This window comes from Cutibacterium granulosum (genome assembly GCF_900186975.1).
Taxonomy (GTDB): Bacteria; Actinomycetota; Actinomycetes; order Propionibacteriales; family Propionibacteriaceae; genus Cutibacterium; species Cutibacterium granulosum.
The window spans coordinates 230,360-1,153,105 of record NZ_LT906441.1 but is presented as its reverse complement, the minus strand read 5'-3'; the positions used below and the strand labels follow the sequence as shown (position 1 = coordinate 1,153,105).

The window sequence follows — 922,746 nt, the reverse complement described above, 5'->3', positions numbered from 1 at the left end:
AGGACGACTACCGGACAGATCGCCGAGCGACCACCTGAGCGCACCTCATCCGGCTGCCAGGTGATGAGGACGTCACCTGCGCGCACCTCATCCCCCTCGGCGGCATGCATGACGAATCCTGCACCATTGAGCTGAACGGTGTCGATGCCCAGATGGACGAGCACCGTCACGTCGTCGGAGGCAATGACGAACGCATGCGGATGCAGCTTCGCAATCCGCCCAGGGATCGGTGCGACGACATCCTGGCCGCCCGCGCCGATCGGTTCCAGTGCCAGCCCGGGGCCAACGACACCTTGGGCGAACACGGGATCCGGGACATCCGACAGTAGGTGAACGACGCCGGGCATCGGCGAGGTGATCTCAGTCACGCAGATCCTCGATGTCCTCAGCCAAGGTGTCGGCCTCCGGGCCAACCACAACCTGGACGCTCGTTGCCTGAATGACGACTCCGAAGGCACCAGCAGCCTTGAGGCCCTCCTCGTCAACCAGTTCCTCGTCCTCGACCTCGACGCGGAGCCGAGTGATGCACGCCTCCAGGTCGTTGATGTTGTCATCTCCCCCGAGGGCCCGCAGGATCTGTTCCGCCTTGCTCATGACTACTCCTTGCCAAGACATCGTGAACCGCCCTCATTGGCGGCTCGGACGCTGAAGTGATCGCGTCCCACTGAACCCAAGTGGTACAGCAGTACGTACTAAATACGACCAACCAATTTCTGTCAAGACCGTGGCATCCGAGTGCGCCCGATGCCTATTGCCCGCCCCACAGATCGTCGATGTCACTGGCCAACAGATCTGCATCGGGACCGACGATGATCTGTACGCTGTCCCCCTGGACGGTGACGCCGTGCACCCCCAGATCACGCAGGGCAGCTCGATCAACCTGATCGGGCTCGCGCAACTGGCAGCGCAGACGGGTCACGCACGGCTCAATGGAGATGACATTGTCCATGCCACCGATGGCAGCAAGGACCTGCTCGGGTCTTGTCATCGCGCTCCTCCTTGTCGACGAGGTGGGTAGAAGGTTCGTCCCGGACTGGAGATCGGGACCCACAGCTTGTAACGGTCGCCGCGATACCACGACCGGGAGTACGACACTGCTCGGTCATTGGCGTAGGTGCGCCTGGCGATCGCCAGCAATGGGGCACCTGTCGGGACGTGCAACAGACTCGCGATCGTCTCGTCGGCAGTGGCGGACTCGATGGTGTCCTCACCCCAAGTCGGCACCATGCCAGCATCGGCCAGGGCCTGGTACATGCTCTCGGGGACCCCGTGTGAAATGAGTGTGGGGGCCGAGTCCACTGCCACCCAGGTTTTCTCCACCGCCATCGGCACGCCGTCGGCCAGCCGAACCCGGTGGACGAAGTGAACTCGATCGTGGATGGAGATGCCGAGCCATGCGGCGACGTCCGGGGTCGCCAGCAACTGCTCGGCGCGAATGAGACGCGACCCGGGGATCATCCCCCGCTGACGCATCTCCTCGGTGAACGAGGTCATCCGAGCCTGGACGTCCATCTTGGGCTGGGCGACGTAGGTGCCGCTGCCCTGCCGACGCGCCAGTACTGCGTCGGCAACCAATGAGTCGATGGCACGTCGCACCGTCATGCGCGACACCCCGAACTGATCGGCAAGGTCGCGCTCACTGGGAATGGCATCCCCCACGCTGAGTTGGGTGTCGATGAGGTCGGCAAGATGATCGCGAACAGCGACATACTTCATGGCGAGAATTATGACTCATCGACTGCGCCCACGATGCATGACCTCGTTCCAAGGGATCCTAGTGATCTCGCCGGACCCGTCGACAGTCGGTCAAGTGGCTTCACGCGGGTCTGCCACCAAGGCCAGGAGCGCATGCCCGCAACGGATCGGCCGACTGTGAGCGATTTGCGACAGCCACCTTGACACGGACTACGCAAGTGGTTTGTACTTCTACCAAAGTGGTCCATACCAGTATGGTCACGCCGATACCTGATTCCGACTGGAGCCCCAATGACGGGGGCAGTCGCGCAATCCTTACTCATCGTGGAGGACACATGACGGCACGAGCCGCATCCAGCACCGGGGGAAAACACCGGAGAACCATCCCCGGCTTCTCCCAGCTCCAACGCATCGGTCGTTCGCTGATGTTGCCCATCGCGTCCCTGCCCGTCGCGGCCCTGCTGCTGCGATTCGGTGCTGCCGACGTCCTGGGCGCGGACGGCCTGTCCAGGCACGTCCACTGGATGCAGCCGGTCGCTGACGTCCTCGCCGCCGCTGGTGGGGCCATCTTCGACAACCTGCCACTCATCTTCGCCCTGGGGGTGGCCGTCGGCTACGCCAAGAAGGCAGACGGGTCAACGGCCCTTGCCGCCCTCATCGGCTACCTCGTGTTCACTGGAGCAGGCACGTCCAAGACCACACAGGGTGGTGTGCTGGGCGCCCTGGCGCCGTACTTCGCCAAGGACACCGGGGTCATCAATTACGGTGTGCTCGGTGGCATCGTCATCGGCATCATCGCCGCCAAGAAGTACGAGCGTCACCGCCGCAAGAAATTGCCCACCTACCTGGCATTCTTCGGCGGACGCCGGTTCGTGCCGATCGTCACCGCCGCGGCGTCAATCGTGGCAGGCGTCGTCATGGCACTCGTGTACCCGGCCTTCGACTGGCTGTTCAACAAGCAGGTCGGTGGCTTCATCATGAGCCACGGCTCCAACCCGGGCACCGGATTCGTCTTCGGCGCCATCAATCGTCTGCTCATCCCGTTCGGACTGCACCACCTGCTCAACTCACTGCCGTGGTTCCAGCTGGGCAATTGTGTCAACGCAGCCGGCGAGACCCTGCACGGTGACATCACCTGCTTCTTCAACGGCACTGTCGAGACGAACTCCTGGACCGGATCCTTCATGACCGGATTCTTCCCGATCATGATGTTCGCCCTACCCGGTGCTGCCCTGGCGATCTACCACACCGCCAAACCTGAGAAGAAGAAGGTCACTGGTGGCGTGATGTTCTCGGTGGCCCTCACCGCATTCCTCACCGGGATCACCGAGCCTCTTGAGTACGCCTTCGCCTACGTCGCCTTCCCGCTGTACCTGGTGCATGCCATTCTCACCGGCACCTCCTTGGCACTGGTGAACGCACTGGGCATCAAGGATGGCTTCGGATTCTCCGCAGGTCTCACCGACTACATCATCAACTTCGGGCGGGCCGCGCAGCTCTCCGGCGGCCCCGGCAAGGTTCTCCTCCTGCTGGTCATAGGCCTGGCCTATGGGGTGATCTACTACTTCGTCTTCCGATTCGCCATCACCCGGTGGCAGCTGCACACCCCGGGCCGCGAGGAGGACGGTGAGAGTGCCGCAGCAGCCAGCGTCTTCGACGAGGCACAGGTCGCCGCCGAGGCCTCCACCGGCAAGAAGGCCGCCAAGGACGAAGGCAGGGTGTGACACTCACGTTCGGCGCTGTCCATCGGGCCGAACGTCATTCCCCCTTTCCCGGCTGCTGTCTGACGTCTCAGTGCTGAAGCGGTGGTAGGCGTCTGCCCTCTGGTGTTGAATGCCGTCTGGCCACTCGTACGGCACGACGTCACTGCACGTCAGCCGAGTCTGCTTCCTCGTCCTCGGGATCCTTGTCCGAGGACGGGAACAGACGCCTGATGAGCTGATCGAGCCCTGCACCGATGATGATCGCCCCCACGATCCCAATCGTTGCCGCGAGCAGATGGTTGTCGCCGATGGCACTTGACACCCCTGCTCCAATGGCAGTCGCGTAGGAGGCCCACAGGATGGAGGCGAGGACGTCGATGGGGACGAACACCCGGTAGGAGTAATGCGTCGCCCCTGCCATGGCATTGACGATGACCCGTCCACCGGGAATGTATCTGGCCACGAGGATCACCAGGGGTCCGCGGACCCGCAGCTGCCGGGTTGCCCATGTCACCATCTTGCGGCGACGCTCACCGCCGGTGAGCAGTTTCGTCCTGCCGAGCCAGCGACCTATCCAGTAGGCAAGATTGTCACCACAGAATGCGCCGAAGGCTGCCACCGGAATGAGGATCCACCACGGGGGCTGACCTATCGCCGCCAGGGCCACGACGACGGATTCGCTGGGAACGACGGGAAAGATGCCGTCGATGACACTGAGAGCCCACATGACGACGGTGACGATCGGATGAGACGCGTTGGCGGCCACGTACTCGTTGATCGCATCAACCCAGTGGGTGAAGTTCATCGCCCCATGGTCTCACAACACATGCCTTGGTCCAATCGGCATGCCCGGACGGCACCCACGCCAGTTTCCCGCAACGGGCCATCCCATGGTCTTGTCAGGATGTCGCCACGTCCCTCTGACGGTTCACCACAGCCACGGCACGGACGTCATCGCGGGACGACGTCCTCGTAGACCTTGGTGAGTTCGGCTGCCACCGCTGCCGGGGAGAAGCGATCCACGGCACGTTGCCGAATGTGTGCTGGATCCCAGCTGCCCAGGGAATCGAGAAATTCGCCCAGCCCGGCGCGCAGGTCGTCCTTGGAACCACTCCGGGTGACCATGCCGACGTCGGGGGTGAGAAAATCCGACGGGCCACCACACGGGGTGGCAAGGATCGGCAGTCCGGCAGCCATGGCCTCCACGTAGACGACCCCGAAGGTCTCCCACTGCGACGCCAGGGCGAAACCGTCGGCTCGGGCGAAGCGCTCGGCGATCTGGGAGCGGGAGAGCAGCCCCTCCATCATGATCGTGCCGGGGTGCTCCGCATTGATCCGGGCTGCAAGACGCTCCAGCTCCGGCCGCTGCGGCCCGTCACCGATGACGCTCAGCGTGAGTCCCGGGCGTGTGGCGGCAAGCTCCCCCACCACCTCGATGAGAGGTTTCATCCCCTTGCGTTCAACGAGTTGCCCAGCTGCCACCAGATGGGCATCAGCTCGTGAACCTGATCCCTTCCCAGAGTCTGACAGGGGCGAAATCGCCTCATCCGCGTCCTGCTGGGGCGGCGCGAAGAGGTCGACGTCGATGACATTGGGGACCACGCGGCACGTGGCTCCGTACCGGGTGTCCATGATGTCCTTGAGTGGGCGCGACACGGCAAGGACGGCATCGGCTCGCCGGACGGCACGGCGTACGTCCTCCTCGGTGCGCCTGTCGGCACCGTCGAGGGACAGTCCGGAGAAGTGTTCGGTGTACACCAGGGGCACGTCGTCGACACCAGCTCGGGCCACTGCAGCGGCATGCCTGCTGAAGTGGGCATGGATGACGTCTGGGCTTCCCCAGAGCTTGACGACACGACGATGGAGCAGGCCCGTGGCACGTCGGTAGGCCTGATGGTCCAGCTCGGGACTGACTGCCCCGAGCGGCAGGTCGAGCCCCAGCGTCTCGATCCCGTCGATGGTGCGATGTGACCACCCGAACCGCCGTACTCGACGAGCCGAGCGGCCATCCACGTAGCCCACCAGGACGTCGTGGCCAGCAGTGGCCAGTGCCTTGGCCTGGTCCAGCTCGAAGACCCCCCGCAGGGGACTCGACGCACACGGAACGCCGCGGGAGAGCACCAGTACCCGCATGACTCGCCTCCTCGGATCGGGAACCTTCCTAGCACAACGCGAGGACCGTCTGTAACACAGCCGAAACATGCCGGTGATGCCAGAGCAACCGTGACCGGCTACGGTGTGAAGCATCACCACACGTTGATGGAGGACAGATGTTCCAGAATGCCGACGAGCTCCTAGCCTATGTGAAGAACGAGGGAGTCGAAATGATCGACTGCCGCTTCTGTGACCTCATCGGTGTCATGCAGCACTTCACGGTGCCTGCCCGCGAGTTCGACAAGGACACCTACGAGAAGGGCCTGGCCTTCGACGGCTCGTCCATCCGCGGGTTCAAGCAGATCCATGAGTCGGACATGGACCTGCTGCCCGACCCGAGCACCGCCTGGATCGACCCGTTCCGCGAGCACAAGACGCTCATCCTCAACTTCAACGTGCACGATCCCATCACCCGCGAGCCCTACAACCGCGACCCGCGCAACATCGCCGAGCGTGCCCAGAACTACCTTGCCTCCACCGGCATCGCCGACACCGCCTTCTTCGCCTCCGAGGCCGAGTTCTACGTCTTCGACGACATCCGGTTCGACACCCGCGCCAATGAGTCCTACTACTCCATCGACTCCGAGGCCGGGGCCTGGAACACCGGCCGCGTCGAGGAGGGCGGCAACCGCGGTTACAAGGTGAAGTACAAGGGTGGCTACTTCCCCGTCGCCCCCACCGACCACTTCGGGGACCTGCGCGACGAGATGGTCAGCCTCATGGAGCGTGTCGGTCTCAAGGTGGAGCGTGCCCACAGCGAGGTCGGCACCGGCGGCCAGGCCGAGATCAACTGGCGGTTCAACACGCTGGTCAAGGCAGCCGACGAGGTGATGCAGTTCAAGTACATCGTCAAGAACGTCGCCTGGAACAACGGCAAGACGGCCACCTTCATGCCCAAGCCGATCTTCGGGGACAACGGATCGGGCATGCACGTGCACTCCTCGCTGTGGAAGGACGGCGAGCCTCTGTTCTTCGACGAGAACGGTTACGCCCAGCTCTCCGACCTCGCCCGCTACTACATCGGCGGCATCCTCAAGCACGCCCCGTCGCTGGTGGCCCTCACCAACCCGTCGGCCAACTCGTACCACCGTCTGGTGCCCGGTTTCGAGGCTCCGGTGAATCTCGTCTACTCCCAGCGCAACCGTTCGGCGTGCATGCGCATCCCGATCACCGGACCCAACCCCAAGGCCAAGCGCGTCGAGTTCCGCTGCCCGGATCCCTCGGCCAACCCGTACATGGCCTTCGCAGCGATCCTCATGGCCGGTATCGACGGCATCCAGAACAAGATCGAGCCGCACGAGCCGATCGACAAGGACATCTACGAGCTGCCTGCCGAGGAGCACGAGGAACTGGAGCAGGTGCCGACCACCCTGGAGGGCGCACTGCAGGCCCTGGAGGCCGATCACGAGTACCTCGAGGCCGGTGACGTCTTCTCCTCCGACCTCATCGACACGTGGGTACGCATCAAGCGTGAGGACCTTGCCGAGTTGCAGCAGCGTCCGCACCCCTACGAGTTCGACCTCTACTACGACATCTGATCCACGATCACCATGCGCACCGTTGACGACGTCCGTACCCTCATGGACCACTGGTTTCCTCCCCAGCTCGCCGAGAGTTGGGATGCACCGGGACTGGTCTGTGGCGATCCCGCCGACGAGGTCCACCGGGTGGCCACCGCCCTGGAAGCCACCGATGAGGTCGTCGCGGCTGCCATCGACTCGGGAGCGCAGATGCTGCTCGTCCATCATCCCCTGCTGATGCGGGGAGTGACGACGGTGTCGGCCGACACCCCGAAGGGGCGGCTGGTACATCGACTCATTCGTGCCGGTGTGGCGCTCATGGCGGCCCACACCAATGCCGATGCCGCCGTCGGCGGGGTGAACGACGTCCTGGCACGGCTGCTCGAGGTGCGGGTGGACGGTCCGCTGCACCCAGCCGACCACCCCGTCGACGACGAGTGGGCCGGGCCAGTGCACATGCAGGGCATCGGACGGGTGGGAACCCTGCCCGAACCAATGACCCTGGCGCAGTTCACCGAGCACGTCGCCGAGCGACTGCCACGCACCGTGTGGGGTGTGCGGGCCGCCGGCCACCCGGAACAGGTGGTGCGCACGGTCGCAATGTGTTCCGGCGCCGGAGACTCCCTGCTGGCGGCAGCACGCCGCAGTGGCGCCGACGTCTACCTCACCGGAGATCTGCGTCATCATCCCGCCGATGAGCACCTGCGCCACGGTGGGCCAGCCCTGGTGGACGTCGCCCACTGGGCCAGTGAGTCGCCGTGGTGTGCCGACCTGGCCCGTCGCCTGGAGCAGGAGGGGTACGAGACGACGGTGCTGTCCATCCGCACCGATCCGTGGACCGTCGGGGTGCGGCCGCCAGAGCAGGGCTGAGGATACCTGACCCCAGGTCACATGTCGCTGGCCTCAGCGTGCCGGGCGTGAAAGAATGTCATCAATGTGAGGACCACTGAGGAACGAGCATTCGTTGACGACACCGAGGCCATCGTGCGACTGGGATCCATGCTCCTGGAGTCGGGGACCGGGTCGTACCGCGTCAAGCGAGCCATGCACCGCGCCGCCGTCGCACTGGGCATGGACCGGCATGACGCCTCGGTGAGTCTCACCGAGATCATCGCCACCGCCCACCGGGGCGACAACTTCCGTACCGTCATGCGCGAGGTGTACCGGGTACGGGTGGACGCAGCTCGCATCTCGGCCTTGGAGCACCTCTCCCGCAATCTGCCCGAGCCCTGCACGGCGGAGCGACTCGAGGCCGAGCTCGACCGCATCTCACGTACCGTCAAGTCATCGTGGAAACCGTGGCAGAACACCGTGGCAGGTGGCGTTGCCTGCGCTGGATTCGCCATCCTCAACCGGTTCACCCCCATCGACGCCCTCGTCGTCCTCCTCGCAGCGAGCACCGGGCAGTACGTACGGCGTCGTCTGGGGAGCCGCTGGCTCAACCAGTTCGGCGTGGCTGCGCTGGCCGCTGCCCTGGCCGGGTTGGTGTACCTCACGGTCGCATCGATTCTCGAGGCCACCGGGCAACCGGTGCTCAAGAGTGTCAACGGTCCGGGGTACGTGGCATCCCTGCTGTTCCTCGTGCCCGGCTTCCCCATGATCACGTCAATCCTCGACATGGCGCGCCTGGACTTCACCGCGGGTCTCAGCCGAGCCGCGTACTCCATGGGACTGGTGATCTCTGCCACCCTGTCCGCCTGGATCATGAGCCTGGCCTCCGGGATGACGCCACTGCCCGCCGAGTTCACCCTGCCGGGGGCCTGGCAGTGGATCGCATTTGCCGTTGCCACCTTCCTGGGCGTCGCCGGTTTCGCCATCCTCTTCAACTCGACCCCACGCATGGTGCTCATGGCAGCTGCGCTGGGCACGATCGGCAACCTCGTCCGTCTGGCCCTGGGGCAGATGGGGATGCCCAACCAGCTGGCTGCCGGGCTGGGCGGGCTCACCATCGGCCTCGTCACCGCGCCGCTGGCCCCGCGCCAGAAGGTGCCCAGGATCACGCTCACGGTGCCAGCGTGCGTCATCATGGTGCCGGGAGCGGCAATGTACCGCATGATGTACTGGCTCAGCAGTGACACCCTCCAGGCACTCGGCTACGGCGCCGAAGCCATCCTCACCGTCGTGTGCATTGCCTCGGGGCTCGCCGTGGCCCGTATGCTCACCGATCCGCACTGGGCGTTCTCCAAGCCTATCCCCAGCCCACACGCGTTCCGCTCCCAGCCGGACTGACCGGTCCTCCTCCGTGGGGGAAGCCACCCTACCCGGGGTCAACGCCCCCTGAACAACTAGCGTCAACGCCCCCCTTGACGGCTTGACGACCGCACGTCCACATTTCCAAGGACCGTGCGCCCACGCCCCTGGACAACCGGGCGTCACACACTCCAGAACAGTTCGTCGACGACCTTGTTGGCTCGCCGTGAGCGGCGCAGGTGCTCCTCGACGACCATCTCGGAGGCTCCCCGCCCCATGCCCAGCAGTCGAGCAATGGCATCGAGTTCCCGGGAATCGGTGGGAAGCGTGTCGGCGGCACGCCCCCGCACACACATGATTGCGTTGCGCAGCGCGCTGGCCCCCAGCCAGGCCACCCGCAGGTCCTCGTACTGATCCGGCATCATGAGATCCGCTGCCCGAGCCGCAGACAGGGCCTCCAGGGTCGACGTCGTGCGCAGCTGCGGCAGCCGGGCCCCGAATCGCATCTGCATGAGCTGCACCGTCCACTCCACATCGGCCAACCCGCCGGGACCCATCTTGAGGTTCATCCGGCGATCCGAGCCGCGCCGAACCCGTTCGTCCTCCATGCGGGCCTTGAGCCGGCGAATCTCGGTGCACTGCGACGAGCTCAATCCCACAGCAGGCCAACGGAGTCGATCCATCGACGCCAGCAATGCCCCGGTGAGTTCACGATCCCCGGCCCCGTGTCGTGCCCGCACCAGAGCCTGGGACTCCCAGGTGCTCGACCAGCGTGAGTAGTACGTGAGGCAGCTGCTCAGTGAACGCACCAGCGGACCGGATCGTCCTTCCGGGCGCAGATCGGCATCAAGGTCGAGCCCGGGCCCCGGCCCCGGAGCCCCCAGCAGCTTGCGCAGCGTCGTGACGATCTCCATCGCCTTCTGGGTGGCTCGGGTTCCGGTGTCGTCGACGACGAACATGAGGTCGGCATCGGAGGACAGGGCCATCTCACGTCCGCCCCAGCGTCCCAGGGCGATGACGCCGATTCGCGGAGCATCGTCGAGGCTGGCACGCACCGCCTGCAGGCTGGCCTCGATGGTGGCATCGGTGAGATCCGAGAGCCCCCGGGCAACGGTCTCCACCGGCGCCACCCCCAGGACGACGTCGACGACGAGCCGGAAGAACTCGCGCCGACGCACCCCACGGATCGCCCGGATCGAGTCGGCCACCTCACGATGCCGCCTGCCCACCCGTGTCATCTCGGCACACAGTTCGTCACGACCCCGTGGACGCAGGTCGACGTCAACCAGCACCTGGACGGTCTCCGGGGAGCGCACCAGCAGGTCGACGCCGAGCCGGGACCCCGAGAGGATGGCTGCCAGCCGTTGCGCGGTGTCCCCCTCGTCACGCAGTGCCCTGAGGTACCACGGTGAGGACCCCAGCTCCTCCGACACCTTGCGGAAGGCGAGCAGTCCTGCATCCGGGTTCGGCCCCGAGGCGAGCCAGCCGAGCATCGCCGGCATGAGCTGGGCCTGGATCTTCACCGCACGTGTCGTGCCCTGGGTGAGCGCAGCGATGTGTCGCAGTGCCGCGGACTCGTCGGCGAAGCCCAACGCCTTGAGCCGCGTCTTCGCCGCATCGGTGGTCATGCGCAGTTCCTCGGAGGGGATGCGCGAGACGGCCTCGACCAGCGGGGAGTAGAACACCCGGTTGTGGGTGGACAGCACGGCCTGGGCGGTGGAGTGCCAAGCCTGGCGCACATCGTCACCGGTGCGCAGCCCGACCCCGCGGGCAAGACGCCGCAGGGCGGCCTCGTCGGTGGGAAGCAGGTGGGTGCGTCGTAGATGGAACAGCTGGACGCGGTGTTCCAGGAGACGTTCGAATCGGTATGCCGACAGCAGTCGCTGGGCATCGGCTCGACCGATGTAGCCTCCTGCCGACAGGCTGCGCAGGGCGTCGAAGGTGGACCGTACCCGCAAAGATGAGTCCTGCCGGCCGTGCACCAGCTGAAGCAGCTGAACGGTGAACTCGACATCCCGCAGTCCACCGGCCCCCAACTTGATCTCATGATCACGGTTCTTGCGGGCGATGTGGTCGACGACCCTGGTCCGCATGGCACGAGACTCCCCGACGAACCCGTCCCGCTCGGCCACCTGCCACACCAAGGGCGCCACGAGCGCGCAGAACTGCTCCCCCAGTTCGATGTCGCCGGCCATCGGACGAGCCTTGAGCAGCGCCTGGAACTCCCAGTTCCTCGCCCAGGTGCGGTAGTACTCCGCCATTGACGCCAAGGTGCGCACCAGAGGTCCGGCGTCACCCTCGGGGCGCAGGGCGGCATCCACCTGCCAGATGGATCCGGCTCCGCTGTGCGCCGAGCAGATGCGTGCCACCGTCGCAGCGAGCCGTTGCCCGACGGCAATGGTCCGGGCATTGTCGACGTCCTCGTCGGCAGGGGCGACGACGTGGATGACGTCGACGTCGGAGATGTAGTTGAGCTCCCGTGCCCCACACTTGCCCATCGCAATGACGGCCAACCGTGCAGCCTGATGACCGGGCGTCATGGCTCGTGCCAGGGCCAGGGCCGATTCGATGACACCGTCGGCGAGGTCGGCGAGTTCGACGCTGACCGACTCCAACACCTCGGTGGGGTCGTCGTGGCTCAGGTCGCGAGCTGCGATGCGCAACAGATGACGTCGATTGGCCAGCCGCAACTCATCGGCACCGCGAACAGGATCGGCCTGCGAGACGAGAAAACCGTCCTGCTCGATGGCCGACACACAGCTCAGCAGGTCGGTGCGAATCTGCTCGGCAGACCACTGCTCGGGCTCCGCCGCCAGGACGTCAAGGACATCGGGATGAGCCGTGAGGTACTTGCCAAGCTCCGCCGATCCCCCCAGGACACGTACCAGACGGCGGGCCTGATGCGGATCGGCCACCATGCCACGAACAGTTCCCGGAGCGGCATCGGCCAGATCGGCCAGGCTGGAGAGCGCCTGTTCGACGTCACAGGCGTGACCGAGCTCATCCTCCCAGGGCTGCCACTGCTCCTCGTCGAGCCCGAGCGCAGCAGCCATGAGCCCGTGGAACCTGCGTGCCCGACGAGCGTCATTGGCTCCGTGTCGGACGAGTTCAGCCTCAAGCGTGGAGATTCGATCCGCCATGTCCAGCCTCCGATCGGCGCAAGCCTACCTGCGTGATGAGACTAACCTGTGTCAGCGTCGCTGAAATGTCACATTGGCGATACCTTGTCGTTGCCTCCGAGTCAGCGACTGGGAAACTCATCGCGCTAGCTTCTTGGAGGTGACAGTCATGGCAGACCGCACCGAGCGGGAGATGAGGAAGCTGTCCACCACCTGGGTGGAGGCCATGAGGCTTCTGCTGCCTGAATCCGCCAATCCGGTCGACTCCGACCCACGGTGGAACTGTCGCCATCTGACTCTCGTCATGGTCCTGCTCACCGACACCCTGCAGACCCTTGACGTGTCAGCCACCCAACGTCCGATGGAGTTGTGGGAGCTGTGCCGCGAACGTTCCCTGGCAGCACACACGCTCATCGAGGTGGCCCGTCAGATCGAGGAGGACTCCCCCGAGGACCTTCTGCCCCAGGCCAGTTCACTGCTCTCGACGGTTGAGGAGCGTCTCACCGGAACACGCCCTACCCCGACCCGCGTCGAGACCCTCGTGGGGCCGGCCCGACTCACCGATCATCTGCGTCTGACCATGATCGACGGGGTCTGCATGGCCATGGCGTCGGGAATCGTCCTGCCCCGTGCCGTCAAGGTCGACGCATGCCGCGCCCTGGCGACGATCCTGGGGCAGACCCACGGGGGACGCACGATCGAACTTCGAGTGCCCCCGGCCACCGCGGTGCAGCTGGAGTCCACGACTGCTGGTCCCGACCATCATCGTGGTACCCCACCCAACGTCGCCGAGTCCGACATGGAAACCTTCCTCGCCCTGGCGACCGGTTTCCTCAGCTGGTCACAGGCACGTGAGAACGGCCGTATCTCCACCTCCGGATCGCACGTCGAGGAACTTGCCGAGATGCTTCCCGTCGTCGATGCCGCTCACAGATGCGGCAGGTAACGGTCCAGCTCGAACTGGGTCACCTGCCCCAGGTACTCCTCGTACTCGGCCTTCTTGTTGCGCAGGAAGTAGTCGAAGACGTGCTCACCCAGGGTTTCCGCCACGAGTTCTGAGTCCTCCATGAGTGCAATCGCCTGACCAAGATGCTTCGGCAGGGGGTCGATGCCCAGGGCGCGACGCTCCCTGGCACTGAGACTCCACACGTCGTCGGACGCCTCCTCGGGAAGTTCCCACTCGTGCTCGATGCCGGAGAGCCCGGCCGCCAGGATCAACGCGAGGGCGAGATACGGGTTCGTCGCAGCATCGACGGAGCGCACCTCCACCCGCGCCGAGGACGCCTTGTTCGGTTTGTAGGCCGGCACCCGCACCAGGGCGGACCGGTTGTTGCGTCCCCAGCAGATGTACGCCGGTGCCTCACCACCGCCCATGATGCGACGGTATGAGTTGACCCATTGGTTCGTCACAGCGGTGATCTCGGGGGCGTGGTGCAGCAGCCCGGCGATGAAGTGCTTGGCCACCGGCGACAGACGGGCCTCGTCACTGGGGTCGAAGAAGGCGTTCTCGTCCCCCTCGAACAGGGAGACATGGGTGTGCATGCCCGAGCCAGGGCACTGGGAGAAGGGTTTGGGCATGAACGTCGCCTTGATGCCCTTGAGCGACGCCACCTCACGGATGACGACACGGAAGGTCATGATGTTGTCGGCCATCGTCAGCGCGTCGGCATAGCGCAGGTCGATCTCGTGCTGGCCGGGGGCCCCCTCGTGGTGACTGAACTCCACCGAGATGCCCATCTGCTCCAACATGGTGATCGAATCACGCCGGAAATCCGTGCCCGCCCCCAGGGTCGTGTGATCGAAGTAACCACCGTTGTCCAACGGCTCGGGGGAATCGCCGGGGTGGTGTGGCCCCTTCAACAGGTAGAACTCGATCTCCGGGTGCGCGTAGAAGGTGAAGCCCATGTCGGCAGCCTTGTCCATGGCGCGTTTGAGCACGTAGCGCGGATCTGCCCAGCTCGGGGTGCCGTCCGGGTTGGCGATGTCACAGAACATCCGTGCCGTACCGGTACCCTGTCGCCACGGCAGCATCTGGAAGGTCGACGGATCTGGGTGCGCCACCATGTCGGACTCGTACACCCGGGCGTATCCCTCGATGGAGGAGCCGTCGAAGCCCACTCCCTCGGCAAATGCGCTCTCGATCTCGGCCGGAGCGATGGCCACGGACTTCAGGGAGCCGAGCACGTCGGCGAACCACAGCCTCACGAAATGGACGTTGCGTTCCTCGATCGAACGCAACACGAACTCAGTCTGCCTGGACATGTCCCCATTGTGACTGCCCCGTGTTTCAGTTGTGTTGCTTGTCCCGGTTCTGCCGACGAGGCGGGGTCAGCACCCAACAGTGGGGCCACACTTCTCGCCCCACCCGTGGTCACACCACATGCGGAGGAGTCACCGATGCGACACATCGTCCATCGAGCACCGCTCAGCATCATCTGCAGACTGCCAGGGGCCAGAGCTGGGCATGAATCACCCTGCCAGCGCCATTTCCTCCTTTCGCGGTAGGCTCACGTCGACTCCTGCTGCTGACCACGCACACCACCACGTTGGATCGCCCATGATTTTCAAGATCGCCGTCAACTCCGTGATTCGGGGTGCATCGTCATGGTTGGCACTCATCGTCGCGTCGATCGCACTCAGCGTCGTGGTGGCGTTGAGCCTGGGCATGATCGTCGCTGGGGCCTCGGCCAGTGGAGAGGCGCAACAGGCATTCGTCTCCATGGGGGCCACTGCACTCGGGTTCACGGTGCTCACCGCGCTGGCATCCTTCCGTCTGGTGGTGGGCACCTGCGTGCGTCTGCAACGACAGGACGTCGCCCTGTGGCAGATCGCCGGAATCCTGCCGGGTACCGCGCACCTCGTCGTGGCGACCGAGATCGTCCTCGTCACTGCGGTGTCCGCCGCGCTGGGGGCAGCGCTGTCACTGGCGATGTGGCCGCCCTATCTTCACTTCGTGGACGGCAGTGGGCTACCCGAGACAGACGTGTTGCACCGACCACTGCCAGTCATCTCCCTTGTCATCGCGGTGGGAGCGACGACCCTCACCAGTCTGGTGTGTGGGCTTCGATCGGCCCGAGGAATCGTGAAGGCAGATCTCGTCACAGGCGTGCGCCCTGCCGCTGCCCCACCGCCACGATCCACGGCTGCCAGGGTCATCACCGCGATCGTTGCCGTTCTGCTCATCGCAGGCACGGTGACGCTGTACCTCGTCATTGCACATGCCCACCCCGTCACCGACCCCGACGACTTGGCTGGCATCCTCAGTTCGTACGCTGGGATGGGACTGCTGGTCTGCCTGATCTTCACGATCCTCTCCGGGCCCATCATCCGCGGTCTCGTCCGGCTGGTCAGAGCCTTGCCGTTCGCCGGGACTGCCGGGTTCCTGGCCAGCCGTGAAGCCAGCGCTCGTCCACGGCTCACCCAGGCACTCGTCGTACCCATCACCCTGGCCGCAGCTGCCGTGGGCATCATGGCTGCCTGGATCAACGAACTCACCAACGTCATGGCCGCCCAGGCCGGATCGGAGGAGAAGGTCAACGCCCCGCCTCGACAGATGGCCCTGCTGCTCGGTGGGCCCGTCATCGTCGCCTGTGTGTGCGCCTCGGCCATCGTGTTCGCCACCGCATCCCATCGCCGTGCGGACAATGCACTGCTGCTGGTCTCGGGGGTCACACCGGGAGTCATTCGTGCCAAGGCCCTCGTCGAGGCGGGGATCCACGCCGTCATCTGCCTCGTCTGCGCCTACGGGATCGTCGTCGTCAACGACGTGTCCATGGCCAAGGCGCTGTCGACAGGCCCTGTTCCTTCAGTACCGATCCTCGCGCCGGGGTGGCAGGCTGCCGGAGTCGTCGCCGTGGGGATCGCACTCACCCTCCTCCTACTGCTTGCCGTGACGGCCGACGGTATGCACAGGAATCCCGTCACCACCATCACCGGAGGTCACCAATGACGTCATGGATACACGCCACCGGAGTACACAAGGGATTCGGCAGGGGAGCACGCCGGGTCGAGGTGCTCAGGGGTGTCGACCTCGACGTCGAGCCCGGCGAGTTCGTCACCGTTGTCGGTTCGTCAGGAGCTGGAAAGTCAACCCTGCTGTACTGCCTGTGCGGGCTCATCCCAGCCGACGACGGTCAGATCAGTCTGGTCGGCAACGACATTCGTACCGCTAGCAGGTCTCAGTTGGCACGCATCCGACGCGACCACGTCGGGTTCATCTTCCAGGACCTCAACCTCATCAGTTCACTAACCGTGCGGGACAACGTCGTCCTTCCGGCACGGATGGCTGGTCGGAGGCCACGGCGCCGCGACGTCAACCAGGTGCTTGACGCTGTCGGACTGGCTTCCCAGGCCAGCAAGTACCCGGCCCATCTGTCGGGAGGACAGCGCCAGCGGGTCGCCATCGCGCGATCCCTGCTGCACCAACCCGAACTGCTGCTCGCCGACGAGCCCACCGGCTCACTCGACGTCTCGTCCCGCGACACGGTGTTGGAGCTGCTACGAGCCACGGTGAGCGAGACCACCTCCCTGGTCATGGTGACCCACGACCTCGACATCGCGGCAACCGCTGACCGTGTCGTCGTCCTGGCGGACGGGCACAACGACCGCATCCTCACCCGTCCGAGCTCGACCGAGGTGTTCCAGGCCCTCCATACCGGCCCACGGCACTGCCATGCTGATTACACTGGTGCTTCGTGACTTCCATGCATGCTTACCCTGTTTCCCCGCGTCTGTCCGTCCCGAGTTCCATCCAACGCCCGCCCTATGTGGGCAAGGGCGACGTGCCGGAGAACTACACCGGGTCCCATGTGCAGAGCCCCGAGGTCATCGAGGCCATGCACGAGGCCGGACGCATCGCCTGCGGTGCCATGCACGAGGCCGGCAAGGCGGTGGCCCCCGGAATCACCACTGACAAGCTCGACAGGATCGCCCACGAGTACATGTGCGATCACGGGGCGTACCCGTCCACCTTGGACTACCGCAACTATCCCAAGTCCATCTGCACCAGCGTCAACGACGTCATCTGCCACGGCATCCCGGATGCTCGTCCGCTGGAGGACGGCGACATCGTCAAGATCGACGTGACCGCCTACAAGAACGGTGTGCACGGCGACAACTGCTACACCTTTCTGTGTGGCGACGTCAGCCAGGAGGCCCGTGACCTCGTCACCCACACCCAGGAGGCCATGAACCGCGCCATCAAGGCGGTGCGTCCTGGCAGGTCCATCAGCATCATCGGACGCATCATCGAAAACTACGCCAAGAGGTTCGGCCACGGGGTGGTCCGCGACTACACCGGCCACGGGGTGCACACGGCCTTCCACTCCGGGCTGGTCGTCTTCCACTACGACGAGCCACGCTACGACGTCACCCTCGAGGAGGGCATGACGCTCACCATCGAGCCGATGCTCACGCTGGGCAACCAGGCCAACCACCAGTGGGACGATGGCTGGACGGTGCAGACCAATGACGGGTCGTGGTGCGCCCAGTTCGAGCAGTCGATGGTCATCAACACCGACGGCGCCGAGATCCTCACCCGGTTGGACTGAGTGCCCCACACCAGTGAGGGTTGTGTTGCACTCCCCCAGAGTGCAACACAACACCATCCTTGCAAAGATGCCACTCACCGCTTCAACACCACAATCCTCAATTTGGCGCACAACTCCCACCCCGGTCCTGAACAAATGACCAGGTCAGTAATCTCGTGATTCACAGCATCTCCGCAACAGGACGGAGACACCCAAGCCACGGGAGCTGGAATCGATCATGAGTGAAGCCACCCTCACCTCCCGAGAGAGCACACCACCGTCGGGAATGCCGCCCACATCACTGAGCGCGAAGGAGCGTGCCCGACACGATCGATGGACACCGCCCAAAGTCATCGCATGGATCCTCATCTCGGCCATCGCCGGCCTCGGATGGTGGATGCTCGCCATCCATCGCGGTGAGACCGTCAACGGGATCTGGTTCGTCCTCGCGGCCGTTGGATCGTACTTCATCGGCTACCGGTTCTACGCCAAGTACATCCAGGACAAGCTCGTCCATCCCGACGACGAGCGGGCCACCCCAGCCGAGTACGACTACAATGGCCGGGACTTCGTCCCCACTGACCGTCGCATTCTCTACGGTCACCACTTCGCCGCCATTGCGGGAGCTGGCCCGTTGGTCGGTCCGGTGCTGTCGGCCCAGATGGGATACCTGCCCAGCACGATCTGGATCATCGTCGGCGTCATCCTCGCCGGTGCCGTTCAGGACTACCTCGTCCTCGTCATCTCCATGAGACGTGGCGGACGCTCACTGGGCCAGATGGCCAAGGACGAGCTGGGACGCGTCGGCGGAATCGCCGCCCTCGTGGCCACCCTGACCATCATGCTCATCATCGTCGCGATCCTTGCGATGGTCGTCGTCAACTCCTTGGCAGCGTCGTCCTGGGGCGTGTGGAGTGTTGGCCTGACCATTCCCATCGCGCTGCTGATGGGCTTGTACCTGCGGTATCTGCGCCCCGGAAAGGTGCTTGAGGTATCCGTGATGGGCATCATCCTGCTGGTGCTGGCCATCGCCTCGGGAGCGTGGATCGAGAACACCTCGATCGCCACCGCTCTGCACCTGGGCCGGCCATTTTTGGCATGGGCAATCATCATCTACGGATTCGTGGCCTCGATCCTGCCGGTGTGGATGCTGCTGGCCCCTCGCGACTATCTCTCGACCTTCATGAAGGTCGGTGTCATCACGATGCTGGCGATCTCGATCGTCATCGTCCGTCCAGTCATCAGCGTGCCTGCGATGAGCGTCTATGCCCACACCGGTACTGGCCCCGTCTTCTCGGGAAAGCTGTTCCCCTTCCTCTTCGTGACGATCGCCTGTGGAGCGTTGTCCGGATTCCACGCCACCATCGCGTCGGGCACCACTCCGAAGCTCATCGAGAAGGAGTCCCAGGCCCGCCTCATCGGGTACGGCGGCATGCTCATGGAGTCCTTCGTCGCAATCATGGCTCTGGTGGCAGCCCTCTGCGTGGATCGCGGCATCTACTTTGCGATGAACTCGCCGGCCGGTGCCACCGGCAACACCGTTCAGTCGGCCGTCAACTACGTCAATTCACTGGGCCTGACGGGGGTCCACACCGACGCCGATGCCCTGACGACGACAGCCAACCTCGTTGGCGAGACGTCGATCATCAGCCGTACTGGCGGCGCACCCACCCTGGCCGTCGGCCTCGCGACGATCATGCACCAGCTCTTCGGTGGCCAGGCCATGATGAGCTTCTGGTACCACTTCGCGATCATGTTCGAGGCCCTGTTCATCCTCACCTCGGTCGACGCCGGTACCCGCGTCGCCCGGTTCATGCTCTCCGACGCCCTGGGAAACTTCTGGCCGCGCCTGCGGAATCACTCATGGAAGGTCGGTTCCTGGTTGACCACCGCCATCATGGTTGCCGGTTGGGGATCGATTCTGCTCATGGGTGTCAATGACCCGCTGGGCGGCATCAACACCCTCTTCCCGCTGTTCGGCATCGCGAACCAGTTGTTGGCGGCCGTCGCCCTGTCGATCTGCCTGGTGGTCTTCGCCCGAGCCGGTCACAAATGGCGGTTGCTCATCATCTTCGTGCCGATGCTCTTCACCGCCGTCATCACGGTGTACGGATCCTGGCTGAAGATCTTCTCCCCCGACCCGAAGATCGGTTACTGGGCCAACCACATGACGTACAAGCGGGCCATCGCCGCTGGCAAGACCTCGCTGGGCCAGGCCAAGGACATCGACGAGATGCACACCGTCGTCGGCAACACCGCCATTCAGGGGACGATGTCGATCATCTTCGTCGTCTGTGCCCTCATCGTCATGATCGCGGCCTGCATCCGCACCGTTCAGGCGCTGCGAGGCCACAACATCATCAACACCGAGGATCCGGCCAAGCCGTCGCACCTCTTCGCCCCCAGTGGCTTCATCGCCAGCAAGGCCGAGAAAGATCTTCAGGACGAGTGGGACGAGTTCTACGAGACCCATCCCGAGCTTGACCTGGAGCACGTTCACAAGGAACACGCGTGAGCGCCGCACCACGGCATCTGCCCACCGATCCACTGTGGCGACGATGGTGGTCGTCACTGCGGTGGTGGGTGCGCGGGGTCACGGAAGCTGACGCCTACGACAACTACCTCGAGTGGTGTCGACGCACGGGTCATGAGCCGATGCCGGAGAAGGCGTTCTGGCGCGACCAGTGCGACCGTCAGGACCGCAACCCCCAGGCACGATGCTGCTGATCCTTACCACCGGGCCTTCCCGTCACTGACGGGATGGCCCGGTCAGTTCTGACACGATGCGGTCAAGGTTGTCCTCGGTCAACTGAATGCACTTGCCGTCCGGCCAGACCACGATGAGTGGGGCGTGGTTGCACGGATACATGCACCCCGTCACCGTGACGAGAACCTCTGTGTCCAAGGCGTGTGACTGGGCCAGCTTCGCCTGCAGGCGTGCATGCAGGTCTGCGGCGCCGACTGCGCTGCAGCGAGGTCCTCGACAGGTGAGCAGATGGTGTCGGAAGGAGGGGAATTCCCGCCAGGCAGGGTTGTGCAACGGCGCTTCGGCCCCGGTCACGGTTCGCCACTCGCCGGCAAACTCCTGGTCGGGACGTACAACCCCGACATGCACGACGACGGTGGGTCCGTTCTCATGGACACGGACCCACTGGCCGGCGACGCGACGAAGCCAGGACAGCGGCACCGGTCCGTCATCGCAACTCCATCCGACGAGCTCGACCCGGTCGTCGTCAGCGGCGTCGAGGACATCTACGAGCGCCGGTCCAGGACCCTGCAGACATGCGTTCCGGTCGGCATCCACGTGACGGGCCACTGCTTCTGCGCTGACCGCGTCAGAGGAATCCTCCCAGCGCAGCGAGACCGCGATGCGCGTCGTCATGGCTGCAATCCCCGCCAGGTGAATCCACGTCTGAAATCTGACCAAACCTCGCCGTCGACTCCGAAATGTTCACGGACGAGGTCAGGAGTCAGTACCTCGGAGGCCGACCCTGCTGCGACCATCCGGCCCGAGTCCAGCACGACGAGGTCATCCGCGTAGGCGGCGGCCAGGTCAAGATCATGGATGACGGTCACCGTTGTCAGACCAAGACCACGCACTCTCTCCAACAGGTCAATCTGGTGACGCAGGTCGAGATGATTCGTGGGTTCGTCCAGGAGCAGGATCTCAGGATCCTGGGCGAGAGCTCGGGCCAACTGAACACGCTGCCTCTCCCCTCCCGAGAGGGACGACCATGCCCGGTCAGCAAGATCAGCAACTCCGGTTGACGCCATCGCGTTCTCGACGGCATCTCCGTCACGCCCTCTTCGGCGACTGAGATTGCCGATCCCCCAGCCTCCCAGATGGGGAATGCGTCCGAGCTGGACGACGTCACGCACCGTCAGTTCCACGTGAGCCGAAGGACTCTGCTCGAGAAGGGCCATCACCCGGGAGCGCTCCTTGGCCCCGATCCCGGAGAGATCACGCTCCCCCAACCACACCCGCCCCGCGCTGGGCTTCCGCAACCCGGCCAGCAGGTGCAACAGGGTCGTCTTCCCGGATCCGTTCAGCCCGATGACCATCGTCATGACCTTTGGCCGAATCTCCACGTCGACCCCGGACAAGATCGTCGTCCCGTCGACCGTCCAACCAAGATCCTCAGCTCGCAACGTTGCTGCTGTCCCGGCACTCATGATCGAGACGCCTGTCGACGCAGCAGGACGACCAGCACCGGGGCTCCGACGGCCGCAGTGATGGCCCCGACGGGAATCTCGGTGTCAGGGCGCAAGCACCTCGCTGCGGTGTCGGACCACACCATGAGCAGGGCCCCGACGAGGGCCGACACCGGTAGCAGCCGGGCGTGTCGCGGCCCGGTCCAGAACCTCACGATGTGTGGGACCGTCAGCCCGACGAATCCGATGGGGCCGACGAAGGCCACGCTGAGAGCGGTCAGCAGGGCGGTGCCAACCATGATCATCCAGCGCACGGTGTTGACCGGTACTCCCAGGGACATCGCGCTGACGTCACCGAAAGCGAAGGCGTCAAGGGTGTGGCACAATGCCATCCCGGCGATGAGGGCCGGAACGGTGGCGACGGCCAGGGTGATCGTCGATCCCCATCTCACACCGGTGAACGACCCGAGGGTCCACGACAGGGCTGATCGAGCTGCGTTCGACTCACCACACACCATGATCATCATGGACACCGCCGCGCCGCACAACTGTCCGACGGCCACCCCGGCCAGGATGGTCCGGCTGGCGGGTAACTCCCCGGACTTGCCAGTGGCCATGGCCAGCACCATGACCAGGGCCCCGACCGCCCCGCCGAAGGAGGCCAGTGTCATGAGGACGGACTGCCCCAGAGTGCTGGAGATTCCGATGATGAGGATGAAGACCGCACCTACCGAGGCTCCACTGGAGATGCCGAGCAGATAGGGGTCGGCCAGGTCATTACCGGTCAGGGTCTGCAGTACCGCGCCGCACATCGCCAGCAAAGCGCCGACGGCCATCGATCCGATGACGCGCGGGGCGCGCAACTGCCAGACAATCCGATCGTCAAGGACGGTGACATCAGAGCCATTGATGAGTCGAAATCGTCGAGCAACCACCCGAATCACATCGTGAACCGGCACATGGACTGCCCCAACTCCCAGTACGACCAAGGCACTGGCAACGAGGGCAGTACCAAGAAAGGCAGCCAACAACCAGTTACGTGAGCGGATCATTTCCCAGCGATCTCTGCCAAACCATCGTTAAGAGTCTTGGCACCGTCGATCAGCTCGGCACCCGGGGTACTTTGGGAGAATGGCACCGTTACGAACTTGTTCTCCTTGACAGCTCTCATCTGCTTGAGAACCGGATCGCCCTTGAGATAAGCGATCTTGTCCTTCGCGGTGGACCATTTGGCATCGGCAACGACGATGACGTCCGGATCGGAGGCCACAATCTTTTCCCAGGAACCATCGGCCCATCCGCCATCGACGTCCGCAAAGACATTCTTGGCTCCCACGGCATCCATGAGCAGCTGTGGACCACCGTTACCGGCACCGATGAACGGGGTCTTGTCCCCAGAATCGAACCACACGATCGAGGTTCCGGTACCGTGCTTGTGTGTAGTCACGTCCCGCAGGTACTCATGCTGCTTGGTGATCGCAGTGTCGGCGCCGTCCCGAGCCCCGATGAGGGATCCGACCTCGCGCATTTCCTTCCAGACATTGCCCCACGTCGTCTCGGCCGACTTAGTGCCTTTGGGACATCCGAAGGGACTGATGTATGTGGCGATTCCCTGCTTCGCGAGCTCATCCCGGGTTCCGACAGCCTTGTCGGTAAAGGCACTGGAGAAAGAGGAAAGAGCAAGGTCGGGTTTGGCAGCCAAGAAGGTCTCTTTGGACGGATACTCCTTGGCCAGCACCTTGACCGAATCATAGGACTTTCGCCACTTGGCAGGAATCTCGCCGTCTAGGTAGGCCGTCCCAACCAGATTTGATGCGCCATTGATGGCCAGGACGTCCTCCGTGGCGCCTTGGTTGAGAGTTACAGCCCTGGTGGCAGGTTTGTCGAGAATGATCTTTTGACCACAGTTGGTGACTTCCACACGATCTGCGGACGGTTGGGACACCGACGCAGAGGATGGCTCGCTGGAAACGGGATCTTCGGGAGCACCTGCGCAGCCAGCGAGCAGAGTGGCGGGCACGACCAACCCCATGACGAAGCGATGTGACAAGGATGAGCACATGGGCATGAGAAGCCAGCTTTCTGTGACCGGCGTTCGCGGCCGGGGAACCGACAGGACGTTGTCAGGTGGTCTTCGGGCTCAACCTCATCTCCGTTTTCCGACACCTTCCCGGTACCAGTGGCACCAGTGGCTCGAGTCGGGTGGATCAGTCATACCGCTGCGCGTCAGCTCCGGTCTCTCACCGGATTCCTGCGCCGGAGAATCTCCAGCAACCTGACTGCCATATACTAATCCGTGTACGCCCCAGAAAAGAAATTCTTCTTCCTGTTTCGCAACTCAGCCAATCCTTCGACACCCTCATGGCAGACGTCCTTATAGACGTGACACCTACGTCTCGTCTTTTTCTGTACCGTTCAGCACCCATCATCGCTAAAAGCTTTGCTGCACCACAGAACCCATCAACCCACCACAAGTCCTTGACTGAAAAAGGGACGAGCCACCCTTGTAAGCCGGGTTCTGTGACCCCATGGGGGCCGGTGATCATCCATCTGTGAACGTCGTTGCCGACGCCCTCCAGCCTTGCAGCTGCGCGGCCTACCCGGGCGCTCGGGCGGGCAGCCCTCGAACACGTCCGCGACCTCACGGTCTTCTTGGCCTTGCTCCGGGTGGGGTTTGCCGTGCCGACACCGTCACCGATGCCGCGGTGAGCTCTTGCCTCACCGTTTCACCCTCACCGATTTCTCGGCAGTTTGTTTTCTGTGGCACTGTCCCGCGGGTCTCCCCGGGTGGGCGTTACCCACCACCCTGCCCTGTGGAGCCCGGACTTTCCTCGACAGATCATCGTCTGCCGCGATCACCCCGGGTGGCTCGTCCAAACATCCATTCTAGCCCGTGAGCATCGCTTCATGACAGCCGATGGGGCACACCACACCTGGCGGAACCGGCACTCTCCACCTCGAGCACCTTCGCCGGAACGTGACCGGCCCACCTCGGACCACGGCCCGGTCAGAATCCCATTCACCACTCAGAGCCCCACTCCTCAAAGGAAATGTCGTCTCACAGGGGACGCACCATGATGCGGTCGCACTCCTCACAGCGCAGCACCTCGTCTGCCGGGGCCTGGTCGTAGCGGCGTTGGTCGCCAGGATTGGCGACGATTCCGCAGGCACTGCACACGCCATGCTCCAACCTGCCGGCCCCCATCCCGGTGCGTTCCAGCAGAGTCTGGTACAGCTTGAGCAGATCGGCCGGGAGCGCCCCGGCCTGGGCGGTGCGCTGCGCGACGAGACGCTTGAGCTCGGCGTCGATCTCGGAGAGGTCATGGTCCCGGGAAGCCAGCACCTCGCGAATGTGGCCGTCAAGGGCCTTGCGGGCCTCGTCGGCCTGCTCCTGAGCCGCTTCAGCCTCCTCGACCCGCTGCATGATGTCGAGCTCGGCATCCTCCAGATCACCGATACGCCGCTTGAGGTGCTCGATCTCGTCGGTGAGACCGCGCAGTGCCTTGTGATCGATCTGGCCGGCATCCACCGTGGCCTGGTTGCGCTCCAGACGGGCCCTCGCCGGGGCAAGGTCTGCCTCGATGCGCTTCTGGTCGGCCTTGAGGTCGAAGACGACCGTCTGCTTGGCGACAAGATCCTCGGCGAGGCTCTGACGCGAGCCAGCAAGTTTCCTGAGCTCGGCGAGTTGGGGAAGAACCTTGCGATCATGACGCCTACGGGCGATGAGCCGGTCGGTCTCGGCCAGGTCGAGAAGTTTCCACTGGTCCTGCGGTGCTGCCTTCACGCTACCTCCTGCAACTGTGAACCCGGGGAGCTTGACCACCAGACTCTGCTGAACTTGTGAGAGCCAGCCTATCCGGCTGGACCCGGCTCATTACAATGACACCCATCGCACATTCGACGGAGAGGCGAGAGTTTCCATGACTGATGTGACTGATCGTTCCGGCAGGCCCGCCGGTTCCCAGATCCAGGCCGCTGATGAGCAGAAGGTCCCCAAACGCCAGACCCCGTTCTCCCAGGCGTTTCGTGACTTCATCCCCACTGGCTGGCAGCCCTACGACTCCACCATGCCACAGCCCCTGGACTCGGTGCCCTCGGCGCGCACGCACCGTGACGTCCTGGCCGCAAGGTTCCCCGGCGAGGTGCTCGTCATCCCCGCTGGCGTGCTCATGCGTCGCAACAACGACTGCGACTTCCCGTTTCGTCCACACACGACGTTCGTCTACTACTCCGGGCTGGGCACCGATCGGGAGCCCAACGCGGTGCTCGTCATCGACACCACCGGGTCCACCACCCGCGACGTGCTGTACTTCAAACCGCGCGCCCCGCGCACCGATCGGGAGTTCTACGCCGATCCCACCTACGGCGAGATGTGGGTCGGAAAGCGCGAGTCGTTGGAGGAGATGTCGACGATGACCGGCCTGCAGTGCCGTGACATCGCCGAGCTGGATGCCGCCCTCAGCAGTTCGGCCCCGGGCGGTTCCGCGCCGCTGCGCGTCATCCGGGAGGCCGATCCGTCGATCACCGACAAGGTCGACGTCGCCCGTCAGACCACCTCTGGACGTGGCGACGCAGCTGCCGACGAGGCATTCGACGAGTTCACCTCAGACGCCCGATTCTGCAAGGACGACTGGGAGATCGAGCAGCTGCGCGACGCCTGCCGTAGGTCGAAGGTGGGATTCGAGGACATGATCCGTCAGATGCCCGAGGCCGTGCGGCGCGGCCGCGGCGAGCGATGGATGGAAGGCATTTTCGGACTGCACGCCCGTCACCTGGGCAACAACGTCGGGTACGGCTCGATCTGTGCCGCCGGCGACCACGCCAACACCCTGCACTGGGTGCGCAACGACGGCGACCTGCGCCCCGGAGAACTCATCCTCATCGACGCCGGCATCGAGATCGACTCCCTCTACACCGCAGACATCACCCGTACCCTGCCCATCAGCGGCACGTTCTCACCGGCCCAGCGCCGGGTCTACCAAGCCGTCCTGGATGCCCAGGACGCCGCCGCCAAGGTGGCTCGGGTGGGCCATGACCACGCCGAGATCCACCAGGCGGCGATCCGGGTCATCTGTGAGTACCTGGCCGACTGGGGGATCCTTCCGGTGAGTGTGGACGACGCCGTCTCCCCCGAGGGCGGTCAGTTCCGTCGCTGGATGGTGCACGGCACGAGCCATCATCTCGGTCTGGACGTCCACGACTGCTCCCAGGCCCGCCGTGAGGACTACTCTGGCCCCCTGCGCAAGGGGATGTGCATGTCCGACGAACCCGGCATCTACTTCAAGCAGACCGACCTGCTCGTTCCCGAGGAGTTCCGAGGCATCGGGGTGCGCATCGAGGACGACCTGTGCATCACCGACGGTGAACCCGAGTGGCTGTCGAAGGACTGCCCGCGCGAGATCGACGAGGTTGAGGCCTGGATCGCTGACCTCTGGGGCTGAGACGTCAGGCGTTGAACACCTGGTCGCGCACCTCGCGCAGCTCCAGCGCGAGGTCGCGGGCCTGTTGGGCCACCTTGTGCTCGGCGAGCACCTCATAGTGGGTGGCCACCACCTGCTGCACCGAGTTGTAGTCGCGCTCCCCACGACTCATGGCATACGTGATGGCCGCGGTGATCATGCCGATGACCACTCCGATGAGCAGGCCGGACAGCAACATGACGACCAGACTGTTGAGCGAGTAGAAGAACGACATCATGAGTCCGACGAGCAGGCCCATACCCACCCCGGAGATGGCACCCTGACCGAGCACCGTGCCCCAGGTCTTGCGACCAATGACCCGCTCGACGCTGCGCAGGTCGGTGCCGACGATGCACAGATTCTCCACCGGGAACTCCTTGTCGGAGAGATGATCGACCACCTTCTGCGCCGTCTCGTAGTCGTTGACGACGACAACGGGCTTCGGATATTCCAGCTGGAACAGGGACGACACGTGGGCAGGCTGCATGAAATGGTCACCTCACAGGTTCGGGTACGACCATCCTACGGGGCCAGATGCCCTGCCGACGACCAAGTGAGCTCCCGGCGTGTACCGACGGCATCGGTCAGCTGCCGGAGAACTTGCCCGGGCGGTGCTCAGGTGTGTAGACAATGCATATGAGCACCGAAAACCCGCTTGTCCCAGCGATCCATGAGGCGCTGTCTCGTGTACAGGATCCGGAGATCAGGCGACCCATCACCGACCTCGGCATGGTTGACGAGGTATCCGTCGACGACAACGGCCGCGCCTACATTCGCATTCTCCTGACGGTTCCGGGATGTCCACTCAAGGACACCCTGCGTGAGGACGTCACCGAAGCAGCCACCTCCGTCGACGGAGTGCGTGGTGCCTACGTCGAGCTCGGGTCCATGACCGACGAGCAGCGCGCCGCCGTGCGTGAGCAGCTTCGTGGTGGCGCCCCCGAACCCACCATCCCGTTCGCCGAGCCGGGCAACACCACCAAGGTCATTGCCGTGGCCTCCGGCAAGGGCGGCGTCGGCAAGTCGTCGATGACCGTCAACCTGGCCCTGGCCCTGGCTGGGATGGGCCGATCGGTCGGTCTGCTGGACGCTGACATCTACGGCCACTCGATTCCCGACATGCTCGGTGCAGGTGACGCCCACCCCACCCCGCTGGACGACCTGCTCCTGCCGGTGCCCGCCATGGGCATCAAGACGATCAGCATCGGCATGATGAAGCCCAACAAGGACGATGTCATCGCCTGGCGTGGCCCGATCCTCGACCGCGCCCTCACCCAGCTGCTGGCCGACGTGCACTGGGGAGATCTCGACTACCTGCTGCTCGACCTGCCACCCGGCACCGGCGACATCGCCATGAGCCTGGGCCAGAAGGTTCCCACCGCCGAGGTGCTCGTCGTCACCACCCCGCAACAGGCCGCCTCCGAGGTGGCAGAGCGTGCCGGGACGATGGCTGCCCTCATGAACCAGAAGATCATCGGCGTGGTGGAGAACATGTCGTGGCTGGCGTTCACCGCCCCCGACACCGGTAAGGAGTACCGGATCGACCTGTTCGGCTCCGGCGGTGGTCAGGAGGCTGCCAATGCCCTGTCGAAGCGGTTGGGTACCGAGGTGCCGCTGCTGGCCCAGGTCCCCATGGACATCGAGCTGCGCAAGGGCGGCGACGAGGGTGATCCGATCGTCACCGCACACCCGGAGTCCCCGGCTGCCCAGGCCATCGTCGAGCTGGCCAAGAACCTGGACTCCTGTCCCCGTGGCCTGTCGGGGATGCACCTCGGCGTCTCACCGACGAACAACGCCTGAGAAGCCCGACGTACCCACCTGACGACGAGGGGTGCCGGCATGTCCGGTGCCCCTCATCAATATTCACACCGCGTATCGCATCCTCGTTGAGTCAGACCCGTTGCCGACAGTCGGAGCGCTGTCAGTCGACCTCACCGGTACCCACGTTTTCACTCCCCGCCGGCGTCATCCTTCCTGAGCGACTCAGGCTGCTCCGGCAACGAGCACATCCGTCATCGTGACGCCCGGCAGCGCCTGTCACGGGAGTTTCCGCCACGTGTCCGCTGGAAAGCTCAAGTGGCTTCGACGTCGAAGGGCACCACCATGCCGTCCACCACCTCGACGCTCTCCTCCTGGCTCTGCGACTCGGACACCGCTGACGTCGCTGCCGGATCATCCACCGTGGACAGGTCCAAGGCCGTCTGCACGTCGTGCAGATCTGAGCGCAGATCGTCGATGTCGTCCTGCATGCCATTGATGACGTACTTGCGGACGAAGTTCTTGGGATTGAGGTCGCGATAGTCCAGGTCGGCGAATTCCGGGCCCAGCTCGTCACGCAACTGGTCACGCGTGCTGTTGGCGATGTTCTTCAGGTAGTGCGTGACGCGAGCGGCCTTGCGGGCGAATTCCGGCAATTTCTCCGGGCCGAAGATGAGCACGCCCAGAATGATGAGAACCCCGATCTCGGAGGGCGATGCGGTGGACATGGCTCCTACTCTAGCGGTGCACCGGACGGGACGCGATCACAGATCGATCCGGTCGAGCAGCTCGCAGAATCGTTCGACCGGCTCGCCCGTGGCAGGGACCATGGGCAGTCGCGTCGGTCCGACGTCAAAACCCTGATGGGCCAGACCAGCCTTGACCATCGTCAGCCCCGGCAGGTCGAACACACCGGTGAGCAGCGGCAGGATCTCCCGATAGATCGCCAAGGCTTCGTCCAGACGTCCAGCCAGGCGAGCCTGGAAGATCTGCTGCATCCGCCGTCCGGTGAAATGGGTGGAGGTGCCCACCAGTCCCACCCCGCCCAGACTCAGCAGTGCCGGGGTGATGGCGTCGTCGCCGGAGTAGTAGGCCAGCGTGGTGTCTGCCATGACCTTCGCCGATTCGACGAGCTGGCCCTTGGCATCCTTGACGGCGACGATCTGCGGGTGATCGGCCAGCCGGACGAGTGTCTGCGTCGCAATCGCAGTACCGGTACGCCCAGGAATGTCATAGACCATGATCGGCAGGTCGGTGGCCTGCGCGACGGCCATGAAGTGCTGATAGATGCCCTCCTGGGTGGGCTTGGAGTAGTACGGAGTGACGACGAGCAGCCCATCGGCACCTGCCTGCTGAGCCTGCTTGGCCATCCGCACGCTGTGAGCAGTGATGTTCGACCCCACCCCGGCGATGATCTGGGCGCGGTCTCCCACTGCCTGTCTGGTCGTTCGGACGATGTCTGCCTTCTCCTCGTCCGTGGTGGTCGGCGACTCCCCGGTCGTCCCATTGACGACGAGACCATCATTGGCCTGCTCATCCACTAGTCGCTGGGCAAGTTCCCCGGCACGGTCCAGATCCACCGCGAAGTCGTCGGTCATCGGAGTCACCATGGCCGTCAACAGACGACCGAAAACAGGATCAGACATGGCATAGACCTTCCGTTGGCACGTGAAACCCATGCTAACCGCCCGCACCCGCCACCTGAACCGACTTCGACGGTGTGCCTTCGAGGATACCGGTAGGCTTGAGGGCGTGAATCCTCAAGAGTCTCGTCCGTCCCAGCTGGATATTGCCTCCTGGGAGTATTCCGAAGATTTCGTCGCCCCCTCGGAGGCGTTTCGCAACGCGCACGCAGCTGCCCTCGAGGACGGTCTGCCTACGGTCACCTCAGGAACGGCTGCGATGCTCACCTTCCTGACCCGGCTGGTGTCAGCGCAGACGGCTGTCGAGATTGGTACGGATGCCGGGGTGACGGCACTGTCCCTGCTCAGCGGTATGGCGCAGCGCGGGGTCCTCACCAGCGTCGACCCCGAGACCTTCCACCAGGAGACGGCCCGCGAGGTGCTCAAGGAGGCCCAGATCGCCACCAACCGATTCCGCACCATCGCGTCCAACCCGTTGGACGTGCTTCCCAAGCTGCGCGACGGGGCCTACGATCTCGTGCTCATCAACGGGGACCGACTCGAGTACGTCGAGTACCTCTCCCAGGCGTTGCGGCTGCTGCGCTCCGGTGGTCTGCTCATCATGAACGATGCCCTGGCGAGCTACCATCTCGCCGATCCAGACAATCAGGACGACGACACCCTCATCATTCGGGAAGCCCTGGAATCGGTGCAGCAGACCGAAGGGCTGACCACCTCACTGGTACCGGTGGGAGTTGGCCTGCTGCTGGCCGTCAAGGACTGATCGAGCTCGAGGGCCGCACCTAGGCAGCGTTGATGTGCCCTCTCGAAGTGGTCCGGGCGGTTTGACGCCGGTCCGGGGCATCACCTGACGTGTCATTCCACACGCCCTGGCAGGAACCCGGGGCCCTGCCAGGCTGAGCCCGTCGACCAGCCACACAGCACCGACTGGACGCGTCCGGCATGGGAGTATCAGTACGGAACGGTGATTCCCTTGCCCACCACGGTGACCCCCGTCGGTGAGACCGTGAATCCACGAGCCCGGTCGTGCTCATGGTCCACACCCACCTGGGCCCCGTCGGGAACGATGACGTTCTTGTCGAGGATGGCCCGGTGCACGGTGGCGTTGGAGCCGATGCACACGTTGTTCATGAGGATGGACTCATCGACCCGGGCCCACCGTTCGATGCGTACTCGCGGCCCCAGCACGGTGCGGTAGATGTCGGTGCCCGAGATGATGCACCCGGAGGAGACCAAGGTGTCGTCGCAGGAACCACGCATGACGAATTTCGCTCCCGGTGCCTGTTCCTGGATGCTCCAGATCGGCCAGTCGGGGTTGTAGAGGTTGAACTCCGGTTCCACCGACACGAGGTCCATGTGCGCGTCGTGGTAGGCATCGATGGTTCCCACGTCACGCCAGTAGTCCCGATCCTTCTCGGTGGTTCCGGGCACCTGGTTGTCACAGAAGTCGTAGACCTGCGCGTCCCCGGCCTCGACGAATCTCGGGATGATGTCGCCACCCATGTCATGACGCGACTCAGCGGACTGGGAGTCTGCGAAGAGTGCCTCGACCAGGGCGTCCCGACTGAAGATGTAGTTGCCCATCGACGCGTACGACTCCTCCGGTGAGTCGGGCAGGCCCGGCGGATCAGCAGGTTTTTCCAAGAAACTGTTGATCTTGTTGTCCTGCGCGGCGTCGATGATGCCAAAGGCCGAGGCATCCTTGCGCGGGACGCGGATTCCAGCGACGGTGCAGTTCAATCCGGACTCGACGTGCGCCTCCAGCATCTGGGAGACGTCCATGCGGTAGATGTTGTCGGCCCCGAAGACGACGACGTAGTCGGGATCCTGGTCATTGATGAGGTTGAGGGACTGGAAGATGGCATCGGCACTGCCTTGGAACCATCGTGGACCGAGCCGCTGTTGGGCTGGTACCGGGGTGACGTAGTTGCCGAGCATGGTGCTCATACGCCATGCCTGGGAGATGTGACGGTCCAAGGAGTGCGATTTGTACTGGGTGAGGACGGCAATCCTCGTCAGCCCTGAATTGGCCAGATTCGACAGGACGAAATCGATGAGCCGGTACGTGCCTCCGAATGGGACAGCCGGTTTGGCACGGTCCGTCGTGAGCGGCATGAGACGTTTCCCCTCACCACCGGCAAGGACTATGGACAGGACTTTGGTGTGCGACGTTGCCATGATGTGAACCTATTCCCTGCGACGGTTGGGACACGCCAAATCCTACTCGGACCACAAGCTTTCCTCCCCCGGTCTCCGTAGATCGAGCAACCAACACTGAGAACTGCCTGAGTGTGGGACGATCGGGGCATGAAGGTGTCCATCCTGACCCGCGAGTACCCACCATCAATCTACGGCGGAGCCGGCGTCCACGTCGCCCAGCTCGTCCCTCACCTGCGCAATCTTGTCGACGTCGACGTGCAATGCATGGGAGAGCCCCGGGACGGCGCCACCGCCCACCGGGAGGATTTCCCTGCTGGTGCCAACCCAGCGCTACGCGTGTTCGGCGCAGATCTGTCCATGGTGGCTGCCATCGACGAGGACGTCGATCTCGTGCACTCCCACACCTGGTACGCCAACCTGGCCGGTATGCTCACCGGAATCTACCGCGACGTGCCGCACGTCGTGAGCGCCCACTCCCTCGAACCATTCCGCCCGTGGAAGGCCGAGCAGCTGGGTGGTGGATACCGGCTGTCGTCGTGGGCCGAACGCAGCGCCTACGAGGCTGCCGACGCAATCATCGCCGTGTCGGACGGCATGCGCAAGGATGTCCTGAGCGCCTATCCCCAGCTGGATCCGAACACGGTTCACGTCGTGCGCAACGGGGTGGACACCGAGGAGTTCCATCCGGTGGACGAGACCGATGTGTGCACCCGGATCGGGATGGACCCTCATGCCCCCTCGGTGGTCTTCGTCGGACGGATCACGAGGCAGAAGGGGCTGGTCCACCTGGTGCGTGCTGCCCTGGAGCTCGACCCGGACACCCAGGTGGTACTGCTCGCCGGAGCCGCCGACACCCCACAGATCGCCGCCGAGTTCGATGCGGCATTCACCGACCTCAAGGCGGCCCGCAAGGCGCCAGTGCTGCGAGTGGAGCAGATGCTGCCACGTGCCGACGTACGTCAGGTGCTCTCCGCCGCCACGGTCTTCGCCTGCCCGTCGGTCTACGAGCCCTTGGGAATCGTCAATCTTGAGGCCATGGCCTGTGCCACACCGGTGGTCGCCTCGGCCGTCGGCGGTATCCCCGAGGTCGTCGTCGACGGGCAGACCGGTTGGCTCGTCGACGGGGTACCCACCGATTCCTCCACCCCAGACGAGGTGGCCCGATTCCGATCGTCCTTCGCCGAGAGGATCAACATGCTCACTCGAGACGCGCAGCTGGCCGCGCAGTTCGGTCGGGCGGGTCGCCAGCGCTGCATCGACGAGTTCTCCTGGGCGAGGATTGCCGACCAGACGCTGCAGGTGTACCGCCAGGCCGCGATACACCACCTGGCACCTGAACTGTGAGGACCACCCGACCCTCTGGTCAGGAGAAACCGCCTGTCGTCAACGACGCATCGAGGAGCACGCTGCTCACCAGTGGCATCATGCAGGGATTCACATGCCTGGAGCAGGGACCGCACCGGCGTCCACACCCATGAATGCCAATGAGCCTGACCAGAGGCTCAGGAATCCCAGAGATGCAGCAGGACCCGAGGTCACCCCCCGGGCCCTGCATCGCAGCGAAGCAAAATGTCAGCCGACGACTTCCTGCAAGCACTTGTGGAGCTCCGCAGCTTCCTCCGCGTTCAGCTCGACAACCAGACGGCCACCGCCGTCCACCGGGACACGCATGATGATGCCGCGCCCCTCCTTCGCAACCTCCATGGGACCGTCACCGGTACGTGGCTTCATAGCTGCCATGTCATACTTCCTTGCTCGTTCGCAGTGGGTGAGTCCCTTCCATTATTCCGCATCCGTCCGAGAATCGGGATCACCGGTCTGGTTCATGGCGGGATCGGCGCTCATCTGACTGGCAAGTCGGTCCAGTAGGGCATCCACCTGTGCCGGTGAGTATCCCCGTCGTACGGTGGCAAATTTCGCATTGCGAATGTCAGCTGGCGAGAGTTCTCCCTCGGGGAGGTCTGGCACCGGGCGATCGTCCACGGTGGCAGGCACGTCACCAAATTTCCCGGATCCGGCCATGACGGCCAACCCCATGATGACGACGACGATGACGCACAGGAACCAGATCACTTGCTCTCCCCAATCATCCTGGTGAACAGGCCTCGCTCGATCTCACTCGTCGTCACGGCCTTCCGCCCTCCCCTGCCAGTTTGATCACGTCGTCCTGGTCCAGCCAGGTGACCAGTGCCGCCAGTGTCTCGTCGAGAGACGCCAGTCGACAGCATTCGTCATCTTTGTGAGCATACATCGGGTCACCAGGGCCGAAGTTGAGGGCTGGAATCCCGAGCTCGCTGAACCGGGCGACGTCGGTCCACCCGTACTTGGGGCCCGGTTGGCTCCCCACTGCCGCGACGAAGGACGTGGCCAGTGGCTGGTCCAGCCCCGGACGTGCCGGCGAGGAGAGATCGAGCACCGTCATCGGCCAGTCGGCGAACAACTCCTCCATGGCAGTCCTGGCCTGGGCTGCCGTCTTGTCGGGGGCGAACCGGTAGTTGATCTGGATCTTCGCGCTGGGTGCAATGACGTTTCCGGCCACGCCGGCCTGCAGCATCGTCGCGTTGAGTCCCTCCCGGAATCGCAGCCCCTCGACCAGCACGTGTGGGTCGTGCTGCTGCCAGTCGGAGAGGATCTGCAGGATGGGCAGCAGCCGGTGGATGGCGTTGCGTCCCTTCCAGGAACGCGCCGAGTGTGCCGCCTGTCCCGCGACGTCCAGGGTGAACCGCATCGTTCCCTGACAACCTCCCTCGACCACACCATCGGTGGGTTCCATGAGGATCGCGAGATCGGCATGCAGCAGGTCTGGTCGCGCGGCAGCGATTTTGCCCAGCCCATTGTGTTCGGCAGCGATCTCCTCGGCCTCGTAGAAGACGAAGGTGAGGTCTCGGTTGGGTTCGTGCAGGTGGCTGGCAAGGTACAGGGCCACTGCCACACCACCCTTCATGTCGCAGGTGCCCCGTCCCACCAGGTATTCCTCACCATCGACGGTGTGCACGTGGGACGGGAGGTTGTCGACGATCGGTACGGTGTCCAGGTGCCCGGCGATGAGGACGCGCTCGGGTCGCCCCATGTCGGTGCGGGCCACCACGGAGTTGCCGATCCGGTCGACCTGCAGGCCGGTAATCTCGCGCAGTACCGCCTCCACCGCGTCGGCCAACGGACCTTCCTGCTGTGAGACCGATGGGAAATCGACCAGGTCGCGGAACAGTTCATGCAGATTCGTCGTGTCGAGGTGCGCCGGGTTCGCAGATGGCAGGCTCATGACACTTGATATTAGTGGACAGGTGGGTGAGCACCGACTGGCCGCTAAACTCGTGAGCATGACGCAGACGACTTCTCAACCACGCACTGCCTGGGGATGGGGCCTGGCCACCGTCCACGTCGATGGTGAGGTTCTCGACACATGGTTCCCCAATCCCAAGCTCGGCGACCCCGATGACACCCCCTTCCATGACCGATTCCATCTCGCGGTCGATGCTGGGTTGGACCCCATCCGTCGGGTGCACAGTGAGATCGTGCGCACCGTCATCAATCTTGACGAGCCGCCTGCCGACGTCTCGGACGCCTACCTTCGTCTGCACCTGCTCTCGCGACGACTCTGCCAGCCTCGCACCATCAACCTGGACGGCATCTTCTCCGTGCTGCCGAACAATGCATGGACCAACTTCGGACCGTGCCGGGTGGACGACCTGGACCACGCCCGCATCGAATCCCGCTCCACCCGTACTGCCCTGGTGGTCCACTTGGTGGACAAGTTCCCTCGAATGGTCGACTACATCGTCCCCTCCGAGGTGCGCATCGGCGATGCCGACCGCATCCGGCTGGGTGCCCATCTGGCACCGGGAACGACCGTCATGCACGAGGGATTCGTCAACTTCAATGCCGGTACCCTGGGCGCCTCGATGGTGGAAGGCCGTGTCTCGCAGGGAGTGGTCGTGGGAAACGGCTCGGACATCGGTGGTGGTGCCTCGATCATGGGCACCCTGTCCGGCGGCGGCAAGGAACAGGTGACGATCGGGGAAGGATGCCTGCTGGGCGCCGAGGCCGGTCTGGGCATCTCGCTGGGCGACAATTGCGTCGTCGAGGCCGGCCTGTACCTCACTGCCGGCACCAAGGTGACCCTGCCCGACGATCGAATCGTCAAGGCCCGTGAGCTCTCCGGTGCCTCCGACCTGCTGTTCATCCGGGACTCCACCAGCGGAACCGTCAAGGCATTGAGCCGTTCGGGTGCCTCGATCGAGCTCAATGCCGAGTTGCACTCGAACTGAGCAACCATGGCACGGCACGCTCGTAGACGCCGCAGGGACGGCGCACGGACCGCAGTGGCTCTCCTCGTCAGCGTGACGCTCGTCGCAGCGCTCGCGATCGTTGGGGTGAAGATGTGGCACAAGGTCAAGCCCGCTGCCCGAACCGACGCCGAGGGATGTCACGTCGTGGTGGACTCCGAGACCTACTGGCTGGACCTGGAACAGTCGGAGAACGCCGCGATCATCGTCGCCGAGTCCATCCGACGCGGCCTGTCACCTCGTGCCGCGTCTATCGCCCTGGCCACGGCGATGCAGGAGTCCGGACTGCGCAATCTGGACTACGGCGACCGTGACTCCCTGGGCCTGTTCCAGCAGCGCCCATCCCAGGGATGGGGAACGGCGAAGCAGGTGCGTGACCCGTGGTATGCGTCTGGCAAGTTCTACGATGAGCTGGTGCACGTGTCCGACTGGCGCACTGGCGACATCAATGACGTCGCCCAGGAGGTACAGCGTTCTGGGGTGCCCGACGGCTACCGCAAGCACGTCGCCAAGGCCCGGGCATGGGCCAGCGTGCTCACCGGCCAGTCTGCCCAGATGGTGTCCTGCATCAATCGTTCGTCGCTGGCGGCTCCTGCCGCACAGCTGGCTGCCCACACCCGCAAGGGGCTGGGCACGGTGGCGACGATTCGCGCCACCGGCGACACGGTGACCATCGGTGCCACCTCTGCCACCACGCTGCGCGCTGCGATCAACATCACCATGGCCTCGACGAACCGGTCGCGACTCCTCGAGGCACATGCCGAGAATCAGGTGTGGAAGCACGATCCGCAACACTTCGCTCAGTGGACGGCGGTTCCGGCTCAACCCGCCGGTAGTCCGGGAGGGGCCGGAAGCGTTCACGGCGGATCCGTCATCGCAGCGTCCTGAGCTGCCGGGTCCCGCGACGGTAGGCCATGGGATGACGTCATGCCCGTCATCCCATGCGTGCTGCCAGCTTGGCGTACGGGGCTTGCGTGAGACTGGTCACGCGGCTCCGCGACCCGCACGCAGCCGTTGTGCCGCAGCTGCGATCCGCTCATCACTGGCGGTGAGTCCCACCCGCACGTGCTGGCTCGTGCCTGCCACGTAGAAGTCGCCGGGGGCAACGAGAACACCCAGGCGGGCGAACCTGTCCACGGTGGCCCGGCAGTCCTCACCACACGTGGCCCACAGGTACAGCGAGCCCTGGGAGTCGTCGATCCGGCACCCGGCGTCCTGCAAGGCAGACATCATGATTCCGCGACGCCGCCGGTAACGATCTGCCTGGACCTTGACGTGTCCGTCATCATCCAGGGCGGCAACCATGGCAGCACTCACCGGAGTGGAGACCATGAGCCCGGAATGCTTCCGTACTGTGAGGAGCTCGCTGATGAGCGTCTCATCACCGGCCAGGAACCCGGCACGGTAGCCGGCCATGTTGGATCGTTTCGACAACGAGTACGCCGCGAGCAGGCCGCTGTGATCACCGCCGCAGATCTCGTCGTCAAGGATCGAGTACGCCTTTCCGTCCCAGACGAACTCCCCGTAGCACTCATCGGAGACCAGCACGGCATCAGTGCGGCGAGCGTAACGGACCCAGCTTCGCAGCTCGTCTGCCGACATCACCCGCCCACTGGGATTCGCCGGGGAATTGATCCAGATGAGGTCGACAGAGCCATCGGGATCAGGGGAATCGGCGAGCTGATCGGGATGATCCGCAGCAACGATCCGAGCCCTGGCGAGCTGGGCGCCCACTCGGTAGGTCGGGTAGGCCGTGATCGGCACGATGACCGTGCTGTCCGAAGACAACCCCAGCTGGGTGGGCAGCCAGGCAACGAGCTCCTTGGTGCCGATGACTGGCAGCACGTTCTCATGGTGCAGTCCACGCACCGACCACCGGCGCTCCAGATAGCCCACGATGGCGTCCCGCAGTTGTGCAGTACCCCACACCGTGGGATAGCCGTGGGCATCCGAGGCCTCGGCAAGGGCATGCTGGACGAACTGCGGAGTGGGATCGACAGGGGTGCCCACTGAAAGGTCGACCAACCCGTCCGGATGTGATTCAGCCATCCTGCGTGCCTGCGCAATGGTGTCCCACGGGAAGCTGGGCAGGGTGGCCGAGACGAGACGACGTGTCATGGGTGCGTCGGCTCACTCACCCTGGGGAGGCAGGGCGGTGACGAGCGGATGATCCGTACCGGTCGGTCCGAGCCGTGCGGCACCGCCCGGGGAACCCAGCGAGTCGAAGAACTCGGAGTTGATGGTGAGGAACTTGCCCTGGTCGTCGGGCAGGTCGTCCTCGTAGTAGATGGCCTCGACGGGGCAGACGGGCTCACAGGCTCCACAGTCGACACACTCGTCGGGGTGGATGTACAGCGTGCGCTCGCCTTCATAGATGCAGTCGACCGGGCACTCCTCGACGCAGGCGCGGTCCTTGACGTCCACGCAGGGCAGGCCAATGACGTATGTCATCTCGCTCTCCTCACTTTTCTCCGATGATTACTGTTGCCAGCAGGGATCACGGTTTGACGATCTGCACCCACTCTAGACCCATGTGACACGTTGCCTGGTTCTCACCGAGTGGCGTGCCCGGACGCAATTCGCACGTCACTCGTCTGCTCAGCTCTTCTTCCCGTCCTTGGCAGGCTGACAGACGATCTGGTTCGTGGGTTGGTAGGTCCACGCGAAGGGCTCTTCCTTAGCGACCGAGCCGCCCTTCCAGAACTGGCGGGAATAGGTCACGTGGAAGCCCTCGGATCCACCTTGGGCATGGCAGTCCTTGCCACTCTGGGTGATCGTGGACGGCGGCTTCTTGTCGGTGACCTTCGGATCGGTGGCAGTGATGCGATCCCAGCTGGGGGTGGACCACAGGCGCACGGTGATCGAACCTTGCGACGATGGGGTGGATGGCGTCACGGACGCCTGCACCAGGACGCCGTACTTGGTGTCATTGCGGAACTTCACGTCCAGGGAACCTGAGTACAAGGTGGCCTCTCGGCCCATGGGGTATCGGCTGAAATACAGAGTGTGCGGATGGTGCTCGACATCGGTCATCCCTGCGAAGAATGCGGCGTTGAACACCGTCGTCGCAGATTGCGACACTCCCCCGGCAACTTCCTTGACGAGGGAGGGACCTTCAATGACCCACCCATCAACATATCCAGTACTGGAATTTCGTGCTCCGAGTTCCTTGTCAAGGCTGAACGTCTTGCCGGGTGCAACGTAGGACTCGTTGATGTGCTTGGCAGCGAGACCCAGATTGGTGTTGCGGTAGTCCGCATGCGGGAACGTCGTCGTGAATTCCCCGATGACGGTCTTGACCCCGGCCGCATTAGCCTGGTCGGTGGAGAATGCCGGATCCAGCTTCTTGACGGGAACCGAGACGTCACGTTGTGATCCGGTCCGGGTGAGTGCGGAACCAACGATGGCGGTGAAGTCCTTCTCGACGATCCCCTCCCCCACCGACGAGGGGACGACCGTGGGCTTGCCACCGGCAAGGGTGAATGAGGCATCGTGCGGCTGAGTGAAGCCAAGACCCAGGTGAGGAATCACGTTGTTGTAGAGCTTCGACGTGTCGGTATTGGCGGTGATTTTCCTGTCCTTGGTCGTGATCGTCGTCACCTTGGCGATCTGTTCGGGGGTCACCGCGAAATCACCGCGTGAGGTCTTCACCCGCACCGGGCCGGACAACATGGGTTTGAGCTGCTTGGTGACGACCTCGTCAACGGCTTTGTCCGTGACATCTGGAACAGGACGTTTGACCGTTGCCGGCACGGTGGTCTTCATCTCATGCCATGCTGCCTCCACTGACTTCGCAGTGGCGGGAACGTCGAGATCGCGGCCCTGCACGGCCTTCCTGGTGACGATCCTGGCACCATCGAGGTGAACGGTGGCGTCCTTGGCATTGATGGCAAATGCGCCTGCGTTCTTGTCGATCGTCTTCTCCACGGCAGTGGTGTCGACCTTGGTCTGCAGCGGCACTGGACCGCCCCCGAGCAGGGTGTTCCAGATGGTGGCAGGATTCCACGAGTTCTTGGCACCGGCACGATCCATCGTCGCGTCCCAGTCAACGACAAGCCCCGCCTTGGCGGGGTCGATGGTGACCTTGGTGCCGCGGTCGGCAACAGTGATCGGAGCAGTCATCCTCGGACCGAGCTCGTCCCTGAGTGTCGCCTCGGCGGTGGTGTGGTCCATTCGCCCGATGGGGACCCCCTCGACGGTGGTCTTGGCCGGCATGGTGCCGTTCGCCATGGCATGACCGGTTAGGTACGTGCCGCCGAGGAGAACGATGAGCGCTGCCGCAATGGAGACCCCGATGATCGCCCTGCGATGCTTCGCGGATGTCTGTGCCACGCTTGTCCGTCCTGTCGAGAATCAGCTGGTACCGTCCTGCACACAAGACGCAGAACCTCGAGTCATCTTAGACGCCGAGTGCCCCCGCACCCAGTCGAGGGGTGGCGGGGGCACTCGGCAACAAGGCCTCAGCGCGGTGAACCTTGCTCAGGTTGACACCACATCAATGCGCCTCGACAGGCAGTGCAGCATTGATCGCCTCGACGCTGGCCTTGGCGTCACCGAAGAGCATCCTGGTCTGGTCCATGAAGAACAGTGGGTTCTCCACACCGGCATAACCGGGCTTCATGGAGCGCTTGAAGACGACGACCTCCTTACCCTCCCACACGTGCAGCACCGGCATGCCGGAGATCGGGGTGCCGGGTTCGGTGGCGGCAGGGTTGACGGTGTCGTTGGCCCCGATGACCAAGACGATGTCGGCGTCGGAGAAGTCCTCGTTGATCTCGTCCATCTCCATGACGATGTCGTAGGGGACGTGAGCCTCGGCGAGCAGCACGTTCATGTGGCCCGGCAGACGTCCGGCCACCGGGTGGATGGCGAACTGGACGTCGACACCCTGCGCAGTGAGCTTGGCGGCGAGATCGGCCACCGGGTACTGCGCCTGGGCGACGGCCATGCCATAGCCGGGAGCGATGATGACCTTGCTGGCATCGGCCAGCTGGGAGGCGAGTTCGTCGGCCTTGATCTCGGTGATCTCACCGGCGGGACCGTCGTCCTGCTTGGCGATGGCATCGCCGAATCCACCGAGGATCACCGAGGTGAACGAGCGGTTCATGGCCTTGCACATGACGTAGGACAGGATGGCACCGGAGAAACCGACCAGGGCGCCGGTGACGATGAGCACCGGGATCTGCAGGCTGAACCCGGAGAACGCTGCGGCCCAACCCGAGTAACTGTTGAGCATCGAGATGACAACCGGCATGTCGGCACCGCCGATGGCTGCCACCAGATGGAAGCCCAGGACCAGTGACATGAGGGTGAGCAGGATGAGCGGCAGCCAGGCGATTCCACCGGTGACGTTGGAGAACCAGATGCCGCACACGATGATGCCCACGACCAGGCCGAGGTTGATCCAGTTGCGGCCGGGGATGGCGAGTGGTTTCGAGGCAATCTTGCCAGAGAGTTTGCCCCACGCCACCAGGGATCCGGTGAAGGTGAGCGCACCGATGAACACACCGATCCAGATCTCGGAGAGCTGGAAGGTGGTGGCAGCGTCGCCGTCCTCCAGGAAGGCTCCGAAACCGATGAGCACGGCTGCCAGACCGACGAAGGAGTGCAGCTGGGCGATGAGCTCGGGCATCCCGGTCATCTCGACCTTGACGGCCTTCATGACGCCGATGGCCCCACCGATGATCATCGGGATGAAGAGCAGCAGCATCGAACTGGGATGGTAGTCGGGCATTCGGACCAGCCACACGATGGTGGCGATGATGGCGATGAGCATGCCAACCATGCCGAAGGCATTGCCTCGCTTGGAGGTCTCGAACTTCGACAGTCCGGCCAGGGCGAGGATGAACAGAACGCCAGCGACGATGTACGAGGCGTTGATGAAGTTGAACAGGGTCTCAGACATGTCATCAGGCCTTTCGGAACATCTTGAGCATGCGCTGGGTGACGGTGAAGCCACCGAAAATGTTGATGCTGGCGATGAGCACCGTGATCGCCGCAATGATCTTGATGGCCCACGATCCGCTGCCGAGCTGGGTGACGGCACCGACGATGATGATGCCGCTGATGGCGTTCGTCACGCTCATGAGTGGGGTGTGCAGGGCGTGGGTGACGTTCCACACGACGTAGTAGCCCACGACGACGGCAATGGCGAAGGTGCCGAAGAGCTCGACGAAGCTGGCCGGGGCGAAGGTGAGCAGCGCGATGAGGACGACGGCCAGCGCCGTGACGATGCCGAAGCTGTAGGTCCACGGGCGCGGCTCCTTCTTCACCTCCTCGACGGGTTCGGGAGCCTTGGCGGCCGGCTTGGGGGCTGCTGCCACCTGCACCGGAGGCGGTGGGTAGAGCAGCTCACCGTCCTTGCACACCGTCATGGTGCGCACGACCTCGTCGTCCATGTCGAGGACGATCTGGCCGTCCTTGTCTGGGGTGACGAGCTTGAGCAGATTGACGAGGTTGGTGCCGTACAGCTGGGAGGACTGACCGGCGAGCCGGGAGGGCAGGTCGATGTAGCCGATGATCGTCACGCCGTTGTCGGTGACGTACTTCTCACCGGGGCGGGTGAGCTCGCAGTTGCCACCGCCCAGGGCAGCCAGGTCGACGATGACCGACCCGGGCTTCATGGCCGCAACCATGTCGGCGGTGATGAGCCTGGGGGACGGTTTGCCGGGGATGGCGGCTGTGGTGATGATGACGTCGTCCTTGCCGGCCTGCTCCAGGTACAGTTCGGCAGCACGTGCGTTGTAGTCGTCGGAGGTCTCCTTGGCGTAGCCGTCGGAGCTCACGCCCTGATCGCCGCCGGCATCGGACTGACGCACGTGCAGGAAGGTGGCACCCATCGACTGCACCTGCTCGGCGGTCTCGGGGCGCACGTCGGTGGCGTAGACCTCGGCACCCATGGAGTTGGCGGCGCCCAAGGCGGCCAGACCGGCCACGCCGGTTCCGATGACGAAGACCTTGGCCGGGGGCACCTTGCCGGCCGCCGTCACCTGACCGCCGAAGGTGCGTCCGTAGGCATGGGCTGCCTCGACGACGGCACGGTAGCCGGAGATGTTGGCCATTGAGCTCAGGGCGTCCATCGACTGGGCACGCGAGATGCGCGGCACCATGTCCATGCTCATGCCGGTGATGCCAGCAGACTGCAACTTCTGGGTGAGCTCGAGATCCTGCCGCGGGTGCAGGAAGGTGACGAGAATCGCGCCACGCTGCATGAGCCCGATCTGTTCGTCGGAGGGTTCGTTGACTGCCAGGACGATGCTCGACCCCCACACCGTGGTGGAGTCGGTCAGCGTCGCCCCGGCCTTCTCGTAGGCGTCATCGGGCAGAGACGCGTTGTCTCCGGCGTGATGTTCGACTGCGATGTCGTACCCGAGTTTGCGGATCGCCGCCACCGTGGTCGGCGTCGCAGCGACCCTGTTCTCACCCGGGACGACTTCCCGTGGTATTCCGATTCTCATGTCCCTGACTCTTTTTCCTTACGATCATTTTTCATCGCCTGGGACCGTGCTGTGCACATTTTTCCCGTCGACGGGTGCGAAGCCGTCATTGGCGTTGGCACCCACAGGTTACTACGACAGCATGTCGTTGTGGGTGTTGCTCGAATGGCGTGGTGAACACACGAATCCAACTATGAGCAACCAGGCCCTGCCCCGGCTCGGTGGGCACCAGCCACGCCGGGCCCAGATGCCGGTGCGTGGGCCAGCGATACCGGTGGCGTGTCCGCGTTCCTGACGGGGACGCCTGCTCGGATGTGAACAACATCACCTGCTGGCAGACGCCTCCGCCATACTCAGCACCCGGTCAGGAGAGCAGCTGCTGCGCAACGGTGACGACGTGTTCGGCCGTCATGCCGAACTTCTCCATGCACACGTCCCCGGAGGCAGAGGCTCCGAAGCGCTCGATGGACACCGAGGCACCCTCGCAGCCGACGTACTTGGCCCATCCCATGGCGATTCCGGCCTCGACACTGACCCGAGCCTTCACATCGCTGGGCAGCACCTGTTCGCGATAGTCGGTGTCCTGGGCGTCGAACCACTCCTGACACGGCATGGACACCACACGGGTGGGGACCCCCGCCTTCTCGAGGCTCAGCTGTGCCTCGAGGGCAACTCCAACCTCCGAACCAGTGGCGATGAGGATGAGCTGCGGGTCGGACGATGCCTCGGACAGGACGTAGCCGCCCCTGGCCGTCCCCTCGGCGCTGGCGCACTGGGTACGATCCGCGGTGGGCACGTCCTGACGGGTGAGGACGAGGGCCGAGGGACGATCGGTGTGCTCCAGCACGGTTCGCCAGGCCACGGCCGTCTCGTTGGCGTCTGCCGGACGGATGACGTCCAAGCCAGGGATGGCGCGGTACGCAGCCAGGTGCTCGATCGGCTGGTGGGTCGGCCCGTCCTCACCGACGCCGATCGAGTCGTGGGTCCACACGAAGATCGACGGGATCTTCATGAGGGCGGCCAGACGCACCGCAGGGCGCATGTAATCGGAGAAGACGAAGAAGGTGCCGCCATAGCAACGGGTGAGGCCCGACAGGGTGATGCCGTTGATGATCCCGCCCATGGCATGTTCCCGAATGCCGAAGTGCAGGGTACGCCCGTAGGGTCCACCGGGGGCCGTCTCGCTCACCCGGCTCTCGGGCAGGAAGGACGGGGCACCGGCCATTGACGTGTTGTTGGACCCTGCCAGGTCGGCGGATCCACCCCACAGCTCGGGCATCTGATCGGCCAGGGCGTTGAGGACGGTTCCCGAAGCCTTGCGGGTACTCATCCTGCCCGGCTCGAAGGTCGGCAGGCTGAGATCCTCCGGCAGCTCGCGCCGGGAGATCCGGTCATAGCAGGCAGCCTTGTCCGAGTGGGCGTCACGCCAGGAGGCGAAGGCGTCATCCCAGCTGCTGCGCTCGGCACGGGACTGCTCGGCCCGACAGGAGCGCACTCGCTCCACCAGGTCGGTGTCGATGGCGAACGGCTCGTCGTCGAAACCGAGGGTCTGCTTGAGGGCGGTGATCTCTGCGGTGCCGATCTTGGCACCGTGTACCGAGGCGCTGCCCTGCAGGTGGGGCATCGGCCAGCCGATGACGGTGCTCACCCGAATGAGCGAAGGTTTGTCGGTGACGGCCTTGGCGGCCTCGATGGCCCGGTACAGCCCCTCGACGTCCTCGACGTAGTCGGTGCCGCCACGGGTGAAGTCGACGTGCTGGACGTCCCACCCATAGGCACGGTAGCGGGCCTCGACGTCCTCGGTGAAGGCAATGCCGGTCTGGCCCTCGATGGTGATCCGGTTGTCGTCGTACAGGACGATGAGGTTGCCCAACTCCTGGGTGCCGGCCAGCGAGGACGCCTCGGCCGAGACACCCTCCTGCAGGCAGCCGTCGCCGGCGATGGCGTAGACGAAGTGGTCGAACGGGCTGGTGCCGGGTTCGGCGTCCGGGTCGAGCAGTCCGCGCTCACGGCGAGCTGCCATGGCCATGCCGACGGCATTGGAAGTGCCCGATCCCAGCGGACCGGTGGTGGTCTCGACGAAATCGGTGTGCCCGTACTCGGGATGGCCAGGGGTCTTGGACCCCCAGGTGCGCAGTGCCTTGAGATCGTCGAGTTCCAGTCCGCAACCGGTCAGGTACAACTGGTTGTACAGGGTGAGCGAGGAGTGGCCGGCTGACAGGACGAACCGGTCGCGTCCCTGCCAGGATGGGTCCTGGGGGTCGATCCTCATGACCTTGTGGAACAGCAGGTAGGCCAGCGGGGCCAGGGAGACGGCGGTTCCAGGATGGCCGTTGCCCGCCTTCTCGACAGCGTCGACGGCCAGCACCCGCGCCGTGTCTACGGCACGCTGGTCGTCCTCGGTCCAAGTGAATTGAGTGGTCACGTGTCTTCCTCTCAGCAGTGCGATCGATGCGGACGTGAAAAGCGGATCAGCCAGCTCAATTCCACTCCGGCATCGCAACGGCCTCTCCACATGAATCGTACAAAGTCCGGGTCGGTACATGCATACTGACGTCGGTACGCAGGCGGCGCCTTGCATCGTGCGCACCGCCTGGACGATGATCTGCGATAATTCATCCAGCGCGTCAACGCAGGACATAGAGCAAGGAGAGGACGCCATGACCGCCTACCATGCCGATTCATCGGAGCTTGAGGACAAGGAGATCCTCAGCTGGGAGCTCTTCGGACAGGCCCAGGAGGAGCTCGCCCAGCAGATTGCCGACTCCGACTTCTCACCGGAGGTGCTGGTGGCGGTGGCCCGTGGCGGGATGCTTCCCGGTGGTGCCCTCACGTACTCCCTTGGCGTGAAACTCACCGATGCCATCAACGTCGAGTTCTACACAGACGTCAACGAGACCTTGGCCGACCCCATTCTGTTGGCGCCGCTGCTGGACACCGATTCCATCCGCGGGCGGCGCATCCTCGTCGTGGACGACGTGGCCGACTCCGGACGCACCTTGGCCCTGGTGCTCAAACTGCTGCGTGGTTTCGGCGCCGAAGTACGTTCGGCGGTGCTCTACACCAAGCCCCGCACCGTCGTTCAACCTGATTTCTCGTGGCGCACCACAGACAAGTGGATCGTCTTCCCGTGGAGCGCCAAGCCCCCGGTCATGGCACGTGACTGACGCCGTACGAGCCACCCGCAGCGCGGACCGAACTACCCCTGCACGACTGGCCGGACGTGGGACGGGCTTGCGCACCCCCAGCTCTCCCCCGGGGACGGATCAGGCCCCTCCATGCATCGAGAACCCCGCATGCAGAGGACTCGGGCCCAGCGGACCCCGTGCGCAGAAGACTCCGCACGCAGGGGCGACGTACCTGCCGTTCTCCCCGCCACCATGCCGTTCCCTGCGCCGGCCCCACACGGGCAGACGTCGCCCACGCCCGATCAGTGGCACAATCATCTGCGGGGCCTGCAGCCATCGACAACGAGGCCCCACTCGTCAGCAATGGAGCAGAAAGAGCCATGAGCCAGTCAGCCCCGCCGCACCAGGATGCGGCGTCGACCTCGCGAGGAATCGAGACCGCTGGGATCGAGATCATCGGCGAGGACCAGCGCACCGCCAGACCGCGTGATCTCTTCCTACCTTGGTTCGCAGCCAACATCTCGGTGTTCGGCATGAGCTACGGGGCATTCATCCTGGGGTTCGGGGTGTCGTTTCGCCAGGCGGTCGTTGCCGCAGTCGTCGGCGTCATCGTCTCGTTCCTGCTGTGTGGCATCGTCGCCATCGCCGGCAAACGTGGCTCCGCACCGACGATGGTGGCCTCCCGAGCGGCCTTCGGGGTGCAGGGCAACAAGGTGCCCGGAATCGTCTCGTGGGTCACGTCGATCGGCTGGGAGACGTCGCTGGCCATCACGGCAGTACTGGCCACGGCGACGATCTTCCAACGACTGGGCTGGAGTTCGGGCACGACGGTGAAGGTCATCGCCGCCATCGTCGTCGCCGTACTCATCGTGCTGGGGGCAGTGGCCGGCTACCACATCATCATGCGGATGCAGACCGTGCTCACCTGGGTCACCGGCATCGTCACCGTCATCTACGTCACCATGACGATTCCACACATCGACTGGGGCGTGGTGACACACCTGCCGGACGGACCGTGGCAGGCCGGGATCGGTGCCATGACGATGGTCATGACCGGCATGGGGCTGGGTTGGATCAACATCGCAGCGGACTGGTCGCGGTACCAGAGCCGGGACGCCTCCGGCAGCTCCATCGTGCTGTGGAACACGGTGGGCGGGTCACTGGGACCGGTCGTTCTCATCACCATGGGCTTGCTGCTGGCCGGCTCGTCACAGGATCTGTCCGAGGCCATCGCCCTGGACCCGGTCGGCGCCCTGGCGACGATCCTGCCCACCTGGTTCCTCGCACCCTTCCTCCTGGTCGCCGTACTCTCCCTGCTCTCGGGGGCCATCAACGGCATCTACTCCTCCGGCCTCACCCTGCTCAGCCTGGGGATTCGTATTCCCCGCCCAGCGGCATCGCTCATTGACGGCACCATCCTCACCATTGGCACGATCTACGTCGTCTTCCTCTCCCCGAACTTCATCTCACCGTTCCAGTCGTTCCTCGTCACCCTGGGTGTGCCGCTGGCCGCCTGGGCCGGAATCATGATCGCCGACATCACCTTGCGCCAGAAGCCCTACGACGACACCGACCTGTTCCGTTCCGCGGGACGCTACCGTGCCGTCGACCCGGTCTCGATGGTGTCCTTCCTGGTGTGCGTGGCCATCGGCTGGGGTCTGGTCATCAACCAGTACGAGGGAGTGAGCTGGAACGACTGGCAGGGCTACCTGCTCGAGCCTCTCGGTCTGGGCGGCAGGCAGGGGCCGTGGGCCTACGCCAACATCGGGGTCATCGCAGCCCTGGTACTGGGATTCCTCCTCACGGTGATCGGACGACGTGGCATCGTGCGTCGCCAGGAGGCCATGGCACCCAGCACTGCGGTGGGTGCGAGCGTGGCCACGGACCGGTGAGGGGCACCGACCATGAACGAGGAAACGATGATGGGTGAACAGGACGGGCCCGGCGAGCCGTGGCTGGTCGTCATCGATCCGCAACGGATCTTCGCCGACCCGTCGTCACAGTGGTGTGCACCCCGATTCGCAGAGATCGTTCCGGTGATCGACCGGCTCGTCACAGGTTTCGGCGATCGGGTGATCGTCACCCGATGGGTCGCCGGGCAGCCACACGAGGGGTCGTGGCGGGACTACTTCACGCGCTGGCCCTTCGCCGATCTTGCCGCGAATGATCCACTGCTGGATCTGGTGGACGCTGCCCGGCCGTGGGCGCGTCGCCCCACTGTGGACTGCTCCACCTTCGGCAAGTGGGGCGCCTCCATGCAGGAGCTCACCGGAGAGCATCCGCACCTGGTGCTCACCGGGGTGGCCACCGATTGCTGCGTCATCTCGACGGCCCTCGCCGCTGCCGACGCCGGGGCGCGGGTGAGCGTCGTCTCCGACGCCGTTGCAGGTTCCGCAGATGCCGAGCACGAGGCTGCCCTGCACGTCATGGAGCTGTTCTCACCGCAGATCGAGGTGGTCGAGGCGCAGGACGTGCTGGCCCGGTAGTCACCATCCTCGTCGACCCGTCACCTGCTGCATGAAAATGTGTGACCCGCGAGCGGACCAGCTTGCGTCCACACCCCAAAGGATTGATAATGGTTCTCAATCATTGCTATGGAGAGGACACCATGCGACACCCAATCCTGACCGCTGCGCTCGCCGGCACCGTCGCGCTGACGATGGTCGGCTGCTCCACCAACAAGGACGACCAGTCCGCCTCGGGCGACAAGTCCGACAAGCCCGTCATCGTGGCCTCGACGAATGTCTGGGGATCAGTTGCCCGAGCCGTGGGCGGCGACCAGGCCGAGGTGAAGTCCGTCATCACCAAACCCACCCAGGATCCGCACGACTACGAGGCGACGGCGCAGGACAAGCTCGCCTTCTCCAAGGCGTCCATCGCCATCGTCAACGGCGGTGGGTACGACGACTGGGCCACCACCTTGGCCAAGTCCTCGGACTCCAAGCCGACACTCATCGACGCCGTCACTGCGTCCGGGCTCAAAACGGCCGATGACGCCGACCACGAGGAGCACGGTGACCACGACGCGGATCACGAGGGCCACCACCATCATCACCACCACGGCGAGTTCAACGAACACGTCTTCTACAGCATCGACACCGCACTCAAGGTGTCCAAGGTGATCGAGACCCAGCTGTCCAAGGCAGATCCCGACCATGCCAGCGACTACAAGGCCAATGCCGACGAATTCGCCGGCCAGCTCAAGGACCTCGACAAGAAGGCCGACTCCTTCGCCGATTCCCACAAGGACGTCCATGCCCTGGCCACCGAGCCGGTCGCCGGGTACCTGCTTCAGGACATGGGCATCGAGGACTCCACCCCCGAGGAGTTCGTGGCCCAGTCCGAGACCGACGCCGGCCCGTCCACCAAGACCGTCGCCGACACCAAGGCCCTGCTCAGCGACAAGAAGGTCCAGCTGCTCGTCGTCAATGGGCAGACCACCGACGCCATCACCGACCAGCTGCGTTCCACCGCCAAGACCGCACACATTCCGGAGGTCGGAGTCACCGAGACCCTCCCCGAGGGTGTCGACACCTATGCCGACTTCATCGGCTCGACGATCGACAAGATCTCCACAACCGTCAAGTGAGAGGCTCCTCGTACCGACCAGGACGCCGTACGTACCGGCACGCCTGATCGGCGGGTGAGCCCCTGTTCTCCCGTCCGGGGTTGTCATGGACAGCCCCGGACGAGTTATTGTCACTGCTACCGGCCTGCCGAGATCGTTTCTCAGGAAGTTCACATGCCATCTGCCACACCAGCCCAGTTGGACAATGCCAAGGTTGCCTTCGGTGAACGCATCCTGTGGGAACACGTCAACCTCACCGTGCATCCCGGCGAGTTCATTGCCGTCCTGGGCCCCAATGGTGTCGGCAAGACGACGATGCTGCGCGTCCTGCTCGGGCAGACCGCTCTGTCCGAGGGCACTGCACGGGTCAACGGCAAACCCGTCCGGCCCGGATCACGTGACATTGGTTACATCCCGCAGCAACGCACCCTTGACGCCCTGGCCCCTGTTCGCGGCAGGGATCTGGTCGGCATGGGGATCGATGGTCACCGGTGGGGGCCGGGGTGGCCGTCGCGGACGAGGCGGAGACGCATCGCCGAGGTCATCGAGCGAGTTGGGGCGTCTGCCTACGCAGACTCACCGATCAGTGTGCTCTCCGGAGGTGAGCAGCAACGGCTGCGCATCGCCCAGGCCCTCGTGAGCGAACCAGTGCTCATGCTCTGTGACGAGCCGCTGCTGAGTCTGGACATCCATCATCAGCAGGCCGTCACACGCCTCATCGACCAGGCCCGCCGCGACAATCCACTGGGCGTCCTCTTCGTCACCCACGAGATCAACCCGATCCTGCCGTTCGTCGACCGCGTCGTCTACGTTGCCAATGGCGGTATGCGCATCGGGACCCCCGACGAGGTGCTGCGTACCGAGGTGCTCACCGACCTCTTCGGCTCTCCGGTGGAGGTGTTCCAGCACGGCGATCGAATCATCGTGCTGGCCGACGAGGAGCAGGGCCGCCACGTCCACGGCGAGAATCGGGAGCGCTGAGCATGGATTTCTCGACAATCATCAATTTCAATGACTTCGCCACCCTCGTCCCGCTGGTGACCGGTTCGATCATTGCCGGACTCATCCTGGGGGTCGTCTCGGGGCTCATCGGTCCGATGATCCATGCAAGAGACCTCGCCTTCGCCGTGCACGGCACCTCCGAGCTGTCCTTTGCCGGGGCCTCGGTGGCGCTGTATTTCGGGACGTCAGTGACCGGTGGCGCCGTGGCCGGTTCGCTGGTGGCCGCCGTCATCCTGGGAATGCTGGGGGTGCGAGCCAAGGAACGCAATGCCTCGATCGGCGTCATGTTGCCGTTCGGTTTGGGTATCGGGATGCTCTTCCTGAGCCTGTACGACGGACGATCGTCCAACAAGTTCGGCCTGCTCGCCGGGCAGATCGTAGCGATGGAGTCGACCCAGATCACCACCCTGGCGGCAGTTGCCGCACTCGTCACGGCTGTCCTGGCGTTCATCTGGCGTCCGTTGTTCTTCGCCTCGGTGGATCCCGAGGTGGCTCGGGCACGCGGGGTGCCGATGCGCACCCTGTCCATTCTCTTCATGGTGCTGCTCGGCCTGACGACGGCCATGGCCGTCCAGCTCGTCGGTGCCCTGCTCGTGCTCTCCCTGCTCATCACGCCGACTGCGGCCGCCAGCAAGATCACGGTGCGGCCGACCATGCTCGTCGTGTGGTCCATTCTCTTCGCCGTCGTCTCGGCGGTGGGAGGCATTCTGCTCTCCCTGGGGCCCGGTCTGCCGATCAGCCCCTACGTCACGACGGTGAGTTTTCTCATCTACCTCGTCTGTCTGATCATCGGGTCCATTCGCAGCCGACGTGGCTGGGGGCGACGAGCTGCTACCTGAGCGTTGCGGCACGTGTTCCGCAGCTCATCGTCCAACGGATCTCTTTCGCTTCCCATCGCGAGCGATGAGAACACCGATGGGGGCCCACGCCGCGATCGTCACGAGGATGCCCACGTACGGTCGTGGGGTCTCCTGGCTCTTGGCCACCAGGAACCAGCCAGCGACGATCAGGACCAGAGCCATCCATGCGAGGGCTCCCCGGATCGCTGCGGAGAACAGTCCCCGCTTCATCAGTTCCTCAACGAGCCAGTACACCAGGATCACCTGGGCCATGGCGAGGTAGGGCGCCGCCCACGCGCCATGACATGCCCTAGCGTCGAGGAAGAGGACGACGTCGACAACGTTCAGTATCAGAGCCAGTACAAGCATGACGATCTCCTGGCAACGAGTCACTGCAGTCAGTTCCATCCTTGCACACTGGGTACTGCCGTTCGTCGCACTCTGCAGATGTAGATGTTCGGGGAAATCAGGGGCCGGGACGAATCAGTGCCCGGGCAGCCCGTGCCATCCCATCGTGCCGCGCGCCATGTCCTGCAGTGCCGCACCCCGTGCACAGTTTTCCTCCTCGTCACCGTGCCGATGCCGCGATGTCATCGTCGTTCGATTGACTGCAGCCATCCCCTAGTCCGAAGGACGAAAATGAGAAAACACTCCCACATCGTTGTGTTCACTCTTGTCGCGCTGATGACCAGCACAGGAGTTGCACACGCTGCTCCACAGTCCACCGGTGACGCCGAGGCGGCCACGGCCATCAGCCTCTACACCAGTGCACTCGGCGACATCACGACCATGCCCAATGGTGTGCACATCACGAACAGCGGCCACGGCTCATCGTTCCATGCCGCACCCAGCGCCGAGCTCGTGGACCACCAGAGTGTCTTCTACGGCCTCACCGACCGTGGCCCCAATGTTGACGGTGACCTCGCCGGCAAGGAGGTCAAGGTCGAGCCCGTGGTGGACTTTCAGCCCAACATCACCAAGTTCGTCCTCAGGAACGGCGTGATGGAGCCGCGGGAAACCATTGGGCTCAAGCGCAACGGCAAACCGATCAACGGTCAACTCAACGGCCAGGCCGACACCGGGGAGACGATCGTCGACATCACCGGCAGGAAACTTGCCCCCAGCGACAACGGCCTGGACCCCGAGGGATTGGTGGCCGCCAAGGACGGCAGCTTCTTCGTCTCCGACGAGTACGGCCCGTTCATCGTGCATTTCGACGCCGACGGCAACGAGATCGATCGTCTGAATCCCTACGAAGGCACTCTGCCCGCTGAGCTGCGGTTCCGCACGGCCAACAAGGGCATGGAGGGGCTCACCCTCAGCCCGGATGGCAAGACCATGTACGGAGTCATGCAGTCCGCCCTGACGACGCCGGACATCAAGGGCAAATCCAAGAATGTGCCGTTCGTGCGCATCGTCGCCATCGACACCGCATCCATGAAGGTGACCGGGCAGTACCTCTACATGTTGCACTCCTCACAGGCACACACCACCGTCTCGGAGATCTCGGCCCTGGGCAACCACACCCTCCTCGTCGACGAGCGAGATGGCAAGGCAGGCTCCGACACCTTCAAGCGTCTGTACCGCATCGACCTGGCCCAGGCCACCAACCTGCTTGACCTCGCCAATGCCTACGACCCCGACAAGGGTGGCGTCCTCATCGACGGAAAATCCCTGGAGGGCTACGTGTCGCACACCGACGGAGCGAAGGCCAACGAGCAGGTCGCCGCCGAGACGTTGCGTGCGGCTGGCATCTCACCGGCGCAGGGCAGGCTGTACCTTGACGTCACCAAGCTGGTCTGGGGAGCCGATCCCAGTGGCAACACCTTCAGCCACGACAAGGTGGAGGGGGTCGCCGTCACCAAGGGTGGTCAGCATCTCACCCTGGCCAATGACTCCGATTTCGGGCTGGAGGGTTCCAGCCACACCGGGACGCAGTTCGAGCTCAAGCAGAAGGAGTACCAGGGCAGGCCCGAGACCGGCGAAGCCCTGGACATCGACATGACCGCCGTCCCGCAGCAGTACCGAGGTGACGGTTACATCGCACCAGAGGTCAACACCACAGACGCTGGCACCGAGGTGGAGGTCACCCTCGGCGGTCTGCAACCCGACACCGGCCACGAGCTACTCGCCGGGAGGAAGAAGCTGGTCTCGGTGGATGCCGATGCTCGTGGAGATGCCACTACGACGGTCGATCGTGCTGAGCTCACCGCTGCAGGGAATACTCTCACCCTTGCCCTGGACAACCAGGTCGTGGGTTCCTGGTCGGTGCAGCCTGCAGCCACGCCGTCACCATCCATGAGCCCCTCCGCTCCTGCAGCGTCTCCCACTGCCACGGCGTCTGGCTCCTCGCCCATCACCTCTCCGACCTCGAGCACTCGTGCCACACCTGCGGCCACTCCGACTGGTGTTCCGTCGGCAATCGTGACCCCCGAGCTGTCATCGCACAAGGAAGCCACACCCGCTGGGTCCACCACCGGACACGCCCACGGCACCGACGACGATTCGAGCACCTCATCTGGCAGCCAGATCGTCACGTCGAGCCCCTCACGTGGCCTGGCCCTACCGGCCACCGGCAACTGAGACTGACGCCCACCCATACCGACTCAGGGGGCAGTCATTGCCAGGCCAGCCGCGTTGATTCCCGGCCATGGGATGAGCTGCTGACCACACTTGCCACCACACCATCCATCACCACCTCCGAGCGGGGCACGTGCTGCAGCACGTGCCCCGCTCCTCGTCGTCAGGGAAAGTTCATTCACCTCTCACAGGTTCCATCCGCGCTGTCCGCGGCTTCAGTACTCAACTCCCGTCGTCTTGCCATACGATCTCATTGCAAAAATATTCTCTCTCGTGCATAATTATTTTTACCAACGTCGAGACATCAGGATCTGTCATGAACGTCACAAAGCTCGCACTGGCCATTCCCGCCGCCGTTGTCTCCCTGTCCCTAGCCCTCACCGGATGCACCCATGCCTCCGAGGAGAGCGCATCTGATGGCGGTTCGGACACCTCGGACAATGCCAAGATCATCGATGCAATGGACAAGGACGAAGACATCGCCAAAATGGTCCCGGCCAAGATCGCCAACCGTGGCACCCTGTCCAGCGGCATGGCCGCCAACTACGCCCCGGCTGAGTTCATCGATTCAGATGGCTCGACGATCATCGGCTTCGACATCGACTACCTCAAGGCCATGAGCAAACTCATGGGTCTCGAACTCACCACGGCCAACACGGCGTTCCCCAGCCTGCTGCCGGCACTGGGCACCAAGTACGACCTCTCCGCATCGACCTTCACCATCACCGATGAACGTCTCACACAGGTGAACATGGTGTCGTACTTCAAGGCTGGATTCTCGATGGCCGTCCAGAAGGGCAATCCTCAGAACGTCTCCCCCGACGACCTGTGCGGCCACAAGGTTGCCGTGCAGACCGGTACTGCCCAGGAGACCGACGCCCAGCAGAAGAACAAGAAATGCGCAGCCGACGGAAAGAAACCGATCGATCTGCTCTCCTACCCCAGCCAGGCAGACGCAACCACCAATGTCGCCGGAGGCAAGGCCGACGTCCTGTTCGCCGACTCGGTGATCACTTCCTACGCCATTTCGAAGAATGATGCCCTGGAGGCCCTGGGCGGGGTGACCGACGCCTCCCAGTTCGGTGTGGCCACGGCCAAGAATGACGACGGCCTGTCCAAGGCCGTGCAGGCTGCCACCCAGAAGCTCATCGACGACGGCACCATGAAGAAACTACTCGCCAACTGGGGCAATGAGTCCGGCATGATCGACAAGGCAGAGCTCAACCCCAGGAGTGGCTCGCAGAGCTGACAACCCGCGAGGCACTGCTCCTGGATCAGTCTGACCATGCATCCGCACGATGAGCTCGATCCAGCGCACAGCTTCCCCCACATCCACCCGCTCCCCTCCAGAGGAACTCATGGACACCCAACATCACGCCGACATCCCCAATCGGATCAAGGCCAAGGACGTTCCACATCCGGGCACGTGGATCGCCGCGGTCATCGTCGCCGTCCTCGTGGCAATGCTCATCCATGGCCTGGTCACCAACCCCAACTACCAGTGGGACATCGTCTGGCTGTACCTGCGCGACGTCAAGGTCGTCCAGGGCATCGGCTACACCCTGCTGCTCACCGTCGCCGCGATGATCCTGGGCACGATCGTCGCCCTCATCATGGCAATCATGCGCCAGGCTCGAAATCCGGTGTTGCGCGCTGTGGCGTGGGCATACATCTTCGTGTTCCGTGGCGTGCCGGTCTACACCCAGCTGGTGTTCTGGGGACTGTTCGCAGTGCTCTACCCCATGCTCTCGGTGGGTGTGCCCTTCGGACCGGAATTCGTGAAGTTCCGCACCGAGGACGTCCTCACCGCCCTAGCCGCTGCAATCATTGGTCTGGGACTCAACGAGGGCGCCTACCTTGCCGAGATCATCCGCGCCGGACTGGAATCGGTGGACGCCGGTCAGACCGAGGCTGCCAAGGCTCTGGGCATGAAACCGAGCCTCATCATGCGCCGCATCATCATCCCCCAGTCGATGCGTGTCATCGTGCCGCCACTGGGCAATGAGACGATCGGCATGCTCAAGACGACCTCGCTGGTGCTGGCAGTGCCATTCACCCTAGATCTGCAGTACGCCACCAACGCCATCGCCAACCGCATCTACGCCACGATCCCCCTGCTCATCGTCGCTGCCATCTGGTACCTCGTCATGACGAGCGTTCTCATGGTCATCCAGCACTACGTCGAGGCGTACTACGGACGGGGATTCTCCCGTCGCAAGACCACCGGATCGACGCGCCACAATCGTCAGTCCGCGGTCAATGCATCTGGAACCACCCCTGCCGAGCCACTCCCCGAGGTAGAACTGTGAGCACCACTCCCACCCCACGTCACGAAAAGACATCCGACACCCCGACCGGGGCCGGACCACTCGTCGAGCACACGGCGGCGCCGCACAGCAGCGCTTCCGAGACGCCCATGACCCATGTCGCGGGTCTGCACAAGGAATTCGGCTCCCTGCACATTCTCAAGGGGATAGACCTGGACGTCGGCAAGGGTCAGGTGTGCGTCCTGCTCGGCCCGTCCGGATCGGGAAAGTCGACGCTGCTGCGGTGCATCAACCAGTTGGAGACCTTCGAGGCCGGCAGCATCCGCATCGACGGTGAGCTGGTGGGATACCAGGAGACCCCCACCAGAGGTGGGCGCCTGCGCCGGCTCCCGGAGAAGACGATTGCTGCTCAGCGAGCCAGGACCGGCATGGTCTTCCAGCGATTCAACCTCTTTCCGCACATGACGGCCCTGGAGAACGTCATGGAGGCCCCGATCCACGTTGCCGGGGCCGGCAAGGACGAGGCCCGGACCGCTGCCCTGCACCTGCTGGAGCGGGTGGGCATGGCAGGACGCGCCGACCACTACCCCGCCGAACTGTCCGGCGGACAGCAGCAGCGGGTGGCCATCGCTCGCGCCATGGCGATGAAGCCCGATCTCATGCTCTTCGACGAGCCCACCAGTGCGCTGGACCCGGAACTCGTCGGCGAGGTGTTGGCCGTGCTCAAGGACCTGGCAGCCGAGGGAATGACGATGGTCATCGTCACCCACGAGATCGGCTTCGCCCGTGAGGTGGCAGACATCGTTGCCTTCATGGACGACGGAGTCATCGTTGAGTCCGGCGACCCCCAGAGCGTCATTGACGATCCGCAGTCACCTCGTCTGAGGGATTTCCTCGACTCCGTGTTGTAGAACTGGTGTCATGGGCAACGACATGATTCGGCTCGGCCAGTTCCTCAAATTCGCCAACCTCGTCGAGACCGGCGGGCAGGCACGTGAGCTCATCACGACAGGAGTGGTGAGTGTCAATGGTGAGGTGGAGAGGCGACGCGGACGCCAGCTGCACCCCGGCGACACCGTCACCATCGAGACCGACGCGGGTCCAGTGACCGAGGAGGTGAACCTGGACCCGATCGACGTCCCGTGGTGATGCTCAGCCCTGGCTCCCCATGGTGCCCTGGGCCCACGGCAGGTCGGGGACGACCTGGGCGAAAGTCTGCAGGATCTCCTCGGCGCCCTTGAGCGCGCTGGTGGCCTCGATGCTCATGTCGGCCTCGATCCTCTGGGCGACCTCGCGCAGCTTCGGCTCGTGCCGCAACGACTCCAGGATCTCGTCCTCCACCATGGCCCACAGCCATTCACGTTGCTGCTCCAAGCGGCGGGCCTGCAGGGACCCGTCCGACTCCAGGTACTCCCGGTGGTCGAGAACCGCCTGCCACAGGTCGTCCAGCCCGTCGCCGGTGTAGGAGGAGCAGGTGAGCACCGGGACACGACGGTTCTGGTCGGCCTGGACGAGTTTCATGGCGATGGACAGTTCACGTGCCGAGACGCGGGCGTTACCGGCATTGTCGCCGTCGGCCTTGTTGACCGCGACGACGTCCGCCAGTTCGAGGATGCCCTTCTTGATGCCCTGCAGCTGGTCACCGGTACCAGCCACGGCAAGCATGAGGAAGGTGTCGACCATCTCGGATACGGCGACCTCCGACTGCCCGACACCGACCGTCTCGACGAGTACGACGTCGTACCCGGCGGCCTCCATGACGATCATGGCCTCTCGGGTGGCCCGGGCCACACCGCCCAGGTGACCGCCAGAGGGTGAGGGGCGGATGAAGGCGTCATCCAGGGTGGCGAGCTCTCCCATACGGGTTCGGTCACCGAGGATCGAGCCGCCGGTTCGGGTGGACGACGGGTCCACGGCCAGCACGGCTACCTGATGGCCGTGCTCCTTGATGAGCTTGGTTCCCATCTTGTTGATGAAGGTGGATTTTCCGGCTCCCGGTACGCCAGAGATACCGACACGAATTGCCTTGCCAGTGTGCGGGGCGAGCTGACGCAACATCTCATGGGCCTTCTCCCGGTGGGAAGGCTTGCTCGATTCCACCAAGGTCAGCGCTCGGGCGATGACCTGGCGGTTTCCGGCCAGCACCTGGTCAACGAGTTCGGGTACGTCGATAGCCATGTCGCTCCTTCTTGGGCTCGCTCTACAAGCGCGTTACTCCAACTTATCGCGTCTGGAGCACGTGTGAGGGGGTTGGGGATGAAGTCAGTCGTCACCCATCTGACTGGGTGGGGACCGAGTGCAGTGCCGGTGTCCAGTCGTGAGGCAGGCTGTTCTGGATCCAGGCCTCCAGTCGTGGGACGGGTTGCACTGGACAGGTGCCCAGTCCTGGACCGGACTGCTCTGTCAGGGGTGCGCCTGGGATGCACGCCGGCCCCGAACCAGCGAGGGTCCGGGGCCGACGTGAACCTTGAGGATCAGCTCGTGACGATCAGTCCTCGTCAATGCGCTCGAGCAGCTGGGTCATGAGGTCGACCGCTGCATCGGGGATGACGGTTCCCGGCGGGTAGATCGCCGCGGCACCGTCGGCACGCAGTTCGTCGAAGTCCTGGGTCGGGATGACGCCACCGACGACGATCATGATGTCCGAACGTCCCAGCTTGTCCAGCTCCTTGCGCAGGGCCGGCACCAAGGTGAGGTGTCCGGCGGCAAGGGAGGAGACGCCAACCACGTGGACGTCGGCCTCGACGGCCTGACGGGCGGCCTCCTCCGGGGTCTGGAACAGCGGGCCGACGTCGACGTCCATGCCGAGGTCGGCGTAGGCGGTTGCAACGACCTTCTGGCCACGGTCGTGACCGTCCTGACCCATCTTGGCGATGAAGATACGCGGACGACGTCCAGCCTTCTGCTCGAATTCCTCAACGAGCTCGTGGACCTTGGCAGAGGATTTCGTGTGCCCCGCCTCCTTCGAGTACACACCGGAAATGGTGCGAATCTGGGCGGTGTAGCGACCGAAGCTGCGCTCCATGGCGTCGCTCATCTCGCCAACGGATGCCTGTGCACGACCGGCGTCGATGCACAGCTTGAGCAGGTTGCGATCCGGATCGGTGGGATCGGGGTTCGCAGCCGCCCATGCCAAGCGCTCCAGAGCCTGCTGGCAGGCCTCCTCGTCACGCTCGGCGCGCAGTTTGACGAGCTTGGCCTTCTGCTCGGCGAGCACCTGGGAGTTGTCGACCTTGAGCACCTCGAGGGGCTCCTCCTGGTCGAGCTGGTACTTGTTGACGCCGATGAGGGGCTGACGACCCGAGTCGATGCGTGCTTGGGTACGGGCAGCAGCCTCCTCGATGCGCATCTTCGGGATGCCCTTCTCGATGGCCTTGGCCATACCGCCGGCCTTCTCGACCTCCTGGATGTGGCCCCATGCCTTGCGAGCCAGCTCCAGGGTGAGCTTCTCGACGTAGGCCGAGCCGGTCCACGGGTCGATGACACGGCAGGTGCCCGACTCCTGCTGGATGAACAGCTGGGTGTTACGGGCGATACGGGCGGAGAAGTCCGTCGGCAGGGCGATGGCCTCGTCGAGGGAGTTCGTGTGCAGGGACTGGGTGTGTCCCTGGGTGGCCCCCATGGCCTCCACACAGGTGCGGATGACGTTGTTGTAGACGTCCTGGGCGGTCAGCGACCAGCCGGAGGTCTGCGAGTGGGTACGCAGGCTCATCGACTTCGGATTCTTCGGCCCGAACTGGTGCACGAGCTTGGCCCACAGCATGCGGGCCGCGCGCATCTTGGCGACCTCCATGAAGAAGTTGGTGCCAATGGCCCAGAAGAACGACAGGCGCGGGGCGAACTGGTCGACCTGCAGACCCACCGACTCACCGGCACGGATGTAGTCGACACCGTCGGCCAGGGTGTAGGCCATCTCGATGTCGGCGGTGGCGCCAGCCTCCTGCATGTGGTAACCGGAGATCGAGATGGAGTTCCACTTCGGCATGTTCGCACTGGTGTAGGCGAAGATGTCGGAGATGATCCGCATCGACGGCAGCGGCGGGTAGATGTACGTGTTACGAACCATGAACTCCTTGAGGATGTCGTTCTGGATCGTACCGGCGAGCTGCTCGGGCTTGGCGCCCTGCTCCTCGGCGGCCACCACGTACAGGGCGAGAATCGGCAGCACGGCGCCGTTCATCGTCATGGACACCGACATGCGGTCCAGCGGGATACCCGCGAAGAGCTCGCGCATGTCGAGGATGGAGTCCACGGCCACACCGGCCATGCCGACGTCACCGGGAACACGAGGGTTGTCGGAGTCGTAACCGCGGTGGGTCGGCAGGTCGAAGGCGACCGACAGACCCTTCTGGCCAGCAGCCAGGTTGCGGCGGTAGAAGGCGTTGGACTCCTTGGCGGTGGAGAATCCGGCGTACTGACGAATCGTCCACGGACGGAAGGCGTACATCGTCGCGTAGGGACCGTGGGTGAACGGCGGGATACCGGCGTAGGTGCCCAGCCAGTCCATGTCGGAGTAGACGTCCTGGGAGTAGAGGTGTCCGACCTCGATCTGCTCAGGAGTGATCCACGGATCCTGCTCACCAGCAGCGGCGGCGAGCTTGGCGAACTGCTCCTGGGCGTCGGCGGGAACGGCCGCATCACCCAGGTTGATGGAATCGAAACGGGGCAAGGTTGTCACTTGGCAACTCCCATTGTGTCGAGAACGGAGGAGAGGGTGTCGACGACGTTCATCCCGAGGAAGACGCGTCCATCGACGAGCTCTTCGGCTGCTGCGGCGTCGTCACCGAATTCCTTGAAGGCACCGGAGAGGTAGACGGCCTTGGCACCGGCGTCCTTGAGAGCCTTGACGACCTCAAGTCCCTGCTCGGCGTAGGTCTTGGCGTTGGAGCACAGGTCGGCGATCTGGGCACCGGACTCCTTGAAGGCCTTGACGACCTCCTCGGTGGTGCCTCCCTCGCACTCGGGGGTCTCCAGGCCAGCGATGTGCCACACCGGGGCGGAGAATCCTTCACGGGGGCCGAAGTCGCGACGAGTCCCCAAGCAGGCCAGGAAGACCTTCGGACGCTCGGCGCAGGTGGCGGAGCGATCGACGAGGGCCTCGAAGACCTCGGCATCGCGATGCCACTGCAGCCCGTTGTGGGGTGCACCCTGCGGGAACGGCTTGGTCTCGACGGTCTTGGCGTCCAGCAGCGGGAACTCGCTGACGGCCGTAATCGGCTGCTTACGAGTGGCCAACCGCTTGGCACGCTCGGTGTTGAGCTTGTCGAGCTCGGTGCGGACATGGTCACCGGTGAGGGCTGCCGCCATGCCACCAGCGGCCTCGACGCTCTGGAACTCAGCCCAGGCAGCATCTGCCAGGGACTTGGTGAGCGACTCGACGTAGAAGGAGCCACCAGCCGGATCGTTGACGCGGCCGATGTTCGACTCCTCGGAGAGGATGATGCCGGTGTTGCGGGCAATACGACGCGAGAAGTCACTCTTCGGCAGGCCGATGGCGTCGTCGAAGGGCAGCGTCGTGATGGCCTCGGCACCGCCGACGGCGGCACCGAAGGTGGAGATGGTGCCACGCAGGATGTTGACGTAGGGATCGTCGCGGGTGAGCTCACGCCAGCTGGTGACGGCCTCCTGACGTGCACCACGCTTGCCTGCGGGAACCTCGAAGACCTCACCGACGCGGTTCCACAGGGTACGCAGGGCACGCAGTCGCGAGATGGTGAGGAACTGGTCATGGGTGGCAGACACCCGGAAGTTGATGCTGTCGAAGGCCTGCTCGGCAGTCAGCCCCTGCTCGATGAGGGCACGCACGTACTCGACACCGGTGGCAATGGCCCAGGCGAGCTCGGCGACGTCACCGGCACCGGCGTTGTGGTACACGGTCGCGTCGACGACGATCGGTCGAGCATTCTTGTACCCGTCAACCTTCTTGACCCATTCGGAGAGTCCGGACAGGTCGGGCTCGCCACCATTGATGGCAGCTGAACCGATCGGGTCGATGCCCAGGTTGAACGAGATCTCATCCTTCTTGGCGTCGGACTTCTCGATGGCAGCCAGCAGGGCATCGGCGGCAACGGCCTGGTCATCGCGGCTGGAAACCTCGATCTTGGCCAGGTTGAGCAACACACCCTCGAGCACGGAATCGATGTCGGAGGCGGCAATGGCGTCGTCACCGACTCGCAGCCAGATGGAGGTGACACCACGCTCGAGATCGGTGAGGATCGCCTTGCGGGTGAAGGCGACATCGGGGTCCTCGTGCAGGGCACGCACGTCCCAGGAGTCGATGACGCCGGTACGAATGGTGGTACCACGGGTGAACGGGGGAACGCCGGGAGCTCCGAGGTCCTCGGGAGCATCCTGGCGGGTGTACATGGGTTCGATCTTGACGCCGTCGACCGTGGTCGGCTGCAGACGTGCCATGCCCTTCTCGAGGTTGAGCTGCTTGCCCTCGGGACGCCCACGGTTGAGGACCTTGAGCACCTCCTTGTGCCACTGCTCCTGGGTCGGGGCCGGGAAGTCACCGGCGAGGGTGAGCGTCTCGGGCATGTCGACCTTGGCCGGCGTCGAGACGTTGTCGGGATCAGTCATACTCTTCAGACTCCTGCTCCGCTTTGGATAGACATACGTCGTCGTCCTCCCCTCGGGGACCACGTCATTGTCGTCGCACCGGGTGCGGCAACATGCTGGCAGGTCTTCGGACTCATGGGCGTCTCGTCGTTGACGAGTCCTACGTCACCGCTTCCCGGGGCCGAAGCCCAGTGCTTGATTGCCGTCGTCCCGGACGGGATGGCGTCAATGGTGATCTCGTTCCCATTCACCGCTGCGGGGCAGTTCCGGAGTTTCACCGGATTCCCTTTCACTGCTGGTCCAACCCATGACCTCACGCGATCACGACCTTCCCAGCACCAGCTCCTACCAGCTTATAAGATGAACGTCGACCGGGCAGCAGGGGGCTACCTCCTACGCACGATCGTGCAGCGAGGAATTGGCACAATCGACCCAGTTTTCACTCGTTCGTCGTATCCTTCGCTCACAGATCTGCATCCCTGCAGCGAAATCCGACTCCGGGGCCACTGTGCCACGACACGAGCCAGCGTCTCCTGGGCGCTGGCCAGCCGTCACCCCTCCCGGAAGATTCATCGGAGGCAGAGGATACGGCCTTGTCACGGCGTCACCTTGGTGAGACCGCACATCGGGGATGGTCCGAGCGAGCCTCAACCGTCTTGCCGATCCACGTCTCCAGAAGCCGATACGTCTGTTCCCGGTCTCGTTCGTGCAGCAGCTCATGTCGAGCATCAGGCTCCAGATGGACGTCCACCTGGAGCACCCCGTTCGCCGTAAGCTCACCGGCCACGCGACGCACTCCCCTGCCGTTGCCGCCGACCGGATCGCTGTCACCGCTCATGAGCAGTACCGGCAGCCGCGGTGGAATGGCTCGTAGGATCGTACTGGAGTTGCTCGTCTCACTGAGCCGAACCAGCTCCCGGTACAGCCCCACCGAGGCAGTGAATCCGCACAGTGGATCATTGCAGTAGGCGTCCACCTCACTGGCCTGTCGGCTGAGCCAGTCGAACCGGGTACGAACGGGACGAAACCGAAGATTCATGGAGCCAAAGATCAGGGTCTCCATCACTCGACTGGCAGAATCCTCACCAGCCATGACAATCTGGCTGGTCGCCGCACCACGAGCCACCTTCGCCAATGGGCCTGCTGAAGCTCCGGTCCCCAGTAGCACGAGCGCAGTCATTTCCCGGCCCCGACGAGCTGCGACGATCCGCGCCAGGAACGACCCCATCGAATGACCCACGAGGATCCAGGGCAGCTTCGGGTGCTGGGAGCGCACATCATCGGTCACTCGACACAGGTCGTCAACGATCTGATGGTAGCCCCGGTCGGGGGCCTGCCCGAGGGTGCCGTCCGCCAGTGCCCGCGGTCCGTGGCCACGGTGATCGTTGGCCACCACGAGCCAGCCAGACTGCGCCAGGCAACGTGCGAACTCGTCGTAGCGAGCAGCGTACTCGGCGAACCCGTGCACCAGTTGGATGAATCCACGCGGTTGACAACCAGGCCGCCAGATGAGCACGTCAATCTGCGCACCGTCGTCGGCAGTGAGGGTGATGGTGTCCATGGATCCTCCCGAGGTTGTGATCGAGCATCGCAGTGCCCAGAGTATTCGGTCAATGCATCACGGCCGTGACCGGTACGGCTCACTGTGGGTGATTCTCGACGTACACATCCATGGTGTCGTTGCGCATGGCATCCGAGAGCTCCTGCAGCCCTTCCTTGTCGACGACGTCATAGGCCTGACCGTCCTTCGACCTGCCAAACCCGGAAATGGGGGCTTGCACCTGCACGACCTTGTCACCGGAGGTGAATCGCAGACTCATGGCAAGTTTGCGAATCTCCGAATTGGTGAGCTTGTCGTCGACGGTCATGGTACGTCCGGCCAAGGTGGCGACGTCATCGAACTTCGAGGGATTGGCGAGCGTACCCGCAGAGAGGGTTTTGTCGATGATGGCCGTGAGGACATCCCGCTGACGGCGCGCACGATCAAGATCGCCGTTCTTGAGATCCCGGCGTTCGCGGACGTACTTGAGGGCCGCATTGCCTTTGAGCGTGATGTCTCCTGCTGGAAAGTGCATGCCCTCAATGGTGGAATCCTGATCGTTGTACACCTGTACACCGCCAAGAGCGGTCGTGAGTTCCTTGAAACCAGTGAAGTCGATGACGGCAGCATGATCCATGCGTACATTCGTCAAACTTTCAAGGGTCTGAATGGTCAGCGGCACGCCACCCCACGAATATGCAGCGTTGATCTTGGCCTGGGAAGGTTTGCCGATGACCTTGTTGGGCGGGATCGTCACCCACATGTCACGCAGGAAGCTGATGAGGTACAGATGCTCTCGATCCGCTGGCAGGTATGCCACCATCAGGGAGTCGGACCGACCTCGATCCCAACCCCGGGAGTCCGATCCCAGGAGTACGAAGGTTCGAGCGCCATCCGTAGCCGTGCTGGGGCGGGGGCTCGCGGTGGGCATCGTGAGAGGCTCCCGATTGATCTCGTCCAGACCATTGGTGAGGTGCTTGAGGAAATAGCCCAGAACACCGACGACAAGCAGGATGATGGCCAGCACAGCACACAGGAAGATCACTGGGGCACGACGACGATGCCCCGATGATGCCGCTCCAACGCCCTCGGTGATCGATTCCTCGTCCTGCCTGTGTGCATCCATACCGCGCCGCGGGGGAACACCCTCATCGGCACCAAAGAGGTCAAGCTCATCATCGTCATCCACGCTGGATCCCCTTGTCCTGTCTCCACCTTCCGCGCACCATCGGAGCCGATACGGGAAATCCCGCCCCAAGTTCTCCGTCCAAGGAGACTGATTTTGGATGGGGGTGCTGAGCAAGATGCCAAGCCAAATGTTAGCATGACCGGAGTTCAGGTTTCTTGGTACCAGCACGTACGCCGTATCCGAAAGGCATCATCATTCCCAGTAGCAAGCCAACGGGTGTGAGACATCCATCTTGGCCGAGCCACATACGCAATGTGCTTGTCCTTGGCGATGCCTTGGCCATTGCCTCGGCGCTCATGGCAACGTTGTACATCCGCATACCCGATCCCGACACCCCTCTGGCCGGGGCTCGGTGCCTCACCTATCCGACGCTCGCCCTGGGCCTTGGGAGTGTGTGGCTCGTCGTCCTTTCCACCAATGGCAGCCATCGAATCCGACTGGTGGGCTCTGGCCTTCAGCAGTACCAACTGGCCATGCGTGGAACCCTGTGGGTCTTCGGCGTTCTGGCAGTTCTCAGCTACCTGTTCAAGTTGTCGGTGTCCCGATCCCTGTTCCTCATTGCGTTGCCCTTGGGACTGATCCTCATGTGCCTCGAGCGGAAGGTGATCCGGAAAGTCATCCAACGGTCCCGCAAGCAAGGACGATTCCTGATCCCGACACTTGTGATCGGGGCTGGCCCAGAGGTCGAGCGAACCGTCCAGACTCTTCGCCGGAACATCGCCGTCGGTTACGCACCTGCTGCCGTTTGCCTCAACGGGGAGGAACCACAGAAATGCAGTGACCTTCCTGCAGACCTGCCAGTACTCGGCTACCCACAGCTCCTCAAGGAGGTTCGCGAGTTTCCACTCTCTGCCGTGGTGGCCGCCGGCGGTATGTCGAGCGTGCAGACAAAGCAATTGTCCTGGGATCTTGAGGACTGTCGTACCCAGCTCCTCTTCATACCCGAACTCATCGATGTCGCCGGACCGCGGATGAGCACATACGAGGCAGCGGGGCTCAACCTCGTTCACGTCGATCTGGCCAGATACTCCGGAATAAAGTATCTCATCAAAAGAGTATTCGACATTTTGGCGTCAACTGTGGCCTTGATTGTCTTCTCACCAACCATGGCGGTCACGGCACTCGCCATCCGACTGGAGGACGGCGGACCAGTCATCTTCAAACAGGAACGCATCGGCGAGAATGGGAAACCCTTCACGATTCACAAATTCCGAAGCATGGCAGTGGATGCCGAAGCGCGTATGGCGGAACTCATCGACGCCAACGGTGGGTCTGCACTCCTGTTCAAGATGGAGGATGACCCAAGAATCACCAAGGTCGGCAGATTCATCAGAAAGTATTCCATCGACGAACTGCCCCAGTTCTGGACCGTCCTTCGAGGCTCGATGAGCATCGTCGGGCCACGTCCTCAAGTGCAACGCGAGGTGGACGAGTATGAGGGGCCAACTCATCGACGCCTGCTCGTCAAACCTGGGATCACGGGGCTGTGGCAAATTGGAGGGCGCTCAGACCTACCACTCGAGGAAGCCATCCGACTCGACCTCAGGTACGTCGAGAACTGGTCCCTTCTGGGAGACATCTCGATCATCCTCAAGACGGTCAAGGTCGTGCTGTTCCCCAACGGAGCATATTGATGTTGCACGACGGAGAACCGAACGGACGACACCCCTTGAACCGCCCCAGCCACTCAGCACCTCGGCGGCCAGCACATCTCCTTCCCCCAGAATCATCCAGCACCTACGACCATCGTCCCTACGTCAGCCCTCGTCGAGCGATCCTGGACGGCGAATCATGTTCAGACAGTCGCTGTGCCTCACCAGAACCTGCCCCTCGCCACGCAACCTGGGCCTTCTGGTTGGAGCCACGATTCATCGTCATCGCATTCTCCGGCGTACTTGCGTTGTGCACACTCCTCTACCCCGCAAGCAGGTTCGACAACTGGTCAACGAGCAAATATTTCCACACACCGGAGTTCACACTCACTGTGGCAGCCATCGTGGCTCTCTGCCTCGGCATGACGCTGGCAACCCACGTGACCCCTGCCTCTCGAGCAGGCAGAGTGGAGTCCGACGCCGAACCGCACGTGATAGAAGGGTGGTACCACGCCCTGGGTCTCATCGTCGTCCTGGGATACGTGTCCTGGGCCGTCATCGCCACTGCACGCGGAGCGACCTTGGAACTGTTCCTGGCCGTGATCCATCGGGACATGGGGGCCATCTCATTCCTCAAGCAACGTTTGGCTCCGGTCTCGGGAGTGACAACCCTCACACAGGTCTCCTGCATCGTGTCAGCCTTGGGGGCATATCGATACACCACGACCAGAAAGATTGGCAAACTCTGGTGCTTCGTCCTTCTGACGGGCATGTTCCGTGCATTGTTCTATGCGGAACGTCTTGCACTCATGGAGGTCGTCATCCCAGCGGTGCTTGTCCTCATCGTGACGAGTCATTTCATGAGGAATCACCGACTTCTCATGAATCTCATCCCCGTGATCGGACTCGCATTCCTCGTCATCGTCTTCTCCGCCTCGGAGTACTTCCGGAGCTGGATCTTCTACTCACAGTCCGGTGACACGTCATTCGTCCCATGGGTACTTGACAGACTGCTGGCCTACTACACGACGTCGTTCAACAACAACGCCCTCTTCTACTCCCAGGTGACCGGATCTCCACACCCCATATACTTCACCATCCCATTCGTCTTTGACTTTCCAGGATTCTCATCCATCTTCGGGGCACCATCATTTGGTGGTTTGCTACCGGAGGATTGGTGGTTCTCCACGCTGTCCTGGTATGCGACCCCCGAGTTCAACAACAGTGGGTCCTATCTGACGCCAATCGCCGATCTCGGTCTCATCGGCGGTCTGACATTCTGGCTCATACTTGGTATCTCCCTTGGCTACGTGTACCGGAGGGCACGAGAGGGTTCTGATGTGGCACTCATTGCGTACTCAACCCTCTTCCTCGGCCTTCTCGAACTGCCGCGGTTCACGTACTGGACCTTGGGAAGATTCTTTCCCGCAGCCGTGGCATTGATATTCTTCATGGGCCATTCGATGACCCATGACCATTCACCAGTTCACAAGACATCGCACCAGAGACATGAATTGAGGGGATTCTCACGATGATCGACAGCTGCCATGCAATTCCCCCACATCCAGACCGACATCCTCGCATTCTGCACGTCACGGAATGTTTCCTGGGCGGTACTCGGAGCGCCATTCTGTCCTATGCAGGTGACATCCCGGAGATGGATCATGGACTCCTCGGAACACTGGGTCGTTCACGTGGTGACCTCAACGCACCTGACGAGAAGTTCCTGGAGGTTCATGCTCTGCCCGACGGACACCTCGCCCGTATCAGAGCCATCCGCTCCCTGGTCGTCGCATGGCAACCCGACATCATCCACGCCCACTCCAGTTTCGCTGGAGTCTACGTGCGTCTCGCCATCCGCAACAGCCCTCGACACCGAGTGGTGTACACACCGCATGCCTACGGCTTCGAAAGACTTGACATCGGGCCGGTGAAGCGCGCAGCCATACACGCCGCTGAAGCCCTTCTGACACGCAACACGGAGGTCATTGCCGCGTGCAGCACACGGGAGCAGAAACTCGCCCACGACATGCATGCCAGACGGACCGTCTTCGTGCCCAATGTCGCGGCTGCACAATTCCACACCCATGACGCGGTGCAGTCATTGCCAGAACACCGTGTTGTCACCGTCATGGGCCGTATCGTCCCCCAACGGGACCCCGAGTTCATCTGTCGCGTGGCAGACGAGCTCGCACGAAGCGACCGCGAAACGACGATCCAGTGGATCGGGGACGGCGATCCTGATGGCGTGGCCGCCCTACGTCGGCACGGAATCAAGGTCACGGGATGGCTCGACGCCGCAGACATCATGGTCAGACTCGAGAAGTCCAGCGCCTACCTCCATCCTGGGCGCTGGGAGGGATTCCCCGTCGCCATCCTCGAGGCCCACGCCATGGGACTTCCCATCATCGCTCGGGATGCCGCGTACCTGTATGACGCCCCCTCCGGCGTCCGCGGATCGAACCCGTCCGAGATCGCCAAGGCCCTCGTGTCACTCGTGGCGGACGAATCAGCACGTCGGAGCAACTACGCGTTGTGGTCCGCCCATCTGAACCACAACACATCTGAGGCACAGCGGGCGGCTCTGCTCGAGGTCTACACTCCACAGAGCACCCCATCCTCCCCGGACAACCACAGGAGGGCATCATGAGAGTCAGCCTCTCGGGACGTTTCATCGAGCGAAATGTCGGCGGCAACACCACCTACGCTCGCAATCTCGAATCCGGTCTCATCGAGCGGGGGGTTGAGATCGAGCACATCCCGTACGCCTCATCAGCCCCGTTGACTGCTCTCCGGGAATCGCTCTACGGCGTGAATCCACCCCAGCAGGTGCAGGTCATCCACTACATCGCCGACACCGGGCCACTCCTTCCTCTCCGACGCCCCAGCGTCGTGACAGTGCATGGTCTGGCATCCCGATGGACGACCGTGTCCCGCAGCCGCCGTGCCCAGGCCGTGTGGACCGCGCGGGTGAGGGCGGCAATCCACCTGTGCGACCACGTCATCACCGTCTCCCACTCCAGTGCGAACGACATCCGTGACGTGTTCGGCGTCGATCCGGACGACATCACCGTCATTCCGCACGGATTCGACCCGAAGATCACGGCAGGTCCGTCGGAGCCACCGGAGCGGCTGTCCCACCTCGAGCACGAGCCTTTCGTGCTGTATCTGGGAAATGTCGAGCCTCGCAAGAATCTCGTCGCCCTCGCCGAGGCATTCGACTCACCGGACCTCACCGGAATGAAACTCGTCGTCGCCGGGCGCAAAGCGTGGGACTTCGAGGAATCCATTCGCGCCTTCGAGGCTCGTGACAACATCGAGTACCTGGGATTCGTGAGCGACGAGGAACGCATGTGGCTCTACCAACACTGCGCGATCTTCGTGTTCCCGAGCCATTACGAAGGTTTCGGTCTGCCCGTGCTGGAGGCGCTCGGTGCTGGTACGCCTGTGGCCTGCACCAGGAATGGGTCCCTGGCCGAGGTCGCCGGCCCGTCTGCCGTGATCGAGGACACCTCGCGGGAGGCCATCGCCGATGGTCTGGCGCGAGCTCTGGCCGACACGGCATGGCTGCAGAAGGTTCGCCATGATGGCCCGGAATGGGCACGTCAATTCAGCTGGGATCGATCGATCGACGCCCACATCAACGTCTACCGAAGGCTGTGCGCATGACACGTGTCGCCCTGCTCCACGCATACAGTCCCAGGAACTCAGGCGACGGCCTCCTCGTGCAGGAAGCCCTCACCTTCATCCACGAGTCCCTGGGCTCAGAGGTCGACATCGATCTTTTCGCCTCCCGCGCCGAGGACTTCGCCGAGCTGCGTCTGCCTCGCACGACCTGCATCTCGACGAAACCCACACGTCACGGCCTGAGCCGGGATTATCTTCGTCGTATTTCCCACCTGGACTCATACGATCTCGTCGTGGGGGTGGGCGGAGCATATCTGCGCTTCGGCCAGCCCATCGAAGCACTCAAGAGCTGGCTGGTCCACGTACCGCAGCTGTACCTCGCGTCCAGGACCACGACTCCAACCGTCTACCTGCCCCAGAGCTGTGGCCCGTTCGGTCCGCTCTCCAGACACGTCGTTCCCCGAATGATGTCGCGCATGGACCATGCGTGGTTGCGAGACGATCGGTCGATCGCCCAGTGCCGTATGGATCACGCTCACCGTGCCCCCGACTGCGCCTTGCTGAGCCTCAACCGCATCCAGCTGCCTTTCGACGACATGGCATTGCCCATTGTTGGCAGCCGAACCCTACGCGGACATGCGAACCAGTCCGTCGCAGAGCTGGCCAGGCTCGTAGGCCCCGTCGACGGACTGGTGCAAAGTGCTGTGGGGGCCAACAATGACGCACCCACGACGAGCAGGATCGCCACCGGGGAACTCTTTGACCAAGCGGGGTTGCAGGCTCTGGACCGCGCCCGCGTCGTCGTCTCCGTTCGTCTGCATGGTGCCATCATGGCCCTGGCCGCCGGACACTACGTTGTCCACCTGTCCTACGAGCGCAAGGGATTCGGGGCGTTCGAGGATCTCGGTCTGACCGAGTACGTGCACAACGTCTACTCGTTCAGCCCCGCCACGGTGGCCAACCAGGTACGCGCCCTACAACAGAGCCCAGCGGCTCGCTCCCGCTACGACGAGTGCGTCGCACGTGCCCAGGAGCGGCTTCACGCCTCACGCCGGGCCATCGTGACAGCCATGCACACCGCGACGGTGGGGGCCCGCCCGTGACAGCAACCGCCGAGCGCATTCTCATCGACACCCTGGGCCTGGGCAGCAGCCGACAGAGCTGCCGGGCGCGAAACCTCCTGTCTGCTTCCTTCGAGAATCTCCGCGGACACGTCATGGCAGGACGACGATCCTCATGAGCGCACCCACGTCCACCACACCAGAGACCGGGTCGGCAGGGCATTCCTCCACCCGTACCAAGGTGATGTCCCTGGTCAGCAAGTTGGCGAGCATTGCCTCGGCCGGGATGGCCGCAGTCATCCCGATCGGCATTCTCAGCGGTGCCGGTTATCTCTACGACAGCGTCTCCGTGGGTCAGCTCGCCGTTCGTCTCGCCATGACCGCCTATGTGGCACAGGTGACGGGAGCAGCACTCGTCGAGGCACCGCTGTTCGGCAAGTCCGGCCATCGTCCCCAGCTGCCGACCCTCCTCTATCTCGTTGGCTTCGTGGGCTGCGCCGTCTGGGCACTCGGGGCCGGGCACCTTGCGGTGGCCACCGTCGGGCTTTTCCTCATGCTCCCATCACTGGAGTGCGCCCGCGCCGCCGCCGTACTCCAGGGAGGCTGGCAGCGTGAGCTCGTGGTGGGAACCGTCCTGTTCGTCTCGGTCGTCCTCGTGCTCGTCTGCAAAAGTACTGTGGCACTCCATGTGGGGGTCGCCATTGCCGTGGCCATCGCCATCGCCATCCGCATGCCAGGACGCTGGACAGGATTCCAGCCAGTTCGAGGAGCACAGTGGTGGGTCGTGGCGGAGACGGCAATCATAGGGCTGGTCCAACCCGTCGCGCTCAAACTCGCCTACCACGGGCTCGGCCCGAGTGCCGCCACGGGTCTGAAATTCGTGATGACCATCGCCAACGTCATCTCGCCAATCCTGTACTACCTCAGGCTCAGACTCCTCGACCGGCACTCCAGGGCCGACATCATGCTGTCAACCGTCCTCATCGTCGCATCCAGCGGAGCCATCCTCATCATGCAGATCTGCGGCATCCTGCGTCTCGCGCTGGGCCCCGGCTGGGACACGGTGACGATGCTCATGCTCGTCGTTGCCATGATCTGGAAGTTCGTCACGGTCGTGTCGACCATCCCCTTCACCACCTTGCGACGCTTGGGGCGTGGCGCGACGGTCCTGGTGCTGAGGAGCCTCACCACCGCTGCATACATTGGTGGCGTCCTCGCAGCGCTCGCTGCCAGACCGACGACGACCGGGGTGCTGTGCGCATTCGTCCTGGCTGAAGCAGCATCGTGCGTACTGTTCGAGATCGCTTGTGTGCGTGCCAAACGAGAGGAGGGCAGATGACCGGCCTAGTCTCCCCAGTCGACACGCGTCGCAAGAATGTCGACGTCAGCCAGGATGCGCTTGGCACAGATCATCTTGACGCTGTCGTCATGCCCATAGGGATCATCGATCCAGTCAGCATCAACGATGCGCGGAGCGTCACTGGTGACCGCCTCGACAACGTGTGTCAATGGCAGTCGTCCGCTCCGAGGAAGCGTACCGAGACCACGCGCCACCTGCCCGATCGCCACGACACGGCCCATGTGCTCGGGGAACTCCTGCCTCATCCATGCGCGGTGCTCAGGGCCGAACACCACGACAGCCGCAGTGTTCGCAATCATCCTCCCCGTCACCTGGCGGGCTTCGTGATCCCCGAGGGCCAAACCGAGTTCTGCTCCAGCTCGCGCCATTCCCGGATCCATGGGCCATCCCTGCATGGCACGAATCCCGGCCGAGGCCACACACGTGTCGGCACGATCCCCCACACGTGCTCGCAACGCCGCTGCAGCGAATGCCGACCGGCAGATGTTCCCCGTACAGACGAACAGGAGCGTCGACCCAGACACCTGGTTCCGGACGGCTCCAGTTCGGAGCCAGCGTGGCGGATTGCTCATCCTCATCTCCCTTGGGCCAGTACGACGATCCCTGGTATGAACAGTACGGTTCCGGGCCAAACCGCACGTTGGCTCACGACGAGCTCATCCTCACCCTAGACCTGCCTCATCGGCTACCGCATCGCGACTTCCCCATACTCAACCCCGATCACACACCTGGACGGACAGGACGGCATGAAATTCACCAACTTCGTCAAGCTGACCCGGCGACGCCTCGTGACGATTCTCTTGTGCACCCTTCTGGGGGTTGCCGCTGGTGTCGGTCTTCTTCTCACCACTCCCGCCACGTACACCGCCAGTGCCACGGCGTATGTCCGTGTCTCCGTTGCATCGTCGACCAACGGCTCGACGGACAACTACTACAGTGCCTCCCAGCTGGCGAGTCAGAAGGCGAAGGCATTCGTCACCGTGTTCACGTCACAGACGGTGGCGCAGCAGGTCATTCATGACCTCGGACTGTCCATGACGCCCGATGCCCTTGCATCGAACATCACTGCCAGCAATGAGGCCAACTCCTTGACCATCAAGGTCACCGCCACCGCGGACTCCGCCGATACGGCCAGGAACATAGCCAATTCAGTCATCTCGGAATCCGCCAAGCAGGTGAAGAACCTCGAGGGAGAGAAATCCCCAGTCCAGGTGGTCATGATGACTCCCGCTGACCTTTCGCAGGTGAAGAAGGCACCATCACCAGCGAAGTACGTCATCGCCGGTCTCCTGGCCGGAATCCTGCTGGGATACGTCGTGGCCGGCATCCGACAATTGACCGATCGGCGTGTGCACACGGTGCACGATGTCACCGACCGTGTCGACAAACCCATTCTTGCCACCATTCCGGCCTCGTCGACGGTCGCAGCGATTTCAGCTGATTCCACCGATGACTTCAAAGCAGCCGAGGCCATCAGAAAGCTACGCACGAATCTTCGCTACGCGATGATCGACAACAGATCCAAGGTCATTCTCGTCACATCATCAGTGCAAGGAGAGGGAAAGTCCTCGGTGGCCGGAAACTTGGCCAAGGTGATGGCCCTTGCCGGTGAGGACGTCATCCTTGTCGATGCCGATCTACGCCGCCCGGGAGTACAGCGGAGTTTCGATCTCGAGGACGGCCTGGGGCTCCCCGAGGTCCTCATCGGAGCAGCACCCCTGGAGCAGGCACTGCGAACCACGTCAACTGCCGGGTTGAGTATCCTGCCCTGCACCGACACCCCACCGAATCCCTCGGAACTGCTCGGCTCCCAGCACATGTCCGAGTTGGTGTCCTTCCTGGCCCAGGACCATGTCGTCATCATTGACGCCCCACCAGTGCTGCCCGTGACCGACTCAGTGATCCTCTCCCGGCTGGCAGACAACGTCATCGTCGTGGCACACGTGGGACGTACCACCGTGGACCAGGTTGAGAACACGGTCTCCGCCATCGAGGATGCCGGAGGTCTGGTGTCCGGCATCGTCCTGAACCGTGCCGATTCCTCGAAACTGTCGAATCTGCGATACGGAGGTTCGGCATATGGCTACGGATACTCCAAGTACGACAGCAACTACCGGGCATCCACCGACAAGACGCCGCGGACCGACTCCACCACGAGTCCTGAGGACAGCGGGGAGACGCACGACATGACGGACGAGTCCCAACAGCAGAGGAAGGTGCCACACGTCTAGGATGAGATGACGTCCGAGTGTGGCGGCCCTGCCGTCACACACAACCTCTTGGGAGCCTCCGTGAAAATCGCCGTTGTAGGCCTGGGATACGTCGGAATGGCCAATGCCGTGCTGCTGGCCCAACACAACCACGTCATTGCACTCGACATCGATGCAGACCGCGTACGACTGGTCAACGAGGGGCGCTCGACGATCGTCGACCCACAGATCTCGCAGTACCTGGCCGATCGTCCGCTGGACCTCACTGCGACGACCGATCCGCAGCAGGCCTATGCCGATGCCGAATACGTCGTCGTCGCCACCCCGACCAACTACGATCCCGACCAGAACTACTTCGACACCTCCAGCGTGGACTCGGTCGTCGAACTCGTCTCACAGATCTGCCCCGAGACGATGCTCGTCATCAAGTCGACGATCCCGGTGGGCTACACGACAACCCTGCGCAAGCAGTACCCGCACATGCAGATCGTCTTCTCACCGGAGTTCCTGCGGGAGGGCAAGGCATTGCAGGACAACCTTCATCCCTCACGGATCATCGTCGGCTCCACGGAGCCACGCGCTGCCAGGTTCGCCGATCTGCTGTTGGAGGGCGCTCTCGCCGATGACGTGCCCGTGCTACTCACCGGCTCCACCGAGGCCGAGGCCATCAAACTGTTCGCCAACACCTACCTGGCAATGCGGGTGTCGTTCTTCAACGAACTCGACACCTACGCCTCCCAACGCGGACTGTCCACCCGCCAGGTGATCGACGGGGTGTGCCTCGACCCTCGGATCGGGGGCCACTACAACAACCCGTCCTTCGGCTACGGAGGCTACTGCCTGCCCAAGGACACCCGTCAGCTGCTCGCCAATTACCAGGACGTTCCGCAAACCCTCATCCAGGCCATCGTCGACTCCAACACGGTGCGCAAGGACTTCATCGCTGCCGACATCGTCGCCCGAAATCCGGCACGGGTCGGTGTCTACCGTCTCGTCATGAAATCCGGATCGGACAACTTCCGTTCGTCATCGATCCAAGGGGTCATGAAGCGTGTCAAGGCCAAGGGCATCCCGGTGGAGGTCTATGAGCCCACCTTCGAGGGCGACGAGTTCTTCCGCTCTCCCGTCACCCGTGACCTCGAGTCCTTCAAGGCCGAGTGTGACGTCATCATCGCCAATCGGATGTCCCCGGAACTCGCCGACGTGGCAGGCAAGGTCTACACCCGCGATCTGTTCGGGCAGGACTGAGACCTCCAGACTGCTCGGGCAGGACTGGGGCTTCCAGAGCTGGGACTCCAGGGCCGGGGCTGTCAACCGCACTCCTCAGTTGAGATCCTCGTCGATGTCGAAACTCGCAGTGGCGAGGTCAGCCCTCCTCGACCCAGTGACGAGCTTGTGGATGAGCCACACGGCGACGAAGGCGAAAATCCCGACGTAGGCAACGAGGATGCCTCGCCAATCGGCCCCCTGGACCGCGTTCCAGCCTTGACCCACCGTGATCGTGAGACACAGTGCGAAGGCAAGGATCGGACCAACCGGGTACCACCGGGCAAGGAATGGTAGGTCGTCCAAGCTGTTGCCCTGTTTGAGGTAGGCGCGGCGAAACTGAAAATGACTCACGGCAATGCCCAACCACACGATGAATCCACAGAGACTCGAGACACTCACCAACCAGGTGTAGGCAGTGCCATCGCCCACCAGGCTGGACAGGAAGCACGAGGCTGCGACCACGGTGGTGAGTGCCATGGCCGGCACCGGAACCCCGCGCTTGCTGGTACGCGAGAAGATCGCGGACGCCTTGCCATCCTTGGCGAGGGCATAGAGCATGCGGGTGGACGCGTAGAGCCCGGAATTTCCTGCCGAGAGGATCGCTGTGAGGATGACGGCATTCATGAGGGAGGCAGCAATGCCAATTCCCGCCTGCTTGAGCACGATGGTGAACGGGCTCATGGCAACCTGGGTGAGTTCACCGGCCAGCAGGTTCTCATTGGTGTAGGGCAGAAGGAATCCCATGACGATGACCGTGCCGATGTAGAAGATCATGATTCGCCAGAAAATCTGTCGGGTGGCCTTCGGCACGGCGCTACGGGGGTCCTTGGACTCCCCCGCGGCAACACCGATGAGCTCGGTTCCCTGGAAGGAGAATCCCGCAACGAGGAAGACGGTCATCACTCCCCCGAATCCGTTGACGAATGGGGCATCCCCCGTCGTCCAGTTGGAGGTCCCTGGCGACGAGCCGCCCATGATACCGGCGATCATGAGGACCCCCACGATGAGGAAGACGATGACCGCGATCACCTTGACGATGGCGAACCAGAACTCACCCTCACCGTACGCCCGCGCCGAGAGCAGGTTGAGCACGACGAGGATGGTGAGGAAGATGACGGACCACACCCATCCGGGACTGTCCGGAAGCCAGTACTGCATGACGATACCGGCAGCCGACAGTTCAGCAGCTACGGTGATGGCCCAGTTGAACCAGTAGTTCCATCCCAGGGCGAATCCGAAGGAGGGTGAGACGAACCGCGTCGCGTAGGTCTCGAAGGCACCGGGGACCGGCATGAGGGCACTCATCTCGCCCAGGGACTGCATGAGCAGGAAGACCATGAGGCCGATGACGACGAAGGCCACCAACGCCCCACCCGGACCAGCCTGGGAGATCGTCGCACCTGAGGCGAGGAAGAGCCCGGTCCCGATTGCGCCGCCAATGGCGATCATGTTCATGTGACGCGAGTCGAGACCACGCTGGAGTTCGTCATGGGATTCAGACGCAACTTCGTTGGGAGGCTGGTGGTCACTGGATGAGTTGTCTACCGAGGGCACGGCCACTTCCTTCATCGATCACGCCGAGATCCTCCGATGCACGACTGACTGTTCACGTCCAGTGGACGCGGTAGGCAGACAGGATACTTGGTGAAAAAGGGATTTGGGCGTCTCGAGGACAATTTGTGAGGCACCTGAAGCGACATGCCGAAGCCGATCTGGGTAGGAGCCACCTCCTGGGCATGGACTGGGCGGCAGTGACTCCACGCGAATCCACGCTGGTCAGAGCTCGGTGACCATATGATGATCACCCCGGCCCTAGCGCCCTGAGAACAGAAAACAGAGCTGGCCTCACTTGCCCTGTACCGCGTCCAGAGCAGCGGAGTAGTCCGGCTCGGAAGCGATGTCATCAACCAGCTGGGTGTGAACCACCGTGCCATCCTCGTCCAGGACGACGATCGAGCGGGCAAGCAGGCCGGCGAGGGGGCCGTCACTCATCGTGACCCCGAAATCGTCTCCGAAGGTGGACCGAAATCCCGAGGCGACGGTGACATTCTCGATGCCTTCGGCTCCACAGAACCGGCTCTGGGCGAACGGAAGGTCGTTGGAGACGCACAGCACGCTCACTGCGTCGAGGCCGGCAGCCTTCTCGTTGAAGGTGCGCACGCTCTGAGCGCACACGCCAGTGTCGATGCTGGGGAAGATGTTGAGGACGATGCGGCCAGGCAACGATTCGCGAGTGACCGGGGCCAGGTCGGTTCCGACGAGGTCAAAAATTGGTGCGGGCTGACCAACGGTGGGCAGCTCGCCAACGGTCGTGACAGGGGCACCTTTGAAAGCAGTAGTCGCCATGTACACATTTTTGCGCACAGAGCCAAGTGGTACAAGACATTCGCTCACAGACCGGCTGGCAGCGAAACTCGCACCATGCGTACCAGACAGGGCCACGCGTGCGGCGGCGCAAACGCCAGCAGCAGCAGTCGGGCGCGGATTCCCAAGCAGGACCACGCGTACGGCGGGCGAGGACGATCCAGACACATCGAGGGCGACTCGTCGTGTTGATACGTCACCCCGCCCACCAGGGTTCAGCCACACAGCCGGATGCGAGCCACCAGACAGCCCTGGTCAGAGGATCCCGGTGAACCTCAGTTACGGTTGACGACGGTGATGTCGACCATGAGTTCGGCAGCAATGTTCTCCAGGGCCTGCTGGAGATCGTCCTGGGTCGTGGCGCCGGTGATACGGCACAGCACCTCGGCCTCGAACAGCACCCCATCACCCATCGGAGCGTCACGCAAACTGGTCTGCATGTCGTCGATCGTCACGCCAAGGTCGGCGAACGTACTCGTGACCTGACGCACGATGCCCGGCCGATCATGACCGGTGAGACGCACCTTGAGGACGAGCTGGTCCGGCTCGGAGGCCTCGTCGGTGGAGGTGATGGTGATCCTCACCCCTTGGGAGGCGAGCTCGTCAAGGGCGGTACTGAGGTCTGAAACATGGTCTGCGGGGACGTCGACCAGGACGATTCCGGCGAAGGCACCAGCCAGACGGGCCATTCGACTGCCGAGCCAGTTGCCGCCGTGCTCGGCAACCGTCGTCGACATCGCAGCGACGAATCCGGGATGGTCCACACCGACCGCTGTGAGAAGGAGCTGTGTCATGTGCCGAGAATATCTCTCCTCGCAGCAGAATCGGCGCGGATCGGCGATGATCTCAACCCTCGGAATGCACCCCGGATTCGGGGGCGCACATGGCATGCCAGTAGGCGCGAGTGGTGGCTGTGGGACCGTCGAACTCGGTGAACCCGGCATCGATGATCTCCACCGGACGCGTGTGTTCCTGCCACTGCTCGACGGTTGGTGCGACGACGCGCACCCGAAATCGGTCGGCACGCCAACATCGCAGGATCTCTGCTTCGCCACCCTCCTGCAGCTGACCATGTACCTGATCGCACCTCTGCTGCGGCGCGGGAACGACGTGACCGTGCAGCCCCTGTGCTCGCTGCTCATCATCGTCGCCCCAGGTCTTCTGGGACGATTCCTGTGTCTGGGACTCCTGAAGGATGCGATACGCACGTTGGGCCGCGTGGCCGCACTGCGCGCAGGCCTTGCCAGTCGTCATCTCGATCATCGGATTGATCTCGATGGTGACGATCGCGTCGGAGCTGGCCGAGACACCATCGTCTGGCAGGTGGGTGCCACTGATCTGCAACTTGTTGACTGCCCTGGGCTGGCCACCCACCGGCGCCGGGACGATGGCACGAACGGCAGCGGCGTCATGGTCGTCATCTGGAGCCGGCTGGGTGACGGTGATTCCGGCCACCTCCTGGACGTCCGTCCAGCGTTTGCCGTCGGCACGGCGTACGATCTTGCGGATTCGGGTGTTCTCCCAGTGCTGGACCGCCTGCCACCATGGCCCGTCGGGCTGGCAACGCGGATCGTCCAACAGGCTGACGACTGCTCGGGCAGCTGCTTCGCAGGCGTCGACGCGACGTGCCGGGCGGTGCTTGTCACGCAGCACCACCACATCCATCGCCCACGGGTCGGGTTCGTGTTCGGGTTTCGTCGCAGCGCTCACAGACCTCCACTCTATGCCGGGCTGCAGCTGGCATGGCCGCGGGCGCGAGGGCGGGGTGGCCGCCGCTGTTGCCCGTCTGCCACACTGGAATCAATGCGCAACATCATCTGGGACATGGGCGGCACACTCATCGACACCTACCCGCAGGTCGCCAGGACGCTGGCATCCTGCGTGAATGACCACGTGGATGCATCGCGCTCCCCCGGCGGGTCTGTGCCGGATCACGTCACGACCGAGGCCGTGACCGAGTTGACGATGGTCTCCATCGACCACGCCATCCAGACCCTTGCCACCCGCCACCAGATGGACGTCGGCGTTCTGAAGCAGGCCTATGCCGACCTCAAGGAGCGGTGGCGGACGCAACCGGCCCCGGTGATGCCCGGTGCCCGAGCGATCATGGCACAGGTGCATGACTCGGGTGGCCTCAATCTGGTGGCGACGCATCGGGACCGCACCAGCGCGCAGAGCCTTTTCACCGCTGTGGACATGAGGGCCGACGACCTGGTCTGCGCCCCGGACGGGGTGGACCGCAAGCCCTCACCCGCCATGAACCTGCTTCTACTGGGTCGGCACGGACTGCGTCCTGATGAGGTGCTGTGCGTCGGGGACCGTCAGATCGACGTCGACGCCGCCCATGCTGCCGACTGCCCGGCCGCCCTGCTGGATCCCACCGGGGCGCTGAGCACCGATGCCGAGTATCACATCGAGAGCCTCGCCCAGCTGAGCGGGCTCATCGGCTGAGGAGCAGAGGGCCTGGCAGGCCCACTCGTGGGAAATGCACTTTCGCTGACGCCTTGGCCCAACCAACCTCACCTGATCAACCGGCCTCCCCGAAAACGACGATGGGGCCAGCCCAAAGGAGCTGGCCTCATCACGTGGGAGGACATGTCATCGTCAGTCGGCGAGCTTCACCTCGGACTCGGCAATGATCTTGTCCACGTCCAAGTCTGGGTTCTCGTCCTGGTTGGCGATGAGCTCGTGGGCCTCCTCGGTGCTGGATACCGTCGGCATGGCACCGGGCATGGGCTTCTTCGCTGACTCCTCCATGATGACCACGGCAATGAATCCGGCCACCGAGGTGCCCATGATCCAGTAGGCCGGAGCCAAGGCGCTACCCGTCGCCGAGACCAGCGCCTCCATGATGAACGGAGCGGTGCCGGCGAACAGGGCCACGGCCAGGTTGTACGACAGTCCCATGCCGCCGTAGCGCGACGAGGTGGGGAACAACGCCGGCAACGAGGATGCCAGGTTCGACACGTAGAGCGAGACCGGGATGGCCAGCAGCAGCACACCGAGCATGGTCGTCGCGGCACTTCCCTTGCCGAGCAACAGGAATGCGGGCAATGCCAGGACGACGGCCGATCCCGATCCGAAGAACAGCACGCGACGGCGTCCGACACGGTCGGACAGCCGGCCCGACAACGGGATGGACAGGGAGAGCAGGACGAGCACCGGCAGGGTGAGCAGGTTGCCGTGCGCAGCATCGTAATGCAGCGTGGTCGTCAGATAGGTCGGCATGTAGGAGGTCACGGCGTAACCGAGGGTGTTGGCTGCCGAGACGAGCACGAAGGCGATGATGAGCTCGCGCCAGTAGGCCTTGACCAAACCGCCCACGCCCTTGTTGAGTTTCTCCTGGCCCTCCTGTGCAGCGGACTCCTGGGCCTGGCGGTATGCCGGAGTGTCCTCGATACGCATTCGGAAGTAGATGGCCACGCCGCCCAGGGGCAGGGCCACCAGGAATGGAATACGCCAGGCGAATCCCTCCATCGAGGCATCCGAGATGGTCAGCTGCAGGATCGAGACGAACGCAGCGCCGACGGCGAAGCCCATGTAGGAGCCGAGATCGAGCAGGGAGGCGTAGAAACCACGTTTCCGGTCCGGTGCGTATTCCGTGATGAACGTCGTCGCGCCGGCATACTCCCCACCGGTGGAGAACCCCTGAACCAGTTTGAGGAAGATGAGCAGGGCGGGAGCCCAATACCCGATCTTGGAGTATCCGGGCAGCACACCGATGAGGAAGGTCGCCGTGGCCATCATGATGAGGGTGAACGCCAACACACGCTGCCGCCCCAGCCGGTCACCAAGCTGGCCCAGGATGATGCCGCCCAGGGGACGAGCGATGAACGTCACCGCGAACACACCCAGCGAGAACAGGTTCTGCACGGTCTGAGTTGCTTCCGGCAGGAAGATGTGACCGATGAGCACGGCAAGATAGCCGTAGACGCCAACGTCGTACCACTCCATGAGGTTGCCGACCACCGTACCGGCGACTGCTTCACGCAGCACCTTTTGATCGACGACGTTGACGTCCTCCACCCGCAATTTGCGGCGATGGTGCCGATGTGGATGCGGGAATCCGTGATGTTTGTGCTTGTTCTGGGGCGTGGAAGGATCGGTGTTGTTGACCGCCATAATGCCTTTCGTCCGGAGTGACGGCACGCGCCCAGCACGGAAAACCACACGTCAGCCTGATGTGGCCGGGCAGTTCATCAAACGTGTTGAGCCTCGGTCGACGAGCCGGAAAACCGCGTCAACCCACAGATCTCACAGTGGAGCAGGTGCTCCACACGTACCGTCGCCTGCAACGCCGTTGCGTCGCCGGCCTGAGTTGGGGCTGCCGTCGAAGTGTCGATCAACGGTCACGATCCATTCCCTGCATGGATCGTCGCCCAGTGGACGTGAAGTCGATGAGCGAGCCACAACCATACAGCATTATGTCACACGTCGATGGAGTGTCGGAAAGCCCGGGGCCACTCATCTGTCGTTGGCCTGTCGTCGGTCATGACCGATGTGTCTGCAATCCACGAGCACACCAGCACTCCCACCCGCTCAGGCTCTGGCTTCCGCCTGGATCTGGATAGACCCTCGATCTGGATAGGCATGGTGGCAGCGACCAGATCGGGGCATGTCCTGGGCGACACGGGCCGTGGGCCGCCACGACGCTGGAACCGTGGGCAGAACTTCGCCGGCCCGGCCAGCGGCAAGCCCACAGGAGTAATCACCGACACATGCGAGGTGAGAGGTGGGTGTCAGGCTCAGCCCCTCCCCGTCAAGCTCAGTCTCCTCTGCCTTGTACTGTGCCGTTGGGGCATCCGTCGCGCTGGACGTCTTTCAGCACCATTGTCCCCATGCCCACTCGAACCGAAGGAGGAAATCATGCGCCTGTGGTCGCTGCATCCCCAGTACCTTGACACTGCCGGTCTCACGGCGTGCTGGCGGGAGGCGCTGCTGGCACAGGCCGCTCTGACCGGACGCACCCGTGGCTACACCCGCCACCCGCAGCTCAACCGGTTCCGCGAGAGCACCGATCCGCTGGGGCCGTCGCTGCCTTTCTGGACGGCATCCACGTCGAGGCGACCAGCCGCGGCTTCTCCTATGGCGCCACCCGCATCGACGACGTCGCGCGTCTCACCGATCACATCGACGTCACTCGTGGCCAGCTCGACTACGAGCTGGAGCATCTGCGCCGCAAGCTGGCCAGACGCAGCCCCGAACGTCTCGAGCAGTTACCGACGTCAGAACCGACACCCCACCCGTTGTTCCGCGTCATTGATGGCCCCATCGCCGACTGGGAGGTGCGATAGGCACTGCTGTTCCCAGGGTGGGCCATGCCGATTCCAGTGGGCCGGGTAGCATCGAAGAATGTTCTGCACACGCGCACGCAAATCATCGGACAAGGCCGGACATGCCCGTCACACCGCCCACCTGCTCATTGGCCTGTGCGCCAGCGCAGGAACGATGCACTTCGTCCGACCTGAACCCTTCGACTCGATCATCCCGCCCGAGATCCCCGGTGAACCGCGAGCCTGGACGTACGGCTCTGGTGTGGCCGAGCTTGTCACAGCCGGCTTGCTGGCATGTCCGGCCACCCGCAGATTGGGTGGGCGAGCCGCGGCTGCCCTGTTCGTCGCCGTCTTCCCCGGAAATCTCGAGATGACACGTCAGTGGCGCGATCGTGAGCCCAAGTGGCAGGTTCTCTCGCTGGGACGTCTGCCACTGCAGGCCGTGCTCGTGCACCAGGCTAGGGACGTGGCACAGAACTGCTGAGGCACTGGTCAGATCGCCGAGCTGACCGGCATCGCCCGCCCGACAGCGGGCCGCGCCCTGCACTCCCTGGCACAAGCCGGACTCGTCCGCTGGGAAGGCACCTCCGACCGAGACCCCCGAGCCTCATGGCACCTACTGTAACCAACTGAAACACCAATGTTGCAGTACATGTTTCAGTAGACGTTCCAGTAACCCCCTGCACACATTGCAGCCCACCTGCAACTCACACCCAGAACCAGCAACACCCCTAGCCAACTGGAACTACAACAGAAACACGACGACACCGACACCCTCCCAGCAACCCAACTGAAAAGCACTGAAACAATGTTACAGTAAAAGGGTGAGTCTCCTTGACGTCGACGCCGCACTTGCCCTACCGCCAGATCAGGCCGTGGCAGCACTGATCTCGCTCCCCGAGGACCAATGGTTTGACCGCAAGTCCGGTCGAATCGCTGCGAAGAACCTTGCTCGTCCACTTGTGGCCTTTGCCAATGCCGAAGGTGGCACATTGGCCATCGGCTTGCGCGACGGTGAGGTCGACGGAGTCTCTGCCAAGGCTGAAAACGCAATCCGCCAAGCACCCATCGACTTCACAGTTCCCCCGGTACATGCACACACCTCAAGCATTGAGGTCGGAGGAACGTCAATTTTGATCATCCGCGTGGAGCCGGGCGACACCATCCACACCACTCAATCCGGTGACTGCTACCTTCGCATTGGGGACGAATCACGCAAACTCTCTCTTGCCGAGCAGCAAGAACTCGCCTACGACCATGGCAGCAAGACCTTCGAGGCGACTGCGACCGACCTTGAGGTCAAGGAGCTGTCTGAACACCACATGGAGGCCTACCGACAAACAATCGGATCTTCCAGCACTCAAGAGATGCTGTATGCCCGCGACCTCATCAACCGCCGAGGCCAGGTGACCGTCGCCGCGGAACTCCTCTTCGATGAACGCCCACAGCGTGATTTCCCCAATGCACACGTGAGAATTCTCAAGTACGACGACGATGATCGCGGAGTTGGCTCCCACATGAACCTCGTCGACGAAGTCCGTGTCGAGGGCCCTATTCCAGATCAGATCACGGTTGCCGGCAGACACGTGGAAAAGATGCTCCCCCACCGGCAGCAACTGTCCGAGTCCGGACGGTTCGAGCGAGTTCCGATCCTCCCACACGATGCATGGTTGGAAGGTCTGGTCAACGCAGTCGTCCATCGCTCATACAGCATGATGGGCGACCATACTCGCGTCGAAATCTTCCCCCATCGGATTGAGATCACCTCCCCAGGGCGTTTCCCCGGAGTGGTTGATACGAACAATCCGTTGGCAATCTCCCGCTATGCGCGCAATCCACGCATAGCACGCGTGTGCGCCGACATGGGCATCACGAGAGAACTTGGTGAGGGAATCAAGCGTATCTTCCACGAAATGCAGCGCCGGGGCCTTGCGAAGCCCATTTATAGACAGAGTGCCTCCTCTGTCACATTGACCCTCAAAGCCACCGATGCGATCGATCCCAAGACCCTTGCCGGCCTCACCCAAAGCGCCCGCAATGTTCTCGACACCCTCCGCCTGCAGAACAAGCCACTGGGCACTGGTCAGATCGCCGAGCTGACCGGCATCGCCCGCCCAACAGCAGGCCGCGCCCTGCACTCCCTGGCACAAGCCGGACTCGTCCGCTGGGAAGGCACCTCCGACCGAGACCCCCGAGCCTCATGGCACCTACTGTAACCAACTGAAACACCAATGTTGCAGTACATGTTTCAGTAGACGTTCCAGTAACCCCCTGCACACATTGCAGCCCACCTGCAACTCACACCCAGAACCAGCAACACCCCTAGCCAACTGGGACTACAACAGAAACACGACGACACCGACACCCTCCCAGCAACCCAACTGAAAAGCACTGAAACAATGTTACAGTAGATGTTCGCCTCAACTCCTTCGAGTCGTCACGACCGAGATTTCCACACAGCGACGCCCGCCGAGTCATTACGGTGAGGGTCCATGCCTCAGCATGGAGCTCGCCCCGCAGAGCGGCGCTGGGTACCGTCCTGCGGGGCGAGTTGTTCGGTGAACCGAAGGTGTCAGTGAGCCATCAGGTCGAGCAGTCGCTGGGCCGCGGCAGCCGACGAGGCGGGATTCTGACCTGTGACGAGCTTCTTGTCGGTGACGACGTAGCTGTCGCCGTCAGGGCCCTTGCTGTACTGGGCGCCGGCTTCCTTGAGGGAGTCCTCAACGAGGAACGGAACGACGTCGGTCAGGCCGGCGGCCTCCTCCTCGCTGTTGGAGAACCCGGCCACCGATCGTCCAACGACGAACGATGTTCCGTCCTCCTTGGTGAGGGTGTGCAGCACACCGGGGGCGTGGCACACCAAGCCCAGCGGTCGTCCGGCGGCGTCGCTGTCCAGGATGATCTGCTGCGACGTGGAGTCGTTCGCCAGGTCCCACAGCGGACCGTGCCCACCGGGGTAGAAGACGGCGTCGAACTCGGTGACGTCGACCTGGGAGAGCGGGACGGTGGCTGCCATGGCGGCCTTGGCCTGCTCGTCGTCATTGAAACGACGGGTGGCGTCGGTCTGCATCTGCGGCTGCGAGCTGGTCGGGTCGATCGGCGGCTGGCCACCCTTCGGTGAGGCAAGGGTGACGTCGTGACCGGCGTCGCGGAACACGTAATAGGGAGAGGCGAACTCCTCGAGCCAGAAACCGGTCTTCTTGCCGGTGTCGCCCAGCTGGTCGTGGGAGGTGAGGATCATGAGGATTCGAGACATGGTGTGTACTCCTTTCGGTGTTTCGTGCGGTGGTACTCACGAGCGGCACAGCAGTGGTGACGCCCACTACGGCAGCTTGGACTACCTGGGGAGCGCTGTGGAACGATCAGTCGTCGACGACGGTGACGTCGACACGAATGTTGCCCCGGGTGGCATTGGAGTAGGGGCACACCTGGTGGGCCTTGTCGGCGAGCTGTTGGGCCTCGTCATGCGGCAGGTTCGGGATGACGACCTCGAGAGTGACGGCGAGACCGAAACCCTCCCCAGCACGACCGATCGAGACTCGCGCACCCACCGAGGAGTCGCCGAGGTCCTTCCTCGCCTTGCGGGCGACCAGCTGCAGGGCGGAGTGGAAGCATGCGGCATAGCCAGCGGCAAACAGCTGCTCGGGGTTCGTTCCCTTGCCATCACCGCCCATTTCGACGGGAACGGCCAGATCCTCGACCACGCGCCCGTCGGAGCTCTGGACGTGGCCATCGCGGCCGGCACCGGTGGCAATGGCTTCGGTGGTGTAGATGGGCTCGATCTCAATCATGGTGTCTCCTTGCATGTTGTGGGATGTGTGTTGCCGCTCGTGTCGGGCAACAACACAAGAAACGTAGCTCGCCATTAGGTTGTGCTCAATCTTTTCGTGCAGAGCGTGAGGCACACAGGAGCACCCATCCTGTCTCTGAACAAGCTGGGCACTCAGGACGTGCTCCATTGCCCTGCTGCCCATGGCTCCGAGCGAGTCGGGCACCGCCACGAGGCAACCAATCTCCTGCCTCATCCGCACGGGAGCCCCTCAGCGATTCAGCCGACATATGTCGATGTCATCACCACATCCTTGAAACGTGTCGAAATCTCCGCGATCCATCGACATGTTTCTGAAACATGGTTACGCTGTCACCATGTTGCCGATCCCGGATCAGCCCTATCAGGACCTCCCTCGGCTACCCCCGCCAGGGAGAGTCGAGACACCCACCGTCCTGAAGGCGACCATCACCGCCAGCCGTGCGCTGGCCCGCTTGGACGGAGCATACAAGCGCCTGCCCGATCCCACGATGCTCATCAACCTGATCCCCCTGATGGAGGCCCAGGCCTCCAGCGAGATCGAGAACATCGTGACCACAAACGACGAGTTGTTCAAAGCCGCGAATGGCACACTACCCAACCTGACCCCACAGGTGAAGGAAGCTCTCCGCTACCGTGAGGCCCTCCACGTCGGCTACGAATCACTCGATTCTCGCCCCGTCACCACCCAAACGGCCATCAACGTGTGCTCACACATCCAAGCCAGTCCTGCAAACATTCGCGATCAGCCCGGCACCTACATCGGCAACCCAACGACCGGTCGACGCATCTACACTCCGCCGGAGGGAAGGGACGTCATCCTCGATCATCTCTCAGCATGGGAGCGCTTCATCAACGGCGACCACGGACTCGACCCTCTCGTCGTCATGGCACTTGCCCACTACCAGTTCGAGGCCATCCACCCCTTCTTCGACGGCAACGGTCGCACGGGGCGCATCCTCAACATGCTGATCCTGATTCAGACCGAATTGCTGCGGCTTCCGATCCTCTATCTCTCGGGGCACATCGTACGTCACAAGGACACCTACTACGAACGTCTCAACGCCGTCACACGGAACAACGAGTGGGAACCGTGGATTCTCTTCATGCTCTCCGGAGTGGAGTCGACTGCCCAATGGACACTCGACCTTGTCGAGAAGACCGATCAGATGCGCGTCGAGATGGAACAACAGATCCGCGATCACAACTCCAAGCTGCCCGCCGCCTCACTCGCGCGCATGATGTTCAGCCAGCCCTACCTGCGAATCGACAACATCGTGGAAGCTGGTCTGGCCAAGCGGCAGACGGCAGCCCATTGGCTGACGGATCTCGCCGATTCCGGTCTCATCAGCAAGGAACGCGTGGGGCGAAACGTCGTATTCATCAACAATCGTCTGCTGCAGACGCTGTTCCACACACCACTTCCCGAGTGAGACATCCGATCTGGATCCAGTCACCCGACCGCAGCTACCCACCTGACGTCGACCCCGTCGTGTCATCGTCGAAAGATATGACTGGCCGTAGTGACCCATCAGTCCTCCCGACGCGATCACCAGCGAAGTGCCTTGCCCAGCATCCCGCGCAGTGCGTCCGTCTCGATCTTCCACGTCGTAATGCGACTGGAGATCGATCCAGAACTGCACACCCATGCCGAAGAAACACCCCCAGCCACAGCGCGATGTCTGCGTGATGCACCGAGCCCCGTGCACGATCTTGTTGATACGACGCGGTGAGACACCGACCGGAACGGCACGCTTGTCTGTGTGATGCCGGCTCCAGAAACTCCGCCATGAAGACTCCCCCAGGAGCGATCAGCGCAATCTTGTCCTCCATGTCGCACCACCTGGCGATGGTCAACGAGGGAAGATCACGAGACAAGTGTGCAACGTAATACGTCAGACGCCAGATCAGACCCACCTGAGCTTCCACATCTTTTGGATTGGTGGAGCAGGGAAAATCGCGTCCCACCAGATGTGGAAGCGCACCTCCGTGAGCTTCGGATCAGCGGACATATCTGGATAGTGACCACTCAGGCTGTTCCGGTAGTCCGGATCCCAAACCGGTTGAAACACACGAACCGTGCGTGAGCCTCATCGGGTTGAACGTAGGAGTAGGCAGCAACTCTCGTATCGAGACGGACTTGATGGGAACCAAGACACAGATGTCGGGATGCTGGTCCAGCTTGACCTGACTACACTTCCCGCAGGAAGGGACCACGCCACGGCATCCATCGCCGACTGCAACCACCGTCGCCAACTAATCCGCATGTGTACTGGCCGGCTATCCCCAGTACTACGAGTTCTGCACACGGACCGTCATTGATGACGCGATGGCTGCCAACACCGACATGGACGTTCCCGTCAAGGTCCAGCGCGGTGGCTGCAACGATGTGATTCGGGTCATCCTCAAACGTTGCCGCCAGCACAGTGGCTGCTGCGATGGCAGCATCGTCGTTTGCCCAACCCCGTCGACGAGGTCATGCTCAGCCATTTCGCCCTTGAGGGTTGGGCACAATCTCATGTCAACCATCGCCAAGACGCGTCACACCAAAACGGGAGCTACACGTTGACCCTCAACTCGACCGGGTTACATCAGCGTCAGCGGTGTGTGCTCCATTTCAGATTAACCCGGTTTATCGCTGGGGCGGCGCCGGGCACACCGACGAAATGATGGACGCAGGAGCAGCCCATTCACTCAGCCGGGTCAGGAAGGCGTGATCGTCGACCAAGGATCGCGTCTCCATTCCACCGGGGATCAGGACGATGTTGCGACCGGCGGAGCCATCCATATCCTCAGTGGTCATGACCGCCGCTCCCTGATTGCTGCGAATCAGACCAAGGTCGACCACGCTGAAGGTCACCTCTTACCGGTCAGACAATCGACCCACAGTTCAACCGGGTCAAAGACATCGAGAAGTTTTCGTCTTCCCAAGCAGTCAATTCGCACATTTCACGCATTATTGATCATCGAAAGAGTACTCACGCATGCACTCTGATTTTCCCACTGCCCCAGGCATTCCCCACCAATTACAACATCAATATTTCATTGTCTAACCCTTGCATCATCGCGTTCATTCCGACGATGAATGACAGCCCAGTCCTGTGCAATTTCATGAGTCTTTGCTCTTCAGGATTCACTGATGGACTGAACTCTTCCAAGCCGCCATGAGAAGCGGAAGAGCTGCAGAAAAGACCAATATAAATAGCCTATGATTATTTGTAAACTGCGTCTACAAGAGAAGTCCTTATGCGTGTATTGATCATTGGTAGCACTAAAAAAGCGACAATGCGAGACACGACGAGTCCTAACCATGGGCGGTGCGGTATTCTTTCATCCTCATCTTTTCATATTTGAAAGTCGATATCCCCACAACCCCGGCCCACCACACCCTCACCCAGATCCGGGATCGCCCATACCGCCTGGTGAGCCCCAGGACTGTTAAGGTGCTCGTCTCCGCGCGTGGCGAGCAGTTCAGACCGCTTTGCCCACACACAACGCCAACCAGTCAACACCGCCTGTAAAGGCTCTCGTACAAATCCCTTTTATCGATGCCCCGGTCACGTACACAGATTGCTTACATACACGTCATATCCTTCAGATACTGCTGACAACGGTATCCCAGAGCGGATCCCAGCCATGCCACACACAACTACAGCACTGTCGAATCCGACAATCCAGATGCCCATTGCCAGATCGTCGATATGCGCGGCGGCGCCGATGGTTGATGTCCTTCAGCCTGGTACCCGTTACCGAAAGAGAGTCGTGCACCCACCATGTCAGACCAGAGCTACACGTTGAACCTGAACTCCACGGTATCTCGTTGCACAGTTACTTTCTCGTTAACACCATCCCCACCGGGATGGGCGTGGACGTCAACGTGAAGATCTTGGACAGCTTCGCCACGCACGTCGCCCCCGCGTTGGGTTGGCTGCCGAACCGCGAAGGCCCAGTTACCGGCTATCTCATCGACTAATTCCCGCAGGTCGCAAGCTCTTCGCTCCAATGTCAGTTCAGTGCGTGTTGAATAGTTCAGTGAATGATGTATAGTTCAGCACATGCTGACCACTGCTTCACGCCTCGACGTCATGAACCGGCTCGGCCGGGCCATGGCGGATCCGACGCGTTCCAGAATCCTGATGACCCTACTCGACGGCCCGAGCTACCCGGCCGTGCTCTCGGACAGCTTGAATCTGACCCGCTCGAACGTCTCGAACCACCTGACCTGCCTGCGCGACTGCGGCATCGTCGTCGCCGAGCCAGAGGGCCGCAAGACCCGCTACGAAATCGCCGATCCGCACCTCGCGGCAGCGCTCGACGCGCTGGTGAACGCGAAGTTGGCTGTCGACGAAAACGCCCCCTGCATCGACCCTGAGTGTTCGGTGCCCGGCTGCGGCGAGAGGGGAGCGGACGCATGAGCTCGGCGTGTGGGTGCGAACACGAACCCGCCACGGAGATCGAAGAGCTCGATCGGCCATGGTGGAAGGACCCCGAGTTGCTACTGCCGATCTTCTCCGGCGTAGCCCTCTGCATAGGCCTGGCGTTGGACTGGTCCGGACTGGAGACACCCGCGACAGTACTGTTCTGGGTCGGCCTGCTGTTGGGCGCATACACGTTCGCGCCTGGAGCGATCCGGAACCTTGTCACGAAGCGCAAGCTCGGCATTGGCCTGCTGATGACGATCAGCGCGGTTGGCGCGGTGATCCTCGGCTTCGTCGGAGAGGCCGCGGCGCTAGCGTTCCTATACTCGATCGTCGAGGCACTGGAAGACAAGGCGATGGACCGGGCCCAGGGCGGACTGCGGGCACTGTTGAAGTTGGTACCGCAGACCGCGACGGTGCTACGCGACGGCACGGCGGTCGAGGTCGCAGCGAAGGACCTCGTGGCTGGTGAGCTGATGCTCGTGCGCCCCGGGGAGCGGATCGCCACGGACGGCATCATTCGGTCTGGGCGCTCCAGCCTTGACACCTCAGCGATCACCGGAGAATCCATTCCGGAGGAGGTCGCGCCCGGCGACGAGGTCCCCGCGGGAGCGATCAACTCCGCCGGTGCGCTGGAGGTCGAAACGACCGCAGCTGGAACGGACAACTCACTGACCACACTCGTGGACCTGGTCGAGCAGGCGCAGGCGGAAAAGGGCGACCGCGCCCGGATCGCCGACCGGATTGCCCAACCCCTAGTGCCCGGAGTGATGATCCTGGCAGTGCTGGTCGGCGTGATCGGCTCGCTGCTGGGCGACCCCGAGACGTGGATCACGCGTGCGGTGGTGGTTCTGGTCGCAGCGTCGCCGTGCGCGCTAGCAATCTCCGTGCCGCTGACGGTCGTGGCCGCGATCGGCGCGGCCAGCCAGTTTGGCGTGGTCATCAAGTCCGGCGCGGCGTTCGAGCGGCTCGGCGGCATCCGTCACCTGGCGGTGGACAAGACCGGAACCCTCACTGGCAACCAGCCCGAGGTTACCGGCGTGGTCCCGGCAGACGGATTCGATCGGGCGCAGGTGCTTGCCTTCGCGGCAGCAGTTGAGCAGCAGTCGACGCACCCTCTCGCCGCGGCGATCGCGGCAGCGGGGCCCGAAGCACCCGCCGCCCTAGACATCAGCGAGGAAGCCGGACACGGCATCGGCGGCACCGTCGAAGGCCGACGGGTGCTGGTGGGCAGCCCCCGGTGGATCGATGCCGGGCCACTGAAGGCAGACGTTGAGCGCATGGAGTCCGAGGGCCAGACCTGCGTCTTGGTCACCGTCGATGGCGCCCTAGCCGGGGCGATCGGGGTCCGCGACGAGCTGCGGCCCGAGGTACCCGAAGCCGTGCAGACCCTGCACGCCAACGGCGTGGAAGTGAGCATGCTCACCGGCGACAACACTCGCACCGCCCGGGCGCTGGCTGCAATCGCCGGAATCGACGACGTGCGCGCCGAGCTGCGCCCAGAGGACAAGGCAAGCATCGTCGCCGAACTCTCCTCCAAGACGCCGACGGCGATGATCGGCGACGGCATCAACGACGCTCCGGCATTGGCGGGCGCGACGGTGGGCATCGCGATGGGAGCGACCGGTTCTGACGCCGCGATCGAGTCCGCTGACGTCGCCTTCACCGGCCACGACCTCCGGCTGATCCCGCAGGCGCTGCAGCACGCCCGCCGAGGCAGCAGGATCATCAACCAGAACATCGTGCTGTCTCTGGCCATCATCATCGTGTTGATGCCGCTGGCGATCAGCGGCGTGCTGGGCCTGGCCGCCGTCGTGTTGGTTCACGAGGTCGCCGAAGTCATCGTGATTTTGAACGGCCTGCGGGCTGCGCAAGCGAAGCGCTGAGTCGAGTTACGTTGGCGCCATTTCAAAACTCGTGCTGCCGTGCTTCATCGACACGGCCCGCGACTACCCGGGCAGTGTGTTTGGCAAAGGGCCCGACACCCATCAGGGTTGCCGAGCCGTCGCCGGTCCAGTTGCCGTAGCCGACGAGATACAGATTCTTCACCGCGGGTTCGCGGCCACGCATGAGGTGGCGGAATGGGCCGAGGGCCGGACGGAAACCAGTGCACCAGATCAGATGGTCGTGGTCGAGCTCGCTCAAACTATCGAAGATGGGGGTAGCGCTGAGCGGGCCGGAATCGCGGAGCTCACGGAGATGAGGAAGCGCGACAATGTCCCCGAGGTTCGGGCCGGAATCGCCACCGAGAATCCGGCGGCGGCTGCGGAGAAAGAGATCGCGGCCATCGACATCATCAGGCATCCAGCGCGGCCGCTCAAGCGTGAACCATGTGACCTCCGACGTCACGAGGAGGTCCGCGGCGATCTGGGCCCCCGAGTTCGCCCCGCCGACCACCGCGACCTTCGCGCCGCGGAATGGTTCGGGGCCGGGGTAGGTCGACGAGTGCCACTGGCGGCCGCGGAAGGTGCCGGGATAGTGGGGCACGAAGGGCGCGGACCACGTGCCGGTGGCCGCGACAACGTGGTCCGCTGTGAATTGGCCGACGGTCGAATCTAGGAAGAACATCCCTCCGTCGTGGGACACGCTGCGCACGTGCACTGGGCGCCTAACCGGGAGGTCGTACCGTCGTTCGTAGTGTTCGAGGTAGTCGATGACATGGCTTGCCGGCGGGTACCCCGGGTACTGCGGCATAGGCCAGCCGGGCAGGTTGGAAAACGCCGCGGCGGAGAAAAGCGTCAGTGAAGGCCACGCGTGCAACCACGCTCCGCCGGGGCCTCCTGGTTATCCAAAACGAGAAAATCTACCTTGAGACGCCGAAGGTAGTATGCCGTAGCTAGGCCGGACTGGCCACCACCGACGACGATCGCCATGTGATGCTCAGCCAATCGATCATCCCTCCATAGTCTCCCGGAAGCGCCGCTCAGTGTCGCTTCTCCCCTCATCGGGCAAATGCCCACCCAGTTATGTCTCGGCGACCTCCCCATCGGGAGTGGTCGGTTTCACGCGCATGCCACCATCTCGCAGTTGTTCAGCGATGCACGTTTTCAGTTCCACGAGCTTACCCTTACCCTTATCCAGCGGGCCGGCAAGCTGGATCGACTGTGAGTCCCTCGCTCGCACTCATGCCCGCGATTGAAAGGTCAGCAGTGTCAGCAGCAATCGCACGATTTCAATGAACGATCTCGTTGATCCTGCGAGGGAGAACGCCGATAGAGACAGCGAGCTTGTGCTGGGTAATGTCCATCTCCCAGAGACAATCTTCCATGAGGATCTCCCCCGGATGTACAGGGGGGAGCTTGGCAGTGGTAGTCAACAATCTCCACCTCGCTCTCGATTCCACAATCGTTCAGCGTCCTTGTCGGCGAACGGCTGGACCGCGCTTCAACCTACCCCCAATAACGCGAAGCGTCATTAACCCTCGTTACACGTTAAACCTGAACTCCACCACGTCCCCATCGGCCATGACGTAGTCCTTGCCTTCCAGGCGCAACTTTCCGGCTGCTTGGGCCTCCTTCTCTCCGCCGTACTCGACGAGGTCGTCGAACGAGACCACCTGGGCCTTGATGAACCCCTTCTGAAAGTCGGTGTGGATGACGCCGGCGGCCTCGGGAGCAGTGTCGCCCTTGTGGATCGTCCAGGCGCGCGACTCCTTCTCCCCCGCGGTGAGGAAGGTCTGCAGTCCCAGGGTGTCGAATCCGACGCGGGCCAGCTTGTCCAGGCCCGGCTCCTCGATACCGGCGTCGGCAAGGAACTCCTCGGCGTCCTCGGGCTCCATCTCGGCGAGTTCGGCCTCGAACCCGGCATCGAGGAAGATGGCCTCCGCAGGTGCCACGAGCTCCGACATCCTCGTCTGGAACGCCTCGTCGGCCAGCTGGTCCTGATCGCAGTTGAAGACGTAGATGAACGGTTTGGTCGTGAGCAGGAACAGGTCGTGCAGGGGTTCGGGGTCCAGGCCGACCGAATAGATCGTGCGGCCCTCCTCGAGCACCTTTTGGGCCTCCTGCCAGGCCGCGAGCTTGGGGCGGGACTCCTTCTTGATCGCCGCCTCCTTGGCAAGCTTGGGCAGCTGCTTCTCCATCGTCTGCAGGTCGGCGAGCACCAGCTCGGTGGTGATGGTCTCGATGTCATCGGCAGCGTCAACGTGGCCGTTGACGTGAGTGACGTCGTCGTCGGCAAAGCACCTGGTCACCTGGCAGATGGCGTCGGCCTCCCGGATGTTGGAGAGGAACTCGTTGCCCATCCCCTCGCCCTGGCTGGCACCCTTGACGATGCCGGCAATGTCGACGAACGAGACGGTCGCCTGCACCGTCTTGGCCGAGTCGAACATCTTTGACAGCACGTCGAGCCGCTGGTCCGGCACCCCCACGACACCGACGTTGGGCTCGATCGTCGCGAACGGATAATTGGCCGCCAACACGTCATTGCGAGTCAGCGCGTTGAACAGGGTTGACTTGCCGGCGTTGGGAAGACCGACGATTCCAATGGTGAGTGACACGTCTACCTATCTTAGTCTCTCGAGTTCTCCGGCCGTGGTTTCCCGGGCCGCGGTTTCAGTTCATGGATTCGTTCCAGTATGCCTTCAGCGCCCGCGACAGGTACGCAAGATCGGCGGTACCGGCCAGTTCCCGGCTGGAGTGCATGGACAGCAGCGGCACACCGACATCCACCGTGACGATCCCCAGTCGAGTGGCGGTGAGTGGACCGATCGTCGTGCCACAGGGCACCGCATTGCTGGAGACGAAATCCTGGGTGGGTACCTCTGCCGCCCGGCAGACTCGCCTCCACAGTGCCCCACCGACCGCATCACTGGCATACCGCTGATTCGCGTTGATCTTGAGCAGCGGGCCGGCGTTGAGCAGCGGATGGTTGTTCGGATCGAACTTCTCCACGTAATTGGGATGGACGCCGTGGCCGGCATCGGCGGAGATGCACGAGGATCGTGCCAGCATCGCCCGATACTGCGCCCCGGTGTGACCCAGCCCCTCGGCAATGCGCACCAACACGTCCTCCAGGAACGGTCCGCAGGCCCCCGAGCGAGTCGAAGAGCCCACCTCCTCGTGGTCGAAACACGCCATGACGGCAACGTCGCCACGCGGCGCGACATGCGTGAATGCCGCAATCGAGGAGTGCACCGACGACAGGTTGTCCATGCGCTGGCTGGCGAGGAACTCTCCTCGTGCCCCGATGACGGCTGGTGACTGGGTGAGATGGGCGAAGACGTCGAAGAACGCGAGATCGTCGTGGCTGATCGACGCAGCCTCGCACAGCAGCTCCTCGGCGTCCAGATCGGGATTGGCCACCGAGAGGATCGGCAACAGGTGTTTCTGCCGATCGAGCTTGAGATCATCGTTGACGCTGCGATCAAGGTGTGGGGCGAGCTGGCTGATGCGCAGGATCGGACCGGTGCGCACCAGATGGACGGTGCCGTCGTTCGCCACCAGCCGACCGGCGAGGCCGAGATCACGATCCAGCCAGGAGTTGAGCAGACCGCCACCGTAGACCTCCATGCCCACCTGCTGCCAACCGGCGTTGGTCGTGGTCGAGTGGGGCTTGAGTTTGAAACTCGGCGAGTCGGTGTGCGACCCGACGATGCGGAATCCTGCCTTGTCACCGACGTTCTGCGGGGTGATCCACGCCATGACGGCCCCGTCGCGCACGACGAACCGCCGGCCTGCCACCTCGGGCCAGGGCTCGGTCTCGTCCATACGCGTGAACCCGGCATCCTGAAGCCTGCGCGCCAGCTCGGCGGCGGCATGGTAGGAGGTGGGGGACGCCTCAACGAACCGGATCGTGTCGGCGATGTGATCGGCGAATTCCTGTGGAGCTTCGGTGCTGGCCATGCCTTCATTTAACCAGCACAGTTGGCCAGCGTCATCGAACACGGCTCTGACAAGGCCAGAGAGTGTGAGGAAAAAATGTCACACCCTTACACGACAATGGAGCCATGAACACGACGACGATTGTGGCCATCATCCTGGCCCTGGTGTGTGGACTGGCCGTGGGGTGGCTGCTGGCCAGCCGCGTGGCTGCCGGTGACGCGCACCGTCAACGTATGGAGCACCAGGCCGAGTTGGAACGTGCCAATGAGGCGTTGAGTCAACAATTTCGCGCACTCTCCACCGAGGCTGCCGCCACCCAGCAGCGCACCGCCGAACACACCGCCTCCCAGACCCTCGCCTCGGCGCAGCGCATGATGGATCCCGTCTCCCAGGCACTGCGCCAACTGGACCAGCGTCTGCTCGCCGTGGAGAAGGAACGCACCGAGTCGTCGGCCTCGCTCAAGGAGCAGATCGCCGGGATGCGTAACCTCAACGAGTCGCTGCGCAAGGAGACGGCGTCGCTGTCCACTGCGCTGCGCCGGCCCCAGGTACGGGGTGCGTGGGGTGAGATGCAGCTGCAGCGGATCGCGGAACTGGCCGGGATGCTCGACCACTGCGACTTCCGCACCCAGTCGACGACCACCGCCAACGGCACGGCGCAACGCCCGGACATGACGGTGTACCTGGCCGGGAATCGGTGCGTCCACATCGACGCGAAGACGCCACTGGAGGCTTTCCTCGACGCTGCCGCCACCGACGATCCGCAGTTGCAGCGGGAGCAGCTGGGCCGGTTCGTCTCCCACGTGCGCACCCACATCGCGCAGCTCTCGAGCAAGAAGTACTGGGCGACCGACGTGACCTCCCCACAGTTCGTCGTCCTCTTCCTGCCCTCCGACGCCCTGCTGCAGGCAGCGCTGAGCAACGACCCGAGCCTGCACGAGTACGCCGCCAGCAAGGACATCGTCCTGGCGAGCCCCTCGATCCTCATCCCCATGCTGCGCGTCATTGCCCTGGCATGGCGCCAGGAGTCGATCGTGGAGTCGGCCACCGAGATTGCCGAGCTGGGACGCCAGCTGCACGCCCGACTGGGCACTGTGGCCGATCATCTGACGAAGATGGGCAAGTCGCTCACGGGCAGCGTGGAGGCATACAACTCGCTGGTGGGTTCCCTGGAGTCGCGGGTGATGGTCAGTGCACGCAAGTTCGAGGACGTCCAGGCGACTCGGGAGACGCTGCCAGCCACCCAGCCAGTGACGTCAACCACCCGGCCACTGACCGCCCCGGAATTCACCGACCCTGCGTTCACCGATCGCAGCAAGCAGTCCTGAGGACATGTGAGTGCGCTCATGCTGGAGTCTCTGGTGGCAGGTGGCGAGGCTGAACTGTCCCGGGCGAGGCTGGGCTGCCCGGGGCCGTGCCGGAACGTCTGAGCCCCGGGATTTGTCGACTGGACGCTCACGTCGTTCTGGTTCACTCAGTCTGGGCAGACTTCACCCGTCGCTGCCGCAGTTGGGGAGGCAGGGCGAACGACAGGGACTCCTCGATGAGGGTCTCCTCCACCGCCGGTGGCCAGCCCTGGGACTCCAAGAGTTCCAGGACGCCCTGCACCAACTCCTCGGGTACCGAGGCTCCAGAGGTGACGCCGACGGTGGCAACGTCCTGCAACCACGCGGAATCGATCTCGGAGGCATTGTCGACGCGATACGCCGCCCCGGCCCCGGACTCCACGGCGACCTCGACGAGACGGCCGGTGTTGGAGGAGTTCTGTGACCCGACGACGATGACCAGGTCACACTTGGGTGCCATCTGCTTGACGGCGTGCTGCCGATTCTGGGTGGCGTAGCAGATGTCGTCGGAGGGTGGGTCGATGAGATGGGGGTGCACCTTGCGGATCCGCTGCACCGTCTCACTCGTCTCGTCGACGCTGAGGGTGGTCTGGGAGAGCCAGGCGATCGGCTCGTCGGGGTCCATGCTCAGGGCGTCGACGTCCTCAGGGGTCTGGACCAGGGTGATGTGGTCGGGTGCCTCACCCGTGGTGCCCTCCACCTCCTCGTGGCCGGCATGGCCGATGAGCAGAATCCTCGTACCATCCTGGGCGAACCGTCGTGCCTCGTGATGCACCTTGGTGACCAGCGGGCAGGTGGCGTCGATGGTGCGCAGGCCGCGTCGTTTGGCCTCCTGCTGCACCTGCGGGGAGACGCCGTGTGCCGAGAAGATCACCAATGAGCCGTCCGGAACCTGGTCGAGGTCGTCGACGAAGACGGCGCCACGCTCCTCCAGGTTCTCCACGACGTGCTTGTTGTGGACGATCTGTTTACGCACGTACACCGGTTCGCCATACGCCTGCAGGGCACGTTCGACGGTGACGACCGCCCGGTCCACACCAGCGCAGTATCCACGCGGTGCCGCGAGCAGAAGCGTCTTCTCAGAGTGAGCCATGACCCCAAGTTTACGAGGCCACACCAGACCACCAGGCACCCCAACGATGGTTCACGCGCAGCTGAGCCGGGCACATCACGTCATACGGCTTCACGTCACGACATTTCTCACTGCCTGCCCTCACCAACAGACTCCCCGCTCCGTCCAAGGGTGGTCGGCCGCTGATTCCAGGGCACCCGTACGCTCCTTGGCACCCGTGGGATGGGGTGGGGCGTGGCCCCGGCGGCCACTGGCATCCCCGTTTTGACATCTATGCGTGCGGAGGACGGCGCACGAGCTCGGATGGGTCCGCCGGACTGGTGGCCTGACATCCATGGAACGGGACCGGCGAGGATCACTGGCGCACTGCCCTGACCCGCATCACCTGACACCACTGTCCTGATCCACATCATCTCGGCACCATCTCCCTCGGCGCCATCTCCCCGGCTCACAGCACCCGGGTCTCATCGAGACGAACCCACCACCTGCACTGACCCCACGTCCTGTGGTCTACTGGCAGACATGGATACCTCCGCCGCCACGTCCAGTCCAGACGCGGCAGTCTCCCTGTCGTGGGTCGTCAACTCGGTGCGCGACTGGGTGGAACGATGCTCGAGCATCTGGGTCGAGGCGCAAATCATCGAACTCAAACGCCGCTCGGGCTATCAACAGTTCCTCACCCTGCACGACGTCACCGAGGAAGTCTCGGCCACCGCCACCTGCCCACGCCACGTGCTCGACGCAGCGGGCCCGGTGGAGGCCGGTATGACGGTGTTCGCACTCATCCACCCCACGGTGTGGCGCAAGAGTGGTCGGCTGTCGTTCGTCATCGCCGAGATTCGCCCCACTGGCCAGGGCCAGCTGCTCGCCCAGCTGGAGAAGCGACGCCGTCAGTTGGAGGCCGAAGGACTGTTTCGTCCCGAGCTGCGCAAGCCCCTGCCGCTGCTGCCGCAGGGCGTGGGGCTCATCACCGGGGCGGACTCCGACGCGCAGAAGGACGTCGTCCGCAATGCCCGGCTGCGCTGGCCTGCCGTGCGATTCGTCATACGCAACACCTTGGTGCAGGGTCCGCACGCCGTCGGGCAGATCGTCACGGCCCTGGCCGATCTGGATGCCGATCCCAGCGTCGACGTCATTGTCCTGGCCCGGGGCGGCGGGTCGTTGGAGGATCTGCTGGCCTTCTCCGATGAGTCCCTGGTGCGCGCGGTGCATGCCGCCACCACCCCGGTGGTCTCGGCGATCGGCCATGAGGCCGACACCCCGATCGTGGACCTCGTCGCCGATCTGCGCGCTTCCACCCCCACCGACGCCGGGAAACGCATCGTTCCCGATGCTGCCCAGGAACGCGACGGGGTGAGCCAGGCCTTGGCCCGGATCCGTCAGCTCATCGACTCCCGACTGAGGGCCGAGGAGACCGCCCTGAGCAATCTCATGAGCCGTCCAGTGATGCGCAACCCCGCTGCCAGTCTTGCGCTGGAGGCCGAACGGATCGAGATCATGCACCGTCTACTGCGCGTACAGGTCGACCGTCACCTCACCGGGCGCAGCCAGGAACTCGATCATCTCATCGCCCAGGTGCGATCCCTCTCTCCCAAGGCAACCCTCGACCGGGGCTACGCGGTCCTCACGAGCCCTTCCGGGGAGGTTCGGACCAGTGTGTCCGACGTCCACCCGGCCGACGCCATGGTCGTGCGTCTTGCCGATGGCGAACTCGATGTCACCGTCAACGCCCTACGACCAACCCCGTCGTCAACGTCACCCACCACCGCACCCGACAAGGAGCAGTCATGACCGACGCACCCCTCCCCGAGAACCGCGACAGCGCAACAGATCGAAATGCCGCCACGGATCAGACCACCATGGTGACCCAGAACGCCACCGAGCAGCTGGGCAACGATGAGCTTCCCAGCAGCCCAACCGACTCCGACGAGGGTCTCAGCTACGAGCAGGCCCGCGACGAGCTCATCTCCATCGTTCGCAGCCTGGAGAATGGCGGTGCCGACCTGTCCCGGACGATGCAGCTGTGGGAACGCGGCGAACACCTGGCCACCATCTGCCGAGCCCATCTGGATGGTGCCAGACGCCGATTCGCACAGACCCAGGTCAGCGAGGAAGCCGGAGCAGAGGAGGCCCGAACCACCTCCGACGACCAGGCCGATCCCCGCACCTGACGGACGGCCCCGTCACCTCGTCACACCATGTCCTCCATCATCGAGGTGACCAGGGCGGCGATCTGGGAGCGCTCGGAGCGCACCAACGTCACATGCCCGAACAGGTCGTTTCCTCGCAGCCGCTCAACGACCGCCGCAACCCCGTCGTAGCGCCCCACTCGCAGGTTGTCGCGCTGGGCGACGTCGTGGGTGAGCACCACGCGGGAGTTCTGGCCGATGCGGGAGAGCACGGTGAGCAGCACATTGCGTTCCAGGGACTGGGCCTCGTCGACGATGACGAAGGCATCGTGCAGGGAGCGGCCGCGAATGTGGGTGAGGGGTAGCACCTCGAGCAGTCCACGCTGGACGACCTCGTCGATGACGTAGTTGTTCGTCAGTGACGACAGGGTGTCCAGGACGGCCTGCCCCCAGGGTGCCATCTTCTCCCCCTCGGAACCGGGCAGGTACCCGAGATCCTGACCACCGACCGCGTAGATCGGTCGGAACACGATGACCTTCTTGTACCGCTCCTGCTCCAGGGCGAGTTCCAGACCCGCCGCCAACGCCAGCGCGGATTTTCCGGTACCGGCTCGTCCACCCAAGGACACGATGCCAACGCTCTCGTCGAGCAGCAGGTCCAGGGCGATGCGCTGTTCCGCGGAGCGGCCGTGGATACCGAATGCCTGGGCATCCGGTCGTACGAGTTTGACGCTGCCGTCGGCCGTACGTCTGCCTAGGGCGCTGCTCGTCGGGCCCTCCAGGACCAATCCGGTGTTGACCGGCAGGTCGTGGGCCTCGTCCAGATCGACGGTGGTGCGTTCGTAGAGCCAGGAGATGGCCTCGTCGGACACGTTGAGAGTGGCCATCCCGGTCCACGTGCCCTCGGTGGCGAGCTCGTGACGGTACTCCTCGGCGGCCAGACCGATGGCCGAGGCCTTGACACGCAGTGGCAGGTCCTTGCTCACCAGCACGACGTCGTGCCCGTCATCGCGATAGTTCGCGGCCACCGAGAGGATGCGGGTGTCGTTGTCGCCCAACCGGAATCCGTCCGGCAGCCCGTAGGGTTCGGAGTGATTGAGCTCGACCCACAGCTGTCCGCCATCGTCGTTGAGTGGGATCGTGTGGTCGAGCCCGCCGTTGCGGATGCGCAGGTCGTCGAGCAGTCGCAGGGCGGCCCGGGCCAGGTGTCCGAGTTCGGGGTGGTGCCGCTTGCCCTCCAGCTCGGTGATGACGACGATCGGCAGGACGACGAGGTGCTCGGCGAACCGCAACATCGCCTTGGGATCGGACAGCAGTACCGAGGTGTCGACGACGTAGGTTCGCCGTCCCGGCATCGGAGAGGGGATCTCGGTGCGGGCGCACGGCTGAGAGTTGCTGGACAAGGTGGGCCTCCTGCATGTTCATCGGCGCCGCCTGCGGGAAAGAACCACGAGGTGCCGCAAGCGGTCCTGCATCCAACCTATGAGGGCGACACCAGTAGCGGCATGGGCTTGGCGAACTTCAGACAGATTTCACCTTGTGGCCATCTGGACGACATCTGACGCCGACACATCAGCTGCCCAACCCCAGACCTCGACCCCTTGCCTCGACTTCCTTTTCCCAGGCCCGTACCCGGCACGTCCTGCCCGGCACGATTCCCAGACGTCGAGACCACACCCGGGGCGCCCAGCATTGGCCCGCCCAGCTCAGAGCACCGCCAGGCCGATGGCGATTCCGTGACAGATGGCCCCCACGGCGGTACCAGCATGGAACACCTCGTGGAAACCAAACCGTGGCGAAGGGTTGGGCCTCCTACGCGCGTAACACACGGCACCAATGGTGTAGAAGACGCCACCAACGAGGATGAGGATGACGACTGCCGGGCCACCAGTACGCCAGAACTGCGGCAGCCACCACAGAGCCGTCCACCCCATGACGACGTAGAGAGCAGTCGAGACCCACCGTGGCACCGAGCTCCACCAGAACCTCAATCCCACCCCGATGAGTGCGCAGGTCCAGATGATCGCCAGCAGCACCACTCGGGACGATCCATGGCTCATCGACACCGCCAGAGGCGTGTAGGTACCAGCAATGAACACCGCGATGTTGGCATGGTCGATCCGTTGCAACACGGACTTGGTTCGCATGCTCCACCGGCCACGGTGGTAGGCAGCGGAATTACCAAAGAGCATGAGTCCGATGAGAGTCCACACGGCCAGGGCGAGTCGATCACCCCAGTGGTCGGCCGCGATCATGAGCCCGAGCCCGCCAAGCACCATGACAGGCACCATGACGGTGTGGATCCAGCCGCGCCACAGTGGCTTCCCGCTGGTGGACGCCGGGCACTTCGCAGTTTGCCGGGTCTGCGCAGCGGCCTCGGACATTGCTGCATCGTCCTTCGGGGGTGTCTGGCGGCCAGTGACCATGTGGGATCAGTCCTCTCGTGGTGTCGCCTCCCAACCTACCGCTCGGTAACTTGTGTGTGACACCCGTTCTACGAAGCGGGAGCGATCCTGGGAGAACGGGAGCATCCGGGGACGACGACCAGGCCTTGGCAGAGTCGCTAGGCTTTGTGCCATGGGCAAAGTCGAGCACTACGCGACGCGGTTGTCGGAAATCATCGACCGCATGCATCCCTCCGGGCTTCTGTACAGCACCTATGAGGGACGTCTGCTCGCCCAGCTCGATCGTTCTCGTCTGCCGCAGCATGTTGCGGTGCTCGCCGACGGCAATCGGCGGTGGGCCCGACTCAACGCCCCCGGGCAACCGCTGGTGGCCGGCTACGAGGCTGGGGCCGACAAGCTCACCCAGTTCTGCTCCTGGTGCGACGAGGTGGGCATCCCCATCGTCACCTTGTGGGTGCTGTCCACCGACAACCTACAGCGAGCCCAGACCGGAGAGTTGGAGGAACTGCTCAAGGTCATCGAGGAACTGGTCGTCACCTTGTCCCGCCACCCTCACTGGCGAGTACAGACGGTGGGTGATCTCGGACTGCTCCCCGACGAGATGCGCTCCACCCTGTGCACGGCGACCGAGCGCACTGCTGACCACACCGGCATGCACATCAACGTGGCCATTGCCTATGGTGGACGACACGAGTTGCGCGACGCCGTGCGCTCCCTGCTGGCCGAGGAGGCCGACAAGGGCACGAGCCTGCGCGACCTGTCGCAGACCGTCGACATGGACCAGATCTCCGAGCACCTCTACACCCGTGGCCAGCCCGACCCCGATCTCATCATTCGCACCTCCGGGGAGCAGCGACTCTCCGGGTTCCTCATGTGGCAGTCGGCACACTCGGAGTTCTACTTCTGCGAGGCCCTGTGGCCAGATTTCCGCAAGGTCGACTTCCTGCGTGCACTGCGCTCCTTCACGCAACGGGAGCGACGCTACGGACGCTGACCTCCAGCGTTTTCGTCGATCCGTGGGTCGGAGTCACCACTGGCCAGGTGGAAGATGACGCCAAGCGCGATAGTATTGAGCAATGTCTGAGTCTGAAAGCACTGTGTGGCTGACCCAAGAGGCATATGACAAGCTCCGCGAGGAGCTCGACTACCTCAAGGGCGAGGGCCGCACCACGATTGCCAACAAGATCGCCGAGGCACGTGCCGAGGGCGACCTGTCCGAGAATGGCGGATACCACGCCGCACGTGAGGAGCAGGGCCAGGCCGAGGCGCGCATCCGCCAGCTGGAGCAGATGCTCCGGGAGGCCAAGGTGGGCGAGGCCCCGTCCACCCCCGACGAGGTCGTCCCCGGTTCCAAGGTGACGGTGGCCTACTCCGGCGACGAGGACGACACCGAGACCTTCCTGCTGGGCTCACGCGAGGTCATGGGTATCGACGACTCGGTTGACGTCTCCGTCTACTCCCCGCAGGCACCTCTTGGCGGTGCCGTGGTGGGCCATCACACGGGCGAGACCGTCAGCTACAAGGCTCCCAATGGCAAGACGATCGAGGTGAAGATCCTCTCGGTGGAGGGATTCTCCGCCTGAGATTCCGCCCCTGCGATGCCCCGAATGGAACGGGGACATCGGCACAGCAGGGGTTGGAAAAATCTGTTGCAGCGGCCGTGGGGTTTCGTACTCCACGGCCGTCGGCGTCTCAGACGTGGCGTACGGCGATGTGCCCCACGAGTACGGAGAGATCCAGCCGCGCCGAGCCATTGCCGACCACGTACTCATCGGTGTCGCCGGGCTCGGGCCAGGACACGATGCCGTTGTGGCTGGTGGCGCGTACCGCAACATTGGCTTCCGCAGTGAGTCGAACGGTGAGATTGCCCGACTCGACGCGGATCTGGGAATGCCCGGTGTCGAAACTTCCCCGAACGGTCGTGGATCCAGCCTGGACCAGGCCACTACGGATGTGGCGCACGTCAGCCAGTTGGGCTGCACAGGCCGTGGTACGCAGGATTCCCAACTCCTCGATTCCCTCGCTGTGCAGCGCGCCACCGGACACCTCGACGTCGACTGCCAGCTGGGGGTTGACACGAATGACGATTTCCCGGCCCAGTCCCAAGTCCTTGAGGTCCTCGGTGGTACGCGGCATCTTGAGACGAAGCAGCCCCGACAGATCGGGGGCGAGATGCCCTTCGCAGATGATCTGGATCGTCGTTCCCCGTCGACGCCGGGTGTGCTCTCCCTCAACCGTGACACTGGCAACCGAGGGGTCGGCGATGAGTCGGACACGTCGTCCGGTGGCCTGGATGCTCACCTGATCGGCAACTGGCGAGCTGGTGGACGTCTGTCGCGGTGCGTTTTCCCGGCTGGGCCGGGCAGTGCCCTCGGAAGCGTCCGGTCCGCCGGCCGCGGACACCTTGTGCCACATGTTCGTCAATCCCTGACGAGCCTCCGACGGCACCTTGGCCCACCCGTCTCCCAGAACCTGGCGAGCCGCTGACCACGCAGACCGAGCGTCGAATGCACCGGCACCGGGAGCATCGGAACCGTCTTCACTCTCCGAATCAGAACTGCTGGGGTTCGGGTGCCCGGCCGAGCCTTCTTCGTGGACCGCCCTGTCGTGAGTGTTCCCGTCAGGGCCGTGCATGTGGTGATCCTGTCCAGCAGTGGCCCAGGAATCACGTTCATCGTGACACGTCGTGGTACTGGAGCCGGGCGAGTCCTTGTCGCCAGATTCTCCGGGGGCCTGCCTGACGTGTGCCTCGTCCCTGGTCACCTTGGCGCTGTGGCGGCGAGATGGGTCGGATTCACGAGACTGCACGTCGGGGGCTTCATCCCGCACGCTTGGCTTCTCAGCGCATGACTCTCCGGCACCCTGCTCGTCGGCAGCGGATCCCCCGACACGGGTCTCACCAGCACGAAGACCGCCGGTGTAGGAGGCTCCCACGCCCTCGCCTGCCGACGCCGACCCGGTCTGGGCATGCCGAGCTGGACGTGACATCGAATCCGCGGAGTCTGCGTCTGCCGTGCTGAATCGGCACCCACATCGGCCACCCTCGTCCGAAGGCTCCGAGTCGTCGGGTCGCGATTGCCGTCCGCCCACCTGGGACGGCCGTACATCAGTACCGTTCGCCTCCGCCTCCTCGAGGAGCCGTTCTGCCTGGATTGCCGTGATGCGTCCAGCGGCCAGGTCGGCAAGGATCGCGGGAATGTCAGAGCTCATGACTCCAAATGTATGGCCCCGGGCAACTCTGCGCGGCATTCGGGGCGACAATGCCTCGACACCTGGGCCGTTCACCACCGGGAGAGGCACCCATGAGACTCATGAGGTCGTGACGCCGTCAGCCCGGGCTTGAATCCCTCACGTGTCGAGTGCCGGTCGGTGGTTGTATGGATCATGCAGCGGTAGCGTTGTGCGTGACGCAATCCGCCGTCGCCCCACCCTCAGCCCGTACTCGGGCTCCACTTCCCGCGGAGGATCATGACTCCCAAACCACTCACGGAACTCATCAGCCCGGACTGGGCGGCTGCCTTGGAGCCAGTGGAGCCTCAGATTCACCGGATGGGGGATTTCCTGCGTCACGAGATGGCCGAGGGCCGCAGCTACCTTCCTGCCGGAGACGCCGTACTGCGTGCGTTCACCCTGCCCATGTCGCAGGTGCGGGTTCTCATCGTCGGTCAGGACCCCTACCCGACGGTAGGCCATCCGGTGGGGCTGAGTTTCTCGGTGGACCGTCATGTGCGTCCACTTCCGCGCTCGTTGCAGAACATCTACACCGAGTTGCACGACGACCTGGGAATTGCACCGTGTGAGCACGGGGATCTGTCGGGATGGTTCAACCAGGGGGTCCTCCTGCTCAATAGGTGCCTCACCGTGCAGCCCGGTCATCCGGCGTCGCATCGCGGCAAGGGGTGGGAGGACGTCACGGCCTGCGCCATCGACGCCCTCGCCCATCGCGGTGGTCCTCTGGTGGCGATCCTGTGGGGACGTGACGCGCAGTCCCTGGAGCCGATGCTCGGCGGCATCCCGATCGTGAAGTCCTCACATCCCTCCCCCATGTCGGCACGCTACGGATTTCTCGGTTCGCGACCGTTCAGTCGCACGAACGAGCTGCTGGAACGCCAGGGAGCGGACCCCATCGACTGGGATCTGTCGCATTTCTGACCGGACTCACCACCCCACCCCTTGGAGGGATCATGCCAGACATTTCCCGCACTGACCAGAGCAATGCTCTCCCGACCCGCCCCCTGCCCGGCCGTGACACTCCCGTCTTGGACATGCCGTTCTTCCATCGAGTGTTCGGGGACCGATTGGATCGTCATTTCGAGCAGGGCGAGACGATCTACCTTGCGATGGGGTGCTTCTGGGGAGCTGAAAAACTGTTCTGGCAGGCTGACGGTGTGCTGCAGACTGCGGTGGGATTCATGGGAGGATCCACTCCCCACCCCACCTATCGCGAGGTGTGCACCGGGCAGACGGGACATGCCGAGACCGTCCGGGTGAGTTACGACCCCAGTATCATCACCACCGACGAGATCCTCCGACTGTTCTACGAGAACCATGACCCCACGCAGGGAATGCGTCAGGGCAACGATGTGGGGACCCAGTACCGTTCCGCGATCTGGTGCACCACCGCACAGCAATACCTTCGTGCCATCGCGCTACGAGGGCAGTTCCAGGGGCAACTTCTCCATGCGGGTTACGGCGCGATCACGACGACGATCGACATGCAGCTCGACCATGAGTTCCATCTGGCTGAGGCAGAGCACCAGCAGTACCTCGACGCCAATCCCAACGGGTACTGCCCGGTTCACGCCACTGGAGTCTGTCTGAGCGGGGACTGATGCACTGCTCTTGCGCATCGCGAGTCCAGGACCATCCCGCCCGTCCGCGCCCATCCCATCGCGTTCGTGAGGCAGACCGGATCCGGCGAGCCCCTGGAACGCCTCCGGCTGGAGCAGTCCTTGCAGGAAGCAACAGTCCTTGACGGAGACAATGCGCGGCATGACAGGTACAGGCTCTGGCAGGTGTATCAGGCATGGCGCAAGCCCAGAGACAGTTCGACCCGGCACCAATGCCCGCCTCGCGAGCATGACGCCGGGTCAGATCTGTTGAGTTGCGTGTCAACCTATGACGTTGATGAGAACGACGCACTCGGGGGTCTTGGAGCGGAAGAGCTCCTTGGTCTTGTCGACGAGACCAGCCCATCCGGCTTCGAGGGCGTACTTCTCGTGGATGGCTTTCCGGACCTCGTCGAAGAGGGGACCTTCGGAGAGGACACGTACCCGCCCCTCCAGCACAGGTTCCGTCTCCACGGGTCGTCCCCGTTTGTCGCACTCCCGCACGCTCACCACACCGTCCGTGACGAAGCGGTCGCGCACACCCGTGTCGTCGGGCAGCCAGAACCCAATACTGGTGTCGCTGACGCTCACCAGCCGTTCAACGCTGCTCTGTGCCTGGCCATAGGAGTCATAGGAGGTGACAAGAATCCACTCAGCGGTACGCAGGCTCACGGTCATTCCCCATGCTCAGGGCCGGGCTCACCAGCAGTGCCAGCATGCCCATCCGTAGCCACGTCATCAGGAGAAACGTGTCCGTCAGCCTGCGTCGAGGATGCGGCAGCACGATCGGCCAGGGAATGCTCCCCAGCAGAACCACCACGACTGATGGCATTCTCTCGGATGGCAGCTTCGCGTTGATCAGCGGCCTCGCGCAGGGTGTCTCGACGAACATTGCGAGCAGTACGCCCGGGAAGGCCGATGGCCAAGCCGAACAGCAGACCGACGCCCAGACCGAGACCGGCAGCAATCCAGATGCGCGGCATGGGGTTGGAGAGGTTGTCAATGGTCTTGGCAGCGTTTGCGGCACCCATGATCTTGTTCATGTCCCAGGACAGCTTGAGCATGAAGTAGATACCAAAACCGGCAAGGGCGGCCCCGAGGATGCCCAATGTCATACGTAGAGCTTTCACAGCTCGATCCTACGGTGTCGACGCCCAATGTTGAACAGAACCAGCAGTAATCTGGGGATCATGGCAACGATTCGACCAGCCACTTCCACAGACATGGGTTTTCTTGCCCACCTGCTCCGCCTGATCGCCGGGGAGCCGGGAAAACCGAGAACGCTGGACGAGTGCCGTGCCGATCCACGCATCGCCTGCTACGTGGATGGTTGGTCACCAGATCAGCTGGGGGTGATCTGCATGAACGCCCACACTCGAATCGGAGCGGCATGGTTACGACAGTTCACACCGTCTGACCGGTCGCGTGGCTTCGTCTCCCCCACCATCCCGGAACTGTCCCTGGCCCTCGTTCCCGAGTACCAGGGCAGGGGGCGTGGGGCGTACCTTCGAGACGCCTTCCTGGCCCATGCACAACGACATGGTGTGAACTCCATCAGTGCAGCAGCACGGAGGAACGCTCCGGGGCTGCAGAGATTCCTCGCCGAAGGTGGTTTCTCACCAGTGTCCGAGGGGGAAACAGAGATCACCTATCTGCACGTCTGCCAATGAACGTCAGGCACGGCGGCCGATCTGACACGATTCCCATTCAACCGCCAGCCGTTCACACCGTGGCGGACAGGGCGCGGTGAAAAGCAATGGAGCACTGCCGACTCCACTCACCTGGCTATGCACGACGGATCGACAGATCCGGATCCCAGGATCACCCATGACTGGTGTCCCCAAAAAACGGGGGGCAACCCTCGGTCTCGCCACAAGGTACACATCACTGTCCCAGTGGCAGTGAGAATCCCCACCGAGCCATTCGTCCAAAAACATCCAGATATACGTTTGTGGTTCTCAGCCATACAAGCTGAGAACCACAAACAATATATAAAGTCCGGCAGTGTCCTACTCTCCCACCAGATCCCTCTGGCAGTACCATCAGCGTGGTAAGGCTTAACGACCGGGTTCGGAATGGGACCGGGTGTTTCCCTTACGCTATAACCACCGAAACATCCACAGGGCACACAACCCTGAACATGCCACACACCCAACCAAGTCAGGTGTCTTCCACACCACCGTCTCGGGTGGTGGAAGGGAGCCACATAGTGGATACGAACACACAGAAAAACTGTTTTGATCAGCAAGAAGTTGTTGTGTAACAAGCCCTCGACTTATTAGTACTGGTCAGCTCCACACCTTGCAGTGCTTCCACATCCAGCCTATCAACCCGGTCGTCTACCGGAAGTCTTACCAGATTCATCTGCGGGAACCCTCATCTCGAAGCGTGCTTCCCGCTTAGATGCTTTCAGCGGTTATCACAACCCGACGTAGCCAACCAGCCATGCACTTGGCAGTACAACTGGCACACCAGAGGTCAGTCCGTCCCGGTCCTCTCGTACTAAGGACAGCTCTTCTCAAGATTCCTACGCGCGCAGCGGATAGGGACCGAACTGTCTCACGACGTTCTGAACCCAGCTCGCGTGCCGCTTTAATGGGCGAACAGCCCAACCCTTGGGACCGACTCCAGCCCCAGGATGCGACGAGCCGACATCGAGGTGCCAAACCATGCCGTCGCTGTGAGCGCTCGGGCAAGATCAGCCTGTTATCCCCGGGGTACCTTTTATCCGTTGAGTGACGGCACTTCCACAAGCCACCGTCAGATCACTAGTCCCGACTTTCGTCCCTGCTCGACATGTCTGTCTCACAGTCAAGCTCCCTTGTGCACTTACACTCGACACCTGATTACCAACCAGGATGAGGGAACCTTTGGGCGCCTCCGTTACCTTTTAGGAGGCGACCGCCCCAGTCAAACTACCCATCAGGCACTGTCCGTGAACCAGATCATGGCCCAACGTTAGATAACCAGAACGACCAGAGTGGTATTTCACCAACGACTCCACCACCACTAGCGTGACAGCTTCACAGTCTCCCACCTATCCTACACAAGTCGAACCGATCACCAATACCAAACTATAGTGAAGGTCCCGGGGTCTTTCCGTCCTGCTGCGCGTAACGAGCATCTTTACTCGTAATGCAATTTCACCGAGTTCATGGTGGAGACAGTAGGGAAGTCGTTACTCCATTCGTGCAGGTCGGAACTTACCCGACAAGGAATTTCGCTACCTTAGGATGGTTATAGTTACCACCGCCGTTTACTGGGGCTTAAGTTCACCGCGTCGCCAAAGCTAACAGTTCCCCTTAACCTTCCAGCACCGGGCAGGAGTCAGTCCGTATACATCGTCTTACGACTTCGCACGGACCTGTGTTTTTGGTAAACAGTCGCTTCCCCCAATTCTCTGCGCCCCTCACCGCAACCACCAGCACGTGGCGGCAACAGCTCAGGTCCCCCTTCTTCCAAAGTTACGGGGGCATTTTGCCGAGTTCCTTCACCATGATTCTCTCGATCGCCTCGGTATACTCTACCAATCCACCAGTGTCGGTTTAGGGTACGGGCGGCTCACACCTCGCTCACGAAGCTTTTCTCGACAGCACAGGATCACTCGCTCACCACACAAACATGGCTCGCCATCATGCCTCAACTCAATGTCTGGCGGATTTACCTACCAGACAGTCCACACATTTAGCCCCGGACAACCATCGCCGGGGACGAGCTACCTCACTGTGTCCCTCCGCAGCTTGTCTACTACATGATCGGTTCACACACTCACGCCACAAGATCACCCCGAAGGGATCACCAGGACACTCGCACGCTTAGCATCACACACCTCGACACGGACGGTGCTACACCGGTACCAGAATATCAACTGGTCGTCCATCGACTACGCCTGTCGGCCTCGCCTTAGGTCCCGACTCACCCAGGGCAGATTAACTTGACCCTGGAACCCTTGGATATTCGGCGGACGGGTTTCCCACCCGTCATTCGCTACTCATGCCTGCATTCTCACTCGCATCCACTCCACAACCCATCACCAGGCTGCTTCACCACGAACACGACGCTCCCCTACCCAACTCAAAAAAAGTTGCCACAGCTTCGGCGGATAACTTGAGCCCCGCTACATTGTCGGCGCGGAATCACTTGACCAGTGAGCTATTACGCACTCTTTCAAGGATGGCTGCTTCCAAGCCAACCTCCTGGTTGTCTACGCAACTCCACATCCTTTTCCACTTAGCTATCACTTAGGGGCCTTAGCTGATGATCTGGGCTGTTTCCCTCTCGACGACGAAGCTTATCCCCCGCCGTCTCACTGCTGCGCTCCACGTGCCGGCATTCGGAGTTTGGCTGGTTTCGGTAAGCTGATAGGCCCCCTAGACCATCCAGTGCTCTACCTCCGACACGAACCACACAACGCTGCACCTAAATGCATTTCGGGGAGAACCAGCTATCACGGTGTTTGATTGGCCTTTCACCCCTATCCACAGCTCATCCCCTCCATTTTCAACTGAAGTGGGTTCGGACCTCCACGACGTCTTACCGACGCTTCATCCTGGCCATGGATAGATCACACCGCTTCGGGTCTAGAGCATGCGACTGACGCCCTTATCGGACTCGCTTTCGCTACGACTACCCCACACAGGTTAACCTCGCCACACACCACTAACTCGCAGGCTCATTTTTCAATAGGCACGCCGTCACCCCGCAAGGCTCCGACGGCTTGTATGCGACCGGTTTCAGGTACTATTTCACTCCCCTCCCGGGGTACTTTTCACCATTCCCTCACGGTACTGATACACTATCGGTCACCAAGAAGTATTTAGGCTTAACGGGTGGTCCCGCCAGATTCACGCGACATTCCACGAGTACCGCGCTACTTGGGGCAACCTGAAACCACACATGACACTCACGTCTACGGGACTCTCACCCACTACGGTCCGCCTTCCCAGACGATTCAACTTCACACCACATGCAAGCCGATCCCACGGCAGCAGGATCACACAGGCCCCCACAACCCCGCACATGCAACACCTGCCGGCTTGAACACACACACGGTTTGGCCACATCCGCTTTCGCTCGCCACTACTCACGGAATCACAATTGTTTTCTCTTCCTACGGGTACTGAGATGTTTCACTTCCCCGCGTTACCTCCCACACCCCTATACATTCAGGGCAGGGTCACCGGACATGACTCCGGACATTCAAGGTTTCCCCATTCGGACATCCCCGGATCACAGCTCGTTTACCAACTCCCCAGGGCTTATCGCAGGTTACAACGTCCTTCATCGGCTCTTGGTGCCAAGGCATCCACCGATCGCACTTAGTAGCTTGTCACACAACAAACAACAAAATCACAAAACAAAAATGCTCGCATCCACTATGCAGTTCTCAACCACCACACGAGACACCCACCACACACACCAACGCATGCAGCCACGGCGTTCGCACATCCAGGAAACCACACCAGCCGGCGTGATACCCCAGAACCCCAACAACGTGCCCCACCACAAACGGTGACCACAGCCAACATTCCACAACAAGAACACACAACAGTGCGCCACTTGCTCCTTAGAAAGGAGGTGATCCAGCCGCACCTTCCGGTACGGCTACCTTGTTACGACTTAGTCCTAATCACCAGTCCCACCTTCGACAGCTCCCCCACAAAAAGTGTTAGGCCACCGGCTTCGAGTGTTACCGACTTTCATGACTTGACGGGCGGTGTGTACAAGCCCCGGGAACGTATTCACCGCAGCGTTGCTGATCTGCGATTACTAGCGACTCCGACTTCATGAGGTCGAGTTGCAGACCCCAATCCGAACTGAGACCGGCTTTTTGAGATTCGCTCCACCTTACGATGTCGCAACTCACTGTACCGGCCATTGTAGCATGCGTGAAGCCCTGGACATAAGGGGCATGATGACTTGACGTCATCCCCACCTTCCTCCGAGTTGACCCCGGCGGTCTCCACTGAGTCCCCAACCGAATTGCTGGCAACAGTGGACGAGGGTTGCGCTCGTTGCGGGACTTAACCCAACATCTCACGACACGAGCTGACGACAGCCATGCACCACCTGTGAACCGACCCCAAAAGAGGCACAACCATCTCTGGAAGCTCCCGATCCATGTCAAACCCAGGTAAGGTTCTTCGCGTTGCATCGAATTAATCCGCATGCTCCGCCGCTTGTGCGGGGCCCCGTCAATTCCTTTGAGTTTTAGCCTTGCGGCCGTACTCCCCAGGCGGGGTACTTAATGCGTTAGCTACGGCACAGAATCCGTGGAATGGACCCCACACCTAGTACCCACCGTTTACAGCGTGGACTACCAGGGTATCTAAGCCTGTTCGCTCCCCACGCTTTCGCTCCTCAGCGTCAGGAAAGGTCCAGAGAACCGCCTTCGCCACTGGTGTTCCTCCTGATATCTGCGCATTCCACCGCTCCACCAGGAATTCCATTCTCCCCTACCTTCCTCAAGTCAACCCGTATCGAAAGCACGCTCAACGTTAAGCATCAAGTTTCCACTTCCGACGCGATCAACCGCCTACGAGCCCTTTACGCCCAATAAATCCGGACAACGCTCGCACCCTACGTATCACCGCGGCTGCTGGCACGTAGTTAGCCGGTGCTTCTTCTGCAGGTACCGTCACAAAAAGCTTCGTCCCTGCTGAAAGCGGTTTACAACCCGAAGGCCGTCATCCCGCACGCGGCGTTGCTGCATCAGGCTTGCGCCCATTGTGCAATATTCCCCACTGCTGCCTCCCGTAGGAGTCTGGGCCGTATCTCAGTCCCAATGTGGCCGGTCACCCTCTCAGGCCGGCTACCCGTCGCCGCCTTGGTAGGCCACTACCCCACCAACAAGCTGATAGGCCGCGAGTCCATCCACAACCGCCGGAGCTTTCCAACCCCCACCATGCAGCAGGAGCACATATCCAGTATTAGCACCAGTTTCCTAGCGTTATCCCAAAGTTGTGGGCAGGTTACTCACGTGTTACTCACCCGTTCGCCACTCGTGTACCCCCGAAAGGGCCTTACCGTACGACTTGCATGTGTTAAGCACGCCGCCAGCGTTCGTCCTGAGCCAGGATCAAACTCTCCAATGAAAAAATATCACCAACCCCACACCCAAAAGGCACAGGGCAACGGTGTCAACATGAAGAATCCAAAACACTAACCCAAACAAACAACCAACGAAAAAACGTCAATCCGTCCATTTGAATCAATCAAAGGAATCATAATTAAAACGACACACAAAAGTGCATCTATTGACTATGAAAGACACGCTGTTGAGTTCTCAAGCATCACACGCGACCCGCGGAACCATCTCCCGACAACCCCTTGGGGCACCCGATCAAGCTTACCAGACCGAAACCCGAATGTCAAACCCGGATCCCAGCCCCAGACAATCCCACGACCATCCAGACCGGCAAACCGCCTCACGGCGACTCGACCAAGCTTACCAGATCAGATCACCGAAATCAACCCGGCTCACATCACCAGCCACCACACCAAGCAACCCAGAAACCAATCCAGACCACCCATGCAGCCAGCCACCCTCAGGCAGCCCGTAAGACTTTACCCATCAACAATCCCCAAGTCAAACCCGGACCCAAGCGGCTACACACTGCAGACACACCACATCCATGGCCAACCCAAAGAAGAAAGGCAAAACCACACCCCCACAAAACCACCCAGAAACCCCGGACAACCCCGCAAGGACTCGAAAAACAATACACACCTCTCGAGGAAAAACAAAATCGTCTTGATGCGCGCAGATGTTGAGCGTCGAACATGCGGCTCAGCCTTGGTGGCATGGTGTGCCCCACCACCTGTGGGGTTGCTGGCACCATGACACGAGTCATCGCGGTCGCCGTCGGTACACCCCACCATGTGTGGGGCAGCTGCCGACGCGTCAACCCTGAGATGGTCGAGAGTGGTGGGCCCCACCTTCTGTGAAGCTCTCTGATTCCCGTGTCGATGTCGACGCCCTGCACCGGGTGGGCCCCACCTCCTGTGGAACTCTCCCCATCGGGTACGTGACTGGATCGGCAGCGCTCACATGCTCACCACCTGTCCTGCCTGCCAGCTGGTGTGACCCACGCTGTCCCCAGGCGGAAGCCAGAAACCCCTTGCACGTGAATTCACACCGATGGTGTGCCGGCACCGTCCTGCCTGCCACACTCCCGCCTCACCGGTTCGTACACTTTCCCTGTGCCGTACCGTTCTCACCGCCGTTGTGCTGCCAGCATCGTCACCGTTGCCCTGTGCACAGCCATCGCAACCGGGTGCAGCTCCCAATCCGCCGCGCCCGACCCAGAACGTATCGAGATGACGCCAGTGAGCACCATTGACCCAGGAGCCTCACCCCTGCGCCCCGGCAACGCCACGCGCATCGTGGCCGATCTGATCCAAGCGTCGGGGGCAGCCCCGGTGACGAAGATCGACATCACCAAGACTCAGGTGAGTCTCACGGTCAATGGCCCGGATGGTCTGCTCACCTGGACGTGGTCACGGGGAATCGTCTCCACAAGCGACACCCAGAGCACCCAGGTGTCATCGACGCCATTCGACCCCACACAGTTCGCCCTGGACAAGGTCCCGAGCATCCTGGCGACCGCTGCCCGACTCGCCGGATCCGAGTCCAACCAGAGCTTGCAGATCGTCGAGTACAACGCAGGTACCGTCCTCATGACTGTCACCACCAGACCCGAGACGCGTCCGGTGTTCTTCCGAGCAGACGGTTCGGTCATCAATGTGCTCGACTTCACGACTACCCAGGGCATGGCCGAAGGGCTCAAGGATGCCGTCGGTGCCTCCCCTCTGGTGAGATCGATCACCTTTGATCCAGCTCATGGAATCGTCGTTGACGCGCCTGAGCAGAACTCCACCGCATCGCAGAACGGCAAGGATCTCGTCATCCGCCGAACCCGGTCGGCAAAACTCCCCGTCTGGTCGGTACCGCGCCAGGACGACTCCCCCGCAGACCTGTTCAGTCCCACGGACGTCGACCCAGCCGTCCTGGCTGCCTTGGTGGACGCGAACTCCAAGGACCCGAAGAACTCCGACGTTCCCAAGCTCAGCATTGACATGAGTCACGGAACGTCACTGCCCACCATCACCGTGGACGTCGGCGACGCCCACACCGTGCACGACCTGCAGGGACGTGACATCACCAATGAGGTCACGTGACCCTCACCCCGCCGCCACCACCTTGAGTGCAGTGGTTGAATGGAGAGGTGATCGTCACCGCCGTGGGAATGCCAGGTAGCGGGGTGATCCATACCTTTTCGGTCGGTCACGGCGTCAATCCACACGAGGTTCTGTGGTCTCAGGGATACGTCATCCGCGACTACCTGTCTGCCGAGCTCGTCGACGACGACATCTGCGTGACCGTGCACATCTCCAAGCGGCACCGGCACACGAGGATGCCGTTCGTCCGCCGTGGGGTGCCGGACCTCACCACTGACCGACACGCGGGTGAGGCCGTCCACCCCTACCAGCGAGTCTCGGCATGCGCCGTGGTTCGCTCCGCCCGGGGCATGTTGGGCACCGAGTGCTCCGAGGAGACGTCCGTGCCCGGTCTGTGGACCCTGCCTGGAGGCGGGATCGAGCCCGGGGAGTCCCCAGCCCAGGCCGTCCTGCGAGAAGTCATGGAGGAGTCCGCACAACACGTGCGTCTCAACCGGATACTGGAGTTGCAGTCCGACCACTGGATTGGCCGCGCCCCATCGGGCAAGTTGGAGGATTTCCACGCCCTGCGGATCATCTACAGCGCCACTGCGCCAGATCCCACTGACCCCATCGTCCTGGACGTCGGTGGGACGACCCGGCTCGCGCGATGGGTTCCGCTGCCGCAATGGCGGCGACTCTCCTGGGGATCGGCAACACGCAGTTGCCTGGAACGGCACCTGGGTGACGTTCCCAGCCAGTGATCCGAGTCCGTACCACCGTAGACATGACGGTGGCCCCGCAATGGGGGGCCATCAATCGTCGATCTCACGTTGCGCGTCACATGCCGACGCCGTCACCCGTCATTCCCGGAAGTAGCTGAGGATTCGCAGGATCTCCGTGTAGAGCCAGACCATCGTCACCGCGATACCGAATGCCGCCCGCCACGACTCGGAGGTTGGCGCATGGTTGTCGATACCGACGCGTACCGAGTCGAAGTCCATGATGAGACTGGATGCTGCCAGCACAACTCCCACGATCGAGGCGATGATGGCTATGCCACTGACCGCGCCACCGGAGTCACGGATGCCAAGGTTGATCCCGCACAGCGCGAGAATGAGGTTGAGCAGCATGGCACCGGCAAATCCGAACGTTGCGATCGTGACGCCCCTGCGGAACCGACTGGTGACGCGGAACCCGGTGAACTTGTACACGGCCAAGGTGACTCCGGCCGCGGCAAAGGTACCCAACGCCGCCTGAACGACGATTCCGGGATACATGGCCTCGAAAACTGCCGAGAAGGCACCGATGAACACACCCTCGACGAGGGCATAGGCCATGACCCCACCCACGGGCACGCGTCTACGAGCACTCACGATGAGCACCGTGACGAAACTCACCAAGCTGGTGACAACCGTGATCGTCCCAGCAGTCGCAAGATTCGTCCCGACGAAGGAGAAGGTGAGGGCTGCCGCCGCTGCGAGGACGAGCAGGACGACACCCGTCTTGGCGATGACATCGTCCAAGGTCATGGTCGCCTGACGTGGCTGATCCAAGTTTCCTGGCTGCCCCAGGGCAGCAGCACCGGCCATTCCCTGGCCCTGCAGGTACGGCTGTTGTGACGTGCCCCACCCACCGGCCTGTGAGCCATGATTGGCGGACTGCTGGGGGTGGCGAGGCTGGAAAACATCTGCTCGCCCGAAAACGGGATTGCCCATTGGCCTTCCTTTGCAGAAACTTCGGTTGACTCAATCGTAGACAACGCCACGGAAGATCCCAACCAGTCTCGCTGTGCCCTCGGCGGGATTCGAACCCGCACTGGAGCGGGTTTAAGCCGCCTGCCTCTGCCGTTGGGCTACGAGGGCCTCGCAGGAGGGTGCCACCAGGCAACGATATCTGAAGCTCGTGGGAATCGTCACCGACGCAACAGATCCAGGGCGATCCCGTCAAGGATGTCGGCCTCGCTGACGACGAGTTGGGAGCAACTGAGCCGGCCGACAAGCTCGTCGATGATGAGGGCACCTGCACAGATGACCTCGGCACGGCGACGTTTGAGCGGCCCCATGGTCTCAGCCTCGTCAACGGTTGCGCAGAGCAGTCGTTCGGCGAGCGCGTGCACGTCCGCTGCGTCCAGTACGGATCGGTGCACCGCAGCTCTGTCGTACTCCCGCAGCCCCTGATTGATCGCCGAGAGACTCGTCACCGTCCCGGCAACTCCGATCACGGTGCGGACCTCGGCCACGTCCACCGCACAGTTGTCCAGCAGACCGGCGACGAGGGCCCGTGCCTGATCCTTCTGTTCTGCAGTGGGTGGGTCGTCATGCAGGAAACGCTCCCGCAGTCGCACCGACCCCACGTCGAGGCTCACCGAGGAGATGATCGACCCGTCGAGCCTGCCCAGCACGAGCTCGGTCGAGCCACCACCACAGTCGACGACAAGGATGGGATCAGCAGGGCACGACACCCCGGAAACAGCCCCGGAGAAGGACAGACGTGCCTCCTGCAGACCAGGGATCACTTCTGGTACGACACCGAGACGCTGCCGTACCCCAGCCTCGAACTCATCACGGTTGGAGACGTCTCGGGCGGCGGAAGTGGCGACGAAACGGATCGTGTCACAACCGGATGCCTCGATGAAGTGACGGTACTTCTCACAGGCATCGAACGTACGGTGCAAGGCATCGGGATGAAACGCCCCAGTGGCGTCAACTCCCTGGCCCAGCCGGACCAGTTCGAGCTTGCGGGCATGCTCGACGAGACCTCCCTGCTCATCGAGTGAGGCAATGAGCAGGCGGATGGAATTGGTGCCGCAGTCGATGACCGCGACTGGTGGGGTTGAGGTGCTCATGAGGCCTCCGACTCGTGGTGCTCAGATGGATGTGCAGGTGAGGTGGCGTGGTCTTGGGACGACCCGGATTCGTATGACACAGGCGACTCTGAACGGCGACGGGGCTCTGGGTTGTCGGGGAGCTCGGAATCATCGGGGTTCTCCGGGGCGGCTGGACGCTCTGGGTCCACGTGCTCCGGATGACACGGATTGGTCCAGAACCCTCCCAGTTCGGCGACGACCTCGTCGCCCAGAGGGTTGACGCCGGGGCCGCTGGCCAGGGCCTGGGCCGTCAGGGCGTGCAGGCACTTGACCCGGGTGGGCATGCCGCCAGCCGAGATCCCCTCGATCTGTGCAACCGGCCCAGTGCCCTGCTCCGCGGCGATCTGTGCCCGATCCGCCAGATACCGCTCATGAGCCGCTTGGTAGACCTCGGCAAGTTCGGGGTCTTCGGCCAGCCGCTCGGTCATCTGCGCCATGAGTCCAGAGGCCTCCAACCTGCCGATGAGAGAAGCTGCACGTGGACAGGTGAGGTAGTAGGTCGTCGGGAAGGGACTGCCATTGGGCAGTCTCGGCTCGGTGGCGATCACCCCGGGGCGTCCGCACGGACAGCGCCAGGCGACACCGGCCACGGCACGCGGCTCGCGTCCCAACTGGTCGCGCACGGCGGCGACGTCTGCGGATGTGAAGGGTTGGAGATCCATGGGTGTTCATGTCCTTCGGTTCGGCATGGTGCTGGTGGGAGATAGCTGGCCCAGGGCTGTGGCAGGATGGCAGCCGACACGCGGTCACCGGGGGCCGGATGACGCATGTGGTGTGGGCCGTGCCGTTGAGCTGGCTGCCGCCGAACCACGATTTCCCGGCAGCGGGGTGGACGAGGCTCTGGGGACCGCCCCCTCGTCCTTCTTCGCCTTGGGCGGATGGTCGACGGTGGTGACGGACTGCGACAAGGACTTCCACCACACCGTCGGAGTGGGTTTGGGGCGGTTGGCGGACAGACCGGCAACCTGGTCCGAGGTGCCAATGACCTCACCGTCGTCCCCGATGACTCGATAACCCACCTCACCGGGTTTCACCCACCCCAACCGGGACCGGGCCTGGGTACGCACGAAATCCTGATCCTTCCACCGCTGGGTCTCATCGTTGAGGGCTGCGATGGAGGACTTGGTGTCCGCCTCCTGCTGCTGCAACTCCTGCAGGCGACTTCGCTGGTCGAAGTACACATTGAGGCTGGGAGCAACCATGAGGACGATGAGGAAGATCACCGCACCAAAGATCATCGCACGGGCAGCAAGGGACAGGCCGGTGTCTGGCACGGACTGTTCCTCCAGGCCGTCCTGCTCCTGCCGTGGCTCCTTGGTACGTACGGTGCGTCCCCCCGCGTCCTGACGACGTCTGGTACCAGAACGCCGGTCCGCTCCCGAGCCGGGGGCGGACGTACCGCGACGTCGTTGGCCACCACGGCCTGGGGTGGCGGGTCTACGTGAGTTCGTCATCATTCCCATCTTCGTGCACCAACCAGCAGAATTCGAGCAGGCTCACCTGGGACGAGCTGTGTGCTGCCAGGCATGGCCAGACGGGACGCGCGACACATGGCATGTGGCAGCGCTTCCCAAGACTTCGGCCCGGCTCCTCGCGGGGCCGGGCCGAAGGTCAGTTGCTCACAAGCCTTGCGACAACGCTCAGCCCTGGAAGCGGGGGAAGGCGGAACGACCGGCGTAGACGGCCTGATCGTCGAGCTCCTCCTCGATGCGCAGCAGCTGGTTGTACTTGGCGACGCGCTCGCCACGGGCCGGGGCACCAGACTTGATCTGGCCGGTGCCCAGGGCGACGGCCAGATCGGCGATGGTGGTGTCCTCGGTCTCACCGGAACGGTGCGACATCATGCAACGGTAACCGTTGCGGTGGGCCAGCTCGACGGCGTCGATGGTCTCCGAGAGCGAACCGATCTGGTTGACCTTGACCAGCAGAGCGTTGGCGGCGTTGGTCTCGATGCCCTTGGCCAGGCGCTGCGGGTTGGTGACGAACAGGTCGTCGCCGACGATCTGCACCTTGTCGCCGACCTTCTCGTTGAAGGCGGTCCAGGACTCCCAGTCCTCCTGGTCGAAGGGGTCCTCAATGGAGACCAGCGGGTACTTGGCAACGAGCTGCTCGTAGTACTCGACCATCTCGGCGCTCGACTTGGCCGAGCCCTCGAAGTTGTACTTGCCGTCGGCGTAGAACTCGGAGGCGGCGACGTCCAGGGCCAGGGCGACGTCCTTGCCGGGCTCGTAGCCAGCAGCCTTGATGGCCTCGCAGATGAGGTCGAGGGCGGCGGCATTGCTGGGCAGGTTCGGGGCGAAGCCGCCCTCGTCACCCAGACCGGTGGCCAGGCCCTTGTCCTTGAGGACCTTCTTGAGTGCGTGGTAGACGGCAGCGCCCATGCGGTAGGCCTCACGGAAGGAGTCCGCACCGATCGGGGCGATCATGAACTCCTGGATGTCGACGTCGGAGTCGGCGTGGGCTCCACCGTTGAGAATGTTCATCATGGGAACGGGCAGGACGTGGGCGTTCGGTCCACCCAGGTACTGGTAGAGGGGCAGCTCGGCCGAGTCGGCGGCGGCACGGGCGACGGCCAGGGACACGCCGAGGATGGCGTTGGCGCCGAGCTTGCCCTTGTTGTCGGTTCCGTCGAGCTCGATCATCACCGAATCGATGATGCGCTGCTCGGAGGCGTCGTATCCGATGACCTCTTCGGCCAGAGTCTCCTTGACGTTCTCAACAGCCTTGAGAACACCCTTGCCGCTGTAGCGATCCTTGTCGCCGTCGCGAAGCTCAACGGCCTCGAAGTCGCCGGTGGAGGCACCGGACGGAACGGCGGCACGGGCCTCGGTCGCGTCGTCGAGAATGATCTCGACCTCGACGGTGGGGTTGCCGCGCGAGTCGAGGATCTCACGTGCATCGATGAATTCGATGGTTGCCATGGACCAACCTTTCAGAGAGGATCTTTCGTCCAATCCCAGACTATCGGAGCAGTTCAAGGCGCGCAGCACCACCGTCGACGAACATGACGCCGGGCAGGCATCGGATCGCCCGTCCCGCACCGACAACCACGTCTGGTCAGCGCCACGTGCCAATGGCATCCTGCTCACTCGGCGGCAGCGATGCGCCCCTCCAGACGACGAAGGGCCTCACGAGTGGCCTGGTCGGCGTCGACACCACTGGCCTGGGCCCGGGCGACGAGGGTGAGGATCTGCTCGCCGACCTCGGTGCCGATCGGTTCGTCGGGAAGGTCCACCGGAACCTGGTGACTGCGCGCCCGTGAAACGACTTTCGTGGCACGGGCAATGCTGGAGAGCGATTGTGCAATACCGTCGAGACTGGAGGTGCGGCCCTTCTCCGCAGCCTTGCGCTGCTCCCAGGTGGCGTCCATGTCGTCGGGGACCTGCTCCTCGGCAAAGACGTGCGGATGCCGTCGCACCAGTTTCGTGACGATTCCGCCGATCACCTCGGCGATGTCGAAGCGGCCCTGCTCGGCACCGATCTGGCTGTGGAAGACCACCTGCAACAGCAGATCACCCAGTTCTTCGACGACGTCGTCGTCGCTGCCGGCTTCCAGGGCATCCACGAGTTCGCCGGTCTCCTCGATGAGATGGGTGACCAGGCTGCGATGGGTCTGGGAGGCGTCCCACGGACAGTCACGGCGAGTACGGGCCATGACCGCCACAAGCTCATCGAAACTGGCCTGGGGCCGGCCGGTCACTGCTGCGATCCGGACCAGGGCTCGGACAGGGAGGAGACCCCACCGGCGACGACGTTCTGGGGGTCCCACTGGCCCAACCGGGGGTTGAGGTTGACGTCGACGTCGTGGATCTCCTTGAGCGTCTTGTCCTGGCCGTCATTCGTGGCGATGTGGACGAGTTTGCTCACCGAGTCGGAGAGAACACGACACTTGGAATCCTTGATGAGTACGTCCATCCGGTTCATCTCACCGATCTTGGTGAGCTCGTCGTGGGAGACCGATCGGTTGGTGCGCCTGAGGACCTCGTCGGCGACAGCCCCCTGGGCCAAGGCGGTCGCCACCACCTGGTTGGCCGGCATGTTGGGGTTCTGGACGTACTTCGCACAGTCCTTGGTGGTCTGATCGATCGTCTTCATCGACACGACGCTCTCACCTGCCCGGACTCCGTCGGAGGGACGATTGCTGCAGCCGGTGAGGGCCAGCGCGGCAACGGCAACACCGGCGACGGCTCGCAGTGGGACGGAACGAGACGAGATCATTGGCTCTCCCCTGAGTGGACGCCGCAACAGCGGCACTACGTGCGATCACCGTCGATACTACGTCCCCTGGGCGCTTCGCGGCCAACCTTGGGAAATCTGGCGGGAGCGCACTGAACAGCCGGGACCACCGCCGCAACAGCCTGGCTGCGAGCGCTGCGGGATGATTCGCAGGCGGCCGCCCAGTCCGCTCCTTGTGCGATGGTCACCATCCCGAGCTCGGCGTGGGCAACGCCCCGCACCGAGCTGCGAAGGATCGCGCAGCAACGTGGACGTCGGGGTGAGGACACCGGGGCGAGTGGGCGTCAGCCTTGCTGTGGAGCGATGACCGAGGTGATGACCCCCGATGCCCAGTCGAGCAGTTCATGCCCCTGGAGCATGCGTCCTCCGATCCGCTCCGTTTTGGGTTTGGGCACCAGGATGATTCCGGCCGTCTGCTTGACGACGGATCCGGGGTACAGCCGCTTCAACCGCATGACGCGCGACTCGGGGAGCTGCACCGGGGAGAATCGGATGTTGTTTCCGGCCGGTACGACGTCCCGAACACCGGCAGCTCGACACAGCAGTCGAAACCGTGCCACCCCCAGCAGGTTCTGCACCGGTTCGGGGAGGGGCCCGTAGCGGTCCTGCAGTTCCTCGGCGATCGCGTCGATCTCGGCATCGTCACGTACCTGGGCAAGTCGTTTGTACATCTCCAGACGCAGCCGCTCTGTTTCCACGTAGTCGGACGGCAGACTGGCATCCACCGGCAACTCGATGCGCATCTCGGGTTCCTCGTCGGCATCCTTCTCACCACGGAACTCCGAGACCGCATCGCCCACCAGGCGAATGTAGAGGTCGAACCCGACATCGGCGATGTGCCCGGACTGCTCACCACCCAACAGGTTGCCGGCACCACGAATCTCCAGGTCCTTCATAGCGATCGCCATACCGGCCCCCAGATCGGTGTGCGCCGCCATCGTCGCCAGCCGATCGTGGGCCGTCTGGGAGATGGGTTTGTCTGCCGGGTACAGGAAGTACGCGTACCCGCGCTCCCGGGAGCGACCCACCCTGCCACGCAGCTGGTGCAGCTGGGAGAGCCCCATGAGGTCGGCACGGTCGATGAGCAGGGTGTTGGCGGTGGAGATGTCGATGCCGGACTCGACGATCGTCGTGCACACCAGGACGTCGGCGCGACGCTCCCAGAAGTCCACCATGATCTGCTCGAGCTGTTTCTCGGGCATCTGGCCGTGGGCGGTGAGCACCCGGGCCTCGGGGACGAGTTCGCGGATCTTCTTGGCCGTCTTCTCGATGGACTGCACCCGGTTGTGGATGAAGAACACCTGCCCCTCGCGGGCGAGCTCACGCCGGATGGCGGCGACGACCTGGCCCTCGTCGTAGGAGCCGGCAAAGGTGAGCACCGGATGGCGTTCCTCCGGCGGGGTGGTGATGGTACTCATCTCACGAATACCCGTCACCGCCATCTCCAAGGTGCGAGGGATCGGGGTGGCACTCATCGCCAGCACGTCGACATTGACTCGTAGCTGCTTGAGGGCCTCCTTGTGCTCGACGCCGAAGCGCTGCTCCTCGTCGATGATGACCAGTCCCAGGTCGTTGAACTTCACCTGACTGCTCAACAGCCGGTGGGTGCCGACGACGACGTCCACCGTGCCGCGTTCGATGCCCTCCCGCACTGCTTTTGCCTCGGCATCGGTCTGGAACCGCGACAACGCCGCGACATTGACCGGGAAGCCGGCGTAGCGTTCGGTGAAGGTCTGCAGATGCTGCTGGACGAGCAGGGTGGTGGGCACGAGCACGGCGACCTGCTTGCCATCCTGGACGGCCTTGAAGGCAGCTCGCACCGCAATCTCGGTCTTGCCGTAACCGACGTCGCCACACACCAGACGATCCATCGGCACCACCTGTTTCATGTCTGCCTTGACGTCGGCGATGGTGGTGAGCTGGTCCGGCGTCTCGACGTAGGCGAAGGCATCCTCCAACTCCCGTTGCCAGGTGGTGTCGGGGCCGAAGGCATGGCCCTTGGTGGCCTGGCGGGCGGCGTAGAGCTTGATGAGTTCGGCGGCGATCTTGCGCACCGCCTTCTTGGCACGGCTCTTGCGTTTCTTCCAGTCCGCGCCGCCCATCTTGTCCAGACTCGGGGCATCGCCACCGACGTAGCGGGAGATCTGGTCCAAGGAGTCCATGGGCACGAAGAGTCGGTCACCGGGCTGGCCACGCCGGGCAGGGGCGTACTCGATGACGAGGTACTCGCGGGTGGCTCCGGCCACCGTACGCTGGATCATCTCGACGTAGCGGCCAACCCCGTGCCGTTCGTGCACGACGAGGTCGCCAGCCTTGAGTTCCATGGGCTGGATCTGATTGCGACGCCGTCGGGGCATCCGTCGGGCGGACGGATTGTCCTGGTCCGGGTTCTCGACGAGATCGCCGGTTGAGTGGACGACCAGGTGCAACCGTTGGCTGGCGAAACCACGGCGCTGGTGCATTCGTACGATCTGGACGGTGGGTTCGGTCGTGGTGGCATCGACGTCGTCGACGATGGACGCCCGGATCCCGTGCTCGGTGAGCAGCTCGTGCATACGACGTGCCGTGCCCTCACCCTCAGCGGTGAGTACGACCATCCAGTCATCGGTCAGTCGGGCGGACAGGTGCTGCACGGCAGCCTCGACGTCACCTCGCCAGGGTTCGACCTCGACGAGTTGGGGATTGACGGTCTGCGGTGCACTGGTCCAGTCGTCCTGTGGCTCGGTGAGGTCCTGTGGCTCGGTGAGGTCCTGTGGCTCGGTGAGTTCGTCGGTGGCGGCGGTGCCATCGACAGTGGTCGTGCCCAAGGAGAACGAGGACATGGACCACCACGACATGCCGCGTTCCAGCGCCCTGCGCCGCACCTCGGCCAGACTGCGGTAGCCCCCGGAGGCCAGGTCGATCGGGGCGTTCCCGCCACCAGCTGCCGCCGCCCAACCGGCGTTGAGGAACTCCTCGGAGGTGCGCACCAGATCGGCCGCTCGCGATCGCACCAGCTCCGGATCGGACAGGATGACGGTGGCCGTGTCCGGGAACACGTCGACGAGCAGCTCGGTGTCGTCGACGAGCGCGGGGATGAGGGCCTCCATACCCTCCACGGCCTGCCCCTGACCGATCTTCTCCAGCATGTCGGAGAGCTCGGGGTGATCGGGAAGCAGCTGCCGGGCCCGGGCGCGCACCGCGTCGTCGAGGATGAGTTCCCGGCATGGCGAGCACAGCACGACCTCGTGGGTCTCGTCGGTGGACCGTTGGTCGGCGACCTCGAAGGAGCGGATCTCCTCGATCTCGTCACCGAAGAAATCGATGCGCACCGGGTGGTCCAGGACGGGCGGGAAGACGTCGACGATCCCGCCACGCACCGCGAACTCGCCGCGGCGTTCCACCATGTCGACCCGGGAGTAGGCAGCTGCGACCAGCCGGGCGGCAAGGTCGCTGAGGTCGTGGCTGTCGCCCACTCGCAGTTCCACCGGCGTGATGTCGCCCAACCCGGCAACTTGAGGTTGCAGCAGGGCACGCACCGGAGCCACCACCACGGAGGGTGCTGGGGCAGCTGCATTGCCCACGAGGCGACGGAGCACGGCCATGCGCCGCCCCACGGTGTCGGTACGTGGGCTCAGACGTTCGTGCGGCAGGGTCTCCCAGGACGGGTAGTAGGCCACCTCGTCGGGGCCGAGCCACGACTCCAGGGTGGCGGTGGTCTCCTCGGCCTCCCGGAAGGTGCTCGTCACCAGCAGGATGGGGAGTCGTTCGGTGCCGGCGAACTGTCTGGTGAGGGTGGCCGCCACTGCTGGACGAGCGGGCGGGGTCACCGTGAGATCAAGAGTGGGGACACGCCCAGCCAGGGCGTCGGTGCTGGCACGTGCCAGCACGGGTTCCTGGGACAGCAGGGAGATCAAACCATCAGAACTCACCGGGTCAGTGTATGTGCCAGGGCAGCCTTGTGGGGACCAGTGGCGGGGAGGATGGGCAAGCCGATCGATCGCGTCCATCCTCTGCAGCCCCAGCGACAGCTCCCGTGCCCGGTCGGGGGCTTCGCGGCGCCATCAGTGCAAGACACAGCTGCCGAATCAGCGAAGAACCTTGTCGGAAAGGGGTTTTGACCAGCTGGACCCGAGAAGATGGTTCAGGTGTTGTAGCGGTTCTGGGCCGCCGCGAGGCCATCGGTCATGATCATCTCGACGGCGTCTGCTGCCAGGGTCACCTGAAGATCCAGATCATTCTGATCGCGGGCAGGGAAATTGCTCAGAACGTAGTCGGCGGGATTCATGCGTCCGGGCGGTCGTCCCACACCGAATCGAACCCGGTTGAAGTCGCCGGTACGTAGATGGGCACGGATGGATTTCAACCCGTTGTGGCCATTGTCACCACCACCAGTCTTGAGCCGCATCCGACCGAGATCCAGATCGAGTTCGTCGTGGACGACGATGAGGTGGTCGGGACTGATGTGTGAGAAGTCCGCGACCTTGCGGACGGCGATCCCCGACTCGTTCATGTAGGTGCGTGAGCGCATGAGCACCACTGGCTCGGTCTGCGCGCCAGGTGCTCCCAGCCCAACCGGGCCGATGCGGGTGCGCACCACGTCGGCACGCTGCGCCCGCGCGGACGTCCATCTCTCGTTCGCGCGGCGGCGCAACTCGTCGACAACCAAATACCCGACATTGTGTCGGGTCCTGGTGTACACCGGGCCGGGATTGCCCAGCCCGGCAATGAGCCAACTCACTCAGCAGCTTCCTCGGACTCGTCCTCGGCGTCCGCCTCATCCTCGTCACCGAGATCCTCAGCATCGGGGAACTGCACGGAGGCGACAACCGCTTCGGGGTCGTCTACGAGCTCGACGCCCTCGGGCAGGGTGATGTCCTTGAAGAGGATCGAGCTGCCGGCCTCGAGACCCTCGACCGAGATGGTGAGAGCGTCCGGGATGGACATGGCGTCGGCCTCGACATCGATCTCGCTGAACTCGGTGTTGACGATGGTGCCGGGGGCAGACTCACCCTCGACGCGCAGCGCCACCTGCACACTGACCTTCTGGCCGCTGGTGATCGACAACAGGTCGACGTGCTTGAGGAAGCCCGTCATGACGTCGCGCTGAACTTCCTTCGGCAGGGCGAGGACAGGGCTCTGACCCTCGACCTCGATGGACAGCAGCTGGTTCTCCTGACGCAGGGCGAGCATGGACTCGTGGCCCTCAAGGACGATGTGCTTGGGGTCGTGGCCCTGGCCGTAGACAACGGCGGGAACCTGCCCGGCAGCACGAAGCCGACGTGCCGGCCCCTTGCCGAACTCGGTGCGCTCGGTGGCCTTCAGTGTGATGATGTTCGCCATGTTCATTCTCCTCACTCGGAACTGACACAGCTCGACGAGCGGAACGGGTCTCCGGGCGGAGACAGCCAGTCGATCACGGGTTCCCGAGCCGATGCCCCACGCCACCATCGATCACTGCGGGTGCGCAGCCGACCATGACCCAGAACCCCTCGCCAAGCCCGGCAATGATAACTGCGGTTGCCGGCAAAACACAAGACCTGGGAAAACACTGCCGCTGAGGCAACTCCTCAGCGGCAGTGGGTGGTTTCTGCAGGACCATCGTGGACTCAGCGGAACAGGCTGGTGACCGAACCGTCCTCGAAGACTTCCTGAATGGCCTTGGCAACGAGCGGAGCAATCGACAGCACGGTGAGGTTGCGGATCTCCACGTCCTTGCGAATCGGCAGGGTGTTGGTGACGATGAGGTCCTCGATGCACGAATTGTTGAGGCGCTCGGCAGCCGGACCGGAGAGCACCGGATGGGTCGCCGCGGCGATGACACGGGAAGCACCATGATCCTTGAGGGCCTGGGCGGCCTGGCACATGGTGCCGGCGGTGTCGATCATGTCGTCGACGAGCAGGCAGGTCTTGCCCTTGACGTCACCGACCACCTCGTGAGTGGTGACCTCATTGGCCTTGTTCGGGTCGCGACGCTTGTGGATGATGGCCAGCTGACAGCCCAACTTGTCTGTCCACATGTCGGCCAGACGCACTCGTCCGGCATCCGGGGAGACGACGGCCATCTCCTCACCTTGGTACTTCTCACGCACATAGTCCGAGAGCACCGGCAGGGCCCACAGGTGGTCGACCGGGCCGTCGAAGAATCCCTGGATCTGGGCGGCGTGCAGGTCGACGCTCATGATGCGATCGGCACCAGCCGCCCGGTACAGGTCGGCGACCAGGCGAGCCGAGATGGGCTCTCGTCCCAGGTGCTTCTTGTCCTGACGGGCGTAGGGGTAGAACGGCGACACCACGGTGATCCGCTTGGCAGAGGCCCGCTTGAGAGCGTCGACCATGATGAGCTGCTCCATGAGCGCCTCGTTGACCGGGGCGGCATGGGACTGGATGACGAATGCGTCGCAGCCGCGCACGGATTCCTGGAACTGCACGTAGATCTCGGAATTGGCATAGGTCACCTGCCGCGACGGCACCAGCTCGACACCCAGCTCCTGCGCTACTTCGTCTGCCAGCTCGGGGTATGCGCGTCCCGAGCACACCATGAGATGCTTGTTGTTGGGTCGTGTGGCACCACTCACAGGTCCGCCTCCGAGGTCGGGTTGTCTGAACTTGCATCGGACGTGTCGTCCGGGTCCTGGGCCGACGCCGATTCGGCGTCAATGACGGATCCCGCCGGAATGAAGGATCCTGACTCGATCTTAACCGGGGCGACGACCGTCGTGCTCGACGAGAGGAAAACTCCGTCCCCCACGGTACTGGTCTGCTTGGCAACGCCGTCGTTGTTGGCAAAGACGGTCCCCGCCGAGACGGTGACCTCGTCACCGAGCTGGACATCCCCGGCGTAACTGAGCCGTTTGATGGCAGTGCCACGCCCCGTCTGGGCATTCTTGGTCTCGGTGAAGGCACCGACGGTGGCCTGTGGCCCCAGCATGGTTCCCGGCCGCAGGTTGGCCCACGGCCCGACCCGTGCACCGTCGGCGATGTCGGTGAGGGTCACCTCGGAACGGGTGATGACGACGTCATGGCCGATCTCGGAATCGGTGATGGTGCAGTCCGGGCCGACGATCGAGTTCGAACGAATCGTCGTGGCACCGTTGAGGAAGGTTCCCGGCTCGATCTGCACATCCTGCTCGATGTCGACGTCCGGCTGGATCCACGTGGTGTCGGGGTCGACGATCGTCACCCCGGCTCGCATCCACGTCTCGACGATGCGACGGTTGACCTCGCGGTTCATGCGCGCCAGCTGGACGCGATCGTTGACACCCTCGGTCTGCCAGAGGTCGTCGGTGCGCCAGGCTCCCACTCCACGGTGCCCGGGAGCGCTGACGGTGCCGGTAGCAGCCATGGTCACCACGTCGGTGAGGTAGTACTCGCCCTGGGCATTGTCGTTGGATAGCTGGGCGACCCCCTGGCTCAGGGCCGCGGAGTCGAAGACGTAGATTCCCGAGTTGATCTCGGTGATGGCGAGCTGATCCTCGCTGGCGTCCTTGTGTTCGACGATCCCGGTGACCTTCTCCCCGTCGCGCAGGATGCGTCCATAGCCGGTGGGATCGGGCAGGTCGGCCGTGAGCACCGTGACGAGGTTGCCCTGCTCGCGATGGGCCGCGACGAGATCGCGCAGGGTGTCACCGGTGAGCATGGGCACGTCGCCGTAGGTGACGACGACCTCGCCATCCAACTCGCCGAGGCCGTCAAGGCCACAGGCGACGGCGTGACCGGTGCCCTTCTGCTCGGCCTGCACGGCAGTGCGCACGTCGGGGGCGTCCTCGTGCAGGTGGGCCTCGACCTGGTCGCGTTTGTGGCCGACGACGACCACGAGATTCTCCGGGTCCAGACCGCGCGCTGCGGCAACCGCCCATGACAGCATGGGACGTCCCGCGACACGATGCAGCAATTTCGACGTCGCAGACTTCATGCGCGTGCCGCCACCGGCAGCCAGCACGATGACAGCTGCCACACCATCTGATCGTTCACTCGTCGAGTTCAACGTCGCTCCCCTGTTGCACACGACGATCCTCGTGACAGACCGTCTTGAGCTCCCCGGGCAGGAGTCGAACCTGCATCGCTCATCCTGATTCAAAGTCAGGCGGGCCCTGCCGATAGACCAACCGGGGATCACTCATCCGAGCGCCTCAAGGTTACGGCACAGTGACATTTTTTGCTAAGTGGGGGACATTTTTTGCTAAGTGAGGGACATTTCCTGCTAGATGGAGGGACATTTCCTGCGCCGTGGGGACGTCTCTGCACGCCGCGAGCCCGGAAAGTTGCGAACCCGGAAATCAGCGCTTCATGGCGCATGGACACCGCTGCGGCGACAACCCTGCCGTACTCATGCCATACTCATGGCTGCCGTACCCATGATCTTCGTGTGTCGGCTGATCTTCGTGTGTCGGTCTGGGCAACGGCTCCTGCCGGCACGGGATCGACCCCGGAGTAGATTCATCCCCATGTCTGACACATCCCGACAGCCAGCCCACCGGGTGCGCATGACGAGCGCGGAACGCCGCGAGCAGCTCATTGAGGTTGCCACCCAGGTGTTCGCCTCCGAGGGAGCGGATCGGGCCTCAGTCGAGTCGATCGCATCCCGGGCAGGGGTCTCCAAACCGGTGATCTACGAGCACTTCGGCTCCAAGGACGGGTTGTACGCCGTCGTCGTCGATCGACACGTGCGTCTGCTGCAGGACGGACTGCGCTGTGTGCTCAGCAAGTCTCGTCGTGGACCTCGCCGCATCATGGAGGCTGCCGTCATGGTGCTGTTGGACTACATCGATGAGTATCCCGACGGGTTTCGCATCATCTCCCGGGACTCCCCCGTCGGTTCGTCACGGGGATCATATGCGTCGATCCTCTCCGACGTCGCCTCTTGGGTGGAGGGGCTCATCGTCGATCGGTTCATCGACCATGGGCTGGACCCCACCTATGCCAGCATCTACGCCCAGGCCCTCACCGGGATGGTGGGCATGACCGGACTGTGGTGGGTGGAGGATCGCAATCCGTCCAAGGAACTGGTCGCCGCCCACCTCGTCGACCTGGCTCTCAACGGGATGGCGCGTCTGAGCCCCGAGCCACATCTCATCCGCAGTCTTGATCGAGTTCTTCCTGACGCGTCAGCACGGTCTTGAGCAGGTGAGCGAGTTCATCGATTTGGTCGGGGGCCATCGTCTCCAGCAGACGTCCCTCGGAGGCCAGCAACTCCTCCAGCGCCCAGTCGACGCGTCGCCTGCCTTCCTCACACAGCTCGACGATCACTCCCCGACCGTCCTTGGGGTTGGGAAGACGACGTACCCAGCCGCGCTCCGCCAACCGGGTGACTCGGTTCGTCATGGTGCCAGAGGTCACCTCGAGCTCGGCGAGCAGGGCTCCGGGACTGAGCTGGTAGGGCGTACCGGAGCGGCGCAGCGCTGCCAGCACGTCGAACTCCCAGATCTCCAGCCCAGCGACGGCACAGGCCCGCGAGCGCGCCCGATCCAACCGCCGGGACAGGCGTGTCACCCGCGACCAGACCTCCATGGAGTGCACCGGCAGGTCGGGACGCTCACGACTCCAGGCTGCGATGATCCTGTCGACGGCATCGGCGCTGCTGCCACTGACCACCGGCTGCCCATCCGGGTCACCCGTCGTTGCCTCGTTCACTGGGCACTCCCCGCAGTATCCCGGGCACTTCCCACAGCATTGGGGAGCAGCTGGGCCCCAGCAACCGGCCCGGTGGCAATGCGGGTGGTGCGCACCTGGGGCAGCTGGACGAGCTGTGCGGCGATCCGGTGAGCTGCTGACTCGTCGGGGGTCAGGAAGACGCAGGTGGGGCCCGAACCAGACACCAGGGCTGCATGGGCCCCGGCACGCTGCCCTTGGGCAAGGACGTCGGCAAGGTCGGGGCGCAGACTCACCGCAGCAGGTTGCAGGTCGTTGCCCATCACGTCCGCGATGTCCTCGGCATCCGACGTGGCCAGGGCAGCGATGAGTGGGGTGGGTACGCACACCTCGTGGACGTCTCCGAGGTCGTCGAACCTGCCGAAGACCGATGGGGTGGACAGTCCCTCGTGAGCCGTGGCGACGACCCAGGTGTGGGTGGCGGGGGTGGGGACTGGGACGAGATGCTCGCCACGCCCGGTTCCCAGGGCCACTCCACCCATGAGGCAGAAGGGGACGTCGGACCCCAGCTGGGTGGCAAGGTCGTGCAGTTCCTCGGCAGAGGCGTCCAACCCCCAGACCACCGAGCAGGCGAGCAGCGCGCCAGCTGCGTCGGCAGAACCGCCTGCCATACCGCCGGCGACCGGGATCGCCTTGTCGATGTGCAGATCCACCCCGAGATGGGGATGGCGCCGGGCGCAGCGCAACAGATCGGCCGCCCGCACCGCAAGGTTCGTCCAGTCGTCGGGGACCTCATCGGCATCCTCACCACTGGTCGTGACAGTGATGGCGTCATCGGTACGTGCCGTGGCGGTGACGACGTCATGCAGCCCAATGGCCTCGAACACCGTGGCGAGCGGGTGGTAGCCGTCCTCGCCACGCCGACCGACCCCCAGGAAAAGGTTGATCTTGGCCGAGACACGCACGGCAACGGGCACGGTCGAGACTTCTGCACTCATGACATCAACCTATCCACATCTGCACCGCTGCACTCCTCGGGCACCACCGACGAACCATGCATCCTGCCCAGGCCTCAGCCCCAGACACCGGCCCGAGCCAGGACCTCGGCGATCGCCGCGAAGTCGGTGACGGTGAGGGACTCACCGCGAGCCGTGGGATCGACCCCGGCGGCGTCGATGAGCTCGGCGGCTCGGGCAGAACCACCGCACAGACCCCCCAGGGCGCCACGCAGCATCTTTCGTCGCGACGCGAAGGCTGCATCGATGACGGTGAACACCTGGGCGCGGGAAGCCGACGTGGGTGGCGGGTCACGCCGGATGATGCGTACCAGGCCGGACTCCACATTGGGCACCGGCCAGAACACCTTCGCAGGAACGGTACCAACCCGTTCGGCCTGGGCGAACCAGGCCAGTTTGGCGCTCGGCACCCCGTAGACCTTCGATCCGGGACCTGCCACGAGACGATCTGCCACCTCGAGCTGCACCATGACCAGACCAGTGGTCCACGAATCGGACAGTTCGAGCATGTGCAACAGCACCGGTACCGACACGTTGTAGGGCAGGTTGGCCACCAGTGCGGTCGGCGCACTCGCCCCCGACCCGTTGCCGGGCAGGCCGGCAGCAGGCAGTTCGACGACGTCCAGGGCGTCGGAGACGACGAGGTCTAGGCGGTCAGCAGCCTCGGGCATGCGCTCGCCGACGGTTCTCGGCAACTGCTCGGCGAGCAGCTCGTCGATCTCGATCGCCACCACGGATGCCCCCGTCTCCAACAGGCCGAGGGTGAGGGATCCCAGCCCGGGGCCGACCTCGATGACCCGATCGTGCGCATCGACTCCGGCCAGGGTGACGATGCGGCGCACGGTGTTGGCGTCGTGGACGAAGTTCTGACCCCTGGTCTTGGTGGGACGCAGCCCGATCTGGTCGGCGATGGAACGCAACGAGGTGGGGTCGAGCAGCCCGCTCATCGTGTCTCCTCACCGCTCGCCAGCAACTGCAGGGGCGTCACCCCGTGCACGTCCTCCCACGGCCCCCCGTAGGCGGCAAAGGCATTGCGGCGCAACTGCTCACAGCAGGATGCCTCGTCCCAGTCGAGTTGCTCACTCAGGAATCTGATGGTGTGGGCAATGAGGTACGGACCGTTGCGCCTGCCACGGTGCGGGTGCGGGGTGAGGAACGGGGCGTCGGTCTCCACGAGGATCTTGTCGACGGGGGTGGCGTGCAGAGCCTGGCGAGTCCGTTCGGCGTTCTTGAAGGTGAGCACCCCGGGAAACGACAGCCATGCCCCATGACGCACACACTCCCGGGCCAGCTCGGCATCGCCTGAGAAGCAGTGCATGATGACGCGCTCTGGCCAGCCCTCCTGGTCCAAGATGTGCAGGACGTCGTCGTGGCCCTCCCGATCATGGATGGCCAGGGTGCAGTGATGCTCGTGGGCCATGCGCACGTGGGCGGCGAACACCTCGCGCTGCACCTGCCAGCCGGGCTCCTCAGTGCCCCAGTGGTCGATGCCGGTCTCTCCGATGGCACGCACATGTGGCCCTGCCTCGACGAGCTCGTCGATCCTCGCCAGGGCCTCGTCGAGCTCGCTGCGGGATCGGGCCGCAAGATCGGCAGCGTCATTGGGGTGGATGGCCACCGCTGCGACGACCCCGTCGTGGCTGCGGGCGAACTGCTCGGCGAACCGTGACCCGGCGACATCGCAGCCGATCTGGACCAGCCGGGTGATCCCCACCTCGGCTGCCAGGTGCAGCGAGGTCTCGGGAGCCAGACCGGTGAACTCCTCGACGGTGTCCAGGTGGGTGTGGGAGTCGATGCACGGGCTGGCCAGCGGCTCGGGCAGGAGGGGCGGCAGGGACCTTTCCGCCAGGACGTCAGTGAGGCTCATTGCATCTCCCGTACTGCTCGTTCGGTCGTGGGGCACTCATTCATTCTGCACTGGGTTGGTCTGGAGCCTCCGCGTGCCCATCGCCCGACTGGCTGGCACCGGCCCCGGCGCGACGGGCGGCAAGGAAGGCGTCGTAGAGCTCACGGCGCCGCAGCCCTGTCCGAGCGGCGATCCCGGCGACGGCCCGCGAGGTCTTCTCACCGTCTGCCACCACCTCGTCAACCATCCCGACGGCGTCGGCGAGGCTGACGGTCTGCGCAGTTGCCCCGGCCAGCACGAGGGTGATCTCACCGCGCACCCCCTGCTCGACCCAGTCACGCAGCTGCGCCAGGGTGCCACGGTGGACCTCCTCGTAGGTCTTGGTGAGCTCCCGGCAGATCGCGGCATGCCGCTGTGCCCCCAGGATCTCGACAGCGTCGTGCAGCAGGTCGGCCACCCGGTGCGGGGCCTCGTACAGGACGGTGGTGCGCGGTTCGTCCACCAGCTCCTGCAGACGACGTCGCCGCTCCCCTCGCTTGCGCGGCAGGAAACCCTCGAAGCAGAACCGGTCGGTGGGCATCCCACTGATCGCCAGAGCCGTGGTGACCGCCGTGGGACCGGGTACCGAGGTCACCCGGACACCGTGCTCGATGGCGGCCGAGACGAGCCGGAATCCCGGGTCGGAGACCGAGGGCATCCCGGCATCGGTGACGACCACGACGTCCTGGCCGGCCAGCAGGACCTCCACCAGCTCCTGGGTACGTGCGGCCTCGTTGCCCTCGAAGTAGGACACGATCCGCGCCGAGGTGCTGATCTGCAGCCGGTGCAGCAGGTCCGTCAGCCGTCTGGTGTCCTCGGCTGCGATGACCTGGGCGCCCTGCAAGGTCTGCACCAGGCGAGGCGATGCGCTCGCCGTGTCGCCGATCGGGGTACCGGCCAGAATGACCATTCCGGTGGATGTCTGAGAACTCACAGGGCCAAGTGTGACATGAAAGCACGTGTCCGACCCCTTAGCATGGGCACGTGACCCGAAGCAGCAACACCGCCACCACACTCGACAAACTTGACGACGGCCGCATGGATGACGACCTCGTGAGTTGGCTCGTGACCATCAGTATCGGCGGTGTCGCGCTGATCATGCGGCTGTGGAACCTCTCGTACCCCTCCAAACTGCTCTTCGACGAGACCTACTACCCCAAGGACGCCTGGACGATGCTGCACCAGGGCTACGAGGGGACGTGGGGCGACGCCAAGACGATCAATCCGCAGATCGCTGCTGGCACGAGCAATGGGTGGACCCCCGACGCGGAGTTCGTCGTCCACCCCCCGCTGGGCAAGGAGTTGATCTCCATCGGCGAACATCTCTTCGGGATGACGTCGTTCGGGTGGCGGTTCTCCTCGGCACTGTTCGGCACCCTCATGATCGTCCTCACGATTCGACTGGCCCGTCGTCTCTCCCGATCGACGATGGTGGGCGCCATCGCCGGCATCCTGCTCACCCTGGACGGCCTGCAGTTCGTCATGAGTCGAGTGGGGCTGCTCGACATCTTCCAGGCCACCTTCCTCGTCGCCGGGGTCGCAGCGGTGGCAGCCGATCGGGACTGGTTCCGTCATCATCTGGCCGACGAGATCCGGCAGCGCGGTCAGCTGAGCCTGGCCGGACAGTTCGGACCGCGGCTGTGGTGGCGACCGTGGCGTCTGGTGGCCGGGATCATGTTGGGAGCGGCCTGCGCCGTCAAGTGGAACTCCATGTTCGTCCTGGCGACGATGGGCATCGTCTCTGTGGCATGGGACGTCTCGGCGCGACGTCTGGCCGGTGCCGGACGCGCCGCATGGTGGTCCATCCTCAAGGACGGTGTTCCGGCCTTCCTGTACCTGGTGCTCGTCGGTGCCGTGACATACCTCTCATCGTGGGGACGCTGGCTCAGCAGCTATTCGACGATGATGTTCGGCAAGGGGTGGGGTGGCCCCCATGCAGATCCCGGGCTGGCCAAGGTGGTCGGAACCCCGCTCGCCGCGCTGTGGGACTACCACGTGCAGATGTACAACTTCCACACCGGCGACTACATGATGCACCAGACACACGCCTATTCGGCCCATCCGGCCGGGTGGCTCATCATGCAACGTCCGATCGGCATCGACGCCGTCAACGACATCAAGCCCGGCCAGGAGGGCTGCGATGCGGTGGGCGACACCTGTCTGCGGGTCATCTCGGGCATGGGCACGCCGGTGCTGTGGTGGATGGCTGCCATCGCCCTGGCTGCCGGGATCGTGTGGTGGATCGCTGGACGGGACTGGCGGTTCACCCTGCCGATCGTGGCCATGGCGTCCACCTGGCTGCCCTGGTTCAAGTACACCGACCGGCCACTGTTCTTCTTCTACGCGATCTGCATCATCCCGTTCACGGTGACGATTCTGGCCATCTGGCTGGGCCGGATCATGGGATCGGCCCAACGACCCGAACGGCGGCGAATCGGTGCCATCATCGTGGGGGCGGCAGTGGTCGCGGTGGCGGTGAACTTCGTGTTCATCTATCCCGTCCTCACCGACGGTCTGCTCACCCGGAAGGCCTGGCTGGCCAGGATGTGGTTCAACTCATGGATCTGAGGGCCATGAGCCTGCGACACACGCACCTCGCGGTCACACCATGTGGGATGGGCCGCCCCCGACGTGAGATGGGGTGCCTGCGCCAGTTTCGGTAAACTCCTGTCCCCGGAAGGGAGAACCCATGATCTGGACACTCCACAACGGAGGCAAGCTCGAACCCGGGGAAATCGTCGCACCAGACGAGCGACTCACGTGGGGGCGCACCATTGGGCTCGGCGCCCAGCACGTCGTGGCGATGTTCGGGGCCACCTTCGTCTTTCCGATCCTCATGGGGCTCAACCCCCAGCTGGCCGTGATGATGTCGGGCATCGCGACCTTGGTCTTCATCTTCGTCACCAAGCACGAGGTGCCCAGCTATCTGGGCTCCTCCGCCTCGTTCCCGGGGGTGGCCGCAGCGATCTACGCTTCCGGTGGCAAACCCAATGACGTCTCCGGGGCGCTCTTCGTCGTTGGCCTGACGCTGTTCCTGTGCGGCATCATCATCCATGCCGCCGGCGCCAAGGTGGTGCACAGGCTGCTTCCCCCGGTGGTGACGGGTGCCGTCGTCATGCTCATCGGGTTCAACCTGGCACCGGTCGTCGCCAAGACGTACTGGCCGGTGGATCAGTGGACCGCGCTGATCGTCATGGTCCTCGTCGTGGCGCTGTCGGTGGCACCGCGGGGATTCCTCTCCCGCATCGCGATCTTCGTGGCGCTCATCATCGGATACGTGCTCTCGTGGCTGGAGGACCTGGTTCTCGGGCCGATGCACAAGACCGTCGACGGCGTGAGCACCACCGTCAACCGGGTCGACTGGTCGGGGGTGCGGGCCGCCGACTGGGTGGGGTTGCCGCAGATGACCGACCTCGACTCGTGGACGTACTCGGTCGACTCGAACGGCGCAGGCCATTTCGGCGCCGGCAACGTCGTCGGGTTCCACCTACCGGCATTCCACCTGTCCTTCATCCTGCTGGCCCTGCCGGTGGTCATCGCCCTCATCGCCGAGAACACCGGCCACGTCAAGGCCGTGGCCGAGATGACGGACCGCAACCTCGACCACCAGATGGGACGAGCCATCGCGGCAGACGGTGCCACCTCGATGGTGGCCACCCTGGCTGGCGCCGGACCGACGACGACCTATGCCGAGAACATCGGCGTCATGGCGGCCACCAAGGTGTACTCCACCGCCGCGTACGCCGTCGCCGCACTCGTGGCCATCCTCTTCGGGTTCTCCCCGAAATTCGGCGCCATCATCTCAGCCACCCCCGGTGGCGTCCTGGGTGGAATCACCGTCGTGCTCTACGGCATGATTGGACTGCTCGGTGCCAAGATCTGGAGGGAGAACCGGGTCGATTTCGGCAATCCGGTGAACATCGTTCCCGTTGCTGCCGGAATCATCATTGGCATTGGTGACGTGTCCCTGAAGTTCACCGAGTCCTTCACCCTGGGCGGTATTGCCTTGGGCACGATCGTCACCGTCGGCGTCTATCACCTCGCGAAGTGGCTGGCTCCCAGGGAACTTGCCGATGCCGCAGGGGGCACCAGCATCGTTCTCGACACGCCCGGCATGTACAAGGACGACGACCGGCGTGCCAACAAACGATCCGATCGGGACCAGTGATTCTGGCCCACGGAGCACAATGATTCCGGTACCGGTATCGGGTGCCCGAGCCACGACGCCCTGATTCACAGGGCCTGACCCACAGGGGGAGCGTGATGAACAAGATCAACGGGAAAGTGCGTCAGAGTACCATCGCACGGATCCGCACCAGCAGCAGCGGAAATGGTCTGGCCAACCGGGCATCCGACGTCGTCACCAGACCCGGGCCGGTGGGCATCCAGTGGTTCGCCGACGGACACGAGACCACCGTGCCCGAACGTGCCGGGATCCGGCAGACCCTGGACTGGTTGGACGGTCATGACGAGCGTCTCGGAGTCGCCGTCGTCCACCAGCCCAACAGGACCCAGATCGATCACGTCATCACCGAGATGAGGCTGACCCCGCTGTTGGCCGAGGACCTCAAGGAAGGCCACCAGCGACCCAAGCTGGAGCGCCACGGCGACGCCCTGTTCATGGTGCTGCACCCGCCGTTCTACATCGACTCCAGTGAGGACGTGGCCTTCGTGGAGGCCGAGGTCGTCAAGCAGAACAATTTCGTGCTCATCATCACCCAGCGCATTCCCGACGAGCTGGCGACCCTGTCATGGAGCCCCCGCATCCCCTCGAATGCCCACATGCTCTCCAAGGGATCCGAATCGGTGCTGTACACCGTCCTGGATGGGGTGGTCGACCAGACCAACCCGGTCATTGACGGCCTGCAGAAGGACATCGAGCAGATTGAGTACCAGGTGTTCACCGGTGACCCGGCCGCCCCGGAGCGCATCTACCGACTCTCCCGCGAGACGATGGACCTGCAACGTGCCATCAACCCGCTCATTCCCATCGTCGGCTCGCTGCGGGCCGGATTCAACAAGCATCAGGTCTCCGAGAGTCTACAAGGGTATCTGGGCGACGTCGCCGACCACTTGGCGCGCATCGTCAACCAGATCACCGACATCCGGGAGCTGCTCAATCAGGTGCTCGCCGTCAACTCGACGTTGGTGGACCAGGAGCGCAACGAGAACCTCAAGAAGGTCTCGTCCTGGGCTGCCATCCTCGTCGTGCCCACCCTCATCAGTGGCATCTATGGCATGAACTTCGACAACATGCCGTCCCTGCACCTGAAGTACGGGTATCCCCTGTCGCTGGCGATGATGGCCGCGGCGGCATTCATCCTGTGGTTGATCTTCCGCAAGAAGGACTGGCTGTGAGGGAGACCGAGGCGACCCATGGGTTGATGCAGCTGAATCGCGGCGACGCGTCACCAGCAGGTCGCTGAACTCGCGCTGTCGTTGGGCAGCGGGTGAAGTGCCCTGCACCTTGACGCCAGCGCTTCCCGATGGCACGGTGCTGCATCTTGCTGACACAGAGTTGACACAGGGACGACAGGAGGGGCGACCGCACGGGCCGCCCCTCCATCATCGTTGTGGAGCATACGGGAGTCGAACCCGTGACCTTCTCGATGCGACCGAGACGCGCTACCAACTGCGCTAATGCCCCAAGACAAGGTGTCACGTTACTACAGGTGCGCCGGCAGATCAATTGCCAGCCCCGCCGGATGCGGATGTGCTCCCGCAATCCCCACGCTCCCGCGAACCGTGGTTCCTGACTCTCCTCCGCCGGCGACCCACACCGGCCCACGAATTGGGCAATCCCCGCAAGCCCTGACTCTCACCGGATGATCTCTCCGGCACGGACCCCCAGCGCACGAGCGCGAACTGCGCAGCCAGCACCTCACGCCGTCCGGCGAACAGCCACCTCTCGAGTCTCCTCCTCGTCACCGCGGGTAGCGACCGGGCTGGTCATCTCGCCGGGAACCGGGCCCAGCGAGGACAGATCGATCGTGCGTACCGTACGGGCCGACAGCGGCTGGGAGATGTATGTGGGGGCAGTGACTGGCACGGCCTCCCACAGGGAACCTGCGGAATCCTCGATCGGACTGTTCAGGTCGATGGAGAATCCGGGGGGTTCGGAGGCCTCCTGGACCTCGTCACGAAAGGAATCTGGGATCTCCATGGCGGTGGTTCTTTCATCCCACCCCTCATTGATCAATGCCAGCCGCGCATCGAATCGTCGTGCCATCCGTACCACCGAAACTCGCGACAGAACGAGGAATCCGGCAATGAGCACCGTCCCAGCGATGGTGAACCACCAGGAAATGGTGTTCGTGGCACCGAGAATGGCAAGGAGGGTCGTCAGACCGAGCAGAATGAACAAGGTGTTTCTGCGTCGTCGGGCAGCCTTTGCCCACGCGCGCCGCAATTCCTGTTTGGCCGTGGCCCGGGTGAACGGGGTGGAGACCTCGAGATCGGAATCCTGCGTGTCCGGCGTGTCCGAGCTGATGGTGTATCCACTCTCGGAGACGACGGTCATCGTCTCGGGGAACTGAGTGGTGGCGGAGTCCTCATCGGCATGGTCACGGTGGCGGCTGACGAACGCAGGCACCAAATACCCGAGCCATGCCACCACGAGAGCGCCAATGATGATTGCTACCACGAGGAACACGTTAGAGGCACCGAGCTGCCACCCGAATCACCAGACACGGTGTGTCGTCAAAATGACAGCGGTGTGATTACAACTCCACTGCTCAGATCTTTTCCGAGTTCGTCCGCGAAAAGAGTTCCGGCACAGCGGTGGAAAATTGTTGCCGAGACCCTACCCATCAGGGAAATCCGTCACGGCCGCGATGCCGTTGATCCACAGCTCATCCCCAAAGCAGGGAAATTCCTCTGCAGATCGTGAAGAACGCCCTGCGGATGGTCGCTGGGGAACATGCGAAACACCCGATGATCCCGCCAACTCCCGTCAATGTGGAGGTACTGGTGACGCAGCCCTTCCTCCGTCATTCCGATCTTTTCGACGACGCACAGACTCTTGACATTTTCCGGACGCACGCAGATCTCGATGCGATGCATTCCCAGCGCGCTGAAGCAGTGGTCACAGGCCATGGCGACGGCAGTCGGGACGGCACCTCGACCTGCATGGTCTGCGCTGATCCAGTACCCGACCGAGCACGACAGAGCTGCACCGTAGGAGATGTCGAAGACCGTCACCTGACCAGTGATCGGGAGTTCGTACGGATTCCTGACCGGATGATCGGGCCACCCATCGTCCCAGACCAGTGCCCAGGGCAGGATCTCACCGTGGCGTGCCCGCCGTTGATTGCGTCGCACCATCTGTGCGAAGGTCGGCGCCTTCTCTGGGCTGCCCGGTGGACGCGTCGCCTCCCATCTGGCCAGCCAGTCCTGGTTGCGTTGCCGCAGGACGATCCAGTCGTCCTCGTCACTGCACCGTAGTGGGCGCAGCACAACGGCTCCGCTGCGCAGGGTCACGGGCCAGCCCCCACCAGGGTGGCCACCATGCAGCCATCGGGCACCCCCGTGCCCGTGCCACCGGCTGCGATGCTGCAAGCCCTGCCAGATGGTGGTCACCGTGGGGAATCGCCTTCTCACCGGGTCACCACGCAGCTGGTTCCCAACGTTCGACGCAGACCGTACCGCTCACCGTCACGATGCGCCCAGCCGGCAGGCCCACGCGATTCCTCATCGACTCAGGGATGTTGCGCTTGCTCATCGCCTCGGGGCTCATGCGTCCAGACGCCAGTACGACACGGCACTTCCTGCCGCAATGGCCTGCTCCCCGGGTGGCAGCACGGCAATCGCATCTGCCACAGCCAGCAGCGGCAGACTGGCGACGTCCCCGGTGTCCAGAACCGTGAGCTGCGGGCCACCCTCGGCGTCGATGCACTTGACGGCCCGGAAGGTGGTGAGAGCAGGGTCTGGCTGCACATCATGCCTCCACCGGCCCGTCAACCGATCGGAGTTGACGTCCATCCCGGCCAGCTTGCGCATGAGAGGCAGACCGAAGCACAGCAATGACGTCAGTGCCGGTGCGGGTCCGGGCGGAAGCATGAGCACCGGCGTCATGCCGGCACCGGCCAGGGCGAACCCGTGCATTCCAGAAGGTGCCATCGCCACCTGACTGAACTCGGTGGGGCCGAACGTGTGCAGCACGGCGGCAATCGGATCGTATCCGCCAGCCGTCATACGATCACTGGTGGCAATGACGAGATCCGCACGGATGAACTGGTCGCTGATGGTCTGCGTGAGACGTTCCCGGTCGTCTCCCAGGCACTCGACTCGCCACGCGTCGAATCCACGGGCATGCACGGCAGCCGTGATGGTGCGAGCGGTGACGTCCAGATCGGGGATTGCCTCGTGGCTGTGGCCGTTGCCGGTGCCGATGACGACGATCCGGGGACGTGGTCGGGCCAGCACCCGGTCAATTCCGGCCCGGGAGAGCAGCGCCGCCAGACCGATGTGGAGGATCTCACCGTTCTCCATGAGCGACTCACCGCTGAGGTAGTCGCTGCCGGCAAGGGTGCAGCCGTCCCAGCGGCGTACGGGCTGGGACAGGACGACCTCACCGTTCTCCATGTGATTCTCGCTGACGACGGCGTCCGCACCACGGGGAAGCTCCTGACCTCCCTGGATCGACACCACGGTGCCACCAATGATGGGAATGGGAGGGCGCCTGTCCAGCTGCAGTCGGAGCTTGTCGGGGCGTCCGGCAGATTTCGTGGACGAGGCCGTGAGGGCATATCCATCGAAACTGGCCACGGTGCGCCGTGGCACGTCGATCGGGGACGGGACGTTCTCGCACACGGCAAGCCCGAGCGCATCGGTGATGCCCATCCCGAACGGTTCGAGTGGTGGGACCAGCGACAACAGATAATCACGATACGTCTGGACCGAGCGTCGTCCCTGGTCGTCGCCAGCGGGGGGCTGCGGAAGCGCCTCGACGGTTTCCACCGGCTCCTCGGTTGGTTCAACAGTTTTCCTACGGAACAACGCCATGCCTAGATGGTAAAGGTGCAAATACCGAAAACGACACAACGACTCGGGCCACTGCCTATGGTGAGTCCATGACCGACAACCCCAGCGGCAGTGACGCCGAGCCGAACACACCGAACGACCCGAGCAGGAATCCCGTGCACCGGGTTGACGGGGGCGATGAACCGCGGCACCCCTCCGAGCTGCCGTCCCGGACGTCTGAGGTGAAGCGGCAGTGGCGGGATCGCAGTCGCAGGTCGCGCACCAGTGCGCAACGGCTGGCCAGTCGTCCCCAGGTGGACGCTCGACGCACCGAGGCCGCGCTCGAGGAACTCGCCGGGGTGAAAGCCGTGTGCACCTATCTGTCTCGCTCTCCTGAACCCGACACCCTTGAGCTGGCTCGCGGACTCGTCGCGGCCGGCACTCGCGTCCTGGCGCCCGTGCTCACCGACGGCCGTGGACACGGACTGGGACACCCAGCATGGGCCTGGTTCACACCCGAGGACGTGCGGCCCGGACTCTGGTCGATCCCCGAACCGTGTGGCCCGTTATTACCGGCCGACTCCATCAAGCAGTGTGACGTCATCCTGTGTTCGGCATTGTGGGTGGACCGACGTGGCTATCGGGTGGGTGTCGGTGGCGGATGGTATGACCGAGTTCTGGAGGATCGCCGTACCGGAGCGCCGGTGTGGGCCGTGGTGGACGACTGCGAGATCGTCGACGAGGTCCCCAGGCAGCCGTGGGACCTGCCGGTGGATGCAGCGTTCACACAGACTGGTCTGCACCCTCTGGGGTGATCTGTTGGGCGGATTTCCTTGACTGCTCGCAGCGCCTTATCATGTGCCAGTGTTCGACTGTCCCAGTCGCACGGATTGAGGAGATTCATGCCCACGTACCAGTACCGTTGCACCAATTGCGGCCAGGATTTGGAGGTCGTGCAGCGCTTCAGCGATGATCCCCTCACGGTGTGCGAAAAATGCAATGGCACCCTGCGCAAGGTGTTCAGCGCAGTGGGTGTCGTGTTCAAGGGGTCAGGTTTCTACTCCACCGACAATCACACCTCGGGCAGCAGCAACGTCAGCACTCCGACGCACGGGGACAAGGCATCTTCTGCTGGTTCGGACTCCAGCGCTTCCGCGTCGCCGGAGTCCTCCGCCACTACGGCGTCGTCCACAGCTGACGCCGTGGCCAGCTGACCATCGACGTCTTCCTGTGGACAACTGCCGGTTCGTCCCGGTGCCCACGACAACAGGGGTATGACTTCCTCACATCATCGCTCCGGGCGTCGTGCGTCCGCATCGTTCCCGGCATCATCTCGAGAAGAGCCCTCCCCCGCCCACCCGAGCCGGCGACCCCGGTCGGGGCGGCCTGCATCCTCTGCACTCTCCACGACAGCCACACGTCGCGCCAACCACTCAGAGCGCGGCGGCACCATGGGGCGAGGCTGGCGGCGTTCGATTCATGTCTTCGTCTGCCGACACCGCCGTATCCTGGCCGCCCTTCTGACCGGTTTGGCGGTGCTGACGTTCTCCTCGGCACAACGTCCTCCGCGAGGTACTGTGTGCGTCGTCAACGCCAAGGAACCCATCAGCGGGGGTTCCCGAGTACAGGCAAAGCAGGTGGGAACCATCTGCGTGCCCGAGTCCATGGTTCCGGAAGGGAAATTCGGCCGGGTCGATGAGGTGATCGGGCAGTCCGTCAGCATCGACGTGCCGACCGGGGCCATCCTCACCTCGTCCCACCTGCTCACCAGATCCCACGCGAAACCGGGAACGGCACTGGTGGGAGTGCAGCTGTCGGATTCCTCGTTGCTGTCAATGTTGCGGGTGGGGCAACGCGTCTCAGTGGTGGCAAGTGGCGATGACGGCCCCGGCATCATCGCCAAGGATGCCGTGATCCGTGGTCTACCGCACGAGGGTGGCGGCGGACTCATGTCGAATGACCAGTCCGAACTGGTCGTCGTCTCCACCGATGAGCAGTCCGCTGCACGAGTGGCGACACAGAACTCACAAGGACAGATCGGAATTGTCGTACGGTGAAAACACGTTGAGGGGCAGGCCGGCGGAACGACCTGCCCACTCACGATCTGTCAAAGGACACACATGGAAAGGACGACACCTGTGAAGGGTTTCAAGAATTTCTTGATGCGAGGCAATCTCATCGACATGGCAGTTGCCTTCATCATGGGCACTGCCTTCGCCACGGTGGTGAAATCATTCACGACCATCATCCTGGATCTGCTCGGGAAGCTGGGCGGCACCCCCAACTTCTCAGGATGGGTTCCCGGCGGGATTCACGTCGGCGCATTCATCACGGACGCCATCGCCTTCCTGATCATCGCTGCCGTGTTGTACTTCGGCATCGTCAAGCCGGTCGAGATCGCCAGTGAGCACCGCAAGTCCGGCAAGTTGTCCGAGGAGGAGGCCCCGGCCCCCAGCAGCGAGGACCTGCTCACCGAGATCCGTGACCTGTTGGCGGCGCAGAACTGCACAGAGTGATGTCGTGATGTCTGCGCGCTCGGGAAGGTATCTTCCTGGCGTGCCGTCCCCGTCTTGGAATGTCTGCCGATGCTTCCCCGGGAAGGCACCTTGTGACCACGGGGCTTTGCGGACCGTGACGACGCGTCGTGCCGTCACGGTCGACGTGAGGCCCTTTTCGTCACAGTGCATGCTGTCGGGTGTTGGTGCGGGGATCGGCGAGCCTCGCATCAACCCTTCCCTGCGACACGTTCAATCAGAGCTGATCAGTGCAGGACGTTGTGCGGCGGCAATTCTGCCATGAGACGAGCCTCCTGGGGGCCAATGCGCAGTGGCCCCCGATGGATGGTTGACGTCAACCCGTCAAGACCAGTGTGCTTCCTCACCTGAGCCAGCAACGCCCCGTAGCGGGCAAATTCCAGACCTTCCATGAGTTCCTCGGGCAGTCGGGTCGGCCAGGGTTGCCGGGCCTGCTGGGCTTGTTGTCGTCGCTCGACGAGTCGACCGACGTCCCAACCGTTGTCGGCCAGCCAGGCGACGACGTCGCACGCCTGCCAGGTGGGGGCGTCGGGAGCAGTGAGCTGCTGGCCGGTCAGGGCGTACCCCAGAGCCACCCAGCAGCGTCGCGCGGCCTCCTCACTCACTGAGATGCTCGAGACACAGTGTCGATGTCTGCGGGATGCACCTCGCCGGAGAGCTCGGCACCATCCGGCACGGTGGCCGGCTCGTCAGTGCTGAGGACGGCGTCACCGGTGACGGTGACGTGCGCACCAAAGGTCCAGTCGCCAGCAACCTTGAGGCTCGTGGCGTCCTTGAGCGACGGGGGCTCGCCCAGCCGTCGGTCGAAATCACCCACCCGCTTGTAGAACTGCTTGTCGAGGTCGACCTCGCAGACGTTGTCGGTCGTCTTGCACAGGTGGAATCGCTCATCGAGGTCGTAGACGTCCGAGCGCAGCAGGAGCAGCTCGTTGGTGGTCTTCACCGGCAGGAACCTGGCGCGATCGACGACGATGCAGGTGGCTCCCTCGAAGACCTCGATCGCAGCTCCCATGGCCGACTCCACCTGAATCACCGGAGTGGTCGAGGAGTCCTTGGGATCAACGGTCTTCTCGTTGCGGATGAGGGCCAGGCCCATGACGCCATGACGTTCGGTCATGACCTCACGCAGGGCTCGCAGGTCGAACCACAGATTGTTGGTGTGGAAGAACGGATGGCGTGACTCGTCGGTGAAGTATGTCATCTCGTCATCGGCGGTCTGGGCAGTGTCGCGCAGCACGAGGTGACCGTCGGACTTGCGTACCGCCAGGTGCCCACCCTTGCGATCGTTGACGGTACGCCGACACAACTCGGCGGCGTAGGGCGCACCAGTTGCGGCGAACCATCCGGCGATACGGGCGTCCGGGGTGGCACCGAGATTGTCGCCATTGGAGACCGAGGCATACCGGTAACCCTTGTCGAGCAGCTGGTCCAGGATGCCCGAACCGAGCAGAGCGGTGTAGAGGTCACCGTGGCCCGGCGGACACCACTCGAGTCTGGGATCGGTCGGGAACTCCACCGGGGTGAGGTCATCGGCACGCAACTTGGGTTCCTGATTCTGCAGGAAGTCCAGCGGCAGGCCGTCCACCTGGACATCGGGGTACTGCTCCAGTGCCTCCAAGGTGTCATCCCGCGTGTTGAAGGAGTCCATGAACAACAGGGGAAGACGCGCACCATGCTGTTCCCGAGCCGCCCGGACCTGGCCGACGATGATGTCGAGGAAAGATTTTCCGTTCCGCACCGGAAGCAGGGACTTCGCCCGGTCCAGTCCCATCGAGGTGCCCAACCCTCCGTTGAGTTTGATGATCACCGTGTGATCAAGGGCATCGGCAGCCACCTCGTCGTCGACCGTGACGTCGTCGAGTCTGTCCGGATCGGTGAGAGGACTGATGGAGTCCTCGGGAATGATCCCGGTACGGCCCTCCTTGATCTGGGTGTAGTAGGAACTGAAGACGTCAATGGCGATGGGGTCGACCCCGGCATCGCGCATCTTGGCTTGGGCAGCATCAAGCCCGCTCTCGCTCATCACTGGGCTCCTTTCGCAGGTTCTCGGAATCAATCCTATGAGGTGAGCAGTCGTCGTGGACCCCACGAGCCAGAACTCATGCCTGACCTGCAGGTCGGCTCTGGTAGCATGGGTAGTCGGCCACCGATTTCGTGTGGTAGCCACTCGTCTGCAGTGGCTGTGAGGCCCCGTAGCTCAGGGGATAGAGCAGTGGTTTCCTAAACCATGTGTCGCAGGTTCGAATCCTGTCGGGGCCGCCAAACAAAGACGATGACGCCGACCTGACCTGAGTCAGACCGGCGTCACCACGCGATACGGCAGTCAGGCTTTCTGGGCCTCGGACTGCTTCTTCAGCTCCTCGGGGTCAAGGGCCTTCACCTGATCGATGAGCTCGTCGAGCTGCTTGCCCTGCAACAGCCCTGCCTGACGGAACACGAGGTAGCCGCCGCGGAAGGCCATGAGGGTCGGGATGGACGTGATCTCCAGTCCTGCCGACAGCTCCTGCTGGTCCTCGGTGTCCACCTTGGCGAACACGACGTCGTCATGACGCTCGCTGGCCTCCTCGTAGATCGGTGCGAACCGCATACACGGGCCACACCATCCGGCCCAGAAGTCGACGAGGACCACGTCGTTGGAATCAATGGTCGACGAGAACGTGTCCTTGGTGATAGCGGTGGTTGCCATATTTTCCTCCGGATGTCTGCTTGCCGGTCACGGGCGTACACCGGGTCAACGCGTCGTGTCACACCCGTATTCCGCCAGGCACCCACGTTGCAGTGGTACTGCGCGGCCGCATCACGACGACGGTCTCGGCTCAGTCCGATGAAAGTCAATCAGCCTGATCGCCGTCCAGCTCGTCGATGACGGCCGCGCTGAGGTCTGCGAACAGGTGCCCGGCCTTCACCGAACGGCAGGCAATGACCGACACGAGCCGTGACAGACCGGGGAGCGCCTCCTGAGGCGCCTGGACGCCCCACCCGGGGGCGTCCTCGTCGAGCAACGGGTTGCAGCCGTCCGCCCACTGCTCGTTGAGTTTGTTCCACGTGTCGATCCATGCCGCAGAGATCTCCTGGGCCGACGGTACCCCGAAGAAATGCCCGACCGGAGCGTGATGACGCAGGGCAACGAGGGAGGACTCCTGGTACATGCGAGCCAGTCGCACCCGGGCATCGAGTCCACGACGCTGTGCCCGGGTGCCCTGCAGCACCCAGGCACACGGGTGCGGGCAGGTGATGCCCACGTCCGGGCGTTCGCCGACGCCGATCGTTGCATGATTCATCGCGCACACCCCCAACGCCTCACCGAGCCGGGAATGGAACTTGTCCAGGTACGCGGTGTATCCGGTGACGTCGCCGGAGGCAGCATTGAGACTGCGATGGGCAGTGGCATTCATGGCCGAGGTGTGAGCGCAGTCGTGGCCATCGCCGCCCCACTTCTCCCCCACCACCGACGGCAGGGTGATCGGGTCGCCGCCGTCACCCAGAACGGGTTCCCACGCCAGTTGCTCCAGGTACTCGCCAATGATGTGTGCCGTGACGACGACGTGCTGGGGTTCCTCACGGACCATTCGGACGTCGAGCACCTCGAGCATCACCTCATACAGCGGCACCAGACTTCCCAGGGCACCGCGATGCTCGGCGCGCGGCTCGTGGGGAAATCCGGCGTCAATGAGTGATTGCCGGAACCGTGGTGGGACGTGTTCGGCCATGACCTCGAAATCCTCGGCATCGAGGGTGAGGACGCGCCGCACGATCTTGGCAAGGCTGCCGGCCCGATGTTCGGCGGCGTCCCCCAGACCGGTGGCCTGGCGAGTGCGCATCAGGGAGTCGGCGGCGTCGACCCAACCGTGATCGCACAGCATCGCAATCTCGCGAGGCGTCAGCGGGTCGACCGGGGGCACTTCATGACCGCTCATCACTGGTCGTCCGCCCCGGTGACGAACAATCCCTCGGCGTCCGCCTCGGGGAACCTCACCTCACCCGTGGTGGTTCGCACCGCGATGGCCTCGTCATCACGGGAGGCAGCCATGACGTCACCGGGAAGCATCCCCACCCGCTCCGCCATGGCAAGGTTGGGCTCAGTGGCCTGGAAGAACTCACTCATGCGTACCAGACGGAATCGGACGAGGCCGGTTCGCCCCTCGAGAAAACTGGTGAGGGGCTCGGAATCGTCCCGGAAGTGCTGGGCCGAGTCACTGGGCATCTGACCGTGCGCGTATGGGATGGCGTTGCCAAAGGGCGAGACCCGGGGATGCCCCAGAATGATGTCGAGGCGCTGCTCGACCTGCGGGGAGATGACGTGCTCCCACCGACAGGCCTCGTCATGGACGTCGACGCGATCCAGCCCGATGACCTCCGTGAGCAGACACTCGACGAGCCGGTGCCGGCGCATCACGGCCTGGGCCCGATCGTGGCCTGTCTGCGTGAGCCCCAGGGAACGATCCTCGTGCAGCACGACGAGACCGTCCCGCTCCATCCTGCTCACGGTCTGGGACACGGTCGGTCCCGACTGGTGCAACCGGTCGACGATGCGGGCCCGACGCAGGTCGATGCCCTCCTCGAGCAGTTCGTAGAGCGTACGCAGGTACATCTCGGTCGTGTCAATGAGTTCGCTCATCTCATCCTCCGATCTGATCCCCACGTACTGCCGGGTGAATCACTGCACTGACAGGTGAATCATTGCACGTCCACGATCCATCCGCGTCACCGTCGAGCTCGATCCCGGCTCGCGCCCCACCCGTACCAGCTGTGCATCCCACCGGTTTCCCGCAGCGGAGGGGCACCATGCCAGCCAGATTCCCAGCACACGACATACTCGGAGAACCGATCGACCGGTACTCCGACGTCCCGAGCAGACGTCCCTCAGCCGCATCGGACGACGGTGGACCGATCAACCTCCTCGCCGTGACGAATGACCCGTTCCACATGACCCGCGTCGTCAACCAGACACAGGTCGGCGAGACGTCCCTCCTCGATGACGCCCACCTCGTCCAGCCCATACCAGCGTGCTGGAGTGGTGGCAGCCATCGTCGCTGCGTCGGCCAGGGCGACGCCCACGCTGCCCACGAGGAACTCCACGGCCCCGCCCATCGTCAGCGTGGATCCGGCGATCGCCCCCAGCGAACCGTCGGCATGACGAATCCGGGCCCGCCCCTGATCCACCTGCACCGGGAGCGTCCCGAGCATGTACCGACCATCCGGCTGACCGGTGGCGCTCATGGCATCGGTGACGAGGGCCACGCGCTCCACCCCGGCGGTACGAATCGCCATGCGGAGCACATCGGCAGCGACATGCACCCCGTCACAGATGAGCTCGATGAGCGTTCGGGAATCGGTGAGCAACCAGGGCACGGGGCCGGGATCGCGGTGGTGGATGGGGGCCATCGCGTTGAACAGATGGGTGACGACATCAGCCCCGGCGTCCACCGCCTCCCGGGTGATGCCAGCGTCGGCATCGGAGTGTCCGAATGCCGCATGCACCCCGTGGGCCGTCAAGGTCTGCACGGCCCGGATCCCGTACTCACGCTCGGGGGCGAGGGTGACCGCCCTGAGATCGCCCTCGCCAGCCTGCAGCAGCCGGGTGACGGCCGCATCACTGGGGTCCCGAAGCAGCTCGGGGTTGTGGGCACCCCTGCGGTTCTCGGCCAGGAACGGCCCCTCGGCGTGAATCCCGGCAAGCTCCCCCGCAGCGACGAGGGGCCGCAGCCGATGGATCTGATCGACGAGGTCGTCCATGCGTTCGGTGACGGTGCTGGCGAACTGGGTGGTGGTGCCATTGGCACGATGGTGCTCGATGGCTGCCCGGACCTTCTGCGGGTCCTCGTCGGTGAAATCCGCTCCTGCTGCACCGTGGCAGTGCGTGTCGACGTATCCGGGGACGATGGCGAGGTCGACCTGCTCGGCCTGTGGACTGATCCGATCCTCCACCGCGGTGATCCGACCGGCGTCGATGTGAATGGTCGCGGGGGCAAAGGTTCCGTCCGGCCGGAGTACACGTTGTGAGGCAAGCACCATGCCGTCACCTCCATTGGTCTGTCTCATCGTCATGATTGCACACTGCCGACAACTCGCCATGATGCTGGACACCTTGGCCACCCACCCGGAACAGCTGAGAGACTGGGATCATGAATGCTGCTCCCGATGACTTCGTCCAGAACCTGAGGATCCCCGACAACCTGCTGCCCGCCGACGGGCGGTTCGGGTGTGGTCCGAGCCGGATCCGACCCGAGGCGATGGCTGGTCTGGCTGCCCCCACGTCGATCTTGGGCACATCACACCGCCAGGCTCCCGTCAAGCAGGTCGTGGCCGAGCTGAGAGCCGGGCTGACCGAGTTGTACCACGCACCGGATGGCTACCAGGTGGCACTGGGCGATGGGGGTGCCACCCTGTTCTGGGACGCCGCGGCATGCTGCCTGGTGCGCAACCGGGCTGCATGTGGCGTCTTCGGTGCGTTCAGCAACAAATTTGCTGTCGAACTGCAACAGTCCCCCTTCCTGGCCGACCCGGCGATCTTCTCCGCAGAACCGGGATCTGTCTGCCTGCCCTCTGCCGTGGCCGATGTGGACGCCTACTGCTGGCCACACAACGAGACCTCCACAGGTGCGCGGGTACCCGTGGAACGTCCGGAGGGTATCGACGAGGACGATCTCGTTCTCGTCGACGGCACCTCGGCGGCCGGGGCGATTCCGGTGGATGTGTCACAGACCGATGTCTACTACTTCTCCGCACAGAAGAACCTGGCCGCCGACGGTGGCATGTGGCTCGCGTTCCTCTCCCCGGCTGCCATCGAGCGCATCGGCGAGTTGTCCGCCTCGGCCAGATGGGTGCCGGGAATCCTCAATCTGCAGAAGGCCCTGGACAACTCCGTCAAGGACCAGACCTTCAACACCCCCTCGTTGTCGGCACTGCAGATGGCTCGGGACCAGGTGTCCTGGGTGCTCGACAAGGGCGGCATGAACTGGGTGGCTGCCCGTACCTCCCGGTCGAGCCAGCTACTGTACTCGTGGGCCAGTGACCGCCCGTGGGCACGTCCCTTCGTCGAGGATCCGCAGTACCGCAGCCCAGTGACGGTCACCATCGACTTCGATGAGGCGATCGACGCCACCATACTGTGCAAGGTGGCCCGCGCCAACGGGATCGTCGACATCGATGGTTATCACAAGCTCGGCAAAAACCAGATCCGCGTGGGAACCTTTGCCTCCGTCGATCCCGATGACGTCGAGGCGCTCATTGCATGCCTGGACTGGATCGTCGAGCGAATCGCCGACGAGAGTGAGCTGAACGACGCGCACTGAGCCACGGCTCGAGCACCACGGCGTGTGATCTGCGGGGGTTGGACGAGGAGGATACCCGAGCCTAGGCGTCCTCCCGACGGCCCCACAGCCCCACGAACACTCCTGCCACGACGGCCAGCACAACGGCACCGATGATGGCTGCCACCGTTCCGACCGGCCGTTTCGAGGTGCTCCTGCTGGAGTCGGGCTCCGTGGCTGCAGTTGGTTTCTGTGATGCCGTGTGGTCTGAGCTGGCTGTGGGGACCGCCGCGATCTTCTCCACCTTGCTGGGGATCTGTGCCGTGGTGACCTTCGTGGCAGAGGTCGTGAGTTCCAGGTTCGCCTGGCGCAGGTCGGTCGTCATGGCCTCACCACCACCATCGGTGAAGTTGGCCGCCCCGATCGTGTGCCATGAGTAGGCGTCCACGACGTGGATCGCGTTGTCGGTGCGCATGGCGATTCGGCTGCCATCTGCGAGGAAGGTGGCATCCGTGACGCCAGCCGGAGCGTCGGCCACCTTGATCAGGGCATTGACGCCGGTGCGACTGGGGTTGGATCTGGTGCGGTAGATCGCGGGCTTGTCACCACGCGTGATGAAGTACATGTTCCCGCGTGGGCTCACCGCCATGGCGGCGGCATCATGCGGGCCATCGGGATAGGAGAAGTCCCAGGCCATCCAGCTACCGCTGCCGCCGTTCAGACTCATCGGGGACAGCACCTGAATGTGGTCCCGACGACGTGCGGAGTCGCCGATGTCGCCGACGTAGAGGTGCTCGTCGTACCAGGACAGAGCTTGGACGTCGGTGGTCGGAGCCTGCCAGTTCAACTTCGTGCCAAGCTTGCCGTCATCGCCCACCGACACCACTGTGGTACGTCCCGAGGTGGTGCCATCCGTGACCCAGTACCGTCCTTCGGACAGGTCTGCAGCAATGCCCACCGGCTCGCCGAGGTCGGGCACGTCGAGGGTGAGGCTGGCCGGTGCAGCCACCGCTGGAGCAGCTGTCAGGGCCCACCCCATGCAGCAACACAGGGCAGCAGTCCACGACCGTCGCTCACCTGTCATGGCAGCCATCCTGCCACGTGGACGCAGCACCTTGCACATTGCCACGCGTGCAGATCCACACCCACCGTCGTCTCCGGCACCTCATCGACCCCCAAAAGTGACATGAGCCCAACATGTGAAATTCACCAAGTGTTTCTGTGCCGGAGTTAGGGTGGAGCTCATGGGTGAGTTTCGACTGCACGCCCTGGCGATCAATGAGGTTCGCGACGTGTTCGGTGCTGACGATGTCCTTGCCGCGAAGCTGCGGGGCTGGGCCTTGGAAGCATTCCCCACACCTGCGCAACCGGATCGGCACGTTGGGCGCAATCATCTGTTCCGTCGTGCCCGGAGGCGACCGCACATCGTCATGCACCGAGCCGGCAGCCCCACTGAACGCACGGCTGACGATCTGTTGGAAGGGCGATTCGTCGCGCCCAACGAACTGGTCAAGAGTTGGCGGGTGCTGGATCTGTGGCTGGAGAAGTTGTCGTGGGGAACGCTGACGACCAGTTGCACCCGCCGGGAGTACGACGCCCTTGAGTTCGAACTGGCACGCGCAGGAGTCCCGAGCTACCTGGGCCTCAACCGCCTCTTCGGCGGTGATCCGCAGATTCCTCTGCGTCCAGCGCCTGGTATGCGAGTGGGATATTCTCGCGCCAGCCATGTGGAGGCCACCTGTGCGGCGCTGGACCGGGCCGTACCGTACCTCTCGGACGACAATGTCCGGAATGTTCGGGCGCTGATGGACTTCCTCGAGAAGTTCCCCAGCTGGTACGACGAAGCACGCGCTGCTGGACGTCCTCGACCAGACCTCATCATCCTGCGCCACGAGGACCCGGCGACCCTGGCCACCGTCCCGCCGGTCAGCACGCCTGGCAGCGGCATCCTCCCGACGCGCTCAGCCTCGTGATCGGACCCGTCACCTCTGTGCCTCGCCGGTCTGTGCCTGCGCCGGAAGCTGCCTCTCAGGCAGTGCTCGGCTGGCGAGAACCCGTCTGCCGAGCAGGCACCGTCGCTACCATGGTGGCGTGGGTAACAGCCAGAAGCACGTCGTCAGCACCGCAGATGCGCACACATCGTCGCGGGGCCCCCTCCTGGTGCAGGCGACGGTCCCTCCCCTCGACGAGGACGGCGTGATGGTCTCGATCATCGGGACCGTCCTGTTCGCCGTGGCGAGTCTCGTGTGCTGGATTCGGCTCGACGCCCTCACCGAAGCAGGTTATCGGGACTGGCTGTGGATCTGCGTGTCCGCAACCGTTCTGGGACTGTGCGGGATGGTGTACGCGATCCGGCGGCGTGGCCGCACGAGTGCCACCCGCGACCACTGAGACCTGCCCTGGCCCGAGCCCGTGCCACTCGCGTCCGTGCCTCCCCGAGACCGGGGGCGCACGTCGCGGATGCCGCCCAACACCCCAGCTGGATCAGGGGTGAGCAGGATCAGGGTGTGGGCCGGGCATCACTCGGAGAAGATCGACTGATCGGTGTCGATCGTGTCGTAGACCGGTTCGGGGATCTCGATTCCCGTATGTTTCTCGACGACATCGGAATGGCCACCACAGCCGTGCTCGACGTGGACGACCGTCCCGTCGAAGGGCGCGTACTCATTGGTGCAGACCCCGAAGATCCGTCCCAGACTGTCGGACAGTCGCACGAAGTAGCCGCACGTCTGGCAGGGATGCGGGGCATGCTTGGTGGACTTGTCGGAGGGGCCGCCCGTGCCCCTCATCCACCGTTCGGCCACCCGATCCCGTCCGGCCTGGGAGAGCAGGCGTTCCCTTCCCAGTCCCAGCTCGGCGACAACGGCGCGAGTCGCCGCCCATTCGGCCGGGTCCTCGTCGGCGGCCAGTTCACCCCCGGTGTAGCCGGGCTCCAGGCGGGGATCGTTGTCCGGGGTCGGCAGCAGTGTCCCGGGAGCGATGTCGCCTGGTTGCAGACGGTCTCGCCACGGCACCCAAGCTGGGGGGACGAGGGAGTCGTCACCGGGGATGAGGCACACCTCACTGACGGAGACGTTGCGGGCTCGGGAGGCGCGCACCATGGAGACCGCCCAGCGCCATCCCCGATATCCCGGATGGGTGCACTCGAACAGGTGGGTGAGCATCCGTTCCCCGTCGACGACGGCTCCCAGATAGTCACCGACACCGAAATCCCTGGCCTCGAACTCGGCTGCCTCTCGGGCCTCGTCGACTGCCCTGGCAATGGTGGGATCAGCCTTGGGCCTGGCCGCCGCGCGTGCGCGACGACGCGGCCTGGCCGGCTCCTTCTCAGCCTCAGCGGCCGATTCGTGGTTGGCGGCGACTGGTTCGGAAGGTGTCTGGCTCATCACAGCTCCAGTTCATCGGCGACGACCCGCAGCAACTTGGCCACCCGCTCGGCGTTGCGTGGATCTGGGTGACGTCCGTGTCGGTAGCCATTGCCCATCCGGTCGAGCATCTTGATGAGATCTTCGCAGATGACCGCCATCTCCTGCGGACGCTTGCGCGCAGCCTTCGAGACGGACGGCGGGGTGTCGAGAACCTGGATGGAGAGTGCCTGCTCCCCACGTCGTCCCTCGACGATGCCGAAATCGACTCGCTGACCGGGCCGCAGCGCTGACACACCGTCCGGCAGCGCCTGCGCGTTGACATAGACGTCTCCACCGCCATCCTTGGTCAGGAAACCGAACCCCTTGGCAGCGTCGTAGAAACGCACCTTACCGGTTGGCATCTCTGGCTCACTCCTGTCGTCACGAAATACGTCATCGCCCGAAACACTCGATTGTCCGGGCAGTATGTCAAGAGTACCGGCAGCAGCAAACCAACTCCACCGCGCAGTGGATCGCATCAGCCCCGCTGGTCGGCGACGCCCCACCCATCGAGCTGGTTCTTCTGCACGTGACGGTAGTAATCGGCGTTGGCGAGCTTGGACGCCGCCGCCTCGTCGACGATGACGACTGCCTGCTGGTGGAACTGCAGCACGGACGCCGGGCACATGGCACTGACCGGCCCCTCGACGGCTGCAGCGATGGCGCCGGCCTTGGCCTCACCGTTGGCGAGCAGGACGAGATGACGGGCCTCCATGATCGTCCCCAGCCCCTGGGTGAGGCAATGGGTGGGCACGGCCTCGTCGGCATGGAAGAACCGCTGGTTGTCCTCACGGGTACGCGGGGCGAGTGTCATGACACGGGTGCGAGAGCTGAACGGGGAACTCGGTTCGTTGAAACCGATGTGGCCGTTGCCACCAATGCCGAGGATCTGGATGTCCACCCCGCCGGCGGCCTTGATCGCCTTCTCGTAGTTCTGACATGCTGCGACGAGGTCGCGCGCCGAGCCCTCCGGCACGTGGACGTTGGCAGGGTCGAGCCCCAGCTGCTCGGTGACGGTGTGCTTGATGGTGGCGGTGTAGGAGCGCTCGTCATCGGGGCTCAGACCGATGTACTCGTCCAGGGCGAAGGCGGAGAGGTTGCTGAAATCGGCCATGTCGGCCTTGGCGAGCCGAGCCAAGGCCTGGTAGGTGGACAGCGGGGAGGAACCAGTGGCCACCCCCAGAACCGGATGCGTGCTCCGGGCGAGCACGGCGATGATGTGACGAGCGGCGATCTCGCCCATCTCGGTGGTGTCCTTGCAGATGATGACCTCCATGGCCTCTCCTCCGTGTCGTGTTCGGGTGCCCATTGCCCATGCGTCCGAGCGTCATTGCTCAATGCCGTGCGTCCGGTGATCCTTCACCTGGCGCGCCGGGCACGTGGACTCGTCATTGGAAAGCCAGTATAGGGGGGGACGCTGCGGCCGTCGAGGCAGAACACGATCAGCCAGCCCCGTAGGTGCCAACCAGTCCGGTGAGTGATCGTCACCCACCGATGACCAGCCCCGGACGATGACCGGCTCGGATGGTGACTCACCCCGGATGACTCGGGATTCTTCGGGACACACCTAGGATGGTGAGCATGGTTGCACGATCTGGCCCCGCTGAGCACCCGAGACATGCGTGCGCACCGACTGCTGCACCATCCGACTCGAACGGCCCCGACTCAACCGACCACGGAACCACCCCGACCACCTGTCCATCACCGCACCGCAACCATCCCATCGGCTCTGTCATCAACGTTCTCGGAGCTGCCCCGGCCCCCTACGGGCTGGCCATGCCCGACGCCGCTCCTCTGGAAGACGTCGCGCCGACGGCGATGCCGGTCCTCGACCCGCCCACCCCTCCAACGACCTACACCCCCGCCCAGGGTCCGGCCCTGGAACACGTGGTGCCCAGCAGCGAGCCACGTCGTGATCCCACCGTGGCGTTCCCCACGATGCAGACGCTTCACGACCACATGACCGGCCAGGTGGATCCACACCAGCCGCTGCGCGTCATGACCTCCCAGCTCTCCACCGCGTCGGGGGAAGCCGGCCAGAGCCCCACGGATGCTCTCCACCTGTCGGCCGCCGTCGAACAGCCCCTGCCGGAGGATGCTGCACCCGAGGGCCTGTGGCAGCGGATCCCTGCCTCCTGGCGAGGTACCGGGACCCCGCACAGCGCCCACCGTGACATCACCGATCTGGTCCTCGTACTGGGGTGGGGAATGATGGTCGGATTCCTCCTGCACCTGGTGCCGCGAACGGCTCCGCTGGGTGCCCTCGTCGTGGCTTGCTTCGCCATGACGAACCCCGTCATGGGCCCCGTGCTGCGCAAACTCGTCGGGGTACTGGGAGTCATCATGGTGACGCTCGTCGTGCTCGGCTCACCCACCAGGTCGACGTTCGAGCAGATCTGCTGGGTGTGTCAGATCGGCGCCCTCGTCATGGCCCCGTTGAGCCTCGTCCTTGCCGACCGAGAACTCACCCCGGAGATCCCGTGAGCTCAGCCATCACCGTTGCCGGCAAACTGCGGAGCCTGTCTGTCCAGGAGCTCACCCAGCTGCTCACCCTGCGTCCCGATCTCGCCAACCCGGCGCCACGATCCCTGCCCGACCTCGCCGAGCGCGCCACGACGGCGGCATCGACACGGGCAGCTGTCGAGTCCCTCGATGCCTGGCAGTTGCGGGTACTCACCGCTGCCGTCGCCCTGGGCGACGTACCGCGCCGCAACATCGTCATGGCATGCACGCCAGACACGGCTTGCCCACCCACCCAGGCAGACGTCGACACGACCCTTGACGACCTCGGGAACATCCTCCTGCTGCTCGAGGATCACGACACCGTGCACGTGGTGGGGGCTGCGGCTGGTCTGCTGGGGCCGTTCCCTGCTGGGCTGGCACCGCGCAGCACCACGGTCATTGACGACGTCCCCGGACGGCTGGCGGCCGCTGGACCCGCCGTCATCCCGGTCATCGAACGGCTCGCCTGGAGCCCCACCGGCCGACTGCCCCACGCCAACCGGCCACTCTCCCCGCAGGATGCCACCACTCCGGTCGAGTTGGCCCTGGCACATCACCTGTTGCGCCCCGTGGACGACCACACCGTCATCCTGCCCAGGGAGGTTGCCCTGCACGCGCGTCGTGGACGGCTCTTCCCCGACGTCGTGGCCCCTCAGCCGCCCGCCTGGCCCGAGGCCCAGGACCCCGATCGCGTCAACACCGCCGCCATCGGGACGGCCTTGGAGGCCGTGAGTGCCATGTCCGCCCTGCTCGAGGCCGTCGACCACATGCATCCAGCCCGATTGCGAAACGGCGGCATGGCTCGTCGTGACGGGTTCAAGGCCTTGTCACGGGTGTGCCGACGCGAGGACGGCTGGTTCCACCTGTGGCTCGCCGTGAGCGCCGACCTGCTGGGGGCCGACGCTCGGGGCTGGCTTCCCAGCCAAGCCTCCGACCACTGGAGTGAGTCCGCCCTGTGGCAACGATGGCTCGCCCTGCACGACGCATGGCTCACCATGACAGGCGCCCCGGGGCAACTCTCCAACTCACTCGATGCCCCGTCGCCGGCCACCGCCCAGACGTGGCGGCGCGAGATCGCCACCCAGATCGCCAGTGCACCGGTGGGTACGCCGATCGACACCGAGAAGGTGAGCGAGAGGTTGGCCTGGTTCCACCCCACCTGGCCGGTCGCCGAGGCCCATGAGGTCATTGACGCGGTGCTGCACGAGGCATCGCTGTTGGGAGTCATCGCCCTGGGGTGCCGCAGCCGGTTGGCCGACGACCGGAGCGATCCGGGGATGCCTGAGCCAGGTACCGATCTCATCCTGCAGTCCGACCTCACCGTCGTCGCCCCGGGACCGCTCACCCCGGCGATGTCTCGTGATCTCGCTCTGCTGGCCGATCGAGAGTCGACGGGGGTTGCCGGTGTCCGACGATTCTCCCGCAGTTCGCTGCGCCGCGGTCTGGACGCCGGCTGGACACGTGAGCAGGTTCGTGGTTGGTGGGCGGAGCATTCCATGACCGAGGTGCCGCAGGGCCTGCTCATCCTGCTCGACGACGTGGTGCGCGACCACGGCAGGGTGTCGGTGTCCGCTGCATCGTGCCTCATCGAGGTGGACGACCCGGCGTCCGCTGAGATACTGCTGCGCAGCGACCAGGCCAGCGAGCTCGGTCTGCGTCGAGTGGCCCCCACCCTGCTCATCGCCCAGGCAGAGCCCGAGGTGACCTTGGCCGCGTTGCGTGCGCAGGGACTCGCCCCGGTGGCTCGCGATCAACACGGCACGGTGCTCAATTCCCCGACCCCGGCACGATTCCGCACACCCGCCCGGGAACCGACCTCCGAACCGGTCGACCCACAGACGGTGGCCGAGGCCCTGGTTGCCAGCACGGAACCGTCGGCCAACAGCACGGACGAGATCGCCAGTCTGCTGCGCGAGGCCCAGAGCCATGGCGCCTGGATACGGCTGGACCACGTCGACGACTCCGGCCAGGCTCGTCAGAGCGTCGTACGGGTGCTGGCAGTGGCCAGCGGTGCTGCCCGATGTGTGCACCGTGGTGGCGGCGGGATGCAAATCATCCCCCTGCCACGAATGGTGCGGGCTCGCCTCGAGAACGCCTGACCGCGCGATCCCGCGGCGACGCACGTCCCCGCACCAGATGTGCCCATGCTGGCTCAGCGGCGATGGTCTGGCCATTGTGCTGTGCAGACATCCCACATCTCCTAGGCTTGGGGCGTGGGGTCACGAGCCATTACTGCTACGGCAGCTGGGATCACCCTCCTCGGGGTGGTCGCAGCCATCGTCGCCCTGCGTCAACACTCCGCTGCTCCATCGCCGAGCTCCGTGCCGGCCTCCTCCGCGGTGAGTACACCGGCATGGACGTCAAGTCCTCCACCCGGTCCTCGTTCGGTGCCCCCGGCGGTGGCGGATCTGAGCCTGGCCCACAACGATGCCCAGTCCTTCACCCTCACCTGGCAGGCTCCACGCAGCGATGAGAGTTTGGAGTACGACGTCACGGTGGACGGACGTCAGATGGCACGTATCGCGCAGACCACGGCGACGATTCCGTGGCCCACCTCGACAGATCATGTGCTGGTGCAGGTGGCTGCGGTCACTCCGACTCAGGTTCACAGCCCGTGGCGGGCACTGTTCGTCGTCCCGCCTCCGGTGGACCATCGAGATTCCGGGGCAGCCGGTGAACCAGAGACGTCTTCCCAGCAGCGGGAGGGCTCCGAGGAACAGCAGGACGAGCGGAAGAGGACCAGCCCCCGGCGTCATCGCGCCCCACACCCCCGCCATTCACACACCGCGCGACGGCGAGGTACCACACCGAGAACCTCCTCGTCACAACGTCGTCAGTCGCCCTCCCCCACGACCACGCCGAGCGCCTCAGGGCACAACACCCCGGAGCCGGACACGTCGGAATCGCCCAGCACGTCTGCGACTCCCAGCCCCAGTGACACGGCACGTTCCACGTCGTCGCCCGACGCCAACCCGACATCAACCGCCCACCCAACACCAACTGTCACGGGTAGTGCACCACCCGATGACGCATCACGTCCATCTGCGGGACGGAGCGCTCCAGCGCGGCACCAGACTCCCCGGCAATCGCCGGGAAACCCCACCAGACCAGGCCAGTGACCCCTGGCCCCAGCCACGATCCTCGTTGCCATTGCCGCCTCTGGGCTGGGCTGTCAGCTCCCCGGCGAATCGCCGTCTCCGTTCCGCACCCCGTGCCCACCGGGCCATGACTGAGTCATAATTGACAGGATGTCTCACGTTCCTGGTCCCCTCATCGTCCAGTCCGACCGAACCCTGCTGCTGGAGGTCGATCATCCCCTGGCCGACGAGTGCCGTCATGCCATTGCCCCGTTCGCCGAGCTGGAGCGGGCACCCGAGCACATCCACACCTACCGACTCACCCCGCTGGGACTGTGGAATGCGATGGCTACCGGCCACGATGCCGAGCAGGTCGTCGACGTCCTCATGCGCTACTCGCGCTACCCCGTGGCAAGTTCCCTGCTCATCGACGTCACCGACACCATGAGCCGGTACGGCCGGCTGCGCATCGAGAAACATCCGGCCCACGGCCTCGTGCTGCTGAGCACCGACAAGGCGGTCCTCACCGAGGTGCTTCGCTCCAAGCAGGTGCGCGGTCTGGTGGGTGAGCAGATCGACGAGGCCACGGCGATCGTGCATCCCTCCCAACGGGGTACCCTCAAGCAGGCCCTGCTCAAGATGGGGTGGCCGGCGGAGGATCTTGCTGGGTACGTGGACGGGGAACACCACGACATTGCCCTGGACGAGGACGGCTGGCAGCTGCGGGAGTACCAGAAGCTCGCTGCGGACTCATTCTTCAGTGGCGGATCCGGCGTCGTCGTGCTGCCCTGTGGAGCTGGCAAGACGGTCGTGGGAGCTGCTGCGATGGCACGGGCTCGCTGCACGACGCTCATCCTGGTGACCAACACCGTCTCGGCCCGACAGTGGAAGGACGAGTTGGTGCGGCGCACCACCCTCACCCCCGACGAGATCGGCGAGTACTCCGGGTCCCGCAAGGAAGTACGCCCGGTCACCATCGCGACGTATCAGGTCATCACGACCAAGCGGCACGGCGTGCATCCCCACCTGGAACTCTTCGAGGCCCGCGACTGGGGACTCGTCATCTACGACGAGGTGCACCTGCTGCCCGCGCCGGTGTTTCGCATGACGGCAGATCTGCAGGCGAGACGACGGCTGGGACTGACGGCGACCCTGGTGCGGGAGGACGGTCACGAGGACGACGTCTTCAGCCTCATCGGCCCCAAACGTTATGACGCGCCGTGGAAGGAACTGGAGAACCAGGGTTACATCGCCCCGGCGGACTGCGTGGAGGTACGCGTCACACTCGACGATGGCGAGCGGATGGCCTGTGCCCTGGCCGAGCCGGACGTGCGCTACCGGATGGCGGCCACCCAGCCAAGCAAGAACGGCGTCGTCCAGCAGCTGGTTCGGGAGCATCGCGGTCAACCGACGCTCATCATCGGTCAGTACGTGGATCAGCTGGAGGAACTGGCCGAGCAGTTGGGCTGTCCGCTCATCACTGGCCACACGTCCTCGGTGCAGCGTCAGCGGATCTACCAGGAGTTCCGCGACGGTGAGATCGATCTGCTCGTCGTCTCCAAGGTGGCGAATTTCTCCATCGACCTGCCCAGTGCTGAGGTGGCCATCCAGGTGTCGGGGGCATTCGGGTCGCGTCAGGAGGAGGCCCAGCGACTGGGGCGGCTGCTGCGCCCCAAGGAAGGCCGCACGGCGCGGTTCTACGCCATCGTCTCCCGGGACACCGTGGATGCCGAGTTCGCCTCGCATCGGCAACGTTTCCTGGCCGAGCAGGGGTATTCGTACCGTATCATCGACTCCGCGGAGTTGAGCGGTGAGGTAGGAATGGGGTGACGCCGTGATCCGTTTGCCACACCATGAGCAGAACGGGCATGCAGCGCAGCCCGGGGAGCAGAACGGGCATGCATCGCCGCGCGTGGTCATGCGACACAGGGTGATACGGCACAGGGCGATTCTGCGCGGCCACCGGCGTGCGCCACTCGCCCCGGACAGCCATGACGTACAGCCGCATCATCTCACCGGGCGCACCGTGCTTCACCACACCCTGCGTCGGGCACCGACTCGCGGCGCCGTCTGCCTGGTGTGTCTGTCACTGCTGGCTGGCTGCGGGGCCCAGCACGGTCCGAGTCGATCGGACGGCGCCCTGCCCTCGCCCACGGCACGACCAGCTCTGAGCGCGGCGGCCCGGCCCACCACCGCTGCGAGCTCACCAGCCCTCGCCAGTCCGACACCGAGCGTTGCCACGTCAGCCTCCCCGCGGTGCTCGAGCCCCCGTGGCAAGGATCCGGCCGCTCCGGGACGTACCGAGAGGTTCAGCTATGAATCCAGCCTGAGCAGCTACATGAGGAATCGCCGCGGCAGCGCTGCGGTGGCCATGCGGTATCCGGGTTGTGCCACGATCTATGCCTTCGACACCGGCAGTCATGATCCCTACATCACGGCAAGTGTCGTCAAACTCTCGGTGATGGCCACCGTCATGGTCCAGGCCCACCGGGAGGGGCGTGGCCTCACCGCCACCGAGAAGTCGCTCATCGAGCCGATGATCACCGAGTCCGACAATGACGCCACCACCGAGCTGTGGACGAGAGTCGGTGAGGCCCCTGCGGTGCAGAAGGTGCTGCGTTCCATGGGGGCCGACCAGACCACGCCCTCGACCCAGGGCTGGGGGCTCACGACGACCACGGCTCGCGACCAGGTGGTCATCATGAGTCACTTCGCCATGAAGAACCCGATCATCCCCGAACCCATGCGGCGTTACGCCATCAACCTGCTGGGCCACGTGGACGACGAACAGACCTGGGGAATGACGGCTGCCATCCCGCACACCGTCGATCGACGGGTGAAGAACGGTTGGTTGCCCCATGACAATGCGTGGCACGTCAACTCGGTGGCCGCGATGGACGGCCCCGACGGCATGATCCTGGCTGGGCTGAGCCGTGCCGCGGCGTCAACCATGGAATACCAGATCTCCACGCTGGAATCACTTGCGGGGATCATGGCCGTCCACGAGCACCCCCAGTGGACTACGAAGTATCCGCAGGATTTCAGTTCGACAGGTGCGCGGGGCTCCCAGACATCTTCCCGGACCGCCACGCCACGATGAGAAGACCGGTCACCACCATGAGGAACACCGTGGTGGGCAACGCCGCCTCGGCCCCGAAACTCCCGCCGGTCCACAGTGTCGATGCAGCTTCAGGGTGCGTCTGACGCAGGATCGTCTGACCGAAGTCCATTCCGGAGACGTCGAATCCCAGCACTGGCCCCTGCAGCCAGTTCCACACCCCGTGGAATCCCACTGCTGGCCACAGGCTGCCTCGCCACAGCACGAGGACGCCGAGCATGAGGCCGAACAGGGCGATGTTGACCACGGCCACGACCGACACCCCGGGGTTGGCACCGTGCAGCACGGCGAAGAGAACGGCCTGGATCGAAACTCCGGCGATGATGCCCCACCGCGCCGCAACGGTCTGCATGAGATGGCCGCGCAGCACGACCTCCTCGGCACTTCCCTGGATGACGAAGAGCACGGCCAGACCGAGAACCTGCCAGATCTGGGCGGGGTGCGGGTGGGCCCAGCGTAGTCTGCCCTGCCCAGCCGCCGTCATGACGAGGAGATCTCCGCCCAGGACGACCAGCGCGATCACCAGGCCGATCCACACCTCGGCGCGTCGGGCCCCCAGCCCCAGGGCACGTATCGGGCGTCCGTCGACGAATCGCATCCACGCCCACAGCGCGAGCCACACCCCCCAGAACGAGAGGAGCACCACCACCGAGCTCGTCCGCGGTGCCGGTTTGGTGCCGAGGAGGGCGGTGGCTGGCACCGAGACGATCAGTTGTCCGACGGCCAGGATCACCAACGACGCCACGACGACGATCATGGGCGGCAGTCGCGAGGCGTGCGCCAGAAAGGCATCGCAGTAGCTGGTGTCACGTGCCTCACCGGAGCCTGACGTCTGGTTCTGGGAGGGTTGGTTGCTGGGCGAGGTGCTCACCCGGGCATGGTACCGGGTGAGCCCGCGGGGCAGGGCTGGCGCGATGGCTGCGGCTCGGCTCAGGAGTACCGCTGCTCCATCTCCGCCTCGATCTGTTCCAGGGACCTGCCCCGGGTCTCCGGCATGATCCTCACCAGCACCACGGCGATGACGAGGTTGAGCAGCCCGTAACTGAGGTAGGTGACGCTGCCGCCGAGCCCAGCCATCATTGCAGGGAAGGTGAAGGTGATGACGGCGTTGACGATCCACATGAAGAAGATCGCCGTTCCGTTCATGACGCCACGCACATGGGAGGGGAACATCTCACCGAGCATGGTCCACACGACGGTGCCGTTGGTCGACTGGACGACGAGCATGAACACCGCCATGAGTACGAGCACCAGGTATGGCGCCCAGGATGGTGGCGTCGTTCCGTCGGCGATGTGCGAGGCGATGGCATGGTGAAAGGTCGCGGCGATGGCCAGCAGGATGACCCCCACAGCCGTCACGTCGAAGATGAGCAGGCTGCGACGGCTGAATCGGGAGACGAGCCACAGCCCGGCTGCTGCCCCGATGACCGACATGACGCCGTTGCCCACTTGAGCGGTGATGGAGGCCGAGGTCGTCATCCCGGCGTACTCCAGCACCTTGGGGGCGTAGTACATGACGGTGTTGACGCCGGTGGTCTGGTTGACGATGGCCAGGAAGATGCCGACGAACAGCAGTTTGCGCAGCCACGGCGTGCGCCACACATGTGCCAGGGCATTCCCCTGGTGGGCATTCTGCTTCTCGTGATGCTGGGCGGCGAGCATCTCCTCGATCTCGTCCTGGATGGGGCCGTCCTTGGCCTCGTCCCGAACGCGCTTCAGCACTCCGATGGCGTCGGTGAGGCGTCCCTTGGACAGGTACCAGCGGGCCGACTCGGGCATGAGGCGGATGCCGATCCACAGGGCGATGGCTGGGATGGAGCACAGGAGGAGCATCCATCGCCACGCCGCACCGTTGCCCGAGGAGATGACGAGGTTGTCGAGGAAGGCATGGTAGGCCGTCTCGTCGAGTGGGCCGCCCTTGGAGGTCTGCAGTCCGAGAATCTCGTCCCAGGAATGTGGGCCCGAGGTGATACCGAGCGGATCGGCGTTGCCATTGCGTCGCACCGTGATCTGCGGCCCTCCGTGGGCGACGTTGATGACGGCGTTCATGGTGAAGGCCAGCAGCTGGCCGGTGACGATCATGAACTGGTCGATGGCCACGACCGTTCCGCGGATACGCTTGGGAGAGCTCTCGGCGAGATATATCGGCACGGTGGCCGAGGCGGCACCGACGGCGAACCCCAGGACGAAGCGGAAGAGGTAGACCATGCCCACGGTGGGGGCGAACGTCGTCCCCAGGGCCCCGAGCAGGAAGATGATGGCAAGGGTGGTGATGTTGTGACGCCTCCCCCACCGGTCGGACATCGCTCCCCCGACCATGGCGCCGATGGCCGCTCCGATGAGCAGGATTCCACCGATCGCCCCCTCCTGGACGGCGGTGAGCCCCAGCCCGCCGGCGGAACCGGGCATGTACATGTAGGGCAGGGCACCAGAGATGACACCGGTGTCGTAGCCGAAGAGCAGGGAGCCCAGGGTGGCGACGGCGGCAATGGCACCGATTCCGCGGTGCGGTCCCGAGGGCGGGGTGTCGCGGACCAGTCGTGTGGTCTCATCCGCACCGTGCGGCAGTGTGCTCATCGTCGTCCTTCTGTCGTGATCGTTCCCGCCCAGTACTGGGGCTGGCGCGCCAACGGTGTGCGCGGGGCTCACCGGCAGCACCACACGCCGGGCAGTGACGCTGGGGGATCATCAATTATCACTCACCATCACCCATCGGGAAGCCACATTGCGTGTCCTGGACGCGATCGGCTGGCATTGGGCGCCCTCAACCGGAAAAACTTCCCGCCCAGGCCGATGGGGAGGCGCAGCAGATCTTGTAGGGCACGAGGTAGATCTGTAGGACACGGGACAGATCCATTGAGAAACGGACATGGGACGGTCCAACCGGGCCGTCCCATGTCCGTACCAGCGCTGTGTCTGTACCAGCACTGCCTCAGATCAGCATTGCCGATGGCATGTCACATCATGCCACCCATGCCGCCCATGTCACCCATGCCGGGGTCACCGGCGGGGGCCGGAGCAGGCTCGGGCTTGTCGGCGATGACGGCCTCGGTGGTGAGGAACAGGGCCGCGATGGAGGAGGCGTTCTGCAGGGCGGAACGCGTCACCTTGGCCGGGTCGATGATACCGGCCTTGACCATGTCGACGTACTCACCGGTGGCAGCGTTGAGGCCCTCACCAGCCGGCAGGTTGGCGACCTTCTCGGCGATGACGCCACCCTCGAGACCGGCGTTCGTGGCGATCTGCTTGAGCGGGGCGGAGCAGGCGGACAGGACGATCTGGGCGCCGGTGGCCTCGTCACCCTCCAGGCCCTCGATCGTGGCGGCCTTGGAGGCCTGCATGAGCGCGACTCCACCACCGGGGATGATGCCCTCCTCGACGGCAGCCTTGGCGTTGCGCACGGCGTCCTCGATGCGGTGCTTGCGTTCCTTGAGCTCCACCTCGGTGGCGGCGCCGACCTTGATGACGGCGACGCCGCCGGCCAGCTTGGCCAGACGCTCCTGGAGCTTCTCGCGGTCGTAGTCGGAGTCGGAGTTCTCGATCTCCTTGCGGATCTGGGTGACGCGGCCGGCGATCTGCTCGGCGTCGCCAGCACCGTCGACGATGGTGCACTCGTCCTTGGTGACGCGCACCGAACGGGCCTTGCCGAGCAGGTCGAGGGTGACGGCGTCGAGCGACAGGCCGACCTCCTCGGAGATGACCTGGCCACCGGTGAGGATGGCGATGTCGGCGAGCATGGCCTTGCGACGGTCACCGAAGCCTGGGGCCTTGACGGCGACGGACTTGAAGGTGCCACGGATCTTGTTGACGATGAGACCGGCCAGGGCCTCACCCTCGACGTCCTCGGCGATGACCAGCAGCGGCTTGCTGGACTTCATGACCTGCTCCAGGACGGGAAGGATGTCCTTGAGCGAGCTGATCTTGGAGTTGACGATGAGGATGTAGGGATCCTCGAGGACGGCCTCCATCGACTCGGTGTCGGTGACGAAGTAGGGCGAGATGTAGCCCTTGTCGAAGCGCATGCCCTCGGTGAGCTCGAGGTCGATGCCGAAGGTGTTCGACTCCTCGACGGTGATGACGCCTTCCTTGCCGACCTTGTCCATGGCCTCGGCGATGGTCTCACCGACGCTGGGATCACCGGCCGAGATGGTGGCGGTGGCAGCGATGTGCTCCTTGGTCTCGATGTCGATGGCCATCTCGGAGAGCCGGGCGCTGATGACCTCGACAGCGGCCTCGATGCCCTTCTTGAGACCCATCGGGTTGGCACCGGCGGTGACGTTGCGCAGCCCCTCGCGCACCATGGCCTGGGCCAGGACAGTGGCGGTGGTGGTGCCGTCGCCAGCGACGTCGTCGGTCTTCTTGGCAACTTCCTTGACGAGCTCGGCGCCGATCTTCTCGTAGGGGTCCTCGAGCTCGATTTCCTTGGCGATCGACACGCCGTCGTTGGTGATCGTCGGTGCGCCCCAAGACTTCTCCAGGACGACGTTGCGGCCCTTGGGGCCGAGGGTGACCTTGACCGCGTCGGCAAGGGTGTTCATGCCCTGCTCGAGTGCGCGGCGGGCCTCGATGTTGAATTCAATGAGTTTCGCCATGTTTGGGGGAGTCCTCCGCTCCGGTGGGCTGTGTGCCCTGGACGTCAGATGTACTGCGAGGTGTCGGCCTCGCGTTGTTGCCCCGTGATGCCCGCGACGGACGATCAGGTGATCTCATCACCGGGTCCCCGGCCGGATCGACGCTCGCAACATCGCTCCAGTCGGTAGCACTCGTCATGTCCGAGTGCCAAGATCATTTTTAGCACTCACCCCCCATGAGTGCAAAGGGATTGTGCCCACGAGTTCACCGGGATGGTGCCCATGAGCGCAACAGCCCCATGGGCACAACGGGATCCCCCGCAACAGGATTGTCCAGGCGCAGAGGATGTCCAGGCGCAGCGGGATTGCCCGGGCACAACGGGATCGTCCGGGATCGTCTGAGCGTAGCGAGATCTCCGGCAGATTCCGGCCCCGGCCGGGCCAGACATGCCCCAACCGGGCCGGACATCTCGACGCTCCTCGCACGTACGTCCCCGCTTCCTGGACCATGTGGTTCCTCGACCATGTGGTGTGGCAGGCGCACGTCGGCCATCGGCCTCGGGCTGACCGACCCGCATCCTCCTCACGTGGCGCGACGGGCGTGCTGCGCACCTCGCCGGATGGTCGTGGCAGGATTGAGGTATCCGTGTCCACGTGGGAGGACTGGCGATGGAGCGTCTGACAGGCAGCATTCGACAGTACGCATGGGGAAGCACCACCGGCGTCCCCACCATCCTGGGCACCGAACCCGACGGCAATCCCCAGGCCGAGTACTGGCTCGGCGCCCACCCCCTGGCACCATCGCAGCTGAGCAGTGGTGAACCGTTGACGCAGCACCTCCACGTGCATCCCGACGAGCTCGGATCAGCTGGGCAGCGATTCGAGGGACGACTGCCCTACATGATGAAGATCGTCTCCGCGGCACGCCCCATGAGTCTGCAGGCCCACCCCAATGACGAACAGGCCTGGGAGGGGTTCGCTGCCGACAACGAGCGTGGTGTGGCCCTGGACTCCCCCGATCGCACCTTTCTGGATCCGTGGGGCAAACCAGAGATCTTCGTCGCCATGGACGAGGTGGACGTGCTGCACGGCTTCCGCGACCCGATCCAGACGCGCAACCTCTTCGACGCACTCGACGTGCCTGCCTCGTTGGACCAGGTCATCGGCCCGCTCACCGAACGCCGCAGTTCCGCCGGCCTGGCCGAGGTGTTCCTCGACTGTCTGAGCGGTGGACCGGAACGCGAGGCATGGGTGAGCGAGGTGACGTCAGCCGCCGTCAACCATGTGGACGACGAGGGAGAGCTGGGTGTGTTCGCCCGCACCGCCGTTGCCCTGGACGAGCACCACCCCTCCGATCCGTCCATCTTGGCCGCACTGCTGCTCAATCACCGTCATCTGCACCGCGGGGATGCTCTGCTGGTGAATCCCGGCACCCTGCACTGCTACCTCACTGGCACCGGGGTGGAGCTTGCCGCCAACTCGAGCAACGTCGTGCGCGGTGGGCTCACTCACAAGCACATCGACATCGACCGGCTCATCTCGATCGTCAATTTCGTCACGCAACCCATCGACCTGGTCGACCTCGTGGGTGTGGGAGCCGGCATGGGACGTTATGACACGCAGTACCCGCAGTTCCAGTTGTACCGCTTCGACCTTGACGTCGATCAACCAGCAATGGCACCGCGCCCCGATCAACCACGGATCCTCCTGGTGACAGGGGGTTACGTCGTGTGCACCAGCCCGAGTGGCACCGACGAGTTGGTGCACGGTATGGCCGCCTGGATCCCCGCGGGTGAGCAGGTACAGCTCAATGGGAACTGTGAGGGGTTCATCGCTTCACCAGGTATGTGACCAGTCTCATGTTTTCACGCGGCGGTCGAGTTTTGCCTTCTTTTCTTCAGTATGTTATATGAAAAACTCCTTGCAAATCCACGCATCACCGCGAGGTTGTCAGCCAGTCACACGACACCCGCATCGCAGTCCGCTCCCGGCAGATTCCTGACGCATCCGACGGCCTCAGCTGCGCCCGTGGGAGGTTTGTTGCCGTCTGACAAGGAGATTCATCGGCGCTCTCGATTTGTGTCAGACAGGTATTAGCTTTCGTTCTCATCTGATACCGGATGGGCCATACTCGTATGCCAATACAGCTTTGACACCCTACTCTGAAAGTATGTACAGTCACTCGGGTCTAACAACCTGACCCCGGTGTGTGCTTCATGATCAGCGTATTGGCCTCTGAACTCTCGGTAAACATCCGTGAAACTCACCATCAGAGGCATGCTGCATGGCAACAGCGAAGGTCAAGTTCCTACCTGCTCACAGAAAGGGCGCCATGCGCAAGGTACTGATCAACGCTGGTCTGGGGGTGTTGTCCGCGCTCGTCGGTGGTGCCGGTTTCCTGACACCGGCCCAGGCGAACGCTGCCCCCGGGGACGCCGACCAGCCCGTGAATCCGGGACTCTCCGAGGGATACCCCAAACCAATCAACTTTGTAAAGCATTCCAACTTTAAGGAGATGGTGGGGTACAGAACCCACTACAGCGTCCCCACCCCGCACACCGGGGATCCCAGGCATGCAATCGAAGATCTGATCCAGACTGTGGAGATTGCCCCAGGTAAATATGCATACACATACTGCATCGAACCTGGGATCAAGTACTACACGGTTGAGGAAAACCCCGCCACCACCTTGACTGTGGGGAACTGGAGCGGACTCAAGGCCGAGAATCAGCGAACCCCGCTGCCGATCACGAATGACAAGGATCGTCAGCAGGAAGCCCAATGGGTGACTGAGAACGGTTACCCAACGAAGGACCTCGATCAACTCAGAGCTGACTCGGGGGTCAGCAACCTGACCAGGCCTGAAGCCATTTCTGCCACTCACGCCGCGCTACTCCACTACGTGGACAACCGCGACCTCCAGAGTGCTGCCGCCTATGACCCGGTTACCAACAGTGAATCTGATCTGCCCGAAGATGTCACCAAGGATCTGAAGGATTTCTACAGCTACCTCACTGGCCCCAAGAACACCGGCGTCCCACTGGACACCTCGGACAAGAAGGCAGCGGAAGTCACCGTCACCGGCCCCTCAGGGACTGGGGTCGCTGGCCAGCCCGTCGGTCCGATCCGCTTCGGTGGCACCGAGAAGACGCTGCCTCTCACCGTGAGCGATCCCGCCAGTGATTGGGAGATCGTTGACGCCGACGGCAACGCCATCGACAAGGCCAAGGCCCCAGTCGGCAAGGACCTCTACCTCAAGGTGCCCGCCGATGCCCCGGCTGGCTCGGCCACCATCAGCACCTCGGTGAAGAAGTCCAATCTGTCCGGCAAGGTTCTTTTTGAGAAGTCTGGCAGAGATCATGGCCAGACGACGGTCATCATTGATTCGGACGACAGTGAGTCCAGCGCCTCGGTGTCCGTGAGTTGGGACGCCGCCCAGAAGCCGACACCCACACCCACGCCATCGGATACTCCGACCCCAACCTCATCGGACACCCCAACACCAACCCCGAGTGACACTCCCACCCCGGAGCCCACTCCATGCCTGCCAGGAGACACCTCCGAGGACTGCATCACACCAGCCCCCACACCCTCCGACAGCCCCACACCAACCCCATCGGACACCCCAACACCCACGCCAAGCGACACGCCCAGCGTGACCCCGACACCCTGCGTGCCAGGTGAAGGCGGAACCGACGAAAACGGCAAGCCGTGTGGAACCCCAACCCCGACACCGTCGGACACCCCGTCGGACACACCGACGCCGACCCCGAGTGACACTCCCACCCCGGAGCCCACTCCATGCCTGCCAGGAGACACCTCCGAGGACTGCATCACACCAGCCCCCACACCCTCCGACAGCCCCACACCAACCCCATCGGACACCCCAACACCCACGCCAAGCGACACGCCCAGCGTGACCCCGACACCCTGCGTGCCAGGCCAAGGCGGAACCGACGAAAACGGCAACCCCTGCAACACCCCAACACCGACACCATCGGACACCCCGACGCCGGCCCCGAGTGACACCCCCTCGGCCTGTGTGCCAGGCCAGGGTGGAACTGATGAGAACGGCAACCCGTGCGAGACCCCGTCGGCTACCCCGACCCCGACACCCTGCGTGCCAGGTGAAGGCGGAACCGACGAGAACGGCAAGCCGTGTGGGACCCCGGCACCCAGCGTGACCCCGGCTCCGAGCAGCACTCCCACGGCCTGCGTGCCAGGCCAGGGTGGAACCGACGAGAACGGGAAACCCTGCGTCATCGTTCCCACGACCTGCGTGCCGGATCAGGGCGCCACTGCCGGCAAGCATGGTGCCGTGGCCAAGGACAAGGCTGGCAAGGCTGATGTCTGCGTAGAGCCCGGACTGCCCGCCACCGGTGTGTGACAACTGAATCAGGAATCATCAGAAGCCATGTGGCTTCCTAGGTGATCCACAAAAGGTGCCCCGCGACCCAACAGTCGCGGGGCACCTTTCTGTCACCTGCCGGGAAGGTTCAGGACGAGGAGAGGCCACCGCCAGATTTGCCGAGGCAGAGATCACCGGTGTTGAACCAACGAATCATGCACTACGGACATTCGTGCCCGCAGTGACAGGAGAATCTCGTCGGTGATGCAACCAGCCACATCCCAGACGTAGGCAACCGTGGCTCGCTGCACTGTCAGCGGTCAACGAATCGACACGATCTGCTCAGGTGAACGCTCGAGTGTCACACCGGCTGCGCGATGTCACAACCCGAGATCCTGCCGGGAGGGAGGTAACGGGGCTCCTGCAGGACGCGGGATTCGACCGCGGGACGAGGACACCGGGGCATTCTCCCCACCGGGTGCAGCAATGCTTTCGACAGTGCTGGTGACGGCACCATCACCTGCAGCGCCCCGATCCGGAGCTGGATCCCATCCCCCCTCGACGACCCTCTTCTGCACCGCAATGGCAGACAGCAGAATGATGGCGCCGATCAGGGTGAGGATGACCGCTCCCGGCACGACACCGGCCCGGGAGCCATAACCGATGAGGATGCCGAACCATCCGAAGTCGGCGTCCCCGAAAGTCGTGTTCACCGATCCGAAGGATCCCAGCACCTTGAGCAGGAAGGCCGGCAGGAACGTCACGAGCAGGCCATTGACAAAAGCACCGGCGATGGCGCCGCGGCGTCCTCCGGTCGCATTGCCGTAGACGCCCGCTGCGCCACCGGTGAAGAAGTGAGGCACCAGACCGGGAAGGATCAACGCCAGCCCGAAGGCCGGTCCAAGTAAGGTCGCGAGGAGCGTCAGACCGATCAGGCCGCCGATGAATGAGGACATGAATCCGATGAGCACCGCGTTCTGGGCATAGGGAAAGACGATGGGGCAGTCGAGGGCTGGGACCGCCCCCGGCACAACTTTTTTGGCAATGCCCTGGAATGCCGGGATGAGCTCACCGAGGATCGTCCGCACGCCGAACAGGATGACAGCGACGGCGATACCGAATTCGAGGCCCTCGGTCACCGACGACATGATGTAGTTGCCGATCCCGGTGGCCCCGTCGGGGAAGGCTGTGAAAGCTACCGTCCTGCCACGTCGCGCAAGGAAGACGATGGCCATGATGACGTACATGAGGACCATGGACAGGGCTGTCGCCACCATTGAGTCGCGCAGGAATCGCAGACCCTCGGGAACCTTGATCTCCTCCGTCGAACGGCTCCGCCCATGCGGGTCCACGAGACGCCCGGTCGCAGCGGAGGCGATGTACCCCGAGGTGCCGAAGTGCCCGATGGCGATGTTCTCACCACCGGTGACCTTGCGGGTGAAGGGGTGTGCCAGGGCGGGAAGGCTCACCATGAGTATGCCCAGCAACAAGGATCCCAGTCCGATGACGATCGGGGTGGGCATCGAGGCAGAGGCCATGACGATCGTGATGAGGGTCGCCATGAACAGCATGTGGTGCCCGGTGAGGAACACGTATCGCAACGGCGTGACGCGAGCCAGCACCAGCGAGACGAGGAATCCGGCAAGCATGATCCAAGCGACCTGCGACCCGTACTGCTGCTGGGCAATGCCGGCGATCGCCTCGTTCGTCGGAACGACTCCGTGAGCGCCGAGAGCCCCCTCGATCATCGTGCCCAGTGGGTTCAGGGAGTTGACCACCAGCCCGGCACCAGCCCCGATGAGCAGGAAACCGAGGACAGCCTTGATGGCTCCTCCCACAACCTGCCCGGCCCCCTTGCGCATGGCTGCAAGGCCAATGGCGGTGATGATGCCGATGAGGAAGGCGGGAACACTGAGGATCTCGTTGACGAGGAATTGGACGATGGCCAGGACGATGCTCATGGGTGGCTTTCGGTGTGACGCTGGGCTGTGTGGACGGTTGGTGATCAGACGTCGAAGATGCGACGCAGCGCAGCGTCCACCTCGGAGATCGACGTGAAGTCGTCGACGACCTCCACCGGGATGGGGAGCTCCCCAAGGGTCTGGGCGATGGCACCGGAGGTGAGGATCGCGTCGGCCTCACTGCACCGTCCCTTGGCCGAGATCGTGTCCGTGGCCTCGACGCCGAGGTACGGCGTCCACCCCCAGACGTCCAGAACCTGCTCTGTGGTGTTCTTGAGGAACAGGCTCGTGCCCACCCCATTCCCGCAGACCGTGAGCAGGAGATTCCGAGAGGTCGTGGTGGCAGGCGATGCGGCCTGCCGTCCACCGTCCAAGTCGTTCCTCCCCGACAGGATCGACACGACATCTTGGGCGGTGTGCGCCGTCTCCAAAGCCGTACGTCTGCTGGGATCGGCCAGGACGGTCGCCAGCGCGGCAAGGACGTCCTGATGGTCCGAAGCGTCACTGGCGGCCAGTCCGGCCACCATGGTGACGGGATCATTGGTCTGGTGACCGAAGGCCACCGGTTCGTCAAGATGGACCCAGGACATCCCGGTGTGCCGTACTGACTCATCGGGCCGGGCGTGGGCCAGTGCGAATCCGGGAGCGACGACAATGTAGGGACCGTTCTGCCTGACGTTGTCGATCATGGCCTCGGTGTACTCCGGGGTGGCCGTACCGGTGGCAACGAGCAATTCGCCAGCAGCACGAATGGCTGCCGGCCAGTCGGAGGCCGACGCCTCCACCCGAATTGCCCCCAGGGGCAGAATGTCGGTGAGGTCGATCACAGCAGAGTCCTCCGTCGTCGCAGGAATGGGACGATTAAGTGTACTTCCGCGCCGTTGTCAGGCGCCGGTGGGGAGTACCCCCATCGTCGATCAGGCCGTCACCTGTTCCCACTCATCGCGTCGATCCAGCATCGTGCGAACGGCTTCCTGCGCAGCATGGATGGAGTGATTGGCTCCCCACCCGCACTGCACCTCGTTGGCGGCCGGGGTGGCGTCGAGCTCCAGGATGTCGCGGAAGGTCGTCTCCACCAGATCGCAGACGGCAGGGACGTCTGGCTCGCCAACCATGATGAGGTAGAAACCGGTCTGGCAGCCCATCGGTCCGAAGTCGATGACGGATTCGCTGTGGTTGCGCACACACTCGGCGAAGGAGTGCTCGATCGAGTGGACCGCCGGCATCTCCAGGTGGTCATGGTTGGGCTGGCAGAATCTCACGTCGTACTTGGTGAGGGTGTCGCCGACAGGTAGGTGCTTGACGTCTGCCACCCGCACGAAGGGTGCTGCCACCGTGGTGTGATCCAGATTGAAACTCTCGACATTCATCTTCTGTGCCATGAATCCATCATCTCGCACCCAAGATTCCCAGCGGCAAGACAGTCCGGGGTGGGCGGCAGCCCAATTCAACAGGCGAGAGTGCAGGTAACCGTCCCACTTGAGTCGGGGGGTGAAAGAGCAGGTAGCCATCCCACTCGAATCGATGGGCGACAAGCGTGGGCCAGCCCCACGCGAGGGGGCACACACCGGCCACCGACACGATCGTCCTTGCCGACACGGCCGAGGTGGTCAGTGGAGCCTCTGACAGGAATCGAACCCGCGACCATCGCTTTACAAGAGCGGCGCTCTACCTACTGAGCTACAGAGGCACGGCCCAACAGGGCATACGGCACATTGTGGCACGTTTGGGCGGTCAACGCATAGTTGACGTCAGCTGGGACCGGGCACCAACCATCATGGGCCCGTACCACACCAGACGCTGCCCGTCGACGAATCGCACGTCGCAGCCGGGCAGGTCGGCGGCATCGGAGCGGCCGAAGGAGTAGGGCTCGTCGGGCAGGATGACGCGGTCGGCGCCAAGCTCCAGGATCGTCTCGAGCTCCACGTGCGGATAGCGCGTGCCATCGTCGGGAAGTGGTGCCAGATCGACTCCGCAGTGCGCCAGCACATCGGCAGCATAGGTGTTCGGTCCGATGCACATCCACGGGTCACGCCAGATCGGCACGACGGCAGTGAGTCTGGGGCCCTCGAACGGGGGCTGCCATTCCTGACGTGCAGCGGTGAGCCAACTCGGCTCCTCGGCGCACCCCAAGACGCCAAACAGCCGTGCCATGCTGGTGAGGGCGTCTGAAACAGTGGGAATGTGCGTCACCCACACCGGCACACCGTCGGCGCGCAGCTTCTCGACGTCGAAGGCCCGATTCTCCTCGTCATTGGCGATGACGAGGTCGGGACGCAGCTCGGCGATCGCGGCACGATCCGGGTTCTTCGTGCCCCGCACCCGGCACACCGCATGACCGACCACGTCGTCCATGTCGGGTGGGCGCACACAGTAGTCGGTGCAACCCACCAGAAGCTGTGGGCAGGTGGCGACGATGGCCTCGGTGAGTGAGGGGACGAGGCTCACCACTCGACGGATCTCACCGAGCTGCACCGGGGTGCCCCGATCGTCCCGGCACTGCCCGGGCGTGGCGCCAGCATCGTCGGATCGTTGCGTGCCGTGCGGCTTGTCCCCATGTCGATCTGCGTGTCGACTGGCCCCGCACCGATCTGCACCGTGCCGGTCGGTTTCACATCGATTGGCCGCGTCCTGGCCGGCCCCAGCCGGGGCGTTCTCGGCAGAGCCGCCTTCGTGCTGCCTCTCGTCGCGCCGTCCACTGTTCATCGTGCGTCCTCCCTCACCGTCTTGCGCACTGCCACGTTCTCATGCCGCATCCTCGGCCACGTCTTCATGCCACCACGGCCAACGCCAGGGCCAGCAGGGTCCAGGTGACGGTCTGGGTGAGTTCGTTGATCGAGCCGTAGCAGTCGCCGGTGAGCCCGCCGAACCGCTTGACGAGGTGTCTGATCCACAGCCATGCCATGCCCAGCGCCACCAGCGTGGCCACCGCCACGGTCACGGCCCACTGCCAGCCACCGACCGCCCAGCCCAGGGCGGCCCACACCAGCTCCAGCGCAGCGAAGTTGACGGCCACGGTGCGCGGGGTGCTCACCCCAGCCACCAGGGAACCGAACCCGCCGGGTCGGGCGCACGGGATGGACGGCATCGTCGCCACGATGATCGCGGCACGGGCCACTGACGGCCCCAGCATCACGAGCAGCCCGACTCGCCACCACGATCCTGCACCCAGTGCCCCGGCAGTACCGGTGAGCGAGCTGAGCGCGCCGAGGTCGACGAGCAGGGTGAGCACCAGGGCGATGACACCCATCGGCCCGATGTCGGACTGTTTCATGATCTCCAGGGCCCGGGCTGGGTCACGTCGCGAGCCGAGTCCGTCGGCGGTGTCGGCGACACCGTCCAGATGGAAACCTCCGGTGGCACCGGTGAGCCACACCAGCGCCAGGATCGCGGCGAGCCACGATCCGGCTCCCATCGCCAGTACTCCCCCGGCGATGAGTCCACCGACCACGCCCAGACACAGTCCCAGCCAGGGGAAGGCGCGGATGGCACGGATGGCCACTCGACGGTCCACGTCGGCGATCATGGGGGCAGGCAGGATGGTGAACAGTAAGGTGGCGGCGGCCAGACCCCCCAGTGGGCCGCGGGCTGAGGTGGTCCGGGGGGCACCGTCCTGGGAATCTGTTGGCGTTTCCATCATGCCCACCTGCGCGGGATGCCCGCCACGCACATCCACACCTCGTCGCAGGCACCGGCGACGGCGGCATTGAGACGTCCGAGCTCGTCACGAAAGAGGCGTCCGGCAGCGGTGTCGGGTACCACGCCCATCCCCACCTCGTTGGAGACGAGGATCACTCGTCGGTGGGTGCGTCGGATGGCGTCGACGAGCTCGTCGACGCGGGTCCTCAGCCCATCGCGCCAGCCCGGCTCGTCGTTCCAGGCGCCGACCTCGTCGAGGATGCGGGTGATCCACACCCCCAGGCAGTCCACGAGCACCGGGCTCGGATCGTCGTCGAGCAGCACGGCGGCGACGTCGAGAGTCTCCACGGTGCGCCACGACTCGGGGCGGCGTTGCTGGTGCAGTCGGATGCGTTCGGTCCACTCCGGGTCGTCGGGGTTGCGTGCGCTGGTGGCCACATAGGTGACGACCTCGCACTGGGCCAGCTGCGACTCGGCGAAGGTCGACTTGCCCGAGCGTGCCCCACCGAGCACGATGGCGCGGCTGGGACGGGAATCCACTGGTGTCGGGGTGTGCACACTCATCGGACGGCGTCCTTGCTGGCCCCAGCTTCCGCCGAGCCGGGAAAATCGGTCTGGCCGGTCACCTTGACATCGGTCACACCGACCTCGTCGAAGGTGGTCATCTCTGCCATGATGTGCGCTGCGGCCTGCACGATGGGGAAGGCAAGGATGGCCCCGGAGCCCTCCCCCAGCCGCATGCCGAGATCCAGCAGGGCGGGCAGACCAAGCTTCTCGGTGGCGGCGACGATACCCGGCTCGGCCCCGGCATGCCCGGCGACGAGATAGTCCAGGGTGGCGGGGGCGATGGCAGTGGCGGTGAGGGCTGCCGAACAGGCCAGGACGCCGTCGATGACGATGGGGACGTGCCTGCTGGCACCGGCGAGCATGAGGCCGGCCATGGCGGCGAGCTCGAACCCGCCGACCAGGGCCATGGCCGTCACGGGATCCGCTGCGTCGGGTTCGTTGACGGCGAGAGCCTTGTCGACGACGGCGATCTTGTGGGCGCGACGCCGCTCATCGGCCCCGGCCCCGTGGCCGGTGACCTCCTTGGCAGGTTTTCCGGTGAACAGGGCGATGAGAGCGGCTGCCGGGGTGGTGTTGCCGATGCCCATCTCACCGGCGATGAGGGTGTCGGCTCCCCCGTCGATGGCGTTCAGACCGGTCTGGATGCCCACCTCGAAGGCCGTGACGGCATCGTCGAGGCTCATGGCCGGGCCGACGGAGATGTCGTCGGTACCGTGCTGGATCTTGCGATCCACGACTCCGGTTCCTACGGGAAGGTCCTTGAGTATGCCGACGTCGGTGACGATGACCTTGCCACCCATCTGACGGGTGAGCACCCCCACACCGGCTCCCCCGGCAGCCATGTTGATGGCCTGCTGGTAGGTGATCTCCTGGGGGTCGGGCGAGACGCCCTGGGCACACACCCCGTGATCGCCGGCGAACAGGCCGACGACGGGATGGCTGGGGATCGGCCCGGGAACCTGCCCGTAAATCGCGCACAACTGCTCGGAGAGGGCTTCCAGCAGTCCGAGGGATCCCTCCGGCTTGGTGAGTATCTGCTGACGCTCGTGGGCCTCCTGCCGGATCCTCGGATCCACCGGGGTGATGGCCCTGGCGGTACGAGCGAGCAGGCTCTGGGGCGGCAAGGAGGCTGGCAACCTGACAGACATGGAGTTCTCTCCCGGGGTCAAGAACGTACCCCGTTCCCGCAGCTGTGTCCGCGCAGCTGGAACCGTCAGGTGACGTCCGGCAACCATCCCCGGACTGGGGATGAGCGGGCGGTTGTGGTCTGACTTCGCTGTCCCCAGCGTCACAGTGGCGGGACCGTCCCGGACTCACACCGGTGTTCCACCGCGCCGCGGGATCTATCCTTGCACATGAGGTCTCTGAACGCATGGGAGCCTTGGCCGCGTGAAAGCCTGGGGCACATGACGGCCCAGGCCGACGTCTGGCCTCGGCAGTGCTGCTCGGTGCCAATCGAGCCGGGCCAAATTGTGCTGGGCCAGTCGAGCCAAGGCCAGTCGTGAATGGATGGAAGGTGTGCGACATGGACGTCCTGGTTCTGGGGGGCACCGGTCTGGCCGGGAAACTGTCCGCCCGGCTCGTCGAGCAGCAGGTGGACGTCGTCACCTCCATCGCCGGACGCACCACGGCACCGTCCCGACTCCCCGGCAAGGTGCGGGTCGGCGGTTTCGGCGGGGTGGACGGGCTGCGCACCTTCCTGCGCACCGAGAACGTCGGATCGGTGGTTGATGCCACCCACGCCTTCGCCACGACGATGCACTGGCACGCCTTCCAGGCCTGCCAGGCCGAGAACGTCCCCCTGCTGCGGTTGGGACGGCCCAGTTGGCATGACCTGCCCGAGGCGGCGTCGTGGACCTGGGTGGCCGATCACGACGAGGCGGCCCGCGTCGTCACCGGAATCCCGGGACGGGTGGTGCTCACCGTGGGACGCCAGCCCACCGCCCACTACCTGAGCCTGGGTGAGCGCGATCTGCTGCTGCGCTGTGTCGACTCCCCTGCCGAGGAGCTACCGGACGGCTGGGTGGTGCGCCGGGAGCGCGGGCCGTTCACCGTCGATCACGAACGTGCCGCACTGGCCGGGGCGTCGGTGCTGGTCTCCAAGGACTCCGGCGGGGTGAAGCCCGATGCCAAACTCGTCGTCGCAGCCGAGTCGGGGATCCGGGTCGTCATGATCTCGCGAGGTGCCCAACCCGCCTGGGACGACGAGGTGAGCGGGGTTGGGGACGCCGAGGCCTGGATACGCGCACGTCTGGCGGGCGGACGACGACCATGAGCAGCTGCGTGCCGCCTGCCTGGTGTGTGACGTTGGTACAGCCGCACACAGCCGTTGCCCGCGTCCGTACCACCTCGTCGGAGCGCATCAGACCCACGTCACGACCTCAACCACACTGTCTCACCCGTACCACCTCGTCCGGGCACATGGCGTGGAGCGCTGTATCAGCCTCCCCGGGCAACCTCTGACCCCACCCGCGAACCCGAGTGCCTCCGTCGGTGAGAGGAACTGGGCGCTGGAGTCAGCTGGGCAGGATGAGGCGCGTGGGAGCAGAGCCCGGCAGTCGGCGTCCCCGAATCAGTGATCGTAGGGGGCCAGTGGGCTGATGGGCGTCAGCGGTCAGAAGGGAAGCCGGTAGACGGATGGACGTCAGTGGTCGGAGGGCTCGTGGACGCTGGTGTGCTCGAGGTCGAGCCCGGCGACGTCACCCACGACGGTGATGGCCGGCGGCTTGATCCCGGCCTGCTCCATGTCGTCGGCCACCTCTCCCAGGGTCGAGGTGAGCACCTGCTGGGTGGGCAGGGAGGCGTCACCGATGACGGCCACCGGGGTGTGCGGGGCAAGCCCACCGGCCTGCAGCTTCTCGGAGATGCCGCCGATGTTGGCCACCCCCATGAGGATGACGAGCGTGGTGCCCGTCTTGGCGATCTGCGCCCAGTCGAGTTCGGAACGGGTGTCGCCGGGAGCGACGTGGCCCGAGACGACGGTGAATCCCTGCACCATGTGACGGTGGGTGAGCGGCACCCCGGCCAGCTCCGGGCCGGCCACGCACGAGGTGACGCCGGGAATGATCCGCACCGGGACGCCAGCTGCCGCGCAGGCCTGCCACTCCTCACCGCCGCGTCCGAAGACGAAGGAGTCGCCACCCTTGAGCCGCACGACCTTCCTGCCCTGCTGAGCATGCTCGACGAGCAGCAGGTTGATCTCCTCCTGGGGCACGTATTTTCCGCGCGGCACCTTGCCCACCGGGATCTTCTCGGCATCCGGGTTCTCGTCCATGATGTCCTGAGGTGCGAGACGGTCGTAGAGGATGACGTCGGCCTGTTGCACGGCTTGCAACCCGGCGACGGTGACGAGCCCGGGGTCGCCGGGACCGCCTCCCACCAGGGTGACGGTGCCGGGAATGAGATCTGCGCTGTGTTTCATGGTTCTTCTCCTCAGGATGTGTGCTGGTCGGGGGCGGCGGGCAGGTCGAAATCGCTCGGACTGGCCTGAATGGAGCCAAGAGCCTCGGCAAAACGGGTGTGGATGCGACAGTCGCGTACTGCCAGTCGAATCCAGGTGGGCCCCAGACCGGGGAACGTCTCCCCCCGTCGCACGGCAATTCCCTGGCTCTCCAGGGCTGGCCGGATCGACTGCGGTGAGATCGACGAGGTGTCCAGCAGCACGAAGGGGGCTCCCGAGTCGATCGGCGGCAGGCCGATGTCGGTGAGACGCCGCACCAGGTCGTCGCGCTGCCCGGGCACGGTGCGGGCCAGATCCAAGCGGTGGGCTCGTCCCAGGTCTCCGGTGACGGCAACCATCGCCGCTGCCGCCGGGGTGGACACCGACCACGGCGGCTGCTGGGCGGCCAGGCGTTCGATGAGCGCCGGATCACCGACGACATATCCAGCACGGACACCGGCCAGCCCATAGGTCTTGGTGAGTGAGCGCAGCACGAGGACGCCATCCATGTGCGGGCCGATCATGGACTCCGCCTCGTCGGTGGCGTCCATGAAGGCCTCGTCGACGACGACGATACGCCCGGGGCGACGCAGCCGTGCAATGACCTCACGCGGGTGCAGTCGCCCGGTGGGGTTGGTCGGGTTGCCGACGACGACGAGGTCGGCATCGTCGGGGACGTCCTCGGCAGCCAGCTGGAAGCCGTTGGTCCGGTCCAGGATGAGCCGGGCCACCTGGAACCCCGCTTGGATGAGGGCAGACTCCGGTTCGGTGAACTGGGGGTGGACGACGAGCGGGTGCTCGGGGCGCAGGTCATGGGCGATGAGGGTGAATCCCTCCGCCCCACCGCTGGTGGGCAGCACCATCTGCCGGGGCACCTGGTGCATGGCGGCCAGGGCATTGCGGGCGGCACTGGGGTCTGGGTAGTGGGCCCAGTTCCCGGTGCTGACGATGGCGTTGATGAGCCAGGCCGGGGTCTGCTGCACACGCACGTTGACAGCCAGGTCGATGAGTCCCTGGCGCACGTCCCGGTCGCCGTGGTGGCGCAGGTCGGGCTCAACGGCGGGCGGAGGTGGCGGTGCAGATTCCTGCACCGCCGGGCTGGCGGCTGTTGGTGCTGCGGGAGCCGACTCGTCCCGACTCGCCGAGGCGGTCTTGCCCGGCTGCACCAACTCGGGGGCTGCCGCCCCTGTTGGCCGGTCCGTGCTCGCGGCGTCGACGTCGCCAGCGGGGAGAGCCTGCCTGCAATGATCCGCATGCCCACCCGCTCGAGTCGTGGCATCGGGGCGGGCAGCTCCTGTGTCAGCGGGCGAATGGTCCACGGCGATGGACTCCCCCGCACCCTGGGGACGCTGCGCGTACTGCCAGACAGCCTTCACGAATCGGGCCGCAACCTGCGGGGTCCCCGCCCAGTGCAGGTGCAGGTAGGAGGCGTGGACACTGCCGCACGCCACACCGTCCGACACGACGCCGTCTCGTCCCGGGAAGGTCCACGCCGCGGGCAGTGGAGCATGCTCGGCCGTGGACGACGACTGGCCCGCCACGGAACGTGGGTCGGGACGCAACCCGCTGGAATGCGGCGAGGAGCCCTGGGGAGCGCCATCACTGGTCCGTGTCGAATCGGTGTCTCGATGCGGCTCGGCATCCACGACGACCTGCGTGCGGTGGAACTCGTGGCCGACCACCTGGTCACCAGCCCGCGCCACCAGGGTGTCGGTCGGGGCGGTGGCCGTGCGGTAGCCCATCGTGAGACGCTGGTTCATGGCCCCATCCAGGGGCAGCACGGACGCCATGTCGTGTCCGTCGAGGTGCCGGCACAGGTACAGCAGCCCAGCACATTCGGCGATGATCGGCATCCCCTCGGCGGCACGACGGCGAATGTCGTCATGCAGGCTCGCATTGGCCGACAGCTCGGTGGCGTGCACCTCGGGGAACCCTCCCCCCAGGTACAGCCCACAGCAGTCCTGTGGCAGGGCAGGTGCAGTGAGCGGATCGACGTCAACAACCTCGAACCCACTGGCCTCGAGCAGTTCTGCGGTCTCGGGGTATCGGAAGGTGAAGGCGCGTCCACCAGCCATGGCCACCACGGGCCGGCCGGCCCCTCCGGTGGGTCGAGCCTGCCCTGGTTGGTGGGAGGCCGGCTGCCGGGAGGCACTCAAGGCCGGCGTCTGATCGGGTGACACCCCGGGAATCTCGATGCCGGTACCTGCCAACGCCACTGCCGGGTCCCAGGGTTGGGCGTCCAGCTGCGGGGCGGCCTCGGCAATGTGCAGCAGGGCCGTCAGGTCGACGTGGTCGCCGATGAACTGCGCCAACTGTTCCACCTGACGGGCCGACTCCTCACGCTCGGCGGCCGGCACCAGCCCCAAGTGGCGTGAGGGCACGAAGATGTCGGGATTACGAGGAATCTCACCGAGCACGGGCAGTCCCGCCAGATCCAGACCACGTCGGATCTCGGCGGCGTGACGCGGCGAGGCAACCCGATTGAGGATCACCCCGGCTATGCGCACCTGGGGATCGAAATGTGCCAGTCCGGCCGCCACGGCGGCATGGGTGAGGGACGCATGCGCCGTGTCGATGACGAGCACCACCGGAGACGTGGTGAGGGCCGCAATGTGGGCGCTGGATCCGACGCCGTCTCCCAGACGACCGTCGAACAGCCCCATGACGCCCTCGATGAGGGCGACATCGGCCGGCTCGGGGGTGCAGAACCCATGGGCGAGCAGCGGAGCAATGCGGTGCTCCCCACACATCACCGCGTCGAGGTTTCGCCCCGGACGCCCAGCCGCCAGGGTGTGATAGCCCGGGTCAATATAGTCGGGGCCCACCTTGAAGGGGGCCACCGTGTGACCGGCGGCGCGCAGGGCCGCCAGGAGTCCGGTCGTCACCGTCGTCTTGCCCCCTCCGGACGCCGGAGCAGCCAACAGCACTCGTGGAATCCTCATCACCACTCAATTCCTGCCTGGCCACGCTGGCCGAGATCGAAGGGATGCTTGATCTTCGTCATCTCGGTGACGATGTCGGCCATCTCCACGAGCGCGCGGGGAGCCCGCCTCCCGGTGATGACGACCTGCTGGGCTCCGGGACGGTGCGTGAGCACCTCGACGACCTCGGAGACGTCGATCCAGCCCCAGTCGAGCGGATAGGTGAACTCGTCAAGGAGGTAGAAGTCGAACGCCTCGTCGTTGAGCAGCTCCTTGACGTGCCGCCACCCCTCCTGGGCGGCCCGAGCGGGGTCCTCGGCGGCATCGAAGGCGCGGGTCCACGACCATCCGGTGCCCATCGTCTCCCAGGTGACGCGTCCGCCGACACCAGTGCTCTCGTGCAGACTTCCCAGGGCCTGCAGGGCATCCTGCTCGCCGACGTGCCAACGACCGGACTTGACGAATTGGAACACCCCGACGTCCCAGCCGTGGTTCCACGCGCGCAGCGCGGTTCCCATGGCGGCAGTGGTCTTGCCCTTGCCCTCACCAGTGTTGACCATGACGACCGGTCTCAGACGCCGTTGTCTGGTGGTGCGGCCATCCTGGACGGCATTCGGGTCCTGAGTGATGGGGCTCTGGCCTGCTGGCATGGAAACCTCCTCGCGGGTCCTCGCCCGCATCATGGCAGCGTCGATCTGACTCAGCACCGACCCGGACGACCTGGCTTGCGCATCGAGGCGCCTCGGTGGTCGAGGCACGCCCGACGGGGCTCACAGTGGCGGGACCGCTCCGGACTCACACCGGATTCCTCCTGGCCGGTACCGCGATTCTGACACACCGAAGGTGTTTTCACTCACCCGGCATACCCTTGAGCCGTGACCATTGACCCTGACACCGCAAAACTGGGCCGCACCCCCGGCCTTGACGAGGAACACTTTGCCCATGACGGGCTCATCACGAAGCATCCGGTGCGCGCGGTGGCGCTGGCCGCCCTGCGCCCCATGCCCGGGCAGACGCTGTGGGATCTGGGCACCGGCGCCGGATCGGTCGCCGTGGAGTGGAACCCCCACCCGACGGGCCGAAACCCACCTACCGTGGTGCCATGATGAGTTCTCGCGTCATCCTCGTCAGTGACGATCGCTCCAGCCTCCGCTCCCCCGGCACCCTTCTTTGGCCCGGCTCCGCCTGCATGCGCGGCATCCACACCAGTGACTGGGCCGCTCACATCTTCGAGTACGCCATGTCCTTCGAGGGCAACATGACACAGGTACGCGAACTCGCCGCCCAGACCGGCGCCGGCGTCCTGCATCCCCATGGCGCCCTGGCTGTCGAGCCGCCCGGTCTCATTGTCTGTGACGTCGACTCGACAGTCACGCGCACCGAGGCCATCGACCTACTCGCCGAGTGCGCAGGGAAGGCTGAGGAGGTCAGTGAGGTGACGGCCCGGGCGATGGCCGGAACGCTCGACTTTGCCGAGTCCCTTCACGAGCGCGTCAAGTGCCTGGAGGGTCTGCACGTCGGGGCCCTCGAGGAGGCTCGCAAGGCGACCGTCGTCGCCCCGGGTGCGACGGAACTGGTGGCCGCGGCGCACGAGGTCGGTGCAGCCGTCGGGTTGGTGTCAGGAGGGTTCACGGCCCTGGTCGATCCGCTTGCTGCGGAGATCGGCGCCGATTTCTCAGCCTCCAACGAGCTCGAGATCGTCGACGACCACCTCACTGGCCGGGTTGTCGGGAACATCGTCGATCGGGCAGCCAAGGCCACCTGACTGCGTCGTTGGGCTGAGGAGCGTGAGGTAGATCTTGAGCGAACGATCGCGGTGGGAGACGGCGCCAACGACCTCGACATGTTTGCCGCCGCCGGGCTGGCCATCGCCTTCTGCGCCAAACCTGTCGTCGTCGAGGCTGCACGAAACACCATCCGTTGTGAGCGGATCGACGCGCTTCGCGCAGTGTGGGAACGATGACCACGATCATGGGGGCATGACCAACCTCCCCGGAACCCTTCACACCGCTCATGACGGCGCATGGCAGGTCGCAGAGCACGGCTGCCAGGTGCTGGCGTGGCAGGCCGACGGCAAGCCCGTCATCTGGTTCGACCCCGAGCACGCCGACGAGTCCGACGCGGTCATCCGGGGAGGTGTCCCGCTGTGTGCCCCATGGTTTGGTCACGGACCGAACAACGACCAGGATCCCCAGCACGGCTTGGCCCGACCGCCGCATCCCTGGCCTGCCGACGATCCACTACGGCTACACCCCCACACAGACTCCAGCGCACAACCTGCAAATCGCTGTGCGATCCAGATCCTTGGCTAAGCACAGAGCTCAGACCATCCGCTTGAATTTTCACAGCTTCAGATCTGCACACATAAGAACCTTCTGAGCGCCTCGCCCCCTCAACTGTGACAGGGTCGCCGGGGCGGCGAAATGTCTCCGGCGTCACCAGTACTCGCCGTTCAGTGACTCCTTGAGCGCCATCCTGAACGTTCTGCACGATTCGACGATGACCATTGTCGACGTAGCCCACCTTGCGGCTGACGGCCGCCGATGCTGCGTTGCCCTCGACATAGCCAGACTCGCACTCGAGCACACCCAATTCATCGAACGCAAAGCCCACCACCATCTGTCGCATCAGTGTACCGATCCCCTGGCCCTGGTGGTACCGCCCCAACCATGAACCGGTGAGAACGTGACGAGCCTGAGGAAAGTGTCGACCGTGTACGTCTTGCATTCCCACCAGCTCCCCCTTGTGACGGACTGTCAGGGCAAAACGCCACTCTTCGGGAGCGAACGTCGAACGCTGCGACCACCACCACGACAATGAGGTAGCAGGGAACGCATAGGGATCCCCTGGCTGGTAGGGCTGCTGATGCCAATCCCGCAGGAAGGGCATCAGCAAGTCGGGCACTTGGATTCCCCCTCGCACAAGTTCCACCAGCTCGGGAAGGTCCTCGTCACGAAGGACCGCGAGACGGAGGGTCCTGCATGAGATCCGCAGGCCGAAGGGAGGAAACATCTCTTCGAGTGTCGACATATCCCTAGCCCACCACACCGGCCCCGCATCGGGGAACGCAAATCAGGCGAAAGGATCAAAACCCGAGACTCGCGTCAAGCCCCACCCTGCCTCCCGGCCGATTGGTGTTTGAATCACCGGAAGCGCCCGGGCACCAATCCTTCCAACGAAACTAGCGGGTCCGTGAGAACCTTCCCCTACTGGCTTTTCAAGCGGCGGCTGACGCCGCCGAGCTCGACGAACTGCGCAGGGCCCCGCACGGCATCCGCTTCGCTCCTGCCTTGCACCCCGTCGCACCCCACCCGGCACGCAAGGAACGAAGAACGTGCTCCAGACCCGCCGTCCGAGACCCGCTCAACACTCCCCCGCCAAAGTCACCCCACGCGACCGTCGAGCCACCCCGATTAATCGAACACTCGCCAGGCGTCCGTACCCAATCCATCGGTCGACGTCGGTCACCAACGGGTACATCGTCGCATCATCAGGCGACCGCGCACGCCTGGATCCCAGTGCGGCCCAGCTTCCCAAGCTGGACACGCGGGTTCGATTCCCGTCGCCCGCTCTCTTCATGCCCTTTTCCGGGTCCTCTATGATCGCTACTCGTCGGTCGAGGGTTTCCTCAACGTTGCGACGGCCGCCAGGAGGAAGAGAATTCCGGCCACGAATCCGGCCCACACGGCCACCGACGGGCGGTCTGATGGATGCGAGATGAACCGTTCGCCAGACCATGGGCTACCGGTCGGTGAGCCAATCGGGATGATCACGACGTACATCAGCCAGGATCTGTGAGTACTCCCCGCCGTACTCATCCAGACTGATTGACAGAGCGACCGGCATCGGCACGAATCCGAGGGCGTGGCCGGAGTCGTCGGCGAACGCAGACTCCGCCATGGTCACCGGCGACGTCTTTCGGTACATGACGACGTTGTCGGGGAACGTCCTCATGACGTAGTAGGTCTCGCCGTCCTTGGTGAACGACCCGCCTCCGTCACCTTCGAAGGCGCTCCACAGCAGGGCCAGGAACCCTATGACCCCGCTCACCACCACCGCCGCGATGATCGCGATGGCCCGCCCGATGCGCCACCCCTTCGTGCGTCCGGGCATGCGTGCACACTCGGCGATGACCTCGACGGCCAGAGCGACCAGACACAGATCGACGATGGCGATCGTGGTGTTGTTGACAGCCGGGATGAACCGGTTGAAGGACCTCGCGACCGCGACGGCGATGAGCAGGACCGCTGAGATCACGGCCACGGATCGGAGGTACTTCATGAGTGGAATCCTATGTTGCGGCCTCGCTCCCCGGACTGACCCGCCTTGCCGCCATGCGCGAGTGACTGTGCGACGCCGTCGAGGGCGACCTTGACCGTTCCGACCAGCACTCCACCCATGACAACCGGCGCCAGCATTGCTCCGACAACCGCGAGGGGCTGACGGCTCCCGGGACGACGAATCTCCTTGCGGGCAGCCCGATTTGCCATACCGATGACGGTCAGGATGCCCAGGGCCTGGGCCGTCGCCGCGATGTCAGCTCCATCCTCCTTCCCGACCCAGCGCGGGTAGAGGGCTGCCGCCGTGGTAATTCCGGTAGTCGTCAGGGCTGCTGCCACACCGCTCATGTAGTGGTTGGGTTTGCCGCCGAGCGACCACGACGTCGCCACCCGGTCAGCCTTGACGAAACCGAGTGCCATGCCGCTGGCGACGCCGGCCCCGATCCACGGCGCTGCAACCAGGCCGCGACGCAGCGTCTCGGGAACGTATTCGTTGAGGTCGGGCAGGGAGTCGTCGGGGCGGATGAGCCCCAGGCGCACGGCGACGGCGCCCAGATTGAGATCCCATCCGATGCCCACAGCGCGAGGCACTAGCAGGTGCGGGTTCTCAGGTTCGAAACCGCGCAGCGCAATGCGGGAGCCGCTCCCCCACGGCGCACCGACGGGGATGCCGAACAGGCGACGCACGCCATCATCGTCTCGAGTCCAGAGGTTCATGATCTCTCCTTGCCAGAAGTGTTGTGGTTATCGTTGGTGGCACGGTCGACGGCGGCTGCGATGCGCGACCACTCATCGATGAGCTCTGTCAGGTAGCCTCGACCGGTGGCAGTCAGGCGATAGATCTTGCGCGGAGGCCCTGACGGCGACTCCTGCCACTCGGTCGAAACCAGATCACCGCGACGCAGTCGGTTGAGCAACGGGTACAGCGTCCCCTGAGACACGCCCAGATCCGTCTCCTTCTCGAGCCTGTCCACGAGTTCCCCTCCGTAGGACGGTTTGCTCGCCAGCAACCCGAGGACGACGAGTTCGAGCGCACCCTTGCGCAGTTGTCGTTCCGCCACGGTTTTCCTCCTCAACCAAGTAGCTTGACTAACAATGTACCTTGCATTGCATAGTAGTTCAATGAGGCATCCCCTGCTCTTACCAGAGGCTCGTCGACCGCTCGTTCCAAACGCCGCCTGATCTCAGCGCCCGGCGCCTAGCCCCTCCCGCAACGTCGAGATGAGGTGCTCAATAAACCGTTCGGCGTCGACGTCACACAGCAGGTCGACGTTGGGCTCCTTGCCCCACCGCCCCATCTCGTCACCGACGGTCTGGCCACGGGTGAGCGTCCCGGTCAGCTCGACGTCGACGGCCAGTGGCCGCGTCGTCGCAAATCTCCCGGTCACCGCATTGGCGACGACGAGCGGGTCGTGCAAGTACGCACACCATCCCAACCCGTCAGCCTCGTGGAACTCGAAGTAGAACCTCAGCGCGTCGGCCAAGACTTTCACAACCGGATGTTCCCCTAGCTCCTTCACAGCCCGACGATCCCTCTCGTCCAGCCTGATGACCTCAGTGGCCTGCAACGCCCCAAGCACGACCCGTTTGGACGCCTTCCCCCATGCCTCGAACACCTCATGGCCGGCCTCCGGGTCCACCGCGATGTTCCACTCGCTCGTCGGGCCGGTGTTGCCACGGTGGTTGATCGCTCCACCCATGACGTGCAGCCCCCGCAACAACTGCGGCAAGTCCGGTTCTTCCCGCAGCGCCAGCGCGAGGTTCGTCAGCGGCCCGGTGACGATGCCGACCAGCTCGCCGGGGTATTTCCGGGCAAGATCCACCCACAGTTGCGCACCGCTGCGCCCATCGGGGTGACGTCCGCAGTCCCCCAGCTGGGCATGCCCCAAACCGTGGGGTCCATGGGTCTCCTCGGCGGTCATCACCGGCTCGACGAGGGGCGCGTCCGCCCCACGCGCCACCGGGGCATCCATCCCGAGCAGCTCGGTCAGCCCCAGGGCATTGCGCAGCACGTCGTCCTGACCGACATTGCCAGCTGTCGTCACCACCCCGACGGTCTCGACATCGTCGCGGCACGCCAGGTAGGCCAGCGCGAACGCGTCGTCAATCCCAGGGTCGCAATCGAGCAGAACCGGCAAGAAACGTGTGGGCATGGCGTCAGAATAGAGGCCCTCCACCGCACCACTGATCGTTGAGTCGTCCCACCTCACCTTCTGCTGAGGCTGTTCGGGCTGGTCAGAGCGCCTTTGCTCCAGGACTCGCACATCCGCGTGTCCTGCCCCCCTCATTGTCCAACGGGTATGTGCCACACATTTCACTGTCCCCTGGTGCCGCCCTGCCCGAATCTTGGAAGGAATCATGCTCGACTGGGTGGACCTCATCATTCGTATCGGAGTCGGCGTCGGCCCCGGAACCCTCATCGAGATAGGAGCCGACGGATTCGGTGCAACTGATCCCCATACCCTCCATACGGACACGTCTCGTAGCATCCCCAGTCCGGCCTGGAGCCCCTCGGTTTGGTCGTGAGCCTTCCTGGAGGACACTTGGCCTTGTCAGAGCAGGTCGTCAGCCACGTGCGTGACGACGCTGGCGAGCGAGTGTGAGGAAGTCATGACCATCGAGGAGAAGGAACCGTCCCGCGCTGAGAGGATCTTTGCGGGCACCGTCGCGTTTACGATCTGCATGGCCGTGGTGTTCGCGATCGTGGCGATCTTCATCGGTTGGCGCTGGTCGCTGAGGATGTTCGTCGGAGTCCTGCTCATCGGAATCCCCGGCGAGATCCTGCTGGAACTGGTTGGCGAGAACCGAATGTTCCCCCGCGGCGGAGGCAAACCGGGCCAGACACGAGCTGCACGTTTGCTCATCCTGACGCTCATCCTCGCCGCGTGGGCTCTCATCGTCCTCGCCCTCACCGCCCTCATCCAACCGTGGTACGGCGCCGTCGGGGAAATGGCGTGGGTCATGGTGATCGGGATCCTCGCGATCCTCATCCAGGGGATCCGGGACACCCGGAAGAAGAAGTCCTAGCCCCTCGCCATGATCACAGCGCCGAGACTCCTCCCTGGCGGCCTTTTGTACCTCTCACGCCAGATGTTCAGGACGTCGGAGACCGTCGGCTGCTTGTCCGCGGGAACGCCGGACTGGAACTCGTCGTCGTGGATCTCCATGTCGAAGTGAGCCGACACAGCACGTACTCTCCTCTAGAGAGGCCTAGACCCCTTGGAATTGTCGAACATGTCGTCAAGGTGGGTGGGCAGGATAGTCTGGCCACACTGGCCACACTGGCCACATAGGCTGGATCCATCGAGATTGTGGGGCAATGGCTGCCTTGCAGATACCAATCCGATCGGCGCGACCGGTCACTGGCCCACACCCGCAGCACGAATCTCACCAGGAAAGGAAGCGTTGACCATGAAGATCAACGACAACGGCCCCAAACCGAACGCCTTCGACATCGAGACCGCAACGAAGGAGAACACGAACTACCGCACCACCGCCTGGACCGGTAAGTACCTGCAGGTGACGCTCATGTCCATCCCGGTGGGAGAGTCCATCGGCCTGGAGGCCCACCCCGACACCGATCAGTTCCTGCGCCTGGACTCCGGCAAGGGGCGCTGCGTCATGGGACCGGCTGAGGATCAGCTCGACTTCCAGCAGGACGTCAGCGACGGCTGGTCCGTCCAGGTCCCGGTCGGCACCTGGCACGACGTCATCAACACCGGTGACGAGCCGATGCAGGTCTACGCCATCTACGCCCCGGTCCACCACACCCCGGGCATCGTCCAGGAGACCGCCGCCAAGGCTGAGGAGGACGAAAAGTCCGGAGCCGACGTCCCACCGGAGTGGAGCGTCCAACCCGACAAGACCGCCGACGATCTGCACGCCTGAGAAGCACCATCCGTCCAGGGCAGGCGGCGATCACCGCCTGCCCACCCGACTGTGTAGACGGCGGGCCTGTCCGCTGACGACTACTACTGAAAGACCTGAGGGCCGTGAAGAACTAGTGGCCGGGGACGAGTAGCTGCTGCGGCATTTCTCCGTAGCGGGCTGGGGTTGCGATACCTGCTGCGAGAAGCGCGTTCGTGGCAAGGATTGGCTCGACGCGGTTGGCAAGCCAGTCCTGTTGAAGGCCAGTCTTGGTAGCGACTTGGTCAAGCGCTACGAAGATCTTGTAGATCGAGTGATCGCTGAACTGGCGATGGTCTCGCTTGGCTCGCCGGGCAATGTTAGAAAGGACCCCTGGGCGGTCGAGAACAGAGTGGTTCCACAGCTTCGCGCAGTGAGCGTTGCGGTTGCGCAGGTAGACAAATGATCGGACTTGACTTGGCAGCGTCGTTGGAGAGACGTTCATCGAAATCGCCACGTCTTGCAGCACTCCGGACTTGCTTGAAGCCTCGATGAGCCTGGACAGACTTCCAAACGAGAAGGCCTCCACAGCTACCCAGATGGGCATGCGTGCGTACGCTTCCGTGCTGTAAGCATTACCCGTCTTGATCTCGTCACGGTAGTGAGACACAAAGGTCTCCTTGCTCCGGTCCAGATTCGACAACGCATGTTCTTCTACACGTTCGCCATCACGACCAGGCGATTGCGTGAATCCCTCACCCCGAGCGAATGCTCCAATCGACCCGACTTTCTGTGCGTAGTAGTAGGCGAACCGGGTTCTCAGGAGAACCTCGATCGGGTGGAGGACTTCGTCGCAAACCGCAACTAGGTCTTGCTCCGCTTCGTAGAGACGCTGAATTACTTCGAAGGATGAACCATCGAGGAAACGATCGTCGCCCGCCGTAGGGTCCACTTGCCAGTACCGGAAATATCCCGAGAGCCGGTAGTAGTTCACGCGAGATAGGAAATCAGCTGCTGTTGCGGTATCAGTTACGGTCAAACCGCGTTCTTGAAGCAGTTCAACTTGTTCGTCGTAACTGAACCAGCGCTTAACCATGAGCTTTCTAGACACTGAAAGGCCCCGGTCATTTGTGCATTGTCCCTCGCGAGACTAGAGGCCTGACCGGGGATCTATCACATCTCATAGTACGTCAACGTAGCCGTCTCGTCAACGCCACGACGAGACTCACGCATGGTCCCCGCATAAACAGGGCCCGTGCCTCACACACTTTTCCGCGTGAAAGCGTCAGGCAACAGCGACGACCAAGGGTATGGATGGTGAGGGGGTGTCAATGCAGGCTTGCTATGAGGTGACCAAGAATTACGCGGCCGCCTATGCGTCGACGTCGACAAAGGACAAAGGGCATCGTGGATCAGGTGGTCGAGGTGACCGGCTGGAACCGCGACCACACCCGCCAGCAACTGTGAGCCAGGATGGGCCAGCCCAAGAGCCGCGCGAGCGCCACCGTCAGGGTCATGGACACACGCCGTACCAAGGGCTGCAAGTACTCCTCCGACGCCCACACAATCCTGCCCACCGTGTGGGCGACCAGTGGCGGGTTGTGCGGCAAGTACTTGGCGGTATCGATGAACGACTTGCTCGACGCGATGGAGGCCGAAGGCTGCCCAACGCGATCACCATCGGCACAGCCGGTGCCCAGGTCGAATCCGAACCCGGGTTCTTCGAGGTCGACATGGTTACTCACTGCGGGTTCACGGTGAAAGGCGAGTTCTGTCAGACGGTGAACGTCACCGGCATCCGCCGCGCCAGTTAACCCCAGATTTCACGGGAAAACTACATGAGGCGAGGGCCCCCATCTCGCGGGGACGTGACAGTGAGGCACCGCAAATCGATCCCAGCCTTAGCCCTGATACCGGGCGATCCTCTCCTCCAACCCGGCTTCAACACCGGGCCACTCAGCGCGGATTACCGAGAAGTAATCAATATCGGCGATGGTTCCGTCAGCCGCCGGACGGAAAGATCGCAGCGTGCCTTCAAGCTGTGCCCCAAGCCGGGCAATCGCCGAACGAGAGCGGGTATTGCGATGATCACAGCGCAGGGCGACCCGGTGCATACCAAAGTCCTCAAAGGCACGCCGGAACAACATCAGCTTCGCAGACGGGTTCACCACCGTGCCCCACACGTTACGACCATAAATGGTGTACCCGATCTGGCAACGAATCCCCGGAACAATGTCATACAGACCGGTCCGGCCAACGAACCGTCCGTCAAGTTCGACGGCATACATCTCGAAATTGTCCGCCTCGATCAGTGACCGGAGATGGTCGCGCATCTGATCGTCAGACGTTGGAAACGGGGTGGAATTGCCCTGCCAACTCTCCTCGTCGACGATGGCGCGCAGCTTAGGCGCGTCGGTCAGTTTGAGAGGACGCAAAGCGACCGGACCCACAGCAAGAGCAGTCATGTCGGCAATCCTAACTCGACACATCTGAGGAGCACCCGATCTCATCATGCGAGTCAATCAGGAAGCTGCGCATGGCTAGCCTGCGTACATGTTCCCCGGGAAGCATCTCCAGGGACAAAGGATGTTGGACTTCCCACCCACACCGCCTGATATGTGAACAGGCTAGGCTCCTTTCAGATTATTTTTCACGGCACAAGGACGTCATTTCCTGGTGCGTTGTTCGTCTCTACCACAACGGTTCATCGCCACGGTTCCCGTGTTCGCCTTTTCGTATTTTACCCACCACATAGAATGAATTGGTCGAGATCGTGGGGCAACGACAGCCTCACCGAGGCCGATCCAGCCATCGAGACTGCTGCCAAGGACGAGAAGTCCGGGGTCGACGTCCCGCCGCAATGGAGCGTCCAGCCTGCCAAGAGAGCAAACGATCTGCATACTTGAGTAACCCAGCGTCGACCCAGACCAGGAGCCCCCCCGATGACACCCCAGACTCGCCCATGACGATGAAGAAGAACTCCCTCGTCCTGGCGATCTGCATCATCGTCTTGGAACTCATCGGCGGGATGCAGACCTACCTCACCCAGCTCATCCTGCCGATCATGGCGGCCGACCTCGACGCCCAGGACATGTACGGCGTCATCACCGGGGTCGGATCCCTCTCCACCATGGTCGGCCTGCCCATCGGTGCCACCTTTCTCAGACGCTGCCGACTTCCGAGAATCCTCCTGACGGCCACAGCGGCCCTCATCGTCGGGGCCATCATCAGTGCCACCGCCCCCACCATTTGGGTCTTTCTCATCGGCCGCGCGATCCGCGGATTCGCTGGGGCCTGCCTGGCCATGACGTCCATCGGTGCCGTCGCCGTCGGACTGACCGGGCGAGCTCGTCAACTCACCCTGGCTTTCAACTCGGCCAGCTGGATCATCGCATCCATTGTCGGCCCGAGCTACGCCGCATGGGTCACCCACCTGCTCTCCTGGCGCTGGGCGATGCTGTGTTACCTGCCCTTCCTGCTCGCGGCGCGGATCGTCATCGCCGAGAACCTCGACGCCGACCAGCACAGCGACGACTCCCCCATGCCCCTCAAGGCCACCGGGCTCATCGCCATCGGCATCACCCTCATAATCGTCCCGGTGCCCTCACCGTGGAAATACGTCCTCATGATCGCAGGATTCCTCATCCTGGGCTGGGTGGCCATCATCTCCATGCCGCCGCACACTTTCACCACGGGTGGCATCCGCCTGCACGCCCTGGCAGGTCTGTTCTTCCTCACCGGCGCCTACTACTCCGCCAACGAGCTGGTCACGCTGAGCTACCACGACCTCTTCGGCGGTGACGCCAAGGACCTCGGCTACATCATTCTCGGCGGCGGACTCGGATGGGCCATCACCGGCGTACTCGCCGGCCTCAAACCCACCAAGAATCCACGTCATTACCTCATCCGGATCGGGGTGGGCGTCGGGCTCATCATCACCGCGTCGACCCTCATCACCATCGCTCTGGCCACCCGGATGGCCGGTCTGCCACCCTTCCAGGCCATGATGGTGCTGTGGATCAGCGCCGGGATCGGCATGGGGGTCGTCTACCTCGACGTCCTCAGCACCCTCTTCGAGGACCCCATCGTCCCCGACGGCATCCCCATCGAGGCCATCGCGGGATCATCCGTCATCGTCGAGAATCTTGCCAGCGCCATGTTCGTCCCGCTACTCACGTCTCTGGTCGCGGTGGCCTTTCCCCAACACGGTACCTCAACGCCGATCACCCCACCACGCTGGCCTTACGCCCTGTCCTGGGGTCTGGTTGCCGTGCTCGCCGTCATCGCACTGAGCTATCTCATCCGCTCCGGGCACAGCGAAAAGGCAGCGTGGCTGGCCAAGCCTGCCGAGGCAGACCAGTCAGATCGCGCGGCCCAGGCTCAGCCCTCAGTCAGGTGAGAACTCCGAACAAACCTGCTCAGCTCCCACTCCGACGAGCTTTCCCAGGAGGACGAGGAGAGCACCAGAACCGCCCTCGCCAAGGACGGGCAGGACGTTCGGGGCCATCTTGACGCAGATACCGGGGGGCCAGCACCGCGCACCCGAGAACCAGGGGTGGCCAACTGCACCAGAAGCATGGCACCATGCGCGCTCGGCAAGGGTCTGGCCGATGCGACGCGCTGTACCCCCGCCAGCAGCAAAGTGTGGAGTTGCTTGAAGATGTCGCCTCCTGGCCAGGGCCATCAGTGAGCTGGAGACCCCACTGTTTGACATGCACCCCGATGGACGGTGATGAGTCACAACGCGGGATGGGGGAACAGCAGGAGGATTCCCCGTCTGGGAATGCGATCATTTCCGCGTGACCGCGCCAGGGAACAGCCCGTGCTCCATGCCGGCGATGATGAATTCAACCTTGAGATCAAGATTGCCGCGCTCCCCCAGATCCTGCATCCCGAAGATGTCGGGGAGGCCCTCGGTCATGACCCCGATTCTCTCGACGCCGGTGCGTCCGTCCTCGTCAGCCACCAGATAGGGCTGCATCGAGATGAAGGTCTCGAAGGTGGTGTCCCCGACGAAATCGAAGGCGAAAGCGGCCCCCTCGACTCCTCCGGGAATACCAAGTTCTGCCAATCCCTGCGCAATCGCCGCGCAGCGAGGCATGACTGCCCCAAAAGTCTCTGGCTGAGTCATGAGCACCAGCGGGGCCTCTGGATATCGCTCACACAACGCCCACTGACGGTCGACAATCTGACGAAGGGCGTCCTGCCAACTCGCGACGTTGGGATCGGGTTCAATGTCCACCATGATCTCCGCGATTGCAGCCACTTGCAGTTCCTGACGAGAACTGAACTCTCGGTACAAGGCGGTGGCCTTCACCCCGAGACGATCAGCGACCGCCCTCAAGGTGAAGGTCTCAATGCCCTCGGCCAGGGCTGCATCAATCGCCTGACGTCGCGTAAACGCAGGCCTGCGCCCTGGCCGTTTGCTGATCATTCACGGCCCACGAGCGACCACCCCTCGGCCCGCTCCCGGGCATGCCACAGATCGGCGTAAGCACCGCCGCTGGCAATGAGGTCGTCATGGGTTCCCACTTGGCAGACTCTACCGGTGTGATCGATGACGACGATGCGATCCGCCGAACGGATGGTGTCGAGCTTGTGAGCGATGACGAGGATCGTCGAGAACTCACGCAGCTGGGCCAGGGCGGCCTCGATGTGGGCCTCGTTCTCCGGGTCGAGAGCAGAGGTGGCCTCGTCGAAGAGCAGGATCGGGGCGCGTTTCAGCAAGGCTCGTGCCACCGACACCCGTTGCCGTTCACCACCCGAGAGACGACGGCCACCTTCACCAACGCCGGCGTCCCATCCACCGGGCAGACGAGCTGCGATCTCATCGACCCCGGCCAGAGACCCCGCCTTCCGGACCTGCTCGTCCGTGGCATCCGGGTCACCGATGCGGATGTTCTCCGCCAAAGTGGAGTCGTAGAGATAAACGTCCTGGAAAACCATGGCGAGCTGACTCATGAGCTGCTCGGTGGTTTGGTCGCGCACGTCCAGTCCGCCGACACGCACCGTCCCGGAGTCGACGTCCCAGAACCTCGCCATGAGCCGGAACAGAGTCGTCTTGCCAGCCCCCGAGGGGCCGACAATGGCCGTCAAACCCCCCGCTGGAGCAGTGAACGTGACGTCATGGACGACCGGGTGCTCCTTGTCATAACCGAAGGAGACGTCTTCGAAGGACACCTCACCGGGAGCTGTCATGTCGCCCGGGGCCTCGGGCTCGGGAAGCACCTCAGCCGAGAGGATCTCGTCGACCTCACTGACCGGCTTGCGCGCGGTCTCGACGGACAGAGCAGCCGAGACGACGTCCTCCAACACCTTGGCGTAGCGCAGCGAGACGCCGACGAAAGCAACCGTCGCGACCGGGGCGAGGGTGCCGTTGCTGCCCATGCGCGCGGCCAGCACGATGAGGACGACCGCGACCGCCTGGGCACCCAGACCCGAGAGGAAGTTCGCCGTCACGCCCAGCCCCAGACACTTACGAGCGGCGCGTTCATTGGCCCGGCGTGCATTCCGAAGCGGCTCGTAGCCCTCGGCTCGGCCGGCGGCCCTCAGCACTGGTTGGGTCTCACAGAACTCGACGATGCGGGCAGCCAGTTCCTGCTCGGTCGGCTGGACCACCGACTCACCGCGAAGCCACAAGGCTCGCGAGGCGATCATGATCAGACACATCGCAGGCATCGAGATGAGCAGGGACAACCCCAACTGCCACGACCAGAACCACGAGAGCACCATCATGACGACGGTGGTCGCGGCACCGCGCACGAGTGGGGCGGTGAAATGTGCCAACCCCTCGCCCAGGTGCATGAGTCCCTGAGTGAGAAGGCGGGACAGGCGGCCGGGGAAACTCGAGCGGAACCATCCCAGTGGCAGGCTCGCCACCTGGTCGCCGATGCGCACGCTGAGTTTTCCCATGACATCCATCGCGGCGAGATAGCCGATCGTCGACTGGAAGTACGTCACGACGGCCCCGGCAACGGCCAGGGCGACGAGCACCCACACCCAGCCCTGCCAGGTCAGTCCCATCGAGGGTCCACCCTCGACGAATGCCGTGATCGTCGGAACGATGGCGAACAGGCCAACTCCCTCGAGGACTCCCTGGACACCTGCCAGCCACAGGGAGCGACGGAACTTGGCAGCTCCTTCCTCGGTGAGAAGGGGCCTGAAGGTGTTCAGGAGCAGGATGTCGCCCGCCCAGGAAAGGCGGGAGTTCATGGTCGTGGTCATTGAGTGACTCCTTCCATCGCTCGCCCTGCCGACAGACGCGCCCAGTAGGGCTGGTCGGCCAATTCCTCGGACGAACCGCAAGCTGCGATGCCACCGCCCTCCATGACGCAGATGACGTCAGCTCCGGCCACCGACTCGGCGTGGTGACCGATGGCGAGCACAGTTCGGCCCCGGGCCAGTGCAGCCAGGGCCTGCTGGATCTCCGCCTCGCAGTCGGGATCGGTGGCGGCCGTCGCCTCGTCGAGCACGAGGATCGGGGCGTCGGCGAGCACAGCGCGGGCGATCGACAGCCGCTGCTTCTGACCACCCGAGAAATCGGTGTCCTCACCCAGGACGGTGTCGAAACCCTTCGGCAGTGCGTCGATGTCGTCAAGAATGTGGGCGGCCCGAGCAGCCTCGCACACCTGGTCGTCGGTGGCGTCGGGACGGGCCAGGGTGATGACGTCACGGATGGACCGACGCTGCATGTACGGATCCTGGAGGACGAAGGACACCAACCGGTAGAGGTCGTCCTGGGCGAGGTCCTTGAGGTCGACCCCACCAATGCGCACCACCCCGGAATCAGGGTCGCGGAAGCGGGCGAGCATCGTCGCCAGGGTCGACTTGCCGGACCCCGACGGCCCGACGAGAGCCGTCACCGTCCCCGGACGCAGCGTCAGGTTGACGTGGCTGAGCGCCGGGATGACGCCGTCAGGGGTGAGGTAGGAGGCGCTGACGTCGTCAAAGGTGACCGTCATGTCATCAGGAATCCGCGCGCTGACCTGTGGATGGCTGATCTGCTCGATGGACAGCACGTCCTGCAGACGCAGAGCCGCGTTGCCGGCCTGTTGGTAACCCCATGCCATGTTGCCCAGTACCTCGATGGTGCGCGGCAGGACCAGGGCGATGAGTGAACAGGTGAGGACGTCGGTGACGCCCACCCAGCCGGCCTTGGCCATGAGCAGACCGAATCCCAGGTTGATCGCCATGAGGGCGGCCACCGAGATCACCGACAGAGACAGGGCCGACGCCTTGATGAGCGGGCCACACCAGTTCCAGTAGAACTGGGCGAACTCCTCGCACGCACGGGTGAAGCGACGATGGGCCTTACCGGTCTGTCCGAAGTTCTTGACGACGTGGATCCCCTCCGTCAGCTCGATCGACGAGGATGAGATGTCGGCCAGTTTGTCGTCCATCTCGGCGGTCTTGGTGGCCATGTCTCGCATCGTCACCCACTGCAGCAGGGCGTAGATCGGGAAGGTGGCGATGGAGAGAAGTCCCAGCCGCCAGTCCACCACGAAGGCGTAGACGAGCAGGACGAGCGGAACTCCCACGGCTGCGGTTTGCTCAACGGGCGCATGGGCGACGAGCATGTGGATCTGGACGGTGTCGTCCTGGATGGCCTTGCGCACTCGACCGGTTGACGACGAGCTGAACCAGGCCAGCGGCGCCTTCGAGATGTGGTCGATGATGCGATCCTGCAAGATGTTGCGCACCTTGATGTCGGCGATGTGAGTGATGAGGAGGGCCACCACGTAGAGCATGGCCTGGATGCAGAAAGCCATCCACAGCACATTGGCGGTATGGGTGAGCGCCTCACGGTCGACGTGATCACCCAGCAGGATCGCGCCGAGTCTCGTCAGGGCGACGTACGGGGCCAGTGCGACGATGCATGACACCACGACAAGGATCCGCGCAACGATGACGTACCCACGAATGGGCCTCATGATCATCGACAGGGCCTTGCCGCCGGCACGGTGCTTGGCCTGATAGTCCTGAGTTCCTCCCGGCGCGACAGCGTCGGGGCACACCTGCAGGGACGTGGAGATCTCGGTCACTTCGTCAGTCCTGCCCGCTGGAAGTGCTTGCGACCCACCTTGATGCCCAACCAGCCACCGGCCAGCCCCAGCAGGAAGACGATGACGGCCCATCCCGCCACCAGGCCAGGTGTGAAGAGTTCCCGCATCTTGTTGGAGTAGTCGGCACCCATCTGCTCGGTGATCATGGCGTAGTACTCGTCGGTATTCACGAGCATCGGGATGAGCGGCACGATCATCCACAGCACGAACACGGCATACCCGAGCATCGCGCAGCTCGTCGTGAGACGGGTGCTGCGGCCGGCATTGGTGATGATGATGTCGGAGAGGAATCCGAGCACTATTCCAGCCGGGATCATCCAGATGGTGTGCCCCGGGCTCATACCGAGCCCGACGAGCAGACCAGTGATCGTCATGGTGCCAATTTTCGGCACCCGTGCAACTGACAACATGAGGACGATGCCGCCCAGCAGGATGCCCAGGATCCAACCGACGAACATGAAGGCCGGACCGGCGAGACCGATCATGCCGCAGGCGTAGAAGACGACGAAGAAGATCACCGCGAAGATGGCGATACTCACCAGGTCACGCGTTGTCAGACGGGGTTTCATGATTGTCCTTTCAGAGTGGTGATGTTGATGAGGTAATCCCCACATCGGGCCATGAGCTCCGGGTCGTGGGTGATGACGATGACGACCTTCCCAGCGGTCGCGAGATCACCGACGAGGTCAGCGATCGAGGTGAGGTGACGAAAATCGGCACCCGATGTGGGCTCGTCGAAGATGACGACCTCCTTGTCCTGAGCGATGGTGGCCGCCACGACGAGGCGCTGGGCCTGCCCACCGGACAGTGACAAGGGGTGACGGTCACGTTGGCCGACCAGGTCGAGACGTTCCAGGAGCGCCGGGACGTTGGCGGCATCGCGTTGGCGCGGGTCCAGACCGAGGGTGACTTCCCGCTCCACCGACTCGCTGAACAGCTGACGGCGGACGTCCTGCATGACCATCCCGCACGATTTCTGCCTCCTGCCGGTGCTCCACGGCTCTCCCATGCCGATACGGGCGCTGGGCGGGGACTTTTCGAGCCCGCAGATCAGTCGGGCCAAGGTCGATTTGCCCGCGCCATTGGGGCCGGTGAGGATCGTCACCGCTCCGGCCGGCAGGAAGAGGGAGTCGACGTCGAGAATCGTCGGGCCATGCCCGTAGGAGAAGGACAGGTGCTCGACCATCAGCCCAGTCGGGAGTTTTGGGCCATCGGTGTTGGAGGAGGCTGCGGCGGTCGGCGGCTCGGGTATGTCCACCGGGACGACATCGACGGCGCGGAGGCCACGTTCGGTCCGTTCCATGTCCGTCAGGCTGAAAAGATCATCGCCGGTCATGGTTTCGGCGACCCTGCCGTCAGAAATGCGATGAACGACGTCGACCATCCCACGGAAGAGGTGCAGCCGATGCTCGGCAATGACCAGCGTCTTCCCGGAGGCCTTCAGCTGGGCGACGAGGTGGCGAAAATCGTCGATTCCCTCGGCAGAGAGATTCGAGGTCGGCTCGTCGAAGAGGAGCAGATCGACGTCAGTGACCAGGGCACAGGCACACGCGACGCGCTGCAACTCCCCTCCCGAGAGGGTGTCGAGCCGCCTGTCGAGCAGGTGTGCGATGCCGGTCTGGCCGACTGCCCGAGTCATAGCGTCGCGGATCTCAGACGGGTCGACCCCGTAATTCTCCAGCCCGAAAGCCAGCTCGGTTCGCACGCTGGAGGTGAAGAACTGGGTGCGAGGATTCTGGAAGATCATCGCCGAGGTGCGCCCGACGTCGTGGAGTTCGACCCCGGCCAGATCAGTGCCGTCCACCTCCGCCTTGCCACGCATGGTGCCCTCGAAAAACTTCGGGACAAGGCCATTCATCGTCCGCAGCAGGGTGGACTTCCCCGATCCTGATCCCCCAATGAGCAGGGTCAGGGTCCCGGGCCGGATCGTCATGGTGATGTCCCGGAGCTGGTCCACGGCCTCTCGGTCGGGCGTGGGGCCGTCATCGAACGGGGACCCGTCGAGGTCAGGGACCGGGTAGGCGTAGGAGACGTCGGTCAGGCTGACGCTCATGCGATCACCTCGGTCACGCGCCAGGCAATCAACGCGACCAAAACCGTCAGCACGACGACGTCACCGAGACGGAAACGACTCGGGTCCAGGGTGGACCGGGATTTTTGTGCACCCAGCCCCTTGATGATGGCTGCGGCGGAGAGCTCGTCGGCGATCCGGGCAGCCGAGGCCAAGAAGGGGATGACGACGTATTCCCCCGTACGCAGCGGGTGGCGCATGGTTGAGCGGGCGCCGGGTCTCAGGCCTCGCAGGGTCATGGCCTGGACGATCGCCCGCAGCTCGCGCACTGCCATCGGGAAGAACCTCACCACGACCATCACCGGGACCTGCACGACCCGCGGCGCACGCATCTGGGTGAGGACTGAACCAACCCGGGTGACGTCGAGAACCTTGATCGCAGCCACTGCCGAGCCGAAGACTCCTGCGAAGCGGAACATCCAGAAGGCGATGAAGACCAGAAATGCGGAAACAGCCGAGTGCCATAGGGCTGGAAGGGCGAAACAGCAGAAGACCCACACCAGGACAAAGGCCAGCCACCCGATCCACGTCGTGGGGCGGGTCGTGAGCACGAGTGACACCGCGACGACACCGAGGCAGGCCAGCACCAGAGGCGTCGACCCCGCTCCCATGAGAAGGACGTTGAGAACGATGACATAGAGGAACAGGGTGCGTGGGTCCACAGCACCGTGGAACCCCCGAGTGCGGGGCCGATGGGTGGTGGTCAGCGCGCTTCCGGCCATGGCGCGGGCCATCGGGAGCGGGGGGATGTCACCTTGTCGGGCCACGGTCACCTCGTCACAATTCATAAGGCAACCCTAACTCATTAGTTATCCTCGTTAACAAATAGGGGTCATTCACGCCCTGGCAAGGAGAGACACTCACAGGCCAGACAGGCGGTCCTACTGGTGACGCTGGAGGGCACACCACGTTCGGAGGAATCGCGGCCTCGCGCAGGCGCGATCACCACGGGCATTGCCCGTCACCACCTCAACGCGAACACCACAGGACTCGCCCTGCCCCCACGGCTACCCTTGAAGTGAGTTGATCGAGAGGAGACCCTCGTGGGAATCGGAAGCAACATCGGCAAGGCCCTGCTGGCTCAGGCACCCGGCGCGGCCGTCTCGATGCTGCGCAGCATCCTGGGATTCGCCATCGACGGTGCCTCATCGCTGCCGGGAGCGCGTCAGGCCGCTGGTAAGACCCTCACCAAGCACGACGGTGACGTCGAACAGGCCATCAACTCCCTCGTCAACCAGCACATCGCCATGGCCGGTGCACAGGGATTCGTCTCCAACCTCGGTGGCGTCGTCACCTTGGCCGTGACCATCCCCGCCAACATCTCGGGCGTCGCGATCGTCCAGGCCCGCATGGTGGCTGCCATCGCCCACCTACGCGGCTACGACCTTGACGACCAGCGCGTCCGGACCGCCATCCTCGCCACCCTCATGGGTCAGCGTGAGGTCGACAGCCTCATTCACGAGGAGAAGCTTCCGACGACCCCGATGGGCATCGCCACCGCCCCGGTGGGGGGACGCCGATCTGGAGAAGGTCGTCGCCCGTAACCTCGTCAACGTCCTCATGGGCCAAGTTGCGGGCAAGAAACTGCCGGTCTTCGTCTCCAAGCGCGTGCCCGTGTTAGGTGGTGGAGTCGGAGCCACCACCGACGGGTTCACCACCTGGAGCGTCGCTCGTTACGCCCGCAAGCAGTTCCCGACCCGCCGCCCGCACGGCTGAGGCCAGGATCTGTGTTCGGTCCGGGACGCGTCAGAAGGTTTGCCGACGGCGTGCCCCGGGCCGACGTGTGCGGCTGCGACGAAGCAGCCCGACAGCCCGCGCAGCCGTCGTGCAGACTTCCCAGGGCCTGCAGGGCATCCTGCTCGCCGACGTGCCAACGACCGGACTTGACGAATTGGAACACCCCGACGTCCCAGCCGTGGTTCCACGCGCGCAGCGCGGTTCCCATGGCGGCAGTGGTCTTGCCCTTGCCCTCACCAGTGTTGACCATGACGACCGGTCTCAGACGCCGTTGTCTGGTGGTGCGGCCATCCTGGACGGCATTCGGGTCCTGAGTGATGGGGCTCTGGCCTGCTGGCATGGAAACCTCCTCGCGGGTCCTCGCCCGCATCATGGCAGCGTCGATCTGACTCAGCACCGACCCGGACGACCTGGCTTGCGCATCGAGGCGCCTCGGTGGTCGAGGCACGCCCGACGGGGCTCACAGTGGCGGGACCGCTCCGGACTCACACCGGATTCCTCCTGGCCGGTACCGCGATTCTGACACACCGAAGGTGTTTTCACTCACCCGGCATACCCTTGAGCCGTGACCATTGACCCTGACACCGCAAAACTGGGCCGCACCCCCGGCCTTGACGAGGAACACTTTGCCCATGACGGGCTCATCACGAAGCATCCGGTGCGCGCGGTGGCGCTGGCCGCCCTGCGCCCCATGCCCGGGCAGACGCTGTGGGATCTGGGCACCGGCGCCGGATCGGTCGCCGTGGAGTGGTGCCGTACCGATCCCACCTGTACCGCGGTCGGGGTGGAGCGGCGGGCCGACCGAGCCGCCAACGCACGTACCAATGCCGAGAATCTCACCGCACCGGGACAGTTCACGGTGATCGATCACGACCTCACCGAGGGGCTGCCCGACGGGCTGCCCACCCCGGATGCCGTGTTCATCGGTGGCGGGGCGACAGCTGAGCTCGTGGACGCCTGCCTGGCACGGTTGCCGCAGGATGGAAGGATCGTCGTCCACGGGGTGACGATGGAGGCCGAGACCCTGGTTGTCGACCTGTCGGGGCGGCTGGGCGGTGAGCTCATGCGGTTCTCGGTGGAGAACGCCGACCACATCGGGCGGCTGCGCGGGTGGAAACCCGCCCGCACCGTCGTCGCATGGAGCTGGGTCAAGGACTGAGGTTCAGACCGCCACCTCGCGTGGCAGTGCTCACGCTGCCCGCGCGGATGCCCACACCAGCTCCCCACGTGGGCGCTCACATCAGCTTCTGGAGCTTCTGGGTGGTCATGCCAGCTCCCCCACGCGGCACCGCTCCCCCCGACAGCTTCCCCACGTGGTAGCGCTCGCACCAGTCCTCACACGACACCGCCCACCTGACAACTCCAGGGAACCCCAGCCGCCCGTGTCGAAAGCAGCCCGTGCCGAACCATCGCTCGCGACGGCCATTCACCGTGGCAGCTCGGCAGTTCGACGGGGGCAGCACCCGGAGTCTGCCGAGCTGTGCCACCGGCCTGGCTGTGATGCCGGGCCTGCCTTGGTGCCGTACCGGGCGTGCGTCGGTCCCGAGCCGGGGCCAGCTTTGATATCGGGCCGGGTCTGCCAAGCTGGCCGGGTCAGGTCTGCTTCCGATACCGGGTCGGGCCAGCTTTGGTGCCGGGCCAGCTTGGCTCACCGCGCCTCGAGGGCGGCAACCACCTCATCCATGGTGCGTGGCAGGCTACTCACTCCCATGCGCTGGGCGAGATCCAGCGCCCACGGCAGGTGCAGGTGTGCCCGTTCCACGATGTCGGAGTCGGCGAGCATCTCGTCGATCGGCCCCTGGACGACACTGTGATCCACCACGACGAGGGCCTCGTCGGCCCAGGCCAGGGCCAGATCGACGTCATGGGTTGCCATGGCCACCGTCGTGCCGGTCTGGTGCAACCGTCCCAACGCCGCCATCATCCGCGACACACCGTCGGGGTCCAGCCCGGCGGTCGGTTCGTCGAGCATGAGCAGTTTGGGTCGCATGGCCATGGCTCCGGCCACCGCGACACGTTTGCGTTCCCCGTAGGACAGCTGGTGGGTGGCGCGTTCGGCCAGGTGATCGGCGCCCAGCAGGGTGAGGGCCCCGGTGACTCGTTCGCGCACCTCGTCCTCGTCGAGTCCCATGTTCATCGGGCCGAACGAGACGTCCTGGAAGACGTCTGCACTGAAGAGCTGGTCGTCGGGATCCTGCAGGACGTGCTGGACGACGCGACGATGCTCCCGCAGCGCCTTCTTGTTGTGCTCCAGACGTTTGCCCTCACGCAGCACCTCACCGGACACCGGTTCGAGGGAGCCGGACAGGCAGCGCAGCAGGGTCGTCTTGCCCGAGCCGTTGGCGCCAAGGATTGCGACGCGCACCCCCTGATGCAGCCGCAGGTCGACGTCCCGCAGCACCATGGGACGCCCGGGATGGGTGGCACACATGGCCCGGGTCTGCATCAGGACGGTAGGGGCACCCTCGGCATCCTGGGTGACATCAGCGCTGGGGGCCGCGCCAGCGTCGTCCCCGCCAGCATCGTCGGAGTCATGAACCTCACTGGCCCCAGCACCGTGCGCCGCTGAGCTCGTCCCGGAATTGCCCGGTGGTGTGTGACCTGTCGCGGTGCGGGGTCCTGTCTCGGTGCGGAGGGCATGGGAGGCGTCCACGCCCATCTGACCACTGCGAGCCTTGTCCGACCCGATACTTCTGGATTCCCCGGTGTCGCTGGATTCTCCGGTGCCTCTGGATTCGTTGTCGGTCATCGCCACAACCTTCCTGTCGTCGCCCATGTGATCGCCCAGATCGCCACCAAGCTCACCACAGTGGACACCATGAGTTTCGTGCTGGCCCGACGTGGCATGGTCAAGGTCACCAGGGACGACTCGAATCCACGATTCGTCAAGCCGTCATTGAGCCGCTCAGCACGATTCCACGACCGCACGGCCACCGATCCCAGAAGCGCAGCAGTGTTCTCCCAGCGTCGCTTCCGGCTGGGGGCGTCGTCGCTGAGACGGTTGCGCTGGGCCTCCTGGGCCGTGAAGAACGTTCCGAGCAGCACGAAGATGAGCCGGTAGGTGAGCGAGGAGATCTCCAGCAGCGGATCGGGAATGTGGAATGTGCGCAACCAGGTGAGCAGGTCGACCATCGGTGTTGTCACGCCGAGCACCATCACCGCCAGGGTGCCGCCCAGGCCGTGTTCCACCAGGGAAGCGGCCTGCGCCGCAGATGCCGGGCCGATGCTCACCCCACCGGCACGCCACCACTCCGGCCCGCCGGTCGAGGTACCCACGCTGATGAGCACCGAGATACCACCGATGACGAGGAAGACGATCGGGGCCGCCATGGCCTGCCACAGCACTCGGGGCTGGATGTGCGCGAATCTGACGATGACGACCACCGAGACGACTGCCACCATGAGGGCACCCGGCCACACGCCGATGGGTGCGCCATGGACGAGCACCTCCGGGGTGCACAAGGAGGTGAGAAGGAGGCCGGTGCTCAGCGCCACCTTCTCCCCCACACGGCGATGCCGCCAGGGAGAATCCCAGGCGGCATCGTCAAGAGAGGTGATCTGCATCAGGCAACCGGGTTGGCGGGAGCGGCATTCGTCTTTCCCGCCTCGACGGCCGTGGCATCGCTCAGGTCAGAGGCAGCCATGGCCTCCTCGGCACCGCGCTTGCGGCCAGACATCCGGCCCAGGGCGTAGCCGACGATTCCAGCACCGAGGGCGGCCTGCATGGCGAACAGACCTGATTCGACCTCGCCGGAGGAAGGCTCGAAGATCGGCTCGATCCATGGCTTGGCACCGGCCTCCTCGGCTGCATCGGCTGCGGCGTCGTCGGTTCCACCGAAACCTTCACCGTCATGGGTGGTCTTGCGGCCACCGAAGACCATGCAGATGACGAAGATCGCGATGAGCAGGATGATGAGGACCGGGGTGACCCACTTGGACCTCTTGGTCAGCGACGTATCAGACTTGTGAACGGACTTCTCAGGCATGGGACACCTCCGCAGCGTCAGCAGACTCGGCCGGCTCGTCGGCAAGCACACCAAGCTTGCGCAGCTGGGGTGCGGCAACGTTGGCCAGGAAACGGAACAGCAGGATGCCGAGGAATCCCTCGGCGATGGCCAACGGCACCTGGGTGGTTGCGAAGATACCGAGGAACTTGGCAGCAGCACCCCCGACACCGGACTGCTGGTCGGGGAAGGCAATGCCCAGCTGGACGCTGGTGACGCAGTAGGTGGAGAAGTCGGCTGTGGCCATGGCCAGGAAGATCGCCAAGGCATCTGGCCCGTGGCAAACCTTGGTGAGCTTGTAGAACGCGTATCCGACCCACGGGCCGACGATCGCCATCGAGAAGGTGTTGGCCCCCAACGTCGAGATTCCGCCGTGTGCAAGTAGCAGAGCCTGGAAGATGAGGACGATCATGCCGAGGAAGGCCATGACCGGGGGACGGAAGAGGACGGCACCGGCTCCGGTACCGGTGGGGTGGGAGGACGAACCGGACACACTGGGCAGTTTGATGGCCGACAGCACGAAGGTGAAGGCACCGGCGGTGGCCAGCAGCAGCCGGTTCTCGGGGTGGTGCTTCACCTCCTTGACGACCTCAACGGCACCCCAGACGACGAATGGTGCGCTGACGGCGTACCACACACCGCATTGCGCCGGTGAGAGGATTCCTTCTGCAATGTGCATGAGGGACTTTCTCCTTTCTCGGAATCTTGCGTTCCGTGCTGGAAAGGCTCGTCCACAACGGCGTTCCTGACTCCCACTTGGGCAAAGAGTTGCACGAAGTGTTCACAGTGGCGCGACCGTGCCGGAATTCCCCGGCTTCCGCCCAGATGCGACGAGACTGTTCTGTTGTCGAGCTTCATTGTTTCACATCGGTCTGCACACATGTAATCGGGGACATGCACATTTGACAGACCAGGCCTTGCACGGCACCACCCCTGCCGCCACGTCCTCTCACTCACGATCCGTGGCGCCGCGTTCATTGCCTGTACCAGTGACCTGCAGAACTCTCTGCTGGCCAACGAGACGCTAGGCTCGAGGTGTCATCCAGCTGCGAGGAGTGGTCATGTCATACGTCAACAACGGATCCGACATCTACAAGGAGTCATTCCGTATCATCCGCGAGGAAGCGGATCTTGCGCGATTCCCCGCCGATGTCGAGCGAGTCGTCGTGCGAATGATCCACGCCGCAGCAGACCCGGCAATTGCCGGTGACATCGCCTTCACCCCCGGTGTGGTCGAGGCCACGCGTCGTGCGCTGGCGTCTGGCGCGAACATCCTGTGCGACTCCTCCATGACGGCGACCGGCATCATCCGTTCCCGACTGCCCGAAGGGGTGCAGGTCGTCTGTCACATCAAGGAGCCGCGCCTGACCGAGCTCGCCAAGCGCAACGACACGACCAAGACGTGCGCCGCCGTCGATCTGTGGGCCGCCGAGGATCATCTGGACGGGGCGGTCGTGGCCATCGGCAATGCCCCCACTGCGCTGTTCCACCTTCTGGAGGTGTGTGAACAGACCGGGGCGCGCCCGGCTGCCGTCGTCGGCATCCCGGTGGGATTCGTGGGTGCCGCAGAGTCCAAGCAGGCGCTGGTCGACTCCAACCTGGGGCTGGAGTACATCACCCTGCTGGGACGTCGTGGCGGCTCAGCCATCGCCGTCGCGGCAGTCAACGCCATCGCCTCCACCGCCGAGCTCACCAACGATCACCGCTGAGAAGCACGTCACCGGCTCATTCAAATCACGCTGGGGCACTCACACCAGGAATCCCCCCCATGACAGATTCTCGCCACCATTGGAAGAGATGGTTTTGGGGGGCATTGCGGTGAGATTGAGACTCCATCAGCCCTGATGGGACACGGGTTTGACCACTTCGGATGACCGTCGCGCATCGGTTTCGCCAGATGGACGAAACCCTCGTCCGTACTCGGACGAGGGTCGTCTGGCAGAGCCCAGCCGCATCTCACCATCCCAGCCGGACCCCGCAGCTCACCCGCACCGGACGCCTGCCCCGCGCCCGCCTCTCGTCGTGGCCAACAGCAACCACGCGTCACGGGCGCCGCGCCTCCGAGGGCCGGACAGCTGGTCTCCTCCAGCCAGGTGACCCGGGCAGTGCACTTGGCTTCTCAGCCCTCGTGCCCGGGCACGGAGGCCGGAATCCTCAGCTGGGGTTTGATCGACGACTTGGGCTCCAACCCCCACTTCTCCAGGCTGACCCGCAGGTGCTCGGCGGCATCGATGTTGAGCGGGCCGGAGGTCCACATGGCGATGGGGAGGTTGAGGTAGCGCTTCTTCTTCACCGCGTCCAGGTTCTTGGTCGCCGGATTCGATTCCAGAATCTTGATCTTCTCGCTGTAGGGCTGGGCGTCGTAGTCGACGAAGGCGATGGCGTCGGGGTTCATCGTCGCCACCTTCTCCCAGCCGATACGCACCCAGGTGTCATTGACGTCGTGAGCGCCGTTCTGCGCATCCGCCGCGTTGATGATGGCCTGTGGCCCACCCTTGCTACCACTGGTGAAGACGGTGTCCTTGGCCGAGTCGAAGAGCAGCACCGTCGGGGTCTTCCTGGCCTTCGGAGCCTTCTGGAGGGCGTCGAGCCGATCGTCCATGTCCTGCACGGCCTTCTTGCCGGTCTGCTCGTTGCCGGTGAGGGTGGCAAGGTTGGTGATGTCGGTCCGCACTGCGTTCCAAGGGTCCATGACACCGCGGGCGCTCTGCCCGTCCTTCTGTCGGCATGACTCGGTGAGAAGGTAACTGTTGATGCCCTTGTCGTGCAGGTTGTCGGGGGTGAGGTTGTTCGCCTCGGAGAATCCGTAGTCCCACCCGGCGACGACGACGTCGGGCCTGTTGGCGATGACCGACTCAAGGGTCATGTAACCCTTGACGCCCTCGTGCAGACTGTTGATGGTGTCGGCCCCGTACTTGGCAGTGAGGATCTCCTTGTCCCGATCTGCCGAACTTATCGCGGCGATCTGCTTTTGCGCCCCGGCGCTCAGCGCCATGGCGATGATGCTGCCGTCATTGACGTAGAGTCGCTCGGCCTTCTTGGGGTAGGTGACCTTCTTGCCACAGTTGGTCACGGTGACTTCGTTGAAGTCCTTGGCGGACTCGCCGCTCTTGGAGGCTGATCCACCGCCACAGGCGGTGAGTCCCACAGCCAGGCAGGAGGCCAGGACGACAGGTAGGAGTTTGGTGGACATTTCAGTTTTCCTCTCGGTTGGGATTGGGCAGCGGTGCGGTGCACACGAGTTCCTGGCTGCCGTCGGGAGTGGTGACATGGTGTGCGACGACGTGGAATGCCGTCGCGACGTTCGATGGGCTGAGCGCCTCACGAGCCGGACCTGCGGAGAGCACTCCGCCGTCGGCCAGGACGACCACGTGGTCGAAATGCGAAGCAGCCATGCCGAGGTCGTGGATGGTGGCGACCACCGTCCGACCGCTGGCGCGCAGCGTGTCCAGCAGCATGAGTTGGTGAAGCACGTCGAGGTGATTGGTCGGCTCGTCCAACATGATGAGGTCGGCGCCCTGGGCCAGGCCACGGGCGATGACGGCGCGGCGCCGCTCACCGCCCGACAGGTGGTCACAACGACGATCGATGAGGTGGTCCAGTCCCACCAAGGCCAGGGAGTCCCGGATGATCCGCCGCTCGGAACGCTGCCCCACCTGCCACGGCTTGCGGTGCGGGGTACGTCCCAGCGCGACCATCTCACCCAGCAGGAGGTCAGGCGATGGCGACTCCTCCTGCCCGACGAAGGCCATGAGCCGGGCACGTTGCATGGGGGTGTAGTCGGTGACGGAGGTGCCGTTGAGCAGGACGTCGCCGGAATTGAACTGGCGCACCCCGGCGATGGATCGCAGCAGAGTCGACTTGCCGACTCCGTTGACGCCGACGATGGCGGTGAGCTTCCCCGGCTCGGCGATGAAACTGACGTCGTCGACGACGATGCGATCGTTGATGCGGCACTGGACATTGCGAACTTCGAGACGTGTCATGACTCACTCGAGAATCGGTACTGGCTGCGCCCCATGAGGTACAGAAAGATGGGAGCGCCGATGAACCCGGTGACGACGCCGAGCGGCACCTCCTGTGGTGCCGCGATGACGCGGGCGCCGACGTCCACCCACAGCAGGAAGAGGCTGCCGATGGCGGCGGCGACGGGCACCATCGACCGGTGACTGGCTCCCACGAGCAGCCGGGACATGTGCGGAATGACGAGCCCGACGAATCCGATGCCGCCGGAGACCGCCACGAGCACCCCGACGAGTACCGAGTTGCCGACGAACAACGCCTTGCGCACCCTGGTATCGGGGATGCCGAGGGATCGAGCGACGTCGGTGCCAGCAGCCAGGGCGTCGAGCCAACCCGAGAACGCGATCATGAGCACGGCGGACAGAGCGGTGACGATGGCAGCCATCCACAAGCTGTCCCAGGTGGCACCGGCCACCGATCCCAGCATCCAGTACAACACCGACTGCGCCGCACGCGGATCCGAGCTGCGAAAGACGAGGAAACTCGCCAGTGCCGAGAATGCCGCAGAGAGCACGACGCCCGAGAGCACCAGCCGCAGCGGCGTCATGCCGCCCTGGGCCATGGAGATGAGGTACACCAGACCGGCGGCGCCCAATGCCCCCACCAAGGCCCCGAGGGTGAGTCGGTGAGGACCCCAGGAAGCGAACATCCCCAGGGCGATGACCGCGGTGGCCCCCACACTCGCACCGGCCGAGACACCCAGCAGGTAGGGGTCGGCCAGCGGGTTGCGCACCAGGGTCTGCATACCGCTTCCGGCCAGGGCGAGTCCAGCTCCGACGATGATCGCCAGCAGTGCCCTGGGGGCACGCAGGTCCCAGACGATGAGATCGATCGTCGAGTCAGGGCCCGGCTCGCCGGTGATCCTGGCACCAACCGTGTCAAGAACGCCACGCATCGGCAATGGTTCCGAACCGATGGTCAGCGAGAAGACGGCGCTGACGACGATGAGCACGACGAGGATGATCACCAGGGGCGCCACTGGCAACCGGCGGTCCCGCTCGACCGACCGTCTCGAGGAAGGCATAGCTGTTCCTTCTGGGTGCGAGGACCTTGATGCGAGGCCCGAACGACACAAGTCATGCATGGGGTCTTCGGACTTCGGATCACCCTCGGTCGGCCCTTCCCAGGATCACTCCCAGTGGTCTTGCCGACGTCGTCACCGTCACCGCTGCGCAACAGTCCCGGATTCCCACCGGGTTCACCGCGACCTCATCGGGGCCGCACCATGCACGTGACGCACGTTAGCACCTGTGACACGCAAATCGCGACGCGCCGGCCACCAGCCCCCTGCCGTAGCCGCCCGCCAACCCCTTGTCGCAGGCGCGTCGGGCACGTGGGACGCCCCGGCTCGTGAGTCTGAAGGGTGCGCTGGGGGGCGGTACCTCGCACCCCCGTGGCAATTCGGTTCGACAAGACACCCCGTGCCACACCACGTGGCAGACACCACGATCCCCAACACATCTGCCACGGAGACGAACGGGCCACAACCTCGCCACAGACTGGATCTCCACACCGCGCAGAGCTCCCCAACTGCGAAAAGTTGTGCTCCCGGCGCCGCTTCATACCTGGAGTACAACTTTGTGGCTGAAAAATTCTTCCTACCAGCACAAGCGTGAGGGTAAGTACAATTTTTCTCGACTGGTTCAGTAGCCAGAACCACAGGGAGCAGCCTCGAAGACTGCACTCAGACACCCAGTCCGAGGGTGCAAGTACAATCTTTCGGTCAAAAAGTTGTGCTCTACCGTCCCGAAAGGGGAAGTGCACTCAGCTTTCCGGTGTATCGGAACACGCTCTGCCTGACCAGGAGCTTGACGAGATGGATCACAAGGACTGAAAAAGTCAGGATGCCTCGTCACCTTTCCACAGATAGTGAAATCCGCGACCTGCCATCGCCTCTGACGAAGGCTGCAGTACTCCATCAGCCATGAGGTCCTTGAGGACCTGTCCGACGTTGGAAGCCCTCACCCCCAGGATGGCGCCCAATTCTGTCGTACTAATACGCCCTCGATGCCGGGCATATTGACGAGCCGTCACTGCTCTACTGGGCACTGAACGCTTCAAACCGCGATTCGCATATTCCATGTCCAGCTGCTTGTTTGCTCTCTTGGAAAGGGTAAACGCGGGGAGGGCTTCGTCGGGAACGCCGCGGATGGGCTTCAGCAAGGGTTCGCCATCACACTCCGTCTGCCGTAGGAGCTCAAGGGTTTCGTGAACTTCCTCGACGGGGACTTGCAGGTAGGGAGCAAGAATGTCCTCGTCGATCCAGAGATGATCTGTGAGGAAACGCATAACCATCAAAGTGCGGAGGTTTTGCATGAGCTCGGGAACATCCATACCAGTCAGCCACGATGTCCATGCCACGTCAGGACCGACACCGGAAAACGTCGTCACCACATAGGGACCGTCAATTTCCCGAATGGTCGGCATGCGAAGCCCCCGGCGAAGCAAATCACCAACCATACGGTCAACTCCGATACCTTCACGTTCTGCAATTCGAAGTGATGCCAAGAGCTCAGTGAGAGCAACGTTCCTGGACGTCGATGGGTGGGTGATGATGTTCTCAGCCGTCACACCTCCGAAGAATCCTCCGGGGCTGGTAACTCGCAAGACGGCTCCTTCGTGCTCGATGAGCGTTGCATCGGACAGCCCCCATTCACGATGAGCCAACCCATTGACGATGGCCTCACGAATGGCACGTTCCGGCAGCTGGCGGACCTGCCCCTCGACAAGTCCTGAAGACACATGCGACAAAGGGTTGTACGCCCGCGCGACGGCGAACGTCCGTTGGAGCTGCTCAAGCAGTGATACCCCACCAATACGTACTCGGTCACCGCTGTCCTGACCGGGCATGTCGCGACGTATGTAGTCGAGGCATGGCTCGGGACGCCCCACAAAGACCAGAGCAGCAGCATTGGTGAGCTTGCCATCACCATCAATGGCGTTCAACCGGGACAGCAACTCACGACTCGTACAGTTGGCCAATTCCACCGCCGCCTCGTCGGTGCTGGCTTGAAGGAAGGCGCGTGCTGCGTCAAGGGCAGCAGGTCGCACTTCCTCCAGGCTCACGTTTGAGAACTGCGCCGACCAGTCGTAGCGGATGGAGTACTGATGGCGGTGGTGCCATGACGTTGCGTCGATCTCCTCGCAATGATCACCAATCCGCCAGCGGATCTTTCCCTTGACCTTGATCGGTTCCAGCGCGGTGGGTGATCTGACGATCAACAACCTGGCATCGTGAACGTGGACTTCTCGGACGTCAACGGTCAACGCGCGAGAAGTGTGCTCATAGATCTTCCTCCGCAACCATTCGGTATCCAAGGATGTACCGATGAGCAATGGTCCATCATCCTTGTCATTGACTCCGACGATCAGAGCACCACCCCCAGGGGTGTTGGCCATGCACGCGGCTTCACCGGCAAGCTGCTCAGCGGCTCGTTCATCCTCACGTCGACCCAGTAGCAGCTCACCGTGCTTGCCTCGTCGGCTGGAGTCCTCCTTGAAGTCAAGATACTTGCATTCCGGGACCCGGTGCCCTGCGTCCAAGTGCTCCAGCGCAGTGTCGATCTCAACTGCAATCGGGTCTGGCCCGAAAGTTGTTCCCATGTGAGCAGTCTACTTCCAGCTACAAGTTTGTGCCCAGAAACTTTTAATCAGGCATCCAGTCCAGACATTGAGTACAACTTTATGACTGAAAAGTTATGAGCAAGCTCTGCGGCGAGGAGTGCGCACACATTTTCGCTGGATCTGAAGTCCCCCACGATTGGCGCGACAACTGGCTGCCATGTTGGGACAACATGCCAGCAGACGGCTGGTTCAGTGTGGTATTTCGGTTCGGCAGGGCACCTCGTGCCACGTCAGGTGGCAAACCCCACGATCCCCAACACATCTGCCACAGGATCGCTGGGCCAAGACTCGCTCGGCAGACCGGATCACACCTCACCCGGGCCCGCGCGTACTCTCACTCACACTGCGAAACTTGCAGTGTGAGTGAAAAAGTGTGAGCTGCGGTCTTGCGCCCACTCCCTCCACCCCTAGAGCTGAAGTGGACGACAACGAGACCGGACACAGCCGGGGAGTAACCCTAGGAGAAATGAGGACACCACGGGAGAACCGGATGCATGGGGCAGGAGGCAGCGAGGGAAGGGCTGGGCGCAGAGCTCGGGACCAAGGAAAACAGGGGCGGCACCCTACGCCTCGGGAAACCCACGGGGAAGCGGGGCGCCACAGGCAAAGCAGGTGTGCCACGAACGAATGGGCACAGGCCGAGCAGGGGGGCAGTTCAGCTCCAGAGGGCGTCGCCCTCCCAGGTACCCGACGAGATCACTGGGACGACCTGGCCCGAGAGCACCGAGCCCGGATGTGGATCGGTCGGCAGCCCGGCTGGCAGGGCCAGGGTGAGGGGGAATCCAACCTTGCCCATACATCGCCACCACTGTTCCCCGGTGAGTTCGTTGGTGCGCTTCTCGCACTGATCAACGACCATCGTCATTTCTGCGACCGCACTCACCTCGGCGCGGCTCGCCCGACCCGCCTCCAACTCCATGAGCCACGGGCTGATGAGGTGTCCGGCGGAGAACTGGATGTCGCTGCGAGGACCGAAACCGCCCTCCTCGGAGGCTCCATAGGCCTCCTCGGAGTCGTGGACCCGGATGAATCCGTTGGCGACGGCCCCGACGCGCAGGTGCTGGACGAATGCCGAGGTGTCGTCGCCGGGCTCGGCACACAGTGGGTACTCGACGGGATCGTCGGCATTGGCCAGGAACCGTGCGACCCGCTTGCCGTGTACCCCGCCGGAGGCACCGCTCACCGCTAATTGCGACAGCGGCGAACCGCCCTCCACGAGCTCCACCAGGGCCACCGTAGGACGGTAGCGCCGCACCTCGGCAGCGTGGGTCGTTGGGGCGACGAGGGAGGCCATCGTGTCCATCTCACCATCCCGGCTGAGCATGGCGAGACGTGCCCCCGACGGATCGGTGTAGGCGGCCAACAGATCGAAACCACCGACGTCCTCCACACCGACAGCGCCAGCCTGCGCAGCGGAGTTGACGAGGAAATCGAGACCGGGGGCGTCGAAGCCCAGAGCATGCAGGTCGTGGGAGATCACCTGACGATGATAGGCGCGATTGGCCACGGCTGCCATCGCCGCGATCTCATCGCCGGGGCTGCCATTCATCGGAGCCGGCCTCGGCAGGCCCCGTGTCGATCAGGCCCGTGTCGGTCAGCCTCGAGTGGTCAGGCAGTGTTGATCGGTGGATCGCGACGATCAATGCATCACAGTCGGCTTGGTATCGGGCCTTGTCATGCCCCACCCTGGCCTGCCCCATCACTGGGCCATCCCCGGTCAGGCGGTGGCCAGCTCGGAACAGGACGACAGACAATCAACCCGAGAACGACACGACCGATCCAGTCGGTTTCACACCCAACCAGCCAGCTGCGAAGCCGCAACACCCCACCGAGGACTCCAACACAGGTGTCAAGGTGCTAGCCACCCCGGACCGAGACGACCGGACCGAGACGAAAGGCAGCGGCCACCCCGAAACGACAGACAATCAACCCGGAAAACAACACAGCCGATCCAACCAGCCAACTGCAGGGCACGCAACACCTCATCACGAATCTTGGCAGAACAACGCGGGGTGCAGTCACCAACCCCGCTACCAGCTTCACACCCGATCAGCCCCGCAACCAGACACTCCCGTAGGGCCCTGCAGCCAACAGCTGCGGGCCCGCAACCTTCAGATCTCCAGCTCAGGAGTCGAAGTGGTGGTCAGCCCTGCAGGGCTCTCAACACCTCGTCACGAATCTTGGCAGAACGACGCGGGGTGCGGTCACCGACCACGCTCACCGTCATACCGCCGGCCTGCTGGGTGGCCGGGGTGAAGGCACTGCCCTTGCGACCGTCGTCACCACGCACGCAGAAGATACCGCGCTTCTCGGCCTCGGCGGCCACCGTGGCGTTGACCTGGGGGTCATTGGTGAGGGCCTGGACGAACCAGACGCCGTCGAGATCATCGGTCTGGAAGGCGCGTCGTTCCAGGTTCACCAGCCCCTTGCGAGCCATCCGGGTGAGCTGGATGCCCGAGTTCGGGGCAACGACGTGGACGTCGGCACCGGCGTCCAGCAGACGGGCGACGCGACGTTCGGCCACGTGCCCGGCCCCGACGACCAGCACAGTGCGTCCCTGCAGCCGCAGCCCGGACATGTAGACCGGGGCCCCCTCGCCGAGCCCGACCTCGTCGAGGGGCTCGCGGTACCGGTCCACCACGACCTCGGCCACCTCGTCACAGTCGCCGATGACCGGGGCGATACGGATCTCGACGCCGGGGTGGCTGGCCTGCCATGCCTGAACCTGCTCGGTCATCCACACGTGCAGCAGTCCGGGGAACAGGAAGTTGCCCTGCACCACGATCTGCTGGGCCCCCCGGGCGTGCAGGGCCGTCAGTGCCTCGGGAACCGAGGGGCGGGTCACCTGGATGAACGCCGGCTCGACGCAGGCCAGGTCGTTCTCCTCCCAGAACATCCGCGTGAGGGTGTAGTGCGAGGCATTGGCATCGGCCACCAAGGCACCACGACCCACCAGGACGACGGCGGTGTCGCGGGCACGCCATTGCTCGCGCCCCTCCCCCGCGGCAAGGGTTTCGGCCAGACGCCGGTCAAGGGCCTTGCGCATCCGCACGTCGGGCAGCAGTGGCGCGGAATAGGCCACCCGAGCGCCCCCACGGCCCTCGTCGATGGCCTCGGGAATGTCCTCACGGACATGGCCGCCGGTGTTGAACATCAGCGGTACGACGACGGCGGAGACGGGCTGTTCCCCCTCGGTCGGCTCCTCGGAGACGCCCGGCGCCTGGGCGACGGCGGCCTGCACCGCCTCGGGAATCTTCGGCTCGGCGAGCTCGACGAACCCCAGTTCCACCGGGACGTCGGGAAGCTTGTTCGCGACCCGTTCGGCCAGGGCGCGGCACTCGGCCACACCCGATTCGTCGCGGGTGCCGTGGGCGGCAATGACCAGCGGGGTTCCGCTGGCGATCTTGGTGTCAGTCATGATCACACATCCTTGTCCGTGTCATTTCCAGTGGTGTGCGCAGGGCGATCGACTTCCGACGCCGCCTGTGCTGCGACGTCCACACGCGTGCTCCGTGCCGGCGGCGTGGCGCTGTAGGTCGTCTCGTCGGCCTTGGGCAGGTCGCGGTGGGAGTAGTTCTTGTGCTTGTCGGATCTGATGGCCCCGTCCATCCAGTGGTAGTCGCGCGGGGTGACGAAGAGTTTGCGGTTATCCCCGGAGGTGACGTACTTCGACGTCGACGACCCGACGACCACCATGCTCGTCATACCGACCCATTCGGGCTGGAACTCCGCCAGGGTCGACATGATGATCTGTTGCTGGCGTCGTTCGGCATGGGAAACGACCGCCACCGGGGTGGAAGGTGGACGGTGTTCCGCCATGATCGCCAGGGCGTCGGGCAACTGATGGGTACGGGTACGCGAGCGGGGGTTGTAGAAGGTGGTGACGAGGTCTCCCTCGGCAGCCGCCCTCACCCGCTTGAGAATGAGATCCCAGTCGGTGTGCAGGTCGGACAGGCTGATCGTCGCGTGATCATGGCCCAGCGGGGCTCCCAGGATTCCGGAGATGGCGAGTTCCGCGGTGACCCCGGGCACGATCTCCACGTCGATGCCGTCGGTGCCCATCTCCAGGGTCGGGGAGGCCATGGCGTAGATGGCCGGGTCGCCGCCACACACGAAGGCGACGTTGCGTCCTTCTCGGGCCGCCTCGATGGCGGCGGCGGTGCGTTCCTCCTCGGTGCCCATCTTCGTCGCGAGGATCGTCGCCCCGGGACGCACCACGTCGCGAATCTGCTTGACGTAGGGGGCGTACCCGGCGACGAAGGTGGCGTCCTGGATGCGTTGGAGGGCACGCGGGGTGAGCAGGTCTCGGGATCCGGGCCCCAGGCCCACCACCGAGAGGTGGCCGCGGGCCGGAACGCGTCCGATGGCAATCGTCGCCTCGGGGGTCTTGTGCTTGGTGACGACGAGATCGGCTCCCTGGGCCAGCACCGAGGCCTCCGAGACGCTCGGGGTGCCCACCTCACGGGCCACGACGTCGGAGGGGGTCGGCACCTGTTGGGCGGCCAGTTCCTCGGCGGAGTGGGTGAGGTACTCCAACCCGCGTTCGTGGGCGAGTTTGATCATGCCGAGTTCGCCGGCCTTCACCTCGTGGCTGGTGAGGATCGTCACCGATCCGGGGGCCAGCCCGGCCTCGGCGAGGGTGTCGTCGAGCAGGGACCGCAGATGGTCGACGTCGGTGCCCTTGTTGCACCCCATGCCCACCACCAGGGAGCGCGGGTGCAGGACGACGGTGGGCAGGTCGGTGCCACCGACGGCTGTGGACGCGGCGTCGGCGGTGCGATCGGAGACGATGATCCGGGCAGCCGGGTCGCTGGCCTCCTCACTGACGTTCTTGGGCAGCGGCGGCAACGGCCACGGGTGTTCGCGCACCACCTGCACCGGACGTCCGGCGATGATCGAACCCGTGACACCGGCGACGTCACCCTCGTAGGCCCAGCCGAGCTGATCGAGGGCCGGAACGCCGAGCGAGTCGGTGGCGGTGGAGACGACGGCGGTGCCACCCAGGGCGGCCGAGATGGTGCGGGAGAGCTCGTTGGCCCCACCGACGTGACCGCCCACCAGCGGAATGGCGAACCGCCCGGCCTCGTCGACGACGACGACCCCCGGGTCGGTCTTCTTGGACTCCAGCAGCGGGGCGATGAGACGTGTCGTGGCGCCCAAGGCCAGGTGGGAGACGATGAGGTCGCACTCCCCCCAGGCGGCTGCCAGCCCGGTGCGCGAGGGGCCGACGTACTTCTTGGTCTCCCGCTTGAGGGCGTGGTCGATGGCCTCGGCATGGGCTGCTGCGGCGTCGGAGTTGATGACCTGCCCGATGATGGGGTCACGGTCCGAGCCGTCCGGGTTGGTGTCGGTGCCCGGCTGCGGATCATCGGGGGCGTTGACGTTGACGTCCCCGGCGAGTTCGGGGTTGACGCCCACGGCTTGCGGGGAGTCCGGGTGGTGGTCGAGGACCAGGACGACGTTGGGGCTGGCAACATCTTCGTCGGCCACCACGGCCCTGGCGGCATCCTCGTCGAGGACGCGCACCCGCTGGTTCTCCTCGCCGATCCTCTCGGCCAGCACGAACGTCTTGCCGCGCCCGGCCAGCCCGTCGACCAGCTCGGCGAGGCCACGCCCCGGAGCGGTGAGCACCCCCACCTTGGGGTGGATCCTGGCGAGCCGGATCGCGGTCTCGACGCTCTTGGAGTGCGAGGAGACGAACTGGGCGTCGTCCCAGGGCAGGGCGACGGCGGCGAAGGCGGCCTGCAGCGATGTCGGGGCCGTCACCACCTCGACGTTCAGGCCTGCCTGGCGGATGCGACGCACCACGCCGAAGAAGAGGGGGTCTCCCGAGGCGATGACGACCACCCGGGCGTCGTCCGGCAGAGACTGGATGCGCTCGACGGCAGGACCGATGAGGCCGAGTTTCTGGCGTTTGTCGTCGGGGACGTCAAGGGCGTCGAGGTGACGCTGCCCACCGACGACGAGGTCGGCGTGGGCGACGTCGTCACGCATGGCGTCGGTGATGGTGCCGAGGTATCCGTGGACGCGAATCATGAGTTGTCCTTCGGGTCGGGGGTGGTGCTCTGGTCATAGACGCCCCGGGTGCCGTGGGTCGTGAGGTCGGCGTGGGCGTCGGCGTCGGCTGCGCGGTACTCGTGGCGGAAGCCGGGGTGGTAGAGGTGGCTGCGGGTCTCGATCGGGCCGTCGGCCAGGGCAGGTCCGACGAGGACGACGGCATGCTTCCACAGCTTGTGGTTGCGCATCGTCTCCGACAGGTGGGCCAGGTCGCAGCGGAACATCATCTCCTCGGGCCAGGTGACCGCGTACCCAATGATGCAAGGGGTCTCGGGGGCGTATCCGCCCTCCAGCAGAGCCTGCTGCAGGGCCTTGTTGCGAGCCGCCGACAGGTAGACGGCCATGGTGGCCCCGTGGGCGGCGAAGGAGGCGACGGTCTCACCGTCGGGCATGGGGGTGCGTCCACCCTCCAGCCGGGTGAGGATGAGCGACTGGGAGACCTCCGGCACGGTGATCTCGACGTCCATCCGGGCCGCGGCAGCCGAGAAGGCGGAGATGCCGGGGATCGTCTCGAAGCCGATGCCGATGCGGCGGCACAGGTCACGCTGCTCGGCAGTGGCTCCGTAGATGGAGGGATCCCCGGTGTGCACCCGGGCCACCAACAGACCTTCGTCACGAGCTCGGGTGTAGAGGGGTTCGAGGTCCTCCAGCGGGATGGCGGCGGAGTCGATGAGTTCGGCGTCGGGTTTGTGCCGGGCGACCATGTCGGGATGCACCAGGCTGGAGGCCCAGATGATGATGTCGGCGGTCTCGATGACGCGGGCACCGCGCACGCTCACCAAGTCCGGAGCACCTGGTCCGGCACCGACGAAGACGACCCTGCCCTGCCCCTCGGCGAAGCTGGTGGCCGGGATCGGGGCAGGGTCGATGAGCGAGTGGTCCAGATCCTCCAGGGCCTGCTCCGAGGCGTGCTGGGTGGGACGGGCCGCCTGCGGGGTCGTCGAGCGCGAGCTGGCCTCGGTCGTCGACGGGACGCCGGTCGAGGCCGCAGCGTCGTCTGGTGACGTGAGGTCATCTGGGGGCTCGGGGGTGGATGGCGTGGGTGTGGGGCTCACAGTTTTCCTCCGGTGACGGGGCGTTCGGGCACGGACAGGACGGTCGAGAAGTAGGGGGCCGATTCGTCGGCCTCCACCTGGGCCAGACCGAGCAGGTGCTGGGTCGGCAGGGAGACGTCGGTGCCGATGATGGCGTCACGGCCCCGCTCGCGGATCTGCTCGAGCACCTCGGGCATCTTGCGCCCACCCTTGTAGACGGTGACGGAGTCGACGACGTCGAGCACCTCACCGAGTTTCTCCGGGCCGACGGTGGCCGGCACCAGGGCGAGGATCTCGCGCCCCTCGACCAGTGGGGTGCCGGCGGCGGCGGCGATGGCCTGCATGGCGGTGATTCCGGGCACGAGGGCGATGACGACATCGGGCAGTCGTTCCTCGACGTTGGCACGCAGATAGGTGAACGTCGAGTAGACGGCTGGGTCTCCGACGGTGGCCAGGGCCACACTGTGTGCCCCGTCGTTGAAGGCGTCCACGGCGAAATCGGCCGAGGCCCGCCACGACTCGATCCGTTTGGTGCCCAGACCACGGCGTTGGGCCATGGAGAACGGCACCGGCTGGATGCGTCCCGTCATGTGCGGGCAGGCCGCGCGAATGATCTCCTCGGCTCGCCCCATACCTCCGGCGGACGCCTCGGTGGACGGCACGAGGACGACGTCCGCCTCCTGCAGAATGCGTTGGGCCCGCAATGTGACCAGTTCTGGGTCTCCGGGTCCGACCCCGACACCGTACAGGGTGCGGGGTGGGTTCGATGGGGCAGAGTTCACAATGGCCTCCTCAGGTTTCCTCGCCCGATGATGTGCGCTGCGATCGACGGAGTATCTGGCTGCACCGTTCAGTGTGTCGATCTACGGGGCAGATCGACAATGTGCCGGTTCACAGTGGCGGGACCGCGCCGGACTCACACCGACTTCCTCCCACTTCGACCGCTCGTACCGAGCATAGCGGGTGGGACCACCCGGATTCAGCGTCCCAGCGTGAGCAGGGTGTCCACGTCGACGTGCTCGACGAGGGCATCGGCCAAGGTGTCGATCATGGTCTCCCGACGGGCCTGGTAGCCCAGTTCGTCGGTGTGCGGGCGCCAGGACGAACCGGCCACCTGGGCGGCCTGGCCCAACCAGGTGCGCCGGAAATCGTCGTGTTCGAAGGCACCGTGCCACATCGTCCCCCACACCGATCCGACGTGGACCCCATCGAGGAACGGCTCTGAACCGGCATCGGCAGTGGTGGTGCCGTGGTGGATCTCGTACCCACCGACCTCGATGCCCTGCCACGTGCCGTGCGAGAGGGTCAACGTCTTCTCGGCGGCGAAGTCGACGTCCACCGGCAGCAGGCCGAGTCCCGGCACCTGCGCTCCCCCGGCAACCTCCTGCCCCTGTGGGTCGTCGATGGTGCGCGCAAGCATCTGGTAGCCTCCGCAGATGCCGACGACGGTGCGACCCTGCGCGGCGCGTTCGGCCACCACCTCGGCAATACCGGTGCTGCGCAACCAGGCCAGGTCGTCGATCGTCGAGCGTGATCCGGGCAGGACGACGATGTCGGCGGCGGCGCAGGTCGCTGGATTGGTCGTCACCTGCACGTCCACACCGGCCTCACCGGCCAGGGCGTCGACGTCGGTGGCATTGGAGATTCGCGGGAAGCGCACGACGGCCACCCGCAGGGCTGTCGGATCGACGGCGTCGCCCTCGTGACGCCAGCGTCCGACCTCCAAGGCGTCCTCACCGTCCAACCACACCCCGGGCACCCACGGCAGCACCCCGAGGCTGGGGAGCCCGGTGCGCCGGGTGATCTCGGTCAGCCCGGGGGCGAGGACCGAGTCGTCACCACGGAACTTGTTGATGAGGTAACCGGCCAGCAGGGCACGGTCGGCGTCGTCGAGCAGCCCCCAAGTGCCGTAGATCGAGGCGAGCACCCCGCCACGGTCGATGTCTCCCACGAGCACCACCGGAAGGTTCTTCTGCCGGGCCAGACCCATGTTCGTGTAGTCCCCGGAGCGCAGGTTGATCTCGGCGGGCGACCCGGCACCTTCACAGATGACGAGATCGTGTGCCGCAGCGAGCTCGTCGTAGGCCGCCCAGGCCGCCTCGGCAAGGGCCTGCCGCCCGGTGGTGTACTGGCCGGCCTCCAGCACTCCGCCGGGTTGGCCCCGCAGCACGATGAACGAGCGCCGGTCGGTGCCGGGTTTGAGCAGTACCGGGTTCATCGCCGAGCTGGGCTGCACCCGGGCAGCGGCGGCCTGCAGGTACTGTGCCCGACCGATCTCCGAGCCGTCGGCGCACACCATGGAGTTGTTGCTCATGTTCTGCGCCTTGAACGGCACGACGTCGATTCCCTGACGTACTGCCGCGCGGCACAGGGCGGTGACGACGAGTGACTTGCCGGCGTCCGAGGAGGTTCCGGCGACGAGGATTCCGGTCATGGCTGTCTCCTGCCTGCTCGATGGGTCGATTGCGGAACGCCCCTGTGGAGTGCCCGTGCAGTGATCCTGCGGTATGAGCGTGCAGTTCGGTGTGCTGGTCGTGACGCGACGGACCGTGGGACGACACCACCGTGGAACAGCACATGGGCCAGGCTCGCCAATCCGCCCACGGCGGTGAGGGTGGCTGCCCCGGTCACCAGGTTCACCAGACGGGCGGCGTCATGCACCGCCTCGGCGTCGGGCAGCGGCCCGGATCCCAGCAGTGGTCGGAACTCGACCCGGTTGCCGTAGTAGACGTTTCGCCCGCCCAGCTGCACGGCCAGGGCGGCGGCCCAGGCCGCCTCGCACCAGCCGCCGTTGGGGCTGGGGTGGTGGTCGTGCTCGGCGCACACCGTCGCCCAGGTGTGGCTGCGGTTGCCACCCACCTCGGGGGCGCAGAGGGCGGCCAGCGCCCCGGTGAGGCGAGCCGGTAGCCAGTTGAGCGCATCGTCGAGCTTGGCTGCGACCTTGCCGAAGTTCTCGTAGCGGTCGTTGTGGTGGCCGATCATGGCGTCCAGGGTGTTGGAGCCGCGGTGCACGAGCATGGCTGGCAGTCCGCCCACCGCGCACCAGAGGATCGAGGCGACGGCGGCGTCGGACGTGTTCTCGGCCATGGACTCCACCGTGCCGCGGGCGATCTGGGGGCCATCGAGGGCCTCGGGGTCCCGGCCACACAGATGGGGCAGACGGTGCCGCGCCGCGTCGAGATCGCCGGAGGCCAGCACGTCGGCCATGACTCGTCCCTCATGGGAGAGGGACTGTGCCCCCACGACGGCCCAGGTGGTCACGGCGGTGGTGAGCGCTCGCCACCCCGGGTGACGTCGGGTCGCGACGTCGACGGCCAGGCCGGCGACGGCCAACGGGGTGAGAGCACCAACGGTGAAGACGGCCCCGCGGGGCACCGAGTCGGCGTACCACCGGCGTTCGGCACGGGAGACGGCATTTCCGTAGGCAGCCACCGGGTGATGACGCTCGGGATCGCCGACGATGCGGTCGGCGACGACCCCCGCAGCGATTCCGGCGGCCCGGCCCAACAGCCCCAGGGCGGTGCGACGATGCGGTTTCAACGACATGTGGCCAGCCTACTTGGTGCACGTAGCCGAGTTCCGGTCACATTCGGTCCCCTGCCCGCGCGGGGCTACGCTCGGTGCGTGACACACATCGTCCTCGTCCGCCACGGCCAGTCGACCTGGAACCTGGAGCATCGGCTGCAGGGCCAGACCATGCACGTGCCCCTCACCGATCTGGGACGTGCCCAGGCCGAGCAGGCGGCCCGCAGGGTGGTCGAACTCGTCGCACCGGGTACTGCCGTGATCTCGTCGGACCAGCTGCGTGCCGTGCAGACCGCCGAACCCATCGCGCGAGCCCTCGGGGTGGCCGTGGCAACCGACGCACGACTGCGCGAGCAGGCGCTGGGGCGCATGGAGGGCAAGTTGCCCGAGGAGCTCACCCCCGAGCCTGCCCCACCCGGGATCGACGTCGCCGACGTGCGCTGGGGCGGCGGGGAGTCTCTGGCCGACGTCGCGGCACGAACACGCAGTTTCCTCACCATTGATTCCCCTGCCGACGACGAGATCGTCCTCGTCACCCACGGCGACACGATGCGCGTCATCCTCGGCGTCCTAGACGGGCGCAGCCACCGTCATCTCGACTGGGACCTCATCATCGGCAACGGTGCCGTCATGGAGCGCGAGGTGGATCTTGCCGCACTGCGTGACGGTGAGTACGACGCCGAATGACACAGCCAAGCATATATATGCTGTAGCCATGATGAATTCCGACCGACCAACCGGTGACTACTCAGCGTTGTCCTCGGGATTGGTGGTGTTGCTCCTCGTCCTCATCATCATCATGGCGGCCACCGGGACAAGCTTCGCGACGGCACCGGGCGGATCGGTGCTCCACACCACCATTTTCGCAGTCGTGGCAGCGGTTGCCTGCATCCTTGGCCTCATCGCTTCAGTCCGCGGTCCCGGATCGCGCGCCTCGCGGATGGTTCACGGCATTGGCTGCGTGGTTCTCGCTGGTGGAGTCGTCTCGTTCCTGGCCTTCACCGATCCGACGACGATCAATGTCTTTGGTCTGTGTGCCGTGATCGTGGGATTCATCGCCATGCTGGTGGGAACGGCCATGATTCACTCCACCCGTCGTTGAGCCTCTTGACGGTCGCAGCCTGAACGTGATGGCTGCGACCGCCCGGATATCCCGTGGCCGGGGTGCGCCCCGGTCACTCGTTCGGCAGTTCCCGACAGGTACTCAACGAAGCAGGTACCCACAAGGCAGTGGTGACGATGGGCTGTGACCTTGGGCTCTCAGCGTTGGTGTCTTGGGATCCAAACGTTGATGGTCTCAAAGCCCCAGCGTTGGTGACCTTGGGCTCTCAGCTTCGGTGACCAGGACTCCCCGCGTCGGTGGTCTCGAACCCCAGCGTCGGCGGTCAGCGTCTGACACGCCCACATGCCAAGGGGATGAGACGCAGTGCCGAGGCAGGCCGTGGAGAGTCAGGCCGTGTCTAGGCCATGAGACAGCTCCAACCTGCCGCGCAGCACGTCCGGCCAACCCCCTCGCACACTCCGTCACACGCAATCGTGCCCGGGGCCGTTGGTCCCGGGCACGAATTGACGAGGGTTCGGCTCACGTCTGCTCAGCGCTCCCCCTTCTCGTCATCGTCGTCGGCGTCGTGGTGATCATGGCTGTCGGCCTTGCCGGCCTCGGCCTTCTCCTCCTTCTCGTCGTCATCGTCATCATCCTTGCCGAGCATGACGTCGATGTCATCCTCATCCTTGACGTCCTTGCCGGCACCGGGCACCTGGTCAGGGGTGTAGATCGTGGAGTCACCCGGGTAGGGGGTGCGGAAGAAGTGGGCGTTGTACCAGGTGAACCGGTTCATGAGCACCGGATCGACGGAGTCCTCCTCCTTCTCGGTGATGAACGGCTGGTGGGTGCGCCAGTCCTCCCACTTCTTGGCGACGGACTTCATGTTGGCGGGCACCGTCGTGGCAACCCCGTCGCCCTTGGCCTTGTCGAGTCCACAGGCCGGGATGCGCTTGACGTTCTCGGTGAGCGGGATCTGGTTGGGCACGGCCGTGAACGGCGTGTAGTCGGGATCCTTGACGAAGGCGTCGTACATCGGGGTGGCGGCGGCCAGCTTCTGGTTCAACGGTTCGGCACCGAGGATCTGCTGGATGGTGCGCACCACGTTGATCTGTGAGTAGTAGGTGCTGTTCACCGTGCCGTGGATCGCCCACGGGCTGATCACCTGGGTGGCCGAGCGATGCCCGTCGATGTGGTCGGCGCCGTTCTGGGAGTCGTCCTCGACGACGAAGATCACCGAGTCCTTCCAGTACTTGGAGTGGGAGATGGTGTCGACGATCTGGCCGGTGGCCAGGTCGGAGTCGGCCACCTGGGCGCGGGCGTCGGGGGTGCCGCCGGTGTGGTCGCTCGACAGCCACAGCATGTTGAGGTTGGCCGGGCCGTTCTTCTCGAGGTCCTGCTTCCACAACTGGGTGCGGTAGATGTCGGGAATGTCGGTGTCGAACTGTGGGTAGATGTGATTGGTCACCTTGTCCAGCGACGGGATCGGCGAGTTCTGCTTGACCTTGAGCTCCGGGCTGGTGAGCTGGGCCGCATCCCCGCCACCCAGCACCGACTTGGTGGCGCAGTAGTACTTCTGCCAGGTCGCATCCTTGGGCTTCTCGATGCCAGTGGTGAACTCACCGTAGTTCTTCACGGTGTTGCCGGCCGACTGCACCGACGTCCACAGGAACCCGGAACGCTGGTGGCCCAACACGTCGTCCTCGGTGTCGTAGGAGCGCTGGTAGGCACCGGAGTTCGTCTCGGTGTACTCCGGGTCGTCGCCCTGCATGAGCCAGTTGTGTCCCTCGGCGGAGTTGGTGCCGATGTCGTAGACGTTGTCGTAGAGCCCGAACTGCTTGTTGATGAGGTGCTGGTTGGGGCTCACGGCGCCACCGAACTGGGCGAGCTTGGGATCGCCGTCGCCGCGGGAGTCGTCACCGTACATCTGGTCGTAGGTGCGATTCTCCTTGACGATGAGGAAGACGTGCTTGATCGTCGACAGGTCACCGACCCGGGCAGGCACCGGCACGGGCTTGGCCTTGGAGTTCTTGGAGTCCTTGGACTTCGCGGTGTTGTCGTTGGTCCAGGCGTTCTGGTGGAAGACGGTGTTGGTCCACTTCTTGCCGATCTCGCTGTCGGCCGGCATGCGGAACCAGGTGAGGGAGCCCGTCGTGGAGTGGGTGGCGTGACCGGTGGCGTTCTTGGTGCCGAACCCCTTCTTGATGGTCTTCTCCGGGCCCCGGGCGTCGATGCCACGCACATTGGTGACGACGACCTCGTCGCCGGCCATCCCCACCTCACCGGGGAAGTAGTCGGTGGGCAGCAGACCGATGTACTTCACCGGTTCCTGCGGCTCCTTCTCGTCCCAGGTGAAGGTGGCCAACGCATTGGCGCGCCCCAGACTGACGAGGATGTGGCCGTCCTTGGTGGTGGTGACGCCGGTCGGCTCGTAGCCCACCTTGGCGCCCGAGTAGGGCTGGGTGGCGATCGTCTGGACGACCTTGTCGGTGCGGGTGTCGACCACCGAGACGGTGTCGGAGCCGGTGTTGGCCACCAGCAGGGCGTGGCCGACCGAGTGCATGGCGGTGGGGTGCAGTCCCACCCGGATGCTGCCGACCTTGGCATCGGGCTTGGTGACGTCGATGGTCGACAGGGTGCCGTTGGTGGAGGTACCCAGGTACGGGTCGGCCGGCACGTCGGTGCCGTAGGAGTTCATCGTGTTGTCGGTGCCCTTGGCCTGGCGTCCACCCTCGTTGCTCACGTAGAGCTTGTTGCCGACCAGCTGCACTGCGCGCGGGGCGATACCGACCTGCCAGGTGTGGGTCACCCTCTTGGTACCGAGGTCGATCTCGGCAACGCTGTTCTGCCCGTTGACCGGGACGTAGAGGGTCTTGCCGTCGGCGGAGAAGGCCGGTTTGCCGGGCAGCGGTTTCTTCTCGCCCTGGTTCGCGAGGGTGATGAAGTCGGTACCGGTGACCTTGCCATTCTTGTCCACGGTGACCAGACGTACGCCGGTGTTCTGCCCGAGGGCCACCGTCCGACCGTCGGGTGAGAACGTGGGATCGCCCTGACCGACGCTGGCATCCTTCACCTTGACGTCGCCGCCCTTGCCCACGGTGGAGACGAGCTTGTGGGTGCCCAGGGAGAACACCTGGAGGATCTGGTCGCCATCGGCAGAGGTCGCTGCCAGGACCTTGCCGTCCGGGCTGATCGCCGACCCCATGAACTTGCCGTGCTCGGTGACCAGACGCTCACCGATCGGCTTGATCACCTGGTTGTCGGAGACCTGCAGGCCGTCCTCGTACTCGCTGCCCACGTGGCGCTTGCCCCAGAAGGTGCCATTGGCGGCACCGATGGCCGCCGTCGTCCCCAACGCGAGGACGAGTGCAGCCGAGACACCGATGGTGATGTTACGGCGCCGATGGAACGGCTTGGTGGGGTTCTGCTGGGTCTTGTCGGTCGTTTCGTCAGTGTCGGGCTTGGACACGCGCTCTGCCTCTCCGCTGCGACGGCCCCGAGGATGCTCCTGTGCAGCTGATGGTCCACGAACCTCGGGCTGGTCACGAATCTAGGAGACGCGGGAGAAGCAGTGGCACATACTCGGTGACGTGCAAATGAACAGTACGTGTCACTGCAGTTCGACAAGTGGGAACGTCGTTCTGGACGTCGGCAGCCCTGCAGATGCCACGTGGTCCTCGGACACCGTCACCTCACAGCCAGCCACGCTCCCGCGCCGTCACCGCCGCCCCGGTGCGGTTGGCGGCCCCCGTCTTGTGGATCGCCGAGGAGACGTGGTTGCGCACCGTGCCCACCGACAGGAAGAGCTCGGAGGCGATGGCCGTCATCGATGCCCCGCCCTCGACCAGCCGCAGCACCTGTTGCTCCCGCTCACTGAGCAGGTTGTGGCCTTGCATGAGGGACTCTGCGGCAAGATCGGGGTCGATGACGCGTTGCCCGGCGTGCACCGTGCGCACCATCTTGGCGAGCTGCTCGGCCGGGGTGTCCTTGACGACGAATCCGCTCACGCCAGCATCCATGGCGCGTCGTAGGTAGCCGGGTCGTCCGAAGGTGGTGACGATGAGCACCCGACAGGTCGGGGCGGTGCTCGCCAGGTGTTCGGCGACGGTGATGCCGTCCATCCCGGGCATCTCGATGTCGAGCAGGCAGACATCGGGGTTGGTGCGTTGCACCATGTCGACGACCTCGTCACCCCGACCACAACTGCCGACGACCTGCAGGTCGTCCTCCATGTCGAGAAGTGCCGCCAGCGCTCCACGCACCAACGTCTGGTCATCGGCCACGGCAATCCTGATCACGTCGACAAGCTTGCCATGTTCTCCGCAGCAGACCCGAGAACCTCGGGGGCACCGGCACCGAGACTCATCCCAGCAGGGGCTACCGTGCCGAGCGCTCAGCCGATCACGCCGACGCAGGTTCCGTGGCCACCCGGGCCAGGGCCCACGGTGAGCTCTCCCCCAGCGGCATCGACGCGACGACGCATCCCCGTCAGACCATTGCCCCAGACGGCATCACCGAGGCCCGATCCGTCGTCGCATATGCACAGCTTCTCGTCGCCAATCCACATCCGGCACTGCGCGGCCCCGGAATGTCGCACGACGTTGGTCACCGCCTCCCGCAGCACCCACCCCCGTACCGAGTCGAAGGTGTCATCCTGGGAGGTGTCCTGGGCAGCCGCACTGCGGTGGTCCTCCACCTTCGGCTCGATCCCGGCTGCCTGCAGCGCGCTACGCGCCACCACCAGCTGGGTGTCCAGGGACACCTCGTGCAGTTGACTCACCAGCTCGCGCACCTGGTGCAGGGCAGTGCGCGCCAGGTGCTGCACCTCCTGGGCCTCGGTCACGGCCTTGTCGGGTGAGGTGGGTATCAGTCGTTGCACCAGCTCCGCCTTCATCGCCGTCACGGTGAGGGTCTGGCCGAGCAGATCGTGCATGTCCGAGGCGATTCGTTCCCGTTCGGTGAGTCGGACGACCATCTCCTTGTCGGCGCGCAACTGGTCCTGCACATGCCTGCGATATCGACTGAGCAGTCCGGTGACGGTGACGATGGCCGCAGAGACCGCGACGCTGAACAGCCAACCGCTCGGCAAGGTGCCCGTCCACCAGATGCCCAGTCCGGCAACCACTCCCGTGGCCCAGTTGAGCGCCGTGACGACGTACGGCAGTGTGTACGCCGCGTAGGCGATGATGAATGGGAAGAGCGCGACGGCGGCTCCCACTCGAACCAGTCCCAGCGCCACCACGAGGACCCACAACAGCCCGAATCCTCCGATCGCCCCACGCCGCACGAACCGCCGTGACGCCCACAACTCCGCACCGTCCGGATTGACGTGGAACATCCACAGATACGTCACGGAGAACGCGGCGACGCACGACAGCCCCAGCGCCAGCTGCCACGTCGGTACCGCTGGCGGCTCGAGCAGACCAGCGACCGCCAGGATCTCGAAGACCATCCAGACTGCCGCGTAGAGCACCGACTGTCGGCGCTCCCGAGCCATCGGCAGGGGAACCTGCTGCGTCGAGACCAGCTTCATGCTTTCCTCTCATGGGTGTGCACCGTGGACCATCTCAGCATGATGGACGGCAGGGCACGCGGCCAAGCGGGGCCCTGCGCCACGACACACCGGGAGCAGGTGCTCCGAGACCGGCGACCTCCACAGCAGCTTGGTCGCCGGTCAGGGCAAGGGGTCACGCTCAGCGGTCCTGATGACGCCTGCTGGCCAGGAAGGCCAGGGCCATGAAGACGACGGCCCATCCCAGCACACCGCCGATTCCCCACCAAACGGAGTCGTGGACGATCTTGTCACCATCGGCGATCCATCCTCCCTCCACCGGCCAGCGTGCCAGCAGATTGGGGCCGTACAGCGGGGTCCAGTGGGCGAATTTCAGCAGGCCACCACTCAACGGCGAGAAGGCATCGCCGACGAACGCTGCGGCAACGACGATGAACGACGCCACATTGGACGCGGAGTCGCTGCGCATCGCCATGCCGACGGCCAGACCGAGCATGCTGAACGGCAGGGTGCAGATCCAGCACAGCAGGGGTGAGGTGAGCCATCCCCAGCCGTCGATCCGAGCCCCGGTGAGGGCCCCCGCGATGAAGACCAGGGCGATCGGGGCTATGGCCACCAGCTGGATCGCAATCGTCTTGGCGGCGATGTACCGCCCCGGGGTCATCGGTGTCATGGCGAGTTGCCGGTTCCAGCCGCGGCCCTGTTCGTGGGCCGACTCGGCGGCAAGTGCGGTGACGGCCAGCAGCGCGCCGTAACATCCCATCGACGCCATGATGAGTGCACCCACGTTCCCGTGTGCGACCTCCTCGGACGAGTAGTCCTGCAGCGGTCCGAAGAGAAGGTACATGCCCAGGGGCATGATGATGGCAAAGATCACCGTGCCGGGGTCGCGCAGCATACGGCGCAGGTCGAGACGAATGTAGGTCTTCATGATTGCTCCTCATCGCTGGTGAGTTGCACGAACACGTCCTCCAGGCTGTTCGTGCTGATGCGCAGGTCGTGTGCCGTCGTGTCGTCGAGCAGGAAACGGGCGAGCTCGTCGGAATTGCTGGTGCGTACCTCCAGACGGCTGCCCTCCTGGTTCACCTCACTGGTGCCGGGGAAGGACCGCACTCGCTCAGCAAGGTCTGTCGCCTCATCGGTCGTGAACTCGACACGCGACCCGGCCACCGAGCCTCGGATCTCGTCGACGGGGCCATCGGCGACGATGCGTCCGTGGGCCATGAGCACGACTCGCTCGGCGAAGACGTCGGCCTCGCGCAGGTAGTGGGTGGCGAAGACGATGGTGCGGCCCTGCTCGGCCTGTTCGCGCATCTTCTGCCAGAAGTACCGTCGCGCCTCGACGTCCAGACCGGTCGTCGGCTCGTCGAGGATGATGAGCTCTGGCTGGCTGACCAGAGCCATGGCGAAGCGCAGCCGCTGCTGCTGGCCACCGGAACACTTCTTGACCTTGGTTCCCGCGATGTCGGCTAGATTCCATTCCTCGATCATCTGCGCCACGTGATCGCTCGCGCCGTGTGCGGCGGCAATGACCTCGAGGGTCTCGCGCACCGTGAAGTCGGGCAGGAGACCACCGCCCTGGAAGACGACACCGACACGGCCACTGCGTGCCGCGTCCTGCGGAGCGTGGCCGAGGACCGACACCGTGCCGTGGGTCGGTGCGATCATCCCCAGGATCATGTCGATGGTGGTGCTCTTGCCGGCCCCGTTGGGGCCCAGCACTGCGACGATGCTGCCGGTTGGAATGGTCAGGCAGACGTGATCGACGGCTCGGAGCGGTGAATGGCCCGGACGTCGAAAGGATTTGACGAGGTCATTGACCTCGATCGCGTTGTCCGTGTGTCCAGGACGTGGCGTGGCTGACTTCATGATGTCAATGGTCGTCGGATCCGCGCCGTGACACCATGGTCACACGTCAGGACTTGGGCATGACAATTGTCATGGGAAGGGATCGACCATGAACACCGCACAGCTGGACATCGTCGGAGCCGACATCACCACCCTGGCGGTGGACGCCGTCGTCAATGCCGCGAATCGCGCCCTGACAGGCGGTGGCGGGGTGGACGGCGCGATTCACCGTGCTGCCGGGCCGAGCCTGGCCGCACAGTGCCGGGAACTGCGCACGACCCAGCTACCAGATGGGTTGCCCACTGGCGACGCCGTCGCCACCGACGCCGGAGACCTGCCGTGCCGCTGGGTGATACACACCGTCGGGCCGATCTGGAGTGGAACGGTGCATGATGAGCAGCTGCTGGCCTCGTGCTACACGAGGAGCCTCACCCTGGCCGAGAACCTGGGAGCCCACAGCGTGGCCTTCCCGACGATCTCGGCAGGGGCGTACGGCTGCCCGATGGACGTCGCCACCCGGATCGCGGTTCGGGCGTGCGGCACGTTCGCCGCCGACGTCGTGGCGCGGGTGCTGCTCGTGGCGTTCAATGACGACGCCGCACGAGGCTATCGTGCGGCGCTCGACGAGGTGGAGTGACTCTCAGTCCGGGTTCTTCGCCCGGCGAGGAGCTCGGGACATGACACTATCCTGGGAGTCCCCGACTCCGGAGGCTTCTGCCGCGCGGGCGCTGCCGCCAGCCTGCACCGCGTCGGATCGCCCGGACCCGGGGTCGTCAGCCGTGTGCCCGGTTCCAGCCTTCCGACTGGCTCCGCCCTTGGCGTTCTTGGCGGAGCGTCTCATGATGATGACCACGACGACGGCAACCAAGCCAAGGGCCACCCAGTTGGCGATCTTGGCATAGCCGTTGAGCACGTCCACTGCCGGGTCGCCGATGGCGTAGCCAGCCAGGATGAATCCACCGTTCCACACCGTGGCGGCCACGAAGTCGAGGATGACGAATCTCAGGATCGACATTCCCGACGCCCCGGCAAGGACGAAGATCACGGGCATGAGTGGTAGGGGAATGGGAAGGTAGGCCACGAGGATGCCGAGCCACCCGAGTTTGATGGCCCACCGTTCCATGCGCTCGTAGTTCTTCGCCGATCGTTCCGAGGCACCGGCCCAGACCTCGATCATGCCGCGTCCCCACAGCTTGCCGGCCCACCAGTACACCCAGTCGAGCTTGATGGACATGAGCGAGCCGAGCAGCATCCACCAGTACCAGTGCCTGGCCGTGTCCACCGACACGAGGGCACCGGTCGCAGCAGCTCCGGTGCGCGACCCCGTGACGCCGAGCAGCATCTGTGGGCTCAGGCCGAGCAGCCAGCCACGCAGCGGGAGCATGGCCAAGGAGAACAGCCCCAGGAACCCGATCCAGCCCATGCACCAGTAGTCGGACTTGCCCGGCTTGTGCTTCCACGGCATTCCGGGATCGTCCCACCAGGGGCTGTCGTCATCGCCCGGATCGTCATCGGCCCTGCCATGCAGATCATCTGCAGAGGTCGCATCGGTGCACGTCAGATCGTCATGCGGATCATCGGTGCACGTGTCGTCCCTGTCCTCGCGGATGTCACCGGGCGAGGAGGATGACGGCTCCGGGGCATTCTCCATGAGGTTCAGGGTACCCAACACATGCCCCGTCGCAGTAAATCGGAGTCGTCAGCACATCGACACCGCACGAGGAAAACCGCAGCTGCGGGCTCAGTCGGAAAGTTCGGCCAGGTGGTCGCGCAGCACCAGGGCATGGTTGTGTTCCCGATCAGCGGCTCCGTACAGCAGGACGACGACGTCCTCGTCCTTGACTCGGTCGACGAAGGCGGACGGTTCGTCGGAGTCGTCGAGTTCGGCACGGTACCGGGCGGCGAAGGTGTCGAAGTCCAGCTCCCCGTGATGGAACGCCTGGCGCAGCTCGGTGCTCGGGGTGAGTTCCTTGGCCGTCTCGTCAAGTGCGGCATCCGCCTTGCGCACCCCACGCGGCCAGAGGCGATCGACGAGCACTCGGTACCCCGGCTCCGGGGCAGGCCCGGAAAGGTCGTCACGAATGTTGCGAGCAACGAACGTCGTCATGGTCGACATTGTACGTCGGACCGGCCACGCCACCCCAACCCCTTGCCCCAAGCGGCACCAGACGCCAGAGTGGGTGAACCTCCGAAAAAGGCCCCACACCACCGCGCAGCTCCACTGCCTCGCGGCGACATCTCCCCCGTCTCCCCATGACCTGTCCTGGAGCGACCGGCCGACATCGAATCTCACCAGTATCTCCCCGGTCTCGCCACGATCTGTCTGCCCACGACCGCACCGATTCGGCAGGCCCCGGAGCACGCTGTCCGACGCGAGCCAGGTGGTCGTTGCCGGACACAACGGCGCATAGTCGCCCACGACATGCCGAGATGAGGCAGACTGGTGACGTGGCAGTGAGCGTCTTCGACATCTTCAAGATTGGGATCGGGCCGTCGAGCTCGCACACGGTGGGACCAATGAGGGCCGCCAACGTGTTCGTGACCGACCTGGCGACCGATCCCCGGTTCGACCAGGTGAGCAGGGTACGTGCCGAGTTGTTCGGCTCGTTGGGAGCCACCGGACACGGGCACGGGTCGGAGTCTGCCGTCCTGCTGGGGCTGGAGGGCGAGGAACCCGCCACCGTCGACACCGACCGCACCCCGATCCGCGACGCCGAGATCCGCTCCACCAAGCGGATCGTCCTCAACGCCGCCCACGAGGTGAACCACGAGATCGACTTCTTCGACGAGTCGGACCTCGTCCTGTACCGCACCAAGTCGTTGCCCTTCCACCCCAACGGCATGACCTTCACCGCCTGGATCGGTGACGAGGTGCTGTGCGAACGCACCTTCTACTCGATCGGTGGCGGGTTCGTCGTCGAGCACGGTGAGGACAATCACCCCGCGATCGTCGCGGACTCCCGTGCGGTGCCCCACCCGTTCCGCACCGGCGCCGAGCTGTTGCAGCAGTGCTCGGACAATCGCATGACGATCCCCGAGATCACCATGGCCAATGAGCAGGCACTCAACCCGCAGATGGACGTCGCCCAGGAGCTGCTGCACATCCACGACGTCATGCACTCCTGCATCGAGGCCGGCTGCTCGCACTCCGGTGTGCTGCCTGGCGGGCTGCACGTGCGCCGACGTGCCAAGCGCGCCTACAGCGACCTCGTCGCCCGTGAGAAGCGCATCGGAACCCGTCAGGACCCGTTCGACTCGATGGACTGGCTGACGGTGTGGGCCCTGGCCGTCAACGAGGAGAACGCCGCCGGGGGGCGTCTGGTCACCGCGCCCACCAACGGAGCCGCCGGGATCGTACCGTCGGCACTGGAATTCGTCCTCAAGTTCCTCGAACCGCACAGCGACACCGACTCGGGCACCCCAGGGGTCGATCAGGGCGATGACGACGCCATCATCGACTTCCTGCTCGTCGCCGGGGCGATCGGGGCCATCTACCAGCAGTCCGCGTCGATCTCCGGCGCCGAGGTCGGCTGCCAGGGAGAGGTGGGCGTGGCCTGCTCGATGGCTGCCGCCGGCTTGGCACAGGTGATGGGCGGCAACCCGGCACAGGTGTGCAATGCCGCCGAGATCGGCCTCGAGCACCACCTGGGTCTCACCTGCGATCCGGTGGGAGGCCTGGTGCAGATTCCGTGCATCGAGCGCAATGCCGTCGGAGCCATCAAGGCAGTGACAGCGGCCCGGTTGGCCATGACCGGCGACGGACAGCAGATCGTCAGCCTCGACCAGGTGATGAGGACGATGGTGGAGACCGGCCGGGACATGAAGGACAAGTACAAGGAGACCGCCCGCGGAGGTCTGGCCGTCAACATCGTCGAGTGCTGAGCCCCTGGCAACGAGATCAGCCGCGTTGCCCGGTGTCACCGACTACACTGGGATCAGCTGCACGGTTTTGCAGTGCAGCGCCAGACGGTCGTGCAGGAATGGCCCTGCCCCGTCTGAACTTCCACTCGGATCGTCGGGCACGTACCTGCCCGTGGAAAGGATTAACGGTTATGGCAACCGTGCAGTACAAGGAGGCGACTCGGGTTTACCCGGGCACCGATCGCGCAGCCGTCAGCAAGCTCAACCTGGAGATCGGCGATGGTGAGTTCATGGTCCTCGTCGGACCGTCTGGCTGTGGTAAGTCCACCTCCCTGCGAATGCTGGCCGGCCTCGAAGAGGTCAACGCCGGTTCCATCTGGATCGGAGACCGCGACGTCACCGATCTGCCCCCGAAGGACCGTGACATCGCCATGGTCTTCCAGAACTACGCCCTGTACCCCCACATGACCGTGGCCGACAACATGGGCTTCGCCCTCAAGATGCAGAACGTGCCGAAGGCCGAACGCCAGCAGCGCGTCCTGGAGGCCGCCAAGCTGCTGGGGCTGGAGGACTTCCTCAATCGCAAGCCCAAGGCCCTCTCCGGTGGCCAGCGGCAGCGTGTGGCGATGGGTCGTGCCATCGTGCGCAACCCGCAGGTGTTCCTCATGGACGAGCCGCTGTCGAACCTCGATGCCAAACTGCGCGTGCAGACCCGTACCCAGATCGCCGCCCTGCAGCAGCGGCTGGGCGTCACCACCGTCTACGTCACCCACGACCAGGTCGAGGCCATGACCATGGGTGATCGGGTGGCCGTCATGAGTGACGGCGTCCTGCAGCAGGTCGACTCCCCACTGGCCCTCTACGACACCCCCAAGAACCTCTTCGTCGCCGGATTCATCGGATCGCCGGCCATGAACCTCATTGACGGCACCGTCGTCGACGGTGGTGTCCAGGTGGGCGACTACGTGGTACCGGTGGCCCGTGAGGTGCTCGACAAGGCTCCCAACGAGACCACCCTCACCCTGGGAATTCGTCCCGAGTCCTTCAGCCTGGGCGAGGAGGGCATCGGTTTGGACGTCGCCGTCGTCGAGGAGCTTGGCGCCGACGCCTACCTCTACGGAACCCTCATGGGTGCCGACCATGCCGACGTCGAGGATGCCTCCCGCCAGATCGTGGCCCGCATCTCCTCGCGCCGTCCTCCACAGCACGGTGAGCAGGTGCGTCTGGTCATCGACCCGAGCAATGTCCACGTCTTCAGCCAGGAGACCACCGAGCGAATCTCCTGACCTTCGCCCCTTGTGACACGGGCCCCACCCCTCATTGGTGTGGGGCCCGTTGCCGTCGGTCGGCGGGATCAGTGCACGGTACGCCGCCAACAGTCCGGTCCTCACCCGACGACTCGGGTGACGCGCCCGCACGCCTCGGCATCCGGTGCTCGACGGCGCAGGGCCTCGCCCTCAGTCCTCCCGCGTTCCGGGGCTGCTCACGGTCTTGCCGAGGTCCGTCGCGTCGAAGGCCTGGGGAAGGACGTCGGCCATCGTCATGACGCCCTTCGGGGTCCAGACGAGCAGATCGGGCCCGCCATGCTCCCACAGCAGCTGGCGGCATCGACCACACGGCATGATCGGCGCGCCGTCGGCGTCGACGCAGACGAAGGCGAGGAGTCTGCCTCCCCCGCCGGCGACCAGATCGCTGACGAGACCGCACTCCGCACACAGGGCGACGCCGTAGGCGGCGTTCTCCACATTGCAGCCACGCACCACACGCCCGTCGGCAGCCAGACCGGCCGCCCCCACCCGGTAGTGCGAGTAGGGGCAGTATGACAGCTGCGTCATGTGGTGGGCGAGGGCAACGAGGTCGTCCCAGTTGATCCTCGGATCACGTGGCGATGCAGTTTCGCTGTGCGGCTCAGGATCGGTGCTCGCCCCAGGGGCTCTCCCAGATGGGGAGCCGCCCTCCTGCCGCGTCCCGGAGCCGTTGCGCAGCCCCAAACTATCGCCTGCCGAGCCGTCACCACGCATCTACGGATCATTCCTTGACGAACGGGGTGCCGTCGGCAGCCGGGGCACGGACCTTGCCGACGAGCCCGGCCACGGCGACGATGGTGGCGATGTAGGGCAGCAGCAGGAGCACCTGGCTGGGCATCGGGGTGCCCAACGGCCCGAGTTCGGTGGACAGCTGGGTGACGAAGCTGAAGAACAACGCCATGAGCGCCGCCTGGCCCGGCTTCCAGCGTCCCATGATGAGCGCCGCCAGGGCGATGAAGCCGTTGCCGACCGTGATGTTCTTGGAGAACGCCCCCACCGTGCCGATGGTGAAGTACGCCCCGCCCAGCCCGGCGAAGACGCCGCCGACCAGGACCGCCGACCAGCGCACCGCCGTCACCGAGATGCCCACCGTGTCGGCCGCCTCCGGATGCTCCCCCACCGAACGGATCCGCAGCCCCCACCGGGTACGCCACAGCAGGAACCACACCAGTGCGATGCACAGGAACCCGATGTACACCAGAACCGTCTGGTTGAAGAGGATCGGTCCGAGGAACGGGATCCTCGACAGTCCCGGGATGGCGATCGGTTCCATGATCGGTGTCGCATTGTACTTCTCGGCGTCGGTGACGAGCAGCTGGTTGAAGAGGAACCCGGTCAGGCCGCTGGCGAAGAGGTTGACGACGACCCCCATGACCACCTCGTCGACCAGATACTTGATGGTGAACAGGGCCAGCAGGGCCCCCATGAGCACACCGGCCAGCACGGCGGCGACGAGGGCCGCTGCGATGGACTGGGTCATCGAGCCGACGAGGGCCGCCGTGAATGCCGCCGTGAGCATCTGCCCCTCGATGGCGACGTTGACGACGCCCGAACGCTCACACATGACACCGCACAGGGCGCCGAGGATCAACGGAGTGGCCAGCGAGATCGTTCCCTCGAGCTGACTGGAGACCTGGAAGGGCAGGCTGGCCCCGGCAGCAGCCCAGGTGAGCAGCCCGACGACGACCGTGACACCGGCGACGACTCCGGCGATGGTACCGATCCATCCGTGTGAGCGCTTGAAGGCGAAGGCCACGGCGGCGAGGGCGCACAGGATGCCGCTGACGAGCACGGTCGGCAGACCTGGCAGCTTGACCGTTCCGAGGTCCTTGCCACTCAGGGAATCCAGGAACGAGAACTGCGCGATTCCCGAGGTGCGAGGTACGAGAGCCAGCATGAGCACGGCCATGATGGCGATGAGGATCGACGTGGAGATGCGGTGGCTGCGGGCCTCCCGCGACTCGATCCTCGCCAGATGCACCTCCTGTGCCGAGCCTGGGGCAGGGGCAGCCTGCCCGGGGGACGAGAGCGTCGTGTCACCAGTCGTCATGCCACCGCTCCTGAGTTGGACGTGGTCTGGACGGGTGTGTCCTGCGTGTGCCTGCGTTGGCGGCCGGTTCTGAGGAACGGCAGGATCGTCCGGACGAGCATCGGCGCCGCGACGAACATGACGATCACCGCCTGGATGACGCTCACGAGATCCAGGGAGGTCTGCGCCAGGGCCTGCATGCGTAGACCGCCCTGGTTCATCGCACCCCAGAACAGACCGGCCAGGATGATACCGAACGGGTTGGAGCGCCCCAGCAGGGCCACGGTGATGGCGTCGAAACCGATGGTGCCCACCAACCCGATGGACAGCTGGGTGGGGGTGGCACCCGAGATCGGCCCCAGCGCCACCTCGACCCCGGCTAGGCCGGCCAGGCCACCCGAGATGAGCATCGTGCGGACGACGACCCGGTTGGTACGCATGCCAGCAGTGGCAGCGGCATGCGGGTTCTTCCCCACCGCCTTGATGTGGAAGCCCAACGCGGTGCGCTCCAGCAACCACCAGGTGATGACGGCAGTGAGCAGCGCCAGGAGGAAGCCCAGGTGCAGCTGGGTGCCCTCCACCCGTGGGAAGGTGGCATTCCAGTCAACGATCGGGGCGATCGGGTCGCTGCGTCCGGGCATCTGGAACGCCGTCGTGGTGAGCAGCCAGGCGAGGATGCCGCTGGCGATGTAGTTGAGCATGATGGTGACGATGACCTCGTTGGCTCCAGCACGGGCCTTGAGAGCCCCAGCGATCCCACCCCAGAGGGCACCTGCCACGAATCCGGCAAGGATGGCGAGCAACAGGTGTGGCACCAGCGCCAACCCGTGGAAGTTGAACCCCACCCAGGCAGACATCGTCGCCCCGGCGATGGCCTGGCCCTGACCACCGATGTTGAACAGGCCGGCCTTGAAGCCCAGTCCGATGGCAAGGCCGGCGCAGATGAGCGGTGCGGCTTGGGCGGTCGTCGCCGTGATGGCCTGCCACGAGCCGAACGCCCCCTCGAACAGGGCGGAGTAGGCGGCGGAGATCTTGTCCCAGGAGTCTCGCAACGCGTCGGGGCGGGAGAACAGGTAGCTCCATTCCCGGTTGATCTCGGAGTCGGAGAACACCATGATGATCGCCGAGACGACGAAGGCCAGCACGAATGCAGCCACCGTCACCCAGAAGTCGTTCCACGGGAATCGGCGTCGTGGCGCTGGTTCGACGCCAGCCTGCCCAGCTGTTGACCGGGACTCGGCGGAGTGTGTCCCGCTCTGGGCCACCGGACTCTGTGTCTGGGGCTCGGCCCCCATCGGCACGCGAGCGGCCTCGGTGTTCGTGGAGCCGGCTGGGCTGTCGGCTCTCAGATCGTCGGCGCGGCGCGGCGACGACTCTGGTGGGATGGGTCGATCGCTCATCGGTTCGACTCCTCTGGTGTCGCGGTGTCGGGTTCCTGCGGGGCGACGGATTCGAGGACAGTCCGGTCGGTGGCAGGATCAGGGATCGAGGCGCCGGTGGACTCGGTGGCCTCCTCATGGCTGAATCCAGCCATCATGAGGCCCAAAACCTCCCGTGGCGTGCCGGCCGGCACGATGCCGACGATCCTGCCGCGGTACATGACGGCGATCCGATCGGCCAGGGCCTCGATCTCGTCGAGCTCGGTGGAGACGATGAGCACGGCCGTGTCCTTGTCACGTTCGGTGACGATGCGTTTGTGCAGGAACTCGATGGCGCCGACGTCCACGCCACGGGTGGGTTGGGAGGCCACCAGCACGCTCAGCGGACGGGACAGTTCGCGTGCCAGGACGACCTTCTGCTGGTTGCCACCCGACAGGGACGACACCGGCAGGTTGATCGACGGGGTGCGGATGTCGAACTCCGCGACCCGCTCCCGGGCGTTCTCCCGTATCCTGCCCAGCTGCAGGCTGCCGCCTTTGGTGTACTGCTCGACATGGTTGAGCACGAGGTTCTCCGCCACCGAGAACGTGCCGACGAAGCCGTCGCGTTGCCGGTCCTCCGGCACGAACCCCAGGCCCGCCTTGATGGTACGGGCCGGATCGGCGTGCGTGGTCGGTCTGCCGTCGATGCGAATGGTTCCGCCGGTGGGCAGCATCGTACCGAGCAGGGCGGACGCCAACTCGGTCTGTCCATTGCCCTGCACTCCCGCTACGCAGAGAATCTCGCCGCCTCGCACCTCGAAGGAGACGTCGTCGACGACGACGGCACCGGTGTCGTCGGCCACGGTGAGACCGTCCACCTGCAGGCGCGGGGTGGTGGTGTGCGCCTCCGGCTTGTCGACGACCAACTGCACGGCACGTCCCACCATCATCTCGGCCAGTTCCCCCTCGGTGTCGTCGGGGTGGGCCTGCCCGACGATCCTGCCGCGTCGGATGACGGTGATGTCGTCGGCGATCTCACGCACCTCGCGAAGCTTGTGGGTGATGAAGACGATGGCACGTCCCTCGTCGCGCAGCATGCGCATGACGGCCATGAGCTCGTCGATCTCCTGGGGTGTGAGCACGGCGGTGGGCTCGTCGAAGATGAGGTACTTCGCGTCATTGGTGAGGGCCTTGAGGATCTCGACGCGCTGCTGGATGCCCACCGGCAGGTTCTCGACGACCGAGTCGGGATTGACGTCGAGGTGATAGCGGTCCGAGAGCTCGGTGACCTTGCGACGGGCTCGTCGCATCGACAGCACCCCGGCCGTGGTCTCCTCACGCCCCAGGACGATGTTCTCGGCAACGGTGAAGACGTCGACGAGCATGAAGTGCTGGTGCACCATGCCGATGCCAGCCGCCATGGCCTGCCTGGGATTGGCGAAGTGCTGCTGCGTCCCGTCGATGAACACCTGCCCCTCGTCGGAGTCGAGCAGGCCGTAGAGGATGTTCATGAGGGTCGACTTGCCCGCCCCGTTCTCACCGAGCAGACAGTGGATTCGCCCCGGAACCATGTCCAGGTCGATGTGGTCATTGGCCGTGAGGGTGCCGAATCGTTTGGTGACCCCGCGCAGCGACAGGCCGGACTCCAGCGGGGGCCGGGAAGCATCGTGCAGTGGGGACGCAGGGTCCTCATCGGTGGCAGTGGACACGCGTTCATCCTTCCATGTCCGCGCAGCTGTGGTTCCCCCCGGGGGAAGGGTGTCCCGGGGCCCGGTGCCCCGGGCCTCGGGATGGCTGGGGATCGATCACTTCAGGGGCTGGGCCGCCGAGACGATCTTGATCTTTCCGGAGGCGATGTCCTTCTCCACGGTCTTCAGCTCCTTCTTGACGTCGGCAGGAACCTTGGAGTCGAAACTGTGGAAGTCGGACAGACCAGTGCCCTTGTCCGCCAGGGAACCGATGTAGGGATCCCCGTTGAACTTGCCGTCCTTGACTGCCTTGACGGCGTCGAACACCGCCACGTCCATGCCCTTGTACACCGAGGTGATGATGTTGTCGCAGTAGGCTGCCTGGGTCTTGCAGCCATCGGCGTCCACCCAGATGACGTTGGACTTGCCACCGGAGGCCTTGACGGCCTGCAGAGCACCGTTGCCCGCATTGCCGGCAACCGGCAGGATGATGTCGGCGCCCTGGTTGAGCAGGGTCTGTGCCGTGGACTTGCCACCAGCCACGTTCTGGAACGGATCGGGCTGCGGCACGAACTGGCCGTCCTGGGACTTGGCATTCCAGCCGAGGACCTTGACGTCCTTGCCCTTCTGCTGGTTGTAGTAGTCGACGCCCTGGGCGAAGCCGTCCATGAAGATCGTCACGGTCGGGATCTTCATGCCACCGAAGGTGCCGACCTTGCCGGTCTTGGTGAGGGCGGCTGCCAGGTAGCCCGCCTCGAAGGAGGACTGGGCAGTGTTGAAGATGAGTGGCTTGAGGTTGCCGGGAGCACCCTGGGGCTGGTCGTCGACGATGGCGAACTTGACGTTCGGGTTCTCCTTGGCAGCAGCGACGGTGGTCTTGTCGAGCAGGAATCCGACCGAGACGATGAGATCACACTTGGTGTCGACGAGGGACTTGATGTTGACGGCGTAGTCCTTGTCGCTCTTGGACTCCACCTTGGCGATCTTCACACCGAGTTCCTTCTCGGCACGCTCCAAGCCCGCCAAGGAGGTCTGGTTGAAGGACTTGTCGGTGAAACCGGCGGTGTCGGAGACCATGCAGGCCTTGACGTCGGACTTGGCCGCCGAACCGGTGTCGGATGAGGAACTGGCCGCCGAGGTGTCCTTGGTGGGCTCCTCGTCAGGGGCCTTGGCACAGCCAGTCATGGCCATCGCAGCGCTGACGACGACCGCCGGGATGGCGAGAAACTTCTTCTTCACGGACTGTCTCCTGACTGAGAATGGAGCGATGGAACCGAACCCGAAAAATCACATCGAGCCATCAAATGTTAACCCTTCGATGATTCTTCGGCACCTCTCGGCACCTCATGGCGGCTGAGTCGCCAACAGCGCATCGGCCCGCCGTACACATCTGGCTGGTCCAGACGTGATCGCTGCATCAGGAGAGGGTTGCCCTGCCGACCTGCCCGGACGATACGCCGTCGTCATCAGCGACCCCACCGGCTGGCCCACCGTCCTCGGGCTGTGCTGGCCCGGTGGTCGGTCCACTCGCCTCGTCAGCACGTGGAGCGCCGTCCCCACTGTGCGGCGTCTCGGGGGCATGCGGACCTTGCGGACGCGCTGTGACGGTGGGCACCGCTCCTTCCATGGCCGCTCCGTCCAGCCGCTTCAGCCGCAGCCAGGAGGCGCGACGTCCGTCCAGCTCGATGACGGTGAGCTCGACATTGGGGTCCTCGTCCTCGTCGTCGGACTGGTGAACCGGCGACAGGTGACAGCGCACCTGCTGTCCCACGGCTGGCATCTGCCCGGTCCGTGCCATGAGGAATCCGGCCACCGTGTCGTAGGGCCCCTCGGGCATCACGAGCCCCACTCGGTCGGTGAACTCCTCCAGGGTCATGAGGCCGTCGATGTCCCGGAGTCGGGTGTGCATGGCGTCGGAGGGTTCGATCTCGTCGTACTCGTCGGTGATGTCGCCGACGATCTCCTCGACGATGTCCTCCAGGGTGACGATTCCCGCCGTACCGCCGTACTCGTCGAGGACGATGGCCAGGTGTGAGTTCGCCCGGCGCATCTCCGACATGGCCTTGAGCACCTTGACCGAGTCGGGTATCGACAGCACGGGCCGCACGATCTGACGCACCTTGGCGTGACGCTCGGCCGGATCCATGTCGAGGAGGTCACGGATGTGGATGAACCCGAGGATGTGATCGACGTTGCCATCGGTGACCGGGTAGCGGGAATGGGCCCCGTCCCCGACCACCTGGGCTGCCTGGGAGGCGGTGAGGTCACCGGCGAGGAAGTCCACCTCGGTGCGCGGCACCATGACCTCCCGCAGCGAGGTCTGGCCGGCATCGAAGACGTCGTCCAGGATGTGCCGTTCCTCATCGCCGAGCGTCGACGAGGACGACACCATCGATCGCAGCTCCTCGTCGGTGATGTCCTCACGAGCTGCGTGGGGGTCGCCTCCCAGGATCCTGACGAGCACGTCGGTGGACACACCGAGGAACCAGATCACTGGTCGGAACGCCGTCGCGATACCGCTGACCATGGGGGCCAGGGCGAGGGAGAACGCCTCAGCCCGTTGCATCGCCAGCCGCTTCGAGGTCAATTCGCCGATGACGATGGAGAAGTACGAAATCACCACCGTGATGACGATGAGGGCCAGGGTGTTGGCGAATCCCGCCGACATTCCCCATCCCACGAACACGGGGGCCAGATGCTGGGAGAGCACCGAGGCACCGAACGCTGCCGAGAGGAAACCGGAAAGGGTCACGCCGATCTGGACGGCCGAGAGGAACAGATTGGGGTTCTCGGTGAGTCGTGCGATCACTCGACCGCGTTTGCCGCGAGTTGCCTCGAGTTGTTTGACCTGGGAGTCCCGCAGGCTCACCAGGGAGATCTCGGCGGCAGCGAAGACACCGCCGATGATGATGAAGACGAAGACCAGAATGATGTTGGTCGCTATGTCAGACATGTCTCGTCACCACCTGCACTGCAGGCTTGGGACTGTCGCCCTCCGAGTCGTCATGGTGCATGTGCCCAACAATAGCGGGATCACGCAACACAGCTCACGCAGCGGGCCGCCGTCACGGCGCGACTGGATGACCCAGCAGGTCTGGGCCCCGCAAGGCTGGGAGGTCGGACGCTGTGAGAACGAATACCACCTGGCCCCATCGAGGACCTCGTGCAAGGAGTCACGTCACCGACAGGACGATGTGTTGCCGCACCGACGCCGCCGTGTCCGCGCCTACGCAGTGACGGACATGGCGGCGGTGCGGAGCCTCGACTCCAGCTTGAGCCACCAGGCTCACAGGGCTTCGATCAACGCATTGAATGTCGCGGAGGGGCGCATGGCCTCGGTGGCCAGCTCGTCGTCGACGTCGTAGTAGCCGCCGAGGTCCACCGGCTCGCCCTGGACCCCGTTGAGCTCGTCGAGGATCTGCGACTCGCGGGCGGCGAGCTCGGTGGCGACGTCACCGAATCGGGCGGCGAGCTCGGTGTCCTCGTCCTGACGTGCGATCTCCTCGGCCCAGTAGCGGGCCAGCCAGTAGTGCGAACCACGGTTGTCGATCTGACCCAGTTTGCGTGCCGGGGAACGGTCGTTCTCCAGGAAGGAGCCGATGGCACGATCCAGGGTGGATGCCAGCACCAGTGCCGTGGCGCTGTCGCCGCTCTGGCCGATGTGTTCCAGGCAGGCGCCCAAGGCGCAGAACTCTCCCAGGGAGTCCCATCGCAGGTAGTTCTCGGCCAGGAACTGAGTGACGTGTTTGGGGGCCGAGCCGCCCGCGCCGGTCTCGAAGAGTCCGCCGCCGGCCAGCAGCGGGACGATGGACAACATCTTGGCGCTGGTACCCACCTCGAGGATCGGGAAGAGGTCGGTGAGGTAGTCACGCAGGACGTTTCCGGTGACCGCGATGGTGTCCTCACCCTTGCGAATCCGCTCCAGGGTGAACGTCATGGCGTCGACCGGGGCCAGGATGCGGAGGTCCAGTCCTTCGGTGTCGTGCTCGGGGAGGTACCTGCGCACCTTCGCAATGACCTCACGGTCGTGGGCCCGGGCCTCGTCCAGCCAGAACACCGCCGGGGTGTGCGACAGACGAGCACGTTCGACGGCCAACCGCACCCAGTCGCGCACCGGAACGTCCTTGACGCGGCTCATCCGCCAGATGTCGCCGGTCTGCACCTGCTGGCTGACGAGCACCTCGTCACCCGCACGCACCTCGACGGTGCCGTCGCTGGGGACGACGAACGTCGTCGGGTGGGAGCCGTACTCCTCGGCCTTCTGGGCCATGAGCCCGACATTGGGCACGTCGCCCATGGTGGCCTGGTCGAAGGCACCGTGGGCGCGACAGTCGTCCAGGATGGCCGCATACATCGTGGCGTAACTGCGATCCGGGATGACGGCCAAGGTCTCCTGGAGCTCGCCCTCGGGATTCCACATGCGCCCGCCGTCGCGCACGACGGTGGGCATCGAGGCGTCGATGATGACCTTGTTGCCGGCGTGCAGGTTCGTGATGCCCGCATCGGAGTCCACCATCGCCAGCGCGGGGCGTGCCGCGAGCTCCTCGGCGATGGCCATCTGCACCTCCTGGGCCGTGTCGGGGGGCAGCTCCTCCAGCCGCTCCAGAAGGTCTGCCAGGCCCAGGTCGGGGTTGGCTCCCACCTGGGCGAGGTCGTCACCGTAGCGCTCGAAGACGTCGGCGAAGAACGTCTTCACGGCATGGCCGAAGAGCACCGGGTCGGAGACCTTCATCATGGTGGCCTTGAGGTGCAGGGACCACAGCAGTCCCTCCTGCTTGGCCTGGTCCAGGGTGTGGGCGTAGAAGTCGTCGAGTTCGGCCACCGACATGTACGTGGCGTCGACGATCTCCCCGTCGGAGGTCTCCAGGCCGGACGTGAGCACGGTACGCGTCCCGTCGTCCGCGACATGGACGATGTCGAGGCGCTGCCCGCGGGAGACGAAGGATTCCTCGTGGTCGTAGAAGTCGCCGTGCTCCATGTGGGCGACGCGCCCTGCCGACTGTGGCGTCCACTCGGCCATGGTTCGCGGATGGGCCTTGGCGTAGGCCTTGACGGCAGCAGGTGCACGTCGGTCCGAGTTGCCCTGCCGCAGAACCGGGTTGACGGCCGAGCCAAGCACCTTGGCGTAACGAGCGGCGATCTCGCGCTCCTCGTCGGTCTGGGGGGAGTCGGGACAGGAGGGGATGTCGTAGCCGTGCTGCTGCAGCTCGTCGATGGCCGCCTTGAGCTGGGGCACCGAGGCGGAGATGTTGGGAAGTTTGATGATGCTGGCGTCTGGTGAGCTGGTGAGTTCGGAGAGCTCGGCAAGGTTGTCGGGCACCCGGGCGTCGTCGTCCAGACGCTCGGGGAACTGGGCCAGGATCCGTCCGGTCAGGGAAATGTCGGATGTGACGACGTCAATGCCGCTGCCGTCGAGGAATCCCCGCACGATGGGCAGCAGTGAGTACGACGCGAGGGCAGGGGCCTCGTCGATCTTGGTCCAGACGATGGTTGGCACGATCTCCTCCTTGAAATGTCGGAACCGACGTCATCCAGACTACCCAAGGATCGCAACTATCTCGACATCAAGATAAAATCTTCCCCGGTGGATGGTACGCCGCATCGAGCGACCCCACGCCCGCCAGACGCCAGGTGATACTTCCCCACCACAAGTCCGGGGCCAGTATCGTCACTGACATGGCTACAGCGCATCCCACGGACGAATCTGCCCACTGTCACACCGACGAGCTTGACACGAGAACCGACACCGACGAGCTGGTCGTCACCTGGACCTGCCAAGACCGACCCGGAATCGTGCATGCGGTGACGGGGGCCTGCGTTCAGGCGGGCGGCAACCTCACCGAGCTGCAGCAGTTCGCGAGTGCCGACACCGGCAATTTCTTCATGCGTCTGCAGGTGGAGGGCGTGGAATCCGCCACCGTGATCGAGCAGGCACTGCGCGAGGTGGCCACCCGATTCGACGCCCAGCTCCGGGTGGACCGGCTGGGACGCCCCATGCGCACCCTCATCCTGGCCACGAAAGCGCCGCACTGCCTGTCCCATCTGCTCTTCAATCGCGACACCGGTCGTCTCCCGATCGACGTCGTCAGGGTCATGGCGAATCACCCCGACCTCGAGCCGATCGCGCAGTTCCACCAGATCCCGTTCGCCTGGCAGCAGGTGACCAGGCAGACCAGGGACGCCTTCGAGACTGCCGTGCTCGACGTCGTCGACGAGTACGACGTCGAGCTCGTCGTCCTGGCGCGCTACATGCAGATCCTCTCGCCGCGGATGTGTGAGGCCCTGTCGGGACGGTGCATCAACATCCATCACTCGTTCCTGCCTGGTTTCAAGGGGGCCAACCCCTATCTGCAGGCCCACGAGCGCGGGGTGAAGCTCATTGGTGCCACGGCACATTTCGTCACGGGTGACCTCGATGAGGGGCCGATCATCGAGCAGCGAGTGGAGCGCGTCGACCACGCGCAGACCGTGCGTCAACTCACGGCCGTGGGTCAGGACACCGAGTCGACGACCCTCGCCGAGGCCGTGCGACTGTTCTGCGAGCACCGTACCTTCTTGGACGGTCGCCGTACCGTGGTGTTCCGCTGACCCTCGAGCGCCGAGCCTCGTGTCGATCGTCCGGCGGAACCGCGCCAGGCCGCAAATCCGCTCATCTCACGTCACGTTTGGTTGACACACCGGTGCAAATACCCTCCCGGCGAGCACCGAGCGAGCCGCTGCGGGTACAGTCGTGGGTACAAGTGTCATCGACGACTCCAAGGAGAACCTCATGAGCACCGCCCCTGTCAAGATTGCCGTCACCGGCGCCGCCGGGCAGATCTGCTACAGCCTGCTGTTCCGCATCGCCTCCGGCTCGCTGCTCGGCGACACCCCCATCGAGCTTCGTCTGCTCGAGATCACCCCTGCCCTCAAGGCCCTCGAGGGCGTCGTCATGGAGCTTGACGACTGCGCCTTCGGCAACCTCGTCAACATCGAGATCGGCGACGATCCCAAGAAGATCTTCGACGGCGCCAACGCCGCCTTCCTCGTCGGTGCCATGCCGCGCAAGGCCGGTATGGAGCGTTCCGACCTGCTGTCCAAGAACGGCGCCATCTTCACCGCCCAGGGCAAGGCCCTCAATGAGGTCGCCGCTGACGACGTCAAGGTGCTGGTGACCGGCAACCCGGCCAACACCAACGCCCTCATCGCCGCCACCAACGCCACCGACATCCCCAACGACCACTTCGCCGCCCTGACGCGTCTGGACCACAACCGCGCCAAGACCCAGCTGGCCCGCAAGGTGAATGCCTCGGTCAACGACATCAAGCACATGACCATTTGGGGCAACCACTCCTCCACCCAGTACCCCGACCTGTTCCACACCGAGGTCTGTGGCAAGAAGGCCAGCGAGCTGGTCGAGCAGTCCTGGATCGAGAACGACTTCATCCCGACCGTTGCCAAGCGCGGCGCTGCCATCATCGACGCCCGTGGCGCCTCCTCGGCCGCCTCGGCAGCCAACGCCACCGTCGAGTGCATGCACGACTGGATGCTCGGCACCCCGGAGGGCGACTGGGTCTCCATGTGTGTCGAGTCCGACGGCTCCTACGGTGTGCCCGAGGGCCTCATCTCCTCCTTCCCGGTGACCATCACCGACGGCAAGCCCTCCATCGTCCAGGGCCTGGAGATCGACGACTTCTCCCGCGCCAAGATCGACGCCTCCGCCAAGGAGCTCTCCGACGAGCGCGACGCCGTGCGTGAGCTCGGACTCATCTGAGGAAACCACACCTCGTTGAATTCAGTGGGGAGCGCCTTCCGGGCGCTCCCCACTGCCATGTCCAGAACCTTCACCACCTGGAGCTCCGGGGCTCGCACGTCACATGCCTACTTGGCACATGTCTGCCAGAACGAGGATCTCCTCACAGCGACATCACGCAGCACACCGCCGTGCTGTGACCAGAACCTGCAACACGACATTTCACCGTGAGAAAATCGCTCATTTTTTCATCAGGCGGCATTCTCCTTCGGTGAACTCATGACATGGCCCAGTGGTGCACAAATGGTCTTTCGCTGCACATTTGTTCATGACTTTACGGCAGAAAACTGCACCAACGGCCCAAAACCGCGCAAATCCTAGCTTTGCTGACAATAAATTCGTACTGTTGTGTTCAACAGCATCCACAGGAAGCGGCGCAGTGGCCGTCACCTGACCATCTCAGCAGCACTTGGAGAACTACCATGTCCACCATTGTCGAACCAAAAAACCATACTACTTCTGAATCGCCTTCGACAACTGGTGTTTTCGATGATGTCGACGCAGCAGTTGCCGCTGCACGCAAGGCTTTCGAAACCTACTCGTCGTGCTCCCTCACCCAGCGCAGCACCTTCATCGACGCCATCCGCAAGGCGGCATCCGCAGATGAGGCTCTGAACTTCATGGCCACGTCGGCCGTCGAGGAGACCCAGATGGGCAATGCCCGTCACAAGGTTCTCAAGAACTACTACGCCGCCACCCGCAGCCCCGGCATCGAGGACCTCACCATTCAGGCCCTGCAAGGCGATTCCGGACTCACCACCCTGGAGTACGCCCCCTACGGCGTCATCGGAGCCATCGCGCCGACGACCAACCCCACCGAGACGATCATCTGCAACACCATCGGCATGCTTGCCGCCGGCAACACCGTCGTCTTCAGCCCTCACCCACGCGCCAGGAAGATCAGCATCTGGCTGGTTGACGTTCTCAACCGCGCGATGGTGGAGGCGGGTGCCCCGGAGAACCTCATCACGATCATCTCGACCCCGTCGGTGGAGAACACCAAGAAGCTCATCAGCCACCGTGACATCTCCATGCTCGTCGCCACTGGCGGACCACAGATCGTCAACATGGTGCTCACCAGCGGCAAGAAGGCCATCGGCGCCGGATCGGGCAATCCGCCCGTCCTCGTCGACGAGACTGCAGACCTGGCCAAGGCTGCCCACGACATCGTCACCGGCGCGAGCTTCGACAACAACCTGCCGTGCACCGCGGAGAAGGAAATCATCATCGTCTCCGAGGCCCTGCCGACCTTCATGGCGGAGTTCCAGAAGGCGGGTGCCCAGGTGATCAGCGAGGAGAAGCAGATCGACAAGCTGCGCACCATGATCCTCAATGAGGAGCTGACCCGTCCCAAGACCGAGTGGGTGGGCAAGGATGCCTACGACATCCTCACCGCCGCAGGAATCGAAGCTGAGCCCGACGTCAAGCTCGTCACCATGATCACCGATCCGCAGGATCCGCTGGTGCAGGTGGAGATGCTCATGCCGGTCGTGCCGGTCGTGCCGGTGACCGACTACGAGACCGGAATCGACATGGCCGTCGATCTGGAACACGGCAACCGACACACTGCCGTCATGCACTCCCGCGACGTGCGCCGACTGGACGAGATGGCCCGCCGCATCCAGACGACGATCTTCGTGAAGAACGGCCCGTCCTTCGCAGGTATCGGAATCGACGGTGAGGGATTCGCCACCTTCACCATCGCCGGCCCGACCGGTGAGGGGCTGACCTCGGCTCGAAGCTTCGCACGCCGTCGCCGCTGCGTCCTCGAGTCCTGATCCCCACCGCGGGCTCCACCCCCGCCACGGGCTCCACCTGGGGCAGTATCTGCTTGCGTGCGACCCATGGTCGCCGCTTCGGGGGAACCGAACCGATCACCACTGTGGGCTGGTGTCATCTCGTATGGCACCAGCCCATCCATGTCGACAGGTCCGCACGCCTTGGCACCTGGCGCATTGTGCGCGGAGGCCTGCACCGGGACTGCAGAAGCGTGTCGGGAGCTCTCATGACAGCGCCAGCCCCAGCCAGGCGTGGAGCGCCGACCGTGCCCAGCAGGCGGTGAGCAGTAGTTGGGTGGTACGATCAGTTGGATGGTACGAGGAGGGTGACGAGCATCATCACGGCCCCCAGACCGAGCAGAATCGTCACGTCCATCCATCGGCGTCGTACCACGAGCAACCCCGCACAGTGCGCTGGCAACACCAGCCGCAGCAGTCCAGCGCCCATGACGCTCGCCGCGAAGATCATCGAGCCACCGAGCCAATGGCCGGTGGCCGTGGTGATGATGGAGGCCACGACCCCAGCGAGCACGCATGTCAGCGCCCACGGCGAGTCATACTCCCGTGCGTGGGCCGAGGCGGATCGCTTCGGGGTGCTCACACCGCCCTCGGCCCCATCGCACGCGTCGTGCTGGTCGTCCAGGTTCATGCTCCGGCGCGTTTGGCTGGCGGTACGGGGCACATCGGCGTCAGCCTCTCCCGTGCCCAGTCCACTCGGCGCAGCCCGGTCCCCTGGGGCCTCGTCCGGCCCTTTCATCGGGCAAGCTGCTCGGCCCGGTCGACGACGTTGGACAGCAGCATGGCGCGTGTCATGGGGCCAACACCGCCGGGATTGGGCGAGACCCACGCAGCCTTCTCCCAGACGTCCTTGGCGAAATCACCCAGGATCTTGCCCTGCGCCGACCGAGAGACGCCGACATCGACGAGCACCGCACCATCCTTGATCATGTCGGCATCGATGAGTCCGGGCCGGCCAGCGGCACCGACGACGATGTCCGCCTGCCTGGTGTGCGCTGCAAGGTCTCGGGTACCGGTGTGGCACAGGGTGACAGTGCAGTTCTCGATGCGCCGGGTGAGCAGCAGTCCCAGCGGACGTCCCACCGTGGTGCCTCGTCCGACGACGCACACCTCCTTGCCGGGAAGCTCGATGCCGTGGCGGGTGAGCAGTTCGACGATGCCTCGCGGGGTGCAGGGCAGCGGGCCAGGCTCGTTGAGCACGAGACGCCCCAGCGAGTTGGGGGCCAGGCCGTCGGCGTCCTTGTCGAGGTCGATGAGCCCCAGAGCCCAGTTGGTGTCGATGTGTTCGGGCAGTGGCAGCTGGACGATGTATCCGGTGCAGGCGGGGTTCTCGTTGAGTCCGCGGATCTCGGCCTCGAGCCGGTCCGCGGTGACGTCTGCGGGCAGATCGACGCGAATCGACTCGATACCCACCTGGGCGCAGTCGCGGTGCTTGCCACCGACGTACTGGTGTGAGGCGGGGTCGTCACCCACGAGCACGGTGCCGAGACCGGGCACGACCCCCTTGGCCCGCAGCGCGGTGACCCGTTCGGCCAGTTCTGCCTTGATCGCGGCCGCAGTGGCCCTCCCGTCGAGCTTCTGAGCAGTCATCGGTGTCCTCCTGAGTGCCGTGGCAGGAACAGGTCCATCCTTCCACGTCCGGACTGCGCCGAGCCACCTGGCCACGTTCTGGTCACAGAACCTTCCATGCCATCTGGGCTGTGCGTCTGCACTCCGACACACCAGAGACTTCGTACCAGGGGGACTTCGCTCCAGGATCACCAGAGCCCGAATGACGTCCGGACCGACCGGCAGAACATCGTCGTCGGTGACCACTCGATTCGACGTCCACTCACCGTGTCAAAATGGGTTCGTGCGTTTTCTCAACGATCAACCCACCTACGACCTGACCTACAGCGACGTCTTCATGGCCCCCAACAGGTCGTCGGTCGGATCGAGGATGAATGTCGACCTTTCCTCCACCGATGGCCTGGCCACCCCATTGCCGATCGTCGTAGCCAACATGACGGCCATCTCGGGCCGCCGTATGGCCGAGACGGTGGCGCGGCGAGGCGGGATCGCTGTGCTGCCCCAGGACATACCGGTGCCCTTCGTGTGCCGATCCATCCGCCGGGTCAAGGACGCCGACACCCGGTTCGACACCCCCATCACCGTTGATCCGCAGATGACGGTGGGGCAGGCCATGAACCTGCTGCAGAAGCGTTCCCACGGTGTGGTGCTCGTCGTGGACGACGACCGGCGTCCGCTGGGGCTGGTGAGCCCCGACGAGGCGGATGGGATCGATCGCTTCGCCCAGGTGGGTGAGGTGATGACCAGCGACATGACGACGGTGGGCCCCGACGCCACCTCCGACGACGTCTTCACCTCCTTGGCCGATCACCACCAGAAGGTGGCCGTCTCGGTGGACCCGGATGGACGACTCATCGGCATCATGACCTCCAAGGGGGCGCTGCGCACCGCGATCTACCCGCCAGCCGTCGATCCGTCCGGCCAGCTCATGATCGGCACCGCGGTGGGCATCAACGGTGACGTCGCCGGACGTGCCACGGCGCTGCTGGAGGCCGGATCCGACCTGCTCGTCATGGACACCGCGCACGGTCACCAGGATCGTATGATCGAGGCCTTGGGCATTGCGCGCAAGGTACGTGACGAGTTCGAGGCCCGTACCGGCCGCCGCATCCTCATCGTGGCGGGCAACATCGTCACCCGACGCGGCACCCTGGACCTGCTGGAGGCCGGTGCCGACATCATCAAGGTGGGCGTGGGGCCGGGAGCCATGTGCACCACCCGCATGCAGACCGGGGTGGGACGTCCACAGTTCAGCGCGGTGCTGGAGTGCGCCGACGCCGCTGCCGAGGCAGGCGGGTCCATCTGGGCCGACGGTGGGGTGCGTCACCCCCGTGACGTGGCTCTCGCCCTGGCGGCTGGCGCCGGCTCGGTGATGATCGGATCCTGGTTCGCCGGAACCCACGAGTCCACCGGCGAGATGAAGGTCGATCCACAGGGGCGGCAGTACAAGGAGTCGTTCGGCATGGCCTCGGCCCGTGCCGTGCGGCACCGCACCCGGTCACGTTCGGCCTTCGACCGGGCTCGGGCAGCACTGTTCGAGGAGGGTATCTCATCGTCCAAGATGTACCTGGATCCGCAGCACCCGGGGGTGGAGGATCTGCTGGACTTCATCACCTCGGGAGTGCGCTCCGCCTGCACCTACGCCGGCGCACGAAACCTCGTCGAGTTCCACGAGAAGGCCGTGGTGGGCGTCCAGTCGCCGTCGGGCTACGAGGAAGGCCGCCCCGTGGCATCGTCTTGGGCGTGACTCGGGAAACTCATCCTTCACCTACACACCATGATCGAATGGTCATCTGTAATGAGACTCGAACACCAAGGGTGACCTCCGGATGCATGACGTGACAAGACTCCCCAGAAATACCATTGACGTAAAAGTATATGCGCTGAATCCACGTCTTCTGAGCACAAATGCAGCCACAGCTGGAACAGCTATCATCAGCACATTGTCCAGCACGGCTTCATTGGTCATCAGACCAAGAACGCAGCCCAAGCATATCCCTATGACAAGATTTTGAACAATCTCATCTCGAGAAACCATGTATGCTTCTGGGATGAAAATCCCAAAAAAGGGAATCAAGATCAATATACATGCATACGACGGGATGAGATATCGCTGTGCTTGGCGCGTTGGAGCGTTGCCACAATCATCGCCAAGCATGGCGTCACAGCGACGTAACGCCATTTGATGCATCACAGGAGCCCATGTGATCGTGAAAACCAAGAGCTCTACGACCCACAGATAGGGGGAGACGGTGCTTCCCCTGACGTTGGTAAGGAACCTAGTCGACGCAGAAAACATGAAGAATGCTCCAATTGACCAGACTCCTGCGATAGAGAAAAGTATTAACATCGCCGCAGCAATTATGGAAAACATCACCATTCGTGACTCCAACTGTGGTAAATTGCCACGGATCGCTGGATGAATCAGCGTGACTATCATGGTGCCTACAGTGACCACGATCCTGATGTAAAAATCCTTGACGAGATACTTCTTCATGATACCCCGATCATGCCTCCCACTTTAGCTTTGACGGGGTCTGTTATGACGTTTAGCGCTCCATCCTCTGCTATTCCACGCCAAAGAAGTTTGGCATTGTTCCCGCTGGGTTCGAACAGACCATGCAGCGTACGAACGCCAAAGCTTGAGTTCTTGATAGTGACAACGTTGTGCTGAGATGAGAACTTGGAACTCACCGTTACCGACAATAAGGTGTCCCATGTACCCGAAAAGGCCGCTCCAGCAGGTGAGACCTGTTTCCCACTAATAACATCATCCACGACCGATCCGCTTGCAGAAGCTCCGAATGTGATCGCATATTTAGCAGCCTTTGCTGGAGCCGAGGTCGCCGTGAACTGTCGATTCTTAAATACTCTTTGTGTTTTGGCTATACTGCCTCCCGCCACATCAGCAGTACCGCTAATTGCTCCCGTGACTGCCCCAGAAGTGATGGCCCCTAAGTATCCTCGGGTTGTTTTCTCCCCGGGTTCAACAGTGTAATCAATGGCTGATGCTATTGCCCCTGAAGATGCATTGACACTGGCCATAGTGCGAAGTCCTGCAACAGCACCTTTTGATGCGTTGATGGCAACAGTATTAGCCCAATTCCCAAATCCACCAGTGAAAGCTCCGCTAGCTGCGGCCAATGCGACATCGCACCAGTTCACTTTGCCAGTAGACAGCTTCTCTATGGCAATCGTCGATCCGGCACCGATCGCAGCATTGCTCACGGCTCCTACAAGGAGTGCCATACCAGCTCCAGTACCGACACCGCTGAATGTGAGCGCGATGCCGCCCGCTATCAGAGCCCCTGCAATGACGTAGTCCTTGTTGCGGTTCCACCAGCCCTGCGTATCGATGCTGTGGGCAAGGTCATTGAGTTGAGCATCGGTGACCGGATGCAATCCGGTGGGATCAATGAGGTTGAGGGGATCATTGGCGGCATAGTTGTACGGATTGCTGGCCCAGAGCGCACCTGAGGGGGGAATGGCAGGATCGGGCGTGAGAAAAGCGGAGGTGGCAGGATCATACAGACGCACGCCCCACCACGGATGGCCAGCAACACTCAATGCCGCGCCCACGAAACCAATGGTGTCGTCCAGACCAGCAACACTGTCAAACACCGGCTGATACGGATCTGCAGATTCGATGGGTGTGGTGGCCCGCCACAAATCGGCACCCCCACCGGACATGACCCCCAAGGTGCGGTCCCCTGGCACCGGGAGAACCGGACGGCCCCCGATGGAAGTGGGATCGCCAGTGACCAGATCCCAATCAACATGCACACACCGACCATCAGCAGTGACGTCAGAAAGATTGCCCAAGGCATTGACGTGGGTGATGACATCATGACTGACATCGGTGTATCCAGCCAACCAGCCACGCCCATCCCAGCTGTAGTCACGTCTACCGCCATCACTGCTGGTGGCGCTGACACGCCGTCCGCACTGGTCGTAGCTATAACAAGTCTCCGTCACGGCGTCGTCACAAGTACGGTTGACGGTGCGCGCGAGACGACCGGCAGAATCCCACGTGTGACATGTCTCAGCATGAGAGCCATCCTCAGCTTCGACGCTATGCGAACACAAACGTCCCACCGCGTCATGAACCCACCTGTGATGACTACGAGGACCAACGGCATCCACGAGGGATCCACTGTGGTCGTAGCCGTAGTGGTAGGCACCCGCAGGAGTATCGAGACCCGTGACACGTCCGTGATCGTCCCGCCGAATCCTGGTGGTGGCACCGTCGACGCTGTGAGTGGAAGCGGCGTGGTCCCAGTGATCATGGTGGTCAGGGGTACGAACGTCAACCAACCGCCCAGCCACGTCCCAATCCAAGTCGACGACACCCAGACGCGAATGGGTGATGGTGCCGGGCAAGCCATCAGGGCGGTATCGATAGGACACGACTGAATGAGTGTCGTCGGCACGGATGAGACGTCTGTCGGAATCCCATACCCACTCGTGATGATCCACCACATCGTCATCGTTGGTGGTGATGTGGGTCAGGGGCAGTCCACGCGAGTCGAAAGTGATGGTGTGGCGCTGTGGGACGTCGGGGTTGGTGTGGTCGGCAATGTGGAGGGTATGAGCATTGATGTCCCAGCTGGTGCGGGTGGACATCTCACCGTTGATGGTGACGACCTCCACACCGTCGATCGTCTCGTAGCCAGTGGTGGTACCATCAGGGGCCGTGTGACTGGTCAAATGTCCAGCATCATCCCACGTGTACTTGGTGGTGGTTCCATTGGGGTGGGTGATCTCGGCAAGCTGATCCAGATCAGTGTAGCGATAGGTGGTCAAGGCACCGGTGGCGTCGGTGCAGATGACCAAACGCCCACGCTTGTCCCAAGCGTAACGATGTACACCACCGGTCGGATCGACCGCGGAGATCAAGTGGCCGGCCGCGTCCCAAGTGAAGTGACGGGTTGCGGCGACAGGGTCCCAGATACGGATGGGCCGACCACACGCGTCATAACAGGCACTGTAGGTGACGACATCACCTATGGTGGTGCGGATGAGGCGTCCAGCCGCATCCCAACTGTGGCAGGTGGTCTCACCGGTCGGGTCGATGCGGGTGGTCAGCCGGCCATCTGCGTCATAGTGGTAATGGGTGGTTGCTCCAGCGGGATTCGTCATGGTGGCGAGCCGACCGGTAGCATCGTAATCATAGCGGTGGACAAGCCCGCCGGGGCTGGTCACGGTAGTCAGCCGACCTGCGGCGTCATGATCGAACCGGGTGATTGCGCCAGTGGAGTCGGTGAGGGCTGTGGGCAGGCCACACTCGTCGTAGTCGATGCGTTCTGTAGCACCGAACACATCCGTGGTGGAGGTGAGCCGACCATAGTCGTCCCATGTACGAGCGGCCACCACCCGTCCGGTGGCATTGGTGACCTGATCTTGGTGCCCCTTGGTGGTCAACGACTGGCGTACCCCGGTCGGATCAACCACTGAGGTGATGTCACCATTGACGCCATAGTCGGCACGCCACCGGCCCCCGGCTGGGTCGGTGAGTTGACACAGCCTGGACATGGCGTCACGCAGGAATTGCCACTGTACTCCGCCGGGCAGCCCGATTGCCGACAGATCACCCAGCCCGTCATAGGCATACGTCGTCGTGGCACCTGCTGGATCGGTGATCGAAGCCACTTGGCCATCAGGACACCACGTATAGCTCGTCTGACCACCGTCAGGTGCGGTCACCGTCTCCAGATTCCCGGCTGGATCATAGCTGTAGACCCAGTGCGCACCATCAGGATCGACCCGACTCACCAGATGTCCAGCATCGTCATACGACAACACGGTACGGTACCCCAACGGGGTGATCGTCTCCCGAATCCGTCCAGCCTGGTCATGAAGGATTCGCCACGTGTCACCAACCCCGTTGGTCACACCCGACAGTTGGCCGAACTCGTCATAGTCGAATCCAACCTTGGCACCCGTCGCGTCCACCAATTCACGCAGTAGGCCTTGACTCCATGACATGGCGGTGGCGTTATCCTTGGCGTCCACTGCACGCACTGGGTCACGGTCCAGTCCCTCGTATTCCAAGCGCAGTCGTGTCATGCCGTCGGTTGAGACGGTGGCAAGCCGGTCACAGTCGTCCCAGCCGTATTCGATGACTCCGCCGGTGGCCAACTGGGTACGAGTACGTCGACCCCGGCCATCATAGCTGTGCCGGGTCACCGCACCAGCCCGGTCGGTGAGGTGGATCATGTTGCCGAATGCGTCGTAAAGCATCGAGGTGCGCTGCCCATCGCAGTCGATGATACCGACCGTGCGGCCTCGCGCGTCAGAGATCCACGTGTTAGAGTGGTGCCCGTCACCGTCATCGGCAACCGTCACCCCGCCGGGAAGATACACCATGCGGGTCTGATGGCCACCGGCAACCAGTTGGGTCCGGATGCGGCCCAGCGAATCGAACGTGTTGGCACACTGCACCACACCAGTACCGTCCAATACCTCGGTGAGCAACCATCCGTCCCACTGGTAACGCCACACACCGTCAGGACGCCTTACCACGGCCAGGCGCCCTTGGGAGTCATAGTCGTAAAACACCTGCCGACCATCGCCAGCCATCACCGAGGTCAGACGCCCTTGTTCATAGGTGAAGTTCAACGCACGACCCCACCCAGAGCGCAACGTGGTGATCACACCGTCCACGCGCTCGACCCACACCAAGTCGACTGGTCCATGACCAGCGGCCAGCCAATTGCCATCGGCATCAAAGATCCACCGGCCACCCTCGTTGTCAGACACCTGCCACACCAGACCAGATAGTCCAGCTGCATCGAAGCCAGTCACATCGGCGCCTTCACACTGTGACACCCACATGTTGGCACGTTCGGCACGCCACACCGGCGACTCACCACTGCCAGAAGCGGTATCGGCAGAGGCTGAAGTGCTATTGGTGATGCTGCTGGTAGCAGTGTGCGGGAAGATGATGTGGCGGCCATCCCCACGAACCCACCTAACCTGGCCAGACTCGATGAGCAGCCGTTGATCGACCGTGGAAGCCCACCCCGGCCCCAACACTCCACCAGGCAGGGGCACCTCGCTCTCGGTCAAGGCTGCTGCCAAGGTTGAGTTGTACAACCGGGAGAACACCAATCCATGACTGACCCCACCAAAATCCAAGTCTGTCTCGGGAGCCACGAAATTACCCGTTGCCGAGTTCACCGGATCCTCAATGTAACCCGTCGTGGGATCAATACCACCCAGCGTAGGCGAGTCCACCCTCAGATCTTCTCTGTCCCGATTCACTCCGGCAGACTGCAACGCAGCATCCAGCGCCGCATCGGCCAATGAGATTACCCCGGAACCACCAGCAGCACGAAACGCCTTCGCCACCGCTTCCAGCCACGTCACATCATCATTGTTGTACCCCACCCAGCAACGGTAATGACTGAACAACGTACCAACATCCAAGTCACCATACTGGCATTTCGCACGAAAGGTCTCGTAATCAGTCTCCAACACCCCAGCAGGCGTCACCTGCTGGTTGGCAGCATGAATTTCCCTCGCCGCTCCCGACAAGCTCTCTGGAATCGCGCTGGACACCCCACCAGAGGGCCCTCTCAGCCCCGTATCGGTCTGCCGCACAGATACCTTCCCGACAGACACGAAACGCTTCTCAGGGGGCGTTGCCCTGGGTAGGATTGATGGATCGAACTCCTCGTCACCGAGGATCTTGTCTCCAAGCTTTTCCCACCAACTGTCATGACGAGACGCATAGTCGCGCACTGCCTTGCGGCGTTCGTCCTCCTTACGCGCTTCCTCAGCAAGGTAATCCACCTCATCGGCAGCTTCGCGAAAGGCAGCGGCGAACTCAGCCGCATCTTCAGAAGCCACTTGCATGTTCCTCTTGAACACTTGCGAGAAGAAACCTTGGAACTCACCCAGTGCCATGCTCGCAGCATGACCACGCTCACCATCGAACGTCATCACCTTGGATGCAGCCTCACGCAAAGCAGCCGCGAACTCGATTGCCACGCCCGAATCAAAATTCACAGAATCCTGATAGTCACCCAATCCATTCAGGTCAACCATGGAAACCTTCCCAACAATAGATGACGAATGCTGCAAGCATCACACGATCACCACTTCTCCGTAGATGCGACGATGACGCAATGGTGACGCCAGCCCATCACAAGTGAACACAATCTGAAATCTAGGCAAACATTGACATCGAAACCTATCAACTTCTAGGCTTCTGAAAATATCAAATAAGTTCACCAAATATTCTTTAGGAATTCATTGGTCATTCACCAATGTCTGAGTGGAGTCTGGTGGGGTGGCTAGCCACCCCACCAGATCGAATGAACTACCTCACTGCCCTCCACCAGCAGTGAAGATATCGGTGGCGATCTTGTCCAGGTTCGATCGCAACTCCTCCAGCTGCGCCTTGGCCTTCTCCAGGGCAGAACGGGTCTCAGGCCACACCTGACTGCGGAACTGCTCGGCCAATGGGCCATCCCACACATCGGGGGTCGACAGAACCTGACCTTGCTGGTCCAAGGCCGTAATCTGCTCGGTCAGACCATTGTTGATGATCGACTGAATCTGACGAATCGAATCCTTGGCTTCATCGGTAGACAGAACACGCGACATAGAACACTCTCCTGAGATGGGATCTTGTAGGGTCCAACTTGCATGAGCAACGCTATCGCCTTCCACGAAACGTAGTTGGTATTCAACGCGGTTGGTACTCAGCGCATCTCACGCTCTAGACTGAATCACAACTTCACCACTCAGACAAGACGTACCGCGTTCTGGATGGTCTGAATACGACACGCGGAAGAAGAAACTGTGGAAACTGTGCGACAAACCAATCGTTGGTGCCGAGCTACAGCTGCGGTCATCGCCTGCGGCTGTGCTGCTCTGTCATTGACGAAGCCCGGGCCAGCACTGGGCAGCTCCGCCGCCGACTCGGAATCGACTGGTGTCAAGATAACGATCGATCAGCGTGGGGCTGTCACCGGCATGAGCTCCTCTTCGGGAGCTGATCTACCCCCCACGGCCAATGCATCTCACATGCCTTTTCGAGTAATGGTGACTTATTCCCACGACGGCAAGGTGTCCTCGGATCCGTCACTCGTTGCCGGAGCCGACGGAGAGGTCGGCATGGACGTCACGATTTACAACACCACTGGTCGTCTGGAAACAGTGAACGCTGATGTCAACGGACGCTCAATCTCCCGCGAAGCCTTGGTCTCCACACCCATGACCATGGCCGGTAGCGTCACTTTGGACGACATGGATCCCTCCAAGGTCGTCACTGCGGCGAGCCGCAACCAGCACACCGATCCCGCTGGCAATGGCGTCGTCGGCGTGGACAAGGACGGCAGGACCGTGGTGCAGTGGGCTGGGCTCACTGGCGTCGAGCCGCTAGGCTCCGTGGCCCGTTTCTCCTTGGTAGTCAATGCCCACGATTTCCACGTACCAGCGATGAACTTGGCCGTGACACCTGGGTTCGGCGTCCAAGACGCCAACACGGAGGATGAGAACGCCCTCGTCGTGTCCACCATCAAAACCCTGACTGAGACCACCCAGGTACTCGATGAATCCGGAAAAGCCATCCAGCTGGCCACCCAACGTCTCAACGAAGCTGGATCTAACATCGGCAACAAGACGATCAGCGACCTGAAGTCATCCGATATGCGCATCGCGGCCAATGCCGAGGCCACGGCCAAAACCATCTCCCAGCTCGCTGGACAAACCAGCATTGCCTACCAGAAAACAGGATCTCTCATCTCTGGTCAGCTCGCCCAGAGCACTGCAACGATGAAGGGGCTTCTCGGAGACCCGAAGTCGAGCGCGCCTCAGGTATCGGTGGATTCCCACACCTGCAAAGTCCACGCCAGCAAGAAGACTTATTCCTCGGCGGAAGCAGAGAAACGCGAGGTTACGCAAGTTAGACAGGAGTCTGACAACCTCGCCAATCAGCCAGTCCTTAGCGTCATACGTGGATTGTCCGCTCGGCTGGACGCGTTATCCACAGCCAGTGACAGATGCCAGAAAATGGTTGTTACCGATCTGATCACCATGCTCGGCCCCGAGGATCCCGACGCCAAGTCGTGCACGACCAATCCTGATGGACTGTCCTGCGCCCTGTATGCTCAGAAGAGGCAATTGAATGGGGCAATCAAGGATCTCACCGGCCAGAACGCACAATTTGCTGAACAGCTGCGCAAAGGTTCCCAGAACAAGATGTTGGGTAAGGTGCAGCAGCTACAGACGAATTTCGAGGATCTGCAGCTTTCCGTTGCCGATCTGTCAAAGGACTCCCCGCAGGCCTATGGCCAAAGCCTGAAAAGGGTAGACTTGGCATTGGATACGGTGACTGCTGGTATCTCCGCAACTCGCAATGAGCTAGACAGGATCCACGCAAAATCGCAGGATCTGCTCACCTCCGCGGATAGCCAGGACAAGCAGATCAGGGCCGTCAAGCGTGAGCTCTGTCTGGCTTCCGGCTTGACCCGACCGGCGCATGAGGAGCCTCCGAGTCCCGGCACGAACGACTCAACCATGACTCCCACCCAGCCTCCCCTCAAGGATTCTCTGGACCCCACCCCGGGTTCCATTGATAGAAGGGAGGGGATCCGACTGCTCGACATGGTTTCGACAACGAAGTGCCCCTTAGTGGACCCCGGACCCGATGCATCGTTCGCGGGTCGGCATCACCTCAGGCGCATGGAGAACAGCTTGGAGAGCACCAACTCCCAGATGCGCTCGGGTCTGGCCGAACTCGTTGAGCAGACGGAGCTGCACCACCCCGAAACAAGCCAAGCTGGTTCCCGGGTGGCTCGTAACCTGGATGGTCTTGATACTGCGCTGAAGAACCTGCGTGATGAACTCCACAAGGCCCAGGAACAGAGGAACGCCGGTGTCGTCACTCTCGCTAGACATGTCAGAATCATCAATGACCAGATGGAGATCCTTGATCGGCAGATGAAGGATCTGGACAGGTACTCCTCGGCAGTGGGTGGTGAGCTCTCCGAGCTTGGCACCGACTTGGATACCTTTGTCGTCAGCACGCGGGAAAGCGCTGACAAGCAATTGACGGACAATTTGGGGGCCTCGCTCAAGAACGTCAACTCGGTGCGTCGCAACGGTAAGCATGCCTCAAGACAGATGTTCGAGGCGTTCCGCAACGATCTCACCGAACAATCTGAACACGTGGCTGCCGTTGGTGAGCGTACAGTGGCGATGGCCAATGGGCGGATGACCACCGCCAATGATCACCTGTCCGCCCAGACAAACAAGGCCATGCAAGCACGTTCTGCAGAAACAATGAAGACTGCCGATGGAGCTGTCGCCGACACCAAGCAAGTGTCCGGGCTACTCGCTGGTGACATCGCCCACGTGCTGGACGACATTGGCCAGCACACCGACAGCGGGGATGGATTGCTCGGGGCCATCAGCACCTCTGCTGGCTACCTCAAGGTGGCCGATGGCAAAATGGCCGACGCCAACTCCCAGACCCATGTCGCCCAGTCCACCCAACGCACGGTTTACGGGGATGCCCAAGTGGATGATGCAGTTAGGAGGGCTAGCCTTGCACGTCTCGAGCAGCCGTTGACGATCGAGTCCAGTGGCGGTGCGATACCAGCCAAGTGGATGAGCGCACGGATTGAAGGATCTTCCCATGAGTGACGTCAAGGATGAGCAGAAACCCTCGTCACCAAGGCGAGTGGCGGTTGTCTTCGCAGTGATCGCAGTAATCGTCATCTGTGCGCTCGTTGCCGGATTACTCGTGTGGAAGGGCCATGATTCCCCCGATGAGCGACCTCCTAAACCCTACGAGGGTGCCAGAATCGAGCTGAGCCTGGGGAGCGTGCCAGGACATGTGCGCATCGGGCTCGTCGTGTCGCACACCGAGAATCCTCGTCAGGGCGGGGAGTGGATCGGCAACGCCCATGGGGCTCAAGTTGCCATGTGGCGTCTGGCTCAGGGCGGACACGGAATCGAAATCCAAGTCGTTTCCGACAAGGGAAGCAGCCAAGGGGCCAAGGACGCCGTCGAGTCGCTCAAGCGTGCTGGAGTTACAGGAATCGTTGCGGCCACAAGTGGATCCCACACAGACGCACTGGCCAAGGAAGCCAGCCGTGCCGGTATTCCTATCATTTTCCCCTACGCGACGGCTCCGGACAATGCGCCTGAGGGCACCTGGTTCGGGATACCCACCATGTCCCAACAGAAGGATCTCATCAACGCCCAGGCCGCTGAACTTGGATGCAGACGGTTCGCAGTCCACGGTTCCGGATTGCAAGACGCTGACACGACTGAAATTGCCGTTGACGGCAGAGGGCAAGTGACCAAGCAATTCGTCGAAAACCTCGCCAAGAACCCCAAGACCTGTGTATACATCGAGGACCTCGGAACCGCCAAAACCGCTACGAACACCCCCACCATGGTTACCACTCTCCGTGCCGGAGGAGTGACGGCACCAATCTTCCTCGGGCCGAATGCGACCTCGGCAGTAAGCACCATGGCGCTGGTACGTGACGGTGCTGCCCCCACCCAGATCTACAGTGTGGGCATGCCCTCCCACGGCGTGCAGGCCGTGAGTGCTGACGGCAATGAGCAGGCTCGTGCCTTCTCCGAAGCTCTCACCCATCTGTCAACCTCCGAGGAGAAGTCAGCGGTTGATCCATCCAAATCGTTCGAGACGTATTCCGGTGAAGCCGACGGACGTTCCCACGACGCTGTTGTGGCCCTCGTGGCAGCAAGCGTGAAGGCTGATTCCAACAAGGCTGGCGAAGTTCGCACTGCCCTATCCAACCTTGACATGTCCAAATTGCCATTGGTGAATCGGTCGGATGCACCTGACCGAGAGGCGAGCTCGAATGGACCTGCTGCCCAGATGGTTCAACTCACCACCGTACAAGGTGCTGCGACTTGGGTGTCAGCCATGAAGTGAGGTGTACCTCAAGAATCTTGTGCTGGCAGACGAGGTGACAACGCTGCCTTGCGTGGCTCGTTTGTTGAACACCTAGCCGCATCCTAGATGATGAGAGGGGAGGGAGTAGCCAATGCGGATTGTGATCTCGCAGCAGGGTCACGAACGAGTCTTCTTCGTGACCAACGTGGAGCCCACGACAATCCTCCGTGAGGTGCTGGAAAGCGCTCAAGTCGATTTGCGACATTTCAAACGGGTTTGGGTGGACGGACGAGAGGTCGACCAGGAACTCAGCATCCGTGAGGTGGGGCTATGCGAGGGCGCAGTAGTGGCCAACACCCCGCAGCCCTATCCCGGAGAGTCCCTCAATGACGAATCGATGTCTGCTCACCACATCAATCGGCAGGTGAACGGGCGCTGGCAACTGGTTATCGTCGGAGGCAGTACCTGCGCTCGCGTGTATGACCTACCTGCCAGTGGACCGGCACGCGTAGGCCGCTCTGCCGAGGCCGAGATCTCGCTGGACTCGGCATCGGTGTCGTGGTCACACGCGGTGGTGAATGTCACAAACGATGGCGTACACGTCATTGATCATGACTCCTCCAACGGCACCTATCTCAACGGCAGAAAGATCGGGAGTGACCACACCCAACCTACTCAGATACGTTTGGGAGACATTCTGTCGATCGGTGGCGTGTGCCTCATGCTCGTTGACTCCCGGATGCGGGTGGCAAACCGTTCACACGCAAATTCCGGAAAGATGCCGACTGCTGGTGCCGGTGGCCTCATCGCGTTCAACCGACCGCCACGTACCGCACTGCCTCCCCATGCCGAGCAGATAAGTGTGCCGGCGCGCAAGGACTCTCCCAGTCCCGCAAAATTTTCCTGGGTCGCGATTGTTGCACCGTTGCTCATGGCTGTGCTGCTGGTCCTCGTTCTCGGATCAATGCGTTATGCGCTCATAGCTCTGCTCTCGCCGGTGATGGCTGTAGGGTCATGGATCGAACAGAAACGTCGCAACAAGAGTTCCGACAAGGACAACGAGCAGACGTATCTGGCAGACCTGGAGAAGACGCGTGGTGAGATCGAGCAGGCTGCCTGCGCCGAACGCTCCCGTACACGTGCACAGGTCCCCTATCCGCATGAACTCGTGGACGCAGCCACCGGCTCGACGTCAGTCCTGTGGCAGGTTCGGCGGTCACACCGTGACTTCTACACTGCTGCCGTGGGAACAGCCAATATCCCGTTCACGCCGACACCGCGTTCACACAGCGGGCCCATGCAGCCACGTACCAAGGCGATCTTCGACCATGCCGTGCTGCGTGCCACCCCGCTCATCGCGGATTTGCAGGACGGCCCGATCGGAATCTGGGGCTCCAGGGATGAGTGCCTGTGCATCGCTCGCTCCTTGGTGTGCCAGCTAACCACTCTGAGTGGCCCGGCAGATTTCCGATTGGCGGTGGCCACGGATGAGGCTCGGGCTGAGGACTGGCGATTCACTGCTTGGCTACCACACACCCAGACGGGCAGTACGAATCCACACGAGAGATTCATCGCCCTCGACACGACACAGGCCAGTTCCATGCTGCGCGGGTTACGGGATTTGCTCAACACTCCCGAGCCAGCGTCGATGCTCATCGTCGTTGACGATCTGGCACTGACCCAGGGCAGGGACTGCCCGCTGCGTGACATTCTTGAGTATCGTCCGGAGCGTCGTGAGCAGGCTGCACGGCGATTCGTCAGTGCCATCATCATCGCACCGACGGTGGATCAGCTACCTTCGGTGTGTCACACCGTCGTCCACGCCAAGACCGACAACGAGGTCACGGTCACCATCCCATCTCAGTCGGAGTGCACAACTCACGTGACTGCTGCAGGTGTGGACGCGGACACAGCGCGTGACTGGGCACGTCGGCTCGCTCGGTATGATGATCCGAGCGTGACGACCAGTGGAGGTGGCCTGCCCGGGCTGGTACACCTGTTCGATGTTCTGGGGTTCAACCGTACGACGATGGATGCATCCACGATCGTCGATTCGTGGCACAGATCCACGGATCCCGATGTTCCCCTCGGCGTGTGCGACGACGGTACGTTTGTCTTCGACCTCGTCAAGGACGGACCACACGGTCTCGTCGGCGGCACCACTGGTTCGGGCAAGTCGGAGCTGCTGCGATCCTTGGTCGCGGGGTTGGCTGCCCGGGTCGACCCACAGCACCTCACCTTCATCCTCATCGATTTCAAGGGCGGAGCGGCATTCGCCTCCCTCAACCAACTGCCCCACACGATCGGGACCCTGTCGAACCTGGAACCTTCCTTGGCATTTCGAGCCCTGCAGGCACTCAATGCAGAACTCAAAAGACGTCAGCAGTGTTTCGCCGACGCAGGTGAAGGCATTGACAATCTTGACGCCTACCTCGCCACGAATCCAGCTGAACCCATGCCACGTCTGCTCCTGGTCATCGACGAGTTCGCCCAGCTCGCCAAGGAGTATCCTGACGTGCTTTCGGGGTTGGTCTCCCTGGCAGCAGTGGGTCGTACCCTCGGCGTACACATGATCCTGGCCACTCAGCGTCCTGACGGTGTCGTCAATGACGACATCCTGGCCAACACGAATATGCGTACCGCATTGCGTGTACAGAGCCGAGAGCAGTCGACCAACGTCATCGGGGTCCCTCTGGCAGCGAGCATTGGCAGAGAGCAAAAGGGACGCGCCTACATCAAGCTGGGCGAGGAGGACATCACCCCCATCCAGACGGCACTGGTGACCGGCGTCAGTGGTGCCAGCACAGCCCAAGACCTCCACGTCGACCCGATGATTCTGGGAAACGCCCCCAAGGAACACACCATTCAGGCCAGCACCACCCAGATCAACGACATGGACCTGCTCATCCAATGCATCATCGAGGCCAATGAGCTACTTGGGTTCGCACCAGCCCGCCGAGTGTGGCCCGAGCCGCTGTCGGGCCACGTGGAGCTCGTCCTCAAACACTACGATTCAGTCACGCACCGGAAACAGCAGGTGGTGTCGACATCTGTCTCGTCGACCCTTGACGTGGCACTCTTTGACGATCCGGAGCATCAGCGCCAGTACATTTCGGGCTGGAAATTCGCCACTGAGAATCTCGTCCTGGCGGGGATGCCTGGATCTGGCACATCAGGCACCTTGATTGCACTGGCACTGAGGATTGCCGATACCTATCCTCCCGGCAAGGCCGATATCGTCATCCTTGACGTGGCGACCGCATCCTTGGACGCTCTGCAAAAACTCACCCATGTTCGTGGCTATGCTGGCCCGGGCCATGCCAATCGCCAGCTCCAGGCACGAGTGCTGCGATACGTCGCGACCGAGCTGGACCAACGGTCCGCGCATCCACACGACGAGTTCCCGCTGCTGTTCATCCTCGTTGACGGGTTCGCCACCTTGCGTGAGGAATATGCCGATGTGGAGGACATGAAGCTCATTGAGGGGTTCCATCAAGTGTGGGCCAAGGGCCCGGCGATGGGCATCCACTGCGTCGTCACGACTACTCGGCTCAAGGCGCTGCCTCCTGCCATCAGTGACCTCACCGGTCAGAAGTGGCTGTACCAGCTGGCCGACACATCTGAATATCACCCGATTGTCGACAAGGACAACCACCCGGCCAATCTACCCGGACGATTCGTCTCCACCACGAGGGCACATCACGGTCATGTCGGCCTTCCTGATGACGTTGATGCCACCATGGTCGCGATCAACGAATTCTGGGGAGTTGATTCCCTCAACCCCTTGGTCCAAGAATTTCCTGAGCACGTGGGGCCCGAACAGCTGGTCAACTGCGTCGCACGGGGTAGTGAGACATGGCAGATCCCGATAGGCATCAACGAAACCGACCTCACCCCATACACATTGGAGGCATTCACGGGAGAACACGTGCTCATCAGCGGTCCTGCCCGCAGTGGAAAGTCCACGATGCTTGCAGCGATCCACCAGATGCTCATCCAGCAGTATCCGGGCATCGACATCCTCGTGAGTGCCCCGCGTCGTTCACCGCTGGGCCAGTTGTTGCCAGAGGTCATGCCTCCCGATCAATTACTCAACCGCGTGGCAGAGAAAGGTGGTTCCCCAGAGCCGTGCATCATCATGATCGACGATGCACACATGATCGCCGACGAAAGTCAGGTGTTGACCCAAGCCTTGAACAGTCCAGAATCGCCATTCCTGTTCATCGTGAGTGGTCGCAACAACGATCTGCGGTCCTTGTACAGCCATTGGACGGGAAAGATTCGCAAGTCCCGACTCGGAGTCCTACTTGTTCCAGATACCGACTACGACGGTGATCTGCTAGGTGTCCGTTTACCACGTCACCCACGGGTGACGATGAGTGAGGCACGAGGATATGGCTGCCAGAACGGTACGGCTACCCTCATCCAAGGTGTCACTGCAAGTGTGAGGAGCCTACGGTGAGCAGCGCTCTTCCATTCGATTTCGGATCGGGGTACCAAGCCATCCGCAGGATTGGGCAAGGGGCATCTGGTCGTGTCTATGAGGGGATCGATCGGGTCCACGACGAACGAATCGCCATCAAGATTTTACGCTCACAGCTCGATGACGATCCACAACTGGTGCAGCGATTCATCCATGAACGACTCACCCTCACCGAGCTCGATTGTCCACGCATCATCGCGGTGCGAGACCTCATCGTCGACCAAGGCATGCTCGGAATCATCATGGAGCTTGCAACCGGGCCCACCCTTGGCACCAAGCTGACGACCGATGGGCCATTGACCCCAGCAACTGCTCTGGCAGTAGTGGTCCAAGTGGCCCAAGCCTTGGTCTATGCCCATGAGCGTGACGTAGTGCATCGCGACATCAAGCCCGACAACATCATCCTCACCACTGACTCGAATGCGGAGGATCCTGGGGTGAAGGTGGCGGACTTCGGTATTGCGAAGATCCTCGGTGGTTCCTCAACGACCACACACATGGTTGGTACAGCTCACTACATGGCGCCCGAGTTCATCTCGAACAACACGCTAAGTCCCAGCGTTGACGTGTATGCCTTGGGCGTGAGCCTGTATCAGACGTTAACGGGGCAACTGCCGTTCGGTACGGAGCAGGACAATCCCTACGCCGTGGCCCAGCGTCATCTACAATCCATACCTGCGATGATCCCGGGTCTTGACAAACGGGTGTGGGATCTCATTTCCGGAATGCTCACCAAGAATCCGGCGCATCGACTCAGCGCAGCCGAAGTGGCCGATCAGGCATTCGGCCTCATCCCCGATGTCAAGAACGAACCGGCGCTCACCGTTCCGGAAGGAGCGTTGGCACCACATGCGATGACGATGCTACGTCAACCAACGTCGTTGAAAGCCTCTCCTGACGATGAACAGAGGCTCACTGTCAAGGACAACAATCCCCCAGATCCCATCGAGTTGGAGCAACTACGCACCCTCGACAGCCCGGCATCGGCCACCATTCTCAAGGCTGGCCCGGAACCAGACGTGGAGGTGTTGGGCGATTCTGTAGGTAAGGATACGGAGACCAAGAATTCTTGGTGGTCCAACCGTACCCATCGGATCATCATCTACGCAGCAGCAATCCTCGTTGCAGCGACCGTGGCCACCGTGTGTGTCATGCTCGCCGGGCGGCATCGGGGAGCACGACAGGAGTCATCGAAAAAAACTGTTGACGGACTCAGCGCATCTCTACCGATACAGACTTATCCGTCCGGTCTCAGCGTCGGCCGCTCGGTGGAGATCACCGGAGGCACGCTGAAGTACACCCTCACCTACGGCACCATCAAGCAACCACTCGGTGGAGATGTGCTCGAGGTGATCAAGTCAGGTGACAATTGTACGAACGTCACTTGGGATGATGCCGCCACGGTCGCTCCACACAGCCCAGCGCTCACATTGATCGACGCCAAGTGCGGATGGACGATCTCCCTCAAGACCTTGGCGCAACAGGATCCAGTGACCGTCACGGCAACGCTGTCCGCCAAGGATGTGACGATCAGCAACCAAGCAGACCTGCAGGCCTGGCTCCAGAGTCAAGCAAAGGCTACCGATGAAGTGCTCAACGATGACGCCACGAACTCAACGGCGTACAGCCTGCAGCGTCTTCAGGAGATGCGTGTCAAGGTACCCTCCCGCGTCAAGGAAGGCTCTGCCATCCCTGTGACGATTCTGGGCACTTGGCCGGATGGGGAGAACGAGCTCACCCCGATCTACACCACGCCGTCCAGTCCCAACCCGACAAGCATCCTCACCGACATCACAGGTGGCAAAGAGGAAGATCTCCGTCTCACTGACCGGTGCTCAGGAGCCGTGGCCATCACACCTGATGGCCATGACGTAAGCGCTCTACACCCAGCCACGTGCAGCCTTGGTGCGGAGATCGGCAACTACCAAGCGCAGGAGAGCCAGATCACCATCGTTGCCAAAGGGTCGTGAGTCTCTTGCCTGACATACTTCACGCATACGGTCAACTTGTGGTGGAGCAAGTCCCCTTTGTCGCCCCGTTCACATGTCGTGAGCAAAGGTCAGCTTTGTCCTGCGCGGCCATGGCTATTGTTGGGCACCAAAGATCAAGATCACCCGGCCACGCTCTTGGCCATGACAACCCCGTGCATTCCTTGGCCAAGGACATCCCATGACCTCTCCCACGATTCGTACCCTGACCGTCTCGGCATGCGCCTGTCTCGTGGCACTCACCGCGTGCAGCTCGTCCGAAACACCGCAGCAGACGTCCGCCCCGACAGCGGGCCCCTCCGTCAGTACGTCCGCCAGCAACCTCACACCGCTGACCTCGGTGTCACAGGTGAAGCTCCCCCTGCAGAAGTATCAGCCCACCCAGGCCGAACTCACGACCATCTCCACGGCGACCGACATCCTGCGCGCCCAGTGTGCCGCCCGATTCAAGGCCAGCTACGCCCCCAATCCCGAGGAGCAGGACGAGAACACCACCACTGCCCTCGACATTGCGGGGCGGTACAAACCGTTCGACGAGAAACTCATCCGGGCCAAGGCAAGCCCCACCCCACAGGCCGCGAATGCCCCACGTCCAACGACCAGTACCCAGCCAACGACCACCGATGGCACACCGGACAACTGGGACCCCTCTCCCCGGGACTACGCCGTGCTCACCGGCCAGAATCTCGACGGCACCGCCCTGGACCACAACTCCATCAAGGACGACCAGGGCAAGCCACTGCCCAAGGGTGGGTGCACCGCGGAGAGTCTGGCCAGACTCTCCGTCACTGGCAGCACAGCACCTCACCAGCAACTCGGCGACCTCGTCGCCAAGGGGATGGACGACTCCCTCGACCGGGTGGAGCACGACTCCCGGCTCGCCCCGCTCAAGCAGAACTGGGTGCAGTGCATGAAGGACGCCGGTCATCCGGTATCGAGCTGGAGCGAACCGCCGAAGGCCTCCTCCGAACTCACCAAGGACGGCTCCGACCTCAGCGTGGACCATCAACTCGCCGCCATGACGTGCGCCCGCAAGGACAACATCCCCGCCCTTCAGTACTCTCTGGACACCGAGTACCAGAAGTCCTGGATCGGCAGGAACAAGAACGAACTCGAGAGCCTGCACTCGGATTTCCAGCAGGAAATGACCAAGGCCACGAAAGTGGTGAAGCGATGAGTGTTGAGCCGCGGTGTTTTTCTCCGGATGTGCAGGGATCGTCGGGGCAGCTGGGGGATGGCCAGGACCGTCCCCGGGAACCGTCGTGGGGTGTGGGTCGTGACCCGGCCCAGCCGCGGATCTTTTCCCAGGCACGGATTCTGGTTCCCATGGGACTCGTCGGGGCAGCAGGATTGACATGGGGAGGGCCACCCCAGCTCATCCATGATGCCGTTCATGGCACTGCTGATATTTATGAATACATTGTCCTCATCTTGGGTTCCTTGTCGGGTTATTGGTTGCTGGCTCATGGTTTGTGGCGGCGTTTTGGTGTTGATCGTGACAAGGTCTGGACGCGTTTCGGTCATCTGTTCTACCGTGAGATCCATTTCGATCAGGTCAGCCGAATCGGCACCGGTATGGAGCGCTACAAGGTCTGGGCAGGCACAACCAAGATCAACCTCGACTACAACCGTTTCGACTACACCTTGGTCTACCTACGTCTGCTCGAAGAACTCCACCATCGCCGTATCCGTCTGCCCGGAGCAGACATCACCGATCCTGACTGGGAACAGGCAGCCCAACTGTGGCGCAACATCCTGGCCGGGGAAGCCTACGGACACCACCAGCGCTTCTACGCCACCCACCCGGAACAGCTTGCCCGCCTCAACGCCCTCACCCAACCACCTGATCACTACGACACCTGACCCGCAGCCACCGTGTGAAGAAAGATGACCATGACCGTCGAACCCCTCACCTTCGACCCCCCACAACAATGGGGCCAACAAACCCGGCAACACCCAGCCACCACAACGCCCGACGATCCGAGGGCACAGGACCCGGGCGACCCGCAACACCTACGCCCCTCACGACCATGGATCATCGTGAGCCTGATCACCGCCACCATCACCACGCTGTGCCTGTGGGGCATCATCGTCTCACATCCCGAGGACAAACCCTTGGCCATCATCTGCCAGCTGGCCATCACCATCCCCAGCTACCTCATGGTCCTGCATGGCCTGTTCTACCGAATCCACATCGACGAACACACCATCACCACCCGCCTGGGACCCTTCACCCACCACGTCGACGCCCACCACATCCGTGCCCTGACCCTCAAACCCGACAGCTACGTCATCACCGATGATGACGGCCACCGAGTCCGCATCAACCACTACGCCTACAACGTGGACCGAGCACTGCTCAACCTCCTCATCGCCCTGGACACCCGCCCCATCGACCTACCCGAAGGACCCGCCAACCACCCCGAATGGCCAGACTGGGCACAGAACTGGCGCAACATCTGGGCCACCACCATCCACGACAACCACACCACCTACTTCACCACCCACCCCAACGCCCTCACCAACCTCAACGCCCTCGTCCAACCACCCGACAGCATGTCCAACGCGTCCTGCCCAGCCAGCGGTGAATGATGGCAGACTTGACCCGTGCCACGCTTCCTCTCCGCCAAGCCAGACTCGCGACTGCTCCCCCTGCCGTGGGACACACCGCTGGCGGAGTGGCCTGCCGAGTACCTCGTGGCCCTGCCGCGCGGTATCTCCCGCCACGTCGTGCGATTCATCAAGGTCGGCGACTCGGTGTATGCCGCTAAGGAGGTCATCGAGCACCTGGCCATCCATGAGTACCGACTGCTGCACGACCTCATGCGTCTGAACACGCCGTCGGTGGAGCCCATCGGCGTGGTGACCGGTCGGCGTGATGCCGATGGCCACCCCATGGATCAGATCCTCATCACCCGTCACCTGCAGTTCTCGCTACCCTACCGATCGCTCTTCCAGTCCGGGGTACGACCGGAAACCGTCATGCGACTGTTGGACGCCCTGGTCGTCCTGCTGGTACGGCTGCACCTGGTGGGATTCCTGTGGGGTGACGTCTCGCTGTCAAACGTGTTGTTCCGCCGGGACGCCGAGGCCTTCGCCGCCTACCTCGTCGACGCCGAGACCGGGGAGTTGCACGATCAGCTCACCACCGGCCAGCGGGAGCACGATCTGCAGATCGCCCGCACGAACCTGTACGGCGAGTTCCTGGACCTGGAGGCCGGCGACCTGCTCGACCCCAACTTGGACCCGCGGCAACTCGTCGACACCATCGAGACTCGTTACCACGAGCTGTGGGCAGAGCTCACCGAGCCCCAGGAGTTCCCCGGCGGCGACGTCTCGCAGGTGGAGTCGCGGGTGCGCCGTCTCAATGCGTTGGGATTCGACGTCGCCGAGCTCGACATTCAGACCAGTTCGGACGTCATCCGCATCCAACCCAAGGTGGTCGATGCCGGCCACCACCAGCGCCGCCTGCTGCGTCTCACCGGCCTGGACACCGAGGAGAACCAGGCCAGACGGCTGCTCAACGACCTCGACACCTTCGCGGCCCGGCGGGGACTGCAGTCGGTGGACGAGAGCGTCGTCGCACACAAATGGCTCACCGAGGTGTTCTCGCCAGTCGTCGCCCAGATTCCCCCCGAGCTGTCCCGCAAACGTGACATGGCCCAGTTCTTCCACGAGGTGCTCGACTACCGCTGGTACAAGTCACAGCGGGAACAGCGTGAAGTGCCACACGTCGAGGCTGCCCAGGGCTACGTCCACGACATCCTCACGCACCTGCCCGATGAGGCAATGAGCACCGATTCGGTGCTGCCGGTCGATGCCGCCGGAAGCCACCAGCTCGTCAATCCCTACGACCCCTCGATGGGCTACGTGGAGGACGTGGATGAGGAGCCACCGTACGATCCGTGGGAGGACGGGGCCGACGAGGTCGATCTGGACTCGGCACAGGTGCTGGACATTGCGGCTCTCCGGGCGAGGCAGGCGAAAGGGTGATTCTCCACGCCCCCGTACGCAAAGGCATGGGACCGAGTCACGAGTTCGGCACATCGACGCACCCTGACCTTGCCGAACCCGTGCCCATGCCGAGCCCATGCCGGTGCGTCTGACCCCGCGACGAGGCCCACGAGTACAACCCCGGGAGCACGAACCCCAGAACCACGAACAGTGCGCCGCCCCGGCACGTGACACAGTTCAGCAGGTGTGTGCGACCGTCATCGGATCCGCCGTGAATCCGGCTGCCGGGCGCACCGGAAACGGGAACGTCCGTGGGAGCCTCAGTCCTCACCGGCAGCAGGAGGCTGCGTGGTGAGGAATCCCTGCCAGTTCACCGAGATCGATCCAGCGGACGGGCCGGTCGGACGGGTCGGAATCTGGGCTCCGTCCACGCTCAGCTCGTCGGTCTCGTGATCGGGTCCGTCCGCACCTCGAGACGACCGGGAGGTCATCGCGGCCTCCACCGCCTGACTGATTGCGTTGCTCGACGTCCTGTGCTTCCTGATCTCGGCCATGCACCCATGGTACGAAAATGCCAAGGGGGTGCGGCGAAGCACCACTGGGCACCTCGTCGGCAACCATCGGCGATGCCCCGACCCCTTTGATCCCGACGTGCGGGGGATCACCATCCGTCCACAGCAGACGGAACGTCGTACTGCCGGTAGGCTTGAGGCGTGACATTCCAGTTGTACAACACAGCGACCCACCGCATCGAACCCTTCGTGCCCCTCATCGAGGGCAAGGTGTCGATCTACCACTGTGGTATGACGGTGCAGTCTGCGCCACACCTGGGTCACATCCGCAAGGAGGTCGTCTTCGACGTCCTGCGCCGCTGGCTGGAGCACAGTGGTTACGAGGTGACAATCGTCGCCAACGTCACCGACATCGACGACAAGATCCTCGCCAAGTCCGCCGAACGCGGTGTGCCGTGGTGGGCCCATGCCTACGAGTTCGAGAACGAGCTGCACAGGGCCTACTCGCTGCTGGGATGCCGTCCACCCAGCTACGAGCCGCGCGCCACCGGCCACATCCCCGAGATGATCGACCTCATCGGTGAGCTGTTGGACACCGGGCACGCCTACGTCGCCCCCGACGGTTCCGGTGACGTCTACTTCGACGTGCGATCCTGGCCACGCTACGGAGAGCTGTCGGGGATGAAGGTCGACGAGATGGCTCCTGCCGCCGATTCCGACCCCCGCGGCAAGCGTGACCCCCGCGACTTCGCCCTGTGGAAGGGGCACAAGCCCTCCGAACCCGAGACTGCCTCGTGGAACGCCCCGTGGGGTGCTGGACGCCCCGGCTGGCACCTGGAGTGCTCGGCCATGTCCGGCAAGTATCTGGGCGAGGCCTTCGACATCCACGGTGGCGGCATAGACCTGCGCTTCCCGCACCACGAGAACGAGCTGGCCCAGTCGGCTGCTGCTGGCCGCGCATTCGCCCACTACTGGATGCACAACGCGTGGGTGACGATGTCGGGTGAGAAGATGAGCAAGTCCTTGGGCAACACCGCTCGGGTGTCCGAGGTGACGGCGAACCACGATCCGCGCGCCGTGCGCTACTTCCTGCTGGCGCCGCACTACCGCTCCACCATCGAGTTCTCCCCCTCCGACGAGCACACCCAGGGATCCCTGGACGAGGCCGACAAGGCCATCGCCCGTATCGACGGCTTCCTGGAGCGCGCCGGGCAGGTCTGCGACCGAGCTGGGATCGACCCCACGAATCTGCCCACGGATGCGCAGGTGCCCGAACTCGACGAGCGATTCACCCGTGCCATGGACGACGACCTCGGCACCCCTGCCGCCGTCGCCACGCTCTTCACGACGATCAACGAGGGCAACAAGGCGATCGACGCCTCCGACGCCCCAGCAGTCGCAGCCCATCTGGGCCAGCTGCGCGTCATGCTCGGCGTCCTCGGCCTCGACCCGGACGATCCGGTGTGGGCGTCGAGCAGGTCCACGCAGTCCGACAAGCTCGAGCCGGTCGTCGACGGACTCGTCCAGGCCATGCTCACCCAACGCTCCGAGGCCCGGGCCCGCAAGGACTGGGCCACCGCCGACTCCATCCGCGACGTGCTCACCCACCTCGGTCTGGTGATCGAGGACACCCCTGACGGCGCCCGGTGGTCGCTGGACTGAGGTGGCCCCGGGCCCGACGTCTCCTGAAGCGGCCCGGCACCGAACTGATCCGCCTCCGAGCCGAGTCACCACTTGGTGATTTCGGCTCGAGGCAAGGCAGTCATGGGATTGATAGCGTCCCAGCTGATCGAAAGGACAACCATGGCAGGCAACTCCCAACGCCGAGGAGCCACCCGCAAGGCAAGGAACAAGGCTGCCGGTTCCGGCGGACGGATCCGCAAGGGTCTGGCCGGACGCGGCCCCACCCCCAAGGCGGAGGATCGCGTCTACCACAAGGCGTACAAGGCCAAGCAGACCGCCAGACCCAGGCAGCAGGCTAGCCGATCTTCCGAGAAGGGAGCCGGACCGGACTGGGTCATCGGACGCAACTCGGTGCTGGAGGCCCTCAATGCCGGATTGCCGGTGCGGGCCGCCTACGTCGTCGACGGGGCCGAGCACGACTCCCGGCTCCGTGAGATCCTCACCTTCGCCGCCGACCACGGCATCCCACTCATGCAGGCCACCCGCAGCGAACTGGACCGCCAGACCGGCGGCTCCAACCATCAGGGCGTGGCGCTGCGCCTGCAGGACTACGAGTATGCCAGCGCCGACGATCTCATCGCAGCCGGTGCCGAGGCCACGCACGGCGGGCTCGTCGTCGCCCTGGACAAGGTGACCGATCCACGGAACCTGGGGGCGATCGTGCGCTCCGCGGCGGCCTTCGGGGCGCAGGGGGTGCTCATCCCCTCGCGTCGATCCGCGTCCATGACGGCAGCTGCCTGGAAGACCTCGGCAGGGGCCGCGGCACGCATCCCGGTGGCGATGGCCACCAACCTCAACCAGGCCCTGGCGAAATTCGCCCGAGCGAGCTGGATGGTCGTCGGGCTGGCCGGCGAGGGGGACGTCGACATCGCGGACGTGCCCGGTCTGGACGGGCCGACGGTGCTCGTCGTGGGATCGGAGGGCCATGGCCTGGCTCGTCTCACCCGCGAATCGTGCGACGTCCTTGCGAGCATCCCCATCACGAGTGAGGTCGAGTCGCTCAACGCGTTGGTGGCTGTCTCCGTTGCCCTCTATGCGGCTGCCCGGATCCGCACCGCCGCATGACGCGGGCAGGGAGTGATCCCCTTGCCGCCCCAGACCCTTGCTGTGGTCCGGCTGGTCTGCCACGTCATCGCGCGAGAGGCCAATGCCCTGCAGCCCCACCGTGGCACGGTTGTTCCCACGAACCGCCACAGGGGGCTGTGTCCGGAAGGTGTTGAGCGACCCCCTGGATCACCACCACCCCCTGGATCACCACCACATCGGGAACACTGCCACCTCACACCCCGCCGTGACTGGCGCACCCCGTCACCACCGGTGCCAACTCGAGAGGCATCCTGCCGACATGACCACCGCTTCCCCTACACCGTTCCACCAGAGGTCAAAGTGGTGCTCAAAGTGCGCGCACTCCCCTTTCAGGCCTGCCAAAGACGGATAGATTTGTCATCACCACCGTCTGAAGGGAGACAACGTGTCAGAGTCAACCGCCGCGCACATCGACCCGGAAACCGCGCAGAAGGTCTCGTCGGCCTATCGCAGCATGCTCGACATCATCGGTGAGGTGGAGCCGCGCGTCGCCCAAGCCACCCGCCAGGAGCTGGACGACCAACGTCATTCACTCAAACTCATCGCCTCGGAGAACTATGCCTCCCTGCCCGTGCTGGCGACGATGGGCACCTGGTTCTCCGACAAGTACGCCGAGGGAACCATCGGGCACCGTTTCTACGCCGGCTGCCAGAACGTCGACACCGTTGAGTCGGTGGCCGCCGAGCATGCCCGGGAGCTTTTCGGCGCCGATCATGCCTACGTCCAGCCGCACTCCGGTATCGACGCCAACCTCACCGCCTACTGGACGATCCTGTCCCACCACGTGGAGACCCCCGGGCTCGAGGAGTTCGGTGCCCGTACCGTCAACGACCTCACCCAGGACGACTGGGACACCCTGCGTCGCAGGTTCAACGACCAGCGCGCCATCGGTATGAGCCTGGACGCCGGCGGCCACCTCACCCACGGGTTCCGTCCCAACATCTCCGGCAAGATGTTCGACCAGCGCTCCTACGGCACCGACCCCGAGACCGGATATCTGGACTACGGCAAGGTTGCCGAGCTGGCCCGCGAGTTCAAGCCGTTGGTCATCGTCGCCGGTTACTCGGCCTACCCGCGTCGGGTGAACTTCGCGAAGATGCGTGAGATCGCCGACGAGGTCGGAGCCGTCCTCATGGTCGACATGGCCCACTTCGCCGGGTTGGTGGCCGGCAAGGTGTTCACCGGCGACGAGGATCCGGTGGCACACGCCGACATCGTCACGACGACGACCCACAAGTCACTGCGCGGGCCGCGTGGCGGCATGGTGCTCACCACCAACGAGTACGCCGGAGACGTCGACCGCGGCTGCCCCATGGTGCTCGGCGGACCATTGGGGCACATCATGGCGGCCAAGGCCGTTGCCCTGGCCGAGGCCCGCACCCAGGCATTCCGCGACTACGCCCAGCGCATCGCCGACAACTCCAAGGCACTGGCCGAAGGTCTCATGAAGCGTGGCGTCAAGCTCGTCACCGACGGCACCGACAACCACATCAACCTGCTTGACGTCTTCTCCAGCTTCGGGCTCACCGGACGCCAGGCCGAGTCGGCGCTGCTGGACTCCGGGGTCGTCACCAACCGCAACTCGATCCCGGCCGATCCCAACGGTGCGTGGTACACCTCCGGCGTGCGCATCGGCACCCCGGCACTCACCTCACGTGGCTTCGGACCCGACGAGTTCGACCGGGTGGCTGAGCTCATCGTCACTGCATTGTCGGCCACCACACCGGCAACGACGGCCTCGGGCAAACGTGGCAAGGCCAAGTACACCATCGCCGACGGAGTCGCCCAACAGGTGCACGACGCCGCCGACGAGCTGCTCGGCAACTTCCCGCTCTACCCCGGTCTGGAGCTGTGAGGCACCCATCCCGGAAAGCTGGCTCCGCACCGTCCGCGGAGCCAGCGTCAACTCCCGCTCACCAGTCGCCGCCCTCCACAGACGGTACGTGACCCGGACGGCGCCCCGAGCTGGGCAGACCCGCGGCTGCCGCCCTCTGCGGGTGACACGTGGGCTGCACGTGCCGCCCAGGCTGGGGAGAGCACGAGCCCGGTGTCGCAGGACGCACGGCCCGGGCACGGCTGGCAGGCCACGCCCCCCATGACTTCAGCGCGGACGAAGCCACACTGTGGTGGCCTCGGGAAGCTTGCCACTCACCAGATCCGCAGAGGTGAGGAGCACCTCCCCCGACGGCATGTCAATGGGTGTTGAGGTGAGGTTGGCCACGCAGACCCAGCCGTCATGCCGTCGCAGCGCCACAGTGCCCTGCGGGCTGTCCAGCCACTCCATGTCCTCACCGTCCTGCAGCCGTGCGCGCAGGCGCAGGGCTCGTCGGTAGACGTTGAGCGGAGAACGCGAATCGGCGTCCTGCCTGCTCACGGCAAGGTCGCGGAACCGGGTGGGCTGCGGGAGGTGTGGCTCACCCGACCCGAACCCCAGCGATGGGCCATTCGGTGTCCACGGCAACGGTACCCGGCAGCCGTCCCGCCCCTTGTCCACACCCGGTGAGCGGAAGAACGTCGGATCCTGACGGTACTCGTCGGCGATGTCGACCACCTGGGGCAGCCCGAGTTCCTCCCCCTGGTACAGATAGGTTGAGCCGGGCAGGGCGAGAATGAGCAGGGTCGCAGCCAAGGCGCGTCGCAGGCCGAGATCGGCATCGCAGGCAACGGTGCGTCCGTCACCCAGCACGTACTCCCGGCCGTCCCGCAGCTCCTCGGGCAGTCCGTAGCGAGTGGCGTGGCGCACGACGTCGTGGTTGGAGAGCACCCACGTCGTCGACGATCCGGACCTGGCCGCCAGGGCGAGGTTGTCGTCAATGATGCGCCGCAGCTCCTCGGCCCGGAACGGGGCCTGGAGCAGGTCGAAGTTGAAGGCCTGCCCCAATTCCTCACGAGTTGCGTAGGACGGACGGCGATTGGCCGGCACCCATGCCTCGGCCACGGCCACCCGGGGCGGGTCGTACTCGTTGAAGATCTGCCGCCAGTGACGGTAGATGTCGTGCACCTCGTCGCGGTCCTCCAGGCGACCATTGCCCACGGTCCTGTCGGCGGCGTCAAGCTCCGCCTGGCTGGGCAGCGGTTCGCTGAGATCCTTCTTGAGCAGGTGGGCGACGTCCACCCGGAACCCGTCCACCCCGCGGTCGGCCCAGAACCGCAACGTCTGGTCGAACTCGGCGACGACCTCGGGATGGTCCCAGTTGAGGTCGGGTTGGGCGACGTCGAACATGTGCAGGTACCACTGGCCGTCGTCAACCTGTTGCCATGCAGAGCCGCCAAAGGCGCTTGTCCAGTCGGTGGGTGGCTCGTCCCCGTCGCGGAAGTGGTAGAGCTCACGGGCAGGCGATCCGGGACCATCGGCCAGGGCCTTGCGGAACAGCTCGTGGCCCGATCCGGTGTGGTTGGGGACGATGTCGACGATGAGTCGGATTCCGTGGGAGTGCAGGGCGTCGACGAGCCGGTCGAAGCCCGCCAGGGTCCCCAGTCGCGGGTCGACATTGCGATAGTCGTCGACGTCGTAGCCGCCGTCGGCCAGGGCCGAGGGGTAGAAGGGGCTCAGCCAGACGGCATCCACGCCCAACCTCACCAGGTGATCGACGTGATCGACGATTCCGGCCAGGTCACCGATCCCGTCACCATTGGCGTCGGCGAACGACCGCGGATAGATCTGGTAGACGACAGCCTGTCGGTACCAGTCCGAAGTATTGGTTTCGTTGGTCATGATACGTCCTTCTGCTGCAGAACCCATCAGCCCTCCATCATCACGTCCGAGGAAGATCCGCACCCTGGATCAGGGCGGTGGCCACCGCAGCGACCCCCTGGCCTGCTCCGGTGAATCCCAGGTGATCGGTGGTGGTGGCGGACACCGACACCGGCGCACCGACGGCAGCTCCAAGCACCTCCTGGGCCTGCGCGCGGCGTTGCGCGATGTGGGGACGCTGCCCGATCACCTGGACGGCAACGTTCACCGGCCGCCAGCCGTGCTCCGTGAGCAACGCCACGGTGGCCCGCAGGAAGTCCACCCCAGCACGTCCGGCCCATTGCGGATCCGACGTGCCGAAGACCGTGCCCAGATCAGCCAGCCCAGCCGCCGAGAGCAGAGCGTCACACATGGCGTGGGCAGCGACGTCACCGTCGGAGTGCCCGGCCAACCCCGCCGGTTCGTCGGGGAACTCCAGACCCGCGACGTGCATCGGTACCCCCGGTGTGAGCTGGTGGACGTCAGTACCGATCCCGGTGCGCAGCTGCACGGCAGCGCAGGATTCGGGGTGATGCTCCTCATGCGGTTCCGGAGCAGTCATCGCATCGGCCATGTCCGTCTGTCCTCCTCGTTGCGTTGCCATGTTGCGCAGGTGGTCTCATTGCCTGCGCTCGGCTAGTGGATGCCCGGCAGCCTCACCTGGCTGCTCGGCATGTTCACTTTCCGGGAATGGCTCGTCGGACGTGTCGGATGAACATGCCACCCTTCTCACGCACCTTGGTTGCCATGAGCCTGACCCGTTTGCCGCTGTGATTTCCTGCTCCGGCAGCAGCTCGACTGAACACCTCGGCGATGTCGATGTCGATGGGTTCGGTGATCTTCATCGCAGCCCGTGATCCCTCCACCAAGGTGATCTGGTGGTCATAGAGTTCGCAACAGCTGAGATCGTCGGTGACCTTGACGCCGTCGTCGGCCATACGTCGGTGGCACTGCGTGATGGTGGCCCGGTCGAATCCCTGCGGAGTCTGGATGGCACGCAGGGTGTCACGGTCGACAACCGTGCTGGTGTCCCCGTCGACCTGCCGGATGGTGTCCACCACGGGCATGGCGGGAGCAACTGCAGTGGCTCCGTCGTCCAGGGCCTTGATGACGTCTGCGACGACATAGGCAGGCACCAGCGGACGCACCGCGTCATGGATGAGCACCTTGGAGGCCTTGGACAGCACCGGGTGGGAGTCGACGAACTCCAGGCCCCGCCGTACCGACTCCTGCCGGGAGTTGCCCCCGGTGACGAAGTGCACCGGGATGGGTGCCGCCGCCAGGGCGAATCTCACGTGATTCTCCATGCCCTCCTTGACGACGACGACGGCGCGGGAGCAACCGCCGGCCGCCAGGGACTCCACGGCGACGGCAACGACGGCCTTACCGGCAAGCTCGGTGACCTGTTTGGGGATGGGCCCACCAAATCTGCTACCGATTCCGGCAGCCATGACGATGGCGACAATGGGTTCGTCCATGGGCCATGAGCTTAGCGAGTTCCCGCGGTCGGCGCGGGAACCGGCGTCGACAACCGAGGGGCGAGTGTGATCCGGCCAGCACCATGTCACCGTCAGGGCAGGGGGCCACCGTCCGGGCAGGGGCGTGCCACGCCAGCATGCACCTTCGGGCAGAACAATCCCCCACCTGACGCACGGTTTCACCATGGCCCATAATTCGATGTCAGCACCGTGTTGGCAGCAATACCGCTGCTGCACGAACAGCACAGCTACCATGGTGTCCACCACGACATGGATATCTCATCCAGCAAACCGCCGAGGAGGCATTGATGCTCAAGAAGAAGATTCTCGTGTGCTGTGGTACCGGGATCGCCACATCCGTCCAGGTCGCCAACAAGTTGCAGCGCATGCTCAAGGAGCGCGACATCGAGGCAATGATGAAGGAGTGCAAGACGGGCGAGCTGTTAGAGCACGCCGAGTCCTTCGAGCCGGACGCCATCGTCTCGACGACGGTCGTCAAGGCTCCTTCAGAGAGCGTCAAGGTGTATCGCGGAGTTGCCTTTCTCACCGGCGTCGGTGATGACGACCTGGCCGACGAGATCGCTGCCGACCTCAAGGCCTGACTTTTCTGCATGACACCCCGACTCATCGTCCTTGACGTCGACACCGACTCATCGGAGGAGTTGTTCCGTCTCGTCAACCACCGCCTCACCCGGGACGCCTTGATTGGCGAGACATTCCTCACCGCCGTGTCCCGGCGCGAGGAGACATATCCCACGGGGTTGGACTTCGGCCACGCGTGCGTCGCCATCCCACACATTGATCCCGACCATGTGAGGTGTCCCGGGATCCTGCTGTGCCGCAATGCCTCCCAGACCATCTTCCACGCCATGGACGATCCGGAGCGCGAGTTGCAGGTCGCGCTGTCCATCTGGCCGTTGGTGACCGACCCGAACAACCAGATCGGGATGCTCACGGCCGTGATCGAGCTCATGCAGAGCCACGACGGCTACCAGGCTCTGCTGCATGGCAGTGGTGCGGAACTGCGGGATCGGCTCGAGCCGGTCCTGGCAGCGGTCGAACAGTAGGGCAAGGCAGGCGCCCCTGCCAGCGATCACCGACAGGGACGGTGGGCAGGTGAGCGATCCACTTGGTTGGACGATCCACTGGGCCTCGGCGGGAATTCGCGGACATGGGAAAGGGGCCTCAGCGGGTTGTCCGCCGGGCCCCTTGTGCCTTCACCACTCAGATGCTCAGGATGCAAGTACCTCCTCGAGCATCTGCTCGGCGCGCTCTTCATCGACCTTCTCGGCCAGGGCGAGCTCGGAGACGAGGATCTGGCGTGCCTTGGCCAGCATCCGCTTCTCACCGGCAGACAGACCGCGATCACGCTCGCGGCGCCACAGGTCACGGACCACCTCGGCAACCTTGAGCACATTGCCGCTGTGCAGCTTCTCCAGGTTGGCCTTGTACCGACGGGACCAGTTGGCTGGCTCCTCGGTGTGGGGCTGACGCAGAACCTCGAAAACCTTCTTCAACCCCTTCTCGTCAACGACGTCACGCACGCCCACGAGATCGAGGTTCGCGGCTGGCACCCGCACGACGAGATCGTTCTGACCGATGATCCGAAGAACGAGGTAGAGCTTCTCCTCACCCTTGATGGTGCGCGTCTCGAGATCCTCGATCACCGCAGCCCCGTGATTGGGATAGACAACCGTTTCACCGACATTGAAAGTCATGTATGCAACCCCTTCCACAGGTGATTCTACCACTGAACACAGAAAGGGGCATTCTCATGATCACACTCACTGTCACCCTATACCTGGGGCCGGGCAGCACGTCAAGGGCAGCGCCGCCACCCATCACTCCGGCAGTTCGGGCCACCACAGACCGCCGGAGACCCCGTCCACGCTGGCCCCGACGCCGACGGTCGACGCTCCATCGGGGGGGGGGGGGAGGGCAGCACCACACGTCAAGTACTCTCCCAGACGTTGGTCAAACCCATACCTGGCACATACGATCCGATGTGGTCGGCGACAGCTGCCACCAGAACACGAATCCGAGAGGCTGGCACATCAGAAATGGAGTCCTCATCCTCCCTGCGGACGACAGCGATCTCAGCAGGCGCGGTGATCATCGTCCTGTTCTGCGTCTTTGCCCTGGGCTCCCCCGTTGAACCGGTGGACTCCAACGTCTACCACGAGGGAGCACAGGCCCTCATCAACGGCACACCGCTGTACCACTTTGCCCCTGGCCACCTCCTGTTCACCTATCCACCATTTGCTGCCCTGATCCTCTCGTGGATGGCACCCATGACCGAGCACGGAGCATGGCTCGTCATGACGGCACTGTCCTGTGCAACCGTCACCCTGAGTTGTCAACGCGCATCGCGCCTTGGCCTCCTGCCCACGGCACCGATCGGGAAGGCACGTCGAGTCGCGTTCCACCTGCCGTGCTGGGCCATCGCCCTGGTGATCCTCAACCCGTTCTGGGAGACGATCGCCAAGGGCCAGATCAACATCATCCTCATGGCCGTCTGCCTGCTGGGGCTGACCACTGACCGCCGATTCTGGGGAGGGTTCGCCATTGGTCTGTGCGGCGGGTGCAAGCTCACCCCGTTGGCACTCGGGCTACCTGCCCTGCGTCGCCACGACTGGGCGCACCTGGCAGGCATGGCAACCGGATTCCTTGCATCGATCGCCATCGGGTGGCTGCTGTTACCGGGCACCTCGCAGGAGTACTGGACCGATCTCATGTGGGACACCGGGCGCGTCGGCGGACTCGACTACCCGGCCAACGCATCCGTGAACGGGGTGCTCTGGCGTCACTGCCCCACGACCGTGCGCAGTGCCCTGTGGGTACTGCTGGGCCTCGCTGTCATCGTCGCCGGCTGGCTGCTGCTGCCCAGGCACCTCGACGAGGCCCGCCGCTCCGACGACCTGGTGACCACGGTTGCCGTGTCGGCGACCGTGATGCTGCTCATCTCCCCGGTCTCGTGGAACCACCACTGGGTGTGGCTGCCGTTCATCGCGGTGTGGGCAGCTCGGGTGCTACCACGACGCCTGAGCATCGTCATGACGTGCCTGGCAGCCCCCGTGGCGCTGGCCGGACCGTTGTACCTGGCTCGCATCATCGCACTCCCACTCGGGTACGATCCACTGTCCCCCGCTGTGGCGTGGACCGGTGACATCCTGCCCGTCCTGGCTCTCGTCGTGCTCGTCGGGGCACTGGTGACCAGGCGTTCCTCGGCTCAGTCGTCGTACTTGTAGCCCAGACCGCGCACCGTGATGATGTGCCGGGGGTGGGAGGGATTGTCCTCGATCTTGGCGCGCAGTCGCTTGACGTGGACGTCAAGGGTCTTGGTGTCACCCACGTAGTCGACGCCCCAGATGCGATCGATGAGCTGGGCGCGGGTCATGACTCGTCCCACATTGCGCAGCAGCACCTCGAGCAGCTCGAACTCCTTGAGGGCCAACTTCACCGGTTTGCCGGAGACGCTCACCTCGTGACGCTCGACGTCCATGCGCACCCCGGACCCCTGGAGGATGTCGGGAGACTCCTCGGACTCCGAGCCGCGACGCAGCACGGCGCGGATACGGGCCACGAGTTCACGATGGCTGAACGGCTTGGTGACGTAGTCGTCGGCACCGAGCTCCAGCCCGACGACCTTGTCGATCTCGGAGTCACGCGCGGTGACCATGATGATGCCCACCGAACTGCGCTGCCGCAGCTGACGGCACACCTCGGTACCCGGTATGCCGGGCATCATGAGGTCCAGCAGCACGATGTCGGCACCGTTGTGGTCGAACTCGGACAGGCCGGCTCGCCCGTCCTCGGCCTCGACAACCTCGAACCCCTCCTGACGGAGCATGAAGGCGGTGGCCTCACGGTAGGACTCCTCGTCCTCGATGATGAGTACTCGGGTCATGACTGATCCTTCTTGCTGGTGATTGATGAGTCGTGAGCTCCGGCGAGGTCAACAGGGTCCCCGTCGTCGAACTCGAGGCTGGGCAGCGGGATGGAGAGGGTGAAGGTGGATCCCTGGCCGACCTTGCTCCACACGTCCACCGAACCGCCGTGCGCCTGGGCAATGTGTTTGACCAACGACAACCCCAGGCCGGTGCCGCCGTTGTCCCTGCTACGGGCGTAGTCGACGCGGTAGAACCGCTCGAAGATGCGTCTCTGGTCCTCGTCGGTGATGCCGATGCCGTTGTCGGCAACCGCGATGTCGGCACGATCGCCGTCCACGTCGTGCACCAGTCGCGAACTCACCGCCACCCTCGCCCGAGGGTTGGAGTAGACGATGGCATTGTGGATGAGGTTGGAGACGGCGTCGATGAGCTGGGCAGGATCGCCCTGGATCTCCAGATCGGGCTCGGCCTTGACGACGAGGTTGACCTCGCGGCTGTCCGCCAGTTCCCGATTGCGTTCCACGGCATCGGCAAGGACGTGGCAGACGTCAACCTGCTGTGGAGTCATCGTCGGCTGATCGGACTGCAGCCGGGAGAGGTTGATGATCTGCGAGACCATCTCGGAGACTCGGACAGTCTCCTTGTTGAGCCGCCCGGCGAAGTGTCGCACCGCCTCAGGATCATCGGCGGCACCCTCCACGGCCTCCGAGAGGATTGCGATGGCGCCAATGGGGGTCTTGAGTTCGTGACTGATGTTGGCGACGAAGTCCCGTCGGGTCTGTTCCACGCGCAACAACGGGGCACGATCGTCGACGACGAGGACGATGTTGCCGTGTGCGTCCAGCGGGCCGACGCGCACCGTGAGGTGTTGGGCAGTGCGTCCGGTGGCCGTGCCGGGGACGTCGATGTCACGGCACAGCTCCGTTGAGCGCTGCCTGCTCTCCCGCACGATTTCCAAGACGGTCTCCTCGATGATGCGCGAACCTCGAACGATGTTCATCGACCGGGCCGAGACGGTGGAGTGCAGCACCTCGTCATGTGGGCCGATGACGGCTGCCGCCCCGCCCACCTGGGCCAGGGCTCGTTTGAGTTCTGGGGTGACGACCATGACCTCGATGTCTGTCGCCAAGGTGTCGATCGGGTGACGTGATCGTTCCACCGCATGCAGGATGAGCCACGTGAGGAGCCCGCCCAGCACGAGCCCGACAACCCCTGACAACGCAACGTCCACGGTCCGATCATATGGGAGTCTGCCGTCACCACACGACTCCACCGGGTGTGGGACCGGGCAACGCGAGCAACGTCTCCTCCCGTTAACTGAACATTCATTCATTCCTCAACTGCAGTATGCGAAATGGTTCTCGGACGAACTACGCTTTACGAGGATGGATGTCTCACGAAGGAAAGGGCCTTCACCATGCGCGACAGTTACCGTGACGAACTCAATGCGACGACTGAGCTGATCGTGACCGTTGCCGGTCTGGTCCGCACTGCCGTCCAGGACGCCACCACTGCCCTCGTCACCGCCGACCTCACCGTCGCCGAGCGGGTCATCAGTGGCGACGCCCGCATCGACGAGCTCACCAAGGAGATCGAGCAGCGCTCCTTCCAGCTCCTGGCTCGTCAGGCCCCCGTGGCTGGTGAACTGCGTACCGTCGTCGCCGTGCTGCGCATGAGCTACTCCCTGGACCGCATGGGCGATCTCGCCGCACACATCGCCAAGATCGCCCGGCTGCGTTACCCCGAGGTGGCTGCCCCCGAGCCGGTCGCCGACCAGATCAAGCAGATGGCCGAGACCGCCGACTCCATGATCGCCACGGCCATCACCACCTTGGAGAACCGCGACGCCGAGGCTGCCGCCGGTCTGGCCACCGCCGACTCCAAGATGGACGAACTGCGCAGCGACCAGTTCCACCTGCTGCTGAGCGACGACTGGGAGTACGGCGTGGAGAAGGCCGTTGACACCGCCCTGCTCGGCCGGTACTACGAACGCATTGCCGATCACGCTGTCGCCATGGGGGCTCGCACGATCTACATCGTCACCGGCGAGGCCCCGGAAGGCGAGAACTGGCCATCCTCCTTCTGAGGTCCTGGCCCCCTGCCCTCCGATGACACTGTCCCGGCAGTTCATGGGTTGTGGCGTCCCGTTCCTGGCAGATTCATGGCTACGCCCCGCGCGATTCCGCCTGACCAGTGACGGCGAGCCCCAGGGGCTCCGTCGCTCTTCCTGAGTACTGTGACCCCTGACTGTCGATCATCTGGGAAAGGTGCACACACATGCCCATCATCAGCCGCGACGGTGACGTCCACACCGCCCACGATTCGTCCTGCGGACCGACCAGCGACGCCACCCGTTCACAGCGGCAGGTCAAGTCGCGGCACGGTTCCCGAGCAACGATCGGCCTGACGATCTTGGCTGGTCTGGCCACCTGCCTGACGGCATGCGCCTCACCAGATGCTGCTGATGTCACCCATTCCGGAGACAAGCACACCGCGAGTACCTCATCGACAGCCCCCGGGGGAGCGACCCCATCGGCCACCACCTTGACGACCCCCACCGCAACTCCCACACCTTCTGCATCCCCCACCCCCGCCCCAGCAACGAAGTACGCCGGGTACCCCGGAGCCGGGAAGGCCGTGACGAAACCCACGTGTGCCGCACCGCCCGCCGCCGGCACACCACTCAAGGCATCCGGTGCCGTGGTCCCCAACCTTCCGGCACTCATCCCGGGGACCAATCACGGCAAGGCGGCCGAGGGGCACGTCTATGCGGCGAAGACCGTGCACGACTGGATGCTCAAGCCCCAGACCCAGCCCAAGAACAAGAGGATCGCCTTCCTCACCTTTGACGATGGCCCCAGCCAGCGCACCCCGCAGGTGCTCAGGGGCCTCAAGAGCTCCGGAGGCAGGGCAACGTTCTTCACGATCTCCTCCCACATGGGTGAGGTGGACAAGAGCCTGCTCAACCAGATGCTGGAGCAGGGCAATGCCCTGGCGATCCACTCCTACAGCCACGACTACGACTACCTGTACCCGGGCCGGGAAGCCTCGAAGAGCCACATCGGCTGCGACATCGACTACGCGATGGCCCAGATGCGATCGTTCGTGGGTTCCGGATTCACGACCGGCGCGGTGCGCAACCCCGGGGGCCACATGTCCTGGCGGGGCTGGTCGACGGCCGATCCGGCGATGTCCGAGCGCCACATGTCATGGATCGACTGGAACGCACTGTCCAAGGATGCCGAGGGCAAGCCGCTGACCGGTACGGACGAGGTAGTGCAGAACCTCAAGGAGACCGCCGCCGAGTACGGCACCCCCAACGTGCTTCTCATCCTCAATCACGATGCCGAGGACAAGAAGGTCACTGCAAGGTCCGTTCCCGCAATGGTGAAATACCTCAAGAGCAAGGGATACGAGCTGGGCGTCATTGCCTGATCAAACAGGTACACATGAGGGGCCGTGCTGATCAGCACGGCCCCTCTGCCTGTCACGGGCCCTCGAGGGACCTGTCGTCAGGAACGACTCACTTGTTGCCCTGGTTCGCCACGGCCTTGGCGCCAGCAGCAGCAGCCTCCGGGTCGAGGTAACGCCCGCCCTTGATGACCGGCTTGAAGTCGTCGTCGAGCTCATAGAGCAGCGGGATGCCGGTGGGGATGTTGACACCGGCGATGTCGTCGTCGCTGATACCGTCCAAGTGCTTGACGAGGGCACGCAGCGAGTTGCCGTGGGCAGCGACGAGGACGGTCCTACCGGCCTTGAGGTCGTCGGTGATGGCGGACTCGAAGTACGGGATCATACGGGCGACGACGTCCTTGAGGCACTCGGTCAGCGGACGCTGGGAGGAGGGGATGTCGGCGTAGCGCGGGTCGTTGAACTGGCTCCACTCGCCATCCTTGTCGATGACGGGCGGCGGCTGGTCGAAGGAACGACGCCAAGCCATGAACTGATCGTCGCCGTACTTCTCCTTGGTCTCGGCCTTGTTGAGGCCCTGCAGGGCACCGTAGTGGCGCTCGTTGAGACGCCAGGAACGACGCACCGGGATCCAGTGGCGATCGCAGCCGTCCAGAGCGAGGTAGGCAGTGTGGATGGCGCGACGCAGCAGCGAGGTGTGGACGACGTCGGGCAGCAGGTTCTCCTGCTTGAGCAGCTCGGCAGCGTGACGTGCCTCGCCCGCGCCCTTCTCGTTGAGGTCGACGTCCACCCAGCCGGTGAAGAGGTTCTTTGAGTTCCATTCGCTCTCGCCGTGGCGGAGCAGGATGAGCTTGGATGTCATGACTCCAGCCTACCGCCGCGCACACGTGTTCCCAGCACATCCCCACCCCTTCCTCCGGCACTCATCTCCCATGACCGATGTCTCCACCGTGTGTGATTCCCCGGTCCGACCCGATCGCCGATTCGGACCGTTGCCCTCGGACCGGCGCTGGTTGGTGGCTTCCCGCCCCAGCAGTCCCCGCAGGCTGGGCAACAATCCGGCGATGTTGCGTTCCTCGAGTCCTTACTGGCCACGTCGTCAAGCCCTCTCCCTCAGCTCCACCTCTCCCACCAGCTCCACGATTCTGGCCGGAGGCCCTGGGGCTGGCCGGTCATGGGGCAGATCGGTCACGGAGGGTTGGTCGGTCACGGGGCTGACCTGTTACACGAGTCGGTCGGTTACGTATGTGCAATTTCTTCGGGGGTGGATGCACCTTTTCCAGTGGCTGAGATATCGTCGAGTGTTGAAAAAAGTTGTCGGGAACGTCCCGACTTCCAGCAGGAGGTACTCATGCCCAGTCGCACCGCCACCATCGCCGCCGAGTCTGGCCTGCACGCTCGCCCCGCCGCCATGTTCGTCCAGGCTGCCACCAAATCTGGCCTGGCCGTCACCATTGGCCGCCCCGGTGAGGAACCCGTGGATGCCCGTTCCATCCTCTCGGTGATGGGTCTGGGTGCCAAGAAGGGTGAGACCGTGGAACTCACGGCCGAGGGCGAGGGCGCTGACGACGTTCTTGCCAACCTGTGCACCGCCCTCGAGACTCCGAGCGCCTGATCATCATGAAGACTTTCTCTGGTCTGGGAGTCTCTGCCGGAATCGGCCAGGCTCCAGCACTACTCGTTGAACCAGCACCTGGCCTACCGGCACGTGATCCCAAGGGCGACACCGACGACGACGTGGCGAGGGTGACCGCTGCACTCAGCAAGGTTGCCGACCGCCTCGACGCACGTGCCCTGGAAGCTGATCCATCCGCCATCGGGGTGCTCATGGCCACTGCCATGATGGCCCGTGACCCCGGTCTGACGAGTTCCGTGCGCACCCACCTCGAGGAGGGCGACGGCCCGGCCCATGCCCTGTGGGGCGCCATTGACGACTTCTGCGCCCAACTCACTGCTGCTGGCGGATACCTGGCCGAGCGGGTCACCGACCTGCACAATGTGCGCGACCGGGCCCTGGCCGTCCTGCAGGGGCTGCCCGAACCGGGCGTTCCCGCCTTCGACTCCCCCGTCATCCTGGTGGCGGAGGATCTGGCCCCGGCCGACACCGCGACCCTCGATCCCGAGCTGGTACGCGGCCTGGTCACTGCTGCAGGTGGCCCGACCAGCCACACCGCAATTCTCGCCGCCCAGATCGGCATCCCCGCCGTGGTGCGCTGCCCAGGGATCCGTGAGGTCGAGTCGGGCACCGAGTTGGCCCTCGACGGAGTCTCGGGCACTGTGCTCGTCGAGCCCGACGAGCAGTCCGTCACCCAGCTCAGCGATCGCGCCGAGCAGCGTCGTGCCGTGCTCGACGCTGCTCCAGAAGGACCGGCACATCTTGGTGACGACACCCGGGTGTTGGTGCTCGCCAACATCGGCAGCTCGTCCGACGCCCCCACCGCGAAGTCCAAGGGGGCGGAAGGAGTCGGCCTGTTCCGTACCGAGTTCCTCTTCCTGGATCGCCACGACGCGCCCAGTCAGGACGAACAGGTCGAGGCCTACTCGAGTGTTCTCAACACTTTCGACGAGGATGCCAAGGTCGTCTTCCGTACCCTGGACGCCGGTGCCGACAAGCCGCTGGCCTTCGCCGATCTGGGTCCGGAGGACAATCCAGCGTTGGGTCGACGTGGTCTGCGGCTGTCCCAGGTACGTACCGACCTCATCGACACCCAGTTGGCAGCCCTGGCGGAGGCCGCTGAGCGGACTGGACGCGACCCCTACGTCATGGCACCGATGGTCGCCACCCCTGCCGAGTCCACCTGGTTCGCCGAACGGGCTCGCGCCGCTGGGATCAAGACTGTCGGCATCATGGTCGAGGTCCCCTCGACCGCACTGCGGTCCGCGCAGGTTCTCGAGCCAGTGGATTTCGCCTCCATCGGCACCAACGACCTCACCCAGTACTGCATGGCAGCCGACCGTCTGCAGGGCGAGCTCGCCGAACTGCTCACGCCGTGGCAGCCGGCGGTGATCCAGCTCATCGGTGCCACCTGTGAGGGCGCCGGGGATCGACTCATCGGCGTGTGCGGGGAGGCGGCCGGAGATCCCCTGCTGGCCTTGGTGCTCGTTGGTCTGGGGGTACGTTCCCTCTCGATGGCGGCTGGCAAGATCACCGCTGTCAAGGCCGCCTTGGCACTGCACTCTGCAGGGCAGTGCCGCCGAATCGCCGAGGCTGCGCTGGCAGCTCCCAGTCCGCAGCAGGCACGTCAGGCAGCCCTGGACCTTGCCGACCCGTCCGTGGCGGTACTCATCGGCTGATCCATGCGATGACCTCTCACTCACGTGGGTGTCGGCCCTCCTGCGGGGCTGGCACCCACTGCTGTGGTCGCAGTGCCGTGCCCGGTGTGTCGCAGCATTGTGTCCGGCAGTCCGTCCTTCGATGCCCCCCAGCATGGTGGCCCGGATCCGGTTCCCCGTATGGTCTGGTGGACTTGCTACCCACGGTCCGCACAGGCAACCCCAATCAGATCATCATTGTTGCGGAAAACCGTTGACCAACGGCATGAACACACCCGTGGGGTGGGGCAGCTGGCCCCACCCCACGGGTGTGTTTCTATGAACTGTGTGGTCAGCTCTCGAGGGCCACGAGGCCCTGTCCACCCTGAACAGCGTCACCAACGGCGACCAGGATCTTCGTCACCTTGCCATCGGCAGGGGCGTTGATCTCAGTCTCCATCTTCATGGCCTCCAGGGTGAGGAGGACGTCGCCAGCCTTGACGGCGTCTCCCTCAGCACAGAGGATCTTTGCCACGGTACCGGCAAGCGGGGCGGGAACCTCGCCAGCTCCAGCCTTTCCGCCGCCACCGGCCGAGGCCTTGAGGGCCGGGCCGGAGCCGCCACCGAACATGATGGGGGCCAGCGGGGCATTCGGGGTCTTGTCGACATCGACGTCCACGTCGTACGCGACGTCGTTGACGGTCACCTTGAGTTTCATGTCATCTTCTCCGGGTCAACGAATCGAATGGTTCTGCAGAGCCCTGCGACCCTGACGGGTCCAGTTCTCTGACGGGGCGAAGCGGACGGCCTGAACCTTGCCGTCGTTGCCCAGGTATGCCGAAACAGCAGCGCTGATGGCCACCAGGACGTCCTCGGGGATGCCGGGGCTGGAGGCACGCAGGCGACCAACCTCTGCTTCGAGGCAATCCAGTCGCTTGGTGAGCGACTCGATCACGCGGTCCTTGTCGTTGTCAGTCATCTCTTCCTCACTCACTCAGCAGGGCATGACGCCGTGCTTCTTGGCCGGACGGGGCTGACGCTTGGTGGCGTAAGTCTCCAGGGCGACGGCGAGCTTGCGACGGGTGTCTGCCGGATCGATGACGTCGTCAACCTGCCCACGGGCAGCAGCCACGTAAGGCGTGTTGAAGGCGTTCTGGTATTCGTCGATCTTCTCGGCGCGGGTGGCAGCCGGGTCCTCGGAGGCCTTGATCTCGCGACGGAAGATGACGTTGGCAGCGCCAGCGGCACCCATGACGGCGATCTCGGCGGTGGGCCAGGCGTAAACGGCGTCGGCACCCAGGTCACGGTTGCACATGGCCAGGTAGGAGCCGCCGTATGCCTTGCGCAGCACGATCGTGATCTTCGGCACGGTGGCCTCGGAGTAGGCGTACAGCATCTTCGCGCCGTGGCGGATGATGCCGCCGTACTCCTGCTGGACGCCCGGCAGGAAGCCGGGGACGTCCACCAGCTGCACCAGCGGGATGTTGAAGGAGTCACAGAAGGTGATGAACTCGGCAGCCTTGTCGGAGGCGTCGATGTCCAGCGACCCGGCCATGACCTTCGGCTGGTTGGCGACGATGCCGACGGTACGACCGTTGACGCGGGCGAAGGCGGTGACGATGTTGGTCGCCCAACCGGCCTTGACCTCCAGGTAGTCTCCCCAGTCGACGATCTTGGCGATGACGTCGCGAATGTCGTAGGCCTTGTTGGTGTCCAGCGGGACGACGTCACGCAGGGACTCATCGGGGCTCACGTCATTGTTCGGGTTGACGATCTGGGCGTCCTCGGTGTTGTTCTGCGGCAGGAAGCTCAGCAGCTTCTGCGCGATGAGCATCGCGGCATCGTCGTCCTCGGCAACGAAGTGGATGTTGCCGGAGGTGGACATGTGCGCGTCGGCACCACCGAGCTCGTCGGCGGTGACCTCCTCACCGGTGACCGACTTGATGACGCCGGGGCCCGTGATGAACATCTGGGCCTTCTTCGTCATGATGATGAAGTCGGTCAGTGCCGGGGAGTACGAGGCACCACCGGCACACGGGCCGGCGATGACCGCGACCTGCGGCACGACGCCCGACAGCTTGACGTTCGCGTAGAACATCTTGCCGTAGCCGGACAGCGAGTCGATGCCCTCCTGGATTCGGGCGCCACCCGAGTCGTAGAAGAACACGAACGGGGTGCCGGTGAGCAGGGACTGCTCCATCGTCTCGACGACCTTGGTCGACTGGGTCTCACCAGCCGAACCACCCATGACGGTGAAGTCCTGGGAGGCCACGTGCACCGGGCGGCCACCGATGGTCGCGCGACCGGTGACCACACCGTCGGCGGGCACCTCGGCGGTGTCCATGCCGAACAGGGTGGTGCGGTGCTTGCGGAAGGCGCCGACCTCGTCGAAGGAGTAGGCGTCTACCAGGTTGTCGATACGCTCGCGAGCAGTCTGCTTGCCCTTGGAACGCTGTTTGTCGAGCCGAGCCTCGCCACCGCCAAGTTCGATGCGGTGCCGCTCGTCGGCCAGCTGCTCAACACGACCTTCCATCGTGCTGGCGAGCTTGATTGTCTTCTTCTCAGCCATGATGGACGACTTCCTCACGCGGATTCGACGGTCACGTCGTGGCTACGGCCACCAACCGTCACGGTGTAGTTGATCGGACCGGCAATGGCGGTCGACTCTGCACCTTCTGCCTCAGCCTTGAGCTGAGCCTCCGTCATCGCGACGCTCTTGGGGCCCTGCGAGCGCTCCTTGAGGAACTTCGGGGCAACCCCCGGGAACAGGGCGTTGATGAGAACGTCCTCGTCGGTGCCGTTGAAGCCCTCGAGTTTCTCGGCCTCGGCAACCTGGGTGTCCCACTCGGGGTCGAGCAGGTCGGCCGGACGGCAGTCGATCGACTCCTTGCCGGTCTGCTTCTTGGCCATCTCGACGATGTCGGGGTTGAGGTCGCCAATCGGCTTGCCGTAGTACCCGAGCATGAGGTCGGCGAACTCAGCAGTGAGGTTCTTGTACTCGCCATTGCCCATGAGGACGTTGAAGACGGCCTGGGTCCCGACGATCTGGGACGACGGGGTGACCAGCGGCGGGTAACCGGCATCCTTGCGGACGCGCGGCACCTCCTTCATGACCTCGTCCATGCGGTCGCCAGCACCCTGGGCCTCGAGCTGGGACTCCATGTTGGAGAGCATTCCGCCCGGGATCTGGGACTGGAAGATGTTGGTGTTGACCAGCGTCTTGGACTCGAACTTCTTGTACTTCGGACGAATCTTCTTGAAGTGGTCGCGGATCTTGATGAGGCGATCCATGTCGAGGCCAGTGGTGTACTCGGTGCCCTCGAGCATCTCGACCAGCGACTCGGTGGGGTTGTGTCCCGGGCCCAGCGACATCGAGGAGATGGCGGTGTCGACGACGTCAACGCCAGCCTCGATGGCCTTCTGCAGGGTCACCATGGTGACGCCCGTGGTGGAGTGGCAGTGCAGGTTGATCTGCACGTCGGGGTGGTTCTCCTTGATGCCCTTGATGATGTCGAAGGCCGGCTGCGGCTTGAGCAGGGCAGCCATGTCCTTGAAGGCGATGGAGTCGGCGCCCATGTCGATGAGGCGGTCGGCCTGCTTGACGAAGCTCTCCGGGGTGTGGATCGGGGAGGTCGTGTAGCAGATCGTGCCCTGGGCGTGCTTGCCGACGCGCTTGACGGCGGCCATCGCGTGCTCGAGGTTGCGGGGGTCGTTGAGGGCGTCGAAGACGCGGAAGACGTCCATACCATTCTCGGCGGACTTCTCGACGAACTTGTCGACGACCTCGTCGTTGTAGTGACGGTAACCCAGCAGGTTCTGCCCACGCAGCAGCATCTGCAGACGGGAGTTGGGCATCAGCTTGCGGAAGGTGCGAAGCCTCTCCCACGGGTCTTCATTGAGGAAACGGATGCAGGAATCGAAGGTAGCTCCACCCCAGCACTCGACGGACCAGTAGCCAGCAGCGTCGATGTCGGCGCAAGCGTCGACCATGTCTTCCAGTGACATTCGGGTGGCAAGCAGGCTCTGATGCGCGTCGCGGAGCGCGAGCTCGGTAACGCCAATCTTTCGCGGACTCATGGGTCAATCCTTGCACCTTCCACAAGGCTTCGCTGACTCGGGGTCAAAGTTCCACAACTTAACAATGTTCAGTCGAGAGGCCGTTCAGACGAGGGGCCGTGAAACTGCTCCACTGGCCCATCTCGGACACCTGGAACATGTTTGGGAAATCCTTCTGGGGGCTTTGGGCAGTGCACTGGATGACTGGTCGCCACGGTGCGGCAGGCATACCTCACCACTGCCACACCACCAGGACCAGACCGCCTGCGAGCGAACCAGTCATGACCATGCTGAGCACCTCGACCATCTCAGGGCACTCTCGACCATCTCAGAGAACTCACGCCCGGCTCAGGGGCGACGCGTCGTCCCACCCAGAACCGATCTGCGGGAACCGACTCACGACTCACTTTCCCGTTGCCACCTCGGCAGCCAGTCGACGAATGTCAGTCACCAGGGCGGCATCCCAGTCCTCGAGCCGTGCATCTGCCAGCTTGCGCAATCCTGCAACGACACTGGTGAGTTCGGCTGCCATCTCCTGGCTGGCACCGATCTGCTCCTCCACCTTCGGGGCCAGATCGGCAACTCCCTGCGACAACTCACGTTCACTGGCCATGTGCTGCCAGCTGGTGAGCAGTGCAGTGGGCATGGCCATGAGTTCTGCCAGCTCCCCGGTGCGAGAGGCTGCACTGGCCGCCAAGGAGCGCAGCTCGTCCAGTCGGCGTGTGGCCTGCGACATGGCCTCCTCCACCGCGATCGAGAGGTCATCGATGGCAGGTAGCGCACGTTCCCACCCGGGCATCTCTGCCCAGATCTCGGAGATGAAACTGCGCATCGACTCCACCTGGACGTGGGCAATCGCCAGGCGGAAACTGGTGAGATCGGCACTGGTGGCCAGGGCGTGAAGATCGGCAACGACCTCATCGATGAGCGGTGCAATCTCGGCATCCATACTCGTCCACAGGGTGAGGACGGACACCAGGGGTCGCAGGGCCGGTTCGGTGGACTGGCTTGAATCGGTGATGGCATCGGCAGTCCGCTTGGACTCGCCCATGGCCTCACCCAGGATGTGAGCGGTTCGACCGGCCTTGACCGACAGATCGCTGAGATCCTCGAAGGTCGCCAACCAGGTGTCCACGACGTCACCAGCACGATTGGCCTGCGTGGACAGCCGCCCCAGAGCCGATTCGTCCGACATGCCACGCGAGGGACGGCGCTGCAGACGACGACACGCGACCTCCTGCACCAGGACCTTGCGCATGAACGACCCATAGTCCGGGAACCCAGCCTGCTCCAGGGCCGTCTGAACGGCGTCGAGCCCGCGGCGGGCGCGCTCCGGAGCACCGCATCCCTGCTCTCCAGCCACCCACTCGGCGTCCCGGGCAGCTTGGTACACGGCCTCTGCGGCATTCTGCAGTTCGCGGACTTGCGGAGCGATGCGCACCGACAGGTAGCCCTCGTCCAGCGGCACGATGGTGGCGAGCACGGTGTAGGTGGCACCGTCGGCAGCAAGGTTGTGGACGTAGGCGCAGAAGGGTTCGCCACCTTGGATGGTGTTCCACATGGCCAGGAACGCCGCTTTGGGCATCATGGGGTGTCGAATGATGTTGTGCGGCGCACCGATGAGATCGTCCCATGGATACCTCGAAATGTCGACAAAGACAGAGTTCGCCTTTTCTATGACGCCCTTGGCGTCGGTGGTGGAGAAAAAGATCTCATCGGTTTCGACGATGCGCTGCTCCCCGGTTGGTTCTGGTCCTGACATGGCCTTCCTGATCTGTGTCGTAGGGATGCTGTGGTGTGACGCCACAGGGTCTGCTCCGAACCTGCCCGCACATCCATGACGCACCATTCGTCACGAGATGAATCGTGACACCTTGGCACCCCGGGGTCAACTCAGAAAGTACCAGATGATAGAATAAATATTTCTCTTAATTCTCGGAGGTGCTGGCGGCGGAGCTGCCACATGCAAGAGCACCAGCCGATTCCCACGACGTCGACCAGGACGCGACAACCAGCTGTGGAATCAGGCCTTCATGGCATTGTCCGGGGAAACCCGGACTCCCACAGGTCTCGACGACATGGACACCCGTGGCCCGGATCCGGATCGACATCCCGAGCACGGCCCGTCACAGCGCGGCGAGAGATGCCTGACACCTTCCACACCATCACAGTGCTGGTAGGTGTCTCCTTCCCAAGTATGCCGCGTACTCACAGGAGATCCTCAATGACGACGATTTCTTTTGAAAATCCGTCCAGTGACAATAAGCTGAAGATGAAACCCATCCGCCATCCCCAGCCCCTACCATCCCTCACAGCAAGGAACGATCATGACGCTTCGTAGGTGAGTCATGGATCTGATCGGCATCATTCTCGCCCTCCACCATGTCCGCGAAATGCTTGATCGTCTGGCCGTGGGGAACGTCTCGCCTCCGCTGGCCACCTCCCACTGAAGTCAAGGACTGAGAACCGCTCCGAGCCATGTCACACAGTGACGACGCACAACAGGCCCTTCCCCGCCGTGCAGGAAATGGTGAATTTAGAGGGTAGAAAAACTCAAATGGACGATCCGGACGTTTCATCAGACCTGACACCATTCAAACCTTGGAGATGACAATGCATGTCAAGACCGTTGCCACATATGTTGTCTGTGGCATCCTCTCTGCAGCAGCAGGAGTCGGTGGCACCGTGGTGTGCCTGCACCATGATGACGAACTCGGGGTGGGTGACGTCGGCATGGCAACCTATTTCGCCGAGGCCATCTCGACCCCTGACACCATCGACAACTACCGAGTACAAGATCTCATCGCACCCAACACCGGCTGGGACAGTCACTCCAAGAAAGCCGAAGCGTGGGGCCACGCCATTTACAAGGCCTTCAACACCGACTCAGCCGGGTTGAATGAGGGAATCCTCATCTCCGATGGGCCCCTTCCGACAGGATCGGCGGACATCTACTCACGAGCAACGGCAAAGCCAATCATGACGGTCATCATGACACCCGTCGATGGCAAGGGATGGCTCGTCAACTGGAACGCCACGGTGCGCGCCAACACGACCCCACCGCCACCGCTACCATCACATCGCTGACGCAGGAGCCACATGCATGACCCCGGTCGATTCCGCAAGGAACCGACCGGGGTCATGCAGTCACATTCAGGCATTCATGGCATTGCCCTGGGAACCCAGACGCTCACAGGCCTCGACGACGCGAGCAGCCATACCGGTCTCGGCCTTCCGACCCCACGAGCGCGGGTCGTACATCTTCTTGTTGCCGACCTCACCGTCGATCTTCAACATGCCGCTGTAGTTGGTCATGACGTGATCGACGACCGGGCGGGAGAAGGCGTACTGGGTGTCGGTGTCGACGTTCATCTTGACGACGCCGTAAGACACCGCGTCGGCGATCTCCTGGGCCGTGGAGCCCGAACCACCGTGGAAGACGAGGTCGAATGGCTTGTCCTTGCCGTACTTCTTGCCGCACTCGTCCTGGATCTCCTTGAGGATCTCCGGACGCAGCTTGACGTGTCCAGGCTTGTAGGCGCCGTGGACGTTGCCAAAGGTGAGGGCCGTGATGTAGCGACCCTTCTCGCCCAGACCGAGCACCTCGAGGGTGCGCATGCCGTCTGCGACGGTGGTGTACAGCTTCTCGTTGATCTCGCCGGTCACGCCGTCCTCCTCGCCACCGACGGCACCGACCTCGATCTCGAGGATGATCTTGGCCTTGGCGGTACGACTGAGCAGCTCCTCGGCGATCTGCAGGTTCTCCTCTACCTCAATGGCCGAGCCGTCCCACATGTGGGAGTTGAACAGCGGGTCCTGGCCCTTGTCGACGCGCTGCTGCGAGATGGCGATGAGCGGGTTGACGTATGTGTCCAGCTTCTCCTTCTGGCAGTGGTCGGTGTGCAGGGCGATGTTCACCGGATAGTTCTTGGCCACGACGCGGGCGTACTCCGCCAGGGCAACGGCACCGGTGACCATGTCCTTGACCTTCTGGCCCGAGGCGTACTCGGCACCACCAGTGGAGATCTGGATGATGCCGTCCGAGCCAGCCTCGGAGAACCCTTGCAGGGCCGCATTGAGAGTCTGCGATGAGGTCACGTTGATGGCCGGATACGCAAAGCCCTTCTGCCCTGCGCGATCGAACATTTCAGCATATACCTCAGGAGATGCGATGGGCATGGATATGCACCTTTCTGCGTTGGTAGCTCGCAGCACCTGACTCTATCGTTCATCACTGCGCAGCAGAACCCTATGTGACAACTTGCACGAATGATCATATCAAGTCACATATACCCACATTCCTGGTTGCGCGTCGGGTAGGTTCGTCAGCGAGTCAGAACCCGACGCTCAGCAGGTGCCGCAGAGTCAGGCCGGCCCGACCTGATCAGCGCACTCCAGACGTTGCCGACCGCCAGAACACTGCATGGCAGCCATGTCAATGGTCTGCGGCGCGGCACCGAGCCACGACGTGGGTACCTGCCACCGCTGCAACTGTTCTCCCCGCCCCTGCTCGACGACGAGGATGGGTTCGTGATGGGACGGTTCCACGGCAAACCGTGTGAGATCCTGCCAGTTCACCTGGTCGAACCGGGCATCCTCCGGTGCCCCGGCCACCTGCACTGCCGAAGTGGTGTCATCGAAATCGCCGTGGTTGCGCAGACTGGTTCGCACGGCGACACCGGCATCGTCGACACGCAATGCAGTCCCCTCGCCAATCCCCAGCAGATCCTTGCGTGCCGAGCGCAGTCGCACGGCCTGCACCGCCCACAACACCGCAAGCAGTACCGCCCACAGGGTGATGATCCACACGACGGTGGTCGTGTCGAAGTCGACCTTGGCGATGGCCAGGACGACGATGACGACGGCAACGGCCAGAAGGGTCTGCACGACGATGCGCAACCGCAACGACTGGAAGCGCGCGACTCGTCCGGCTGTGGGCACCGGGTTGAAGGCCACGAGCAGAGCAGATGATGACGACGCCATGTGTTCAAGCCTATCCGGTCAGGGATGGACGGGATGTTGCATGCCCCAGGCCCACATGGCGATGGCGGCGGCAGCACCGGCGTTCATGGACCTGGTGGACCCGTACTGGGTGATGGCGACGAGCTGGCTGCACCCGGCAACCACCTCGTCAGTGAGCCCAGCACCCTCCGAACCAAAGACCAGGCAGCAGTCCCGCGGCAGGGTGGCCGACTCCAGCGCCACCGATCCGGGCAGGTTGTCGACACCGACCGGGGTGATGTCGTGATCCTCCAGCCAGGTGAGGAAGTCGGGAACGTCGGGATGGTGGTGAATGTGCAGGTAGCGATCGGTGACCATCGCACCGCGTCGATTCCACCGTCGTCGGCCCAGGATGTGCACCCCGGCCACGTTGAACGCATTGGCGGTGCGCACCACCGAACCGATGTTGAAGTCGTGCTCCCAGTTCTGGATGGCGATGTGCAGTGGCCGACGGCGGGTGTCAAGCTCGGCGACGATCGCCTCGACACTCCAGTACCGATACCGATCAACGACATTGCGTCGGTCGCCGTGTTCCAGCAGGTCCGGGTCGAGTCGGGCATCCTCCGGCCACGGTCGCGCAGCAGGGCCGACCCCCACCGCGGTGGGACCCGTCGCTGCACTTGCAGTGGTCAGGCCGCTTCGTCCCGGGATGCACACGGACGGATCGTCGGGCAACTCGCCGTGGTCATGGGCACACACGGATGTAACGGTACTCTGGAAGCCATGCCGAGTCTCCTCATCACGCTGATTCCACTGCTCATGCCAGCTTGGTTGGATCCGCAACACATCATCGAAGCCGCCGGAGCGGCCGCACTGTGGATCGTTGCCCTCATCGTCTTCGCCGAGTGTGGCCTCGCGGTGTTCTTCATGCCAGGTGACTCCCTGCTCTTCGCGTTGGGCATGTTCGCAGCCGTTGGCGTCAACTCCGAGGTGCCACTGGTGCACTACGGATCTCCTGCGTCGACCCTCGTCATCGTCAACATCGTCCTCATCATTGCGGCCATCGCCGGCAACACCGTTGGTTACTGGATCGGCCACGAGGTGGGGCCACGGCTCTTCCGACCTCGGGAGGGATTCGCTGGCAAGGTGTTCGCCCCCGAGCACGTCGACAAGACCAACGAGTTCTTCGAGAAGCACGGTGCCCCGGCACTGATCCTGGCTCGATTCGTGCCAATCGTGCGCACCTTCGTGACGATGGTCGGTGGCGTCGCACAGATGAACTTCCGCAAGTTCATCTCGTACACGGCGATCGGTGGAGTGCTGTGGGTCCTCATCGCGGTGCAGGCTGGGTACTTCCTGGGCCAGGTGGACGTCATCCGCAACAATTTCGAGGCGGCACTGCTGCTCATCATCGTCGTCTCACTCATTCCCATGGGGGTCGAGTGGCTCAAGGCGCGTCGCAAGGGTGCGGAGGAGACCACCGCAGGAGACGCGCAGACCGAATCCAAGGCGGCTGCTCGAGCGGAGTGAGCAGAACCTGACTCACCTGCAGCCATGACGAAAGGACGATGACGGCGGTGTGGCCAGCCTAGTGGCTGACTGCCCAGCAAGGCCCAGTGGCGTCGCCGTACCGGGTCCGGCTGCTCACCGTCACGTTCGCCGGGTGTGGATGGCGTCCCCCTGCCGGGACGTCTGGCACCAGCCCCCGCGAGTGGAGCCCGGTCATGGCACCACGGAGGCGAGTCGGCGTAGCTTGGCACCAGCCCCCACGGGGGGCATCCGCACGTTCCTCCGTGCCAATCGGCCCTGCTCACTCATGGGGCCTGCTCATTCACGGGCGAGGAGAGCCCGACGGCGGGGGCCACGAAGGGGGATTCGTCATGGTGCGTTGCGCAGGACCGTCCGGACGACGCGGAACCAACCCGTACCGTATCGCCAGATTCCGGGGATCCGCTCCCTCGGCCAACAACTGCTCATAGTCGTGCACCGTCCGAATCCACCGATTCATCGGGGCGGACCATGCCAGGATCATGCAGACGATGACCATGAGTCTCGCGACTGGAATGGTGAGTTCGAGATCAAAGGTGAGGAAATACAGCCAGTAGACGGCCAAGGCTGTGAAGAGGATGCGATCGATGGCATGTCCCCTGCCCATCGTCACAGTCAACGCGAATGCCGCGACCGGGACGAGGAGGACCTTCACCCAGTCGCCCGAGGCGATGGCCAGGGCATATGAGTTGAGGAACACGGCCAGGGCATTGTTCGACACTGACGAACCAAGGACGAGGGCACCGAGCAACAACATCCACCCAGCCACGCCACCTCCGACGATGATGCGCATTGCCGTGAGCGCCCCCGGCTGACGCAGGGGTGAGCGCTGCTGCACCGCATATGCTCGATGCGGGTCTTTCCATGGATACATCCCCTCCATCCTATGCGGGATACCGTGGGAGCATCGACTCGTGCGCCCCCTGCCGGGCCACCCCGTGCACTTCCGAGAACCACCAGAAGGATCCGTCATGTCTGCCGCACCATCCCTGTCTGCCGATTCCACCTGCCCATGTGGGTCTGGTGCACCACTGTCGCGGTGCTGCGGACCGGTTCTGGACGATCCACGCCGGGCCACCACTGCCGAGGCCCTCATGAGGTCGCGCTACACCGCGCACGTCCTGCACCGCTGGCAACACCTGTGGGCAACCTGGCATCCGCGTACTCGTCCCGACATCGTTGACGACCTGCCCATGGCTTGGACCGGGTTGACGATTGTCGACGTTGAGCAGGGACAGCCCGACGATGAGCAGGGAGTCGTGGAGTACGTCGCCCAGCACACTGCCGGGACCTTGCACGAGAAGGCCCGCTTCGAGTACCGAGCGCATCGGTGGCTCTACACCGATGGGGATCTGCTCGACTGACTTCCGTCGCGCGGCCCCGAGCACATGGAGGCTCCTGACCTGCCCACCGGCGCCCCGCACGCATGGATCCCGTCCGCCCCGCCAGGACATGATCGTGACATCTGAATGACAGCTGGCGTTCATGGTGATGTGACGTCATCGTCTTTCGATCATGGTCTCATGGCATCCGGGGTGGACGGGGCCCCATCGAGAGCCTTGCCAGCCCGAGCCACGATCAGTTGGGAACACGAGGAGACAGATTCATGTCGTCGATCAGTCGTCGTCTATTCGTCCAGGCCGGGGCCATGGTGACCCTGGCAGGGGTTGCCGTGCAGAGAGGATGGCCGGCCAATGCTGCCCCCTACACCAAGGACGGGACGGTTGACGGGCACCTCGGAGCACGTGGTTGCATCGCCCTGCTCCCCGACACCCAGTTCTACTCACGATACGGCGTCGAGTCAGCCGACCTGTTCGCCAAGCAGTACCCTGGCCTGCCCAACCCCTACGACTGTCAGACGCAGTGGATCGTCGATCACACCGCGGACTACCACATCGCCATGACCCACCACCTGGGTGACGTCTGCGACCAGTCCGGCGAGGGGCACGAGGACCAGTACGTCGTGGCCGATCGTGCCATGAAGATCCTGGACGACGCCAAGGTGTCCTACTCGGTGATCCCGGGCAACCACGACGTTGCCGACGACTTCCACTACTACCGCACGTGGTTCCCCAAGGATCGTCAGGCCCACTCCCCGAGCTTCCGCGAGATGGGGCCGAGCGGGATGTCGAACTGGCACGAGTTCACCGTCGCCGGCGTACCGATGATGGCCGTCAACGTGCCGTGGGGCTCCGACGGTGCAGACCTCGACTGGGCCGAGTCGGTGCTGAACGCCCACCCGACGGTGCCGACGATCATCACCACCCACCAGATCATCGACATCTCCCCCGACGGCACCGCGCTGTCCACCAGCTTCGGGCAGCGGCTGTGGGACCGGCTCATCAACCATCACAACCAGGTGTTCCTCACCGTCAATGGGCACCACCACGGGGCGACCAACCGCATTGTCACCAATGCTGCCGGTCAGCCGGTGTTCCAGCAGCTGCTCGACTACCAGATGGCCTACCAGGGCGGCAACGGGCTCATGGCGCTCATGGAGTTCGACTTCACCCACAACCAGCTGTGCCAGACCGCCTTCTCACCGTGGGTGCCACTCAAGGGTGAGCGTGCCAACTCGCTGGATCGCGCCCTGCTCACCGGGTCGGGAGACACCTGGGTGACGAGCTTCGACTTCGCCTCCCGGTTCGCCTCGTTCGACGCCGACTTCCACCCCACCGGTGAGGTTCCGGCAGCCACCACCGCCCTTCGCGCCCAGCTGCGCAAGGAGTTCACCCCGATCGCCGCACTGCCCCTCGTCAAGCCGGCGAACAACGCGGACTACCCCAAGCTTCCCGGAACCGTGGCCCACTGGCGTCCCACCGAGCAGGACGGCACACTCGTCGAACGGGACATCAGTGGCAATGGCAACGACATGACCCTGAAGAGGGCCGGGATCCTCACCAATGCGGCGGCCCTCGTCACCGACCACATGACGTACTCCAGTGCCGAGCACGCCGTTCACTTCACGCCCAGGGCCAAGCACGTGTTCGCCTACTTCGCCACGGCCAAGGACGCCCCCGTCAACAAGGAGCGCTTCGAGCAGGGCTACACCTTCGAGACGTTCATCAAGATCGACAAGGACTACGGTTCGAGCAACTACTGGGGCGCCTTCGTCTGCCGGGGCGGCAGACGAGGTGACCTGCCGAACTTCACGGTGGCTGGGGCGGACACCGACGATCTGGAGGAGCCACCGCTGTCCGGGGCCATCTCGAGCCTCAAGGAAGTGCAATGGGCCTTCACCGACACCGCCAAGGTGGGCAATGGGTACTCGGTGTGGTCCGGTGACGTCGACCTCGACAAGTGGTACCACCTCGTCGTCGTCGACGACCCCAGGGAGGGGTCGGTCGTCATGTACATCGACGGCGTGCCCATGCTGCGCAACCAGTACGGCACCGCCGGCCGCGCCCACGGCATCAACGGTTTCGACGATCGCCCGTGGATCATCGGCGGCAGCATCTACGACAACATCATGGACACCGGCTTCTTCGGAACCATCGGCGAGACGCGGCTGGTCGACCATCCGACCACGCCAGCTCAGTGGCTCACTGCTCGGGCCAGCAGTGAGCCGAGCCCCTCGGGCGCCCCGACCTCCGAGCCCAGCCCCACGGCGAGCCCGTCCGGGTCTGCAGGGCCGAGCACCGGCCCCAGCTCGACGAGTCCCAGTACCACGAAACCCAGCGCCACGGGGACCCCCGCCACACCCGGTGGCACCGGCTCGTCGGCCACGCCGGGTGGCAACCCCACCGTTGCAGACCCCGGGGCTGCCGGCCAGGCCCCCTCGGGTGGTGGACACGGTACGTCCCAGGCCCCGGGGGAAGGCGGCTGGCACCGGCTGCGCCTTCCCCGGACCGGCCGCTGAGCCTCCGAGGCTGACACTGGACTCGACTACGCTGGAGTCCCCCGGTCCACTGGAGCCTCCGGGGGTGCGCCTTGGCTGCGCTGTGCCCCTCTGTCATGGGCCACAGACTGAGCCAGGGCTGGCACGAGACGAACGGCGGGCCTCAGAGGATCCGCAGGCCGTCGCCGTCCTCGGTGCCGTCGAAGGTGACCGTGCTGCCCTCGGTGATCTGCCCGGCAAGGACGCGACGTGCCAGCTGGTCCTCGATCGTCGTCTGGATCTGACGACGTAGTGGACGAGCCCCGTAGACCGGGTCGAACCCGGCTCTGGCAAGCCATTCCTTGCCGGCATCGGTCACCTCGACACGAATCCGACGATCCGCCATCCGCGCATTGAGCTTGGCGATGTTGGTGTCGACGATGCGCGTGAGATCGGCCATCGACAACGGATCGAACATGATGATGTCGTCCAGCCGGTTGAGGAACTCAGGACGGAAGGTGGCACGCACCGTCGTCATCACCGACTCGTGCTTCTGCTCGACCGACAGACTCGCGTCGGAGAGGAACTGCGATCCCAGATTGCTGGTGAGCACGAGGATCGTGTTGCGGAAGTCGACCGTACGCCCCTGACCGTCGGTGAGACGCCCGTCGTCGAGCACCTGCAGCAGGATGTTGAAGACGTCGGGATGGGCCTTCTCCACCTCGTCGAGCAGGATGACCGAGTAGGGCCGACGCCGCACGGACTCGGTGAGCTGGCCACCCTCCTCGTAACCGACGTATCCCGGGGGCGCACCGACCAGCCGTGAGACCGAGTGCTTCTCCATGTACTCGCTCATGTCGATGCGCACCATGGCGGTCTCGTCGTCGAAGAGGAACTCGGCCAGGGACTTGGCGAGTTCGGTCTTGCCGACGCCGGTCGGCCCCAGGAAGAGGAACGACCCGGTGGGCCGGTTGGGGTCGGAGATGCCTGCCCGGGAGCGCCGTACCGCGTCGGCGACGCTCTGAACCGCACGATCCTGGCCGATGAGGCGCTCATGGATGCGCTCCTCCATGTGCAGCAGCTTCTCCTGCTCACCCTGCATCATGCGTCCCACCGGGATGCCGGTCCACGCCGAGACGACCTCGGCGACGTCGGTGCCCGAGACCTCCTCGGAGACCATCCGGGTGATCTCCTGCTCGTCCTGGGCAGCCTGGGCGAGTTCCTGCTCCAGGGCTGGGATCTGACCGTAGAGGATCTCGGAGGCCTTGCCGAAGTCTCCCTCCCGCTGGTGTTTCTCGGCAGTGGTGCGCAGCGAGTCGATTTGCGTCTTGAGCTCACCGACCTTGTTGAGACCAGCCTTCTCGGCCTGCCAGCGCGCCTCCAGACCGCGCAGGGCCTCCTGCTTGTCGGCCATGTCGGTGCGCAACCGGTCCAGACGTTGCCTGCTGGCCGGGTCGTCCTCCTTCTCGACGGCGAAGATCTCCATCTTCATGCGGTCCACGTCCCGACGCAGCGTGTCGATCTCCTCCGGGGAGGAGTCGATCTCCATGCGCAGCCGCGAGGCAGCCTCGTCAATGAGGTCGATGGCCTTGTCGGGGAGCTGTCGGCTGGTGATGTACCGATTCGACAGGCTGGCGGCGGCGACGAGGGCGCCGTCGGTGATGCGCACCTTGTGGTGGGCCTCGTAGCGCTCCCGCAGGCCGCGCAGGATGGCGATGGTGTCCTCCACCGTGGGCTCACCGACGTAGACCTGCTGGAAGCGCCGCTCCAGGGCTGGGTCCTTCTCGATGCGCTCGCGGTACTCGTCCAGCGTGGTGGCGCCGATCATGCGCAGCTCACCGCGTGCCAGCATGGGTTTGAGCATGTTCCCGGCGTCCATGGCGCCCTCGCCGGAGGCTCCGGCACCCACGACGGTGTGCAGCTCGTCGATGAAGGTGATGACCTTGCCCTCGGCCTCCTTGATCTCGTTGAGGACGGCCTTGAGGCGCTCCTCGAACTCACCGCGGTACTTGGCCCCGGCAACCATCGAGGACAGGTCCAGGGAGACGACCTGCCGCCCCTTGAGGGAGTCCGGCACGTCACCGGCGACGACGCGCTGGGCGAGTCCCTCGACGACTGCGGTCTTGCCGACGCCGGGCTCACCGATGAGCACCGGGTTGTTCTTGGTACGCCTGGCCAGCACCTGGACGACGCGACGGATCTCGGCGTCCCGGCCGATGACCGGGTCGAGTTTGCCGGACCGGGCCCGCTCGGTGAGATCGACGGAGTACTTGGCCAGCGCCGACTCCCCACCCTCGGACTCCTCGGAGGTGACGCGACGGTCACCGCGAGCCTCGTTGAACGCGGCAGTGAGGGTGTCGGGCTTGAGTCCCAGCCCAGTCAGGCCCGCCTGGACGTCGGAGGGCACCGCCGTCAACGAGATGAGCAGGTGCTCGGTGGCGACGAAGGAGTCGCCCAGGGCCTCGGCCCGGTTCTGGGCGTCGGCGACGACCCGGGCGAAAGCACCCGAGAGCTGCGGCTGGGCCACGGAGGCTCCAGAACTGGACGGAAGTTTGGCCATGGCGTCGGTGGCGAGACCATCCACGGTCTTGGGATCGATGCCCAGTGACGTCACCAACGGCCCGACGGTGTTGTCGGGAATGGTGAACAGGGCGTGCAGCAGGTGCGAGGGCTCCACGGACGGGTTCCCGTGGGCCAACGCGTGCCGGGAGGCGGCGGTGACCGCGTCCCGGCTCATCGTGGTGAGATTTGTGTCCATCTTTCCTCGCTTGGATCATGCTCATCGTGACGAACGACCAGAACCGTCATCAAAGTTGAGCGTCTTCGACTCAACTCTACTCCGATAGTCAAGAGCGCCGGCGGAATCATCGCGTGGAACCACTCGAGAGAGCCTTCCATTACGAACTGACAAGGGAAACATCACCCTTGCAGGAACCCACCCCGCTGCGACAGGCGATCCGGGCCCACATCGCACACCCCAGACCATCTCACGATGCGTACACATATCTCCGAATACTGATATGTCGGGAAAACTACGCGCATGGCAAAGGACAGTTCATCGCACCGTTCCGACACTCTGGTCATCGGTCTCATGATCTTTGGCCTGTGCTTCGGAGCCGGAAACCTGATCTTCCCTGTCCAACTCGGACGTCTGGCTGGAGGCGCAACCAGCTGGGCCGGGCTGGGCTTCCTGCTGACGGCCGTGGGCCTACCGATACTCGGCGTCGTCGCCACTGCGACATCTGAATCGAGGAGCCTGTACGAGATGACCTCGCACACCTGGCGGGGTTGGGCGACCTTCTTCACCTGCCTGCTCTACCTGACGATCGGTCCGGCATTCGCCATCCCCAGGACGGCAACGGTGTCCTTCGAGATCGGGGTGCGCCCCTTCCTCGCAGAAGGGCCCATGACGATCCCGCTGCTCGTCTTCACCCTCATCTTCTTCACCTTGGCCTTCCTGGTGGCCCTGCGCCCCGGACGTCTGCTGGATTGGGTGGGGCGCTTCCTCACCCCCCTGTTCCTCGTCCTGCTCGCCGTGCTCGTCGTCGCCACGATCGTCAAACCGATGCCCTCGGACGCCTCACGTGCTGCGCAGCCCCCCTACACCCAGATGCCTTTCCTGCAGGGCGTCCTGGACGGCTACAACACGATGGATGCCTTGGCGACCCTCGCCTTCGCCATCATCATCGTCGACGCCATCCACCAGGTGGGGCGTACCAGCCGACGCCAAGTGGCCTCCCAGGCCGCCACCTCGGGCATCGTCGCCCTGGTGGCCCTGTCGATCGTCTACATCTGCCTCATGTTCCTGGGCCGAACCTCACTGCCAACGGTTCCCGAGGCCGACAACGGTGGCACGGTGCTCGCCGAGACCGCACTGCACTACTACGGTCACCCCGGAGAGATACTCATCGGCGCCATCGTGCTCGTCGCCTGCCTCAAGACGGCCATCGGCCTCATCGCCGCCTGCGCCGAGATGTTCGCGACGATGTTCCCGCGCGCCATGTCGGTACGCGCATGGGTGGTGGTCTTCTCGATCGTCTCGACCCTCATCGCCAATGCCGGACTCGACGCCATCATCACCTGGGCTGTTCCGGTGCTCATGTTCGTCTATCCACTGGCCATCAGCACGATCATCCTCGGCCTGCTCACCCCGTGGCTGGGGCATGATCGCACCACGCACCGCTTCGTAACGGTGTTCGTGGCCGTCTCGGCGTTCTTCGACCTCGTCCGTGCCCTACCGGTGAATCTGCCTGGTGCCTCGGTCATCACGTCACTCGGCACGGCTGCCCTGCCAGGTTACGAGGCCGGGTTCGGATGGACCGTTCCATTCCTGGTGGGTCTGGCAGCAGGCATCATCGCCTCCAGGGCCAGGCGCAATCGTGACCCCTTGGAAGGTGGCGCAGGCAGAGCGGGGAACAGACGGCAGGATCCAGGGGCCTCACCCGCTCAGGACATCCCCGAGGCCGATCTGGAGAGTGTGCGGTGATGACGGTGGTCCGGGGATGAGACCGTTCCCACCCCGGACCACGCGCCTGCCAGCCCGGATCGGCCCCCCCACACACAACGCCGCAGCAGCGCGGTGAGGAGGGCAGGCTGAGCCGCTCAGCAGGCGTCCAGCATCTCCTGGAGCTTGTTGGCGGTGTCCTGCCAATCGGTGACGGACACGCAGCGAATCCCCATGGCCTTGACCGGGTAGTCATTGCCGTGCTCGTCGAGCCGGTCACCGTAGAAGACGACGTCCTCCTTGGCCAGGCCGGTCACCTCGAGCAACCGGGTGAGGCCGAACGACTTGTCACGTCCCACCCGGGTGATGTCCACTGACGTCGAGCCGCCAGCGCGCACCTCCAGGTCTGGTACTGCGGCGGCCACGTCGGCTGCCAGCCGCAGTTTCCTCTCCCCGGTGGGGTCCCACGTCTTCTTGGCCTCGACCGGGGCCTGCTGTCCCAGGGCGGAGAAGGTGATCTGGGAGGTGCGATCCTCGATACGTGGCCCCCAGGTGTGGTCCTCCCACAGTCCGAGGTCCTTGGCACAGTTCTCCAGGGCAGCGATGGCTCGGGACTTCTCGTCGTCGGTGAGCTCCTCGACGTAGCGGCACACCCACTGGGTGTCGTCGTCCAGCCGGTAGTACTGAGTGCCGCAGGCTGGCATGAGATGCAGCCCTCTCATGGGTGCGTCGACGTCCTCCAGCGCATCGATCACCTGGGTGCGGAACTGGCCGAACTGCCCTCCGGAGATGACGAGCACATCGGTGCGGCCCAGGAGGGCACCGAGGATTCGTGCCATGGGTTCGGGGATACGGGTCTTGGAAGGGGCCAGGGTGTCGTCGAGATCGAAGGCGACAACGGCGGGCAACGAATTGTTCACGCCCCCGACGGTATCAACCGTGCCGAATCCGACAATTCTCGTTCCACACCTGCCGTCCGGTTCCCCGTCCCCCCTGAATGCACGTCTCCAGGGCAGGTGCCCCGCATGCGCGTGAGCCCCATCTACGTGCGAACAGATGCCGCCGCGTCTCGCAGAACGATGGGAAATTCGGGTGTACCCCACCTACGTGCGAGCAGGTGGGGCATCCGTCAGAGGTTGGGGGATGGGGTCTCAGGCAATCGACGCCTGGTAGATGGAGTCGATGGAGTTCTCCAGTGTCGAGTTGAACTCCTCGTCGGACTGCTTGGCGTCCAGCCCCTCGGCGAGAGCACGCGAGAAGCTTGCGATGAGCCGGTGGTTGTGGGTGAGCAGCTCATTGGCCTGCTCACGGGAGTACCCACCGGACAGGGCGACGACACGCACGACCCGCGGATCGTCGATGAAGTCGGCGTACAGGTCGGGCTGGCTGGGAATCGTCAGCTTGAGCATGATCCGGGCGTCGTCGTCAAGGGCATCGATGTGCTCACGGATGTGCCGGTGCAGCAGCTCCTCGGCCTCCTGCTTGCGTGCGGCGTGGATGTCCACCTCGGGCTCGAGGATCGGCACCAGACCAGCAGCGCACACCTGATCGCCCAGCTCGAACTGCTGATCCACGATCCTGCCGATACCCACCTCGTCGTAGTCGACGATGACCGAGCGTTCCTTGGTGCCGAAGATGTGCTTGTCCTCCACGGCGCGGTGCAGCAGCTCGTCCAGACCGGGGATGGGCTTCATCACCTTGACGTGGTTGTCCTCATCGGCCAGGCCCTTGTCGATCTTGAGGAAGGGGACGATCCCCTTGCGCTGCCACAGGAAGTCGGCCGTCGGCATGCCCTCGACCTCACGATCCATCGTCATCTCGAAGAGGATCGCAGCAAGAATGTGCTCACTGGTGAATGCCGGGCTGGTGATGATCCGGGTACGCATCTCGTGCACGAGATCGAACATGCGGTCCTTGTCGTCGCCATAGGCCGACTCCTCGATGCCATAGGCACGCAGGGCCTTGGGAGTCGAGCCACCCGACTGATCCAGTGCTGCGACGAAACCCGGTGCGGTGTGCATGCGCTCCAACTGCTGGGTGTCCATGACGTGTCCTCCAACTCCTCATTGACTCCGGTGACACTGCAAGTCTAGGCCGTGGGCTGCCGGAAACCACGGGAATGGCACCAGACCGAAACGGCGTAGGGCGAACACGGTGGGCACTGACGTCATCACCGTCTGAGATGACGCCACCGGCGCTCCAGGTACACCAGGGCATCACTGTCCCGATCGCCCAGATCGATCCGGTCGATCTGCACCGCCCAGACGGCTGAGGGGCCGGCATCCATGACGTCTCGTACCCAGCCGTGCAGATGCGGGCCGCTCACGTCGAGCTCGGGGGCTCCTTCCGACGACATCTGCCACCGGACCCCGGCATAGTGATCGGCTCCCGGGCAGGCGAAGACGTTGGCCAACTCCTCGGCATCGGCATTGAGCATGTGGACGATGACACGCCCACCGCGGGTGAGTTGCCGGGAGGTGGATGTCGTCCGTCCGGCGGAGAACACGATGATGGCCGGCTCCACCGCCACCGAGATGAGGGAGGATGCCGTGAGCCCCTCCGGACCATTCGCCCCGTTGACGGTGATGATGGCCGCCCCGGCAGGATGGTGTCGAAAGGCCGTGGCCAACTGTGCCTTGAGCTGTTGGGCGTGGCCGAGGGATGGCTGTGCGTCGATCGGGAGTTCACCGCCGACAGGGGGCCCACCACTGGCACGCACATCGTGGGACATCGTCACACTCCAAGACTGACACCGACCCGCCCGGAGATTCCACCTGGACAGGCTCGTCGCTCCATGATCTCGCATCCCGTGAAGTGCGTGGGCCATCGGAGTGAAAATCTTCTCTGGTGAGTCATCCGAGGCATCCCTCACCATGGGGAGGCAATCTTCATCACTGGACTCGGCCATGCACACCCGCTGGCTGCTGGCAGGGCCACCGGTGGCACCGGTCCTTGACCATCGTCCTCAAGGACTGTTGCGAATCATCCCACGGCATGACGCCACCTTCATGACCTGCCCGTAGGCTGACGAGGTGACTTTCCGGGAGATCAACGAGTGGTTCAACAGACGACCCATGGTCATGGACGGGATCTTCGCGGTACTTCTCGCCCTCATCGTCTTTCCCAGCACCCCGATCAGCGACTGCCAGCCTGGCAGCCTGGCCTTCCTGGGCTGCATCCTCTGGGGTCTCGTCCAGGTCGTCGTGCTGGTGTGGCGGCGGACTCGACCCACCATCATGGTGGCCGGCACGGCGGTGTGCAGTGTGCTCACCGTCATCTTCTGCGACTCCTTCCAGCCCTCGGCGATCCTGGTTCCCATCGCGATCTTCGCGAGCGTCACCTATGGCAGGACGCGTCGCGGGGCTCGGGCGTGGCTGGCAGTGGCCATGGTGGGGGCCATCCTCGCCGGATGGCGATGGGGCTGGTGCATCACCCGGCCGTACGGCACCGTCAAGGAGGCCGCCAAGTCGTGGGGCACGTTCTCCATCTCATGCGCCCTGGTGGTGTTGCTGGCATGGTTCGCCGGCAGTTTCGCACGAGCACGGCGTCTCAATCTGCTGGCGCTGCGTCAGCGTGCCGAGGACCTGGAACGTGAACGTGACCAACGCATCAAACTGGCCACCCAGGAGGAACGCGCCCGGATAGCTCGCGAGATGCACGACATCGTCGCCCACTCCCTGTCCGTCATCGTCGTGCAGGCAGACGGAGGCGCATACCTTGTCCATCACGAGGAGGTCGGTGATCTGCAAGCCAGACTCGACTCGGCTGCCAGCGCGCTCGACACCATTGCGGAGACGGCCCGGGAAGCGCTCACCCAGACCCGCAGGCTCGTGGGAGTGCTGCGCGACGACTCCGGCGAACCGCTCGTCCTCTCACCAGCGGAAACCCTCGACAGCATCCCCGAACTCATCGAACGCACCCAGTCCGTCCTGGACGTCGCCCTGAGCATCGAGGGCGCCCCGGACAGCCACCCGCCACTGGAGCGGGGTGCCGAGTTCGCCATCTACCGCGTGGTCCAGGAATCCCTCACGAACATCATCAAGCACGCCGGCCCCCAGGCCCATGCCCTGGTGACGATCATCCATCGACCGAGTGGGGTGCGCGTCGAGATCGTCGATGACGGCGCAGGTGCCCCCGAGGGGGTCTCGTCCAGCGGTGGGGTCGACGGCGGCGGCCACGGCCTGGTGGGAATGCGCGAGCGGATCGGCGCCTGGGGAGGCACGGTGGAGGCCGGCAACCGGGCAGCCGGCGGGTTCCGCGTCTTCGCCTCGGTGCTCGTCACGGCGGCTGAGGGCGAGGACCCGTCAACTGAGGTGGGGGAACACCGTCATTCCTGACGGGGTCTGCCGTACGCACCTGCGATAATGGCCACAGTCTCACCGGGAGGGTATCCATGGAACGTCAGCACGACGAGTCCATCCGTCTGTTGCTTGCCGATGATCAGGAAATGGTACGCACGGGGTTCCGCATGGTTCTGGACGCCCAACCCGACATGAGCGTCGTCGCGGAGGCGTCCAACGGCTCCGAAGCCGTCCAGCTGGCCACCGACTTGTCCCCCGACGTCGTCCTCATGGACATCCGCATGCCCCTCATGGACGGCTTGGCGGCCACCGAACGAATCGTCTCGCACACCAATTCCCGTGTTCTGGTGCTCACCACCTTCGACATCGACGAGTACGTGCATCGCGCACTACGCGCCGGGGCATCCGGCTTCCTCCTCAAGGACGCCGGGCCTGCCGATCTGCTCGCCGGGGTACGCACCGTGCACCAGGGCAACGGGGTCGTCGCACCGAGCGCAACGCGCCGTCTCATCGAGAAGTTCCGGGACGATGGTTTCGGCTCCTCGAGCGATCCGTCCATCGTTGCGGCGCTCTCGGAACGGGAGGTCGAGGTGCTCACCTGTGTGGGACGCGGCCTCACCAACGCCGAGATCGCCGAGGAACTCTACCTGGCCGAGACCACCGTCAAGACGCACATCAGCCACATCCTCACGAAACTGGATCTACGGGACCGAGTCCACATGGTCATCACGGCGTACAACGCCGGCCTGGTGCAGCCCAGCCAGGACCTCGACTGAGCATGGGCGGTGTCACACCAGCCCGCGGGAGCGCAGTGCGGGGATGACCCGGTGCACGAGCAGCGGGGCCTGACGTGGATCGTTCGCAGCGGTGGCCAGAGGTGTCCACTCGTACTCGGCGATCTCGTGGTCCGGCTCCGGATGAGGCCAGGACGGGTCCCAGTCACGCAGGAACACCGTGCAGCTGATGCCCTCGGCGTCGCCGTTGGCCGCATCGGCCTGGAAGGTTCCGAGCGGTTGCAGGAGGCTCGGGTCGAGCTGGAACCGTAGCTCCTCGGCCACCTCACGCACCGCCGCGGCACGGGCCGTCTCACCGGGTTCGATCTTTCCACCGGGCAGGATGAAATGGTCCGTACCCGTCTTGCGCACATTGAGACAGCACCCGTTGCGCATCAGGCACACTGCGGAAAGATCGAGAATCACGGTGCGAACGTTACCTCGACACCTCGTCGGCGCCGAATAGGATGCTCGTCATGAGCAACACCGCCCCACCTCCGGATCCTGAAGTCGCGAAGGCCAGCACGGCCGAGTCGTGTTCGAGCAAGGACGTGCGCCTTCCCCGGCAGGCTGCCACCGATCTGCCCGAGTCCGAGGACGGGGCACCTGCCGCGCAGGCACCTGGGGAGTCGGACGGGTCGGGGTTGAATCGCGGCCTGCGCAACCGTCACATCCAGCTCATCGCCTTGGGCGGGGCCATCGGCACCGGACTGTTCTACGGGGCCGCCGATTCGATCGGGGCCGCAGGTCCGGCGATCCTCGTGTGCTACCTCATTGGCGGAGCAGTCATCTACCTCATCATGCGTGCCCTGGGCGAGATGAGTGTGCACCGCCCCACCTCGGGGGCCTTCTCCGAGTACGCCCACGACTACTGGGGAGAGCTGCCCGGATTCGTCTCGGGCTGGAACTACTGGTTCAACTACATCGCGGTGTCGATGGCGGAACTGTCGGTGGTGGGCATCTACGTCAACTACTGGTTCCCCTCGGTGCCCAGCTGGCTCTCGGCCGCCGTGCTGCTCGTCGTCGTCACCGTCATCAACCTGCTTCACGTGCGCGCCTACGGGGAGTTCGAGTTCTGGTTCGCCATCGTCAAGGTGGTCGCGATCATTGCCATGGTGCTGCTCGGAGCGTGGGTCATCGTCATCGGTGCACCGTCTGCCGCACCCACCGGGGTGGCCAACCTGTGGAACGATGGCGGGTTCTTCCCCACCGGAATTTCCGGGGTGGCACTGGGATTCGTCGTCGTCATGTTCAGTTTCGGCGGGGTGGAACTCATCGGCATCACCGCTGGGGAGGCCACCGATCCACGCCGATCCATTCCCAAGGCCATCAATCAGGTGGTGTACCGCATCTTGCTGTTCTACATCGCTGCCCTGTTCGTCATCGTCTCGATCGTTCCGTGGCGCTCCATCGATGGACGGTCCAGCCCATTCGTGCAGATCTTCGACTCCGTCGGCATCCCGGCCGCTGGAACGATACTCAACATCGTCGTGCTCACCGCGGCGGTTTCGGCCTACAACTCCGGCCTGTACTCCAACGGACGTATGCTGCACTCCCTGGCCCACCAGGGCAATGCCCCAGCCGTGCTGGGACGCACCAGCCGTTCGGGGTCGCCGTGGGTGGCGGTGCTCGTCTCCAGTGCCATGACCGCACTCGCCGTCGTGCTGGTGGCCGTGCTGCCAGATCAGGCGTTCGGCTACATCATGTCGATCGCGCTGGCCGCCGGGATCATCAACTGGACGATGATCGTCATCACGCAGATGAGGTTCCGTCGCCGCATCGATCCCCGGACCCGTGCTGGGTTGACGTTCACCATGCCAGGTGCCCCGGTGACGAACTGGATCGTCCTGGCCATGCTCGCCGTGACGGTCGTCATCATGCTCACCTCCCCGACCTATCGCATCGCGATCCTCGTGGGAGTCATCTGGCTGGCGATACTCATCGCTGCTGGCAGGCTGACACACCGTGACGTGGATTCCCACGACGCTGTTGGGGGACAATCATGACCGTGACACTCGATTTCCTCGCAACCCATCAGATCCTCACGATCCTGGTGGTGCTCGCCCTGGGGGCCCTGTTCGGGCAGATCAAGTTCGGACCGCTGCGGTTCGGCGCCGCTGGTGCCCTCTTCATGGGGCTGGCCGTCGGGGCGCTGGATCCACGTCTGGGGCAGGGGCTCGGCATGGTCAAGAGCCTGGGTGTGGTGCTGTTCTGCTACACGGTGGGGTTGGCTGCGGGATCGACCTTCCTGTCGGACCTCAAACGCCAGTGGACGCTCATGGTCGCCGGCATCGTCGGGCTCGTCGCCATGGCGGCAGCGGCGCTGGGGATCGGTTCGCTGTGTGGTCTGTCGAACGCTCACGTCGCCGGGTTGTACGCCGGCGCCCTCACCTCGCCGGCGATCGACGCCGCGACGTCGGCGACCCACGGTGCTGGGAACACCCTCGTCGGCTATGCCCTGTCGTACCCCACCGGTGTCGTCGTCGCCATGATCATGGTGACCTTCATCGCCCGCCGGAAGTGGCCCGCCACCAAGGACAACACGTCGATGGCCGATGCCGGTATCACCGCCGTGTCCACCGTCGTGGATCGTCCGACGTCGATGCGTGCAACCCCGGGCTACCAGGACAGCCAGATTCAGATGTCGTACCTGCTGCGCGAGGGCCAGATGTCCCTCGTCTCCCCCGACCAGGATCTGCATCCTGGTGACGAGGTGCTCGTCGTGGGCAACCCCGACGACGTCTCCCGGGCCGTGGCGCACCTGGGCCATGTCTCCACACGCCGTCTCACCGACCACCGGCAGGAGATCGACTTTCGCCGATTCCTCGTCTCGAATCCAGCGCTGGTCGGCAGGCGACTTGGTGACATCGACGTCCTGGGACGTACGAACGGCAGGGTGACCCGGGTGCGTCGCGGAGATCTCGACATGTTGGCCAGTGATGACACCATCCTCAAGGCCGGGGACCGCGTGCTGTGCGTCGTCCCGTCGTGGCGAATCAACGACGCCGCCGACCTCTTCGGTGACTCCGAGGCGAACGTCTCCCAGGTCGATGCCCTGTCGCTGGGACTCGGCGCCGCCCTCGGACTGGCTCTGGGGGCCTTGTTCGTCGCCCTGCCCGGGGGACTCGTCTTCGAACTCGGTGCTGCCGCCGGCCCGCTCGTCATGGGCATGATCCTGGGGGCCCTGCACCGCACGGGCCCTATCCGTTGGGAACTTCCGCACGCCACCAACGCGGTGCTGCGTCAGCTGGGGCTCATGCTCTTCCTGGCCTGCGTCGGGCTTGCCTCCGGGCCGGCCTTCCTCTCCCAGGCGGCGACGTGGAACGGCTTGGCCGTCATCCTCACCTCGGCAGTCTCGCTGGCCATCGGTGGGGCCATCCTCATCGCCGCAGCACATCTGCTCAAGCTGTCCGCCCCACGGGCCACGGGTGCCTTCGCAGGGTTCGTCGGGCAGCCAGCGATCCTCGGGTACGCCAACAACCTCGTCAACGACGAACGCATCGAGTCGGCCTACGGCGCCCTGTTCGCACTGGGCACCGTCGTGAAGATCATGGTGGTGCAGGTGATCGCGCTCATCTGAGACGAGGGGACACCCCCTGCGCCGTCGACCCAAGCACCTACGCGCGTCAGATGATCAAGGCAGATGCCGAAGGGATCAGCGGTGGCGTCCCGGTAGGGCCAGCTGGGCGTGGATGACCTTGCGCCCCAGGTGCACTCGCCCGGTGGATTCGGCGGTGAAGACGCGGGGGTCGACCTGGTCCTCGTAGGCCATGGCCTGCATGCGACGCACCGTCGCCGAGAGCTGTTCCACCTGGTCGTCGAGCTGGGCGATGCGTCGTTGCAGCTCAAGGATGCGTTGGATGCCGTTGAGGTTGACCCCCTCCTCCTGGGAGAGGTGTTGGATCATCCGCAGGGCTGCGACATCGGCGGGTGAGTAGCGTCTGCCCCGTCCCCTGGCGCGGGAGGGAACCACCAGCCCGATCCGGTCGTAGGTGCGCAGGGTCTGCGGGTGCATACCAGCCAGTTCCGCCGCCACCGAGATGGGGAAGATCGCGGCATCCCGGTCGATGGTTGCCAGTCCGGTTGCGCCAACCTTGGGGCGCCGACGCATGATCAGTTCACCTCCCAGGGTCGTGGATTGGGTTGACGAGCCTCGTCACGGAATCGCGTGAGGAGGTCGCGGGCCGAATCGTCCAGATTCTGGGGCACGACGACCTGGACCGTCGCCAGCAGGTCGCCCCTCGTCCCGTTGGAACGCGGCACGCCACGGCCCCGGATCCGGAAGGTACGTCCATCGGGAGTGCCGGCGGGGATCTTGAGACGCACCGTCCCACCGTCGACCCGGGGAACGCTCACCTCGGCGCCCAGAGCGGCCTCGGGGAAGGTCACCGGGACGTTGACCGTCACCGACGACCCGTCGCGTCCGAAGATGGGGTGGGCACGCACGTGCACCAGCACGTAGAGGTCTCCGGCCGGGCCGCCGTTCTCACCGGGCGACCCCTTTCCTCGGATACGGATCTTCTTGCCGTCCTCCACACCAGCCGGGATGCGCACCTGCATGGTACGGGTGGAGCGAGCTCGCCCCGATCCGTGACAGATGGGGCAGGGATCCTCGACGATCAGGCCGCGACCATTGCACTGCGGACACGGCTCGGTGCTGGCGAAGACGTCCCCCGTCGTGTTGGCCCTGATACCCGAGCCCTGGCAGGAGGGGCAGGTCGTGGGCAGGCTGCCGGCCCGGGCACCCGTGCCACGGCATGCCGAGCACGCCTCCTGGGAAACCATCTGCAGGCTCACCGTGGTGCCGTCGATGGCATCGATGAAATCGATCGTCGTCTCGCCGGTGACGTCGGCCCCGCGACGGGACCGACGGGCCGTGGAGCGTGCCGATCCGGCACTGCCGAACAAATTGCTGAAGACGTCCCCCAACCCGTCGCCGTTGCTGGCGGTACGCAGGAAGTCCTCGACGTTGACCGAGCTGGTGCGTCCTCCCCCGCCGGGGAATCGGAATCCACCGCCCGCCCCGAAGAGACTGCGGGCCTGGTCGTACTCCTTGCGCTTGCGGGGGTCCGACAGGACGTCATTGGCCTCCGAGGCCTCCTTGAATCGGGCCTCGGCAGCCTTGTCACCCGGATGGGAGTCCGGATGGTTGTCACGGGCGATCTTGCGAAACGCCTTCTTGATCTGCTCGGGCTTGGCGTCCTTGGAGACGCCCAACACCTTGTAGTAGTCCTTGTCGGCGAAGTCCTTGGTGCTCACCGTGCGCCTCCTCTCATGTCACGTATTCCTTCATCCAGTGTGCAACGACGGCATCGTCACGGTTCGACGCCGCCCCTGAACGCGCGACGGCCATCCCGTCACCACGACTCAGTCTTGTCGGCTTGGTTCAGTCTGTCGGCTTGGTCTTGTCGTCATTCGACGACTCGTCGGGAGCCGTGTCGGTGGCGGCGACGTCATTGGCATGCTCCGAGTCGTCCTGGGCGGCATGGGGATCAGGCTCGGAGACGGCCACACGCGCTGGGCGCAGCACTCGATCCTCGATGCGGTAGCCGGGTTGCATGACCTGCGAGACGCAGGTGACGCGGGCTCCCTCCAGAGGCATCTGCATGAGGGCCTCGTGCAGCATCGGGTCGAACTCGTCGCCAATCTCACCGAAACTCTCCAGGCCGTGGGCGCGACTCACCTTCTCAAGCTCGTCGGCCACCAGCTTGAAACCGCCCTCGAGTTCGCCATGCTGCCGGGCCATCGCCACGGAGTCCAGCACGGGCATGAGATCGGCGAGCACCTTCTCGATCCCGGAGCGCTTGGACAGGTCACGGTCCCGGTCGACGCGCCGCTTGTAGTTGACGTACTCGGCCTGCAGACGCTGCAGGTCCTCGGTGCGCTCGGTGAGCATCGTCTCGAGCTGCTGCTCCTTGCTGGGGGCCTCTTCCACGTCGACTCCCTCGACGATCTGCTCGAATGCGTCGTCGACGTCATCACCGTGGGAGTCGTCCTGCTCGGTTCCGTCCGGCTGTGCGCCGGCGGCGGTCTCGTCGGCGGCCTCCTCGCGCTGAGCGTCCAGCTTCTCCTTGTCGCGGGGATCCTCGGGGTCCGGGGTGAGGTTGTCGTTCTGGCTCATGTCATCCTTTGCGTGGGTGTGGGTGATGTGAGAGGGCCGCCCGTGTCCGTCTGGGGTCACGAGCGGCCCATCGCTGTCAGGTCAACAGACCTGCATCACGTCACTTGTCGGAGTCGTTCTCGTCGTCGACGATCTCGGCATCGACGACGGTGTCCCCATCGTCACCGGCATTGTCGGTGGGAGCCTGCTCGGAGGTCTGGGCCTCCTGCTGGGCAGCGGCGTAGATGGCCTGTCCCATGGCCGAGGCCTTCTGGTTGAGGTCCTCCATGGCAGCCTTGATCTCGTCGTCGTTGTCGGTGCCCTTGAGGGCCTCCTTCAACTTGGCGATGGACTCGGTCACCGGAGCCTTGGTGTCCTCGGGGATCTTGTCGCCATTCTCCTCGAGCAGCTTCTCGGTGCGGAAGGCCAGGGCGTCGGCCTCGTTGCGCATCTCGACGGCCTCGCGACGCTTCTTGTCGGCATCGGCGTTGGCCTCGGCCTCCTTGACCATGCGGTCGATCTCGTCCTTGCCGAGAGCCGATCCACCAGTCACCGTCATAGACTGTTCCTTGCCGGTGGCCATGTCCTTGGCGTGGACGTGGACGATGCCGTTGGCGTCGATGTCGAAGGAGACCTCGATCTGCGGGATGCCGCGCGGGGCAGGCATGAGGCCCGTGAGCTCGAAGTTGCCCAGCGACTTGTTGTCGTGGACGAACTCGCGCTCACCCTGGTACACCTGAATCATCACCGACGGCTGGTTGTCCTCGGCGGTGGTGAACACCTCGGACCGCTTGGTCGGGATGGTGGTGTTGCGCTCGATGATCTTCGTCATGACACCACCCTTGGTCTCGATGCCGAGGCTCAGCGGGGTGACGTCGAGCAGCAGCACGTCCTTGACCTCGCCCTTGAGCACACCGGCCTGCAGGGAGGCACCCAGGGCCACGACCTCGTCGGGGTTGACACCCTTGTGCGGCTCCTTGCCGGCAAGCTCGGTGACCAGATCGGAGACGACCGGCATACGGGTGGAGCCACCCACGAGGATGACCTCGTCGATCTGGGAGACGTTGAGGCCGGCGTCCTTCATGACGGCATTGAAGGGGGTGCGGCACCGCTCGAGCAGGTCGGAGGTCATGCGCTGGAACTCGGCGCGGGTGAGCTTCTCGTCCAGGTGCAGCGGGCCGGCGGAACCAGCAGTGATGTAGGGCAGGTTGATCTGGGTCTCAGAGGTCTGCGAGAGCTCGATCTTGGCACGCTCGGCAGCCTCCTGCAGACGCTGCTTGGCCATCTTGTCGGCACCCAGGTCGATGCCATTGGCGTCCTTGAAGCGCTTGACGAGCCAGTCGACGATGCGCTGGTCCCAGTCGTCACCACCGAGGTTGTTGTCACCATTGGTGGCCTTCACCTCGAAGACACCTTCGGAGATGTCGAGCAGGGAGACGTCGAAGGTACCGCCGCCGAGGTCGAAGACTAGGACGGTCTGATCCTTCTCGGTCTTGTCGAGGCCGTAGGCCAGGGCTGCAGCAGTCGGCTCGTTGACGATGCGGTCGACCGTCAACCCGGCAACCTCACCGGCCTCCTTGGTGGCCTGACGCTGGGCATCGGAGAAGTAGGCCGGCACGGTGATGACGGCATTGGTGACCGGCTCACCCAGGTAGGCCTCGGCGTCACGCTTGAGCTTCTGCAGCACGTAGGCACTGATCTGCTGGGGACGGTAGTCCTTCTCGTCGATGGAGACCTTCCAGTCCGTGCCCATGTGGCGCTTGACGGAACGGATGGTGCGGTCCACGTTGGTGACCGCCTGACGCTTGGCCACCTCACCGACGAGCACCTCACCGGCGTTGGTGAAGGCAACGACGGACGGCGTGGTGCGAGCGCCCTCCGCATTGGCGATCACCGTCGGCTCGCCACCTTCGAGCACAGCCACACACGAGTTGGTGGTTCCCAGGTCAATTCCGACTGCACGAGCCATCTCTGCCATTCCTCCCGGACGTCACGTCCTGTTCGTTGTTCATTCCTCGAACCCAGCGCTTGGCATGGATTCATCGAGCTTTCCGCCACCCAAGGTCCCCTTGAGTGGCAACGACTCAAGGCTAGCCATTGAGTCGATCTCTATCAAGGCGACAAGGAGAGTTTTTCGTGATTCTTGAGCAGGGTGGACTCAAGTGTCGTCAGGGGCCTTGCACCATCAGCACGACGAACGCCGGAGCCCCGAGGGACTCCGGCGTCAGCTCAACACAGGACGTTGGCCGCGCGATGACCGCCGTGCGCAGCACGCCGTGATGGTTCAGTGAAAGTATGGGATGAGCAGGTACAGACCGTACAGGACGATGAGCCCGGCAACGCCGATGGCCGACCACCCCAGGACGATGAGCCCGGTAGCGCCATCCTTGCCAGCCTCGCTGCGTGCATGGGCACGGTCCAGCATGAGCGCACCGCCGGAAACGATGGAGACGATGAGTACGGTGGCTGCAATGGTGACGATGGCCACCAGCCCGAGGGATGCCCAGTCGATGTTCATGCTGCGGCCTTTCCAGTGGCGGCGGGGGCCTTGCGACGCACGCCCACCTGGGTGGAGTCATTGACGTTCCGGTGGTCAACCTTGTGCTGGTTGGCCTGTCGGACGATGAGGGTGGCCATGATGGCCAGCAGGACGAGGTCGACGATGACGCCCCACGTACCCTGACCGGCGATCGCCGAGGTCAGGGCGCCGACGAGCGCAGCAGCCGGCAGGGTGACCAGCCAGGCGACGACCATTTTCCCGGCGGTGGCCCACCGAACCTCGGTGTGACGCCCCAGACCGGAACCAAGGATCGATCCCGAGCAGACATGGGTGGTCGACAGCGCGAAACCCAGGTGGGAGGACGCCAGGATGGCGGCAGTGGAAGCCGTCTCGGCGGCAAAACCTTGCGGGGACTCGATGTCGCACAGCCCCTTGCCCATGGTGCGCATGATGCGCCAGCCGCCGGAGTAGGTGCCCAGACCGATGGCACAACCGGCCGCCAGGATGACCCACCACATCGGGCCGGTGCCAGAGCTCTGGTATCCCGCCGCGATGAGGACGAGGGTGATGATGCCCATCGTCTTCTGCCCGTCGGAGGTGCCGTGGGCCAGCGCGACCATGGAGGCCGAGACCCGCTGACCGTTGAGGAACATCCGCGAGGAGTGGTGTGCGGTGTGGTCGGTGAGGCGGTAGGCCAGCCACGTGGCCAGCAGGGATGCGATACCTGCCACGAACGGGGCGACGAGCGCTGGAAGGATGATCTTGCTCATGATCTTGCCGGCGTGGATGCCACTCATTCCGGCCTCCACCAGCACCGCCCCGATGAGACCACCGAACAGCGCGTGGGACGAGCTGGACGGCAGTCCGAACAGCCAGGTCCCGAGATTCCAGATGATGGCTCCGATGAGACCGGCGAAGACCATCGGTACGGTGACGAGCTGATCGTTGACGATGCCACCGGAGATCGTCTTGGCGACCTCCGTGGACAGGGACGCCCCGAGGACGTTGAGAACGGCCGCGATGACGACGGCCACCTTGGGTTTGAGCGCGCCGGTGGCCACCGAGGTGGCCATGGCGTTGGCTGAGTCGTGGAAGCCATTGGTGAAGTCGAACGCCAGTGCCGTGACGACGACGATGATGACGATGAGCAGTGTTGAACTCATGTATGTGTTCCTCAGAAGCGCGTTCACCCGGTCGGGAGGGACGTCGGTCGGTGTGATGCTTCCGGTTTCGACGTGATCGGTGCAGTCCCCGACTCGAAACGCGAAGGCCACGCAAGACGATAGACCTCAGCGCGATGCGCTCCTAATCGATCTGACGGTCATGTCAGGGTGACATGAAAAGTTCATTTTCAGTTCACCTGTGGCCGCCATATCGTGGAGGGCGACACGCCCGACTTCTTGGTGGACGCCCCATCCCGAAGGATCATTTCACATGACTGCACGACCCTCTGCTGCCGCCTTGGCACGCATCATCGACCACACCCTGCTCAAGCCTGAGTCCACGGCTGACGACGTCGCAGCCCTGGCCCGTCGCGCCGTGCAGCTGGGCACCTGGTCCATCTGCGTCTCGCCCACGATGCTGCCGATCGAGGATGTGAGCATGGGACCGGTGAAGGTGTGCACGGTCGTCGGGTTCCCCTCGGGCAAGCACAGTGCCAACATCAAGGCTGCCGAAGCTGCCGAGGCCGTGCGCAACGGGGCCGACGAAGTGGACATGGTCATCAACCTCGGGTTGCTCATTGCCGGTGACGCCGACGCCGTGCAGGCCGAGATCGCCGCCGTGCGCCGAGCCGCCCCGAGCCCCACCGTGCTCAAAGTCATCATCGAGTCCGCTGCGCTCGACGACGACCAGATCGTGCTCGCCTGCCGGACCGCCGAGGCCGCTGGGGCCGATTTCGTCAAGACCTCCACCGGGTTCCATCCGGCTGGCGGGGCGAGCGTCCATGCAGTCGAGCTCATGGCAGGCACCGTCGGCGGGCGTCTGGGGGTCAAGGCATCCGGCGGTATTCGCGACTACGAGACGGCCTGCGCCATGATCGAGGCAGGGGCCACCCGCCTGGGCGTCTCGTCAACCGACGCAATCCTCGCCGGAGCACCGCGCGAGCAATGACATTCCGGAAACCGTCGGGCAGGTGAGCGTCCGATCCCTCACGCTGATTCGGCTGCAGACCAGCTGTTGGCCACGTCAGGCAGGACTCGGCTTTCCTCGCGTCGAGGGTGGCGACCAGGCCTGGATCAGTCCCAGTACTCAATGTGCAGGGTGACACCGTCGCCGATCTGAATGGTGTCCGCAGCGCTGATGCCCACCGTCCTGCCCGGGTCGACGTAGATCTCCTCGCCATCGGGGTGCTCCACCACAGTGCCATTGGTGGAGTCCATGTCGATGACGTCGAATCCCCATCGGCTCGGGGCGATCATGGCGTGGCTGCGACTGATGTCATGGGCGGGCGAGTGCACCTTCATGAGCGCAATGTCAGCATCATCGTTCTCGGTGCTGGGAGCGCGCCCCACCAGGACCGGGCCATCGAGATCGGCTTGCTCACCGGTGGATGAGATGAGGACGGGGCGTCCACGCGGGGCAGGCTCATCGTCCCACGACTCCTCGTTCGTATTGCCGAACAGCTCGGCAACGTCCTCGTCCGTCGGTACGGTGGATCCTTGCTCGTCGGAGGAACCACCTGTCTCTTCCGGCTCCGGCGATGGCGAGGAGTCCATGGACCGTGCCGGCATCGGTGCGTCGAGGTCGCTCTCATCAGCAGAGGGAAGGGGCGTCAGGTGGGTTCCGGTCGACGTCGATGCACCGAGCGAGCATCCCGCCGGGGGCTCGTCATCAAGGATCTGGTCGGCATGGTCAAAGAAGGAATCTTCACCGCTCGACGGCTGGTGATCGGCAGACCTGGGCTGATCGCCAGCAATCCTGAGCACCTGGTTGGCGCCGGTGGCGTCGATCGTCACCATCGAGGCCATCGCGACGCCGAGCATGAGCGGCATTTCCAGGCCCTCAGCACCCTCCTCGTCCATCTCCACACGGATGACGCTCGGGTCGAGGACGGTTTCGTTCCAGGTGAGGAGCCCCTCACCGCTGTTGACGACGTCACCCTGGGAGTCACGCACGACGACGCTCCCCCTGGCCAGGGACCACATGTTCCTGCCACGCCAGAAGAACATCGCCATGCTTGGCATCTGGGAGAGTCCGATGGTGGTCAGGGTGGACACCAGATCCTCGACGTCGGCTGCCTGGACCACCTGGTCCCAGATCGACGCCACCAGTTCCGCGTGGCGCGGGGCAGCCGGCTGCATGATGACCAAGCTGCTGGCACCGGCAAGAACCACCCAGGAACCGGGGGTGTAGCTGGCACGCCATGCACCAAAAGACTGGGTCATGAATCCTCCAAAGTGACGAGACTAGCGACAACCTGTGGCCGTCCGATCAATCCCACCCTATTGCAGAGCAGGCCGATGATCCGAGCATGGTGAGCAGCTGGGCAGAAAACTCACCCACTGCAACGACCTGCCGGTGCACGGGGTCAGGCAGTCCTCCGATCCCGCCAGGAAATACGCCAACCCGGCTTCGATGAAGAATCCCTACGTGTCGTCGAGTCGTGTGAACCCCGCCACGGTTCTGACACAGAACGTCATTCGCGACGCGCAGTTCTGGGCTCACCAGGCCTTTCACCCCGGGACACACCACAACAAAATCATCATGGCCCCGGGGAGGGCACGGCCGCTTTCTCACGCAGTCTGCCCTTCCCATCACACATCGCCTGGCCCCATCACACATCACCATGACTCGGGGGAGGCGCACCGTCACCGATACACCTCCCCCGATCTCAGCACTGCGCCATTCTCAGCCGTGAAGTGTTGCCGAGCGGCTCAACACCTTTCGAACGAACTCGTCGAGCACATTCGCAGGCATCGCAGCCGACCGCTGATGAGCAGACCCTCTGTCAGCCGACGGGCAGATCGCTCACTTGGCGCCGTCACGCTGCTCGATGACGGCCTGGGCGGCCGCAAAGCGGGCGATCGGCACGCGGAATGGCGAGCAGGAGACGTAGTCCAGCCCAACCTGGTTGAAGAAGTGCACCGAGTCGGGGTCGCCACCGTGTTCACCGCACACACCGAGCCCCAGACTCGACTTGGCGGCTCGTCCCTTCTCGACGGCCCCGGAAACCAGCTGACCCACACCGTCCACGTCGATCGAGGCGAACGGGTTCTGCTTGAGCACCTTGGTGCGCAGGTACTCGGTGAGGAAGCCGTTCTCGGCATCGTCGCGGCTGATGCCCAAGGTGGTCTGGGTGAGGTCGTTGGTGCCGAAGCTGAAGAAGTCGGCCACCTCGGCGATCCGGTCGGCGGTGAGGGCAGCACGCGGCAGCTCGATCATGGTGCCGATCTCGACGTCGATCCGACGTCCGGCGCGATCGAACTCCTCGGCCAGGCAGTCCTCGACGATCTTGCGCTGAGTGGCAAGCTCCACCGGGGTGAAGACCAGCGGAATCATGATGTGCAGGTCCACCGTCTCGCCCTCACGTTCCAGGACGGCCAGGGCGGCGCGGATGATGGCACGGGCCTGCATGTCGGGAATCTCCGGGTAGAGCATGGCCAGGCGCACACCACGGGTGCCGAGCATCGGGTTCTGCTCGTGCAGTTTCTTCACCTGGGCCAGCAGGCGACGTTCCTTGTCGGTGTGCACCGGATCGGCCGAGGTGAGTTCCATCTCCTGCACCTTGAGGGACTGCTCGACGAGGCTCGGCAGGAACTCGTGCAGCGGTGGGTCGAGCAGCCGCACGGTGACCGGCAGCCCCTTCATCGCCGTGAAGACGCCCTCGAAGTCCTCCTGCTGCATCGGCAGGATCTTGTCGACGGCCGTCTTGCGTTCCTCGGGAGTCTCGGCGGTGATCATCTCGTGCATGGCGGGTAGTCGGTCCGCGCCGAAGAACATGTGCTCGGTGCGGCACAGACCGATTCCCTCGGCGCCAAGTTCACGTGCCTTGGCGGCGTCGGTGGCGTTGTCGGCATTGGCCCACACACCCAGGCGTCGGGTCTCGTCGGCCCAGGAGAGCACCTCCTGGAAGTCCGCGTTGATCTGCGGGGGGATGAGCGGCAGGGCAGCAGCGAACACCTCGCCGGTGGAGCCGTCCAAGGTGATGGGGTCGCCCTCCTCGATGACGGTGTCGCCAACCGTGAGGGTCCTGGCCTCGTAGTCGATCTTGATGCCGCGTGCCCCGGCGACGCACGGTTTGCCCATGCCACGGGCGACGACGGCTGCGTGCGAGGTCATGCCGCCGTGGGCGGTGAGTACGCCCTGGGACTGCAGCACGCCGTGGATGTCGTCGGGAGTCGTCTCGAAACGGATGAGGACGACGCGATCACCGGCTGCGCCCCGCTCGGCAGCGATGTCGGCGTCGAAGACGGCCTCACCGACGGCAGCACCCGGGGAGGCCGGCAGACCTTCGGCAACCGGCTGTTCGCTGTGGTCGGGGTCGATGGCCTCGTGCAGCAGCTGGTCGAGCTGGCCGGGCTCGATGCGCATGAGGGCTTCCTCCTTGGAGATGACCCCCTCGTCTACGAGGTCGCGGGCCACCTTGAGGGCGGCAGCGGCGGTGCGCTTGCCGTTGCGGGTCTGCAGCAGGTAGAGCTTGCCGTTCTCGACGGTGAACTCCATGTCCTGCATGTCGCGGTAGTGCGCCTCCATCTTCTTCATGGTGGCGGTGAGCTGTTCGTAGGCGTCCGGAAGGATCTCCTGCATCTGCGCCAGCGGCTTGGGGGTACGGATGCCGGCGACGACGTCCTCACCCTGGGCGTTCTGCAGGAACTCACCGTAGAGCTCGTTGGCTCCGGTGGCGGGATTGCGGGTGAAGCACACGCCGGTGGCGGAGTCGTCACCACGGTTGCCGAAGACCATCTGCATGACGTTGACGGCGGTGCCGAGATCGTCGGAGATCTTGTTGGCCTTGCGGTAGACGAAGGCGCGCGGGTTGAGCCAGGAACGGAAGACGGCGTCGACGGCGCGCATGAGCTGCTCACGCGGATCGGTGGTCCAATTGCCGCCGAGTTGTTCGTTGGAGAGCTTCTTGAAGGTGTCGACCAGGCCCTTGAGATCATCGGCGGACAGGTCGGTGTCAGACTCCACACCCTTGCTCTCCTTGAGGGCGGTGAGGGCGTCCTCGTAGACGTGGGCGTCGATTCCCTCGACGACCTCGCCGTACATCTGGATGAATCGGCGGTAGCAGTCCCAGGCGAACCGTTCGTTGCCCGACTCACGGGCAATCGCAGGGACCGTCTCGTCGGAGATGCCGAGGTTGAGGATGGTGTCCATCATGCCCGGCATGGAGATGATGGCGCCGGAACGCACCGAGACCAGCAGCGGCTTGCCGGGATCACCCAGTTTACGACCGGTACGCTCCTCCAGACGCTGCAGGCCGGCCCAGGCCTGCTCGTCAAGACCGTCGGGCCACTCACCCTTGCGATTCATGGTCTCCACGCAAGCCTGGGTGGTGATGGTGAAACCGTCTGGTACGGGAACCCCCACCCGCATCATCTCGGCAACGCCAGCTCCCTTGCCACCCAGCAGGGGCTTCATCTCGGCACTGCCCTCGGACAGGTCGTACACGTAACGGTCAGTCATGACGGATCTCCTTCGACCTTTGCCAGTCTGCTCATCGATTGACGGCGCTCGGTCCCGTGCGTTTGCGCATCGGCACCGCGAGTGCGACCCACCATTGGGCCGCTGTGAGTCATTGTGGCACGGGTACGCCGTATTTTCACGGGTTCCATATTCACGGGTCCTGTGTGTCGGAACACGGGAGACGGTCCTGCCACATGGATCAGCCAGCATGCTGTGGGAGCACCGCGACAGATGACCTTGCCCGTCATCTTGTTCATGGAACGCGGTCAGGATCAGGCTGGCTTCACCCACACAAGGAGCAGGTTCATTGATTGTTCACTATTACCAAGAGTTGTCACCACGGTAGTGGGACATGGACAGCTGGGTGAGCATCTTCTTGACAGAGAGCCCTACGCCCACAGCGGAAGTGCGGTAGGGAATGAGCACCAGCTACTTGGCCTTTCTGGATCACCAACACAGTATGGTGTCATCATCTTCCAGCCGAAAGATGACCTGCATGCACAACCTTATGACGTAGTAGGTCCGTAAATGGGATACCCCAAGTTCAGGTTCGTCAATGCCGCCTCACTTCCAGCACACCACCACATTGTGCCACCTCCCCCAAGGTGGCTCGCCACCGGGGGCATCCTTGTTGCTTCCATCGCTCAGTATCCTCTCCCCATGCCATCCGGCGGACCTGTCCGATGCACCTGTGACGCAGGAACCCGAACGACACACGAGGGCTGAACCAGCGTCGGTAGGCTCTGGACATCCCAGTACAAGATGAGGGAATGACAGATATTTTACCTAGTCAGATTGACATTTCACTCAGCTGAAAATCACCAGATCATGTGCTGATCCATATTTCTTCATGAGCAATACCATATCGGATTGACACCACATGAAAACCGATGCAGGATTATCCGCGAGTTCCCGAGATGGAACTTGTGCGAAGATCTGACCCATACTTGACGGTGTCTCTTCGCATCCTGGTTACACGAGGAGATAAACCCACATGGCCACTACCACCCGGCGCTTCACCAGCGCCCTGACCGCCCCAGCCGTCATGGGGGGGCGGAGCCCAGTTCTTCGGCCCAGCCGCCAATGCCGTGTCGTCCACCGAGCAGGACAGCAACATCACCTGCGCAGACGCCCGCAAGGCCGTGGACAAGGCCGATGCTGCGCTCAAGATTGCCCAGCGGGCTCTGGCATCGGCACAGGCCAACCGCCAGAACGACCGCGGTGCGGTCGACGCCGCCAAGAAGAATGTCGTCGAGAAGCAGGCTGCTCTCGACGAGGCGAAAGCCACCCTTGCCGCAGCTGAGAAGCGCGCTGCCGAGCTGGAGTCGTCGATCGCCGATCACGAGAAGACCATCACGAAGGCCAACGAGACCATCGATCGTCTCACGGTCGATGTGCAGAAGATCGACGAGGAGATCACCTCGTCCACCACCAAACGTGCCGAGCTCCAGAAGGAGTTGGACACCACCATCACCGACGGTGAGCAGCTGCAGAAGAAGATCGACGACCTCAACACCGAGATCATCAAGCAGCAGAAGCAGCGCGACGAGTACGTCACCGCCATCCAGAGTGCCCAGCACGAAATCAAGGATGCCAAGACCACCATCGAGAAGCTGCGCGTCCAACGCGACAAGATCTCCGAGAAGATCACCACCACCCAGACCTCCCTGGACGAGCTGCACAGCAAGGTCGTTGAGCAGACCGGAAACGTTGACGGCATCGCCAAGTCGATCACCCACACCGAGAGGGAGATCAAGGCGCTCACGGCTGTCAAGGTGACCAACGAAGCCATCATCGCCAAGAACGTCAAGAACATCGCTGACGCCAACAAGGTCATTGCCGTGAAGACGGCCGAGACCACCGTGATCACCAAGAAGATCGAGGAGCTCAAGAACTCCCTGCCGGGCAAGCAGACCGAGCTCGACGAGGCCACGAAGAAGCTTGATGAGCTCAAGAAGAGCGAGGCCGAAATCTCGTCCCGCCTGGACGAGCTGACCCAGCAGCGCGACAAGATCGATGCCAGCATCGCTGAGCAGAACGACCGGATCAACGCCGCCGAGAAAAAGATCGAGGAGCTCAAGACCCAGATCACCACGATCGATGAGAAAATCGCCGAACTGACCAAGGACCGTGACGCCGCCCAAGACGAGCTGACCAGGAATCAGCAGCGCGTCAGCGAGCTCAAGAAGGCCATCAGCGATCTCGATGAGCAGATCACGGCCAAGAAGACGGAGCGTCAGCACATTCTCGACAGCATCGCCGAGCAGCGCACCACGATCGCCGAGGCCACCAAGCGCATTGCGGAGCTCAAGAAGGAGATCACCAAGATCTCCACACAGATCGAGGACGAGGAGCGTCAGCTCAACGACGCCAAGGCCGAGCTCGTCTCCGTCACCACGCAGATCGACAAGGCAAAGGCAAAGGTCGCTGAGGCCGAGAAGCAGCTCAAGGAGGCCCAGGACGCCCTCAAGGCTGCCGAGGACAAACTTGCCGCCGATGAGGAGGCTGTCGCCGAGGCAGAGCGAATTGTCAAGGAGAAGCAGGACTCCCTCGCCCGTGCCAGGGCAGCCGGGCTGTGCGACGCAGACGATGAGGGCAACTCTGTGTCCCTGACCGTCAGCAATGCTCGCCAAGGCACACTCGCCCATGGCAAGCGCATTGCGCTGCCCGGTACCGGCGTCTGAGCACTGATCTGACTCCTCCATCACCACGGTCTCGGCCATCTGCGGATGGTCGAGACCATTTTTCACGCCCGGAAGGTTGACCCTTCCGAGCCCACGGACGCCTCATGTCCGAAACAGCCCACAACGCCCAATGACCCATAGGCCCGCAGGTGGGCCAGCTCCGCCTTCCCGATGAAACTCTCAACCTGTACTTGACGCCGTATTGTCCACCACTCGTTGCAGATCTTCACACGACACGCCGACGATTTGCCTCATCAGACGTAGATCTGGCACAGATTTCCCACCTGATCCACGGCTTGCGGTCCTGCATGAATGACAGGTGAACTTTTCATCCCTGCCGTCACGCGCCGATGAGCCCCGCTCGGAAGGTCCCCGAGATGGAAACCACAGCAATGAGGCGAATCATGAGACCGATCATGCGAGTGATCCTCTTATCACGCGCACACCGGCATACACGTCAGCTAGGACGACCTCCAAGACAGCAGCAGTCGAATGCATCAAATGACACACACACAATGCGTGACAACCTCTCTCAGCAGACTCCAGAGGACCAAAAGTAGCCAAACCCATGAATCCAGAATATACAGATCTCATATATTCATGCAGAGTCTTTCCTGTTTCCATATGGCTTCAAACCGAAAAAATCCGTCCCATCACTGGGTTTATCCCCACAGAGAAAGACTCAAAACGAGCAAGATTTATGGTTCGACATACACTCGACACACAAAGATCTCCGTCATTTGTTCGCTCGCACAGCCGCAGGAATCCAACCACACGGGACAGTCGAACAATGCGAGCAAACCCCCCAAAAAAAGACCGCAGAACCCCTAGCCAAAGTGGATTTCGAATGTCCTTTGCGAACTTCACGAACACCCGGCATGACTGCTTTGTTTTCCAGTTGACAGGCCACGGGGGCAAGTTCACAATCAATTGCAGCCTCTAGGTGGGACTCGAGCGAGAATCGGCACAAAAGCGATACAAAAGCGATGGCGATTCTTCGCAAGCCAGCTAGCACAAGGAGACAAGGTCCATGACCAATGTGAACCGGCGCTTCGCCAGCGCTTTGACCGCCCTCGCCGTCATGGGGAGTGGCGCCCAGATTCTCGCCGCCCCAGCTCAGGCAGGGGACAACATCGACCAGAAGAACGACGCCAAGATCAGCTGCACCGAGGCTCAGGCAGCTGTCGACAAGGCCCAGGCCGATCTCAAGGCTGCTCAGGACAACCTCGCCGAGCTCCGGGCAAACCACAAGGCTGACAAGGACAAGGTCAAGGCCGCCAAGAAGGTCGTCGACGAGAAGCAGTCTGCCCTCTCCGACGCCAAGAATGCTCTTGACGATGCCACCACTGACAAGCACGTCGCCGAGCTCAAGGACGCCCTGGCTGACCTCGATGCCCAGATCGCCGCCGACAAGGACGCACGTGACAAGATCCTCGACGACATCGCCGCCCAGGAGTCTCGCGCCGCTGAGGCCAACGAGCGGGTTGCCAAGCTGCAGGCCCACATCGCTGACATCGCAGCTGACATCAAGGCCCAGAACAGCTGCGCGACGAGGTCCAGAGGCAGCTTGAGGCCGCTGATGAGCCCAGCTCAAAGGTCGCGAAGGCCGAGACTGAGCTCCATGACGCTTCCGCCGCCCTCAAGGCTGCCGAGAACAAGGTAACCACTGACGAGGAGGCAATCCTCGAGGCGGAGGCCATCGTCAAGGGCCGTGAGGCTGCCCTCAACGCAGCCCAGGGCAAGACCGGCAACTGCACCGCCGACGAGCAGAAGCCCTCCGAGGACAAGAAGGATGACCTGGCCAAGAAGGTCGTCATCAGCACCGACAAGGGTAGCGCCGTGACCGCGACGACTGTCAGCAACGACACCCCCACCCACGTCGCTGCCCCGGCCCTGCCGAGCACTGGTGTCTGATCCCGGCGGACAACTGAACACATCTGACAACTGAAAAATGTGTGGGCCTGGCCATCTGATGGCCGGGCCCACCACCGTTTCTGCAGCTCTCTCCCACTCACTGCAGATGAGTCATCGGGGTCGACACAGTTCGTCCTGGTGTGCCCCCGCTGTCCACCTGTGCTGGGCATGATCTGACGTGGTTTCTCGGAGGGCAGTCACTGCACATCTCTGCATCTGGATCAGTATTCAGATGTCGACACTGCCTCAATACTGATGAGACATCTCTCCCCCCAGGCTGAGCTTCACAACTCCGTGATCTGATGATCACTCACATGATAAAATCTTCGCGCTGCTCAACGATGAGCGGTAGATGCTCCCCCGTCAGGGACACCTCGACGACGAATGGCGTTGTGGAGGAGGCGCCGTGATTCACCCATCACAGCATCCACCGTAGATTCCCACAAGGCTGCCTACGATGCGCCCTCATGAGAGCACATCCCGACCAGTTGCTCCCATCCCATGGAGAGCCCAATCAGAAATACATGTCGTTCATCTGTTCGGTGACAAAGGAGACACCAACAATGTTGACCACCACACGATCCATGAAAATAGCTGCCGCCGTCGTGTCGCTCATCACCGCCGCAGCCATGTCGATTCCAACCGCTTCAGCGGCATCAGCAGCCGATCACACAGCTCTTTCCCCGCAGGACGAGACCGTCCTCACCGACCAGCAAATGCCGGGAAGCCCGCTGGGCATACCTTCTGGAGCCACTGGCCCGGCACAGCCCAATTACTGGCGGGCCGTCGAATATTCTGCGCACCACATGGCTCCATCCCCAGCTGGTGCCAACAACTTCCGTTGTCGACCAAGAGCAGGCCAGAATCCAGTAGTTCTCATCCCGGGAACCGCAACGAATGCCTACTCCTCGTGGTCAATGATGTCGGAGGAGCTGACCCGACGCGGATACTGCACCTACACCTTCAATCTAAACGGAGTGCCGCACAGCAGCTTCATCTCCCTCACCGGAGACATGAGAAAGTCGGCCAAGGGACTTGGAGCTTTCATCACCATGGTGTTGACCCGCACCCACACCGACAAGGTTGATTTGGTCGGATGGTCCCAAGGAGCTGGGCCTCTCCCCAACCAATATCTCAAGTTCGAAAATGGAGCGAGCAGGGTGGACCACTTCATCGGCCTGGTCCCCTCCAACCACGGCACGACCGCATACGGTCTCAACCTTTTCCTCAATTCGACGACAAGCAAACTCGGAGCTCACTTCGACGACAGCATGGCACTGCTCAACGGAATGTCAGCTCCGCAACAATTGCAAGGATCGGATTTCAACAAGACCCTCTACGACACGCCTGTCACTCAGCCCGGTGTGAAGTACACCATCATCACCAGCACCCATGACCATGTCGTCGTGCCCTACACGAACGCCTACCTCCACGAGCCGGGGGTGAAGAACGTGTTGCTGCAGAACATCTGTCCGACCGACAAGACTGGCCACGGCAACATCACCTACGACCCCAACGTCATCCAAATGGTTGACAACGAACTCGATTCGGCTCATGCGCACGCTGTCCAGTGCACACCCATGAAATTCATCGGATGACTGCACCAAAACGATCTGAACCACTCACGAGGAGATGATCCCCATGAAATCACCGAAAATCTTCACCACGGCGGTGGCAGCGGTCATCGCCACCACCGGGTTCGGTGCCACCCCACTGGTACAACCTGCTCAGGCAGCACCGACACATCAGTCCTCCGTCCCTGCCTCTGCACACCGGGGCTCCTCATCCACCGGCCCCAAAAACTGCGTACCCTTTGTCGGACGTCCTGGTAGCTCAGGGCAGCTCCCCCTGGGAGTCATCCCACCGAGCTGGGGAACCGAGGGATGGCAACAGATGGCCTCCACCAACCGCACCGACCTTCCCGCAAAAGTCGTCATGCGAGACAATCACGAGAGCTTCAACCAGCGCATGGACTTTGCCCTGCGCGACGGCAAGGTGTACGGACGTCTCCAATCCGAGAAGCAGTGGCGTCACATTGCCACCCCGTCCTGCCTTGACGGGCAGATCACGGCAATCTCCGCCAATGACGCCATGCTCGCCGCGGTGGACGCCAACGGCTGGGTCTACACCCTCAACAACCTGCTCTCCTCGCCCAAGGACTGGGGCTGGTTCCGCGCGTGGGGCACCCCATTCTGGTTCGGTCACGGCCTGCAGTTGGAGAATCAGACCAACGGTGAATGGGCGCTCTCCCTCATCGACAACCAGACTGACCGCACTTACCGCGGAGTGGATGGGCATGATCACCCGATCTCGTTGGCCATGTGCACCGAGATCATGATGGCCTCCCCCGACGGCACCCACCTGTACCAGCACGATCCGTGGCTGGCCAACGACTACTCCTTCGAAGCGTCCACCCCGTACAACTCGCAGTTCCGGATTCACACCATGTCGGCCTCCGGCTCGGTGGCGTTCATCACCAACAGCCACGGCGACATGTTCACTCGGCTGTGGGACTACGACATTGCCGGAACCGATCCCGCGCAGTTCCGCTACACATGGAAGGATCAGGGCAATCTGCCTGACGCCGGGACGTGGGCACAGGGCAAGATCAATCCGAACTATGCCGCGATCAAGCTTCCACCGGCACCATGGCAGCATCAGCCCAAGGTTCCCGGTGAGATCACGGATCGTCTCACCATCCTTTCCACCGCTCCGGGATCACAGAACCGCGAGCTGCGTGTTGAGGGTCGTAGGGGCGGACACACCGGCTACTGGACCAAGATGCTCAATGACAAGAGCTGGAAGTTCATCGTCACGGACCAGACCCTCAAGGGCAAACCACTCGACAACCCGCAGCAGGACACCTCTGCGGTCGATCTGGCACCAGCCTCCGGTGTGAACTACTCGGGACACCTGCCTGGTGGCGTGCGACTCGATGTTCGCGATTTCGCCTACCAGACCACGTCTCGCACAGTCGACCTCACCATTCAGGGCAAGAAGTACCCCGTCACGTTGCACAGTATTGACGGCCGTCTCGATTCGACCATCTCGATGCTCGCACATCGTGAGCGTGGCCTCAGCTCGACTCCGCGATACTACGATGCCGCCATCGAGGTGCCTCAGAAATACCTGAGTGATCCCACCTTCGCCTCTTTTGCACGCACCTATCTGCACGGCGAAAGGGTGCATGAGCTGTACCTAGCAGCAACGGATTCCCAGCTGAAGATCATCAACAATTCCCACCCCGGAATATCGTTGCGAACTGGCAGAGACGTCAGCACCATGAAGCGGGTCCCGAACTCATGATTCCCAACCTGTCACATAGGCAGTCACCGCACTGCCGGCACTGACAGGCACTGGGGATCGCAGGCGTCGGATCGTCCCACAGCGGACGATCTGACGTTTCACGGAATCGTCCGGTACGATCCCGCCGGCTTGCGTAGCCGAGTGCCAGCCGTCTTCGCCCGCTGATCGACAATATCGATGACCTTGGTGGCAGACTCCTCGAGGGCCAGGCCAGTCGTGTCGATGATCGGACAGCCCAGTCGACGCTGGATCTTGCCCACCTCGTCCAGCTCGTCATAGATGGCGGCGAGATCTGCGTATCCGTCCTCATTGCCGTACCCACCAAGCCCGCGCACACGTCGACCTCGAATCTCCAACAACTTCTGGGCATCGATCGTCAGGCCAACGATGCGCCACCGATCCACGGCGGCCAGCTCGGCAGGCGGAGCGATACCGGGTACCAACGGTACGTTGACGGTCTTGTAGCCGAGATAGCCCAGATAGATCGACAGCGGCGTCTTGCCCGAGCGGCTCACCCCCACCAGGCAGATGTCTGCCTCGGTGAGACGGTCGGGAATGGCACCGTCGTCGTTGCGCACCGCGAACTCCATCGCCGAGATACGGGTGAAGTAGTCGGCCTCCACCCCCACCGGACGACGCGGAACGGCATCGGCGTCCAGACCGGAGGCTTCCTCCATCGCCGCGAGCATCGGACCCATGAGGTTGACCTCACGTATCCCCATCTCCTCGCAGGCGTCGGCGACCATCCGGCGCATGTCCGGCAGCACCAGGGTGTGGACCACGCACACCCACTGACCTGCCTCGTGGGCCGCCATGACGGCCTCCAGAGCGGCCATCATCTCCGCAACGGTGCCGATCATCGGGTGACGCACTATGTGCCAGTGGACTCCTTCGAACTGGCTGCGGGCGGCCCGTGCCAGACGGACGGCGGTCTCACCCGTCGAATCGGCGATGACGTGAATTTCCAAGGGCGACTCTGCCATGACGGCATTGTACCGAGCGAGAGATCTGCAGCGGGGCTCAAGGCAAACCCTGGTCGAGGACACCAAAGATACTGATGACACAATCGTGTGCACAAAAATGTCACTTGCCACGAACCCATCGCACTCACGTGACGGCACCATCGGTCTCATGACAAAAATGTCATCACCGCGAACGAGCGACGCTCCCCTGCCCTGAATCACGCCTGGTCTCGACCACACCTACTCCACCCGGACCCGGCCACGCCAGCTCCACCCGAGCCCCCGCCATGTCTGCTCCGCCCGGACTTCCACCTGCCCAGTCCACGCCCGACGTGACAAAAATTGTCATCCCCCGAAGAGTCCCGGCACTCGTGTGACCCGAAGGAAGATGCCCTGACAAAAATGTCAGTACCTCGAGCATCCTGACGTTCCCATGACCCTCATGGGCTCGACGTGACAAAAATGTCACGCGAGACGGCCAGGGTGGGGAGGGGCCGCCCGGAATAGGGGGAGGTTCGCACGGAATCAGGAGTGCTTGTGAGGGGTGGAGGGGAGAAGGCTCGCACGAGGTCAGGAAGGTTCGCCCCGAGATTGAGAAAGTCCGCACCGGGCCGGGAAGGCCCACACAGAATCGAGAAGTTTCGTACGGGGCAGGGAAGGTTCTGACACAGGACGGGGAATGCCTCGACAGAACGGGAACATCAGGGCAAAGGGTCCTGGCCCATTCCTCTACCGTCGTCTTGAGGATCGAGGCGGGGCGAGAGCATTCCTGCCAGAAGGCTGCAAAAACGGGGGGGAGCTTTCCTGCCAGAACTTTCATTGGACTGCATTGACGGCACGAGAATCGACATCACGAACACGAGGCGACACCTGCACCTCGTTCTGGGAGACTGCCATCATGGATGCTGCCGAGCTCGACCCCGTTGACGCCCTCATCGTCGCTGAATCACCACAGATTGATCCACCACAGCAGGATTCAGCGCATGCCACGCCCGACGCCGGCTCGACGCGAACACAATCGCCACTGGGCAGCGCCGTCTGGGTGCTGAACCGACCGCGGCTGGTCCCATTCGCCGGGCACCGAGTCACGGCGTGGGCCGACGACTGCCGTGACCTCGCTGGAATCCCCAGCACGATCCGGCTCAACCCTCTGACGGCTTCGCCCCAGAACCTTGATTCCCCGACCACCACATCGACACCTACTGCGTCCCCACCAGCCGAATCCCTGACCGACACACCACCGTCCGAGAAGTCCAGGGAACGCCGTCCCGGTCCTTCGCCCAGGCAGCACCGAGCCGCCGACCATCCAAGCACCGATCGCCAGTTGGTCTGGCTCGATCTTCCCCAGTCGATCGACGCCCTGGACGAGCTGCTCGGCTGTCTGTGGCACGTGCTGGGTCCCGACGCCCACATCATCGCCGGCGGACGGATCAAACACATGACCCGGTCGATGAACGACGTTGCCGCGCGGTGGTTCGACGAGGTCCATGCAAGCCTCGGGGTGCGCAAGGCCCGCGTACTGCACATCTCACGGCCGCGGGAACGCCCGGCGATCACCGGCACGTGGCCACGCAGCAACACCGTGGATGGGTTGACGATTCACGCCCACGGTGGCGTGTTCCACACCACCGGCTTGGACGCCGGAACCGCGCTGCTGCTCTCCCACCTGGACGACATTGCTGCAGACGTGCGCACCGACGTCGTCGACCTGGGATGTGGCAACGGCATCATCGCTGCCCAGCTGGCACGTCGACTGCCCACGGCACGGGTGCACGCCACAGATGTGTCGTGGCAGGCCGTCGACTCCACCCGGCGCACCGCCGCGGCGAATGGTCTGGACGTCATCACCCACTGGTGTGACGGACTGGCCGATCTGCCCGACGCCAGCATGGACGTCGTCGTCACCAATCCGCCCTTCCATCGGGGTACTGCCCAGGATCACGCTCCCACCTTCGCGATGCTCACCGACGCCGCACGGGTACTGCGCCCGGGCGGGGCGCTGTGGTGCGTGTACAACAACCACCTGCCGTGGGCCGCACATCTGCGACGCTTCGTCGGTCAGACGCGCCAGGTCACGCGCAATCGTCACTACACGGTCACGCGAACCGTGCGGAAGTGAGCGCCCCCACGCCGTGTCGTCGCGGCCCCACCTCCACGGTCTGGGTTCCGGCCGTCACGGCCACATCACGATGCCCACGAGACCAATCCTGCGGTGACTGGTTTCCCAACTCTGTCCGTACGGCGGTACCACTCAGGCGCGAGGAGAGCCAGATCGGGGAGCCGTCACGTGAGGAAATTCAGATGGCAAGCGGGCCCAGGCCGGATGGGGGCGGAACGGGGTACCGATGTCGTCCCGCCGCGTCTACCGTTGGTGTCATGAGTTCTCGCGTCATCCTCGTCAGCGACGACCGCTCCAGTCTGCGCTCCCCCGGCACCGCACTGTGGCCGCAGGCCGCCCACATGCGCGGCACCCACACCGACGGCTGGACGGCACAGATCTTCGACTACACCACCACCGTCGAGGCAGACATGCGTGAGGTGCGCGAGTTGGCTTCGGCCAGTGGCGCGGACGTCATCCATCCACACGGGGCGCTCGCCACCCAACCACCCGGACTGTTGGTGAGCGACGTCGACTCCACCCTCACCCGCACCGAGGCGATCGACCTGTTGGCGCAATGTGCTGGGCGGGCGGACGAGGTGGCCGACGTCACCGCTCGAGCGATGGCCGGTGAGATGGACTTCGCCGAGTCGTTGCGGGCCCGGGTCGAATGCTTGGCAGGGTTGCCGGTCGGTGCCGTGGAGGAGGCTCGCCGCGCCGTCGTCGTCACCCCCGGCGCCAAGGAGCTGATTGCGGCTGCCCACGAGGCCGGTGCCACCGTGGGCCTGGTGTCAGGTGGATTCACGTCGATGGTGGAACCGTTGGCAGCCGAGCTCGGAGCAGATCATGCCGTGGCCAACGAGTTGGAGGTGGCCGATGGGCACCTCACGGGGCGGCTCACTGGCGAGATCGTCGACCGGGCCGCCAAGGCGTCCTGGCTGCGCAGGTGGGCCGCGCAGGCCATCGTCGAGGCCGAGCGAGTGATCGCCATCGGTGATGGTGCCAACGACCTCGACATGTTCGACGCGGCCGGACTGGCCATTGCATTCTGCGCCAAGCCGGTGGCCGTGGAGGCCGCCCGCAACACCGTGAGTTTTGAGCGTCTTGACGCGGTGTCGGCAGTGTGGTGCCGGTGATCCCCGTTTCGCCCCATCGGTGCCGACACGCTGCCATCGGCCGAGGGGTCGTGGCCCGTCCGAGCACCTGGTCATGGCTGCAGATCGAACCGGTCGCGAGAATTCACCCTGCTCGACGTGAGAAACATGCACACATTCCCATGCTGGACGGGCACCATGCCGATTCCGACCGCTGAAGAACAGGGGTTCCGCACGCCATCCGAGGCTGTGGATATAAAGTGATACCAAGGTTTCGGGCCCATCTGGAATGGGCCCCGGAACAGTGTGTTTCTCGGCGACTCGCGGAGCGTTCCGCGTGCCGTCATCGACGACCAGCCGCACGACGGCAGGAGGACAGATGTCAGAGCGGATTGCCAATGCAGCCCTGCGTCAGAAAGTGATGAGCGCAGACGACGCTGCCGGCCTCATCAAGGATGGCGACCAGATCGGATTCGGTGGATTCACCGGGTCGGGCTACCCCAAGGTGTTCCCGGGCGCACTCGCCAAGCGCATCGAGGCTGCCCATCAGCGCGGCGAAAAGTTCACTGTCAACACCCTCACCGGAGCCTCGACGGCTCCCGAGCTGGATGGTGCCCTGGCCGGTGTGGACGGCATCGGTTGGCGCATGCCCTACCAGTCCGACCCGACGATGCGTTCCAAGATCAACGACGGCACCAGCTACTACACCGACATCCACCTGTCGGAGTCCGGCATGATGGTGCGTCAGGGATTCTTCGGCAAGGTTGACTTCGCCGTCATCGAGGCCACCCGTATCACCGAGGACGGCAAGATCGTCCCCACCTCGTCGGTGGGCAACAACTCCGCCTACTGCGAGGTCGCCGACAAGATCATCATCGAGGTCAACTCGTGGCAGTCCGAGGATCTCGAGGGCATGCACGACGTCTACCAGGGATTCGCGCTGCCCCCCAACCGCAAGCCCATCCCGATCACCCACCCCGGTGACCGCATCGGCACCCCGTTCCTGGAGATCGACGCCAGCAAGGTCGTTGCGATCGTCGAGACCGACGGCCCCGACCGCAACTCGCCGTTCAAGCCGATCGACGACAACTCCCGCAAGATTGCCGGCTTCCTGCTCGACTTCTACGGCAACGAGGTGAAGCAGGGACGCATGCCCAAGAATCTGCTGCCGCTGCAGTCGGGTGTGGGCAACATCCCCAACGCCGTGCTCGACGGCCTGCTGCACTCCGACCTGGAGCACCTCACCTCCTACACCGAGGTGATCCAGGACGGCATGATCGACCTCATCGACGCCGGCAAGCTCGACGTGGCCTCCGCGACGGCCTTCTCGCTGTCGCCGGACTACGCCCACAAGATGAACGAGAACGCGGCCTTCTACCGCGACCACATCATCCTGCGTCCCCAGGAGATCTCGAACCACCCCGAGGTGATCCGTCGTCTGGGCGTCATTGGCGCCAACGGCATGATCGAGGCCGACATCTACGGCAACGTCAACTCGACCCACGTCATGGGCTCGCGCATGATGAACGGCATCGGCGGCTCCGGCGACTTCACCCGCAATGCCTACATCTCGGCCTTCGTCTCCCCGTCGACGGCCAAGAACGGCGCCATTTCGGCGATCGTGCCGATGGTCTCCCACGTGGACCACACCGAGCACGACGCCATGGTCATCATCACCGAGCAGGGTATCGCCGATCTGCGTGGCCTGGCCCCGCGTCAGCGTGCCCCGAAGATCATCGAGAACTGCGCCCACCCGGACTTCCGTCCGATGCTGCAGGACTACTACGAGCGTGCGCTGCGTGACTGCAAGTTCAAGCACACCCCGCACCTGCTCGGCGAGGCCTACAACTGGCACACCCGGTTCCTCGAGACCGGCACCATGCAGCAGGGCTGAACCCGCCAGGGTTGATTCCCAGCCACATTGAACAAGTGCTCCCGGACCGATGGTCCGGGAGCACTTGGGCGTTGAGACTCCCTACGCGGCGAACTCGGTGGTAAGTGCCGATTCCCATTGCCCCGGTTGGGGTCTGTCCACAACGGCAGGCCTCACCGAAAACAGACCTTGCCCCACCTCAGCCACGAGGCACAGGGGTGGGGCGGGTGTCTCGTCAGCAACCCGTACGGGGCAGAGACAGAAGCTGGCCCCAATCGGGGAAGGACAAAGCCGAGGAGCCGTCATCCGGCTGGGTGGGCGCAGTCGAGGGTACCGGTCTCGAGGACGACACGCCCAGCACCCTGCGCGACGAGCCGATGCTGTGAGAACAGCCGATGGGCACCCTCAGAACATGGGCACCCCCAGAACATGGGCACCCACAGAACAGTGGCCTCGTTCCTCGTCCTTCGCCCCTCCCCGTCCCACGCCGTAAGCTGGGTTGAGTCCCGTCGCGTCGACACCAGGAGAGCCGTGTTCCCATCATCCCAGCCCCGGCGCGCCATCGACGAGGCACCCGAAGACGTCGGGACCACGTCCTCGACGAGTAGGCGCACCGAGACGACGCGTCCCCCCGGGATCGCAACCCCTTCCAGCGCCGAGGAAGGCGCCTCCCCGCCTCGCAGTGAGCTGGCGCCCCCCGAACTGGCCCCATCTGGCTACCAAGCCGAGGTGAACCAAGATGGTCCACCGGCGGAGCCCCCACAGGGGCCAGACGCACAGCGAGCAGTGTGGGGCCCCGACGATCCCCGGAACATCCGCACCCTGCCTCCCCTGCCCAGGCCCGCCGAGGCCACACCGGGGGCGCGTCCGGGCGCCGTCGTTGCCGCCACCGTGTGTTTCGCGTTGGCGGCGGTGTCGGCTGCGGTGGCCCTGGCCTGGGCGTGGTGGGGCTCGATCAACATGACCACTTTCCGCACCGCGACCCGCCTCATGAGATGGACCGATCCTCGACCGGGTTCGCTGGCCTCGGTGCTGTGGGCCACGGCGATGGTGCTCATCGGGGTGGTCATGACGGCGATGCCGGCCCTGCTGGCTGTCAACGGCTGGTTGGGGCACCGGTGGGTGCGCTGGGGTGCCATCGGCGGGCTGGCCGCAGCCTCGCTGGCCGTCACACTCAACACCGTGGCCTGGGCGAGCGCACCGTTCGCCGTCGCAGGGCTGGTGCTCGCGTGGCTGCCGGTGAGCAGGCGTTGGCTCGACCTCTCCACAGCACGGCAGCGCTCCACGCCCCGCTGACGTGTCGTCACCGTCCCAGTAGCGCACACCCCAGGGCGAGCAGCCGCTCCTCGCTGTACTGTGGCCCACCGATCATGACGCCGATCGGCAGTTCCATGCCGTCGATGATGCTGGTGTGCAGCGGCAGGCTCATGGCTGGCCGGCCCGTGATGTTCCACAGACTGGTCCACGGCGTGAATCGGCACTGGGCCGCGAAGTCGGCTGCCGGGTCGTCGTCATCGTGCAGCTGACCGTGTGGCAGCGGCGGCTGGGCCAGAGTGGGGCTGACGATGAGGTCATAGTCTGCCCAGTGCTGACCGACCGTGCGCGAAATCATCTGAATACCAGCAAGGCCTTCGGCAAGTTCCACGCCGGTGCGGCGTCGGCCCTCCCTGCGCAGCCACCGCGTCATCGGCATGGCGTTCCTCTCACACCCCTCGGGCAACGGAATGCTTGCTGCGCCGACCTCCCACACGCACTGGAAGGAGGACCATTCCTGGGCACCGAACGGCGCCGTCGTGGGTTCGACGACGTGGCCCATGCCCTCCAGGGCCGTGGCCGCCTGGGTGACGGCGTCCAGGCAGGCCGGGTGCACGTCGGCCTCGGCAATCACTGGCTCGGTCAACACGCCGATGCGTAGCCGCGGCACCTCGTGGTCGCATGCTGTCAGGAAGCTGGTTCGTGCTGGCGGCGCACTGAACGGGTCGCCGGGCATGGGCGTGCTGATGACGTCCAGGGCTGCTGCGGTGTCGCGCACGGTACGGGTGATCACTCCCCCACTCACCAGGCCGGGGCCATCCACCCCGAATGGGCCGGCCGAGACCCGTCCCCGGCTGGGTTTGAGGCCGACGACCCCGCAGCACGAGGCAGGAATGCGAATCGAGCCGCCCCCGTCGGAGCCCTGGGCGATCGGGACCTGGCCGTCACCGACGGCGGCGGCCGCCCCGCCGGAGGATCCGCCGGACATGCGTGCGAGGTCCCACGGGGTGGCTGTGGGCGCGCGTCCAGCAGGTTCGGTGTAGCAGGGCAGGCCGAACTCCGGGGCGGTGGTGGTGCCGATCGGCACGGTCCCGGCAGCCTTGAGCAGGGCGACGATGCCATCGTCGGTCTCGCTGGGGTGTCCGCCGATGGCGCGGCTGCCAAGGTGGCGCGGCGCTCCGGCCAGGGCGTTGAGATCCTTGATCGGGCAGGGCACCCCGAACAGCGGCCCGGGCTCCACCTCGCCCGCGTCGAGCTTGCGTTGCAGTTCGTGTGCGGTGTGGCGGGCCCCCTCGTCGTCGATCCAACTCCAGGCGTGGCATTCGTCGGCGTGGGCCCGGTCCAGGGCGTCCTCGACGACCTCGATCACGCTCGTCTGGCCGGTGCGGATGGCCGATGCGGTTTCCAGGGCACTCATCTGGGTCATGGCTTGGTTGTACCACGAGCCGGGGCTGTCCCATGACGGCGGGGAGCAGGAACGAGAGGATCACCGCTACCGTGACTCACCTCCTGCGGCCGTGCCGGGGCGCAGAACCGCCGACACCCCGAGGTATCACCTCTGGACTCGACGGTTCTGAACCTCGACAGCGGTGTCTGTCGTCGCACGGGTTTTCAGGTCTCGTGCGGTGGTCTGGTCTCAGTCGACCAGACGCGCCCCCTGTGCCAGGGAATTCAACTTGGCCCAGGCCAGGGACGGGTGGATCCGACCGCCGAGACCACAGTCGGTGGAGGCGATGACCCGATCGGCGCCGACGATCTGCACGAACCGGCCGATCCGCTGGGCAACGAGCTCGGGGTGTTCGACGACATTGGTCGAATGCCCCACGACTCCGGGTATCAGCACACGGTCCTTGGGCAGGTCCACCTCGTCCCACACCGTCCACTCGTGCTCGTGACGGGCATTGGCCGCCTCGAACGACAGGTATTTCGCATTGACGGTGAGCACATTGTCGACGATCTCCCGCAGCGGGATGTCCGTGATGTGGGGACCGTGCCACGAACCCCAACACAGGTGAAGGCGCACCTGTGCCGGGTCGATGCCCTCGAGCGCGGCGTTGATCGCGTCACAGCGCACCTGGATGTACCGCCGATAGTCCTCGACACTCGGGGCAGGGTTGATCTGGTCCCAGGACTCCGCCAGGGAGGGATCGTCGATCTGGACGGTCAGCCCGGCCTGGGTGATCGCCAGGTACTCCTCGCGAAGCACCTGGGCACAGGCCTGCACGACCTCCTCGTCATTGGCGTAGTAGGCATTGTGCAGACGGGCTGCCGAGCCGGGCGAGACCGCGGCGATGAATCCGTCCCGACGATCGATTCCGTTGGCGTCCAGGGCAGTGACCAGGCCGTCGATGTCCTGACGTACCGCCTCAGCGCCTGTGTAGGTGAGCGGCCCGGTGATGACGGGGAGGACTGGTGCGATGGAGCCTCCGTCATCAGCGTTCCTCTTCCAGGAATGTGGCAGAACTGCAGATGATGGATCCGCATAGACGTCGGAGAAGTCCTGCCAGTCACGACGATCCTCGAAATCGACGAGTGTGATCTTGGATCCCGGTGCTGGCGGCGCCAACTCAGACGGCTCATCGGTGAGTTCGATGCCGCCGAAGCGGCTGAACGAGTAGCTCCACCAAGAACCGAAATCCAGCGATTCCGTCATGGCGTGGCCGTATTCACCGTCATTGACCCAGTCAATTCCGATCTCGTGCTGACGGGAGACGACGTCATTCACCGATTTCTGGAGGACCTGGGCGAACATCTGCTCCCCCATGTCCTTTCTCCTCGAGTTTGCATCGAGCAGTTCAGCAGTGCGCGGCAGTGAGCCGACATGGGTGGTGCGAATCGCCATTTTGCCCTCCTTCAATGGGTGTACGAATTGGGTGAAACTGATTCTATGGACAACAGAATTTTGCGAGAATCTTTTTCTCACCATGTGACATTTCCGGGCAGGCATGTGCCGCCAGCAGCATGGGAGTCGATGACGCTGAGGAATCCTGCACCAAGAGCCACCTGGTTCCGGGAACATCTGTCCAGCCATTCGCGTTCAGATGGGTGAAGGCATCAAGACGGAAAGGATTCCAGATGACTGAGAACATCATGATCATTGGAGGCCACGGCAAGGTTGCCCTCCGTGCAGAGCCGCTGCTGGCCGACGCCGGCCACCACGTCACGGCAATGATTCGCAACCCGCAGCAGCAGGAGGACGTCCAGGCTGCCGGGGCCACTCCCCTCGTCCTGGACATCGAGCACGCCACCCGCGAGCAGCTCGTGGATGCCTTCACCGGGATGGACGCCATCGTCTGGTCCGCCGGTGCTGGTGGCGGCACCACCCCCGAGCGCACCTACGCCGTCGACCGGGACGCGGCGATCCTGTCGATGCAGGCGGCTGCCGAGGCTGGGGTGAAGCGCTACGTCATGGTGTCCTACGACCGCGCCAAGCTGGACCACGGTGTGCCGGAGGACGACTCGTTCTTCGCATATGCCGAGGCCAAGGCCCATGCCGATGAGCACCTTCGCACGTCGGACCTGGACTGGACCATTCTGGGGCCGGGCACGCTCACCCTGGACGACCCCAGCGGCAGGATCACCCTGCGCAAGGAGGACGAAGAGGTGACCGGTGACCGCAGGACCGCGCGAGGAAACGTGGCCCGTGCCATCGTGGCTGCCCTGGAGCTGGATTCGACCATCGGTCGCAAGCTCGACTTCGCCGATGGTGAGACGCCGATCCGCGAGGCCTTCAGCGCCTGAGTCCGCTGGTGGCAGTCCTCACGCTGCCCCCAGCCTGTGACGTGGCCCTCGACCAGCTCCATCGCTGCCCGGGGGCCACAATCATGCGCTCGGGATCCGAGGTGACCCACGAGTCACGATGCGCTATGATGTGACGAGTCTCCTCGCGGGGACATGCGGGCGTAGCTCAATGGTAGAGCGCCAGCTTCCCAAGCTGGATACGCGGGTTCGATTCCCGTCGCCCGCTCCATCTTTCACCTGATTCGTGCATTCACGGGATTCGCCTCGCAACACGAGCACGCAGTGATTCGCGACCCCGCTCATCGCGCAACCAAGCCATTGTTTCGGCGGTGCGGGGCGACTGCGAGTCACCCGCAACCACCCCCCACTTCACCATCCGGCAGATGTGCCCCACCGATCAGAGAACTCTGCGCTGGCACGATCATCGTGCCGGTGAATCACGCGCCCGTTGCCGGCAGACGCGGGGTTCCGGTGCTTTCCGACACCTCGGTTTCGCGGGGATTCTCAGCACCCTGCGGCACCGTGCCGTCATCCGACGAGGCGCTCTCGGTGGCAGCAGAGGGTGAGGACGGCTGCTGGCCAGGGGTGGCGTCGGTGGAAGCCTGGTTCGAGGCCGACGGGGAGGCCGCATCCTGGCCGGGCGTCACATCGGCCGACGTGGTTCCTGCACTGGGAGTCGACGGGAGCGCCGACGGCGTGTCTTCACCCGGGGTGACGTCTGCCGAGGGTGTCACGGACGGCTCACCCGGGGTCGGGGTCTGATCGGGCGTGGGTGTCTGGTCCGGGGTCGGGGACTCGCTCGCAGCCGAGGGGGAGGCGGAGGGCGATTCGTCCGCACCGGGCTTCGCGTCGGCATCGCGCCGGGCGTCCTCCAAGGCCTTCTCGGCGTCTGCGACGTCCTTCTTGGCAGCAGCGACGGCGGCCTGGGCAGCGTCGACCTTGGCCTGCAGATCGGCAAGCTGCGGCACTGCCTGGGCAAGGTACTGATCCAGGAGGCCCTGGTAGGCGTCGACGTCGTAGCCGTACTGCAGGGTCGTTGCGTGGATGAGGAGCTGATCGGCGCTGGGAGCCTTGTCACCGGCGGTGTTGAGGCCAAGACCGGTGAGCGTCAACGTGGGATCGCTGAGGTTGCGGTAGTTGACCGTCTTCTCGGAGCTCTTGTCACCGGCGTCCCACAGCTTCTTCTGCTGGGTGTACCAGCCGTCGAGCGGATCGGACTGCCCGGAGCTCGCGTTCTCCTTCCAGCCGAGGCCGAGGTAGTCGTCGATCTCCTGGGTCGGATTGTCCTGACGGGCGTTGGCGTTGACCTGCGCGGAAGCCATGAGCGCGCTGTTGATCTTGAGGGGGTCCAGGCCGTCGGCGGCACGCAGCGTGTTGGCAGTGCGGATGAGCTTCACGGCCGACTTGACGTTGTCGATCGAGGTGGCGTCGTTCCTGGCGCCGATCTCGGTCGCCGAGTACGTATTCTCGATGCCGTCGACCTCACCGTTGAGCACCCGCACGGCCTGCTTGGCGTCGACGACCGCGTCCGCGTCCTGCTTGGCATCGATGGCGAGCCAGGTGAAGAAGCCCCGGGCCGATGCATCGCTCTGCGCAGCGGCCTTGTCACGAGCGGCCTGTGCCGCGGTGAGATTCTTCGTGGCCTCGTCGAGCTTGGCATTCGCGGCATCAAGCTGCGCCTGGGCCTCGGCCACCGCGTCCGATGCCGGGCTGGCGGACTGGCTGGTCGACTCACTGGGGGACGCGGTCGCCGCAGGAGCGGGCGAGGAGACGGCCCAGCTCGACACGGAGATGAACTGGGGCACGGCGAACGCCACGGCAGCCAGTGAGACGGCTGCAAGACGTGCTGGCAAAGACGTGTGGTCATGGGACATGGGCAGCACCTTTCGACGACGAGACCGGTGACATTGACGGCTCGACAACCACCATCCGTAGCCACAGGCCTTTTGCAGGGTAGCCCCCACGAGTGAACCGCCGGTGACCTCAAGGAGTCATCTCACCCAACTCAGCACACGAACATCCTGCGATGGACCACTCATGATGCACCGCTAAGATGTTGCCGAACTGACCCATGGAAGGGGACCACGTGACTGACGACGACTGGCCCGAACCAGATGACAGCAACAGATGGCAACCGACGTGGCGTCCAGAGGACTACTCGTCACCACAGTCCCCCTACACCAACAACCCGTTCGTCCTTGACTCGCGTCGGGGCGAAGAACACACAAATGGTCAGTCTGCCAGGAGCCGCGACCCATATCCCAGCCAGTCATCCCAGGACCAACCGTGGAACACCCCATCCGGAAACGGATGGGAAAGTCCGAACGGTTCCCAGTGGTCACCGGCGAGCACCATCCCCATGTCAACGTCGGAATGGAGGCTCAGGCTCCCCAAGCTGGAGGACAACCATCAGCAAGGGCAACCGTGGTACCGCAAGCCGGGCCTACGGATCCTCGCATACGCGTTGCTCCTCATTTTGTCCCTCATCGGAGGAATGTTCATCGGTGGTGGTCTCCAGAAAAACACCGATACCGAACTTGGCATGCAGAAGCCTCCCGAACCGACCCCCATCGTCTCCAATCTGCACCTGAAACCCTCCGAACTTCCCCCCACCAAGGGAGAGAGCGGAGACACTCTGGGATACCCCGGCATTGAGTTCACTCTTGGCGATGGAAGGATCAAGAACGGGAACGAAACATGCCTGCCCGTGAAGATCTCGAACACGTCGATCTGGACTTTTGCACCACGCAGTGAAGAGTTCACCATCCACCCCGAAGGTGACACCTCAGAGACGTTCAAGGGGGTCACCCTCTCGATGGGTGGTTCTCAGATACAAGGTGGTCTCGCACCGCAGACGTCGGCCCAGGTGTCACTGTGCCTGATTGACTACAACCTGCCCCTCAACGACCATCTCGACCCGGGGAAATACGTCGTCGCCTACTCACACACCGAAGACCCCACCGGGACCGATGTCAAGAAAGCCGAACCACTCACGTGGGCCATTGAGGTGCGCTAAGACCGCATCGACCACGCCGTGAGTTTCCTCCGTCTCGGGGGGCATCCCCGGCTCCGACCCCGACGGTTCGGAGTCGGAGATGATGTCATGGTCGGGGAGGACAACCGGCTCAGCCTCCCGTGGCCGGCAGTCCGGGACGTCCAGCATCCGCAGAACTTGCGGCCCCACCTGACACCACGCTGGACTCGGCTCCACGTGAACCGAGGGCGTTGGATCCGGCAGTACCTCCCCGAAGCCCCGGGGAGGTCGTCGCATGGCTGTTGGGTGTGCTGGCGTCGGACCACGGGCTGGAGGTGCCGGACTGCTGCGGCGTGGCGACCTGCCAGGAGTCGGCCGGGACACTCGCCCCGGTGAGGCAACGTTTGAGTTCGGGCACAGTGTAGAAGACCGATCCGTCACCGATGGCACGACAGGTTCCGCCGAACGGCACTTCGCGTTCGTTGAGGAGCATCCGTACCACCTGCTGCCCCTGATCGTTGGCGAAGACGTCCCACTGGACGTTGGCGGCCATTCGCCCCTGCGAGGCACCGCGCCAGTCGGTCGCCTTCCAGAAATCAAGGTCACCGGCGGTGATCTGCGTCTGACTGCCCGGGGCCTTGATGAGGGCTTCGAAGGGGATCAGCGTCTCGGCGTGGGCGAACCGCAGGGTTGCCGAACCATCGGGGTGCTCAGCGCTCTGACGGTCGATGCTTGCGAAGAAGTCGTCGAGCAACGGACGGGAGTTGCGGTAGGAGATGTCGCTGCCGGTGAATCCGGGGCCTTTCTGGACGTAGTCCTCGGCGTCCAGGAGCATGGCGAACCAGTTGGCCTCCTCGGGCGTGAAGTACTGCGAGAAGTCCATGCCCAGGGCCGGGGCCACGATGTAGAGGTTGTAGAGCTGAACGGCAGCGTCGACCTCATTGTCGATCTTCTTCCCGGAGGGGATTTCAAAGGTCCATTCCCCAGCGGCAAGACGATCGACGAAATCTTCGGAGTAGATCCTGGTGAGAACACTACGAGCGTACTTCTTGGATTTCGGTTGGTTCCAGACGGAGTCGACGTAGTTCTTCACCCGGTCGCCGCTGAGGTATTTCTTGTATGTCTTGTAGTCGGCATTGTTCTTGTCCTTGTGGAAGTACAAGGTGGCGGTGTCGGATCGTATCGTCTCCGAGACGTTGCCAGCTGCCTGGGGAGCTGCCTTGAGCAGCCCGGAGCGGAAGTGCCAACCGGACTCGGCGGCCCGCGGTTCGCCGGAGGACACCAGATCGACCGTCGTCCCCGATCCACCGTCGAAGAGCTCGGGCATGCGGTGGGCCAGTCGCTCGCCCATCTGCTCGTGTTCGCGTGCCCCGAGCGGGGTGAGGTTGCCGTAGCCACGCTTGAAATCGTCGTCGGTGAGCTGCGCCCGGCCCGCCATCTGTGCCCAGGTGGCCTCGTCCCCCAAGGTTTCGTTGGCCTCGTGCATCGCCTCGGTCTGCTGGTGGAGGTTCTTGCCAGCAGGCTTGCCGGCCCCCAGCTCGTGGGCCTTCTGCCACACCTTCATGGTGAGCGCGTCGTACTTGAAACCGGACAGGCCACGCGATCCGTGCCGAGCGACGATCTGGGTGTTGACGGCATGGAAACCCTCCGGCGGAACCGTGTAGTGGCTCCCCTCAGCCGCATAGGGAGTCTTCGTCGACATGGAATTGTCCACGTCGACGGCCTGGGCTGGCACGGCGGAAAGTCCCAGTACCGCTCCCAGTGAGCCAATGAGCAATTTCCGAACCGGTGGGACGCGCATCACTACCCCTTCGCATGGTCGAGCGGATTTACCCTAGTGGCCAGGAGCGAACAACAGGTGACAAGCGATGAACATCCATTTGAACGGCTGGAGGGATGTCCTCTTCACCCGTAGAATTGGCAGCCGGAGGCATCCATGAAAACACTCAGTTTCACTGATTTCTGCAACCAGGACGCCGCGGTGCTCGACGACGTCGTGACCAATCATGCGGAGACCGTCATCACACGTGCCGGCCACGAGCCAGTGGTCATCGTCTCCCTGTCCGGCTACCAATCCCTACGTGAGACTGCCGAACTGCTACGGTCCCCTGCCAATGCCCGTCATCTCCTGGATGCCACCGAGCGACTCGAATCGGGGCACGGCATTGCCCACGACCTCATCGAGGGTTGATGTTCATCTCCCCGCCCCTCACCGGCCACCGTCCACGAGCCGGGTCACCGGTGCCCGATCCGGATCGGGAGCGAAACTGAGGGTTCGAGTGCCAACGCCCAGCGCGTCAAGGAGCACGAGCCTGCCCACGGCGGGAGTTCCGATACCGGTGAGCACCTTGACGGCCTCGGTGGCCATCATCGACCCGGTCTGACCGACGACTGGCCCGAATGTGCCGCCGACAACGGCTGATGGCACCGAGTCGGCAGCCGGAACCTCGGGGAAGAGGTCACGCAGCATCGGCCCGCGCCCCGGCCAGAACACCGAGAGCTGCCCCTGGTACTGCAGGATCGTGCCCCAGACCAACGGCGTACCGGTGATCTCGGCAGCGTCGGAGGCCAAGTATCGCGTGGCGAAATTGTCGGTGCAGTCGAGCACCAGATCATGGTCACCATACAACTCGAGCGCATTGTCAGCCGTCAGACGAGCCACCATGGCCTCTGCCGACAGCTGCGGGTCCAGCCGCTGCACAGCCTCCCTGGCCGACAACGCCTTGGGGCGCCCCACATCGGCCTGACGATGAATCACCTGCCGCTGCAAATTCGACTCGTCCACGACGTCGTCGTCGATGATGGTGAGGTGGCCGATCCCGGCGGCAGCCAGATACAGCAGCACCGGTGAGCCGAGCCCACCGGCTCCGACGACGAGCACCCGACTCCCCCGCAGCTTGCGCTGTGCCTCCTCCCCGAACCCGGGCAGCACGATGTGTCGGGCATACCGTGCCTGGTCCCGCTCGCTGAGGACGGTTTCGCCCCGATCCGAGGCTGTGCTGCCCTCACCAGTGATGTTCGGGCTTGGCGTTCCAGTCGGCCGCTCCTCGCCCGAAAACCTGTCCTCGCCCACAAGCTGCTCCCCTCGCACGATCCAGCAACCACTCGATGATGCCGACACAGCCTCATGCCCCGAACCCCTCACGTCCCGAACCCGCCGATGATCGTTGGTGCGGATCATTGTCGTGCGGGAATCGGCTTCTCAGGATTGCGCAATCTCTGGCCATCTTCCGGCCATCCCGGCGTACCAACGCGTCACCAAGCATCCACGTAGTCGCCAAGTGAACACGTCGCCAGGTCCAGTGTGCCCGCGACCAAGGCCTCGACACCAGTGAGAACCTTGCCAGCCTCGGCAGATCACCTGGCCGAGTTGAGGAGGAGGTCCTGGCAGCGCAGAATCTCCCGGGTCAGGTTCGCAGGATTGATGCCGTTGCGATGGGTGATGAGTTCATCCTGCTGTGCCGGGGAGAGCGTCCCCGATTCCAGCAGCCGGTCAAGAGGCGCGGTGGGGGTGTCGTAGCGACGTCGACGTCGTCCATCGGCGGTATCGCTCCATCCGATGGGCTTGCGGGTGGGAGTGAAATAGTTGAGCTTCAGCCGCACGGCCTTCCAGAGCTGGGCGAGGGTGTGTCGTTGCCAGGCGGTGTCGCATCGTTGGGCGAATCCGCAGCGGCGCAGGGCATGGCCGTTCCAGGAATCCGCAGTTGGCCGATCGTTCCTCGCACCGGCTCGGGAGTGAGTGAGAAGAATGTCCTGGCTCCTCGCCCACGCGGTGACCTCCCCGTTGGGAAAGCCGGGAGCAGCGCTGCAGTCCAGGCCACAGATGGTGAATGGGATGGCCTCAACGGCTCGTTGCAGCCCAGCAACCATCTGAGCGTGCGTGTCGTCTTCCATGACCTCCAGATGGACCCAACCGGTGTGAACGTCGGTGAGGATCACCGTGTGGGCAAAACGTCCGGCCACGGAGGAACCACAGTGGGCGACGGTGTCGATCTCGAAGAATCCCGGGTACCCCTCGGCCTTGTCAGCAGCAGTACGAGTGGTGATCGAGTTGCGCAGCAGGTTCCCGTGGCAGATGGCCGGGCCGCCCTCGAGCCGCACACAGGATCGCTCGACCTTGAGGTAGCGGTCGATCGTGGCCGGACTCATGTGCTCGAGTTCGGCGCGGACCGCTTGGCTGTATCCCAGGCGTCCCTCGATGAGTTCGCCATGCCGAGTCAAGGCGTCCAACCACTGGCCCATCGCGGCAGCCATGTACTTGCCCGACGGGCACCCCATGAGCTTCCACACCCTGGCCAGCACGGTGGCAGCCTGCGCTGAATACTTCGGCTCCCGGGTGGAGCGATGATCTATGCGTTTGGAGTCCTCGGGGCCGGTCAGGCAACGCCGGGCCGTGGACCGCGCCAACCCCGTGAGGTTGCAGAACTCGTCCAGTATCGCCGTCTTCTCGGCCTTGGCCGCCCCTCGATAGGCCTGGCGGAGTCGTCTGGTCACCTCGACACGTTCGCCCATTCGGCATCACACCTTCGTTCCCATGACACCACCAGATCAGCTCAAAATGCGCGAGGCGCAGGACATTCTCGCGCTCAAAGTACGTGAGGTACGCACTCAATAGTGATAATCACTATCGAACAGTACTATGTGGCTGTCACCAGCCAAAACAAGGGAGGCACCGTGAAGCGGTTAGCATCGCTCCTGGCCATCCTGCTGACGTTCATGACGGTCAACCCGTCACTGGCGAACGCGTCAGCACCGGATCGGGAGCTCCTGCACAATGGCCACGCCGACGTCGCCCACGTGGAGTGGGACCAGGCGAGCGGCAGACCAACCATCAAGATCCTGTGGAACGAGAGCGAGCTCAAGGAGGCCAAGGACGTCTACATCCGCCTCGGGCCAGACGCCGACGCGACCGGCCGGGAGACATCTCGCCTCAAGGTTCCCGACGATCACCGATTTGGTTTCCTCGGCAAACCCGGCGACATCGTGTGGACTGCTCCGCAGAGGGAGAGCGACAAGTGGGCCCCGGTGGCAGCTGCATTCGGTGCCGGTCACAGCTTCCCCGACGAGCTCATGGACCGCATCAAGCCCGAGACGCTGCACCTGGACCTGGTCGACGTCGACGGTCCCGGCGAGTTCAACGCCTTCACCGTCAATCCCCTCGGTGTCTCACACCTGTTCTCCTCGACCGGCACCGATCACCGTCGGCAGGTCGTGCACCCCGGAAGCCACACCCACACCAGCTGGGCCTTCTCCCAACCCGGCCGCTACAACCTGACGTGGCAGGCAGCCGTGGAGACCCGCGACGGAAAGACCATCGAGTCCGACCCCACCGTCGTCTCGTGGCTGGTCGGCACCGACGAGCAGGTGGGCCTCGACAAGGGCTCCACGCAGCCCGCCCACGAGATCACCACCCCGGCCGAACAGTTCCCCATCGCCAAGGGTCAGGACACCGGATCCGACGATCCACTGGCATTCGACCCCACCGCGACCATGGCAGGGTGCCTGCACCATGCCAGCGGTCCCGTCACCTTGAAGGCCGAATGGCAGGCCGACTGGAAGTCCGACAACCCGCAGAAGCCCGCTCGTCCGAAGATGAGCGTCACCTCGGGTGACTCCGGCAAGCAGATCGACGGAGAGGTCGGCGTCATCAACGTGCCCGACTCCCTCAAGGCAGCAGCCCCGCAGGCCGGAGCCGACGAGTTCAACGGCATCTTCGCCGCTGGAATCCAGTTCCACCGCATCCCCGCATCGGCGCAGAACGGCCAGCCGAGCCAGGTGCTCGACACCACCGGCACCGATTTCGCGAACCTCCGCGAGGCCGACATCACCTGGGACCCGATCGAGGGACCGCAGGACGGCAAGGTGTCCGTCGTCGACACCACCAATGGGCAGACCCGGACCGTCCTGTCGTCCAGTGAGTCGAGTCTGCGTACCGTGATGCGCGTCAACAAGGCCGAGAAGACCCCCATGGAGATGTGGTTCTCCAAGCCGGGGTTCTACCGAATCAGCGGCTACTACACCATCCACGGCAAGCCCGACGCCAATGGCAGGAAACAGCATCGCTACGTCCCATTCACGATGCAGTACGCCGTCGGTGACGCCGCGGTGGCCAACGCCTGCCAGGGCAAGGGAGATGTGCTGAACGGCTCGTCAAACCCCGACCAGGGCAAGCCGGCCGACCCGAAGTCGAGTCCCGAGCCCAGCAAGCCAGCTGACCCGGCCCCCACACCTGATCCGACCCCGAAGTCTGATCCGGTTCCCGACAACTCCCGCACCAACAGCAGCAACGTCGTCCTTGACCGCGGACATCTGGATGCCTTCCGAGTCGGTTCCTCCGCCGACGGCGGCATCGACCTCAAGCTCAAGGAGGGCGTCACCGGTGAGGGTGTGCTCCGCGAACCGGAGAACGTACTGCTCAAGGTACGGGACTCCGCACTGACCGACATCCCCTCCGGGCTGCCCGGCGCCCCCAAGGGCTACGTGTTGCCGTTGACCCAGAAGTCCGGGCTGCTGTGGCCGGGCTGGGAGACCTTCGACGTCAAGCGCAACGGTTTCAGCGAGGTCAAGATCAACGTTCGTGACGTCAAGGGTCCTGGAACGGTCAACCTGTTCTCCCAGGGCACTCTCGGTGACGTGCGTTCCTTGCTCGACGGTGACTCCACCACCCTGCCAGGTACCATCACCGTCAAACAGCCAACCCACGAACACGCCAACTGGGTGTTCAACAAGCCGGGCGTGTACACCATGACCGTCCAGGCCAGCGCCGAGAAGGATGGCAAGGCCTTCCAGAGCAAGCCGCACACCTACACCTGGGTCGTCGGCGACAAGACCGAGCTGCCCGCCCCGTGGGGCACGGCAGCTGCGCCCGAGACTGCCAAACCGAGCCCATCACCAACAGATGGCACCAGGCCCAGCCCTGCACCCACCACGCGACCAAGCCAGGACTCAGCCCCCGAGCCGAGCACTGAGCCCACTGCCAAGCGGGACTCTGACAAGAAGCCCGGAACCGACGGCAAGTCGAACGGCGGCGCCAAGCCCGGTGCCGACAAGAAGCCTGCCGACAAGAAGAACCCCTGCTCCAAGAAATTGGTGCTCGACCACGGGCATTCCGACGTCTTCCAGGTCGGTTCGGCCGACAGGAACGGCCTCAGCCTCAAGGTCAAGGAGGACGTCACCGGTGAGGGTGTGCTTCACACCCCCGAGGATGTACTGCTGGCCGTCAAGGACTCCGCACTCATGAGCATCCCCAAGGGCTACCCCGGTACCCCCAAGGGATACGTCCTGCCCATCACGCAGAACCCCGACCTGCTGTGGCCGGGTTGGGAGACCTTCGACGTCAAGCGCAATGGCTTCAGCGAGGTGAAGATCAACGTCCGTGACGTCAAGGGCCCGGGCAAGGTGCACCTGTTCACGCAGAACTCCTTCGCAGGCACCAAGGCCCTGCTCGACGGCGGCTCCACCGCCCTGCCGGGCACCATCACGGTCAAGGAACCCTCGCACGTGCACGCCAACTGGGTGTTCACCAAACCGGGCCGCTACGAGATGACGGTCGACGCCACCTCGGTGCGCTACGGCAAGACGGTCAAGACCGCCACCCACGCCTACACCTGGGCCGTGGGGTCCAAGGCCATCGCCCAGGCCAAGAGCTGCACTGCAGCCAGTGACACGGCCGCGACACCGGCTGCGGACCAGTCCGCTGGTGACACCGGTGGCGCAGCACTGGGTGGTCTGAACACCGTGGGCACCTCGCTGGACGGCGCACCCGAGGCCAGTGGCGAGGGTGCGGCTGCTGACGGCGAGACGGCCAATGGTTCCCAGGATGCCGCAGAGGCAGCATCCGGCGCAGCCGCGGCTGCGAAGAAGGAAGTCTGCCGTCCGGTGAAGATCGCGACGAAGAAGGCTTCGCCCGCGTCCAGTGATGGTGCCAAGAAGTCCGCCACCCCGGCTGCCAAGGCGGCCGCTCCGGCTGGTCAGGCCGCCTCGATCGCCACTGAAGGTCACTTCGACTGGGGTGTCCAGCTGGAGTCGGGCAAGCTCATCTCCGCCCTCAAGGACGACCGTTCCGCCCCGGCGAAGTGGATCAACCCGTCCAGCATCGTGATGTCGGTCGGCGACAAGGCCAACACCACGGCCCCTGGCGGCATGGAGTTCATTGCCAAGAGTGGTGCCAAGGTGTGGCTCATCGGCGCCACCCAGGTGCCCGGCGTGCCGTGGCTCGGCGTCAACACGATGCATCCGTCCATCATCAACGGCACCACCGGCCCGGTGCAGATGCACCTCGACAAGGTGGATGGCCCCGGCAAGATGGCCGTGTTCATGTCTGGCACCTTCGGTGGCGGCGTGGGCCAGCGGGTCTTCGACAACGTCGGTGGCCCCACCAGCTACACCGTTGCGGCGAACACCCACGCCCACCCGAACTGGGTGTTCACCAAGCCGGGTCACTACGCCGTGACCGTCACCCAGACGGCCACCACCAAGGCCGGCAAGAAGGTCAGCGCCACTGGCACCCTGCACTTCGCGGTGGGCACTGACGCCAAGGCGGTCGCCTCCTCGGTGGGAGCGACCCCCGCCTCGGCAGATGCAGCCCCGTCCAGTGATTCCGGCAAGGCCGACGATGCCGCCCAGAACGGCGATGCGGCACAGGGTGACAGCCCGGCCTACACCGTCGTGGGGCGCACCCCGGACGGCAAGCCGTGTGACCTCAACGGTCTGCCCGGAACCGGCGCGGACGGCCAGGTGCGCGAGGCCACCATTGCCGCCAGGTCCAACAAGGCCCTGGGCTGTGGCGTCGCCCTCGGCGGATTCGGTCTGCTGCTCGGTACCTCCGTGGTGGCGAGGAGACGGCACGGGTGAGAAAACGCCTGTTGGCCGCCATGACCGCACTCAGCCTGCTGGCTGGGTGCGGTCATGCCCCCGCTGCCCAAGAAGACAAGCTCTCCGTGGTGACGACCACGCCCATCCTCGCCGACCTCACCCGCAATGTGGCCGGCGACCGGGCCGACGTCACCTCCCTGGTTCCCTCCGGCGCCGACCCGCACACCTACGAACCATCCCTGCGTGACGTACGTACCGTCGTGTACTCGAAGGTCGCGTTGTCGAACTACCTCATGCTCGAACCGCACTCGGTCATCAAGACCATCGACGCCTCCCTGCCCAAGGGGGCCATCAACATGTCCTTGGCCGAGGAGGCCCAGAAGTACGGGGCCGAGGTCATCCCGCTGGTCGAGAATGCGAACCTCGACACGGTCTGGCTGGGTCTGCGCGTCATCGGCAAGGGCACCGCGCATGGGGCCGACCGTTCCTCCTCGGTGCACCTCAGGCTGGAGTCGGTGGATGGCCCCGGAGATCTCACTGCCTACATCACGGGCACCTTCGGACGTCCCCAGATCTACTACTCGACCACCGATGGCGTCGACGAACGCGACGACGTGGAGCTTCCCGCCGACGCCCACACCCACATGTCCTGGGCATTCAGCAAGCCCGGCGTGTACCGGGCCAGGTTCGCTGCCACCCTCACGACTTCCCGGGGTGAGACCTCGATCGGTTCGCAGACCCTGACGATCGCCGTCGGCGCCGATCCACGCACCATTCCCGAACTCGCCGACCGCACCGTCGTCGACAAGGGGCACGCCGACTTCTCGGCCGACATCGACCAGGACAGGATGCTCATCCTCTCCGACCCGACGGGTGGCGGGGTGCGTACCCAGAAACGTCTGGATCCGGAGAAATCGGTGATCTGGGTGCCGCCGAAAGCACTCACCGAGATACCTCCCTCACCGGCATTCCGATTCCTGGGACGTCCCGGCGCCTCCATACACCAGTTGCCCCAGGCGGTGCTCGGTGCCCACGTCCACGGTGAGATCGACCCCCACCTGTGGATGAGCATCAAGAACACCAAGGCCTACGTTCAGGTGATTCGTGACGCCCTCATCAAGGCCGACCCCGACGGGGCGCAGACCTACCGGGACAACACCAAGGCCTACCTGGCCAAACTCGAGCAGACCTCGCACTACGTCGACAGCCGGATCGCGGGTATTCCCAAGGGGAATCGTCAGCTCATCACCAGTCACGACGCCTACGGCTACCTGGCCCAGGCACATGGCATGCACGTCGCCGGATTCGTCACCGCGAACCCGGGGGTGGAGCCGTCGATGGCCCAACGTCGCAAGCTCAACCAGACCATTTCCGACCTCAAGGTGCCGGCGGTGTTCCTCGAGCCCAACGTGCTGCGCGCCTCGTCGGTGCTGGTGGCCATGGCGCACGAGAACGACGTGCAGGTCTGCACGATCTACGGTGACACCTTCGATGATCGCGTCACCACCTACATCGACCTCATGAAATTCGACGCCGACTCCCTGGCCCGGTGCCTGGGATGAGGTTCACATCGGAGGAATCCATGACCAAGAAACATCGCCCGTTGGCAGCTCGATGCGCAGCCGCCCTGTCTGCCCTGACCCTCGCCCTGAGCGGCGGCCTCGCACCTGCACCTGCCCAGGCGTCTGGCGGCACCCCGCCGCCGGACCCGGCTCTCAAGCAGACCGTCACCGAGGACGAGCAGGTGGCCCAGGGCCCTGCCGAGATCACACGTGGCCATGTCGACGTGGGGCCCCGGCTCATCGACGGCAAGTTCGTCCTGCTGGCCCGTGACGACTCCGCCAATCCGCCGGTGTGGCGCAGCACCGACGACGCGGTGCTGAGGGTCGTCGACGCGTCCCGGATCGACGTACCGAACGATGATGCCTACTCCTTCCTGGGTGGCATGCGCGGCAGGAAGGCCTACGTCATTCCGCAGACCCAGGACCAGAAGGTCGTGTGGCTGGGATGGAACACCCAGGCCCCGGAGATCGTCAAGAACTTCCCCCGCGGTGCCAAGCTGGTCTTCACCGGACACGAAGGCCCGGGCGAGGCCCACATGTTCATCGAGAATGGGTTCGAGGCCCCGATGTCGCTCTACGACTCCACGAAGTCCGAGCAGCAGCCGGTCCACATGGAAGCCAACACCCATGTGCACGCCAACTGGGTGTTCTCCGAGCCCGGAGCGCAGACGATCTCGATGGAGGTATGTGGCACGGATGCCAAGGGTGTCAAGCACTCCTACCCCACCAAGCTGAGGTTCGTCATCGGCGACAAGGGTTCGGCGCAGGATGCCAGGTCGATGGGCGCCTCCGCCTCGGCCACCATCGCCGACTCCCCGACGGCCACGGCCAGCTCCGACTCGACGGCGGCATCCTCCGACGCCTCACACGGCAGCTCGTCGCATGGCGCGATCATCGCGATCATCGCCGGAGTGGTCATCGTCGCCATCGTCGTTGCAGCGTTGATCGGTCGGTCTCGTTCCCGCGCAATGCGTGACGAGGTGTGGCAGGACGGCGGGGCCAGCAAGGGGAACGGGGCCAATCCGCATGAGTGACAGCGATCTCGGATCCATCAGGATCACCAATCTCGCGGTCAACCTGGGCGGCCTGCAGGTGCTCCATGACGTCAACCTCACCGCCAGCAAGGGCGACCTGCTGGCCCTGCTGGGGCCCAATGGGGCGGGCAAGACGACGATCCTGCGCACCATGCTGGGGCTCGTCCGCCCGGCCAGGGGATCCGTCACGGTGGCCGGGGCGGCCCCGGGGCGTGGCTGGCGTCACGTCGGCTACGTGCCGCAGCGCCACGAGTTCGCCTGGGACTTCCCGATCAGCGTGGCCGACGTCGTCATGAGTGGACGCACCCACCACATCGGATGGCTGCGTCATCCCGGCAAGGACGACCACGTCGCGGTGCGTGACGCACTGCGGATCGCCGACATGGCCGATCTGGCCGATCGCACCGTCGGGGAGTTGTCGGGGGGTCAGCGGCAGCGGGTGCTCATCGCCCGTGCCCTGGCGACCCGCCCCTCGGTGTTGTTGCTTGACGAGCCGTTCACCGGGGTGGACATGCCCACCCAGGAGATGCTCACCGAGCTGTTCTGCCGACTCGCCAGCGAAGGCACCACCCTCGTCATGACGACCCACGACCTCGTGCAGGCCATGGCCACCGCCGACCGGGTGTGTCTCATCAACCGCACCGTCATCGCCGACTCCACCCCCGAGGAGTTGCGCGACCCGGCGATGTGGATGAGAACCTTCGGCATCTCGGAGAACTCTCCTCTGCTCACCACGGTTGGCGCCGCCGGACCCGTCGCCCCCTCCCATGCTGGACGTGCCGCCAGCTCACCGGAGGCACCCGTCGCCACGTCCGCCTGAGAGAACGAGGAATCATCAATGCTCACTCCCTGGGAGTTTTTCACCGACCTCACCAACCCACTGCTGGTCTTCCTGCCGAAGGCCCTGCTGGTTGCCGTGGTCTGCTCCATGGTTGCCGGAGTCATCGGGTCGCACGTCGTGCTGCGTGGCATGGCCTTCATCGGTGACGCGGTGGCCCACTCGGTGTTCCCCGGCCTGGCGGTGGCCTTCCTGCTGCAGGGGTCCCTGCTGGTGGGAGGTGCCGTGGCTGGCCTGGTGACCGCGATCCTGGTGGCCGTCGTCTCACAGAATCGACGGCTCAAGGAGGACTCCGTCATCGGGATCCTCTTCGCCGGCGCCTTCGCGCTGGGCATCGTCATCATCTCCCGAGCCCCTGGGTACTCGGGGTCGCTGCAGCAGTTCCTCTTCGGGTCGATCACCGGCATCAGCAATGACGACATCGTCATCGTGTGCGTCGCAGGTGCGCTGATCCTCGCCGCCGAGCGTGCCCTGCACAAGGAGCTGGTGACCGTCGGCCTGGACCGTGAGACGGCGCGCGCCAGTCACATGCCGGTCTTCGCACTCGATCTGGTGCTCTACGTGCTGGTGACCCTCACCGTCGTCATCTCGGTGCAGGTGATTGGAAACATTCTGGTGCTCGCGCTGCTGGTGACCCCGGCGTCCACGGCTCGTCTGTTCACCAATCGGTTGTCGACGATGATGGTGCTGGCACCGGTCATTGGCGCCGTCTGTGCCCTCGTCGGCCTGTACCTGTCGTGGTCGATCGACCTGCCGGCCGGTGGGACGATCGTCCTCGTCGCGACGGTGGTGTTCCTGCTCAGCTGGCTGCTGGCCCCCAGGCACGGCCTGCTGGGTGCCTGGCTGCGACGTCGCGCGGACTCCCCGGTGGCTGCCTCCTGAACCAGCCACCATGTTCTGCCGGGCCGGCTCCGGCCAGCCCTGGTGATGAAGACCGGCGTCGGAACCGTGCTCGTCCGGCGGTGCAGACATGCAAGACATGGAAGAGCCCCAGCCAACATGGCTGGGGCTCGCCGCGTCAGGTGGGAACGCGAGGAAGATCAGTTGCCGGTGCGCGGCAGGGCGACGGTGCCGACAGAGGCACCGCCGTGGGAGGCGGCAGGAGCGTTGTCGGCAGCCTGCGTGGCCTCCGAGGTGGCGGGAATCGTGGCCTCATCACCAGTGTTGTCCGGGTCAGTGGACTTCTCGTCACTCGGGGTGGCGCTCGGGGCGGCCGAGGGGGTGTCCTCCGGGTCCACCGACGGATCGGGGAGTGGGGTCACCGTGTCATCACCGGCAGGTGTCGACGGCTCTTCGGAGGGGCTGGCCGACTCGGACGGCTCAACGGAAGCAGACGACGGGGCAGCGGTGGCGTCCCCGCCGACCCGCCACGTGTAGGTCTTGGTGGCCGATCGCATCACACCGGACGCGGCGTGGACGGTCATCGTGTAGACGCCGGGTTTGGTGAAGACCCAGTTGGCGTGCACGTGCGTCGGCGACGGCACGGAGATGGTGCCGGGCAGCGCCGTGCCTCCCGAGGTGAGCTGGGAGACGGCCGTACCCGAGATGTCGGTGGTGAACAGGTGCACCTTCCCGGGGCCCTGCACCGAGTCGACGACGAGGTCGACCGGTTTGCCGGTACTCATGGTGTCCCACCCGGGCCACAGCAGATCCTGATTCTGCGTCATGGGAAGCACGTAGGCCCTGGGAGCCCCCGGGAACTGTCGGGGAACGTCGACGAATGCGGAATCCTTCACCTGCAGGTCGACATCCTGCGGTTCATGGATCACGCCGGAGCCGGTGACATCCTCCTTGAGCTTGAGGTCGAGCTTGCCCCCGGTGAAACCGACATGGAAGACGTCCACGTGGCCGTGGTCGAGGACGACCTTGGTGTTCGTCGAGGAGCTGGGGGCAGGCGTGCTCGGCCCGTGGGGTGTGGCAGGCGTGCTCTGTCCATCAGGTGTGGCAGGGTTGCTCGACTGGTTCGAGGGGCTGGCCGAGGGGGCACTCGCCTCCGGTGAGGGGTGGGCCGAGGCGGTGGGGCCCGATGCACTGGGTGGGGTCGGCTCGGCCGGCCGACCCGGCGTGGCGGCGTCCCCACCGGGGGTTGGCAGTGCCGTGGCTGCCTCGTCACCCACGACGAACGTCATCTTCTTCTGTGTGACGTTGAACTGGCCGGAGGCGTTCTTGCCGGAGGCCGACACCCCGATGACGTACGTGCCGGGTTTGGTGAACACCCAGTTGTTGTGGATGTGCGCCGGGGCCTTGTTGACGATCTCGTGGGGTTTCTCCGACGATCCGAGCATGGTGACGTCGTTGCTGAGACCAGCGGTGAACGCCCACCAGGCCCCCTTGTCCGGAGCCGAGATGGGGGTCAGGGTGAGATTGACGCCATCGGGGTAGTCCTCGGTGGGCATCCGCTCGGTGGAGAACCCGGGCCAGACCAGTCCGTCGGTCTGGTTCTGGGGCAGCACCCACACCGGGGTGCCCTTTGCACCGAGGAAGTCGTATGCGTGGTCGGGGAACACCGGCCGACCGGACAGTCCAGCCTTCCTCACCTCAGCTGCGCTCACATCGCCTCGCACATGCTTGGCATGATCGGGCACACTGAGCCTCACCGATTCGGGATCACGCAGGACGGTCTGCCTGGCATGGGTTCGTGAGTCGTCGACCAAGGCCATGGTTGCTCCACCGTCGGAGCTGACGGGCCCGACGTCGACGTGGCCACGGTCGATGGTCACCGGACTGGTGTCCGACGGATTGACACCCTGCCCCGGCTCGGTGGGGGCACCGGGCTGGAATCCAGTGGGTGCGGGAACCGTTGGAGCAGGCCGCGCGGGATCCGTCGGGCCGGGCAGCGCAGGACCCGTGTGACCGTCGGGATCCGTCGGGCCGGGCTGGGCTGGAGTGGTCGGCGCAGGTGGGGCCGATGTGGGGCTCACGTCGCCGGTGTTCTCGCCCCATCGCACCTGGGTCGTGGAGTTGAGGCCACCGGAGACCTCCATGTGCGCTGCTGAGCGGTGATCGCGTGGCAGCGGGGTGATGTCGAGCTTGAGGCTCGTCGCATCGCCACCGCAGTACCTCACGTCGGCACGGACACTGCGAGTGTTGGGGCCGGAGACGAAGTCCACGTCACAGTCGGGGATGTCGTCCTTGGGGTTGGTGATGAATCCGCCCTTGACATGGGCGATCATGCGCGGATCGGCCGGAGTGACCGTGACGGTGGCCGATCCGTCCTTGACGCTCGAGGTGACCGTCGCCTCGTCGGATCCATCGGTGAGCTCGTTGGTGTCGAAGGCCGGGGCCGGGTCCTGGCTGGCCTTGGTGGGGAACTGGCCGGGCTGGGAGGTCTGTGCCCGCTGCTGGCCGGTGGTGTAGGCGATCGGGGCGCTCACCCATCGTGGGCTGTGGCCCGACCTGGGCACGTAGACCACCTGGAAGTTCGACGACTGTGACCCCACCATCTCGGTCCAAGTGGCGTGACCGCTGCTCACCGGCACCTCCGCCAGGTGGTAGCCGTCGATGTAGAAGATGGCCGTACCCTGATCGGCCGAGTCGCCCGTGGTGAACTCCAGCTGGCTCAGATGTTCGTCACCATCCTTGTCACGCCCCGCATGGGGTGCAAGGCTGAGTTTGGGGGCGAAGGACGGCGAGGTCGTCGTCAACGACGCCTGGTAGGCCTTGGCGACGTCACCCAGGCCCTCGGCGCTGGGCTTGGTGCCACCGACCTGCCAGACGAGGGTCTGGGGGGCGGAGTGAATGAGTGTGCCGTTGGTGTCGCGGGCGCTGGCGCGATACGTCATCTCGTAGCGGCCGGGGCGGGTGAAGGTGGTGTCGTTGTGGGTGTGGGAACCAGCGGTGAGGAAGGCGGATCGCAGGCCGACGTCATGGCTGGAGAGCAGACGCGAGGCGGACTCCTTGTGCTCGGTGCCGTAGTTGTTGAACATCTCCATGCGACCCGGCCCGTCGAATCCCACCATGTCGAGGGTGAATGACTGGTCGCGGAACCGTTCGATGGGCACGTTGGTGTCGGCACCGAACCCGGCCCAGATCGGTGAGCGGGAGAAACCAGGCTGGGCCGGAGCCCGGTAGAGCAGATCGCCGGGTTTGCCAGCAAAGCCAAGCTCCGGCGCATTGTCCTTGGTGATCGGATGGATGTACTGCTGGTGACCAGCGTCGTTGTAGCCCTTGCCGACCCACAACGCCGTCGTCTCGATGGGCGGAGGGTTCTGACCCACGTTGGTGCGCAGGACGAAGTTTCCGGCCGACTCGTCCCAGAACACCTTCGGTGAGTCGACATGTTCCTGGGTCGCGATGGTCTTGGAGTCATCCGGGCCGGCGCTCGCCAACGTCGGATTCACCCCACCAGCAGCCAGCATGCCAGCCGCCAGCACGCTCCCCAGCATCCGTCGCATCTGAACCATGATCGCCTTCCACCCTTAGTGATAATGGATCTCAATATTATTGGATGGGCGATTGTCAGTCCACTCCCCCGCGGGGCACACGCACACGGATCCTGCTCGGTGGGCACCCATGCAGCACAGCAGGACGGCCCAGCCGGTAAGTTCCCGGTGTGCATCCCGTCGGGCGATCAGGAGGCGTGCCCGTGGCACACCGACCGAGTCAACTGCATTGCTGGGTCAGCTGCACTCGGGCATCAGGGCAGACCCCTGGCATGGTCGTGATGAAACGTGCTGGTCTGGGGCAGGTGGGGTGATGATCTGGGGCCGGTGAGATGATGGTTCGGATCAGGACCCGCTGCGCCGCAGACGTCGCACTGCCTGTACCGCCACGAGCAGCACCACCGCAGCGATGACGACGACGTAGTCGGGCACTCGCCGTCCGACACGACCGGCCCAGTTCTCCATGGCGAACTGGGTGCGGACCCCGACCGCGCCACCAATGTCGGCAGTGCCACTGGTGAGCAGCAGGAACACCCCGATCGCCACCGAGAGCAGGCCGGAGATGACCATGACGACCGAGTTGTGCCAGCCCCCGATGGACACCGTGCGAGGTCGCAGCCAGTTCATGGCCCCCGATCCGCACTTCTGCCACACCAGGGCAAGGACGAGCAGCGGCACCACCATGCCCAGGGCATAGATGGCCAGGGTGATCGCCCCGTAGATCGCGCTACCACCCAAGGAGGCCATGACGAGGATCGCCCCGAGGATGGGGCCGGCACAGATCCCAGCCACGGCGTAGACGCTGCCCAGGAAGAACACCGAGATGGCCGATCCGCGGCTCGTGTCGACCTCGGCGCTGCGTGACAGACCGGGGATGGGAATCCCGAGGAGCTGGATCACCCCGATGACGATGACGATGGCGGCCACCACCGTGATGAGGACGTGCCGGTTGCGCCCCAGCAGGGAGCCCACCGTCCCCGAAAACACCCCGAGCGGCACCAAGGTGACGAGCAGCCCGAGGAAGAACATCCAGGTACGGCTGATGAGCTTGCCCGGGGAGTTGAAGGCGTAGGCGAAGAATGCCGGCAGCAGCATGATGGAGCACGGGCTCAACAGCGACAGCAAACCGCCCAGGAATGCGCTCAGGTATCCGATGTCCATCGTCAGCGCAGCTTGTCGAGTTCGGAGTCGATGGCCTCGCGGAACTGGTCGATCGGCTGGGCGCCCACCACCGCCGTCTGACCGACAATGAAGCTCGGCGTGGAGGTGAAGCCGATCTGGTTGGCCTCCGAGGCGTCCTTGGCGACGAGCTCGGCGAGCTGCTTGTCGTCGAAGCCAGCCTGGAAGGTCTTGACGTCCCTCACCCCGGCCTTCTTGGCGAGGTCGGTGATGGTGTTGCGCGGCAGGGACTGATGACCGTTGCCGTCCGAATTGGCGAAGACGTCGCGGTAGTACTCCCAGAACCTGCCCTGTCGACCGGCTGCCTTGCCACCGACGGCGGCGTCGATCGACTCCTTGCCGAACAGCGGCAGGTCGCGCCATTCCAGGCGCAGGTATCCGGTGTCGATGTACTCCTTCTTGATCTGTGGCAGCACGTCACCGGCGAAGACGGTGCAGAACGGGCAGCGGAAGTCGGCGTACTCGATCATCACCAGTGGGGCGTTGACGTCTCCCAGGGCGTAGGGATCCTTGGCGTCACGGCGGGCCAGACCGTGGGCGTCACTGCGCTTCATCGCCGAGATGTCGCCCTTGTCGTGACGCCCCGCCCGCGCGCCACTGGACTGGCCAGCTCCCGAGGGGGCGGGGCCAGCCACGTCGGAGCCACCCTTGGAACCGTCCGGGGCGACGAACACCCCCACCACGGCCAGGGCGATGAGCAGGACGGCGACGATGACGGCCACCGACACCCGGCGAGACTTGGGCTGGGGATGGTTGCTTGACTGCACCACCGAGAACTCCTGACATGGCATGTGGGACGGACGGGTGGGGCGAGAAGTCTCCCGACCCTGCCTGTGAACCTAACACCCGGTGTCCCGGGCCACCAACTGCATACCAAGAATTTGGTGTGCAGTGGGGGGATTTGGTGGGCAGTCAGGGTCCGGGGATTCGCGGGGTGTCGGAATGAGGAGGATTCGAGGGCAGCCAGGATGCAGGGTTGACGCGGACGGCCGCCGAGACCCAGGGCTCACCACCCGGCCGGCCAGGGCGTCATGGCAGCCGCCATGCCCTTCCCAAAACCGTGGCGGTATTCTTGCCACGTGCCCAGCCTCACCGCCCGCGCCCGTCACCAGAGCTGGATCTGGGCGCTGCTCGGCGTGGGACTGCTCTTCTACAACTGGTGGATCGCCGTGCTGTTCCTGCCCGACGTCTTTGTGCTGAGCCCGCACCAGATGTATTCCGACCTGCAGGTCGACGGTGCACCACACGCCCGACTCCTCCAGGGGTGCGACCAGATGGCCGGAGCGATCCTCATCGTCGTCGGTACGATCCTCACCAGCCGACTGCGCAACGCCGGGCCAGCACTCGCGGCGGGGACGGCAGCCGTTTCAGGGCAGGCAGGGGAACGCCCAGTCACGACGAGGCACGCCGACCGAGCTCTCACCAGCGGACTCATCGTCGTGGGGGTTGCCGTGCTCAGCGCCGGGACGTTCCCGTTCGTCTGTGCGGAGTCGACGACCCCGGGATGTCGAAAGCGCCAGTGGGCGTGGGAACTGCCGTGGCAGCAGTACGTGCACAGCTTCTCCGGAACCGTCGAGTTCATCGGAATCTGGCTCATCATCATCTCGGCGTGGGTCGGAACCAGCCTGCGACGTTCTCAGGGACGTTCGCACGTGACACGTCCTGCCTGGTGGCCCGTGGCGGCTGCCGTGACCGTACTGACGACCGGAGTGGTCGACGGTATCGCGTACATGAGCCACTTTCAGGAGATGCTCATCTCGTCGATATCACTGTTGTGCTGGACGGTGTGCCTCGTCTTTCCCATGCACACGCTCACGGCTCCTACGGATGGCGACGACTGAGTTCCTCGAACTGCGCGCTGGCCTGGGCCATCATGGCCCGAGCAGCGTGATGACGCGTCATCGCCGGATCGGGGACGATGGGGTCACCGACCCACACGTCGAGCCGTTCCCGCCGCCACAGCAGGCCGAAGACGTGGCCCGTCCCGACCAGCCGACACGGAATCACCGGAACCCCCGCTCCGACGGCGAGTTCAAAGGCACCGGGACGCAGCGGCGCCATCCGTCGGGGATCATGGCCACGCTCCCCCTCCGGGAAGATGCCGACGAGGTCGCCAGCAGCCAGGTGCCGACGCGTCTGCCGGTGGAACTCCCGCAGGCCGGCCGCGTCCGAGCCCACCGGAATGGTGCCGAAGAATGACAGGATCTTCCCGGCAACGGGAATGTCGAAATTGGCGTCCATGGAAACGAAGTAGGTGATTCGCGGCCACATGGCTCGCACGAGGGCCAGCTCGTCGAAGGGGTGGACGTGGTTCGAGACGATGACCGCCGGACCCTGGATCGGCTTCTTCTGGTGGACGTTGGTACCCATGCCCACCACGGTGAGTACCTGGCTCGCGGGGAGGATCAGCATGTGCCAACCCACCTGCCTGGCCACCCGGTGCAGGATGGCTCGACCATCCCCAGCACCACCTGTCGTGCGGTGAGGGGATATGGCTCGGTCATTCCCAGCGCGACGTTCTCCACCTCCTGCGCTCACACCGCCCCGCGGGTTCCAGGGGTGACGATCATGAGTGCTTCGCACCCGACGCCAGGGACGACACTGGCGCAGACGGTGATACTGCCTGCGCAGGCGGGACGGTTGGGACCGAAGTGTTTGGAGTCGTGCCATCATCGCCTCGTCCCGGCGTCGGTGATGGTCTGCTGAAACATCTGTTCCAGCAGTTGGCCGGATCGGTGAATCGAGTACTGCCGGGCCGACTCGGCGTATCGTGCCCCCATTCGGGCTCGTTCCTGCGGGTGCTCGATCCACCAGTCGAGACGACGGGTGAGCGCATCACGGTCGCTGGTGGGGAACAGGCTGCGTGGGTCGAGGGCGAACTGGCTGGCTGCACTGCGTGGGGACCGCGCGATCACTGGGACCAGCCCGCAGGCCACCGCCTCAAGACACGCGACTGCCTCGATCTCGGCGTCTGCCGGGTGGACGTAGAGGTCGGCGGCACGCAGCTCGTCCCCCAACCGCTCCTGGCTGTGGTAGGTGAGACGCAGGGGATGGGCCAGGCCGACGCCGTGAGCCTGCAGGATCGTCCTGCGTGGTCCCTTGCCAGCAATCTGCAGATCGATTCGATCCCGATACCGGGAATGCTTCACCGCGTCGATGAGCAATTCATGACGTTTCTCCGGGCTCAGTCGCCCGACGCTCATGATGCGCAGTGGTCGATCGGAGTCCAGCGTCCACACCGGTCTGGGCTCACCGGGGGTGAACACGTCGGTGACACCGTTGGAGATGACGTGGGTCCAGGCGCGGTAACCGTGGTCGACGAGCTGGTCGGCGATGAACTGTGAGGGGCAGTGGATGTGGCCGATCTCTTCGTAGAAGTACTCCCGCAGCGCGGTGTACACCGCGGACGTCGTCGAACGGAACCTGCCGAGGCCGATGTTGTAGGTGATGTTCTCGGGTTGGACGTGGAACCCGGCCGAGACGGGGATGCCCATCTTTTGGGCCACCTGCAGTGCCATTCTGCCCATCGGGGTGGCCAACCAGATGTGGACGACGTCGGCGCCACGGTAGGCGCGCTCCAGCAGCTCGCGGCTCGGCGTGGCGAAGGTGAAGCGTTGGGCCTGGGCGAACAGCGAGACCACCGGGATGTGCCACGGCTGGGCCACGTACCGATCCACCTCACTGGGAGCTGCTGCGTCGATCCAGCCTCGATGTGGACGCCGCACCGATCCGTCGGTGGCCACGACGACGACCTCGTGGCCGCGGCCACGCAGGGTTGCAGCAGCGCGTTGGGCCGAGGTGGCCACTCCATTCGTCGGTTGAACCGTGTCCACGACGAAGACAACTCGCACCGTCAGCTCCTGACCGCAAAAAGCACCGGGCATGCCGACACAGCGGCGTCGACATGACAGACCAGACGCTACCAGTGGGGCTGCGGGGGCTCCGTCACAACGACACCCCTGAACTCAACCCCTGTTGAGCAGGTCCGCGAGTTTTGTTGAGTGGGTCCGCGGGAACGTCCGTCACGGGTCTTCCCAGGCCAGCCATGTCATGCCGCGGCTGGGTGATCGTCACGGGATGGGTCGTCATGATGCCGGGGCTGGGCGTGCCAATCCGGCGGGAGGCGTGTCAGTTGCACCCCACGGCCGAGTCCCAGCGCGGAGTCACTCGTCGCACCCGGGATCGTCCGGGTCGACGCGCAGCGCCTGGTCGAAGAACTCCATCTCGTGCCGACAGGCGGTGAGATAGGCCCGAGCCGCCCGGGAGCGCGCCTGGGGAGCAGCGAGCGCAAAGGCACGCTCCACGATGGCCAGGGCCTGGGCGGTGGCCTGGACGAATTCGTCGTCATGGTAGGTGTGCAGCCAGGCGGCATAGGGGTGCTCGTCGGGAATCCGTGTGATCTGCGCCCCGGTCTGGGCGTAGAGCCAGTAGCAGGGCAGCACGGCTGCCGCACCGACAACGTAGTCATCGACGAAAACACTTGCCAGCAGGAAATTTGTGTAGGCCTGGGTCACCGGGCTCGGCGCGATGGCTGGTTCCCCGGCCAGCCAGGTGCGGTGCAGCTCGGCCTCCTCGACCTGGCTGCTGTAGGCCGAGTACGACCAGTACGTCGTCTCGTCGACGGCATCGGTGCGCGCCGCCAGTCCGGCCAGCGCCTTGGCGTAGTCCTGGAGGTAACGGGCGTCCTGGCCGAGGTAGAGCCGGAAGGCGTGGTCCGGCAGCGTTCCACCGACCAGCTGGGTGACGAAGTCGTTGCTCGCCACCTGGCGGGTGAGTGCCGAACCTGCCCGCCACAGGGCCTGGGTCCACGGGCCGGGAGCCGGGATCGCAGCCTGGACGGGTTTGGCGGTGGGGGCAAGTTGGTCGGGGGAGTCGAGGTGCCCGGGCAGGCAGTCCTCGGCGAGCCACGGCGTCGCCATGCCGGCGCGGGCCAGGCGACGCGTCCGGTGACCGTGGTCGACGGGGCCGTGACCGGTGCCCACCTGCAGGTCGGCACCGTGGGCGATGGACTCGTGCAGCCAGGCGGTGGTCCACGCCAGGGCCTTGCCGGGGGCGTCGCCAGCGCCCAGCCGGGTGGCCAGGGCCGAGGACAGGGAGCAGCCGGTGCCGTGGGTGTTGGTGGTGTCGATGCGCGTGCTGGGCACGGTGATGGTGTGACCGTCGGCAGCCACCCAGATGTTGGCAGCCGATGCCCCGTCCAGGTGCCCGGTCTTGACGATGACGGCCGTCTTGGTGCGCCGGGCCCAGTCGGTGGCCTGGGCGATGGCCTCGGTCACGTCCTCGGCCGGTTCGGTGCCGACGAGGACGGCGAGTTCGGGAATGTTCGGGGTGACGACGTCGGCGGTGGCGCAGTACTCGCACATGGCCTGTTCGGCCTCGGGGGCCAGCAGCCGGTCACCGCTGGTGGCCACCATGACAGGGTCGACGACGAGCGTGGCAGGGCGGTGCTCCGCCAGCCAGCTGTGGACCGTCTCGATGATTGCCACGTCGGCGAGCATTCCGGTCTTGACGGCATCGAGGTGGACGTCGTCGGCCACGGCTGCGAGTTGGTCGCGCAGAAACTCCACCGGCGGGACGTGGATGCTGCGTACTCCCGTCGTGTTCTGGGCGACCAGCGAGGTGACCACCGTCATCCCGTAGCCGCCCGCAGCAGTGATCGACTTCATGTCGGCGGCGGTACCGGCGCCGCCACTGGGATCGGTTCCCGCGATCGACAGCACCCGCGGCACGCGCAGCTCGCCCGTGTCGTGATGCGATTGCGTGCCGTGATCAAACCCCATGCCGCGATCGGACCCCATACCGTAATCAGGCTTGGTGCCGTGGTGCAGGTGTGCAGAGTCATCGTGGTGTGACGGCGTCGTCATGGTGGACATTCCCTTCGTCAGCTGGATTCATGACCAGGTTCCACGAGTGTCATCTCAGCGCTCTCGCGCACCCCGTGTCCACGGGCCAGTATGGCACGGCGGCTGGCTGGGCAGGGGCTTTGCTGGATGGAGGCCTTGTCCAAGCGTTCAGGGGGCATCACCTCCACGTCCGTAGCACACGTTGCTACACTGGGGTCATGGGTCGCATCATCAGCCAGCGGGAGTTGCGCAACGACAGTGCGCGGGTTCTCCGCGCCGTGGATGAGGGGCAGTCTTTCGTCATCACTCGTTGCGAAAAGCCAGTCGGAGAGCTCATCCCGTTGCACCGTGACCGGTTCGTGGATCGACATGTCGTGGAACGAGTATTTGCTGTCTCCCCCACAATCGATCGGGAATCCTTCCTCCGCGACGTTGACGGTGCTGTTGACCAAGGAATTGAGCCCCGTGACTGACACAGTCCGCGAAACAGCGTTGCTCGACACGTCCGTCGTCATTGATCTGCCAGTACTCCTGAAAAGAGGATGCCTGCCCGGTAGTCTCGCCATTTCCTCGATCACCATGGCCGAACTGACGGCTGGCCCTGCTGCAACCGACGATCCCCGTGAACGGGCTCGCCGACAGGATCGGCTCCAGCGAGTCGAGGCAACCTTCGAGCCCATACCCTTCGGAATCTCCGCGGCCCGTGCCTACGGACAGATCTTCGCCGCCGTCAGAAGCTGCCGACGTCAGCCTCGCAAGCGCTTTGCCGACCTGTTGATCGCATCGATTGCCCTGGCTGAGGAGCTGCCATTGATCACACGAAACCCGGATGATTTCGTCGGCCTGGACGATCTGGTCGAGGTCATCACCGTCTGAATTGACGCACCCTTGGGGAAAACAACCACATCCGAGCATATTTCGGATGTGCGCCTCAATGAAGTTGTCTCGGGTCATCCGTCACTGGCTCAATGCTGGACAGTACGCAGTGTGTACTCATACAGTCGTTCCCATGCACGACGAGCTCTTCGACCCGCCCGGTGGCACGTGGCGTCCCGTCTCAGAAAGATACGTCAGGGTCAAGCGGCTCTCGGTCGTGCTGACGTGGGGGCTGCTCACCGTGGTCGTCTGCGCCGGACTGGCCTTCTGGACGTGGTGGGCCACCCTGGCAGCCGCAGTCGTGGGACTGGGCGTGACGATCTGGCGGTGGCTGCGCATGCCTGCCCTCGTGGCCGCGATGGGATGGTGCGAACGCGGCGACGACCTGTGCGTACGCTCGGGGCTCATGTTCCGCTCCATGACGATCGTGCCCTATGGGCGGATGCAGTCGGTGGAGATCAACGCCGGACCGATCAATCGGCACTACGGGCTGGCCTCGGTGGAGCTCGTGACCGCCTCGTCAGGCACCGATGCCACCATTGACGGCCTGGACGCCGAGGAGGCCGTGGTCATCCGTGACCGGATCACCGAGATGGCGCAGACTCGGGACGCGGCACTGTGAACCCGGAACCATTCACCTCCGAACAGGCAGAATCTGACCAGCGAGGCGAGCACACCGTGCCACAACGCACCCACCCCGAGCAGCCCACCTGCTCGAGTCAGGCGGCCCCGAACGTCGAACCCACCAGTGCCACCAGTACGTCCCCAGGAGCCCACACAGCACAGACGTCTCCAGCAAGCTCCGAACGCACTGACGTCGAGCAGCGCCCGCACTGGGCGACTCCCCTGGTGCGTGGCTGGCTCGTCATCGTTGCCGTCCTCGTCTTCGTCGTGAAGCAGATGGGTGACATGGCCAGCAAGAACGAACTCACTGCCGACACTTTCCGCCCCAGGAACCTGATTGTTCTCCTGGCAATCTTCGTCGGTGTTTTCCTCATCAGCATTGGTGTCGGATTCTTTGAATGGCGCACCACACGATTTCGTATTGACGACACGGAAATACGAATCAATCGCACCTTCATCACTCGACGGTCCGATCGTATTCCGTTCGGAAAGATACAATCGGTCGACGTCACCCAACCATTCGCGGCACGCATTCTGGGGCTGGCCTCCCTCACCATCGACGTGGGGGCCTCCCAGCACAAGAAGATCGAATATCTTTCCCGCCGTGACGCCTATCGCTTCCGCGACCGGCTCATCGCACGATCCGGACGAGGCGCGGCAGCCGTACCAGGTGGCTCCCCCACGAGGCCGGACGCGATCACACCAGCCACCCCGATCGCCCCTGCCCCACAAAGTCAGCTTGAGCACCACTCGGTGGGCACAGCCACGACACCAACCTCCCCAGCTCCTGCGAGCACTCCACGAGTGGGGGCCCGTCCGGGCACGTCTCCCTCACCGCTGGGTGGTTCCCAGTGGCTGGACCGCCGTCGGGACGAGGACGTCATCCTCACCGTGCCGAAGGGACGCTTCGTCCTCTCCCAGGTCACGAGTTCTGCCTTCCTCATGTTCGTGCTGGTGTTCATCATCAGCACCGTCCTCACCGCAGCAGGCGGTGGATCGGTTTTCGGGGTGTGCTTCGCCTACGTCCTCAGTATTGTGGGATACCTGTGGACCAAGCTCTCGAAAAGCTGGGGGCTCACCTTGTACCGCTCAGGTGACGGGTTGAAATCGGTGCACGGATTCACGAGTCTGGAGACCAGAACCATTCCGGTCCAGCGCATCCAGGGCGTCGAGATCACCCAGTCGTTGTTGTGGCGCATCTGGGGATACCACAGCGTCCACGTCACCGTGCTCGGCAATGACGGGAAAACCGAGTCGGATCTGCTGCCGGTCGGCACCGGCAAGGATCTCGACCTCGTCCTTGACGCGATCTGGCCCAGTTTCGCCGTGGACGACGTCCCCCACAACCCGATTCCGAACCGGGCCCGGTGGTTCCACTGGTTCACCCAGCGGTACATCTCCTGGGGAGCCGACGAGAACGTCATCACCGTGCGACGCGGACTGCTCACCCGCAAACGCATGATCGTGCCACACGCCCGGGTGCAGTCCACCGCACTGACCCAAGGCCCCCTGCAACGCAAGCTCCGGCTCGCCGACGTGGGAATCGCCATCGCGGAGAAGAGGATCGGCCTGGTCTGCCCCGATCTGGACGCAGGGACGGCCCGGGACCTCGTCATCGCTGAAATGGATCGCAGCTCGCAGGCCCGGCGCGCCGAACTCGCCGACCCATCCACAACCGCTCCTCCCACCATTAGGGCCCCACGTGCGGCCGCACCCCGAGCAGACCACGACGTGCGGTGAGCGCGCGACCAGTGGGGACAAGACGGTTGCACAAGGCGGTTGCAGCACGGAGCCCACAGTGCAGCGGCTGGGTATCGTGGCACCCGTCACAGATTCAGCAGCATTCACTTGTCAGGAGACGTCATGCCGCGTGAGGACGCCAGAACCAGTCAGGGCACTGGAGCCGGTCAGGACGACCGAATCACCCGAGTCACCACGATGGAACAGCGGCTCAATCGCACTCGCGATCTCGTCGACCGTCTCGACGCGCTGCTCGACGAGTTCGAGCGCAACGAGCCGGCCCGTCGTGAGCTCTCGTCGTACTACAGCAGTCAGGAGTGGTTCGACGACGTGGCGGCCCAGGAGGCAGGGCAGATCCCCACCGACGTACCCTGCGGGGTGCTCAGCGAGGACGCCGCCTTCGACCTCTTCGGCGACCACCTGCGAACGGCCATCCGAATGCTCGAGCTGGGCACCGCGATGGTCAAGGAGCGTTGACGGTAGCAGCCCACACCCCGCCTTGTGAGACCAAACTGTAATCGCCCGCCCTCTCACGTGCACTCCTTCTGCATGACACGTTGCCGATGCATTGCGTTCACCTGGACTGGCTAGCCTCTCCGATGACGAGAGGACGACCATGCACCACCACGACGACATCCGCCTGTCCGACGACGACCTCCAGATTCAGAGGGAGGTTGGGGACGCCGAACTCGCAGGGATGGGGATCACCCGGCGTACCGTCCTCCAGACCGGGCTCGCTGCCCTTGCCGCGGCGGGAATCGCCGAGATCGCCCCGAGCCGACCCGCCAACGCGGCAGTACCGCAGTCTGGCCCGGCTGACCCGAGCCCGGACTCGCTGACCTGGCTGGTCGGCGACCACCACGTCCACACCCAGTGGAGCTACGACGCCAAGTACCGCATCGCCGACCAACTCGACGCTGCCCAACACCACGGTTGCGACTGGATCGCCTTCACCGAACATCCCCGCGACTTCCATGCCGACGCCGGCGTCCTCACCAGTCACGATCTCATCGCCGCAGAACGTCGCCGCCGCCCCGACATGCTCATCTTCCAAGGCATCGAGTGGTACATCCCCGCGGCGGAACACGGCACGGTGCTCGTCCACGGCAAGGACGAGGCGGAGATCCTTCGTCAGTTCGAGTTGGTGTTCGACGGCTACCTCAACGGTTGGCAGGACACCCCGGCCAACTCCCCGGAACAGACCGAGCAGACCAGGAAGGCTGCCGCAGCCATTGCATGGCTCGGCCAGATGAAGAAGGACGGACACATCGACGACGCCCTCGTCCTGGCCAACCACCCGATGCGCAAGGGTATCGACGGCCCCGGCGAGATCCGTCAGTGGAACGACGCCGACCCGGACATCATGATCGGCATGGAGGGTGCGCCGGGAGCGCAGGGATACGGCTATGGTCGCAACGTCGGTGACGGGGACCGCCGCGGTGAGTACGTCAACAAACCCAAGGCCGATTCCTGGCCCGGGTACACCACCGACATGATGCGCACCTACGGTGGCTGGGACTGGTTGACGGCGACGGTGGGCGGTTTCTGGGACTCCATGCTGGCCGAGGGGCGCCGGTTCTTCATCACGGCGAACTCCGATGCCCACCTCTACGTGTGGCACACGTGGCGTCTGGGGGACTACCCCGACCGTGCACCGTTCAACCAGAACGTCAAGGAGGACGTCAAGATGACGGCACTCGGCGGACGACGTCCCGACCCCATCGACACCAGGACGGAGCAGACGGCTGGCCCATTGCTGGTGCGCGACTCCCACGGACATCCCGCCATCGCCGGCGACATCGTCGGCAACGACCTGACCGCCAGGGATTGGACGCAAGCCCTCGCCACGCGCGATCAGGGCAGCACGATGGACACCCAGGGCGGGTCAGACTTCTGGCCCGGGCAGTTCACGAGAATCCACACTGGGGTCACCGAGCGCAGCTACCGAGGCGTCATGGAGGCCCTGCGATCGGGTCGGGTATGGGCCGATCACGGGCATCTGCTGGCAGGCTTCGATGTGCGAGCAACCGCCCCGGGGCAAGATGACGCCGTGACTCTGGGCGGCGAACTCGTCGTGCATCCCGGCGACGACGTCACCATCACCATGACCGTGACACCGACAACCGAGCCGACCCGCCACATCAGGATGGACCCTGCCACTGCGGAGTCGACGGATCCCCGAGTCGGGGTGGACACCGTGCCGCAGGTGGCGTTCATCGACATCATCGGCGGACCCATCACCGGGGCAGCCGCCGATCCACAAACGCTGCGCGCACCCCGAACCACGGTGCTGAAATCCTTCGACACTCGCGGCAGAACTGGTCGGTTCACGCTGACCCACACCTTTGCCCACGTCACCGAATCATTCTACGTGCGGTTCCGTGGCTCCGACGGACGACAGAACGGTGTGGGCTACCACGGCGCGCAGGTCGACCCACGGGGGCCGGTCATGGGTGGGGAACGGGCTCGTGAAGCCGATCCGTGGAAGGATCTGTGGTTCTACGCCAACCCGATCTTCATCAGCGTCGACACCGGGAGCTCACCGTCACCCTCCCAGCCGGCACGTGGTTCAGCCTCCCCCTCGCCCTCAACAGGTGCCTCGCCATCGCCATCCCCTTCGGCCGGCGCACCGTCTCCTCGTACGTCGTCACAATCGACAACATCAGCCTTGCCACAGGCCTCGTCCCCCGCCACAGACCCCACGCAAGGGGCGAGGAACGCCACATCATCCTCGACCACCAGCGAAGGGAGCACACCCGACGATCAACAGCCACGCCAGCTTCCTGACACCGGGCAGTGAATGGCTGCACCGAGATGGAATCCTCACCATTCTCCAGAGGCGCCACGGCAGCTGCGCCACTTCCGAATTACGTAATACAATAATGGTATGAGCAAGCGCATCATCAATGGGGCTGAGGTCTCGGACGCCCAGGTACAGCGCTGGGCCGATGAGGCCGAGGCAGGTTATGACGTGGAGCTGCTGAAGAAGCGTTGGGGACGTCCGCCTCGCGCCGAACAAGCGTCCCATGTGGTGTCCACACGATTCTCGGACGCAGAACTTGCTGACCTGATGGCACGAGCTGAGCAGGAAGGACTTGACCGATCAACGGCGATCCGTACCGCCGTTCGCGAGTGGGCCACCGCGTGATCGTCGCGCCGTCGGCACTCAAAATGCTTGCCGTGCGCGACCCGGAGCGATGACCAAGTCTCCTCCCTCACCCCACCACCTCCAGTAGGGTTGCACCATGAGCACTGTGCTGGGAATCGACGTCGGCGGCTCCGGGATCAAGGGTGCGCCGGTGGACCTCGAGGCGGGCGACTTCGCCGAGCCGCGCCTACGCATCGTCACCCCCAATCCGTCATCCCCCAAGAACGTTGCCGCCGTCATCAGCGAGATCGTGGCCAACTACGCAGACACCATCGGCGACGGGCCGGTCGGCATCTCGTTGCCAGCACCCATCCGCCACGGCGTGGTGGCGTTCATGGCCAACCTCGATCAGAAATGGACCGGGCTCAATGCCGAGGAATACCTCTCCGACAAGCTGGGGCGTCCGGTGACCGTACTCAACGACGCCGACGCCGCCGGTGTGGCCGAGGTGCACTTCGGTGCCGCCAGCGGAGTGCCCGGTGTGGTCATCCTCACCACCTTGGGAACCGGAATCGGATCGGCGATCATCAACGACGGGGTCCTGCTGCCCAACACCGAGCTCGGGCACCTGGAGATTGACGGACACGACGCCGAGAAGCGGGCTGCCTCGTCGGTCAAGGATCGCAAGCACATGTCCTACAAGGAGTGGGCCACCAAACGCCTGCAGCGCTACTACGAGGTGGTGGAGATGCTGTTCTCCCCCGACCTCCTCGTCGTGGGCGGCGGCGTGTCCAAGGACCACGAGAAGTTCTTCAAGTACCTTGACCTGCAGACCCCGATCGTGCCAGCCACCCTGCTCAACCGGGCCGGGATCATCGGAGCCGCCTGGCAGGCCCAGTGGCGTCTGGAGCACCCCGACGTCACCGAGAAGCAGGTTGTCAAGGCAGCCAGGAAGGCCGAGAACGCCTCCTGACACCCACCTGCCCCAGCCGCGGATGGATATCGACCTCTCCAGTCGCCCTCTCGCACCTGGGTATGACATGGTTTTCATGTCCCGGTATGAGGAGACATGTCTCACCTCGGTGGCACAGTGATCGAGGAACACAACCTTGAAAGGACCCATGCTCCACCAAGCGCTCATCTCGATCCTCATCGGCACCGGCATCAGCCTCGTCGCCTTCGTACCGATACTCATCCATCAGTTTCGCCGTTACGGCAAACCATCACCGGGGCGGATGACGCTGATCTTCACGAACTTCGTGTACATCACCGCGGTCATCGCCTACACGATCTTCCCGGTGCCGTCATTGTCGCGGGAGGACTGTGCCGACACCTCGCACATGCTCGTCCTCGACCCCACCGAGTACTTCCGCGACATGGCCCACCAGTTCGCCGGGCAATCCGTGACCACCGTGCTCACCAGCTGGGCGATGCTGCAGATGCTGCTCAACATCGCCCTGTTCGTGCCGCTGGGCTTCTACGCCCGTCGTCTGCTGCGGCTGCGCCCCTGGCCGTCGATCCTGCTGGGATTCGGTGCCTCCCTGCTCATCGAAACCACCCAGTACACCGGCAACTGGTTCCTCGCCCGCTGCCAGTACCGGGTGGCCGACGTCAACGACCTGCTCACCAACACCCTCGGAACCGCCCTCGGCGTCCTGGCCACCAACATCATCCCGCGCCTGTCGGACAGCCCCGAGAAGCTGGAGACCCAGGCCGGCAAGCCTCGCGAGGTGACTCGTGGCCGACGACTGCTGGCCCTGCTCATCGACGTGTGGTGGGTGATCCTCATCAACCTCATCGGACTGGGACTCATCACCGCCGTGTCCTTGGTCATCATGGCCGGGGACCCCAGCCTGAAGCCGAGGGTCGAGCAGGCCTTCAACTCCTACGGGTCGATCACTCTGACCGCTCTGACCATCTGCTACGTCATCGTTGCCATGTCGGGCAGACTCGGCGTGTCCCCCGGTAGCGGCACAGCCCACCTGGCCTGGGTGGACGCGTCGGGCAACCTTGCCGGCCGACGTCACAGCTTCGTCATGGGAGCGTGCCTCATCATCGCTCAGCTCTGGGGAAGCAGGGTGGACTCCTGGTCGAGCATCGGGGACGCGATGCTGGTCCTCGAGGCACTGTCGGTGCTCTTCACGCCGCGTGGCCTCATTGGCAAGCTCATGGGCCTGCAGCTGGTCGACTCCCGAACCCTCGAGCCAGCACCGCGGAGGGCGTGACTGGACCGAGGAGGGCGTGGCAGGGCGGTGATCCACGGTGAGGCCACCGAGCCTGGCTCGTTCACCTCACGGGCGTTTCCACCTCACCCAGCTCCACCGTCCCACTCGGGTGAGTGATGCCAGCTGGTGAATGATACCGGCTGGGCGGGCGCTGTCCCACCGTCAGCAGTACGGTGCCGCACCTGTGAGCAAGGCTGGCGCAGCTGAGCAAGGCTGGCACGTCGGCGATGGGCCAGGACCAGCTGTCACAGATCACCCATGATCGCACCCAGCCGGGGTCACATCCGGTCGGGGGCGTCAATGCCCAACAGCCCCAGCCCCGTCCCCAGTACGCGCCGCACTGCCTCGCACAGGGCGAGCCGGGAGGAGCGCACCTGGCCTTCGCTGCGCAGCACCGGGCACTTCTCGTAGAAACTCGAGTAGGCACCGGCCAACTCGTAGAGGTAGGTGCACAGCTTGTGCGGGGTGAGGTCGGCGGCGACGACGTCGACGATCTCACCGAACCGGGACAACAACAGGGCCAGTTGCTGCTCGGCGGGCTCGTCGAGTACCGTCACCCGACCCCAGGTCATGGCGCCCAGATCGGCCTCGGGATCGACGTGCGGATCGGCCTCGGCGGCCGCCTTGCGCAGGATCTGGCAGACGCGGGCGTGGGCGTACTGCAGGTAGGGGCCGGTGTCCCCGGTGGTCTGCACCATCCGCTCGGCGTCGAAGACGTAGTCCTTCTGCAGCCCGTTGGACAGGTCGGCGTACTTGATGGCGGCCAGGGCGATGTTCGGGGCGGCGTGCTGCTCGGCCTCGTCGAGCAGGCTGGACAGCGAGACCGTACCCCCCTCGCGGGTCTTGAACGGGTGCCCGTCGGGTCCCAGCACCATTCCGTACCCCACGTGCTCGGCCACCACGGATTCGGGAAGGAACTCGGCCTTGCGGGCCACCTGGAAGAGCACCTCGAAGTGGTGCGCCTGGCGCACATCGGTGACGTAGACGATCCGGTCGGCCTTGAGCTTGCCGACTCGGCGGCGGATGGCGGCCAGGTCGGTGGCGTCGTAACCGTACCCACCGTCTCGTTTGCGTACGATCATGGGGGCATCCTGGCCCTCGACGAACACGCACAGCGCACCGCCGTCCTCCACGGCCAGCCCATCGGCCTCGAGCTCGTCGACGACACGCGGCAGGTCATCGTTGTAGGTGGACTCACCGGCGAGGTCGTCGTCGGTGAGTAGCACCCCGAGCCGGGCGTAGGTCTCGTTGAATCCGGCCAGGGAGACGTCGATGAGCGCGTGCCAGATCTGCAGGGTGCGTTCGTCACCGCCCTGCAGCTTGACGACGCGCAGCCGGGCGCGGTCGGCGAACTCGGGGTCGGCGTCGAACTCCTTCTTGGAGTCCTTGTAGAGCTGCTCCACCTCGGGAAGGTCCATTTCCATGACGTCGATCCGGTGCTCGACGACGTACTGCACGAGCATGCCGAACTGGGTGCCCCAGTCGCCGATGTGGTTCTGCGGGATGACGGTGTGCCCCTGGGCGCTGAGCACCCGGTTGAAGCAGTCACCGATGATCGTGGAGCGCAGGTGGCCCACGTGCATCTGCTTGGCGACGTTGGGGGCCGAGTAGTCGATGACGACGCGCTGTGGCGAGTCGGCCTGGGCGATGCCGACGTGCGGGTCGGTGACGAGGTCGGAGGCCACCTGGGCGAGGACGTCGGAGCGCAGCCGGAAGTTGATGAATCCGGGGCCAGCGACCTCGGGGGTCTCGCACAGGTCTGCAACGTCGAGCTTGGCGACGATGTCGGCGGCGACATCGCGGGGCGGGCGGCCTTCCTGCTTGGCCAGTCGCAGGGCGACGTTGGACTGGAAGTGGCCGAACTGAGGTTTGGTCGAGGGGCGAAGTTGCGGGTCGACCCCGGTTGCGGACTCGATTCGGGCAGAGAGCTGGGAAGGCAGTGACGGCATGACTGCATTCTCCCACGATGTCCCGTCACCGTCACAGTCGTGGGACAGCGGCGGCGCGCCAACCGGGTGGAAGGCTGGGTCAATGTCACCGGCGGGGAACAAGAAGGACCGATCTCACGTTGTCACCTGTGAACGACCACGCACGCGATCACCGACCCACGAGGAGGATCCATGAGCGTTCCCACCATCACCCTCAATGACGGCACCACCATCCCCCAGCTGGGATTCGGCACCTGGCAGGTGTCGAACGACGAGGCCGAGAAGGCCGTGTCCAGCGCCCTTCAGGCGGGCTACCGCCACATCGACACCGCCGCCATCTATGGCAACGAGGAAGGCGTCGGGCGGGCCATCGCCAGCTCCGGCATCTCCCGTGACGAGCTCTTCGTCACCACCAAGCTGTGGAACGACGCCCACGAGCCCGAGGATGCCCGCAAGGCCATCGAGACGAGTCTGGAGAAGCTCGGTCTGGACCACGTCGACCTGTACCTCATCCACTGGCCGGCCCCCGTCAAGTACGGCGATGCCTACGTCAAGGCATGGAACGCCCTGCAAGAGTTCAAGTCGGAGGGGCTGACGCGCTCCATCGGCGTGTCGAACTTCCAGCCGGAGCACCTGGACCATCTGGAGGGTGAGACCCCGGTGGTCGATCAGGTGGAGATGCACCCCACCTTCAACCAGGCCGAGCTGCGAGCCGAGTTGGCCAAGCGTTCCATCACCCCCGAGGCATGGAGTCCGCTGGGCCAGTCAAAGGACCTGCAGGATGCGACGATCACGAAGATCGCCGATGAGCTGGGCGTGACCCCGGCCCAGGCGATCATCCGCTGGCACCTGCAGATCGGCAACATCGTCATCCCCAAGTCGGTGACCCCCGCACGCATCGAGCAGAACCTCGCCTCCGCGAACGTCGAACTCACCGACGCCCAGGTCCAGGCCATCAACGGCGTCGACGCGGACAATCGGCTGGGTGGGCACCCGGACACCGCAGACTTCTGATCCTGCCCTGCCGGGGCCGCAACTCAACCCCGGCAGCGGCCGAGGGCCCGCAGCGTCGTCGGCATGGTCGCAGACTCGGTGTCGGGACTGTTGATCCCCAGAAGAGTCTGGACGTCGCCGAGGTCGGTTCCTGGGCACCAGTCGTGCATGGAGTAGGCCAAGGAATCCCTGGTGTCGAATGACGAAAGGGTTTCCGGTGCGGTGACGGCGCGCGAGACGGCAAGCCCTGTCACCGGAATGGTCGCAGGAGTCTCCGGGACGGCGTGCATCCCCATGTACTGCCCATCGGTGACGACGACGCGTCGGGGAAGCACCCCGGGGTGGTCAGACTCGGCATAGATCTCATCGACCATTGTCGCAGCTGCCGGCAGGTAGCCACTGTTCGGTGCCGACGTACACACCCGGGAGTAGCGAGTGTCGGTACATACCGTGTACCCGTATTCTCGAATGTGGTCGGCTCCGACCGGCTGTACCGGTTTGGGGAGGCCGAGGGCCAGTCCCAGGGCGAGGACGGCAGCCACCGGGGTAACCCACGGCCCGGACAGGAACCACCCGAGTGTCGCCCCGCACCCGCATGTCACCGCCACTGACACCAGGATGAGGGCGAGGGACCCGAGCCCTGCACCGATCTCGCGTCCAATGATTGCAACCGGTACCCCGTCGTGGGCCATGCCACCCACCGCCACGCCGGCAGCGATGCCGACTGCCACCAGCACCCCGATGATGCAGGGGATCATGGCAGTCACCGTGGAACGCCAGAACAGTGCGGTGGCATCCCGTGGCGAGACGCGCTCCCACACGACGACTCCGGTACGCCATCGAACCTGCGAGGCAACCGCCCCGGAGATTGCGGCACACGTCAGATAGATGAACGGGGCGCTACCGGCAATGGACGCCAGCAGCAGTCGAACGCTTCCGCCCCAGAAGGGCAACGCGGAGAACAACATCCATGCCACGATCACGGCGTTGAGGGCCATGACCGGCCAGAACAGCCGAGCCCGACGCAGACCACGGGCCAAGCCACCGGGGGCGCAGTGCCTCGAGCCTTGGCGAGCACCTGATGATGAATCGGATCGCCGGAACACACCCAGCGCGATCCCGCCGATCCCGATGACGGCGCTGACCAGCCATGCCAGATTCGGTACTCCCGGCGTGAGCTGCCACCCGGACGGCGCACGCAGAAAGCCCCACACCCCGTGCATGATGGTCGGGTCCAGGGGCCATGCGAACAGCGATGATGCAAAGGCCACCAGGAGGGGAACGGCCCAGATGGCTGTCACCGGGAGGAAGACGGTGCTTGCCGCCCCCAGCCCGGCGAGGGCCAAGCTGTCACGCAGCATGGTCTCCATGCCGAATTCTCCCCCATCGGGGTAGCAGGCCACGGCCAGGCAGATGATGACCGCGGCCCCCACGGCCACGAGGACACCACGCCTGGCTGCCAGGGATCGCGAAGAGGTGCGATCCATGTCGTCCTCACCGATGACGACGAACAACATGGGGATGGTCGCCAAGGCTGCACACCACAAAGGAGCAACGTCGGCGATGAAGGCGTCCGATGAGGTGAGGAATCCGCAGACCAGCGTGCCGATGACCGCCACCACCACGCACTGGGGAACATGATGGTGCCGCAGCCACAGAAGGACACCTCGCATCAGGCGACCAGCCTCAGATATGTACGACGCACGGCGTCAAGGGATCGCGTGTCCGAGAAGTCCTCACACGACCCGTCGAAGACGAATCGTCCGGAGTTCATGACGGTGATGGTCTGGGCGTGATCGATGATGTCCTCGACCAGATGGGTGGAGACAATCGTGATGGCGTGGCCGGCCACCGCACCCAGAATTTTGGTGAGGGCCTCACGCTGACCGATGTCGAGACCGGCCGACGGCTCGTCAAGGACGACGAGGGCGGGATCCCCGACGAGGGCCGAACCGATGGCGACACGTCGACGCATACCACCGGACAGGGCGCGAATGCGTTGCCCGGCGCGATCCTCCAGATCGATGATGGACAGGATCCTCGCCACCTCAGCCTTGGTGTCGGCCGACGGTATCTTGCGAAGCCAACACATGTACTCCAGATGTTGGGCGACGGTGAAGGAGGACTTCCCGAGATTGTCCTGGGGACAGTAGCCCAGGAACGACCGGATGTCCTTTCCCTCACGACCATCGAGGGCGATCGTCCCCTTGGTCGGTCGAACGAGCGTCGCCAAGGCAGTCAGAAGAGAGGTTTTCCCGGCACCATTGGGCCCCAGAAGCGCATGGAATCCCGGACCCAGCGACCACGACACGTCATCGACAGCACAGGTTTTTCCATACGAGACAGTGAGGTGGGAAACGGTCAAATGTGGCATGGGACATTCCCGATCGGACGATTTTCGTCATGATTGGCAGATAGAGGATATCCCATACTGGGCTTGCCTCGGACACTGGCCTCTGCGTGTCCCGGTCCTTGCCGATACCAAGGAGTCATCGGGCCGGGCGATGAGGCGGGGACCCAGTACCGCCAGGCCCAGTGTCGACAAGCCAAGTGCCGACTCGTGGTCTCAGCCCCGACACCATACGGGGATCCCCGACACACATACTTAAATCTCAGCCCCGCACAGGTCTGGCTGTGCTGCCCCGGTGTCTGCAGACGTCACCCGTGGCGTTGCACGGCGGTGTGCACCGAGTCGTCCGGTGGGCCGAGGATGGGGTCTCGTCGAGTGGTGACGTCCCACATCATCTTGGCGCGGGAGCCGAACTCACGCAGCCACCCCTTGCGCCACACCGAGTCATGAACCTGGGAGACGTCCGACACACCGTGGGCGTCCACCCCGACCATCCGGCACGTCGTCACGATGCGTGGCTCGTGGTAGTCCTGACTGATGACGGTGGCCGAATTCACCCCAAACACCTTCCGGGCGCGTACGCAGGTGTCGTAGGAGTGCAGACCCGCCTCGTCGCGCACGATGGCCTGCTGGGGAATCCCTCGCTCCTTGACGAGGTAGCGGCGCATCGCGGTGGGTTCGTCGTAGTACGGCGACTGGCCATCCCCCGACACGAGGATCACCTTCGTGCGGCCTGCCCGGTACAGATCGGCGGCCAGGTCCAGACGGGCACGCAGGTACTGCGAGGGCTCGCCGGAAGGCAGCACCTGCGCCCCGAAGACGATGGTGACGTCACGTGGCGGCGTCTGGTCGACGGGGTGAACCCGGCCATGACTGAGCGCAGCCGAGATGCCCCACGGCACCAGCAGCACCACGACGACGGCAGCGAGCCCCGCCCAGATGAGGAATCGCCCCACCGTCCTGCTCCAGTGGTGCCCTCGCGACCGGGCTGAGCGCCTCATCCGCGGTGCTCGCGATACCACGTCACCAGACCCTGGGTGGACGGGTCCTGGGTGGCCAGGGCCTTCTCGTCACCGCTGACCGCCGGGGCGATCTGCAGGGCGAGCTTCTTGCCGAGCTCCACACCCCACTGGTCGAAGGAATCAATGCCCCAGACGACACCCTGGACGAAGGTGATGTGCTCGTACAGGGCGATGAGCTCGCCGAGCACCTTCGGGGAGAGTTCGTCGGCCATGATCGACGTCGTCGGACGGTCTCCGGCGAACACCCGTGCCGGCACGATCTCCTCGGCCGTGCCCTCGGCACGCACCTCGTCGGCCGTCTTGCCGAAGGCCAGGGCTGCGGTCTGGGCGAAGAAGTTGCTGAGGAACAGCTCGTGGACGTCGGTCTCGCCGTCGGTGGTGGGGTGGGCCGGGTTGGCCACCGCGATGAAGTCGGCCGGGATGAGGCGAGTGCCCTGGTGGATGAGCTGGTAGAAGGCGTGCTGGCCGTTGGTGCCGGGCTCACCCCAGAAGATCTCGCCGGTGTCGGAGGTGACGGGGCTGCCGTCCCAGCGCACCGACTTGCCGTTGGACTCCATGGTGAGCTGCTGCAGGTAGGCCGGAAAGCGGTGCAGGTACTGGGCGTAGGGCAGCACCGCGTGGGAGTGGGCGCCCAGGAAGTTCGTGTACCAGACGTTGAGCAGGCCCATGAGCAGTGGGACGTTCCGGGCCGGCTCGGCGGTGGCGAAGTGCTCGTCCATGGCGTGGAACCCGGCCAGGAAGTCCTCGAATCCCTTCGGCCCGATGGCCACGGCCAGCGAGGTGCCGACGGCCGAGTCGACCGAGTAGCGTCCGCCGACCCAACTCCAGAAGCCGAAGGCGTTGACCGGGTCGATGCCGAACTCGGCCACCTTGTCCAAGGCGGTGGACACGGTGACGAAATGCCTGGCGACGGCCTGGGAGCGCGCCTCGTCGGTGTCGTCGATGGCACCGGCGGCGACCAAACCATCAAGCAGCCAGGCGCGCACGCAGCGGGCATTGGTGAGGGTCTCCAAGGTGGTGAAGGTCTTGGAGGCGATGATGACCAGCGTGGTCTCAGGGTCGAGATCAGCGGTCTTGACGGCGGCATCCGTCGGGTCGATGTTGCTGATGAACCGGCACTCCAGGCCGTCCTTGACGTAGGGCTTGAGTGCTTCGTAGGCCATCACGGGGCCCAGGTCGGAACCACCGATACCGACGTTGACGACGGTACGGATCGGCTTGCCGGTGACGCCTTTCCACTGCCCGGAACGTACCTTGCCCGCGAAGTCGTAGATCTTGTCGAGGGTCTCGTGGACGTCGGCGATGGCGTCCTGGCCGTCCACGGTGAGCGTGTCGGTGCGGGGACGGCGCAGGGCGGTGTGCAGGACGGCACGGTCCTCGGTGACGTTGATGTGCTCCCCGGAGTACATGGCGTCGCGGCGGGCCGCGACGTTGGTCTGTTCGGCGAGCTCGAGCAGGGCGTCACGCACCTCGTCGGTGAGCAGGTTCTTGGACAGGTCGACGTGCAGGTCGGCCGCGTCCAGGCTGAACCGCTCGGCACGCGTCGGGTCGGCGTCGAACCACCGACGCATGACGTGCGGACCATCGATGAGGGTGGACTGGAGGTGGGCAAGTGTGGCCCAGGCAGGAGTGTTGGTGGCATCAACCGGTGTCTGCATGGCACCCAGCGTAGTTGGTCGGTGGAATGGATGTGGTCTGCCGTCACACAACCTTCCACGCAGAGGTCTGGGAGCAACCATGTTCCGGAGTGGACGACGAACGTGGCGACGGGAGTGGGAGTGCCGTGTGTGCCCGAACTGTCAGGGGACTTTCACGGTGAGTGTGACGACGGAACGAGAGGGTCCCGGGGCCGTTCGGGAGACGATCACGCCTCGACGTCGTCGACGACGGCGCGCAACCCCCGGCAGCGTTCCCGCAGCGCATTCATGTTGGCGTCCTCGACGACGTCGCCGACGAGGGAGTCGTCACCACAGACCGCCAACGCCCCAGACTCCAGCCATCGTCGTACGGCGTAGCTGCCGACACCGCCACGGGCTATAACAGGGACCCCCGGCGCGAGCTCGCCCAGTGTCTGCCCGTAGGAGGCCGAGGCCATGTCCGCCGGTATCACCTGGACGGCGTCAAGACCACGTGCCCAGGTGTGCCGTACCTCACCGGGGGTGAGGGCATCGTCGGCCACCGGGACGCCAGCCTCGTGCAGACTGGCGATGGTCTCGTCGTCCAGACCACTTCCCAGCACGAAACCCACCCGGCACTGCCCGTCGTCAGCCAGTTCGGCCGCCTCCTGCGCCTCGAGGTGGCCATGCACCCCGAAACACGCACGGACCCCGAAGATCAGCAGCAGTGCTCGGCGCAGCTCGACGTCGTGTGCCGGCAGGCTGAACGCACGAATCCTCTCCTGGATCATCACCTCGACCGGGGCCATGAGACTGCTCGCCGGCGCTGAGGGCAGTACCGCGATGAGCCGCCCCCGGGCAACCTCTGCGGGAAACTCGAGGCGGGCGTCACCGGGCTGGGCAGGATCGTTGGTCATGTGAACATCATGCCAGTTCGATAGGTTGGAGTCCCCGATCAGTGGAGGACGACGTGCGACTGGAAGATGCCCTGGAAGACCTCATCGATGGCCGGGAACCCGTCACCGACGACCGCGCCGAGCGGCCGCGAGACTGGCAGTGGCCGGGGGCGCGCCCCATCGATCCCGACATGGTCATCGACCACATCGAGCGAGCCGTCGCCAAGGATGGGCTGAGCCTGTACGAGCACCAGGAGGAGGCCATCTACCAGATGCTCACCGGGGCGCACGTCGTCGTCACCACCCCGACCGGCTCCGGCAAGTCGCTCATCGCCGCGGCCTGCCAGTTCGCCTGCGTCGGCGGAGGCGGGCGCACGTACTACACCGCCCCGATCAAGGCCCTCGTCTCGGAGAAGTTCTTCGCCCTGTGCGAGATGTTCGGGGCGCAGAACGTGGGGATGGTCACCGGTGACGCCTCGGTCAACGCGTCCGCCCCCATCATCTGCTGCACCGCGGAGATCTTGGCGAACATCGCACTGCGCGAGGGGTCACACGCCCAGGTGGACCAGGTGATCATGGACGAGTTCCACTTCATCGCCGACCCGGATCGCGGCTGGGCCTGGCAGGTGCCCCTCTCCGAACTTCCCCAGGCCCAGATGATCATCATGAGTGCCACCCTGGGAGACGTCAGCTGGCTCACGACCACGCTGGAGGAGCAGATCGGCCGTGACGTCGAGGTGGTCTCGGGAGCAACTCGCCCGGTACCGCTGATGTACGAATGGTCGATGAAGGCCGACCACGACACCATCGCCGACCTCGTCGAGGACGGCAAGGCACCGATCTACATCGTCCACCCCTCCCAGAAGCAGGCCGTGGAACGTGCCCAGTCGCTCACCTCGATCAAGCTGTTGTCCACCGAGGAACGCCACCAGATTGCCGATGAACTCAAGGGATTCCCGTTCTCACGAGGCTTCGGCACGACGATCCGCAAGTACCTCACCGCTGGTATCGGCGTGCACCACGCCGGAATGCTGCCCAAGTACCGTCGCCTCGTGGAATCGCTGGCCCAACGCGGCCTGCTCAAGGTGATCTGTGGCACGGACACCCTGGGGGTGGGCATCAATGTGCCCATTCGCACCGTCATGTTCACCGCGCTGACGAAATTCGACGGCCACAGGAACCGGGTGCTCAAGTCTCGCGAGTTCCACCAGATCGCCGGACGCGCCGGACGAGCCGGCTTCGACACCGTCGGATACGTCGTCGCCCAAGCCCCCGAGCACGTCGTCGCCAATGCGAAGGCCCTGGCCAAGGCCGGCGACGACCCGAAGAAGAAACGCAAGGTGCAGCGCAAGAAGCCTCCGGAAGGATACGTCGACTACACCGAGGAGACCTTCGACAAACTCATCACCTCCACCCCGGAGACGCTGCACGCCACCATGCGCGTCACCGATGCGATGGTGCTCAACGTGCTGCAACGTGACGAGGACACCGTCACGGCCATCCAGCACATCATCGACGCTGCGATCACCAACCCGGCGCGGCGGCGTCGGCTGTACCGGCGGGGTGTCCAGATCGGGGCGGGTCTGCTGCGCTCCCAGGTGGTGCACCGGCTGCCCGAGCCGACCCCGGGTGGGCGCAAGTACGCCATGAACGAGGCCCTGCAGGACGACTTCGCCCTCAATCAGCCGCTGTCGGGGTTCGCCGCCGAGGCCATCGCCACCCTGGACCCCGAATCGCCCACCCATGCCATGGACGTCGTCAGCGTCATCGAGGCCACCCTGGACAACCCCATGGCCGTGCTCTACGCCGAGCAGAGCCATGCTCGCGGCGAGAAGATCGCAGCCATGAAGGCCGAGGGCTACGACTACCAGGATCGCATGGACGCCGTCGAGGACGTGGAGTGGCCCCAACCGCTTGCAGAGATGCTCGAGGCACTTTTCGAGATCTTCGCACCGAGCCACCCGTGGGTGTCCCCCGATGCCCTGGCCCCCAAGTCCGTGGTGCGCGACATGTACGAACGGGCCATGACCTTTGGCGAGTTCTGCGCGTTCTACAAGGTGCAACGCTCCGAGGGGCTCGTGCTGCGCTACCTCACCGACGCCTACCGTGCCCTGCGCCAGACGGTCCCGGAGGCCGAACGTACCGAGGAGCTGGCGGACGTCATCTCGTGGCTGGGTGAGGTCGTACGCTCCACGGACTCCTCCCTCATTGACGAGTGGGAGGCCCTCACCAATCCCGAGACCGCGAACGAACCAGGAACCGGGAACCAAGAGGCACGTCCGGTGCACACCTTCACCTCCAACACGCGGGCGTTCCGGGTGGCGGTGCGCAATGCCATGTTCCGCAGGGTGATCCTTGCCGCCGACGACGACTTCGAGGCCTTGGCTGCCCTGGAACCGACCGGTTCGGCCATGACGAGCGACTTCTGGGAGGACGCCCTGGGCGACTACTGGGACGAGTTCGACGAGATCGACGACGGACCGGACGCCCGCAGCCCGGCATTCTTCGTCGTCGAGGAGTCCAGGAGGGGGCGGCTGTGGACGGTGCGTCAGATCATCAACGATCCCGACGGCGACCACGACTGGTCCATCGCTGCCACCGTGGACCTGGACGAGTGCGACGAGGCGGGCGAACTCGTCGTCCGCACCCGGGCCTTCACCCGACTCGATTGAGCCCCGGGCCTTGCCCGTCCCGAGCCCTGGGCCTTGCCCGTCGATTGAGCCCCTGGGTCCTGCCCGGCGTGAGCTCGGCCCGCAGAATGGATCCCCGAACCCCGTCCGGCCGGCTGAGGCGTCCGTGCACACCCTTCCCCAGCCCGGCTCGTCATCGTTGCACAATGGAACCAGACACTTGGAGCCATCACGCGACAACCAGAAGGAGCGACCATGAAACTTGAGACCACGTCGTTCGAGCAGGGAGCTGCGATCCCCCTGCGCTACGCCCATTCCGGGGCAGGCGGTGAGAATGTCGTGCCGGAGCTTTCCTGGACCCCAGGCCCGGAGGGCACCAAGTCCTACGCCATCACCTGCTACGACCCCGATGCCCCCACCGGGTCGGGATTCTGGCACTGGATCGCGGCAGACATCCCGGCCGACGTCACCCACATCGATGCCGGCGGCCCACTGCCACAGGGAGTGCGCGAGTTCGACTCCGACTACCAGGAGCCGGGATACGGTGGCCCCAACCCGCCAGCAGGTCCGGCGCACCGCTACGTCTTCACCGTCCACGCCCTGCCCACCGAGACCCTCGAGGCTCCGCAGGGGGCGGCCAACGTCCAGGCCAGGTTCGCCATCCACACCAGCGCCTTGGACTCCGCCTCGATCATGGGCACCTTCCAGCAGGGCTGAACCGTTCATCCCTGTGCGTGTCGGCGAGGCTCTCGGAGAGCCGGGGGCCAAGTTCGGCAGGAACACCAGGATCGGCAGGAGCATCAGGAACAGAACGAGGAGTCACCGGCCATGAGCAGACAGTCATGAACCGCAGCGGGGCGAGGGGCGTGTTGGGCGTCGTCATGGCCATGATCATGACGATGTTCTGCTCACCGGCCGCGCAGGCCGACGCGGTACTCACCCCCGGGGCGCGCGTCACCAAGGCAGTGGGCGTGGCGGCAGCCGACTCCCATCTGCCAGGTACCGTCCACGCACCGGAGTCGTCCGACACGGACGAGGCATCTGCCTCAGCCAGGTGGGCGGGCAAACCGGTTCCCTCCACCAAGGCCAGCAGCCAACCATGTGCATCGCTGCTCTTCGTCGGGGTGCGGGGGTCCGGCGAGAAGGCCCCCTACGGCACTACCGTCTCCAAGGCCCGAGACGCCCTTGCCGCCAGGTGGAAGGGGCACGGGAGCGTGCGCGAGGTGTGGTTGGACTACCCTGCCACCGATCCGCACACCTTGGCCGACGAGTCGTTCACCAACCTGCTGCTCGATGACGAGTTCCCGTCGACCAAGTACTTCGACTCGGCCACCGAGGGAGCCGACAAGCTCTCCGACCTGCTCGATTCGGAGGGCAGACGCTGCCCCAAGGAGTGGACGGTGCTTGCCGGCTATTCCCAGGGTGCCCAGGCCATCACCGAGGCGCTGGGACGCACCAGCGTGCCCAACAGGCTGGCCGGGGCCCTGCTCATGGGCAACCCGGACCGCTACCCCACCCAGCACGTCCAGAGCCTTGACGGCACCGCCGACCTGTCCGGCATCGGCATGGCAGCCTTGCTGCACTACCTGCGTGGTCAGGCGCGCAAGGCCGGCCCCAATCCCCAGGAACGTGTGCAGTCCTTGGTGCAGACGACGATCGACCTGCACTCCGGCAACATCGACACCGCCGCCCTGCGCAAGGATCTTGACGAGGCCCAACCTCAGATCACGTCGGAGGCGTACCCACAGACGTACTCCGTGTGCCTCAAGGACGACATCGTCTGCGACTCATCGGGCTACGTCGAGAAGATCATCACCATGAAGCAGACCTGGCAGGACGCCCTGTCAGCGGGCTCGCAGGTACATCACGGATACAACCCCGACGTCATGCCGGAATCCCTCAACGCCATCGCGGCACGCATGAACACGATCGGCACCGCAGACTCCCAGGGCGCGCCGGTGCCCCACGCCGACCAGGAACCACCGAGGGCATGGGGGCCGTGGCAGATTCTCGCCATCGTTGGCGGCGTGCTGGTGGGAGTCCTCATCGGAGCCGTCCTGGGCCGAGGGAAAGTTCGCGCAGCGCGCCGCCGAGGAACCACACACGGCACACCACCACGGGGTACCCGACGCCCCGCACGACCGCATGGGGGGCGACCGCACAGGGACCGGCAACGACGTCGGAGACGAGCCAAGTGACGTAAATCCGGGTACCGGTGACGCAGTCCTGCCTCGATTTTCCACTGCAGTCATCTCTGTGCTAGTCTTCTCGAGTTGGGTTCTTACGACCCCGATGCGCGAGTGGCGGAATGGCAGACGCGCTGGCTTCAGGTGCCAGTGCCCTTCGGGGCGTGGAGGTTCAACTCCTCTCTCGCGCACAGCGATCACAGGCCGGTGACGGAAAAGCTTCTGTCACCGGCTTTTCCATACCCGAGCTGGCCTGTGGACGACCGGCCACGAGCACTGGGTACGAAGCGGCACTGATGACGCTTGCCGATGGAGTGTTCCGCACCCCGTCTCTGCACGTGACACTGTTCGGTGCACTGGCGGATGCACGGTTACCCTGCTCGTAGTGCCACCCATGCCAGCAAAGGAATCCCATGAAGAAGGCGCTTCTCCTGGCAGTCGTCACCACATGTGCTGTCACCCCTACGATCACATCTGTTTCCCCAGCTCACGCAGCCGTTTCCCCCACTCCTTCAGCAGCCACACCGTCGTCCACCCGCCACACCGGCCATGCGGCAATCGGCGCAGAGACGAACGTCATCGATCACATCGTCGTGGAGCAGACCAACCAAGGCCTTCGCGCCCACGTCCACCTTCGCAGGGAGGGATTCCGTCCTTCCATGAGGCTGCACCCCCAGATCAGCGGGGACAAGGTCTACCAGGAGTACGAACGCAAGTCACCGTCCTCGGTGCACGGCCGAAAGTTCCGCAACCAGCTCGTGTGCCATCTGGCAACCGTCGGATACTGGAAGAATCCATGGAATCTTGAGGCGTGGCGACCAGATGTCGGCTATGCCAGAACGGTTCTGGCAGCATGCAACCCCGGCGACGAAAGGACGGTGACCCCATGAACCCCCTGAGCCATCCGGTCATGGGAATGCCCCTCATCATCGTGGGGCCCTCATCACCTGGGGCTCACTGACGACATTGAACCGCGTCCTCGACATGATCGACTACTCGGAACCGGGCAGCACTGCCCTACCGTGGACACCGCTCGCGCTGTTGGGGGCCACCCTGATCACCGGTGGCTGTCTTCAGCCGTGCTGGCGCCGCTACGCCAAGCAATGACGTTGCCCGTGGCCGAGCACAGTCCCGTGGCCGAGCACAGCATGGCGTGATCCGCACTGCCCGTCCGACGGGGTTCATGCTCCAGCGCCTTGCGACCCTGCTACTTGCCTGATTCAGATGCTGCTGTTTGCCTGACAGAAACCCTGCTACTTGCCTGATTCGATTGTCGGTCGTCCTATGATCGACGTATGGCCTACCTCCGACGCACCGTCGACACCGAGCTCGACGAACTCTTCGACGACGTCCCTGCCATCGCCATTGACGGTCCAAAAGCCGTCGGAAAGACCACAACTGCTCAGCACCGCGCCGAGGGCACACTGCGTCTTGACGACCCTGCAACACGCAGCGTCACCCAGGCAGACCCCTCCACCATCCTGCTTCGCAACCGTCCACTGCTCGTTGACGAGTGGCAACACGTGCCCGCCGTGTGGGATGTCATTCGACACAGCGTTGACGACGACCCCCACGGTGGGCAATTCCTCCTGGCAGGATCAGCCACACCGTACGAGCAGACACGTCAGCACTCAGGAGCTGGACGTATCGGGCGACTGCGGATGCGCCCGATGACCCTGCAGGAGCGCCAACTGACCGAGCCGACCGTCAGTCTTGCCGATCTTCTCACCGGTCGTCGGCCTGCGCTGCAGGGAGACAGTCGGTTTGGCCTGCCCGAGTACGTCGAGGAGATCGTCGCCTCAGGCTTTCCGGCGATCCGCACCATGCGGGAGCGAGCCAGGCGATTCGCAATCGACTCCTACCTACGCAACGCCGTCGACAAGGACGTCCCGGAACAAGGATTTGCCGTGCGCCGACCCGAAGCCATGATGGCCTGGCTGAGAGCATACGCGGCAGCAACGTCGACCACGGCGAGCTACTCCCAGATCCTCGACGCGGCGACCCCGGGGCAGGCGCAGAAGCCAGCACGTTCCACAGCAGATTCCTACCGCGGGGTGCTCGCCTCACTGTGGCTGCTCGACCCAGTTCCCGCCTGGTTCCCCTCCGGCAGCGTCCTCAACAGGTTGGGAAGTTCCCCCAAACATCATCTGGCCGACCCGGCACTGGCTGCGAATCTGCTTGGTCTGGATGCGTCGAACCTGCTCAACGCGGAAGGCACCCCGCTGGATCCTGCTTCTGGAACGATGCTCGGATCCCTTTTCGAGTCACTCGTCACCCTGTGCGTGCGGGTGCCTGCCCAGGCCCATGAGTGCCAGGTCCATCACCTGCGCACCCGCAACGGTGACCATGAGGTGGATCTCGTCGTGGAACGCCGCGACGGACGGATACTGGCGCTGGAGGTGAAGCTTGCCTCCACCATCACCGACCGCGACGTCAAGCACCTCACCTGGCTGCAGGAGGAGCTGGGGCCGAAACTACTCGATACCGTCGTCATCAGCACCGGCCCACAGGCGTACCGGAGGCCAGACGGAATTGGCGTGGTGCCCCTCGTTCTGCTCGGACTGTGATCCTTCTGCCACCTGCCTGATTCAGATGCTGCTGTTTGCCTGACAGAAACCCTGCTAATTGCCTGATTCGCCCTGTCATCCGTTGCCAGGGCAGTGTCGAGAATCTCCTCAGGACTGCCACGAAAACTCCGGGGAGCACAGCCAGCCGGCAGGTGCCCGCGCCACACGCCGGCAGCGCGGCACATAAACGTCACACTCGCATTGAAAAAAATTGCTGAGATTCTCTTGAACTGCAGTGTTCCCGTCGATCCTGCCCAGCCGGTGACATACCCTGTCATTCGTGACCTCGCGCCGTAAACTCACCCGCGTACTCGTCGCGGGGATGATTGTCCTCCTTCCGCTGTCCGCCTGCAGCGGGGGGTCGTCGGGTTCGAACAAGTCTGACGACTCCCCAGCAGCCAAGGCCACGCCGATCGTCGTCAAGGACAGCCTCGTCAACGGGGTCACGAGCACACACTCGACATTCACCACGCCACGGAACATCGACGTCAAGGTGCCCCAGATCGCTCCGGCCCGCAACCTCTCCCAGGCCATCGAGGTCGTTCGGGAGCGCAGCCTGCGCCAGGCCCAGTGGGACTCGGCGACAAAGGTGAGGCAGACGTCGTCCTTCGTCGCCTCATCGGCACAGATCCTCGGAGTCAAGATCTCGACGACGATCGAGGGGCCCAAGCCGCACACATTCGACACCACGCTGTGGTACGACGCCAACTACGGCCAGACCTTCTCCCCCAGCGTCCTCATCTCGTGGCCCGGATGGGCCAAGTTCCGCAACGCCGTCGGCCAAGCTGCCGACGACGCCTCCGTCGACAAGGCCAAGGCCCTGGCTGCCCTCCAGGAATCACCAGCCCCCTACGGCACCGGCCCTGCGATGTCGTTCGGCTCGGAGGGTGAACTGTTGGTGACGTTCCCCGCCGGGGTGTTGGACAAGGAACAGAAGACGCTCCTGGTGCCCAAGGACAAGGTGGATCCAGTGCTCTCCGACCTGGGGGTCAAAGCCCAGGGAGCATCATTGCACCCCTCGACCTTCTCAGGCACCCCCGATGCCCGCAAGACGTGGTGGAAGCCAGCCAACGACCGTCCTGCCCCGCAGTCCTCCCCCAACCTGCACCCACTGCCCGGCGACTCCACTGCCGGCAAGGATGCGTCCGCCGATTCGCATGCCAGGCCCAGCAAGCAGCCCACTGCCCCCTCAACCACCTCCACCGCCATCTCCGCGGCCCCGGTCAAGGACGGCGAGCACCCCTCAACCGCAGTGGGCATCGACTGCATCGCTCGGCAGTGCGTGGCACTCACCTATGACGACGGCCCCGGCAAGCGCACCGGCGAGCTCCTGAAGACCTTCGAGAAGCAGAAGGCTGCCGCCACGTTCTTCGAGATGGGCAATTCCATCGACGCCGCCCCAGACACCACCCGCCTGGTCGCTGCGTCCGGATTCGAGATCGGCAACCACTCCTCGACCCATCCCGACCTGGCGACCCTGAGCACCCAGACGCTCAAGACCGAGGTGGGTGGCAACTCCGACCGGCTGGCCAAACTCACCGGGCGACGCCCCATGCTGCTGCGTCCGCCCTATGGCGATCACAACGACACCGCCGACAAGGTCATCACCGACAACAACATGGCAGTCATCAACTGGAGCATTGACACCAACGACTGGCAGACGCACTCGGCACCGAAGACCTTGGATAAGATCAGCAAGGACGTCAGCATCTACACCGGGCCGATCACCCTCATGCACGACATCCACGACGCCGCCATCGACGCCAGTGCCACAGCCGTCCCGAACCTCACCAAGCGCGGCTACCAACTGGTGACCGTCTCCGAACTCACCCTCAACACCGGCGGAGTGCAGGCTGGTCATGGCTACTGCCGCGGCAACGCCCTGGTGCAGGACGGGTACCTCTGCAAGGGCTGAAGTCCCCACGGCGCAGGGGACGATCCACACCGTGTGCCGTGCAGGTACCAGAGACAGTGTGTGCCGGACCAGACACCGGAGACCGTGTGGGCGGCGGTGCAGGAGGATGTGCCTTCGCACCACCGCCACGCGTTCTGCCGAAGGTGTGGCGCGCCCGTGGCACAGCCCCTTGAACCTCGGAAAAGACTCTGAGCCTCGGAAGGGCGAGCCTCACAGCCAGCAGGAGCACGGCACGCAGCAGGCGGGCGTCTGCCTGCCATGACGTGCAGGACTATCTGACCACGTGCAGTTTCCGTCCCAGGCCGGCCACGGCGTCGGTGACCTCGGGAATCCGGAAGAGCTTGGACGCCAACACGAAGATTCCGACGAAGGCCACCCCACCGACGATCGTCGCCGCAGCATTGAGGAGCCACCGGCTGCCAAGCATCCCGAAGAGCTTGACGATGAACCAGGTCGGCACTGCCGCGAGCACCGACGCCCCGAGCAACCGCAGCCACTGGTCGATGACCGAGATCATGCCCAACCCATTCATCTGACGAGAGGCGACACGCACCCACACGATCGACACGATGGTGTTGGCGATGGTCTGGGCAGCCGCCACGACGAGCAGCGCCGTGTTCGCCGGAGCGATGAACACGGCCAGCAGGCACACGAGCTGAGCCCCCGACAACACCAACTGCATACGGAAATTGAGCCGTCCGTCCTCCCGGGCGAAGCAGTAACGCTGCTGCAGCGTGGAGACGCCGAACGGGAGCAGTCCCAGCCCCATGATGGCCACGGCCCAGGCGAGCACGTCGACCTGGCTGGGTTGCAGCCGGAAGATGGTCTGCACCCCTGGTCTGGCCAGAACGACCATGGCCAGGCTGCACGGGATGATGAGCAGCGCCGGAGCCGAGAGTCCCTTGCGCACCAGACGACGCATCCGCGGTTCATCCCCGTCGGCGAAGGCCTGACTCATCTGGGGGAACAACGCCGTGAGAATCGACGTCGTGATGAAGCTGTGCGGCAGCATGAAGACGAGGAAGGCATTGTCATAGGCCGCCACCGAGCCCGACACCTCCGGGTGCCGCAGCCGCACCCACGACAACAGGCGCTTGGTGAGGATACCCACCAGCTGGGAGACGAGCAGGGCGCTGAACGTCCACATCGTGATGCGCGCCGCGGCACCGAGCCCATGACCACGCAACCCGAACCTCGGACGCCAACGGAACCCCCCACGTCGCAGTGGGATGATGAGGAACAGCCCCTGCACGGCAATGCCCAGGGTGGTGAACCCGGCCAGCACCCAGACCATCTCACCGGTCCAGGTGGCCGGGTCGGGATGGGACCCCCACTGCACGAGGAACCACACCAGACCAGCGATCTGGATGAGGTTGGCCAGTACCGGGCTCCACATGAATGCTGCGAACTGGCTGCGAGCATTGAGCACCTGACCCAGAATCGCGTACAGACCGTAGAAGAAGATTTGCGGCATGACGATGAACCCGAACAGCACCGTCAGCTGGCGGGTCGCTCCCGACGCCGAGAAGTACAGGTCGAGCAGCCACGGGGAGGTCACCGTGGCGAGCACCGCCACGATGAGGACCACCCCGAAGGAGGCGGTGAGCAGCCGGTCGACGAAGTCCTGGCCCCCATCAGGTTGTTTCATCGCCTTGGTGATCTGGGGGATGAGGATGGCGTTGAGCACCCCTGCCGACAGCAGGATGAAAATGACGTTGGGCAGGGTGTTGGCGGCCTGGAAGGCGTCCAGGGCCAATGACGTACCACCGGCGACGGCCGTCAGCAGGAAGGTGCGCACGAATCCCAGCACCCGCGACACCATGGTGCCGGCCGCCATGACCACACTGGCTCGTCGGATGGAAGGTTCGGCAGGCGTGGCAGCCGTCTCACCCGCGACCCCTGCCGCACCACCAGCCGCCGCATCGACGGCCTCGGACTCCTCGGCCAGGTCCGTGACCGTCGGCTCCTCCTGAGCCGACCCATCACCAGTGGTCCGGGAGTATCCGCTCGCAGCGTGGTCAGTGACAGTCGAACCGAATTCGGCACCCGGGCGACGAGCTGTTCGGTGTGGATGAGGGCGGGCGCGTCGATCCTGCTCCTCACGTTGCCGCACCCGGGCCGCGACACCAGTGCCCAGCATCGTCGCATCGACGTCGAGGAAGTCGTAGACGTCGGGTGAGGACAGCGAATCGGGTACGCGGAGCAGATCGTAGACGTCCACCTCGTCTGAGGTCTGGTCTGCCGGTCCACGGCGATCCGCCGGGGAGAGCTTGCCGCTGGGCACTCCTCCCACCTTGTCAGACATGGATCAGCGACCCGTGCCCGCGTAGACGACGGCCTCACCTTCAGCATCCAGCCCGAAAGCGGTGTGGGCCGCACGTACGGCGTCGTCCACCTGATCGGCGGACACGACGATGGAGATACGGATCTCGGAGGTGGAGATCATCTGCAGGTTGATTCCCTCACTGGCCATGGCACGGAAGAATGTGCCCGTCACACCGGGATGGGAGCGCATGCCCACACCGACGATCGACACCTCACCGATCTGGTCGTCGTAGAGCAGGTCCTCGAATCCCAGTTCCCCCTGCAGACGACGCAGCGACTCGATCGCCTTGCGTGAATCGCTCATGGGCAGGGTGAAGGTGATGTCGGTGCGTCCGTTCATCACCTGCGAGACGTTCTGGACGATCATGTCGATGTTGATACCGGCATCGGCGATGGTCTCGAAGATACGCGCAGCACGTCCGACGGAGTCCGGGATGCCGGCGATGGTGATCTTGGCCTCGGAGCGGTCGTGGGCGACCCCCGAGATGATGGCTTCCTCCATGCCTGGCATCTCCTCGTGTTCCTTGGCGAAATCCGGATCACAGACCCAGGTTCCCGGTTTGTGTGAGAACGACGACCGCACGTGGATCGGCACATTCTCCCGCCGCGCGTACTCGACGCAGCGCAGATGCAGGATCTTCGCTCCGCAGGCTGCCATCTCCAGCATCTCCTCGTACGAGATCCGCGGGATGCGGCGAGCACCGGGAGCGATACGTGGATCGGCGGTGAAGACGCCGTCCACGTCACTGTAGATCTCGCAGTAGTCGGCGTCCAAGGCCGACGCGAGGGCCACCGCCGTCGTGTCGGAGGCTCCACGGCCCAAGGTGGTGACGTCCTTGGTCGTCTGGGAGACGCCCTGGAACCCGGCCACGATGACGACGTCCCCCTCGTCCAAGGACTTGACGATGCGACCCGGGGTGAGGTCGATGATACGGGCATTGCCGTGGGCAGCAGTCGTGATGACCCCGGCCTGGGAGCCGGTGTAGCTGCGGGCCGGCACCCCGATGTCGGACAGGGCCATGGCCAGCAGTGCCGCCGATTGACGTTCCCCGGTGGTCAACAGCATGTCGAGCTCACGGGGAGCCGGCTGTGGAGACACGTCAAGGGCCAGGTCCATGAGATCATCGGTGGTGTCTCCCATGGCCGAAATGACGACGACAACCTCGTTCCCGGCCTGTTTGGTGGCCGCGATCCTTCGGGCAACCCTCTTGATGGATTCGGCGTCGGCGACCGAGGACCCGCCAAATTTCTGGACGACTCGCGTCATCGCTCCTCCTGCATGTGCGGACACTGCAGTTTAACCTCTCCTGACGGATGAGACGGGAACCACCTCGCCCAGCACGGATCTTGACGGGCAGAATCGTGTTCTCCCACGCAGGGTGTCGGCATCGTGAGCAGTTTGGCCGAACTGGCCTCGAGCGTCGGCCAGCTCACTTACAGTGTCCCCATGAGCACCGTTGGTAGGAGTTCCCCATGCCTGAGTTCTCAGTGACGTGGCAGCGGGGCAGACACGCCGTCAACGGCGATCGCACCGGTGACTTCTTCCTCATGGTCGACGGACGGATCACCGCCCAGATCACCTGTCAACAGCTGCGCCCGGGCCTCGTGGGTCTGATGGTGGTGCTGATCCACCCCAGCCTCACCGAGCACCTGCACACATTCCTCATGGAACGTGTGCTCACCCAGCTGCGCTCGGAGGGGTCGAAGGTACATGCCTCCTCACCACGGGTCGTCGACTGGCTGCTCTCCCACCCCGACTACACCGAGATGTACTACCAGTCCTGAGCGCGCCACGAGAGCCGCCGTGTCCTTCCCGGCAAGGGCCTGCCGGGAAGGACACCAGCCACCCTGCTCAAGCCTTGACGACCTGCACCGCAAGGTCCAGATCGGGCTCGACGGCCCAGTCGGCCCCGCGCTCAGCGCGCGTGGCGCTCACCGCGAGCACCTCGTCGGTGATCTGGCCGAGGTGCTCCTCAACGGCTTCCGCCAGCTCCCCGGAGGCATCCCAGGCCAGCTCGATACGGTCGGAGACGTCCAGGCCGGCCTGCTTACGGGTGTCCTGGATGAACCGGATGACGTCACGGGCCAGGCCGGCGCGAGCCAGCTGCGGGGTGATCTCCAGGTCCAGGGCAACCGTCTCACCCTGCTCGTTGAGCACGCTCCACCCCTCCCGCGGACGCTCGGAGATGATGACGTCCTCGGCAGTGATGATGGCCTGGCCGCCCTCGACCTCGGCAACGGGGAGACTGACCGGCCCGGAGGCGAGGTCGGTGGCCAGTTGCGCGGCATCGGCAGCGGCAATCGCGGCAGCCACCTTCGGGGTGGCCTTGGCGAACCGCTTGCCCAGGCTACGGAAGTTCGCCTTGGCCGAGTGGTCCACCAGATCACCGGCGGAGCTGAACGACTCCAGCGCCACGACGTTGAGCTCGGACCTGATCTCGGCCTGCAGGTCGTCGTCCAGCTTGGCCAGGGCGGCACTCGAGATGAGTGCGCGGGCCAGCGGCTGGCGAGTCTTCACCCGAGCCTCGGCACGAGCACCACGTCCCAGCTCGACGATGCGCCGCACCACGGCCATGGCCTCGTCCAGCTGCTCGTCGACAACCGACTCGTCGACCGTGGGCCAGGAGGCCAGGTGCACCGACTCCGGCGCGCTGGGATCGGTGGTGACGATGAGGTCCTGCCACACCCGTTCGGTGATGAACGGCACCATCGGGGCCATGAGACGAGTGAGCACCTCAAGCGTCTCATGCAGGGTCCACAGGGCGCTGGGGTCCCCGGCCCAGAACCGGCGCCGGGAACGACGCACGTACCAGTTGGACAGGTCGTCGATGAAGGCGGCCAGCAGCTGACCGGTGCGCTGGGTGTCGAAGTTCTCCAGGGCATCGGTTACCTCGCGCACCAGCACGTTCGTCGCGCTGACCAGCCAACGGTCGAGGATGTGACGTTGTTTCAGGGCGGGGGGGACGACCCCCCCACACCCCCTCGACGGGCCATCCCCACAACCAGACTCGGCATCCGTGGCCACCGAACCGTCAACATCGTGAGCGGGGGGGACGACCCCCCCACACCCCCTCGACGGGCCATCCCCACAACCAGACTCGGCATCCGTGGCCACGGCTGCCGACTCAGTGGGTGCGGGTGTCCAGTCGTTGGCACGGGCGTACAGGGCGTGGAACGACACCGTGTTCCAGTAGGTGAGCAACACCTTGCGCACGGTCTCCTGCAGCGCCTCGTCCCCCACGCGACGGGCGCTCCACGGCGATCCGTCGGCGGTCATGAACCAGCGCAGGGCGTCGGCACCGTGGGCGTCCATGAGGGGGATGGGCAGCAGGATGTTGCCCAGGTGCTTGCTCATCTTGCGCCCATCGGCAGCGAGGATGTGGCCCAGGCACAGCACGTTGCGGTACGGGGACTGCTCGAAGACGAGCGTGCCCACCGCCATGAGAGTGTAGAACCAGCCGCGGGTCTGGTCGATCGCCTCGCAGATGAAGTCGGCCGGGAAGTTCTGCTCGAACTTCTCCTTGGAGCCGGGCACGTGCGGGTATCCCCACTGCGCGAACGGCATCGACCCGGAGTCCAGCCAGGCGTCGGCCACCTCCGGCACACGGCGGTAGGTGTGGCCGTCGCGGGTGAAGGTCACCTCGTCGATGAACGGGCGGTGCGGATCCATGCTGGTGAGGTCACGCCCGACGTGCTGCGAGAGTTCGGCAAGGCTGCCCACACAGATGACGTCGGAGGGGTCGTCCTCGTTGCGCCACAGTGGCAGCGGGGTACCCCAGTAGCGTGAGCGCGAGACGGCCCAGTCGATGTTGTTCTCCAGCCAGTCGCCGTAGCGGCCATGTTTGATGGTGTCGGGGAACCAGTTGGTCGACTCGTTCTGCGCCAGCAGCTGCTCCTTGAGCTTCGTCGTGCGGATGTACCAGGACGGCTGGGCGTAGTAGATGAGCGGGGTGTCGCAGCGCCAGCAGTGCGGGTAGGAGTGCCAGTGCATCTCCAGCCGGAACATGATCTCGCGCTTGTCGAGGTCTTCACAGATCGGCTTGTCGGCGCTCTTGAAGAACATGCCGCCGACCAAGGGGAGGTCCTTGCAGAAAGTGCCGTCCGGCTCGATGGGATTGACCAGCGGCAGGCCGTACTTGCGGCAGGTGAGCAGGTCGTCGGCACCGAATGCCGGGGCCTGGTGCACCAGGCCGGTGCCGTCCGAGGTGGTGACGTAGTCGGCAAGGATGATGAAGTTCGCGTCGGCCGGGGTGGGCCGCCCGTCGGCGGTGACGTGCTCGGTCGTCGGCCAGTCCAGCAGCTCGTAGGGACGCTGGTAGGTCCACAGCTCCATCTCGGAACCCAGGAAGGACTCTCCGGTGAGGCTCCACCCCTCACCGAGCACCTGCTCGAAGAGCGGCTCGGCGATGACGAGATCGTCGCTGGTCGGGTCGGCGGAGCTGGCACTCGCCGTCGTGTCGGCGCCCTCGGGGTCGGGATCCTTGTGGACGACGACGTAGCGCACGTCGGGGCGCACGGCCACTGCGGTGTTGGAGACGAGGGTCCACGGTGTGGTCGTCCACACCAGCAGCTGGGCGCGTCCGGCCAGTGGCCCCGAGGTCACCGGGAAACGCACGTAGATCGAGGGGTCACGGTCATCCTGGTAGCCCTGAGCCAGCTCATGGTCGGACAGGGTGGTGCCGCAGCGTGGGCAGTAGGGGGCGACGCGGTGGTCCTCACCCAGCAGCCCCTTGTCGAAGACCTGCTTGAGCCCCCACCACACCGACTCGACGTAGGACGACTTCATCGTCCAGTAGGCGTCGTCCATGTTGACCCAGTAGCCCATCCGCTCGGTGAGTTCGCGGAAGGCGTCGACGTGGCGGGTGACCGATTCGCGGCACTTGGCATTGAAGGGTTCGACGCCGTACTGCTCGATGTCGGGCTTGCCGGAGAACCCCAGTTCCTTCTCCACGGCGAGTTCCACGGGAAGTCCGTGGCAGTCCCAGCCGGCCTTGCGGTCGACGTGGTAGCCGCGCATGGTGCGGTAGCGCGGAAAGACGTCCTTGAACACCCGAGCCTCGACGTGGTGGGTACCCGGTTGGCCATTGGCGGTGGGGGGCCCCTCGAAGAAGGTCCACGGTTCACCGTCCTTGGTGGCCTCCAAGGTCTTCTCGAAGGTGTGCTGGCGATGCCACAGGTCGATGATCTCGTGCTCCATCGCGGGCAGGTCCACCTGTGGTGGCACGGCAGCATAGCGGCCGGCTTCGGGGGTCGTCTCGCTCATCGGATGCAGTCCTTCGTCTCGTCGGTGTGACGAGGGACGAGAACCCGGACGTCCGGGGTACCCGCGGTACCACCCTCATTGCGTCCCAGCAGATGACCCTGACGATCCTGGATCAGGACGGCTTGACCAAGTTGGTGTCGCTCGTCCCGATCGGCGCTGGTGACGCCGCTCATTGGCCCACCGCTGCCGGGTCTAGTGAGGCTTGCGCCCGTTCTTCCGGCGGCTCCGGGGTGATGGCCCCATCATCGCTGTGCGGTCCACCACAGTGTAATCCCGTTCAGAGACGCTTCAGCAACCCCTCCACGATCTGGGCAACGCCGTCGTCGTCATTGGACTCGGCAACGTGATCGGCGGCCGCCTTGGCCTGCGCGACGGCATTGCCCACCGCCCAGGAGGTGCCGGCCCAGGTGAGCATCTCGACGTCGTTGGCACCGTCGCCGAAGGCGACGACGTCGGCACGATCCACCCCGAGGTGCTCACACAGCAGGGCCAGACCGGAGTCCTTCGTCACCCCGGCAGGGCTGATCTCCAGCATCGGCACCCCCGAGGTCGTGACGTGCACCTGGTCGCCGCCCACCGAGACGGCCAACCGAGCCAGCTCGTCAACCGGCATGCTGGGGTGACGAGCCACGAGTTTGAGGCAGTCCTGGGCCACGACGTCCTCCAGCGGCAGGGACGGCATGGTGCGCGGGTCACGATTGTGGTCGGCCACATCGGCCAGCTCGGCATAGCCCGTCTGGGAGACGAACTCCTCCCCGTCGTCCCGAATGGTGGCGAACACGGTACCGGGAGCGACCTTCAGCAGATCTTGGGTGAACCGCTGGCACATCTGGGCGTCCATGAGTTGACGGAACAGGATCGTCTCGTCGGCAAGATTCCAGCAGATGGCACCGTTGGAGCACAGCGCCCAGCTGGTCAGGACGTCTCGCCACTCGGACAGACCATGGATCTGACGGGCGGTCACCGGCACCACCGGCACCCCGGCGCGTGCCGCTGCAGCGAGCATGCGGCGAGTGCGTGAACTGAGCTGCTTGTCGCCGGTGAGCAGGGTTCCGTCCAGATCGGTGGCTATCAACACGAGCATCAGTCTATCGGGGCCCCGATCAACCCCGGCTCGGTTCCTCGATCACCCCGAAAGATGCGCCTCGCCCAGGCCCTCGATGAGGCATCCCCGGGGTTCCTGATGAACTGACCGCAGAAATCCCCGATTCTTTGGGAATTCGGCTGCTGGGGCGACACAATGAGAGATGCCGATCAGGGCGGCGGAGCTGCCACGCACCGTGCCGACGCTTCATGATCGCCACTGTTGAACCACGCACCGAGGAAGGACGACGATGGCATCTGATCATGGACACGGATCTGGCCCCGGCCCCATTGACGACGCCATCTTTCGCCCGAACCAGAAGCCCCGGCAGAATCATCTGACGAACTCCGCGGGGTCGGATTCCGCGAGGTCAAACCCCACCGACTCCCCCGGGCCGCTGGACGACGAACCCACCGCCGTCGAGATGACCCTGCGCCCCGAGGAGCTCACCGCCATCGAGGCGTCGACGACATGGTCGGTCCCGGCGATGACGACGACCTCGCCCATGATCAACCAGCCGAGCCCCACGCCCCAGCCGGCCAAACCCCCGCCCAGGGCCCGACGCATCTTCGGGCTCCCGTTGGATCGCTACCTGCGTGACACCAAACCGTTGCCGTTGGCCTCCGACCTGCAGTCCGCCGAGGACGACATGGAGGCCCGCCAGGCCCGTCTCGTCGTCGACCTGGTGGAGCGAGTCACCTCGATGGCCATCTCGGTGGGCGCCTCCGCCTCCGAAGCCGTCGCGATGGCCCTGCGGTTGGCCGCGACGTTCGGTATCACGATTCACGTCGACGTCACCAACACGTCCGTCATCGTCACCCAACACCGCAGCATGGACGACGACCCCATCACCTCACTGCGCGTCGTGCGAGGACGCACCTCGGACTACCAGCGCCTGGGCCGACTGCAGAAACTCGTCGACCAGATCTGCAATGGCGAGGTCGATCTGGAGGACGCCCGCAGCCACCTGGAGGCCCTCGTCGCCGCGCCCCGGCTGTACCGACCGTGGTTCGTCACCCTCAACATGGGGTTGATGGGGGGCGGCATCTCTTGGCTGTTCAGCGGATCGATCTGGGACGTCCTCCTGGCCTTCTTCACCACCTGCCTGGTGGACATGGCGGTGCAGGCCATGGGACGCCGACACGTTACCAGTTTCTTCACCCAGGCGGTGGGCGGCGCCGTCCCCACCGTCATGGCACTGCTCGTCATGATCCTGCAGTGGAAGGCGGACATGACCCTGCCGTTGTCGCCCTCCCTGGTCGTCGCAGCGGGGATGATCTCACTGCTGGCCGGCACGTCGATGGTGTCCGCCGCGCAGGACGCCATCGACGGCTACGTCGTCACCAGTTCGGGGCGATTCGTCGACGTCTTCGTCCAGACCGGCGGCATCATCCTCGGCGTGATGGGCGTGCTGTGGATCGGCCTCAAGGTGGGCACCCCGTCATACATCAACCCGACGGTGTGGGTCTCCGGACCCATCATCACGCAGATGCTCGCCGCCGCCATCGTCTCCTGGTCGTTCGGGGTGTCCTGCCACGCCGGTCTGCGAGTCCTGGTGACCTGCGCATTCCTGGGGGCGATCGGCTGGGGCGGTTATGTCCTCGGTGCGGCCCTGGGAATGTCGGCCCCGGCAGCCTCCGGGGTCGGCGCATTCCTGGTGGGCATGGCAGCCACCGCCGCCTCCAGGCGATGGGACTTCCCGCAGGTCGGACTGGTCACCTGCGGTGTCGTCACACTCATGCCCGGCATGATGATCTATCGCGGCCTGTACATGATTCTGGGCTCACAACTTGACCAGCCGAGTGCCGCAGGCGGTGGGACGGTCCTCATGCAGGCCCTGCTGGTTGGCATCGCCATCGCCATCGGATCCAGCCTCGGTGCGCTGACGGTACGCCCCCTCATCGTGCCACTGGACCACGCCTCGCGGCTGGCGACGTTCCGGTCGTGGGGCATGGGAGCCACGGTGCCGCGCGAACGTACCAGCTCACGGGGTATCAGGAAGCGGTGGCGTAGCTTGAAGGAGCGAAAGGCAGCTGGGACGAGCTGACGCGTGCCACGCTCCCCATCGCACGGCCCCACCGCTCACTCATCTGCCCCACCACTCACACGTGGCGTCGTGAGGTCTCGAACCCCACACCGGTGGACGTCATCCCCCGATGGTTCCTCGATCGGTCCGTGCAGTGCCCAGCTCGAAGGAGGCGGTCAGAAACACGCCGGCAGGGGTTCATCGCACAGCAGACGTCACACGTGGTCAGATCGCCCGGTCCGCCTGACGGTTGTCCACGTCCACCGACCCGTCGGTTCCACGTCCACCTGACGCACCGCTCCACGCCTACATGACACGTCGTCGCCACTCCGGGACGGAACGCACCGTCAGGTACACCATGCCACCCAGCACGATCGGCACGCCGAACACCAGTCCGGCCAGCTGGCCCCATGGCACCCACGTCAACGTGGCGTGCCGCCTCAGGAGAGACAGGGCGATGATGGGAGGCACCGCCCCCACCAGTGCTCCGGCAACATGTCCGACGAAGGTGGAGACCAACGTCTGGATCGCCGTCATCCTACGCATCGATTCGCGGGAAGCCCCTATGGACGACAGGGTCTCGCGTTGGGACCGGGAATCCGCCAAGGTCAGGACGGTTGTGAGCATACCGATGGCCATGAGCATGACGATCGCGATCCCGGTACCCCGATTCACGATGATGCGCCCCATCCGCGAAGGTCCGGAATCCAGCACGAGGGTACTGGTGGGACCAGAAGCCGCCGTCAATGACCGGCTGATGGCTCTTCGATCATGAGCGCTGATCCCATGCGACGTCCGAGCCCATATGTCTCCCTCGCTGGTCTGGACGTCCTGGTCCGCCACGCCGAGCAACCGAGCAGCCGCATCCCGACCGATGAGCACGGGAACTTGAGTGGCCTCGGTGTGGAATGGCGCCCGGAAGGCATCGACCTGCCTCACCTGGCTCAGTTGGGTGGCTGCCTCGCTGAACATCCCGATCGTGAGCTTGCCATCCTCCAGCTGATCGTGATTGAGCACCACCGGTCCGCGATGCAGGGCATCCAGAACGGCAGCATCAGGCTCGTGCCCGGTGATGACCTTGTACAGCGACCCGTCATCAACGACGACCGGAAGCTGCGAACCCGTGACCTCACGCAGACCGGTGTGGGACTCCTCGGAGGCTGGGCGCACACCGACATTGGACACCTGTGCCGTGAGGATGTCACAACCCGACCGTCGCCGGCACCCCGGCTGCTTGATGAGTTCCTCAGTGACATGATCAACTGGCCCCACAGTGGCCTGAACCACTGCGATCTGTTGGGTGCGCACCACCTCGGGAACAGGGCGACCGGGAGCAACCGTCGACTCCAGCACGGCAACGTTCCTGGGCAGCCGGGGTGTGTAGTGATCCACGTCCAGCCGATCGACGAATCCGCCGATGGTCAACACGGAGCTGAACAGCGTCATGACGGCCATCGATGCCGCCACACAGGCCGAGGCACGCTCCCGATTGCGATCCATGTCGCGCAGGGCGAGGGTGACATAGACCCGCCGTTTGGGAAACTTCCCGACACTCCAGTGCAGCACCCACGGGATGGTCATCAAGATGGCTGGGTACAGCAACATGACGCTGAGGAGTACCGGAAGCAACACCTCACTGTCGGCGAGCTGGGTGACGGAATGGCCGACTGCCGTCGTGTGGGGCACCACGATCATCACCGCAAATGCCAGCAGGGACAGGATGAGAATGATCCATCGACCGCCCAGCCTCCTCGGGGGCCGCAAGACATCTCGCACTCCCAGCAACGGATTGGTCGAGGCGACCTGCCGGGCCGGCAACCACGACGCCATCAGTGAGGACACCAAGCCCATGACGATGGCGCACAGGGCATACCGCCAACGAAATGACATGGGCACCGGATAGTCCAGGGAATTGAGGTTCTGCAGCCAGATGACGAAATTGGCTCCTCCACACCCCAGCACCGCCCCCAGGATGGAACCAGTCAATCCGAGCACCAGTCCCTGCTGCAGGACGATTCCCACGAGTTGACGCTCCACTGCCCCCGTCGTGCCCAGGATGGAGAGGGTCTGCCGTTGCCGCTGGGCACAGATGACGAAGGCCGAGGCAGCCACCGTCGCGCTGATGAGCGCCACGAGCGCTCCGCCGGTGAGGATCTGCGCAAGGAGCTGGGTACGTACTTCGATCGAGTAGTCACCGGACAACGCAGCACGACTCACGACGGCCAGGCCCATGTCATTGAGATGGTCGACCTGTGCAGCTGTGAGCTGGGGACCGCGCACGAAGTAGCTGGGGAAGGTGTCGGAGACCACCAGAGAGCTTTCCGGGCGCACCCAGACCTCCGGCTCCCAGGTCTTCGAGGAGCGAACCAGACCGGTGAGAAGGTACTGCCTGCCATCCATGGAGACCTTCGTACCCACCTGCCAGTTGAACTGCTTGGCCGTGGTGGCTGACGCCCACATCTCGCCGGCAGCAGGCATCGGGGCGTTCGGGATGACGAGACGCCGGTTGAGCATGCCGGTGAGATCAATGCCGTACACCCGCACATTGACCCAGGTCTGCCCCCACCTCAGCGGTTGCCGGGCGGTGCGCATGCGATGCAATTCATGATTGTCGAGCGTGAGCTTCTCCAGCGCCTTGCTCTGCTCGGTCTCCAACTCGGCCGGAGTGCTGTCCACAGCAGAATCCCCGCAGGAACGGCGGCTGAGCCCGTCCTGTCGACAGTGACCGTCCCAGTTGTCGATCCGCTCGACGATGAAGTCTGCGTCGCCCAGGATGTCACGGATCTGATCGTTCGGAGTGAGGTACTGCGCTTCGAGCGCGGTGCCCATCGCCGTCACGAAGATCACGGGCAGGGCGATGAGCATGACGATGACCATCGAGCGGTATCGGTGCTGGGTCATGTCCCGCCAGGCCAGTCTGGACAGCAGGTTCAGACGGGCCTCGCGACGATGCCCGTGTCGGAACAGCACGGCCCTGTGATGCCGAGGTGCCGCCCCATCGGATGGTTCCGCTCGGTGTCGCGTCTGCCCAAGATGATCATCCTCGCCCGAGACGTCACTCATGTCCACGGTCCGTCATCGGGGTCGAACGGATCGTCGAGGTCGCCGAACGGGTCAGGTGGCATGGCGTCGGGGATCTCGGGCCCGGTCTGATCATCATCGGACGCGACGCCGGTCACATCATCGGCAGGCTCAGCAGCGTCCACGATGTCGGCGACGTCGTCCTGCAGCAGTAGGTCCATCGGATCACTGTAGGCCGCCGTCTCGTCAACGAGGACGCCGTCACGCAGGAAGACGACCCGATCGGCCCACCCAGCGTGTCGGGCCTCGTGGGTGACGAGGAGGACGGCGACCCCGGAATCGGCCAGATCTCGGATGAGGGACATGACCTCGTCACCGGAGGTCGAGTCCAATGCGCCAGTGGGCTCGTCGGCCAGGAGCATGCGACGATCTCCCACCACGGCGCGGGCTATCGCAATGCGCTGGCGCTCACCTCCCGACATGTCATCGACGAAACGATCGGCCAGCTGCGCCATGGAGAATTGTTCGAGCACGGACATGGCAGTCTCACGTGCTCGAGAGCCGGGAACCCCGTCGAGTTCGAGAGGCAGGCAGACGTTCTCCATCGCCGTGAGGGTCGGGACGAGGTTGAGTTCCTGGAAGACGAATCCGAGCTGACGCCGTCGTATCCGTGCCAGATCGTCGCGACTCAGCCCATCCAAGGACTGTCCGGAAATGCGCACCTGCCCGCCGGTGGGCCGCTCCAAGCCCCCGGCGATGGCGAGCAGGGTGGACTTGCCAGAGCCCGAGGAACCCATGATCGACACGAATTCCCCGGTGTCCACCGACAGGTTGACGTCGTGCAGGGCGGTGACCTCGCCCTGTCCATGACCAAACGAACGAGTCACATGATCGAGCGCAATCACCGGTTGACGAGCAGCGCTGGGAGTAGACGTCGTATCTCGCGATGCGCCCATACCTGCCTTCAAGGTTCAGACCTCCAGAGCTCAGCCCTCCACACCACCAAACGGTGGCGTGGCATCCTCGCGACAAGGATACAGAGCCTACGGGGTACTGAAGCTCACGGGAAGCAGTCGCACAGAGCCATTGCTCATTCTGGCTTGCCTGCCTCCGGTGCAGGACTGGCCTCAGCGCGCGAGCTGAGCCTCACGTGCCGGGGACTCCTCGGGAGCCTCGACGCGCTTCTGATGGGAGGCACGCACCGCGGCAGCCTCGCAGTGGTCGAGCCAACGGATCTCCGCCTCGGCATCGAAGACCATCCGCTCCAGGATGAGCTGACCGGCAAGATCATCCTCGGCAATGGTGCGGCGAACCTGACGGTACTGTTGCAGGGCCGAGACGGTCACCCGACGCTGGGCCTGCACGATTCCTGCAACGTCACGTCCCTTGGTGGATGCAGCGATGGCCAACTTGATGGCGATCTCATTGCGAGGTGGCGTGTCCTGGACGACCGGGTTGCCGAACCACTCGTCAACGGCGTGACGGCCTTCCTCGGTGATGGTGACGATGACACGCCCGTCTTGGTTCTCCTCGCCGCGTACGCAGAGTCCATCGCGCTCCAAACGCTCGAGAGTGGTGTACACCTGACCGATGTTGAGCGGCCAGGAGTGATTGGTTCGCCGATCGAACTCAGACTTGATCTGGTAGCCATGGCGCGGCCGCTCGGCAAGCAGTGCCAGGATGGCGAACTTGATGGACATGGTCCCTCCCTGTGCGTTGCACCAATGAGCGGAGCTCACCGATACAACGAATCGATTTCAGTGTCGACATATCTAGGAACCCCACAGCCTCGAGAAATATTCCTTCCCCTGCCATGCAAGGCTCATACACATGCCATACATGTAACTGAAACGGCTCAGCAGCTTGACGACACCCGCTCACGATGCCAACAACACGTGCCCATACGCAGCGTGCCAGCCATTTCTTGCTCCCAAGGGTATCTCACGGCATATCGCCGAACACCACCACCCCCTCCTTTGCCAGGACCACACAGGAGATGTCCTTGTGACCAGTGGTTTCAAGCGAGAAACTTCACAGTTCTGTGTGCTTTCCTGTGTTTTCCCTGAGAATTTCTGTGTGTCCCTGAATCTCTGTGTGTCTCTGTGGGGCCCGCTGCCATGCAGCGTCTGCACCGGGAGAGATGCCACAGTCGCGGGCAGCGCGATAGCCATGGTGGCGTCATGACCGCGAGGAGTTCCATGGCCCCACCCTCTGAGGACGCCACGGCCCCATCGGAACCACACCGCCATACCCCCTCCCCGCAGGCCCGACGTGCCCGCATCGGCACCCTGCTCATGTTCACCGTCAATGGGATGACATTCGCCTCACTGATACCGCGCCATCCGCAGATCAAGGCCGATCTTGACGCGTCCCGGACGACATGGGGACTCGCCGTGGGACTCGGGCCACTCGGTGGGCTGACCCTGGGGTTGTCCGCAGCTCACCTCATACGCCGACATGGTTCGCGCACCATTGCCCTGTGGCCCCAGATCCTCTCGACGACCTGCCTCCTCCTGCTGGCCCGCGCACCACACACCGCATGGGTGTTCGTGGCGATGATCGTCATGAACGTCTTCGACGCACTCACCGACATCGCCATGGACAATGTCAACTCCACCCCGGGACTGGCGGCTGGGTCCGGCCTCACGGTGGCGACGTGGAGCAGAAGGTTGGGTTTCATGATCCACCCCGTGCTCATCGGCCTGCTGGGCGACACCGTCTCGCTGCGTTGGGCGCTGGTCTGCCTGCCGGCAGGGGCAGCGCTGATCCTGATGGCCACCCCGGCGTTCCAGCCAGTCACAGCGGCGCCCCCGGACCGACACATCCACAGAGGCGATGACAGCCTGAGTCTGATCGATCAGCGACCGGTCAGGCGTTGGCCTCGACGTGCCGCCGCCCCTCGAAGGCACGTCCCAGGGTGACCTCGTCGGCGTACTCCAGATCACTGCCGACGGGGAGCCCGGAGGCCAGACGCGAGACCGCCACCCCCATCGGCGCGATGAGCCGGGAGAGGTAGGTGGCCGTCGCCTCACCTTCCAGATTGGGGTTGGTGGCCAGAATGACCTCGGTGACGGTGCCATCGGCCAGTCGCTGCATGAGTTCGCGAATGTGCAGATCGGACGGGCCCTTGCCATCCAACGGCGAGATGGCACCACCAAGGACGTGGTACAGGCCGCGGTACTCGCGGGTGCGCTCGACGGCGACGACGTCCTTGGACTCCTCGACGACACAGATCACCGTCTGGTCCCTGCGCGGGTCGCGGCAGTACTGACACTCCTCGTCGGAGGAGACGTTGAAGCAGATGTCACAGAACCGGGCCTTCTCCTTGACCTCACGCAACGCATCCGCCAGCGCGCCGACCTCCTCGTCCGGAGCATCCAGGACGTGGAAGGCGATGCGCTGGGCACCCTTGGGACCGATGCCCGGCAGTTGCGCCAGGGCATCGATGAGGTCCTGAAGCGGACCGTCGTACATGTGGTCTCCTCCTCGATCACTGTGGCACGGCCGATGACCGTGGTTCAGTGCTACCACCTCACACCACCTGGCAGGTGATGATCCAGTCAGGTTCGGTGCCGGGTGTGCCGGCCATGCACTCCGAGACTGACAACCGAGACGATCAGAGTCCCATTCCCGGAATCTTGGGTGTCATGGCCTGCTGGGCTGCCGCAGCCTTGCCGCTGGCGTCATGGACGGCAGCAATGACCAGGTCGGCCAGGGTGTCGGTGTCGTCGGGATCGACGGTCTGCGGGTCGATCGTGAGCCCGGTGAGTTCTCCGGTACCGGTGACGACGGCTTTGACGAGTCCGCCGCCCGCCGAACCGTCAAAGGTGGTGGACTCCAGCTGCTGCTGGGCCTGGGCGAGTTGGGCCTGCATGGCCTGGGCTTGGGCGAGCAACCCGTTCATGTCCACGTTGGACAGGTCGAAACCGCCGTTGGGTGTCGTCATGATGGATCCTTTCAGTGTTGTTCGAAAAGGGGACTGACACCGCGAGGAGCGATGTCTTCCTGGGCCCAATGGGGGTGGTGACGATCGATTGGTGGTGGTTCGTCACGGCCGATTGCCGTGCAACCTCAGGAGGCGGACCCCCGTTCATCGGTGAGGACGACCCCGCCAAGTTCCGTGGTGATGAGTTCGATGGCCGATTCCCCCGAGGAGTCCAGGATCTCACCGTCACCGGAGTCGGCCAGCTCCCACATGTCGTCGGGGGGCATGTCGTCGGCTGGAGGCTCCGATGGTACATGCCGGTCGAAATCACCATGCGGGTGCCCACCCGTCCCGCTGGCCTGGCCGGAGGCGTCATAGGCAGTGGGTCTCGTCTGCCCGGGTGCAGGAGCGTCGAACCGATGGGCCCGGCCAGCAGCCTCGTCCGGGCCGGAGGCGGCACCGCGGGGGGTGGGCTGCGACGTCAGACGTCGCCGTGCGGGGTCCAGGAAGCGGGACCGCGCCGATTCCGGGTACACCTCGGCAGGTGTCTGCACCGGATGCGGCGACGGTGCCTGGCCCGGCTCCGGGACGTCGGCAGCCTCGTCCACCGAGCTCGTGTGCGCCGAGGAGTTCTCGTCGTCCGACGTGTCTGCCCGGCTCTGCGAGGAAGCGTCCGGTGGCTCCGCAGAGTTGTTCGTCGCCGGGGAGACGTCCGGCTGGGAGCTCTGCGCACCTCGGTGGATGTCGTCGGCGTCATCGGCACCATGCGTGGAATCGTCGTCGGCAGCTGGGGGGCCACCAGCGGGACCCGTTTGGCGTGTCTGGGAGCTCTGCGGATGGGGGTTCGCCCCGGTCGCCCGACTCCGTGCATCGGGGGTTCCCCTGCCGGGAGCACCTGCTGATCCTGGCCGGGGGCCGTCCGGCCTGTTGCGACGCTCGTCATGGCCACGATGGGCCAACGTTTGGACGTCACCGGTCACCGGGACGAAATCCACGTCGACACCGAGCAGTTGGGCGACGACGTCATGCAGATGCTTGGCATGGTCACCGTGCAGATAACTGTCTCGCGCACCGGGGTTGGAGAATCCCAGGGTCGCCTGATTGCCGTTGACCCCGAGAATCTGCGCGTACTGGTTGAGCACGACGCTCATGTAGCGGCTGTACTCGGATCGGAACACCTCGATGATGCGTGGCCAGGCGTCGCGCAGCATGGTGACGTCCACCCCGTCGGGCCGCTCGGCGGTGGGGCCAGCGGATGGCACGGCAGGACCAGCGGATGCCGACGGATCAGCCGGTCGGGCCCCCGACGAGGCAGTCTCGGAAGGCTGCTGATGGGGCGGTCGTCCGCGCATGGGAGGTTCTGAGGCGGACCTCTGCTGCATCGGGGCCTGGGACTGCTCGGGAGTTGAGGACTGGGCAGGTGTCTGGGACTGCGCAGCCCGCGGGTCTTCCCGTGAACCGGCCTGCCCTGTCATGCCCTGCGACGGTGTCTGGGGCTCCTGCGGAGCTGTCGTGTCGGTGCCGGGACGGTAGTCCGCGCGTCCCGGTCGGGGGCGACGCGGTCTCTCGGCCGGGTCGGAGGAGGGCATCGTCCGTGCACCGGACTGACTGCCCTGTCGGGCAGTTGCCGGAGCTGGCCCGCCATCTGCCGTGGACTCGCCCCGACCAGGATCGGCACCCTGCGGGGCACTGGCCGGACGGCCCGGACGCGCTGGGCGTTCACCGCTCGGCCACCGCTGGTGCTGGGCGGTCTCGTCATGCGACGACTCGGCCTCGACAAGGTCCCCGGAGCCGGCAGCACCGGCACCGACGATCCCCACCCGTCGTTCCAGACGGTCCAGACGCGCGTGCACCCCACGTTCGTCGGTGTCGGCGTCCGGCAGCAGGATGCGGGAGCACATGAGCTCCAGGTGCAGCCGGGGAGCAGTCGTCCCCCTCATCTGGGTGAGCCCGGTCGCCAGCACCTCGGCGGCTCGGGTGAGTTCCCCCGCCCCCATCGCAGCCGTCTGGTGGGCGAGTCGCTCCCCCTGCTCCGGGGAGACGTCGATGAGTCTGTTGTTCACCGCATCGGGTACGGCAGCGAGGATCACCAGGTCACGCATCCGACGCAGCAGGTCCTCGGCGAACCGGCGCGGGTCCTGCCCCATGTCCATGACCTTGTCGATGGTGGCGAAGACCTCGTGGGCATCACCAGCGGCGAACGCATCGACCACCTGGTCCAGCAGGGCGTCGGGGGTGTAGCCGAGCAGGGCAGCCGCCAGTTCGTAGGAGACGCCGTCCTCGTCGGCCCCGCCCAGCAACTGGTCGAGCACCGAGAGCGAGTCACGTACCGATCCACCACCGGCCCGCACCACCATCGGCAGCACGGCATGGTCGACGGCGATGCCCTCCTTGTCGCACAGCGTCTCCAGGTAGTTCACCAAGGTCGCCGGGGGCACCAGCCGGAACGGGTAGTGGTGGGTCCGGGAGCGGATCGTGCCGATGACCTTCTCCGGCTCCGTCGTGGCGAAGATGAACTTCACGTGCGGCGGGGGTTCCTCGACGAGCTTGAGCATCGCATTGAAGCCCTGGGTGGTGACCATGTGGGCCTCGTCGATGATGTAGATCTTGTAGCGGGAGCGCACCGGGGCGAAGAATGCGCGTTCCCGCAGGTCACGAGCCTCGTCGACGCCGCCGTGGGAGGCCGCGTCGATCTCGATGACGTCGATGGAGCCTGGGCCGCCACGCGCCAGGTCGCGGCACGACTGGCACTCACCGCACGGGTACGGGGTCGGCCCCTGCTCACAGTTGAGGCAGCGGGCGAGGATGCGGGCACTCGTCGTCTTGCCACAGCCACGCGGCCCGGAGAACAGGTAGGCATGGTTGACGCGTCCGTTGACAATAGCACGCTTCAACGGTTCGGTGACGTGCTCCTGCCCGATGACCTCGTCGAAGGTGTCCGGGCGGTAGCGCCGGTAGAGGGCCAGTGGCGGGTTCTGCACCGACGTGTCTCGTGATTCGACGGTGCCCCCCGGGGCGGGGGACGCGCCGGATCCCCCGGGTGGGTCACTGGGGTCGGGGGCATCGTCGCCGGTCACGCCCGCCGGCTCGGTGAGTTCGGCGACTCGATCGACCACGCGGGGGTCGAAGGGATCGTCCTGCTCGTCGGTGTCCAGACCGTCAGGCTCGGCAGGGGACTCCGGCCCGGCAAGGACGTCATCCGGCTGGGTCGGTTCCTCGGCCGTCGCATCGGCATCCTGTTCCGGCTCCGCTGCGCTCGTCTGGGAATCCGTCTGATCAGTGGAGCCGGAATTGCGCAGCTCGTCCCGGGGCGGCTCGTCCTGACCGAACAGGTCGGGGCCGTCCTGGTCGTACCACTCGTCGGCATCACGATCGTTGCTGGCCTGGTAATCCTCGTCCACGCACTGAAGCCTAGTTGACTGGTGAGACAGTTCTCAGGAGACGAAGCTCAGAACGACGACGAGAAGCGTCACCACCGCGAAAACGGCCCATGCGATGAGGACGGCACCGCGTGCGGAATACCCCAGCCGGCTGGCCTTGCGACCGCATGACGTCGCAAGCAGTGCCGGGACGAGGAAGGCTGCGATCTCGCAGGCGATGACCGTGTAGGTGACGGAGTCCGGGACCCCGGGTGAGTGCAGCTGTGGATACCCCAGATTGGCTGGCAAGGTCGTCTGGACGAGCATCGCGACGAGTCCGGAGAGCACGAAAATCAGTAGACAGCACCATGTGATCCGGTTCCAGATCCGTCCGGCCCGATCCGTCGTGATGATCCGACTGGGCATGCACACCCCCTGACTGTGACGATCCTGCTGCCGCACGCTTGCACCGGTTGGGCACTGCCCGGCCTGCCAGGAACGAGACTACGACACGACCTGCTTCGTGCCCAGTGCACCTCGCACACAGTGCTGACCAGGAGAATCAGAGATCTCGAGACGCGCAGGCACTCGCGGGGCGACAAGGAGCCCGGTCATCAGGAAAGCCCCTTGAAAACGAAAAGGGGCTCCCCGCGCACCCGGTAGAGCCAACCTACCCTTGCTGCCTCTCGGCCCTGGGGGAGTTCGGTCAGGTGCCGCCGCGCGGAGAACCTTGCATCCATACTAGAGCGCCACCCAACCCTCGCCAAACCCACCGCAGCGTTTGGATTCCACAGCAGCCCAGACGGCTTGCTCGAAAGACGCCGCAGGAATCGACACCACCCCCGAGAAGCCCAGAGCACCACAGCTCGGACTGGCGGCCACGGGAAATCTCGCACCCGAGCTGTGACGGGGTTCACCTCATCTGCACTCGAGGGGCTGGGGTCTGTGGAGCCGTCCCCAGCAAGCCTCGAAGGGTTTGCACGAGGGTCGCCCCCCTTGCATCATTGAACAATGACTCGCATCGACGCGTGGCTGTGGTCCGTTCGAGCCTTCAAGACGCGCTCCATGGCCACTGCCGCCATCAAGGGCGGCCACGTACGGCTCAACGACGCCCCGGTCAAACCCGCCCATGAGGTGCACCCCGGAGATGTCGTCACCATCCGTACCCCCGGTTGGGATCGGGTGCTCAAAGTGGTTCAGCCGATCTCCAAACGAGTCGGGGCCAAGGACGCCGCCCTGGCCATGGAGGATCTCTCACTCCCCCGTCCGGCATATCTCAATGCCCCGGTTGCCAGACGTGACCGGGGCGCTGGCCGACCCACGAAACGCGACCGCCGCAAGATCGACGACCTCATGGGACGCTCGAACCGACAGGGCTGAACAGGGAGGGATTGTCAGTTGCCCCGTACCCACCTGGAATTGCTCTCACGACGGACCGCCACAGGCAGCAGTGCCCCTGCTCGACATCATGCCGTCTCAAGCGGCAAGGTAGGCGCTGAGGGCGTCCCGGATGAGCTGCGAGGTGGTCTGACCGCTCACGCGCTGCCGAGTCCTCAACGCAGCATCGAGTTCTGGATCCAGTCGCACCGCAACCGTACGAGCTGGCCCGTCACCCATTGACGGACGCCCAGGATGAGTTCGACTCATCGTCACATCTGGAAACCCCGCCTCGGCATTGGCCACCATCGCCTCGATGTCCTCATCGCCGACCGGGACACCACCCACCGTTCCGTACTCACTCATCGTGCCCTCCTCACACGCTCCAATGTCGCCCGACGCAACCGCATCGCATGTATGACCAGCACCCGCTCATCATCGAACACCAACCCAACGACCCTTGGGACGCTCGAACCGAAATGTCTGATTGGCGTCATCGTCCGTTCACCCGTATGATGTCTCGCGGAGGATTCGCCTAGAGGCCTATGGCGCTCGCTTGGAAAGCGGGTTGGGTTCACGCCCTCACGAGTTCGAATCTCGTATCCTCCGCCACCAGCCCACTTGACCATTGGTCAGGTGGGCTTTTTCGCGGGACTGCCCCGCTCGTTCCGACACCGAGCCAGGACACAGCTCGCGGGAGCACCGATACCGGACAGAGCACCATGCCCACACCCCAGCTCCACCTCCACCTTCGAGACTCTCGCCCTCGCCACCCCACCTTCCAGCCCCGCGTCCGGCAGCCCATAGCCTTGTGGTCATGGAGTCGCTCGTGGTCACCGGTGGGGCCGGATTCATCGGCAGCAACTTCGTGCACTGGGTGATCCAGCACACGGATGTCCGAGTCATCGTCCTGGACGCCATGACCTACGCAGCCAACCCGCGTTCCCTCACCGGCCTGCCCGGTGATCGCTGCACGGTGGTTCCCGGCAGCATCACCGACGCAAGTCTGGTGGACGACCTCGTGGGCAAGGCAGACGCTGTCGTCAATTTCGCAGCGGAGTCCCACAACGACAACTCGCTGCGCAATCCCGAACCCTTCCTCACGACCAACATCATGGGCACCTACACCGTGTTGGAGGCGGTTCGACGCCATCACGTGCGATTCCACCAGGTCTCCACCGACGAGGTGTTCGGGCCACTGGGAATGACGGACCCACCAGTCACGGCCGACGCGCCGTACCGCCCGTCATCTCCCTACTCGGCATCCAAGGCCAGCGCCGACCATCTGGTGCGAGCCTGGGTGCGTTCCTTCGGGGTGGCCGCGACCACATCGTGTTGCACGAACAACTACGGGCCACGTCAACATGTCGAGAAGTTCATCGCACGCCAGATCACCACCATCCTCGACGGGCACCGCCCCAAGCTCTACGGCGACGGTCGGCACATACGCGACTGGATCCACGTCACCGATCATATCCGGGCCATCTGGACGATCCTGCACCACGGACGAGTCGGACAGACGTACCTCGTCAGCGCCGAGAACCAGGCATCCAACCTGGAGGTCGTCCATCTCATCCTCGACCTCATGGGGCATCCGATGGACGACTACGACCTCGTCGCGGACCGGCCCGGTCACGACCTGCGATACGCCCTGGACTGCACACGAACACGCGAGGAGTTGGGCTGGCACCCGCAGTACACCGATCTGCGCGCCGGACTCGCGGACACGATCGACTGGTACCGAGCCAACGAGGCCTGGTGGCGCCCCGACAAGGCAGCCACCGAAGCCAGCTACGCACGAACCGGGCAATGACTCCCGGGCGAGAATGACCCTGACGGCGATCGTGCCCCACCACGACTGTTCCCAGGGGGACACCACCAGGGAACCGATCGGCGCTTTACAAGGCTCCGCACCCGTCCGCCCGCAGCGCCAGCAAGACACCTGAGGTCTCATCGCGTAACATGTGGCCTTGTCACAGACTTTCCAGCGCTTCTGTGTGCCGTTGACGCGCTGTCGTGCTCCTTTTTTCCGTGGGCACTGGGTAGACTCGCTGTGACCAGGGTGCGTTCTGCAACCTGACAAGCGCATCTCGCAGGGCCTGGAGAGGGGGACTCGTGGGTATCTTGGACAAGTTCAACGTGGACCTCGAAAGGGTCTCCGACAACCTGTTCTCCCGAATATCCAAGTCCGAGGTGGAGCCCGTCGAGATTGCCGCTCGACTGCAACGCGAGCTCGATTCCCACGCCAAGCTGTTGTCCAAGGGCCGCCGGCTCGTCCCCAATGAGTTCACGGTACGCCTGTCACCTCAGGACTACGAGCGCCTGGCCCCCTACACCAAGACACTCAATGGCGAGATCATCCCCCAGCTGAGGGATCACGCCACCGAGCGCCGCTACGTCTTCAACGGGCCGATCCGCGTCGACTACGACTTGGACGAGGAGTTGGGAATCGGTCGTTTCGAGGTGGACTCCGGCCCTCGTGCCCAGGCCACCCGCCCCAGTTCGGGACGGCTCGTCCTGGAGGTCAACGGGGTGCGTCATCCCCTCACCCCACCCGGACTGTTCATCGGACGTGGCACCGAGGCAGACCTGCGGCTCAACGATCCAGGAGTGTCACGGATGCATGCCCGCCTGCACGTGTGGCCCACCGACGACGGCGTGGGGGTGTCCATCGAGGATCTGGGATCGACCAACGGCATCATCGTCGACGGAGTCCGGGTGAGCACGACAGAACTGCACGACGGATCGCGCATCGAGATTGGTTCCACTCGCATGCTCGTCCACGCCCCGACGGGAATGTGATACATGAGTGAGTTCCTCATCGGCGTGTTGCGTATCGCCTATCTGGCAGTGTTGTGGGCGTTCATCCTCCTCGCCGTCAACGTCATCAGGACCGACATCTTTGGCCACAGCGTGGCGCGCGGCACCGAAGGACACGTCGGCACCCCGGCCGCAACCTCCACTGGTCGCCGCCGACACCGGTTGGGCCGCAGGAAGGCCGCCCAACCCGCCACCCTGCAGATCATGTCCGGTGACCAGGCCGGCCTGGAGATTCCGCTCATCGACACGATCGTCATCGGCCGTGGCGGGGGTTCCACCCTCGTCATCGAGGACGACTACGCCTCCACCGAGCATGCCGAGATCAGCCAAGGATTCGATGGACTCTGGTTCGTCGAGGACCTCACCTCCACCAACGGCACCTACGTCAATGGGCAGAACATCGAGGAGCTCACCCGTCTCGACGTGGATGACGAGGTCCGTATCGGTCGAACCGTGATGGTGGTTCGGGGCCAGCGGTGACGATGACTTTCTCCCTCAACACACGCAGCCACAGCGAGATTGGGCTGGTCCGCAAGAACAACCAGGACTCGGGTTACGTCTCCGCCACGATGCTGGCGGTGGCCGACGGCATGGGCGGTGCCGCCGCCGGCGACCTGGCCTCCACCGTGGCCATCGACCACATCAGTGCCGCCGATGCCCACCGTGAGGGTGAGGACATGCTCACGACCCTTGCCGGGGCCGTGGCGGCAGCCAACGATGACCTCGCCGACCTCGTCGCCTGGGACGCGAGCCTCGATGGCATGGGTACGACCTTCTGCGGGGCCATGTTCTCCGGAACCCAGCTCGGCCTGGTGCACATCGGTGACTCACGCGCCTACCTGCTGCGCAACGGCCAGCTGAGTCGTCTCACCCACGACCACTCCTGGGTGCAGTCCCTCATCGACGAGGGCCGCATCACCCCGCAGGAGGCTGCGGTGCACCCGCACCGTTCGCTGCTGCTCAAGGTGCTCAACGGACAGGCCCAGCACTCCCCCGACGCCAGTCTGGTCGACGTGCGCCGGGGTGACCGGTTGCTGTTCTGCTCCGACGGGTTGTGTGGTCTCGTTGACGACGAGACCATCAAGCGCCTGCTGACAAGGCCAGATCCCAACGAAGCCCTGTCCCGCCTCGTCGACGCCGCACACCGTGCCGGAGGCAAGGACAACATCACCATCATCGTCTCCGACGTCGTCGCCCAGGATGACGAGCTGGACGCCGTCGAGGGCACGGTCATCGGGGCTGCCGCCACGACACGGATCCCACGTCACGAGAGCACCACCGAGATCCCGACGACATCCGAGCGTCCCGCGCATGCAGCAGATCACCCCAGCCGCCAGGTGCTCTTCGACTCGGAGGCCGAGGAGTCCATGCGCTACGCCCCGATCGCGAAGTCGGCCAGGCAACGATTCCGCTCCTGGCTCGTCGTGCTCGTGTGTATCGCCGCCGTTCTCGTCGCAACGATTCTCGGCGCTCGGGCCTACCTGAGGTCGCAGTACTACGTGGGAACCAGTGGTGAGAACGTGGCGATCTATCAAGGGGTGCCCGAGAAGCTGTTGTGGATGGATCTGCATTCCGTCGTCGAGGATTCCGACATCCGAGTGGCCGACCTGCCCCGTGACTACCGCAATCGTGTCGAGTCAAGCATCCAGGTGCCCTCGGTGGAGTCCGGGCGAGCCACACTGGGGGAACTGCGAATCGGCGAGCAGTACTGCCGGGCGGTACGTGACCAGCGTGCCCGCTCGACCAACACGACACCATCGGCACCCGCAACGCCGCCCGGTTCGCCGAGTGCCTCGGCAACGATGGCCCCGTCGGCTGCCCCCTCCGCCAGCAGCACACCGACCTCCGAGGCCCAGCTGCCCCAGGTGCAGGCAGGAGACTGCCCGTGAGTGTGTCCACCGACGAGCAACAGACCATCATCGTCCAGCCCAAACGCCATTGGAGCCAGCTGGGACTGCTCATCCTCGCCTGGGCGCTGGGGGTGAGTGGCTACCTGCTCACCGAGCTCAACATCCACGATGATCTACCCACCAACTGGCAGGTCATCGTGGGAGGTTGGCTGGCAGTCGTACTGGCATGTCACCTCGTCACGAGGTTCGCCATTCCCTACGCCGACCCAGTCATCCTGCCGGTCGTCGTCACCCTCAACGGGCTCGGTCTGGCGATGATCCACCGCATCGACCTCATCGCAGCCCCACCCCGGCATCGCTTCGAGGCCCAGCTCGTCTGGACCCTGGCCGGCATGATCCTGTGGGCGTTGACGGTGACCGTCCTGCGCGACTACCGGAAGTTGCAGCAGATCCCCTACGTGCTGTTCCTCGTCGGTCTCGTGCTGCTCCTGCTGCCCATCGTCCCGGTGATCGGCACGGAGATCAATGGATCGCGCATCTGGGTGCACCTCGGACCGTTCTCGTTGCAGCCCGCCGAGATCGCAAAGGTCGTCCTGGCCGTCGCATTCGCGGGGTATCTCGTGGAGAAACGCGACGTGCTCTCGGTGGCCGGCAGGAAGGTGCTGGGAATCCAGTTGCCGCGACTGCGCGACATCGGCCCCATCTCCGTGGTGTGGCTCGCATCCATGCTTGTCATCGTCTTCGAGCGGGATCTCGGCACCGGCATGCTGTTCTTCGGCATGTTCGTCGTCATGCTCTACGTGGCCACCGGCAGGACTGGTTGGGTGGTGCTCGGTGGCATCGCCGCGATCGTCGGGGCGTGGGGAGCCATCGCCCTCACCCCGCACGTCGGTACTCGTGTCAATGCCTGGCTGCACCCGTTCGACGACTTCGACAAGAACCGTCAGGTCATCGAGGCCCAGTACGGCATGGCCTGGGGAGGCTTGGCTGGGCGCGGATGGGGGCTGGGACGTCCCGGCCTGGTGACCTTCTCGTGGAGCGACTTCATCTCGTCCTCCATCGGCGAGGAACTGGGCGTCACCGGGCTGCTCGCCATCATCGTGCTGTACGCCCTGCTCGTCTTTCGTGGCCTGCGAGCCGCCCTGGCCTCCCGGGACGGTTTCGGGACGCTGCTCGCCGCGGGGCTGGCCTTCGTCTTCGCCCTGCAGGTCTTCGCCATCATCGGCGGTGTGACCAGGTTGCTGCCCCTCACCGGCCTGACGACCCCATTCATGAGCCAGGGCGGGTCGTCACTCATCGCCAACTGGGTGATCATCGGGATCTTCATGACCATCAGTCATCAGGCACGTCGTCCCGTCGACCAGATCATGATTCCGACTCCACGAGGGGGCGAGCAGGCATGAACCGTCCGATTCGCGCCGTCGCCGTGTTCACGGCGCTGATGTTCCTCGCGTTGTCCATCAACGTCACCTATGCTGCGCTGTTCCGGCAGTCCGACCTCAACAACGACTCCCGCAACACCCGAGTGCGGGACGCCGAGTTCTCCCAGAACCGCGGTGACATCCTCGTCGGGTCGACGGCCGTGGCTCGTACCGTCGCCTCCGACGGGAAGTTCCACTACCAGCGCACCTACGCGCACGGCAGGAAGTACGCCCCCATCACCGGGTACTACTCGTACTACTACGGGCGCACCATGCTCGAGCAGACCCAGAATCCACAGCTGACCGGCACCTCGGACGCCCAGTGGCTCTCGCGCCTCACCGGCACCCTGGGCGGGCACAAACCGCAAGGCGGCTCCTTGTTGACGACCGTCAATGCCAGTGCCCAGGACGCAGCATGGGAAGGTCTGCGCGGCAAGAAGGGTGCCGTCGTCGCCCTCGACTACTCCACCGGCGCCGTGCTGGCGATGGCCTCCAACCCGTCCTTCGACCCGAACCTGCTGGCGACCCACGACCTCAAGGCCTCCCAGCAGAGTTGGAAGCGGCTGTTGGATGATCCCGACAACCCGATGGCCAACCGGGCCAGCCGTGAGATCTACCCGCCGGGGTCCACTTTCAAGCTCGTCACAGCCGCCGCTGCCCTGCAGCACGGTTACCGACCAGACTCCAAGGTGAGCTCTCCCCGGGCGTACACCCTGCCGAGCACCACCAATTCCCTGACCAACGAGATCAACTGTGGCGGTGAGAACATCACCCTCACCCATGCCCTGGAGATCTCGTGCAACACTGCCTTCGCCAAGCTCGGCGTGGGGCTCTCCGAGCGCACCCTCGCCGACCAGGCCAGCAAATTTGGTTTCGGCTCCAGGCCCGACTCCGACATCTCGATGGCCACCTCGAAGTTCCCCACCAAGCTCAACGACGCCCAGCTCGCGCTGAGCTCCATCGGACAGTACGACGTCGCCGCCTCCCCGCTGCAGATGGCAATGGTGGCCGCAGGAATCGCCAACGACGGGGTACTCATGGAGCCCTACCTCACCAAGTCCGTGCGAGCAGCGAACCTGCAGACGGTGTGGACCCACAAGGACACCCCGATGTCGACCCCGATGACGCGCGAGTCCGCGAAACAGCTGCAGCAGATGATGGTCTCGGTCGTCAACAACGGCACGGGCCGGAATGCCCGGATCAGCGGCGTCACGGTGGGTGGCAAGACCGGTACGGCACAGACCTCCCCGGACAAGCCGCCCTACGCCTGGTTCGTCGGCTGGTCCGACAAACCGAAGGTTGCCGTGGCGGTGTTCGTCGAGTCGTCCAACACGGAGCGCTCCGAGATTGCCGGCGGACGTCTCGGTGCCCCCATTGCTCGCGACGTGATCGAGGCCCTCAGATGATCGACGCGGCACCGTTCCTCACCACGGTGATCGGCACTGGCAGGACGCCCGGAAGTACTGGGGCGAATGCCAGGACGAACATGCCAACCATCACCAACAGGTGGCACATCCTCACCAGCAGTCCCGTCCGCACGAACGCGGCGTCCTGCTGTGAACCCTGCGAAGGAGTACTCCCATGAGTGATTCAACGACATGGCTCGGTGATCGCTACGAGCTACTCGACATCATTGGTCGCGGCGGCATGGCCGAGGTGTGGCAGGCCCGTGACCACCGGCTGGGGCGTCTGGTCGCCGTCAAGCGCCTGCGCGTCGATCTGGCCAGTGATTCCACCTTTCAGGCCAGGTTCCAGCGTGAGGCACAGTCGGCGGCCGGGTTGAACCACCCGAACATCGTGGCCGTCTACGACACCGGCGAGACCACCGATCCGACCACCCACATGCCGGTGCCCTACATCGTCATGGAGCTGGTGGAGGGCCACACCCTGCGTGAGGTGCTGCGGGACGGTCGCAAGATCCTACCCGAACGTGCCCTGGAGTTCTGCGTGGGGGTGCTCAACGCCTTGGCGTACTCCCATGCAGCCGGCATCGTCCACCGCGACATCAAACCTGCCAACGTCATGCTCACCCGCAACGGGTCGATCAAGGTCATGGACTTCGGTATCGCTCGAGCGGTGGCAGACACCTCGGCGACGATGACCCAGACGGCAGCTGTCATCGGCACCGCCCAGTACCTTTCCCCGGAACAGGCTCGTGGTGAGACCGTCGACAATCGCGCCGACATCTACGCCACCGGGTGTCTGCTCTACGAGCTGCTGGTGGGCCGTCCTCCCTTCGTCGGCGACTCGCCGGTGTCGGTGGCCTACCAGCACGTCCGTGAGGTCCCCTCACCGCCGTCCACCCTGGACCCAGAGGTGACGCCTGCCATGGACGCCGTCACGCTCAAGGCCTTGGCGAAGGATCCGGAGCACCGCTACCCCACCGCCACACAGATGCGTGAGGATCTGGAGCGGGTCCTCACCGGAGCGACTCCGCAGGCTCTCCTCGAGAGCAATGAGGACGCCTCCCCCGACGACCAGGCCACCCTGCTGGTTCCAGCCGTCACCGCCGAGGAGTCGCCGACCCGAGCCCTCACCTCGACGCCGGCCCACGCCGCCCCTGGCGAGCCCGTCGGTGACGATGTGGCGAATGAAGACGAGACGAAACCACGCAAGAAATGGCCCATCATCCTGGCCATCGTGCTGGTGCTGGCCGCAGCCGGTACTGGATTCGCCCTGTGGCACGCGCACCGTTCCGGGCCTCCCGCTCCCAGCCCCACACCGCAGGTGAAGATGGTGAAGGTTCCTGCCGTCAAAGGACTGAGCAAGGACGGTGCCATCTCGACCCTGAAGAATGCCGGTCTCACCGCAGAGGTGAAACACACCAAGTCCGACAGGGACACCGCCAATCAGGTGCTCAAGCAGAATCCAGAAGCTGGCAAGTCGGTCCCGATGGGGACGACGGTGACCATCACCGTCAACGACGGACCTGGCCAGCACACAGTCCCCGGAAACCTCATTGGCCTCAAGGAGGGAGACGCTCGCCAGGCCCTCAAGGATGCTGGATTCGGTGATGGCGAGATCCAGGTGCAGGACGATGATCCCAAGAGCGAGGACCCGGACGCCAGACTGGGAACGGTCACCGATGTCTGGCCCTCACCGGGCAGTAAGGTCGACGACGGCACGACCGTGACACTCACCTTGGCCACCGGGAAGTCCACCGTCCCCGATGTCAAGGGTCAGCCGAGGTCACAGGCCGAGGCGAATCTCAAGGATGCTGGCTTCGCCGTCGCCGCCAGCCCGGGGAATGCCTCACGGAGCGACAAGGTGGAATCGCAGTCACCGTCTGCCGGCAGCGTCCTGAATCGTGGCGAGACGGTCACACTGAACTTCCCGAAGCCTCAGTCCGACAACGTCCAGCCCACTGAGCAGCCGAGCACACCCGACAGGAGTACCGAGCCCACCACGCCCGATCAGCCTTCCCAGACCGACCAGCCGAGTGAACCCACCAAACCCAGCGAGGAGGGCGATCCAACCGAGCGCTGAGGCAAGGGCGGTGGCCCTACCCTTTTCCCGGCAAACCTGACGAGAGCAGGGGCTCACGGGTGCCCGTCAAACCTGACGAAATCAGGTACCACGGGTGACCGGGCTCCTCGTCCCGTGACGGTGGGGAGGGGATCTGACTCGTCGTCCTTGGCCGCGGCCGATCCTCACGTCACGTCGGCTGGCTCACCTCGTGGGTCGCGGGGTGACCACACCCGTGGTGGCCTGACCTGCGAAGGGCGGCATGATCACCGAGGGCTTGTCCCTGACCTTCCACCCCAGCTGGTAGGCGTCGACGTACTCTTGGTAGATGCGCACCGACTCCGACTCGTCCAAGGCCTGGTGCAGCGACTCCAGATCGCCGATCGCCTGGATGTGGTACGGCGGGGCGTAGGGCACCCCGTGCAGGACGACGGTGTTGCCCACGCATTTCACCGCAGTCATGGCGGTGACACGCTGACCCTGGATGGTCATCGCCTCGGCACCACCCGACCACAACGCATTGACCACAGCCTGGATGTCCTGCTGGTGCACGACGAGCATGTTCGCATCGACCCCATCGGCCTCGACGGACAGTGGTGCATCGGAGAGGACGACCTCGATCGCAGGACCCTTGACGGGTTGCAGACCTGCCGGTGCTGCCACGGCGCTGGCAGTGGGATCGGCAGAAGGGGCTCCCTGTTTCTCCCGCGACAGTTTCTCCACCTCGCTGCGCAGGCCATTGGCCTCGGTCTGCAGGTCGGAGTTGCGGTGCGCCTGTTTGCGCACGATGTCGGTCATCGAGGAGTTGGTGTCGGGGCGCAGATCCTGGCCGCGGGAATTGATGGCGGCCGTCGTCATCATGAATCCAGCCAGGCACACAACGAGAATCGACGCGCCGCGACGTCTGCGTTTGGTGTGCGGGCTGGACCCGTGATCCGAGGAGGGATCGGCATCTGGGTCCTCGTCAACGTTGCGCCCCGGCCGCGGAACAGCCCTGGAACTCGAGGCAACCGTCTCTGGGCGTGAACTTCGAGAAGCAGGACGCTCAGTCCCGGGATGCTCGTCATGGTCGTCAGCCATGATCTTGCCTTCCATCAGTCCATCAGTTCCTTAGGGTGCGGCCCCAACCAACCGCCGTGCGCCAACGACTCAACTGTAGTTGCCGGTCTGTCAGCAGCTGTGCTGTGTCGTCTGCAGTGTCTGATGGGCGTGGACGATTACCTGCGCCGTCGAACCGTCAACTAGGCTATCCCTACCACAACGTCGATCTCACATTCTAGGAGCAGTGCCGTGCCGGAATCGAAGGTTCGTCCCTCTGCCAAGAAGAAGGCCCAGGCCAAGCAGCACGACAAGGAGCGTGAGGCCGAAGCCAGGAAGAAGGCGGCTCCCGTCGATCGCTCCTGGGTGCCGTGGGTCTTCGTGCCGCTGGGCCTGTTCGGGGTGCTGTGGCTCGTCGTCTACTACATCGGCGGCGCGTACATCCCGTTCATGAAGGCCATGGGCAACTGGAACATGCTGGTCGGCATCGGTTGCATGGCCGCATCGTTCGTCGTTGCAACGTTCTGGAAGTAATCGGACCAGGGCTGGCCACGTGGATGTGACCAGCCCTGCACCTGGTCCCCAGTTGCCCGTGACGTCCGGGCACAGTGCTCGCACGCCACGGGTTCGCGTGCGGTGGCGTACCACGACGCCACCGCAGCAGCTCACCGTTCTGGTTTGAGCAGGGGGAACAGGATCGTCTCGCGGATACCGGCGTCGGTGAAGAGCATGACGAGCCGGTCCACACCAAGCCCCAGCCCACCCATGGGTGGGCAGCCGAACTCCAGGGCCTCGAGGAAGTCCTCGTCGAGCTCCATGGCCTCCGGGTCGCCGGCAGCTGCTGCCAGGGACTGTTCGGTGAGCACCGTGCGCTGGATCACCGGGTCGACGAGCTCGGAGAATCCGGTGCCCCGCTCCATGCCACCAATGATGAGGTCCCAGGCCTCCACCATGCGCGGGTCGTCGCGGTGCGGGCGAGCCAGCGGCTGGGCGATGGCCGGGTAGTCACACACGAAGGTCGGCTGGATGAGGGTCGGCTCGACGATCTCGCCGAAGAGTTCCATGACGATCTTGCCGGCCTCCCATGCCGGATCGATCTCGACGTCGTGCTCGGCGGCGATGGCACGCAGCTCCTCGACGGGAGTGTCCAGGGTGATCTCACGTCCCAGACGCCTGGACAGCTCGGGATGGACGTGCACCCACTCCCACTGCCCGTCCAGATCGATGACGCCCTGCTCGGTCTGGATCTGACGCCCGCCCAGCGCATCGGCAGCACGCACGATGATCTGCTGGATCACCTCGGCGATGGTGAACTGGTTGCCCCAGCTCATGTAGGCCTCGAGCATGGTGAACTCGGCGGAGTGGTTGGAGTCGATGCCCTCGTTGCGGAACACCCGCCCCATCTCGTAGACGCGATCCATGCCACCGACCATTGCCCGCTTGAGGTAGAGCTCCAGGGCGATGCGCAGGCTCATGCCGATGTCGAAGGCGTTGAGGTGCGTGTTGAACGGGCGGGCAGCCGCGCCACCATGCACCAGCTGCAGGATCGGTGTCTCGATCTCCAGAAAGCCCAGCTCGTCCAAGGTGGTACGGATGGCCCGGGTGATGGCGGCACGCACCCGCACCATCTGACGAGCCTCCTCACGGGCCACCAGGTCGGCGTAGCGACGCCGTACACGGGTCTCCTCACCGAGCTCCTTGTGCAGGGTGGGCAGGGGACGCAGTGCCTTGGAGGCCATCTTCCACTCGGTGGCCATCACCGAGAGTTCCCCGCGGCGAGATCGGGCGACGAATCCCTTGACCCACACGAAGTCGCCCAGGTCCACGTCGGACTTCCAGGCGGCCAGGGCCTGCTCACCGACGAGGGCCTTGGACAGCATCACCTGGAGGCGTTCCCCGTTGGACGACTCGGTGAAGCCGTCCTGCAGGCTGGTGAAGCAGAGCTTGCCGGTGTTGCGCAGGAACATGACACGTCCACCGATGGTGACGACGTCGTCGGGAACCTCCTCACCGACCTCGAGGGTGAGCTCACCAGCCTCGTCGGTGTACTTCTCACGGATCTGTTTGAGGGTGTGATCGCGCAACAGGTCGACCGGGTAGGCCTGCCCACCCTCGTCGATGATGCGAGCGCGCTTGTCGAGACGCACCTGCATCTGCTCGGAGACCTCAGGGGACGTCTGTGGAGTGTTTTCACCAGTCTGCTGATCGTCAGTCACCAGACAAGACTACCCAGCGAGTCGGTCAACCAGCCAGCCGGTCACGGCCATGCCTCAGGCGAGGCGCCCCGACGTCACCTCGGACGCACCATGACCCCCGTCTCGTCACGTACGAACTGCACTTGGGAGAGGTCTGGCACGACGACGTCGGCGTGGATCCGCTCGATGGGCAAGGTCGTGAGGAGCCCCAAGGTGGCACATCCAGCCGCCTTGCCCGAGACGAGACCAGCCTCGGAGTCCTCCACGACGAGGCATTCTCGCGGATCGACGTGCAACCGCTCGGCTGCAGCAAGCCACGGCTCGGGATCCGGCTTGCCGTGCTCGACGTCGGTACGGGTGATCGTCACCGAGGGAACGGTCAGCCCCTCGAACAAACCACAGCGTTTCTCGAAGAGATCGCGGTCACAGGAGGTGACGATGGCACACGTGTGATCGTCCAGCCCCGCCAGGGCGTCCCACCCACCGGGGGCCAGGACGATACCGTCGGTGGCGCCCAGCTCGAGCTCACGGATGCGCGCCAGGGCCTCGGGGCGTCGATCGGGGCCGATGACGGCGTTGACGGTCTCGATGACGGGCACACCGTGTCGCAGGGCAGCAGCCTCGACCCCGAACTCGTGCACCCACTGTCGCCAGGAACGCTCCACCGCACTGGTCGAGTTGACGAGGGTGCCGTCGAAGTCGAACAGGACGGCCTGGAATCGACGCGACACCCACTGGGCCAGATCTGCGGCAGACATGCCCCCAGCTTACCGAACCCGCAGTCCGTACCGTTCGGTCTGACGAGCTGCTGCGTCGGCAACGGCCGGCAGCATCGTCGAGACGGGAGCGTTCCCAGTCCAGGCGCGAGTGATCGGGGCGAAGGCCTCACAGGTGGCCTGCCAGGCCGGTGATCTCGCCGAGTCACGGGTGATTCTGGCCCCCAGGTCGGACAACTGGGCAACGACGTCGGACCCGACGAACTGCCAGGCCTGCGGGGTGACGAGCTTGTCGACATTGGTAGCCGGCATGAGTCCGCGGGGCACGAGCAGCTCGGCATTCCTGCTGCACGTGGCAGCGAAGGCCAACGCGTCGGTGACGCTCGGACAGTCCTTGAAGACGGCCCACGAGCTGCCGCCGTAGGAGACGATGCGTTCGGACTGCCCGGTGGGGTTGGGCAACTGGGCCACCGCCCAGTCGTGTTGCCGCGAGCTGGGGCGCCGGGACAGCCCGGACACGAGTGCCGGTATGTCGCGTGGGGCACCGATGTGCCCGACGAGTGCCCCGGAACCCAACAGCTGAGCGATCTGAGGGGTGGCGAATCCGTGGCTGAGCGGCAGGCCTGCGTCACGTACGAGTTTCTGCCACGTCAGTGCCAGCGCAGCAACCTGCGCGGAGTCGATGTTGATCTGCCAGTCACCGTCATCGGCGACCCGGAACCACGGGGTACCGGTGGCATCACAGATCGCGGCGAACCAGGCGATGTCGTTGACCGGGAAGTCGGTGATGTACCTGCCCCGTCTGGCAAGTGTCGTGCCCACCTTGAGCAGATCGTCCCACGTCGTCGGCACGGCAACCCCAGCACTGTCCCAGGCCTCGACGTCGTAGAACAGCACCAGGGGCGAGGAGTCCAGGGGCAGTCCCTGGATACGATCCAGGTAGGTGATGTGGGACATCGGACCACGATCGAAGATGTCACGGTACTGCTCGGCAAAACCGGTGACATCGCCCAGGATGCCCTCCTGGGCGAACTGCGGGACGAGGATGTCGGGAAGTTGGGCCAGGCTGGGGGCATCGGCGGTGTCGATCGCCTTGCGGAGCTGGGCAAGGTACCCCGGCCCGACCATCGATTCATGGATGGTGATGGCCGAGGCCGGGCGGCGGCGTCCGAAGTCGAACGCCATCTGTGTCATGGATCGTGCCTGCTCGTTGGGTGGCAGCTCGTGCCACACCCGTACGCGGTGATCCTCACCGGAGGCGGAACGGTCCCGGGCACGGGGAGCGCAGGCCGTCGCTGCAGCGGATGCCGCCAGCAGGGACAGCACCGTCCGTCGCCCTGGCTGCGCCATGTCATTGCCTGCCTTCCAGCCCCACGATGGCTCGTTCGTCACGTCTCGATGCCCCTGCGGCATCGACACCAGAACCCTAACGCGTGGGGTTCCTCGGTGCGCAGGATCGCCCGGTCGGCCGATCGCGTGGCCATCGTATTCTTGATACGTACGTGTTCGTCCGTGAGCGAGAGGGGGCGGTACCCGCTTGCGAGTGAGTGCTCACTCACATAGCCTGACCCCGTGACACCCCGAGCCAACCCCATGCCCGCCGACCAACGGCGAGCGTCCATCATTGCCGCAACCCGCCCCCTGCTGGCCAAGCACGGGCTGGACCTCACCACCAGACAGGTCGCCGAGGCCACCGGCATCGCCGAGGGGACGATCTTCCGTCACTTCGCGTCCAAGGACGAGCTCATCTCCGCCGTGATCGCCGACAGTCTCGACGTCGATTCGCTGAGTGCGGACCTGCATGCCATCGACCTCGAGCTGCCCCTCACCGATCGGGTCGCCGAGGCCGTGACCGTGCTACGGAGCAGCTTCACCTCGATCCATGAACTCACCGCAGCCCTCGAGACCCGTCCTCAGCACACCTGCGTGATGCGCGGGCAGGGCAAGGAGGGGTTCAGCCATCCCAGTCACGACATGATGGCCACCTGGACTCGCGAGATCACCACCCAGATCGTGCGTCTGCTGGAACCCGACGAGGAGCGACTGTGCGTCGACCTCGACGTGGCGGCCCAGCTCGTCCTCGCGGTGAGCCACATCGGCCTGCACCGTTTCGATCCCACCTCCGTCACCTTCTCGGCAACCCAACTGACCGACGTCGTGCTGCACGGCGTCGTGCGTCACCCCGAACCGATGGAACAGGAGCCGTCGTGCTCATAGAACTCATCAACCGCCACATCAAGCCGTACTGGCCGCAGCTGGTGCTCATCGTCATCCTGCAGGCCGGCGCACAGGTGGCTGCGCTCACCCTGCCCACCATCAACGCCAACATCATCAACAACGGTGTCGTCACCCTGGACACCCACTACGTCAAGACCCACTCGGCCGTCATGCTCGGCGTCGCCGCAGTCCAGGCCCTGTGCCAGATCGTCGCGGTGTACCTTGCCGCCCGAACTGCCATGGGATTCGGCCGCGACGTGCGCGACGCCGTCTTCGACCGGGCCCTGAGCTTCTCGGCGCGCGAGCTCAACCAGTTCGGCGCCCCCTCGCTCATCACCCGTACCACCAATGACGTCCAGCAGGTACAGATGCTCGTCTTCCTCACCCTGGCGATGATCGTCGGTGCCCCGATCATGATGGTCGTCGGCGTCGTCATGGCGCTGCGCGCCGACGTCGAGTTGTCGTGGATCATCGTCGCCGCCGTCGTCCTGCTGGGCAGCATCGTCGGAGTCATCGTCGCCCGGATGGGCCCGCTGTACCGCACCATGCAGCAGCGCATCGACGACCTCAACCGCGTCGTGCGCGAGCAGATCACCGGCATCCGCGTCGTGCGGGCCTTCGTGCGCGAACCCTACGAGTCACAGCGATTCGACCGGACGAACTCCCAGCTGCGCGACGTGCAGATCCGCGTCGCCCGACTCATGGCAGCGATGTTCCCCGTCGTCATGTTCGTCATGAACCTCTCCCAGGTGGGAGTGTTCTGGTTCGCCGCCCCCCGCATGGACTCCGGGCATCTGGAGGTCGGCGCCCTGGCATCGTTCACGACCTACCTCATCCAGATCCTCATCTCCGTGATGATGGCGGCCATGATGGTGGTCATCTGGCCCCGTGCCGCCGTGTGTGCCGAACGCATCACCGAGGTGCTCGACACCGAGACGAGCGTGGCGGAACCCGCCCGGCCCCTCACCCGGATGCCCGAACGCGGCACCGTCGAGTTGCGTCACGTGGAGTTCAGCTACCCCGGTGCGCAGTCCCCGGTGCTCTCCGACATCTCGTTGCGCATGGAGCCGGGAACGACGACGGCGATCATCGGCTCGACCGGTGCCGGCAAGACGACCCTGGTCAACCTCATCCCCCGGCTCTTCGACGCCACCGGCGGGCAGGTGCTCGTCAACGGGGCAGACGTGCGCGACCTGGACCCGGAGACCCTGTGGAGCACGATCGGCCTGGTGCCGCAGAAGCCCTACCTGTTCAGCGGTACCGTGGCCAGCAACCTGCGTCACGGCAATTCCGAGGCCAGCGATGAACAGCTGTGGGAGGCACTGCGCATCGCCCAGTCCGACGACTTCGTCCACACCATGGACGGTGAGCTCGAGGCGAGCATCTCCCAGGGCGGCACGAACGTCTCGGGTGGTCAACGTCAGCGGCTGTCCATCGCCCGGGCCCTGGTCAAGAAGCCCGACATCTACATCTTCGACGACTCCTTCTCCGCCCTCGACGTCACGACCGACGCGAAATTGCGCCAGGCGCTGGGCCGGCACACTGCCCAGGCCGCGGTGCTCATCGTCGCCCAGCGTGTCTCGACCATTCGCGACGCCGATCAGATCCTCGTCATCGACGAAGGTCGCATTGTCGGTGCCGGGAACCACGAGACCCTGCTCGACACGTGCCCCACCTACCAGGAGATCGTCAACTCCCAGCTCTCGGCCCAGGAGGCGGCAGCATGAGTTCGAAGCCCACGTCCACGAAGGCCACCACGAAGAAGTCGACCGCCCTCACGGCCGAGGAACAGGCCGAGATCGCACGTCAGTCGTCCCGCACCATCCGCCGAGGTGGCGGCCACGGTGGCGGCAGCCGGGTGGCCGAGAAGGCCGTCAACTTCGGTCCCTCACTCAGACGTCTGCTGGGCACCCTCAAGCCCTACCGGGGCGTGTTGAGCATCGTCGTCGCCATCGCCGCCATCGCCGTGACGATGAACGTCATCGGACCGAAGATCCTGGGACGTGCCACCGACGTCATCTTCGGCGGCATCATGACACGAAAGATCGGTGAACGCATGCCCCAGGCCAAGGGGCTGACGACCGAGCAGTTCATCGACCAGCTCAGGTCCAGCGGCAGAGCCGATGGCAAACTCATCGACATGCTCGGCCAGTACCCCGGCCTGCGCATCGGTGCGGGAGTGGACTTCCACCGTCTGGGCATGATCGTGCTGCTGGCCCTGTGCCTGTTCACCGTCTCGGCGATCCTCATGTACCTGCAGGGGGTGCTGCTCAACACCGCGGTGCAGCGTGCGATGTACGACATGCGCCGCCAGGTGAGCGCCAAGCTCGACAAGCTTCCGCTGAGCTACTTCGACAAGCAGCCGCGCGGTGAGCTCATGAGCCGAGTGACCAACGACATCGACAACGTCGCCCAGACCCTCACCCAGACCATGCAGCAGCTGCTCAACGCCATCCTCACGGTCATCGGTGTGCTCATCATGATGTTCTGGGTGTCACCGCTGCTGGCCGTGGTGAGCCTCGTCGTCATTCCGACTGCCGGGTTCGTTGCCGCACGCATCGGCAAACGTGCCCAGGTGCAGTTCGCCCACATGTGGAAGGCCACCGGCATGCTCAATGCCGAGGTCGAGGAGAGCTACACCGGTCACTCCCTGGTCAAGGTCTTCGGACGACGTCAGGAGGTGGCCGAGAGCTTCCACGAGCGCAACGAGGAGCTCTACCAGGCCTCGTTCAAGGCGCAGTTCGTCTCGGCGACGATCCAGCCGGTGATGTTCCTCATCGGCAACATCAACTACGTGCTCATCGTGCTCATCGGTGCGCTGCGCGTGGTTGCCGGACGCATGCCCCTGGGTGACGTCCAGGCATTCATCCAGTACTCCCGGATGTTCACCCAGCCGATGACGCAGATCGCGTCCATGACGAATCTGCTGCAGTCGGGGGTGGCCTCGGCAGAACGCGTCTTCGAGGTGTTGGACGCCGAGGAGCTCTCTGCGGAGGGGCAGGGCCGTCTGGCCCCGACACGCGGCCACGTCGAGTTCGAGCACGTCCGCTTCTCGTACTCCCCCGACAAGCCGCTCATCACCGACCTCAGCCTGGTCGCCAAACCGGGCCAGACGGTCGCCATCGTTGGACCGACCGGGGCTGGCAAGACGACCCTGGTCAACCTGCTCATGCGGTTCTACGAGATCGACGAGGGACGCATCACCCTGGACGGGATAGACACCCGCACGGTGCCGCGCGCGGAGCTGCGCTCCCACGTCGGCATGGTGCTGCAGGACACCTGGCTGTTCAGTGGCACGATCCACGACAACATCGCCTACGGCCGCCCCGAGGCCACCGAGGACGAGATCCTCGCCGCCGCCAAGGCCGCCTACGTCGACCGATTCGTCCACTCCCTGCCCGAGGGCTACGACACCGTCATCGACGAGGAGGGATCGAACATCTCGGTGGGTGAGAAGCAGCTCATCACCATTGCGCGGGCCTTCCTGGCACGCCCCGACCTGCTCATCCTCGACGAGGCCACCAGCTCGGTGGACACCCGCACCGAGATGCTCGTCCAGGAGGCCATGAACAGGCTGCGGCGGGGACGCACGAGTTTCGTCATCGCCCACCGGCTGTCGACCATCCGCGATGCGGACCTCATCCTCGTCATGGAGCACGGCGACATCGTCGAGCAGGGTTCCCACGACGAGCTGCTCGCGGCGCAGGGGCACTACTACGACCTCTACCAGTCGCAGTTCAGCGCGAGCGTGCCCCCGGAGGCATGATCGTCCGCTTCCCGTGCCGAGACCGCGGGGGCTCACCTGCGACCTCGGCACGTGCTGCCAAGACGTGACGCAGGACCCGCCGGTCCGACTCGGTGAGCAGCCTGACCAGTTCGACGAGGGTGTCCGAGCGTGCTGCACCGGCCTCGCCGAGCACCTGGGCCATCTCGCCGGCCAGGAACTGTGCCTTGGAGCTGGCCGGCCGGTACCACCAGGCCCGTTGGTGCTGCTGGCGCACGACGACGTGCTTCTTGGCCAGCCGGCCGAGCACCGTCATGACGGTGGTGTAGGCAATCCTGGCGTCGGCGAGCAGTTGGGTGTGGACATCTCGAACGGACTGTTCCTCCTGCGATGCCCACAACACGTCCATGACGCGATGCTCCAACTCTCCCAGTACGGCCATGTCCTCAGTCTAACCACAAGTACGACGCATCGTAGTAGCAGCGTGGGGAAAGGCCGTCCAGCGCGTCGTGCCCCTATACACCATCCCCCCGTCAGGAAATGGACACCCCCTCCTCTTTTGTAACTTTCAACAGAAAGTACAATATCTAGGCCATCCTTGTAGACTCCTACCCTCAGTCGTAGTAGTTTTCGTCCCATGGACCAGACAACGATCGCCCGATGGCAGTTCGGGATCACGACGGTCTACCACTTCTTCTTCGTCCCGATCACCATCGCTCTGTCGATGCTTGTCGCTGTGATGCAGACGGCGTGGTACAAGACCGACCGCGACAGGTACCTTCGGCTCACCAAGTTCTTCGGCAAGCTCTTCCTCATCAACTTTGCACTGGGTGTCGTCACCGGAATCGTGCAGGAGTTCCAGTTCGGCATGAACTGGTCGGAATACTCTCGATTCGTCGGCGACATCTTCGGCGCTCCCCTGGCTCTGGAGGCGCTGCTCGCGTTCTTCATGGAGTCGACCTTCATCGGCCTGTGGATCTTCGGCTGGGACAGATTGTCCAAGGGCGTGCACCTGGCCACGATCTACCTCACCGCCATCGGCACGATGGTCTCCGCCGTGTTCATCCTGGCCGCCAACTCCTGGATGCAGAACCCGGTCGGAGCCACCTTCAACCCGCAGACCGGCCGTGCCGAGCTCACCGACTTCGGCGCCGTGCTGGGCAACCCGGTGTTCCTCACCACCTTCCTGCACACGATCGCCGCGTCGTACATGGTCGGCGGGGCCCTCATTGCCGGCATCTCGTTCTGGCACCTGTCCAAGGTGGCCCGTGGACGTCACACCTCCGAGATCTCCGACGCCAGTGAGGTCGAGGACGTCTCCACCTGGCGCTGGGCAACGAAGTTCGGCGCCTGGGTGCTCATCGCTGCTGCCGCGATCACAGCTGTCAGCGGCGACATCCAGGGCAAGGAGATGACCAAGCTCCAGCCCATGAAGATGGCTGCGGCCGAGGCCGCCTGGGAGTCCACCAGCGATTTCTCCGTCATCACCTTCGACACCGGCGACGGCACCGAGGAGATCGGCGGCATCAAGATCCCCGGCATGCTCGGTTTCCTCGCCAACAACGAGTGGGGTTCGCAGATCCAGGGCGTCAACGACCTCAAGAAGCACGACGTCAACGCCTACACCTACACCCACAACGACGGTTCCCAGACCGAGCTGCAGGCCTCCTACGCCTCCGTGCTGCGTGAGAAGGTCGACGCCAACAACATCGACCTGGCCCCGAGCATCGGACTGTCCTACTGGAGCTTCCGTCTCATGATCGGGCTGGGCATGGCCGGTGCCCTCATCGGACTCATCATGCTCATCGAGCTACGCGGGGGACGCAACCCCCGGCAGACCGGATGGCACAACTTCTGGACCTTCGTCACGCCGTTCCTGCCACTCATCGGCATCTCGTTCGGGTGGATCTTCACCGAGATGGGCCGTCAGCCGTGGATCGTCACCGGCGTGCTGCCCACCGCCTCCGCCGTCTCACCGGGGGTGTCGGCCGGATCGGTCCTGTTCTCCACGATCGCCTACACGGTGGTCTACGGAGCCCTGGCCGTGGTCGAGCTCTTCCTGTTCCTGAAGACGATGCGAGCCGGCCTGCCCGACGTCAGCACCACCGACAACGCCGCGGACGGGGACGCCCCCCTGTCCTTCGCATACTGAGGAGATGAGCACTGTGTTCCCGCTTCTTGAAGTTGCTCATTCTGCACTGACGCCGGTGTGGTTCATCCTCATCGCCGTCCTGTGGATCGGATTCTTCTTCCTCGAGGGATTCGACTTCGGTGTGGCCATGCTCCTGCCCTCCCTGGGCAAGGAGGACGAGGACCGCGACATCATGGTTCGCGCCATCGGACCGACCTGGGACGGCAACGAGGTGTGGCTGCTCACCGCTGGCGGTGCCACCTTCGCCGCATTCCCCGGCTGGTACGCGACGATGTTCTCCGGGCTGTACCTGCCGTTGCTGCTCGTGCTGCTCGGTCTCATCGTTCGAGGTGTGTCGTTCGAGTACCGCTCCAAGCACCCGTCCAGCTCCTGGCGCAACACCTTCGACTGGATGGCCGCCATCGGCTCCTTCCTGCCGTCCCTGGTACTCGGCGTCGGGTTCGCGAACTTCGTACGTGGTCTGGCCGTCGGCCCCCATGACGTGCCCGGCGGCGGTACCGCCCCGCTGGTGACGACCTCCTTCTGGGGGCTGTTCACCCCGTTCGCCCTCGTGGGCGGTGTGCTCTTCGTCATCCTGTTCTGCGCCCACGGCGCCGGATTCATCGCCCTGAAGACCCGTGGACCGATCCACGAGCGGGCCTCGCGGAAGGCCGTGCGGCTGGGCTGGGTTGCCGCCGTACTCATGGCTGCCTGGGCGATCATGCTCAACACCATGTACGCCCCCGAGACGAGTGTGCGCCACACCCTCACCTGGATCCTCGGCCTGCTGGCCGCCATCCTGGTGGCCGTGGCCGCCACGTCGCAGAAGAAGGGCAGTGACGGCCTGGCCTTCGTCCTCAACGGTCTGGCCATCGCCGTCATGATGGTGACGATGTTCATCAAGATGTGGATCAACATCGGATTCGTGCCCGAGGGCATCGAGTTCGACATGTGGGTCGCCTCGTCCAGCCCGATGACGCTGAAGATCATGACGATCGCCGCATGCGTCTTCGTGCCGATCGTGCTGGCCTACCAGGCGTGGAGCTACTGGGTGTTCAGCAAGCGACTCTCCAGAGAGGCCATCTCGGACAACGCCGTGGCAGCTTGAGGTTTGCTCGACCACCCATCACCTTGACCCCCGGGAGTACTCTCCTGGGGGTCAAGACATGTACTACGGAAGGTGCACATGGCTGCCCCGCTTGATCCCCGGCTCGTGCGTCGCGCCCGGGCGACCCTGCCGTTCCTCGTCGCCCTGTGCGTGGTCGGGGTGGGCACCGCACTGCTCATCCTCGCCCAGGCCTGGTTGCTGGCAGAGTCGATCTCATCGGTCTTCCACACCCACACGACGACAGGTCTGGCGCGCTGGGCCGGACTGCTCGCCGCGGTGTTCGCCGGACGGGCACTGCTGGCCTGGGCCCAGGAATCGCTGGCCCATCGCGCCTGCGCAGCGGTGAAGTCGCAGCTGCGCCGGGACGTCCTGGCCGCTCGGCTGGCCCGTCCCACCGACGCACGCACCTCCTCGAGCACGCTCATCACCTTGGTGACGACCGGCCTGGATGCCCTGGACGGCTACTACTCCAAGTACCTGCCCCAGTTGGTGCTCGCCTCGATCGTGCCGGTGGTGCTCGCCATTGCCATCGGCCTGCAGGACCTCAGAAGCCTCGTCATCGTCATCATCACCGTGCCACTCATCCCGGTGTTCATGGCCCTCATCGGCTGGCGCACCGAGGCGGCGATGAAGAGACGCTGGCAGACCCAGTCGAGACTGGCCAATCACTTCGCCGACCTCGTCGCCGGGTTGCCCACCCTGCAGGTCTTCGGACGGGCTCGTGCCCAGCTCGCCGGACTCAAGCGCACCGAGGACGCCTCACGAGCCGGAACCATGGGCACCTTGCGCATCGCCTTCCTCTCCAGCTTCGCCCTGGAACTGCTCGCCACCTTGTCGGTGGCATTGATGGCCGTGACCATCGGTTTCCGGGTCGACGCCGGCGGCATGGATCTGCGCACCTCACTGTTCATTCTCATTCTGGCCCCCGAGGTGTACCTGCCCCTGCGCCAGGTGGGAACCCTCTACCACGACGCGGCGGACGGCATGGCAGCTGCCGAGGAGGCCTTCAGCCTCATCGAGCACGGCCAGCTCACGGCCGGTGTTGCCCAGACCGTGCCCTCGGCTCGCACCTCCCCGCTCGTCGTCGACGAGCTGACCTACACCTACCCCGACGCGCAGACCCCTGCCGTGGATGGTGTGAGCCTGCGCATCGAACCCGGCGAGCTCGTCGCCCTGGCTGGCCATTCCGGTGGCGGCAAGACGACGGCGATGAACTGTCTGCTGGGCTTCCTGGCACCGCAGGCCGGATCGATCAGGATTGGCGACGTCGACCTGTGCCAGGCCAGTGCAGCCACCCTGCAGGCATGGCGGGAACAGATCGCCTACGTCCCACAGACTCCTGGCCTCATCCACGGCACCGTCGCCGACAATGTGCGACTGGGGCATGCCGAACTCACCGACGCGCAGGCTAGGGAGTTGCTGGACCGCTGCGGGGGTCAGTCGTTGGCTCTCGCCAAGAAGGTCTCGGACGACGCCGAAGGGCTGTCTGCCGGGGAGCGACGCCGCGTGGCCCTGGCCCGAGCCCTGGCCCGGGTGGAGCTGGGCGGGGCCGGGCTGCTCGTGCTCGACGAGCCCACCGCCGGGCTGGACGCCGACACCGAGCAGACCGTCCTTGACGCGGTACGAGCCAGCGGTGCCTCGGTGCTCGTCGTGAGCCACCGGCCCCAGGTGCTCAACCAGGCCGACCGCGTCGTGACCGTGACGAAGGTGGCGGCATGACCAACAGACACACCGAGGACGCAAGGCCCACGACATCCACCACGCCCAGCAGCACCGGAGCCGCCAGCGAGCGACCCGTCGAGGCGGAGCTCCATGACACGCAGTATCCGAGCACGAGACGGGGGAACACGAACAGAGTGGGGGCAGGACCCATGACGAACTCCACGGACGCTGGGTCTCGCCCGCAGACCGAGATGCACCAGGGCGAGCAACACACGGGGCAGGTCAAGCGCACGGGGCAGGTCATGAGCCACGCCTCCCCCGGCGTCGAGCTGGCCGAGACCGGCCCGGTACGCACCCCACGCAATCTTCTGAGGATCCTGCTGGCCGACGTCAGGCACGGCCGTTGGCTACTCGTGCTGTCCACCCTGCTGGCCGCCTGCGCCTCAGGTGCCTCGGTGGCACTCATGGGCGTGTCGGCCTGGCTGCTCTCGCGGGCCGCCGAGATGCCTCCGGTGCTCTACCTGGAGGCTGCTGCCGTCGGGGTGCGATTCTTCGGTATCTCCCGCGGCGTGTTCCGCTACGCCGAGCGACTCGTCGGCCATGACTTGGCCCTGCGGATGCAGGGAGTGCTGCGGATGCGCAGCTACGACAAGTTGTCCGGCACCACCTTGGTGGGGCGGCGACGCGGCGACCTGTTGGTGCGCGTCACTGCCGACGTCGAGGCGATCCTGGACGTCGTCGTGCGAGTACTGGTGCCGGCCTGTGCGGCATCGCTTGCCATCATCGGGACGACGGCCCTGCTGGCCCGGTTCTCCCCGGTCAGCGCCGCCTGGCTGCTCGGTTCGGCCCTGCTGGCCGGGGTCGTCATCCCGTGGCTGACGCAGGTGGCCTCCCGGCGCGCCGATGGGAGCACGGTGCCGCTGCGTGGCGAACTCGCCAATCGCACCAGGGAACTCGCTCATGCCGCCCCCGACCTGGTGGCCCTCAACGCCGCCGATCATCAGATGGAGCGGGTGCTCGAGGTGGACGCCAAGCTGCGTGACGCCGAGCGCCGGGCAGCCTGGGTGCGTGGTCTGGGCACTGCTGGGCAGATCCTGGCAGCCGGGGTGGCCGTCGTCAGTGCGCTGCTCGTGGGTGGGCAGGCCGTCGCGGACGGACGCATCGGTGGGCGCATTCTCGCCGTGCTGGTGCTCACCCCGCTGGCCCTGCACGAGGTGTTCGGCTCGTTCAATGCCGCCGCACAGACCTTCACCCGGGCCCGGACGGCCCTGAACCGCATCGTGGAGATCCTTGACGCCCCGACCGTGGGGGTGGGCGACTCCCCCACCGCCGAGAGCACCGGGCAGTCGCCCAGTCTGGAGCTCACCGACCTCACCGTCGGCTGGCCGGACGGCAGACCGGTGCAGCGTCACCTCGACCTGCAGATCCATCCCGGCGAGTCAGTGGCCCTGGTCGGGCCCTCCGGCATCGGCAAGACGACGATTGCCGCGACGATCATGGGGCTCATCCCGCCGATGTCCGGGCAGGTGCACACCACCGGGCGAGTGCGTTACCTGGCGCAGAATGCACACGTCTTCACCACGAGCATCGCCGAGAACGTGCGAATCGGTGCCCGTCAGGCCACCGATGAGGAGGTTGTGACGGCTCTGCAACGAGCCGGCCTGGATCTGCCGCCCGATCGGCTCGTCGGTGAGGACGGGGCGACGATCTCCGGCGGTGAGGCCCAACGCCTGGCCCTGGCACGGGTGCTGGTGACGCACGCCACCAGCGCGGGCGACGGGGAGGCTCACGAGCCGACACCGGTGCCCAACACCCCGCCCGGTGACGTCCTCATCCTCGACGAGCCGACCGAGCATCTGGACGTGGAGACCTCCGAGGCCCTCATGGACGACCTGTGGGCCACGACACCGGGTGCGGCCAAGCTCGTCATCACCCACGACCCGCTCGTCATGGAACGCTGCGACCGGGTGTGGGAGCTGGGTTGACCTCACCGACGCATGCTACGCCTGTGCTTCCCCGTGAACCTTTCCCCGGGACGCTTTTTCCGAGGAGGAGCGACATGACAACGCCTTCCAAGGACGAAGCACAGGCCCCTGACAAGTCCGTCGGTGACTGGCGCAATGGCCCCTCCCAGCACCCGAGACAGCCATCCCACCGTGACCGACCAAGACCAAACCCGCACCAGCCACGCCGACATCGAAGACGCCAGCAACCTCCACACCACCAAGAGAAAATCACCAACGATGCGCTCGAACAGAAGTATCGTCGCACCCCGCTCAACGGCCTCATCATCGGGGCTATCGTCGGAACTGCCTGGGCTGCAGCGTCCGGGGCACTCTATGTACAAGAGACACTGGTCCCAATTCCAGAGGAGTTCCCTCCCCTATTTGCCATGTCACTCCTCTTCCCCTTGGTCGGGTGGCTCACAGGCTTGTGGGTAAGGACGACATTCAAGCTTGATGACCCGAAGAAGAAGAGATTAAAAATAGAAATCATTGGTGCTGTCATGATGTCTTTTGTTCTCATGGTCATGTTCTTGATTGAGTTTTTCGTTCCGGTGAATGACATGTCGCTTACCAGTATAGTGGCAGCAGTACATCCACTGTCTCTCATAATTTTTCCTTGTGCCGGACTGGCTCTCAGTGCCATAGGAATAAAAATCGAGAATAGTAATATTCCATTTGTTTTCGGTATGAGTTTTTCTTCGGCAGTCGTCCTTTTCATAGCAGTGGCGGTATGGTGCTATGTTTTCGCAATCACAGTGATGTCACTGTCCTCTTGACCTTGATTTTCTGCACTGCTTGAGCGCGACGTGCCGATGGACGCGGCTCCGCAGAAATACGTCTGCTGTGCCGACGAGCATGCCATTCACGAAATGACACTCATGACAGTCATCATCTTGTTCCTCACCATACGACTTGGGGCTTCACTCATGGAATCCCCATCTTGGGATTTAATTGATGGAACTCTTGGATTGGCTTTTCTCTACACATCCGTTCGTTGGCTCGTGAATTTCCGGCTCTTCCCAGATGAGGGTGTAGCGCACGTCGCGCGGCGGGCCGGCGCGTCGGTGGCCGGATAGAGGTCGAGGTCTCCCGAGGATGAGAGCTCCTACACACTCAGCCCGAAAGACCTCGACGTGCACGACGCTACCGTCGACTGGGCGCGCTGATGCGTTCGCCAGCCCCGACCTGACTGCCTTCTGCCGCCTCGACGAACTCGGCCTCGTCGTCACCGGGCAGCGACTCGAGCCGGATCGTGCCGTATTGGCCTGCCAGGTGGTCGAGCCCGACCAGTGGTGCCGGCGCTGCGGCTGCGAAGGGAGACCACGTGACACCGTGGTCCGACGGCTTGCCCACGAACCACCGGGCTGGCGGCCCACGACGCTGGAGGTCGTCGTGCACCGTTACCGCTGCAGCGGCTGCGGGTATGTGTGGCGCCAGGACACCACCGCCGCGGCCGAGCCCCGGGCCACGTTGTCTCGGCGCGCTCTGCGGTGGGCGCTGGAAAGGATCGTGGTCCAGCACCTGAGCGTGGCTCGGGTCGCCGAGGGGCTCGCGGCGGCCTGGGACACCGCCAACGACGCCGTTCTGGCCGAGGGCAAGCGGGTGCTGATCGACCAGGAGCACCGCTTCGAGGGGGTGAAGGTCGTCGGGGTCGATGAGCACGTGTGGAGGCACACCCGTCGCGGCGACAGGTACGTCACCGTGATCATCGACCTCACCCCAGTGCGAGATGGCACCGGCCGGCACGGCTGCTGGACATGGTCGAAGGACGCTCCAAGCAGGCGTTCAAGACCTGGCTGGCCGACCGCCCGCAGGAGTTGGCGCGACGGCGTGGAGGTGGTCGCGATGGACGGCTTCACCGGGTTCAAGACCGCCGCCGTCGAGGAACTGCCCGACGTGGTGACCGTGCTAGATCCCTTCCACGTCACACGCCTCGCTGGCGAGGCGCTCGATGAGTGCCGACGGCGAGTTCAGCAGGCCATCTGTGGGCACCGCGGCCGCAAGGGCGACCCGCTCTATGCCGCCCGCCGGACCCTGTCCACCGGCGCCGACCTGCTCAACGACAAGCACAAGGACCGACTGGACACCCTGCTCGCCGACGACGCCCACGTCGAGGTCGAGGTCACGGAGCGTCTACCAGCGCATGATCGCCGCCTACCGCCACGAGAACCGGCGCCACGGCCGCGAGCTGATGGCCCGGCTCATCGACTCGATCAGCACCGGCGTCCCCAAGGCCCTGGTCGAGATCACCAAGCTCGGCAGGACGCTGAAGAAGCGCGCCGCCGACGTCCTGGCCTACTTCGACCGGCCCAGCACCTCCAACGGGCCCACCGAGGCGATCAACGGCAGGCTCGAGCACCTGCGCGGCTCGGCACTGGGGTTCCGCAACCTGACCAACTACATCGCCAGATCCCTGCTCGAGACCGGCGGGTTCAGACCCCGACTACACCCTGGATTCGGATGAGCCGGAATCGGGAATTCGGTACCTGAGCATTTGTGTGCCCGCGACTTGGCGGAACCTGAGAATTATGCCGGGGATTGCGACTGTCGTCGGATCCTCGCAGCGACCGTGGTCGCCACTGTGCCGCGATCGCTGGAAGTGACGAAATGGCGACCTACTCTCAAAACTTGGTCGTTATCGACCCTGTGACGATGGGAGATCAGAGAACCGTGGGTAATCGGATATTCAGCGAGGACGAGAGGTGGCTGTACCGGATCGAGCCGGGGTCGGACGCGCCGACCTTGGTGTCGACGGGGTCGATGCCCAGGATTAACGCGCCGCTGGCACCGATTCGTTCCTCTCGGCCCGCCGCAGCTGAGTCTCACAACCCTCGGGCTGCCCAAGCGGCACCCGCGCAGAAGGCCGAGCCCCGTCACCGGTGGCCTCGACCCTATGAGGTGGCGGCTGGTGCCTGCGCCTCGGCCGTTGCGACCGGAGCCGTGGGAGGCCTGGGAATCGGCGGGACGATGATCGGCGCTGCCGTCACCAGCCTCGTCATCGCTCTGGGCGGTGCCTTCTTCACCAGATGGTTCTCCCGGACCCACGACAATGTCTCGGGAGCTCGTCAACGTCGAGGGATGTGGACCCGCATGGTCACAGTGGCCCTCGTCGTGAGTGTGTTCACGGTTGTCGTCGGGGTGCTGTGGTTGGCGCCATCGGTCGGTCAGGAAGCCGGATCCTGGGTGCATCGGGCCACCGGCTCGCTCGAGCAGTGGCGGGAGTCAGCCCAACGTGCCTGGCCATATCTCAAAGCTGCCTGGCACGCCTTCCGGTGAACCTTCTCACGCCATCGTTCACCGAGGGCGTGACACTTTGTGTACTGGGTGCAGATTCTGCACTTGATGCAGACACTGCACTCAGTACAAAATTGTGAGTGTGACTTCACCAACAGCAATCCGCACTCAGGGCGTCATTCGCCGTGCTGCAATGGAATTGGCGGTCGAGAAGCCGGTGGACGAGGTCACAGTCGACGACATCGCCGAGCGTGCTGGGGTGTCGCGACGAACCGTGTTCAACCACTTCCCGTCCAAGTACGACGTCTATCTGCCTCCGGTGGTCGCCCACTCGGAGGAGGCCCTCGAGACCTTCGCGACGGACACCTCGACGTCACTGGCCGATGCCATTCGCACCCTGCTCGATGCCAGGTGGCGAAGCTTCGACGTCGACCTCGACGATCTGCGAGAGCTCATGAGAATCAGCGGGGAGAGCACCGAGCTTCGGATGGCCCTCAAGGAGTCCGTTGACTGTCAACGCGCTGCCCTCATGGCGGCAGCTGCTCGCCGGATCGGCCGCTCCGAGGACTCTCTGGAAGTCCTTGCCCTCGTGGGCACCATCCAGGCGATGGAGCGCTCAGTCTTCCAAGCGGCCATGGTCCGTCCTGGGGCCAGTTCTGCCGAGGTGGTCGGCACCTTTGACCGGGTCGTCGATGTCTGGGTCAGGCTGTCCGCGGAATTGGCCGGCGATCAGGTGTCGGTTTTGACGCCGTGAGCAGCGAGCTGACTCGTCACAACCTGCGCGACAACGCGCCCCGCATTTCCCATCCAACATCAGAAAGCTGTGACATGTCTGCAACTGCTGCCGCTCCTGAGGCTGCCAAGTTCAAACCAGATCGTCGATTCTGGGTTGTCTATCTCTGCCTCATGATGGTGATGTTCCTGTCCTCCTTGGACCAGACGATCGTCGCCACCGCTCTGCCGACCATTGTCGGTGACCTGTCCGGCGTCGAGCACATGGCGTGGGTCATCACCGCGTACACCCTGGCCATCACCGTCGGTATGCCGCTGTATGGCCGTCTCTCCGACCTCATCGGTCGTAAGACCCTCTACCTCATCGCCATTGGCCTGTTCCTGCTGGGGTCTGCCCTGTGCGGCACCGCTAACACCATGATCACCTTCATTTTCTTCCGCTTCATCCAAGGCCTGGGTGGCGGTGGCCTCATGATCTTGTCCCAGGCCATCACCGGCGACCTCATCCCACCGCGCGTTCGTGCCGCCTACATGGCGCCGATGGGCGCGATGTTCGGTGTGTCCTCGGTGCTCGGCCCGCTGCTGGGCGGCTGGCTCACCGACTCGATCTCCTGGCGCTGGGTGTTCTGGATCAACTTGCCGCTGGGTGTCGTGGCCTGGGTGGCCTGCCTCTTCGCCCTCAAGCTACCCAAGCATGAGCTGACGACGAAGATTGACTGGCTAGGTCTAACCCTCATGGACGTCGGCGCCGTGGCCATCGTGCTGGTGGCCACCTGGGGCGGTTCCCAGTACCACTGGCTGTCCTGGCAGATCATCGGCCTGAGCGTCGTCGCGGTCGTGGCGTGGGCTGTGCTGCCCGTCGTCGAGTGTCGGGTCGAGGATCCGGTGCTGCCGCTGGAGCTGTTCCACAACCGCACCTTCGTCGTCTCGACGATCATCGGAATGCTCGCCATGGGCGCCATGTTCGGTGTGCTGGCCTATCTGCCGACCTACATGCAGATGACCTACGGCTACTCGGCCACGGTGTCTGGTCTACTGCTCATCCCCATGACGATCGGTATTCTGTTGGCCTCGACGGTGACTGGCCTGTTGACCTCCCGGATAGGTCGTTACCGCATCTTCATCATCATCGGCCCGATCGTCGCTGCCGGTGGCATGACGCTGATGTCGACCCTGAACCAGGACTCCCCGGTCTGGCGGATCATGGGCGACACCTTCGTCCTCGGTCTGGGCATGGGTATGTTCTTCCAGCTGCTCGTCATGGCGGTCCAGAACGACGTCCGCCCAACCCTGCTGGGAACGGCCACCAGCCACAACAACTTCTTCCGTCAGATCGGTGTGTGCCTGGGCTCTTCTCTTATCGGCGTGGCCTTCACCACCCGCCTGACCAATCGTGTCACGGACCTGTTCACCTCCCTGGCCACCAGCAAGGATCCAACCGTTCTCAAGGCGCTGGGCTCGATGAGCTCGCACAGCCACGCCGCAGCCTCGCTGACCCCGGGTGCCGTCAATCAGATGCCTGACGCCATTCGGGACGGTATCGTCCAGGCCTACGTCAACTCCCTGACTCCGCTGTTCCTGTGGATGGCCCCGATGGTTGCTGTAGCAGGTCTGCTGGCCTTCCTCCTCAAGGACGTGCCGCTGTCCCACCACACTGGTATCCAGATGCGCGCCGCGTCTGAGTCTAGGGAGAGAACTTCTCAGGAGACTTTGGCAGCCTCCGGTGACGCCGTGGAGATTCCTTCCCTGGACGCCCGCGCTGAGGCTCCGGACGGCTCGGAGAGGGACGAGCCCTCCGGTACGCCACGGCATACCGCAGATGCCGTGAAGGTTGAAGGAGCTCCGCCGCGTCGAGCTGCTGGACCGGAACGACCAGCACAGGCCTGACAGTTCGGGACGCGCCACCTGGAAGAGGTGGCGCGTCCCGGCGTCTAGTTGTAATCGCCGGACAGGTTAGGTACGCGGTCGGCGGGTGATTTGCCTTTGAGCGCGGTGTGTCCGCGGTGGTGATTGTAGTGGTGCAGCCAGCCGGGGAGTTCGGCCAGGCGGTCGGTCTCGCTGGCGTAGGGCCGTGCGTAGGCCCACTCGGCGACCAGGGTCCTGTTGAACCGCTCGACCTTGCCGTTGGTCTTGGGCGTGTAGGGCCGGGTGTACTTGTGCGTGATGTGGGTGTCTTTGAGTGCCTTGTTGAAGGCTTTGGACCGGTAGCAGGAGCCGTTGTCGGTCAGGACCCGCTTGACGGTGATGCCCTGGCTGGCGAACCAGGCCTGGGCCCTGGTCCAGAACCCGGCAGCGGTGTCCTTGCGCTCATCGCTGAGGACCTCGACGTAGACCAGGCGGGAGTGGTCGTCGACGGCGTTGTGGATGTAGTGATACCCACCCCCGCTGCCGGATCGGCCACGGTTGCGTACTCCTTGGGCGCGTCCGACCATGCGGTGGCCGCCGCCGTCGGGGATCCGGCCCAGCTTCTTGATGTCGACGTGGACCAGCGAACCGGGGGTGTCGTGTTCGTAGCGGACGGGTGTGGGCTGGGCGCGTAGCCGGGCGCCGGTGGCCTTGTCGATCCAGGTCAGGGGTGGGCATCCGTAGCGTTGCAGGATCTTGCCGACGGTCGAGACGCTGAGGTGCTGGTGGCGTAGGTGGTAGGCGATGCGTGCTGGGCCCCACTGGTGGGTGATGCGCAATCCCACCACCCGTCGTTGCGTGCGACGGCAGACCCGTCGGGGCTGGTGGTGGGATCGGCTGGAGTGATCACGCATTCCGGCCGGCCCGTGGGCGCGGTAGCGCTGTGCCCAGCGTTGGGCCGTGGTGACGCTGACGTTGAAGCGTTCGGCGGCCCGACGCAGGGGCCAGCCATCCTCGACGATGCAGCAGGCCAGGCGCAAACGTCCGGTTTCGGACAACGGGGCATTACGGTGGGTCATGAGGGCCTCTTGGGAGTCGTGCTTTGTGTGGTAGCAACACACTCCACCCAGAGGCCCTCGCCCGTGTCCAGCCAGAGCTGTCTCTGACCAGCCCGATGTACCTAACCTGTGTGGTGGTTACAGCTAGCCTGGACGAACTCAACGACCAGATCCGTGTCTGGGAAGTCGACGACAACACCCGCCGGATCGCCGGCCATGCGAACACGATCGGGCAGGACTACCGCGCCGAACTCGACCACCTGGCGCCGCTGCCGGCCGATGACTTCGACCCCGGCCTGATCCTCCACCCACGCGTCGACCGCTCCGCCCTGATCACCGTGCGCATGGTCAAGTACTCCGTTCCGGCGCACCTGATCGGGCAGCGCGTCCGGGTCATTCTGCGGGCCTCGTGCGTGGTCGTGCTCGAGGGCCGCACCGTGGTCGCCACCCATCCCCGCCTCGGCACGCGTGGGGTGACCCGGGTCGAGCTGGACCACTACCTCGAGGTTCTGCGCCACAAGCCCGGCGCGTTCCCCGGCTCGACCGTCCTGGCCCAAGCCAGAGCCGCGGGGGCGTTCACCGCCGCCCACGACGCGTTCTGGGCTGCCGCCCGCAAGACCAGCGGCGACGTCGCGGGCACCCAGGAGTTGATCGACGTGCTCCTGCTCCACCGATCCCTTCCGGCCGAGGCGGTGATCGCCGGCATCACCTCAGCCCTGTCCGTTGGTGCGATCAGCCCCGACGTCGTCGCCGTCGAAGCCCGCCGCCACGCCATCACCCACACACCCGCCCCAGTCAGCCCGACCAGGCGGGGGACGGTCGTGAACCTGCCACCACGACGCCCCACCGACCCGCACCAGGTCATCGCGCACCTGCCCGAGGACACCCGCCCCCTGCCCACTGTCACTGCCTACGACGAACTCCTGCGCCGCCGCCAACCCGACCCCGCCCCGGCCTCCGCCGAGGTCCACCACCACACCCAGACAGGAACCCCATGACCACGAACACCAGCAGCTCCCGTCCGGGCGGTCTTCGTCGTCGTCACGGCCTCACCGAACAAGCCGCGCAGGCCGCGATCGACCAGGCCTGCCGCCGGCTGCGGCTGCCCACCATCCGCGCCGTCGTCGACGACGCCGTGACGGCCGCCACCAAGGAACAACTCACCTACCAAGGCTTCCTCGCCGAACTCCTCCTGGCCGAGGTCGACGACCGCGACCGCCGCTCCACCCTGCGTCGCATCAAGAGCGCCGGCTTCCCCCGCGAGAAATGGCTCGCCGACTTCGACTTCACCGCGAACCCCAGCATCAACCCCGCCACCATCAACGAGCTCGCCACCGGCGACTGGATCCGCCGCGGCGACCCCCTGTGCCTGATCGGGGACTCCGGCACCGGCAAATCCCACCTGCTCATCGCACTCGGCACCGCCGCCGCCGAACAGGGCTACCGCGTCCGATACACCCTCGCCACCCGGCTCGTGAACGAGCTCGTCGAAGCCGCCGACGAGAAACAACTCACCAAGACCATCAACCGCTACGGCCGCGTCGACCTCCTCGTCATTGACGAGCTCGGCTACATGGAACTCGACCGGCGAGGCGCCGAACTGCTGTTCCAAGTCCTCACCGAACGCGAGGAGAAGAACGCCATCGCGATCGCCTCCAACCAGTCCTTCTCCGCCTGGACCGACACCTTCACCGACCCCCGCCTGTGCGCCGCGATCGTCGACCGCCTCACCTACAACGCCACCATCATCGAAACCGGCACCAACTCCTACCGCCTCGCCCACACCCGAGCCCGACAGGCCGGGTGACACACTGCAAATAGGCAGTCGCCTACCGCCGGATCCACCAGTTGGGTCCGGCGGGTAGGCGTCACTCCCTGAGTCAGTTGCTGAGAGCGGTGAGCTGTTGCGTGCCGACGGGTTCGCGGGTCTGGGTGGGGATGACGGCCATGCGGTTGGTGGTGGCGGCCACCGCGTCCAGCTGCTGTTGCTCGGAGCGTGCGCGGGTGGCGAGCAGTGGGCTGGTGGGGTGGGCTGCCGCGAGGGAGTTGTTCACGACCCACGCCCACGGGTGGATGTTGGCGCGTTCCAGGTCGCTGGCCAGGGCCTGCGCCTCGGTGACGGGGGTGGTCTCGGGCAGGGTGACCACGATGATCTTGGTGTGGTCGGGGTCTTGGAGCCGCATCAGCGGGGTGGTGACGTGGCCGCGCTGGTCGTCGTCGAGGTGGCGGGTGATGTCGCGGTGGTAGGAACCGGTGGCGTCCATCAGGAGCAGGGTGTGGCCGGTGGGGGCGGTGTCCATGATGACGAACTGGTCGCGGGCCTTGTTCACGGCGCGGCTGAACTGCTGGAAGACGGCGATCTCCTCGGTGCAGGGGCTCATGAGGTCCTCGGCGAGGGCGGCGCGGCCGGCGTCGTCGAGCTTGGCGCCCTTGGAGGCCATGACGTGGTCGCGGTACTCCTGGATGGCCTTCTCAGGGTCGATGGCGCTGACCTCGAGCCCGTCGACGTCGTTGCCGAGGGTGGTCGACAGGTGCGCGGCGGGATCGGTGGTGGTGAGCAGGACCTTCTTGCCGCGCTGGACCAGGGCGATGGCGATGGCGGCTGCGACGGTGGTCTTGCCGACACCGCCCTTGCCCATCGTCATCACGAGCCCATGGTCGGCCTCGGCGAGCTGGTCGACCAGGCCGGCGAGGTGCGGCTGCTGGCCGATGCCCTGCCCGCCGGTGTCCTGCGCGTCGGCCTGCGGGGCGTCCTCGTCGTGGAACAGGGTGGCGAGTGCCTCCAGGCCGACCATGTTGACGCTCTTGAGGCTCACCGTGTCGCGGGGCAGGGCTGCCAGGGCGGCAGGCATGGCAGCGAGCGCGGCCTGTTCGCGGTCGTGGATGGCGCGGGACAGGTCGTCGGTGGCGGCCACGGCGGGCAAGACGCCGTTGACGACCAGGTTGGTGGCGTGGATGTCGAGCTCGGCGAGCTCGTCCAGGGTGCGGGCGACCTCGCGCAGCGTGGACTGCTGGGCCCGGGCGACGAGCACCAGGCGGGTGCTGGTGGGGTCGGTGAGGGCCTCGACGGCGGCGCGGTAGGTGGCGCGGTTCTTCTCGAGCCCGCTCATGGGCCCCAGACAGGACGCGTCGCCCTTGCCGTTGTCAAGGTAGCTGGTCCAGCTGCCGGGCAGCTGCAGCAGGCGGATGGTGTGGCCGGTGGGGGCGGTGTCGAAGATGACGTGGTCGTAGCCGGCGGTGGCCTGGGTGTCGGCGAGCAGGTCGGTGAACTCGTTGAACGAGGCGATCTCGGTGGTGCAGGAGCCCGACAGCTGCTCGGTGATGGCCTCGATCTCCTTGATGGGCAGGACCGCGCGCACCGGTTCCAGGATCTTGTTGCGGTAGGCCTCAGCGGCCTCGTCGGGGTCAATCTCCAGCGCGTCGAGGCCGGGCACCTGCGGAATTGGGGTGATCTTGTTGCCGATGGTGGCACCGAACACCTGGGCGATGTTGCTCGCCGGGTCGGTGCTGACCAGCAGCACCCGCTTGCCCTGGTGGGCGAGGTGCACGGCCGTGGCGCACGCGATGCTGGTCTTGCCGACACCGCCCTTGCCAGTGAAGAAAAAGTGCCGGGGCGGGTTGTCGAGAAACTGGGTCATCACCATCTCCTGAAAGTTCGAGTCGGGGTCAGCAGCAGCCGGACACGGTGCTGGTAGTGGCGGGCTGCCCACAGCAGCCAGTGGACGCGGCGGGGGCTTCCTGCTGCGGGCCGCAGCATCCGCCCTGGGGCTGGGCGTCCTTCGTCGGGTTCAGGCCGGCGTAGCGCTCCAGCTCGTCGCGGCGCGGGTGGCGGCCGGCCAGCACGGTGACGTCGTCGACCAGCGTCAGAGGTAGCCCCTCGGAGCCGGCGGCCTGCAGGAACTTGACGACCACGGGGTGCTCCGCGAACTGCGCCGGCTCGCTGGCCAGATTGGCGCGGTGGACGTCCACCCCCTGCGCCTTGAGGGCGTTGACCGCGGCGGTGAAGTCGACCAGCTCCTGGTCGAGGTCGGGGCCGCAGACCCCGGTGTTGCAACACAGTGCAGGTTCGAAGACACGGATGACGGGCATGGGAAACCTCCGGCTCGGGTGGAGGACGACCATCACGCATTGATGACCGTCGATATGAGTGAGCGTGGCACACATATCGACAGGTGTCAATATGATCGGGTAGCATGTCTGCATGACCGAACTGCTGGAAGCCCCGATGGCCGCCGCCGAGGCCTGCGCGCCGGGTGGTGGCACGATCTCGATGGAGCAGGCGGAACGGGTTGCGCTCGTCGTGAAGGCGCTCGCTGACCCGGTGCGGCTGCGGATCCTGCACCACATCGCGGCCAGCCGGTGCTCCAGCGTGTGCGCGTGCCACATGCCCGAGGTGTTCGGCGTGACCCAGCCGACGCTGTCACACCACCTGAAGAAGCTGGTCGAGGCCGGGCTGGTGGACAAGGAAATGCGCGGCAAGTGGGCGCACTTCACCCCGCGACCCGAAGGGCTGGCCGCGTTGCACGAGTACCTCGCCATGCTGGGCTGAGGCCCGGCGACCCGAAAGGACATCCCCATGCACGTTGTGTGCGTCGGCGGCAGCGATGCCGGCATCTCCGCGGGGCTGCGTGCCCGCGAACTCGACCCGTCGACCGAGGTCACCGTCGTGGTGGCCGACGCCTACCCGAACTTCTCCATCTGTGGGATCCCCTACTACATCTCCGGCGAGGTCGGAGACTGGCACCACCTGGCACACCGCACCCGCGCCGACCTGGAGGCCGCGGGCCTGCACCTGCTGCTCGACACGCGCGCCACCCGCATCGACGTCGACGCCCGTCAGCTCGAGGCCATCGGACCCGACGACACCCCCGCCCTGGTCGACTACGACGCGCTGGTGGTCGGCACCGGCGCCCGGCCCGTGCGTCCCCCGATCACCGGACTCGACACCCTCGGCGCCGCCGACGGCGTCCACCTGTTGCACTCCATGGGCGACACCTTCGCCCTGGGCGACTCCCTCGAGAAGCTGCAGCCGCGCACCGCCTTGGTTGTCGGCGCCGGCTACATCGGCCTGGAGATGGCCGAAGGCCTCACCACCCGCGGCATCCACGTCACCCAGGTCGAGGCCGCCCCCGAGGTACTGTCCACCCTCGACCCCGAACTCGGTACCCTCGTCCATGCCGAACTCGTGCGGCACGGGGTCGATATCCACACCGGTACGAGCGTCACCGGCATAGCCAAGGGTGCTGACGGCCTGCACGTGACCGGTCAGGCCAGAGACGGCGAAGCCCTGTCGTGGGATGTGGACCTCGTTCTGGTCGTGGTCGGTGTCACCCCCGAGACCGACCTGCTCGTCCGATCTGGAGCCCAGACAGGGCCCCGCGGTGCGGTGCTCGTCGACGAGACGATGGCCACCGGCCTGCCACACGTGTGGGCCGCCGGCGACTGCGTGGCCACCCACCATCGCCTGCTCGGCACCACCTACCTCCCACTGGGCACCACCTCCCACAAACAGGGACGGGTCGCCGGCGAGAACGCGCTGGGCGGCAACGCCCGATTCGCGGGCAGCATCGGCACCCAGGTGCTCAAGGTGTTCGACCTGGTCGCAGCCCGCACCGGGCTGCGGGAGCACGAAGCCATCGCCGCCGGGTTCGACCCCGCCAGCACCACCTCGGCGCCCGACGACCACAAGGCCTACTACCCGGGATCCCACCCCATCACCATCCGCATCACCGGCGACCGCGCCACCGGCAGGCTGCTAGGTGCCCAGCTCGTCGGGCACCTGACCACCGAGACCGCCAAGCGGGTCGACACCTACGCCACCGCGCTCTTCCACGGCATGGACGTGGCCGACATCAATGACCTCGACCTCGCCTACACACCGCCGCTGGGCTCGCCTTGGGACGCCATCCAGATCGCCGCGCAGGCATGGGTGACCCAGCACCAGCCAGCGAGCACTCGCACCCAACCCTGACCCCTTGCAGTAATGAGCGCCCCCGCCGAGCGTGAACCCCGGGGGCGCTCCTCAGCGCGCGCTCACCACCCGCCCACACCCCCGACGGGCCAATCGTCAGCACGCCGCCGCCAAGCCATCCCCACCCCCGCCATGACAGGTGACCTCCACCCGGCCTAGCTCCACGGCCGCACCCCGACGCACCCGAAAGGGTTGAATCTCGAAGACGAACACCCCGTGACTTGTCATATTGACGGTTTTCTATATGATGAGGACGTTCATATCGATGATCGTCAATGTGAGGTAGTCATGGCCGTAACCACCACCGAACCACCGTCCACACCGACCCGGACGCCCGTGGCGCAGCAGCTGTCCACGCTCGATCGCTACCTGCCCGTGTGGATCCTCGCGGCCATGGTCGTCGGGCTCCTGCTGGGCCGTGTCGTCCCCGGCATCGGCACGGCGCTGGCCGCCGTCGAGGTGGACGGCGTCTCGCTGCCCATCAGCATCGGGCTGCTCGTGATGATGTACCCGGTGCTCGCCAAGGTCCGATACGACCGGCTCGGGACCGTCACCCACGACCGGCGCATGCTGGTCTCCAGCCTGCTGCTGAACTGGGTCGTCGGTCCCTTGGTGATGTTCACGCTGGCATGGACCTTCCTCGCCGACCTGCCCACCTACCGCACCGGCCTGATCATCGTCGGGCTCGCGCGCTGCATCGCCATGGTCATCATCTGGAACGACCTGGCCTGCGGTGACCGCGAAGCGGCCGCCGTGCTCGTCGCGATCAACTCGATCTTCCAAGTCGTCGCCTTCGCCGCGCTCGGCTGGTTCTACCTGTCCGCCCTGCCCTCCTGGCTCGGCCTCGAGCAGACCAGCCTGAACGTCTCCGCCTGGCAGATCGCCAAGAGCGTCCTGATCTTCCTCGGCATCCCGCTGGTCGCCGGATACCTGACCCGCACCCTGGGCGAGAACGCCTGGGGCCGCGAAACCTACGAGCACAGCTTCCTGCCGAAGATCGGCCCCTGGGCGCTGTACGGGCTTCTGTTCACCGTCGTCGTGCTGTTCGCCCTGCAGGGCGAACAGATCACCAGCCGCCCCCTCGACGTCGTCCGCATCGCCCTGCCGCTCCTGGCCTACTTCGCGGTCATGTGGGGCATCGGCCACCTGCTCGGACGGAGTCTGCACCTGGGCTACGAACGCACCACCACCCTCGCCTTCACCGCCGCCGGCAACAACTTCGAACTCGCCATCGCCGTCGCCATCTCCACCTTCGGTGTCACCTCCGGCCAAGCCCTCGCCGGCGTCGTCGGCCCCCTGATCGAGGTCCCGGCCCTCATCGGACTCGTCTACATCAGCCTCTGGCTGCGCAAACGCTACCCCGTCGACAGCCAGCACTGACCAGCCTTCTCACCCCCACAGGAGCGCCCATCACCACACCACCCACCCAGTGACCCGGCCAACCACACGACCCCGGGCGACCGCCCCCGCGAACGTCCAACCCCAACCCATTCGCTAGAACGATCAACCCAAGAAGGAACCATGCGCTACTACACCTCCGTCGACGGCTACACCATCGACACAGGAAGCAGCCCGTTCACCCCGCAGACCCCCGCGCCCGCCGTCCAGCCCAAGGCCGAAGCGTCGGCCGTCCAGCCCGAGCGCCAAGAGCCCGCCCCCGAAGCGGCTGCCCCGCGAACCTCCGAAGCCAGCAGCGCGCCGTGGAACTACACCACGCGACAGGCCACCCACATCGACGAGGCCGGCTACAGGGACACCACACGGGGCACCATCGCCACCGACAACACCGACTGGAAGGGCGTCACCCGCGGGGTCGTCAAGAGGCGCTTTCCGCCCCAGCACTGACACCAACCCCATGGCACGCAACCCCACGCGCGTGCCATGGGCCTGCTGGCTCGCTTCGAAACCGGGCGGGTAGGTGTCCGCTATCCGATCCCGAACGGATCCTGTCCGCACGTAACGGGGTGGAGCCAATTGAGGCCGTCATTCCGGGGCCGGATTAGCTTGACACAGCCATGGCGGTCTGGGTGCTGGCGCCCGATGTCCCAGTGGATCGCCAGCAGCGGGCTTTGCGGGTGGTTGACGAGTTCTACAAGCGGGCGCTGCAGTACGGCGATGATCTCGAGCCATACGTGGATCGCACCCACCCGGAGGCCGGCTCTTGGCTGGATTCCCGCGAGCACATGCGACACCGTCGGACAGAGGCCAGGTCGAGGTGGGCCGATGCTGCGGGCCTGACCAAGAAGCAGGCACTGAACGTGACCACTGTTGTGGGGGCAGCCGCCGAAGTGGTCTTCAGCCCCAGCGCTGCTCTGGACGTGCGCCTGCTGTGGCGGCTGATGAGCGGCGACGCCCACGCCCTGACGTGGCAGCTGGTGGGCCGCAGCACCCTCACCCAGCATGTCGGCGGGGGCATGGCCGAGTTCGCGGCGGGTGGCGACCTGGTCGAGCTGGCCGACGTCTTTGGCAAGTGCTATCGCCTCACCAAGCAGGGTTGGTCGCTGTTCGACCGTCGATGCGAAACACCTAAGCAACCTTGCCCTGCTGCTTCGGCGTCACGATGACCGTCTCGGGGTTCACGATCCTCTTCCGCCAGTCCTTGTAGGCGTTCTCCTTGGTGCCGGGGGCCGCCAGCTCGATAGTGAACAGTGCGTCGATCAGGGCCCGCTTCTCGTCCTGGTCGAGCAGGGCCCACTCGTTGGCCACGGTCTCCGGGGGCACATCGAGAATGCGCTGGGCCACCGGGGAGACCGGGGCTGGCAGTTGCTCCTCCAACGCCGCGCGACGCGCGGCGAGCCGCTTGTTGGCGGCCTTGAACTGAGCGTCGTCCATCTCGTCGTCGGCCAGCATTGTGGCGTAGTGGATCCTCTTGGCGTCGATGTCGGCCAACTCCCGCTGGATGGCGGCCGCATCGACGTCGGGCGCGGCGGGTGCCAACAGGGCCCTCATCTCGACCTTGCGCAGGGCCTTGACCATGAGGTCTTCGACCAGGTCGTCGATGGGCGCGGATTCCCTGTAGACATGCGTCTGGTCGGTGCGGCAGCGGTAACGGCGCCGACCTGCTCAACGACAAGCACAAGGACCGACTGGACACCCTGCTCGCCGACGACGCCCACGTCGAGGTCGAGGTCACGGAGCGTCTACCAGCGCATGATCGCCGCCTACCGCCACGAGAACCGGCGCCACGGCCGCGAGCTGATGGCCCGGCTCATCGACTCGATCAGCACCGGCGTCCCCAAGGCCCTGGTCGAGATCACCAAGCTCGGCAGGACGCTGAAGAAGCGCGCCGCCGACGTCCTGGCCTACTTCGACCGGCCCAGCACCTCCAACGGGCCCACCGAGGCGATCAACGGCAGGCTCGAGCACCTGCGCGGCTCGGCACTGGGGTTCCGCAACCTGACCAACTACATCGCCAGATCCCTGCTCGAGACCGGCGGGTTCAGACCCCGACTACACCCTGGATTCGGATGAGCCGAATTTCCTTGGCGTCCATAAAGAGGGTCACGTCGAGATGACGTGCTCATCCCTGACAAACCACCGGAGCACAACAGTCCCACGCTCGACACAGCGACTCATCTCGGCGGAAAGACGCCTGGTCCTGGGGACACTGGTGGATCATCGCTGGCGTTGCATGGACTCGACCGTCGAGTTCTCCTCCCATTCCACCGCGGTGCCCGCCGCCAAGGAGGCGGGCACATCGATGAGGCGCTGGTTGTCACTGCCCCGCCACGCTAGGGCGAGGGTACGACGGGCCAGCAGGAACGGGCCGTCCACCAGCACGTCGACCTCACCGAACAGCTGGGCGAGGTCGGGCTCGGCCTGGGCACGGCGCAGCAGCACCTCGAACCGGTGACCCGACCAGCACCACACGTCCCACCCGATCTCGTGGGCGTGACGCGCGAGCACAGCAGCATCGGCGGCCTGCTCGCTGGCCTCGCCGCCGGTGAGCGTGAGCCCCTGCGCCAGCGACGAGGCACGCATGTCGGCCATGATCTCCGCCACCGGCATCACTGCACCACCGCACGGGTCCCAGCTGGCAGGATTCTGGCACCCTCGGCAGTGCAGGGAGCAGCCTTGGGCGAAGACGGCGTATCGCACCCCGGGTCCGTCGACGATGGACTCGGGCTCGATCCCCGCGATCCTCATCTGCGTCAGCCGTGCCGGACGCGGTCGTTGACCTCGGCGCGCTTGGCGTCGTTGAACCGGTCCAGTCCACCGACGAGGTAGCCGGTGATGCGACGAATCCGCTCGAACGGCCCGGACTCCTCACCACGCCCGCACCGGGGGCACTCGTCGTCGATGATGCCGGTGTAGCCGCACTCCGGGTCACGATCGACCGGGTGGTTGATCGACCCGTACCCCACACCGGCGTCGTGCATGGCCCGCACGATCGTCTCGAATGCCTCGACATTGCGGCTGGGATCGCCGTCGAGCTCGACGTAGGAGATGTGCCCGCCATTGGTCAACGCATGGAACGGCGCCTCCAGGCGGATCTTCTCGGCTGCACCGATGTGGTGCCAGACCGGGATGTGGAACGAGTTGGTGTAGTAGTCACGGTCGGTGATTCCCGGCAACGCGCCGAACCGTTCCCGGTCCATCCGCACGAACCTGCCCGACAGCCCCTCGGCCGGGGTGGCCAGGGTGGAGAAGTTGAGCCCGGTCTCCTCGGCGGCGCGGTCGGTACGCTCCCGCAGATGGCTGATGAACCGGTACCCGAGGTCCCAGGCCTCCTGGGACTGCCCGTGATGGGCCCCCACGAGGGCGGTGAGGGTCTCGGCCAGGCCGATGAACCCGATCGAGAGGGTTCCGTGCCGCAGCACCTCCTCGACGCTGTCGTCGGGACCGAGCCCCGCAGAGTCGATCCAGACCCCCTGCCCCATGAGGAACGGGAAGTTACGCACCTTCTTGCGAGCCTGGATCTTGAATCGCTCCAGCAGCTGATCGATGACCAGGTCGATGGATGCGTCGAAGTCCGACATGAACCGATCGACGTCATGGTCTGCCTGGATGCCCAGACGCGGCAGGTTGATGCTGGTGAACGAGAGGTTGCCACGCCCCCAGGTCTGCGCCCTGCTGGTGTCGTGGACGTTGGACATGACGCGGGTGCGGCAGCCCATGTAGGCGATCTCGGTCTCGGGATGGCCGGGGCGGTGGTACTCGGCGTTGAAGGGGGCGTCCTGGAAGGAGAAGTTCGGGAAGAGACGCTCGGCGCTGGTGCGGCAGGCCAGCTGGAAGAGGTCGTGGTTGGGGTCGCCAGGATGGTAGTTGACCCCTTCCATGACGCGGAAGATCTGGATCGGGAAGATCGCCGTCTCGCCATTGCCCAGCCCGGCGCGGGTGGCCTCCAGCAGGCAGCGCATCACCAGCCGGGCCTCCGGGCTGGTGTCGGTGCCGTAGTTGATCGAGGAGAACGGCGTCTGGGCACCAGCGCGCGAGTTCATCGTGTTGAGGTTGGCGATGAAGGCCTCCATCGCCTGGTAGGTGGCCCGTTCGGTCTCGGCCACCGAGCGGGTGCGTACCTCGTGGTGGACCCGGACCACCTGCTCGGCGGAGAGTTCGGGCCAGGCCTCGGCGAGTTTTTCCCGCTCGGCGTGCTGGGTGGCGTCGTCGGCCTCCAGGGGCCAGGTGGCGGCAAGCCGCGTCACCTCGTCCTGACGTTCCTGGTCAGCACCGAGGACGCCAGCGGACTGAGCCATGTTGGCTCGCATCCGATCGGCGCAGGTGAGGGCGACGCCGGGGGCCATGTCCCGGTCGAAGTTGGGGACGGCCTGACCACCATGCTGGTCGTTCTGGTTGGACTGGATCGCGATGCACGCCAGGGCTGCGTAGGAGTTGATCGAACGCGGGGAGCGCAGGTGTCCGTGCCCGGTGGAGAAACCGGTGCGGAACAGCTCGCTGAGGTTGATCTGGCAGCAGGTGGTCGTCAGGGTGAGGAAGTCGAGGTCGTGGATGTGGATGTCACCGTCCCGGTGGGCGGCGGCATGGGCCGGGTCGAGCACCGAGAGCAGGTTGAACTGCTTGGCCGACTCGGTGCCGAAGCGCAGCATCGAGCCCATCGCTGTGTTGCCGTCGACGTTGGCGTTCTCGCGCTTGACGTCGCTGTCCCTGGCATCGGAGAAGGTGATCTCGCGCAGCGAGGTCATGAGGGCCGACTGCTGTTCGCGAGCCGTGGAGCGGCGCTGCCGGTAGAGGATGTATGCCTTGGCCGTCTCGGCCTGGCCGCGCTCCATGAGGACCTTCTCGACGACGTCCTGGATGTGTTCGACGTCGGGGATCACGGGGCCGGTCGCGGTGGCGGCCACCGTACCGGCACCGGGGCGCTGCTCGCTGCGTAGTTCGTCGACGACGGCCAGTGCGACGCTCAGCGAGATGGCCTCGGCCTCGGCGACGCCGGTGGCCTCCAGGGCCTTGCGAGCGGCATGGGCGATGCGGGCTGGGTCGAAGGCGACGATGCGCCCGTCGCGCTTGCGCACCTGACGTAGCACGGTGGAGGACGTCTGCCCCGGTCCATGCGACGTGAGCTGGGACGTGGTGGTGTGCCTCACGGGTGTGGTCGAGGGCGTCTGGGGGTGGTGTACGGTCATGTCTCTCCTCGGAGTTCGCCGCCCCTGTCACAGGGCTCGTGCAGCCGGGTCACAGCCCGGGTACTGGCAGGTCTTCGGACTCGGGGACGCGATCGTTCGATCTCCTACTGGACGACGCTTCCCAGCCAGTGGCCAGTGCGTGTGTCGCCGGTCGTTTCCCATACCGCTGCGGGACAGTCCCGGATTCCCACCGGGTTCCCTCTTGGCTCTCATATCCCAACATCTTGTGTTTGGACTGAAAGACCAGTACGACATCTAGTTATACACCATGTGGAACCCGCCGGTAGGCACATCTTGGGGCGTGTTCGGTGCAGGCGAATCTGCGGGCATGAGGAACGCCTCCACCCGATTGCTCGAGCGGAGGCGTTCCCCAAGGGATTGCGTCAGTCGATCAGCTCACTGATCCGTCACGACGATGACGTGGAGCTGACGGGGACCGTGCACCCCATTGACTCGGGCCAGCTCGATGTCACTGGTCGCCGAACCGCCCGAGATCCACGTCAGCGGGTGATGATCGAGCACGGCCGGTCTGACGGCCTGCACGGCCTCCGGCACATCGGAGACGACCTGGCTTGCCTTGATCACGCAGACGTGACGGTCGGGAACCAGGGTGAGGGCACGTCGTCCCTGATCGGCCAGATGGGTGAGCACGATGGTGCCGGTGTCGGCCACACCGGAGGCAGCCGCCGTGACGACGGCCTGGGTGTCGTCCAGCTCGGTCTTGCTCAGTTCCGGATCGTCGACACGAACCTCGATGCCAGCCTCGGAGATGGCCGTGCGCCAGGACTCGTCAAGCCCGGAGGGGACGACGACGGACTCGTCGGCCCCGGTCTCCTTGAGGGCGTCGACGACGGCCTGGGGCACGTCGACGGCGGGAACCTCCACGACGGAACAGTTGTAGTCGCGCACCCGCTGCACGAAGGTGCCCACGACGTCGTCCATGTCGATGCCCCGACCGTACTGCCAGGTGATCGGCGCATCCTTCTGCGGATCGGACTGCGTGACGTCTGCGGTGGCCTGGCGGATCCGGGCCAGGATGTCCTCACGGGCCTGAACTTCGTCGATCATCAGTGCTCCTCCCGATTCTTCTTCCACCAGTTGCGGAAACTCTGCGACGGGATCTCGTCGACGTCGCGGTACTTGAGCCATCGTTCGGCCACGGGAACCGGGATCGGCCCCAGCTTCTTGCCGCGCATCACCTTGCCGGCCAGCTGCGAGCCCTTCTGGACCATCTCGAAGTGCTTGGCGTCGCTCAGGGCCCACTGTGAAGTCTTCATGAGCCCCATCTCACCGGCTACCTCGTAGTCGGCGGGGATCTTGTCGGCCTTCTCGGACTGCACGACGCGCTGACGCAGGTGCACGAGGATGTCGGTGAAGGGGATCTTCACCGGGCACACCTCGTTGCACGCACCGCACAACGAGCAGGCGTAGGGCAGGCCACGGTCGACGGGGTCCTCCACACCACGCAGCTGCGGGTTGAGGGCGGCACCGATCGGTCCGGGGTACACCGAGCCGTAGGCGTGGCCGCCGGTGCGCTCGTAGACCGGGCAGATGTTGAGGCAGGAGGCGCAGCGGATGCAGCGCAGCACCTCGCGTCCCAGCTCGTCGGCCAGGGCGTCGGTACGACCGTTGTCCATGAAGATGACGTGCTGCTCCTGGGGGCCGTCACCCTCGGTGACACCGCTCCACATCGAGTTGTAGGGGTTCATCCGCTCGCCGGTGCCCGAACGGGGCAGCAGCTTGAGGAACACCTCGAGGTCGTCGTAGCTGGGCAGCACCTTCTCGATGCCGACGACCGACACGAGGGTCTCGGGCAGGGTGAGGCACATGCGGCCATTGCCCTCGGACTCCACGATGACCAGTGATCCGGTGTCGGCGAGCACGAAGTTGCCACCCGAGACGGCCACTTTGGCGCGCAGGAACTTCTCACGCAGGTGCAGACGGGCCGCGTTGGTGAGCTCCGGAGGATTCTCCGAGATGTCCTCGGGGGCCGGGCGGCCGTAGTTCTTCATCTCCTGCAGGAAGATCTCCCGCACCTCGGAACGGTTGCGGTGGATGGCCGGCACGACGATGTGGGAGGGGCGGTCGTGGCCCAACTGCACGATGAGCTCGGCCAGGTCGGTCTCCCAGGCGGCGATGCCCTGTTCCTCCAGGTACTCGTTGAGGTCGGTCTCCTGGGTGGTGATGGACTTGATCTTGACGACCTCGTCCACCCCCTTGGCCTTCGCGACCTGGGCGACGATCTCGTTGGCCTCCTGGGCATTGCGGGCCCAGTGCACGTGCACCCCGTTAGCCTTGAGGGATTCCTCGGCCTGCAGCAGGTAGGTGTCCAGGTGACGCCCCACCCGGTCCTTGATCTCCTTGGCGGCACCACGCAGATCCTCCCAGTCCGGGGACTCGGAGACGCGCATGGCGCGCTTGTTGCGGATCGTCGTGGTGGCGTTGCGCATGTTCTTGCGCTGCACACCAATGCTCAGCTCACGCTTGGCGGCTTCGGAGAACTTCGGCATCCCCAGGAACGTTCCGGGGTTGTCCGGGGCCGGGGTGAGACGGGCGACCCCGTTGTTGCCCTCGGTGATCCGACGCAGTTCGGTGGTCATGGTCAGTCCTCCTCCGTGTTCGCCAGGATCTCGGCGAGGTGAATGGGCTTGACGCCAGAGTTCTGCCGCGACAGCACTCCGCCGATGTTGAGCAGGCAGGAGTTGTCACCTGCGACGACGTACTCGGCACCGGTCTCGCGCACGTGACGGGCCTTGTCGGCCGCCATGGCGGCGCTGACGTCGGGGTTCTTGATGCTGAACGTACCGCCGAAACCGCAGCACTGTTCCTCGGCGGGCAGGTCCACCAGGGTCATGCCGCGCACGTTCCTGAGCAGCTGGTAGGGGCGGTCGCCCAGGTGGATGAGACGGCGTCCATGACATGACGGGTGATAGGTGACCGAGTGCGGGAAGTAGGCGCCGACGTCGGTGACACCCAGCACGTCGACGAGGAACTCCGGCAGATCGTAGGTGCGCTTGCTGGTCTGGGCCGCGGCTCGCTCGAGCCCCTTGTCGCCGATGTGCTCGGCGATCATGGTGTGCTGATCACGCACGGCTGCGACACACGAACCCGACGGGGCGACGACGTAGTCGTAGTCGCTGAACGCGTCGACGTAGGAACGGATCATCGGAACCGTCTCGTCGAAGTATCCGGTGTTGGTGGTGATCTGGCCGCAGCAGGTCTGCTCGTAGGGGAACTCGACGGTGCAGCCGAGTCGCTCGAGCAGGCTGGTGACGGCCTGCCCGGTGCGAGGGAACATGACGTCGTTGATGCACGTGATGAACAGTGCGACGGTCATCCCCTGACCGGGACGCCCAACCTTCTCGGTGGCGTTCTGCGGGGTGATGGTGGTCATTGGAGCACCTCCTGATGGTGCATGGAAGGGGTTGACGACGTGACAGTAGTAATCATGGCACCATCCAGCCCAGGACCGGGGTGGACATGAGTCCAACGAGGATACACATGAGTACCAGCAGGATGAGGGAGTACTTGAACACCTTCCTCAGGATGACCGACTCGCCGCCAGCCAAGCCGATGGCAGTGGCGGCCACGGTGAGCGACTGCGGGGAGATCATCTTGCCGACGACACCACCGGAGGCACCGGCACCGACGAGCAGGTGCTTGGTGCCCGCCACGCCCAGGTGGGATCCGGCGCCGATCTGGTCACCCACGCTGGCCTGCAGCTGGGAGAACAGGATGTTGGCCGAGGTGTCCGAACCGGTGACATAGGTACCGATCCAGCCGAGGATCGGGGCGAGGAACGGGTAGACGGCACCGGCACCGGCGATGAACAGCCCCAGGGCGAGGGTCTGGCCCGAGTCGCCCATGACGTAGGCCAGGGCGACGACCGCGCCGATCGTCAGGGCGGAGAACTTCATCTTCTTGGCGTTGGTCCACAGTTCGGTGAAGATGTCCTTGATCGACACCCGGTAGATGAGCCCGACGAGGATGGCAACGATGGCCAGCAGGAATCCGGGTTGCGACAGCCAGGGCCAGGTGAAGGTCTGGTGGGCCGATGGTGCGCCGGAGGCGGACATGATCTCCGACAGCCCAGGCCAGGTCATCGGGGTGTCCGCCTTGACCAGGCCCTGTTTGATGCTGGGGATGGCTGCCACGGAGAAGACGACGATGACGAGGATGTAGGGCACCAGGGCCATGAAGATACGGTGGCCGGTGAGACCTTCGGTGGATGGGGCCTCGGCCGAGACGGGTTCGGTCTCCAGTGCCTCGTCCATGGGGATGCCGATACGCTCGGCGGCTTCGCGGCCGCCCTTGGGCTTCCACACCTTGAGGAAGATCATGGCCAGGGCGACGGTGACGACGGCGGCGAAGATCTCGGTGAGGTTGTACACGGCTGTGCTGCCGACGATGATCTTGGTGGCTCCGAAGACGATGCCGACGAACAGGCCGAACGGCCACACCTCCCTGACGCCCTTGCGGCCGTCCATGATGGCCAGCATGAGGAAGGGCACCACCAGGCAGAGCACGGCACACACCCGGGCGGTGATCGGGGCGACGTCGGTGACGTTGAGCCCACCGGTCTTGGCGGCCATGAGCACCGGCAGACCCACGGCGCCGAAGGCCACCGGAACGGTGTTGGCGACCAGGGCCGTCACTGCGGCACGCAGCTTGCCGAAGCCGATGGCAACGAGCATGGCGGCGGCGATGGCCACCGGGGCACCGAAGCCGGCCAGGGCTTCCAGCAGACCGCCGAAGCAGAAAGCGATGAGGATGCCGAGCACACGCGGGTCGTCACTGATGAGGAAGAAGGTGCGGCGCAGGTCGTCGAACCTGCCCGAGATCACCGTCACCTGGTACATCCAGATGGCACTCAGCAGGATCCACACGATGGGGAACAGACCGTAGAGGAAACCCTCCACACTGCTGGAGATTGCCGTACCGAACGGCATCTTGAAGGCGGTGATCGCCACGACGAGGGCGACGAGCCACGAGAAGAGGCCGGCCCAGTGGGCTTTCCATCGCAGTGCCCCCAGGGTGATGAGCATGGAAAGAATGGGTAGCAGCGCCACCAGGGCAGACAGCCACTGCTTCCCCAGGGGGTTGGGGTCAGGCGTGAACGCCTCGAGCAATACCATCGGGACTCCGTTGTTCCACAATTTTTCAGGGCAAGGTGCAGGGATGGCCACGCGTCCCAGCGAGCACATCCGTGCAGGACCGTTATTGGTCCGACCAATAACATTGAGCCTATGAGGCGAGTTTTCGCGTCGTCAAGCGGTCTAGCCGGATACTTCTACCATGCTTCTGCACGTTCGTGCAGGGGCTCAATCATGACCACGCGGACGCGACGACGTGCTCCCTCGGGCGGTGACGAGCACGTCGGGTGTGCCACACTGGTGAACCACACGAATGAGGCTGCTGGGCCCCACCGGTGACGTCGACGTCACCGTGCCACGGGCCATGACAGTCCCGGGAGGAAAACCGTCGCCTGCGACGATCATGCTCACGCACCCCGAGAGAACACGCCCCATCCGGTGTCCCCCGAGAGCCCTCCGCCCGGAGCGCCCCGAACCAGGAGTGAGACGATGCCCGACAGTTTTGTCAGACCCGGCAGACGCAGCCACGGCGGAGGTTTCGACGTCGCCCTGGACTACTTCGAGGAAGGGATTTCCTCAGGACGACTCACCAATGGTGACAAGCTTCCCAGTGAACGTGACCTCGCCACGCAACTGGGTGTGAGCCGCGGGGCGGTGCGTGAGGCGATACGGATGCTGCAGGCCCTGGGCATCCTCGTCTCGGAGACCGGGCGGGGCAACGGCACCCGGGTGGAGTCGTCCCCGTCCAACGCCATCGGAAGAATTCTGCGGCTGCAGCTGGCCCTCTCCCTCGTGTCGTTCTCCGACCTCACCGAGACCCGCGTCGCCCTGGAGCGCGCCACCAGCGCTGCTGCCGCACGTCAGCGTCGCCCAGAGCCGTTGGTCCGGGCGCAGAAGGTTCTGGATCGCATGTCCGACGCGAGCGACCAGGACACCTTCAACGAGCTGGACACCGATTTCCACATCGCCCTGGCCGAGGCGGGGGGCAATGGCCTCATGAGTGACCTCACGGTGGCCATCCGCGAAGCGGTGCACTCCCCCATCAAGTCGGCAGAGTTGGCGGTGGCGGACTGGACCGGCACCCGACGGCAACTCGTCGACGACCACGTCGCCATGCTGCAGGCCGTCAAGGCCGGGGACGCGGAACAGGCCGCGCGCCTCACCGAGAAGCACATCCGGTCGGCCTACGCCACCTTGCTGCACGAGTGAGCCACCCGGGAAGATCGCCTCGGGCAGGGTGCCCCCGAACCAGCGAGGCGGGCCACTGCCAGACCAGTCATCGTCGGGGCACGCGGTCACGTCTGCGTGGGAACGCTCAGCCCTGCTGCTTGTCGAGTTCTGTCTGCAGACGCTCGAGCTTGGCCGTCATCTCGCCGGTGCGACCGGGGCGGATGTCGGCCTTGAGCACCAGCGAGACGCGAGTGCCGTACTCGCCGACCGCCTCGGTGGCGCGCTTGACGACGTCCATCACCTCATCCCAGGAGCCCTCGATCTCGGTGAACATGGAACTGGTGTGGTGCGGCAGACCGGACTCCTGCACGATGCGCACGGCGGACGCCACGGCGTCGGCGACCCCACCGTCCTCGCGGGAGGCACGACCACCACTGGGAACAAGACTGAATGCAACGATCATGGGTCCAGTATGTCCCCAGTACCCACTCAGGAGGAGGGGAACCGGACCACTTCGGGAAATCATCTAGACTGCTCGACGCGGGCCTTGTCACACGAAAGTTCCCCGGCACATCGCACGAGGTGCTTCGTCACCGACACACGATCAGCCACCACCGCGGTGACTCTCAAGCACAGTCGTACGTCCGCGGGGAAAGGATTCATGTCCAGCGGAGTCATCACACCTGCCACGATCCCCCAGCAGAGACGGTTCATCCGCAAGGTCACCCTTGCCACCGCGTGGGGAGAGGGTCTTGATGGCTACGACCTGGGAATCATCAGCGTCGTCATCGCCTCCATCGCCAAGGACCTGCACATGGGGGCTGGCGTGACGGGTCTCATCGGTGCGTCCTCACTCATCGGCATCTTCATCGGGGCACCCCTGTTCGGTTACCTCACCGATCGCTATGGCCGGCACAAGATGTTCCTGCTCGACCTGGTGATCTTCCTCATCGCCGGTGTGGCCCAGGCCCTGGTCTCCGACGGATGGGTCCTGTTCTCCCTCCGCTTGGTCCTTGGCATTGCCGTGGGTGCGGAGTACTCGATCGGTGCTCCCATGCTTGCCGAGTTCATCCCCGCCCATGACCGGGGCAGACGTCTTTCGCTGCTGGAGGTCTTCTGGTACGTCGGGTTCCTGCTTGCCGTGATCGTCGGGTACGCATTCGCCGACGCAGGAATCCACTGGCGGTGGACCCTGGCCACGAGCGCCGTGCCGGCCGCCATCACCCTCGTCGCCCGCCTCGGCATCCCCGAGTCTCCTCGCTGGCTGGCACGCCAGGGACGCACCGACGAGGCTCAAGAGATCGTTGAACGTTGTCTCGGGAACGGTTACTACGACGCTGAGGCCATGGATGCCGAGGAGCCCCGATCAGGTGGGATGGGGAGGCTCTTCGCCCCGGGGGTGCGAAGCCGCACCCTTTTCGTCTGCACCTTCTGGACCTGTCTGGTGGCACCCTACTTCGCCATCTTCACGTTCGCTCCCCAGGTTCTCGGGGCACTGCATCTCGATGACCCGAAGGCAGCCACCATTGCCACCAACAGCATCGCGCTGCTGGGGGTCACCGTCGGCATGGTGGTGATCGAGAGGATCGGACGCCGTGCCATGCTCATCCCGCCTTTCTGGGTCCAGACCGTGGCACTGCTGGTCATCGGACTCTGGAGCGGGGCCCCGACGTGGATCGTGGTGGTCTGCTTCGCGGCGTATGCCTTCTTCAACTCCGTGTCCGGCAATCTCACGGCGGTCTATCCAGCCGAGATCTTCCCCACCGACGTCCGCACCAGTGGCGTCGGCCTCGCCGCCGCTGCCAGCCGGGTGGGTGCCGCCATCGGCACCTGGCTGCTGCCACTGGGAATCACCCACCTCGGTATCCAGGCGTGCATGCTCATCGGCGCAGCCATGTGCGCCGGTGGCGCGCTGATGTCGCACTCCATGGCCCCCGAGACCACCGGGAAGGCCCTGACCCGAACCAGCGGTTGATCCCCTGCGGACCGACGAGATGTGGTGATCGTCGGCACCAGAAGAAGCTGGTTCGGGTGGTCCCTGCCGGTGCACAACCCCGCTCGCCCGCGGTGAACATCCGTGCCACGCAATGAACAAAATTGCATGAGTGTCGTCAGTTGATGAACGAACCGCAAAAGGTACTACCATCGGTCGTAGTTGACCCGATGATCGAAAAGGGAGAAGTCAGGCATGAGCACGGACACCCCGGTCGCCCCCGAGGAAGAGGGCTACTTCGTCAAGGAACGGCAGGACATTGCCGAGCGCCCAGACCTGTCGAACACCACAGGGCGCGTGTCGCCGGTACGGTCGCGCCGTCCCGTGTACCTGGACATGATGCCACCGTGCAACGGTGGGTGCCCCGCTGGTGAGAACATCCAGGAATGGCTGCGCCTCATCAAGGCCCACGAGGAGGAGAAGGCGTGGCGTCAGCTCACCACCGACAACCCCTTCCCCGCCATCGAGGGGCGTGTCTGCTACCACCCCTGTGAGGTCGAGTGCAACCGTGCCGACCTCGACGGTGCCGTCTCCATCCACTCCGTCGAGCGTTACCTGGGCGACATGGCCATCGAGAAGGGATGGCACTTCGAACGCCCCGTGGAGCGTTCCGGGCACCGCGTCCTCATCATCGGAGCCGGCCCAGCCGGACTGTCCGCCGCCTACCACCTGTCGATGATGGGCCACGACGTCGAGATCTATGACGCCGGCGACAAGTACGGCGGCATGATGCGCTACGGCATCCCCGAGTACCGGCTGCCGCGCGACATCCTCGAGGCCGAGGTGGAGCGTCTCGTCAACGACCTCGGCGTGAAGATCGTCCTCAACCATCCCGTCCAGGACCTCGACGAGGAGCGCGCCAAGGGCCGTTTCGACGCCGTCTTCGTGGCCATCGGTGCCCACCTGTCCAAGCGCGTCGACATCCCCACCGTCGACGCAGGACGCATGGTCGATGCCGTGAGCTTCCTGCACGACGTCTCCACCGGCAGCAAACCCGTCGTCGGACGCCGAGTGGCCGTCTACGGTGGCGGCAACACCGCCATGGACGCTGCCCGCGTCGCCAAGCGTCTGGGGGCCGAGGAGTCCATCATCGTCTACCGTCGCACCGCCGACCAGATGCCCGCCAATGCCGAGGAACGCGAGGAGGCCGAGCGTGAGGGGGTGCAGATGAACTGGCTGCGCACCATCACCGAGGTGGGCGACGACCTCACCGTCGAGGTCATGGAGCTCGACGAGAACGGCAAGCCGCACGGCACCGGCCGCTACGAGAAGCTCGAGGCCGACACCCTCATCCTCGCCGTGGGTCAGGAGGCCGACACGAGCTTCCTGCACAAGATGCCCGGCATGCGCTTCCGCCATGACGTCGTCGACGTCAACCCGCACACCCTCATGACCGACATCCCCGGCATCTTCGCCGGTGGTGACACCGTGCCCTCCGAACGCACCGTGACGATCGGCGTGGGACACGGCAAGCGCGCCGCCCGCCAGATCGACCTGTGGCTCAACCGTGAGACCGCCTACCCCTCCCCGCGCAACACGACGGTCGGGTTCACCGACCTCAACCTGTGGTACTTCGGCGACCACGGACGCCGTCACCAGCCCGAGCTCGATCCCACCCAGCGCATCGGGTTCGCCGAGGTCATCGGCGGTCTGGGCGACCAGCAGGCCCACTTCGAGGCCGAACGCTGCCTGAGCTGCGGCAACTGCTTCGAGTGTGACGGCTGCCTGGGAGCCTGCCCGGAGGACGCCATCATCAAGCTGGGCGAGGGACACCGCTACCAGTTCGACTACGACAAGTGCACCGGTTGCGGAGCCTGCGCCGAGCAGTGCCCCGTCCACGCCATTCAGATGATCCCGGAGGACACCCCCATCGAGTCCATCCAGGGAGCCGGCAACCCCACGGCCGGATGGGCCGTACGCCCCACGCCGAACCCCGTGCGTTCGGCACAAGCCAAGTTCAAGCTCGTCGAGAAGAACTGAAACGGAGAGACGAGGACATCATGGAACGTACCCGCATGATCGCAGACGGAAACACCGCCGCTGCTTCCGTCGCCTACCGCGTCAACGAGCTCTGCTCGATCTACCCCATCACCCCGTCCTCCCCGATGGCCGAGACCGCCGACGAGTGGTCGGCCGCCGGACGCGAGAACATCTGGGGAGCGGTGCCCACCGTCATCGAGATGCAGTCGGAGGGAGGCGCCGCCGGAGCCATCCACGGCGCCCTGCAGGGTGGTGCCCTGAGCACGACCTTCACGGCCTCCCAGGGCCTGCTGCTCATGATCCCCAACATGTACAAGATCGCCGGTGAGCTCACCAGCACCGTCTTCCACGTCGCAGCCCGCTCCCTGGCCGCCCAGGGCCTGTCGATCTTCGGTGACCACCAGGACGTCATGGCCTGCCGGCAGACCGGTTTCGCCATGCTGTGCTCCTCGACGGTGCAGGAGTGCCACGACATGGCACTCATCGCCCAGACCGCCACGATGAAGTCGCGCGTGCCGTTCATGCACTTCTTCGAGGGGTTCCGCACCTCCCACGAACTCAACGTGCTCGAGACGCTCTCCGACGACGACCTGCGTCAGTTCATCACCGACGACATGGTCCACGCCCACCGGGAGCGCGCCCTGTCACCGGCCCACCCGTTCATCCGTGGCACCGCCCAGAACCCCGACACCCACTTCCAGGCTCGTGAGACGGCCAACTCGTACTACAACGCCGTGCCCGGCATCGTCTCGGAGATCATGGACCAGTTCGCCGAGCTCACCGGACGTCAGTACCACCTGGTGGAGTACCACGGCGACCCGGAGGCCACCGAGGTCCTGGTGTGCATGGGCTCTGGTGCCCGCACGATCGAGCACACCATCGACTACCTCAACAGCCGCGGCCACAAGGTCGGTCTGGTCGAGGTACACCTGTTCCGCCCATTCCCGGCCGCCGAGATCGTCAAGGCCATCCCGTCGACCGCTCGCGCCGTCGCCGTGCTGGACCGCACCAAGGAGCCCGGTTCCAACGGTGAGCCGCTCTTCCTCGACGTCGTCGCCGCCCTCTCCGAAGGTGTGAGTCGAGGTGACCGCGCCTCGATGCCACTGGTCTGCGGTGGACGCTATGGCATCTCGTCGAAGGAGTTCACCCCGGGCATGGTGGCCGGCATCGTCGACGAGCTGGAGAAGGAGGAGCCGCGTCCGCGCTTCACCGTCGGCATCAACGACGACGTCACCAACCTCTCCCTGCCCTACACCGATCTGGACATCGAGGATCCCAAGACCCTGCGTGCAGTGTTCTTCGGCATGGGTTCCGACGGCACCGTCGGTGCCAACAAGAACACCATCAAGATCCTTGGCTCCGACGCCGACACCTACGCCCAGGGCTACTTCGTCTACGACTCGCGCAAGTCGGGGTCGCGCACGACCTCGCACCTACGTTTCGGGCCCAACCCGATCGAGGCTCCGTACCTGGTGACCAAGGCCGGGTTCATCGGCATCCACGCTTGGGGGATCCTCGAGTCCATCGACGTGCTGACGATGGCGCGCGAGGGCACCACCGTGCTGCTCAACTCGCCGTACGGTCCGGACGAGGTGTGGAGCAAACTGCCACGCACCTTCCAGCAGCAGGTCGTCGACAAGAAGCTCGACCTGTGGACCATCGACGCCCTGTCGGTGGCACGTGAGGTGGGCCTGCGCAACCGCACGAACACCATCCTGCAGACGTGTTTCTTCGCGATCTCGGGAGTGCTGCCCAAGGACGAGGCCATCGAGCGGATCAAGGACTCGATCCAGAAGACCTACGGCAAGAAGTCCCAGAAGATCGTCGACATGAACCACGCGGCCGTCGACGCCTCCCTGGAGCACCTGTTCCAGGTGAAGGTCCCCGAGTCGGTCGACGCCAACCACGACCTCGTCGAACCGGTGCGCGACGACTCGCCGGAATTCGTCAAGACGATCACCGCGAGGATGATCACCGGCGAGGGAGACCTGCTACCGGTCTCCAGCCTGCCCGCCGACGGCACCTACCCGGCCGGTACGACCCGTTTCGAGCACCGCACCCTCTCCGACGTCATCGCCGAGTGGGACCCGCAGGCCTGCATCCAGTGCGGAAACTGTGCCTTCGTGTGCCCGCACGGCGTCATTCGCGCCAAGTACTACCAGAAGTCGGCCCTGGAGGGCGCCCCGGAGACCTTCGAGTCCGCCCAGCTCAACGCCGCCGGTCTGCCCGAGTCATGCTACACCCTGCAGGTGGTGCCCGACCAGTGCACCGGCTGTGGTCTGTGCGTCGAGGCATGCCCGGCCCATCCGGTCGGACGCCCGGATCGCAAGGCCATCAACCTGGCCGAGCACTTGGACAAGACCGATCAGCGCGAGAACGTCGAGTTCTTCAACTCCCTGCCGGTCAACGACCGGTCCCGGGTGGACTTCGCCACCGTGCGTGGCACCCAGTTCCTCGAGCCGCTGTTCGAGTTCTCCGGTGCCTGTGCCGGCTGCGGTGAGACGCCCTACGTCAAACTCATCACCCAGCTCTTCGGTGACCGTGCCGAGGTGGCCAATGCCACCGGTTGTTCGTCGATCTACGGTGGCAACCTGCCGACCACCCCCTGGGGCAAGAACGCCGACGGACGTGGACCGGCCTGGTCGAACTCGCTGTTCGAGGACAATGCCGAGTTCGGTCTGGGCATGCGGCTGGCCTCCGACGTACAGGCCGGGCTGGCCAAGCGTCACCTGCAGGCCATGTCCGACCAACTCGACCCCGAGCTCGTCGACGACCTGCTCAACGCCCCGCAGCTCACCGAGCACGACCTGGTGGACCAGGAACGTCGCGTCGCCAAGCTCGTCGACCAGCTGCAGACGATGGAGCAGACCCCGCTGGTACGCAACCTGCTGAGTGTCGCCGATCACCTGCTGCGTCGCTCGGTGTGGATCATCGGCGGTGACGGCTGGGCCTACGACATCGGTTCGGGCGGCGTGGACCACGTGCTCGCCTCCGGCCGTGACGTCAACGTCCTGGTGATGGACACCGAGGTGTACTCCAACACTGGTGGTCAGGCCTCCAAGTCGACACCGCTGGGTGCCGTCGCCAAGTTCGCCTCCGGCGGCAAGCAGACCGCCAAGAAGGACATGGCCATGCAGGCCATCGCCTACGGCTCGGTCTATGTTGCCCGGGTGGCCTTCGGCTCGGACCCGCAGCAGGCCCTGCAGGCCTTCCGTGAGGCCGAGGCCTACCCCGGCCCATCGCTCATCATCGCCTACAGCCACTGCATCGCCCACGGCTACGACCTCAAGAACGGCCTGGACCAGCAGTACAAGGCGGTGCACTCGGGGCACTGGCCGCTCATGCGCTACAACCCGGTGCTGGCCGAGGATGGCAAGAACCCGTTCCTGCTCGACTCGCCCCGTCCGGATACCACGTGGCGCGACTACACCAAGCTGGAGCTGCGTTACCGGATGCTCGCCAAGGCCCACCCCGAGGAGGCCGAGCGGCTTCTGGACCTGGGTCAGCGTCAGGTCGAGAAGAAATGGCAGGAGTACGAGCAGATGGCAACGATGGGCCCGGAGTCCTTCGCCATCGACGCCCGACTCAAGAACATCACCTCCGGCTCCAACCGGGGCTGAGATCCACCAATGACGCCGGCCGTGGCTTTCCGTATCCATCGCGTACCCCTGGGCCCACCCCCGTACGCGGGGGCCACGGCCGGCCCTTTCCCCGTCCCTCCCACATCACTGGATCCTGGCCCCGTCGGCCCCGATCCGTCAGCCATCCACATCCACCTGGTCAGAAGTCAATCTGCCCCGGACCCGTCTGAGAGGTGCATCCCATGAGCGTCGATCTGAGCACGAACTATCTCGGTCTGCCACTGCGCAACCCCATCGTCGCCTCTGCTGGACCCATCCAGCAGACCACTGACGGCGTCAAGGCCCTGGCCGACGCCGGGGTCGGTGCCGTCGTCATGTACTCCCTGTTCGAGGAGCAGGTGAGGCATGAGGAGGCCCGGATGGCCGAGGTGGAGCTGGAGTACATGAACTCCTTCGCCGAGTCACTGAGTTTCTTCCCCACCGTCGCCAGCAACGCTGGTGGCATCACCGAGAAGTACCTCAGGCATCTCGAGGCGAGCGTCAAGGCGGTCGACGTTCCCGTCATCGGCTCCCTCAACGCTGCCGGGGTGGGCAACTGGGTCAAGACCGCCCACCGCATGCAGGACGCCGGAGCCGCGGCCCTGGAGTGCAACATCTACGCCGTGCCCGACATCGGGATGAGCGGTCCGGAGATCGAGGATCGCCACATCGAGATCGTCTCGGCCGTCAAGGACGCCATCGACATCCCGGTGGCCGTCAAGGTGCTCCCGTTCTTCTCCGCCCCCGGCAACATGATGCTGCGACTGGCTGCCGCCGGAGCCGACGGGCTCGTCATGTTCAACCGGTTCCTGCAGCCCGACATCGACATCGAGACCCTCGGTGTCGAGTCCGGGGTGTGGCTGTCCAACAAGGTCGAGCAGCGCACCGCCCTCACGTGGATCGCCGCCATCTCCAAACAGGTGGACGCCTCCATCGCCGCCACCTCGGGTGTGGCCACCCCCGAGGATGCCATCAAGTACATCCTTGCCGGCGCCGATGTCGTCATGTCAACCTCGGCCCTGGTGCGCAACGGCGCCGACTACGCCACCGAGATCATCGACGGGCTGAGCAGTTACCTGGAACGCAAGCAGCTCAGCCTGGAGCAGGCTCGTGGCCTGCTCGCCGTGCCCGACGACGCCTCGGCAGCCGAGTACGAGCGCAACGGCTACGTCTCGGCCCTGGAGAAGGCCAAGACCACCTACGGCAGCCTGCGCTGAGATTCCCGTAGTACTCCCCGTACTTACACAGCTCAGTACCGCGCAGCCCCGTACTACTGCACAGCTAGTACCGCGCAGCCCCGTACCGTGAACAGGGGCCGTCAGCACCCGAACGCCCTGTGGTCCCACGGCACGTGCCGTGGGACCACAGACGTCATGGCCTGGTGAGATAACGAAGCGGTTAGCGTCCCAATACGTTGTGAGGGCGTTGCACAACAGGCTTGACGCACATCGTGGGGCTCGCGACGGCTGACGTAGGCCCACACAGACGGAGACCCCACCACGTGCAAGTCGATGCCGGACCTGCGGACCACCATCCCGGAATGGAGGTGGACCCAGACGCGTGCAAGTTGGGCGCGTGCAAGTTGATGGGGCCTCAATCTGCACGACGATCGGTCCTTGAGTGGATGTTGTTCGGGCCGACCCCGATGGGCCGGCCCGAACAAGAAAGTTGAGAGAGCTCAGTCAGCAATGAGATGACGCCCCGTCCAACAGGCCAGTGGAAACGGCACGGGCAGACGGAACGCCCGTGGTGATCCGGTGCGGCCGGATCACCATCCACTCACTGGTGGCGCGCCGTCACCAGCTCACTGATAGCGCACCGTCACCAGACCGGCACCGGGAGCAATGGCGTTCATCGCTGCGGTGGAGAGGTCCAGGCAGCGTCCCCCGACGTAGGGACCGCGGTCGTTGATGCGCACCGAGACCGTCTTGCCATTGCTCACATTGGTGACGCGAATGGTCGAACCGAGCGGCAGGGTACGGCTGGCAGCAGTGAGCTTGGAGGGATCGAAGGTCTCACCCGAGGCAGTCGGACCACCCGCGGTACCGTCGCCAGCTCCATAGGTGGAGGCCTGACAGGTGGTCCCGCCGGTCACCGGATTGGAGCTGGAGCCGCCACCGTTGCTGACGGTCGACGCGCTGGCAGACTTGCCGGCAGCGCCCTTCTTCGCGGGTGAGGGTTTCGACGTGGACTTGGTCCCGACCTTCTTCACCTCGTCGGTGGCAGGCTTGACGACCTTGCTGGAGATCTTGCGCTCACCAGCCTTCTTGCCGTTCTTGTAGGTGACCTCCCAAGTTTCCTCGTTGACGCCGTTGACGCCCTTGGTGGTGATCTTCGTGGTGCCCTTGTCCATCGAGGAGTCCTTGACCGTCTTGGTCTTGAACTTCGCGTCGGACTTGCGGGTCTCCTTCTTGGTGTCGACCTTGGTGAAGTCGATGACCATGCCATAGGTGAGCGGAGTGCCCAAGCCCGGCTTGGAGATGTCGTTGGAGTCCACCTTGATGCCAGCAGCCTTGAGGGCGTCGGCAACGGTTCCCCGCGCAGAAACCTGCTGGCTCTTGGAGCCAGTCTTGACGATGACGTCCTGGGCGGTGCGAACGGTGATCGACAGCCCCTGACGTGAGATACCGGACGAGCGGCTCACCGACAGGTTGTCGTTGGAGTCGACCAGGCCTGCCTTCGCGAGGAAGTCCGAGACGTTCGTCTCGGTGGTCCAGCGAGTGACCTTCTTGCCGTCCACCGTGAGGACGACCTTGCGTCCGTACTTGACGGTGATGACCGATCCATCGGAGACGTCACTGTTCAGTGCTGGCTGCACGGAGTCGTGCTCACCCACCGTGATGCCCTGGGAACCCAGGACTTCCTGAACAGTTCCGGGGTGAACCTTGGCCTCACGAGAGACACCGTCCACCGAGATGGTGACATCGTCACGGTTGAGGACGTTGGCCATCGTCACGCCACCGGCAGTGGTCAGTGCAACGGCTCCGGCGATCGCAGAGGCAATGATCTTCGACATTCGCTTCCCAAGAGGTCGGGGGCTCGAGTGCTCTGTGGTTCTCGAGGGCCCAGAACGGTCAGTTGCTATGTACCGGCCGGGCGTTGACGCCCAACCACACGCCACTCACGCAGCGCTTGGTAAACGATACGACGCATTCCCCTCAAAAACCAAAAATTTCCTGAGAAAAACTCAGAAAGCAGGGCGCCTGGCGTTCGGCGCCGAGCCATCTGAGCCTGTCATGACGGGCTGAAATGGGTTTCTCATGTTCTCAGGATCGCGGGCGGAACCCGGTGAGCCTCAGACTGTTGAGCACGACGAACACCGACGAGAACGACATCGCCGCAGCAGCAATGACCGGGGTGAGCAGGCCCAGGGCGGCGACGGGGATGGCGAGGACGTTGTAGCCGAATGCCCACCACAGGTTGCCGCGGATGATCCCACGGGTGGCGTCGGCGAGCTCCAGGGCATCCACCCCGGCACCCAGATCGGCACGGGTGAGGGTGACGTCCGCTGCAGCGATGGCGACATCGGTACCGGTCCCCATGGCCATGCCCAGGTCTGCCGTGGCCAGGGCAGCCGCATCGTTGACGCCGTCACCGATGAAGGCCACTCGACTCCCCTGCTGCCGCAGCTGCTCGACAACCGTCACCTTCTGGCCAGGGGTGGTCTCGGCATGGACCTCGTCGATGCCGACGGTCTCGGCCATCGTGTGGGCAGCGCCGGGATTGTCACCGGTGAGCAGCACGGGCCGCAGCCCACGACGGCGCATCCGTTCGACGGATCGGGCGGAGCTGGGGCGCACGGTGTCGGAGACGGTGAGCGCCCCGCGCACCTGATCGGCCACGCTGACGACGAGTACGGTGTGGCCGCTTTCGGCGGCCTGTTCGACGGCGGCACGCAGGCCTTCGGGCAGGGGAACCAGGCCGGGGCGCCCCACCACGATCTGGACGGGTTCAGCCTGAGAGGTCTCCTCCTGCTGTCGATCTGTCTGCTGTTGATCAACGTCCGGTCGATCCGGCGTGTGCGCCTCATGTGGTTGATCCTGCGCCTGGCTCAGTCGACCACGTACCCCCTGCCCGGGCAGGGCCTCGACGTCGTCCACCTGGGCCGGACGGACACCCAGCTGTTCGGCTCGGTGCAGCACCGCATGGGCGATGGGGTGTTCCGAGCCGGACTCCACCCCGGCCGTCAGGCGAAGGAGTTCCTCGGCCTGTCGACCGTCAAGGGCTTCGCCGTCAGATCCAAGGACCTGTGCCACGGCCATGACGGCACTGGTGAGGGTGCCGGTCTTGTCCATGACGACGGTGTCGATGCCCTGGGCACGCTCCAGTGCCTGGGGCCCACGGATGAGCACCCCCATGCGGGCACCGCGCCCGGTCCCGGCGAGCAACGCCAGCGGAGTGGCGAGCCCCAGAGCACACGGGCAGGCGATGATGAGCACCGAGATGGCCGCGGTGAGGGCCGCCGCCACGCGTCCGGTGACGAGCATCCACACCACGAAGGTGAGCACGGCGATGCCGATGACCGCCGGGACGAAGACTGCCGAGATCTTGTCGGCCAGGTCCTGGCTGGACGAGCGTCCGGTCTGGGCCTCGTCGATGAGACGGGCGATGTGGGCGAGCTGGGTGTCGTCGCCCACGGCGGTCGCCTGTACGACGAGCCGACCGGAGCTGTTGATCGCCGAACCGACGACGGCGTCCCCCGGACCGACCTCCACCGGCACGGACTCACCGGTGAGCATCGAGTTGTCGACGGCAGAGCGTCCCTCGACGACGGTCCCGTCGGCGCTGACGCGTTCCCCGGGGCGCACGACGAACCGTTCGCCCACCCCCAGGGCTGCGATGGGTCGTTCCACCTCGGTGCCGTCACTGGTGAGCAGGTGGACGATGGTCGGACGCATGTCGAACAGGGCCTGCAGTGCCGAACCGGCCTCGGCCCTGCTGCGATGCTCGATGTAACGACCCGCCAGGATGAACATGATGACGCCGACGGCTGCTTCGAGGTACAGCGACCCAGCGGCATGTGTCTGGGAGCTGGACAGTCGCCAGGTCATGTGGTGCCGCATGCCGATACGGCCCGCATCACCCCAGATGAGTGCCCACAGGGACCATCCCAGGGAGGCCAGGGACCCCATGCTGATGAGGGTGTCCATGGTCGTCGCGCCATGCTTGAGGTTCACCCAGGCTGCGCGGTGGAAGCCGAATCCGCACCAGAACACCACGGGCAGGGTGAGCGCCAGGCAGACCCACTGCCAGGCCGGGAACTGCAGTGTCGGCGTCATGGACAGCACGATGACCGGCAGACCGAGCACCATCGCCCCGATGAGGCGATGCCTCAGCTGCGTCTGGCGATCGACGACCGGTTCGCTGGTGGACGACGGCCGGGCCTGGTATCCGGTGCGGGTGACGACGTCGATGAGGTCGTCCTGACTCACCTGGGGCGGGGCCAGGACGTGTGCCTTGGCCGTGGCGTAATTGACGGTGGCCTTGACCCCGTCGACCTTGTTGAGCTTCTTGGTGATCCGGGCAGCGCAGGAGGCACAACTCATGCCGGAGATGTCCAGGTCGACGGTTCGGCGCGCCCCACCATTGTCGGCAGGCTCGTCAGCCGTCATGACGTTGGTGCCCGGGCCACCATTTGCCGTGTGGACGTTGCGGGTCGCCGTGTGGACGTTGCGGGCAGGTGTGACGGTGTGCGGGGAACCGGCAGCCGACCCCTCGGTGCTGATCGGATCAACACCGGAGGCACCGGCCACCGTGACGTTCCTTGACTCGTTCTGGTCGTGTCGAGACGTGGGTACTCCTCAGTGATGGCCGCCGCACTTGCACTCGCCCTCACCGTGGGCGGCGTGCCTCTCAGCAGCATCGGCGGAGTGCTTGTGCTCGCCACAGCCGCAGTCACAACCATCCTTCTCGTCGTGACAGTCGCACTCACAGTCCTTGTCGGCACCGGCCTCGCCAGCGTGCTCGCAGCAGTCATCCTTCTCGTCGTCGCACGAGCAGTCATCGTGCTTGTCACCGCACTGGCAGGCGTCCGCCGAGTTCTTGCCACAGGCACACGTACCCTCGGGGTGGCCAGCGGTGTCGAGGCTGTCCGCCTTGGTCGCGGTGTACTCGCCAGCCTCGTCCAAGGCCTTGTTGATGGCATCCATGCTGATCTCCTCAGCCGAGTCGATGGTCATGGAGCCGGTCTCCAGGCTCACGTACACCTTGTCGACGCCGTCAATGGCCGAGACCTCCTCGGTGATCGCCTTGACGCAGTGCTCGCAGGTCATGCCGGTGATCGTGTATGTCGTGTTCATGTCAGTACCTTTCGTTGGGAACGTTGGATCGTGGGAAGAACGGAGATGACGTCTGGCCCGAATGGGAGTCCAAGACCCCTGGAGCCGTGCACGGCGGGAGTACGGAACCGAGTCGAGCCTCAGGACCTGACGAGCCGGGCAATGGCACGATTCGCCTCGTCGATCTTGTCGGTCGCCTCCTGACCACCGCATTGGGCGGCCCGAGCCACACAGTGGTTCATGTGTTCGGACAGCAGTTTGAGTGACAGCGACTTGAGGGCGGAGTTCACCGCAGCGATCTGGGTGAGGATGTCAATGCAGTACTTCTCCTCCTCAACCATCCGCTCCAACCCGCGCACCTGACCTTCGATACGGTGCAGACGACGCAGGTAGGCATCCTTCTCGCCGAGATACCCGTGCCCCGGTGATCCAGGCGCAGTGGTCGACGACGTGGCGACGCCGACGTCCGTACCTTCCTGGGGCTCGACGTACTCTCGGGGCACTGCATCCGAGACCGACGCGTCCTGGGAGAACGCGAGATCCATCGCACTACCGCACTGGCACGATTCAGCCATCCGCCACCTCCGACTCGGACGATACCCCAGTGGGGTATTCGAGACAATGGCTCGACGCTGCTCTTCACCCTCGACGAACGTCCACCATCCGCATCCCCTCACCCGTCGCATCCCGCCAACCGGGAATGGCACCTCGAGCCATTCGAACGCCGGCTGCGATCACGACCCCTCACACCCCCATGATCATGTGGACAACTCCTTGCCAGAGCAGGAAAAAGAAGTCACTCGGGAGTGTTCGACACCTGTGTGCAGCACGTTCGATACACAGGGTTCACCGGTGTGTCACTGTCGAAAAATATCGGTCGTTTTTATGTTTCTCCTAGTCAGAGCGGTTCTATCGGCGTGTCGTCAACAGGGAACAGTGAGTTGTCCACAGTTGTCCACAAGTTTTCCCCACCCGGTCCACCGGCTTCCACCGGTTGTCCACACACCCTGTGGAAAACTCCGTCCTGGTTAGTTGACAAGCGTCCATTCCAGCCCCTTGAATGGAGCCGGCGACACCGTCCTGCCGTTGCGCAAGCGCTGCACACGTTCAACCCTGTGACGGCCGCCCCGGCACCCGCACGTCCCGAGAGGCACACCGCCTTGCCGGGCCCTCGTCCTGAAGGTGATGACTTTGCCAGACCCAGCGAGCAGCATGCGCGCAGATCTCACTCCGCCCCAGGACCTCGATGCCGAACGCTCCGTGCTCGGTTCGATGCTCATGAGCAAGGACGCCATCTCCGACACCGTCGAGATCCTCAAGGGACGGGACTTCTACCGCCCGGCACACGAGACGATCTTCGACGCCATCCTGTCGCTGTACTCTCGCGGCGAGCCTGCCGACGCCATCACCGTCGGCGCGGAACTGGAACGCACCGATCAACTCGATCGGATCGGTGACCGCGTCTACCTGGCCGACCTGCTCGGTTCGGTCTCGATCGCCGAGAACGCCTCGTACTACGCCAGGATCGTCTCCGACAAGGCAGTGCTGCGCCGTCTCGTCGACGCCTCGATGCGCATCTCACAGATGGCCTACCAGGGGCAGGGGGACGTCGCCGACACGGTGGACGCCGCCCAGCAGGAGCTCTACGACGTCGCCGAGGGACGCACCAGCGACGACTACCACATCCTGTCCGAACTGCTCGAGAGCACCTGGGACGAGTTGGAGTCCATCGAGAGCCGTGGGGACGCCATGGGCGGCATCCCCACCGGGTTCGCCGATCTTGACGAACTCACCAATGGCTTCCAGCCAGGACAGATGATCATCGTCGCGGCCCGTCCGGCAATGGGCAAGTCAACGGTGGGACTGGACTTCGCCCGGGCCGCGTCGGTGAAGAACAACCTCACCAGCGCCATCTTCTCCCTGGAGATGGGGCGCAACGAGATCGTCATGCGACTGATGTCGGCCGAGGCGGGCATGGAGCTGTCCCGGATGCGCAGCGGGCGCCTCACCGAGGAGGACTGGCAGCGGTTGGCGTCCACCGCGACGAAGATCTCGTCCGCCCCGCTGTACATCGACGACTCCCCCAACCTCACCATGATGGAGATCCGGGCCAAGGCACGTCGCCTCAAGCAGAAGCACGACCTCCAACTCGTCGTCATCGACTATCTGCAGCTCATGACGAGCGGCAAGCGGGTGGAGTCGCGTCAGTTGGAGGTCTCGGAGTTCTCCCGCCAGATCAAGCTGCTGGCCAAGGAGTTGGAGATCCCGGTGGTCGCGCTCTCCCAGCTCAACCGTGGCCCCGAGCAGCGCACCGACAAGCGACCCATGGTGAGCGACCTGCGCGAGTCCGGATCGCTGGAGCAGGACGCCGACATGGTCATCCTGCTGCACCGTGAGGACGTCTACGACAAGGAGTCCCCGCGCGCCGGGGAGGCCGACTTCATCGTCGCCAAGCACCGCAACGGCCCCACCCGTACCATTCCCGTGGTGTTCCAGGGCCACTACTCGCGGTTCGTCGACCTGCAGAAGTGATCGATTGTTGGGCCGGAACACACGACGGGCTACCGTGAGGTCATGGACGCCATGCATGCTGTCGCCGTCACCCAGTCCCTGCCGATCACCGATCCCGACGTCTTCGTCGACGTGGACCTGCCAGTGCCCAGCCCTGGCCCGCTCGACCTGCTCGTGGAGATCGAGGCGATCTCCCTCAACCCCATCGACGTGAAGCTTCGCCGCAAGGCCGGAACCCCCGACGAACCGCTCGTCCTGGGTTTTGACGCCGCCGGGGTGGTACGCGCCGTCGGTGAGCGGGTGAGCGACTTCCAGGTGGGCGACTCCGTCTGGTTCTCCGGGCAGAGCAACCGGCCGGGCTGCTACGCCCAGTACACCCTCGTCGACTCCCGGATCGCCGCCCGACGTCCGGCAAGCCTGAGCGCCGCCGAGGCCGCCGCCATGCCGTTGACGAGCATCACGGCATGGGAGGGGCTGCACGATCACCTGCGCATCGGTGCCCACGACTCACTGCTCATGATCGGCGGTGCCGGCGGGGTGGGGTCGATGGTGATCCAGCTGGCCCGACTGGCCACCGACGGGGACGTCGTCGCCACGTCCTCCCGGGAGGTGTCCCGAGCCTGGTGCCGGGACATGGGGGCCACCGCAGTCATCGACCACCGCAATGATCTTGCCCAGGAATTGCACGAGGTCGGGGTCAACGGCGTCGAGACCGTCTTCTCGGCCTACACCGTCGGCAGGGAGGCCGAACTGGCACAGCTCATGAGACCGTTCGGCAGACTCGTCATGATCGACGGCACCGACTCCTTCGACATGACGGCGTTCAAACCCAAGTCGTTGAGCGTCACCAGCGAGTCGATGTTCGCTCGTCCCATCTTCGGCACCGCCGACGTCGCCGAGCAGGGCCGGATCCTGGCGAGAGTGGCCGATCTCGTCGACGAGGGGCGACTGCGCACCACGGTGGCCCATCAGTTGCAGGGTCTGACGGTGGACAACATCGTCGAGGGGACGGCCCTGGTGGAGTCGGGCCGGATGGTGGGCAAGATCGTCGTCACGGCGTGAGCGTCCAGAACCATCCGAACGACGCGACGCCCGAACCACTCGGGGTCATGGCAGCACGAGGAGGATCTGACGTGTCAGAGTCAGGACGCGTGGCCGGGCCGGGACACGTGACAGGGCCAGGACGTTCCCGGCCACACCCCTTGGGGAAGAGTGCTGGGCTGGACCTGTCCGAGCCAGCCGATCGGGTGGCACCACGTCTGCTCGGGGCGACGATCATGCACGGTTCGGTGGGGGTACGACTCACCGAGGTCGAGGCCTATCTGGGCATTGACGACCCGGCATCGCACGCGGCACGCGGACCCACCCCGCGCAGCTCGGTGATGTTCGGCCCACCCGGTCACATGTACGTCTACCTCTCCTACGGCATTCATCGATGCGTCAATGTGGTGTGCAGCCCGGACGGGACGGCCTCGGCGGTGCTGCTGCGTGCCGGGCAGATCGTGTGCGGAGTGGACGAGGTGCGTTCCCGACGCGGCGCCGTGCCCGCACGTCGACTGGCCAGTGGGCCGGGCAATCTCGGATCGGCTCTGGGAGCGGATCTCACCGACTGGGGAGCGGCCCTCACAGTGTGTGCCATGGGTTCGCCCATCGAACCAGCCACCGAGGGCCTGGTAAACGATCCCCCGCACCCGGACGGCCATGACCGGCTGGGCACGGATCAGTCCACACCAGATGGCGTCACCCACCATGACTGCCCACCCCGATGGCGGCTCATCCCGGCCAGCGAGCCTGTTCGGTACCGCACCGGGCCGCGGGTGGGGATCAGTCGCAATGCCGATGCTCCGTTGCGGTTCTGGATCGACGGCGACCCCACCGTCTCCGGACGACGATGAGACTGCCCGGAGCCTGACCTTGGTCACGGACCAACGAGGTGTCGAGACGGTGCCAGCCACGAATGACGAAGCATCGTGGCGAAGCCAGATCACGGCCGACGAGGTATCGAGTCGAGGTCAGAACACGGCTGACGGGGTACCGAGTCGGGCCCCGGCGCGAACGGAACCGGGAGGAGTCAACCGCCCAGCTCCCTCCGAGTGCCCCAGGGAAGCGGACATCACCAGGAGACCGGGGTTGCCATTCGGGATTGCTCGGCCCCTTCACCGTCCCGACCGGGTCGTGCCGCGCATCGGGGTGGCGGTGAGCGGGTCCTCGGGCCACGGGTGCTTGATGTAGCGTCCCCGATTCTCCGCTCGTACCTGCGGGTAGACGTTGGCCCAGAAGCTCGCGAGATCGTCGGTGACGGCCAAGGGACGTCGAGCCGGGGAGAGCAGGTGCAGGAGCACCGGCAGACGTCCGTTGCAGATCACCGGGGTCGTCGTCCACCCGAAGCACTCCTGCAGCTTCACCGCGAGCACCGGGGGTGAGTCGTCACCGACCTCGGGGTAGGCGAGCCGAATGTGGGAACCGGTGGGCACCTCGATGGTCTCGGGAACGAGATCGTCCAGATGACTGGCCTGTGGCCAGGGCAGCAGGGCACGCAGTCCCGCCGCCGGGCTGAATGGCTGTCCGGCAGCGACGGCGTCCAGGTCGATCCACTCACGCGCCCGGTCGATGAGGGCAACTTCGCCCACATCGGGCCAGCCTCCCCCAGCGCTCCCGCCATTGTCGGCCCCCGCACCCATGATTCGGTGCAGCACGCCGAGCCGTCGACGCAGCATGTCTGCCGAGGCCGACCAGGTGAGCACCCCGTGACCATCGATGCCCAGGCCGTGCTCGTGCAGTGCCGCCACCACCGCGTCACGAGCCGCTTGCCCACCGACGGTGATCGGGGTGGAGCTCAGCTCGATGGCACCCAGCCGGTGCACCAGTCGTCCCTGGACCTTGCCACCACCAGATCGACCCGCACCGTCCTGCCAAGTGGCAATCTCCTCGGTGACCTCGAGGCCCTGCGCAGCCTGCATGGCGCGTTCCGGGGCCAGTGGTGCAGCCGAGCGGATGACGGCACCGGACTGACCGCGCCGCGTGGTGCGGGAGACGTCGGCCACCGCGAGCCACTGCGCACCCGTCAACGGTGATCCGACCGGCAGATCAGCTGCCGTACCGGAGGCGAGCAGATAGTTTCTCGACCCCGCACCACGCTGACGCGCGACGTTCTGGGGGCGGGCCAGGGCCACGACGAGGGCCACTGCATCGTCCGCGTCACCGGCAGACCCTCCGCCCGGGGATGCAGCCCCGTATGGGGTTGGCCCAGCAGCATCCCCCGCCCGGCCATGTTCAGTGGGGCCAAGCTCGGTTCGACCAGGCTGGGCCGAACTGGCCCCAGCCGTACCCGGTTGCTGCGAGCCCTGGTCTCGGGCGATCTGCTCCAGCCGCCGCACCTGCACCCGCCACTGGGGTGACGCACGATGGTTTCCCGACCGCAGTGCGTGCACCAGCCCCGGGAGATCCGCCTCGGCGGCGCGTTCCCCAAGCTCCAGGGCGGCGACGGTCTGCGCAGCGGCCCGGGCACCAACCATCTGGGCTCCCGTGAGCAGGCCGCGGGCCAGGGCCGGGCTCGTCGGCACCAGGGCGAGCCGTCGTCCCCAGCGTGTGGGGCGTCCCTGCTCGTCCACGGCGCCCATGACACGCAACTGCTCCACGGCGTCCCGCACCTGGTCCGGCGGCAGCGGATCGGGCAGGGCCATCCCCTCACCGCAGGGTGCGCCCCAACAGGACAGGGTGAGCAGCGGCCCAGTGAGGTCGGCGTGCCTGATCTCCGGGGCGGGTTCGGCATCCATGCCGGTCCAGTCCTCGGCTGCCAGACAACGCACCGCCACCCCGGGCCCCAGACGAGCGGCACGTCCGGAGCGTTGGATCGCCGCAGCCCGGGACTCCCGTACCGTCACCAAGCCAGTCATGCCCCTGCCACGGTCCAGACGCGGCTCCCGGGCCAGCCCTGAGTCGATGACCAGACGCACCCCCGGCACGGTGAGGGACGACTCGGCGATGGAGGTCGCCACGACCACGCGCGGTCTGGTCGGGGCGGTGAGCACCTGGTCCTGGTCGCGCAGACTCATCGAACCGGTGAGGGTCATCACCTCGACCTGCGGCAGCGCGGTACGCAGGTGCGCAGCCACCTGCTCCACCTCCCACGCCCCCGGCAGGAAGACGAGGGCACAAAGAGGTGCGTCGGTGCCCGATGCGCCCGGACCGTTGTCAGCATGCGGTTCACGGGCGCCCTCGTCACCAAACCCACAGGTGTTCCCGGTGCCGGGATCACTGGTCAGCGTCGTGACGGCCTGGCAGGTCTGACGGCTCACATGGTCGAGGAATCTCCGATTTACCCGAGACCCGTCGGTGGCAGGCGCACCGAATGGTGCCCAGCGCACCTCGAGAGGGTGCAACACCGACGGCACCTGCACCGTGGCCACCCGGCGTCCGGTGCCGCGGGTCAGCAGGTCCGACCACCGCTCGGCTTCCAGGGTGGCCGACATGGCGACGAGTCGCAGGTCGTCGCGCAACTGGACGAGCTCACAGAGCATGGCGACCAACAGGTCGGAGTCGAGATGACGCTCGTGGACCTCGTCGAGGACGACGGCGTCAACCCCGCCAAGTTCGGGATCGGTGAGCAGCCGGCGCACCAGCACCCCGGTGGTGACGAACTCGATCCGGGTCGAGGGGGCGAGGGTGGACTCGCCACGCACGGTGTGGGCAGCCACCTGCCCCGGTCTGGTGCCGGTGAGTTGACACAGACGTCGTGCCGCGGCCCGAGCCGCCATCCGTCGTGGCTGGGTGACGATCACCCGACCGGTACTCCCACCGTCCGGGCGGGCGCCGTTTGGACGGGCATCACCCGCAGCGCCCGTGGCGAGAAGGGAGGCGACCAGGGGCGGCACGAAGGTCGTCTTGCCGGTACCGGGTGGGGCCTGGACAACCATCGCCCCATCTGCCAGACCAGCTTCCAGATCGGCGCGGTACCTGCTGATCGGCAGTCCGGCGCCGATGTGCTGCAGGTCGATGGGCACTGAGTCGGCGGTCACTGGGGCTGGGAGGACTCGTTCACACCATCATCCGTGGATGAGGTGGCAGATGGTTCTGCACCACCGTCGGAGCCGGACTTGTCGGTACGAGGACGCCGGAGGTTGGCATCCTGGAGCGCTGGTGTCTCCCCCACCGACTCGGGATTCTGCACCGTCTCGGTGAGCGGTTCGGGTGCATCGTCCAGGGTGAATGCGGTGGCCGGCACCTCGGACCAGGCACCGACGACATTGCGAGCGATCATGGTCATGATCTGCACGGCGTCATGTTCGGCACCATCCAGGGCAGCGAACTCGTCGGGGCTCATCCAGGCCAGTTCCCGGGACTCCCCCGGTCCGGGCTCCCCCACCGGGTCCTCGTCGGTGATCATGGCCATGACGAGGTCGGAGTGGAAATGGCCCGGGTAGGGGCTGTGGGTGTTGACGGCAACCGGGGCGGGGTGCATGACGTCGTGGATGCAGCCCTCGACTGCCGGCAGGGCCTGCAGCACGCGCAGCTGGCTGAGCTCGTAGCCGGTCTCCTCGCGCAGCTCGTGGGCCAGCGCCTGCCACGGATTCTCGGTGTGCTCGATGTGCCCACCGGGCTGCAGCCAGATGTTCAGCTTGCGGTGCCGGTGCACCAGAGCCTTGACCTCACCGTCCTGACGGCGCATGATCCAGGCGCTGATCGTCATGTCGTGTCCGTGCGGCTGGGTGTGAAGATGCGGCATGGATCCAGATTTTCACACCCGCACAAGGGTTGTCAGTCCACAGCTGGATGGGCGGCTCACCCCACGGTGAGAAGGTAACATTCCTCACATGAGCCGTAACACCACCATCATCGCCAGCGTGGCCGTGGCCGTGGCCGCCGTCACCATCGCCTCCGCCACCGTTCTTGCCAAGGCGCGCAGCGGCGCCGATCCGCGTATCGACGCAACCTCCAACGACTCCCTCAAGACCCTGCGCAGGACTCGTCCGTCCGGGGGCCGGCACACCCGCCGTCGCGATCCGCTCGCCGATGGCCATGCCACCCCCGCCGCCGGACTCAACTCGGTGCGTCAGGCCCCGAAGTACTTCACCTACGGACGCTGATCGGCGTTGGGGCGCAGCGTCACATTGCTGTAGAATCAAGTACCGGGAGGTTTGATTCATCATGACTGACGTTGATCCCATCACCGGCCTCAGCCTCAAGGAGGCACGCGAGGCCATGCACCTCACCCAGCGTGATCTTGCTGAGCACACTGGGATCTCCCAGCCGACGATCGCCCGAATTGAGTCTGGACAGCGTCGAGCCTCACTTGCCGAGCTGTCAGTACTGGGAGAGGCCTGTGGCGTGTTCCTCAACGACATGCTGGGGGAAGGTTCGCTGGCCGATCAGGTGCAGTGCGCAGGCCGAACTGACTCCGAGGACTCCCAAGCCTTGTCAGAATACTTGGTGTACGCCTTCACGCTGAGTCAGCGCCTGGACCAGCTTGGCGTGCCGGAGGTGGTATGAGCAACGAGGAGGCAGGCCGCGAGGCTGCACAGAACTTTCGTGCCGAGTTCCGCCTCGGTCACCGTCCGCTACCCAATCTTCCACGTCTCATTGAGCAGACGATGGGCATCGGCGTCGCCTGCGTCGCCGTTGACGCTCCCGGACATGGCATGACGATGCGCCTCGGCACGCGCTACCTCATGGCCGCTGGATGCACCGATCATCCCATGAGGCTGCGCTCCACCCTTGCCCATGAACTTGGCCACGTCCGTCTCAACAGTGTCGAGTGCTACGTCGATCACGGCACGTGGACCAAACGCACGCCCGAGGAAATTCAGGCTGATGCCTTCGCCCGTCATCTCCTCGTCCCCCTCGATGCTGTTGAAGCCGAAACCCACGGCTCCGAGCCCACCTTGAAGCTCCTGTCCAGTCTCGTCCAGCACTACAAGGCCTCACCTCAGATTGTCGCCATCCAGTTGCGTGAGGCTGACATCATCGACGCCAACTCCTGTACTGAGTGGGGCGAACTCACCTCTGGACAGCTCGCGTCCACGTTTGGTTGGCATGCCGAGTACGAAGCCCTTGCCGTGCAGTCACACACTCCGCGTCCTCCACAGACCCTCATGGCGCGTACCATCGAGGCCTTCCGCTGGGGAGTTGTGACACCGGCAGTCGTAGCCCGTTTGGAGGGCAGTGACGACCCGCAGGCCGTGGCAAAGCGTCTGGCAGACGCCGGAATCACGCCAACGAATGAGGACTTCACTGCCGACCGACCAGAACCCACCGGTCGTGAACTCACCCCAGAGGAATTAGCCCTACTTGGAGATGGCTCCGAGTGAACGGCAGACCCCGAATGGCCTACATCTTCGACACCGGTCCATTGTTCAAATTTCTCGCCACGGACTGTGTACCGCAGTTGATCAGTGCCATAGGGGGCAGCACCGTAGTGGTTCCGGAGGCGGTGGACTTCGAGATCCACGACACCCCCGATCGCCGCCCCCAATTTCGACATGCCCGCGACGTGTGGAAAAAGTTTCCTCCTCGTTTCAGGGATGTCATCCCAGACTCACCTTCTGAAGAGCTCAGACGATGCTGCAACCGGGTTTTCGGCATCGATCTTGAAACGCTGTACCGTCACAAGAAGGATCTGGGCGAAAACATGATGCTGCTTCACGGCTTGTCCCGAGCACACGCTGGTGAAAAAGTTGTTCTGATCTGCGACGATCAAGGTGGGATCGCGAAAGCGGAAGAACAGATTCGGGTACTGCGTCACAGGCAGCATCTCGGCACGGGTCCTGCCGAAGGATCATTGAGTTACGCAAAAACGACCAGTCTCCTGCACTGGGCCATCGAAGTTGGTTCCTTCAAATCTCAGGAACATTTCATCAAGAAATACAACATGATGGCCGAACTCGATGAGGCACTGCCAAAAAAGGTCAAGGACACAGGTCTGACAAAACGTCCCCCGTGGCCGCCAGTGGACCATTGATGACAATCTGGCGAAAAGCCGCCACGCGGTCGGTGCCGCGCCAGGCCCCGGAAGCGGGGACGCCGATCCTCCAGTACCGATGACGTGCCCCGCTGCAATCCCTCACCCTCGAGCAAGCTTGTCGGAGACCGTTCCGACCGCCTGGCTGACGAACCGACCGGCCCCACCTGCCAGGGATCCAGCCGTCCGACCAGCCGCACGCACCGACTCGTGCACCGCATGGTGCACCCGTCCGGCACGAGTGCGGGAGCGTCCGGACTCCCACTGCTCCATGACCTCGTCGAGCAGCTGCTCCATCGTGCGGGCCGCCGCCTCACGGGAGTACCTCGTGTTCAACAGCTCGGCCTCCCGTGCAGCCCACCGTCCTCGAGTGGTCTCATCGGCGTCCAGGACGGCGCGCACCCCGGAGGCGATGTCGTCGGGATCGGTCACCGCGCCGATCTCGCCATCGCCGATGACCTTGGCGAGTGGTGTGCGGGCATTGGTGACGACCGGCAACCCCGCCGCCATGTAGTCGAAGAGTTTGGTGGGGCTCATGCCCTTGTCGAACACCGGGATCGGGGCGACGACGTGCAGTCCGATGTCACAGGCCTTGAGCAGTCGCGGAACCTCGGTCTTGGCGATCGGGTCGCGAAACTCGATGTTCGAGATTCCCTTGGAGCGCGCCAGCTCGACGCACCGGTCCTTGTCGCCACCCTCCCCGACGAGCAGGAAGTTCACCTCGGGGCAACGCTCGGCGGCATTGACGATGTGTTCGACGCCGTCCTTGACGCCGTGCGACCCGGCGAACACCGCCGTCACCCCGTGGATGTCGAACTCCTCACGCAGTTTCTCGCGGTCCTCGTCCACCTCGAAGTCCGAGAGCTGGGTGCCATTGGGGATGACGACCATGAGACCCTCGGGGTCGATGCCCAGGTTGCGGAAGTGATCGCTCCAGTCGACGACGGTGACGACCCGCTCAGCCTGGGTGTAGATGAACTTCTCGAGCTCGATGAGCATCTTGTGGATGGCGCTCCCCTCGCGCAGGCCGCCGGTGGAGACCAAGGAGTCGGGCCACAGGTCACGCACCTCGGCGACGTAGGGGCGTCCACGCAGCCGGGCTGCGATCATACCGGCCACTGGGTTGAGCAGGTGGGGGCTGGAGGTGTACACCAGATCGGCCTTGCGCACGCTTGCCACGGCGGCCGCCTCAGCCGTGAAGAACAGCCATCCGACAAGGCGTTTCACGCCGTTGTTGTGGTACTCGGGAACCCAGACCAGGGTGAATCGTGGATCGTCGGTGTGCAGCCGTTGTTTGGCGTGGTGGGCGAAGTTCGCGCCGATGAAGTGTGGCGTCCAGCTGGCCACCCGGCTGAAGATGTCGGCATTACGGGTGGGGCCGACGACCCCTTGGGGCACGGCGAACTGGTTGACGACGGTGACCTTGCGATCGGTGGTCATGGACGTTCCTTTCCGGCGAGCGGAGCCGCCACATTCTTCACGAGATTCGTTCGGGGCGGTGCGCCGCACCGCATCGGGATGCACGCAACCCTTGCCACGCCGTCGTCGGGTCGATTCCGTGAGATCGGCCACGAGGGTTTCGAGGGTGCGGGCCTGAGACTCGAAGTTGAGATGGTCGGCGATGGTCCGGGCTCCAGCCTGACCCATCCGGGCACAACGCTGCGGATCGGCCAGCACCTGCGCCAGCCCAGCGCAGGTGGCGTCCAAGGACTCGGTGTCGACGAACACTCCGGCACCCCAGCCGCCGAACATCTGCTGCCAGGCATCGAAGTTCGAGGCACAGAACGGCACCCCGGAGGCCATGTACTCGAAGAGTTTGGTGGGCAGGGAGCGGGTGTAGTTGGGCAGTGGTTCGAGCATCACCAGACCGATTTGGGCCGAAGAGATGATCTGCGGCACTTCGGTGGGCCCCACCATCCCGTGATAGGTGACGATCCCCTCACCCACAGCGCGCTCAACGGCTGCCCGACACGCCCGTTGCGAAGCTCGTCCGGCCAGGTGCAGGTGGACGCGTGGATCGTCGACGTGCAGTCGACGAGCCACCTCGATCATGAAGGAGAGCTTGCGCTCCTCGGTGAGGTCTCCGACGTAGACCAGACGACCGGGCACCGGCTGAGGATCGACGGTGAAATTGCGCTGCCACGGGTAGTTGCGCACCTGCACGGTGCGGGCATGGGAATACGTGTCTGCGATGGTGTCGGTTGCGGCGACGATGGCGTCGGCATGACGATCTGCCAGCCCGGTGAGGATTCGAGCCGCACCACGGGCCACCGGGCGGGTGAGCCGGTTGAGGTACGGCTTGGTGTCGATCTGGCCGACGAGGTCTTCGTGGGCGTCGTAGATGACGGCGCAGCCACTGCGTGTCTTGAACACCAGGGCCATCGGGATGAGTTCGGGATCGTGGATCTGCAGGACGTCGGGGTGCAGCCGCTCCAGCACCGACCAGGCCTCCCGCTGGCCGCACACCAGTCGTCGCAGGCGTCTGCCCGGGTGCAGGGCGATGATCGGCACGTCGTCGTCGACGCCGTCCCGGTCAGCGCGAATCACCAGGTGGAAGTCGTACCCGGCCTCTACCATCGCCCGAGCCTCCTTGTTGAAGACCCGGTTGTCATGGGTGTGGTGCACGGTGGACAGGTGGATCACGGTGGTGTCAGCAGGCTGGATCACTGTTTCTGTTCTCCTTGGTCGTGCCGAGGCTGCTCACGTCGGCCGTTGGCACCGTTCAGACGATGGGAGTGCGCATCGTGTTGCGGTGATCGGTCCGCGCTCGAACGCTGTTCACCAGCCGATTCCTGCACCATACCGGGGAGCTGATCGGAGTCGTCAAGCACGAGCGCCGTGAGGCACAGCATCACTGCCAGCCATGCCGCAGTGACATTCGGACCGATGAACTGACTGTTGGCGCAGGCCAGCAGTGGACTTGCCACCAGCAGTCCCATGAGCACACTGGCGGTCGCTGCACGTACTCCCTTCCGATGGGCTCGTCCGGCTCGCCAGGCTGTGATGAGTGCGCCGATCCACACTGTCACGAGCAGGGCGAGCACCACGAGGCCATAGTCCACGGCAACTTCGATCATCCCGTTGTGCGCGTTGATCTTGCCGTGCAATGCAAAGGTGTGCTGGTTTGCTGCGGCTCGCGCAAACCCGTCCGGGCCGGCGCCCAGCAGCTGGTGGCCCTGCAGCAGAGTGAGTCCGAAGGCCAGCAGGGACATGCGTACCGGTAGGGAAGCCGACCCATGATCGGTGTGGTTCCGCCACACCGACAGCCACATCTGCCAGTGGTCCGCGCCGAATCGCCACGCCCCCAGGGCAAGTGCCAGTACGGCAGCGACGGCGATGACCCCTGCGACGTGAGACGGCAGCTTCTGCACGAGCACGACGGCCATCAACACCACCATCCCCAGGATGCAGGCCCGCGAATGGGTGATCCACAGCAGCCAGGCTCCGCACAGCAGGACGGCACCGTCCCATGCCAGTGCCCAGCGACGTTGCCCGGTACGGATCCGGCAGGAGGCCAGCCAGCCGCCCAGTGCCAGTCCGACGGTGAGGAACAGCGCGTAGTAGTTGGAGTTGACGAAGAAGGTGGCTGGGGTGAAGTACGTATTGGGGTGGTGCTGCCACACGCCGCCCCCGTAGTCGGGCAGGTGCCTGGCAGTGTGCCACTCCCACCGGGCGATCGGGGCGCTCGCTGCGATCGTCCACTGCCAGCCCCGCGTCAAGCCGCTCAGGAGGCGTCGACCACGCAGCCTGGCCAAGGCCCATGCCAACACCCAGCCGACGGCGAGGTTGACGATACCGCCGAGGGATACCCCGGGGTTGGCCAGGCACGAGACGACGCCCAGCACCAACCAGGCGGCTCCGAGACCGAGGAACCACCACTGACCCCGCCACGCGCGTCCAGCACATGCAGCAAGGACGGCGCACCCGAGGACAAGGGCACGGAACAACGTCATCGACCCGAAGGCGGCATAGTGACCGAGCAGGACGCTCCATGGCAAGAGGAAGCCGGCGGCGTTGATCGCTCTGTCACCAGCCGGACCAGTCGATCCGGGAGTTTTCACGGCATCATCCCACTGCGAGATCGGGGCGCACCGAGCATGAGAGGTTCCCGACTCGCCTCGAGGAGATTGAAATGATCATACGCACAGTCGAGATGTCTTTCGGAAAGACCCCGCTCTCCTCTCCCCTCTCGGTGCGTCGGTTGGGATCTGTCAAGCGGTGGCAGGGCGGTCAAGTCACCGTGGGGAGCACGATCGAGAGAATTGGGCTTCGTCGGAGGCGGAGTTGATCCAATCGTCACGAGTGGTCCCGCTCGCCAGCTTCCAGCAACACCGTTGCAACATTGCGAGCAGCCCTGCCATCACCGTACGGGTGACCCGGATCATCGTCAGGATGCGGGCGCGTGGCGTACTCGTCCAGGTGTTCGGCGTCGGGATCGAGCACGTTCCAGCCGTTCTCGACGGTCTCCACCCACTCGGTCTCGGTGCGCACCGTCGTGCAGATGGTGCCGAGCAGGAAGGCTTCCTTCTGAAGACCACCCGAATCGGTGATGACGCCGGCGGCATGGGTGACTGCGTTGACCATGTCGGGGTAGGCCAGCGGATCGATGGTGGTGAGGTTGCCACGGGCAATGGTGATGCCGTCGGCCTCGGCGCGGGCACGCAGCCGCGGATGTACCGGCAGGATGACCTTACGATCCACGTTGCCGAGAGCGTCGAGGATGTGGGTCAGGCGCTCGGGATCGTCAGTGTTGTCGGCACGATGGATTGTCGCCATGACGTACTCCTCGCCATCCTTCACGCCGGGTACCGGGCGCGGATTGGCGAGGACGGAGTCGCGCACCTGCAGGCAGACATCGGTCATGACGTCACCGACGAGCACGGAGCGGGCAGCCAGTCCCTCGTCGGCCAGATGCCCCATGGCAACCTCGGTCGGTGCCAGGCAGAGGTCAGCGGCGTGGTCGGTGAGAACGCGGTTGTGCTCCTCAGGCATGCGGCGGTTGAAGGAACGCAGGCCAGCCTCGAGGTGGGCCACCGGCAGGTGCATCTTGACCGCCGATAGGGTGCCGGCAATGGTCGAGTTGGTGTCACCGTAGACGAGCACCCAGTCCGGGTTCATGTCCTCCAGCACCGGGTCGAGCTGCTCGAGCATGCGGCCGGTCATGACGCCGTGGGAGCCGCCGCCGACGCCCAGATGCAAGTCAGGGTTCGGGATGCCGAGCTCGACGAAGAAGGAGTCGGACATGTTGACGTCGTAGTGCTGACCGGTGTGGATGATCTTGTGATCGATCCCCTCAGTCGCGAAGGCTTTGGCCACCGGAGCCAACTTCACGAACTGGGGACGAGCCCCGACGATGCTTACGACGCGCATTGATGAACCTTTCCTAGGGCGGAGGGCATGCTGTACGGCACTGCAGTCTAGCGGCTGGCACCGGCGACGCCGCGGCGCAATGCCAGTGCCAGCCCACCACCTGTCCACAGACTGCCGCGTGATCGGTCTGGCCTCACCGCCGCGCAGATGTTGAACGTTGGTGGCTGTGCGACCACGGGCAGGTGAGAGGTCAGCCCTCGACGATCCGGGAGTCCGGACGCTTGAGAGCGTGTTGTTCCACCTCGATGAGGGCAGGCACGTCGGCCTCGAAGTTGAACTCCTCCTCGATCGCTCGACGTCCCCTGACGCCCATCTCATGACAACGCTGCGGATCAGCCATCAACTCAACAGCAGCTCGTTGCGCCTCGCTGCTGTCTTGGACGGTGTCGACGAAGACGCCACAGTCCCATTTCTCGAGGCTCTCAACCAGTGCAGGAAGATTCGAGGCGATGAACGGGATTCCAGCTGCCATGTACTCGAAGACCTTGGTCGGCAACGCGTCCAGGTGGTTCTTGTCAGGACGCATGAACATCAGTCCGGCAACTGCCGAGCCCAGCAGGTCAGGCACCTGATCACCCGGAATCGTGCCTCGGTAGTCCACACTCGGATGCTTGTCGAGCTCGTCGAAGAGGTGAGCCACCTCCGGGTCAGGCTTTCCGGCTATGACCAGCGTCGCCTTGCCACCGAGTTCGTCAGCCAGCTCGAACATCTTGTCGGTCTGCCGCCCACCGGAGAGCATCCCGACGTAGACCACCCGATCCGGAACCTTCTCGACATCGACCGGTAGGTGGAAGCCCGAGAGCAATGGATAGTTGTGGACCAGTCGCTTGTTGGAATGGGTAAAACCCTTGGCGACGGCAGGGGTCACCGCGATGATGCCGTCGTAACACTTGTCGGCAAGGGTGACCAGCGTCTTGGCCACCATCCGGGCCAATGGGCGTACCCGCTCGGAGAGGTATGCCTTGCTGTCGATCTGGGCGACGAGGTCCTCGTGGGCGTCGAAGACGGCAGCGCGGCCACGCAGCTTCACCCACGCCAGGACCATGGGGATGAGCTCGGGATCGTGGATGTGGACGAGATCGGGGTTGACGCGCTCCAGCGCCTTCCACGCCTTCACCTGACGACGAGTCAGACGGTCAATACGGTTGGTGGCCTTGCCGATCCCGACCACGTGCACCCCGCTGTCGATCTCGTCACCGTCCTGGGCACCGATGAACCACACATCGGCACCACGCTTGGCGAGGCTGGCGCATTCCTTGCGGAAGATACGGCCATCCCGCGGCGGGTGGGCGGTGGACAGGTGGCAGACGCGAGCAACGCTCATCAGGCCACCTCTCCGTCACCGACGACGACGACCTGCACGCCGTCCCACTTGGCCGGGTCGACGACGTGACGACCGTCGACGAGCACCTTGATGCCCGGCAGGTCGGCCGGGGTGAAGTCCTGGTACTCAGGATGGTCGGCCTGCAGCAGGGCCGCGTCCACCTCGTCGCCGACGTGGTAGGCGGTGAAGCCGAACTTGGCGAGCTCCTCGTCGGTGAACATCGGGTCGTGGACGAACACGGTGGCCCCGGCGGCCTCGAGGTCCGCGACGGTCGGGAAGACGCCAGAGAAGGCGGTCTCCTTGACCTTGCCGCGGTAGGAGGCCCCCAGGACGACGACCTTCCTGCCCTGCAGCCCGCCCAGCCCCTGGGAGGCGGCGTCGACGCAGTACTGCGGCATGGTCATGTTGGCCTGACGAGCGGTACGCACGATGGTGGCGTCCGGGTCGGTCCACAGGTACAGACGCGGGTACACCGGGATGCAGTGCCCGCCGACGGCGATGCCGGGACGGTGGATGTGGGAGTAGGGCTGGGAGTTGCAGGCGTCGATGACCTTGTAGACGTCGATGCCGTTCTTGGCGGCGAACTTGCCGAACTGGTTGGCCAGGCCGATGTTGACGTCGCGGTAGGTGGTCTCGGCGAGCTTGGCCATCTCGGCGGCCTCGGCGGTGCCCATGTCCCACACACCGTTGGTGCGCGGCAGATCGTCACGCTCGTCGAAGTCGAGCAGCTGCTGGTACAGTTCGATGCCTTTGGCGGTGCCCTCGGCGCTCAGTCCGCCGACGAGCTTGGGGTAGCGGCGCAGGTCGGCGAAGACGCGGCCGGTGAGCACCCGTTCGGGAGAGAAGACGAGGTGGAAGTCCTGGCCCTCGGTGAGCCCGGAGATCTCCTCGATCATCGGCTTCCAGCGATTGCGGGTGGTACCGACCGGCAGGGTCGTCTCGTAGGAGATGACGGTGTCGGGGGTGAGGTGGGCGGCCAGCGACTTGGTGGCGGCATCCATCCAGTCGAAGTCCGGCTCCCAGGTCTCGTCGTTGACGAACAGCGGCACGACGAGGACGATGGCGTCGGCCTGTGGGACGGCCTCGGCGTAGTCGGTGGTGGCGCGCAGCTTGCCGGCCGGGACGAGCTTCTTGAGCTTCTCGTCCAGGAAGGCCTCGCCGGGGAACGGCTCGTTGCCCTTGTTGATCTCGTCGACGACGCGTTGCTGGACGTCGACACCGATGACGTCGTGGCCCTTCTCGGCGAACTGCACAGCCAACGGCAGGCCGATCTTGCCCATGGCAATGACGGCGATCTTCATGCAAGACTCCCTCTGGTCTTCTCCGAGGCTCAACACTCGGAACGGATTGCGGCGCGCCGCCCCAACTCACACGAAGCAGACCCGCATGAAGTGCAGACCCGCATGGCCGCGTGAAGTACGAACCCGTGCAGGCAGGGCAGACGATCACCGGCAAGTGTACCTTGCATGCACCGGTGATGGCGGTGGCCAGATGAACACGCCCCGGCCCAACTGGCTAGGCTCGGGGCATGGACAACGAGACCCCCCAGACTCCGAATGACGGCACCCCGGTCGTTGAGCTGCGTGACGTCAACAAGCATTTCGGCGACCTGCACGTGTTGCAGGACGTCAATCTCTCGGTGCACAAGGGCGAGGTCGTCGTCATCCTTGGGCCGTCGGGGTCGGGAAAATCGACACTGTGCCGCACGATCAACCGGCTGGAGACGATCGACTCGGGCACGATCCTTTTCCACAACGAGCCGCTGCCCACCGATCCGCAGCAGCTCTCCACCCTGCGCACCAAGGTGGGAATGGTCTTCCAGTCGTTCAACCTGTTCGACGAGATGACAGCACTGGAGAACGTCATGTTCGGCCCGACGAAGGTGTTGGGTGTCGCCGAGGAGGAGGCCCGCTCGCAGGCGATGGAGTTGCTGAGTGGCACCGGGATGGCCGAGCAGGCCGACAAACACCCCGCCGAGCTCTCGGGGGGTCAGCAGCAGCGGGTGGCGATCGCCCGATCGTTGGCCATGCAGCCCGAGGTGATGCTCTTCGACGAGCCGACCTCGGCCCTGGACCCGCACATGGTCCACGAGGTGCTCGATGTCATGACTGGTCTGGCCGACTCGGGGATGACGATGGTCGTCGTCACCCACGAGATGGCCTTCGCCCGGAAGGCGGCCGACCGGGTGATCTTCCTGACCGACGGGCAGATCCTGGCGGACACGGACCCGCAGACCTTCTTCACCCATCCGGACACCGAGCAGATTCGGGAATTCCTGGGTGAGCTGGAGGGGTGAGAGAGGGCCTTGGAAGTCGTGGGAGGACCACTCCCCTACACCTTCTGGACAGACAGAAGTAAGAACATTAGGGAAGGATGGCCCTGGGGGTGCAAGGGGGATCACTCCCCCTTCGCATCCTTCCGCCAGGAAGGACAACCAACCTCGGGGGGTGCAAGGGGGATACCCCTGCACCGTCTGCCGGGAAGGAGAAGGACACCATGTATCCAGCTGAACGCCACAAATGGCTCGTGACCACTGCGCGGGACGAGGGACGTGTCTCGGTGACACAGGCCTCGGAGCGTCTGGGCGTCGTGCCCGAGACGATTCGCCGTGACCTGGACGTGCTGACCTCCCGTGGCCTGCTGACCAGGGTGCATGGTGGGGCGATTCCAGCCGGCTTCGATCTGCTGGGTGATCAGCCGTTGGAGACGCGCGACTCATCCGCCGTGACCGAGAAGGAGAGAATTGCGCAGGCTGCGGTGGATTTCCTGCCGTCGGGACGCGGCGCGATCATCCTCGACGCCGGTTCGACGATGGCCCGGTTCGCCGCACTGCTCTCCCCGTCCTCCCAGTTGACGATCTTCACCGACTCGGCTCCCGTGGCGACGTCTGCATCGACCCATTCCACCTGTGACGTGCAGTTGATCGGTGGACGGGTGCGTCCCACCACCCAGGCCACGGTGGGCAACGTCGAGCAGTTCGACAGGCTGCGGGTGGAGGTGGCGTTCCTGGGCACCAATGGCATCTCGGTGGACCACGGTCTGTCCACCCCCGACGTGGACGAGGCCGCCACGAAGGCGGCGATGGTCCGTTGTGCCCGTGAGGTTGTCGTTCTGGCCGATTCGCGCAAGATCGGTGCGGAGTCGACGACGCGGTTCGCCACCCTGGACGACATCGACGTGCTCATCACCGACGAGGGCATCTCGGAACATCAGCTCAAGGCTCTGAAGAAAGCTGGGGTGGACGTCGTCATCGTCTGAGCCACCACCCTGACCTCTCCGCATGTCATGTGTGACCCACGAGGACGTGGCTTCCGATGACATGAGTGCCTCTGACGTCCTGCTGTCCGATGCGGACCCACCAGATGTCTGGAAAAGTGTTTTTCTGTTGTTTCATCTGGTTACCGCTGCTAATATGTCACTCATTCCAACATATCCGGTGCGTTGGCACCGCCTCAGGGATCGACGAGGGAGTCACAGTGATCGTCACCGTCACGCTCAACCCGAGCATTGACCGCACGGCGGGTCTGTCCGGTCCGCTGAATCGTGGCCGGGTGAACCGACTCGGCAGCTGCGACGAGGTCGCCGCAGGCAAGGGAGTCAACATCTCCCGAGTCCTGCACGGTGCCGGGGTCGACACCTGCGCCATCGTGCCAGCCCATTGTGAGGATCCCCTGGTGATCGGGCTCCAGAACGATGACATCCCACATCTGGCGGTTCCCATTCGCGCTGCGACACGGACGAACCTCACCCTCACCGAACCCGACGGAACCACGACGAAGATCAACGAGCCGGGGGCCCACCTCTCCCCCGACGAACTTGCCGCCATCGAACAGGCCGTCGTCACGAAGGCTCACGAAGCCACTTGGGTGGTGATGTCGGGATCGCTGCCGCCAGGTGTTCCTGCAGCGTGGTACGCCGCGATGACCGAACGACTGCACGAGGTCGGCGTCAAGGTTGCCGTCGACACCTCCGACGAACCGCTCCACGAGCTGGCGACCCGTCTGCCCGAGGCCGCACCCGACCTCATCAAGCCCAACTCCGTCGAGCTCGGCCAGCTGTGTGGAGCCGACGGCAAGGCTCTCGAGACCGCGGCAGACCACGGTGACTTCAACACCGTCGTCTCGGCGGCGCGACGTCTGCACGGCATCGAGAACGTCCTGGTGACCCTGGGTGGTGCCGGTGCTCTGCTTGTCACCGAGCACGACGCGTGGCACGCCCGTTTCGAGCCGGTCGAGGTGCGCTCGACCGTCGGAGCCGGAGACTCCTCCCTGGCCGGTTTCCTGCTGGCTCACGCCCGAGGCGACCAACCCGAAACCTGTCTGCGCACCGCCGTCGCCTGGGGCACGGCCGCCGCAGCCCTGCCGGGATCAACCATGCCGACCCCGGCACAGGCCGACGCCATCGGCGTCAGCCTCGTCCATCTGTGAGATCGGAGAACCGATGAACGTTCCTCTCATCACCCCTGAACTGGTGTGCCTGGACGCCGATCTGGGATCGACGAAGGCCGAGGTCATCACCTCGGTCGCCGGAATCATCGCCGCGGCCGGACGCGCCAACGCCGACGGCTTGTCACACGACGCCCTCGATCGGGAGGCCCAGAGCCCCACCGGGATGCCCGGCGGCTTTGCCATTCCACACTGTCGCTCCGCAGCGGTGAGCCAGCCATCCCTGGGGTTCGCCCGACTGTCTCCTGCAGTCGACTTCAACGGACCCGACGGGCCGGCCGACCTCGTCTTCATGATCGCGGCGGCAGAAGGTGCTGGTGCAGATCACATGAAGCTGCTCACCAAACTGGCTCGTGCCCTGGTGAAACCCGAGTTCGTCGAACAGTTGCGGCAGGCCACCGACGCACGAACCGTGGTGGACCTCATCGAGTCGGTCGTCGAACCAGACGCAGCCGCACCATCCTCCGCAGCAGTGTCACCGGCCAGCGCGGCACCGGACCCAGCGGTTCAAGCCCCAGCGGTTCCGTCGCAGACTGCCGGCACCGAGGCAGACCAGCAGCAAGGTTCCGGTGCGGAAGGGACGCCGACCCCCGACACCACCAACCAGACCCACGTCGTGGCAGTGACCGCCTGTCCCACCGGGATCGCCCACACATACATGGCCGCCGACTACCTCACCGCTGCTGGCAAGAAGATGGGGATCGACGTCAAGGTCGAGCCACAGGGGTCCACCGGAACCGAACCACTGAGTGCCGCAGACATCGAGAGAGCCGATGCCGTCATCTTCGCCACCGACGTCGGTGTCAAGGGGCGGGATCGGTTTGCTGGCAAACCCGTCATCGAGTCCGGGGTGAAACGAGCCGTCAACGAGCCGGAGACCATGGTCGCCGAGGCGGTCGCGGCGGCCAGGGATCCCCATGCCCACCGCGTGTCGGTCAGCACTGGCGAGCATGACGAGGCCGAACAAGCCGGTTCACAGATCGGATGGGGCAAACGCCTCCAGCAGGCCCTCATGACTGGCGTGTCGTACATGATTCCCTTCGTGGCTGCCGGTGGTCTGCTCATCGCCCTGGGATTCCTCTTCGGCGGCTACGAGATCGCCCAGGACGGCATGGACATCGCCCTGCACAACACCTTCGCCAACCTTCCAGCGCCTACCGGGCATGCCCTGGGTGGATCCGCTGCGATGACGTACCTCGGGGCCGTCTTCTTCGCCGTCGGACAGGCCGCCTTCGCCTTCCTGCTCCCGGCCCTGGCCGGCTACATCGGCTTCGGTCTGGCCGACCGGCCCGGAATCGCCCCCGGTTTCGTGGCCGGGGCCATTGCCGGGGTGACCGGAGCAGGCTTCATCGGTGCCATCATCGGTGGTCTGCTGGGCGGCTTCATCGCCTACGGATTCACTCGCCTCAACCCGCCGCGATGGCTGCGTGGTCTCATGCCGGTAGTCATCATCCCGCTGGTGGGGTCCCTGTTGGCCGGCGGACTCATGTACGTCGTCCTGGGGCGTCCCCTCGCCACCATGACGAATTCGCTCAACAACTGGTTGGGTGGCATGAGTGGCGCCTCGGCCGTCATCCTCGGCATCATCCTGGGTCTCATGATGTGTTCCGACCTCGGCGGGCCGATCAACAAGGCTGCCTACCTGTTCGCCACGACCAACCTCGCCGTCACCAACGCCGGATCGCTCAAGGTCATGGCCGCCGTCATGGCTGCCGGAATGGTGCCCTCGTTGGCGATGGCGCTGTCCACCGCAGTGCGTCCGAAGCTCTACCAGCCGGCCGAGCGGGAGAACGGAACCGCTGCCTGGCTGCTGGGCGCCTCCTTCATCTCCGAGGGAGCCATCCCCTTCGCCGCAGCCGATCCGTTGCGCGTCATCCCCTCGATGATGGTCGGCGGTGCCGTCACCGGTGCCCTCTCCATGGCTCTGGGTGCCGCCTCCAAGGCCCCCCACGGCGGAATCTTCGTGTTCTTCGCCATCGACCGATTCTGGGCGTTCATCCTGGCCGTCATCGTCGGTACCGTCGTGGCAGCCTTGCTCGTCACCATTCTCAAGGCGTCAGCCCAGCGCAAGGACAAGACAGCCGCTGCCGCCTGAATCCCTGCACACCCCATAGGCCCTGCACACCGCAACACAACACCACAACCCGGAAAGGAAACATCATGGCAAGCAGAACCGTCACCGTCGGATCCTCCGTCGGACTCCATGCCCGCCCAGCCGCCATCATCTCGCAGAAGGCCGCCCAGCTCGGCTCCGCCGTCACCTTGGCCACCGACGGCGACCCGATCGATGCCAAGTCCGTCCTGGGCATCATGACCCTGGGCGCCTCCTCCGGCGACTCGGTCACGGTGGCGGGTGACGACGAGGAGGACGTCAACACCATCGCCGATCTGGTGGCGTCCGATCTGGACGCCTGAGCACGACCTGCCACGAGAGAACCTGCCCAGCTGGGGCCGTCATCATCACGATGGCGGCCCTACGCGTACGTTCCCCAGCCCCACATCCTGATGCCGAGAATCACCTCTGCCTCCAGGGTGACTGGTCTGAAGACAACATGTGATGCCCGGGACGGCACCCATCGTCATCCGCGCTGGACGGGTGCGCACCGTTGGCCGAGCACATGCCCCACGGCTCATACCTGGGGGCGCATGTCCAGCAGGCACATTCTGGAGCGTGTCCAAGGGCCGATGGGCAAGACAGTGTGTGGCAGGTCGGCCGGGTCACGTGGCAGATTGACCGGCCGTACGCTCGGCCTCCAGCACGAGCAGCATGAACACGGCCACCCACCACAGCAGTGACACCGGAAAGTTCTTGATGAGATAGGTGTCGACGAGCAGCCCCGGCAGGCTGGCGAGGACCGTCATGGCGAGCACCCGGCTGGGTCCTCGTACCGCCCGTACCGCAACGACGATGACGACTCCGAAAATCACCAGCAACGCCGCAAGACCCACGAGACCCATCTCCCCGAAGACCGCGACGACGGTGTTGTGGGCGTGCGGCAGGCAAGCACCGAAGAAGGTGGTGCGCACCGCGTGACTGCGCAGCGGCAGTGCACCGGTCATTCCGCCAAGCCAGGGCCACAACCGTCCATAGCCCACCCCGAACAGCACCGTGGCCACGTCAGTGGTGGCAGCCTGCCACGCCGTGCGCCAGGTGAGGACCCGGGCCCGGTCCACCAGGGAACCTCGCATGAGACTCATCCCCACCACGGCCGCACACACCGCCAGGAGTACCGTCGTCACCAGGGCTGCCCGAGCCTTGAGAGTGCGCAATCGACGTTGTGCGTACCACAGCACCAGCATTCCCGCGAACAGTCCCACACCGACGATCCCGGCACGGGACCCGCTGAGCACCAGGACGACGAGCAGGATCGTCAGCACCGGAACCGAGATCCATCGGCGCCAGCCGTGCAGGAGGGCCTCAATCATGGCGCCGATCCCCAGCAGGTAGACGATGTGGATCGTCGCCGCCCCACCCAGTCGGGTCGCGACCCGCCACCCGTAGTAGTTGCCGGTGTCGTACTCCCGGACGATGTCGCACGCCGTGGCGAGGGCGAGCACCACCGAGGCACGCCACAGGGCACGCAGCAGGCCACTGCGCGGGATGGCCGTCACCAGGGCGAGCGCGACCAGCACCGTCAGGGCAGACTGCACCAGTGGCACGGTGAAGAGCCAGCCTGGCGGATGGGTGACCACCGCGTCGTTGACGCGCACGGCGTGATCGTGGAACCCCAGGCTCACTGCCGCCACGGCGACGACGAACAGGAACGCACCGACGGTGACACGCAGCCATCGCCGGTCCCCGATCACCGCACGTCTGGTGTCGACATCCAACACGCACCACCTCGCCAGGTGCACCACCACCAGCACCCCGAGTGCGATGCACAGCACCAGTTCGAAAATGGGCAGGGTCTGCCTGCCACGCACCGGGCGCTCCGTCGTCACGAAGGTGGCGGTGATGACGAGAGCCGCCAGGACGCACTCGGCCACCATACCAGTGACCCTCGTCCCCAAGCTCCTCTCGTCGGGGTACCACTCGGCCAGCAGACGGCGAATCACGTCCATGTCGTCACTTCCTTGTCAGGATGCTCGTCGGAGCCAGCCATGGGGCTACTGGCTGTCGGAAATGGCGTTCGTCACATATGGCACTGGGCCCACCGTCTCACGACGGCAGGCCCATCCGCAGCTGTTCGGGTACCGACGGGCGCCGGTACACGTCAACCGACTCAGTTGATCTCGATGAACTGGTTCGTCCTAGCGGACTCGATCATCGCCTCGCACACCTGAACCACTCGGGCACCCTGCTCCATGGTGACGATGTCGGAGCCCTTGCCCAGCACGGCGTCACGGAAGTTCTCGTGCTCGGTGCGCAGCGGCTCGGGCTTGGGGATCGCAAACCGGGTGACGTCACCCTCGGCGACGCCACGGAAGTTGGCGATGTCGTCCCAGACCGTCTCCACCTTGGCATTGGCGTAGAAGGTGAGATCGGCGGTGAGGGTGTCGGCGACGAACATGCCCTTCTCACCGGTAACGAAGGTACGACGCTCCTTGGTCGGGGTGAGCCAGTTGACGAGGTGGTTGCTCATGAGCCCACCGGAGAGCTGACAGGTGGCCGAGACCATGTCCTCGTACTCGCGTCCGGCCTTGAACATCGTGCGAGCCGCGACGAGTTCGAAGTCCCGCTGGGTGACCCAGGAGGTGAGGTCGATGTCGTGGCTGGCAAGGTCCTTGACGACCCCGACGTCGGCGATACGGGCTGGGAACGGTCCCTGGCGGCGGGTGGCCACCTGGTAGAGGTCGCCGAGGTCGCCATTCTCCAGACGCTTGCGCAGCGACTGCAGGGCCGGGTTGTACCGCTCGATGTGTCCGACGGCCCCCACCAGACCACGGGAGGCGAACGCCTCGGCGAGATGTTTGGCAGCGGTGGTGTCGTAGGCCAGCGGCTTCTCGATGAGGGCGTGTACACCGGCCTCGGCAAGCTTGAGACCGATCTCCTCGTGGAACTTCGTCGGAGCGGCGACGACACAGTAGTCAACACCGGTCTCGATGACGGCGTCCACGTCGGGCAGGATGGGCAGGTCACCAGCGACCCCGAACGGGTCCTTGCCGGAGGCGTCTGCGATGGCGACGAGGTCGACACCGTCGATCGCCCGCAGGTTGCGGACGTGGTTCTTGCCCATCGATCCGATGCCGACCATGCCGGCGCGCAGGTTTGCCATCACGCACCTGCCTTCGCGGCCTTGTTGACGGCCTCGGCGATGCGCTCCAGGTCGGCCTGGGACAGCGAGGGATGCACCGGCAGCGAGACACACTCTGCTGCAACCTTCTCGGTGTTCGGCAGCTCCAGACCCGGGGCGTAGGGGGCCAGCGAGGGCAGTCGGTGGTTGGGGATCGGGTAGTAGACACCCGAACCGACCTGATGCTCCTCCTTGAGGGCGGTGACGAAACGGTCGCGCTCCTCGCCGGTGGCTCCCTCCACGCGAATCGTGTACTGGTGGTAGACGTGCACGTAGCCCTCCGGGACGGTCGGGGTGACGGCCTCGGTGATGTTCTGCGAGAGGAACGCGGCGTTGTCCTGACGGATCTTCGTCCAGCCAGCCAGTTTGCCCAGCTGAACGCGGCCGATGGAGGCGTGGATGTCGGTCATGCGGTTGTTGAGGCCGACGAACTCGTTGGCGTAGCGCTTCTCCATGCCCTGGTTGCGGATCATGCGGGCCTTGCGGGCCACCTCGGGATCGGAGGTGGTGATCATGCCGCCCTCACCGGAGGTCATGTTCTTGGTCGGGTAGAACGAGAAGGCGCCGAAGGTGCCGAAGGTGCCGACGTGTTTGCCGTTGATGGAGGCGGCGTGGGCCTGGGCGCAGTCCTCGAAGAGCTGCACACCGTGCTTGTCGGCGATGACGCGAATCTCGTCCAGGTTGGCCGGCAGACCGTACAGGTGCACCGGCAGGATGCCCTTGGTGTTCTCGGTGATGGACGCCTCGACGGAGGCCGGGTCCAGGCAGAAGGTGTTGGGATCGACATCGGCGAAGACCGGCTTGGCGCCGGTGAGGGCCACCGAGTTGCCGGTGGCGGCGAAGGTGAAGGACGGGACGATGACCTCATCACCGGCTCCGATACCCGAGGCCAGCAGGCCGATGTGCAGGGCGGAGGTGCCGGAGTTGACGGCCACGCACTCGACACCGTCGACAACCTGGGCGGAGAACTCCTCCTCGAAGGAGTGGACCTGGGGGCCCTGGGCAACCATGCCGGAGGCGATGACGGCGTCAACGGCCTTGCGCTCGTCTTCGCCGAGGATTGGCTTGGCCGGTGGGATGAATTCGAGAGTCACTGTGTCTCCTTGCGTTGGATTGTGCCGACCTGGTTCAGCCGGTTCGTGTTGTGGGTGCCGATCTGAGGTTTTCAGTCGGTTCGAGGTGCTGTACTGGGTTCGTGAAGCTGTACTGGGATGAACCAGTCGGCGGTCAGTTCTCCTCGCCCTCACCGACGAGGGTGAGGGTGTCGGTGGCGGGGTCCTCGGTGAATCGGTCCCCGGTGCGGGGATCGATCCAGCGATTCTCACCGTCGGGCTCGAGGGGGAATCCGGACCGTCCGACCCACTTGATGCGCTTGGCAGGCACACCGGCGACCAAGGCGTAGGGCTGCACGTCCTTGGTGACGACGGATCCGGCTGCCACGGTGGCCCATTCCCCGATCGTCACCGGGGCGATGCACACGCTGCGGGCACCGACCGAGCAGCCGCGCTTGCACGTGACGCCCACCTGCTCCCAGTCGTCGGCGGACTTCAACGACCCGTCGGGGTTGATGGCGCGCGGGAAGTGGTCGTTGGTGAGCACCACTGCCGGGCCGATGAACACGCCGTCCTCAAGTTCGGCGGGCTCGTAGACGAGCGCGTAGTTCTGGATCTTGCAGTTGTCACCGACGTGCACCCCCTCCCCGATGTAGGCACCACGTCCGACGACGACGTTCTCGCCGAGGACGGCTCCTCCGCGTACCTGGGACAGATGCCAGATCGACGAGCCGTCGCCGATCGTCACTCCCTCGTCAAGATCTGCGGTCGGAATGATCCGCGGTTCACTCATGGGTCCACCCTTCGGGACAGATGTGTGGGTCAGTGCACAGACTACCCACCTCAGCGGTTTGGTCACATGCTGCCGCGCCCGTCACCCCGTCGAGGGGCCTGGACGCGAGGTGTCAGAACGCTGTGCACGATCCATGACACCACGAACCAGTCTGCTACGCCGTTCCAAGTATGTACGTCGGGACGACTCGTCGGCATCGCACCGCCCAGCAAACTCCTCCTCCAGACCAGCCGTCGCATCGGGGCGCAGGAACTCGCAGAACACCGCCACAGTGGCCATCTGGACCCAGACCACCGGGTTCTTGAGGTAGGAGCTGTTGGCCAGGGCGATGACCGGGATGACGAGCATGCTCGCCACGACCGTCTGCAATATCAATCGCTGTGCCGGTCCCGGATCCAGGTCCCACAACCGGCGCGCCCCTGCCCACAGCACGGCGATTCCGATGGCCAGCAGCACCGTGCCCAGCAGCAGACCGTAGCCCACGAAGAGTTCGGCGAAGCCGTTGTGTGGGTCAATCGTGCCGCGGTTGGGCCAGGGGGCGAGCAGGACGGCGTCCTGGAACTGTCCAGGCCCGAGCCCCACCCCCTTCGAGGCGACGAACATCCAGATGGCGTCCTGGTACACGCCCAGTCGGGAACGCCCGGAGTTCGAGGAGAGGTGGTGAATCGACATGGCGACCTCGTCAAGCACATCATCCAGCTTGCCGGAGACGATGATCGCCAAGGCCCCGGTGAGGGTGAGCACCACCGCGGCGATGAGCAGTTTGCGGTACCTGACCATGAGCCAGGCGAGGATCACCAGTGTGGACATCAACGCCAACCGGGCACCAGCCAGCACGAGCAACGGGAAGCACAGCACGAAGGTGCCGATGTACATGAGCCGGACGAACCAGTGCCGTTCCACCGTCCATCCAACGACCATGACGATCATTCCTGCGACGAGGAAGTAGGCGAAGAGGTTGGGATTGACCATGAACGAGGCGATCTCGCGATAACGGCCCATCGTCTTGGTACCGCCCAGGTAGTTGGGCAGGTGCTTGCCAGTGCGTACCTCGTTGAGTGCCGGCAGGATGGCGACGACGAGCCCGAGGAGCCAGGCCCGACACACCGTGACAATCCATCCCGGCCGATCAGCGGTCATCGTCATCGCAGCCATGGTGAGCAGCCCGAAGGCCACGCAAAGCAGTTCCTTGACACCGGTGGTGCCGGCAGGAAGCACCAGACCGAGGATCATCCACATCCCGGTCACCACGAGGATGCCCTGGGTGACGACGGACAGGTAGCGCCGCCGGATGAGTACCAGCACGACGAAGACCAGGGTGAGCAGACGCACCGGGGCCTGACCGGCGATCGTCACGGTCGATCCCCAGGCCGACAGCACCGGCATGAGGACGAAGCACACCGCGAGCAGCCACTCACACAGTCGTGCGAAGGGGGAGGGGCTCTCCTCGACGACGTTGGCCGCCCGGGCACCGAGATACCGGGGACCGTGGTCATGACGACGGGTGAACGCACGCTGGGAAGGACGATGCTGCGAGGAGTCGTGCGCCATGTCCTGCTCGAGCCGTGCCCCGCCAGCGTCGGAGCTGGCGAGGATGCCGGATCCAGCACGGAGGACACCACTGGGCGTGGTGGTGCTGGTGGCCGGATGGGTGCTGAGACCGCTGGGCATGGAGTTGTCGGTCATGGGCGACTCGCCAGGTCGATGAGGTGGTTGATGAAGGTCTGATAGTTGGTCTGCTCGTCGAAGTCGGCGCGGACCTTCGCAGCCATGTCGGCACGGATCCGAGGGTCCTTGACCTGCTCATGGTGCTCCCAGATGGTCTGGGCGATGTGCTCGGCTGAGGGGTTGGCTGTCATGAGCCAGTCTGACGGCACGATCTCCCGAACCCCTCCGACGTCGGTGCCCAGCACCGGCACCTCGCGAGCCATCGCCTCCATCATCGACACCGGGATGCCTTCCGATGAGCTCGTGTTGACGAGCAGGTCCACCTGGTGGTTGCGGTAGTACTCGAGCAGTTCGTCGTGGGGGAGGATGCCGAGCCATTGCACATCGACACCCTGCAACGTGGTGGAGACCTGGGCCGCCAGATCGTCGTGCAGTGGTCCGTCACCGGCATGCACCCAGCGCAGGGTCATCTCGGGATGCTGCTCGTGCAGCACGGCAAGGGCGTCGATGAGCAGGTGAAGCCGCTTGAACCGACTCATCGTGCTCACCGACATCACCGTGAGTTCGCCACTCGGGCTGGGGCTACTCGTCTCAGAACCCTCGACGAGGGTGACGCCCAGCCGATTGACCAGCACTGTCTGCGGTCTGAATCCGTAGCGGTCGACGAGGAACTCTCCCCCGGCGGCCGAAATGGGTTGTACCGCGTCGAAGCAATCGGTCACCTGGCGGATGAAGGGGTGATGACCGGTGGGGTGTTTGTCCTCGTAGAGGTCGTAGTTGTGGCCGCGCGAGATGGTGTGGTGAACCGTGCCCGCGGCATGTTCCAGCGCAGCGGCGGTTGCCGATGGGGCCAGCCAGTAGGTGTAGACGAGGTCCGCGTCCCGGTAGTGGTCCCGCAGGAAGCGTCGCACCAGAGCCACCTGGACACCGGTACGTGCCACGAATGCAACGACCGGTCTGGTGAGCCGCCCGAGTTCACGCACCTGAGCCAGTTCCCGCCACAGGAGTGGTCCCGTGAGGGTGTCGACGACGGCCACCGCACGCCACAGCGGACTGGTCCAGCGACGCCGCAGCCGGTCATCGACGTCAATGCCGGGCAGACGCGGACGCGGCGGTATCTGTGGTGTGTCGTTCTTCTCGGGGACGATGGTGAGTCTGGCACCAGATCCCAGCCAGTGGGGCAACTCGGTCTCCAGGAACTGTTCCCCCGTCCCATAGGGGAACCTGGAGGTGATGAGGACGACGCGCGGACACGCGTCAGGCAGCTCGTCCCCATTGACGCGGGGACTTTCCCTGCCAGTGCCACATGTGCCTGACGTGTGCGTACTGCCGTGGCGCAGGCAGTTGCGCTCACCCCTCACGTGGTTCGCGAGCCGGCGACGGACGTCTGCACAGTGACGACTGCCCATGGCCACGCAGTTGGCAATCCTGTGCAGGCAAACGCCCATCACAACTCCCATCGCCGATACCGCTATATTCTGGGACACACCTTAGCAATCGTGTCGAAGAGATCGGTCGAGTATGCAATTGCGCACAGTGATGAGGAACATGGCCCGAATGTGGCGGTCAAGTCTCATCGTCTTCGTCATCGCCGCCATCGTCCTTGGCGCCCTCAGCTATGCCCTCGCCAAACCCAAGTACCGTGTCGAGGGCGATGTCCTCTTCTCGTCGCAGGCATTTCACGCCTTCGACACCCCGGACGCCGCGGCAACGTACACCACCTCGTTGGTGACGACCTACGGCACCTACGCCAAGTCGGCCTCCCTGCTCGACGAGGTGGGTCAGTCCGTCTCCCCACAGATCGACGGAGCCACCCTGCAGCAGGCAGTCGTCATCAGCACCGCACCGATGATGGTCTCGGTGAGTTTCATGGACTCCGACAAGGACCGGGCCACTGCCGTCGTCAAGGCAATCACGGATTCCCTGCAGGAACAGGTCAAGAAGTCGGCACCAGACGTGGACGGCAAGCCCGCACTGTCGGTGGCGAACTCCTCGGTCATCACCACCCAGGTGGCGGACAGCGCCCCCTCGGCCAAGCGCAGCGCAATGATTGGCGTGCTGGGAGGTCTCGTCCTGGCCCTGCTGGTGCTGTTGGTGCGTGCCTTGGCCAGCACGAGGATCGGTGACGTCGCCGACCTCGCCGATGTCACCGATTCATCGATACTGAGCGTGATCCCCAGGAAGGGATCCACCGCACAGGGCGGTGGCGAGCTGGAGGCGGTGCTCGGACGCAACCTCTCGTTCATTCCTCCCAAAGACGGTCTGCGCACGGTGCTGCTGGCCCCCAGTCTCGCCAGTGAGGATGCCTCGACCGTGACCCTTGCCGCAGCCGATCGTCTGCACGCCGACGGACACAGTGTGGTCGTCGTGGATGCCGATCTTCGACGCGCCACCGCCACCAAGGCGGCCGGAGTGACCTCGAGCGCTGGCCTGTCGGATCTGTTGGCGGGTCGTGCCACCCTGCAGCAGGCCACGTACGACCGCAGCGGGGCGCCGATCGTCGCCGCCGGCACCACCGTGGGCAATGCTGCCGAGCTGCTCGCCACCGAGACCTTTGCACAGACCCTGGCCGAGTTGGGGCGCGAGTACGACACCGTCCTGCTGGTGGGGGCCCCCTTGCTGACCTACACCGATTCCTCGGTCATCGCGGCCCAGGTGGCCTCCGTCGTACCAGTGGTGCAGTCGGGCACAGTGCGACGCTCGCAGCTGCAGCAGACGCTGGAATCCTTGGAACTGTGCCAGGCGCATGTCGGCGGCTTGGTACTCACCGACGCGAGGGTGTCGGCACGCGCCCGACAGATGGTTGGCGCCGGGAAGTGACTGCACCCCTCTGATCGGGGCCTGGGCTGGTACTCACCGGCTCAGGCCTCCGTCTTCTCAGGTGGAGTGACAGCACCGAGATCGGCTCAGCAGATCCCTCCGGGAGGCCCCAGACCGTTCCGGGAGACCTCGAGCAGCTCGAGCCGTTCATCGTCGTCCTCGTGCGGGCATGACAGCTGCTCTCAATTCGTCGAGTCACGACCACCAGCGAAACTCCGTGATGCCGAGACGATTCGGTCCAGCACCACGCTCACGGTTGTCGATGGCTGGGCACCGACTGCGCAACGCCACCATCCTGGCCAGCGCTGGCCCGTTCATCGGCGAGCCCCACGGCACACAGGGCCACCACCCACCACCACATCGACACGGCGAAGCCCTTGACGAGGTAGGTGTCGACGGCCCATGCCAGTGTCGTCGCCGCCAGCACGATGACGGTCACCCCATGACGGTGTGACCCCAGACCACGACTCATGACGTTGCAGGCGGGTCGCCACAGGGCCACCACCATGACGAGCAGCACGACGAGCATGATGACCCCCAGCTCCACCAGGACCTCCAGATACACCGAGTGGGCGGATATGAGGGCACGTCCGAACCGACTGTCCACCATCCCCGTGCCGGCAAACGGGTACAGCTTGGCCTCAATGGCATACCACGGAAACATGGTGCCGGACCCCACACCGATGAGCATCGACCTGACCGAGGAGCTCACCGTCTGCCAGCCCACGGTCCAGGTGTCCATGCGTCGGGACGAGCTCAGACGGAGCATCCGCTGGAAGCAGGACACCCTGAGGCAGACGGCGACCACGGCGATTCCGACACACAGCGCCGCTGCTGCCAGCCGACGCACCGCAACCTGACGTCGCAAGGAGACGACGAGCGCGAGGCAGGTCGCCACCAGCACGATGAGTGCGGCTCGCGATCCGGTCAGCAGCATCATGAGCACCGACGCACCGCCACCTGCCCATGCCATCCGAGTACGCCAAGTGGGTCCTGACACACCTCCGGCAGGGCCCGGTGCGTGCCCAGTGGTGTCTCGTGCGACGTCGACGAGCACCGCCCCGGCCAGGGCGATCGGCACGTGGATGACGGCCGAGCCGCCCATACCGCTGGCCAGTCGTATCGAACGGTGAATGGGCACCTGGACCGGCCAGTCGGCCAGTGCCCCCAGCAGAAGTCCCACAGCGGCAAGGGGAACGTAGCGGGTGCGTCCCTGCTGTCCGATGGCAAGGAGGACGACGAGCACCGCAGCCATCGTCACCCATCCGGTGACCACCGGCATGACCTGGTAGACGCGTGGAACGACTCCCTGCTTGATGACGGCCTGTGAAGCGACGAGGCTGGAGACCAGCGCCCATGCCTCGATGAGGGTGAAGCCGCCACACAGGATCCATCCAGTGGGGGTGAGAACCCCTCCCCGAGGCGTCCCTGCCTGTCGACGCATCCTCACCTGCCGGTACGCTGCAGGGGCGGCGACGAGCAGTGCAGCGCCACAGACGAGGAGCTGGGCACTCACCACCCAGGGGCGGGTGATGCCGTGGCGCAGATCGACGAACTGGACTCCGGTCATGAGCAGCACGAGGGACCACCCCAGGACGTGCTGCCACGTGGTGATGGATCGGCGGGCCGAAGACGTCATCGCGGACTGCGCAGATGTCTCGGCCCGGCTGGGGCTCACGGGCTGGTTCGCTGTGCTCTGTCCCGGAACTGGCGGGCGATGCGGCCTGCCAGAGCGGGAGCCCACGGTCTTCCTGCTCAACTCGCCCACGCCCCCGTGTACAGCAGCCATCCCCACCAACACATGACGCCGAGGTCAACCACGACGAGGACCATGACGACCCCCCGCCACAGCTTCACCAGAGCGTTGGCCTTGGATGGCACGGCAGCTGCCTCGGCCAACATGATCGCCGTGGGGAACCACAGCAGAACGGCCCGGTTGACGCTCATGTACCAGTGTCCGATGGAGAAGGCGATGATCTGGATGCCCACCCATGCGGCGGAGGCCCACCTGCGCCTGAGCAGGCAGTAGATCGTCGTCACCAGGCCAATGGCGACCGAGACGAGCTCGAAGCGGAAGATCATGGCCACCCTGGCGGCTCCCTCGTGGTACACCCCACGCCACATGTCGGTGTGTGTGGCGGGCAGGGTGTTGTGCAGGGTCTGCAACGGGGTGGTGAATCCGCGTCCCCAGCCCTTCTCCTGGGCCTGGTGCCAGGCCGTCCACGAGCCGGTGAGTTCGTGCAGGAAGATGACGTAACACACGAGCACGGCAGCCGGGATGATGAGGGTCGCCAATCGCGAGCACACCTGCTCGACGTCGATGCGACGCTTCGACCCGCGCCGTCGTGCCGGCTTCTCCCCGTCACCGACGACTGCCATGACGGCGAGCGCACCGACGAGGAACAGACCCGAGACCCGCATGGTGCATGCCACGGCTGCCAGAGCCGCCGCCTGCCACCACCGGTTCGAGCGGGCCCGCTCCCACGCCCAGAAGGCTGCTGCCACGAAGGGTGCCTCGGTGTAACCGATGGTGGTGAATGCCGCAGTGGGCGCTATGAGCCAGAGCATCGCCGGAACCGCTCCGCCGATACGGTACAGGGCTGTTGTGGCCAGCCCCGAGCAGACCAGGGCGACGATCACCCCGGTGACCTCCGGGGGCAGACCGATCCAGGAGCCGGCGTGCATGATGGCGGGCAGCCCCGGGAAGAACGCCATCTCCAGCGGATCGGCATAACCGTGCCGGGCGATGTTGACGAAGTGCTTAACGTCCCAGTTCCCGGTGGCCTGGACGAAGCTCAGGTCCTTGGCGGCCATGACGAGGACGAGGGTGAGGCCGAGCAGGATGCGGGTACCGATCCACGTTCGGCGCACCAGGACGGGGTCGTCGGCCGGGGTGACGGGCTTGACGGTTGGGCTCACCGTGCTCCTCTCGAGGGTGGTGGACGATGCCTCGGCGGTGCTCAGTGCACCGATGACCGGTGCGTCCGGGGCGTAATCGAGCACTCCTCCGGTGGGGTCATCACCGTAGCCCGCTCGTACGGAGTCGTTCCACGGGCGGCGCATCTCGTCGACGACCGTCCAGGCGAACCACACCTGGGCAGCGACACGCACGATGATCGCCCCCCAGTAGACGGCGTCCACGGTGGATCCGGCAGGTTTGGTGGCGCCGGCCAGGTGTCCCCACACGACGAACTGGTAGAACACCTCGCCGGTCATGAGCACCCCCCAGTTGCGCCAGTCGGGGCAGGCCAGGGCGGCCAAGGGCACCAGGAGCAGCGAGTACTGCGGCGAGTACGACTTGTAGGCCACGAAGATGATGATGAGGGCGACAAGGGCCACCTGCGCCACCCGGGGCCGACGCGGAAGCCGCCAGACGAACCAGGTGAGCCACAGCAGGCCTGCAGCAGCAAGGACACTGCTCAGCACGCCGACGTGCGCGATGGAATCCTTGGTGGCGTCCTGGAAGATGAGCCACAGGCTACCCAAGCCCACCTGAGGCCCGAAGGTCGCGGCCAAGGTGGCCTTCCAGGTGGCCGGGGAGAGCGCGGCGGCAACACCGTGGCAGATGACCAGAACACCCGCGGCTGGCCCCAGGTACCGTCCCAGCGAGGCGAGCTTGCCCGCACGCAGGCACAGGACGACGACGGCGAGGACGACCACGGCGGTCTGCAGGCTGCCGGAGACCGCCAACCCGGCCAGCACCCCGGCGAGCGTCGGACGCCTGGTGGCCCAGGCGAGCAACGAGAGGGTCATGAATCCCACCGGCACCAAGGTGAAGTCGACCATGCCGGCTGCGAGAACCAGCGGGCTGCAGGCGACGAGGAACACGTCCCAGCTACGTCGACGAGTCCGTGCTGCGACCTCGGTGACCACAGCAGCGGTGGGTGTCGTTGCGCTGGTGGCCGGTCGGGGCGATGGGATGTCGCTGCCGCGTCCGAGCAGCATGACACCCACGACCGTCGCAAGGAAACCGAGGAACAACAGCACACTTGACAGGGCCCAGTAGGCATTGGCGGCCTGGGTGACCTGCTGATCGGTGGCGGTCGGCCCCACCACCCAGCCAAGGTGGCCCACGAGCCAACGATTGACGGCCATGATGGCCACGGTGATCGGGGACTGGCGCACGGATCGCTCTGCCAGCAACGCGCCGCCCCTACCCATCCCCGAGGAGGTGAAGATCACCGGGATGTCGGAGTAGCACAGCCGCTGATACCGGTTGAACTGACCACTGGCACCGGTGTGTGCACAGGGTTGGTGGCGCAGGATCGTCAGCACCCAGGTGAGGATCGCCGCACCGATCGCCCACCGGGCCGGGTCGAAGAATTCACCTCGCGGATGGGCATGGCGTCCCACCGGGCCTCCGAGCCAGGCGTCCAGTCCCCACCGGGAGGGCAGGGAGCGATGCCACGCAGGAGCGACGGAGTGGTCACCGGTACTGGTGCTGTCTTGGGGCTGGGTCACGAGAGCAGACTAGCCTTCCTTAAGACCAACCTCGTGCGGCTGTGTCGTCGGTCCCACTGGGCGCGGCGTCGGTCTCACTGGCTGATGCGTGGGTCTGATGGGTCTGATGGGTCTGGTTGTCGGTCTGTTCGGTCGTGGCCGCACCGAGGGGCGGCTCGGTCTGCTGGGCCGTACCGGGGTGTCGGGTGCCGGCGTGCGCGTGGGTTGCACCGTCGGGCTCGCGATGGGCGAGTGTGTCGGAGGCGTGCTCTCGTGCTGGCCATTCTCGTGTTTCCGGGGAGTCGGCGTGGTGGTACCGGCAGTGGATCGGGGGTGCGGCGTGGCGGGGACGATGTGGTCGTCGATGTCCTCGCCGTGGTGCTTGCCCCACAGGTTCACGCCCTGCCTGCCGGCGAACCTCTCATGCTCCTTGCCCTTCATGGCCACTTCCATGACGGCTGCCCAGGTGCGTGCCGGGTACGTGCCACCGAAGAAGGTCGGGTTGTCCGGGGCATGGAACGGGTCAAGGTCGTCGGTGCCGCCGTCACCTGCGACGAACATGACGGCAGTGGAGATCTGCTTGGTGTAGGCCACGAACCAGGCGGAGGTGATCTTGTCGCCGACGCCGTTGGTGCCGGTCTTGCCAGCCACCTGGTAACCGAGTCGGGACACTGCCGCACCGGTGCCCTGCTCGACCACGGAACGCAACGCATGGGTGGTGTCGCGGGCAATGTCTGGCTCGATGGCCTGGGCGCCCTTGGTCTTGTTCTCATACAGGGTGTTGCCCTGCGGCCCGACGACCTTGGCGACAAAGTGGGTGGGCATGCGCACCCCGTCATTGGCAAGGGTGGCGTATCCGGCAGCCTGGTCCAGCGGACTCACCTCGGCGGTACCCAGGGCGATACGGTTGTTGAGGTCCCATCCGTCTCCCTTGGGCACCCCAGCGTCGTTGGCGGCCTTGATCACCTGGGCCGGGCCATTCCTCATGCGTGAGACGACGTCGACGAAGGCAGTGTTGATGGACTTCTCGGTCGCCGTCTGCAAGCTCACCGTGCCGTACTCGTGGTGGAACTCGTTGCGCACCGGTTTCGAATCGCCCTTGGGGGTGAAGGTGTTGCCCTCCAGGGCGGACTGCAGGCTGAAGCCATTGCGCAACGCGGCAATGACGGCGTAGGTCTTGATGCTGGAGGCTCCCGGACGGGCGGTCGTCGCCCAGTTGCGGGAGTTCCTGACGTAGTCGTCGCCGCCGTAGATTCCCAGGACACCCCCGGTCCTGGCATCGACCGAGGCGATGGCGGGGTGCAGTCTCGCCGGCCCGTCGTCACCGGCATTGTTGCCGGCGATCCTCTTGTACCTCTGCCCGGCGTCAACGGCCGCCTGCTGCACCTTGGGGTCCAAGGTGGTGGTGACCTTGAGACCACCGCCAGCGATCTGGGACTCGGTGAATCCCTGGGAGACGAGTTCGTCCTGGACGAGCTTGAGGAGGTATCCCTTGGTTCCCTGCCAACGGTTGTTGACGGGCACGTCGGGGAAATCGGGCAATGCGTGCGAGGCAACGTCGTGATCGTTCTGGCTGATCCTGCCCATCTCGAGCATGCCATCCAGGACGTAGCGGTAGCGTCCGAGCAGACGCTCCCGTGCCGCCGGTCCATCGCTGGGATCGAAGAGGGTGGGATTGTTGAGCACGGCGGCGAGCACCGCGGCCTGCCTCAGGTCGAGATCCTTGGCATCGATGTTGAAGTATGCCCTGGCCGCCGCCTGGACGCCATAGGCGCCGCGCCCGAAGTAGATGGTGTTGAGGTAGCCGGCGAGGATGTCCTCCTTGGGCACCTTGCGGCCCATCTTGTCGGCCAGGACGAGTTCCTTGAGCTTGCGCTGCATGGTGCGTTCCTGGGACAGGTAGAGCACCTTGATGTACTGCTGGGTGATCGTCGATCCGCCCTGGACATCGCCACCCCTGAGCACGCTGAACGCGGCTCGGGACATGCCCTTCACCGAGATCCCGGGGTCGCTCCAGAAGGTGCGGTTCTCGGCCGAGACGGCTGCGTCCCTGATGTTCTGGGGCATCTCGTCGTAGGTGATCGACTGACGATTCTGCACCGAGAAGCTGCCGATCTTCGATGTCGAGTCGTTGTAGTAGATGAACGACGTGTTCGACGAGAATCCCTTGTTGGGATCGGGTAGCTCGGTGCGATGGTAGAACACCGCCCCGGCCGCAACGACGGCCATGACCATGACGAGAATGAGGATGAGCAGTCCCCGCAGCACTCGTCGTAGTGGACTGCGACGCCGCCTGCCACGAGTCGACGAGCGCGACGTCCTCGCGCGTCTCGACCTGGTCGAACCACGTCTCGAGCCACGTCGTGCGCGGGATCGCTCAGCCATAGATATCCTCCACGGTGGGTTGGTGACGGGGCGGCCGGCGTCGCCTGCCGTCACCCAGGACGTAGTGGGTCAGGACGTGGTTCCACCCACAGTCGGGGCACACCTCGACCTCGTAGACCCGAAACTCCCCGAATTCGTGTTCCATTTCCTCCAGCTCGACAACCGTACGAATGCGTCCGGAGAATTGTCCGAGCTGAGAACCAAATGTATACCGCAAAAGTACCAACTGGGGCGACTCGCACACTGGGCATGGTTCCTCACGGGGTTCCCCGTGGTGCAAGGCTGCACGTATCAGCATGGGGTCCGCGTCGCACTGGGTGGGGGCGTTGAGGTCCACCTGGGGGCTCCACAACTGCTCCAGGGCACGGCGACGCTGCAGAGCATGGGAAACTTCAAGTCGGCGCGTCTGCATGGCCCCCAGAGTACGGCGTCGTGCCAAGCAACTCGGCGCTGCACGAACCAATCCTCCTCGGGCATCCAGCACTCCGCCAACCCCATCGCACCCGGATCAGCACCTATGCTCGGTGTCATGCCGAATCTGGACGCACTCGTCACCACCACCCTGGACAATGGCCTGGACGTCATCGTCGACTCGGATCTCACCCTGCCCGCAGTGGCGATCAACCTGTGGTACAACGTCGGATCCGCCGACGAACAACCTGGACGCGACGGTTTCGCCCACCTCTTCGAGCACCTCATGTTCTCCGGCACCACCAGTGGCATCGCCTCAGGTGAACATCTGGCAGCGATCGAGGCGGTCGGCGGGTCGGCCAATGCCACGACGAGCTTCGATCGGACGAACTACTTCGAGCTGGTGCCACCCGGAGCGCTGGGGCTGGGTCTGTGGCTGGAGGCCGAGCGCATGGCGCACCTGGCCGTCACCGAGGAGAGCCTCACCACCCAGCGTGACGTCGTCAAGGAGGAGAAGCGGCAGCGCTACGACAACAGCCCCTACGGCGACCTGCTCGACGCCGTGTTGGCAAGCCAGTATGACGCCGACGAGCCCTACGGCCACTCCCCCATCGGATCGGAGCATGATCTGGACGCAGCCAGCCTGGACGACGTCGTCGCCTTCCACGACCGGTGGTACCGCCCGTCCAATGCCTCCCTGGTGATCAGTGGCTGTGTCGACGCCGAGGAGGCGTTGCGACTCGTCGAACGATACTTCGCCCCGGTGAGTGACACCGGGGCACCGGCTCCGCAGCATCGCCGGGGCGGGACCCATCTGGACAGTGCGCGACGCAACCGGATGATCGTGCGTGACGTACCGCGCACCTCGGTGGTGCTCACCTGGCCGGTACCACCCGTTGCCAGCCCGGCAGCTGCACCCGACACGACCCCGATGTCCGATCACACCTGCCCGACTGGCCCCACCCACACGGCCGATCCCACGGCGGTGGCCTGCGACATGGCCCTGTCGGTGTTGGCCGGGGGCATGTCGTCCCGGCTGGTGCGTCGGCTGGACCGGGAGTTGGGTCTGGTGGACGGTGTCTCGGCGAACAGCCTGGGGCTGTCCCGACAGCGCTCGACGGCAATCGTGGCGGCGCACCTGAAACCGGGGGTGAGTGTGGAGCGGTTCCGCCGCGAGCTCGACCCGCTGCTCACCGAGTTGGCCACCCAGCCCCCGACGCCGCAGGAGATGGCTCGCTGCCGGGCCCAGGCGCAGCGAGACTGGTTGGAGAGTTGGGCCACCGCCGACACCCGAGCGGACGTGCTCAACGCCGCACACCAGATCCTGGACGACGCACGCCGGTGTCACGACGAGTTCGACCTGATGGCCGACATGACGTGCGAACAGGTGGGCGAGGCAGCCGAGTTGCTCGATCCGAGCCAGGCCTCGATGGTCGTCCACACCACCGAGCAGACCGATTCGGTGACCGATGGAGCCCATGACGACGAGGAGGACGCCCGATGAGCCATGCCACACCGCCGAGCCAGACATCCCCGAAGGATCCTGCTCCACAGGTACAGCAGGCACCGCTGCGACCGCGTCCGACGGTGACGACGGGATCGGCGTGGACCTTTCCCCACGTCGAGCGTCGGGAGCTCGGCAATGGTCTCACGGTGCTCACCGTGCCGCTTCCCGGCCAGGAGATCATGAGCGTCCAGCTCGCCCTGGACGTGCCGCTGGCCAGTGAGCCGGCAGACCTGGAGGGGATCGGGGCCGTCACGGTGCGCACCGCCGACGAGGGCACGGCGCCCCATCCCGGCCACGAGTTCGCCGAACAGATGGAACAAATTGCCGCCAGCTACGGCGGCAGCGCGATGCCGACGTCGACCATGCTGAGCCTGGACGTGCCGGGTGAGCAGCTCCCGACGGGCATGGAGCTCTTCGCCGAGCTGCTCACCAGCACCGCACTGGATCCCGTTGACGTGGGCCGTCAGGTGGACGCGTCGGTGGCTCAGCTGGCCCGCACCGCCCACAGTGGCCCGTCCCTGGCCCAACTGGCTGCCAACCGTCTGCTGTGGCCATGCTCCAGCAGACTGTCCCGGGCCTCGGCCGGATCGATGAGCACTTTGGCCGCCATTGACGCCGAGCGGGTGCGTGAGTTCTGGAACCAGATGTGGCGACCTGACCGTGGTGTGCTCGTGGTGGCCGGTGACCATGCCGACGAGGTGAATCTGGACGTGCTGGAGCAGTGGACCGGAACCCCACGGGCCGAGTCGACGCGTGAGCTCACCACCACCGCCGCAGCACGCCGAGTGCTGCTCGTCGATCGTCCGGACGCCGTGCAGGCCGACGTGGGCCTCCAGCTGGGCACTCCTGGGCGTGACCATCCGCTGTGGCCTGCGCTCAAGGTGGCCGCAGCCGCCCTGGGCGGTACGTTCTCCTCGCGGCTGAACTCGGTGTTGCGTGAGGAGAAGGGTTGGTCGTACGGGGTCGGCATGTCGGTACGGCCGATGAAGTGTGGTGCCATTGCCTCGGTGAGCGGGGCATTTCGTACCGAGGTGGCCGCCGAGGCCCTCGTGACGACGATGCAGATCCTCGATGCCGCTGGTGATCCGCTGGGCCGTACCGAGGTGGACGAGGCCCGTGACCATCTGGTCGGGGTGGCTCCCCTGCAGTACGACACCGCAGAGGCGGTTTCCGCCCAGCTCGCCGTGCTCCACCTGGCCGGACTGCCCAGCATCTGGATCGACGAGCACTTCGCCCGCCTGGCGCAGGTGGGCCATGACTCGGCCAACGAGGCCTGGCAGCAGCTGCTGGACGTCACGGCCTGGCAGATCGGCATCAGCGGCCAGGCGGGTGTTCTCGCCCCGCAGCTGCGCGAGGCCGGTTTCGAGGTCGAGGTGATCTCGCCCGACCGTCTGCTCGACCTGGCAGGCTGAGCCGTCGCAGGAGACAGCTCGCTGGATCGTCACCCTGCCGGTGCTCCACCAACCCCATTTCGCATCTGCGTCGTTTTGGCATAGACTGTCGAGGTCCATTGGGGCATTGGCGCAGTTGGTAGCGCGATTGCTTTGCAAGCAATAGGTCAGGGGTTCGAACCCCCTATGCTCCACAACCACAAGGCCCGAATCCTTGCCACTCTCGATGGTCCCGATTCGGGCCTTGTTGCCGTTCTGGAGCCCGGAGGGGCGAGTGTTGATCTCGAGAGCCGGGAGCAGTCGGCTTCATCACCTTCCATCGATCAGACGGATGACGCAGGGGCGCTGGAGCCGTCCAGCGCCTGCCAACGCTCTTCACATGCAAGAACACCGCTGACGGCGATCGGCACTTGTCACCGGAGGCCTCCCAAGAGGTTCGTGAGGGGCTGAATCCCCTCAGGTCGAAGGGTGAAGTGTGCCCAGCGTCCACGCATTTCACGGTTCACCAGACCAGCTTCCACAAGCTTCTTCAGATGATGCGACAGAGTGGGTTGCGTCACGCCGAAGACCTCGGACAGATTGCATGCGCACACACTCGAACACCGGCTCGCTGCGATGTGGTGGAAGATTCGCAGCCGCACCGGATCCGACAGTGCCTTGGCCACGAGTGCCACCTGCTCAGCGTGCCGGGGTGAGATCGTGGATCCGCCAGGTAGGCAGGCCCCCGCCTCCGACTGTGACTCAATTGGCATGGTCATGGGTGGATGATACCTCACATATTGACAATCATCTATATTTTGCTACTCTCATTCATATAGACACCTGTCAATACGTTGGGTGTCGGATTCCTTTCTCGCGGAGGTTCTCATCATGCCAGTCATTCGCGTATTCGAGCCCGCACTGTGTTGCAACACGGGAGTGTGTGGGCCGCAGCTTGACCAGGAATTGGTGGATTTCACAGCCGCTGTCAGTGAACTCAAGACACGCGGTGTGGACATCGAACGAGCCAACTTGGCCAGTGAGCCGAGCCAGTTCGCCCACAACCCTGTGGTGGTCAATTTCCTGAGGACCGCTGGGTCGGAAGGTCTTCCACTGACGCTGGTCGACGATGTGACGGTCCTGACAGGACGTCATCCCCGACTGGAGGAACTCGAGCGCTATGCAGGTCTGACTGACACTTCACGTACGGAATGCTGCTCTTCGGACACGGCAACCCCCTCGTCCTGCTGTGGCTCACAAACCATACTGCCCGTTCCTGCCGTCGGCGGATGCTGTGACTCCACCAATGCACCCTCCACCGAATCCGGCTGCTGCTGATCTCGTCGATGTCCACGGGAGATTGTGATGATGAAATTCCTTGCTGAGGCCCCACGGCACTTCTTCTTCACTGGCAAGGGCGGTGTGGGCAAGACAAGCATCGCGTGTGCCACAGCTGTCCACTTGGCCCGACAGGGCAAGCGAGTTCTGCTGGTCAGCACCGATCCGGCAAGCAATGTCGCCCAGGTCTTCGGGGCAACGATCGGCAACCGAGTCACCCCCATCGAACAGGTGCCGGGACTGGCCACCTTGGAAATCAACCCCGATGAGGCGGCAGAGGAATACCGAAACAAGATCCTCGACCCAGTCCGCGCCATTTTACCGGCCAAGGAGATCAAGGAGATCACCGAACAGCTGTCTGGCTCGTGCACCACCGAGATTGCATCGTTCAACGAGTTCACTGACCTCCTGGCCAATCCTGAGACGACTCGCGACTACGACCACATCATCTTCGACACCGCACCAACAGGCCACACCATTCGTCTGCTGCAGCTGCCAGGTAGTTGGACCAGTTATCTCGATGCTGGCAAAGGTGATGTCTCATGCCTGGGGCCGATGAGCGGACTGGAGAAGAACCGCGCCACCTATCGGGCCGCAATCCAGACCCTGACCGACACGGCGCAGACACGACTGGTCCTGGTCGCCCGAGCCCAGCAGTCGACGCTCAGCGAAGTGGCCCGTACCCTGGACGAGTTGGCTGAGCTGGACATACACGCCACCAACCTGGTGGTCAATGGCCAGTTGCCATCCGCTGCTGCAACCGATGACTTCTCGCGCACCATCCATGCCCGCGAGCAGGCTGCCGTCAATGGCATGTCACCGACGCTGGCTGCGCTTCCGCGAGACACGATCGAGCTCAAGGCGACCAACATGATTGGCCCGGAAGCCCTCACGACGTTGTTCAACCAAGGAGCCGAGACTCCGACTGACGATGCCGCTGCGAGTCCGACTGACACCCCCGATGCAATTCCACCCCGACTCACCTGCCTGGTCGACGAACTCGCCCAGAAGGACCACGGCCTGGTCATGGCGATGGGCAAGGGTGGAGTCGGCAAGACCACTGTCGCTGCGGCGATTGCCATCGCACTGGTGCAGCGCGGCAAGAAGGTCCTGCTCACCACCACCGATCCCGCCGCCCACTTGACGACAACGCTCGGCAGCGATGTCCCCGGACTCGAAGTCAGCGCCATCGATCCCGCACAGGCCACCCAGGAGTACCGAGACCGTGTCATGGCTTCCAAGGGCACGAAGCTCAGCGATGCCGGACGCGCTGCCCTTGCCGAGGACCTGATGAGTCCCTGCACCGAGGAGATCGCCGTCTTCCAGCAGTTCAGCCGCACTGTGGACAAGGCACACGACCAGTTCGTCGTCATGGACACTGCCCCCACCGGACACACTCTGCTGCTCATGGACGCCACCGGTGCCTATCATCGCGACATCACCCGGCACCTCGATGAGACGCAGCATGGGCACGTCACGACTCCTCTCACCCAGCTGCAGGACCCAGACCACACCAAGATCGTGGTCGTCACCCTTCCGGAGACCACGCCGGTCACCGAGGCACGAGCTCTCACCGCGGATCTCGAACGCGCCAACATTCGACCTTGGGCGTGGGTGATGAACAACTCTCTCGCCGCTGCCAGTCCCACCAGCCCGCTACTTGCCGTTCGAGCCCACTCGGAGCAACAACAGTTGGAGCTCGTTTCGACCATCGCCACGCGCTGGGCGGTGATCCCCGCCCAGACCGACGAGCCCGTTGGAGCTGAGCAGCTTTCCGCGCTCTGCAGCTGATCAATCCCCTACCGCGGTCTGCCGGCGGAGCCACACAGATGGACGGCAGACCGCTCTCCACCATGGAGTCGGCCCGCCGGGCACGGGCGAGGTGGTTCAGTTTCGATGATGGACAGCGACGTCGGTGACCCGTGAGCGGAGTGTGAGTCGACACCGCTGACACCAGAACCACTTCCCCGGTGAGAAATGGCGCCACAGGCCGAACGAAGCAGATCAGAGGGGTCGCAGTCACCCGTATGGATTCCGTGTGCAAGGACGACACCGGGCCGGGTCGAGGAGTTGCATCGGGACGGGTACCAGCCTGGTGTCCCCCGGCACAGCCGGTTGTCCGAACGGAGTCCCACGTGCTTGACATCGCCTACGTACTTGGCGCCATCGCGCTGTTCGTCCTGTGTGATCTCGCCGTGAAGGGGGCGAAGTCCCTGTCATGAGCCTCATCGACGTCATGAATGCCATTGCCACAGCTCTGGGGATCGTCGCAGTCCTCTTCCTGCTGCACGCCCTCATCCATCCGGAGAAATTCTGATGAACTGGATCTGCCTTCTCATGACGACCGTTGTCATGGCCGTCATGTTGGGCCTGGCGCACAAGCCGCTGGGTGACTACATCGCCACCACCCTGGAAAGTGACCGGGACACCAAGGTGGAGAGCTGGATGCACCGCATCATCGGTGTGGACTCCAGCAAGGAACAGAGCTGGTCTGCCTATGCCCGTTCCGTGCTGGCGTTCAGCCTCATGGGTGCGCTCCTCCTCTACCTGCTGCAACGCATTCAGCAGTGGCTGCCCTTCTCCCTGGGCAACGGCCCGGTCGCCCCGCAGGTGGCCTTCACCACGGCCATCTCCTTCGTCACCAACACCAACTGGCAGGCCTACTCGCCCGAGATCACCTTGGGCTACACCGTGCAGTTCGCCGGACTCGTGGTGCAGAACCTCGTCTCGGCCGCCACCGGTATCGCCGTTGCCGTGGCCCTGGTACGTGGGTTGGCTCGTCGTCACTGCACCACCATCGGCAACTTCTGGGTGGACCTGGTGCGCATCACCGGACGCGTCCTGCTGCCGGGCGCCGCCATCGGCGCCATCGTGCTCATGGCCGGTGGTGTCGTGCAGAACCTCGAGGGATTCAGGACGGTCACCACCCTGGCCGGACACGTCCAGACCATCCCCGGTGGCCCGGTGGCCTCCCAGGAGGCCATCAAGGAGCTCGGCACCAACGGGGGTGGCTTCTACAACGCCAACTCCTCCCACCCCTTCGAGAACCCCCAGGCCTGGACGAGCTTCTTCGAGACCTTCCTCATCCTCGTCATCCCCTTCTCGTTGCCGCGCACCTTCGGCACGATGGTTGGCGACAGACGTCAGGGCATGGCGATCCTCAAGGCCATGGCCACCCTGTTCCTCCTCACCCTGGCTGCCACGGCCGCCTTCGAGTTCACCGGTTCGGGCACCGCGTCGCGACTGGCCGGATCGGCCATGGAGGGCAAGGAGCAGCGGTTCGGTCTGGTGCAGTCGGTGTTCTTCGCCAGCACGACGACCAACACCTCCACCGGCGCCGTCAACTCGATGCACGACTCCTACACCGCCCTGGGTGGCATGGTGCCGCTGCTCACCATGATGCTCGGCGAGGTGAGTCCCGGCGGCGTGGGCACCGGACTGTACGGAATGCTCGTCATCGCCGTCATCGCTGTGTTCATCGCCGGCCTGTTGGTCGGGCGCACCCCGGAGTACCTCGGCAAGAAGATCGGCCCGGCGCAGATGAAGATCGCCTCGCTGTACATACTCGTCATGCCGGTGCTCGTCATCGGCGGAGTGGCACTGAGTCTCACGATCCCCGGGGCGCGCAACTCGGTGCTGGACTCCTCGATCTCCAACCCCGGCACGCACGGGCTCACCGAGCTCATCTACGCCTTCACCTCGGGGGCCAACAACAACGGTTCGGCCTTCGCCGGGCTCATCGCCGACACTCCCTGGATGGCCTCGGCCATCGGCGTCGTCATGGCTCTCGGACGTTTCATCCCGATCATCCTGGTCCTGGCCCTGGCCGGCTCCCTGGCCCGGCAGGGCAGGGCTCCCGCCACCGCCGGAACCCTGCCCACCCACTCCAACCTCTTCGTCGGCCTGGTCGTGTTCACCGCGGTCCTGGTCACCGCCCTCGTCTTCTTCCCGGTCCTGTCCCTCGGACCGCTCGCGGAAGGACTCCTGTGATGTCAACTGTCGATGTGACGAGTTCGCCCGAACGGAACGGGGAGGGCGAAATCTCGAAAAGGTCCGCCACCGGCGCCTGGAACGCTGCTCAGTTGTGCCGGGCCCTGCCCGGCGCGCTGTACAAGCTCAATCCTCGTGACCAGTTCCACAACCCGGTCATGGCCCTGGTGTGGGTCGGTGCCGTCCTCACGACGATCCTGGCGATCATCGAGATCGTCATGGGAGACCCGCAGACCTCCAGTGGGACACCGGTCCCCGGCTCCTTCGTGTGGATCGTCGCCGGATGGCTGTGGTTGACGGTGATCTTCGCCAATCTTGCCGAATCGGTGGCCGAGGGGCGTGGCAAGGCCCAGGCCGAGACCCTGCGCCGGACCCGCACCACCACCGTCGCACGTCGCGTCGTCAACTACGATGCAAGCAATGACCCGGCTGCCCTCGAAGCCGCGACGACGGAGGTCTCCTCCGCCGATCTCACCCTGTCAGACGTCGTCGTGGTCGTCGCCGGTCAGACGATCCCCGGTGACGGAGATGTCATCGCCGGTATCGCCTCGGTCGACGAGTCGGCCATCACCGGTGAATCAGCCCCGGTGGTGCGCGAGTCCGGTGGCGACCGTTCAGCCGTCACTGGCGGCACCCGGGTGCTGTCCGACCGCATCGTCGTGCGCATCACCTCCAGGCCCGGCCAGACCTTCGTCGACCGCATGATCTCCCTGGTGGAGGGTTCGGCACGTCAGAAGACCCCCAACGAGATCGCCCTCAACATCCTGTTGGCGAGTCTGTCGATCGTCTTCGTCATCGTCGCCCTCGCCCTCAACCCGATCGCCTCCTACGACGCCGGGCCGGTGGGCACCCCGATGCTCGTCTCCCTGCTGATCTGCCTCATCCCGACGACGATCGGCGCCCTGCTGTCGGCCATCGGCATCGCGGGCATGGATCGTCTGGTGCAGCACAACGTGCTGGCGATGTCCGGACGTGCCGTGGAGGCCGCCGGTGACGTCACCACCCTGCTGCTCGACAAGACCGGCACCATCACCCACGGCAACCGTCGAGCCAGCGAATTCGTCACCATGCCCGGGGTCGACGCCGCCGAACTGCGCGACGCCGCAGCCCAGTCCTCCTTGGCCGACCCGACCCCGGAGGGCACCTCCATCGTCGCCCTGGCCCGAAAACAAGGATTCGCCGACGGTGAGGTGGGCGGGGCCGTCGTGCCCTTCACCGCCCAGACCCGCATGTCTGGTCTGGACCTTCCCGACGGCACGAACATCCGCAAGGGTGCTGCCTCGGCGGTGCTCGCCTGGCTGGAGGAGGTCAACGGCGAGCCATTGGACACCAATGCGTCCACCGAGCTGGACACTCGCGTGCAGGCCGTCTCCAACAGCGGCGGAACCCCTCTGGTGGTCGCCGTGCGTCGACCCGGCGGACGTGGTGGGGCCCTCGGCATCGTCCACCTCAAGGACATCGTCAAGGAAGGCCTCACCGAGCGCTTCGAGGAGCTGCGTCGAATGGGCATCCGCACCGTCATGGTCACCGGTGACAATGCCCTGACCGCCGCTGCCATCGCCAAGGAGGCCGGCGTCGACGACTTCATCGCCGAGGCGACCCCCGAGGACAAGCTCGCCTACATCAAGGCCGAGCAGGAGGGTGGACGGTTGGTCGCCATGACCGGCGACGGCACCAATGACGCCCCCGCCCTGGCACAGGCCGACGTCGGCGTCGCCATGAACACCGGCACCTCGGCAGCCAAGGAGGCCGGCAACATGGTCGACCTCGACTCCGATCCGACCAAGCTCATCGACATCGTCGCCATCGGAAAACAGGTGCTCATCACCCGCGGCGCATTGACGACCTTCTCGATCGCCAACGACATCGCCAAGTACTTCGCCATCATCCCGGCCATGTTCATGGGTATCCATCCGGGATTGTCCAAGCTCAATGTCATGGGTCTGCACTCGTCCTCCTCGGCGGTGCTGTCGGCGGTGATCTTCAACGCGCTCGTCATCATTGCCCTGGTGCCCTTGGCCCTCAAGGGGGTCAGGTACCGTGCCGTGTCCGCCGCCCAGGCGTTGCGGCGAAATCTCACCATCTACGGTGTCGGCGGCATCATCGTCCCGTTCGTCGGCATCTGGCTCATCGATCTGTTGGTCCGGCTCATCCCCGGATTCTGAGGTGGCAGGAGATCACCGTGAACACCACATTGCGCAATCTGTGGGTCGGCCTCAAGGCCATCCTGGTACTCACCCTCGTCGTCGGTGTGCTCCACACATTCGTCATGACGGGTCTGGGACAGCTGGTCTTCCACGACAAGGCCAACGGCTCGATGCTGGAGTCGGGCGGACGAGTCGTCGGTTCCTCACTCATCGGGCAGAATTTCACCGATGACAGGGGCAGGCCACTGCCCCAGTACTTCCAGTCCCGTCCCTCGGCAGCCGGTGACGACGGTTACGACGGTGGTGCCTCCGGGGCGTCCAACATGGGCCCCGAACACCCCGAACTCGTCAGGGCGGTGCGCGAGCGCAGGGCTCGAGTGGCGTCCTTCAACGGGGTCGCCGAGTCCAAGGTTCCCGCCGACGCCCTGACGGCCTCCAGCTCCGGCCTGGATCCCCACATCAGTGTGGCCTACGCCGACATCCAGATCGATCGGGTCGCCCATGCTCGCCACATGGATTCCGATGATGTGCGTACGCTTGTCAACGATCACACCAGCGAGCGCCAGTTCGGCTTCCTGGGTGAGCCGAGGGTCAATGTGCTCGAACTCAACGCGGCCCTCGATCTACGAAAGGGCTGACATGGGCAATCGTGGGCGACTCCGGGTGTTGCTCGGGGCCGCCCCCGGGGTCGGCAAGACCTGTGCCATGCTCGAGGAGGGCAAGAGGCTGCAGGACAATGGCGTGGACGTCGTCATCGGACTGTTGGAGACCCACGGGCGCACCATGACCGCCCGGATGGCCGAGGGCCTGCCTCAGGTACCGCGTCGGCAGGTGGACCACCGCGGTGTCGAGCTCGACGAGATGGACGTCCGGGCCCTCCTGAAGCGTCACCCCGAGGTGGCTCTGGTCGACGAGCTGGCCCACACCGACGCCCCGGGCTCCGATCACCCCAAACGCTGGCAGGACGTCGAGGATCTGCTCGATGCCGGGATCGACGTCATCTCGACGGTGAACGTCCAGCACATCGAGTCGCTCAACGACGTCGTCGAACAGATCACCGGAATCGTCCAACATGAGACGATCCCCGACACCGTACTGCGCCACGCCGATCAGGTGGAGGTCGTGGATCTCGCACCCCAGGCCCTGCGTGATCGGCTCTCGTCGGGTGACGTCTACCCCTCGGAGCGGATCAACGCTGCCCTGTCGAACTACTTTCGGCTGGGCAATCTCACCGCCCTGCGCGAGCTGGCGCTGTTGTGGATGGCCGACGACGTCGACCAAGCCCTCAGACTGTACCGTGAGGAGCACGGTATCGAGGGGCGCTGGGAGGCCAGGGAACGAGTCGTCGTCGCGCTCACCGGCGGGCCGGAGGGCGAGACGCTGCTGCGCCGCGGTGCACGCATCGCCGCCAGGTCCTCGGGCGGGGAACTCATCGCCGTCTTCGTCTCCAGTGAGGACGGGCTGCGCGCTCCCCGTCCCACCGAGCTCATCCGGCAGCGTCAACTCGTCACTACTCTCGGCGGAACCTTCCACCAACTGGTTGGCAACGACATTCCGGCCACCCTCATCGACTTCGCGCACTCGGTCAACGCGACCCAGCTGGTCATCGGCGCCACCCGGCGCGGCTGGCTCACCAAGATGCTGTCCGGGCCGGGAATCGGCAGCGTCATCATCCGCGAGTCCGGTGACATCGACGTCCACATCGTCAACCATGCCGCTGCCGCCAGGTTCACACTGCCCAACCTCTCGGCGGGAGCGGTGTCGGTGCGCCGACGCGTCGTCGGATTCGCGACCTTGGCAACGACCGGCCCGGTGCTCACGTGGGGGCTGACCGCAGCCCGCGGTCCCGAGATGCTCGCCGTCGTCGTGCTGTCCTACGTACTGCTCACGGTGGTCATCGCCATCATCGGCGGCTTCTGGCCTGCGGTGACGGCCGCTCTGGCGTCCGGCCTGGCCTTGGACTTCTTCTTCATCAACCCACGGCTCACCGTGTCGGTGGGCCAGATCCAGCACCTGGTGTCGTTGCTGCTCTACATCGTCACCGCCGTGGGGGTGTCGATGGTGGTGGACCGGGCCGCCCGACGGGCCCGGGTGGCCCGACGGGCCTCGGCGGAGTCAGAGCTGCTGCAGACCATCGCCAAGTCGATGTTGCAGGGCCAGGACGCCATCTCTGCGGTACTGGAACGCAGCCGCGCCACCCTGGGACTGGACGGGATGAGTCTGGTCGTTGCCGACGAGGTCGTCGAGGAGTGCGGTGTCATGACCGACGTCCCCACCACCGTGCCGGTGGGGGACCACGGAGTCCTGAACCTGTACGGTCACCTGGACGCCCCGGCCCTGCGGCTCATGTCGGCCATCGCCAACCAGGTCGAGAACGTCCTGGAACACCGTGACCTGGAGGCCACCGCTCGCGAGCTCGAGCCACTCACGGCCACCGACAAGGTGCGTACTGCCCTGCTCACCGCGGCTGGTCACGACCTGCGTCGTCCACTGGCCGCAGCCTCGGCAGCAGTGGGCGGGTTGCGCCACCAGGGCGCACAGTTGAGTGCTGCGGACCGTGCGAAACTGCTGCAAACCGCCGACGAGGCCCTGGGCACGTTGTCGGTGCTGGTGCGTGACCTGCTCGACGTGTCACGTCTGCAGTCGGGTGTGCTCGCCGTCATGACGACGGCTGTGGACACTGCTGACGTCGTGCTGGCCTGCCTGGATGAGCTGCACGTGGGCCCTGGAGAGGTGGAACTCGACCTGGACCAGACGGTTCCGGAGGCCTGCGCCGACCCGGTGCTGCTGCAACGGGCCGTGGTCAACGTGCTGTCCAACGCCATGCGCTACGAGCCCGATCGCCGCCGAGTGCGGGTGACGACCTCATGCTTCGCCAACCGGGTCGAGATCCGGATCGTCGATCATGGTCGCGGGGTGGCCCCGGAGCGCCGCGAGGAGATCTTCGTACCCTTCCAGCGCCTGGGCGACACCGACACGACGACCGGTCTGGGACTGGGGCTGGCCCTGTCCAAGGGATTCATCGAGGGAATGGGCGGCACACTTGAGCCCGAGTCCACCCCCGGTGGTGGGCTCACGATGGTGATCTCGCTACACGACGCCCAAAGCGCCGACATCGATGAGGAGGAGTGATGAGAATCCTCATCGCTGACGACGACCCGCAGATCCTACGGGCACTGCGCATCACCTTGGCCGCTCGCGGCTACGAGGTGCTGCTGGCCCGTGACGGCGCCGAGGCCCTGAGCGTCGCCGTCGACCGTCACCCCGACCTCTACCTGCTGGACCTGGGCATGCCCAGGTTGGACGGCATCAAGGTCATCGAGGCGATACGCGGCTGGTCCCAGGCCCCAATCCTCGTCGTGTCGGGTCGCAGCGGGTCCAACGACATCGTCGCGGCCCTGGACGCTGGTGCCGACGACTACGTCACCAAGCCATTCGCCATTGACGAGCTGCTCGCCCGGATTCGTGCCCTGGGCCGACGCGTTCCCCAACCCGAGGATCCCGGACTGGTCGTGGGATTCGGTGACGTCACCGTCGATCTGACTGCCCACAGTGTGCTGCGTGACGGCAGACCGGTGCGACTCACACCCACCGAGTGGAAGGTGCTGGAGTTGCTGGTGCGCAACGAGGGACGTCTGGTGACTCGTCAGACCATGCTCACCCAGGTGTGGGGGTCCGAGCACGTCACCGACACCGGGTACCTGCGGCTCTACCTCTCCCAGCTGCGCAAGAAGCTCGAGCCGGATCCTCGAAACCCGCGCCACCTGCTCACCGAGTCCGGCATGGGCTACCGGTTCGTGTCGGGAGGCTGAGACCTGTCCACCCGCTGCTCCTTCCTCCTGCGTCTGCACCGGGAGATGAGCAGATAACACACGATGGCTGCGATGAGCAGCATGTCGAGGATCATCCACCAACTGAGCGACAGGTGCCAGCTGCTCGGGGGTGCGGCAGCCGTGCCCGGCACCCGAACCGCCTCGACGAGCAGCCGATCGGTGTTGAGACCGTAGGGAGTGCAGGTGACCAGGACGAGCTTGTCGACACCATGCTCGTAGGTGATCGCCCTGTAGTCGTGGGGTCCGACGACACGCTTGCCGCGCACCCGGTAGCGCAGGGTCTGGTCGGCCACCGTGACGTAGACGTCGTCACCCTTGCCCAAGGCGGGTAACCGGTCGAACATGGAGGCGTTGACCATGCCGGTGTGCGCTGAGATGACCGACGTCGTCCCCGCCCCGCCGACAGGCAGGTCGGATCCGAACATGTGCCCGGCACCGCGATGGAGCACGTCGGAGCGCGTCGTGTGGTACACCGGCAGGTCGATGTCCACCGAGGGGACGGTGACACGCCCCAGCGCCCCCTCGGAGCCGGACACATTGAGGACCCTCATGTAGTCGTCGAACCCCGGCGTGGCGGGTTCGGGAGGCAGGGCGTGATGCCCGGCACGGGCCAGCTTCCGGTTGTAGGCATGGGCCTGACGCAGCAGTTTGGCGTTCTGCTCCGAGGTGAGCCCCTTGGCAGCCAGCCGGGAGTACTGTTCGGCAACTTGGTGGACGTGGTAGTCGTTCCACAGGGTCAACGGCACCGGCAGCAGCAGGATGAGCAGACCGATGACGATCCACAACAGGGATCGCCACCGGCGTGTTGAACCACGCCGGGGCGATTCCGGACGTGGTGGCTCCTGGGGAGGCAGTCCCCCTCGGTGCTCCCTCACCGAGGCGGAACCAGCCTGGCTTGCCCCGACCTGGACGGAACCGCGTTGGACCGATCCGTTCTGGCCCGACCCATCTCGGGCAGAGTCACCGTGACTGCTCACCGAGCACGGCTCACTGATCGCGACGGTGCTGCCACAGGCCGATACCCAGGATCACCAGACCAAGCAGCAGAACCAGCAGGAGGGTCTGCATGCCCGTGGTGGGCAACAGGCTGGCGACCGGCCGGATCGCCCCGTACGTATTGGACGTGGCAGTGATCTCACCGACCGACGAGGCCGTGGTGGCCACCGTGGCACTCACCGTCACGGCACCGGCGGGGACCTTCAACCATGCCGGTGGTTTCGGCTCCCCCAGCTCCACGGTGATGGTGCACGACGTCTTGTCACCAGCCTTCACGGTGGCCTGGTCGAGGTTGCAGGCTCCGGCCGGGATGGTGCCGTCGGCGTCGACCGTCTGACTCGACTGGGCACCACCACCATCCTGCGAGCGGACCTGCCTGCCCGCCAGTGACGGATCCTTGAGGGTGAACTTCGTGAGGTCGAACCCTCCGTTGTCGTCGATGGTGTAGGTGACGTCCATGGTCGTCGCGTCGGGGTCCAGCATGGCGGTGTCCACGGGGCCGTTGAGGGTGGAGGTGGTCGCCGCTCCGGCAATCCTCTTGGTCACCTGCATGGAGGGGTAGGTGTCCAGCACGGTGATCCTCCAGCCATCGCCGCTGGTCGACAGGTCAGCGGGATCATTGACGGGGTTGACGAGGAAATTCACACTGTGCGTCCCAGCACGAACCACTGTTCCGTCACTCTTGCGCACGGCGCTGGTGTTCGTCACACCGGGGTCGTCTCCGATGTACTTGCCCTTGTCCGAGACGCTCAGCCAGGGTTCGACGCTGGCGATTCCACCGTCGGTCTCGGTGACCTCACACGACGTTCCCACCGGCACCGATTTGAACTGCAGTTCATCGCCGGGGTTGATGGTCTGGGTCAACTTGTCATCGGGGAAACAGGGGCTGGTGAAGGTCATCCTGGCGTTCTGGGCGATACCGCCGGACACCATCTTGATGAGGGAGGGTGTGGCGGAGGCATGGAGGTGCACGGCCTCGGCACCCACCGTCATCGCCACATCCTTGCCAGTGGGCACACTGATGTCGGCGGGCAGGTCGATCGAGTACGTGTACGACTTCTGCTCAGCCGTCACTTGATCGACGGGGGTCCTCACCGGGTCGTCCTTCGGATTGCTCGCAGCTGCCACACCATTGCCGTCCCACTGACCGAACACCACGAACGGGGTACGGCTGCCCTGGGTGACCTCCAAGTCACCGCGCGCGGCCAAGGCCTTGCTGCCGGCAAGGGACACATCACACGAGCTGTCGGCCGGCAAGGCGATGGTACGGGCCCTCGTGGGAGCCGAGTCACTGGCTACCGAGGTCGAGGAGTCGGCCTGGTCACGGGTGAAGGTTTCCACCCGATGAGTCGTGGCGGTGTCGTGGCAGGAGACGTCGACCTGGTAGCCCTCGGGATCCTCACGGGCCCAAGAGCTGGCCTGCATCATGGCGAGGCGCACCGGGATCATGCGTCGGGTGTAGGTGTTGACGAAGTCCCACGAGGAGCGCACCGGAATCTTATCGGCGGTGGCCCCGGTGTCAGCGGCGGAGCTGGGGGCCTCACCGGTGACGACGAGTGGTCCGGAGTGGACTGCATTGACCTGCATCGACTGCGGTGTACCGGTGACGTTCTTCTCGGTCATGGTGCACGTCGCCCCAGCCGGCACATTGACCTTGTCGGAACTATAGCTACGGCTGATGTTGTCCTGACCGGTGTTGGGGTTCTTGCCCTCGGCGTGAGGACTGGCGCCCTTGATCTGGTCCCACGTCACCTCATGCGGCAAGGTGGGGCCACCACCGAGCAGATCACCGCCACCGGTTGAGGTCTGCAGACCCACTGCGCGGCAGGAGACGTCGAATTCGAAGGTGGGCTTGGACGTGTTGAGTTTGTCGAACCCGTAGCTGGTCGTCACGACCTTCTTCGTGAGCTGCACCGGGCTGGTGACATACCGGTAGTTGTTGTAGATGTCGATGGCGTTTCCGCTGGCAACCGTCTGGAACGTGTCCGACGTCGTCGTGCCACCCGCCTTGGCCACGACGTCCTCGGATTCCACCTTGGCCGTACTGTCGTTGCGGCCATCAGCGACCCACTTGATCTGCTTGGGCTTGAGGTAGGCCTTGAGCTGATCCGTTTGCTGGGGATTGTCGGGCCTGGGGGCCTGCAGGGACAGCCCCAGTTCACCGAAATGGTCACCGACGATGGAGCAGTCCGTGCCGGAGGGCACGTCGGGGAAGGTATAGGTGCCGGCACCGGTGATCTGACCGTGGAAGGTGCCCAGCACAACGTCTTCCCTGCCGTCCGAGCCAGTGACCTTGGGATCCAGACAGGTCATGGTGAACGAGTGGGTGTAGTACGGGATCTTCTGATCGAGATCCGGACGCAGGGCGTTGGCCTCGTCGTAGGCCTTCTGGATGCTGCCGGGCAGCTCGGCGTGCTTGGAAAGCTTGACCGGAGCAAGATTACGTCGATAGGTGTTGGTGACACTCACCGGTACCCCATCGGCAGCGTTTGTCGGGCGGACGAAGAAAGTACGCTGAGCCCCCTCGGCGGAGTCGCTCTTGGCCTTGTCCACGGCAATTGACGTGGCGAGCGAGATACCAGTGGAGGTACTGGACGCCCCCTCGGCCACCATACAGCTCGACCCGACCGGAACCGCCCCGGAGACTAGGGTGGGAGCCTTCTCGACATTCGTCGGGTTGGTCTCGGTGCCGGTGTAGTCACTCATCGGCTGACTGAAACCGTCCAAGGGCTGACCGTCGGGTGTGGTGCAGTTCACCGTCATCGGGAAGGCACGGTTGTGTTTGATGGCCTTGCGCTGCGGCGAGATGTAGGTCTCGTCGGATCCGTCCTTGGCAGCGGCAAAGGCAACATCCTTGTCCAAGGTGAGCTGGGTGTTGACGAAACCATACTCGGTGTCGATGGTGAGTGAGGACTGGATGCCGACGGTGAAATCGGCCTCGATGGGGTTCTTGCTGCCGTCGGACTTCTGGACGAGGTCGGAACCGCCGGCCAGTTGCATCGTACTGGTGCGGGTGACGGGGAAGGTACCCCCGCCCTTGAGCTGGGACGTGCGCTGGTAGGTCTCCGCACCGGTCCCGGACCGATCCTCGGCCAGATGACACGTACTGCCCTTGGGGATCTGCTGACCGGTGAAGGTCTTCGTGTCCGACGCCGTCGCCCCAGTCGTTCCAGCACCCAAGGTGAAGGAGGCGTCCGAACCGAGATCGATGGGCTCACCGGCACTCGTGGTGCACGAGAGGGTGTAGCTGACGTTCTGGGCAAGTTTGGAGTCGGTACCGACTGCTGCGCGGCTGATGGTCAGGCCCTTGGAGACACTGGTGAAGGTGTCGGTCACCGTGACTGCAGCCTGCCGGTTCGCGTCCGTGGTGGCCTTGCCCATGGTGATGTTCTGCTGATTGGCATCGCTGGAGAACCTGATGTCCGTGGACAGGCCATCGGGACGGGTCTGGAAGAACTGGCAGGTCTGGCCGTAGGGCACACCCATGACGCCGTTCTGGTCGTTGACCAAGGCATCGTCGTTCACATTGCCGGTGTTGGCCTTGAGTACGGCGCTGCCGCCGGAGGCCACGGTGACAGCACCGGTGAGGGGCACCGATCGATAGGTCCTACCGTCGGAGCCCACCACGGTGCGGCTGCCGCAGTCGAACTTCACGGTGAGGTCACCGGGGATGTCGGTGCGTCCATCCGGGTTGACGACGGCACCGGTGAGACGCACGGTGCCGAGTACCGGTGCATAACCGTTGGTGATGAGCACACGGTTCTGATTGGTCTCCGCGGTGGTCTGCACCGTCATGATGGGCTTGGTCCTGGCCTCATCGTTGGACAGTACCGTGGTCGCATCGTTGGCATCGGCGAAGCTGAGCTGGGTACCCGTCGCCTTGACGATGTCGAGGGTGGACGGGGATATCGCGACACCATCCTGGTAAATCGTGCACGTGGCACCCACCGGAACGTTCTTGATGGGGGCGGTGAATTCGGTGATGCCGTCGGTCGACTGGGTTTTTGGCACGGTGAGTTCGCCGTGGAGTGTGTTGGCGTCATCGGCACCATACCGGCAGGTGTAGTTCACCGAGAAGGAGCGGATGCCTGCCTCGGCGGCCGTACGGCCGGGGCCGTCGACCTGGTCCACGATGGTGACATTGCGACGAACGTAGTCGTAGCTGGTGCGCAGGTGCATCTTGGCGCTGGACTCGGCTTCGCTGGGGGAGTAGTCGGGCAACTTCACCTTGTACGAGCCCTTGTAGGTGCTGGAGTCCGGCTCGGGGGCGATGGGTTTGCCCCCGTTGACCGTGACGTCACGGCCCTCGAACTCGAACTTGGTTCCCTCGTCATTGCTCAGGCCGGTGAGGGGATGCAGGTAGCAGTCCACGGCCACCGGAACCTTGATGTCGGTCGCGGGGCTGGAGTACCCGTTGCCCTGCTCGGAGATCGTGAGGCTGAATTTCTTGTCGTAGTTGGCAGCCGGGCAGGTGAGGTCGAAGTCGTACTTGCGCGAGGACGCGCTGCCGAACAGCGCGGCGATGGCCCCGTCACCCTGGGAGCTCACGAGCTCCTTGTCGACGTGCAGGGTACCCATGCGCTGGGTGTAGGTGTTGACGGCCGTCGTAGAACCGGAGGTCTGGCCGGTGACGAGCTTCTGCAGGGTGACGACGCGGGTGCGGGTGGCATGGGTGCCGTTGCCGTCGGTGACGGTGACGTCGGTGTCGGGCGTCTTGCCGTCGGTACCCTGACCCGTCCACGTCTGGGTGAGGTCGAGGCCGGAGGGGGCGGGCGGAGTCTTGATGTCGGTGAACGTCTCGGAGAGAGTGCACGACGCCCCGGCTGGCAGGTTGTCGCGGGTCACCTTGTCACCGGAGAGCAGTTTCACCTCACCGCTGAGGGTGACGCCGTTGGCGCCACTGGCGGTGGTGACGTCGGGGTAGGCGTCCACGAAGTCGGCCTTGCGAAACGGGGAGTCGGCGTCCGTGCCATCACCACAGTCGTAGTGAATCTGGTAGGTGCGCCCCTGCACGGAGTCAAACTGGGCGGCGTCGCCCTTGACCGTCTTGGACAGGTTGAGCTTGGCGCGATCGTACTTGCTCACCCAGTTCACCTGGCAGTCGACTGGCTGATTGTCCCGGTTGATGTTGTTCATGACGGTGAGCTCGCTGAACGCCCCCTTGTTGTTCAGCTTGAAGTCTGGATTGTCCGATCCGTCATTGATGGTCCAGACCTCTCCGTCACCAACGGTGCACTTCCATTCCGGTTTGTATCGCAGGAGCGCCTTGTCAGCCTGTGCACCTGCAGCAGTCGAGGTGAAGATGAGGTCGCCCTTGGGAGCGAGGAAGGTATCGTCGGAGTTCTCTCGGGCCACGGCGGCACCGGAACCATCTTCGGGCAGGTCAATGGAATTACCTTCGGACGTCCTGGCCGACAGACCGAAAGTGGTCTTCTGACCAGTGACAGCCTCCTCGTAGGAGGTGTCCGGTTGACTCGTTTTGCCAGAGACGCGGCTGAAGTTGATCGCCAAGCCAATGCCCTCCTGAGCACCTGTCCATGAAGACAGCTCAAGCTGTTGGGGAGCCTTGGTCGTGGCAACGAACATCTTCCCGGAACCCACGGATACGCACACAAAATCGCGCTTCTTGCGGTTGGCCCCTGAGCTGGTCATGACCGATCTGCCCCACTCCCAGCTGGGGCCCGACCCTTCGAGCCTCAGCCCGTTTTCGACGTTGGAGTTGCCTTCCGAACACCTCGCGCCATTGGGCAGCATTCCGTACTTGATGTTATTTCCGTAGGTGTCATCGAGATTGTCGACGGACTGTCCCTCGCCACCGGTCGTGGACTCGGTATCCGCCATCGTCAAAGTGTAGTTGATCACCGGGGAATTGTCGGTGGTGTCCGTGAGCCTGATATTGGTGAGGTGCAACCGCACCAACTGCTGGTTACCAGTGCCGGAATGCTTGTTCGTGTCAGAGAAGATCACCGGTCGACTGCTGTCGCCGAGGTGTGCACCAAACATGTTCCAGCCGAATGCCGAGCCGCTCCAGGTTCCAATGTCGCTGCGGAAGTTTCCGGTGTTCGTGTTGTGGGGAAAGACCTCAATCGTCTGTTCCGAGTCGGTCCACTTCCCGGATTTGTATTCCTTAATGAGAGGACGCGTGAGGTCGAAGCTCAACCTATACCTCCCAAGAGATCGCTCGACATGGACCGGGGTGGTCGACGTGGCCTTGTTGAAGTCGACACCCGTCCAGTCGATCCAGCACAGGGAGTTGGCGTAGATCTGTGGGGCGGGATTGCCGGTCACGGGGTTGCCACTGCCGTTGCGGCCTTCCGGGGTGCGGAACTGGCATCCCTTCCAGTCCCACTTGCTGGCAGGGCCACTCCCTTCTGTGGTGGCATCCCCGGTGGAATTCGCAGCCGGAACGGTGAGGTCACCGGCCTTGGGCACGGGGGCAGCCTCGGCGGATGTGGTCGTCTGGGACACGACAGCCTGGCCGAACTGGACCGTCATGACAGCCAGCAGCAGCGCGAGGCAGAAGGACAGGATGTTCCCGATCCCAGTACGAATTCGTCCAGTCACTGGCTTTCCTCCTTGTCACGCTGGCGACGCCGTACCACGACGAGGACGGCGATGACCGCCACGATGACGGTGCCGATCCCCCCTGCTGCACCCAGCGCACCGGTGGACGGCAGGCCAGGCCCGACCAAGCCTGGACTGTTGGTGCCAGGCCGATCCGGGGCTGGTGGAGCCACGGAGCTCGATGGTGTGGCGTGTGCAGCCACCAGCACGCTCGTCTGCGCCGTCGACGCCGCGGTGTCGGTGATTCTGCCGAGGTCGATGGGTGGTTGCCAGCCGTCGGGGAACAACCCCACCGACATCGTCAACCTTCTGCCCTCAACGCTCTGGCAGCTGGCTGTGGCCACCACCTCGGCCTCCACCCGAACCCGCGGGTTGCCGGATCGGGTCCGGGCGAGCCTGGCCAGCCCGGACTCGGTGAGGTCGATGACCACCGCGTGCGACCTCTCATCGACGCGCGATGTCCAGTCCCTGCCCCGGGCGAGCGCGACGGTGGATGCACCGGTGTCGATCCACACCCGGCGCACCTGGCGATCCGTCAGGGCCGGATCCATCGTCGTCACCATGACGTAGCGATACAGCTTGTCGTGCACGTCGGGCTCGGGTGCGGTTCCGGTGAGTCGGAGGTGCACCTGGTCACAGGGGGCCACTGTCGACGGGGTGGCTGCGATCTGCACCGAGATCGGCTGGTCCTTGAGGGCCACCTCCACGGTGTGGGAACGCTTCTGATCCGGATGATACTGGGGATTGGGCAGGGCCACGAGGAACGGGGTCGCCACCGAGTAGGCCACGTTGCCCACTCGGGACGGACGTTCCCGAACCAGGTACACACCGTTGGGCAACCCGTCGACACGAGCCCGACCGTCAGAGTCGGTGACCGCCCGGTGATCCGGGCCCATACGATGTCTCGACGCCGGGGTGAGGACTGCCGGCTGCTCGTTGACCAGCTGACGCAGTTCATCGGCAGAAGCGAGGTTGACGTCGAGAACCTGATTGACCTGCAGAACGATGCCTTCCAGCGACTCACCGGGGGCCTCGCCCTCACCGGCGCGCTTGACGAACACCAGTGTGTTGCTCCCGGCGCCGGAGGCGGCACTGGCAGTCATCGGCGTACCGGCCCCGGCGACGGTGAGCAGTACGGCCACCAGCGCAGCCACCAAGCGCCTCACCAGGGGAGGCTGGGCCTCATGACGTCGTGAATCCATCGTCATGCCTTCCTCGGATCGTCTCGGTCTGCTATGACGCCCGAGCCGTTGGTGTGCGGCTCCGCGTCGTGAGTCGTGTCCGCGCCCCGGCGCGGAGCGGGACCATCGTTGTCTTCGTCCTTGTCGTGACGTCGTCTCGACACCAACCAGCAGATGAGGTAGACGAGGACGAGGAGGACGACGATGAGCACGGCGATCATCCACGGTTGCCACGGGCTGTGGTAGCGCTGCGGTGGCTCGGGCGGCGGGGGTGTCGTCTGAACTCCCCGCACCAGGAGTCGGTGAGAGTTGATGCCGTATGGGGTGCACGTCACCAAGGTTGCGTAGTCGCGACCCTTCACCGGGCGGATGGCGTCCAGATCGGTCGGTTCCACGACGCGGACCCGATCCACCCTGTATGCCAAGGTCTCACCCATGACGTCGACGTAGAAGATGTCTCCCACCTGCACATGCGTGAGGTTGTCGAACATCGTCAACGTCGCCAGGCCGGTGTGGCCCGTGAGCACGCTGTGCGTCCCCACTCCCCCGACCGGCAGTGCCGTACCGTACAAGTGGCCAACACCGGTGGCCAGAACTCGTTGTGAGGTGCCGTGATACACCGGCAGGTCGATTCCCACCGACGGCACCCGCACCCGAGCCATGGCCTGATCGAGGTTGAGCTGTGACATGTAGTCGCGGTAGTGGGCAGATCCGGTGTCGGGGGGCTCTCCCCACGGATCCCGGATCGTCCCGTTCTGCAACTGTCTGTTGTACTGCCGGGCACGTCGCAGCTGTTCGGCTCTGGTGGAGCTGCCCAGCTGGGCGACGTGTTGGGAGTAGTTTTCGGCGATCCTGGCCTGTTCGTTGTTCTTGATCTGGGTGAGGACCACTGGGGCCAGGAGCACCGCCATGCCGAGGAGCAGGTAGACGATGGAACGCCATCGCCGCTTGCCACGCGCCACAGCGGTGCCTCCTCAGGATTGGGTCAGGCCTGGTCCTTGTCGCGACGGCTCACGTACACACCGCGGGCGACGAGACCACCACCGACGACGAGGACGATGAGCAGACCCCAAGCACCGGTGGCAGGTAGCTGGCCGATGACGGAGTCCTTCTCGTCCTGCACGGAGACCGTGAGGGTGTTCTTGTCCTTGTCATAGCTCACGGGCTGGGCCTCCGGGTTGACGAAGAAGCCCTCGGGAGCCTTGGTCTCCTGCACGCAGTACTGGTTGGCCTGCTCACCCGTGGTTCCGCCGGAGAACGAGGTGGCCGGCACACCGTATCCCTTGGCGGTCGCGGTACCGTCGGTCGTCAGGGTGTCGGAGAGGTTGGCTCCGGCAGCGTCCTTGTCGGCAACCTGCACCGGGTCGCCGAGCAGCTGGTACTTGCCATCGTCACCCTTCTTGCACAGGTACAGCTTGAACTGGGCACCGGAGAGCTTGGAGGCTTCGGTACCTTGGGCCGTCTTGGTGACGGTGAGGGGGGCGAAGGTGGTTGACGTCGGCTGACTGTCGGTGTCGGTGGTGACCTTTCCACCATTGGGCAGATCCACGGTGGCGGTGTTGGTCACCTTGCCACCATCGGCCGGCACGGAGTTGAGGGTGGCTTGGAAGGCGACATGGACCTGCAGGGCCGGGTCACTCTTGCGCTGTGCCTGCAACTTCTTGAGTCCAGCGTCGGTGAAGGTGACCACGAGCTTGTGGTCCTCGGTGCTGACGGAGTAGTCCCCCGATTCCAGCGCAAGGTCACCCTTGCCGCCCGAGGCAGTCACCTCAACACTGTCGTGATCGAGAGTCAGCTCGTTGACCAGCGGATCGGTGATGACGAACTTGGTGAGATCACCAGCCGGTACTGGGGCGTTGATGGTGTAGGACAGGGGCTTGCCGATGGTGGCTCCGGTATCGTCGACCTGCTTGTTGGCCTTGACCTCCTGGTTCTTCGGCTGAACCATCTGGTCGTACTTCCACGTACCGTCCTGGTTGAATGGCAGTGTGACGATGAACGGCGGGGCAACCGTGTAGTTGCCTTTTTGCAGCTCGGTGATGCGGTAGGCACCAACCCTGAAGTTCGCATTGTCGGCGGTGCTGATCTTCGCGACACCGTTGGAATCGGTCTTGAGATTGCCAAAGGTGACCGATGAGTCGATCGAGGCATTGGCGGCATTCATGCCGGACAATGCCTTCCAACCATCCGCAGTGCTCAGGTCGACGTCGATCCTCTCAACCTTGAACTCGACGTCGGCCAACCCCTTGAGCTGACTGGTATCATTTGTCGGGTCGCCGATGAGCTTCCTGATCGTCAGGGAGACGGCGTGGTTGGCGTCCACCTTCTGGGTCGAGGCCAACTCGGCCGGGTCAGGGGTGGGCTTGGCACCGGTTTCATCGGCCAAGGCGGGGACGACCATGCCGCCAAGCGTGAGTACCGAGGCGGTGACAGCGACACAAAGGGAATGTGGAAACTTCATACCTACTCCTAGGGGTGGGATGGGAGTGTCGTGAAGAGCCTCCGACCCATGACCAGCCGCCGGCACCTCATCGTGAGCAATATTGTAAGTACTGGCCTCCGCGTCTACCACCCCAGAAAGGGGCAGTACCAGAATTCGGACACACCCCTTGTGCTCATACACGTCAAACAGCACCTTCACAAGGACTTATGGCCTTTGTTAGCCACGAGAGAAATCATCGGAACCATACTCCATGAGTCGTTCGCAACATCATCACCGACCACACCAAGCCCAATCGACACCACCTCATCGATACCCACCCAAGCCATCCTCCAAGGCCACTGCAGATTTCACTGGACGTCGTGTATACTCATGATGTGTGCTACTCGAATAGCATACTTATAATTTATACATTGCGTTGCATGACCTCCATCTCGTGCAGCAACCATGGAGAAAGGACCTATCTATGAGAATCCCGAAGAATCTCAAGACCCTCGGTGCCCTGACTGGTGCCCTGGCCCTTGGAACGAGCGCCGCCCTCACCGCTGCGCCACTTGCCAGCGCTGCCCCTGTCACGCCGAGCCACGCCACGATGGCCTCCTGCCAGTACTCCGCCCCGGACCAGAAGTCCGGTGTGCACGTCGACGCCACCGTCAACCATGCCGGCAAGCCGGTGCAGAGCGGCTCCACCGTCGTCCTCACCGACTCCGACAAGGTGCTTCACGTCACCTTCAAGAACACCGGTGACCAGTCCATCTCGAAGCTGCAGTGGACGATCGCCAACTTCCGCAACTCCCAGCCGGTGACCTTCACCTTCAAGCTGAACACCAAGCTCAATGGCAATCACGCCATCGCCCCCGGTGAGACCGGTTCCGCCGACCTCACCATTGGCGGCCTGCCGCACGGAATTGACGCCACCACCGACATCACCATGAAGTTCGGCTCCGACCTGCTGTGCTCCAAGCCCGACACCGTCGAGCTCCACGGAGTTCACATCGTGACCCCGCGCGAGAACTGATACTCAATATCATAAAGCCGGGGCCGTCACACCGGGAAGTTCCTGGTGTGACGGCCCCGTGACATTCACGCAGCGATTATCTGGCACCCCGCGGTTCCCGACCGTGGCCCCAGGCGTAGGACGTCTGCGTACCACGCCTGGTCACCGACTCGGCGGCATACTGGTTGGCAGCCCGGATGGATGCCTCGACGTCACCGGTCGTGGTCCACATGTGACTGAAGCAACCGATGAAGGCATCCCCGGCACCGGTGGTGTCCACCGCTTCCACGGTCTGCGCAGGAATGAGCCGTTGCCCTGCGGCACTGACCCACAACGCCCCCTTGGCCCCCAGGGTGACGATGACATGGGGGATGCCGGCATCCAGCAGCACGTGGGCGGCGTTGACGATGTCGGCACGGGTGTCGACGGGCATCCCGGAGATCAACGACAGCTCGCTCTCGTTGGGGACGATGAATTCGACACCCCTGACCCTGTCCAGCGACAACCTCGGATCGGCTGGAGCTGGGTTCAGCAACACGGGGATACCCAGTTCTCCCGCCAGGTCCACCGTGGCGTAGACCGTCTCCAAGGGAATCTCCAGCTGCATGATGATGAGCTTGCATCCTGCGATGGCCTGCCTTGCCGCAGCGATGTCGTCGGCGCAGAGCTTGGCGTTGGCACCCTTGACGATGATGATCGAGTTGCGCGACTGAGGATCGACGAAGATCGGCGCAACCCCGGACGTGGCCTCGGTACGCATGACGTACGTCGTGTCGATGCCATTGTCCTCGAGATTGTGAATGGTGTTGTCGGCGAACATGTCGTTGCCCACTCGGGTCACCATGAGGACGTCGGAGCCCAGCCGGGAGGCGGCCACGGCTTGGTTGGCCCCCTTGCCGCCACATCCCAGTCGGAAGTCCGGAGCCTCGACGGTCTCCCCCTCGGTGGGCATGCGATCGATGTAGCTGATGAGGTCGACCATGTTCGACCCAACCACTGCGATGTCCATCGTCAGTCCTCCTCCAGATCGGCCCTGGTGGAGCTGGTCGTCTCCACTCCGGTGTGCACGGTGAATTCTCGCGTCTGACCCGCTGCAAGCTCGATGAGAGTTCCCGCCTTGCGTGCAGCCTCACGTCCCTCTGGTCGCGAAGTACCGGGCAGGGCGAACGCCGCCACCTTCTGATCGGGATTGTGCAGGATCCATCGGGTGACGACCGGAAAGTCGACGGTGTCGAACTCGGTTCGCATCGTCGTCCCGTCGGGACACTCCATACGGAACACCGCATGGTCAGTCTGCTGGTCGATGTCGTCGGCAAAGTAGACGATCTCGGGATCGAACTCCTCGGCACCCTCCAAGGAGTCGGGATTGCGCTTCCCGGCGCGAATGTCGTCATTGAGTTGGAGCCAGCCAGGAGTCGGTGTGACGTGATCGGGGATCGACGCACGCAGGCTGAAGGCACCCTGCGGCAGGTTCTGACTCATGATGGCACCAGCCACGAAGGCATAATTCATGTGACACATGTACTGCAGCGGCATCGGGGCATGGGCAGACAGGTTCGTCAACCGCAGGCCGATGTCGAACATTGTCGAGTCGGAACGCAGAGTGACGCTGGGTTCGGCCAGGTAGTGGTGGCCGAACCCCTTGACGTACTCACGGCGTGACTCCACGGAGATGGAGTCGTCAGCGACGATGAGTCTGGCGGAATCCATCGGGGCACAGGCAAATTCGCCGTGCAACGGATGATCGTCCTCGGGACCTGGGCACCCGGCGGCCAGCAGTCCGGAATGGAACGCGAAGCAACCGTAGGTGTCCTCGATGAGCGTGGCAGGTTTCGGTTCGGGAAACATGTTTGTCATCCGCAGACTCGTCCCGTCGAAACAGGCGTCCCAGATGATCTGCCCCATGAAGGGCAGCACCTCCACATACCCGCGAGCGTTGTGGATCGTCAGGGACTCAATCCCCGAAGGGTACTTCTTCGTGACGACGGACCACACGTCGGAGCGCAGGATCTCACATGGTGCTGACGTGAACAGCGCCTTGCTCACATTGATGGAGAAACTCATGCCTGTTCATCCTTTCGGGATTGCTTGAACGCGGTGAGGAAATAGAGGAGAACGGCACCGAAGCACACGAGGTTGACGCAGAAGGAGGTCTGCATCGAGCCCGTCCTGTCAGATACGAGCCCTTGAACAGCGGGAACGACGGCACCACCGATGATGGACATGACGATGAGCGCACCGCCTGTCTCGGTGAATCGCTTGTCCTCGATGGAGTCCAGGGTTCGCGAGTAGATCGTCGCCCAACATGGACCGAACAGTCCAGAGACGAGAATGGCAGCGTAGACCGCCGTCATGTTCGGCACGAGAATGACGTAGCACAGCGCCAGCAGGCCGCACACCGAGTATGCGACGAGAACCAAGTTCTGGTCCAACTTCGTCATGAGGAGATTGGCAATGAACTTCCCGACGAAGAATGCAATGAATGCGAGAATCATGAAGTTCGACGCAGTACGTTCATTGAGGTCATGATCCAGATTGAGCGCCAGCCGGATAGTGAATGACCACACAGCGGTCTGCATACCGACGTAGAGGAACTGGGTGAGGACTCCAGATTTGAAACGACGATTCCCGGCCAAGTACCTCAAGGTCTCCCCAATGGATGCCTCTGCCTCTCGGTGGGAGTTGGCGGAAACGGGTTTGCACCGTGGGAACTGCGTGATGGCCACGGTGACGAGCAACACCAAGAGAATGATGATGATCACCCGGTATGGCTGCAGTGTGCGTTGCAACATCTCCCGGGCGAAGGCAGCACTCTCGGTGGCGTTCATGGTGGCCATCTGCTTGTGCAAGGCCTCACCCTCGTTGAAGATGAGGTACTTACCCAGCAGGATCCCACCGATGGAACCCAGCGGGTAGAAGGTTTGGGAGATGTTGAGACGCAGTGTTGAGAGCCGCTTGGGACCAATCATCGAAGAGTAGGTGTTGCACGACGTCTCCAGGAAGGACAGCCCCACCGCAATGGCGAACAGAGAGACGAGGAACACCGAGTACGTGGCCATGTGTGAGGCTGGGAAGAACAGTGAGCATCCGATGATGTACACCGTGAGTCCGATCATGATTCCCACCTTGTAGCTGGTGTGGCGAATCACTCGGGATGCTGGAATAGCGATAAGGAAGTATCCACCATAGAACGCTGATTGCACGAATGCCGAGGCAAAGTCGGACAGCGAGAAGATGGATTTGAACTGGGTGATGAGAATGTCATTGAGGCTGGCAGCAATTCCCCACATTGGAAAACAGATCGACAACAGGACATACTGAAAGATCGGCGTCTTGTCGAGATAACCATCCTCGAGTTGGCGGGTCTGGTCCTTGATGATTCCCCGACCAGTATTCAACGCGCCGGTCTGCTCCTTGACGGCGGTGGTCATTGGGCACCCCCGAGCAGTGCAACGCCAGCCGAGGCACCGATGCGACTGGCTCCGGCGGCAACCATGGTTTCGAGGGTTTCTCGGCTTCGAATCCCACCCGACGCCTTGACGCCCATCGATTCGCCTACTGTGGCACGCATGAGCTGGACGGCATGGACGCTCGCGCCACCGGTGGAGAATCCGGTGGAGGTCTTGACGAAGTGTGCCCCGGCATCCCTCGCGCATTGACATGCCTGCACGATTTCCTCATCGTCGAGCAGGCACGTCTCCAAGATGACCTTGACCAACACGCCCTCGCCCGCTGCGTCCACCACCGCGGCGATGTCCTGTTTCACCTGCTCCCAGTCACCGTCCTTGACGGCACCGATGTTGATCACCATGTCAACCTCGTCGGCACCATCTGCGACGGCCTGTCTGGTCTCGGCAGCCTTGACGGTCGATACATGTGCACCTGATGGAAAGCCGATGACGGTGCACACCCTGACATCGGTGTCCCTGAGATGGTCGGCCGCCAGTCCAACCCGGCATGGGCTGATACACACCGACCAGAAATCGTGCTCGACGGCTTCATCGCACAGTTCCTGCACCTGATCGGCAGTGGCGGTGGGGCTGAGCAGGGTGTGGTCAATCAATTGTGATTCACGATTCACAGTGTCTCCTTTGACGAGTCGTGCCGTCGAGCCTAGGGAGAACTGCGTTGAGAAAGAACATTATTTTGGCACATATGTGCCATTCTGGTGACTTTGTCGCTCCTTTCGTTGAACTGCATAGAGCCTGCGTGCTGTGGCAACGTCAATGACGAGCCGGTTGGCGTAGCCGTTGTTCAGAGCTGCATGGATCGCAGGCAGGTTCTCCGCTCCTCCGGCCACCAACACCTTCTGCTCCTTGTGACGCAAGTCTGGCAGCGAGATGGCCAGCGTCCTGGCATTGAGGTCGGGAAGGCAGACCCGTGCCTGTCCATCAACGAAGTGCGAGCAGATGTCACCCACGGCCACAGCCATGAGACGATCACGCTCCTCCGAGGTGCACATGGGACTCGCAAGATGGGGAGACGATGGCTGGGTTGATCCGACCGTGTACACCGCTATACGTGCCTCGACTGCACGGTTGAGCACGTCCCGTACAGCATGCTCGCGTTCCACCGCCTGCTTGGCGGCCACGGATTCGAAGATGCTGGGATGACCGAGCAGATGGACGCTGGCACCGAGGGCTCCACGCAACTGCTCGAAACTCTGCATCCCGGACAGATCCAAGCTGGGATCACCGATGTTGCCACACAGTTGCACCACTGCGATGTCCCGAAACGTGGTCTCCCCCAGTTGGGAGGCCACATGGCCCATCGTGGGGGACCATGCGAAACCGACAGTGTCCCCGTCACGGATGAGGCCTTTGAGCAGAGCCGCGCCGGCCTTTCCCAGAGCTTTGCGCAGATATGTTTCACGGGGGCCAGCAGGTGAGACGAGCCGTACCTCAACCAAGTCGAAGGCTGCCTTGAGGTAATTGATGAGTTCGGTGTCCTTCTCCCTGGGATCCTCGACCGAGACGCGCACGAATCCGCGTTGCCGAGCGTGGGTGAGCAGCTTGGAGACGTTGGGTCGCGAGACATGGAGAATCTCGGCCACCTCAGCCTGGGAGCGCCCTTCGTGGTAGAGCTTGGCTGCATCGACCGCAAGCCGATCCCTGCGAGTGAGACCAAGTCGATCCGTCTTCACGCTTTCCTGCCTGCACTTTCCCGATGAGGCTGCCTGCACGGCCGACAACCCTCGGTGGTCACTGACCGGGTTCTGCCTCTGATGAAAACCCACCATGTAAGATTTGCTGTGCTGTGCCTCTTGACGCTGTGAACAGCCCCCATGGCGCATACATCATCCGGTGACGCTCAAGTGTAGAGGGCCTCAACATGCATGGCACAGGATCCGACCACGAACGGGGGTGGCGTGGGTTCCAGTCCTTTTGCCAGCCGTGACTATCGGCGGTGGTTCGCCGCTGAGACCTTCCTCACCGTGAGCATGAGTACCCAGCTCGCCGTCTCGCTCGTCCTCATCGACCTGTGGGGCTCCGTCTCGGTGGCCGGGGTGCTGTCCAGCGTCATCTCAGCGGTGGCGTGGATCGGTGGAGTGATTGGGGGCGGTGTCGCCGACACGGGGGATCGACGCCGCATCATCGCACACTGTGTGACGACGAGCGTGGTGCTCATGGCGATCCTCATCATCGCGCTCGGTGTGCATCAGGTGGGGAGCTGGGCAGATTCCACCGTGCTCGGATGTGTCGTGACGGGGTGTGCCATTGCCGTGGCAGCCTCAGAGGCCCTGGCCGATCCCGCGATGGATGCGGCGCTCAAGGAACTCATCACACCTGCACAGTATCCACGAGCCATGAGTGCCGCCCAGGCTCGGACGTCACTGGTCAGCCTAGCGAGTCGCCCGACGACCGGCGCCCTGTACGGGCTGACTCCGGTACTGCCCTTCCTGCTACGACTTGTGTGTGACAGCACGTTCCTCGTGCTGCTGACACGAATTCGCGCATCGTTCCAGCCGGATGGGCGACCGAAGTCGTCGAGAGGGATGGAGTCATCGGACCAGTCCGGTGACGCGTCTGCCCAGGCGTCCGACACCCGGATCTCCGACAGAGGAGTTGACGAGACGGGTTCGCGGCACAGGGTTCCGCCGCCCTCCCGAGACCGGTTCCTCACCGCCTACCGGCACGGTCTGCGTGCGGTGTGGCAGGACGTCGTCGTGCGTCTCACAATTTTCTGTGCCCCGCTGGTCAACCTCATGGTGTTCACGGCCACCTCCTGGGTGGTCTTCACCATGCGCGACGTCGGCCACGACTCGCTGACCATCGGCTTGGTCAGCGCAGGATTCACGGTGGGTTCCCTCATCGGTGCCGCCCTGACACCCAAGGTCACCGACACCGTACGGTCGGGATGGATAGCGATCGTCGGGCTGGCATGGATGGCCACGATCCTGCTCGTCATGTTCACCACGCCGACGTCAGCTGTGGTGGTCTTCATCCTGGCCACGGCATGCATGATCCCGTCACCGTCGATCGGCAGTGCCCTGTTCGCCCACGTCTTTCACCGAATCCCCTCGGACTTCCAAGGACGAACCCTGGGCATATTCACCTTCGTCAACGGTCTTGCCACCGTCGCCGCACCGACCCTGGCCGCCCTGGCCGTGGATCACCACGCGTCACGGACGTTGGGCATCGGCGTCACCGCGCTCGGAGCAGCAGGCATCGCCGTCCTTACGACGAGCAGATCCATTCGTCACCTGCCAGCACTCAAGGAGCTGGGCTGATGAGTGTCACCCCAGCAGGGCCGGGACCAACGTCGAGCAGATGATCACGACGATGACGACGAGGCCCCACAGGTCCGCAGCGCCGAACCGGGATTCCTCGGCCCAAGTGCGGTGAGTGGCGGTGGCGAAGCCCCGGGAGTCCATGGCCCGACTGAGCGCCTCGGCCGAGCGCAGGGAATCCAGGATCATCGCCATCGTCATCGACCCGGCGTAGCGCAGGTACGTGCCGGGGGTGGCACGGCGTCTCGTCCCGCGCGGCCCGAGACCACGCAGGGTGCGCACGTCACGGGAGATGCCCCAGGTGCGAGACGTCTGCCCCATCCGGATCATCCCGGCCACCGATGCCACCACTGACCGGTCCGGCAGGCGTGTGTTCTGTCCCAGGGAGTCGCCGAGCCGGGTGGGGTCCAGGGCGCACGAGGCCATCGCCCCCGGCATGACGAGCACGAGGATCCGACCCCCCTGGCGCAACGCCTCGGCCTGCACAGCTGCATTGGTGAACCCGTGATGGAGCATGAGGGTGGTCCACACGAGGATGACGGCGGCGAAGAGCACCGGGAGCGTGTGTGCCAGCGCCTGCCTGCCGCTGCGGGCACACAGGAATCCCAGGACGATCGACGGCACAAGTCCGATGAGTCCGATGAGAGGGGTATGCACCCAGGCCGATGCCACGATGCCGGCCACTCCGATGGCCATGAGGGTGAGCTGGTTGAGATGTCGTTGCATCCACGGGACGCGTTGGGAGGCGGCGGGGGGATCGGGCAGCCGGTGTGCTGCCAGGTCGACGACCTCGTCGGCAAGCTGGGCGACCAGCGGATCGTGGGTGGACACGATGACGGCAACACCCTGCTCGGCAGCCTGTGCGACGGCTGCCAGGACGGATTCGACGTGGTCGGCGTCGAGCCCCACGGTGGGCTCGTCGAGGATGAGCAGGTCGGGCTGCTGGGCCAGGGCCGCGGCAATGGCAAGGCGGCGCTTCTCCCCGCCCGAGAGCGTCATGGGGTGTGACTGCGCCACCCCGGCCAGACCGAACCGTCTCAGAGCAGCAGGTGTGACGGGTTCCGGAACAACTGGGTCAATGGTGGCGGACGCGTCTTCCACCTCACCGAGGGACGGGTCATCGGCTGGCCTGCCCTGCGACGCTGCGCGGGGCGATTCCTCCACAGCCGCTGCGCGGGGCGATTGCCCCGCACCTGGCGCTGGGGCGGGGTGTGTCGTGGATGGTTCGGCCGGGAGTGATCCTTCCCCGGCCTTCTGCACCCGGGCACGGGAGGCGGCAGCGCAGGGGGCGTCATCATCTTGAGGGTGACGAGCGGCGTACGGGGAGGCCACGAGCTCATCGGCGACGGTGGTGGCGACGAGGTAGTGCTCGGGATTCTGCGGTACCCACGCCACACTCCCCGGAGCCGGAGTGGTGGCCCACCTCCCCTGATGCAGGGAGTGTTTGCCCCGGGCACGGGAAGGGCCATCCTGGGTCGGTGTCGCACGGCCCCCGGACGCCGAGGTGGCGTGCCCGCACCAGCGCACCTGGCCGTCCGCCGGGTCGTCCAGTCCGGCGAGTACCCGCAGCAGGGTGGATTTCCCGATTCCAGACGGTCCCACGAGCGCAGTGATGGTGCCGGCGCACACGTCCAGATCGATGTCCCGCAGCAGGACGGTGTCACGAGAAGGATCGTCGACATCGGTGCGGCCCGGGCAGTCGTCGCGAGCCACGTCCTCAGCTGGCGTCGCAGCCGGCGTGCCGGCAGCACGGTGGTTGTCCGGGGCCCTGTGCCTTGCAGCCCTGACCCCCGGGCGGGCCACGTCCACCCCGATGGCCTGCACCACGGTGGCCCCGGAGCGCCCAGGATCAGTGGTTCGGGTGGGTGGCTGCGGGGCCACGTACTCGGCAAGGTAGTCGTCCATGCCGACGATGCGATCCACGGTGCCCTGTTCGGTGAGCACGACGACGGTGTCGAGCACGTCTCGCCAGGTTCGTGGATGATGGTCGACGACGACGAGACTTCGTTCACCCACCGTGGCGGCAACGAGGTCGCGCACCTGGCTGATGGCCTGTGGGTCGAGCATGGACACCGGCTCGTCGAGCAGCATGAGACCGGGGTCGCAGGCGAGCACCCCGGCAAGAGCCAGCCGCTGCATCTGGCCCCCGGACATCTCCAGGGACTTGTGGTCCAGCCCCGTCTCCAAGCCCACTCGGTGGTGCAGATCGGCGACCAACGGCCACATCCGCTCCCGGGGCTGCTGCAGGTTCTCCGGACCAAAGGTGGTGTCCCGCCCGGCTCGTTCGGCGACGACGGCGTTCTCCGGGTTCTGCTGGAGCAGACCAACCGTCCCGACGACATCACCAGCACGCTCCACCGACCCGTCAAGGCAGTAGCTCTCCTCGTCCAGCAGACCGCCCAGGGCATGCAGCAAAGTCGTCTTGCCGGCCCCGGACGGCCCGGCGAGCAGCACCCGGGAACCGGCTGGCAGATCGAGGTCGATGGGGCCGAGGATGGGGTTGACGGCCCCCGGCGGGGTCACCGTGAGACCACGAACCGTGATTCCCGTGGTGGCGGGAGCCGTCGTCATTTGGCGTCGGAAGCCTGCAGGCGGGCCCGTTCCCGTCCGACCGGGAAGGAGCTGAGTGCACCGGCACCGGCCAGTCCCTTGACGATGAGCTGGCCCAGGACGCCAGCGAGGACCGCCCCGGAAATGAGGCAGAAGATCATGTAGAAGACGGTGTCGGTGGGCCGGAACATCGGGTAGTAGGAGAGCCGTTCGAAGACCGACTCGAAGAGCGCACCGATCATGCCACCGACGACGGCGACGCGCATGCCACCCCTGCGGTAGCGCCACACCGCCAGCGAGATCTCCATGCCGAGGCCCTGCAACACCCCGGAGACCAAGGTCATGGCGGCCCACTGGCCCCCCAGCAGCATCTCGATGGCAGCTGCCAGCAGCTCGGCGAGCAGGGCCGCACCGGGTTTGCGCACGATGAGCCCGGCGACGGCACCGGAGAGCAACCACAGCCCCATGAAGAGGCCTTCGGTGGGCTTGTAGAGCAGCCACAGCGGTGACAGGGCGTTGAACAGCGCCCCCAGTCCGATGAAGATGACACCGAATGCCACGGCGATCATCACCGGGGTGAGGATGTCGATGGTGCGGTACCGAACCTTGTCAGCCATGAATGGTCCTTCCATGTCGCGGAAGGGGCGTGCGCGCACGCAAGAGTCCCGACTCCCTACGCCGGTACTGGCCGGTTCAGGTTCGAGGGTCTGGGCACCATGCCCACTCTCAGCACCGATGTGCTCCCCTGTCGTAGACCCCATCGTAGGCACATCGGGGCGCAGTTCGCGAAACGCACACGCCCCGAAGACACGGCACAGAGCAGGGCCACGGTGGCAGACGAGAAGGGCACTGCGTCCGGGAAGGGCACCATGACACATGGCACCGACACATCGGCACACGGCAGCGACGGGACGAGGCTTGGCCCATCGTCATATTGTTTCTGCGGGGTCACCCCGAATGACGTCGACGTGAGGGCGGTGCCGTGCAGCTCGAGAACGAATCATCCCTGTCGCAGACCCCGGGCCGCGATGACGGCGTCCACGGTGAACCGGCAGACCGTGGGAGAAGCCGTCACAGCGGGTCCACGGACCGTGGGGGTGGCCGCCGCAGTTGGCACCGCCGGGCGTCCCGACCGGTGTCCTTCTGGCTGGTCGCGCTGCTCGTCGTCGCACTCGCTGGGCCGGTGATCCACCAGCAACGCTGGCTGCTGGTGCACATGGTCACCCTGGGTGTGGCGACGACGTCGATCCTGGTGTGGGGCCAGTACTTCACCGAGGCGATCCTGCACACCAAGCTCGGTGACGAGGCTCGGCGCGTGCAGGTGTGGCGGATCTGGACGCTGCAGATCGGCATCGCCACGGCGTGCGTCGGCATGATCGGGGACTGGCCGTGGGCCGTCATGGCAGGTGCGACGATCGTGGGGCTCGCCGTGGCCTGGTTCGGCATCGGGCTGGCCCGTCAGGTGCATCATGCGTTGCCGGGACGATTCGACTCGACGGTGCGGTTCTACGCCGCCGCAGCCTGTCTGTTGCCGTTCGGGGCGAGCCTGGGAGCGATCATGGCGTTCTCCCCGCGCGAGCCGTGGCGCAGCCGACTGCTGCTGGCCCACCAAGGGTTCAACATCCTGGGTTTCATCTCGGTGACGGTGCTCGGCACCCTGATGACGTTGTGGCCCACCGTGTTGCGCACCCCCATGCTGCCCGGGCAGAGCCGTAGAGGACGTCGAGCCCTGTGGCTGGTACTGGCGGCGGTCGGTGTCCTCACCGGTGGGGCGCTTGCCGGGTTGTGGTGGCTGGCCGGGGCGGGGGTGCTCCTGGAGTTCGTCGCCCTGCTCGTCGTCGCCGTCGACCTGGTGGGGTGTGCCGCACGTCGCCCGCCACGTGACTACCCGGGATATGCGATCGGGGCCGCCATCGTGTGGTTCGGGGGTTGGCTCGTCTGGCTGCTGGCCACCATCGTCGCCCATCGCGACACCCTGATGTACGAGCAGCTCAGCATACTCACTCCCGCCGTGGTCATGGGGTTCCTGTTGCAGTTGTTGCTCGGCGCCATGAGCTACCTCATGCCCATGGTCATGGGTGGCGGGCCATCCGTCGTGCGGGCCACCAATGCCAGGATGCACGCATTCGGGGCCACCCGGGCCGTGCTCACCAACGCTGGCCTGCTCATCTGGGTGCTGGCGCGCGGACGAGCCGTGCAGCTGGTGGGGATCGTCACCGCCGGGATCGGTCTGGCCGGGTTCCTGCCTGCGATGATCGCCATGGTGCGCACCGCCATCCCGTTGCTCAAGGAGCGTGGCATGGCGGCTGCCCGGGCCCGCGCAACCCCACACCCGGACAATGGAGCCTCCACAATTCGGAGGTCGGACGCCGAGGCGTCGGGGCACGACAAGGACGCCGGGGGCGGCACCAGAACCGATGGCGTCGTCGCGAACGCCACGCGCAAGCCTGCAACCCACCCCGATCCGAGCCCCACCACACCACCGGGGCGTCGTTCCTTCGTGGAGTCGGTCGTCGGACTGTCGGCCGTGCTGGGGGCCAGCGCTGCCGCCCACGGGTGGGACGAGCACCGAGCCAGCTCCGCCATCCACGTCGCACCGACCGGGCACACGACGACGATCGAGATGACGGCCCACGACATGCGCTTCCATCCCGATCACGTCGAGCTACCAGCCGGGGACCGTCTGGTCGTCAGGCTCACCAACACCGACCCTGCCCAGGTCCACGATCTGCAGCTGGCCTCCGGCCCGTACTCGGGACGTCTGGACCCCGGACAGACCACGACCCTGGACGCCGGGGTGCTCGAGCAGTCCCAGGAAGGCTGGTGCACCCTCGTCGGTCACAGATCCATGGGCATGACGCTGCGAGTCGACCTCGTCGGAGCCACGTCCTCGGACCGGGGAACACCGGCATCCGAGGCCACCTCCCCCAGGCGCACGGTGGATCTCACCCAGCCCCCGGGCCGGGGCTTCCACACTCGCGACGCCCGACTTCCCCCGCTGGAGGCCAGCCGGACCCATCACATCGGCCTCACCGTGCGCGAGGGGGAACTCGAGGTGGCACCAGCCACGACGCTGGCCGCGATGACCTACAACGGCCAGTTCATGGGGCCGGTGCTGCGGGCTCGGCTCGGTGACCGCATGCAGGTGCATCTGGTCAACGACGGCTCCATGGGCCACTCCATCGACTTCCACGCCTCCCGAACCTCCCCCGACACGACTATGCGCACCATCTCCCCGGGCCAGAGTCTGGACGTCGAGTTCACCATCGATCACGCGGGGATCTGGCTGTACCACTGCTCGACGACGCCGATGAGTGCCCACATCGCCGCCGGCATGTTCGGAGCGCTCATCGTGGCCCCGGCAGATCTGCCCACCGTCGACCGGCAGTACGTGCTCGTACAGTCCGAGACCTACCTGGCCGAGCAGAACAACCAGCCGGTCGACACCGGAAGGATCGCCGACGAGAAGGTCGACCTCACGATGTTCAACGGTCATGCCAACCAGTATCTCTTCGCCCCGCTGCAGGCCCGGGTAGGTGAACGGGTGCGGTTCTGGGTGCTGGCCGCCGGACCCAGCCGGGGGATGAGTTTCCACATCGTCGGGGCACAGTTCGACACCGTGTTCAAGGAGGGAGCGTACCTGCTGCGCCGCGACGATCCTGGTTCTGGCGGGTCCCAGGCCCTCGACCTGGCAAGTTGTCAGGGCGGATTCGTCGAGACGGTGTTCACCGAGCCGGGCCGCTACACCTTCGTCAACCACTCCTTCGTCGAGATGGAACGTGGCGCACGTGGATTCATCGAGGTACGGCCATGAGCCACGACTGTTGAGCCGCCCGACCCACAACGTCTTGCCGCCAGACCTGCGAATCTCTGGGCGGCGACCGACGCCACCAATCGCCGTGGGAGAAGTGCAGGGGGGAACAATCCGCCACGAGAACTGGTTACCATCACCATGAGCGATGTCACTGTGACCAGAAACGCAGAACAGTCCCGTTACGAGGCCCACATCGACGGCGAACTGGCAGGGTTTGCGCACTACACGCAGCAGGACGATGTCGTCGTCATGGATCACACTGAGACCGAGGACGGCTTCACCGGGCGCGGCGTGGCAAGCCAGGTCGTCAAGTACGCCTTGGACGATCTGGCAGGTCAGGGTGCCACCGTGCGACCGACCTGCCCGTTCGTCGCCTCGTGGCTCGACAAGCACCCGGATCACCCGATCACGGTACAGCAGGGCGGTCACGGGCAGCAGGGCTGAGCCACCACCCGACGTTTTGACTGAGCCACCTGTCTCGAGATCGACTCCCACCGCCGCGGAGCTCCCAATGCTGCAGGCTCTCTGCGACGCGGGGGCCGTCCTTGATGCACCCAGTGCGTCCGGGTCGGGGCCCCGATCATCCGTGCCGAACCGGCCTGTGACGGCCGGGCGCACTGGTTGATCGCCGGGTCGCCTGGGAGCAGGTCTTGTGTCGCCCGAAGCCCTGTGCTGCCCGGGAGCACAGGATGCCCACCAGGCCGGGCAGAGCCGTCACCTCGTGGCTCAGTCGCCGAGGCTGGTACCCACTTCACGGGCGGCTTCCACCCACGGGTGGTCCGCCGGCACGTACTTCACCTTGCCGGCCATCTCCTTGAGGGCGACGGTGTCGGTGCCGGAACCCTTGGCGGCCACCATGATGCCGAAGTTTCCCTCCTGCACCATGCGGGCACCCATCGTGCCCAGCCGGGTGGCGAGCAGTCGGTCGTGGGAGCACGGCGTGCCACCGCGCTGGACGTAGCCCAGGATCGACACCCGAGACTCCAGGCCGGTGGCCTCCTCCAGCTCGGAGGCGAGCTTGATGGTGTTGTCGCGCATGGAGGCCTCCAGGTCGCGCTTGGCGCGTTTGGCCGCCGGTTTGGTCTTGGCACTGGAGTTGTCCACGAGGGCACGAGCACCCCGCAGGGCCATGGCGTCCGAGACGTCGCGCGCCCCCTCGGCCACGGCGATGACCGAGAAGTTGAGTCCCTGGCTGCGTCTCCTCTCCACGGCCTCGGCAATCGACTCAAGCTTGTAGGGCACCTCGGGCAGCAGGATGATGTCTGCCCCACCGGCGATGCCCGATCCCAGGGCCAGCCAACCGGCCCGGTGCCCCATGACCTCGGCCAGGATGATCCGGTGGTGGGAGTGAGCGGTGGAGTGCAGCCGGTCGATGGCGTCGGTGGCCACCTCCAGGGCGGTGGAGAAGCCGAACGAGTCGTCGGTGCCGACGATGTCGTTGTCGATGGTCTTGGGCAGGTGGATGACGTTGAGACCGGCCTTGTGCAGTTTGTAGGCGTTCTTGGAGGTTCCCCCACCACCAAGTGTCACCAGGGCGTCCAGGCCGAGCTTGTCGTAGTTGTCGACGATGGTCGGCACCATGTCCGTCTCCTCGCCATTGACGATCATGCGATTGACCTTGTCACGGCTGGTTCCCAGGATCGTCCCGCCCACGGTGAGAATGCCGGAGAGGTCGCGTTGGGTGAGGTCGACGTAACGGTTCTGCGCCAGGCCCAGGAATCCGTCATGGAAGCCGACGAGTTCCATGCCGTACTCGCGGATGGCCGCCTTGCCGAAGCCACGGATTGCTGCGTTGAGGCCGGGGCAGTCTCCCCCGGCGGTGAGAATGCCGACTCTCTTGTGGTTTCCCATGCTTCCTCCCGGTCGCTCACACCATCGGTCGTCTCACACCATGTTCGCAGATGACATGGCAGGGACGCACACCCCGGGTGTGCGGGAGACGTCGCACAGACGAAGAAATCTCAGGAATGCAGGATGCACGGGTGCAGGCGAAAATCCTGGCATCACGACGTGGACGAGGGGTCGGCCGCAACATCGATCCCGACCAGCCCCAGCACCGTTGACAGGCAGGACACCGTGACAGGCAGGGTACAGACGTGCCCGGGGGTCAGCATGTATCGCTGACTCACATGTGCGCCTCATCAGCAAGGACGCTGGCGCCCTGCCAACCCGTCGATCCCCTCCAAGGCGATCCGCCGCACCTGAACGTGTCGATGATGTCTGGCCGTCGCGAGACGTTCCGCAACGATGACACCCGCCACGAGCGCTGCCGTCACCACCAGTCGTGCCTTCACACCTACCCCCTGTCTGTACCACCCAGTGTTGCACCGTCAGACGTCACGTGTGCTGAAGCAACCAAGCCGAATGCTACGCATCCGACGACGGGTGGCCCCAGCGAGTGACTCCAGGGCAATTCTGCTCCAGCCCGGCATCTGGCTCACCGAGGCGAACAGTGTTCGCTCAACCCTCACCCACGCAACCCTCCCACACGCGATTGAATGGCATGGTGCGCAGTCCCAGCCCAGCCGTACCTCATGAACCATCAGCCGCGCCGCACGAACCAGGCGAGGTTCAGCGTCACGCCCCCACCGCCGTCCCCCGAAACAGCACCGGGAGCCTCCATGCCGACACCCAGGTGTCTCGGCTGCGCGACCTGCTGCTCGCCGACGTACCGGCTGGGCGCCTGGTCATCGCCTGTGACGCAGTCGGGGGCATAGGCTCACGGCCCGGGGACTCCTACCCTGCCGATCCGACGTGGTGTGCCCACCTGGCCGCGCGAGTACCACTGCTGGAGATACTGTGTGGGGGAGCCCAACCGATGGTCCTCGTCAACACCCTGTGTCAGGACGCCGCCTCGGCCCAGCCAATGATCGAGGAGTTCCAGCGGTGCGCGGTCGCCACGGGGATCGACCCCCAGGCCGTCACCGGATCGACGGAGGACAACGTCATCACCACCCAGACCGGGATCGGGGTGACGATCATCGGGGTACGACCGGGCAGAGCCCCTGGCACACCGGGTCCCGGCGAGGCCCCGACAGCAACGGCACAGGGGCAGGAAGCCGACGTGCTCGTATGCGTCGGTTCCCCGATCTCGGCGCCGGATGACGAGGTATGCCCCGGTCGGCGCGAGATCGTCACCCTGGACGAGGTGCGTGCGCTGCTGGGCTCGGGCCTGGTGCACGACTGTGTACCGGTGGGGTCGCACGGAATCGCCTGGGAGGCCGATCAAATCGCCGCCACCGCAGGACTGCGGTTCGATCCCGGCAGGACCGATCTCGATCTCACGAAATCCGGCGGACCGTCGACCTGCATCGTGCTTGCCTGCGCACCAGAAGACGTCGGCGAGCTGCGCACACATGTGAGCGACGACCGGCCGTGGGCTCGGATTGGCACATTGCAGCCCCAGCACAGGGATTGACACCAGACATGCTATTTTGTGCGTGTCCCGGGTCGGACTCGGCCCGAGGTACTCCGCAGCGAGCGAAGTCGGTGCAAGTCCGACACTGTCGCGCAACGGTGATGCCCTCCAGCTCAGTCCGGTCGCCTCCCTGCGAAGTGGCATTCACCGACTCTCGCCGTAGGAGTCTGCCGAGCACACCGGGTGTGCCCCAGCGGGTCCTGCGACACGACTGCAGGAGACTTCATGGGTACTCCACTGCCGAGACGTGTCTCGGTCCTTCTCACCCTTCTCGTCGTACCTTCCCTGGCCCTGACGGGCTGCTCGGGCACGAAGGACGGCTCCACCTCCCCGAGCGCCTCGACGACCACCCCATCAGCTGGCACCGGTGCCAACATGTCCGGGTGCATCAAGTCCGGGGAGTTCGACAAGGACAAGGACTACTTCGGTGACAAGGTCACCTTCACCGGGGCCAGGAACGTCCACGTCAGCTATCACAAGTCCTACAAGGTCCTCACCCTCGGCAAGCAGGACAAACCGGCGCAGACCTTCGTGTTACTGCAGTGCGGTGCCCCCAGACCAACGCTCACCGGTGAGCTCGCCAAGGCCCCGATCATCGACGTCCCGGTCAAACGGATCGCCGCCTCCTCCACCACCCAGATCCCGGTCCTCCACACCCTGGGGTCCTTGGACGCAGTCGTCGGCGTCAACCAGCTCGAACAGATCTACCGCGGACCGGCACGAGACGCCCTCGAGGCCCGCAACACGCCCAGCTACGGGTCAAGTCGGATGCAGATCGACACGGAGAAGCTCATCTCCCTCAAACCCGACGCCGTGCTGGCCGCCAGCTCAGAGGTGAAGGAGTTCAAGCAGGTGCAGTCCGCCGGCATCCCGGTGCTGCAGGACCTCGACTATCTCGAGTCCACCCCGCTGGCCCGAGCCGAGTGGATGAAGACCTACGGCATCCTCCTCAACAAGGAGGGCGCCGCCACGAAGAACTTCGACGGCATCACCAAGCGCTACACCGAGGTGGCGAAGAAGGCCAGGAACGCCACCGACAAGCCCAGCGTGCTCGTCGGCCAGGAGACCAAGGGGCAGTGGTACGTCCCGGGAACCGACTCCTACATGATCAGGTTCATGACCGACGCCGGAGCCACCGACGCCATGTCCCAGGCCGTCAAGGGCAGCGGAGCCACCCCGACCGACGCCGAGGTCGTCTTCAAGTACGGCTCCAAGGCCGATTTCTGGCTCAACGGCAACTACATGTCCATGACGACGTGGCACGGCAAGGACGACGCCCTCAAGCAGAACCCGCGCTACGCGAACCTGTCGGCCTTCCAGCACGGCAACGTCTGGAACCCCAGCAAGCGCACTGCCCCAGACACCGGGAACGACTTCTGGCAGTCCGGGACCGTCCAACCCGACGTCGTGCTGGCCGACCTCACGTACATCTTCCACCCTGACCTCATGAAGGGGTACACGCCGTACTACTACACCAAGCTCAGCTGACCCTCTCAGCGGCGATGTTCGCCGCACCGCCATCCCTTCACCTCCACTTGGGAGCAACCATGTCCATCAATCGTCTGGTGGCGGGCCTAGCCGCCATCGCCATGTGCATCGCCACCCTCGCCGGGTGCTCACGCTCCGAGAAATCGGATTCCTCGGCGGACACGCCGTCCAGCACGTCCTCCCAGCAGGGCTGCATCAAGGACTTCGACTCCTCGAAGGACTACTTCACCGACAAGGCCACCTTCCGCGACGCCCGCGACATCACCGTGTCGTACCACAAGTCGTACAAGGTGGTGACGCTCAAGCACCCGTCGAACACCGCGAAGAAACCCGTGCAGTACGTCCTGGTGCAGTGTGGCGCCCCGCAGCCGAAGCTGGACGGTGACCTCGCCAGGGCGCAGAAGATCACCATCCCCACCACCAAGGTGGCGCTGGGTTCGACGACCCTGCCGATGAAGTTCCAGATGTTGGGAAAGCTGGACTCCGTGGCTGGCATGGTCAACGTCGACAGGGTGGGGAATTCGAACACCCGTCAGGCCCTCAAGGACCACAAGGTCGCCAGTTTCGCGGCAGGTGACAACGCCACCGAGATCAACACAGAGAAGCTGGCGGCGCTGCGCCCGGACCTGTTCATCTTCAACCTCGTCAGTGGCAGCGACAACACCAGCAAGATCGACAAGATCAAGGAGATGGGCATCCCGGTCGTCGCCGAGCCGAACTTCCTCGAGAGCACCCCGCTGGGGCGTGCCGAATGGATCAAGTACGACTCGCTGTTCGTCAATGCCGAGAAGACGGCGAACCAGAAGTACGACGAGATCGCCGAGAAGTACCATGCGACCGCGAAACGCGCCGCCACGGTGACGACACGACCGACCGTGCTCCACGGATCGCAGTACAAGGGCGTCTGGTACATCAAGCCCAACGAGAACTACTCCATCCAATTCCTGCGCGACGCAGGCGGTGAGTACGTGTTCAAGGACCTTCACGGGGTGGCATCCAGGAAGCTGGACACCGAGGCCATCATCAAGAAGGCCCACGATGCCGACTTCTGGATCGACGGGCCGGAGAAGTCGTCCATCCCGGAGATCCTCAAGGCCGACCCACGTCTGAAGTCGCTCAAGGCCCTCGACAACGGCAACGTCTGGGACGCCACCCTGCGAGCCGACCCGAAGCACGGCAACGACTACTGGCAGACCGGGGTCGTGCGCCCCGACCTCGTCCTGGCGGATCTGACGGCGATCCTGCACCCTGAGCTGGATGCCGATCACCAGTTCTACTTCTACCGCAAGGCCACCGCGAAGTGACTGCGACTCAGGATCAAGTGCCGGGCCGTCGCGGGAGGCACGGACGTCACGAGACACACGGCGAGCGGATCAGGGGCACCTGGTGGAACAGCCACCAGGAGACGCCACAGAACCGAGAGGCACCGGGCCGGGACGTACGAGGTCAGGATGGGCGGGGTCGGGACGTGCGGGATCACCGGGATGTGCGGAGCCGCCAGACGCAGGGACGACGCGGGCTGCCACTGCCGGTGCGTTTCACGATCCTCGCAACGATCCTCCTCGCCGTCACCCTGGCCGGCCTGGCGCTGGGATCGGTGAACATCCCGCTGGGTGACGTCATGACGATCCTCACCGGTGGCACCGACGTCGACCCAGTCTCGATGACGATCATCCGCGACGTCCGCGAGCCTCGTACCATCACCGCCCTGCTCGTCGGGGCGGCGCTGGGAGTGTCCGGGCTGGAGATGCAGACCCTGTTCCGCAACCCACTGGCCGACCCATACGTGCTGGGTATCTCCTCGGGTGCCAGTCTGGGCGTTGCCCTGGTGGTGCTGTCCACCTCGGCATCGGCGGGGGCGGCCAGCTTCGCCTCCGGGCTGGGAATCGGGCCGGACCTGTTGGTCATGGTCGCCGCGGCACTGGGGGCAGCCGTCGTCCTGCTCATCGTCATGCTGGCCGGCCGGTTCATCCACTCCTCGACGATCCTGCTGCTGCTCGGCGTCATGATCGGGTACTTCGTCTCGTCAGGGGTCACCGTGCTGTTGTCGCGGGCCAGCCCGGAGCTCATCGCCCAGTACACCCGCTGGCAGTTCGGCAGCTACCACGGCGTGACGTGGCAGAACCTGCGAGCCATGGTGCCGATCATGATCGTCATGATCCTGGCCAGTCTGCTGCTCGCCAAGCCGCTCAACGCCTTGTTGTTGGGAGAACGCTACGCCCAGACGATGGGAATGAACCTCAAGGTGGTGCGCACCCTGCTGGTGGCGAGCACCGCGATCCTCGCCGGGGCGGCCACCGCGTTCTGCGGGCCGATCAGTTTCCTGGGCATCGCAATCCCACATCTGACGCGTGGGGTACTGGGAACGGCCGATCATCGTCATCTGCTGCCCGGATGCATCCTCACCGGCGGATCCCTGGCATTGATGGCCGACATCCTGGCACAGCTGCCCGGCGACGACGTGCTGCCCGTCAATGCCGTCAACGCGGTGTTCGGGGCGCCGGTCGTCATGATCATCCTGGTGCGCTGGTACCGGGAGGCGGAGGCGACATGACCGGTCTCACACTGTCGAACCTGACGGTCGGGTACCGTTCGGGGCGTCACGTCACCACGGTGTTGTCGGGGGTGACGGGCGCGGTGGGTGCCGGGCAGATGATTGGGCTCGTGGGGCCCAATGGTGCCGGAAAGTCCACCCTGTTGCGCTCGGTCGCCGGGCTGCAGCCGAGCCTCGGCGGCGAAGTGCAGGTCAACGGCACCCCGACGTCACGGATGTCGCGCCGTCAGGTCGCCCGGGCCCTCTCGACCGTCCTCACCGACCGGGTGTCGGTGGCCCGGCTCACCTGCCGCGACGTCGTCTCGCTGGGGCGTCATCCACATTCGGGCATCGGTGGGCGGCTGCGACCTCATGACCATGCGGTCATCGACGAGTCGCTGCGGGCGGTGGGCGCTGCCGATCTGGCCGAAGCCTTCATCGGGGAGCTGTCCGACGGTCAGCGTCAACGGGTCATGGTGGCCCGCGCCCTGGCCCAGGAGCCATCCATCCTGCTGCTCGACGAGCCGACCTCCTTCCTCGACCCGCCGGGCAGGATCGCCCTGCTCGGTATGCTGCGCGAGGTGTGCACGGCACGCAGCATCGCGGTGGTGGTGTGCAGCCATGACATCGAGGCGGTGATGCGCTACGCCGACACCCTGTGGGTGGCTGGGCGTGGCACCGACGTGACAATCGGGGCCCCGGAGGACCTGGCCCGGGACGGATGCCTGGAGGAGGCCTTCCGGGCCGAGGGGATCACCTTCGATCTCCGCACTCTCACCTTCTGGCAGTCCGACGAGGGGCGCCCGAGGGCAGTGGTCGCCGGAGCAGGCACGGACGCCGACCTGGCCCGGCACACCTTGGCACGGGCTGGGTATCGAGTGGTGGAGGAATCCCTCGCCACCACGGGCACCGATCTGACCAGTGCCGGTACGGGCAGTACCGACGAGGGCACCACCCCACTCACGGTACGCGTCGTTGCGGGCGGCTGGGAGGTGGACGGCACGGTGCTGTCCACCCTGGCCGACCTGTACGAGCTTCTCGTTTCGCACCGGGAGGGCTGTTGCGCTTCCCACCGCGGCCGGGGAGGCACGTCGGCGCAGCTCGGACGAGGCACGGCTGACGATGGGCGAGGGTGCAACATCGCCGGGCAGGGGGCCGCTGGAGAGGAGACGGCCACCGCCCCCGACCCGGGACGTTCCACGGCTCATCGAATGGACGCAGACCCACCAGACGCAAGGAGTCGGTCATGACCGTCCGCTACCTCGTGCTGTGGCCCACAGCCGCCTGTGACCTCGCCTGCCCGTACTGCTACCGACGAAACCGCCGAGGCGGCCGGATGGGCATCGAGGTGGCGGACGCGGCACTGGATCTCGTCGCCGATGGCGTGCGCGGCACCGGTCGGCCTGCCCACGTCCAGCTGGCCGGCGGGGAGCCGACCCTGGTGCCGGACCTCGTCGAGCACGTCGCCCGCCGGGTCGCAGCCATTCGAGGCGGGCGGGTCACCTGCGGCATCCAGACCAATGCCACCCACCTCGATGGCGACATGGTCGCCATGCTGAGACGCCATCGGGTGCGTGTCGGGGTGAGTCTTGACGGGCCGCCACCGGTGCAGGAGCAGGCGCGTGGGTCGGCAGCACAGACCTTCCGGAGCCTGCTTGAGCTGGCTGGAGCCGATGTCCCGGTGCGAGTGACGACGGTGCTCTCGGCCCTCAACGTCGACCACCTGGGTGAGCTGGCGGTCACCCTGGGCGGACTTCCCAATGTCACCGGGTTCGGACTCGACCCACTGGTGCCGATCGGCAGCGCTGCAGGTCGGGAAGATCTGGTTCCGTCCGAGGAGGCCGTCGTCGCGGGGATCACCGCCCTGCACCGATGCCTCGCGCAGGTCAACGCGATGCGGGCCGACCCGTTGCGCTGGCGTGAGCTGGAGACCGTTCGGGCAGCGCTGCGTCACGCGCCGAGCGGTCCCACTCGCCCCGGGCCAGGACAACCGCGTCCACCAGCCACCGGGGAAACGTCCCGGATCCGATCCACATACCCCTGCTGCATCCGCACACCAACACCCGCCGACGATTCGAGCCACACCGGCACGTCGAGCCCTCGTGGCAATCCTGTTCGTAACGACGTCAACTGCCACGCAGACGTGGTCGACCCGTCCGGGCGAACACTTCTGCCACTGGCAATGCCGAACCGACCGTACTGTCATGCGGCGGTCGGCGAATCCTTGGCGGTGGCTCCCGACGGGAGCGTCTACCCCTGTTCCCAGGCCGTCGGAGACGTGGCGTCCCGGGTCGGAACCATCGACGACGTCGACTGGGATGGCTTGAGGCGTCGTTTCGCGCACGATGTCCACACGTTGCGTGGACCGTGTCATCGCTGCGCCCTGGCGGACCGGTGCCCCGGCGACTGCCCGTCCCGGGTGGAGGCGAATGCGTTGGCCGACCCGGAACACCGTCACACCCCGCTCACCTGCCTCATCGACGACACCCTTGCCCGTCTGGAGATCGCGTCATGACCACCCTGTGCTTCTTCTCAGCCACCGGAGGGGAACTCACCCTCGTCAGCCAGGCCCTGGCTCGGATGCGTGCCGACGGGATCAACGTCACCCTCTTCGGCCGCACCAAGGACCAGCTCCTCGATCCGGAGTTGTCCCGCGCCTTCGCCCGAGCAGCCGCTCGCAGTGACGCCGTCGTGCTGAGCCTGCACGGTGGGACGGCCTCCTGCCCGGCGTGGTCGGACCTCGTCGAGGCCTGGCAGAGCCGCCGCTCCCGCGGACTGCCGCTGCCGTGGATCCACGTCCAGCCGACCTCCGGGGACGACGATGGGCTGCTGGCCGCCCAGGACTGGGCCAGTGGTCTGGACGACGGCACCTGGCAGGGCCTCGTCGGACTACTGGGGATGAACGGACCGGTCAACGTCGAGTCAGCACTGCGAGTCCTCGTCGACCGGGTGCACGGAGGCTCGGCCCCGATCCCCGACGTCGTCCCCGCCCCCACCGAGGGAATCTGGCATCCGCGTCACGGCCTGTTCACCAGCCTCGCCGAGTATCGGCAGCACCTGAACCCCGACCGTCCCACCGTCGGGATCACCTTCCCACGCAGCTACTGGCTGGAGCACAACACGGCCCACATCGAGGCCCTCGTCACCGCCGTCGAGGAGCTCGACGCCAACACGGTGCCGTTCTTCTGCCTGCGGCTGCCCGACGCGCGACGCGGCAACCCCGGCATGGCGCAGGTTCTGGAGAATCTGTTGCGTGACGACGAGGGCCGATGTGTCGTCGACACCCTGGTCGACGTCCACGGGATGTCCATGACGGCTGGCGTCCCCGCCAATGCCGACGCCTACCCGAATCTGGGGGTGAGTGTGCTGCACGCCCTCACCTCCTACGCCCCACGAGCTGCCTGGCAGGCCACCGCCCAGGGCATGGGATCGATGGACGTCGCCACCCAGGCCGCGCAGCCGGAGTTCGACGGCGCCCTCATCACCAAACTCCTGGCCACCCGGGAGGCCGACGAGGTCGACGAACTCACCGGAGCCGTCGTGCCCCGCATGGTCCCGGTCCCGGGCCGGGCGCAGGCGATGGCAGAGCTGGCCCTGTCCTGGGCCCGGCTGGCTCGCACCCCAACCGGCCAGCGCAAGGTGGCGATCGTCTTCCACCACCACCCGCCACGCAATGACCGCATCGGCTGTGCCTCCGGTCTGGACACCTTCGAGTCGGTGCGTCAGCTGCTCATTCGGATGGGCGAGGAGGGGTACGACGTCCCGGAACAGTTCGAGACCGGCGACGACATCGCCCAGGTGCTGTTGTCGTGCCTGACCTGCGACCAGCGCTGGCTCACCCCCGAGCAGATGTACGAGAGGGCCGAGGCCCACGCCAATCTGGAAACCTCGCGTCCTTGGTACCGGGGGCTGCCGGACTCCGTGCGCGAGTGCATGGACCGCAACTGGGGGCCGCATCCGGGCACCCTCTTCGTCCACGACGACGAGTTCTCCTTCGCCGGGCACCTCGACGGCAACGTGTTGCTGACGATCCAGCCACCGCGCGGGACGTTCGAGGCCGTCACGGACTCTGCCATCCACGACCCGGTGCTGCCTCCCCCGCACCACTACCTGGCCCACTACCGCTGGATCCGTGACGTTTTCAAGGCCGACGCCGTCATCCATGTGGGCACCCACGGCAGCCTGGAATGGCTTCCCGGCAAGGGGCTGGGCCTGTCCGAGAAGTGCTACCCGGAGCTAGCCCTGGACCGGATGGTCAACATCTACCCCTACATCATCAACAACCCTGGCGAGGGCACCCAGGCCAAGAGGCGCAGTGCCGCCGCCCTCGTCGACCATCTCACCCCACCCATGCGTCAGGCCGGCCTGTACGACTCCACCGCCGAGATCGACCGCATCCTGCGTGAGCACGCCGGGGCGCAGTCACAGAGCCCGCAGCGCGCCCGCCTCGTCGCCGAGCAGGTGTGGGACGCCGTCGTCGAGGCCGGCTTGGACACCGACCTGGGGCTGACCGCAGGTGACGTCGACTCAGACCCCGTCGAGCTGCTCGACAAGGTCCATCACCACCTGCTCGAGCTGCAGGACCGTGAGATCTCCGACGGTCTGCACGTCCTCGGACAGCTCGTCGCCAGCCAGGACGACCCCGCCACGGCCGAGGTGGAGTACGTCGCCCAGTTGACCCGTCAGCCCAATGGGTCAGTGCCGTCGCTGCGCGAGGCGGTGCTGGATGCCTGGGGGGCGAGTCTCGACGAGGTCAGTGTCAAGGCGGGCGAGCCGGTCACCCTCACCGCTGACCTGCCTGACGGGCTGACCGGACGCGAGATCATGGAAGCCGCTCACCGACAATGTGTCGACCTGCTGGCCCCGGTCGTCGCCTGTCACCACGGTGGATGCTTCGACGCCGAAAGGGCCCACGACCTGGCTGCCCAGCTGTGCCGAGAACAGCTCGGCGCCGAGCACGGTGACGTCGTCGAGACCCTCACCTGGGTCGCCACCGACCTCATGCCGCGCCTGGACGCCACCACCGACGAGATCGAGTCGATCATGACGGCCCTGGACGGTGGATTCGTCTCCCCCGGACCGTCGGGAGCGCCCAGCCGTGGCAACGCCCACATCCTGCCGACCGGACGGAACTTCTTCTCCCTCGACCCCGAGACCATGCCGACGCCAACCGGTTGGCGGGAAGGGGTCAAGCTCGCCGAGCAGCTGCTGACCGGGTACGCCGAGGCCCACCCCGACCAGCCGTGGCCGCGCACCGTCGGTGTCGTGGTGTGGGGAACGGCCAACATGCGCAGCGGCGGGGCCGACATCGCCGAGATCCTGTACCTCATGGGGGTGCGCCCGGTCTGGGAGTCATCAGGCCTTGTCAGCGGGTTGCAGATCATCGACCCGGATGAACTGGGACGTCCTCGCATCGACGTCTCCCCGCGCATCTCCGGGCTGTTCCGGGACGCCTTCCCCAACCTCGTCGAGATGGTCGACCGGGCGGTTCGGATGGTCGCCGCCCTGCCGGAGGATGGCGACGACAACCTGTTGCGTGCCCACGTCGAGGCCGACGTCGCCGACATGATCGCTCGCGGGATCGACGTCGAGCAGGCCCGTCGCAAGGCGACCTTACGTGTCTTCGGTTGCCCACCCGGTGGCTACGGCGCCGGTGTGGAGGAACTCATCGAGACCAAGGCGTGGCGGGACAAGGCCGATCTGGGTCGTGCCTACATCGCGGCCTCCTCCCACGCCTACGGCGAGGAGGTGTTCGGGGACGTGGAGCCCGAGCGATTCACCGCTGCGTTGTCACGGATGGACGTCACCGTCAAGAACGAGGACACCCGCGAGTACGACATGCTCAGCTGCACCGATTTCTACAACTACTACGGCGGGCTCATCGCCGCTGCGACGACGGTGCGCGGTGAGGCACCGATATCGTTCGTGGGTGACTCCTCCGATCCCGCCCGGATCGCCACACGCACCACCACGCAGGAGGCCAGGCTCATCCTGCGCTCCCGGATCCTCAACCCGTCGTGGATCGAGGGTCTGCAACGTCACGGGTACAAGGGAGCCGGGGACCTGTCCAAGGTGCTCGACATCCTCATCGGCTGGGACGCCACCGCCGACGTCGTCGACGACGGCCTGTGGGAGAAGGTGGCGCGTCGTTATGCCCTCGACCCGGCGATGCAGGAGTGGTTCCACGAGGTCAACCCGCACGCCCTGCACAACATCGTGGACAAGCTCCTTGACGCTGCCCAGCGCAACGTCTGGCAGGCCGACCCGGGCACCGTCGAGGAGTTGCAGGACACCTATGCCGACATCGAGGGGACCATCGAGGAGGTCTCCGACGACCCGCACCCGTCCGCCGCTGCGACGCGCTCTGCGTCCGTGACCGCTGATGGTGGGCTCGACCTGGCCGGGCTGGGGTTGGCCTGATGACCTACCCTTTCACCGCCATCGTCGGGCAGGACGAGGCCAGGAGCGCCCTACTGCTGTGCGCCGTCAACCCGCGCATTGGCGGGGTGCTGCTCAGCGGGGAGAAGGGGACGGCCAAGTCGACGGTGGTCCGTGGTCTGGCAGAGCTGCTGCCGAGTCAGGTGATGAGGACGTTGGCCCTGGGCGCCACCGAGGATCGTCTCGTCGGAGGACTCGACCTGGAGGCCACCCTGACGTCGGGCCGGCCAGTACTCCAGCCGGGCCTGCTGAGCGAGGTCGACGGCGGGGTGCTCTACGTCGACGAGGTCAACCTCCTCGACGACTACCTCGTCGACCTCGTCATCGACGCGTGCGCCGGAACCGTCCGGGTCGAGCGCGAGGGGCTGAAAGCTGCCCTGGCAAGCCGTTTCGTCCTGGTCGGAACGATGAACCCGGAGGAGGGAGCGCTGCGACCCCAGCTGCTCGACCGATTCGGACTGTGCGTCGAAGTGCACGGCGAGGCCGACCCGGAGGCCCGTGCAGAGATCATTCGGCGTCGCCTCGACCACGACGCCGACCCGACTGGGTTCGCACGCCGTTGGCAGGACGACCAGGAACGTCAGGCCGTGGCCATCGGCAGGGCACAGCGCATCGTCGACCAGATCGCGCTGAACCGCACCGTCACCGAGCTCATCGGCTCGCTGTGCCGACACAGCCACGTCGCCGGACACCGGGCCGACGTCGTCATGGCAGAGGCCACCCGTGCCCACGCCGCCCTGGCCGGCCGCAGGACTGCCACCGAGGACGACGTGCTGGCGATCAGCGAGATGGTGCTGCGACACCGCCGACGTGACGAGACGCCGGCCGACCCTCCCCCACCGCGAGACCAGCACCCCGAGAACCACCCGGACCCGCCCGAGGACCCCTCCCACAATCCCGATTCCGCCACCGAGGAGACCGATCCACCTCAGAACTCGGAGCAGGGCCCCGACCCAGACGTGGAAAATCTGCACGGGAACGACAATGCTGCCACCTCAGGTGGCACACCGGGCGATCACGCACACGATGACCACGGCAGTGCCGAGGACAACGACCCCGGTGACGACCTGGCGGACGGGAACCAACAGTCCGAGGGCCAGCGTGACGCCAATCGCGACAACACCCAGAACCCATCCCCCGGCAGCGACCAGGTGGCCGCCCTGGGTGAGGCATTCGCCGTGCGCCCCCTGGAACCCGAGCAGGATCGCCTCTCCCGACGGGCCTCGGGGCGACGCCTGCGCACCCGTAGCGAGGGTCGTCGCGGCCGTTACGTCTCGTCCCGCCCCACCGACCGTCCCGACGATCTCGCCCTGGACGCCACCCTGCGTGCCGCCGCGGTGCACCAGAGGTCACGCCGAGCCGACCCGAGTCGTCCCGCGATGGCGGTCCACGTCGAGCCGGGTGACTGGCGGGCCAAGGTGAGGACCGGACGGTCGGCCTCCTGCGTCATCCTCGTCGTCGACGCCTCCGGGTCGATGGGGTCACGGGGCCGGATGACCGCCTCCAAGGGGGCTATCCTCTCCCTGCTGCTCGACGCCTACGTCAAGCGTGACCGGGTCTGCCTCATCGGTTTCCGCCGCGACCGGGCCGAGGTGCTCGTCCCGGTGACCTCCTCGGTGGAGGTGGCCCAACGCGGCCTGGCCGAGCTTCCCGTCGGCGGTCGCACTCCTCTGGCGGCTGGGCTCGTAACGGCCTGCGAGGTCGTCCGGCCCCTGCTGCTCAAGGACCCCGGTCTGCGTCCGCTGTTGGTGCTCGTCACCGACGGACGCGGCAACGTCGGCCTGGACGGCAAACCCAACTCCCGCGCCACCGACGAAGCCCTCAAAGTAGCGGACGAGATCGGCGCCGACCGGCGTCTCAGCTGGGTCGTCATCGATACTGAGGACCCCCGCGGCATCCAACTGTCCAGGGCCAACGACATTGCGACGGCCCTGGGCGGACCCTGCCTGCGCATCGACGACCTACGTGCCGACGACCTCGTGAACGTCGTCTCCCAACTCGACCCGACCCAACCCCGAAAGGACCGCTGACATGGCACAACGCCCCGTCTACCCCTTCTGCGCCATCGTCGGACAGGAGGAGATGAAGCTGGCCCTCATCCTCGCCTCGATCAGCCCCGATCTGTCCGGGGTGCTCATCCGCGGCGAGAAAGGAACCGCGAAGTCCACGGCGGTACGTGGCCTGGCAGCCCTGCTCCCGGAGCACCAGGAGGTTCCCGGGGCCTACCACCTGTCCCCCGAGGAGTATCCGGTCCACGCTGCCGAGCTCGGAGTGCCCGAGACCATGCCCGAGCCGCGCACCGTCCGGGTGCCCGTGGTCGAGCTGCCGGTGGGAGCCACCGAGGACCGCGTCACCGGAACCCTCGACATGGAGACGGCCCTGCGGGAGGGACGACGTCGCTTCGAGCCCGGTCTGTTGGCTGCGGCGCACCGGGCGATCCTCTACGTCGACGAGGTGAACCTGCTCGATGATCACGTCGTCGACCTGCTGCTGGACTCCGCCGCGATGGGCGTCAACACCGTCGAGCGGGAGGGAATCAGTGTCACCCATCCGGCGAGATTCACCTTGGTCGGTACCATGAATCCCGAGGAGGGCGAGCTGCGCCCCCAACTGCTCGACCGGTTCGGACTGTGTGTCACCGTCGGCGGGGAGGACGATCTCGACCAGCGTGTCGAGGTCATCCGGCGCCGGCTGGCCTTCGAGGACGACCCGGCAGGATTCACACGTACGTGGGAGGAAGCCAGCCACGAGATGAGTGAACGAATCACACGAGCCAGTGGCCTCGTCGACCAGGTGGTCATTGACGACGACACCCTCATGACGGTGTCGCACACCTGCCTCAACGCCCACGTCGACGGTCACCGTGCCGACATCATGATGGTACGGGCGGCACGCACCCTGGCGGCCTGGCAGGCACGCACCCAGATCTCCACCGACGACCTCGCCCAGGCAGCCCGGCTGGTGCTGCCGCACCGTATGAGACGGCGTCCCCTGGAGTCCGTGGGGTCACCGGATCCGACAACTCCCTGGGAGCAGAGGAGCTGATGAGGCCCGTGGAAACCATGGATCCCGGACACTGCACCCACCCCGAGCAGATGGGGAGTGTGGGCTGCTTCAGTGACGCGAGTACGGTCGGCAGCTCATCCGATGGTCCGGGAGCAGTGTGATTCGTTCCCCGCACCGTTCCTGGCACCCGAGAGTACGGTGGCTGCCCCGCATCCCCGGGCAGACCCCACCGGCCATCGACGATCCCCTCATCGACACGAGCCAGACCCACGACGGACGTGCCCTGATCCGGCGCATGGCCCATGACGGACGACACTGGCTGAGACCCGGATCCATCGCATCGGCCCTCGTCAGCCTGGTGAACATCGGTGTCCCGATGGTCCTGGGACGCGCCATCGACGACGGGGTCGTGGCTGGTGACGCGACTGCCCTGGCCGGGTGGTTGGCCCTGGTGGCGCTGGCCTACGTGGTCCGTGCGGCGGCCCAGACGGCGCGGATGCAGACCAACGTCGGGGCCGCGGTGAGTGAGCATGACCTTCGGGTGCAGGCCCTCGAACGCATCATTGCCCCGGAGGGGATCGGGGGCCCACCACGTCTTCCCGGTGACCTGCTGGCCGTCCTCGTCACCGACGTACGGACGGTTTCCCGTTCCTTCATCGCGTTGACGTCCATACCGGGCAATGTCGTCACCCTGTTCGGGTCGCTCATCGCGATGGCACTCATCAACGGCTGGCTGGTGCTGGCGACGGTGTGCGCCATTCCGCTGCTCATCCTGCTGTCGGTCAAGGGGGTGGCACCGGTCAAGCGCAGCACTCGTCGTGAGCGTCGGGCCGAGGCTGCCGTGGCTGGGGCAGCGGCAGATCTCACCAGTGGGCTACGCGTCATCCAGGGGCTGTCGGCCTCCCGTCGTGCCACTGCGAGGTTCCGGGTCGCCAGCCGGGAGGGCTTGGCAGCCACCCTGCGCACCCGTCGGGTCAAGGGGGTCTACACCGGCACCGTCAACGCCTCGGTGGGGGTGTTCATCACCGTCCTGACGGTGTTGGCCGGCTGGCTCACCCTGGACGGGCGAATCAGCGTCGGGAGTCTCGTCACCGTGGTGGGGCTGGCCCAGACCTTGGGGCCGCCGCTGCGAGCTCTCGGTGTCGACACCGCGACGATGCTTGCCAACGCCCATGCCTCCGGGGATCGGTTCTGCGAGCTGCACGACAGCCCGGTCGCCTGGCAGGTCCATCCCGACGACGAGCACCCCACCTCCACAGACCGTCCCGACGGGAGCTCGAGGATCGACGAGAGCCCGGGTGGTCAAGGCGGCGAGGGCCCGAGAAGCCACCCCACATACCCTGACTGCACATGTTCTGGCGACCGCCCGGGGCGCACCCCGGTGCACCTGCACGTCCAGGTGGAGGACCCGAGTCTCCAGCTCGACGTGCCCCCCGGGGCGCACCTGGGGATCGTCGCCCCCCAACAGGTGTGTGACGCCTTGGCACAGGCCATCGTGCATGGTTCCCACACCCTCCTCAACGGGGTGCCGGCCAGCCAGTTGGGTCCGGCCCGCAAACGTGCCCTGGTGTTGGTGGCACCGCGCTCCCCGGAGTTGTTCGACGACACCGTCCAGGCCAACATCATGTTGGGCAGTACGAGGGACGACATGCTGGACGCCGTCGTACGGGCGGCTGCCCTGGACACCACCATCGCCGAGTTGCCGCATGGGCTGCAGACCGGCGTCGGGGAGGGCGGTCGGCACGTCTCGGGCGGACAGCGACAGCGGCTGGCCCTGGCCCGCGCCCTCATCCACGCCCCCGATGGTCTGGTTCTCATCGATCCCACCACGAGCATCGACGCCGCCACCACCGCCGCCATCGCCGAACGGATGGGTGAGCTACGAGCTGGGCGCACCACTCTCATCGCCACGACCTCTCCCGCCCTGCTGGACCGCATGGACGAGGTGGTGCTGTTCGACGACGCCGGCCACCTGGTCGCTCGTGCCCCGCACCGGGAACTGTTGGGTCACGACGGCTACCGGGAGATGTTGTCATGAGCACCCGGCACTGGTTGCCACTGGCCACCCCCGCGCAGGTCCGTCGAGAGGTCCACCGGACCTCGAAGGGGGTGCGCAGATACTTCGTCGCCGCCATCGTCGTGGTGGCGCTGGGAGCCATCCTCGATCTGGCGGTGCCGATGGCCACTGGGTGGATCATCGATGCTGCGCGCACCCGCCAATCGCCGTCCGCGCTGCTCACACCGGCCTTGGTGATGGGGGCTGCAGTCGTCGGTTCGGGGATCTGCAACGGCGCCGCCCAGGCGCTCACGCCGTCCTTCTTCACGACCATCGTCACCCGCCTGCGGGAGGAGATGATTGCGGTCGGGCTGGGGCTGGACCAGCAGCGGGTGGAGGGGGCCGGCACCGCCGACCTCGTCTCGCGAGCCTCCGACGACGTCACTGCGGTGCGGGATGCCGCCAACGGGGCGCTGCCACGGCTCGTCAACACCATGATCATGGTGATCGTGTCGGTGGGGGCGCTGGCAAGCCTGCATCCGTGCTTCTTCATTCCCGTGGTGCTCGCTGGGGTGCTCTACGGGTTGGCGATCCGGGAGTTCCTGCGCACTGCGCAGCCGGTGTACCAGGCGGAGAGACGAGCCTCGACGACCCAGTCGCAACACATCCTGTCGACGATCCACGGGCTGGACGCGGTGCGCGCCTTCGGCGTGGAGGGCCTGCGCACGCACACGGTGGCCGACGGGTCGTGGCAGGCCGTGCGATGGAGTCTGCGTGGGCGATTCCTCGGCAACACCTTGGCGGTGCGACTTCTCGTCGGGGAGGCAGTGGCCACCATCGGCGTCGCCTGGACGGGGTATCTGCTCGTCATGACGAATCGGGTGAGCGTCGGCGCGGCTGCGACGGCGGTCCTGGTGCTGCTCCGATTGTTCTCCCCGGTGCGGTTCCTGCTGATGTTCCTCAACAATCTGCAGGCCGCCTGGGTGTGTCTGCAGCGGGTGGTCGGGGTGATCTGTCTGCGTCCCGAGGAGCCTGCGGCCTCGGAACAGGCCATGCCCACGACGCATGCTCATGCTGGGGCCGAAGGGCGAGGGCATGATGGGTCCGAGACGACGGAACATGGCTGGCCTGCAGCACCGGAGGAGACCCGAGGGGAATCGATCCACCGCGATCACGGCACTCACGACCCAGCCCTGCTGAGGCTGGGACAGGCCCGCGAAGGTGATCGTTGCCCGATCGAGCCGCCTCTCCCGCAGCAGCACTCGCGAGGGTCGGCGTCGGTGCGGGTGGAGCAGGTGAGCTTCGGTTATCAGAACGGTCCAGACGTCCTGCACCGGGTGAATCTGGAGATTCCGGCCGGTCACACGACGGTGCTCGTCGGGGAGTCGGGGGCGGGCAAGTCCACACTGGCTGCTCTGGTGGCCGGTCTGTTGGAGCCTCGGTCGGGCAGGATCGCCATGACGCCTGCCTTGGCCCGGACGGTGCTCGTCAGTCAGGAGATCCACATCTTCTCGGGCACCTTGCTCGACGACGTGGCGCTGGGCCTGCCGGTCCAGGCCGAGGACTGGCCCGACGAACGGGTGCGCGAGGCCGTCCTGGACGCCCTGTCCAGGGTCGGTGCCGATTGGGTCGATGATCTTCCCGAGGGTCTCGACACCGTGGTGGGTCGCTTGGGGACGCGATTGTCACCGGCGCGAGCCCAGCAGGTCGCGCTGGCTCGTGCCCTGCTGGCAGATCCTCCGATCATCATCCTCGATGAGGCCACCGCGGAGGCGGGAAGCTCCGGTGCGGCCGTCCTGGACCGGGCTGCCGCCGAGGTCGTGACCGGCCGGACTGCGCTGGTCGTGGCCCACCGCTTGTCCCAGGTGGCGATGGCAGACGAGGTCGCGGTGATGGATGGTGGCCGGATCGTTGAGGTCGGGCCCCCCGAGCAGCTGCGTTGCGGTGACGGCCGGTTCGCCCAGCTGTGGCAAATGTGGTCGAACCAGAGGCGCGTGTAAAGCGGCGTGGCAACACAGCGCCGCACGCGCAGAATTACCACACCGGCATCGCCCTCGTCACCATCGTTGCCGTCACGACGTGGGCACCATCATGGCTTCAGCAGCCAGGCGGCGGCCAGGATCATCTCGCCGCCACCGCAGTTTTGCGCCCAGCTTTCTGCCCAGCCGGTCGGGCGGCACTGCAGGCCAGCGTCTGGTCCTGGCACGACCACCCTCAGCCCTCGTTGGAGCCACAAAACTGTCGACCGCCAGACAAACCTGGAATCGACGTGTGGCAATGATGTTGCCATCGACCCCACATGCCACCCACGGTGGTAGCACCCATGGATCCTCGGGAGTTCTCCACAGAAAACGGATGCCATGCTGACGACACCGCACCAAGACGCTCCCCCGACCGACATCACCCCCGGTGCCCGGCTACGCACCCAGGCGCTGACGAAGGCCTATGGCTCCACCCGTGCCCTCGACCAGTCGACCTCACCATCCCCGCCGGCCAGTCGGTCGCCGTCATGGGACCGTCTGGTTCGGGCAAGACCACTCTGTTGCACTGCCTGTCGGGGATCCTCTCCGCTGATTCCGGCAGCATCGAGCTGAACCTGCCCAGACGTACCGTCAACGTCGAGTCCCTCACCACCGGGGACCGTGCCGGACTGCGACGTGAATCCCTCGGGTTCGTCTTCCAGCAGGGCATGCTCGTCCTCGAGCTCACTGCCGTGGAGAACACTGCGCTGCCCCTCATGCTCAATGGCACACCGAAGGACGAGGCCATCCGCCATGCCGCCCAGTGGCTCAGCTCCATGGGGTTGGCTGGCATGGAGGAGCGCCGCATCGGTCAGCTCTCCGGGGGCCAGGCACAGCGAGTCGCCATTGCGAGGTCGCAGGTGATCGACTCGGCGATCGTCTTCGCCACCGTCGCCTGTTCGGTGGGGGTCAATCAGGCTGCCGCGATCCTCGACCGTCGCGGCGTCGAGGTGGGGCTGGACGTCGTCGGAATGGATCTGGCCGCCCAGGACAGGGCCCGACGCATCACGGTCCTGTCACCAATGCGATTCGCCATGGCCATCGGCATCATCGCCACCGGACTGCTGCTCATTCCCTTGATGGGCATGGCCCTGCTCGCCAGGCCGGTTGCGGTGATCACCATCGTGGGCACCATTCTGCTGGGAGCCGGGGTGGTGCGGCTGGGGCTGTGGAGCACCCGTCCCCTCCTTGGCCGAGTGCTCGATGACGGGCTGGCACGCACTGAGTGAGACCGGACCGAATGAGGGGCCGCCTGGCATCGACGATCAACTCCGCTGCTCGTCGTCGGGGCCCTCGTCAATCCCCTCCATGCCGAATCGCCACACCTCGTCGATCCAACCCCTCCGCACCGAGCGGATCCGGCCGGTCACTGCAACGACACTAGCCAGGACGGCAAGACTCGCGAGGAGGGGTTTGTTCATGGTGCCACTCTAGATCGCTGCCGTCGCTCAGGCTTCGCTGGCGGTCAGCAGTTCCCTGGCACTGGTCTGACGCCGTCGCCCCACTGCGAGCAGACTGGCGATGAGGGCCGCCACCGCCCATATGACAACGGCCAGCAGGGACCCGAAGCTGGGATTGTTCCCGGCCACCACAGCCTGCTCCGCCTGCAAAGCAGGTCGCAGCGGGGAGATGGCGTCGACCCCGTGCACCGGGGCGGGGACGGTGCTCGCCAGCCCGGCAGCAACACTCGCCGTCACCAGGACGACGCTGATGAGCCGCCCCAGGCCATGCAACCAAGCGGCCAGGGCGTGGTTGATCAGGCCGAACATCGCCCCGATGAGGACCAGCAATCCTCCCAATCCGATCGACCGTGGTACCGAGAGACCCAACACCACCCCGCCGATGACCGTCAGGCCAATACTCACCGCGACGGTCACGATGACGCCGACCGACATCGTCCGGGCCAGCAGTCCCAGGGTCGAGCGCGCGGAACTCAGCGCCCCCGAGGGGATCGTGCGAGCCACCAGCCAGGTCGCCAGAGCAGCGATCCAGGCACCAAGGATGAGCAGAACCGCCACCGCGGCCACCGAGGTCGCAATGGCAGGCCCATCCCCATTGACGGGAGCGGACACGACGTCAGCCAGCTTGGTGCGGTCATTCTGAGAGTAGGTCGGCACCTTCTTGGCCCCGGCCGCAAGCTCACCGGAGAACGTGCCAGTGCCGTCGGTGAGTCTCTGGGCCCCACCATTGAGTTTCGTCATCCCGGACGCAAAGGTGTCGACCCCCGCGGAAGCCTTCCTCACCCCGTCAGAGAGGTGATTCACACCGCCGACGTACTGATTGACTCCCTGCTCGAGCTTCGAGGTCGAGGCGGCCGCCTTGGAGACCCCGCCGGTGTAGGCGTCAACACCATTGGCGAAGGTCACAGCCCCCGCGGAGAGCTTGGCCCCGCTTCCCTTGAGTTGCTGGGACTTGGCGGCCAAGGTCTGGGCGCCAGTGGCGATCTGATGGATGCCATCTCGCAGCTGGGCGACCTGGCCGACCACCTTGGGCAGTCCGGTACGTATCTCGACCGTGAACTTGTCGACACCCTGGGACAGCTGCGAGGAGCCGTCAGCCAGCTGGTCGATGCCGTCGTCGATGCTCATGCCGGAGTTGGGGTCCTTGACGGACATCGCCTTGACGGCCACCGCCGATCCAGCCCTCACCCCGAGGGCGTACCCGTCGGTCATGGCCTCGCGGACGAGAGGCAGCAGGTTCTGACAATCCTGTGCGGTGTGCCTCTGGGTGCAGCGTGCCATGAAGTCCGCCTCACCCTTGGACAAGGACTCCTTCTTGAGTTCGGCGGTCTTCTCCCCGGAGGCGTACTGACGAATCTCGGTGCGATATCCGACCAGGCCATCGGTGAATTGGTCGATGCCGTCCGCTAATTGGCTTGCCCCGTCGGTGAGTTGGTTGAGCTGGGAGGTGTCGATCTTGCCGGTGGCCGCGCTGACCTTCTGGTCCATCGTCGTCAGGCCAGCGGACAGCTGACCGATTCCGTCGACGACCTTGCCGGTGCCATCGGTGTAGGTCGCCACCCCGCTGGCCAGCACATTCGCACCGTCACTGAGCTGTTTGCCCTTGTCGGACAGAGCGCTGAGGCCACCCGAGAGCTGGGAGACGCCGTCAGTGAGCGTGCCCCCGTTGGCCTGCAACTGCCGGGCTCCACCACTGAGCTTCGTCATGCCGGTGGCCAGGGTCCTCGCTCCGGCGGCTGACGTCTTCGTGCCATCGGCAAGTTTCGTCGCCCCGTCATCGAGCTTGGCGGCGGCGTCGGCCATCGTGCCCATCCGCTGGGCGAACTGGTTGAAGCCGATGTAGACGTTCTCGAGATACCCCGAGGTCAGGGTGGTGTTGAGGGAACGTCGCGCCACCTGGGCAGTGAGGGCCGCGATGGTGGTGTCGGAGACCGGTGAGGTCTGGGAGGTGGTGATGTCGATGAGGGCCGGCCTGGCCTTGGTGGCGTCATTGGCCGAGTAGGAGGTGGCGTCGGCCGAGAAGGACTCCGGGATCGTCACGACCACCGAGTACGTGCCATCTCGCAATCCCCTGGCCGCCCCGTCAGCGTCGGTCAAGGTCCAGTCGACGGTGTGTCCGTCGGTGGCAGGAGAGCCGGAATCGACCAGTTCCGCGGTGAGCTGGCGTCCCATGGGAACCACCTGTCCACGGACCTTGACGGCCTTGTCCTTGTTGACGACCGCCGCCTTCACCTGATCCAGCCGGTCAGTGGTCCGCCAGGTCGTGCCAACCAGACCAGCCACCACCAACAGTGGTACGAGGATCAGGGCAACCACCGCCGGCCACCGCAACCTGATCGTGGAGTGGGAACGTTCGGTCATCATCGGGTACCTCCGAGGGACGGCTCGGGCTGATCGATCAGGTCATGGACTGTCTGTGGCTCCAGCCAGTCGATGCGGTCGGCTCGCTGGGCTCCCAGGATCACGGCGGCCTCACCGGCCTGGTTCACCTGGCGAATGAGGGCTTCCAGCTGATCGCGGTGAAACTGCTCGACGATCTGATCAGCGTGGTCAATGAGGAACAGACGCGGTGGGCGCCGCGGTGGATGGGTGAGAGCTGCCGTGGCTGCCTGCAGCTCATCAGTGAGGTCCTTGTCGGCGGCATCGACGAGCCACGCCACCCGACGCACCGCGGAGGCTCGCTCCGGGAGGAGACGTCCGCCCGACCTCATCCGACCGTGGTCGATGGCAAGTCGTCCCCCGACCGCGAGCAGCACGGCCGTGACCGGGTCCTGGGAACCCACGACGGCCTGCACCTCATGAGGCTCGACGTGCAGATCGAGGCCGGCGAAGAGACCGTCGACCCCGATCCCCTCGGCGTGCAGGGCCTCGGTGTGGTCAGGGGTGGGCCATTCTGCGAATTGCTCCTCGTGGGCAATCCCCTCCCCCTCGATGTCGAGTCGGGGCAGGCGGCGATCCAGCCATGTCGGCAGCCACCAGGCCTTGTCACCGAGCAGGCTCATGACTGCCGGGACGAGGGTCATTCTCACCAGGAAGGCATCAGCGAGGATACCGACGGCCAGGGCCAGGGCGATCTCCTTGATGGCATTCATGCCCTCCGGGATGAAGAAGACGAAGACCGAGACCATGATGACAGCGGCTGCCGTGACGACCTTGCCCGAACCGATGAATCCCCTGATCACCGAACCCTTGGCGTCACCGGTGTGGATGTACTCCTCGCGCATTCGCGACACCAGGAAAACCTCGTAGTCCATGGCCAGGCCGAAGAGGATGCCCATGACGACGATCGGCATGAAGGAGATGATCGGGACAGGACGGTCGAGGTTGACCACGGACAGGCCGATACCTCGGTTGAAAACCAGCTGCGCGGCTCCGAAGGCGGCCAGCACCGAGAGCAGGTAACCGATAGTTGCCTTGATGGGGACCGCGATCGACCGAAACACCACCGTCAGCAGCACCAGGCACAGCCCGACGACGAAGATTCCAAAAGGCAGCAGGGCGGCTCCCAGACGGTTGGAGACGTCGAGCTTGATGGCCGTCAGTCCGGTGACGGCGGTGTCAACCCCGTACTTGTCGTGCCATTCGGACTTGTGGTCGCGCAGTTCGCGAACCAGGTCACTGGTCGCCTCGTCGGTGGGACCGGTGGTCGGCAGCACCTGGATCATGGCTGTGTCGGCGTTCTGGTTCGGAACGGCCAGGGCGACAGTGTCGACGCCAGGAAGCTTCTCGATGTCGGCCTTGAGCCCGTTGACGATCTTCATCGGGTCGGTGGAGGTGACGATGTCGGCGGTGACAATGACCGGGCCATTGAATCCTGGTCCGAACTTCTTCTCCAGGGCGTCATAGGTCTGACGGGCGGTGTTGTCGGCGGGCAGTTCCGCGGCGGTGGGCAGGCCGAGGTGGAGGTCCTTCATCGGAACGGCCAGGGCCCCCAGCCCCACCACGACGACGAGGATGGTCACCAGTGGGACGCGGGTGACGGTGCGCACCCACCACCCGAAGATCCCGCCGGAGCGTTCTCCCTTGCCAACCGCAGTGGTGCTGGTCGACGGTGCGTCCCCACCAGCTGTGGCATTGTCGTCACTGTTCGCCCCGGTTGCCATCGCAGTTGGCTTCGACCCCCGTCCGCGACGAGATTTCCACGGGCGCAGTCTCTCTCCCATGAGCCCCATGAAGGCCGGCAGCATTGTCAGGGCGATGACAACCGCCAGAGCGACACCGATGGCAGCGAAGACGCCCATGACGGTGAGGAAGGGAATGTTGGCGATGGCCAGGCCAATGAGGGCGATGAGGACCGTCGTCCCAGCGAACACCACCGCCGAACCCGAGGTCGCAACGGCTCGGGCGGCCGATTCCTGCACCTCAAAGCCGTCACGCAACTGGTCGCGGTGACGCGACAGGATGAACAGGGCGTAGTCGATCCCAACGGCCAGCCCCAGCATGACGGCAAGCATCGGTGTGACTGAGTTGACCGTCGTGAACCGGGTGAGGATCGCCATGATCGAGTACGTGATCCCCACCCCGAGGACGGCGGTGATGATCGGCATCCCGGCTGCCACCAGGGATCCCAGGGTGATGGCGAGGACGACGAGGGCCACCCCGACGCCGATGACCTCGGTGATCGACAGGGAGGGCAGCATGGCCTCGAAGGCCTGGCCACCAACGTGGACGTGTGACCCCGACGGGAGGTCAGCCTGTATGTCGTGACTCACCTGTTGCAGGTCGTCACGCCCGGAATCGGGGAAGGTCACCGCGCTGACCTGTCCCAGTTCCACCTGGATGACGGCTGCGGTGTGATCCTTGTTGACCATCCCGGTGACGTACTTGCTCCACGGTGACGTCGCCCCCGTTACGTCCTTGAGGTCCTTGAGCTCCTCGACACCTCTCTCGATCCGGGAACGAATGGGTTTCGACGAGATGTCGGTGCCATCGGGCACGGTGATGACGACGTTGGCGCTCAACGCGGAGGCCTGCGGGAAGGTCACCCGGAGGTTGTCGTAGGCCACCTGGGAGGGGGCGCCCGGGATGGTGAAGGAGTCGTCGTAGTCGCCCTGCAGGGCGACCATCCCCACCCCAAGCAGGACCAACAGGCCCAGCCACAGGGCGACGACAGTCTTGGCCCTGCGGAAGCACCAGGCCCCAAGATCGTGAAGGAAGGAGGACATCATCACCCCGCAATGAACTCGTCCGCACACCACTCGATACAAGTATGTATTCGATGCGGTATCGAATCCGGTACAGCATCGTATTCAACGGTCGAGGTCCCCCAGGAGCGTCATACCCGTCGCCACCTTCGCCCGCATGGGTGTGCCGGGATCCACCGTCGAGGAGACCTGCGAGGAGACTGGTGTCACCTGCGAAGCCTTCTACCCCAACGTCATTCCAAAGGACGAGCTGTGCACGGCGGTGCTGAGCCGCACCGACAAGAGCCTGGCCGCCCTGGGACCACGGGCCGGGAAAACACCACTGGCCCCGCACGAGTGCGAGGCCAGTGACAGGTCGGGGATTCGGAAGATCAGTACCCCAAGATCTCCTTGCGACGGGGCAGCCAGGCGATGGCGTCACGGATGCCGTCGGCCGGGGTCAACTCCGCGCTCCAACCGAGCAGGTCCTTGGCACGGTGTGAGACGGTGTAGGCACCGGCGACATCTCCGGGGCGTGGTGGGCCGTAGACGACATTGAGAGCCTTGCCAGTACCTTCCTCGAAGGCCTTGACGAGCTCCTTGACGGTCACGCCGTTCCCGGTGCCGATGTTGAACACCTGGTAGGGCTCGTCGACGGTCACCTCGTCAAGGTGCTCCAAGGCGGCGACGTGGGCCTGGGCCAGGTCCCAGACGTGGATGAAGTCGCGGATGCCGGAGCCGTCTCGGGTGGGCCACTCGACACCCGTGACGGTGAAGGTGGAGTCCTCCATCCAGGCGTCGATCATCTTGCCGAGCACGTGGGTGGGGTGTTCGATCTGCTGGCCGGTACGCAGCTTGGGATCCGAGCCGATCGGGTTGAAGTACCGCAGGCTGAGGGCCTTGAGATCGGAGGCGTGGGCGGCGTCACGCAGGATGTGCTCCACCATGAACTTGGTGGTGGCGTACGGGCTGCCGGGGTCCAGCGCGGAGTCCTCGGTCACCTTGAACTCGTCGTCGGTGGCGTAGATCGACGCCGAGGAGGAAAACAGGATCCGATTGACGCCGTTGTGCTGCATACCCTGCAGCAGCTTGACCGTCTTGCCGACGTTGTTCTCGTAGTAGCCCAGCGGGTCGGCGACCGACTCGGGGACGATGATCCGAGCTGCGCAGTGCACGACGGCGTCGATGCCCTGCTCGGTGAAGACCCGGTCGAGCAAGGGCTGATCTGCGATGTCGCCCTCGTAGAAGGTCCGGTCCTTGACGAATTCGCGTCTTCCCGCCGACAAGTCGTCCAGAATGACGACCTCGTGGCCCGCTTCCTCACAGGCCGAGGCCACCGTCGACCCTATGTAGCCGGCTCCGCCGGTGATGAGAATCCGCATGAGTCCTCCGAATTGCTGGTGATGGACACCATGTTATGCGGTGCGATGCAGGGCCATGTACATCGGTGGCCGTGAATCCCCACGCCCGCGACCACCACACCTGCGAGGGCCCCATCATTGGTCGAAGGGCCTTGCAGTGCAGGTGCACGGGTTGCCCGGAGAGGCTGCGGCCGTCTCACCGACCCCACGGTCATCTCACCGACCCTCAGAATCCAGGGGAGCAGGAGCCCATGCCCGAGGTGCGTCGAACAAGGTGTGTCGAACAGGCCCCCAGCTGGCCGGCCGAGCCGTCCCGGCACGACGACCTGCCACCTTCCAGGGGCCACATAAACTGGAATCCATGGCAACCAACCGGATCGACCAGACGAGCGGTTCTGCTGACCCTGCCGACCTCACCGGATCCTCCCCCAGCAGCGACGAGGCTGCCACGCGCTCCCGGGAGTCGCATTCCCGCCCGCCCGGCCAGCCCAGCGCTCCCCGGGAGCAGGGCAGAACCGACCAGCAGGAGTCGCCGGCCAAGGGATCCTCCGGACGAGCCACGTCCTCGGTACGTGCCCGGTTGGGGCGTCTTGGGGTGAACCGATCCTCCGAGGAGCAGTTGTCGATCCCCGGGATGGAGGAGGTGCTCAACCCCACCGTCGACGACGGGCGCCCCACCGACCCGGAGCGGACCCTGTGGGTCGACATGACCCTCATCACGGTGTTGACGACCCTCACCATCGTGCCGTACCTGGCTGCAAGCATCCAGGCACCGATCCCCGAATATGTCGCCGCCCTCGTCTCGTCGATCATCATGGTGTTCAGCCTGTTGCTGCGTCGGGATCATCCGGGGGCGCTCATGGCCCTGCTGCTGGTTGGCGGACTCATCCAGCTCATCTTCGTCCCGTTCCCGGTGCTGTCGATCATTGCCGTGCCGATCGCCTCGTACGCCGTGGGTCGGTGGACGGCAGGGCGTCAGTCACGCATCATCCTGTGGCTCGGCACGATCGGTGCCATTCTGGGGCCGTTGCGCTGGCGGGACACTCTGGCTGCCGACTACGACTCCTCCGGCACCCCGTGGGTCATGTGGTTCCTCGCCACGACGGTATGTCTAGGCCTGGTCGTCACCCCCTATGCGGTGGGCAGACGACTGCGTGAGGCGGCGCTCATCGAGTCCCAGCAACGCATCGCCAAGGCCCAGCGGTTCCGGGCGATCCTCGCCGAGCGTGAGCAGGCAGCTCGCATGGCCGAGGAACGCACCCGCAACGACATCGCCCGGGAACTGCACGACATCGTCGCCCATTCCCTGTCGGTGATGATCGTGCAGGCCGAGGGCGGCAAGGCCCTGGCCACGAAGAAGCCCGAGGCGGCCATCGACGTGCTCGACACCATCGCCGACACCGGACGCGACGCCCTGGTCGAGATGCGTCGCATCGTCGGCGTGCTGCGTCAGGACCCGGATGCCAAGGCCGACTACGCCCCCTCCCCCGGCCTGGCCGACATCCCGGAGCTGGTGGCGAAGTCCGGACCACGCGTGCAGCTGCAGGTGCACGGGCAACGCCCCGAGGTGTCCCAGACGATCGGTCTGACGGCCTTCCGGGTGGTGCAGGAGGCCCTCACCAATGTGCTCAAACACGCCGGCCCCACCGCCCATGCGACGGTGGACGTCGACTACGGCCCACGCCTCATCACCCTGCGCATCGACGACGACGGCTATGGCGACGCGGTCAAGGGAGACGGGATGGGACACGGCCTGCAGGGTATGCGGGAGCGCGTCTCATCGATGGGTGGTGCGCTCACCGTGGGACCACGTGAGGAAGGTGGCTTCTGCGTCGCGGCAACCCTGCCGGTCGTGACGGACTCACGGTTGCGGTGAGACAGGGCTTTCCCAACTTCACGCGGACACCCCAGATCGAGTACCACGACGGCATCACGTGCAGTGGATGTTCGGACGATCGGGGTATGAAGTACCATCAATCTGTGTCGACTCGTAGCTCCGTGTGGTACCTGGATCGCGTGGTCCTCGTCCTGGCTGTGTCGCTGGGGCTTTTCGGACTGGTGGCGTGGGCAATCCTTCCGCCCTCCCAGGCGCCGCTGGGCACGTCCTTGGGCATCCCTGCCGCATCCTGGCTCGTGACGTTGGTCCTCGGCCTGGTACTGCGTCCGTTTCCCACCAAGCTGACCGGCAAGGTTGACGCCGACGAGATGGCGAATGCCATCGCCAGGAAGATGTCCATCGCGTGGCTTGGGACGACGTGGCCTGCGCTCATCCTGTTCGTCCTTGCGTTCCTGCTGCACCTGCCTCGCGCATTCGTCCTCCTCGGCATGATTGCCGACGGCGTGACGATGTTTCTCCTCCTTCACTCGACCGATCAGCGGCTGGAACAATTCGCCGAGACCTGGTGCGGCGACCAGTACGATCCGGCGAATCCAGAGATCGACAAGTTCCTGCACGACACGCCCCCTGCGAGCCTGTCCTGAGGGTGCCCGCCACCCGGCGACGACCGGGGAGGACTGCTGGGTTCGGGTTCCCCATGCCGGCCATTGCAGCCAGGCCCATTGGGCTGCCGTCACGCACGAGCGTCGGTGCCAGAGGTGACGGTGGGCACCACGATGGAACCCCATGACACAACGAACCACACCAGATCGTGACCCAGGCAGATACACTGGCGCCAACCACGAAGTCACCGGGAGGAATCACCATGGCCGAACCCATCCGCGTCCTCCTGGTCGACGACCAGTCCCTGGTCCGCTCGGGGTTCCGCATGCTCATCGATTCCGAGGATGACATGGCGGTTGTCGGTGAGGCGTCGAACGGCGCCGAAGCGTTGGAGAAACTGCGCACCACCGAGGTGGACGTCGCCCTCATGGACATCCGCATGCCGGTGATGGACGGGGTGGAGACCACCCGCAGGATTGCCGCGTCCAGCCTGCCCACCAAGGTGATGATCCTCACCACCTTCGACCTGGACGAGTACGTCTACGCTGCCCTCAAGGCCGGCGCCTCCGGGTTCCTCCTCAAGGACGCCCGCCCCGCCGAGCTGCTCTCGGCCATTCGTTCCGTGGCGGACGGGGAGGCGGTCGTGGCACCGTCTGCCACCAAGCGTCTGCTCGACCACGTCGTGCCCACCCTGCCCGCCGATCCCCATGCCGCCGACGAGCGGCTCGCCTCGCTCACCGACCGGGAGCGCGAGGTGCTGGTGGAGATCGCCAAGGGCGCCACCAATGCCGAGATCGCCCAGACCCTCTACATGGCCGAGGGCACCGTCAAGACCCACATCGGACGTCTGTTGAGCAAGCTGGACTGCCGCGACCGGGTGGGCCTGGTGCTGCTGGCCCACGAGGTCGGCCTGGTGCGCTGAGCGTGTGGTGGCAACTCCCCTACCAGCCACGCTTGCACACCCCCGTGGCCAACGCAGCCCCCGTGGTCAAGGAGGCCCCGCGGCGCACGCGCCCCTGCGCAGGGTTAGTTTGCGCAGGATTCAGCGAAACCGAGGGTCAGAACTCCACGTCGCCCTGAGTCGCGGCGCGATCCACGCCCAAGCTGCCCACGCCCAGTCTGCCCCGTCTCGAGGTGACCGGCTCGTGCCAAGCCGGCGGCATCCCCCCAGTGCTCATCCACCGGTATCGGCCTCGGCCACCCCACACCTTCCCCGGTCGGAGCCATTTTTCATCCCACGGAAGGATGTCGGCCACCCGGCTCGTTGCATACCGTGTGTGCCATGACGGCGAAAGACGCCTCTTCCCGACGAAAGGCCATCATGACCACACCACCGCGTTACGCAGTCAGCCCTGCAGATCCGGCAGCTGGCTCCTCGACGATCGCCCCCGACGCTGCCGCCGGCCTGCGGCTCAGCAAGGTGTACGGATCCGACGAGACCCGTGTCATCGCACTGGACCAGGTCGACGTACGTTTCGCCCGCGGCACCTTTACCGCGATCATGGGCCCGTCCGGATCGGGCAAGTCAACCCTCATGCACTGCTTGGCGGGCCTGGACACCATCACCTCCGGACGTGCCTTCCTCAATGGTCACGAGCTCAACACCATGCCCGACAAGCAGCTCACCAGACTGCGTCGTGAGGAGGTCGGGTTCATCTTCCAGTCGTTCAACCTGTTGCCGATGCTCACCGCCAAGCAGAACATCCTGCTTCCTCTGGAGCTTGCCGGCAGGAAGCCCGACAAGGAACTCTTCGACCAGATCGTGGATGAGCTGGGCATCGCCAACCGACTGGGGCACCGTCCCTCGGAGCTCTCGGGTGGTCAGCAGCAGCGAGTGGCCTGCGCCCGCGCCATGGTGACCCGTCCCTCGGTGGTCTTCGCCGACGAGCCGACCGGCGCCCTGGACTCCAAGGCCGGCACCCGTCTGTTGGAGTACATGCGCCACAGCGTCGACGACCGCGGCCAGACGATCATCATGGTCACCCACGACCCGCGCGCCGCGTCCTACGCCGACCGGGCGCTCATGCTCTTCGACGGCCATATCGTCGATGACTTCGAGTCCCCGCAAGCCGAAACCATCAGCACGGCCCTGGCCAGTCTGGAGGCGTGATGATCAGCCAAGCTCTCAAGGAAGTGCGCTACCACCCCGGCAGGGTGGTGGCCACCATCGTCGCCATCGCCATCTCGATCGGCTTCCTGTCGACGATCTCCATCTTCCTGCGCACCCAGGGCACCGCCGAGGGCAAGCGTCAGGCCATCTACAGTACGAGGGCCGACTCGGTCGTCACGGTCACCAAGGCCATCGAGAAGCCCGACAAGGTCACCAAGGCCATCGAGGACACCGACGGCGTCAAGGACGTCGAGCCGCTGTACAGCAGCTCGGGCATGGCCAGCCACAACGGCTCGGACGTCATGGGCACCAGCTACAGCACCCCGTCCGAGGGATTCCGGTGGTCGAAGCTCACCGAGGGAAAGTGGCCCGAGAAGCCCAACCAGGTCGTCGCCTCCAAGGACGGCGCCAAGAAACTCGACCTCAAGGTGGGCGACACCTTCAAGTTCAACGATCAGGACGCCACCTTGGTCGGCATCGCCGATGAGCCCAAGGCCCTGCTCAACGAGACCTTCTACGTCGACGGGCCGGGAGAATCGGACGACGGCGACGACAGCACCTGGTTGGTGCACGTCAAGCCGGGGTCCGACGCCACTGCCGTCAACAAGGCGATCGTCAAGAACGTCGCGGGCGTGCAGAAGTTCGACACCAACGACCCCGTCACGGCACAGACCGCCAAACAGTTCCAGGACGCGTCGATCAAGGATCTCATCGGCAGCTTCGACGTCACCAAGTACGGCCTCATGATCTTCGGTGCCATCGCATTGCTGGTGGGGGTCATCATCATCAGCACGACCTTCGGCATCCTGCTGGCGCAGCGTCGCCGTCAGATCGGCCTCATGCGTGCCGTGGGTGCTTCTGGAGGGTACGTGCGTCGCATGGTCCTCGGGGAGGCCATCGTGCTCGGCGTGCTCGGCTCCCTGTTCGGCATCGTCCTGGGCATCGTGCTCTCCCTCATCGGTGCCGCCCGCACCGGTGCCCTGTGGTTCGGTCTGAGCTGGCCGGTGGGTGAGCTGGTCGGTGAGTTCCTCATCGGCGTGCTCATCACGGTCCTGGCTGCTTTCCTGCCCGCCATCAGGGCCACTCGGGTGGCTCCGTTGGAGGCGCTGCGCCCGGTTCCCACCGTGGAGGAGCGTAGGAAGGCGTCGATCGCACGCATCATCGTGTGCTCACTGCTGTTCCTCATCGGTGTCGGGCTGTCGGTGCTCACCTTCCACGTCGAGAATCAGGCATCCATCCCGGTGGCCATCGGCTCGGCGATATTCCTGTCGATCGCAGTGCTTGCGGCGGCCCCGCTGTACGTGCCCAGTCTCATCAAACTCTTCGGACTGGTCATTCGACCGTTCGGTCCGACGGCACGGCTGTCGACCTCCAACGCAGTGCGCAACCCGAGCCGCACCTCATTGACGGCCGTGGCCCTCATGCTGGCGGTCGGCCTGTCGATGACCCTGCAGATCGGTACCGCGACCATGCGCTCCACGGGCGATCGAATGATCGAGGAGCACTTCCCGGTCGACATGCAGGTGTCGATGAAACCCGCCGACGTCGACGAGTCCGGTCCGGATGGGGAGCACGAATCCGGCGTCCGTGTGTCGTCGGGGGCCGATCAGGGCACCGACTCCGCGGGGAAGGCCCCGGTACTCCCCCAGAACGCGCTGCGCACGATCGACGACCTGCCCAATGTCACCACACAGCTGCATCTCGAGAGCACGCTGGCCGACCTCGGCGACAAGGACAAGGCTTCGTACGAGAGTTCCACGGTCGTCTACGGCACCGAGAAGGACAAGATGTCGCAGATCAGCGACGTCGTCTCCGAGAAGCTGGATGACAACGTCATCTTGGTCAACGAGAACTCGCAGTTCAAGAAGGGCGAGAAGATCAAGGTCAAGGGATCGAAGGGGACGGTCGAGCTCTCCGTCGCGAAGGTTCCCGGTGTCCTCGACTTCGGCGAGGCCCTGACCACCAGATCCACCCTCGACCGGCTCTCCGCCGATCAGCAGGTGAGCGCGGTGTGGATGAAGATGCAGGACCGCACCAACATGACCTCGGTCATGGAGCGGCTCACGCCCCTGATGTCGACCCCGGGCATCGGCATCAGTGGTGGCTTTCCCACGGCCGGAATCCTCGACAAGATCTTGGACGTCATCCTCATGATCATCACGGCCCTGCTGGGCGTGGCAGTGCTCATCGCCTTGGTGGGTGTGGCCAACACCCTGGGCCTGTCGGTGCTGGAGCGACGCCGCGAATCGGCGTTGCTGCGGGCCATGGGCATGCAGAAGCGCAGTCTGCGTCTCATGCTGCTCCACGAGGCCCTGCAGACCAGCTTCGTCGGGGTGTTCGTCGGAGTGGTCGCCGGTGGATACTTCGCCTGGTTGGGGATCTCGTCGATCTTCCGGGCTGCGGGCACCAATGTGCAGGTGCAGTTCGGCGTCGACTGGCCGTGGGCGATCGGACTCGTCCTCATCTGCATGGCGGCCGCTGCGTTGGCGTCGATATTGCCGGGCAGCCATGCCGCCCGGACGGCACCGACCGAGGCACTTGCCGAGGAGTGAGTCTGCAAAGCTGAATGGTGGGTGACGCCGCTGCCACCGTGATGGCGACCCGCACCACCTGACGATGATCGTGGTGGCGTCATCCACACCAGAACAGCTCTTTCGACGCATGACTGGCCCGGCCCCGAAAAGGGGTCGGGCCAGGTGCCGTGTCCGCCTCCCCCTCGGACCGGAGTCGGGTCGAGACGAACAACGCGTACCCGGCAGCACGAGGATCGAGCAGACACCTCGTCCACACCCCTGCGATGAGTTCGGCAATGCCCACGATCCGGTGGGGACACATGGCGTGGGAATCATGACAGTGCCTCTTGCCAGTTCGGCATTGACCACACCTGCATGGCGTTCAGGACGTCACTTGGCTCGGGGGCAACCTCTACACTGGCAGTCGTGACCCACGTCTGGAAGATCCTCATCGCAGCGGCAACGCTGTTCCTCCTTGCCATGGCCGGGCTGCTGTTCGTTCTGGCTGACCGCAACCAGACGTTCCTTGCCACCGGCGATCACATCACCGGAGTCGTCACCCAGACCAGCACCGCTTCCCGGCTGTGTGAGGATCCCTGGCAGCGGACCAGGCGGCGTGCCTGCACTGTGGCTGCCATCACGTACCACGATGAGGGGCACGACGGGATCCTCCTGTCCCCGCCGCTGTCGAACGGTCAGCTCTCCCAGGGTGATCGCGTCAACTTGGTCATCGACCGGCAGGGGCACGACGTTGACGACGACATCGTTGCCCTGGACAAGCCGCTGGGCATCAAGTACCGGATGGTTCCGTGGTTGTTCGTCGCTGCAGCCGTCGGCGTGGCCGGCTGGGGCGTGCGCTCTCAGAAGAGGCCGACGACCTGACCGTTGTCGTCGATGTCGATGCGTTCGGCAGCCGGATGGGCTCCCAGTCCGGGCATGGTGCGCATGTTGCCGCAGATCGCGTAGACGTACCCGGCGCCCACGGCAGCGCGCACCTCACGCACCGGCAGACGCCAACCGGTGGGACGACCCTTGAGCTGGGGGTCGTGGGACAGCGACAGGTGGGTCTTGGCCATGACGACGGGAAGTCGACCGTAGCCCAGCTCCTCGAAGTGGGCGAGGTCCTTGGCGGCCTGCGGCGAGATGTCGATGCCGTCGGCCCCGTAGACCTCGGTGGCAATCTTCTCGATCTTGGTCTCCAGACTGTCGGCCAGGTCATAGGTGTACCGAAAATCGGTGGGTTGGTCACAGGCGTCGACGACGGCGCGGGCCAGCTCCATGGCTCCGTTGCCTCCATCGACGACGTGGGTGGAGGCGGCGAAATGGGCACCTTCCTGCTCGGCGACACGGCGCACCGCATCGATCTCGTCGTCATGGTCGTCGGGGAAGACGTTGAGTGCCACGATCGGCGACACTCCGAAGGTGCGGACGATCTCGATGTGCTTGCGCAGGTTGTCGGCACCGGCGAGTACGTCTTCGGGGCTGTCGGCAAGCATGTCGGGGGGTAGTGGTTTCCCGGCGACGACCTTGTAGCGTCCCGAGTGTGCCTTGAGGGCGCGAACCGTCACCACCAGGACGGCGGCGTCGGGGTGCAGGCCAGAGGTGCGGCACTTGATGTTGAAGAACCGTTCGGCTCCCATGTCGGCACCGAATCCGGCCTCGGTGAGCAGGAAGTCACCGCACCTGCTGCCCACCTGGTCGGCGATGACCGAGGAGTTTCCGGTGGCGATGTTGCCGAATGGTCCGGCGTGGACGAGCACCGGGGTGTTCTCGGTGGTCTGCAGCAGATTGGGTTTGATGGCGTCCTTCATGATGACGGTCATGGCACCTGCCGCATGGAGGTCCTCGGCACTCACCGGCTCACCGCTGCGGGTGTAGGCGACGACGATGCGCCCCAGCCGGGCTCGTAGGTCGGCCAGCGAGGTGGCCAGGGACAGGATGACGCCAACCTCGCTGGCTGCGGTGATGTCGAATCCGGTCTGCCGGGGCACACCGTCGATCCTGGATCCCAGACCGACGATGGTGTTGCGCAGGGCCCGGTCGTTGACGTCGACCACGCGACGCCACGAGATGGAGTGCGGTTCGATGTCGAGGGCGTTGCCCTGGTGCAGGTGATTGTCGATCATTGCCGCCAGGAGGTTGTGGGCGGCGGTGATGGCGTGGAAGTCGCCTGTGAGGTGCAGGTTGAGCTTCTCCATGGGGAGCACCTGGGAGTATCCGGCCCCGGCAGCGCCGCCCTTGATGCCGAAGGTCGGCCCCATCGAGGGTTGACGCAGGGCGAGCATCGTCTTCCGACCGATCTTCTCGAGTCCCTGGGCCAGTCCGACTGCCGTCGTCGTCTTGCCCTCCCCCAGTGGGGTGGGGGTCACGGCGGTGACGACGACGTACTTGGCACGGGGGCGTCCCTCGTGGGCCTGCTCGATGTCCAGGGACACCTTGGCGACGTCGCGGCCGTAATGCTCGAGGTAGCTCTCCGGGATCGAGGCCCGGTTCGCAACGTGCTCAATGGGCTCGAGGCGAGCCTCCCGGGCGATCTGCAGATCCGACTTCATTGCCATGTCCTCCATATCGTCGTTGCCTGGTCGTCGCCTGTCGGCGCGGTACTGGTGACCCTACTGCCCAATATCGTAGGTGGATCCGACACGGGGCGACGTCATCCCCCCGGCTTGCACCATCCGATTCTGAATGTGGATCACGTACCGCCGCATGTGTTGGCAGCAGACCTCATCCTGCTGCACCGTATCCTGCCGTACCGTGGCGGTTCGGTGACACAACACGGCGCGTCACTCCGTTGCTCCGGCTGCTCGACCAGCGTCGTCACGTCATGGGATCCGCGCACATCCAGACGTCGGAACGTCTGCCCGGCGGAGCTCATGTCGCGCAGTGCCATGATCGGATTTCCTGCTCGCGACTTCTTGGTCTTCCGGCGGAGGCACCAGGAGGCCCGCAGCCATGGGTTCTCGGCAGCCTCGTGACACCCTCGTGGTCGCACATCCCATACTTTTCTGGCACGCGTAGGATCGTCTCAGCCGACATGTGTCGACGAAGGAGAGTTCGTGTTCTGGCAGAACCTCAAGTGCCTGTGGCGTCACCCCAGGTTCCGCAGGATCCTTGGGGTACGCATCTTCACCCAGGCTGCGGACGGCACCCTACAGGTGGGCATGGCCTCCTACGTCCTGTTGTCGCCGGAGCAGCAGCCGGACGCGTGGTCCATTGCCATGGTGCTTGCCATCACGCTGCTGCCCTTCTGTCTGCTCGGCCCATTCGTCTCCTTGGTGCTGGATCGATGGTCACGGCAACGCATCCTCGTGGGAACGGACGGTCTGCGTTGCCTCATCGCCCTGATGCTGGGCGTACTGGTGTGGAACGGCGCACGCGACAAGGCCTCCCACATCGCCCTGCTCATCCTGCTGCTGGTGGCGATGAGCATGAACCGTTTCCTGCTCACGGCACTCACTGCCGGGCTGGAACACACCATTGACAAGCGCGAATATCTGACGGCCTCGTCGATCATGCCGATCATCGGGCCGCTGGGGCTCATGCTGGGTGCCGTCATCGCGACTGCCGTGCGCCTGATCGCCGGCCGACACATGCCGGTGCATCATGCCGACACCATCATCTTCGTCATCTCGGCGACGCTCTTCGCATTCTCGGTGGGTCTGGGCATGCGATTCGACCGTTGGGAGCTCGGACCGACCCGCATCGATCGCAGCGAGCGTGCCTCCGACGTGTTGCGCTCGGCCCTGGAGGGGTTCCGTCACTGCGCCAAGCTGCCCACGGTACGTACTGGGTTGACGTTCATCGGCGTCCAGCGGGTGCTGTTCGGGGTGTACTCGGTGGCAATGATCCTCGGTTACCGCAATCTGCTGCACGCCCAGACCGACATCAACGGGGCGATGGGCGACATGATGGTGTGGGGTGTCGTCATGGGAACGGGGATCGTGCTGTCGGCGGCATTCATGCCCCCCTTGGTGCATGGCATCGGTATGCGGCGGGCCCTGACCAGTCTCATGGTCGCCACCGCCGTGGTGCAGGTGTTCCCCGGGGCGATCATCAATCGATTCGCCCTGCTCATTGCGTCGTTCTTCATCGGTGTGTTCGCCCAGTCGGTCAAGGCGGGCACCGACACCATCTGTCAGGCCCACGTCGCCGACGCCTTCAAGGGGCGTGTCTTCATCGTCTACGACATGGTCTACAACGCAGCCTTCGTCGGCGGATCCGCGCTGGCTGCAGCTCTCGTCCCCGATGAGGGCATGTCCACCCCGCACCTCCTGGGTCTGGGTGGGGCGTACCTGCTGCTGGGGATCGGTTTCCTGCTGCGCACCCATCGGTACGGCGATACGGAGTTCAATCGGGGCACTGCCCTGGGCGGGGAACCACTGGCCATCCAGGAGACCCTGCACGTGGAGGACTGACCTTCACGGGAGGACTGGCAATGCCCGACGTCGTGCTGACTCCACGACGTCGTGCCGAACGCCTCCAGCTGCGGGACCGACCCCGACGTGGCATTGGCTCACCGCCTCACACCACTCGGGTACGTGGTCGTCCCTCCATCACCTCCTGGAGCACGGTGACGGTCTCGTCCGACAGGTCGACGCCGATGCGACGCGCCTGGCGCGCCAACAGGTACACCAGACGTTCCGTCTCACAACGATCATCGGCCAGGTGAGCGATACGGATCTGTGTGGTGAGCAGCACCTCATCCTGGGGGCACGCACTCAACGCTCGATTCACGGCGCGTCGGGCTCCGTCGAGATCACCTTCGGCCATCCGACGCCGAGCCAGCTCGGCCCCGATGTCGCGGATGGTCTGCACCATCTCCAGCCGCCATTCCTCAGCCCACAACCACTGCCCAGGGGCGGCATCGGCAAGTGGTGCACCGCGCACCAGGTCCAGGGCTCCGGCAAGTGCCGCATCGGTGGCACGGGCCACTCCAGCGGTGATGAGGACCTCGAGATGCTCCCAGTCGGTGGTGATCTCGTCACAGAGCCGCAGACGCCCGTCATAGGCGTCAGCCAGATAGGGCTCGCCAGAGTCGTCATTGCCCAACCATCGTCGCAGTCGGGACAGATTGGATCGTCGGGTGGTTTCGGCAACCAGCAAACTGTCGGACATCTGGGTGGAGCGGGCCCCGGGATGGGCCAGGATCCACGCCGCGTACTCCAAGCACTGGCGTCTGGCCTTGCTGGGGGCCTGGCCACGGGCACCGACCAGGTCGACCGGGCCCAACAGCCGTAGCACAGGGCTGGGCCCGGCACTGGATGATGGATTGGTCGTCATCGTGTCCTCCAGAAGTACCTTGCCAGTGATGGGTTCAGGTCGTCGTGTCCGTGCCGGCTCTCGGTCTGGTGGCTCGTCCACGCCGTGAGAAGGTTGGAGAAGAGCGGTCCGAGGCGGGTCCCCGCCGGTTTCACCCTTGCCAAGGACCTCGCCTGAACTGTCCGGGGTGAGTTCATCCGGTCCGGGAGACCCTTGAGGAGACCCGTATGCCGTCCTGTCGTCCCACCACGGGGCTGGCTCATCTGCCTGTTGACCAGTGAGCTCGACCAGGTCGACTATGGCCCGTCTCATGGGACGATCGACGCCCTGCACCTCGAAGGTGGTTCGTCCCATCTGCCCGACGAGCTGGCTGGCACTTGGTCGGGTTCGTTCCGCAGCACCCGGACGTTCCCGTCCAGCTCGTTCCGCGACGTGAATGACCAGTCCACCGGATGCCGATCCGAGGTGGACGAGCACCATGCCAGCAGCCCGGACCGCCGCAACGTCGTCAACGTCAATCGGCTCGTCGGCAAGGATGACGCGCATCACCTCAGGTGCTGCCATGTCATGCGAGTGGGGGTGGGGCCGCGAGGCCCACCACGGCAACGCCCGGCTCACCTCGTCGATGGTCATCGGCTGGACGTCCTCGATCCCGGTCTGGGCGAGCCAGCGCAATGACTCCCCCACCACGATCACGTCGACCCCGCTGCTCCACCTCGAAGCCACCAGGCACAGGCCGATCGCCGCCACCAGACTCTGGCAGGGCCTATCGGGGCCTTCGACCGTCACCAGACCCGGGGAATCGGCAAGGTCCATGAGCATCGGGGTACCGTCGAGTCGCTGGCCAAGCACGACGGTCGTTGCCGTGAGTTCATCACCCGTCTGTCCGGACAGCTGACCTGGCAGTGCCCCATTGGAGGAACACGATGCCTCCACACTGGAGACCTCGTGCTCCGCCATGTCATCGTGCTGGAACGCCTCGGTACCGGGATCATCATCGACATTGCCGTCCCGTACGTCGCTCGCATGTTCCGGCTCCGTGGTGTCGTCAGGCTCCTCGAGTCCCTCGGTCATGGAGCGGATCAGTTCGCTGGCCGCCGTGGTACGGGCATGCCACGGCGCATCCGGGGTATCGGTGACCTCACTGGTTGGGTCGATGGACATGCTGATCTGATCCTCGGGCACGATGACCGGGCCTCTCGCCTCGGCCGACGCCCAGCTGTCTGCAGCCGTCTCGCCCGTGGTCCCAGCCCCATCAGACCCAACGGCTCCGGCTGCGTCCAGGAGCTGCTTGGTCCGTTGCCGTTCCTCGGGCACGGCCGGAATCCTCCTACCCACCTTGCGACTGAAGAGCTGCTGCCGACGTCTGCTCACCAGTGCCCCCGAGATGCCACCAGCCAGGAACAGGCTCATCCCGGACAGGGCTCGCACGAGCAGCTCGGAATCCGCCCCAGTACCATCGCCGTCCCGGGGCAACCCACCGGTGGGGTCCGACCCCACAGCACGTGACGCAGCTGTAGCGGGCGTATCGCCACTCACCCCTGCGGTGGGTCGAGGTGATGACCCGACCTCTGCAGCAGACGATGCCGTGGCTCCCTGGGCACCCGCAGAACCGGTCTGTGAAGGCACACCTGGCGCCAGCGGTATCCGTGTCCCGGCATCAGTCGACGACGTCTCCCTGTCAGCAGAGGTTCCACCGACACCCCCCGGGGTCGGAACCAGTGGTGTGGGGGCCCGCGTGCCGGGTGCCGTGGTGGCGGAATCCATCTCGTCACGGGGTCCGTGGGAGGCTTCTGGCCGTGCCGGACGGGCAGATTCAGCTCCTTCGGAAGCAGTCGTGCGGCTGACAGCCGACTCGTGCGTCCTACCACCATCGTGCCGTGCCGTTCGGTGTGCCGTACCGGCATCCTGCCCGGACGCATGTTCCTGCGAGGTGCACGGCACCGTGAGCTGCCATCCCACATCGATGACGTCGGGATCGGTGACGAGATCACGATTGAGCTGCCAGATCTGTGGCCAGGCATCGGCATCTCCCAAATGTTCCCGGGCAAGCTTGCTCAAGGTGTCGCCCCGGTGCACCACCACCTTCGTCGTCGAGGGATGGGAGGGGGACGAGTCGGATGACAGCGCAGCTGCCGAGTCGGTGCTCGGGGAGGCAGCCTCCGCAGTGGCGCCACCGGTCGCCGCAGAGTCGGTACCGGAGAGGTCTCCTGCCCCGTGTGCAGGATCAACGGTCGTACCGGTGTTCGGAAGATTCCATGTGGCAGCAGCGGGAGCGGACGTGGTGGAGATGGAATCTGAGAATGTGGTGCCCGCGTCGAGAGTGTCGGCTCCCGGTGCGGCTGGGTCGTACGTACCGAGACCGTGCATGCCGGCGCGCGGCAGCTTGATCTGGTCACCCACCGGCAGATGCTGCACATCCATCCCCGAGTTGGCCCTGGCGATCTGGTGCCAGGCAGTCCCCTCGCCGTAGACACGCTCCGCGAGACTCCACAGGTCGTCCGTGGCACTGATTCGATACATGTCGTAACCGGGTTCTGCAGTCATCTTCCGGGCAGGCCCCGACGCCCGTGCGGAGTCGGGTTCCGTGAACTCCATCGGCCGGTTCTGGGATCCCCGCAGCTTGCGGCTGACGCTCGCACCCGTCCCAGATAGTCCCGGGACGCCTTCCTGCACCGTCGTGTCGTCTCGCGTCTGCTGAGCGATGCCGACCGTTGCGACAGTGATGTTCTGCTGTGTGGGGCAGTTGCCGCGTGCCGCCGGCGCGAGGATGGCGAGGCTTGCCACCAGAAGTCCCGCAGCCAACCCCTGGACCAGGGAGAGCCCGGGCAGGGTGACATGCACGCGACTGTGAGTCGCCAGGGCGACTGCCTCGATGACGACACTCAGGGTGAAGACGAACCATGCCGCCCACCCAGTGATGGTCACCAGCCCCAGGACGATGGTGCCGTCATCAGGACTCATGAGTGCCGAGGGGCTCAGCCGCGCCAACCCGTCCAGACGTCCCCAGGCCAGCAGGGCCGTGGGGCTTCCGATGACGAGAGCAGCGAGCAGAAGGGTTGAGCCCACCGATGTGATGAGACGTTTCATGGTGTGCGCTCCCGGTGACTGTCGACGGGAGCCTGTGCGCTCCCATCGACGTGGATGGATCCGGGTAGTGGCAGCCCAAGATCCGACAAGGACACGGTGCAGCTCACCGAGGCACTGACGCTGCCACGAGTGCCGACCCGTCTGGAGAAGGTGTCTGCGGCAATGTGCAGTGACGCTCCCCGGCATCGTGTTCCGGCCAGTTCGGCGGATCCAGCCTCAGTTCCCGCAGTGACAGCCTGGCCGGATGAATGGGCCATGGCCGCCGTCCGTGCCGCGGACTGGGAGGCTGACTGCACGTCGGCTCGAGCCTGCCAGACTCGCCAGGAAGCGGTCGCCGCGGACACGATGAGAATGACCAGCGGCAGCAGAAGCACAGCCTCCACCGAGACCGCGCCACGCTGCCGGTGACGTGGTCCTCGACTCCCCGGGACACGAAGGTGTTGCCACGAGCCGGTCATCATTCGAGTGCTCACCCCGGTTGCACTTTGCTGAGACGTTCCGATGCGAATCATGTTCCCTCCTTGGGAGCCACGGCATGGGCACGCACGGTGGTGAACCGCCCCGCCGGGAAGAACCTCGCAGCCTGCACGTCGACGTCGACTCGGACGATTCGTGCGTGACGGTCGGTGTGCACGTGCAGCTGGGACACCCCCGATCCGGCGCAGACCTGGCTGGCAGCCCGGGGCGCATCGGAGGGAGTCGAACCCAACATGGCATCGGCATGTACAGCGGCTCGAGCAGCCTCGATGGCCACCGATCTGGCCTGGAGGACCAGAACTGTCTGGATGGCAGCGGCAATCGCCATCATCACCACCGGCCACACCAGGGCCCACTGCACCGATTCCGACAAACCCCGCTCGTCGCGCCTGGTGACCCGGGTTTCCCGTACCGGTCGTGCCCGGAACAGGTGTGCTCGGGAAAGACCCGTCCACAGCGAATTCATTCGGGACGTGCCCACCCAGGCACGAGCCGACGTGGCCCAGGTCACCAAGAGCGGATTCACTTGGGCAGGTGCTTCGACACGTAACCAGTGATGACCGAGACGACGATGGTGGCGATCGCCACGGCTCCGAGCAGCAGGACGGCGTTCTCGGTTGACTGGCTCAGGCCCCGTTCGTCTCGTGATGATGGCTGACCGGTGAGGACGGGCAGTGCGGAACCGAGCAGGATGTGAATCTGTTTCATGATGTCTCCTCATGGGTGTGGTGATGGTTGGATTCCTGTGAACCTCGCCCGGATTGACGAGGGGTATCGGGGTGGCCGGAGGGGCGGTGAAACTTCTCATGTGCCCACTCCGGCCAGGGTGAGCATCGCGGGGGTGAGCAGCACCAGCCCGAAAACCAGGACTGGCACCACCATCCACACCGTCATGGACTCGCTGACTCGCTGGGCCGCGACCTTCTCACGAGTGAGGTGGGCGTCACGCATGTCGGCGACCCGGGCCCGCAGCACCTGTGCCAAGGAGGCGCCCTGGTCATCCAGACGTAACACCTCGGTGAGTTCGGCAAGTTGCGGCAGGTCAAGCTCTCCAGCGAGCGCCTCCAGCCCGGACCAGGGAGGTTTCTGCTCCAGTCGGGAGCGCTCCAGACTCGAGCGAATACGCACCAGAACCGAGTGGTCGCTGATGCCACCGGCTATCCACAACGACTTGGTCGACGACTGGTTGGCGAGCCGTGCCAGAGTGACGAGATCGACGAAGGTGAGGATTGCCTCGACGGCGTCCTGCTGCACCTGCACGCGAGCCGAGCGCAGCCGCAGCAGCGGGACGAACCAGCCGGTGACGCCGGCGACGAGGCTGGCGAGGACGGGGATCGTCCACGTCCCCATGCCCAGACTGGGGAGAACCTGCACCAGGACCGGGATCAGCACCCCGCCACCGGCCCACACGCACCGTTCGACGGTGAAATCGTTCAGCGATCGGCCTTGCAGAGCCAAGGTACGGTGCACATTCCTCGGCACCGCTGCAACACGTTGTCCAGCCAACCACGACATCCACCTGTCGAGGGGACCGGTGTGGCTGGGAGCCGTGGGCTGGTTGGCCTCTGCTGCCCCGGGATTCACGACGGCGTCCACGGCATCGCCGAGCTTGAGTGGGACTCGGCGTGTCCCGGCAAGGATGAGTACTGGAGCAAGCAGCACCACGGATCCACACAGGATCAAGATGGTCATGGGCTCAGACATCGCGTGCCTCCCAACCCCCAGTGGCTCCACCCAGTGCGGGAACCTCGAGTTCCGGATGGCCAACCCCGCGAACCGGCGGAAGCAATGTCTGCGAGGCCGTCGTCCCCTCCGAACGACGGGCGTGTGAGGAGACGAGGATCCGTTCACGAGCTCTCGGCCTGCTGCGACGATGCAGCACCCACAACGACCCCAGATAGGCGAGTACGTACACCCCGAGCAGTATCTGGCCGAGTGAACTGGAGTAGGGACGGAAGAACCTCTGCCCCATGCATCCGGCGAGGACGAGCATGATGCCGATGATCGTGCTCACCTGACGCACGACGATGCGAGGTTTGGCTCGCTCGGTGGCAATCTCGCGATGGGCTCGAAGCCTTTGCTGCATGGATTCCGCCAAACACACCAGAGTCGTCGTTGCCCCCGTCCCGCCCAGCTCTGCTGCCAGGATGAGGGCCGCCACGATCTGGTCCGCATCCGGACTGTCGAGGTCGTCGGCAAAGGCCTGGAACGTGTCTCGGGCGCTCCACCGCGAGTCCAACCGATTGACCAAGGCCTCCAGGGGATCGTGCAGCACCTCCGGCGCCTGATGCCGGGTGGTGCGGATGGCGTCCAGGACGGACTTGCCGGTGGACGCGGAGCCACTGAGCAGACGCACCCACCGTTCCAACCCAGCGAGCAGCTGCAGGTCGCGATCGGTTTCGTCGGCCAGGAGTTCGGGAAGGGCGACGACGAGGATCGGTACGCCTGCCACGAGGACGACCCACCCGGTCAGCAGCGCCATCGCTGTCCCCAGGACCAGTCCTACGATGAAGCGCCAACGAAGCCGTCGCGGGATGTGGACCAGTCGTTTTTCCACCGTTGTCCACAACCCTGTGGACAACTTTGTGGATTGTGTGTGGACCGGGCGCAGTCCCCACACGAGCAACGCTCCCCCTCCGGCGACCATGACACCCAGCAGAGCCGCAATGACCCCGTTCACAGCATTCCTCCCACTCGCGGGTCGAACTGAACCAGCTCGTCAAGCAGCTCGGGTTCGGGGTGGAACACCACCGGACTGGTGCCGGTGGCAGCGCGATACACCAGGTGTGTGACGGGCCTGCCGGACTCCATCGCACCGGTGAGCTGACGAATCTCCGAGACCACCCTTCGGCGGATCCCGCCCCGCCAGGTGTCGTCAACGAGGACGACGTGGATGAGGAAGGTGATGTTGTGGGCAATCTGACGAAATGCCTCCTCGGTGGTGAGCACCCCACCCTGGGCGACCCGGGCGGCCAGCCGATCCATCGTCGACGACGCCGAGTGGGAGTGGGTGGTGCTCATCGTCCCGGCGCCGGCCTGCATGGCCTCGAACATGGCTCCAGCCTCGCAGCCACGCACCTCACCGACGATGATCCGTGACAAGTTCTGTCGCAGTGCCTCGGGAATGAGGTCGGCAACACTGAACTCGCCCACCCGTCGTCCGTCCACCGTCTCACCCATGCCGACGGTGGCTTGCAGAGCAACCATGTTGCGTCCGGGCTGGAGATGGGTGAGCAATTCGTAGTCGGTCTCCAGGGTGCCGAACCGTTCGGTACGGGGAATGGCATCGATGAGCGCGCGCAGCAGGGTCGTCTTCCCAGCCCCCTGGTCACCGGAGATGACGATCGACTTGCGTGCGAGTACGGCAGCTCGCAACAGTCGGGCGACGGTGTGCGGCATCATTCCGGTGTCGGCCAGCTCGTCCAAGGTGACGTCGGTGAGGGTGTGGTGCCGGATGACCACCGAGGGTCGGTGAGCCAGTCCGAATCCAATGGCATGAAGTCGGTAGCGATCACCCAGGGCCACCGTCATCGTCGGGTGGGCGTCGTCGAAGGGACGTGGCGGTGCAGCCGACTCACCCAGGAATCGGATCGCCTCCACGAGTTCCTCGTCGCTGTCGGCCACTGGCGGGTGCTTCTCACGGTGTCCGTCTCCGTACTGGACGTGCACCGGTTCGCATCCGCTGATCTCGATGTTCTCGGCCTCGGCGATGTCGAAGAGGGGCTGCAGTCGCCCGTAACCGAAAATCGCGTCGGTGAGGGCGTTGACATGGGCCAGCTCCTCGGTGGTCGTCCACAGCGCCTTCCCGTCGACGGCCAACCGGTCGGCGTAGGAGTGGACGACGCTGCGGATGATGGCGCCGCCCAGCATTCGGGAGTCCTCCTCGGAGAGTTCGAGGCCAGTGCGTTGACGATGGTCGTTGCGGGCCGAGGTGATGCGTCGGGAGGCTTCTCGACGCAGTTTGACGACCACCGCCCAGTCGACTCCCGGTGTGGTGAATGTTGTGGACACCGACGTGTCGGGCGTCGTCGCAGGTGGAGTGCATGGGTCCGTGACAGGCGGATTCATCTGCTGTGCTGGGGCCACCGTGTCGATGAGCCCGGCCAGATCGGCGGCGTCTGTGGGTCCTCGCATCAGCAGACCTCCAGCTCGCCATGTCGATGGACCATGCTGGGTTGTTGAATGGCAACGGAGTGTGGCGCAGGTCCTGCCGTGGCTCGGTGTTGTCGCGCCTGCTCGGCGAGGATGTGTGCCACGCGGGAGAGGCTCGTCGCCAAGCTGCTGCGTCGCCACCGTCGCGGTGACGTTGCATCCAGCAGGCACGCCGCAGTTCGAGGATCGTCGGCGAGGGTGGCGAGCACCGGCAGATGGAACTGTTTGGTGATCTCCCGTGGCCCATAGGGTTGTCCCGGTCCGATGACCAGCAGTCCGCGACGCGCCGTACCTTCGGCATTGATCTCGCCGATGAGCTCGCCGTGCAGGGCCAGCGGCACCAAGGAACGCAACTGGCTACGGGTGACGACGGCCACGACGGATGCTGCCGCCATGAGACTCTGCGGCGGACGGGCCGTCCCCGTCCGCCCCACGTCGACGATGACATCGATCTCGGCCTGGTCGAGGTCTCGCAACGCATCGACGATGGAGGGCCACATCGTCTCCATGAGCTGAGCTTGCCCCAGATGTGAGTAGCCGGGCAGGAAGTTGGTTCGCGGGCCCTCCCCACCATCTGGCTTGGGCAGGGCAATGACGTGTTGCCACAACACGGAAGCCATGTCGGCACCGCTACGCTGCACGGCAGCCATGCGCGACAGTCCGGAACCCACGGCGACCTGCCCGCCCAAGTATCCCGACTCGACCGCGCGACACGGATGTGGATCGGCATCGACGAGCAGACATTCCCGGGGCCATTGCAGGGCAAGCCCGAGAGCCGTCGTCGTCACGCCGGGTGAGGCACCCACACTGGTCAGGACGATGATCGCCATCACTGCTCCTCGATGATGAGAGCCACACGTGACCGGGCGGAAAGATCTGCCAATCGGGCGGCGCTCTCCGAGGGCACGGCGAGGTCCACGAGAACGTCGTTGCTGGCCTCCAGCGACCTGGGCTCGACGGTGACGACTCCGGGCACCGAGGTGGGACGGTCACCGACCGGCTGCTCCTCACTGACCTCGATGGCCCTCACCTTGGTCCCGGCCGGCATGGGCTCGATCGGTACGTGACCAGGTGCCAGGGTGAGCCCGACGTGCGAGGTTCCCCGTTGCACCTGCGCCTCACCCACCGAATCCGCTGAGACCAGACTTCCGGCTGGAAGGTCCACCACGGCGTGCTGGCCGACGAGTCGGTCACGGGCATCGGCGGGAAGCCTCTTGACCTGCTCCCCCACGGACGTCTGCGTCACACCGACGTCATTGGCCGTGACGAGCTTGCCCCGCGGCACCGAGTGGGTCATGACGAGCACGGACTCCGTGTTGCTGGCCTGATGCCATGCCCAGGCTCCACCCAGTCCGCCAAGACACATGCACAGCACTCCCACGGCGATGAGCACCGGGGAACGCCTGCCTCGACCATGCCTGGGCCCAGCGGTGGGGGTGCCAGGAGTGCTCGGAGGTGTGTCGGCGGGACGTGGGTCACGTGTCATGCGCACGTCGGCAGGTGACACGGACCGATTCGCAGCCGACTGGACGGCGGGATCATCGGCTGTGGTGCGTCGGTGTGGTCGGGTGAGAACAGGCATGCTGTGAGACTAGGAAAGCCGTTCGCCCCTGCCCAGAACCATTTTCACATCTGTGGAAAAGTTTTTGAGCTGTGAGAACCCTCACAGTGATCTCACGCGTTTTCCACTGACCCCTGCCACTTGTCCACACCCCTGTGGACATCTCCTGTGGACAATTCAGGGCAGCTGAACATCACCGGAGACTGTCCACCCCAGACCGGGATCAGGCGCCCCGGACTCGTCGACCACGGTGACCTTGCCCTTGACCTGCAGCTTTTCGGCAGGTTCGAAGGGCACCAGGTGCCCCATCATGAAGGACTCCCCCGGTGCGAGCACATAGGGTGCTGGACCGGGATGCCGTGTGAACGGGACGGCTGGGCACCCCAGCTTCTCCTCAAGTTTCTGGTCCCGCATGGCGAGCAGGTCCTGCGCCCAGCTCCAGTCGGGGTACCGGGTCGACAAGGTCACCGTTCCCAAGCCCAGACGGATGGGATCATCCGAGACGTTCGTGACGACGTAACGCAGCCCCACCAACGTGTCACCCTTCCTGATGATCGGCTCCGAGGTGCGCGGATCGACCATCACCGAGGCCCGCGGAGAGGTTGCCATCCCCGCCTGGAAGACGTCGATCCTCACTCGGGAGTCACCGAAAGCGCCCAACCAGGTCCCAGAGGTTCTCACCGGGACGGCCCATCGGGCGTTTCGCACACTGCTGAGTGGGGTTGGAGACGAACTGGTGCTGGGGGGAGGAGACGCAGGTGACTGGTCGTGACCACAACCGCCGAGCAGCATGGCAGGGCAAAGGACCGCTGCGAGCAGGACGGCCGTGGTGCGTCCGCAACGTCCCGTATCCATTGTCTTCTCCCGTGTGGTGACCCCTTGACTCAGGCAAATGTACCTTTCCCCGGACCCACCAATCTCCATGAGCCCATGCTGGGGCCGTTTCCCAGCGCGCAGTACTGCTCCGATCAGCACGGAAGGTACCCGTCACGGGGCATCCGCTTCCTTGCCAGGGGATATCAAAAATTCATCTTCCCAGTAGAGAATTCTCGTCAGAGTCTGTCATGAATCTCTGCCAGAGTTGAGATCACCGTGTCATTGTCGCGGGGAGTCCCCAGACTCACTCGGATCCCCTCGCCATCCCACCACCGAGTCATGATGGCTGAGTCACGCAACTTTTCGGCCACTCGTGCAGTGTCACCGCCCGTGTCGAGCCAGATGAAATTCGCCTGGGACGCTGCAACTCGCCACCCCTGATGGTCAAGCTCCCGACCTACTCGGCCTCGCTCGCGGGTGGTGAGGTCCACTCGAGCTGCGAGCTCGTCCTCTGCGAGCATGGAGGCCATGGCGGCTCGTCCAGCAAGATTCGTCACCGTGAACGGCAGACTGAACTGCCGAACCGTGTGAGCCACCTCCGCAGAGCTCACCGAGAAGCCGATGCGCAGACCGGCGAGGCCATAGGCCTTGGAGAAGGTGTGCAGACAGATGACGTTGGGATGCTCGGCGAGCAGGTCGAGACCACGCACGGCATCGGTGTCCTGGTTGAAGTGGGTGTAGGCCTCATCGAGGACGACGTGGACGTCACTGGGGATCCGTGCAAGGAAGTCGACGACCTCATCGGTGTGCAGGACGGTGCCAGTGGGATTGTTGGGGCTGCACAGCATAACCATGTGTGTACGCTCGGTAACTGCCGCTGCCATGGCAGGAAGGTCATGGGTGAGCTGAGCGGTGAGCGGAACGGGAACGGCCGTGGCACGTGCTCGCTCGACGACAGAGGGGAATGCCTCGAAAGATCGCCACGGCAGGACGACCTCCGCACCGGGGTCCACGAGCACGCTGACCAGATTGGCCAGCACGTCGACGGACCCAGCACCCACACAGATCTGGTCGGCATCCACCCCGCAACGTACGGCGATGGCGGTACGCAGATCGAGCGTGGACACACTGGGGTACCGGTTGATTCCCGCAAGCTCCTGACTGATGACCGTCGTCACCGACGGCAGCGGCGGGTACGGACTCTCATTGTTGGCAACCTCGATGATCCTGTCGCGACCATGAGGGTCGGCCGACACCGAACCGTAGTGCGGAGTGCTCTGACGTGACATGTCCTGATGCGAGTTGATCATGAGGTCCCCTTTCCCACCGTCTCACCGAACTGTGGCACATTGGGAAGTGAGTGATCGGTGCGTCCGCCGGCTGGACGGCACACCTGGTCGGCAGAGGTGAGCGTTGGAGACGGACCGTGGGACGACAACGGCCAATGGCATCTGCGGAGCCAGAAAGTCCTAGTTGTCGCACCCGGAACAGAGCGAATCACCGTCGGCTCCAGCGGCGTGTTCTTCACATCGCTGACGATCTTTCGATATGAGATCGGCGGACCGATTCTTGAAATTTTGGATCAATCGTGCTTGCATAAATTCAACGCCACGGGCATTACGCCGAGGCAGCACAGTGAGCTTCACGCAGCTGCCGACGTGTGATGCGCATCGTTGGTCATGGTTATGTCAATGGAAGGACGAGATGGTGAACACGCACCGTGTCTGGAGCCTTCGTGCCGGTCGACCCGTCATGATCTCCACCATGATGTGTTCCATCTGTCAGTGTTGCTGTTGATCCACGCTGATCCCCGCATCCACTTCTGAGCACGTGCTCACAGCACGATCCGCTCAGGGCTCACGCATTCGTTGAGCCCAACGTCCCCATCCCCTCTCCGGCACCACCACACATCATCTCGGATGCCGCCGGAATGCTCGAATGGAACACACCATGATCCTCACCGGTCTTGCCGTCGGAGTTGCCTTCGGCTTCATCCTCCAGCGTGGACGTTTCTGCGTCACCAATGCCTTCCGCAACGTATGGGTTGCCCGCAGTGGCACATGGATCACGGCTTGCCTGCTCGTGATCGCTGTCCAGGCAATCGGCGTCACCGCCCTCACCCAGCTCGACCTCATCCACCTGTCATGGGGTCCGCTGCCGTGGCTCGGGGTGATCGTCGGAGGTCTGCTCTTCGGAGTTTCGATCGTGCTCGCCGGTGGCTGCGCGACCGGAACATGGTTCCGCAGTGGTGAAGGACTCGTCGGATCATGGATCGCCCTGATCTTCTACGCGATCGGTGCCGCCGCCATGAAACATGGCTCCCTGTCAGGGGTCAATGCCTCGGTGCGCTCCTTCACGGTTCCGGTGACGACCATCCCGGCGCTGGGAATCTCTGCCTGGATTCCCACCGTCGTCCTGGCCCTTGTCGTCGGTGTCCTGGTGTGGCGTCAGCTGCGCAAGCCGGCCCGAAAGGTCGCCACCCTTCCACCGGAGAGGACGGGGCTCGCGCACTGGCTCTTCGAGGCACCGTGGCAACCGTTCCTCACCGCAACACTCATCTCTGTCATAGCGATCATCACCTACCCGCTGAGCGAGGCAACCGGCCGGCACGCTGGCCTGGGAATCACCACCCCAACAGGAAATCTTCTCGAATGGACCGTGACCGGTGACACCTCGTACATCGACTGGGGAGTACTCCTGGTCATCGGAATACTCGTCGGATCCTTCATTGCCGCGGCGGCATCCGGAGAGTTCCGCGTCCGGGTTCCCGACTCGACCCAGGTCGTCAAATCAGTTGTCGGCGGCTTGGGAATGGGAGTGGGAGCCAGCTGGGCCGGCGGCTGCACCATCGGCAATGCCATGGTCGAGACTGCCCAGTTCAGCTTCCAGGGATGGATTTCCTTCCTCTTCATGTTCCTGGGTGTGGGCCTGGGCACGAAGGTTTTCATGCTTGACGCCACCCACCGCGCTCCCGCCGCCGCGGAGCTGCGAACCGCCGTCGTCACCGAAGGAGGGTCATGACCACACATGTTCTGGAAACCGGTGGGCAGGTGTGCCCGTTCCCACTGATCGAAGCCCAGAAAGCCATGGCTGAGCTGCCGGTCGGAGATCGTCTGAGGATCAACTTCGACTGCACTCAGGCAACCGAATCCATCCCCGAGTGGGCCGCACAGGCCGGTTACCCGGTCACCAGTTTCCGAAAGGTGGGAAGCGCAGACTGGACCATAACCGTCGAAAAGGCATGACGAACAGCACACAACGATTCATCACCATTTCTCGACCCGACACAGTTGGCCGACCAACACCCCTCGAAAGGAAAACATCATGACGAAGATCGCAGGTGACGTCACCGAGCTCATCGGCAACACCCCGCTCGTGAAGATCAACAAGCTGTTCCCGGACTCCAAGGCCACCATCCTGGCCAAGCTGGAGTTCTACAGTCCTGCTTCCAGCGTCAAGGATCGTATTGCCAAGTCCATCATCGACGCCGCGGAAGCCTCCGGTGACCTCAAGCCCGGCGGCACCATCGTCGAGGCGACCTCCGGGAACACCGGAGTCGGGCTGGCCCTCGTCGGAGCAGCCCGCGGGTACAAGGTCATCATCACCATGCCCGAGACGATGTCCAAGGAGCGCCGCGCCATCATCCGTCTGCTGGGCGCCGAGCTCGTGCTCACTCCGGGCGCCGACGGTGTTCCGGGAGCCAATGCCAAGGCTGCCGAGATCGTCAAGGACACCCCGGGTGCCATTCTCGCCAGTCAGTTCGACAACCCGGCCAACCCGGCGATCCATCACGACCGCACCGGTGAGGAGATCTGGGACGACACCGAGGGCGCGGTTGACGCCATCGTCGCCGGCATCGGCACTGGCGGCACCATCTCGGGTGCTGGCAAGTACCTCAAGGAGAAGAACGCCGAGGTCAAGGTGTTCGGGGCCGAGCCTGCCGAGTCCCCGGTCATCACCAAGGGTGAGAAGGCCCCCCACAAGATCCAGGGATGGGGACCGGGCTTCGTGCCGGACAACCTCGACAAGTCCGTCGTCGACGAGATTCTGCTGGTGAGCGGGGAGGACGCCATCAGCTTTGCCCGTCGTGCTGCCGCCGAGGAGGGAATCATCACCGGCATCTCCGGTGGCGGCGCCCTGCAGGCCGCCGGTCAAGTGGCCGCTCGTCCGGAGTTCGCCGGCAAGACGATCGTCGTCGTCATCGCCGACACCGGTGAGCGTTACCTGTCGACCCCGCTCTTCGAGGGCCTCGTCGACTGACGACGTCGCAACACGCACTCGGCCGGTCCTCGTCCGGGGGCCGGCCGAGCTGTCACCTGGGCATCACGTCGACAGACGGAACCTTGCAGCTGTCACCAACGCCCGGATCCAGCGCGACGTATCGGTGCACTGGTGATGTCGTGGACAATCTGGAGGTGCATGCCGTGTTCGGCACGGATGATCAGGGGCCGACCAACCTCACATGATTCCCTGACCCTCGTCTCAAGTCACTTCCCCCGGGATACCCATACGGGTGTTCCAGGGTCGTTTCGTGTCGCGAGAGATGGATCTACAGCGTCCGAATCCGCCACAAATCATCTACCGATTTTTCGGTGATCGGTGTTTGCCCTAGTCAAAAGCATGTTTCTGGGTGGGCCTAACTGGACTTGAACCAGTGACCTCCGCCTTATCAGGGCGGCGCTCTAACCAACTGAGCTATAGGCCCGAACCGTGACCGTCAACCGATCGCGAAAATGAACATTACCGTATGAGTGACAGATGTACAAAATTGAGGTGGCATCACCTCGGCAGATCTTCCATCCACTGACCAGCTCCCCTCGTCAGAACGGGCTCATGTCATGATGGGCGACAATCCACGAAAGGATCGACATGTCGCTCGCCCCACACCTCGTCGTCATAGGAATCGGCCATGTCGGTTCCGACGTCGTCACCAATGCTGCTTCGCTGGGATTCTTCTCACGCATCTCCGTCATCGACGCCGACGAGCACGTGCGTGACGGTCAGGCTCTGGACAATCACCAGGCCACCGGCGTACTCCCTGCCGTGACCGACGTCACCGCCGCCGACTACAGCGTCTGCCAGGATGCCGACGCCATCATCGTGGCGGCCGGGCCCTCCATCCTGCCGGAGGATCACAGCGGTGGGCACGACACCCGCAATCAGCTCGCGGAGGTGAACGCAGCCGTCATTCGTGAGGTGATGGCAGGCGTCACGGCCCACACCCACGACACTCCCATCGTCCTCATCACGAATCCGTTGGACGTCAACGTTCACATTGCCGCCACCGAGTTCGACTACCCCCAGAACCTCATCGTGGGCACCGGAACATCGCTGGACTCGGCCCGGTTGCGCCGTCACATTGCCGATCTGGCCCATGTGAGCCCGAACTCGGTGCAGGCATTCATGCTCGGTGAGCACGGCGCCACGGCATTCCCCTACCTGTCCCACGCGACGATCGGTGGCATGACACTGGCGGAGGCGTCCGCAACCCTTGGCTTCGAACCGCTGGACCCCAACCAGGTGAGTGAAGCGGTCGTGCAGTCAGCCTTCGACGTCCTGCACGGCAAGGGATGGACGTCCTCAGGAATCTCACGTGCCGCGGTGAGCCTGGCCCAGGCCATTCTGCGTGACGATCACTCGATCCACCCGGTGAGCGCGTTGGCTGACGGGTTGCTCGGATTCCATGGCGAGGTGTCCTTGTCACTGCCGACGATCATCGGGGCCGACGGCGTCCACCAGCACCTGGACATCGCCCTGAACGACTGGGAGCAGGAGCACCTGGCCGCCTCGGCACAGGCAGTGACGACGATCTACGAATCGGTACGTCCCGCCTGAGCACACGAGATGCCCGCGGGTGACCAGAGCAACTCATGCCCTGGCCCGCGGACATGCTGAAACAGCAAGCCTGATCATCATCCGGGGCGATGACCACACGCCTGCAGCAGGATGGATGGTCCGTCGTCGACATGCACCGTGAGGTCGCAGCGGTACGGGATCGGGAAACTCTGGTCAGTCCTCGGCCAAGGTGAGTTCCAACCCACCCATGATCTGGGCGGCAAGGTTGTACAGGAAGGCAAGGACCACTGACAGAGCCGTGAAGAGCACGGCGTCGATGACGCCGATGACCGCTGTGAGCCCCAGGACCCGTCCGGTGTTGACGTAGTCGGAGAGCTGGAACTTCTTGGTGGACGTCGGTGAGCTCACCAAGTCGTTGACGGCCTTGTTGATCGACTCGAAGGCACCCGACACACCGATGACACCCCACACCACCCACACAGCGATGAAGAGGATGATGGCGCCAGCCACACCGAACAGCAGCGCCGTCTTGAGCACCGACCACGGGTCAACCCTGGTGAGCCGGAGACGAGCCTTACGGGTACGCCGGGAGACATGTTCCCAGTCGGAGGAAGCCATCTCCCGGGGACGTGACGAGGCCTCGTCACGACGCACCGATCGCTGCGTGCCGGCATGCGTGTCATCGTGAGCAACATCATGCCTGGAGTCACTGCCACGCTTGGGGCCAAAGTTCCGCTTGGCGTCACCAGCGGTCCACTGGGTCTTCTCAGGGTCGTACGACTGACGCCTCGAGGTGGATTGATCGCTCATGTCGTCCTTCCGGATCAGGCCTGCTCGCCGTGCTCACCAGCATCGTCCGATGCCTCATCTGAGACTACGGTACCTGCTGTGCTCCCATCAGTGCTCACGTCCGCGTCTGACACACCATCGCGAGCTGCGGACTCACCACCGCTCTCGGTGATGATCCTCATCTCGTCGTGGTTGGGCTGGGTGTCGTCGTCTGATTCCTCGTGCTCAGGGTTGAGAGCGATGATCGAGACGGCGTCCTTGCCACGAACGCTGACGAATTTCACCCCCATGGTGGAGCGTCCCTTGACCGGTACCTCCGCGACGGCCGAACGAGTGAGCTGGCCAGAGGTGCGAATGGCAATGACCTCGTCGGCCTCCTGGACGACGAGACCACCGACCAGTGAACCGCGATCCTCCGACAGTGCCATCGCCTTGATGCCCAGGCCGCCACGTCCCTGACGACGGTACTCACTCACCAAGGTGCGTTTGGCATAACCACCATCGGTGGCGGTGAAGACGAACCGCTCGTCCTCGTCGGTACCAACCTCGATGACCGACATGGACAACAGCTCGTCGTCGCCACGAAACTTCATTCCGGTGACCCCGGAGGTGGCTCGTCCCATCGGACGCAACTGCTCGTCGTCGGCGCCAAACCGGATCGCCTGACCCTTGCGACTGATGAGCAGCACGTCGTCGTCTGGTCCGCACAGCTCGGCCCCGATGAGCTCATCGTCATCGGTGCGGAAGTTGATGGCGATGACGCCGGCCTGACGCGACGAGTCGTAGGCCGTCAGCTGGGTCTTCTTCACCAGACCGGCTCGAGTCGCGAGCAGCAGATACTTCGCGTCGTCGTAGGAGCGCAGGGTCATGACACGGGTGATGTGCTCCTCGGGGAGGAAACTCAGCAGCCCGGCGACGTGACCGCCCCTGGCATCCCGACTGGCCTCGGGCAGCTGCCACACCTTGGTGCGGTACACCCGCCCCATGTTCGTGAAGAACAGGATCCACTGGTGGTTCGTCGTGGTGAACAACTGGGCCACCTCATCGTCGGCGCGCAGGCTGGCTCCGCGAACTCCCTTGCCACCACGCTTCTGCAGCCGGTACAGGTCGGTACGGGTGCGTTTGGCGTAGCCACCGCGGGTGATGGTGACGACGACGTCGTCGTCGGGGATGAAGTCCTCCTCGGAGAAGTCCCCGTCGGCGGCGATGATGCGGGTGCGACGCTCGTCACCGTACTTCTCGACGATCTCGGCCAGCTCGGTCGAGATGATCTTGCGCTGACGGTCCTCACTGGCGAGGATCGCCTGGTAGTCGGCGATGAGCCGTTCCAGCTCGTTGAGCCGGTCGATGATCTTCTGACGCTCCAGGGCGGCCAGACGACGCAGCTGCATGTCGAGGATGGCGCGCGCCTGGATCTCGTCAATCTCCAACAGCTTCTGCAGACCCAGGTTCGCCTCCTCGGTGTTCGGGGAGCGACGGATGAGCGCGATGACCTCGTCGAGCATGTCGAGGGCCTTGACGAGGGCCCGCTGGATGTGGGCGTCCTTCTCGGCCTGGGCCAGACGATACTCGGTGCGCCTGCGGATGACCTCCATCTGGTGGTCGATCCAGTAGCTGATGAACTGGTCCAGCCGCAGGGTGCGCGGAACGTTGTCGACCAGCGCCAGCATGTTGCAGCCGAAGGTGTCCTGCAGGCCCGTGTGCTTGTAGAGGTTGTTCATGACGACGCGAGGCTGTGCGTCACGTTTGAGGACGATGACGAGCCGCTGGCCGGTACGCGCCGAGGAGTCGTCCCGAATGTCGGCGATGCCGTTGATGCGACCGGAGTTCACCAGATCGGCGATCTTGGTGGCGAGGTTGTCGGGGTTGCACATGTAGGGCAATTCGGTGACGACCAGGCACTGGCGCCCCTTCCTGTCCTCCTCCATGTCGATGACGGCGCGCATCGTCACCGAGCCACGGCCGGTGCGGTAGGCGTCCTCGATGCCCTGACGTCCCACGATGAGGGCCCCGCCGGGGAAGTCCGGCCCCTTGACGCGGTGCATGGCCGCCTCGAGCAACTCCTCGTCGGAGGCGTCGGGATGGGCCAAGGACCACTGCACGGCCTCGTTGACCTCACGCAGGTTGTGGGTCGGGATGTTGGTGGCCATACCCACCGCGATGCCCGAGGAACCGTTGACGAGCAGGTTCGGGAACCTGGCCGGCAGGACGACCGGCTCGGTCTCCTTGTTGTCGTAGTTGGGCTGGAAGTCGACGGTGTCCTGGTCGATGTCGCGAACCATCTCCATGGCCAGCGGCGCCATCTTGCACTCGGTGTATCGCATGGCGGCGGCACCGTCATTGCCCTGGGACCCGAAGTTGCCCTGGCCCTGCACCAGCTTGTAGCGCATCGCCCACGGCTGGGCCAGACGCACCAAGGTGTCGTAGATGGCCGAGTCGCCGTGCGGATGGTATTTGCCCATGACGTCACCAACGACACGGGAGCACTTGTTCCAGCCGCGATCGGGACGGTACCCACCGTCGTACATGGCGTAGATGACGCGACGGTGCACTGGTTTGAGGCCGTCTCGCACGTCGGGGAGGGCTCGCCCGACGATGACACTCATGGCGTAGTCGAGGTAGGCGTTCTGGATCTCGTCACGAATCTCGACCGGCCGGATGCCGACGTGGCGACCGGTCACCAGACCTTGGTCGTCAGCCGCAAGCTGCTCGTTGGAGCTGTGGTCATCAGCCATGCAGAATCCTCAATTCACGAAAATCATTCGAAAGAAGTCGATACCAGACGTTCGGGCGTCCTCAGATGTCGAGGAAACGCACGTCCTTGGCATTGCGCTGGATGAACGACCGGCGCTGTTGGACGTCCTCGCCCATGAGGACGGAGAACATCTGATCGGCCATGGCAGCGTCCTCCAAGGTCACCTGGAGCAGCAGCCGCTTGTCCGGGTCCATCGTGGTGTCCCACAGATCCTCGGCGTCCATCTCACCCAAGCCCTTGTAGCGCTGGATCGGGTTGACCTGCGGCAGCTTCTTGCCGTGCTCCAGGCCGTCGGTACGCAACAGATCGCGTTCCTCGTCGGAGTAGGCCAACTCGTGCGGAGCGTTGGTCCAGCGCAGTCGGAACAGCGGGGGCTGGGCCAGGTAGACGTGACCGGCCTCGATGACCGGGCGCATGAACCGGAACAGCAGGGTGAGCAGCAGGGTACGGATGTGCGCACCGTCGACGTCGGCGTCCGCCATGAGGATGATCTTGTGGTACCGCAGCTTGTCAAGGTCGAATTCCTCGTGCACGCCAGTACCCAGCGCATTGATGATCGACTCGATCGTCTCGGAGTTGAGGGCCCGATCCACCCGGGCCTTCTCGACGTTGAGGATCTTTCCTCGCATCGGCAGGATCGCCTGGATGCGTGGATCACGGCCCTGGGAGGCAGAGCCACCGGCGGAGTCACCCTCCACGATGAAGATCTCACACTCCTCGGGATTGGTCGAGGAGCAGTCCTTGAGTTTGCCCGGCAGGGACGTCGATCCGAGCAGACCCTTGCGGTTGCGGGCCATGTCACGTGCCTTGCGAGCGGCAACACGAGCCTGGGCAGCCGCCTGGGACTTGGTGATGATGAGCTTGCCCTCCTTGGGGTTCTGCTCGAACCAGTCGGAGAGTTTCTCGTAGAGCACCTTCTGCACGAAGGACCGCGCCTCAGTGTTGCCCAGCTTGGTCTTCGTCTGTCCCTCGAACTGCGGCTCGGTGAGCTTGATGGAGACGATCGCCGTGAGTCCCTCACGGATGTCGTCACCGGAGACGCGATCCTCGCGTTTCTTGATCATGCCCCAGCTCTCGCCCCAGCGGTTGACGACACTGGTGAGTGCGGCGCGGAAGCCCTCCTCGTGGGTACCGCCCTCGATGGTGTTGATGGTGTTGGCAAAGGTGTGCACGCTGGTGGCGTACGACGTGTTCCACTGCATCGCGATCTCCAGCCCCATCCCCTCCTCGGGACGGTGAGCCTCCAGACTGATGATCGTGGGGTTGATGACGTCCTTGGTCCCGATGAGGAACGTGACATAGTCCTGCAACCCATCTGCGTAATGGAATTCGTCGTGCAGGGCCGCACCGTCCTCGTCGACGTGTCCATCCCGCAGGTCACGCAGGCTGATGCGCAGCCCCTTGTTGAGGAAGGCCATCTCGCGGAATCGGGCCGCCAGGGTCTCGTAGTCGAAGACGGTGGTGTCGAAGATGTCGGCCGAGGGTTCGAAGGTGATCGTCGTACCGGTGGCCTCGGTCTCCTCCAGCTGCTCCAGGGGCCCGTCGGGCACGCCAAGGGTGAAGGACTGACGCCAGTGGTACCCGTCGCGGAACACCTCGACGACGAATGTGCTCGACAGGGCATTGACGACCGAGGAACCCACACCGTGCAGACCACCGGAGACCTTGTACCCGCCGTCACCGAACTTGCCACCGGCGTGCAGCACGGTGAGCACCAGGGTGACAGTGGGGATGTGTTCGACGGGGTGCTCCTTGACCGGGATGCCACGACCGTCGTCACTCACTTGGCAGCGTCCGTCGTCCAGCAGTTCGACCTCGATGGAGTTGCAGTAGCCCGCCAAGGCCTCGTCAACGGAGTTGTCGACGATCTCGTAGACCAAGTGGTGCAGGCCGCGCTCACCGGTGGACCCGATGTACATGCCGGGACGCTTGCGAACCGCCTCGAGTCCTTCCAGCACGGTGATCTGCCCGGCATCGTAGGTACCGTCGACCAGTGAGGGAGTGGCCTCGGTGGGAGGCTCGTCTGCGTGGACGGTGGATTCCCCCTGCAAATCCTCGACGGAGGAAAGAGCAGACTGGGATTCAGATGATGACGGCTGGCTCACGGACAATGCGCTCCTGTTGAGTGATCGGGTCCGGGATGGATCCGATTCCCGCGACTCGATGGGGACGGCACGGTCGTTCGACGTCGTGCACACATGCCCCTTCGAGTTCATGGACTAACGGAGACAGTCTACCCCAGATCGGGCCAATTCCTGTGGTGGCCCGCGCCGAATCGGCGTGGATTCCACATCGATCAGCCGTGAGAGACGCGTCAGGTGCCTTTGCACCGCCGCCACCCTCGACCCAGTCCCGGGGATCAGCCATCACCTCTGCATTGCTCAGAAACGAAAAGTTCCTCTGGTGCGTGCGACAGTCGCAGGCATGGTCTACGTGTGTTCTCCCGACGTCACAGCTCGTCGGGGAACTCCTGACCGACTCCGGGGGCCGCAAGGAAACCCACCGCGGAGCCAGTGACGTGTACCTGCTGCCCGGCACTGATCCAGACAGCCTGCCCGGCCCGCACCTGGGTCACCTCAGCACTGGTGTCATTGCTTGTCACACCAGCTGAGGTGGTGAGGCTCATTCGGCCGTCCAGGACGAGGAGGATCCGGCCAAGACCGGTGGCCGGCAGGTCTGTCTCCACGCATTCCCCCAACCGCCACAGGGTGAATTCTGGAAACGGCGTCCGGTAGTGCTGGAGACCACCGGGCAGTTGTTGCGGACGCCACGGTTCGACGGACGTCGCCGTGAGGTCTGCCTGATCGAGCAGGGCAGGCACGTCAATGTGTTTGGAGGTGAGGCCACCGCGCAACACATTGTCCGAACTCGCCATGATCTCGATCCCGGTACCGTGCAGATACGCATGCATGGTGCCCGCACCGAGGAACAGGCTCTCCCCGGGGCGCAGATGCACCCGGTTCATGAGCAATGCGGCAAGGATGGAGGGATCACCGGGGTGAGCCCGATCAAGTTCGACGGCAGTGCGGGCCAGCTGTGGCACTTTTCCCTGCCCAGATGGCGGGTCGTTGTCCTGGACGAGATCGTGTGCCGCGGCGATCATGTCGGCGATGACCCGTCGGTTTTGCTCATCGGGCTGCAGACAGGACGTCAGTACTGCAGCGATTCCCTCAGATCCTGGATCCTCCAGAGGCGCGACGAGGCCGGGGAAACCATCCACGGCGTCGAAAACGGCCAGCATTCGGCGTGATGCGTGGGGGTCCCGGAAACCGTACAGGGCATGGAACTCGGTGAGGGCGACGATCATCTCGGGTTTGGGCCAGTCGTCGCGATAGAGGCGAAGCGGATCATCGATGGGCACCCCAGCAGCATTTTCCTGGGCAAAACCCATCTGAGCCTGGGTACGTGACGGATGGGCCTGAATGCTCAGTGGCTGTTCTGCCGACAATATCTTGAGCAGGAAGGACAGTCTGTCACCAAAGACCTCACGGCTGGCCTGGCCAAGCTGGTCGGGGTGCTCGGCAAGCCAACGATCCAGGGGCTGTCCACCGTCGGCACGGTCGGCTCCATTGACGTGGCAGCCGTCCGCCAGCACGGAGGGTGCCTTGGGATGGGCACCCAACCAGTACTCGGCCCACGGACGTCCATCGGACTCCACACCCAGCAGACGTGGGATCTCGGCGGTGGTCCCCCAGTCGTAGTGCTGAACCTGTCCGGTGACGACGTGCATGAGATGATCCCATCATGTTGGTGTCAGGTGTGTCATGCCAATTCACTGACGCACCGTGGCCGTGACGTATTCATTGTATGCACTGGTCACCCGGACCCATGCCACGAGTGCCGTGCACACCATCAGTGTTGCATCATCCATAGGTGTCGCGTGGTCCTCTACCCGGCACCGATCGTGGACCATGTTTCCAGCTCGGTGCGCTCGGTCCTTCGATGACGACACGTGTCACCGTACCCTGTCCCAGCCGCCGATTGAGTTCGGCGACGAGATTGGGGGCGATCATGCGCATGCTCGTGGCCCACACGGTGGCATCGGTGCGCACGGTGAGCACGGTCTTGGTGTAGGACACCGGCGTGGAGTGGGCGGCATTGGCCGGGCCCACGAGCTTCTCCCAGTTGTCGAGCACCTGACGCAAACTCACCTGGGTCGACCAGCCGCGGGACCGAATGAGCTTGTCGATCGCGTCTCCCAATGGCACGGGGTCACGACGATCGGGTCCGGGCCCGGACCAGGTGGCATGGTGGACGCGACTGCGGCGTCTACGAGGACTACGTATGCCACGTGGGGCCGGCAACTGCACTTGGGAATCGGGCAGAGCACCGGTGCGAGGCCGAGGAGCACCAGCTGGATCGCCGCGAGCCGCGCGAGCAGTGCTCTGGGCTAGGTCGAGACCGTCATCACTGTGCTCGGTGTCGACCTGTTGATCCTGCTCGCTCACCGTCTCCGAGACGATCCGGCGACGATCGGCCCGTCCGGAACGGGATGGCTCGGCAGACGCCGGTTCCCTGCGAGAATCAGCGTCACCAGGGGACGAACCGTCATGTTGTCCCGACTGGGAACGTCCCCGCCGAGGTGGCAGACGTCCTGGTCGGGACGGCATGTCGGCATCCCCGTGCGACGGGAGGTCACCGTTCATCGAGCACCTCCTCGTGGGCCATGACGTTGCCACCGCCCACGTCGAACCTCGCCCCGTGCAGTACCTCAGGCACGTCGGAGGCAACGGCCGTGGTGACGAGCACCTGATCGGCATCGACGATGGAACCGGCAAGTCGATCCCGTCGAGTACTGTCGAGCTCGGCGAAGACGTCGTCAAGAACGAGTACCGGCTCGATGCCGTCAGCACGCAACAGCTCGAAGGATCCGAGCCGCAGAGCGAGTGCCAGCGACCACGACTCACCGTGGGAGGCATAGCCCTTGGCCGGGAGCTGACCGATGTGCAGGACGACGTCGTCACGGTGCGGGCCGGCCAACGTCACCCCTCGGACGAGTTCGTCCTTGCGACGAGCCGACAGGGCATCTCGAAATCGCTCGGTGAGAGCAGCCCGATCCACCGGATCGCTCGGGGTGTCTGCCTGCGGAGGTGACCACAGATCGCTCAGATCGATCGTTGACCGGTACTGGACAGTGGTGAGGTCATTGACGGGAGCGATGTCTCCATAGGCCTTCGCGGCCAGCGGCATGAGGGAACTCAGGGTGTCCAACCGCGCGGAGAGCAGTTCGGCGCCGATCGTTGCCAACTGTTCGTCCCAGATCTCCAGGGTCGCTCCCGCCTCACCGCCGGCAGAGGCACCTCGCCCGGCAAGGGATTTCAGCAGAACATTACGCTGTCTGAGGATGCGCTCGTAATCAGCCTTGACCCCGGCCATCCGGGGCCAGCGGGTGATGACCAGGCCGTCGAGGAAATGACGTCGATCCGATGGATCCCCTCGTACGATCGACAGATCGTTGGGACTGAAGACGACGGTGCGCAGCACCCCGAGAAGATCACGGGTGCGCTGTGTCCTCGCCCGATTGATTCGGGTTCGGTTGGCCCGCCCGGAGTTGATCTCCACCTCCAGCAGTAGGGATCGCAGGTCATCACTTCCGGCCCGCACACGGGCGCGCACGATGGCCTGTCGGGCTCCCAGCCGGATGAGTGGGACGTCGTTGCTCACGCGGTGCGACGACAGGGTGGACAGGTACTCGATGGCCTCGACGAGGTTCGTCTTGCCCTGCCCGTTGGAGCCGATGAACGACGTCACACCTGGTTGCAGTGTGATGGCGGAACGCACGTAGGACCGGAAGTCCACCAGTCCCAGCTCGGCAACATACACGCTTTCTCGTAGCCTGCCGATCGCCTCAGTTGGGCAACCTCATGAGCATGATGACGTGTTTGTAGTCCTGCTCGATCTCACCGTCGATCTCGTTGAGACCAGCAACCAGACATGGTTTGCCAGGGGCAGTGAACGAGAAGTGGACGTAGGGGGTGTCCAAGGCACCCAGCGCGTCGGAGAGGTAGTTCGGGTTGAACCCGGCAGCGGTGATCGTGGGATCGCCCTCCACGTGATCGGTTACCGAGGCTTCGATGGCCTCGGAGGCCTGAGCCTGGTCACCGGTGGCGGCCGACAGGGAGATGGAGTCGTCATTGATGACGATACGCAGCGGGGTGTTGCGCTCGGCAACCAAGGCGACGCGTCGGACCGCGGCGACGAGGGCGTCGGTACGCACCCGTACCGAACGGGTGGGCTTGATGTCCATGAGGTGACGTACCTTGGGGAACTCGCCGTCGAGCAGTCGGGTCGTCATCTGGCGCTGACCATGAGCCCCGTCCCCCTGGAAGCCGACGAGTCCGTCACCGGTGTCCGCAGCGGAAAGGTTGATCGACACGTGGTCCCCGGTGGTCATGGAACGAGCAGTCTCGTTGAGGACCTTGGCTGGTACCAGGGCCGCAGCATCCATCTGTGTGGAGCTGGGATTCCACGTGATTTCCTTGAGGGCCATGCGATAGCGGTCGGTGGCGAGCAGGGAGAGCTTGTCATCGTCGATCTCCATGCGAATGCCGGTGAAGACGGGCAGCAGTTCATCACGGCCTGCAGCGACGAACACCTGGGAGACGGCCTTGGCGAAGATTGCCGTGTCCACCGTTCCAGTGGTGGCAGGCATCTGAGGCAGCGATGGGTACTCGTCAACCGGAAGACCCTGCAGCGTGAAGTGCACCGACCCGCACACGAGTTCCATCGATGCCGGATTCGCTGTGATGTCGACCGGCTTGTTCGGAAGGGCCTTGGCGATGCTTGCCAACAACTTGCCCGACACGAGTACCTGACCAGGTTCCTCCACCTGGGCCGGCAGGGTGATCTGTGCGGTGGTCTCGTTGTCGGATCCGGACATCGTCACGCCGTCCTCGGTGGCAGTGATGAGCAGACCGGCGAGGATGGGCACGGTGAGGTGGGTGGGCAGGCTACGGGCAGCCCACCCAACGGCGTCGGCCATCACGTCGCGTTCGAGCCGAATTTTCACGTATGTCCCCTCTGAAGTGTCACTGGTGCACGGATGGTGCTTGCTACTGCGATCATATCCGGTTTCCTCCATCGGATCGGAACCAAGGTTGAGGGTTGCGTATTCTCGCAGCTGGCTGGGGCAGTTGCACACAGGCGTTACCTTGGACGACCTTTTTGCGTGTATCTCTCCAGTCGTCGTCATAACCGTTGTGAATTTTGTGAAGAACCACCGTAACTCCTTGTCACATGGGTTTTAAGGCGGTGGACAAGTCGGTGGGGGAGCTTGGGAAAAGTCCGTGACGATGTGGATGGTGCTGGCCTGTGTATGACCGTCCACAGGGTTTCCACGGGTTTTCCACAGGATTGTGGGGATGGTGTCTCGTTGGGGAAACCGCCTCACCTCGAGGTGTGGGGGTGTGTGCATCCTGTGTCGACGGTGGCGGGATGCGTGTGAGTCAGAACGTCTTGATGAGGTTGGTGAGTTCGGTCACCTGATCGAAGATCTCGCGGTTCTCCCCCAGCAGAGCCCGAATCTTGCGTTCGGCGTGCATGACGGTGGTGTGATCCTTGCCACCGAACTCGTCGCCGATCTTGGGCAGGGAAAGATCGGTGAGTTCCCGGCACAGGTACATCGCTATCTGACGAGCCCGTACCAAGGTCTGGGCACGCGAGGTTCCCAGCAGATCATCACGGGAGATCGAGAAGTACTTCGCCGTCTCGGTGATGATCCCGTCGGCAGTGACCGGGGCCTCGCCGCCTTCGGGAATGAGATCCTTGAGTACGACCTCGGCCAGCGACAGATCCACCTGTTGGCCGTTGAGGCTCGCGAAAGCTGCCACCCGGATGAGGGCACCCTCCAGCTCACGGATGTTGGTCTGGATGCGCGAGGCAATGAACTCCAGCACATCTGGTCCGACGGTGAGCCGTTCAGCCTGGATCTTGCGTTGCAGAATGGCTATCCGGGTCTCCAGGTCGGGCGGCTGGATGTCGGTGAGCAGACCCCACTCGAAGCGACTGCGCAACCGCGGTTCCAAGGCCTCCAACAGCTTCGGGGGTCGGTCGGAGGTCATGACGATCTGCTTCTGCGCATTGTGCAGGGTGTTGAAGGTGTGGAAGAACTCCTCCTGGGTCTGGATCTTGGACTCCAGGAACTGGATGTCGTCAACCAGCAGGACGTCGATGTCGCGGTATGCGCGTCGGAACTCTGCGGTGCGATTGGTGCCGATGGCGTTGATGAAGTCGTTGGTGAGTTCCTCGGTGGAGACGTACTTCACCCGCACGTTGTGGTAATAGCTGAGCACGTAGGAGCCGATGGCGTGCAGCAGATGCGTCTTGCCGAGCCCCGAACCGCCATAGATGAGCAACGGGTTGTACGACTTACCCGGTGACTCGGCCACGGCCACGGCGGCGGCATGGGCGAACCGGTTCGACGATCCGATGACGAAGGAGTCGAAGGTGTACTTGGGGTTGAGGTGCGCAGCCGGGTCATCGGACTGCTCGGCGCCACTTCCGGCATCCGAGGGCAGGACGGGCGCCGGAGACACCCCCGCCCGCGGGACGAACTCGGCGACCGGCAGTTCCTCCTCGTCATCCTCCGGGCGATCCGGGGCGCCCAGGGCCAGCTCCAGATCGGGATCGATGGTGATGGCCAGGTGAATGGGGCGGTGGAAGGAGTCGGAGAGCAGCTCCTCCAGCTCGGCACGCATCTTCGTCTCGATGTGGTCGCGAGCGAACTCATTGGGTACGGCCACCATTGCCGTTGAGGAGTGCATCGTCACCGGGGTCGCATTGCGCAGCCAGGGACGGTTGGCCTTGGAGACGTTGTCCAGCAGGGAACTCCACGCCTCGGCCAGGGCCTCCGTCGGATCGACGGGTTCCTGGGCGCTCATGGGAGGAGGAAGGACGGCGTTGGGATGGACGTGTGGCAGGGGCCGGTCATCGGAGGAGTGGAGGTGGTCGTCGGCGGAGCCTGGGGCATCAGCGGACTCAGCTGGTTGACCAGTGGTCGAGTGGTTGCTCATCCCCACTCCTTTCCGATCGACATCACTGTGCAGATGGCTGATCCGTGCAACGAAATCAGGACAAGCTTATCCACAAAGTTTTCCACAGGCCATGCGGGGTTGTGCACACCTTGTGGAACGTTGACGCTAGCCATCTCTGTTCCGTGGTGCAAGAAGTTTTCGAAGGTCACGACGATGAACGGCTCGCCAGGCGGGTCGCTACATCAGTGTGATTTGCACACTGTGGACAACGGGTCATCCATTGCTTCACCAGTTTGCGCTTCAGCAGTCAGACAAGTAGAGTTCTGCAGTCACCGTCTGGTGACGGTGACGTCCTTTCCTGCGCCCGGCCGGGCGCCCCGGCCTGAGGAAGAGCACCCCTCGTCCTCCCGGGTGATCCCCAAGACACAAGGGAGAACATCCCCGTGAAACGCACTTACCAGCCCAGCAACCGTCGTCGTTCCCGCAACCACGGTTTCCGTCATCGCATGAGCTCCCGCGCCGGACGCTCCATCTTGGCGGCTCGCCGTCGTAGGGGTCGCGCCAAGCTCTCTGCCTGAGTCTGACGTGCTTCCCGCGCGGTCGCGGATGCATCGGTCCGAGGACTTCCGATCCGCGACCCGCGGCGGAGTCCGGTCCGGTCGTCAGACTCTCGTCGTCCATGCGGGATGGATGCCCCACTCCCGGTGCGATGGGGAGTCATCCTCATCGTCCCCAGAGTTGTCCACAGGGGCGCCTGCGTCCACACCCGCGGACGTCACGACATGTTCCGACCTTGGTGCAGCACCCAGGGTCGGTTTCGTCGTGTCCAAGGCAGTGGGAAATGCCGTGACGCGGCACCGGGTGGCACGTCAGTTACGCCACTTGGCCCGTCCGCTCACCGAACAGTTGCCGTCAGGATGTCTCATCGTGGTGCGTGCCCTGCCCGCCTCAGCCAGACATCCCCAACAATTGCCGAGCGATCTGTCCTCGGCGTGGACGAAGGCCTTGGACAAACTTCAACGCCGTACCTCCGCCCGGTCCTCGACCGACTCTGCATGTGACAACCGGTCGCAGGCCAATGGCCGGACGCCTGACAGCGCTGGTGCTCACATCGACACCGCGGATGCCGGTGCTAGGGGGTCTGCTGCAGCTGATGAGCAGCCTACAATGAGCCCGGTGCGTCGGGAGGTGTGAGCGTCCATGTCCAGGATCGGTAGATTTCGTCCTCTGACATGGCTTGCCATCGCCTGGGTCAGGGCATGGCGAGCCCTCGTCTCGCCGTTGTACGGGCCGGTGTGCAAGTATCAGCCGTCCTGTTCCTCCTTCGGACTGCGCGCCCTGCAGGTGCATGGGGTGATCACGGCGACGCCGATGATCGCTTGGCGGATCCTGCGCTGCAACCCGTGGTCGCACGGTGGCTACGACCCGGTTCCCGGTACCCCTGAGGCCCACGACTGGGTCACACTGCATCCCGAGACCGTCACCCAAGGATGGGTGACGACCTTCACTGGAGGTCGGCGCGACGCACATGGCGTCGGGACCGCCTCATCTGACCATTCCCGCGCCGGCCTGGCCGGGAACTACCAGTACGTGCTTGCTGGTACGCCCTGCGATTCCCGAGGTGAGAATTGATGCTCAATCCCCTGGTGATCATGCTTGGCCTGGGTGATGGTTTCCATGCCATCGGCCATGCCATCATGCTTCCGCTCTACTGGGCCGTGTCCGGACTCGTGGTGCTCTTCCACGCCATGTGGAGTCCCGTGTTCGGTTCGGACTCCGGTGCGACGTGGACCCTCGCCATCATCACCCTGACGATCTTCATCCGTATCCTGCTCATCCCGCTGTTCGTCAAGCAGATCAATTCCGCCCGGGCGATGCAGCTCATCCAGCCCAAGATGAAGGCGATCCAGGACAAGTACGGTGACGACCGGCAGCGTGCCGGCCAGGAGATGATGAATCTCTACAAGGAGGAGGGCGTCAACCCTGCAGCGTCCTGCTTGCCGATCCTGCTGCAGATGCCCATCTTCCTCGCCCTGTTCCGGGTGCTCGACGGGGCCTCCCGCGGAACTCCACGCGGCCATTTCTTCGTCGACCACCCCGAGCTCGTGGCGTCCCTGCAACATGCCAGGTTCTTCGGTGCCGAGCTGGCCGGACGATTCCTGCCGATGACCAACGGATTCGGCGGCACGCAGATCGTTGCCCTCGTCCTCATCATCATCATGGTGGTGACGCTGTTCTACACCCAGATGCAGCTCATGCGTAAGAACATGCCGCCCGAGGCACTCACCGGCCCGATGGCACAGCAGCAGAAGATGATGATCTACCTCTTCCCGCTGATGTACCTCTTCAGCGGTGTGAGCTTCCCGATCGGCGTCATGATCTACTGGGCAACGTCAAACCTGTGGACGCTGGGTCAGCAGGAGATCCTCATTCGCAACAATCCGACCCCCAACACCCCGGCCTACATCGACTGGCAGGAGCGCATGCGTGCCAAGGGCAAGGATCCCGACGAGATCGAGCGCCAGCGTCGCGAGAAGCGCCGTCGCAAGGTCGTCAGTGCCACCCCCACTCCTGCTGGTGACCCCAGTGACGCCGCCAAGCCTGCAGTGGCTCGCCAGCAGGTGACGCGCCAGACGGTTCGCAAGGACGCCAACGGCAACAAGCAGGTGGTGCGACGCCAACAGCCCGCCCGACAGTCCCGGTCGAAGCGCAAGCACTGACAAAACCCATCATGACTGCAGCGCCCTGGTGGATATTTTCCGGACCAGACACTGTCGTCAGCGATGGTGTGACTGACCTCCCATGAACGGATCGCCCAGGCAGCCGAGGCAAATCGCTGATGACGAGCCTCGCAACGGATGTGAAGAAGGAACCGCAATGAGTCAAGACCATGGCACAACCCAGATGTCCACGGATGTCACCGAGTCCCCCAGCGACACTCCACAACGCAACGTTGACTCCCCAGATGGGCACACTGCAGCCGATGCACGGCATGAGGATGTCGAGCACCCCGCCACCGAGGAGGATCACGAAAACCCGCTGGTGACCGAGGGAGACATTGCCGCCGACTACCTGGAGGATCTGCTCGACATCGCTGATCTGGACGGCGACATCGACACCTATGTCGAGAACGGGCGGGCACACGTCTCCATCGTCACTGACAACCAGACACTCGTCGGTGACGAGGGAAAGGTCCTCGAAGCCCTTCAGGAGCTCTCACGTCTGGCTGTCATGACAGAGACCGGACATCGGTCACGGCTGATGCTCGACGTCGCAGGGTTCCGGGAGAATCGACGCAAGGAACTCGCCATCCTCGCCACCGAGGCCGTGCAGTCCGTCAAGGAGTCCGGTGAGCCGGTGTCGTTGGCTCCCATGAATCCCTTTGAACGCAAGATCGTCCATGACGTCGTTGCCGACGCTGGACTGTTCAGCGAGTCCGACGGTGTGGAGCCCAGGAGGCATGTTGTGATTTCACTGAGGTCCTCATCCTGACGGTGGATGCTGCTGATCCTGTGCGAGCAGCTCGCCGCGCAGAACGGTCAGGACACGGAACGGGTGGTTGAGCTCAGAACGGGTCGCGGTGCAGACGGCATCGCGGCCCGTTTCGTGTGATGGTTGCTTGCGTGGATCGTCGCCTGGGCATCCATGCTTCTCTGCCGCGCTTGTCTCACACGTCGAGCGGCGCTCCACGCTATTTCATGGGGGTGCCCATGATGTCGTTTCGTCCCGTATGCCGGGCGGATCTCCACGCGACCCAATGGGGCGCCCCTGATGTCTGGTCTCATCCCGTACGTCGAGCAGTATTTCCCAGACCCCCATGATCCGCGTGACCCCGTGAGGGTGTCCATGATGTCTGGTCTAGCGGTATCTCCACGCGACTCCACGATTCACGCAACCCCACGAGGTTGCCCCATGATGTCTGGCCTCGTTCCGTGGTCTAGCGGTATCTCTCCACCAACAGTACCCACAGCAACCAGCGGTGCGCATCAGGAGTGCTTCCAACCAACGGCGCCCCCACCAGGAGTGCTTCTTTCCACAGCGAAGGGCGTGTGTCGAAGTGATACCTGGATCATCCGGTCGCACGGGTGATGGTCATCGCTTGATCTTCAGGTGCTGGTGGCGAAGGTCGACAAATGGTGGTGGGAGGTCGACAAAGTGACGAATCTGGCAGCTGGGTCTGCCGGTGCGTCCGCAGCAGTTCTTCGTGCACCCCAGCGTTGCTTCTGTGCTCCTCATCGATGACGGACAGAGTTTTCCCAACGCTGTGGCGGCGGGCACGGCCAACGTGTCACTACCCCTTGCTGGGAGTGTCTGAGGATCCACCCGTTCTGTCCGGGGCCACGACACAGCCCCTGCCTGGACAGAGGTGTCGTAGCGACGATCGTTGAATCGTGCTGTGTGCTGTACCTCATGGTGTGATGATGCTGCCAGCCCTCATGTTCTTGGGGCCGGTGTCCAGCTTGTGGGCCCGGGCGTCCAATGGACGAGGACCATCCTCGCGCCACATTGCCATGGAACGCACGCAGTCCCACGGCAACAGTCAGGACGTCATGAGCACGGTTTCACCCGCAACACGTTCTCAACCTCTCAAGATGCGTGAATGAGCCCCTATGAGCCCGGCTTCATTCCCTAACCGACTTTTCACGCCGCGTCAGATCCCGTGTGTGCCCCATGGGCACGACTTCATTACCCCCTCGTGGTGCCCACGGAGAGATGTCTCGCCACGCACGCATACCGCTTCATCCCCTCATGGGTGGTGTGTTGACCCTCCATTGCTCCCATAAGGTGACCTGTTCTCCGAGTTCTGCGGTCACGTGCTCGAGCGCGTGCACATGAGCTTCCCGTTTCCTCATCGGAGCCCTGGGTTCCACCTTGCCTCTGCGTGTCTTTTGTGGCTTGCTCCTACCCTCTTGGTTTCCGATGTCTTCCCCTGCGCCTGTGGTCACGGACTCGGTAACTGTGTGAAGATACCTCTGTGAGTGGGATGGATGATCGTTGTGGCAGTGCCCCTGTAGCAGGTGACCGTGACTGGTGTCGCAATGCGTCGGGGGATCATGACCGAAGCGCTGCTGCCAGGGATGATCCTTCCCAGGGGACGAGTGAGGTCCCACTCAGCTCATCGACGGTCGAGGAGAACACCGCAGCACGCGATATTTATAAAGAAAAATATTCAGATATAAAAAGATATGTCGATATATTATCAAGTGATGGCGTGACCCAAGGACTCATCGGGCCACGGGAGACTCCACGACTGTGGCAACGGCACATCTTCAACAGTGCCGCTGTTGCTCAACTGATCCCTGAGGGGCTGCGGGTTGCCGATGTTGGTAGTGGAGCTGGTCTTCCGGGAATTCCAGTTGCCCTGCTGCGCCCTGACGTGCAGATCACACTCATTGAGCCATTGGCTCGACGCTGTCAATTTCTCACGACCGTTGTGGACGAACTTCACCTTGATGATCAGGTGACGGTTATCCGATCGCGGGCTGAAGATCTTCACATGAGTTTTGATGTCGTCACCGCTCGGGCTGTTGCCAATCTCACGAAACTCTTGGCATGGACTGCACCACTGTTCCTACCTTCAGGAGAGCTTCTTGCCCTCAAGGGGGAGTCTGTGGACAAAGAAATTGCCAAGGCTGACAAGGAACTTCGCAAGCGTCGGCTCGATGCGGAGGTACTCATCGTTCGAGCTGCTGCTGACGCCGATCCCACTCGAGTCGTACGAGTTCGACATGCCTGATCAGACCCTGATTCGGCTGTGAAACCTGAGTCTGTTTTTCCAATGGCGTCGTGACTCCTAGATGGATGACACATGGATGAAACCTGTTGTGAGAGAGCGACGTCATCTGACACAATCACCCATTGTTGACGTAGACATCCATCTCATCGTTGGGTATGGGGCGAGCGATCTCAAACCATCTTCCGTACCTGTTGCCACTGATGACCCAACTTTTGCTGTTGATACCACGACTTCCAAGTACCCGACCGACTCTGGTACTCCAGTGCTTTTTCTGCAGATGATGCGACACATCGCCCAGTAATGTCGATTTCTTGACAACACTGCGCTACTGAGCGTCTGTGCCACGGGCCACGGGTCCAGGTCCTAGATCACCGGGCGGCCATTGGGTCCTGTGAGCTACTGCCTACTCTGAGTTGCGGGATGTTGGTGCCTCTGTCATTCTTGTTGAATTCCGCTGCATCGTAATAGCAGTCTTCCCTGATTGATGAATCATTTCCTTGGCTGCTGGACCCTGCTTGTTTTATGGTGCCGAGTTGAGTGTTGCTGGGTTCTCATGACAGTTGCATCCATCGCGCTCCCTTTTTGATGCGCTGTGTGGTGGATATCCGTCCCCCGCTCAAGGTCAGACTTGCTGGCTTGTGGACCGAGCTGCAGCTTTTGGTGATCATGGTAGCTTGCTGCTTGGTCCTGAGTTGATCATGCTGGTTTACCCATGTACTGATTGTATGTTGATTGTGATCATGCTCAGCGCTCTTCATCTGTGAATGTGTCATCAAGGACGAGATCTCTAGGGTCTCGATCGACCGGTATCGTTCCCTGTTGTTTTGATGATAACGATGAATACCTGTCTCGAGGTAATCTGGGTAGGGAGCTGGAATTACTAGCTAGCCTCCAGCGACTCTTTCCAGACTACCTCATTATTCCGAATACCTTTATCGCCCGAGCGACCTCCATTTTCAGAACGCTTCCCGCTCTATCCCGGAGCATCGTCTTCTTGAGACATTCAAGAGAGCTGGGGTCGGGGATGTCATTGCGCTAAATACTGTGTGTTGAGCGGCCATTCGACCTACCGCTCTTGTCGTACCGGTTTATCGCTCTTATCGGTTCACGATTCTCGGGAGTCAACTGTTTTAACTTCGTCCTGTTGTCACCATCTCTAGGGTGGAGTCGTCACTCTTGGTGGATGAAGTGTCAACCACCGGCTGTGTTTCACGTGAAACATCTCTCCTGCCGGTGTTCTGGTATGAGATGGAGTCGCGGCGGCTCCACGATCAACTCCTGTTCATTGCTGTGACTGGCGAGAGAGCCTGACTTCACAGTCGAACCTGTAACAGGGTATATCCAAACGATCGAGAATATCTAGATCAGAAACTCTGGAACATTTGGACGTGCGTCTTATCTGCGGAAAACCCGGAACTGCATTTTATTATTGATCTAATCTCCCCAGAACCGACTCATTTGGTTACTTAACCGTGAGTCACGATGTGTTCATGATGTCGTGAACATCCGAACCACGCCGACCCATGATCGATCTACTGAGTAGCTGCTACCTGATCATGCCGACCTGTGCTTGCTCCCCCATCAAAGTGATGATGGTCATTTTCGATACTCGTCAGATCATCAAGATCTTCTAAGCACACTATCTCATGGCAGCTCCGAGAAGATTGACTGAGCCAGCGCAAGTCTCTGGTCAATGTCATCACCTGGTCCACCCGATCGTCTGCTCCATGATTGACCCAAAATTATCGTCTTGCCAGCAGAAGGCAATCCACACTAGGTGTTGGTGACTATTGCCTAGTTGGAAATATGTATTTTCAGCAGTCAAGAGTGGCCTGTAGGTGAACTTCCCGGGTGGTGGCTGTGCTGTCGTGGGTGCTAGTCATTTTTCTTATCATCTGAAATAAGTAGATCACTTGCCTGGACATAACTAAATTTATTTATCTATAAAAATATTAATATATGAATATTTGAAACTACATCGGATGTGTCGTTGTCTGCTGCCGCGGCGTAACAAAACAGATCACCTCAGCTTGGAGATTGGAACATCCAGGTCTTGAGATCAATTGGAGTTCCATCAGAACTCCTTCTCTGTTACGTTCTTTTCGGACCGGTCGTACACTACTGCGCAATGTATCCCGTGTGGTTCATGTGTGCATTGTTCCGGGCACATGGCAAGTGGATTGTTTTCAGAACGGTCTGCTGTCTGAATGAACCTGAGCGGGTGCAGGGGAGGCAAGACGCTTTCTTCAATGACACACCCGGGGTAGAGATCGGATGGCATGGATGAAACCTGTTGGAGAGTAGTGGCGTGCCATTCTGTCTAGGAACCCATCATTGACGTAGCAATCCATCTGTGGTAAAAGCTTGATCTCAAGCCATCTCTGTACCTGATGCCAGATTTTGTGCTGCTCGTTCTGCAAATAGCAAAACAGATGCCAGTAGAACCTGCTCTTGACATGGGTTTCCTGACCGGAAGCTATCCTTCGATAGCAAAGCTATCGAACTGTCAGATGGATTTGGGATATGGAGGAGCTTTTCCACTGTGGTGATGTGCCGCGAAGTCTGTGTCCCGGTGTACGAAAGGCTATGCGTTTTCTGATCGTCGAGCTGTAATCCGAGGCGACCTACCGGTAGCATAGAGTACTGTCATCGCGATGAGTGCGCTGCCCAGTAGCCAAGTTTTCGCAAGCTGTAGACGTGTTTCACGTGAAACACACATCAGGTGCTGAAGGGAATCCTATGACGAACGAAGTTCCGGTATACGACAAGGCCCCAAAACGAGCAGCGTTCGATGGACCCGACGAACCGGAAATCGAAGAACCGGATGACTTCAAGGGGGCATCAATCAGAGTGCCCCGGGCTCTACCGGGGCCATCGGAGCCTCGAATAATTGCGGTGGCCAATCAGAAAGGCGGTGTGGGGAAGACCACAACCACCGTCAACTTGGCGACGGCCTTGGCCATGAGTGGGTTGAGAACGCTCGTCATAGATATCGATCCGCAGGGGAATGCATCGACCGCTCTCGGTGTGCACCATGACGTTGGGACTCCAGGAACATATGAAGTGCTGCTGGAAGGGGAAAAGATCACTTTGGTGGCTCAAATGAGCCCCGAAAGCCCGCTACTTGATGTGGTGCCGGCGACCATAGATCTATCCGGGGCCGAACTGCAACTTGTTGCACAAAGCAGGCGCGAGTCATGCCTGAGGAAGGTGCTCAAGGAATACCTGGACACGCACGACGTCGATTATGTGTTCATCGACTGCCCACCATCGCTGGGGCTTCTTACGCTGAACGCTCTGGTGGCAGCAGATGAGGTGATGCTGCCCATTCAGTGTGAATATTATGCTCTGGAAGGTGTGCAGCAGCTCATGCGCACTGTCACGGCTGTGAAGCAAGCCTTCAATCCTGATCTGTCCATCGAGACAATTGTCATGACGATGTATGATGCCCGGACAAATCTCTCCCAGCAGGTCACAGCAGAGGTGCGGGCACACTTCAGTAGAGAGACGTTGGACACCGTCATTCCACGCTCAGTGCGAGTATCAGAAGCACCGAGCTACACCCGATCCGTGCTCACCTATGAACCGCACTCGTCGGGTGCTCGAGCTTATCGCGATGCTGCCGCTGAGTTCGCTCATCGCCACGCTCAGTAATCCAGCATACAGAACTTACCGGGAGAGACAATGGCACAAAAGCATCAGGGCCTGGGACGAGGGTTTGGAGAGTTCTTCCAACGAACGGATATCACTGAGAGCCCTAGTGAAAAGCATGATCGCGATCTCGAAGACCCCCATGAAAAGCATGATCACAAGACAGGTGATGGGAAATTCACGGATGGCACTTCACTGAAAATGGTGGAGCTTACCTTGATACGACCCAATCGAAATCAGCCGCGTACTCACTTCGATGATAAAGCTCTGGATGAGCTGGCGAAGTCAATCAAACAGGTGGGACTGCTTCAGCCCATTGTCGTCACACAGACTGATGATGGCGAGTATGAGCTCGTCATGGGCGAACGTCGCTGGCGAGCTGCGCAGCGTGCTGGTCTCCCAGAGATCCCCGCTCTCGTCCGCCACACTGATACGCAGGACATGCTACGGGACGCTCTCCTGGAGAACTTGCACCGCGTACAGCTCAACCCCCTCGAAGAAGCTGCTGCCTATCAGCAGATGATGGACGATTTCCGATGCACGCAGGACGAGGTTGCCCGACGGGTACAGCGATCTCGGTCCTACATAGCAAACACGATTCGTCTCATGAAGCTCGCTCCGGGAGCACAGAGCCTGCTACTGGAGGGTAGCTTGTCATCAGGCCATGCTCGGGCATTGTTGAGCTTGCCTGGCCAAGAACAGGAGAGCTTAGCTCAGCAGATCGTGGCCGAGGACCTGTCGGTGCGTCAAACCGAGGAAGCCGTGAAATTGGCGCTCACACCGACCTCAGACACTGCGGAAGGGCCTGAGCAGAAATCTCGCCCACAGCCTTCGATAGACACACAGGCACAGGAGGAGAGCACAAAGCTCTCTAACACATACGGCACGAAGGTGAAAATCCGGCGCAAAGCGGGACGCGGCACCATCTCGCTCTCGTTCCGAGATGACGACGAGTTTGCGCACTTGCTCGAGCTGCTGAATAGATAGTTAAAGATATTTATCGATAAAACTGCTAATAGTTTCCATGACAAATCTCTGCGAATGATCCTGTGTGCAGTACGGAGACTGTCAGAACGGATGGTGCACAAGGTCACTGACCATTGCTGCGGCAGTGAACAGTCATCACCGTGATTGCCGTGTTCGTCACCCACGTCCACATGGGATCAGTGGCACCCATGCGAACGGCTGCTGAAGTTGGCGGTTCGGATCTGTGAGGTTCGAGGATTCGCGGAGCTAGGCGCGAGCCTGTGGTTGAATCGTGCTGGGGTGGAGACGATGAGACGGTTGCGGACAATTACCCGAGAGCACATACAGCGTTTCGATCAAGTGTGCGATGCCGATGTGGCTCATCTCCTGGGGCTGGACGCAGGACGGCCCCCGCAATGGGCAGATGCTGCCTGCTCCCAGTGGGGCGGGTGCGGAGTTGGTACGTGGGAATCCGGACGCGTCACCTCGTTCATCCTGACGAGCCCCGGCAAGGAGATGCCGGTCAACCATCCACTGGCAGGGCGGCTCAGCCGGCAAGACTCGGCAGCACTCATTGCGGCATGGATACCGGGGCGTCGTGGCCACGCAGCCGCGGCATGTGGTCGATCGCTCATCAATCGTACTTCTGGTTGGTTGACGGGATCGGTGCCAGCCATTGAGGCGGCGGGAACCGGTATGGCATCCAACGTGTGGACGCTTGACATCCGCTGGCTCAGAGCCATTGGCTTCCATGAAGTGACGCATGCCCCCGCCAACGCGGTACAAGTCATGGAACTCGACCTGAGCATGACTGTAGGATCTCACGTGGATCTGCCCAGCCGCCTGGTCACGTGGGTACAGCAAGAGTTCCTACAACCGGAAGCTTTTACCAAAACGTCGAGATGCGAGAAAAGTCATCTGAACGATGGGATGGGAACCTGAAGGCAACCTGGGGGAGGTGTGGGATATTCCCCCACAGTGGGCATCCTCGATGAAGGTTCCTCGACGAAGGCGCTGGTCGGAGCACCTGGAATCAGGCAACAACCACTCACAGCAGGCGACGGGAATGTGGATGTGTCAGTCGAGTTCGGCACCGTTGACGAAAAATGTCACCTGGGTCGGGTCCTCGACCGTGCGAGAGACGGTGCAGTCCCTGTCACGGGAAATTTGTGCTGCGCGTGCGACGAGGGTGTTGAGCTTTTCGGTCTCGCGCTCATCGTCGGTGGAGACATCGATGGTGTAGTGCAACTCGAGGTTGTCCAATTTGCTCGCTGCGTTGGGTGTGGTGATCTTGTCGGCACGCACAGTCACCTTGAAGCTGTCCGGCTCTGTGTGTCTACTGGTGACAGCGTCGACATCGACGGATGAGCAGGCCCCCACGGCAGCCAGAAGTGCTTCGACAGGTGTGAAGTCAAGAGTGCCGTTTGCGCTCAGATTCAGCGTGCCGCCACGATCGTTGGTGGCGGTGTACTCCCCCTTGCTCGTGCGGGTGAGGGAGATCTTGCGCTCGGTGGAAGACATGGTCATCCTTTCAGGTGTCGAGATGATCTTGGCTGGTCACTGCGCGGCTTGCTCCGCCACGGAGTTCGCCACACCAGCCAGCTCCGGTCGGGATTGATCGAGCAGCCCCACCGCGAGGACTGCCGTGTCGTCCTTGAGGACGGCACAACTGGTGTTGTTGTTGTCCAGACTCGTTCCGCACATGGCCTTGGTGGATGTTCCGGTCACCGGCTGGATGGTCACGGAGTTCATGGCGGCGTCATTCATGAACTTCTTCAGATCAGTCGTCGGGCGACTCATGAGAACGATGACTGCGTCCTGATTGTCCTTGGCATATGTGGCGGACAGGGTGGTAGTACCGTCCTTGGTCGTTGGGTTTGTCGCCGTGTTGGGGTCGCGGGTGTAGCTGCCCGCGCCCTGCGGCAATTGGAGCGGCCAGGTGGCGGCATGGACGGTGGGGCCGTTCTCGGGGGCTGACGAGTCATCGTTCGAGAAAATCCAGCTGAGGATGAATGCCACGATCACTATGAGGATCACCGAGGCAAGGATCGTCAGCAGGAGCTTTGTGTGCCGAGGATTTTCTTCGGCGGCACGAGCCGGACCGCGACGTGCAGCTCTGCGTCGTGGGACGCGGTATGCCACGTCGTCAGGTTCTTCAGGTGATTCAGAGGAACCTGGCGGGGCATCCGAATGGCCATGGGAGGCTGGACTCATGAGATGAACTCGTCAATGAGTTTGAGCAAGGCCCTCTTCGTCTTGCCGCCCTGGACGGATTTCACGATCTGCCCGTCCTGCCAGATCTGGATGGTGGGCAACGACATGATTCCCTGGGAGGCAGCCAGCTGCTGGTTGGTATTGGTGTCGACCTTGGCGAAGGTCATCTTGTCGCTGTGAGCAGCGGCGATTTCTTCGATGATGGGCGACAGCTGTTTGCATGGGGCGCACCAGTCGGCCCAGTAATCGACCAGAACAGGTTTGGTTGCTCCCGCAACCTCGGAACTGAAGGTAGCGTCGGTGACCTCGATGACTTGGCTCATGGATGACCTCTCACGCGAGAAAAGGGGGTGCCCCTGATCCTAGACGGCCTGGTTGGTGGCCCCAACTCCTATCCGACACATGTTGCCTCGAGACTGAACTTCCGTGTGATGAAGCCAACCACTGCCTCGGTTGATACCCAAGAGTCTCCAAGGGAACCCATTCACATGAGATTTTCCGCCTACCCTCGTTGACGTCCAGGGCTCCGTGAGCGGATGGCCCCATGGCCAGAATCCCTGGTCAGGCAGCTGGTGGCTCCAGTGCAAGCCGCCAGCTTGCTTCGGCCGAGTACACCGACTGCTGTGTGGCAACTCTTCACAAGTGCAGGATTTTCACAAAGGCGAGACCTCCACAAGATTGCTACCTGCATCCCAAGTTGTCGTTATCCTTGCTCTTGAATCCGTCGTGATCGTCATTACCGCAAGGCTGGTGGGAGCTACAGGACTGTTGGAGGGTCGACGCCCAGTTACTTGGCTTGCGATCCGTGCAGAAGCTCTGATCGAACACGCGACCGTCTGTCAGATTCGTGGTGGGGATGCCAGATAGGTAGTGATGTTCCCTGGTGTGACTGGTCTGTTGCGGTGGAAGGTGGGGTAGCGAGTTTGCATGAACGTATAACAGGAATGTATATTGGGCGTGCCTCCACAAGGCAGGCACTACTTTCTGCAACAGGAGAACTCTTATGAAGTTGAAGTACATGGCAGCTCCGCTGGTTGCCGGTGCCCTGCTCGTGCCCGTCACTCTTCCAGCCCAGGCTGCCGCGGATCCCGCCCCCCTCATCCGTACTGCTCCCGTCTCGTCCTCCGATGCTGATCATGCCAAGAGCATCATCAAGGATCTTGATGGACAGGCTGACAAGCTCGGCGATCTGCTCAAGTTCCTCCCGGCTGGTGAGTACAAGGACCAGGTCGTTGATCTGTTGCACACTGTGTTCAATCTGCGCCGTGCTGCACAGAAGATCGCCACGGGCAAGGTTCCGTTCTACAAGCTGGACACCCTGAGCGCACGCGTTCAGCTCGTCACCACCATCGGCCAGACGATCCATGACTCCGTCAACAATTTCCAGACCAAGCCGCGTCAGGCCAATGTCACCATGGGTCTGGAGATCACCAAGGCCGTTGTCATCCTCGTCGACCCAATGACCACCAAGGACGAGATCACTGCTGAGATCGCCGCTGTCAAGGACCGTTACAAGGCAGGCCTGGCCATGCCGGACCTCAAGGACACCGATCCCGCTACCATCTACACGAAGTCGCATCTGAACAAGGCCATTTGGCAGGTGCGTCACAACCGCGCGAAGAACCTTGCTGGTAAGAAGGATCGGGCCGTCATCAAGGAGCTCAACAAGGAGATCGCGAAGGCTGTTGGTGTGTGGTTCCGCGCCAAGTCCACTGTGGGTGACTGCAAGGCTGCCGAGGCCGAGCTGAACGACGCCTACCAGAAGGCTCTTGCTGCTCCCGACAAGGAGAAGAAGGCTCCCGCTCAGGACAAGAAAGCTGCTTGATCCGTGAAAATCGCTTGATCAGGTAGAACCTGAGCAAGCGTACCCACTCACAAAATTTTCGCCGTGACCCCTTTCTGCGGGCTCACACGGAAAGATCTGTCTGAACGAGGCATCTGTCACCTGGACACACGGTCTAGGCTTGGCGGGTGCCTCGTTCACCATTGCCGCAACGTCACGGTTTGGAATCAGCCTGGGTGCGTACACCCGACCATGGACAGTGTCGACGGCTTTCGCACGACCGGGGCATCGTGAATCGGTGGCCATGGCCCGCCCTGCGGGACTTCCTCGTCGAGAAACTCACTCGGATCACTCCATCGCGTATCGACGAGATGATCACTGAGAAGAAATTTGTCACCCAGGATGGGGTACCGATCACTGCGATGACCACCTTCGAGCCGCAGTATTTCATCTTCTTCCATCGTGATCTGCCAGATGAGAAGCCAGTGCCATTCCCCATCGGGATCCTGTATCAGGACGAGCGCATCCTCGTTGTGGACAAACCACATTTCCTGTCGTCAATCCCGCGAGGCCAGCATGTGTTGGAATCAGTTGTCGTCAAGTTGCGTACGCAACTCCAGATGCCGGAACTGACTGTGGCGCATCGTCTGGACCGGGTCACATCCGGTGTCCTCATGCTCACCTGCGCTCGACAGTGGCGATGCCCGTACCAGACGCTTTTCGAACGTCGACAGGTGCGCAAGACGTATCGGTTAGTGGCACCCTGGCTGGATTTTGACGAGATGGATGATGGACCGCTGGGGGTGATCGGTGACTCGCCCTCTGGTTCTGCACATGGCTTCGGGAGGTTGGGAGAAGATGAGACAGCGACATCTCCCGACGTGGCAGCTTCCAGGGATAGCTCAGCTACAGCATTTGGAGACAGCGCACACGACGGGGACGCGATTTCTGTCACGTCACAGGATCATCGGGAACAGGAATGCTCGCCTGAGGGCAGGGATGATCTTTTTGGACAGGACACGAGTGAGTCGAATTGTGCTGGGCAGTACGTGAAGACCAAGAGCAATGGGCTTCCCCACAAGGATGGTGACCAGTCATTGACGTCTGGGCAACGGCGTGATCCTTCTGATCCGGGGGATCGTGCGATTTCTGTCACCTCATCGCAGGGTGAGGCCTTCCAGTGGCGAAAGGGTGGCGGTGGCGACAATTTTTGTCAGTCACCGATGCGCTCCAGCGAGGCTGGACATGACAACACCGTTGATCAGTTCGAAAGTCGTCATCGGACCAGTGCTACTGACCTACAGGAAAGGTCGAGCTCGGGAAGGTTGCCCAACCCTGCCCGAAGCGACGCGGAGAATTTGTCCGGCGGCCCTGTGTGGCTTGAGCACTGTGATGGCGGGGTGCGAGTGAGCAGTCACATCATCAAGGAACGCGGCGTTCTGCAGGCGCAACAGGTGAGCGGTCGAGAACCGAATGCCGTAACCGAAATTCGGTTGGTGGAACGTCGAGGAGATCTGGCACTGTACGAGGCAATCCCGCTGACTGGCCGGACTCACCAGATTCGGCTGCACATGTGGAGCCTGGGTGCACCGATTCTCAACGATCCGTTCTATCCGCAACTGCTCGATGTTTCCATTGACGATTTCTCCCGGCCGCTTCAATTACAGGCCTACCGGATGAGTTTCGTCGACCCCATCACCGGTGAGCAACGCATGTTCACCTCGCAGCTTGAGCTCAGTTGCTGGCCCAGCACGGAGGCAAGCCAGCCCCGGGGCAAAGACAGAGGTAACGCGTGGATACCGGGCGACGCGTGAGTACTGACGATGTTTTTGTCCACGAGATGCTTTCGTGGACAAAAACATCGGCTGGAGCCTGCACAACGCAGTTTGTTGCGCCCCGCGCCGGCGAGCTGACAAAAATTGTCAGACCCGGCTGACGAAGTGGAAATGACCTCGGTGGATCAGAGGTGGGTCTTCCCGATAGATGTCAAGGCCGTAGGGTCAGGGCCGACGCCCAGGAGCAGATGTGGTGCTTTCCGGGCCTGAGCGCCGGGAACGCCACCGTCAGGAGGCCAGATATCCCTGGGCGTCCAGGGCAGCGCGGCAACCGGAGCCGGCAGCTGTGATCGCTTGCTGGTAATGGGAATCCACCAGGTCTCCACAGGCGAAGACGCCAGGAAGACTGGTACGAGTGCTGGGTTCATCGCACACGACGTAGCCACCCTTGTCGACTGTGACTTCGTCGGAGACGAGCTGGGATCGGGGATCGAGCCCGATCGCCTCGAAGACACCGGACACCTCGAGGTGACGTTTTTCGCCAGTAACCGTGTCCTTGAGCGTGATGCCGGTGAGTTTGGTCTCCCCATCCATACCGACGACCTGACTGTTCCATGCCCACTTGATCTTGGGGTCTGCCATGGCCCGGTCGATCATCGCCTGACTGGCGCGCAGAGCGTCGCGTCGGTGAATCACAGTCACCGATTTGGCGAACCGGGTGAGGAAAGTCGCCTCCTCCATGGCAGAGTCACCGCCGCCAATGACGGCAATGTCCTTGTCGCGGAAGAAGAACCCGTCACAGGTGGCGCACCACGACACTCCACGCCCGGAGAGCCGAGCTTCGTCCTCGATCTGGAGTTTGCGGTGAGCCGCACCCATGGCCAGGATGACGGTCTTGGCGCGATGGACGTTGCCGTCCGTATCGGTGACGGTTTTGATCTCCCCGGAGAGGTTGGCCTCGACGATGTCGTCAGTAATGAGCTCGGCGCCAAACCGTTCGGCCTGGGAACGCATCTGGGCCATGAGATCTGGGCCCAGAATTGCGTCGGGGAAACCGGGGAAATTCTCCACCTCGGTGGTCTGCATGAGGGCTCCACCGGCGTCAGCACTCCCCTCGAAGACGAGCGGATGCAGTCCGGCACGGCCGCTGTAGATCGCGGCAGTGTATCCGGCTGGACCCGATCCCACGATGATGACGTCACGGACCTCGCCGTCGTTGGTGGGGGCGGCAGTGGACGGCTTGCTGGCCTGGCCGGGATCGGACAGGGTGATCCCCCCAACCAGGGGGGAGGTCATGATGGGATCTGTGCTCATCGAAAGCTCTCCTTGCGGATCAGTTCGCGACTTTGTCGCGGGGTGCGAATGAGGCATGGTGCCACCGCGGGTCGAGATACCAAGTGACGGAGCTGGTTCACTCTACTTGTCGATGGATTGTGTGCCTATAAGGGTGAGCGTATGACATGGCGTTATTGTTCCCGGTCTTCACTGCTTGAGTGCGTCACAAGTATGGGACGTGACGAGCACAGAATGCCCATGACTCAGCAGGACACACCAGGCACCGACCATGGGATCTGATTGGGTGACTGACATGGTGTGTGAGGAACCGATGGTTTTCACAGCCTTGGCTGGTGCCTTGTGGCTTCGGGCCAATCCCTCCAAACCAGTTCTCCGACGCTGAGGCTAGGTCATTTTTGACGTCAGCGCACCCAGGTCGCATGTGGAGTGCCCCTGCCATGTCCCGAAACGACATTTTTGACTCCCAGGGCGTGATGCATCATTGAGTCATGACGGATAACCAGAACTCGCCCGACTCGCGTCCTGACTCGTGGGTGCCGCACGACCATGAGAGCTCCCGAGGTGCCAACGATCCATGGAGCGGAACCCCACACGCATCAGAAAATGGGTCCCCCTGGGGCACTGGTGGCTCGTCAGCAGGAAAATCTCAGCAGTGGGGTGGCAGCGCATGGGGTACGGCATCCCAACCGTCCACACCTCCCGGTCCCCAGCGTGATGACAGATCGTCGGCGGCGCCTGCCACGACGACCAAGGGCACGAGGAGAGGCTCTGGGCGGACCGTCGCGGGAGGGCTTCTCGCGCTGCTGCTCGCCATTGGTGCCGGTGGTGCTGCTGGTTGGTACGTCGCCAATGAGACACCTCAGGTGAGTCAGGCATCGTCTGCCCCAGCCTTGGGCAAAAGTGACGACAAACCTGCAGCGCCAGTCTCCACCAAGGACTGGACCTCAACCGCCAAGAAGGTCACGGATTCCGTCGTGTCGATCCAGGTGCAGACCACCAATGGTGGCGGTCAGGGATCCGGAGTCATCGTCGACGACAAGGGTCACATCATCACGAACAATCACGTGGTGGCTGGAGCATCTCGGTCTGGTTCGATCAGTGTCGCGATGGGAAATCTGGCCTATGACGCCTCAGTCGTGGGAACTGATCCGTCTAGTGACTTGGCCGTTCTCAAACTCAACACCGTCCCCAAGGGCCTCAAACCCATTCAATTCGCCGACTCGGGAAAACTCGTCGTTGGGCAAGGCGTGATGGCGATCGGGAATCCTTTGGGGCTGTCCGGCTCAGTGACGACTGGTGTCATCTCGGCGCTCAACCGTCCGGTGACCACCAGTGGTGAGCGAGAAGGCGTGATCCGCAACACCGATGTCGTCGTCACCAATGCCATCCAGACTTCCGCCCCCATCAACCCGGGAAACTCGGGCGGTGCACTGGTGGATTCCGAGGGTCGGCTCATCGGTATCAACTCCTCAATTGCGTCCTTGTCGTCGAGTGAGGATGGCAACACCTCCGGGAGCATCGGCATTGGTTTCGCCATCCCGGCCAATCAAGTGAAGAACATTGCCGATCAGTTGATAAGCAACGGCAAGGCTCGACACGCGCTGCTGGGGTTGTCAGCCTCGGACGCCCAGGCCGAGAAATCTGACGGTTCCAAGATGATGGGAGCTCTGGTGCGCACCGTGACTCCGGGAGGAGTCGCAGACAAAGCGGGGATCAAGAAGAATGACCTCATCGTTGCGGTGAATGGCACCACGGTTGGGTCGAGTACCTCGCTGGTGGCGCGAGTTCGGGAACAACCCGTCGGTAGCACGGTCAAGATCAAGATCCTGCGGGATGGCAAGGATCAGGAAGTTACGGCAACTCTTCGTGACGCCAAGCGTTGAGATGTGACAGAGCAGGGCTGGTGACGCAGTCCTGCTGACAAAAATTGACATTGCGTATCGGGCTGCGAACCGGTGGATCCGTGGCTCGTGCGTGAGGTTCTTCGCTGCGTATGAATCCGGCAACCATCACACGCAACAACAGTCGTCCGTTCGGGAGCTCGTGCCGGGTCTGCCGCGGTCAAGTGGTGAACGGATCTGTCGTGGCTTGGCGATGAAGAGGACTCACCCCATTCACATCATGCGATCCAGTGTGCAGGATCTGGAACGTGCAATTTTTGACACTCCACGGTGGAGCGAGTCTTTGTGGTGACGTGTCCGCGCCTCGCGTGTGTTTTTTGTTCCCGGAGTGGCACGGTTCTCGTGCCTTACCAGGATGAGCAGCGGTGGAACCAGGATGGGCAGCGGTGAGAGAAATCTGCGTTGCAATGCGAGTGCGGCAGTACAGGTCATGACGGTTGCGCTGAGTTGCCCAGTACGAGCCAAGTCATAGATGCTGGTAGTGCGGCAGGCACATGAGCCACGATGCTCTGTGAAACCGCCCGTCACCCTCGGTAGGTGTGTCAACAAGGACCGTCAGCTGCAAAGCTCAACCCGTGAGGATCCAACTACTGGCCGGACCAAGAACGCCGAAAACCTTTTGGGTCCCTCAGTCCAACCCGTGAGGATACTGGCCGGACGCTGCCATGCCTCTCCAGAGCTGGTGCTGGCCTGTCCAGAGCGCTGGCGCAGTCTTGGCCTCACATGAGCTCCAGGACAGCACGCGCTGTCTCGTCGTCGACGATGAGATCGGTGGCCACCCGAGCTCGCAGCGCAGCCAGAAGTGCACGGGCCTTTGCTTTACCGGCCACCACGCAGATACGTCGCGGCACCTTTCGAATCTCGGTGGGTGTCATTCCCGTTGCTCGGTTGTTGAACGGCACGTCGAAGGATCCGTCGGCCCGCAGGAAAACTGTGTTGACGTCCCCGACCACTCCGCTACTGCGGAGTTCAGCCATTTCCTCCTCCGTGAGATATCCCGAGGAGTACACGTGTGAGGGCACTGGTGCCTGTAGCCCGCCGACACCGAACACGGCCACGTCCAGTGTGGCTCGAGTGCGGAGCACGGACTGGATGGAGCGCTCCTTCCACATCGATGCGCGCGTGGCCGGATTGTCGAAGAAGGCGGGGATGGGGAAGTGAATGACGTCTGCGTCGAAGGCATCGGCGATGCGGGCGGTGATTTCTCCCACGTAGGGGATGCCTGACGAGGTGGGGTTGGCCGATCCATTCATTTGAAGGATGTGTACCCCCCGAGTCTCCTTGGGGATGATGTGGTGTGCCACAGCGTCCAAGGTGGTACCCCACGCAATACCTACCGTGGAACCGTCATGGACGGCATCGGTGAGACTCTGTGCGGCGGTACGCGCTACTTGGTCCAAGCGGTGGACCTCAGTGGTCCCCGACTTCACAGGAACGATGGTGGCACGCACCCCGAAAAGACGGGCATAAGTGGTCCCAAGCCCTTGTCGTGCGCTGGTTGGCTGGGCAAGGCTGATGCGCACCAGGCCCGTCTCACGGGCCTGCTTCAGCAGGCGGGAGACGGTCGATCGCGAGGTACCCAAGTGCTTGGCAATGACGTCCATGGTTTCGCCCTGCAGGTAGTACATCGACGCTGCGGTCCACACATCATCGGCCCACTCGTTCATGTATTTGCCTTTCCTGTGCACGTTAGTTCAATAGGGTACCGCTGTGATCGGTCAAAGGTGTTCACTGAGACCGTCCAGCTCGCAAAAGCTGGGCGAGGCCGCCATGGTCACTCGACCAAGGTTACGACCTGTGTGAGACCCAGTGCCAATGAATGCCCTGGGGTGACACAAGACAAAGGAGTCCGCATGCTTCTCGAAACGACGGTGTCCGCCGGCGCGATTTTCGGGTCTGAGTTCCTCGGAACGATGATTCTGATCATCCTTGGTGTCGGCGTCGTCGCCAACAATCTTCTTCCCAAGACAAAGGGAAATCCTGGACCTGGTTCACTTCAGATCAACTGGGGCTGGGGTTTCGGCGTCATGTTCGGTGTCTATGGGGCCTACCGCACCGGTGGCCATCTGAACCCGGCTGTGACAGTTGGTCTTGCCCTTGCAGGCAAGGATCTGGCCCCTGGAGTTGAGGCCACCGCTGGTAACATCTGCCTCTACATCATCGCCCAGTTCCTCGGTGCCTTCGTCGGCGCCATCATTGCGTGGCTGGCCTACAAGCAGCACTACGACGAGGACTGCGACCCGGCTCTCAAACTTGGCACCTTTGCCACTGGTCCCGAGATCCGCAATCCGTTCTGGAACACCGTCACTGAGGCCATCGGTACCTGGGTGCTGGTTCTGTGGGTCATCATCTCGAACTACACCGCCGCCGCTTCGGTCGATCTCAAGACCGGTGTCTTCTCCGGTACCGCCATCGGCCCGCTCGCTGTCGCTCTGCTCATCGTCTCCATCGGCGCCTCGCTGGGTGGCCCCACCGGATATGCCATCAACCCGGCCCGTGACCTCGGCCCCCGTGTCGCCCACGCCGTCCTCCCGATCAAGGGCAAGGGTGGCTCCGACTGGGGCTACTCCTGGGTCCCGATCGTCGGCCCGATGATTGGCGCTGTCCTTGCGTCCGTCACCTACCTCATTTTCTGGTGATCACACAAAAGATCTAACCAGACACCTTGCCCTCGTCGGATGATCCGTCGAGGGCAAGCCATGAAACACCATCTGTCTTGGAGGAACAGGCGATCCCGGGAAGGTACATTTGACGCGGCAACACAGCCATCGAATGTGACAGTACTGGAACATGCGATGATGTCTGAACCTCCAGACCACCCGAGTCAACGTTGACATAGAAAGGCAGCGATCATGACCGAAGAGAAATACGTCCTCGCCATTGATGAGGGCACGACCTCAGCTCGCGCCATCATCTTCAACCACTCCGGGCAGATCGTCTCGGTCGGCCAGAAGGAGTTCGAGCAGATCTTCCCGCGTGCCGGCTGGGTCGAGCACGACGCCGTCGAGATCTGGGAGTCGGTACGTGAGGTCATTGGTCAGGCCCTCTCGAAGGCCAGCATCAACCGTCACCAGCTCTCCGCCGTCGGTATCACCAACCAGCGCGAGACCGCAGTCGTGTGGGACAAGAACACGGGCGAGCCGGTGTACAACGCCATCGTGTGGCAGGACACTCGTACCCAGAAGATCTGTGACGAGCTTGCCGGTGACGAGGGCCCCGATCGCTTCAAGGACATCTGTGGTCTGCCCCTGGCCACCTATTTCTCCGGCCCCAAGGTGAAGTGGATCCTCGACAACGTCGAGGGCGCTCGCGCCAAGGCAGAGGCAGGCGACCTGCTGTTCGGCAACATGGACACCTGGGTGCTGTGGAACCTTACCGGTGGCGTCAACGGCGGCGTCCACGTCACTGAGCCGACCAACGCTTCGCGTACCATGCTCATGGACGTGCGCAAGCTGCAGTGGGACGACTCGATGTGCGAGGTCATGGGCATTCCGAAGTCCATGCTCCCCGAGATCAAGTCCTCCTCCGAGGTGTACGGCAAGGCCTCCCGCGAGTCCCTGCTCATCGACACCCCGATCGCCGGCATCCTGGGCGACCAGCAGGCAGCCACCTTCGGGCAGGCCTGCTTCGAGAAGGGCAACGCCAAGAACACCTATGGCACTGGTTGCTTCATGCTCATGAACACCGGGCAGGAAGCCGTCTTCTCCGAGAACGGCCTGCTCACCACGGTGTGCTACAAGCTCGGTGACAAGCCCACCGTCTACGCCCTCGAAGGCTCGATCGCCGTGGCCGGCTCCCTGGTGCAGTGGCTGCGCGACAACCTGCGCATGTTCGATTCGGCTCCCGAGATCGAGACCTTGGCCACCTCCGTGGAGGACAACGGTGGAGCCTACATCGTCCCCGCGTTCTCCGGTCTGTTCGCCCCGTACTGGCGTCCCGACGCGCGTGGCGCTCTCGTCGGCCTGACCCGGTTCGTCAACCGCGGCCACATTGCCCGCGCCGTTCTGGAAGCCACCGCGTACCAGACCCGTGAGGTGCTCGATGCCATGAATGCCGACTCCGGTGTTCCGCTGACCGAGCTCAAGGTTGACGGTGGCATGACTGCCAACGAGACCCTCATGCAGTTCCAGGCCGATCAGGTTGGTGTGCCGGTCATCCGCCCGGTGGTCGCCGAGACCACCGCTCTGGGTGCCGCCTACGCCGCCGGTATCGCCGTTGGCTTCTGGAACGGTGAGGAGGACGTCGTCAAGAACTGGGCTGAGGACAAGCGCTGGGAGCCCAAGATGGACGACGCCGAGCGTGATCGTCTGTACCGCAACTGGAAGAAGGCCGTCACCAAGACCTTCGACTGGGTTGACGCTGACGTCAAGGAGTGACCGTGCCCCGGTCTGTTGACCGGTGACCGTAAACCCCGAGGGGCCCCGCAATGAACGTGCGGGGCCCATCGTCATACCACGGCCATGCTGTTGGACGACGTTGGTTTCCAATCCTCGTGTCGTCACATTGTTGTGATGACCGATTTTGACGGTTGCGATCACGCGTCACTCAAACGGTACTCGACTGAGTCTTCTGCTGGCCCTCCCGAGAGCCGAAAGCATTGGCTGCTCCGTCGTGACAAGGGTGCCCCTGAATCACATCTCTGTCTGAGCAGCTCTTGACCGGGTAACTTCTACAGGGCGGCACTTTGTGGATGAAGGGTCTGATTGGACTCTTGGCGAGTGTGTATTTCAGACTCTGGCTGTGGTTTCTGGACAGAAACCGATGGCTTAGTTGCTTGGCTGCGCGAACGTCGTGACAGGTGAGCGGTGCCCACAGCAACAACCAGTGGGCATGTGTGAGAAAAATGTCGCCGCCCCTGGAGTTTGGGCAGTGCAGTGACTCGGGGTTTCTTCTGACGGGAATTTTTGCACTACCCGCTCGAGGTGGGCGCTCATCCAGGTGGACATGGCTGGGGAAGACCGCCAGTTAAGGTGACAGAACGTCCCCAGCTCCACACCGTGAGCTACCCGGCACAGGGACTGTGTTGCTCGGTGACTGCGGTTGTCTCGACTCGATACGTTGCTACGGCCAGTGGTCGTGTCATTGCACGGTGATCGTGGATATTCCACCTTGGTAGCGCCCGTCGGAGACGCTGGGCAGTTTGGTGAGATAGATGAGTACGTAGCGGGTTTTTTTCTCACCCAGGTCCAAGGTGACCTTGCCGTTGGCGTCCGACTGCCCATCCGCCTTGGTCCAGTCCTTGATGGAGCGCATCGACGCTCTGGAGGTGTCGTTGGATGGAATCCATGCTGAGATGTCTGTACCTGAACCTGTGAGCGTGACTGTCACTGACGAGACTTGCGTTGGCTTGCCGAGATCCACGACCAGCCCGACCCCGGGTTTGAGGCCGCCGAGGTTCGCAGACCCGCGGTACACCAATGTGCGCCACGCAGTGGTGGCCCTACCATCGTGAGCCTGATTCACCAACCGTGGGTGCTCTTCATCGTTTCCACCATCAGCCTGCGGGTCGAAGTCCTTCACTGTGGCAATGGTGGGCTCAGTTGCCTGGGGAGCATCGTTGTGAGCCTGCTCATCGTCATCGTGAGCACCAACCAGGACCAGGCCAACCACCAGAGCTGCGATGGTGAGTGCCACGAGTATCCACGGCCAGTGTCGATTGGCGGGACGCGGATGGCGGGGAGCCCTTCCGATGGATTCAGAATTGTCACCTCGGGTCCGTGCAGGGCGGTTGCGTGACGTTCCAGCCCGGGAGTTGACATTTTTGTTCACGGCAGTGAGGGGGCCAGAGGGGTCTCCTGCAGAACTTTTGATGCCGACTCCTGCGGAGCTTTCAGCAACTGATCCTGTCGAGGGGTCTGCTGCTTGATGACGCTGGGATGAATCATGACGTCCCCATTGGCCGGCAGCAGCCTGTGGAGACCAGTAACCATCTTCGTCGGGACCGGTCAGATCCTGGGAGGATTCGCCCTGCCGATTCGAAGGATCGTGTGCCCGCGATGATTTCTCGACGGACGGAGCGTGGGCTGGAGCAGGTTCCTCATCGATGACCGGTGGCAGATCCACTGAAGTCCTGGTCACCGCGGATTCAGGGGTGAGAGTGCGTCCTGTGGAGACCAGGTTGGGTTCTGCGGAAGCGGTACGTGCGTCAGCGGGGCGTTGCGCGGCAGCAGTGGGGTAGCGCAGTCGACGTTCCAGATCTGCTGCGGCATCCGCCGAACCCAGTACACGGGCAAGAGCCTGGTAGATCTCGCTGGCAGACCGTACCGGGACCTCGTCGTGGCGAGGTTGTTGAGACAGGATTTGGTCACACAGCACGTCCAGAGCAGGGGAGACGCCAGGCTGGACCTGTCGCGGCGTCAACCAGCAGTGCCCGTCAGCGGGAGCAGCCACCAGTCCCCAAGTTTTCTGAGCGTGCCGAGTATTCTCGCTGGGCAGTGCTGCCAAGGAGGCGGGGGCGGACGGTGTCCCCAACGGCCATCGCGAAACCAGACAGGCGTAGAGAATTTTCCCCATGTCAACGATGTCGGTGGCCTCTCGCTCAGACCAAGAAGTTGCTTGTTCCGTCTCGTGGGGGTTGAGCACTGCCTCCATGAGCAGACCAACGATCTTCACGTTTCCGGTGGCGGTGATGATGATCGTTTCCGGGCTGAGCCGTTCGTGGAAGATACCCTGTGCATGCATGGGGGTCATGGCGTCAGCGATCTCACGCACCACCCAGGCGGCCTCCAGCGCAGACAACGGGCCGGTGGCAAGCAGCTCACGCAAGGTGAGGCCGGGTGCGTACTCACTGACGACAAAACTTGTCGTCTCTGGTTGACGAGCGCTCACTGCGTCCAGCACCCGCACGAATCTCGAGTCGGTGGCCACGGCTGCCTGCATCGCAGCGGTCAGAATCTCGGGGGTGCGTGGAGATCTGGCGTCCATTGCCGTGATGACGACGGGACGGTGCAGCTTGAGGTCGAAAGCTCGCCACAACTCGGTGTCGGCAAGATGCCCAAGCTTCACCTCGAGCCGAAACCTGTCGCCCAATGTGGTTCCAGCCTCCAAGGACTGTTCAGCCCATTGGGGCCCTGCCGAGGGCTGATACGTCTCGGCGCCGTTTCCAACTCGGGAAGACGATGCCGCGACCTCCTCATGACGACTGTCCACGGCACCTCCCCACGCCCCAGATTGCTCTGTGTCTCAGGCCCCTCCTGATCAGAGACCTGAACAGCACCTTAGTGGTTCGACCATTCAGGATTCGTGTGCCGCTCCGCTGGCCACTGGGTTGCTGTTGTTCCTCCCCGTTCCTCGGTTACGTACCTGTCGAATCCGCAACACAGTTGCTGCGATGACGATGCCTCCGGAAACAACGATGATCACCCATCCGATGTCATCCATCTGGGTTGCCTTGACGACGAAGGTTTCGGTTTGTCCGATTGGACGCCCATCTCGGGAGGTCAAGGTTGCTGTCATCCTGACTTGGCCATTGGAGCTGGCATGGGGAGAGAACTTGAGGGCCTGGGTCTCGCCGGGACGTACCGTGATCACCTTGGTGTTGGGGATGTCAATGCGTTGTGGGTTCTCCGAGACGATGACGGCCTTGACATCTATCGCCTGATCCAGATGGTTGGTGACAGCAAGTGGGAACTCGTTGGACGACGACGACATGACGAAGCTTGACGCCGAGTGCAGTTCGATGTGCTCACCGGACAGGTACCGACGAGCCGGTGCCATGGCCGCGTGCCACCACAGGCGTCGTTCACTCGCGCTCATCCTGGTGGACAGGCCCGCCACGGAGATCCGTCCCAATGGTTGGGACACCTTTCCCGGATCACTGAGCAGCTTGGTCCAGGCTTGGGCCTCGTCTGTGGTCTGCTCGAGCTGCCTCGCCCAGTCCGGGCCGAGCAGCCGGGCAGAGCTGCGGGGGTTCAGAGCGGGTAGTTGCACCCGTGTTGGCTTGATGGAGCGCAGATCCACCTGATGCATCCACGCAGGGGGGGTCACGGATTTCACCTGGTCGGGGGAATGGGTCGCGGTGACCAGGGGAGAGTTCTGTGTCCCGGTGAGGAGGGCCTGTGCCAAGGCGCGGCCACGTACCTGCGCAGGCATTGAGGGGGAGGGAGGTGGGCCTCCCTCCAACGCGTCGGTGGCCAGTGGAATCACGGTGGTGCCGTTGGATGTTCTGGGGCTGGTGGCAGTGGGCAGAGCAGAAGTGACCACCAGTGCTGGGTGCAAGGTTGACGTCAGCATCGTCAATGCCGGTTTGGTGAGTTCACCGGTTTCGTCCAGTATGGCCAAAGGTAGTTTGGCGGCAGGGTTGTCTGGTGGCAGGGATTCCTTGATCTGAGTGAGTACGTCACGGTGGGAGGTGGTGGCAGCCACCCCGGTCACGTCGGCGGAACCATAGGGGAGGCGATATGCCGGTACTGCCTTGAGCATCGTCGTGAAACGATCCAGCCAGGCCTTGGCAGCTTTTCCGCCCGTGCCTGGAGCCGACTTATCACCTTGGGCCACCTGATAGCCCTTGGTCATGGCTGTGACCTCGTCGAGTAGCTCAGGATCGACGAGTACGGTGCGTCTGGTGGCGATGGCTTGGTCGACAAGTTCCAGGAGGCGTCCGTCCAATTCATCGGCGAGGTGATTGTCGATGAATGTGCCATCGATGCGTGTGGATGGGGTGGAATTGAGTACGACAAGCGATGATGACCAGGCCGATGTATGGCTGTCGGTGAGGACGGTGAATGTTCGGGCCCGCCCCACAGTGTGCCGAGAACCGTGCTCGGGGGTTGCCTGGGCGTGCACACCGATGAGATAGGCCTTGGAAGTGTCGGTCAGGCCCATCTTCTCCGGGGTGGCGGTGACGGTGAAGGTGGCGCACTGGCCGTTGGCGAAGGTCTGGGTGCTTTCGGGGTCGGTGATGTTGTTGATCGAAGCTTCATTCGGCTCACGGAACCATCGTGCCCCGGTGGGTATCTCCGGTGGAGACTGCAGTACGGACCCCATGTCGTCGTAGCCGCTGATGGGGTCCAAGGAGCGCCAGAACGACACCTGTACCCAGCGCAGATTCTTACCGCTGATGTTCGTCACCGTACCGCGGATGGTGATGGGGTCCTTGGGAGACCCTGAGTCGGGGCTCACCGACATGATGTCGATCGCCACTTCCTGGCCGGACGACTCCTTGTCCGTGCCGTAGCGGCCGGTTTGTTGGCAGCTGGGCTCTTGGGGTGAGGTTTGGGGGGGCACTGGGTTCTGGGGGGAGTCAGAAGCACGGGGTGAGGAAGATGGAGCACTGGGTACTGGAGTGGAAGTTTCGGGCTGAAGCGCGTTGCTTCGCGAAGGGGCATCCTCCTGCTCTAGGGCGTGGCTGTGCGAGATGGATGCCGGAGAGGTCCCTGAGTCCCAGGTGCGTGCCAAGGCTGCGTGAGCAGCCGACACCTGTGACGTGAAAAGTGTGGTTTCAACTGATGCCTGTGCCGGAACAAGGCTGGCTGACAGCGTCAGAGCTGTGACACCCATGAGGGTGAGGCAACGACGCAGTCGTGTGACGTGAGGTCCGGGCACGATTCCTATGCTACGGGGTCATTCCATGAAGATGACAACGCTGTTTTCGGTGCTGGGAGCTACTGGTGGGTGATTGACCGGATGAGGCGTGGATGCTTGGGAGGTTCAGGGGTCCTTGCCGCAGAGGAGTTGGTGTGCTCTACCTGGGATAGACCAGACTCGTGGCGAAAAATGTCATTGCGTTCCATCGCTAGGCACCAGAGTGCTCCACGGCGACTGCTGGCGGGATTTTCGTTCCATGTGCGGTGGCGTGGGAACTGTTGCTCCTGGTCGAATTGTGCCTGTCGTGTTTTGGCCGCAACAAACTCACGTCATCGGCAGAGGGGACAGGCCTGCATCGTGCTCATGCTGTGAGGGCCATGTTCATCAATGCTGCAGGAACATTTTTGTCGAGTGACCGGCCCTCGTGCCACCACGGTGATGGGAATGCCACACCCGTGTCATTTTTCGACGGTGAGCTGGCCAGTCGAGCTTTCCCTCGTTTGGGGCCACTCCATGAGGTGGCCCCGAATCATCCCCGCATCACGATTGAGTTGATTCTGGTTGCTGGGCCCACCATGCCTTCAAGGCCTTCTCGGCCTGGTCGGTAGTGTGAGGTCCCTCTTCAATGCGTAGATTGAGCAGGAACTTGTAGGCCCGACCCACCACTGGTCCGGGCTCGATGCCCAGGATTGCCATGATCTGTCCACCATCCAGATCAGGTCGGGTGGCGTCCAGCTCCTCCTGGGCTGCCAGCTCGGCGATGCGTCGCTCCAGATCGTCGTAGGCGAATTCCAGTCGTTCCGCTTTGCGTCGGTTGCGTGTGGTGCAGTCAGCACGGGTGAGAATGTGCAGACGCTCCAGTTGGTCGCCTGCGTCACGGACGTAACGGCGCACTGCTGAATCAGTCCATCCCTGATCGCCATATCCGTAGGAACGCAGGTGCAGTTCCACCAGGAGGCACACAGCCTTGACGATGTCAGAGGGATAGTTGAGCGCTTTGAGACGCTTGCGTGCCATCTTCGCCCCAACGACGTCATGATGGTGGAAACTCACCTTGCCGCCGGGCTCGAAACGTCGAGTGGCCGGCTTGCCGATGTCATGAAGCAGAGCTGCCAGACGCCCGACCAGGTCGGGATCATGGCCCCGCCGTTTCTCCAGCTCGATCGATTGGTCGACGACCGTGAGCGAATGCTCGTAGACGTCCTTGTGACGATGATGTTCGTCAGGTTCCAGACGCAGCGCGGGCAGTTCGGGCAGGACAATGCTGGCGATTCCTGTGTCAACCAGCAGCATGAGACCCTCACGGGGGGAGTCGGTAAGTAGCAGCTTGGACAACTCATCACGAACCCGCTCAGCGGAAATGATCGACATGCGGTCTGCCATTCCGGTCATGGCCGCGCGCACCTCATCGGTGACGGTGAAGCCCAGCTGACTTGTGAATCGAGCTGCACGCATCATCCGTAGTGGGTCATCAGAGAACGATCGCTGCGGCGGGAATGGTGTGCGCAGCATTCCAGATGCGAGGTCGGTGAGACCATGATGGGGATCGACGAATTCGCGGTTGGCGGCGTGCAGGGCCATCGCATTGACGGTGAAGTCTCGGCGGATGAGATCGTCATTCAGTGTGTCGCCGAAGGCAATCTCGGGTTTTCGTGAGTCTGGGCGGTACACGTCGGTGCGATAGGTGGTGATCTCCACCTGCCAGTCGTCGATCATGGCACCGATGGTGCCGAATGCCCGTCCAATGTCCCAGGTGGTCCGAGTTCGCTGTCGTAGCAGTGCCTCGATCTCGTCGGGGTGGGCATCGGTGGTGAAGTCAAGGTCGTGTCCCAGCATGCCCATGAGGGCATCGCGCACCGATCCACCTACGAGGTACAGGTCGTGTCCCGAATCGGCGAAAAGAGCACCGAGGTCCGCAATGAGTGGGGCTGACTGCCACAGACGATCCACTCTGTGCTCCAGCAACTGGGCAACAGTAAGCCCCTTCTCCTGTGCGCAGGGGCGTAGAGCGGTCAGTGAGGAAGCGATTGGCGAGGGGGGCACGTTTGCCATGGCGCACAAGTCTACCTGTCCTCGGAGGTGTCGTGGCATTTGTCATGCATGGCATGAGGACTGCTGACATTTTTGACACGGAACGAGGTAGCTGGCCTCCTGCTTGGTGGGGCCACCGATGTGATCATTCAGCTGTGCCAGGATCTGGGTTCTTCCTGACAGTTCGTACTTGAGCCGCTAGATGCACTGTCTTTCGAAAACTGTCTTTCTCGGTTGTCTGAAGTCTCTCTACAGCTGGTACTTCGGTTGGGCTGACATTTTTCTCAGGGATGGGACGCTGATCGTTCTGAGCTCTTTCGATTCAGAACTGAGTAGCAGTTGCTGGAGGGAGCTACTGGGCGTCATTCTCGAAATCGTCTGGATGATCGGCGCTTTCAAAATCGTCAGCGGACTCGCTCCTGCTGGCACTCGCGCTCGGGACGTCTGCTGGCCTGTGGAACCTCGTCATGACAATGACGACCATGGCTGCGGCAGCGATGAGTACCGGCAGACTCACCAGTACCGCGAGCAGAACGATCTTTCCCATCTCATTCCCTGCCAGGTGGCTCAGAACGCTCCGCGGATGCGGGCCTCGGCGAATGCTGTCTTTGCCATCTGCCGCATCGCCCTGATGACCTCGAACTGGGTTCCGGCAACGCATTTCGTCCACACCTGGAAGGTCATCGTTCCTCCGGTGATGTCGCCGACACCCAATACCTTTGGTTGCTCCAGGATTGAGTCTGGGTATGCCGCGGCCAATTCGTCCAGCACCATGTTGAGCACCCGAGTCACCTCATCGGGATCCTCGTCGGCGTGCACAGAAATGTCGGTGAAGCTCGTTGCCCAACCCTGCGAGATGTTGCCCACCTTGAGAATTTCTCCATTGCGCAGATACCAAGCCACGCCGTTGAAATCGCGGATACGGGTCGTCCGTAGACCGACCTCCTCAACAACTCCTCCCAGCTCGTCGATGTTGACGGTGTCACCCACCCCATACTGATCCTCAATGATGATGAACAGTCCTGAGAGGAAGTCCTTGACCAAGCTCTGAGCGCCGAAAGCCAGAGCGACACCAACAATTCCGGCAGATGCCAGGATTGGACCGATCTTCACCCCAATGGTGGAGAATCCTGCGAGGATCGCAACAGTGAGAATGATTGCCACGCCCAGGTTCGACAGCAAGCCGCCGACCGTTTTGGTGCGCTGGGTCTGGCGCTCGGAGGTTTTGGGCAGCATCCGGCCCAGCCCCATGGCTTCGTCGCGTTTCTTGGCGGTGCGCAGCATGGCTGAAACGACGAGATTGACGCCCTTGCGCAGCAACCATCGCAACACAATTGCGATGGCAATGATGAGGAGGAGCTGAATGAGCGTGCTCCAAGTCAAGATTTCGGTGTGGAACTTCACTGCTGCCCTTCTGTTGACGGCGCGTTCTACTTGAGGGTATGCCACCACGTCGAGACGACAAGACCGTATCAGGGCAAGGACGGCCTGGACCCAGCCATGGTCTCCGTGCGCTGTGAGGGTGCTGAGGCTCTCCGGGAGTAGATGAGCACGGAAAGCGAAGTGGGCGAGATCATGGTTCTGCCTTTTTCGAGGTGAGCGTCGCTCGATGGGGAATGCTGTTGTCAACGGTGACTCTTCGCCAGTGACGATTTCCCACAACAGACCCGGTGTCCAGTCACAGGAAGACCCCCATGCCAGGGGAATCGACATTTTTCTCACTGGCTTTGCCATGAGGACTGTGGCGGTTGAGTGACAAGGTGCGAGTGATAGGGCGTGACCGCTCACACCTGCTCTCCCAGGAGAAAATTGGCATTGGCATGTAAAGTTGTCCAGTGCGGATCGCCTCTCCTGTCTTCATGGGGGATAAGGGGTACAGCGTCAGCATGAGCCGGAGCGGACTTTGACATGCTTGGATGGCTTTGAGGCGTTCCCCGAGAACTCAATTTCGTTCATTGACCCGTGCCAGGCGTGGTTGGCACCTCGCTCCCCGCAGGACGCATCAACATCCCACGGTCAAGAAGAATCCGGAGCTGCATCGCGCTACGACGGGATGGGAAAGGCCAAGCGGCAACAGAATTGTGTTGGTGATCTGGTCGGCATGAGGACGTGGTGCTGTGAGGTCGAGCTGATAAATGCGACCAGTTCGTGACACTATCGGTGGTATGAACGATCTTCCTGATGCAGCGGCGTCTCCTGCTGGTGGTCCCGCGGGTGATGCCTCGGCGCCAGTCAACGCGTCCGATCTACCTGAGCATCTTGCCGTCCCCTCTCAGATGCCTCCCACTGGGCCTGCTGTCGCCTCTGCAGCGATTCGTGCGATCGGGGGCCAACCTGAGACCGATGCCATGGTGGACGCCGCTGGTGATCTGCGTATCGACATGCTCAGCCTGCATGACGCCCCAGCTCCAGAATGGTGCACATGGTCGACCGTGGGCCTTCACACCATGAGCAACGAGTTGCCGCTGGAGTCGGGGGAGTCGGTCAGCGTGCCTGCCGAGCTCATGACCGTGGGGGCACCTGGCTCCGATGTCATGGGCAAGGTCTTGGGCTCGTGTGCTTTCGCTGTCATGCGGGACAACTGGCTCATGGCCCCCGGTATCGTTTTCGGCGATGTCGTCGCTCTGTACGATCCGCAGGCCACCACCCCCCACCTCATGTGGGTGCATCCATTCACTGCTGGTGGACTCGATCGCATCGATGTGGGTGATGGGTTCTTCGTTCACTGGCTCATGGGCATGCCGATCACTGATGCTGAGCGGATCTGGCTGGAGGCCAATGGCTACGACGCCTTCATCGCCAAACTGGAGAACGGTGGGGTCAACTACACCGACCTGAGACGAGACTCACTGGTCTGAGAACCGAGCTGGTGCGGTGGCTCCAGTGCATTGGGCTCCCAGGGGCGGCAGTCGTGACGGTTTTCCTTCCAACAGACTCGGTCGGCTGAGGCTCAGTTCACTGGACTCTGGTGATGGGCTTCGCCATTTCGTCGAGATTCGGATGAGGCCAGTCGGTCCAGCGAATCGGCGATTCTCTTCACGTTGTTGCGCACGTCAATGATCATCCAGAGGATGAAGGCAGCTAGGAGAATGATGAGGATGTACGTGATCAAAATGATCGCGTCCGTGGCAATGGCGCCCATGGGAAGCTCCTGATCTTGGCCTGCGGGAAACTGTCTGCATACTACACAGAGCGGCCGTACCGCTGATGAGTGCTGACGAGATCCAGTCCGCTCGAGCCTGACCGGCATAGGTCGAGGAGATCATCGGTTTTTTGACAAGTGTGGGCTGCGTCAGGAGTCCGGGGTGGGGCTTCTTCGCGGAGTGCCTTGATGTCCTCTCGGGACTCTGGCCCGAACCAAGGTGGTGTTTTCCACACCGTCTCGAGCCCCCATGCTCCGGGAAGCCGTATTGAACACATACGATGAACAGTGGCTGATGTGGGGCGAGATTTCTATCGGGTGAGGCAGGTACCCGACACTGGGATGCTGCAAACGCGTTCGAGCCGGGATTTTTTGAGGAGAAGAAGCTGAGGCCGCGATTTTCTGCGGGCTGTGGGATGCAGATCTGGAAGATGGAGGGGACGTGCCTCGGCACGTCCCCTCCATCACTGAGCCTGAGCTGTCGTCAGCGTGATCCAGTTGTCAGACTCAGTCCTCGGCAGCCGAGGGGTGCGTCATGTCAGCCGGGACGACCCACTTGTCGAAGTCCTCAGCGCTCATGCCACCGACCGTCAGAGCGGACTCACGCAGGCTGATGCCCTCGTGGTGTGCGTTCTTGGCGATCTTGGAGGCCAGGTCGTAGCCGATGTGGCGGTTGAGAGCGGTGACCTGCATGAGGTTCTTGTCCAAGTTCTCCTTGATCTTGGCCGTGTTCGGCTCAATGCCGTAGGCGCAGTGCTCGTCGAAGGAGACGCAGGCGTCGGCAATGAGGCGAATCGACTCCAGGCAGGCGTGAGCCATGACCGGCTTGAACACGTTGAGTTGGAAGTTGCCCTGCGAACCGGCGAAGCCGACGGTCGCGTCGTTGCCGAAGACGCGGGTGGCGACCATCGTCATGGCCTCGCACTGGGTCGGGTTCACCTTGCCGGGCATGATCGACGAGCCGGGCTCGTTCTCGGGGATGAGCAGCTCACCAATGCCGTTGCGCGGGCCACAGGCGTACCAGCGCACGTCGTTGGCGATCTTCATGAGGGCGTCGGCCAGCACGCGCAACGACCCGGAGACCTGCACCAGAGCGTCATGGGCGGACAGGTTCGCGAAGAGGTTGTCGGCCTGCTTGAAGTCCAGACTGGTCTCATCGGAGACGTGCTTGGCAACGGTGACGCCGAACTTGGGGTGGGCGTTGAGGCCGGTACCCACGGCAGTGCCGCCGATGGCCAGTTCACGGGCCCGCGAGTCGGCGTAGCGGATGCCATCCAGCGCGAAGTCGATCTGGGCGACCCACCCGCTGATGACCTGCCCCAGACGGATCGGGGTGGCGTCCTGCAAGTGGGTGCGACCCACCATGACGACGTCGTCGTACTCCTTGGCCTTCTTGTCCAAGGTGTCACGAAGCTGGGTGACGGCCGGGTAAAGACGCTCGTTGATGGCTGTGACGACGGCGATGTGCATCGCGGTGGGGAAGGTGTCGTTGGACGACTGGCCACGATTGACGTGGTCGTTGGGGTGCACCGGGGCCTTGGATCCCAGCTCACCGCCGGCCAGTTCGATGGCGCGGTTGCTGATGACCTCGTTGGTGTTCATGTTCGACTGGGTGCCGGAGCCGGTCTGGAAGACGACCAGTGGGAACTCGGCGTCGAGCTTGCCGGCAATGACCTCGTCAGCAGCCTTGACGATGAGGTCTGCCACGTCGCCCGGGAGCTCACCGAGCTCCTTGTTGGCCAGGGCGGCGGATTTCTTCAGAGTGCCCAGGGCACGAATCATGTCGCGTCCCCACACGAAGGTGTCGCGGCCGATCTCGAAGTTGTGGAGGGAGCGCTCGGTCTGGGCTCCCCAGTAGTGGTCTGCAGGCACGTCAATGGTGCCCATGCTGTCTTTTTCAGTACGCATCTCTGCCATGAGCCAAGCCTACTTGGCAACGAAGTGATTGGGGCCAGCGGGTGGCGGGATTTTTGATCAGGGACGTACGGCGATGAGGGGGCATCCTCGTGAGTTGCTCTGCGGGATGAGGACTTGTGTCGAAGCAGCTCTGCCCCATCCGACCAGATTCGGGGGTTGGCTCCAATAAGCTCGATCGACGGTGGCAGAGGCACCACAACTTTCCTCACCTCACAAAAGTGTCGCTCGGAGCGCAGCAGGTGATGCAATGTGCATGGAACCCGCCTGGACTGACAATTTTCGAGCTTCATCTGCTGGGTTTGGCTGCAGGATCCGGGGTCGTCACCCATCAGACTGGGTCGATGAGGCTTGTCCCCTGTGCACTCGAGGCCATGCCGGTCACAGCTCCTGGCTGAGATCGCGCAGCCAAAGCTCCGAAAACGACCTGTGGAAAAGCGTCCTCATCTGGGTGTCTTTTCCACAGCCAGAGTGAAAGGTGCCGCTTTTGGGGACGCTGCAACGAAAAATAGTACGTGGAACTTGTTGACATTCTTGAAGCCAACGGTGGTGTGGCGAAGATCAGTTCGGTAGGTCGAGTGGCGCGTCAGGCACGGCAGGCAGTGCGCGAGGGATGGGCCGTCAGACCGTTGCCCAGAATCATCATGACGAACGTTGCCGCCAGAAAGCCTGAGTCGTGGATTCGCGCTGTGATGCTGTGGAGACCTGACGCAGTGTTCACCGGTCGGGCAGCCCTGTACCTTTCCGGGCTGCGTGAGTTGGAGCTCACCGTGGTTGATGTCGTCATCCCACACGTGATGCCAAGGCTTCCGCGGCGACGGTGGTTGAGGTTCCACCGCTCAGGTTGTGAACCAGTGGTTGGTGACCGAAACATGATCCGCACCACCCACGCCTACACCTGTCTGCGTCTTGCGCTGATGGGCGACTGGGAAGCAGCTACTGCATGCCTACGTGCAGGTCTCGTCGCCCCGGACGACTTGCGTGAGGCTCGCCCCAGGGTCGCGCGAAAAGCTCCGGCAGCAGTTGTCAGGCGAGTTCTCAGACAGCTTCTCGATGAGCCCTGGTCCGTAGCTGAGCATGAGCTGCACAGCCTGCTTCGGCATCACCGCATCAGCGGGTGGAAGGCAAACAAGCGACTATGGATCAATGGCAGGGTCGTGTTCCCCGACCTGTGGTTCAAGTACGAAAAGGCGATCGTCGAGGTGGACGGTTACGCTTTTCACGGCAGGCGTAGGGATTATGAAGCCACAGCCAGGCGTCATGCTTTGCTCGGAGGAGCAGGGTGGCGAGTCGTTCGGGTGACGCCGGCGATGATTCGTGATGAGCCGGGACTGGTGCTCGATGCCATCAGATCGGTCATCTGGAGTCGCCACCGAGGGATCCCTGTCTCAGTGTGACGCAGGTTGAGACTTCCCGCAGCTAGTCATGACGATGCCACGAAACGGCATAGGTGGAGATGGGCCCTTGCCCACGTTGCGATGTGAATTTTCATCGGGGACACAGGAATTAGCAGCATCGCTGCTCGGCTGAGGTAGGTGTCCCGCATGTCAAAATGAGGGCTGCTAAACAAGCATGGTGAATTGTGGCCCAATCGTCTTCGTCATGGGCTGCACGACGAGTCTGGCTGGTGATGGACAGATCCAAGTATTGTGCTGCCACTGATACTGGCGTGGCTCCTCAGGTGCGAAAAATGTCAGGAGACAGTGGCAAGAGTCATCATGGTGAAGGCGATACAGTCCTCCTGAGGTTTCACCTCTGTCTCGGAATGCACCTTCACGGTGCTGCACCTGTACGCGTCTTCACCGGGATATTCAAAGGTTCCCCAGGGACCTCGCATCACCGACGAGGAGCCCTCCCCACTGCACCATGACGGTGATCCTGGGAAGTGATCAATGCCCACCCTGCCCAGGCAATCCCTACGGTGACGGCAACCAGCGGTATGACGATGCTTTTCGGACGGGTGAGTTCCAAGGCGAAGGCGATGGCAAAAAGGGGAGCTCGTTGCGTCATGGCGAGGACTCCGGCTGCACCAGCAATGACGAGGGCCACGGTCTCACCCGAAGTGGCACCGGTCAGTACCCCCAGCAATGCTCCTGTGGAGCCGCCGATGGCCAGTGATGGAGTGAGCAAGCCACCTGCTGCTCCTGAGGTCAAGGACACACTTGTGGCAAGAAGCTTGGCCACGAGAAAGGTTGCGGCAAGCTGCCACGTGAGACGAGTGCCCAGCAGCGTCCCCATCATGATCTGGCCATTCCCTGGAACCTGTGGGACCAGTAGTGCAATCCCAGCCACGATTGCTCCTCCCAGTGGCACTGTCCAGTAGAGATGATGTGCTTTCGGGTTAACCCTCTTGGCATGAGAGAACACCATGTCGGCAAGTGGTCCCACCAGGAGCACGGCCATTCCAAGCAGCGTTGCTCGACCCCATGTGCCCCAGCCGGCAGTGCTCACCGGATCTGGGGTATACGTCGGAGCGTTGTGGTTGGTGAGCCAGGCCATCGCTGTGGCGAGCAGGGAGACGGTGGTGCAGATTGCTATCTGCTGCCACCCTTGCCTGGTGCGGGGATTGGGTCGAAGGGTCAGCTCGAGGGCATATAAGGCTCCTGCGAAGGGCACGTTGTAAACGGCTGCCAGCCCGGCCCCCGTGGCAGAGGCAATGAGGGTTCGGCGTAGCGGAAAATCTGCCTCACATACTTCGGCAACCCATTGGGCGCTCACAGCGGCAAGCTGACGGGGTGCCGCTTCACGTCCCAAGGAGCTGCCGGATCCCACGATGATGAGCTGGGCAAACGCATCGATGAGCTGAACGAGGGGGTCGAGACGACGAGGCTGCTTGGCATCAAGGGTGGTTCTTACCGTCACGACTTCGCGGCGTCGTAAAAATCCCCATGCCAGGCCTGCCATTGCAGCTCCTATGACGGGAGCGCAGAGACGACGCCAGAATGTGACTTCACCGATGCCGGATGTGCTGGCGGAGACATGGCGACCGAAGGCCAGAACCTCAATGGCGATGTTGATTCTGCCGAGTAGTCCGCCAATCACTCCTGAGCTCGCCCCTGTGAGGAGTATCGCCATGACCACCATCACCGTGTGTCGCAGACGATGTGAGAGGGGAATTGGTTTGTCAGAAGTCACTCCAGCCCCTTTTCTGGGGGCGGAGGAAGCCGTGGAACGCGGGTCCTTGGCATGTTCGAGACGCCCATCGGCATCGGTGAGGCCGGGTATCGGGATTTTTCGTTCGTCGTGGGCGTCACCACGAGGCGCTTGATCTCCGTCAGCCATGTCTGAGCCTCCACTCGGCCGGGAAAAATTCGCCAACGCCCATCCTCACGGCGTGAGGCTACAGCAGGTCAAGCCCGCAGCGTTGGGATCGTCAGCATTCGACCTGGCAGGAGGCTTTCATGGGAGAAATCTCCGCCTCAACAGACCGTAAGGGTGCTCATCGGACAGGTCTGCTCCTGCGAGTCTTGGGGAGGATCGTCCCATCCCTACTTGGCAGGTGCGCGAAAACGTCGGCTGATCCATGCGAGCTGCTGTTGAGGAGACCTTCACTCAGCTTCGTTGCTCAAATGGGATCCAGTCCCTGACGTCGCAACCGGTGTAGATCTGACGTGGACGCCAGATCTTCTCACTGCCAGTGACTTGCTCGCGGTACTGGGCAATCCAGCCGGGGAGCCTTCCAATGGCAAAAAGCACTGTGAACATGTTGAGGGGGAACCCCATGGCCTCGTAGATGAGGCCAGAGTAGAAGTCGACGTTGGGGTAGAGCTTGCGTTCCTTGAAGTAGTCATCGTTCAGCGCGGTCTCCTCAAGCTCCTTGGCTATTTCCAGAAGGTCTTTGCGCCCGGTTTGCAGTTTGAGGATCTCGTCGGCGTGCTTTTTGATGATTGCGGCGCGGGGATCATAGTTGCGGTAAATGCGGTGGCCGAAGCCCATGAGCTTGACGCCGTCCTCACGGTTCTTGACCTTTTCGACGAACTGCTTGGTCGTGAGGTCGTTGTCACGAATGAACTGGAGCATCTCGATAACGGCCTGGTTGGCTCCGCCGTGTTTGGGGCCGGACAGGGCATTGACTCCGGCGGCGACGGCGGCGTGCAGGTTGGCGCCTGACGAGGCGACCATCCGTACCGTTGAGGTGGAGCAGTTCTGCTCGTGGTCGGCGTGCAGGATGAGCAGCACCTCCAGGCCTCGTGTGATCGCCTCGTTGAACTCATAGGGTTCGGTGGGGAATCCGAAGCTCATCCGGATGAAGTTCTCGACGTAGCCCAAGGAGTTGTCCGGATACAGGGTCGGCTGTCCCATGGAGTTCTTGTAGGCAAATGCTGCCAAGGTGGGGACCTTGGCCAACAAGCTCAGGGTTGCCTTGTTCAAGCTGTCCAGATCTTTTTCGGCAGTGCTGCCGGAGAAGGTGGACAGAGCCATGATCCCGGCTGAAAGCACCGGCATGGGGTGGGATCGGCGTGGGAAGCAACGGAAGAGATCACGCATGCGTTCATCAATGAGGGTTTTGCGACGGATGGCCTCTTCGAAACTGTTGAGCTCGGAGGCGGTTGGCAGTTCGCCGTACAGGACGAGGAAGGCGGTTTCCAGGAAGGACGCGTGCTCGGCAAGCTGTTCAATGGGGTATCCGCGGTAGCGCAGAACGCCGTTGTTGCCGTCGATGTAGGTGATCTCGGATTCGCACGAAGCGGTGTTGACGAACCCGGGGTCAAGCATGACGTTGCCGGTGCTCCTGAGCAGACCAGCTACGTCATAGCCGGTTTGACCATCGGTGGCTTGAACCTTTGGAAGGTTGAGATCCTTGTCAACGTCGACAAAACGCGCGGTCTCGGTCATGACATTCCTTTCCGGGGTGCGCTGTCGCTGTTTCCCATGCCAGGGCCTGGCAGTCGTGCACAGCTGCCGCATCCCTTGCCGCAGCCAAGGTGTGGGCGACGATCGCCTCCCGCACCGTGAGTGACTTTCGCCACTCCCCTTCACGCCACTTGTGATTATCTTCACAAAATAGGTTATGGCCTTCTGCGAATCTGTCCAGTCGTTCTGCTCAAGGCAGGACAACTGGTCTTGACAGATACCAGGTTCGGCAGGTCTGGCGGCGAGGATCCTGACGAGATTCGGTACCAAGGCGGCACGAGGTGAACAAAAATGTCAGCAGGGAGCTGAGGTCGTTGACCAAGGTCCTGAGACCACATGGGCGTGACAAAAATTGACGGCAAGCACAGCTGCAAGTAGCAGCAAACCAGGCAGCAGTGACTCTAGGGAAAGAGCGTGAATGTTCGAGCATCATGGCCCAGGCGGCGCTGTGACGGCCACCGGGGGCGATCAGACTGTCGGATGTGTCAGCGGGTCCCGTGGGGGCGGCACGCTCGGAGATGGCAGGCGATCGGATGCGGCAGAGGGTGGGGTGTCAGGATGCTCGGAGATGGCAGGCGATCCTCCGGAGGGCTGATGGAAATGCCTTTCGGGCTCAAAGGTTCAGAGGACACCAGTACAGGGGGGATGGAACGCTGTGAGCCCAGCTTGACGATCAAGCTGGGCGGCGAGCAGTACAAACAGGGGGGTGGAGGCTGCCGCCCCGAGTGTGGGAGGCAGACTGCCCATAGCCGTCCCGGGGTGACAAGCAGTCAAGCAGGGGTGGGGACTGCCGTGACAGTCCCCACCCCCACAAAAATTGAGGCGTTACCTCACCCCAGTACGGTGTAGTTGACGTTCACCACTCCAGCCCCGGTTGAGGCGATCTGCGAGAAAGCGGCACGTGAGAGATCCAAGCAACGTCCGGCCACGTAGGGTCCGCGGTCGTTGACTCGCACAACGACGGATTTGCCGTTGGCGGGATTGGTCACCCTGACTCGGGTGTTGAATGCCATCGTCTTGTGGGCAGCGGTGAGATCGTTCGTGTTGAATCGCTCACCGTTGGCCGTCATCTGATCCTCGTCGTAGTAGGAGGCCGAGCACTGGCCAGTGATGGCCCCCCTGGACGTACTACGTGATGAGGTGGACTTCTTGGAGGTAGCAGGCTTGGCCTTCTTTGTCGCAGGCTTGTGCTTCTGCTTGTGGGCGGCTGGCTTGGAAGTGGCCAAGTACCGACTGGTCACCCATCGCGACTGGCCTGACACGACGATCTCTGCTCGACCATTGCGTACAGTTCCGGTGATCTTGACGGCTTTCCCTCTGGAGATCTCGCCAGAGTGTGAAGAACCGGTAGCGGCATCCCATACGTTCAGCGTGGTGGTCGCGAAGCGGGTTCCGGTGATCGACGGGGTCTTTGGCTTGGCAGGCTTCTTGGCTGTGTGCTTGGTGGTCGCCTTCTTCACGTGCTTGGCAGAAGCCTCGGGCGCGTGTTTCGCCGGAGCGGATGAACTCAAGTATGCCTCGGCGACCCATCCGGTGCCGTCACTTGTCGTCACCTGGACCCAAGTTCCCGACATGGTCCCGGTCCGGGTCACCTTCGTACCCCGCGGCAATACTCCCTTCACCTTGTCCTTGGTGGATGGGTTGGTTCGCAGGTTGAGTCGATCGGTGGTCCACGCAGCACCTGTCGGCCCAGACTTTGTGGACTCCTTGGCTGGGGCGGGAGTGGCGGCTTTGCCAGGGCTGGTGCTCTGGGTCGGCTTCGCGGCGGGAGCAGGAGTTGCGCTCGAGCTGGCCGAGGCGGATGGGGTCGGCGTTGTCATCCCCGATGCCTTGGTTGGTTTCTCAGTCGGTGCGCTCTGGTGTGCAGGGTCACCAGTCTCGGTGGGCTTCGCGGACGAAGACGGCGATGGGTTGACTTGGTGCGTCGATTTGCTGTGTTCTGCAGGAGTGACCAGTGCAGAGTTGTTGCGAGACGTAGCTGCCTCATCTGGCCGGGCTTTTGGTGTCGTCGGCTTGACGCTCTGCTTCTTGCTGTCGTTGACGGCAGAGCTGTGGGGTTTGCGCTCGTGGTGCGACGCTTCCGTCCTGGCGTGTTTTCTTGCCCGGGGAGGCTCAGCGGTACGTCCTGAAGTCGACAGGTAGTCGCTGAACACCCATCCGGTGGCGTCCCCGACCCGGACCTTGACCCATCGGCCTGCCGTCGTCCCGGTGAGGTGGACACGGGTGCCGCGGGGGAGCACCTGCTTGATTGGCGTGCTCATCGACGGTCCGACGCGGAAGTTGAGATTCGCCGTGGTGGTACGTGATCCCTGTCGGCCATTCTTGGTCACGATGGGGTTGGCCGAGTCGGGAGTGTCCAGGTAGGCCCGGAAGATGTAGCCGGAGTGCCCGTTGAACCGTACCGGCGTCCACCCCATGACGTCAGCTCCAGTGACGTGGACGCGGCGTCCCTTGGGCAGTACACCGATCGGCTTGCCGGAGTTGGCGGGAGCATCACGTACGAACACGTCTGCAGTGGCCTGCTTGGTGGCCGTGGTCGCCTGAGCAGAGGCCCCCATTGCTGCTGGCATGACGCCGACACAGGTGGCAGTGAGGGCTGCAGTGGCGGCGAATCCGCGCAGAGCATGCATGGATCGGTTCACGGTGGATTCCTCTCGGCCCGGGACGCCGTACGGGTACGGCACGAACTGAACGGTGGGCACATTAAGTGTGTGCGCGGGCCGAGTCCAGAGAAGTTGAGAGTTGCTCAACGCCGTCTCAGCTGGTTCTCAGGCTTCTGAGGAGCGGGAAACCCTGTTGTGATGCCATTCTGTGGGATCGAGAAATGATCGACCCCCAACTCTGAAGTCAGGCTTCAGGTTGAGGGTTCTCAGGCCTTGAGGCAGAGCGTTGTGTGGAGAACGCGAGTACTCGTCCACGCAACATGTGAATCAGACGGCGCTGAGTTTTTGCCATCCGGCCCAGTCGTAGACCCAGCAGCCGATGCCTTCCTCGGGTTTGAAGTGCCGGTTCGAGCCAGTTGTCTCGACGATGTCGCCTGCCCGGCAGGTCTTGAACAGCCATTTGGCGTCGTCCGTTGCCAGGCCCACGCACCCGTGCGAGACGTTTGCCCTGCCCTGTGAGCGCGAGGACCACGGTGCGGCGTGGATGAACTCACCGGTGTAGGTGATGCGCAAGGCCCACTTCACTTCAAGGTTGTAGTACTCCGAGCTGCCCGGGGAGATCCCGATCGTCGAGGCATCCATGACCTTGTCTGCTTCACGCTCGATGATGACCTTGGTGCCTGAACGGGTGATGAAGCCGCTCTTGCCCGTCGTGCAGGGCATGGAGCGCGCCTTCTTGCCATCAATGAAGACGTCAAGGCGATGGTCACTGGTGGAAATCTTCACCACGCGCGACTTGCCGATACTGAACTTGCCGGTGAGATTGTTGAGCAGCCACCGGTTGCTGGCTGTCTTGAGGCCGCCGAAGTCGCCCTTCACCGACACTTTTGTGCCGGGCTTCCAGTACTGCTTGGGGCGCCACATGAGATGGGTGCCGTCAAGCCATCCCCAGGACCCTTCCTGCTCGGGGCTGACCTCGATCGTCATGGCCTTTTCGATGGCAGCACGCTTGTCCTTGTCGACGACGTCGTGATTGAAAAGGATGATGACCGGCATACCGATCCCCGCGTCATCCATGTCCTCGTAGAGGATGTTCCCGGCATTGCCCTCCCCCTTGACAGTGGAAATCGACGTGACGAGGGGTTTGGGGGCGGGCAGGGACGGGTCTGCATTGGCCAGGGTGGTGTGGACCTCGTAACTCCTGCTTGGGCGGAACGGATGCTTCGGTTTCCAGACGCCGTCGGTGAAAGTGCCTTCGACGTCCTCCTTGTCGGCATTCGTGACGGTGATTTTGTCCACAGAGCCGTTGATGACGGTGAAGGTGAGCGAATCTCCGGGCTCAACTTCGGTGAGCGGGTGCTCAGCAGACAGGTTGAGTGAAGCAGGTGTGGGGGTTGGGGTCTGGGTCTCCTTGTCTGCGGATCGGCCGTTGGGAGAGTCGGGTGAGGGCGCACAGCCAGCGATCACGGCACCACTGACGAGAGCAGATGCAGTCAGCATGGAGCGGCGGCTGAGTGGAGATGGTGTGGACACGTGTCTTCCCCTGGGGTGGCGAGTAGACAGGAGATTTCGCAGATTGTTGCGAAATGAGCTCAGGCCATGGTAGGCGAGATGACGGCGAGATTGAAAATTGTCTCACTGCAATACGCTGGCTGCTCCTCGCGTGACGCCACGGAGCCTCGGGCGACGTTTTTGTCACGGCGCCAAGCGCTCATTGGTAGCAATTCTGCTTCACTACGAAGGCGAGGCTGGTGGGTGCTGACGAAAGGCCGATCAGTCCTGGGATGACCGTTGGGCGGACTGACGAGTGGTGTTCTCTGAGAGGTTGGTTGTGGCGATGGAGAGCATCCACCCACAACAACTGTTTCCTGACGTGTGGCTCCACTGTGTCCAAAAGTGTCAGCGGAAGGGGCTTCTGTGCACTGGCATGGTGCTGTCCCGTGCGGGTGACATTTTTGGCAGGCAGGCCGGACAGAAGCAGATCACGATTCCAGATGGCGGGGAATCAGTGATGCTTGTGCAGGGGGCGTTGCCGTCACAGGGCGCCAACGTCGAGAAGCCTTGGAGGAGTTCTGACGGGGAGATGACGTTTTTACCGAGACCTGCGATGCAGATTCAGCAGCGGTTGGGTATGCCAGTAGTAACGGTGCTGCTGTGCCCAAGCAGCTGACATTTTTGCCGAGGGAATCCTCTGGGTTCCGAGTGGACTCGTGGGTTGCTGGTGATCGGACGAGACTCTACCTGGGGCCCTTGACCAGATGCCATGACACAGCTGAGCTGCCGGTGGCCGTGCCACCGGCAGCTCAAAAGTGTCACGTGATGGCAGCCCACGCTCAAGACGGTGAGTCCCCCCGGAACAGCTGACGTCAGCCGTAACGGGGTGATCCACCCTCTGACTCATCTGGACGCAGCAGGCCACTGTCTGGAGTGCTTGCTGCCGACTGCTGGTTCAGTGAGCACTGGTCCACTTCGCCGACGTGGTCGTCTTGTGTGATTGACGACTGAGGAGTTACTTCCCATGCCCCTCCCGAATCTCGTCATGGATCTCACCATCAAGGTTTTGTGCCTTGTCAGAGCCCCGACGGTTCTTCTGGGCGGCCTTGTTCGCGTGGTACTCGTCCACGTGCTGACGCACCTTTTCGGCTTCGCGGATCCGTTCGGCGTCGTAGTCGATCGGAACCGCTGTGGATCGGGTCTCACGCAGAGCGCGGTACATGAGTGCCAGGAAGAGCACCCAGACCGGGGCGGCGAGCAGCGCCATGCGGGACTCCTTGTTCATTGCCAGCATGACGACGATGAGGGCGAAGAACACCAGTCCGGCCCACGACATGAACCGCCCTGCGGGCATCTTGAAGTTGGACTCTTCGTGGCGCTCGGGGTACTTGCGCAGGTAGCACAGGTACGACACGAGGATGAGCCCCCACACCGACAGGTACAGCACCGAGGAAACGCCGGCGACAAGGCTGAATGCATCCATCACCGAGTCGGAGAGCATCACGAGGATGATCGACGGTGAGATGCAGAAGGCGGTGAGGATGAGGGCATTGCGCGGGATGTGACGATCGGACAACTTGGCGAACACCGGATGGGCGTTCTTCTCACGTGCCAACCCGTACATGACTCGCGAGGTCGAGAACACACCGGAGTTGGCCGAGGAGGCCGCCGAGGTGAGAACGACGAAGTTGACGATGTGGAAGGCGATGAGCACGCCGATGAAGCTGAACATCTCCACGAACGGCGACTTGTCGGGGTCGATGAGGTCCCATGGCTGCACCGACATGATGACGCCCAGGGCCAGTACGTAGAAGATGATCACACGCGCTGGGATGGAGTTGATGGCTCGAGGCAGGTTGTGCTCCGGGTTGGCAGTCTCAGCGGCAGCGGTACCAGCCATCTCGATGCCCTGGAACGAGAAGATGGCGATCTGGAAGCCAGCCACGAATCCCATGAATCCCGTGGGGAAGAAGCCGCCGCGATCCCACAGGTGGGCGACGCTTGCTGGCGGTGCGCCGGCGACTGGGGGTTGGAAGGAGGTGATGGCCAGGTAGCCGCCGACCAGGATGAGCGCCACGATGGTGACGATCTTGATCATGGCGAACCAGAACTCCATCTCGCCGAAGATCTTCACTGCCACCATGTTGAGTCCGGTGAGCAGGACGACGACGACGAGGGCTGGTATCCACTTGGGCTGGTTGGGGAACCATTCCGCGAGATAGCCGGTGATGGCCGTCGTGTCGGCGATGCCGATGACGACCCAACACATCCAGTAGGTCCAGCCAATGTAGAAGCCGGCCCACGGGCCGATGAGGTCGGTGGCGAAATCTGCGAACGACTTGTAGGCCAGGTTCGACAGCAGCAGCTCGCCCATGGCTCGCATGACGAAGAACAGGAAGAACCCGATGATGAGGTAGACCAGCAGGATCGACGGTCCGGCCAAGCTGATCGTGCGGCCTGATCCGAGGAACAGGCCGGTGCCGATGGCGCCGCCGATGGCAATGAGCTGAAGGTGACGGTTCTCCAGACCCCGGGAGAGCTCAGGTGCGTCCCCGGAGTCGAGCTCCGTGGGGGTTCTCTTCCCCCTTGCGGTAGCCGTCATGGCGGTTGCGTCATGGCGTCTACCGGGATCTGGCCTTGGTGTCGTGTCTGTACTCATGTGACCTCCACGGTGAGATGGACGCGCACTTGTTGTCGCCCGGTTGGGCTGATCCCATCGGATGGGACCAGCATCGCAAGCTTACAAACGCCGATCATCACCAGCTCGTCGTTGAGGTGGCGACAAAGCGGTGGCATGCAGTCGCGATGCTGAGCGCTTGGGCTGGATATTACACGAGCTCATCTGGGTAGCCTCTGGACGCGCGATGTATTTCACTTAGTGAAACGTCATATGAGTCAAACAAATGTGCACGGCATGAAAAGATGTGCAGGTTTCTTTTTATCGCCGTTAGGTCAGGAGATGAGCAAATGAAGGAATTTTGCTGGTGCCGGTCAGATGGGTGGGGCAGTGCCTGTGCTTCAGCCGCGAGGGTGCCCATCTGAGCATGCAATGGACGAAGTCCTCCTGATCCATGACTGGCAAGCGATGCCCCATGTGGTCATGAACCTGCTCTGCTGTCGCAGGTCGTGCGCCACAACTGCTGTGGACAATCTGCGCGGTGCACGGGTGAACTGTTGCAGATCGTCAGCCTGCGTGCTTTCGGCCCATGAGGTTCCCAGCTGGGTTCGGTGTCAGCTGGTACGTGATCCTTGATCAACGGCGGACCAGGGACAGAGTGGTGGTCGCATGTGCTGATTGCGAGAATCATGAGGTCTGGAACTCGCGGTGTGCGGCATCCGTGGTCTGCCCAGTAACGACGATTTCCGCGGCTCCGTGGGGAGGGCGACTTTAAAAAGGTGGGTCCCGACACAACCGTGAACGCGCGTTGTTACAGTAGCAACTGTCGTGAGACCCGCTGACAGTGTTGTTGGCGGTGAATCGTCAAGGAAGAAGGACATTCTCATGAAGGTTGGTATTCCTACCGAGGTCAAGAACAACGAATTCCGCGTTGCTGCAACCCCTGCCGGCGTGAACGCTCTGGTCGGCCACGGCCACGAGGTCCTGGTACAACAGGGCGCCGGTGTTGGTTCAGCGATCAGCGACGATGAATACGCTGCAGTTGGCGCAAAGATTGTGCCGTCAGCTGATGAGGTGTGGGACTCCTCTGAGATGATTCTCAAGGTCAAGGAGCCCATTGCTGAAGAGTACGGACGCATGCATGACGGATTGCTGCTGTTCACGTACCTCCACCTGGCTGCCGATGAGAAGCTGACTCATGAGCTGCTGGATCGCGGCGTCACCTCCATCGCCTACGAGACGGTGGAGATGGACGACCACTCCCTGCCGCTGCTTTCCCCGATGTCGGAGATCGCTGGCCGGCTGTCGACCCAGGTGGGTGCGAACTGCCTGATGCAGCCTGCTGGTGGCAATGGAACGCTGCTGGGTGGTGCCTCTGGCGTTGCTCCTGGAAAGGTCGTCGTCCTCGGTGGTGGTACTGCTGGGCTGTGCGCAGCTCGTGTTGCTGAAGGCATGGGCGCTCGAGTGACGATCTTCGACGTCAACGTGGCACGAATGCGCTACATCGAGGAGACCTTCGGCGGCCGCATCGGAACCGAGTACTCGTCGAGCCTGTCAGTGGGTAAAGCTGTCAAGGACGCCGACCTGGTCATCGGCTCGGTGCTGGTCCCGGGTGCTCGTACGCCGCACCTGGTGAGTGATGAGATGGTCGCTTCGATGAAGCCGGGTTCGGTTCTCGTCGACATCGCCATTGACCAAGGAGGTTGCTTCGAGGGATCCCATGCGACCACCCACGCTGATCCCACATTCCGTGTCCACGACTCGGTGTACTACTGCGTCGCCAACATGCCCGGCGCCGTTCCGCACACCTCGACCTACTCTCTGACCAACTCCACGATGCGTTACTGCACCCTGCTCGCTGACAAGGGCTGGAAAGATGCCTGCGGTATCCGTCCTGAGCTGGGACGTGGACTGACGACCCATGCCGGTCAGCTGTTCAGCGCCCCGGTGGGTGAGGCACTGGGCATTGAGTCCCACTGCTCCTGCGAAGTGCTGGACTGATCACTGATGGCACGATGCGCACCAAGTCAGGGATGATCTGACGTCTGTGTGCTGCTTGGATGCATGAGCTGGGGTCGGGGCTGGGTGCCCCGACCCCAGCTCCGTACTGTCAACTGCGCCAGGGGAGTCGGACCCATGTCACATTTGGGTCCGTGGTTCGAAAGACCTCAAAAACATGCAGTGCCGAATTGTCTACGTATCTCCTTACCCCCCTATGTCCCCGCCTAGCGAGTAGGATTACTCCAACTGTCTGGGTCGAGCGCCTCTTCTGCCTCGTATCCCCCGCCTTTGCCCTTGAACAGGGTCTGATATGGCTCGGTGTCGTGCCCATCCAGCGTGAGATCGGGGCGATTTTCACCCATCGGTGGTGTGACTCCTGGAACAGCTCGAGGTGTGGACGAACATTTTTGTCACGCCACACAGGTGAGAGCCACGAGAGTGCCGGAGCATTCCGGCTGCTGCTGTTTCTCGTCACGGCACAGTGCTGCGCGGTGCTCCCGTCATGCTGAGGGGGCTGGTGGGTTGGTGGAAGATGTTCCTGTGGGGCATGGCGAGTCGTCTGGCCCAACTACGAGTCGTCTGGCCCAGCTGAGGGTCATCCTGGAAAAGAAGTTGTGAGCCTGGTGGCGCGAATATCGCGTACCCGAGTGACACGGGTCGGGAAAGTTTTCAGGTGAGGCCCGCCAGAGGGTTCTACCCATGCCAAGCACGAGGTCCTGAGGGATTGAGCGTTTCCTGCGGAGTGCATGTCCGATGCCGGCTGCGACACCTGCAGGGGGTGGCTGGTCAGGAGGTTGCAGGTGTGTGGATGACTGGCATCTTCGAGTGCGAGGTGCGACGAGTTCGAGTGGTCCACATTGAGCATCTTGTGGGGGCCATCCCGTGACAAGTGATGGGGCTGAGTTCGCAGAAGAACTCGGCCCCATCGTTGCTGTCCTGGTCACGGGTTGTGGTTTGCGCATAGTATTGACTCGAGGGTCCGTGGCACTGGCAATGTCACGACACCCAGCGTCGATCGACTCTCTTGCCTATGTCGCAGGTGATCTCGTAACTGATCGTGTCCAACTGCTCGGCAAGATCGTCGGCAGTAATGGTGTGCCCGGCCTGCTCACCGAGCAGAACCACGTCATCGCCTACCCGTGCCGTGGAACTTGGCCCCAGATCAACCATGAGTTGGTCCATGCAGACTCGTCCAACCACTGGCCGGAACTCACCTCCGATGAGCACCTGGCCGCGATTTGACAGTCGCCGGGAGTACCCGTCGGCGTAGCCCACCGGAATGGTCGCAATGGTCGTGCTGCGTTGGGCAGTCCAAGTGCGTCCGTAGCCCACAGTCTGTCCCGGTTCCACCTGTTTGAGGAACGAGATGTGGCTTGTCCATGACAAGGCCGGCCGCAGCCCCAACGACCCCATGGCGGGATTGGGGTTGTAGCCATAGCTCATGATTCCTGCGCGCACCATGGTTGTGGGGCCCAGGCTCTGGCCAATGATTGCCCCCGAATTGGCCATGTGGACCACCGGTATGTGGCCGCGTCTGGCTTCCACCATCTGCACCGTGTCCACGAAATGGGCGATCTCGGCGGCTGTGAACTCCCGGCCGTCCGGGGCGTCACTGACTGGTAGGTGGGTGAACACTCCCTCCAGCCGTAGATGATCCGCTCGATCCACAGCTGCAACCACGTCGGCAAGGTGTTCTGGTTGCAGACCGATTCGTCCCATCCCGGTGTCGATGGCGACGTGCACGTTCGCGCATCTGCCCATGGCCTGAGCAACCTCGTTGGCCTGACGCACGGTCCGCTCGTCCACGACGGTGAGGCGTACCCCATAGAGGATGGCTGTCTCGAGATTGCCGGGATCTGCCGGGGAGAACTTGAGGATGGGAAGGCGGACACCTGCTTCGACAAGTTCCTGGGCCTCTGCAACCGTGGCCACCCCGAGCCAGTCCGCAGCGCCAGTCTGCTGGACATGACGTGCCACCTGCACGGCGCCGTGGCCGTAGGCATCTCCCTTGACGGCCATGAGCACCTTGCGGTCGCCCACGAGATCACGTACCTGGGCCAGATTGTGGTTGATGGCAGTGAGATCGATGGTGGCCGTGGACGGTGCTGAGCATCGAGGTCGGTGATGGACAGCTGAGCTGAACGTTGCAGCAGCTGATGGCACAGTACGTGCATCAGACTTCGCTTCCACGGCGGACGCCTTCATGGGCATGGTGACTCCTCTCGGGGGCTGGTGGGGTGGTGGACCCATGACGTCTCATGAGTCCAATCCGTCCTCGTGGTGGGGTTGTGCCTCCTCAACTGATGATTTTGTGACAAGCCCATTCTGCTTGGCAGCACGGCGCTTGTGGGCGAAATACATGACGACGATGAGGATGAACCACACCGGTGTGGCCATGACGGCCTTGCGGGTGACCGGATCCAGGCACAGGACAACGAGGCTGAAGAGATAGAACCCCAGCACTGCCCAGGCCATCGGCACCCCACCGGGCATCTTGTAGATCGACTTCTCGTGCAGTTCCGGCCAGCGTTTGCGGTAGACGAGATAACACACCATGATGAGCGACCACGTGAACAGGAACATGAGTGCGGCGACTGTGGTCACGAGGGCGAAGGACTCCATGATGCTGTCGGACATGTACAGGAAGGACACGCCACACAGCAGGATGACGCATGACAGGAGCAGGGCATTCTGCGGCACACGGCGTCTGGAGAGCTTGCCGAAGATCTGGTTGGCCTGCCCGTCGTGAGCCAATCCGTAGAGCATCCGGGAGGTCGAGTATAGACCGGAGTTGTCCGAGGAGGCGGCAGCGGTGAGCAGGACGAAGTTCATGACGCCAGCAGCAGCGGTGAACCCCGCCATGCCGAAGACAGTGACGAAGGGGCTGACGCCCGGCACGACGCTGCGCCACGGAACCACACACATGATGGCAGCCAAGGCCAGCACGTAGAACAGGGCCAGTCGCACCGGGATGGCGTTGATGGCCTTCGGCAGTGTCGTGGTGGGATCCTTCGTCTCGGCGGCAGCAGTACCGACAAGTTCGATCCCCACGAAGGCGAAGAAGGCGATCTGGAATCCGGCGAGGAATCCGTTGATCCCGTTGGGGAAGAATCCGCCGTCATTCCACAGGTTGGAAACCGTTGCCATCTCACCACTGGACGAGACGAACTTCGTGGCGACCAACCAGATGGCCACCAGCAGCAGGATGGCGATGGCCACCAGCTTGATGAGGGCGAACCAGAACTCGGCCTCACCGAAGAACTTCACAGCAATAGCAATGATGTTGAGCAGCAACAGGACGAGCACGAGGACGGTTGCCGGGACCCATCGGGCGATGTTGGGCCACCAGTACTGGGCATATCCGGTGATGGCGGCCATGTCACCCATGGCTGCGACGATCCATGAGAACCAGTACGTCCATCCGGAGATGAACCCGGCCCACGGTCCAAGCATGTCCTCGGCAATGTCGCGGAACGACTTGTACTTGAGGTTCGACAACAGCATCTCGCCCAGGGCCCGCATCATGAAGTACATGAACACGCCGATGACGGTGTAGACGAGGATGATCGATGGGCCAGCAAGATGGATGGTGCTGCTGGAGCCCATGAACATTCCGGTGCCGATGGCTCCGCCGATGGCGATGAGTTGCAGGTGACGATTGCTCAGACCGCGCTGGAGCTCAGGCTCCCCGGGCAAGGCCTCTGGCCGCTGTGATGGTCGCGGTACGCGAGTTGGTCGAGTCAGTCGTGAGGGGCGGTGATGGTCAGGTGTTGATGCAGATGTGGATGTACCCATGGGAACTCCTTTGTTCAGTGGGTGTCCAAAAATGTCGGGGAACTGTCAGAGGAGCAAATACAGTGACCTCACCTCTCGTCTGCTGACGTTTTCCACACGTCAGCGCAGGTACTCGCTGCGAGCAACCCACCGTAGGTGGGGCGCAGCCGGATCTCCGATCCCACTCGCAGAGTGGTGTCGCCGTCGGTGACGTCAATGATCAGATGGTCACTGCTCGCTCCCAGGACGATGTGGCCCGGGTCGACGGGAGTGAGATCCTCGGGGGCGACGTCCTGACGCCCCAAATCACAGATTGCGCGCAACCGCACGCCTCTGTCGACGAATTTCACCGTCTGGCCGAAAGCGTCCTGGCCACGTTCTCCTTGAGGTATTGATGGCTTGCGTTCCAGCTCGACGACCCCGGTGACGAGTTCCACCGTGTCCTGACGTGTTCCCGGCCACGCACTGCGGTCCAGAGTGTTGCGCCCCAGAATTGCAGCCTCGCCGATGCGCAACTGATTGATTTGAGCTGGCATCTGGCCGGAGACCATGAGTGGCAGGTTTGCCGAGTTTCCCCCGGAGATGAGTTCCAGCGGCAGGCCTGTGACGCGACTGGCCTCGTCACGCAGGTTCACGAGCAGTTCCATCTTGTCAGCGGTGGGGATGACCCCTCCGTAACAGGCAAGATTCGTCCCCAGCCCCAGGATGTCGAGTCCCGGCAGATGACTTGTCTGGCTGACGAGGTCGACGACGTGGTCGGGCCACACCCCCTCGCGCAGGTCGCCGACGTCCACCATGATGATGATCCCGTGGCGGGTGCCCACCATCTCGGCGGCCTCCGAAAGAGCCTGCATGGTCACCAGTGACGAGTTGAGCGACGCGTCGGCCACCTGAACGGTGCGTGCGGCAGTACGCGGTGCCGGAGGTCGTAGCAGCAAGGTGGGCAACCCCAGATCAGCGGCTGCGACACGTTCCAGATTGGTCAGACGGGAGTCGGCAACCATGGACACCCCGGTGTTCGGCAGTGCTGCCAGGAGGGCGGGATGGGCCCCCAGAACCTTCGTGACTGCGGCCACCTGCACACCGTGTTCGGTGCACTGTCCGACGATGGCATGCAGGTTCTCGGCGATTCGGTCGGTGTGGATCTCCAGACGTGGGGTGGGACGTATCATCGTGGGTCTCCTGTCTCCTCGTGGACCCAACGTGCGAAGGTCTCACGCACGAGGTCGGGATAGGAACTGGCAATGGTGCCCAGGGCGGAAAACCGGTAATCCCGGTCGATGAGAATGGTGGCGTGAGCATCTGGCATGAGTTGGGTCCCGGCACCGGTGCACATGCGGGCCAGGATGGCGTCCCCACCGGGCACTCGAGTGAGGGCGCCGCCAGTACCGATGACCCAGTGCACGGCGGTGAGATCCTTGCCGCGCACGATCTGGGTCTTGCCGGTCGGGGTGAACAGCTCCACCACGGCTCCGGCGTGCCGACCCATCCCGACCTCGACGGCTCGACGAGTGAGCCACCTGGTCACCTCGGACTCGTCATCGGTGGCAGGAATGGCACGCAGGTTTGACAACCGCTCCTCGTCCTCGCCCTCAGCGGTCATGGCGGCCACGTGCCGGGCATTGACGAACACACCGAGATCTCCCTCGACGGTGCGTTTGGCCCGCGGTTCGGGATCGACAGTGCGACTGGTCCACTCCAAGGTGCCGTCGGTGACGCTGTGCACGTCGGTGGTGGCACCCCCGACGTCGACGACGACGGCGTCGCCCACGGCCTCGGTGAACAATTCTGTCGCCCGAAGCACGGCTCCCGGCGTGGGAAGGATGTCGTGCGTGGAGAGCTGGGCCAAACCGCCCATCCCCGGTGCGGCGGTGATGTGGTTGTTGAAGACGTCCTGGATGACGGCGCGTACTGGGTCGATGCGCAGCACATCAACCTGGGGAAAGACGTTGCTCACACAGGTGAGTGGTTCGCCAGCTTCGGCGAACACCGTCTCGACCCGATGTCTGGCCTGTGCGTTGCCCGCGTAGATCACCGGAACTCCCAGATGGGCCGAGGCGATCAGACGGGCGTTGTCGACGACAATGCGTTTCTCGCCGTGGTCGACGCCGCCGGCCAACAGGACGATGTTGGGACGAGCCTCGCACAGGTCCTCGACGTCGAACTCGTCCATGGGGCCCACCGTCGTGTGCACGACGATGGCCCCGGCCCCCAGGGCTGCCTCACGAGCAGCCCTGGCCGTCATCGAACTCGTCAGACCGTGAACTGTCATCCGCAGTCCTCCGGCCGCCGAGGAGTTGACGAAAATCTCCCCGGCGTCCAAGGCCAGGCCGTACTGATCACGCATCTGCGAGATCGCAGCGTCGGCCCCGATCCGCACGTCACCGGCACTCACCGATGTGGCGGCAAATCCCTGCCCAACATGGTCGAGGTGGTCATTCTCGACTCGGAAGGCATTGGCCTTGGTGATCGTCGAACCGATCTCCAACGTGGTCAGTACGGTCATGACGCTCACATCCCCCGACGAACTCGCATGCCTCGCACGATGGCGTCAAGGACGTCGATACCGTGCGAACCTCGACCGAAGGTGGCGTCCAGGCCGGTCTCGGCTGCCATCTCCCGGCTCACCTGGGTGCCGCCGGCAATGAGGACGGTCTTGTCGCGGATGCCCTTCTCCGTCGCCAGATCGTTGAGCTTGCGCATCATCGTGCGATGGATGTCGTTGTGGCTGATGATCGTCGAGATGAGGATGGCATCGGCACCGGTCTCGATGGCGGCGTCGACCATCTTCTCGATGGGCACCGAGGTGCCCAGGTAGTGGTACTTGACGCCCCACTTCTCGATGCCGCCGTGCTTGATGTCGAGGATTTCGCGCAGCCCCACGCTGTGCTCGTCCTCACCGACGGTGCCGGCGACGACGGTGACGTTGTGCTCCTTGACGAACTCGCGCATCTCATCCTCGGGCAGCAGCTCGATCTTCTCGGGGATCGTGAGTTTCGACGGATCGACGTCGAAGCCGACCTTTCCCTTGACCTCGACGAAGCATCCTTCTGCTGGTTGCAGCACCTGGAGGTTGCAGACCTGGGGATCCTCCAGACCCATCTGACGAGCCATCTCGAGAGCCGCCTCATGGGCGATGTCCTCGCCAGCGGGGATGGTGAACTGCACCAGAACCACGCCGTCACCGGCCCATTCGGCCTCCGGACGCAGCTTCGTGCCGTCCCGGTAGGGGCGGGTGCGCTCCAGACGCACGCCGACGGAGTCGGAGGGGTCCAACTCGTCGATGTAGACGATCTTCTCCGGCACGCACAGGGTGCAGCCGTCAATGAGGTCGCAGGGCTTGTCCAACCCCTCGGGCAGGTTGTTGGTGCCGAAGTGGTCACAGACTGGCGCCAAGTAGTCCGGGTCACGTTCGATGACGGTGCCGGCGGACACGCCGCCCTGACCATCACGGGCGATGCCGTCGTGGTTGCGCTCGGGGAACTCGGCTGAGTCGACGAAGAACCCGTCCTCGACGGCGACGAAGTAGCCACCGACGTGCAGGATCTCGGCCAGGAAACCGATGGCCCTCTCCTTGAGGTCGCGCACCATGCTGCCCAGTGGACCATCCCGTTTGACGGTCACCATCTCCTTGATGCCGTCCAGGGCGGACCAGGTCTGCTTGACGGTCTGCACGCCGCGCACCGAGTTGACGTGCCAGGGCAGGTTGCGGCCTTCGTCGGGGGTGATGGTGCTCTGGATGTCGGCGCTGGTGAGCATCGAGATGAGCGTGTCCACAGTGTGGGTGCGGATCGCCTCGGCGAGGTCGGACTCGATGTAACGGGTGTTCTGCTGGGCGCGCATGCGGTAGTCACTGAACAGGTCACGCAGGGCGACGGCGTAGGGCAGGTCGTACCACAGCTTGGGAGCTGGCGGGGCACTCGGCGGCACGGTGGACAGACCGACGAGGTCCTTGGGCATTCCGACCAGGGCCGAGAACATGCAGTTGAGGCCGTGCTGCACCATGAGCTCGGGCATGACCTTCCACCCGTACCGGGCCGTGGCGTTGGCATTGTGGGCGCCGTCGATCTGGAAGATCCTGGCCCCGGCCATGACCTTCTTCGCCTCACCGGCATCGACATAGCTGCGGTAGGCGTTGATGTTGCGGTACAGCACGTTGTACTGCGGATCCTGGTGGGCACCGTTGACGCCTTCCTCGGCGAACAGGACGGCCACCTCCGGCCCGGCGACACCCGAGACGTATGAGTGGAAGTTGATCGGACGGCCCACCTCGTCCTCGATGAGGTCGCAGACCTTGCGGCTGGCCCGCAGCTCCTTGCGAGTGATCGGCACGCCGCCGATGCCCTCGGGGGTGCCCTCGAGCAGGCCGTCGATGTGACTCTGGCCGGTGGTGCGGATCACCATGATGTGATCGGCACCATTCCAGGCGGACATGCGCATTCGACGCAGGTCGTCCTCGAAATGACCTGAGGCAATCTCGGAGGTGACGACCGGGGCTGGCTGGGGGTCCACACCGCCGAAGTACTTGGCAGCCGGCAATGGCTGACTGTTCCTCAGCGGCGTCGACATGTCCTTGTAGTGGAAGTCGCCCATGTCGACTCCCTCGGCAGGAGTGTTGCGCCAGGTCCAACCCTTGCGGCGAGGGTGGTAGTGCTCGAGATCCTCGAAGATCCTCTCGATGTCAAGTTTCTCGTTGGGGTCGAGAGCGTCGTACTCAGTGCTCATGATGTGCTCCCTGCAGTGCTGTGGCTCGAGCTGACGGCAGCGGGCTGCCGTCGAAGAGCCCATCCAGGACGGTGGGATCGTCGGCGATCCGCTGGGCGGCTGCGCGCAGGTCGATGCCGTCGCGACGGGAAAGGCGCAGCACGGCATGCCCGGCTCCCTTGCCGAGCAGTCCCGCATTGAGCACGTTCTCCACGACGGCGTGGGTCGTCACCGAGTCAATGCCCATGCGCAGCAGTACCGAACGTTCGATGGACGGGGTGGTGTGGGTGCGGGAGAAGTCGACGACCGGAGTCATGACTTCTTCGCACAGCTGCCAGAAACGGGCCTTGAGGGCGTCGTCATCCAAGGTGGCCAGTTCGGCGCGAAGGTCCTCGAAGCGGGCCACGCGCTCCTCATCGGCGGTGGACATCTTGCTCCTTTCAAAAGGGTCTGGTGCACAGCAGTGCCGGCGTTGGCGTTCTGCTGATGTTTTTTGTCACGACGGTCAGGAGATGGTCCCCCCGTGCAGGTGGGGTGAGTTCCTCCCACCTCGCGGTGGCGGGAAGTCACCCAGCCGGATCGTTGGATCCCGGAGGTTTGCGGGCGTTCTCCTGACGCCTTGTTCGTGGTGCGCCGGGGAACCGTCAGCGCCTCTCGTAGGCAGAAGGACCCATGAGTGCGCTCGGTGAAGGCAGGTCGATGACTCGTTTGAGTCCTGGTGTCGCGGCGAAGATGCGTGGAATCGTGTTGACGCAGATACCTGCGGTGGCCTTGCCACCAGCGATCTCGGGCTGGATGCACATGGAGATCTCCGGCACACCACTGATGGTGATGTAATCGCCGGTCTCGGTGCCCTCGGCTCCGGGATCCACCTGCTGGGGGTGGATGAGTCTGATGACCTCCTCGTCGCCGCGGCGGCCCACGGCGGTGTGGTTGCAACCAGCCACTCGTCCGGGTTCGATGACGCGATCGCGGGCCTGACGGGCCACCTTGGCGATGATCGGCTCCACGTGTTGTTCGACGCAGTCCACTCCCAGTCCCAGGGCGTCGCTGATGAGGCGTACCGACTCGGGGAAGCCGACGTGTCCGACGATGGAACCATCGGCAACACCGGCCTCGAACTCCTCCGGAGTGGTGCCGACGCCCTGGGTGCGCAGCACCGTCTCACCGTAGGGGGCAAGGTCGTTGACGCGCCTCGCCTCGACCTTGGTGACCTGCTGGGACCCGGAGGTGAGGGCTACGACAAGGTGGTCCAGGACGAATCCGGGATTGACGCCCACGCCAACGATCGAGACACCGTTGGCCTTGGCCAGGTCGTCGAGTTTCTCGGCGAGTTCGGGGTTCTGGGCCTCTGGTGCCGACATCTCCTCGGCGATGCTCACGACGTTGACGCCGGCCGACAGAATGGTGCTGAGGTCGTCGATCTGGTTCTTGACCCACGAAGTGGTGGCGATGGTGACGACGTCAACCTTGCTCGAGTCGAGGATGGAGCTGGGATCGGTGGTGACCTTCACGTCGAGAGGATCGACGCCGAGCACCTCACCGACGTCCTTGCCGTCCAGAGCAGGGTTGACGTCAATGGCTCCGACGAGCTCCAGTCCTTCCTTGGTGGTGATGAGTTGGGCCATGCCGCGACCCATCGCTCCCAGCCCCCACTGAACGACGCGAATCTTCTTGTTGGAATTCATCTTTCCTCCTGCTGCGGTACTTTCGTCCTGTTGAGGGTCATCGCAGCTGGGTGCGGCGCGGACTCGCGATTCACCTGTGACTACGCTGTCCTGGTCGGCATTACCTGTTGCGTACTCTTGGTTCGTCAACGTTGAGCGAACCATTGGTGAGAGCTTCCCACCGCTGGTGGTGCCGGGGAGGATGTCGCGGTTCTCTTCCCAAAACATCGAGTGAGGATGCACGATGATTCCACGACGAAGTAGCTCTGTTGAAAATGTTCTCAGCCCGGAGAGTGATCGACGTGTACGAACAGCTTGACCGTCATCTGGCCCATCTGGTTCAGATGGATCCGAGGATTTCCTGGGCCAGGGCCGGGCGTCTCCTGGACATCTCACCGACGACGGCAGCCCACAGATGGCAGCGACTGGCCGATGAGGGGCTGGTGTGGGTGACGACGTTCCCCAATCTTGACCGTCACCTCACGGCCATCGTTGAGGTGGACTGCCGAACCGAGTCCCTGCCCAGTGCCATCGCCACCTTGTGTGCCCACTCCATGGTGGTCTCCGTCGATGAGACGACCGGGCGTCGTGACCTCGTTCTCACCATCGTCGCTCCCGATCTGCCCACCCTCTCCGATCTCGTCATCGACTGGATCGGCAGCATTCCCGGGGTGTACAATTCGCGCAGTGCCGTGGTGACTGCGGTGGCGATCGGTACTGAATCATGGCGGGTCAACGGGCTGAACCTCACCGAGGCCGAACGTGCCCAGCCTCATCAAACTCGAGAACTGTGGGCCCTGCCCAATGACGAGCTCGATCAGCAACTCGTGACGCTGCTCGCCAAGGACGGTCGCGCCAGTGCCAGCGATCTGGCACGTCAACTCGATGTGCCCACCAGTACCTTGCATCGACACCTGCAGAAGGTGTTGGCGAGTCGCCAGATCCTCATGCGCTGTGATGTGGTTCCCGGATTGGGCAACTGGACGATGGAGTGCACCTGGATGGCGACCGTGGCCTTCAACCACAAGGTGCGGGTGCTCGAACTGCTCAAACAGCACCCCTCGCTGCGCTCCTGCCTGTGGGTGACGGGAAGCGACAATCTACGGGTCAACTTCCGGGTCCCCCATCATGGTTCCATCGCGAAGATCGAGGCGGAGACTGCCAAGGCCATTCCCGGCCTGGCACCCACCGAGACGATCGTGCATCTACGCAGCCACAAGTCGATGGGCTGGATGCTCGATCGTGCCGGGCGATGCACTGGTAACCTCGTCTGCCCTCCGCTGCTCAAGGAGTCAGTGGAGGCCTGATCATCTTCACGGCCGGTTGCGGCTCCCCACGGATCATCGCCTGTCAGGCAGATTGAGATGGGTTCGGAGGCTGGCGAACCTCGTCGGAAACGGTGTGAGCCACCTTGCGCAGGTGCAACCACCACTGCTCGCGAGGTCGACGCGTGCCGACGTCCACCAGGGATGGCATGAGCAACATGTTGTTCGACTGGATCTCGCCCTCGCTCAGCCCGATGCAGCAGGCGTCGTCCCGACCGGTGGCGAGCAGCTCGTCAAGCAGGTTGAGGGCATGGTAGGAGAACTGTGTGGCGAGCAGCCGGTCGAACGGGGAAGGTGAGCCACCCTGCTGGATGTGCCCCAGAACCACCTGACGCACGTCGTACATGCCGTGGGACTCCTCCTCCAGGACCTTCGCGATGAAGTCGGTGGTGTAGTTCTGCGAGGCTGTCTCGTTGCGCACTGCCAGGAAGATTCGTCGACCGTTGCCGAATGATTCGCGCAGCCAGTGCACGTCGTGGGCGAGATCGTCCAGGCTGATGCCCTCCTCATTGAGGTAGATCCGTTCGGCTCCTGCGGCAATCCCCGACATGAGAGCCAGATAGCCGCAGGTCTTGCCCATCGTCTCCACGACGAAGCAGCGCCGGGACGCGATACCGGACTCCTTGATCTTGTCCATGGCGTCGACGATGACGTTGAGTGCGGTGTCGGCGCCGATGGAGAACTCCGAGCCGGGCAGATTGTTGTCGATCGATGCGGGCAGGCACACCGTCGGAATGTGGAAGGCGGGGTAGCGGTCCCGCTCGGTGGTCATGCAGTGGACGGTGTCGTAGGCGGCGTAGCCACCGACGACGATGAGCCCATCGACCCGAGCGTCCTCCAGGGCTCGGCTGATGGCGTACAGCTCACCGGTGCCGGGCATCTCGCGGCGAGTGCCGAGCTCGGCACCGCCCTCACCGGTCCATCCTTCAACGTCCTCCCAGGTGAGCTCTCCGATGTCTCCCCTGGCCAGGCCGACGAATCCGTTGCGAATGCCCAGCATGGTGTGACCTCGCGAAATTCCCAACCTGGCAAGGGCTTGGGCGGCCGTGTTCATACCGGGGGCTGGTCCGCCGGCATGCATGATGGCGATGCGTTTGGAGTCCGGACCGCCACTGAGCTCGGCGGCGGTGCGGGCTGGCTCGGACAACTCGGTGAAGATGGCGTCCATCTCGGTGAATGAGCTGCCACGCATGGCCATGGCCTCGTCGTAGCGACCCTCCTTGATGAGCACCGGCACCTGCTGGGTGTCGTGCACCGCCGTCATGAGGTCGAGGCGACGGACTCGGTTGCCGCAGGTCCCGATGACTCGACCGGGGGAGTCCGGGGTGGCGGTGAGCAGCTCGTGGACGGCGTGGTACCCCTGCAGGGTCGACGCCCATCGGTCGTAGGCCGATGGTTTGCCGCCACGTTGCACGTGCCCCAGGATCGTCACCCGGGTGTCCTCGCCGAGCCGGTTGGTGAGGACCTCGCGCACGTAGTCGGAGCGGATCGGGTTGCCCTCGCGGTCGGTGGCACCCTCGGCGACGACGACGATCGAGTCGCGTCGGCCAGCCTGTCGCCCCCGACGCAGCTCGGCACACATGCGTTCCTCCCAGCCTGGAGCCGGCGGCATTTCGGGGACCAGCACGTAGTCGGCGCCACCGGCCACCGCAGCCATGAGGGCCAGATATCCGCAGTGACGACCCATGACCTCCACGACGAAGGATCGCTGATGGCTTGCCGCGGTGGAGGAGAGGTCGTCGATTGCCGAGACGATGTGGTGCAGAGCGGTGTCGGCACCGATCGTCATGTCGGAGCCGACGAGGTCGTTGTCGATGGACCCCACCAGCCCAGCAATCATGAGGTTGGGATGCTCCTCGGCGGTCTGCTGGCTGATCTGACCGGAGGCGACGAGTTCATCGAGCAGGCCCGGCCACTCGGTTCGTAGCAGGTTGAGGCCGGTCAGCGACCCGTCCCCGCCGATGACGATGAGCCGATCGATACCGCGCTCCAACAGGTGGTGCACTGCCTTGAGGCGACCGGCGCGCTCCCGCATCTCGGCGCTGCGATAGGTGCCGATGACAGTGCCGCCGCGGTGCAGAATCGAGCCGACGTCGTCCCAGCTCATCTCGCGGATGCCGTCACCGCCGTCGATCATGCCCTGGTACCCCTCCAGGATGGCGAACACCTCAGCGCCTGCTGACAAGGCCGAACGCACCACGGAACGCACGGCAGCATTCATGCCCTGGGCGTCCCCACCGCTGGTGAGAATGCCGATGCGGACTGCGGGGGAAGGGGGAAGGTCAGGGGTCACAGTGTCGCTGTCTGTCACATCTGCCATCTTGCTACGCCCAGGTGGACAGAGCATGTCCAGAAGGCGAAATTCGGCAGGAAGAGGATGTGCAAGCGTTCGCCTGTCCAGGGGAGGAGCACTCAGCGGGATGATTGCAGGGATTCCTCCTGGCGCTGCCCTATGACGTTCTGTTGAGGCTGGCCCCAGCTGGGCAGCTGCTGAGATCGCCGTGTTCTGCGGCCAACTGGATCCAACTCAAAATCCTGCACCGCCAGGGTCTTCGGGCACTACCTGGTGGCGAGCTCACGTGGCGGTGCACGTTTCTGATTCTCGAGACAGGTGCAGGTCCAGCTCTCGGGACACGGCAGAGGACGTGGGTGTCAAAAAGTGTCATGTCGGGAAGATGCAAGGCACATTTGTGGCAGGGGATCGGGGCAGGAGACAAAAGTGCACGGCACGAGGATCGAGCAGCGCGGGGATCAACGGGTAGAAGAGTCAGTGTGGTGTCGATGATCCGGCCGATCGGCGAATGCGTGCGGCGGGATCCGTGGTTTTGCAGTGAGAAAAGTGTCAGTTCTGTTGCGGGAGACACGCCGAAGGCTGAGAGGCCGGACTGAAGATGAAAATGTGCATCGAGCGAGGGGGAGAGTCTGGTGGCCCCATGAGCAACTGGCGATCCTCGTGAACAAAAATGTCAGGTCTGGCTCGCAGGGGGCACACCGATGTCAGAAAGGTGGGGTTGGGTTGGGAGCTGAGGGAGACGCGCTGTGCAAAGCCAGTGTGGTGGTTGGCTTTGGCAGGTATGGGTGGTCAAGCGAGAGCCGTGAGTGACATACGCACATGCTGGTGCACATTTTTGTCAGGCGAGCAGAGGTAAGTGCAATCCGGTGATGGTGGGACGCGCCTGGCGATGATTTTGTCAATGGCTGAAAGGTGCAGTGGTCACCGGGTTAGTCAGTACTGCTGGATGCCCGAATGCAATGGATCGCTGTGGAGCAGCACGCCAACCACGTACCTGATGATGGTGGGAAACTGAGGCTGGTGGTCAGGGTCACCTAGAGTGGGGGCATGAGTAACAGCCCAAGTCCAAGCCCAACCCAAGTACCTTCTGCTCTGCGCTGGTCTGCGTGGATTGCCGTCGTGTCAATCATCGTTCAGACCATCCTCGCTGTGTGCATGCTTGCCGGGATACATCTTGGCGAGGTGCATGAAGGCTTCGGGTACCTCACCTTGGTTTCGAGCATCGTCGCCGCCGTCACAGCTGTGATGTGGAAACGACGTGGTGGACCGGCTGGTGTCATGGGACACGCTCTTGGCATGGCCGTGCTGTTGATCATCCAGTTCGCCCTGGGCGAGGTGGGACACCCAGTCAAGTGGGTGCACGTCGTTCTGGGCTTCGTCATCGTCGTCGGCTTGCTCACCTTGCCGCTGAGTCTCGACAAGAAGAGGTGAAACTCCTTTTTGCCATGTGAGCGGTCTGTGAAATTTCTGGAATCTGTGTCCGGTGACGATTTTCGTCACCGGACACAGTGCTGATCTGATACGTGTGGAAGACTTTTCGCCGGTAGCATGCACACAAAGTGCTGCGGCAGGAGTCCGTCCGTAGTGGTGCTGGCTCCACATCTGTCACTCGGGAACGGGTTGGGGCACAGCTGTGCCAACAGTCTGGCCCTGGCGGGATTTTTCGTCAGGGTTGCGGTGCGGTGAGGAGGGTCGCGGTAGGGGCGGAGGTTTTGTGAGGGGCGAGTGTGTTCGGGCCACCGCCCGATCTCGTTACTGTCTCGGATCACTCACCCCACGGGATCGAACTCCATCGCCCCAGGCTTGATCACTCCGCGCCTTGGATCGTTCACTGTTCCGGGACGCTGTCCACATCTGCCAGCCAGGCGGTCGCCGAGGCATCGGAGGGCATTCGCCAGTCCCCGCGTGGACTCAAGGAGCCGCCGGAAACCACCTTGGGGCCGTTGGGCAGCGTGGACCGTTTGAACTGGTTATCGACGAATCGGCGCAGGAACAACTGCATCCATCCCTTGACCGCAACCAGGTCATAACTGTTCCGGTCCTCGGCTCGGAATCCGGGTGGCCACGAACCGCTTTCGGCGTCTCGCCAGGCGTGATGTGACAGGAATGCGATTCGACTGGGACGCATGCCGTGGCGCAGCAGGTGGTACAGGGTGAAGTCCTGCAGCTCGTAGGGGCCGATCTTGGCTTGGGTGGACTGGATCTGCTCACCGGGGCGGGCCGGGACGAGCTCGGGTGAGATTTCTGTCGCCAGAACCGACTCCAGCACCTCATTGGTGTCTGTATCGAACTGTCCTGACGAAATGCACCACCTGATGAGATGCTGAATGAGGGTTTTGGGCACCCCGGTGTTGACCCCGTAATGGCTCATCTGGTCACCGACCCCGAAGGTGCACCAACCCAGAGCAAGTTCGGAGAGATCGCCGGTGCCCAGCACGATGCCTCCGTGCTGGTTGGCGATGCGGAACAGGTAGTCATAGCGCATCCCGGCCTGGACATTCTCGAAGGTGACGTCATAGACCGGCTCGCCATCGCCAGCCGGGTGCCCCATCTCCTTGAGCATCGCCGTGCAGGCGGGGCGGATGTCGATGATCTTGCAAGGCACGTCAAGGGCCTGACACAGGGCCAGGGCGTTGTTCTTCGTGTGGTCGGTGGTGGCGAAACCGGGCATGGTGTAGGCGAGGATGTCGCTGCGTGGACGACCCAGTACGTCCATCGCTCTGGCTGCGACGAGCAGGGCGTGGGTGGAGTCCAGACCTCCGGACACACCGATGACGATTTTTGGCGAACCAATCGATTCCATGCGTTTGACAAGGCCATACACCTGGATGTTGTAGGCCTCGTAGCAGTCCTGGGCGAGCTGGGCGGGGTCGTTGGGTACGAAGGGGAACCGATCGACCTCACGGCGTAGCCCGATGTCGTCGTGCGGTGGGTCGAGGGTGAAGGTGGTGACGCGCCACTGCCCCCCGGCGAGTTGCTCCAGGGTTCCGGCAGGTTGGGTGAGGGCATTGTCGTCGAAGGATCCCTGACGCAGTCTCTCCTGACGCAGCAGGTCGAGGTCGACGTCGGCGATGCAGTAGCCGGGTTGGCGGGAGAAACGTTCAGTCGTGGCGAGCAGCGCCCCGTTCTCGTAGATCATGGTCTGGCCGTCCCACGACAGATCGGTGCTCGACTCGCCCACCCCAGCCGCGGCATAGACGTAGGCCTGCAGATTCTTGGCCGAGGTCACCTTGCACAGGTCGTGACGTTGCCGGGATCTCCCGACCGTGATGGGCGACCCCGACAGGTTGACCTCAACCGTCGAGCCAGCGAGAGCTGCTCGTGACGAGGGCGCAACCGGCACCCAGAGGTCCTCGCACACCTCGACGTGGAAGGTGAGATCGGGTAGGTCAACGGCTTGGAAGAGCAGGTCGGTGCCGAAGGGAATTGCAGTGGCGGCGGAGTCAGTGGCACTCGTGGACGAGGTGCCAGCTGGGGAGATGCCAGTTGCTGAGTTGCTGGTCGAGGGTGCGTCGGCGGAGGTGCTGACGGGAAGAGCGCCCAGTGGTGTGTTCACCGACGGTGCGTTCGCGGAGATTGCTCCGGGGGTGGGGTGACATTTCTGTCGATGGGCGAGGTTGATCGTCCCTGTGGTGCCTGCCCCCGCCGCGAAGTGACGTTTTTCGTAGAACTCCCGATAGTTGGGGAGATAGCTCTTCGGCACCACGCCGAGTACGCGGCCACGATGGACGACGACTGCGCAGTTGTACAGTCGGTTGCCGCGGCGCAGCGGAGCACCGACCACGATCACGGGAAACACATCGGTGGAGGCTTGGCGCAAGGCTTCGATGGCTTCAAGGGCGGAATCGAGTACAGCGTCCTGCAGGAAGAGATCGTCGATCTGGTAACCAGTGAGGCACAATTCGGGGAACACGGCGATGGCCACCGATTCGGCGGAAAGTTTGGTGACTGTGTCCATGATCTCGGTGACATTGGCGGCCGGATCGGCGACGTGCACGGTGGAGGTGCAGGCGGCGACGCGAGCGAACCCCTGGTCGTAGCTGGAGTGGAAATTGCCGTTCACTCTGCCAGTCTCGCAGACCGCGGCCAACCATGCAGGGGGACGACTTGGCTGAGACGAGTGGTCAAGCTGATAGCGCGGTTGTACGGAAGGTGACGTCTGCTCAGCTCTCGTGACGGATCAGCTGTGAGCTTTCCGAGACACCATGATCCCCAGTGACCTTCCAACCCCTCTAGATGGCTCAGAGGATTCAGTGACTTGGGCACTGGCCGATCCATGAAGTTGGAGTCGGGTACGGATCGACCGACCCTCGTGCGGCAACGTGTCTTTCCGATACTGGTCCGGGAGCGAAAGGCAGTCCCTCGCAATCCCCCGCATGACGGGAATGGTTCCCTGCGCAGCTATTGTGACGGGAAGTGGCGTCCCCACGACCCCTGAGCAGGCCAGGGCACTCGCGAGAATTCACCCGGACACCGCTGCGCGCACTCTCTCAGTTCCGAGCATCTTCGCCCAGATCGGCAAGGGTGGGTGGATTCGCCCCAGCCCTGCTCACGGTGATCGCTCCGATGTGTGCACAGCGGGTGAGGATGCGTCTCAGCGTGGCCTCGTCGATGGCAGCCAAGTCATCGCGATGCTCGACCCCCAGCAGTTCTGCACTCCACAGGCCGTCGAGAAGGCCGGACATGAATGAGTCCCCGGCCCCGACGGTGTCGACGACCTTGGCCGGGTGGGACGGGATGCTCAGGCTCAGCCCGCGATCGGTGAGAGCGAGAATTCCCGATCCGCCACAGGTGATGACCATCAGGCTCGGTCCAAGATCCAGCCAGTGGCGGGCAATGGTACGCAGGTCATCGCCAGGGTGCAGCCAGTGCAGATCCTCGTCGGAGGCCTTGACGACATCGGCTCTGCTCACGCAGCTCTCGATGAGGGGGCGGGCGGATTCAGGATCGTCCAGCAGGTCGGGGCGCACATTGGGGTCGTAGGTGACGGTGGCTTGTTCTTTGGCGCGGCCCATGACGTCACGAACGTGGTCACGGCCAGGTGCCGTCCACGAGGCGATCGACCCGGTGTGCACAACGATGGCTTCGTCTGGGATGTCCAGACGCGGTAGATCCCAGGTGAGGTCGAAGTGATAGCTGGCCTGCCCATCAGACGCCAGTCGGGCGGTGGCGGTCGCCGTGGTGAGCGCTTCATCGGAACTCGGGCACAGCTGAATGCCGTTGCTCTCGACGTGATCGCGCACGATCTGGCCATGATTGTCGTCGGCGAATCGGGTGGCCAGTTGTGTTCGACGACCGAGCCGGGCCAGCCCCACCGCGACGTTGAGTGGTGAACCACCTGGATGTTCAGTGGCTGGGCCAGGCGGGGGAGGAGCGACAACGTCCACCAGGGATTCCCCCACGATGAAAGCCGTTTCCGTCATGTGCTCCTCCTTGAGCTTCAGTGATGCACCAGCTCCAGCCGATCGGCAACACCGCACATTGTGCCAGTGCTGGGAAACCTACCGTACCTGCTGTGGTGTGGACAATCGTCAGCTCACTGGCTCTTGGAGGCTCCTGAGCGCTCGCGGTGGGGGCGACGTTTGTGTGATTGCGATTTTTGGCATCTGGGAGGCGGGGAGGGCACTCCACTTCCTGCTGGGCGGCGCTACCGGGATTTTTATCTTGAGAGGATTCGTCAGTGGTGAGGCTTCCGGGGATGACAAGCTGCCTCGGGACTGGACCAATGGTGATGTTGGGAGCAGCAGGCATGTGAAAAGTGTGGACGTCGGACACCGTGACGGGGAGCGCCGCGTGCGGGGGCAGGGTGGGGTGCGCAGCACGTCGCCCGCCACGTGGGTGGAGTGTCTCGTGTGGGTTGCAGGGCGTGGCAGTACGGAGCTGACATTTCTGTCATCTTGCAAGAGGCGACGGCAGTGTGATGACTTTCTGTGCCCGAAGGTGACAATTTTCGTCACTCCCGCCACAGTGCGGACATTCTCGTGAGGCGCAGGTCCGTCGTGATCCGAGCTGAGATGCAGACGCTGTCGTGATCCGAGCCGAGAGTCGGTGACAATTTTTGTCACGCCACGTTGGGTCCAGGCGATGTGACGATCCGTTGTGCTGTGTGGTGACATTTTTCGTAACGGTCTTCATGAGCCGGGTACTTTTCGCAGCGGCTTCCATGAGCTGGGTTCACGAGCCGCTACGACGCAGGGACGACTGCCAATACGACGCAGGAGCGGCTGTGAAACGGGATGGCTGTGACTGCCATGTGGTGAGCCGGCTGCCGCTCGATTTTCCGAGGTTCTCTCATGAGCGGACGACGGTATCCTGCTCTGTGCACCTCTGGCTCCAGGAGTCCAGCAAACGCTGTATTTCCGCGGTGTTCGGAGCTGCGATTGGCCCGCGCCGAGTGACTTTGATCGCTGCGGCTGCATTGCCCCATCGAGCAGCTTCGTGCCAGTTGAGGCCAGCCAATCTGGCTGCGATCATGGCGCCGGTATGGACGTCGCCTGCACCATTGGTGTCCACCGCCTGCTGGGGAAAGCCGGGGATCTCGCGGGCCGATCCATCAGCCAACACTGCACATCCCGCCGGGCCGTCGCGGGTGATGACGACGGTACCGGGGCGCAACCTTTCTGCGCAGGCGTGCAGGGAGCCGACCATGTCGCCCACCCCGCCCAGAGCAGCAGATTCCTCGGCGTTGCCGGTCCACACCGTCGTGTGGTCAATCATGTGGGTGCGTACCGACTCGTCCAGCTCGGCGAAGACAGCCCCGGGATCCAGGACGACGCCCACCCCGGCGGGCAGGGTGTCCAGCCAGGCCAGCAGGGGATCTCGCGTGGCGGGTAGTGCCAGAGAGTAGCCGGTGACGCACACCATGTCGCCGGGTCGGGGACTGCTGGTACCGAACGAATCGATGCTGACGGCCCGTTCAGCTCCAGTGGTGGTGATGAAGGTGCGTTCGGCAGAAGGGTCCAGCAGCACCAGACACACCCCGGTGTCGGCGTCGGGTACTCGAGCTGCGCTCATGGCGACCCCTTCCTCGGCCAGGGTGGTCGAGATGAGATCTCCATTGGGTCCGGTGCCGATCGCTCCGGCATGCACGGCCTGGCCACCGGATCGCGCGGCTGCGACAAGGATGTTCACAGCCCCGCCGGCATGGCGGGTGTATGAGGTGGCCATGACGTTTCCACCCCGTCGGGGAAGGTGCGGTACGTCGACGAGCACGTCCACCAGAGCTTGACCGGTGTGGATGAGTCGAGGTGTGTGGGTCATGGAGTGTCTTCTTTGTCTGGATCGTGGAATGCGTTCGTGTGAAACGAAGTGCTGGGCGAGTGCGTCAGGAGATCCACTCTCCTGGGGGTTGATGTGGGGAGTATCACATCCGAAAGATGCATCCGTATTCCGAGGCGGGGCCTCTGGTGCGGCGTCTCGGAAAATGTCCTCCCCCTGTCGGAGATGGGGCCCTTGCCGGGGATGTGGGGATCCTCCCTCGAAGGTGACTTGTTTTGTTCAGCCCGACTTCGCTGGTGCCTCGGCGAATCCGCACCAGTAGCGCATCTGCTCGGTCAGCTGCTCATCGGTGGCGAGCTCGTGGCCGTCCACTCGCAGTACCGGGACGGCCCCGCGTCCCGAGGATGCCAGCCAGACTCCTTGGGCTTCCAGGAGCTCCTCGGGGCGCATGAGGCGTGACGAGGTGGGAATGTCTCGGGCATCGGCGGCTTCCAGCACCTGTTCCACGGTGATCGAGCGCAGGATGCCGGTGGCTCCGGTCGGGGTGGTCCACAGCCGGCCGTCCTTCTCGACCAGTAGCCCAGAAGTGGGGCCCTCGAGCAGGAAACCGTCACTGGAAGTGAAGATGACGTCGTCAGCGCCGTGGGCTGCGGCGTGCCGATATGTAGCGACGTTGACGGCGTAGGAGAGGGTCTTGACGCCGCCCAGCAGCCACGGAGCGCCGGCGAAGGCATCGCTGGTGAATCCTCGGCAAGCAGTGATCACCGAGATCCCGGCACGCTCGGCGATGGCATGGTCAGGCAGCGGGGCGATGGTGGCGAGCTGGGTGACCGGCCCCGTCTGTGCAACTGCCCCGTTCGGGTGGTCCCCAGTTTCCCCCGGTGGGTTCTGGGCGTCATCGCGGGCTGTTCCGGCATCCCTCTGATTCTGGGCTGCATCTGTGCGGCCGGTGAAGTTGCTCGTCTGCTCACCGGTTGCGCTGTGTACCCGGCGCGTCTCGGGGCCGTTGGTGTACATCACCTTGAGCACGGCCTCGCCCGGTCGTCGCCAGGCGGTGACGAGCTCGTCGATGAGCGCAGTCCACGCCTCGAGATCGGGTGCTGCGCCATTGACTCCGGCGATGGAGCGGGCGAATCGACTCAGGTGGGCCGACAGGTTGTCGATGTGGGAGGTGCCGTCCTCGGCGGTGACGACGCGGGTGGCGTCGAAGACTCCGTCGCCGCGGGTGAGACCAAGGTCGTCGGCGGTGAGAACGGGGTCGTCAGCTGCGACGATCCCGGTACCCATGACGGCTACGAGCAGTTCATCAGACATGGGTTCAGGGTAGCGGGTCGGCGTGCGGGGCGGTACATGTGAGACATGTCCCATGATCCTCACCTCTACATGCTTGACGAGTAGCGTGCACATGCCTCGTGCGTCACGGGGACGTAAGCTCGCCGTCGTGCAGAACACAGCGATCGACGACCGAAAATCCCTCAACAGGTTGATTCTCAATCTCGCGATCCCGGCCTTCCTGTCCCTGGTGGCCGAGCCGCTGTTCCTCATGGCCGACTCGGCCGTCGTCGGACACGTGGGCACCTCGCAGCTGGCCGGTCTCGGCGTCGCCAGCACGGCGCTGCTCACGGCCACCGGGCTGTTCGTCTTCCTGGCCTATGCGACGACGGCGACCTCGGCGCGCCGGATGGGGGCCGGGGACCGGGCTGGAGCCGCCACTGCAGGGGTGGACGGACTGTGGCTCTCGCTGCTCATCGGAATCGTCGTGGCCCTGCTCATCGTCATCCTCGACGTGCCGACAGCCCGGCTCTTCGGCGCCCAGGGTCAGACCGCCCAGTTCGCTGCCCAGTACCTGCAGATCGCCGGATGGGGAGTGCCTGCCATGCTCGCCACCATGGCCGTCACCGGGGTGTTGCGCGGATTCCAGGACACTCGCACCCCGCTGGTGGCCACCGTCATCGCCTTCTCGGCGAACCTGGTGCTCGACCTCGTCCTGGTGCTCGGGCTGGGCTGGGGGATTCGCGGATCTGCTGCAGCGACGTTGGTCTGCCAGGTGGGGCTGGCTGGCGGACTGGTGTGGGTGTTCATCGTTCGTACTCGTGGGGTCGGGCTCAGCCTGGGATTTCACCCGGCGGGGGTGGCCGGATCCATGCGCGACGGGGTTCCGCTTCTCATCCGAACCCTTGCGCTGCGCGGCGCCATGATGGCGACGACGTGGGTCGCGGCTCGACTCGGGGATGTCGAGATGGCCTCCTACCAGGTGAGCCTCACGGTGTGGAACTTCCTGTCCATGGCCTTGGATGCCCTCGGGATCGCCGGGCAGGCCCTCACTGGCGAGGCGTTGGGCGCTGAGGACGGGCAGCGGGCCCGCAAACTCACTGCCATCATGGCACGCTGGGGGGCGTGGGTCGGTGTGGGCATAGGTGTGGTGCTGGTCGCCATCCATCGTCTGTTGCCCTTGGCATTCAGTACGCAGGGTGACGTGCGCCTCGCCATCGCTGCCGGGCTGCTCGTCGTCGCCGTCCTGCAGCCGCTCAGCGGCCCCGTCTTCGTGCTGGACGGGGTGCTCATCGGTGCTGGCGACGGCAAGTGGCTGTCTGGAGCACAGGTGGTCATGCTGCTGGCGTACCTGCCAATGATCATCGGCGTCTACCTGGCACAGCCCAGCGGGTCCATGGCTGTGGTGTGGCTGTGGGTGGCCTGGGCCGGATTCATGGCAGTGCGCGGGTTGTTGCTGTGGTGGCGTGCTCGGGGAGACGCCTGGATGCGACTGGGGGCGTGAAACGGGGCGTCGCCACGACCGGGACGGGGACGGAACCGCCGTACATCCTCCCGGCAGCGTGCCTCTCCTGTCCGGCCATTGCAGACTGGGGCTGTGCATGGATGTCGTCTCCTGACTCGCCACCAGACCCTGCCAGACAGCGATTCGGAAGCACTGTGTCTGCGTCGTCCGTATCCGGTGCAGCGATGGGCCTCGGGCTGCTCGCACTGTTCGGGGCCGCTAGCACTGCTCAGCCTGCTCACACTGACTCCCGGAACCCACCACCACTGGCCCAGATTCACTACCACTGGCCCAGCTTCACCACCGCCAGTGGTAGCTCGGGTGGTGAATCCACCTGCTTGCACCTTCCCAGCACTCTCACACGCTCCGGCTCGGTTCCAGGCTCACCGTCGTGATGCCATCGCTGGTATCGAGCGTGTCGTAGCGTTCCGGGTCACAGGTGAGGACGATGATCTGGCAGTTCGTGGCCCCAGCCGCCATCTGCTGGATGATCCGACGAGCACGGCGCTGGTCGGAATACACCAACGCGTCGTCCAGGATGAGCGGCACCCCGTCACCGGGGTCGACGAGATTGGCCACTGCCAGTCGCACGATGAGCCCCAGCTGTTCCCGAGCCCCCGATGAGAGTTGACCGGTGCCCAGTCCCTGACCGTCCAGGAGCCGCCCGCTGATCCGCAGCTCCTCGTCGATGCGTACTGAGAAACCGTCATGGTAGATCGCGGTACCGATCTGGTTGATCGCACGGGTCAGTGGCTCGTGATAGACCCTGTCCTGCTCACGACGAGCGTTGAGCATCGTCTCGGCCAGGAGCTTGGCGGCCTCGGCCCGCTGGTCCACGCTTCTGATCTGCCTGTCGAGGTGGTGAATCCTGATGCGGGTGCGATCTGCCTCGTCCTGCAACTGCTCACGCCCCATCCCCGTGAGCTGACCTCGCAGCGACGACTGGCGGGACTGCTTCTGCGTCAGTCGTGCACTCACATTGGTGAGCCGATTCTGCGCGTCGGTCACGTCCTGGGCGATCTGGTCGGGATGGCGATCCTCGAGGTCCTTCCTGGCCCGATCCAGTGCCTCGGCAGCTTGCGTGTGGGCTGCCCGTGCTTTTTCCTCCTCGGCCCGGACGTCGTCGTCACCTGCCTGCTCACGAGCCAGATGGAGCTTCTCGGCGAGTTCGGCGCGTCTGGTCTGGTCACCAGTCATCGTCGTCGTTGCCGCGACCATGCGCTCGCGAGCCTGATCCAGGCGTTCCCGGATTGCGCTGAGTTGAGCCTCCAGCTCAGCCACCTGGTCCTCCGCTGTGGTCAGCTCGGCCTTCGCTGCCTGCACCCGGGCGTCAGGATCGGGAATGTCGGGGTTCGATGTCTCGTCGTCGGGGGCGAGCGGTGAACCAGGTGCAGGAGCGTTCACGTCAGTGGCGCCAGCGTCGTCCCCGCTGTCGTTCGCATGCGTGGGACGTGAGCTCCCACTGAGTGTTGCGGTGAGGCCGGTGCTCTCGCGTAGCGACGCGACCTGCTCGCCCATCTGCTCGATGGTGGCGTCCAGGGCATCCATGCTCTCGCCGTCCAACAACTCGTCGCGTTGGGCAGTCCGTTCCTTGAGCCGGGAGGTAGCGATCTGCTGGGCTTCACAGCGGTCCTCAGCCTGCGAGACGGACTCCACGTGGAGGTCGGCCAACCGATCGGTCAGCTGCGTGGCGTACTTCTCGGCGTCCTTGCGCAGCTTTTCCAGCTCGGCGTGTGGGGTGAGTGACATCTTCCACGACGCCCCCACCTGCAGGTGGACGGCCTGGTCGATCTGGTAGCTTCGCCCGGATTTCACCGGTTCGCCGTCGAGCAACAGCTCCGGCGCATCCTCGGCCAGCGCCTCAGCTGTGAGCACCGGGCTTGCCAGACTCACCTGGGTACGGGCATCCCGTAGCTTCTGCTCAGCCTTGCGCAGCTGTCCCAGTTGCCTCTTGGTGATGGGATGATCGTTGACCTCACGAGTGAGTTCGACGATCTGCTCATTGAGTGCTGCAGCGCGCTCGCGGCGTCTGCGCAGTTGAGCGAGCTTCGACGTCTGTGAGACCAGGGTGCGTAGGTCTTCAGCCTTGTTCACCGCATCGCGGGCCTTGTCGCGTGTGCTTCTGGCCTTGATCATCGTGGACTTCGTCTGTTCCAGCTCCTGGTTCACTGCGTGGTGCAGCTCCTCGGCCTGCTTCACGTTCGCTGTCGAGCCAGCGATGCGTTCATCCAGACTGGCCAGTTCGCTGAGCAGTTCGGTGCGCTGTTGGGCGGTTGAGGTAGCTTCGGTGAGAGTCAACTTGGCGTTGAGCTCGTCCTGGGCGGCTCGCTCGACGATGTCCTTGAGCTGTCTCAGGCCTTCCTGCTGCTCATTGGCCTTCGCCAGCTCACCACGTGCCTTGATCTGATGTCGGTGCAGGTCGCCGAGCTCCTCGTCCAGGTCACCGAGCTCGTTGACGAGCTGATCGGCCTGGTCCAGAGTCTGCCTGACGTCAACCAGCTGTGCATTGAGGGCATCGCGCTCCCCACGCTGGTCGTTGCGGGAACGAATGGGCTTGCCGGTGACAGTCCAATAATTTTGAGACTCCTCCTTGATGAGGTCGAACAGCCCGTGGTCGTCCCGCCGGGTGTCGGCGGCCCCGCTACGGGTGTCCAGGGCGGCACGCAGTGATTCCGAGGAGTCCAGCGTCAGCTCGGACCTGCCACCGGTCTGCAGCACCTGCAGCGCCGTCCACAAGGTGTCGTCCAGCCCCGAGATGAGCCGTTCCATCTCGCCAATGGCATCGTCGCCGGTGAACGAGTCCCCGGTACGCGGACCGCCGACATACCTCAGAACCGCCTTGGGACTCACGAGGAACTGTTTGGTGTGAACCACTCGATGCTCACCGATGCTGAATTCCGCCTCGACGATCACCGGTACGTGTTGGCCGACTGGCTGGGCGTCCTTGATCGCCTGCTTCTTGGCCGTGTGTTTGTTCCTGGTGTTGAAGACCAGGCTGAGGGCCTCGATGAGGGAGGTCTTGCCCACCTCGTTGGGGCCGGACACCACCACCAACCCGGTGTCGGGGACGTGCAGGGTCTGCTCGGTGACGCCCTTGTAGTTCTCGATGTTGATGCGATGCAGTTTCATGACGTCTCCTGGCGCGATGAACGGACGCGGGATTGGCGAGGTGCGGGGAGGGGTGAGACTTGGGGTAGTTGCGCTGCGTGGGGTTGGGAGTATCGGGCGAGGTGGACTGTTCGGGGCTCTGGACTGGAAGTGTGGGGAGAGCGTGTCAATCAGGCGAGCGGAGCAGTGATGAGCGCTCACACGTCTGATCAGTGCGCGAGCCGGTAGAGCAGGCTCAAGGCGTCCGCAGCGCAGTCTCGTTCCTCCTGTGGCAGGGCCGGGTCCGTGGACATGGCGGTGAGTTCCTCGACTCCCTGCTCGCCCCACGCCGGCAGGTCCAGGTCGGTGAAGTCGACGTCGTCGGGCACGACGGTGAGGTCATTGCGGTTGTCGCTGGGTTCCAGGCTCGCGAACTGGGTCTCGGCATCGTCCAGGATCTCCGACAGTCGAATCTTCTGCTGCAGCGACACCGAGCCGTGCAGGTCATAACGCACGATGGTGCGATCAGGTTCGGTGAAGGCCGCGAGCTTCTCGCGCAGCGTTTCCAGGTCCTCGTCGGTGCTGAGATCCATGCTGATCCGTGTGTGCAACCAAGTGCCGACCTCCACGGTCTCGGCGGTGACGCCATGCTCGTCGAGATCGACGACGACGGCGGTTCCCCGGCCAGGCTCGTTGAAACTCGTCGTCTCCTGGGTACCGCTGTAGCGAATGGGGCCATGCGGATCGTCTGACGGCCAGGCGATGTGACGGTCACCCAGGGCGACGTAGCTCACGGCCGATCGCTCGATGGCGGCCAAGAGGGGTTCACGGGCGAGGAGTGCCTCGGACGTGTTGCCGCTGAGTCCCTCCAGCTGACCGTGCCCCACGAGGATTCGAGTCGTTGCGTCGGAGGCCAGATTCTTGACGACCGGTTCCAGCGGATCGGTGCTCTGGTGCCTGGCCAGCAGCGGTACTCCAACGATCTCGACGCCATCTGCCACCCGGATGGGATCGGTGCCGTCCAGCAGTGTGGCGTTGGATGGCAGCTTGATGCGCTCCCAGATGTTTCCTGGTTCCAGGGAGTCGTGGTTTCCCGGCAGCAGGTACACCGGCAGCTCGATGGACTCGATGGCCTTGAGGGACCTGGCCACGATGGTGGTGGAGACATTCTGCGTCTCGAAGACGTCACCGGCCACGACGACGAACTCACACTCACGCTGCCGGGCGAGCCCACCAATGGTGCGGATCGCGTCGATACGTGCCTGGGTGAAACGCGCTTGGGGATCGTCGCCGTCATTGCGCGGCGACAGGTAGTGGCGCACCTGCCCCAGTTGCCAGTCGGAGGTGTGCAGAAAACGGGTCATCGTCGTCTTCCTCTCAAGGATCCTGCCGGGAAGGATTCAACAGCTCAGAGCTTATGACCGGGGTGAGACACTTTTTTGACGGGGACAGCCGAAACGAGGTTGACGGGTGGGCTGGAGCCCCAACTTGGCTGATGTGGTGTTTCAACCCAAGGGGATCTGAGCGTTCCGACCGATGCGGGGTGCAGCAAGGCCCTGGGAGACCCACCCGGGAGATCCACCGGCTGGGGTGGTGCGGCCTCATCATCGTCACCACTGCACAACTGCGATGTGACCCACGACGATGACGACGCCAATCTTCTCACTGTGTGAGATTCCATCGTTCGAGGTGCGAGGTGGTCATTAGGATCGCCCAACCGGAATACACCTTGAGGAGCATTCAGATGACTCACTCCATCAGTGAGGCCAACGAGTCCGCTACAGCACCCAAGATGAAGGGCCGCCAGCTCGTCATGATGAGCCTTGGCAGTGCCATCGGCACCGGCCTGTTCGTCGGGTCAGGAAAGGGCGTGGCAGCAGCCGGCCCGGCGGTACTGATCGCTTATGTGATCTCCGGGTTGCTCGTCATTGCCATCATGTACATGCTTGGCGAGATGGTGGCGGCCCACCCGGACTCCGGGGCGTTTTCCGTCTATGCCGAGCGAGCGATGGGCCCGGCAGTGGGCTTCGCCGTCGGATGGGTCTGGTGGATCCAGCTCGTCGTCGTCGTGGCAGCCGAGGCCACGGCGGCCGCCTCCGTGTTGTACGCCATGTGGCCGGTGGCCCCGACCTGGCTCATGTCGCTGATCTTCCTGGTGGCCCTCACCGGCATCAACCTGTTGGGCGTGGACCGGTTCGGCGAGTTCGAGTTCTGGTTCTCCCTCATCAAGGTTGCGGCGGTGGTCGTCTTCCTCGTCGTGGGAGTGCTCATGATCCTCGGGCTGACGAAGGCACCGGCCCCGGGGCTGAGCAACGTCATCCACCACGGTGGCTTCCTGCCCAATGGCATGAGTGGGCTGACATCGGCCCTGCTCATCGTCGTCTTCGCCTTCGGTGGTATCGAGATCATGGCCGTTGCCGCCGCAGAGACCGAGGATCCGGCTCGCAACGTGGGACGTGCGGTGCGCACCATCATCTGGCGCATCCTGCTGTTCTACATGGGGTCGGTGGCCATCATGGTCGTCGTGCTGCCCTGGGACGATCCTGCCCTGGCCAAGTCGTCATTCGTCGCCGTGCTCAACCATGCCGGGATCCCGGTGGCCGCCGAGATCATGGGAGTCGTCATCGTCCTGGCCCTGTTGTCGAGTCTCAACGCCAACCTCTACGGTGCGGCTCGCATGCTGGGCTCCCTGGCCGATCGTAGCCTGGCCCCCCGCGCGTTGACGGCATCGAGGACCCGCTCGGTGCCGGTCGCCACGATCCTCGCCTCGGTGAGCGTCGGTCTCGTCTCTGTGGTGTGCACTTACATCTGGGGTGACAAGGTGCTCGACGTGCTGCTCACCCTGGTCGGGGCGACGATCATCGTCACCTACACCTCGACGATCGCCTCACAGTTCATTCTGCGACGTCGTGCGGATGCCGCCGGTGAACACCTGCCACTGCGGCTGTGGGGCTACCCGTGGGTGCCGATCGTCTCGGCCCTGGTCGTCCTGGGGATCGTCGTCCTCGGGATGACGGCTGACGGGTTGCGTCAGCAGTTGCTGTCCACCTTCGCCCTGACTCTCGTGATCTACCTCATCGGCAGGGTGCACGTGCGCCGGAAGTCAGCGGTGAGCTCAGAAACATCCGTGACCGCGGACCAGGAAGATAACTCCGAGTCTTCAGTGGGCTTGGATGCAACCGTGGAGCCGACGGTGACTGCAGACCACCGGTGAGTCCAGCGGACGCGTAGCTGGCAGTGGGTCGTGGCCGGGAATGGTCGTGGCCCACTCAGCGTTCACGGTGCGCCGATCTCGCCAATGCAGATCCGGGGGGCGATCCCCTTCCCCGCGTGTCCTGCACAGGACGCCCTTGGCCCCCCTGCAAGGCAGTCTTTACGAGCAGCGCGTCAACCCGAGGATGGCTCATCGTGGCTTGACGATGCGCATTCTCCCATGTCCATTTCGTGCAGGAGCCGACAATGTCTGGGGCTGTTTGTCCTCACGCACGCGTCGATCAGCGGGTTCTGGCGATGAACAGACGGCCTGCCCGAGGCCAGCATCACGTCACCACATGGGACTCCGGCCGTGGTCAGGCCGTGCTGAATGGCGACGGTGGCCGTCACTGGGCTCCGTCGGCACTCCTCTCTTTCTTCCTGCGTGCTGCCTTCGCCGTCTCGAAGGTCTCGTGCACCTCCCGTCCCTCCAGACGGTCGCGCAACTGGGACCGGTAGATCGAGACCTCACCCACGGCTCGCGAGGCCACGGCGACGGCAATCATCGCGGGGGCCAGCAGGGAGAGGTTTCCGGTCATCTCGCCGACCATGAGCATCATCCCCAGTGGGGCGTGTGCCACAGCCCCGAAACAGGAGATCATGCCGACGATGACGAAACTCATCGGCGAGGCAGGCATGCCGGGCAAGGTCTCCAGCAGTCGCCACATGGCCGCGCCGGTGGCCCCACCAATGACCATGCCGGGGCCGAACACACCGCCGGAACCGCCGGAACCGATGGACAGGGTCGTCGAGAGGATCTTCGCGAAGGGGATGGCCAGGACGATGATCATCGGCATCTTGACGAGCACGTCGGCGTACATCTCCTGCTGCACGTCGCCGTAGCCGGTGCCCAACGCCTGGGGCAGCAGCAGGCCGAGCAGCCCGACGCACAGGCCTCCCACGGCAGGCTTGAGCCAGCCAGGCAGCCGCAGCTTGGCGAACAGGTCGGAGCCCTTGTAGAACACCACTGCGTAGAGCCGACCCATGAGGCCGGCAGCCAGCCCCAGGAAGATGAACCAGATGAGTTGCACCGGTTTGGAGAACTGCACGCCCGACAGGGTGCCGAAGATCGGGCTGAACCCGTAGACGGATCCGAAGGTCACGTAGGCGACGATCGAGCTGATGAGCGAGGGCATCATCGCGTCGGCCTCCATGTCGTCGCGGTAGAGCAGCTCAGCGCCGAGCAGGGCACCGCCCAACGGGGCACGGAAAATCGCCCCGATGCCCGAGGCCATGGCTGCTGACACGGCGATACGTGCGTCGGGGGTGCGGATGTTGAGCCGTTTGCACAGCGCCGACATGGCGGTCGCGCTGATCTGGGCCGTCGGGCCCTCGCGCCCGCCGGAACCGCCCGAACCGATGACCAGGGAGGAGGCAATGATCTTGACCACTGCCACCTTGGGTCGAAGCTCGGCAGGATCATGATGGACGGCGTGAATGGCGTTGTCAGTGCCATGTCCCTGGGCGGTGGGGGCGACGAAGTGCACCAGGGTGCCCGAGACGAGGGCACCGCCTGCGACCACCAACGGGATGGCCCACGGCCGAGACATGGAGCTGCCAGGGCTGCCGTCTCCCTCACCCAGGGTGCCCGGGGGTCGATAGCCGCCCAGCCCCTCCAGCAGCCAGTGGGTGCCGGTCTCCAGACAGAAGAAGAAGATGATGGCACCGACTCCTGACAACAGGCCGATGAGCAGGCCCATGAGGAGCCAACGGTTCAAGGAGTCCCGGAACGCCTTGGGACGGTGCGGGACGAGGGCCTTGCGGAACCTGCGCAGTCGTCTGACCCACCGGTGCTGGGCCTCCTTGCGTACATCTCGGTTGCCGGAGCGTGGTTCTGGGCCCGAAGTTTGCACCCAGCCATTGTGACATGGCCGACAAGGATCGCGACAGATACCCAGTGGTGGAGAAGCCAGACTTGTTGGCGAGACCGAATCCACTGCGAGTGGTACAGGCACTTGTTGGCGGAGAGGCCAGACGGCAGGATGGGGTGCTGCCCTGCCCCTGGCGGGAATGACTGGCCACCAGCGCCTGACTCGGGTGAAGACGACGAAGGTGCCAAGTGAGACGCTGAGCTGCTCACACCAACGCCTGGTTCCCGCAGGGACGACACTCACTGTTGCACGGCAGAGAGGTTTGCCAGCGTCTGTACGGGGAAGTGTCGGCCTCTCCGCCCGGACGTCCACCTTTCACAGTCGTCTCCACCCCTCGCAGCTTCAGTCGGCCCCTCCGCCCGATGTGCACCGGGTGGGGCTTGCCGGTGCCCGCGCGGGGGACACGAGGTGTGTGCAGGAGCGACGAGACATGCCCATGCAGGGGTTGGCGGTGGAATCAGGGTGAAGCGTTCCACTGCCATGGGCCCTCCGTCCCAGTCAATTCAGCACTGCGTCAGGTCGGAGGCATTCCGTACTCGCCACGAAGCTCTCGATCGGCCAGTGTCAATTTCTCACAACTGGGAGCGGTCATCTGCAAATGATGTGTTGTCCCGCCGCTCTGCTGACATTTTTTGACACCGCACAGATCTGAATACCGTGGGCCGGGTCCCGGAGCACAGCCCTGCGCCGGCAGTTCCTCCTTGTCAGCCCCCTGCATGTTTTCCCCGCCGCCCTGCACGGGTGCCGACAGGGAGCGCACCTTCCCGAGGAACGCAGGCCATCCCGGGTTGTGAGAAATGAGCACGAACTGAGCGCCGGAGCTCTGTGACGATCACGAACCCGGGCGGGAAATGCTCCCGAGGAACCGTTGCACAGACCTGGATGGCGCATCTTTCGCACACGGCCTCCCCGTGCGGGTTAACGTGGAGCCATGAAACGCATCGTTGTCACAGCACCTCAACTCACCGACATCGTCGCCCGTGAGCTCGACGGATGCGAGATCATCGGCGGGGGCCACGCAATGACGCGCGAGGAGCTCGCCGAGCAGATAGTCGAGGCGGATGCCCTGCTCAGCAGCCTGTCCGATCCACTGGACGCCGACATGCTCGCCCGGGCCACCAAGCTCGAGGTCATCGGCCAGTGCGCCGCCGGATTCAACAACATCGACGTCGACGCAGCGCGCGACCGCGGCATCGTCGTCACGACGACGCCGGGTGTGCTGCACGAGACCACCGCGGATCTCGCCTTCGGACTCATGCTCATGGTGACGCGTCGGCTGGGTGAGGCCGAACGGTACGTGCGGGCCAAGCAACCGTGGCACTACGACCACACCTTCATGCTGGGCATGGGGTTGCAAGGTGCCACCTTGGGGATCATCGGTTTGGGCCAGATCGGTGAGGCCATGTCACGACGTGCTGCTGCCTTCGGTATGGACGTCGTCTACACCGCGCGACACGACAAGGACGCCTCGGCCATCGACGCCACCAACCCCAACACTGCCCCCACTCGGCGTGTCGAGCTCGACGAGTTGCTGAGGACCAGTGACGTCGTCTCCGTGCACTGTCCACTCACCGAGCAGACACGTCACATCATCGACGCCGATGCGCTGGCCGCCATGAAGAGTACGGCCTACCTCGTCAACACGGCGCGAGGTGCCTGTGTCGATGAGAAGGCCCTCGTCACTGCCCTGCGCAATGGCGAGATCGCAGGAGCCGGGCTGGACGTCTACGAGAACGAACCTGACATCGAACCCGAGCTCTATGACATGGACAATGTGGTACTGCTGCCCCACATCGGCTCAGCGGCTCGACGGACGCGCGAAAAGATGACCGAACTCGCTGCGCGCAACATTGCCGCCGTGCTCGGGGGAAAGGATGCTCTCACCCCGGTGGGATGAGGATGTCGCGACGTACCTGCCATCTGCTCATCTGTGCACTTCGAGGGGGCACCGCTTCGGTGGGGTGATGACCGGTCAGGGTCCCCAGGCTGTTGAGCTGTGGCGATCGTGGTGACCCGACCAGCTGATGACAACGATGTGGTGGTGTGGATGAGGAGTGGTGCAGCCTGAAGCACGGGCTTTCCCTCGTCGCGGCAGGGTCGGTCGTTCCGTGTCGAAAAATGTCAGCCGGGCGGAGGTGACGACACGATCGTGCACCGAGGCTTTTCGAGCAGGGAGAATTCGCACCAGCAATCGCGGTGTCGTCCCTGACCTGGTTGGGTGCAGTCCAGGGCCTGCCGCGATCTCGACACTCCCGATGATCTGGCGTGGTGGGCGCGCGAGTTCTCCCGTCATGGCGGCTGCCTCGGGTGAGGTCATGTCGAAAAATGTCGGTTGGCGGGGGATGGCTGCACCACAGTGATTTGGTCCCTCGGGGCGGGGTGGAAAATGTCATGCCGTCAGCGCGGATGCCTTCCCAGGCCAGACGCGAACCAGTGCAGTGTCCTCAGCGCTTCTTTCCCTCACGGTGTGGGCACAAGAACTCGATCTGAGCAGACGCGAGGAGGCACATCCGTGAAGCACGGGCTTTCTTCGTCTAAGCAGGGTCGGCCGTTCCGTGTCGAAAAATGTCAGCTGGGTGGGAGCGGCTGCACTGCAGTGCCCTGACCCCCTCCGACTCGATGAAAATTTCACACACCAGCCAAGGTCGAGGAGGATGACATGAATCGGCGGCACCTCAGCGTCACGGTCTCTGCCGGCCGGCAGCGGTCCTTCCTGCTGGTGTCGCGCCTACCGGCTGCCTCCGCACCGCGCAAGGTCTTGTGCGCGCAGGTCTTGGCCTATGGCGCCGTAGGTCCGCACAGCTTCTTGTCTGGTACGACATTGCTCGTGCTGAGAAGGATGTAGTTCTCCTTGTCCGCAATGCGCTGATATCCCTGATCCTCGTAATCCTTCAAGGCGTCCGAGGGCTTGGACAGACCATTGCCGGTGTCTGCCTGTGTCATGTCGAGAATGACGAGGTCTGTTCTGGGGGTGGGGGCGCCGGGGACCGTGACTCGATTGGTTGAGGTGAGGTGGGGCGCGACTCGGTCGTCTGCGGTCACGCAGGTGTTTTCTGGTACCGCTGCGAGCATCTCATTGATGGCATCAATCCGCGGATTGTTCTTGATCGTCCGCACATCCTGGGGAAGTTGCCGGAACGGCTCTGTCCACTCACCTTCCAAGTGTGCAATTCGATATGAGTAGGTGATGCTGACCAGCAGGACGGCCACCACCGCCTTTCGCCAGTTCTTCGAGACCCTTCCCACGACTGTCACCGCTGCGATGGCGAAGATGACGAATTCGATGGCGTTGTAGTGGAACATGCCCATCCACAGCAGGGGGCGGTTCGACCACATCCGCGACAACAGAATTGGCAGGCACGGCAACCAGCGCACCGATCCGAGACACAGGAAGAAGAACGGTTCGACGAGGAGCAGGAGGGTCTGGCGCTTGTAACTGTTGCCGAATGCGATGCCGAGGCTTTTGAGAGGGTGCTGCACGATCATGGCGAGCATGTCCGAGAGGCTCGATCCGAAATCTGGGTAGTCCCAGTAGGCGAAGGTGCCGTCCGGTGCCAGCGACGGAATGACCAGCCTCGTGATGACGACGAATGCGACGATGCCCCCGAGGAACATGTACACACCACGCAGCGCCTGTCGATGGTCGTGGGTCGTGCGCCATACCTCCCAAGCCCAGACCAGTCCCAGCAGGGCGACGACGGTTCCCAGGTCTTCCCGCACGCCGAGCAACAGGACGCATGCCACGATGAACGGTGTGAACGAGCGACGATCCAGGGCGTCATAGGCCAGGCAGACCAGGGGGATGGCCATGCAGATCTCGTGAAAGTTGAAGTCGATGAGCCCCTGCATCGGCCACGAGAAGGCGATGAGAACGGTGAAGATCCGTGCTGCGATCGGATGCATTCGTCGTTCGGCGATCCGGGTGAGCAGCGGCAGGCTCAATGCCACCACGATTGCCTGTCCCACGAGCAACATTCGCGGATCGTCCCAGATCCAGTACAGCGGTGCGAAAACCATCAGCAGCGGATGGAAATGGTCGCCGAGCAGGTTGAATGAGACCCCCTTGAGGGGCGAGTAGGGGAGATGGAAGTGCGCATAATTGCGTACCGCTTGGTCGAATATCCCCAGGTCGTACCCCGCTGACCTGAAGACAGTGTGACGAATGAGGGCGTACGTGCTGTAGCACAGCGTCACGATGATGACGATCGACACGTCAACAATTCGGGTGATTGTCGTGGATGCACCTGTGCCTCCCGTACTGATCGGTATCGCTGATGCTTGTTGATCAGTCTGGGCCGGGGACGCAGGGCGGTGCCTGTGAAGCATGACCATGTGGCTTTCATCTCGGCTGTGTCGGGCATGGTTGTGGTGTGACTGGACACCGGGTGGCTGACAGAAGTGTAAATGGGTGATGCGCGTGGGCCCATGCGCCCAGCTTCCCCGAGGCAGGATCTTGCCGGTCAGCGCATAGGAGACGTCGCAGCTCGGCATCGTGGATTCCTTGCGCCGTGACGTGTGACAAGGCGGATGCACCTCGGGCGATGGACATGCTGGATGGGCAGCGTGTCAAAAAATGTCGAGTGGTGCTGGTGGGATGCATGGGAGTACCTCGCTACCGCATGGCACGGTGAAAATCGTCATTGACGGGAATCTCTTGCGGGGGTCATCTCCGATTCGTGGGAGACATCTGTGGTGAGTTGATCTGGTTCCATCGGTGCGAGGCGCCTCGCCAGGACTCGCGCCTCGTCGCCGGTCAGGTGTCTGACGAGCCGTGGTCGGGACCAGCCATCCGCTGATCACTGGCTGTCAATTTTCGGTAGTTCCGCTTTCGGTCACCCCACGCCTTGGAGTGGTGGGTACGAAGAGCGGTTCTGCCGTGGTGAGCGCGCGATTCTCTCTGTGGAGGAAGCTCGGTTGAGGGCATGTCGAAAAATGTCGGTTGGCAGAGAACGGCCGCATCGCGGTGCCTGGTCCTTCGTGACCGGATGAAAATTGTCATGGGAGACAGTGCGGAGGTCTTTCAGCGCCAGGCACGAGCCACGCCACGTCTCACTCAACGCCTCTCTCCTCACGCAGCGGTGCAGTGGAAACACGAGATCTCTTGAGACGGGTGCGAACTGTGAGGTGTCGAAAAATGTCACGCGGGGAGACTCAGCTGCACTGCAGTGACTCGATGCCCTCTGGCCTGACAAAAATGGTCATCACGGTCGGTGGACAGTCGACACCCAGATCTTGTCCATGGTGTCCGTCCGGTCAGGTTGCCCATCCCTCGGTCAGATTGTCCGCTCCCGATCAGGTTGCCCATCGCTCGTCAGGTGTCCGTCCTCGATCAGCTCGGCGCATGTGCCTCCATCGCCTCAAGACGATGGGCGTCACACTCCATGACGACGGGCACCGCTCCACTCGTTCTCGATTGGCTCGTCCAGCCCAGCACCTCCTGATGCATCCCATGGGATGCACATATTTCCTCCGGCCTGCACGTCCGTTCTTCACGTGTCGGAATTCATGCACGTTGGCAGGGCGCATAGGCACAGATGCATGGCGTCTCGTAGTCTTGATGACAAACCTGACAGTGTCGCAGGCGAGAGCCAGCCAGAACCCGGGCCGCGCACCCGGAGGGAGTACTACTTATGAGAACCATGGAGGCGGATGTCGTCGTCATCGGTGGCGGTGCCACCGGGGCAGGCGTTGTCCGGGATGTAGCAATGCGCGGGTATTCCGCCATTCTGCTCGACAGGGCCGACCTCGGCCAGGGCACCACGGGCCGGTATCACGGCCTGCTGCATTCCGGTGGACGTTACGTCGTCTCTGACCAGCAGTCGGCCACCGAGTGCGCCGAGGAGAACGCCATCGTCACGCGGATCAACGCAGACGCGGTCGAGAGCACCGGCGGACTCTTCGTCGTCACCCCGGAGGACGACCTCGACTTCTCAGATCGTTGGGTTGAAGGGGCCACCGCTGCCAAGGTGCCCTTCGAGGAGATCACCGTTGGTGAGGCACTTCGTCGTGAGCCCCGCCTCAACCCCGGGATCAAACGTGCCTTCGCGGTGCAGGACGGCACCGTCGATGGCTGGCAGATGGTGTGGGGAGCCGCCCACTCCGCCGAGGACTACGGCGCCCAGATCCTCACCTACCACGAGGTGACCGGCATCGAGCTGGACGGGGACCAGGTCTCCGCCGTCAAGGCCACCGCCCTCAAGACGGGCGAGCAGATCACCATCAACACCAAGTTCGTCCTCAACGCCGCTGGCCCGTGGGCCGGCAAGATCGCCGAGATGGTCGGATGTCACGACGTCGACGTCGTCGCCGGTCGCGGCATCATGATCGCCATGAACCACCGTCTGGTGAACACCGTCGTCAACCGGTGTATCTACCCGGCCGACGGTGACATCCTCGTGCCGGTGCACACCGTGTCGATCATCGGTACCACCGACGTCAAGGAAGAGGACCCGGATCGTCTGCCGATTCCTCGCAACGAGGTGCAGCAGATGCTCGACTCCGGCGAGGCCCTCATCCCCGGGTTCCGCGAGTCCCGCGCCGTGCACGCCTGGTCGGGCGCCCGCCCGCTGTTCAAGGACAAGCGCGTGGCAGCTTCCGACACCCGGCACATGTCGCGCGGCATGAGCATCCTCGACCACGGCTCCCGTGACGGCGTCAAGGGCATCGCCTCCATCATCGGCGGCAAGCTCACCACGTACCGCCTCATGGCCAAGAACATCGTCGACGTCATGGTCGAGCAGCTGGGCGACGATCGCCCCTGCCGCACCGCCGAGGAGGCCGTGCCCGGCTCGACCTCCGGCAAGAACTACCTCATCACCCATCGCCTGGGTGAGAACGAGGAGCGTCGTGCCGCCACCGGCCTGGTGCGCGGCGGTGACCCTGCCAAGGTGCCCGCCAAGTCCAAGATCGACGACCAGGTGATCTGTGAGTGTGAGCTCATGAGTCGCAAGGCCTTCACCGATCTGCTGGCCGAGCAGCCGGACGCCACCTTCGACGACCTGCGTCGTCAGCTGCGTCTGGGCATGGGGCCCTGCCAGGGTGGCTTCTGCTCCATGCGCGCCACCGGCGTCGCCCTCGAGGAGGGTGCCATTGACGCCGAGCGTGCCACCGGCCTGCTGCGCCTGTTCCTCAAGAACCGGTGGATCGGTCTGTGGCCGATCCTCTACGGTGAGCAGGTTCGCCAGACCGCTCTCGACGACTGGATCTTCCAGGGGACCTTCGACGTCGAGCACCTTCCGGTCCCCGAGAGCGAGGTTGTACTGTGACCGCCACTGCAGCACCTGAGTCCATCACCGTTGCCCGGGCCAACGCGCCTCATGTCGCCGTCATCGGCGCCGGTCTCGCCGGGCTCGTCACCGCGCTGCGTCTGCGCCGCGCTGGAGCACGCGTGACCTTGGTCACCAAGGGTGTCGGCGGCCTGCAGCTGGGCCAGGGCACCATCGATCTGCTGGGCTACGACCCTGAGCGGGTCACCAACCCCGCCAAGGGCATCGAGGCCTTCGCGGCCAAGCACCCCGAGCACCCGTACGCCAAGATCGGCGTCGAGGCGGTGCGTTCCGGCGTCGAGCTGCTGTCCGAGATCCTCGGTGAGAAGCTCGTCAGCGGCTCTGCCGATGAGAACGTCCTCGTGCCGACCGCGGTGGGTGCCGCCCGTCCGACGGCGTTCATCCCCGAGTCCATGAAGGCCGGCGTGCTGCATGGCGACGCCAAGATGGTCATCATCGGCGTGGCCCAGTACAAGGACTTCCATCCCTCGCTCATCGCGCAGAACCTTTCGCGCACCGTCCTGCCCGATGGTGGCAAGCCGCAGGTTCGTGCCGTCATGGTGGACTTCGAGGCTCGTCCCGGCGAGTACGACGCCACCGGCCTCAACCTGGCTCGTCGCCTTGACGATCCCGAGGTGCGCAAGATCTTCCTCGAGGGGCTCAAGGCATTCGTCAATCCCGGAGAGGTCGTCGGTCTGCCGGCCATCCTCGGTATCGACAACCATGACGAGGTGCTGGCCGACGCCCGCGCCATCCTGGGCACCGACGTCTTCGAGATCGCCTCGCTGCCGCCGTCCGTGCCCGGCATGCGCATGAACAATCGGCTGGTCAAGCTCGCCAAGGATGAGCGTGTCGACTACATGCTCGGCACCAAGGTCGTCGGGGCCACCGCCGGATCCGACGGCAAGCTGGAGTCGATCACCCTGCACACCACCGGACACGAGCGTGAGCTCAAGGCCGACGCCTTCGTGCTGGCCGCCGGCGGTTTCGAGTCCGGTGCCCTGCAGCTCGACTCGCACTACGAGCTGCACGACACGATTCTCGACCTGCCAGTGAAGATGCCCGAGGGTGCCAAGGCGGAGAACCTGACGCACGGCGACTACTGGGGCGATCCACAGCCGCTGTTCCTCTCCGGCGTCGACGTCGATGAGGACATGCGTGCCATTCATGACGGCAAGCCCGTCTACACCAACGTTTTCGCTGCTGGTGGCGTGATTGCCGGCGCAACTCGTTGGCAGGAGAAGTCCGGTGAGGGAATCGCGCTGGGATCGGCGATCAAGGCCGCTGACGCCGTCGCTGCCCAGCTGGGCGTCACTGCTGCGGAGAGGAACTGATCATGGGCGTCATCGAAGAGACATTTTCTGGCCACGAGGCCTCCCGGGCCTCGCTGGACGCATGCGTCAAGTGCACCATCTGCGAGACGATGTGTCCGGTCGCCAAGGCGACCCCGCTGTACACCGGCCCGAAGTACAACGGTCCGCAGGCCGAGCGGTTCCGTGACGGAGCCTCGGTGGACAACTCCCTCGAGTGGTGCAACTTCTGCGGCATCTGCACCCTGCACTGCCCGCAGGGTGTGAAGATCGCCGAGCTCAACGAGCAGGCCGCTGCCAAGATGAAGCACCAGAACGGTGTTCCGTTGCGTGACCGTCTCATCCCGCTCACGGTGCTCGAGGGCAAGGTGCTCTCCCCGATCGCTCCGCTGGCCAACTGGGGCCTCAAGCAGAAACCGATTCGCTTCGCCGTCGAGAAGATCATCAAGGTGCACCGCGAGGCCCCGATGCCCGAGGCCCACACCGAGACCCTCTCCAAGTGGATCCGCAAGCACAAGCCTGCCACCAAGCCCACCAAGGGCCCGGTGATCTTCTTCCAGGGCTGCGCCGGCGGCTACTTCGAGACTGAGACCTCCGTGAAGTCCATCGAGGTGCTCGAGCACCTGGGCTACGAGGTGCTCGTGCCCAAGCAGGGCTGCTGTGGCCTGGCCCAGCAGTCCAACGGTCTGTTCAAGCAGTCCACCAAGACCCTGCTCGACATCTGCGACAAGATCATTGCGCGTGGCAAGGGCATCCCGGTGGTGTCCTCCTCGGGTTCCTGCATCGGCATGATCAAGCACGAGGCCCACGAGATCATGGGTGTCGACGACCCGCGTCTGCACGACGTGTCGGTGCGCTCGTTCGACTTCTGTGAATTCCTCATGGAGGAGTACCGCAACGGCGAGATCGACCTCAGCGACCTCAAGCCGCTCGATCTCACCGTGCCGTACCATCAGCCCTGCCAGGTCAAGAGCCAGGGCATGGGATTCCCGGCCGTGCAGCTCATGGAGCTCATCCCGGGCGTCAAGGTGCTGGAGTCCAACGAGCCCTGCTGCGGTATCGCTGGTACCTATGGCCTCAAGGCCGAGCGCTACGACGTCTCCCAGAAGATCGGCGCCAAGGTCTTCGAGCACATGCGTGAGTACAACGAGGGCGTCGGTGTCTGCGACACCGAGACCTGTCGCTGGCAGATCACCAAGTCCTCGGGTGTGAAGATCGTCCACCCGGTGTGGCTGCTGCACCAGGCTCTGGGACTGTCGGACAACCTGCTCGACTGAGTGAGAGCCGGTTGATCGGCTGCGGTCCGGTTCGACCGAGTGACATGTGAATCCGGGGCTGCCCTGCGTGGGGCGGCCCCGGATTTTGCGATCCGACATCGTGACTGGCCCTGATTTCGGGCCCAGCAATTCGTGATTGGCAGCTGCCCCTGGGCAGAGGATGGGGCCACTTGGTGGCCATCGGGTCGTCGGTGACATGCCGAGCCGTCAAGTGCCAGTGGCGGCATCCTCTTCCATGACCGCGAGAGCGCCACTGGACGGTCCCCCTCTCTTGAGGCACGGGAGTACCGAGGTAGACGCAGGCCGGTTGTCTGTCGACCCACAGGTTCATCAGGCGTGGGCGCAGGAAAGCTTCGCGTCCCAACTGGTGAATGAGTGCTGGGCTCACCGGGGGCGTAGGGGCAAAGGGCGCGACTGGCACAGAATAGGTCAGGCCCCAAGTGCAGCACCGGACGTGTGTCGTGGGGGCGCGAGCATGATCCGGTCGAGTCCTGTGATCCTTCGATTCTCAGGGCGGCACCACTGGGTGCGAGAGCCAGTGTGACTGGACACGTTCTGGCAGGGGTGCCTCGCCTCGTGCACGAGTGGCGAGCCGTTCCGCTCCGCAAATCACCTGAGCTGTAGAGGGTCGGTGGGCTGGACGGCCTCACCGGACGTGCGTTGGCCCCGAGGCAATGAGTGGCCGGTCACTCCAGGACGATCGCGTCCGGGGTGGCCGTGGTGGCACGCATCGTGACGTCGATCTCGTCACCCACGGCGACGCTCACCCCACCCGGCACCCAGACCAGACTGGCCTGCATGTGGGGTGGTTCGACGAAGAACCGTTTGCGTCCCCCAACGCTGAACGGTGACAGGGCCAGCCGGGAGGCGTTGAGCAGACCACCCGCAGCAGCCGTGAGCTGCTGGCGCACCGAAGCGCCCGGGGTCGGGGCGCTCATCGCCACCCCGTGGCTCGTGCCCCCGTCGACGACGACCACCTGGCCGCCACGCGGATCGGGAACGGCGCGCTGCCAGTAGCCCACCCGCTCGCCACGGCTCACCTGGTGCACGTCGGTGACACTCGAGGTGTAACGGTAGGCATCCGTGCCACCCAGCCACAGATGCGTACCGACCCGGCGTCGCACCGTCACCGGCATCCGATGACGCAGCACGTCGAGCTCGTCGTCGTCCAGGTGCGAGACCCACAACGGGACCTTGCAGGCCGCCACGGCCGAGGTAGCAAGATCGGTGGCCTCCTGCAGGTGCTCACCTGTCATGGGCAGGTGGATCGTCCAGCCGACGATCTCCAAGCGGTCCTGGCAGACGGTCACAGCATGACGGAACTCCTGGGGTGCCAGCCCGAAGCGCAGCATCGAGGTGAGGACCTCCAGTATCACCCGTAGTCCGGGGCGTGAGTCAGCCAGCGCCTGGGCGTCCGCTACCCGCGAGACCGTCATGATGACCCCGAACCACTCTGGGCGGCCTCGTCCAACATCTGCTCGACGATCGGGTCGCCGGGCCGCCACGGCGTCAACACGACGACATCGCCGGTGAACCCGCCGGCGCGCACTGCCGCGACCTCACCGGCCGTCCCCACGGCGACGACGTCCGCCGTCAGACGTGCCGCCTCACCAGCCAGCCGCTCCAGCCCGAACCCGTAACCATTGCCCTTGATCACCGGTACGGTCAGCCGGTCGCCGGCCAGAACGGCACCCTGGTGCGAACGCCAGGCTGCGGTATCGACGTGCATGACGAGACTCATCGGCTCCTCCGCTCCATGTAGAGGTCGAAGGCCTTGTAGAGCAGTGGATCGATGACGAGGTCCCACTCGCCGATGTAGCTCACGGCCTGCCCGCCCGAGCCCACCTTGAACTTGATGAGGCCGAGCTCGGGATCGTCGGCGGTCAATCCCTCGGTGATGCCGCGCATGTCGTAGACATCGGCGTCGACCGCCATCGCGTCCTGGATCATCTGCCACTGGATGGCGTTCGACCCGCGTACCTCGCGCTTGGCGTTGGTGGAGGCGCCGTAGGAGTACCAACAGTGCCGGCCCACGTGGATCCACGTTGTCGCGGCGACGACGTCGCCCTCGTGGCGAGCCAGGTAGACGTGCATCCGATCGGGATCCTCGGCATTGAGGGCGTCCCACATGTGTTCGAAGTACTCCAGCGGACGTGGGGTGAAACCGTCGCGCTCGGCAGTCTCCAGATAGACGGTGTGGAAGGCAGCCAGGTCGTCCCGACCACCGGTGACCACCTCGACGCCCTTCTTGGCGGCCTTGCGAATGTTTCGGCGCCACAGCTGATTCATTCCAGCCAGCACCTCGTCCTCGCTCAGACGCACCCGCTCGCCGTCCTTCCACCGCACGAGGGGCAGCTGGAAGTTGAACTTGGGTTGGCCGGCGGCGAATCCCTGCTCATCCTTTGGTGGACGCCACCCCAGGTGGCGCAGCTGGTTGGTCAGGTAGGTTGCTCGGCGGTTCGTCCGGTCGGTAGGCACCTCGGACAGTGCCGTGACGGACTCGTCGGCGATGGCCGCCTTGATGGTGTCCTTGGCCCACACGCGATGTGGCAGGGTGGGGCCGATGCGCAGGGCGAAGGCGCCGCGAGACTTCACGTGGCTGCGCAGGGCGGTGAGGAATTCTGGCAGCTCAGGGGAGGACCAGTCCACCACCGGGCCCTCGGGCAGGTAGGCCAGGTAGCGGTGCAACTTGGGCACCTGACGGTAGAGCACCAGGCCGACACCAAGCAGTTCGGTGCCGTCCCGCACGATTCCGATGGACTCAGAGCGCCAGTCGGTTTTCACCTGCGCCCAAGCAGGGGTCTGTAGGAAACTCACCGTTTCGCATGCCTGCGACCCCGGGCTCGCCCAGTCCTGTAGAAAAGCCAGATGTTGATCGGCAGAGATACGTCGTACCTGAATCGTCACCCCTCAACCATACGGGGTTCATGGGTGCCCAGCGAGCTCGCGAGCCGAGAGTTTTGTGCACCCGGATGCCACGAGGCGGGACGCGGCTGATCGAAAAGGGTGGTGGAGCCGGAAAGCTCATGGAGTCTGGGAGTGAGGTCCGTGGTGGATGCACAAAATTGTCAGGCGAGCGGTGGATGAGTCAGATGAGGGACTGTGGCACCGGTGAGCTGTGATTTTTGTGCACCGGGATTGGTCAGTGCGTGGTTGGAGGCTGCTGTGTTTGAGTCGTGGGGGAGTTGTGTCTGACAGTGTTGTTTCTGAACAATGGGGCTTTGCCAGCGGCGTGCACATTTTTGTCAGGCGAGGGGTGGGCGAGGCATCTGAGTGACGCGAAGGACGGCGTGCTGGGATTTTCGTGCTCTGGGTTTTCGACCCCGTGCCCTGTGCGCATCAGATCCTGTGGGAGACGACCCGAAGGTGCGGATTCTGTTGAGGCCGCGCCCTGTGTGCACCAGGTCCTGTGTTCATCGAACCCTGTACTCACCAGTGCCGGTGCTTGATCCAGCCTGGTTCTGGGGTGGTCAGCGGATTCTGGGGTGAGCGGCAGGGGAACGCTGTGCAGATGGCGTCTCCGAGTCACATCACATCTCGTCGGGGTATGGCACCACGGGAAAGCAGACGTCGCAGGTGGGATCGTCGATGGCGGCATCGTTCCACTCACCCCAATACACCTCGCGGGGAGCGCCGTTGCGCTGCCAACCGCGATCGGTGAGGTCGGCATCCAGGCCGGCGTAGATCTCGTCGATCTCGGGAAAGGCAAGCTCAGCCCGGCTCACCGTCACCCACGCTTCCACATGCTCCGGCTCCACCCGCCGAATGATTCCCTCGGGCAGCTCCAGTCGACGCCCGAAATCGGGGTCGATGGGCTGGCACACCTCCACGGTTCCCGGGGAATCCACCGTCAGGCCATCGTGGTAGATGACGAACGGGTACCCGTTGCCCTCCAGCAGTCGCGCCATGCCGTTCATCGCCTCGTCGATGAACTCGTCGAGCCCGTCGACGCTGACCCGGCGATTCACCGAGATGATGTGTTGATCGGCAACCACTCGTCTGTGCGGCTCCTTGGCGTTCATCGTGGGCTCCTTACGATTTTTTGGGGGGGTGAAGGCGGCTTGGTCTGGGCAATGCCAAGGTGAAGGTCGGTGCCCGGACGGCTCTGGGACGAGTGGCCGGAAGTAGCTTCAACCATCCCTGTCGACGACGGTCGGCGTGTCGTCGATCTCACCCGGAATGGGGCTCCTCACCGGCAGGTTTCGTCGTCGACCGTTCCAGGGCGAGGGTGCGGGCGTATTCGGCAAGGGTGGGCATCCCGTATGCCCTGGCGGTCTGGTCATGCAACTCGATGATCTGACGGCGCACTCGTTCGGAGAACTTGTGGGCGATCTCACCAGGGGCCGGTTCCATCGGATGTCCGTAGACGACGTGAACCGGCGGACGCCCCTTGGGCAGCCCGCTGTCGCTGGGCATGGCGGCGAAGGCGCCAACGATGGCCACCGGGATGATCGGCACCTCACGCGAGATCGACAGGGCGGCTGTTCCGGGCTTGAACGTCCCCATGGCGCCGGTGCGGGACCGGGTGCCCTCCGGGAAGATGAGCAGCGGCACGCCGTCGGTGAGCAGGGACCCGGCCATCCCATGCGCGGTGGTCCCTCGAGTGGCCACCCGAGCCTTGCCCTTGCCTCGATCGACCGGAAAGGCATTGAAGAACATCACCGGTGTGATGGCGTGTAGCCAGTTGGTGAAGAAGTGGTCGGCAGCTGCCCCGGTTGCCAAGTACTTCGACAGCCGACGTGGCATCGACCCGAAGATGAGCGGTGTGTCCAGGTGCGAGGAGTGGTTGGCCACGACGATGTAGGCACCGTCCAGGGAATCCAGATTGGCAACTCCGTGCACGGTGACATCGGTGAGACGCCACACCAGCGGCTTGAGCAGCAGCAGGTTGGCGGCCTCCCGGCTCACTGCTGACAGAGTGCTGGTGTAGCGCCCTCGAGACTTGGTTGGCTTGGCCCCCATGTCATGTCTCATGGGTCAGGCCTCGGTGCTGTGTGTGGAGGGAGCGTTGTGCGTGGTGGGGGAATTCGTCGTTTGCGGGTGGTCGTCCTTGTCACGACTGGAACTCAGGGTGCGGGAGAGGAACCGCATTGCTGAGCGCGGGGCGTGACTGGCCACTGCGATGAACAGTTTCCACAGCGGGGTCGGCACGCTCACCACCTTGCCGCGGTCCAGATCGGCCAGGGCCTCGCGCACCAGCACGTCGGCCGGGATCCAGAAGAAGTCCGGAAGGTGGTTGGCCGTCACCCCGGCACGGGAGTGGAACTCGGTGTGCACCCAGCCGGGGCACAGGGCCATGGCGTGCACGCCGGTGCCGTGCAGCTCGTTGGCCAGGCCCTCGGTGAAGGTGAGCACCCAGGCCTTGAGGGCCGAGTAGTTGCCGGTGTTGATCCACGCGCTGGAGCTCGAGACGTTGAGGATGGCACCGTGCCCGCGGGAGACCATGGCACGCCCTGCCGCCGCCGACAGCTCCAGAACGGCGCGGCACATCACCTCGAAGGCGCGATTCTGCAACTCCAGCGAGTCGGGATCGAGGATCTTGGCGTGCACGGCAAAACCGGCGTCGTTGACGAGCAGGTCGATGGGGCTGTCCGGGTCTTCCAGACGCTCCGCCACCGAGGCCACGTCGTGTCGGTTGGAGAGGTCGGCCTGGATCGTCTCCACGCTCACTCCGTAGCGGGCCTCGATCTGCTCCTTGATCTGCGCCATCCGAGTGGTGTCCCGGGCGACGATGACGATGTCGTCGCCCCGTGACGCCAGCTGGGTGACGAACTCCCGGCCAATTCCCGACGTGCCGCCCGTGACCATGCTCGTTGCCATGACCACCAATCTACGGCAGCTTGCTTCCTCAGACCACAGCAGCCGAGGACTCTCTGGTTAGTCTTGGCCCATGAGTGCTCATCCCATCGGTTCCCACGTCAGTCTGGACGACGTCCTTGGTGGTCGTGTCGTGGGCAATCTGGCCCAGGTGACGGTCTCGGATCCCCAGTCGTGGAAGAAGCCACGCTTCGACAACCCGGGCGGGGCCCAAGCCGTCCGGGAGGCGGCGCAGAAGGCCGGTGTCACCGTGGTGGTCCATTCCCCGTTCGTCATCAACCTCGCCTCACTCAACAACCGGATCCGTATCCCGAGTCGAAAACTCGTCCAGCAGACCCTTGACGCCGCAGCTGAGATCGGGGCGATCGGTGTCGTCGTGCACGGCGGGCACGTGCGTCAGGGTGAGCCGATCGAGAAGGGGCAGGACAACTGGCGCAAGGCCATCGACGGATTCGACTTCCCGGTGCCGCTGCTGGTGGAGAACACTGCCGGCGGGGAGAACGCCATGGCTCGCACCCTGGAGCGACTCACCGGCACCTGGCAGGCGATCGGGGCGGCACGGGGTGCCGAGAACGTCGGATTCTGCCTGGATACCTGTCATGCGTTTGCCGCCGGTCTGGACATGAACACGCTCGTTGATGACATCCGAGCCATCACCGGACGCATCGACCTGGTGCACGCCAACGACTCCCAGGGGGCTGCGGGATCCGGACGTGATCGGCACGCCAACCTCGGGCAGGGGCAGATCGATCCGCAGGCATTGGGCGAGGTCATTGCTGCCGCCGATGCCCCGACGGTGGTGGAGACCCCGGGTGACGAGCCAGATCGCCGAGCCGATGTCGAGTGGATCGAGCAGGTCCTGAGGCGGCAGTGAACAAAAATGTCACCAGACCGGGGTGTGCGTCCCGTTCGTGACTGCAGCCAGCGCGGGCGGTATTTTTCGCAAGCTCTGGTCCGGCGCATCGAGTTCTGACCTGCATCGTGCTGGTTCGGTCACACCCGGCGGCTCCACCCATCTCCTGCTGAGCGGCGCTGACCTGATTGAGTTGTCGAATTTCACCGGGCGGGACTGGGGTCTCACCGGGCAGGGATTGTCCGTGGCCCGGGCACCGTGCGCAAGGTCGTTTTCGCCGGGGGCACTTGGTCTTGGCTTCACGCCCCTCGGAAGAGATGGTCAGGCCCCTGTGGGCTCCTGGCCCGTCCCCCATGGAGTGTCACGCTGGCGTTTGGCCCCTGTGCGTGGGCTCCTGGAGGGGCGCTGGGGAGAACGTACTGATGGCAATCGAGACTTTCCGGGCGGAGGCTGCCCACGGCCACACAGATTTGCCGAGGCTCGCTGTCAGGTCGGGTTCCTTGGGAAGGATTGCTCCACCACACTCGCGTTTTCACCGCCATCGTGAGCTGCCATGCATTGCAAGGCGGAGAGCTGCCGGAATGGACAGTTCTGTGCAACGAGTGGCGTGGGAGGTTGCCGTGGTCGAAGTGGTGAGCTGGTGGCTGGAACAGGGCTGGGGAAGGTCTGCGTGCGACCGTGCTGCCGCCCGTCTGGCGTGGTCACATTCCTGGTTGGCCACCGGTCAGACCGCCAGTGGCCGTAGGATGGATGCCATGAATTCGCTCTGCGGTCAGGAGTAGTGATGACGCAGGAATTGGCCGTCAACCACTTGGCGCATCTGTTCGCCCGCACGCGCTCCCAGCACGGTTTCCGTCCGGCCACCCGGGTACGCCGTGACGGGGAATGGGTGCTGCACACCTACGCCGAGCTGGGGCGTCGGGTGGACGCCGTCGCCCGCTGCCTGGTCGATCCGGGGTTCGTCACCGACGACGGACTGTGCCGCGGCGATCGTATCTCGATCTTCGCCCACAACTGCCCGGAGTGGCTCGAGTTGGATCTTGCGGCATTGACGGTCGGCGCGATCCCGGTGCCGATCTTTCCCACGAGCACCCCCGAGCAGATCGTCCACATCATCTCCGACGCGCAGGTGCGGGTGCTGGCCGTCGCCGACAAATCCTTGGCACAGCGCGCCTTGAGCGTAGCCGACCGCATGCCGAGCCTGGAACGAATCATCGTCCTCGACGGTGACCTGCCCGACGATCCTGCCATCGCCACGATCTCCTTCGCCGATCTGGTGGCTGGTGGTGGACTGGACGACTCCGGGGCGCTGACGTCAGATGGTTCGCGGTGGCCTGCCGTCGCGTCTGACGCGCAGCCCTCGCAGACGGCCCGCGTCGCCGAGCACCCGGGGAAGGGGCAGTCAGAGCCAGGAGAAGACCGACAGCGAGATGAACGCTCGGAGGGCTCGTCCAGCAGTGATCGGCCCAGTGTCGTCCAGGCGTCCATCACCGACCAGCCCGCCGGCCCCGTCCGTGACGCGCAGCAGGATCATCGTGCCCAGCTCGACGCGATTGTCGCCGAGCGGATGGATCAGGCTCGACCCGACGACGTCGCTGCCCTCATCTACACCTCCGGGACCACGGGTTCCCCCAAGGGGGTCATGCTCACCCACGAGGGTGTGCTGTCCGAGATCGCGTCGCTCGACGCCTTCTTCGACTTCCAGCCCACCGACCACTCGCTGTGCTTCCTGCCCCTCTCCCACGCCTATGAGTGGGGTTGGTCGATGACGCTCATCAGCCACGGCTGCCTCAACACCTTCGTCACCAATCCCAAGACGGTCGGTTCGATGCTCGCCGAGGTGCGTCCGACGCTGTTCGTGAGTGTTCCCAAGCTCTATGAGCAGGTCATGACGGTGGCCCAGGAGAAGGTCTCCGACTCCCCGGCCAAGAAGCGGATCTTCGACTGGTCGTTGCAGGTGGGCAAGCAGTGGTGGGACGTCGGTGAGGCCGGCGGCACCCCCGGGCGCATTCTCAAGGTGCAGCACAAGCTGGCTGACGCTTTGGTGCTGCACTCCATTCGGGACGCCGTCGGTGGCCCCAAGAAGGTGCTGGCCGCCGGCGGTGCCCCACTGCGCAAGGAGGTTGAGGAGTTCTTCGCGGCCTGTGGGATCCTCGTGAGTCAGGGCTACGGACTCACCGAGGCCAGCCCACTGGTGAGCTTCAACTGCCCGGCAGCCCACAAGTTCGGTACCGCGGGGCGCCCGATCCACGGTTCCAGGATCCGCATCGCCGACGACGGCGAGGTGCAGTACTGGGGCAAGAACGTCATGAAGGGCTACTGGAACCAGCCGGAGGCCACCGAGGCCGCGTTCGACGACGGGTGGCTGCGCACCGGCGATGTCGGACGTCTGGACGAGGATGGCTACCTGCTCATCACCGACCGGCTCAAGGACATCATCGTCACCCTCAACGGCAAGAACGTCGCTCCCCAGCCGATCGAGGCCGAACTGCTCAAGGACCCGCTCTTCGAACAGGCCGTGATCCTGGGCGACAATCGCCCCTGCCTCACCCTGCTCGTCAAACCGTCCCTGCCGCAGGTCGAGCAGCTGGCCGAGCGCCTGCACATCACGAGCCTGTCGGCCAACGAGAAACTGCGCAGCCCGGAACTGGCCGAGGAGATCCGCAGGCGGGTGGCCGAGCTGAGTGCCAAACTGCCCCACCAGGAGCAGATTCGGGATCTGAGCGTGCTGTGGGACGAGTTCACCACCGACAACGGACTGCTCACCCCGACCCTCAAGGTGCGCCGTCGTGAGGTGGAGAAACGATTCACCGGTGTGATTGAGGAGATGTACTCCAAGATCGCCATCCGACGTAAGGGCGGTGCCGGCAAGGATGCTCGCAGGAACGGCAGGGTGCACAAGGACGGCGGGTCCAACGGACAGCGTCACTGAGCATCACATGGGGCCGAGCCTGAGCGAAGAACTCCGGTTGGGGTTGCGGGCAACATGAGATGATTTTCGATCCGTGGTTCGGGCCCGGCTCCCGGGTGGGGCAGGCCAGGGAAGCTCTTCAGCCCGATCTCCCCACGAACGGGCCAGCCCCTGCGACCGGGACCTGACCAAGGGTGCCTGCTTCCCCTCGCTCACCTCTGGGCAATCGTGCCCACGTGGGGTGCGGGGGCAAGGACCACGTCCACCCCGACCCCCATGGCTTTCCGACCGTGTCCACGTGGGTGCGGGACTCCAGGGGTGGGGGGTAGGGCTGTGCGCCTGCCCCTCTGCGCCCCCGTCAGGCAATGACAAAAATTCCCGCCAGACCCCCGCCTTCCGCACTCTCGTAGACTTTCACCCATGGGACTGCGCAATTTCCTCACCAATCACGGCATGCCCTCCGATGGCATTGACGTGCCCACCGCACTGACCGCCCTGTCGAAGGGTGGGGTTCTCGTCGACGTGCGAACCGTGGGTGAGTTCGAGGCTGGCCATGCCCCCGGCGCCCGACGGGTGGGTCCCAAGGAGCTGCTCTCCGACCCGATGTCGGCCGTCTGGGCCGATGACCCTCTGGCGGAGCCGGACCCGCATTTCGTGCTGATGTGCGACACGGGACTGCGCTCCGGGCATCTGGCCCATGCAGTGCGGGAGCAAGGTTTTCGAGCCGATTTCATCACCGGCGGTCTGCTGGCTTGGCGCGAGGCGGGGGAGATCCTCATTCCCGGTCCGGAACGTCGACGCTGAGACGGTCGACCTCATTCGTCGTCTGTTTTTCGTCGCCACCGGGGATCTGCTTCGTTGGTCGAGGCCGTCCCCTCGGCTTGGTCCACGGGGCCTGAGCAGATATAGTGAAAGCTCGGCGTCCTGTATTGACGTCGATGTCACACCGGCCAACTGGGGTGACAGGCATTACGCCCTCCTGCCACGGGACGTACCCGTGGCCGCAGAGACCAGAGGAGGTGGAGTCAGCGTATGCGTAAGTACGAGGTCATGATCCTTATCGATCCCACCGTCGAAGAGCGCCAGGTCGATTCCGTCATGGAGAAGTACCTGAAGGTTGTCACCGACGAGAAGGGAACCGTCGACAAGGTCGACGTGTGGGGCAAGCGTCGCTTGGCCTATGAGATTCAGAACAAGTCCGAGGCGATCTATGTCGTCCTCAACGTGACCTGTGAGCCGGCGACGGTTCAGGAGATTGATCGTCTCTTCGCCATTGACGAGAAGATCATGCGTACCAAGGTCATGCGTCCGGAGATTCACTGAGCAACCCCTCACGTGAGAGGACGCCCGCTGCGACTACCGGGCACCTGGTTGCCGTGTGGACCTGCTGGTCGATGAAGTTTGACAAGAAACTGTCTCACCAGTCGGGTAGACATGGAACCAACGGAGTCACGTGAGTGACCCATCGATCCACGCCTTTCTGATTCGGAGTCTCACATGGCAGGAGAAACATCCATCACCGTGATCGGCAACCTCACCGCCGATCCTGAACTGCGTTTCACCCCGTCCGGGGTTCCCGTGGCCAACTTCACGGTCGCCTCGACGCCGCGCACCTTTGATCGCCAGACCAACGAGTGGCGGGACGGCGAAGCCATGTTCCTCAACTGCTCGGTGTGGCGGCAGTATGCCGAGAACGTCGCCGAGTCGTTGTCGAAGGGCATGCGAGTCATCGTCCAGGGCAATCTGCGTGCACGCAGTTACGAGGCCCGCGACGGCAGCCGTCGTACCAATCATGAGATCGACGTCCAGGAAGTGGGCCCCTCACTGCGGTACGCCTCGGCATCGGTGACCCGAAATCCGTCCGGTCAGGGCGGGGGACGGGGTTCCTTCGGCGGCAACAACCAAGGTTTCGGCAATGGTGCAAGCCAGTCGTTCAACGGCGGCGGGCAGAGCCAGAACCAGGGCCAGGGATCCTACGTGTCCTACGACCAGACCAATGACAACCGCGGCGGCGGTACGGACGTCTGGGGCCAGGCCAGCAGCGAGGAACCCCCATTCTGATCCATGTTGCCTCGTGCGAGGCAACCCCCACATTCCATCAATCCATCGTCAGGTTCCGCGCCCCGCATGGGGTAGGGACAGGCACATTCCGGCGAGAGCCGGGCTTCTCAGAAGGAGAGCACCACAATGGCCAGTCCACAGCGCAAGTCTGTGAAGAAGAAGGTCGTCCCGGTCAAGACCGTCCACATCGGAGAGGTCGACTACAAGGACACCGCAATGCTACGCAAGTTCATCTCTGAGCGCGGCAAGATTCGTGCCCGTCGCGTCACCGGACTGTCGGTGCAGGATCAGCGCAAGGTCGCCATCGCGATCAAGAATGCGCGTGAGCTTGCCCTGCTGCCGTACGCATCGACGGCTCGCTGAGGACGGAGGGACGACACATGAAGCTCATTCTCACCGCTCCGATCGACAAGCTGGGTGTTCCCGGCGACATCGTCGAGGTCAAGGACGGCTACGGCCGTAACTACCTACTGCCCAACAACTACGCCATCCGGTGGACCCGTGGCGCCGAGGTGCAGATCGACCAGATCAAGCGTGCCCGCGCCGCCAAGGAGATCAAGACCAAGGAGCAGGCCGAGCTGGTCCGTTCCCAGCTGGAGGATCTCAAGGTCCAGATCACCGTCCAGGCCGGCAAGTCCGGACGCCTCTTCGGCGCCGTCACTCCTGCCGACATCGCCCTGGCCGTGAAGAAGGCTGGTGGTCCAGCCTTGGAGAAGCGTTCCATCGAGATCGCCAAGCCGATCAAGACCATCGGTACGCACGCTGTGGCCGTGAAGCTGCACAACTCCATCACGGGGCATGTCAGCGTCGAGACGGTCGCCGCCAACTGAGTGCGGCCTGAACCAAACTGAGTTTGGTGTGAGGGGCTCCCGGAATCCCGGGAGCCCCTCACACATGTTTAGGGGTGTCCGTAGCGCGGCGCTGGCAGTGGGATCGGTAGGCGGGATCGGTAGAGGGCCCCTCCCATGTTTGGAGAGCCGTGGACGACACGGTCGACGAACGACAGGATTGGTAGTCCCATCTGTGCATGTCGAGGTGGTTCTCCGCTATCTCGGCGGGGTGAACATCACCACCCCGGCAACGCGCACTGACTCGACGGGATACGGCCGTGGTGGTCGTCGGGATCTGGTCGTGGCGTCCACCTCGTCGGCTACCGGATGATCGCGCGATCAGCGAGTGATTCTGTTGCGGAATTCTCGCTCCTATCTCGCGCACTACCCAGTCATGTCTCGTGGCGGCGGTACTGTCTCGGTAATCCCATGGCTGACGGATCTGGCCTGGCGCGTGGTCTGAAAGTTTTCTGACGATGCACCACCAGGTGGGGAATTTCTGTTGCCATGTCTCCCCGGGGTCGACATTTTTGTCACACCGTCATTCGTCTTCGCACCTGTGGGCTTCTCGGTTGAGGTGATGGTCCTCCCTGCAGCCCACATCGGGGGCTGCTTCTTGAGGTACCCATCAGGAGGAGGGCTTTTCGTGACGAAGCCCTTCGTCAGAATTTCTGAAGTACTGCGTGCATGGCACTCATGGCCTGGCGCTGGGGAGACTGACAATTTTTGACACTCCCCGAGAGGTGGGGGCATTTGCGTGTCCGAACCAGGTTTCCGACGACGAAGTCCCCGCCGACTTGGACCCGGCACCTCAGTCTTGAATCCGGTGACCCCGGCACCCCAGCTTGACTCCGGCATCCCAGTACCTGATTTTGAGCTTCCCGAGGTTGCTTCCCGAGTGTTGCCGGTACTTATCACCGAGGCGTTCTCGCTCCCGAGGCGTTCCCGTGTCATGACCAAGGGGGTCGACATTTTTGTCACTCGAGGCTCGGTGGCGCAGTTTGCGTGACTCCATCAGTCGTGGGGTGATGTTTTTTGACACCTCCGGTGTCGGCCATTGCCGCTGTCGTTCCAGTGGGATTCGTTCTCGCTGTTCTGCGGGTGGTGCAACGACTGTTCTGCGGGTGGTGCGACAGGGGAGAGGCACCGTCCCAAGGACGAAGCAGTCTATCCAGGGATGAAGCAGCGTACACCGTCGTCCCGTGGGAGCACGCCGCTGACAATTTTTGACGCTCTGGCGGTGCCCCAGACATGTGAGTGACTGAGCCCCAGGGGAACTGACAGTTTTGTGCAGAGTCGTTGTGGGGGTTCGTGCAGAGGTGGTGCAAGACCACGTCAATTTTTGATAACGATTCGTTGCGAAATTTAGGTATGCTCTCGTCCATGTCAAAGGGACAGCGCCTGGTGCGGGTCCATGACGTCCGCCACGAGATCCCACACGTCATCTCGATCGACTTCGAGCCGTGCGGTATGCCACCCATCACCTCGGTTGATGACCACGTGAAGGTGGTTCTGCCACCTGATCGCTCCGATCCTCGCCATGACGACGATTCTGTCTCCAAGCCGCTGCTGCGTACGTACACTCGCCGCCGATGGTTCGAGGATGGCAGGTGGGGTATCGACGTGTTGCAGTTTGGCCCCGAAACTGGCGCTGCGGCCCACGATGGCCCTGGAACCCAGTGGTCGAGAACTGTCCAGCCGGGCGACGAGGTTGTGGTGCGTGGCCCCGGCGGCCACTGGCAGATGCCCGATGATCTCACCCATCTGCTGGTCGTCGCCGATGCCGTCGCGCTACCAGCAGTCGCGAATACCCTGGCTGTCCTGCCAAGATCCGCTGTGGCAACCGTCATTCTGGCTGGGGGACACCATGACTACCCCCTGACTGCCGACGAGCGGTTCACAGTCGTTCGAGTCCCTCGAAACCCTGATGGATCCCACGACCCTGCCAGTGTCATGTCAACCGTGCGGGAACTCGAACTCCCGGATGACGTCCATGCTTTCGTCCACGGTGAGGCAACAATGGTCCGTTCGGTGCGGCGCCATCTGCGTCTCCAGCGCAATCTCACCAAGGATCACGTGCACCTGTCCGCATACTGGTTTGCCGGGCGGGACGCCGACGGATGGCGAGCCATCAAGAAGGATTTCAACCAGTCGATGGAGGCCGAGTCCGGCGACTGAGCTGCTTGGTGTCGGTCACAAATGGCAGGTTTCTTGATCGAGTTCCTGCCCACCAGAGATCCGGTGTGTCGGTTCGGTTACCGCGCTCCAATTCCCGTGGTGTCATGCCTTGTCGTGCCGCGTTTTCGCCTCGGCTGACATTTTTGTCACCACGGGTCGCTGGACAGCTTTACAAGGATCGAACCAGGTTTCTGGATGCAATAGGCGTGTGGCGCTGTCACAGGTAGTACGTGTGGTGCAGGCACGGGTAGTACGGCGGCGCTGTCACGGGCAGCATGTGCGCTGGATCTGCCACGACCAATCCCGTGTGCCCCCACGCGTCACTGCGGATGCCCGTGCGAAATTTCCCGCCACAGGTGGGTGAGAGGCATGCATCTTCCCGATCATGCCGTGAGATGTCAAAAATCGTCACGGCGCGAGTGACGGCGACTCGGTGAAGATCATCAATTGCTCAGGTGCCATCCGTCCGGGCTGCACAGCGCAGGCCCTCGGGTACGTCTGGGCGCAACGCCGCCGAGGCGTGGTACGGTCTCCTGCGCTGGAAATGGAGTTCGCAGATCAGAAAGTGCCGGTGCTGTCCGTATCGATCGGTTATGGGATCCACCGCTGCGGGTATCTCGCTGATGGCGGTGGTGCTGTCCACACCGGCCAGCCACGGGATCCACACCTGTGCGAGGCTGAGTGCTGTGGATGATGCAACAGGGTGATGGAGGGCGAATGCCGACGGATGACTGGCAGAGCGACGTCGTGTTCACTCATGTCATGTCCCTCATTCTGGATGAGGCTGCGCAGCGCACCGTCCGCCACATTCGCGAACAGATGCGTGCTCACGGGCTGCCGGTGATCGATCAGCCTGCACACATCACCCTCACCTGCGTTGACCGCATCGAGGGAATCACCGCCGAGGTGGCTGGGGACGAGTGGCCGCGTGACGTCATCCTCAACACCGCCTGCCAGCTTCCGGATTCCCAGAATGTCGTGTCACTGTGTCCACATCCGCCAGACGCTCCGCCGAGTATCGCCGCGAACCGGGCGGACGAATCGCTTGCCAGGCCACACCGGCTGCTCCATGAACGGCTCGCTGGGACTGGTGCGACGACTTTCAACTACTACGCTCCGGGGCGCTGGCACCCGCACGTCACTCTTGGGTACGGGGTGCCCGCCGAACGTCTGGACGAGGCTGCCCTTCTTCTGCAGGAGTGGGTTCCGATGCGGGTCGGGGTCGACTCGCTCACCTTGTGGCAGGTCGGTCCGGATCACTACCGATCCACGACGGTGATGAAATTGTGAGCTGGTCGGCGACCAGAGTGAACTGGTGGCACGAGACGGTCGGGTGTGTCTGGGCAGGGGCCGATCGGCGCCCTGAGTGAGCTGATTGCCGCGAGACGGTCCGGTGAGTGTCTGGTGCAGCTGGTCAGCCGATCCGGGTGAGGCGTTCTGCAGCTCGGTATCAGCGTCTGTCGGCGGTGGCGTGGGTCGGGTGTGTCTGGGCAAGGGCCGTGCAGCGCCGTGACGTGGAGCTGGCTGCGAAGCGAGGAACGCGCGTCATCACTGCAGGCCATCATCAAACGGTCACACGAGATCGCAGCAGATTTGAGCCAGTCACGTACACTGGCCGGGCGCGCGCCCACCCGCGCGCTGGCTGATGAAAGGTTGGACAGTGAACTGGCTCCACGCCGTCATCCTCGGCATCGTCGAGGGAATCACCGAGTTCCTGCCGGTGTCGAGCACCGGCCACCTGAGGATCGTCGAGAAGCTGCTCGGCTACGACATTCAGGGGGCGGGGATCACCGCATTCACCGCCATCATCCAGGTGGGGGCGATTCTTGCCGCGATCGTGTACTTCTGGTCCGACATCGTGCGGATCGTCGTCGCCTGGTGCAAGGGGCTGGCCAACACGTCGGCTCGCGAGGATCCCGACTACATCCTGGGGTGGGGGATCATCATCGGCTCCATCCCGGTGGCGATCGTCGGGCTGGTGTTCAAGGGCGCGATCGAGACGACGTTGTCGTCACTGTGGGTCGTTGCCGGGGCACTCGTCATCTGGTCGGGCGTCATGTGGGTGGCGGACCGTCGTACCGATCTCGATCGCGGCATGAAGCAGGTGTCACTGGTCGATGCCGTCATCATCGGATGCTTCCAGGCGTTGGCCCCGCTGTTCCCCGGGATCTCACGATCCGGGGCGACGATCTCGGCGGGCCTGTTCCGCCGGTTCGACCGTCCGACGGCCACCCGGTTGTCGTTCTTCATGGGCATCCCGGCCTTGGTCGCCGCCGGGATCTACGAGGCGATCGGGGCTTCCGGGGACATCGCGCACTCCTCGATCGGCTGGGGGCCGACGATCGTCGCCACCGTCGTGTCGCTGCTGGTGGCATACGTCTCCATCGCCTGGCTGCTGAAGTTCGTCTCGTCGAACAAGTTCACTGGGTTCATCTGGTACCGGGTGGGGTTGGGTGCGCTCATGATCGTGCTGCTGGCCACCAATGTGGTGACGGCCTGATCGGGTCATGACGCGATCAGGCCCCGCCGACATGACGCCCGAGGGCCCGGCGCATCTGGTGGCCTGGTCCTGGCGGTGCCGAATGGTCGGGTCTCCTACCGTCGCGGCTGGCACACCGCCGTACCCGCTGCTGGGGAGCGGACGCGAGAGATTCTCCGGTGGTGCCTCGGAGCTGCTCTGCTCGGGAGAGCACCCAAGTTCACCGGACTGGATTCTCCCGTACAGCCCTGAGCTACTCCTGGGGCGGGAACTCGCGGGGCCATCTGGGGCCAATGCTCAGCTTGGCTCCAGTGCGATCAGACTCCGGTGGTCGCCTGGCCAGTGCCGATCAGGTCCCGGTTGTCGCTTGGTCCCAGCGCAACCAAGCCCCGGTAGTTGCCGCCCCCGACCAAGCTCCGTGTGGTCAGGCCGACAGGCCTGCATGGAACTGCCTTCCAGAAACTGCTCTGCAGGGAAACAGGGCCACCACACAATCATCTGAGGCCGCGAACGGCTCGACCTCGCCGTCATGCCGGAAATCCAGCTGCCTGGTCGGGTGAGGGCAATGCCCGGGTACTGGATCTGTGCTGGGGACGACGTTGTCACCCAGCACAGATCGGGGCTCAGAACGGGAAGTTCGTCCGCCATTCACGCACGCTGACCACGCGGACGGCATCTGCCGGGTAGGGGTCGGAGGCCATGAGTTGGTCGAGTTCTGCGCGATCCTTGGCGAGGTAGACGAGTACGGCGCCAGTACCGTCCGCCAAGGGGCCGGCGTTGGCCAGCTGGTGGCGTTCCATGAGGCCGTCAAGGTATTGCAGGTGCTGGGGACGGATCGCCAGGCGCTCTTCCTCGTGCGCGGGATCGTAGCGAGTTTCGACAATGAAAGCTGACATGGCGACAGCGTAGCGCCGCGCATCCAGGTACGCGGGAAATTGATCGATTCATGATGACCAATCATGTGGTTGTGACGTACCGGGAATCTCATTGGTGTGCCACACATGGTGACGGGGCGCCTCTCCGCGTCACCGAGGCAGCCGCGTCGGGAAGTTCCTACGATGCCCATCTCGTGCTCCTGCCTCAGTACACGCTGGAGTGGACCTGGCTGGCATCTGCCGGCACCTTCTGTCTCGTGCCGCCCGCCGCCCGTGAGCGGCCAGATCGGCGCCTGGCCGTCCTTGATCGGTACCAAGCCGGCCTGATCGGCACAAGTCCGTCCTCGGAACGGGTCAGATCGGATCGGTGTCAGGGGTGTGGGAAAGTACTCCACAACCATCGCCTTCCTGTGGATAACCTTTCGGAACGTGGGGACAACGGCGATGGAGCGCGGCGTGGCAAGGTTCGGTCATGGTGGCATGCTGTGCCGAAAAACCGCGTCATGTCGCGGTTGTGGAATGACATCGATGTGTTTTCCCCAGCCAGACAGGTTATCCACAACCCTGCTGTGTACAACTTGGGAACAGACGGTGGAAACGGTGGATTACTTCGATGTGAGCAACGACTCACTGTCTGCCGGTTCATCCCCGGCGACGTCGTCCGGATCGACGGTGGGCAGGTGCATGGTGAACAGCGCACCGCCGCCAGGGGCCCGGGAAGCCTTGATCCATCCACCATGGGAGTTGACGGTGTGGGCCACGATCGACAGTCCGAGTCCGGTGCCCGGGGTGTTGCGGGACTGGTCGGACCGGTAGAACCGGTCGAAGATGTGAGGCAGGTCCTCGTCGCTGATGCCCGGCCCCTCGTCGGCCACGGTGACCGTCTCGTCTGCCATGCGCACGGTGATCCTGCCCCCACTCGGTGAGAACTTCACGGCATTGTCGAGCAGATTCGTCACGGACCGCTCGATGGCCTGCGAGTCGCCGAGCACCAGCTGCGACTCGGTCTGCACGTCGAAAACCATCGTGGGGCCGCGGCGTTTCGCCCGCTGGACGGCTCTGGCCACCACATCGGCCAGATCCATGATCTCTGGACGGGGCGGTGGGGCGTCCTCACGGGAGAGCTGCACGAGGTCGCCGATGAGTGAGGAGAACTCCCCGAGTTGGGCGGCGATGTCGGTGAGGATCTCGCCGCGCGCCTGCTCGGGAAGCATCCCGGTCTTCTGATCGGCCAGCAGCAGCTCGACGTTGGTGCGCATTGAGGTGAGGGGGGTGCGCAGCTCGTGGGAGGCGTCACCGATGAGACGTTTCTGGCGTTCCCGCGACTTCTCCAGGTTCGTCAGCATGACGTTGACCGAGGCGGCCAGCTCGCCCAGCTCGTCGTCGGAGTGCACCTTGATCGGGGTGATCTCGCCGGTCTCGGCCACCTCGTGCACGGCCCTCGAAAGATCACGGATGGGGCGGATGGTGTTGTTGGCAGCCCACAGTCCGGTGAGCGTGGTGGCGATGACCCCCACCGCTCCGGCGACGATGAGGATGATCCACAATGACTGCAGCACACCATATGTGGTGTCCAATGGTTCTCCGATGACCAGGGCGTAGTGCTCAACGGGGTCGGAATTGCCCCGGTCGATGCTCAGGGGTACGGCGACGATGCGGATCGGCTCGTTCTGCGAATCCACGCCGGTGCGCGAACTGATTCCCCAACCCAGTCGGGCAACAGCGAGTTCACTGGGTTCGGTGACGACGGTCCGGTTGGTTCCTGACACGGCTGTGATGGAGTTGTCGGCCCGTACCAGGTTGACGATGACCTCGTCGGTGACGTCGACCGAGCGGGAGCCCACACCGTCGAGGTTCTTCATGTCGACCTGGATCGGCCCGGAGACGGTGCTGGCGATCCGCGTGAGTTGGGAGTCAAGTTTGTTGAACAGCGTGATGCGGGTGGTGATGTAGGCGGCGACTCCCATGGCAATCACCGAGAGCGCCACGCTCAGGGAGACGAGCAGGGCGACACGTCGCCCCACCGTCATTCGGACTGTCCTCGTGCGTGGGTGCCATGCTCGCAGTCGCATCCACCAGCGGCGAATCACGAAGTCGCTTCCCGCATGACGTAGCCGACTCCGCGGACGGTGTGGATGAGCCGGGGCTCACCGTTCTGCTCGGTCTTGCGGCGCAGGTAGCCGATGTAGACCTCCAGGGAGTTCGCCGTGGTCGGGAAGTCGAATCCCCACACCTCGTGCAACAGCCAGGATCGCTCCAACACCTTCTCCGGGTTCTGCATGAAGACGGCGAGCAGCGCGAATTCGGTTCGGGTCAGGGAGATCCTGCGCCCGGCACGGGTGACCTCTCGGGTCTGTGGGTTCATGCGCAGATTGGCGAAGGTGAGTGTCTCGGTGTCGGGTTCACGCTCGCTCTCGTTGCGGGAGCGGCGGGTGAGTGCGCGCAACCGAGCGAGCAGTTCGTCCAGGGCGAAGGGTTTGACCATGTAGTCGTCCGCGCCGGCGTCGAGTCCGTCCACCCGGTCGCCGACGGCGTCACGGGCGGTGAGGATGAGGATGGGGACGTCATTGCCGTTGTCGCGCAGCATTCGCGTGGTCTCCAGACCGTCGAGCCGGGGCATCATGACGTCCATGATGACGGCGTCGGGATGGTTGCCGGACAGCCAGGCCAGGGCCTCCACCCCGTCCTCGGTCGTCTCGACGCCGTACCCGCTGTACTGCAGGGATCGTGCCAGGGACTCGCGTACCGCACGATCATCGTCGACCACCAGAATCGTCATTGCCATGTCCGCACCTCCTACCGATGGTTTCAGCTCTCGATGGTTGCGCCAGGGCCGCCGACTGGGGACGTGGGCACATCGGGTGCGGTGTCGTTCCCAGCATCACTGGCCCGGGACGCATCGGGGGCCTCCGGTGCAGTGGGGTTCTCGGCGGCAGTCGAGGCCGGGGCGCTGGCGGCGCCTGAGCCTTTTTTGGTGTGTGCTCGGTTCTTGCTCGTCGCTTTCGGTGAGTTCCGCTGGGTTGGTGTGGAGCTCTTCGTGTCGGCGGTCTCGGTGGCAGCCTCGTGCACCTTGGCGGCTTGCCGAGCAGCCCGTCGGGATGCGGCGGCAACCTTGGCAAAACCGTCGAACCGGGGTGGTGCCGGAGCGTGTGACGTGGTGGCCTTGGGAACCTGGCCATGCTCGGTGCGCACCAGCACGCCGTCCGCCTGGGGAGTGAACCATCGCACGATCCCACTGCCCATGACGTGGCACCGACCCGAGGAATGGTGCACCACCAGACAGGTTTTCTCATCGATGGACACGGCCGAGCCCAGATGACCGGACTCAATCGCGCTGACGAGCACCCCTTCGGGACTCAACTGATCAAGATGGGTGCTCACCGTCAGACCAATGAGCCCCAGCCCCTCGACGATCGTGAGGTCCCCGAACCCCCTCGAACCGGCCTCGGGGCCAATCTGACGCCCACCCAGACGCCATCCTCCGGCCAGGGTGGAGCACGAGCAGATCATCGCTCCGCCCGAGAACCCCAGCCACGGGGCGCCGCTGCGCACCATCCGGGAGAGCTGCTCGGCCGCTGGTCCCAGCCCGGCAAGATAGCCGGGTACCCAACCGCCTCCGACGATGATTCCTGCCAACTGGTCGAGATCGGCGGGAAGTTCGTACTGGGGGTTCTCCGGCCAAGTGGGCATGCCATCAACGACGGATGAGGTTCCCGGGCCATCCAGGTGGATCGGGACGATGGTGGCCTGAGGCCATCGAGAGCTCACGATCTGGCTGAGCTCCGCCATCTTCTGCTGGTTCTGCTCAGCCGGCCCGGTGACGGCGATTCCGACACGATCACCATGTGGGCGAGCCTCGTCGATGAACTCGTCATAAACCTGCTGCAACGATGCGTCATGGGGGCCACCGACCAAGAACAGACTCATGGGACACAGCCTAGCCGGGATCGGCGTCACAGGCCGTTTCGACGCCCGCGGCAGCTGCTTACCGACCGGCACTTTTGGCAGCCAGCGCATCTCTGCCCGTGCCCTCCTCGGCATGGGCGCTGTGCCCTTCACGGTGCGGGGGTGGATGTCATGGAGATTTCCCCTGTGGCTGCAGATCCTGCTCACCGGTTCTGTGCAGGTGACGCTGGTGTGCTTGTGCGGGTGGCGTCGGTGTCTGTGCGGTGGTGTTGGTGCGTCTGCCCCGGTGTGTGGATCGGGGGCGGTGTCTCATCGGGGCTCCGGGGGATGTGTGCTGAGTGACTGTCTCGTTGCGTGGGTCGGGGGCTTCGGGGGACGTGCTGAGGGGCTCCTCGTTGTCCTCGTTGCGTGGATCGGGCTGGTGTCAGCTCCTGGGGATAGCTGAGGGGATGCCCCGTTGTGCAGGTCGGGGCGGGGCTTGCAATGTCTCGGGGTTCGGGTATGGAAGTGCTCGCATCGGATGGCAATTTTTGACGGTTGCGGCCCCACTCAGGCAATCCACGTGCATGAAGGGGCTTGGTCTGTCAATTTTTGACAGGTACCTCTCGGCCACGTCTCTCAGTCGATTCTCGCCTGTAGGTTCTCGCCTCAGCAGATTCTCGCTCGTAGGGCCTTCCCTCGGCAGAACTTTGCCTCAGCCAGAGTCTCGCTCGTAGGGCCTTCCCTCGGCAGAACTTTGCCTCAGCCAGAGTCTCGCTTGTGGCCCTCGCCTCAGCGGAGCCTCGCCTGTAGGTCTTCCCCCAGCGGGGCCTCGTAGGCCTCGGCTCGTGCTCTCGCCATCGCAGCGGACACTTCACCGTCCGTGCCGACACGGATTCCGTGCTTCCCAGATCCCCGCGTGCCGTGTCTTTCGCAAGTCACTGAGGTCTTCCGCAAGTCGCACCAGGTGGGGGAGTGTCGATTTCTGACAGCACCGGCCCCCTCGGGCACATCATTTACCCGCAGGGGGTTGAGCTGTCATTTTTCGTCAGAGGTCGCCGCACCGAGCATGTTCTTGATACAGACAGGGCATGTTCTGGTGCGGACCGGGCGTGCTCCTGGTACAGAACCCGGTTCAGGATGTGGAGATACTTGGTGCAGGATGCGGAAGGTATGGGCACGGTCGCGGTGCTGGGGTCACTTTCGGATGGCTGCGACAAGGCCGGGCATGGCCGCCTCGATCTGGTCGGCGATGGTCTCGAATCCTGACGCGTCGCCGAACCAAGGATCATCCAGTGGGGTGCCGGGTGCCACCGAGGGGTCGTAGTCGCGCAACAGGACGATGTTCCTCGTCGAGGGTGCCATGCGGGCCATGGTCTGCACCTGGTAGGGCTCGGCTGCCACGACGAGATCGGCACGGCGAATCTCCTCGGCGCTGATCTGGTGGGCCGTGTGCGGGCGCACGTCGTAGCCACGGCGGTTGAGCACCGCGCGGGCCCGGGGATCCATCGGGTTGGCGTGCTCCTCGTCGGTGATCCCGGCACTGGTGACCTCAACGTCCAGCCCGGCATCGGCGAAGAATCGCTGGGCGATGCGCTCGGCCATGGGGGAGCGGCAGATGTTGCCACGGCAGACGAAGATGACGCGCTTGCTCATGCTCCCACGATGCCACATGCAGCGTGGTGGCGGGGAACTCCAGAACGGCACTCAGATGCACGCATCGATACGGAACTGTCCGATCGTGTCATCGACACGGGGCTGTCCAATCTGGTGTCAATGGGGACGCGGATTGTGCCCATGATGTGTGCGAGACGCTGATCCATCCATCTGAGTCGGCGGGCAGTCACTTTTGTGCAGTCACCTTTTGCCCATGAGCGTACGGCTCTGCCGAGGATGCGTCGGCGAAAGGCCGAGCGCTGTCCACGTCGACGCTGTACAATCCGGAAGCTCTCTCCTGGAGGAGATGTGGCCCGCCCCTGCCGTCGAGGTCGACGGCGTCGAGATAGTGGGCGAACACGTTCTGGAGTTGTTCGGTCTCGGTGAGGAAGCCGTCGTGGCCCACGTGGGAGACGATCGTGTCCAGACCGATGGGATTGCCGAGGTGCTCGGTGAGGAACTCCTGCTGATGCAGGGGGTACAGCAGGTCGGTGTCGACTCCGGCCACGTGCACCGGGATGGTGATCGAGGCGAGGGCCTCCTTGACGCCGCCGCGCCCACGTCCGACGTCGTGACGATTGACGGCGTGGGTGAGGGCGACGTATGTGCCGGCGTCGAAGCGTTGGAGCAGCTTACTGGCCTGGTGGTCGAGGTAGCTCTCCACGGCGAAGCGTCCCTGCGAGCTGCGGTAGGCGCTGAACGGTTCCTCACCTTTCTGCGGAGCCGATCCGAAGCGGGCGTCGAGCTCACGCTCACCCCGATACGTCAGGTGGGCGATCCGTCGCGCTGCCCCCAAGCCCCGGTCGGGGCAGCGTCCGGTGTCGTAGTAGTCGCCGTTCTGCCAGTCGGGGTCAGCCTCGACCGCGCAGATCTGGGTGGTCTGGATGCCGATCTGCCAGGCCGAGGATCGCGCCGAGGTCGCGATGACGCAGGCCGACCCAGCCATCTCGGGGTACATTGCCGCCCACTCCAGGGCTCGTGCGCCACCCATCGAGCCCCCGATGACCCCCAGCAGTTCGTCGATGCCCAGAAGCGCAAGTAGCTGCCTTTCGGCAGCCACCATGTCTCGAATGCACAGAGCGGGGAACCTCGACCCCCAGGCCCGTCCGTCAGGGGCTGGGGTTCCGGGGCCCGTCGATCCCGAACATCCACCCAGGACGTTGGTGCAGATGACGCAGTACCGGTCGGTGTCGATGACCAGACCCGGCCCGATGAGCCCGGGCCACCAGGAGCATGCGTCGGCGTCCCCGGTGAGCGCGTGCTCCACGAGGATGACGTTGTTCCCACGCTGCTGCCCCCACATCTCGTAGGCAATCCTCACCTGCGGGATGACGGCCCCGGCCTGCGTCGTGAAATCGCCGAGTTGAACATACTTCATCACCATGCCTCCTCTCCTGGGTGTGCGGATGGTGTACATACATGTGCTGCGGGCGTTGCGGCACATGGCATCCACGACGTACGCGATACGCCGTGGATGGGTGTGGGACGTTGCAGGTTGACGCCGCCCCGGGAGGGACGGCGTCAACAAGAGATGTGATCAGGCCTGTGATAGTGCGGCGAAGCCGAGCTTGAGGTCGTCGATGATGTCCTCGGGGCTCTCCAGACCGATCGAGAGTCGGATGGTCGCCTCGGTGATACCGGCAACCTCCTGACCGCGCTCGTCGCACTGCGCGTGGGTCGTCGTGGCCGGATGCACCACCAAGGACCGGCTGTCGCCGATGTTCGCGACGTTGGAATGGAGCTTGAGCGCGTCAATGAAGGCCCAGGCCTCCTTGCGTCCACCCTTGATGTCGAACGACAACACTGCGCCGACCCCGTCGAGGCCGAGCTTCTCCTTGACCGGGTACCACGGCGAGGACGGAAGACCCGGATAGTTGACCTTCGTCACCTGCGGCTGATCGGCGAGGAACTGCGCCACCTTGAGGGCATTCGAGCAGTGACGCTGTATCCGCAACTCCAAGGTGTCGAGGCCCTGCAAGGTGACCCAGGCGTTGAACGGCGACAGGCAGCCGCCGATGTCGCGCAGGACACCCACGCGCAGCTTCACGCCGAACGCCATCTCGCCCAGACCGGCGTACACAATGCCGTGGTACGTCGGATCGGGGTTGGCGAAGCCGGGGAAGATCGGCTGCTCGTCGCGGGTGACGGTCCAGTCAAAGGTGCCGCCATCGATGGCGATGCCGCCGATGCCAGTCGAGTTGCCCGTGTAGAACTTCGTCAGCGAGGCCACGACGACGTCGGCCCCCAGCTCGAGCGGACGGATGAGCGCCGCGGTGGGGACGGTGTTGTCGACGACGAAGGGCACCTTCGCCTCGTGGGCGACGGCGGCGACCGCGGGGACGTCAAGGATGTCGGCCAGCGGGTTGGCGGTGCTCTCGGCGAAGAACAGCTTGGTGTTCGGGCGGACGGCGTCACGCCAGGACTGCGGGTCGTCGGGGTCGTCGACGAAGCTCACCTCGATGCCCAGCCTCGCCAGGGTGAACTCGAATAGGGTGAGGGTGCCACCGTACAGACGCGGGGAGGAGACGATGTGGTCACCGGCGCTGGCGAGGTTGAGAACCGTCGCCGTGATCGCGGCCATACCCGAGGCGAACGCCACGGCGCAGCTACCGCCTTCCAGGGACGCCATTCGCTCCTCGAGGGCGGTGATGGTGGGGTTGTTGAGACGCGTGTAGATCGGGCCGTCCTCCTCCAGGCTGAATCGCTTCGCGGCGTTCTCGCAGGAGTCAAAGACGTAGGAAGCCGTGTTGTAGATCGGCATGTTCCGGGCACCTGTTGCATCGACGGGCTGACCCGCATGAATGGAGCGGGTGCCGAAGGCCCACCGGCCGACCTCGGAATTGTCGTAACGGTACGTCATCAATGTTCACTTCCCCTCGAGGGCGTAGGAATATTTTTTCTGAGCATAGAAAATCCATTGTCGGCCCGCAATGGATTCATCCCGATTTGGAAGTGGTGAGGAGGTGCCCTCGGTCAGCGGTATCCTTGATGTTCGTTTTGTGCCCAAAACCGTTCTCAGACGCTGGTGGTCGACAGGGTGGAAAGGCCCACGTGCTGGCTGGCCAGGCTGGCAGGGCCTGTCACTGCCATCGAGGTCACGCACGGTGCCGACACGATGGCTCAACGGTGCGGGTGGGTGTTGGCCATGCCATCTGCCAACGGTGGCGTGGTGGTGAGCCGGCACGCTCCACTTTCCCGTTGCGATGGGCTCAGCGTACCGGGGCTCGGGAACGTACCGGGGCTCGGGAATTGTCACCGAGAATCCGACTCAGCTGTTGATCCCCTCAGGCCCTCGTCGGTGTACCCCGCGGGGGTGTGGGCGCCCGATGAGTCGGTGGCCAGGTCGAATCCGCCCCGGGAACAGTACTGACGTGTGGTGAACATTTCTGACGCCAGAGCGAGGGGCAGGGCATTGTCCTGACACGTGTGGCCGTGTGGTGGGAAAAATGTTCACGCTGTGAGGTGGAAATGAGGAGAACTGCCCCACCGGTGGGAACGTAAGCACAATCATTCTTGACCTACCGGGGCGAGTGCGCGAGAAAACAGTGGCGGGGTCTCGGGAGCGTTCCCGAGACCCCGCCATGAACTGATCAATCGATGTGGTCAGTCCGAAACACGTCGGTTCTGGACCACCTCAGTTGCCGGTTCGTGGCAGGGCAGGGGTGGCTCCCGCGGAGGTGACGTCGCTGCCCGGGATGGTTCCATTGGCGCCAGCACCCGACTCCACACCCACAGCGGCGCTGGTACCCGCAGCGGCGCTGGGCGTTGCGCTTGGCGTCGCGGGATCGCTGGGCGTTGCCGTTGCGCCAGTTGCACTGGGCGTCTCGTCTGCCCCCGGGGTGACGTCGACGCTCGGGCTGGGATTGCTGCTCGGGGTGCCCGCCGTGGCACTTGGCTCGGGCGTTGAGGCGTCGTCCCTGGTGATGGTCACCTCCACCGGGATGACGGTGCCAGACTCCTCGGCGGTGAAGTAGACGACGTGCGTTCCGGACTTCAGCGAGGTCTTGGAGAAGTCGATCGTGCCGGTAGCGACACCGTCCTTGACGTCGAAGGTGGCCAAGGCCTTGGCGTTCGCATCCTGGGAGGTGCGGGCGACGAGCTTGGTGTTCGTCGGGGCGCCCTTGGAGGTGAGATCCAGGGTGTCGGGGGCGATGCCCTTCTCGGCGGTCTGACCAAAGGTGAACGAGAATGCGGTGTCGCTCACGCGCGTGGCAGTGACTGCCACGCCACGGCGGGCGAAGGATGGGGTGAGCTTGCCCTGATCCTTGATCCAGCCCACCCAGGTGTCCAGATCGATCTTGCCGGTGTCAACCGGCTTGGATCCCTTGGCGAGGGTGTGGAAGTTGTCACCGCCGTTGATGAGGAACGAGCCGGATCCCACGGTGTAGCTGGCCTTCGGATCGATCGGCTTGCCGTTGACCCAGACGCTGGTGATGCGCTGCCCCTCCGGCAGGTTCTCGTCGTAGGTGTAGGAGACGTTGTTCGACAGCCCCAGGGAGAGGAACGGGCGCGAGGGCACTTGGCCCTTCTCGTCGTGCTGCCACTGTTCCTCGAGCACCTGCTTGAACTGCTCGCCGGTGACTGTGGTGGTCATGAGCGAGTTGGCGAACGGCAGGACGAGGGCGGCGTCCTTGTAGGTGATCTCACCGGACTGCAACGAGGCACGGGTGCCACCGGGGTTCTGGATGCCGATGAAGTTCGGATCGTCCTTGCCCAAGGTGTCCTTGAACATCTGGGCAACCATGTTGCTCATGGCCGATTCGCGGTTGCGCACGCTGGAGCCGAACGACGAGTCCTGCGCGTCGGAGGCGGTGGTGATAGGCGCCGTCGCCGTGCCGATCACCTTGGCACCGATGACGTCGGCCTGCTTCCTGGCAGCCTCGGTGTCGGAGTTGATCCTGGCGATCACCGGGTCGGCGAGGTTGGCCTGTTTGGGGGCCGCCACCGTCTTGGCGGCGGTGGAGCACAACTGGGCACTCCTGGTGTCGTAGGCGAGGTCCACCTGGGCCAGGTGGGTGCCGTAGGATGCGGCTTGCAGCAGCGGTGCGCCGTTGCGTCCCTTCCACGAGTACAGCTGGTGGGTGTGTCCGTTGAAGGCGACGTCCACGTCGGTGCTCAGGTCGTTGTAGATCGGGGCGAAGTTGCCGTTGACCTTGGCAGGGGCGAAGTCGCCACCGGAGGCAGCACCCTCATGGATCGAGGCGACGACGACGTCGGCCAGGTGCTCGGACTTGAGACGTCTGGCCTCGGCGTTGACGGCCTCGACCGGATCGCCGATCGTCAGGTCGGCAATGCCGGCCGGGGAGACCAGCGAGGGCAGGTCCTTGGTGACGGCGCCGATCACGCCGATACGCACCCCACCCTTCGTGAAGACGGTGCTGGCCCTGAGATCGTCGGTGACGGTCGTGGTGCCCTTCTTGTAGACGTTGGCTCCCAGGTATGGGAAATCCCCGTCGATGCGTTTGTTGACGTGCTCGGTTAGATCGGTCAGTCCCTTGTCGAACTCGTGGTTTCCCACCGCCGAGGCCTCCAGGCCGGCGTCCTTGAGGATGTCGATCGTCGGGTTGTCGTCCTGGGAACCGGACTCGAATGTCGATCCACCGATGTTGTCGCCGGCCGAGGTGAGCAGGACGTGGTCGGCCCCCTTGTCGGTGCGGGCCTGCTGCACGGGGGTGAAGAGTTTGGCAGCCTCACCGATACGACCGTGGAAGTCGTTGAAGCTGAAGACGGTGACGTCGGAGTCCGGGGTGCAGGTCGCCGGGGAGCTGCTGGCCTGGGCAGAGCCGGTCGCGGCGCTGGTCGACGGGGTGGCGTCCTTGCTGGGTGAGCTGCTGGCCGATGCGCTCGCTGACGGAGCGGCGCTGGCAGATCCGGTGGGGGCTGCGCTGCCGGTGGGGGTGCTCGCGCCACTCGGTGTTGCGGACTCACTCGGACTCGGCGACTCGCTGGGGGTGGCACCTGCTGCCGGACCCGTCACGGCGATCGAACCGATCATCGCGGTGAGGCACAGTGCCGACAACGCGATGCGGTGCGTCGGGGTGTTGATCATGTGTTCTTCTCCCGGGGTGGTGAGGTGGCGCGTCATGGGTGACGGACCATCATCACCATCTCACCCCGTGAGAAGTCCTGGTGGCAAGGCCCGGGGGAAATTGTCACCAAGAGTTCAAGCGCCGGATCGCCCCCGGAACCAGCGGCTGAATCACCGCTCGATGCCCTCGGGCAGCTCGCCGGTGTACCCCGCGGGGATGTGGGCGCACGACGGGTCGGAGGCCAGGTAGTTGCCGGTCATGGCGTAGGCCGTGGACCTGGATCCGCCACAGAAGTGGTTGAACTCGCAGGCCCCGCACTTGCCCTCGAACCCCGACGGGTTGCGCAGTGCCCGGAACACCTCCGACTCGCGGTAGATCTGTGGGAACGGTTTGTCCTTGATCGATCCGCAATGGATCGGCAGGAATCCCGATGGGTAGACGTCGCCGGTGTGGTCGATGAACGCGAACCCCGATCCGGAGTTGATGGCGAGCGGGGTACGTGGGGGACGCGGTTCCTCGATGTTCTCACCGAGCAACTCGTGGGTCTCCTTGGTGAGCCAGTGGTACAGCTCGCCGTGTCTGGCCGGGGCGGCCTTGCCCTGACGAACTGCCTCGCGCTGGAAGGCGATACGGCGATACTGCGGTGCCTCGGTCGTCTTGATGGCGATACGGGTGGAGTTGTCGTGCAGCCAGTGCAGGACGTCCTCACGTTCGTGGGGGGTGAGCATGTCGAGGTGCTGACCGCGACCGGTGGGCACCAGCATGAACGTGTAGAACATGAACGCCCCGAGGTCGATGGCGTTCTTGAGCATCTGGGGTGCCTCGTGGATGTTCTTGGCGGTGAACACCGTGTTGAGCTGGAACCGCATACCCAGCTCGTTGAGCATGTGGCATGCCTCGATGGTGCGATCGAAGGTTCCCGGGAATCCACGGAAGGCGTCGTGGGTCTCGGCCGATCCACCGTCCAGCGACATCGACATCACCGACACCCCGGCGTCCTGCACCGCCTTGACGCGCTCGCGGGTGAACAGCGGCGTCACCGATGGCGAGATCGACACGTGCAGGCCCTTGCCAACTGCGTACTCGATGAGGTCGACGAGGTCGGGGCGTTCGAAGCAGTCGCCGCCAGTGAGGACGAGCATCGGGTAGGGACGCTCGTAGCTGGTGAGTTGGTCGATGAGCTCGTGACCCTCGGCGTTGGTGAGCTGACCCGGAGCGGCACGGTGCTGGGCCTCGGCCCGACAGTGCTGGCACACCAGGGCACAGGCGCGGGTGACCTCCCAGATGACGAGGAATGGTTTGTCGTTGAGATCGTGCTTGATTTCGCGCACCAGCGGGCCGTGGCCGGGATGCCCGCCCGGGTGGCCACCGGGATGTCCTCCCGCAGCTCCGGGGTGACCACCAGAGTGTCCGGGGTGGCCGGTGGAGCCGTGTCGGGGTGTCGCGAGTTCAGTCATGCAGTTTCTCCTCAAGGACGTCGGTGGCCACCTGGTGACCAGCGATGATGGCATTGGGCACACCTGCCCCGTTGACGCCGGCTCCAGCCGCGAACAGCCCGGAAAGCCTGCTCAGGCCGGTACGCACGGCGTCGATGCGTTCGTGATGTAGTGGACCGGGCTGCGGCATGGCGGCGGTGAATCGGTGCACCAAGTGGTTGTGTGGATTCACCCGCAGCCCGATGCGTCCCAGCTCCTCCACCGAGGCGGCGCCGAGCTCCTCGTCGGACCACTGGTCGATGTTGATCCCGCGGTCTCGTCCGACGTTGAGCCGAAGCAGATGTGTGTCGGCAGGGTGTCGGTCGGGCCACTTGTTGGTGAGGTTGACCACTTGACGGATGAGTGGCGACCAGGCCGAACCGACGAACCAGTCCACCGCCTCGGCGAGGGGATGCGTCGGACGGTCGATGCGCAGGACGACGGCAGCCACCGTCACTGCGCGCTCCCTCGACAGTGTCGAGGCGGTGTCGGGGGCAACCGAGCGCAGCAGTTCGGCGCTCACGGCCGTCGGGGTGGCCAGCACCACGGAGTCTGCGGCCAGGGTGCGTTGCCCGGACTCGTCGGCCACCTCCAGCAGCCAGCGGCCTGACGTGCCCTGCTGTTCCCGACCATTCGCCGAGGCGGTCCTGTCCTCGGTACGGGTCACATCGTCTGTGTCCATCCCGCTTCGCGTGGCGCCCCGGGCAGTGGTGCCTCGGGTAGTGACGCTCTGTGCAGTGGCGTCCTGAGGAGCCTCTCCCCGGGTCAGTGCCACGGCACGGGTACCCGTGAGTACGGTGACGTCGGCCGACAGGGCAGTGGTCAGCTCGCCCATGCCCTGACGCCAGGACCCCATGGTTGGTGTGCGCGGGGCCGTGGTGGGGTGTTTGGCGTGACGGCCCGGGCGCGATCCGTTCTCGCCGAGTCCCAGCTCCCGGCGCACGGTCTCCTGCAGAATGGAGTCTCCCGAGGTCGCCGTCCGCACCAGGCCCGGCGAGACGCTTTCCAGTGCGAAGGCATTGATGTCCGCAGCGTGGATCGCCCCCACCAGGGGATCGACGATCGCCGTGGCAACCCCCTTGCCGAATCGTGCCCCGATGAACTCGCCCACGGTGACCCCGGCGGGCTGAGGGCGTGCCAGGACCGGTTCCAGACCAGCTCGCAGCAGGTCGGCCGGGGAGAGCACTCGGGAGGCGATGGTGGGGAACAGCTTGGTCGGCCCCACCGGCGTCACCCCGTCGGGCAGTGGCACGACTCCGTGCCGGCTGGACAGCAGTGAGGTTCCTTGGGTGGGGTGGATCATCGACTCGTCAAGACCGAGTTCGGTGATGAGTTTCTGGACTCCCGGAGCACGCAGCGGCGCGGCCTCGGCACCCAGGTCGACGGCCTGGCCGTCCAGCTGCGCTGAGCGGACCTGTCCGCCCAAACCGTCCGAGGCCTCGACCAGTGTCACCTGGCACCCAGATTTCTGCAGACTGTGTGCGGCGACGAGGCCACAGACCCCGCCCCCGACGACGATGACCCGGCGAGCATTCACGTCATCAAACGTACCTCAACCGCGGCGCACAATCCTCCCGGGGACGTGCCTGGTCGAGGGTTCCTCCCACCGGCGAACTGCCGGTCTTTCGCAAGGATTGTCGGGGGACAGGTCATTGCCGAGTGGACGACGGCGTACTACATTGGCTACCGATCGGTAACTTACCGTTCGGTAGGTATGTGAGTCACGCACCCGACCCTGCTGGGAGGCAGTACATGGTTTCGCACGGCGACGCCACACACGGCAAGGGGTCATCAACCCACCACCTGTCACGAGGGGACGCGTCCCAGCCGCGCAGCGCGGCAGGGCACGACGGGTCCGAGCCCATGCAGCAGGGGCAGTCGAACCCCATGCCGTCGAACCCCATGCCGTCGGACCCGGCGCAGTCTGGCCCGCTTCAGCCGACTGGTCCGGTTCAGCCGGATTCCGGGCAGCACGACACAGCCACCTCGGCAGACGGCACCTGCCCGTTGTTCGCCGATCTGGCCCAGCAGTTCCCGGTGGACCAGCCCGCGTCCGACATGATCCAGATCCTCTCACCCGACGGGGTGCGCACCGATCGCGACGACCTCCCCGTGCACGTGAGTGACGCCCAGCTCGTCGACGCCTACGAGAAACTCGTCATGGCCCGGCGGTTCGACATCGAGGGTACGAACCTGCAACGACACGGGGAACTCGGCCTGTGGCCGCCCCTCATCGGCCAGGAGGCCACCCAGGTGGGCGCCTGGCTGGCCCTGGGCAGTGCGGACCAGGTCTTTCCCACCTATCGCGAGCAGGCCCTGGCCACCTGGATGGGTGTCGAACTGTCCCAGGTGCTGGCCACCTGGCGGGGAACCGCACACTGCCCGTGGGACACCGTCGCCACGCACTTCTCGGCCTACCCGGTGATGATCGGCTCGGGCACCCTGCACGCCGTCGGCTACGCCATGGGCATCCAGCGTGACAAGGCCGCCGATCCGAGCGTGGACGCCGCCGTGCTGGACTTCCACGGCGACGGGGCGATGAGCGAGGGCGACACCAACGAGGCCTACGTCTTCGCCGCCGCCATGAAGGCCCCGGTGGTCTTCTGCGCGGTGAACAACCAGTGGGCGATCTCCGAACCGACCAGCGTGCAGGCACCGACCTCGCTGTACCGACGCGGACTGGGATTCGGGATTCCCTCGGTGCAGGTGGACGGCAACGACGTCCTGGCGGTGGCAGCCGTCCTCTCGGCGGCCCTGGACCATGCCCGATCCGGCCGGGGACCGGTGATGGTGGAGACGTGGACCTATCGCACCGGAGCCCACACCACCACCGACGACCCGACCCGCTACCGCACTGCGCAGACCGACGAGTACTGGGCCGGTCTGGACCCGATCGTCCGGATGCAGAAGTATCTGCGCTCCCGGGAACTCATCGACGACGCCTGGCTCGCCGAACTCGACGAGCGGGCCGAGCAGTTCGGCGCCCAGGTGCGCGACGCCGTCCACCAGCCCGACCCGGACCCGGTGGCCCTGTTGGACGACGTCTACGCCGAACCCACCCCGGACGTGCGGGCCGATCAACGCGAACTCGCCGAGTGGCTGCAGGGAGGTCAGTGATGACGATGATTGCCAAGGCCCTCAATGCCGCGATGGCCGACGCCCTGGCGGTCGATCCGAAGGTGCTCGTCATGGGCGAGGACGTCGGCACCCTGGGCGGTGTGTTCCGCATCACCGACGGGCTCAAGGAGCGGTTCGGCGGGTTGCGCGTCATCGACACCCCATTGGCCGAGTCGGGCATCGTCGGCACGGCGATCGGCATGGCGATGCGCGGTTACCGACCGGTGGCCGAGCTCCAGTTCGACGGGTTCACCGCCCCGGCCTTCGACCAGATCGTCTCGCAGCTGGCGCGCTACCGGGCCCGGGTGGGCGGCCGGTGGCCGCTGCCGGTGACCATCCGGGTGCCCTACGGTGGTGGGGTGGGATCCCCCGAACACCACTCGGAGTCGCCCGAGGGGTTCTACGCCTCGGTGCCCGGCCTCAAGGTCGTCACCTGCGCCACACCCGACGACGCCTACTGGATGCTGCGACAGAGCATCGACTGCGATGACCCGGTGATCTTCTTCGAGCCCAAGCGGCGCTACTACGTCAAGGGTGAGATCTCCTCGGCGGCGTCAACGGGGCTGCACCAGGCCAGGGTGGTGCGCCCGGGGACCGACGCGACCCTGCTGTGCTACGGGCCGATGGTCGACACCTGCCTGGCTGCCGCCGAGGCTGGCGAGCAGGAGGGGATGAGTCTGGAGGTCGTCGACCTGCGCTCCGTCTCACCGATCGACATGGCCACCGTCGAGGAGTCGGTGCGATCCACCACCCGGGCGATCGTCGTGCAGGAGGCAGCTCGTACCCAGGGCATCGGCGCCGAGCTGTCCGCTCGCCTCACCGAGTCGCTCTACTACGTCATGGAGGCACCGGTGCTGCGGGTCACCAGTCCGACGACCCCCTACCCGCCGTCCCGGGTGGAGTCGAGTCATCTTCCCGACGTCGACCGCATCCTCGACGCCGTCGACCGATCACTTGCATACTGAATTCTGTCATTGTCAGGAGGCCAGGAGACACCGTGAAGACGTACACCATGCCCGACCCGGGCGAGGGACTCACCGAGGCCGAGGTCGTCTCGTGGCTGGTGAGCCCCGGCGACACCGTGAAGATCAACGACGTGCTGTGCGAGGTGGAGACCGCCAAGTCGATCGTCGAACTTCCCAGCCCGTTCGCCGGAACGGTGCACAGCCTTGCCGCAGACGAGGGCCAGACGGTGCCGGTGGGCGGAGCGCTCATCGTCATCGACGACGGCTCCGGTGCAGACGATTCCCACCCCGGTGACGGTGCCGACCAGGCAGGGACCGACGACGCGGGGAAGTCCGGTGGCAGTGCGGCCACAGACGGTGAGGAGAAGCTGCTCGTCGGCCACATCCCGGCGGCCGAAGGTGGTCGACGACGTCGCCGTCGCGGGGCCGGAGCTGGGCAGCAGGCGAGTGCGGCGCGCGGTGCCACTCAGCAGACCACCCCTGATGAGCCTCCGGTTGCAGCTTCCGCGCACCAGGACGGCCTCACGCCACCTTCCGCCCCGGCCGGACAGGATCGGAGCGCCGTCTCCCCGCTACGAGACGCTGATCCCCAGGCGCACGGTACGGCGCCCCAACCCGATCCGTCGAATCCGCCACGCATGGACGCGAGCACCGGCCCAGAGCACGTGCTGGCCAAGCCCCCGGCTCGTCGGCTGGCCGCCGAGCTGGGTGTGGACCTCACCACCGTCACGGGTACCGGGCGGGACGGCGTCATCACCCGCACCGACGTCAAGCAGGCTGCCGGCAACGACCCGGCCGATCGAAAGACAACAGACTCGACGCCCCAGCCGGTCATCCCGGCCCAGACCAGCGGCGACACCCAACTCTTCGCCCAGTCGTGGATCTCCCGGACCATGCTCGGCGGTGAGCCGACCGCACCGGGGGAACGGCGCGTCCCCATCCACGGGGTGCGCAAGGTGACCGCAGAAGCGGTCAAGACGTCCATGGACACCAAGGCACTCGTCACCGCCTTCCTCACCTGCGACGTCACCCCGACGATGGACCTCGTCGCCCGGCTACGAGCCGACCGCGCCTTCCGTGGGCTGCGGGTCTCCCCACTCACCGTGTGGTGCAAGGCCGTCACCCTGGCCATGCGACGCACCCCCGTCGTCAACGCCAGTTGGGACGACGAGACTGGCCAGATCGTCCACCACGAGCAGGTGAACCTCGGCATTGCCGCCGCCACGCCACGTGGACTCATGGTTCCGGTGGTACGCGATGCCCAGGACATGACGATGCTCGACCTCGCCCAGGAGCTCACCCGTATCATCGCGGTGGCCAAGGAGGGCCGTCTGCAACCCGCCGACTACACCGGCGGCACCTTCTCCATCACCAATGTGGGGGTGTTCGGGCTCAATGCCGGCACTCCGGTCGTCAACCGCGACGAGTCCGCCATCCTCGTGCTCGGGTCGATCGATCGACGACCCTGGGTGGTGGGCACCGGAGACGACGAGCGGATTGTCCCGCGCTGGGTGACGACGATGAGCCTGGGATTCGACCACCGTCTCATCGACGGGGAACAGGGTTCGACCTTCCTGCACGACCTGGCAGAGATCCTCTCCGACCCGACCGCGGCGCTGCTGTACTGACCGGACTTGTGCCCGAAAAGCGCGGAGCAGGGCGGGGTGCGGCGGTGACGCGGTGAACGACCCGCGACGCGACGCAGCCATCTCGTCATCGTTTCGGTCTGGCCCAAGGAGATGCAGTGAATCCCACCAGCAACGCGAACCATCCACGGAACCATCGGCCAGACGCAGGCCGCACCCCAGATCCCGAGGCTTGGGCTCGCAGGGCACGTCTGGCCCATCGCACCCTCCGGCAGTACTTCCGAGCCGGCCGGGTGCTGCTGCACGAGGCCGTGCCACGTCGCCGCCAGGACCGACGGCACAGTTACGAGTGGCCGCACTCCCAGGTCACGGCCGCCGCCACCGACCTGGCCTGCGTCGGAATCGGCCTGGCCACTGCCCACGACGCTGGCCAGGAAACCTACTGGAGCCCGTTGCTGGGTGCCTACACATCACTGCCGCGCCCGCCGCACGGGGTGGGTGGACGCATCTACATCGACGACAACGCCTGGATGGCGCTCATCCACGTCCAACGAGTACTCGCTGGAATCGGCTCCGACAAGGACCTTCGTCGCGCCCAAGCCATCCATCGCTTCATCCAGCGCTCCCGGGACACCGATCCGAGTCATCCGGCTCCCGGCGGGGTGTTCTGGATGGCCCAGCCGATCTGGGCCACACTGCTCAGCCATTGCCGGTCGGGCGATGGCTCGGGCCGTGGGGATTCACGGTTGCGCGCTGCACCAGATGGGCGGTGTTCTGGGATGCGGGTTGGATCGGCGCTGTCCGGGGGCCTGTCTCGCGCGTCGCACCTGCTCGGCGCGTCGCACCTGCTCGGCGCGTCGGCCTCGGGCAACCACAGTCGCAACACGGTCTCCACCATGCCGCCGACCCAGTTGGCCCTGCGACTGCACCAGGTCACGGGGGAGGATTGCTTCCTGCGCGACGCCCGGCCCATCTACGAGTGGGCCAGGGAACACATGCTCAGCCCGGACGGTCTGTTCTGGGACAACATCGACCTGGCTGGGAACATCGACCCCACCTTCTGGAGCTACAACCAGGGGGTGCCGATCGGTGTGGAGGCCCTGGCCTGGCAGATCACCGGGTCTGTGGTGCACCGACGTCGCTTCGACGAGATCATCGAGGCGTCCCTGGCGTATTTTCGTCCCGAGGAGCCGGACGGGCCGTTCGACGGGCAGCCGATCTTCTTCAACGCCATCTTCCTCAAGAACCTGCTGTTGGCCTCGGCGATCATTCCCGATGACCGCGCCGTACGCATCACACAGTGTTACGCCGAACGCATGTGGCGCACCCGTTGCGACCAGGACTCGGGACTGTACCGACGCCCCAGCGCCGATCACACCGAGCTGCTGGAGCAGGCTGCGATGGTCCAGCTCTGCGCAGTGCTCGCGGCTGATCCGCGCTGCTGGGCGTGGCTGTACTGACGTGCAGGTGTCATCGGGTGTGGGCCGCCCCTGCGCTGATGACTTTCGGTTATGGTTGAGTCCATATCAAAGAACCGTTTACGGGCCGCCCCTGCGCTGATGACTTTCGGAGTGCTCGGTCGCGCTCGCCGGCGTGCGGCATGGTGTCACTGGCTCGCGTTGATCCAGTACCGATCCACCCGAGCGGTGAGTCCACTGGTGATCTCGTAGCTGATCGTCTCGGCAGCTGTGGCCATGTCGTCGGCGGTGATCGTCTCGCCTGCCTGACTGCCGATGAGGACGGCCTCGTCGCCCACCTTGGTTCCGGCGTGCGGGCCGGCGTCGACCATGATCTGATCCATGCAGACCCGTCCGACCACCGGACAGCGCCGACCACCCAGCAGCACGACGCCCCGGTTGGAGAGCAGCCGGGGGAATCCGTCGGCATACCCCACCGGGATGGTGGCGATGGTCGTGCTTCGCTCGGCGGTCCACGTGCGTCCGTACCCGATGTTGGTGCCGGGGGCCACCTGTTTGACGAATGACACCCAGCTGCGCCACGCGAGGGCAGGGCGCAGGTTGGCGCGCTGCAGGCTCGGATTGGGGTCGTAGCCGTAGGCGGCGATGCCGGTGCGCACCATCGTCGTCGCTCCCAGATCGTGGCCGAGGACGGCACCGGAGTTGGCCACGTGCACCTGGGCGATGGGTCCTCGGGACGTGGCGGTACGCTCCACGGCAGCCAGGAAGTCCTCGATCTGGTGGGTGGTGAAGTCCTCACCGTCAGGGGTGTCTGCCAGGGGAAGGTGCGTGAAGACTCCCTCGAGCTCGAGATTGGGCTCCCGGTCGACGAGGTCTGCCAGACGCAGCAATTCCCCGGCTGGCAGTCCGATGCGTCCCATGCCCGTGTCCACGCCGATGTGGACCTTGACGGTGCGAGCCAGACGGCGTGCGGACCGGCCGGTGGCCGCAATGTTCGTGTCGTCGGTGACGGTGAGCCGCATCCCCGACGTGACGGCGGCATCGAGGTCGTGTGGCAGGGCGGGGGAGAGCTTGAGGATTGGTCTGGTGATGCCGGCGGCGATGAGTTCCTGGCCCTCGGCGACGTTGGCGACGGCGAACCAGTCGGCGGCGTTGGTGCGTTGGGCCTCCAGGGCACACTGGCTGGCTCCGTGACCGTAGCCGTCACCCTTGACGGCGAACATCACCTGTCGCCCCCCGGCCTGCTCACGAACCTGCCCCAGATTGTGGACGATGGCTGCAAGGTCGACGACGGCTTGGGAGGGCGAGGGGCAGTACGGCATGGGTGTCATTGTCCCACTGGTTGCCCCCACGACGGGAACGACGCCTTGTCGGGGCTGGGATGTGTCGGCACCCCGTACCTCTGTGTGGTGGGTTCATCGGGATGAACGATGCGTGGCTCTTGTCTGTGGTTATCGGTCTTGGGAGGGGCGGAAGGGGGAGTGTGGGAGGTTGTAGTCTCTTTTTCCGGTCCATCGTCGTAGGTATTTGGGTGAGAAGGCTGAGGATGGCAAGAGGATGTGGGGTGAGAGGTCTTCGAGTTCGGCGTAGTCGTGTCCGGTGGCGGGTGTGCCTGGGTGTTGGGCTGAGGTGTACTGGTGGAAGGTGATGGGTCCGTCTCCGTAGATGCGGAGGGTGTCGAAGTCTCGTTCGGCGTGGGTCGGTGAGTTCACGGTGACGCGGAAGTAGGAGGGGTGTGAGTAGCCTTCGAGGGTGAGGTGGTGTCCTTGTTGGTAGTCGTATGAGGTGATGACGTAGACGTTGTCTCGTGGTCGGCCGAGCCAGATGTTGCCGTCGAGGTTGATGAGGGTTTGTTTGTAGGTGACGAGGGGTCCGACGTTGGAGAGTTTGACTTTTCTGGTGAGTAGGAAGTCGATTATCGCTTCTTTGGATGGCATTGCCTTTTCCATTCCTTGGGGGTTTTCTTGAACATGATCTGGTTTCCGCCCCCGGGGAGCTGTCCGAGGGTGTAGGCGGGGTCGTCGTCGCCTTATGTGTGGCGCGCGACCAGGAAGCTTGGTCTAGGGACGGTGTTGGTGGTGGCTGGGGCTTATCGGTTCCGGAAGGGGTAATGCGGGCCGTAGCGGTGTTTCCCGACCCATTTTCGCAGATGCATGGGTGAAAAGGCGCTGAAGGGCCAGATGATGAGTGGTGAGAGGTCTTCGAATTCGGCGTACTCATGTCCAGTGACGGTAGTGGGGATTTCACCTCCCGTGGCGATGGCAGTGATGCCGGAAAAATCGTCGGTGAGGGTGATGGGACCTTCTCCGTAGATGCGTAGGGCGTCGAAAGTTCGTTCGGCGTGGGTCGGTGAGGTTATGGTGAGATAGAATCCATAACCCTTGAGAGTGAGGTGACGCCTTTCTTGGTAGTCATGGGAAGTGACAATGTGCACGGTGTCTCCGGGGCGTCCGAGCCAGATGTTGCCGTCGAGGTTGATGGTTGCTTTTTTGTAAGTGACGAGGGGCCCGACGGTGGAGAGTTTCACCTTTCTGGGTGGCATTGTCTTTTCCGTTTCTTGGGGGTTTTCTTGAGCATGATTTGGTTTCCGTCTCCGGGAGTTGCCCGAGGATTGTTTGGGTGGATTCTGCTGTCTGTGGGTGTGAGGTTTTGGTGGGGTGTCTCGGTTTTGGGTTGGTGGTTGGGTTTATCGGTCTTGGGAGGGTCGGAAGGGGGAGTGTGGGAGGTTGTAGTCTCTTTTTCCGGTCCATCGTCGTAGGTATTTGGGTGAGAAGGCGGCGGGTGGCCAGAGGAGGTAGGGGGAGAGGTCTTCGAGTTCGGCGTAGTCGTGTCCGGTGACGAGAGTGCCTGGGTGTTGGGCTGAGGTGTACTGGTGGAAGGTGATGGGTCCGTCTCCGTAGATGCGGAGGGTGTCGAGGTCTCGTTCGGCGTGGGTCGGTGAGTTCACGGTGACGCGGAAGTAGGAGGGGTGTGAGTAGCCTTCGAGGGTGAGGTGGTGTCCTTGTTGGTAGTCGTATGAGGTGATGACGTAGACGTTGTCGCCGGGTCGTCCGATCCAGATGTTGCCGTCGAGGTTGATGGTTGTTTGTTTGTAGGTGACGAGGGGTCCGACGTTGGAGAGTTTGACTTTTCTGGTGAGTAGGAAGTCGATTATCGCTTCTTTGGATGGCATTGCCTTTTCCATTCCTTGGGGATTTTCTTGAACATGATCTGGTTTCCGCCCCCGGGGAGCTGTCCGAGGGTGTAGGCGGGGTCGTCGGAGTAGATCGTGGGTTGTTCGCCTGTTGCCCCTTCGTAGAAGATTCTTCCCGTGGGCATGGGGAATTTGGTGACGTGGTCGGCGGCGTTGCCCCATTGCGGTACCAGGGCGCTGTCGAGTCGTGCCTGCATCGGGCCGGTCGGCCGCGTCCGGCTGACGAATCGCCCGACCTCTTTCCCGCTGTGCTCGCCGACGCCGCCCCACGCCCGGTAGACCGGGAACGGCTTGAGGGAAAGCTTTCTGTCGTAGGAGGAGGAACGGAAGGAATTGGCGTCGTCAGTTGTCAGCTGTCCCGTCACTCCGCGTGCGAACTTTCGTAGTTTCCCGGGCCCGCCGATGTCGTAGCTCCGGGCACCGTCGAAGTGTCCGAGGGGAATGGCCTCGGGCATAGCATCATAGATGGGTTGACCGATGCGGTTCCCGGCTGGGACGGTGAGGGCTCCCAGCGCCACTCCGCTGAGGGTCTCACCACCCACCTGTGATGCGTAACTGCGGGCGTTGTGGGGGCTTGGAGAGGTTGCCCAGTGGTAGTTGCCCATGGTGAAGCCCTGCATGCCGTTCAGTGTCACTCCGCGTGCGACGGCTGATTGGGCCAGGGGTGTGGCCGTCTTGCCCAGCGCGAATCCACCGATCGGTGCGAGCGCGCCTGACAGTGCGACCTCGACCCCGTCGACGTGTCCGGTCGTGACCTTTTGGATGGTCATGTCCAGTCCGGCCCCGAGGAGTACCTCTCCCAGTCCCGGAATCGGGACGAGTGTCAGGATGCCGCCGACGACCATGAGTCCCACGCCCACCCCGGTCTGCCAGGACAGGACGTCGTGACCATGCCGACCCCACCAACCTTGGAGGTCGAGGGTGTCCGTGAACTGGCGCATCTGGGCGTCGGTGACGGGGTTGCGCCCCATCGGGTCCGCAAGCGTCAAGGGACTGTTGGCCGCGTAGGCGTAGCTGCTGGTCTGCCACAGGGCACCCGTCGGTGCGGGCTGCGGGTCGGGGGTGAGGAAGCTCGCAGTCTCGGGATCGTACAGACGTTCACCCATCCACACGAGACCGCCAAGCGTGGGGTGGGCGCCGGTGTGGCCGAGGGCGGTCGTGAGAAGCCGACTGGCGAGGTGGTAGGGGTCTGCGGGGTCGATGTCGGGATGACGCCACGCCCCGTCGGGTTCATCGGAGGTGAGCAGGCCGCCGTCGGGAAGTGCCATCACCGGTGTGTCGTCGGCCTGTTGCAGGCTGGGCTGGTGCTGGTTGACGTCCCAATCGAGCCGACTGTGACCGCCGGGGCTGGTGACCTCGATGGGGCAGCCGAAGGCGTCGACGCGCACGCTCCAGTGTTTGGTTCCTGTGCCGCTGGCGGAGGTCAGGCCAGCCAACCAGCCGCGCCGATCCCACGTGTACGTCGTCGTGGCGACGTCGTCGGTGGCCTCGACGCGCCGACCGCAGGAGTCGTAGCGGTACCGGATGTTCCTCGTGGCCCCGTCAGCGGTGTGGGTCACGGTGGCCAGTTGGCCCGCGGCGTCGTAGGTGAAGCGACGGGTGGCGTCCCCGGTGACGGCGGTGGTGAGCCTGCCGCACGTGTCGTATGCCCAGCTTGCCAGCGCGGCCTCAGGGGTATGGACCTCGGCGAGGGCGCCGGAGCCGTCGTAGGCGTAGTACCAGTGGCCGTCAGGTGTGGACAGCTCGGTGACACGTCCAGTCTCGTCGCGTCCGATGGTCGTGGAGCCGGCCGGGCCAGTGTGGCTGGTGACGAATCCGTCGGTGTAGCTCCAGTGCTGTCTGCTGCTGCGGCTGGCCAGGTCCGTGAGACGTCCGGCTCCATCCCAGTCCAGGCGGACGTCGCCGAGGCGGGTGTGGCGGATCGTGGCGAGTCGCCCAGCGGCATCGTAGTCGTACTCGATGGTCTCGTCGGCTGCGGTGACGTGGCGTCTCAGGCGCGCCTCGTCGTCATAGACCCACTGCTCGGAGACGACACCCGACCCGCCCCGATCACTCGCCTCCTGCCCGGTGCCCGGCTCGTCGGATTCCGCGACGGGCAGACTCGTGTGGGTGAGCAGCAGTCCACGCGGATCGTAGGTGAGGACGTGGCGCCGAGTGACGGGACCGGCGTGGTCGTCAATGCAGATCGTGCGCGTACTGGCGTCGGTCAGGGTGCGGGTCACGAGCTCGTCGTCGATATGATCGTCGATGCCGTCAGGGCCGGAACGGTGCGTCAGGACGGTACCGTCGGGGCGCCCGACGGATACGAGGCTGCCCACAGCGTCCCAAGTGTACTGGGTGGTCCGTCCCAGCGGGTCGGTGAGTTCGGTGAGTCGTCCGCAGCTGTCGTAGTGGTAGGTCGTCAGCCCACCCGCAGGATCGATGGAGGAAACCAGGCGTCCGCACCGGTCGTAGGAGTAGCGCGTCACTCCACCGGCGGGATTGGTGGAGGCCACCAACTGGCCGCAGGTGTCGTAGCGGAAATGGCGGGGACCCTCGACCAGATCGTCGGCGAAGACGAGCCGTCCGCACGGGTCGTAGCGCCACTGCGACATTCCGGCACCGGGAACCCGGCTTGCCGTCAGACGCCCGCACGGGTCGTAGCTGTAGTGCGCAATCTCGCCGGTGGGGTCTGTGACGGTGGCGACCTGCCCGTCAGCGGTGTAGGTGTAGCGGGTCACGCCCCCGGCGGGGTCGGTGACGGCATCACGGCGTCCGCATGCGTCATAGTGGTAGCTGGTGACGAGTCCGGTGGGGCTGACGACGCGGGTGATGCGTCCGGCGAGGTCCCTGTCGTACCGGGTGGTCTGCTCGGCGGGGTCCCGGTACTCGATGACTCGTCCGGCGAGGTCCCTGGTGAGGCATTCGCTGGCACCCGTGACGTTGGTGTGGGTGGCCGGCAGGCCGTGGATGTCGGTGTCGACGCGATCCAGGATACGACCCGTGGGGGTCGAGATGGCCTGGGCCGTACCGGTGGTGGAGAAGATCTGGCCGCCCCCACATGGGTCGGTGACACGGGTGAGGTTCCCGTCGACGTCGTAGCCGTAACCCCACGTGGCGCCGTCGGGGCAGACCAGCCCGGTCAGTCGTGACAGGGCGTCGTGGTCGAAGCTCCACACCGTGTCGTCGGGCAGGTGGAGGCCGGAGAGGTTCCCGAGGTCGTCGAAGGTGTGGTCGATGACGTGCCCGGCCGGGTCGATGACGCTCGCCAGGCGCCCGTCGGTGCCGTACCCCCAGCGGATGACGCCCCCGTCGGGTGCGACGAGTTCGACCAGGCGGCCGCCCTGGTCGCGACGGTGGGTCCACGTGGCACCGTCGGGATCCACCCTGCACGTCAGCCGTCCGGCGTCGTCGTAGCTGAGTCGTGTCGTCGCACCCGCCGGTGACGTTGCTTCGACGACGCGTCCCGCCTCGTCACGGACCAGACGCGTCACACCCCCGTCGGAGTCGGTGAGACTGACGAGATCGCCGTGGGCGTCGTAGCCCAGCTCCAGGGTCACCCCGACTGGGTTCGTGGTACCCACCAGCAGCCCATTGGTCCACTCCAAACGGGTGACGCCCCCGACCGGGTCGGTGACGCTTGCCGGGGCGCGTGAGGTGTCGGCGTAGGTGAACGTCGTCGTCGCACCGTTGTCCAGTCTCACCGCGGCGAGCCTGTCCAAGGCGTCCCACGAGTAGTCGATGCTCGCTCCGGTGGGCAGACCAGTATGGGTGCACCGGCCCCTTTCGTCGTAGCGGTGCGTGGTGATGGCACCAGCCCGGTCGACCGCGCGCAAAAGGTTGCCGAACCTGTCATGGATCATCGACACCCGGCCCCCGTCCGAGTCGATGACGGCGACGGTACGTCCATGCGCGTCACCGATCCATGTGTTGGCGCGTGTGCCGTCGGCATCTGACGCGGCGGTCACACCCCCGGGCAGGTAGTTGACGTGGACCAGACGACCATCGGCGGTCTGCTGGGTCGCGATCCGGCCACGCTCGTCGTAGGTGTTGACGCACTCGCACACCCCGGCAGCGTCGATGACCCGCGTCACCAAGGTCCCATCCCACTCGTAGCGTCGGCAACCGTCGGGACGATCCACCTGCACGAGCCGACCGCGGTCGTCGTGGGTGTAACGCACGCGTCGTCCATCGTTGGTGGCTGCCCCGGCGAGAAGGCCGGCGTCGTCGTAGGAGAAGGTGATCCGTCGTCCCCACGCGGTGTCCAGCCCGCTCAGGCGGCCGTGTTCGCGGTGTGCCCGCACGACGTCGGTGGTCGACGAGCCAGAGCACACCCAGATACCGGTCTCGGTGAACACCCACCTGCCGCCGCGGTTGTCCGACACCAACCAGAAACGACTCGCGTCCTGTCCCACGTCTGCAAACCCCGGCAACTCGGAGGAGTCGACGTGGCTGAGCCACGCATTCTCCTCCGCCGCCCGTATCGGTTCCGGGTCGCTCTCGGCAGTCGAGGAGTCCGCTGGGGCGGTGAAGACGACGTGACGCCCGTCGGGGCGCACCCACTCCAAGTGATCGGTCTCGATGGTCAGGCACTGATCCGCCACGCACGACCACCCGGGCCCCAAGACGCCGGAGACACCTTGGGCAGCTTGGATCGAGTTGTACACGCGCTCGACCACGAGCGCCGTCCCCACGCCGTCGAACCCCAGATCGATCTCGGGCTCGACGAAGTTTCCCGTGGCGGAGTTGATGGGATCCTCCATGTACCCGGTGGCGGGGTCGATGCCAGCCAATGCCGGCACCGTGATGTCCAGATCGGGGCGGTTCACCGACGCCCCGTTGGCCCTCAGTGACTGCTTGATGGCCGAGTTCGGTAGGCTCAAGGTGCCTGAGCCGCCGGCCGCCTCGAACGCCTTGGCGACGGCGTTCAACCAGTTCACGTCGCCGGTGTTGAGCTCGCGCCACCGATCCAGCTGCTCGAACAGGTCGCCGACGACGAGCTGGCCATACCTGCACGCACGGCAGAAGGAGTCGTGGTCGGCTCTCAACGTGCTGCCTGGCGGAACGTCGGCAGCGGCGTCACCCAGGATTCCGGCGGCACGTGTCAGGTCGCTCGGGTTGGCCGACGTCACCCCGCCCGAGGCACCGCGGATTGACCTGTCCTGCTGACGCGGTTGGGTGAACGGCAGGTTCAGCGGTGGGGTGGCAGGTGGCTCGGCAGGAGCCAGACTCGGCGGGGCATCCGTGCCTGCCAACCAGTCCCAGCCCTTCTCCCACCAGTCATCGTGGGCGGACACGTAGTCACGGACCTGCTCGCGCCGTTGGTTCTCCAACTTTGCCTGTTCGGCCAAGTAGTCGACCTGGTCGGCGGCGGCCGTCAGTGCCTCCGACAACTCCGTCGCATCCTGGGAACAAACCTTCATGTTGCGGCTGAATACCTCGGCGAAGAACCCTCGGAATTGCCGCGAGGCCGTCGACTGGACCAGTGAGAGATTCGCGTTGAAGATATTGATGCGTTGCGACGTCCACCGCAACTGGGCCGAGAAGTCCTCGGCAACTCCGGGATCAAATTGAACGGGGTTCTGGTAATCGCCGAAAACACTGAAATCAGCCACTGGTCTGTCTCCGCAACAATCGTGGTTTCGCTTGTGATGACGCTTTCGCGCGGCAGCTGAATTATATCAGTATGGGCGTGTGTGGTCAGTGCTCGTCGTCGGTGGTGGCTTCGGCGCAGCGTCGCCTGATCCACTCCGAACGTGACAGGCCAGCAGCGGCGGCGGCACTGTCAATGCGCGCCAGGAGACTGGTGGTGAGCACCGCGTTGAAGCGGGTCACGTCCTTGATGACGGCAGGCCGCGCCAAGGTCGCGTGTGCATCGGCCCACGCCTGGGGAGTGTCCAGGGCCTCGGCGAAGTCGACTCAGCCCATCCGCCGGGACGGGAACTGCTCCTTGGCGTAGTGTGCGACCTGCCAGGTGGCCATGCCGTCTGTGCCGGCACCGATACCTCCACCGAGCAGCGGGATCTTCTTCATACCCATGACAGCCACCCGTTTGCCGGTGGCCAGGCTGCCCAAGGTCTCGACGACGTGGGTGGCCACGGTCTTCTCCAGCTCCGGATCACTCACCGGGGCGGTGGCCATCGCCATGGGGGTGCTGGGTATCTTCTCGTTTCGAATGAGCTCGTCCACGCTGTCCTGGGTGAGCAGGCAGGTGAAGATGGCGGTTCGCACCCGGGGATCGTCGACGTCGTAACCGCGCAGGTGGGAAATCGCGGCGACCATACGTGCCTGCAGAGTGGCAAGGGCGCTCATGTTCGCCGGCAGAGCCATCGGAATGGTGACCCAGCCGCCCAGATTTGCCAGGAATCCCTGGGCCCCGGCCATCCCGATGTGGCTGCGCACCAAGGCGTCGATGGCGGCCTCGACCTCACCCTTGCGGTTCAGCGTCGCACCAGCAGCCTTGCGAGCTCCCGGTAACGGCCCGGCACCGTCGATGGCGACGTCCATGATGGTGCGAAACACCGACAACGCCGCGTTCGGTGCCACGACGAGGGCCTTGGACAGGGCTTCGCCAGACTTGCTCATGGCCACGATCCTTCCTGAGACTCTCCTCCAGCCTATCGACGCCCGCAACCGGCGTGACGCAGCTGGGCGAAGACTGCACGACGGCCTCTCCCGATGACCGTTGCCGCCACGTGGTGTGAGAGGGCCGAGGTGGCCTGAACCATGATGGGGTGTGGGGATGCGCGAATCTCGGCGCAGCTTCGGCCGCCGATGGCGTCATGCCTCGCTGTTCTGCCGAGGCTGGCTGCCTAGGCTGGAGTACATGGACCTTTTCGGTGACCCGGACCAGTGGCCTGACTCCGACCTGCTGTGTCTGACGGGGGTGCTTGGCCCGCATCTGGTGCTCGCCGCCCTGCACGAGGGTGTCTTTCCCATGCCGCTGGGTGACGACGCACCGCGTGAGTACCGCGGTGCCACGGCGTGGTGGTCGCCGCAACGTCGCGGCGTCCTGCCCCTGGACCGCCTCAGCCTCTCCTCCAGCCTGCGCAAGACCACCAAGCATCGCACGACCACGGTGGACCAGGCCTTCGACCGGGTCATCGAGCGCTGCGCCGACCCGTCTCGACCGGGTGGCTGGATCGACTCGACGATCATCGACAGCTACACCGAATTGCACCACAACGGCTGGGCCCACTCGGTGGAGACGTGGGACGAGGACGGACGGCTGGTCGGCGGACTGTACGGGGTGAGTGTCGGTGGACTGTTCAGCGGGGAATCCATGTTCCACGACCCGGTGCACGGCAGGGACGCCTCCAAGACCGCGCTCATCCGACTCGTCCTGGAGCTGGGGGAGAGCAGCCATGCTCCGACGGTCGATCAGGAGCCCTGCCGCGACGCCACATCACACACCCTGTCTGAACCGTCCGCGTCCGGTGAGTCGACCAGTGCCGCCCAGGCTGCCCCCTCCGGCTGCCCTGCCTCCGGATGGCGGCCCGTGCCCGTCCACCCCACCGCACTGCTCGACGTGCAGTGGCTCACGCCTCATCTGGCCAGCCTGGGAGCCGTCGAGATCGACCGCGCCGAATACCTCCGTCAGCTCACCGGGGCCCTTGCCGCGCCCGGGCCGCGGTGGCGTCCGCATCGTCTCACCGGCCCCCAGATGCTCACCGAACTCGCACGGCACGGCTAGACTCCTACCCATGATCGACCCCAAGCTGCTGCGCACAGATCCAGACGTCATCCGTCGCTCCCAGATCGCCCGGGGCGCTGACCCGTCGGTGGTCGACGAGCTCATCGCCGCCGACGAGACCCGCCGGCACGCGATCGCGGCCCATGAGTCGGCCCGTGCCGAGCAGAAGGGTCTGGGCAAGAAGATCGCCCAGTCCAAGGGTGACGAGAAGGCCGCCCTGCTGGCCCGCACCAAGGAGCTCTCCGCCCAGGTGGGCCAGCTCAAGGACGAGGCCGCCGCAGCCGAGGAGCGATTCACCGAGCTCGCCAAGACCCTGGGCAACATCGTCATCGACGGCGTGCCCGCTGGCGGCGAGGACGAGGGCGTCGTCATCGAGACGATCGGCACCCCGCGCGACTTCGCAGCCGAGGGATTCGAGCCCAAGGACCATCTGGAGATCGGCGAGGCGCTGCACGCCATCGACATGGAACGCGGCACGAAGATCTCGGGGTCGCGGTTCTACGTCCTCACCGGTGTCGGCGCCCAGCTGGAGTTCGCCCTGCTCAATCTGGCCATGTCCAAGGCCGCCACGTGGGGATTCACCCCGATGATCCCCCCGGCGCTGGTCAAGCCGTCGGCCATGGAGGGCACCGGATTCCTCGGCCAGGCCGCCGACGACGTCTACTACCTGCCCAAGGACGAGCAGTACCTCGTCGGTACCTCCGAGGTGGCCCTGGCCGCCTTCCACTCCGGTGAGATCCTCGACGACGCCGAGCTGCCCAGGCAGTACGTGGCGTTCTCCCCGTGCTACCGACGCGAGGCCGGTTCCTATGGCAAGGACACCCGGGGCATCTTCCGCGTCCACTGGTTCGACAAGGTCGAGATGTTCGTCCACTGTCTGCCCGCCGATGCCGAGACATGGCACGAGAAGCTGCTCGGATTCGAGAAGGAGTTCATCGAGGCCCTGGAGATCCCGTTCCAGGTGCTCGACGTGGCCTCCGGTGACCTGGGACTGTCCGCGGCACGCAAGTACGACTGCTACGGCTGGCTGCCGACCCAGAACCGCTACCGCGAGATCACCTCGACCTCCAACTGCACCACCTTCCAGGCCCGACGCCTGTCCATCCGCCACCGCGGCCCCGACGGCGTCGAACCGCTGGCCACCCTCAACGGCACCCTGTGCGCCATGACCCGCATCATCATCATGGTGCTGGAGAACCATCAGCAGGCCGACGGCTCGGTGCGGGTACCGCAGGCCCTGCGCCCCTTCCTGGGCGGCGCCGAGGTGCTGCGCCCCCAGAACTGAGGCAGGTGGGCGCGCAGCAGGATCGATTCATGGGCGACGAGGTCGACGACTACTATCGCGAACTGCCCGACGGCACCATCAAGCAGCGCAACCCGTTCACCGGCACCCAGGTGTGGACGGTTCCGGGACGAGGCGCCCGTCCGCTGGCCACCCCGGTGACCGATGCCCGCCCGCTGAGTGCGGACGACCGGCTCACCAGCTGCGCGTTCTGCCCGTCCCGACTGCGGCAGACCCCGCCGGAGAAGGCTCGTCTGGTTGCCGATGCGCAGGGGAGCTTCTTCGGGCATCGCCTGGTGGAGAACGTGCCGTCCTGGCAGCTGGACGACACGGTGGCGCAGTTTCGCCGTATTCCCAACCTCTTCGAGATCCTCCCGTGGAGCTACTGGCGCGTCAACCACGGGATGACGATGACCCCGCAGCAGCGGGAGCGTCAGGAGGCCTACCTGGCCCATCCCGACGGGAGGGCGCACGTCTGTGAGGTCCTTGACGCCGTTCTCGCCGCGAACGGTGCCGGCCTCAAGGCCGAGGAACTCACCGAACGTGAGTTCCGGGAACGGTCCGCACCGTTCTTCGCCGGTGGTCACGACGTCATCGTCGCCCGGCGTCACTACACCGACTCCGGGCAGACGACGGCAGACCTAGCCGGGTCGGGGAGTCTGTCGGTGGCCGACCATCGCGCCTTCATCGGCCTCACGGTGCATGCCATGGGTGACCTGTACGCCCAGAACCCGCAGGCCCGCTACGTCGTCGCCTTCCAGAACTGGCTCAAGCCGGCTGGGGCGTCGTTCGACCACCTGCACAAGCAGCTCGTCGCCATCGACGAGCTGGGTATCAACAATCAGACCCTGCTTCCCAAGGTCGTGCTCAACCCGAACATCCACAACGAGTACGGGCCGGATTTCGCCGCAGACCACGGACTGGTCCTGGCACGCAACGAGCACGCCGTGGCCACCGTCGGCTTCGGTCACCGATACCCCTCGGTGGAGATCTGGTCGACGAGCGCCCTGGACCAGCCGTGGCGCATGATACACGAGGAGATCGGTGCCGTGGCAGACCTGCTGCACGCCATGCACGTGGCAGTGGGCCCGCACGTGCCGTGCAACGAGGAGTGGCACCACCGCCCGGTCGGGGTCGGCGTGCCGGTGCCGTGGCGGGTCAACCTCAAGTTGCGGGTGTCGACCCTGGCCGGTTTCGAGGGTGGTACGAAGATCTACGTCAACACCATCTCGCCGGCCGCACTGGCGGCCCGTCTGTTGCCCGAGCTGTTCAGCGCGCGCAGTGCCGGCCGTATCGCGCCGATGGACCTGGGCGAGGAGTGCAAGATCCCGCGCGGGGTGCTCGCCTGCACACGGATGCGGTGAACGGCTGACGCTGTTTTTGACGCTGCTGTTTTCCGGCAGTCCAGGAGGACATTCCTTCGGATCGGTCCTCCCGGGAACGTCATGCCGCGGTCGATGGGCCCGGGCGATGGACTCGTGGCGGCGCGCTGGCCTGCTCGTTGGCAGTCCCCGGCTCAGCCGAACCAGCGGTTGAGTTCGGCGGCGGTACCGTCGTCGTCGAAATCCGCGGTGACGGCGTCGGCGGCGGCTCGCACCTGGTCGAGGGCATCCCCCACGGCAACTCCCCGGCCGGCCCAGCGCAGCATCTCGATGTCGTTGTTGCCGTCACCGATGGCCAGCACCGAGCTTGCGGGGATTCCCAGCATGTCGCACGCCTCCTGCAGGCCGGACGCCTTCGTCACCCCACGGGGAGCGATGTCGAGCCAGGCCGACCAACCGACGAAATACGTCACCCCGGTCATCCCCAGCTGGTTCGCCAACTCGACGAAGACGTCGGGGGAGGCATCCGGGTCGCGCACGATGATGCGGGTGGCAGGGGTGGCCTTGAGCTCCTCGACCGGTTCCACGTGGATCTCACCGGCGAGCTCACCGTCGGGAAAGTGCTTACTCACGCGAAAACCCACGCCCACCTCCTCCACGGCAATACGCGCCTGTGGATGGATCCGCAGCACCTCGTCGATGACGTGGGAGGGGTCGAAGGTGTGCCTGCTCACCACGCGCAGTGGATCGCTGTGTGCCAGCACCGACCCGTTCGACACGACGAGCAGGCCTGCTGGAAGCCCCAGCTCCTCGTGCACGCCGATGGCCCCGGTCACCCCGCGTCCCGTCGCCAGGACGACGGGCACCCCCGCCTGGCACACTCGGTGGACGGCTGCCCTCACGGAATCTGGCAGACGCCCCTCGCGATCCACGATGGTGCCGTCAATGTCCAGGGCCACGAGCTGCGGGGAGAACGTCATGGGTTACAGATTGCCAGATTCACGTGAACGCGGAGTGAACATGGCTGTTTCGCTATGCGGTGGGCGTGATCGTTCCGGTGGGCCTGGGGTGAAACACAGCTCGTTCCCACCCGTCTCCTCGGTTAAGCTTGCGAAGTGAATCCAGCAACGTACCTGGCCCTCGTCCTGGTGCTGGCCGTGGCTGCTCAATGGCTCGGCTGGCGACTCAAGCTGCCCGCGCTGCTCTTCCTGCTCATCATCGGTTTCGCACTCGGTCAGTGGGTCACCCCCGATGAGATGTTCGGTCAGAGTCTGCTCTTCGGCGGGGTGAACCTCGCTGTGGCCATCATCCTCTTCGAGGGATCGCTGTCCCTCAAGCTCCGGGAGGTGCGTGACCTCGGGAAACCCATCCTCAGACTGTGCTCGGTGACGGTCGTCATCGCATGGCTGCTCATGGCTCTTGCCGCGCATCTGCTCGGCATGGACATACGGGTCGCCCTGCTGCTGGGGGCCCTGCTCGTCGTCACCGGCCCCACGGTGATCAACCCGATCCTGCGTCAGGTGCGCCCCACCAGACGGGTCTCGGCCCTGTTGCGCTGGGAGGGCATCGTCGTAGACCCCATCGGCGCGATCCTCGCCCTGCTGGTCTACCAGGCGATCACGTCCATCGGGGGCAACCACATCGGCCACGGGTTGGCCGTGCTGGGCTGGACGATGGTGGTCTCGGTGCTCGTCGCCTTCCCCATCGGCATGATACTCACCTTCATGCTGCGGCGCCTGCTCATCCCGGACTTCCTGCAGGGGGTCATCTTCGTTGCGGTGGCCTGTGGTACCGTCGTGGGTGCCAACCTCATCCAGGAGGAGTCTGGGCTCATGGCGGTGACCCTGCTCGGCATCTTCCTGGCCAACCAGGACCTCGAGCTGGACGTCGTCGTCGAGTTCAAGGAGCATTTGCAGATCCTGCTCGTCGGGGCGCTGTTCATCATGCTTGCCGGGCGCGTCAATCCCGACGAGATCGTCCGGGTGCTGCCAGTCGGGCTGGCCTTCGTCGCCATCTCGGTGCTGCTCATCCGCCCACTCTCGGTGTTCATCGGCCTGCACGGCACCGAGACGACCCGCCAGGAGCGGGTGCTCATGGCATTCATGGCCCCGCGAGGCATCGTCGCCGCCTCGGTGACCTCCGTCTTCGCCCTGGGTTTTTCCGACACCGCCGATTCCATCGCCCACCAGGCCGAACAGCTCATGGCCACCGATCCGCAGCGGGCTGCCGACCTTTCCTCCTTCGCCCAGAACCTCGCTGGGCTCTCCGACCAGGTGGACCAGTTGGTGCCGATCGTCTTCCTCATGATCGTGTGCACCGTGGCCATCTACGGCCTGGGGATCGGACGGCTGGCGGAGAGACTCGGCCTGGCCAGCGCCAAGCCTCGGGGCGTCATGTTCGCCGGATCGCCGCCCTGGGCCGTCGACGCGGCCAAGTTGTTGCGTTCCCTGGACGTGCCGACCCTCATCGTCACCCGTCGCAGCTACGACCTCTACACCGCCCGCAAGGCCGGTCTGCGCACCGTCGCCGCCGATTTCCTCAGTGAGTACGCGGTGGAGGAGATGGACCTGTCGGGCATCAACTACATGGTGGCGTGCACCCCCGACGACAACACCAACTCCATTGCCGCAGTGCAGTACCGACGTGTCCTGAGCCGGGCCAACGTCTTCCAGGTCAGACGTGCCGACGAGGGCCACCCCAAGGATCGCACCACGGGCACCGTCTCCACCCTCAAGGCCCGAACGGCGTTCAATCCGGGGCTCACTCATGCCGAGATGGAGCGGCACTGGCGTGAGGGTCAGCGGGTGCGTGCACTGCCCATCACCGAGCAGTTCGGCTGGGACCAGTTCACCCACTACGTGTCCGGGGCGGTCATCCTGTTCATCGTGCGCCCCGGATCGACGGTGGTGGCCACCGAGGACATGGGCAATCCGAAGATGGGCGACATCGTCGTCTACCTGGGACGTACTCCCAGGATCGACGAACTTCCCCGGGCCGATCAAGATGCCGAGGACGGGAAGGCCCGTCGTCGCGCCAAGGTGCACACCCTGCGCGAGTCGATGAGTACCTCATCGGCCGAGGAACAGGTGCGTGAACGGGCCAACGCCCGTGCTGACGCCGAGGGGCGTCCGCAGTCTGGGAAGGATGGGCAGCACGTCCGAGACGTGAGCTCGCAGCCCGGGTCTGGGGATGTCATCCCCGGCACGGTCGTTCCCGGGGATCCGGACCAGCCGGATGCGAGGTCATCCGACCACTGAGTCGACCACGTGAGGGGCAGCTGCCGGAACTGCCTTCCCGAGGACCGTACACACCGAGGATCGCACGCACCGGGGGCTGGGACCGACGGGGGGAGCCCGGGGTGGCTCGTGTGTTCACCTCGGTGGGGCAGACGATCCCGTAGGGATGGGGTGATCCCAGGGCTGGTCGAATGCGTGGAGTCTGGTCGAATGAGTTCCGGGCGTTTGTCAGCTGCCCCTGGTGCGCATGACGGCTCCCACCGCCAGGCCGATGACGGCGGCGATGGCTCCGGACAGGATGAACGCCTGGTGCCAGCCGACCCCGTCGATGACCGCACCGATCGTCGGTGCGGAGATGGCCACCCCGGCATTGAGGAAGGAGCCCTGCCACCCGATGACGCTGCCACGCCTGCTGGGTGGGGTGAGGTTGGTCAGCTGGTCGATGCTGGCGGTGAGGGTCGGGGAGACGAACAGGCCGCCGATCAGCAGGATGAGGCCAGCCTGCAGGGGAGAGGTGGCCAGGGTGGTCGCAGCTGCCGTCAGGCCCATGAGGGTGAGCAGAGCGGGCATGGGCACCGAACGGTTCAATGCCCCGTAGATGGTGCCACCCAGTGCCGATCCCAACCCGGAGAAGGCCAGCACCCAGCCGATGGCTTGGGTGCTGCCCATCTCACGCATGGCACCGACCGTCGTGAGCTCGATACCGCCCAGGGTATATCCGGCGGCCAGGCATCCGATGAGGATGGCGACGGTGAATCGGTTCACCCATGCCAGGGCAGGCGTCGTGGAGGGATGCGCCGTGGGAACGTCGATGGTGGGGGAGTCGGAATCGTGTGTCGTCCCCTCCACCGCCAGCGTCTCGGTGGCCGAGGACTGTGTCGGGGCGACGGGCTCCGTGGCAGAACGCGGGTCGGGTGAGGGGTTGCCGTCGGGTGATGAGCTGCTGGGGGTCTGCCCCTCGGATGCGGCCCCACTCGTCTCGGCGATGGGTGGATCGAGGACCGTCAGCCCGGTGGCTCCGAGCGCCGCCAGTACGGCACAGCCGATCATCGTCGCACGGGTGCCCACGGACGAGGCAATGATGATGGAGACCATCGGCCCGAACATGTAGCAGATCTCGATGGACACCGCGTCCAGACTCAGCGCAGCCCGGCGCTTGCGCAGCGGCACGGTGGCGATGAGCACCTGACGGGGAATGGTGTAGATCGGGTAGTTCCACAGGTAGCCGAGGGCCAGGATGACCAGCAGGGGGTAGTAGCCCAACCACGGGGCGACGGCGTAGACCGCCGTCATGACGACGATCGACGGGATCATCGTGCGACGCAGCCCCCTGCGATCGGTCATCGAGCCGCGCCACGGGGCGGAGATCATCGACGAGATCGTCACGAACGTCGTCACGGCACCGGCGAGCCGGTAACTCATTCCCAGGGTCTCCACCACGTGCAGGGTGATGAGCATCGTCAACCCGAAGATGGGCAGGCGAGTGAGGGCACTGAGCAGGATGGTCGTCCAGACCTCCCGGATCGCAAGAACCTCCCGATAGCTGCGCACGGCCCAACTCTAGACGAGCGTGTGCAGCCACCGGGAGGGGTGTCCGAGGACTGGGGGCAGTCTCGAACCGGGGAGGCTCGAGACCATGGGTGAGGGTCAGTCGACCCCGAAGTCGATCGCGGCGTGGTCCAGGGAGCGCTGGGCGTCGTCATCCTCATGGGAGGACGACGAGATGGCCTTGGCGCCTCCCTCGGCCAACGAACCCACCCAGTCGGCCTGGCCAGCCAGGCGTCCCTGGGAGGAGTACAGCTCGAGTTTCTCGCGAGTGTCGGCGATGTCGAGGTTGCGCATGGTGAGCTGGCCGATGCGGTCGGTCGGGCTGAACGCCGCCCCCTCGACACGCTCCATCGACAGCTTCTCGGCGTGGTAGGAGAAGCGCGGGCCCTGCGTCTTGAGGATCGAGTAGTCCCATCCGCGACGCAGCTTGAGGGTCACGGTGCCGGTGATGGCGCTGGCCACCCAGTGCTGCAGCGACTCGCGCACCATGAGGGCCTGCGGATCCAGCCAGCGACCGTCGTAGAGGATGCGTCCCAGCCGACGTCCCTCGTTGTGGTACGTCTCGATGGTCTCCTCGTTGTGGACCGCATTGATGAGCCGCTCGTAGGCGATGTACAGCAGCGCCATGCCGGGAGCCTCGTAGATGCCGCGCGACTTGGCCTCGATGATGCGGTTCTCGATCTGGTCGCTCATGCCCAGACCGTGCCGACCGCCGATCTCGTTGGCCTTGAGGACGAGGGCCACCTTGTCGTCGTACTCGACGCCGTTGATGGCCACCGGGACGCCCTGCTCGAAGGTCACCGAGACCTCCTCGGCGTCGATGGTGACGTCCGGGTCCCAGAACTTCACGCCCATGATGGGCTCGACGGACTCGATGGACACGTCGAGCGACTCGAGCGTCTTGGCCTCGTGGGTGGCACCCCAGATGTTGGCGTCGGTGGAGTACGCCTTCTCCTTGGAGTCGCGGTAGGGCAGGTTGTGCTCGGTGAGCCAGACGCTCATCTCGTCACGGCCACCGATCTCCTTGACGAATCCCTCGTCGAGCCAGGGCTTGTAGATGCGCAGCTGTGGGTTGGCGAGCAGGCCGTAGCGGTAGAACCGCTCGATGTCATTGCCCTTGTAGGTGGAGCCGTCCCCCCAGATGGAGACGTCGTCCTTGGCCATGGCGCGCACCAGCAGGGTGCCGGTGACCGCGCGACCGATCGGGGTGGTGTTGAAGTACGGGCGACCGGCCGAGCGCACGTTGAAGGCGCCGCAGGCCAAGGCGCTGAGGCCCTCCTCGACGAGGGCTGCGCGGCAGTCGACCAGCCGCGAGATCTCCGCGCCGTAGTCGAGGGCGCGACCGGGAACCGACTCGATGTCGTCCTCGTCGTACTGGCCGATGTTGGCGGTGTAGGTGCACGGGATCGCCCCCTTGGATCGCATCCACGCCACCGCTACCGAGGTGTCGAGGCCTCCGGAGAATGCGAGGCCGATCTTTTCGCCGGATGGAAGTTCATTGAGTACCTTGGACACACCATGATGCTAACGCATATCTATGCAGAGTTGCAAATGAATATGCGGTCGAGATGCGTTGGGGGACTCGCGGATTAGCCAGAGTTGTCAGCCGGAGGCAGGGATCAGTGGCCACTTGGGAGGCCCGACCGCCACGTACGATGACGGCGCTCTCCTCATGACTCCGGTAAGACGCATCGGGGCTACTTGGCATGCCTCGTCACAACGTGAGGGCGATCTTGCCCAGCACCTCCCCGGACTCCAGTCGCCGGTGGGCGTCCGCGGCGTCCGGCAGGGCGAAGGTCTCCACCGGGGCTGGCTTGATCTGACCGCTGGCATACATCGGCCAGGCCTGCTCCTCGACCAGCCGGCAGATACGTGCCTTGTCGGCCAGGTCACGGAATCGCAGGCTTGTCGCAGTGACTGTGGCGCGCTTGCCCAGCACCTTGTCAATGCGCAGTTCACCCTTGACGCCACCCTGCATGCCGATGATGACGAGTCGTCCGTCCATGGCCAGGGAGTCCACATTGGCACCCAGGTACTTCGCCCCCATGATGTCGAGGATGACGTCCACCCCCGCACCGTCGGTGGCCTCCTTGACGGCCGCCACCCAGTCCTCGTGGTAGTCGATGGCGACGTCTGCCCCCAGCTCGCGGCAGAAGTCACGCTTCTCCTGGGTGCCGGCGGTGACGACGACCCGACAGCCGCGGGCCTTGGCGTACTGGATGGCGAACTGGCCGATGCCGCCGGCTCCGCCGTGGACGAGGATCGTCTCGCCCTCATGCAGGTGCACGTGATCCATGTTCGAGATGACGGTGGCTGCCACCTCCACCAGGGTTGACGCCACGGCCGGTTCGACACCGTCGGGCATGTGCAGCAGCTGGCCGGCTGGCACGATGACCTGCTCGGCGTACCCGCCCCCGGCCAGCAGGGCGACGACCTCGTCACCCACCTGCCAACCGTCGACATCGTCGCCCAGGGCGTCGATGGTGCCGCACACCTCCAGCCCCATGGTCTCGCTCACGCCGGGTGGGGGCGGGTAGAGGCCCTGCCGCTGCAGCAGATCGGCTCGGTTCATGCCGACGGCCTTCACGGCCACCCGCACCTCGCCGGATGCCGGGGCGGGGGTGGGGACCTGCGTCCACTCCATGTTCTCCGGGCCGGGGCGGTGTCGACCCTTGGCGTCGGTCTTGTCTGTCGGTCGCACAGTGATCGCGTACATGTCTGCCAGCCTGCCACAGTCTCGGCGCGGCAGAAGTGTCGTCGCGTTGATTCACCGCTATGATGAACCCATCCTCCGATTTGGGGGTGTGGCGAGATCGCATAGTGGACGAGTGCAGCCGCCTTGAAAGCGGCCGAGGGCAACCTCCGTGGGTTCGAATCCCACTCTCGCCGCGGGGCTCTCCATGAGACGGGAGTGGTTGTCATGGCCGACGCAGTAACAGTGCAGACGTTGCCGGACGGGACGATTCGGCACGTCCTCAGGCCCGAACCTCCGATTGGCGCCTTCGTCATCAGCGGGGTCGTCACCCTCATCGGCGTATTCCTGCTGGTGTTCTCCCTGGTCACCCACTGGTCGACGGGATGGATCGTCTTCTCGGCCATTCTGCTCGGGCTGGGGCTGCTCATGGTCGCCGGTTCCATCTGGGCTGCGCAACGCATGCGGCTGCTCGTCGATCTCAATGACGAGGGCTACCGCATCCACGGAGCTGGACAGGACCGATCAGGCACTTGGACGTCGGTGACGAAGGCCGCCATGACCCCGAACCGCTCTCGACTGACGCTCTACCACGGCCAGGTGGGCCGCACCCACATCGTGCGTCCCGGGGAGGGCGACCCGGCCGAGATGGACTCCCTGGCAGCCGATGTTGCCAGACACATCGACCGGTCCCACCACCTGGACCAAGGCCGGTAGGTCGTCCCTGGCGTGCCGTTGCCCCTGGCAAGGCGTGGGCTCTGCCGAGACAGGGTCCACGAACCGCGAGTCCAGTGAGCGCGAAACACGCGAGCGTCAACCGCGCTGCTCCGCCGTGGCCGCACCATGAGACCCCTCAGAGGCATGCCACCCTCAGGCCGTCGGCTCCTCTGGCCCTCGGACCTCAGAAATCGGCATGCGTGCCTCGCCTGCGTGGGAACTCCAGCTGCCCCGGGAATCCGGCAGCGATGCAGCAATCCGGTTGCTCGGGTCGACAGTGCAGGGAACGGTGCCCGCGGATTCACCGGATCGGTAAGCTCTGGACGTGCATTGAAAAACCTCTACCCGTGGAGTCACCGTGGACCATCGGAGCATCGAGTCGGACGACGCCGAGACCCCCACTCAGCAGACAGCACACGCCCAGCAGAGGAGTACCGGGTCACCGAATACCGAGACGGCATGGAGTCGTGGGCAGGGAGCCCGCAAGGCTGCCGACCTGTTCACCGAGCAGTACGCAACCGCCCCGCACGGCGTGTGGGCCAGTCCAGGACGGGTCAACCTCATCGGGGAACACACCGACTACAACGGTGGTCTCTGTCTGCCCATCGCCCTGCCACATGCCACCTATGCTGCGATGAGCCGCCGGGACGACGATGTCGTCCGTATCTGTTCCCGAGTGCACGGGGAGGTCGTCACCTGGCAGGGGACTCTCGGTGAGATCCTGCGGCGCAAGGTCAAGGGGTGGACCGCCTACACCGCCGGTGTGGTGTGGGGATTCCACGACGCCGGGTACCAGTGCACCGGGTTCGACGTGGCCCTGGAGAGTTGCGTACCGCTCGGGGCCGGGCTGTCGTCGTCGGCGGCAGTGGAGTGTGCCGTCGCCCTGGGACTGGACGAGCTCGACGGGTTCGGGCTGGCAGCCGATGACCGGGGACGCGCAGAACTGGTGGACATCGCGGTGGCCACCGAGAACACCGTCGTCGGCGCACCCACTGGCGGCCTGGACCAAGCGGCATCACTGCGTACCCAGGAGGGAAGGGCGCTGCTGCTGGACTGCATGGACGCCTCCACCCGTCAGGTGCCGTTCGATCTGGCCGCTTCCGGGTTGCAGCTGCTCGTCATCGACACCCGGGCCAAGCACTCCCTCAACGATGGCCAGTACGCTTCCCGACGTGCCTCCTGCGAGCAGGCGGCGGCATTGCTGGGGGTCGACACCTTGCGGCAGATCGACGACCTCGGCGCGGCCATCGCCATGATGCCGGATGCCACCACGGCAGCCCGAGTTCGCCACGTCGTCACCGAGATCCAGCGGGTGCAGGACTTCGTGGCCCTCATGGATGCCGGTCGGGTGCTCGATGTGGGTCCGCTCATGAACGAGTCCCACGAGTCACTGCGCGACGACTACGAGGTGAGCTGTGCCGAACTGGACGTGGCCGTCGCAGCGGCGCGCTCGGCCGGGGCGCTGGGCGCGCGTATGACGGGCGGCGGGTTCGGAGGCAGTGCCATCGCCCTGGTACGTGAGGTTGACGGTGCAGCCGTGCAGGACGCCGTTCGTGCCCAGTACCGCGAACACGGTTTCACCGCTCCGAAGATCCACGGTGTGACGCCGGGCCGGTCGGGGGCGCGGGTGAGCTGAGGCTGCTCGGGGGCAGTGCGGGGACCGGTCGGGGCGCGGGTCGCTGGAGCCAGTCGGGAGCGCTGAGAGCTGGTCGGGGCATGACTCGTTGAAGCTCGATGATTCAGCGATTCTGCTCGTCAATGGGATGGAATCCGCACACATCCGTCAACGAGCTCTCGGTGTCCTTCGGGGTGGGGGAGGCGCTGGTGGGGGCTGAGGTGCCCCTGGCCGCCTTTCCCCCGGCGGCGTGGCTCCCCTGCTTCGGGGCGGCCTTTTTGCTCTTCGTGGCTGATGGGCGCGCCGACTTCCCGGTCACCGGTTTGTTGGCATTGGACGAGTCCGAGGCCCGCGCAATGGTCTCGGCCACCTGTTCGCGCATCATGGGATAGTTCGGGTCCCAGGGCTGGAAGCCATTCTTGCCGTTGACGAAGAGCAGCCGGTTGAGGTTGGCGTCCTGCATACGCATCGCCAGGTCGACGAAGGCCGGGAGCATGCCCTGGGGAATGTCGGAGACGACCATGTCGCCGGAGGCGTCGGCAATGGCCTCGAAACGAGTGAGGACGGTCTCGGGATTCGTCTGGTCGAGCACGGCCTTCATGAGGCACGACTGGCGTCCCATCCGGTCGTAGTCGCTGGACTCGGAACGGCTGCGGGCGTACCACATGGCGTTGTACCCGTTGAGGTGCTGTTCCGGGCCGACCTCGAGGTATCCCGTCGGGGGCTTGCCCTCGGAGTTTCCGGCGATGGGCAGGCGTTGGTTGATGTTCACCGTCACCCCGCCGAGGGAGTCGATGAGCTTCTGCAGACCGTCGATGTCGATCATGAGGAAGTAGTCGATGCTCAACCCCAGACCTTCACCCACGGCCATCTTCAATGCGTCCGCGCCGGGGTACTTGGTGTTCTCGATGGCATCGGGGTGCTCAGCCTCGACCGTTGACCAGATGGCATTGGCGAAGGACTTCGAGTCGTCACCGTGACCCGTGGTGAAACCTTCTGGGTAGATGGTGTGAAGCTTGGAGTTCTCTGGAAACGGCATCGCCGCAGTGTTGCGGGGAATCTGGATGATCGTTCCATTGCCGGTGCGGGTGTCGATGGACGCGACCATGATGGTGTCGGTGTTCATCTCACCCCGGTCACGGTAATGACGCTGCTTGGTGTCATCGGCACCGACGAGCAGGACGTTCACCCGCGGTTTCGAGGCCCAGATGTCCTTCACACTGCGATGTGTGTCGATGTCCGGACGGGTGGCCGACGGGGCGTCCCCGAAGATCCGGTTGAGCAGGGCGTAGTCGTCATAGGCGTATCGGGAGGCCACGGCCATCGGCCCGGAGATCATGAGAGTGAGTGCTGCGACGACGATCGAGCTGATCCAGCGCTGGGCCCGGGTGATGCCGCGCGGACGCAGATCCAGGTGGGTGAGGATGAGCACCACGGTGAGCACCACCGCCATGATGGGCAGGGCCCAGACGATCGCGAGCAGCATCCCTGGGCGTACGGCGATCGCGGCAGCATTGGTCGGTTTGACCCACAGCGTGATCCCAGCTGCAAAAGCTGCCACGAGGGCCACCGCGGTGAGGGTCATGCCGAAGGCCCGGCGTCGGGGTCGGGAGCTGCGGGACAATCCCAGGCCAGGGATGATCGCCGCCAGCAGCGTCCACAGGATGGACCGTCGGAACTGCACGTCACGTTTGTGGGCACGCTGCCAGGATGCGTCTGCATGAGTCGGTGCATGCCCGGAGGATGGTGTGGCGGAGCGACTGGTGGCTGCAGCTCGGCGACATCGGCCAGCGCTTGTCCCAGTGGCACCGGCCCGGTTCCTGGAGCGAGACCCGGAGGAGCTGCTGCCGTGATGCTGGGCACGACCATCACGCGGCGTACGAGCGTCGTGACTGCCATCGAAGCGGCCGTGACTGCCGGGCATTCCGTGTGCCGGTGCTCGGTTGGAGCGAGGACGATTCAGTGCCCGGGTGACCTCGTCGAACTCGGGGTCCTGGTCCTGGGCGTGGGAGGCCACGTAGTCGGCACGACTGGGTCTGTGTGCGGCTGAGTCCTCAGGGCTCTCCCGATAGCGCCGAGGCATGCGCAACTCGTCGTAGAAGTCCGTGACGTCGAGATCTGGTGCGGCGCGACGAGGTCTGGTGGGTCGCCTGTCGAAGCCGTCGTCTGCCATCGTGCCTTCCCCGGTGCCGTGAAGTGCGTCTCCGTGCGGGTCACTTCTCACCTGACCCTGGAGTCGTCTCTGCGTCGTGGCGTGTCCCAGACGGGCCGCGCCACGTGGAATCGTCCCCATGCTACATGGCGAACGAAACATGCTTTGAGTCCGCGCCGGGAAACCGATATGCTGGCCGGGCACCTTTTGGAGGCGTCGCCTAGTCAGGTCTATGGCGCCCGCCTGCTAAGCGGGTTTGGGATTTATCTCCCATCGCGGGTTCAAATCCCGCCGCCTCCGCGTGGTGCGATGGCCCGGGCTGAGCGGTCCGGGTCATCGCATGTCATCGGCACGACAGATGCACGGTAGCTCAGCTGCCACGTCGGTTTTGCATTGCTGGCTGGATGTTGTAAAGTACATCGAGTGCCAAGGCACAAGCGCCCGTAGCTTAACGGATAGAGCATCTGACTACGGATCAGAAGGTTGGGGGTTCGAATCCCTCCGGGCGCGCCAGACAAGCTTCTCTGACGCTGTTGCCGATTGTCCTCCGTGATCATCCACGAAACATGTCATTCACATGACTCTGTTCCCTGATCGGGGGCACAGGTGCCAGGAGATGCCGGCGCACCCGCCGTCCATGGGCCGAGCCCTCAGTGGCATCATCGAGTCATGACGGCAATTTGGGCACATCGGGGCGCCAGCGGACGGCTCCCGGAGAACACCATGTCCGCATTCCTCGCAGCCTTGGTCAGTGGGGCGGACGCCATCGAGCTGGACGTTCACCTCACCCGCGACGGCCATGTCGTCGTCTGCCACGACGAGACGATCGACCGCACCAGCAACGGCCACGGGAGGATCGTCGATCAGTCACTGCAGCAGCTGCGTGCCTACTCGTTCGCCTCCGGGAAACCCGGCTGGGGGTACGAACCCATCCCCGAGCTGGACGACGTCCTCGCCCTGAGCTGCCGCTGCGACGCCATCGTCAACATCGAGCTGAAGAACTCCCTCATCCGGTACCCGGGTCTGGAGCAGAAGGTCGTCGACGCGGTGCGGCGCCACCACATGGCGGATCGGGTGGTGATCTCGAGCTTCAACCACCGCAGCCTCGTCCTGCTGGCCGACCTGGCCCCCGACATCCGGCGCGGGATGCTCTACGAGGACGATCTCGTCGATCCGTGGAGCTATGCCGCCACCCTCAAGGTGCAGGCAGTGCATCCGCGCCACCAGCTGTTGAGCGGGCGTGACGACGTCCCGACCTTCCACGAGCACGGGCTGGGAGTGCGGGCCTGGACGGTGAACACCGAGCAGGCCCGCGAGGCCGCCCACCTCGGGGTTGACGCCGTCATCACGAATTATCCCGCCGAGGTGGCCGTCGCCGTGGCCTCCGGCGGGCGGCAGAACCCGATCGCGTTCAGTGGTGGATGAGGGCGCTGCCGTACGTACGGCAATGCGTTCAGCAGTCGTGCGTTTCCTCAGATCTCCACGACCTCCCCCAGGACCACCGAGCGCACCCGCGGGGTACGGAACACCTTGGTGCGATCGGCCTGGTTGCGATTCATCGTGACGTAGAGCATCTTGCGCCACCCGACCATCTTGTTGGTTGCGGCAACGGAGTCCGGATCGGTCGGGTCGCCACGCTTGACGTCGGCCACCGACAGGAAGTACACCGCCTTGGTGATGTCGAGCCCATTGAGATCGGGAAGCCTGTCGTAGGCCAGGGCGAGCGCCTTGGGCACGTCCTGGGAGTCGGCGAAGCCCACATGACACTCCACGTACGAGATGCCGTCGGCCGGATCACCCAGATCGGTGACGGCGACCCGCTGCTTGTGGCGGATGTGCGGCACGTTCTCGTTGACGATCGACAGGATGACGTTGTGCTCGTGCAGCACATGGTTGAAACGCATGTTGTTGCGCATGGCCAACGGTGTCGTCACCCGGTCGGGGTGAGGGTAGACGGCCAGCCCGGGTACCCGTGGCGGGTTCTCCTTGCGCACCCAGTCCAGGAAGTCCTCCAGCGGCCCCTCGGCGAGGGCACGTTGCCCGTAGACCATCCGAGTACCGCGGCGCCACGTCGTCATGACGACGATGGTGATGGCGCTGATGACCAGCGGGATCCAGCCGCCCGAGGCAATCTTGAGCAGGTTGGCCGAGAAGATCGTCGCCTCGACGGAGTAGATGATCACACCCAGCAGGGCGACCGCCCACTTGGGCCAGCGCCAGGCGCACCGTGCCCAGGTGAGGAACAGTGTCGTCGTGAGCATCTCGGTGCCCGTGACGGCCAGGCCATAGGCAGTGGCCAGCCGCGCCGAGGACTTGAAGATGGCGATGAGCACCAGGACCCCGCAGTAGAGGATCCAGTTGATCTCGGGAATGTAGATCTGGCCGCCCTCCTCCTTGGAGGTGTGCTTGACCGAGAGCCTCGGCAGCAGACCCATGCGAGAGGCCTGGTAGCTCAGCGAGAAGGTACCGGAGATGACGGCCTGGGCGGCGATGATCGTGGCCATGGTGGCGAGGAGCACCAGTGGCACCCGTCCCCAGCTCGGGGCCAGACGGAAGAACGGATTGTCGATCCAGTCCGGGTGCATGAGCAACATGGCCCCCTGCCCGTAGTAGTCCAGCAGCAGGGCCGGGCCCACCAGGCAGAACCACGACAGACGGATGGGTTTGGCCCCGACGTGCCCCATGTCGGCGTACAGGGCCTCGGTGCCGGTGATCGTCAGCACGACGGCGCCCATGGAGATGAACGCCATCCACGGCCGGTCGATCCAGAACAGGGCGGCATAGTGCGGCGACAGGGCCTTGAGGATCTGTGGGTTGCGTACGATCCACGGGACGCCCAGACAGGCCAGGGTGAGGAACCAGATCGTCATGATCGGCCCGAAGGCACGTCCGATACGTGCGGTGCCCTTGCGCTGGATGGCGAAGAGCACGGTGAGGATGAGGATTGCCGCCGGCAGGACGATCTGGTCGGCGGCGGGGTTGATGACCGACAGGCCCTCGATGGCGCTCATCACGGAGATGGCCGGGGTGATCATCGAGTCGCCGTAGAACAGTGAGGCCCCGATGAGGCCGAGCAGCAGAGCCATCCGCCGGATCTTCTTGCGATCCTTGAGGGTGTGGCGAATGAGAGCCATGAGCGCCAGGATGCCGCCCTCGCCCTCGTTGTCGGCCCGCATGACGAAGGTGAGGTACTTGATGCAGACGATGAGCACCAGCGTCCAGGTGATCATGGAGATGACACCGAGGATGCTGCGGGAGTCCGGGGGAATGGTGTTGTGCTCCAGGGCAAAGACGGTCTGGACCGAGTACAGCGGTGATGTGCCGATGTCGCCGAAGACGATGCCCAGAGCTGCCAGCGCCAGTCCGAAGAGACGTCCCTTGCCCTGTGGGGAGTGGGTTCGTGGGGCTGGCCCCTGCTGAGTGGGGGTGTGCTGGACGGAACCCGGCGACTGCTGTGGTGTCGGCGGATCTGCCTTGGATGCAGCCACAATTTCGCTCTCACGTTTGTCGTGCACCAGACAAGTATGAGGCCCAACCCAGTCAGTGAAAAATCTGGGAGTGTCACCCACCGGGGATTCAGGGTGAGTTGAAGCTCTGTTTGCCAAGAATTCGGCCAGTGGTTGCGGTCATGTTCTGGTTTGAGTGGAACCGACGCATTAGGGTGACGGTGATCATCAGTCCGGAGGAAGGGAACACATGTCTCAGGACTTCGCCGCCGAGGTGGCCGCCCACGTGCGGGCCGGCTCTGGCCGTCCCGTCAATGCATCCACCCCCATGGAGGTGTGGCAGGGGCTGTCACGAAGCGTCATCGATCGGGTGGCCGACGACTGGAACCGCACCACGGCCACCTACAAGGCCGGACGCATGGAGCACTACCTGTCCGCCGAGTTCCTCATGGGACGAGCCCTGCTCAACAATCTCTCCAACCTGGGTATCGAGGACGACGCACGAGCTGCCCTGGCCGCCCATGGACTCAATCTCACCGACGTGTTGGAGCAGGAGCCCGATGCCGCCCTGGGCAATGGGGGCCTGGGACGTCTGGCCGCCTGTTTCCTCGACTCGTGCGCCACCCTCGACCTTCCCGTCGATGGTTACGGCATCCTCTACCGCTACGGGCTGTTCCGTCAGGTTTTCTCCGACGGCTTCCAGATCGAGGAGCCAGACTCCTGGATGGAGGACGAGTACCCATTCATCATTCGCCGTGAGGAGGCCAGGCGGGTCGTCCACTACGCCGACCTCGACGTCTTCGCCGTGCCCTACGACATGCCGGTGACCGGCTACGGCACCTCCAACGTCAACACCCTGCGGCTGTGGAAGGCCGAGCCGATCCACGAGTTCGACTACGACGCCTTCAACTCCCAGCGCTTCACCGACGCCATCGTCGATCGGGAACGCACCATGGACATCTCCCGGGTGCTCTACCCCAACGACACCACCTACGAGGGCAAGGTGTTGCGGGTGCGGCAGCAGTACTTCTTCTGCTCGGCCACCCTGCAGGAGCTCATCGACAACTACGTCGAGCACCACGGGGCCAACCTCAACGGATTCGCCGACTTCAACGCCATCCAGCTCAACGACACCCACCCGGTGCTGGCCATCCCCGAGCTCATGCGGCTGCTCATGGACGAGCACGGCCTGGGCTGGGATGCCGCCTGGGCCGTCGTCACCCGGACCTTCGCCTACACCAACCACACGGTGCTCGCCGAGGCCCTGGAGACCTGGGAGATGTCGATCTTCGAGCGGCTCTTCCCGCGCATCGCCGAGATCGTGCGCGAGATCGATCGCCGGTTCCGCGAGGACATGGCCAGCCGTGGCGTCGACCCCGAGACGGCCAACTACATGGCCCCGGTGGCCGACGAGCGGGTGCGCATGGCGTGGATCGCCTGCTACGCGTCGTACTCGATCAACGGTGTGGCCGCCCTGCACACCGAGATCATCAAGGCCGACACCCTCAAACCCTGGCACGAGCTGTGGCCGGGGAAGTTCAACAACAAGACCAACGGTGTCACCCCACGCCGCTGGCTCAAGCAGTGCAACCCGCGGCTGGCCGATCTTCTCGACGACGTCACCGGCTCCGACGAGTGGGTGCGCGACCTCACCGTGCTCGCCCAGCACACCGACTCGGTTCCCGAGAACGTCTACGAGCGTCTGACCGAGATCAAGCGTGCCAACAAGGTGGACTTCGCCACCTGGGTGGCGCGTCGCGAGGGCGTGGAGGTGGATCCCGAGGCCATCTTCGACGTCCAGATCAAGCGGTTGCACGAGTACAAGCGCCAGCTGCTCAACGCCCTGTACATCCTCGACCTCTACTTCCGACTCAAGGAGGACCCGGACCTGGAGACCCCCAAGCGCGTCTTCATCTTCGGTGCCAAGGCCGCCCCCGGGTACGTGCGGGCCAAGGCCGTGATCAAACTCATCAATGCCATCGCCGACCTCGTCAACAATGACGAGGAGGTCAACTCGCGCGTCAAGGTGGTCTTCGTCCACAACTACAACGTGTCCCCGGCCGAACACATCATCCCGGCCGCAGACGTCTCCGAACAGATCTCGATGGCCGGCAAGGAGGCCTCGGGCACCTCGAACATGAAGTTCATGATGAACGGGGCGCTCACCCTGGGCACCCTGGACGGGGCCAATGTGGAGATCCTGGACGCCGTGGGTGAGGACAACGCCTACATCTTCGGCGCCACCAAGGACGAGCTGCCCAGCCTGCGGGAGAACTACGACCCCACCTGGTACTACCAGAACGTGCCGGGGCTGGCGCGGGTGCTCGATGCCCTGGTCGACGGCACCTTGGACGACAACGGGTCGGGATGGTTCGCCGACCTGCGCCGTTCCCTCCTGGACGGCGGCAACCAGGCCGACACCTACTACGTCCTGGGCGACTTCGAGTCGTACCGCACCACCAAGGATGGCATGGCAGCCGACTACGAGGACGAGAAGAGCTGGGCCCGCAAGGCGTGGGTGAACATCACGAGATCGGGTCGGTTCTCCTCGGATCGCACGATCCAGGACTACGCCGACAACGTCTGGAGGGTCTCTGCCACCCCCATCCGGGTGGAGTGAGCCTCAGGCCTCTTCTGATTTCATCGTCAAGACGGCTGCCACCCCCATCCGGGTGGGGTCAACACGTGTGTTTCGAGCGAGAACGCCGCTCAACGCTCCCACACCCATACAGGTGAGGTGAGCGGCTCTTCATCCCGATGATCATCGGGGGCCATCCCCGCCTCCGCCCGGGGGAGGTGAGCGGGACAGCAACAGGGGAGAAGGTGAACCGGATGGGCCACCCTCCACCAGGGTGGGAGCGGGTGAACAGCGTCATTGCCCCGCTGCCATTCCCGGCTGTTGCACCCGGATGGGACAGGCGGGAATGGGGCGCTGCCGTGGTCTGACTTTTTTCGGCCCGGCCCCGGTTGAGCTTGGCCTCAGCTCCAGTGTGGCTTGTTCTCTGGTCGACAGAATGGTTGATGCCCCCGACGGCTGAGCTTGGTTTCGGCTCCTGTGCGGCTTGTTCCTGCCCTGCGTTGGGGGTCTGGGTACTGGTCTGGGGCGCTGCCGGGGTATGGTTTTTCGGTCCGGTCCCGGGGCTGAGGAGCGCGGGCGGGGCTGGGCGTACAGGACGGTTTACCGATTCTGGCCCCGGCTCAGCTGTTCGGGCGGCCTCCGGCGGCAACCTCCATCACGGCCGTGACAGCCCCGTCAGGTCTGCGAACCTGATGGGGTTCGACCGTCATGACGGCAGGAGCAGTTGCCGGAGCCGTGAGCCGGTAGCTGAATGTCACGTCGGCAAGGTTTGCCGGGTCCACGCCGGAAAATGCCTGTTCGGCCATCCAGAGGGCCTGCAGCGGGCCGTGGATGACGAGCCCGTCGTGACCGGCCTGTGCGCAGAACCGTCGGTCCCAGTGGATCCGGTACGGGTTTGCGGTGAGAGCCGAGAAGGTGACCAAGGTGAGCTCGTCCACGTCGATGCGGTGCGCTACCGGGGCTTGGAAGGTGGGGTCGACGAGGTGCTGGGCCGGAGCGGGCCGATCAGACGGTGCAGGACTCGGTGCGGCACCCGATCCCGTGGGTGAAGGCCGATCCGCTGGTGCAGAATTCGGCGCAGCGTCAGATCCCATGGGCGAGGGCCGAGCCGAGGTGGCGTGAGTGGGCGTCGTCGTGGGGGAGCTGTGGGGCGCGCAGCCCATGAAGACGTGGTCGGTCTCGTCAATCAGGACCGTGCGCCCCGCCTGACGCCACGTCGTCGTCAGGGTGACGAACCGCAGCGGACCATGCCTCCCCTGTTTCGCGACGGATCTGGTGAGCTCGGTGGTGCGGGTCGTCTCGAGGCCCAGGCGTAGTGGGGTGATCGTGTGCACCCGACCGCCGGCGAACATCCGCGTCACTCCCGGCGGTGGCGTGAGCGGGGAATCGCGCACCTGGCCGCGATCATCCAAGGCCTTCGGATCGACGGGGTCGTTGAGCACACACCAGTGCCAGCATGGCGGCACGACGACCTCGGGCCGTTTCACCCCCAGGAAGGCTGCCAGCCCGGTGAAGTCGTCACCTCGAAGAACACCACTGTGCTGTGATGACACGGTGCTGAGCCGTCACTCGGCCAGACCGTAGAGTCGATCCCCGGCGTCTCCCAAGCCAGGGACGATGTAGCCCTTCTCATTGAGTTTCTCATCCACCCCGGCGACGACCAGGGTGCACTGCATGCCAAGATCCTTCACCAGGCCGCGGAACCGCTCAATGCCCTCCGGGGCGGCCAGGATGCACAGGCATACGACGTGCTTGGCCCCACGCTTGGCGAGGAACTGCACGGCCCCGCCCAACGAACCTCCAGTGGCGAGCATGGGGTCGAGCACGAAGCACTGCCGTCCGGAGAGGTCTGATGGCAGACGCTCTGCATAGGTCATCGGCTGCAAGGTCTCCTCGTCGCGAGCCATGCCCACGAAACCGACCTCGGCGCTCGGGATGAGGCGCAGCATGCCCTCGAGCATGCCCAGACCGGCCCGCAGGATCGGCACGACGAGCGGCTTCGGGCTGGCCAGCTCCACGCCTCGGGCCTGGGTGACAGGTGTCGTCACCGTGCACGGGACGACGTCCACCTCGCGAGTGGCCTCGTAGGCCAGCAGGGTGACAAGCTCCTCGACGAGCTGGCGGAACACCGGGCTGGTGGTGTCCTGCGATCGCAGCAGGGTGAGTTTGTGAGAAACCAAGGGATGATCCATGACGCGCAATTCCACGGCCACAGTGTCGCACATCTGGCCATGACGTGGGGCGGGTCGGTACGGCAGGGGTGTGTCGGGAGATGCCTGGGGAGGGCATTCGGCGTGGGATGAAGCGGGAGGTGAAGCGGCGTGGGGGACCAGCGTGAGATGTTCGGCGTGGGGTGACGAAAATCGTCACCCCACGGGGTGCGTGCCGCTTGCCTGTCTGGGGCGTCGTGGTGTGACGAAAATTGTCGCTTCACGGGGTGTGGTGTTGTTGGTCTGCTTCTTGACCGCTGGAGGTGACGAAAATTGTCATCTCGTGAGGGTGTGTGTCGTTTGCCTGCCTCCTGGCCACTGGTGGTGACGAAAATCGTCACCACATGAGGACACCTGCCACTCGCCTGCCGGAGGACGTCAGGGCACGACGAAAATGCCACTTCACAGGGTGTGGTGTCGCTGATCTGCCTCCTGACACTGGGAGTGACGAAAATTGTCACTTGGTGAGAGCGCGTGCCATTCGATTGCCAGAGTGCGTCGTGGCACGACGAAAATGTCACGCCAAAAAGCTGGCTGTTGGTTGCCAGAGGTGTTGCAACTGGCTGTGCTACAGACACGGGGATGCACTTGCGCACCAGCTGGTTGGTACCGACTGCATCGGTCGGCAGGGGCGGATCATCTGGATGATGAAAAATGCCGTGCAGAGACACTGGACATCATTTTTCTGCGCTGGGATGTGGCCAAGCGACAAAAATTGTCATGCGACGGGGTGGTGGGCCCGAGCTTTGCGTCGATGAAGTGAGTGGTGTCGAAAATCGTCAGGTCGTGAGTCCCCCTCAGGACGAGCGTCTGGTTGGGCAGGTCTCCGCACCCCATCCGGCAGGGGTCTGTCCCGCAGAGCTCTCACAGGGCAACGTTCAGTCGAGCAGGTCTGCCTGCCCCCTCCCACCCGGTAGGGGGCTGCCGCGTAGGACGAACGTTCAGCCGAGCAGGTCTGCCGGGTGTCAGCGAGCATCCCTGCCCGGACGCCAGCTGGTTGGCAGATGAAAACCTGGACAATTTTGGAGTCGGGGCTGTGAACTGACTCGAAACTCTGACACGATACAGATATCCGTGTTTCGAGGAGGTCATCGTGGGTACCGATCGTGATGATGAATTCACCGACGATGAGGACTTTGCCGCATCCGACGATGTTTCTGTTGACGACGCCAGCGATGACGACGTGGACGATCTCACCGATTCCGAGGAGCTGGATCTTGCCGACGACGATGACTTCGACGACGGTGACGATGACTACTACTCCGATGATGACTACGACGATCTTGAGGATGCCTCCGATGACGAGATCGATTTCGTCGTCGCCCTGTATGCCGATGACGGTGAGCGGACGTCGGCGCCACTGGACCTCCAGCTCGCCAATGACCTCGACGAACTCATCATGCAGCTGCGACGGCTCCCCGGTGATGCTGGGGCAGTCGCCATGGTGTCCATCGACCACCAGTTCTTCGTGATCGTGCGGGTGCGGGGGCGCAATGTTCAGGTCTTCCTGTCTGACGGCGTCGAGGCCAATGACTGGCCCATCGCGCGTGACGTTGCAGATTTCCTCGGCGAGGACATCCCCGATGTCGATGACGACGCCGACCCCATGGGCGACTTCGACCTGCTCTCCGACGTGGGTTTGAGCGAGTTTGACCTGGAGGCCATCGCGGATCTGGACGAGGATTCCGATGAGCAGCTGAGCATCGTGGCCCGGCGGATCAACTTTGGCCCAATCTTTCAACGTGCCGTTGAGAATTCTGGGCGCTGAGTGCTTCGAGGGTGCCGGTGGTTCTGGCAACTTCGCTCTGCGAAGTGGTGGAGCCAGTGGGCCACGGAAACGACTCAGTTTCTCCAGCTGATTGCGCTGATCAGGCAATACGTGGTGGGGGCGACACCGTGGTGAATGGCAAGGACCGGTACGTGCTCCAAGGCAGTCATCTTGGCATGAACTCGGATCATCCGCATGACGGTTCGAGACGTACCAGCAGCGGCTTGGCCGGGACACAGCTGGGCCAGCCTGGTTCGGGCCCCATGAGTCTGTGGCAAGAAGCCATGAGCCATGCTGTGGACCAAGCTCGGGCAGCTGCTGACTGGGGGGACGTGCCAATTGGCGCCGTATTGCTCGACCCGAACGGACGAGTCTTGGCTGCTGGCGCCAACGAACGGGAGCTCACCGGCGATCCCACCGCTCACGCCGAGGTCGTGACGATCCGGCGCGGTGTCGAGGCCCTGCAGGCCCGCGACGAGGATGACGGGTGGCACTTGGACGATTGCACCCTCGTGGTCACTCTCGAACCGTGCACGATGTGTGCTGGCGCCATCGTCGCTGCTCGGATTGGGACATTGGTGTTCGGCGCCTTCGACCCCAAGGCCGGGGCGGTGAGCTCATTGTGGGACGTCGTGCGCGACCCTCGTCTCAATCATCGAGTACGCGTGGTCTCCCAGGTGTGTGACCAGGAGTGCGCGGGGCTGCTCACCGAGTTCTTCATGACGAGGCGCTGAGGCTGGGGGCGCAATTCGTAGGACGTGCTCGGCACTCGGGCATCCGGCATGTCAAAAATTGTCACCTCGGCGGGCGGCAAGATATTTCAGTGCTGGTGAGTGGCGATCACTGACGATTTTCTGGCGCGGAGTCGGGAAGCGCAGAGAATCGCCCCTGCCCCGCTGGCAGGCGTTTCTGCAAGCAAGCGTGGTGCCCACCCTCGCTGGCGGGTGTCTCGGCAGGCCAACGTGGGGTCCACGCTACGTGCGCAGTGTGTTCAGGACGTCGTCGGTCTTGTTGGTGGTGGCCCGCAGGTCCACGCTAGTGCGCAGTGTGTCCACACACCCCACACTGGCTACGCGCTGCTTCCTACGTGCGAAGTGGTCACTGCTCGCGCGTTTACGCGCTGGGGTGTTCACGTGCAAGGTGTTCCTGCGTTGTCGTGACACTCGCTCGGCTTGGCGTGACGATTTTTGTCAGCTGGCTTGGGGTGCGGTGCAGAGCAGTGACTCGACCTGGTCTGGCTCGACATTTTTTGCACCACCCAGCTGCGCCCCTGCCGTTGCAGTCTCGGTGGTTTATCCGAGCTTGCTGCAGCTCCGGTGATTCACTCCAGCATGCCCAGGTGCAAGGTGTGTCCTTGCTCTGCAGCGACGCTCACCTTGCTTGGTGTGACGATTTTCGTCGGTTGGCTGGGGTGCGGTGCAGAGTAGTGACTCGACTTGATTTGGCACGGCATTTTTTGCACGGGCCTGCTCAGCCCTCGCTGCTACGGCCCAAGTGGGTCATCCGAACATACCCAAGTGCTGAAAGCTCTTCCCAATGGCCATCCACTGCTCTGATGAGGGGGCATGCACACACCGGGGGCTCCCCCACTGTCAGCAAGCATTCGGATGCCCCGCGGGCATGCCCACGCGCAGGGAAAGGACGCTCTCGAAGATCAATTTGTCCGAACGTCGTTGCGAGCATGCCCACGCGCAGAGAGGGGACCCCAGGTTCCGCGAAGGCACAGATCCGAGGGCACCGATCTATTGCGGTCGGCACCCCGCGCGGACGACTCACCGAATGCTCTGAGGTCGCCGCAGCGTTCGATCACTGGGGGGAGAGAGTCGAGGGGTCATCAACGGCGACTTGGGCGACTTGTGCAGCGGCGAACAGTGCCCCCACCCGGCCCTGGCGCGCTGTACCGGCGTGCTGTGTCAATTTTTGTCAGGTGGGCTTGGTGTGCGTGCGAGAAGTGACGCCATGGTTCCCGACTCGGTATTTTCCGTCACGGCGAGTACCGTGGTCGGGTGAATTCATCGTCGGAGACGACGCCTGCGTCTGAGAATCCGGACGAGGCGTCCATGACAGCACCGAGTAGCGAGAAGAAATCTGGCTTCAAGGCCTTCCTGGGCCGCCATGAGTTCCTCAGCTCGGTGCTCAAGGTGATCAGTGGCACGGGAGTCGCCCAGCTGGTGGCGATCATCGCCGTCCTCATCGTCACCCACAAGGTCGACCCGGTGGACTGGGGTATCTACTCCGCTGTCTACGCCACGGCGGGGTTCGTCATCCCGGTGGCCGCACTGCGCTACGACATGGCGATCGTGCTGCCCAGGGACGACGGCGAGGCACGTGCCATCTTCAACCTGGCCACTCGGATCAATGTCATCGTCTCGTTGCTGGCGACCATCATCATGATCCCGTTGGGCGGTTATCTTTCCGGTCTGCTCGACGCCCCCGCCGGGACCCGCTGGTGGATGCTGGCAGTTGGCGGATTCATCTTCACCTACTGTCAGTACAACATCGCCAATTTCTGGGCCAACCGACGCAAGCAGTTCGGGGTCATCGGCACCAATGCCGTGTGGAAGCAGACCGTGGCAGGTGCAGGACGTATCGGCAGCGCCTTCGCCGGGTTGGGAGCCGGTGGGCAGATCGTCGCAGTGATCCTCGGCCAGATGGCCGGACTCAACAACTTCCGACGCCGCCTCGGCAAGGACGTCGTCGAGGTGAGGGCGGCCGACATCCCGACCAGGACGCTCATGAAGCGGTACCGCAAGATGCCGCTGCTCACCGCGCCCAATGCCATCGTCGACGCCATTCGTCTGCAGGGTATCCCGTGGTCGATGGGTATCCACTACTCGGGGGCTGCCATGGGACTGTTCACCATGGCCTGGCAGCTCATGCAGGTGCCCGCGGCGGTGATCAATCAGGCGATGTCGCAGGTGTTCTACCAGAAATTGTCGGTGACGGATGCCGGACACATGTTCTCCATGGTGCGCAGGTCCATCGTGCGGTCGTTCCTGGTGGGAATCATCCCGTTCGGCCTGCTGTACCTGCTCGTGCCACCGATCCTGCCATTGCTCATGGGCGCGTCCTATCGTCCGGTGGCTGATCTGGCGGTGGCCCTGGTGCCGTGGCTGTTCCTCAACTTCGTCACCTCGCCGGTGAGCAACCTGTTCATCGTCACTCGCAACAACGGCATTGCGCTCATCTTTGCCATCATCTACGCCGTCATCCCGCTCACCTACCTGTCGCGAGCACACGGGGCGATCATTCACACGGTCTCCATGATGTCGTGGATGCAGACCGGGTTGTTGGTCTGCTACATCGTGCTGGCCCTGATCGTGGCGTGGAACTTCGACCGCAAGCACGCCAACGATCTGCAGCCCACCGCTGAGTCTGACGACTCGGCAAAGTGACTGATTTGCCAACAACGGGTGACGTTCCGCTAAAATAACCAGCGGTGACGTGTCTGAGCGGCCGAAAGTGCCCGCCTCGAAAGCGGGTGTAGCGAGAGCTACCGAGGGTTCAAATCCCTCCGTCACCGCCAGATGGCCCCGGAGCCCTGAGAGATCAGGACTCCGGGGCTTTGTCGTCGGGGGCCCTGCTCGGATCCGGAATTTGTCGCCCGGGGCCTTGCTCGGAACTCCTGGCGCGGCGACGGCCTTCTGGGAAGCATGATGTGCCGAGCCGCCGCAGCTCCACACATCGATAGGGCATGCATGTGGATGACGGGCATGGGCTGCCGAGACGCGGATCACACATGTGGGGCCACGGTATGTGGACATTCCGGGGGAGTGATGAGAATCACGGACGGCTGCTCGCCTCGACAACATCCCAGGTGGCGATCACTGCGCCCAGAGGGGCGGGGGGGAGAGAGATCTGTGCTTGCTCAGCGGTTCCAGGTTCCCGTGCCTGTCCAGCTGCTCCAGGTTTCCCCCGCGTCAGTGATAGTCAGTGATTGGCGGCGCAGACGTCCCACGTGACGGTTCCATGCCCGCTCGACTCGCGTCGTGGGCACCTCATGGCGAAATCAGCTTCTGCGACTCGTGCTCGAGGCGCGGGATGGGGGACAATACCTCCATGACCGTGTTCGACCTTGCCCTGCTGCTCACCGCGGTCATCATCCTGTTCGCTGCCCTGGCGGTTCGGATCGGGAGTCGTCTCGGGCTGCCGGCGCTGCTGCTCTTCCTGCTCATCGGCATGGTGCTGGGGCCAGCAGGGTTCGGGGTGCAGTTCAACGATCCGGAGCTTGCTCGTGGCCTGGGGCTGGCCGCGTTGGCGCTCATCCTGGCCGAGGGTGGGCTCTCGGCCAGGTGGCATGAGATCAGGCCGGCCTTGGCCCCGGCCGGGCTCCTGGCCACGGTTGGCTCGGCAACCTCCATCGAGGTCATGGCAGTGTTCTGCCACTGCGCCTTCTCCATCGACTGGACGGTTGCCGCCCTGTTGGGTGCCGTGACCGCCCCCACCGATTCGGCTGCCGTCTTCTCGATCCTGCGTGGGGTGTCGCTTCCCTCCCGTCTGAAGTCGATCCTGGAGGCCGAGTCGGGGCTCAACGATGCCCCGACGGTGCTCGTCGTCGTCGCATTGTCGGCCATGGCGACCGGCGACCCTCTTCCCGGAGGAGTCTGGGGGCTCATCGTCTCGATCGCCGTCCAACTGGCGGCGGGTGTTCTCGTGGGTCTGCTCGTCGGATGGCTCGGGTCGCATGTCACTCGTCGCGTGAAACTTCCCTCTTCAAGCCTGTACGGAGTGGTGGCGATGTGTTGGGCGTCGCTCGCCTACGGGCTGGCGGTGTTGGCACACGTCTCGGGGTTCGCAGCCGTCTACGTTGCTGCCGTCGTCATCGGCAACTCCGATCTGCCCTACCAACATGCCACCGAGTTGTTCGCCGAAGGTGTGGGATGGATCTGCCAGATCGGCCTGTTCGTCATGCTGGGGCTGCTGGCCAACCCGGACCGGCTGACTTGGGTGCCGGTGCTGCAGGGAGTGGTCATCGGTCTGTTCCTCACCCTCGTGGCACGCCCGCTGGCGGTGTTCGTGAGCACGGTCTGGTTCCGTACTCCGTGGCGGCACCAGGTGTTCCTGTCGTGGGCCGGTCTTCGCGGGGCGGTGCCGATCATTCTGGCGACGATTCCCATCTCGGACGACCTCGTCGGTGCCGACCGCATCTTCGACGCAGTACTGGTGCTCGTCGTCGTGTGCGTCCTTGCCCAAGGGCCGACCCTGCCGACGGTGGGAGCACTGCTCGGACTGGTCGACGCCTCGGCCGTCAAGGACGTCGACATCGAGGTGGCGCCACTGGGAGATGTCGACGCCGAACTCATCCAGGTCAACGTGCCGATCGGGTCGCAGCTGTCTGGAACCACGGTTGGTGAGTTGCAGCTCCCGGCCAACACCATCGTCTCACTCATCATTCGGGGTGAGCAGTCCTTCGCCCCTGGGGCGGACACGTGTCTTCTCGCCAACGACGAGCTGCTCATCGTCACCCCGTCGGCACAGCGCCATGCGGTCGCCGAGCAACTCACGGAGATTGGCCACGATGGCCGGTCCGCTCGGTGCCTCAGGGGGTCGGGTGATCAGGGCAGTCAAACCCCACGTGATTCAGGACACCGGGGGCAGACAGACCAGAGCTGACGGACCTGGGGGCTGACAGACCGGGGCGGGCCGCTCGAACAGGTGAACGGCTCAGCCCCCGTACCAACCGTGTGCCATGTGATCCCCTCGGCTCCGCGCTGTTCAGGTCTTGCGGATCGTTCCTTGGCTGCGTACTGCTGGGGTCTCGCGGACCATCCCTCAGCTCCGCACTGACCGCCCCTCGGCCTTTCCACCGCGAAAGCCCGAAAGATCTCCTGATCCTCTTGCCGCCGGGACGGCCATGTATGGGGATTTGTGCCTCACACCCTGGTCATGGGCCAGCCCAAATCGGTCGCGCCGGTTGGCACCGAACGTGTCTGGTCTCGTGTGGCAGAAGTGTGAGTTGAACCAAGGAGATGTGGGGGCGATCGGCGGCGGCAAGCTCCCCGTGAGCTGTGCAGGATCAAGCTGGGTGCGGGATGGGAGGCTCGTTCAGCCTTCCTCGGAAGGAGTGGCGCTGGGTGAGGCGAGGCCCTCGGCTGGAGGCAGGCATACTGGGCCGCTCACCGGGATCGAGGTGGCTGCCTTGGCGTTGAATCCGCCGAATTCGCTGCCGACGAGGACTCGCACGGCATGGTCGGGGCGATCAGGATCGGCGCGGAACATCGCCTTGGGGAAGAACGCCGCGATGAGCTTCACCTGTGGATCGTCCTTGGAGTGCCCGACGATGATCGTCTGCTTGATGCGCTCGTCGGTGTTGCTGACCTCACCCTCCTGAAAACCCTTCTGGGTGAGTTGCTTGCTCACCTTGCCGGCCAGGCCGCGTTCGTGGCTTCCATTGAACACGGACACGACGATGTCGGAGGACTTGAGGGTGCCGCCGACGTCGGTGGACACGCACGGCGGAATCTTCGCGCTGGGTGGGGGAGCGGTGAGTGCTCGTATGCCCAGTTTGGCGGCCACCAGAAGGATGGCGACGAGGATGAGCAATGTGATGGGGGTTGCCACCAGGTGCAGGACGTGACGGGCTCTCGAGCTCATGGGCGCGGATCAGTCCAGGTCGAGAATGCGTGCGTGCAGGGTCTGACGCTGCTGCAGGGCGGCGCGCAGTGCGCGGTGCAGGCCATCCTCCAAGTAGAGCTCACCGCGCCACGAGACGACATGTGCGAAGAGATCGCCGTAGAAGGTGGAATCCTCCTCGAGCAGGTTGTCGAGGTCCAAGGTGCTCTTGGTCGTGGTCAGCTGGTCGAGTCGCACCTGCACCGGCGGGATCTCGGACCACTGCTTCTGGGTGTAGCCATGGTCCGGGTAGGGGCGCCTGTCACCAACTCGTTTGAAGATCACATCGCCATTCTACCGGTATCTGCCCAACACTCACGTCTGCCGGGTGATCTGTGCCGGGATGTCGGCGGATCACGATTCAGAATGGGCTCGAGATCTGCTGTCATGACGGCGTGTCCATCGCCGGAAGGAACTCTCGACAAGCACTGCTCAAGGAACATCCGGTGGGCCATCCGTGCTCAGGGTGTATCCGTTGGGGCCATCAGTGGTCAAGGTGCGTCCGTTGGGGCCATCCGGCACCCCTTCCGTGAGTAGTCACCTCCCGTGAGCTTTGGCGTGAGCATTTTTGCGGCACCCATGGGCGGGGTGACGATTTTTCACAGGTGGGCAGACGTCGGGTCACCGTGCTGATGATCCTGTCGGAACCCATCATCCGTCAGACCCCATCCTCTTCCGGCGGAACTCATTCAGAACCCTCATCAGAATCAGGGCGGGCCCCAGCAGGAATCACGGGGCGAGCCCCAGTCGGCGACCCGGTCGGGCCCCCTCCAGCCACCCGGTTGGGTCTCATCTTGGCTCGAGGTCGGGCTCCGGGCATTGGGTCTCGTCCTGGTATCGAATCCCGCCCTGGTATCGAGTCGAGCTCCGGGCATCGGGCCGGGCCATCCTGACATCGCCGGGGTGTGCGAAAAATGTCGCCAGGTCGACAGCGAGGGCACCGGAGTGACGATTGTGCAGCGATGTTGACTTTTTTCGGCGCGCTAGATCGCCGTCATGGGGGTTGACGTGACACAGTGAAGACGAAAACTGTCGGTTGAGCGGCCGAACCAGGCCCGACGAGAGGAATGCGCATGGACATCAGTGCCATGGATCCGGGGAATCTCCGTGAGCTGTTCGATGCTGACGTTGTCGACAGTGCTGGGGTCAAGGTGGGCACCGTCGAGCAGATTTTTGCCGGCGACTCCACTGGGGCGGCAACTTTCATCACCGTCATCAACGAGTCTGGTGAGCAGCACTTCGTCCCAGCCCACGAGGGCCGGTACGTCGAGGAGACGGTGAGCATGCCCTACGACAGGCAGCTCATGATGGCTGCACCGGTGGCGCACACCGACGAGGACCTCAGCCCCTCGTCGGAGGAGGAGATCCGGCGTCACTACGGCCTGCTGCAGGGCGATTCCGATGAACCACACAATGGGGTCGACACGTCCAGTGAGGCGCACCAGACCGGCCACGACGAGGACGGCCCGGACGCTGAGCAGCCCTTCAACAGCGTCGACGAGGAGCCTCCCGCGCAGAGCTCAAAGGACGAGGCCGATGAGGTTCCGCCGCGGGTGTTCACCCCGTACGATTTCGTCGTGCCGGGTACCGTACCGTCGGCCACGTCCGGGGCTGCTGACGACGATGAGCCCGAGGACACCGATGAGGACGAGACCGAATCCCACGATGAGCAGCTCGCCAGCACTGAGCAGCAGGACGGCCAGGCTGATTCATCGGTGGAGGCCGCGCAGCGTGCGGTGCTCGGGCTCCCGGCCGAGGCACAGCTGCGCAAGTACGTCGTCACCGAGATGGTGACGGTGCAGGTGCCAGTTCAGCTGCCGGTGCGTCGTGAGGTCGTCTGCTGGCAGGACGCTGACGGCAAGGTGCATGAGCTCGACACCGTCGACGCACCTGAGCCTGATGCCGATCAGGGTGAACGGTCCGTGGGCGAGCAGACCGAGGACGACGGTGATGCGCCGGATGACTCCAGGGGCGAGGTCGACTACGAGGACCGTGCCTATGTGCGCGACGCCTCCAACTGGGACATCACGATCAACAGCGACGGTCCGGCGAAGGGCTGAGCACTGTTCCAGGCGGATCCCTCCCGCGCAGGCCAGCAGCTGGGGATCCGCACGGTACTGGACGCAACGGGTCCGTAGCGCCGCGAGTGGGGATCGAGTACCCATCGGTTTGCCAGTGCCAGCACCCGGGGATGGCCACGTCCAGGCAATTGCCCGGGCACAGTGGCAGGAGTGGTTTTTGTGCAATCCTGGGCAACGGGAGCCGTGGTTCTGGGCACTCGGGAGTTCTGATCGGGTCGTCGTAGGCAGCTCCTCAGAAGATGCGGATCGGGGAGCCAGCATGCAGACCGAGAGAGCAGGCGTCTCACCATGTGGATCAGGGGTTTCCGTTTCGACAGACACAGGTTATGGTTTCAGCCATGAAGTTCAATGCACGGCAGTGGTGGTCCGCCTGAGGGCGGATCTTGTCGTGCACTGAGAAAAGTACCGAGCCGCCCCATTCCGGGCGGCTCGACCTGTGTCTGCGGGCCCCCGGACCCATTTTCCGAGGAGACCCCCATGACCACCATCGACACCGCCAATGCCTGTGACACCGCACCGGTGACCGACGCCGTCCCGCGCACCATCGCCGAGGCCTGCGACGTCGTCACCACCCCACACCTCACGCTGCCCGCCGACGGAGTCTTCGGTGGCTATGGCGGCAGTGTTCTGCCCGCTGCCCTGGAGAGGCCGATGGCCGAGGTGGCCCAGGCATATGACGAGGCCCGCAACGACCCCGAGTTCTACGCCGAGTACCTGCGTCTGCTGCGTGAGTTCGTCGGACGTCCGTCATCCCTCACCTTCGCCGACCGACTCTCCCAGGAGCTCGGTGGGGCACGGATCGTCCTCAAGCGTGAGGACCTCAACCACACCGGCTCCCACAAGATCAACCACTGCCTCGGAGAGGCCCTGCTCGCCAAGCGCATGGGCAAGTCGACCGTCATCGCCGAGACCGGTGCGGGTCAGCACGGCGTCGCACTGGCCACCGCAGCCGCGCTGCTCGGGCTGAAATGCGAGATTCACATGGGTGCCATCGACGTCGCCAAGCAGCACCCCAATGTCGTGCGCATGAAGATGCTGGGGGCCAAGGTCGTCGCCGTGGAGACCGGCGGGCGCTCCCTCAAGGAGGCTGTCGACTCCGCATTCGAGGTCTATGCCCGCAACTGCGATGACCACCTGTACGCCATCGGCTCGGTCGTCGGCCCGCATCCATTCCCATCGATGGTGCGCGACTTCCAGACGGTCATCGGACGCGAGGCGCGCGCCCAACTGCTTGCTGCCCGCGGGGCGCTCCCGGCTGCAGTCGTCGCCTGTGTGGGCGGCGGCTCGAACGCCATGGGTGCCTTCACCGCCTTTCTGGACGACGCGGACGTGCGACTCATTGGCGTCGAGCCGGCCGGACGCGGCCAGCAGCGCGGTGAGCACGCCATGAGCATCGCCAAGGGTGCCGACGCCGTCCTGCACGGTATGCGCACCAAGGTGCTCGTCGACGACCAGGGCGAGCCGGACGCCGTCCACTCGATCGCCTCCGGGTTGGACTACCCCGGCGTGGGACCGCAGCATGCCTATTTCGACCAGGTCGGGCGAGTCGAGTACGTGGGGATCACCGACGACCAGGTGCTCGACGCCTTCCTCCACCTCAGCCGTACCGAGGGGATCATCCCGGCTCTGGAGTCGGCACACGCCGTTGCTCATGCGATGGCCATGGCTCCGACGATGCCGCGTGACTCCTATCTGGTGGTCAATCTTTCCGGGCGTGGGGACAAGGATGTGGATCACGTCGCCGAGCAGCTCGGTATGGGCGGGGAGCCCGATACAGTTGCAGACGCACCGGCAGCGAGCTTGAATGTCTGACAGGGGTGTTCGATCCCCCTGAACCCGTGGAAGGATTTCGTATGAAGCAGCTCAAGGCGCGCAGAAGTGTGGGAGTGGCGACTGCACTGTCCCTCTCCCTGCTCGGTTCACTGTCGTGCGCGGCCGTAGCCAGCGCCGATGAGGGCCCGGAGCCCGCGACCACCACATCCGTGTCCGCTTCGCCCGAGGCCGAGAGCACCACACCGTTGCTGCCGCTTGGCGAGTCGCCCAGCGCCGAGCGCACCACCGAGCTGTTCCCCTACAGCGAATCGTCCACCACCATCAAGCCCCCCAGCAGCAACACATCGTCCGATCTGCCGGCCGGCAACGACGACGTCACTGGTGCCGGGCATGGCACCGATGACTCAGAGGACGGTGAGGTTGCCGATGGCGACGTCAACGTCTCCCTCTCGGTGGGTGGCGGCGACTTCCAGGCGGGCAGGGACGTCAAGGTGGATCGGTCCAACCTCACCGTGCAGGTGAACTACGACCTCCTCTCGCCCAACAAGGGCGACCGAAGCGTCAAGCGTGTGTTCAGCGGCTCCGTGGCCTGGCAGATCGTTCCGGCGGGGACGAATCCCGACAAGGGCCACGACCCCCGGGCCGTGGCTTGGGGGGATGCCCGGATCAACGAGACCGGCAAGGGATCGGTGGACGTGAGCCTCGCCCGACTGACCCCCGGCAAGCACTATGACCTCGTCATCGACTTCACCGGCGACTGCGCCGTGGACCGGGGCGACGGTACCCTCCACACGTCGGTGCACTACGACAAGCGTGTCACGGTGCGCGGCCTGCACCGTACGAAGGACTTCCGTCTCAGGCACCTTCACCTGGACGGGGACTCCCACGTGGGGCGGGGTGACGGTCTGCACCTCAAGGGGCTCCCACTTTTTGATGGTCACCCCCTGAAGCATCTTCATTTCAGTGGAAAGTCCCATTTGGAATTGGATGGAAACGCCCATCGCGAGAAAGACTTCAAGCTTCCAGAACTCAACCTCAAGACCTCGTTCGGAGGCGGGGCCGAGGTGTCGCACGACGACCAGGCTGGTGCGGGCGAAGGTGCAGCGCCTGTTGCCAAGGGGAAAGGCCTGCCTGCCACCGGTTTCTGATTTATCCGGGGTAGTGGAATCAGAATGACCAGATCGTTCTGAGACCTACCGATTGCCGGGGTCGCATCCGCATGGGTGCGGCCCTTTTCCCATGTCGTGCGGAGCCAGTCTCGCTCCTGCATTGATGCGATCCCGGGTTGAGGTCGGAGGTGTGCTGCGGGACACCACTGACGAACCCACATGGTGCGGCAACAGTGCGGCGGCGTCCGAACTCGTCGGCCCCCACACCGGGACAGCATGATTTCCACGACGGTCACGATTCCCACGCAGATATCGGGAAATGGCCGTCCCCTCGCCGTCCGACGCAAACAACTAGAGTCGAGCCATGAGCGATACGAGCATCCCCGGCCTGCTGACCGACGACGTGCGGCTGACCGTCCCCCTCGACCACTTCGACGACTCCGACCCTCGCACCATCGAGATCTACGCCCGACTGGTCTCCACTCGGTGCAACCAGGACAAACCGTGGCTCGTCTTCCTGCAGGGCGGGCCAGGCTGTGAGTCGCCACGCCCCGCCCTCGTCGACCCCGGATTTCCCGGCTGGCTGCGTCGCGCCTTGGACGACTACCGCCTCGTCCTGCTCGACCAGCGCGGCACCGGGCTGTCGTCGCCAGTGAGCGAACCGGTCGGTTCGGCAGCCGACCAGGCCGAGTACCTCACCCACCTGCGAGCCGACGAGATCGTCGAGGACTGTGAAGACCTGCGCCGCCACCTGGGAGTCGAGCAGTGGGCAGCACTCGGCCAGTCATTCGGTGGGTTCACCATGCTGCGTTACCTCTCGGTGCACTCGTCATCCCTACTGGCTGGCTACTTCACCGGTGGGCTATCGGCCGTCGGATGCAGCGCCGACGAGGTCTACACCACCTGCTACCACACCATGCAGGCCAAGTCCGAGCAGTACTACCGGCGCTTCCCCGGCGACCGGGGCCGGATGCGCGCCGTCCTCGACCTTGCCGCCAGCGGCGAGCTGCGCGCCCCCAACGGCGACCCGGTGAGCCCGTCACGAGTGCGCTCCCTGGGCCACCTGCTCGGTGGATCCGGTGGGGCCGAGAAACTGCACTACCTGCTGGAGTACGAACCCACCAGCCGCTGCTTCCGCTACGACCTGGCAGACCTGCTGCCGTTCGGCGGACGCAACGTGCTCTACACCGTCATCCACGAATCCTCCTATGCCGACGGCGTCACGACGAACTGGGCTGCTGCCCGCTGCCTACCGCAGGCCTTCCATGACGATCCCACCCTGCTCACCGGCGAACACGTCATGCCCGAATGGTTCGACGAGGACTCCTCGTTGCAGCCGTGGAAGGACGTCGCCCAGATCATCGCCGAGCACCCCTGGCCCACGTTGTACGACGCTGACGCCCTGGCCGCCAGCCAGGTGCCGTGCGCCGCTGCGATCTACCATGACGACGCCTACGTACCACGGGAATACTCCCTGCAGACCGCGGCGTTGTTGCCCGGGATGCACCCGTGGGTGACCAGCCAGTACGAGCACAACGGATCCAACGCCTCCGGCGGAGGCGTGCTGGATCGGCTCATCAAACTGGTCCACGGCGACATCGTCCGCTGAGCCTTTTCCCCCGAGCCCTGCCCCTGGAGCCATGATCGAGAAGAAACCTCTCAACGAGCCGCTGCTGCCCCCAGGCGTCGACGACACCAGTTCCCCCGACCCCCAGGTCGTCAAGGCCCGCGCCCTGGCCGACCCCAGGGCGTTGCGCAGGCGCATCATCTTCCTGAGCCTGCCGATCTTCGGGGAGAACCTGCTCGAGATGAGCCTGGACATCGTCAACACCATTCTGGTGGCGGCGCTGGGGGCGGCGGCCCTGGCCGGTGCTGGTGCCGCGATCCAGATCATGCAGATCGTGCTCTCGGCGCTGGCTGGGCTGTCCACCGGCGGCTCCATCCTCGTCGCCCACGCGGTGGGTGCCGACAATCCGGCCGAGGGCACCCGGCTGGCCCGGCAGGCACTCATGTGGAGTTTCATCATCTTCACCCCGATGGCAGTCATGGGAGTGATCCTCGCCCCCGGCCTGGCGGGAATTTTCGGTCTGCCACCCGACGCCACGGCCATGACGGCCAGCTACCTGTCGGTCTCGCTGGGAGCCGTGCCGGTGCTCGCCATGCTCATGATGTCCAGTGGGGTGCTGCGCGGTGCTGGTGATGCCCGCACCCCGATGTACGTGACGATCGGTGCCAACGTCGTCAACATGACGCTTGCATTCGTGCTCATCCACGGACACTGGGGAGCTCCCGAGCTCGGCGTCACCGGGGCCGCCATCGCCTCGGCGATCTCGCGCACCCTGGCCCTCGTCGTGCTGGTGTGGCTCATGGCCCGTGGTCGAGCCGGGGTGAGCCTCAGCCGTCCGGTGGGCACCATCCTCGTGTCCTGGAAACCGCGCTGGGACGCTGCCAAGGCCGTCTTGCACCTGGGGCTGCCCGCAGCCGGGGAGCAGCTCGTCATCTCCACGGCGTGGCTGGTGTTCACCATGGTCGTCTCGCGGCTGGGTACCGCCTCCATGGCTGCCCAGCGGGTGCAGATGAGCGTGCAAGGCCTCGTCTTCCTCCCGGCCCTGGCCCTCATGATCGCCACGACTACCTTGGTCGGGCAGGCCTTGGGTGCCGGACGCCCGGCGCTGGCTCGTCAGGTGGCAGGGCGTACCGAGCGGTGGGCCTTCGGGGTTGCCGTCATGCTAGGCGTCCTCGTGGCGATCTTCGCCAAGCCGCTGGTTCACGTCTTCACCACCGACCCGGTCGTCGTCGACATTGCCGTGCGCACCCTACCGGTGATGATGCTTGCCCAGCCGTTCTGGGCGTTCACCATCCAGAACTCCGGTGCGTTGCGTGCCATGCGTGCCCCGATGAGCCCGCTCATCGTCGAGGCGATATCCAACTGGACGGTCGTCGTCATCGCGTGGATCATCGTCTCTGCCGGTGGTGGGTTGACGGCGGCGTGGTTCTCGTTCGTCATCATGGCTGCCCCCACCAGCCTCGCCATGATGTGGCGCAAGCGGGTGGAGGCGCAGCGGCTCGCGGTGTGACGGATGGGCCTGGCTGCAGGGGGAGTCTGGTGGGCGCGGCTCGGCTGCATTGCCCGGCGCAACCCCGCCTGCTGCATGAACAGCGGCCCGCCCTGGCCAGGCTGGTGCCATCGGCTGGTGCGGGCGATGCCCCATCTGGGCGATGGGCACCAACCTTGTGATGATCCACGGGATTCCCGGGCCGGATCGAATGTCGGGCAGTGGCCGGACGCCGGTCGGCAGTCTGAGCCCGGTGTTGCCCCCGGACCTTCAGAGATGGTTACCCGAATTGCGTATCGCGGCTGCCAAGCTCGTCCCCGGAAGCGGCCACAGCTAGCCGTCTGGCGGCCTGGACGCGGTGTCATTCGGACCACGTGGAAGTGGCTGTCAGATGGTGTGCTGCAGTTGCCGGGGCTCGTCAGCGCCGGCAACCTCGTCGATCGAATCGATGGTGACAGTCACTGTGCCTTCTGGCAGCCCGTGTCTCGGACCGCACACAGATCAGTTCAGTTCGACGGACTCCAGAGCTGCTGCGACCAGCTTGCCGCTGGCCACCAGACGATCCGCCTCGGCGATGTCCGGGGCCAGGAATGAGTCTGGTCCGGGTTCGGGCAGGGACTCACGCATGAGCTTGATGACCCGAGCAACCGGTTCGGAGGCTCCGATACCACGCATGTCGATGGCTCGAGCCGCTGTGAGCGCCTCGACACCCAGCACCTTGCCCAGGCCATCCACCGCACGACGCAGCTTGCGTGCCGCCGACCACCCCAGCGAGACGTGGTCCTCCTGCATGGCGGACGTGGGGATGGAATCGGCCGAGGCGGGCACCGCGAGTCGCTTGAGTTCCGAGACGATCGACGCCTGGGTGTACTGGGCGATCATGTAGCCCGAGTCGACGCCCGGGTCGTTGGCCAGGAAGGCGTTGAGACCACGGCTGCGGGCCGGGTCAAGCATTCGGTCGGTGCGGCGCTCACTCATGGACGCCAGATCCGCCACCGCGATCGCCAGGAAGTCCAGCACATAGGCCACCGGGGCGCCATGGAAGTTGCCGTTGGACTCCACCCGAAGGTCGTCGGTGACAGTCGGGTTGTCGATGGCCGAGACGAGCTCCACCTGTGCCACGTGGGCGGCGTGCGCCATGGTGTCACGCACCGCGCCGGTGACCTGCGGGGCGCAGCGCAGCGAGTACGCGTCCTGCACTCGCTTGGACTCCTCACTCTTGCCAGCCTGGATGAGAGGTGAGTCCTTGAGCAGCGCGGCGATGTTGGCTGCCGACAGTTTCTGCCCCTCGTGTGGGCGCAGTGCCTGCAGATCGGGGGCGAAGACCGCGTCGATGCCGCACAGCGCCTGCACCGTCATGGCGGTGGTGAGGTCGGCCGTCGTCACCAGGGTGTTGAGGTCTGTCAGAGCCAGGATGAGCTGACCGAGCATGCCGTCGGTGCCGTTGATGAGAGCCAACCCCTCCTTCTCACGCAGGGTGATTGGCTCGAGGCCGGCCGCTGCCAGGGCTTCGGCGGCTGGCATCTGGGTACCGGCCTTGTCTCGCACGATTCCCTCGCCGGTGAGGGCCAGGGCGGCGTGGGCCAAGGGTGCCAGATCACCCGAGCAGCCCAGCGATCCATACTCGCCCGTGATGGGGGTGATTCCGGCGTTGAGCATCGCTGCGTAGCCCAACACCACCTCGCGGCGTACCCCGGTGTGGCCCGAAGCCATCGTCTTGAGACGCAGCAGCATCATGGCACGGATAACTTCACGCTCCACCTCGGCGCCGGTGGAGGCCGCATGGGAACGGATGAGGGAGTGTTGCAGGATGGCCCGCTGCTCCACTGGCACTCGCTTGGAGGCTAGGGCTCCGAATCCGGTGGATATCCCATAGTGCGGGACGACGTCATCCGCCAATTGGGCGACGTGGTCGGCAGCTCGGTCGACAGCGGTCAAGGCCTGCTCACTCACCTCGACCGGCTCGTCGTGGCGTGCGACGGCAATGACATCGGCGAAGGTGAGATCGGGTCCGATGAGAACGGGCATGAGAACCTCCTGGGTGATGGCACGCCAACACTGGCGAGCCTGGTGACACGAATTGACGGTAACCGACGAGGGGCGGTCGAGGTGGCTGTTTCGTCGAGCGAGTGGTTGGGGTGACAAAAATGTCACGTGGAGCTGGGGAGGATCACCGTGGTGCTGGTGTCGATGTGAGGGTGGCAAAAATCGTCAGATCGGATCCGGGCGCGCACATGAGGCTAAGGGGCGGCCCCCTCTCTGTGGTTGTGAGAAAAGTCGCGCGAGGCTGGGAGTCATCACTGTGGTGCAGCCACAGGCCTTGTGGCGACAAAATTGTCGTGAGCCAGGGCCTGGTGAGGACGGGGATGTTGAGCTGGCCGTTGAAAAATGTCAGGTAGAGGTGCGGGTGGCTTCCCCTGTGCGGTTGTGGTTGGGGTGGTGACAAAAGTGTCACGCGAGGCTGGGGCGGATCACTGTCGTGCGGCCACCGGCTGCGTGGTGACAAAAATGTCAGCAGGAGCGGGTGCAGTAGCTGCAGCGTGTGGTGGGCATGGGGCGTTCCGGTGAGGCATCCGCGCCGATGAGGTCTTGCGCCGCGGAACCAGACGGAATCAGATGATGAAAGCCCTGGCACCCGATCATGTCGATGACTGGGCGCTGGAGGAGGGACCCTCCTCCAGCGCCCAGCGATTCAGAACGGGAGCGGGACCGCCCCCATCTGATGGCACACACCTCGCCGCCACACCTGGCTGATGAGTGGTACCCCGGGGCGGTAGAACAGGTGCAGCCAACTGGGTGCGGCCACGGACACCAGATCGGCACGGGCCCCCGGTCGCACCACGCCCACATCGCCACGGCGCAGCGCTGCCGCGCCACCGGCAGTGGCCGACCACAGGGCCTGCTCGGGGGTCATGGACATCTCGCGCACCGCGACCGCCAGGCAGAACGGCATCGACGAGGTGAACGCCGTCCCCGGGTTGCAGTCGGTGGCCAGTGCCACCGTCGCCCCGGCCCTCAGCAACCGGCTCGCATCCGGGTAGGGCTGACGAGTGCTGAACTCGGCCGCGGGCAGCACGGTCGCCACGGTGTGTGAATCGGCGATGGCCGAGACGTCCGTGTCGGAGAGGAAGGTGCAGTGGTCGATCGAGGCCACCCCGAGTTCCACGGCGTCAGCAATGATCGACGACGGATTGAGCTGGGCAGCGTGCAACCGCATCCCGAGCCCAGCCCGTTTGCCAGTCCGCAGCACCTGCAGGGACTGCTCGGCGTCGAAGGCGCCCTTCTCGCAGAACACGTCGATCCACGAGACGTGCTCACGTACCGCATCCAACATGGGCCCGCGGACCAGATCGACGTACTCGTTGGCGCTGTGTTCCGGGGGCACGGTGTGGGCACCCAGGAATGTCACCTCGTCGACGGTCTCGGCGAGAATGCGTGCCATCCGCACCTCCGTGTCGACGTCCAGACCGTAGCCGGTCTTGCCCTCCACCGTCGTCGTGCCCTGCCGGAGCATCTCGTTCACCACGGCGGTGACCATGGCGTGCAGATCCGCGTCGCTGGCAGCCCGGGTGGCCGCCATGGTGCGCCTGATCCCGCCACCGTCGTACTTCTCACCGTTCATGCGGGCGTCGAACTCGTCGGCCCGGTCCCCGGCGAACACCGGGTGGGTGTGGGAGTCGACGAACCCCGGGATGAGGGTCTGCCCGCCCAGATCGACGGCGTCATCGGCAGCCGGAGCATGATCGGCAGGCCCCACCCAGGCGATTCGCCCCTCCTCGATGACGACCGCCGCGCCGTGCAGTTGACCTAGCGGGTCGGTGTCGTGTGAGACGGTGCGCCCGCTGCGCGATGCCGGGCCGGCCGGAGCCGCAGTGGAGGCCTCGTCCACTCCGGGGCCAGGGTGACCATCATCGCAACCGTCCTGCACGTGCGGGTCATTGGTGACGAGGGTGCCGATTCCGGTGATGAGGGTGCTCACGAATCCTCCTTGAACAGGGTGTGCAGTGCGCTGCGCAGCGTTGCGGGGGAGTGCGAGGGCACCCGCTGCCCGGCGACGATCGTCGCAGTGACGTCAGCCTCGGACGCGGTGAGTGGCCAACGCAGCGGGTCCACCCCGGCCAGTCGAGCCGAGTCGGGGGAGATCGCCACCATGTCGGCCGGATCGCCCACCCGTAGCCCGGGGCGTTGTGGGTCGACTGCTGCCAGCTCGGGCAGCACACTGTGCACCTGTGCGCCGCTGCCCCACAACCGCTCATTGCTCACCACGCCACGCCGACCGCTGCTCAGTCGGACCCCAGACTCGATCATGCACAACTCGGCGAATGGATCAGTGACGACGTTCTCATCCGAACCAATCGCCAACGGCACCCCGGCGGCCACGAGATCGGCGGTGCGGGGGATGCCGTCGGCCAGATCGGCCTCGGTGGTGGGGCACAGCGACACCGTGGTGCCGGTGCGGGCGATCATGGCGAGATCTTCGTCGGACAGGTGAGTGGCGTGGACGACGGTGGTGCGAGCCGAGAGCACCCCGGCCCGCTCCAGTACGGTGGTCGGCGTGAGCCCGGTCGCCTCCTGGCAGGCCCGGTTCTCGGCTGGCTGTTCCGAGACGTGCACGTGCACCGGCACATCGGCGGGCAGGCCTGCAATGGCGTGGTGCAGCTCGTCGGGGGCCACGGCACGCACCGAGTGCAGGGCCGCCCCCAGTCGCACTCGCGGATCGGCAGGCAGGGCGTCGGCCAGCTCGTGCCACCGCTGCAACCAGGCCTCCACCGAACCGTCCCCGAACCGCTTCTGGCCAGCCTCCAGAGGCTGCCCGAAGCCACCGTGCAGGTAGCAGGTGTCCAACAGGGTGAGCCGGATCCCGGCCTGCCGGGCGGCCTCGGCCACTGCGAGCTCCATCTCGTGATGTGGGTAGCGCGACCCGGCCGGGCGATGGTGCAGGTAGTGAAACTCGCCGACGCTGGTGTAGCCGGCGTCCAACATCTCACCGAACACCCCGAGTGCGAGCTCATGGTAGCGGTCGGGATCCAGCCGTTCGGCGACCTGGTACATCGTCGTGCGCCAGTTCCAGAAGTCCTCGCCGTGGGCTCCGCCACGCAGCGCGCGGTGGAACAGGTGGGAATGGGTGTTGACGAATCCCGGCACGACGACCCCGTCGACATCAGGCGGGCTCGTCGGCTGCTCGGCGGATGAAATTTTCGTGACGACCCCGTCGGTGACCTCGATGGCGACGTCACGGCGGAACGTGCCATCAACCAGTGCACTGCGGCACGTGATCATGCGATCAGCTCCTTCACGGATCCAGTCCTCGTGTGGCCGTCCCCTCCGAGAGGACGACGAATACGTTACGTGCGATTCGGACGTCATGCGTGCCCGTGCTCCCAACATTCATGACGGGTGGCGTCACCGAGTTCCTGCTTGGGGTCCGGGTCCCGTGTGATCCGGTCTTCTCCCAGTAGAACCTGCTGGTGTGTTTTGCGTCCACGCATGCTCACCCCGGGCTCGATCGGTCAGTCCTGGCCTGGTGCCCAGCATGTGGAGTAGGGGTGTGCTTTGATGCTGCATGACGCCTCGACTGCCTTCCGGCTTGATGCCCAGCCGGCAGCGCTCCCACGGCTGGGCATCCTCGACACGCCTCACCCGTGGTTGGTGCCCAGCCCCTCGGTTCGACAGGAATTCCCTGCTGCCACACCGTTGAGCATCACGTCCTTGAGCACGGCCGCCAGCCCTCGTGCCCCGGCGCGGCAGTCCTCGTCGGTGGCGCACTCGGTGGGGGTGTGCGAGGACCCGGTGGGATTGCGCACGAAAACCATCGCTGTGGGCACCTCGGCGGCCAGCACGGCGGCGTCGTGGCCCGCCCCGGTGGACAGTATCGGCGTCTTCCCGATCGTCTCCTCGAGCACCTTCTGCACACGTGCGGTGAGACTCGCGTCAAACTCGGTGCGTGGGGTGAGGGACTCTCGCTGCCAACTCACCTGGCACCCCTCCGCCTCGGCGGCTTGCTGGGAGGCAGCAGTGATGGCGTCGACGACGCAAGTGAGCATCTCGTCGGTCTCGGTGCGACAGTCCAGCCAGCAGGTGGCGCGTCCGGCGATGACGTTGGTGCCGCCGGGCTCCAGCTGGGTACGGCCGATGGTGGCGACGGCATGCGGATCACCGGACTTGGCCACCGTTCGACGGGCCGCGACGATGGTCTGCGCCAGGGGGATCGTCGGGTCGTGACGAAACGGCAGCAAGGTGGTGCCAGCATGATCGCTGACGCCGGTGAATGTCGCCCGACGCCGGGTGTGGGGGCGTACCGCGCTGGCCACGGCCAACGGATGTCCCATGTCCACCAGCGCCCGACCCTGTTCGACGTGCAGTTCGATCATGGCTCCGGCCTGCTGAGCCCAGTCGCTGGTGCCGAGCTCGTCGGGGTCCAGGCCGGCCGCACGCCATGCCTCAGCCAGGGTGCCACCGTCACGACACGGCAGCTCTCGGGCCCGAGTCGGTTCCAACTGCCCGCTGGCCAACCGAGACCCCAGGCAGGGCATGTCGAACCGGCCGCCCTCCTCGTCGGTCCACACGACGACACCCACAGGTACTCGCGGCTCGACACCTGTCTCCTGCAGCATGTTCACTGCTGCCAGGGCGCTCGCCACCCCCAGCGGCCCGTCCAACTCGCCGCCGCCGGGCACCGAGTCCAGGTGCGACCCGGTGAGGATCGCTCCCGGTCCGGGCTCGCCCCACCAGGCGACGAGATTGGCGTTGGCGTCGCGGGTGAGGGTGAGCCCCAGCGAGCGTGCCGTGGTGGTGAACCAGGAACGCAGCCTGGTGTCGACCTCGGTGAGCGAGAATCGCCAGTAGGAACCGTCCTCGGCCCGGCCCAGATCGTGAATCTGCGCTAGGAGCTCCACCACGTCCAGGCTCACTGTGGCACCACCTTGTCGATGACCTCCTCGTCGACGAGATAGGGCAGGGTGATGTGGCCTTGCGGATTCTCCTGGTTGAAGGCCCTCGCCGTCTCGACGGAGTGCTCGTTGCGTGCCCAACCGCGTCGCGCCACCCCGCACATGACGTCCCACAGCAACCCACTGCGGATGACGGCGTCCACTCGCTCCGACCCGTCGAGCACCAGCCCGAAACCACCATTGATGGCATTGCCGATTCCCGTGCCGCCGCCATTGTGCAGGGTCACCAGGCTCATGCCACGTGCTGCATTGCCGGCGAAGCACTGGGTGGCCATGTCCGCCATGACGTTGGAACCGTCCTTGATGTTCGCGGTCTCGCGGAAGGGGGAGTCGGTGCCGGACACGTCGTGGTGGTCGCGGCCCAGCATGACCGGGCCGATCTCGCCGTTGCGCACCATCTCGTTGAACCGCAACGCGATGTCCCTACGGCCCTTGGCGTCCTGGTAGAGGATTCGGGCCTGGGTGCCGACGACGAGGTCGTTGGCCTCGGCGTCCCGAATCCAGATGTAGTTGTCGCGATCCTGACCGCGGCGATTCGGGTCGATGCAGCTCATTGCAGCCTGGTCGGTGGCGACGAGGTCCTCGTGACGGCCCGACAGGCACACCCAGCGGAAGGGGCCGTAGCCGTAGTCGAAGAGCTCGGGGCCCATGATGTCCTCGACGTAGGAGGGCCAGATGAACCCGTTGCGGTTGTCGCCGTCCTTGGCGATCTCGGTGACACCGGACTCGTAGATGGCGTTCATGAAGGCGTTGCCGTAGTCGAAGAAGTACGTGCCGCGCTCGGTGAGGGTGCGCACCAGCTCGAAGTGCTTGCGCAGGGTGGCGTCGACCCGGCGGCGGTACTCGTCACGGTCGGTGGCCAGCAGCTCGGTGCGTTGTTCGAAACTCAGCCCCTGGGGGCAGTAGCCGCCGTCATAGGCTGCATGGCAGCTTGTCTGGTCGGACAGTAGCGGGATGTCGATGTCGTGGTCGACGGCGTACTGCAGCAGGTCGACGATGTTGCCGTGGTAGGCGATGGAGATCGGGGTGCGCTCGGCGATGTGTTTCTGCGCCAGGGCGAAGACCTCGTCGAGGTCCTCGGAGACGTGCCCCACCCAGCCCTGGTCGAGACGGGTCTGGATGCGCGACATGTCGACCTCGGCGATGATTCCGACGGCGTGGGCGATCTCGGCAGCCTTGGGTTGGGCCCCGGACATTCCGCCCAGTCCCGACGACACGAAGAGCACTCCTGAGAGGTCACCGTCAGCGGGGATCCCGAGACGGATGCGCCCGGCGTTGAGGATGGTGTTGAAGGTGCCGTGGACGATGCCCTGCGGGCCGATGTACATCCATCCGCCGGCGGTCATCTGGCCGTAGTTGGCGACTCCCATCTCCTCACAGATCTCCCAGTCCCTCTGGTTGTCGAAGCGGCCGACCATGAGCCCATTGGTGATGATGACGCGTGGGGCCTCCGGGCGCGACGGGAACAGGCCCAGCGGGTGACCGCTCATGACGACCAGGGTGGTGTCCTCGGTGAGCTGCTCGAGGTATTTCTTGATGAGTCGGTACTGCAGCCAGTTCTGGCAGACGCTGCCGGTTTCGCCATAGGTGACGAGTTCGTAGGGATACAGCGCGACGTCGAAGTCGAGGTTGTTGTCGATCTGCACCTGGAAGGCCTTGCCCTCGGTGCACCGGCCTTCGTACTCGTCGATGGGACGGCCCTTGATGTGACCGGCTGGGCGCCACCGATAGGCGTAGATGCGGCCGTAGGTGCGCAGCTCCTCGAGGAACTCCGGAGCAGCCTTTTCATGCAGTTCTGAAGGCAGATAGCGCAGGGCATTGCGCAGCGCGGTGCGGGTCTGCTCGTCGGTGAGCCGGAATCCACGTGAGGGGGCACGACGGATGCCCGGCTCGAAGACGGGGTCCGGCGGGTATTCGGCGTCGAGGCGGATGGTCATGGCCTCGGCGGCGCTGCTGTTGTCATACATGGTCAGCTCCCTCAGATGTTGTCAGGTCGTGGGGTCGCGTGTGAGATGTGCCGGTGGTGGGCCACGGTGGGATGCCCGACCGGTGTCGTCTCCACGTTGAGACATTTTTGACGGTACCACCGGGATGGCGTCACTGTTGTGCATGGCGACGATGTGACCCGATGCTTTTTGACGCTGGTGACCGGATGTGGCGGTGCGTGCTGTTCCTGCAGACCTCGGGGCAGCAGATCCTGGAGCAGGAGAGAGTCTCGGATGCTCGTGGGTCCCTGCGGGGCCACGGGGCCCGACGGTCAACCGATGCCGGGTGTTCTTGTTGGCGTGGACCCCTGCAGGCAGAGGTCACGGTGCCAGGCGATGTGCTGGGCTGGACGCTTGGCGGCGTTCATCGCCGAGGCCCTGTCGGGATCGGGAAGCCCGGCTCCGGGGCGCTGGGGAGCTTGCTCGTTGGGGTTTCCCCTGCCACCACGCGGAATGAGCAGGTCGACCAATCGACCAGTGGAGGGCCTTGTCCGCTGGGGTTTCCCACCAAGAGCCTGTGGTGAGGCGGGTGGGGTGGTGTCGAGTGGGCGATTTTTGATACCTCGGGGGTGGTGAGGTCTCTTGTGTGCCGGGTCGATCGGCGTGCTGACATTTTTGAACACGAACTTCTGAGCTCGATGGTGGGCGTCCTGGGCACGGTAGCGGGCGGCTCTGCAGGTTTCGGTGTTTTTCGGACGACCATGTCGAGGATGGCGGGGCCAACACGGTGACTGGTGACAACGCCTTACACGGCAGCGTCCGTACCCACGATGGGTACGGACGCTGCCGTGGTTCGCGACGTGAGGCCGCAGATTCAGTGTTCTGGACTCAGATGACGTTGACGAGGTCGCAGACGAAAATCAGCGTCTCACCGCCGGCGATGACACCGGGAATGCCCTGCGGGCCGTATGCCAGATCTTGGGGGATGACGAGTCGGCGTCGTCCGCCCACCTTCATGCCCTGCACACCGTCATCCCACCCGGGAATCACCTGACCGGCTCCCAGTTGGAAGGTCAACGGCTCTCCGCGGTCCCACGACGAATCGAATTCGCGACCGGTACTCAGGGCCACTCCGACGTAGTGCACCTCAACGAGGTTGCCGGCAGAGGCCTCGGGGCCGTCACCGACAGTGATGTCGTCGAGGACGAGCTCGTCGGGGGCGGAATCGGGCAGGGTGACTTCAGGCTTGCTCATGACGACAACCCTAGAGGATTCCCGGTCACACGCCGGTTAATCAACAATTCTGTCGCGACCGGGCTGGTGCTGACATTTTTGTTCACCAACCCTCAGAGCACGGCCCCGCAGCGAGGTCTCGCCACCTGGAGGCCTGCCATGAGGAACTGCAGGATCGGTGCTGAACCAACCGATCCGATCAGTCGTCGGGAGAGATCAGTCCGCAGCGGTAGGCCTTGGCCAAGTGTTGTGGCACCCGCATGCTTCTGCCGCCGATGTGAATCTCCACCAGTCTGGGGGCTGAGGCCTTCCACTGTGCCCGCCGGTGGCGGGTGGTTGAACGGGATTTCTTGCGCTTGGGTACTGCCATGTTCTCACCAACTTGACTTCGTGATTCCGGGAAGTTCGCCGCGGTGTGCCATCTCGCGGAACCGGATACGAGACACTCCTGCCTTACCGACGTAGCCACGGGGGCGTCCGTCGATCTGGTCGCGGTTGCGCAGCCGCACCGGTGACGAGTCTCGCGGCAGGGCGGACAATGCGCGGGACGCCTCCATCCGCTCGTCCAGTGTGGCTGTTGACGATTTGATGATGGCCTTGAGCTCGGCACGCCGGTCGGCATACTTGGCCACCATCTTCTTGCGTCTTGCCTGTGCGGCGATCTTGGACTTCTTGGCCATCAGCGGGTCTCCTTGAACTCGACGTGGCGGCGCGCGATGGGGTCGAATTTTCGCAGGACGAGGCGATTTGGTGTGTTGCGACGATTCTTGCGGGTGACGTAGGTGTAGCCAGTTCCGGCAGCCGAGCGCAGCTTGATGATGGATCGCAGCTGTGTGGATTTCTTGGCCATCAGATCCTCTCTCCTCGAGTGAGCATTTCGGCAACGACGACGTCGATGCCGCGCCGATCGATTTCCTTCATCGCCTTGGGGTCAGGGTGAGGGTGATTCGCCTACCCAGCGACGGAACCCAGTAGCACTTCCGCTGGATGTTGGGGTTCCAACGGCGTCTGGTGCGGCGTTGGGAATGTGAGACGTTGTTGCCGAATCCAGGTCTGGTGCCGCGGACCTGACAGCGTCGGGACAGGGGAGCTCCTGTCACAGTATCTTACATATGAGAATCATTATCATATAGTACTGGTGGCGAGACACAACTCATGCTGGAAGGACGACGATGAAACAGGGCATCCATCCCGGCTACCACTCGGTGGTCTTTCGAGACATCTCAGCGGGCATGACCTTTCTCACGAGATCGACTGCCACCAGTTCCAAACACATCGGGGAGGACGGCAACACCTACCCCCTCATCGATGTCGACATCACCTCAGCCAGCCACCCCTTCTACACCGGGCGAGCCAAGATCATCGACACCTCTGGTCAGGTGGAGAGATTCAACCGACGCTACGGCAGGAACACATGAGCGAGGTTGGACCTGTTCTCCTGAGGCATGGGAGAAGGATCTGGCTCTCCAAGACGAGGAGGATCCGTCAACCTGTTCCTCCAGGGGTGCCTCACAGCAATGTGCTGGGCCGGGAATTCCGCCGAATGCTGTCCCGGGCGCTTGACCTGGACGGGTCTTCGTGAGCTGGGGGTCGCCACTGACGTTGGATTCGCAGAGCGGCAGGACCCACCAGCTCGAATGATCCGTCAGAATCCCCTCGCTCCCGGACAGTGCGTCAGTATTGTGCGGTGAGGAGTGCCGGGCTGACATTTTTGTTCACCGGCGCTCAGGGGCACTCTGCCGAGGTGTGAACACTCGCAGCATTCACAGGCCGTGCCACTGGCGAAATCATGGATGGATCTGCCAGCGAGCACATGAGCCTCGTCCAGTGGGGGAGCTCGCTCAGTTGTGCAATAGGGTCAGAAAGGCTGGGCCCCACCTCGGCATGCGCTCAATTTGGGGATCGGGTCCCCGTGAGGGCCATGTCATGTACCTCAGCTGGTGAGGTCGACCTTGCATTCCGGGAGTCATTCCCCCTTGCGGAACACTGGAACTTCTGGTGTGGAGCCTTCCACGTGGTATCGCCAGCCGACGTCGAAGTTCTTGAGGGCGCCGGGGGTGCGTACCCGGTTGCGTACCAACCATCCGGCCATGAGTCCTCGAGCCGTCTTGGCGGTGAAGGAGATGACCTTCCAACGGCCCTGCCGATCCCGGGACTCAAAACGCGGCGAGATGACGGTGGCGTCGATGCCCCTGACCGGACGGAAGTACTCAGCGGAGGCCAGATTGACGATGACCTTTGCGCCAGGTGACTCGGCAAGGTCGGCTTCGAGCAACATGCGAATGCGTTCGCCCCACCAGTCCACCAAGGTCGACCCGCGATCGGTGTGCAGAGCAGTTCCCATCTCCAGACGATATGGCTGGATGCGGTCGAGCGGGCGAAGCACGCCGTACAGACCGGAGAGGATACGCAGTACCTTCTGTGCCTCGGTCCAGTCCCGAGTGGTGAAGAGGTGCGGCTCCATACCGCGGTAAACGGCTCCGTTGAAGGTGGTGGCGGCCGGCCGGGCTTCATCGGGGGTGCCGGGCTGGAAGTTGCGGTAGCGCTCCACGTTGAGGGTGGCGATCTCCTCGGAGACGCCCATGAGCATGCGCAGATCCGCGGACGTCTTCCCCGCCATGATCGTGGCCAGACTGGTTGCGTCGTCGAGCATGCGGGGCTCAGTCGTCTGGTGGCCAGGGGTTGGGCTTCGTAGGTCCAGTGACTTGGCAGGAGAGATGAGGGTGAGCATTGGGCCTGGTCCAGTGGTGTGGTTTCACAGGGATGATGCCAACGGCTTGGGATGGCTGTTGGTGGGGGACGCATGGTCAGTGGTGGGTTGAGCTGCCTCGGCCCGGGCGGACGGTCGGTGTGTTCTCTGTCGCCGGCGCCGGTGGGGTGGATTGTCGCCAATGAGCTTGGACAGAGACGCTGCGCAGGATGCCACCATCGTGCCGTATCGGGTGGTGAGTTCGTGGTTGAGGTGGCAGGAGGGGATGACCATGCTCAGTGCAGCGATGACCTCATCGTGCAAGGTGATGGGGGCTGCGATGCCGACGACGTCCTTCTCCACGCCTGAGGTGATGACGGCATAGCGTGCCTGCCCGATGCGTCCGGTGAGTACAGCTCCGGCGGCGCTCGTCTCCAACGAGATGGACTGGCCCTCCCAGGATCGATGCTGGATGGCGCGAATGCCCGGTACGAGGGCCAGATAGATGGCCCGGTCATGATGTCGCACCGAGAGATACACCGACTCGCCAGTCTCGGCAGCCAGCTGGGTCATCGTTGGGCGGCACAAGCGACGTAGCGAGTTGTCGGCAAGCACCCGACCGGATACGCGGATGAGCTCGGGGCCCACGTCGTACAAGCCGTCGGGGGTACGTGAGAGGTAGCCACTTTCCGTGAGTGTGCGCAGCAGCCGCAGGGCGCTTGACGGTGCCAGTCCTGCAGAGCGGGCAGCTTCACTGAGTGTGATACCCGGATGATCACATACGGCGGTGAGCAGGTCGAGCGCACGGTCCACCGACCGAATGGTTGGCGTGGTTGATGTGGTGGTCACTGGTACTCCAACTGTGAGGCGACTTTGCCAATATGCCGAATCTATCTCCCACAGTGTGGAAAGGTGTCGGATTCCTGTCCGTGATGCACATTTCTGACGTTTCAGGCCCCGTTCGGTCACCACAGTGACGAAGGCGGGTCGCAGCTGACAAAAATTGACGCTCCCGAGGCAGAACGATCATGAGAGGGGAGATCAGTCTGGCCTGGTGGCAAGGCATGGTGTGAGATCGGTCTGGTGGCAAGACATGAGGGGCGAGATTGCTCTGGTGGCAAGAATTGTCCGGCATGGCGATGCGGTCCTGGGCTCTGTCTGGTCGAAAGTGTCACGAAGCGTGAGGGCCATGAGCCAAAGCTGCTGGCAGGGAAGACCGGTCCGGGAAACTGCGGCGAGATGGGGTCCGCTTCGGCGAGTGGGGCGCGGCACGGTGATGCTGTCATGGGGAGTGAACATTTTTGTCAGCTGATCCCCGTTGTGAGTCTGGGGAGCGGCGCGGCTTCACCCACCTGACGAAAATCGTCACCTGCCGGGTGCTGGAGGCAGTCACATGATGTGTGGTCGGTCGGTCTGATGAAAATTGTCAGGTGTGTCAGGTGAAGGGGGCAGCCGAGGGGGAGTGGGGAGTGTCAGGTGGGTAAAGCGGTAGGTGAGAACCGCGGCTCCCGGCCTGGCTGGCAACCATGTCCACCATGGGACGGGCAGCACAGGCGGATCATGCACCACCCCAGCTGAACGCTGTTAAGTTGCCTCTCGTATCATGACGCCGTGCCTCTCTACAGTGTGAAAATGCGCGCCAGCGCGGCTGACCGACATGTTTCTGGAGCCGAGCGGATCGTGGACGAGAACGAGGTGGCCCAGCTGTGCGCCGACATGGGGCATCGGGCACTCGCTCACCCCAAGGCGACCCCGGATGAGATCCACCTCACCGTAAGACGGATCGACATGAGTGAACTCGTGCGAGTGCCTTTTCTGCCCACGACCGTGCTGCCCACCGCCTCACCCCAGGATGCCAGGGACACCGTCGTGACGGCTCTGGCTCCGCTGACCGAGCACGCGCAACGGGCGTGGATGCTGCTCACCGAAGCCCGGGACATGCGTGGCGCAATACTTCTGGACGCCGCCACCGGCCAGCGGCTGGAGCCTGACCAGCAACGCGGGGTGCGGGTGACGAGCATGGACGCGGCGAGGTCCAACCCGATCGGCGGAAAGCACCGGGTGCTCGAGGCGCAGGTGCTTGCTGCGAAGGTTGCCCACCGCCCCGACGTGCTCGCCGAGATCTGCATCTCCGACGACCCGGACTACACGACGGGCTACCTCGCCACCGCACAACACGGTTACCAGCGCATCCCCCACATCAAGGAGCCCGGGTCCGCCCGGGGCGGGCGCGTCTTCCTCGTCCGGGGAGACGACGTGGCAGGACTCATCGAGTACCTGGAACACACCCCGGTGGTCGTCGAGGGTGACGGAGTTGATGGTGGGGTTTCGACAACGTGAGGTGAGGCTACGCATCATTTTCGAGCGAGTAGGCGAAGTCGTGTCCCGCCCCTTGAGCGGGCAACTGCAGCGAGACAGTGAACAAATGCAGCTGGCAGACGTGACGTGAGTCATTCTGGTGATCATGTCCTCGGGCAGGTGACAATTTTTGTCATGCCAGCAATTCCTGACGCACTGCAACGATTCCCCACGCGCCGGGGATCCATCCGTGGGGCAGTGGTGAGTGCAGCGTCGAGCCTGTCTAGGACCCGATCGTTTGGATCCATCCGGGGCAATGGGGGGGGGAGTGGACCGTTCAGTTGCCGGTCAGGGTGCTGGGATGTCGGGCAGGGGCTGGTCTTCATCCTCGGGGCAGTGCGGCAGAAACATCGGTGCCATCATCATGAAGGGCTTCTGGCCCCCATCCTCAGGGCGGTGAGCCTGAGTTCCCTCGGATGATGAGCCTGAATCGTTGAGGCTGACGGATGGTATCCGTGGCACCCGTCCCGGCAGCGGGACGAGAAGCATCGGCAGCAGGTACGCAGAGGTGGAGCAGGCAGTGAGTTGGAGCGCAGAAGGGAAGAATCGCATGACGTGGATCGAGGACGCAGCCACGCACACGGTGCTGGACTGGCAGCGACGTGGGTTGGAGCGTCACCCGGCGACGTTCTCCTCACCCCAGACTCCCCGTGCCATCGTTGACGGTGAGCCCAGGATCCTGTTCAGTTCCTCGAACTATCTTGGTCTTGCCGAACGCAGCGAAGTCATCGGGGCAGCGCGTCAGGCCATTCGGACCTTCGGTGTCGGGTCGGGCGGATCGCGGCTGGCCACCGGGACGAGCACCGCACATGAGCTGGTCGAGAGTACCCTCGCGGCCTTCCTGGACTACCCAGATGCGATCCTGTTCGGTTCTGGATTCGCCGCGAACACCGGCGTGCTCCACGCTCTGGCCGAGCCCGGGGTGCGAATCTTCTCCGACGCCAGCAACCACGCCAGCCTCATCGACGGATGCCGGTTGGCGAGGTCACACGGCGCCGAGGTGACGGTTTTCCCGCACGGCGATCTCGCTGCGTTGCAGGCCATGCTGGTCGAGGCGAACGGGCAACGGTGTCTCGTCGTCACCGACGGAGTGTTCTCGATGGACGGCACCCTTGCACCACTGCCGGAACTCACGGAGCTGTGCCGCCGCTTCGGGGCTGCACTCATGGTTGACGACGCCCACGGTCTGGGCACCGTCGGTGCCACTGGGCGAGGAATCGTCGAGCATTTCGGCATGCAGCAGGATCCGCCCGACGTCCTCGTCGTCACTGGGTCGAAGGCGCTCGGTGCCGAGGGTGGGGCGGTACTCGCCAGTGAGTCGGTGATTGCCATGTTGCGTCAGCGTGCCCGGCCCTACGTGTACTCCACCGCCCCGAGCCCTGCAGTCTGTGCCGCTCTGACGGCTGCTCTGGACGTGCTCGACGGTCCGAACAGCCCGGTTCCAGATCTGCACCGCAATGTCAGCCGGATGGCCACCCGGCTGGGACTCAACAGCTGGCCCACCCCCATCGTCCCGGTGGCGGTCGGTGACGAGACGGCTTCCGTCCAGGCGGCTCATGAGCTGGGGGAACAAGGTTGGTTCGTCCCTGCGATGCGGTGGCCGACGGTGCCCAGGAGCCGGGCGATCCTGCGCGTCACCGTCATGGCCACCCACACCGACGATCAGATCGACGGGCTCGCTGACGCCCTTGCCCGTCTGGGCCTGCCGCGCACCTGAGGTCCTTCTGCAGGTCTCGCCGTAATGACCACCTGGGCCTGCACCGAGATGTCCAGGGCTGGGGCTTGTCACACACGACGACCTTGGGGTGATACTGCGGGTACCCCGATGTGTTGACGCTGGCCACCGCAGAGCTGGTGGAGGTGAGGGTTCTGGAGATTCGGCTACCTGTTCCTCCTGATTCCGCAGCTCCGTGAAGCGACAGCTCCTGAGCCCGGGAGTCTTGGGGCTCGACAGTCCCACATTCACCCGCGTCCCACGAACGTCGCTGGGGTGCGGTGGGGTGAGCGACTCGGTTCCCCGGCCTCAGGGGCCGCTCAACGTTCCTCTGGGACTGATCCGCCCCAGCATCACCCCTTGAGATCGTCGGAGGTGATGTCCAGCGACGCCTTGTCGAAGAGGGCGGAGAAATGGCACCGGCACAGGTGCTCCCCGGCCCCGTCACTGCGCGGCAGCAACTCGGTGTCGTCGGTGGCACATTTGTCCTGGGCCCGCCAACACCTGGTGTGGAATCGGCAGCCGGCCGGCGGATTGGCCGGGGAGGGCACGTCGCCGTGCAGGATGATCTGCTGACGCGTGCCGCGCATCTCGGGATCGGGCACCGGCACCGCAGACATGAGCGCCTGGGTGTACGGATGGATCGTGCGCTCGTAGATCTGGTGCTCGTCGCCCATCTCCATGATCCGCCCCAGGTACATCACGGCCACCCGATCGGAGATGTGGCGCACCACCGACAGGTCGTGGGCGATGAAGATGTACGACAGTCCGAGGTCCTTCTGCAGGTCCTGCAACAGGTTGACCACTTGGGCCTGCACCGAGACGTCCAGGGCCGAGACGGGCTCGTCACACACGATGACCTTGGGGTTGAGCGCGATGCCGCGGGCAATCCCGATGCGTTGACGCTGGCCACCGGAGAACTGGTGGGGGTAACGATTGATGTGCTCGGGGTTGAGCCCCACCAGGTCGAGCAGCTCCTTGACCCGCTCGCGGCGCTTGTTGCGGGGGACGACGTCTGGGTGGATGAGGAACGGCTCACCGATGATGTCCCCGACCGTCTTGCGTGGATCCAGCGAGGTGTACGGGTCCTGGAAGACTATCTGGATGTTGCGGCGCAGCTTGCGCATCTGCGCACCCCTGGCGTGGGTGACGTCCTGGCCGTCGAAGACGATGCTTCCCTCGGTGGGTTGCTCCAGGGCGACGAGCAGCCGTCCCAGGGTGGACTTTCCGCATCCGGACTCACCGACCACACCCAGGGTTTCACCGGGGTAGAGGTCGAAGCTCACCCCGTCCACCGCCTTGACGCTGCCGACCGTGTGCTTGATGATGCCGGACTTGAGCGGGTAGTGCTTCTTGAGGTCACGAACCGACAGGATGGGCTCGCGGGCCGACTGGGTGGGTTTGCGGAATTCAGGCTCGCTCATGGAGCACCTCCTCGGTGTGGTGGCAGGCGCTGAGACGGCCGGGGGCCACCTCGTGGAACTCGGGGGCGGCTCCCACCCGGCACTCGTCGGTGGCGAACCGGCACCGCGGGTGGAACGAGCACCCGGCGGGCAGATCCGTCAGGGACGGCGGCAGCCCGCCGATGGCGAAGAGTTTGTCGCCGTGCTGGTCCAGCCGCGGGATCGAGTCGATGAGTCCGACGGTGTACGGGTGCGCCGGATTCGAGTACAGCCGGTGGACGTCGGAGTGCTCGACCAGCCGTCCGCAGTACATGACGGCGATGTCGTCGGCCACGTCGGCGACGACGCCCAGGTCGTGGGTGATGAGGATGAGGCCCATGTCGTCCTCGTCCTGCAACTCCTTGAGCAGGGTCATGATCTGGGCCTGCACCGTCACGTCGAGGGCGGTGGTGGGCTCGTCGGCGATGAGCACTCGCGGGTTGAGGGCGATCGCCATGGCGATCATGATGCGCTGACGCATACCGCCGGAGAACTGGTGCGGGTAGTTGCCGGCACGCTGCCTGGCGGCCGGGATGCGCACCCGCTCCATGAGCCGTACCGCCTGCTCCAGCGAGTCGGACCTGTTCATCCTGCGGTGCTGACGGAACATCTCGGCGATCTGCCAGCCCACCGGGAACACCGGGTTGAGGGCGGACAGGGCGTCCTGGAAGATCATCGCGATGTGTTCACCGCGAATGTCCTGCATCGTCCTGGCAGGCGCAGTGAGCAGCTCCATGCCGCAGTACGTGATCGATCCGCCGGTGATGTGGGCCGGGGGAGTGTCGAGAATGCCCATGATCGCCTGGGCCGTCACCGATTTCCCGGAGCCGGACTCACCGAGGATGGCCAGGGTCTCGCGCTCGCGCAGTGAGAAGTTCACGCCGTTGATGGCCTTGGCGATGCCGTCGCGGGTGCGGAACTCGACGTGCAGGTCGTCGACCTCGAGAAGTTTTCCGTCCACCGGGTCAAGTTGCAGACGTGCCTTGGACAGTGCCATGTCGTGCTCCTCTCAGTGTCGTTTCGGGTCGAAGGCGCTCTGTGCCGCCTCGCCCAGGAAGATGAACGCCAGAACTGCCAGCGACAGGAACAGCGAGGGGAACAGCAGCATGTGCGGGGCGGAGCGAACGTATCCCAGGCCGGAGGCGTCGGAGACGGACACTCCCCAGCTGATCGCAGGTTCCTGCAGGCCGATGCCCAGGTAGCTCAGCGTCGCCTCGATGGCGATGTAGGCCCCCAGGTTGATCGTCGCGACCACCATGACCGGGGCCATCGCGTTGGGCAGGATGTGGTGGGTGATGATGCGCCACGGACTGGCTCCCAGGGCACGTGCGGCCTGGATGTAGTCGTTGGGCATCACCTGCAGCACCGAGGATCGCATGAGCCGGGCGATGGAGGGCCATCCCAGGATGACGACGGCCCCCACCACCTTGAGGACGATGACGATGTACGGGGTGCCGATCCTGTTGGGGAAGGTGTACAGGATGATGATGCCGCCCAGCAGGAGTGGGATCGCGTAGAAGACGTCACCCAGTCGCGAGAGCAGACTGTCCAACCAGCCGCCGCGGAATCCGGCGATGAGGCCGATGACCGAGCCCAGGATCGCCGTGCCCAGGGTGGCGAGCACTCCGACGAGCATGGAGGAGCGGGCACCGTAGATGGTGCGTGCGTAGACGTCGCACCCCTGCACGTCGGTACCGAACCAGTGCACCGCCGAGGGCAGGTGACGTGCTGCGGACAGATTGCAGGCCCGTGGATTCGTGCGGGTGAACAGTCCGGGGGCGGCAGCCATGAGCACGAGGATGACGATGAGCACCGCCGAGACCCAGAACAGCGGATTGTGCTTGAGATCGTCCCACGCGTCGTTCCAGAGGGAGCGGGGTTTCCTCTCCCCAGAATGCTGCTCGGGGCCCACCTGCGGATCGGCGGTGACAGTCGTGTCAAGGGTCGAATCGGGAATGGTGTGTTCAGTCATGGCTGATCCTCGGGTCCAGAACCCCGTACAGCAGGTCGATGATGAGGTTCGCGAGCAGGTACACCAGCACCAGGCAGGTGACGGCACCCACCACCGAGACGCCGTCACGCTGGCTGATGGAACGGAAGATGAAGTTGCCGATGCCATTGATGTTGAAGATGCGTTCGGTGACGATCGCACCACCCATGAGGGCACCGAAGTCGTAGCCGATGTAGGTGATGACCGGCACCAGCGAGTTGCGCAGGATGTGGACGGTCACGGTGCGAAATCCCGACAGGCCCTTGGCCCTGGCGGTGCGCACATAGTCGGCACGTTGGTTCTCGATGAGGTTGCTGCGCGTCAGACGGGCCACGTAGGCCACCGACAACGCCCCGAGGACGAATCCGGGCAGGATCAGCTGTCTCCAGGTGCCGTCGGAGGCGGTCACGGGCGCCCAGTTGAGCTTGAGGCCGAAGAGGAGCTGGGCCAGGGAGCCGATGACGAACGAGGGGATCGAGATGACGACCAGGGATGAGATGAGGATGAGGTAGTCGATGAACCTGCCACGACGCACGCCGGCCCACACGCCCGCGCCGATGCCGATGATGATCTCGACCAGGATGGCGATGAGGGCCAGCTTGATCGTCACCGGGTAGCGCACCGACAGCTCCGCGGTGACGGAGTTGCCGTAGAAGTTCGTGCCCAGGTCGCCGCGCACCAGTTTGCCCAGGTAGATGCCGTACTGGGTGAGCAGTGGATCGTCCAGGTGGTACTCGGCGCGGAACGCCGCCACGTAGGACGGTGGACAGGGGCGCTCACCGCAGCGTCCGGCAGTCGGGTCACCCGGTAGTGCGAACACGAGGGCGAAGAGGATGAACGTCGCTCCGATGACCACCGGAATCATCTGGAGCAGACGTCTGACGACGTATTTACCCATGGTTGTCTTCCTTGCGGGCACAGGCGGTCCACCACGAAACGGTGGGCCGCCTGTGAGTCAGTGGTTCACTTCACGCTGATGGAGGTCAGGTCGATGGTGCCGAACGGCGTCAACTTGACGTTGGCCACCTTGTCGGACCAGCCATATGCCGTCGAGCTGGTCCACAGCGGGATGGCGGGAACGTCGGTGGCGAGCATCCTCTCGGCCTCGTTGTAGAGCTTGTTGGACTGCGCGGTGTTGGTCGCTGCGGCCGCCTCCTTGAGCTTCTTGTCGAAGGCTGGATTGGAGTACTCACCGTCATTGCTGGAGCCGCCAGTGGCGTACAGCGGGGTGAGGAAGTTCTCCAGCGACGGGTAGTCCATCTGCCATCCGGTGCGGAAGAAGCCCTGGATCTCACGCTTGGTGATCTGGTCACGCAGGGTCTTGAAGTCCGGGGTCACCTTGAGCTGGCAGTTGACACCGAGATCGTTCTTCCAGCCGTTGCACACGGCCTGGGACCACGACTTGTGGTCACCGTCGCCGTTGACGGCGATGGTGAGGGTGCCCTTGTAGCCACCAGCCTTGTCGTAGAGCTCCTTGGCCTTGGCCTTGTCGTAGCTGCACAGATCGCCACAGTTGCCCTTCTGGTAGCCCTCGACGACCGGGGTGGCCCAGCCGTCGGCGGGCTCACGGGAGCCGGCGAAGATCTGCTTGGTGATGGTCTCGCGGTCGATGTCCATCGAGAGGGCCTTGATGAGGTCTGAGTTCTTGAGCTGGGTGTCCTTGCTGGACGCCGTCACCGACTGGAAGATGCCGGAGGGGCGCAGACCCCAACGATCCGGCAGGTCCTGCTTCCACTGGTCGTTGGTGAGCTGGTCGGTCGGGATGAGGTCGGTGACGTCGAGCTGGTTGGCCACGGTGTCGTTGTAGGCGGGGGCGGCGTCGTTGTAGATCTTGAAGGTCACCTTGTCGACATGGGGCTTGTAGCTGCCCGCGTAGTTCTCGTTGCGCTCCAGGACGATCTGGGTTGCCGTGTTGTCGACGATCTTGAACGGCCCGGCGCCGAATGACGTCTTGGCCCATTTGTCGTTCCTGGCGTCCTTGAGGAAGGCGTCCGGCAGTGGGGCGAAGGCGGTGTAGCCCAGACGGACCTTCAGGTTGGCGACCTTCTCGGTGGTCCTGATGGTGAAGGTCTGGTCGTCGACGGCCTTGAGGCCGGTCATCTTGTCGGCCTTGGGTTTGGCGGAGCAGCTGTCATCGGAGCACTGCAGGGCGTCGTAGCCCTCGATCGGCTCGAAGAAGTACGAGTTCTGCTGGGCGTTGGGGCCATAGGCACCCCAGTTCCAGCCGTCGACGAAGTTGTGCGCCTTGACCTCGGTTCCGTCGGAGAACTTGAGGCCGGGCTTGATCTTGACGGTGAAGTTCTGGTTGTCCTTGGTCTCGATGGACTTGGCGATGTCGAGCTCGGGCTTGGCGCTGTCGGGGTTGTAGTGGACGAGTCGCGCGGTGACGGCGTCCATGATGTTGCCGCCGCAGGTCTCGTTGGTGTTGGCCGGGATGAGTGGGTTCTGGGGTGTGCATCCGCGGACCGTGATGGCACCGCCGTCCTTGGCGGGGGCGCTGTTGTTGGCTCCGTTCCCCGACGAACCAGCGGCCGATTCATCCTTGGCCGCAACGTCCTCGCCGCAAGCTGACAATGCCATCAAGCCCGCGAGGGACAGCGCAATGAGTGGCCTCATTCGACGCATGGTGTCTCCTTCTCACGTCACGTCGGCAGGTACCCGACGATCCCAGGTTGTTCGGGACACCATGCCACTGCTCGGAAGCCTTCGGCACTCGTCTCAGGGGGTTGGGACGACATTGTGACCAAACTGCAATGTAAAGCCGTCATCGTGGGTGGACATCTCATGATGTGGGGATGCCTGGGTGTGCGGCCCATCCTGACGCGGTTTCGGGGCGTCGCGGTGATCTCGGAATGAACACGGCAAGGGCTCCCACCCGAGGGTGAGAGCCCTTGTCATGACGCTGATGCGGTGGTCAGGCGACCTCGTCGACCAAGGCCTTGGTGAAGGCCGGGAGGTCGTTGGGATTGCGCGAGGTGATGAGCACCCAGTCATGACCCGGGCAGCGGACGAGCTCCTCGTCCACCCAAGTGGCCCCGGCATTCTCAAGATCTGGACGGAGTGAGATGTAGGAGGTCATCTTCTTGCCCTTGGCCACGCCGGCGTCGATGAGAACCCACGGCCCGTGGCAGATTGCTCCCAGTGGCTTGCCCGCGGATGAGAACTCCTTGACCAGACGACGACCGTCCTCGTCGACACGCAGGGTGTCCGCGTTGACGGTGCCACCAGGGATGACGAGCAGGTCGTAGTTGTCGGCCTTGACGTCAGCCAGCGTGGAGTCGGCGTCGATCTTGGACGCCCAGTCCTTGTCACCGGTGACGGTCTGGATGGCTTCGCCGCTGTTGGAGGCGACGGTTACCTCGATACCAGCCTTCTTGAGGGAGTTGATGGGCTCGACGATCTCGGCCTCCTCAACTCCGAAGTCCGTGGCGGCGATGAGCGCGCGTGCCATGATGATTCCTCCTTCGGTGGGGTCCGGTGGTGTAACGGCATCCACGGTCGAGGTATTCCGGACATGCGGCACCTGGGGTGCACGGATCCGGCGGCATCGCTGGTTCCGGCCCGTTGCCGTGGATCGTGACGGTGGTGGGGGTCACGGTGATGACACTGTTCGTGGGGCTGTGGACTGCCGCACCTGACACCGCACCGTCGTCGCGGTGGGCATGGCCCCATGCACATCAGATCAGCCTGGTGTGTGCTGTGACACTGGCGACAACCGCTATGTGAAGAACCGAATGGTCGGGGTGACAGGATTTGAACCTGCGACCTCCTCGTCCCGAACGAGGCGCGCTACCAAGCTGCGCCACACCCCGAAGGTCTGGACGGCGTCAACCGCCATCTGCTGGAAGGGCAAACCCTGCAGCAGTGCCCCACGATTCCGATGGACAGCGTGACCGCACGTGTCACGCTCGCCGCTCGGTTCCGTGAACCGGCGATTAGTTTATCGTAGGTGCTTTCGGAAGAGCAAATTGGGATTCGTGACGAGGAGGCTGGGCTGGTGTCGAGCAGGTTGGGAACGGCTGAACGTACGATCAGTGGTCGACATTCCGTTCGGCATCACGAGCAACCAGGGTGAGTAGCGTCACTTCGGGACGGCAGAAGGTGCGGTACGGGGCGAACGGTGAGGTCCCCAGCCCTGCCGAGACGTGCAGTGCTGCCGTGTGCCCTGCACAACTGTGGGTGGACAACCCCTTGACCCGGCCAGGTTCGATGTCACAGTTGGTGACCAGGGCCCCGTACCAGGGCAGGCACACCTGGCCGCCGTGCGTGTGGCCGGCGAAGATGATGTCCATGCCGTCGGTCGTCATGGCGTCCAGCACCCGCTGGTACGGCGCATGGGTCACCCCGACGTTGAGGTCTGCGCCGCGGTTGGCGGGGCCAGCGACCTTGGCGTAGTGGTCACGATCAAGGTGCGCGTCGTCCGTGCCTCGGAACGAGAGTCTGCGGCCTGCCACGCTCAGATCCCCCGAGGCGTCGTTGAGGTCCAGCCACCCAGCCTCGGTCAGGGCGGAGCGCAGGTGCTCAGTGGGCAGCTGCTGGCTGGTCCCGTGGTCGACCGGTGAGCGACCATGCACGACGTAGCCCAGGGGATGGCGAAATGCTGGGGCGGCATAGTCGTTCGACCCGAAGACGAACACCCCGGGCAGCTCCAGCAGTCCGGCCAACGCGTCCAGCAGAGGTTCGAGCGCCGTGGCCGAGCAGAAATTGTCGCCCGTGTTGACGACCAGATCCGGGTGCAGACGAGCCAGCCCACGGACGAACTCGATCTTGCTCGTCTGGCGGGCCAACAGATGAAGATCCGAGATGTGCAGCACCCGAATCGGTTCAGATCCCGGCGGCAGCACCATGGCCTGTTGCTTGCGCACCACGAAGCTGTGCGCCTCTGCCACTGCCCATCCCATTGCCAGAACGGGGAGGACAGCCAGGCCTGCCCCCATGCGGACCGCAGTGTGTCTCGTCGTCATCAACGCGGCTGCTGAGTGTAGCGGGGCGGTTCTGCGGGGGCTGGCTGCTGTTGCTGTTGCTGCCACGGGTCCTGCTGTTGTTGTTCCGGTTGTTGTTGCTGTCGCCACTGCTGCCAGCGGTCCCTCTGGGGAGCACGACGCTGATAGGTCGGTCGTGGTCCGGATGAGACTCGGAGGTCGATCGTCGATCCCTGAGGGGCCTTGCCGCCATCCGGATCGGCGCCCAAGAATGTCCCCTCGGGCTTCTCGGAGTGGACTCGTTTGGTGCGGGTGTCGAAACCGGCATCCCTCAGAGCCTTCTTCGCCTCGTCGTAGTTCATTCCCGAGGTGGAGGGCACTGGCACCTTCTTGCCGTGTTGAATCTCGTCCGTGGCCTCGGAGAAACTCGTTCTGGGCTTGCCCATCAGCGTGGCAGCCATCGCCTTGCGGTAGATCTGGCCGGCGTCACCACCGCCGGAACCCTTGAGGTACTTTCCGGTACTCATGTGCAGCCCGCGGATGGAGCGTACCTCGCGGCCCCGGAAATGCTCGCTGGAGGAGTCGGCGGCGATGAAGGCAGCACCGGCAACGGCAGGGGTGTACCCGGTGAACCACACGGCCTCGTTGGAGTCCGTGGTACCAGTCTTTCCAGCCTGCGGGTACCCGCCCGGGATGCGGGCTGGGGCGCCGGTGCCATTCATGACTCCCTTGAGCACCTCGTTGACACCGTCGGCAACCTGGGTGCTCATGACGCGCTTGCAGTTGGCGTCGGGAACCTTGAGGTTCTGGCCGTCCTTGTTCTTGATCGACTTGACGATGACCGGGTCGCAGTGCACACCGCGTGCTGCGAAGGTGGCGTACGAGCTGGCCATCGACAGCGGTGTCACGTACGCGGTACCCAGGGTGAATGAGGGGATCGCACCGTACTCCTTGACGATGTCCTTGCCACTGGCCAGTTCCACGCCGGTCTTCTTGGCCATCTTCGTCACATTGCACAGACCGGCGTCACGCTCCAGCTGGACGAAGTACGTGTTGACCGAGTACGCGGCAGCCGTACGAAGCCCCATGGTCCCGGAATGTCCGGTCGAGTTGGACACCGAGAAGGGGCCAGATCGAACCTTCCCCTTGCACCCTTGGAAGGTCTCCCCGGTGAAGTCCATGGGGGAGCCTGCGTAGTAGTGCTTGGAGATGGGGATGCCATTCTCCAGGGCAGCAGCCAAAGTGTACGCCTTGAACGTCGACCCAGCCTGGAAACCTCCGAAACCGCCCAACCCCAACGGGGCGAGGTAGTTGTAATAGGTCTGCCCGGACTTGGTGCCCATCTCGGGACGAGACTGGGCCATTGCCATGATGAGTCCGGTGCCCGGCTGGATCGTCGCCACCCCGCCCAGCACGGGATCGGTGGGCCCCACCCAGTTGGAGACGGCTTGCTGGGCGGAATCCTGTGCCTTGGGATCGATGAGGGTGTGAATCTCCAGGCCGCCGCGCTTCACGAGCTTCTCACGCTCGGCCCGCGTCTTGCCCAGGTTCGGCGAACTCAGTAGCGACTGGTACACGTAATTGCACACGAACGGGTACTTCGAGCTGATGCAGCCAGTCTTGGGATAGGTGACCCGCGAGCGGTTGAACCCCTGCTTCATGGCCGCCTGGACGTCCTTCTCGCTGACCAGCCCCAAGCTCTTCATCCTGGTGAGCACGACATTGCGGCGAGTGATCGCGGCCTCAGGGTTGTTCACCGGATCGTAGGAGACCGGGTTCTGCACCAGGCCGGCGAGCATGGCAGCCTGACCAAGGTCGAGCTTGTCGGCCGTCACCCCGAAATAGTGTTTCGCTGCTGCCTCGACGCCGTAGGCGCCATCGCCGTAATAGGCGATGTTGAGATAGCGCTCGAGGATCTGGTCCTTGGACAGGTCGTGCTCCAGGGCAATGGCGTAGCGCAATTCCTGCAACTTGCGGGAGACCGTCTGCTCCTGCGCAGAACGCACCCCCTCCTCGTCGCCAGCCGACACCGCCATCTCGATTCGGGCCTGTTTGACGTACTGCTGGGTGAGAGTGGAACCCCCCTGGGTCGATGCCCCACCCATGTTGGAGACCAGGGCGCGCATGGTGCCGCGCAGGTCGATGGCACCGTGGGAGTAGAAACGGTTGTCCTCGATGGCGATCTGCGCCTGTCGCATCACCGGTGAGATCTTGTCCAGCGGCACGTACTCGCGGTTCTCGTCGAAGAACGTCGCCATGACGCTGCCGTCGGCCATGAAGATCTGAGAGCGCTGGGGCTGTGGGTTGGAACCGAACTCGGCCGGCAGGTGTTGCAGGGAGTCTGCGCTCACCCGTGCCGTCGTGCTCGCCAGGGCAGCGAACGGGACGACGAACCCTGCTGTCAACAGACCGGCGAGGATGCTTGCCAGGCAGAACTTGAGGAACGCGGAGAACCGACTGGAACTCTGGGTCTGAGCTTCCAGTCGGTCAATCCTCGCCCTGGAACGGTTCGACGAGGCGGGCCTGTGGTGCGTGGACGGCATGGCAACCAGAGTACGTCACCGGTGAGACAATCCCAGAAACCTGAACCGCGAGGCACCGGTAAAGATCATCCTTAATCTCCTGGCAAACGATGCTTGTCCTGGCTTGCCAGGTGAGCGTACTGTACGAATCGTGACAGGCAACGAGGCTGATGACTGGACCCTTCTTGCGAACTGTCGCGGAATGGCAGACGCATTGTTCCCCGACGGCAAGGAGCAGCGACGCGCGCGCAGGATCTGCACGGATTGTGCGGTACGTTCCCGCTGCCTTGCCGAAGCCCTTGACAATCGCATCGAATGGGGTGTCTGGGGCGGTATGACCGAGCGTGAACGTCGCAAGCTGCTGCGCGAGCGTCCAGATGTCACCAGTTGGCGGGACGTCCTTGCGGCCGACTCCCACACGACGAGGAGCAGGACCTCCACAGCCCGACAGTGATGTCTGGCAGGGTGGGGGCCGCTCTCTCATCTGACATCTGAGCGACACCGACCACCTGTTCCCATTCGTCAGGATAGGCTTGCGACATGACACGTTGGGAGTACTTCACGGCGCCGATTCTGACGCACATGTCGCAGCAGATCCTCAACAATTTCGGGGCTGAGGGGTGGGAGCTCGTCCAAGTGGTTCCCGGCCCCAATCCAGAGAGCCTGGTGGGATACTTCAAACGTCCCATTACTGAGGAGGACGCATGAGCATCGAGGATCGTCTCGCAGATCTCGGTATTGACCTACCGCCAGTTGCCAAACCCGTTGCAGCATATGTTCCCGCCATCCAGGTGGGCGATCAGATCAGCACCTCCGGACAGTTGCCGTTGGTCTCGGGCTCACTGCCCATGACGGGCCTGGTGGGGGACCAGATCAGTCAGGGGGACGCTGCGGGGCAGGCCCGGGTGGCTGCCCTCAATGCCTTGGCTGCTGCAGCCGACGTCGCCGGTGGAGTCAACAACATTCGCCGGGTCGTCAGAGTTGTCGTCTACGTTGCCAGCACTGCCGACTTCACCGCTCAGCCAGCGGTGGCCAATGGTGCCTCCGAGTTGTTCGGAGAGATTTTCGGTGACGCCGGGCGACACATTCGCAGCGCCATCGGTGTTGCCAGTCTGCCGCTGGGGGCACCTGTCAAGGTCGAGCTCACGGTGCAGGTCTGAGCGCCCAGTCACCCCTCCGGCAGCTGGATCTGGATCGTGGGGTCGGTGGCCAGGGTTGTTCGCGTCTGAACCTGTTCCCAGGATGGGAAACACCCGACGCAAGCTGGTCAGCACAGAGACAACGGTGTGGTGATGGGACAACGGTGTGCTGATGGCTGGTGCGGCTCGGTGCTTGGTGGGCCGGGGCCCACTCGTGTCTCAGCCTGCTCGAGCCTCCAGTCGTTCCCGGTCCAGGACCGTCACGATCTTGGGGCGAGCTGTGATCCAACCGCGGTTCGAGAAATCCGTCAGAGCCTTGTTGAGGGTCTCACGTGAGGATCCCACCGCCTGAGCCATCTCATTCTGGGTGAGGTCGTGCCGCACGACGATGTCGCCCGTGGTGCCGTCCATCTCACCGAATCGGTCGGTGAGATCGAGGAGGATCCATGCCAGCCGGCTCGGGACGTCACCGGTGACGAAATGGGCAGTGTTGTCATCGGTTCTGCGCAGACGCTCCGACAACCGCCCCAACAGGGCCAGTGCCACGTCGTGACGGCTGTGCACCAGACCGTGCAGGTCAGCCCCCGGGATGCGCAGCAGGCTCGCTCGGGTGAGGGTCGTGGCGGTCGTGGAACGTGTGCCGCCATCGACCAGGGAGAGCTCACCGAAGGCGTCGCCGGGCCCCATGAGCCACAACAATGACTGTCGACTCATGCTCCGCTGGTCTCCGGGAGTCTGCCGGGTGAGCTTCACCTTTCCCTCGACGACGAGGTACATGTCAGTCGCCGGGTCTCCCACCTCGAAGAGCCTCGTACCTCGCGAGCACACGATGGCTTCGCTGAATGCCAGGAGCTTGCTCGCTGACGTGGCGCCCAACGCTGACAGGAATGGCTGGGCGACGGCTGTGGTCACGACATTCGTCATCGATGACAAATTCCTTTCCTCGGGGGCCCGGGTTCCACAGAGGGGCTGCACATGTGACCTCGCACCTTGCGGCGTTGTGGGGTCTGGACTGAATGCAAGTCTGTGAATGCTGGGCGACGATCCAGTCCAGTGCGGGAATCCTTGCATGTATTGTGGCAGTCGTCACATGCCAATGCTCAGTCACCCCATGATTTATCTCACGTAGTGAAGCGGTTCAAGGAATGTGCGACGACACTGATATGAGAGTAGTTGGCCCCATAGACTGCACCCATGCCCGCAGATCGTCAGGAGACCCCAGCATCGGTTGCTCGTGCGTCGCAGAGCCAGGTTCACAAGATGTATGAGCAGCTGAGCGAGTGCTATCCCGATGCGCACTGTGAACTGAATCATCGCAATCCATTCGAATTGCTCGTGGCCACCGTTCTTTCGGCACAGACCACCGATCAACGAGTGAATTCGGTCACTGAGGAATTGTTTCGACGGTGGCCGGATGCCCGACACCTTGCTGCCGCTCCGATCGACCAGGTGGAACAGGTGTTGAGACCGCTGGGCTTCTGGCACACCAAGTCCGCAGCAGTGGTGAACCTGTCCGCCATCCTCGTCGAGGAATGGGACGGTGAGGTGCCAGCCGATCTCCACGCCTTGACGAGGCTGCCCGGGGTGGGGAGGAAAACTGCCAATGTCGTGCTGGGCAATGCCTTCGGCATCCCGGGGATCACCCCAGACACGCATGTGCAGCGGGTGACGCGTCGCATGGGTTGGACGAGCGCCACGACGGCCCGTGGTGTCGAGAACCAACTGGCGGAACTGTTCGACCCCTCGCAGTGGGTGCTGCTGTGTCATCGTCTCATCTGGCACGGCCGACGCTGCTGCAGAGCACGTCGTCCGGCCTGCGGAACCTGTCCAGTGGCGCGGGCGTGCCCCTCGTTCGGGGTGGGGCCGACGGATCCCCCGCAGTCCCAAGGGCCCATCAAGTGAGGTGCGATGAACATTTTTGACAAGCTACGCGCAGTCCTGTCACCAGAGGTCCCGGTACCGCCGCCAGCTGACAGAAATTTCTCCTCGGCGGTGCTGGTGTTGCTCAGCGACTGTGCCGACCCCGACGTCGTCCTCACCACACGGTCGTCAACGGTGCACCGGCATCGAGGGCAGGTCTGTCTGCCGGGTGGGCACTACGAGCCTGGCGACCCCGATCTCATCGTCACGGCGCTGCGAGAGACCCAAGAGGAGGTTGGTGTGGCTGCCTCGCAGGTGAAGGTGCTCGGAACCCTACCGGCACGCGTCACGGTCCCCGTGAGCCGCTCGACGGTGACGACGGTCGTGGGAATGTGGGACGGTGGTGGCTCCAAGTCCGGTGGGGGACTGCGGGTCGTCGACCCAGCAGAGGTGTCCCAGGTCCATCGCATTGCGCTGAGCACCCTGGCCGATCCGCGGACACGTGTCAGTGCACATCACCCCAACGGAGGACGAGGAGCAGCATTCGACCTGCCGGAGCTGTTCATCTGGGGATTCACCGGGCACATCCTCGACGCCGTCCTGTCGCTGGGCGGATGGGAGCGCCCGTGGGACACGCGGAGAATCGTCGAGATCCCGACGCCATTTCGTGGTGAGGATGCACCGACACCGGAGGATGGATGATCCTGGGAGCGGCATTCCTAGGGCTGACACGACCTCTCCGGGATGTCCCGGCTGAGGCTGGCAGCGGTGCGCTCGGAAGTCTGACGGCCCTCTTTCGGCGCTGGGTGGATGAGACCGCCTTTCGGCGCAGGGGCAGATGAGCCCGCCTTTCGGCGCAGGGGCAGATGAGCCCGCCTTTCGGCGCAGGGTGGATGGGATCCGCGGCTCAGCGGTCTGCCCAGGTGGGCGTCCCCGTGGTGAGGGACGGGACCTGCGGCGGGTGAGCTGTTGGGGGCTGTGGGATCGGCTGGAGGATCATGCCTCGTGGAGGCAGCACGAAACCGTCTGCCGAGCACTTCGCTGGGTAGACGGTTCGGCGTCAGTGGTCAGGCGCTGATCTCGTTGGTTGCGCCGGCATTGTCAACCCCGCGGGAGACGGCCGACTTCAAGGTGCCGACGGTGCGCTTGGCCTCCTCGACGGACTGCCGGGGCGGCTGGACCTTGGACACCTGAGCCTTGCCGATGAGCGCAACCACGCCGGCGATGAGGAACAGGGCGACAGCGGCGGAGGCGAAGCCGAGCACCAGTGCCAGAAGGATGCTGGAGACGGCTGCGTGCCAGGCCAGGGTCAGTGCAAAGGCTCCACACAGCCACATCATGTTGGCGCCGATGACGGCGAAGTAGCCAGCACCAGCGAACATGCCACCGCCGATGCCGGCGTGCTTGACGGCAGGCTTGATTTCGGCCTTGGCGAGGGCGACATTCTCCTTGATCAGCGCTGGCCCATCGGTCTTGAGAGTTGCCATGATCTCGCTGACAGGACGCTTTTCTGCCATGGATGCCTCCGAGTCTGTCGTGGTCGGTATGGGACATAGCCTAATGCCAGCAGACCGATACTGCCCACGAGGTGCACAAAATAAGCTCTCAGACGTGTGAGCGGCGCAATTTTCCCGCTTGTGGAATCTGCCCGGGATGGGCCTTGCGCCATTTGTCGTGACGCTTGGTGCGGTAGGTGAGCAACAGTGCGCCGAACAGGGCTGCCAACGTCGATCCCACGAGCACGGCCGCCTTGGCCTCATCGGCGTAGAAGCCGTCGCTGGGGAAAGAGAGGTCGGACAGCAGCATCGAGACCGTGAACCCGATCCCGGACAGCACTCCGACGGCTGCGATGTCCGCCCACACGACACCGCGACCCAGGGTCGCCGACGTGAGGCGGGCGGTGAGGAAGGACCCCAGGAAGATGCCGATGCTCTTGCCGACGATGAGCCCGACGATGATTCCCAGTGGTACGGGGTTGGTGACGAGGGCCCGCAGCGCGTCCTTGGTGAGCTGCACTCCGGCGCTCATGAGTGCGAAGAACGGTACGACGACGCCGGCCGACCAGGGCTCGACCTTGTGCTGCCAGCGGTCGATGGGATCGTTGAGTTCGTCCTCGGAGCACCGGGTGAGCAGTCCGAAGATCACACCGGCGATCGTTGAGTGGATGCCGCTGTTGAACATGCACCACCACCCGATGATGAAGATCGGAACGTACCACCAACCGCTGTCGAGGAGCTGCCGATGCTGGAGGACGCCCCACAGGGCCATGCATGCAAGCGCGCCACCCAACCATGCGAGGTTCAGCCCATGGGAGAAGAACACGGCGATGACGATGATGGATCCAAGGTCGTCGGCGATGGCCAGGGTGAGCAGAAATGCTCGGACCGACTGTGGCATTCCCGATCCGACGATGGCCAGGACCGCCAGGGCGAAGGCGATGTCGGTGGCCATCGGGATCGCCCAGCCTCCCGGGTGCCCGCCCGGGGTCAGGGCATTGATGAGGGTGTAGATCCCGGCCGGGAAGAGCATTCCGCACACTGCAGCGATGATCGGCACCATCGCATCTGTTGGGCGGGACAGTGATCCCTCGGTGAACTCTCGTTTGAGCTCGAGGCCAGCGATGAAGAAGAACACCGTCAGCAACCCATCGGCTGCCCAGCTCTCGATGGACAGTGGCCCGATGGTGACGCCGCGAAATGCTTCGTACGACTCATGTGAAAGATTCGCCCACAACAACGCGGCAACCGTGGCGAGGAGCATGAGAAGCCCCCCGGTGGTTTCGTTGCGCAGGACATCGGAAAGGTGAAGTGCATCGGGGCCCGACACTGGGCCGAAGAGTGTTTCGCGACGTCGGTGAGCCAATGGCCGGCCTCCAGATCATGTGGATGAACAGTGACTGCCGACCAGACTTCCCGGCGCTCCGTTGAGCAATTCTACCGAATGATCCAAGTGGTCTAGATCTTGATGACGAATCCCGGGGATTCGGTCCTGGCAGGTGCGCTGAGTTTCGAGTGGTCCACCCATCCGCGCCAGCACTGCAGCTCGTAGGGCAGTCTCAGCTCGCCCACCGGGCCGCTGGAGTCGTCGTAGAGGTCCTCGATCCGGTGGGTGAGACCGTTCTTGGACTGGTCGTCGAGCCTGGCCACGGCATGGCGGGACAGCGACATCGAGATGAGCTGGCCCTTGGTCACTGGTATCCAGATGCGATGGTTACGGGTCTCGACGTCCGGGAAGTACGGCGATTGCGTGAGTGTGCTGATGGATTCGGTGCCGTACTCACCGGTCATGGCAGTGGGGTCGACGGTGCGTAGCAGGGCAGCCAGTCGACGTACCCAGGGCACGGTGTCGTCGCGTACCAGCCACGACAGTCCGAGGCTTCCTCCGGGACGCAGCACTCGAGCGATCTGCGGTAGCACGAGCCCCGGCGCCAGTTCATGGAACCGTTGATGGATGATCACCGAGTCGAAGGACTCCGAACTGAACGGCAATGAGTCGGCGGTCGCGCAGACGGCATTGACCCCGTCGACGCGGTGAGTGACGGTCGCTGTTGCCGGATCGGAGCTGACGGCGACGATGTCTGCATCGTACTGGGCCAGGGTGCGACACAGCCCAGTACCGGTCTCGATGGCGAGAAGTCGGCGGTTGGTGCGCAGCTGATCGCCGCACAGCCACTGCAGGGACCCGCTGGGGAAGCGCATGGATGTGGCAGATGGCATGGCCACATTGTAGGGAACCGGCTGGTCGACAGACAGCGGGCCACGCCCGGCATCAGGCATGGCCGCATTGTGAGGAACTGGCAGAAATACGCGGCAGATCCGAGGGATGAAAAAGTTGTCCACAGCCTCTCGTCATGCCGTGGCGGCGTTGTCCACAGGCAGCAATTCTCTTGGCCGGTCGATCGGTGCGACCACGACAACCAGTGGTGTGAGAGCAGGAAAGACACAGGTCACGTCGGCACCGCAGAACAACGAGACGCCCGGCGTCACGCTCATCAGTTCCGATGAGAGACTGGCAGAGATCATTGGTTCGGTGGCAGCCAGCGTCGGGGTGGTGGTGAGCGTCGTCTCCGATCGCAGTTCCGCTGAGCGTGAATGGTCCGACGCACAGCTCGTCCTGGTGGGGCAGGACAGCGCTGCTGCGGCCATCGCGTGGGGGCTGGGAGCCCGCGATCAGGTGTACGTGGTGGGGCACAGCCCACAGGAGGTGGTGCGGTGGTCTCCCCTGTTGGGAGCCAGCGTCATCGTCGTGCCGCAGGCCAATGCGACACTGGCCGAGCTGTTGCGCGACGGCACGAGCCAGACCACCCGGGCGAGGGTCGTCCTCATCGGGGGTGCCACCGGAGGGCTCGGAGCGTCCACCCTGGCTGCAGGGGTGGCCGGAGCTGCGGTCCAGATGGGCTGGTCGAGTGCCGTCGTCGAGCTGGATCCCGGCGGTGGGGGTCTGGACGTTCTCCTGGGGGCAGAAAGACTTGAGGGATGGCGGTGGCCAGAACTGGCCTCGGCTCGCGGGGTCGTGAGCGGCCTGACTGACCACCTGCCCGTGATGGATTCGGTGCTGTGCGTCTCGGCAGGACGGCATCCGTGTCAGGTGGGGGCGCGAGCTCGGTCGTCGGTCGTGGAGTCCCTGGCCGCTGAGACGAACCTGGTGGTGCTGGACCGAGGCCAGCTTGGCGATGACGACCTCGTCGGTGTGCCGATCGACTGCCGCTACGACATCGTCTCGGCGGAACTGCGCGGCCTGCTCGCAGCTCGGGCGCGTAGTGCCGAGGCTGATGAGGTGCTGCTGCGGCGTGGGCCGGGGCGCAGGATGTCCAGTCATGACGTTGCTGCGGTGCTCGACCGGGATCCGCTGCTCACGGTGCGGCAGGACGAGCGCCTGGCTCGAGCCGCGGAGCAGGGTGAGGCGCCCTGGGTGTTGGCCTCCCGGGTGTGGCAGGCCACCTGTCGCCGCGTCGTCAAGAAGGTGATGAGTCGTGGGTGACGAGGTGATCAGCAGCGAGGACGTGGACAAGGTCCGCGGGGTGGTTGCTGGACTGGGACGTGTCTGGACGCCGATGGATGTTGCCCAGGCGCTGACATCCATCGGGAGGGTGGCGTCGGACTCCACGGTGCTCACGGTGGTTGAGGAGTTGAGACGTACCAGCTCTGGGGCTGGCCGCCTCGAGCCATTGCTGGCCCTGGACGGCGTGACCGATGTGCTGGTCAATGGACCCGATCAGGTCTACATCGATCGAGGACGAGGTCTGGAGCTCACCGACACCACGTTCACCAGCCCCGACGAGTTGCGTTCCCTGGCGGTTCGGCTGGCAGCCGGAGTCGGTAGACGTCTCGACGATGGCTGCCCGTGGGTGGACGCCCGCCTGGCAGACGGCACGCGCGTGCACGCCATCCTCGACGTTCTGGCAAAACCGGGCACCTGCCTGTCGCTGCGCGTGCCCGCTCGCCACCGGATGAGTCTGGACGACTGGGTGATGGCTTCGTCCATGACCGCCGAGACGGCACACCTGCTCGAGCAGGTTGTCGTCCGCAAACTCGCATTCCTCGTCACTGGGGGCACTGGTTCGGGAAAGACGACCCTGCTCGCAAGTCTGCTGGGCTGCGTGCCAGCTCATGAACGAATCGTCATCGTCGAGGACTCCCGGGAGCTCAGCCCCGACCATGAGCACGTGGTGTCCCTGGAGGCTCGGGCAGCCAATGCGGAGGGTCGTGGGCAGGTGAGTCTCACCGACCTGGTGCGTCAGTCACTGCGCATGCGTCCGGATCGTGTGGTGCTCGGTGAGGTGCGTGGCGCCGAGTTGCGTGACATGCTCATGGCCCTCAACACGGGCCACGAGGGCGGTTGCGGCACGGTGCATGCCAATGGTGTCCAGGAGGTCCCGGCCCGTTTGGAGGCGTTGGCGGCACTCAGTGGCATGAACCGTCCGGCTGCACATGCCCAGGTGGCAGCAGCATTCCATCTGGTGCTGCACCTGGTGAGAGGACCCAAGGGCCGCAGACTGGCTCAGATTGGCGTCTTCGAGCACGTTGACGGGTGTGCCGTCGTCACTCAAGCGCTCGTCTTCGACGAAGACCTGGTGTGCACTCCAGGGCCGGGCGCGGAGCGGCTCGGTGATCTCGTCGGCGAACAAACGGTGTCCAGGGTCGTACAGGGGCAGGGCAGACCGCGTAGGGCACGGAGGGCAGCATGATCACGGCGATTCTCATGGCAACGGCAGTGTGGTTCGCAATGGGTCCGAAGCGTACCCAGCTCAGTGCAGACACCACGACCACGACTGCCCCAACCTGGTTGAAATGGGCCTGGGTGCCAGCGGTACTGCTGATGGCAGTGATGGTGGCTGGCGTGTCCGGTGGATTGTGGGCCCTGTTGGCCGTCCTCGTGGCAGCCACGGTGTGGAAGGTGGGGGCCGATCACCTGGTACGTCGACGGTGCATGAGGACGGAGCGTGAGGTCGCCCGGGCCTGCCGAGCACTGGCAGGACGGTTGTCCGTCGGCGAGATTCCTGCGGTGGCCCTGGAACAGGTTGCCCACGACACCTCGATCCTGGTCCCTGCGCTGCAGGCCCAGCAGGTGGGCGCTGACGTTTCCACGGCGTTGGTGGGCATTGCTGCCGAGCCTGGATGTGGCGGGTTGGCGCCGCTGGCCCATGCGTGGAAGCTGGCCGTGACGACGGGAGCCCCGTTGTCGGCTTCAGCCAATGCTGTGGCGCAGGGAACGAGCAGACGTGCCAGACTGTCTGCCACCCTTGAATCCGAGCTCGCCGGACCGCGTGCAAGTGGGCGACTCATGGGTTTTCTCCCTGCTGTAGGCATTGTCCTGGGGCAGTCGGTGGGATCGGGGCCCACTCATTTCCTCACTCGTACTCTCGCAGGGCAGGTGTGCCTGGTCACAGCTGTCGCCCTGTCCTGCGCCGGGGTGCTGTGGAGTGAGGCCATGGCCAATCACGTGCAGAAGCAGGCTCTGGGATGAACACGATTCTGGCAGTGCTCAGTGCCGTCGCTGTCTACGTGGGTATTGCGCCGAGCCCGTCCAGACGTGTGCAACGCGCTGCCAGGCGCTCAGTGCCGCACTGGGCCGAACCGGTGCGCGGGGCCCCTGCCAGATCGGTGCGTGTGGGGGTCGGCGTGCTCACGGGGGCACTCGTGTTCCTCGTCGCCGAGCTCCCGATGTGGATCAGCAGCGTGGTGGCAGTGGTGGTTGGTGCAGGTGCAATGATCGGTGCCGGGAAGCTTGAGACGACGTCGTATCGGCGCCGCATCGAGCAACGCATCGCCACACTGCCCGACGTCCTCACCCTGCTCGCCGGGGCGTTGGAGGCGGGAGTGCCACTGCGACGTGCGACTGCCGAGGTCGCCGATGCCATCACCGGCGTGTGCGCTGCAGACCTCACCCTCGTCAGTTCCAGGGTTGCCGTAGGGGTGAGTGACGCCCGGGCATGGGCCGAGTTGGCCGACGAGCCGGGATGGCATGAGATCGCCACCGATGTCTCACGAGCCGTGAACTCCGGTGAGGGGGTGGCGCAGATGTTGCGAGTCCATGCCGAGCAGATGCGTCGGCACGCCTGTGAGCAGGTCGAGAAGAAGGCGCGAAAGGCAGGGGTGGACGCCATCATCCCGCTTGCGGTGTGCCATCTACCGGCGTTCATCCTCGTCGGCGTGGTGCCGATCATTGCCGGCACCATTCTCAAGGTGACGTGAACCCCCCTCTCAAGGTGACGTCAGCCCCAACATCAAGGCACGGGGCTGTCTCGGCATGTCTCATCGAGCATGCGCAGGTCGGCTGTGTACGAGCCGACCTGTGGACAACGAGAACCACGTCGCAGGCGCCCATCCACAGGACGGAAAATCCTTGTCCGATTCCATGTCGGCGTCACGACAACTGAGGGTGCAGCGGGCAAGTGCTGCTGCATGGCGTGGTCAGGAGACACCTGGCCCGTATCGGAAGGAGAACACTCATGAATCACTCCCTCAACCTCGTCGGCATGGATCCTGTCATCACGACCAAAATCCCGCGCAGGTCGCGGCGTCTGGCCCAGCGTGGCATGGCCACTGCGGAGTACGCCGTTGGAATCCTGGCCGCGGTGACTCTCGCTCTGGTGCTCTTCAAGGTGTTCCAGGATGCCAAGTTCTTCAAGGCATTCCTGGGACTCGTCCTCAAGGCCGTGTCCTTCGTCACCGGCATGATCAAGTGACGTCCTGAACTCCCAGTCCGGTGGGGGCTCGGTGATCCCCCAAGCAGATTCCCGGTGGGCTGGCGAACGGGCCGTCGGCCCACCGGAATCGATCAATACGTAAGGGTGCGGCCCACGGGAAACACCAAGTGGAACAGCATCAGGATTCGGCACACAGGAAGTCTCGGAAAGCTCTGAGGGGATGTATGAACAGGTCACGACACGCGAGCCGCGGAATGGTCACAGCCGAGATGGCCGTGTCACTCATCACGGCAACCATGGCAGTCATTGCCGGGGTGTGGGCGGTGAGCCTCGTCATCGTCCATGACGCCTGCCGGGTCACCGCTTCCCAGATTGCTCAACAACGTGCCCGAGGAGATCTCAAATCTGCTGAACAGGCACAGCGGAAGGCTCCGGAAGGTGCCAGGATCACCACCGCTTCCCGGGACGGGTGGATACGTGTGACGGTGTCAACGGATCGATCCCTGGGCAAGATCGGACCAGTTCACCTGCAGGCCAGCGCTGCAGCACCTCAGGAACCCGGTGAACTCAAATGATCATCGACGCAACATCGACACGGGCCATGAGACACGCTGAGGGATCCACATACGCCAGATGCGTGGTTCCATCTCAGAGGCTGCGGTTCACGATTGTCTCGAGGAGCAGGTCACTGCCTGGTGCCAGAGGATTTGGTGCCAGCAGATCTCGCAAGGACCACAGGTTGCACGTGGGCAACCGTCGACGTGTCAGCTGCACTGCTCAGCGAGGATCGGGGACCGTGCTGTTGGCCTCGATGGCACTGGGAGTCGTGGTGGCGGTCTGGGGCGCCATGATCATCTCCGGGTGGTACTCCACCTCACGACTTGCCCATCACAGCGCAGACATTGCTGCCCTGGCCGCCGCCCAGGCCCGCGAGAAGGGGATTGAGCCATGTTCGGTTGCCCGCAAGGCTGCCCAGGCCAATGAGACCACCCTGTCATCGTGCACCGTGGATGCCAGCAGCGTCGACTACGTCGTGACGGTGAGCGTCACCGCGCAGCTGCGACCCATGCTGCACATCCCACGCGCTCCCCGGACGATCACCGTGACATCGCTGGCGGGACCACAGAAATGATCAGTCCTGGAAGGTGTTTTCGCGGCAGGAATCCGGGGGTCGCCGCACATCTGCGGGAGCGTATGGGGGTTGCCGCTGTCCGGCGAAAGGCGCGGCAGCGCAGACGCGATCCTGCGTTCGCGTTGCATCCAAGCTCCACCCGTATGGTATGGCTGGACCGGATACTGCCCCAGGCATGTCTGGGGAAAAATGCTCTGCTGCATTCAGCGTGTGCTGCGGGTGCCCAACGGATCCATCCGAGAGGCGAGCAGCCGAGCCGATTCCTTGTCCAGCTGCTGGTTGGAGTTGCCGCACTTGGGCGAGACGATGCACGAGGGGCATCCAGCCTCGCAACGGCACTCAGCCAACCTCGACGCAGTGGTGTGCCACCACTGCTCAGCCCGGTCGTAGCCGGCTGCGGCAAAACCTGCGCCACCGCTCTGACCGTCATGGATGGCGATCGTGCATGCCCCGGTGTCAGGCAGCGACGTCGTGGAAACCCCACCGACGTCCCATCGGTCACAGGGCACGAGCATCGGCAACATCCCAATGGCCGCATGCTCCACCCCGTGTGCGGCTCCAGCCAGTTTCACGGCGTCGAGTCCGAGCTCGTCCACCACGCCATCGGGAATCACCCACCACGTTCCACTCGTCGTCATGGTGTGACTGTCCATGGTGAGGGCGATGGAGTCCCACACCTCATTGGTGACCTCGTCACGACGCAGGTACCCCAACACCTGGCTGGTGAGCTCCACCTGCCCGGTGGCGACATATCCCGGCCCGAACGGTTGACGAGCATCCTCACGGACGATCCGTACGCTGGAGGCCGACTGCGGCATGGTCCAGAAGCCGGGAAGGTCACGGTGCACCAGGGCACAGTGCTCTTGCGGGCGGTACTCGTCGACGAGCCACTGATCTCCCTGGTGCAGGTACACCGCTCCCGGATGGACGGTGCGATCAGCCGCAGCCTGATCCACGACACCGACCACCCGTCCGGTGAGCGAATCGATGACGTCAACGCCGTGGCCGCCCATCGAACGCAGGTCAATCGCGTCCACAGCTCGATCCAGACGTGTCCAGTACAGCCGTTCACCGCGTTGCCGCAGCACCTTCTGCCGCACCAACATCGACTCCACCTGGGCCAGGGACGGGCCGTAAACCGCCTCGTCGGCTGGCTGCAGGAATGCCTCCTGGGCCGCAGCAGCCAGATGTGGGCCCATGACGTAAGGGTTGTCCGGGTGCAGCACCGTCGTCTCGACACTGGAGGAGAAGATGAGCTCAGGGTGTTGCACCAAGTACTGATCCAGCGGGTTTTCCCTGGCCATGAGGACGACGGTGGATCGGCGCCCCGACCGCCCAGCGCGTCCGGCCTGTTGCCAGAACGCCGACAGACGTCCCGGGTACCCGGCAATGACCACGGCATCCATTCCAGAGATGTCCACCCCCAACTCCAGGGCGTTCGTCGCGATCACGGCGTTGACCCGGCCCGACTGCAGCCCGGCCTCAAGATCGCGACGTTCCTGGGGCAGGTATCCCGAGCGGTACGCGGCGACGACGCCGCCGGTGGTCACCTGATCCTGGGCGTGCACCGCGACCACCTCGGCCACGGTGCGGGACTGCACGAAGCAGATCGTCTGACAACCCTGGTCCACCAACCGTGCCACCAAGGCAGCCGCATCCTCGCTCAAGGACTGTTCGGGTTGCCACAGCACGACGTCCCTGGCTGGCTGGGGAGAGGAATCCTCGTCGACGACTTCGACGTGCTCCACGCCGATGAGTGCGGCACCGGCCTGAGCAGTGTTCGTCGAGGTGGCACTGGAGAGGATGAAGACCGGGTCGGATCCGTACATGCGGCACAGTCGACGCAGACGACGCAGCACCTGGGCCACATGGGCGCCGAAGACCCCGCGATAGCGGTGTGCCTCGTCGATGACGACGTACTCCAACGAACCAAGCAGCCCAGACCACCAGGAGTGGTTGGGCAGGACGGCCTTGTGCAGCATGTCAGGGTTGGTGAGGACGTAGTGTGCAGTTTCCCGGGCAAACCTGCGTTCGGCTCGTTCGGAGTCGCCGTCCAGTGTGGTCACCGCCCAGTCCTGCGGGCCCAGCTCCCGGCACACCCGCAACTGGTCATGGGCCAGGGCTTTCGTCGGTGCCAGGTACAAGGCGCTGTGCCGCTGCCTGGTGCGCAGGGACGTGGCAAGCTCGGTGGATCTGCTCCTCAGGGACTCCGGGAGCCGAGCCGGTCGCGGGTGGGGACGATCCGGACACACCGGCGGATCACAGGCAGTGGCTGCCATGACGGCCATGAGATAGGCAAGCGTCTTGCCGGAGGCCGTCGAGGTGCAGATGGCGCAGTCCTTGCCTGCCTGGGCCAGGCAGGCAAGCTTCACCTGGTGGAGCCAAGGAGTGGAGATACCGTGTTCCTGGAGTTTTTCTCGGTACTGGTGGGGAAACCAGGCAGGCCAGGGAGCCAGTACCGCACTGCGCTCCTGACGATGGTCGACGTGGACGGTCTGGGGTGCCTGGGCCACCAGCGGATTGACGGCGTCGCAGGAGCCACCTCCGCTACGAGCAGGATCAGGGATGGGTGAGCCAGTCATCCCTGCAAGCATGCCACGTGGTGAACGATGAGGGGACAGACGCCTGGGTCGTGGTCGTCGGGACCGGGTGGGGCCGAACCATAAGTGCTGACGACAGGGCGCTGACGGCAGAGCCAATTCTGCGAAGCCATGGGGCGTGCACGATGGGAAGAAACGACGAGTTGGGGCGAAACCAGCGGCGAGGGAAGGACGGCAGGTGGCCAGAGGAAACCTGCGCGGCGGCAGGGGACACCTGCTGGAGAAGGTACGAGGTGACGCGGGGAGTGTGCGAGCGGAAAGGGCAGGATGTGACCATGACGATGATGCTTGAGGAGAACCAGGCGGCAGCACTGCGTCACCTGTTCATCGACAACGACTACACCCGCGCGGGAGTCGCCTCGGCAGTGGGGGAGGCTGGCCGCAAAGGCTTGGAGCGCGGCGTCGGTGTGGCTGCGGAACACACCCTTGGCTCCCGGGACGATCTGCTGGCCCAGTTCATCAGGTTGTGGTATTTGCACCTGCCCGTGCCGATCCGTCAGCTGACCGAGGTGCCTGTTGACGAGCTGTGCCGGGTGGGCATCCTCGGCGTCGAGGCGAGCCGGGCCCGGGCCTTGGTGAGTGTGCGACCCATTGACCTGCTGGACGGTGCCACCGGCTGGGTTGTCTGCGATCATGCCCCCGGACTGAACCACGACATACGTCCAACACGCCCCGACCACGTCCTGGGCGCCAGCCCAGCCTCGATGAGTTTGGCGCAGATGACGATGCGCACCCCGGTGGACACTGCCCTGGATCTGGGCTGCGGATGTGGTGTGCAGTCCCTGCTGCTGGCTGGCCATGCGAACCGCGTCGTGGCCACGGACGTCAATCCCCGAGCCCTGCAGATGGCCGCACTCGCAACGCAACTCAGCGGTGTGGAGGATCAGGTCGATCTGCGATCCGGGTCGCTCTACGAGCCCATGGACACTCGCTTCGATCTCATCGTCTCCAACCCGCCCTACGTCATGAGTCCGCCAGAGGAACATGGTGCTCGACTGGTCTACCGTGACGGTGGACTCGAGGGTGACGCGCTCGTCGAATCGGTGGTTCGCGGTGCACCAGCCCGCCTCAACGAGGGAGGCGCTCTGCAGGTGCTCGCCAACTGGGCACAGGTGGACGGTCAACCCTGGCAGGACAGGCTCGCCACCTGGGTCGAGGGCACGGGCGCCGATCTGTGGGTCGTCGAACGTGACCATCTCGACGTCCACCAGTACATCGAGACCTGGCTCACCGATGCTGGGTTGGATGGAACGCCGCAGTGGCGCCCCAAGTACGACGCATGGTTGGACTACTTCGCCCAGCAGCACATCACCGGGGTGTCCATGGGGTGGATCACCCTCACCATGGCAGGACGATCCACCCCGGACCTGTCCTTTGAGCAGTGGCCCTGGCAGGTCAACCAGCCCGTTGCCGATGCCGTCACAGCCCATCAGCCCGGTGTGTCAGCCGCTCTGCTACCTGATGAAAAGTTGCTCGCCAGCGCATGGACCCTGCGTGACGACGTGGTCCAGGAACAGACCGGCCAACCAGGATCGGCTGATCCGCAGCACGTCGTCCTGCGTCAGCGGGAGGGGATGTGCCGCGCCGTGGAGGTGGCGACGGCCTCCGGTGGGGTGCTGGGAGCCTGCGACGGGCAACTGCCGTTGGGGGTACTCATCGACACCGTGGCGAGCATCCTCGGCGACTCCCCACAGCAGGTGCGCGAGCAGACCCTGCCACTGGTACGGCAATGTCTGCGGGAGGGTTTTCTCTCATGACGAAGGCCCGTTGCCGCACGGATCGTCGGCAATTGGCCCTCGCCCACACCCACGATTCACTGTCCACACCCACGACTCACCATGGTGCGCGTGGCCCGCAGTGGCAGATGACGACATGTCGCTGGACGGGGGCAGCGAACTCCCACCTCGTGGGCTGTGTGGGCACGGCTCCCGCAGATGTCACCGACGTGTCGTGTGACACAGTTTTCCGAGCCAGCAGGTATGGTCACCACAGGGTATTGCGAGAGCCGGGCGGGGTGCTCGGTGCCTTGCAGTTGTCGAGCTAGGAGATGGAAGTCAGGTATGGCAGCCACCAAGAGTCTTGTCATCGTCGAGTCTCCCCACAAGGCGACGATGATTGGCGGATATCTGGGACCCAAGTACGTCGTGCGGGCCAGCCAGGGGCACATCCGTGACCTCCCGACGAGCTCGTCCCAGGTCCCGGCGAAGTACAAGGGGCAGCCGTGGGCGCGCACCGGTGTGGACATCGATCACGAGTTCGCACCGATCTACGTCGTGCCCACGGAGAAGAAGTCGACGATTCGAGAGCTCAAGGGGCTGCTCAAGGAGGCCGACGAGCTCTACCTCGCCACCGATGGTGACCGCGAGGGAGAGGCAATCGCCTGGCACCTGCTCGACGAGCTCAAACCCAAGGTGCCGGTGAAGCGGATGGTCTTCAACGAGATCACCGAGAAAGCCATCCTCGAGGCCGTCGAGGACACTCGGGAACTCGACGACGACCTTGTCAACGCCCAGGAGACCAGACGTATTCTCGATCGGCTCTACGGCTACGAGGTCTCCCCGGTGCTGTGGAAGAAGGTCAAGCCGAAACTGTCGGCCGGACGCGTCCAGTCGGTCGCCACCAGGCTCGTGGTGGACCGGGAGCGGGAACGTATCGCCTTCACCAGCGCCAACTACTGGAACATGGCGGCCACCTTGGCAGCCGAGGACAGCCAAGACTTCACGGCCCGGCTGGTGCGTCTGGACGGCGTTCGGATTGCCGTAGGACGTGACTTCACCTCCCACGGTGAACTCGCCGCAACCGACCTGCGCCATCTTGACGAGTCCAGTGCCAGAACCATCGCCGCCGGGCTGGAGAAGGCCGGATATGCCGTCACCGACGTCGAGGCCAAGCCGTACACCCGCCGTCCCTATGCCCCGTTCCGCACCACGACGATGCAGCAGGAAGCTGGCCGCAAACTCGGTTTCACCGCGGACCGGACGATGCGCGTCGCCCAGCAGCTCTACGAGGGTGGCTTCATCACCTACATGCGTACCGACTCGGTCGCCCTGTCCAATGAGGCGATCAGCGCTGCCCGCAACCAGGCGATCGAGCTCTACGGCAAGCAGAACGTGCCTGACAAGCCGAGGGTCTACACCTCAAAGATGAAGAACGCCCAAGAGGCTCACGAGGCGATCCGTCCTGCCGGTGAGCACTTTCGCACCCCGGCCCAGACCGGGCTGTCAGGCGATCAGTTCCGTCTCTACGAGCTCATCTGGATGCGTACCCTGGCCTCCCAGATGGCCGATGCCAAGGGCGAGACCCTGAGCGTCACCATCGACGCCACCCCCAGCTCCCCCATATCGGTGCCGGGAGCCGAGGACGTGTCGCAGGCGACCTTCACCGCCTCGGGACGCACCATCACCTTCCGGGGGTTCCTGCGCGCCTACGTCGAGTCGGTCGACGAGGGTGCCTCCGACGATGCCCAGAAGCGACTGCCGCAGCTCACGGAGGGCCAGGATCTCACCTGCCGCGCCGTGGAACCCGCTGGTCACGACACCCGTCCGCCAGTTCGGTACACCGAGCCCAGTCTGGTCGCCAAACTCGAGGAGTTGGAGATCGGCCGTCCGTCGACCTACGCGTCGATCATCCGTACCATCACCAGCCGGGACTACGTCTTCAAGAAGGGGCAGGCGCTGGTGCCCACCTGGTTGGCGTTCGCCGTCACACGGCTGCTGGAGGATCACTTCGGCAACCTCGTCGACTACGAGTTCACCGCCGAGATGGAGGGCACCCTCGACGAGATCGCCCGTGGTGACGCTGATCGAGTCACGATCCTCTCGCAGTTCTACTTCGGTTCGGCCGAGGACGACACCCTCAACCCCACCGACGGGCACGAAGGTCTGCACGACCTCGTCACCGAGCTGGGTGACATCAATGCCCGCGAGCTCAGCACCTTCCCGGTGGGGCCCGACGACTCCGGGATCGTCGTGCGCGTCGGTCGATACGGCACCTACGTCGAGACCACCGACGAGAAACGGGCCAATGTGCCCGACGACCTTCCCCCCGACGAGCTCACCGTCGAGGTGGCCACCGAGCTGCTGGCCACCCCCAACGGTGCGGAGCGCGAGCTGGGCCTGGACCCGACGACGCACCGTCCGATCGTCGCCAAGAGTGGTCGGTTCGGTCCCTACGTCACCGAGGTGCTCGACGACGCCCAGGCTGGCAAGGGAAGGTCCGGCAAGGGCAAGGTCAAGCCGCGCACCGCTTCGCTGTTCAAGTCGATGGACCTACAGACCGTCACCCTGGAGCAGGCACTCAAGCTGCTGTCACTGCCACGGGTGGTCGGCACCGACCCCGAGGGTGTGGAGATCACCGCACAGAACGGACGTTACGGCCCCTACCTCAAGAAGGGTACGGATTCCCGCTCCCTCACCAGTGAGGAGCAGATCTTCACCATCACCACCGATGAGGCACTGGCCATCTACGCCCAGCCCAAGAAGCGTGGTCGAGCTGCCGCCAAACCGCCGCTCCGGGAACTCGGTGAGGATCCCAACTCGAAATTGCCCATCGTCGTCAAGGACGGCCGATTCGGCCCCTACGTCACCGATGGCAAGACCAACGCCACCCTGCGCAAGGAGGACTCGGTCGACCAGATCACTCCCGAGCGGGCACAGGAGTTGTTGGCCGAGAAACGCGCCAAGGGTCCCAGCGCCCGGCGCAGGACGACCACGAAGCGCAGGACGACCACGAAGAGGAAGACCTCGACCAGCACCAAGAAGACCGGCTCCAGCGCGTCGTCGAAGAGTAAGACATCTTCTGCGCAGAAGTCGGCCGCCAGCCCCGCCGGATCCACGTCGTCGAAGAAGGCCCCTGCCACGGGCAGGACGACATCTGCGGCGGCCTCCGGCGCGTCCGGTCAGTGACAGATCGAGTGGATCAGGGGAGTGACATGGGGTCCATCGAACCGTTTCGCTACGAATTGGCCTGGGCCGCGGACCGGCCCGTTCTGACCAATCCTGAGTTGGGCCTGGACGTTCTGGTGGACCGGGGAACCAGCTACTCCTTCACCTCGGACATCACCCTGCTCGACTCCACCGATCGCCGTCTGCTGCGAGCCGGTGTCGTGCTCGCCCATCGAGTCATCGAGGGAATTGGCGAGTGGTACATGGATGCCCCGATCTGGCAGCCGTGGCTACCTGTCGACCACTCCGTCGCCCTGGGGATGGTCGGCGACCTGCCGCGGGACTACATCTGCCTCATCAAACCCTTCCTCCGGGGAGTGCCACTGGCCCCGGTGGCCGCACTCACCTGCCAGCGTGTCGAACTGGCCATGAAGGACGACCACGACGAGACGACGGCGATCATTCGCGATGACCGCATCACCGTCACACAGTCCGGGGTGACGACCAGCCGGGTACGGGAGATCACCATCACCCCTCAGGTCGATCCGACAGCTGCCCAGCACGAGTGGGTGACCAACCGGATCCTTGCCCTGGGAGGCACTCCGGTGCAGTCCCACCCTTCGGTCATCGAACATCTCGGGGCTGGGGCCGGGGTGCTGTCGGACTACCCCTTGCCACCACGCCACATCGCCACCAAGATCGACGCCTTCGTCTCCGACGAGTTGCACACCTGTCTGCGACGGATCGTCGAGTCAGACCTGTCTGCGCGTAGTCAGGGGATGGATTTCGGCGATCATCCGACGCATCATGGCGAGGCTGCCACGGCGTTGGGCGCTCGCCGGGATGACGAATTGCTCGGCCTGGGATCCGATCCGGTCGACACCGCTGATGGCGCGGGGATCCATGACGAACTGCACGGCCCCATCGACGGCCTGCTCTCCCAGATCGTCAATCTGCAGCAGACCGTTGACGGCCTGTCGGGAATCCTCGACCCGCAGTGGGCCGAGGAGCTGGAGACGAGGGTGGAGCCCTTGCTGCAGCTCAACCCTGACGAGGTGAGCGTCCACCTCCTGCCAGAGAGTTATTTCCGGATGCTGGACTTCCTGGTGGTGGCTGCCCGCGGCCCGCGCCTGGTCGTCGATCCTGCCCAACCGGTCCAGGAGCTGCTCGACGCCCAACTCGACAAGGCAGTGGAAGCCGTCATGCAACGCTGCTCCCAGTTGACGATTGACGACGACTGCACTTGGCAGCGGGCCCGACGCGTCGTGCATCATGCCATGAACGTGGCCCAGGTGGTGCCGCACAGCAGACGTGCGCATCGCATCAAGCGTCGTCTGGGGCGAATCGCCGATGCCATGGCGGGAACCGGATCGGTCATCGATTCCCCCACCCCCAGTGACATCTCCCACATGACCCCCATGGCTGCCTACGAGGCAGGACGAGAGACGGAACGCAGAATCGTCGTGCAACGGCGGCTGCGAGCTGGATTCGCCGATGACTGGCCCAAACTCCGATCCAAACTGCGCAAGGTGGTGAAGGCATGATCCCCTCGCACGAGCGCACCGATCCCGGTGCCGTCTCTCGCAGCGACGCCGATGGCGGTCAGGAGGTTCGGCGCGGTGCTGGCCCCGCCCGAGGTCTGTTCATCGTCTTCGAGGGTGGTGACGGAGCCGGCAAGACCACCCAGGTCAATCTGCTGTGCACTGCGTTGCAGCAGTGCGGCCACGACGTCCTCACCACTCGTGAACCGGGAGACACCTGGTTGGGCGGGCAGATTCGTCACCTCGTGCTCAGCCCTGACTCCGGTGAGATCAGCCCCAAGGCAGAGGCCCTGCTCTACAACGCTGACAAGGCACAGCATCTTGCCGAGGTGGTTCGACCGGCCCTCGAACAGGGCAGGATCGTCGTCAGTGATCGATATGTCGATTCCACCATTGCCTACCAGGGAGCGGGTCGTGCCCTGAGCGTCGACGAGGTGGCGCGGCTGGCTGGATGGGCGACCGATGGTCTGGTCCCCGATCTCACAGTGCTGCTCGACGTCGATCCGGTCACCGCAGCCGAACGTATGGACAACCGGGACCGTATGGAGTCTGCCGGCGATGAGTTCCACCGACGAGTACGGGACAACTTCCTGGAGTTGGCCCGTCGTGGCGGCGGCCGGTACCTGGTCGTCCCCGCACAGCTGACGGCTGAACAGATCGCCGCCCAGGTGCTCCAGCGGGTGTCACTGCTGGCTGGCAGGGATATCGAGGCCCCCGGTACGATGGATCATGGCGGGGTGGACCCCTTCCAGCAGGAGACAACCGGGCCGTGCAAGGCAGGTGAGTCATGACTGTGACCAATCAGATGAGTCCCGACGCCGAATCGGCTCCTGCCAGCCAGTCGAATCCTGCCAACCAGTCGAGTGAGCTGCTCACCGGGGTGTGGGCCGACCTCGTCGGTCAGGAGAACGCGGTGCGGGTGTTGCGCCGGGCCGTGACTGCCCAGCCGCACGCCATGAGCCATGCCTGGCTGCTCACCGGACCGCCGGGATCTGGACGTTCCAACGCCGCCCGGGCCTTTGCCGCCGCCCTGGAGTGTGACGACGGCGGCTGTGGGCAGTGCAATTCCTGCCGTACCGTTCTGGCCGGGTCGCACCCCGACGTGACGATGGTGCGTACCGAGACCTTGTCGATCACGGTCAAGGAGGTACGCGACCTCGTCGTCAAGGCAACGATGAGCCCCAGCCGTGGCAGACGTCAGGTCATCGTCGTCGAGGACGCCGACCGCGTCACCGAGCGTGGAGCCGACGCCCTGCTCAAGGCCATCGAGGAGCCTGCCCCGCGCACGGTGTGGATCCTGTGCGCACCCACCGCCGAGGACGTCATCATCACAATTCGTTCGCGGTGCCGGCGGCTGCATCTGGCCACCCCCCGCGATGCGGCGGTTGCCGACCTGCTGGTGCGCCGCGACGGTGCCGATCCAACCCTGGCTGCCTCGGCAGCCCGTGCCGCGCAGGGGCACATCGGACGTGCACGAGCCCTGGCCCGCAACGAGGAGGCTCGCAACCGACGTGTCTGGATCCTCAGTCTGCCCACCGAACTGCACACGCTGGGTGACTGCTTGGAGGCAGCACGACGGTTGGACGAGGATGCCGATGCCGAGGTCAGCACTGTCACTGCCGAGCTCGACGCCAGGGAACGTGCCAAGCTGGAACGTGCCCTGGGACTTGACACCAAGGGGGCACGGGCCCGCAACGCCCAGGCAGCCATCAGGGATCTTGAGAGTGAGCAGAAGGCGCGCACGAAACGAATGCGACGTGACGCCCTGGACCGCGTCCTCACCGAGCTGACCACGTTCTATCGGGATGTTCTTGCCGTCCAGACCGCAGCGGTGCCTGTCGAGGACGAGGCTGCGCTGTCGGGTCCCAGGCTCGTCAACGCCGAGTTCAGTCGGCAGATCCATCAGATGGCCGAGTCGAGCAGCCCGGCGCAGACCGTGCACCGGATCGACGCGATCCTGGGCACCCGGAAGTCGCTGGAGTCCAATGTGGCCCCCCTGCTGGCCATGGAGACGATGCTCATCGCCATCAGCGGTGTGGACAAGACGCTGGGGGGTGGTGTCACTCGTCCCAGCAGCGCTGGACCTGCCCACAGCTGGCGGGCTCACCCGCACCGATCTGCCCCACACCGATCTGCAGGTCCGCAATGATCTGCAGGAAGTTCATCTGTCGCCCCGTTCGCGTGTCACTGTCGTTTGCGGTGGTCTCACCGTGGCACAGTGGCACAGTGCTCGACTGTACATGTGCCAGATGTGCGCGAGCTGGATGTGCATGAGTCAGATTGTGCATTGGGAACTGGGACGTGATGCCCCGGTCCACCGACGAATTGTGAGGTGTTGACGTGAGCAAGGCAGTCAAGAGGCCGTCTGGTGACTCCTTTGACCCAGGCGCCGAGGAGACCCGCGTTCTTCCCGGTGGCCGCAACGAGCCTGATGTCGACGATTTCAACGAGACCATCGCCCTGCCCGACACCCGTGAGGCCGAATCGGGTCTGCGAGGTGACGCCGAGCAGACCGTGGCCACATCCGATGCCCCGACCTACGATCTGTACCGCGATGACCCGAACTCCGAGGAGACGCGGGTGATCTCTCCTGCAGGAGACGCGGGTGACATGGAACGCACCCTCGTGCGTCCACGTGGTGCTGGCGACTACCAGCAAGACGACGCCGACCACGATCGCACCGAGACCCTGGGCTCCTACACCAGGACCGATCCCGAAACCGCCTCCTACGCCGAGCAGCGGGCTCGGCGCCGTGCCGAGGCCGAGCGTCGGGCCAGTGAGCGTGCCGACCGAGAACGTGCCCTGGGCGCCGTACCGGCTACCGAGGAGCCGGATCCCGTCATCGAACCGCTGCCCAAGCGCACCACGGACAAGGCGTTCGCCTCCATCGGCCTGTTCCTGTTCCGACTGGTGCTCGCAGTCATCATGGGCGTGCATGCCTATCAGCACCTGACGAATCGTGGTGCGACGATCGACCTCATCGAGGCAGCGAATCTGCCACATGCCAGCTCCTTGGTGTGGGTGCTCGGCATTGGTGAGGTCCTCATCGCCGTGGCCCTGCTGCTGGGCTGGTTCACCCGATTCACCGGTCTGGCGTTGGCAGCCATCGGCGCCCTGTCCCTGATCTACGTCCATTGGGGGCGGTTCAACCTCTTCTACGACATGGGATTCCGTGGTGAGCTCGAGCTGCTCCTCACCACCTGCGGTCTGCTGCTGTTCTGCCTGGGCAGTGGCGGTTGGGCCATTGACGCCGGTCGACGCAAGGTACGGGATCGTAGGAAGGCCCTCAAGGGCTGACGGCCACCATGACACGAGTCATCGCGGTCGCCTTCCACGAGCATGGCCAGCTGCACCATCTGGCCGTCGATGGGGTGGACGTCCACCTGGGCGACTGGGTGCTGTACCCCACCGACGACGGCGACGAGGTGGCCCGATGCGTGTGGGGTCCCCAGGACGTCCGTCTCGACGAGCCACTGCCCACGTGCCCCGGGCTTGCCAGCCCCACCCAGCTCGATGCCGCAGCCGCTGCCCGACAGCGTCGCAGTGAGGTGACCGAGCTCGTCAAGAAGCGCATTGCCGCACACGGTCTTGACATGCAGGTGCTGGCCGTCGATCTCGTCGAGGGTGACGCTCCCCATGTGGCGGTGTACTACCGCACTGCTCACCGGGTGGATTTCCGTGCGCTGGTACCGGACCTGGCCCGCGCCCTGGCGAGTCGAGTGGATCTGCGGCAGGTCACCGGCCGCGACCCTGCACGTCTCGTCGGAGGAGTCGGGCTGTGTGGCCACCAGCTGTGCTGCAGCACGTTCCTCAACGAGGTGGAGCCGATCTCGATCCGGCTGGCGAACCAGCAGGGACACGGCTCCAACCCCATGGCCGTCACCGGGCTGTGCGGGCACCTCATGTGCTGCCTGCGTTACGAGAGCCCCTACTACGACGACTTCACCGCGACGGCCGAACAGATCGCCCAACAGGAGCAGGACCGCTCCGCAGACCAGCTGGGTTGTCCGCTGAGGCCGGTCTGCGGGAAAGCTGCCGGGAGACCTTGACGATGAGACGTGACGCCCGTCGAATCATCACAGTGATCTGTGCGTGCCTGTGCCTGGGACTGACTGCCTGCGGTGGTTCGTCGAACAACTCGCAGCCGTACACCACGGATGCTGCACGCACGCCATCGGTGGCCCCGTCCCCGACGCTGGGCCAGCCGGATCCACCAGTCGCGTCCTTCGACCCGAATCAGCACAAGGTCATTGATCACCACGGCAATCCCGATCGTCGGAAGCTGAATGTGCCGAGTTCCATGCCCCAGGGCATGAAACCTGCCAGCGGTCGGACGATGCACTCGTTCCTCACACAGCGCATCACCTGGAACCCGTGTGGCGACAAGTACTGTGCGAAGGTCGAGGTGCCACTGGACTGGGACCATCCCGAGGGGCCGACGATCACCCTGGCACTCAAGAAACATGCAGCCGACAAGGCACACGGCTCTGGCAAGGGGCATCGGTCTGGCAAAGGACAGGGGGCCACGCTCTTCCTCAACCCTGGCGGCCCCGGTGGATCGGGCCAGGAGATGCTCGACACCTTCGAGACTGACCAGTTCGCCGACTACGACGTCATCGGATGGGACCCTCGTGGCACGGGGGAGTCCACTCCGGTGCGGTGCGGCACAGACGCCCAGACCGACGCCTTCCACGCCCTGGATTTCACCCCACACAGTCAGGCCGAGTGGAATGCGCTCACCTCGGGCGCCAAAACCTTCGCCCAGCAGTGCCGGCAGGCTTCCGGGGCCCTGCTCGACCACGTCTCGTCCATCGACTCGGCCCGTGACCTCGACTACCTGCGATACCTGGTGGGTGATGAGAAGCTCACCTATCTGGGCGTCTCCTACGGAACGTACTTGGGAGCGATGTACGCCGAACTGTATCCGCAACGAGTCGGACGTATGGTGCTCGACTCGGCCGTCAACATCACGACCAAGGAACCACCGAGTCAGCAGGAGGTCTTCGACAAGTCGTTCCACGAGTTCGCCACGTGGTGTGCTCAGCCGCGGTCACATTGTCCGCTCAAGGGCACTCCCGACCAGATCGTCGACCAGACCAAGGGTTTTCTCGATCACCTGGGAAGCAGGCGTCTCACGGTGCGTACCGTGAACAAACAGGCCAAGCTGTCGGAGACCGACGCCGCAACGGGCATCGCACTGTTCCTCTACCTGGGCAGGCAGGGCTACCAGCAGCTGGCCGGGGCGCTCAGCGCTGCCCTCAACGACCATGACGGCAGCCAGCTGTATGCAGCCGCAGGCTACATGTACGGCCGAGACCCCATGAGCGGCAAGTATGACCCAACGGCCTACGCCTTTCCGGCGATCTCCTGCCTGGACACCGGTGACGACGGGATGAGTGAGGTACGGCAGGACTGGGACGAGGCCAGGAGGAAGGCCCCGCTGCTGGGTGAGGCGATGGGAGCCGATCCGGTGTGCGCGGTGTGGAGCACGACTCCAGTACCCCAGCTCAAACTGACGGCCCATGCCGCGGCGCCGATCGTCGTCCTGGGGGTCACCGGGGACCCGGCAACTCCCTACCAGCAGGCCCAGTGGATGGCGCAGCAGCTGGAGTCCGCCGTCCTGGTGACGTGGAAGGGATCGGGCCACTCGGCGTGGAGCCTGGGCAACCAGTGCCTCAAGGATTCAGTCACCAGGTACATCAATGACGGCACGGTCCCCAAGGACGGAAAGATCTGCTGACGACCGGGTGTGAGCTGCGATCAGTCCTGGGCCACTGGATCCGCGCCGTGTCAAGCCACTGAGTGCTGATCTGTTCTGCGACCTCGCCTGGGTCACTGGGTCCGTGCCGCTGTCGTCACTTTTGGTGGTACCGGCTACCGTGGTAGACGCGCGTGGCGCCCGCCACGTGAGGCTGTCAGGACAGCTCGAAGCTCGGTGAGCCGGATTGTGTGCCCCACGGATACGGGGGTCAGGGTCCAGCTCACGATGCATCGGGCTCACAGGTTGGCGATCGGAGATGAGGCCATGACACGGGTGCGGATTGTCAGAGCGACGATTGCGCTGTCTCTGGCGCTTGCCATCCTGGTCCTGGAGTGGGTGTGGCGGCATCGTACGTACGAGGACCTCGAACAGCGGGACGGCAAGTGCGTGGTCGTCGGTGAGACCGTCAACAATGGACGGGTGCCAGTCGTGCCGTGTCAGGAGGAGGGTGCCCGTACGGTGCGGGCGGTCGTGGGACCCAACGGGGATTGTCCCGACGGCACCGAACGCGTTCGGGTGCGTACCGAGCTCAGCCATGACACCGGTTACGTCGGTACGTTGTGCCTGGAACACGGGTGAGAATCCCCGAGGCAGGGCACGCGGTGACCAGGTGGGAATGATCCGACAGCCCGGGCCGTGCAGACCCGGGCGCGGTTCCCCAACGGTACTGGCGATACCGGCAGCCAGATGATCGCCGATCAGGGCATGGGTTCGGTGTCGACCACGGTGTCGTGCAGCAGGTCCAGTGGCAGGCTTCCCAGGGCCAGGGCGCGAGTGTGGAAGTCCTTGAGGCTGAAGCCGTCGGGATTCTTGGCGCGGCAGTCCGCACGCGTCTGCAGCCAGGTGCGCTCACCGATCTTGTAGGCCGGGGCCTGGCCGGGCCAACCGAAGTACCGGTTCAATTCGAAGCGTGCTGTCGCCTCGTCCATGGAGGCGTGGTTGTTGAAGAACCTCCAGGCCTTGTCCCAGGTCCATTCACCACCGCCGACCTCGGCAGGGGCCTCGAACTGGCAGTGCAGGCCGATGTCGAGCACGACGCGAGCTGCACGCAGGGACTGCCCGTCCAGCAGCCCCATGAAGTAGCCCGGATCGTCCATGTACCCCAGATCGGCCATGAGCCACTCGGCGTACAGTGCCCACCCCTCGATAGGACCGGACTGGCCGGCAAACCGCCGCCACGAGTTGAGAGTGTCCTTCTGGGCGATGGCTGAGGAGATCTGCAGGTGATGGCCCGGCACCCCCTCGTGGTACACGGTCGTGAGCTCCCGCCACGTCGTGAAATCGGTGACTCCCTCGGGCACCGCCCACCACATTCGGCCCGGACGGGAGAAGTCGTCGGACGGTCCGGTGTAGTAGACGCCGCCGTCATGGGTGGGGGCGATCATGCCTTCCACGCGACGGGCTGGTTCGGGAATGTCGACATGGGTGTCGCCGAGGTTCGCCATGGCCTCGTCGGCCTTGGACTGCATCCACTCGCGCAGGGCGTCGGTGCCGTGGATCTGGTAGGCGGGGTCGGCGTCCAGAACGGCCATGGCCTCGGCGACGCTGGCCCCGGGCCTGATGCGCTCGGCCGTCTGGTGCTGCAGCTCGACGATGCGAGCGAGCTCCTGCTTGCCCCATTCGTAGGTCTCGGCGAGGTCGATCGCCGATCCCAGGAAGGCACGTGAGGCGAGTTGATACCGGTCAATGCCCACGGCGTCCTGGTCGGTGGCAAGCTCGGCGATCTCGCCTGCCAGGATTTCGCTGGCCCCACCGAAGGCTTCCTTGGCCACTGTGATGCCGTCAGCCAGCTCATCCTTGATGTCGGTGGGCAGCTCTGCGTGGTCGGTCGTGGCGTTGGCCAGGTAGTTGTCGAAGAACCCACCGCCAGCTACCCAGGAGCGGGTCTGTTCGACCAGGAGATCCACCTGACGGCGTGCTGGGGCCACGCCGGCCCGAGCCGAGGCGCGCTGGGACTCCAACCAGCCGTTCACCGCATCGGGCACCGCATGCAGACGCCGAGCGATGGTGTGCCACTGCTGCGGGGTGTCGGTGGGCATGGCGTCGTAGACACGGCGAATTGCGTGCAGACCGGATTCGATGCCGTTGAGGCTCAACAGGTCGTAACCGTGGTCGTGGGTCTCGATCTCCAGCCCCAGCAGCGAGCGCATCGCAGCGATGGTGACGCGGTCGACCTCGTCGGTGGGGGTCGCCCGGTCCAGCTCGACCAGGGCGTCGGCCGCCAACTGGCAGGTGTGTTCCAGGCCGGCGGGGGAGAAGTCGTCGTACTCGTCCTGGCGCACGTCGGCACCCAGGTCGGTCGCCAGGGTGGGGCTGGCCTCCACCAGTCGATCCCAGTAGCGATTGGCGACGACGTCGACCTCGGAGTTGGGGTGGTTGGCGCTGTCCCGCGCTGAATCAACGGTCATGCCCCGACGATACCGGGATGGACTGCCGGGTAGGGGTGCTTGCGGGCTGGATGCTTTGCCATCGTGGGGATGCTGTGAGGGGTGGGGCACCCTTCCATGGGCCACGGCGTTCGATCTTGGAATGGACGTACTGGGCTGCCGTGGCACTCTCGTTTGCATGGGCCACGGACCTGTGCCGCCGTTGTTTTCGCGTTTGACGCCAACGTCGGTATAGTTTGACCGGTCCGACTCGTCTCGGGCAGGCCGTCGTAGCTCAGATGGTAGAGCGACGCTCTCGTAAAGCGTAGGTCACGGGTTCGATTCCCGTCGACGGCTCCATACCTTTACTCGCTCGTGTTCCACCTCAGAGTCGTCGGGTGCACAGATCTGTCGCCAGCACAGTTCCATCTTCAATGTCCTTCGATCCTGCGGTCGTTCCATGATGCTTTTTCGAGAGGTACCCATCCCAGGGTTCCGGTGCGCAGCGGCTATCGATAAACTTGCGTGACAGCCGAGTCCGCGTCCACGCGCGTCCGACACCTTCGGGTCATGAGGAGAGCCATGTACGACACCATCATCGTTGGAGCTGGCCTTGCCGGGCTGCAAGCCGCCACCACCTTGTCCGCGGCGGGCAAGGACATCGTCGTCCTGGAAGCTCGCGACCGAGTCGGTGGCCGGGTCGAGAACATTGCCCTCAAGGATGGCCGCATCGTCGAGATGGGTGGCCAGTGGGTCTCACCCGGGCACGAGAAGATGCATGCCCTCATCGATGCCCAGGGGCTCCAAACCGTGGAACCGGGCGACGGGGACATGGTGCTGCGTCTGGGGGGCAAGGCCAAGAAGATTCATGTCGAACAGCCTGCTGCCCAGGACGACCTCAGCCCATTCGAGTTCTCCGACCTAGGTCAGGCGTTGCTCCGACTGCGCCGGTTGGCTCGCAAGGTGACCGACAATCCCACCTGGGCTGCTGCGAATGATCGGTGGCTCGGGCAGAGTCTCCAGCAGTGGCAGGACGTCAATCTGCGTACCGAGGGTGGCCGCAGGTACTTTGCCCGGCTGGTCGAGAAGGCCTTGGGGATCCACCCCGAGATCACCACCTTGGAGAACGCCCTGCAGCGGGTGAGTACTGGCGTCGATCTCGAGTCCTACGTCGTCACCAGCGGTGGGGTACGCCAGGCCCGAGTCGTGGGTGGGTTGGCGCAACTGACCGATGAGATGGCTCGTGGCCTCGGTGATCGTATTCGTCTCTCCACTCCAGTGACGCGGGTGGAACACGCCGAGGGGCATGTCATCGTCACCTGCGAAGGGGGCGACCGATTCGAGGGCAGCTCGCTCGTCCTCACCACCCCGCCCCGGTTGCTCAAGACGATTGACTTCGAGCCCGACCTTCCGGCCGAACGCTACGACATGGCCGACAAGATCCCGGCCGGCAACGTCATCAAGGCGTTTCTGGTCTACGACGAGCCGTGGTGGCGGGATCGCGGGCTCTCTGGACAGATGAGTTGGAACGAGGGTGCCATGCGCATCACCTTCGACACCTCTGACGATGAGCATCACGGCATCCTGCTGGGCTTCTTCGAGGGTGGGGAAGCCTCCGGATACGGAAAATTGTCGGTGTCGCTGCGGCAACGGATCTTCGAGGAGGCCATCGAGAGGGCCTTCGGCCCAGCACCGCGAAAGCCAGTCGACTACGTCGATCGGGACTGGCTGGCCGAGAAGTACACCCAGGGCTGCCATGCCGCCCACTTCGCGCCCGGATTGTGGACTGCAGCAGGCCCTGTCATTGGCCAACCACTGGGGTCCATGTACTTCGCTGGTGCCGAGTACGCGTCCACCTTCAATGGCTACATGGAAGGTGCAGTGCGCAGTGCCGATGCTGCAACATCAGCCATTCTCGACGTGGCCAAGTCGTCGGAACACTGATTCTGCGGTATCACATATCCTTGGTGACGCCCGGCGACGCAAGGGTCAGCGCCGGGAAGGCTACGGAGGTGTGAATGTTCTGTGCGCGGTGCGGGTCTGCAGTACAGGCCCGGGACACGACGTGCCCAAGGTGCAACCTTGATCTTCGTCTGCCCGGCGCAATACGTATGACGGATCCATCCCTGGAGCGTTCCCTGCACGGCGGTGCGGACGGCGTCCGTCCGGTCAAGGACGAGTCGTCCCACTTCGACGCCGACGCCACGGTCGAGATGGATCGCAGAGCCATCAACCGCCCCGCAGCTGCGAGAGGAAACTCCGACACGTCCGCACAGCTGGGCAGTCGCTCCCCGAGGCGCGACACGTCCCAGTTCGACGATGCTGCCCGGACAGACACCGCCCAAGGGGACGACAAGACACGACCCACCTCGGGCGACTCCGCTGGCCAAGCTGGTTCCGATGATCGATCGCGACCGGCATCCTCCGCCTCCAGGAACGACGTCGACCCTGCCCCTGATCTCAGTGAGACCACCTCTCGTGTTCTTCGCGAGCCGGTGTCCCCCGGGGACGAGACCCGAGTGCTCACCCCCACCACACCCCCCGCCTCGGCGCCCAATGTCCCCACGCAGCGTATTCCGGATCTTCCCAACGACTGGTTCCGTGACCCGGAGGCAGAACACAGCGCGGTGTTCGCCACCCAGAAGTCCGATCCGGTGCGCTTCACCCCTCCCGCCGACGAGTCCACGACGCAGGACCAGGTTGACGATGCCGAGGAACAGCACCGGCTCTCCGCCCCCGCCATCGCTGCCATTGTTCTGGCGAGTGCAGTCCTGCTGCTCATCGTCGTCGTGTGGGCCTTGCTGCGTTCCGGGCCGGACATCGGCGCCCCGACCTCGAACGCGCCTGCTGTCGCGTCCTCGCCCGCACCGACCTCCAGCCCATCGGCCACTGCTTCTGCGAGCTCCGCTGCCTCTGCAAGCCCCAGTGCCGAGGAATCGAGCGCCGAGGAATCGAGCAGTTCTCCCTCCCCGACGCCCACGCAGGAGTCCAACACACCCACGACATCGGCCACCCCGAGCCCCACTCCCAGCGGCTCCAGCGTCCCCGAGACGGCGCGTCAGTGCGATGACTCGGTCTGGGGCGATGGCAGCGCCTCCTGCCAGCTGGCTCGTGCCGCTGCCTCCCAGCTCCCGCCGCACTCGCACGGGACGATCCACATGACGGTGTTCAGCCCCGCCTCGAACCGCAGTTATGACCTCACCTGCACCGGCGACGAACTCGTCACGTGCACAGGTGGGCGCACCATCGCCGTCTACGTGCAGCGTTGAGCCAACGGGATCTGGAATCGGCGGGGTGAGGCGATGAGCCTCACATCGGCGGTTCCCACACCCCGCGCAGTGACGTGTTGGTCGCGAACTCCTCGGAGATCTCGCGCCACGGCCCATCCACCGCGATCTCGGTGAGGGTTGCCGGCGGGTAGTGACACAGTATGGACTGCCCCTGGCTGTCCGTCGGGTCTGCGGACAGCTGTGCTGCCAACTGCGGGATCGCCGGGGAGTGTGCGATGACGAGCAAGGTGTTCACCTCGTCATCCAATGACTCGGAGATTCGCTGCCGCATGGTGGGCACCGTGCAACCGTACAGCACACGCATGGTCTCCACGCGACAGTCCACCTCCAGCTCCTCGAAGGTCTGCTGGGTGCGTCGGGCGCTGGAGACCATGGCGAGATCGATCCTGCGATCGGCAAGTTGGAGCCCCATCTCGTGGGCCTGACGCCGACCATAGGCCGTGAGGGGACGGTCGTGATCGGTGGCTGCCATCGGAGCGGCCTGGGCATGGCGCATCAGCAAGAGGGTGTGCATGAGATCATTGTGGCACCCCTGCCGACCAGCCACATGGGCTGTTCGAGACACGGCACGAAGGACCGGCACTCACCCGGCTGGTGTCAGTGATCGTGTGGCGGGTGCCTCCCAGCAGTCGCTGTGCCGGTCGGGCCGGCACGTGCCCGGTGGCGCAGCACCGCACCATTCGGGGCAGGATCGTCCGTGCGGGGCAGGATCCTGAGGCGTCAGGCCGTGGCCTTCACGGCCACTGCCACGTCGCGATGAATCGACGAGTCGACCCGGTGGTCCAGCCCGCGGTGCAGATCGTCGTCCAGCGGCTGCAGCCCAGCGTCGGCCATCATGGCGAGCAGATCCTCCCGAGCCAGGCCGAACGTGTTCCACGAGATCCCCATGGCCCCGCCGGAGCGCAGCTGGCTGGCCCACACACTGATCGACTCGCCGAGCAGCTGGGCGGGTGAGCGGTCCCGACCCGAGGAACGTCCGTCACGGCCACCGTGCCGCTTGTCGGCGGTGGTCCCCTTCCCACCGCCCTTGGCGTCCGGCCCCTTCGCGGCAGGACGGGACGTCGCTGCGTGCACCACTCCGTAGGGGGCGTCAACGACGACGGCGTCGAACTTCTTGCGCCCCCAGAGCTTGGCGCTGTCGCGGGTGTCCCCGGTGAACACGCCCATCTCCAGTGGTTCGGAACTGGGCAGGCGCAGTTCGGCCTCGTACTTCTTTCCCAACACCCGACCGTCCCGACGCACGGGGTGGGTGCGTGAGGTGTGTTTGAGACGCTTGTGACGCAGCCACGTCGTCATGTGGGCGGCCAGTGCCTCGACGGCCTTGACGTCCAGCTCCACCCCGTAACCGTTGTGCCCGGCCAGCCAGGCCTCCTGCAGGGTGGTGCCGCGCCCGGCCATCGGATCGAGGATCGCCAGCCGCGCCCCCTGGTCACGCCGTGCTGCGGCCGCCCCGGAGAGCCCGGCCAGGGTGACGTTGAGCAGCAGTCGGGTGAACTGCTCGTTGGTCTTGCCGCGGTACTTGGGGATCGTCACCAGATCCTCATCCAGCACATGGGTGGTGGGAAGCTCGATGGGACGCAGCAGCTCGCCCTCCCGCTGGAAGGCCGCCAGGGTGGCCGATGCCCGCGAGACGGCCCGCAGGACGGCCGGGGCCAGTGGTTGCTCGGCATCGTCGATCTCCAGTGCGATGCACTCCACCCCAGCGAGCACGATCGGCTCGGCGCCACGGACCTGTGGACAGCACAGTGCCAACTCGGCTGCCGCCAGACGCGGAGCCTGATTGGCGTAGACGTGGTTGGCGGACGGGGCTACCAGGACCAAGCAGGATTGCACGGACGAATTGTGTCACGAGTAGCATTCAACTGCGAGTGTGCCGGTCCTCGTCCTGGTCGGGGCCTTCCCGGCCCCCTATTGTCCCACGCCATCCCCCGCCGTCCTACGTCCAGTGTCAGGAGCTGCGTCATGACCGTCCCCGCCGATTCAGCAGGCGATGTCGCGAAGGTTGCTGCGGGTCACGTCGCTCCCCGAACCGTCGAGATGCATCGGCAATGGCGGTACCTGCTGCTCGTCTTCCTCGGGGGATGTCTGGGGACGCTTGCCCGGTGGGGGGTCGGCGCTGCCATCGGTGACGCAGGGGACTGGCCGATGGGCACGTTCACGGTCAACCTCGTGGGATGCCTGGCCCTGGGATGGCTGCTGGAAGGACTTGCGCGGTCCGGGCCCGATGAGGGATGGCGGCGGCTCGTGCGACTGTGCCTGGGCACCGGATTCTGCGGTTCCTTCACCACCTACTCCAGTCTGGCGACCGAGACAGTTCTGCTGGGACGCGACCGTCCCGTTCTGGCAGCGAGCTACCTTGCCGTGAGCGTCGTCGCAGGTGTGCTGGCGGCATGGGTTGGCGTCCACATGGCGGCTCGGACCGTGGGGACGGCGTCCCGCCATGAGGCATCGGCTCGCGGACGACATCGCGCTTCGACGCGCCCCGATGAGTCCTCAAGTCACCTGCCTGCCCACTCCACGCCGAGCCGACACTCACAGGACGAGTCGAATGAGGGTCCGAACGGGGCTCGTGACCAGCATCCTCTGCGAGGGGGTCAGCGGTGACGATCGTGCTCATGACTGTTCTGGGTGGTCTTGGTGCCATGTGCCGGTTTGCCTTGGACGGCTGGATTCGGGGCCTGGCCAGGACGCTGATGCCGTGGGCGACGTGGGTGGTCAACCTGCTCGGCTCGGTCGTCCTGGGAGCGTTGACGGCGGGCGTCGTCAACGGGGCGAACCCCGATCTCAAGGTGATTCTCGGTACTGGTTTCCTCGGCGGATTCACCACGTTCTCCACTGCCAGTGTGGAGACGGTGCGGTTGCTGTCCGGACGTCATGTGTGGGCTGGACTGCTCAATGCCGTGGGCATGGCCCTGACGTGCCTCGCCGTGGCCGCCGGTGGGTACGCCCTCATCAGGTGAGCGGGTACACCCTCTTGAGGTGAGCCTCCGAGGCGTGGTACGTGGGGGAGTCACCTCACCTGGGCCGTGCCCACCCATCTCACGGTGGACCCACCAGCCAGGTTCTGGTGCCAGTGGTCACCTTCTGGTCAGGGTGCCCAGCGCCGCCGTCACCGCTCCACGGAGCGTCGCCGGGAACGACAGCGATGGGGTGGCCGGTGCACGATGAGGTCTGGCGCAGGCGTGCTGGGCAGTGGACATGCAGACAGGAGAGCTGGTGGTGAGACTGCCACCAACTCCCCTCATTGCCCCGTGGGATCAGGCTGCTGCACGGGGCTCAAGCTGTGCCGCATGAGGTCACAGGCCACCGTATTAGGCTCAGGCTGCCGTGGGGGAACTCAGGCCAGGTTCACGTTGTGATGCTCGTACGGTGTGCCCTTGGCACGCTCGGTCGATGCCTTGATCTCGGCCTCGGCCTCCGCCCGATCGGTCCACGTGGCGCCCTCCACCGATTTTCCGGGTTCCAGATCCTTGTAGACGGTGAAGAAGTGCTCGATCTCCATGAGGGTGAGGTTCGACACGTCGTCGATGTCGATGAGGCCGTCCCGGCGACGATCCGCGGCCGGTACGCACAACACCTTGTCGTCACCGCCATTCTCGTCCTGCATCTGGAACATTGCCAGGGCACGGCACTCGATGAGGCAGCCGGGGAAGGTCGGCTCGGGCAGCAGCACCAGGGCATCGAGCGGATCACCGTCCTCACCCAGGGTTCCCTCGATGAATCCATAGTCGTAGGGGTACTGGGTGGAGGTGAACAAGGTACGATCCAAACGGATCCGACCGGTTTCGTGATCCATCTCGTACTTGTTCTTGGTGCCGCGGGGGATCTCGATCGTCACGTCGAAGGTCATGGCATCGGGCATGCCAGACGTGAAGATGTTCATGAAATCGTCGGTCACAGTCGACCCTCTCTTGTCTCAGACGTGCGAACTGGCGCACACTGTATTGCAGTTTTCAGGAGGCTCTACGTGACACACACACGTCAACGACGGCGCGCAGGCCAACCCCTGAAGTTGTTGGTGTTGCTGGTTGCCGTAGCACTGACAGGCTCAGGAACCGCTACCTGCGCACATTCTATGCCCGTCCCGAATCAATTGCCCACCGAGGACACACGGGGTGCCTCTCGGCACCTCCCATCGGGTGCCGATGCCGTCCCGGCAGATGGGACGAAAGACTCGGAGGAGGCCACCGGAACCGCCCAGAAGCCCAGAACCACTCAGAAGCACGGCGTCATTGACGCAGCCCCCGTCGAGAAGGCTGACGGGCACACCGACACTGCTGCCCTGGCCAAGCGACTCACCGCCATCAAGGGAAAGCCGGGGCACACGGCAGCAGCCGTCGTCGACCCTGCCAGCGGCAAGGAGCTCTATGCCGCCGGCGACGACACCCTGCTCATGCCGGCCTCCAACCTCAAGGTCGTCACCATGGCGAGCATGCTCAGCGTGCGCGACGCCGGCACGCGATTCACCACCACCGTCGTCAGCCCGGCCCCCGGAAAGATCGTCCTGGTGGGTGGGGGAGACCCCTACCTCAAGCGCTCCCCGGGTAAGGATGGCGGCTCTTGGGCCTCCACCGAGCAGCTTGCCAAACGTACCGCGGCGGCGCTGAGGAAGGCCGGGACGACGTCGGTGACGCTCTCCTACGACGACTCCCTGTTCAGGGGAGCCACCTGGCACCCGTCTTGGCCCAAGGACTACGCCGACCAAGTGACGACGATCACGTCACTGTGGGTGGACGAAGGAGTGGACCCGGCCACCGGTGTGCGAGTCGGCAACCCGGCCGACCAGGCTGCGACGACGTTCGCCGACCAACTCAAGGCCAATGGCATCAAGGTCACCGGCAAACCAGCTCGCACCAAGGGCAGCGGTGCGAAGATCGCCGAGGTGCGCTCGGCCCCGCTGGAGGAGATCATCAACCGTGCCCTGCTGCACTCCGACAACTCCGCCACCGAGGTCATGGGCCGCCAGTTGGCCCTGGCAACGGGTGGCAAACCCGATCCTGCCGGGGTGCGGGCGGCCCTACAGGCCAAGCTCAAGGAATTCGGTGCCTGGCAGCACGGTGCCGTCATCGACGACGCCAGCGGTCTGAGCCGCTCCAACCGAGTGAGTCCCAGGATGCTGGCCACGGTGTGGACGAAGGTGCTCGCCACGCCAGCCATGCAGCCCATGCTCGACGGTGTGCCGATCTCCGGGGTCACCGGTGGGCTGTCGTACCGCTACGACCAGCCGGAGACGAAACCCGCCCGTGGCCTCGTGCACGCCAAGACCGGCACACTCACCGGGGTGGCGTCCCTGTCGGGTTGGGTGCGTACCCCCGATGGTCGCGTCCTGGTGGAGGGGCTCATCGTCAACGATGCCCCCGTCGACCAGGGGCAGGTCTGGGTCGACCATGCCTCGGCAGCCGTCTCCCACGGGTGAGCATGGCACGCAAGGCACTCGGCCCGGCAAGTCTGCAGGTGGCCCAGGCGTTGCGGGACGCTCTCACCGGCGTGCCGGAGGCCACGGTCGGCTGCTCGGGTGGGCCGGACTCCCTGGCGCTGGCACTTGGCGCAGCCTGGGCCGGGCAACGTACGGGCACCTCGGTGCGGGCGGTGATCGTCGACCATCAGCTGCAGGACGGCTCACACGAGGTCTCCCAGCAGGCTCGCGCCCAACTTGCCGGTCACGACGTGCCAGCCGTCATCGTGAAGGTGCACGTCGACCCCGGTGATCCGAACGGCCCGGAGGCTGCTGCCCGTGCTGCCCGGCGAGCCGCCCTGCTGCAGCATGCCGGTGGTGGCCCCGTGCTGCTTGGCCACACCCTTGACGACCAGGCCGAGACAGTGCTGCTCGGGCTGGCCAGAGGATCGGGGGCCAGGTCGTTGTCGGGAATGCGCCCCAGATCCGGCCGATTCTGGCATCCGCTGCTCGGGGTGCGTCGTGCCACGACCGTGCAGGCCTGCCGCGAGTGGCAGGTGGCGCCCTGGCACGACCCCCAGAATGCCGACCCGAGCTTCCTGCGCTCCCGGGTGCGCACCGAACTCATGGGGCAGCTCGCTCATGTGCTGGGGGAGGGGGCGATCGTCAATCTCGCTCGCAGTGCCGAGCTGCTCGCCTCCGACGACGAGGCCCTGAACAACGTGGTGACATGGTGGTTTGCCGGCGGCGGAACCTCTCACGAGCAGCAGTCGCACGTGGAGCAGTTCCCACCGGGGGCATCCATTGAGGCGAACCTTCCCGTGTCGAAGCTCCACGCGTTGCCAGATGGGTTGGCAGGCCGCGTCGTCAAGGCGTGGTTGGAGCATCGTGACGTGCACCCGTTGCGGGTACACGTGCAGGCAGTGCTTGGCCTGGTGGATGGCCCGGGAGGCGCGCGAGTGGACCTTCCCGGTGGAGCCGTGCGCAAGGAACATGGCGAGCTGGTCTGGCTGGCGAGCTCGTGAGGACGCCGCGAGAACGATAAGGTGATCCCGTGCGCGCAGCAGACTTGGGTTCAGACATCAAGGAAGTCCTCTACACCGAGGAGCAGGTGCATCAGCGAGTGGTCGAACTGGCCGCCCAGATCGATGCCGACTACCAGGACCGCGAGGTCGTCCTCGTCGGGGTGCTCAACGGTGCCGTCATGACGTTGGCAGACCTGTGCCGGTCCATGAACAGTCACATGACGATGGACTGGATGGCAGTGTCCTCCTACGGGGTGGGCACCACCTCCAGCGGTGTCGTGCGTATCCTCAAGGATCTTTCCGGGTCCATCGAGGGCAAGGACGTCCTCATCGTCGAGGACATCATCGACACCGGACTGACGCTGAGCTATCTGCTGCAGAACCTCAGCTCCCGTGATCCCAATTCGCTTGAGGTCATGGCGATGTTCCGCAAGCCGCCTGCCCTCACCTCGTCGGTGGACGTCAAGTACGTCGGCTTCGACATTCCCAACGAGTTCGTCGTCGGGTACGGATTGGACTACGCCGGCCACTACCGCAATCTCACCGACGTCGCCACCCTGGCCCCGCACGTCTACTCCTGATTCCGCGTCACCCTCTGGACCGCCGGCGGACTCACACTGTGGTCCGGTTTGGCTGCGCTGGTATCGTGGCCGGGCGTATTCTCTCCGATACCTGTAGGTGCTCATGAAAAGTTCGCATCGTTTCCTGCGCAGCCCGGTGCCCTGGGTCCTGCTGACGATCGTGGCGGTCATCGTCGTGTCGCAATTGGTGGGGTCCCAGCACAGTTACGAGGAGATCCCGACCTCGCAGGCCGTGAGCATGATCAACGGCAACACCAAGCTCAAGCAGGTCACCCTGACCGACGGCGACCAGATCATCAGGATCACCGACAAGAACGACAAGCAGTATCGCTCCTACTGGGTCGGTGATCAGAGCCAGGAGCTCATCAAGAAGCTCGACGAGCGCGTCGCGGACAAGACGGTCGACGAGTGGAAGGGTGAGAATCCCGGTCCGAGCGTGTGGAAGTCACTGCTCATCAACGTCGTACCGTTCCTCATCATCCTTGCCCTCTTCATCTGGATGATCAACGCTGCCCAGGGCATGGGTGGTCGCGGTGGCGTCATGGGATTCGGCAAGTCGAAGGCCAAGGTGGGTGCCAAGGACACCCCCAAGACGACCTTTGCCGATGTTGCCGGCTGCCAGGAGGCCATCGAGGAGCTGCAGGAGATCCGCGAGTTCCTCGCCGAGTCCGACAAGTTCCGCAGGGTTGGCGCCAAGGTGCCCAAGGGTGTGTTGCTCTATGGCCCACCCGGTACCGGCAAGACCTTGCTGGCAAGGGCAGTTGCTGGTGAGGCCGGGGTGCCGTTCTTCTCCATCTCCGGCTCGGACTTCGTCGAGATGTTCGTTGGCGTGGGAGCCTCACGCGTGCGAGACCTCTTCGAGCAGGCCAAGGAGGCCTCGCCGGCCATCATCTTCATCGACGAGATCGACGCGGTGGGACGCCACCGTGGTGCCGGCATGGGCGGTGGCCACGACGAGCGTGAGCAGACCCTCAACCAGCTGCTCGTCGAGATGGACGGATTCGACGTCAACACCAACGTCATCCTCATTGCCGCCACCAACCGGCCCGATGTCCTCGACCCGGCCCTGCTGCGTCCGGGGCGGTTCGATCGTCAGATCGCCGTGGAGGCCCCCGACATGGAGGGTCGTCTCAAGATCCTTCAGGTGCATGCCAAGGGCAAGCCGATGGCCAATGACGTCGACCTCACCTCGATCGCTTGCCGTACCCCGGGAATGACGGGTGCCGATCTGGCCAATGTGCTCAACGAGGCCGCCCTGCTCACCGCCCGGGAGAACCTGCCGGTGATCGGCAATGCCGAGCTTGACGAGGCCATCGATCGCGTCATCGCCGGTCCGCAGAAGAAGACGCGGATCATGAACGAGCACGAACGTCTCGTCACCGCCTACCACGAGGGCGGTCACGCCTTGGTCGCCGCCGCGATGCCGGGCACCGACCCGGTGCAGAAGATCACCATCCTGCCGCGCGGACGTGCCCTGGGCTACACGATGGTCATGCCCGATGCCGACAAGTACTCCCAGACTCGTGGCGAGCTGCTCGACTCCATGGCCTACATGATGGGCGGACGGGCAGCCGAGGAGCTCATCTTCCACGACCCGTCGACCGGTGCCTCCAACGACATCGAGAAGGCCACCAAGGTGGCTCGTGCCATGGTGACCCAGTACGGTCTGTCGGCCGCGATCGGCACCGTCCAGCTGGGCTCGGGGGATTCCGAGCCATTCCTGGGCATGACGGCCGGTCAGCAACGTGACTACTCCGATGTCACCGCCAAGATTGTCGACGACGAGGTGCGAGAGCTGCTGGAGAACGCCCATCAGGAGGCCTTCGACTGCCTCATCGCCAACCGTGAGGTGCTCGACGAGCTGGTGCGTCAGCTGTTCCGCAAGGAGACGTTGGGCAAGCAGGAGGTCGAGGAGATCTTCAAACCGCTCAAGAGGTGGCCCGAGCGTGGAGCGTTCACCGGATCGGACCGGCGCATTCCCTCCGACCAGCCTCCCGTCACCCCGCCTGCCGTCGAGGGAGTTGACGACGACGCCCCGGTGACGCCGGGGCCGCGACACAGCGAACTGCCTCCCAACCCCGGTCAGCACAGTCCGACATCCCCCGGATCGGCTCCGCAGCCCCCCAGTGGGCAGGAGGATCCAAGTGGTTGGGAACCACCGCACGACTGGCGCCCCCCGTCCTGGGGCGGCCCAGAGGAGACGCCGGGGAACACCACCCCCTGAGCGCTGAGTGGCGTCTTCCCTCGTCGGTGACCCCACCAGTGGATCGTCCTGACACCACTCCGGACGGTGAGTGGTGCCAAGGGGTTGGGAACCGTGTTGGTCACCGTGCCTACCGACTTGCGGACGGTGAGTGGGGCCAGGGCCCTCGTGGCGGGAGTGGTGACGTGCGCATGCACGCGCGCCTGCCCCTAGGTGCGGTGCCTGCTCCAGCCATGGGCGATCCTCCGGTGCGCGCCTGGTCGGTGGCCTAGGATTGATCGGGTGAGCGAGTCCACCCCAGAGTTCCGTGTCGACGTCGTCCGGGCCCAGGCTGCAGTGCGTGAGTTCCTGCTGGCCATCGGTGAGGACCCGGATCGAGACGGGTTGCGCGAGACTCCGACCAGAGTGGCGAAGGCGGCTGGCGAACTGTTCAGCGGGATGGGCCAGGACCCCGCCGAGATCCTGGCCACCACCTTCGACATGTCGCATGACGAGATGGTGCTCGTGCGCGACATCGAGGTGCACTCGTTCTGTGAGCACCATCTGCTGCCCTTCATCGGTGTGGCACACGTGGCCTACATCCCCGCCCGAAACGGCCGGGTCACCGGGTTGAGCAAGATCGCCCGGCTGGTCGACGCCTACGCCCACCGTCCACAGGTGCAGGAGCGGCTCACCACCCAGGTGGCCGATGCCATGATGGCGTGCCTGGACGCCCGTGGGGTGATGGCCGTCGTTGAGTGCGAGCACATGTGCATGACGCTGCGCGGCATCCGCAAGTCAGGTGCCCGGACGATCACCTCTGCGGTGCGCGGGATCATGAAGGACCCAGCCACTCGGGCCGAGGCGATGGGGCTCATCACCGCCGGACGTTGACTCTGCGATGGATCGGCACACCCGGAAAAGAGCCGGGGTTGGCGACAGCGGGGCGAATCCGGCTTGGTACTGTCAACTCGTGACCGTGCGTGGTATCGGGATAGTTGGTCTTCTGTGTAGTTTTGTTGTGGGTCTCGGTTCTGTGGTGACTCCGGCGTGGGCTGGGGAGGATTCTCCTGTTCCGGTGCCGATTGTTGATGCGGTGGCGTTGAGTCCTCATGACCGGTCCAAGCGGAGGGGTGTGGAGCCAGGGTCGGTGGTTCTGGCGTTGCATGCGGTGCGGCGTCTGCCGCAGGCCAGTGTTGTCTATTATTCCTTGACTGTTGATGGGTCTGCTCATGGGTTGGAGGAGAAGGGGATCGGTGATGATCCTTTCATCTTCCTCGTCGACTATCTCGTTGGTGCAGGTGCTGGTCAGGCGCATTACAGTGGTCAGCTTCAGGGTGATGGTGCCATTGTGGATGTGCGGCATCACAAGGTGTATCTGGAGATTGCTGATGCCATACGGTGTCAGATGTGTGCCAATGGTTGGTTCAATGGGGCTCCTGAGCAGACTCCGGTGGGTCATTCGAGGTTGGGGTGGTTCAGTACTGCGCCTGTTCCCTCTGATGTGTCGAGGGTGGATGTGGCCTTGGGCAACAGGATTTTCCATGACGTGCCGGTGGGTGATGGTCCGTTGACGCCGACTGTTGACCGGCAGACGGCGGTGCAGCGGTGGAGTTCCGATGGTATGCCGTTGGGGGTGGGGTGGCCTCTGCTTGATCCTGCTGATTTGTCGGGGGTCGATGTCGGGAAGTTCGTCAAACCGTTGGTGTCGACCACTGGTGAGGTTTCGGATGCGCGTCGTGAGCGGGTGTCGGGTGGTGAGACCAAGATTGATCTGAGTGCCAACGTGTTGTTCGACAAGGATTCCGATGTGATCAAGCCGGCTGGTGGGAAGGTCATTGATCGGGCTGCTCGTGAGTTGGTTGAGCACAAGGTGTCTGGCACGGTTTCGGTGATTGGGTACACGGACAATCTTGGTAGTGCTTCTCATGGGTTGGATCTGTCGCGTCGGCGTGCTGGGGCGGTGGCGAAGGTGTTGGGGCCTCAGTTGCCCAAGGGGGTTCGGTTAGTGACCGATGGCAAGGGTGAGGCTGATCCGGTGGCGAGCAATGACACCGAGGCTGGGCGTCGGCTCAATCGGCGGGTGACTCTGACGGTGAAGGGGGTGTCGTGATGAGGTTGTCGTGTGTGCGTGCTGGTGTTGTCGGGGTGTTGGTGGCTGGTGTGTCTGCGTGTTCCTTCGGGTCGGGTTCGTCTGATTCGTCGGTGCCGTCGCCCAGTGTTTCGTCACCGAGTGTGTCGGCGTCGGTGGGTGCGCCCAGTACGGCTGGTTCGCCCAGTGTGGTGGGTTCGGCCCGGGCGCAGGCGTGGGAGTCGGCTGCTGGTCGTCGGGTGATGGAGCGGGCCAGGGGGTCTGTTGCTGCTCCCCGTGAGGTGGCGGCTTTCCAGGTTCATCCGCGCCTTGATGGTTCGGTGGCCACGGTGCATGTGGCGTCGGTGCAGGCTGGTCCCACGGGGACGGTGTTGACGTTCTGGCTCACCTCACCAACCCCGGATAAGGTGATGACCTGGGTCAACCCGGAGGAGTTTCCGTCGCTCATCGACACCGTGGGGGGTGTGAAGTACTCGGTGGACTCCTACCCGGGCTCGACCTCGTCCATCGTCGTTGGTAGTGAGGAGCCGAAGATCGAGCCTGATGGGGTGTATCTCATGCAGGCTGCCTATCCCGTGTTGCCGGACACGGTGAGGAAGGTCAAGGTTGCCGTGGGTTCTGAGGTCTCGTCGGTCGAGGTGCCAGTGACCCGCTGACCAACCAGCAGCACCTGAACTGTGGCGAATAGTGTGTATTCGGGCACGTGGTGATCGCGAGGTCACAGTACGAATCCGGAATCCACGTCCGCATGGTGTCCGTGCAGTATGCAGGATGTTCAGAACTCCAAGTGCTGAACCTCCTGGGGAGTACTGGCTCAGCGACGGTCGAAGTACACGTTGCGCGGCTTGGCCCCGAATCCGCACCGGATCGAGCCGATCTCCTCGACGTTGTACCAACGGCTCGTGGGGTCGGGCATGAGGGAGCAGTCGAGGTGCATGCGGAACTGCCCGGATTTGCCGCTGCAGTACCCGAGGACGAGGTTGTCGTCGCGCAGCTGATAGTTGCAGTATCCCGGGATGGCGTCAGCACGCTGATGGATGGTGGCCATGGGGGCCACGGCAGCCACAACTGCGATGGCTGCAATGCCAGCCTTCTTGATCCACGACATGACGGTCTCCTTCAAATGAGGCTGACGTGACGGTGCAGGGGTGCATGCTGCAAAGACGGCACTACTAAACAGCGCATCGTGCATGATGTCAATCCGATCTTCGCCACTGTGGAAACCGCCCGGGGAAAATCGCTCTAGACTGAAGAACCGTGCTGACCATTGATCCCACTGCCACCAATCCACACCCTGCTCGTACCCTTGTCATGGGTGTGGTGAACGTCACCCCGGATTCCTTCTCCGATGGAGGGCTGTGGGCCGATCCGAAGGTTGCCATTCGTCATTCCTGGGATCTGCTTGCCCAGGGTGCAGACATCCTCGACATCGGTGGGGAGTCCACTCGCCCTGGCGCCGAGCGCACCAGTGAGGCCGACGAGATCGCCCGAGTGGTTCCCGTCGTCAGAGCCCTGGCGAATCGGGATGGAGCCCCACGGGAGGGCTTGCAGGGAACCGATTCACACGTGGCCGGTGAGTGGGATCCGGATCGTCCACTGTCCATCTCGGTGGACACCATGCGTTCCCGAGTCGCCCAGGAAGCCATCGATGCCGGGGCCACCATCATCAATGACGTCTCCGGTGGTCTGGCGGATCCACGCATCCTCGACGTCGTCGCCTCGGCTGGCGTCGACTACATCCTCATGCACTGGCGTGGTCAGTCAGCGACGATGCAGTCGCACGTTCACTACGACGACCCCGTGGAGGACGTCATCACCGAGCTCAGCGCCCGGGTTAATGCAGCCGTGGCGGCAGGCGTCGCACGGGAACGGATCATCGTCGATCCTGGTATCGGCTTTGCCAAGACAGGGGAACAGAACTGGGAACTGGTGCGCCATGCGGACCGGGTCCAGCAGGCCTTTGCCGACCTGCGAGTGTTGTGGGGGGTGAGCCGCAAGCGGTTCCTCGGAACCCTGCTGGCCCACGGTGACCAGCTGCGCCCAGCACCTGAGCGTGACGCGGCCACTGCCGCGATCACGACCCACTGCGCCCTGCACCGGGCCTGGGCAGTGCGTACCCATGAGGTACGGGCCAACCGGGACACCTGCGAGACGGTCGCAAAGATCCTCCAGACGTCGGTGATCCACTGAGATGAAGGTGTGACCTCGAGGAGGCCCGATGCCCCGGACGAATGTGACGACCTACAGCATCATCATTGCCTACAATGTGTTCACGCTTGTCGGGGGCTTCGCTCTGGACTGGCCGATGGGAAATGTCCTGCTGCTCGCATGGGCTGAGACCGTCATGTTCGTCGTTGGTGGCACGGCGGCCAATGCGCGTCTGCGGTGGCAGTCGCGACACGGCGGACGAAAGATTTGTGACGACTTCGCGGTGGCGACCGTTGACGACGCAACCTTGAACAGTGCTCTTGAGCACCCGGCCAGTTTCTTCTTCAGGGATCTCATCTTCTGCTTGGGTCATCTGGGTCTGGCCGGCTGGATCGCGGTATGGATAGGTGTCAGCTTCTCCGTCACGGCTTTCTGGGTCCCATTGGGGTTGGCGGTTTTTCGGCATCTCACCGAAGAGTTCACCGATTCGTTGGCTGATCCGTACGTGCGTCGTGCCAAGGATCTGCGGGCTGCACATGACGCCGATCGGAGGGTCTTCACCCAGCACTTCTTCGTCTTTGCCGCCTGGGGCCTCATGATCTTCCTGTCTGTCCACGGGCTCTCACATGTTCTTGTCCTGGGCATGGTCGGGTTGTACGTCGTGTTGAAGACCTTTGTCGAGGTGCAGATCACGTGGTCCCGAGATCACACCGTCAGCGTTGACCAAGCACGCGCTGCCCGTGTCGAGAAGCTCATGAGCGGCCACTGACGATCCACTGCACACCAATGAGAACGACGACTTCGCCAAGTTTCGCCACGATTCTCAGGATGCCCAGATCGACACTCAGACGACCACGGTTTCTCGGAGCATGGATGTGTTCCGTGGTAGCTGTGCGTTGGCCGTTTCGTCCGAGCTGCACCAGTCCTGAGCCTCGGAGCTCATCTGGCTCCTGACACGCCTTGCGGCGTCCGGCTGGTGGATGGCTCACTCGCGGTAACCTCGTGCCCATGACCGATGACGGACACATCACGGTACGCGGGATCGTGGCAACGGGACGCCACGGGGTGCTCGCGAGCGAGCGTGCACACCCGCAGCCCTTCGTCGTCGACCTCGACCTGCACCTGCCGATCGACACCACCAGCGACGACCTGGCCCGTACCGTCAACTACGCCGAGGTGGCCACCCGGGTGATTGCGGTCATCGAGGGCGAACCTGTCAATCTCATCGAGACCCTCGCCGGACGCATCGCCGATGACTGTCTGACGCGTCATGACCTGCTCGACGAGGTGACGGTGACGGTTCACAAACCCCACGCGCCGGTCGGTGTCGTCGTGGACGATGTGGCCGTGACGATTCGAAGGAGGCGATGAGGACCGTGACCGATCCCGCATTGACCGATCCCGACGCAGGCCGTTCTGGCCACCTCGCCCCAGAACCGACGTCAGGGCCGCGAGGTACGAGACCAGACGTCTCCGACGCAGCAGGCACCGATTCGACTGGTGGCTCGCCCCGGCTCGGATCCGTGCGACGCCAGGTGGTGCTCAGCCTTGGCTCCAACGTGGCCGATTCCGTGCATGGCGATTGCGTGCAGATCCTGCAGCAGGCCGTCGACCTGCTCGTCGCCACTGCTGGGGTGGACGGCGTCAACGTCTCCTCGGTGTACCGCACGACCCCGGTGGGCCCGGTCACCGATCAGCCGGACTTCCACAATCTCGTCCTCGTCGTCGAGACCGATGTGACACCGCAACGGCTGCTGGAGCGGGCGAATGCCGTCGAACAGGAGCTGGGCCGGGTGCGTACCATCGACGGCGGACCGCGCACCATCGATGTCGACATCGTCGCCATCTCGGACGAGGTCATCGACACCGCCACACTCACGGTGCCGCATCCGCGTGCCCACGAACGTGCCTTCGTGCTGATGCCATGGTTGGAGGTCGACCCGCAGGCTAGTCTCGTCGGTCATGGCCCAGTGTGCCGGATCGTCGACCAGATGGACGTCTCGGGAGTTGTTCGTACCGATGAGAAAGTCACGCTGCCATGACCCGTGAACTTCCCCAGAACTGGCCCGATCACCACGAGACCCCACCGCCGCACGGCAACCTCACCCCCACCACCAGCCGGCAGGTGTGGGTCGCGCTGCTCAGCGGCGCAGTGCTGGGATGGTTCGTGTTGAGCATCTACACCGTGACGGACTCGATCGTGCCGGTGTTGCCCATGAGTACACCGATCATCCTGGCCGTCATCGCGGTGGCGGTGTGGGTCGACTCCCGTCTGTTGGCAGCCAAGGTTGCCGACGAGAAACGGGAGGTCTCACCCACCGAGGGACTGGTCAGTCTGGCCTTGGGCAAGGCACTCGTGCTCACCGGGGCCGCTCTGGGTGGGGCGAGCATCGTCTACGTCCTGGCGAACATTGCGCATCTGGACATTCCCTCGCCACGCCAGCGGGTCGTCATGGGATCGGTGACGGTCGTCGTGTGTGCCCTGCTCAGCGTGTCGGGATGGCAACTGGAGAAGGCCTGCCGGGTGCCGAAGGACCCGGACGGGAAGGATACCTGAATGCGAGCTTCAGGCAATGGAATTCGCTCTGTTCATACGAGAAAAACCCTGTACGATGGTACACGTGAGTGGTGTGCAGAAAAAGGTAGAATCCAAGAGAGGTAAGAGCGCGACGCCGGAACGTCGTAATGTGCTCATCCTCCTGATCGTGGCCACTGTCGTTGCGGTGGCGTGCGCGGTGTTCCCATCGGTGTGGATGGCTCGCGTCGGAACGCTCATTGCCCTTGCCGCGGCATGGGTGTCCACGGATCTCGCCCTGCGTGAGGTCAACAGCCTGCGCGAGGCGCACTTCGTCGAGCTGCGTGACATGCGTCACCAGAGTGCGGAGATGGAACGACGTCACCACGCGGAGTCCATGGAGATGATCGACACCTTTGCCCAGCGTGTCGGCGCTCTCTCCGAGACTCTGGCGACCACCCGCTCCAAGCTTGATCGGGCCGAGAACGAGATGATGACCCTGCGTGGCGACAAGGCCGCTCTGCAGTACAAGGTTGCCGAGGGCAACAAGCGTGTCCGCGAGCTGCAGGAACGGATCGTCGCCCTGGAGACCCAGCTCGACACCGAGATGGCCAAGGCCTTCGAAGGTTCCCACGCCCGTACCGTCACTGATGCCGGGGTTCCCACGGCTGGTGACATCTGGACCGCGAGCAATGATTCGACGATCGTCGATCTGTCCCGTGTCGCGTTCCCAAACCTGGACGAGGACGACGTGGCCGAGCGTCGCCAGGCGTGATGGCCGTCACCGCACACTGAGCTTTCAAGGCCCCCGGAGATCCTCCGGGGGCCTTCTCTGTCCACTACTTGTCGAGGTCGCCCAGCGTCCATCCCAGGGAGGCGACTGCCGGTTCCAGCTGTTCGACGCTGAGCGTGGGCAGCAGGTGTTCCAGCACCTGGACATTGGCGAAGGTGGGGGTACGCAGGGCCAGGCGCCACGGCGACGTGGTGCCGCGAGAGTCGAGCAGATAGCCGGCCCGTCCCCACGGGGCCTCCAGCCGCGACCAGACGCGCCCCGCCGGTACCTTGAGCGTCGTTGGCAGTCGAGTCGCCAGCTCTCCATCCGGAAGGCTCTGCAGCAATGTCGTGACCAGATCCGCGGACTGGCGCACCTCGGCGCACAGCCACGACAGCCGGCTGTGGGCATCCCCCTCTGTGGGGGCATCCACCACCGGGAAGTTCACCTGGTCATAGGCCAGATGTCTCGGGGCGTCCCGGGAATCCTCTGCCCGCCACGATGTCGTGGTCTCGGATCGGGATGTGCGTCTCCTCGCCGCGTTCGGGCAGCGCAGATCCATCGGCACGCCGCTTGCCCGAGCCACCGGACCCGACAGGCCGAACGAGGTCACGGCGTCGGCAGGAATCACCGCCACCCCGCGCGTGCATGCACCGGCGGGACCATTCAGCAGGGAGCGTAGTTCATCGGACAGCGCAGCTGCATGCACACACCAAGTATTCAGAGAAGCTGTGAAGACAGGGGTGACGTCATGAGCCGTTCCACCAATTCTGCACGTCATCGGGTGGATGCGATTGCCGCAGAAGCCCTCCCAGAGGTCATGTGCAGTATCGAGTAGGTGGTGTACTCGTCCACTGCACGAGAAATCTGCGACGCGCCAAGGGAGCCAGCTGAGGAATGCCAGATGACTCGTCATCCGAGAGAACTCGATGAGAATGGTGCGCACATGCATTGCCCGAGGTGGTGCATCAATGCCCAGGGCTTTCTCAATTGCCATGGCGGCTCCTGCTTCCCCGATGAAGGGAGCGTGCCAGTCGTGTCGCGATGCCAGCATGGGGATCTGCCGGTAGTCGCGGACCTCGAAGAGTTTCTCGACCCCGCGATGAAGGTGGCCGATGTGCATCCTCCCGGCAGCGATTCGATCGTCGTACTGGCTTCCGGGATCCTGGCAGGTGCAGCACGAGATCGTCACCAAACCTGCCTGACTTGGATGATCGGGACCCAGGTCGAGGTGGACGCGACGGTGAGGTGCACGAGTCGATGGGGTGTCGGCACTGCCGCCGTCAGCGGTTCCCCGGCTGTTCTTGCAAGAACTGACGTCTGCATGGATGGCACCCATGCGGCCAATGCTCACGAGCACATCAGTTGAGTTGCCAGATGATGCGCAACTCGTTTTGCTGTTCGATGTTTTGGCGGTGCGGCATTCCACCCGTCAAGCCTGCCTCAGCTCATTCATCGGAGCAACATCGGATCGACTCATACTGTGTGAGGGGTAAGGAGACCAAATTTGCTGCGCACAACTTGAAAGCGCCGAGAAGACATCTCTATCCTATATGTGAAAGAGGCACGACTGCCTCGTAGGCTTTTTCTGGAAGGATGGATTATGGCTCAGCGCGTTCGTGTTGACCTCGTTGACGACATCGATGGTTCTGCTGCAGAGGAATCAGTGGAATTCGCTCTTGACGGGGTGAGCTATGTCATCGATCTTTCCACCGAGAATGCGGCAGAACTTCGTGAGACCCTCGCCAAGTGGACCAAGTCTGCGCGTCGTACTGGCGGGCGCCATTCGCGCGGACGTCGTGCCGCCGCTGTCGGAGGGCCCTCCGCCAATGACATTCGCCGCTGGGCACGCCAGCAGGGTATGGAGGTGTCCGATCGCGGGCGCGTCTCCAATGAGGTTCGGGAGGCCTACGCGGCGGCTCACTGAGCGATCCTTCACACCGATTCGCGCAGAACGTGTGCGTGTCGAGGACGACGTCCCACGTGATGGGGACGTCGTCGCTGTTTTCGGCAGGCTCCTCCGAGGCGCTCCTGCCAAGAAAATTTTTCCGAGAACACGTTGCCGGGTGTGAATCGCCGCCCCTTACCCAGAGGCGAACAACGGGAATTGCTGCACCTTTTTCGTCGCTGTCTAGACTGATGTTGATAGAGATTCTCTCCTGTGGAGGGTCTTGTCCCATTGCAAGGAGACTTCATGTTTGAACGGTTCTCAGACCGGGCGCGTCGGGTCGTCGTCCTGGCCCAGGACGAGGCCAAGGCACTGAACCACAATTACATAGGCACCGAGCATCTGCTGCTCGGACTGGTGAGTGAGGGTGAAGGCGTTGCCGCCAAGGCCCTCACCTCGCTGGGGATCTCGCTGGAGGCGGTGCGCGCCCAGGTCGAGGAGATCATCGGCCGTGGCACGACGACCCCCACCGGTCACATCCCCTTCACCCCGCGTGCCAAGAAGGTGTTGGAGCTCAGCCTGCGTGAGGCGCTCCAGATGAACCACTCCTACATCGGCACCGAGCATCTGCTGCTCGGCCTCATCCGGGAGGGGGAGGGCGTCGCCGCCCAGGTGCTCATCCGGCTCGGCGCCGACCTCAACACGGTGCGCAACACCGTCCTGCAGCTGTTGCAGGGCGACGATGGCAAGCAGGCCGCGACGGCAGGCGCCCCGGAGGCTGGCCCGTCGCAGTCGCCGGCCACCGTGCTCGACCAGTTCGGACGCAACCTCACCCAACAGGCCCGGGAAGGCAAGCTGGACCCGGTCATCGGCCGTGAGAAGGAGATCGAGCGCGTCATGGTCGTGCTCAGCCGCCGCACCAAGAACAATCCGGTGCTCATTGGTGAACCAGGCGTGGGCAAGTCCGCCTGCGTGGAGGGTCTTGCCCAGGCCATCGTGCGTGGAGACGTGCCCGAGACCCTGCGCGACAAGCAGATCTACTCCCTGGACCTGGGCTCCATGGTTGCCGGGTCGCGTTACCGTGGCGACTTCGAGGAGCGCATGAAGAAGGTGCTCAAGGAGATCAACAACCGCGGCGACATCATCCTGTTCATCGACGAGATCCACAATCTCGTCGGTGCCGGTGCCGCCGAGGGTGCCATCGACGCCGCCAGCATCCTCAAGCCGATGCTGGCTCGCGGTGAGCTGCAGACCGTCGGTGCCACCACTCTCGACGAGTACCGCAAGTACATCGAGAAGGACGCCGCCCTGGAGCGCCGCTTCCAGCCGATCCAGGTGGCCGAGCCGTCCATCCCGTTGGCGATCGAGATCCTCAAGGGTCTGCGGGATCGCTACGAGAACCACCACAAGATCACCATCACCGATGAGGCCATCACCGCCGCCGCCAACCTGGCTGCCCGGTACGTGCAGGATCGATACCTGCCCGACAAGGCGATCGACCTCATCGACGAGGCCGGTGCCCGGATGCGCATCCGTCGCATGACGGCCCCGCCGGACCTGCGTGAGTTCGACGACCGTCTGGCCGAGGTGCGCACCGAGAAGGAGGCGGCGATCGACGCCCAGGACTTCGAGCGTGCCGCTGCACTGCGCGACGACGAGAAGAAGCTGAGCGCCGAGCGTGAGGCCAAGGAGGAGGAGTGGAAGCAGGGCGACTCCGCCGTGCCGGCCGTCGTCGGTGAGGAGGAGATCGCCGAGGTGCTCTCCGGCGCCACCGGCATCCCGGTGTTCAAACTCACCGAGGAGGAGTCCCAGCGTCTGCTCCACATGGAGGACGAGATCGGCAAACGCTACGTCGGCCAGGAGGACGCCGTCAAGGCCCTGGCCAGGTCGATCCGGCGTACCCGGGCCGGGCTCAAGGACCCGAAGCGCCCAGCGGGGTCGTTCATCTTCGCTGGCCCGTCGGGCGTGGGCAAGACCGAGCTCACCAAGGCGCTCACCGAGTTCCTCTTCGGTGACGAGGACGCCCTCATCACCTTGGACATGAGTGAGTACTCCGAGAAGCACACCGCATCGCGGATGTTCGGTTCCCCGCCCGGATTCGTCGGTTACGAGGAGGGCGGTCAGCTCACCGAGAAGGTGCGCCGCAAGCCGTTCAGCGTCATCCTCTTCGACGAGATCGAGAAGGCCCATCCCGACATCTTCAACTCCCTGTTGCAGATCCTCGACGAGGGACGTCTCACCGACGCCCAAGGGCGTGTGGTCGACTTCAAGAACACCGTCATCGTCATGACGACGAACCTTGGGTCGCGTGACATCTCCAAGACCGTCAACCTCGGGTTCTCCCGAGCCGACGACGAGGTGGCCAGCTACGAGAAGATGAAGTCCAAGGTGAGCGAGGAGCTCAAGAGCCACTTCCGCCCGGAGTTCCTCAACCGTCTGGACGAGATCATCGTCTTCCACCAGCTTGGCCAGGACGACATCCTGCGCATCGTCGATCTCATGATCGGCCAGTTGGAGGGACGACTCGCCGACCGCTCGATCGGCATCGAGGTGACCTCGGCCGCCAAGAAGCTCCTGGCCAAGCGTGGCTTCGATCCGCTGTTGGGCGCTCGACCGCTGCGTCGCGCCATCCAACGCGACGTCGAGGACCCGCTGGCCGAACGCATCCTCTTCGGGGAGGTCAAGTCTGGTCAGATCGTCGTGGTCGATGCTGCCCCGGAGGGTTCGGAGGAGCCGTTCACCTTTGCCGGCACGGACCGCTCGGTCGCTCCCGACCAGGTACCCGAGGAGCTGACCGCCGGTAGCGGCGACGAGTGCGGTCAGCAGGAAGGCTGAGCCCACTCGAACATGCTTGGTGGTCCCGTCCCCGGGTGGGGGCGGGACCACTGGTGTCTTGGGACGAGACGCGATCAGTATCCTGGGCACTATGGCGAGACGAGATGTCTGGACGGCTGAAGAAAACGCCGCCACGGTGGCTGCATATCTAGACATGCTGGCTCAGGAATTGGCTGGCCAGCCATATGTAAAATCTCATCAGCGCCAAAAGCTGATGGAGATGTTTGGCCGCAGCCGCGGTGCCTATGAAATGAAATTCGCTAATATTAGCGCGATCTTGCGTGATATGCACTGCCTCTATATCAAAGGTTATAAGCCGCGAGGTAATTTTCAGCACTCCCTCGCTGATGAGATACGTAAACAGTTGTATGCCGACTCCAATAAGGTTTTACTTAACCTGATGCAGACGTCTGTATCCGCTCAAGCTACCGAGCGGATGGACATTGCATGGACAACATCAAAAATGCCCGATCGGGTTCTAGTTGAGTACGGAGGTATGGCGCATCGTCAAGGTGGTGTTCACACCGATTACGTCGCACTCGAAGCTGCAAATACCTCGCTAGGTATGGCTGGAGAGCTCGCAGTACTCGAACGGGAACGTACCCGTCTTCGTGAAGGGGGGCGTGCTGATCTTGCAGATCAGGTGGAGCATGTGAGTCAAACCAAAGGTGATGGTTTAGGGTACGATATTAAATCTTACGATCTTCATGAACGTGAGCGGCACATTGAGGTCAAAACAACACGTCGTGATATAAACTGGCCGATGATTGTAAGCCGCAATGAAGTTCGGGTTTCTCGTGAACAACCCCAAAATTACGTACTGGCTCGGGTATATCAGTTTGCGGCCAAAAAGATCGGCTTGTATGAGTTGCCAGGTGATATCAATGTCACCTGTGATCTTGAACCGATCACTTTTGAGGCATTGCCTAAACAGTCAGTACTTGCTTGACGCCAGCTCCGCCTGCACCGCGAACGACACCAACCAATGGGTGGCCATGAAGTCCCCGTCACTGATCTGGGGCTCCACCGCACTCACCTGCCGAGCCGTGACCTGGGCGATGCGGCGCTGGACGTCCTCGTCGAGCCACGGCGCCAGGGCCCGCAGTTGCCAGGCCCGCGACAGACTCAGCCCGTACAGGTGCGCCAACCTGCCGTCGGTGCCGTCGAGCACGTCGGGAACGGTCAGGAGGGTGTCGCCGGCCTGTCCCAGACGTGGCAGGAACGCCGACAACCAGCCCCCGAACTCCTCGCCTCGTCCCTCGACCTGGAACACCCGGGCCATGAGATGGGCCTCGCTCAGCCCGGCGGAGAGGAAGTCGTGGCCACTGGGCTCCCACTCCACCGGGTAGTCGCGGTCGGCGTCGAAGAAGCGGTGGGAGTGCTCGACGATTGCGGCGACGACGTCGGTGCGCCCCAGAACTCGTGCCGCGTCCAGGCACAGCCCGATGCCGAAGGCCGTGTTGTCGTGGGTGCCGGTGCGCACCGGCATGGTGAGGTTCGGCAGCCAGGCCATCAGGTTCGCGAACACCTGCTTCGTGACGATCCCGGTGGCCTCGGCCCAATCCGTTGCCTCGGGAACCGTGTCCGCCTCCTGCTCATTGGTCTGCCGGGTCTCGGTGGCTCCGGAGAGTGCAGTGAGGAATGTGGTGGCCGAGGCGCAGGAGCGCTGGCTTGATCCATCACTGGTGGACGGCGCCCCCGTGGCAACCACGTGTCGCGTTTCAGCGGGCCGGGCCACCTCGCACTGGGCAGCCAGCAGCGCCGCCCATCCCCAGCCGTAGGGACGCTCAAATCCGCGATGGGTGCGCAGATAATCCTTCTCCACCTGGGCGTTGGCGACGGTGAGCCGGTCATTGAGCACGTCGACCAGTTCGTCGCGGGTGGCAGATTCAATCCTCTGGGCTGCACAGGCCAACAAGGTGACGCCGGACCACTGCATGTGCGCCGAGGAGTGCCAGTCCAGACAACCATGGAAAGCCGGATGCAGCAGCCACGGGGTGACGTCGACGTCGTCCGGCCCCGAGGAATGATGGGCGGCACCCCACGGAAAGGGGCGGTTGAGACCGTCGATGATGGTACGAACCCACCCCTGGGCATGACTGATGAGGGCCATGACGAACCTCCTGACGGTATGTGCACGATCGAGGCCGCGGCGGCACTGGGCGGTCGAAACTCGACGGGTCAGGCCAGGTGCCGTGCCGTGGAACCGTCACCGACCCTACCCAGTGCCTCCCCCCTATCCCGTGCCTCCAGAGGGATGCCCTGCTGCAACGAACATCCCCGCCCACTGTCCGCATTGACTCGGATCCCACGTCACGTCTGCCCATTCACGTCACGGTCTGCTCATGGGGGGATTGCGTCAACGTCACTGGAGTGATCGACGGCGAGCGGGTTGCAAGCGAGGACGTCGGCACATGTCGGGAGACGGCTCGGCGCAGGCGCGTAGGAGCCGGGGAATGCCTTCCAGACCCGTGCAGCAGATCGACGAGTGGTGAGGACACGCACCTGCCATGTTCACGCTCAGCTGCTTCTGGACACGATCACATTCTCGTGATGCTCGCCTTTGCCACCTAGGCTGGAAACATGCGAGTAGCCATCGGAGGGTCCACCGGTCTCATCGGAGCAGCACTGGCCACCCGGCTGCGTGAGGAAGGCCATGACGTCGTCACCCTGACTCGCCACGAACCCAGCCAGCCTTCCGACCGTCGCTGGGACCCGAGCAGTCTGTCCATCGATCCGCCGTGCCTTGACGACGTCGACGCCGTCGTCAACCTGGCTGGTGCCCCGATCGCCGGTTCGCGGTGGACCGACGACTACAAGGACACGCTCGTGTCCTCCCGCGTCAACTCCACCCGACTCGTCGTGCAGGCCCTGGAGTCGTCATCGCGCTGCCGGATCTTCCTCAGTGGTTCGGCGGTGGGCTTCTACGGCGCACACTGCGGTGACCGGTGGCTTTACGAGGACGACAGGTCCGGTTCCGGATTCCTGGCACAGGTGTGCCGCAGCTGGGAGGAGGCCGCCGCGTCCGCACCCCAGCGGGTACGCGTGGCGACGCTGCGCACCGGGCAGGTCATCAGCCCCTCCGGTGGATTCCTCGGTAAAGAGCGGCCGCTGTTCCAGTTCGGACTGGGCGGCAAGGTCGGTGACGGCCGGCAGTACCTGTCGTGGATCAGCCTGGACGACCACGTCTCGGCCATGGTGAAGATCCTCACCGACGACACCATCACCGGACCCGTCAACCTCACCGGGCCCGCCCCGGCCACCAACGCGCAGTTCACCAAGGCCCTGGCCAAGGCGCTGCACCGCCCAGCCGTGGTGTCCTTCCCGACCCCGATCGCCAAGGCAGTGCTCGGCCCCGAACTCGTCGACGAGACGATCTGCGCCGGCCAGCGCGTCAAACCCGCCAAGCTCCTCGACCACGGATTCGAGTTCCGTGACACCACGATCGCCGAGTCGATCGCCTCGGCACTTGCGCAACGCCGGTGAGCCAGCCACGGGACGAACCATCCAGACACCTCGGGCCGGTACCGTGGTGAGGTGTCGTGGCTCACCACGGCATGTCGCAATCCGGGCTGTCAGCCTGAAGGGCGTGGCCGCCAGGTTGTGACGGCTCTCTGCTTTTGAGGCCAAGCTCTAGACTTGCCTTGATCGCGCGTGCCCCAGCACGGACATGACACGTACGATTCCGCCCAGCAGCTTGCCGTTCGAAGTCTGCCCACCTGACCGTCACCCCAGGAGCGCCCTTGCCATCCGAGCCGTCCCCA

Annotated in this window: 693 protein-coding genes, 16 tRNA genes, 3 rRNA genes, 2 other RNA genes, 38 pseudogenes and 9 riboswitches (1 of these 761 running past the window's edge); of the genes and pseudogenes, 357 read left to right on the top strand and 395 right to left on the bottom strand. The window is 64.4% G+C overall.

What is annotated here, in order from left to right; all coding sequences use genetic code 11:
* The 4 genes from CKV91_RS04845 to CKV91_RS04830 form a co-directional block, all read right to left on the bottom strand.
* Positions 1-368 carry the 5' portion of a PTS sugar transporter subunit IIA gene (locus CKV91_RS04845; RefSeq protein ID WP_095140973.1) on the bottom strand. 82 nt of this gene lie to the left of the window's left edge, so only the first 368 of its 450 coding nucleotides appear in the window; its start codon is at positions 366-368; its stop codon lies beyond the left edge, outside the window.
* Positions 361-594 (bottom strand): glucose PTS transporter subunit EIIB, encoded by a 234-nt coding sequence (locus tag CKV91_RS04840; protein WP_021104481.1) that lies wholly within the window; start codon positions 592-594, stop codon positions 361-363. The genes CKV91_RS04845 and CKV91_RS04840 overlap by 8 nt, the downstream gene beginning before the upstream one ends.
* Positions 595-748: 154 nt before the next feature.
* Positions 749-988, bottom strand: coding sequence for a PTS transporter subunit EIIB (locus tag CKV91_RS04835; RefSeq protein ID WP_021104482.1), 240 nt, complete (start codon positions 986-988; stop codon positions 749-751).
* On the bottom strand, positions 985-1,716 hold the full coding sequence (locus CKV91_RS04830; protein ID WP_021104483.1) for a GntR family transcriptional regulator: 732 nt from the start codon (positions 1,714-1,716) through the stop codon (positions 985-987). The genes CKV91_RS04835 and CKV91_RS04830 overlap by 4 nt, the downstream gene beginning before the upstream one ends.
* A 314-nt stretch (positions 1,717-2,030) precedes the next feature.
* Between CKV91_RS04830 and CKV91_RS04825 the strand changes: the two genes are divergently transcribed.
* Positions 2,031-3,419, top strand: coding sequence for a PTS transporter subunit EIIC (locus CKV91_RS04825; protein ID WP_021104484.1), 1,389 nt, complete (start codon positions 2,031-2,033; stop codon positions 3,417-3,419).
* A gap of 139 nt (positions 3,420-3,558) precedes the next feature.
* Here CKV91_RS04825 and CKV91_RS04820 read toward each other — a convergent pair whose 3' ends face one another.
* Together CKV91_RS04820 and CKV91_RS04815 are read right to left on the bottom strand one after the other, a co-directional pair.
* On the bottom strand, positions 3,559-4,203 hold the full coding sequence (locus CKV91_RS04820; RefSeq protein ID WP_021104485.1) for a DedA family protein: 645 nt from the start codon (positions 4,201-4,203) through the stop codon (positions 3,559-3,561).
* A gap of 146 nt (positions 4,204-4,349) precedes the next feature.
* Entirely contained in the window at positions 4,350-5,531 is a 1,182-nt protein-coding gene (locus CKV91_RS04815; protein ID WP_065860924.1) for a glycosyltransferase, read from the bottom strand.
* A gap of 137 nt (positions 5,532-5,668) precedes the next feature.
* Between CKV91_RS04815 and glnA the strand changes: the two genes are divergently transcribed.
* The 3 genes from glnA (at position 5,669) to CKV91_RS04800 (ending at position 9,301) form a co-directional block, all read left to right on the top strand.
* Positions 5,669-7,090: a type I glutamate--ammonia ligase gene (gene glnA, locus CKV91_RS04810; RefSeq protein WP_021104487.1), complete on the top strand. Its 1,422-nt coding sequence runs from the start codon at positions 5,669-5,671 to the stop codon at positions 7,088-7,090.
* 12 nt (positions 7,091-7,102) lie between these two features.
* Entirely contained in the window at positions 7,103-7,942 is an 840-nt protein-coding gene (locus tag CKV91_RS04805) for a Nif3-like dinuclear metal center hexameric protein (RefSeq protein WP_065860923.1), read from the top strand.
* Positions 7,943-8,071: 129 nt separating this feature from the next.
* Positions 8,072-9,301: a threonine/serine exporter family protein gene (locus tag CKV91_RS04800; protein WP_036978280.1), complete on the top strand. Its 1,230-nt coding sequence runs from the start codon at positions 8,072-8,074 to the stop codon at positions 9,299-9,301.
* Between the two features lie 143 nt (positions 9,302-9,444).
* Here CKV91_RS04800 and CKV91_RS04795 read toward each other — a convergent pair whose 3' ends face one another.
* Complete coding sequence (locus CKV91_RS04795) at positions 9,445-12,402, bottom strand: bifunctional [glutamine synthetase] adenylyltransferase/[glutamine synthetase]-adenylyl-L-tyrosine phosphorylase (RefSeq protein WP_021105979.1); 2,958 nt, start codon at positions 12,400-12,402, stop codon at positions 9,445-9,447.
* Positions 12,403-12,550: 148 nt separating this feature from the next.
* Here CKV91_RS04795 and CKV91_RS04790 point away from each other — a divergent pair, with 148 nt between their 5' ends.
* Positions 12,551-13,327, top strand: a complete 777-nt coding sequence (locus tag CKV91_RS04790) for a sterol carrier family protein (protein ID WP_021104492.1) — start codon at positions 12,551-12,553, stop codon at positions 13,325-13,327.
* Here the strand turns inward: CKV91_RS04790 and CKV91_RS04785 are convergent.
* Entirely contained in the window at positions 13,309-14,610 is a 1,302-nt protein-coding gene (locus CKV91_RS04785) for a glutamine synthetase family protein (protein ID WP_036957699.1), read from the bottom strand. The genes CKV91_RS04790 and CKV91_RS04785 overlap by 19 nt on opposite strands.
* Before the next feature lie 328 nt (positions 14,611-14,938).
* Between CKV91_RS04785 and CKV91_RS04780 the strand changes: the two genes are divergently transcribed.
* The 5 genes from CKV91_RS04780 to CKV91_RS04760 all read left to right on the top strand — a co-directional run bounded on the left by CKV91_RS04780 (position 14,939) and on the right by CKV91_RS04760 (position 20,636).
* Complete coding sequence (locus tag CKV91_RS04780) at positions 14,939-16,330, top strand: FtsX-like permease family protein (RefSeq protein WP_021105977.1); 1,392 nt, start codon at positions 14,939-14,941, stop codon at positions 16,328-16,330.
* A complete protein-coding gene (locus CKV91_RS04775; protein WP_021104496.1) occupies positions 16,327-17,079 on the top strand; it encodes an ABC transporter ATP-binding protein in 753 nt (250 codons plus the stop codon). The genes CKV91_RS04780 and CKV91_RS04775 overlap by 4 nt, the downstream gene beginning before the upstream one ends.
* Before the next feature lie 5 nt (positions 17,080-17,084).
* Positions 17,085-17,930, top strand: coding sequence for a type I methionyl aminopeptidase (gene map / locus CKV91_RS04770; RefSeq protein WP_081659116.1), 846 nt, complete (start codon positions 17,085-17,087; stop codon positions 17,928-17,930).
* Between the two features lie 217 nt (positions 17,931-18,147).
* A complete protein-coding gene (locus tag CKV91_RS04765; protein WP_197691347.1) occupies positions 18,148-20,424 on the top strand; it encodes a carbon starvation CstA family protein in 2,277 nt (758 codons plus the stop codon).
* Entirely contained in the window at positions 20,421-20,636 is a 216-nt protein-coding gene (locus CKV91_RS04760) for a CstA-like transporter-associated (seleno)protein (RefSeq protein WP_021105974.1), read from the top strand. The genes CKV91_RS04765 and CKV91_RS04760 overlap by 4 nt, the downstream gene beginning before the upstream one ends.
* A gap of 22 nt (positions 20,637-20,658) precedes the next feature.
* Here CKV91_RS04760 and CKV91_RS04755 read toward each other — a convergent pair whose 3' ends face one another.
* The 6 genes from CKV91_RS04755 to CKV91_RS04730 form a co-directional block, all read right to left on the bottom strand.
* Entirely contained in the window at positions 20,659-21,291 is a 633-nt protein-coding gene (locus CKV91_RS04755) for a (2Fe-2S) ferredoxin domain-containing protein (protein WP_021105973.1), read from the bottom strand.
* The gene (locus CKV91_RS04750) at positions 21,288-22,082 is read right to left on the bottom strand and encodes an ABC transporter ATP-binding protein (RefSeq protein ID WP_016667231.1); all 795 of its coding nucleotides are present in this window, start codon (positions 22,080-22,082) and stop codon (positions 21,288-21,290) included. The genes CKV91_RS04755 and CKV91_RS04750 overlap by 4 nt, the downstream gene beginning before the upstream one ends.
* Entirely contained in the window at positions 22,079-23,113 is a 1,035-nt protein-coding gene (locus CKV91_RS04745) for a FecCD family ABC transporter permease (RefSeq protein ID WP_021105972.1), read from the bottom strand. Before CKV91_RS04745 ends, CKV91_RS04750 begins: the two co-directional genes overlap by 4 nt.
* Entirely contained in the window at positions 23,110-24,129 is a 1,020-nt protein-coding gene (locus CKV91_RS04740; RefSeq protein ID WP_021105971.1) for an ABC transporter substrate-binding protein, read from the bottom strand. The genes CKV91_RS04745 and CKV91_RS04740 overlap by 4 nt, the downstream gene beginning before the upstream one ends.
* 41 nt (positions 24,130-24,170) lie before the next feature.
* Positions 24,171-24,355: riboswitch (cobalamin riboswitch) on the bottom strand.
* A gap of 197 nt (positions 24,356-24,552) precedes the next feature.
* Positions 24,553-24,932: RNase P RNA component class A (gene rnpB / locus CKV91_RS04735), an RNA gene on the bottom strand.
* Positions 24,933-25,119: 187 nt separating this feature from the next.
* Entirely contained in the window at positions 25,120-25,845 is a 726-nt protein-coding gene (locus CKV91_RS04730) for a zinc ribbon domain-containing protein (protein WP_021104504.1), read from the bottom strand.
* Positions 25,846-25,981: 136 nt separating this feature from the next.
* Between CKV91_RS04730 and CKV91_RS04725 the strand changes: the two genes are divergently transcribed.
* Positions 25,982-27,502: an aminopeptidase P family protein gene (locus tag CKV91_RS04725; protein ID WP_065860922.1), complete on the top strand. Its 1,521-nt coding sequence runs from the start codon at positions 25,982-25,984 to the stop codon at positions 27,500-27,502.
* Between the two features lie 4 nt (positions 27,503-27,506).
* Here the strand turns inward: CKV91_RS04725 and CKV91_RS04720 are convergent, their stop codons facing one another.
* Positions 27,507-28,007 (bottom strand): YflT domain-containing protein, encoded by a 501-nt coding sequence (locus CKV91_RS04720; protein ID WP_021105968.1) that lies wholly within the window; start codon positions 28,005-28,007, stop codon positions 27,507-27,509.
* 149 nt (positions 28,008-28,156) lie between these two features.
* Here CKV91_RS04720 and CKV91_RS04715 point away from each other — a divergent pair, with 149 nt between their 5' ends.
* Positions 28,157-29,320: an Mrp/NBP35 family ATP-binding protein gene (locus tag CKV91_RS04715; RefSeq protein ID WP_021105967.1), complete on the top strand. Its 1,164-nt coding sequence runs from the start codon at positions 28,157-28,159 to the stop codon at positions 29,318-29,320.
* A gap of 272 nt (positions 29,321-29,592) precedes the next feature.
* Here the strand turns inward: CKV91_RS04715 and CKV91_RS04710 are convergent, their stop codons facing one another.
* Complete coding sequence (locus CKV91_RS04710) at positions 29,593-30,006, bottom strand: sec-independent translocase (RefSeq protein ID WP_021105966.1); 414 nt, start codon at positions 30,004-30,006, stop codon at positions 29,593-29,595.
* A gap of 36 nt (positions 30,007-30,042) precedes the next feature.
* Complete coding sequence (dapA, locus tag CKV91_RS04705) at positions 30,043-30,924, bottom strand: 4-hydroxy-tetrahydrodipicolinate synthase (protein ID WP_021104511.1); 882 nt, start codon at positions 30,922-30,924, stop codon at positions 30,043-30,045.
* Positions 30,925-31,030: 106 nt separating this feature from the next.
* Between dapA and CKV91_RS04700 the strand changes: the two genes are divergently transcribed.
* The gene (locus CKV91_RS04700) at positions 31,031-31,684 is read left to right on the top strand and encodes an O-methyltransferase (RefSeq protein ID WP_021105965.1); all 654 of its coding nucleotides are present in this window, start codon (positions 31,031-31,033) and stop codon (positions 31,682-31,684) included.
* A 188-nt stretch (positions 31,685-31,872) separates the two neighbouring features.
* Here the strand turns inward: CKV91_RS04700 and glgC are convergent, their stop codons facing one another.
* Positions 31,873-33,099 carry a glucose-1-phosphate adenylyltransferase gene (gene glgC, locus CKV91_RS04695; protein WP_021104513.1) on the bottom strand — a complete coding sequence of 409 codons (1,227 nt, stop codon included), beginning with the start codon at positions 33,097-33,099 and terminating at the stop codon, positions 31,873-31,875.
* Between the two features lie 129 nt (positions 33,100-33,228).
* Between glgC and glgA the strand changes: the two genes are divergently transcribed.
* Positions 33,229-34,425 (top strand): glycogen synthase, encoded by a 1,197-nt coding sequence (glgA, locus tag CKV91_RS04690; protein WP_021105964.1) that lies wholly within the window; start codon positions 33,229-33,231, stop codon positions 34,423-34,425.
* A 228-nt stretch (positions 34,426-34,653) separates the two neighbouring features.
* On the opposite strand, the gene CKV91_RS04685 is transcribed toward glgA, so the two are convergent.
* From CKV91_RS04685 to dapE, 3 genes are read right to left on the bottom strand one after another with little or no spacing between them, the layout of a single operon-like run.
* Entirely contained in the window at positions 34,654-34,821 is a 168-nt protein-coding gene (locus tag CKV91_RS04685; protein ID WP_021104515.1) for a DUF3117 domain-containing protein, read from the bottom strand.
* Positions 34,822-34,863: 42 nt separating this feature from the next.
* The gene (locus CKV91_RS04680; RefSeq protein ID WP_021105963.1) at positions 34,864-35,154 is read right to left on the bottom strand and encodes a DivIVA domain-containing protein; all 291 of its coding nucleotides are present in this window, start codon (positions 35,152-35,154) and stop codon (positions 34,864-34,866) included.
* 52 nt (positions 35,155-35,206) lie between these two features.
* Positions 35,207-36,343, bottom strand: coding sequence for a succinyl-diaminopimelate desuccinylase (gene dapE / locus CKV91_RS04675; RefSeq protein WP_021105962.1), 1,137 nt, complete (start codon positions 36,341-36,343; stop codon positions 35,207-35,209).
* A gap of 58 nt (positions 36,344-36,401) precedes the next feature.
* On the opposite strand from dapE, the gene dapD reads away from it, so the two are divergent.
* Positions 36,402-37,349, top strand: a complete 948-nt coding sequence (gene dapD, locus CKV91_RS04670) for a 2,3,4,5-tetrahydropyridine-2,6-dicarboxylate N-succinyltransferase (protein ID WP_036957677.1) — start codon at positions 36,402-36,404, stop codon at positions 37,347-37,349.
* A 6-nt stretch (positions 37,350-37,355) separates the two neighbouring features.
* Positions 37,356-38,255, top strand: coding sequence for a hypothetical protein (locus CKV91_RS04665; RefSeq protein ID WP_065860921.1), 900 nt, complete (start codon positions 37,356-37,358; stop codon positions 38,253-38,255).
* A gap of 96 nt (positions 38,256-38,351) precedes the next feature.
* On the opposite strand, the gene dapC is transcribed toward CKV91_RS04665, so the two are convergent.
* The 6 genes from dapC to tkt form a co-directional block, all read right to left on the bottom strand.
* Positions 38,352-39,485: a succinyldiaminopimelate transaminase gene (gene dapC, locus CKV91_RS04660; protein ID WP_021105959.1), complete on the bottom strand. Its 1,134-nt coding sequence runs from the start codon at positions 39,483-39,485 to the stop codon at positions 38,352-38,354.
* A gap of 12 nt (positions 39,486-39,497) precedes the next feature.
* Positions 39,498-39,818: a ferredoxin gene (gene fdxA, locus CKV91_RS04655; protein WP_021104522.1), complete on the bottom strand. Its 321-nt coding sequence runs from the start codon at positions 39,816-39,818 to the stop codon at positions 39,498-39,500.
* A gap of 147 nt (positions 39,819-39,965) precedes the next feature.
* The gene (locus tag CKV91_RS04650) at positions 39,966-41,699 is read right to left on the bottom strand and encodes a VanW family protein (protein WP_065860920.1); all 1,734 of its coding nucleotides are present in this window, start codon (positions 41,697-41,699) and stop codon (positions 39,966-39,968) included.
* Positions 41,700-41,862: 163 nt separating this feature from the next.
* On the bottom strand, positions 41,863-43,272 hold the full coding sequence (locus CKV91_RS04645) for an NAD(P)(+) transhydrogenase (Re/Si-specific) subunit beta (protein WP_065860919.1): 1,410 nt from the start codon (positions 43,270-43,272) through the stop codon (positions 41,863-41,865).
* Positions 43,273-43,276: 4 nt separating this feature from the next.
* Positions 43,277-44,824, bottom strand: coding sequence for a Re/Si-specific NAD(P)(+) transhydrogenase subunit alpha (locus CKV91_RS04640; protein WP_065860918.1), 1,548 nt, complete (start codon positions 44,822-44,824; stop codon positions 43,277-43,279).
* A gap of 343 nt (positions 44,825-45,167) precedes the next feature.
* Positions 45,168-47,228, bottom strand: coding sequence for a transketolase (gene tkt / locus CKV91_RS04635; protein ID WP_065860917.1), 2,061 nt, complete (start codon positions 47,226-47,228; stop codon positions 45,168-45,170).
* A 235-nt stretch (positions 47,229-47,463) separates the two neighbouring features.
* Here tkt and CKV91_RS04630 point away from each other — a divergent pair, with 235 nt between their 5' ends.
* From CKV91_RS04630 to CKV91_RS04605, 6 genes are all read left to right on the top strand, one after another.
* Positions 47,464-47,970, top strand: coding sequence for a phosphoribosyltransferase (locus CKV91_RS04630; protein ID WP_021104527.1), 507 nt, complete (start codon positions 47,464-47,466; stop codon positions 47,968-47,970).
* Positions 47,971-48,311: 341 nt separating this feature from the next.
* Complete coding sequence (locus tag CKV91_RS04625; protein ID WP_065860916.1) at positions 48,312-49,823, top strand: purine-cytosine permease family protein; 1,512 nt, start codon at positions 48,312-48,314, stop codon at positions 49,821-49,823.
* A 12-nt stretch (positions 49,824-49,835) separates the two neighbouring features.
* The gene (locus tag CKV91_RS04620; protein ID WP_325168517.1) at positions 49,836-50,417 is read left to right on the top strand and encodes a cysteine hydrolase family protein; all 582 of its coding nucleotides are present in this window, start codon (positions 49,836-49,838) and stop codon (positions 50,415-50,417) included.
* A gap of 122 nt (positions 50,418-50,539) precedes the next feature.
* Complete coding sequence (locus CKV91_RS04615) at positions 50,540-51,520, top strand: metal ABC transporter solute-binding protein, Zn/Mn family (protein ID WP_065860931.1); 981 nt, start codon at positions 50,540-50,542, stop codon at positions 51,518-51,520.
* A 153-nt stretch (positions 51,521-51,673) separates the two neighbouring features.
* Positions 51,674-52,480: a metal ABC transporter ATP-binding protein gene (locus CKV91_RS04610; RefSeq protein ID WP_021104531.1), complete on the top strand. Its 807-nt coding sequence runs from the start codon at positions 51,674-51,676 to the stop codon at positions 52,478-52,480.
* A gap of 2 nt (positions 52,481-52,482) precedes the next feature.
* Positions 52,483-53,340 carry a metal ABC transporter permease gene (locus tag CKV91_RS04605; protein WP_065860914.1) on the top strand — a complete coding sequence of 286 codons (858 nt, stop codon included), beginning with the start codon at positions 52,483-52,485 and terminating at the stop codon, positions 53,338-53,340.
* Between the two features lie 24 nt (positions 53,341-53,364).
* Here the strand turns inward: CKV91_RS04605 and CKV91_RS04600 are convergent, their stop codons facing one another.
* The gene (locus CKV91_RS04600) at positions 53,365-53,709 is read right to left on the bottom strand and encodes a hypothetical protein (RefSeq protein WP_065860913.1); all 345 of its coding nucleotides are present in this window, start codon (positions 53,707-53,709) and stop codon (positions 53,365-53,367) included.
* A gap of 315 nt (positions 53,710-54,024) precedes the next feature.
* Here CKV91_RS04600 and CKV91_RS10085 point away from each other — a divergent pair, with 315 nt between their 5' ends.
* The 5 genes from CKV91_RS10085 (at position 54,025) to CKV91_RS04575 (ending at position 59,336) form a co-directional block, all read left to right on the top strand.
* Positions 54,025-55,923, top strand: coding sequence for an esterase-like activity of phytase family protein (locus CKV91_RS10085; protein ID WP_095141080.1), 1,899 nt, complete (start codon positions 54,025-54,027; stop codon positions 55,921-55,923).
* A gap of 313 nt (positions 55,924-56,236) precedes the next feature.
* On the top strand, positions 56,237-57,169 hold the full coding sequence (locus tag CKV91_RS04590; protein WP_021104535.1) for an ABC transporter substrate-binding protein: 933 nt from the start codon (positions 56,237-56,239) through the stop codon (positions 57,167-57,169).
* Positions 57,170-57,218: 49 nt separating this feature from the next.
* Positions 57,219-58,229, top strand: a complete 1,011-nt coding sequence (locus tag CKV91_RS04585; RefSeq protein ID WP_316328281.1) for an amino acid ABC transporter permease — start codon at positions 57,219-57,221, stop codon at positions 58,227-58,229.
* 107 nt (positions 58,230-58,336) lie between these two features.
* Complete coding sequence (locus tag CKV91_RS04580; RefSeq protein ID WP_065861004.1) at positions 58,337-59,098, top strand: amino acid ABC transporter ATP-binding protein; 762 nt, start codon at positions 58,337-58,339, stop codon at positions 59,096-59,098.
* A gap of 22 nt (positions 59,099-59,120) precedes the next feature.
* Positions 59,121-59,336, top strand: coding sequence for an RNA-binding S4 domain-containing protein (locus CKV91_RS04575; RefSeq protein WP_036957670.1), 216 nt, complete (start codon positions 59,121-59,123; stop codon positions 59,334-59,336).
* Positions 59,337-59,339: 3 nt separating this feature from the next.
* Here the strand turns inward: CKV91_RS04575 and meaB are convergent, their stop codons facing one another.
* The 5 genes from meaB to CKV91_RS04550 all read right to left on the bottom strand — a co-directional run bounded on the left by meaB (position 59,340) and on the right by CKV91_RS04550 (position 67,477).
* Positions 59,340-60,365, bottom strand: a complete 1,026-nt coding sequence (meaB, locus tag CKV91_RS04570; RefSeq protein WP_021104539.1) for a methylmalonyl Co-A mutase-associated GTPase MeaB — start codon at positions 60,363-60,365, stop codon at positions 59,340-59,342.
* A 310-nt stretch (positions 60,366-60,675) separates the two neighbouring features.
* Positions 60,676-62,865 (bottom strand): methylmalonyl-CoA mutase, encoded by a 2,190-nt coding sequence (gene scpA / locus CKV91_RS04565; protein WP_021104540.1) that lies wholly within the window; start codon positions 62,863-62,865, stop codon positions 60,676-60,678.
* The gene (mutA, locus tag CKV91_RS04560; protein WP_065861003.1) at positions 62,862-64,769 is read right to left on the bottom strand and encodes a methylmalonyl-CoA mutase small subunit; all 1,908 of its coding nucleotides are present in this window, start codon (positions 64,767-64,769) and stop codon (positions 62,862-62,864) included. Before mutA ends, scpA begins: the two co-directional genes overlap by 4 nt.
* A gap of 80 nt (positions 64,770-64,849) precedes the next feature.
* Positions 64,850-65,072, bottom strand: a riboswitch (cobalamin riboswitch).
* Between the two features lie 280 nt (positions 65,073-65,352).
* A complete protein-coding gene (locus tag CKV91_RS04555) occupies positions 65,353-66,309 on the bottom strand; it encodes an alpha/beta fold hydrolase (protein ID WP_065861002.1) in 957 nt (318 codons plus the stop codon).
* Between the two features lie 79 nt (positions 66,310-66,388).
* On the bottom strand, positions 66,389-67,477 hold the full coding sequence (locus CKV91_RS04550) for an LCP family protein (RefSeq protein ID WP_021104544.1): 1,089 nt from the start codon (positions 67,475-67,477) through the stop codon (positions 66,389-66,391).
* A gap of 254 nt (positions 67,478-67,731) precedes the next feature.
* Between CKV91_RS04550 and CKV91_RS04545 the strand changes: the two genes are divergently transcribed.
* From CKV91_RS04545 to CKV91_RS04520, 6 genes are all read left to right on the top strand, one after another.
* Positions 67,732-69,111, top strand: coding sequence for a sugar transferase (locus tag CKV91_RS04545; RefSeq protein ID WP_021105953.1), 1,380 nt, complete (start codon positions 67,732-67,734; stop codon positions 69,109-69,111).
* Entirely contained in the window at positions 69,111-70,604 is a 1,494-nt protein-coding gene (locus CKV91_RS04540) for an O-antigen polymerase (protein WP_095140969.1), read from the top strand. The genes CKV91_RS04545 and CKV91_RS04540 overlap by 1 nt, the downstream gene beginning before the upstream one ends.
* Positions 70,605-70,726: 122 nt before the next feature.
* Positions 70,727-71,719 (top strand): glycosyltransferase, encoded by a 993-nt coding sequence (locus CKV91_RS04535; protein WP_162141733.1) that lies wholly within the window; start codon positions 70,727-70,729, stop codon positions 71,717-71,719.
* Positions 71,716-72,738 carry a glycosyltransferase family 4 protein gene (locus CKV91_RS04530; RefSeq protein ID WP_021104548.1) on the top strand — a complete coding sequence of 341 codons (1,023 nt, stop codon included), beginning with the start codon at positions 71,716-71,718 and terminating at the stop codon, positions 72,736-72,738. The genes CKV91_RS04535 and CKV91_RS04530 overlap by 4 nt, the downstream gene beginning before the upstream one ends.
* Positions 72,735-73,799, top strand: a complete 1,065-nt coding sequence (locus CKV91_RS04525; protein ID WP_021105950.1) for a polysaccharide pyruvyl transferase family protein — start codon at positions 72,735-72,737, stop codon at positions 73,797-73,799. Before CKV91_RS04530 ends, CKV91_RS04525 begins: the two co-directional genes overlap by 4 nt.
* A 133-nt stretch (positions 73,800-73,932) precedes the next feature.
* Positions 73,933-75,096 carry a hypothetical protein gene (locus CKV91_RS04520; protein WP_021105949.1) on the top strand — a complete coding sequence of 388 codons (1,164 nt, stop codon included), beginning with the start codon at positions 73,933-73,935 and terminating at the stop codon, positions 75,094-75,096.
* Between the two features lie 5 nt (positions 75,097-75,101).
* Here the strand turns inward: CKV91_RS04520 and CKV91_RS04515 are convergent, their stop codons facing one another.
* Complete coding sequence (locus tag CKV91_RS04515) at positions 75,102-75,572, bottom strand: low molecular weight phosphatase family protein (RefSeq protein ID WP_231933841.1); 471 nt, start codon at positions 75,570-75,572, stop codon at positions 75,102-75,104.
* Between CKV91_RS04515 and CKV91_RS09795 the strand changes: the two genes are divergently transcribed.
* The 3 genes from CKV91_RS09795 to CKV91_RS04505 all read left to right on the top strand — a co-directional run bounded on the left by CKV91_RS09795 (position 75,511) and on the right by CKV91_RS04505 (position 78,575).
* Positions 75,511-75,729 carry a hypothetical protein gene (locus tag CKV91_RS09795; protein ID WP_231933870.1) on the top strand — a complete coding sequence of 73 codons (219 nt, stop codon included), beginning with the start codon at positions 75,511-75,513 and terminating at the stop codon, positions 75,727-75,729. The genes CKV91_RS04515 and CKV91_RS09795 overlap by 62 nt on opposite strands.
* A 134-nt stretch (positions 75,730-75,863) precedes the next feature.
* Complete coding sequence (locus CKV91_RS04510) at positions 75,864-77,348, top strand: tyrosine-protein kinase domain-containing protein (protein WP_021105947.1); 1,485 nt, start codon at positions 75,864-75,866, stop codon at positions 77,346-77,348.
* Between the two features lie 96 nt (positions 77,349-77,444).
* Positions 77,445-78,575, top strand: a complete 1,131-nt coding sequence (locus CKV91_RS04505; protein ID WP_231933840.1) for a nucleotide sugar dehydrogenase — start codon at positions 77,445-77,447, stop codon at positions 78,573-78,575.
* Positions 78,576-78,650: 75 nt separating this feature from the next.
* Here CKV91_RS04505 and CKV91_RS04500 read toward each other — a convergent pair whose 3' ends face one another.
* The 4 genes from CKV91_RS04500 to CKV91_RS04485 form a co-directional block, all read right to left on the bottom strand.
* On the bottom strand, positions 78,651-80,051 hold the full coding sequence (locus tag CKV91_RS04500) for an amino acid permease (RefSeq protein WP_051254906.1): 1,401 nt from the start codon (positions 80,049-80,051) through the stop codon (positions 78,651-78,653).
* A 390-nt stretch (positions 80,052-80,441) separates the two neighbouring features.
* On the bottom strand, positions 80,442-80,942 hold the full coding sequence (gene tpx, locus CKV91_RS04495) for a thiol peroxidase (protein ID WP_021105944.1): 501 nt from the start codon (positions 80,940-80,942) through the stop codon (positions 80,442-80,444).
* A gap of 293 nt (positions 80,943-81,235) precedes the next feature.
* Positions 81,236-81,754 (bottom strand): glycine cleavage system transcriptional repressor, encoded by a 519-nt coding sequence (locus tag CKV91_RS04490; protein ID WP_021104557.1) that lies wholly within the window; start codon positions 81,752-81,754, stop codon positions 81,236-81,238.
* A 52-nt stretch (positions 81,755-81,806) separates the two neighbouring features.
* Entirely contained in the window at positions 81,807-82,625 is an 819-nt protein-coding gene (locus tag CKV91_RS04485) for a peptidyl-tRNA hydrolase (RefSeq protein WP_051254905.1), read from the bottom strand.
* Between the two features lie 138 nt (positions 82,626-82,763).
* Here CKV91_RS04485 and CKV91_RS04480 point away from each other — a divergent pair, with 138 nt between their 5' ends.
* The gene (locus tag CKV91_RS04480; protein ID WP_021105942.1) at positions 82,764-83,411 is read left to right on the top strand and encodes an HAD-IA family hydrolase; all 648 of its coding nucleotides are present in this window, start codon (positions 82,764-82,766) and stop codon (positions 83,409-83,411) included.
* A gap of 153 nt (positions 83,412-83,564) precedes the next feature.
* Here the strand turns inward: CKV91_RS04480 and CKV91_RS04475 are convergent, their stop codons facing one another.
* Entirely contained in the window at positions 83,565-85,082 is a 1,518-nt protein-coding gene (locus tag CKV91_RS04475; protein WP_021104561.1) for an MFS transporter, read from the bottom strand.
* Positions 85,083-85,397: 315 nt separating this feature from the next.
* Here CKV91_RS04475 and CKV91_RS10080 point away from each other — a divergent pair, with 315 nt between their 5' ends.
* The 4 genes from CKV91_RS10080 (at position 85,398) to CKV91_RS04455 (ending at position 88,449) form a co-directional block, all read left to right on the top strand.
* Entirely contained in the window at positions 85,398-86,303 is a 906-nt protein-coding gene (locus CKV91_RS10080) for a pyrimidine dimer DNA glycosylase/endonuclease V (RefSeq protein WP_411430999.1), read from the top strand.
* Positions 86,304-86,312: 9 nt separating this feature from the next.
* The gene (locus CKV91_RS04465) at positions 86,313-86,717 is read left to right on the top strand and encodes a DoxX family protein (RefSeq protein ID WP_065861000.1); all 405 of its coding nucleotides are present in this window, start codon (positions 86,313-86,315) and stop codon (positions 86,715-86,717) included.
* A 12-nt stretch (positions 86,718-86,729) separates the two neighbouring features.
* Complete coding sequence (locus CKV91_RS10075; RefSeq protein WP_084204852.1) at positions 86,730-86,858, top strand: helix-turn-helix domain-containing protein; 129 nt, start codon at positions 86,730-86,732, stop codon at positions 86,856-86,858.
* A 250-nt stretch (positions 86,859-87,108) separates the two neighbouring features.
* Positions 87,109-88,449, top strand: coding sequence for an ATP-binding protein (locus CKV91_RS04455; protein ID WP_231933812.1), 1,341 nt, complete (start codon positions 87,109-87,111; stop codon positions 88,447-88,449).
* Between the two features lie 356 nt (positions 88,450-88,805).
* Here the strand turns inward: CKV91_RS04455 and CKV91_RS04450 are convergent, their stop codons facing one another.
* Both CKV91_RS04450 and CKV91_RS04445 read right to left on the bottom strand, forming a co-directional pair.
* A complete protein-coding gene (locus CKV91_RS04450; RefSeq protein WP_021104564.1) occupies positions 88,806-89,489 on the bottom strand; it encodes a type 1 glutamine amidotransferase domain-containing protein in 684 nt (227 codons plus the stop codon).
* A 106-nt stretch (positions 89,490-89,595) separates the two neighbouring features.
* Positions 89,596-90,024: an organic hydroperoxide resistance protein gene (locus CKV91_RS04445; protein WP_021104565.1), complete on the bottom strand. Its 429-nt coding sequence runs from the start codon at positions 90,022-90,024 to the stop codon at positions 89,596-89,598.
* 325 nt (positions 90,025-90,349) lie between these two features.
* On the opposite strand from CKV91_RS04445, the gene CKV91_RS04440 reads away from it, so the two are divergent.
* Positions 90,350-91,474, top strand: a complete 1,125-nt coding sequence (locus CKV91_RS04440; RefSeq protein WP_021106201.1) for a Fic family protein — start codon at positions 90,350-90,352, stop codon at positions 91,472-91,474.
* A gap of 1,199 nt (positions 91,475-92,673) precedes the next feature.
* Here CKV91_RS04440 and CKV91_RS09790 read toward each other — a convergent pair.
* Positions 92,674-92,844 carry a type 1 glutamine amidotransferase family protein gene (locus CKV91_RS09790; protein WP_231933811.1) on the bottom strand — a complete coding sequence of 57 codons (171 nt, stop codon included), beginning with the start codon at positions 92,842-92,844 and terminating at the stop codon, positions 92,674-92,676.
* A gap of 1,252 nt (positions 92,845-94,096) precedes the next feature.
* Here CKV91_RS09790 and cmtR point away from each other — a divergent pair.
* Positions 94,097-94,456: a Cd(II)/Pb(II)-sensing metalloregulatory transcriptional regulator CmtR gene (gene cmtR, locus CKV91_RS04415; protein ID WP_065861017.1), complete on the top strand. Its 360-nt coding sequence runs from the start codon at positions 94,097-94,099 to the stop codon at positions 94,454-94,456.
* A complete protein-coding gene (locus CKV91_RS04410; RefSeq protein ID WP_021106204.1) occupies positions 94,453-96,345 on the top strand; it encodes a heavy metal translocating P-type ATPase in 1,893 nt (630 codons plus the stop codon). The genes cmtR and CKV91_RS04410 overlap by 4 nt, the downstream gene beginning before the upstream one ends.
* 22 nt (positions 96,346-96,367) lie before the next feature.
* Here the strand turns inward: CKV91_RS04410 and CKV91_RS04405 are convergent, their stop codons facing one another.
* The 4 genes from CKV91_RS04405 to CKV91_RS04390 all read right to left on the bottom strand — a co-directional run bounded on the left by CKV91_RS04405 (position 96,368) and on the right by CKV91_RS04390 (position 100,302).
* Positions 96,368-97,153: an NAD(P)-binding domain-containing protein gene (locus CKV91_RS04405; protein WP_197691364.1), complete on the bottom strand. Its 786-nt coding sequence runs from the start codon at positions 97,151-97,153 to the stop codon at positions 96,368-96,370.
* Between the two features lie 44 nt (positions 97,154-97,197).
* Positions 97,198-97,332: an NAD(P)-binding protein gene (locus tag CKV91_RS10070; protein WP_197691363.1), complete on the bottom strand. Its 135-nt coding sequence runs from the start codon at positions 97,330-97,332 to the stop codon at positions 97,198-97,200.
* Positions 97,333-97,883: 551 nt separating this feature from the next.
* A complete protein-coding gene (gene ychF / locus CKV91_RS04395) occupies positions 97,884-98,957 on the bottom strand; it encodes a redox-regulated ATPase YchF (RefSeq protein WP_065861016.1) in 1,074 nt (357 codons plus the stop codon).
* A gap of 55 nt (positions 98,958-99,012) precedes the next feature.
* A complete protein-coding gene (locus CKV91_RS04390) occupies positions 99,013-100,302 on the bottom strand; it encodes a M18 family aminopeptidase (protein ID WP_065861015.1) in 1,290 nt (429 codons plus the stop codon).
* 104 nt (positions 100,303-100,406) lie between these two features.
* Here CKV91_RS04390 and CKV91_RS04385 point away from each other — a divergent pair, with 104 nt between their 5' ends.
* On the top strand, positions 100,407-101,609 hold the full coding sequence (locus CKV91_RS04385) for a DNA recombination protein RmuC (RefSeq protein WP_065861014.1): 1,203 nt from the start codon (positions 100,407-100,409) through the stop codon (positions 101,607-101,609).
* A gap of 142 nt (positions 101,610-101,751) precedes the next feature.
* Here CKV91_RS04385 and CKV91_RS04380 read toward each other — a convergent pair whose 3' ends face one another.
* Entirely contained in the window at positions 101,752-102,720 is a 969-nt protein-coding gene (locus tag CKV91_RS04380) for a 4-hydroxy-3-methylbut-2-enyl diphosphate reductase (protein ID WP_036957933.1), read from the bottom strand.
* A gap of 501 nt (positions 102,721-103,221) precedes the next feature.
* Here CKV91_RS04380 and xseA point away from each other — a divergent pair.
* Together xseA and CKV91_RS04370 are read left to right on the top strand one after the other, a co-directional pair.
* Positions 103,222-104,490: an exodeoxyribonuclease VII large subunit gene (xseA, locus tag CKV91_RS04375; protein WP_021104580.1), complete on the top strand. Its 1,269-nt coding sequence runs from the start codon at positions 103,222-103,224 to the stop codon at positions 104,488-104,490.
* The gene (locus CKV91_RS04370) at positions 104,487-104,870 is read left to right on the top strand and encodes an exodeoxyribonuclease VII small subunit (protein ID WP_021104581.1); all 384 of its coding nucleotides are present in this window, start codon (positions 104,487-104,489) and stop codon (positions 104,868-104,870) included. The genes xseA and CKV91_RS04370 overlap by 4 nt, the downstream gene beginning before the upstream one ends.
* A gap of 20 nt (positions 104,871-104,890) precedes the next feature.
* Here CKV91_RS04370 and CKV91_RS04365 read toward each other — a convergent pair whose 3' ends face one another.
* Together CKV91_RS04365 and trhA are read right to left on the bottom strand one after the other, a co-directional pair.
* A complete protein-coding gene (locus CKV91_RS04365) occupies positions 104,891-106,183 on the bottom strand; it encodes a PhoH family protein (RefSeq protein ID WP_021104582.1) in 1,293 nt (430 codons plus the stop codon).
* Between the two features lie 351 nt (positions 106,184-106,534).
* Complete coding sequence (gene trhA, locus CKV91_RS04360; RefSeq protein WP_095141079.1) at positions 106,535-107,212, bottom strand: PAQR family membrane homeostasis protein TrhA; 678 nt, start codon at positions 107,210-107,212, stop codon at positions 106,535-106,537.
* A 193-nt stretch (positions 107,213-107,405) separates the two neighbouring features.
* On the opposite strand from trhA, the gene CKV91_RS04355 reads away from it, so the two are divergent.
* Positions 107,406-108,227 (top strand): isoprenyl transferase, encoded by an 822-nt coding sequence (locus CKV91_RS04355; protein ID WP_021104584.1) that lies wholly within the window; start codon positions 107,406-107,408, stop codon positions 108,225-108,227.
* An 82-nt stretch (positions 108,228-108,309) separates the two neighbouring features.
* Entirely contained in the window at positions 108,310-108,816 is a 507-nt protein-coding gene (gene greA, locus CKV91_RS04350) for a transcription elongation factor GreA (protein WP_021104585.1), read from the top strand.
* A 109-nt stretch (positions 108,817-108,925) separates the two neighbouring features.
* On the opposite strand, the gene CKV91_RS09780 is transcribed toward greA, so the two are convergent.
* Positions 108,926-110,443: a hypothetical protein gene (locus CKV91_RS09780; protein WP_021106209.1), complete on the bottom strand. Its 1,518-nt coding sequence runs from the start codon at positions 110,441-110,443 to the stop codon at positions 108,926-108,928.
* A gap of 258 nt (positions 110,444-110,701) precedes the next feature.
* On the opposite strand from CKV91_RS09780, the gene CKV91_RS04340 reads away from it, so the two are divergent.
* Positions 110,702-111,385 (top strand): uracil-DNA glycosylase, encoded by a 684-nt coding sequence (locus CKV91_RS04340; protein ID WP_021106210.1) that lies wholly within the window; start codon positions 110,702-110,704, stop codon positions 111,383-111,385.
* Positions 111,386-111,417: 32 nt separating this feature from the next.
* A complete protein-coding gene (msrA, locus tag CKV91_RS04335) occupies positions 111,418-112,065 on the top strand; it encodes a peptide-methionine (S)-S-oxide reductase MsrA (protein WP_021106211.1) in 648 nt (215 codons plus the stop codon).
* 279 nt (positions 112,066-112,344) lie between these two features.
* Here the strand turns inward: msrA and CKV91_RS04330 are convergent, their stop codons facing one another.
* Together CKV91_RS04330 and CKV91_RS04325 are read right to left on the bottom strand one after the other, a co-directional pair.
* On the bottom strand, positions 112,345-112,734 hold the full coding sequence (locus CKV91_RS04330) for a hypothetical protein (RefSeq protein WP_155944926.1): 390 nt from the start codon (positions 112,732-112,734) through the stop codon (positions 112,345-112,347).
* Between the two features lie 2 nt (positions 112,735-112,736).
* Positions 112,737-113,177, bottom strand: coding sequence for a hypothetical protein (locus tag CKV91_RS04325; RefSeq protein WP_021106213.1), 441 nt, complete (start codon positions 113,175-113,177; stop codon positions 112,737-112,739).
* A gap of 75 nt (positions 113,178-113,252) precedes the next feature.
* Between CKV91_RS04325 and CKV91_RS04320 the strand changes: the two genes are divergently transcribed.
* Complete coding sequence (locus CKV91_RS04320; protein WP_036957938.1) at positions 113,253-113,732, top strand: GNAT family N-acetyltransferase; 480 nt, start codon at positions 113,253-113,255, stop codon at positions 113,730-113,732.
* A gap of 326 nt (positions 113,733-114,058) precedes the next feature.
* Here CKV91_RS04320 and rrf read toward each other — a convergent pair.
* From rrf to CKV91_RS04305, 3 genes are all read right to left on the bottom strand, one after another.
* Positions 114,059-114,175, bottom strand: a 5S ribosomal RNA gene (rrf, locus tag CKV91_RS04315).
* Between the two features lie 145 nt (positions 114,176-114,320).
* Positions 114,321-117,394 (bottom strand): 23S ribosomal RNA (locus CKV91_RS04310).
* Between the two features lie 238 nt (positions 117,395-117,632).
* Positions 117,633-119,156 (bottom strand): 16S ribosomal RNA (locus CKV91_RS04305).
* The 16S, 23S and 5S rRNA genes sit together here, the layout of an rRNA operon.
* Before the next feature lie 1,225 nt (positions 119,157-120,381).
* On the opposite strand from CKV91_RS04305, the gene CKV91_RS04300 reads away from it, so the two are divergent.
* Together CKV91_RS04300 and CKV91_RS04295 are read left to right on the top strand one after the other, a co-directional pair.
* The gene (locus tag CKV91_RS04300) at positions 120,382-121,242 is read left to right on the top strand and encodes a hypothetical protein (RefSeq protein ID WP_231933839.1); all 861 of its coding nucleotides are present in this window, start codon (positions 120,382-120,384) and stop codon (positions 121,240-121,242) included.
* 68 nt (positions 121,243-121,310) lie between these two features.
* Positions 121,311-121,985, top strand: a complete 675-nt coding sequence (locus tag CKV91_RS04295; RefSeq protein ID WP_081659125.1) for an NUDIX hydrolase — start codon at positions 121,311-121,313, stop codon at positions 121,983-121,985.
* A gap of 99 nt (positions 121,986-122,084) precedes the next feature.
* Here the strand turns inward: CKV91_RS04295 and CKV91_RS04290 are convergent, their stop codons facing one another.
* The 14 genes and pseudogenes from CKV91_RS04290 to CKV91_RS04225 form a co-directional block, all read right to left on the bottom strand.
* Positions 122,085-122,939: a Bax inhibitor-1/YccA family protein gene (locus CKV91_RS04290; RefSeq protein ID WP_021106053.1), complete on the bottom strand. Its 855-nt coding sequence runs from the start codon at positions 122,937-122,939 to the stop codon at positions 122,085-122,087.
* Positions 122,940-123,013: 74 nt separating this feature from the next.
* Positions 123,014-123,086 (bottom strand) — tRNA-Leu (locus CKV91_RS04285).
* Between the two features lie 50 nt (positions 123,087-123,136).
* The gene (locus CKV91_RS04280; protein ID WP_021104843.1) at positions 123,137-124,069 is read right to left on the bottom strand and encodes a Ppx/GppA phosphatase family protein; all 933 of its coding nucleotides are present in this window, start codon (positions 124,067-124,069) and stop codon (positions 123,137-123,139) included.
* A gap of 158 nt (positions 124,070-124,227) precedes the next feature.
* A pseudogene (locus CKV91_RS04275) lies at positions 124,228-124,752 on the bottom strand (DUF501 domain-containing protein); the annotation flags it as partial.
* Between the two features lie 84 nt (positions 124,753-124,836).
* On the bottom strand, positions 124,837-125,547 hold the full coding sequence (locus CKV91_RS04270) for an FtsB family cell division protein (RefSeq protein ID WP_021104841.1): 711 nt from the start codon (positions 125,545-125,547) through the stop codon (positions 124,837-124,839).
* Positions 125,548-125,730: 183 nt separating this feature from the next.
* Positions 125,731-127,011, bottom strand: coding sequence for a phosphopyruvate hydratase (gene eno, locus CKV91_RS04265; RefSeq protein ID WP_021104840.1), 1,281 nt, complete (start codon positions 127,009-127,011; stop codon positions 125,731-125,733).
* A gap of 164 nt (positions 127,012-127,175) precedes the next feature.
* Positions 127,176-127,799: a nucleoside triphosphate pyrophosphohydrolase gene (locus CKV91_RS04260; protein WP_036957781.1), complete on the bottom strand. Its 624-nt coding sequence runs from the start codon at positions 127,797-127,799 to the stop codon at positions 127,176-127,178.
* Positions 127,787-128,308, bottom strand: a complete 522-nt coding sequence (locus CKV91_RS04255) for a hypothetical protein (protein WP_065860946.1) — start codon at positions 128,306-128,308, stop codon at positions 127,787-127,789. Before CKV91_RS04255 ends, CKV91_RS04260 begins: the two co-directional genes overlap by 13 nt.
* A 302-nt stretch (positions 128,309-128,610) precedes the next feature.
* Complete coding sequence (gene mfd, locus CKV91_RS04250; protein WP_065860945.1) at positions 128,611-132,237, bottom strand: transcription-repair coupling factor; 3,627 nt, start codon at positions 132,235-132,237, stop codon at positions 128,611-128,613.
* Between the two features lie 212 nt (positions 132,238-132,449).
* A complete protein-coding gene (pth, locus tag CKV91_RS04245) occupies positions 132,450-133,046 on the bottom strand; it encodes an aminoacyl-tRNA hydrolase (protein WP_021104835.1) in 597 nt (198 codons plus the stop codon).
* Positions 133,043-133,648 carry a 50S ribosomal protein L25/general stress protein Ctc gene (locus CKV91_RS04240; protein ID WP_036957783.1) on the bottom strand — a complete coding sequence of 202 codons (606 nt, stop codon included), beginning with the start codon at positions 133,646-133,648 and terminating at the stop codon, positions 133,043-133,045. Before CKV91_RS04240 ends, pth begins: the two co-directional genes overlap by 4 nt.
* Before the next feature lie 266 nt (positions 133,649-133,914).
* A complete protein-coding gene (locus CKV91_RS04235; RefSeq protein ID WP_036903868.1) occupies positions 133,915-134,847 on the bottom strand; it encodes a ribose-phosphate diphosphokinase in 933 nt (310 codons plus the stop codon).
* Positions 134,848-134,963: 116 nt separating this feature from the next.
* A pseudogene (gene glmU, locus CKV91_RS04230) lies at positions 134,964-136,220 on the bottom strand (bifunctional UDP-N-acetylglucosamine diphosphorylase/glucosamine-1-phosphate N-acetyltransferase GlmU); the annotation flags it as partial.
* 121 nt (positions 136,221-136,341) lie between these two features.
* A tRNA-Gln gene (locus CKV91_RS04225) sits at positions 136,342-136,420 on the bottom strand.
* A gap of 371 nt (positions 136,421-136,791) precedes the next feature.
* Here CKV91_RS04225 and CKV91_RS04220 point away from each other — a divergent pair.
* Positions 136,792-137,427, top strand: a complete 636-nt coding sequence (locus CKV91_RS04220) for a TetR/AcrR family transcriptional regulator (RefSeq protein WP_036957773.1) — start codon at positions 136,792-136,794, stop codon at positions 137,425-137,427.
* Here CKV91_RS04220 and CKV91_RS04215 read toward each other — a convergent pair.
* The 5 genes from CKV91_RS04215 to rsmI all read right to left on the bottom strand — a co-directional run bounded on the left by CKV91_RS04215 (position 137,378) and on the right by rsmI (position 141,707).
* Positions 137,378-137,899, bottom strand: coding sequence for a MarR family winged helix-turn-helix transcriptional regulator (locus tag CKV91_RS04215; protein ID WP_021106056.1), 522 nt, complete (start codon positions 137,897-137,899; stop codon positions 137,378-137,380). The genes CKV91_RS04220 and CKV91_RS04215 overlap by 50 nt on opposite strands.
* Before the next feature lie 35 nt (positions 137,900-137,934).
* The gene (locus CKV91_RS04210) at positions 137,935-138,894 is read right to left on the bottom strand and encodes a 4-(cytidine 5'-diphospho)-2-C-methyl-D-erythritol kinase (protein WP_021104829.1); all 960 of its coding nucleotides are present in this window, start codon (positions 138,892-138,894) and stop codon (positions 137,935-137,937) included.
* A 74-nt stretch (positions 138,895-138,968) separates the two neighbouring features.
* Entirely contained in the window at positions 138,969-139,859 is an 891-nt protein-coding gene (rsmA, locus tag CKV91_RS04205) for a 16S rRNA (adenine(1518)-N(6)/adenine(1519)-N(6))-dimethyltransferase RsmA (RefSeq protein ID WP_021106057.1), read from the bottom strand.
* Positions 139,856-140,779, bottom strand: coding sequence for a TatD family hydrolase (locus CKV91_RS04200; protein ID WP_021106058.1), 924 nt, complete (start codon positions 140,777-140,779; stop codon positions 139,856-139,858). Before CKV91_RS04200 ends, rsmA begins: the two co-directional genes overlap by 4 nt.
* A gap of 40 nt (positions 140,780-140,819) precedes the next feature.
* Positions 140,820-141,707 carry a 16S rRNA (cytidine(1402)-2'-O)-methyltransferase gene (rsmI, locus tag CKV91_RS04195; RefSeq protein WP_021106059.1) on the bottom strand — a complete coding sequence of 296 codons (888 nt, stop codon included), beginning with the start codon at positions 141,705-141,707 and terminating at the stop codon, positions 140,820-140,822.
* A gap of 128 nt (positions 141,708-141,835) precedes the next feature.
* Here rsmI and CKV91_RS04190 point away from each other — a divergent pair, with 128 nt between their 5' ends.
* The 3 genes from CKV91_RS04190 to CKV91_RS04180 all read left to right on the top strand — a co-directional run bounded on the left by CKV91_RS04190 (position 141,836) and on the right by CKV91_RS04180 (position 146,155).
* Positions 141,836-143,365: a dolichyl-phosphate-mannose--protein mannosyltransferase gene (locus tag CKV91_RS04190; protein ID WP_036957786.1), complete on the top strand. Its 1,530-nt coding sequence runs from the start codon at positions 141,836-141,838 to the stop codon at positions 143,363-143,365.
* Between the two features lie 121 nt (positions 143,366-143,486).
* The gene (locus CKV91_RS04185; protein ID WP_021104822.1) at positions 143,487-144,965 is read left to right on the top strand and encodes a uracil-xanthine permease family protein; all 1,479 of its coding nucleotides are present in this window, start codon (positions 143,487-143,489) and stop codon (positions 144,963-144,965) included.
* Positions 144,966-145,060: 95 nt separating this feature from the next.
* Positions 145,061-146,155, top strand: a complete 1,095-nt coding sequence (locus CKV91_RS04180) for a magnesium and cobalt transport protein CorA (RefSeq protein ID WP_021104821.1) — start codon at positions 145,061-145,063, stop codon at positions 146,153-146,155.
* A gap of 216 nt (positions 146,156-146,371) precedes the next feature.
* Here CKV91_RS04180 and CKV91_RS04175 read toward each other — a convergent pair.
* The 4 genes from CKV91_RS04175 to CKV91_RS04160 form a co-directional block, all read right to left on the bottom strand.
* Positions 146,372-146,444, bottom strand: a tRNA-Ala gene (locus tag CKV91_RS04175).
* A 234-nt stretch (positions 146,445-146,678) separates the two neighbouring features.
* On the bottom strand, positions 146,679-147,440 hold the full coding sequence (locus tag CKV91_RS04170; RefSeq protein ID WP_021106062.1) for a hypothetical protein: 762 nt from the start codon (positions 147,438-147,440) through the stop codon (positions 146,679-146,681).
* 179 nt (positions 147,441-147,619) lie between these two features.
* On the bottom strand, positions 147,620-148,270 hold the full coding sequence (locus CKV91_RS04165) for a GNAT family N-acetyltransferase (RefSeq protein ID WP_051167358.1): 651 nt from the start codon (positions 148,268-148,270) through the stop codon (positions 147,620-147,622).
* A 258-nt stretch (positions 148,271-148,528) separates the two neighbouring features.
* Positions 148,529-149,800 carry a MoeA family protein gene (locus CKV91_RS04160; protein WP_036978650.1) on the bottom strand — a complete coding sequence of 424 codons (1,272 nt, stop codon included), beginning with the start codon at positions 149,798-149,800 and terminating at the stop codon, positions 148,529-148,531.
* A 254-nt stretch (positions 149,801-150,054) separates the two neighbouring features.
* On the opposite strand from CKV91_RS04160, the gene CKV91_RS04155 reads away from it, so the two are divergent.
* From CKV91_RS04155 to mscL, 4 genes are all read left to right on the top strand, one after another.
* Positions 150,055-150,573: a 5-formyltetrahydrofolate cyclo-ligase gene (locus CKV91_RS04155; protein WP_051167357.1), complete on the top strand. Its 519-nt coding sequence runs from the start codon at positions 150,055-150,057 to the stop codon at positions 150,571-150,573.
* Between the two features lie 87 nt (positions 150,574-150,660).
* Complete coding sequence (locus tag CKV91_RS04150; protein ID WP_021104816.1) at positions 150,661-150,972, top strand: FmdB family zinc ribbon protein; 312 nt, start codon at positions 150,661-150,663, stop codon at positions 150,970-150,972.
* A 321-nt stretch (positions 150,973-151,293) separates the two neighbouring features.
* Positions 151,294-151,815, top strand: coding sequence for an SAF domain-containing protein (locus tag CKV91_RS04145; RefSeq protein ID WP_169712414.1), 522 nt, complete (start codon positions 151,294-151,296; stop codon positions 151,813-151,815).
* A gap of 81 nt (positions 151,816-151,896) precedes the next feature.
* Entirely contained in the window at positions 151,897-152,274 is a 378-nt protein-coding gene (gene mscL, locus CKV91_RS04140; RefSeq protein WP_021104814.1) for a large conductance mechanosensitive channel protein MscL, read from the top strand.
* Positions 152,275-152,519: 245 nt separating this feature from the next.
* Here mscL and CKV91_RS04135 read toward each other — a convergent pair whose 3' ends face one another.
* Both CKV91_RS04135 and CKV91_RS04130 read right to left on the bottom strand, forming a co-directional pair.
* On the bottom strand, positions 152,520-152,861 hold the full coding sequence (locus CKV91_RS04135) for a hypothetical protein (protein WP_095141078.1): 342 nt from the start codon (positions 152,859-152,861) through the stop codon (positions 152,520-152,522).
* A gap of 32 nt (positions 152,862-152,893) precedes the next feature.
* The gene (locus CKV91_RS04130) at positions 152,894-154,315 is read right to left on the bottom strand and encodes a UTP--glucose-1-phosphate uridylyltransferase (RefSeq protein ID WP_021106064.1); all 1,422 of its coding nucleotides are present in this window, start codon (positions 154,313-154,315) and stop codon (positions 152,894-152,896) included.
* A 163-nt stretch (positions 154,316-154,478) separates the two neighbouring features.
* Between CKV91_RS04130 and CKV91_RS04125 the strand changes: the two genes are divergently transcribed.
* A tRNA-Arg gene (locus tag CKV91_RS04125) sits at positions 154,479-154,554 on the top strand.
* A gap of 61 nt (positions 154,555-154,615) precedes the next feature.
* Here the strand turns inward: CKV91_RS04125 and trxA (CKV91_RS04120) are convergent.
* From trxA (CKV91_RS04120) to CKV91_RS04105, 4 genes are all read right to left on the bottom strand, one after another.
* Positions 154,616-154,978: a thioredoxin gene (trxA, locus tag CKV91_RS04120; RefSeq protein WP_021104810.1), complete on the bottom strand. Its 363-nt coding sequence runs from the start codon at positions 154,976-154,978 to the stop codon at positions 154,616-154,618.
* A gap of 145 nt (positions 154,979-155,123) precedes the next feature.
* The gene (locus CKV91_RS04115) at positions 155,124-156,209 is read right to left on the bottom strand and encodes a hypothetical protein (protein WP_021106065.1); all 1,086 of its coding nucleotides are present in this window, start codon (positions 156,207-156,209) and stop codon (positions 155,124-155,126) included.
* Positions 156,209-156,910, bottom strand: a complete 702-nt coding sequence (locus CKV91_RS09925) for a metal-dependent transcriptional regulator (protein WP_021104808.1) — start codon at positions 156,908-156,910, stop codon at positions 156,209-156,211. Before CKV91_RS09925 ends, CKV91_RS04115 begins: the two co-directional genes overlap by 1 nt.
* A 245-nt stretch (positions 156,911-157,155) precedes the next feature.
* A complete protein-coding gene (locus CKV91_RS04105; RefSeq protein ID WP_411791901.1) occupies positions 157,156-158,334 on the bottom strand; it encodes an N-acetylglucosamine-6-phosphate deacetylase in 1,179 nt (392 codons plus the stop codon).
* An 83-nt stretch (positions 158,335-158,417) separates the two neighbouring features.
* Between CKV91_RS04105 and serC the strand changes: the two genes are divergently transcribed.
* A complete protein-coding gene (serC, locus tag CKV91_RS04100; protein WP_065860944.1) occupies positions 158,418-159,587 on the top strand; it encodes a phosphoserine transaminase in 1,170 nt (389 codons plus the stop codon).
* A gap of 61 nt (positions 159,588-159,648) precedes the next feature.
* Here serC and CKV91_RS04095 read toward each other — a convergent pair whose 3' ends face one another.
* Entirely contained in the window at positions 159,649-160,674 is a 1,026-nt protein-coding gene (locus CKV91_RS04095; RefSeq protein WP_157738734.1) for a hypothetical protein, read from the bottom strand.
* A gap of 70 nt (positions 160,675-160,744) precedes the next feature.
* Between CKV91_RS04095 and CKV91_RS04090 the strand changes: the two genes are divergently transcribed.
* Both CKV91_RS04090 and CKV91_RS04085 read left to right on the top strand, forming a co-directional pair.
* Positions 160,745-161,518: a DUF7691 family protein gene (locus CKV91_RS04090; protein WP_157738732.1), complete on the top strand. Its 774-nt coding sequence runs from the start codon at positions 160,745-160,747 to the stop codon at positions 161,516-161,518.
* Between the two features lie 184 nt (positions 161,519-161,702).
* On the top strand, positions 161,703-161,936 hold the full coding sequence (locus CKV91_RS04085; RefSeq protein ID WP_065860948.1) for a DUF2530 domain-containing protein: 234 nt from the start codon (positions 161,703-161,705) through the stop codon (positions 161,934-161,936).
* 128 nt (positions 161,937-162,064) lie between these two features.
* Here CKV91_RS04085 and CKV91_RS04080 read toward each other — a convergent pair whose 3' ends face one another.
* The 3 genes from CKV91_RS04080 to nagB form a co-directional block, all read right to left on the bottom strand.
* The gene (locus CKV91_RS04080) at positions 162,065-162,931 is read right to left on the bottom strand and encodes a DUF3027 domain-containing protein (protein ID WP_021104802.1); all 867 of its coding nucleotides are present in this window, start codon (positions 162,929-162,931) and stop codon (positions 162,065-162,067) included.
* Positions 162,931-163,314, bottom strand: coding sequence for a cold-shock protein (locus CKV91_RS04075; RefSeq protein WP_021104801.1), 384 nt, complete (start codon positions 163,312-163,314; stop codon positions 162,931-162,933). The genes CKV91_RS04080 and CKV91_RS04075 overlap by 1 nt, the downstream gene beginning before the upstream one ends.
* 116 nt (positions 163,315-163,430) lie before the next feature.
* Positions 163,431-164,228 carry a glucosamine-6-phosphate deaminase gene (gene nagB / locus CKV91_RS04070; RefSeq protein ID WP_021104800.1) on the bottom strand — a complete coding sequence of 266 codons (798 nt, stop codon included), beginning with the start codon at positions 164,226-164,228 and terminating at the stop codon, positions 163,431-163,433.
* Positions 164,229-164,533: 305 nt separating this feature from the next.
* Here nagB and CKV91_RS04065 point away from each other — a divergent pair, with 305 nt between their 5' ends.
* Together CKV91_RS04065 and CKV91_RS04060 are read left to right on the top strand one after the other, a co-directional pair.
* Positions 164,534-165,436: a YggT family protein gene (locus CKV91_RS04065; RefSeq protein WP_021106073.1), complete on the top strand. Its 903-nt coding sequence runs from the start codon at positions 164,534-164,536 to the stop codon at positions 165,434-165,436.
* Positions 165,433-167,553 (top strand): helicase-associated domain-containing protein, encoded by a 2,121-nt coding sequence (locus CKV91_RS04060; RefSeq protein WP_095140964.1) that lies wholly within the window; start codon positions 165,433-165,435, stop codon positions 167,551-167,553. The genes CKV91_RS04065 and CKV91_RS04060 overlap by 4 nt, the downstream gene beginning before the upstream one ends.
* Before the next feature lie 734 nt (positions 167,554-168,287).
* On the opposite strand, the gene CKV91_RS09375 is transcribed toward CKV91_RS04060, so the two are convergent.
* Positions 168,288-168,461: a hypothetical protein gene (locus CKV91_RS09375; protein ID WP_157738730.1), complete on the bottom strand. Its 174-nt coding sequence runs from the start codon at positions 168,459-168,461 to the stop codon at positions 168,288-168,290.
* A 241-nt stretch (positions 168,462-168,702) separates the two neighbouring features.
* Between CKV91_RS09375 and CKV91_RS04055 the strand changes: the two genes are divergently transcribed.
* Positions 168,703-170,361: a DNA repair helicase XPB gene (locus CKV91_RS04055; RefSeq protein WP_065860941.1), complete on the top strand. Its 1,659-nt coding sequence runs from the start codon at positions 168,703-168,705 to the stop codon at positions 170,359-170,361.
* Positions 170,362-170,557: 196 nt separating this feature from the next.
* Entirely contained in the window at positions 170,558-171,631 is a 1,074-nt protein-coding gene (locus CKV91_RS04050; protein WP_065860940.1) for a serine hydrolase, read from the top strand.
* Here CKV91_RS04050 and CKV91_RS04045 read toward each other — a convergent pair.
* The 3 genes from CKV91_RS04045 to groL all read right to left on the bottom strand — a co-directional run bounded on the left by CKV91_RS04045 (position 171,573) and on the right by groL (position 176,241).
* On the bottom strand, positions 171,573-172,520 hold the full coding sequence (locus CKV91_RS04045; RefSeq protein ID WP_021104793.1) for a CPBP family intramembrane glutamic endopeptidase: 948 nt from the start codon (positions 172,518-172,520) through the stop codon (positions 171,573-171,575). The two genes, CKV91_RS04050 and CKV91_RS04045, sit on opposite strands and share 59 nt — an antisense overlap.
* Positions 172,521-172,579: 59 nt before the next feature.
* A complete protein-coding gene (locus tag CKV91_RS04040; RefSeq protein WP_065860947.1) occupies positions 172,580-174,187 on the bottom strand; it encodes an MFS transporter in 1,608 nt (535 codons plus the stop codon).
* A gap of 419 nt (positions 174,188-174,606) precedes the next feature.
* Positions 174,607-176,241 (bottom strand): chaperonin GroEL, encoded by a 1,635-nt coding sequence (gene groL / locus CKV91_RS04035; RefSeq protein ID WP_065860939.1) that lies wholly within the window; start codon positions 176,239-176,241, stop codon positions 174,607-174,609.
* Positions 176,242-176,889: 648 nt separating this feature from the next.
* Here groL and manA (CKV91_RS04030) point away from each other — a divergent pair.
* A complete protein-coding gene (gene manA, locus CKV91_RS04030) occupies positions 176,890-178,071 on the top strand; it encodes a mannose-6-phosphate isomerase, class I (RefSeq protein WP_065860938.1) in 1,182 nt (393 codons plus the stop codon).
* 433 nt (positions 178,072-178,504) lie between these two features.
* Positions 178,505-180,607 (top strand): thioester domain-containing protein, encoded by a 2,103-nt coding sequence (locus CKV91_RS09920; RefSeq protein ID WP_169712413.1) that lies wholly within the window; start codon positions 178,505-178,507, stop codon positions 180,605-180,607.
* 341 nt (positions 180,608-180,948) lie between these two features.
* On the opposite strand, the gene CKV91_RS04020 is transcribed toward CKV91_RS09920, so the two are convergent.
* The 7 genes and pseudogenes from CKV91_RS04020 to cobT all read right to left on the bottom strand — a co-directional run bounded on the left by CKV91_RS04020 (position 180,949) and on the right by cobT (position 187,883).
* Entirely contained in the window at positions 180,949-182,529 is a 1,581-nt protein-coding gene (locus CKV91_RS04020; RefSeq protein ID WP_065860883.1) for a PTS ascorbate transporter subunit IIC, read from the bottom strand.
* Positions 182,530-182,573: 44 nt separating this feature from the next.
* Positions 182,574-183,356, bottom strand: coding sequence for a PTS sugar transporter subunit IIA (locus tag CKV91_RS04015; RefSeq protein ID WP_023034998.1), 783 nt, complete (start codon positions 183,354-183,356; stop codon positions 182,574-182,576).
* Between the two features lie 90 nt (positions 183,357-183,446).
* Positions 183,447-183,929: an S-ribosylhomocysteine lyase gene (locus CKV91_RS04010; protein WP_197691362.1), complete on the bottom strand. Its 483-nt coding sequence runs from the start codon at positions 183,927-183,929 to the stop codon at positions 183,447-183,449.
* Between the two features lie 214 nt (positions 183,930-184,143).
* Positions 184,144-184,219 (bottom strand) — tRNA-Thr (locus tag CKV91_RS04005).
* Between the two features lie 44 nt (positions 184,220-184,263).
* The gene (locus tag CKV91_RS04000) at positions 184,264-185,004 is read right to left on the bottom strand and encodes a helical backbone metal receptor (protein ID WP_036957960.1); all 741 of its coding nucleotides are present in this window, start codon (positions 185,002-185,004) and stop codon (positions 184,264-184,266) included.
* A 295-nt stretch (positions 185,005-185,299) separates the two neighbouring features.
* Positions 185,300-186,166, bottom strand: coding sequence for an adenosylcobinamide-GDP ribazoletransferase (locus CKV91_RS03995; protein ID WP_065860889.1), 867 nt, complete (start codon positions 186,164-186,166; stop codon positions 185,300-185,302).
* Positions 186,166-187,883 (bottom strand): annotated as a pseudogene (cobT, locus tag CKV91_RS03990) (nicotinate-nucleotide--dimethylbenzimidazole phosphoribosyltransferase). Before cobT ends, CKV91_RS03995 begins: the two are co-directional and overlap by 1 nt.
* A 377-nt stretch (positions 187,884-188,260) precedes the next feature.
* Here cobT and CKV91_RS03985 point away from each other — a divergent pair.
* On the top strand, positions 188,261-189,010 hold the full coding sequence (locus tag CKV91_RS03985) for a cobalt-precorrin-6A reductase (protein WP_021104778.1): 750 nt from the start codon (positions 188,261-188,263) through the stop codon (positions 189,008-189,010).
* A 369-nt stretch (positions 189,011-189,379) separates the two neighbouring features.
* Here the strand turns inward: CKV91_RS03985 and cobA are convergent, their stop codons facing one another.
* The 3 genes from cobA to cobO are packed head-to-tail and all read right to left on the bottom strand — an operon-like array spanning position 189,380 to position 193,745.
* Positions 189,380-190,156 (bottom strand): uroporphyrinogen-III C-methyltransferase, encoded by a 777-nt coding sequence (cobA, locus tag CKV91_RS03980; protein WP_021106245.1) that lies wholly within the window; start codon positions 190,154-190,156, stop codon positions 189,380-189,382.
* An 11-nt stretch (positions 190,157-190,167) separates the two neighbouring features.
* Positions 190,168-193,116 carry a cobyrinate a,c-diamide synthase gene (locus CKV91_RS09465; RefSeq protein ID WP_051254933.1) on the bottom strand — a complete coding sequence of 983 codons (2,949 nt, stop codon included), beginning with the start codon at positions 193,114-193,116 and terminating at the stop codon, positions 190,168-190,170.
* The gene (gene cobO / locus CKV91_RS03970) at positions 193,116-193,745 is read right to left on the bottom strand and encodes a cob(I)yrinic acid a,c-diamide adenosyltransferase (protein ID WP_065860888.1); all 630 of its coding nucleotides are present in this window, start codon (positions 193,743-193,745) and stop codon (positions 193,116-193,118) included. The genes CKV91_RS09465 and cobO overlap by 1 nt, the downstream gene beginning before the upstream one ends.
* A gap of 69 nt (positions 193,746-193,814) precedes the next feature.
* Positions 193,815-193,900: riboswitch (cobalamin riboswitch) on the bottom strand.
* A gap of 70 nt (positions 193,901-193,970) precedes the next feature.
* On the opposite strand from cobO, the pseudogene CKV91_RS03965 reads away from it, so the two are divergent.
* The 3 pseudogenes from CKV91_RS03965 to CKV91_RS03955 all read left to right on the top strand — a co-directional run.
* Positions 193,971-194,156 (top strand): annotated as a pseudogene (locus CKV91_RS03965) (precorrin-6Y C5,15-methyltransferase (decarboxylating) subunit CbiT); the annotation flags it as partial.
* Positions 194,157-194,200: 44 nt separating this feature from the next.
* Positions 194,201-195,058, top strand: a pseudogene (gene serB / locus CKV91_RS03960) (phosphoserine phosphatase SerB).
* Positions 195,059-195,074: 16 nt separating this feature from the next.
* A pseudogene (locus tag CKV91_RS03955) lies at positions 195,075-195,305 on the top strand (aldose epimerase family protein); the annotation flags it as partial.
* Here the strand turns inward: CKV91_RS03955 and CKV91_RS10065 are convergent.
* The 5 genes from CKV91_RS10065 to CKV91_RS03930 all read right to left on the bottom strand — a co-directional run bounded on the left by CKV91_RS10065 (position 195,220) and on the right by CKV91_RS03930 (position 199,639).
* A complete protein-coding gene (locus CKV91_RS10065; protein ID WP_414836114.1) occupies positions 195,220-196,107 on the bottom strand; it encodes a GNAT family N-acetyltransferase in 888 nt (295 codons plus the stop codon). The pseudogene CKV91_RS03955 and the gene CKV91_RS10065 overlap by 86 nt on opposite strands.
* A 729-nt stretch (positions 196,108-196,836) precedes the next feature.
* Positions 196,837-197,376: a hypothetical protein gene (locus CKV91_RS03945; RefSeq protein ID WP_016666245.1), complete on the bottom strand. Its 540-nt coding sequence runs from the start codon at positions 197,374-197,376 to the stop codon at positions 196,837-196,839.
* Positions 197,373-198,092: a DUF5808 domain-containing protein gene (locus CKV91_RS03940; RefSeq protein WP_021106227.1), complete on the bottom strand. Its 720-nt coding sequence runs from the start codon at positions 198,090-198,092 to the stop codon at positions 197,373-197,375. Before CKV91_RS03940 ends, CKV91_RS03945 begins: the two co-directional genes overlap by 4 nt.
* Entirely contained in the window at positions 198,089-198,436 is a 348-nt protein-coding gene (locus CKV91_RS03935; protein WP_016666247.1) for a PadR family transcriptional regulator, read from the bottom strand. The genes CKV91_RS03940 and CKV91_RS03935 overlap by 4 nt, the downstream gene beginning before the upstream one ends.
* Positions 198,437-198,559: 123 nt before the next feature.
* Positions 198,560-199,639, bottom strand: a complete 1,080-nt coding sequence (locus tag CKV91_RS03930; RefSeq protein ID WP_021106228.1) for a nucleoside hydrolase — start codon at positions 199,637-199,639, stop codon at positions 198,560-198,562.
* A 313-nt stretch (positions 199,640-199,952) separates the two neighbouring features.
* Here CKV91_RS03930 and CKV91_RS03925 point away from each other — a divergent pair, with 313 nt between their 5' ends.
* Positions 199,953-200,402: a hypothetical protein gene (locus CKV91_RS03925; RefSeq protein ID WP_036957951.1), complete on the top strand. Its 450-nt coding sequence runs from the start codon at positions 199,953-199,955 to the stop codon at positions 200,400-200,402.
* Here CKV91_RS03925 and CKV91_RS03920 read toward each other — a convergent pair.
* The gene (locus CKV91_RS03920; RefSeq protein ID WP_036957958.1) at positions 200,399-200,542 is read right to left on the bottom strand and encodes a hypothetical protein; all 144 of its coding nucleotides are present in this window, start codon (positions 200,540-200,542) and stop codon (positions 200,399-200,401) included. The two genes, CKV91_RS03925 and CKV91_RS03920, sit on opposite strands and share 4 nt — an antisense overlap.
* Positions 200,543-200,786: 244 nt before the next feature.
* On the opposite strand from CKV91_RS03920, the gene CKV91_RS03915 reads away from it, so the two are divergent.
* The gene (locus CKV91_RS03915; RefSeq protein WP_021106231.1) at positions 200,787-201,263 is read left to right on the top strand and encodes a cupin domain-containing protein; all 477 of its coding nucleotides are present in this window, start codon (positions 200,787-200,789) and stop codon (positions 201,261-201,263) included.
* A gap of 112 nt (positions 201,264-201,375) precedes the next feature.
* Here the strand turns inward: CKV91_RS03915 and CKV91_RS03910 are convergent, their stop codons facing one another.
* The 3 genes from CKV91_RS03910 to CKV91_RS03900 form a co-directional block, all read right to left on the bottom strand.
* The gene (locus CKV91_RS03910; protein ID WP_065861023.1) at positions 201,376-202,317 is read right to left on the bottom strand and encodes an Abi family protein; all 942 of its coding nucleotides are present in this window, start codon (positions 202,315-202,317) and stop codon (positions 201,376-201,378) included.
* Between the two features lie 316 nt (positions 202,318-202,633).
* A complete protein-coding gene (locus CKV91_RS03905) occupies positions 202,634-202,966 on the bottom strand; it encodes a hypothetical protein (RefSeq protein ID WP_016666251.1) in 333 nt (110 codons plus the stop codon).
* Positions 202,967-203,122: 156 nt separating this feature from the next.
* A complete protein-coding gene (locus CKV91_RS03900; RefSeq protein ID WP_016666252.1) occupies positions 203,123-203,686 on the bottom strand; it encodes a GNAT family N-acetyltransferase in 564 nt (187 codons plus the stop codon).
* 348 nt (positions 203,687-204,034) lie between these two features.
* Here CKV91_RS03900 and CKV91_RS09365 point away from each other — a divergent pair.
* Both CKV91_RS09365 and CKV91_RS03895 read left to right on the top strand, forming a co-directional pair.
* Positions 204,035-204,127, top strand: a pseudogene (locus CKV91_RS09365) (cupin domain-containing protein); the annotation flags it as partial.
* 62 nt (positions 204,128-204,189) lie between these two features.
* A complete protein-coding gene (locus CKV91_RS03895) occupies positions 204,190-205,620 on the top strand; it encodes an MFS transporter (RefSeq protein WP_231933810.1) in 1,431 nt (476 codons plus the stop codon).
* A gap of 390 nt (positions 205,621-206,010) precedes the next feature.
* Here CKV91_RS03895 and CKV91_RS03890 read toward each other — a convergent pair whose 3' ends face one another.
* The 7 genes and pseudogenes from CKV91_RS03890 to CKV91_RS09760 form a co-directional block, all read right to left on the bottom strand.
* On the bottom strand, positions 206,011-206,655 hold the full coding sequence (locus CKV91_RS03890; RefSeq protein ID WP_021106235.1) for a TetR/AcrR family transcriptional regulator: 645 nt from the start codon (positions 206,653-206,655) through the stop codon (positions 206,011-206,013).
* The gene (locus tag CKV91_RS03885; RefSeq protein ID WP_021106236.1) at positions 206,652-208,445 is read right to left on the bottom strand and encodes an ABC transporter ATP-binding protein; all 1,794 of its coding nucleotides are present in this window, start codon (positions 208,443-208,445) and stop codon (positions 206,652-206,654) included. Before CKV91_RS03885 ends, CKV91_RS03890 begins: the two co-directional genes overlap by 4 nt.
* Positions 208,442-210,262, bottom strand: a complete 1,821-nt coding sequence (locus tag CKV91_RS03880) for an ABC transporter ATP-binding protein (protein WP_021106237.1) — start codon at positions 210,260-210,262, stop codon at positions 208,442-208,444. The genes CKV91_RS03885 and CKV91_RS03880 overlap by 4 nt, the downstream gene beginning before the upstream one ends.
* Positions 210,259-210,852 (bottom strand): MptD family putative ECF transporter S component, encoded by a 594-nt coding sequence (locus CKV91_RS03875; protein WP_021106238.1) that lies wholly within the window; start codon positions 210,850-210,852, stop codon positions 210,259-210,261. Before CKV91_RS03875 ends, CKV91_RS03880 begins: the two co-directional genes overlap by 4 nt.
* The gene (locus tag CKV91_RS03870) at positions 210,849-212,336 is read right to left on the bottom strand and encodes an ABC transporter ATP-binding protein (RefSeq protein WP_021106239.1); all 1,488 of its coding nucleotides are present in this window, start codon (positions 212,334-212,336) and stop codon (positions 210,849-210,851) included. Before CKV91_RS03870 ends, CKV91_RS03875 begins: the two co-directional genes overlap by 4 nt.
* Positions 212,333-212,965 (bottom strand): energy-coupling factor transporter transmembrane component T, encoded by a 633-nt coding sequence (locus CKV91_RS09360; RefSeq protein WP_231933838.1) that lies wholly within the window; start codon positions 212,963-212,965, stop codon positions 212,333-212,335. The genes CKV91_RS03870 and CKV91_RS09360 overlap by 4 nt, the downstream gene beginning before the upstream one ends.
* Positions 212,960-213,088: pseudogene (locus CKV91_RS09760) on the bottom strand (energy-coupling factor transporter transmembrane component T); the annotation flags it as partial. The pseudogene CKV91_RS09760 and the gene CKV91_RS09360, both read right to left, overlap by 6 nt.
* A gap of 309 nt (positions 213,089-213,397) precedes the next feature.
* On the opposite strand from CKV91_RS09760, the pseudogene CKV91_RS03855 reads away from it, so the two are divergent.
* Positions 213,398-214,070 (top strand): annotated as a pseudogene (locus tag CKV91_RS03855) (EcsC family protein).
* Between the two features lie 106 nt (positions 214,071-214,176).
* Here CKV91_RS03855 and CKV91_RS03850 read toward each other — a convergent pair.
* A pseudogene (locus tag CKV91_RS03850) lies at positions 214,177-214,431 on the bottom strand (cob(I)yrinic acid a,c-diamide adenosyltransferase); the annotation flags it as partial.
* Between the two features lie 69 nt (positions 214,432-214,500).
* A riboswitch (cobalamin riboswitch) is annotated at positions 214,501-214,586 on the bottom strand.
* Positions 214,587-214,656: 70 nt separating this feature from the next.
* Between CKV91_RS03850 and cbiT the strand changes: the two are divergent.
* Positions 214,657-215,250 (top strand): precorrin-6Y C5,15-methyltransferase (decarboxylating) subunit CbiT, encoded by a 594-nt coding sequence (gene cbiT, locus CKV91_RS03845; protein WP_065860882.1) that lies wholly within the window; start codon positions 214,657-214,659, stop codon positions 215,248-215,250.
* Positions 215,251-215,739: 489 nt separating this feature from the next.
* Here the strand turns inward: cbiT and CKV91_RS03840 are convergent, their stop codons facing one another.
* The 4 genes from CKV91_RS03840 to CKV91_RS03825 form a co-directional block, all read right to left on the bottom strand.
* Positions 215,740-216,537, bottom strand: a complete 798-nt coding sequence (locus CKV91_RS03840) for an energy-coupling factor ABC transporter ATP-binding protein (protein ID WP_036903845.1) — start codon at positions 216,535-216,537, stop codon at positions 215,740-215,742.
* A 299-nt stretch (positions 216,538-216,836) separates the two neighbouring features.
* Entirely contained in the window at positions 216,837-217,655 is an 819-nt protein-coding gene (gene cbiQ, locus CKV91_RS03835) for a cobalt ECF transporter T component CbiQ (RefSeq protein ID WP_021104771.1), read from the bottom strand.
* A complete protein-coding gene (locus CKV91_RS03830) occupies positions 217,655-218,077 on the bottom strand; it encodes an energy-coupling factor ABC transporter substrate-binding protein (RefSeq protein WP_021104770.1) in 423 nt (140 codons plus the stop codon). Before CKV91_RS03830 ends, cbiQ begins: the two co-directional genes overlap by 1 nt.
* Complete coding sequence (locus tag CKV91_RS03825; protein ID WP_021104769.1) at positions 218,070-218,774, bottom strand: energy-coupling factor ABC transporter permease; 705 nt, start codon at positions 218,772-218,774, stop codon at positions 218,070-218,072. The genes CKV91_RS03830 and CKV91_RS03825 overlap by 8 nt, the downstream gene beginning before the upstream one ends.
* Positions 218,775-219,156: 382 nt before the next feature.
* Between CKV91_RS03825 and CKV91_RS03820 the strand changes: the two genes are divergently transcribed.
* Positions 219,157-219,804, top strand: coding sequence for a precorrin-8X methylmutase (locus tag CKV91_RS03820; RefSeq protein ID WP_021104768.1), 648 nt, complete (start codon positions 219,157-219,159; stop codon positions 219,802-219,804).
* A gap of 410 nt (positions 219,805-220,214) precedes the next feature.
* Here CKV91_RS03820 and CKV91_RS03815 read toward each other — a convergent pair whose 3' ends face one another.
* The 11 genes and pseudogenes from CKV91_RS03815 to CKV91_RS03765 form a co-directional block, all read right to left on the bottom strand.
* Positions 220,215-221,288 (bottom strand): ABC transporter substrate-binding protein, encoded by a 1,074-nt coding sequence (locus CKV91_RS03815; protein WP_021104767.1) that lies wholly within the window; start codon positions 221,286-221,288, stop codon positions 220,215-220,217.
* Between the two features lies 1 nt (position 221,289).
* Positions 221,290-222,081, bottom strand: coding sequence for an ABC transporter ATP-binding protein (locus tag CKV91_RS03810; protein ID WP_021106217.1), 792 nt, complete (start codon positions 222,079-222,081; stop codon positions 221,290-221,292).
* Positions 222,078-223,097, bottom strand: coding sequence for a FecCD family ABC transporter permease (locus tag CKV91_RS03805; protein WP_036957943.1), 1,020 nt, complete (start codon positions 223,095-223,097; stop codon positions 222,078-222,080). Before CKV91_RS03805 ends, CKV91_RS03810 begins: the two co-directional genes overlap by 4 nt.
* An 88-nt stretch (positions 223,098-223,185) precedes the next feature.
* Positions 223,186-223,361, bottom strand: a riboswitch (cobalamin riboswitch).
* Positions 223,362-223,957: 596 nt separating this feature from the next.
* Positions 223,958-225,721 (bottom strand): RNA-binding domain-containing protein, encoded by a 1,764-nt coding sequence (locus tag CKV91_RS03800; protein WP_065860881.1) that lies wholly within the window; start codon positions 225,719-225,721, stop codon positions 223,958-223,960.
* A gap of 676 nt (positions 225,722-226,397) precedes the next feature.
* Positions 226,398-227,258, bottom strand: a complete 861-nt coding sequence (locus CKV91_RS03795) for a hypothetical protein (protein WP_021106219.1) — start codon at positions 227,256-227,258, stop codon at positions 226,398-226,400.
* 627 nt (positions 227,259-227,885) lie between these two features.
* A complete protein-coding gene (locus CKV91_RS03790) occupies positions 227,886-229,160 on the bottom strand; it encodes a CbiX/SirB N-terminal domain-containing protein (RefSeq protein ID WP_021106220.1) in 1,275 nt (424 codons plus the stop codon).
* A gap of 2 nt (positions 229,161-229,162) precedes the next feature.
* Positions 229,163-231,778: a precorrin-3B C(17)-methyltransferase gene (cobJ, locus tag CKV91_RS03785; protein ID WP_065860880.1), complete on the bottom strand. Its 2,616-nt coding sequence runs from the start codon at positions 231,776-231,778 to the stop codon at positions 229,163-229,165.
* The gene (gene cobM, locus CKV91_RS03780) at positions 231,775-232,683 is read right to left on the bottom strand and encodes a precorrin-4 C(11)-methyltransferase (RefSeq protein WP_231933837.1); all 909 of its coding nucleotides are present in this window, start codon (positions 232,681-232,683) and stop codon (positions 231,775-231,777) included. The genes cobJ and cobM overlap by 4 nt, the downstream gene beginning before the upstream one ends.
* Positions 232,684-232,850: 167 nt before the next feature.
* A complete protein-coding gene (cobI, locus tag CKV91_RS03775; RefSeq protein ID WP_021106223.1) occupies positions 232,851-233,615 on the bottom strand; it encodes a precorrin-2 C(20)-methyltransferase in 765 nt (254 codons plus the stop codon).
* Between the two features lie 28 nt (positions 233,616-233,643).
* A riboswitch (cobalamin riboswitch) is annotated at positions 233,644-233,803 on the bottom strand.
* A gap of 9 nt (positions 233,804-233,812) precedes the next feature.
* Positions 233,813-235,267 carry a cobyric acid synthase gene (locus CKV91_RS03770; RefSeq protein ID WP_021106224.1) on the bottom strand — a complete coding sequence of 485 codons (1,455 nt, stop codon included), beginning with the start codon at positions 235,265-235,267 and terminating at the stop codon, positions 233,813-233,815.
* Between the two features lie 86 nt (positions 235,268-235,353).
* Positions 235,354-236,265: pseudogene (locus CKV91_RS03765) on the bottom strand (CobD/CbiB family cobalamin biosynthesis protein); the annotation flags it as partial.
* Positions 236,266-236,457: 192 nt separating this feature from the next.
* Between CKV91_RS03765 and CKV91_RS03760 the strand changes: the two are divergent.
* On the top strand, positions 236,458-237,045 hold the full coding sequence (locus CKV91_RS03760) for a histidine phosphatase family protein (RefSeq protein WP_065860887.1): 588 nt from the start codon (positions 236,458-236,460) through the stop codon (positions 237,043-237,045).
* A 28-nt stretch (positions 237,046-237,073) separates the two neighbouring features.
* A complete protein-coding gene (locus CKV91_RS03755; protein ID WP_095140959.1) occupies positions 237,074-237,460 on the top strand; it encodes a hypothetical protein in 387 nt (128 codons plus the stop codon).
* A 490-nt stretch (positions 237,461-237,950) separates the two neighbouring features.
* On the opposite strand, the gene CKV91_RS03750 is transcribed toward CKV91_RS03755, so the two are convergent.
* The 5 genes from CKV91_RS03750 to CKV91_RS03730 form a co-directional block, all read right to left on the bottom strand.
* The gene (locus tag CKV91_RS03750) at positions 237,951-240,869 is read right to left on the bottom strand and encodes a bifunctional YncE family protein/alkaline phosphatase family protein (protein WP_021106003.1); all 2,919 of its coding nucleotides are present in this window, start codon (positions 240,867-240,869) and stop codon (positions 237,951-237,953) included.
* A 223-nt stretch (positions 240,870-241,092) separates the two neighbouring features.
* Positions 241,093-241,698, bottom strand: a complete 606-nt coding sequence (locus CKV91_RS03745) for a response regulator transcription factor (protein ID WP_065860878.1) — start codon at positions 241,696-241,698, stop codon at positions 241,093-241,095.
* 95 nt (positions 241,699-241,793) lie between these two features.
* On the bottom strand, positions 241,794-242,933 hold the full coding sequence (locus CKV91_RS03740) for a sensor histidine kinase (RefSeq protein ID WP_021104750.1): 1,140 nt from the start codon (positions 242,931-242,933) through the stop codon (positions 241,794-241,796).
* A 160-nt stretch (positions 242,934-243,093) separates the two neighbouring features.
* The gene (locus CKV91_RS03735; RefSeq protein WP_021104749.1) at positions 243,094-243,843 is read right to left on the bottom strand and encodes an ABC transporter permease; all 750 of its coding nucleotides are present in this window, start codon (positions 243,841-243,843) and stop codon (positions 243,094-243,096) included.
* Complete coding sequence (locus tag CKV91_RS03730; protein ID WP_021106005.1) at positions 243,840-244,781, bottom strand: ABC transporter ATP-binding protein; 942 nt, start codon at positions 244,779-244,781, stop codon at positions 243,840-243,842. Before CKV91_RS03730 ends, CKV91_RS03735 begins: the two co-directional genes overlap by 4 nt.
* Before the next feature lie 88 nt (positions 244,782-244,869).
* Between CKV91_RS03730 and CKV91_RS03725 the strand changes: the two genes are divergently transcribed.
* A complete protein-coding gene (locus tag CKV91_RS03725) occupies positions 244,870-245,397 on the top strand; it encodes an O-acetyl-ADP-ribose deacetylase (RefSeq protein WP_021104747.1) in 528 nt (175 codons plus the stop codon).
* Positions 245,398-245,577: 180 nt separating this feature from the next.
* Here the strand turns inward: CKV91_RS03725 and CKV91_RS09755 are convergent.
* Both CKV91_RS09755 and CKV91_RS03715 read right to left on the bottom strand, forming a co-directional pair.
* A pseudogene (locus CKV91_RS09755) lies at positions 245,578-246,411 on the bottom strand (DedA family protein); the annotation flags it as partial.
* Between the two features lie 90 nt (positions 246,412-246,501).
* Positions 246,502-246,867: a DUF488 domain-containing protein gene (locus CKV91_RS03715; RefSeq protein ID WP_021104745.1), complete on the bottom strand. Its 366-nt coding sequence runs from the start codon at positions 246,865-246,867 to the stop codon at positions 246,502-246,504.
* Positions 246,868-247,190: 323 nt separating this feature from the next.
* Here CKV91_RS03715 and CKV91_RS03710 point away from each other — a divergent pair, with 323 nt between their 5' ends.
* Both CKV91_RS03710 and CKV91_RS03705 read left to right on the top strand, forming a co-directional pair.
* The gene (locus CKV91_RS03710) at positions 247,191-248,642 is read left to right on the top strand and encodes an L-serine ammonia-lyase (protein WP_021104744.1); all 1,452 of its coding nucleotides are present in this window, start codon (positions 247,191-247,193) and stop codon (positions 248,640-248,642) included.
* 170 nt (positions 248,643-248,812) lie between these two features.
* Positions 248,813-249,907 (top strand): ABC transporter ATP-binding protein, encoded by a 1,095-nt coding sequence (locus CKV91_RS03705; protein ID WP_021106008.1) that lies wholly within the window; start codon positions 248,813-248,815, stop codon positions 249,905-249,907.
* Positions 249,908-250,078: 171 nt separating this feature from the next.
* Here CKV91_RS03705 and CKV91_RS03700 read toward each other — a convergent pair whose 3' ends face one another.
* From CKV91_RS03700 to CKV91_RS03670, 7 genes are all read right to left on the bottom strand, one after another.
* The gene (locus tag CKV91_RS03700; protein ID WP_051254913.1) at positions 250,079-250,456 is read right to left on the bottom strand and encodes a cytidine deaminase; all 378 of its coding nucleotides are present in this window, start codon (positions 250,454-250,456) and stop codon (positions 250,079-250,081) included.
* 193 nt (positions 250,457-250,649) lie between these two features.
* Positions 250,650-251,978 (bottom strand): ABC transporter permease, encoded by a 1,329-nt coding sequence (locus CKV91_RS03695; protein WP_021106010.1) that lies wholly within the window; start codon positions 251,976-251,978, stop codon positions 250,650-250,652.
* Positions 251,975-253,252 (bottom strand): ABC transporter permease, encoded by a 1,278-nt coding sequence (locus CKV91_RS03690; protein WP_065860886.1) that lies wholly within the window; start codon positions 253,250-253,252, stop codon positions 251,975-251,977. The genes CKV91_RS03695 and CKV91_RS03690 overlap by 4 nt, the downstream gene beginning before the upstream one ends.
* A gap of 101 nt (positions 253,253-253,353) precedes the next feature.
* Positions 253,354-254,991 (bottom strand): ABC transporter ATP-binding protein, encoded by a 1,638-nt coding sequence (locus tag CKV91_RS03685; protein ID WP_095141075.1) that lies wholly within the window; start codon positions 254,989-254,991, stop codon positions 253,354-253,356.
* Between the two features lie 132 nt (positions 254,992-255,123).
* Complete coding sequence (locus tag CKV91_RS03680; protein WP_021104737.1) at positions 255,124-256,245, bottom strand: BMP family lipoprotein; 1,122 nt, start codon at positions 256,243-256,245, stop codon at positions 255,124-255,126.
* Between the two features lie 178 nt (positions 256,246-256,423).
* Positions 256,424-257,959, bottom strand: a complete 1,536-nt coding sequence (locus CKV91_RS03675) for a hemolysin family protein (protein ID WP_021104736.1) — start codon at positions 257,957-257,959, stop codon at positions 256,424-256,426.
* 333 nt (positions 257,960-258,292) lie between these two features.
* Positions 258,293-260,503: an NADP-dependent isocitrate dehydrogenase gene (locus CKV91_RS03670; protein ID WP_021104735.1), complete on the bottom strand. Its 2,211-nt coding sequence runs from the start codon at positions 260,501-260,503 to the stop codon at positions 258,293-258,295.
* 179 nt (positions 260,504-260,682) lie between these two features.
* Between CKV91_RS03670 and purU the strand changes: the two genes are divergently transcribed.
* The 3 genes from purU (at position 260,683) to CKV91_RS03655 (ending at position 264,576) form a co-directional block, all read left to right on the top strand.
* Entirely contained in the window at positions 260,683-261,594 is a 912-nt protein-coding gene (purU, locus tag CKV91_RS03665) for a formyltetrahydrofolate deformylase (RefSeq protein WP_095141074.1), read from the top strand.
* 181 nt (positions 261,595-261,775) lie between these two features.
* Positions 261,776-262,759, top strand: a complete 984-nt coding sequence (locus CKV91_RS03660) for a malate dehydrogenase (protein WP_065860877.1) — start codon at positions 261,776-261,778, stop codon at positions 262,757-262,759.
* 461 nt (positions 262,760-263,220) lie between these two features.
* Positions 263,221-264,576 (top strand): aldehyde dehydrogenase family protein, encoded by a 1,356-nt coding sequence (locus tag CKV91_RS03655; RefSeq protein WP_021106018.1) that lies wholly within the window; start codon positions 263,221-263,223, stop codon positions 264,574-264,576.
* A 304-nt stretch (positions 264,577-264,880) separates the two neighbouring features.
* On the opposite strand, the gene CKV91_RS03650 is transcribed toward CKV91_RS03655, so the two are convergent.
* Together CKV91_RS03650 and CKV91_RS03645 are read right to left on the bottom strand one after the other, a co-directional pair.
* A complete protein-coding gene (locus CKV91_RS03650; protein ID WP_021106019.1) occupies positions 264,881-265,225 on the bottom strand; it encodes a DUF3017 domain-containing protein in 345 nt (114 codons plus the stop codon).
* A 104-nt stretch (positions 265,226-265,329) separates the two neighbouring features.
* On the bottom strand, positions 265,330-266,184 hold the full coding sequence (locus CKV91_RS03645; protein ID WP_021106020.1) for a bifunctional methylenetetrahydrofolate dehydrogenase/methenyltetrahydrofolate cyclohydrolase: 855 nt from the start codon (positions 266,182-266,184) through the stop codon (positions 265,330-265,332).
* 262 nt (positions 266,185-266,446) lie between these two features.
* On the opposite strand from CKV91_RS03645, the gene CKV91_RS03640 reads away from it, so the two are divergent.
* Positions 266,447-267,910 (top strand): GuaB1 family IMP dehydrogenase-related protein, encoded by a 1,464-nt coding sequence (locus CKV91_RS03640; protein ID WP_021106021.1) that lies wholly within the window; start codon positions 266,447-266,449, stop codon positions 267,908-267,910.
* A 42-nt stretch (positions 267,911-267,952) separates the two neighbouring features.
* Here the strand turns inward: CKV91_RS03640 and CKV91_RS03635 are convergent, their stop codons facing one another.
* Complete coding sequence (locus CKV91_RS03635) at positions 267,953-268,660, bottom strand: hypothetical protein (protein WP_021106022.1); 708 nt, start codon at positions 268,658-268,660, stop codon at positions 267,953-267,955.
* Positions 268,657-273,723: a DUF6531 domain-containing protein gene (locus CKV91_RS09750; RefSeq protein ID WP_231933834.1), complete on the bottom strand. Its 5,067-nt coding sequence runs from the start codon at positions 273,721-273,723 to the stop codon at positions 268,657-268,659. The genes CKV91_RS03635 and CKV91_RS09750 overlap by 4 nt, the downstream gene beginning before the upstream one ends.
* A 159-nt stretch (positions 273,724-273,882) precedes the next feature.
* On the opposite strand from CKV91_RS09750, the gene CKV91_RS09350 reads away from it, so the two are divergent.
* Positions 273,883-274,236 (top strand): hypothetical protein, encoded by a 354-nt coding sequence (locus tag CKV91_RS09350; protein ID WP_021106024.1) that lies wholly within the window; start codon positions 273,883-273,885, stop codon positions 274,234-274,236.
* A gap of 255 nt (positions 274,237-274,491) precedes the next feature.
* Here the strand turns inward: CKV91_RS09350 and CKV91_RS03625 are convergent, their stop codons facing one another.
* Entirely contained in the window at positions 274,492-274,773 is a 282-nt protein-coding gene (locus tag CKV91_RS03625) for a hypothetical protein (protein ID WP_021106025.1), read from the bottom strand.
* Between the two features lie 720 nt (positions 274,774-275,493).
* Between CKV91_RS03625 and CKV91_RS03620 the strand changes: the two genes are divergently transcribed.
* The 9 genes and pseudogenes from CKV91_RS03620 (at position 275,494) to CKV91_RS03585 (ending at position 289,510) form a co-directional block, all read left to right on the top strand.
* The gene (locus tag CKV91_RS03620; protein ID WP_155944913.1) at positions 275,494-277,818 is read left to right on the top strand and encodes a hypothetical protein; all 2,325 of its coding nucleotides are present in this window, start codon (positions 275,494-275,496) and stop codon (positions 277,816-277,818) included.
* Entirely contained in the window at positions 277,811-279,085 is a 1,275-nt protein-coding gene (locus CKV91_RS03615; protein WP_081659118.1) for an ABC transporter substrate-binding protein, read from the top strand. Before CKV91_RS03620 ends, CKV91_RS03615 begins: the two co-directional genes overlap by 8 nt.
* A 241-nt stretch (positions 279,086-279,326) precedes the next feature.
* The gene (locus tag CKV91_RS03610) at positions 279,327-283,508 is read left to right on the top strand and encodes an FtsK/SpoIIIE domain-containing protein (protein ID WP_169712412.1); all 4,182 of its coding nucleotides are present in this window, start codon (positions 279,327-279,329) and stop codon (positions 283,506-283,508) included.
* Positions 283,505-284,248: pseudogene (locus CKV91_RS09745) on the top strand (serine/threonine-protein kinase); the annotation flags it as partial. The gene CKV91_RS03610 and the pseudogene CKV91_RS09745, both read left to right, overlap by 4 nt.
* A gap of 555 nt (positions 284,249-284,803) precedes the next feature.
* Positions 284,804-285,499, top strand: a pseudogene (locus CKV91_RS09740) (serine/threonine-protein kinase); the annotation flags it as partial.
* A 199-nt stretch (positions 285,500-285,698) separates the two neighbouring features.
* Complete coding sequence (locus tag CKV91_RS03600) at positions 285,699-286,694, top strand: hypothetical protein (RefSeq protein WP_021106029.1); 996 nt, start codon at positions 285,699-285,701, stop codon at positions 286,692-286,694.
* Between the two features lie 149 nt (positions 286,695-286,843).
* Positions 286,844-287,380 (top strand): hypothetical protein, encoded by a 537-nt coding sequence (locus tag CKV91_RS03595; protein ID WP_231933809.1) that lies wholly within the window; start codon positions 286,844-286,846, stop codon positions 287,378-287,380.
* 177 nt (positions 287,381-287,557) lie between these two features.
* Entirely contained in the window at positions 287,558-288,109 is a 552-nt protein-coding gene (locus CKV91_RS03590; protein ID WP_231933808.1) for a hypothetical protein, read from the top strand.
* Between the two features lie 15 nt (positions 288,110-288,124).
* Positions 288,125-289,510, top strand: coding sequence for a DUF4032 domain-containing protein (locus CKV91_RS03585; protein ID WP_021106032.1), 1,386 nt, complete (start codon positions 288,125-288,127; stop codon positions 289,508-289,510).
* 281 nt (positions 289,511-289,791) lie between these two features.
* Here the strand turns inward: CKV91_RS03585 and CKV91_RS09345 are convergent, their stop codons facing one another.
* Positions 289,792-290,025 carry a hypothetical protein gene (locus CKV91_RS09345; protein WP_157738724.1) on the bottom strand — a complete coding sequence of 78 codons (234 nt, stop codon included), beginning with the start codon at positions 290,023-290,025 and terminating at the stop codon, positions 289,792-289,794.
* 159 nt (positions 290,026-290,184) lie between these two features.
* Between CKV91_RS09345 and cysS the strand changes: the two genes are divergently transcribed.
* The 3 genes from cysS (at position 290,185) to CKV91_RS03565 (ending at position 294,607) form a co-directional block, all read left to right on the top strand.
* Positions 290,185-291,645 (top strand): cysteine--tRNA ligase, encoded by a 1,461-nt coding sequence (cysS, locus tag CKV91_RS03575; RefSeq protein WP_021103952.1) that lies wholly within the window; start codon positions 290,185-290,187, stop codon positions 291,643-291,645.
* 141 nt (positions 291,646-291,786) lie between these two features.
* Positions 291,787-292,731, top strand: a complete 945-nt coding sequence (rlmB, locus tag CKV91_RS03570; RefSeq protein WP_065860873.1) for a 23S rRNA (guanosine(2251)-2'-O)-methyltransferase RlmB — start codon at positions 291,787-291,789, stop codon at positions 292,729-292,731.
* A 475-nt stretch (positions 292,732-293,206) separates the two neighbouring features.
* Complete coding sequence (locus tag CKV91_RS03565) at positions 293,207-294,607, top strand: glycine hydroxymethyltransferase (protein ID WP_231933833.1); 1,401 nt, start codon at positions 293,207-293,209, stop codon at positions 294,605-294,607.
* A 246-nt stretch (positions 294,608-294,853) separates the two neighbouring features.
* Here CKV91_RS03565 and CKV91_RS03560 read toward each other — a convergent pair whose 3' ends face one another.
* From CKV91_RS03560 to ispD, 3 genes are all read right to left on the bottom strand, one after another.
* Positions 294,854-296,467: a glycoside hydrolase family 13 protein gene (locus CKV91_RS03560; RefSeq protein WP_021106034.1), complete on the bottom strand. Its 1,614-nt coding sequence runs from the start codon at positions 296,465-296,467 to the stop codon at positions 294,854-294,856.
* A 40-nt stretch (positions 296,468-296,507) separates the two neighbouring features.
* Positions 296,508-296,996: a 2-C-methyl-D-erythritol 2,4-cyclodiphosphate synthase gene (gene ispF / locus CKV91_RS03555; RefSeq protein ID WP_036957759.1), complete on the bottom strand. Its 489-nt coding sequence runs from the start codon at positions 296,994-296,996 to the stop codon at positions 296,508-296,510.
* A 166-nt stretch (positions 296,997-297,162) separates the two neighbouring features.
* Entirely contained in the window at positions 297,163-297,963 is an 801-nt protein-coding gene (gene ispD, locus CKV91_RS03550; protein WP_021103947.1) for a 2-C-methyl-D-erythritol 4-phosphate cytidylyltransferase, read from the bottom strand.
* Positions 297,964-298,271: 308 nt separating this feature from the next.
* On the opposite strand from ispD, the gene CKV91_RS03545 reads away from it, so the two are divergent.
* Both CKV91_RS03545 and CKV91_RS03540 read left to right on the top strand, forming a co-directional pair.
* Positions 298,272-298,565, top strand: coding sequence for a PTS sugar transporter subunit IIB (locus tag CKV91_RS03545; RefSeq protein WP_021106035.1), 294 nt, complete (start codon positions 298,272-298,274; stop codon positions 298,563-298,565).
* Between the two features lie 9 nt (positions 298,566-298,574).
* Positions 298,575-299,030: a PTS sugar transporter subunit IIA gene (locus CKV91_RS03540; protein WP_021103945.1), complete on the top strand. Its 456-nt coding sequence runs from the start codon at positions 298,575-298,577 to the stop codon at positions 299,028-299,030.
* 165 nt (positions 299,031-299,195) lie between these two features.
* Here CKV91_RS03540 and CKV91_RS03535 read toward each other — a convergent pair whose 3' ends face one another.
* Positions 299,196-299,681, bottom strand: coding sequence for a CarD family transcriptional regulator (locus tag CKV91_RS03535; protein ID WP_021103944.1), 486 nt, complete (start codon positions 299,679-299,681; stop codon positions 299,196-299,198).
* Between the two features lie 342 nt (positions 299,682-300,023).
* Between CKV91_RS03535 and CKV91_RS03530 the strand changes: the two genes are divergently transcribed.
* Complete coding sequence (locus tag CKV91_RS03530; protein WP_036977577.1) at positions 300,024-301,211, top strand: glycosyltransferase 87 family protein; 1,188 nt, start codon at positions 300,024-300,026, stop codon at positions 301,209-301,211.
* On the opposite strand, the gene CKV91_RS03525 is transcribed toward CKV91_RS03530, so the two are convergent.
* Together CKV91_RS03525 and CKV91_RS03520 are read right to left on the bottom strand one after the other, a co-directional pair.
* Positions 301,193-301,870: a response regulator transcription factor gene (locus CKV91_RS03525; RefSeq protein WP_021103942.1), complete on the bottom strand. Its 678-nt coding sequence runs from the start codon at positions 301,868-301,870 to the stop codon at positions 301,193-301,195. The genes CKV91_RS03530 and CKV91_RS03525 overlap by 19 nt on opposite strands.
* Positions 301,867-303,084, bottom strand: coding sequence for a sensor histidine kinase (locus CKV91_RS03520; protein ID WP_021106037.1), 1,218 nt, complete (start codon positions 303,082-303,084; stop codon positions 301,867-301,869). Before CKV91_RS03520 ends, CKV91_RS03525 begins: the two co-directional genes overlap by 4 nt.
* A 186-nt stretch (positions 303,085-303,270) precedes the next feature.
* Between CKV91_RS03520 and phoU the strand changes: the two genes are divergently transcribed.
* Entirely contained in the window at positions 303,271-303,939 is a 669-nt protein-coding gene (gene phoU, locus CKV91_RS03515; protein ID WP_021103940.1) for a phosphate signaling complex protein PhoU, read from the top strand.
* A gap of 191 nt (positions 303,940-304,130) precedes the next feature.
* Positions 304,131-305,288: a polysaccharide deacetylase family protein gene (locus CKV91_RS03510; RefSeq protein ID WP_021103939.1), complete on the top strand. Its 1,158-nt coding sequence runs from the start codon at positions 304,131-304,133 to the stop codon at positions 305,286-305,288.
* A gap of 88 nt (positions 305,289-305,376) precedes the next feature.
* Here the strand turns inward: CKV91_RS03510 and CKV91_RS03505 are convergent, their stop codons facing one another.
* Positions 305,377-306,126, bottom strand: coding sequence for a phosphoglyceromutase (locus CKV91_RS03505; protein ID WP_065861012.1), 750 nt, complete (start codon positions 306,124-306,126; stop codon positions 305,377-305,379).
* Between the two features lie 489 nt (positions 306,127-306,615).
* Between CKV91_RS03505 and CKV91_RS03500 the strand changes: the two genes are divergently transcribed.
* Together CKV91_RS03500 and ptsP are read left to right on the top strand one after the other, a co-directional pair.
* Complete coding sequence (locus tag CKV91_RS03500; protein ID WP_023034936.1) at positions 306,616-306,879, top strand: HPr family phosphocarrier protein; 264 nt, start codon at positions 306,616-306,618, stop codon at positions 306,877-306,879.
* A gap of 5 nt (positions 306,880-306,884) precedes the next feature.
* The gene (gene ptsP / locus CKV91_RS03495; RefSeq protein WP_036957763.1) at positions 306,885-308,558 is read left to right on the top strand and encodes a phosphoenolpyruvate--protein phosphotransferase; all 1,674 of its coding nucleotides are present in this window, start codon (positions 306,885-306,887) and stop codon (positions 308,556-308,558) included.
* A 310-nt stretch (positions 308,559-308,868) separates the two neighbouring features.
* Here ptsP and CKV91_RS03490 read toward each other — a convergent pair whose 3' ends face one another.
* The 5 genes from CKV91_RS03490 to CKV91_RS03470 form a co-directional block, all read right to left on the bottom strand.
* Positions 308,869-309,234: a biotin/lipoyl-containing protein gene (locus tag CKV91_RS03490; protein ID WP_021103933.1), complete on the bottom strand. Its 366-nt coding sequence runs from the start codon at positions 309,232-309,234 to the stop codon at positions 308,869-308,871.
* Positions 309,235-309,249: 15 nt separating this feature from the next.
* Positions 309,250-309,495 carry a hypothetical protein gene (locus CKV91_RS03485; protein WP_021103932.1) on the bottom strand — a complete coding sequence of 82 codons (246 nt, stop codon included), beginning with the start codon at positions 309,493-309,495 and terminating at the stop codon, positions 309,250-309,252.
* 15 nt (positions 309,496-309,510) lie between these two features.
* Complete coding sequence (locus CKV91_RS03480) at positions 309,511-311,085, bottom strand: acyl-CoA carboxylase subunit beta (protein WP_021103931.1); 1,575 nt, start codon at positions 311,083-311,085, stop codon at positions 309,511-309,513.
* 14 nt (positions 311,086-311,099) lie between these two features.
* Positions 311,100-312,593, bottom strand: a complete 1,494-nt coding sequence (locus tag CKV91_RS03475; protein WP_021103930.1) for a methylmalonyl-CoA carboxytransferase subunit 5S — start codon at positions 312,591-312,593, stop codon at positions 311,100-311,102.
* A 382-nt stretch (positions 312,594-312,975) separates the two neighbouring features.
* A complete protein-coding gene (locus tag CKV91_RS03470; protein WP_065861011.1) occupies positions 312,976-314,334 on the bottom strand; it encodes a PAS domain-containing protein in 1,359 nt (452 codons plus the stop codon).
* An 890-nt stretch (positions 314,335-315,224) separates the two neighbouring features.
* On the opposite strand from CKV91_RS03470, the gene CKV91_RS03465 reads away from it, so the two are divergent.
* A complete protein-coding gene (locus CKV91_RS03465) occupies positions 315,225-315,659 on the top strand; it encodes a hypothetical protein (RefSeq protein WP_036957765.1) in 435 nt (144 codons plus the stop codon).
* 66 nt (positions 315,660-315,725) lie between these two features.
* Here the strand turns inward: CKV91_RS03465 and fbaA are convergent, their stop codons facing one another.
* The 3 genes from fbaA to CKV91_RS03450 form a co-directional block, all read right to left on the bottom strand.
* Positions 315,726-316,751 carry a class II fructose-bisphosphate aldolase gene (gene fbaA / locus CKV91_RS03460; RefSeq protein ID WP_065861010.1) on the bottom strand — a complete coding sequence of 342 codons (1,026 nt, stop codon included), beginning with the start codon at positions 316,749-316,751 and terminating at the stop codon, positions 315,726-315,728.
* A 186-nt stretch (positions 316,752-316,937) separates the two neighbouring features.
* Positions 316,938-317,555 carry a hypothetical protein gene (locus CKV91_RS03455; RefSeq protein WP_021106046.1) on the bottom strand — a complete coding sequence of 206 codons (618 nt, stop codon included), beginning with the start codon at positions 317,553-317,555 and terminating at the stop codon, positions 316,938-316,940.
* Between the two features lie 18 nt (positions 317,556-317,573).
* Positions 317,574-318,170, bottom strand: coding sequence for a TrmH family RNA methyltransferase (locus CKV91_RS03450; protein ID WP_231933832.1), 597 nt, complete (start codon positions 318,168-318,170; stop codon positions 317,574-317,576).
* 126 nt (positions 318,171-318,296) lie between these two features.
* Here CKV91_RS03450 and CKV91_RS03445 point away from each other — a divergent pair, with 126 nt between their 5' ends.
* Positions 318,297-319,043, top strand: a complete 747-nt coding sequence (locus CKV91_RS03445; RefSeq protein ID WP_021103924.1) for a DedA family protein — start codon at positions 318,297-318,299, stop codon at positions 319,041-319,043.
* Positions 319,044-319,344: 301 nt separating this feature from the next.
* On the opposite strand, the gene CKV91_RS03440 is transcribed toward CKV91_RS03445, so the two are convergent.
* A complete protein-coding gene (locus tag CKV91_RS03440; protein ID WP_021103923.1) occupies positions 319,345-319,935 on the bottom strand; it encodes a hypothetical protein in 591 nt (196 codons plus the stop codon).
* Positions 319,936-320,032: 97 nt separating this feature from the next.
* On the opposite strand from CKV91_RS03440, the gene CKV91_RS03435 reads away from it, so the two are divergent.
* Together CKV91_RS03435 and CKV91_RS03430 are read left to right on the top strand one after the other, a co-directional pair.
* Positions 320,033-320,425 (top strand): YchJ family protein, encoded by a 393-nt coding sequence (locus tag CKV91_RS03435; RefSeq protein ID WP_095140956.1) that lies wholly within the window; start codon positions 320,033-320,035, stop codon positions 320,423-320,425.
* Positions 320,426-320,667: 242 nt separating this feature from the next.
* The gene (locus CKV91_RS03430; RefSeq protein ID WP_095140955.1) at positions 320,668-322,920 is read left to right on the top strand and encodes a LamG-like jellyroll fold domain-containing protein; all 2,253 of its coding nucleotides are present in this window, start codon (positions 320,668-320,670) and stop codon (positions 322,918-322,920) included.
* A 142-nt stretch (positions 322,921-323,062) separates the two neighbouring features.
* Here CKV91_RS03430 and clpB read toward each other — a convergent pair whose 3' ends face one another.
* Positions 323,063-325,636, bottom strand: a complete 2,574-nt coding sequence (gene clpB / locus CKV91_RS03425; RefSeq protein ID WP_065860797.1) for an ATP-dependent chaperone ClpB — start codon at positions 325,634-325,636, stop codon at positions 323,063-323,065.
* 282 nt (positions 325,637-325,918) lie between these two features.
* On the opposite strand from clpB, the pseudogene brnQ reads away from it, so the two are divergent.
* Positions 325,919-327,253, top strand: a pseudogene (gene brnQ / locus CKV91_RS03420) (branched-chain amino acid transport system II carrier protein); the annotation flags it as partial.
* Between the two features lie 227 nt (positions 327,254-327,480).
* On the opposite strand, the gene CKV91_RS03415 reads toward brnQ, so the two are convergent.
* The 3 genes from CKV91_RS03415 to CKV91_RS03405 all read right to left on the bottom strand — a co-directional run bounded on the left by CKV91_RS03415 (position 327,481) and on the right by CKV91_RS03405 (position 330,053).
* On the bottom strand, positions 327,481-328,242 hold the full coding sequence (locus CKV91_RS03415) for an HAD-IIB family hydrolase (RefSeq protein ID WP_021103917.1): 762 nt from the start codon (positions 328,240-328,242) through the stop codon (positions 327,481-327,483).
* Positions 328,243-328,473: 231 nt separating this feature from the next.
* Positions 328,474-329,367, bottom strand: coding sequence for a fructose bisphosphate aldolase (locus CKV91_RS03410; RefSeq protein WP_065860799.1), 894 nt, complete (start codon positions 329,365-329,367; stop codon positions 328,474-328,476).
* 125 nt (positions 329,368-329,492) lie between these two features.
* Positions 329,493-330,053 carry a flavin reductase family protein gene (locus CKV91_RS03405; RefSeq protein ID WP_021103915.1) on the bottom strand — a complete coding sequence of 187 codons (561 nt, stop codon included), beginning with the start codon at positions 330,051-330,053 and terminating at the stop codon, positions 329,493-329,495.
* 301 nt (positions 330,054-330,354) lie between these two features.
* Between CKV91_RS03405 and CKV91_RS03400 the strand changes: the two genes are divergently transcribed.
* Complete coding sequence (locus tag CKV91_RS03400; RefSeq protein ID WP_065860801.1) at positions 330,355-331,659, top strand: sensor histidine kinase; 1,305 nt, start codon at positions 330,355-330,357, stop codon at positions 331,657-331,659.
* A 56-nt stretch (positions 331,660-331,715) separates the two neighbouring features.
* A complete protein-coding gene (locus tag CKV91_RS03395; protein WP_021106138.1) occupies positions 331,716-332,399 on the top strand; it encodes a response regulator in 684 nt (227 codons plus the stop codon).
* 12 nt (positions 332,400-332,411) lie between these two features.
* Here CKV91_RS03395 and CKV91_RS03390 read toward each other — a convergent pair whose 3' ends face one another.
* A complete protein-coding gene (locus CKV91_RS03390; protein WP_036957875.1) occupies positions 332,412-332,792 on the bottom strand; it encodes an NUDIX hydrolase in 381 nt (126 codons plus the stop codon).
* A gap of 80 nt (positions 332,793-332,872) precedes the next feature.
* Here CKV91_RS03390 and CKV91_RS03385 point away from each other — a divergent pair, with 80 nt between their 5' ends.
* Positions 332,873-334,402, top strand: coding sequence for an amino acid permease (locus CKV91_RS03385; protein ID WP_095141071.1), 1,530 nt, complete (start codon positions 332,873-332,875; stop codon positions 334,400-334,402).
* Complete coding sequence (locus tag CKV91_RS03380; RefSeq protein ID WP_021103907.1) at positions 334,399-335,976, top strand: aspartate:alanine exchanger family transporter; 1,578 nt, start codon at positions 334,399-334,401, stop codon at positions 335,974-335,976. The genes CKV91_RS03385 and CKV91_RS03380 overlap by 4 nt, the downstream gene beginning before the upstream one ends.
* 75 nt (positions 335,977-336,051) lie before the next feature.
* Here CKV91_RS03380 and CKV91_RS03375 read toward each other — a convergent pair whose 3' ends face one another.
* The 6 genes from CKV91_RS03375 to CKV91_RS03350 form a co-directional block, all read right to left on the bottom strand.
* The gene (locus tag CKV91_RS03375) at positions 336,052-336,507 is read right to left on the bottom strand and encodes a heat shock protein transcriptional repressor HspR (protein ID WP_021103906.1); all 456 of its coding nucleotides are present in this window, start codon (positions 336,505-336,507) and stop codon (positions 336,052-336,054) included.
* Positions 336,508-336,509: 2 nt separating this feature from the next.
* Positions 336,510-337,655: a molecular chaperone DnaJ gene (dnaJ, locus tag CKV91_RS03370; protein WP_021103905.1), complete on the bottom strand. Its 1,146-nt coding sequence runs from the start codon at positions 337,653-337,655 to the stop codon at positions 336,510-336,512.
* Positions 337,656-337,782: 127 nt separating this feature from the next.
* Positions 337,783-338,517 (bottom strand): nucleotide exchange factor GrpE, encoded by a 735-nt coding sequence (grpE, locus tag CKV91_RS03365; protein WP_095140954.1) that lies wholly within the window; start codon positions 338,515-338,517, stop codon positions 337,783-337,785.
* Positions 338,518-338,617: 100 nt separating this feature from the next.
* Positions 338,618-340,465, bottom strand: coding sequence for a molecular chaperone DnaK (dnaK, locus tag CKV91_RS03360; RefSeq protein WP_021103903.1), 1,848 nt, complete (start codon positions 340,463-340,465; stop codon positions 338,618-338,620).
* A gap of 315 nt (positions 340,466-340,780) precedes the next feature.
* A complete protein-coding gene (locus CKV91_RS03355) occupies positions 340,781-341,014 on the bottom strand; it encodes a hypothetical protein (protein ID WP_021103902.1) in 234 nt (77 codons plus the stop codon).
* Positions 341,011-342,159 carry an inorganic phosphate transporter gene (locus CKV91_RS03350; RefSeq protein ID WP_021106143.1) on the bottom strand — a complete coding sequence of 383 codons (1,149 nt, stop codon included), beginning with the start codon at positions 342,157-342,159 and terminating at the stop codon, positions 341,011-341,013. The genes CKV91_RS03355 and CKV91_RS03350 overlap by 4 nt, the downstream gene beginning before the upstream one ends.
* Before the next feature lie 271 nt (positions 342,160-342,430).
* Here CKV91_RS03350 and deoC (CKV91_RS03345) point away from each other — a divergent pair, with 271 nt between their 5' ends.
* The gene (deoC, locus tag CKV91_RS03345; protein WP_021103900.1) at positions 342,431-343,108 is read left to right on the top strand and encodes a deoxyribose-phosphate aldolase; all 678 of its coding nucleotides are present in this window, start codon (positions 342,431-342,433) and stop codon (positions 343,106-343,108) included.
* Positions 343,109-343,233: 125 nt separating this feature from the next.
* Here deoC (CKV91_RS03345) and CKV91_RS03340 read toward each other — a convergent pair whose 3' ends face one another.
* Positions 343,234-344,382 (bottom strand): FHA domain-containing protein, encoded by a 1,149-nt coding sequence (locus tag CKV91_RS03340; protein WP_065860802.1) that lies wholly within the window; start codon positions 344,380-344,382, stop codon positions 343,234-343,236.
* Positions 344,383-344,965: 583 nt separating this feature from the next.
* Entirely contained in the window at positions 344,966-347,623 is a 2,658-nt protein-coding gene (gene ppdK / locus CKV91_RS03335; RefSeq protein WP_021106145.1) for a pyruvate, phosphate dikinase, read from the bottom strand.
* Positions 347,624-348,711: 1,088 nt separating this feature from the next.
* Here ppdK and CKV91_RS03330 point away from each other — a divergent pair.
* From CKV91_RS03330 to CKV91_RS03315, 4 genes are all read left to right on the top strand, one after another.
* On the top strand, positions 348,712-350,307 hold the full coding sequence (locus tag CKV91_RS03330; protein ID WP_065860803.1) for a coiled-coil domain-containing protein: 1,596 nt from the start codon (positions 348,712-348,714) through the stop codon (positions 350,305-350,307).
* A gap of 1,030 nt (positions 350,308-351,337) precedes the next feature.
* The gene (locus CKV91_RS03325; RefSeq protein ID WP_065860804.1) at positions 351,338-351,970 is read left to right on the top strand and encodes a hypothetical protein; all 633 of its coding nucleotides are present in this window, start codon (positions 351,338-351,340) and stop codon (positions 351,968-351,970) included.
* Between the two features lie 814 nt (positions 351,971-352,784).
* A complete protein-coding gene (locus CKV91_RS03320; protein ID WP_065860805.1) occupies positions 352,785-353,819 on the top strand; it encodes an esterase/lipase family protein in 1,035 nt (344 codons plus the stop codon).
* Positions 353,820-354,114: 295 nt separating this feature from the next.
* Positions 354,115-355,527: a hypothetical protein gene (locus tag CKV91_RS03315; protein WP_065860837.1), complete on the top strand. Its 1,413-nt coding sequence runs from the start codon at positions 354,115-354,117 to the stop codon at positions 355,525-355,527.
* Positions 355,528-355,625: 98 nt separating this feature from the next.
* Here CKV91_RS03315 and CKV91_RS03310 read toward each other — a convergent pair whose 3' ends face one another.
* Positions 355,626-356,510, bottom strand: coding sequence for a pyruvate, water dikinase regulatory protein (locus tag CKV91_RS03310; protein WP_065860806.1), 885 nt, complete (start codon positions 356,508-356,510; stop codon positions 355,626-355,628).
* Between the two features lie 877 nt (positions 356,511-357,387).
* On the opposite strand from CKV91_RS03310, the gene CKV91_RS03300 reads away from it, so the two are divergent.
* The 4 genes from CKV91_RS03300 (at position 357,388) to CKV91_RS03280 (ending at position 362,850) form a co-directional block, all read left to right on the top strand.
* On the top strand, positions 357,388-358,608 hold the full coding sequence (locus CKV91_RS03300; protein WP_021106151.1) for a class I SAM-dependent methyltransferase: 1,221 nt from the start codon (positions 357,388-357,390) through the stop codon (positions 358,606-358,608).
* Positions 358,609-358,865: 257 nt separating this feature from the next.
* The gene (gene serB / locus CKV91_RS03295; protein WP_021106152.1) at positions 358,866-359,723 is read left to right on the top strand and encodes a phosphoserine phosphatase SerB; all 858 of its coding nucleotides are present in this window, start codon (positions 358,866-358,868) and stop codon (positions 359,721-359,723) included.
* A gap of 337 nt (positions 359,724-360,060) precedes the next feature.
* Entirely contained in the window at positions 360,061-361,575 is a 1,515-nt protein-coding gene (locus CKV91_RS03285; protein WP_021106153.1) for an acetyl-CoA hydrolase/transferase family protein, read from the top strand.
* 510 nt (positions 361,576-362,085) lie between these two features.
* Positions 362,086-362,850 carry a hypothetical protein gene (locus tag CKV91_RS03280; protein ID WP_157738722.1) on the top strand — a complete coding sequence of 255 codons (765 nt, stop codon included), beginning with the start codon at positions 362,086-362,088 and terminating at the stop codon, positions 362,848-362,850.
* Positions 362,851-362,857: 7 nt separating this feature from the next.
* On the opposite strand, the gene CKV91_RS03275 is transcribed toward CKV91_RS03280, so the two are convergent.
* Together CKV91_RS03275 and CKV91_RS03270 are read right to left on the bottom strand one after the other, a co-directional pair.
* A complete protein-coding gene (locus CKV91_RS03275) occupies positions 362,858-364,234 on the bottom strand; it encodes an amidase (RefSeq protein WP_065860808.1) in 1,377 nt (458 codons plus the stop codon).
* Between the two features lie 210 nt (positions 364,235-364,444).
* Positions 364,445-365,650: a cobalamin-independent methionine synthase II family protein gene (locus tag CKV91_RS03270; protein ID WP_065860809.1), complete on the bottom strand. Its 1,206-nt coding sequence runs from the start codon at positions 365,648-365,650 to the stop codon at positions 364,445-364,447.
* 233 nt (positions 365,651-365,883) lie between these two features.
* On the opposite strand from CKV91_RS03270, the gene CKV91_RS03265 reads away from it, so the two are divergent.
* Both CKV91_RS03265 and CKV91_RS03260 read left to right on the top strand, forming a co-directional pair.
* Positions 365,884-366,549: an SDR family oxidoreductase gene (locus CKV91_RS03265; protein ID WP_021106181.1), complete on the top strand. Its 666-nt coding sequence runs from the start codon at positions 365,884-365,886 to the stop codon at positions 366,547-366,549.
* A gap of 155 nt (positions 366,550-366,704) precedes the next feature.
* Positions 366,705-366,778: transfer RNA gene (locus CKV91_RS03260), tRNA-Gly, on the top strand.
* A 208-nt stretch (positions 366,779-366,986) separates the two neighbouring features.
* Here the strand turns inward: CKV91_RS03260 and CKV91_RS03255 are convergent.
* On the bottom strand, positions 366,987-368,423 hold the full coding sequence (locus CKV91_RS03255; protein ID WP_021106182.1) for a cell surface protein: 1,437 nt from the start codon (positions 368,421-368,423) through the stop codon (positions 366,987-366,989).
* Positions 368,424-368,908: 485 nt separating this feature from the next.
* Between CKV91_RS03255 and CKV91_RS03250 the strand changes: the two genes are divergently transcribed.
* The gene (locus CKV91_RS03250) at positions 368,909-369,565 is read left to right on the top strand and encodes a hypothetical protein (protein ID WP_157738720.1); all 657 of its coding nucleotides are present in this window, start codon (positions 368,909-368,911) and stop codon (positions 369,563-369,565) included.
* Positions 369,566-369,674: 109 nt separating this feature from the next.
* Here CKV91_RS03250 and CKV91_RS03245 read toward each other — a convergent pair whose 3' ends face one another.
* Entirely contained in the window at positions 369,675-371,324 is a 1,650-nt protein-coding gene (locus CKV91_RS03245) for a histidine-type phosphatase (RefSeq protein WP_065860811.1), read from the bottom strand.
* Positions 371,325-371,459: 135 nt separating this feature from the next.
* Here CKV91_RS03245 and CKV91_RS03240 point away from each other — a divergent pair, with 135 nt between their 5' ends.
* Positions 371,460-371,714 carry a type II toxin-antitoxin system Phd/YefM family antitoxin gene (locus CKV91_RS03240; RefSeq protein ID WP_021106186.1) on the top strand — a complete coding sequence of 85 codons (255 nt, stop codon included), beginning with the start codon at positions 371,460-371,462 and terminating at the stop codon, positions 371,712-371,714.
* Between the two features lie 18 nt (positions 371,715-371,732).
* Here CKV91_RS03240 and CKV91_RS03235 read toward each other — a convergent pair whose 3' ends face one another.
* A complete protein-coding gene (locus tag CKV91_RS03235; protein ID WP_051254930.1) occupies positions 371,733-372,539 on the bottom strand; it encodes a HesA/MoeB/ThiF family protein in 807 nt (268 codons plus the stop codon).
* A 341-nt stretch (positions 372,540-372,880) separates the two neighbouring features.
* Positions 372,881-374,035 carry an integrase catalytic subunit gene (locus CKV91_RS03230; RefSeq protein ID WP_021106188.1) on the bottom strand — a complete coding sequence of 385 codons (1,155 nt, stop codon included), beginning with the start codon at positions 374,033-374,035 and terminating at the stop codon, positions 372,881-372,883.
* 162 nt (positions 374,036-374,197) lie between these two features.
* Between CKV91_RS03230 and CKV91_RS09985 the strand changes: the two genes are divergently transcribed.
* From CKV91_RS09985 to CKV91_RS03205, 5 genes are read left to right on the top strand one after another with little or no spacing between them, the layout of a single operon-like run.
* Complete coding sequence (locus tag CKV91_RS09985) at positions 374,198-378,376, top strand: TIGR03773 family transporter-associated surface protein (protein ID WP_157738718.1); 4,179 nt, start codon at positions 374,198-374,200, stop codon at positions 378,374-378,376.
* Positions 378,373-379,899, top strand: coding sequence for an anchored repeat ABC transporter, substrate-binding protein (locus CKV91_RS03220; protein WP_021103870.1), 1,527 nt, complete (start codon positions 378,373-378,375; stop codon positions 379,897-379,899). Before CKV91_RS09985 ends, CKV91_RS03220 begins: the two co-directional genes overlap by 4 nt.
* Positions 379,896-380,933 (top strand): choice-of-anchor M domain-containing protein, encoded by a 1,038-nt coding sequence (locus CKV91_RS03215; protein ID WP_095140952.1) that lies wholly within the window; start codon positions 379,896-379,898, stop codon positions 380,931-380,933. The genes CKV91_RS03220 and CKV91_RS03215 overlap by 4 nt, the downstream gene beginning before the upstream one ends.
* Complete coding sequence (locus tag CKV91_RS03210; protein ID WP_021106192.1) at positions 380,926-381,753, top strand: anchored repeat-type ABC transporter ATP-binding subunit; 828 nt, start codon at positions 380,926-380,928, stop codon at positions 381,751-381,753. Before CKV91_RS03215 ends, CKV91_RS03210 begins: the two co-directional genes overlap by 8 nt.
* An 18-nt stretch (positions 381,754-381,771) precedes the next feature.
* Positions 381,772-382,653 carry an anchored repeat-type ABC transporter permease subunit gene (locus CKV91_RS03205; RefSeq protein ID WP_021103867.1) on the top strand — a complete coding sequence of 294 codons (882 nt, stop codon included), beginning with the start codon at positions 381,772-381,774 and terminating at the stop codon, positions 382,651-382,653.
* Between the two features lie 158 nt (positions 382,654-382,811).
* Here CKV91_RS03205 and CKV91_RS03200 read toward each other — a convergent pair whose 3' ends face one another.
* The 3 genes from CKV91_RS03200 to CKV91_RS03190 form a co-directional block, all read right to left on the bottom strand.
* Complete coding sequence (locus CKV91_RS03200) at positions 382,812-386,174, bottom strand: choice-of-anchor M domain-containing protein (protein WP_065860813.1); 3,363 nt, start codon at positions 386,172-386,174, stop codon at positions 382,812-382,814.
* A gap of 324 nt (positions 386,175-386,498) precedes the next feature.
* Positions 386,499-387,314 carry a cytochrome c biogenesis CcdA family protein gene (locus tag CKV91_RS03195; protein WP_021103865.1) on the bottom strand — a complete coding sequence of 272 codons (816 nt, stop codon included), beginning with the start codon at positions 387,312-387,314 and terminating at the stop codon, positions 386,499-386,501.
* A 2-nt stretch (positions 387,315-387,316) separates the two neighbouring features.
* Positions 387,317-388,102, bottom strand: coding sequence for a DsbA family protein (locus CKV91_RS03190; protein ID WP_021106197.1), 786 nt, complete (start codon positions 388,100-388,102; stop codon positions 387,317-387,319).
* Between the two features lie 309 nt (positions 388,103-388,411).
* On the opposite strand from CKV91_RS03190, the gene CKV91_RS03185 reads away from it, so the two are divergent.
* On the top strand, positions 388,412-389,173 hold the full coding sequence (locus CKV91_RS03185) for a hypothetical protein (protein ID WP_021103863.1): 762 nt from the start codon (positions 388,412-388,414) through the stop codon (positions 389,171-389,173).
* Here the strand turns inward: CKV91_RS03185 and CKV91_RS03180 are convergent.
* The 3 genes and pseudogenes from CKV91_RS03180 to CKV91_RS03170 form a co-directional block, all read right to left on the bottom strand.
* A complete protein-coding gene (locus tag CKV91_RS03180; RefSeq protein WP_065860815.1) occupies positions 389,154-389,744 on the bottom strand; it encodes a lysophospholipid acyltransferase family protein in 591 nt (196 codons plus the stop codon). The two genes, CKV91_RS03185 and CKV91_RS03180, sit on opposite strands and share 20 nt — an antisense overlap.
* Before the next feature lie 257 nt (positions 389,745-390,001).
* Positions 390,002-391,183, bottom strand: coding sequence for a glycosyltransferase (locus CKV91_RS03175; RefSeq protein ID WP_021106199.1), 1,182 nt, complete (start codon positions 391,181-391,183; stop codon positions 390,002-390,004).
* A gap of 312 nt (positions 391,184-391,495) precedes the next feature.
* A pseudogene (locus CKV91_RS03170) lies at positions 391,496-393,249 on the bottom strand (bifunctional hydroxymethylpyrimidine kinase/phosphomethylpyrimidine kinase).
* A gap of 144 nt (positions 393,250-393,393) precedes the next feature.
* Between CKV91_RS03170 and CKV91_RS03165 the strand changes: the two are divergent.
* The 9 genes and pseudogenes from CKV91_RS03165 to CKV91_RS03125 all read left to right on the top strand — a co-directional run bounded on the left by CKV91_RS03165 (position 393,394) and on the right by CKV91_RS03125 (position 401,728).
* Positions 393,394-393,648 (top strand): type II toxin-antitoxin system Phd/YefM family antitoxin, encoded by a 255-nt coding sequence (locus CKV91_RS03165; protein ID WP_081659102.1) that lies wholly within the window; start codon positions 393,394-393,396, stop codon positions 393,646-393,648.
* Positions 393,641-394,051: a type II toxin-antitoxin system VapC family toxin gene (locus CKV91_RS03160; protein WP_065860817.1), complete on the top strand. Its 411-nt coding sequence runs from the start codon at positions 393,641-393,643 to the stop codon at positions 394,049-394,051. Before CKV91_RS03165 ends, CKV91_RS03160 begins: the two co-directional genes overlap by 8 nt.
* A gap of 133 nt (positions 394,052-394,184) precedes the next feature.
* Positions 394,185-394,673: a PH domain-containing protein gene (locus tag CKV91_RS03155; protein WP_021105868.1), complete on the top strand. Its 489-nt coding sequence runs from the start codon at positions 394,185-394,187 to the stop codon at positions 394,671-394,673.
* 56 nt (positions 394,674-394,729) lie between these two features.
* Positions 394,730-396,415 (top strand): PH domain-containing protein, encoded by a 1,686-nt coding sequence (locus CKV91_RS03150; protein ID WP_157738716.1) that lies wholly within the window; start codon positions 394,730-394,732, stop codon positions 396,413-396,415.
* A gap of 123 nt (positions 396,416-396,538) precedes the next feature.
* A complete protein-coding gene (locus tag CKV91_RS03145) occupies positions 396,539-396,892 on the top strand; it encodes a DUF4298 domain-containing protein (RefSeq protein ID WP_065860819.1) in 354 nt (117 codons plus the stop codon).
* Positions 396,893-397,031: 139 nt separating this feature from the next.
* Positions 397,032-399,215 (top strand): PHP domain-containing protein, encoded by a 2,184-nt coding sequence (locus CKV91_RS03140; protein WP_065860820.1) that lies wholly within the window; start codon positions 397,032-397,034, stop codon positions 399,213-399,215.
* 87 nt (positions 399,216-399,302) lie between these two features.
* Positions 399,303-399,563, top strand: coding sequence for a hypothetical protein (locus tag CKV91_RS03135; RefSeq protein ID WP_023034867.1), 261 nt, complete (start codon positions 399,303-399,305; stop codon positions 399,561-399,563).
* Positions 399,564-399,657: 94 nt separating this feature from the next.
* Positions 399,658-400,476: pseudogene (gene ppgK, locus CKV91_RS03130) on the top strand (polyphosphate--glucose phosphotransferase); the annotation flags it as partial.
* 148 nt (positions 400,477-400,624) lie between these two features.
* Positions 400,625-401,728, top strand: coding sequence for a VanZ family protein (locus CKV91_RS03125; protein WP_065860821.1), 1,104 nt, complete (start codon positions 400,625-400,627; stop codon positions 401,726-401,728).
* A gap of 278 nt (positions 401,729-402,006) precedes the next feature.
* Here CKV91_RS03125 and argS read toward each other — a convergent pair whose 3' ends face one another.
* On the bottom strand, positions 402,007-403,677 hold the full coding sequence (gene argS / locus CKV91_RS03120) for an arginine--tRNA ligase (protein WP_065860840.1): 1,671 nt from the start codon (positions 403,675-403,677) through the stop codon (positions 402,007-402,009).
* Between the two features lie 171 nt (positions 403,678-403,848).
* On the opposite strand from argS, the gene CKV91_RS03115 reads away from it, so the two are divergent.
* Positions 403,849-404,670: an aldo/keto reductase gene (locus tag CKV91_RS03115; RefSeq protein WP_021105875.1), complete on the top strand. Its 822-nt coding sequence runs from the start codon at positions 403,849-403,851 to the stop codon at positions 404,668-404,670.
* A 23-nt stretch (positions 404,671-404,693) separates the two neighbouring features.
* On the opposite strand, the gene CKV91_RS03110 is transcribed toward CKV91_RS03115, so the two are convergent.
* From CKV91_RS03110 to CKV91_RS03090, 5 genes are all read right to left on the bottom strand, one after another.
* Entirely contained in the window at positions 404,694-406,322 is a 1,629-nt protein-coding gene (locus CKV91_RS03110) for a hypothetical protein (RefSeq protein ID WP_021105876.1), read from the bottom strand.
* On the bottom strand, positions 406,322-407,023 hold the full coding sequence (locus tag CKV91_RS03105; RefSeq protein ID WP_036957593.1) for an ATP-binding cassette domain-containing protein: 702 nt from the start codon (positions 407,021-407,023) through the stop codon (positions 406,322-406,324). Before CKV91_RS03105 ends, CKV91_RS03110 begins: the two co-directional genes overlap by 1 nt.
* A 284-nt stretch (positions 407,024-407,307) precedes the next feature.
* The gene (locus tag CKV91_RS03100) at positions 407,308-408,000 is read right to left on the bottom strand and encodes a SanA/YdcF family protein (RefSeq protein ID WP_051254896.1); all 693 of its coding nucleotides are present in this window, start codon (positions 407,998-408,000) and stop codon (positions 407,308-407,310) included.
* Positions 407,997-409,679 carry a glucose-6-phosphate isomerase gene (gene pgi, locus CKV91_RS03095; RefSeq protein WP_021105879.1) on the bottom strand — a complete coding sequence of 561 codons (1,683 nt, stop codon included), beginning with the start codon at positions 409,677-409,679 and terminating at the stop codon, positions 407,997-407,999. Before pgi ends, CKV91_RS03100 begins: the two co-directional genes overlap by 4 nt.
* Before the next feature lie 206 nt (positions 409,680-409,885).
* Positions 409,886-410,554: a bifunctional 4-hydroxy-2-oxoglutarate aldolase/2-dehydro-3-deoxy-phosphogluconate aldolase gene (locus tag CKV91_RS03090; RefSeq protein ID WP_065860822.1), complete on the bottom strand. Its 669-nt coding sequence runs from the start codon at positions 410,552-410,554 to the stop codon at positions 409,886-409,888.
* A 53-nt stretch (positions 410,555-410,607) separates the two neighbouring features.
* Between CKV91_RS03090 and CKV91_RS03085 the strand changes: the two genes are divergently transcribed.
* From CKV91_RS03085 to CKV91_RS03055, 7 genes are all read left to right on the top strand, one after another.
* On the top strand, positions 410,608-413,205 hold the full coding sequence (locus CKV91_RS03085; protein ID WP_065860823.1) for a DEAD/DEAH box helicase: 2,598 nt from the start codon (positions 410,608-410,610) through the stop codon (positions 413,203-413,205).
* Between the two features lie 213 nt (positions 413,206-413,418).
* Positions 413,419-413,880 (top strand): YbhB/YbcL family Raf kinase inhibitor-like protein, encoded by a 462-nt coding sequence (locus CKV91_RS03080; RefSeq protein ID WP_065860824.1) that lies wholly within the window; start codon positions 413,419-413,421, stop codon positions 413,878-413,880.
* 125 nt (positions 413,881-414,005) lie between these two features.
* Positions 414,006-415,361: a cutinase family protein gene (locus CKV91_RS03075; RefSeq protein WP_231933807.1), complete on the top strand. Its 1,356-nt coding sequence runs from the start codon at positions 414,006-414,008 to the stop codon at positions 415,359-415,361.
* Positions 415,362-415,457: 96 nt separating this feature from the next.
* Positions 415,458-415,540: transfer RNA gene (locus tag CKV91_RS03070), tRNA-Leu, on the top strand.
* A gap of 222 nt (positions 415,541-415,762) precedes the next feature.
* On the top strand, positions 415,763-416,239 hold the full coding sequence (locus tag CKV91_RS09340) for a DUF2599 domain-containing protein (protein WP_065860826.1): 477 nt from the start codon (positions 415,763-415,765) through the stop codon (positions 416,237-416,239).
* Positions 416,240-416,644: 405 nt separating this feature from the next.
* Positions 416,645-417,916 carry an ATP-binding protein gene (locus tag CKV91_RS03060; RefSeq protein ID WP_065860827.1) on the top strand — a complete coding sequence of 424 codons (1,272 nt, stop codon included), beginning with the start codon at positions 416,645-416,647 and terminating at the stop codon, positions 417,914-417,916.
* Positions 417,917-418,196: 280 nt separating this feature from the next.
* Complete coding sequence (locus tag CKV91_RS03055) at positions 418,197-419,831, top strand: polysaccharide deacetylase family protein (RefSeq protein WP_155942635.1); 1,635 nt, start codon at positions 418,197-418,199, stop codon at positions 419,829-419,831.
* Positions 419,832-420,102: 271 nt separating this feature from the next.
* Here CKV91_RS03055 and murJ read toward each other — a convergent pair whose 3' ends face one another.
* Together murJ and CKV91_RS03045 are read right to left on the bottom strand one after the other, a co-directional pair.
* Entirely contained in the window at positions 420,103-422,136 is a 2,034-nt protein-coding gene (gene murJ, locus CKV91_RS03050; protein ID WP_051167201.1) for a murein biosynthesis integral membrane protein MurJ, read from the bottom strand.
* A gap of 3 nt (positions 422,137-422,139) precedes the next feature.
* Positions 422,140-423,423 carry an aspartate kinase gene (locus CKV91_RS03045; RefSeq protein ID WP_021105886.1) on the bottom strand — a complete coding sequence of 428 codons (1,284 nt, stop codon included), beginning with the start codon at positions 423,421-423,423 and terminating at the stop codon, positions 422,140-422,142.
* A gap of 206 nt (positions 423,424-423,629) precedes the next feature.
* Here CKV91_RS03045 and CKV91_RS03040 point away from each other — a divergent pair, with 206 nt between their 5' ends.
* On the top strand, positions 423,630-423,941 hold the full coding sequence (locus CKV91_RS03040; RefSeq protein ID WP_065860828.1) for a GNAT family protein: 312 nt from the start codon (positions 423,630-423,632) through the stop codon (positions 423,939-423,941).
* Positions 423,942-424,008: 67 nt separating this feature from the next.
* Here CKV91_RS03040 and ileS read toward each other — a convergent pair whose 3' ends face one another.
* The 3 genes from ileS to CKV91_RS03030 form a co-directional block, all read right to left on the bottom strand.
* On the bottom strand, positions 424,009-427,419 hold the full coding sequence (gene ileS, locus CKV91_RS03035) for an isoleucine--tRNA ligase (RefSeq protein WP_065860829.1): 3,411 nt from the start codon (positions 427,417-427,419) through the stop codon (positions 424,009-424,011).
* On the bottom strand, positions 427,416-427,592 hold the full coding sequence (locus CKV91_RS09335; RefSeq protein WP_157738714.1) for a hypothetical protein: 177 nt from the start codon (positions 427,590-427,592) through the stop codon (positions 427,416-427,418). The genes ileS and CKV91_RS09335 overlap by 4 nt, the downstream gene beginning before the upstream one ends.
* 104 nt (positions 427,593-427,696) lie before the next feature.
* Positions 427,697-428,497 carry an HAD-IIB family hydrolase gene (locus CKV91_RS03030; protein WP_065860841.1) on the bottom strand — a complete coding sequence of 267 codons (801 nt, stop codon included), beginning with the start codon at positions 428,495-428,497 and terminating at the stop codon, positions 427,697-427,699.
* A 256-nt stretch (positions 428,498-428,753) separates the two neighbouring features.
* On the opposite strand from CKV91_RS03030, the gene CKV91_RS03025 reads away from it, so the two are divergent.
* Positions 428,754-430,550: a threonine/serine exporter family protein gene (locus CKV91_RS03025; RefSeq protein WP_065860830.1), complete on the top strand. Its 1,797-nt coding sequence runs from the start codon at positions 428,754-428,756 to the stop codon at positions 430,548-430,550.
* Positions 430,551-430,835: 285 nt separating this feature from the next.
* Here the strand turns inward: CKV91_RS03025 and CKV91_RS03020 are convergent, their stop codons facing one another.
* The 3 genes and pseudogenes from CKV91_RS03020 to CKV91_RS03010 all read right to left on the bottom strand — a co-directional run bounded on the left by CKV91_RS03020 (position 430,836) and on the right by CKV91_RS03010 (position 435,250).
* Complete coding sequence (locus CKV91_RS03020) at positions 430,836-433,430, bottom strand: ABC transporter permease (protein ID WP_157738712.1); 2,595 nt, start codon at positions 433,428-433,430, stop codon at positions 430,836-430,838.
* Between the two features lie 329 nt (positions 433,431-433,759).
* A pseudogene (locus CKV91_RS03015) lies at positions 433,760-434,506 on the bottom strand (ABC transporter ATP-binding protein); the annotation flags it as partial.
* 171 nt (positions 434,507-434,677) lie between these two features.
* A complete protein-coding gene (locus tag CKV91_RS03010) occupies positions 434,678-435,250 on the bottom strand; it encodes a PadR family transcriptional regulator (RefSeq protein WP_021103822.1) in 573 nt (190 codons plus the stop codon).
* Positions 435,251-435,748: 498 nt separating this feature from the next.
* On the opposite strand from CKV91_RS03010, the gene CKV91_RS03005 reads away from it, so the two are divergent.
* Positions 435,749-436,471, top strand: a complete 723-nt coding sequence (locus CKV91_RS03005; protein WP_065860832.1) for an MFS transporter — start codon at positions 435,749-435,751, stop codon at positions 436,469-436,471.
* Here the strand turns inward: CKV91_RS03005 and recR are convergent.
* From recR to ffs, 5 genes are all read right to left on the bottom strand, one after another.
* On the bottom strand, positions 436,419-437,024 hold the full coding sequence (gene recR / locus CKV91_RS03000; protein WP_021103820.1) for a recombination mediator RecR: 606 nt from the start codon (positions 437,022-437,024) through the stop codon (positions 436,419-436,421). The two genes, CKV91_RS03005 and recR, sit on opposite strands and share 53 nt — an antisense overlap.
* Before the next feature lie 142 nt (positions 437,025-437,166).
* Positions 437,167-437,496 carry a YbaB/EbfC family nucleoid-associated protein gene (locus CKV91_RS02995; protein WP_021103819.1) on the bottom strand — a complete coding sequence of 110 codons (330 nt, stop codon included), beginning with the start codon at positions 437,494-437,496 and terminating at the stop codon, positions 437,167-437,169.
* Positions 437,497-437,621: 125 nt separating this feature from the next.
* Positions 437,622-440,876 carry a DNA polymerase III subunit gamma and tau gene (locus CKV91_RS02990; RefSeq protein WP_095140949.1) on the bottom strand — a complete coding sequence of 1,085 codons (3,255 nt, stop codon included), beginning with the start codon at positions 440,874-440,876 and terminating at the stop codon, positions 437,622-437,624.
* A gap of 33 nt (positions 440,877-440,909) precedes the next feature.
* A complete protein-coding gene (locus CKV91_RS02985; protein WP_021103817.1) occupies positions 440,910-441,260 on the bottom strand; it encodes a hypothetical protein in 351 nt (116 codons plus the stop codon).
* A 210-nt stretch (positions 441,261-441,470) separates the two neighbouring features.
* An RNA gene (gene ffs, locus CKV91_RS02980) (signal recognition particle sRNA small type) lies at positions 441,471-441,567 on the bottom strand.
* A gap of 278 nt (positions 441,568-441,845) precedes the next feature.
* On the opposite strand from ffs, the gene CKV91_RS02975 reads away from it, so the two are divergent.
* On the top strand, positions 441,846-442,214 hold the full coding sequence (locus CKV91_RS02975) for an RNA-binding S4 domain-containing protein (protein WP_065861007.1): 369 nt from the start codon (positions 441,846-441,848) through the stop codon (positions 442,212-442,214).
* 96 nt (positions 442,215-442,310) lie between these two features.
* Here CKV91_RS02975 and CKV91_RS02970 read toward each other — a convergent pair whose 3' ends face one another.
* Complete coding sequence (locus tag CKV91_RS02970; protein ID WP_021103815.1) at positions 442,311-442,577, bottom strand: ribbon-helix-helix domain-containing protein; 267 nt, start codon at positions 442,575-442,577, stop codon at positions 442,311-442,313.
* 158 nt (positions 442,578-442,735) lie between these two features.
* On the opposite strand from CKV91_RS02970, the gene CKV91_RS02965 reads away from it, so the two are divergent.
* The 7 genes from CKV91_RS02965 to CKV91_RS02935 all read left to right on the top strand — a co-directional run bounded on the left by CKV91_RS02965 (position 442,736) and on the right by CKV91_RS02935 (position 449,708).
* Positions 442,736-442,823 (top strand) — tRNA-Ser (locus CKV91_RS02965).
* Between the two features lie 205 nt (positions 442,824-443,028).
* Complete coding sequence (gene rfbB, locus CKV91_RS02960; protein WP_036957610.1) at positions 443,029-444,024, top strand: dTDP-glucose 4,6-dehydratase; 996 nt, start codon at positions 443,029-443,031, stop codon at positions 444,022-444,024.
* 302 nt (positions 444,025-444,326) lie between these two features.
* Complete coding sequence (locus CKV91_RS02955; RefSeq protein ID WP_021103813.1) at positions 444,327-445,013, top strand: FhaA domain-containing protein; 687 nt, start codon at positions 444,327-444,329, stop codon at positions 445,011-445,013.
* A gap of 3 nt (positions 445,014-445,016) precedes the next feature.
* Positions 445,017-445,511 (top strand): FHA domain-containing protein FhaB/FipA, encoded by a 495-nt coding sequence (locus tag CKV91_RS02950; protein WP_021103812.1) that lies wholly within the window; start codon positions 445,017-445,019, stop codon positions 445,509-445,511.
* A 2-nt stretch (positions 445,512-445,513) separates the two neighbouring features.
* On the top strand, positions 445,514-446,920 hold the full coding sequence (locus CKV91_RS02945; protein ID WP_036957611.1) for a PP2C family protein-serine/threonine phosphatase: 1,407 nt from the start codon (positions 445,514-445,516) through the stop codon (positions 446,918-446,920).
* Positions 446,917-448,284, top strand: coding sequence for an FtsW/RodA/SpoVE family cell cycle protein (locus CKV91_RS02940; RefSeq protein WP_095140948.1), 1,368 nt, complete (start codon positions 446,917-446,919; stop codon positions 448,282-448,284). Before CKV91_RS02945 ends, CKV91_RS02940 begins: the two co-directional genes overlap by 4 nt.
* Complete coding sequence (locus tag CKV91_RS02935; RefSeq protein ID WP_021103809.1) at positions 448,281-449,708, top strand: peptidoglycan D,D-transpeptidase FtsI family protein; 1,428 nt, start codon at positions 448,281-448,283, stop codon at positions 449,706-449,708. The genes CKV91_RS02940 and CKV91_RS02935 overlap by 4 nt, the downstream gene beginning before the upstream one ends.
* Here the strand turns inward: CKV91_RS02935 and CKV91_RS09330 are convergent.
* Complete coding sequence (locus tag CKV91_RS09330; protein WP_155942631.1) at positions 449,701-449,841, bottom strand: hypothetical protein; 141 nt, start codon at positions 449,839-449,841, stop codon at positions 449,701-449,703. The two genes, CKV91_RS02935 and CKV91_RS09330, sit on opposite strands and share 8 nt — an antisense overlap.
* Before the next feature lie 42 nt (positions 449,842-449,883).
* Between CKV91_RS09330 and pknB the strand changes: the two genes are divergently transcribed.
* On the top strand, positions 449,884-451,788 hold the full coding sequence (gene pknB / locus CKV91_RS02930) for a Stk1 family PASTA domain-containing Ser/Thr kinase (protein WP_021105904.1): 1,905 nt from the start codon (positions 449,884-449,886) through the stop codon (positions 451,786-451,788).
* 183 nt (positions 451,789-451,971) lie between these two features.
* Here pknB and CKV91_RS02925 read toward each other — a convergent pair whose 3' ends face one another.
* Positions 451,972-452,847 (bottom strand): DUF881 domain-containing protein, encoded by an 876-nt coding sequence (locus CKV91_RS02925; protein ID WP_081659107.1) that lies wholly within the window; start codon positions 452,845-452,847, stop codon positions 451,972-451,974.
* A 210-nt stretch (positions 452,848-453,057) separates the two neighbouring features.
* Here CKV91_RS02925 and CKV91_RS02920 point away from each other — a divergent pair, with 210 nt between their 5' ends.
* On the top strand, positions 453,058-453,339 hold the full coding sequence (locus CKV91_RS02920) for a cell division protein CrgA (RefSeq protein ID WP_021105906.1): 282 nt from the start codon (positions 453,058-453,060) through the stop codon (positions 453,337-453,339).
* A gap of 131 nt (positions 453,340-453,470) precedes the next feature.
* Here the strand turns inward: CKV91_RS02920 and lysS are convergent, their stop codons facing one another.
* The 3 genes from lysS to CKV91_RS02905 form a co-directional block, all read right to left on the bottom strand.
* A complete protein-coding gene (lysS, locus tag CKV91_RS02915) occupies positions 453,471-454,958 on the bottom strand; it encodes a lysine--tRNA ligase (protein WP_036957618.1) in 1,488 nt (495 codons plus the stop codon).
* Positions 454,959-455,095: 137 nt separating this feature from the next.
* Positions 455,096-455,758 (bottom strand): HAD-IA family hydrolase, encoded by a 663-nt coding sequence (locus tag CKV91_RS02910; protein WP_065861005.1) that lies wholly within the window; start codon positions 455,756-455,758, stop codon positions 455,096-455,098.
* 9 nt (positions 455,759-455,767) lie between these two features.
* Positions 455,768-457,108 (bottom strand): ABC transporter substrate-binding protein, encoded by a 1,341-nt coding sequence (locus CKV91_RS02905; protein ID WP_157738710.1) that lies wholly within the window; start codon positions 457,106-457,108, stop codon positions 455,768-455,770.
* A 180-nt stretch (positions 457,109-457,288) separates the two neighbouring features.
* Here CKV91_RS02905 and CKV91_RS02900 point away from each other — a divergent pair, with 180 nt between their 5' ends.
* The 3 genes from CKV91_RS02900 to CKV91_RS02890 are packed head-to-tail and all read left to right on the top strand — an operon-like array spanning position 457,289 to position 461,699.
* A complete protein-coding gene (locus CKV91_RS02900; protein WP_155944908.1) occupies positions 457,289-457,933 on the top strand; it encodes a TetR/AcrR family transcriptional regulator in 645 nt (214 codons plus the stop codon).
* A gap of 5 nt (positions 457,934-457,938) precedes the next feature.
* The gene (locus tag CKV91_RS02895) at positions 457,939-459,660 is read left to right on the top strand and encodes an ABC transporter ATP-binding protein (RefSeq protein WP_411430998.1); all 1,722 of its coding nucleotides are present in this window, start codon (positions 457,939-457,941) and stop codon (positions 459,658-459,660) included.
* Entirely contained in the window at positions 459,657-461,699 is a 2,043-nt protein-coding gene (locus tag CKV91_RS02890) for an ABC transporter ATP-binding protein (protein ID WP_021105912.1), read from the top strand. The genes CKV91_RS02895 and CKV91_RS02890 overlap by 4 nt, the downstream gene beginning before the upstream one ends.
* Here CKV91_RS02890 and CKV91_RS02885 read toward each other — a convergent pair.
* Positions 461,671-462,099, bottom strand: coding sequence for a BlaI/MecI/CopY family transcriptional regulator (locus CKV91_RS02885; RefSeq protein WP_021105913.1), 429 nt, complete (start codon positions 462,097-462,099; stop codon positions 461,671-461,673). The two genes, CKV91_RS02890 and CKV91_RS02885, sit on opposite strands and share 29 nt — an antisense overlap.
* A gap of 195 nt (positions 462,100-462,294) precedes the next feature.
* Between CKV91_RS02885 and CKV91_RS02880 the strand changes: the two genes are divergently transcribed.
* The 10 genes and pseudogenes from CKV91_RS02880 (at position 462,295) to CKV91_RS02835 (ending at position 474,417) form a co-directional block, all read left to right on the top strand.
* Entirely contained in the window at positions 462,295-463,809 is a 1,515-nt protein-coding gene (locus tag CKV91_RS02880) for a cytochrome ubiquinol oxidase subunit I (protein ID WP_021105914.1), read from the top strand.
* A 13-nt stretch (positions 463,810-463,822) separates the two neighbouring features.
* Positions 463,823-464,896: a cytochrome d ubiquinol oxidase subunit II gene (gene cydB / locus CKV91_RS02875; protein ID WP_021105915.1), complete on the top strand. Its 1,074-nt coding sequence runs from the start codon at positions 463,823-463,825 to the stop codon at positions 464,894-464,896.
* Between the two features lie 150 nt (positions 464,897-465,046).
* A complete protein-coding gene (cydD, locus tag CKV91_RS02870) occupies positions 465,047-466,615 on the top strand; it encodes a thiol reductant ABC exporter subunit CydD (protein WP_036957621.1) in 1,569 nt (522 codons plus the stop codon).
* Positions 466,616-466,767: 152 nt separating this feature from the next.
* Positions 466,768-468,543, top strand: coding sequence for a thiol reductant ABC exporter subunit CydC (gene cydC, locus CKV91_RS02865; RefSeq protein ID WP_411791904.1), 1,776 nt, complete (start codon positions 466,768-466,770; stop codon positions 468,541-468,543).
* A gap of 74 nt (positions 468,544-468,617) precedes the next feature.
* Positions 468,618-469,340, top strand: coding sequence for an adhesin (locus tag CKV91_RS02860; RefSeq protein ID WP_231933806.1), 723 nt, complete (start codon positions 468,618-468,620; stop codon positions 469,338-469,340).
* 319 nt (positions 469,341-469,659) lie between these two features.
* Positions 469,660-470,616, top strand: a pseudogene (locus CKV91_RS02850) (ISL3 family transposase); the annotation flags it as partial.
* A 91-nt stretch (positions 470,617-470,707) separates the two neighbouring features.
* Entirely contained in the window at positions 470,708-471,028 is a 321-nt protein-coding gene (locus CKV91_RS10060) for a transposase (protein ID WP_002546829.1), read from the top strand.
* Positions 471,029-471,153: 125 nt separating this feature from the next.
* On the top strand, positions 471,154-471,840 hold the full coding sequence (locus CKV91_RS09555; RefSeq protein WP_065861039.1) for a hypothetical protein: 687 nt from the start codon (positions 471,154-471,156) through the stop codon (positions 471,838-471,840).
* A 100-nt stretch (positions 471,841-471,940) separates the two neighbouring features.
* Positions 471,941-472,552 (top strand): TetR/AcrR family transcriptional regulator, encoded by a 612-nt coding sequence (locus CKV91_RS02840; RefSeq protein ID WP_065861038.1) that lies wholly within the window; start codon positions 471,941-471,943, stop codon positions 472,550-472,552.
* A gap of 74 nt (positions 472,553-472,626) precedes the next feature.
* Positions 472,627-474,417 carry an MDR family MFS transporter gene (locus CKV91_RS02835; RefSeq protein ID WP_065861037.1) on the top strand — a complete coding sequence of 597 codons (1,791 nt, stop codon included), beginning with the start codon at positions 472,627-472,629 and terminating at the stop codon, positions 474,415-474,417.
* Positions 474,418-474,461: 44 nt separating this feature from the next.
* On the opposite strand, the gene CKV91_RS02830 is transcribed toward CKV91_RS02835, so the two are convergent.
* Positions 474,462-475,454 carry an IS481 family transposase gene (locus CKV91_RS02830; RefSeq protein WP_065861036.1) on the bottom strand — a complete coding sequence of 331 codons (993 nt, stop codon included), beginning with the start codon at positions 475,452-475,454 and terminating at the stop codon, positions 474,462-474,464.
* 98 nt (positions 475,455-475,552) lie between these two features.
* Between CKV91_RS02830 and CKV91_RS02825 the strand changes: the two are divergent.
* A pseudogene (locus CKV91_RS02825) lies at positions 475,553-476,431 on the top strand (Mu transposase domain-containing protein); the annotation flags it as partial.
* Positions 476,428-477,240 (top strand): IS21-like element helper ATPase IstB, encoded by an 813-nt coding sequence (istB, locus tag CKV91_RS02820; protein ID WP_065861035.1) that lies wholly within the window; start codon positions 476,428-476,430, stop codon positions 477,238-477,240. The pseudogene CKV91_RS02825 and the gene istB, both read left to right, overlap by 4 nt.
* Before the next feature lie 73 nt (positions 477,241-477,313).
* Here the strand turns inward: istB and arsA (CKV91_RS02815) are convergent, their stop codons facing one another.
* Positions 477,314-479,071: an arsenical pump-driving ATPase gene (arsA, locus tag CKV91_RS02815; RefSeq protein WP_008598606.1), complete on the bottom strand. Its 1,758-nt coding sequence runs from the start codon at positions 479,069-479,071 to the stop codon at positions 477,314-477,316.
* Between the two features lie 28 nt (positions 479,072-479,099).
* Positions 479,100-479,522 carry an arsenite efflux transporter metallochaperone ArsD gene (gene arsD, locus CKV91_RS02810; RefSeq protein ID WP_008598604.1) on the bottom strand — a complete coding sequence of 141 codons (423 nt, stop codon included), beginning with the start codon at positions 479,520-479,522 and terminating at the stop codon, positions 479,100-479,102.
* A gap of 112 nt (positions 479,523-479,634) precedes the next feature.
* Here arsD (CKV91_RS02810) and CKV91_RS02805 point away from each other — a divergent pair, with 112 nt between their 5' ends.
* The 5 genes from CKV91_RS02805 (at position 479,635) to CKV91_RS02785 (ending at position 483,968) form a co-directional block, all read left to right on the top strand.
* Positions 479,635-479,982: an ArsR/SmtB family transcription factor gene (locus CKV91_RS02805; RefSeq protein ID WP_002546835.1), complete on the top strand. Its 348-nt coding sequence runs from the start codon at positions 479,635-479,637 to the stop codon at positions 479,980-479,982.
* Positions 479,983-480,009: 27 nt separating this feature from the next.
* Entirely contained in the window at positions 480,010-481,404 is a 1,395-nt protein-coding gene (locus tag CKV91_RS02800; protein WP_002546834.1) for an FAD-dependent oxidoreductase, read from the top strand.
* A 288-nt stretch (positions 481,405-481,692) separates the two neighbouring features.
* Positions 481,693-482,784, top strand: coding sequence for an ACR3 family arsenite efflux transporter (gene arsB / locus CKV91_RS02795; RefSeq protein ID WP_065861033.1), 1,092 nt, complete (start codon positions 481,693-481,695; stop codon positions 482,782-482,784).
* 141 nt (positions 482,785-482,925) lie between these two features.
* Positions 482,926-483,249 carry a hypothetical protein gene (locus CKV91_RS02790; protein ID WP_008598593.1) on the top strand — a complete coding sequence of 108 codons (324 nt, stop codon included), beginning with the start codon at positions 482,926-482,928 and terminating at the stop codon, positions 483,247-483,249.
* Between the two features lie 170 nt (positions 483,250-483,419).
* Positions 483,420-483,968, top strand: coding sequence for a hypothetical protein (locus CKV91_RS02785; RefSeq protein WP_002546831.1), 549 nt, complete (start codon positions 483,420-483,422; stop codon positions 483,966-483,968).
* On the opposite strand, the gene CKV91_RS02780 is transcribed toward CKV91_RS02785, so the two are convergent.
* Entirely contained in the window at positions 483,931-484,380 is a 450-nt protein-coding gene (locus CKV91_RS02780; RefSeq protein WP_002546830.1) for a hypothetical protein, read from the bottom strand. The two genes, CKV91_RS02785 and CKV91_RS02780, sit on opposite strands and share 38 nt — an antisense overlap.
* A 74-nt stretch (positions 484,381-484,454) precedes the next feature.
* Between CKV91_RS02780 and CKV91_RS02775 the strand changes: the two are divergent.
* Positions 484,455-484,875: pseudogene (locus CKV91_RS02775) on the top strand (transposase); the annotation flags it as partial.
* Positions 484,876-485,019: 144 nt separating this feature from the next.
* On the opposite strand, the gene CKV91_RS02770 reads toward CKV91_RS02775, so the two are convergent.
* The 6 genes from CKV91_RS02770 to CKV91_RS02745 form a co-directional block, all read right to left on the bottom strand.
* Complete coding sequence (locus CKV91_RS02770; protein ID WP_065860954.1) at positions 485,020-485,550, bottom strand: 4Fe-4S single cluster domain-containing protein; 531 nt, start codon at positions 485,548-485,550, stop codon at positions 485,020-485,022.
* Positions 485,551-485,555: 5 nt separating this feature from the next.
* Positions 485,556-487,988: an anaerobic ribonucleoside triphosphate reductase gene (locus CKV91_RS02765; RefSeq protein WP_095140946.1), complete on the bottom strand. Its 2,433-nt coding sequence runs from the start codon at positions 487,986-487,988 to the stop codon at positions 485,556-485,558.
* A 48-nt stretch (positions 487,989-488,036) separates the two neighbouring features.
* Positions 488,037-488,251: riboswitch (cobalamin riboswitch) on the bottom strand.
* A gap of 133 nt (positions 488,252-488,384) precedes the next feature.
* The gene (locus tag CKV91_RS02760; protein WP_021105925.1) at positions 488,385-489,056 is read right to left on the bottom strand and encodes a LutC/YkgG family protein; all 672 of its coding nucleotides are present in this window, start codon (positions 489,054-489,056) and stop codon (positions 488,385-488,387) included.
* The gene (locus tag CKV91_RS02755) at positions 489,056-490,588 is read right to left on the bottom strand and encodes a LutB/LldF family L-lactate oxidation iron-sulfur protein (RefSeq protein WP_065860955.1); all 1,533 of its coding nucleotides are present in this window, start codon (positions 490,586-490,588) and stop codon (positions 489,056-489,058) included. The genes CKV91_RS02760 and CKV91_RS02755 overlap by 1 nt, the downstream gene beginning before the upstream one ends.
* Positions 490,589-490,590: 2 nt before the next feature.
* Positions 490,591-491,382, bottom strand: a complete 792-nt coding sequence (locus CKV91_RS02750; RefSeq protein ID WP_023034764.1) for a (Fe-S)-binding protein — start codon at positions 491,380-491,382, stop codon at positions 490,591-490,593.
* 52 nt (positions 491,383-491,434) lie between these two features.
* Positions 491,435-493,123 carry an L-lactate permease gene (locus tag CKV91_RS02745; protein WP_065860956.1) on the bottom strand — a complete coding sequence of 563 codons (1,689 nt, stop codon included), beginning with the start codon at positions 493,121-493,123 and terminating at the stop codon, positions 491,435-491,437.
* A 447-nt stretch (positions 493,124-493,570) separates the two neighbouring features.
* On the opposite strand from CKV91_RS02745, the gene CKV91_RS02740 reads away from it, so the two are divergent.
* Positions 493,571-494,290, top strand: a complete 720-nt coding sequence (locus tag CKV91_RS02740) for a FadR/GntR family transcriptional regulator (RefSeq protein ID WP_095140945.1) — start codon at positions 493,571-493,573, stop codon at positions 494,288-494,290.
* A gap of 106 nt (positions 494,291-494,396) precedes the next feature.
* Here CKV91_RS02740 and CKV91_RS02735 read toward each other — a convergent pair whose 3' ends face one another.
* Positions 494,397-494,714, bottom strand: a complete 318-nt coding sequence (locus CKV91_RS02735; protein WP_021103782.1) for a thiamine-binding protein — start codon at positions 494,712-494,714, stop codon at positions 494,397-494,399.
* 198 nt (positions 494,715-494,912) lie between these two features.
* Between CKV91_RS02735 and CKV91_RS02730 the strand changes: the two genes are divergently transcribed.
* The 4 genes from CKV91_RS02730 (at position 494,913) to CKV91_RS02715 (ending at position 503,061) form a co-directional block, all read left to right on the top strand.
* Entirely contained in the window at positions 494,913-496,226 is a 1,314-nt protein-coding gene (locus CKV91_RS02730) for an MFS transporter (RefSeq protein ID WP_021103781.1), read from the top strand.
* Positions 496,227-496,439: 213 nt separating this feature from the next.
* On the top strand, positions 496,440-498,224 hold the full coding sequence (locus tag CKV91_RS02725; protein ID WP_065860957.1) for an NAD(P)-binding protein: 1,785 nt from the start codon (positions 496,440-496,442) through the stop codon (positions 498,222-498,224).
* A gap of 20 nt (positions 498,225-498,244) precedes the next feature.
* Positions 498,245-501,844: a pyruvate:ferredoxin (flavodoxin) oxidoreductase gene (gene nifJ / locus CKV91_RS02720; protein WP_065860958.1), complete on the top strand. Its 3,600-nt coding sequence runs from the start codon at positions 498,245-498,247 to the stop codon at positions 501,842-501,844.
* A gap of 203 nt (positions 501,845-502,047) precedes the next feature.
* Entirely contained in the window at positions 502,048-503,061 is a 1,014-nt protein-coding gene (locus tag CKV91_RS02715) for a dihydroorotate dehydrogenase-like protein (protein ID WP_021103777.1), read from the top strand.
* Positions 503,062-503,648: 587 nt separating this feature from the next.
* On the opposite strand, the gene CKV91_RS02710 is transcribed toward CKV91_RS02715, so the two are convergent.
* From CKV91_RS02710 to CKV91_RS09725, 4 genes are all read right to left on the bottom strand, one after another.
* Positions 503,649-504,860, bottom strand: a complete 1,212-nt coding sequence (locus CKV91_RS02710) for a ubiquitin-like domain-containing protein (protein WP_021105934.1) — start codon at positions 504,858-504,860, stop codon at positions 503,649-503,651.
* A gap of 250 nt (positions 504,861-505,110) precedes the next feature.
* Positions 505,111-507,456 (bottom strand): heavy metal translocating P-type ATPase, encoded by a 2,346-nt coding sequence (locus CKV91_RS02705; protein WP_065860976.1) that lies wholly within the window; start codon positions 507,454-507,456, stop codon positions 505,111-505,113.
* Between the two features lie 189 nt (positions 507,457-507,645).
* A complete protein-coding gene (locus CKV91_RS02700) occupies positions 507,646-508,143 on the bottom strand; it encodes a heavy-metal-associated domain-containing protein (protein ID WP_065860959.1) in 498 nt (165 codons plus the stop codon).
* Between the two features lie 119 nt (positions 508,144-508,262).
* On the bottom strand, positions 508,263-508,511 hold the full coding sequence (locus tag CKV91_RS09725) for a metal-sensitive transcriptional regulator (protein WP_036903670.1): 249 nt from the start codon (positions 508,509-508,511) through the stop codon (positions 508,263-508,265).
* A gap of 796 nt (positions 508,512-509,307) precedes the next feature.
* Between CKV91_RS09725 and dnaB the strand changes: the two genes are divergently transcribed.
* The 3 genes from dnaB (at position 509,308) to CKV91_RS02680 (ending at position 512,528) form a co-directional block, all read left to right on the top strand.
* Positions 509,308-510,654, top strand: coding sequence for a replicative DNA helicase (gene dnaB, locus CKV91_RS02690; protein WP_095140944.1), 1,347 nt, complete (start codon positions 509,308-509,310; stop codon positions 510,652-510,654).
* A gap of 42 nt (positions 510,655-510,696) precedes the next feature.
* Positions 510,697-511,695 (top strand): zinc-binding alcohol dehydrogenase family protein, encoded by a 999-nt coding sequence (locus CKV91_RS02685; RefSeq protein WP_065860960.1) that lies wholly within the window; start codon positions 510,697-510,699, stop codon positions 511,693-511,695.
* Positions 511,696-511,910: 215 nt separating this feature from the next.
* Complete coding sequence (locus tag CKV91_RS02680; protein WP_051167194.1) at positions 511,911-512,528, top strand: DNA-3-methyladenine glycosylase; 618 nt, start codon at positions 511,911-511,913, stop codon at positions 512,526-512,528.
* 261 nt (positions 512,529-512,789) lie between these two features.
* Here CKV91_RS02680 and CKV91_RS02675 read toward each other — a convergent pair whose 3' ends face one another.
* Both CKV91_RS02675 and CKV91_RS02670 read right to left on the bottom strand, forming a co-directional pair.
* The gene (locus CKV91_RS02675) at positions 512,790-515,651 is read right to left on the bottom strand and encodes an ATP-dependent RNA helicase (RefSeq protein ID WP_095140943.1); all 2,862 of its coding nucleotides are present in this window, start codon (positions 515,649-515,651) and stop codon (positions 512,790-512,792) included.
* A 155-nt stretch (positions 515,652-515,806) separates the two neighbouring features.
* Positions 515,807-516,358 (bottom strand): annotated as a pseudogene (locus CKV91_RS02670) (NUDIX hydrolase); the annotation flags it as partial.
* 88 nt (positions 516,359-516,446) lie between these two features.
* Between CKV91_RS02670 and CKV91_RS02665 the strand changes: the two are divergent.
* The 4 genes from CKV91_RS02665 (at position 516,447) to CKV91_RS02650 (ending at position 518,590) form a co-directional block, all read left to right on the top strand.
* Positions 516,447-516,719 carry a hypothetical protein gene (locus tag CKV91_RS02665; RefSeq protein WP_021103764.1) on the top strand — a complete coding sequence of 91 codons (273 nt, stop codon included), beginning with the start codon at positions 516,447-516,449 and terminating at the stop codon, positions 516,717-516,719.
* A 61-nt stretch (positions 516,720-516,780) separates the two neighbouring features.
* Positions 516,781-517,122, top strand: a complete 342-nt coding sequence (locus tag CKV91_RS02660; RefSeq protein ID WP_065860961.1) for a helix-turn-helix domain-containing protein — start codon at positions 516,781-516,783, stop codon at positions 517,120-517,122.
* Positions 517,119-517,940 carry an ImmA/IrrE family metallo-endopeptidase gene (locus CKV91_RS02655; protein WP_021103762.1) on the top strand — a complete coding sequence of 274 codons (822 nt, stop codon included), beginning with the start codon at positions 517,119-517,121 and terminating at the stop codon, positions 517,938-517,940. Before CKV91_RS02660 ends, CKV91_RS02655 begins: the two co-directional genes overlap by 4 nt.
* 14 nt (positions 517,941-517,954) lie before the next feature.
* A complete protein-coding gene (locus CKV91_RS02650) occupies positions 517,955-518,590 on the top strand; it encodes a PIN domain-containing protein (RefSeq protein WP_021103761.1) in 636 nt (211 codons plus the stop codon).
* 102 nt (positions 518,591-518,692) lie between these two features.
* Here the strand turns inward: CKV91_RS02650 and CKV91_RS10055 are convergent.
* From CKV91_RS10055 to CKV91_RS02620, 6 genes and pseudogenes are all read right to left on the bottom strand, one after another.
* A pseudogene (locus tag CKV91_RS10055) lies at positions 518,693-519,826 on the bottom strand (glycosyltransferase family 4 protein); the annotation flags it as partial.
* Between the two features lie 318 nt (positions 519,827-520,144).
* A pseudogene (locus CKV91_RS02640) lies at positions 520,145-521,257 on the bottom strand (glycosyltransferase); the annotation flags it as partial.
* Positions 521,254-522,651, bottom strand: a complete 1,398-nt coding sequence (locus CKV91_RS02635) for an O-antigen ligase family protein (RefSeq protein ID WP_065860963.1) — start codon at positions 522,649-522,651, stop codon at positions 521,254-521,256. The gene CKV91_RS02635 and the pseudogene CKV91_RS02640, both read right to left, overlap by 4 nt.
* 235 nt (positions 522,652-522,886) lie before the next feature.
* Positions 522,887-523,960, bottom strand: a complete 1,074-nt coding sequence (gene wecB, locus CKV91_RS02630; protein ID WP_065860964.1) for a non-hydrolyzing UDP-N-acetylglucosamine 2-epimerase — start codon at positions 523,958-523,960, stop codon at positions 522,887-522,889.
* A gap of 190 nt (positions 523,961-524,150) precedes the next feature.
* Positions 524,151-525,284 (bottom strand): glycosyltransferase family 4 protein, encoded by a 1,134-nt coding sequence (locus tag CKV91_RS02625; RefSeq protein WP_065860965.1) that lies wholly within the window; start codon positions 525,282-525,284, stop codon positions 524,151-524,153.
* Positions 525,284-526,585: a nucleotide sugar dehydrogenase gene (locus CKV91_RS02620; protein ID WP_021103755.1), complete on the bottom strand. Its 1,302-nt coding sequence runs from the start codon at positions 526,583-526,585 to the stop codon at positions 525,284-525,286. The genes CKV91_RS02625 and CKV91_RS02620 overlap by 1 nt, the downstream gene beginning before the upstream one ends.
* 227 nt (positions 526,586-526,812) lie before the next feature.
* Between CKV91_RS02620 and CKV91_RS02615 the strand changes: the two genes are divergently transcribed.
* From CKV91_RS02615 to CKV91_RS02595, 5 genes are all read left to right on the top strand, one after another.
* Positions 526,813-527,580: an amino acid ABC transporter ATP-binding protein gene (locus CKV91_RS02615; RefSeq protein WP_065860966.1), complete on the top strand. Its 768-nt coding sequence runs from the start codon at positions 526,813-526,815 to the stop codon at positions 527,578-527,580.
* Between the two features lie 200 nt (positions 527,581-527,780).
* The gene (locus CKV91_RS02610) at positions 527,781-528,542 is read left to right on the top strand and encodes a DeoR/GlpR family DNA-binding transcription regulator (protein WP_021103753.1); all 762 of its coding nucleotides are present in this window, start codon (positions 527,781-527,783) and stop codon (positions 528,540-528,542) included.
* Between the two features lie 218 nt (positions 528,543-528,760).
* Positions 528,761-529,711, top strand: a complete 951-nt coding sequence (gene pfkB, locus CKV91_RS02605) for a 1-phosphofructokinase (RefSeq protein WP_065860967.1) — start codon at positions 528,761-528,763, stop codon at positions 529,709-529,711.
* Positions 529,712-529,724: 13 nt separating this feature from the next.
* Entirely contained in the window at positions 529,725-531,824 is a 2,100-nt protein-coding gene (locus CKV91_RS02600; protein WP_065860968.1) for a PTS fructose transporter subunit IIABC, read from the top strand.
* 65 nt (positions 531,825-531,889) lie between these two features.
* Positions 531,890-532,144 carry an HPr family phosphocarrier protein gene (locus CKV91_RS02595; protein ID WP_065860969.1) on the top strand — a complete coding sequence of 85 codons (255 nt, stop codon included), beginning with the start codon at positions 531,890-531,892 and terminating at the stop codon, positions 532,142-532,144.
* 303 nt (positions 532,145-532,447) lie between these two features.
* Here the strand turns inward: CKV91_RS02595 and CKV91_RS02590 are convergent, their stop codons facing one another.
* The 6 genes from CKV91_RS02590 to CKV91_RS02565 all read right to left on the bottom strand — a co-directional run bounded on the left by CKV91_RS02590 (position 532,448) and on the right by CKV91_RS02565 (position 539,885).
* On the bottom strand, positions 532,448-533,791 hold the full coding sequence (locus CKV91_RS02590; protein ID WP_065860970.1) for an O-antigen ligase family protein: 1,344 nt from the start codon (positions 533,789-533,791) through the stop codon (positions 532,448-532,450).
* A gap of 161 nt (positions 533,792-533,952) precedes the next feature.
* Positions 533,953-534,945: a Gfo/Idh/MocA family protein gene (locus CKV91_RS02585; RefSeq protein WP_065860971.1), complete on the bottom strand. Its 993-nt coding sequence runs from the start codon at positions 534,943-534,945 to the stop codon at positions 533,953-533,955.
* Positions 534,945-536,057: a DegT/DnrJ/EryC1/StrS family aminotransferase gene (locus CKV91_RS02580; protein ID WP_065860972.1), complete on the bottom strand. Its 1,113-nt coding sequence runs from the start codon at positions 536,055-536,057 to the stop codon at positions 534,945-534,947. The genes CKV91_RS02585 and CKV91_RS02580 overlap by 1 nt, the downstream gene beginning before the upstream one ends.
* A gap of 133 nt (positions 536,058-536,190) precedes the next feature.
* Complete coding sequence (locus CKV91_RS02575) at positions 536,191-536,808, bottom strand: acyltransferase (RefSeq protein ID WP_021103746.1); 618 nt, start codon at positions 536,806-536,808, stop codon at positions 536,191-536,193.
* An 81-nt stretch (positions 536,809-536,889) separates the two neighbouring features.
* On the bottom strand, positions 536,890-538,494 hold the full coding sequence (locus tag CKV91_RS02570) for an O-antigen ligase family protein (RefSeq protein WP_065860973.1): 1,605 nt from the start codon (positions 538,492-538,494) through the stop codon (positions 536,890-536,892).
* Positions 538,491-539,885 carry a glycosyltransferase gene (locus CKV91_RS02565; protein ID WP_231933831.1) on the bottom strand — a complete coding sequence of 465 codons (1,395 nt, stop codon included), beginning with the start codon at positions 539,883-539,885 and terminating at the stop codon, positions 538,491-538,493. Before CKV91_RS02565 ends, CKV91_RS02570 begins: the two co-directional genes overlap by 4 nt.
* Positions 539,886-540,033: 148 nt before the next feature.
* Between CKV91_RS02565 and CKV91_RS02560 the strand changes: the two genes are divergently transcribed.
* Positions 540,034-541,296, top strand: a complete 1,263-nt coding sequence (locus tag CKV91_RS02560) for a polysaccharide biosynthesis tyrosine autokinase (protein ID WP_065860763.1) — start codon at positions 540,034-540,036, stop codon at positions 541,294-541,296.
* Between the two features lie 250 nt (positions 541,297-541,546).
* Here CKV91_RS02560 and CKV91_RS02555 read toward each other — a convergent pair whose 3' ends face one another.
* From CKV91_RS02555 to CKV91_RS02535, 4 genes are all read right to left on the bottom strand, one after another.
* Complete coding sequence (locus tag CKV91_RS02555; RefSeq protein ID WP_065860764.1) at positions 541,547-542,935, bottom strand: O-antigen ligase family protein; 1,389 nt, start codon at positions 542,933-542,935, stop codon at positions 541,547-541,549.
* Positions 542,936-543,051: 116 nt separating this feature from the next.
* Entirely contained in the window at positions 543,052-544,167 is a 1,116-nt protein-coding gene (locus tag CKV91_RS02550; protein WP_231933830.1) for a glycosyltransferase family protein, read from the bottom strand.
* Between the two features lie 1,599 nt (positions 544,168-545,766).
* Entirely contained in the window at positions 545,767-548,121 is a 2,355-nt protein-coding gene (locus tag CKV91_RS02540) for a transglycosylase domain-containing protein (protein ID WP_095140940.1), read from the bottom strand.
* The gene (locus CKV91_RS02535) at positions 548,114-548,533 is read right to left on the bottom strand and encodes a DUF5318 family protein (protein ID WP_036977482.1); all 420 of its coding nucleotides are present in this window, start codon (positions 548,531-548,533) and stop codon (positions 548,114-548,116) included. Before CKV91_RS02535 ends, CKV91_RS02540 begins: the two co-directional genes overlap by 8 nt.
* A 105-nt stretch (positions 548,534-548,638) precedes the next feature.
* Here CKV91_RS02535 and CKV91_RS02530 point away from each other — a divergent pair, with 105 nt between their 5' ends.
* The 3 genes from CKV91_RS02530 (at position 548,639) to CKV91_RS02520 (ending at position 551,624) form a co-directional block, all read left to right on the top strand.
* Positions 548,639-550,036 (top strand): M16 family metallopeptidase, encoded by a 1,398-nt coding sequence (locus CKV91_RS02530; protein WP_095140939.1) that lies wholly within the window; start codon positions 548,639-548,641, stop codon positions 550,034-550,036.
* 182 nt (positions 550,037-550,218) lie between these two features.
* On the top strand, positions 550,219-551,451 hold the full coding sequence (locus tag CKV91_RS02525) for a M16 family metallopeptidase (protein WP_414836113.1): 1,233 nt from the start codon (positions 550,219-550,221) through the stop codon (positions 551,449-551,451).
* Positions 551,452-551,551: 100 nt separating this feature from the next.
* Positions 551,552-551,624 (top strand) — tRNA-Ala (locus tag CKV91_RS02520).
* Positions 551,625-551,843: 219 nt separating this feature from the next.
* Here CKV91_RS02520 and CKV91_RS02515 read toward each other — a convergent pair.
* Complete coding sequence (locus CKV91_RS02515; RefSeq protein WP_231933829.1) at positions 551,844-552,182, bottom strand: ArsR/SmtB family transcription factor; 339 nt, start codon at positions 552,180-552,182, stop codon at positions 551,844-551,846.
* Positions 552,183-552,300: 118 nt separating this feature from the next.
* Here CKV91_RS02515 and arsD (CKV91_RS02510) point away from each other — a divergent pair, with 118 nt between their 5' ends.
* From arsD (CKV91_RS02510) to CKV91_RS02475, 7 genes are all read left to right on the top strand, one after another.
* Positions 552,301-552,747: an arsenite efflux transporter metallochaperone ArsD gene (gene arsD, locus CKV91_RS02510; protein ID WP_023034726.1), complete on the top strand. Its 447-nt coding sequence runs from the start codon at positions 552,301-552,303 to the stop codon at positions 552,745-552,747.
* A 27-nt stretch (positions 552,748-552,774) separates the two neighbouring features.
* On the top strand, positions 552,775-554,538 hold the full coding sequence (arsA, locus tag CKV91_RS02505; RefSeq protein WP_021103733.1) for an arsenical pump-driving ATPase: 1,764 nt from the start codon (positions 552,775-552,777) through the stop codon (positions 554,536-554,538).
* Positions 554,539-555,063: 525 nt separating this feature from the next.
* Entirely contained in the window at positions 555,064-556,737 is a 1,674-nt protein-coding gene (gene kdpA, locus CKV91_RS02495) for a potassium-transporting ATPase subunit KdpA (protein WP_065860766.1), read from the top strand.
* The gene (kdpB, locus tag CKV91_RS02490; protein ID WP_021105337.1) at positions 556,737-558,902 is read left to right on the top strand and encodes a potassium-transporting ATPase subunit KdpB; all 2,166 of its coding nucleotides are present in this window, start codon (positions 556,737-556,739) and stop codon (positions 558,900-558,902) included. Before kdpA ends, kdpB begins: the two co-directional genes overlap by 1 nt.
* Before the next feature lie 11 nt (positions 558,903-558,913).
* The gene (gene kdpC / locus CKV91_RS02485) at positions 558,914-559,522 is read left to right on the top strand and encodes a potassium-transporting ATPase subunit KdpC (protein WP_036957214.1); all 609 of its coding nucleotides are present in this window, start codon (positions 558,914-558,916) and stop codon (positions 559,520-559,522) included.
* A 25-nt stretch (positions 559,523-559,547) separates the two neighbouring features.
* Complete coding sequence (locus tag CKV91_RS02480; protein WP_197691377.1) at positions 559,548-562,016, top strand: ATP-binding protein; 2,469 nt, start codon at positions 559,548-559,550, stop codon at positions 562,014-562,016.
* Positions 562,016-562,696, top strand: coding sequence for a response regulator (locus CKV91_RS02475; protein ID WP_021103727.1), 681 nt, complete (start codon positions 562,016-562,018; stop codon positions 562,694-562,696). The genes CKV91_RS02480 and CKV91_RS02475 overlap by 1 nt, the downstream gene beginning before the upstream one ends.
* Here the strand turns inward: CKV91_RS02475 and CKV91_RS02470 are convergent.
* From CKV91_RS02470 to CKV91_RS02450, 5 genes are read right to left on the bottom strand one after another with little or no spacing between them, the layout of a single operon-like run.
* Positions 562,672-563,694: a class C sortase gene (locus CKV91_RS02470; protein ID WP_197691357.1), complete on the bottom strand. Its 1,023-nt coding sequence runs from the start codon at positions 563,692-563,694 to the stop codon at positions 562,672-562,674. The two genes, CKV91_RS02475 and CKV91_RS02470, sit on opposite strands and share 25 nt — an antisense overlap.
* 10 nt (positions 563,695-563,704) lie before the next feature.
* Positions 563,705-570,277 (bottom strand): DUF5979 domain-containing protein, encoded by a 6,573-nt coding sequence (locus CKV91_RS02465; RefSeq protein ID WP_065860768.1) that lies wholly within the window; start codon positions 570,275-570,277, stop codon positions 563,705-563,707.
* On the bottom strand, positions 570,274-571,485 hold the full coding sequence (locus tag CKV91_RS02460; RefSeq protein ID WP_065860769.1) for an isopeptide-forming domain-containing protein: 1,212 nt from the start codon (positions 571,483-571,485) through the stop codon (positions 570,274-570,276). The genes CKV91_RS02465 and CKV91_RS02460 overlap by 4 nt, the downstream gene beginning before the upstream one ends.
* Positions 571,482-572,420, bottom strand: coding sequence for a class C sortase (locus CKV91_RS02455; RefSeq protein WP_065860770.1), 939 nt, complete (start codon positions 572,418-572,420; stop codon positions 571,482-571,484). The genes CKV91_RS02460 and CKV91_RS02455 overlap by 4 nt, the downstream gene beginning before the upstream one ends.
* Positions 572,421-572,443: 23 nt before the next feature.
* Positions 572,444-573,919 (bottom strand): SpaH/EbpB family LPXTG-anchored major pilin, encoded by a 1,476-nt coding sequence (locus tag CKV91_RS02450; protein WP_065860771.1) that lies wholly within the window; start codon positions 573,917-573,919, stop codon positions 572,444-572,446.
* 445 nt (positions 573,920-574,364) lie between these two features.
* Between CKV91_RS02450 and CKV91_RS02445 the strand changes: the two genes are divergently transcribed.
* A complete protein-coding gene (locus tag CKV91_RS02445) occupies positions 574,365-574,916 on the top strand; it encodes a hypothetical protein (RefSeq protein ID WP_021103720.1) in 552 nt (183 codons plus the stop codon).
* Between the two features lie 76 nt (positions 574,917-574,992).
* Here the strand turns inward: CKV91_RS02445 and rbsK are convergent, their stop codons facing one another.
* From rbsK to CKV91_RS02420, 5 genes are read right to left on the bottom strand one after another with little or no spacing between them, the layout of a single operon-like run.
* Positions 574,993-575,904 carry a ribokinase gene (gene rbsK, locus CKV91_RS02440; RefSeq protein ID WP_021103719.1) on the bottom strand — a complete coding sequence of 304 codons (912 nt, stop codon included), beginning with the start codon at positions 575,902-575,904 and terminating at the stop codon, positions 574,993-574,995.
* A gap of 2 nt (positions 575,905-575,906) precedes the next feature.
* Entirely contained in the window at positions 575,907-576,959 is a 1,053-nt protein-coding gene (locus CKV91_RS02435) for an aldose 1-epimerase family protein (protein WP_065860772.1), read from the bottom strand.
* Positions 576,956-578,326, bottom strand: a complete 1,371-nt coding sequence (gene fucP, locus CKV91_RS02430) for an L-fucose:H+ symporter permease (RefSeq protein WP_023034713.1) — start codon at positions 578,324-578,326, stop codon at positions 576,956-576,958. Before fucP ends, CKV91_RS02435 begins: the two co-directional genes overlap by 4 nt.
* Positions 578,323-578,976, bottom strand: a complete 654-nt coding sequence (gene deoC, locus CKV91_RS02425) for a deoxyribose-phosphate aldolase (protein ID WP_021105329.1) — start codon at positions 578,974-578,976, stop codon at positions 578,323-578,325. The genes fucP and deoC (CKV91_RS02425) overlap by 4 nt, the downstream gene beginning before the upstream one ends.
* A gap of 60 nt (positions 578,977-579,036) precedes the next feature.
* Positions 579,037-580,038: a sugar-binding transcriptional regulator gene (locus CKV91_RS02420; RefSeq protein WP_021103715.1), complete on the bottom strand. Its 1,002-nt coding sequence runs from the start codon at positions 580,036-580,038 to the stop codon at positions 579,037-579,039.
* Positions 580,039-580,230: 192 nt separating this feature from the next.
* Between CKV91_RS02420 and CKV91_RS02415 the strand changes: the two genes are divergently transcribed.
* Positions 580,231-581,625 (top strand): MFS transporter, encoded by a 1,395-nt coding sequence (locus CKV91_RS02415; protein ID WP_021103714.1) that lies wholly within the window; start codon positions 580,231-580,233, stop codon positions 581,623-581,625.
* 867 nt (positions 581,626-582,492) lie between these two features.
* On the opposite strand, the pseudogene CKV91_RS09915 reads toward CKV91_RS02415, so the two are convergent.
* Together CKV91_RS09915 and CKV91_RS02405 are read right to left on the bottom strand one after the other, a co-directional pair.
* Positions 582,493-584,196 (bottom strand): annotated as a pseudogene (locus tag CKV91_RS09915) (ATP-binding cassette domain-containing protein); the annotation flags it as partial.
* Positions 584,193-584,792 carry an ECF transporter S component gene (locus CKV91_RS02405; protein ID WP_021103712.1) on the bottom strand — a complete coding sequence of 200 codons (600 nt, stop codon included), beginning with the start codon at positions 584,790-584,792 and terminating at the stop codon, positions 584,193-584,195. The gene CKV91_RS02405 and the pseudogene CKV91_RS09915, both read right to left, overlap by 4 nt.
* A 36-nt stretch (positions 584,793-584,828) precedes the next feature.
* A riboswitch (TPP riboswitch) is annotated at positions 584,829-584,932 on the bottom strand.
* Between the two features lie 459 nt (positions 584,933-585,391).
* Between CKV91_RS02405 and CKV91_RS02400 the strand changes: the two genes are divergently transcribed.
* Both CKV91_RS02400 and CKV91_RS02395 read left to right on the top strand, forming a co-directional pair.
* A complete protein-coding gene (locus tag CKV91_RS02400) occupies positions 585,392-587,989 on the top strand; it encodes a multicopper oxidase domain-containing protein (protein WP_065860789.1) in 2,598 nt (865 codons plus the stop codon).
* 138 nt (positions 587,990-588,127) lie between these two features.
* Entirely contained in the window at positions 588,128-588,433 is a 306-nt protein-coding gene (locus CKV91_RS02395) for a GNAT family N-acetyltransferase (protein ID WP_021103710.1), read from the top strand.
* A gap of 282 nt (positions 588,434-588,715) precedes the next feature.
* Here CKV91_RS02395 and CKV91_RS02390 read toward each other — a convergent pair whose 3' ends face one another.
* Both CKV91_RS02390 and CKV91_RS09320 read right to left on the bottom strand, forming a co-directional pair.
* On the bottom strand, positions 588,716-589,840 hold the full coding sequence (locus CKV91_RS02390) for a 6-phosphofructokinase (RefSeq protein WP_065860773.1): 1,125 nt from the start codon (positions 589,838-589,840) through the stop codon (positions 588,716-588,718).
* A gap of 290 nt (positions 589,841-590,130) precedes the next feature.
* Positions 590,131-590,283, bottom strand: a complete 153-nt coding sequence (locus tag CKV91_RS09320) for a hypothetical protein (protein WP_155944872.1) — start codon at positions 590,281-590,283, stop codon at positions 590,131-590,133.
* 341 nt (positions 590,284-590,624) lie between these two features.
* Between CKV91_RS09320 and CKV91_RS02385 the strand changes: the two genes are divergently transcribed.
* The 14 genes and pseudogenes from CKV91_RS02385 to CKV91_RS09690 form a co-directional block, all read left to right on the top strand.
* A complete protein-coding gene (locus tag CKV91_RS02385; protein ID WP_065860790.1) occupies positions 590,625-591,407 on the top strand; it encodes a transcriptional regulator in 783 nt (260 codons plus the stop codon).
* Between the two features lie 12 nt (positions 591,408-591,419).
* Positions 591,420-591,555, top strand: a riboswitch (cobalamin riboswitch).
* A 227-nt stretch (positions 591,556-591,782) separates the two neighbouring features.
* Complete coding sequence (locus CKV91_RS02375; protein WP_065860791.1) at positions 591,783-592,895, top strand: ABC transporter substrate-binding protein; 1,113 nt, start codon at positions 591,783-591,785, stop codon at positions 592,893-592,895.
* Positions 592,896-592,954: 59 nt separating this feature from the next.
* Entirely contained in the window at positions 592,955-594,199 is a 1,245-nt protein-coding gene (locus CKV91_RS02370; RefSeq protein WP_065860774.1) for an ABC transporter substrate-binding protein, read from the top strand.
* A 68-nt stretch (positions 594,200-594,267) separates the two neighbouring features.
* A complete protein-coding gene (locus CKV91_RS02365; protein WP_197691376.1) occupies positions 594,268-595,449 on the top strand; it encodes a FecCD family ABC transporter permease in 1,182 nt (393 codons plus the stop codon).
* Positions 595,446-596,483: pseudogene (locus CKV91_RS02360) on the top strand (ABC transporter ATP-binding protein); the annotation flags it as partial. The gene CKV91_RS02365 and the pseudogene CKV91_RS02360, both read left to right, overlap by 4 nt.
* Before the next feature lie 281 nt (positions 596,484-596,764).
* On the top strand, positions 596,765-597,943 hold the full coding sequence (locus CKV91_RS09705) for a radical SAM/SPASM domain-containing protein (RefSeq protein WP_331712745.1): 1,179 nt from the start codon (positions 596,765-596,767) through the stop codon (positions 597,941-597,943).
* Positions 597,940-601,848, top strand: coding sequence for a cobaltochelatase subunit CobN (gene cobN / locus CKV91_RS02345; RefSeq protein ID WP_065860775.1), 3,909 nt, complete (start codon positions 597,940-597,942; stop codon positions 601,846-601,848). The genes CKV91_RS09705 and cobN overlap by 4 nt, the downstream gene beginning before the upstream one ends.
* Entirely contained in the window at positions 601,848-603,896 is a 2,049-nt protein-coding gene (locus CKV91_RS02340) for a magnesium chelatase subunit D family protein (RefSeq protein ID WP_065860776.1), read from the top strand. The genes cobN and CKV91_RS02340 overlap by 1 nt, the downstream gene beginning before the upstream one ends.
* A 1-nt stretch (position 603,897) precedes the next feature.
* Positions 603,898-604,911, top strand: a complete 1,014-nt coding sequence (locus tag CKV91_RS02335; RefSeq protein WP_065860777.1) for an ATP-binding protein — start codon at positions 603,898-603,900, stop codon at positions 604,909-604,911.
* A 256-nt stretch (positions 604,912-605,167) separates the two neighbouring features.
* Positions 605,168-606,127: pseudogene (locus CKV91_RS09980) on the top strand (ABC transporter transmembrane domain-containing protein); the annotation flags it as partial.
* Positions 606,128-606,238: 111 nt separating this feature from the next.
* Positions 606,239-606,910: pseudogene (locus CKV91_RS09975) on the top strand (ATP-binding cassette domain-containing protein); the annotation flags it as partial.
* Positions 606,907-608,868, top strand: coding sequence for an ABC transporter ATP-binding protein (locus tag CKV91_RS02325; RefSeq protein WP_231933804.1), 1,962 nt, complete (start codon positions 606,907-606,909; stop codon positions 608,866-608,868). The pseudogene CKV91_RS09975 and the gene CKV91_RS02325, both read left to right, overlap by 4 nt.
* 360 nt (positions 608,869-609,228) lie before the next feature.
* A pseudogene (locus CKV91_RS09695) lies at positions 609,229-609,776 on the top strand (ABC transporter ATP-binding protein); the annotation flags it as partial.
* Positions 609,771-610,118: pseudogene (locus tag CKV91_RS09690) on the top strand (ABC transporter permease); the annotation flags it as partial. The pseudogenes CKV91_RS09695 and CKV91_RS09690, both read left to right, overlap by 6 nt.
* 36 nt (positions 610,119-610,154) lie before the next feature.
* On the opposite strand, the gene CKV91_RS09455 reads toward CKV91_RS09690, so the two are convergent.
* The 4 genes from CKV91_RS09455 to galE form a co-directional block, all read right to left on the bottom strand.
* Positions 610,155-610,310 (bottom strand): hypothetical protein, encoded by a 156-nt coding sequence (locus CKV91_RS09455; RefSeq protein ID WP_169712409.1) that lies wholly within the window; start codon positions 610,308-610,310, stop codon positions 610,155-610,157.
* A gap of 27 nt (positions 610,311-610,337) precedes the next feature.
* On the bottom strand, positions 610,338-612,713 hold the full coding sequence (locus CKV91_RS02315; RefSeq protein ID WP_065860778.1) for a YhgE/Pip domain-containing protein: 2,376 nt from the start codon (positions 612,711-612,713) through the stop codon (positions 610,338-610,340).
* On the bottom strand, positions 612,710-615,517 hold the full coding sequence (locus CKV91_RS02310; protein WP_065860779.1) for an MMPL family transporter: 2,808 nt from the start codon (positions 615,515-615,517) through the stop codon (positions 612,710-612,712). Before CKV91_RS02310 ends, CKV91_RS02315 begins: the two co-directional genes overlap by 4 nt.
* A gap of 347 nt (positions 615,518-615,864) precedes the next feature.
* On the bottom strand, positions 615,865-616,854 hold the full coding sequence (gene galE, locus CKV91_RS02305) for a UDP-glucose 4-epimerase GalE (protein ID WP_021103691.1): 990 nt from the start codon (positions 616,852-616,854) through the stop codon (positions 615,865-615,867).
* A gap of 340 nt (positions 616,855-617,194) precedes the next feature.
* Here galE and CKV91_RS02300 point away from each other — a divergent pair, with 340 nt between their 5' ends.
* From CKV91_RS02300 to CKV91_RS02270, 6 genes are all read left to right on the top strand, one after another.
* Positions 617,195-618,709, top strand: coding sequence for a sensor histidine kinase (locus CKV91_RS02300; RefSeq protein ID WP_021105305.1), 1,515 nt, complete (start codon positions 617,195-617,197; stop codon positions 618,707-618,709).
* Between the two features lie 86 nt (positions 618,710-618,795).
* A complete protein-coding gene (locus CKV91_RS02295) occupies positions 618,796-619,314 on the top strand; it encodes a hypothetical protein (protein WP_065860793.1) in 519 nt (172 codons plus the stop codon).
* Between the two features lie 221 nt (positions 619,315-619,535).
* A complete protein-coding gene (locus tag CKV91_RS02290) occupies positions 619,536-620,195 on the top strand; it encodes a response regulator (protein WP_095140936.1) in 660 nt (219 codons plus the stop codon).
* A 351-nt stretch (positions 620,196-620,546) separates the two neighbouring features.
* Positions 620,547-621,383 (top strand): ABC transporter ATP-binding protein, encoded by an 837-nt coding sequence (locus CKV91_RS02280; RefSeq protein WP_411430984.1) that lies wholly within the window; start codon positions 620,547-620,549, stop codon positions 621,381-621,383.
* A complete protein-coding gene (locus CKV91_RS02275) occupies positions 621,383-623,935 on the top strand; it encodes an ABC transporter permease (protein WP_021105301.1) in 2,553 nt (850 codons plus the stop codon). Before CKV91_RS02280 ends, CKV91_RS02275 begins: the two co-directional genes overlap by 1 nt.
* 387 nt (positions 623,936-624,322) lie before the next feature.
* Positions 624,323-624,778, top strand: coding sequence for a hypothetical protein (locus CKV91_RS02270; protein ID WP_021103683.1), 456 nt, complete (start codon positions 624,323-624,325; stop codon positions 624,776-624,778).
* On the opposite strand, the gene CKV91_RS02265 is transcribed toward CKV91_RS02270, so the two are convergent.
* The gene (locus CKV91_RS02265; protein WP_036977448.1) at positions 624,757-626,454 is read right to left on the bottom strand and encodes a formate--tetrahydrofolate ligase; all 1,698 of its coding nucleotides are present in this window, start codon (positions 626,452-626,454) and stop codon (positions 624,757-624,759) included. The genes CKV91_RS02270 and CKV91_RS02265 overlap by 22 nt on opposite strands.
* A gap of 498 nt (positions 626,455-626,952) precedes the next feature.
* On the opposite strand from CKV91_RS02265, the gene CKV91_RS02260 reads away from it, so the two are divergent.
* A complete protein-coding gene (locus tag CKV91_RS02260; protein ID WP_021105298.1) occupies positions 626,953-628,311 on the top strand; it encodes an MFS transporter in 1,359 nt (452 codons plus the stop codon).
* 106 nt (positions 628,312-628,417) lie between these two features.
* Here CKV91_RS02260 and CKV91_RS02255 read toward each other — a convergent pair whose 3' ends face one another.
* From CKV91_RS02255 to CKV91_RS02205, 11 genes and pseudogenes are all read right to left on the bottom strand, one after another.
* Positions 628,418-632,245 carry a LysM peptidoglycan-binding domain-containing protein gene (locus tag CKV91_RS02255; protein ID WP_065860781.1) on the bottom strand — a complete coding sequence of 1,276 codons (3,828 nt, stop codon included), beginning with the start codon at positions 632,243-632,245 and terminating at the stop codon, positions 628,418-628,420.
* Entirely contained in the window at positions 632,242-632,757 is a 516-nt protein-coding gene (locus tag CKV91_RS02250) for a TadE/TadG family type IV pilus assembly protein (RefSeq protein WP_021103677.1), read from the bottom strand. The genes CKV91_RS02255 and CKV91_RS02250 overlap by 4 nt, the downstream gene beginning before the upstream one ends.
* Positions 632,754-633,248, bottom strand: a complete 495-nt coding sequence (locus CKV91_RS02245) for a TadE/TadG family type IV pilus assembly protein (RefSeq protein WP_021105295.1) — start codon at positions 633,246-633,248, stop codon at positions 632,754-632,756. Before CKV91_RS02245 ends, CKV91_RS02250 begins: the two co-directional genes overlap by 4 nt.
* Complete coding sequence (locus tag CKV91_RS02240) at positions 633,245-633,430, bottom strand: hypothetical protein (protein ID WP_021103675.1); 186 nt, start codon at positions 633,428-633,430, stop codon at positions 633,245-633,247. Before CKV91_RS02240 ends, CKV91_RS02245 begins: the two co-directional genes overlap by 4 nt.
* A gap of 96 nt (positions 633,431-633,526) precedes the next feature.
* Positions 633,527-634,426: a hypothetical protein gene (locus CKV91_RS02235; protein WP_065860782.1), complete on the bottom strand. Its 900-nt coding sequence runs from the start codon at positions 634,424-634,426 to the stop codon at positions 633,527-633,529.
* Positions 634,427-634,556: 130 nt separating this feature from the next.
* Positions 634,557-635,369 (bottom strand): annotated as a pseudogene (locus CKV91_RS02230) (type II secretion system F family protein); the annotation flags it as partial.
* Positions 635,370-635,398: 29 nt separating this feature from the next.
* Complete coding sequence (locus CKV91_RS02225; protein ID WP_065860794.1) at positions 635,399-636,592, bottom strand: CpaF family protein; 1,194 nt, start codon at positions 636,590-636,592, stop codon at positions 635,399-635,401.
* Between the two features lie 263 nt (positions 636,593-636,855).
* Positions 636,856-637,704, bottom strand: coding sequence for a hypothetical protein (locus CKV91_RS02220; RefSeq protein ID WP_065860784.1), 849 nt, complete (start codon positions 637,702-637,704; stop codon positions 636,856-636,858).
* Positions 637,704-638,456: an SAF domain-containing protein gene (locus CKV91_RS02215; RefSeq protein ID WP_231933802.1), complete on the bottom strand. Its 753-nt coding sequence runs from the start codon at positions 638,454-638,456 to the stop codon at positions 637,704-637,706. Before CKV91_RS02215 ends, CKV91_RS02220 begins: the two co-directional genes overlap by 1 nt.
* Positions 638,457-638,612: 156 nt before the next feature.
* Positions 638,613-639,116, bottom strand: coding sequence for a hypothetical protein (locus CKV91_RS02210; protein ID WP_231933800.1), 504 nt, complete (start codon positions 639,114-639,116; stop codon positions 638,613-638,615).
* 371 nt (positions 639,117-639,487) lie between these two features.
* Entirely contained in the window at positions 639,488-640,540 is a 1,053-nt protein-coding gene (locus CKV91_RS02205; protein WP_095141062.1) for a histidinol-phosphate transaminase, read from the bottom strand.
* A gap of 117 nt (positions 640,541-640,657) precedes the next feature.
* Between CKV91_RS02205 and CKV91_RS02200 the strand changes: the two genes are divergently transcribed.
* From CKV91_RS02200 to cysK, 4 genes are all read left to right on the top strand, one after another.
* Entirely contained in the window at positions 640,658-640,915 is a 258-nt protein-coding gene (locus tag CKV91_RS02200) for a hypothetical protein (RefSeq protein WP_036957174.1), read from the top strand.
* 274 nt (positions 640,916-641,189) lie between these two features.
* A complete protein-coding gene (locus CKV91_RS02195; protein ID WP_231933797.1) occupies positions 641,190-642,272 on the top strand; it encodes a YeeE/YedE family protein in 1,083 nt (360 codons plus the stop codon).
* Positions 642,269-642,496, top strand: coding sequence for a sulfurtransferase TusA family protein (locus CKV91_RS02190; protein WP_021103660.1), 228 nt, complete (start codon positions 642,269-642,271; stop codon positions 642,494-642,496). Before CKV91_RS02195 ends, CKV91_RS02190 begins: the two co-directional genes overlap by 4 nt.
* A 79-nt stretch (positions 642,497-642,575) precedes the next feature.
* Entirely contained in the window at positions 642,576-643,511 is a 936-nt protein-coding gene (gene cysK / locus CKV91_RS02185; protein ID WP_021103659.1) for a cysteine synthase A, read from the top strand.
* Positions 643,512-643,882: 371 nt separating this feature from the next.
* Here cysK and CKV91_RS02180 read toward each other — a convergent pair.
* A tRNA-Ile gene (locus CKV91_RS02180) sits at positions 643,883-643,956 on the bottom strand.
* Positions 643,957-644,120: 164 nt separating this feature from the next.
* Here CKV91_RS02180 and CKV91_RS02175 point away from each other — a divergent pair.
* A complete protein-coding gene (locus CKV91_RS02175) occupies positions 644,121-645,086 on the top strand; it encodes a lactate/malate family dehydrogenase (RefSeq protein ID WP_021105287.1) in 966 nt (321 codons plus the stop codon).
* A 174-nt stretch (positions 645,087-645,260) separates the two neighbouring features.
* On the opposite strand, the gene CKV91_RS02170 is transcribed toward CKV91_RS02175, so the two are convergent.
* From CKV91_RS02170 to dnaA, 8 genes are all read right to left on the bottom strand, one after another.
* Positions 645,261-645,857, bottom strand: coding sequence for a DUF3566 domain-containing protein (locus CKV91_RS02170; protein ID WP_021105286.1), 597 nt, complete (start codon positions 645,855-645,857; stop codon positions 645,261-645,263).
* A gap of 14 nt (positions 645,858-645,871) precedes the next feature.
* Entirely contained in the window at positions 645,872-648,571 is a 2,700-nt protein-coding gene (gene gyrA, locus CKV91_RS02165) for a DNA gyrase subunit A (RefSeq protein ID WP_021105285.1), read from the bottom strand.
* Positions 648,572-648,632: 61 nt separating this feature from the next.
* Positions 648,633-650,696 (bottom strand): DNA topoisomerase (ATP-hydrolyzing) subunit B, encoded by a 2,064-nt coding sequence (gyrB, locus tag CKV91_RS02160; RefSeq protein WP_036957172.1) that lies wholly within the window; start codon positions 650,694-650,696, stop codon positions 648,633-648,635.
* 344 nt (positions 650,697-651,040) lie between these two features.
* Positions 651,041-652,321: a mannose-6-phosphate isomerase, class I gene (gene manA / locus CKV91_RS02155; protein WP_021103648.1), complete on the bottom strand. Its 1,281-nt coding sequence runs from the start codon at positions 652,319-652,321 to the stop codon at positions 651,041-651,043.
* A gap of 133 nt (positions 652,322-652,454) precedes the next feature.
* Positions 652,455-653,054 carry a DciA family protein gene (locus CKV91_RS02150; RefSeq protein ID WP_036957189.1) on the bottom strand — a complete coding sequence of 200 codons (600 nt, stop codon included), beginning with the start codon at positions 653,052-653,054 and terminating at the stop codon, positions 652,455-652,457.
* A 172-nt stretch (positions 653,055-653,226) separates the two neighbouring features.
* On the bottom strand, positions 653,227-654,414 hold the full coding sequence (gene recF / locus CKV91_RS02145; RefSeq protein ID WP_021103645.1) for a DNA replication/repair protein RecF: 1,188 nt from the start codon (positions 654,412-654,414) through the stop codon (positions 653,227-653,229).
* 25 nt (positions 654,415-654,439) lie between these two features.
* A complete protein-coding gene (gene dnaN / locus CKV91_RS02140; protein ID WP_021105282.1) occupies positions 654,440-655,600 on the bottom strand; it encodes a DNA polymerase III subunit beta in 1,161 nt (386 codons plus the stop codon).
* Positions 655,601-656,036: 436 nt separating this feature from the next.
* Positions 656,037-657,470: a chromosomal replication initiator protein DnaA gene (gene dnaA / locus CKV91_RS02135; protein ID WP_036957187.1), complete on the bottom strand. Its 1,434-nt coding sequence runs from the start codon at positions 657,468-657,470 to the stop codon at positions 656,037-656,039.
* 536 nt (positions 657,471-658,006) lie between these two features.
* On the opposite strand from dnaA, the gene rpmH reads away from it, so the two are divergent.
* From rpmH to CKV91_RS09315, 9 genes and pseudogenes are all read left to right on the top strand, one after another.
* Positions 658,007-658,141, top strand: a complete 135-nt coding sequence (gene rpmH / locus CKV91_RS02130) for a 50S ribosomal protein L34 (RefSeq protein ID WP_021103642.1) — start codon at positions 658,007-658,009, stop codon at positions 658,139-658,141.
* Positions 658,142-658,148: 7 nt separating this feature from the next.
* Positions 658,149-658,583 (top strand): annotated as a pseudogene (gene rnpA / locus CKV91_RS02125) (ribonuclease P protein component); the annotation flags it as partial.
* A 180-nt stretch (positions 658,584-658,763) separates the two neighbouring features.
* Entirely contained in the window at positions 658,764-659,195 is a 432-nt protein-coding gene (gene yidD / locus CKV91_RS09965) for a membrane protein insertion efficiency factor YidD (RefSeq protein ID WP_095140932.1), read from the top strand.
* Positions 659,195-660,283: a membrane protein insertase YidC gene (yidC, locus tag CKV91_RS02115; RefSeq protein ID WP_065860842.1), complete on the top strand. Its 1,089-nt coding sequence runs from the start codon at positions 659,195-659,197 to the stop codon at positions 660,281-660,283. Before yidD ends, yidC begins: the two co-directional genes overlap by 1 nt.
* 184 nt (positions 660,284-660,467) lie before the next feature.
* Entirely contained in the window at positions 660,468-661,055 is a 588-nt protein-coding gene (locus tag CKV91_RS02110) for a Jag family protein (RefSeq protein ID WP_411791902.1), read from the top strand.
* A gap of 1,660 nt (positions 661,056-662,715) precedes the next feature.
* A complete protein-coding gene (gene rsmG / locus CKV91_RS02100; RefSeq protein ID WP_231933825.1) occupies positions 662,716-663,300 on the top strand; it encodes a 16S rRNA (guanine(527)-N(7))-methyltransferase RsmG in 585 nt (194 codons plus the stop codon).
* Between the two features lie 2,739 nt (positions 663,301-666,039).
* The gene (locus tag CKV91_RS02095) at positions 666,040-666,954 is read left to right on the top strand and encodes a ParA family protein (protein ID WP_095140930.1); all 915 of its coding nucleotides are present in this window, start codon (positions 666,040-666,042) and stop codon (positions 666,952-666,954) included.
* Between the two features lie 30 nt (positions 666,955-666,984).
* Entirely contained in the window at positions 666,985-667,938 is a 954-nt protein-coding gene (locus tag CKV91_RS02090) for a ParB/RepB/Spo0J family partition protein (RefSeq protein ID WP_065860844.1), read from the top strand.
* Positions 667,939-668,433: 495 nt separating this feature from the next.
* Positions 668,434-668,859: a hypothetical protein gene (locus CKV91_RS09315; RefSeq protein ID WP_155942621.1), complete on the top strand. Its 426-nt coding sequence runs from the start codon at positions 668,434-668,436 to the stop codon at positions 668,857-668,859.
* A 135-nt stretch (positions 668,860-668,994) separates the two neighbouring features.
* On the opposite strand, the gene CKV91_RS02080 is transcribed toward CKV91_RS09315, so the two are convergent.
* The 3 genes from CKV91_RS02080 to trxA (CKV91_RS02070) form a co-directional block, all read right to left on the bottom strand.
* Complete coding sequence (locus CKV91_RS02080) at positions 668,995-669,438, bottom strand: OsmC family protein (RefSeq protein ID WP_065860845.1); 444 nt, start codon at positions 669,436-669,438, stop codon at positions 668,995-668,997.
* A gap of 36 nt (positions 669,439-669,474) precedes the next feature.
* Positions 669,475-670,059 (bottom strand): hypothetical protein, encoded by a 585-nt coding sequence (locus CKV91_RS02075; RefSeq protein WP_157738708.1) that lies wholly within the window; start codon positions 670,057-670,059, stop codon positions 669,475-669,477.
* Between the two features lie 68 nt (positions 670,060-670,127).
* Positions 670,128-670,454, bottom strand: a complete 327-nt coding sequence (trxA, locus tag CKV91_RS02070) for a thioredoxin (RefSeq protein ID WP_021103630.1) — start codon at positions 670,452-670,454, stop codon at positions 670,128-670,130.
* Between the two features lie 680 nt (positions 670,455-671,134).
* Here trxA (CKV91_RS02070) and CKV91_RS02065 point away from each other — a divergent pair.
* The 3 genes and pseudogenes from CKV91_RS02065 to CKV91_RS09955 all read left to right on the top strand — a co-directional run.
* Positions 671,135-671,956 (top strand): CAMP factor family pore-forming toxin, encoded by an 822-nt coding sequence (locus tag CKV91_RS02065; RefSeq protein ID WP_065860847.1) that lies wholly within the window; start codon positions 671,135-671,137, stop codon positions 671,954-671,956.
* A 272-nt stretch (positions 671,957-672,228) separates the two neighbouring features.
* Positions 672,229-672,678, top strand: a pseudogene (locus CKV91_RS09960) (pseudouridine synthase); the annotation flags it as partial.
* Positions 672,679-673,311: 633 nt separating this feature from the next.
* Positions 673,312-673,728 (top strand): annotated as a pseudogene (locus CKV91_RS09955) (pseudouridine synthase family protein); the annotation flags it as partial.
* Between the two features lie 249 nt (positions 673,729-673,977).
* Here CKV91_RS09955 and trxB read toward each other — a convergent pair.
* Positions 673,978-675,003 (bottom strand): thioredoxin-disulfide reductase, encoded by a 1,026-nt coding sequence (gene trxB / locus CKV91_RS02055; protein WP_021103627.1) that lies wholly within the window; start codon positions 675,001-675,003, stop codon positions 673,978-673,980.
* Between the two features lie 845 nt (positions 675,004-675,848).
* Between trxB and CKV91_RS02050 the strand changes: the two genes are divergently transcribed.
* Entirely contained in the window at positions 675,849-676,868 is a 1,020-nt protein-coding gene (locus CKV91_RS02050) for a S1C family serine protease (protein ID WP_021105271.1), read from the top strand.
* A 737-nt stretch (positions 676,869-677,605) separates the two neighbouring features.
* Here the strand turns inward: CKV91_RS02050 and CKV91_RS02045 are convergent.
* Positions 677,606-678,553: a sugar-binding transcriptional regulator gene (locus CKV91_RS02045; RefSeq protein ID WP_023034639.1), complete on the bottom strand. Its 948-nt coding sequence runs from the start codon at positions 678,551-678,553 to the stop codon at positions 677,606-677,608.
* A gap of 186 nt (positions 678,554-678,739) precedes the next feature.
* Here CKV91_RS02045 and CKV91_RS02040 point away from each other — a divergent pair, with 186 nt between their 5' ends.
* Together CKV91_RS02040 and glpK are read left to right on the top strand one after the other, a co-directional pair.
* Complete coding sequence (locus tag CKV91_RS02040) at positions 678,740-679,525, top strand: MIP/aquaporin family protein (protein ID WP_021103623.1); 786 nt, start codon at positions 678,740-678,742, stop codon at positions 679,523-679,525.
* Positions 679,526-679,738: 213 nt separating this feature from the next.
* On the top strand, positions 679,739-681,262 hold the full coding sequence (gene glpK / locus CKV91_RS02035) for a glycerol kinase GlpK (RefSeq protein WP_021105268.1): 1,524 nt from the start codon (positions 679,739-679,741) through the stop codon (positions 681,260-681,262).
* A gap of 703 nt (positions 681,263-681,965) precedes the next feature.
* Here glpK and CKV91_RS02030 read toward each other — a convergent pair.
* The 5 genes from CKV91_RS02030 to CKV91_RS02010 form a co-directional block, all read right to left on the bottom strand.
* Positions 681,966-684,035, bottom strand: coding sequence for a protein kinase family protein (locus CKV91_RS02030; RefSeq protein ID WP_155942620.1), 2,070 nt, complete (start codon positions 684,033-684,035; stop codon positions 681,966-681,968).
* An 84-nt stretch (positions 684,036-684,119) separates the two neighbouring features.
* Complete coding sequence (locus CKV91_RS02025; protein WP_021103619.1) at positions 684,120-686,027, bottom strand: DUF6049 family protein; 1,908 nt, start codon at positions 686,025-686,027, stop codon at positions 684,120-684,122.
* A 924-nt stretch (positions 686,028-686,951) separates the two neighbouring features.
* Entirely contained in the window at positions 686,952-688,463 is a 1,512-nt protein-coding gene (locus CKV91_RS02020; protein WP_036957143.1) for a CCA tRNA nucleotidyltransferase, read from the bottom strand.
* Positions 688,464-688,794: 331 nt separating this feature from the next.
* Complete coding sequence (locus tag CKV91_RS02015; protein ID WP_021103616.1) at positions 688,795-688,989, bottom strand: hypothetical protein; 195 nt, start codon at positions 688,987-688,989, stop codon at positions 688,795-688,797.
* 20 nt (positions 688,990-689,009) lie between these two features.
* Complete coding sequence (locus CKV91_RS02010; RefSeq protein ID WP_021103615.1) at positions 689,010-689,846, bottom strand: mechanosensitive ion channel family protein; 837 nt, start codon at positions 689,844-689,846, stop codon at positions 689,010-689,012.
* Between the two features lie 761 nt (positions 689,847-690,607).
* Between CKV91_RS02010 and CKV91_RS02005 the strand changes: the two genes are divergently transcribed.
* Complete coding sequence (locus CKV91_RS02005; RefSeq protein ID WP_036957164.1) at positions 690,608-691,300, top strand: suppressor of fused domain protein; 693 nt, start codon at positions 690,608-690,610, stop codon at positions 691,298-691,300.
* Between the two features lie 92 nt (positions 691,301-691,392).
* Here the strand turns inward: CKV91_RS02005 and CKV91_RS02000 are convergent, their stop codons facing one another.
* A complete protein-coding gene (locus tag CKV91_RS02000; protein ID WP_021103612.1) occupies positions 691,393-691,584 on the bottom strand; it encodes a hypothetical protein in 192 nt (63 codons plus the stop codon).
* Positions 691,585-692,091: 507 nt separating this feature from the next.
* Positions 692,092-693,501, bottom strand: a complete 1,410-nt coding sequence (gene fumC / locus CKV91_RS01995) for a class II fumarate hydratase (RefSeq protein ID WP_021105265.1) — start codon at positions 693,499-693,501, stop codon at positions 692,092-692,094.
* Positions 693,502-694,013: 512 nt separating this feature from the next.
* Between fumC and CKV91_RS01990 the strand changes: the two genes are divergently transcribed.
* Entirely contained in the window at positions 694,014-694,895 is an 882-nt protein-coding gene (locus tag CKV91_RS01990; protein WP_021105264.1) for an endonuclease domain-containing protein, read from the top strand.
* A gap of 439 nt (positions 694,896-695,334) precedes the next feature.
* Here the strand turns inward: CKV91_RS01990 and CKV91_RS01985 are convergent, their stop codons facing one another.
* From CKV91_RS01985 to CKV91_RS01960, 5 genes are all read right to left on the bottom strand, one after another.
* Positions 695,335-696,402 (bottom strand): chloride channel protein, encoded by a 1,068-nt coding sequence (locus tag CKV91_RS01985; protein ID WP_051254828.1) that lies wholly within the window; start codon positions 696,400-696,402, stop codon positions 695,335-695,337.
* A 648-nt stretch (positions 696,403-697,050) separates the two neighbouring features.
* Positions 697,051-698,334, bottom strand: a complete 1,284-nt coding sequence (locus CKV91_RS01980; RefSeq protein ID WP_021105262.1) for a citrate synthase — start codon at positions 698,332-698,334, stop codon at positions 697,051-697,053.
* Between the two features lie 848 nt (positions 698,335-699,182).
* Entirely contained in the window at positions 699,183-701,036 is a 1,854-nt protein-coding gene (locus tag CKV91_RS01975) for a septal ring lytic transglycosylase RlpA family protein (RefSeq protein ID WP_155944870.1), read from the bottom strand.
* Positions 701,037-701,282: 246 nt separating this feature from the next.
* Positions 701,283-702,452, bottom strand: coding sequence for a L,D-transpeptidase (locus CKV91_RS01970; RefSeq protein WP_411430983.1), 1,170 nt, complete (start codon positions 702,450-702,452; stop codon positions 701,283-701,285).
* 1,012 nt (positions 702,453-703,464) lie between these two features.
* Positions 703,465-705,051 (bottom strand): amino acid permease, encoded by a 1,587-nt coding sequence (locus CKV91_RS01960; RefSeq protein ID WP_021105258.1) that lies wholly within the window; start codon positions 705,049-705,051, stop codon positions 703,465-703,467.
* A gap of 900 nt (positions 705,052-705,951) precedes the next feature.
* Here CKV91_RS01960 and ald point away from each other — a divergent pair.
* Positions 705,952-707,067 carry an alanine dehydrogenase gene (ald, locus tag CKV91_RS01955; protein ID WP_021103602.1) on the top strand — a complete coding sequence of 372 codons (1,116 nt, stop codon included), beginning with the start codon at positions 705,952-705,954 and terminating at the stop codon, positions 707,065-707,067.
* A 996-nt stretch (positions 707,068-708,063) separates the two neighbouring features.
* On the opposite strand, the gene alr (CKV91_RS01950) is transcribed toward ald, so the two are convergent.
* The 7 genes from alr (CKV91_RS01950) to ord all read right to left on the bottom strand — a co-directional run bounded on the left by alr (CKV91_RS01950) (position 708,064) and on the right by ord (position 717,233).
* Entirely contained in the window at positions 708,064-709,278 is a 1,215-nt protein-coding gene (gene alr, locus CKV91_RS01950; protein ID WP_231933795.1) for an alanine racemase, read from the bottom strand.
* 45 nt (positions 709,279-709,323) lie between these two features.
* A complete protein-coding gene (locus CKV91_RS01945) occupies positions 709,324-710,862 on the bottom strand; it encodes an amino acid permease (protein ID WP_095140926.1) in 1,539 nt (512 codons plus the stop codon).
* Between the two features lie 68 nt (positions 710,863-710,930).
* On the bottom strand, positions 710,931-712,013 hold the full coding sequence (locus tag CKV91_RS01940; protein ID WP_065860849.1) for an alanine/ornithine racemase family PLP-dependent enzyme: 1,083 nt from the start codon (positions 712,011-712,013) through the stop codon (positions 710,931-710,933).
* Positions 712,010-713,347 (bottom strand): glutamate mutase L, encoded by a 1,338-nt coding sequence (locus CKV91_RS01935; RefSeq protein ID WP_065860850.1) that lies wholly within the window; start codon positions 713,345-713,347, stop codon positions 712,010-712,012. The genes CKV91_RS01940 and CKV91_RS01935 overlap by 4 nt, the downstream gene beginning before the upstream one ends.
* A 5-nt stretch (positions 713,348-713,352) precedes the next feature.
* The gene (gene oraE, locus CKV91_RS01930) at positions 713,353-715,566 is read right to left on the bottom strand and encodes a D-ornithine 4,5-aminomutase subunit OraE (RefSeq protein ID WP_023034619.1); all 2,214 of its coding nucleotides are present in this window, start codon (positions 715,564-715,566) and stop codon (positions 713,353-713,355) included.
* Positions 715,556-715,975 (bottom strand): D-ornithine 4,5-aminomutase subunit OraS, encoded by a 420-nt coding sequence (gene oraS, locus CKV91_RS01925; RefSeq protein WP_023034618.1) that lies wholly within the window; start codon positions 715,973-715,975, stop codon positions 715,556-715,558. Before oraS ends, oraE begins: the two co-directional genes overlap by 11 nt.
* Positions 715,976-716,189: 214 nt before the next feature.
* Positions 716,190-717,233, bottom strand: coding sequence for a 2,4-diaminopentanoate dehydrogenase (ord, locus tag CKV91_RS01920; RefSeq protein ID WP_021103594.1), 1,044 nt, complete (start codon positions 717,231-717,233; stop codon positions 716,190-716,192).
* A 281-nt stretch (positions 717,234-717,514) separates the two neighbouring features.
* Here ord and CKV91_RS01915 point away from each other — a divergent pair, with 281 nt between their 5' ends.
* Entirely contained in the window at positions 717,515-718,519 is a 1,005-nt protein-coding gene (locus CKV91_RS01915; RefSeq protein WP_065860868.1) for an Lrp/AsnC family transcriptional regulator, read from the top strand.
* Between the two features lie 43 nt (positions 718,520-718,562).
* Here the strand turns inward: CKV91_RS01915 and CKV91_RS01910 are convergent, their stop codons facing one another.
* Entirely contained in the window at positions 718,563-720,758 is a 2,196-nt protein-coding gene (locus CKV91_RS01910; RefSeq protein WP_231933823.1) for a 6-phosphofructokinase, read from the bottom strand.
* Between the two features lie 1,119 nt (positions 720,759-721,877).
* On the opposite strand from CKV91_RS01910, the gene CKV91_RS01905 reads away from it, so the two are divergent.
* Positions 721,878-722,261 carry a hypothetical protein gene (locus CKV91_RS01905; protein WP_036957134.1) on the top strand — a complete coding sequence of 128 codons (384 nt, stop codon included), beginning with the start codon at positions 721,878-721,880 and terminating at the stop codon, positions 722,259-722,261.
* Positions 722,262-722,658: 397 nt separating this feature from the next.
* Here CKV91_RS01905 and CKV91_RS01900 read toward each other — a convergent pair whose 3' ends face one another.
* The 4 genes from CKV91_RS01900 to CKV91_RS01880 form a co-directional block, all read right to left on the bottom strand.
* The gene (locus CKV91_RS01900) at positions 722,659-724,827 is read right to left on the bottom strand and encodes an NAD(+) synthase (RefSeq protein WP_331712744.1); all 2,169 of its coding nucleotides are present in this window, start codon (positions 724,825-724,827) and stop codon (positions 722,659-722,661) included.
* A gap of 493 nt (positions 724,828-725,320) precedes the next feature.
* Positions 725,321-726,253, bottom strand: a complete 933-nt coding sequence (locus CKV91_RS01895; protein ID WP_021105248.1) for a carbohydrate kinase family protein — start codon at positions 726,251-726,253, stop codon at positions 725,321-725,323.
* A gap of 868 nt (positions 726,254-727,121) precedes the next feature.
* Positions 727,122-728,090: a PfkB family carbohydrate kinase gene (locus CKV91_RS01885; protein WP_065860853.1), complete on the bottom strand. Its 969-nt coding sequence runs from the start codon at positions 728,088-728,090 to the stop codon at positions 727,122-727,124.
* Positions 728,091-728,327: 237 nt separating this feature from the next.
* Positions 728,328-729,335, bottom strand: a complete 1,008-nt coding sequence (locus CKV91_RS01880) for an aminotransferase class IV (RefSeq protein ID WP_231933822.1) — start codon at positions 729,333-729,335, stop codon at positions 728,328-728,330.
* 154 nt (positions 729,336-729,489) lie between these two features.
* On the opposite strand from CKV91_RS01880, the gene CKV91_RS01875 reads away from it, so the two are divergent.
* Entirely contained in the window at positions 729,490-730,824 is a 1,335-nt protein-coding gene (locus CKV91_RS01875) for an MATE family efflux transporter (protein ID WP_065860869.1), read from the top strand.
* A 357-nt stretch (positions 730,825-731,181) separates the two neighbouring features.
* Here the strand turns inward: CKV91_RS01875 and CKV91_RS01870 are convergent, their stop codons facing one another.
* Positions 731,182-733,953 (bottom strand): AAA family ATPase, encoded by a 2,772-nt coding sequence (locus CKV91_RS01870; RefSeq protein WP_065860855.1) that lies wholly within the window; start codon positions 733,951-733,953, stop codon positions 731,182-731,184.
* A 188-nt stretch (positions 733,954-734,141) separates the two neighbouring features.
* Positions 734,142-735,275 carry a metallophosphoesterase family protein gene (locus tag CKV91_RS01865; protein WP_021103579.1) on the bottom strand — a complete coding sequence of 378 codons (1,134 nt, stop codon included), beginning with the start codon at positions 735,273-735,275 and terminating at the stop codon, positions 734,142-734,144.
* A gap of 380 nt (positions 735,276-735,655) precedes the next feature.
* Between CKV91_RS01865 and CKV91_RS01860 the strand changes: the two genes are divergently transcribed.
* The gene (locus CKV91_RS01860; RefSeq protein WP_231933793.1) at positions 735,656-737,125 is read left to right on the top strand and encodes an amino acid permease; all 1,470 of its coding nucleotides are present in this window, start codon (positions 735,656-735,658) and stop codon (positions 737,123-737,125) included.
* 385 nt (positions 737,126-737,510) lie between these two features.
* Here the strand turns inward: CKV91_RS01860 and CKV91_RS01855 are convergent, their stop codons facing one another.
* Entirely contained in the window at positions 737,511-738,938 is a 1,428-nt protein-coding gene (locus CKV91_RS01855; RefSeq protein ID WP_197691375.1) for a chloride channel protein, read from the bottom strand.
* Between the two features lie 1,027 nt (positions 738,939-739,965).
* Here CKV91_RS01855 and CKV91_RS01850 point away from each other — a divergent pair.
* Positions 739,966-740,931: a 2-hydroxyacid dehydrogenase gene (locus CKV91_RS01850; protein WP_021105242.1), complete on the top strand. Its 966-nt coding sequence runs from the start codon at positions 739,966-739,968 to the stop codon at positions 740,929-740,931.
* 881 nt (positions 740,932-741,812) lie between these two features.
* Here CKV91_RS01850 and CKV91_RS01845 read toward each other — a convergent pair.
* Entirely contained in the window at positions 741,813-743,246 is a 1,434-nt protein-coding gene (locus CKV91_RS01845; RefSeq protein WP_065860856.1) for a DUF2079 domain-containing protein, read from the bottom strand.
* Between the two features lie 1,418 nt (positions 743,247-744,664).
* Between CKV91_RS01845 and glpA the strand changes: the two genes are divergently transcribed.
* The 3 genes from glpA to CKV91_RS01830 are packed head-to-tail and all read left to right on the top strand — an operon-like array spanning position 744,665 to position 748,886.
* Complete coding sequence (gene glpA, locus CKV91_RS01840) at positions 744,665-746,299, top strand: anaerobic glycerol-3-phosphate dehydrogenase subunit GlpA (protein ID WP_021105240.1); 1,635 nt, start codon at positions 744,665-744,667, stop codon at positions 746,297-746,299.
* Entirely contained in the window at positions 746,296-747,633 is a 1,338-nt protein-coding gene (glpB, locus tag CKV91_RS01835) for a glycerol-3-phosphate dehydrogenase subunit GlpB (RefSeq protein WP_095140923.1), read from the top strand. The genes glpA and glpB overlap by 4 nt, the downstream gene beginning before the upstream one ends.
* A gap of 2 nt (positions 747,634-747,635) precedes the next feature.
* Entirely contained in the window at positions 747,636-748,886 is a 1,251-nt protein-coding gene (locus tag CKV91_RS01830) for an anaerobic glycerol-3-phosphate dehydrogenase subunit C (RefSeq protein ID WP_021105238.1), read from the top strand.
* 686 nt (positions 748,887-749,572) lie between these two features.
* Here the strand turns inward: CKV91_RS01830 and CKV91_RS01825 are convergent.
* The 6 genes from CKV91_RS01825 to CKV91_RS01800 all read right to left on the bottom strand — a co-directional run bounded on the left by CKV91_RS01825 (position 749,573) and on the right by CKV91_RS01800 (position 754,706).
* The gene (locus CKV91_RS01825; protein WP_095140922.1) at positions 749,573-750,322 is read right to left on the bottom strand and encodes an alanine racemase; all 750 of its coding nucleotides are present in this window, start codon (positions 750,320-750,322) and stop codon (positions 749,573-749,575) included.
* A complete protein-coding gene (locus tag CKV91_RS09910; RefSeq protein ID WP_095140921.1) occupies positions 750,319-750,627 on the bottom strand; it encodes an alanine racemase in 309 nt (102 codons plus the stop codon). The genes CKV91_RS01825 and CKV91_RS09910 overlap by 4 nt, the downstream gene beginning before the upstream one ends.
* Complete coding sequence (locus CKV91_RS01815) at positions 750,624-751,793, bottom strand: lipid II:glycine glycyltransferase FemX (RefSeq protein ID WP_081659015.1); 1,170 nt, start codon at positions 751,791-751,793, stop codon at positions 750,624-750,626. Before CKV91_RS01815 ends, CKV91_RS09910 begins: the two co-directional genes overlap by 4 nt.
* Before the next feature lie 623 nt (positions 751,794-752,416).
* Positions 752,417-752,908, bottom strand: coding sequence for a GyrI-like domain-containing protein (locus CKV91_RS01810; RefSeq protein ID WP_021105234.1), 492 nt, complete (start codon positions 752,906-752,908; stop codon positions 752,417-752,419).
* Between the two features lie 148 nt (positions 752,909-753,056).
* The gene (locus CKV91_RS01805) at positions 753,057-753,848 is read right to left on the bottom strand and encodes a lysophospholipid acyltransferase family protein (protein WP_021105233.1); all 792 of its coding nucleotides are present in this window, start codon (positions 753,846-753,848) and stop codon (positions 753,057-753,059) included.
* A gap of 15 nt (positions 753,849-753,863) precedes the next feature.
* Positions 753,864-754,706: an SDR family NAD(P)-dependent oxidoreductase gene (locus CKV91_RS01800; RefSeq protein ID WP_051254824.1), complete on the bottom strand. Its 843-nt coding sequence runs from the start codon at positions 754,704-754,706 to the stop codon at positions 753,864-753,866.
* 70 nt (positions 754,707-754,776) lie between these two features.
* Between CKV91_RS01800 and CKV91_RS01795 the strand changes: the two genes are divergently transcribed.
* The 11 genes and pseudogenes from CKV91_RS01795 (at position 754,777) to CKV91_RS01745 (ending at position 766,036) form a co-directional block, all read left to right on the top strand.
* A complete protein-coding gene (locus CKV91_RS01795; RefSeq protein ID WP_065860858.1) occupies positions 754,777-755,577 on the top strand; it encodes a deoxyribonuclease IV in 801 nt (266 codons plus the stop codon).
* A gap of 763 nt (positions 755,578-756,340) precedes the next feature.
* Entirely contained in the window at positions 756,341-758,488 is a 2,148-nt protein-coding gene (locus CKV91_RS01785; protein WP_095140920.1) for an AMP-dependent synthetase/ligase, read from the top strand.
* Between the two features lie 399 nt (positions 758,489-758,887).
* Positions 758,888-759,271, top strand: a complete 384-nt coding sequence (locus tag CKV91_RS01780) for a rhodanese-like domain-containing protein (protein ID WP_065860860.1) — start codon at positions 758,888-758,890, stop codon at positions 759,269-759,271.
* Positions 759,272-759,499: 228 nt separating this feature from the next.
* Positions 759,500-759,790, top strand: coding sequence for a 30S ribosomal protein S6 (gene rpsF / locus CKV91_RS01775; RefSeq protein ID WP_021103558.1), 291 nt, complete (start codon positions 759,500-759,502; stop codon positions 759,788-759,790).
* 174 nt (positions 759,791-759,964) lie between these two features.
* Entirely contained in the window at positions 759,965-760,528 is a 564-nt protein-coding gene (locus CKV91_RS01770) for a single-stranded DNA-binding protein (RefSeq protein ID WP_021105225.1), read from the top strand.
* Positions 760,529-760,654: 126 nt separating this feature from the next.
* Positions 760,655-760,891 carry a 30S ribosomal protein S18 gene (gene rpsR / locus CKV91_RS01765; protein WP_021103556.1) on the top strand — a complete coding sequence of 79 codons (237 nt, stop codon included), beginning with the start codon at positions 760,655-760,657 and terminating at the stop codon, positions 760,889-760,891.
* Between the two features lie 17 nt (positions 760,892-760,908).
* Entirely contained in the window at positions 760,909-761,358 is a 450-nt protein-coding gene (rplI, locus tag CKV91_RS01760; protein WP_065860861.1) for a 50S ribosomal protein L9, read from the top strand.
* A gap of 1,371 nt (positions 761,359-762,729) precedes the next feature.
* Positions 762,730-763,035 (top strand): annotated as a pseudogene (locus CKV91_RS09675) (siderophore-interacting protein); the annotation flags it as partial.
* A gap of 66 nt (positions 763,036-763,101) precedes the next feature.
* Positions 763,102-763,536 carry a siderophore-interacting protein gene (locus tag CKV91_RS09670; RefSeq protein WP_231933821.1) on the top strand — a complete coding sequence of 145 codons (435 nt, stop codon included), beginning with the start codon at positions 763,102-763,104 and terminating at the stop codon, positions 763,534-763,536.
* Between the two features lie 717 nt (positions 763,537-764,253).
* Positions 764,254-764,826, top strand: coding sequence for a 2'-5' RNA ligase family protein (locus CKV91_RS01750; RefSeq protein WP_065860862.1), 573 nt, complete (start codon positions 764,254-764,256; stop codon positions 764,824-764,826).
* Between the two features lie 370 nt (positions 764,827-765,196).
* A complete protein-coding gene (locus CKV91_RS01745) occupies positions 765,197-766,036 on the top strand; it encodes an undecaprenyl-diphosphate phosphatase (RefSeq protein WP_065860863.1) in 840 nt (279 codons plus the stop codon).
* A gap of 602 nt (positions 766,037-766,638) precedes the next feature.
* Here CKV91_RS01745 and CKV91_RS01740 read toward each other — a convergent pair.
* The 10 genes from CKV91_RS01740 to CKV91_RS01695 form a co-directional block, all read right to left on the bottom strand.
* Positions 766,639-766,911, bottom strand: coding sequence for a YciI family protein (locus tag CKV91_RS01740; RefSeq protein WP_021103549.1), 273 nt, complete (start codon positions 766,909-766,911; stop codon positions 766,639-766,641).
* 584 nt (positions 766,912-767,495) lie between these two features.
* Positions 767,496-768,920: a sensor histidine kinase gene (locus CKV91_RS01735; protein ID WP_065860864.1), complete on the bottom strand. Its 1,425-nt coding sequence runs from the start codon at positions 768,918-768,920 to the stop codon at positions 767,496-767,498.
* A gap of 56 nt (positions 768,921-768,976) precedes the next feature.
* Positions 768,977-769,669 (bottom strand): response regulator transcription factor, encoded by a 693-nt coding sequence (locus tag CKV91_RS01730; protein WP_269457189.1) that lies wholly within the window; start codon positions 769,667-769,669, stop codon positions 768,977-768,979.
* A gap of 29 nt (positions 769,670-769,698) precedes the next feature.
* A complete protein-coding gene (locus tag CKV91_RS01725) occupies positions 769,699-770,817 on the bottom strand; it encodes a type 1 glutamine amidotransferase family protein (protein WP_065860865.1) in 1,119 nt (372 codons plus the stop codon).
* Positions 770,818-771,972: 1,155 nt separating this feature from the next.
* The gene (locus tag CKV91_RS01720) at positions 771,973-772,431 is read right to left on the bottom strand and encodes a low molecular weight protein-tyrosine-phosphatase (RefSeq protein WP_095141057.1); all 459 of its coding nucleotides are present in this window, start codon (positions 772,429-772,431) and stop codon (positions 771,973-771,975) included.
* A 187-nt stretch (positions 772,432-772,618) separates the two neighbouring features.
* A complete protein-coding gene (metX, locus tag CKV91_RS01715) occupies positions 772,619-773,815 on the bottom strand; it encodes a homoserine O-acetyltransferase MetX (protein WP_065860866.1) in 1,197 nt (398 codons plus the stop codon).
* Positions 773,816-773,968: 153 nt separating this feature from the next.
* Entirely contained in the window at positions 773,969-775,291 is a 1,323-nt protein-coding gene (locus CKV91_RS01710) for an aminotransferase class I/II-fold pyridoxal phosphate-dependent enzyme (RefSeq protein WP_065860867.1), read from the bottom strand.
* Between the two features lie 774 nt (positions 775,292-776,065).
* Positions 776,066-778,480 (bottom strand): bifunctional metallophosphatase/5'-nucleotidase, encoded by a 2,415-nt coding sequence (locus tag CKV91_RS01705; protein WP_231933783.1) that lies wholly within the window; start codon positions 778,478-778,480, stop codon positions 776,066-776,068.
* 150 nt (positions 778,481-778,630) lie between these two features.
* Positions 778,631-779,917, bottom strand: coding sequence for a TIGR04053 family radical SAM/SPASM domain-containing protein (locus tag CKV91_RS01700; protein WP_065861045.1), 1,287 nt, complete (start codon positions 779,915-779,917; stop codon positions 778,631-778,633).
* Positions 779,910-781,472, bottom strand: coding sequence for a protoporphyrinogen/coproporphyrinogen oxidase (locus CKV91_RS01695; RefSeq protein WP_065861044.1), 1,563 nt, complete (start codon positions 781,470-781,472; stop codon positions 779,910-779,912). The genes CKV91_RS01700 and CKV91_RS01695 overlap by 8 nt, the downstream gene beginning before the upstream one ends.
* A 521-nt stretch (positions 781,473-781,993) precedes the next feature.
* On the opposite strand from CKV91_RS01695, the gene CKV91_RS01690 reads away from it, so the two are divergent.
* The 4 genes from CKV91_RS01690 to CKV91_RS01675 all read left to right on the top strand — a co-directional run bounded on the left by CKV91_RS01690 (position 781,994) and on the right by CKV91_RS01675 (position 787,063).
* A complete protein-coding gene (locus CKV91_RS01690; protein ID WP_036957115.1) occupies positions 781,994-783,052 on the top strand; it encodes a thiamine pyrophosphate-dependent enzyme in 1,059 nt (352 codons plus the stop codon).
* Positions 783,052-784,017, top strand: a complete 966-nt coding sequence (locus CKV91_RS01685; protein WP_065861043.1) for an alpha-ketoacid dehydrogenase subunit beta — start codon at positions 783,052-783,054, stop codon at positions 784,015-784,017. The genes CKV91_RS01690 and CKV91_RS01685 overlap by 1 nt, the downstream gene beginning before the upstream one ends.
* A 47-nt stretch (positions 784,018-784,064) precedes the next feature.
* Positions 784,065-785,645, top strand: a complete 1,581-nt coding sequence (locus CKV91_RS01680; RefSeq protein ID WP_197691374.1) for a dihydrolipoamide acetyltransferase family protein — start codon at positions 784,065-784,067, stop codon at positions 785,643-785,645.
* Between the two features lie 116 nt (positions 785,646-785,761).
* Entirely contained in the window at positions 785,762-787,063 is a 1,302-nt protein-coding gene (locus CKV91_RS01675; RefSeq protein ID WP_065861042.1) for a glycoside hydrolase family 76 protein, read from the top strand.
* Positions 787,064-787,209: 146 nt separating this feature from the next.
* Here the strand turns inward: CKV91_RS01675 and alr (CKV91_RS01670) are convergent, their stop codons facing one another.
* The 7 genes from alr (CKV91_RS01670) to CKV91_RS01635 form a co-directional block, all read right to left on the bottom strand.
* Positions 787,210-788,343 carry an alanine racemase gene (gene alr / locus CKV91_RS01670; RefSeq protein ID WP_065861041.1) on the bottom strand — a complete coding sequence of 378 codons (1,134 nt, stop codon included), beginning with the start codon at positions 788,341-788,343 and terminating at the stop codon, positions 787,210-787,212.
* A gap of 129 nt (positions 788,344-788,472) precedes the next feature.
* Positions 788,473-788,958, bottom strand: coding sequence for a hypothetical protein (locus CKV91_RS01665; RefSeq protein ID WP_095140917.1), 486 nt, complete (start codon positions 788,956-788,958; stop codon positions 788,473-788,475).
* Positions 788,959-789,110: 152 nt separating this feature from the next.
* Entirely contained in the window at positions 789,111-789,548 is a 438-nt protein-coding gene (locus tag CKV91_RS01660) for a hypothetical protein (protein WP_157738704.1), read from the bottom strand.
* A 159-nt stretch (positions 789,549-789,707) separates the two neighbouring features.
* Positions 789,708-790,193, bottom strand: a complete 486-nt coding sequence (locus CKV91_RS01655) for a hypothetical protein (protein ID WP_095140915.1) — start codon at positions 790,191-790,193, stop codon at positions 789,708-789,710.
* Positions 790,172-795,808 (bottom strand): DUF6531 domain-containing protein, encoded by a 5,637-nt coding sequence (locus CKV91_RS09450; protein ID WP_169712408.1) that lies wholly within the window; start codon positions 795,806-795,808, stop codon positions 790,172-790,174. The genes CKV91_RS01655 and CKV91_RS09450 overlap by 22 nt, the downstream gene beginning before the upstream one ends.
* An 85-nt stretch (positions 795,809-795,893) precedes the next feature.
* Positions 795,894-796,028 (bottom strand): ribbon-helix-helix protein, CopG family, encoded by a 135-nt coding sequence (locus tag CKV91_RS09310; protein WP_231933781.1) that lies wholly within the window; start codon positions 796,026-796,028, stop codon positions 795,894-795,896.
* An 84-nt stretch (positions 796,029-796,112) separates the two neighbouring features.
* Positions 796,113-796,778, bottom strand: coding sequence for an EcsC family protein (locus CKV91_RS01635; protein WP_065860994.1), 666 nt, complete (start codon positions 796,776-796,778; stop codon positions 796,113-796,115).
* Positions 796,779-797,019: 241 nt separating this feature from the next.
* Between CKV91_RS01635 and CKV91_RS09665 the strand changes: the two genes are divergently transcribed.
* From CKV91_RS09665 to CKV91_RS01615, 3 genes are read left to right on the top strand one after another with little or no spacing between them, the layout of a single operon-like run.
* Positions 797,020-797,886: a leucyl/phenylalanyl-tRNA--protein transferase gene (locus tag CKV91_RS09665; RefSeq protein WP_411791892.1), complete on the top strand. Its 867-nt coding sequence runs from the start codon at positions 797,020-797,022 to the stop codon at positions 797,884-797,886.
* A 10-nt stretch (positions 797,887-797,896) separates the two neighbouring features.
* On the top strand, positions 797,897-799,171 hold the full coding sequence (gene serS / locus CKV91_RS01620; RefSeq protein ID WP_065860993.1) for a serine--tRNA ligase: 1,275 nt from the start codon (positions 797,897-797,899) through the stop codon (positions 799,169-799,171).
* A gap of 29 nt (positions 799,172-799,200) precedes the next feature.
* Entirely contained in the window at positions 799,201-800,532 is a 1,332-nt protein-coding gene (locus tag CKV91_RS01615; RefSeq protein WP_065860992.1) for a DUF4921 family protein, read from the top strand.
* Between the two features lie 152 nt (positions 800,533-800,684).
* Here the strand turns inward: CKV91_RS01615 and CKV91_RS01610 are convergent, their stop codons facing one another.
* The gene (locus tag CKV91_RS01610) at positions 800,685-801,470 is read right to left on the bottom strand and encodes an HAD family hydrolase (RefSeq protein WP_065860991.1); all 786 of its coding nucleotides are present in this window, start codon (positions 801,468-801,470) and stop codon (positions 800,685-800,687) included.
* A 153-nt stretch (positions 801,471-801,623) separates the two neighbouring features.
* Between CKV91_RS01610 and CKV91_RS01605 the strand changes: the two genes are divergently transcribed.
* Positions 801,624-803,747: a cation:proton antiporter gene (locus CKV91_RS01605; protein WP_095141054.1), complete on the top strand. Its 2,124-nt coding sequence runs from the start codon at positions 801,624-801,626 to the stop codon at positions 803,745-803,747.
* Between the two features lie 207 nt (positions 803,748-803,954).
* Here the strand turns inward: CKV91_RS01605 and CKV91_RS01600 are convergent, their stop codons facing one another.
* The 3 genes from CKV91_RS01600 to CKV91_RS01590 form a co-directional block, all read right to left on the bottom strand.
* The gene (locus tag CKV91_RS01600; RefSeq protein ID WP_065860989.1) at positions 803,955-805,277 is read right to left on the bottom strand and encodes an MFS transporter; all 1,323 of its coding nucleotides are present in this window, start codon (positions 805,275-805,277) and stop codon (positions 803,955-803,957) included.
* A gap of 96 nt (positions 805,278-805,373) precedes the next feature.
* On the bottom strand, positions 805,374-806,789 hold the full coding sequence (gene argG, locus CKV91_RS01595; protein ID WP_065860988.1) for an argininosuccinate synthase: 1,416 nt from the start codon (positions 806,787-806,789) through the stop codon (positions 805,374-805,376).
* A gap of 199 nt (positions 806,790-806,988) precedes the next feature.
* Positions 806,989-807,990 (bottom strand): NAD(P)H-quinone oxidoreductase, encoded by a 1,002-nt coding sequence (locus CKV91_RS01590; RefSeq protein ID WP_065860987.1) that lies wholly within the window; start codon positions 807,988-807,990, stop codon positions 806,989-806,991.
* A 90-nt stretch (positions 807,991-808,080) separates the two neighbouring features.
* On the opposite strand from CKV91_RS01590, the gene CKV91_RS01585 reads away from it, so the two are divergent.
* The 3 genes from CKV91_RS01585 (at position 808,081) to galK (ending at position 810,319) form a co-directional block, all read left to right on the top strand.
* Positions 808,081-808,163 (top strand) — tRNA-Ser (locus CKV91_RS01585).
* Positions 808,164-808,194: 31 nt separating this feature from the next.
* Positions 808,195-808,683 carry a DUF1700 domain-containing protein gene (locus CKV91_RS01580; protein ID WP_065860999.1) on the top strand — a complete coding sequence of 163 codons (489 nt, stop codon included), beginning with the start codon at positions 808,195-808,197 and terminating at the stop codon, positions 808,681-808,683.
* A 358-nt stretch (positions 808,684-809,041) separates the two neighbouring features.
* Positions 809,042-810,319: a galactokinase gene (gene galK / locus CKV91_RS01575; RefSeq protein WP_414836108.1), complete on the top strand. Its 1,278-nt coding sequence runs from the start codon at positions 809,042-809,044 to the stop codon at positions 810,317-810,319.
* Between the two features lie 103 nt (positions 810,320-810,422).
* On the opposite strand, the gene CKV91_RS01570 is transcribed toward galK, so the two are convergent.
* Positions 810,423-811,784: an LCP family protein gene (locus CKV91_RS01570; protein ID WP_197691373.1), complete on the bottom strand. Its 1,362-nt coding sequence runs from the start codon at positions 811,782-811,784 to the stop codon at positions 810,423-810,425.
* Positions 811,785-812,659: 875 nt separating this feature from the next.
* On the opposite strand from CKV91_RS01570, the gene CKV91_RS01565 reads away from it, so the two are divergent.
* The 3 genes from CKV91_RS01565 (at position 812,660) to CKV91_RS01555 (ending at position 813,875) form a co-directional block, all read left to right on the top strand.
* Positions 812,660-812,750: transfer RNA gene (locus tag CKV91_RS01565), tRNA-Ser, on the top strand.
* A gap of 137 nt (positions 812,751-812,887) precedes the next feature.
* Positions 812,888-812,963, top strand: a tRNA-Arg gene (locus tag CKV91_RS01560).
* A gap of 156 nt (positions 812,964-813,119) precedes the next feature.
* Positions 813,120-813,875, top strand: coding sequence for a glycerophosphodiester phosphodiesterase (locus CKV91_RS01555; protein ID WP_065860986.1), 756 nt, complete (start codon positions 813,120-813,122; stop codon positions 813,873-813,875).
* A 47-nt stretch (positions 813,876-813,922) separates the two neighbouring features.
* Here the strand turns inward: CKV91_RS01555 and CKV91_RS01550 are convergent, their stop codons facing one another.
* Positions 813,923-815,812: a potassium transporter Kup gene (locus CKV91_RS01550; protein ID WP_036957089.1), complete on the bottom strand. Its 1,890-nt coding sequence runs from the start codon at positions 815,810-815,812 to the stop codon at positions 813,923-813,925.
* A 334-nt stretch (positions 815,813-816,146) separates the two neighbouring features.
* Here CKV91_RS01550 and CKV91_RS01545 point away from each other — a divergent pair, with 334 nt between their 5' ends.
* A complete protein-coding gene (locus tag CKV91_RS01545; protein WP_065860985.1) occupies positions 816,147-818,516 on the top strand; it encodes a glycogen/starch/alpha-glucan phosphorylase in 2,370 nt (789 codons plus the stop codon).
* A 578-nt stretch (positions 818,517-819,094) separates the two neighbouring features.
* Here the strand turns inward: CKV91_RS01545 and CKV91_RS09950 are convergent.
* Positions 819,095-820,027: an HTD2 family dehydratase gene (locus tag CKV91_RS09950; RefSeq protein WP_021103966.1), complete on the bottom strand. Its 933-nt coding sequence runs from the start codon at positions 820,025-820,027 to the stop codon at positions 819,095-819,097.
* 12 nt (positions 820,028-820,039) lie between these two features.
* Positions 820,040-820,666: a uracil phosphoribosyltransferase gene (upp, locus tag CKV91_RS01535; RefSeq protein WP_081659007.1), complete on the bottom strand. Its 627-nt coding sequence runs from the start codon at positions 820,664-820,666 to the stop codon at positions 820,040-820,042.
* A gap of 1,111 nt (positions 820,667-821,777) precedes the next feature.
* Between upp and CKV91_RS01530 the strand changes: the two genes are divergently transcribed.
* The 5 genes from CKV91_RS01530 (at position 821,778) to CKV91_RS01510 (ending at position 828,065) form a co-directional block, all read left to right on the top strand.
* On the top strand, positions 821,778-822,452 hold the full coding sequence (locus CKV91_RS01530) for a tRNA adenosine deaminase-associated protein (RefSeq protein WP_021103968.1): 675 nt from the start codon (positions 821,778-821,780) through the stop codon (positions 822,450-822,452).
* A 284-nt stretch (positions 822,453-822,736) separates the two neighbouring features.
* A complete protein-coding gene (locus CKV91_RS01525) occupies positions 822,737-823,186 on the top strand; it encodes a nucleoside deaminase (RefSeq protein WP_197691355.1) in 450 nt (149 codons plus the stop codon).
* A 1,326-nt stretch (positions 823,187-824,512) separates the two neighbouring features.
* Positions 824,513-825,847, top strand: a complete 1,335-nt coding sequence (locus tag CKV91_RS01520) for a lipopolysaccharide biosynthesis protein (RefSeq protein WP_021105194.1) — start codon at positions 824,513-824,515, stop codon at positions 825,845-825,847.
* Positions 825,848-825,890: 43 nt separating this feature from the next.
* Positions 825,891-825,978 (top strand) — tRNA-Ser (locus CKV91_RS01515).
* 533 nt (positions 825,979-826,511) lie between these two features.
* Positions 826,512-828,065, top strand: a complete 1,554-nt coding sequence (locus tag CKV91_RS01510) for a potassium/proton antiporter (protein ID WP_065860997.1) — start codon at positions 826,512-826,514, stop codon at positions 828,063-828,065.
* 432 nt (positions 828,066-828,497) lie between these two features.
* Here CKV91_RS01510 and CKV91_RS01505 read toward each other — a convergent pair whose 3' ends face one another.
* Complete coding sequence (locus CKV91_RS01505) at positions 828,498-829,013, bottom strand: LytR C-terminal domain-containing protein (RefSeq protein ID WP_157738702.1); 516 nt, start codon at positions 829,011-829,013, stop codon at positions 828,498-828,500.
* 42 nt (positions 829,014-829,055) lie between these two features.
* Positions 829,056-829,349 (bottom strand): type II toxin-antitoxin system VapB family antitoxin, encoded by a 294-nt coding sequence (locus CKV91_RS01500; protein ID WP_021105191.1) that lies wholly within the window; start codon positions 829,347-829,349, stop codon positions 829,056-829,058.
* A gap of 788 nt (positions 829,350-830,137) precedes the next feature.
* Between CKV91_RS01500 and CKV91_RS01495 the strand changes: the two genes are divergently transcribed.
* From CKV91_RS01495 to CKV91_RS01475, 5 genes are all read left to right on the top strand, one after another.
* Positions 830,138-831,124 carry a hypothetical protein gene (locus CKV91_RS01495; protein WP_065860983.1) on the top strand — a complete coding sequence of 329 codons (987 nt, stop codon included), beginning with the start codon at positions 830,138-830,140 and terminating at the stop codon, positions 831,122-831,124.
* 498 nt (positions 831,125-831,622) lie between these two features.
* Positions 831,623-832,957, top strand: a complete 1,335-nt coding sequence (trpB, locus tag CKV91_RS01490; RefSeq protein WP_021105189.1) for a tryptophan synthase subunit beta — start codon at positions 831,623-831,625, stop codon at positions 832,955-832,957.
* A gap of 41 nt (positions 832,958-832,998) precedes the next feature.
* A complete protein-coding gene (locus tag CKV91_RS01485) occupies positions 832,999-834,066 on the top strand; it encodes a hypothetical protein (RefSeq protein WP_065860982.1) in 1,068 nt (355 codons plus the stop codon).
* Between the two features lie 325 nt (positions 834,067-834,391).
* Positions 834,392-835,636: an alpha/beta fold hydrolase gene (locus CKV91_RS01480; RefSeq protein ID WP_065860981.1), complete on the top strand. Its 1,245-nt coding sequence runs from the start codon at positions 834,392-834,394 to the stop codon at positions 835,634-835,636.
* 31 nt (positions 835,637-835,667) lie between these two features.
* Positions 835,668-837,104, top strand: coding sequence for an MATE family efflux transporter (locus tag CKV91_RS01475; RefSeq protein ID WP_065860980.1), 1,437 nt, complete (start codon positions 835,668-835,670; stop codon positions 837,102-837,104).
* A gap of 480 nt (positions 837,105-837,584) precedes the next feature.
* On the opposite strand, the gene hutH is transcribed toward CKV91_RS01475, so the two are convergent.
* The 11 genes and pseudogenes from hutH to rpmB form a co-directional block, all read right to left on the bottom strand.
* A complete protein-coding gene (gene hutH, locus CKV91_RS01470) occupies positions 837,585-839,111 on the bottom strand; it encodes a histidine ammonia-lyase (protein ID WP_065860979.1) in 1,527 nt (508 codons plus the stop codon).
* A 664-nt stretch (positions 839,112-839,775) separates the two neighbouring features.
* Positions 839,776-841,062, bottom strand: a complete 1,287-nt coding sequence (gene hutI, locus CKV91_RS01465) for an imidazolonepropionase (RefSeq protein WP_411791900.1) — start codon at positions 841,060-841,062, stop codon at positions 839,776-839,778.
* On the bottom strand, positions 841,059-842,363 hold the full coding sequence (locus CKV91_RS01460) for a formimidoylglutamate deiminase (RefSeq protein ID WP_065860978.1): 1,305 nt from the start codon (positions 842,361-842,363) through the stop codon (positions 841,059-841,061). Before CKV91_RS01460 ends, hutI begins: the two co-directional genes overlap by 4 nt.
* 419 nt (positions 842,364-842,782) lie before the next feature.
* A pseudogene (locus tag CKV91_RS01455) lies at positions 842,783-843,994 on the bottom strand (allantoate amidohydrolase); the annotation flags it as partial.
* Positions 843,991-846,000 (bottom strand): urocanate hydratase, encoded by a 2,010-nt coding sequence (locus tag CKV91_RS01450; RefSeq protein ID WP_095140914.1) that lies wholly within the window; start codon positions 845,998-846,000, stop codon positions 843,991-843,993. The gene CKV91_RS01450 and the pseudogene CKV91_RS01455, both read right to left, overlap by 4 nt.
* 290 nt (positions 846,001-846,290) lie before the next feature.
* Complete coding sequence (locus tag CKV91_RS09305) at positions 846,291-846,488, bottom strand: hypothetical protein (protein WP_155944866.1); 198 nt, start codon at positions 846,486-846,488, stop codon at positions 846,291-846,293.
* A 358-nt stretch (positions 846,489-846,846) separates the two neighbouring features.
* Positions 846,847-847,212 carry an FKBP-type peptidyl-prolyl cis-trans isomerase gene (locus tag CKV91_RS01440; RefSeq protein WP_021105175.1) on the bottom strand — a complete coding sequence of 122 codons (366 nt, stop codon included), beginning with the start codon at positions 847,210-847,212 and terminating at the stop codon, positions 846,847-846,849.
* A gap of 178 nt (positions 847,213-847,390) precedes the next feature.
* Positions 847,391-847,561 carry a 50S ribosomal protein L32 gene (gene rpmF / locus CKV91_RS01435; RefSeq protein WP_021103992.1) on the bottom strand — a complete coding sequence of 57 codons (171 nt, stop codon included), beginning with the start codon at positions 847,559-847,561 and terminating at the stop codon, positions 847,391-847,393.
* Positions 847,562-847,565: 4 nt separating this feature from the next.
* A complete protein-coding gene (rpsN, locus tag CKV91_RS01430; protein ID WP_462675107.1) occupies positions 847,566-847,826 on the bottom strand; it encodes a 30S ribosomal protein S14 in 261 nt (86 codons plus the stop codon).
* 44 nt (positions 847,827-847,870) lie between these two features.
* A complete protein-coding gene (gene rpmG, locus CKV91_RS01425) occupies positions 847,871-848,041 on the bottom strand; it encodes a 50S ribosomal protein L33 (RefSeq protein ID WP_021105173.1) in 171 nt (56 codons plus the stop codon).
* A pseudogene (gene rpmB, locus CKV91_RS01420) lies at positions 848,041-848,276 on the bottom strand (50S ribosomal protein L28). Before rpmB ends, rpmG begins: the two are co-directional and overlap by 1 nt.
* A gap of 87 nt (positions 848,277-848,363) precedes the next feature.
* On the opposite strand from rpmB, the gene CKV91_RS01415 reads away from it, so the two are divergent.
* A complete protein-coding gene (locus tag CKV91_RS01415; protein ID WP_021105172.1) occupies positions 848,364-848,609 on the top strand; it encodes a type B 50S ribosomal protein L31 in 246 nt (81 codons plus the stop codon).
* A 548-nt stretch (positions 848,610-849,157) separates the two neighbouring features.
* Here CKV91_RS01415 and CKV91_RS01410 read toward each other — a convergent pair.
* A complete protein-coding gene (locus tag CKV91_RS01410) occupies positions 849,158-849,922 on the bottom strand; it encodes a YaaA family protein (protein WP_021105171.1) in 765 nt (254 codons plus the stop codon).
* A 24-nt stretch (positions 849,923-849,946) separates the two neighbouring features.
* On the bottom strand, positions 849,947-850,729 hold the full coding sequence (locus CKV91_RS01405) for an IclR family transcriptional regulator (RefSeq protein WP_021105170.1): 783 nt from the start codon (positions 850,727-850,729) through the stop codon (positions 849,947-849,949).
* Positions 850,730-851,491: 762 nt separating this feature from the next.
* On the opposite strand from CKV91_RS01405, the gene CKV91_RS01400 reads away from it, so the two are divergent.
* Both CKV91_RS01400 and CKV91_RS01390 read left to right on the top strand, forming a co-directional pair.
* Positions 851,492-852,220, top strand: a complete 729-nt coding sequence (locus tag CKV91_RS01400; protein ID WP_036957048.1) for a 6-carboxyhexanoate--CoA ligase — start codon at positions 851,492-851,494, stop codon at positions 852,218-852,220.
* A 568-nt stretch (positions 852,221-852,788) separates the two neighbouring features.
* On the top strand, positions 852,789-853,955 hold the full coding sequence (locus CKV91_RS01390) for an aminotransferase class I/II-fold pyridoxal phosphate-dependent enzyme (protein WP_065860362.1): 1,167 nt from the start codon (positions 852,789-852,791) through the stop codon (positions 853,953-853,955).
* Between the two features lie 350 nt (positions 853,956-854,305).
* Here the strand turns inward: CKV91_RS01390 and CKV91_RS01385 are convergent, their stop codons facing one another.
* The 9 genes from CKV91_RS01385 to CKV91_RS01340 form a co-directional block, all read right to left on the bottom strand.
* Positions 854,306-855,376, bottom strand: coding sequence for an ABC transporter ATP-binding protein (locus CKV91_RS01385; protein ID WP_021105166.1), 1,071 nt, complete (start codon positions 855,374-855,376; stop codon positions 854,306-854,308).
* A complete protein-coding gene (locus tag CKV91_RS01380) occupies positions 855,363-856,391 on the bottom strand; it encodes an ABC transporter ATP-binding protein (RefSeq protein WP_065860363.1) in 1,029 nt (342 codons plus the stop codon). Before CKV91_RS01380 ends, CKV91_RS01385 begins: the two co-directional genes overlap by 14 nt.
* 12 nt (positions 856,392-856,403) lie before the next feature.
* Positions 856,404-857,366 carry an ABC transporter permease gene (locus CKV91_RS01375; RefSeq protein WP_065860364.1) on the bottom strand — a complete coding sequence of 321 codons (963 nt, stop codon included), beginning with the start codon at positions 857,364-857,366 and terminating at the stop codon, positions 856,404-856,406.
* Complete coding sequence (locus CKV91_RS01370) at positions 857,359-858,282, bottom strand: ABC transporter permease (protein WP_021104002.1); 924 nt, start codon at positions 858,280-858,282, stop codon at positions 857,359-857,361. Before CKV91_RS01370 ends, CKV91_RS01375 begins: the two co-directional genes overlap by 8 nt.
* A gap of 65 nt (positions 858,283-858,347) precedes the next feature.
* On the bottom strand, positions 858,348-860,009 hold the full coding sequence (locus tag CKV91_RS01365; RefSeq protein ID WP_065860365.1) for a peptide ABC transporter substrate-binding protein: 1,662 nt from the start codon (positions 860,007-860,009) through the stop codon (positions 858,348-858,350).
* 289 nt (positions 860,010-860,298) lie between these two features.
* Positions 860,299-860,838 carry a type 1 glutamine amidotransferase domain-containing protein gene (locus CKV91_RS01360; protein ID WP_065860547.1) on the bottom strand — a complete coding sequence of 180 codons (540 nt, stop codon included), beginning with the start codon at positions 860,836-860,838 and terminating at the stop codon, positions 860,299-860,301.
* 281 nt (positions 860,839-861,119) lie between these two features.
* A tRNA-Pro gene (locus CKV91_RS01350) sits at positions 861,120-861,196 on the bottom strand.
* Positions 861,197-861,415: 219 nt separating this feature from the next.
* Positions 861,416-862,348, bottom strand: a complete 933-nt coding sequence (locus tag CKV91_RS01345; protein WP_065860367.1) for a metallophosphoesterase — start codon at positions 862,346-862,348, stop codon at positions 861,416-861,418.
* Entirely contained in the window at positions 862,348-864,849 is a 2,502-nt protein-coding gene (locus tag CKV91_RS01340) for a penicillin-binding protein (protein ID WP_065860368.1), read from the bottom strand. Before CKV91_RS01340 ends, CKV91_RS01345 begins: the two co-directional genes overlap by 1 nt.
* Positions 864,850-864,979: 130 nt before the next feature.
* Here CKV91_RS01340 and CKV91_RS01335 point away from each other — a divergent pair, with 130 nt between their 5' ends.
* The 3 genes from CKV91_RS01335 to CKV91_RS01325 all read left to right on the top strand — a co-directional run bounded on the left by CKV91_RS01335 (position 864,980) and on the right by CKV91_RS01325 (position 865,988).
* Positions 864,980-865,282: a WhiB family transcriptional regulator gene (locus tag CKV91_RS01335; protein WP_021104007.1), complete on the top strand. Its 303-nt coding sequence runs from the start codon at positions 864,980-864,982 to the stop codon at positions 865,280-865,282.
* Positions 865,283-865,368: 86 nt separating this feature from the next.
* Positions 865,369-865,536, top strand: a complete 168-nt coding sequence (locus tag CKV91_RS01330; RefSeq protein ID WP_021104008.1) for a DUF4177 domain-containing protein — start codon at positions 865,369-865,371, stop codon at positions 865,534-865,536.
* Positions 865,533-865,988, top strand: coding sequence for a RidA family protein (locus CKV91_RS01325; RefSeq protein ID WP_021104009.1), 456 nt, complete (start codon positions 865,533-865,535; stop codon positions 865,986-865,988). Before CKV91_RS01330 ends, CKV91_RS01325 begins: the two co-directional genes overlap by 4 nt.
* Positions 865,989-866,186: 198 nt before the next feature.
* Here CKV91_RS01325 and CKV91_RS01320 read toward each other — a convergent pair whose 3' ends face one another.
* A complete protein-coding gene (locus CKV91_RS01320; RefSeq protein ID WP_065860369.1) occupies positions 866,187-866,891 on the bottom strand; it encodes a Crp/Fnr family transcriptional regulator in 705 nt (234 codons plus the stop codon).
* A 336-nt stretch (positions 866,892-867,227) separates the two neighbouring features.
* Between CKV91_RS01320 and nth the strand changes: the two genes are divergently transcribed.
* A complete protein-coding gene (gene nth / locus CKV91_RS01315; protein WP_036977647.1) occupies positions 867,228-867,869 on the top strand; it encodes an endonuclease III in 642 nt (213 codons plus the stop codon).
* A 6-nt stretch (positions 867,870-867,875) separates the two neighbouring features.
* Positions 867,876-868,529, top strand: coding sequence for an NUDIX hydrolase (locus tag CKV91_RS01310; protein ID WP_231933779.1), 654 nt, complete (start codon positions 867,876-867,878; stop codon positions 868,527-868,529).
* 365 nt (positions 868,530-868,894) lie between these two features.
* Here CKV91_RS01310 and CKV91_RS01305 read toward each other — a convergent pair whose 3' ends face one another.
* From CKV91_RS01305 to CKV91_RS01295, 3 genes are all read right to left on the bottom strand, one after another.
* Positions 868,895-869,344, bottom strand: coding sequence for a phage holin family protein (locus CKV91_RS01305; protein ID WP_021105154.1), 450 nt, complete (start codon positions 869,342-869,344; stop codon positions 868,895-868,897).
* An 88-nt stretch (positions 869,345-869,432) separates the two neighbouring features.
* A complete protein-coding gene (gene nhaA / locus CKV91_RS01300; protein WP_065860370.1) occupies positions 869,433-870,689 on the bottom strand; it encodes a Na+/H+ antiporter NhaA in 1,257 nt (418 codons plus the stop codon).
* A gap of 92 nt (positions 870,690-870,781) precedes the next feature.
* On the bottom strand, positions 870,782-871,543 hold the full coding sequence (locus CKV91_RS01295; protein WP_036902830.1) for a class I SAM-dependent methyltransferase: 762 nt from the start codon (positions 871,541-871,543) through the stop codon (positions 870,782-870,784).
* A gap of 208 nt (positions 871,544-871,751) precedes the next feature.
* On the opposite strand from CKV91_RS01295, the gene ssd reads away from it, so the two are divergent.
* The 7 genes from ssd to CKV91_RS09300 all read left to right on the top strand — a co-directional run bounded on the left by ssd (position 871,752) and on the right by CKV91_RS09300 (position 877,108).
* Positions 871,752-872,807, top strand: a complete 1,056-nt coding sequence (ssd, locus tag CKV91_RS01290) for a septum site-determining protein Ssd (protein WP_065860371.1) — start codon at positions 871,752-871,754, stop codon at positions 872,805-872,807.
* Between the two features lie 73 nt (positions 872,808-872,880).
* A complete protein-coding gene (locus CKV91_RS01285; protein WP_414836112.1) occupies positions 872,881-874,014 on the top strand; it encodes a TadA family conjugal transfer-associated ATPase in 1,134 nt (377 codons plus the stop codon).
* A complete protein-coding gene (locus tag CKV91_RS01280; protein WP_021104018.1) occupies positions 874,011-874,793 on the top strand; it encodes a type II secretion system F family protein in 783 nt (260 codons plus the stop codon). Before CKV91_RS01285 ends, CKV91_RS01280 begins: the two co-directional genes overlap by 4 nt.
* Positions 874,790-875,521 (top strand): type II secretion system F family protein, encoded by a 732-nt coding sequence (locus CKV91_RS09655; RefSeq protein ID WP_023034508.1) that lies wholly within the window; start codon positions 874,790-874,792, stop codon positions 875,519-875,521. The genes CKV91_RS01280 and CKV91_RS09655 overlap by 4 nt, the downstream gene beginning before the upstream one ends.
* 257 nt (positions 875,522-875,778) lie before the next feature.
* Positions 875,779-876,015: a DUF4244 domain-containing protein gene (locus CKV91_RS01270; protein ID WP_021105148.1), complete on the top strand. Its 237-nt coding sequence runs from the start codon at positions 875,779-875,781 to the stop codon at positions 876,013-876,015.
* Between the two features lie 215 nt (positions 876,016-876,230).
* Positions 876,231-876,551, top strand: a complete 321-nt coding sequence (locus CKV91_RS01265; protein ID WP_021105147.1) for a TadE family type IV pilus minor pilin — start codon at positions 876,231-876,233, stop codon at positions 876,549-876,551.
* Between the two features lie 221 nt (positions 876,552-876,772).
* Entirely contained in the window at positions 876,773-877,108 is a 336-nt protein-coding gene (locus tag CKV91_RS09300) for an Rv3654c family TadE-like protein (RefSeq protein WP_023034505.1), read from the top strand.
* A 203-nt stretch (positions 877,109-877,311) separates the two neighbouring features.
* On the opposite strand, the gene CKV91_RS01255 is transcribed toward CKV91_RS09300, so the two are convergent.
* Positions 877,312-879,690, bottom strand: a complete 2,379-nt coding sequence (locus CKV91_RS01255) for a DEAD/DEAH box helicase (protein WP_065860373.1) — start codon at positions 879,688-879,690, stop codon at positions 877,312-877,314.
* A gap of 293 nt (positions 879,691-879,983) precedes the next feature.
* On the opposite strand from CKV91_RS01255, the gene CKV91_RS01250 reads away from it, so the two are divergent.
* From CKV91_RS01250 to CKV91_RS01210, 9 genes and pseudogenes are all read left to right on the top strand, one after another.
* Complete coding sequence (locus CKV91_RS01250) at positions 879,984-881,465, top strand: methyltransferase (RefSeq protein WP_065860374.1); 1,482 nt, start codon at positions 879,984-879,986, stop codon at positions 881,463-881,465.
* 303 nt (positions 881,466-881,768) lie between these two features.
* Positions 881,769-884,612: a type I DNA topoisomerase gene (gene topA, locus CKV91_RS01245; protein WP_065860375.1), complete on the top strand. Its 2,844-nt coding sequence runs from the start codon at positions 881,769-881,771 to the stop codon at positions 884,610-884,612.
* A 26-nt stretch (positions 884,613-884,638) separates the two neighbouring features.
* The gene (locus CKV91_RS01240; RefSeq protein ID WP_065860550.1) at positions 884,639-886,135 is read left to right on the top strand and encodes a hypothetical protein; all 1,497 of its coding nucleotides are present in this window, start codon (positions 884,639-884,641) and stop codon (positions 886,133-886,135) included.
* A pseudogene (gene tmk, locus CKV91_RS01235) lies at positions 886,132-886,833 on the top strand (dTMP kinase); the annotation flags it as partial. The gene CKV91_RS01240 and the pseudogene tmk, both read left to right, overlap by 4 nt.
* Positions 886,834-886,937: 104 nt before the next feature.
* Positions 886,938-888,281, top strand: coding sequence for a DNA polymerase III subunit delta' (locus tag CKV91_RS01230; protein WP_095141047.1), 1,344 nt, complete (start codon positions 886,938-886,940; stop codon positions 888,279-888,281).
* 191 nt (positions 888,282-888,472) lie between these two features.
* Positions 888,473-889,429: a DoxX family protein gene (locus CKV91_RS01225; protein ID WP_095140911.1), complete on the top strand. Its 957-nt coding sequence runs from the start codon at positions 888,473-888,475 to the stop codon at positions 889,427-889,429.
* An 86-nt stretch (positions 889,430-889,515) separates the two neighbouring features.
* Positions 889,516-890,181, top strand: coding sequence for a regulatory iron-sulfur-containing complex subunit RicT (ricT, locus tag CKV91_RS01220; protein ID WP_374048639.1), 666 nt, complete (start codon positions 889,516-889,518; stop codon positions 890,179-890,181).
* A 200-nt stretch (positions 890,182-890,381) separates the two neighbouring features.
* The gene (locus CKV91_RS01215; RefSeq protein WP_036957021.1) at positions 890,382-891,872 is read left to right on the top strand and encodes an alpha/beta hydrolase; all 1,491 of its coding nucleotides are present in this window, start codon (positions 890,382-890,384) and stop codon (positions 891,870-891,872) included.
* 294 nt (positions 891,873-892,166) lie between these two features.
* On the top strand, positions 892,167-892,472 hold the full coding sequence (locus CKV91_RS01210; RefSeq protein WP_036903398.1) for a hypothetical protein: 306 nt from the start codon (positions 892,167-892,169) through the stop codon (positions 892,470-892,472).
* Positions 892,473-892,591: 119 nt separating this feature from the next.
* On the opposite strand, the gene CKV91_RS01205 is transcribed toward CKV91_RS01210, so the two are convergent.
* Positions 892,592-894,301, bottom strand: coding sequence for a DUF885 domain-containing protein (locus CKV91_RS01205; RefSeq protein ID WP_021104035.1), 1,710 nt, complete (start codon positions 894,299-894,301; stop codon positions 892,592-892,594).
* Between the two features lie 242 nt (positions 894,302-894,543).
* Here CKV91_RS01205 and CKV91_RS01200 point away from each other — a divergent pair.
* The 3 genes from CKV91_RS01200 (at position 894,544) to CKV91_RS01190 (ending at position 897,528) form a co-directional block, all read left to right on the top strand.
* A tRNA-Thr gene (locus CKV91_RS01200) sits at positions 894,544-894,619 on the top strand.
* A gap of 222 nt (positions 894,620-894,841) precedes the next feature.
* Complete coding sequence (locus tag CKV91_RS01195; protein ID WP_021104036.1) at positions 894,842-896,203, top strand: flavin monoamine oxidase family protein; 1,362 nt, start codon at positions 894,842-894,844, stop codon at positions 896,201-896,203.
* A 167-nt stretch (positions 896,204-896,370) separates the two neighbouring features.
* Positions 896,371-897,528, top strand: coding sequence for a hypothetical protein (locus CKV91_RS01190; protein WP_021104037.1), 1,158 nt, complete (start codon positions 896,371-896,373; stop codon positions 897,526-897,528).
* A 40-nt stretch (positions 897,529-897,568) separates the two neighbouring features.
* Here CKV91_RS01190 and CKV91_RS01185 read toward each other — a convergent pair whose 3' ends face one another.
* Together CKV91_RS01185 and CKV91_RS01180 are read right to left on the bottom strand one after the other, a co-directional pair.
* The gene (locus CKV91_RS01185) at positions 897,569-898,063 is read right to left on the bottom strand and encodes a SixA phosphatase family protein (RefSeq protein ID WP_021104038.1); all 495 of its coding nucleotides are present in this window, start codon (positions 898,061-898,063) and stop codon (positions 897,569-897,571) included.
* A gap of 206 nt (positions 898,064-898,269) precedes the next feature.
* Complete coding sequence (locus tag CKV91_RS01180; protein ID WP_065860380.1) at positions 898,270-899,382, bottom strand: TRM11 family SAM-dependent methyltransferase; 1,113 nt, start codon at positions 899,380-899,382, stop codon at positions 898,270-898,272.
* 129 nt (positions 899,383-899,511) lie between these two features.
* Here CKV91_RS01180 and CKV91_RS01175 point away from each other — a divergent pair, with 129 nt between their 5' ends.
* Both CKV91_RS01175 and CKV91_RS01170 read left to right on the top strand, forming a co-directional pair.
* Positions 899,512-900,153 (top strand): fluoride efflux transporter FluC, encoded by a 642-nt coding sequence (locus tag CKV91_RS01175; protein ID WP_021104040.1) that lies wholly within the window; start codon positions 899,512-899,514, stop codon positions 900,151-900,153.
* An 11-nt stretch (positions 900,154-900,164) separates the two neighbouring features.
* Complete coding sequence (locus tag CKV91_RS01170; protein WP_051167236.1) at positions 900,165-900,509, top strand: fluoride efflux transporter FluC; 345 nt, start codon at positions 900,165-900,167, stop codon at positions 900,507-900,509.
* 377 nt (positions 900,510-900,886) lie between these two features.
* On the opposite strand, the gene CKV91_RS01165 is transcribed toward CKV91_RS01170, so the two are convergent.
* On the bottom strand, positions 900,887-901,447 hold the full coding sequence (locus CKV91_RS01165) for an inorganic diphosphatase (RefSeq protein WP_021104042.1): 561 nt from the start codon (positions 901,445-901,447) through the stop codon (positions 900,887-900,889).
* A gap of 177 nt (positions 901,448-901,624) precedes the next feature.
* Between CKV91_RS01165 and dacB the strand changes: the two genes are divergently transcribed.
* From dacB to CKV91_RS01130, 7 genes are all read left to right on the top strand, one after another.
* A complete protein-coding gene (gene dacB / locus CKV91_RS01160; RefSeq protein WP_095140910.1) occupies positions 901,625-902,965 on the top strand; it encodes a D-alanyl-D-alanine carboxypeptidase/D-alanyl-D-alanine endopeptidase in 1,341 nt (446 codons plus the stop codon).
* A 2-nt stretch (positions 902,966-902,967) separates the two neighbouring features.
* On the top strand, positions 902,968-903,969 hold the full coding sequence (gene tilS, locus CKV91_RS01155; protein ID WP_021105132.1) for a tRNA lysidine(34) synthetase TilS: 1,002 nt from the start codon (positions 902,968-902,970) through the stop codon (positions 903,967-903,969).
* A 29-nt stretch (positions 903,970-903,998) separates the two neighbouring features.
* Positions 903,999-904,550 carry a hypoxanthine phosphoribosyltransferase gene (gene hpt / locus CKV91_RS01150; RefSeq protein WP_021104046.1) on the top strand — a complete coding sequence of 184 codons (552 nt, stop codon included), beginning with the start codon at positions 903,999-904,001 and terminating at the stop codon, positions 904,548-904,550.
* Positions 904,551-904,653: 103 nt separating this feature from the next.
* A complete protein-coding gene (ftsH, locus tag CKV91_RS01145) occupies positions 904,654-906,774 on the top strand; it encodes an ATP-dependent zinc metalloprotease FtsH (protein WP_065860552.1) in 2,121 nt (706 codons plus the stop codon).
* Between the two features lie 261 nt (positions 906,775-907,035).
* A complete protein-coding gene (gene folE / locus CKV91_RS01140) occupies positions 907,036-907,626 on the top strand; it encodes a GTP cyclohydrolase I FolE (protein ID WP_065860382.1) in 591 nt (196 codons plus the stop codon).
* 79 nt (positions 907,627-907,705) lie between these two features.
* Positions 907,706-908,845, top strand: coding sequence for an OmpA family protein (locus CKV91_RS01135; protein ID WP_051167238.1), 1,140 nt, complete (start codon positions 907,706-907,708; stop codon positions 908,843-908,845).
* Between the two features lie 170 nt (positions 908,846-909,015).
* The gene (locus tag CKV91_RS01130) at positions 909,016-909,480 is read left to right on the top strand and encodes a hypothetical protein (RefSeq protein ID WP_036957017.1); all 465 of its coding nucleotides are present in this window, start codon (positions 909,016-909,018) and stop codon (positions 909,478-909,480) included.
* Positions 909,481-909,638: 158 nt separating this feature from the next.
* Here CKV91_RS01130 and CKV91_RS01125 read toward each other — a convergent pair whose 3' ends face one another.
* Positions 909,639-909,932 (bottom strand): hypothetical protein, encoded by a 294-nt coding sequence (locus CKV91_RS01125; RefSeq protein ID WP_021104051.1) that lies wholly within the window; start codon positions 909,930-909,932, stop codon positions 909,639-909,641.
* A gap of 203 nt (positions 909,933-910,135) precedes the next feature.
* On the opposite strand from CKV91_RS01125, the gene folP reads away from it, so the two are divergent.
* The 6 genes from folP (at position 910,136) to CKV91_RS01095 (ending at position 914,262) form a co-directional block, all read left to right on the top strand.
* Positions 910,136-911,014, top strand: coding sequence for a dihydropteroate synthase (gene folP / locus CKV91_RS01120; RefSeq protein ID WP_411791893.1), 879 nt, complete (start codon positions 910,136-910,138; stop codon positions 911,012-911,014).
* Positions 911,015-911,042: 28 nt separating this feature from the next.
* Positions 911,043-911,741 carry a DUF6498-containing protein gene (locus CKV91_RS01115; RefSeq protein ID WP_065860383.1) on the top strand — a complete coding sequence of 233 codons (699 nt, stop codon included), beginning with the start codon at positions 911,043-911,045 and terminating at the stop codon, positions 911,739-911,741.
* A gap of 239 nt (positions 911,742-911,980) precedes the next feature.
* The gene (folB, locus tag CKV91_RS01110; RefSeq protein ID WP_036956994.1) at positions 911,981-912,343 is read left to right on the top strand and encodes a dihydroneopterin aldolase; all 363 of its coding nucleotides are present in this window, start codon (positions 911,981-911,983) and stop codon (positions 912,341-912,343) included.
* The gene (gene folK, locus CKV91_RS01105; protein WP_095140909.1) at positions 912,340-913,014 is read left to right on the top strand and encodes a 2-amino-4-hydroxy-6-hydroxymethyldihydropteridine diphosphokinase; all 675 of its coding nucleotides are present in this window, start codon (positions 912,340-912,342) and stop codon (positions 913,012-913,014) included. Before folB ends, folK begins: the two co-directional genes overlap by 4 nt.
* Positions 913,011-913,529 carry a DUF3180 domain-containing protein gene (locus tag CKV91_RS01100; RefSeq protein WP_021105127.1) on the top strand — a complete coding sequence of 173 codons (519 nt, stop codon included), beginning with the start codon at positions 913,011-913,013 and terminating at the stop codon, positions 913,527-913,529. The genes folK and CKV91_RS01100 overlap by 4 nt, the downstream gene beginning before the upstream one ends.
* Before the next feature lie 55 nt (positions 913,530-913,584).
* Complete coding sequence (locus CKV91_RS01095; RefSeq protein WP_036956993.1) at positions 913,585-914,262, top strand: cell division topological specificity factor MinE; 678 nt, start codon at positions 913,585-913,587, stop codon at positions 914,260-914,262.
* Between the two features lie 64 nt (positions 914,263-914,326).
* On the opposite strand, the gene CKV91_RS01090 is transcribed toward CKV91_RS01095, so the two are convergent.
* Positions 914,327-915,598, bottom strand: a complete 1,272-nt coding sequence (locus tag CKV91_RS01090; protein ID WP_157738700.1) for an NADH-quinone oxidoreductase subunit D-related protein — start codon at positions 915,596-915,598, stop codon at positions 914,327-914,329.
* Between the two features lie 264 nt (positions 915,599-915,862).
* Between CKV91_RS01090 and CKV91_RS01085 the strand changes: the two genes are divergently transcribed.
* The 3 genes from CKV91_RS01085 to CKV91_RS01075 all read left to right on the top strand — a co-directional run bounded on the left by CKV91_RS01085 (position 915,863) and on the right by CKV91_RS01075 (position 919,931).
* On the top strand, positions 915,863-916,186 hold the full coding sequence (locus CKV91_RS01085; RefSeq protein WP_021104060.1) for a histone-like nucleoid-structuring protein Lsr2: 324 nt from the start codon (positions 915,863-915,865) through the stop codon (positions 916,184-916,186).
* A 267-nt stretch (positions 916,187-916,453) separates the two neighbouring features.
* Positions 916,454-918,982 (top strand): ATP-dependent Clp protease ATP-binding subunit, encoded by a 2,529-nt coding sequence (locus CKV91_RS01080; RefSeq protein WP_065860384.1) that lies wholly within the window; start codon positions 916,454-916,456, stop codon positions 918,980-918,982.
* 91 nt (positions 918,983-919,073) lie between these two features.
* Positions 919,074-919,931, top strand: a complete 858-nt coding sequence (locus CKV91_RS01075; protein ID WP_157738698.1) for a protein NO VEIN domain-containing protein — start codon at positions 919,074-919,076, stop codon at positions 919,929-919,931.
* On the opposite strand, the gene CKV91_RS01070 is transcribed toward CKV91_RS01075, so the two are convergent.
* A complete protein-coding gene (locus CKV91_RS01070; protein ID WP_231933774.1) occupies positions 919,917-921,095 on the bottom strand; it encodes a DUF2891 family protein in 1,179 nt (392 codons plus the stop codon). The genes CKV91_RS01075 and CKV91_RS01070 overlap by 15 nt on opposite strands.
* 470 nt (positions 921,096-921,565) lie before the next feature.
* Between CKV91_RS01070 and CKV91_RS01065 the strand changes: the two genes are divergently transcribed.
* Entirely contained in the window at positions 921,566-922,468 is a 903-nt protein-coding gene (locus CKV91_RS01065; RefSeq protein WP_065860386.1) for a TIGR01777 family oxidoreductase, read from the top strand.
* The last annotated feature ends 278 nt before the right edge of the window (positions 922,469-922,746 follow it).

Bases quoted from the DNA above. Each gene is read 5' to 3' on its own strand.
- CKV91_RS04840 (WP_021104481.1), bottom strand. From the start codon at position 594: ATGAGCAAGGCGGAACAGATCCTGCGGGCCCTCGGGGGAGATGACAAC.
- CKV91_RS04835 (WP_021104482.1), bottom strand. From the start codon at position 988: ATGACAAGACCCGAGCAGGTCCTTGCTGCCATCGGTGGCATGGACAAT.
- CKV91_RS04830 (WP_021104483.1), bottom strand. From the start codon at position 1,716: ATGAAGTATGTCGCTGTTCGCGATCATCTTGCCGACCTCATCGACACC.
- CKV91_RS04825 (WP_021104484.1), top strand. From the start codon at position 2,031: ATGACGGCACGAGCCGCATCCAGCACCGGGGGAAAACACCGGAGAACC.
- CKV91_RS04820 (WP_021104485.1), bottom strand. From the start codon at position 4,203: ATGAACTTCACCCACTGGGTTGATGCGATCAACGAGTACGTGGCCGCC.
- CKV91_RS04815 (WP_065860924.1), bottom strand. From the start codon at position 5,531: ATGCGGGTACTGGTGCTCTCCCGCGGCGTTCCGTGTGCGTCGAGTCCC.
- glnA (WP_021104487.1), top strand. From the start codon at position 5,669: ATGTTCCAGAATGCCGACGAGCTCCTAGCCTATGTGAAGAACGAGGGA.
- CKV91_RS04805 (WP_065860923.1), top strand. From the start codon at position 7,103: ATGCGCACCGTTGACGACGTCCGTACCCTCATGGACCACTGGTTTCCT.
- CKV91_RS04800 (WP_036978280.1), top strand. From the start codon at position 8,072: ATGCTCCTGGAGTCGGGGACCGGGTCGTACCGCGTCAAGCGAGCCATG.
- CKV91_RS04795 (WP_021105979.1), bottom strand. From the start codon at position 12,402: ATGGCGGATCGAATCTCCACGCTTGAGGCTGAACTCGTCCGACACGGA.
- CKV91_RS04790 (WP_021104492.1), top strand. From the start codon at position 12,551: ATGGCAGACCGCACCGAGCGGGAGATGAGGAAGCTGTCCACCACCTGG.
- CKV91_RS04780 (WP_021105977.1), top strand. From the start codon at position 14,939: ATGATTTTCAAGATCGCCGTCAACTCCGTGATTCGGGGTGCATCGTCA.
- CKV91_RS04775 (WP_021104496.1), top strand. From the start codon at position 16,327: ATGACGTCATGGATACACGCCACCGGAGTACACAAGGGATTCGGCAGG.
- map (WP_081659116.1), top strand. From the start codon at position 17,085: ATGCATGCTTACCCTGTTTCCCCGCGTCTGTCCGTCCCGAGTTCCATC.
- CKV91_RS04765 (WP_197691347.1), top strand. From the start codon at position 18,148: ATGAGTGAAGCCACCCTCACCTCCCGAGAGAGCACACCACCGTCGGGA.
- CKV91_RS04755 (WP_021105973.1), bottom strand. From the start codon at position 21,291: ATGACGACGCGCATCGCGGTCTCGCTGCGCTGGGAGGATTCCTCTGAC.
- CKV91_RS04750 (WP_016667231.1), bottom strand. From the start codon at position 22,082: ATGAGTGCCGGGACAGCAGCAACGTTGCGAGCTGAGGATCTTGGTTGG.
- CKV91_RS04745 (WP_021105972.1), bottom strand. From the start codon at position 23,113: ATGATCCGCTCACGTAACTGGTTGTTGGCTGCCTTTCTTGGTACTGCC.
- CKV91_RS04740 (WP_021105971.1), bottom strand. From the start codon at position 24,129: ATGCCCATGTGCTCATCCTTGTCACATCGCTTCGTCATGGGGTTGGTC.
- CKV91_RS04725 (WP_065860922.1), top strand. From the start codon at position 25,982: ATGACTGATGTGACTGATCGTTCCGGCAGGCCCGCCGGTTCCCAGATC.
- CKV91_RS04720 (WP_021105968.1), bottom strand. From the start codon at position 28,007: ATGCAGCCTGCCCACGTGTCGTCCCTGTTCCAGCTGGAATATCCGAAG.
- CKV91_RS04715 (WP_021105967.1), top strand. From the start codon at position 28,157: ATGAGCACCGAAAACCCGCTTGTCCCAGCGATCCATGAGGCGCTGTCT.
- CKV91_RS04710 (WP_021105966.1), bottom strand. From the start codon at position 30,006: ATGTCCACCGCATCGCCCTCCGAGATCGGGGTTCTCATCATTCTGGGC.
- dapA (WP_021104511.1), bottom strand. From the start codon at position 30,924: ATGTCTGATCCTGTTTTCGGTCGTCTGTTGACGGCCATGGTGACTCCG.
- glgC (WP_021104513.1), bottom strand. From the start codon at position 33,099: ATGGCAACGTCGCACACCAAAGTCCTGTCCATAGTCCTTGCCGGTGGT.
- glgA (WP_021105964.1), top strand. From the start codon at position 33,229: ATGAAGGTGTCCATCCTGACCCGCGAGTACCCACCATCAATCTACGGC.
- CKV91_RS04685 (WP_021104515.1), bottom strand. From the start codon at position 34,821: ATGGCAGCTATGAAGCCACGTACCGGTGACGGTCCCATGGAGGTTGCG.
- dapE (WP_021105962.1), bottom strand. From the start codon at position 36,343: ATGAGCCTGCCATCTGCGAACCCGGCGCACCTCGACACGACGAATCTG.
- dapD (WP_036957677.1), top strand. From the start codon at position 36,402: ATGACGCAGACGACTTCTCAACCACGCACTGCCTGGGGATGGGGCCTG.
- CKV91_RS04665 (WP_065860921.1), top strand. From the start codon at position 37,356: ATGGCACGGCACGCTCGTAGACGCCGCAGGGACGGCGCACGGACCGCA.
- dapC (WP_021105959.1), bottom strand. From the start codon at position 39,485: ATGACACGTCGTCTCGTCTCGGCCACCCTGCCCAGCTTCCCGTGGGAC.
- fdxA (WP_021104522.1), bottom strand. From the start codon at position 39,818: ATGACATACGTCATTGGCCTGCCCTGCGTGGACGTCAAGGACCGCGCC.
- CKV91_RS04645 (WP_065860919.1), bottom strand. From the start codon at position 43,272: ATGTCTGAGACCCTGTTCAACTTCATCAACGCCTCGTACATCGTCGCT.
- CKV91_RS04640 (WP_065860918.1), bottom strand. From the start codon at position 44,824: ATGAGAATCGGAATACCACGGGAAGTCGTCCCGGGTGAGAACAGGGTC.
- CKV91_RS04630 (WP_021104527.1), top strand. From the start codon at position 47,464: ATGACCGCCTACCATGCCGATTCATCGGAGCTTGAGGACAAGGAGATC.
- CKV91_RS04625 (WP_065860916.1), top strand. From the start codon at position 48,312: ATGAGCCAGTCAGCCCCGCCGCACCAGGATGCGGCGTCGACCTCGCGA.
- CKV91_RS04620 (WP_325168517.1), top strand. From the start codon at position 49,836: ATGAACGAGGAAACGATGATGGGTGAACAGGACGGGCCCGGCGAGCCG.
- CKV91_RS04615 (WP_065860931.1), top strand. From the start codon at position 50,540: ATGCGACACCCAATCCTGACCGCTGCGCTCGCCGGCACCGTCGCGCTG.
- CKV91_RS04610 (WP_021104531.1), top strand. From the start codon at position 51,674: ATGCCATCTGCCACACCAGCCCAGTTGGACAATGCCAAGGTTGCCTTC.
- CKV91_RS04605 (WP_065860914.1), top strand. From the start codon at position 52,483: ATGGATTTCTCGACAATCATCAATTTCAATGACTTCGCCACCCTCGTC.
- CKV91_RS04600 (WP_065860913.1), bottom strand. From the start codon at position 53,709: ATGCTTGTACTGGCTCTGATACTGAACGTTGTCGACGTCGTCCTCTTC.
- CKV91_RS10085 (WP_095141080.1), top strand. From the start codon at position 54,025: ATGACCAGCACAGGAGTTGCACACGCTGCTCCACAGTCCACCGGTGAC.
- CKV91_RS04590 (WP_021104535.1), top strand. From the start codon at position 56,237: ATGAACGTCACAAAGCTCGCACTGGCCATTCCCGCCGCCGTTGTCTCC.
- CKV91_RS04585 (WP_316328281.1), top strand. From the start codon at position 57,219: ATGAGCTCGATCCAGCGCACAGCTTCCCCCACATCCACCCGCTCCCCT.
- CKV91_RS04580 (WP_065861004.1), top strand. From the start codon at position 58,337: ATGACCCATGTCGCGGGTCTGCACAAGGAATTCGGCTCCCTGCACATT.
- CKV91_RS04575 (WP_036957670.1), top strand. From the start codon at position 59,121: ATGATTCGGCTCGGCCAGTTCCTCAAATTCGCCAACCTCGTCGAGACC.
- meaB (WP_021104539.1), bottom strand. From the start codon at position 60,365: ATGGCTATCGACGTACCCGAACTCGTTGACCAGGTGCTGGCCGGAAAC.
- mutA (WP_065861003.1), bottom strand. From the start codon at position 64,769: ATGACTGATCCCGACAACGTCTCGACGCCGGCCAAGGTCGACATGCCC.
- CKV91_RS04555 (WP_065861002.1), bottom strand. From the start codon at position 66,309: ATGGACACCATCACCCTCACTGCCGACGACGGTGCGCAGATTGACGTG.
- CKV91_RS04540 (WP_095140969.1), top strand. From the start codon at position 69,111: ATGTTGCACGACGGAGAACCGAACGGACGACACCCCTTGAACCGCCCC.
- CKV91_RS04535 (WP_162141733.1), top strand. From the start codon at position 70,727: ATGGATCATGGACTCCTCGGAACACTGGGTCGTTCACGTGGTGACCTC.
- CKV91_RS04530 (WP_021104548.1), top strand. From the start codon at position 71,716: ATGAGAGTCAGCCTCTCGGGACGTTTCATCGAGCGAAATGTCGGCGGC.
- CKV91_RS04525 (WP_021105950.1), top strand. From the start codon at position 72,735: ATGACACGTGTCGCCCTGCTCCACGCATACAGTCCCAGGAACTCAGGC.
- CKV91_RS04520 (WP_021105949.1), top strand. From the start codon at position 73,933: ATGAGCGCACCCACGTCCACCACACCAGAGACCGGGTCGGCAGGGCAT.
- CKV91_RS09795 (WP_231933870.1), top strand. From the start codon at position 75,511: ATGGCACGAATCCCGGCCGAGGCCACACACGTGTCGGCACGATCCCCC.
- CKV91_RS04510 (WP_021105947.1), top strand. From the start codon at position 75,864: ATGAAATTCACCAACTTCGTCAAGCTGACCCGGCGACGCCTCGTGACG.
- CKV91_RS04505 (WP_231933840.1), top strand. From the start codon at position 77,445: ATGGCCAATGCCGTGCTGCTGGCCCAACACAACCACGTCATTGCACTC.
- CKV91_RS04500 (WP_051254906.1), bottom strand. From the start codon at position 80,051: ATGAACATGATCGCCATTGGCGGCGCAATCGGGACCGGGCTCTTCCTC.
- tpx (WP_021105944.1), bottom strand. From the start codon at position 80,942: ATGGCGACTACTGCTTTCAAAGGTGCCCCTGTCACGACCGTTGGCGAG.
- CKV91_RS04490 (WP_021104557.1), bottom strand. From the start codon at position 81,754: ATGACACAGCTCCTTCTCACAGCGGTCGGTGTGGACCATCCCGGATTC.
- CKV91_RS04485 (WP_051254905.1), bottom strand. From the start codon at position 82,625: ATGGATGTGGTGGTGCTGCGTGACAAGCACCGCCCGGCACGTCGCGTC.
- CKV91_RS04480 (WP_021105942.1), top strand. From the start codon at position 82,764: ATGCGCAACATCATCTGGGACATGGGCGGCACACTCATCGACACCTAC.
- CKV91_RS04475 (WP_021104561.1), bottom strand. From the start codon at position 85,082: ATGGCGGTCAACAACACCGATCCTTCCACGCCCCAGAACAAGCACAAA.
- CKV91_RS10080 (WP_411430999.1), top strand. From the start codon at position 85,398: ATGGAGTGTCGGAAAGCCCGGGGCCACTCATCTGTCGTTGGCCTGTCG.
- CKV91_RS04465 (WP_065861000.1), top strand. From the start codon at position 86,313: ATGTTCTGCACACGCGCACGCAAATCATCGGACAAGGCCGGACATGCC.
- CKV91_RS04450 (WP_021104564.1), bottom strand. From the start codon at position 89,489: ATGTCTCGAATCCTCATGATCCTCACCTCCCACGACCAGCTGGGCGAC.
- CKV91_RS04445 (WP_021104565.1), bottom strand. From the start codon at position 90,024: ATGATTGAGATCGAGCCCATCTACACCACCGAAGCCATTGCCACCGGT.
- CKV91_RS04440 (WP_021106201.1), top strand. From the start codon at position 90,350: ATGTTTCTGAAACATGGTTACGCTGTCACCATGTTGCCGATCCCGGAT.
- CKV91_RS09790 (WP_231933811.1), bottom strand. From the start codon at position 92,844: ATGACCACTGAGGATATGGATGGCTCCGCCGGTCGCAACATCGTCCTG.
- cmtR (WP_065861017.1), top strand. From the start codon at position 94,097: ATGCTGACCACTGCTTCACGCCTCGACGTCATGAACCGGCTCGGCCGG.
- CKV91_RS04410 (WP_021106204.1), top strand. From the start codon at position 94,453: ATGAGCTCGGCGTGTGGGTGCGAACACGAACCCGCCACGGAGATCGAA.
- CKV91_RS04405 (WP_197691364.1), bottom strand. From the start codon at position 97,153: ATGCCGCAGTACCCGGGGTACCCGCCGGCAAGCCATGTCATCGACTAC.
- CKV91_RS10070 (WP_197691363.1), bottom strand. From the start codon at position 97,332: ATGGCGATCGTCGTCGGTGGTGGCCAGTCCGGCCTAGCTACGGCATAC.
- CKV91_RS04390 (WP_065861015.1), bottom strand. From the start codon at position 100,302: ATGGCCAGCACCGAAGCTCCACAGGAATTCGCCGATCACATCGCCGAC.
- CKV91_RS04385 (WP_065861014.1), top strand. From the start codon at position 100,407: ATGAACACGACGACGATTGTGGCCATCATCCTGGCCCTGGTGTGTGGA.
- CKV91_RS04380 (WP_036957933.1), bottom strand. From the start codon at position 102,720: ATGGCTCACTCTGAGAAGACGCTTCTGCTCGCGGCACCGCGTGGATAC.
- xseA (WP_021104580.1), top strand. From the start codon at position 103,222: ATGGATACCTCCGCCGCCACGTCCAGTCCAGACGCGGCAGTCTCCCTG.
- CKV91_RS04370 (WP_021104581.1), top strand. From the start codon at position 104,487: ATGACCGACGCACCCCTCCCCGAGAACCGCGACAGCGCAACAGATCGA.
- CKV91_RS04365 (WP_021104582.1), bottom strand. From the start codon at position 106,183: ATGCCGGGACGGCGAACCTACGTCGTCGACACCTCGGTACTGCTGTCC.
- trhA (WP_095141079.1), bottom strand. From the start codon at position 107,212: ATGTCCGAGGCCGCTGCGCAGACCCGGCAAACTGCGAAGTGCCCGGCG.
- CKV91_RS04355 (WP_021104584.1), top strand. From the start codon at position 107,406: ATGGGCAAAGTCGAGCACTACGCGACGCGGTTGTCGGAAATCATCGAC.
- greA (WP_021104585.1), top strand. From the start codon at position 108,310: ATGTCTGAGTCTGAAAGCACTGTGTGGCTGACCCAAGAGGCATATGAC.
- CKV91_RS09780 (WP_021106209.1), bottom strand. From the start codon at position 110,443: ATGAGCTCTGACATTCCCGCGATCCTTGCCGACCTGGCCGCTGGACGC.
- CKV91_RS04340 (WP_021106210.1), top strand. From the start codon at position 110,702: ATGACTCCCAAACCACTCACGGAACTCATCAGCCCGGACTGGGCGGCT.
- msrA (WP_021106211.1), top strand. From the start codon at position 111,418: ATGCCAGACATTTCCCGCACTGACCAGAGCAATGCTCTCCCGACCCGC.
- CKV91_RS04325 (WP_021106213.1), bottom strand. From the start codon at position 113,177: ATGACATTGGGCATCCTCGGGGCCGCCCTTGCCGGTTTTGGTATCTAC.
- CKV91_RS04320 (WP_036957938.1), top strand. From the start codon at position 113,253: ATGGCAACGATTCGACCAGCCACTTCCACAGACATGGGTTTTCTTGCC.
- CKV91_RS04300 (WP_231933839.1), top strand. From the start codon at position 120,382: ATGACGCCAGTGAGCACCATTGACCCAGGAGCCTCACCCCTGCGCCCC.
- CKV91_RS04295 (WP_081659125.1), top strand. From the start codon at position 121,311: ATGCCAGGTAGCGGGGTGATCCATACCTTTTCGGTCGGTCACGGCGTC.
- CKV91_RS04290 (WP_021106053.1), bottom strand. From the start codon at position 122,939: ATGGGCAATCCCGTTTTCGGGCGAGCAGATGTTTTCCAGCCTCGCCAC.
- CKV91_RS04280 (WP_021104843.1), bottom strand. From the start codon at position 124,069: ATGAGCACCTCAACCCCACCAGTCGCGGTCATCGACTGCGGCACCAAT.
- CKV91_RS04270 (WP_021104841.1), bottom strand. From the start codon at position 125,547: ATGATGACGAACTCACGTAGACCCGCCACCCCAGGCCGTGGTGGCCAA.
- eno (WP_021104840.1), bottom strand. From the start codon at position 127,011: ATGGCAACCATCGAATTCATCGATGCACGTGAGATCCTCGACTCGCGC.
- CKV91_RS04255 (WP_065860946.1), bottom strand. From the start codon at position 128,308: ATGATCTCGTCTCGTTCCGTCCCACTGCGAGCCGTCGCCGGTGTTGCC.
- CKV91_RS04240 (WP_036957783.1), bottom strand. From the start codon at position 133,648: ATGGCGAACATCATCACACTGAAGGCCACCGAGCGCACCGAGTTCGGC.
- CKV91_RS04235 (WP_036903868.1), bottom strand. From the start codon at position 134,847: ATGGTGTGCTCGGGACGCGCATACCCCGAGCTGGCAGACGAAGTAGCG.
- CKV91_RS04220 (WP_036957773.1), top strand. From the start codon at position 136,792: ATGACGAGCGCGGAACGCCGCGAGCAGCTCATTGAGGTTGCCACCCAG.
- CKV91_RS04210 (WP_021104829.1), bottom strand. From the start codon at position 138,894: ATGAGTGCAGAAGTCTCGACCGTGCCCGTTGCCGTGCGTGTCTCGGCC.
- rsmA (WP_021106057.1), bottom strand. From the start codon at position 139,859: ATGAGCGGGCTGCTCGACCCCACCTCGTTGCGTTCCATCGCCGACCAG.
- CKV91_RS04200 (WP_021106058.1), bottom strand. From the start codon at position 140,779: ATGAGCCTCACTGACGTCCTGGCGGAAAGGTCCCTGCCGCCCCTCCTG.
- rsmI (WP_021106059.1), bottom strand. From the start codon at position 141,707: ATGGTCATTCTGGCCGGTACCCCGATCGGCGACACGGCGAGCGCATCG.
- CKV91_RS04190 (WP_036957786.1), top strand. From the start codon at position 141,836: ATGGATGACGACCTCGTGAGTTGGCTCGTGACCATCAGTATCGGCGGT.
- CKV91_RS04185 (WP_021104822.1), top strand. From the start codon at position 143,487: ATGATCTGGACACTCCACAACGGAGGCAAGCTCGAACCCGGGGAAATC.
- CKV91_RS04180 (WP_021104821.1), top strand. From the start codon at position 145,061: ATGAACAAGATCAACGGGAAAGTGCGTCAGAGTACCATCGCACGGATC.
- CKV91_RS04160 (WP_036978650.1), bottom strand. From the start codon at position 149,800: ATGGCGTTGTTCCGTAGGAAAACTGTTGAACCAACCGAGGAGCCGGTG.
- CKV91_RS04150 (WP_021104816.1), top strand. From the start codon at position 150,661: ATGCCCACGTACCAGTACCGTTGCACCAATTGCGGCCAGGATTTGGAG.
- CKV91_RS04130 (WP_021106064.1), bottom strand. From the start codon at position 154,315: ATGAGCGAGAGCGGGCTTGATGCTGCCCAAGCCAAGATGCGCGATGCC.
- trxA (WP_021104810.1), bottom strand. From the start codon at position 154,978: ATGGCAACCACCGCTATCACCAAGGACACGTTCTCGTCGACCATTGAT.
- CKV91_RS04115 (WP_021106065.1), bottom strand. From the start codon at position 156,209: ATGAGCGGTCATGAAGTGCCCCCGGTCGACCCGCTGACGCCTCGCGAG.
- CKV91_RS09925 (WP_021104808.1), bottom strand. From the start codon at position 156,910: ATGAGCGAACTCATTGACACGACCGAGATGTACCTGCGTACGCTCTAC.
- CKV91_RS04105 (WP_411791901.1), bottom strand. From the start codon at position 158,334: ATGAGACAGACCAATGGAGGTGACGGCATGGTGCTTGCCTCACAACGT.
- serC (WP_065860944.1), top strand. From the start codon at position 158,418: ATGAATGCTGCTCCCGATGACTTCGTCCAGAACCTGAGGATCCCCGAC.
- CKV91_RS04080 (WP_021104802.1), bottom strand. From the start codon at position 162,931: ATGAGCCAGACACCTTCCGAACCAGTCGCCGCCAACCACGAATCGGCC.
- CKV91_RS04075 (WP_021104801.1), bottom strand. From the start codon at position 163,314: ATGCCAACCGGTAAGGTGCGTTTCTACGACGCTGCCAAGGGGTTCGGT.
- nagB (WP_021104800.1), bottom strand. From the start codon at position 164,228: ATGGAGGTCATCATCTGCAAGGACACCACCGAGATGGGCGAGATCGCC.
- CKV91_RS04065 (WP_021106073.1), top strand. From the start codon at position 164,534: ATGGTTGCACGATCTGGCCCCGCTGAGCACCCGAGACATGCGTGCGCA.
- CKV91_RS04055 (WP_065860941.1), top strand. From the start codon at position 168,703: ATGTCTCACGTTCCTGGTCCCCTCATCGTCCAGTCCGACCGAACCCTG.
- groL (WP_065860939.1), bottom strand. From the start codon at position 176,241: ATGGCGAAACTCATTGAATTCAACATCGAGGCCCGCCGCGCACTCGAG.
- manA (WP_065860938.1), top strand. From the start codon at position 176,890: ATGGAGCGTCTGACAGGCAGCATTCGACAGTACGCATGGGGAAGCACC.
- CKV91_RS09920 (WP_169712413.1), top strand. From the start codon at position 178,505: ATGGCAACAGCGAAGGTCAAGTTCCTACCTGCTCACAGAAAGGGCGCC.
- CKV91_RS04020 (WP_065860883.1), bottom strand. From the start codon at position 182,529: ATGAGCATCGTCCTGGCCATCGTCCAATTCCTCGTCAACGAGATCCTC.
- CKV91_RS03995 (WP_065860889.1), bottom strand. From the start codon at position 186,166: ATGGAAACGCCAACAGATTCCCAGGACGGTGCCCCCCGGACCACCTCA.
- CKV91_RS03985 (WP_021104778.1), top strand. From the start codon at position 188,261: ATGGACGTCCTGGTTCTGGGGGGCACCGGTCTGGCCGGGAAACTGTCC.
- cobA (WP_021106245.1), bottom strand. From the start codon at position 190,156: ATGAAACACAGCGCAGATCTCATTCCCGGCACCGTCACCCTGGTGGGA.
- CKV91_RS09465 (WP_051254933.1), bottom strand. From the start codon at position 193,116: ATGAGGATTCCACGAGTGCTGTTGGCTGCTCCGGCGTCCGGAGGGGGC.
- cobO (WP_065860888.1), bottom strand. From the start codon at position 193,745: ATGCCAGCAGGCCAGAGCCCCATCACTCAGGACCCGAATGCCGTCCAG.
- CKV91_RS10065 (WP_414836114.1), bottom strand. From the start codon at position 196,107: ATGTTTCCTCCCTTCGGCCTGCGGATCTCATGCAGGACCCTCCGTCTC.
- CKV91_RS03945 (WP_016666245.1), bottom strand. From the start codon at position 197,376: ATGAAGTACCTCCGATCCGTGGCCGTGATCTCAGCGGTCCTGCTCATC.
- CKV91_RS03940 (WP_021106227.1), bottom strand. From the start codon at position 198,092: ATGAACCTCTGGACTCGAGACGATGATGGCGTGCGTCGCCTGTTCGGC.
- CKV91_RS03920 (WP_036957958.1), bottom strand. From the start codon at position 200,542: ATGGAGATCCACGACGACGAGTTCCAGTCCGGCGTTCCCGCGGACAAG.
- CKV91_RS03915 (WP_021106231.1), top strand. From the start codon at position 200,787: ATGAAGATCAACGACAACGGCCCCAAACCGAACGCCTTCGACATCGAG.
- CKV91_RS03910 (WP_065861023.1), bottom strand. From the start codon at position 202,317: ATGGTTAAGCGCTGGTTCAGTTACGACGAACAAGTTGAACTGCTTCAA.
- CKV91_RS03900 (WP_016666252.1), bottom strand. From the start codon at position 203,686: ATGACTGCTCTTGCTGTGGGTCCGGTCGCTTTGCGTCCTCTCAAACTG.
- CKV91_RS03895 (WP_231933810.1), top strand. From the start codon at position 204,190: ATGAAGAAGAACTCCCTCGTCCTGGCGATCTGCATCATCGTCTTGGAA.
- CKV91_RS03890 (WP_021106235.1), bottom strand. From the start codon at position 206,655: ATGATCAGCAAACGGCCAGGGCGCAGGCCTGCGTTTACGCGACGTCAG.
- CKV91_RS03885 (WP_021106236.1), bottom strand. From the start codon at position 208,445: ATGACCACGACCATGAACTCCCGCCTTTCCTGGGCGGGCGACATCCTG.
- CKV91_RS03875 (WP_021106238.1), bottom strand. From the start codon at position 210,852: ATGAAACCCCGTCTGACAACGCGTGACCTGGTGAGTATCGCCATCTTC.
- CKV91_RS03870 (WP_021106239.1), bottom strand. From the start codon at position 212,336: ATGAGCGTCAGCCTGACCGACGTCTCCTACGCCTACCCGGTCCCTGAC.
- CKV91_RS09360 (WP_231933838.1), bottom strand. From the start codon at position 212,965: ATGGGAGCGGGGTCGACGCCTCTGGTGCTGGCCTGCCTCGGTGTCGTC.
- CKV91_RS03840 (WP_036903845.1), bottom strand. From the start codon at position 216,537: ATGCAGACCCGGGCCATGTGTGCCACCCATCCCGGGCGTCCCATGGTG.
- cbiQ (WP_021104771.1), bottom strand. From the start codon at position 217,655: ATGCAGATCACCTCTCTTGACGATGCCGCCTGGGATTCTCCCTGGCGG.
- CKV91_RS03830 (WP_021104770.1), bottom strand. From the start codon at position 218,077: ATGCCTGAGAAGTCCGTTCACAAGTCTGATACGTCGCTGACCAAGAGG.
- CKV91_RS03825 (WP_021104769.1), bottom strand. From the start codon at position 218,774: ATGCACATTGCAGAAGGAATCCTCTCACCGGCGCAATGCGGTGTGTGG.
- CKV91_RS03820 (WP_021104768.1), top strand. From the start codon at position 219,157: ATGTCATACGTCAACAACGGATCCGACATCTACAAGGAGTCATTCCGT.
- CKV91_RS03815 (WP_021104767.1), bottom strand. From the start codon at position 221,288: ATGTCCACCAAACTCCTACCTGTCGTCCTGGCCTCCTGCCTGGCTGTG.
- CKV91_RS03810 (WP_021106217.1), bottom strand. From the start codon at position 222,081: ATGACACGTCTCGAAGTTCGCAATGTCCAGTGCCGCATCAACGATCGC.
- CKV91_RS03800 (WP_065860881.1), bottom strand. From the start codon at position 225,721: ATGGGAACAACTTTCGGGCCAGACCCGATTGCAGTTGAGATCGACACT.
- CKV91_RS03795 (WP_021106219.1), bottom strand. From the start codon at position 227,258: ATGGCAGCCGTGGCCAATCGCGCCTATCATCGTCAGGTGATCTCCCAC.
- CKV91_RS03790 (WP_021106220.1), bottom strand. From the start codon at position 229,160: ATGACTGACACCAAGATCGCCAGCGGAACCCCGCTGGTCATTGCCGCC.
- cobJ (WP_065860880.1), bottom strand. From the start codon at position 231,778: ATGATTCGCGTCCACGGATACCTCGGCACCATCACCGACGCCATGCGT.
- CKV91_RS03770 (WP_021106224.1), bottom strand. From the start codon at position 235,267: ATGACCGGAATCCTCGTCGCCGGAACCTCCTCGGACGCCGGCAAGTCA.
- CKV91_RS03755 (WP_095140959.1), top strand. From the start codon at position 237,074: ATGATGAATTCCGACCGACCAACCGGTGACTACTCAGCGTTGTCCTCG.
- CKV91_RS03740 (WP_021104750.1), bottom strand. From the start codon at position 242,933: ATGAAGCTGGTCTCGACGCAGCAGGTTCCCCTGCCGATGGCTCGGGAG.
- CKV91_RS03735 (WP_021104749.1), bottom strand. From the start codon at position 243,843: ATGAAGACCTACATTCGTCTCGACCTGCGCCGTATGCTGCGCGACCCC.
- CKV91_RS03730 (WP_021106005.1), bottom strand. From the start codon at position 244,781: ATGAAGTCAGCCACGCCACGTCCTGGACACACGGACAACGCGATCGAG.
- CKV91_RS03725 (WP_021104747.1), top strand. From the start codon at position 244,870: ATGAACACCGCACAGCTGGACATCGTCGGAGCCGACATCACCACCCTG.
- CKV91_RS03715 (WP_021104745.1), bottom strand. From the start codon at position 246,867: ATGACGACGTTCGTTGCTCGCAACATTCGTGACGACCTTTCCGGGCCT.
- CKV91_RS03710 (WP_021104744.1), top strand. From the start codon at position 247,191: ATGAGGCAGACTGGTGACGTGGCAGTGAGCGTCTTCGACATCTTCAAG.
- CKV91_RS03705 (WP_021106008.1), top strand. From the start codon at position 248,813: ATGGCAACCGTGCAGTACAAGGAGGCGACTCGGGTTTACCCGGGCACC.
- CKV91_RS03700 (WP_051254913.1), bottom strand. From the start codon at position 250,456: ATGACGCAGCTGTCATACTGCCCCTACTCGCACTACCGGGTGGGGGCG.
- CKV91_RS03695 (WP_021106010.1), bottom strand. From the start codon at position 251,978: ATGACGACTGGTGACACGACGCTCTCGTCCCCCGGGCAGGCTGCCCCT.
- CKV91_RS03690 (WP_065860886.1), bottom strand. From the start codon at position 253,252: ATGGGGGCCGAGCCCCAGACACAGAGTCCGGTGGCCCAGAGCGGGACA.
- CKV91_RS03675 (WP_021104736.1), bottom strand. From the start codon at position 257,959: ATGTCTGACATAGCGACCAACATCATTCTGGTCTTCGTCTTCATCATC.
- purU (WP_095141074.1), top strand. From the start codon at position 260,683: ATGGCTACAGCGCATCCCACGGACGAATCTGCCCACTGTCACACCGAC.
- CKV91_RS03660 (WP_065860877.1), top strand. From the start codon at position 261,776: ATGAGCACCGCCCCTGTCAAGATTGCCGTCACCGGCGCCGCCGGGCAG.
- CKV91_RS03655 (WP_021106018.1), top strand. From the start codon at position 263,221: ATGTCCACCATTGTCGAACCAAAAAACCATACTACTTCTGAATCGCCT.
- CKV91_RS03650 (WP_021106019.1), bottom strand. From the start codon at position 265,225: ATGAACCTGGACGACCAGCACGACGCGTGCGATGGGGCCGAGGGCGGT.
- CKV91_RS03645 (WP_021106020.1), bottom strand. From the start codon at position 266,184: ATGACTGCTCAGAAGCTCGACGGGAGGGCCACTGCGGCCGCGATCAAG.
- CKV91_RS03635 (WP_021106022.1), bottom strand. From the start codon at position 268,660: ATGAAGAAGTATCTCGTCAAGGATTTTTACATCAGGATCGTGGTCACT.
- CKV91_RS09350 (WP_021106024.1), top strand. From the start codon at position 273,883: ATGACGAGACGCATAGTCGCGCACTGCCTTGCGGCGTTCGTCCTCCTT.
- CKV91_RS03625 (WP_021106025.1), bottom strand. From the start codon at position 274,773: ATGTCGCGTGTTCTGTCTACCGATGAAGCCAAGGATTCGATTCGTCAG.
- CKV91_RS03615 (WP_081659118.1), top strand. From the start codon at position 277,811: ATGAGTGACGTCAAGGATGAGCAGAAACCCTCGTCACCAAGGCGAGTG.
- CKV91_RS03600 (WP_021106029.1), top strand. From the start codon at position 285,699: ATGACCTCTCCCACGATTCGTACCCTGACCGTCTCGGCATGCGCCTGT.
- CKV91_RS03595 (WP_231933809.1), top strand. From the start codon at position 286,844: ATGGGACTCGTCGGGGCAGCAGGATTGACATGGGGAGGGCCACCCCAG.
- CKV91_RS09345 (WP_157738724.1), bottom strand. From the start codon at position 290,025: ATGGCCGAGATCAGGAAGCACAGGACGTCGAGCAACGCAATCAGTCAG.
- rlmB (WP_065860873.1), top strand. From the start codon at position 291,787: ATGGCAGGCAACTCCCAACGCCGAGGAGCCACCCGCAAGGCAAGGAAC.
- CKV91_RS03565 (WP_231933833.1), top strand. From the start codon at position 293,207: ATGCTCGACATCATCGGTGAGGTGGAGCCGCGCGTCGCCCAAGCCACC.
- CKV91_RS03560 (WP_021106034.1), bottom strand. From the start codon at position 296,467: ATGACCAACGAAACCAATACTTCGGACTGGTACCGACAGGCTGTCGTC.
- ispD (WP_021103947.1), bottom strand. From the start codon at position 297,963: ATGGACGAACCCATTGTCGCCATCGTCATGGCTGCCGGAATCGGTAGC.
- CKV91_RS03545 (WP_021106035.1), top strand. From the start codon at position 298,272: ATGCTCAAGAAGAAGATTCTCGTGTGCTGTGGTACCGGGATCGCCACA.
- CKV91_RS03540 (WP_021103945.1), top strand. From the start codon at position 298,575: ATGACACCCCGACTCATCGTCCTTGACGTCGACACCGACTCATCGGAG.
- CKV91_RS03535 (WP_021103944.1), bottom strand. From the start codon at position 299,681: ATGACTTTCAATGTCGGTGAAACGGTTGTCTATCCCAATCACGGGGCT.
- CKV91_RS03530 (WP_036977577.1), top strand. From the start codon at position 300,024: ATGGAGTCCTCATCCTCCCTGCGGACGACAGCGATCTCAGCAGGCGCG.
- CKV91_RS03525 (WP_021103942.1), bottom strand. From the start codon at position 301,870: ATGACCCGAGTACTCATCATCGAGGACGAGGAGTCCTACCGTGAGGCC.
- phoU (WP_021103940.1), top strand. From the start codon at position 303,271: ATGCGCGACAGTTACCGTGACGAACTCAATGCGACGACTGAGCTGATC.
- CKV91_RS03510 (WP_021103939.1), top strand. From the start codon at position 304,131: ATGCCCATCATCAGCCGCGACGGTGACGTCCACACCGCCCACGATTCG.
- CKV91_RS03505 (WP_065861012.1), bottom strand. From the start codon at position 306,126: ATGACATCCAAGCTCATCCTGCTCCGCCACGGCGAGAGCGAATGGAAC.
- CKV91_RS03500 (WP_023034936.1), top strand. From the start codon at position 306,616: ATGCCCAGTCGCACCGCCACCATCGCCGCCGAGTCTGGCCTGCACGCT.
- ptsP (WP_036957763.1), top strand. From the start codon at position 306,885: ATGAAGACTTTCTCTGGTCTGGGAGTCTCTGCCGGAATCGGCCAGGCT.
- CKV91_RS03490 (WP_021103933.1), bottom strand. From the start codon at position 309,234: ATGAAACTCAAGGTGACCGTCAACGACGTCGCGTACGACGTGGACGTC.
- CKV91_RS03485 (WP_021103932.1), bottom strand. From the start codon at position 309,495: ATGACTGACAACGACAAGGACCGCGTGATCGAGTCGCTCACCAAGCGA.
- CKV91_RS03480 (WP_021103931.1), bottom strand. From the start codon at position 311,085: ATGGCTGAGAAGAAGACAATCAAGCTCGCCAGCACGATGGAAGGTCGT.
- CKV91_RS03475 (WP_021103930.1), bottom strand. From the start codon at position 312,593: ATGAGTCCGCGAAAGATTGGCGTTACCGAGCTCGCGCTCCGCGACGCG.
- CKV91_RS03470 (WP_065861011.1), bottom strand. From the start codon at position 314,334: ATGTCAGGACCAGAACCAACCGGGGAGCAGCGCATCGTCGAAACCGAT.
- fbaA (WP_065861010.1), bottom strand. From the start codon at position 316,751: ATGCCCATCGCATCTCCTGAGGTATATGCTGAAATGTTCGATCGCGCA.
- CKV91_RS03455 (WP_021106046.1), bottom strand. From the start codon at position 317,555: ATGGCGTCGTCATCATCTGCTCTGCTCGTGGCCTTCAACCCGGTGCCC.
- CKV91_RS03445 (WP_021103924.1), top strand. From the start codon at position 318,297: ATGCCGAGTCTCCTCATCACGCTGATTCCACTGCTCATGCCAGCTTGG.
- CKV91_RS03440 (WP_021103923.1), bottom strand. From the start codon at position 319,935: ATGTATCCATGGAAAGACCCGCATCGAGCATATGCGGTGCAGCAGCGC.
- CKV91_RS03435 (WP_095140956.1), top strand. From the start codon at position 320,033: ATGTCTGCCGCACCATCCCTGTCTGCCGATTCCACCTGCCCATGTGGG.
- CKV91_RS03430 (WP_095140955.1), top strand. From the start codon at position 320,668: ATGTCGTCGATCAGTCGTCGTCTATTCGTCCAGGCCGGGGCCATGGTG.
- clpB (WP_065860797.1), bottom strand. From the start codon at position 325,636: ATGGACACAAATCTCACCACGATGAGCCGGGACGCGGTCACCGCCGCC.
- CKV91_RS03410 (WP_065860799.1), bottom strand. From the start codon at position 329,367: ATGGACACCCAGCAGTTGGAGCGCATGCACACCGCACCGGGTTTCGTC.
- CKV91_RS03405 (WP_021103915.1), bottom strand. From the start codon at position 330,053: ATGTCCCACGATGTGCGTGCCAGTGGTGGGCCCCCTGTCGGCGGTGAA.
- CKV91_RS03395 (WP_021106138.1), top strand. From the start codon at position 331,716: ATGGAACGTCAGCACGACGAGTCCATCCGTCTGTTGCTTGCCGATGAT.
- CKV91_RS03390 (WP_036957875.1), bottom strand. From the start codon at position 332,792: ATGCGCAACGGGTGCTGTCTCAATGTGCGCAAGACGGGTACGGACCAT.
- CKV91_RS03385 (WP_095141071.1), top strand. From the start codon at position 332,873: ATGAGCAACACCGCCCCACCTCCGGATCCTGAAGTCGCGAAGGCCAGC.
- CKV91_RS03380 (WP_021103907.1), top strand. From the start codon at position 334,399: ATGACCGTGACACTCGATTTCCTCGCAACCCATCAGATCCTCACGATC.
- CKV91_RS03375 (WP_021103906.1), bottom strand. From the start codon at position 336,507: ATGCGTCGGCGCCCCAAGGTTGGCGCAACCGGACTGGCAACCATCGAC.
- grpE (WP_095140954.1), bottom strand. From the start codon at position 338,517: ATGAGCCAGAACGACAACCTCACCCCGGACCCCGAGGATCCCCGCGAC.
- dnaK (WP_021103903.1), bottom strand. From the start codon at position 340,465: ATGGCTCGTGCAGTCGGAATTGACCTGGGAACCACCAACTCGTGTGTG.
- CKV91_RS03355 (WP_021103902.1), bottom strand. From the start codon at position 341,014: ATGAACATCGACTGGGCATCCCTCGGGCTGGTGGCCATCGTCACCATT.
- CKV91_RS03350 (WP_021106143.1), bottom strand. From the start codon at position 342,159: ATGAGTTCAACACTGCTCATCGTCATCATCGTCGTCGTCACGGCACTG.
- deoC (WP_021103900.1), top strand. From the start codon at position 342,431: ATGACTGCACGACCCTCTGCTGCCGCCTTGGCACGCATCATCGACCAC.
- CKV91_RS03340 (WP_065860802.1), bottom strand. From the start codon at position 344,382: ATGACCCAGTCTTTTGGTGCATGGCGTGCCAGCTACACCCCCGGTTCC.
- ppdK (WP_021106145.1), bottom strand. From the start codon at position 347,623: ATGACTGACCGTTACGTGTACGACCTGTCCGAGGGCAGTGCCGAGATG.
- CKV91_RS03325 (WP_065860804.1), top strand. From the start codon at position 351,338: ATGACCAATGTGAACCGGCGCTTCGCCAGCGCTTTGACCGCCCTCGCC.
- CKV91_RS03320 (WP_065860805.1), top strand. From the start codon at position 352,785: ATGTTGACCACCACACGATCCATGAAAATAGCTGCCGCCGTCGTGTCG.
- CKV91_RS03315 (WP_065860837.1), top strand. From the start codon at position 354,115: ATGGCCTCCACCAACCGCACCGACCTTCCCGCAAAAGTCGTCATGCGA.
- CKV91_RS03310 (WP_065860806.1), bottom strand. From the start codon at position 356,510: ATGGCAGAGTCGCCCTTGGAAATTCACGTCATCGCCGATTCGACGGGT.
- CKV91_RS03300 (WP_021106151.1), top strand. From the start codon at position 357,388: ATGGATGCTGCCGAGCTCGACCCCGTTGACGCCCTCATCGTCGCTGAA.
- serB (WP_021106152.1), top strand. From the start codon at position 358,866: ATGAGTTCTCGCGTCATCCTCGTCAGCGACGACCGCTCCAGTCTGCGC.
- CKV91_RS03285 (WP_021106153.1), top strand. From the start codon at position 360,061: ATGTCAGAGCGGATTGCCAATGCAGCCCTGCGTCAGAAAGTGATGAGC.
- CKV91_RS03275 (WP_065860808.1), bottom strand. From the start codon at position 364,234: ATGACCCAGATGAGTGCCCTGGAAACCGCATCGGCCATCCGCACCGGC.
- CKV91_RS03270 (WP_065860809.1), bottom strand. From the start codon at position 365,650: ATGGCGATTCGCACCACCCATGTCGGCTCACTGCCGCGCACTGCTGAA.
- CKV91_RS03265 (WP_021106181.1), top strand. From the start codon at position 365,884: ATGACTGAGAACATCATGATCATTGGAGGCCACGGCAAGGTTGCCCTC.
- CKV91_RS03255 (WP_021106182.1), bottom strand. From the start codon at position 368,423: ATGTCCCATGACCACACGTCTTTGCCAGCACGTCTTGCAGCCGTCTCA.
- CKV91_RS03250 (WP_157738720.1), top strand. From the start codon at position 368,909: ATGTCAACGTCGGAATGGAGGCTCAGGCTCCCCAAGCTGGAGGACAAC.
- CKV91_RS03245 (WP_065860811.1), bottom strand. From the start codon at position 371,324: ATGCGCGTCCCACCGGTTCGGAAATTGCTCATTGGCTCACTGGGAGCG.
- CKV91_RS03240 (WP_021106186.1), top strand. From the start codon at position 371,460: ATGAAAACACTCAGTTTCACTGATTTCTGCAACCAGGACGCCGCGGTG.
- CKV91_RS03230 (WP_021106188.1), bottom strand. From the start codon at position 374,035: ATGGGCGAACGTGTCGAGGTGACCAGACGACTCCGCCAGGCCTATCGA.
- CKV91_RS03215 (WP_095140952.1), top strand. From the start codon at position 379,896: ATGAGGTTCACATCGGAGGAATCCATGACCAAGAAACATCGCCCGTTG.
- CKV91_RS03210 (WP_021106192.1), top strand. From the start codon at position 380,926: ATGAGTGACAGCGATCTCGGATCCATCAGGATCACCAATCTCGCGGTC.
- CKV91_RS03205 (WP_021103867.1), top strand. From the start codon at position 381,772: ATGCTCACTCCCTGGGAGTTTTTCACCGACCTCACCAACCCACTGCTG.
- CKV91_RS03200 (WP_065860813.1), bottom strand. From the start codon at position 386,174: ATGGTTCAGATGCGACGGATGCTGGGGAGCGTGCTGGCGGCTGGCATG.
- CKV91_RS03195 (WP_021103865.1), bottom strand. From the start codon at position 387,314: ATGGACATCGGATACCTGAGCGCATTCCTGGGCGGTTTGCTGTCGCTG.
- CKV91_RS03180 (WP_065860815.1), bottom strand. From the start codon at position 389,744: ATGCTGATCCTCCCCGCGAGCCAGGTACTCACCGTGGTGGGCATGGGT.
- CKV91_RS03165 (WP_081659102.1), top strand. From the start codon at position 393,394: ATGGGTCGCATCATCAGCCAGCGGGAGTTGCGCAACGACAGTGCGCGG.
- CKV91_RS03155 (WP_021105868.1), top strand. From the start codon at position 394,185: ATGCACGACGAGCTCTTCGACCCGCCCGGTGGCACGTGGCGTCCCGTC.
- CKV91_RS03145 (WP_065860819.1), top strand. From the start codon at position 396,539: ATGCCGCGTGAGGACGCCAGAACCAGTCAGGGCACTGGAGCCGGTCAG.
- CKV91_RS03140 (WP_065860820.1), top strand. From the start codon at position 397,032: ATGCACCACCACGACGACATCCGCCTGTCCGACGACGACCTCCAGATT.
- CKV91_RS03135 (WP_023034867.1), top strand. From the start codon at position 399,303: ATGAGCAAGCGCATCATCAATGGGGCTGAGGTCTCGGACGCCCAGGTA.
- CKV91_RS03125 (WP_065860821.1), top strand. From the start codon at position 400,625: ATGCTCCACCAAGCGCTCATCTCGATCCTCATCGGCACCGGCATCAGC.
- argS (WP_065860840.1), bottom strand. From the start codon at position 403,677: ATGCCGTCACTGCCTTCCCAGCTCTCTGCCCGAATCGAGTCCGCAACC.
- CKV91_RS03115 (WP_021105875.1), top strand. From the start codon at position 403,849: ATGAGCGTTCCCACCATCACCCTCAATGACGGCACCACCATCCCCCAG.
- CKV91_RS03110 (WP_021105876.1), bottom strand. From the start codon at position 406,322: ATGCGAGGTGTCCTTCTGTGGCTGCGGCACCATCATGTTCCCCAGTGC.
- CKV91_RS03105 (WP_036957593.1), bottom strand. From the start codon at position 407,023: ATGCCACATTTGACCGTTTCCCACCTCACTGTCTCGTATGGAAAAACC.
- CKV91_RS03100 (WP_051254896.1), bottom strand. From the start codon at position 408,000: ATGAGGCGCTCAGCCCGGTCGCGAGGGCACCACTGGAGCAGGACGGTG.
- pgi (WP_021105879.1), bottom strand. From the start codon at position 409,679: ATGCAGACACCGGTTGATGCCACCAACACTCCTGCCTGGGCCACACTT.
- CKV91_RS03090 (WP_065860822.1), bottom strand. From the start codon at position 410,554: ATGACCAACGATCCTGCCCAGCCCGGTGACGCCCGCCTCGAGTTTCCC.
- CKV91_RS03080 (WP_065860824.1), top strand. From the start codon at position 413,419: ATGAAACTTGAGACCACGTCGTTCGAGCAGGGAGCTGCGATCCCCCTG.
- CKV91_RS03075 (WP_231933807.1), top strand. From the start codon at position 414,006: ATGAACCGCAGCGGGGCGAGGGGCGTGTTGGGCGTCGTCATGGCCATG.
- CKV91_RS09340 (WP_065860826.1), top strand. From the start codon at position 415,763: ATGAAGAAGGCGCTTCTCCTGGCAGTCGTCACCACATGTGCTGTCACC.
- CKV91_RS03060 (WP_065860827.1), top strand. From the start codon at position 416,645: ATGGCCTACCTCCGACGCACCGTCGACACCGAGCTCGACGAACTCTTC.
- murJ (WP_051167201.1), bottom strand. From the start codon at position 422,136: ATGTCTGACAAGGTGGGAGGAGTGCCCAGCGGCAAGCTCTCCCCGGCG.
- CKV91_RS03045 (WP_021105886.1), bottom strand. From the start codon at position 423,423: ATGACGCGAGTCGTCCAGAAATTTGGCGGGTCCTCGGTCGCCGACGCC.
- CKV91_RS03040 (WP_065860828.1), top strand. From the start codon at position 423,630: ATGCCTGAGTTCTCAGTGACGTGGCAGCGGGGCAGACACGCCGTCAAC.
- ileS (WP_065860829.1), bottom strand. From the start codon at position 427,419: ATGAGCGAGACGACCCCCGAAGCCGGCCGCTATGCTGCCGTGCCACCA.
- CKV91_RS09335 (WP_157738714.1), bottom strand. From the start codon at position 427,592: ATGAGCGGCGTCACCAGCGCCGATCGGGACGAGCGACACCAACTTGGT.
- CKV91_RS03025 (WP_065860830.1), top strand. From the start codon at position 428,754: ATGGCATCTGATCATGGACACGGATCTGGCCCCGGCCCCATTGACGAC.
- CKV91_RS03020 (WP_157738712.1), bottom strand. From the start codon at position 433,430: ATGACCCAGCACCGATACCGCTCGATGGTCATCGTCATGCTCATCGCC.
- CKV91_RS03010 (WP_021103822.1), bottom strand. From the start codon at position 435,250: ATGTCCATCAAGTTCGCCATCCTGGCACTGCTTGCCGAGCGGCCGCGC.
- CKV91_RS03005 (WP_065860832.1), top strand. From the start codon at position 435,749: ATGGCCCCACCCTCTGAGGACGCCACGGCCCCATCGGAACCACACCGC.
- recR (WP_021103820.1), bottom strand. From the start codon at position 437,024: ATGTACGACGGTCCGCTTCAGGACCTCATCGATGCCCTGGCGCAACTG.
- CKV91_RS02995 (WP_021103819.1), bottom strand. From the start codon at position 437,496: ATGACGACACCCAACGGCGGTTTCGACCTGTCCAACGTGGACATGAAC.
- CKV91_RS02985 (WP_021103817.1), bottom strand. From the start codon at position 441,260: ATGCCCAGTCGGATCATCACGACGGATCGGGCCGGACGGATCTGGAAC.
- CKV91_RS02975 (WP_065861007.1), top strand. From the start codon at position 441,846: ATGACTCGCATCGACGCGTGGCTGTGGTCCGTTCGAGCCTTCAAGACG.
- CKV91_RS02970 (WP_021103815.1), bottom strand. From the start codon at position 442,577: ATGAGTGAGTACGGAACGGTGGGTGGTGTCCCGGTCGGCGATGAGGAC.
- rfbB (WP_036957610.1), top strand. From the start codon at position 443,029: ATGGAGTCGCTCGTGGTCACCGGTGGGGCCGGATTCATCGGCAGCAAC.
- CKV91_RS02950 (WP_021103812.1), top strand. From the start codon at position 445,017: ATGAGTGAGTTCCTCATCGGCGTGTTGCGTATCGCCTATCTGGCAGTG.
- CKV91_RS02945 (WP_036957611.1), top strand. From the start codon at position 445,514: ATGACTTTCTCCCTCAACACACGCAGCCACAGCGAGATTGGGCTGGTC.
- CKV91_RS02935 (WP_021103809.1), top strand. From the start codon at position 448,281: ATGAACCGTCCGATTCGCGCCGTCGCCGTGTTCACGGCGCTGATGTTC.
- pknB (WP_021105904.1), top strand. From the start codon at position 449,884: ATGAGTGATTCAACGACATGGCTCGGTGATCGCTACGAGCTACTCGAC.
- CKV91_RS02925 (WP_081659107.1), bottom strand. From the start codon at position 452,847: ATGGCTGACGACCATGACGAGCATCCCGGGACTGAGCGTCCTGCTTCT.
- lysS (WP_036957618.1), bottom strand. From the start codon at position 454,958: ATGCAGGTGCGTCTCGACAAGCGCGCTCGCATCATCGACGAGGGTGGG.
- CKV91_RS02910 (WP_065861005.1), bottom strand. From the start codon at position 455,758: ATGTCTGCCGCAGATCTGGCCCAGTGGGTGTCGCGTCGATTCCAGGCC.
- CKV91_RS02890 (WP_021105912.1), top strand. From the start codon at position 459,657: ATGAGTTCGAAGCCCACGTCCACGAAGGCCACCACGAAGAAGTCGACC.
- CKV91_RS02885 (WP_021105913.1), bottom strand. From the start codon at position 462,099: ATGGCCGTACTGGGAGAGTTGGAGCATCGCGTCATGGACGTGTTGTGG.
- CKV91_RS02880 (WP_021105914.1), top strand. From the start codon at position 462,295: ATGGACCAGACAACGATCGCCCGATGGCAGTTCGGGATCACGACGGTC.
- cydC (WP_411791904.1), top strand. From the start codon at position 466,768: ATGACGAACTCCACGGACGCTGGGTCTCGCCCGCAGACCGAGATGCAC.
- CKV91_RS02860 (WP_231933806.1), top strand. From the start codon at position 468,618: ATGACAACGCCTTCCAAGGACGAAGCACAGGCCCCTGACAAGTCCGTC.
- CKV91_RS10060 (WP_002546829.1), top strand. From the start codon at position 470,708: ATGATCGCCGCCTACCGCCACGAGAACCGGCGCCACGGCCGCGAGCTG.
- CKV91_RS02835 (WP_065861037.1), top strand. From the start codon at position 472,627: ATGTCTGCAACTGCTGCCGCTCCTGAGGCTGCCAAGTTCAAACCAGAT.
- CKV91_RS02830 (WP_065861036.1), bottom strand. From the start codon at position 475,454: ATGACCCACCGTAATGCCCCGTTGTCCGAAACCGGACGTTTGCGCCTG.
- istB (WP_065861035.1), top strand. From the start codon at position 476,428: ATGACCACGAACACCAGCAGCTCCCGTCCGGGCGGTCTTCGTCGTCGT.
- arsA (WP_008598606.1), bottom strand. From the start codon at position 479,071: ATGACCCAGTTTCTCGACAACCCGCCCCGGCACTTTTTCTTCACTGGC.
- arsD (WP_008598604.1), bottom strand. From the start codon at position 479,522: ATGCCCGTCATCCGTGTCTTCGAACCTGCACTGTGTTGCAACACCGGG.
- CKV91_RS02805 (WP_002546835.1), top strand. From the start codon at position 479,635: ATGACCGAACTGCTGGAAGCCCCGATGGCCGCCGCCGAGGCCTGCGCG.
- CKV91_RS02800 (WP_002546834.1), top strand. From the start codon at position 480,010: ATGCACGTTGTGTGCGTCGGCGGCAGCGATGCCGGCATCTCCGCGGGG.
- arsB (WP_065861033.1), top strand. From the start codon at position 481,693: ATGGCCGTAACCACCACCGAACCACCGTCCACACCGACCCGGACGCCC.
- CKV91_RS02790 (WP_008598593.1), top strand. From the start codon at position 482,926: ATGCGCTACTACACCTCCGTCGACGGCTACACCATCGACACAGGAAGC.
- CKV91_RS02785 (WP_002546831.1), top strand. From the start codon at position 483,420: ATGGCGGTCTGGGTGCTGGCGCCCGATGTCCCAGTGGATCGCCAGCAG.
- CKV91_RS02780 (WP_002546830.1), bottom strand. From the start codon at position 484,380: ATGGTCAAGGCCCTGCGCAAGGTCGAGATGAGGGCCCTGTTGGCACCC.
- CKV91_RS02770 (WP_065860954.1), bottom strand. From the start codon at position 485,550: ATGAGGATCGCGGGGATCGAGCCCGAGTCCATCGTCGACGGACCCGGG.
- CKV91_RS02765 (WP_095140946.1), bottom strand. From the start codon at position 487,988: ATGACCGTACACCACCCCCAGACGCCCTCGACCACACCCGTGAGGCAC.
- CKV91_RS02760 (WP_021105925.1), bottom strand. From the start codon at position 489,056: ATGATCGACGAAGTTCAGGCCCGTGAGGACATCCTGGCCCGGATCCGC.
- CKV91_RS02755 (WP_065860955.1), bottom strand. From the start codon at position 490,588: ATGACCACCGAACTGCGTCGGATCACCGAGGGCAACAACGGGGTCGCC.
- CKV91_RS02750 (WP_023034764.1), bottom strand. From the start codon at position 491,382: ATGACCACCATCACCCCGCAGAACGCCACCGAGAAGGTTGGGCGTCCC.
- CKV91_RS02745 (WP_065860956.1), bottom strand. From the start codon at position 493,123: ATGGTATTGCTCGAGGCGTTCACGCCTGACCCCAACCCCCTGGGGAAG.
- CKV91_RS02740 (WP_095140945.1), top strand. From the start codon at position 493,571: ATGCCCGACAGTTTTGTCAGACCCGGCAGACGCAGCCACGGCGGAGGT.
- CKV91_RS02735 (WP_021103782.1), bottom strand. From the start codon at position 494,714: ATGATCGTTGCATTCAGTCTTGTTCCCAGTGGTGGTCGTGCCTCCCGC.
- CKV91_RS02730 (WP_021103781.1), top strand. From the start codon at position 494,913: ATGTCCAGCGGAGTCATCACACCTGCCACGATCCCCCAGCAGAGACGG.
- CKV91_RS02725 (WP_065860957.1), top strand. From the start codon at position 496,440: ATGAGCACGGACACCCCGGTCGCCCCCGAGGAAGAGGGCTACTTCGTC.
- nifJ (WP_065860958.1), top strand. From the start codon at position 498,245: ATGGAACGTACCCGCATGATCGCAGACGGAAACACCGCCGCTGCTTCC.
- CKV91_RS02715 (WP_021103777.1), top strand. From the start codon at position 502,048: ATGAGCGTCGATCTGAGCACGAACTATCTCGGTCTGCCACTGCGCAAC.
- CKV91_RS02710 (WP_021105934.1), bottom strand. From the start codon at position 504,860: ATGTCGAAGATCATTGCCTCTGCGATCGCCGGAGCCGTTGCACTGACC.
- CKV91_RS02705 (WP_065860976.1), bottom strand. From the start codon at position 507,456: ATGACGGCTGACGAGCCTGCCGACAATGGTGGGGCGCGCCGAACCGTC.
- CKV91_RS02700 (WP_065860959.1), bottom strand. From the start codon at position 508,143: ATGAACACGACATACACGATCACCGGCATGACCTGCGAGCACTGCGTC.
- dnaB (WP_095140944.1), top strand. From the start codon at position 509,308: ATGACTTTGCCAGACCCAGCGAGCAGCATGCGCGCAGATCTCACTCCG.
- CKV91_RS02685 (WP_065860960.1), top strand. From the start codon at position 510,697: ATGGACGCCATGCATGCTGTCGCCGTCACCCAGTCCCTGCCGATCACC.
- CKV91_RS02680 (WP_051167194.1), top strand. From the start codon at position 511,911: ATGCACGGTTCGGTGGGGGTACGACTCACCGAGGTCGAGGCCTATCTG.
- CKV91_RS02665 (WP_021103764.1), top strand. From the start codon at position 516,447: ATGAGCCGTAACACCACCATCATCGCCAGCGTGGCCGTGGCCGTGGCC.
- CKV91_RS02660 (WP_065860961.1), top strand. From the start codon at position 516,781: ATGACTGACGTTGATCCCATCACCGGCCTCAGCCTCAAGGAGGCACGC.
- CKV91_RS02655 (WP_021103762.1), top strand. From the start codon at position 517,119: ATGAGCAACGAGGAGGCAGGCCGCGAGGCTGCACAGAACTTTCGTGCC.
- CKV91_RS02650 (WP_021103761.1), top strand. From the start codon at position 517,955: ATGGCCTACATCTTCGACACCGGTCCATTGTTCAAATTTCTCGCCACG.
- wecB (WP_065860964.1), bottom strand. From the start codon at position 523,960: ATGCGCGTCGTAAGCATCGTCGGGGCTCGTCCCCAGTTCGTGAAGTTG.
- CKV91_RS02625 (WP_065860965.1), bottom strand. From the start codon at position 525,284: ATGAGCGTTGCTCGCGTCTGCCACCTGTCCACCGCCCACCCGCCGCGG.
- CKV91_RS02620 (WP_021103755.1), bottom strand. From the start codon at position 526,585: ATGAAGATCGCCGTCATTGCCATGGGCAAGATCGGCCTGCCGTTGGCT.
- CKV91_RS02615 (WP_065860966.1), top strand. From the start codon at position 526,813: ATGGACAACGAGACCCCCCAGACTCCGAATGACGGCACCCCGGTCGTT.
- CKV91_RS02610 (WP_021103753.1), top strand. From the start codon at position 527,781: ATGTATCCAGCTGAACGCCACAAATGGCTCGTGACCACTGCGCGGGAC.
- CKV91_RS02600 (WP_065860968.1), top strand. From the start codon at position 529,725: ATGAACGTTCCTCTCATCACCCCTGAACTGGTGTGCCTGGACGCCGAT.
- CKV91_RS02595 (WP_065860969.1), top strand. From the start codon at position 531,890: ATGGCAAGCAGAACCGTCACCGTCGGATCCTCCGTCGGACTCCATGCC.
- CKV91_RS02590 (WP_065860970.1), bottom strand. From the start codon at position 533,791: ATGGACGTGATTCGCCGTCTGCTGGCCGAGTGGTACCCCGACGAGAGG.
- CKV91_RS02585 (WP_065860971.1), bottom strand. From the start codon at position 534,945: ATGGCAAACCTGCGCGCCGGCATGGTCGGCATCGGATCGATGGGCAAG.
- CKV91_RS02575 (WP_021103746.1), bottom strand. From the start codon at position 536,808: ATGAGTGAACCGCGGATCATTCCGACCGCAGATCTTGACGAGGGAGTG.
- CKV91_RS02570 (WP_065860973.1), bottom strand. From the start codon at position 538,494: ATGACCGACAACTCCATGCCCAGCGGTCTCAGCACCCATCCGGCCACC.
- CKV91_RS02565 (WP_231933831.1), bottom strand. From the start codon at position 539,885: ATGGGCAGTCGTCACTGTGCAGACGTCCGTCGCCGGCTCGCGAACCAC.
- CKV91_RS02560 (WP_065860763.1), top strand. From the start codon at position 540,034: ATGTGGCGGTCAAGTCTCATCGTCTTCGTCATCGCCGCCATCGTCCTT.
- CKV91_RS02555 (WP_065860764.1), bottom strand. From the start codon at position 542,935: ATGACGTCTTCGGCCCGCCGATCCATCACCACGTGGCAGCACGTCCTG.
- CKV91_RS02540 (WP_095140940.1), bottom strand. From the start codon at position 548,121: ATGGCTGAGCGATCCCGCGCACGACGTGGCTCGAGACGTGGTTCGACC.
- CKV91_RS02535 (WP_036977482.1), bottom strand. From the start codon at position 548,533: ATGCAGACGCGCCGACTTGAAGTTTCCCATGCTCTGCAGCGTCGCCGT.
- CKV91_RS02530 (WP_095140939.1), top strand. From the start codon at position 548,639: ATGCTCGGTGTCATGCCGAATCTGGACGCACTCGTCACCACCACCCTG.
- CKV91_RS02525 (WP_414836113.1), top strand. From the start codon at position 550,219: ATGAGCGTCCAGCTCGCCCTGGACGTGCCGCTGGCCAGTGAGCCGGCA.
- CKV91_RS02515 (WP_231933829.1), bottom strand. From the start codon at position 552,182: ATGCCAATTGAGTCACAGTCGGAGGCGGGGGCCTGCCTACCTGGCGGA.
- arsD (WP_023034726.1), top strand. From the start codon at position 552,301: ATGCCAGTCATTCGCGTATTCGAGCCCGCACTGTGTTGCAACACGGGA.
- arsA (WP_021103733.1), top strand. From the start codon at position 552,775: ATGATGAAATTCCTTGCTGAGGCCCCACGGCACTTCTTCTTCACTGGC.
- kdpA (WP_065860766.1), top strand. From the start codon at position 555,064: ATGAACTGGATCTGCCTTCTCATGACGACCGTTGTCATGGCCGTCATG.
- kdpB (WP_021105337.1), top strand. From the start codon at position 556,737: ATGTCAACTGTCGATGTGACGAGTTCGCCCGAACGGAACGGGGAGGGC.
- CKV91_RS02475 (WP_021103727.1), top strand. From the start codon at position 562,016: ATGAGAATCCTCATCGCTGACGACGACCCGCAGATCCTACGGGCACTG.
- CKV91_RS02460 (WP_065860769.1), bottom strand. From the start codon at position 571,485: ATGACGATGGATTCACGACGTCATGAGGCCCAGCCTCCCCTGGTGAGG.
- CKV91_RS02450 (WP_065860771.1), bottom strand. From the start codon at position 573,919: ATGAAGTTTCCACATTCCCTTTGTGTCGCTGTCACCGCCTCGGTACTC.
- CKV91_RS02445 (WP_021103720.1), top strand. From the start codon at position 574,365: ATGAGAATCCCGAAGAATCTCAAGACCCTCGGTGCCCTGACTGGTGCC.
- rbsK (WP_021103719.1), bottom strand. From the start codon at position 575,904: ATGGACATCGCAGTGGTTGGGTCGAACATGGTCGACCTCATCAGCTAC.
- CKV91_RS02435 (WP_065860772.1), bottom strand. From the start codon at position 576,959: ATGAGTTTCTCCATCAATGTGAGCAAGGCGCTGTTCACGTCAGCACCA.
- fucP (WP_023034713.1), bottom strand. From the start codon at position 578,326: ATGACCACCGCCGTCAAGGAGCAGACCGGCGCGTTGAATACTGGTCGG.
- CKV91_RS02415 (WP_021103714.1), top strand. From the start codon at position 580,231: ATGGCACAGGATCCGACCACGAACGGGGGTGGCGTGGGTTCCAGTCCT.
- CKV91_RS02405 (WP_021103712.1), bottom strand. From the start codon at position 584,792: ATGGCTGACAAGGTTCGGTACCGCACCATCGACATCCTCACCCCGGTG.
- CKV91_RS02400 (WP_065860789.1), top strand. From the start codon at position 585,392: ATGGTCACCCTGGGTGTGGCGACGACGTCGATCCTGGTGTGGGGCCAG.
- CKV91_RS02395 (WP_021103710.1), top strand. From the start codon at position 588,128: ATGAGCGATGTCACTGTGACCAGAAACGCAGAACAGTCCCGTTACGAG.
- CKV91_RS02390 (WP_065860773.1), bottom strand. From the start codon at position 589,840: ATGGGAAACCACAAGAGAGTCGGCATTCTCACCGCCGGGGGAGACTGC.
- CKV91_RS02375 (WP_065860791.1), top strand. From the start codon at position 591,783: ATGTCCGGGTGCATCAAGTCCGGGGAGTTCGACAAGGACAAGGACTAC.
- CKV91_RS02370 (WP_065860774.1), top strand. From the start codon at position 592,955: ATGTCCATCAATCGTCTGGTGGCGGGCCTAGCCGCCATCGCCATGTGC.
- CKV91_RS09705 (WP_331712745.1), top strand. From the start codon at position 596,765: ATGGGCATCGAGGTGGCGGACGCGGCACTGGATCTCGTCGCCGATGGC.
- cobN (WP_065860775.1), top strand. From the start codon at position 597,940: ATGACCACCCTGTGCTTCTTCTCAGCCACCGGAGGGGAACTCACCCTC.
- CKV91_RS02340 (WP_065860776.1), top strand. From the start codon at position 601,848: ATGACCTACCCTTTCACCGCCATCGTCGGGCAGGACGAGGCCAGGAGC.
- CKV91_RS02335 (WP_065860777.1), top strand. From the start codon at position 603,898: ATGGCACAACGCCCCGTCTACCCCTTCTGCGCCATCGTCGGACAGGAG.
- CKV91_RS02325 (WP_231933804.1), top strand. From the start codon at position 606,907: ATGAGCACCCGGCACTGGTTGCCACTGGCCACCCCCGCGCAGGTCCGT.
- CKV91_RS09455 (WP_169712409.1), bottom strand. From the start codon at position 610,310: ATGAACAAACCCCTCCTCGCGAGTCTTGCCGTCCTGGCTAGTGTCGTT.
- CKV91_RS02315 (WP_065860778.1), bottom strand. From the start codon at position 612,713: ATGATGACCGAACGTTCCCACTCCACGATCAGGTTGCGGTGGCCGGCG.
- CKV91_RS02310 (WP_065860779.1), bottom strand. From the start codon at position 615,517: ATGATGTCCTCCTTCCTTCACGATCTTGGGGCCTGGTGCTTCCGCAGG.
- galE (WP_021103691.1), bottom strand. From the start codon at position 616,854: ATGCGGATTCTCATCACCGGCGGAGCCGGCTACATAGGGTCGACGGTG.
- CKV91_RS02300 (WP_021105305.1), top strand. From the start codon at position 617,195: ATGGCAACCAACCGGATCGACCAGACGAGCGGTTCTGCTGACCCTGCC.
- CKV91_RS02295 (WP_065860793.1), top strand. From the start codon at position 618,796: ATGAAGTACCATCAATCTGTGTCGACTCGTAGCTCCGTGTGGTACCTG.
- CKV91_RS02290 (WP_095140936.1), top strand. From the start codon at position 619,536: ATGGCCGAACCCATCCGCGTCCTCCTGGTCGACGACCAGTCCCTGGTC.
- CKV91_RS02275 (WP_021105301.1), top strand. From the start codon at position 621,383: ATGATCAGCCAAGCTCTCAAGGAAGTGCGCTACCACCCCGGCAGGGTG.
- CKV91_RS02265 (WP_036977448.1), bottom strand. From the start codon at position 626,454: ATGGCAATGAAGTCGGATCTGCAGATCGCCCGGGAGGCTCGCCTCGAG.
- CKV91_RS02255 (WP_065860781.1), bottom strand. From the start codon at position 632,245: ATGAAACGTCTCATCACATCGGTGGGCTCAACCCTTCTGCTCGCTGCT.
- CKV91_RS02250 (WP_021103677.1), bottom strand. From the start codon at position 632,757: ATGATTCGCATCGGAACGTCTCAGCAAAGTGCAACCGGGGTGAGCACT.
- CKV91_RS02240 (WP_021103675.1), bottom strand. From the start codon at position 633,430: ATGAAACAGATTCACATCCTGCTCGGTTCCGCACTGCCCGTCCTCACC.
- CKV91_RS02235 (WP_065860782.1), bottom strand. From the start codon at position 634,426: ATGTCTGAGCCCATGACCATCTTGATCCTGTGTGGATCCGTGGTGCTG.
- CKV91_RS02225 (WP_065860794.1), bottom strand. From the start codon at position 636,592: ATGCTGGGCGGCGCCATCATCCGCAGCGTCGTCCACTCCTACGCCGAC.
- CKV91_RS02220 (WP_065860784.1), bottom strand. From the start codon at position 637,704: ATGGCGATCATCGTCCTGACCAGTGTGGGTGCCTCACCCGGCGTGACG.
- CKV91_RS02215 (WP_231933802.1), bottom strand. From the start codon at position 638,456: ATGCCTGTTCTCACCCGACCACACCGACGCACCACAGCCGATGATCCC.
- CKV91_RS02205 (WP_095141062.1), bottom strand. From the start codon at position 640,540: ATGTCACGTCAGAGCACTCCGCACTACGGTTCGGTGTCGGCCGACCCT.
- CKV91_RS02195 (WP_231933797.1), top strand. From the start codon at position 641,190: ATGGAACACACCATGATCCTCACCGGTCTTGCCGTCGGAGTTGCCTTC.
- CKV91_RS02190 (WP_021103660.1), top strand. From the start codon at position 642,269: ATGACCACACATGTTCTGGAAACCGGTGGGCAGGTGTGCCCGTTCCCA.
- cysK (WP_021103659.1), top strand. From the start codon at position 642,576: ATGACGAAGATCGCAGGTGACGTCACCGAGCTCATCGGCAACACCCCG.
- CKV91_RS02175 (WP_021105287.1), top strand. From the start codon at position 644,121: ATGTCGCTCGCCCCACACCTCGTCGTCATAGGAATCGGCCATGTCGGT.
- CKV91_RS02170 (WP_021105286.1), bottom strand. From the start codon at position 645,857: ATGAGCGATCAATCCACCTCGAGGCGTCAGTCGTACGACCCTGAGAAG.
- gyrA (WP_021105285.1), bottom strand. From the start codon at position 648,571: ATGGCTGATGACCACAGCTCCAACGAGCAGCTTGCGGCTGACGACCAA.
- manA (WP_021103648.1), bottom strand. From the start codon at position 652,321: ATGCACGTCGTCACCGGACAGGTTCAGCACTACGACTGGGGGACCACC.
- dnaA (WP_036957187.1), bottom strand. From the start codon at position 657,470: ATGAGCGCCCAGGAACCCGTCGATCCGACGGAGGCCCTGGCCGAGGCG.
- yidD (WP_095140932.1), top strand. From the start codon at position 658,764: ATGTCCAGGATCGGTAGATTTCGTCCTCTGACATGGCTTGCCATCGCC.
- yidC (WP_065860842.1), top strand. From the start codon at position 659,195: ATGCTCAATCCCCTGGTGATCATGCTTGGCCTGGGTGATGGTTTCCAT.
- CKV91_RS02110 (WP_411791902.1), top strand. From the start codon at position 660,468: ATGTCCACGGATGTCACCGAGTCCCCCAGCGACACTCCACAACGCAAC.
- CKV91_RS02095 (WP_095140930.1), top strand. From the start codon at position 666,040: ATGACGAACGAAGTTCCGGTATACGACAAGGCCCCAAAACGAGCAGCG.
- CKV91_RS02090 (WP_065860844.1), top strand. From the start codon at position 666,985: ATGGCACAAAAGCATCAGGGCCTGGGACGAGGGTTTGGAGAGTTCTTC.
- CKV91_RS09315 (WP_155942621.1), top strand. From the start codon at position 668,434: ATGCCGGTCAACCATCCACTGGCAGGGCGGCTCAGCCGGCAAGACTCG.
- CKV91_RS02080 (WP_065860845.1), bottom strand. From the start codon at position 669,438: ATGTCTTCCACCGAGCGCAAGATCTCCCTCACCCGCACGAGCAAGGGG.
- trxA (WP_021103630.1), bottom strand. From the start codon at position 670,454: ATGAGCCAAGTCATCGAGGTCACCGACGCTACCTTCAGTTCCGAGGTT.
- CKV91_RS02065 (WP_065860847.1), top strand. From the start codon at position 671,135: ATGAAGTTGAAGTACATGGCAGCTCCGCTGGTTGCCGGTGCCCTGCTC.
- trxB (WP_021103627.1), bottom strand. From the start codon at position 675,003: ATGAGCACAGATCCCATCATGACCTCCCCCCTGGTTGGGGGGATCACC.
- CKV91_RS02045 (WP_023034639.1), bottom strand. From the start codon at position 678,553: ATGAACGAGTGGGCCGATGATGTGTGGACCGCAGCGTCGATGTACTAC.
- CKV91_RS02040 (WP_021103623.1), top strand. From the start codon at position 678,740: ATGCTTCTCGAAACGACGGTGTCCGCCGGCGCGATTTTCGGGTCTGAG.
- glpK (WP_021105268.1), top strand. From the start codon at position 679,739: ATGACCGAAGAGAAATACGTCCTCGCCATTGATGAGGGCACGACCTCA.
- CKV91_RS02020 (WP_036957143.1), bottom strand. From the start codon at position 688,463: ATGGCAAACGTGCCCCCCTCGCCAATCGCTTCCTCACTGACCGCTCTA.
- CKV91_RS02015 (WP_021103616.1), bottom strand. From the start codon at position 688,989: ATGGGAAAGATCGTTCTGCTCGCGGTACTGGTGAGTCTGCCGGTACTC.
- CKV91_RS02005 (WP_036957164.1), top strand. From the start codon at position 690,608: ATGAACGATCTTCCTGATGCAGCGGCGTCTCCTGCTGGTGGTCCCGCG.
- CKV91_RS02000 (WP_021103612.1), bottom strand. From the start codon at position 691,584: ATGGGCGCCATTGCCACGGACGCGATCATTTTGATCACGTACATCCTC.
- fumC (WP_021105265.1), bottom strand. From the start codon at position 693,501: ATGGCAGAGATGCGTACTGAAAAAGACAGCATGGGCACCATTGACGTG.
- CKV91_RS01985 (WP_051254828.1), bottom strand. From the start codon at position 696,402: ATGGCAGGCCTGGCATGGGGATTTTTACGACGCCGCGAAGTCGTGACG.
- CKV91_RS01980 (WP_021105262.1), bottom strand. From the start codon at position 698,334: ATGACCGAGACCGCGCGTTTTGTCGACGTTGACAAGGATCTCAACCTT.
- CKV91_RS01960 (WP_021105258.1), bottom strand. From the start codon at position 705,051: ATGACGGCTACCGCAAGGGGGAAGAGAACCCCCACGGAGCTCGACTCC.
- ald (WP_021103602.1), top strand. From the start codon at position 705,952: ATGAAGGTTGGTATTCCTACCGAGGTCAAGAACAACGAATTCCGCGTT.
- alr (WP_231933795.1), bottom strand. From the start codon at position 709,278: ATGCCCATGAAGGCGTCCGCCGTGGAAGCGAAGTCTGATGCACGTACT.
- CKV91_RS01945 (WP_095140926.1), bottom strand. From the start codon at position 710,862: ATGGGTACATCCACATCTGCATCAACACCTGACCATCACCGCCCCTCA.
- CKV91_RS01940 (WP_065860849.1), bottom strand. From the start codon at position 712,013: ATGATACGTCCCACCCCACGTCTGGAGATCCACACCGACCGAATCGCC.
- CKV91_RS01935 (WP_065860850.1), bottom strand. From the start codon at position 713,347: ATGACCGTACTGACCACGTTGGAGATCGGTTCGACGATCACCAAGGCC.
- oraE (WP_023034619.1), bottom strand. From the start codon at position 715,566: ATGAGCACTGAGTACGACGCTCTCGACCCCAACGAGAAACTTGACATC.
- oraS (WP_023034618.1), bottom strand. From the start codon at position 715,975: ATGTCCACCGCCGATGAGGAGCGCGTGGCCCGCTTCGAGGACCTTCGC.
- ord (WP_021103594.1), bottom strand. From the start codon at position 717,233: ATGAATTCCAACAAGAAGATTCGCGTCGTTCAGTGGGGGCTGGGAGCG.
- CKV91_RS01910 (WP_231933823.1), bottom strand. From the start codon at position 720,758: ATGAATGCTGCCGTGCGTTCCGTGGTGCGTTCGGCCTTGTCAGCAGGC.
- CKV91_RS01905 (WP_036957134.1), top strand. From the start codon at position 721,878: ATGAGTAACAGCCCAAGTCCAAGCCCAACCCAAGTACCTTCTGCTCTG.
- CKV91_RS01895 (WP_021105248.1), bottom strand. From the start codon at position 726,253: ATGACGGAAACGGCTTTCATCGTGGGGGAATCCCTGGTGGACGTTGTC.
- CKV91_RS01885 (WP_065860853.1), bottom strand. From the start codon at position 728,090: ATGACCCACACACCTCGACTCATCCACACCGGTCAAGCTCTGGTGGAC.
- CKV91_RS01880 (WP_231933822.1), bottom strand. From the start codon at position 729,335: ATGGGTACCGGGATCGTCGCAGCTGACGACCCCGTTCTCACCGCCGAC.
- CKV91_RS01870 (WP_065860855.1), bottom strand. From the start codon at position 733,953: ATGAAACTGCATCGCATCAACATCGAGAACTACAAGGGCGTCACCGAG.
- CKV91_RS01865 (WP_021103579.1), bottom strand. From the start codon at position 735,275: ATGACCCGTTTTCTGCACACCTCCGACTGGCAACTGGGGCAGGTGCGC.
- CKV91_RS01860 (WP_231933793.1), top strand. From the start codon at position 735,656: ATGACTCACTCCATCAGTGAGGCCAACGAGTCCGCTACAGCACCCAAG.
- CKV91_RS01850 (WP_021105242.1), top strand. From the start codon at position 739,966: ATGAAACGCATCGTTGTCACAGCACCTCAACTCACCGACATCGTCGCC.
- glpA (WP_021105240.1), top strand. From the start codon at position 744,665: ATGAGAACCATGGAGGCGGATGTCGTCGTCATCGGTGGCGGTGCCACC.
- CKV91_RS01830 (WP_021105238.1), top strand. From the start codon at position 747,636: ATGGGCGTCATCGAAGAGACATTTTCTGGCCACGAGGCCTCCCGGGCC.
- CKV91_RS01825 (WP_095140922.1), bottom strand. From the start codon at position 750,322: ATGACGGTCTCGCGGGTAGCGGACGCCCAGGCGCTGGCTGACTCACGC.
- CKV91_RS09910 (WP_095140921.1), bottom strand. From the start codon at position 750,627: ATGAGTCTCGTCATGCACGTCGATACCGCAGCCTGGCGTTCGCACCAG.
- CKV91_RS01810 (WP_021105234.1), bottom strand. From the start codon at position 752,908: ATGAACGCCAAGGAGCCGCACAGACGAGTGGTTGCCGATCAACACATC.
- CKV91_RS01805 (WP_021105233.1), bottom strand. From the start codon at position 753,848: ATGGGGGCCAAGCCAACCAAGTCTCGAGGGCGCTACACCAGCACTCTG.
- CKV91_RS01800 (WP_051254824.1), bottom strand. From the start codon at position 754,706: ATGGCAACGAGCATGGTCACGGGCGGCACGTCGGGAATTGGCCGGGAG.
- CKV91_RS01795 (WP_065860858.1), top strand. From the start codon at position 754,777: ATGAGTGCTCATCCCATCGGTTCCCACGTCAGTCTGGACGACGTCCTT.
- CKV91_RS01785 (WP_095140920.1), top strand. From the start codon at position 756,341: ATGACGCAGGAATTGGCCGTCAACCACTTGGCGCATCTGTTCGCCCGC.
- CKV91_RS01780 (WP_065860860.1), top strand. From the start codon at position 758,888: ATGGGACTGCGCAATTTCCTCACCAATCACGGCATGCCCTCCGATGGC.
- rpsF (WP_021103558.1), top strand. From the start codon at position 759,500: ATGCGTAAGTACGAGGTCATGATCCTTATCGATCCCACCGTCGAAGAG.
- CKV91_RS01770 (WP_021105225.1), top strand. From the start codon at position 759,965: ATGGCAGGAGAAACATCCATCACCGTGATCGGCAACCTCACCGCCGAT.
- rpsR (WP_021103556.1), top strand. From the start codon at position 760,655: ATGGCCAGTCCACAGCGCAAGTCTGTGAAGAAGAAGGTCGTCCCGGTC.
- rplI (WP_065860861.1), top strand. From the start codon at position 760,909: ATGAAGCTCATTCTCACCGCTCCGATCGACAAGCTGGGTGTTCCCGGC.
- CKV91_RS09670 (WP_231933821.1), top strand. From the start codon at position 763,102: ATGCCCGATGATCTCACCCATCTGCTGGTCGTCGCCGATGCCGTCGCG.
- CKV91_RS01750 (WP_065860862.1), top strand. From the start codon at position 764,254: ATGCCGACGGATGACTGGCAGAGCGACGTCGTGTTCACTCATGTCATG.
- CKV91_RS01740 (WP_021103549.1), bottom strand. From the start codon at position 766,911: ATGTCAGCTTTCATTGTCGAAACTCGCTACGATCCCGCGCACGAGGAA.
- CKV91_RS01735 (WP_065860864.1), bottom strand. From the start codon at position 768,920: ATGACGGTGGGGCGACGTGTCGCCCTGCTCGTCTCCCTGAGCGTGGCG.
- CKV91_RS01730 (WP_269457189.1), bottom strand. From the start codon at position 769,669: ATGACGATTCTGGTGGTCGACGATGATCGTGCGGTACGCGAGTCCCTG.
- CKV91_RS01725 (WP_065860865.1), bottom strand. From the start codon at position 770,817: ATGAGTCTGTTCTTGGTCGGTGGCCCCCATGACGCATCGTTGCAGCAG.
- CKV91_RS01720 (WP_095141057.1), bottom strand. From the start codon at position 772,431: ATGAGCAAGCGCGTCATCTTCGTCTGCCGTGGCAACATCTGCCGCTCC.
- metX (WP_065860866.1), bottom strand. From the start codon at position 773,815: ATGGTGATGAAGTATGTTCAACTCGGCGATTTCACGACGCAGGCCGGG.
- CKV91_RS01710 (WP_065860867.1), bottom strand. From the start codon at position 775,291: ATGACGTACCGTTACGACAATTCCGAGGTCGGCCGGTGGGCCTTCGGC.
- CKV91_RS01705 (WP_231933783.1), bottom strand. From the start codon at position 778,480: ATGATCAACACCCCGACGCACCGCATCGCGTTGTCGGCACTGTGCCTC.
- CKV91_RS01700 (WP_065861045.1), bottom strand. From the start codon at position 779,917: ATGACTGAACTCGCGACACCCCGACACGGCTCCACCGGCCACCCCGGA.
- CKV91_RS01690 (WP_036957115.1), top strand. From the start codon at position 781,994: ATGATCCAGATCCTCTCACCCGACGGGGTGCGCACCGATCGCGACGAC.
- CKV91_RS01685 (WP_065861043.1), top strand. From the start codon at position 783,052: ATGACGATGATTGCCAAGGCCCTCAATGCCGCGATGGCCGACGCCCTG.
- CKV91_RS01680 (WP_197691374.1), top strand. From the start codon at position 784,065: ATGCCCGACCCGGGCGAGGGACTCACCGAGGCCGAGGTCGTCTCGTGG.
- alr (WP_065861041.1), bottom strand. From the start codon at position 788,343: ATGCCGTACTGCCCCTCGCCCTCCCAAGCCGTCGTCGACCTTGCAGCC.
- CKV91_RS01665 (WP_095140917.1), bottom strand. From the start codon at position 788,958: ATGCCATCCAAAGAAGCGATAATCGACTTCCTACTCACCAGAAAAGTC.
- CKV91_RS01655 (WP_095140915.1), bottom strand. From the start codon at position 790,193: ATGCCATCCAAAGAAGCGATAATCGACTTCCTACTCACCAGAAAAGTC.
- CKV91_RS01635 (WP_065860994.1), bottom strand. From the start codon at position 796,778: ATGAGCAAGTCTGGCGAAGCCCTGTCCAAGGCCCTCGTCGTGGCACCG.
- CKV91_RS09665 (WP_411791892.1), top strand. From the start codon at position 797,020: ATGGACCTTTTCGGTGACCCGGACCAGTGGCCTGACTCCGACCTGCTG.
- serS (WP_065860993.1), top strand. From the start codon at position 797,897: ATGATCGACCCCAAGCTGCTGCGCACAGATCCAGACGTCATCCGTCGC.
- CKV91_RS01615 (WP_065860992.1), top strand. From the start codon at position 799,201: ATGGGCGACGAGGTCGACGACTACTATCGCGAACTGCCCGACGGCACC.
- CKV91_RS01610 (WP_065860991.1), bottom strand. From the start codon at position 801,470: ATGACGTTCTCCCCGCAGCTCGTGGCCCTGGACATTGACGGCACCATC.
- CKV91_RS01590 (WP_065860987.1), bottom strand. From the start codon at position 807,990: ATGTACGCGATCACTGTGCGACCGACAGACAAGACCGACGCCAAGGGT.
- CKV91_RS01580 (WP_065860999.1), top strand. From the start codon at position 808,195: ATGGCCGACGCAGTAACAGTGCAGACGTTGCCGGACGGGACGATTCGG.
- CKV91_RS01570 (WP_197691373.1), bottom strand. From the start codon at position 811,784: ATGCTGCTCGCGATCGTCTGGGCCCTGCCCATCATGGCGGTGGTGCTC.
- CKV91_RS01555 (WP_065860986.1), top strand. From the start codon at position 813,120: ATGACGGCAATTTGGGCACATCGGGGCGCCAGCGGACGGCTCCCGGAG.
- CKV91_RS01545 (WP_065860985.1), top strand. From the start codon at position 816,147: ATGTCTCAGGACTTCGCCGCCGAGGTGGCCGCCCACGTGCGGGCCGGC.
- upp (WP_081659007.1), bottom strand. From the start codon at position 820,666: ATGGATCATCCCTTGGTTTCTCACAAACTCACCCTGCTGCGATCGCAG.
- CKV91_RS01525 (WP_197691355.1), top strand. From the start codon at position 822,737: ATGAGCCATGCTGTGGACCAAGCTCGGGCAGCTGCTGACTGGGGGGAC.
- CKV91_RS01520 (WP_021105194.1), top strand. From the start codon at position 824,513: ATGACAGCACCGAGTAGCGAGAAGAAATCTGGCTTCAAGGCCTTCCTG.
- CKV91_RS01510 (WP_065860997.1), top strand. From the start codon at position 826,512: ATGACCGTGTTCGACCTTGCCCTGCTGCTCACCGCGGTCATCATCCTG.
- CKV91_RS01495 (WP_065860983.1), top strand. From the start codon at position 830,138: ATGGACATCAGTGCCATGGATCCGGGGAATCTCCGTGAGCTGTTCGAT.
- trpB (WP_021105189.1), top strand. From the start codon at position 831,623: ATGACCACCATCGACACCGCCAATGCCTGTGACACCGCACCGGTGACC.
- CKV91_RS01485 (WP_065860982.1), top strand. From the start codon at position 832,999: ATGAAGCAGCTCAAGGCGCGCAGAAGTGTGGGAGTGGCGACTGCACTG.
- CKV91_RS01480 (WP_065860981.1), top strand. From the start codon at position 834,392: ATGAGCGATACGAGCATCCCCGGCCTGCTGACCGACGACGTGCGGCTG.
- CKV91_RS01475 (WP_065860980.1), top strand. From the start codon at position 835,668: ATGATCGAGAAGAAACCTCTCAACGAGCCGCTGCTGCCCCCAGGCGTC.
- hutH (WP_065860979.1), bottom strand. From the start codon at position 839,111: ATGCCCGTTCTCATCGGACCCGATCTCACCTTCGCCGATGTCATTGCC.
- CKV91_RS01460 (WP_065860978.1), bottom strand. From the start codon at position 842,363: ATGATCACGTGCCGCAGTGCACTGGTTGATGGCACGTTCCGCCGTGAC.
- CKV91_RS01450 (WP_095140914.1), bottom strand. From the start codon at position 846,000: ATGTATGACAACAGCAGCGCCGCCGAGGCCATGACCATCCGCCTCGAC.
- CKV91_RS01440 (WP_021105175.1), bottom strand. From the start codon at position 847,212: ATGAGCAAGCCTGAAGTCACCCTGCCCGATTCCGCCCCCGACGAGCTC.
- rpmF (WP_021103992.1), bottom strand. From the start codon at position 847,561: ATGGCAGTACCCAAGCGCAAGAAATCCCGTTCAACCACCCGCCACCGG.
- rpsN (WP_462675107.1), bottom strand. From the start codon at position 847,826: ATGGTGGCCAAGTATGCCGACCGGCGTGCCGAGCTCAAGGCCATCATC.
- rpmG (WP_021105173.1), bottom strand. From the start codon at position 848,041: ATGGCCAAGAAATCCACACAGCTGCGATCCATCATCAAGCTGCGCTCG.
- CKV91_RS01415 (WP_021105172.1), top strand. From the start codon at position 848,364: ATGAAACAGGGCATCCATCCCGGCTACCACTCGGTGGTCTTTCGAGAC.
- CKV91_RS01410 (WP_021105171.1), bottom strand. From the start codon at position 849,922: ATGCTCACCCTCATCTCTCCTGCCAAGTCACTGGACCTACGAAGCCCA.
- CKV91_RS01390 (WP_065860362.1), top strand. From the start codon at position 852,789: ATGACGTGGATCGAGGACGCAGCCACGCACACGGTGCTGGACTGGCAG.
- CKV91_RS01385 (WP_021105166.1), bottom strand. From the start codon at position 855,376: ATGAGCGAGCCTGAATTCCGCAAACCCACCCAGTCGGCCCGCGAGCCC.
- CKV91_RS01380 (WP_065860363.1), bottom strand. From the start codon at position 856,391: ATGGCACTGTCCAAGGCACGTCTGCAACTTGACCCGGTGGACGGAAAA.
- CKV91_RS01375 (WP_065860364.1), bottom strand. From the start codon at position 857,366: ATGACTGAACACACCATTCCCGATTCGACCCTTGACACGACTGTCACC.
- CKV91_RS01370 (WP_021104002.1), bottom strand. From the start codon at position 858,282: ATGGGTAAATACGTCGTCAGACGTCTGCTCCAGATGATTCCGGTGGTC.
- CKV91_RS01365 (WP_065860365.1), bottom strand. From the start codon at position 860,009: ATGCGTCGAATGAGGCCACTCATTGCGCTGTCCCTCGCGGGCTTGATG.
- CKV91_RS01345 (WP_065860367.1), bottom strand. From the start codon at position 862,348: ATGACGACGAGACACACTGCGGTCCGCATGGGGGCAGGCCTGGCTGTC.
- CKV91_RS01340 (WP_065860368.1), bottom strand. From the start codon at position 864,849: ATGCCGTCCACGCACCACAGGCCCGCCTCGTCGAACCGTTCCAGGGCG.
- CKV91_RS01330 (WP_021104008.1), top strand. From the start codon at position 865,369: ATGACACGTTGGGAGTACTTCACGGCGCCGATTCTGACGCACATGTCG.
- CKV91_RS01325 (WP_021104009.1), top strand. From the start codon at position 865,533: ATGAGCATCGAGGATCGTCTCGCAGATCTCGGTATTGACCTACCGCCA.
- CKV91_RS01320 (WP_065860369.1), bottom strand. From the start codon at position 866,891: ATGACGAATGTCGTGACCACAGCCGTCGCCCAGCCATTCCTGTCAGCG.
- nth (WP_036977647.1), top strand. From the start codon at position 867,228: ATGTATGAGCAGCTGAGCGAGTGCTATCCCGATGCGCACTGTGAACTG.
- CKV91_RS01310 (WP_231933779.1), top strand. From the start codon at position 867,876: ATGAACATTTTTGACAAGCTACGCGCAGTCCTGTCACCAGAGGTCCCG.
- CKV91_RS01305 (WP_021105154.1), bottom strand. From the start codon at position 869,344: ATGGCAGAAAAGCGTCCTGTCAGCGAGATCATGGCAACTCTCAAGACC.
- CKV91_RS01295 (WP_036902830.1), bottom strand. From the start codon at position 871,543: ATGCCATCTGCCACATCCATGCGCTTCCCCAGCGGGTCCCTGCAGTGG.
- CKV91_RS01285 (WP_414836112.1), top strand. From the start codon at position 872,881: ATGGATGTTGCCCAGGCGCTGACATCCATCGGGAGGGTGGCGTCGGAC.
- CKV91_RS01280 (WP_021104018.1), top strand. From the start codon at position 874,011: ATGATCACGGCGATTCTCATGGCAACGGCAGTGTGGTTCGCAATGGGT.
- CKV91_RS09655 (WP_023034508.1), top strand. From the start codon at position 874,790: ATGAACACGATTCTGGCAGTGCTCAGTGCCGTCGCTGTCTACGTGGGT.
- CKV91_RS01270 (WP_021105148.1), top strand. From the start codon at position 875,779: ATGAATCACTCCCTCAACCTCGTCGGCATGGATCCTGTCATCACGACC.
- CKV91_RS01265 (WP_021105147.1), top strand. From the start codon at position 876,231: ATGGTCACAGCCGAGATGGCCGTGTCACTCATCACGGCAACCATGGCA.
- CKV91_RS01255 (WP_065860373.1), bottom strand. From the start codon at position 879,690: ATGACTGGCTCACCCATCCCTGATCCTGCTCGTAGCGGAGGTGGCTCC.
- CKV91_RS01250 (WP_065860374.1), top strand. From the start codon at position 879,984: ATGACGATGATGCTTGAGGAGAACCAGGCGGCAGCACTGCGTCACCTG.
- topA (WP_065860375.1), top strand. From the start codon at position 881,769: ATGGCAGCCACCAAGAGTCTTGTCATCGTCGAGTCTCCCCACAAGGCG.
- CKV91_RS01240 (WP_065860550.1), top strand. From the start codon at position 884,639: ATGGGGTCCATCGAACCGTTTCGCTACGAATTGGCCTGGGCCGCGGAC.
- CKV91_RS01230 (WP_095141047.1), top strand. From the start codon at position 886,938: ATGAGTCCCGACGCCGAATCGGCTCCTGCCAGCCAGTCGAATCCTGCC.
- CKV91_RS01205 (WP_021104035.1), bottom strand. From the start codon at position 894,301: ATGACCGTTGATTCAGCGCGGGACAGCGCCAACCACCCCAACTCCGAG.
- CKV91_RS01195 (WP_021104036.1), top strand. From the start codon at position 894,842: ATGTACGACACCATCATCGTTGGAGCTGGCCTTGCCGGGCTGCAAGCC.
- CKV91_RS01190 (WP_021104037.1), top strand. From the start codon at position 896,371: ATGACGGATCCATCCCTGGAGCGTTCCCTGCACGGCGGTGCGGACGGC.
- CKV91_RS01185 (WP_021104038.1), bottom strand. From the start codon at position 898,063: ATGCACACCCTCTTGCTGATGCGCCATGCCCAGGCCGCTCCGATGGCA.
- CKV91_RS01175 (WP_021104040.1), top strand. From the start codon at position 899,512: ATGACCGTCCCCGCCGATTCAGCAGGCGATGTCGCGAAGGTTGCTGCG.
- CKV91_RS01170 (WP_051167236.1), top strand. From the start codon at position 900,165: ATGACTGTTCTGGGTGGTCTTGGTGCCATGTGCCGGTTTGCCTTGGAC.
- dacB (WP_095140910.1), top strand. From the start codon at position 901,625: ATGCCCGTCCCGAATCAATTGCCCACCGAGGACACACGGGGTGCCTCT.
- tilS (WP_021105132.1), top strand. From the start codon at position 902,968: ATGGCACGCAAGGCACTCGGCCCGGCAAGTCTGCAGGTGGCCCAGGCG.
- ftsH (WP_065860552.1), top strand. From the start codon at position 904,654: ATGAAAAGTTCGCATCGTTTCCTGCGCAGCCCGGTGCCCTGGGTCCTG.
- CKV91_RS01125 (WP_021104051.1), bottom strand. From the start codon at position 909,932: ATGTCGTGGATCAAGAAGGCTGGCATTGCAGCCATCGCAGTTGTGGCT.
- folP (WP_411791893.1), top strand. From the start codon at position 910,136: ATGGGTGTGGTGAACGTCACCCCGGATTCCTTCTCCGATGGAGGGCTG.
- CKV91_RS01115 (WP_065860383.1), top strand. From the start codon at position 911,043: ATGCCCCGGACGAATGTGACGACCTACAGCATCATCATTGCCTACAAT.
- folB (WP_036956994.1), top strand. From the start codon at position 911,981: ATGACCGATGACGGACACATCACGGTACGCGGGATCGTGGCAACGGGA.
- folK (WP_095140909.1), top strand. From the start codon at position 912,340: ATGAGGACCGTGACCGATCCCGCATTGACCGATCCCGACGCAGGCCGT.
- CKV91_RS01100 (WP_021105127.1), top strand. From the start codon at position 913,011: ATGACCCGTGAACTTCCCCAGAACTGGCCCGATCACCACGAGACCCCA.
- CKV91_RS01095 (WP_036956993.1), top strand. From the start codon at position 913,585: ATGGTACACGTGAGTGGTGTGCAGAAAAAGGTAGAATCCAAGAGAGGT.
- CKV91_RS01090 (WP_157738700.1), bottom strand. From the start codon at position 915,598: ATGGGTGCCATCCATGCAGACGTCAGTTCTTGCAAGAACAGCCGGGGA.
- CKV91_RS01085 (WP_021104060.1), top strand. From the start codon at position 915,863: ATGGCTCAGCGCGTTCGTGTTGACCTCGTTGACGACATCGATGGTTCT.
- CKV91_RS01080 (WP_065860384.1), top strand. From the start codon at position 916,454: ATGTTTGAACGGTTCTCAGACCGGGCGCGTCGGGTCGTCGTCCTGGCC.
- CKV91_RS01075 (WP_157738698.1), top strand. From the start codon at position 919,074: ATGGCGAGACGAGATGTCTGGACGGCTGAAGAAAACGCCGCCACGGTG.
- CKV91_RS01070 (WP_231933774.1), bottom strand. From the start codon at position 921,095: ATGGCCCTCATCAGTCATGCCCAGGGGTGGGTTCGTACCATCATCGAC.
- CKV91_RS01065 (WP_065860386.1), top strand. From the start codon at position 921,566: ATGCGAGTAGCCATCGGAGGGTCCACCGGTCTCATCGGAGCAGCACTG.